750 protein-coding genes, 45 tRNA genes, 3 rRNA genes, 2 other RNA genes and 4 pseudogenes are annotated in these 917278 nt (G+C 49.0%); 412 read left to right on the forward strand and 392 right to left on the reverse strand.

What is annotated here, in order from left to right:
- Positions 1-193 precede the first annotated feature (193 nt).
- Positions 194-826, reverse strand: coding sequence for an energy transducer TonB (locus tag JMM79_00005; GenBank protein ID QQY08373.1), 633 nt, complete (start codon positions 824-826; stop codon positions 194-196).
- A gap of 820 nt (positions 827-1646) precedes the next feature.
- Between JMM79_00005 and rpmI the strand changes: the two genes are divergently transcribed.
- From rpmI to JMM79_00025, 4 genes are all read left to right on the forward strand, one after another.
- Positions 1647-1850: a 50S ribosomal protein L35 gene (gene rpmI, locus JMM79_00010; GenBank protein ID QQY08374.1), complete on the forward strand. Its 204-nt coding sequence runs from the start codon at positions 1647-1649 to the stop codon at positions 1848-1850.
- Positions 1851-1984: 134 nt separating this feature from the next.
- The gene (gene rplT, locus JMM79_00015) at positions 1985-2368 is read left to right on the forward strand and encodes a 50S ribosomal protein L20 (protein ID QQY08375.1); all 384 of its coding nucleotides are present in this window, start codon (positions 1985-1987) and stop codon (positions 2366-2368) included.
- Positions 2369-3376: a phenylalanine--tRNA ligase subunit alpha gene (gene pheS, locus JMM79_00020; protein QQY08376.1), complete on the forward strand. Its 1008-nt coding sequence runs from the start codon at positions 2369-2371 to the stop codon at positions 3374-3376.
- Positions 3377-3395: 19 nt separating this feature from the next.
- Positions 3396-5813 (forward strand): phenylalanine--tRNA ligase subunit beta, encoded by a 2418-nt coding sequence (locus JMM79_00025; protein ID QQY08377.1) that lies wholly within the window; start codon positions 3396-3398, stop codon positions 5811-5813.
- Between the two features lie 921 nt (positions 5814-6734).
- On the opposite strand, the gene JMM79_00030 is transcribed toward JMM79_00025, so the two are convergent.
- On the reverse strand, positions 6735-7166 hold the full coding sequence (locus JMM79_00030; protein ID QQY08378.1) for a twin-arginine translocase TatA/TatE family subunit: 432 nt from the start codon (positions 7164-7166) through the stop codon (positions 6735-6737).
- Positions 7167-7826: 660 nt separating this feature from the next.
- Here JMM79_00030 and JMM79_00035 point away from each other — a divergent pair.
- A pseudogene (locus JMM79_00035) lies at positions 7827-8442 on the forward strand (HNH endonuclease).
- Between the two features lie 118 nt (positions 8443-8560).
- Here JMM79_00035 and carA read toward each other — a convergent pair.
- From carA to JMM79_00055, 4 genes are all read right to left on the reverse strand, one after another.
- Complete coding sequence (gene carA, locus JMM79_00040; GenBank protein ID QQY08379.1) at positions 8561-9733, reverse strand: glutamine-hydrolyzing carbamoyl-phosphate synthase small subunit; 1173 nt, start codon at positions 9731-9733, stop codon at positions 8561-8563.
- Positions 9712-10734, reverse strand: coding sequence for a polysaccharide deacetylase family protein (locus JMM79_00045; GenBank protein QQY08380.1), 1023 nt, complete (start codon positions 10732-10734; stop codon positions 9712-9714). Before JMM79_00045 ends, carA begins: the two co-directional genes overlap by 22 nt.
- Before the next feature lie 13 nt (positions 10735-10747).
- A complete protein-coding gene (locus JMM79_00050; GenBank protein ID QQY08713.1) occupies positions 10748-12091 on the reverse strand; it encodes an adenylosuccinate lyase in 1344 nt (447 codons plus the stop codon).
- Between the two features lie 167 nt (positions 12092-12258).
- Positions 12259-12966 (reverse strand): DUF502 domain-containing protein, encoded by a 708-nt coding sequence (locus JMM79_00055; GenBank protein QQY08381.1) that lies wholly within the window; start codon positions 12964-12966, stop codon positions 12259-12261.
- A gap of 522 nt (positions 12967-13488) precedes the next feature.
- Between JMM79_00055 and hemL the strand changes: the two genes are divergently transcribed.
- Positions 13489-14769 (forward strand): glutamate-1-semialdehyde 2,1-aminomutase, encoded by a 1281-nt coding sequence (hemL, locus tag JMM79_00060; GenBank protein ID QQY08382.1) that lies wholly within the window; start codon positions 13489-13491, stop codon positions 14767-14769.
- A 45-nt stretch (positions 14770-14814) separates the two neighbouring features.
- Here hemL and thiS read toward each other — a convergent pair whose 3' ends face one another.
- From thiS to JMM79_00090, 6 genes and pseudogenes are all read right to left on the reverse strand, one after another.
- Positions 14815-15015 (reverse strand): sulfur carrier protein ThiS, encoded by a 201-nt coding sequence (gene thiS / locus JMM79_00065; GenBank protein QQY08383.1) that lies wholly within the window; start codon positions 15013-15015, stop codon positions 14815-14817.
- A pseudogene (locus JMM79_00070) lies at positions 15012-16135 on the reverse strand (2-iminoacetate synthase ThiH). The gene thiS and the pseudogene JMM79_00070 overlap by 4 nt, the downstream one beginning before the upstream one ends.
- Positions 16136-16157: 22 nt before the next feature.
- Entirely contained in the window at positions 16158-17171 is a 1014-nt protein-coding gene (locus JMM79_00075) for a glycosyltransferase family 9 protein (protein QQY08384.1), read from the reverse strand.
- A gap of 225 nt (positions 17172-17396) precedes the next feature.
- Positions 17397-18914 (reverse strand): uroporphyrinogen-III C-methyltransferase, encoded by a 1518-nt coding sequence (gene cobA, locus JMM79_00080; protein QQY08385.1) that lies wholly within the window; start codon positions 18912-18914, stop codon positions 17397-17399.
- Positions 18915-18941: 27 nt separating this feature from the next.
- Positions 18942-19850, reverse strand: a complete 909-nt coding sequence (gene hemC / locus JMM79_00085) for a hydroxymethylbilane synthase (GenBank protein ID QQY08386.1) — start codon at positions 19848-19850, stop codon at positions 18942-18944.
- Positions 19847-20929 carry a glutamyl-tRNA reductase gene (locus JMM79_00090; GenBank protein ID QQY08387.1) on the reverse strand — a complete coding sequence of 361 codons (1083 nt, stop codon included), beginning with the start codon at positions 20927-20929 and terminating at the stop codon, positions 19847-19849. Before JMM79_00090 ends, hemC begins: the two co-directional genes overlap by 4 nt.
- A gap of 717 nt (positions 20930-21646) precedes the next feature.
- Here JMM79_00090 and JMM79_00095 point away from each other — a divergent pair.
- The gene (locus JMM79_00095; GenBank protein QQY08388.1) at positions 21647-22669 is read left to right on the forward strand and encodes a polyprenyl synthetase family protein; all 1023 of its coding nucleotides are present in this window, start codon (positions 21647-21649) and stop codon (positions 22667-22669) included.
- Positions 22670-22723: 54 nt separating this feature from the next.
- Here JMM79_00095 and JMM79_00100 read toward each other — a convergent pair whose 3' ends face one another.
- Positions 22724-24094: an MBL fold metallo-hydrolase gene (locus JMM79_00100; protein QQY08389.1), complete on the reverse strand. Its 1371-nt coding sequence runs from the start codon at positions 24092-24094 to the stop codon at positions 22724-22726.
- A 528-nt stretch (positions 24095-24622) separates the two neighbouring features.
- Between JMM79_00100 and JMM79_00105 the strand changes: the two genes are divergently transcribed.
- A tRNA-Glu gene (locus tag JMM79_00105) sits at positions 24623-24694 on the forward strand.
- Positions 24695-24791: 97 nt separating this feature from the next.
- On the opposite strand, the gene JMM79_00110 is transcribed toward JMM79_00105, so the two are convergent.
- Positions 24792-25370, reverse strand: coding sequence for a hypothetical protein (locus JMM79_00110; protein QQY08390.1), 579 nt, complete (start codon positions 25368-25370; stop codon positions 24792-24794).
- Between the two features lie 509 nt (positions 25371-25879).
- On the opposite strand from JMM79_00110, the gene lysS reads away from it, so the two are divergent.
- From lysS to lspA, 3 genes are all read left to right on the forward strand, one after another.
- Positions 25880-27334, forward strand: a complete 1455-nt coding sequence (gene lysS / locus JMM79_00115; protein ID QQY08391.1) for a lysine--tRNA ligase — start codon at positions 25880-25882, stop codon at positions 27332-27334.
- Positions 27335-27422: 88 nt separating this feature from the next.
- Positions 27423-30206, forward strand: coding sequence for an isoleucine--tRNA ligase (gene ileS, locus JMM79_00120; protein ID QQY08392.1), 2784 nt, complete (start codon positions 27423-27425; stop codon positions 30204-30206).
- Positions 30169-30648 carry a signal peptidase II gene (lspA, locus tag JMM79_00125; GenBank protein QQY08393.1) on the forward strand — a complete coding sequence of 160 codons (480 nt, stop codon included), beginning with the start codon at positions 30169-30171 and terminating at the stop codon, positions 30646-30648. Before ileS ends, lspA begins: the two co-directional genes overlap by 38 nt.
- Positions 30649-30813: 165 nt before the next feature.
- Here the strand turns inward: lspA and JMM79_00130 are convergent, their stop codons facing one another.
- Entirely contained in the window at positions 30814-31383 is a 570-nt protein-coding gene (locus JMM79_00130; protein QQY08394.1) for an orotate phosphoribosyltransferase, read from the reverse strand.
- 1301 nt (positions 31384-32684) lie between these two features.
- Between JMM79_00130 and JMM79_00135 the strand changes: the two genes are divergently transcribed.
- Positions 32685-33488 carry a TIGR00282 family metallophosphoesterase gene (locus JMM79_00135; protein QQY08395.1) on the forward strand — a complete coding sequence of 268 codons (804 nt, stop codon included), beginning with the start codon at positions 32685-32687 and terminating at the stop codon, positions 33486-33488.
- Positions 33489-33590: 102 nt separating this feature from the next.
- Positions 33591-33663 (forward strand) — tRNA-Glu (locus JMM79_00140).
- Positions 33664-33811: 148 nt separating this feature from the next.
- Here JMM79_00140 and ilvD read toward each other — a convergent pair.
- A complete protein-coding gene (ilvD, locus tag JMM79_00145) occupies positions 33812-35521 on the reverse strand; it encodes a dihydroxy-acid dehydratase (GenBank protein QQY08396.1) in 1710 nt (569 codons plus the stop codon).
- Positions 35522-36234: 713 nt separating this feature from the next.
- Between ilvD and JMM79_00150 the strand changes: the two genes are divergently transcribed.
- The 10 genes from JMM79_00150 (at position 36235) to frr (ending at position 47794) form a co-directional block, all read left to right on the forward strand.
- Complete coding sequence (locus JMM79_00150; GenBank protein QQY08397.1) at positions 36235-37302, forward strand: Mrp/NBP35 family ATP-binding protein; 1068 nt, start codon at positions 36235-36237, stop codon at positions 37300-37302.
- Positions 37303-38022: 720 nt separating this feature from the next.
- Entirely contained in the window at positions 38023-38979 is a 957-nt protein-coding gene (locus JMM79_00155; protein ID QQY08398.1) for an aspartate carbamoyltransferase catalytic subunit, read from the forward strand.
- Complete coding sequence (locus tag JMM79_00160; GenBank protein QQY08399.1) at positions 38894-40243, forward strand: dihydroorotase; 1350 nt, start codon at positions 38894-38896, stop codon at positions 40241-40243. Before JMM79_00155 ends, JMM79_00160 begins: the two co-directional genes overlap by 86 nt.
- A gap of 2505 nt (positions 40244-42748) precedes the next feature.
- On the forward strand, positions 42749-43141 hold the full coding sequence (locus tag JMM79_00165; GenBank protein ID QQY08400.1) for a hypothetical protein: 393 nt from the start codon (positions 42749-42751) through the stop codon (positions 43139-43141).
- The gene (locus JMM79_00170) at positions 43138-43467 is read left to right on the forward strand and encodes a hypothetical protein (GenBank protein ID QQY08401.1); all 330 of its coding nucleotides are present in this window, start codon (positions 43138-43140) and stop codon (positions 43465-43467) included. Before JMM79_00165 ends, JMM79_00170 begins: the two co-directional genes overlap by 4 nt.
- 108 nt (positions 43468-43575) lie before the next feature.
- On the forward strand, positions 43576-44550 hold the full coding sequence (gene hemB, locus JMM79_00175) for a porphobilinogen synthase (protein ID QQY08402.1): 975 nt from the start codon (positions 43576-43578) through the stop codon (positions 44548-44550).
- Between the two features lie 254 nt (positions 44551-44804).
- Positions 44805-45419 (forward strand): nucleoside monophosphate kinase, encoded by a 615-nt coding sequence (locus tag JMM79_00180; protein QQY08403.1) that lies wholly within the window; start codon positions 44805-44807, stop codon positions 45417-45419.
- The gene (locus JMM79_00185) at positions 45394-46389 is read left to right on the forward strand and encodes a methionyl-tRNA formyltransferase (GenBank protein ID QQY08404.1); all 996 of its coding nucleotides are present in this window, start codon (positions 45394-45396) and stop codon (positions 46387-46389) included. The genes JMM79_00180 and JMM79_00185 overlap by 26 nt, the downstream gene beginning before the upstream one ends.
- An 80-nt stretch (positions 46390-46469) precedes the next feature.
- Positions 46470-47237, forward strand: a complete 768-nt coding sequence (locus JMM79_00190) for a UMP kinase (GenBank protein QQY08405.1) — start codon at positions 46470-46472, stop codon at positions 47235-47237.
- The gene (frr, locus tag JMM79_00195; GenBank protein ID QQY08406.1) at positions 47234-47794 is read left to right on the forward strand and encodes a ribosome recycling factor; all 561 of its coding nucleotides are present in this window, start codon (positions 47234-47236) and stop codon (positions 47792-47794) included. Before JMM79_00190 ends, frr begins: the two co-directional genes overlap by 4 nt.
- A 384-nt stretch (positions 47795-48178) precedes the next feature.
- Here the strand turns inward: frr and JMM79_00200 are convergent, their stop codons facing one another.
- The 7 genes from JMM79_00200 to JMM79_00230 form a co-directional block, all read right to left on the reverse strand.
- Positions 48179-49681 carry a glycosyltransferase family 2 protein gene (locus tag JMM79_00200; GenBank protein ID QQY08407.1) on the reverse strand — a complete coding sequence of 501 codons (1503 nt, stop codon included), beginning with the start codon at positions 49679-49681 and terminating at the stop codon, positions 48179-48181.
- A 303-nt stretch (positions 49682-49984) separates the two neighbouring features.
- Positions 49985-50536 (reverse strand): YqgE/AlgH family protein, encoded by a 552-nt coding sequence (locus JMM79_00205; GenBank protein ID QQY08408.1) that lies wholly within the window; start codon positions 50534-50536, stop codon positions 49985-49987.
- Between the two features lie 97 nt (positions 50537-50633).
- Positions 50634-50849 carry a hypothetical protein gene (locus JMM79_00210; protein ID QQY08409.1) on the reverse strand — a complete coding sequence of 72 codons (216 nt, stop codon included), beginning with the start codon at positions 50847-50849 and terminating at the stop codon, positions 50634-50636.
- Positions 50850-51564: 715 nt separating this feature from the next.
- On the reverse strand, positions 51565-52905 hold the full coding sequence (locus tag JMM79_00215) for a glycine--tRNA ligase (GenBank protein ID QQY08410.1): 1341 nt from the start codon (positions 52903-52905) through the stop codon (positions 51565-51567).
- Positions 52906-52970: 65 nt separating this feature from the next.
- Positions 52971-54872: a 1-deoxy-D-xylulose-5-phosphate synthase gene (locus JMM79_00220; GenBank protein QQY08411.1), complete on the reverse strand. Its 1902-nt coding sequence runs from the start codon at positions 54870-54872 to the stop codon at positions 52971-52973.
- A 253-nt stretch (positions 54873-55125) separates the two neighbouring features.
- Positions 55126-56508 (reverse strand): sigma-54-dependent Fis family transcriptional regulator, encoded by a 1383-nt coding sequence (locus tag JMM79_00225; GenBank protein QQY08412.1) that lies wholly within the window; start codon positions 56506-56508, stop codon positions 55126-55128.
- Positions 56496-56762 (reverse strand): hypothetical protein, encoded by a 267-nt coding sequence (locus JMM79_00230; GenBank protein ID QQY08413.1) that lies wholly within the window; start codon positions 56760-56762, stop codon positions 56496-56498. Before JMM79_00230 ends, JMM79_00225 begins: the two co-directional genes overlap by 13 nt.
- Before the next feature lie 440 nt (positions 56763-57202).
- On the opposite strand from JMM79_00230, the gene JMM79_00235 reads away from it, so the two are divergent.
- On the forward strand, positions 57203-57460 hold the full coding sequence (locus JMM79_00235) for an acyl carrier protein (GenBank protein ID QQY08414.1): 258 nt from the start codon (positions 57203-57205) through the stop codon (positions 57458-57460).
- A 46-nt stretch (positions 57461-57506) separates the two neighbouring features.
- On the opposite strand, the gene JMM79_00240 is transcribed toward JMM79_00235, so the two are convergent.
- Positions 57507-58316, reverse strand: coding sequence for a GTP cyclohydrolase I FolE2 (locus tag JMM79_00240; protein ID QQY08415.1), 810 nt, complete (start codon positions 58314-58316; stop codon positions 57507-57509).
- A gap of 1711 nt (positions 58317-60027) precedes the next feature.
- On the opposite strand from JMM79_00240, the gene JMM79_00245 reads away from it, so the two are divergent.
- The 5 genes from JMM79_00245 to JMM79_00265 all read left to right on the forward strand — a co-directional run bounded on the left by JMM79_00245 (position 60028) and on the right by JMM79_00265 (position 67291).
- On the forward strand, positions 60028-62517 hold the full coding sequence (locus JMM79_00245; protein QQY08416.1) for an LPS-assembly protein LptD: 2490 nt from the start codon (positions 60028-60030) through the stop codon (positions 62515-62517).
- Positions 62518-62681: 164 nt separating this feature from the next.
- Positions 62682-63992 (forward strand): UDP-glucose/GDP-mannose dehydrogenase family protein, encoded by a 1311-nt coding sequence (locus JMM79_00250; protein QQY08417.1) that lies wholly within the window; start codon positions 62682-62684, stop codon positions 63990-63992.
- A gap of 332 nt (positions 63993-64324) precedes the next feature.
- The gene (locus JMM79_00255) at positions 64325-64924 is read left to right on the forward strand and encodes a CPBP family intramembrane metalloprotease (protein ID QQY08418.1); all 600 of its coding nucleotides are present in this window, start codon (positions 64325-64327) and stop codon (positions 64922-64924) included.
- 259 nt (positions 64925-65183) lie between these two features.
- Positions 65184-66026 carry an acetyl-CoA carboxylase carboxyltransferase subunit beta gene (locus tag JMM79_00260; protein QQY08714.1) on the forward strand — a complete coding sequence of 281 codons (843 nt, stop codon included), beginning with the start codon at positions 65184-65186 and terminating at the stop codon, positions 66024-66026.
- Positions 66027-66028: 2 nt separating this feature from the next.
- Positions 66029-67291 (forward strand): bifunctional folylpolyglutamate synthase/dihydrofolate synthase, encoded by a 1263-nt coding sequence (locus JMM79_00265; GenBank protein QQY08419.1) that lies wholly within the window; start codon positions 66029-66031, stop codon positions 67289-67291.
- 40 nt (positions 67292-67331) lie between these two features.
- On the opposite strand, the gene JMM79_00270 is transcribed toward JMM79_00265, so the two are convergent.
- Both JMM79_00270 and plsY read right to left on the reverse strand, forming a co-directional pair.
- A complete protein-coding gene (locus tag JMM79_00270) occupies positions 67332-68336 on the reverse strand; it encodes an NAD(P)-dependent glycerol-3-phosphate dehydrogenase (GenBank protein ID QQY08420.1) in 1005 nt (334 codons plus the stop codon).
- A 42-nt stretch (positions 68337-68378) separates the two neighbouring features.
- A complete protein-coding gene (gene plsY, locus JMM79_00275; protein QQY08421.1) occupies positions 68379-69137 on the reverse strand; it encodes a glycerol-3-phosphate 1-O-acyltransferase PlsY in 759 nt (252 codons plus the stop codon).
- A gap of 613 nt (positions 69138-69750) precedes the next feature.
- Here plsY and JMM79_00280 point away from each other — a divergent pair.
- The 7 genes from JMM79_00280 to dnaB all read left to right on the forward strand — a co-directional run bounded on the left by JMM79_00280 (position 69751) and on the right by dnaB (position 75142).
- Entirely contained in the window at positions 69751-70683 is a 933-nt protein-coding gene (locus JMM79_00280; GenBank protein QQY08422.1) for a ribose-phosphate pyrophosphokinase, read from the forward strand.
- 38 nt (positions 70684-70721) lie between these two features.
- Positions 70722-71384 (forward strand): 50S ribosomal protein L25, encoded by a 663-nt coding sequence (locus JMM79_00285; GenBank protein ID QQY08423.1) that lies wholly within the window; start codon positions 70722-70724, stop codon positions 71382-71384.
- Between the two features lie 7 nt (positions 71385-71391).
- Entirely contained in the window at positions 71392-71958 is a 567-nt protein-coding gene (locus JMM79_00290) for an aminoacyl-tRNA hydrolase (GenBank protein QQY08424.1), read from the forward strand.
- Positions 71959-71967: 9 nt separating this feature from the next.
- Complete coding sequence (rpsF, locus tag JMM79_00295; protein ID QQY08425.1) at positions 71968-72285, forward strand: 30S ribosomal protein S6; 318 nt, start codon at positions 71968-71970, stop codon at positions 72283-72285.
- A 110-nt stretch (positions 72286-72395) separates the two neighbouring features.
- Entirely contained in the window at positions 72396-72836 is a 441-nt protein-coding gene (ssb, locus tag JMM79_00300) for a single-stranded DNA-binding protein (protein ID QQY08426.1), read from the forward strand.
- Positions 72837-72983: 147 nt separating this feature from the next.
- Positions 72984-73520 (forward strand): 50S ribosomal protein L9, encoded by a 537-nt coding sequence (rplI, locus tag JMM79_00305; GenBank protein QQY08427.1) that lies wholly within the window; start codon positions 72984-72986, stop codon positions 73518-73520.
- Positions 73521-73759: 239 nt separating this feature from the next.
- Positions 73760-75142, forward strand: a complete 1383-nt coding sequence (gene dnaB / locus JMM79_00310; protein ID QQY08428.1) for a replicative DNA helicase — start codon at positions 73760-73762, stop codon at positions 75140-75142.
- A 44-nt stretch (positions 75143-75186) separates the two neighbouring features.
- On the opposite strand, the gene JMM79_00315 is transcribed toward dnaB, so the two are convergent.
- The gene (locus JMM79_00315) at positions 75187-75504 is read right to left on the reverse strand and encodes a 4a-hydroxytetrahydrobiopterin dehydratase (GenBank protein QQY08429.1); all 318 of its coding nucleotides are present in this window, start codon (positions 75502-75504) and stop codon (positions 75187-75189) included.
- Positions 75505-75765: 261 nt separating this feature from the next.
- Between JMM79_00315 and JMM79_00320 the strand changes: the two genes are divergently transcribed.
- Positions 75766-76464, forward strand: a complete 699-nt coding sequence (locus tag JMM79_00320; GenBank protein QQY08430.1) for a hypothetical protein — start codon at positions 75766-75768, stop codon at positions 76462-76464.
- A 156-nt stretch (positions 76465-76620) separates the two neighbouring features.
- Here the strand turns inward: JMM79_00320 and JMM79_00325 are convergent.
- Positions 76621-76691: transfer RNA gene (locus JMM79_00325), tRNA-Gln, on the reverse strand.
- Between the two features lie 113 nt (positions 76692-76804).
- On the opposite strand from JMM79_00325, the gene JMM79_00330 reads away from it, so the two are divergent.
- The 8 genes from JMM79_00330 (at position 76805) to JMM79_00365 (ending at position 87784) form a co-directional block, all read left to right on the forward strand.
- Positions 76805-77020 (forward strand): hypothetical protein, encoded by a 216-nt coding sequence (locus tag JMM79_00330; protein QQY08431.1) that lies wholly within the window; start codon positions 76805-76807, stop codon positions 77018-77020.
- A gap of 106 nt (positions 77021-77126) precedes the next feature.
- Positions 77127-77621 carry a redoxin domain-containing protein gene (locus JMM79_00335; GenBank protein ID QQY08432.1) on the forward strand — a complete coding sequence of 165 codons (495 nt, stop codon included), beginning with the start codon at positions 77127-77129 and terminating at the stop codon, positions 77619-77621.
- Positions 77618-80425: an aconitate hydratase AcnA gene (gene acnA / locus JMM79_00340; GenBank protein ID QQY08433.1), complete on the forward strand. Its 2808-nt coding sequence runs from the start codon at positions 77618-77620 to the stop codon at positions 80423-80425. Before JMM79_00335 ends, acnA begins: the two co-directional genes overlap by 4 nt.
- A gap of 185 nt (positions 80426-80610) precedes the next feature.
- On the forward strand, positions 80611-81651 hold the full coding sequence (locus JMM79_00345; protein QQY08434.1) for a DNA-directed RNA polymerase subunit alpha: 1041 nt from the start codon (positions 80611-80613) through the stop codon (positions 81649-81651).
- A 10-nt stretch (positions 81652-81661) separates the two neighbouring features.
- Positions 81662-82051 carry a 50S ribosomal protein L17 gene (gene rplQ, locus JMM79_00350; GenBank protein QQY08435.1) on the forward strand — a complete coding sequence of 130 codons (390 nt, stop codon included), beginning with the start codon at positions 81662-81664 and terminating at the stop codon, positions 82049-82051.
- Between the two features lie 363 nt (positions 82052-82414).
- Positions 82415-83008, forward strand: coding sequence for an SIS domain-containing protein (locus JMM79_00355; GenBank protein QQY08436.1), 594 nt, complete (start codon positions 82415-82417; stop codon positions 83006-83008).
- Positions 83009-84605: 1597 nt separating this feature from the next.
- Entirely contained in the window at positions 84606-86267 is a 1662-nt protein-coding gene (locus tag JMM79_00360; GenBank protein ID QQY08437.1) for a 2-isopropylmalate synthase, read from the forward strand.
- Positions 86268-86584: 317 nt separating this feature from the next.
- Entirely contained in the window at positions 86585-87784 is a 1200-nt protein-coding gene (locus tag JMM79_00365; protein QQY08438.1) for a PAS domain S-box protein, read from the forward strand.
- 85 nt (positions 87785-87869) lie between these two features.
- Here the strand turns inward: JMM79_00365 and JMM79_00370 are convergent, their stop codons facing one another.
- Positions 87870-89651, reverse strand: coding sequence for a phosphoenolpyruvate carboxykinase (GTP) (locus tag JMM79_00370; GenBank protein QQY08439.1), 1782 nt, complete (start codon positions 89649-89651; stop codon positions 87870-87872).
- Between the two features lie 386 nt (positions 89652-90037).
- Between JMM79_00370 and JMM79_00375 the strand changes: the two genes are divergently transcribed.
- Positions 90038-91141, forward strand: a complete 1104-nt coding sequence (locus JMM79_00375; protein QQY08440.1) for a hypothetical protein — start codon at positions 90038-90040, stop codon at positions 91139-91141.
- Positions 91142-91149: 8 nt separating this feature from the next.
- Here the strand turns inward: JMM79_00375 and JMM79_00380 are convergent.
- The 3 genes from JMM79_00380 to JMM79_00390 form a co-directional block, all read right to left on the reverse strand.
- A tRNA-Ser gene (locus JMM79_00380) sits at positions 91150-91240 on the reverse strand.
- Between the two features lie 12 nt (positions 91241-91252).
- Complete coding sequence (locus tag JMM79_00385; GenBank protein ID QQY08441.1) at positions 91253-92110, reverse strand: acetyl-CoA carboxylase carboxyltransferase subunit alpha; 858 nt, start codon at positions 92108-92110, stop codon at positions 91253-91255.
- Between the two features lie 937 nt (positions 92111-93047).
- Positions 93048-93575 carry a hypothetical protein gene (locus JMM79_00390; protein QQY08442.1) on the reverse strand — a complete coding sequence of 176 codons (528 nt, stop codon included), beginning with the start codon at positions 93573-93575 and terminating at the stop codon, positions 93048-93050.
- Positions 93576-93757: 182 nt separating this feature from the next.
- On the opposite strand from JMM79_00390, the gene JMM79_00395 reads away from it, so the two are divergent.
- Positions 93758-95134, forward strand: coding sequence for a 4-hydroxy-3-methylbut-2-enyl diphosphate reductase (locus JMM79_00395; protein ID QQY08443.1), 1377 nt, complete (start codon positions 93758-93760; stop codon positions 95132-95134).
- Here JMM79_00395 and JMM79_00400 read toward each other — a convergent pair.
- On the reverse strand, positions 95084-95377 hold the full coding sequence (locus tag JMM79_00400) for a hypothetical protein (GenBank protein ID QQY08444.1): 294 nt from the start codon (positions 95375-95377) through the stop codon (positions 95084-95086). The two genes, JMM79_00395 and JMM79_00400, sit on opposite strands and share 51 nt — an antisense overlap.
- Positions 95378-95425: 48 nt before the next feature.
- On the opposite strand from JMM79_00400, the gene JMM79_00405 reads away from it, so the two are divergent.
- Entirely contained in the window at positions 95426-96241 is an 816-nt protein-coding gene (locus JMM79_00405; protein QQY08445.1) for a cobalamin biosynthesis protein CbiX, read from the forward strand.
- Here JMM79_00405 and JMM79_00410 read toward each other — a convergent pair.
- The gene (locus JMM79_00410; protein QQY08446.1) at positions 96183-97421 is read right to left on the reverse strand and encodes a glycosyltransferase family 9 protein; all 1239 of its coding nucleotides are present in this window, start codon (positions 97419-97421) and stop codon (positions 96183-96185) included. The genes JMM79_00405 and JMM79_00410 overlap by 59 nt on opposite strands.
- Before the next feature lie 3 nt (positions 97422-97424).
- On the opposite strand from JMM79_00410, the gene JMM79_00415 reads away from it, so the two are divergent.
- Positions 97425-98492, forward strand: coding sequence for a glycosyltransferase family 4 protein (locus JMM79_00415; GenBank protein ID QQY08447.1), 1068 nt, complete (start codon positions 97425-97427; stop codon positions 98490-98492).
- Between the two features lie 30 nt (positions 98493-98522).
- On the opposite strand, the gene JMM79_00420 is transcribed toward JMM79_00415, so the two are convergent.
- The 5 genes from JMM79_00420 to JMM79_00440 form a co-directional block, all read right to left on the reverse strand.
- Positions 98523-99224 (reverse strand): haloacid dehalogenase-like hydrolase, encoded by a 702-nt coding sequence (locus JMM79_00420; protein QQY08448.1) that lies wholly within the window; start codon positions 99222-99224, stop codon positions 98523-98525.
- Between the two features lie 39 nt (positions 99225-99263).
- On the reverse strand, positions 99264-99794 hold the full coding sequence (locus JMM79_00425; protein QQY08715.1) for a translation initiation factor IF-3: 531 nt from the start codon (positions 99792-99794) through the stop codon (positions 99264-99266).
- 181 nt (positions 99795-99975) lie between these two features.
- Positions 99976-101808: a threonine--tRNA ligase gene (locus JMM79_00430; protein QQY08449.1), complete on the reverse strand. Its 1833-nt coding sequence runs from the start codon at positions 101806-101808 to the stop codon at positions 99976-99978.
- A gap of 45 nt (positions 101809-101853) precedes the next feature.
- Positions 101854-102111 (reverse strand): hypothetical protein, encoded by a 258-nt coding sequence (locus JMM79_00435; GenBank protein ID QQY08450.1) that lies wholly within the window; start codon positions 102109-102111, stop codon positions 101854-101856.
- A gap of 111 nt (positions 102112-102222) precedes the next feature.
- Positions 102223-102885: a hypothetical protein gene (locus tag JMM79_00440; protein QQY08451.1), complete on the reverse strand. Its 663-nt coding sequence runs from the start codon at positions 102883-102885 to the stop codon at positions 102223-102225.
- A gap of 90 nt (positions 102886-102975) precedes the next feature.
- Between JMM79_00440 and JMM79_00445 the strand changes: the two genes are divergently transcribed.
- Positions 102976-103803: a MotA/TolQ/ExbB proton channel family protein gene (locus JMM79_00445; protein ID QQY08452.1), complete on the forward strand. Its 828-nt coding sequence runs from the start codon at positions 102976-102978 to the stop codon at positions 103801-103803.
- Positions 103804-103819: 16 nt separating this feature from the next.
- On the forward strand, positions 103820-104242 hold the full coding sequence (locus tag JMM79_00450) for a biopolymer transporter ExbD (GenBank protein QQY08453.1): 423 nt from the start codon (positions 103820-103822) through the stop codon (positions 104240-104242).
- A gap of 66 nt (positions 104243-104308) precedes the next feature.
- On the opposite strand, the gene JMM79_00455 is transcribed toward JMM79_00450, so the two are convergent.
- On the reverse strand, positions 104309-104953 hold the full coding sequence (locus JMM79_00455; protein QQY08716.1) for an NAD(P)H-dependent oxidoreductase: 645 nt from the start codon (positions 104951-104953) through the stop codon (positions 104309-104311).
- Between the two features lie 166 nt (positions 104954-105119).
- On the opposite strand from JMM79_00455, the gene JMM79_00460 reads away from it, so the two are divergent.
- Positions 105120-105191 (forward strand) — tRNA-His (locus JMM79_00460).
- Between the two features lie 403 nt (positions 105192-105594).
- Here JMM79_00460 and argF read toward each other — a convergent pair.
- Genes argF through ligA form a run of 3 tightly spaced genes read right to left on the reverse strand, consistent with a single transcriptional unit; the run spans position 105595 to position 109780 of the window.
- On the reverse strand, positions 105595-106500 hold the full coding sequence (argF, locus tag JMM79_00465; protein QQY08454.1) for an ornithine carbamoyltransferase: 906 nt from the start codon (positions 106498-106500) through the stop codon (positions 105595-105597).
- Positions 106497-107768, reverse strand: a complete 1272-nt coding sequence (locus JMM79_00470) for an aspartate aminotransferase family protein (protein ID QQY08455.1) — start codon at positions 107766-107768, stop codon at positions 106497-106499. Before JMM79_00470 ends, argF begins: the two co-directional genes overlap by 4 nt.
- A complete protein-coding gene (gene ligA, locus JMM79_00475; GenBank protein QQY08456.1) occupies positions 107765-109780 on the reverse strand; it encodes an NAD-dependent DNA ligase LigA in 2016 nt (671 codons plus the stop codon). Before ligA ends, JMM79_00470 begins: the two co-directional genes overlap by 4 nt.
- A 222-nt stretch (positions 109781-110002) precedes the next feature.
- On the opposite strand from ligA, the gene JMM79_00480 reads away from it, so the two are divergent.
- Both JMM79_00480 and JMM79_00485 read left to right on the forward strand, forming a co-directional pair.
- Positions 110003-110728, forward strand: a complete 726-nt coding sequence (locus tag JMM79_00480; protein QQY08457.1) for a hypothetical protein — start codon at positions 110003-110005, stop codon at positions 110726-110728.
- Positions 110729-110745: 17 nt separating this feature from the next.
- Complete coding sequence (locus tag JMM79_00485; GenBank protein ID QQY08458.1) at positions 110746-111945, forward strand: amidohydrolase family protein; 1200 nt, start codon at positions 110746-110748, stop codon at positions 111943-111945.
- Positions 111946-112128: 183 nt separating this feature from the next.
- On the opposite strand, the gene JMM79_00490 is transcribed toward JMM79_00485, so the two are convergent.
- The gene (locus tag JMM79_00490; GenBank protein QQY08459.1) at positions 112129-112311 is read right to left on the reverse strand and encodes a hypothetical protein; all 183 of its coding nucleotides are present in this window, start codon (positions 112309-112311) and stop codon (positions 112129-112131) included.
- Here JMM79_00490 and JMM79_00495 point away from each other — a divergent pair.
- Positions 112310-113227 (forward strand): D-alanyl-D-alanine carboxypeptidase, encoded by a 918-nt coding sequence (locus JMM79_00495; GenBank protein ID QQY08460.1) that lies wholly within the window; start codon positions 112310-112312, stop codon positions 113225-113227. The genes JMM79_00490 and JMM79_00495 overlap by 2 nt on opposite strands.
- Positions 113228-113386: 159 nt before the next feature.
- Positions 113387-115267: a UvrD-helicase domain-containing protein gene (locus tag JMM79_00500; protein QQY08717.1), complete on the forward strand. Its 1881-nt coding sequence runs from the start codon at positions 113387-113389 to the stop codon at positions 115265-115267.
- Between the two features lie 59 nt (positions 115268-115326).
- Here JMM79_00500 and pdxH read toward each other — a convergent pair whose 3' ends face one another.
- Positions 115327-115974 (reverse strand): pyridoxamine 5'-phosphate oxidase, encoded by a 648-nt coding sequence (gene pdxH / locus JMM79_00505; protein ID QQY08461.1) that lies wholly within the window; start codon positions 115972-115974, stop codon positions 115327-115329.
- On the opposite strand from pdxH, the gene JMM79_00510 reads away from it, so the two are divergent.
- Positions 115973-116179 carry a hypothetical protein gene (locus JMM79_00510; GenBank protein ID QQY08462.1) on the forward strand — a complete coding sequence of 69 codons (207 nt, stop codon included), beginning with the start codon at positions 115973-115975 and terminating at the stop codon, positions 116177-116179. The genes pdxH and JMM79_00510 overlap by 2 nt on opposite strands.
- A 461-nt stretch (positions 116180-116640) precedes the next feature.
- On the opposite strand, the gene JMM79_00515 is transcribed toward JMM79_00510, so the two are convergent.
- The 5 genes from JMM79_00515 to JMM79_00535 all read right to left on the reverse strand — a co-directional run bounded on the left by JMM79_00515 (position 116641) and on the right by JMM79_00535 (position 121082).
- On the reverse strand, positions 116641-116958 hold the full coding sequence (locus tag JMM79_00515; protein QQY08463.1) for a hypothetical protein: 318 nt from the start codon (positions 116956-116958) through the stop codon (positions 116641-116643).
- A 461-nt stretch (positions 116959-117419) separates the two neighbouring features.
- The gene (locus tag JMM79_00520; GenBank protein QQY08464.1) at positions 117420-118190 is read right to left on the reverse strand and encodes a triose-phosphate isomerase; all 771 of its coding nucleotides are present in this window, start codon (positions 118188-118190) and stop codon (positions 117420-117422) included.
- Between the two features lie 8 nt (positions 118191-118198).
- Positions 118199-119416 carry a phosphoglycerate kinase gene (locus tag JMM79_00525; GenBank protein ID QQY08718.1) on the reverse strand — a complete coding sequence of 406 codons (1218 nt, stop codon included), beginning with the start codon at positions 119414-119416 and terminating at the stop codon, positions 118199-118201.
- Positions 119403-120461 (reverse strand): type I glyceraldehyde-3-phosphate dehydrogenase, encoded by a 1059-nt coding sequence (gene gap, locus JMM79_00530; GenBank protein QQY08465.1) that lies wholly within the window; start codon positions 120459-120461, stop codon positions 119403-119405. The genes JMM79_00525 and gap overlap by 14 nt, the downstream gene beginning before the upstream one ends.
- Positions 120462-120521: 60 nt before the next feature.
- Positions 120522-121082: a shikimate kinase gene (locus tag JMM79_00535; GenBank protein ID QQY08466.1), complete on the reverse strand. Its 561-nt coding sequence runs from the start codon at positions 121080-121082 to the stop codon at positions 120522-120524.
- A 582-nt stretch (positions 121083-121664) separates the two neighbouring features.
- Between JMM79_00535 and JMM79_00540 the strand changes: the two genes are divergently transcribed.
- Together JMM79_00540 and murJ are read left to right on the forward strand one after the other, a co-directional pair.
- Entirely contained in the window at positions 121665-122645 is a 981-nt protein-coding gene (locus JMM79_00540; protein ID QQY08467.1) for a threonylcarbamoyl-AMP synthase, read from the forward strand.
- Positions 122638-124227 carry a murein biosynthesis integral membrane protein MurJ gene (gene murJ / locus JMM79_00545; GenBank protein ID QQY08468.1) on the forward strand — a complete coding sequence of 530 codons (1590 nt, stop codon included), beginning with the start codon at positions 122638-122640 and terminating at the stop codon, positions 124225-124227. Before JMM79_00540 ends, murJ begins: the two co-directional genes overlap by 8 nt.
- A 101-nt stretch (positions 124228-124328) precedes the next feature.
- Here murJ and JMM79_00550 read toward each other — a convergent pair whose 3' ends face one another.
- Together JMM79_00550 and JMM79_00555 are read right to left on the reverse strand one after the other, a co-directional pair.
- On the reverse strand, positions 124329-125213 hold the full coding sequence (locus tag JMM79_00550; GenBank protein ID QQY08469.1) for a bifunctional 5,10-methylenetetrahydrofolate dehydrogenase/5,10-methenyltetrahydrofolate cyclohydrolase: 885 nt from the start codon (positions 125211-125213) through the stop codon (positions 124329-124331).
- Positions 125200-125850 (reverse strand): lysophospholipid acyltransferase family protein, encoded by a 651-nt coding sequence (locus tag JMM79_00555; protein ID QQY08470.1) that lies wholly within the window; start codon positions 125848-125850, stop codon positions 125200-125202. The genes JMM79_00550 and JMM79_00555 overlap by 14 nt, the downstream gene beginning before the upstream one ends.
- Positions 125851-126448: 598 nt before the next feature.
- Between JMM79_00555 and JMM79_00560 the strand changes: the two genes are divergently transcribed.
- From JMM79_00560 to JMM79_00680, 25 genes are all read left to right on the forward strand, one after another.
- Positions 126449-126521 (forward strand) — tRNA-Thr (locus JMM79_00560).
- Between the two features lie 73 nt (positions 126522-126594).
- The gene (tuf, locus tag JMM79_00565) at positions 126595-127788 is read left to right on the forward strand and encodes an elongation factor Tu (protein ID QQY08471.1); all 1194 of its coding nucleotides are present in this window, start codon (positions 126595-126597) and stop codon (positions 127786-127788) included.
- 38 nt (positions 127789-127826) lie between these two features.
- Positions 127827-127899: transfer RNA gene (locus JMM79_00570), tRNA-Trp, on the forward strand.
- Positions 127900-127943: 44 nt separating this feature from the next.
- Positions 127944-128159 carry a preprotein translocase subunit SecE gene (locus JMM79_00575; GenBank protein ID QQY08472.1) on the forward strand — a complete coding sequence of 72 codons (216 nt, stop codon included), beginning with the start codon at positions 127944-127946 and terminating at the stop codon, positions 128157-128159.
- 42 nt (positions 128160-128201) lie between these two features.
- A complete protein-coding gene (gene nusG, locus JMM79_00580) occupies positions 128202-128765 on the forward strand; it encodes a transcription termination/antitermination factor NusG (GenBank protein ID QQY08473.1) in 564 nt (187 codons plus the stop codon).
- Positions 128766-128855: 90 nt separating this feature from the next.
- Positions 128856-129008, forward strand: a complete 153-nt coding sequence (locus JMM79_00585) for a hypothetical protein (GenBank protein QQY08474.1) — start codon at positions 128856-128858, stop codon at positions 129006-129008.
- A 288-nt stretch (positions 129009-129296) separates the two neighbouring features.
- Complete coding sequence (sctJ, locus tag JMM79_00590) at positions 129297-130118, forward strand: type III secretion inner membrane ring lipoprotein SctJ (GenBank protein QQY08475.1); 822 nt, start codon at positions 129297-129299, stop codon at positions 130116-130118.
- 6 nt (positions 130119-130124) lie between these two features.
- Positions 130125-130877: a hypothetical protein gene (locus JMM79_00595; GenBank protein ID QQY08476.1), complete on the forward strand. Its 753-nt coding sequence runs from the start codon at positions 130125-130127 to the stop codon at positions 130875-130877.
- Positions 130855-131466, forward strand: a complete 612-nt coding sequence (gene sctL / locus JMM79_00600; GenBank protein ID QQY08477.1) for a type III secretion system stator protein SctL — start codon at positions 130855-130857, stop codon at positions 131464-131466. Before JMM79_00595 ends, sctL begins: the two co-directional genes overlap by 23 nt.
- Complete coding sequence (gene sctN, locus JMM79_00605; protein ID QQY08478.1) at positions 131463-132836, forward strand: type III secretion system ATPase SctN; 1374 nt, start codon at positions 131463-131465, stop codon at positions 132834-132836. Before sctL ends, sctN begins: the two co-directional genes overlap by 4 nt.
- Positions 132833-133354, forward strand: coding sequence for a hypothetical protein (locus JMM79_00610; protein ID QQY08479.1), 522 nt, complete (start codon positions 132833-132835; stop codon positions 133352-133354). The genes sctN and JMM79_00610 overlap by 4 nt, the downstream gene beginning before the upstream one ends.
- Positions 133347-134234, forward strand: coding sequence for a hypothetical protein (locus JMM79_00615; GenBank protein ID QQY08480.1), 888 nt, complete (start codon positions 133347-133349; stop codon positions 134232-134234). The genes JMM79_00610 and JMM79_00615 overlap by 8 nt, the downstream gene beginning before the upstream one ends.
- Positions 134231-135427, forward strand: a complete 1197-nt coding sequence (locus JMM79_00620; GenBank protein ID QQY08481.1) for a FliM/FliN family flagellar motor switch protein — start codon at positions 134231-134233, stop codon at positions 135425-135427. The genes JMM79_00615 and JMM79_00620 overlap by 4 nt, the downstream gene beginning before the upstream one ends.
- 28 nt (positions 135428-135455) lie before the next feature.
- Positions 135456-136118: a type III secretion system export apparatus subunit SctR gene (sctR, locus tag JMM79_00625; protein ID QQY08482.1), complete on the forward strand. Its 663-nt coding sequence runs from the start codon at positions 135456-135458 to the stop codon at positions 136116-136118.
- Between the two features lie 26 nt (positions 136119-136144).
- On the forward strand, positions 136145-136423 hold the full coding sequence (locus JMM79_00630; protein QQY08483.1) for a flagellar biosynthetic protein FliQ: 279 nt from the start codon (positions 136145-136147) through the stop codon (positions 136421-136423).
- A 63-nt stretch (positions 136424-136486) separates the two neighbouring features.
- On the forward strand, positions 136487-137266 hold the full coding sequence (gene sctT, locus JMM79_00635; GenBank protein ID QQY08484.1) for a type III secretion system export apparatus subunit SctT: 780 nt from the start codon (positions 136487-136489) through the stop codon (positions 137264-137266).
- Positions 137263-138330 carry an EscU/YscU/HrcU family type III secretion system export apparatus switch protein gene (locus JMM79_00640; GenBank protein QQY08485.1) on the forward strand — a complete coding sequence of 356 codons (1068 nt, stop codon included), beginning with the start codon at positions 137263-137265 and terminating at the stop codon, positions 138328-138330. Before sctT ends, JMM79_00640 begins: the two co-directional genes overlap by 4 nt.
- A 199-nt stretch (positions 138331-138529) precedes the next feature.
- Positions 138530-139702 carry a KamA family radical SAM protein gene (locus JMM79_00645; protein QQY08486.1) on the forward strand — a complete coding sequence of 391 codons (1173 nt, stop codon included), beginning with the start codon at positions 138530-138532 and terminating at the stop codon, positions 139700-139702.
- A 1464-nt stretch (positions 139703-141166) separates the two neighbouring features.
- Entirely contained in the window at positions 141167-141490 is a 324-nt protein-coding gene (locus JMM79_00650) for a hypothetical protein (GenBank protein ID QQY08487.1), read from the forward strand.
- Positions 141491-141620: 130 nt separating this feature from the next.
- Positions 141621-142574: a thiamine pyrophosphate-dependent dehydrogenase E1 component subunit alpha gene (locus JMM79_00655; protein ID QQY08719.1), complete on the forward strand. Its 954-nt coding sequence runs from the start codon at positions 141621-141623 to the stop codon at positions 142572-142574.
- Positions 142571-143536 (forward strand): alpha-ketoacid dehydrogenase subunit beta, encoded by a 966-nt coding sequence (locus JMM79_00660; protein QQY08488.1) that lies wholly within the window; start codon positions 142571-142573, stop codon positions 143534-143536. Before JMM79_00655 ends, JMM79_00660 begins: the two co-directional genes overlap by 4 nt.
- 13 nt (positions 143537-143549) lie before the next feature.
- On the forward strand, positions 143550-144731 hold the full coding sequence (locus JMM79_00665; GenBank protein ID QQY08489.1) for a 2-oxo acid dehydrogenase subunit E2: 1182 nt from the start codon (positions 143550-143552) through the stop codon (positions 144729-144731).
- Positions 144732-144961: 230 nt separating this feature from the next.
- Positions 144962-147406, forward strand: coding sequence for a glycogen/starch/alpha-glucan phosphorylase (locus JMM79_00670; GenBank protein ID QQY08490.1), 2445 nt, complete (start codon positions 144962-144964; stop codon positions 147404-147406).
- Positions 147407-147447: 41 nt separating this feature from the next.
- Positions 147448-148356, forward strand: a complete 909-nt coding sequence (locus tag JMM79_00675; GenBank protein ID QQY08491.1) for a sugar phosphate isomerase/epimerase — start codon at positions 147448-147450, stop codon at positions 148354-148356.
- A gap of 127 nt (positions 148357-148483) precedes the next feature.
- Positions 148484-149224 (forward strand): RibD family protein, encoded by a 741-nt coding sequence (locus tag JMM79_00680; protein ID QQY08492.1) that lies wholly within the window; start codon positions 148484-148486, stop codon positions 149222-149224.
- Here JMM79_00680 and JMM79_00685 read toward each other — a convergent pair.
- A complete protein-coding gene (locus tag JMM79_00685; GenBank protein QQY08493.1) occupies positions 149208-149894 on the reverse strand; it encodes a metal-dependent hydrolase in 687 nt (228 codons plus the stop codon). The two genes, JMM79_00680 and JMM79_00685, sit on opposite strands and share 17 nt — an antisense overlap.
- A gap of 171 nt (positions 149895-150065) precedes the next feature.
- On the opposite strand from JMM79_00685, the gene JMM79_00690 reads away from it, so the two are divergent.
- The 7 genes from JMM79_00690 (at position 150066) to JMM79_00720 (ending at position 156527) form a co-directional block, all read left to right on the forward strand.
- A complete protein-coding gene (locus tag JMM79_00690) occupies positions 150066-150971 on the forward strand; it encodes a nucleotidyltransferase (GenBank protein ID QQY08494.1) in 906 nt (301 codons plus the stop codon).
- A gap of 77 nt (positions 150972-151048) precedes the next feature.
- A tRNA-Thr gene (locus JMM79_00695) sits at positions 151049-151122 on the forward strand.
- Positions 151123-151193: 71 nt separating this feature from the next.
- Entirely contained in the window at positions 151194-152987 is a 1794-nt protein-coding gene (gene lepA, locus JMM79_00700) for an elongation factor 4 (protein QQY08720.1), read from the forward strand.
- Between the two features lie 33 nt (positions 152988-153020).
- Positions 153021-154133: a signal peptidase I gene (lepB, locus tag JMM79_00705; GenBank protein ID QQY08495.1), complete on the forward strand. Its 1113-nt coding sequence runs from the start codon at positions 153021-153023 to the stop codon at positions 154131-154133.
- Positions 154134-154213: 80 nt separating this feature from the next.
- Positions 154214-154870 (forward strand): LysM peptidoglycan-binding domain-containing protein, encoded by a 657-nt coding sequence (locus JMM79_00710; protein ID QQY08496.1) that lies wholly within the window; start codon positions 154214-154216, stop codon positions 154868-154870.
- 163 nt (positions 154871-155033) lie between these two features.
- Positions 155034-156431 (forward strand): dipeptidase, encoded by a 1398-nt coding sequence (locus JMM79_00715; protein QQY08497.1) that lies wholly within the window; start codon positions 155034-155036, stop codon positions 156429-156431.
- 24 nt (positions 156432-156455) lie between these two features.
- Positions 156456-156527: transfer RNA gene (locus JMM79_00720), tRNA-Val, on the forward strand.
- Positions 156528-156542: 15 nt separating this feature from the next.
- Here JMM79_00720 and rfaD read toward each other — a convergent pair.
- On the reverse strand, positions 156543-157598 hold the full coding sequence (gene rfaD, locus JMM79_00725) for an ADP-glyceromanno-heptose 6-epimerase (protein QQY08721.1): 1056 nt from the start codon (positions 157596-157598) through the stop codon (positions 156543-156545).
- A 325-nt stretch (positions 157599-157923) separates the two neighbouring features.
- On the opposite strand from rfaD, the gene JMM79_00730 reads away from it, so the two are divergent.
- Complete coding sequence (locus JMM79_00730) at positions 157924-159507, forward strand: DUF1957 domain-containing protein (GenBank protein QQY08498.1); 1584 nt, start codon at positions 157924-157926, stop codon at positions 159505-159507.
- 225 nt (positions 159508-159732) lie between these two features.
- On the opposite strand, the gene nusB is transcribed toward JMM79_00730, so the two are convergent.
- From nusB to JMM79_00750, 4 genes are all read right to left on the reverse strand, one after another.
- Positions 159733-160137, reverse strand: a complete 405-nt coding sequence (gene nusB, locus JMM79_00735; GenBank protein QQY08722.1) for a transcription antitermination factor NusB — start codon at positions 160135-160137, stop codon at positions 159733-159735.
- Positions 160138-160153: 16 nt separating this feature from the next.
- Positions 160154-160606, reverse strand: coding sequence for a 6,7-dimethyl-8-ribityllumazine synthase (gene ribH, locus JMM79_00740; GenBank protein ID QQY08723.1), 453 nt, complete (start codon positions 160604-160606; stop codon positions 160154-160156).
- A gap of 79 nt (positions 160607-160685) precedes the next feature.
- Complete coding sequence (locus tag JMM79_00745) at positions 160686-161891, reverse strand: bifunctional 3,4-dihydroxy-2-butanone-4-phosphate synthase/GTP cyclohydrolase II (protein ID QQY08724.1); 1206 nt, start codon at positions 161889-161891, stop codon at positions 160686-160688.
- Positions 161848-164409, reverse strand: a complete 2562-nt coding sequence (locus JMM79_00750; protein QQY08499.1) for a carboxy terminal-processing peptidase — start codon at positions 164407-164409, stop codon at positions 161848-161850. The genes JMM79_00745 and JMM79_00750 overlap by 44 nt, the downstream gene beginning before the upstream one ends.
- Before the next feature lie 155 nt (positions 164410-164564).
- Between JMM79_00750 and JMM79_00755 the strand changes: the two genes are divergently transcribed.
- Together JMM79_00755 and JMM79_00760 are read left to right on the forward strand one after the other, a co-directional pair.
- Positions 164565-165182, forward strand: coding sequence for an MBL fold metallo-hydrolase (locus tag JMM79_00755; GenBank protein ID QQY08500.1), 618 nt, complete (start codon positions 164565-164567; stop codon positions 165180-165182).
- A gap of 381 nt (positions 165183-165563) precedes the next feature.
- Positions 165564-166775 (forward strand): DUF4912 domain-containing protein, encoded by a 1212-nt coding sequence (locus tag JMM79_00760; protein QQY08501.1) that lies wholly within the window; start codon positions 165564-165566, stop codon positions 166773-166775.
- A gap of 115 nt (positions 166776-166890) precedes the next feature.
- Here JMM79_00760 and JMM79_00765 read toward each other — a convergent pair whose 3' ends face one another.
- The 3 genes from JMM79_00765 to rph form a co-directional block, all read right to left on the reverse strand.
- Positions 166891-167094: a hypothetical protein gene (locus tag JMM79_00765; GenBank protein ID QQY08502.1), complete on the reverse strand. Its 204-nt coding sequence runs from the start codon at positions 167092-167094 to the stop codon at positions 166891-166893.
- Positions 167095-167209: 115 nt separating this feature from the next.
- On the reverse strand, positions 167210-167476 hold the full coding sequence (locus tag JMM79_00770; GenBank protein ID QQY08725.1) for a 50S ribosomal protein L28: 267 nt from the start codon (positions 167474-167476) through the stop codon (positions 167210-167212).
- 71 nt (positions 167477-167547) lie between these two features.
- Positions 167548-168294, reverse strand: a complete 747-nt coding sequence (gene rph / locus JMM79_00775) for a ribonuclease PH (GenBank protein ID QQY08503.1) — start codon at positions 168292-168294, stop codon at positions 167548-167550.
- Between the two features lie 119 nt (positions 168295-168413).
- Here rph and JMM79_00780 point away from each other — a divergent pair.
- Positions 168414-168487: transfer RNA gene (locus JMM79_00780), tRNA-Pro, on the forward strand.
- 86 nt (positions 168488-168573) lie between these two features.
- Here the strand turns inward: JMM79_00780 and JMM79_00785 are convergent.
- The 3 genes from JMM79_00785 to JMM79_00795 all read right to left on the reverse strand — a co-directional run bounded on the left by JMM79_00785 (position 168574) and on the right by JMM79_00795 (position 171811).
- Positions 168574-168729: a small basic protein gene (locus tag JMM79_00785; GenBank protein ID QQY08504.1), complete on the reverse strand. Its 156-nt coding sequence runs from the start codon at positions 168727-168729 to the stop codon at positions 168574-168576.
- Between the two features lie 386 nt (positions 168730-169115).
- Positions 169116-169658 (reverse strand): putative Fe-S cluster assembly protein SufT, encoded by a 543-nt coding sequence (sufT, locus tag JMM79_00790; protein QQY08505.1) that lies wholly within the window; start codon positions 169656-169658, stop codon positions 169116-169118.
- 965 nt (positions 169659-170623) lie between these two features.
- Complete coding sequence (locus JMM79_00795) at positions 170624-171811, reverse strand: trans-2-enoyl-CoA reductase family protein (protein QQY08506.1); 1188 nt, start codon at positions 171809-171811, stop codon at positions 170624-170626.
- 191 nt (positions 171812-172002) lie between these two features.
- On the opposite strand from JMM79_00795, the gene aroB reads away from it, so the two are divergent.
- The 7 genes from aroB to JMM79_00830 all read left to right on the forward strand — a co-directional run bounded on the left by aroB (position 172003) and on the right by JMM79_00830 (position 181363).
- A complete protein-coding gene (aroB, locus tag JMM79_00800; protein ID QQY08726.1) occupies positions 172003-173079 on the forward strand; it encodes a 3-dehydroquinate synthase in 1077 nt (358 codons plus the stop codon).
- A gap of 553 nt (positions 173080-173632) precedes the next feature.
- Positions 173633-174394, forward strand: a complete 762-nt coding sequence (locus JMM79_00805) for a YebC/PmpR family DNA-binding transcriptional regulator (GenBank protein ID QQY08507.1) — start codon at positions 173633-173635, stop codon at positions 174392-174394.
- A 46-nt stretch (positions 174395-174440) separates the two neighbouring features.
- On the forward strand, positions 174441-175784 hold the full coding sequence (gene rho, locus JMM79_00810; protein QQY08727.1) for a transcription termination factor Rho: 1344 nt from the start codon (positions 174441-174443) through the stop codon (positions 175782-175784).
- A 65-nt stretch (positions 175785-175849) separates the two neighbouring features.
- Entirely contained in the window at positions 175850-176362 is a 513-nt protein-coding gene (locus tag JMM79_00815; protein ID QQY08508.1) for a methylated-DNA--[protein]-cysteine S-methyltransferase, read from the forward strand.
- 1326 nt (positions 176363-177688) lie between these two features.
- Positions 177689-179173, forward strand: coding sequence for a glucose-6-phosphate dehydrogenase (gene zwf / locus JMM79_00820; protein QQY08509.1), 1485 nt, complete (start codon positions 177689-177691; stop codon positions 179171-179173).
- A gap of 158 nt (positions 179174-179331) precedes the next feature.
- On the forward strand, positions 179332-181029 hold the full coding sequence (gene rpsA, locus JMM79_00825; GenBank protein ID QQY08728.1) for a 30S ribosomal protein S1: 1698 nt from the start codon (positions 179332-179334) through the stop codon (positions 181027-181029).
- Position 181030: 1 nt separating this feature from the next.
- Positions 181031-181363 (forward strand): glutaredoxin, encoded by a 333-nt coding sequence (locus tag JMM79_00830; protein ID QQY08510.1) that lies wholly within the window; start codon positions 181031-181033, stop codon positions 181361-181363.
- A gap of 90 nt (positions 181364-181453) precedes the next feature.
- Here the strand turns inward: JMM79_00830 and der are convergent, their stop codons facing one another.
- Together der and JMM79_00840 are read right to left on the reverse strand one after the other, a co-directional pair.
- On the reverse strand, positions 181454-182872 hold the full coding sequence (gene der, locus JMM79_00835; protein ID QQY08511.1) for a ribosome biogenesis GTPase Der: 1419 nt from the start codon (positions 182870-182872) through the stop codon (positions 181454-181456).
- 37 nt (positions 182873-182909) lie between these two features.
- Positions 182910-183491 (reverse strand): CDP-alcohol phosphatidyltransferase family protein, encoded by a 582-nt coding sequence (locus JMM79_00840; GenBank protein QQY08512.1) that lies wholly within the window; start codon positions 183489-183491, stop codon positions 182910-182912.
- 185 nt (positions 183492-183676) lie between these two features.
- Here JMM79_00840 and JMM79_00845 point away from each other — a divergent pair, with 185 nt between their 5' ends.
- On the forward strand, positions 183677-184489 hold the full coding sequence (locus JMM79_00845; GenBank protein QQY08513.1) for a squalene/phytoene synthase family protein: 813 nt from the start codon (positions 183677-183679) through the stop codon (positions 184487-184489).
- A gap of 14 nt (positions 184490-184503) precedes the next feature.
- Here JMM79_00845 and JMM79_00850 read toward each other — a convergent pair whose 3' ends face one another.
- The 3 genes from JMM79_00850 to JMM79_00860 all read right to left on the reverse strand — a co-directional run bounded on the left by JMM79_00850 (position 184504) and on the right by JMM79_00860 (position 186503).
- A complete protein-coding gene (locus JMM79_00850) occupies positions 184504-184902 on the reverse strand; it encodes a hypothetical protein (GenBank protein ID QQY08514.1) in 399 nt (132 codons plus the stop codon).
- Positions 184903-184964: 62 nt separating this feature from the next.
- Positions 184965-185990 carry a flotillin-like protein FloA gene (gene floA / locus JMM79_00855; protein ID QQY08515.1) on the reverse strand — a complete coding sequence of 342 codons (1026 nt, stop codon included), beginning with the start codon at positions 185988-185990 and terminating at the stop codon, positions 184965-184967.
- 9 nt (positions 185991-185999) lie between these two features.
- Complete coding sequence (locus tag JMM79_00860) at positions 186000-186503, reverse strand: NfeD family protein (protein QQY08516.1); 504 nt, start codon at positions 186501-186503, stop codon at positions 186000-186002.
- 905 nt (positions 186504-187408) lie between these two features.
- Between JMM79_00860 and JMM79_00865 the strand changes: the two genes are divergently transcribed.
- The 4 genes from JMM79_00865 to JMM79_00880 all read left to right on the forward strand — a co-directional run bounded on the left by JMM79_00865 (position 187409) and on the right by JMM79_00880 (position 192065).
- Positions 187409-188143, forward strand: coding sequence for a succinate dehydrogenase cytochrome b subunit (locus JMM79_00865; protein QQY08517.1), 735 nt, complete (start codon positions 187409-187411; stop codon positions 188141-188143).
- Positions 188144-188147: 4 nt separating this feature from the next.
- Complete coding sequence (locus JMM79_00870) at positions 188148-190067, forward strand: fumarate reductase/succinate dehydrogenase flavoprotein subunit (GenBank protein ID QQY08518.1); 1920 nt, start codon at positions 188148-188150, stop codon at positions 190065-190067.
- A 20-nt stretch (positions 190068-190087) separates the two neighbouring features.
- Positions 190088-190852, forward strand: a complete 765-nt coding sequence (locus tag JMM79_00875; GenBank protein ID QQY08519.1) for a succinate dehydrogenase/fumarate reductase iron-sulfur subunit — start codon at positions 190088-190090, stop codon at positions 190850-190852.
- A 478-nt stretch (positions 190853-191330) separates the two neighbouring features.
- Positions 191331-192065, forward strand: a complete 735-nt coding sequence (locus tag JMM79_00880; GenBank protein ID QQY08520.1) for a hypothetical protein — start codon at positions 191331-191333, stop codon at positions 192063-192065.
- A gap of 366 nt (positions 192066-192431) precedes the next feature.
- Here JMM79_00880 and JMM79_00885 read toward each other — a convergent pair whose 3' ends face one another.
- Positions 192432-192737 (reverse strand): hypothetical protein, encoded by a 306-nt coding sequence (locus tag JMM79_00885; GenBank protein ID QQY08521.1) that lies wholly within the window; start codon positions 192735-192737, stop codon positions 192432-192434.
- Positions 192738-192760: 23 nt separating this feature from the next.
- Here JMM79_00885 and JMM79_00890 point away from each other — a divergent pair, with 23 nt between their 5' ends.
- On the forward strand, positions 192761-192919 hold the full coding sequence (locus JMM79_00890; protein ID QQY08522.1) for a hypothetical protein: 159 nt from the start codon (positions 192761-192763) through the stop codon (positions 192917-192919).
- A 67-nt stretch (positions 192920-192986) separates the two neighbouring features.
- Positions 192987-194021, forward strand: coding sequence for a glucokinase (gene glk / locus JMM79_00895; GenBank protein ID QQY08523.1), 1035 nt, complete (start codon positions 192987-192989; stop codon positions 194019-194021).
- Positions 194022-194250: 229 nt separating this feature from the next.
- On the opposite strand, the gene JMM79_00900 is transcribed toward glk, so the two are convergent.
- The 4 genes from JMM79_00900 to hisS form a co-directional block, all read right to left on the reverse strand.
- Positions 194251-196842, reverse strand: a complete 2592-nt coding sequence (locus JMM79_00900; protein ID QQY08524.1) for a ribonucleoside-diphosphate reductase subunit alpha — start codon at positions 196840-196842, stop codon at positions 194251-194253.
- 671 nt (positions 196843-197513) lie between these two features.
- Positions 197514-198599, reverse strand: coding sequence for a ribonucleotide-diphosphate reductase subunit beta (locus JMM79_00905; GenBank protein QQY08525.1), 1086 nt, complete (start codon positions 198597-198599; stop codon positions 197514-197516).
- A gap of 325 nt (positions 198600-198924) precedes the next feature.
- Positions 198925-200712, reverse strand: a complete 1788-nt coding sequence (aspS, locus tag JMM79_00910) for an aspartate--tRNA ligase (protein ID QQY08526.1) — start codon at positions 200710-200712, stop codon at positions 198925-198927.
- The gene (gene hisS / locus JMM79_00915) at positions 200712-201968 is read right to left on the reverse strand and encodes a histidine--tRNA ligase (GenBank protein ID QQY08527.1); all 1257 of its coding nucleotides are present in this window, start codon (positions 201966-201968) and stop codon (positions 200712-200714) included. The genes aspS and hisS overlap by 1 nt, the downstream gene beginning before the upstream one ends.
- Before the next feature lie 214 nt (positions 201969-202182).
- On the opposite strand from hisS, the gene JMM79_00920 reads away from it, so the two are divergent.
- Complete coding sequence (locus JMM79_00920; GenBank protein ID QQY08528.1) at positions 202183-203913, forward strand: cytochrome c biogenesis protein ResB; 1731 nt, start codon at positions 202183-202185, stop codon at positions 203911-203913.
- A gap of 215 nt (positions 203914-204128) precedes the next feature.
- Positions 204129-205541, forward strand: a complete 1413-nt coding sequence (gene ccsA, locus JMM79_00925) for a cytochrome c biogenesis protein CcsA (GenBank protein QQY08529.1) — start codon at positions 204129-204131, stop codon at positions 205539-205541.
- Positions 205542-206023: 482 nt separating this feature from the next.
- Here the strand turns inward: ccsA and ispD are convergent, their stop codons facing one another.
- Positions 206024-206743 carry a 2-C-methyl-D-erythritol 4-phosphate cytidylyltransferase gene (ispD, locus tag JMM79_00930; GenBank protein ID QQY08530.1) on the reverse strand — a complete coding sequence of 240 codons (720 nt, stop codon included), beginning with the start codon at positions 206741-206743 and terminating at the stop codon, positions 206024-206026.
- A 43-nt stretch (positions 206744-206786) separates the two neighbouring features.
- On the opposite strand from ispD, the gene JMM79_00935 reads away from it, so the two are divergent.
- The 12 genes from JMM79_00935 (at position 206787) to folK (ending at position 219128) form a co-directional block, all read left to right on the forward strand.
- Complete coding sequence (locus JMM79_00935; GenBank protein QQY08531.1) at positions 206787-208112, forward strand: glutamate--tRNA ligase; 1326 nt, start codon at positions 206787-206789, stop codon at positions 208110-208112.
- On the forward strand, positions 208109-209065 hold the full coding sequence (locus JMM79_00940; GenBank protein QQY08729.1) for a shikimate dehydrogenase: 957 nt from the start codon (positions 208109-208111) through the stop codon (positions 209063-209065). Before JMM79_00935 ends, JMM79_00940 begins: the two co-directional genes overlap by 4 nt.
- A gap of 870 nt (positions 209066-209935) precedes the next feature.
- On the forward strand, positions 209936-211222 hold the full coding sequence (gene serS, locus JMM79_00945) for a serine--tRNA ligase (GenBank protein ID QQY08532.1): 1287 nt from the start codon (positions 209936-209938) through the stop codon (positions 211220-211222).
- The gene (gene tilS, locus JMM79_00950; protein QQY08533.1) at positions 211152-212255 is read left to right on the forward strand and encodes a tRNA lysidine(34) synthetase TilS; all 1104 of its coding nucleotides are present in this window, start codon (positions 211152-211154) and stop codon (positions 212253-212255) included. The genes serS and tilS overlap by 71 nt, the downstream gene beginning before the upstream one ends.
- A complete protein-coding gene (gene lpxI, locus JMM79_00955) occupies positions 212242-213060 on the forward strand; it encodes a UDP-2,3-diacylglucosamine diphosphatase LpxI (protein QQY08534.1) in 819 nt (272 codons plus the stop codon). Before tilS ends, lpxI begins: the two co-directional genes overlap by 14 nt.
- Complete coding sequence (locus tag JMM79_00960) at positions 213057-214007, forward strand: Gfo/Idh/MocA family oxidoreductase (protein ID QQY08535.1); 951 nt, start codon at positions 213057-213059, stop codon at positions 214005-214007. Before lpxI ends, JMM79_00960 begins: the two co-directional genes overlap by 4 nt.
- Positions 214004-215119 carry a lipid-A-disaccharide synthase gene (gene lpxB / locus JMM79_00965; protein QQY08536.1) on the forward strand — a complete coding sequence of 372 codons (1116 nt, stop codon included), beginning with the start codon at positions 214004-214006 and terminating at the stop codon, positions 215117-215119. The genes JMM79_00960 and lpxB overlap by 4 nt, the downstream gene beginning before the upstream one ends.
- 142 nt (positions 215120-215261) lie before the next feature.
- Complete coding sequence (locus JMM79_00970) at positions 215262-216056, forward strand: tryptophan synthase subunit alpha (protein QQY08730.1); 795 nt, start codon at positions 215262-215264, stop codon at positions 216054-216056.
- A gap of 23 nt (positions 216057-216079) precedes the next feature.
- Positions 216080-216892: a diaminopimelate epimerase gene (locus JMM79_00975; GenBank protein QQY08537.1), complete on the forward strand. Its 813-nt coding sequence runs from the start codon at positions 216080-216082 to the stop codon at positions 216890-216892.
- A gap of 18 nt (positions 216893-216910) precedes the next feature.
- Positions 216911-217801, forward strand: a complete 891-nt coding sequence (locus tag JMM79_00980) for a 4-hydroxy-tetrahydrodipicolinate synthase (protein QQY08538.1) — start codon at positions 216911-216913, stop codon at positions 217799-217801.
- Positions 217798-218559, forward strand: a complete 762-nt coding sequence (dapB, locus tag JMM79_00985; protein QQY08539.1) for a 4-hydroxy-tetrahydrodipicolinate reductase — start codon at positions 217798-217800, stop codon at positions 218557-218559. Before JMM79_00980 ends, dapB begins: the two co-directional genes overlap by 4 nt.
- Positions 218556-219128, forward strand: coding sequence for a 2-amino-4-hydroxy-6-hydroxymethyldihydropteridine diphosphokinase (gene folK, locus JMM79_00990; protein QQY08540.1), 573 nt, complete (start codon positions 218556-218558; stop codon positions 219126-219128). The genes dapB and folK overlap by 4 nt, the downstream gene beginning before the upstream one ends.
- 62 nt (positions 219129-219190) lie before the next feature.
- Here the strand turns inward: folK and JMM79_00995 are convergent, their stop codons facing one another.
- The gene (locus JMM79_00995; GenBank protein ID QQY08541.1) at positions 219191-219595 is read right to left on the reverse strand and encodes an Hsp20/alpha crystallin family protein; all 405 of its coding nucleotides are present in this window, start codon (positions 219593-219595) and stop codon (positions 219191-219193) included.
- Between the two features lie 32 nt (positions 219596-219627).
- Positions 219628-220089 (reverse strand): Hsp20/alpha crystallin family protein, encoded by a 462-nt coding sequence (locus JMM79_01000; protein QQY08542.1) that lies wholly within the window; start codon positions 220087-220089, stop codon positions 219628-219630.
- A gap of 368 nt (positions 220090-220457) precedes the next feature.
- On the opposite strand from JMM79_01000, the gene ribD reads away from it, so the two are divergent.
- On the forward strand, positions 220458-221492 hold the full coding sequence (gene ribD, locus JMM79_01005) for a bifunctional diaminohydroxyphosphoribosylaminopyrimidine deaminase/5-amino-6-(5-phosphoribosylamino)uracil reductase RibD (protein ID QQY08543.1): 1035 nt from the start codon (positions 220458-220460) through the stop codon (positions 221490-221492).
- A gap of 1898 nt (positions 221493-223390) precedes the next feature.
- Here ribD and JMM79_01010 read toward each other — a convergent pair.
- The 8 genes from JMM79_01010 to JMM79_01045 form a co-directional block, all read right to left on the reverse strand.
- Positions 223391-224164 (reverse strand): MBL fold metallo-hydrolase, encoded by a 774-nt coding sequence (locus JMM79_01010; GenBank protein QQY08544.1) that lies wholly within the window; start codon positions 224162-224164, stop codon positions 223391-223393.
- Between the two features lie 1380 nt (positions 224165-225544).
- Positions 225545-225616, reverse strand: a tRNA-Ile gene (locus JMM79_01015).
- A 448-nt stretch (positions 225617-226064) separates the two neighbouring features.
- Positions 226065-227222: a peptidylprolyl isomerase gene (locus tag JMM79_01020; GenBank protein QQY08545.1), complete on the reverse strand. Its 1158-nt coding sequence runs from the start codon at positions 227220-227222 to the stop codon at positions 226065-226067.
- 439 nt (positions 227223-227661) lie between these two features.
- The gene (locus tag JMM79_01025) at positions 227662-228369 is read right to left on the reverse strand and encodes an isoprenyl transferase (protein QQY08546.1); all 708 of its coding nucleotides are present in this window, start codon (positions 228367-228369) and stop codon (positions 227662-227664) included.
- Complete coding sequence (locus JMM79_01030; GenBank protein ID QQY08547.1) at positions 228370-229638, reverse strand: adenylosuccinate synthase; 1269 nt, start codon at positions 229636-229638, stop codon at positions 228370-228372.
- Positions 229639-229965: 327 nt separating this feature from the next.
- The gene (secA, locus tag JMM79_01035; protein QQY08548.1) at positions 229966-232923 is read right to left on the reverse strand and encodes a preprotein translocase subunit SecA; all 2958 of its coding nucleotides are present in this window, start codon (positions 232921-232923) and stop codon (positions 229966-229968) included.
- 232 nt (positions 232924-233155) lie between these two features.
- A complete protein-coding gene (locus JMM79_01040; GenBank protein QQY08549.1) occupies positions 233156-233845 on the reverse strand; it encodes a YggS family pyridoxal phosphate-dependent enzyme in 690 nt (229 codons plus the stop codon).
- Positions 233846-233982: 137 nt separating this feature from the next.
- A complete protein-coding gene (locus JMM79_01045) occupies positions 233983-234123 on the reverse strand; it encodes a hypothetical protein (GenBank protein ID QQY08550.1) in 141 nt (46 codons plus the stop codon).
- 323 nt (positions 234124-234446) lie between these two features.
- Between JMM79_01045 and fumC the strand changes: the two genes are divergently transcribed.
- The 9 genes from fumC to JMM79_01090 all read left to right on the forward strand — a co-directional run bounded on the left by fumC (position 234447) and on the right by JMM79_01090 (position 245090).
- Complete coding sequence (gene fumC / locus JMM79_01050) at positions 234447-235850, forward strand: class II fumarate hydratase (GenBank protein QQY08551.1); 1404 nt, start codon at positions 234447-234449, stop codon at positions 235848-235850.
- A 289-nt stretch (positions 235851-236139) separates the two neighbouring features.
- A complete protein-coding gene (locus JMM79_01055) occupies positions 236140-236544 on the forward strand; it encodes a phage holin family protein (protein ID QQY08552.1) in 405 nt (134 codons plus the stop codon).
- 209 nt (positions 236545-236753) lie between these two features.
- Positions 236754-237416 carry a phosphoribosylanthranilate isomerase gene (locus tag JMM79_01060; GenBank protein QQY08553.1) on the forward strand — a complete coding sequence of 221 codons (663 nt, stop codon included), beginning with the start codon at positions 236754-236756 and terminating at the stop codon, positions 237414-237416.
- Between the two features lie 42 nt (positions 237417-237458).
- The gene (gene leuB / locus JMM79_01065) at positions 237459-238571 is read left to right on the forward strand and encodes a 3-isopropylmalate dehydrogenase (GenBank protein ID QQY08731.1); all 1113 of its coding nucleotides are present in this window, start codon (positions 237459-237461) and stop codon (positions 238569-238571) included.
- A gap of 66 nt (positions 238572-238637) precedes the next feature.
- Positions 238638-239678 carry a rod shape-determining protein gene (locus JMM79_01070; protein QQY08554.1) on the forward strand — a complete coding sequence of 347 codons (1041 nt, stop codon included), beginning with the start codon at positions 238638-238640 and terminating at the stop codon, positions 239676-239678.
- A gap of 60 nt (positions 239679-239738) precedes the next feature.
- Complete coding sequence (mreC, locus tag JMM79_01075; GenBank protein ID QQY08555.1) at positions 239739-240560, forward strand: rod shape-determining protein MreC; 822 nt, start codon at positions 239739-239741, stop codon at positions 240558-240560.
- A 5-nt stretch (positions 240561-240565) separates the two neighbouring features.
- A complete protein-coding gene (locus JMM79_01080) occupies positions 240566-241093 on the forward strand; it encodes a hypothetical protein (GenBank protein ID QQY08556.1) in 528 nt (175 codons plus the stop codon).
- Positions 241094-241114: 21 nt separating this feature from the next.
- The gene (mrdA, locus tag JMM79_01085; GenBank protein ID QQY08557.1) at positions 241115-243307 is read left to right on the forward strand and encodes a penicillin-binding protein 2; all 2193 of its coding nucleotides are present in this window, start codon (positions 241115-241117) and stop codon (positions 243305-243307) included.
- 202 nt (positions 243308-243509) lie between these two features.
- Positions 243510-245090, forward strand: a complete 1581-nt coding sequence (locus JMM79_01090) for an Rne/Rng family ribonuclease (protein ID QQY08732.1) — start codon at positions 243510-243512, stop codon at positions 245088-245090.
- A gap of 34 nt (positions 245091-245124) precedes the next feature.
- Here JMM79_01090 and JMM79_01095 read toward each other — a convergent pair whose 3' ends face one another.
- Positions 245125-247083 (reverse strand): alpha-1,4-glucan--maltose-1-phosphate maltosyltransferase, encoded by a 1959-nt coding sequence (locus JMM79_01095; GenBank protein QQY08558.1) that lies wholly within the window; start codon positions 247081-247083, stop codon positions 245125-245127.
- A gap of 579 nt (positions 247084-247662) precedes the next feature.
- On the opposite strand from JMM79_01095, the gene JMM79_01100 reads away from it, so the two are divergent.
- The gene (locus JMM79_01100; protein QQY08559.1) at positions 247663-247866 is read left to right on the forward strand and encodes a hypothetical protein; all 204 of its coding nucleotides are present in this window, start codon (positions 247663-247665) and stop codon (positions 247864-247866) included.
- A gap of 380 nt (positions 247867-248246) precedes the next feature.
- Entirely contained in the window at positions 248247-249848 is a 1602-nt protein-coding gene (locus JMM79_01105; protein ID QQY08560.1) for a hypothetical protein, read from the forward strand.
- Between the two features lie 141 nt (positions 249849-249989).
- On the opposite strand, the gene JMM79_01110 is transcribed toward JMM79_01105, so the two are convergent.
- The 5 genes from JMM79_01110 to JMM79_01130 form a co-directional block, all read right to left on the reverse strand.
- Positions 249990-250062: transfer RNA gene (locus tag JMM79_01110), tRNA-Ala, on the reverse strand.
- A 38-nt stretch (positions 250063-250100) separates the two neighbouring features.
- A complete protein-coding gene (locus JMM79_01115; protein QQY08561.1) occupies positions 250101-251432 on the reverse strand; it encodes a hypothetical protein in 1332 nt (443 codons plus the stop codon).
- 12 nt (positions 251433-251444) lie between these two features.
- Entirely contained in the window at positions 251445-252062 is a 618-nt protein-coding gene (ruvA, locus tag JMM79_01120) for a Holliday junction branch migration protein RuvA (GenBank protein QQY08562.1), read from the reverse strand.
- Between the two features lie 357 nt (positions 252063-252419).
- Complete coding sequence (locus JMM79_01125; GenBank protein QQY08563.1) at positions 252420-254783, reverse strand: DEAD/DEAH box helicase; 2364 nt, start codon at positions 254781-254783, stop codon at positions 252420-252422.
- 82 nt (positions 254784-254865) lie between these two features.
- Positions 254866-255285 carry a YjbQ family protein gene (locus JMM79_01130; protein QQY08564.1) on the reverse strand — a complete coding sequence of 140 codons (420 nt, stop codon included), beginning with the start codon at positions 255283-255285 and terminating at the stop codon, positions 254866-254868.
- A gap of 491 nt (positions 255286-255776) precedes the next feature.
- On the opposite strand from JMM79_01130, the gene rpsO reads away from it, so the two are divergent.
- Both rpsO and pnp read left to right on the forward strand, forming a co-directional pair.
- Positions 255777-256040, forward strand: coding sequence for a 30S ribosomal protein S15 (rpsO, locus tag JMM79_01135; protein ID QQY08733.1), 264 nt, complete (start codon positions 255777-255779; stop codon positions 256038-256040).
- A 75-nt stretch (positions 256041-256115) separates the two neighbouring features.
- The gene (pnp, locus tag JMM79_01140) at positions 256116-258179 is read left to right on the forward strand and encodes a polyribonucleotide nucleotidyltransferase (protein ID QQY08734.1); all 2064 of its coding nucleotides are present in this window, start codon (positions 256116-256118) and stop codon (positions 258177-258179) included.
- 9 nt (positions 258180-258188) lie between these two features.
- Here the strand turns inward: pnp and JMM79_01145 are convergent, their stop codons facing one another.
- Complete coding sequence (locus JMM79_01145) at positions 258189-259370, reverse strand: glycosyltransferase family 4 protein (GenBank protein ID QQY08565.1); 1182 nt, start codon at positions 259368-259370, stop codon at positions 258189-258191.
- A gap of 1 nt (position 259371) precedes the next feature.
- The gene (locus JMM79_01150) at positions 259372-260103 is read right to left on the reverse strand and encodes an ABC transporter ATP-binding protein (protein ID QQY08735.1); all 732 of its coding nucleotides are present in this window, start codon (positions 260101-260103) and stop codon (positions 259372-259374) included.
- Between the two features lie 125 nt (positions 260104-260228).
- Between JMM79_01150 and pstS the strand changes: the two genes are divergently transcribed.
- From pstS to JMM79_01200, 10 genes are all read left to right on the forward strand, one after another.
- Positions 260229-261236, forward strand: a complete 1008-nt coding sequence (gene pstS, locus JMM79_01155; protein ID QQY08566.1) for a phosphate ABC transporter substrate-binding protein PstS — start codon at positions 260229-260231, stop codon at positions 261234-261236.
- A gap of 44 nt (positions 261237-261280) precedes the next feature.
- Complete coding sequence (gene pstC, locus JMM79_01160) at positions 261281-262231, forward strand: phosphate ABC transporter permease subunit PstC (protein QQY08567.1); 951 nt, start codon at positions 261281-261283, stop codon at positions 262229-262231.
- The gene (gene pstA / locus JMM79_01165; GenBank protein ID QQY08568.1) at positions 262228-263106 is read left to right on the forward strand and encodes a phosphate ABC transporter permease PstA; all 879 of its coding nucleotides are present in this window, start codon (positions 262228-262230) and stop codon (positions 263104-263106) included. Before pstC ends, pstA begins: the two co-directional genes overlap by 4 nt.
- A 143-nt stretch (positions 263107-263249) precedes the next feature.
- On the forward strand, positions 263250-264026 hold the full coding sequence (pstB, locus tag JMM79_01170) for a phosphate ABC transporter ATP-binding protein (protein ID QQY08736.1): 777 nt from the start codon (positions 263250-263252) through the stop codon (positions 264024-264026).
- A 46-nt stretch (positions 264027-264072) separates the two neighbouring features.
- Positions 264073-264756 carry a phosphate signaling complex protein PhoU gene (gene phoU / locus JMM79_01175; GenBank protein QQY08569.1) on the forward strand — a complete coding sequence of 228 codons (684 nt, stop codon included), beginning with the start codon at positions 264073-264075 and terminating at the stop codon, positions 264754-264756.
- A gap of 1086 nt (positions 264757-265842) precedes the next feature.
- On the forward strand, positions 265843-267078 hold the full coding sequence (locus tag JMM79_01180) for a Glu/Leu/Phe/Val dehydrogenase (protein ID QQY08737.1): 1236 nt from the start codon (positions 265843-265845) through the stop codon (positions 267076-267078).
- A 401-nt stretch (positions 267079-267479) separates the two neighbouring features.
- Positions 267480-269231, forward strand: a complete 1752-nt coding sequence (locus JMM79_01185; protein QQY08570.1) for a serine hydroxymethyltransferase — start codon at positions 267480-267482, stop codon at positions 269229-269231.
- A gap of 771 nt (positions 269232-270002) precedes the next feature.
- On the forward strand, positions 270003-271124 hold the full coding sequence (holA, locus tag JMM79_01190; protein ID QQY08571.1) for a DNA polymerase III subunit delta: 1122 nt from the start codon (positions 270003-270005) through the stop codon (positions 271122-271124).
- 144 nt (positions 271125-271268) lie between these two features.
- Positions 271269-271742 carry a hypothetical protein gene (locus JMM79_01195; protein ID QQY08572.1) on the forward strand — a complete coding sequence of 158 codons (474 nt, stop codon included), beginning with the start codon at positions 271269-271271 and terminating at the stop codon, positions 271740-271742.
- Positions 271743-271753: 11 nt separating this feature from the next.
- Complete coding sequence (locus tag JMM79_01200; protein ID QQY08573.1) at positions 271754-272110, forward strand: YbjQ family protein; 357 nt, start codon at positions 271754-271756, stop codon at positions 272108-272110.
- A 41-nt stretch (positions 272111-272151) separates the two neighbouring features.
- Here JMM79_01200 and JMM79_01205 read toward each other — a convergent pair whose 3' ends face one another.
- The gene (locus JMM79_01205; protein QQY08574.1) at positions 272152-273057 is read right to left on the reverse strand and encodes a branched-chain amino acid ABC transporter permease; all 906 of its coding nucleotides are present in this window, start codon (positions 273055-273057) and stop codon (positions 272152-272154) included.
- A gap of 385 nt (positions 273058-273442) precedes the next feature.
- On the reverse strand, positions 273443-274687 hold the full coding sequence (locus JMM79_01210; GenBank protein QQY08575.1) for an ABC transporter substrate-binding protein: 1245 nt from the start codon (positions 274685-274687) through the stop codon (positions 273443-273445).
- A 660-nt stretch (positions 274688-275347) separates the two neighbouring features.
- Between JMM79_01210 and JMM79_01215 the strand changes: the two genes are divergently transcribed.
- Positions 275348-276124 carry an HAD-IIB family hydrolase gene (locus JMM79_01215; GenBank protein ID QQY08576.1) on the forward strand — a complete coding sequence of 259 codons (777 nt, stop codon included), beginning with the start codon at positions 275348-275350 and terminating at the stop codon, positions 276122-276124.
- 38 nt (positions 276125-276162) lie between these two features.
- On the opposite strand, the gene JMM79_01220 is transcribed toward JMM79_01215, so the two are convergent.
- A complete protein-coding gene (locus tag JMM79_01220; protein QQY08577.1) occupies positions 276163-276465 on the reverse strand; it encodes a hypothetical protein in 303 nt (100 codons plus the stop codon).
- 38 nt (positions 276466-276503) lie between these two features.
- On the opposite strand from JMM79_01220, the gene JMM79_01225 reads away from it, so the two are divergent.
- A complete protein-coding gene (locus JMM79_01225; protein ID QQY08578.1) occupies positions 276504-277604 on the forward strand; it encodes a rod shape-determining protein RodA in 1101 nt (366 codons plus the stop codon).
- A gap of 78 nt (positions 277605-277682) precedes the next feature.
- Here the strand turns inward: JMM79_01225 and smpB are convergent, their stop codons facing one another.
- Together smpB and JMM79_01235 are read right to left on the reverse strand one after the other, a co-directional pair.
- Positions 277683-278159: an SsrA-binding protein SmpB gene (gene smpB / locus JMM79_01230; GenBank protein QQY08579.1), complete on the reverse strand. Its 477-nt coding sequence runs from the start codon at positions 278157-278159 to the stop codon at positions 277683-277685.
- 54 nt (positions 278160-278213) lie between these two features.
- Entirely contained in the window at positions 278214-278432 is a 219-nt protein-coding gene (locus JMM79_01235; protein ID QQY08580.1) for a DNA-directed RNA polymerase subunit omega, read from the reverse strand.
- A gap of 514 nt (positions 278433-278946) precedes the next feature.
- Here JMM79_01235 and JMM79_01240 point away from each other — a divergent pair.
- Together JMM79_01240 and JMM79_01245 are read left to right on the forward strand one after the other, a co-directional pair.
- Positions 278947-279897: an NAD-dependent epimerase/dehydratase family protein gene (locus JMM79_01240; GenBank protein QQY08581.1), complete on the forward strand. Its 951-nt coding sequence runs from the start codon at positions 278947-278949 to the stop codon at positions 279895-279897.
- A gap of 78 nt (positions 279898-279975) precedes the next feature.
- The gene (locus JMM79_01245) at positions 279976-281493 is read left to right on the forward strand and encodes a proline--tRNA ligase (protein QQY08582.1); all 1518 of its coding nucleotides are present in this window, start codon (positions 279976-279978) and stop codon (positions 281491-281493) included.
- A 245-nt stretch (positions 281494-281738) separates the two neighbouring features.
- On the opposite strand, the gene JMM79_01250 is transcribed toward JMM79_01245, so the two are convergent.
- Positions 281739-282854 carry an LptF/LptG family permease gene (locus JMM79_01250; GenBank protein QQY08583.1) on the reverse strand — a complete coding sequence of 372 codons (1116 nt, stop codon included), beginning with the start codon at positions 282852-282854 and terminating at the stop codon, positions 281739-281741.
- Positions 282855-282886: 32 nt separating this feature from the next.
- On the opposite strand from JMM79_01250, the gene JMM79_01255 reads away from it, so the two are divergent.
- Positions 282887-283072, forward strand: coding sequence for a hypothetical protein (locus tag JMM79_01255; protein QQY08584.1), 186 nt, complete (start codon positions 282887-282889; stop codon positions 283070-283072).
- Positions 283073-283495: 423 nt separating this feature from the next.
- On the opposite strand, the gene treS is transcribed toward JMM79_01255, so the two are convergent.
- The 3 genes from treS to JMM79_01270 all read right to left on the reverse strand — a co-directional run bounded on the left by treS (position 283496) and on the right by JMM79_01270 (position 287827).
- On the reverse strand, positions 283496-286753 hold the full coding sequence (treS, locus tag JMM79_01260; protein ID QQY08585.1) for a maltose alpha-D-glucosyltransferase: 3258 nt from the start codon (positions 286751-286753) through the stop codon (positions 283496-283498).
- 17 nt (positions 286754-286770) lie between these two features.
- Entirely contained in the window at positions 286771-287442 is a 672-nt protein-coding gene (locus tag JMM79_01265; protein ID QQY08586.1) for a phosphopantothenoylcysteine synthase, read from the reverse strand.
- A 312-nt stretch (positions 287443-287754) separates the two neighbouring features.
- Positions 287755-287827: transfer RNA gene (locus tag JMM79_01270), tRNA-Arg, on the reverse strand.
- A 471-nt stretch (positions 287828-288298) separates the two neighbouring features.
- Here JMM79_01270 and JMM79_01275 point away from each other — a divergent pair.
- The 7 genes and pseudogenes from JMM79_01275 (at position 288299) to JMM79_01305 (ending at position 295861) form a co-directional block, all read left to right on the forward strand.
- Positions 288299-289156 (forward strand): annotated as a pseudogene (locus JMM79_01275) (thiazole synthase).
- 897 nt (positions 289157-290053) lie between these two features.
- Positions 290054-291613: a glutamine-hydrolyzing GMP synthase gene (gene guaA / locus JMM79_01280; protein ID QQY08587.1), complete on the forward strand. Its 1560-nt coding sequence runs from the start codon at positions 290054-290056 to the stop codon at positions 291611-291613.
- Complete coding sequence (gene coaD / locus JMM79_01285) at positions 291610-292104, forward strand: pantetheine-phosphate adenylyltransferase (protein ID QQY08588.1); 495 nt, start codon at positions 291610-291612, stop codon at positions 292102-292104. The genes guaA and coaD overlap by 4 nt, the downstream gene beginning before the upstream one ends.
- 473 nt (positions 292105-292577) lie before the next feature.
- The gene (rpmF, locus tag JMM79_01290) at positions 292578-292766 is read left to right on the forward strand and encodes a 50S ribosomal protein L32 (GenBank protein ID QQY08589.1); all 189 of its coding nucleotides are present in this window, start codon (positions 292578-292580) and stop codon (positions 292764-292766) included.
- Positions 292767-292876: 110 nt separating this feature from the next.
- Positions 292877-293878 (forward strand): phosphate acyltransferase PlsX, encoded by a 1002-nt coding sequence (plsX, locus tag JMM79_01295; protein QQY08590.1) that lies wholly within the window; start codon positions 292877-292879, stop codon positions 293876-293878.
- Positions 293879-293905: 27 nt separating this feature from the next.
- Positions 293906-294952 carry a ketoacyl-ACP synthase III gene (locus tag JMM79_01300; protein ID QQY08591.1) on the forward strand — a complete coding sequence of 349 codons (1047 nt, stop codon included), beginning with the start codon at positions 293906-293908 and terminating at the stop codon, positions 294950-294952.
- A gap of 78 nt (positions 294953-295030) precedes the next feature.
- Positions 295031-295861 (forward strand): TatD family hydrolase, encoded by an 831-nt coding sequence (locus JMM79_01305; GenBank protein ID QQY08592.1) that lies wholly within the window; start codon positions 295031-295033, stop codon positions 295859-295861.
- A gap of 76 nt (positions 295862-295937) precedes the next feature.
- On the opposite strand, the gene JMM79_01310 is transcribed toward JMM79_01305, so the two are convergent.
- Positions 295938-296186, reverse strand: a complete 249-nt coding sequence (locus tag JMM79_01310; GenBank protein ID QQY08593.1) for a hypothetical protein — start codon at positions 296184-296186, stop codon at positions 295938-295940.
- Positions 296187-296447: 261 nt separating this feature from the next.
- Here JMM79_01310 and JMM79_01315 point away from each other — a divergent pair, with 261 nt between their 5' ends.
- On the forward strand, positions 296448-297098 hold the full coding sequence (locus JMM79_01315) for a 4'-phosphopantetheinyl transferase superfamily protein (protein QQY08594.1): 651 nt from the start codon (positions 296448-296450) through the stop codon (positions 297096-297098).
- Positions 297099-297374: 276 nt separating this feature from the next.
- Positions 297375-300146 carry a malto-oligosyltrehalose synthase gene (gene treY / locus JMM79_01320; GenBank protein ID QQY08595.1) on the forward strand — a complete coding sequence of 924 codons (2772 nt, stop codon included), beginning with the start codon at positions 297375-297377 and terminating at the stop codon, positions 300144-300146.
- Here treY and treZ read toward each other — a convergent pair.
- Complete coding sequence (gene treZ / locus JMM79_01325; GenBank protein QQY08596.1) at positions 300122-301906, reverse strand: malto-oligosyltrehalose trehalohydrolase; 1785 nt, start codon at positions 301904-301906, stop codon at positions 300122-300124. The genes treY and treZ overlap by 25 nt on opposite strands.
- A gap of 183 nt (positions 301907-302089) precedes the next feature.
- Positions 302090-302161: transfer RNA gene (locus JMM79_01330), tRNA-Lys, on the reverse strand.
- A gap of 913 nt (positions 302162-303074) precedes the next feature.
- Between JMM79_01330 and JMM79_01335 the strand changes: the two genes are divergently transcribed.
- The gene (locus JMM79_01335) at positions 303075-306680 is read left to right on the forward strand and encodes an AMP-binding protein (protein ID QQY08597.1); all 3606 of its coding nucleotides are present in this window, start codon (positions 303075-303077) and stop codon (positions 306678-306680) included.
- A 9-nt stretch (positions 306681-306689) separates the two neighbouring features.
- Here JMM79_01335 and JMM79_01340 read toward each other — a convergent pair whose 3' ends face one another.
- The 4 genes from JMM79_01340 to carB form a co-directional block, all read right to left on the reverse strand.
- Positions 306690-307397 carry an ABC transporter ATP-binding protein gene (locus JMM79_01340; protein ID QQY08738.1) on the reverse strand — a complete coding sequence of 236 codons (708 nt, stop codon included), beginning with the start codon at positions 307395-307397 and terminating at the stop codon, positions 306690-306692.
- Between the two features lie 23 nt (positions 307398-307420).
- Entirely contained in the window at positions 307421-308206 is a 786-nt protein-coding gene (locus JMM79_01345; protein QQY08598.1) for an ABC transporter ATP-binding protein, read from the reverse strand.
- Entirely contained in the window at positions 308203-309195 is a 993-nt protein-coding gene (locus tag JMM79_01350) for a branched-chain amino acid ABC transporter permease (GenBank protein QQY08599.1), read from the reverse strand. The genes JMM79_01345 and JMM79_01350 overlap by 4 nt, the downstream gene beginning before the upstream one ends.
- A gap of 275 nt (positions 309196-309470) precedes the next feature.
- The gene (carB, locus tag JMM79_01355) at positions 309471-312734 is read right to left on the reverse strand and encodes a carbamoyl-phosphate synthase large subunit (GenBank protein QQY08600.1); all 3264 of its coding nucleotides are present in this window, start codon (positions 312732-312734) and stop codon (positions 309471-309473) included.
- Positions 312735-313018: 284 nt separating this feature from the next.
- Here carB and JMM79_01360 point away from each other — a divergent pair, with 284 nt between their 5' ends.
- Genes JMM79_01360 through JMM79_01370 form a run of 3 tightly spaced genes read left to right on the forward strand, consistent with a single transcriptional unit; the run spans position 313019 to position 315400 of the window.
- Positions 313019-313735 (forward strand): ABC transporter permease, encoded by a 717-nt coding sequence (locus JMM79_01360; GenBank protein QQY08601.1) that lies wholly within the window; start codon positions 313019-313021, stop codon positions 313733-313735.
- 8 nt (positions 313736-313743) lie between these two features.
- Complete coding sequence (locus JMM79_01365) at positions 313744-314505, forward strand: ATP-binding cassette domain-containing protein (protein ID QQY08602.1); 762 nt, start codon at positions 313744-313746, stop codon at positions 314503-314505.
- Positions 314506-314527: 22 nt separating this feature from the next.
- A complete protein-coding gene (locus JMM79_01370; protein QQY08603.1) occupies positions 314528-315400 on the forward strand; it encodes an MCE family protein in 873 nt (290 codons plus the stop codon).
- Between the two features lie 52 nt (positions 315401-315452).
- Here the strand turns inward: JMM79_01370 and trpS are convergent, their stop codons facing one another.
- The 5 genes from trpS to JMM79_01395 all read right to left on the reverse strand — a co-directional run bounded on the left by trpS (position 315453) and on the right by JMM79_01395 (position 319583).
- Entirely contained in the window at positions 315453-316421 is a 969-nt protein-coding gene (gene trpS / locus JMM79_01375; GenBank protein QQY08604.1) for a tryptophan--tRNA ligase, read from the reverse strand.
- Positions 316422-316482: 61 nt separating this feature from the next.
- Entirely contained in the window at positions 316483-316938 is a 456-nt protein-coding gene (locus tag JMM79_01380; GenBank protein ID QQY08605.1) for a ribose-5-phosphate isomerase, read from the reverse strand.
- A 329-nt stretch (positions 316939-317267) separates the two neighbouring features.
- Complete coding sequence (gene thiL, locus JMM79_01385; GenBank protein QQY08606.1) at positions 317268-318158, reverse strand: thiamine-phosphate kinase; 891 nt, start codon at positions 318156-318158, stop codon at positions 317268-317270.
- A 40-nt stretch (positions 318159-318198) separates the two neighbouring features.
- Positions 318199-318885 carry a CPBP family intramembrane metalloprotease gene (locus tag JMM79_01390; protein QQY08607.1) on the reverse strand — a complete coding sequence of 229 codons (687 nt, stop codon included), beginning with the start codon at positions 318883-318885 and terminating at the stop codon, positions 318199-318201.
- Between the two features lie 158 nt (positions 318886-319043).
- Complete coding sequence (locus JMM79_01395) at positions 319044-319583, reverse strand: nucleoside deaminase (GenBank protein QQY08739.1); 540 nt, start codon at positions 319581-319583, stop codon at positions 319044-319046.
- Between the two features lie 104 nt (positions 319584-319687).
- Between JMM79_01395 and rpe the strand changes: the two genes are divergently transcribed.
- The 4 genes from rpe to sufD all read left to right on the forward strand — a co-directional run bounded on the left by rpe (position 319688) and on the right by sufD (position 324498).
- Positions 319688-320404, forward strand: a complete 717-nt coding sequence (gene rpe, locus JMM79_01400; GenBank protein ID QQY08608.1) for a ribulose-phosphate 3-epimerase — start codon at positions 319688-319690, stop codon at positions 320402-320404.
- 500 nt (positions 320405-320904) lie between these two features.
- Entirely contained in the window at positions 320905-321678 is a 774-nt protein-coding gene (gene sufC / locus JMM79_01405) for a Fe-S cluster assembly ATPase SufC (GenBank protein ID QQY08609.1), read from the forward strand.
- A 50-nt stretch (positions 321679-321728) separates the two neighbouring features.
- Complete coding sequence (sufB, locus tag JMM79_01410; protein ID QQY08610.1) at positions 321729-323141, forward strand: Fe-S cluster assembly protein SufB; 1413 nt, start codon at positions 321729-321731, stop codon at positions 323139-323141.
- Between the two features lie 64 nt (positions 323142-323205).
- Positions 323206-324498: a Fe-S cluster assembly protein SufD gene (gene sufD, locus JMM79_01415; GenBank protein ID QQY08611.1), complete on the forward strand. Its 1293-nt coding sequence runs from the start codon at positions 323206-323208 to the stop codon at positions 324496-324498.
- A gap of 177 nt (positions 324499-324675) precedes the next feature.
- On the opposite strand, the gene JMM79_01420 is transcribed toward sufD, so the two are convergent.
- From JMM79_01420 to miaB, 7 genes are all read right to left on the reverse strand, one after another.
- Positions 324676-325362 carry a UDP-N-acetylglucosamine diphosphorylase gene (locus JMM79_01420; GenBank protein QQY08612.1) on the reverse strand — a complete coding sequence of 229 codons (687 nt, stop codon included), beginning with the start codon at positions 325360-325362 and terminating at the stop codon, positions 324676-324678.
- A gap of 88 nt (positions 325363-325450) precedes the next feature.
- Positions 325451-326860 carry a cysteine--tRNA ligase gene (locus tag JMM79_01425; GenBank protein ID QQY08613.1) on the reverse strand — a complete coding sequence of 470 codons (1410 nt, stop codon included), beginning with the start codon at positions 326858-326860 and terminating at the stop codon, positions 325451-325453.
- Positions 326861-326866: 6 nt separating this feature from the next.
- Positions 326867-327394, reverse strand: a complete 528-nt coding sequence (locus JMM79_01430; protein ID QQY08614.1) for a 2-C-methyl-D-erythritol 2,4-cyclodiphosphate synthase — start codon at positions 327392-327394, stop codon at positions 326867-326869.
- Positions 327391-328137 carry an inositol monophosphatase gene (locus JMM79_01435; GenBank protein QQY08615.1) on the reverse strand — a complete coding sequence of 249 codons (747 nt, stop codon included), beginning with the start codon at positions 328135-328137 and terminating at the stop codon, positions 327391-327393. The genes JMM79_01430 and JMM79_01435 overlap by 4 nt, the downstream gene beginning before the upstream one ends.
- 175 nt (positions 328138-328312) lie before the next feature.
- Complete coding sequence (locus tag JMM79_01440; GenBank protein QQY08616.1) at positions 328313-329002, reverse strand: phosphopantothenoylcysteine decarboxylase; 690 nt, start codon at positions 329000-329002, stop codon at positions 328313-328315.
- Between the two features lie 21 nt (positions 329003-329023).
- A complete protein-coding gene (gene gmk, locus JMM79_01445; GenBank protein QQY08617.1) occupies positions 329024-329683 on the reverse strand; it encodes a guanylate kinase in 660 nt (219 codons plus the stop codon).
- A gap of 152 nt (positions 329684-329835) precedes the next feature.
- The gene (gene miaB / locus JMM79_01450) at positions 329836-331209 is read right to left on the reverse strand and encodes a tRNA (N6-isopentenyl adenosine(37)-C2)-methylthiotransferase MiaB (protein ID QQY08618.1); all 1374 of its coding nucleotides are present in this window, start codon (positions 331207-331209) and stop codon (positions 329836-329838) included.
- A gap of 156 nt (positions 331210-331365) precedes the next feature.
- On the opposite strand from miaB, the gene JMM79_01455 reads away from it, so the two are divergent.
- Positions 331366-332436 (forward strand): agmatine deiminase family protein, encoded by a 1071-nt coding sequence (locus tag JMM79_01455; GenBank protein ID QQY08740.1) that lies wholly within the window; start codon positions 331366-331368, stop codon positions 332434-332436.
- 86 nt (positions 332437-332522) lie between these two features.
- Here JMM79_01455 and tatC read toward each other — a convergent pair whose 3' ends face one another.
- From tatC to JMM79_01470, 3 genes are all read right to left on the reverse strand, one after another.
- On the reverse strand, positions 332523-333308 hold the full coding sequence (gene tatC / locus JMM79_01460; protein ID QQY08619.1) for a twin-arginine translocase subunit TatC: 786 nt from the start codon (positions 333306-333308) through the stop codon (positions 332523-332525).
- A gap of 144 nt (positions 333309-333452) precedes the next feature.
- Positions 333453-334826, reverse strand: coding sequence for an argininosuccinate lyase (gene argH, locus JMM79_01465; GenBank protein ID QQY08741.1), 1374 nt, complete (start codon positions 334824-334826; stop codon positions 333453-333455).
- A gap of 7 nt (positions 334827-334833) precedes the next feature.
- Positions 334834-335307, reverse strand: coding sequence for a transcriptional repressor (locus JMM79_01470; GenBank protein QQY08620.1), 474 nt, complete (start codon positions 335305-335307; stop codon positions 334834-334836).
- A gap of 722 nt (positions 335308-336029) precedes the next feature.
- Between JMM79_01470 and JMM79_01475 the strand changes: the two genes are divergently transcribed.
- The 3 genes from JMM79_01475 to lipB are packed head-to-tail and all read left to right on the forward strand — an operon-like array spanning position 336030 to position 338127.
- Positions 336030-336965: a glycosyltransferase family 9 protein gene (locus tag JMM79_01475; protein ID QQY08621.1), complete on the forward strand. Its 936-nt coding sequence runs from the start codon at positions 336030-336032 to the stop codon at positions 336963-336965.
- Positions 336966-336971: 6 nt separating this feature from the next.
- Entirely contained in the window at positions 336972-337475 is a 504-nt protein-coding gene (ruvC, locus tag JMM79_01480; protein QQY08622.1) for a crossover junction endodeoxyribonuclease RuvC, read from the forward strand.
- A 13-nt stretch (positions 337476-337488) separates the two neighbouring features.
- The gene (gene lipB / locus JMM79_01485; GenBank protein ID QQY08623.1) at positions 337489-338127 is read left to right on the forward strand and encodes a lipoyl(octanoyl) transferase LipB; all 639 of its coding nucleotides are present in this window, start codon (positions 337489-337491) and stop codon (positions 338125-338127) included.
- Here lipB and JMM79_01490 read toward each other — a convergent pair.
- The 5 genes from JMM79_01490 to JMM79_01510 form a co-directional block, all read right to left on the reverse strand.
- Entirely contained in the window at positions 338090-341227 is a 3138-nt protein-coding gene (locus JMM79_01490) for an efflux RND transporter permease subunit (protein QQY08624.1), read from the reverse strand. The two genes, lipB and JMM79_01490, sit on opposite strands and share 38 nt — an antisense overlap.
- Positions 341228-341243: 16 nt before the next feature.
- Positions 341244-344360, reverse strand: a complete 3117-nt coding sequence (locus tag JMM79_01495) for an efflux RND transporter permease subunit (protein ID QQY08625.1) — start codon at positions 344358-344360, stop codon at positions 341244-341246.
- A 66-nt stretch (positions 344361-344426) separates the two neighbouring features.
- Positions 344427-345497, reverse strand: coding sequence for an efflux RND transporter periplasmic adaptor subunit (locus JMM79_01500; protein ID QQY08626.1), 1071 nt, complete (start codon positions 345495-345497; stop codon positions 344427-344429).
- Positions 345498-345780: 283 nt separating this feature from the next.
- Positions 345781-346344 (reverse strand): aminodeoxychorismate/anthranilate synthase component II, encoded by a 564-nt coding sequence (locus JMM79_01505; protein ID QQY08627.1) that lies wholly within the window; start codon positions 346342-346344, stop codon positions 345781-345783.
- Positions 346341-347855 carry a chorismate-binding protein gene (locus JMM79_01510; GenBank protein ID QQY08742.1) on the reverse strand — a complete coding sequence of 505 codons (1515 nt, stop codon included), beginning with the start codon at positions 347853-347855 and terminating at the stop codon, positions 346341-346343. Before JMM79_01510 ends, JMM79_01505 begins: the two co-directional genes overlap by 4 nt.
- Before the next feature lie 364 nt (positions 347856-348219).
- On the opposite strand from JMM79_01510, the gene JMM79_01515 reads away from it, so the two are divergent.
- Positions 348220-348305: transfer RNA gene (locus JMM79_01515), tRNA-Leu, on the forward strand.
- 76 nt (positions 348306-348381) lie between these two features.
- On the opposite strand, the gene JMM79_01520 is transcribed toward JMM79_01515, so the two are convergent.
- Positions 348382-348467, reverse strand: a tRNA-Ser gene (locus JMM79_01520).
- A gap of 207 nt (positions 348468-348674) precedes the next feature.
- On the opposite strand from JMM79_01520, the gene fabD reads away from it, so the two are divergent.
- The 4 genes from fabD (at position 348675) to JMM79_01540 (ending at position 352295) form a co-directional block, all read left to right on the forward strand.
- The gene (gene fabD, locus JMM79_01525; protein ID QQY08628.1) at positions 348675-349616 is read left to right on the forward strand and encodes an ACP S-malonyltransferase; all 942 of its coding nucleotides are present in this window, start codon (positions 348675-348677) and stop codon (positions 349614-349616) included.
- A 771-nt stretch (positions 349617-350387) separates the two neighbouring features.
- A tRNA-Asn gene (locus tag JMM79_01530) sits at positions 350388-350462 on the forward strand.
- A gap of 139 nt (positions 350463-350601) precedes the next feature.
- Entirely contained in the window at positions 350602-351249 is a 648-nt protein-coding gene (locus JMM79_01535) for a ubiquinone/menaquinone biosynthesis methyltransferase (protein ID QQY08743.1), read from the forward strand.
- 293 nt (positions 351250-351542) lie between these two features.
- Positions 351543-352295 carry a M23 family metallopeptidase gene (locus JMM79_01540; GenBank protein QQY08629.1) on the forward strand — a complete coding sequence of 251 codons (753 nt, stop codon included), beginning with the start codon at positions 351543-351545 and terminating at the stop codon, positions 352293-352295.
- Here the strand turns inward: JMM79_01540 and JMM79_01545 are convergent.
- The 3 genes from JMM79_01545 to JMM79_01555 all read right to left on the reverse strand — a co-directional run bounded on the left by JMM79_01545 (position 352281) and on the right by JMM79_01555 (position 358839).
- The gene (locus JMM79_01545) at positions 352281-353852 is read right to left on the reverse strand and encodes a citramalate synthase (GenBank protein ID QQY08630.1); all 1572 of its coding nucleotides are present in this window, start codon (positions 353850-353852) and stop codon (positions 352281-352283) included. The genes JMM79_01540 and JMM79_01545 overlap by 15 nt on opposite strands.
- Before the next feature lie 361 nt (positions 353853-354213).
- Positions 354214-355323, reverse strand: coding sequence for an LptF/LptG family permease (locus JMM79_01550; GenBank protein ID QQY08631.1), 1110 nt, complete (start codon positions 355321-355323; stop codon positions 354214-354216).
- Between the two features lie 381 nt (positions 355324-355704).
- Positions 355705-358839 carry an autotransporter domain-containing protein gene (locus tag JMM79_01555; GenBank protein QQY08632.1) on the reverse strand — a complete coding sequence of 1045 codons (3135 nt, stop codon included), beginning with the start codon at positions 358837-358839 and terminating at the stop codon, positions 355705-355707.
- A gap of 1173 nt (positions 358840-360012) precedes the next feature.
- Between JMM79_01555 and ftsH the strand changes: the two genes are divergently transcribed.
- Positions 360013-361974 (forward strand): ATP-dependent zinc metalloprotease FtsH, encoded by a 1962-nt coding sequence (gene ftsH, locus JMM79_01560; protein ID QQY08744.1) that lies wholly within the window; start codon positions 360013-360015, stop codon positions 361972-361974.
- An 86-nt stretch (positions 361975-362060) separates the two neighbouring features.
- On the opposite strand, the gene JMM79_01565 is transcribed toward ftsH, so the two are convergent.
- Positions 362061-362642 carry a DJ-1/PfpI family protein gene (locus JMM79_01565; protein ID QQY08633.1) on the reverse strand — a complete coding sequence of 194 codons (582 nt, stop codon included), beginning with the start codon at positions 362640-362642 and terminating at the stop codon, positions 362061-362063.
- 270 nt (positions 362643-362912) lie between these two features.
- Positions 362913-363260, reverse strand: coding sequence for a 50S ribosomal protein L19 (gene rplS / locus JMM79_01570; GenBank protein ID QQY08634.1), 348 nt, complete (start codon positions 363258-363260; stop codon positions 362913-362915).
- Between the two features lie 153 nt (positions 363261-363413).
- Here rplS and rnc point away from each other — a divergent pair, with 153 nt between their 5' ends.
- The 3 genes from rnc to JMM79_01585 all read left to right on the forward strand — a co-directional run bounded on the left by rnc (position 363414) and on the right by JMM79_01585 (position 365695).
- Positions 363414-364121, forward strand: coding sequence for a ribonuclease III (gene rnc, locus JMM79_01575; protein ID QQY08745.1), 708 nt, complete (start codon positions 363414-363416; stop codon positions 364119-364121).
- A gap of 2 nt (positions 364122-364123) precedes the next feature.
- Complete coding sequence (locus JMM79_01580; GenBank protein QQY08635.1) at positions 364124-364672, forward strand: hypothetical protein; 549 nt, start codon at positions 364124-364126, stop codon at positions 364670-364672.
- 144 nt (positions 364673-364816) lie between these two features.
- Positions 364817-365695 carry an ABC transporter substrate-binding protein gene (locus tag JMM79_01585; protein QQY08636.1) on the forward strand — a complete coding sequence of 293 codons (879 nt, stop codon included), beginning with the start codon at positions 364817-364819 and terminating at the stop codon, positions 365693-365695.
- Between the two features lie 857 nt (positions 365696-366552).
- Here JMM79_01585 and JMM79_01590 read toward each other — a convergent pair.
- On the reverse strand, positions 366553-367440 hold the full coding sequence (locus JMM79_01590) for an ATP phosphoribosyltransferase (protein ID QQY08637.1): 888 nt from the start codon (positions 367438-367440) through the stop codon (positions 366553-366555).
- Between the two features lie 788 nt (positions 367441-368228).
- Positions 368229-369554, reverse strand: a complete 1326-nt coding sequence (locus tag JMM79_01595) for an NAD(P)/FAD-dependent oxidoreductase (GenBank protein QQY08746.1) — start codon at positions 369552-369554, stop codon at positions 368229-368231.
- Positions 369555-369755: 201 nt separating this feature from the next.
- Between JMM79_01595 and lysA the strand changes: the two genes are divergently transcribed.
- Both lysA and moeB read left to right on the forward strand, forming a co-directional pair.
- Positions 369756-371069, forward strand: a complete 1314-nt coding sequence (gene lysA / locus JMM79_01600; GenBank protein ID QQY08638.1) for a diaminopimelate decarboxylase — start codon at positions 369756-369758, stop codon at positions 371067-371069.
- 331 nt (positions 371070-371400) lie between these two features.
- Positions 371401-372591 (forward strand): molybdopterin-synthase adenylyltransferase MoeB, encoded by a 1191-nt coding sequence (moeB, locus tag JMM79_01605; GenBank protein ID QQY08639.1) that lies wholly within the window; start codon positions 371401-371403, stop codon positions 372589-372591.
- Between the two features lie 140 nt (positions 372592-372731).
- Here moeB and JMM79_01610 read toward each other — a convergent pair whose 3' ends face one another.
- Positions 372732-373673, reverse strand: coding sequence for a 4-hydroxybenzoate octaprenyltransferase (locus JMM79_01610; GenBank protein ID QQY08640.1), 942 nt, complete (start codon positions 373671-373673; stop codon positions 372732-372734).
- A 287-nt stretch (positions 373674-373960) separates the two neighbouring features.
- Entirely contained in the window at positions 373961-374398 is a 438-nt protein-coding gene (gene hisI / locus JMM79_01615; protein ID QQY08641.1) for a phosphoribosyl-AMP cyclohydrolase, read from the reverse strand.
- A 417-nt stretch (positions 374399-374815) separates the two neighbouring features.
- On the opposite strand from hisI, the gene JMM79_01620 reads away from it, so the two are divergent.
- Positions 374816-375994: a GuaB3 family IMP dehydrogenase-related protein gene (locus tag JMM79_01620; protein QQY08642.1), complete on the forward strand. Its 1179-nt coding sequence runs from the start codon at positions 374816-374818 to the stop codon at positions 375992-375994.
- Between the two features lie 79 nt (positions 375995-376073).
- Positions 376074-377405 (forward strand): beta-ketoacyl-ACP synthase II, encoded by a 1332-nt coding sequence (gene fabF, locus JMM79_01625; GenBank protein QQY08643.1) that lies wholly within the window; start codon positions 376074-376076, stop codon positions 377403-377405.
- 116 nt (positions 377406-377521) lie between these two features.
- Here fabF and pepF read toward each other — a convergent pair whose 3' ends face one another.
- From pepF to JMM79_01780, 31 genes are all read right to left on the reverse strand, one after another.
- Entirely contained in the window at positions 377522-379342 is a 1821-nt protein-coding gene (gene pepF, locus JMM79_01630; GenBank protein ID QQY08644.1) for an oligoendopeptidase F, read from the reverse strand.
- Positions 379343-379433: 91 nt separating this feature from the next.
- The gene (gene rpsD / locus JMM79_01635) at positions 379434-380048 is read right to left on the reverse strand and encodes a 30S ribosomal protein S4 (protein QQY08645.1); all 615 of its coding nucleotides are present in this window, start codon (positions 380046-380048) and stop codon (positions 379434-379436) included.
- Positions 380049-380059: 11 nt separating this feature from the next.
- Positions 380060-380554, reverse strand: coding sequence for a 30S ribosomal protein S11 (rpsK, locus tag JMM79_01640; protein ID QQY08747.1), 495 nt, complete (start codon positions 380552-380554; stop codon positions 380060-380062).
- Between the two features lie 260 nt (positions 380555-380814).
- Positions 380815-381210 carry a 30S ribosomal protein S13 gene (rpsM, locus tag JMM79_01645; protein QQY08646.1) on the reverse strand — a complete coding sequence of 132 codons (396 nt, stop codon included), beginning with the start codon at positions 381208-381210 and terminating at the stop codon, positions 380815-380817.
- 38 nt (positions 381211-381248) lie between these two features.
- Positions 381249-381362 (reverse strand): 50S ribosomal protein L36, encoded by a 114-nt coding sequence (rpmJ, locus tag JMM79_01650; protein ID QQY08748.1) that lies wholly within the window; start codon positions 381360-381362, stop codon positions 381249-381251.
- Positions 381363-381379: 17 nt separating this feature from the next.
- Positions 381380-381598, reverse strand: coding sequence for a translation initiation factor IF-1 (infA, locus tag JMM79_01655; GenBank protein QQY08647.1), 219 nt, complete (start codon positions 381596-381598; stop codon positions 381380-381382).
- Entirely contained in the window at positions 381571-382338 is a 768-nt protein-coding gene (gene map / locus JMM79_01660) for a type I methionyl aminopeptidase (protein QQY08648.1), read from the reverse strand. The genes infA and map overlap by 28 nt, the downstream gene beginning before the upstream one ends.
- Before the next feature lie 136 nt (positions 382339-382474).
- On the reverse strand, positions 382475-383974 hold the full coding sequence (secY, locus tag JMM79_01665; protein ID QQY08649.1) for a preprotein translocase subunit SecY: 1500 nt from the start codon (positions 383972-383974) through the stop codon (positions 382475-382477).
- 117 nt (positions 383975-384091) lie between these two features.
- The gene (gene rplO / locus JMM79_01670; protein QQY08650.1) at positions 384092-384577 is read right to left on the reverse strand and encodes a 50S ribosomal protein L15; all 486 of its coding nucleotides are present in this window, start codon (positions 384575-384577) and stop codon (positions 384092-384094) included.
- A 13-nt stretch (positions 384578-384590) separates the two neighbouring features.
- Positions 384591-385166 (reverse strand): 30S ribosomal protein S5, encoded by a 576-nt coding sequence (gene rpsE, locus JMM79_01675; protein ID QQY08651.1) that lies wholly within the window; start codon positions 385164-385166, stop codon positions 384591-384593.
- Between the two features lie 30 nt (positions 385167-385196).
- Positions 385197-385556 carry a 50S ribosomal protein L18 gene (rplR, locus tag JMM79_01680; protein QQY08652.1) on the reverse strand — a complete coding sequence of 120 codons (360 nt, stop codon included), beginning with the start codon at positions 385554-385556 and terminating at the stop codon, positions 385197-385199.
- 13 nt (positions 385557-385569) lie between these two features.
- Positions 385570-386109 (reverse strand): 50S ribosomal protein L6, encoded by a 540-nt coding sequence (gene rplF, locus JMM79_01685; GenBank protein ID QQY08653.1) that lies wholly within the window; start codon positions 386107-386109, stop codon positions 385570-385572.
- Between the two features lie 122 nt (positions 386110-386231).
- Complete coding sequence (gene rpsH / locus JMM79_01690) at positions 386232-386630, reverse strand: 30S ribosomal protein S8 (protein ID QQY08654.1); 399 nt, start codon at positions 386628-386630, stop codon at positions 386232-386234.
- Positions 386631-386669: 39 nt separating this feature from the next.
- On the reverse strand, positions 386670-387239 hold the full coding sequence (rplE, locus tag JMM79_01695; protein ID QQY08655.1) for a 50S ribosomal protein L5: 570 nt from the start codon (positions 387237-387239) through the stop codon (positions 386670-386672).
- 1 nt (position 387240) lies between these two features.
- Positions 387241-387498, reverse strand: coding sequence for a 50S ribosomal protein L24 (locus tag JMM79_01700; GenBank protein QQY08656.1), 258 nt, complete (start codon positions 387496-387498; stop codon positions 387241-387243).
- Positions 387495-387857: a 50S ribosomal protein L14 gene (gene rplN, locus JMM79_01705; protein ID QQY08657.1), complete on the reverse strand. Its 363-nt coding sequence runs from the start codon at positions 387855-387857 to the stop codon at positions 387495-387497. The genes JMM79_01700 and rplN overlap by 4 nt, the downstream gene beginning before the upstream one ends.
- Positions 387858-387905: 48 nt before the next feature.
- Positions 387906-388163 carry a 30S ribosomal protein S17 gene (gene rpsQ, locus JMM79_01710; GenBank protein ID QQY08749.1) on the reverse strand — a complete coding sequence of 86 codons (258 nt, stop codon included), beginning with the start codon at positions 388161-388163 and terminating at the stop codon, positions 387906-387908.
- A gap of 29 nt (positions 388164-388192) precedes the next feature.
- On the reverse strand, positions 388193-388426 hold the full coding sequence (gene rpmC / locus JMM79_01715) for a 50S ribosomal protein L29 (protein ID QQY08658.1): 234 nt from the start codon (positions 388424-388426) through the stop codon (positions 388193-388195).
- A gap of 51 nt (positions 388427-388477) precedes the next feature.
- A complete protein-coding gene (rplP, locus tag JMM79_01720) occupies positions 388478-388900 on the reverse strand; it encodes a 50S ribosomal protein L16 (protein ID QQY08659.1) in 423 nt (140 codons plus the stop codon).
- 56 nt (positions 388901-388956) lie between these two features.
- On the reverse strand, positions 388957-389619 hold the full coding sequence (gene rpsC / locus JMM79_01725; protein QQY08750.1) for a 30S ribosomal protein S3: 663 nt from the start codon (positions 389617-389619) through the stop codon (positions 388957-388959).
- Positions 389620-389623: 4 nt separating this feature from the next.
- Positions 389624-390070 carry a 50S ribosomal protein L22 gene (gene rplV, locus JMM79_01730; GenBank protein QQY08660.1) on the reverse strand — a complete coding sequence of 149 codons (447 nt, stop codon included), beginning with the start codon at positions 390068-390070 and terminating at the stop codon, positions 389624-389626.
- Between the two features lie 39 nt (positions 390071-390109).
- Positions 390110-390307: a hypothetical protein gene (locus JMM79_01735; GenBank protein QQY08661.1), complete on the reverse strand. Its 198-nt coding sequence runs from the start codon at positions 390305-390307 to the stop codon at positions 390110-390112.
- Positions 390308-390383: 76 nt separating this feature from the next.
- Positions 390384-390662: a 30S ribosomal protein S19 gene (gene rpsS, locus JMM79_01740; GenBank protein QQY08662.1), complete on the reverse strand. Its 279-nt coding sequence runs from the start codon at positions 390660-390662 to the stop codon at positions 390384-390386.
- A gap of 57 nt (positions 390663-390719) precedes the next feature.
- Positions 390720-391559 (reverse strand): 50S ribosomal protein L2, encoded by an 840-nt coding sequence (rplB, locus tag JMM79_01745; protein QQY08663.1) that lies wholly within the window; start codon positions 391557-391559, stop codon positions 390720-390722.
- Positions 391560-391587: 28 nt separating this feature from the next.
- Entirely contained in the window at positions 391588-391878 is a 291-nt protein-coding gene (gene rplW / locus JMM79_01750) for a 50S ribosomal protein L23 (protein QQY08664.1), read from the reverse strand.
- Positions 391875-392495: a 50S ribosomal protein L4 gene (gene rplD, locus JMM79_01755; GenBank protein QQY08665.1), complete on the reverse strand. Its 621-nt coding sequence runs from the start codon at positions 392493-392495 to the stop codon at positions 391875-391877. Before rplD ends, rplW begins: the two co-directional genes overlap by 4 nt.
- 3 nt (positions 392496-392498) lie before the next feature.
- Entirely contained in the window at positions 392499-393158 is a 660-nt protein-coding gene (gene rplC / locus JMM79_01760; GenBank protein ID QQY08666.1) for a 50S ribosomal protein L3, read from the reverse strand.
- A gap of 8 nt (positions 393159-393166) precedes the next feature.
- The gene (rpsJ, locus tag JMM79_01765; GenBank protein ID QQY08751.1) at positions 393167-393472 is read right to left on the reverse strand and encodes a 30S ribosomal protein S10; all 306 of its coding nucleotides are present in this window, start codon (positions 393470-393472) and stop codon (positions 393167-393169) included.
- A gap of 11 nt (positions 393473-393483) precedes the next feature.
- Positions 393484-395640: an elongation factor G gene (gene fusA / locus JMM79_01770; GenBank protein QQY08667.1), complete on the reverse strand. Its 2157-nt coding sequence runs from the start codon at positions 395638-395640 to the stop codon at positions 393484-393486.
- A gap of 74 nt (positions 395641-395714) precedes the next feature.
- Positions 395715-396188: a 30S ribosomal protein S7 gene (gene rpsG, locus JMM79_01775; protein QQY08668.1), complete on the reverse strand. Its 474-nt coding sequence runs from the start codon at positions 396186-396188 to the stop codon at positions 395715-395717.
- A 10-nt stretch (positions 396189-396198) separates the two neighbouring features.
- On the reverse strand, positions 396199-396609 hold the full coding sequence (locus JMM79_01780) for a 30S ribosomal protein S12 (GenBank protein ID QQY08669.1): 411 nt from the start codon (positions 396607-396609) through the stop codon (positions 396199-396201).
- Positions 396610-396765: 156 nt separating this feature from the next.
- Between JMM79_01780 and JMM79_01785 the strand changes: the two genes are divergently transcribed.
- A complete protein-coding gene (locus JMM79_01785; protein QQY08670.1) occupies positions 396766-396981 on the forward strand; it encodes a hypothetical protein in 216 nt (71 codons plus the stop codon).
- 457 nt (positions 396982-397438) lie between these two features.
- Here JMM79_01785 and JMM79_01790 read toward each other — a convergent pair whose 3' ends face one another.
- Both JMM79_01790 and tsaE read right to left on the reverse strand, forming a co-directional pair.
- Entirely contained in the window at positions 397439-398056 is a 618-nt protein-coding gene (locus tag JMM79_01790) for a hypothetical protein (GenBank protein QQY08671.1), read from the reverse strand.
- Positions 398057-398061: 5 nt separating this feature from the next.
- Positions 398062-398487, reverse strand: a complete 426-nt coding sequence (gene tsaE, locus JMM79_01795) for a tRNA (adenosine(37)-N6)-threonylcarbamoyltransferase complex ATPase subunit type 1 TsaE (GenBank protein QQY08672.1) — start codon at positions 398485-398487, stop codon at positions 398062-398064.
- An 84-nt stretch (positions 398488-398571) separates the two neighbouring features.
- On the opposite strand from tsaE, the gene JMM79_01800 reads away from it, so the two are divergent.
- A complete protein-coding gene (locus JMM79_01800; GenBank protein ID QQY08673.1) occupies positions 398572-400170 on the forward strand; it encodes a glucose-6-phosphate isomerase in 1599 nt (532 codons plus the stop codon).
- A gap of 169 nt (positions 400171-400339) precedes the next feature.
- Here JMM79_01800 and leuD read toward each other — a convergent pair whose 3' ends face one another.
- The 5 genes from leuD to JMM79_01825 all read right to left on the reverse strand — a co-directional run bounded on the left by leuD (position 400340) and on the right by JMM79_01825 (position 406965).
- Positions 400340-400936: a 3-isopropylmalate dehydratase small subunit gene (gene leuD / locus JMM79_01805; protein ID QQY08674.1), complete on the reverse strand. Its 597-nt coding sequence runs from the start codon at positions 400934-400936 to the stop codon at positions 400340-400342.
- Positions 400937-400951: 15 nt separating this feature from the next.
- Complete coding sequence (gene leuC, locus JMM79_01810; protein QQY08675.1) at positions 400952-402355, reverse strand: 3-isopropylmalate dehydratase large subunit; 1404 nt, start codon at positions 402353-402355, stop codon at positions 400952-400954.
- 414 nt (positions 402356-402769) lie between these two features.
- Positions 402770-403741 carry a prolipoprotein diacylglyceryl transferase gene (lgt, locus tag JMM79_01815; GenBank protein ID QQY08676.1) on the reverse strand — a complete coding sequence of 324 codons (972 nt, stop codon included), beginning with the start codon at positions 403739-403741 and terminating at the stop codon, positions 402770-402772.
- Between the two features lie 5 nt (positions 403742-403746).
- The gene (locus JMM79_01820; GenBank protein QQY08752.1) at positions 403747-406536 is read right to left on the reverse strand and encodes a pyruvate, phosphate dikinase; all 2790 of its coding nucleotides are present in this window, start codon (positions 406534-406536) and stop codon (positions 403747-403749) included.
- 219 nt (positions 406537-406755) lie between these two features.
- Complete coding sequence (locus tag JMM79_01825) at positions 406756-406965, reverse strand: DNA-binding protein (GenBank protein ID QQY08677.1); 210 nt, start codon at positions 406963-406965, stop codon at positions 406756-406758.
- A 367-nt stretch (positions 406966-407332) separates the two neighbouring features.
- On the opposite strand from JMM79_01825, the gene JMM79_01830 reads away from it, so the two are divergent.
- A tRNA-Gly gene (locus JMM79_01830) sits at positions 407333-407404 on the forward strand.
- A gap of 691 nt (positions 407405-408095) precedes the next feature.
- Here the strand turns inward: JMM79_01830 and JMM79_01835 are convergent.
- The 4 genes from JMM79_01835 to JMM79_01850 form a co-directional block, all read right to left on the reverse strand.
- Complete coding sequence (locus JMM79_01835) at positions 408096-408593, reverse strand: thioredoxin family protein (GenBank protein ID QQY08678.1); 498 nt, start codon at positions 408591-408593, stop codon at positions 408096-408098.
- Positions 408594-408627: 34 nt separating this feature from the next.
- The gene (gene tsaD, locus JMM79_01840) at positions 408628-409653 is read right to left on the reverse strand and encodes a tRNA (adenosine(37)-N6)-threonylcarbamoyltransferase complex transferase subunit TsaD (protein QQY08679.1); all 1026 of its coding nucleotides are present in this window, start codon (positions 409651-409653) and stop codon (positions 408628-408630) included.
- Between the two features lie 484 nt (positions 409654-410137).
- The gene (locus JMM79_01845; GenBank protein ID QQY08680.1) at positions 410138-410803 is read right to left on the reverse strand and encodes a biotin--[acetyl-CoA-carboxylase] ligase; all 666 of its coding nucleotides are present in this window, start codon (positions 410801-410803) and stop codon (positions 410138-410140) included.
- Positions 410804-410853: 50 nt separating this feature from the next.
- Positions 410854-412092 carry an HRDC domain-containing protein gene (locus tag JMM79_01850; GenBank protein QQY08681.1) on the reverse strand — a complete coding sequence of 413 codons (1239 nt, stop codon included), beginning with the start codon at positions 412090-412092 and terminating at the stop codon, positions 410854-410856.
- 495 nt (positions 412093-412587) lie between these two features.
- Between JMM79_01850 and JMM79_01855 the strand changes: the two genes are divergently transcribed.
- Entirely contained in the window at positions 412588-413289 is a 702-nt protein-coding gene (locus tag JMM79_01855) for a hypothetical protein (protein ID QQY08682.1), read from the forward strand.
- Positions 413290-413312: 23 nt separating this feature from the next.
- Here JMM79_01855 and JMM79_01860 read toward each other — a convergent pair whose 3' ends face one another.
- Positions 413313-413783 carry an adenylyltransferase/cytidyltransferase family protein gene (locus tag JMM79_01860; GenBank protein ID QQY08683.1) on the reverse strand — a complete coding sequence of 157 codons (471 nt, stop codon included), beginning with the start codon at positions 413781-413783 and terminating at the stop codon, positions 413313-413315.
- 595 nt (positions 413784-414378) lie between these two features.
- Here JMM79_01860 and JMM79_01865 point away from each other — a divergent pair.
- Positions 414379-414597: a hypothetical protein gene (locus JMM79_01865; GenBank protein ID QQY08684.1), complete on the forward strand. Its 219-nt coding sequence runs from the start codon at positions 414379-414381 to the stop codon at positions 414595-414597.
- Positions 414598-414996: 399 nt separating this feature from the next.
- Here the strand turns inward: JMM79_01865 and trxA are convergent, their stop codons facing one another.
- Positions 414997-415341: a thioredoxin gene (trxA, locus tag JMM79_01870; protein QQY08685.1), complete on the reverse strand. Its 345-nt coding sequence runs from the start codon at positions 415339-415341 to the stop codon at positions 414997-414999.
- A 74-nt stretch (positions 415342-415415) separates the two neighbouring features.
- Positions 415416-416171, reverse strand: coding sequence for a 16S rRNA (uracil(1498)-N(3))-methyltransferase (locus tag JMM79_01875; GenBank protein QQY08686.1), 756 nt, complete (start codon positions 416169-416171; stop codon positions 415416-415418).
- 461 nt (positions 416172-416632) lie between these two features.
- On the opposite strand from JMM79_01875, the gene dnaX reads away from it, so the two are divergent.
- Entirely contained in the window at positions 416633-418276 is a 1644-nt protein-coding gene (gene dnaX / locus JMM79_01880; GenBank protein ID QQY08753.1) for a DNA polymerase III subunit gamma/tau, read from the forward strand.
- Between the two features lie 522 nt (positions 418277-418798).
- On the opposite strand, the gene JMM79_01885 is transcribed toward dnaX, so the two are convergent.
- The 6 genes from JMM79_01885 to fabG all read right to left on the reverse strand — a co-directional run bounded on the left by JMM79_01885 (position 418799) and on the right by fabG (position 424531).
- Positions 418799-418872 (reverse strand) — tRNA-Arg (locus JMM79_01885).
- Between the two features lie 82 nt (positions 418873-418954).
- Positions 418955-420277 (reverse strand): FtsX-like permease family protein, encoded by a 1323-nt coding sequence (locus JMM79_01890; GenBank protein QQY08687.1) that lies wholly within the window; start codon positions 420275-420277, stop codon positions 418955-418957.
- Between the two features lie 347 nt (positions 420278-420624).
- Positions 420625-421674: a GTPase ObgE gene (gene obgE, locus JMM79_01895; GenBank protein QQY08688.1), complete on the reverse strand. Its 1050-nt coding sequence runs from the start codon at positions 421672-421674 to the stop codon at positions 420625-420627.
- Positions 421675-421680: 6 nt separating this feature from the next.
- On the reverse strand, positions 421681-422889 hold the full coding sequence (gene glgA, locus JMM79_01900) for a glycogen synthase (protein ID QQY08689.1): 1209 nt from the start codon (positions 422887-422889) through the stop codon (positions 421681-421683).
- 12 nt (positions 422890-422901) lie between these two features.
- Positions 422902-423588 (reverse strand): 6-phosphogluconolactonase, encoded by a 687-nt coding sequence (pgl, locus tag JMM79_01905; GenBank protein QQY08690.1) that lies wholly within the window; start codon positions 423586-423588, stop codon positions 422902-422904.
- Between the two features lie 199 nt (positions 423589-423787).
- A complete protein-coding gene (fabG, locus tag JMM79_01910; GenBank protein ID QQY08691.1) occupies positions 423788-424531 on the reverse strand; it encodes a 3-oxoacyl-[acyl-carrier-protein] reductase in 744 nt (247 codons plus the stop codon).
- A gap of 1146 nt (positions 424532-425677) precedes the next feature.
- Between fabG and JMM79_01915 the strand changes: the two genes are divergently transcribed.
- Entirely contained in the window at positions 425678-426016 is a 339-nt protein-coding gene (locus JMM79_01915; GenBank protein QQY08692.1) for a histidine triad nucleotide-binding protein, read from the forward strand.
- Between the two features lie 589 nt (positions 426017-426605).
- On the opposite strand, the gene argB is transcribed toward JMM79_01915, so the two are convergent.
- The 3 genes from argB to JMM79_01930 are packed head-to-tail and all read right to left on the reverse strand — an operon-like array spanning position 426606 to position 429738.
- Positions 426606-427481, reverse strand: coding sequence for an acetylglutamate kinase (argB, locus tag JMM79_01920; GenBank protein QQY08693.1), 876 nt, complete (start codon positions 427479-427481; stop codon positions 426606-426608).
- Positions 427482-427492: 11 nt separating this feature from the next.
- Entirely contained in the window at positions 427493-428704 is a 1212-nt protein-coding gene (gene argJ, locus JMM79_01925) for a bifunctional glutamate N-acetyltransferase/amino-acid acetyltransferase ArgJ (protein QQY08694.1), read from the reverse strand.
- Complete coding sequence (locus tag JMM79_01930) at positions 428701-429738, reverse strand: N-acetyl-gamma-glutamyl-phosphate reductase (protein QQY08695.1); 1038 nt, start codon at positions 429736-429738, stop codon at positions 428701-428703. The genes argJ and JMM79_01930 overlap by 4 nt, the downstream gene beginning before the upstream one ends.
- A 108-nt stretch (positions 429739-429846) precedes the next feature.
- Here JMM79_01930 and JMM79_01935 point away from each other — a divergent pair.
- A tRNA-Pro gene (locus tag JMM79_01935) sits at positions 429847-429920 on the forward strand.
- 104 nt (positions 429921-430024) lie between these two features.
- Here the strand turns inward: JMM79_01935 and dnaE are convergent.
- Together dnaE and JMM79_01945 are read right to left on the reverse strand one after the other, a co-directional pair.
- The gene (dnaE, locus tag JMM79_01940; GenBank protein ID QQY08696.1) at positions 430025-433477 is read right to left on the reverse strand and encodes a DNA polymerase III subunit alpha; all 3453 of its coding nucleotides are present in this window, start codon (positions 433475-433477) and stop codon (positions 430025-430027) included.
- A gap of 103 nt (positions 433478-433580) precedes the next feature.
- Positions 433581-434477: a squalene/phytoene synthase family protein gene (locus JMM79_01945; protein ID QQY08697.1), complete on the reverse strand. Its 897-nt coding sequence runs from the start codon at positions 434475-434477 to the stop codon at positions 433581-433583.
- Positions 434478-434976: 499 nt separating this feature from the next.
- Here JMM79_01945 and hemW point away from each other — a divergent pair, with 499 nt between their 5' ends.
- Positions 434977-436062, forward strand: a complete 1086-nt coding sequence (gene hemW / locus JMM79_01950) for a radical SAM family heme chaperone HemW (GenBank protein ID QQY08698.1) — start codon at positions 434977-434979, stop codon at positions 436060-436062.
- 12 nt (positions 436063-436074) lie between these two features.
- Here hemW and JMM79_01955 read toward each other — a convergent pair whose 3' ends face one another.
- The 3 genes from JMM79_01955 to JMM79_01965 form a co-directional block, all read right to left on the reverse strand.
- Positions 436075-436815, reverse strand: a complete 741-nt coding sequence (locus JMM79_01955; GenBank protein ID QQY08699.1) for a menaquinone biosynthesis protein — start codon at positions 436813-436815, stop codon at positions 436075-436077.
- Between the two features lie 31 nt (positions 436816-436846).
- On the reverse strand, positions 436847-438016 hold the full coding sequence (mqnE, locus tag JMM79_01960) for an aminofutalosine synthase MqnE (GenBank protein QQY08700.1): 1170 nt from the start codon (positions 438014-438016) through the stop codon (positions 436847-436849).
- Positions 438017-438135: 119 nt separating this feature from the next.
- Positions 438136-439431 (reverse strand): glucose-1-phosphate adenylyltransferase, encoded by a 1296-nt coding sequence (locus JMM79_01965; GenBank protein ID QQY08701.1) that lies wholly within the window; start codon positions 439429-439431, stop codon positions 438136-438138.
- 95 nt (positions 439432-439526) lie between these two features.
- Between JMM79_01965 and glmS the strand changes: the two genes are divergently transcribed.
- A complete protein-coding gene (glmS, locus tag JMM79_01970) occupies positions 439527-441377 on the forward strand; it encodes a glutamine--fructose-6-phosphate transaminase (isomerizing) (protein ID QQY08702.1) in 1851 nt (616 codons plus the stop codon).
- Positions 441378-441781: 404 nt separating this feature from the next.
- Here the strand turns inward: glmS and JMM79_01975 are convergent, their stop codons facing one another.
- The 3 genes from JMM79_01975 to JMM79_01985 all read right to left on the reverse strand — a co-directional run bounded on the left by JMM79_01975 (position 441782) and on the right by JMM79_01985 (position 447162).
- Positions 441782-442177: a DUF1844 domain-containing protein gene (locus JMM79_01975; protein QQY08703.1), complete on the reverse strand. Its 396-nt coding sequence runs from the start codon at positions 442175-442177 to the stop codon at positions 441782-441784.
- 91 nt (positions 442178-442268) lie between these two features.
- Positions 442269-444848, reverse strand: coding sequence for an insulinase family protein (locus JMM79_01980; protein QQY08704.1), 2580 nt, complete (start codon positions 444846-444848; stop codon positions 442269-442271).
- Positions 444849-445869: 1021 nt separating this feature from the next.
- Positions 445870-447162, reverse strand: a complete 1293-nt coding sequence (locus tag JMM79_01985; GenBank protein QQY08705.1) for an argininosuccinate synthase — start codon at positions 447160-447162, stop codon at positions 445870-445872.
- 394 nt (positions 447163-447556) lie between these two features.
- Between JMM79_01985 and dnaG the strand changes: the two genes are divergently transcribed.
- Together dnaG and rpoD are read left to right on the forward strand one after the other, a co-directional pair.
- On the forward strand, positions 447557-449380 hold the full coding sequence (gene dnaG / locus JMM79_01990) for a DNA primase (protein QQY08706.1): 1824 nt from the start codon (positions 447557-447559) through the stop codon (positions 449378-449380).
- A 356-nt stretch (positions 449381-449736) separates the two neighbouring features.
- A complete protein-coding gene (gene rpoD / locus JMM79_01995) occupies positions 449737-451494 on the forward strand; it encodes an RNA polymerase sigma factor RpoD (protein ID QQY08707.1) in 1758 nt (585 codons plus the stop codon).
- A 105-nt stretch (positions 451495-451599) separates the two neighbouring features.
- On the opposite strand, the gene JMM79_02000 is transcribed toward rpoD, so the two are convergent.
- Positions 451600-452766: an ABC transporter substrate-binding protein gene (locus JMM79_02000; GenBank protein ID QQY08708.1), complete on the reverse strand. Its 1167-nt coding sequence runs from the start codon at positions 452764-452766 to the stop codon at positions 451600-451602.
- A gap of 311 nt (positions 452767-453077) precedes the next feature.
- Positions 453078-453884 carry an MBL fold metallo-hydrolase gene (locus tag JMM79_02005; protein ID QQY08709.1) on the reverse strand — a complete coding sequence of 269 codons (807 nt, stop codon included), beginning with the start codon at positions 453882-453884 and terminating at the stop codon, positions 453078-453080.
- Between the two features lie 655 nt (positions 453885-454539).
- Between JMM79_02005 and JMM79_02010 the strand changes: the two genes are divergently transcribed.
- Positions 454540-455610: a 3-deoxy-7-phosphoheptulonate synthase gene (locus tag JMM79_02010; GenBank protein ID QQY08710.1), complete on the forward strand. Its 1071-nt coding sequence runs from the start codon at positions 454540-454542 to the stop codon at positions 455608-455610.
- 72 nt (positions 455611-455682) lie between these two features.
- Here the strand turns inward: JMM79_02010 and JMM79_02015 are convergent, their stop codons facing one another.
- The 7 genes from JMM79_02015 to truA form a co-directional block, all read right to left on the reverse strand.
- Entirely contained in the window at positions 455683-456300 is a 618-nt protein-coding gene (locus JMM79_02015) for a 5-formyltetrahydrofolate cyclo-ligase (protein ID QQY08711.1), read from the reverse strand.
- A gap of 1126 nt (positions 456301-457426) precedes the next feature.
- Positions 457427-459127, reverse strand: coding sequence for a YidC/Oxa1 family insertase periplasmic-domain containing protein (locus JMM79_02020; GenBank protein QQY08712.1), 1701 nt, complete (start codon positions 459125-459127; stop codon positions 457427-457429).
- The gene (gene yidD, locus JMM79_02025) at positions 459117-459389 is read right to left on the reverse strand and encodes a membrane protein insertion efficiency factor YidD (GenBank protein QQY08033.1); all 273 of its coding nucleotides are present in this window, start codon (positions 459387-459389) and stop codon (positions 459117-459119) included. The genes JMM79_02020 and yidD overlap by 11 nt, the downstream gene beginning before the upstream one ends.
- 16 nt (positions 459390-459405) lie before the next feature.
- Positions 459406-459858 carry a ribonuclease P protein component gene (gene rnpA, locus JMM79_02030; GenBank protein QQY08034.1) on the reverse strand — a complete coding sequence of 151 codons (453 nt, stop codon included), beginning with the start codon at positions 459856-459858 and terminating at the stop codon, positions 459406-459408.
- Positions 459800-459973: a 50S ribosomal protein L34 gene (gene rpmH / locus JMM79_02035; GenBank protein QQY08035.1), complete on the reverse strand. Its 174-nt coding sequence runs from the start codon at positions 459971-459973 to the stop codon at positions 459800-459802. Before rpmH ends, rnpA begins: the two co-directional genes overlap by 59 nt.
- 486 nt (positions 459974-460459) lie before the next feature.
- The gene (locus JMM79_02040; protein ID QQY08036.1) at positions 460460-461473 is read right to left on the reverse strand and encodes an N-acetylmuramoyl-L-alanine amidase; all 1014 of its coding nucleotides are present in this window, start codon (positions 461471-461473) and stop codon (positions 460460-460462) included.
- Positions 461474-461812: 339 nt separating this feature from the next.
- Complete coding sequence (gene truA / locus JMM79_02045) at positions 461813-462574, reverse strand: tRNA pseudouridine(38-40) synthase TruA (protein ID QQY08037.1); 762 nt, start codon at positions 462572-462574, stop codon at positions 461813-461815.
- Between the two features lie 492 nt (positions 462575-463066).
- Here truA and rpsN point away from each other — a divergent pair, with 492 nt between their 5' ends.
- The 5 genes from rpsN (at position 463067) to JMM79_02070 (ending at position 468472) form a co-directional block, all read left to right on the forward strand.
- The gene (gene rpsN, locus JMM79_02050) at positions 463067-463336 is read left to right on the forward strand and encodes a 30S ribosomal protein S14 (protein ID QQY08038.1); all 270 of its coding nucleotides are present in this window, start codon (positions 463067-463069) and stop codon (positions 463334-463336) included.
- 218 nt (positions 463337-463554) lie between these two features.
- A complete protein-coding gene (locus JMM79_02055) occupies positions 463555-464919 on the forward strand; it encodes an HlyC/CorC family transporter (protein ID QQY08039.1) in 1365 nt (454 codons plus the stop codon).
- Between the two features lie 259 nt (positions 464920-465178).
- Positions 465179-466426 (forward strand): threonine synthase, encoded by a 1248-nt coding sequence (locus tag JMM79_02060; protein QQY08754.1) that lies wholly within the window; start codon positions 465179-465181, stop codon positions 466424-466426.
- A gap of 49 nt (positions 466427-466475) precedes the next feature.
- Entirely contained in the window at positions 466476-466751 is a 276-nt protein-coding gene (locus tag JMM79_02065) for a MoaD/ThiS family protein (protein QQY08040.1), read from the forward strand.
- Positions 466752-467305: 554 nt separating this feature from the next.
- Complete coding sequence (locus JMM79_02070) at positions 467306-468472, forward strand: pyridoxal phosphate-dependent aminotransferase (protein ID QQY08041.1); 1167 nt, start codon at positions 467306-467308, stop codon at positions 468470-468472.
- A gap of 135 nt (positions 468473-468607) precedes the next feature.
- Here the strand turns inward: JMM79_02070 and JMM79_02075 are convergent, their stop codons facing one another.
- Positions 468608-469402 carry a type III pantothenate kinase gene (locus tag JMM79_02075; GenBank protein QQY08042.1) on the reverse strand — a complete coding sequence of 265 codons (795 nt, stop codon included), beginning with the start codon at positions 469400-469402 and terminating at the stop codon, positions 468608-468610.
- Between the two features lie 322 nt (positions 469403-469724).
- Positions 469725-470189, reverse strand: an RNA gene (gene rnpB / locus JMM79_02080) — RNase P RNA component class A.
- 156 nt (positions 470190-470345) lie between these two features.
- Between rnpB and JMM79_02085 the strand changes: the two genes are divergently transcribed.
- A complete protein-coding gene (locus JMM79_02085; protein QQY08043.1) occupies positions 470346-472151 on the forward strand; it encodes an amino acid permease in 1806 nt (601 codons plus the stop codon).
- A 4-nt stretch (positions 472152-472155) separates the two neighbouring features.
- Here JMM79_02085 and JMM79_02090 read toward each other — a convergent pair whose 3' ends face one another.
- A complete protein-coding gene (locus JMM79_02090) occupies positions 472156-472719 on the reverse strand; it encodes a thioredoxin family protein (protein ID QQY08044.1) in 564 nt (187 codons plus the stop codon).
- Positions 472720-472819: 100 nt separating this feature from the next.
- On the opposite strand from JMM79_02090, the gene JMM79_02095 reads away from it, so the two are divergent.
- The 3 genes from JMM79_02095 to JMM79_02105 all read left to right on the forward strand — a co-directional run bounded on the left by JMM79_02095 (position 472820) and on the right by JMM79_02105 (position 475357).
- Positions 472820-473677 (forward strand): YIP1 family protein, encoded by an 858-nt coding sequence (locus JMM79_02095; protein ID QQY08045.1) that lies wholly within the window; start codon positions 472820-472822, stop codon positions 473675-473677.
- Positions 473678-474038: 361 nt separating this feature from the next.
- Positions 474039-474833 carry a thymidylate synthase gene (locus JMM79_02100; protein ID QQY08046.1) on the forward strand — a complete coding sequence of 265 codons (795 nt, stop codon included), beginning with the start codon at positions 474039-474041 and terminating at the stop codon, positions 474831-474833.
- Positions 474830-475357 (forward strand): dihydrofolate reductase, encoded by a 528-nt coding sequence (locus JMM79_02105; GenBank protein ID QQY08047.1) that lies wholly within the window; start codon positions 474830-474832, stop codon positions 475355-475357. The genes JMM79_02100 and JMM79_02105 overlap by 4 nt, the downstream gene beginning before the upstream one ends.
- Before the next feature lie 239 nt (positions 475358-475596).
- Here the strand turns inward: JMM79_02105 and JMM79_02110 are convergent.
- A tRNA-Lys gene (locus JMM79_02110) sits at positions 475597-475668 on the reverse strand.
- 207 nt (positions 475669-475875) lie between these two features.
- Between JMM79_02110 and gyrB the strand changes: the two genes are divergently transcribed.
- From gyrB to JMM79_02150, 8 genes are all read left to right on the forward strand, one after another.
- The gene (gene gyrB, locus JMM79_02115) at positions 475876-478389 is read left to right on the forward strand and encodes a DNA topoisomerase (ATP-hydrolyzing) subunit B (GenBank protein ID QQY08048.1); all 2514 of its coding nucleotides are present in this window, start codon (positions 475876-475878) and stop codon (positions 478387-478389) included.
- A gap of 5 nt (positions 478390-478394) precedes the next feature.
- Positions 478395-480989: a DNA gyrase subunit A gene (gene gyrA, locus JMM79_02120; protein ID QQY08049.1), complete on the forward strand. Its 2595-nt coding sequence runs from the start codon at positions 478395-478397 to the stop codon at positions 480987-480989.
- Positions 480990-481029: 40 nt separating this feature from the next.
- Positions 481030-481728, forward strand: coding sequence for a hypothetical protein (locus JMM79_02125; GenBank protein ID QQY08050.1), 699 nt, complete (start codon positions 481030-481032; stop codon positions 481726-481728).
- A gap of 189 nt (positions 481729-481917) precedes the next feature.
- Positions 481918-482376: a hypothetical protein gene (locus JMM79_02130; protein ID QQY08782.1), complete on the forward strand. Its 459-nt coding sequence runs from the start codon at positions 481918-481920 to the stop codon at positions 482374-482376.
- Positions 482366-483220: a prephenate dehydrogenase/arogenate dehydrogenase family protein gene (locus JMM79_02135; GenBank protein ID QQY08051.1), complete on the forward strand. Its 855-nt coding sequence runs from the start codon at positions 482366-482368 to the stop codon at positions 483218-483220. The genes JMM79_02130 and JMM79_02135 overlap by 11 nt, the downstream gene beginning before the upstream one ends.
- A 4-nt stretch (positions 483221-483224) precedes the next feature.
- Positions 483225-484541 (forward strand): 3-phosphoshikimate 1-carboxyvinyltransferase, encoded by a 1317-nt coding sequence (aroA, locus tag JMM79_02140; GenBank protein QQY08052.1) that lies wholly within the window; start codon positions 483225-483227, stop codon positions 484539-484541.
- A gap of 46 nt (positions 484542-484587) precedes the next feature.
- Complete coding sequence (cmk, locus tag JMM79_02145; GenBank protein QQY08053.1) at positions 484588-485235, forward strand: (d)CMP kinase; 648 nt, start codon at positions 484588-484590, stop codon at positions 485233-485235.
- A 2-nt stretch (positions 485236-485237) separates the two neighbouring features.
- On the forward strand, positions 485238-485879 hold the full coding sequence (locus JMM79_02150; GenBank protein ID QQY08054.1) for a 1-acyl-sn-glycerol-3-phosphate acyltransferase: 642 nt from the start codon (positions 485238-485240) through the stop codon (positions 485877-485879).
- On the opposite strand, the gene rpsT is transcribed toward JMM79_02150, so the two are convergent.
- Positions 485872-486165, reverse strand: coding sequence for a 30S ribosomal protein S20 (rpsT, locus tag JMM79_02155; protein QQY08055.1), 294 nt, complete (start codon positions 486163-486165; stop codon positions 485872-485874). The genes JMM79_02150 and rpsT overlap by 8 nt on opposite strands.
- Before the next feature lie 32 nt (positions 486166-486197).
- Positions 486198-486269, reverse strand: a tRNA-Met gene (locus tag JMM79_02160).
- An 866-nt stretch (positions 486270-487135) separates the two neighbouring features.
- Here JMM79_02160 and rpsP point away from each other — a divergent pair.
- On the forward strand, positions 487136-487411 hold the full coding sequence (rpsP, locus tag JMM79_02165) for a 30S ribosomal protein S16 (GenBank protein QQY08056.1): 276 nt from the start codon (positions 487136-487138) through the stop codon (positions 487409-487411).
- Positions 487412-487615: 204 nt separating this feature from the next.
- On the forward strand, positions 487616-488059 hold the full coding sequence (gene ndk / locus JMM79_02170; protein QQY08057.1) for a nucleoside-diphosphate kinase: 444 nt from the start codon (positions 487616-487618) through the stop codon (positions 488057-488059).
- 14 nt (positions 488060-488073) lie between these two features.
- Here ndk and JMM79_02175 read toward each other — a convergent pair whose 3' ends face one another.
- The gene (locus JMM79_02175) at positions 488074-488691 is read right to left on the reverse strand and encodes a UbiX family flavin prenyltransferase (protein ID QQY08058.1); all 618 of its coding nucleotides are present in this window, start codon (positions 488689-488691) and stop codon (positions 488074-488076) included.
- Between the two features lie 200 nt (positions 488692-488891).
- Between JMM79_02175 and JMM79_02180 the strand changes: the two genes are divergently transcribed.
- Positions 488892-489092, forward strand: a complete 201-nt coding sequence (locus JMM79_02180) for a hypothetical protein (GenBank protein ID QQY08059.1) — start codon at positions 488892-488894, stop codon at positions 489090-489092.
- 227 nt (positions 489093-489319) lie between these two features.
- Here the strand turns inward: JMM79_02180 and JMM79_02185 are convergent, their stop codons facing one another.
- The 3 genes from JMM79_02185 to JMM79_02195 form a co-directional block, all read right to left on the reverse strand.
- Complete coding sequence (locus JMM79_02185; GenBank protein QQY08060.1) at positions 489320-491293, reverse strand: phospho-sugar mutase; 1974 nt, start codon at positions 491291-491293, stop codon at positions 489320-489322.
- Between the two features lie 411 nt (positions 491294-491704).
- Complete coding sequence (locus JMM79_02190) at positions 491705-493732, reverse strand: thioredoxin family protein (protein QQY08061.1); 2028 nt, start codon at positions 493730-493732, stop codon at positions 491705-491707.
- A gap of 1161 nt (positions 493733-494893) precedes the next feature.
- Positions 494894-494965 (reverse strand) — tRNA-Arg (locus JMM79_02195).
- A gap of 395 nt (positions 494966-495360) precedes the next feature.
- On the opposite strand from JMM79_02195, the gene JMM79_02200 reads away from it, so the two are divergent.
- On the forward strand, positions 495361-496110 hold the full coding sequence (locus tag JMM79_02200; protein ID QQY08062.1) for a polysaccharide deacetylase family protein: 750 nt from the start codon (positions 495361-495363) through the stop codon (positions 496108-496110).
- 67 nt (positions 496111-496177) lie between these two features.
- Here JMM79_02200 and lipA read toward each other — a convergent pair whose 3' ends face one another.
- The 3 genes from lipA to JMM79_02215 form a co-directional block, all read right to left on the reverse strand.
- Positions 496178-497107, reverse strand: a complete 930-nt coding sequence (gene lipA / locus JMM79_02205) for a lipoyl synthase (protein QQY08063.1) — start codon at positions 497105-497107, stop codon at positions 496178-496180.
- An 88-nt stretch (positions 497108-497195) separates the two neighbouring features.
- On the reverse strand, positions 497196-497801 hold the full coding sequence (recR, locus tag JMM79_02210; GenBank protein ID QQY08755.1) for a recombination protein RecR: 606 nt from the start codon (positions 497799-497801) through the stop codon (positions 497196-497198).
- Positions 497802-497977: 176 nt separating this feature from the next.
- The gene (locus JMM79_02215) at positions 497978-499516 is read right to left on the reverse strand and encodes an AAA family ATPase (GenBank protein QQY08064.1); all 1539 of its coding nucleotides are present in this window, start codon (positions 499514-499516) and stop codon (positions 497978-497980) included.
- A 99-nt stretch (positions 499517-499615) separates the two neighbouring features.
- On the opposite strand from JMM79_02215, the gene JMM79_02220 reads away from it, so the two are divergent.
- Positions 499616-500560 carry an RluA family pseudouridine synthase gene (locus JMM79_02220; protein QQY08065.1) on the forward strand — a complete coding sequence of 315 codons (945 nt, stop codon included), beginning with the start codon at positions 499616-499618 and terminating at the stop codon, positions 500558-500560.
- Positions 500561-500980: 420 nt separating this feature from the next.
- Here the strand turns inward: JMM79_02220 and JMM79_02225 are convergent, their stop codons facing one another.
- Positions 500981-503374 carry a DNA translocase FtsK 4TM domain-containing protein gene (locus JMM79_02225; protein ID QQY08066.1) on the reverse strand — a complete coding sequence of 798 codons (2394 nt, stop codon included), beginning with the start codon at positions 503372-503374 and terminating at the stop codon, positions 500981-500983.
- Between the two features lie 659 nt (positions 503375-504033).
- Here JMM79_02225 and JMM79_02230 point away from each other — a divergent pair.
- The 3 genes from JMM79_02230 to JMM79_02240 are packed head-to-tail and all read left to right on the forward strand — an operon-like array spanning position 504034 to position 506469.
- A complete protein-coding gene (locus JMM79_02230) occupies positions 504034-504867 on the forward strand; it encodes a zinc ABC transporter substrate-binding protein (protein QQY08067.1) in 834 nt (277 codons plus the stop codon).
- Positions 504867-505658: an ATP-binding cassette domain-containing protein gene (locus JMM79_02235; protein QQY08068.1), complete on the forward strand. Its 792-nt coding sequence runs from the start codon at positions 504867-504869 to the stop codon at positions 505656-505658. The genes JMM79_02230 and JMM79_02235 overlap by 1 nt, the downstream gene beginning before the upstream one ends.
- A complete protein-coding gene (locus JMM79_02240) occupies positions 505651-506469 on the forward strand; it encodes a metal ABC transporter permease (protein ID QQY08069.1) in 819 nt (272 codons plus the stop codon). Before JMM79_02235 ends, JMM79_02240 begins: the two co-directional genes overlap by 8 nt.
- Positions 506470-506697: 228 nt before the next feature.
- Here JMM79_02240 and JMM79_02245 read toward each other — a convergent pair whose 3' ends face one another.
- A complete protein-coding gene (locus JMM79_02245) occupies positions 506698-507204 on the reverse strand; it encodes an SUF system NifU family Fe-S cluster assembly protein (GenBank protein ID QQY08070.1) in 507 nt (168 codons plus the stop codon).
- Entirely contained in the window at positions 507204-508436 is a 1233-nt protein-coding gene (locus JMM79_02250; protein QQY08071.1) for a cysteine desulfurase, read from the reverse strand. The genes JMM79_02245 and JMM79_02250 overlap by 1 nt, the downstream gene beginning before the upstream one ends.
- A 1158-nt stretch (positions 508437-509594) precedes the next feature.
- Between JMM79_02250 and JMM79_02255 the strand changes: the two genes are divergently transcribed.
- Both JMM79_02255 and JMM79_02260 read left to right on the forward strand, forming a co-directional pair.
- A complete protein-coding gene (locus tag JMM79_02255) occupies positions 509595-510236 on the forward strand; it encodes an ATP-dependent Clp protease proteolytic subunit (GenBank protein ID QQY08072.1) in 642 nt (213 codons plus the stop codon).
- Between the two features lie 561 nt (positions 510237-510797).
- Positions 510798-511808: a deoxyhypusine synthase family protein gene (locus tag JMM79_02260; GenBank protein QQY08073.1), complete on the forward strand. Its 1011-nt coding sequence runs from the start codon at positions 510798-510800 to the stop codon at positions 511806-511808.
- 141 nt (positions 511809-511949) lie between these two features.
- Here the strand turns inward: JMM79_02260 and JMM79_02265 are convergent, their stop codons facing one another.
- Positions 511950-513032, reverse strand: coding sequence for a mannose-1-phosphate guanylyltransferase (locus JMM79_02265; GenBank protein QQY08074.1), 1083 nt, complete (start codon positions 513030-513032; stop codon positions 511950-511952).
- Between the two features lie 12 nt (positions 513033-513044).
- A complete protein-coding gene (locus JMM79_02270) occupies positions 513045-515657 on the reverse strand; it encodes a valine--tRNA ligase (protein QQY08075.1) in 2613 nt (870 codons plus the stop codon).
- Between the two features lie 88 nt (positions 515658-515745).
- Here JMM79_02270 and JMM79_02275 point away from each other — a divergent pair, with 88 nt between their 5' ends.
- Positions 515746-516636, forward strand: coding sequence for a glutamate racemase (locus JMM79_02275; protein ID QQY08076.1), 891 nt, complete (start codon positions 515746-515748; stop codon positions 516634-516636).
- 829 nt (positions 516637-517465) lie between these two features.
- On the opposite strand, the gene JMM79_02280 is transcribed toward JMM79_02275, so the two are convergent.
- The gene (locus JMM79_02280; GenBank protein ID QQY08077.1) at positions 517466-518089 is read right to left on the reverse strand and encodes a phosphatase PAP2 family protein; all 624 of its coding nucleotides are present in this window, start codon (positions 518087-518089) and stop codon (positions 517466-517468) included.
- A gap of 761 nt (positions 518090-518850) precedes the next feature.
- On the opposite strand from JMM79_02280, the gene JMM79_02285 reads away from it, so the two are divergent.
- The 5 genes from JMM79_02285 to ispG all read left to right on the forward strand — a co-directional run bounded on the left by JMM79_02285 (position 518851) and on the right by ispG (position 527634).
- Positions 518851-520326: a hypothetical protein gene (locus JMM79_02285; protein QQY08756.1), complete on the forward strand. Its 1476-nt coding sequence runs from the start codon at positions 518851-518853 to the stop codon at positions 520324-520326.
- A gap of 177 nt (positions 520327-520503) precedes the next feature.
- Positions 520504-523290, forward strand: a complete 2787-nt coding sequence (locus tag JMM79_02290) for a 2-oxoglutarate dehydrogenase E1 component (protein QQY08078.1) — start codon at positions 520504-520506, stop codon at positions 523288-523290.
- 4 nt (positions 523291-523294) lie between these two features.
- Positions 523295-524377, forward strand: a complete 1083-nt coding sequence (sucB, locus tag JMM79_02295; protein QQY08757.1) for a dihydrolipoyllysine-residue succinyltransferase — start codon at positions 523295-523297, stop codon at positions 524375-524377.
- A gap of 89 nt (positions 524378-524466) precedes the next feature.
- The gene (rseP, locus tag JMM79_02300; protein QQY08079.1) at positions 524467-525858 is read left to right on the forward strand and encodes an RIP metalloprotease RseP; all 1392 of its coding nucleotides are present in this window, start codon (positions 524467-524469) and stop codon (positions 525856-525858) included.
- 24 nt (positions 525859-525882) lie between these two features.
- The gene (gene ispG / locus JMM79_02305; GenBank protein ID QQY08080.1) at positions 525883-527634 is read left to right on the forward strand and encodes a (E)-4-hydroxy-3-methylbut-2-enyl-diphosphate synthase; all 1752 of its coding nucleotides are present in this window, start codon (positions 525883-525885) and stop codon (positions 527632-527634) included.
- A 138-nt stretch (positions 527635-527772) separates the two neighbouring features.
- On the opposite strand, the gene typA is transcribed toward ispG, so the two are convergent.
- The 3 genes from typA to JMM79_02320 all read right to left on the reverse strand — a co-directional run bounded on the left by typA (position 527773) and on the right by JMM79_02320 (position 530701).
- Positions 527773-529587: a translational GTPase TypA gene (typA, locus tag JMM79_02310; protein QQY08758.1), complete on the reverse strand. Its 1815-nt coding sequence runs from the start codon at positions 529585-529587 to the stop codon at positions 527773-527775.
- A 675-nt stretch (positions 529588-530262) separates the two neighbouring features.
- Positions 530263-530344: transfer RNA gene (locus JMM79_02315), tRNA-Leu, on the reverse strand.
- Positions 530345-530446: 102 nt separating this feature from the next.
- Positions 530447-530701: a hypothetical protein gene (locus JMM79_02320; GenBank protein QQY08081.1), complete on the reverse strand. Its 255-nt coding sequence runs from the start codon at positions 530699-530701 to the stop codon at positions 530447-530449.
- A gap of 1540 nt (positions 530702-532241) precedes the next feature.
- Between JMM79_02320 and JMM79_02325 the strand changes: the two genes are divergently transcribed.
- A tRNA-Tyr gene (locus tag JMM79_02325) sits at positions 532242-532326 on the forward strand.
- 16 nt (positions 532327-532342) lie between these two features.
- Here JMM79_02325 and JMM79_02330 read toward each other — a convergent pair.
- The 18 genes from JMM79_02330 to rsmA all read right to left on the reverse strand — a co-directional run bounded on the left by JMM79_02330 (position 532343) and on the right by rsmA (position 554577).
- A tRNA-Leu gene (locus JMM79_02330) sits at positions 532343-532427 on the reverse strand.
- 179 nt (positions 532428-532606) lie between these two features.
- On the reverse strand, positions 532607-535177 hold the full coding sequence (clpB, locus tag JMM79_02335; protein ID QQY08082.1) for an ATP-dependent chaperone ClpB: 2571 nt from the start codon (positions 535175-535177) through the stop codon (positions 532607-532609).
- Positions 535178-535216: 39 nt separating this feature from the next.
- The gene (locus JMM79_02340; protein QQY08083.1) at positions 535217-536482 is read right to left on the reverse strand and encodes a cell division FtsZ family protein; all 1266 of its coding nucleotides are present in this window, start codon (positions 536480-536482) and stop codon (positions 535217-535219) included.
- A gap of 101 nt (positions 536483-536583) precedes the next feature.
- Positions 536584-537816 carry a cell division protein FtsA gene (gene ftsA, locus JMM79_02345; GenBank protein ID QQY08084.1) on the reverse strand — a complete coding sequence of 411 codons (1233 nt, stop codon included), beginning with the start codon at positions 537814-537816 and terminating at the stop codon, positions 536584-536586.
- 14 nt (positions 537817-537830) lie between these two features.
- Positions 537831-538742, reverse strand: a complete 912-nt coding sequence (locus JMM79_02350) for an FtsQ-type POTRA domain-containing protein (protein ID QQY08085.1) — start codon at positions 538740-538742, stop codon at positions 537831-537833.
- Positions 538743-538771: 29 nt separating this feature from the next.
- Complete coding sequence (locus JMM79_02355; protein ID QQY08086.1) at positions 538772-539710, reverse strand: D-alanine--D-alanine ligase; 939 nt, start codon at positions 539708-539710, stop codon at positions 538772-538774.
- A gap of 5 nt (positions 539711-539715) precedes the next feature.
- Positions 539716-542016 carry a UDP-N-acetylmuramate--L-alanine ligase gene (gene murC, locus JMM79_02360; GenBank protein ID QQY08087.1) on the reverse strand — a complete coding sequence of 767 codons (2301 nt, stop codon included), beginning with the start codon at positions 542014-542016 and terminating at the stop codon, positions 539716-539718.
- A complete protein-coding gene (locus tag JMM79_02365; protein QQY08088.1) occupies positions 542013-543098 on the reverse strand; it encodes a UDP-N-acetylglucosamine--N-acetylmuramyl-(pentapeptide) pyrophosphoryl-undecaprenol N-acetylglucosamine transferase in 1086 nt (361 codons plus the stop codon). The genes murC and JMM79_02365 overlap by 4 nt, the downstream gene beginning before the upstream one ends.
- Before the next feature lie 5 nt (positions 543099-543103).
- On the reverse strand, positions 543104-544252 hold the full coding sequence (ftsW, locus tag JMM79_02370) for a putative lipid II flippase FtsW (protein ID QQY08089.1): 1149 nt from the start codon (positions 544250-544252) through the stop codon (positions 543104-543106).
- 135 nt (positions 544253-544387) lie between these two features.
- Positions 544388-544723 (reverse strand): hypothetical protein, encoded by a 336-nt coding sequence (locus tag JMM79_02375; GenBank protein QQY08090.1) that lies wholly within the window; start codon positions 544721-544723, stop codon positions 544388-544390.
- A complete protein-coding gene (gene murD, locus JMM79_02380) occupies positions 544720-546036 on the reverse strand; it encodes a UDP-N-acetylmuramoyl-L-alanine--D-glutamate ligase (GenBank protein QQY08091.1) in 1317 nt (438 codons plus the stop codon). The genes JMM79_02375 and murD overlap by 4 nt, the downstream gene beginning before the upstream one ends.
- Positions 546037-546049: 13 nt before the next feature.
- Positions 546050-547147 (reverse strand): phospho-N-acetylmuramoyl-pentapeptide-transferase, encoded by a 1098-nt coding sequence (locus JMM79_02385; protein QQY08759.1) that lies wholly within the window; start codon positions 547145-547147, stop codon positions 546050-546052.
- Positions 547148-547193: 46 nt separating this feature from the next.
- On the reverse strand, positions 547194-548555 hold the full coding sequence (murF, locus tag JMM79_02390) for a UDP-N-acetylmuramoyl-tripeptide--D-alanyl-D-alanine ligase (GenBank protein ID QQY08092.1): 1362 nt from the start codon (positions 548553-548555) through the stop codon (positions 547194-547196).
- Between the two features lies 1 nt (position 548556).
- Complete coding sequence (locus tag JMM79_02395) at positions 548557-550023, reverse strand: UDP-N-acetylmuramoyl-L-alanyl-D-glutamate--2,6-diaminopimelate ligase (protein QQY08093.1); 1467 nt, start codon at positions 550021-550023, stop codon at positions 548557-548559.
- Positions 550020-551789: a penicillin-binding protein 2 gene (locus JMM79_02400; GenBank protein ID QQY08094.1), complete on the reverse strand. Its 1770-nt coding sequence runs from the start codon at positions 551787-551789 to the stop codon at positions 550020-550022. Before JMM79_02400 ends, JMM79_02395 begins: the two co-directional genes overlap by 4 nt.
- A complete protein-coding gene (locus JMM79_02405) occupies positions 551786-552139 on the reverse strand; it encodes a hypothetical protein (GenBank protein ID QQY08095.1) in 354 nt (117 codons plus the stop codon). The genes JMM79_02400 and JMM79_02405 overlap by 4 nt, the downstream gene beginning before the upstream one ends.
- Entirely contained in the window at positions 552136-553140 is a 1005-nt protein-coding gene (gene rsmH, locus JMM79_02410) for a 16S rRNA (cytosine(1402)-N(4))-methyltransferase RsmH (GenBank protein ID QQY08096.1), read from the reverse strand. Before rsmH ends, JMM79_02405 begins: the two co-directional genes overlap by 4 nt.
- Positions 553141-553245: 105 nt before the next feature.
- A complete protein-coding gene (gene rsmA / locus JMM79_02415; protein ID QQY08097.1) occupies positions 553246-554577 on the reverse strand; it encodes a ribosomal RNA small subunit methyltransferase A in 1332 nt (443 codons plus the stop codon).
- A gap of 110 nt (positions 554578-554687) precedes the next feature.
- Here rsmA and sppA point away from each other — a divergent pair, with 110 nt between their 5' ends.
- From sppA to JMM79_02435, 4 genes are all read left to right on the forward strand, one after another.
- Entirely contained in the window at positions 554688-555665 is a 978-nt protein-coding gene (gene sppA, locus JMM79_02420; GenBank protein QQY08098.1) for a signal peptide peptidase SppA, read from the forward strand.
- Between the two features lie 164 nt (positions 555666-555829).
- Positions 555830-557113, forward strand: a complete 1284-nt coding sequence (argA, locus tag JMM79_02425; protein ID QQY08099.1) for an amino-acid N-acetyltransferase — start codon at positions 555830-555832, stop codon at positions 557111-557113.
- A 149-nt stretch (positions 557114-557262) separates the two neighbouring features.
- Entirely contained in the window at positions 557263-558375 is a 1113-nt protein-coding gene (dnaN, locus tag JMM79_02430) for a DNA polymerase III subunit beta (protein ID QQY08100.1), read from the forward strand.
- A 20-nt stretch (positions 558376-558395) separates the two neighbouring features.
- Positions 558396-558467: transfer RNA gene (locus tag JMM79_02435), tRNA-Thr, on the forward strand.
- A gap of 81 nt (positions 558468-558548) precedes the next feature.
- Here JMM79_02435 and JMM79_02440 read toward each other — a convergent pair.
- Positions 558549-561098 carry a leucine--tRNA ligase gene (locus JMM79_02440; GenBank protein QQY08101.1) on the reverse strand — a complete coding sequence of 850 codons (2550 nt, stop codon included), beginning with the start codon at positions 561096-561098 and terminating at the stop codon, positions 558549-558551.
- A 444-nt stretch (positions 561099-561542) separates the two neighbouring features.
- Here JMM79_02440 and JMM79_02445 point away from each other — a divergent pair, with 444 nt between their 5' ends.
- On the forward strand, positions 561543-562112 hold the full coding sequence (locus JMM79_02445; GenBank protein ID QQY08102.1) for a recombination protein O N-terminal domain-containing protein: 570 nt from the start codon (positions 561543-561545) through the stop codon (positions 562110-562112).
- 216 nt (positions 562113-562328) lie between these two features.
- Here JMM79_02445 and JMM79_02450 read toward each other — a convergent pair.
- The 3 genes and pseudogenes from JMM79_02450 to accB all read right to left on the reverse strand — a co-directional run bounded on the left by JMM79_02450 (position 562329) and on the right by accB (position 565006).
- Positions 562329-562935: pseudogene (locus JMM79_02450) on the reverse strand (thiamine phosphate synthase).
- 270 nt (positions 562936-563205) lie between these two features.
- Entirely contained in the window at positions 563206-564567 is a 1362-nt protein-coding gene (accC, locus tag JMM79_02455; GenBank protein ID QQY08103.1) for an acetyl-CoA carboxylase biotin carboxylase subunit, read from the reverse strand.
- Positions 564560-565006 (reverse strand): acetyl-CoA carboxylase biotin carboxyl carrier protein, encoded by a 447-nt coding sequence (gene accB, locus JMM79_02460; GenBank protein ID QQY08104.1) that lies wholly within the window; start codon positions 565004-565006, stop codon positions 564560-564562. Before accB ends, accC begins: the two co-directional genes overlap by 8 nt.
- Before the next feature lie 114 nt (positions 565007-565120).
- Between accB and secG the strand changes: the two genes are divergently transcribed.
- Positions 565121-565570: a preprotein translocase subunit SecG gene (secG, locus tag JMM79_02465; GenBank protein ID QQY08105.1), complete on the forward strand. Its 450-nt coding sequence runs from the start codon at positions 565121-565123 to the stop codon at positions 565568-565570.
- Positions 565571-566009: 439 nt separating this feature from the next.
- On the opposite strand, the gene JMM79_02470 is transcribed toward secG, so the two are convergent.
- On the reverse strand, positions 566010-566396 hold the full coding sequence (locus JMM79_02470; protein ID QQY08106.1) for a hypothetical protein: 387 nt from the start codon (positions 566394-566396) through the stop codon (positions 566010-566012).
- A 210-nt stretch (positions 566397-566606) separates the two neighbouring features.
- On the opposite strand from JMM79_02470, the gene rplK reads away from it, so the two are divergent.
- The 3 genes from rplK (at position 566607) to JMM79_02485 (ending at position 568411) form a co-directional block, all read left to right on the forward strand.
- Positions 566607-567035, forward strand: a complete 429-nt coding sequence (gene rplK, locus JMM79_02475; protein ID QQY08107.1) for a 50S ribosomal protein L11 — start codon at positions 566607-566609, stop codon at positions 567033-567035.
- A 150-nt stretch (positions 567036-567185) separates the two neighbouring features.
- Positions 567186-567890: a 50S ribosomal protein L1 gene (locus tag JMM79_02480; GenBank protein QQY08108.1), complete on the forward strand. Its 705-nt coding sequence runs from the start codon at positions 567186-567188 to the stop codon at positions 567888-567890.
- Positions 567890-568411, forward strand: coding sequence for a 50S ribosomal protein L10 (locus JMM79_02485; GenBank protein ID QQY08109.1), 522 nt, complete (start codon positions 567890-567892; stop codon positions 568409-568411). Before JMM79_02480 ends, JMM79_02485 begins: the two co-directional genes overlap by 1 nt.
- A gap of 1 nt (position 568412) precedes the next feature.
- On the opposite strand, the gene JMM79_02490 is transcribed toward JMM79_02485, so the two are convergent.
- Entirely contained in the window at positions 568413-568607 is a 195-nt protein-coding gene (locus JMM79_02490; protein QQY08110.1) for a hypothetical protein, read from the reverse strand.
- Between the two features lie 118 nt (positions 568608-568725).
- Here JMM79_02490 and rplL point away from each other — a divergent pair, with 118 nt between their 5' ends.
- From rplL to JMM79_02545, 11 genes are all read left to right on the forward strand, one after another.
- Positions 568726-569109, forward strand: coding sequence for a 50S ribosomal protein L7/L12 (gene rplL / locus JMM79_02495; GenBank protein QQY08111.1), 384 nt, complete (start codon positions 568726-568728; stop codon positions 569107-569109).
- A 401-nt stretch (positions 569110-569510) separates the two neighbouring features.
- Positions 569511-573302, forward strand: a complete 3792-nt coding sequence (rpoB, locus tag JMM79_02500; GenBank protein QQY08112.1) for a DNA-directed RNA polymerase subunit beta — start codon at positions 569511-569513, stop codon at positions 573300-573302.
- Positions 573303-573363: 61 nt separating this feature from the next.
- Positions 573364-577530 (forward strand): DNA-directed RNA polymerase subunit beta', encoded by a 4167-nt coding sequence (gene rpoC / locus JMM79_02505; protein ID QQY08113.1) that lies wholly within the window; start codon positions 573364-573366, stop codon positions 577528-577530.
- Between the two features lie 26 nt (positions 577531-577556).
- Entirely contained in the window at positions 577557-578279 is a 723-nt protein-coding gene (rpsB, locus tag JMM79_02510) for a 30S ribosomal protein S2 (protein ID QQY08760.1), read from the forward strand.
- Positions 578280-578335: 56 nt separating this feature from the next.
- Positions 578336-578953 carry a translation elongation factor Ts gene (gene tsf / locus JMM79_02515; GenBank protein QQY08114.1) on the forward strand — a complete coding sequence of 206 codons (618 nt, stop codon included), beginning with the start codon at positions 578336-578338 and terminating at the stop codon, positions 578951-578953.
- A 181-nt stretch (positions 578954-579134) separates the two neighbouring features.
- Positions 579135-580538, forward strand: coding sequence for a pyruvate kinase (pyk, locus tag JMM79_02520; GenBank protein QQY08115.1), 1404 nt, complete (start codon positions 579135-579137; stop codon positions 580536-580538).
- A 1214-nt stretch (positions 580539-581752) separates the two neighbouring features.
- A complete protein-coding gene (gene sucC / locus JMM79_02525; GenBank protein QQY08116.1) occupies positions 581753-582955 on the forward strand; it encodes an ADP-forming succinate--CoA ligase subunit beta in 1203 nt (400 codons plus the stop codon).
- Between the two features lie 55 nt (positions 582956-583010).
- A complete protein-coding gene (gene sucD / locus JMM79_02530) occupies positions 583011-583889 on the forward strand; it encodes a succinate--CoA ligase subunit alpha (GenBank protein QQY08117.1) in 879 nt (292 codons plus the stop codon).
- 114 nt (positions 583890-584003) lie between these two features.
- On the forward strand, positions 584004-585128 hold the full coding sequence (locus tag JMM79_02535; GenBank protein QQY08118.1) for a citrate synthase: 1125 nt from the start codon (positions 584004-584006) through the stop codon (positions 585126-585128).
- A 64-nt stretch (positions 585129-585192) separates the two neighbouring features.
- A complete protein-coding gene (locus JMM79_02540) occupies positions 585193-586323 on the forward strand; it encodes an Lrp/AsnC family transcriptional regulator (GenBank protein ID QQY08119.1) in 1131 nt (376 codons plus the stop codon).
- Positions 586314-586385, forward strand: a tRNA-Val gene (locus JMM79_02545). The genes JMM79_02540 and JMM79_02545 overlap by 10 nt, the downstream gene beginning before the upstream one ends.
- 79 nt (positions 586386-586464) lie before the next feature.
- Here the strand turns inward: JMM79_02545 and JMM79_02550 are convergent.
- The 5 genes from JMM79_02550 to JMM79_02570 form a co-directional block, all read right to left on the reverse strand.
- Entirely contained in the window at positions 586465-587805 is a 1341-nt protein-coding gene (locus tag JMM79_02550; protein QQY08120.1) for a CCA tRNA nucleotidyltransferase, read from the reverse strand.
- Between the two features lie 92 nt (positions 587806-587897).
- Entirely contained in the window at positions 587898-588761 is an 864-nt protein-coding gene (locus tag JMM79_02555; protein ID QQY08121.1) for an NAD(+)/NADH kinase, read from the reverse strand.
- Positions 588758-589498 carry a TlyA family RNA methyltransferase gene (locus JMM79_02560; GenBank protein QQY08122.1) on the reverse strand — a complete coding sequence of 247 codons (741 nt, stop codon included), beginning with the start codon at positions 589496-589498 and terminating at the stop codon, positions 588758-588760. The genes JMM79_02555 and JMM79_02560 overlap by 4 nt, the downstream gene beginning before the upstream one ends.
- A gap of 122 nt (positions 589499-589620) precedes the next feature.
- A complete protein-coding gene (locus tag JMM79_02565) occupies positions 589621-590349 on the reverse strand; it encodes an HAD-IA family hydrolase (GenBank protein QQY08123.1) in 729 nt (242 codons plus the stop codon).
- Positions 590346-591371, reverse strand: coding sequence for an aldo/keto reductase (locus JMM79_02570; GenBank protein ID QQY08761.1), 1026 nt, complete (start codon positions 591369-591371; stop codon positions 590346-590348). Before JMM79_02570 ends, JMM79_02565 begins: the two co-directional genes overlap by 4 nt.
- A 160-nt stretch (positions 591372-591531) precedes the next feature.
- Here JMM79_02570 and JMM79_02575 point away from each other — a divergent pair, with 160 nt between their 5' ends.
- Positions 591532-592707, forward strand: coding sequence for a family 10 glycosylhydrolase (locus tag JMM79_02575; GenBank protein ID QQY08124.1), 1176 nt, complete (start codon positions 591532-591534; stop codon positions 592705-592707).
- A gap of 329 nt (positions 592708-593036) precedes the next feature.
- On the opposite strand, the gene JMM79_02580 is transcribed toward JMM79_02575, so the two are convergent.
- Positions 593037-593522, reverse strand: coding sequence for a polymer-forming cytoskeletal protein (locus JMM79_02580; protein QQY08125.1), 486 nt, complete (start codon positions 593520-593522; stop codon positions 593037-593039).
- A 500-nt stretch (positions 593523-594022) separates the two neighbouring features.
- Here JMM79_02580 and atpB point away from each other — a divergent pair, with 500 nt between their 5' ends.
- The 8 genes from atpB to atpC all read left to right on the forward strand — a co-directional run bounded on the left by atpB (position 594023) and on the right by atpC (position 600656).
- A complete protein-coding gene (atpB, locus tag JMM79_02585) occupies positions 594023-594883 on the forward strand; it encodes a F0F1 ATP synthase subunit A (protein QQY08126.1) in 861 nt (286 codons plus the stop codon).
- 126 nt (positions 594884-595009) lie between these two features.
- Complete coding sequence (locus JMM79_02590) at positions 595010-595249, forward strand: ATPase (GenBank protein ID QQY08127.1); 240 nt, start codon at positions 595010-595012, stop codon at positions 595247-595249.
- A gap of 96 nt (positions 595250-595345) precedes the next feature.
- Positions 595346-595855: an ATP synthase F0 subunit B gene (locus JMM79_02595; GenBank protein ID QQY08128.1), complete on the forward strand. Its 510-nt coding sequence runs from the start codon at positions 595346-595348 to the stop codon at positions 595853-595855.
- Between the two features lie 20 nt (positions 595856-595875).
- A complete protein-coding gene (locus JMM79_02600) occupies positions 595876-596292 on the forward strand; it encodes a F0F1 ATP synthase subunit delta (GenBank protein ID QQY08129.1) in 417 nt (138 codons plus the stop codon).
- A gap of 72 nt (positions 596293-596364) precedes the next feature.
- Positions 596365-597897, forward strand: coding sequence for a F0F1 ATP synthase subunit alpha (locus tag JMM79_02605; protein QQY08130.1), 1533 nt, complete (start codon positions 596365-596367; stop codon positions 597895-597897).
- Positions 597898-597912: 15 nt separating this feature from the next.
- Entirely contained in the window at positions 597913-598791 is an 879-nt protein-coding gene (gene atpG / locus JMM79_02610; protein ID QQY08131.1) for an ATP synthase F1 subunit gamma, read from the forward strand.
- 18 nt (positions 598792-598809) lie between these two features.
- The gene (atpD, locus tag JMM79_02615; GenBank protein QQY08132.1) at positions 598810-600216 is read left to right on the forward strand and encodes a F0F1 ATP synthase subunit beta; all 1407 of its coding nucleotides are present in this window, start codon (positions 598810-598812) and stop codon (positions 600214-600216) included.
- Positions 600217-600221: 5 nt separating this feature from the next.
- The gene (gene atpC / locus JMM79_02620) at positions 600222-600656 is read left to right on the forward strand and encodes an ATP synthase F1 subunit epsilon (protein QQY08133.1); all 435 of its coding nucleotides are present in this window, start codon (positions 600222-600224) and stop codon (positions 600654-600656) included.
- 101 nt (positions 600657-600757) lie between these two features.
- On the opposite strand, the gene JMM79_02625 is transcribed toward atpC, so the two are convergent.
- The 5 genes from JMM79_02625 to JMM79_02645 all read right to left on the reverse strand — a co-directional run bounded on the left by JMM79_02625 (position 600758) and on the right by JMM79_02645 (position 602136).
- Positions 600758-600833, reverse strand: a tRNA-Gly gene (locus JMM79_02625).
- Between the two features lie 51 nt (positions 600834-600884).
- Positions 600885-601262, reverse strand: a complete 378-nt coding sequence (locus JMM79_02630; protein ID QQY08134.1) for a dihydroneopterin aldolase — start codon at positions 601260-601262, stop codon at positions 600885-600887.
- The gene (locus JMM79_02635) at positions 601256-601393 is read right to left on the reverse strand and encodes a hypothetical protein (protein ID QQY08135.1); all 138 of its coding nucleotides are present in this window, start codon (positions 601391-601393) and stop codon (positions 601256-601258) included. Before JMM79_02635 ends, JMM79_02630 begins: the two co-directional genes overlap by 7 nt.
- A gap of 38 nt (positions 601394-601431) precedes the next feature.
- The gene (locus JMM79_02640; protein QQY08136.1) at positions 601432-601899 is read right to left on the reverse strand and encodes a DUF721 domain-containing protein; all 468 of its coding nucleotides are present in this window, start codon (positions 601897-601899) and stop codon (positions 601432-601434) included.
- Between the two features lie 3 nt (positions 601900-601902).
- Complete coding sequence (locus JMM79_02645; GenBank protein ID QQY08137.1) at positions 601903-602136, reverse strand: ferredoxin; 234 nt, start codon at positions 602134-602136, stop codon at positions 601903-601905.
- A gap of 122 nt (positions 602137-602258) precedes the next feature.
- Here JMM79_02645 and JMM79_02650 point away from each other — a divergent pair, with 122 nt between their 5' ends.
- Positions 602259-603095 (forward strand): heme-dependent peroxidase, encoded by an 837-nt coding sequence (locus tag JMM79_02650; GenBank protein QQY08138.1) that lies wholly within the window; start codon positions 602259-602261, stop codon positions 603093-603095.
- A gap of 21 nt (positions 603096-603116) precedes the next feature.
- Here JMM79_02650 and sctV read toward each other — a convergent pair whose 3' ends face one another.
- The 4 genes from sctV to JMM79_02670 all read right to left on the reverse strand — a co-directional run bounded on the left by sctV (position 603117) and on the right by JMM79_02670 (position 607648).
- Positions 603117-605201, reverse strand: coding sequence for a type III secretion system export apparatus subunit SctV (sctV, locus tag JMM79_02655; protein ID QQY08139.1), 2085 nt, complete (start codon positions 605199-605201; stop codon positions 603117-603119).
- A 648-nt stretch (positions 605202-605849) separates the two neighbouring features.
- Positions 605850-606212 (reverse strand): hypothetical protein, encoded by a 363-nt coding sequence (locus tag JMM79_02660; protein QQY08140.1) that lies wholly within the window; start codon positions 606210-606212, stop codon positions 605850-605852.
- 36 nt (positions 606213-606248) lie between these two features.
- On the reverse strand, positions 606249-606797 hold the full coding sequence (locus JMM79_02665; GenBank protein QQY08141.1) for a TyeA family type III secretion system gatekeeper subunit: 549 nt from the start codon (positions 606795-606797) through the stop codon (positions 606249-606251).
- Positions 606798-606943: 146 nt separating this feature from the next.
- Complete coding sequence (locus JMM79_02670; protein ID QQY08142.1) at positions 606944-607648, reverse strand: hypothetical protein; 705 nt, start codon at positions 607646-607648, stop codon at positions 606944-606946.
- Positions 607649-607850: 202 nt separating this feature from the next.
- Here JMM79_02670 and rpoN point away from each other — a divergent pair, with 202 nt between their 5' ends.
- The 6 genes from rpoN to thiD all read left to right on the forward strand — a co-directional run bounded on the left by rpoN (position 607851) and on the right by thiD (position 613866).
- Entirely contained in the window at positions 607851-609176 is a 1326-nt protein-coding gene (gene rpoN, locus JMM79_02675) for an RNA polymerase factor sigma-54 (protein ID QQY08143.1), read from the forward strand.
- A 161-nt stretch (positions 609177-609337) separates the two neighbouring features.
- Positions 609338-609408 (forward strand) — tRNA-Gln (locus tag JMM79_02680).
- A 518-nt stretch (positions 609409-609926) separates the two neighbouring features.
- On the forward strand, positions 609927-611015 hold the full coding sequence (mqnC, locus tag JMM79_02685; GenBank protein QQY08144.1) for a dehypoxanthine futalosine cyclase: 1089 nt from the start codon (positions 609927-609929) through the stop codon (positions 611013-611015).
- The gene (locus JMM79_02690; GenBank protein ID QQY08145.1) at positions 611012-612193 is read left to right on the forward strand and encodes an aminopeptidase P family protein; all 1182 of its coding nucleotides are present in this window, start codon (positions 611012-611014) and stop codon (positions 612191-612193) included. Before mqnC ends, JMM79_02690 begins: the two co-directional genes overlap by 4 nt.
- A gap of 159 nt (positions 612194-612352) precedes the next feature.
- Positions 612353-613045 carry a zinc metallopeptidase gene (locus JMM79_02695; protein QQY08146.1) on the forward strand — a complete coding sequence of 231 codons (693 nt, stop codon included), beginning with the start codon at positions 612353-612355 and terminating at the stop codon, positions 613043-613045.
- A gap of 8 nt (positions 613046-613053) precedes the next feature.
- Positions 613054-613866, forward strand: a complete 813-nt coding sequence (thiD, locus tag JMM79_02700) for a bifunctional hydroxymethylpyrimidine kinase/phosphomethylpyrimidine kinase (protein QQY08147.1) — start codon at positions 613054-613056, stop codon at positions 613864-613866.
- Between the two features lie 89 nt (positions 613867-613955).
- Here thiD and JMM79_02705 read toward each other — a convergent pair whose 3' ends face one another.
- The gene (locus JMM79_02705) at positions 613956-615047 is read right to left on the reverse strand and encodes a histidinol-phosphate transaminase (GenBank protein QQY08148.1); all 1092 of its coding nucleotides are present in this window, start codon (positions 615045-615047) and stop codon (positions 613956-613958) included.
- A gap of 221 nt (positions 615048-615268) precedes the next feature.
- A tRNA-Leu gene (locus tag JMM79_02710) sits at positions 615269-615350 on the reverse strand.
- 213 nt (positions 615351-615563) lie between these two features.
- Here JMM79_02710 and rplU point away from each other — a divergent pair.
- Both rplU and rpmA read left to right on the forward strand, forming a co-directional pair.
- Positions 615564-615878: a 50S ribosomal protein L21 gene (gene rplU, locus JMM79_02715; protein QQY08149.1), complete on the forward strand. Its 315-nt coding sequence runs from the start codon at positions 615564-615566 to the stop codon at positions 615876-615878.
- A gap of 16 nt (positions 615879-615894) precedes the next feature.
- Positions 615895-616146: a 50S ribosomal protein L27 gene (rpmA, locus tag JMM79_02720; GenBank protein QQY08150.1), complete on the forward strand. Its 252-nt coding sequence runs from the start codon at positions 615895-615897 to the stop codon at positions 616144-616146.
- A 305-nt stretch (positions 616147-616451) separates the two neighbouring features.
- Here rpmA and gndA read toward each other — a convergent pair whose 3' ends face one another.
- Positions 616452-617861, reverse strand: coding sequence for an NADP-dependent phosphogluconate dehydrogenase (gene gndA, locus JMM79_02725; protein ID QQY08151.1), 1410 nt, complete (start codon positions 617859-617861; stop codon positions 616452-616454).
- Positions 617862-618305: 444 nt separating this feature from the next.
- Here gndA and ilvN point away from each other — a divergent pair, with 444 nt between their 5' ends.
- A complete protein-coding gene (ilvN, locus tag JMM79_02730; GenBank protein QQY08152.1) occupies positions 618306-618827 on the forward strand; it encodes an acetolactate synthase small subunit in 522 nt (173 codons plus the stop codon).
- Between the two features lie 9 nt (positions 618828-618836).
- Positions 618837-619862 carry a ketol-acid reductoisomerase gene (gene ilvC, locus JMM79_02735; GenBank protein ID QQY08153.1) on the forward strand — a complete coding sequence of 342 codons (1026 nt, stop codon included), beginning with the start codon at positions 618837-618839 and terminating at the stop codon, positions 619860-619862.
- Here ilvC and polX read toward each other — a convergent pair.
- Positions 619856-621619: a DNA polymerase/3'-5' exonuclease PolX gene (gene polX / locus JMM79_02740; protein ID QQY08154.1), complete on the reverse strand. Its 1764-nt coding sequence runs from the start codon at positions 621617-621619 to the stop codon at positions 619856-619858. The genes ilvC and polX overlap by 7 nt on opposite strands.
- Positions 621620-622134: 515 nt before the next feature.
- On the opposite strand from polX, the gene JMM79_02745 reads away from it, so the two are divergent.
- From JMM79_02745 to JMM79_02760, 4 genes are all read left to right on the forward strand, one after another.
- Complete coding sequence (locus JMM79_02745; GenBank protein QQY08155.1) at positions 622135-623436, forward strand: homoserine dehydrogenase; 1302 nt, start codon at positions 622135-622137, stop codon at positions 623434-623436.
- Positions 623433-624527, forward strand: coding sequence for a threonine synthase (locus JMM79_02750; GenBank protein QQY08156.1), 1095 nt, complete (start codon positions 623433-623435; stop codon positions 624525-624527). Before JMM79_02745 ends, JMM79_02750 begins: the two co-directional genes overlap by 4 nt.
- A 10-nt stretch (positions 624528-624537) precedes the next feature.
- Positions 624538-625758, forward strand: a complete 1221-nt coding sequence (locus tag JMM79_02755; GenBank protein QQY08157.1) for an aspartate kinase — start codon at positions 624538-624540, stop codon at positions 625756-625758.
- Positions 625759-625810: 52 nt separating this feature from the next.
- A tRNA-Ser gene (locus tag JMM79_02760) sits at positions 625811-625896 on the forward strand.
- A 66-nt stretch (positions 625897-625962) separates the two neighbouring features.
- On the opposite strand, the gene JMM79_02765 is transcribed toward JMM79_02760, so the two are convergent.
- Positions 625963-626886, reverse strand: a complete 924-nt coding sequence (locus tag JMM79_02765) for a trypsin-like peptidase domain-containing protein (protein ID QQY08158.1) — start codon at positions 626884-626886, stop codon at positions 625963-625965.
- 697 nt (positions 626887-627583) lie between these two features.
- Between JMM79_02765 and rplM the strand changes: the two genes are divergently transcribed.
- Positions 627584-628006 carry a 50S ribosomal protein L13 gene (gene rplM / locus JMM79_02770; protein QQY08159.1) on the forward strand — a complete coding sequence of 141 codons (423 nt, stop codon included), beginning with the start codon at positions 627584-627586 and terminating at the stop codon, positions 628004-628006.
- Between the two features lie 15 nt (positions 628007-628021).
- Entirely contained in the window at positions 628022-628420 is a 399-nt protein-coding gene (gene rpsI, locus JMM79_02775) for a 30S ribosomal protein S9 (GenBank protein QQY08160.1), read from the forward strand.
- A 77-nt stretch (positions 628421-628497) separates the two neighbouring features.
- Here rpsI and JMM79_02780 read toward each other — a convergent pair whose 3' ends face one another.
- A complete protein-coding gene (locus JMM79_02780) occupies positions 628498-629727 on the reverse strand; it encodes an MFS transporter (protein ID QQY08161.1) in 1230 nt (409 codons plus the stop codon).
- Positions 629728-630165: 438 nt separating this feature from the next.
- Positions 630166-630789 carry a rhomboid family intramembrane serine protease gene (locus JMM79_02785; protein QQY08162.1) on the reverse strand — a complete coding sequence of 208 codons (624 nt, stop codon included), beginning with the start codon at positions 630787-630789 and terminating at the stop codon, positions 630166-630168.
- Between the two features lie 687 nt (positions 630790-631476).
- Here JMM79_02785 and JMM79_02790 point away from each other — a divergent pair.
- The 5 genes from JMM79_02790 (at position 631477) to hisA (ending at position 635543) form a co-directional block, all read left to right on the forward strand.
- Positions 631477-632055 (forward strand): RsmD family RNA methyltransferase, encoded by a 579-nt coding sequence (locus JMM79_02790; protein ID QQY08163.1) that lies wholly within the window; start codon positions 631477-631479, stop codon positions 632053-632055.
- 19 nt (positions 632056-632074) lie between these two features.
- A complete protein-coding gene (locus tag JMM79_02795) occupies positions 632075-633364 on the forward strand; it encodes a hypothetical protein (GenBank protein ID QQY08164.1) in 1290 nt (429 codons plus the stop codon).
- A 203-nt stretch (positions 633365-633567) separates the two neighbouring features.
- The gene (gene hisB / locus JMM79_02800) at positions 633568-634155 is read left to right on the forward strand and encodes an imidazoleglycerol-phosphate dehydratase HisB (GenBank protein QQY08165.1); all 588 of its coding nucleotides are present in this window, start codon (positions 633568-633570) and stop codon (positions 634153-634155) included.
- A 13-nt stretch (positions 634156-634168) separates the two neighbouring features.
- The gene (gene hisH, locus JMM79_02805) at positions 634169-634834 is read left to right on the forward strand and encodes an imidazole glycerol phosphate synthase subunit HisH (protein QQY08166.1); all 666 of its coding nucleotides are present in this window, start codon (positions 634169-634171) and stop codon (positions 634832-634834) included.
- Complete coding sequence (gene hisA, locus JMM79_02810) at positions 634812-635543, forward strand: 1-(5-phosphoribosyl)-5-[(5-phosphoribosylamino)methylideneamino]imidazole-4-carboxamide isomerase (protein QQY08167.1); 732 nt, start codon at positions 634812-634814, stop codon at positions 635541-635543. The genes hisH and hisA overlap by 23 nt, the downstream gene beginning before the upstream one ends.
- On the opposite strand, the gene JMM79_02815 is transcribed toward hisA, so the two are convergent.
- From JMM79_02815 to JMM79_02830, 4 genes are read right to left on the reverse strand one after another with little or no spacing between them, the layout of a single operon-like run.
- Positions 635511-636590: a quinone-dependent dihydroorotate dehydrogenase gene (locus JMM79_02815; GenBank protein ID QQY08168.1), complete on the reverse strand. Its 1080-nt coding sequence runs from the start codon at positions 636588-636590 to the stop codon at positions 635511-635513. The two genes, hisA and JMM79_02815, sit on opposite strands and share 33 nt — an antisense overlap.
- A 2-nt stretch (positions 636591-636592) precedes the next feature.
- Positions 636593-637948 carry a tRNA uridine-5-carboxymethylaminomethyl(34) synthesis GTPase MnmE gene (gene mnmE / locus JMM79_02820; GenBank protein QQY08169.1) on the reverse strand — a complete coding sequence of 452 codons (1356 nt, stop codon included), beginning with the start codon at positions 637946-637948 and terminating at the stop codon, positions 636593-636595.
- A 19-nt stretch (positions 637949-637967) separates the two neighbouring features.
- Positions 637968-639167, reverse strand: coding sequence for a tetraacyldisaccharide 4'-kinase (gene lpxK, locus JMM79_02825; GenBank protein ID QQY08170.1), 1200 nt, complete (start codon positions 639165-639167; stop codon positions 637968-637970).
- Positions 639164-640012, reverse strand: coding sequence for a hypothetical protein (locus tag JMM79_02830; GenBank protein QQY08171.1), 849 nt, complete (start codon positions 640010-640012; stop codon positions 639164-639166). The genes lpxK and JMM79_02830 overlap by 4 nt, the downstream gene beginning before the upstream one ends.
- A 180-nt stretch (positions 640013-640192) precedes the next feature.
- On the opposite strand from JMM79_02830, the gene JMM79_02835 reads away from it, so the two are divergent.
- From JMM79_02835 to JMM79_02850, 4 genes are all read left to right on the forward strand, one after another.
- Positions 640193-641110: an ABC transporter substrate-binding protein gene (locus tag JMM79_02835; protein QQY08172.1), complete on the forward strand. Its 918-nt coding sequence runs from the start codon at positions 640193-640195 to the stop codon at positions 641108-641110.
- Between the two features lie 64 nt (positions 641111-641174).
- A complete protein-coding gene (locus tag JMM79_02840) occupies positions 641175-641921 on the forward strand; it encodes an ABC transporter ATP-binding protein (GenBank protein ID QQY08762.1) in 747 nt (248 codons plus the stop codon).
- Positions 641921-642703 (forward strand): ABC transporter permease, encoded by a 783-nt coding sequence (locus tag JMM79_02845; protein QQY08763.1) that lies wholly within the window; start codon positions 641921-641923, stop codon positions 642701-642703. Before JMM79_02840 ends, JMM79_02845 begins: the two co-directional genes overlap by 1 nt.
- An 83-nt stretch (positions 642704-642786) precedes the next feature.
- Positions 642787-642872, forward strand: a tRNA-Ser gene (locus JMM79_02850).
- A 55-nt stretch (positions 642873-642927) separates the two neighbouring features.
- Here the strand turns inward: JMM79_02850 and JMM79_02855 are convergent.
- Positions 642928-644280, reverse strand: coding sequence for a carbohydrate porin (locus tag JMM79_02855; GenBank protein ID QQY08173.1), 1353 nt, complete (start codon positions 644278-644280; stop codon positions 642928-642930).
- A gap of 363 nt (positions 644281-644643) precedes the next feature.
- Between JMM79_02855 and JMM79_02860 the strand changes: the two genes are divergently transcribed.
- The 4 genes from JMM79_02860 (at position 644644) to lpxD (ending at position 649827) form a co-directional block, all read left to right on the forward strand.
- On the forward strand, positions 644644-645441 hold the full coding sequence (locus JMM79_02860; GenBank protein ID QQY08174.1) for an HAD family hydrolase: 798 nt from the start codon (positions 644644-644646) through the stop codon (positions 645439-645441).
- 191 nt (positions 645442-645632) lie between these two features.
- Positions 645633-647975, forward strand: a complete 2343-nt coding sequence (gene bamA, locus JMM79_02865; protein ID QQY08175.1) for an outer membrane protein assembly factor BamA — start codon at positions 645633-645635, stop codon at positions 647973-647975.
- Positions 647976-648151: 176 nt separating this feature from the next.
- On the forward strand, positions 648152-648655 hold the full coding sequence (locus JMM79_02870) for an OmpH family outer membrane protein (protein QQY08176.1): 504 nt from the start codon (positions 648152-648154) through the stop codon (positions 648653-648655).
- Positions 648656-648801: 146 nt separating this feature from the next.
- The gene (gene lpxD / locus JMM79_02875; protein ID QQY08177.1) at positions 648802-649827 is read left to right on the forward strand and encodes a UDP-3-O-(3-hydroxymyristoyl)glucosamine N-acyltransferase; all 1026 of its coding nucleotides are present in this window, start codon (positions 648802-648804) and stop codon (positions 649825-649827) included.
- Here the strand turns inward: lpxD and JMM79_02880 are convergent.
- Entirely contained in the window at positions 649819-650814 is a 996-nt protein-coding gene (locus JMM79_02880) for a DUF21 domain-containing protein (GenBank protein ID QQY08178.1), read from the reverse strand. The genes lpxD and JMM79_02880 overlap by 9 nt on opposite strands.
- Positions 650811-652094 carry an HlyC/CorC family transporter gene (locus JMM79_02885; protein QQY08179.1) on the reverse strand — a complete coding sequence of 428 codons (1284 nt, stop codon included), beginning with the start codon at positions 652092-652094 and terminating at the stop codon, positions 650811-650813. The genes JMM79_02880 and JMM79_02885 overlap by 4 nt, the downstream gene beginning before the upstream one ends.
- A gap of 443 nt (positions 652095-652537) precedes the next feature.
- On the opposite strand from JMM79_02885, the gene JMM79_02890 reads away from it, so the two are divergent.
- A complete protein-coding gene (locus JMM79_02890) occupies positions 652538-653842 on the forward strand; it encodes a hypothetical protein (GenBank protein QQY08764.1) in 1305 nt (434 codons plus the stop codon).
- Between the two features lie 215 nt (positions 653843-654057).
- Here JMM79_02890 and JMM79_02895 read toward each other — a convergent pair whose 3' ends face one another.
- From JMM79_02895 to JMM79_02925, 7 genes are all read right to left on the reverse strand, one after another.
- Complete coding sequence (locus JMM79_02895; GenBank protein QQY08180.1) at positions 654058-654783, reverse strand: hypothetical protein; 726 nt, start codon at positions 654781-654783, stop codon at positions 654058-654060.
- A 38-nt stretch (positions 654784-654821) separates the two neighbouring features.
- Complete coding sequence (locus JMM79_02900; protein QQY08181.1) at positions 654822-656615, reverse strand: BatD family protein; 1794 nt, start codon at positions 656613-656615, stop codon at positions 654822-654824.
- A gap of 273 nt (positions 656616-656888) precedes the next feature.
- Positions 656889-658667, reverse strand: a complete 1779-nt coding sequence (locus JMM79_02905; protein QQY08182.1) for a VWA domain-containing protein — start codon at positions 658665-658667, stop codon at positions 656889-656891.
- Positions 658649-659683, reverse strand: a complete 1035-nt coding sequence (locus tag JMM79_02910; protein QQY08183.1) for a VWA domain-containing protein — start codon at positions 659681-659683, stop codon at positions 658649-658651. The genes JMM79_02905 and JMM79_02910 overlap by 19 nt, the downstream gene beginning before the upstream one ends.
- Before the next feature lie 29 nt (positions 659684-659712).
- Entirely contained in the window at positions 659713-660255 is a 543-nt protein-coding gene (locus JMM79_02915) for a DUF4381 family protein (GenBank protein QQY08184.1), read from the reverse strand.
- Complete coding sequence (locus JMM79_02920; GenBank protein ID QQY08765.1) at positions 660252-661133, reverse strand: DUF58 domain-containing protein; 882 nt, start codon at positions 661131-661133, stop codon at positions 660252-660254. Before JMM79_02920 ends, JMM79_02915 begins: the two co-directional genes overlap by 4 nt.
- A gap of 67 nt (positions 661134-661200) precedes the next feature.
- A complete protein-coding gene (locus tag JMM79_02925) occupies positions 661201-662187 on the reverse strand; it encodes an AAA family ATPase (protein ID QQY08185.1) in 987 nt (328 codons plus the stop codon).
- Positions 662188-662657: 470 nt separating this feature from the next.
- On the opposite strand from JMM79_02925, the gene waaF reads away from it, so the two are divergent.
- Entirely contained in the window at positions 662658-664658 is a 2001-nt protein-coding gene (waaF, locus tag JMM79_02930) for a lipopolysaccharide heptosyltransferase II (protein QQY08186.1), read from the forward strand.
- On the opposite strand, the gene JMM79_02935 is transcribed toward waaF, so the two are convergent.
- The 10 genes from JMM79_02935 to trmD all read right to left on the reverse strand — a co-directional run bounded on the left by JMM79_02935 (position 664655) and on the right by trmD (position 672338).
- Positions 664655-665104, reverse strand: a complete 450-nt coding sequence (locus tag JMM79_02935) for a hypothetical protein (GenBank protein QQY08187.1) — start codon at positions 665102-665104, stop codon at positions 664655-664657. The two genes, waaF and JMM79_02935, sit on opposite strands and share 4 nt — an antisense overlap.
- A gap of 332 nt (positions 665105-665436) precedes the next feature.
- Positions 665437-667317 (reverse strand): hypothetical protein, encoded by a 1881-nt coding sequence (locus tag JMM79_02940; GenBank protein QQY08188.1) that lies wholly within the window; start codon positions 667315-667317, stop codon positions 665437-665439.
- Positions 667314-667850 (reverse strand): type III secretion system chaperone, encoded by a 537-nt coding sequence (locus JMM79_02945; protein ID QQY08189.1) that lies wholly within the window; start codon positions 667848-667850, stop codon positions 667314-667316. The genes JMM79_02940 and JMM79_02945 overlap by 4 nt, the downstream gene beginning before the upstream one ends.
- 426 nt (positions 667851-668276) lie before the next feature.
- On the reverse strand, positions 668277-668549 hold the full coding sequence (locus tag JMM79_02950) for a hypothetical protein (GenBank protein QQY08190.1): 273 nt from the start codon (positions 668547-668549) through the stop codon (positions 668277-668279).
- Between the two features lie 13 nt (positions 668550-668562).
- A complete protein-coding gene (locus JMM79_02955; protein ID QQY08191.1) occupies positions 668563-670044 on the reverse strand; it encodes a hypothetical protein in 1482 nt (493 codons plus the stop codon).
- Positions 670045-670118: 74 nt separating this feature from the next.
- Positions 670119-670376, reverse strand: coding sequence for a hypothetical protein (locus JMM79_02960; protein QQY08192.1), 258 nt, complete (start codon positions 670374-670376; stop codon positions 670119-670121).
- Between the two features lie 52 nt (positions 670377-670428).
- Positions 670429-670635, reverse strand: a complete 207-nt coding sequence (locus tag JMM79_02965) for a hypothetical protein (protein ID QQY08193.1) — start codon at positions 670633-670635, stop codon at positions 670429-670431.
- A gap of 151 nt (positions 670636-670786) precedes the next feature.
- Complete coding sequence (locus JMM79_02970) at positions 670787-671143, reverse strand: hypothetical protein (protein ID QQY08194.1); 357 nt, start codon at positions 671141-671143, stop codon at positions 670787-670789.
- 59 nt (positions 671144-671202) lie between these two features.
- Positions 671203-671466 (reverse strand): hypothetical protein, encoded by a 264-nt coding sequence (locus JMM79_02975; protein QQY08195.1) that lies wholly within the window; start codon positions 671464-671466, stop codon positions 671203-671205.
- A 152-nt stretch (positions 671467-671618) separates the two neighbouring features.
- Entirely contained in the window at positions 671619-672338 is a 720-nt protein-coding gene (gene trmD / locus JMM79_02980) for a tRNA (guanosine(37)-N1)-methyltransferase TrmD (GenBank protein ID QQY08196.1), read from the reverse strand.
- 278 nt (positions 672339-672616) lie between these two features.
- Here trmD and JMM79_02985 point away from each other — a divergent pair, with 278 nt between their 5' ends.
- Entirely contained in the window at positions 672617-672925 is a 309-nt protein-coding gene (locus tag JMM79_02985; GenBank protein QQY08197.1) for an RNA-binding protein, read from the forward strand.
- 72 nt (positions 672926-672997) lie between these two features.
- Here the strand turns inward: JMM79_02985 and JMM79_02990 are convergent, their stop codons facing one another.
- Both JMM79_02990 and JMM79_02995 read right to left on the reverse strand, forming a co-directional pair.
- On the reverse strand, positions 672998-674548 hold the full coding sequence (locus tag JMM79_02990; protein QQY08198.1) for a methionine--tRNA ligase: 1551 nt from the start codon (positions 674546-674548) through the stop codon (positions 672998-673000).
- A 334-nt stretch (positions 674549-674882) separates the two neighbouring features.
- Positions 674883-676406, reverse strand: a complete 1524-nt coding sequence (locus JMM79_02995) for a peptidyl-prolyl cis-trans isomerase (protein ID QQY08199.1) — start codon at positions 676404-676406, stop codon at positions 674883-674885.
- Positions 676407-676721: 315 nt separating this feature from the next.
- Between JMM79_02995 and JMM79_03000 the strand changes: the two genes are divergently transcribed.
- Positions 676722-677420: a phosphoribosyltransferase gene (locus tag JMM79_03000; GenBank protein ID QQY08766.1), complete on the forward strand. Its 699-nt coding sequence runs from the start codon at positions 676722-676724 to the stop codon at positions 677418-677420.
- Positions 677407-678873, forward strand: a complete 1467-nt coding sequence (locus JMM79_03005) for a nicotinate phosphoribosyltransferase (protein ID QQY08200.1) — start codon at positions 677407-677409, stop codon at positions 678871-678873. The genes JMM79_03000 and JMM79_03005 overlap by 14 nt, the downstream gene beginning before the upstream one ends.
- Positions 678874-679015: 142 nt before the next feature.
- Here JMM79_03005 and JMM79_03010 read toward each other — a convergent pair whose 3' ends face one another.
- Complete coding sequence (locus JMM79_03010; protein QQY08201.1) at positions 679016-679957, reverse strand: class I mannose-6-phosphate isomerase; 942 nt, start codon at positions 679955-679957, stop codon at positions 679016-679018.
- A 40-nt stretch (positions 679958-679997) separates the two neighbouring features.
- Positions 679998-681104 carry an alanine racemase gene (gene alr, locus JMM79_03015; GenBank protein QQY08202.1) on the reverse strand — a complete coding sequence of 369 codons (1107 nt, stop codon included), beginning with the start codon at positions 681102-681104 and terminating at the stop codon, positions 679998-680000.
- Positions 681105-681647: 543 nt separating this feature from the next.
- On the opposite strand from alr, the gene JMM79_03020 reads away from it, so the two are divergent.
- Together JMM79_03020 and JMM79_03025 are read left to right on the forward strand one after the other, a co-directional pair.
- A complete protein-coding gene (locus tag JMM79_03020; GenBank protein ID QQY08203.1) occupies positions 681648-682265 on the forward strand; it encodes a riboflavin synthase in 618 nt (205 codons plus the stop codon).
- Positions 682266-682375: 110 nt separating this feature from the next.
- Positions 682376-682447: transfer RNA gene (locus JMM79_03025), tRNA-Cys, on the forward strand.
- A gap of 132 nt (positions 682448-682579) precedes the next feature.
- Here JMM79_03025 and JMM79_03030 read toward each other — a convergent pair.
- Positions 682580-685021 (reverse strand): DNA topoisomerase III, encoded by a 2442-nt coding sequence (locus JMM79_03030; protein ID QQY08204.1) that lies wholly within the window; start codon positions 685019-685021, stop codon positions 682580-682582.
- Positions 685022-685686: 665 nt separating this feature from the next.
- On the opposite strand from JMM79_03030, the gene rpmE reads away from it, so the two are divergent.
- The 12 genes from rpmE to JMM79_03090 all read left to right on the forward strand — a co-directional run bounded on the left by rpmE (position 685687) and on the right by JMM79_03090 (position 695884).
- Positions 685687-685926 (forward strand): 50S ribosomal protein L31, encoded by a 240-nt coding sequence (gene rpmE / locus JMM79_03035; GenBank protein ID QQY08205.1) that lies wholly within the window; start codon positions 685687-685689, stop codon positions 685924-685926.
- Positions 685927-686024: 98 nt separating this feature from the next.
- Positions 686025-687131, forward strand: a complete 1107-nt coding sequence (prfA, locus tag JMM79_03040; GenBank protein QQY08206.1) for a peptide chain release factor 1 — start codon at positions 686025-686027, stop codon at positions 687129-687131.
- Positions 687128-687970, forward strand: coding sequence for a peptide chain release factor N(5)-glutamine methyltransferase (gene prmC, locus JMM79_03045; protein QQY08207.1), 843 nt, complete (start codon positions 687128-687130; stop codon positions 687968-687970). The genes prfA and prmC overlap by 4 nt, the downstream gene beginning before the upstream one ends.
- Before the next feature lie 7 nt (positions 687971-687977).
- Complete coding sequence (gene murA / locus JMM79_03050; GenBank protein ID QQY08208.1) at positions 687978-689249, forward strand: UDP-N-acetylglucosamine 1-carboxyvinyltransferase; 1272 nt, start codon at positions 687978-687980, stop codon at positions 689247-689249.
- 111 nt (positions 689250-689360) lie between these two features.
- Entirely contained in the window at positions 689361-690206 is an 846-nt protein-coding gene (gene kdsA / locus JMM79_03055) for a 3-deoxy-8-phosphooctulonate synthase (protein QQY08209.1), read from the forward strand.
- Entirely contained in the window at positions 690199-690669 is a 471-nt protein-coding gene (locus JMM79_03060; GenBank protein QQY08210.1) for a hypothetical protein, read from the forward strand. Before kdsA ends, JMM79_03060 begins: the two co-directional genes overlap by 8 nt.
- On the forward strand, positions 690632-691264 hold the full coding sequence (locus JMM79_03065) for a hypothetical protein (protein ID QQY08211.1): 633 nt from the start codon (positions 690632-690634) through the stop codon (positions 691262-691264). The genes JMM79_03060 and JMM79_03065 overlap by 38 nt, the downstream gene beginning before the upstream one ends.
- A 21-nt stretch (positions 691265-691285) precedes the next feature.
- On the forward strand, positions 691286-692068 hold the full coding sequence (lptB, locus tag JMM79_03070) for an LPS export ABC transporter ATP-binding protein (protein ID QQY08212.1): 783 nt from the start codon (positions 691286-691288) through the stop codon (positions 692066-692068).
- 47 nt (positions 692069-692115) lie between these two features.
- Positions 692116-693018: an HPr(Ser) kinase/phosphatase gene (hprK, locus tag JMM79_03075; protein ID QQY08767.1), complete on the forward strand. Its 903-nt coding sequence runs from the start codon at positions 692116-692118 to the stop codon at positions 693016-693018.
- 2 nt (positions 693019-693020) lie between these two features.
- Entirely contained in the window at positions 693021-693317 is a 297-nt protein-coding gene (locus tag JMM79_03080; GenBank protein QQY08213.1) for an HPr family phosphocarrier protein, read from the forward strand.
- A gap of 95 nt (positions 693318-693412) precedes the next feature.
- Entirely contained in the window at positions 693413-695182 is a 1770-nt protein-coding gene (gene ptsP / locus JMM79_03085) for a phosphoenolpyruvate--protein phosphotransferase (protein QQY08214.1), read from the forward strand.
- Positions 695183-695811: 629 nt separating this feature from the next.
- Positions 695812-695884, forward strand: a tRNA-Ala gene (locus JMM79_03090).
- A gap of 58 nt (positions 695885-695942) precedes the next feature.
- On the opposite strand, the gene JMM79_03095 is transcribed toward JMM79_03090, so the two are convergent.
- Positions 695943-696398: an NUDIX domain-containing protein gene (locus tag JMM79_03095; protein ID QQY08215.1), complete on the reverse strand. Its 456-nt coding sequence runs from the start codon at positions 696396-696398 to the stop codon at positions 695943-695945.
- Between the two features lie 193 nt (positions 696399-696591).
- Here JMM79_03095 and JMM79_03100 point away from each other — a divergent pair, with 193 nt between their 5' ends.
- Both JMM79_03100 and JMM79_03105 read left to right on the forward strand, forming a co-directional pair.
- On the forward strand, positions 696592-697782 hold the full coding sequence (locus JMM79_03100) for a hypothetical protein (GenBank protein ID QQY08216.1): 1191 nt from the start codon (positions 696592-696594) through the stop codon (positions 697780-697782).
- Positions 697759-697833 (forward strand) — tRNA-Arg (locus JMM79_03105). Before JMM79_03100 ends, JMM79_03105 begins: the two co-directional genes overlap by 24 nt.
- Positions 697834-698117: 284 nt before the next feature.
- On the opposite strand, the gene JMM79_03110 is transcribed toward JMM79_03105, so the two are convergent.
- On the reverse strand, positions 698118-698408 hold the full coding sequence (locus tag JMM79_03110) for a hypothetical protein (protein QQY08217.1): 291 nt from the start codon (positions 698406-698408) through the stop codon (positions 698118-698120).
- A gap of 175 nt (positions 698409-698583) precedes the next feature.
- Between JMM79_03110 and JMM79_03115 the strand changes: the two genes are divergently transcribed.
- Positions 698584-699360 carry a hypothetical protein gene (locus JMM79_03115; GenBank protein QQY08218.1) on the forward strand — a complete coding sequence of 259 codons (777 nt, stop codon included), beginning with the start codon at positions 698584-698586 and terminating at the stop codon, positions 699358-699360.
- An 85-nt stretch (positions 699361-699445) separates the two neighbouring features.
- Here JMM79_03115 and rho (JMM79_03120) read toward each other — a convergent pair whose 3' ends face one another.
- The 3 genes from rho (JMM79_03120) to JMM79_03130 all read right to left on the reverse strand — a co-directional run bounded on the left by rho (JMM79_03120) (position 699446) and on the right by JMM79_03130 (position 701913).
- Positions 699446-700771 (reverse strand): transcription termination factor Rho, encoded by a 1326-nt coding sequence (gene rho, locus JMM79_03120; GenBank protein ID QQY08219.1) that lies wholly within the window; start codon positions 700769-700771, stop codon positions 699446-699448.
- Positions 700764-701543 (reverse strand): dephospho-CoA kinase, encoded by a 780-nt coding sequence (coaE, locus tag JMM79_03125; protein QQY08220.1) that lies wholly within the window; start codon positions 701541-701543, stop codon positions 700764-700766. The genes rho (JMM79_03120) and coaE overlap by 8 nt, the downstream gene beginning before the upstream one ends.
- Before the next feature lie 299 nt (positions 701544-701842).
- Positions 701843-701913: transfer RNA gene (locus JMM79_03130), tRNA-Gly, on the reverse strand.
- Between the two features lie 754 nt (positions 701914-702667).
- Between JMM79_03130 and ilvB the strand changes: the two genes are divergently transcribed.
- From ilvB to JMM79_03145, 3 genes are all read left to right on the forward strand, one after another.
- Positions 702668-704461 carry a biosynthetic-type acetolactate synthase large subunit gene (ilvB, locus tag JMM79_03135; protein QQY08221.1) on the forward strand — a complete coding sequence of 598 codons (1794 nt, stop codon included), beginning with the start codon at positions 702668-702670 and terminating at the stop codon, positions 704459-704461.
- Between the two features lie 102 nt (positions 704462-704563).
- Positions 704564-706825, forward strand: coding sequence for a primosomal protein N' (priA, locus tag JMM79_03140; protein ID QQY08222.1), 2262 nt, complete (start codon positions 704564-704566; stop codon positions 706823-706825).
- Between the two features lie 89 nt (positions 706826-706914).
- Positions 706915-709263 carry a hypothetical protein gene (locus tag JMM79_03145; protein ID QQY08223.1) on the forward strand — a complete coding sequence of 783 codons (2349 nt, stop codon included), beginning with the start codon at positions 706915-706917 and terminating at the stop codon, positions 709261-709263.
- 106 nt (positions 709264-709369) lie between these two features.
- Here the strand turns inward: JMM79_03145 and JMM79_03150 are convergent, their stop codons facing one another.
- Positions 709370-709771, reverse strand: a complete 402-nt coding sequence (locus JMM79_03150) for a universal stress protein (protein ID QQY08224.1) — start codon at positions 709769-709771, stop codon at positions 709370-709372.
- 1002 nt (positions 709772-710773) lie between these two features.
- Entirely contained in the window at positions 710774-711097 is a 324-nt protein-coding gene (locus JMM79_03155) for an integration host factor subunit beta (protein ID QQY08225.1), read from the reverse strand.
- Between the two features lie 910 nt (positions 711098-712007).
- Here JMM79_03155 and coxB point away from each other — a divergent pair.
- The 8 genes from coxB to JMM79_03195 all read left to right on the forward strand — a co-directional run bounded on the left by coxB (position 712008) and on the right by JMM79_03195 (position 721601).
- Positions 712008-713048: a cytochrome c oxidase subunit II gene (gene coxB, locus JMM79_03160; GenBank protein QQY08768.1), complete on the forward strand. Its 1041-nt coding sequence runs from the start codon at positions 712008-712010 to the stop codon at positions 713046-713048.
- A gap of 57 nt (positions 713049-713105) precedes the next feature.
- The gene (gene ctaD, locus JMM79_03165) at positions 713106-714749 is read left to right on the forward strand and encodes a cytochrome c oxidase subunit I (GenBank protein ID QQY08769.1); all 1644 of its coding nucleotides are present in this window, start codon (positions 713106-713108) and stop codon (positions 714747-714749) included.
- A 30-nt stretch (positions 714750-714779) separates the two neighbouring features.
- Entirely contained in the window at positions 714780-715385 is a 606-nt protein-coding gene (locus JMM79_03170) for a heme-copper oxidase subunit III (protein QQY08226.1), read from the forward strand.
- A 23-nt stretch (positions 715386-715408) separates the two neighbouring features.
- On the forward strand, positions 715409-716245 hold the full coding sequence (locus JMM79_03175; protein ID QQY08227.1) for a hypothetical protein: 837 nt from the start codon (positions 715409-715411) through the stop codon (positions 716243-716245).
- Positions 716229-716933, forward strand: a complete 705-nt coding sequence (locus JMM79_03180) for a c-type cytochrome (GenBank protein ID QQY08228.1) — start codon at positions 716229-716231, stop codon at positions 716931-716933. The genes JMM79_03175 and JMM79_03180 overlap by 17 nt, the downstream gene beginning before the upstream one ends.
- A gap of 149 nt (positions 716934-717082) precedes the next feature.
- The gene (locus JMM79_03185) at positions 717083-717604 is read left to right on the forward strand and encodes a Rieske 2Fe-2S domain-containing protein (GenBank protein QQY08770.1); all 522 of its coding nucleotides are present in this window, start codon (positions 717083-717085) and stop codon (positions 717602-717604) included.
- Positions 717605-717712: 108 nt separating this feature from the next.
- A complete protein-coding gene (locus JMM79_03190; GenBank protein ID QQY08771.1) occupies positions 717713-719155 on the forward strand; it encodes a cytochrome b N-terminal domain-containing protein in 1443 nt (480 codons plus the stop codon).
- A gap of 157 nt (positions 719156-719312) precedes the next feature.
- Positions 719313-721601: a cytochrome c oxidase assembly protein gene (locus JMM79_03195; protein ID QQY08229.1), complete on the forward strand. Its 2289-nt coding sequence runs from the start codon at positions 719313-719315 to the stop codon at positions 721599-721601.
- Positions 721602-721654: 53 nt separating this feature from the next.
- On the opposite strand, the gene JMM79_03200 is transcribed toward JMM79_03195, so the two are convergent.
- A complete protein-coding gene (locus tag JMM79_03200; GenBank protein QQY08230.1) occupies positions 721655-722767 on the reverse strand; it encodes an aminopeptidase in 1113 nt (370 codons plus the stop codon).
- A 1033-nt stretch (positions 722768-723800) separates the two neighbouring features.
- On the opposite strand from JMM79_03200, the gene JMM79_03205 reads away from it, so the two are divergent.
- Both JMM79_03205 and JMM79_03210 read left to right on the forward strand, forming a co-directional pair.
- Entirely contained in the window at positions 723801-724967 is a 1167-nt protein-coding gene (locus JMM79_03205; protein ID QQY08231.1) for a methionine adenosyltransferase, read from the forward strand.
- Positions 724968-725000: 33 nt separating this feature from the next.
- Entirely contained in the window at positions 725001-726428 is a 1428-nt protein-coding gene (locus JMM79_03210; protein QQY08232.1) for an adenosylhomocysteinase, read from the forward strand.
- Between the two features lie 271 nt (positions 726429-726699).
- Here the strand turns inward: JMM79_03210 and JMM79_03215 are convergent, their stop codons facing one another.
- Both JMM79_03215 and pyrF read right to left on the reverse strand, forming a co-directional pair.
- Positions 726700-727803, reverse strand: a complete 1104-nt coding sequence (locus JMM79_03215) for a DegT/DnrJ/EryC1/StrS family aminotransferase (GenBank protein ID QQY08233.1) — start codon at positions 727801-727803, stop codon at positions 726700-726702.
- Between the two features lie 335 nt (positions 727804-728138).
- The gene (pyrF, locus tag JMM79_03220; GenBank protein QQY08234.1) at positions 728139-728870 is read right to left on the reverse strand and encodes an orotidine-5'-phosphate decarboxylase; all 732 of its coding nucleotides are present in this window, start codon (positions 728868-728870) and stop codon (positions 728139-728141) included.
- Between the two features lie 8 nt (positions 728871-728878).
- Between pyrF and ispE the strand changes: the two genes are divergently transcribed.
- Positions 728879-729745, forward strand: a complete 867-nt coding sequence (gene ispE / locus JMM79_03225) for a 4-(cytidine 5'-diphospho)-2-C-methyl-D-erythritol kinase (protein QQY08235.1) — start codon at positions 728879-728881, stop codon at positions 729743-729745.
- Positions 729746-730109: 364 nt separating this feature from the next.
- On the opposite strand, the gene JMM79_03230 is transcribed toward ispE, so the two are convergent.
- Positions 730110-731054, reverse strand: coding sequence for a TerC/Alx family metal homeostasis membrane protein (locus tag JMM79_03230; GenBank protein QQY08236.1), 945 nt, complete (start codon positions 731052-731054; stop codon positions 730110-730112).
- Between the two features lie 128 nt (positions 731055-731182).
- Here JMM79_03230 and JMM79_03235 point away from each other — a divergent pair.
- From JMM79_03235 to gatB, 5 genes are all read left to right on the forward strand, one after another.
- Positions 731183-731256: transfer RNA gene (locus JMM79_03235), tRNA-Met, on the forward strand.
- 684 nt (positions 731257-731940) lie between these two features.
- Positions 731941-732399 carry a PTS sugar transporter subunit IIA gene (locus tag JMM79_03240; GenBank protein QQY08237.1) on the forward strand — a complete coding sequence of 153 codons (459 nt, stop codon included), beginning with the start codon at positions 731941-731943 and terminating at the stop codon, positions 732397-732399.
- 38 nt (positions 732400-732437) lie between these two features.
- Entirely contained in the window at positions 732438-734150 is a 1713-nt protein-coding gene (argS, locus tag JMM79_03245; GenBank protein ID QQY08238.1) for an arginine--tRNA ligase, read from the forward strand.
- A 145-nt stretch (positions 734151-734295) separates the two neighbouring features.
- Positions 734296-735426, forward strand: a complete 1131-nt coding sequence (aroC, locus tag JMM79_03250; GenBank protein ID QQY08239.1) for a chorismate synthase — start codon at positions 734296-734298, stop codon at positions 735424-735426.
- Positions 735427-735744: 318 nt separating this feature from the next.
- Positions 735745-737202 carry an Asp-tRNA(Asn)/Glu-tRNA(Gln) amidotransferase subunit GatB gene (gene gatB, locus JMM79_03255; protein QQY08240.1) on the forward strand — a complete coding sequence of 486 codons (1458 nt, stop codon included), beginning with the start codon at positions 735745-735747 and terminating at the stop codon, positions 737200-737202.
- A gap of 7 nt (positions 737203-737209) precedes the next feature.
- Here gatB and JMM79_03260 read toward each other — a convergent pair whose 3' ends face one another.
- From JMM79_03260 to JMM79_03270, 3 genes are all read right to left on the reverse strand, one after another.
- Positions 737210-737548 carry a P-II family nitrogen regulator gene (locus tag JMM79_03260; GenBank protein ID QQY08241.1) on the reverse strand — a complete coding sequence of 113 codons (339 nt, stop codon included), beginning with the start codon at positions 737546-737548 and terminating at the stop codon, positions 737210-737212.
- A 395-nt stretch (positions 737549-737943) separates the two neighbouring features.
- A tRNA-Leu gene (locus JMM79_03265) sits at positions 737944-738028 on the reverse strand.
- A gap of 106 nt (positions 738029-738134) precedes the next feature.
- Positions 738135-739640 (reverse strand): menaquinone biosynthesis decarboxylase, encoded by a 1506-nt coding sequence (locus JMM79_03270; protein ID QQY08242.1) that lies wholly within the window; start codon positions 739638-739640, stop codon positions 738135-738137.
- A gap of 267 nt (positions 739641-739907) precedes the next feature.
- On the opposite strand from JMM79_03270, the gene JMM79_03275 reads away from it, so the two are divergent.
- A tRNA-Asp gene (locus JMM79_03275) sits at positions 739908-739981 on the forward strand.
- 361 nt (positions 739982-740342) lie between these two features.
- Here JMM79_03275 and JMM79_03280 read toward each other — a convergent pair.
- The 3 genes from JMM79_03280 to JMM79_03290 form a co-directional block, all read right to left on the reverse strand.
- Entirely contained in the window at positions 740343-741617 is a 1275-nt protein-coding gene (locus tag JMM79_03280; GenBank protein ID QQY08243.1) for a DNA recombination protein RmuC, read from the reverse strand.
- Between the two features lie 183 nt (positions 741618-741800).
- The gene (gene tkt, locus JMM79_03285) at positions 741801-743807 is read right to left on the reverse strand and encodes a transketolase (GenBank protein ID QQY08244.1); all 2007 of its coding nucleotides are present in this window, start codon (positions 743805-743807) and stop codon (positions 741801-741803) included.
- An 8-nt stretch (positions 743808-743815) separates the two neighbouring features.
- Positions 743816-744799 (reverse strand): flap endonuclease, encoded by a 984-nt coding sequence (locus JMM79_03290; protein QQY08245.1) that lies wholly within the window; start codon positions 744797-744799, stop codon positions 743816-743818.
- Between the two features lie 142 nt (positions 744800-744941).
- Here JMM79_03290 and JMM79_03295 point away from each other — a divergent pair, with 142 nt between their 5' ends.
- From JMM79_03295 to rsmI, 3 genes are all read left to right on the forward strand, one after another.
- On the forward strand, positions 744942-745877 hold the full coding sequence (locus JMM79_03295; protein ID QQY08246.1) for a tetratricopeptide repeat protein: 936 nt from the start codon (positions 744942-744944) through the stop codon (positions 745875-745877).
- A gap of 96 nt (positions 745878-745973) precedes the next feature.
- Positions 745974-746618, forward strand: coding sequence for a hypothetical protein (locus tag JMM79_03300; GenBank protein QQY08247.1), 645 nt, complete (start codon positions 745974-745976; stop codon positions 746616-746618).
- A gap of 9 nt (positions 746619-746627) precedes the next feature.
- Positions 746628-747308 (forward strand): 16S rRNA (cytidine(1402)-2'-O)-methyltransferase, encoded by a 681-nt coding sequence (gene rsmI, locus JMM79_03305; GenBank protein ID QQY08248.1) that lies wholly within the window; start codon positions 746628-746630, stop codon positions 747306-747308.
- A 199-nt stretch (positions 747309-747507) separates the two neighbouring features.
- Here rsmI and JMM79_03310 read toward each other — a convergent pair whose 3' ends face one another.
- Together JMM79_03310 and JMM79_03315 are read right to left on the reverse strand one after the other, a co-directional pair.
- On the reverse strand, positions 747508-748512 hold the full coding sequence (locus JMM79_03310) for an aspartate-semialdehyde dehydrogenase (protein QQY08249.1): 1005 nt from the start codon (positions 748510-748512) through the stop codon (positions 747508-747510).
- Positions 748513-749467: 955 nt separating this feature from the next.
- Positions 749468-750223 carry a Nif3-like dinuclear metal center hexameric protein gene (locus JMM79_03315; protein QQY08250.1) on the reverse strand — a complete coding sequence of 252 codons (756 nt, stop codon included), beginning with the start codon at positions 750221-750223 and terminating at the stop codon, positions 749468-749470.
- Positions 750224-750291: 68 nt separating this feature from the next.
- Between JMM79_03315 and ychF the strand changes: the two genes are divergently transcribed.
- Both ychF and JMM79_03325 read left to right on the forward strand, forming a co-directional pair.
- Entirely contained in the window at positions 750292-751395 is a 1104-nt protein-coding gene (ychF, locus tag JMM79_03320) for a redox-regulated ATPase YchF (GenBank protein QQY08251.1), read from the forward strand.
- A gap of 169 nt (positions 751396-751564) precedes the next feature.
- A complete protein-coding gene (locus JMM79_03325; GenBank protein ID QQY08772.1) occupies positions 751565-752455 on the forward strand; it encodes a carbon-nitrogen hydrolase in 891 nt (296 codons plus the stop codon).
- 123 nt (positions 752456-752578) lie between these two features.
- Here the strand turns inward: JMM79_03325 and JMM79_03330 are convergent, their stop codons facing one another.
- From JMM79_03330 to JMM79_03340, 3 genes are all read right to left on the reverse strand, one after another.
- Positions 752579-753040: a CinA family protein gene (locus tag JMM79_03330; GenBank protein ID QQY08252.1), complete on the reverse strand. Its 462-nt coding sequence runs from the start codon at positions 753038-753040 to the stop codon at positions 752579-752581.
- Positions 753041-753397: 357 nt separating this feature from the next.
- Positions 753398-754573, reverse strand: a complete 1176-nt coding sequence (locus JMM79_03335; GenBank protein QQY08253.1) for a 1-deoxy-D-xylulose-5-phosphate reductoisomerase — start codon at positions 754571-754573, stop codon at positions 753398-753400.
- Positions 754570-755445 carry a phosphatidate cytidylyltransferase gene (locus tag JMM79_03340; GenBank protein QQY08254.1) on the reverse strand — a complete coding sequence of 292 codons (876 nt, stop codon included), beginning with the start codon at positions 755443-755445 and terminating at the stop codon, positions 754570-754572. The genes JMM79_03335 and JMM79_03340 overlap by 4 nt, the downstream gene beginning before the upstream one ends.
- Positions 755446-755632: 187 nt before the next feature.
- Here JMM79_03340 and recA point away from each other — a divergent pair, with 187 nt between their 5' ends.
- Entirely contained in the window at positions 755633-756673 is a 1041-nt protein-coding gene (gene recA / locus JMM79_03345; protein QQY08255.1) for a recombinase RecA, read from the forward strand.
- 20 nt (positions 756674-756693) lie between these two features.
- Here recA and nth read toward each other — a convergent pair whose 3' ends face one another.
- Positions 756694-757335: an endonuclease III gene (nth, locus tag JMM79_03350; protein QQY08256.1), complete on the reverse strand. Its 642-nt coding sequence runs from the start codon at positions 757333-757335 to the stop codon at positions 756694-756696.
- Between the two features lie 141 nt (positions 757336-757476).
- Here nth and JMM79_03355 point away from each other — a divergent pair, with 141 nt between their 5' ends.
- The 11 genes from JMM79_03355 (at position 757477) to JMM79_03405 (ending at position 768957) form a co-directional block, all read left to right on the forward strand.
- Positions 757477-758406, forward strand: a complete 930-nt coding sequence (locus JMM79_03355) for a glucosyl-3-phosphoglycerate synthase (GenBank protein QQY08257.1) — start codon at positions 757477-757479, stop codon at positions 758404-758406.
- A gap of 13 nt (positions 758407-758419) precedes the next feature.
- Entirely contained in the window at positions 758420-758926 is a 507-nt protein-coding gene (locus tag JMM79_03360; GenBank protein ID QQY08258.1) for a hypothetical protein, read from the forward strand.
- Positions 758927-759191: 265 nt separating this feature from the next.
- Positions 759192-759866 carry a hypothetical protein gene (locus tag JMM79_03365; GenBank protein ID QQY08259.1) on the forward strand — a complete coding sequence of 225 codons (675 nt, stop codon included), beginning with the start codon at positions 759192-759194 and terminating at the stop codon, positions 759864-759866.
- Positions 759867-760047: 181 nt separating this feature from the next.
- Positions 760048-761343: a transcription termination/antitermination protein NusA gene (gene nusA / locus JMM79_03370; GenBank protein ID QQY08260.1), complete on the forward strand. Its 1296-nt coding sequence runs from the start codon at positions 760048-760050 to the stop codon at positions 761341-761343.
- Between the two features lie 281 nt (positions 761344-761624).
- On the forward strand, positions 761625-763766 hold the full coding sequence (gene infB, locus JMM79_03375; protein ID QQY08261.1) for a translation initiation factor IF-2: 2142 nt from the start codon (positions 761625-761627) through the stop codon (positions 763764-763766).
- A 103-nt stretch (positions 763767-763869) separates the two neighbouring features.
- Positions 763870-764223, forward strand: coding sequence for a 30S ribosome-binding factor RbfA (gene rbfA / locus JMM79_03380; GenBank protein QQY08262.1), 354 nt, complete (start codon positions 763870-763872; stop codon positions 764221-764223).
- 4 nt (positions 764224-764227) lie between these two features.
- Positions 764228-765238 carry a bifunctional oligoribonuclease/PAP phosphatase NrnA gene (locus JMM79_03385; protein ID QQY08263.1) on the forward strand — a complete coding sequence of 337 codons (1011 nt, stop codon included), beginning with the start codon at positions 764228-764230 and terminating at the stop codon, positions 765236-765238.
- Entirely contained in the window at positions 765216-765938 is a 723-nt protein-coding gene (gene truB / locus JMM79_03390; protein QQY08264.1) for a tRNA pseudouridine(55) synthase TruB, read from the forward strand. The genes JMM79_03385 and truB overlap by 23 nt, the downstream gene beginning before the upstream one ends.
- A complete protein-coding gene (locus tag JMM79_03395; GenBank protein QQY08265.1) occupies positions 765935-766855 on the forward strand; it encodes a bifunctional riboflavin kinase/FAD synthetase in 921 nt (306 codons plus the stop codon). The genes truB and JMM79_03395 overlap by 4 nt, the downstream gene beginning before the upstream one ends.
- 145 nt (positions 766856-767000) lie before the next feature.
- On the forward strand, positions 767001-767174 hold the full coding sequence (locus JMM79_03400) for a hypothetical protein (GenBank protein ID QQY08266.1): 174 nt from the start codon (positions 767001-767003) through the stop codon (positions 767172-767174).
- A 706-nt stretch (positions 767175-767880) separates the two neighbouring features.
- On the forward strand, positions 767881-768957 hold the full coding sequence (locus JMM79_03405) for a 6-phosphofructokinase (GenBank protein QQY08267.1): 1077 nt from the start codon (positions 767881-767883) through the stop codon (positions 768955-768957).
- Between the two features lie 12 nt (positions 768958-768969).
- Here the strand turns inward: JMM79_03405 and gatA are convergent, their stop codons facing one another.
- The 4 genes from gatA to JMM79_03425 form a co-directional block, all read right to left on the reverse strand.
- Complete coding sequence (gatA, locus tag JMM79_03410) at positions 768970-770418, reverse strand: Asp-tRNA(Asn)/Glu-tRNA(Gln) amidotransferase subunit GatA (protein QQY08268.1); 1449 nt, start codon at positions 770416-770418, stop codon at positions 768970-768972.
- A gap of 3 nt (positions 770419-770421) precedes the next feature.
- Entirely contained in the window at positions 770422-770709 is a 288-nt protein-coding gene (gene gatC / locus JMM79_03415; GenBank protein ID QQY08269.1) for an Asp-tRNA(Asn)/Glu-tRNA(Gln) amidotransferase subunit GatC, read from the reverse strand.
- Positions 770710-771270: 561 nt separating this feature from the next.
- Positions 771271-772791, reverse strand: a complete 1521-nt coding sequence (gene purH / locus JMM79_03420; protein QQY08270.1) for a bifunctional phosphoribosylaminoimidazolecarboxamide formyltransferase/IMP cyclohydrolase — start codon at positions 772789-772791, stop codon at positions 771271-771273.
- Positions 772792-772819: 28 nt separating this feature from the next.
- Entirely contained in the window at positions 772820-774490 is a 1671-nt protein-coding gene (locus tag JMM79_03425; protein ID QQY08271.1) for an ABC transporter ATP-binding protein, read from the reverse strand.
- A gap of 1625 nt (positions 774491-776115) precedes the next feature.
- On the opposite strand from JMM79_03425, the gene JMM79_03430 reads away from it, so the two are divergent.
- The 3 genes from JMM79_03430 to JMM79_03440 are packed head-to-tail and all read left to right on the forward strand — an operon-like array spanning position 776116 to position 779369.
- Positions 776116-776733 (forward strand): nucleotide exchange factor GrpE, encoded by a 618-nt coding sequence (locus JMM79_03430; protein ID QQY08272.1) that lies wholly within the window; start codon positions 776116-776118, stop codon positions 776731-776733.
- On the forward strand, positions 776730-777875 hold the full coding sequence (dnaJ, locus tag JMM79_03435) for a molecular chaperone DnaJ (protein QQY08273.1): 1146 nt from the start codon (positions 776730-776732) through the stop codon (positions 777873-777875). Before JMM79_03430 ends, dnaJ begins: the two co-directional genes overlap by 4 nt.
- Before the next feature lie 9 nt (positions 777876-777884).
- Complete coding sequence (locus JMM79_03440) at positions 777885-779369, forward strand: NAD(P)H-hydrate dehydratase (protein QQY08274.1); 1485 nt, start codon at positions 777885-777887, stop codon at positions 779367-779369.
- A 135-nt stretch (positions 779370-779504) separates the two neighbouring features.
- Here the strand turns inward: JMM79_03440 and JMM79_03445 are convergent, their stop codons facing one another.
- The gene (locus JMM79_03445) at positions 779505-780203 is read right to left on the reverse strand and encodes a type I 3-dehydroquinate dehydratase (GenBank protein ID QQY08275.1); all 699 of its coding nucleotides are present in this window, start codon (positions 780201-780203) and stop codon (positions 779505-779507) included.
- Positions 780204-780392: 189 nt separating this feature from the next.
- Here JMM79_03445 and JMM79_03450 point away from each other — a divergent pair, with 189 nt between their 5' ends.
- Entirely contained in the window at positions 780393-781361 is a 969-nt protein-coding gene (locus JMM79_03450) for an SDR family oxidoreductase (protein ID QQY08276.1), read from the forward strand.
- Between the two features lie 421 nt (positions 781362-781782).
- On the opposite strand, the gene feoB is transcribed toward JMM79_03450, so the two are convergent.
- The 9 genes from feoB to pdhA form a co-directional block, all read right to left on the reverse strand.
- Positions 781783-783879, reverse strand: a complete 2097-nt coding sequence (gene feoB / locus JMM79_03455) for a ferrous iron transport protein B (protein ID QQY08773.1) — start codon at positions 783877-783879, stop codon at positions 781783-781785.
- A gap of 255 nt (positions 783880-784134) precedes the next feature.
- A complete protein-coding gene (locus tag JMM79_03460; protein ID QQY08277.1) occupies positions 784135-784395 on the reverse strand; it encodes a ferrous iron transport protein A in 261 nt (86 codons plus the stop codon).
- 212 nt (positions 784396-784607) lie between these two features.
- On the reverse strand, positions 784608-785141 hold the full coding sequence (locus tag JMM79_03465; GenBank protein QQY08278.1) for an adenine phosphoribosyltransferase: 534 nt from the start codon (positions 785139-785141) through the stop codon (positions 784608-784610).
- A gap of 26 nt (positions 785142-785167) precedes the next feature.
- A complete protein-coding gene (locus tag JMM79_03470; GenBank protein ID QQY08279.1) occupies positions 785168-786712 on the reverse strand; it encodes a 2,3-bisphosphoglycerate-independent phosphoglycerate mutase in 1545 nt (514 codons plus the stop codon).
- A gap of 130 nt (positions 786713-786842) precedes the next feature.
- The gene (locus JMM79_03475) at positions 786843-788120 is read right to left on the reverse strand and encodes a sugar MFS transporter (GenBank protein ID QQY08280.1); all 1278 of its coding nucleotides are present in this window, start codon (positions 788118-788120) and stop codon (positions 786843-786845) included.
- 700 nt (positions 788121-788820) lie between these two features.
- Complete coding sequence (gene lpdA, locus JMM79_03480) at positions 788821-790200, reverse strand: dihydrolipoyl dehydrogenase (GenBank protein QQY08281.1); 1380 nt, start codon at positions 790198-790200, stop codon at positions 788821-788823.
- Positions 790201-790219: 19 nt separating this feature from the next.
- Positions 790220-791422, reverse strand: a complete 1203-nt coding sequence (locus tag JMM79_03485) for a 2-oxo acid dehydrogenase subunit E2 (GenBank protein QQY08282.1) — start codon at positions 791420-791422, stop codon at positions 790220-790222.
- 38 nt (positions 791423-791460) lie between these two features.
- Complete coding sequence (locus JMM79_03490) at positions 791461-792435, reverse strand: alpha-ketoacid dehydrogenase subunit beta (GenBank protein ID QQY08283.1); 975 nt, start codon at positions 792433-792435, stop codon at positions 791461-791463.
- Between the two features lie 25 nt (positions 792436-792460).
- Positions 792461-793558 (reverse strand): pyruvate dehydrogenase (acetyl-transferring) E1 component subunit alpha, encoded by a 1098-nt coding sequence (gene pdhA / locus JMM79_03495; GenBank protein ID QQY08284.1) that lies wholly within the window; start codon positions 793556-793558, stop codon positions 792461-792463.
- Between the two features lie 493 nt (positions 793559-794051).
- On the opposite strand from pdhA, the gene mnmG reads away from it, so the two are divergent.
- The 3 genes from mnmG to JMM79_03510 all read left to right on the forward strand — a co-directional run bounded on the left by mnmG (position 794052) and on the right by JMM79_03510 (position 799865).
- Positions 794052-795947 (forward strand): tRNA uridine-5-carboxymethylaminomethyl(34) synthesis enzyme MnmG, encoded by a 1896-nt coding sequence (gene mnmG, locus JMM79_03500; protein QQY08285.1) that lies wholly within the window; start codon positions 794052-794054, stop codon positions 795945-795947.
- Positions 795948-796406: 459 nt separating this feature from the next.
- A complete protein-coding gene (locus JMM79_03505; protein QQY08286.1) occupies positions 796407-797288 on the forward strand; it encodes a polyprenyl synthetase family protein in 882 nt (293 codons plus the stop codon).
- A 1056-nt stretch (positions 797289-798344) separates the two neighbouring features.
- Complete coding sequence (locus JMM79_03510) at positions 798345-799865, forward strand: TolC family protein (protein QQY08287.1); 1521 nt, start codon at positions 798345-798347, stop codon at positions 799863-799865.
- 198 nt (positions 799866-800063) lie between these two features.
- Here JMM79_03510 and pheA read toward each other — a convergent pair whose 3' ends face one another.
- From pheA to JMM79_03555, 9 genes are all read right to left on the reverse strand, one after another.
- Entirely contained in the window at positions 800064-800966 is a 903-nt protein-coding gene (pheA, locus tag JMM79_03515) for a chorismate mutase (protein QQY08288.1), read from the reverse strand.
- 119 nt (positions 800967-801085) lie between these two features.
- A complete protein-coding gene (locus JMM79_03520) occupies positions 801086-801283 on the reverse strand; it encodes a hypothetical protein (protein ID QQY08289.1) in 198 nt (65 codons plus the stop codon).
- A gap of 272 nt (positions 801284-801555) precedes the next feature.
- On the reverse strand, positions 801556-801915 hold the full coding sequence (raiA, locus tag JMM79_03525; GenBank protein QQY08290.1) for a ribosome-associated translation inhibitor RaiA: 360 nt from the start codon (positions 801913-801915) through the stop codon (positions 801556-801558).
- Between the two features lie 1323 nt (positions 801916-803238).
- A complete protein-coding gene (gene ruvB / locus JMM79_03530; protein ID QQY08291.1) occupies positions 803239-804270 on the reverse strand; it encodes a Holliday junction branch migration DNA helicase RuvB in 1032 nt (343 codons plus the stop codon).
- Between the two features lie 964 nt (positions 804271-805234).
- Complete coding sequence (locus JMM79_03535; protein ID QQY08292.1) at positions 805235-806080, reverse strand: indole-3-glycerol-phosphate synthase; 846 nt, start codon at positions 806078-806080, stop codon at positions 805235-805237.
- 434 nt (positions 806081-806514) lie between these two features.
- Complete coding sequence (locus JMM79_03540; protein ID QQY08293.1) at positions 806515-806844, reverse strand: divalent-cation tolerance protein CutA; 330 nt, start codon at positions 806842-806844, stop codon at positions 806515-806517.
- On the reverse strand, positions 806841-807980 hold the full coding sequence (mnmA, locus tag JMM79_03545) for a tRNA 2-thiouridine(34) synthase MnmA (protein QQY08774.1): 1140 nt from the start codon (positions 807978-807980) through the stop codon (positions 806841-806843). Before mnmA ends, JMM79_03540 begins: the two co-directional genes overlap by 4 nt.
- 951 nt (positions 807981-808931) lie before the next feature.
- The gene (gene ybeY / locus JMM79_03550) at positions 808932-809432 is read right to left on the reverse strand and encodes an rRNA maturation RNase YbeY (GenBank protein ID QQY08294.1); all 501 of its coding nucleotides are present in this window, start codon (positions 809430-809432) and stop codon (positions 808932-808934) included.
- Between the two features lie 1102 nt (positions 809433-810534).
- On the reverse strand, positions 810535-811518 hold the full coding sequence (locus tag JMM79_03555) for a PhoH family protein (protein ID QQY08295.1): 984 nt from the start codon (positions 811516-811518) through the stop codon (positions 810535-810537).
- Positions 811519-812150: 632 nt separating this feature from the next.
- Between JMM79_03555 and JMM79_03560 the strand changes: the two genes are divergently transcribed.
- From JMM79_03560 to kdsB, 3 genes are read left to right on the forward strand one after another with little or no spacing between them, the layout of a single operon-like run.
- A complete protein-coding gene (locus tag JMM79_03560) occupies positions 812151-813161 on the forward strand; it encodes a hypothetical protein (protein ID QQY08296.1) in 1011 nt (336 codons plus the stop codon).
- A 4-nt stretch (positions 813162-813165) separates the two neighbouring features.
- Positions 813166-813708: an HAD-IIIA family hydrolase gene (locus JMM79_03565; GenBank protein ID QQY08297.1), complete on the forward strand. Its 543-nt coding sequence runs from the start codon at positions 813166-813168 to the stop codon at positions 813706-813708.
- A complete protein-coding gene (kdsB, locus tag JMM79_03570) occupies positions 813705-814457 on the forward strand; it encodes a 3-deoxy-manno-octulosonate cytidylyltransferase (protein ID QQY08298.1) in 753 nt (250 codons plus the stop codon). The genes JMM79_03565 and kdsB overlap by 4 nt, the downstream gene beginning before the upstream one ends.
- A 76-nt stretch (positions 814458-814533) precedes the next feature.
- Here kdsB and trpD read toward each other — a convergent pair whose 3' ends face one another.
- Together trpD and JMM79_03580 are read right to left on the reverse strand one after the other, a co-directional pair.
- Positions 814534-815586, reverse strand: a complete 1053-nt coding sequence (gene trpD / locus JMM79_03575) for an anthranilate phosphoribosyltransferase (protein QQY08299.1) — start codon at positions 815584-815586, stop codon at positions 814534-814536.
- Positions 815587-815983: 397 nt separating this feature from the next.
- A complete protein-coding gene (locus tag JMM79_03580; protein ID QQY08300.1) occupies positions 815984-817147 on the reverse strand; it encodes a cysteine desulfurase in 1164 nt (387 codons plus the stop codon).
- Positions 817148-817868: 721 nt separating this feature from the next.
- On the opposite strand from JMM79_03580, the gene JMM79_03585 reads away from it, so the two are divergent.
- The 7 genes from JMM79_03585 (at position 817869) to JMM79_03615 (ending at position 825390) form a co-directional block, all read left to right on the forward strand.
- Complete coding sequence (locus tag JMM79_03585; GenBank protein ID QQY08301.1) at positions 817869-818300, forward strand: DUF883 domain-containing protein; 432 nt, start codon at positions 817869-817871, stop codon at positions 818298-818300.
- Positions 818301-818331: 31 nt separating this feature from the next.
- On the forward strand, positions 818332-818745 hold the full coding sequence (locus JMM79_03590) for a phage holin family protein (protein ID QQY08302.1): 414 nt from the start codon (positions 818332-818334) through the stop codon (positions 818743-818745).
- Positions 818742-819122, forward strand: a complete 381-nt coding sequence (locus JMM79_03595; protein ID QQY08303.1) for a hypothetical protein — start codon at positions 818742-818744, stop codon at positions 819120-819122. The genes JMM79_03590 and JMM79_03595 overlap by 4 nt, the downstream gene beginning before the upstream one ends.
- A gap of 38 nt (positions 819123-819160) precedes the next feature.
- Positions 819161-820819, forward strand: coding sequence for a putative manganese-dependent inorganic diphosphatase (locus tag JMM79_03600; GenBank protein ID QQY08304.1), 1659 nt, complete (start codon positions 819161-819163; stop codon positions 820817-820819).
- Between the two features lie 208 nt (positions 820820-821027).
- The gene (locus JMM79_03605; protein QQY08305.1) at positions 821028-823331 is read left to right on the forward strand and encodes a mechanosensitive ion channel; all 2304 of its coding nucleotides are present in this window, start codon (positions 821028-821030) and stop codon (positions 823329-823331) included.
- 49 nt (positions 823332-823380) lie between these two features.
- Entirely contained in the window at positions 823381-823998 is a 618-nt protein-coding gene (locus JMM79_03610) for a superoxide dismutase (protein QQY08306.1), read from the forward strand.
- Positions 823999-824154: 156 nt separating this feature from the next.
- Positions 824155-825390, forward strand: coding sequence for an LL-diaminopimelate aminotransferase (locus tag JMM79_03615; protein QQY08307.1), 1236 nt, complete (start codon positions 824155-824157; stop codon positions 825388-825390).
- Positions 825391-825414: 24 nt separating this feature from the next.
- Here the strand turns inward: JMM79_03615 and JMM79_03620 are convergent, their stop codons facing one another.
- From JMM79_03620 to JMM79_03660, 9 genes are all read right to left on the reverse strand, one after another.
- On the reverse strand, positions 825415-826500 hold the full coding sequence (locus tag JMM79_03620; protein ID QQY08308.1) for a hypothetical protein: 1086 nt from the start codon (positions 826498-826500) through the stop codon (positions 825415-825417).
- Between the two features lie 54 nt (positions 826501-826554).
- Positions 826555-827445, reverse strand: a complete 891-nt coding sequence (locus JMM79_03625) for an NAD-dependent epimerase/dehydratase family protein (protein ID QQY08309.1) — start codon at positions 827443-827445, stop codon at positions 826555-826557.
- A 5-nt stretch (positions 827446-827450) separates the two neighbouring features.
- Positions 827451-827648, reverse strand: coding sequence for a 30S ribosomal protein S21 (locus tag JMM79_03630; GenBank protein QQY08310.1), 198 nt, complete (start codon positions 827646-827648; stop codon positions 827451-827453).
- A gap of 141 nt (positions 827649-827789) precedes the next feature.
- Positions 827790-830093 (reverse strand): protein translocase subunit SecD, encoded by a 2304-nt coding sequence (secD, locus tag JMM79_03635; protein QQY08311.1) that lies wholly within the window; start codon positions 830091-830093, stop codon positions 827790-827792.
- A 32-nt stretch (positions 830094-830125) separates the two neighbouring features.
- Positions 830126-830482: a preprotein translocase subunit YajC gene (gene yajC / locus JMM79_03640; protein QQY08775.1), complete on the reverse strand. Its 357-nt coding sequence runs from the start codon at positions 830480-830482 to the stop codon at positions 830126-830128.
- A gap of 455 nt (positions 830483-830937) precedes the next feature.
- The gene (gene efp / locus JMM79_03645) at positions 830938-831501 is read right to left on the reverse strand and encodes an elongation factor P (protein QQY08312.1); all 564 of its coding nucleotides are present in this window, start codon (positions 831499-831501) and stop codon (positions 830938-830940) included.
- Between the two features lie 42 nt (positions 831502-831543).
- Positions 831544-832515 (reverse strand): KpsF/GutQ family sugar-phosphate isomerase, encoded by a 972-nt coding sequence (locus tag JMM79_03650; GenBank protein ID QQY08313.1) that lies wholly within the window; start codon positions 832513-832515, stop codon positions 831544-831546.
- A 108-nt stretch (positions 832516-832623) separates the two neighbouring features.
- A complete protein-coding gene (gene lpxA / locus JMM79_03655; GenBank protein QQY08314.1) occupies positions 832624-833397 on the reverse strand; it encodes an acyl-ACP--UDP-N-acetylglucosamine O-acyltransferase in 774 nt (257 codons plus the stop codon).
- Entirely contained in the window at positions 833394-834704 is a 1311-nt protein-coding gene (locus JMM79_03660; protein ID QQY08315.1) for a bifunctional UDP-3-O-[3-hydroxymyristoyl] N-acetylglucosamine deacetylase/3-hydroxyacyl-ACP dehydratase, read from the reverse strand. Before JMM79_03660 ends, lpxA begins: the two co-directional genes overlap by 4 nt.
- A 599-nt stretch (positions 834705-835303) precedes the next feature.
- Here JMM79_03660 and hisF point away from each other — a divergent pair.
- Positions 835304-836080 (forward strand): imidazole glycerol phosphate synthase subunit HisF, encoded by a 777-nt coding sequence (gene hisF / locus JMM79_03665; GenBank protein QQY08316.1) that lies wholly within the window; start codon positions 835304-835306, stop codon positions 836078-836080.
- Between the two features lie 35 nt (positions 836081-836115).
- Here hisF and JMM79_03670 read toward each other — a convergent pair whose 3' ends face one another.
- Positions 836116-837102, reverse strand: coding sequence for a malate dehydrogenase (locus JMM79_03670; GenBank protein ID QQY08317.1), 987 nt, complete (start codon positions 837100-837102; stop codon positions 836116-836118).
- Positions 837103-837666: 564 nt separating this feature from the next.
- On the opposite strand from JMM79_03670, the gene JMM79_03675 reads away from it, so the two are divergent.
- The 5 genes from JMM79_03675 (at position 837667) to JMM79_03695 (ending at position 844350) form a co-directional block, all read left to right on the forward strand.
- Positions 837667-838131 (forward strand): bifunctional nuclease family protein, encoded by a 465-nt coding sequence (locus tag JMM79_03675; protein ID QQY08776.1) that lies wholly within the window; start codon positions 837667-837669, stop codon positions 838129-838131.
- 1258 nt (positions 838132-839389) lie between these two features.
- Positions 839390-840259 carry a branched-chain-amino-acid transaminase gene (ilvE, locus tag JMM79_03680; protein QQY08318.1) on the forward strand — a complete coding sequence of 290 codons (870 nt, stop codon included), beginning with the start codon at positions 839390-839392 and terminating at the stop codon, positions 840257-840259.
- A 4-nt stretch (positions 840260-840263) separates the two neighbouring features.
- Positions 840264-840752 (forward strand): UvrB/UvrC motif-containing protein, encoded by a 489-nt coding sequence (locus JMM79_03685; GenBank protein QQY08319.1) that lies wholly within the window; start codon positions 840264-840266, stop codon positions 840750-840752.
- Positions 840752-841858 (forward strand): protein arginine kinase, encoded by a 1107-nt coding sequence (locus JMM79_03690; protein ID QQY08320.1) that lies wholly within the window; start codon positions 840752-840754, stop codon positions 841856-841858. The genes JMM79_03685 and JMM79_03690 overlap by 1 nt, the downstream gene beginning before the upstream one ends.
- Positions 841858-844350 (forward strand): ATP-dependent Clp protease ATP-binding subunit, encoded by a 2493-nt coding sequence (locus JMM79_03695; protein QQY08777.1) that lies wholly within the window; start codon positions 841858-841860, stop codon positions 844348-844350. The genes JMM79_03690 and JMM79_03695 overlap by 1 nt, the downstream gene beginning before the upstream one ends.
- Before the next feature lie 63 nt (positions 844351-844413).
- Here JMM79_03695 and trxB read toward each other — a convergent pair whose 3' ends face one another.
- Complete coding sequence (gene trxB / locus JMM79_03700; protein ID QQY08321.1) at positions 844414-845370, reverse strand: thioredoxin-disulfide reductase; 957 nt, start codon at positions 845368-845370, stop codon at positions 844414-844416.
- 120 nt (positions 845371-845490) lie between these two features.
- On the opposite strand from trxB, the gene JMM79_03705 reads away from it, so the two are divergent.
- Entirely contained in the window at positions 845491-846060 is a 570-nt protein-coding gene (locus JMM79_03705; protein ID QQY08322.1) for a dCTP deaminase, read from the forward strand.
- A 183-nt stretch (positions 846061-846243) separates the two neighbouring features.
- On the forward strand, positions 846244-847872 hold the full coding sequence (locus JMM79_03710; protein QQY08323.1) for a CTP synthase: 1629 nt from the start codon (positions 846244-846246) through the stop codon (positions 847870-847872).
- A gap of 72 nt (positions 847873-847944) precedes the next feature.
- Here the strand turns inward: JMM79_03710 and JMM79_03715 are convergent, their stop codons facing one another.
- On the reverse strand, positions 847945-848487 hold the full coding sequence (locus tag JMM79_03715) for a DUF1802 family protein (GenBank protein ID QQY08324.1): 543 nt from the start codon (positions 848485-848487) through the stop codon (positions 847945-847947).
- 55 nt (positions 848488-848542) lie between these two features.
- Between JMM79_03715 and JMM79_03720 the strand changes: the two genes are divergently transcribed.
- Positions 848543-849217 (forward strand): PHP domain-containing protein, encoded by a 675-nt coding sequence (locus tag JMM79_03720; GenBank protein ID QQY08325.1) that lies wholly within the window; start codon positions 848543-848545, stop codon positions 849215-849217.
- A gap of 50 nt (positions 849218-849267) precedes the next feature.
- Here the strand turns inward: JMM79_03720 and JMM79_03725 are convergent, their stop codons facing one another.
- Positions 849268-850440, reverse strand: a complete 1173-nt coding sequence (locus JMM79_03725) for a tyrosine--tRNA ligase (protein ID QQY08326.1) — start codon at positions 850438-850440, stop codon at positions 849268-849270.
- Between the two features lie 343 nt (positions 850441-850783).
- Positions 850784-850966: a hypothetical protein gene (locus JMM79_03730; GenBank protein QQY08327.1), complete on the reverse strand. Its 183-nt coding sequence runs from the start codon at positions 850964-850966 to the stop codon at positions 850784-850786.
- 122 nt (positions 850967-851088) lie between these two features.
- On the opposite strand from JMM79_03730, the gene def reads away from it, so the two are divergent.
- Positions 851089-851655: a peptide deformylase gene (gene def / locus JMM79_03735; GenBank protein QQY08328.1), complete on the forward strand. Its 567-nt coding sequence runs from the start codon at positions 851089-851091 to the stop codon at positions 851653-851655.
- A gap of 28 nt (positions 851656-851683) precedes the next feature.
- Here def and JMM79_03740 read toward each other — a convergent pair whose 3' ends face one another.
- Positions 851684-852625: a rubrerythrin gene (locus JMM79_03740; protein ID QQY08329.1), complete on the reverse strand. Its 942-nt coding sequence runs from the start codon at positions 852623-852625 to the stop codon at positions 851684-851686.
- Between the two features lie 39 nt (positions 852626-852664).
- On the opposite strand from JMM79_03740, the gene JMM79_03745 reads away from it, so the two are divergent.
- From JMM79_03745 to rsfS, 3 genes are all read left to right on the forward strand, one after another.
- Complete coding sequence (locus tag JMM79_03745; protein QQY08330.1) at positions 852665-853213, forward strand: ribonuclease H-like domain-containing protein; 549 nt, start codon at positions 852665-852667, stop codon at positions 853211-853213.
- Between the two features lie 227 nt (positions 853214-853440).
- Positions 853441-854010, forward strand: a complete 570-nt coding sequence (nadD, locus tag JMM79_03750) for a nicotinate (nicotinamide) nucleotide adenylyltransferase (protein QQY08331.1) — start codon at positions 853441-853443, stop codon at positions 854008-854010.
- Between the two features lie 153 nt (positions 854011-854163).
- Positions 854164-854520 carry a ribosome silencing factor gene (gene rsfS, locus JMM79_03755; protein ID QQY08332.1) on the forward strand — a complete coding sequence of 119 codons (357 nt, stop codon included), beginning with the start codon at positions 854164-854166 and terminating at the stop codon, positions 854518-854520.
- 223 nt (positions 854521-854743) lie between these two features.
- Here the strand turns inward: rsfS and groL are convergent, their stop codons facing one another.
- The 5 genes from groL to JMM79_03780 form a co-directional block, all read right to left on the reverse strand.
- Positions 854744-856375, reverse strand: a complete 1632-nt coding sequence (groL, locus tag JMM79_03760; protein ID QQY08333.1) for a chaperonin GroEL — start codon at positions 856373-856375, stop codon at positions 854744-854746.
- A 49-nt stretch (positions 856376-856424) separates the two neighbouring features.
- Positions 856425-856724 (reverse strand): co-chaperone GroES, encoded by a 300-nt coding sequence (gene groES, locus JMM79_03765; GenBank protein ID QQY08334.1) that lies wholly within the window; start codon positions 856722-856724, stop codon positions 856425-856427.
- Positions 856725-856825: 101 nt separating this feature from the next.
- Entirely contained in the window at positions 856826-858790 is a 1965-nt protein-coding gene (gene dnaK / locus JMM79_03770; GenBank protein ID QQY08335.1) for a molecular chaperone DnaK, read from the reverse strand.
- Between the two features lie 739 nt (positions 858791-859529).
- Positions 859530-860054 carry a pentapeptide repeat-containing protein gene (locus tag JMM79_03775; protein ID QQY08336.1) on the reverse strand — a complete coding sequence of 175 codons (525 nt, stop codon included), beginning with the start codon at positions 860052-860054 and terminating at the stop codon, positions 859530-859532.
- A 388-nt stretch (positions 860055-860442) separates the two neighbouring features.
- Positions 860443-861420, reverse strand: coding sequence for a ribonuclease HIII (locus JMM79_03780; GenBank protein QQY08337.1), 978 nt, complete (start codon positions 861418-861420; stop codon positions 860443-860445).
- Between JMM79_03780 and JMM79_03785 the strand changes: the two genes are divergently transcribed.
- Together JMM79_03785 and trpB are read left to right on the forward strand one after the other, a co-directional pair.
- Positions 861405-862451, forward strand: coding sequence for an A/G-specific adenine glycosylase (locus JMM79_03785; GenBank protein QQY08338.1), 1047 nt, complete (start codon positions 861405-861407; stop codon positions 862449-862451). The two genes, JMM79_03780 and JMM79_03785, sit on opposite strands and share 16 nt — an antisense overlap.
- Positions 862417-863622: a tryptophan synthase subunit beta gene (gene trpB, locus JMM79_03790; GenBank protein ID QQY08339.1), complete on the forward strand. Its 1206-nt coding sequence runs from the start codon at positions 862417-862419 to the stop codon at positions 863620-863622. The genes JMM79_03785 and trpB overlap by 35 nt, the downstream gene beginning before the upstream one ends.
- On the opposite strand, the gene JMM79_03795 is transcribed toward trpB, so the two are convergent.
- The gene (locus tag JMM79_03795; protein ID QQY08340.1) at positions 863619-863795 is read right to left on the reverse strand and encodes a hypothetical protein; all 177 of its coding nucleotides are present in this window, start codon (positions 863793-863795) and stop codon (positions 863619-863621) included. The two genes, trpB and JMM79_03795, sit on opposite strands and share 4 nt — an antisense overlap.
- 74 nt (positions 863796-863869) lie before the next feature.
- Between JMM79_03795 and xth the strand changes: the two genes are divergently transcribed.
- The 3 genes from xth to JMM79_03810 all read left to right on the forward strand — a co-directional run bounded on the left by xth (position 863870) and on the right by JMM79_03810 (position 866067).
- Entirely contained in the window at positions 863870-864631 is a 762-nt protein-coding gene (gene xth, locus JMM79_03800) for an exodeoxyribonuclease III (GenBank protein QQY08341.1), read from the forward strand.
- A gap of 189 nt (positions 864632-864820) precedes the next feature.
- Positions 864821-865189: a hypothetical protein gene (locus tag JMM79_03805; GenBank protein QQY08342.1), complete on the forward strand. Its 369-nt coding sequence runs from the start codon at positions 864821-864823 to the stop codon at positions 865187-865189.
- A gap of 284 nt (positions 865190-865473) precedes the next feature.
- Positions 865474-866067, forward strand: coding sequence for a cytochrome c (locus JMM79_03810; protein QQY08343.1), 594 nt, complete (start codon positions 865474-865476; stop codon positions 866065-866067).
- Positions 866068-866272: 205 nt separating this feature from the next.
- Here JMM79_03810 and JMM79_03815 read toward each other — a convergent pair whose 3' ends face one another.
- From JMM79_03815 to JMM79_03840, 6 genes are all read right to left on the reverse strand, one after another.
- The gene (locus JMM79_03815; protein QQY08344.1) at positions 866273-866443 is read right to left on the reverse strand and encodes a hypothetical protein; all 171 of its coding nucleotides are present in this window, start codon (positions 866441-866443) and stop codon (positions 866273-866275) included.
- A 71-nt stretch (positions 866444-866514) separates the two neighbouring features.
- Positions 866515-866586 (reverse strand) — tRNA-Val (locus JMM79_03820).
- 105 nt (positions 866587-866691) lie between these two features.
- Entirely contained in the window at positions 866692-867126 is a 435-nt protein-coding gene (locus tag JMM79_03825; GenBank protein ID QQY08345.1) for a DUF420 domain-containing protein, read from the reverse strand.
- Between the two features lie 4 nt (positions 867127-867130).
- Positions 867131-867676, reverse strand: coding sequence for an SCO family protein (locus tag JMM79_03830; GenBank protein ID QQY08346.1), 546 nt, complete (start codon positions 867674-867676; stop codon positions 867131-867133).
- 152 nt (positions 867677-867828) lie between these two features.
- On the reverse strand, positions 867829-868722 hold the full coding sequence (gene cyoE, locus JMM79_03835; GenBank protein ID QQY08347.1) for a protoheme IX farnesyltransferase: 894 nt from the start codon (positions 868720-868722) through the stop codon (positions 867829-867831).
- Between the two features lie 22 nt (positions 868723-868744).
- Complete coding sequence (locus JMM79_03840; protein ID QQY08348.1) at positions 868745-869704, reverse strand: COX15/CtaA family protein; 960 nt, start codon at positions 869702-869704, stop codon at positions 868745-868747.
- A gap of 1083 nt (positions 869705-870787) precedes the next feature.
- Between JMM79_03840 and folP (JMM79_03845) the strand changes: the two genes are divergently transcribed.
- From folP (JMM79_03845) to JMM79_03875, 7 genes are all read left to right on the forward strand, one after another.
- Positions 870788-871606: a dihydropteroate synthase gene (folP, locus tag JMM79_03845; protein ID QQY08778.1), complete on the forward strand. Its 819-nt coding sequence runs from the start codon at positions 870788-870790 to the stop codon at positions 871604-871606.
- A gap of 836 nt (positions 871607-872442) precedes the next feature.
- Positions 872443-873429 carry a tRNA (adenosine(37)-N6)-dimethylallyltransferase MiaA gene (miaA, locus tag JMM79_03850; protein ID QQY08349.1) on the forward strand — a complete coding sequence of 329 codons (987 nt, stop codon included), beginning with the start codon at positions 872443-872445 and terminating at the stop codon, positions 873427-873429.
- A 128-nt stretch (positions 873430-873557) separates the two neighbouring features.
- On the forward strand, positions 873558-874850 hold the full coding sequence (gene hflX, locus JMM79_03855; protein ID QQY08350.1) for a GTPase HflX: 1293 nt from the start codon (positions 873558-873560) through the stop codon (positions 874848-874850).
- Positions 874851-874966: 116 nt separating this feature from the next.
- Positions 874967-875554 carry a TraR/DksA C4-type zinc finger protein gene (locus JMM79_03860; GenBank protein ID QQY08351.1) on the forward strand — a complete coding sequence of 196 codons (588 nt, stop codon included), beginning with the start codon at positions 874967-874969 and terminating at the stop codon, positions 875552-875554.
- 28 nt (positions 875555-875582) lie between these two features.
- On the forward strand, positions 875583-875756 hold the full coding sequence (gene rpmG / locus JMM79_03865; protein QQY08352.1) for a 50S ribosomal protein L33: 174 nt from the start codon (positions 875583-875585) through the stop codon (positions 875754-875756).
- Between the two features lie 8 nt (positions 875757-875764).
- On the forward strand, positions 875765-876004 hold the full coding sequence (gene rpsR, locus JMM79_03870; protein QQY08353.1) for a 30S ribosomal protein S18: 240 nt from the start codon (positions 875765-875767) through the stop codon (positions 876002-876004).
- A gap of 147 nt (positions 876005-876151) precedes the next feature.
- Positions 876152-877072: a hypothetical protein gene (locus tag JMM79_03875; protein QQY08354.1), complete on the forward strand. Its 921-nt coding sequence runs from the start codon at positions 876152-876154 to the stop codon at positions 877070-877072.
- 308 nt (positions 877073-877380) lie between these two features.
- On the opposite strand, the gene JMM79_03880 is transcribed toward JMM79_03875, so the two are convergent.
- Entirely contained in the window at positions 877381-878781 is a 1401-nt protein-coding gene (locus tag JMM79_03880) for an Nramp family divalent metal transporter (GenBank protein QQY08779.1), read from the reverse strand.
- A 1052-nt stretch (positions 878782-879833) separates the two neighbouring features.
- On the opposite strand from JMM79_03880, the gene icd reads away from it, so the two are divergent.
- From icd to JMM79_03920, 8 genes are all read left to right on the forward strand, one after another.
- Complete coding sequence (gene icd, locus JMM79_03885; protein ID QQY08355.1) at positions 879834-881138, forward strand: isocitrate dehydrogenase (NADP(+)); 1305 nt, start codon at positions 879834-879836, stop codon at positions 881136-881138.
- Between the two features lie 29 nt (positions 881139-881167).
- Entirely contained in the window at positions 881168-882322 is a 1155-nt protein-coding gene (locus JMM79_03890) for a PD40 domain-containing protein (protein ID QQY08356.1), read from the forward strand.
- A 95-nt stretch (positions 882323-882417) separates the two neighbouring features.
- Entirely contained in the window at positions 882418-882921 is a 504-nt protein-coding gene (locus JMM79_03895) for an OmpA family protein (GenBank protein ID QQY08357.1), read from the forward strand.
- Positions 882922-883218: 297 nt separating this feature from the next.
- Positions 883219-884368, forward strand: a protein-coding gene (gene prfB / locus JMM79_03900; GenBank protein ID QQY08358.1) for a peptide chain release factor 2 whose coding sequence is annotated in 2 segments (ribosomal slippage) — positions 883219-883278 and positions 883280-884368 — 1149 coding nt in all. Because the reading frame shifts where the segments join, the coding sequence is not laid out codon by codon here.
- 671 nt (positions 884369-885039) lie between these two features.
- Positions 885040-886332 carry a histidinol dehydrogenase gene (hisD, locus tag JMM79_03905; GenBank protein ID QQY08359.1) on the forward strand — a complete coding sequence of 431 codons (1293 nt, stop codon included), beginning with the start codon at positions 885040-885042 and terminating at the stop codon, positions 886330-886332.
- Positions 886333-887169: a dihydropteroate synthase gene (folP, locus tag JMM79_03910; protein QQY08360.1), complete on the forward strand. Its 837-nt coding sequence runs from the start codon at positions 886333-886335 to the stop codon at positions 887167-887169.
- Between the two features lie 15 nt (positions 887170-887184).
- The gene (locus tag JMM79_03915; GenBank protein QQY08361.1) at positions 887185-887949 is read left to right on the forward strand and encodes a TIGR00159 family protein; all 765 of its coding nucleotides are present in this window, start codon (positions 887185-887187) and stop codon (positions 887947-887949) included.
- 106 nt (positions 887950-888055) lie between these two features.
- Entirely contained in the window at positions 888056-889474 is a 1419-nt protein-coding gene (locus JMM79_03920) for a phosphoglucosamine mutase (protein QQY08362.1), read from the forward strand.
- A gap of 155 nt (positions 889475-889629) precedes the next feature.
- Here JMM79_03920 and JMM79_03925 read toward each other — a convergent pair whose 3' ends face one another.
- The 4 genes from JMM79_03925 to ssrA all read right to left on the reverse strand — a co-directional run bounded on the left by JMM79_03925 (position 889630) and on the right by ssrA (position 893776).
- Positions 889630-889899, reverse strand: a complete 270-nt coding sequence (locus JMM79_03925; protein ID QQY08363.1) for a septum formation initiator family protein — start codon at positions 889897-889899, stop codon at positions 889630-889632.
- Positions 889900-889963: 64 nt separating this feature from the next.
- Entirely contained in the window at positions 889964-891292 is a 1329-nt protein-coding gene (gene eno, locus JMM79_03930) for a phosphopyruvate hydratase (protein ID QQY08364.1), read from the reverse strand.
- Positions 891293-891333: 41 nt separating this feature from the next.
- Positions 891334-893196, reverse strand: a complete 1863-nt coding sequence (locus JMM79_03935) for a GreA/GreB family elongation factor (protein ID QQY08365.1) — start codon at positions 893194-893196, stop codon at positions 891334-891336.
- A gap of 176 nt (positions 893197-893372) precedes the next feature.
- Positions 893373-893776: a transfer-messenger RNA gene (gene ssrA, locus JMM79_03940) on the reverse strand.
- Between the two features lie 392 nt (positions 893777-894168).
- Between ssrA and JMM79_03945 the strand changes: the two genes are divergently transcribed.
- The gene (locus JMM79_03945; protein ID QQY08780.1) at positions 894169-894996 is read left to right on the forward strand and encodes a uracil-DNA glycosylase; all 828 of its coding nucleotides are present in this window, start codon (positions 894169-894171) and stop codon (positions 894994-894996) included.
- An 18-nt stretch (positions 894997-895014) separates the two neighbouring features.
- On the opposite strand, the gene speA is transcribed toward JMM79_03945, so the two are convergent.
- On the reverse strand, positions 895015-896952 hold the full coding sequence (speA, locus tag JMM79_03950; GenBank protein QQY08366.1) for a biosynthetic arginine decarboxylase: 1938 nt from the start codon (positions 896950-896952) through the stop codon (positions 895015-895017).
- A gap of 113 nt (positions 896953-897065) precedes the next feature.
- On the opposite strand from speA, the gene JMM79_03955 reads away from it, so the two are divergent.
- The 8 genes from JMM79_03955 to rrf all read left to right on the forward strand — a co-directional run bounded on the left by JMM79_03955 (position 897066) and on the right by rrf (position 907888).
- Complete coding sequence (locus tag JMM79_03955; protein QQY08367.1) at positions 897066-898679, forward strand: NAD+ synthase; 1614 nt, start codon at positions 897066-897068, stop codon at positions 898677-898679.
- A gap of 324 nt (positions 898680-899003) precedes the next feature.
- Positions 899004-899077: transfer RNA gene (locus JMM79_03960), tRNA-Pro, on the forward strand.
- Positions 899078-899634: 557 nt separating this feature from the next.
- The gene (gene recJ / locus JMM79_03965; GenBank protein QQY08368.1) at positions 899635-901296 is read left to right on the forward strand and encodes a single-stranded-DNA-specific exonuclease RecJ; all 1662 of its coding nucleotides are present in this window, start codon (positions 899635-899637) and stop codon (positions 901294-901296) included.
- 1290 nt (positions 901297-902586) lie between these two features.
- Positions 902587-904127: ribosomal RNA gene (locus tag JMM79_03970) — 16S ribosomal RNA — on the forward strand.
- A 263-nt stretch (positions 904128-904390) separates the two neighbouring features.
- A tRNA-Ala gene (locus JMM79_03975) sits at positions 904391-904463 on the forward strand.
- Positions 904464-904491: 28 nt separating this feature from the next.
- Positions 904492-904565, forward strand: a tRNA-Ile gene (locus JMM79_03980).
- 283 nt (positions 904566-904848) lie between these two features.
- Positions 904849-907721, forward strand: a 23S ribosomal RNA gene (locus JMM79_03985).
- A 51-nt stretch (positions 907722-907772) separates the two neighbouring features.
- Positions 907773-907888 (forward strand): 5S ribosomal RNA (gene rrf / locus JMM79_03990).
- Together the 16S, 23S and 5S rRNA genes with 2 tRNA genes alongside form the textbook arrangement of a ribosomal RNA operon.
- Positions 907889-907999: 111 nt before the next feature.
- Here the strand turns inward: rrf and JMM79_03995 are convergent.
- Positions 908000-909067: a class I fructose-bisphosphate aldolase gene (locus tag JMM79_03995; GenBank protein QQY08781.1), complete on the reverse strand. Its 1068-nt coding sequence runs from the start codon at positions 909065-909067 to the stop codon at positions 908000-908002.
- A gap of 323 nt (positions 909068-909390) precedes the next feature.
- A tRNA-Phe gene (locus tag JMM79_04000) sits at positions 909391-909463 on the reverse strand.
- 285 nt (positions 909464-909748) lie between these two features.
- Here JMM79_04000 and alaS point away from each other — a divergent pair.
- Positions 909749-912490, forward strand: coding sequence for an alanine--tRNA ligase (gene alaS / locus JMM79_04005; GenBank protein ID QQY08369.1), 2742 nt, complete (start codon positions 909749-909751; stop codon positions 912488-912490).
- A 128-nt stretch (positions 912491-912618) separates the two neighbouring features.
- Positions 912619-913185, forward strand: a complete 567-nt coding sequence (gene pgsA / locus JMM79_04010) for a CDP-diacylglycerol--glycerol-3-phosphate 3-phosphatidyltransferase (protein QQY08370.1) — start codon at positions 912619-912621, stop codon at positions 913183-913185.
- A 57-nt stretch (positions 913186-913242) separates the two neighbouring features.
- On the opposite strand, the gene JMM79_04015 is transcribed toward pgsA, so the two are convergent.
- Positions 913243-914232: a hypothetical protein gene (locus tag JMM79_04015; protein ID QQY08371.1), complete on the reverse strand. Its 990-nt coding sequence runs from the start codon at positions 914230-914232 to the stop codon at positions 913243-913245.
- The gene (gene tmk, locus JMM79_04020) at positions 914216-914887 is read right to left on the reverse strand and encodes a dTMP kinase (GenBank protein ID QQY08372.1); all 672 of its coding nucleotides are present in this window, start codon (positions 914885-914887) and stop codon (positions 914216-914218) included. Before tmk ends, JMM79_04015 begins: the two co-directional genes overlap by 17 nt.
- Positions 914888-917278 lie beyond the last annotated feature (2391 nt).

The following is a 917278-nucleotide window of genomic DNA, read 5'->3' on the forward strand; positions in this document are numbered from 1 at the left end:
CAGGTTAAGGGTAAGGGTAGTTTGAAGGGTTTCTACGCGGATCACTGGAACACGTCATTGAGAGAAATAAGGAAGCGTAACCCAATGGGAGTTTACACAGAGGATAAGAAAATCTAGGAGATACAAGAGGGGTTTTTCTCTAGAAGAAATTCATTGCTTGTAGGGTGTATACATCTCAGAAGCTTCAAGTGCCTTAACTGCTGCACTTAAATTCAATCCGCACAGTGTATACGCCACCTACTCTGAGGCTGGCCGGTAAGGGGGCAATTTGTTTTACACGCTTGCTTGCCTCCAAAACAGAGCGATCCAGGACTGCGTTCCTGCTACCGCCTATGATTTGATAGCTAGAGATCCTCCCGTCCTGAGTAATCTGAACTTCTAGGATACAGGCAAGCTCTTGCTGTGGGCTACAAAATGAGGCTGGTGGCTGATCCCATTGACTGTAAAAACAGTCATGGATGAGCTGGTTGTATCCGACATATTTGCCCTTATAGGAGATGTATGAGTCACTGCTAACTGGCTCAGAGGGGGTGGGCTTGGGCTTAGGGGTGGGCTTGGGCTTAGAGGGGGTGGGCTTGGGCTTAGAGGGGGTGGGCTTGGGCTTAGGGGTGGGCTTGGGCTTAGAGGGGGTGGGCTTGGGCTTAGGGGGGGGGGGCTTGGGCTTAGGGGTGGGCTCTTTCTGAAGCAGGGAGCAGCCATCCAGCCATGTGACCTTTTCAATTTTTCGGGAAAAGTAAGCTTGGTTTGACAGAAAAGAGACCCCAAATAAGAGAACATGCCAGACCCCTACCCAAAAAAGTATTTTTTTAAACCTTGGATCTTCCATGGGGTACAGGAATAAATACAGTGTGGCTAGAGTACGTTGGAGGGGTGTTCCCATCGTACCCTAGAAAGTTTTTTTGCTTTTTTCGGGAAAAAAGCGGATTGTCAACCGGTATGGGGATAGTCTAACCCCCAAGTTTAGGGTTGCGAGAGGGATGCAAAGCAGATACAGTGCTGGGCCCGGTAGGGAGGTTGGTTTTTTTCTTCATATGTGACGAGGAGAGCGGACAATGGTTACCTGAGCTTCCTGGCTTGGGCTGATGGCTGGGGGTAGTGAGAGGGGGGACTGGTTAGGCGGCTACCTGTTCCATTCCTGGGGACTGAGATAATTAAGTTGGCCGCTACGAGTGGCATATTAACGGTGTAACGGTGGAGTTTTCCAGGATAGAAAGAGTTAGAAAAGCTAGTGCTCCTAGGGGGCCATTTGGGTTGTGTTGTAAGCCGGGAATGTGTTGGCCTGGCAGTAAGGGAGCCTGCCAGGTGTTCTTCTCCCGCGCTGGGGGCATACCCAATACTACCCAATACTCTGAGGGGGTCTTAGGCTACATATGGAGAATTGTATTGACACAGTGCCTCGTTTCTCCCTCTTGGGGGCTCTATAATAGAGGGAGAGCTAAAAGGAGGGTTTCCTCCTTGGTGGGGTTGAGGGTTGAAGGGGGCTGTGAGGCAGCTCCCTTGTTTCAAGGGAAAAAATTCACTGGATTTTTTGCCTACCTCCCACCTATCTTGTGCGGGATCCTTTGTTTTTAAAAAGATATGCAATGTTTTTCTGAGTTCTGTGTTGCGCAGAATCTGCCAAAAGGCTAGCCATTGCCTTAACGCCGATGTCCACTGCAAATAGTAAGACTAGGAAAGCTGTTGCCAAGAGGTTTAAGCTTACTGCTACCGGAAAGATAATGCGTGCACATGCTCGTCGCCGTCACCTCCTTGAGTGTAAATCTGCAAAACGTAAGCGCAGGCTTGCAAAGGGGATAGTAGTCCACAATTCTGATGTTTCACGGGTTAAGCGGTCTCTCCCATTTGGTTAGTTTCAGTCCCAGGACTTGTGCCCCATCAGAAGGGATGCAACATCGCGTATGGAGCCAGGTAAAGCCCAGGGTTATTTTGTTATCAGCAAAAACCAAAAGACCAGCTCCGTTAACAGTCAAAAGACGCATTTAACATGTCGAGAGCAACTAATGCACCGGCCAGCCGGCAGCGACGTAGGAGAGTTATTAGGGCTTCCAAAGGATATCGGGGACGTAGGAGCAAGTTGTTTCGCTATGCGAAAGATGCCCAGCTAAAGGCGAGGGTGTGGTCTTACCGTGACCGAAAGACGCGTAAGCGTAATTTCCGCTGTCTATGGATCCAGCGTCTCAATGCTGCGGCGCGTGCCGAAGGAATCACTTATAGTCGATTTGTTGAGGGACTCAAAGATGCTGGTATCCTGTTGGACCGTAAGACGCTTTCGGATTTGGCTATAGCAGACCCCCCGATTTTCAAGCAAGTCTTTCAAAAGGCGATGGCTGCACTGGAGGCTAAAAGGGTTTGCGCTTGTGCTGGTTAGGTGAGATCTCAAATTGAGAGAGTTCAAAAAGAGGTTCTGGAGGCAATTGCAGCAGCAGGGAGTGTTTCCACCCTGAATGGGATTCGCACTAGGGTATTTGGGGGTTCCGGGTCCTTTGCTTTGCTGAATCGATTACTAAAAGAGATACCAAAAGAGAAAAAGCCTTATTTCGGAAGGCTCCTTGGCGATCTACGTCAGACAGTAAACACATCGCTTGAGAAACGGGAAAGTTTTCTTAGGAAGGAGTGGGATCAGGCAGTAGTTAGGGAGTTAGATCTCACATTACCTGGCACCGCCTCGGAGTATGGTGCAGTTCACCCTCTTACTTGTTTGCTAAGCCGCGCTGTTGCTGTTTGCCGCCGTATGGGGTTTTCGTATGCTACCGGACCAGATATCGAAACAGAATGGCGTTGTTTCGACGCATTGAACACCCCGAGTGATCATCCAGCCAGAAACGAGAGGAACACCTTTTATCTTCGAGACGGCCGCCTTCTAAGGACTCATACTTCCACCATCCAAATAAGGACGATGGAATGTCAACCACCTCCAATACGCGTGTTCGGTTCTGGAGCAGCCTACCGACGTGATGAGGTAGATGCCACCCATTTGATGCAATTCCATCAATTAGAAGGACTATACATCTCAAGGAATGTCAGTCTCGCAAATCTTAAGGGAACAATTGTCTTTTTCTTCCGTGAGTTGTTTGGTCAGGAGGCAGAAGTTCGCTTCCGCCCCCATTTTTTTCCCTTCACTGTACCAAGCTACGAAATTGATGTCCGATCAGCGATGGTTGGAAATAGGTGGTTAGAACTGGCAGGCTGTGGGATGATAGACCCGGCTATTTTTGAAGCGGTCAGTAGCAAAAGGGGAGATCGAGTCTACAGTCCAGAGGTGGTTTCTGGGTTCGCTTTTGGGATTGGGTTGGAACGTTTAACAATGGCCCTGAACGGCATCGCTGATATTCGTATGCTTATAGAGAACGACATCCGATTTCTGTCCCAATTTTAGTTAACCGTTTTTCGTACTAGTGAAGCTTTCTTTCAATTGGCTCTTGGAGCTTGTCCACTTTTGCGGATCGGTTGTCGATCTCGAAGACCTACTGGCTCGTGCTGGTGTCCAGGTAAAGTCGATTTCAGGATGGGGGGAATCACTCAAAGATATAGTGGCAGCTCAAATTTTAGAGAAGAGGCCACATCCACAGTTGAGCCACCTAACTGTCTACCAGGTTTTAGACGGTCTGCAATTAAGGCAAGTTCTCTGTGACACGAAGAAATGCTATTGTGTGGGAGACAAGGTGCCACTGGCTCCTCCAGGGGTGACCTTACCGGGAAATGTGCGAGTTTGTGAAGACAAACTGCATGGGATAACATCACAAGGCATGTTTTGCGATGCAGGAGAGCTAGCACTGGTGCCAGGGGTAACTGGCAAGCCTTTCATCCTCCCGGAGGGGACCATAATAGGTACCAAAATTTCTGAGATTTTTCCGCCAGATTCTATCCTCGATTTAGATATTACTCCTAATCGGGGGGACTGGTTAAGTCACTTAGGGATTGCTCGTGAAGTGGCAGCATTTACCGGAGCTTCTCTAAAATGGAGTGCCACACTACCTACGACTGTGACCAAAACTAGAAGTAATTCCCTAGTGGCAGCGGAAGTCAGGAACATTGTGGGGTGTGAGTTTTACTCACTCAGAAGAATTCAAGGAATACGAGTAGCGGCAAGTCCTCTTTGGTTAAGAGCCAAGCTGGAGTCTGTAGGTGTCTGTTCTGTCAACAACATAGTGGATATAACGAACTACGTGACGCTGCTAATGGGTCAGCCTTTATATGCCTTTGACGCAGCGCAAGTGTGCGGAGATATTCTTGTGCGTTTGGCACATGAAGGAGAAAGGTTCCTAGACCTAGGCGGACAAGAATATTCCCTTACATCAGGCGATATGGTGATTGCGGATGAGAAGGGTCCAATAGCCCTGGCCGGAATAGTAGGAGGAGGTGGTTTTGGGATCTCAACAAATACGACGGAGATTTTGTTGGAAAGTGCGGCATTTCATCCAGGGAAAATACGGCGCACTTCCTGTCGCACTGGACTTTCCAGCAATTACAGCTATCGCTTTGAGCGTGGGGTGGACACCACTGCCATTGTACCTGCCTCAGAACTTGCCAAAGAGTGGATATGTAAGATTGCCGGTGGGAGAGTGAAGACTCCAATGGTAGTCGACGGGGCGCCCCTAGCAGCTACACGGGTGACAATCCATCACGGTCGAGCTGCTCGTTTGTTGGGTATGGACCTAAATCCCACCAAAATTAGCCGCTCTCTGGAAAGGGGATGGTTCACCTTACTGGATCTTTCTCAAGAATCTTCTTCCTGGAAAGTGCCTGACTTTCGAAGGGATTTAACTCGAGAGGTGGATCTTATTGGGGAAGTGATGCGTCTGATTGGCATTGAAGCAATCAATGAGGCAAGGTTTGCTGAACCCTCTCCTTCTACTCAGGAAGATGCGGTCTTAGATTTTTACTCCACCCTACATCAGCGTCTTGTCGCTCAAGGCTTCTTTGAAGTTCGTACGCACACACTCGTGTCAGATAGCCTTTTTCATAACCTAATCTCTGAGTCGGAAGCTATTCGTTTAAGAAATCCCCATGGAGAAGATCAGGCCCTTCTCCGTCCAGGGTTGGTCCCCGCACTACTTCCTGCAGTGCAAAAAAATCTCAGCCATGGTCAACAGACAGTGCGGCTCTATGAAATAGGGAAAGTTTTTCGTCGGGGAGCTAAAGAGGGAGCTTCCAGCTTGGGGATAGCAATGGCGGGAGTTTCCACTTCTCCCTCCTGGCGAGGTAGAAAATCACGCCTGCTAGATCTTTACGACCTGAAGGGGATTGTACAATCTCTGACAAGAGAACGCCTACGTTTTGTTCTTTCTACTACTGCCATTTCCACACAGATCCCCGCTACTCCTCTTTCTCTAGAGGAGAATCTCTGCCTCTACGTTCTGGAAGAATCTGGTGAAACTATTGGAGTTGTAGGTCAGCTGTTGCCCTATTGGTCTAGGAAGTTAGGGATACCAGAAGGGATACTGGTTGCTGAGTTGTGGCTTGAACCCCTCCAAAAGGGATTTGCCACGGTCAGAAAAATTTCTGCGATTCCACGATATCCAGCAATAGTGCGCGATCTTGCTATCCTTCTCCCGAAGAAATTTTCATACGAAAGTGTCCTGGAAACGTTGCTTTCAGCAGGAGAACCTTTCCTGTGCTCTGTCATGCCATTTGACGTTTTTGTGGATCCTACTGGGATCAAACTACCAATCCACTGGAGGTCGATTGGGGTTTCTTTAGTATTCCGCTCAGAAGAGCGTACACTTACCAAACAAGAGGCAGTGATTTCAGAAAAGCGTTTGAAGCAGAGGCTTGCAAGCCGTTTAGGTGCGAGATTTCGTTCCTCCCCTTGAGGGGATGGAACAAGGGAAATGAGGATATATAAAGGACGGTGGTCACTGGCAAGATTCCAACGCGGATGGTGGCAAATCCCTACCTCGACGATCTCTGGAACAATTCCTTGCGCAGCGAGCAGATAATCGAGCCTGGAGTAGATGTCTTCCCTTACAAAATAGTGGGTCCACCGTTCCCCGCGTTTGTCAGAGGGGGCAAGATCGAGAAGGGTAGTATGTGGTAAGTCCGGAAGCAGAACTACTTTGTTAGGAATTATTTTTTTCAGGAGGATGGTTTTTAGAGCGAGGGAAGCAGGACAGTCATTAAAATCGCCAATAACCAAAAGATTGGTCTCAGGGGAGCGCTGTAGGATGCCTGCAACGTGCGCGGCGAGCGCCTGTGCCTCTGCAAATCGCACACGATGCGATTGTCTTACTGGGGCTCTTCGGGATTTTAGATGGACCCCTACCACACGGAGGGTATAAGATCCCAACCGAAAAGTGACGTCCATAATGCCTCTTTTGATGAAATGATTAGGGAGGGGGGTCGTGACGAATCGAACGGAGTCATCTTGTGCGAGGGGGAAGCGACTAAGTAGAGCAAGGTGCCGGAGTGGATCCACAGAATTGATCCAAATAGTGTATGGTAAGGAAAGGCCTGCGTCCCTCAGCTGCCTCTGGAGGAAGAGGAGGTCTTGCTGAGTTCCCATTTCGGTAAGGAAAAGGATGTCTGGCTGTAATTCTCTGAGAATATCTTTTATTGCAGAGAGTGAAGTTGGAGACTTGGCAGGCAAATTTCCAACTCCTTGGACGGAATAGTTATTCAGATTGTAAGCTACCAGCTTACAAGTGGCAGGTGACACCCAGTCACAATAGGACCAGGACCATCCGGGGGAAGACCGCCAGGTATCTGCGAGTAATAGGAGCAGACAGGCTAGCGTTTTACCGGGTGCTGCAATCCTTTGGAGGTGGCATTGAGAGCGACGAGGGCGCTGCCGAAGGGGGAGGCGGCGACACTGCTCCGGGAGGCTGTCGTTGTGGCAGTGGACCTGGAGTGCCTTGAGCTTGGTCCAGAGATGGCTGAGAATATAGCCGAGAAGAGGACTCTTCACCTGCCGATCCATCATGAAATTCTTTTTCAAGCTCATCTCTTGCTTTTCGAAACTCACCAAGGCTTCTCCCTAGTGCCCGCGCAAATTCCGGTAGTCGCTTGGCCCCAAATATGATAAGAGCGACGGCTAGGATAACCAGCAATTCCTGCAGGGAAGGAGCACTCCAGCCTAGGAGTAGGGGTTGTTTATACACGGGGAGAGAAAACCATCGGCACACGGTCGGTCTTGTGATTGTGAGAGGAGTGAAAATTGGCGTGGCCATTTATTTACGTGGGCTTTGTGTGGGCTAATGGTATTTTGGTATTTATTTCCTTGGTCCTAACAAACCTTCTAAAGCCTCCCGCAGCTGCTACGTAACGCTACACTGGTAGCATGTGGCGAAGACTCTTACAAGAGAACCTTCGTCAGTCTTCCTTATTTTCTAAGGAGCGTGATGCTCCCTCTACGTATCCTCTAAACAGCTACTTCTCTATTATGCCACCCATTGCTTATTCCAATCCCCCCCTAGAGACACCTATAGTTTCATGCGGGCGACGTTGTAAGGGGCATTTAAGCAGGTGCAATCCCCCTATAAACCTCTTACTGTCACCACTACGCAGATCCCAGGGCTTCTCTTGGCAGAATTATTTGGGTTAGTCCCAGAAGGTAGAAGGTCACACTGTGTCATCAGTCCTATAACATGCCAACCGCGTAACACATCCAGCTAGGAAGAGTTATGAAAGGGAGAAGGCTCTTTTAAGGTAGGTAGAAAATCTCTTTCCCTTTAGAGAGGCAAGATACAAAGAGTGTATTTCCTGCTAAAAAAGTGACGCCTGACGGAAGGGGAGGATGCGCCACCTCTTTTAGGATAGGGGTGGCCTGGTTCTCTGCATCTCCGCGTGGCAGCTTGCAAAAAAGTCCCGTCCAGAAAGGTGGAAACTTAATGTTGGAATCCCCGCTTAACAGTTCTGTACTGGTGTTGAACCGCCTATGGCAGGCGGTGAACACTTGCAGTGCCCGTAGAGCCTTCTCCCTCTTATACCAAGGATACGTTCGAGCTGTCTCGTCAGATAGGCGGAAAAACTTTCTGACCCATGATTTCCAGAGTTGGAGGGACTTCTCTAGGGAAAACCCTAAACCGAGAATGGTGCACACTGTTTCACTGAAAATTCTAATTCCGAGTATCGTGGTACTGCTCCTGTTTGATAAGTTCCCCAGGAGGGAAGTAAAACTCACACGCCGCAGTGTTTTTGAGCGGGACAAAAAACAGATGCCAGTACTGCGGAAAGATATTCCGCCATGCTAACCTTAGTCTAGATCACGTCTTACCAAGGGACAGGGGAGGAAGAACTACCTGGGAAAATGTGGTTTGCTGCTGTATCTCCTGCAATACTAGAAAGGGAAATCGGCTACCTCACGAGGCGAGGATGCAGCTCACACGTAAGCCAAGATGCCCCAAGTGGATTCCATCCAATAATGTGTCATCCCCAATAGAACATCCCAAAAATTGGCAGCATTTTGTGAACCTTACCGATTGGAACGTCGAATTGAGCGGTTGACGGCCTTGGATATACGGAAAGCGAAAACCTTTTTTTCTCGTGCGCTCCATATTTACCTATTTACCTATCACCGTCCAGTAAACGCCCTATAGGCCAGGAGGGTTGGAGGCACGCATTCTCACGTAGATTTGGCTTGTGCAACCAGGTTAAAAAATTGTTGAAACAAGTTGCAACTTTCGTGGGGACCTGGCGATGCCTCCGGATGATACTGTACACTGAAAATTGGGTATTCCTTATGACGCAACCCAGCAACAGAATCGTCATTTAAATTAATATGCGTGATCTCCACACAGTCAGGAAGAGAGTCAGGCGCAATGGTGAAACCATGGTTTTGCGAGGTAATAAAAACTCGTCCGGTCCGAAGATCTTTCACAGGTTGATTGGATCCCCTGTGACCGAATCTCAACTTAAGTGTGTTACCACCAAAGGCGAGTCCCAAAATTTGGTGGCCGAGACAAATACCGAAAATAGGCACGTGGTGAATAAGTCTACGGACGTTTTCTCTAATATGGTCAAGTGTGGCAGGATCCCCTGGCCCGTTGGAAAGTAGAACTCCCTCCGGCTGAAGGGCAAGGGCTTCTTCAGCTGGCATTTTAGCAGGCACTACATGCACTAAGAACCCCACCTGGCGTAGAGAGCGTAGGATGTTACGCTTCATTCCAAAGTCATAGGCAACGATGTGGTGCCGCGCTTTCGGGAGGAGGGAAATGCCATCTCCCCGGGAGATAGTTCTTGTTCCTCCAGTTGAGTGGATTTGTCCCCACTGACAACTCAAAGTTCCGTCTACATCCCAGTCATAAGGCTGGGATGTAGTGACTTCCTTCACAAGATCCTCCCTCTCTTCACAATTCCTTGCGCAGAGCACGGCTTCAACCCCGTCGCCAATTTCACTGGTCAGGCAGGCTTTCATGGTACCATGAGTACGTAGATGGCGTGTCAAAGCACGTGTATCAATCCCAGCTATGCCAGGAATATGGCATTGAGTAAGATAGGTCTGCAGACTGGCTTCAGACCGCCAGTTGCTAGCAATTGGACTTAACTCCTCGATGACAAACCCGCGTATACGTGGAGTGTCGCTTTCTAAATCCAAGGCATTAACGCCGCAGTTGCCAATTTCTGGATACGTCATTGCTACAATCTGACCGCAGTAAGAGGGATCGCTTAAAATCTCTTGGTAGCCTGTCATAGATGTGTTGAAGCAGATCTCACCTATCACGGTTCTGTGGGCTCCGAACGCCTCGCCACGGAATACACGGCCATCTTCTAGTGCTAAGAGCGCCTTCTTCTGCATGGTAGGGTCGGCGGTTGTAGTGGAAGAACGAGGGGAGTGGGTTTCATGGCTCTTGCTACTAGTGGCTCTCCTCCTAAACTGCTTTCCCGTTTACGGGTCCAGTAACAAGAACCGCTTGGAGGAACTATCTCTGTTCCCTGCTTATCTCTAAAAATGCGAATGGCGTTCCTAAAAGTGCCAGGCTGGGAAGAGTAAATAATAAATCTTCCTAGAGAACCTGGTGGGGAACTTAAATGGACTGAAATCGGGTTGACAGTGAACATGGCCTCATAACCCTTTCTGAGTCCGGCTTGCACAATGTTTATATCATGGCTTCCATAGGGATACGCGAAGGTAGTAACTGGAACACCAAGATGGTACTCTAAGACCTTTTTGGATTCTTCCAACTCATTGGAAAGCCACGATTGATAATCACACCCACCCAATGTACGCGGGCGCGACATGTTGTCGTGGGAAACACTATGGCTTCCAAATTCCATCCCAGCATCCCGCATTTCCTGTAACTGTTTCCAGCTAAGCGATTTGCCTCCTACATTTACATATTTGGTGTAGAGGTAAAGAGTAACAGGATAGCCAAACTCCCTTAAAATAGGCCAGGCTACATTATAGCTAGACATGTAACCATCATCGATAGTAATTAACGCGCTTTTTGGGGGAATCTCCCTTTCCCCTCGTCTCCAGGCAAGAAAATCCCGCATAGAAATGACGGTAATTCCCTCGTCCTTGAGGAACTGCATTTGCTCTCTAAAAACTTTGGGCTGAATGGCAAGGGTATCTTTAGGGCAAGACCCGAATCGGTGATAGCCCAGGACGATTACCTCTACGTTCTGCTTGGTAGATCCAGCTTCTGGAGAGGCTTGCAATCGTTGCGGCAAATCAAGTCTAACCTGCACAGGTAGGTGCTGCGCCAGAATGGATCCCACCTGAATAAAGGAGAGCGGCAAAACCAAAAACTTCTTGGTGCCATCAAGTATGCCACATGAGATCTGTGGGGCATTCATTCTTTTTGTTTAGTCAGGTTGCAGTATGGCAGGAACGTTTGTGATTCAGCAAGAGCTGGTCGATTCCGAGGGCCCTTATCCTACCTTCGATCTTCTTAGTATGATGTTCAAGGGAGCAGGCAGCAGTAATTGCTTCCTCGGTCAGCAGACTGCAAATAACGGGCTCTTCCAGAAGACTTTTCTGGAAAGAGATGGTCTCTTCTCTCCAAGTCCGTGTGGCCGCGCGTTGTACTATTTCGTAGGCAGCTTTCCTCTCTAATCCCTTGTCTATTAACAAGAGAAGTATAGACTGGCTTGCATAGAGTCCGCGAGTTAGCAACAAATTACGTTGCATTTTCTCTGGATGTACCTGGAGAGTGGAAACGAGCCTACAGAGGGTGACGAGCATATAGTCTAGGAGCATACAGGAGTCCGGGAGGATAATGCGCTCAACGCTACTGTGGCTAATGTCCCTCTCATGCCAGAGAGCTACGTTTTCTAGTGCTGCAACCGCGTATCCACGGATAATTCTAGCAAGGCCACTTAGCCGCTCGCTAGTAATGGGATTTCGTTTGTGAGGCATGGCAGAACTGCCTTTCTGCCCATCACAAAAGAGTTCCTCTACTTCTGAAACTTCAGTGCGTTGAAGATGGCGGAACTCCGTAGCCCAACGATCAATGCTAGAGGCAATGACAGCCAACACACACAAAAATTCTGCATGGCGGTCCCGCTGTACGATTTGGGTAGAAAGCAAAGCAGGCTTTAAACCCAGCTGCCTGCAGACAAATTTTTCTACAGCAGGATCTAGATGCACATAAGTACCAACGGCCCCGCTAATTTTTCCTATACGAATTCTCTCCTTGGCCTGTCTTAGACGTTCTTCTGCACGGACAAACTCATCGAACAAAAGCGCCATTTTCAGGCCAAGAGTAATAGGTTCTGCATGTATTCCATGACTCCTACCAATCATTGGAGTCAGACAGTATTTTTTGGCCATTCTTGCAGCAGCAACCTGGAGAGCGCGGAGATCTTTCAGGAGAATGTCTGCAGACTTTGTCATTTGAAAGGCCAAGCTAGTATCCAGAATATCCGAAGAGGTTAAGCCATAGTGTATCCATCGAGCAGCAGGACCTACATACGCAGACACGTTTTCCAGGAAAGAGATGATCTCATGATGAGTACGTGCCTCAATTTCGCGAACTGTTTTGACGTCGAATGTTGCCAGTTCCCTGATAGTTATCGCATCTTCTGCCGGAATATGCCCCAGCTGTGCCATAGCTTCACACACAAGAACTTCGACCTCTAGCCAGATTTCCAACTTACGTTGTTCTGTCCAAAGAGCGCGCATCTCCGGCAGAGAATACCGTGACGAAGTCATTCTTTGGTAATCTGCGGGTGCCATCGGCGGTCTATCGCAAAGATCAACCCCCCGTTCCAGCCTTTGTGTAGACACCGCACCCCCCCTCTATCTTGGCAGTGAGAGAACCAGCCCGTAATGCCATTGTAACTTATGGCGATCCGTATGTGCACTTGTTTAGGTAGAGTTCAAGTAGATGAGATAGATGGGACGCTTGGCCCCTTCTTTCCATAGACTTCCCCGTTGGGACTATGATGAACTCCCAATGAGGCAGGAAAGGGCTTTGCGGGGGACACAAGCCCTGCGGAAACTACGGCCTTGGTAGCCTGTTCCAGGGTGAGACTGCTCTCAATAACGCGCGAGCTTTCAATAAAAACCATATATCCAGTAAATGGATTTGGAGTGGTAGGTAGGAAGACAGCGGTCATCTCGTAACCCAATGTTTCGTCGTAGAGAGTGCCTGTCACAAATCCGATCAGATAGCAACCGGAACTAGGGTATGGTACATAGGCAACGCGCTTAAAATTGGAACTCATCTTGATATTGCGTACCGATTCAATGGCCTGCTTGACTCCTCCGTAGAGATGAGCTACCACGGGGATCTTTAGGATAATAGCCTCAAATTTTTCTATAATGTTTCTCCCAATAACATTCGTTGCCATAAAACCCAACCCAAGGATGAGCAGTAGCGTGGTGACGACTCCAACACCAGGAAAATGGACGCCAAGGGAGTGGAATATCGGGGAAGAAAAGTTGTTGATTGTACTGTAGGCAATCTTTAGGACTGTTAGAGTAACAACCAACGGGACGGAAATGAGGATTCCCGCGATCAGCTTGTTGCGGAAATGCTTAATCCGGTGAGGGGCGGAATTAGTGATGGAACTAAGATTTTGCACGGATCCCCTCCCATACTGCACAATTGGGTGGAGTTTTGCAAATGGGTAGTAGAGGACCGGCCCTATCCCTTCATCCTTTCCTCTCCTTCAGACTCTTGCTTCCCAGGTGCACACCCCCGCCTACTAATACAATAGGGTGGGGGCACGAATTGCACATTGCTCCTTCCTGAAAAGTCCTGACAGGAGCCCGCACTCTAACATAAAGGGCAAGGCAGGACTGGGCACAAGCACGGAGCAACACTGATACTTATTGCATAATGTTCTATAAATGAGCAATCGTCCGGGTCCGTGTTGATTTTTTAGGGGCATGGTGTAGTTTTTGTGTGCAATCTTACCGCTCCCTCAGCATGTTGCTTTCCCCGTATATCGGTTTGGCTTGGAAGCCCGAAGTTGCCCTTCGCCCTTATCTTTACGGGGTTCCCGCGGTGGTTGGGTCGATCCGGGGAAGCGACTTAAGTAGCTGGTTTTTCAACAACTGCTAGGTATCCTCTACGAACTTGTTGTCTCACCTTGTCTTACCCCATGTTGCGATCTGTACGGCTATTCTCAAAATCTAAAGCTTTGATACCAGGTGGAGTCAACTCGCCAGTTAGAGCTTTTAGGGCAGTCGGAGGACAGCCGTTCTTTGTAAAGCACGCACAAGGGTCGCGTCTTACTGATGTAGACGGAACAGAATATATTGATTACGTTTGCACCTGGGGTCCGGCCATCTTGGGGCATAGCCATATGGCCATTGTTGACGCCATTTATGCGGCTGCGCAAAATGGCATCAGCTTCGGTGTACCTACTGCTCTAGAGGTAGAGATGGCCCAAACCATACGAAGCATGGTCCCATCTATCGGAAAAGTGCGCATGGTTAGTAGCGGAACTGAGGCAACCATGAGTTGTATTCGACTCGCTAGAGGTTTTACCAAAAGGGACATAGTAGTTAAATTTGCGGGCTGCTACCATGGACATGTGGATTCCCTCCTTGTCAAGGCGGGAAGTGGAGCACTGACCCACGGGCAGCCTGACAGCGCGGGAATACCCCAGGCCCTCGCTGAATTGACGAGAGTGCTACCCTTTAACAACCCTGACGCCGTCAGGGAAACTTTCCGAAGGGAGGGACTTGCCATTGCAGCAGTAATCCTAGAGCCTGTTCCAGCCAATGCCGGCCTTTACTTACCACTTCCAGGCTTCCTAGAAGAGCTAAGACATCTCTGTGACCACTATGGGGCGTTGCTTATCTTCGATGAAGTCATGACTGGATTTCGCCTTGCTCCAGGGGGAGCACAGGAGATTTTTGGTGTTCGTCCAGATCTTACGGCCCTAGGGAAAGTTATCGGCGGCGGCCTCCCAGTAGGTGCATTTGGGGGGCGCGCCGACATTATGGATCACCTTTCTCCAGATGGCCCGGTCTATCAGGCTGGCACGCTTTCGGGAAACCCAATTTCCTTGACAGCTGGCCTTACGCAACTTCGAGAACTCCAGAGAATCGATGGCTGGAAACAATTGGAAGAAACAGGATACAATCTTGAAGGGGCGGTCCTGGAGTGTATCCGAGGAAAGCCTCTTTCCTTCCGCCGTATCGGATCGATGTTTTGTCTTTATTTTACTCCTCATTCCGTTTGCAATCTTTCCGATGCACAGAGGAGCGATCTCACCTCTTTTGGAAAGTTTTTTCAGGCATGCCTACGTTGCGGGGTCTACCTTCCTCCTTCCCAATTTGAGGCTAGTTTTCTCTCTACGGAACATTCTTCAGAAGATATCCAGTATACTGTCAAGGTTATGACAAACGCCCTTCAAGCGGTTGGCATACGTTAGCTCTCAGTTTTCGGAAGTCTTCTTCTTTTTTCTCCACAGTCACTCTTATCTGCCTGCAGTGAGATAGAGCAATTCAAGATGATCTCCCGGCCGTATCGGCATGGTAGACCATTCCGCGCGGTGCAATGCCTTCCCATTGTGCTCTACTAATGTGATAGGAGAGACTTCCAATTCCTTCATCAGTTCTTCTACCGTAGAAGCATTGACATTTTTTAGCTCTTCGCCGTTTATCCAGATAGTACTCATATCTCGGAAGAAATCACAGCTTCCCAGTCTTTCCAGACGGGATCCAGGCCGAGCTCGATAAGGCGTTTGGAAACCTCGTCAGGGGAACGGCTGTCGGCAATGGAAAATTATTCCGTTGCGGAGTGTCCTCCGGTAGAATATCCAGCGATAATACCACGTGAGACGCTTCGATGTAAGCGAGCAGCACCCTGGCCAGTGTAACCCCAGGTTCTGTGTGACTGCCGGCACTCATGTGAGTAACACCTAGTAAGGCGAGAACATCACGGAGCCGAGGGCATTCCCTGGTATTTAGAACAATGCCAATACATGGGAAGGTAATCCGGAACGCACAAAGGAGTTGAATGAGTTCTTGATTGGAAATCGGATATGGCGGGGAAAAATCCCCCTGTTGCCGGGCGTAATCTAGGAAAGCTCAGTGTCAGTTGAGCCTTCCAACAAAAACGAAGCAGATATTCAATGTGTAATGCTAGGGCAATAGCCTCCTCCCGCCATTTCCACAGCCCATAAAGGGCTCCCAACCCAAGCTGATGGGGAACCCCCCAGCGTAGGCACGTTCCAGACCATCTAGCCGCCACTCAAAGTTCTTTTTGGGCCAAAGCCGATGCACCTGTGCGTAACTGGGTTGGTGATACATTTCTTGGTAAAGGACAAGACCCTCTGCTCCTGCACGAGTCATTTTCTGGTATTCAGAAATTTCCATGGGTGCTACCTCCAAAGAAATGGAGGGAATTTCAGTAGCAAGGAGACGTATACAACGTTCCAAGTATTTATGAGAGACGAATTTAGGATGTTCGCCAGCAACTAGAAGGAGGTTACGAAATCCTTGCGCAGCAAGGTGACGGGCCTCCCTAGCTACCTCGTCAATTTCCAAGGTGGTGCGTAGGATGGCATTCTCCCGGGCAAAACCAACAGTATGCGCAGGAATTGATACACTCACTGGAGAGATAGATTGGAGCAAACATGCGCATAGTCTTGCCAAAGTGGTGGCGAGTTAGAATGGCGGAACGTTTTTAAGCAACTGCATCCTATGATGGTCTATCGGGGCAAGTAGACCTATAAACCGCCTGAGCAGTGGGGAGGGGTGAGATAAAACGTAACTGTAGAGGTTGGAAAATCCCATGGAATCAAAAACGCATAAACCCCTACGGACGCTCTAGTCTCTTTTTAAGCCACGAGGCAACATAATCCATATCGGATTTTCCCAATTGCTTTTGGGGAAGGATCCTTGCATGAGGAGAGAGATTCTGTCTCCGAATCTCCCCTCCCTGCCAAATCCACGCACGTGGAGAGTAGGGTCCTACCATTCGCGGATCACTCCTGATGTGTAAAGAGAGCAGCCGATCTCCCCTAGCTGCCGCTACCACATGAGCAGGCCCACTGTCTACTGACACCACAAACTCGGCGTGTGAGCATAGCCAAATCATTTCTAAAAGGGAAGTCTTATTAAGAAGTGAGATACAGTGTGATGGCAAGCGGGGAGAGAGTTCTCCAATACCAGCAATAAGAACAGGAAGAGAATCAAAGTGTTCACAGAATTGGAGAATAGCTGATTCGCTAAGGGACTTTCCCTCTCCACGAGCAAAGGGATGGAGAAGGATCCAATTGGAAGCAGTAGGTAAGCCTGTCGGAGGATAACCAGAGGGGAGTGGAAATTCCGGGCAGATTGGATTAGGTAAGCCAAGAGCGGAGAGGACACTCAAATAGCGGTCTACAGCATGGAGGGTCTTTGCATCGGAAAACTTGGTATGATGATAAAAAAGGCGTGCTGCCTCGCGAGAACCTGGCAGTCCAAAAATATGCTTGGCTCGACTACACCTTGCAATGATGGCACTACGCAACAAGCCTTGGAGGTCCAAACAAATCTCCGGAGGCTTACGCCGTAGAAGACCAGCCGCCCATTCCATAGCATGCAGCGCACTCCTCCAGCCTCGCAAGCGTGTCCTAGGGAATAGAATTTGATGGCTTACGGAAGTATTGCCATCCAAAAGGGTTGCCCAACGGGGATCGATCACCCAGGAGATCTGTGCGTGCGGCCATTGTGCACGAATAGCGGATGCACAAGGCAAAGCATGGACAATATCTCCCAGGGATCCCGGCTTGACAATCCAAATGGAGATGGGAGGAAGTGCCCGAATCTGGCCTTTCTTTAGAAGCAAGAGAAAAAAATTAAAGCAAGCGGCAGAGCAGAAAAGGCCGGGACAGGAAAGAACACTGCCTCTTATCGGTCCCTTTTAATCGGCGAAGTAGCCGAGAAGAGTTTTCGCTTCCTTTTGCCTGCGCTTTTTTATAGGGAGCAGAGCAAGCCGTCCCCCTCCTAGGGCAATAAGACAGACACATGAATAACGAAACCGCCAGTTTGTGGCACGTGATATGGCGATACCTCACGGATCGGTAGCGTAGTGCCTACAAATGGCCTTCACCAAGCCTGGAATGGTATGCTGGGCCGCTTCAATATCAACTGAAAACCCAAGTCGAGTCAAAGTATGTGAGGTAATGGGACCGATGCTAGCCGTCTGGAAATTTTCAGGTGGTGAAAGTCGAAGTGTGAAGAAGTTTTCCACGGTGGAAGAACTAGTGAATGTAACAATATCTGCTCCTTCCTCTAGAAAGCGTCGTATACCAACATATTCATTATTTTCCGGCACTGTACGGTAGGCAATTGCTTCATCTACAATAGCACCCAATCGAGAGAGCTCCCTTCTTAAAAAGGGACGAGCGTTTCCCGATCGGGCCAGGAGAATGCGTAAATTCTCCATGCTTGTCTTTTCCAGGAAGGCCCTTACAACAGCTTCTGCTATATACTGGGTAGGCATGAGATCTATCTGCAAATGGTAAGAGCGGATTCGATCCGCGGTTGCTGGGCCGATAGCTGCAATGCGTGTCCCACCAATTTCTCGAACATCTTCGTAAATTCCGAAAAACGCTTGGAAAAAGGCGTCCACCCCGTTCGGACTTGTGAACACTAACCAATCATATTTATGAGCATCTGTGACGAGTTGAAAAAACGCTCCTTCGTCCTGCGGAGGCTCGATACGAATGGTGGGCAATTCAAAAGCATCCGCTCCTAAATCGCGGAGAGCTCTCAGAAGAGTACCAGCTTGCAAAGTACTACGAGTGACGGCCACGCGTTTACCAAAGAGTGGACGAGATTCAAACCAGTTCAATTTCTTCCGCAACCGTACTACGTCACCAAAGACAGCAACGGCAGGTGCAGTAAATCCGGATTCTCGGGCCTTCTGTGAAATCTCCTCTAGTGACCCGCACAGAGTTTTCTGGTAGCCCGTAGTTGCCCAACGGATCAATGCTACAGGTGTACTTCTATGCATGCCGTGGATAAGGAGCTCCTCAATAATTGTCTCTAGGCGCGCCATTCCCATAAGCATAACCTTAGTACCACCTACATGGGTAAGCGCCGCATAATCCAGTTTGGATGAAAGCTTATTGCGGTCTTCATATCCAGTGAAGATCGTTAGACAGGCGCTGTAACTGCGGTGAGTAACTGGTATACCAGCGTAGGCTGGCCCAGCAATGGCAGAGGAGACGCCCGGAACAATACCGAAGGCAATACCAGCCTCAGCGAGAGCCTCCGCTTCCTCACCGCCGCGTCCAAAAAGAAAAGGATCTCCTCCTTTTAATCGAACCACGCACAATCCACTTTTAGCTTTTTCTACAAGTAACCGGTTAATCGCTTTCTGAGAAAAGGCCCTCCGCCCTACCTCCTTACCGGCATAGATACGTTCTGCTGACTTGGGCACAAAATGAAGCAATTCTGCTGAACACAAGTGATCATAGACCACAACCTGTGCTTTAGAGAGGCATTCTTTTCCAAGCAGAGTAAGAAGGCCAGGATTTCCTGGACCGGCTCCAACGAGGTAACAAAATCCTCTTTCGTTTTCCATACCAGTTCCTCAATCAGAATATCCCATCTATCTCGATGAAAAAGTGGAAAAAACTTGCGTTGCTACTTCTTCAGCATTGGAGGCTGTTGCCTGAGCAAAACGGAAGAGAGTGCCTTGGAACCAAGCAGCCTGGAGGTAAATAGCCCCTGGGAGCGGTTGAGCCAGCGCACCTAGAGCCGAATGGCACCCCCCACCCAACTTCTTTAAGAGAAGGCGCTCCGCATATACACATTCTCCGGTGATAGGGTCATGGAGTGGCATGAGTAGTTGGCGGGTTTTCGTATCCTTTTCTAGCGCTTGAATGGCGATTGCTCCCTGACCAGGGGCAGGCAAAAAATCTTTCAGAGCCTGTGCATACAGGCCAAATCTTTCACAGAGACCCCCAGGCGTTAGGGCATATAACCTTTCTAGTGCAGCCCTAGCAACTATAATAGCGTGAAGTCTGCTGGTCCCCGCTAGCTTAGCAAGGCGCGTCTCCACGTTGCCACGTATGCCCTCGACGACAAGATCTGGGCGTTGTCTGAGAATCTGAGATTGCCTCCGTTGACTGCCTGTGGCTACATGGGCTCCCCTAGGTAGTGCCTCAAGTCCACCCTCCCGTTTAGAAACGAGAGAATCCTCACACGAAGCTCTTGGAAGGACAGCGCCAACAACTAGCCCGGAAGCGTCCTCCTCCACAGGCAAATCCTTGAGGCTGTGTACCGCTACATGGATTGTCCTTTGTAAGAGGGCAATCTCCAGCTCCTTGGTAAAGGCTCCCTTGTCAAGTGGAGAAGCCACTCCCAGTGGAGCATCCACTCTCATGTCAGCCTGTGTGCGAATAATGACCGTATCCATAGAAAGCTCAGGATACGCTCGAGAAAGCGCAGTCTGGAGGAGGAAACTTTGTGCAAGCGCAAGGTTGCTCCCTCGCGTGCCAATCTTAAGAGTCTTCATACGGACAACAGCTTATGGGAGTCTTTCCAAGTGGACTGATGTAGACGAGCAACAAATCCACGCACATGTTCTTCGATAAGAGCCTCACAACAATCAAGTTCGCAATGACGAATGTTGATAGACTGTTGAGCAATATCCTGCAGGGAGTCGATATCGTAAAGGAAAACACTGTCTAGGTTGCTGGCAGAGGCTTCAATATCGCGAGGTACAGCCAAATCAATAATGAAAACTGGTCGTTGTCTCCTCTTTCTCATGAGGAGAGAAAGCCGTTCGCTTGTAAGAATTGGATAGGGTGCACTGGTAGAACTGATAAGGATGTCTACATCGGGAAAAGCATCTTGCCACTGAGCAAAGTGTAGAGCCTCCCCTCCAACCTCAGCTGCGAGGTGTGCTGCTCGCTCGTAAGTACGATTAGAAACAAAGGTACTCCGTACGCCTCTAGAAATTAGGCTGCGCGCTGTACGTTTACTTGTTTCTCCGGCACCAAGGATCATAATGCGGCACTTCTCGAGATCATCAAAAATCTTCTCAGCAAGCTCTACTACCGCCGCTCCTATAGAGGTCGGACCCCGGGTAATTCTTGTCTCTGACCTCACCGTTTTTGCTACCCGAAAGGCGTATTGGAAGAGCTTATTTAGATGCCTGGAGGTAGATCCTCCTCTCAGAGCTTTATCATAGGCACGTTTCACCTGTCCAAGTACCTCCGTCTCTCCCAAGATCATGGAGTCCAAGCCACTGGCTACTCGGAATAAATGTCGTACGCTAAAAGGTATCGCATGGTGATAGAAGGGAGCCTCGTAACCCACTCGATCGCTCAGAATATCCTGAATCCTTTCCCCGCTGAGCCTCGGACAAATCGTGGCTACATAGAACTCTACTCGGTTACAGGTGGAAAGGATTACGGCTTCATGGAGCCCTTCAATTTGGTGGATTTGATGAAGTAATATTTCCATCTCATGTGGAGGCAGGGCAAATCGCTCTCGCATGGAGATAGGAGCGATCCTGTGGTTAATTCCTGTGCAAAGGATATTCATCAAAACAGATGTGGAGGGGTAGTAAATCTTGGGAAGGGTAGTCATGGCGACGAAAAAAGAGCACTGAGAAATAATGCCAGTGGAGCCAGTGGGAGCTGTCCTACTGGCAGGAGTCCCTTTTTACTTAAAATGTCTCGTTAGTCTATGGAAAGGGATAAGCTTCGGAAGCCAAGAGACCCCGCAGGCTATTGCAATTTGCAGTTGCCAGTTTGCAGTTGCTTAAGTGGCGGGACTGACAATGGAAGAAAAAATCTGTACACAAACCCTAATAGGCTACTAAATGTCCCCAAGGAGTAAGTGACCTTCCCGATCCTCGGGGCCTCTCTGTTCTCTCGGCCGGTACAGAGCTCCTCCGTGAGGAACTAAGAGGCTGAGGAAAGCCAAAGAAAGGGAGGCACCTAAAGGTTCGTTTTTGTGCGGAGCTATGGCCGTCCAGGCAAGCAGGCAAGTACCGGGGTGTTGCGCCCCTTGCGCCCCCCTACCGCCTTTCCCCCACCACCCTCCGCAACCTAGTTCATTAATGACAAGAAATACAAGAAAAGGGATGTGTATCCTCCGCCCAGTTTGCCTCGTAACGAATTTCTTGAAGACTGCTACTACACATCCACACGCTCTCTCTGCAGATAAGTTAGCTAAAAATAAAGAAACAGCGAAACAGCACATGTTTCTCCTTAGTTTGCTTTTTAGCGGGAGGAGAGGCCCACAGCTCTCACACCTCAATACTTACTTTTAAGGAGAATGACCCACCTAGAAAGTTCTCAAATGAAGAGGTTGGTTACTCTTCCAAATACGGTGTCCTTTGCATGTAAACAGGTAATAGAATTAGTTTGTGCCCACTTGCATTCTGTTGAGGAACAAATTCTCCAGCAATCCTGTCTCTTCAATCCTATGGTAAGGAGCTATATCGCCCATGTAACGAGCAAGGGTGGGAAGCGTCTACGTCCTATTCTCACCCTGCTTGCAGGTGGGGCTACCGGTAAAATTACTTCGGAGCATATAGACCTCGCCGTTGTCCTTGAGCTCATACACACTGCCACGCTGGTGCATGACGACATCATAGATGGGACGGACTTGCGCCACTCTAAGGCCACAGCTAATGCAAAGTGGGGAAACACCCTGAGTGTCCTTCTAGGGGATTGTTTGTTTTCCCATGCTCTGAGGCTTTCTGCTAGTTTTGCTAACCGGGAAATTAGCCGCAAAGTTGCGGATGCAGCCACTGAAGTCTGTAGTGGTGAAATCCTTCAGACTCAGCGCCGGTTTGATCTTCAGCTGAGTATAGCTGATTATCAGCGTATTATCGAGATGAAGACGGCGGCGCTTTTGGCCCTGTCTTGCGAGCTTGGCTCCTTAGTTAGTGGAGCCAGTGCAAGCACAGTCGACACCCTGCGCCGGTTCGGCCAGCAATTAGGAATTGCCTACCAGATCTATGATGATTGTCTGGATCTAGTTGGCAGCGAGACCCAGGAGGGAAAGACGCTGGGGACGGATCTTGAGAAGGGGAAGTTTACGCTGCCAATACTTCTAATGCTTCATTCCAAAAAGCTCGACGGTAACGATGAAGCTAATGTCCGTCTATCACTTCTCTCTAGGAAAAGAGGCGTTTTGGAGACAAGCACTCTCATCAGTATGGTGTTAAAAACAGGTGCCGTACGGGCAGCATCGCGAACAGGGATCCGTTTTCTGAAACGGGCAAAAAACAGCCTCCTAGGCATAGAAGAAAATAAGCACACCCTGGCACTGCATTCCATGGCATGCCAGCTAGAACTCATGCTCGATTTGCTATGAAGCATGACCCGGGATGGCTACCCCTCAGAGAGGGGGAACTCCTCTGAAGAATTACTATAAGTCCACTGCTTGACCAGGTTGGGGGAGGATAATCTTTGTTTCCGGAAGCGCCTGAGTAAGAGATCCACGGAACCATTCCAAAGCTAAAAAGTCTCCATGTGCTAGCACAATAGTCTTAGGCCGGATACGTAGTGCGTATGCCAAAAGCGCTTCGCGAGAGGAATGGGCGCTGAAATTAAACTCCTTGCACTGGCACTTCCTTTTTAGCGCTGGAAGTCCCACCTCCAGGACGACCTCTTGGTCAATCACGGTTCTTCGTATCTTTCCTGCAGGTGAGTCGGCGTCCACGTAACCGACAAAGAAAAGACCTTGTCGGGAAGATTCAAGAATACGACGTGCAAAAATATTGGAGAGCGTGTTTTCTGACATCATGCCGCTTGAAAGCGCAAAAATGGACTGCTGCTTTGGGCAGCAGGATCCGATTTCTGCTCCACTGACTATCTGTGGAGTCATTTCTTGCAGAAGCTGCAGTGCCGGAGAATGGCGGCGAGTGTTTGAGGCGAAGGTATCGTACACCAGCGTGAGTTTAGCGCCAAGTCTACCTAGGTAGACAGGTGCTGCTGGCAGCAGTCCGCGGATGCGCATTTTCCAAAACATCGCCAGCAGCTCTTGTGTTTTTCCCAAGGAAAAGACTGGAATAGTAACTGCCCCGCCCCGCTCAAATATTTCCTTAATTGCTTGTGCCAGCCGCAATTCTTCGGCATCTCGCGTGAAGTTTTTTGCCGCGGGTGAATCTCCCCTGGTGGTCTCCATCATAAGGATGTCTATTCCTCCTTTTGGAAAGTCAGCTCCACGGAGGATGGACTGGTCACTGAAATTAACATCCCCTGTATAGAAGAAGGTACGCCCCTCACTCTCAATGAGAATACCTGCCGACCCTAAGACATGCCCAGCGTCGAAAAAGCATAAGCGCACATCCCGCATTTCCCTCCCAAAAAAACTGCAAGGATAAAAAGTATGACCTATGGAATACGGCTGCCATAACTCCGAACATCGGTCTACTCCTCGATGAGTGAAGAGGGGGTACTCTGGAAGATTGGCTGCCTCCTTCCGTCGCATCATAACATTGACGGAGTCGTGCAACACAATGCCCGCTATACATGCTGTAGCAGGTGTCATGTAGATGGGTACGTCGCGAAAGCATTTGGTTAATGCGGGGAGAGCACCTATGTGGTCATGATGGGCGTGTGTGAGCACCACGGCGTCTACATTCTTACCTTCGAGAAGAGAAAAATTCGGAAGTGCTGCCAATCCCTCCATTCTAGGGTGAAAGCCGGCATCTAGCAGGATGTTGTTTTCTCCTGCTCTCAGAAGGTAAGAGTTAGCCCCAATCTCCAGGTTACGAGTTAGATTAGTCAACTGCATCTGGTAACTATCCCTGTATTGCTTGGAAGCGATTATGCTTTACTCCCTTTATAAGGGAAAACAGGCATGTCGTTGTGTACTATCGTTGTTACTACAGCGGGAGCCTGTTCAGTCAGTTATGGAAGGTTAACTATGTACAGCAGCAATAAAGCTCGTGAACGGTGCTGGGTTCTATAGCAAGTAGCGCGAGTTCTCGTAAGAAATAAATAAAGCTGCAGCCTAACATGAAAACAGCCTTGCTCCAAAAGAATCTCAGTGCTGTGCTACAGTGGGGGGTCTTTTTTTCTCTGACGTGAGTATATAATCTCATACTACAACCAAGTGTACATTAGAAATGGCTTAGCCATAGGAACAAAGCCGGTTGCACTCGCCGACATCTCTCACGCAGTGTTGTGCGCTCAATTATCTTTGCTTTCTCACATTTGCAGATAGAGTCAGCGCTTTTACCCTTGCTAGGGTGTAAGGAGCTCATGTTCCTCAATTCCAGAATAAAATAGGCCGCCGTTCGTTCCGATTTTTCGATTGCATGGCGCATTCGACTAGTGGTTAGGTCACAGCCCTCTCAAGGCTGGGGCACGGGTTCGATCCCCGTATGCGCTGCAACCGGGGCGAGGAATGTAGGGTGAGGCTGTGTGGGTAGCCACAACGTAGAGGGGCGTATTGCGCGCGTATTTTTTTATGCGTATTTATTTATTTGTTATCTGGTCCATGGCTTCCTTGTTGAAGGAAGCGCTCCTCCCTCAGCATATCCGCTGGTATAATCGGTCGGACCAACCGCCCCGATCATTTCGCGCCGGGTAGCGATTCGCCACTTTCGGCTCATGCTCCTGCCCGTGTAACAACCCCAACTTTTGATGAAGGCCCTACGGGTAAAAACTCCCCTCCGAATTTTAGCCAGCTGATCTTCGTGCAGATAAGCCTTAGACGTTCCGTCGATTTCATTGCTATAATCAAACATGAAGCAGGCACGGTTAGCATGGCCGAAATACTCAAAGCCGTTGACCTTAACAAGGTTCCTGTTTTTAGACTGGGTAGCAGACCCTGAAGTAGTAGAAACTCCATTTCCATTTAGGTAGTCGATGATCTGCTGTCCTGAGTAAAACCAAACCAACTCGACGTTGTATTTCCTTTGAATGGACCTAATACCGCAGATTATATTCCTCTCCTGACGCCGTTGCCGGCGCTCGTATCCTCGCCGGTAGACGACCCAAGTAATTGGAAAGTCGGGACCGTACTGATCGCGCAACTGCTGAATGCGAACACGGCTGGCGCGCACGAAGTTCCCCCAATATTTGTCGTGCGGACAAGCCCTGCATCTCTCCCACTCCAGCAAAGATGGGCCCCCAGTTACGAGAACATATTCACTGCTCTGCTCAGATGGAACAGAAAAGCAATAAGAAGAAAAGAGTAGGACCTCTATTCCCAGGATAAGCAGGAACAGCGTAAAAACACCCGGGATGGCAGCATAGCCGATGTTCTTTGTAATAGGTGTGTGAAAGGCGGTTGGCGTTCCTCTTATCTTAGATAGCCTGCTCTGCAGAAGTGCCTTCGGCCTCTGCGCTCTACCTCTTCCTATATTCGAGAAGCAAGGTGGCACAATTCATCGTACGATTTTGCGGATTTCCGCCCCAATAGTTAAGGAAAATATGCTGACTATCACTAGCAAGTGGCAATTCCGCATCTCTAGTGAGAAGCAAATTCTCATCCTTTACCTTGTACATGTCTACCGTGTTGTTCCATAGAATTCTTGTTCTGTAAGCATTCTTCTGTTTTCATCCTTCCAGGATGAAGGAAGTTCTACTTTCTGAGTTGGTTGCCGTTCGGAGACGCAAGCTGGAGAGCATGCGGGCATCTGGGATGCGTCCATACGGTATGCGCTTTACAACCAATGGATCTATTGCCTCCGTCCGAGCACAATTTGCCGAGGGTAAGCTCCTCTGTGTAGCTGGGCGAGTAACTGCCTATCGCGACATGGGCAACAGCCAGTTCCTAGACCTTGAAGATATCACCGGACGCATGCAAATTTTTGTCTGTAACAAGGAAATTAAGCTGGAAGACCTGGAAGTATTGCTTCTGCTGGACATCGGGGATTTTCTTGGAGTAGTGGGGGAGTGCTTTACTACGAGGACCAAAGAGCCCACCCTTCGGGTAAAGACCCTGCGGGTGCTCTCCAAGGCCATTCGATCATTACCAAGCAAGTGGCATGGCGTCCGGCATACTGAGAAAAAATACCGGCAACGTTATTTAGATTTAATTTCCAATCCTGCTTCCTGTGAGATTTTCCGACAGCGAATTCGAATCATCCATGAGATTCGCAGCTATTTGGATAGGAATGGATTTTTAGAAGTGGAGACTCCTATGATGCAGGTAATCGCTGGTGGTGCCGCAGCTGAGCCATTTAAAACCCATCACCGTACATTGGACATGGACCTGTTTTTACGCATTGCTCCAGAGCTCTACTTAAAACAGCTTCTTGTTGCTGGATTTCCCAGGGTATTCGAGCTAAACCGCAACTTTCGAAACGAAGGTGTTTCTCGTTACCACAGCCCTGAATTCACCATGCTAGAAGCCTATATTGCCTATTCCGATTTCGAGCAAATGGCTGTACTTGTGGAGGAAATGATCTGCCACATAGCAAAAAGAGTTTGTGGCGGGTTACTCGTCCAACATAAAAATGCGACAGGTGAGGTAATCCGCACCATTGACTTAACTCCTCCATGGAAACGGGCACGGTATTCTGATCTCATCCGTTCCGTACAGCCCGGCTGGTACGAGTTAAGCCTTGCTCAAAAGCGCGTCTGCTGTGCTCAAATGGGGTTAGAGATTACTAATTCTCAGGAGGATTTTGAAATAACCCAGCGTGTGTTCGAAAAATTTGTTGAAGAAAAAACTGTTGATCCACTTTTTGTAACTCATTGCCCCCAGGAGCTTGTTCCCCTTGCAAAACAGAATGAAACAGATCTCTCCGTAGTAGATGCTTATGAGCTAGTAATCAACGGTCATGAAATTTCCCCAGGCTACTCTGAATTAAACGATCCTGATATACAACGTAGGCGGTTGGAACACCAGTCCGGCGGAGAGATACAAAAGTTGGATCTGGACTTTTTGACAGCCTTGGAATACGGAATGCCTCCCGCCGGGGGACTCGGTCTTGGCGTCGATCGGCTGGTCATGTTGCTAACTGGGGCAGAGTCCATTCGGGACGTTATCCTATTCCCTCACATGAAATCGAAGAATTAGCGGGAGTGGAATTGTTGGGTAAAAAGCATTCAAGCAAAAGAGGAACCACAATCCAGCGGGCTTGTGGCAATGGTAATCTTCCTAATGGATGAATACAAATACAACAAATACATATAGGCAGTCCTTAAACCTTCCAAAAACGGATTTCCCGATGCGGGGCAATCTGCCCATACAGGAACCTAAGATCCTTGCGCATTGGCAAAAACAAGATCTCTACCAGCAGCTTCAGAAAGTACATAGGAATCAGCCGCTTTTTCTCCTTCACGATGGACCTCCTTTTGCCAACGGAGACGTTCATGTTGGGACCGCCCTTAACAAGATACTTAAGGATTTTGTTGTTCGTTCAAAATCCATGGCAGGATACCGCGCTCCGTTTCGACCGGGATGGGACTGTCATGGCCTTCCGATTGAATTTAAAGTAGCTCGCCAATTTTCACATTTGAGCCCCGTAGAAATACGAAAAAAGTCCGAAGAGCACGCTCGAAGATTTATCCGAATTCAAAGAGAACAATTCATGCGCTTAGGAGTGCTAGGAGACTGGAAAAATCCTTACTTGACGCTAGATCCATCCTATGAAGCCGATGTGGTACGCTGCTTTGCCCGCTTCGTGCAAGAAGGACTAGTTTACCGTACCCGCAAGCCAGTACTTTGGAGTACCGGTGCGCAGACAGCACTAGCAGAAGCAGAAGTCGAATATAAAGAAAAGGTCTCTCCTGCCATCTATGTAAAATTTCCTATCTCCACAGAAGAAGCTCTACGCAAAGCGCTTCCCACTAGTCAGCCTATAAGCTTAGTTGTTTGGACAACAACGCCTTGGACGCTTCCCGCTAATTTAGCAATCGCGGTGCATAACGAATTCGAATACGAGGTTGTAAGTACAGGAACTGAGCTCCTGATCATAGCCTACCAGTTAGTAGCCAACTTCCAAGAAAATATCGGAGTAGCAGTAGAAAGGGGAATTCGGAAATACCTTGGGAACCAACTAGTCGGAACACGGGCACAGCATCCTTTCTTAGATCGCAACTCAGTGGTCTACGCGGCGGAGTTTGTTACCCTGAAGGCAGGTGTAGGGTGTGTTCACGTTGCACCTGGTCATGGTGAGGATGACTACAGTCTCGGGCTACAGCATGGTCTTGGACTACTGTCTCCAGTGGATGATTATGGAAGATATACCTCCGACTGCGGTCTTCCATCACTGGTTGGGGAATATGTACTGGATGCTGATGAAAAAATCATTTCCATACTGAAAAGAAAAGGAGCCTTAGTAGGACGCTCAGATTATGTTCATAGCTATCCGCATTGCTGGCGTTCAAAAACTCCGCTGATTTTTAGAGCTGTTGAGCAGTTCTTCATTCGTATTGAGGACTTACGCCGCAGGGCATTAGAGGAGGTCGAGCGGGTCAACTGGCTTCCGCATTGGGGTAAGAACCGTCTTCGTGGTACCATGGAATCTCGGCAGGATTGGTGTATCTCACGCCAGCGCGTGTGGGGTATCCCCCTACCTGTATTCTACACTACTACTGGTGACCCAATTTTGGATCCAGACTTAATTAATCGGGTTGCCGAGATTTTTTCCAGAGAGGGAAGCGATTCTTGGTTTAGAAAAAGTGATGCTGAATGGGCTGATCTCCTCGGTCTCTGCCAAATCACACGTCGAAATGATACGCTGGATGTCTGGATAGAATCCGGTGTGAGCCACGAGGCCGTGTTACGCCACACCAGCGGTCTTACTTTTCCTGCAGACCTCTACCTTGAAGCCACAGACCAACACCGCGGATGGTTTCAGTCTTCGCTCATGACTTCAATTGCCCTTAACCGCATTGCCCCATATAATGCCGTGCTCACGCATGGATTTGTGGTAAGCAGAGATGGTTTGGAGAAGATTTCTAAGTCAGGGCAAGAAAGTTACAAAATGCCCACTAAGGTTCAGCATTTTGTAGAAAAATTTGGGGCAGATGTCGTTCGACTTTGGATTAGCAGTGTCCGCTTCACCGATGACATTCCATTTTCAGGGGAGGTTTTTGCACGCTTGACTGACTCCTATCGTCGCATCCGAAATACACTGCGCATTCTCCTGGGAAATCTCGACGGGTTTAGCAGTGTAACGCATCAGCCAGTTCTCTCGACATTAATAGACAAATGGCTGCTTGCACGACTGCGGCAGGTGTCAGATTTTTGCCTAGAGGCGTACTCTAGGCTAGAATTCTACCGAGTCTATAGTGCTATCAACCGCTTTTGTACAATCGATTTGAGCAGCCTCTATATAGATATTACTAAGGATCGGCTGTACTGCGATGCGCTCTGCTCCGAGCGTAGGCGCACCGCGCAGTGGGTCATGTATAATGTTTTCGACGCCCTGTGTCGTCTTATGGCACCTATCCTGGTTTTCACTACTGAAGAGGCCTGGGGACATTTGCACCCTGGTGAGTCGGTTCATCTCCAACACTTTCCACGGGGGACACATAATGTAGGAGAGAGGGAGATTATGCACAAGTTTTCACAACTTCTAGAGGTGCGTTCTAAAGTTGGTATTGCCATTGAAACTGCTCGAAAATCGAACGTAATTGGCACTCCGCTTCAGGCACGTGTATTGATACGAACTACTAACCAACAAACCATCGCTTGTTTTCAGGAGAGACCTGAAGAGATAGAGGAAGTATTAATTCTTAGCGATCTAGCAATCCTTCAGGATTCCGTTGATTCCATTTCTATTGTCCCGACTTCCTACCGAAAGTGCGCACGCTGCTGGCGGCATCGTAGGGAGGTTGGAGAAATGCCAACCCACGACTTATGCGGACGTTGCTATGATGTGCTCCAGCGGATGGAAAAGAGTCATGATAATTCTCCTTGCTGTGACTTCTTATCTACTTGACCGAGCAACAAAATTCTTGGTTTTTCAGCACCTTCCTCTCTTTTCTTCGGTTCCTATTGTTTACAATGTCTTCTACCTAGTCCATATTCAGAACACTGGGGCTGCTTTCGGGATATTCCAGGACCGCAACTGTCTCCTCGCCGTGCTGGCGTTGGTTGCGCTTGCAGCGATGGGAATCCTACTCGCGCTAGGGGCATTCCGCACCCCTTTCGGGAGATGGAGCGTGGGCCTGTATCTAGCTGGGATTTCTGGAAATCTAACCGACCGTCTCTTGTATGGAAGTGTGATGGATATCTTTGATCTTGTGGTCCCATTTTTTGGGCACTGGCCAGCGTTTAATATGGCGGATTCTTACATCTGCATTGCAACTGGCTTATTTCTTTATGATTCCCTTCATGAAGGGGATGTGCGGCCTCCAACTGATAACCCATCCAAGCTTTAAGTTAATTGTAGACTGCCCTTCTTCTAGTAGAAGACTTCCTGGGTCTGGGGGGTCTGGAGATGTTTTCCCCCCTGAGATAGTTGGAGCCAAATCCCCTATCTAGGATCTCTCCCCCTTGAATAAATCCCTGCAAGATGTTTTCCCGACAGGTTTCAAGGGGTGTTCTCACCAGGTCCCCCCTGGGTAGATAGCTGGTAAGGCTTGCAGATCTAGAGGAAGGTTATGGGCCTCAAAAGTCTCTATCTCTAGCCGAACTAGATGAATAAATGGGCATCCAAAGTCTGGAGTGGTACTTCCACTTCGGTCTACAATGGTAGCTATGGCCACAACGACCCCCCCCAAGGATTGAATAATATCACTAGTCTGCCGCACTCTTCCACCTCGGGTAACGACATCTTCTGCAATAGCGATCTTTTCTCCAGGAGAAATGGTAAATCCCCGTCGCAAGGCCAGCTCCCCATCCGGGCCTTTCTCGGCGAACATATGGCGCCCGTTGAGATGGCGCGCAATTTCTTGTCCCACTAGAATTCCTCCTAAAGCTGGAGAGACAATGGTCTTGCAGCCAAAAGGAAGTAACTTTTCTGCTAGCAAACCGCAGATATATTCGGCGGTCTTTGCATACTGTAGGAGGAGGGAACATTGGAAAAATTCTCTGCTGTGGAGCCCAGACCGCAAAACAAAGTGTCCTCGTAGCAAGGCACCAGCCCGGTGGAACAGATCGAGAAGCTCATTCATACGCCGCTAAATTTAAAGAGACCTTCTGGCGCTAACTCCAGCGGCCAGCATACTTACAAGTAGAAAGTAGAACCAGCTGGGAAATTAAAGAGGTTACAAAGCACGTGCTAAATAACAAGGGCGATATCACTCTTCTAATCTTGTTTAGAATCCACCACGAAGTACAGCCAACGGCTAAGTTATATGTCTTGTGCAGAAATTAAGTTGAACTAGAGTGAGTAGTATTGAACGAGGTCACTTGTAATTTCCTCGGCGCACTTATGATAAATACTTAACCTCTTGGATACGCTGTGCAGACATTGGACGCCTGGGCGGCTGGCCAGCCTGCGCGCGCGATTAGAGATTAATTACTTTCGGATTGTTCATTACATAGCTTCAAAGACTACCGGGCAACTGAAGAGACGGGTTTGCGAGCAGGTTACACACCTAACGTGAGGGTTTTATTCGCTTAGCTACTCTCTAAACGTGTAGGAGGGAAGTTCTGTCATTTTCTCTAGGGGGCTCCGCCATAGTTTTTGGCTAGAATCTCCTGGAGATACTACTAAAAGCCCTGCAGGGGCATATCAAACCGCTGTTCCTCCTTTGCGAGCTCTATCCTATAAAGGGCTCTATTGACCAAAAGTGCAGATTGTTTTTGGAAGTCAGCTGCAGTCTCTTCTTACCCTTCAAACTTTCATATCTCCCTCTTTGAGAAGAATTTTCCTTTTGACCGACGAGTAACGCTCTTCCACCTTGGTTTAATCACTTCCTAAGTGACCTGGATTCAGAGGGATATGAAGTCCGGCTAGTGGTTTGGAAAGTAGTACGCCAGAAAAATTGAGAACGAATCTTCCAAGTGTTTGGAACACTGCTGACGCTCTTCTGGTCCAATGCGAAATAGAGAATAAAAGGACGGCAACCGTTCGGATAACGGCTTTTTGCACGATGAGGCGTGCGACCGGTGGATCTACTCTACCTATCCCGGTGACCGCAGGAGTGCAGATACCGTTTGGCTGCTGAATCGTTGTAGGTTATAGTGCACTGGGATTTGTTCGACCGTGACCAATCAGGGGACGCAGCAAGTACACTAAGGTTCATGTAGCACCAGGGCCATCGATCTTTAAAGAAAAAAAGAAAAGAGACACGATGCCCTTAGGATACGAGGTCATAAAGCCATGAAAGTGCGAACAACTTGGCTACAACACTCTTGCCCAAAACTGGGCAAAGCAAACTGCCAGAGTGCTCACTCGGTAGCGGCGCTAAGGAAATAAAAGCACCCAATAGACTACCTCCATATAAGTATATGTGTACAATTTCAGGCTATGATCAGAATCCTTTTTCTAGGAGATATTGTCGGAGAGCCTGGTAGAAATGCGGTGGCACAGTTTCTTCCCGGATTTAAAGAGCGTGAGAGAGTAGATTTCACCATCGTCAACGGGGAAAATTCTGCAGGAGGGCGCGGGATTACACCCAAGATTGCCGTTGCTTTGCTACGACTTGGAGTGGCCGTCATTACAACCGGAGACCATGTGTGGGATCAAAGAGAGCTTTCCTCGTATCTCCCTACGGAACCGAGAGTGCTTCGCCCTCTTAATTACCCCCAGGGTACTCCTGGCCAAGGGAGCATCGTATTAGATACTACCAAGGGGAAAGTAGCTGTCATTAACATACAGTGCCGTACTTTCATGCAACCGATTTTGGAAAATCCCTTTCGCATAGCCCTAAGGGAAGCCAAATGGCTACGCAGTGAAACTCCTGTTATTTTCGTAGATGCCCATGGAGAAACTACTAGTGAAAAAACAGCCCTGGCACATTACCTAGACGGGATTGTATCCGCTGTAGCAGGCACCCATACGCATGTTCAGACAGCCGATGAACAGATACTTCCCCAGGGTACTGCATTTCTCTGCGACGCTGGAATGTGCGGAGCGGAACACTCCATCTTAGGTCGGGAAATAGCGCCGATTGTAAGGCGTTTTGTGAACAACTTACCGGTAGTATTTCCTGTAGCACAAGGCATAGTGAAGATTTGCGGCGCTCTGGTGGACGTGGACGAATCTACAGGGCATGCTACTGCTATTCGTCGTATCCAGGAACGCATGCAGCCCACTATGGCAAACGTTTAAAGTCTAAAAGGTCCTTGCAAAACCTAGGAGAGGAGTTCCCTGGATTCTACTTGCCACCATTATCGAATTAATACACTGTGTGCTTCCTTTATGTTGTTGGTGGACCCTATCGTCTAGTGGCCTAGGACATCGCCCTTTCACGGCGGTAACACGGGTTCGAATCCCGTTAGGGTCGCTGGCAGCCTTGCCGTGTAGTCTTGGATGAAAACACGTCTCGTAGCCTGCCAGGAGTGCTTCGAGCTAAGAAGGCAGCTAAAAGTACTGGCAATACAAAAACTTAAGTTAATCTGCTCGTTGACTTGCGTGAAAAAATCAATCCAAAGCTACCACTTTTCCTTTCCAGGAAAGCAGTCTGTGACCGCACCACAGGAAGCAGAGCTTACCAGGGCAGCGTATTTTGCTAAGACACCACAACGGTAGTGCGGGTTGGGCCTTTTCCACTGTAGGAGTCGATCCTCCAGTCCCTTCTCAGGAATATCCACAGAAATAACCCGAAGGACGGCATCGATAACAATCTGATCACCGTCCTCAACCACGGCTAGTGGACCACCCTCAAATGCTTCCGGTGTGATATGACCTACCACAAATCCATGCGTCCCACCAGAGAAGCGTCCATCGGTAATCAACGCAACTCCCTTACCTAAACCGCGCCCCATCACGGCACTGGTTGGGGCAAGCATTTCTCGCATCCCAGGTCCCCCCTTGGGGCCCTCGTAGCGAATGACGACTACATGCCCTTTACGGATCCTACCATCTAGGATAGCTTGCAGTGCTTCTTCCTCCGAATTAAAAACTCGCGCTGTCCCAGAAAAATACTCGCCCTCCTTCCCAGTAATCTTAGCTACGGCTCCAGCTGGCGCCAGGTTGCCCTTTAATATTACCAAATGGCTGTTCTTTTTGATCGGATCCTCAAGTGAGCGGATGATTCTCTGACCCTTAGGGTAGTCCTTAGATGAGACAAGATTTTGTTTGAGGGTTCTCCCGGTAACCGTTAGGCAGCCACCATGCAACAGTCCTGCATGCAAAAGCTTCCGCATCAGAGGAGTAATACCACCAATTTCTACAAGCTCGGACATGAAATGATGCCCGCTGGGCTTGAGGTCAGCTACCACTGGTACTCGCTCACCAATCCTATTGAAATCGCCTATAGTCATCTGAATGCCCGCTGCATGTGCAATAGCGAGCAGATGGAGGACGGCATTGGTGGAGCCACCTAGCGCAATAACGACAGTAATTGCATTCTCCATGGCTTCGCGGCAAAGGATATCGTGAGGACGAATGCCGCGCTTCAGCATCTCCACAACTGCTTCTCCGGCTTGTCGGCAGTCAAGCTTCTTCTGTTCAGACACAGCCACCTGTGCCGAACTATTTGGTAAACTGAGCCCAAGGGCCTCTACTGCCGCCGCCATGGTGTTAGCAGTATACATCCCACCACAAGAACCTGGGCCAGGGATAGCGCAGGATTCCATGGTGTGCAATTCAGCATCGCTTATCTTACCCTCTGCATGCTTGCCGACTGCCTCAAAGACCGAAACAATATCTACCTTCTCCCCATTCACACAGCCTGGAAGGATAGTCCCACCGTATACGAAGACAGCAGACCGATCCATCCTGGCAATTGCCATTGCACATGCTGGAATATTTTTGTCGCACCCGCCTATGGCAACAAAGCCGTCAAGATTTTCCCCACCTACTACCGTTTCGATAGAATCCGCAATGACCTCCCTGGAAACCAGGGAGTACTTCATACCTTTGGTCCCCATTGCAATGCCATCTGAGATAGTGATGGTATTGAAGATAAGGGCTTTTCCACCCACAGCTTCAACACCTCTAACTGCTTCTTGTGCCAGATGGTCAATATGCCTATTGCAAGGAGCTACCGTACTCCATGTAGAAGCAATTCCTACCTGGGGTTTTGTAAAATCCCCTTCTGTGAAACCTACCGCGTATAGCATTGATCGGTTGGGAGCCCGATGGGCCCCATCCATGGCAACGGAAGAAAAGGGGCGGAGATTACGATCTGTTTTGCTCATTTAATTGGCGCGGTATGGGTTTTTGAAGGGTCTGAGTCTGATTTGGGCGGGCTGGCAGGTACGTATGCAGCGGCTGGCTACACTGTTTTGTTTCGTAAGAAGGAACCCTGGTCACCCTACTCCGGTGGAGGGGGTCATAAAAGGCAAAAATCAGAGCCCCAGAAAAAAGATGAAATGGTAGTGGCTGACCTTCGTATACCATAGCAAACGTAGACGCTTGCCTGGGTAGGCTAAGGGATGATTGCGTTTCTTGCAATGTCTCTTAATTTGCTTGGCTCAATAGCTTTGTTGTTATTGAGGCCTTAAGGAACCGTAAGAACTCCTAGACTCATACTGTTTTGGTTCTTACAATCCAAATCCAGCAAGAAAGAAGTAAGAATCAATTGGGCAACTAGACTTCCTATGATAGGTTAGGTGGGAAGTTGTCCGATGGCCGAGTGGCACTATAGCAAAGTGTCGGGTGGATGAGACCTAGCCGGCGATGGGTAGATAGCGAGCGTAGCGGGCAGCTCCACCAGTGCGGGGGAAGAGGAAGATTCAGATTGCTTTCTCTTCTTTTTGCCTGATCTTGAGTGGTCAGATATCAGTTATGGTACCGCCCCATATACGTATACGAGGGGCTTACCATTCAGGGGCTTACCATTTCAGGCCTTAGTGTGGATAGAGAATTCCGGCTGTGGATGTGGTATTTTAGTGAAAAAGGATGACATTGTATGCTAAGCGAGGGTGATGTACGCAAAGCCTTACAGAATGTAAAATACCCTGGTTTCAACCGGGATATTGTCTCCTTTGGTCTGCTTAAGACGGTGGAAATCTCTGATGACAACGTTCACGTCGAGCTAGACGTCACCGCGGAGGATGCCCGCATCCCAGCAAAGATACAGGCAGAATCCGAGCGCGCAATTGCGGCGCTCCCAGGGATTAGTCGTGTGCGAGTGAATGTCAAGCACCAAAGTCGTACATGCTTAACAAGCGGCCCTACTGCTATTGAGGGTGTCCGGTACGTGGTTGCTATTGCTAGCGGAAAAGGTGGGGTTGGGAAGAGTACAGTTGCTGCAAATACAGCGGTTGCCTTGCAACATATCGGTGCTAGAGTGGGGCTCTGCGATTGTGATGTTTACGGGCCGAGCATTCCCCTCATGTTTGGGAGTAAGGAGCGCCCCTGCATGGACGATAAAGATCGTCTCCTTCCCATCGAACGCCATGGGGTCAAATTAATGTCCATGGGTTTTCTCCTGGAGGATGAACGCACTCCCGTTATTCTGCGCGGTCCAATTGTGACCCGTTATGTGCAACAGCTCCTCCGCCAAGCACACTGGGGTAGTCTGGATTACCTCATCCTAGATCTCCCACCAGGTACGGGCGATATTCAGCTGACAGTGGTACAAACTGTTTCCCTTTCCGGTGCCATCGTCGTAACTACGCCGCAGGAGGTTGCGCTACTAGATGCGCGTAAAGCGGCTGCCATGTTTGTAAAAACTCAGGTATCCATTCTAGGAATAGTCGAAAATATGAGTTACTTTCTGTGTCCTGGAGATGGGAAGCAGTATGAAATTTTTGGTAAGGGAGGAGGTGCCAGAGAGGCTCGCCGGCTAGGGCTTCCGCTCCTGGCAGAGATACCGGTTCTTTCAGACGTATGCGCCACGGGAGACAGTGGCCGACCTATTGTAAAGGAGATGCCTCACTCTATTGTAGCTCAGTCTTTTCTGTCGCTTGCCTCTCACATAAGAGAGCATTTGGAAAGAAAGCATTTGGAAAAATGCGACCAGCCAAGAGAGTAGGTAGGAGCAAATGGCGGAAACCCCCCATTGAGGTGTGAAGTAGCTCCCTATCCAGAGGCTCTGTTGTGGATGAAGTCGCACGAGAATGTCTCTTGAAGGGTGGAAGAAAGGGTGTGTTGCCGCAACCCTGTTCCAGTGGGACGTGTGCCCCCCGAGGGGGGGGATCTTTCACAATAGTATGGGGAGAGAAGCTCAGGAGTTCCATGGGATGGCCAGCATGCATACTGGATTTCGGCAGCAAACACTGTCAAGCCAGGCGACGATGGTCTGTGTGGCACAAGGCAGCCTTTCCGGAATGGGAGGTAGCCCGTTTTTGAAATTTTTACTTTAATTGTTCCAGCGGCTCCCCTGCTCTGGAGAATGGCACTACATGTTACAGGGGCCTCCATGTTTTTTGCACTTTCCTCGTAAGGACCAGGGCCCGGCGAAGACGTACGCACGGTCCCTGCAGCTCACCTCGCTGACCCCTGTACAGCAGTCTCGACGTGCGTGCCCTTCTTGTGGCACAGTAGGCGCCTTTTACCTTCTGCCTATAGGCTTACCCCCCTGTAAGCACATCCAGTAGAAGGTACTTAGGGCACACGCCTAAGACTAATTGATACGGGAAAACCACGCTTTAACCACTGCAAGTTTGTTTGGGAAAGTCCATTTGTGCCAAAAAAATTAAGTTGAACCAAGAGTCAAGCTTCTATGTGCGCAGAGCAAAACCATAAACGGCCTATGAACGTCTGGAAACACAAGGACCTAATTTCTCTCAGTGGACTCTCCGCTGAGGAACTCTGGTTTCTCTTGGAAGCGGCTAAAGCATTTAAGGGATTGAGAGGAGATAGAGTAAACAGTGTCCCTACATTACAAGGAAAAGCCTTAGTCAATTTTTTTGTAGAACCGAGTACGCGCACGCGCATATCATTCGAGCTTGCAGCGCTCCGTCTTGGGGCAAACGTAATCAACGTCTCAGCTACGATGTCTAGCTTGCAAAAAGGCGAGACCCTCAAGGACACTGCTCTTAGCTTGGAGGCACTCCATGCCGACATTATTGTCCTGCGCCACGGCTCTGCAGGAGCTGCGCAGCTTCTTGCTAAATACTTACGTTCTAGCGTTATTAATGCCGGAGATGGAGCACACGAACACCCAACTCAGGGGCTTCTCGATGGATTTACCATTTGGGAAAAACATGGAAGATTAGAAGATCTAAGGGTTGCTATCGTAGGCGATATTCTTTTTAGCCGTGTGGCACGCTCTAACATCCACCTCCTAGTAAAACTAGGAGCGAAAGTTACCCTGGTGGGGCCCAGCACGTTGGTTCCCCGAGAGTTTGAAGCCATGGGCGTCCGGATTACCCACCGTATGGAAGACATCTTAGAGACCACTGATGTTCTCAACCTACTCCGCATTCAATACGAGCGCCAGTGTAGGGAATATTTTCCATCCGTAAAAGAATATATTTCTCTTTTTGGATTGACAAAACAGCGGGCAGCTCGCCTGAAATCCAGTTGTTTAGTTATGCATCCCGGGCCGGTCAAGCGTGGGATAGAGGTTGACAGTGAGGTGGCAGATGGTGCCAAAAGTGTTATCCTTGAGCAGGTCGCTAATGGCCTGGCTGTCCGAACGGCTGTTCTCTACGCCTGCGGTGGGGGATCGGCAGAGTATCGTGGAAAAAAGTCTGAAGATCCTTAATGGTCATGTCATCGACCCTGCCAATGGCGTGGATAGGGTCTGTCCTGTTTATGTGAAGGACGGACGTATCGTTTCTCACGAGCCTAATGAAGCAGAGCGGATTGATGCTAACGGGCTTGTAGTTGCCCCTGGACTTATTGATATCCATGTTCACCTACGGGAACCTGGTCAATCTCATAAGGAGACTATTGCTTCCGGGACGCGCGCTGCAGCCGCAGGAGGTTTCACCAGCGTGGTTTGCATGCCGAATACTTTTCCATCGGTGGATAATCCAAGTATAGTCAGCTGGATTCAAGAAAGGGCCAGGCGAACAGCTTCAGTAAATGTTTTCTGTGCCGGGGCAATCACTAAAGGCTTAATGGGCCAAGAATTGGCTCCAATTGGCTCCATGGCTGAAACCGGTATTGTTGCAATTACGGATGACGGCTTTTGTGTGCAGAATCACGGTCTTATGCGGAGGGCGATCGAATACGCCAGAATGTTTGGGCTGCCGATACTTGATCACTGTCAAGATAACAGTCTAGTTTTAGGGGGGGTAATAAACGAGGGAGAATGGAGTGTACGACTTGGCATGCAAGGGTGGCCATCCGTCGGCGAGGAGCTTGTCGTAGAGCGTGATATTCTTCTCTCTGAACTTTGCCGACACCCCATACACTGCCAACACATCAGCAGTGCTGGCAGTGTGAGGCGCATCAGGGAGGCCCAGAAGCGGAAGATCCCCATCTCTGGTGAGGTTTGTCCACACCATATTTTCTTCACTGATGAACGGGTTGCTGGATTTGATACATGCTTTAAAACGAATCCCCCGATTCGTTCTGAAAAAGACATCGCAGCTATCCTAGAAGGTATTTCCGATGGCACACTGAATATTCTCTGTAGCGACCACGCACCCCATGCTTCCTTTGAAAAGGAAGTAGAGTTCGACCAAGCGCCATTTGGTATCACCGGCTTAGAAACAGAATTCTCCGCATTCTGCGACCTCCTTGTTCATAGGAAAAGAATCATCTCCCTTAAACGCCTAATTGCACTCTATACTCTTTACCCTGCACGGCTGCTCCATTTGGATCGTGGCACACTTTCTCCCGGAGCCTTCGCCGACATTACCTTGATTGATCCCAATTTGGAATGGACATTCCACAAGCAAGAGTCGCTTTCCATGTCTCATAATACACCATTTGATAACATGACCTTTTGTGGTAGGGTCGTCCGGACTCTCGTAGGAGGACATACAGTTTGGATGCTGGAGGATAACGAAACGAGCTAGCCACTTTCTTTTAAGGTAGAGCAGGACAAGTATAGCCTGGGGGTTTGGGATGCCACACTGCTTGTCACAAGCAGTGTCACGCGCGCCAAAATTTGTGTCTGAGGCAAATGCTGTACCAACGTACCCATGGGCCGGTAAGCTTGATGGAGAGCAATAACGTACTCATTACTCTCACCCAAACGTAGATATCTCTCCTCAGGTACTGCCCACCGTGTCGGTCGGGGCCTCTCGCACGTAGCCTTTAAGGGGGACGCATATAATGCTTGCAAAATCGCTTGGATGACGGAAATCCATTTGTATTCCGTCGACTCTTCTATCAACTGTCCTTAAAATTCGGCGAGGGTGTGTCCCTGAACTATGTTGCTTATTATTTCTAAAACTGTGTGGAGTTTAGTTCTGTTTCCGCCGCCTACAACAATTGCCAGCTAGCTCTGGCAAGACAGGTGCTGGCACGCCGTTTCTACAAGAACGGAAAGAAAGGAAGCACACTCAACGGTCCCATTCTTTGGCTACTCACTCGGGAGTAATACCATCCTGATCAAAAATGGATGAGTGCTATCGCAGCTTTTTCATGGAGGTTTCTCCTCGATGGGACTTTCCCACGTACAAGAGCAACGCAGTACAAACGCTGTCTTTTCCCCTTAGAGGAAGGTGCGCGCAACTGCAGTCGTCGTTCAGAATGGATAGGGGAAGGACATTGGGATTAATGGGATAGTTCGGGACACAGTAGTCTTAGCTGCTGGCGGAACATTATGCTTTCTGATGTACAAATTCTCACAGCCAGGGATTTCTTTGTTAGTCAATCGGCACTCATAGGAAAGTCCCTACCGCAAATCTGCTGAATCGGGATCCCTAAACATTCAGACACGCCCAGAACCACCCGATACTTGTTTTATGGTCGGCAACTAGTTATCGGATCGGAAAACGGCTATCGTGTATGCAATTGGAAGAAATACTCTCTCTGGAAACATTCCCGGAATGCGCAGCGCAGCGCAAAGAGGTTGCTTTTTCGAAAAGGGTCTTTCCACAACTTTTCCATGTTGATGGCGCGTGTGTCATGGGGTCATCTGATGGTGCGTGTTATGGTGGGTCATGGTAGCAGCTATTTTTCTGATTGGGGTTAAGGCAGCACAATTAGGATGAGGCTCTGCTTTTTGGAGGGGCTTTCCGTTGCTGTTTGCCTAACTCCAAAGATGCCTTCCAGTAATCCTCACCGTTTTGCCTCTCCGGGGGCTTTGTCAATTTCCAGGAGAAGATTATCGTGTGTCATTTGGGTGCTATCCGGAACCTTCGAGCTATGGCAGTCTCGTGCATAAACAAGATGGGTACTTTCACTCAGGAACATGCGAGTGTTAGAGGAATACGTTGATCTAACAGGAAGAAAGAGTGAGGATGTTCTGCGGAATGCTTGGATGAAGAAGCTACTGCTAGACAGAATGAGCGACCTTATTGGACAGGGCCATGCTTGCTTACACTAACACTAAGCTAGACTCAGATCACAGTTACTCTAAGGTAGACGAAGTTCCCCTTCGGCTCTCATCGCAGGCTAACGTCAGTCATCACCAGCTGCGGTGAGGAGAGCACGTTCTTATCTGTAAGGGGGGGCCGTGAAGGAAGTGCCTGCTTTATGCTTGCCAATCAAGTGGAAAGTGGACGGGGATGTCTCCTCTCATTCTGATTCCTCCGGTACAGGAGGATTTATGGGGAGTGTCGCCGTGGATACGGGGGTTACCGTGTAACAACTGTAGCGTATCGCGAGTTTAGTAAGTCCAAAACCGCCTTTTCAAAAGGGGATGGAAGAAAGTTGATCTTTCTTGGTTACATCGCGTTCTTTGATCCCCTATGGAAACCAGTAGCTCAGCTATTCGGGCTCTGCTAGAGCGAGGAATTGCTTATAAAAGTTCTCACTGTGGAGAATAAGCCAGCAAGTCGTAGGGGTCTGGATGTAGGGCTTCAAAAAATTGGGCAGATGACAACAGGGCCTGAACTGGCTAGTCTCTCCGACAGCGATTTTCTGAAAAAACGAGGCGCGCTAGGATCCTAGCACAATTTCCCCCTCATTCGGAGGGGTAATCATACAGGACCCCTGAAAATCCTGTTAGGGTACCTGTAGATTCTTAGCGCCGATGTATCTTGGCCGCCCCTTTCACTCGGCATGGTTTGTAGAATCGCTCTTCACACAGACGCTCGTTACACATGTGACTCGGACTACTTAACCAGATTCCATTTTTTACAGAGCCAAGCCAAGCATTTTTCTTGCGTTAACAACGTTCATGGTAATGGTGATCGGTATATGGCTTCCTTATTCCACCGGCAGGTTTTTTTGGCCCTGTTTCCCCTTTTACCAGCATTCTGGCTCTAGATTATTGGCCTCATAGCTGTATATGTTGTGCTCGCACGTTAGCCAAAACTTGGTTTTGCAGACACTCTGGCCAATCTTTAGAGCGATGTTTTTTGCGCTCTTATATGGAGGATAGTCGACCGTCCACTCTACTTTTTGTATCTATGAAGAGTTTGCTAATTATTCCGAGGGAGAGTCGTCTGGTCGAACTGGCTTCAGATAAAGTTGCCTCCCTAGCATTCCTTTCTAAGCTGATAGAAGCAGCTCCAAATATCCTTCCCGAAGACGTCTTTCGAATGGTAGGGGAGCGAGAGGTACAGGCTAATACAGCCCTAGGACACACGGTTGTACGCCCTTATGCAAGAGTGAAACAAGGGAACGGTGTTCTCCTTTACACTGCCAGATGGTTTCCTACCGGCGTTAATTGTAGGGCAGTGGACTCCATACCCATGCATTTAGTGTGCATGTACTATGCACCCTCCAGTGAACGCGGGACATTCCTTAGGGAGATGTCCACTTTATCACATGCAAGGGGGTTGAGAGGGAGTCCAACATGAGAGCTCTTTTAGATGCCTCTTCGCTCGAAGAAGCAGGGGGTCATTTATCAAGACGGGCTGCCTGGGCATTGTCACCCACACCCATTCCGGATACTCGCGCCGGGATGATTCGAATTGCTCGCTGGGCATCAGTAATGGTGCCACCACAGAAAAACGAACTGGCTTTTCGATTAGTAGATACTTTGGTCATGGAAGGGGAAGAGACGACGCGTATTTCTTCCATTATTAATGACCTAGAGCTGGCTGAAGGAATTGAGAGACCACTCTGGATCTTGCCTCTTAGCTTAAGAGAGAGGGTATGGTGCAATGGTGAGGGTAGCGGCTGATTATTGGAGAACAGAAAGTGCTGAGCACTTCGAGAACCCTTTACAAATGCGTGGTTGTTCCGATGTAGGCCACGCCTTTAGCTTAAGCTAAGCTACAATTGAACTATCGTGCATGACCGTCCGCGCCGGAATCGAAAAAGTCCAGCGATCCGCTCGCTAGTTCGTGAGACGAGGCTGTGGAAAGCCAATCTGATTCAGCCGCTTTTTGTATGGGGGGGTGGAGAGTGCTTGGAAGTCAGCTCGATGCCGGGAATAAAAAAGCTAAGCGTGCAAGGTTTAGTGCGAGAGTGCGGGACTCTAGTACAATTAGGATGTCCTGCAGTGGCTATTTTCCCTTCCGTTGCATGGGAGTGCAAGGATGCTCGTGGCTCGCATAGCCTGGATTCCAACAACATCCTTTTTACTGCCGTGCGAGCTGTAAAGCAGTCCTATCCAGGACTAATGGTAATTGCTGACGTAGCTTTGGATCCCTATACGGACCACGGACACGATGGGATAGTAAACTTAAAGGGGCATGTAGACAATGACGCGAGCGTAGAAGCTCTTTGTAAACTTGCGGTAGCAGAGGCTGGAATTGGGGTAGATATAGTAGCGCCATCTGATATGATGGACGGGCGGGTAGGGGCAATTCGGAAGGCATTAGATAGTGCAGGGTTTGCAGAGGTCTCCATCCTCAGCTATGCTGTCAAGTACGCTAGTGCCTACTATGGTCCCTTTCGGGCTGCCGTGGGGAGTAGTGGCAACCCTTCATTGTTGGATAAGAAAAGCTACCAGATGGATCCAGCCAATGTGAGAGAAGCTGTCCGTGAGGCTCTACTGGACGTTCGAGAGGGTGCAGATATGCTTATGGTAAAGCCAGCGGGGCCCTATTTGGATGTAATCCATGTTGTGCGTGAGCAAACTCTTCTGCCTTTGGCCGCCTTTCAAACCTCTGGGGAATATGCACAGATCCATGCTGCAGCGCAACTTGGTTGGCTTGACTATGAGCAGACAAGGGATGAGGCTCTCCTTGCAATTCGTCGGGCCGGAGCAGATCTAATTCTGACTTACTTTGCCCGAGAGATAGCAGAAACACTATCCTAGCATGGGGGATAAGGTCGGGCTTCGCGGCGCGGGTGGGAAAAGCGTGCTCAGTTGGAATGGGGTTGACTGTTTTGGTGATTTGGTAAATGTCTCTGGCGTTCGCCCCAGGAAGTGGGGGAGCTCCACAAATTCTGTTGCAAAGGTTTCCGTTTTCCGTCTTGCTTATCCGACTAAGTGTAGAAAGCACCCCCTGCCATGCTAGTGGTAGGGTACCACTGGACCAAGAGAGATAAGACGAGAAAAAGCCTAGTGGCATGTTAAGACGTTATCGTACGTTCCTCATTTTTGGAGCACCCGGAAGCGGTAAGGGGACTCAGGGAAGAATTCTTGGGAAAGTTCCTAGACTATTTTACTATTCGTGTGGTGATATCTTTCGTGCTGTTGATACGCGTACCCGATTGGGTGCGCAGTTTCTGGAATATTCCAGCAGAGGAAAGCTAGTTCCTGATGAGATAACCGTTGAACTATGGAGGGTACGCATCCGACAGAGTGTCAAGTCTCACGAGTTTAAGCCTGACATTGACTTTTTAGTGCTAGACGGTATCCCTCGCACCCCAAGGCAGGCGGAGCTGATGCGACAGGTTATCGATGTTAGACGCGTGTTTCATCTAATCTGTCCCGTGCAGGAGGAATTAGTTAAACGCCTGAAGAAACGAGCCGTCAAAGATAACCGATTGGACGATGCCAATGAAGAAATAATTCGCCGTCGCTTAGAAATCTACGAACAGCAGTCCAAGCCCCTTTTGGAATGTTATCCTCCAGAAATCATTGTGAGTATTGATGCTACTCAATCTCCAATACGGGTGCTCCGAAGGATTGCTTCGTGTATCATTTGTGAACCAGATGCGTCGTGTTCCCCAGGAGAGTAGAGGGAAAAAGAAGAACAACCGCTATAAGATCATTTACGTAGGGACTGGGGAAATTGGGGTTCCTACATTGGCTACGCTTCTAAACTCTAGAAAATATCGGGTGCAAGCCGTGATCACCCAACCAGATCGTCCTGCAGATAGGTCTCTCACACTGCGCCCTCCGGCTCCAAAAATTCTTGCTTTGGAAAGGGGCATTCCAGTGCTGCAGCCAGAAAAACTGCAAGTAGATTTGCAAGCTATTTCGGCGCTTGAGCCCGACTTGATAGTTACAATGGCATATGGACAGATCCTCCCGAGAGAGATTTTACAACTGCCCAAGGTGGCTTGCTTGAACATACATCCATCCCTTTTGCCAAGGCATCGTGGCGCTACACCTATTCATGCAACTTTGCTTTGTGGGGATACGGAAACTGGAGTCACCATAATCTACATGTCTAGCGAACTGGACAGTGGTGACATCCTCCTCAAGGAGGCCCTCACGATTACCTACAGAGAAACAAATGGGCATCTGCAGGAACGCCTTTCCAAAATGGCTCCGCACACTTTAGTGAGGGCGCTTCATCTGCTGGAAAGCGGGGCAGCTACTCGTCTCCCCCAGGACTCTACATTAGCGACTTATTCCCACAGGCTAACCAAGCAAGACGCCCGCCTTTTTTGGACGGAAAAGGCAGATTTACTGGACCGTCGAGTCAGAGCGATGGACCCTTGGCCAGGGGCGTTTTGCTTATGGAGGAAAAATGGGAAAGATAGCAAGCGTCTACGCATCTTAGAAGCTGAGCCGAGAGAGGAAAGAGAGGATATAGAAAGAATACCAGGAGAAGTGCTTTCCGTTAATAAGGAGGGAATCACGGTCCAATGTTTCGGAAGTAGCCTGCTGCTTCAGAGAGTTCTTCCGGAGGGAAAGTGTTCCATGCTCGCCACTGAGTTTGCTATGGGATATCGGGTCCAGGTAGGGGACATACTTGGATAAATAACATGACATGAGACCTGGTATGCAGGAGAGAAATAACGCCTTTGCAGTGGCCTTGCAGTGGCCATTGGTGCTACCTTATGGGATTGGCTAATGGGCAGAGCACGACCTTACCAAGATACCGCAGGATCATTCTTAAGTTGAGTGGAGAGGCTCTCCGTATAGCTGGAAGCAATGACAGCATTTCCCCACAAATCGTGGCTGGTATTGCCAGCCAGATTAAAGAGGTCCAACGTCTGGGTGTGGAAGTAGCCGTTGTGGTGGGGGGAGGCAATATTTGGCGTGGCCTTGCCGGAAGCCATCGGGGCATGGACCGTGTGACAGCTGATTATATGGGCATGCTTGCCACTGTTATCAACGGCATGGCCTTGATGAGTACGCTAGAAGAGATTGGCTGTACCGTGCGCCTTCAAACAGCCATTGAAATACACAACATTGCTGAGCCTTTCATATTACGTCGTGCTGTGCGCCACTTAGAGCGTGGGCGCATTGTGATTTTTGCAGCAGGCACAGGTAATCCCTATTTTTCGACAGACACTACTGCAGCACTGCGTGCCAATGAAATTGGCGCACAGGTTGTCCTGAAAGCTACGAAAGTAGATGGGATTTACGAGGCCGATCCCTTAGTTTATCCCCACGCGGTGCGCTTTGCGCACGTCACCTATCGGGACGCACTCTCACGGAGGCTGGCTGTAATGGACTCCACTGCTTTTAGCCTTTGCATGGATAACCATATCCCTATCATCGTCTTCGACATGTTTGAAACTCAGAACATCTATAAAGCAGTCATGGGGAAGCGAATTGGCACGCTGGTTTCCGAATCTTATGATTACGAACCACCGCCATGAACTTGGAACAGATACTCTTTGAGGTCGAGGAGCACATGGAAAAAGCTGTTAGCCGTATGGTACAGGAACTTAGGACTGTTCGTACGGGAATGGCCTCTCCTGCGTTGGTGGAAAACTTAGACGTGGAGATCTATGGTACAACGTGTAAACTTAGGCAACTCGCGCTCATCACTGTTCCAGAACCTCGCTCACTTCTCCTTCAGCCTTTTGACGTGTCTGCTATACGCAGTATAGAACGTGCTATTCACGAATCTCGCCTCGGTCTTCCACCTGTAGTGGATGGGAAGTTGATTCGCGTCTTCATCCCAGAACTCTCCGAACAGCGCCGTAGGGAACTAGTACGTATGGTCAAGCAGATTGCTGAGGAATCTCGTGTGCGTATACGGGCGTCTCGTCGGGATGCCTTGGAGGCTGCCAAAAAGTTGGAGAAAACGGGCATTCTGACAGAGGATGAGCTCCGTTCTGCCAGAGAGAACATCCAGAGGCTGACCAATTGTTTTATTGGACAGGTGGACAAGCAGGTGGAAACCAAAGATGCGGAGTTGATGAAGTTCTAGCGGCCTGAATTCCTAGCAATGAGTCCCTTTTTTTAGAGGAGGGGAACAAAGGAGGTCCCAGTAGGCCGTTTTTGTCCCAGCCTAGAGCTCGCTCCCTACAACACTTCTCCAAAAAGCGCGGAGGAATACAACCTGTGGCTGGCAAAAGAAACTAGGGCCCCTTTGGGGTAAGGATTCGGCCCGCCTTTGGAAGGGATAAAAAGAAGATAAGGGGGAAAGAGGGGCCACCTCTAGTTGCTCCCGAGGAGCAAAGGCACATTGCTAATGCGGCGGCTCTCGCGGGCCTCCAAGCGGTTTATTATATCTTGGCCGGCGGAGCCCAAATGGCTCTAATTCGTCACCGTAATCGGCAAACTTAACAGCTTCTCAAGCCGTTATCTCCCTCTAACGGTCCCGAGAATTAGCAAGAGTCGACCAACGCTGTAACCAGAATGTGATGGATAGAAACGCCACATAGCCAAATCCGACAAGAAATACCAACAGAAACGGTATGGAAAACCATTGTCTATTTAAAGTAGCTGTTCCTACGCAAAAGCCAAAGTAGATGGTAAAGAGAAGTTCAGCGAAAGGTAGGGATGAACACAACGGCCAATAGCGAGGGCGCACTCTCAGACGTCTCGAATTGAACTCATTCCTGATTCCATACTTTGGGGTGCGCTTGAACTCAGACTGGTGATTGAAGATTGCCTCGACAACCCCGCGAGCATTATTGATTGACATACCAGCTGCCAGTGCAGGCAGCATGGGAAGCAACCAAAGCTCTCGCAACCATCCATGTGGATTAACATATCGCTGAACCATGATATAAAAAAAGGGGATGGAGATTGAAGTAGTAACGAAAATCGGTATGTCCACTAGGAGTATGTAAGGAACACTGTGTGCTGTGGCGAAGGAATTAGGAAAGACCAGTAAACAGAGAAGGAGAAGCAAAAGATAGCTGAAGTTTGAGACCAAGTGGACAGTACCTTCCAATTTGGTAAGCAGAGGAATATTAGACTTCCAAAGTTGCGGGAGAAGTTTTTTACAAGTTTGAATGGATCCCTTGGTCCATCGATGTTGCTGGGATTTAAACCCACTCATATCAACCGGCAACTCGGCAGGGACTACGATATCAGGAAGAAATAAGAATTTCCATCCACTCATTTGTGCACGGTAACTGAGATCCAAGTCCTCCGTGAGAGTGTCATAGTGCCATCCCCCAGAGGTTACTATACAAGATTTTCTCCAGATTCCAGCCGTACCGTTGAAGTTGAAGAACCTACCACTTTTACAGCGAGCGGTTTGCTCTAGAAGAAAATGCCCATCCAGAAGGATGGCCTGGATACGAGTCAGAAAGGAATAACATCGATTAAGATGTCCCCACCGCATCTGTACCATACCGATTTTAGGGTTTGTGAAGTGGTGAATGGTCTTAAGAAGGACGTGAGGCGGTGGAATAAAATCTGCATCGAGAATAAGGACGAACTCCCCCTTTGCTGTTTCTAGACCAGCAGCAAGTGCACCAGCTTTGAACCCAACACGGTCCCTGCGATAAAGGTACGCTATATCAAACCCGGCTTCGCGAAGCGCGCTAGATTCGCGTTCTAGAACAACACGAGTGTCATCGCTAGAATCATCCAGTATCTGAATCTGGAGCTTTTCCCTGGGATAGTCAATTTTGCTGACGGCATCCAGGAGCCTCTCTCCTACATAATACTCATTAAAGATGGGCAGCTGAACTGTCACTATGGGAAGGTGTTCCCACTGTCTTGACGGTTGAACCTCTTGGTTTTTGTAGCGGAGGAAAAGATAGCAAATAACGAGCCTGTGCATTCCATATACGGAAAGGCTAATAACTACTAACAGATAACAAACACTCCATATGGCACCGCTAAAAACTATGTCCATAGGAATTCAGGCGAATAAACTACTCTCACGCGCTCGCGTTCTTTTCTTTTTTCTTTCTTCCTTACGCTCTTTGTACGCACCTGGGTTAAGTTCAGAAAAAGCTAATGGTGGAAGAGCAAGCAAACACATTCCACACTAGCGCTTGCTCAGAATTAGAAAGCATCTAAGGAAACACGCATGGCAGGCACCGCTGGCCTTTTATTTTTGTACCGTTCCTATTCAAAGTAGATCCCTTGCGGCTCTAAATCCGTCTTGCGAGAGAAACCAGCGGAACCTCCCCTCTGGGAGGGGAAGGCCGTTAAACTAATTCAGAGAAGGGTCATCTGGCACTTCGGTAAGGAGTTTGAAGATAGGATTCATCTGGCAGATGGTTTCTTTCCAGGCAGAAGTAGGGTGGGGCATATTAATTAGGTCACGATTGGGCTGGATGAGAAACCACACATTTGCAGCAATCTCTTCTTCTAACTGGCCACGATTCCATCCAGAATAGCCAGCAAAGGCACGTAACCCACGAGTCCATTCCGGTGCTATGTCTAAGGACTCTGAAAGGTTTGTAAAGGACTGAAACTTCACCCCCCGTGGACACTCGACCCATCGTAGACTCGCAATACTGACTTCCCCAGGGGCAACGGGACCCCCGTAGAAAAGAGGAACTGGAGCAAAAGTAGAAGGCGTAGGATACACCTCACCGATGGTTTTATGCAAGGGACGGTTCAGGACGAAACCCAGCGCTCCCTCTTCCGGATTATAGTAGGGAAGGAAGAGAATCGTTTTGCGAAAACAAGGGTCCTTCAAAGCCGGGGCGGCTATTAGGACAGAACCAGTCAAGCTAACTGGAGACAAGTAATTCCTCACCCCACCTCTTATAAGGTAAGAGATAGGAAGAGTCAATACAAGGGACAAACCCATCCCTTGTCCTACTCCTTGCAAGAGGAGCCCGACATGGCAGATCTTAGTCTAGGCTGCCAAAAAAACTAGATAGATCTATTGATGAGAGTCGTTCGAGATTCTTTGAAAAGAGAAGAGGATCTGTAGGGAATTGCCTCTTTCCAGGCTGCAGTGGGAACCGGTGAAATCCTAGCTCATTGAAAAGTCCATTGAATTTCTGCTGAAAACCTAGGACAAGAACCCAGTTAAGAGTAGCTTCATCTCTTTTCTCGAGAACCATTCCTTATCTCCACAACGTATCCCCAAAAAAAGCGCGAGGCAGCCCGCATGCAGTCAATTTCCAGAGTTTTCTTTTCCAGGCTGGACAACTTTGGAGGCTTTTGGAGCCGACGGAGCGAAAAGTCCTCCCGCACTACCTCCTCAGAGGAATAGTAGGTGCCCAAAACCTATGCCCAGAAACATGGGAGGAATTGCACCGCAGCAATGCCAAGTGATTTGCACGGTCCCAAAGAGGTATTTGGCTGCCCCCAAAGCACGTCGCTTATGTTGCCAACTCTTACTCAAGCAATGCATGAGGCTAAGCTGGAAGGTAGGTTTTTTGGAAAAAACTTTATGCTCTCTACGCATCATGGACGTGGCTACAGAAGGACGCCGCGCTATTGTGCCCCAGGCTGTTAGCAGAAACCATCCCATCAAGTGATATGCAAGGCTCTTAGAGCCGGCCGGCTCCTATTGTGCCCCTCATATCCTGTGAGTTGTTCTTCTCTCAGGCCTTTTTGGATTACCTGCACCTTCTAGGGTAGATGGAACGCAGATTTCCTCTTCTAGACGGTGTCTGACTTCCGTATAGACCGACGGATAGTCTTTCTTAATGCAGCTTGGAATAAAATGAAACGTGGCCAACCCAACTTATTATTCTAACTGCCCCCTTCTTAGCGGGTGAGACGATTGGCGAATTGGTACTCTATAGGCGATAGCGGAATGTCGACTTCTCCTTATTCCCCTATCCCTCGGAGAAGGAAAGCCTTCAGTTCGGGAATGGAAATGCGTTCCTGTTGCATGGAGTCGCGATGACGCAGGGTAACTGTGTTGCGTAGGGCAGGGTTTCTCTCGCTGACGGTATCAAAGTCAATGGTGACACCATAGGGTGTGCCTATCTCATCCTGCCGCCTGTAGCGACGACCGATAGCACCAGCCTCATCATAGGCAATATTTAGGCGGCCGCGAAGAGAGCAAGCAATTTCTCTAGCCTTTGCTACTAATGCAGGTTGATTTCTGAGAAGGGGAAAGATCCCACACTTAACGGGGGCCATCCGTGGATGCAAATGGAGAACGGTGCGGACTTCAGGTTTTCCAAGGCTGTTAGTTGTCGTTTCTTCGTCAAATGCTTCACAAAGGAGTGCAAGAACTGTACGGTCCACACCAGCACTAGGTTCCACCACGTGAGGGATGAAGTGTTGCCTAGTTGTTTCTTCAAAACACCCCAGAGATTTACCGCTGGCGCGAGCGTGTTGAATAAGGTCATGGTTGGCACGATAAGCAATGCCCTCCAGTTCTTGGGTCCCAAAAGGGAACCTGTACTCGAGATCGTAAGTTTTTCTAGAGTAGAAAGCACGTTCTTCTTCTGGAATTTCGCGAACATGAATCTTTGTGCTGGGGATACCGATATCAGCATAGAAGCGAAGCCTTTCCCGCAGCCACTTTTCTAGAAAAAAAAGACTGTCTTTCTCTTTGCAAAAGTACTCCAATTCCATTTGCTCGAATTCACGAGAACGAAAGATGAAGTTGCGGGGATTAATTTCATTGCGAAATGCTTTTCCAACCTGGGCAATTCCAAAGGGAATTTTCTGGCGAGAGGCATCTAGGATATTTTTGAACTGAACGAAAATGGCCTGTGCAGTTTCTGGCCGTAGGTAGATGAGGTTCTCTTCGCTTTCTATAGGGCCTGCAAAGCTTTTGAACATGAGGTGAAAGGAACGAGGCGCAGTTAGATCGCAACTTCCACAACGTGGGCAACAAGGAACAGTACCATTCCCTTTCGGTAGCTGCTCCACACGGTATCGGATCTTGCAAGAACGGCAGTCCACCAGGGGTTCGATGAAAGATTTTTCGTGGCCGCTAGCTTTCCAGACAGCAGGGTTCATAATGACAGAACCATCCAATCCTACGACGTCTTCCTGCTCATGGACAACGCGCTGCCACCAGAAGTTCTTAAGATTACGTTTTAATTCGACTCCCAATGGGCCATAATCCCAGAAGCCATTGAGACCTCCATAGATTTCAGAGGATGGAAAGATAAACCCTCTGCGCCTGCAGAGGCTAACTATCTTCTCCATACGAGGAGCACCGGGCATAGTATGTAAAAAAACCTTCCTCAACCTTCTAAGGTAGAAGTGACAGGTTAATGAGAATGGGAGGAGAGAGTTGTTAAAATTCGGTTAGCTGCGACTGTAGCGGTAATTCCATACTTCTGTCGTAAAATAGAAATGGCTCCATGTTCGATGAAGTTGTCTGGCCATCCAATACGCACCACAGAAGTTGTAATGCGAGCATCACTAAGATGCTCGAGCACAGCACTACCAAATCCGTTGTGAAGAACGTGGTCTTCCAGAGTGCAAATGACAGAGCAACAGCGGGCAAAGAACTTGATCGCAAGATCATCCAACGGCTTAATCCAGCGCGCATTGATCACAGCTGCACTGATTCCTTCTTTGTCGAGCAGTTCGGCAGTTTCCAAGGCCAATTCACACATATTGCCGAGTCCAAACAGAGCAACTTGTGTTCCGTGACGAAGAACCTCCGCTTTACCGATTTCCAAAAGTCGGGGGATACCTTCCAAGCGTGCCCCAGTACCGACGCCACGGGGATAACGGATGGCAATTGGGCCACTCTGATAGTGAGCCATGGTCCATAGCATATCCCGAAATTCAACTTCATCTTTGGGCTGCATATGGACCATGCCTGGAATGTGCCGAATGTAGCCGATATCGAAAAGACCGTGGTGTGTCGGCCCATCCTCACCGGAAAGTCCAGCACGATCCATACATAAGCAAACATTAAGATTTTGCAGCGCTATATCATGGACAATCATGTCGAAAGCCCGCTGCATGAAAGTAGAATAAACAGCAAGGAACGGCTTCATGCCCTGGGTGGCAAGTCCACAAGCAAACAGTGCAGCATGCTCTTCAGCGATACCCACGTCAAAAAAGCGCGTGGGGTGCCGGCAAGCAAAGCGATTGAGCCCGCTGCCAGTAGGCATTGCAGCAGTAATAGCCACGATCTTATCGTTTTGCTCGGCAAAATTTGCCAAGATCTCTCCCAGGAGCTCTGAGTAGGTTGGGGTAGGGGAAGGGGGTGTTTCTCCTGTATCTAGATGAAAGCTTCCCAGTCCATGGAATTTATCCGGTTTTTCTAGAGCAGGCCCATAGCCCTTACCCTTCTTAGTAAGAACATGGAGGATAACAGGTTCATTTTGTGATCTGAGAAATTCAAATGTTTTGATGAGAAGAGAAATATCATGTCCATCTAGTGGCCCAAAGTAACGGATGCCCAAATCTTCGAAGAGCACGCTGGGAGATAGAAAACTCTTCAACCCAACCTCAGCCCTATGAACCAGTCTACGGGCTGGCTTCCCAGCAAGCCACTCCATGAATCGGCCAGTTTTTTCTTGAAGGTGGGTATAGGCAGAGTTGGTAACGATGCGGTTGAGATACCTAGCGACTGCACCTACATTTCTGGCAATTGACCATTCATTATCATTGAGAATAATGATAAAGCGTGAGGTGGTCGCCCCTACGTTGTTTAGGGCTTCGAAGCTAGTACCGCAGGTGAACGCGGCGTCTCCAGCTACAACAACAATGTGCTCTCCTCGCCCACTTACATCCCGGGCAGCAGCCATGCCTAATCCCGCAGAGAGTGCTGTGCCGGCGTGGCCGGCTCCATAGGCGTCATGTTCGCTTTCAGTACGAAGCAGGAACCCATTGAGTCCTTGAAATTGACGAAGAGTGGCGAGGCGTTCCCGCCTTCCAGTGAACATTTTATGGACATACCCCTGGTGGCTAACATCAAAAACCAACTTGTCTCTCGGTGTGTTGAAGACCCGATGTAGCGCAATAGTGAGCTCTACTATACCGAGATTTGGGCCAAGATGTCCGCCTGTCCGAGAAAGTATCCGGATAAGCTCATGACGAATTTCTTCAGCTAAAGTCAGAAGTTGTTTTTCCGAAAGTTCTTTGACGTCTTGCGGACTGTTGATGTGGGGAAGTATCCCTTCCTTCACCCGTGTATGGTTGGGGACCGTCATCGATTTTTCATCCTCAATTTTTCCAATAGCGTTACCTTAACGACAGCTTCAGTCGCCGAAAATTGCCCTCCGGCTACCGTATTTCCCCATAGAAAACATGGATACCCCTTCCTCAATCTGTCAGAAAAAAGCCAACCCATTGAAACCGGGCCAGTAAGTGGAGCCCGAGCATCTCCCATGCGAGGATATTGCAGAAGGTATTGCAAGAACGTAGAGGATAAGAAGGGTGAAAAATAAAAACGAGGGCGGGTTTCTAGTCTCTTTGCATTCCCAATTGGCGTAAACGCCGGTATAAGGTGCGGCGGCTAATGCCCAGCTTCCGGGCAGCTTCGCTACGGTTCCCCTTACATATTTCTAGAGTCCGGAGAATGAGATTATGCTGAGTTTCTCTAAGAGTGGGAGATTCCAATGGGAGTGGCAAGTGGGAATCAGGCAAACAAGCGGACAGCGTGGAGGACAGTCTAGAGTGTACCGAAACGGGGAGATCTCTCGGGAGAATAAGTGGGCTCTTACTCATTACCACACCATGTTCAATAACTGTACGAAGCTCTCTCACGTTACCAGGCCAATGATATTCCAATAGGCAGGCCATGGCCTCGGTACCTATTGCCTTGAGGGGTTTTCCATTTTCCCGGCAGGACTCCTCAAGAAAGGCCTGAGCCAGTGCAGGAATGTCTTCCCGACGTCTTCTCAAGGCTGGCATGGTGATTTGCACAACATTCAAACGGAAGAAGAGATCATCCCGAAATTTTCCCTCACTTACAAGTTTTTGGAGATTTTTGTTCGTGGCAGCAATAAGTCGCACGTTGGTTTTAAGAGTGTGATTGCTGCCCACGCGTTCAAAGGTGTGTTCTCCCAGGACACGCAGAATTTTTACCTGCGTGCTGAGATCGATTTCACCAATTTCATCTAGGAACAATGTCCCACCACTTGCTTGCTCAAAACGTCCAATGCGCCTCTCCATAGCTCCAGTAAATGCTCCTTTCTCGTGACCAAAAAGCTCACTCTCTAGTAGTTGGGGAGAAAGGGCAGCGCAGTGTACAGCCACACATGATGCAGCAGAGCGAGGACTCAGGTGGTGAATAGCCCTGGCTGCTAGCTCCTTGCCAGTCCCGCTTTCCCCTAAGATGAGAACTGTAGCCCTCGAGGAGGCAACCTGCCTAATAGTCTGCATAGTTTCAGCAATGACTGGGGAGGTTCCGATGATGCCTTCCGACCCAGATTTATACCCCATCCGCTGCTTTAAACCTTGATCTCCTTTCTTAACTCTCTCTCGCAAGCCACGCTCGATGAGCAACTCCAGCTTTTTTAGGTTTAAAGGTTTGGTGACAAAGTCATAAGCACCGCGCTTTATGGCCTCCACAGCCACATCCACTGTGCCATAGGCAGTTACCATGATACACAGTGGGGGGCGGCGTAGCTTTAATGCGGCATCTATAAGATGCATGCCATCTTCTACCCCCAACCTTAAATCCGTAATAAGCACATCTATTGATCCTTCGCCCAACACAGTGAGAGCCTCATCCGTATCGCTAGCAACAAAGATTTTAAACGCATCATCTAGAGATGCCCGTAGCCCTTCCCTAGCATTCTTTTCATCGTCAACAACTAGGAGTGTCGGTTTTAAAGAGACCACTTTCTTTTAAGGAATTTTGGCTGCGCGCAGGCTAGCATAGCGCGCTGTCCAGAAACTACTACAAAGGTACACGACACCTCCCCTACTTCCGCTAAAAAGAGGAATAGAAGAGTCTCAACCACTACCTCGACCACTACCATTATCAGCAGTTCTTTTTGTACAGTGACATTGTGGCGGAATTCCTTTCCGTCTGCTAGTTCTGGAAGATTAATGGATACTTCTCTCCTTGGGATGAGAGCTAATAGGAGCTCCATACCAACCTTTTGCTGCTTACCGCGGAAAGAAGATGTTCTTCTACACGGGCAACAAAATATCGAACAATCGAAATGGACTTTTAGCTCCTAGGAGGGCAGCATAGCTAATGCGCTGGGGGCCGTGGACCATTCTGGGATGCTCTCTGTGGTCGCCCTATCAAACAAACTCCCGAAAGAATGAAGCTCTTCCAGGATACTAAGTATTGCTCCTACACTTCAATCTCGCAGGAGTCGGTAAACAGATACCAGCCTCATGCGAGGCAACAAATTGTGCGGGACTGCCTTCTGCAAAGGGGATCCAAGATGGAGGGAGATTTGCCCCATGGCCCTGAAAAATAGTAGCTTCGCCCTCGGTAAGGCAGAATAGAGCCATTTCTGAAGAAAAATGTTAGTCAGACATCTCCGCACGTCGCTCATTTTAATCTAACTATACGCGCCCTATGACCGATAGATCCATTGAAGAGAAAGTAAAAGATATTATTGTCGAACAACTTGGGGTTAACCTAGAGCAGATAACCCCATCCGCTTCCTTTATTGAGGACCTAGGAGCGGACTCCCTCGATACTGTAGAACTTGTGATGGCTTTTGAGGAGGAATTCTCCGTCGATGTCCCCGATGAAGATGCGGAGAGACTGCAAACCGTCGGTGATGTCATCCAGTATATTAGGGAAAAAAAATCCGCAAGCAGCGGGAGCTAAGCATCCCTCTCCTTCTTTCCTTTTGTAAAGGCATATTTGATCATCCTTATGGGTACTGCTTACCTACGCCTCCTTCTACAAGGGCGTATGCATTGTGGTTATGAATGGATTCAAAGTTCTCAGCTTCTATTCGATACCAGATAATTTTTGAATTTCTCTCTGCCAGTGTAGCAATATTCCGGACCAGATCCTCCACAAAAACTGGATGTGTATAGGCGTATTCGGTAACAGCCTTTTCATCTGGCCTCTTTAACAGACTATAGAGCTCACAACTGGCGCTTTTCTCCACCATCTGAATTAAGTCTTCAATCCATATTGGTGGTTCAAACCTTGCAGAGCAAGTGACCAGTCCTCTCTGACTGTGTGCCCCTTGAGCACTGATTGCCTTTGAGCAGGGGCAGAGGGTTGTGATTGGAACAATAACAGTTAGCATAAAATCACGCTCCTCCCCAAATAAGGTAGCACTAAGCCGCACCGTATAGTCGAGCAACCCACTAGAGTGGGTAACCGGTGCCTTTTTCTCCAGAAAAAAAGGGAACTCAAGTTCCACGTGGGCACTAGAAGACTGCAGCCTGCTCTTGAGGAGGATGGGGATGTCGTAGATGTTCTCCACATGGAGGATGGGGCTATGTGAGCGTAGGGCTTCAACAAAGCGACTCATATGGGTGCCCTTCTGATGGGCAGGTAGATCAACTGCAAGAAGGACTGTAGCAATGGTACTTTGAAGAGCGTGGTGATTTTTGTCCCGGATCTGAATAGGATAACGAAGATTCTTGATGCCCACTCGCTTAATAGCAATTTTGCGGTGATCGAATGAACTTTGTGTGTCTATTAATGGTAGATCGGTGCTCTTCATGGAGGCCAAAAGTAGTGGAGTCCGCTGTGGAAAGACAACTCTGTCAGTGATGGGGGATCTTAAAAAGCTGAGGGATCAGCCGTTCATACAGTCCTCCTACCGCAAGAGGAAATTTTCTTAGAAGAATCTAATATTCTGTACCTTGGCCACCTCTATAGTAAGTGCTATTCTTGACCATGACGCTATTGGTACCGCTTCTAGTAAATGGCTTGAAATAGACTGGAACTCTCAAATGGAACCCGCTGCCAATGCCCTTACATAGAGTTAGAACTTAAATAAGTCGAGGAGACCTCCCAGAAGGTTGTTGCTCCGCTGAGGAGGTATTTAGGGTGCACGCGTCGGCTGCCGTTGGGCAAACAAAGAGAGGCCGCGTCCAGGGAGATTTCTGGGTACTATCACTGTTGTTTTGCGTCAGTAACATCCATAGGTGGGGAATTTCTGTTGTGTAAGGCTATTGTAGGAAGGGAATAATTCGCATACAATTCTCTGACACAGAACGAAGTTAAGTTACCTTCTGGTCAGCGGGTTATTGCTTACGAGCGCCTCCGTATCCCACGCTATTTTACAAGGATTTTCACTGAAGGACCTTCACTACTGATTAGGAGCAGACGGGTTGTATTGAAGGACGTTTGTGTTGAGCAGACTGCCCGTAGCTACACACACTATCCGTGGTAGCTCTTGAAAAAAAGGGGGAAGATGGCCTGTGACAGGTATTTTCGCCTTTCTACCGTGCAGGGTTGGTGCAAGGTGATCTTAGAGATGCATGCAAGCCCCCCTGCCCCCTTTAGAAAATAGTATTCAACTATAAGCCGTTGTGCAATTTATACTGCCACTTCTAGTAGAGAGGTCTATATCTAGCCTGAAGAAACTTTTTAGAACAACAGTCTTGCGAGATTTGCCTACTGGATACAACGGCAGGATTGATGTGGGTGGCCGGATACGGGTGGCCGGTCTTTTTTTGCCAACCTGCTTGGCAGTCCAGAGAGGGCACTGGTCGGTAGGAGGCTTCGGCCCAAAGCTCTAGCCAATTCCCGTGGTGCATCCGAGCTCCTTTTTGCGAAAAATCCTCTCGTTAGTATAAAAAAGTTTTTGGGATTTGCTATGGTGTCACATTTCAGTGGGGGAAGTTTCTAAATTCTCAAGAAAGGCTTGTGGTGCAGGCTACTACCGATGGAAATGTACCTCCTATTCCAATGCACTTGGGACACCCTTATTAAGTAATCCAAGAGGGAGATCAGTTGAATGTTGTCAGAAGATACTTACATGGATTGTCCAACCCCGGATAGCACTCGTATCTGGCCAATGTTCCCATTCTGGGAGAGCTTGCTCAACGTAAGGGCCTGGTACTGCTGCAACCTAAGGAGTGGAGGATAATTCTTGTGCAGAGAACCAATCGAACCTCTCGGGAAGATGACGGCAATCTAATGTCAAGCTCAGAAAAAACCTCGATGCCCCGGAGGTTCCTCCTGCACTAACTGCCGCTGCCGTAGGGAAGTCAGAAATGCATCTGGCTGGATATCTTCGGTATTAAGGTGAGCGAGATATCATCAAGAATCCGTGACCCAGGCAGTTTTATTCGTGACTCAGGCAATTGAAATGTCCATTTGGATATTAAGATTTCAGCAGCCCTTATCTCCTTGAGGAACAGCGCTTTCTATGTTCTGTGCTATGCTGTCGAGGTTCCAAGCTTCTTTAATCTAGATTAAGCTAGATGAAGAAGCATACAGAAACCGTGACGATTGTCACCCTTGCTATCCTCCTTCTCCTCCCTACCTACTTTTTCCGACTGGATAATCTGGGAGCCTCATCATCTTCAGTAGAAATTACAGCTGAGAAGGCTGCCAGTTTTGAAGAAGGTATTTTCACAGCCGAAGGCCACGTACAGGTCCATCACAAAGGCATCTACGTCTACTGTGACCACGCCGAGTATAGGCCAAGAACTAAGGACATCCTCCTTCTGGGCAATGTTCGCATCCATTCACCGGACATCTCAGCCATTGGACAGCACGTACTCTATAATATGCAAAGCGAGCATGCGCACACCTTAGAGTGTTCCATGGTACACTATCCGATACTCTTACGTGCCCGCAGTGCCTGCATACTGCCCCGTGCGCTTCGCGCTCAGCAGGTCGTTCTTACCACGGACGACCAATCAGAGCCAGGCTATCATATTAGGGCAAAAGCCGTGTATATTTACAAAAATAAAAATGCCAGGATGGTGTGTCTTTTTCCAACTTTCTATGTGGGAAGGATGCCAATTTTCTGGATTCCTTACTTTTCCATTGGTCCAAATGACACTGGATTAAAGGTTATCCCCGGATATAATAGTGAGTGGGGGGTTTTTGTGCTAGCTACTTATTCCTTTGCCTACGAGGGGTTAGACGGTAGCCGACTTGGCAGGATACACATAGATCGTCGCGCACACCACGGCATGGCTTTTGGCTTTGACGCCGTCGTACGGGCTACCAAGAATGAGGGCAGCCACGGGAATTGCACTGCCTACTGGACCTCCAGCAATAAACCCCTTGCTAGAAATGGAATTCCGGCTTTGGGTAATACCGACTACAGGCATCGTTATCGGCTTTCCTATAGCCAAAACATTTTTTTTTCGGGGAACACTTACGCCATCTGCGACCTGAACGCACTAAGTGATTGTAATATAATGCGAGATTTTTATCCCGCCGAATCGCAAAATCCCAAACTAGGCAACCATATCTCTCTAACCAAGCGTGGCCAAAATTACACCATAAACCTCCTTAATTGCTTCCAAATCAATGATTTTCAAAATACAGTTGAGCGTCTTCCAGAATTGGCTTTGGATGTTAAACAACATCCCATTCTTGGGGGTCCCTTGTATCTAGAGGGTACATGGACCCTGGGTCAGCTAAGACGACCCCTTGTAGGAGAGTCATGGTCTGGAGCAAGCGGTAAGCAGCTTTTGGGTTTCTGGGCTAATAAAAAGAGAAACCTGCACTTTGCTGCTAGACTAGCAAACCGTCCAGTTTGCCGCCTTGGAGGCTTTATCAAGATTTCAATGCCAAAAACCCACTTCGGATGGATCACCATTGTACCATACGCCGGGGTTCATGCCACACTGTACAAACGGCTGAGCGGCTCCTTTAAGGAGTTAACTGGCATGGCTGGCATGGGTACAGCTGATCAAGGGACATGCAAAGTCTTCACTAACAGAAGAGGAATTTTTAGGAGAGGGTCCATTGCTCCAAACGCCCAGAGGCACAATGTTGCTACTTGGTACAGTGCCCTTCACGAAAAAGAAAACAATCTCTGCAACCCGATGCGCTCAAGAAATGGGGTTGCCTTTCATCCTGGAGCCAACTGCGGCCTTGAATCGTCTTTTAAGATCTCCCGTGTGTACCGGTTACAGTCTCAACTTCTTGGCTTGGACGATTTAATGCATGTCGTGCAACCCTATGTAAGCTATTCGGTAGTCCAAAATCTCAGAAGCAAGCCCGGTTTATTCTACCAGTTCGATACCGTTCAACAAACGACTCAGCGGATCCCCATCAGTTTCCCAGATTTTCAGGCTGTCGACGCCATCGATTCCTGGAATGTTTTCCGAACAGGAGTCCGAAACAGCCTCGTCACTCGTCGCAATAGTGGAAACTACCGATGGCTCACCATGGACACATTCTTCGATTACAACTTGCGTAACCCCTATTCTCTGGCGAGAGTAGGGAGCTTTAGCAGTCTCGTTACCTATTGTCCATCTCGTTGGTTGACTGTAAGCTGCGACATCCAGGCTCCTCTAGATCGGGAGGGATTTGCACAGTTCGACCTGAACTTTAGTTTAATGCCAGCTCGAGGCTTGCAATTCGCAATTGGCTACTACTACTTAAACGATTATCCGACACGACAGGCGTCTGGCATCCACGCGCCATCTCCCGGCAACATGAATCAGATGACCCTCGACGCCTACTTTCGTTTGAATGAGAACTGGGCAATGAGCAGTCAGGAGCAACTTGATGCCAACCGAAGACTGCTCTCGTACCAACGCTATTTCATCCATCGGGATTTATCCTCTTGGATCGCCTCCTTTGGCATGGATATACGCAACCAGAACCAGAAGCTACGAACTGGCCTCGTATTGGTAATGACATTAAAAGCCGCACCTCAGGTGGTAATTCCTCCAGGGCTAGATCCTCTCCGTAAACCCCTCTTGCCGACTAAGGGGGATCTTTAAGAATGAACCACAAGCAGAGCGATACGGAAGTGCAAAAAGGTAACATACCTCTCCGTTTAGTGTTTCTTAAACAGACTTGACTAGTTGGTTTTTCGGGTGGTGTTGTGGTTGATTATGTTGCCATGGCGCCGCTAGATCTGACGTAGCTCCAGCTTTGGACCTTCATGAAGTTATGTATCATTGGCGCCGGACATGTTGGGTTAGTTACAGGTGCTTGTTTTGCAGAAGTTGGTCACCATGTCATTTGTATAGACAACGACCAGCGCAAGATAGATATGCTTGCAGCGGGTAAGATCCCCCTTTACGAACCACAATTGGAGGAACTTTTGAGCAGAAATATAGCCGCCAAGAGGCTCTTCTTTAGCAACAGCGTGAAAGCGGGGGTTGATGCATCGGAAGTAATATTTCTTGCTGTGCCTACTCCTCTTAGAGCAGACGGAACCGTAGATCTTTCCTGTATCGAGCAGGTAGTACGCGAAATCGCCCCAGCTCTCGGAGCGTACCGGATCATCGTGGACAAGAGTACCGTTCCAGTCAAGACCGGTGAAAAAATGGCGGAAATCATCCAAATCATCCGTCGCCACAATGCAGCTAGTACACTGTTCGACATTGTAAGCAATCCGGAATTTCTGAGAGAGGGATCCGCCGTCAGGGACACGCTGCACCCTGACCGTATTGTGATTGGTAGCTCCAGCCAGCGTGCGATCGCACTCATGAGAAAAATCTATGAACCCTTTTCCGCCCCACTTCTCATCACGGATGTAAACAGCGCAGAGCTTATCAAACATGCGGCCAACTCCTTCCTCGCTCTCAAGATATCCTACATCAACATGGTAGCACGGATTTGTGAGGCGAACAAAGCGGACGTTAAAAAGGTTGCAGACGGAATTGGTCTAGATAAGCGTATCGGGCGGGGTTTTTTAGACGCCGGAATTGGCTACGGAGGTTCTTGCTTTCCCAAGGACGTTGCAACCTTTATTGCCATATGCCAGCAGCAATTGGGGAGGCCTTTTGGGCTGCTTAGGGAGGTCCAGAAGATCAATGATACCCAGCTAGAGTACTTTATAAGTAAAATTCGAGGAGCACTTCAGGTACTCGAAGGAAGAAAAATCGCCGTTTGGGGGCTCACCTTTAAGCCGGACACGGATGATATCCGAAATTCGGTCGCCGTTGCCCTAGTGAATCTTTTAATTTCGGAGGGTGTAATAGTCCAAGTGTACGATCCTAAGGGGATGGAGAAGTCCAGAAGACTTTGGGCGAAAACGGCGGCTCGCTTCGCTTCGTCACCCCTCGAGGCAGTGCAAGGGGCAGAGGCGCTAGTGATCGCAACCGAGTGGAAAGAATTCACCTCCGTCGATCTCAGGGAAGTAAAAGCTCGGATGCAAGCTTGGTTTATTTTTGACGGGAGGAATCTCCTCAATCCATCAGTGGCACGTCAGTTCGGCTTTAGCTACTACAGCATCGGTCGATTTTAATTTTCGGTTCTAGCTTGTTACTCCATGCCTTCTTCTTTTTCGCGATGATATACCAAGCAATAAGGAGAAGCGGCCTAGCTCTGACAGTTGGGGTAGTGGCGTCCATGTGGCTGGCGCCGCCTATCTATTGGCTGCTACGGGCACTCGGTGGGGAATTTCCTTTGCTTGGGGCACCACCCTTCCACCGTATATGGAGGCGCGTACTACTAGGATGTGCAGTAGGAGCTTTACTGGTTTCACTAAAAACCTTAGATTTTGGGTGGTTACACCTACAAAAAAATCGGCACAGGTGGCAAGATTGCAGCCTGGGTTTTCTCTTCGCAGCCGTGCCGATGGTGCTGCTTACAGCAATCTATGTTCATTCTGGTGTGTGTAGGACCGAGGGGAATATTGGACTGTTTGCCTTCCTCGGGGTGGCAGCACGAGCTATCGGAATCTCCATTTTTGAGGAAACTCTCTTCCGTGGCCTGCTGTACGGACTAAGTCGACAGGAAATAAGTGCCCCTACTTCTGCCCTATGGACTTCTTGGATTTTTGCTATCCTTCACCTTACACAATCTTCGGGCTCCACACATCCAGTAGATATTTGGAGTGGATGGAGGGAATTACAGTGCTTGTTTAACCCTACTCTACCTTGGTCTACTTTCCTTTTCGCTCTAGTGAGCCTGACTGCCGTTGGCCTCCTACTCTGCTGGGTGACGGAGAAGACTCACTCTTTGGCCCTACCGATTGGACTGCACGCTGGATGGATCTCTGTCATCCAGTCAGGAAATTTTTTTGTGAAATTCCAAATGGAGACACCGGGCAATTTACCATGGGTAGGACCTCATGCAGTCTCCGGCACTATACCTGTCGGAATTCTTGCCATCCTAGCATTGTGCTTCACCTTCTACCTGTGTTGGAGGTATCTCCACCGGCGGAAGGTTGCCTGAACTCATATAACGACTTCTTCACTTATCCATTAATCTTTCTCGATTGTAGCGTGGATACGGCGTCGGGTTGTTGATTACAATAGTAAGCAAGGATGCCTTTGGATTGCCTTCTCCATTGTACACACCGAACAGGTTGTTGCCTCTAGGCAAGTTATCAGGCTGGACGCTCTCCAACAGCACTGTCCCTAGAGAGCTTTTTGGCTTGGGATAGGCCCCTATCCTCATGGTAGGTTGGCCCCTCCTCCGTGAGATATACAAAATGCCCATCTTTAAAGAGCCAGTCTTTAACGCTCGTGGAAATAAACATCAGGAGACTCCAGAAGGAACGTGGACCAAGTGTCCTTCCTGCAAGGACATCATTCACAATCTAGCTTTAGCAGAGAATCTTTTTGTCTGCACCAAATGTAGTTACCATTTTACGCTAGGCGCGTGGGAACGGATCGCGCATCTTGTCGACCCGGGATCATTCAAAGAACACGATGCTAAGATGGTTGCTGCTGACCCCCTAAAATTCCGTGGGGTAGCTACTTATAAGGAAAGACTACAGACCTATCGTGAAAAAACTGGTCTAGTCGATGCAGTTATTACTGGGGAGGCCGCCATTACTCAGTGTCTCATTGGGCTTATAGTAATGGATTTTCATTTCCTCGCAGCTACTATGGGTTCGGTAGTTGGGGAGAAAGTCACTCGACTTGTTGAGTGGAGTACTCGTAGTAGGAGACCTGTCATTGCCATTTGTGCTTCAGGAGGGGCTCGTATATACGAAAGTATATTTAGCCTCATGCAAATGGCGAAAACCAGCGGCGCCCTAGCACTACATGCCAGAGCAGGTCTTCCCTACATTGTAGTACTCAGTAATCCTACCTACGCAGGTGTCATGGCAAGTTTTGCCTCCCTAGGGGATGTTATTCTTGCAGAACCACGAAGTATGATAGGCTTCGCCGGCCCTCGTGTCATTCGGGAGACAACCCACCAAAATTTGCCAGAGGGCTTTCAGACTGCCGAATTTCTGGAAAAACACGGATTACTTGATCATATTGTGCACCGCACCCAGTTACGACCATTCCTGGCACGGATCCTCAGTTATCTCTGCCAGACATAGAAATGACTTTTGACAAGGCCTTGAGGTGGCTATATTCCAGGAGGCGCTTTGGCATCAGGTTGGGATTAGAAACAACGCAATTCCTTCTTGCTCTCCTCGGCAATCCAGAAAAAAAACTGAGGTTCCTGCATGTCGCTGGAACTAACGGTAAGGGGTCCGTTTGTGCGTTTTTAGACTCAATTTTGAGGGCGGAAGGGAAAAAAACTGGACTTTTTACTTCCCCGCATCTGATGGACTTTCGAGAACGCATCCGTGTGAATGGTAGGCCAATTTCTAAGGAGGCGGCTGCAGAGGGCTTAACTCTCTTGAGAGATTTAGCAAATTCCCATACTCATAAACTTCGTAAACTAGAACCCACTTTTTTTGAGCTCGCTACAGCGCTGGCTACCTGGTACTTCCTGCGAAAAAATGCAGAGGTCGCTATTTGGGAAACGGGCATGGGAGGGCGTTGGGACGCAACTAATGTAGTCACTCCGTTGGTATCCATTGTTACATCTATCTCTTTCGACCATCAGCAATGGTTAGGAAATTCTCTAGTAGAGATCGCCTGCGAAAAATCTGGGATCTTTAAGGCAGGCGTTCCTGCAGTTTCGGCACCTCAGTCCATCGAGGTAGCGGAGACATTGCGAAGTAGAGCGGCTATTTATCGTGTGCCACTGTATTTCGTAAAAGCTCCCTGGAGCGCTTCCAAGATAGGACTGCGTGGAGAGCACCAACGATGGAACGCGGCAGTGGCCGTGGCAGCTTTAGAAGCTAGCGGAATCACTATCTCTACTGATTCCATTTCCAATGGCCTGGCTAATACCCACTGGCCTGGAAGATTCCAGATTCTCTCCGAGAGGCTGGTAGTGGATGGAGCCCATAACCCTGGAGCCACGCGCACTCTTGTTGCTACTTGGAAAGAGGTATTTGGAAATCAACAAGCCTGTGTAGTATTTGGTTCGTTGGAAGATAAAGAAAGCAAAAGGATGTTAGAAATACTTTCTACCATCACTCGAGAGTTTCGGTTTGTTCCTGTTACTAACCACCGGTCCAGCGGCAGGTACCTAGCACCTCCGCACAAAATCATTGGTCATTTCGAGAACCTTAGTGCTGCCTTAATAGCTCCCCCTCAACCGGAAAATACTATTATCCTGATAACGGGATCGCTCTTTTTGGTTGGGGAAATACTGGCGCAAAAGGCGCGAAAAAGAGAGTCCACTGATTTTGTTTCTCCTGGCCCAGGGGGAGGCAAACAAAACAAACTGCCAACCCTATTAGGATAGAGAGTGGCTGCAAACTGGGTCAGGGAGAAGAGGTTCGTTCCTAGGCAGGATCGGATTCAGGACGTGGGCGGCGCCCTAATAGCTCCCACAGTGCATCGCGAGGAGTCTTGCCCTCATAGAGGACCTGATACACTGCTTCCAAGATGGGTGTATCTACGCTATGCTTGAGGGCCAATCGTCTGGCACTACGGGCAGCTGGGATTCCTTCGGCTATCATTTTCATAGATTCCTGAATTTTGGCTGGAAATTCGCCGCGCCCAATTCTCTCTCCAATAGCGCGGTTGCGGCTATGCTGGCTAAAACAAGTGACCATTAGGTCCCCTATACCACTTAGACCGTAGAAGGTTTCTAGATGCCCTCCCGAAGCTACTCCTAAGCGTCTCATCTCTGCGAGTGCACGAGTAATAAGGGCCGCCTTTGCATTGCTTCCCATGTGAAAACCGTCGGAGATTCCTGCGGCAATGGCAAAGACGTTCTTTAGAGCACCTCCTAATTGAATACCCCTAACATCCTCGCTCGTATAAAGTCGAAAACTGGGGAGGAAGAGCCTCTGTTGGAGCTCCTGTAGCACTTCCCCATTGGCCGAACCTACGACTGCCGCGGCAGGACGTTTCTGCGCGACCTCAATAGCATGGTTTGGTCCAGAAAGGACAGCAAGAGGGTTGTGTGGAAGACAACTTGCCAACACCTCACTCATTAGCATTCCTGTGTCACACTCAATGCCCTTGATGCAGGAAACCAAGATGCTTTGAGGAGCAACGCCGAGCATAACTATTTGACCGACAATTTCACGAATGGCCTTAGAAGGTGTAACTACGAGTATCAATTTGGCATCTAGAGCATCGGCCAGTTGATGTGTTGCATGGATGTTCGATGGCAGCTGCAACCCAGGAAGGTACACGGAGTTGATGTGATGGCTAGCCAACTCTGTTATTAAAGCAGGCCTGCGCCCCCATAGACAAACGGTTTCGCTGCTTTCGGAGAGTAGGATAGCAAGAGCTGTTCCCCAACTACCAGCGCCGACAATGCCAATTCTCTCATACATGCCTCTGTTGAGGGGTGCCGGAGATAGATAGATATTTGTCAATCATTTTTCTCTTTTTATAAATCTGGGCTCTGTACCAGATATTAGGCGAGAGATATTGTTTCGATGTCGCCAGATAGCAAGCATACAGATTCCAAGCGACGTCCAAGCAAATGTTCGGTCTACCTCACCCAAGAAAAACAAAGTAAAGCACGCGAGTGGCAGTGTGATTGAAGCTGCTAGAGAGGCAAGAGAAACATAACGTGTAGTAAGGAATACCAATCCCCAGGCAGTTAGTGCCACTACAAAAACAAGATACGGAAAAATTAAGAGCGTTACTCCTGCAGTGGTAGCTACCCCCTTCCCACCTCTAAATCCTAGCCAAAATGGAAAATTGTGTCCAACAATGACGGACAGTGCTGCTGTAGGCCCCAGCCAGCCTTGTCGGGATTCCCCCTCCGAGAATTCTGCCAGAGTGATTGCAGCGATTCCCTTGAGAAAATCAACAGCGAAGACCATATATCCCCACTTTTTGCCTAGTATCCTCAAAGCATTAGTAGCACCAGTATTACTACTGCCTTCTCTCTGCAGATCCCTATGACAGATTTTTCCAGCAATCCACCCTGCAGGAACACTGCCCAAAAGGTAGGATAGCACACCCACTGCAGCGAGTTGTCCGATTGCGTTAGGCATTAAGTAGATCTGGCAGTAGGATCTGGGAATGGATGAAATGGAGTTTGGCCCACCAGCCCACTGTGAGCGGATGTTAGTCCGCCACTCCCTAGTTACCCTTCCAAGATCGTACTGCAGCAGACTAGTCACTGATTTTATCCAGTCAAGTCTTGCTGCACGAGTGAGTTCCTAACATTCGGTAGAGGATAGCGCTAACAAGCATCCAAAAGCATCCACTCATGGGAAAGGAGAAAGCAAAAAAAGATGTGGAGTAATCCAAGCTACAACCTATTCTACCCTGTAGCCAGCGCAAGCCCAAGAAGTTCCAAAAACCCATTGAACTTGTCATGTACTTGCCATGTACCTTCAGAGAAGCGCGGCATTCACGTTATTATACGTCATTATACTCAGCGTATTTGTCCTATAGCTATGCGGCCTAATTCTACTTCCAGTTTCAGACAATTTCGATGTAAATCCGCTTGCCAATGGGGTTGGTTTGATCTTACCTGAGGTGGCTGGCCAGTGGTCCTTATTTTCTCGGTTTTTTCGTTCGTTCTGATTTTATCCTGGCTTGCTCTTTGTCTTTGTTTGTTCCCTATGGAGGCATGAAAAAGAAGACCGGTTGGCTGTTATGGGATTTGCGTTGGGCTATTCTCCTTTATTCTCGAAACCGTTCCTCGGGGGCCCCTCACGTGGTCCATGTCTTCCCCAAGATATCCTACCTCCTAGGTTCTCCTAGGTTCTAGAACGAGTTGAAGACGAGATGAAGATCTTTACAGGGAGGGCGCACTCTCAGCTCGCTATAGATATTGCCGCTTATCTTCAAGTCCCACTTGGAAATGCTTCTATTTCCTCTTTCCCGGATGGAGAGACCTCCGTAAGGATAAATGAGAACGTCCGTGGACAGGATGTTTTTATTGTCCAGCCGACTTGCCCTCCGACAAACCAGAACTTGATGGAACTTTTAATTTTGGTGGATGCTGCGCGGCGCGCTAGCGCCGCGCGAGTTACTGCTGTGATCCCCTTTTTTGGATATGCTAGACAGGACCGCAAGGATCAGCCGCGCGTCCCCATTACAGCAAAATTAGTGGCCAATCTCCTCGTCGCGGCTGGGGTTGATCGGGTGTTAACCATGGACCTACATGCTCAGCAGCTTCAGGGCTTTTTTGATATTCCAGTGGACCATCTGTATGCACTACCAGTCTTGAACCGTTATCTGTGGGAAACAGGCCTGGACGACCTAGTAGTAGTTTCACCAGATGTGGGCGGGGTAAAGATGGCTTCTGCCTACGCACAGGCGTTGGGTGCCGGGCTTGCCATCGCAGTAAAAAGACGTTGCTCTGCCAGCCAGGTCGACACCCTCTATGTCATAGGAGAAGTACAGGGAAAAAATATTTTGATAGTGGATGATCTAACGGAAACTGCTGGCACATTAACCAGTGCGGCTAAAATCCTCCACCAATCTGGCGTACAGGATATTTATGCAGGAGTTTCGCATGCAATCTTGACAAGCTGCGCCATAGAAAGGTTATCCTCGTCAGGGATAAGACAGTTAATCACAACGGACAGTGTGCCGCTCTCTCAGGAGACTAGTGGACTCATTAGGGTTCTTTCTGTTGCGCCTTTGCTTGGTGAGAGCATTCGGCGTGTTCATCGAGATGAGTCGGTCAGCTCCCTGTTTGAGTTGAAAAGATAAGAGATAGATGATCGGAAGGTAAACTAGAAGGAACTGGAATGATTAAGCAACTTGTGCTTTCAGCAACTCCGCGAGGAGAGCGTGGTAGGAACGCGGTGAGAAGGGTACGTGCCCGCGGGGGTGTACCGGCGGTTCTCTATGGTGCGAACGATGGGGCACGTGCCGTGGAGGTTGAGTGTTGTGAGGTTGAGCGAATTCTCGCTCACGCTGTGGGGGAAAACCTTCTGGTGGAGCTCCGGATTGCTAGCAGCAATCTAAGCTCGAGCGAGGGCTATGAGGCAGTTAGCCGGCTTTCCCTGATTCAAGAGGTTCAGCACCATCCTGTTAACGGGGAGGTTTTGCATGTAGACTTCCGGGCCGTCTCTGCTACTTCAAAAATTGAAGTTGAAATTCCCTTAGAAGCTGTGGGAGAAGCTAAGGGAGTCAAGGCTGGTGGGGGTCTCTTCGAGCAGAGCTTGCGTGTCCTGTTGGTCGAGTGCCTTCCACAGCATCTCCCTGAAATTATCCAGGTAGATGTCACTGCGCTAGACATAGGAGACACCTATCATGTAAGGGACGTTGTACTTCCGGAGGGAGTGCGGTCTATAACAGACTCGGAGCTTGCCGTCTTTCGGGTTTCTGAGCCGGTAGTACCCCAAACGAGTGAACCCACCCCTTCTCCTGAATTGGTGACTAAGGAAAAAGGCCGAGGGCTTCTATAATCTCCGTATGGAAAAGGCCAGACTACGGCTTTTTGTTGGGCTTGGCAATCCGGTTCCTGCCTACGGCAGGACACGCCATAACGTTGGGTCTGTGACCCTCGACCGCTTTACAAGTACCAAGGGGTTGCGCTTCGAACGCAGCCTTAGTAGTAGCTCTGAGGTTGCCAAGGACTTTCTGGGGAGAATCTTTATGAAGCCGCTCACGTACATGAACTGCTCCGGTTATCCAGTGGTAACACTCTTGCGTTTTCACAAAATTTTGCCGGAGGAGGCCCTTATCGTCCTTGATGATTGCACTATTCCCCTCGGGAAGCTGAGAATCCGCAAGGGTGGAGGCTCCGGCGGCCACAATGGCCTGGCTTCTATTCTCCACTGCCTCTCCACGGAGGCAATCCCCAGACTCCGTATTGGAATTGGAAGAGCAACAACAGGGACCAGGCTCGCAGAATACGTCCTCGGCACTTTTTCGAAGAAGGAAAAGCTTGCAGTGGACCGCGCCGTTGCTCGCGCATGCGACGCCATCGAGATGCTGGGAACCTCTGGAATTGAGACCGCTATGAATCAGTTTAACTAATACAACAGAATGCGCAAGGAAAAAAAGAACACATCTGTTAATACCCGTCGATATGAGGGCCTTTTTGCCATAGACACACAGGGTAGGGAGGAGGGAAGCAAGGAAATTATTGAGCGTATTGAGAATGCCCTGGTCGCTGAGGGTACGAGCGTCTTGCAAGTACAACGCCTTGAGAAGCATGAGCTTGCCTATGAACACAAGCGTCTGAAAACTGCCTACTACGTGAGTTTTGTATTTGATGCAAATCCCTCGCTTATTGAACGACTCCGCCAGAGGTTCAAACTGGATGAAGAGATCGTTCTACAACAGTACTGCTCTACCCTCTAACCTTTTTGGAGGTTGAGGAAGGAATCGCTCCTCTCTCATAGAGTAATCCTCTCTCATAGAGTAAGAGAGGAAGGGTGTAATTACTACGATTCGATTACTACGGTTGGTCTATGGCTAGCGTTAACAAGGTTATTCTGATTGGCAATATCACCCGCGATCCTGAGATTAAATACATCCCTAAGGGGACTGCAGTTACCGATCTCGGGTTAGCTGTCAATCGACGTTACAATGTTGAGGGAGTCGGAAAGAAAGAAGAAACAGCTTTTATAGAAGTAACTTTTTGGGGAAGGCAGGCTGAAGTGGCCAATGAATACTTAAAGAGGGGAAGTACTGTTTATGTTGAAGGTCGCCTCCAGATGGATACCTGGGAAGATAAGCAGACAGGGCAAAAGCGGAGTCGCCTACGTGTGGTTGCCGAAAACTTTCAACTTCTTTGGGGGCGGCAAGGAGGACATGCTCCTCCACAGTATTTGGAGGGTACTTCTAGTCTTTCTAGTCCCCCTACATCCTCTCTCATAAAAGAGGAAAAGGAGGATGACGTGCCGTTTTGAGACTTCAAAACGGCCTGCGGGCGACGTGAAAAACGTTACTCGGGTCGACTCGGCACTCCCCTTCTCTTTCTTCACTGGTAAGAGTAGTTGACAAACCGGTGGGCATTTTGTACCTCCTAGGCCGTAGGTTAAGGGTTTTAGTTTTTTGTGGCAAGCACTAGAGTCATTCTTACTGAGAGCGTTGGCTCCCTCGGTGTGGAGGGGGATATAGTGAGGGTGCGTCGTGGTTATGCCCGGAATTTTCTTTTCCCACGCAGAAAGGCATTGGAGCTAACTTCCTCCTCCATGCGTCAGCTCAACCACCTTAGGGCCAAGCGCTCTGAGCGTGAGGCGCAGGCGCTCGCCTCTGCGAAAGAGCTTGGAGAGAGTATTAGTAGGCTCAGGCTTGTTTTTGAACTTGGGGCCGGGAAGGAGGGAAGGGTTTTTGGCTCCGTCACTGCCAAGGATATCGCGGATAGGATCCTTAGTGAAACTCAGTCTGTCTCACTTCCCAGGCATGCTGTTTCCCTGGAGAAGCCAATCAAGGGGAGTGGAGACTATAAAATACAGGTAAAGTTACACCACCAGGTGACTGTGTACCTAAACATCTTTGTGAAGGGTAAGGAAAGCAATACTCAGTCTGAAATAATCCCCGTTTCCCCTGCAGAAAGCTTCGTGAGAGGCGATGACGGGATCCCGAAATAGAGCCCTTCTCTTTTCTTTAGCCCCCTTTTCCCATTTCTTTTTAATCTCTTCTCAATCTAGCAATAGAGAAACCACCTGGGGATCTCTACTAAAAGATTCTAAAGATTTTTGGCACTCTAGGGTACGCCAGTCCATTTCTCTAATGGACTTGTTGGTGAAGCTTCTCTGATTCCCCACGACCTCTCCCGGCAGTGTCCATCAGCAACTCGTCCAAGGAAACTTCCAAAGGAGGGAAGGGCATGCAAGAGGGGACTCATCTTCCAGATATTCATAGAAGTCTTCCCCAAAGCATGGACGCCGAGAAAGGTGTGTTGTGCTCTATTCTCCTTGCCCCTGAGCAGATCTTGGACTGCTGTATCGAGCGCATTAACGACAAACATTTTTATCATCCAGCGCATAGGATCGTCTACCAAGCCATGCTGGAACTTTACAAGCTCTCTCGGCCGGTAGAAATTATTGTTCTCCTACAGTACCTAGAAGATCATCAGCTCCTAGATCGCATCGGTGGAGAAACTGTCCTTTACGATATCTTGACGTTTGTTCCAACGGCAGCGAATGCCAGCTACTACTTGGAGATTGTTCAGGAAAAATTTTTACTTCGCCAGATGATTTTTATCTGCACAGAAATGGCCTCGCGCTGCTACACCGAGCAGGGCGAAATATGGACTTTATTGGATGAATTAGAGAGACGAGTACTTGCTATTGGCGAGGAACGCTACCGCAGCACATTTCCACAGATGAAGGAATTGGTCATGGCAGTCGTTGAGAATATTGATAGACTCTACAAGAACCGTGGTGGCATTACTGGTTTGCCTACCGGATTTAAGAAATTAGATCAAATAACCAATGGTTTGCATGGGGGGGAAATGTTTGTGATAGCTGCTCGTCCATCCATGGGTAAAACGGCGCTTGCCATGAATATTGCGGAGCACGTTGCCTTGGAAATTGGGAAGGCCGTTGGTATCTTTAGCCTGGAAATGAGCAGCCAGCAGCTTGTCCAACGTATGCTTTGCTCTAGTGCTCGGCTGGATTTACAGAAACTCCGCGATGGGTTTATTTCCGGTAACGCTCTACATATCCTTTTTGCGGCTGCAGACAGACTAGCGAAGTGTAAGATTCTCATTGATGATACCACCGCACTGAGCATCTTGGAAATGCGCTCCAAGGCACGCCGCATGAGGGATGCTGAAGGAGTCGAACTTATCGTGATAGACTATTTACAGCTTCTTCGTTCTTCCTCGCGAAGAGGACAGGAGAACAGGCAAGTTGAGATCTCTGAGATCTCTTATGGGATTAAAGCTTTAGCCAGGGAACTCAATATCCCAATTATCGTACTTGCCCAGCTCAATCGCCAGCCTGAAACCCGTGAGGGGGGGAAGCCTCGCCTTTCTGACCTTCGTGAGTCAGGGGCGATTGAGCAGGACGCTGACGTGGTAACCCTTCTGGTGCGTCCAGAAGTTTACGATAAGGGGGATCGAGAGAGAAGCGAGGATCTACGTGGTAGGGCAGAACTTATCATCGCCAAGCAGAGAAATGGCCCAATTGGGGAAGTAGAGCTTACCTTCCTGAAGCAGTTCACACGCTTTGAAACCGCTGACTTCGGTCGGGAGGAAAGAAGCTAGGCGCCGGCAAAAAGGCGCGCCCACAAAAAAGACCAGGTAGAGAGTCAGGACTCCCTACGGGAGCCTACCGGCAAGTTAGCAAATAGACGATCTATCTCGGCGGCCAGGTCGAAGTCCAAGGCAGTCAGTCCTTTCACCCTGTGGGTACTCAGCGTAAGGGTAACCTTCCTCCAAGAGATAAAAATTTCCGGGTGATGGCAAGCATTTTCCGATAACTTGGCAACCTGATTCACGAAATCAATTGATTGCATAAAGCTAGTAAATTGAAAGATGCGAGAGATCTCCCTCGAGCGATAATTCCAATGCGGCAGCCCAGAAAGAAGGGGGACGATTTCTGTTTCCCCAAGGCATCTAGGAAACATAATAAGTGGATTAAAAGGTTTGGAAGATTGTAAATCAGCAAGTACGCTCCCTGGCAAGTACGCTCCTGCGAGACACGTATGCTGGACTTTCGAAGTCCAGCAGAGGATCAAAGATCTCTTCCTAAGGCAACTAAAATGTATAACTGGAAGTGTCGGCGGTATGAATTTTTCTTGCCGCAGTGAGATAGGGCAGGGGGGACTCCTGGGCAGCCGTTCCTTTTTTGTTTTTTCCCCTGGGAGAAGGGCTCCCGCGGTGCGTTTTTGTACGCTAAGGCGGAGAGGAAAACCTCCTTTAGCTACCCTGATATTTTAAGCTCCATTGGCGAAATGGAAAGGATATGTTATTCCCCACTTGGCTTGCGAAAGGCTTGGAATGAAACCTTTGCAGAAAAGTCTAAGGTAGCTATCGTAGGTTTGGTGGTGATCGGAATAGCCTGCGTGGGGGGGAGCGTCTCCTCTCTAGTTGCCGTCTGCCAAGCACAACGAGCTGCAGAAGCTCTGCTCGCCAATGCTTCCACTGTAGAGCAACTACAGACAGTGCACTCTAGGTATCCTCGGTCAGGCGCGGCAGCTAGTGCACTTCTCTTGCTAGCAGGGGAGCAGAGACGTCTTGGAAGACTGAAGGAATCGAGTGTAACCTATCAAAAGTTTCTTGCAGCATTCCCAAAACATTCTCTTGCACCAGTTGCGGCCTTAGGTGTCGCTGAAAATGCGCTAGCATCTGGCTGTTTCCCAGACGGCATGGACAGGCTACAAGCCCTTGCTGCCAAGTATCCAGTGTCCTTTGTAGTGCCCTTTTCCCTTTACACCCGAGCAGAATTACTTACGACCCAGGCTGGGAGAATACCTGAAGCCAGAGAATTACTGCGAAACCTTACTCTGTGGTTCCCAGATTCCGTTTTCTCTCGCTATTCAGCCGATCTCCTTTTTCTGTTGGACGCTCAGCAAGTAAAAGAATGAAGTGTTCGGGAATGCGACTACAGTTGATAAGGCCTCGTGGTAGGCTTGTAGTGCCTAGTTCCACTCCGATTTTCTCCCGCTTTTTCCTGCATAAAAAGGTCAGTACATGCCCGTTTTAGGGCTGAGCCGGAGGCGCCCCCAGTAACCCCAAGTAAGCTGCCTCGCATGGATTCGAACCATGACATACAGATCCAGAATCTGCAGTGCTACCGTTACACCACGAGGCAATTAAAAACCCTCAAGGAGGCCCGGGGGCATAGCGCGGACAGCGCCAACGTGGCTCCTGCCAACGGCTTTGGAAATCGTCCCTTGGCTAGAAGCCCAAGGGGATGCCTACCGGATGCGGAGAGGGCGAGCCGCCCACTTTCTTCATCCACCTCCTATGCTCATCCTATGCTCACTAAGTTGCGACTATGTGCGAGGAAAGCTTCCACATACAACTTCTTCCGTCCTGCCTCGCCCGAGGGTACTAAGTCCTGGGCTTGAACACAAGCTCCCTAAAAAATTCGTGATTGCTCAAATCGAGTTGCTGATTGATCTAGTCCGAGAAGGTTAGTCGGGTTGGCCCCCGGCTGGACTTCCACTAACGGAGGGAATTCCCGGGCTCTCTAAGCTCAAGAAGTCTCTTGACCTAACAAGGAAAGGGAGTTAAGAAAGGGCCTATGGCGCTACCTATCGGTACCTTGGCACCTGACTTTACGTTGAGCTGCAAAAGCCGGGACGGCTTGAAGCGCATCAGGCTCTCAGATCAGTTTGCCAACTCGAATGTTGTCTTGTTGTTTGTTCCCATGGCATTTACCCCCGTTTGTACGGGCGAGCTATGCTGTGTTACGCAGGATCTGTCAATCTATTCCTCCCTACGTGCGGTCGTCTACGGTGTTAGTGGAGACAATCCGTTTGCACAGGAGGCATGGGCCCAGAAGGAGCAAATTGGGGTTACCTTACTGAGCGATTATGATCACATGGTCGCTAAGGCATATGGAGTGGCCTACGGTAGTTTTCTGCCAGAGATGGGTCTTGGCATGAGTGGGGTGCCGAAGCGCTCGGCCTTTCTCATTGATCGTCGTGGGTATATTCGACATGCAGAGTCAAGCGATGACCCTAAGCAGGTGCCGGATTTTAGCAAGGTTCGTCGTGCGCTGGAGTCATTGCAATGACAAGCGGCCCGTTTCGCACACTGGAAAAGTTTTGCACTGGCTATGATGACCGAGAGGGATGGATGTACTCCTTGCCGGCTCTGGAGCGGAGTGGGGTAGGGAGGATTTCCAGGTTACCGATAAGCATCCGCGTCATTTTAGAGTCCGTTCTGCGTAATTGGGATGGTGCTAGAATTTCTGACAGGGATGTCCTGGCTCTGGCAAATTGGGATGCAAGGTCTCCAAACTTGGTAGAAATCCCCTTTGTGGTATCCCGCATTATCCTGCAAGATTTTACCGGAGTACCCCTCTTGGTAGACCTTGCCGCAATGCGTGGTGCTGTACAGCGCTTTAAGGGAAATCCTGACTTGGTTGAACCACTGGTACCTGTGGATCTAGTAGTGGATCACTCTGTGCAAGTAGATTTTTACGGTACCCTGCAGGCGCTCCATCTTAATCTGGAGATGGAGTTCGCTCGTAATCGTGAGCGCTATCAAGCTCTTAAGTGGGGGCAACAGGCTTTTAAGCACGTTCGCGTGATACCTCCTGGGATTGGGATCGTTCATCAAGTAAATCTTGAATATCTAGCCAAGGGAGTCTTGAGCACTAAACGTGACGAGGGGGAGATTTTTTATCCGGATAGCCTGGTCGGCACAGATTCTCATACTACGATGATCAACGGGTTAGGGATTGTGGGCTGGGGTGTAGGAGGCATTGAGGCAGAAGCGGGGATGTTGGGCCAGCCTATATATTTTTTGACACCTGAAGTAGTTGGTGTACATCTCACTGGACAACTGGGGGAGGGAGTGACAGCCACTGACCTCGCCTTGTCTATTACCCAAGCGCTGCGGGCCTCCGGAGTCGTTGGTAAGTTTGTCGAGTTTTATGGAGAGGGGGCCAGGTCGCTTACACTGCCAGATCGTGCCACGGTCGCGAACATGGCTCCTGAGTATGGGGCCACCATGGGATTTTTCCCAGTGGACGAGGAATCTGTTGCTTATTTGCAATCAACTGGGAGGAGTGAGGCCCTGGCTCTCACTGTCGAGAGATATTTCAAAGCCCAACAAATGTTTGGGATGCCAAGTATGGGGGATATCGACTATAGCGCCGATTTGGCATTGGATCTTAGTAAAATCCAGCCTAGCGTGGCAGGTCCTAAGCGTCCCCAGGATCATCTTCTCCTACCTCAAGTAAAGAAGACTTTTCGGGACCTTTTAGCCTTGCCTACTTCTGATGGGGGATATGGGAAAAAAGAGGTAGCGGAGGGAGTGGCGTTTGTGGTTCCTGCAAGGAATGGCGGTCCAAAAAATGACATCGAGATGGTGGATGATCACCCCACGCTAAGCTCTCCCCCCAATGAGAGTAGGTTCCGCTTCCCCAATGTCCATGCAGCTAACACGAGGTTGCGCGATGGAAGTATTCTTATAGCGGCTATTACTAGCTGCACCAACACAAGCAATCCCAGCGTAATGATTGGAGCTGGCCTTCTTGCCAAAAAGGCAGTTCAACTCGGAATGCGAGTAGACTCCTCCATAAAAACTTCCTTGGCACCTGGATCGCGAATAGTGGAGGATTACCTGAAGCGAACGGGGCTGCAATTTTACTTGGACCAATTGGGATTTAACATTGTAGGCTATGGATGTACCACATGCATCGGCAATTCCGGGCCGTTGCATCCAGAGATCGAAAGAGCTGTTGTTTCTGGTGACCTGGTGGGTGTAGCTGTCCTTTCTGGAAACAGAAACTTTGAGGCACGTATTCACCAAAGTGTTCGAGCCAACTTCCTTATGTCTCCTCCGCTGGTGGTGGCCTTCGCTTTGGCTGGTTACATAGACGTCGACCTCATCCACAATCCTATTTCCAAGGATCTGAACGGGAGAGATGTTTATCTAAAAGAGATTTGGCCTTCAACTTCTGAAATTCGCGAGGTGATGGCTACAGCACTCCAGCCAGAGGCATTCCTTCGTTTGTATGCGGACTTTGTTTCTAATAACCCCAAGTGGGACGAGATTGAAAGCGCCACGGGTAAGTTTTACCACTGGAATCCAAGCAGCACCTATATCCAAGAACCTCCATTCTTCGAAGACTTCTCTATAGAGCTAGCGGGTCTTTCGGAGATCTATCACGCGCGTCCCTTGGTAATACTCGGGGATTCCGTGACTACTGACCATATCTCTCCGGCAGGAGCCATTCAGGCAGGCTCTCCAGCAGGAGAGTATTTAACTAAATGTGGAATTCAACCTAGAGACTTCAACAGCTATGGTAGTCGCCGTGGTAATGATCGGGTTATGACACGGGGTACCTTTTCTAACGCAAGAATCAGAAATTTGATGCTTCCCAACACAGAGGGAGGAGTTAGCATAAAGTATCCCGAGGCCGAGCAGCGTTCTATTTACGACGTAGCAATGGCCTATAAGGCAGAGGAGACCCCCTTGATTATCATTGCGGGTCGGGAGTATGGTACAGGCAGTAGCCGGGATTGGGCAGCAAAGGGGACCAAACTGTTGGGGGTACGCGCGGTGATAGCCATGAGCTATGAACGAATTCACCGTTCCAATTTAGTTGGTATGGGGGTGCTGCCCCTCCAGTTTCCAGAGGGTGTCAGTGCAAAAACACTCCAACTCGACGGTACAGAGAGATTCTGCGTTCTCAGGCTAAGTGAAAAAATTCAACCCAGACAAGCCCTTATTCTTCGAATTGAGCGCAAGGACGGTTCTGCGAGTGACGTGGAAGTTCAACTAAGGGCAGATACTTGTACCGAAGTAGACTATCTACGCCATGGTGGGATTCTACCTTTGGTGCTACGGAAGTTGCTTATAAGGTGAAATGCCTGCGGTGCACAACCTAGTCATTTTTCTTTACAAGGGGAAAATAGGAAGTATAAGCGAAGGTCCTCCTGGACGTGCTTTGGTGGGACGAGGTTCTACTTTCCCCCTAGAAAAAGGGGGGGCATTGTCAAACGCCCTATGATACCTGTTCTCCTGGAACCCAGAAAACAAAATCCTAGTTCATGGTTACTCAATTAGGGCGCTTTGAAATGCCCAAGAGCCTCGTCCGAGACGAGGCGACAGCAACTGACACCTACTGCAAGTTCATTGCAGAACCCTTTGAAGCTGGATACGGGCACACGGTTGGTAACTCGCTACGCCGGGTGCTGCTCTCTTCACTAGAGGGTGCTGCCATCACCTCTATCAAAATCCAAGGAGTGCTGCACGAGTTTACCACTCTGCCAGGAGTGGTGGAGGATGTAGTGGACATCATCCTCAATCTAAAGAAAATCAAATTCAGAGTCTATGACTGTGAAGTTCGCACCTTAGTCATCTCTGTAAATAAGGAGGGGCCGGTTACTGCGGCGGATATCCAGCCTCATCAACAGTGTGAAGTCCTCAATCCCAAACAGCACATTTGCACCCTTGATGCAAAACAGAATTTTGAGGCAGAGTTGGAAGTCCACCTTGGAAGGGGATTTGCAACTTGGGACGAGAATAAACGGAAAGATCAGCCTATTGGCGTTATCGCCATCGACTCGGTCTTTTCCCCGGTAGTTCGTGTTCGGTACACAGTGGAGAATACCCGAGTTGGACAGCGCACGGACTACGATAAACTGATCCTCGAGGTTTGGACCGACGGACGCCTAACTCCCAGCGAGTCTCTGCTGCACGCCTCAGCCATTCTTCGCCACCACCTCGATGTCTTCGTCAACTACGATGACAGTCAAGTTGTGTTCGATGAAACACCACAGGAATTAAGCCAGGAAGGCACACGTGTGAAAAAACTGCTCAACATGAGTGTCAACGAGATTGAGCTCTCTGTGCGCGCAGCCAACTGCCTCAACAACGCCAACATTACCACCGTGGGCCAGCTAGCTATGAAGTCCGAGGCCGAGATGCTCAAATATCGCAACTTTGGAAAAAAATCTCTCAATGAAATTAAGGACAAGCTTTCTCATCTTGGTCTGAGTTTAGGGATGAAATTTGAGGCAGGACTTGTTGAGTCTCTCAGAGAAGGGAAGTCCGATTTGGAGAAGAAGGATCTAGCTGCTGCCACGTAGAATTATTTCCATGCGACATAGAAAAAAGACTGCCAAATTGGGGCGTACCGCCGCGCATCGTGATGCTCTGTTAGCTAATCAGGTGTGCGACCTAATTCAGTATCAACGGGTTAAGACGACTCTTGCTAAAGCCAAGGCAATTCGCCCCATTGCAGAAAGGATGCTGACCCTTGGGAAACGAGCAAGCCTTGCAGCACGCCGTCAGGCGGTAAGTTGTCTTGTGCAACGAGGCGCCGTAAAAAAGCTCTTTGAAGAACTCGCTCCACGTGCTATGGACCGTAGCGGTGGATATACGCGAATCGTGAGACTAGGACCCCGTGCAAGCGACGCCTCTCCGATGGCCTACATTGAATGGGTGGACACTCCCTACGAAGGGGAGAAGCCTGTTCCCACAGGATAGTAGAGGCTTCACTAATGTGATTCCTCTCTTCCCATTTCTAATATGGAAGACTGTTTTAAGGACGGGGGCGGATCTTTCTTTATGTATTCCTCTCTGGACAGACCTCTATGGGAAAAGTGGTGGTAAGATAACAAAACTAGCGCGGCGGGATAGACTTTCGCCTTGGCTACTCTTTTGTGGACGTGGACCGTCTGACATCACTTTTTGTCATTCCGCGCTCAGAAGAAGATCAACCCGTCAAACCAGACTGGGATCCCAACGCACGACTCGCTGGATTTTGCCAACCGGTTTTCTGCTGCGAGGCACCTTGTGGGCTTTTCTTCATCGCTTGTGTTGCCAGATAAGATTGGGTTTAGTTCTCGCATGAACGAAACGCCCTTTCTCTGTCTCTTCCAAAAAAAAGTTGACCTGCATCAATTAGTTTTGAATGCCTTGGTGAGGGATTGTAGTCTCCAATTGGAGCGGATTGCGGAAATTTGGGTGGAGAGTTTGATTGGTGGGAGGCGTATCTTATTTGCTGGAAATGGGGGGAGCGCAGCGGAAGCCCAGCACTTAGCAGCTGAGCTTGTGGTGCATTTTTGCAAGAACCGACAAGCCCTACCCGGGCTAGCACTTACCACCGACACTAGCGTGCTAACGGCCTGTTCGAACGACCTCGGATTTGAAAATGTTTTTGCTCGTCAAGTTGAGGCCTTTGGCCAGCCAGGAGACGTTCTAATGGTAATATCTACCTCTGGCAGAAGCCGCAATATAATAAAGGCGGCAAAAATGGCACGCCTGAAGGGACTGAAAGTAACCGTATTTTGTGGGAGGCGATCCTGCTGCTTGTCAGAGTTTGCTGATGCCATCTTGGCCGCGCCTTCAGACAAAGTATCTTTCATCCAAGAATGTCACATGATTTGTGGTCATATACTTTGTGAATGGGTGGAACGGAAATGTTGTTTTTTATGTCCTTAAACCACTCGTGCCATTCTTACATAGCGAGGAGATGCCGTCTCCCATGGAATTTTGTGCTAATTTGGCATTGTTTGGCATAGCCTGCTTGTGGAGAGTCTATTGGCCCTTTTTTCCCTTGCTAGACTTACAACTCCAAATCTTTGTAAGGTGCTTTATTCCATTACGAGTTTCATTAGCGAGGACTGAAAGAGAGAGCCTTTATTTCAATACAACTGGGGAAACGCTGATACCCCGTTCCCCCATGACATGGGAGGCCCTTTTCGGCCTGTACCCCCTCTTCTTGCCGTTGTGAAGAAAAATCGGTCCATAAGAAGAGGCATCCGATTGTTGTGGTGAATTCTTCCACCGGTGGTGGAATGCAGGTGCGTGGGCATTTTCTAATTTTTCTATGGGGTTGAGACAGCGATGATCCTTATTGAGGCGCCATTGAATTTCCTGGTGGGGGATAAGTGCACACTTCCGACACGTGGTAGATTTCCCTCATTGGGGTGGTCGGTCCGCTGTATCTCCTCTCCTAAAAGCTTTGTATCAAGCTACTTAAAGCTTCCACCTTGTGGGATATCAAGTCGTACCGGTCCAGTTTTGCCTTAGGCAGCTTGCCCAATAAGCTAGAGCTGGACTAATAAACAGAGTTACATACTGTATGTAAAGAACGAAGAAGGCACTCATGTGTAGCCCACGCTAAACTAGCGGATCACGCCAATTTTTTTGGCCAGTACCTTGCTTAAGTTACCTACAAGAGTGCCTTGCTCCACTGCGCCCCTTCGGCCACGCCTCCCAGAGTGGCCCGGCATCCGTATTATGAAGGCCGCGCCTTACAACCTGCAGCTCTTTTGTTTGAAAATATCGGATCACACTTTCTAGTAATCTTTTTGCTGCCACAGTAATTCGTAGCGGCACGGACAAGATACACGCGGGATTGCCCCGCTGCTATTAACCTTCCTGTCACCTTTCTAGTAACCTAGTGGACAAACCGAAGAGGACATTGGTAAATTGCTATGGCTCTCCTTCTTGCCTCCTTTCTATAGTGTGCTCTTTGTTTTTTCTTGCACCGTGTGTGTCTTGCCTCCTGCCACGTCGCCCACTCGGAACGGATTCCTTCCGGCTTGAGATCCCTATTCTTTTGTCGCCTCCTGCGTATTCAAGCCGTTGTTGTACCTGAATTAAGGAAGGTGTCCAACCACGGTGTACACGTGCACAATCAAATATGGGGGAATAGGAGCCATCTTAGCACATACGGATTACTCTTCTGCAGGTACAAAAAAGCAGTTGGAAAAGTTGCCAGTCCAGGAGGGGCCTAGACAATTTAGCTATGATGTCGGGGGATCTAAAGGAGGTGCCCAGCCTATCTATAATCGGTAATTGCTCTTGCCTTTAAAGAAAGTTGTCGAAGGCTAATTAACCCGGAGCTAGTTAGAAGCAAAGCCCTGTAGGGGAGAGTGGATATCGTTTTGTCAGGTGGTTCAAAGCTGCCTTTCCCAAAGGGAAAAGCGGAGCAGTGTAAGCCGCAAAACTATACTGAGAATTTTTATTCTAAAACTAGTAAACTTTACTCGAGAATTTACTCCTTTTTCATATCATCCCGTTTGTTTTTACCATGCTAGAAAATCCCTCCAAAAAGTACGTTCGCTTTCATCCCGTCACCCTTCAAGATCGTACCTGGCCGGATAGACTTTTAGATCACCCTCCGATATGGTGCAGCGTGGATTTAAGGGATGGGAATCAGTCTCTGGCAGTTCCGATGAGCATAGAACAAAAACTGGATCTGTTTCAGACGTTATCGCAGTGCGGCTTTAAGGAGATTGAGATTGGGTTTCCGGCAGCGTCCAACACCGAGTATAGTTTTAACCGGCGGCTGATAGAAGAACATCGGATCCCCAGCGACGTCACAGTGCAGGTTTTGGTCCAAGCAAGAGAAGACTTAATTGAAAGGACTGTGCAATCCCTTGAGGGGGCAAAACGTGTTATCATCCACCTCTATAACTCGATTTCTCCGGCTCAGCGACGCGCTGTTTTTGGCATGGATAAGCCTCAAATACTAGAGCTGGCTGTACGGGGTACCCGATGGATCAAGGAATATACGGCCGCTCTTTTAAAAGAAACGGAAGTAATTCTTCAATATTCTCCAGAAAGTTTTTCCTGTGCTGAAGTAGACTTTGCCCGAGATATATGCGAGGCAGTAATGGTAGAGTGGGGGGCTCTTCCTCGGCGAAAGATAATTCTCAATCTGCCCGCTACGATGGAAGTGGCAATGCCTAATGTCTTTGCCGACCAAGTCGAATGGTTCTGCAGAAATTTGGAGCATAGGGAATCCGCGATCATCAGCGTGCATACTCACAATGATCGTGGTACTGGGATTGCGGCTGCAGAACTTGCCTTACTGGCAGGGGCAGACCGCGTAGAAGGCACTCTTTTTGGAAATGGAGAGCGCACTGGAAATTTAGACATAGTTACTGTTTCCTTTAATCTCTACATGCACGGCATCCATCCTGGGTTGGATCTAAGCCACTTCAATGAAGTAGTTGAATCCTACGTCCGTTGTACAGGCATGCCTATCCCAGTACGTCACCCCTACGCTGGTGAGTTAGTTTTTACTGCGTTTAGTGGTTCACACCAGGACGCCATTAAAAAAGGACTAGCGGAGTGGGAAAAAGGGGAGCGGAGTACTTGGGACGTCCCCTACTTGACAATTGACCCCAGGGACATCGGTAGGGAGTACCGCGAAGTAATCCGAGTAAATAGTCAAAGCGGAAAAGGAGGAGTGGCCTTTTTACTAGAGAATGAGTGTGGTATCGAACTACCAAAGGAGATGCAAAGGGAATTTGGCCCAATTGCCAATGACGAGATAGATCGTCTTGGACGCGAGGTAAGCTCTATGGAACTGCGTGCAATTTTTTGTCGTGAGTACGTAAACCTTGACACACCATGGAAGTTAAAACGGTTTCAGGTAAAGGAAGACGCGAAAGGACTTTTTCAATGCCAGGCCGCAGTTCTCCATAACGGAAAGGTTATTTGCTTGGGGGGAAAAGCAAATGGCCCAATTGCTGCATTTGTCGACGCCATTAGAGGAGCAAGGGTACCCCATTTCGAAGTTGCCTACTATAGAGAGCACGCTTTGGGGTTCGGTTCAGGGGCGAGTGCCATTGCATACGTCCAACTGATCTTTGGGAAGAAATATATTTGGGGGGCCGGGATAGACACTAACATTGAACTAGCCTCTATACAAGCAGTGGTTAGTGCATTAAACCGTCTGACCTAACTTGAAATGTCCCGTGTACTGTGTGTAATCGTTCATAAGCGATCGTTGAATTAGAAGGGGGCTGTGGGGGAAATCTCGGTTGTTTCGCAAGAGGGCCAAACATGCCGTGTTAGTGATCGGCGTGTCCCAAGCCCGCGCTTTTTTATGGGAGAAAGACTTGCTCATGATCACGTTGTACAAGCTCCCGCCGAATCAACCGATGAGAAAATGGGGGGTATCGAGTCAGCAAAGTTGATGGAGAGCTTGCGGAAAGGTATAGGTTAACCCTACTAAGTTGCCCGTTGTATTGTTGGTTAGGCCTAGCCGTCTTGTTTTTTGTGAAACGTGCATTCCTTGAAAAATTGTTGGGTCGGATTCCGCGCATTTCTCCAGGGGAAGTACAAGTCTATTTGGAGGGTTTGGCTCGGGAAAAGGGATTTTTAGAAACTATTTTTAATGCAATCCTAGAGGGCGTTATTGTTACTGATGTTCAAGGAAAAGTTCTTTATCTCAACCGCTCAGCATGCACATTTTTTGGAATTCAAGAAGAGGCTAGTTTAGGGACCGCTATTGGGAAAATTATGCACGGTCTTGATCTAGAGGCAGTATCTGGTGCTACAACTACTATAAGTGGGGACCTAGAAGTCTGTTACCCGCAGCATCGGTTTCTAAATTTTTATGTGGTACCGTTGATGGGCGAGATAAATACGGAAAGAGAAAGGCAGTTGGAAGGACAGGGAATTATTTTAAGAGACATTACGGAAACACGTCGTATGACTCAGGCTACAATTGAATCTGAACGTTCTTCTGCCATGACCCTCTTAGCAGCTGGTATCGCCCATGAAATAGGCAATCCTCTCAATTCCCTGGACATTCATCTTCAGCTCATGAAGCGCCGCATGAAGAAGTTGCCGAAGCGCCTCCGTACGGAGCTGGAGAAGTCCATTGGCGTGGCTCGGTATGAGGTCGCCCGTTTAGACCAAATCACCACTCAATTTCTTCGAGCTATCCGCCCACAACCCCTTAAGTTGGACTTGGAAAACCTAAATTGCCTGGTGCAAGAATCTGTTGCCTTCCTTCAGGTAGAAATTTCTAACCGTGACATCCAGGTAGAATTCGAACTAGAAGGTTCACTGCCAAAGTTACGCGTAGACCGCGATCAGCTCAAGCAGGCCTTCTATAACATCATTCGTAATGCATTTCAAGCCATGAAGACGGGCGGTATTTTACGGATAAAAACTGGAGCAAACGTGTCCTATGCCTTCGTCACTTTTTCTGATACAGGACCAGGAATTTCGGTGGAGAATATGTCGCGTGTCTTTGCCCCATACTTTACCACCAGAGAATCAGGATCTGGATTGGGACTCATGGTTGTTAGGCGCATACTTCAGGCACATGGAGGGGAAGTAGGCATTGAAAGTATCGAGGGGAAGGGAGTGAGCGTCATTTTGCGATTGCCTTGCGCCGACCAGCAGGTACGCCTCCTCAATTTGGGTGCGCCTCTGATTGAGGCTAAGGAAGGATGCATAAAAAAATAAGTGCAATGTAGTTAGAATAACCTTACTAGTCGATGGTTGTAGTAAAGGGAGAAGGCGACTTGGCCCAAGCTAGGTATATAATACATTATAGCCTAGCGATTAGCAGCTCACGCTGATAGATAAGTTCCTTTGGAAGAGTAGAGTAGATCTTCATGAAGAGCTCACCCTGTAAGGCTAGTTCATGAAACCACTCTTCTGGATCAATTTTCATCAGTTGATCAAACCTTTCTGGAGTAATTTCCGACAGCCCAGACCAGTCCAGATCTTGGTAACCTGGGATCCAGCCGATTGGACTTTCCGAGGCTCCTGTAGAGTGCTTACAACGTCCTATGATCCACTTAAGCACACGCATGTTTTCACTATATCCAGGCCAGAGATAGTTGCCGGTATCGTCTTTTCGGAATAAGTTCACGTGAAAGATCCTTGGAGGAATGGCAATGTAACGGCCTATGTTAAGCCAGTGCTGAAGGTAACTACCCATATTGTAGCCACAAAAGGGCAGCATGGCCATAGGGTCACGGCGCACCTGGCCCGTTTCTCCAGAGGCAGCGGCCGTAATTTCCGAGCTTACAGTGGCACCAATGTATACGCCATGAATCCAATTAAATGCCTCGAAGACCAGAGGTATTGTAGTGGCACGACGACCACCAAAAATGATGGCGTCGATGGGGACCCCTTGGGGATTATCCACTTCTCCTGCCAGCATCGGATTATTGCACATCGGAGCTGTAAAACGGCCGTTAGGATGCGCTGCTTTTTTTTCACTTTTTGGATCCCAAGGGTTTCCTTGCCAATCAAGTAGATTGTCTGGAGGGCAACCATCCTTGCCTTCCCACCAGACATCTCCATCCAATGTAACAGCTACATTAGTGAAGAGAGTGTCTTTTTCTATACAACGCATAGCGTTTGGATTAGATTGCCTGCTCGTTCCTGGTATAATCCCGAAGTAGCCCGTCTCGGGGTTAATAGCATAGAGGCGGCCGTCGGGGCCTGGCCGCATCCAGGCGATGTCGTCACCAATAGTAGTGACCGTCCATCCCTGCAAAGCCCTCGGGGGGATCATCATGGCAAAATTGGTTTTTCCACAAGCAGATGGAAAGGCGGCGGCTACATAAAACTTTTCTCCGGATGGACTCTCTACACAGAGGAGAAGCATGTGTTCAGCTAGCCAGCCCTGCTTTTTCCCAAGTACAGAACCGATACGCAGAGCCAGGCATTTTTTTCCAAGGAGTGCATTTCCACCATAGCCAGAGCCGACAGAAATAATTGTATTGTCTGCAGGAAAGTGGCAGATGAAGCGCTGGTCCAGGCTACAATCCAGTAAAGAATGGATGCCACGATTAAAATCCTCCTCGTGAAATAGCTGTTGGTAAGCAATTACTCCTACACGAGTCATAATACGCATGTTGAGCACAACGTAGATAGAGTCGGTCAACTCAATGCCAACTTTACTCAATGCAGACTGAGGGGGGCCCATGAGGTAGGGAATGACGAAAAGGGTGCGGCCTCGCATACTACCTCGAAGCATCTCGTAAAGTTTTTGATACATTTCCTTCGGCTCTATCCAGTTATTTGTCGGACCAGCTTCCTCTCTGTTCTCGGTACAGATAAAAGTGTGCTGCTCGGCACGTGCAACATCGTTTGGATGGGAGCGGTGATAATAACAGCCAGGCCATTTTTTTTGGTTTAGAGGATGGAGGACACCTCCTTGTACTGCCTGGCCAAGTAGGTAATTCTTTTCCCCTTCAGTTCCATCGCACCAAAAGATCATGTCTGGCTTAGTAAGCGAAGCAACTTTCTTAACCCATTCTAGAATAGCAGCATGGGTAGGTTGTGTGCTTCCAAAGTGTGTGCTGATAGATGTCATGAACGCACTCTGCCCATGAATATTCTCCAGGGCAAGAAAGGAAGGCACAAACTACTAATAGCTTACCTGCCATTTCATTGGATCACTTTTTCGGTGGGATTAGGCCGTATTCCTCAAGACTACATCCCTGGGATCCCCCTATTGCATTGCATCCAAACGTTCCGTTCCTTGCTCGAGCAAATTTTCTACAACCTTACCTGCTTGTGACAGTCCACCAGATCTTCTTTGCGCTTCCCATGCTCAGGAGTTGCTTGGTGGGCACCCATGCTGTACGGTTTTCACATTCTGCCAAGCCAAAGCCACTTAAAATAGGATGATAAGTGTCTTTCTTGACCATAGAGCTTTTGTATTGGACAATTTGCCCTTGTTAGGGCTTCTACACTGGCGTGTGTTCAGCATCTTGGTCTTGTGGAAGAAACTTAAAGCAACGCAGTTTGGATTTGGGGAAAACTCAGATTCAGAGGAACTTAAGGGTGGACGTCCTTAACCCAGGTGGGAGGGACGCTACCCAGGATTTCTCCGGTGGACTACCTTCTCCCAATGCATCAGTGGGGCATCCTCCGGTCAATTATCACGCCTACGCAGCATGCACGGGTGGGAGGTTTGCTAGACGGATATCGGATGTTCAGGCTAAAGTAGTTCTCGTCCTGCTGAGGGGTGATCTTTCTGATTCCCTACGGGTGGGGAGGAAGTTTACATCCCATGGGATTCCGTTCCTCATTTCCTGGAAAGAAGCTGGTTATCATCAGGTAGCCCAATCGCTTTCTCATGCCCATGTTTTTACACGATTTATGGAGATAAGCCAAATGGCGGCCGGGTTCCTTGCGAGCACCCCATGGCTATTACCCGTTTACCGTGCAGCACACTTAGCTCTTGGCGAGTTCATTCCAACTCCATATCCATTGCATTTTAAGGAATGGGACTTCCGCCTTCCCATCGAAGAACGTTCTGGGATCTTTCTGGGGACACGGGAATTTTTTGTTCCATCTAGGAACCATGCCGCAGCCATCTTGTCTGCCTGCGAACTAGCACTACAACTGGGGGGAATACGCGTCACTTGCATTAATACAGAAGGCAGTCGCGGGCATGCCTTGCTGCGGAGCATTGACGCTGGACGAGGCGTTTTGCAGATTGTACATGGGCGCCTTGCTTATAGCAATTATCTTAAGTTAATTGCTCAACACAAAGTGGTGCTACAGTTTGACCGCAGTGGTGTACCGGGTCAAGTTGCCGGTGATGCAACACTCTGTGGTGTACCCTCTCTAGGAGGGGGTGGAGCCTTGGATGACCTCTTAGGCAGCATATATCCAGTGAAAGGTGGGGACCTTTTGGAGACGATGGTCTATGCTAGTCAACTATTGACTGACTTACCCCTCTATAGGGAGGTGACAGCAGCACTGCGTCAAAGGGCTTTAGAGACCATTTCCTTTATTCGGTGTTCTGAGGCTCTACGGAGGTTGGCAAGAGAGGCCATTCGAAGTTTCCGATAAAAAGAGAGCGGAAGGGGTGGGATTCGAACCCACGGTAGGTGTTTTTTCCTACGCTCGATTTCGAATCGAGTGCCTTAATCCAAACTCAGCCACCCTTCCAAAATCTGGAGACTAATTAATGGAGGGATCTTCCTCGGAGAAAATCCCTATTTTGCGAAATTTGGAATAGCGCTCACAAAGCAGTTGCTCCATAGGAAGTTTTTGAATGCTCCTTAAGGTAGCCACGAGAGCAGATTTGAGGTAGCTAGCTGCTGCTTCGATATCTCGATGAGCCCCTCCAAAAGGCTCTGGAACAAGCTCATCCACAATCCCCTGTTTGTACAAATCGAAAGCATTGGCTTTTAAAGCCTCTGCAGCCTCGGGTGCATATTTGCGATGCTTCCAAAGGACAGCAGCACATCCCTCGGGGCTAATGACGGAATAATAGGCATTCTCTAGCATGAGAATGCGATCCGCTACACCAATCCCAAGCGCCCCCCCTGAGCCGCCCTCTCCAATAATAGCTGCCACGATTGGAGTGCGTAAAACCATCATTTCTTGGATATTCACAGCGATAGCTTGCGCGATGTGTCGCTCCTCGGCACCAATTCCTGGATAGGCACCTGGTGTGTCAATCAGCGCTACGACAGGTAAACGAAATTTCTCCCCCATATGCATTAGGCGCAATGCCTTACGATAACCTTCTGGATGCGGACTGCCGAAATTGCGGAGCAAATTTTCTTTAACGTTTCTCCCTTTTTGTTGGCCAATAACTACACAGGAGATACCGTCGACTTTGGCCAATCCACACGGCATGGATGGGTCATCCCCAAAACAACGGTCTCCTTTCAGCTCGACAAAATCCGTAAAGACTTTTCGCATGTAGTCCAAAAAATATGGACGAGAAGCATGTCTTGCGAGCTGTACTCGTTGCCAAGCCGTCAGGTTTCCATAAGCTTTCCCATAAGGACTAACAGACTCCCGTTGCATTTGCTGAATCTTCCGCCATGGACCATGTGTCTCCTCCTTTATTGGAGAGCTTGGCCAATTCTCTCATCTTAGCTACGCTTTAGCTCGGCTGTCGGTTTTTTCAAAAGCACGCGAGAAAGCTAACGATAGCGCACCACCGAACAGTCACTATGGTTGACTATAGTGACTAGGGGTACCGTGCTGATCAGTACAACATTCCTTCGGAGAGGGAACTAACACGCTTCCTATCCCATAATTATCCATCATAAAAGCGACGGAGATAAGTGTCCTATGTCAATGGCAACCCGTAGTTGGGCACAACAGAAGACTATTGTTCAAGGAGTATAGAAGTGTGACTCTTGCTATCTTCTTGCTATCTATTAAAGGGCTTACCGCAAGTTGTGGAACTCATAGCCGGACCAATATGGAGATTGTCGCGTGGACCGTTCTATCCGAAAACCTAGCCTGGCATTGTTTCTAAGCCAGCTCGGAAGTAATGTGGGTGAGAAAGTCTCACGCAGCTCCCGCATAGGACATTTATTTTTTTCTGCCAGAGGAAGAAGGATGGAGGAGAGCCCAGTTATGTTAAGCCCTCCGGGCACCTTTGGCAGCAGCGGCTCTTATAGGTTAGGATATATAGAAGAAAGCCAAGCCTAGGTCTTCTCCTCCATAGACTTGCAAAAAGATCTCGAAATATACCTTCCCCCTAATCTAGGGCCAAATCTAGAGTGTAGGGACTCACTTATTAATTAGGGTACTTCATCGTCTCTTCAAGGTAGGTAAGCATGCCTGCAGGGGGATCGACCGGGGACACTTTTAAAGAAGACCAGCGCCAAATCTTGACGGCTTCCTACATCCCATTCCTCCTAGATGCTCTACTTAGGTCCACTGGAGACCAAGAAATGCTAGCATGTCTCCCTTTCGTGCTACTTTTTGTTCTTCTTTTATTTTTGCGCCTTCACAGAAGGCCACGTTTCTTCCATTCTCCCACATTATCAGGAGCAGACTGACGGATTAGGTCCATTGTAAACTTCAAGACGCACACCTCCCATGTGTCATCGACCCCCTCAATAAGGCTGTAAAGAGGATCTCGATCTTCTTGGAACCTAATGGAAAGCTGCTTTATCACCTCTCCAATCGGTTTATGGACAATTTCTTCTAAAAGATCCGTCTTTCTGAAATGAAACCCATAGCGAAGGAATGTGAGATTCGCACTTTGCTGCAGCAACCAGCTTGAAAAACCCTTAGCCTCTTCAGAGAAGCCCTCCAGTAGGACCTGCTTTAAGTGATAGGGGGAAAGGATCTGAGGTCGATCAGCCTCGATACGCCCTTTTCTAATCCTGATACAATCGACCCGATCCATTAATTCACTCACCAGCATGAAGTGAAACGTGGTAGGCCCGAAGGTTGCAATCACCCTTTTGGGAGGAATAATTACTCGGGTATTTTCTATCGCGTACTGAAAGTCAGAGTCGCTAAATACCATTCTTTATTGAGAATACACCCGGTGGCGTGGCTGCAGGGTACACAAAAATTTCCAAAAGTGGTACTTTTATTTTCTTATTAGTAATAGGGTCCCCAATACACTTTCCGTAGACTTTCCGTAGAGGTATTGTGCCTTGTCACCTTGCACCTGCAAGTTGTGCCTGCAAATAGAGAGACCCATTAATGGGAAAAGGGTTTGACATTCGTTCAACAGACAATCTATCTGTTCGTGCGATGAATCTCCGCACGCCAGAGATAATGGGGCGAGTGCAAGCTCAGGTAGAAGAGCATTACCGGAGCTCCTTAGTAGAGCGTATCCGCTCCAATCAAGGCACTCTTAAAGTAGGCCGCACTACTATCCATCTGGCAAAGAAATTTGGATTCTGCTACGGCGTTGAACGCGCCATAGATCTCACCTACGCAGCCCGCAGGGTCTTCCAGGGGGAGAGAATCTTTATCCTTGGCGAAATTATACACAACCCTGAGGTCAACCGCCAGATGCGTACGCTAGGAATCCAGAGCCTCCCCGTCAATAGCGTACATCCGGATCTTAACACCCTCAGGAAGGAAGACGTAGTAATTGTTCCGGCTTTTGGCATTCCCGTAATGCTTCTCAGACGCATTAGACAAATTGGCTGCCGAATTGTGGATACCACTTGCGGGGATGTAATGAGTGTATGGAAACGGGTGCAGAAGAACGCCAGCGAGAGCATTACCTCTGTCATCCACGGAAAAGCCTATCATGAGGAAACCCAAGCTACAGCTTCCTATGCCCTAGGAAAAGGTGCTAGCCACTTCCTTATTGTCTTAAACTTGGAGGAAACGGAGGTCATCTGTAGATATATACGAAAAGGGGGAAGAAAAAGTAGCTTCTTACGTTCTTTTCAAGGGGCATTTTCGCCTGGATTTGATCCAGATCTCCACTTAAGAAGAGTGGGAGTGGCCAATCAAACCACTATGCTCAAGATGGAAACAGAGGCAGTTCAGCGCCGCATTCGGAATGCCATCATGGACCGTGACGGAGGTTCGGAAGGGAACTTCCGTTCCTTTGACACCATCTGCGGTGCAACTCAAGAACGTCAGGATGCTCTATTTAGTCTACTTCATTCGAAGCAGCTACATCTTCTTTTAGTTATTGGCGGGTATAACAGTTCTAACACGGCTCATCTCGCAGAGATCGGCAACACGTCGGAACTGCCTACATACTTCATTCATAATAGCCAGTGTTTGGAATCTGCGAGCCTCATTCGTCATTTCCATGTAGCCTTTAGGAGAGAGACAAGAACCATGGAGTGGCTTCCGAACACCCCTTTACAAATCGGGATCACCGCAGGCGCCAGTTGCCCCAATAACCTTATCGAGGAGGTGATCCGGCGACTGCTTGATCTGCGAGGAGAGGCACTACAGCAAACAGAACCAGACCCTGGGTCAGACGCCCCCAAAAAGGACCAGTCTAGACACCAAAACCACCCACGACCCCTCCCTTCTTTCCGTAAGTGGAAAGAGAGTTCAGACGGACCCCGTTTCGGAAAGGCCGGAACCTCTACGAATGCTTTCTAAACGACGCTTCATCAGGCGCTTTGAGGTAGGGCGATTGGCGACCAGCTCCATCATCCCCATGATAATAGGGACGAGGGTAGCAATACCAGCACCGATCAAAGCGAGCGCCGCCGGTTTACGAGCAGAACTCCTAACCTTCCCAGCAACAAGTAAACCTAAGCCAAATCCTGTGATCACTTGTGACGCGGCTGCAATCCCCCCGGGGGCCTCCCTGTCAGATCCATAACGAAACAACCGGTACATCCCAGCATTCGTAAAGGGGGCTGGTAGAGATTGCAATAAAAGAATTTTATGGTACTTCGCGATTCTGCCCTCATTGTTGTAGGCCACGGTTCTACGGTAAACCCCGATTCTAGTACGCCCACACGGACCCATACAGCTCGTATCCGGAAGTGCAACATTTTCCGGGAGGTGGTCTGCTGTTTTTGGAAGGAAGAGCCCTCCATGCGGGAAGTGTACCACATGCTCGATTCCAAAGAAATCTTTGTCGTGCCTAACTTTATTAGCGAAGGGTATTTTACCAAGACTGTTATTCCGCGTGAGTTAGAGTTGGATGGTGTACTTACAAGGAGAGGCGGACTTTGCATTAGGTACTGTCCTCCAGCAGGGAGTCATCCGAAGATGACTGATCTGCTGCTCCGCCAGGCATCAAAGATTGCAGCTGGAGTTCCCAGAGCGCAAACTAGCCTTATTATTGTTGGACATGGGACCAGGCTCGACAATAATTCGGCTGTAGCTGTCAGGAAACAGGTTTCCTGCATCAGCGCAGCCGGCTTTTATCCACAAGTTATCCCGGCTTATATGGAGGAACCTCCCCTGGTGTCAGAGTGGGATGAGCTCAGTAAGTACCCTTTTGTGGTAGTAATTCCATTCTTCGTCTCTGATGGACTGCACAGCTATCAAGACATTCCAGCTTTATTAGGAATTACCTCAAAAACTGCAACCAAAGCAGGTCAAGCCGAGGTCTTTTGGAGCAACCCTCACACTTTGCGTGGTCGAAAGTTGTTTTATGGTAGCTCCATTGGAACGGAACCTCTATTTGCCGATGTCATTGTGGATCAAGCAGTGCAGTGGAATCCGAGTTGGTGGCAGGACGTGCAATTTTGAGAGCGTGAGAGGTGACAGAAATATTTGTGAGCATGCCGTCAATGGCTGAAATAACCATATCTGCAGAAATATCTTCCATAGCCCCCACTTGATCTTGTGGGCAATGTGAACCTGTGCTCCGAGGGGTCAAAGTCCGGGAGTGCGGGTTTCTCGGACGCCATTGGAAAGGGTTGGTGGGACCAAATAACGCAACACACGGTACGGAAAAAGCGTCGGCGAGGTGGATCGGAGCAGAGTCTACTCCACACAGTAAACGAGCTCTGGAAATGAGTGCAGCGAATTGAGAAAGGTTTAATTTCCCAGTAAGGTCATGCCAATGTACTCCCTTACAGGCGGTTAGGCCTTTTAAATGCTTCCGTTCTCTGTAGGAAGAGGAGCCTGTTAGAAGGACTGGCAAACCGTGGTACTCGCGGAAGTGGCGAATTACAGCTAACCAACGTTCGTTGAACCAATATTTTTCCCTTCGGAGCGTACCAGGATGAACGATGACAAATGGAGACGCAACGTGAAGTTTCTCTAGCAGAGCGTCGGCTTCTCGGAGTACTCCCACAGGCAGACGAATGCTCAAGGAGGTGTCCTCGCATTGTATGCCCAAAGGAGTGAGAAGATCAGCATGAAAGTCGGCAGTGTGCCGCTGGCTTGGAACGGAGGAAACAAAGACGTTGTAGATTTTTTTTCGGAACGGGCGCAATGCAAATTGCGAGTAAGTAATTTTTAGCGGAGAGTTGATAAGAAAGGAGGCGAATGCGGAGCGATCACTTGAGTTAAAGTCCAGGCAAACGTCATATTGCTCACGGAGGAGGTCCATCCAAACAGAGCCCCCCCCCCCTCGCAGGGGATGGATACGATGTACTGGTAGGCAAGGGAAGAGAGAAGAAAAGGCCTTATCAACAGCAACGTGGATCTCTGCCTCTGGGTAGGCTCGTGCAAGGGCTACGAGAGCGGGTGTAGTCAGGAGGAGATCTCCTATACACTTCAGTTGAAAGCAAAGGATCTTCAGGATCTTCATTGGGAAGTTGTGGTGATAAATCGCGTCGATTGGCAGTTCAGCAAGGATGGTTTTAGAAGTTAGGATGGTAAATTTACCAACGGGATCTACCTTAGATTTGCAAGCTTTCTCTCCAATTCGACTGGTAAAATCGTCGGCAGGCATCTGTCTTCTGTCTTTTTGTCTCCTCATAGCATGCGAATAGCCTTGGCCCGTCGTGGCTACTCTTCCACTGGGGGGGCGGAAGCATACTTATCTCGGTTAGCGCAGGGATTGGTGGAAAATGGGGAGGAGGTAGTACTTTACAGTTCAAATGAGTGGCCAGTAAGGGCTTGGCCCTACGGGAAAATTCGCTGTATTTCTGGTGATACTCCTCTGAGATTTGCACGGGCTCTCCGTACTCAAAAACGAGACTTTGACTGTCTGTTGAGCTTAGAGAGAGTTCTAAGATGCGACGTTTACCGTGCAGGAGACGGGGTACACGCCTCTTGGCTGTGCAGGAGGAGAAAGTTTGAGCCTGCTTGGAAAGCCTGGTTCCGATCTCTGAATTCTAAGCACAGGGAGATTTTAAAGCTGGAACGGTTTGCTTTTAATCCCTGTTGTACGGCGCTGGTAATTACAAACTCGCGGATGGTTTTGGAGGAAATTCTAAGGTACTATAATTTTCCAAGAGAGCGTATCATGCTGATTCCAAATGGGGTTTGGCCTCAGCCAGTTTCCTCAAAAGACCGTATGTATATCCGAAGTCGGTATGGCTTATCTTCTAAAGAAATAGTGGTACTTTTCGCTGGGACTGGTTGGCAACGCAAGGGATTGCGCTTTGCGGTGGAGGCGGTCCGTGCCTTGAGGGGGCAAGCAAAACTATTGGTGGTAGGGCAAGGACCTTCAAGACACACTCCCCCTCATACTATATTCGCTGGTCCAGCCTCTTGTATTACACCATTTTATGCAGCGGCAGATGTTTTCCTTCTACCAACTGTTTATGATCCCTCCTCAAATGCTTGCTTGGAGGCACTCGCATCTGGACTACCGGTAATTACCACTCCTTCCAATGGTTTTTCGGAATTGCTTGGCAATGAGGAGCTTGGAAATGTGGTAGAGGTTGGCAACGTGGGCAGCCTCACTGCAGCGCTAGAGCGATGGTTACCGCAAGAGAAGCGGGCAACTGGTCGGCGTGCGCGGGTGGAGGCCGCAGCCGCTTTTTCCGTGGAAAAGAATGTTCAGAGAACTCTAGATGCAATTAAAACTACTGTTGGTCTTTAGAGAAAAGATAGCTTGGATGGCCCTTGGCTTTCATCCAAGCAGTGAGCGGAGCACCTTTTTTGTATCCAGCAGGCTTTTAAAAAGAAAGTCTGGTTGGCATTGAGACAGTTCTTCTACAGAATATTCCCCCGTGGCAATTGCCACGGTATATGCATTGATGGCTTTCCCACAACTAATATCGTTAGGGGTATCTCCAACGACGTAAATATGCTTCGACGGGAACTCGAATCCATGGATCTTACGAGCGCGGACACGAGCAACATTTCCAAGCTCGTTGCGATCGTCGTGATCATCTGCAAAGGCACCAAACTCAAAGAAGTGCCATGCATCATAAAATGCCAGCTTGATTTCGGCGCCTCGCACGAGATTTCCGGTAAGAAGACCTAGAATGCAGTCAGGACGTGAGTGCAGATGTTGGAGCAGCTCTAGGACTCCCGGCATGAGACTTCCCGGATGGTATCGGATACGCTTACCAAGGTGCCTCAGATATCCTTCCAGTAGACGGGTAGTATTCTCTTGAGTAACAGGTATCCCATTTTTAGCTAGTAAAGCCTTAGCGATTGTCCCGTCTGTAGCCCCAGCGAGAGAGATGCCAGTAAAATCTTCCCTTACACCGAACTGACTCTGCATACTATCCCTCAGCGCATACTTGCCGGCATGAGCAGAAGTAAGGAGAGTACCATCAATGTCAAAAAGAAACAGGTGTCTGGAAAAATTCTCCTCTGCATCCATGGTATGCACCTCCTGTATACACTCCTTCCTTTCTCAAGCTTAGCTTCCCTCTAAGAATTTCCTTTTGCGCTTGGAAATAGGAAGCGGACTAAGGGTCATAGAGATTGCCCGTCCGACAAGTTTCGGCTCCATATCCACATGCGCCATGGTTAGCAGGTCGGAACGAACACGCTCTATTAGGAGCATTCCAAGCTCTTTATGAGCCATTTCACGTCCTCGAAACTGCAGGTAAATTTTCAACTTATTGTTTTTATCAAGAAAATCTTCGGCATGGCGCAGCTTGGTGCAATAGTCATGCTGGTCGATATTGACGCGAAACTTAATTTCTTTAACCTTAGTACCGTGAGGCTTGCGATCTCTCTCTTGCTTGGAGAGATCGTATCGAAATTTTCCATAGTTTGTAATCCGACAAACCGGCGGGGTAGCCGTAGGAGCTACCTCCACGAGATCTAATCCCAGATCCTTAGCCTTGCACAAGGCATCTCCAAACTTCATCACACCAAGCTGCTCGTTGGTAGAAGCTAAGATAACGCGAACCTCACTAGCGCGGATACGTTCGTTGACGCGGATATATCGTGGATTAATAGGACCCTCCTAGGAAAAAACCAGCACCATACCTTCCAATCCAACACGATTCACATCGAGTCTGTCAGTGAGGGCCGACAGTGCCGATAGATAAGCTCTTCTCATACTGTGCCCAATGGAACGGAAGTCGGGAGGTTCTCTAAGCAAGCTATCTCTTGTTACCTTGTCATAGACTACAGCTTTCGATTTCGCACTGGATCCGTTGTTGAAATTCACCGATGGACATGGTACCCTCCCTGCCGTACTTTCGGCTCCGCACGGAAACTTTCCTGGAAGCTTGCTCATTCCCTCCAACGATAAGCATGTAAGGGACTTTTTCTAGTTGGGCAAGACGAATTTTAGAACTAATCCTCTCGGAGGACACATCCACTGAGGTTCGGATACTAGAGCCTAGCAACACTTCTGCAGTAGACTGGGCGAATGCGAAGCACTTGTCTGATATGGGCAAGATACGCACCTGTTCTGGGGCGATCCAAAGGGGGAAACTGCCAGCAAAATGCTCGATAAGGATGCCTACAAAGCGTTCCAGTGAGCCAAAGGGAGCTCTGTGAATCATAACAGGAACATGGGACTTTCCATCGCGACCTGTATAGGACAAACCACACCTTAGAGGAAGATTAAAATCCACCTGAATGGTTCCAAGCTGCCACTCACGATTTAAAACATCTTTGACCACGAAGTCAGTTTTTGGTCCATAAAAGGCAGCCTCTCCAAACTCCTCTGAGTAGGCAATACCTAACTTTACAACCGCGTCTCGACAAGCCTTCTCAGCGCGACTCCAATTTTCAGAGGAGCCGATGTATTTTGCGGAGGGATCTCTCAGCCCTATCCGGATACGATAGCCTTGCATGGAAAAGGTCTCCAAGACCTTATGAACAAGAAGGAGGCAGCTTTGAATTTCCGTATCGATTTGTTCTTCGGTACAAAAAATATGGGCATCATCCTGAGTAAATCCGCGAACTCGTGTCATGCCGCTGAGCTCTCCAGATTGTTCCCATCGGTATACTGTGCCAAATTCAGCGAGACGAATGGGAAGTTCTCGATAGGAGCGAGGACGTGAAGCAAAAATCCTTATATGCATTGGACAATTCATGGGTTTAAGAAGAAACCCATCAACGCTATTTTCCTGAATATGATTGGTGAGTTCAGCACAAGAGCAACTCTCCTTTGCGAGAGTAAACAAGGTTTCATTCTCAATGAGAGGGGGAAACTGAGACTGTGCGAAGTGAGGGAAGTGACCTGAGGTACGAAAGAGGTTCAGTCTCGCAATGTGTGGGGTAAAAACCTGCTGGTATTTCTGTAAGCGAAGCTCCCTACTGATGAAGTTTTGGAGTTCTTGACGGATGATAGCGCCTGCTGGCGGCCAAAGAATAAGACCTGGGCCGACTTCTTCATCAATCAGAAAAAGGGACAGATCCCTACCAAGCTTTCTATGGTCCCGCTTTCTGGCCTCCTTTAACAGAGAAAAGTAGGTATCCATTTCTTCTTGTGTGCGGAAAGCTGTGCCGTAGACTCGCTGAAGCTGAGCATTGTGCTTATCTCCTCGGTAAAAAACGCTAGCAAGATGTGTAAGCTTAAAAGCTCCAACCTCACCAGTAGAAGAGACGTGTGGCCCAGCGCAAAGATCTATAAAGTCGCCATTCTTGTAGAGAGTAATAGCCTCCTCCTTGGATATGCCGCTCAGGATATCAATCTTGAACTTACTGCTAACTGAACGCTCACTTAAGGCCGCAAGTCGACCAATTTGGCCAAGTCGCAGGGCCTCCCCGTGGCTAATTTTTCTAGATTCAAAGGGCTGGTTCATACTGATGATGGCACGCATTTCTTTCTCGAGAATGGGAAGGTCCTCCGGAGTGACCCGGTGATTCAGCTCGACATCATAGTAGAAGCCATCTCTTACGGGTGGACCTACAGCCAGTTGAGCATTTGGCCAAAGGCGGAGGATGGCAGTAGCAAGAACATGGGCACAAGAATGTCGAAGCCTTTCAAGATCAGTCATTTCATGCATCCTCTCGAGTCTGACGAAGGGGAAATATGGAGGATATTACAGCGTCTTCCCAATGGCAATAGCCTCTTCAGCGACTAGGAGTGGAATGTTGTTACATACTGGGTAAGCTACCAGGCCATCTTCGCGGATGAGTGCAGCCCCCAAAGGGCAGCGAAAAGTTTTTCCTGAGTGGCCGCCGCCTGATATCCTAGGACAAACGCACAGGTTGAGGGCCTCAAGTTCCATTGCGCCGGCCTCTCTTAAAGACTGGCCATTTTTTGGACAACAGACAATTTGCAGTAGGTTACTATCCATGCAGAACCCGCCAATTGGCAGAAGAAAGCCATTGACCCTTTCTGTGGAGGTCCTGGACCCCTTCCGCAATACCGAAAAAAGCGTTCTTCTGAAGTAGAACCAACCGTCGCTCTATGAGGGCTCTTCTAGTATGGCAGAAAGTTGCATTAGCAATGAAATTGCATCGGAAGAAACGGCGCGCAGGCTGGCAGGAGGGGCGCTGAGCCAGCCAACAAAGGACACAGCCAGCCGAAAGTAACCCCTTACCTCCCCAAAGCCAAATTTTAGATACCGGGACCATATTGTACCTCTACAATAGAGAAGAGAGCTACTAACTAGATGCCAAGGTTGGCCTAGGTTGACTTTCGTTATGATAAAAAGCGCGGGTCTCCAAACCACCAAATAAAGAGAGGCCGATAATGTTGGTAGTAGAAGTGCCTGATAGCACATTCTCTTGATTTTTCCAAAAACAGATGAATTACTGTCTGTGGTATCAATTGCAATATCTCCATATTTCTTGGATCTTTCGGAGTCGATAGCTTTAAGAGCAAGGTTATCTGGAGAAGCGCAACTCATCGTGCGCTTAACTGAAGTAACTGCAATTGACAATTGCTGAAAGCCCTGACCGTCTAAGACTTTGGTCTGAGTAACGTAATTCCTAGCTCCTATGGGACAATAGTGTTGACCGTTACTAATAGTATAAAAAGAAAGAGTGTAGATTGGCGTTGGAAAATTTTCTGGCCAGGCCTGGGAATCGCTAGCAATTGTTTGTCCATGCCGTGTATACCCTCTCAAGGTGGGAGATTGGAAGCAACGCCGTAAACTCTCACTCTAAACCCACTCCATTATGGATTTATCGGTTGTCTCATCAAGAGGCGGTTCGGTTTGAGGGGGGTAGAGCTTGTTTGTCTCGACTATGCCTACCAGTTCACCAAGATGAGTGTTATCCTTTCCGAGCTCTTCCTGTCATGTGCTAGGGCACCCGGGCTAAAAATAGCAGCAGGACTGATATACGTCCTCGGTGAAACCAGCCTTGTAGGGTACATTGTGCTTTTAACCCTTTTTCTTACTTCAATACTGAGTTGGTCAGTGACTCTATATAAGCTGACCGGCCTGCGGACAGCCAAGGAGAGGAACGCTCGTTTTGTCACGACATTTCGCCAGGGGCAATCCCCGCTTAGAATTTATGAAGAAAGGATTCCCTTCGGCGGATCACCATTGTTCGAGGTGTATAAGGCGGGATGTGAGGAATTACGCTTCCAATTGCTGAGTACTACAACCATGGATGAGGGGATGCATTCCAGAGTCATAAATACAAAGCAAATTTCTCCCAGGCAGATACGCCCTATTGTTGCCGCCATGGAGCAAGCAATCGTGGAGTCCACACTCCGGCTGGAATCCCTCATGATCGTGCTTTCTACAGCTGTTAGCGGTGCACCATTTCTTGGCTTGTTAGGAACAGTGTGGGGAGTCATGGACGTATTTGCAGGAATCGCTGTAGCTGGCAACGTAAATCTTACAGCCATGGCTCCTGGTGTTGCTGGGGCATTAACCACTACTGTGGCCGGTTTGCTAGTAGCGATCCCTGCCATGTTTGCCTACAATTTTCTTACTGCAAACATTCGATCCATGATTACTCAGTGCGAAAGCTTTGCGGCCGAGTTTTCCTCGGCAGTCGAACACCGCTATGTAGCCTGCAGTAATTTGCAATAATTTTGCGATGATGACTATGAAAAGGCTTTCCTCAAGGTTGCGACCTCCCCTTGTTGGCGAACTCAATGTCACCCCATTACTAGACCTGGCATTTGTTCTCCTGATCATTTTTATGATTGCCACACCATTCATGGAAAATAGTCTAGACTTATTCGTTCCATCCAGTTCCTCTGATAAAGAAAACACTCCCGGGCGTCGGGTGGAAACTATCACGATCCAACGAGATTCCAGTCTGATTTTTAACGGGAAACACGTGACTGCTAGGGAGTTAGAAGCACAGCTGCAGAGCCTGTACGTTAAAGATCCAGAAATCGCCATTGTAATCCGTGCTCATGGGGGATTGTCCGTCCAGAGATTTGTCCACATTGTGGACCTGCTAGGTCGAGTCGGCATTTCCAAGGTAGGAGTGGTTACCCACCAAACAGCACGGCGGCTTTAAGCCAACAAGATAAACAAGGCGCCCTTAGCCAAACTCACCCGATGAGACCCCCAGATATATCCCCGATCATATCCGTATGACGACGTCAGTGACTCTACGGCGAACTTTTGCTAATTGAGCGTGCTGATCGTTGATTTGGCGATAGCCAACAGGACAGAGGAGTACGCTACTATAGCCTGTCTTACTAAGATCTAAAACCTCGTCTACCTGACTTGGAATAAAGCCTTCCATCGGGCAGGTGTCTATCCCAAGGATAGCTGCCGTTGTTATGAACTGACCGAGCGCGATGTAAACTTGCCGCGTAGCCCATTCGCGAAGAGTAGTCTGCGAGAGGTTGTTAACAAAACCAGTCACCACGTTTCTTAACCCCGTCAGATCTTCTGGAGCAATGTGGCGGACCCAGGCGGTGCGTGTCACAAGAGCATCTATATCAGATGAGTCTATTTGTTGCCTTGCAGTGAAAACCACTAGGTGTGGAGCGGTTGCAATCTGTAGCTGATTGTTCGCAGCTGGGAGCAACTTGGTACGTGTCTCCGAGTCACTAACAACGAAAAACCTCCACGGCTCCATGCCGAAGCTGGAAGGAGAAAGAACAAGACTTGCCTCTAGAACTTTCCACTCTTCCTCTGGAACTCTCTGAGTTAGGTTAAATTTCTTTGTGGCGTAACGCCAGTGCAGCTGGGTGAGTATATGTTCCTTTATGCTCAGCATAAAAAAACCGGCACCCATAGCATATATCGCCGCCCCCAGTAAAACAAAAACCATCCTGATAAGATCTTTAATTGACAAGAAAATTACGGCCAAAGATAAATATGGTGGTAAAAGTCCCCCCTTGGGGAAAGGCAGGGGTGCGCGTAATCGATTTCTACTCTGGATGGTGGCTGTAGCTCAACGGTAGAGCTCCAGATTGTGGTTCTGGCCGCTGCGGGTTCGAGTCCCGTCAGCCACCCCGAGAGGATGTTTCGCGTGTTCTCGTGGAATGGTTGCCTAAATAAGAGGTGGTGATGGAGAGAAATGATGCTCTACGTGTGGAATCAGGTTGATAGTATCCTCTGGAAATGCCCCCCCTTGCGCGAGGCTGTAGCTGTATAGGGTCGTAGGGGATGCGTGTCCCGTTTGAAGGTTTCTCTGTCTCAGAGATTTTGGCTCGCCTCGATGAACCAGACCGTTTCGATTCAACGCCTGTGCAATCCTAGAAGGGGGGGGGAGGCCTGCCCTTTCACAGTTGGATTAGGCAGTCCTATGGAAGAGAAAAGACCTTTGGTACCCATTCTGCTTCCCTTGCTTCCTGCAGTGGCTTGGTCTTGTGTGCACAAAAGGGGTTTTAGAGAGTATCCTCTCTACTCTACTCTCTAGCTGTTTTGAACTGCCCATTCTAGGATAGCTTTTTGAGTATGTAGACGGTTTTCCGCTTGGCGAAATATAGTTTCTGAGTGAGTTTCAAAAACTTCTTCCGTAATCTCTTTGCCTCGGTGAGCGGGTAAGCAGTGCATGACGAGTGCCCCCGGCAAAGCCCTAGAAAGGGTCTTCCGATTGATTTGATATCCTTCTAGTTGGACAAAACGGGCATCGATTTCTTCCTCTTTTCCCATACTTGCCCACACATCCGTATAAAGCACGTTGGCTCCTTGAGCAGCCATATTGGGGTCATCCGTTATGCTGACGATAGAAGGATCCACTAGGTGACGTATTGCAGCAGCAGGCTGGTAAGGTGTGGGAGCCGCTATACGGAGGGAAAATCTAAGCCGGGTTGCTGCCCAAATCCAGGAACGTGCTACGTTACAGTTTCCATCCCCCACAAAACAGATACAGAGCTCTCGCAGACTACCAAAGCTTTCTCGAATAGTAAAAAGGTCGGACAAAATTTGGCAAGGATGCTCGGCATCAGTCAAAGCATTAAGTGTAGGTAGGCTAGAAAATTTGGCGAACTCCTCTACCTCCTCTTGCCGTGGCGTACGGATGACTACTCCATGAACCATACGCCCAAACACACGAGCAGTGTCTCGGATGGGCTCACCACGTTCCAATTGGAGGTCACTCGTAGCTAAAAACAGCACATCCCCACCAAGCTCTCGAATGCCAGTTTCGAAGCTGATGCGCGTTCTCGTAGAGGGTCTAGAAAAAAGCAGAGCCCAGATCTGACCAGCCAGTGGATAAGAAGAATGGTAACCACGTCCAAGTTTCATTACTGCCGCCCGCTCTACAATATCAGCAATCTGCTTCCGCGAAAGAGACTGAATAGAAAAGAGATTTTTCATGAAGGAGAAACACAAGTTTTTTGACCGGAAAGAGCTTGCATGAATTTTTCTACTGCTTCCTCGATTTCACACCGTTGAACATTGAGAGGAGGTAAGAACCGAAGGACCTGCCTACCGGCAGGGATAGCTAGGAGCCCCTCCCTGATAAGGTCATCCGCAAGGCGGACGGCTGGAGTTCGCTGATCATTAGGGGGGGTCACCAATTTAGTCTCTACACCCACCATGAGTCCAAGTGCCCGGATACCCGCGATGGCGGGACAGGAAATATTACTAAGCTTTTTGTAGAAGAGAGATCCAAGTTCTAGGGTATTTTTGAGGAGTTGTTCTTCCTCAATTACCCTTAGAACGGTGAGAGCTGCTACGCAGGAAACCGGGTTCCCCCCATAAGTGCTCCCGTGTGATCCAGGACCTAATAGATCACAGAGAGGCCCTGTTTTTCCCTTTGTGCAGGCACTCACCCAAAAGGCCCCCAGTGGAAATCCATTGGCAATGCCCTTAGCCCAACTCACACCATCCGGGATTATTGCCTCACATCCAACAATGCTCTTCCATCCGCACCACTTTCCAGTGCGGCCAATACCGCACTGCACTTCGTCGAAGAGCAAAAGCAGATTATGCTCATCGCAGAGTGTACGCAGACCTTGAAGGAATAATTTGCTGGAAATATGGATACCGCCTTCTCCCTGTACCGGCTCAACAAGGATGGCAACGGTCTGTGGTTGGATAGCGGCGCAGGTTGATTCGAGGTCCCCGTAGGGAACATGGATGAAGCCGCTCACCAGTGGGGAAAAGCCTTGTTTAACTCTCTCTTGCCCCGTTGCGGAAACATTGGCCAATGTACGTCCGTGGAAGGATCCACGAAAGGTAATAATTTCGTATCGGTGACCGGAGGAGTTCCCAAATTTTCTACTTAATTTAATGAGTCCTTCATTTGCCTCTGACCCACTGTTGCAAAAAAAAACCTTCCCCTCGGCACCGACGATGCCTACCAGCCGGTGAGCTAATTCAGCCTGAGGGCGAGTGTAATACAAGTTGGAGGTATGGACAAGCTGACCTGCCTGTTTAGTAATAGCTTCTGTGACACGCGGATGCGCGTGGCCAAGCGAGCAAACGGCTATGCCCGCCCCAAAGTCTAGCAGTTCCCTTCCGGTTTCCGTCCAGAGCCGACAACCAGATCCTCTTAGAATTTCTAGCTCAAAGCGGCTATACGTAGGCAGAATATAACGATAGGTCAACCTGCGTGTAGTAGAAGCAGGAGAACAGGTCATTGTCTAAGCATTCTCTGAAATTCCTCTTCGTCCAGGATAGGAGTTTTCAAGCGTCTAGCTTTTTCGTATTTAGAGCCCGGATTCTTACCAGCAAGCAGATACGTTGTCTTTTTACTAACGCCCTCCGCAATATAACCTCCTCGTGCGCAAATTTGATAGATAATTTCTTTGCGGGGGCTACTCAAAGTCCCTGTCAGGACCCAGGTTTGGCCCGCCAATAAACTGTCGATTTTCTGCGCCAAACCGCAGGATTCAGCAGTTTGGACGCCGTATTCTTCTAGCTCGTGAAGTAGACAAAGGGATTCCTCGTTTGAAAAGAATTGCCGGATGCTAGCAGCTACCACCATTCCAACATCTTCTACACTCTCCAGATCCTTGGCCTCCCTCAGTTTGGCTACAGAGCCATATCGAGAAGCTAGCGCTCGAGCACAAGTAGTACCCACGTTTGAAATGCCCAGCGCAAAGATCAATCTCCAAAGTGGACGCGCCTTACTTGCAAGGATGGAGCGTAGAAGACTCTCCACCCTCTTTTCCCCCATTCCCTCTAATAGCAGAAAATCTGGCTTTTTAAGGGCATAGATATCTGGAATCTTGCGCATCAGCCCAGACTGCACCAATTTGGTAATTGATACCTTTCCAAGGCCTCTAATATCCATGGCTCCACGGCTAGCAAAATGTTCCAAGCGTCGTTGGAGCTGGGCGGAGCACTGTGGATTAATGCAGCGAACAAGAACCTGCCCTGGGAGTTGGCGTAACCTCCTCTGGCACACAGGACACTTCCTTACCATGCGGAATGGTTTCTCCTGACCATTTCGTAAGTCTTTCCTTGTTTCTATTATTGCGGGAATAACGCTGCCAGCCTTTTCTATCACGACAAGATCCCCTTCCCGAATATCTTTGCACCTAATTACCCTCTCATTATGCAATGTCGCTCGACTTACTATACTTCCTCCGATAAGGACGGGCTCTAATTCTGCGACCGGAGTAAGGACACCAGTACGCCCTACCTGAATGGAAATTTTCTTAAGCAGGCTTTCAGCACGTTCTGACTCGTACTTAAAGGCAATAGCCCACCGGGGAGCCTTGGCGGTAGATCCTAAATTATCCCGCTGTCTGAGGTCATTCAGTTTGATAACTGCACCGTCAATTTCGAATGGAAAGCTGTACCGCAATTTTTCTAGTTCATGGATAGCGGAAGTGACTTCATCCGGAGATTTCACCTTCCGAATGTATGGGGGGATAGAAAATTTCCAGCTCTCCAAAAGCTCTAGAAATTTTTCGTCAGTTTCTGGCCGATGGCTATTTCCTTCTTTCCATATTCCAAATCCATAGAAAATTGCATCTAGTTCTCTAGCAGCGGCGATCTTTACATCCAGCTGCTTTAGGGAACCTGCCGCGGCATTCCTGGGGTTTGCAAAAGGAGACTCCCCATTTTTTACTCTCCTTGTATTGAGCTCGAAAAAGACCTTACGAGATAAAAACACTTCCCCACGGACTTCCACCGTATCTGGACAAGAGGAGGGAAGTTGACGTGGGATTCTTCTAATGGTAAGGACATTCTGCGTGACCTCTTCTCCAGTTATTCCGTCTCCTCGGGTAATGGCGCGAACCAGGTTTCCACTCCTGTAAAGGAGTGAAATTGCCACGCCATCGATTTTTGGTTCCAAGATAAATGAGAGATCTGCTCCAAAAATGAGCTTTTTTGACCGTTTTACGAACTCTAGTATCTCAGACTCTGAGTAAGTATTGTCCAGACTCTGCATGGGTATGAGATGCTGGGCCTGCAGGGTAGAGGCGCCGTTCTCTCCTCCAAGTCTCTGTGTAGGAGAATCTTGTGTAATTTTTTGAGGATAGAGTGCCTCCAGGCTACGCAATTGCTGGTAGAGGGAATCGTACTCTCGATCAGAGATTGCAGGGGCTGCCTTCCCAAAATAGAGGTGATCATGGTACCTAATTTTTGAGCGTAATCTTTGGATTTCTTCTCTGACGTTCCTTGGGAGCGGTAGATGCATAAAAAAAAATCTAGTGGAGGCACGCAGTTTATTTCAGCCATAAACGGATGACTATGTTACCGTGCAATGGTAGAGTTTTGTATTTCTCTTTTTCAGGTGGAAGAGGATTATGCGGGATCTTGGTGGATCCTGAGTGCATTGTACTGTTTTTCAACTGTTTGGATGACAAGGCGGCTTTAATGTACTCATGGGACACAACTTTGACCAAACTGGTCACTCTTCATGCAGAACCCTGCACTGACTATCCGTAAAAATATCCCCCCTCTCCCTAGCATTTCCGTGTATGCAATCCTTAAGTTGGCGGCCGATCGATACTACCTAATGACTCCTACTCTCTCTTTGAATCTCAACACCTTTCACACCTTGCTCCAATCCTGTTTGGAGAAGGAGCTCGCACAAATTGGGCAAGTAACATTTACTAGAGACTTCCGGATCTTTCATACGGAAGATGCTGAAGTTGCCGCTTGCAACGGCTTGCGTATATATACAGAGCCTGAGGCAGCAGGAGAGATTGCGCGGTTTGACGACGAGGGCCAATATCGCCCTCTAAAGAGCGCTCCTAATCTGCGTCATGGCTGGGAATTGAGGTTATCCTCCATCGAAGAGCTCCATGTAGCAATAGATTTTCTCTATCCTGCAGCCTTAGGCCTGTGGCTATCTCTACTAAGGAAGCGTTTGGTTGGAACTCCACTTCGAAGAACCTTAGCACGCCAAAGCGGGATGTATCGCATCACAGTAAGAACTACCGATGGACAGGCAGAGGAGCTCATCCGAAATTTTTGCACAAAAAAGTGCCTGCGGAAAATTTTATGGGAAATCCACTGCTCTACAGCAAATTGGCAAGAAGGAGATGATATTCACAAAATTCCATTGCTTTGCTCAGAGGCTTGCAACTTATTTGTTGCAGCGGCACGGCGCGTAGTAAAGCAGACTATACTTACCCTGTGAAGCGTCTCCGCGCACGTATGGTGTTAACTCCAGGAGGACCCATTGAAAACGCTGCTGTAATAACAATGGCAGAATGGATAGTGGCTGTTGGCCCCTTTGAGGACCTGGATGCTGTGCAGGTGGAGGAGGAGATAGATCTCGGTGAGCAGCTTTTGCTACCTGGGCTAATTAATGCCCACTGCCACCTGGAGTACACCATCATTGGGCGGTCTGTTACCCGCACAAATTGTTTTACACGGTGGATACAAAACCTCAACTCCCTAAAAAGGTTCTGCACTGATGGGGACTACTTGGCAGCCGTTAGAATGGGATTGGAAGAACTTTCCAGGTGGGGGATCACCTCGGTTCTTAACATTGCTTCCCATCCAGCCCCTCTTCCTCGTTTTCCTCTATTATCTCCTCGAGTTTGGTGGTTTTTTGAGCTAATGGATGTCCGGTCTCGTATTCGTGCGGAGGCCCTTCTTGGAACGATGGCCGAGTTTCTTGGTGGGCATTCTATGGGAAATAGCAAGGTCGGCCTCGCACCCCACTCCCCCTATACTGCCTCGGTTGCTCTCTATCGTTTTGTTAAGTTCTGTGCAGAAAAATACATACTCCCGGTCAGTACCCACCTTGCCGAAACGTCCGAGGAGCTAGAAATGTTTCGCGATGGTGTTGGTTCTCTCTTTGAATTCCTACAAGGATTGGGGCGTAATATGTCGGACTGCGGAAAGAAATCGCCTGTCGCCCTATTGCTAGGGGAAAAGCTCATGCCCATGGGAGCACTCCTTGTACATATGAACTATCTAGATGAAGACGATTGGACGTTCATGCATAATCATCGAGACTTCCACGTTGTCCACTGTCCAAAAACTCATGCCTACTTTAGAAGGAAAAAATTCAATTTTGACCGTTTTAAACAGTATGGCATTACCACCTGTTTAGGCACAGATAGCTTGGCCAGCAATGACTCATTGAATTTGTTTGAGGAAATGCAGCTCTTTCTGCATGAACATCCTTATGTGTCTGAGCCAGAAGTATTTAAAATGGTTACTGCTCATCCAGCAAAAGCAATTGGACAAGCACATAGGCTAGGAAAGATTGCCCCTGGGGCATATGCTGATCTCATTGCAATCCCCTACATAGGAGGAGAAGCAGATGCGTATGCGGCAATAATAAGCCATCGTCACCCTATTGGGTGGAGAATGATTCATGGTACCTTGCCTCCAGACCAGTGAAAAATCTCTTCTGTTCTGGGCTGGTGTGCCTCTTCGAAGTCGAAGCTTCTATTTCCAATGATGAGTGGTCATTAATAAATCAAATGTTGAGGAAAGATGAAATCACTTCACATCCACTTACCTCTGCCGCAACTACAAAGGGGTTATCTACCAGAGTTTTTTTAAAACAACGTACAGCTCTTCTTATCCGTCAAACCGGTTCGTGAGGTTCCCCTTACCTCTTCTGGGGATTTTCTTGCGTAAATGGCGGCCTTGAAAGACATTGGCGCGATCCATCTTATCCCTCGGAATGAACAGGTCCATGGGCACATCTATTGTCTGCATCTTCTGCAAGATGCTTCCATTGACGTCTGTATGCTCTCTCATGGTGATTCCTGTCCCGGAAGCCAATGCAAACCTTCGCTCTTACAAAGAGCTAATTACTTTCAACAGACGACACCCCTTTCATAAGGCTAGTCCTCCGGTTCTTACCGCAAAGGCGGTAGTGTTATTTGACGCCCACACAGGCACAATACTGTTTAGACAAAACGAGACCCAGCCAAGACAAGTCGCTAGTACCCAAAAGCTTCTTACCGCCCTGATTGTTGCGGAAAATGGCGGTCTAGACAAACCTGTAACCATCAAAAGATCTGATACTATGGAGCCTCCTCTTAAGTTAGGGCTACGGCCTGGGGAAACATATACTCGCCGCACGCTCCTTACCGTAATGTTAATGAAAAGTGCAAACGATGTAGCTGCTGCCCTGGCACGAGATAATGCGGGCAGCGTAGCGGCTTTCGCAGAAAAGATGAATCGGCGTATGGTCGAGTTACACGGTAACACCTCCCACTTTGCCAATCCTAATGGCCTACCACTAAATGGACAGTACTCCACCGCACGAGACATGGCTATTGTTGCAAGAGCCGTGTACGCTTATCCTCTCCTGCGGGCTATTATCAACTGCCGCACCTACCACTTTTACTTTAACGATGGAAAAATTAGATTGCTCTGCAACACCAATCATCTCCTAAAATATGCCTTTTGCAATGGTATGAAAACTGGGTATACCAGGGGCGCTGGCCATTGCCTGATCGCGAGTGGCAAATGGGGGGAAAAAGAGGTAATTGCGGTGATTCTCGGGGTGTCTGTACGCTTGAGGATATGGGGAGAAGCGCAAAGCTTACTAGCCTATGGGCTCGGAATGCGGCCTGAGGAGGTCACTGCTGCACGGCTCGTCTCCCCGTCCAGAACGGGCGTGGCCCGTTCTCCGTTTAAATCCAAAAAGACGTTTGGGAGGGGATAACGTTGCTCGCCATGCTTTTTGGTGTCTTACCTCCCTCTAAATGTAGGGTTAGTGCTAGTGGTAGGCATTAGTTGTTTAAACTAGATGGCAACGAAGCAGAACCAGACGACAGTGCGCTCCCAAGGAAATGCTATTTGGTCCAGTCTAGATGCTCAACAGATGGCTGCTGTAAGAGCTAAAGTAGGGGCTAGTTTGGTAATTGCCGGAGCAGGAAGCGGAAAAACTCGCACCTTGACTCACCGGGTAGCCTGGCTACTGGAGTTGGGGGTTCCAGCAAAAAATATCCTTCTTTTGACATTTACCAACAAAGCGGCGAGAGAGATGCTCGGGCGCGTCACTGCCTTGATTCCACAAGGCAGTGACGGCATTTGGGGAGGGACATTCCATGCCATTGGGAATCGCATCCTGCGCGTCCATGCGGACAGGCTTGGATTTCATCGGGGATTTTCTATCCTTGATCGTGAGGATCAACAGAGGATGATTGCTTCCGTAGTGAAGGAGGAAGGATTACTCGCCACAGGCGAGCATTTCCCGAAAGCAGAAGTACTTTCAGCAATCTTTAGTCTGGCAGTTAATGCCGCGGATCCTATCTCAGCTGTTTTAGCGCGTCACTACCCCTATTTTACTGTTCTGGCAGAACAGATTGGGCACATAGCCACCGTGTTCAAGAGACGCAAGTACGAAGCTAATTCCATGGATTTCGACGATTTGCTCGCTAAACCCCTCGAGCTACTGGAGGCGTACGGAGACATCGCAGAGTTTTACGGGGAAAAATTCTCCCACATCCTGGTGGATGAATACCAGGACATCAATCAACTTCAGTCTAAATTTGTGGAGCGACTAGCTGCTAGACACGGGAATATTATGGCGGTTGGGGATGATGCGCAGTCGATTTACTCTTGGAGAGGGGCACACTTCAAGACCATCCTGGATTTTCCCAAACGCCATCCTAGCGCTTCCGTTTTTCGAATAGAGACCAACCACCGCAGCACCCCAGAGATCCTTTCCGTGGCCAATGTAGTGATCTATGCCAACAAAAACCAGTTCAAAAAAACACTAGTTGCGGCACGCCCCTCTAGGGGAAACAAGCCAACTTTAGCGTCGCTTTCCACAAGTGCTGAACAGGCCTCTTTTGTGGCCGAACGTATCGTCGGTTTCCAGGAAAGCGGCATGTCGCTCAGCGACATAGCCGTCCTATATCGTGCTCATTACCATTCAATGGAGGTCCAACTAGAACTTACTCGTCAAGCCATCCCTTTTTTTATTACGAGTGGACCGCGGTTTTTTGAGCAGACCCACGTCAAGGACATGCTAGCGTTTGTAAGATTTGTAGCAAATTCGAGGGACGAATTTGCCTTCAAACGTATGGTCCAGTTGATTCCAGGCATCGGGATAAGGTCCGCGGCATCTTTCTGGAAAGAGACTGCTACGCTTTTTGGAAGCAGGAACGATTTCTCCCCTCTATTCAAGCTGAAGGTCCCATCAAAATCTAAACGGAGCTGGTCTCATCTGGCTTGTTTCCTGGAAAGATCAAAATCTTTCCTGTCATCTCCTGCTTCCTTAATCGAGGCGGTTCTATCTACCGTCTATGGGGATTACATGAAAGCGCGTTTTTCCGATTGTGACACTAGGCGGGAAGACATTCACACCCTGATAGCATTTGCACGGAACTTCGAGAATTGTGAAGACTTCCTCTCTCAACTTGCCCTGCTTGGAGCCGGAGACGCTACTGACAAGACTCCATCGTCCTATAAACCTGAAAAGGTGACCCTCTCTTCAATCCATCAAGCTAAAGGACTGGAGTGGAAAGTCGTTTTCTTGATTTGGCTGGCGGAAGGCATGTTTCCTAATGCACGCTCCCTGGAAAATCCGGAAGACCTGGAGGAAGAGCGACGGTTGTTTTACGTTGGTATAACGCGCTGTAGAGATGAACTCTATTTCAGTTATCCTAAATTTGGCTTGGGGATTCGCGGTAAAGCCTTTTACTCTCCTTCCCGATTCCTTCGGGGCATCCCGCAATGGATCATAGATCGGCTATAACAATTTTTCTCCACTAAAAGCTTAAAATGAGAGCTAAGGGGTTTAGGGAGAGGCGAGCGCTACGGAGCAAGGCGATCAATTACCCAAACATTCCGAGTATCTTTTCTATACTGTAAGCGATCATGTAGGCGATGTTGTCCACCCTGCCAGAATTCAATTGTTTTCGGGGTTACGCAAAAGCCACCCCAAAAAGGAGGAACAGGAATTTCTCTTTCCCTAAATTTGCTCTCGATGGCTTCCCACTCCCTTTCTAGGAACATCCGGGAGGGGACAATCTGGCTTTGAGGAGATGCCCAGGTGGATAGCTGGCTCTTGCGGGGACGGGAGAGAAAATACTCGGAAGCTTCTGCTGGAGACAATGGCTGGGCCTTTCCAGTAATGATGACTTGGCGTTCTAAGAGTAACCAAGGAAACAACAGTGCAGCAGTCGCGTTCTTTTGCAGCTGGCTGGCCTTACGGCTCTTCAAGTTAGTGAAAAATATAAAGCCGCGTTGGTCTACCCTCTTTAACAAAACAGTCCGGAGGAGTGGGCTGCCATCTAAGTCAACGGTAGCTAGACTCATTGCGGTCGGCTCTGTTATCCTCGCGACGAAAGCCTCGTTAAGCCAGAGGAAAAACTGGTCTATGGGGTCAGGGGGCAGGTCTTTCTTGCGCAATCGTCCAAGACGGTAATCCTTCCGTTCTTCTGTGAAACTCTTTTCCTTCATGATCGGCGTTCTCGGCTATATGGAAAAAGCAATAGATTCTCCAGATTTCCTGGCTGCTCGTCGTAAATCCACCCGTAATAGCGCGTCGGGGGGGGAACCAGGCAATTTTTTGGCTGTTGGAGGAAAAGTAGAACCGAAAAGAGAGGGTCCAGATCTTAACGGGATGGCCGTGATCATCGACAGATTGCTTGGAAGACAGCGCTGAAGTACGATCCATGCAAAGTAAGGTCCAACGAATTAAATTGCTATATCGTAACCCGCTGTTATCTCCTCCCCATGCTCCGCACTAAGCGTCTGTTTTTCACACTCGGTCGCATAAAACAGTGGGCCGAAATGTTTCTCATCTTCTTCCGACATGGAAAAGCATGGGTGCCTGTCGTTCTCCTAGTTTTCTGCTTAGGCGTACCTCCACATGCACGTGGCGCAGAACGCTGCGGGGGACAGCGGTGCACACAAAGAGATAAGCTGGATCCTAAGCTTATTTATTCTGGCTAGAAGGGAAACTGGCCCAGAGTACAAAGTGAATTGTAGCGCCTCTCTATGTCCAGCCAAGTAAGCGTGCATAGACGCTCTAACCCGAAGGCCTCAACGCTGAAGCTGGCTAGGACCGTGCCATAGATAACAGCTAGACGCAACTTTTCGAAAGTAATTCCAGAAGAGTTCTTTTCATTGCAGGCATTGGCAAGGTAGCCTATCATCCTTCCCCCCCGCGAAACTGTCCCCAGCACCGGTGGGATCACGGACCGCTCCTAATGGATATGCTGGACAACTGAAGAGGGAGTTTTTTCCAAGAAGCAAAGCTCCGTGTTCTCCCTTGCTGAGAACTACGAATTCTGGTCCTAGCTCAAGGATAAGATTACCGGCGCGTACTAAGTCTGTCACCCCAGTCAGTTCCCGTGCCTCGTGCTCGTTAAGAATAAGCATATCCGCGTATCTTAGCAAGGACAGCAAAGTTTTCCTGGCCTCTTTTATCCAAAAATCCATGGTATTTGCTGCGATAAAGAGGGGCGATTGCACTTGACCTAGGGTATATTTCTGGAGTTTCGGTGAAACGTTGGCTAGTAACAGTAACACATACGGAGTAGTCTGGTAGACTCTAGGAAGAGTTGGGGGAGAAATCTTGAAGCACGTTTAGCCTCGTAGAAATTGTTGTTCTCCCGTCCATGTTAGTATGGCACACTACGGACTACTGGAAGGTTTTTCCTTTTGCAACCTGCAATCCATCCAGACCAACTGATCTGGAGGCTAGCAAGCTCCAGTATTCTTCTGGGAAATCTTCACCTACAACTCCTACAAGGCGTACTGGGGAAAAAAGCTAGCTGCGATAGTAGAATAAGAAGCCGAACCACCTAGCAGCTTCTGCCTTTCCTGATAGGGCGTCTTGACGTGGTCCATGGCAACAGACCCAAATGACAAGTACAGGTGGCATAGGCCTCTATACTACCCTAGGGTAGCTCGTTAGCAGCCTTTATTATGTCTGCGAACTTACGTGCTTCTAAACTAGCCCTACCTACAAGCACCCCATCAATATCTGGCTGTGAGAGAAACTCGACTACATTGGCAGCGTGAACATTTCCTCCGTATTGGATCGGAATTTTTACGGCGATCGCTGAATCAAAAAGGTGCGTGAGAACGCAACGGATGAAGGTGTGTGACTGCTGTGCCTGTTCCGGGGTCGCGCTCTGTTCCGCACCAATAGCCCAAACAGGCTCGTAAGCAACCACAATGCTTTCTAACTTTGAGGACTCTACTTCTTGTAGAGCAACGCGTAGCTGGTGCTCCAAAACTTCTTTTTCTTTCCCAGCATCTCGTTGCCCCCGAGTTTCTCCGATACAAAGGATGGGACACAGTCTATAGTGCAAAGCCGCGCATACTTTCCTAGCAATTAGAACATCACTTTCCCCAAAAATCTGCCGACGTTCGCTGTGTCCCAAGAGAACATATTGGACAAATAGTTCCCTAAGCATTGTAGGGCTAATCTCTCCAGTATAGGCTCCAGATTCCTCATAAAACATATTTTGTGCAGCAAGACGGATTCTTTGAGAAGCACGAGCGTTAAGCTCAGAAAGTTTTGCTAGCGCCGTAGCAGGAGGAGCAATGAGGATTTCGAATCGGTTGTTTCGTGGAACTTCGGCAGAAAAAGCGCGATAGAAATTCTCAGTTTCTGTCACTGTCATGTACATCTTCCAGTTAGCGGCAATAATTTTCTTGCGCATGAGCTGCCCTATTTTTTATCTGTGAGTGCCTCAATACCAGGTAAATGATTCCCTTCTAGGAGCCTCAAGGAGGCCCCACCCCCCGTGGAAAGAAAAGTCATCTTGTCTCCTAGGTCAAAACTTTTAACCGCGGTAACCGAATCCCCTCCCCCTACTATGGAAACGGACATAGGATTAGCAGCAATTGCTTCTGCAATGGCACGTGTCCCGGAAGAGAATTCCTGGATCTCGAACACGCCTAGAGGACCATTCCATAAAATGGTAGATGCGCGTGCAATTTCTGCAGAGTAAAGAGCCCGAGTTTTTACCCCAATATCCACTCCAATCCAACCGCGAGTAATACCCGTGCTCTGGGAGAAAATGGGGGTATTCCTACACAACGCTCCAGGCCTGACTTTTAGGGTTTCGACAGCATCCAGTGGAAGAAAAAACTCAAGACCCCTTGCCTTCGACAGGGATAGGAGCCTTCTAGCAAGATCGCAATTGTCTGTCCCTAGCAAGCTATTCCCAACTGGTATTCCTTGAGCCTTTAAAAAAGTATAAGCCATGGCTCCACCAATTAAAAATTTGTCTGCTCTTTCTATAAGAGCCCCAATAACACCAATCTTGTCTGATACCTTTGCCCCCCCTAGGAGGACTAGAAAGGGTTTCCTGGGGCTTTTAAGCTGTCCCTGTAAAAAGTGGAGTTCCCTTTCCACAAGCAGACCGGTGGCAGAGACAGGAAGGTGAGCAGCTATACCTACAGTTGAGGCATGGGCACGGTGAGTAGCGCCAAAGGCATCATTAACATAGATCTCCCCGAGCTGAGCAAGCTCTGCAGAAAATATAGAATCATTTGTTTCCTCTCCAGGATGGAAACGGACATTCTCCAGGAGGAGAATGTCACCATCTTTTAGTGCAAGCACCGCTGCCCTAGCAAGTGGACCCACACATTCTGGACAAAAGAAGACGTTCCTGCCACCATTACCGAGTAGTCTCTGAAGATGTTTAAATACCGGCCTAAGAGATAACTTCGCGACCGGCTTACCCTCAGGACGCCCAAGATGGGATAGCAAAACGACGCGCGCCCCCCTCTTTCTCAGAAAGAGCAGAGTCGGCAAGCTTTCTACAACGCGTGTGTCATCAACAAGGCAGGAATCCTCGATGGGTACATTAAAGTCTGCACGAACCAGCACATGTTTCCCGCAAACTTCGAGGTCTCGCAGAGAAAGTTTAGTAGCCACCAGAGTTCACACCACCAATATGCCGCAGTAAGTCCACACACCGATTTGAATAACCCCACTCGTTATCGTACCAGCTGACGAGCTTAAAGAATCTACTATTTAGCTCGATACCAGATCCAGCATCAAAAATGCTGGAGCGAGTGTCATGAACGAAATCGCTGCTGACTACTTCGTCACTAGTAGTAGCCAGGACGCCACTCAAGTAGGTTTTACTAGCCCTTTCCATGGCGGCGCAAATCTCTCGATAACTAGTCTCCCTGGCTGTACGTACGGTGAGATCAACTACAGAAACCGTTGGTGTCGGGACACGAAATGCCATACCCGTGAGTTTACCTTGAACCTTTGGAATTACAAAGGCAACAGCCTCCGCTGCCCCGGTAGTGGCTGGGATGATGTTAATTGCTGCTGAGCGCCCCCCTCTCCAATCCCTTCTTGAGGGACTATCCACCGCTTTCTGTGTGGCTGTATAACTATGAACGGTGGTCAGAAAACCCTCCTCCAGTCCTATCTCCTCCTGAAAAAGCACGTGGACCAGTGGGGCGAGGCAATTAGTAGTACAACTGGCATTAGAGATAATGCGGTGTTTTTTGGGATCATATCTTGCGTGGTTGACACCCATCACAATGGTAATATCCTCCCCCTTAGCCGGGGCGGAGATAATTACCCGGCCAGCGCCGGCATCTAGGTGCCCTCTGGCCTGAATAGCTTCCGTAAATAGCCCAGTACTCTCGATAACAATGTCCGCATTGAGGGATTTCCAGGGGATGGCGGAGGGTCCGTCTTGGATGGACAAGCAGGGTATCCTGCAGTCTCCTACGACTAAAACGTCATCATCCCTTGTGAAGGGAGATGATTTTTCACTATATACCTCACCTAAAAACCTCCCCTGCGTGGAGTCATACTTAAGGAGATAGGCCAAGTTGTTGGCAGCTACCAAATCATTAATAGCCACCACCTGAACTGTCTTTCCAAGTAATCCCTGTTCTATGATGGCCCGGAAAACCAATCGGCCGATCCTACCAAATCCATTGATGCCAACGTTTATCATTTCGCTTTAGTCTAAAAATACATGAGCCCAAAGGAGTACATTTCTCTCTCCGGAAGAACGTCAGTGAGCAGCATGGTGGGCGCTATTGTGCTTCCAAGTGGCAACATCCTCCATAATCTTTGATGTGACCTCCTCGTGGGTCAGATGGGAGGAGTCGATGTAGAGATCCGAGAGTCCACGGTACAACCCCCTCCGTAAGTCCAAGAGGGAGGTGAATTTCTTCCATGGATTCTCCTCACCCTGAAGCAAGGGACGCTCCTTGGAGCGCATGGCACGCTCAAAAAGTGTACCCGCAGTAGCATCTAGCCAAACTACTATCCCCATCTTCCGTAGCAAAACACGGTTCTCCTCTCGAAGCACGATCCCGCCTCCAGTGGAAAGAATCATTCCCTGCTGGCCGGATAGGCGACGCAATGTACAGGACTCCCAGTTCCGAAACCCCTCTTCACCCTCGCGGTAGAAAAGGGTACAAAGAGCCAACCCGCAAGCGTCGACGATTTCCTTGTCAATGTCTATAAAACGCTTCCCTTGTGAGATAGCAAGCTGCCTACCCACTGAGCTCTTTCCCGAACCCATAAATCCAATAAGAAGAATGTTGTCCAACACTTGTCCAGGCTGCATAATCTCTTATAGTCGTTTCATTCTTACAGTTGTTGCAGACAGCTAATTGTATTAATTAATTTGCTGCGCAGGGCAGCTCCGCAATTCTACGGATCTATCCTGCTCGACGAGCAGAACAAAACTACTTTTGAGCTGCCACAGGTATCTTTTACGGTCCATAGCGTCAAGGATGGATGTGGAGACTATAATAAAAAGTGCGAGACGGGCCCTATCCCCCAGCTGGGAAGAGCTTCTCCCACATGTTCCGTTCTTTAGGGAGCTGCGGGGTTTGATGGAATTGATTATGGGGTTCTGCCTGGAAAAATAATCACCCCCCTACCCTAGGGTGCGATCTGTGGCTGCATTTGCAATGTTTTAATTGCCTAGACTAGGCGTAGGTAGTTGGTAGGCATCGCGTTCTTGATGCCGTTACTGCTACTATAGTCCTATAGGATATAGGAGGGTACTATAGGAGAGTAGAAGAAGGGACTGGAATCCCTGCTCGTACGAGAGTTAGTTCACTTCTGACAAAAAAATTCATCCCCCGTTGGTACTTCCAATATTCCAAAAAGAGAAGAGCAATAGACAGACAAGGGAGATACGATGAAAACCCATGTGGTCTCTGTAGAAACAGAAGGAGGATATGTAGAGGAGGCTGTCTATTGGCTTACAGAAGGAGAAGTAGTTGCCCTCCCTACAGAGACAGTATATGGTCTGGCAGCTGATGCCTTAAATCCGGTAGCTTGTGCTAGAATATTTGAAGCTAAGGAGCGCCCGCTTTATAATCCACTAATCGTTCACTTGCCGACAGTCAGTTGGTTAAGGTCCCTTTGTACATTCCCCCGGCTTGCGCAACGTTTGGTAGAGACTTTTTGGCCAGGTCCACTGACGTTGGTTTTGCCTCGCACCTCAACGGTGCCGGATATTGTGACCGCAGGGCAGAGCAGGGTGGCGGTACGGATGAGCGCACATCCCGTATTCCAGAAAATTGCCCAGAGGTTAGAGCGCCCTTTAGCTGCACCAAGCGCCAACCGTTTCGGGAGGATCAGTCCTACACGAGCTGTTCACGTTTTGTCTGAACTTAACGGTAGGATTCCGCTGGTAGTCGATGGTGGGCCCTGTTTACATGGTATCGAATCTACCATTGTCTCTCTTCAAGCAGATCGCCTATTTTTGCACCGGAATGGCCCAATAACAAGAGAAGAACTAGAAGCATTTTCTCCTGTGGAAGATTCCCTGGGGAAGATGATAATAGCACCAGGATCGCTTAAAAGCCATTACGCACCGAAAACTCCCTGTCAATTCTGGGACGGCGCTCCGCCACCTAGTGGGATACGAACAGGATTGCTTGCTTGGAAATCTTCTGGGGAGAACTTCTCGGTTGTCGTGCATTTAAGCCGCCGCTATGACCTTCGTGAGGCAGCGGCTAAACTTTATGTCGGCTTGCGAGAACTGGATGAATATGGAGTAGAACTTATTCTTTTCGAGCGCCTTCCTATGCAGGGAGGTTTAGGAGCAGCCATTATGGAAAGACTCACAAAGGCCACCTTGGCTTTCGGAAAGCGTTTTTTTTCCAATGGCTAAACGATACTCCGGCATCCGGACGGCAGGCATCGTGGCTGGTGCAATCCTTTTCGGAAGGATCATTGGCTTACTAAGAGAGTTGACTTTAGCATCCCTTTTTGGAGCTGGACGCAGCATGGACGCCTTTCTTACAGCGTTCCGTACTCCTAATCTTTTACGAGATTTGTTTGCAGAAGGGGCGCTATCTACAACCTTTATAACTCTTTTTTCCAGAAAAGTGGCAAAGGAGGGCAAAAAATCTGCGTGGCTCCTGGCATCTCGCGTGATTATGTGGGTCACAACATTCATGAGCACAATCGTACTGCTTGGTATTATTGGAGCTCAACCTATCGTTGGAATGCTCGCTCCTGGATTCCCTGAGCACAAAGCACAACTAACCATTTTGCTGTGTCGGATTATGTTTCCGTTCATTTTGTTGGTTTCACTGGCCGCACTGGTGATGGGAATGCTCAACGTCAGTAACGTTTTTGGCATTCCTGCCATAGCATCAAGCTTTTTCAATCTGGGGTTCGTTGGCGGAGGGGTATTTCTTAGTTGGCTGCTAGATCCCTCTTTTGGGGAAAGGTCACTAGTTGGCCTGGCTATAGGAGTTCTAATAGGTGGAGCACTTCAACTTATCATACAGCTTCCCTCCTTACAGAGGGCTGGATTTTCCTTCTATCTAGTCCGCACTTGCCAATGGCATTGCGACCCAGATCTACGGGCTATTCTAAAACTGATGGCTCCAGCTACCCTTGCTGCTAGTGCAGTCCAGGTTAATGTAATGGTTAACACCATTTTCGCCTCTTGGCTGGAAGATGGAACTATCAGTTGGTTGACTTGCGCTTTCCGCCTAATGCAGTTTCCACTCGGTGTTTTTGGTGTAGCAGTGGCAACGGTTACCCTGCCGGCGGTATCTAGGCTGGCAGCCGATAGAAAAATAACCCTTCTACGGGAAACACTAGCTAGGGCAATGCGTTTGTCGGTCTTTCTCACTCTTCCTTCAGCAGTCGGGCTTATTTTTCTAGCCACCCCTATTGTTAGCTTGGTTTATCAACACGGAAAATTTGGCCCGGATGACACCTTACATACCGCAATAGCTCTACAATTGTACGCATTAGGTTTGGTCAGCTATTCTTGCATTAAAGTACTTTTCCCTGCCTTCTACGCCCTTGGTTGCAAGTGGGAGCCTGCATTTGTTAGTCTTCTGTCTATTGGGCTCAATTTGCTTCTCAATTGGTTGCTTACTTTCCAGTTCGGTCTTGGCTATCGTGGTCTCGCACTTTCCACAGCTCTGTCGGCTTGTTTTAATTTTGTGGCTCTCTATTGCAGAATGAGGCCTTATATTGGGGGCCTGGAAAGCCTGCAGTTCATCTCTACAGTTTTACGTACGCTCGTTTCTGCGCTGGCCATGGCGATAGCCTGTTGGGGGCTAACCCATCTGGGAAGTGGATGGATTTCCTCTCCTCATCTCTGGGTGCGCGGCGTGTCGCTACTAACTATTGTTTGCGCAGCTGCCTTGTTCTACCTGGGAACATGCCGGGTTTTAAGAATGGAAGAGATCTGCTCTGTATATACATACTTACAGGCAACTTACTTATGACTTACCCGTGGGCGGCTCAAACCAGGATCGTTACTTCCCTCTCGTGGGAATAATGGATGCTAGGCGCCCCCACTCCTTGCCACCATAGAAGAATGACAAATCTACAAGGATAACCCATGGATTTGACGACATGCTTTGACGGTATTGGAAAGAAGCATAGCTATTGTCATTGGGCCTACCCCACCGGGAGATGGGGTAATCAGTGAGCACTTAGGGGCGACTTGCTTGAAATGGACATCGCCGACTAGGCGGTGTCTTGGGGTACCTGGGCATTCTATGCGATTAATTCCAACGTCGATCACTACTGCACCCTCACAAACATGTCGTCCATCGAGAAAGTGAGGGCGCCCTATGGCGGAGATGAGAATATCGGCTTGGCGGGTGATTCTTTCTAAATTGCGAGTGAGTGAGTGGACCACCGTGACTGTAGCATTTCCTCCAATTCCTTTTGACATGAGCAGAAGTGACATGGGTTTTCCAACAATTCTGCTGCGCCCTAGAATGACGGCGTGGGCGCTGCTGGTGGGGACCTGATACTCTAGGAGCAGGCGTCTACATCCGAGTGGGGTACAAGGGACCAACCCAGAGGGATCCCCTAGCACAAGTTTTGCAACATTGATGGGATGGAATCCGTCTACGTCCTTTCTTGGATCAATAGCGCGCGCAATCTCAATTTCGTTGAGATGGGGAGGGGTGGGAGACTGGACAAGGATACCATGAATCTTCGGATCATCGTTTAGTGTGGCAATGCGGGTAAGCAACTCTTGTTGAGTGATGGTATCTGGAAGCTCTAGCCTAAGTGAGTAAAGTCCTAGTCTGGTACATTGCTCGGTCTTCTTCCTAACGTACACTCGCGAGGTCGGTTGGTTGCCAACCAGGATGACTGCTAGTCCTGGGCGTATCCCATAGGAGGAGAGCGCTGCAATCCTGATACGAGTTTCCTCGTGAACTTTTTCTGCGACACTAATTCCGTCAATCAGCCCCATTTTTTAGCAAAGCCTCGATGCGGGCACGTTCAGCTTCTAGAGTTCCTTCCCCACTACCCTTAGCGACCATTTCATAGGGTGCGATAACTATCCCCACTCGCGAAAAAGGGAGAGGAATCCGGAACCTATCCCAGCTTCTAAGGGTGATAGCATGGGAGAAGTAGGCATGTACAGGGAGGATGCGAGCCTCTGTAGTACTGGCAAGGAAAAGTGGGCCTGGATGAAGATAGTATCGTGGACCACGAGGGCCATCAGGGGTGATGGCGATGTCAAATCCTTGTTGCAACTTTGTAGTGAGCTCCAAGAGTGCTTGAGAACCGCGGCGGGAACTCGATCCCCGCACTGTTCCTATGCGGAAAGCAGCCATAATTGCAGCAAGGATTTCTCCATCCCGGCTCGGGCTAGCGAGCACAAAGACGCCCCGCCGACAAGCAGGGTATTTCCGCAAGAAGGCTAGAGCAACGGCAAAAATTCGATCGTGCCAGAAAGTAATGATCACCGGAAAACTGGGGGGGGCTACTGTAAATCCTGAGTGATCTTCCAGCTGCAGGCGCAGCGTAGCAAGTATAACGCGACTTAGCAGGCCAACGATACTGGTGAGGAATTTTTTTCCAAGAGTCATGAAATACCGCACCATGAAGTAAAGCAGAGATAGCTCAGACTACGTGTCACCGCGTTCCAGTATTCTTCCTATTCCACGCTTGTAACGAGATGGTAACATGATGAGTCTTCTGGCCAGGATTTCAACTACATTGCTTTGCTTTATTATGCTTGGCACACCGGGAGCCGAGACATTTTATGTTGATGGCCCCGGTTCTCTCTACTGGACCTTGTGGTAAATGGGGGTCCCAGAGCTACGCGGAGAACCTGACGCAAGCTAGCAGCAGGTAGACGCGCATTTTCGGTTTTCATCCTGGTACCTGCAAGAAGGCGGGAGAGGAGGCTAATGTGTACAAAGAAAAGAGAGAGGGCAAGGGGGCACGCGGAAGTATAGGGAGGGTTAATCACGTGAGGGCATTGGGCCAGCTCAACGGCTAAGAAGTTTTGAGAAGTTTTTGTCTCGTTGGATTTTGTTTTTGACAGAGTCTTCTAATTAGTTAGCCTGAGTCTCCTCCTCCCCTCGGGAATGAAAATGGATGCGCCTCCTCTGCCTGTGCGTAGGCTGAAAGCGGACGGGGGGTTTCTAGCTTCCCGGGAATAAGAAAGCTCAAGATCTTTTGCTCAAGACAGGTTGTGCCCATGTAGCTCAGTCGGCAGAGCACGTTCTTGGTAAGGACGAGGGCGCCGGTTCAATCCCGGTCATGGGCTCTCGCTCTGGCTTTAGAGGGGCGACTAACGCGAGCACTAACGCTTTATTAGCACCAACGATAACCAATAACAGATGGCAAAAGAAGCATTTAAAAGAGATAAACTGCACTGCAATGTCGGGACCATCGGTCACGTAGACCACGGGAAGACAACTCTCACTGCTGCGATTACTACTTGCCTTGCTAAGCAGGGCAAAGCCAAGGCGTATGCTTATGACGAGATCGACGCCGCACCGGAGGAGAAGGAACGCGGTATTACCATTTCCACTGCTCATGTGGAATACGAGAGCGACTACCGTCACTATGCTCATGTGGATTGCCCTGGGCATGCAGATTATGTAAAAAATATGATTACAGGGGCAGCTCAGATGGATGGTGCCATTCTCGTCTGCAGTGCAGCGGACGGTCCTATGCCGCAGACTCGCGAGCACATCCTTCTTGCCCGTCAAGTTGGTGTACCGTCTGTGGTGGTCTTTCTAAACAAAGTAGACATGGTAGATGACCCAGACCTTCTGGAGTTGGTCGAAATGGAGCTGAGAGACTTGCTTTCCAAGTATGGTTTTCCTGGAAATGATATTCCTATCATTAAGGGGAGCGCTCTGAAGGCCTTGAATGCCGATCTTGAAGGAGAAAAACAAGTTTTACAGCTCGTCGAAGCAGTAGATAAGTACATTCCCACACCGGAGAGGCCTATTGATAAGCCTTTCTTGATGCCCATTGAGGACGTTTTTAACATCGAAGGTCGTGGGACTGTGGCTACAGGGCGTGTGGAACGCGGCATCCTCAAAAAGATGGAAGAAGTTGAAATCGTCGGTCTCTCCAGAGATACTAAGACAAGGAAGACCGTCGTAACTGATATTGAAATGTTCCGTAAACTTCTCGATGAAGCGCGCGCCGGTGATAATGTTGGTCTTTTGCTGCGTGGTCTTAAGAAAGACGAAGTTGAGCGTGGGCAGGTTATCGCCAAACCCAATTCCATTACCGGCCACAAAAAATTTAAGGCAGAAGTGTATGTCCTAAGTAAGGATGAAGGGGGACGTCATACTCCCTTCTTCAGCAACTACCGCCCCCAATTCTACTTTCGCACCACGGACGTAACAGGGAAGGTACAGCTTCCTGAAGGCGTAGAAATGGTTATGCCAGGCGATAACGTTACCCTTGACGTTGAGCTAGATGCCCCTATCGCAATGGAGAAGACTATCCGCTTCGCCATTCGTGAGGGTGGGCGTACTGTCGGCGCTGGTCGTGTTTCCGATGTCCTAGAGTAGATGTTCACTCACTCATATTGGTCACTCACTCACATTGAAGGCCAGTAGCTCAATTGGCAGAGTAGCGGTCTCCAAAACCGTTGGTTGTGGGTTCAAGTCCCTCCTGGCCTGAGCGTGTGGGAGCTGCTCCCCTCTTGGGCCACAAGATAGCAAGGATGATTGAGAGAGCCCGCAACTTCATCGTAGAGGTAAAAGCTGAGTTGGGAAAAGCCCAATGGCCTTGGGATCTTCGCGAAAAAGGACTCAAGCGCTATAAAGAGATAAGTGATTCTACAGTAGTAGTAGTTGTAGCCATGCTACTCCTTGGTGGGTATGTTGCAATTTTTGATCTGATATCGGTCAATCTAGTAGGTTTCCTAACGGCTCTGTGATACGGTGGGGGAACTTAGTTCGATTCAGAAGTTCGATTCAGAATGCCTTTACCTCCAAAAGATCAGTGGTATGTGGTGCATGTCCTCTCCGGGCAGGAGCAGAAGGTGCAAGAAAATATTCTCCGTCGCGTTGAGGCGGAAGAAATGTCTGGTTTGATTTTCGACGTTTTAATTCCAACAGAACGGGTACAAGAAATCAGGCGCGGGAAAAAGACAGAGAGCGCCCGTAAGTTTTATCCCGGCTATCTCATCGTCAATATGCATCTGCTTACGGATAGCAATCATCTGGTCGAAAAGACTTGGTATTTCATCCGAGAAACCTCTGGCGTTCTGGGGTTTGCAGGCAAGAGGGACCGCCCAATCCCCTTGCAGAAGAGGGAAATAGAGAGTGTGCTCGCACAAATGAGAGAACGGGAGGATATAGTTAAACCCAAAGTCAGTTTTGAGGTAGGGGACAAGGTCAAAGTTGCGGATGGCCCTTTCCAGAGTCAAAATGGGATTGTGGAGGAAATTGATCCAGATCGCGGAAAGCTGCAAGTTTCTGTTAGTATCTTTGGGAGAGAAACTCCGGTAGAACTAGAATACTGGCAGGTAGAGAGGGCATAGGCATAAAAAGATTTTTTGGTTGTCTCCCCGAGTTTTCGAGATGCAGGAGGATTGGATTTGGCGGGGCTTGTGTGGCAGGTGAGATGTCAGTTGACATTAGAGAGTAAGGTCGCGCTTGGTGTAGAAACGAATGAGCGTTATGAGGCTCCCCGTGAAAGGGAATCTGGTCCGATGGACTGCTGGTTCGCCCACGATGGTAGAGGTGGAGGCGCAGTGTGCCTCTCTGAGAAGGCAGGCAAGTAGGGCTTCTCTTCCTCTAACACTGCTTTTGGAAGGGGAGGAATTACCCAGGCTGTCAGAATTAAAGAGACTGTTCCATCTGCTGGAACCGTTAATTCTAGATGGGGCTGCCCTTCACATTTGTTGTGAATCTCTTGCAACACAAAGGCTTCTGGAGTTTTGCGGTCTCCATCTAGTCTCAGATCTAAGCAACTGCCGTTCGGTTTAGACTAGCACTCGGCCCAGTCATCAGCGTTCTTGTACCTTGTACTCTAAGTGGGAAGGAAGTAGAGAACAACCCGTGAGAATAAAATGGATTTTGCCTACCGAAAAAGCAAAAGAAAAAGATGGTGGCGGCAAGGTATAGGACTCCTCCTGTGGTGTTACGCCCTATTTCTCATAGGGTGTGAGACGCGAGAACTCCATAGCAATCTCTTGGAGTCCGATGCTAATGCGATGCTCGGGGTTTTGCTAGCACGAGACATTCAGGCCAGAAAGCTTCAGGGAAAGGATAAGCTGTTTTCTGTAGCGGTGCCGAAATCCCAATTCGCTAAGGCGGTCGAATTATTGCAATGGTACGGTATCCCGCAGGAATCTTTTAGCGGGATTGGAAGAATGTTCTCTAAGTCAGGCATTGTTTCTTCCCCTACTGAGGAGAAGATTCGCTTCATGTATGCCCTCAGCCAAGATATTGCAGAAACACTAAGCCATCTGGACGGAATAGTAACCTCCCGCGTAAATCTGGTTCTACCAAAAAATAACCCTTATTCCGAGGCCAGCACACCGTCCTCAGCATCCGTCTTCCTCAAATGTCGGCCTGGCTTCGACACCGTTCATTTGCTGCCGCAAATTAAGGCTCTCGTGATGAATAGCGTCGAGGGGCTTTCCTACGACCGAATCAGCGTAACGGTTGTAGAATCTAGGGTTATGGATCTATACTCTCCAGTTAAAGCAGCGGATACCATGAAAAAAGTTCTAGGTATAAAGGTTGCTTCCGATTCAGTTCGTGTATTGTGGAGAGCGTGGAGTATTAGTCTCTTAGTGGCGACGGTAATTGGAGGCATCGCGGGGTGGGGTTTATTTTGGCTTTTCAAAGAGATACAAGGCAAAAAGATGGTAGCATCCTCTGAGTAGAGAGTCATGTGCTCAGATTTCGGGTTGCCTAAGTTGGCTGTTCCTGAGGAAAGTTGGCATAGAGTGGCGCGTGCCTGGCTGCAAAAGACTGTTCCTCCCGGGAATATTCAGCGGTGGGTTGATTTCCATAATCACCCTACTTCCCAAATGCATCCGGAAAGGTGGGGAAGCGCTGCTTTAGAGTGGCGTATCCCAATTTTGGGGTGTCCGTTAGCGCAAGCTTATGTGGATGAACATTTTAGAAATCTTTGGAACTGGGGGGGGGATTTTTGGACTAGTCCGGAAAGTCCTCTTATGCAGTTGGCTATTAGTGAGCTTTCCTTTCTCCGACGGCTTGCAGCCTTCTCTGGGGCTTTGATTGCCGTTAGGGAGATTAGAAAGACGATAGACAGCAAGAAGGTACTGGAGCTGCGCAGGGGACTGGGAGAGGGCGTCCTCAACTTTGCATATACCACGACTTTATATTCTAGGATAAGCGTTCCGCAGAAGTGTCGACTACAGCAATGGTCTAGGAGCGATAGCTCACCTACCACCGTTGCAGTTCTGAATTCTGGCTGGCTACTGATCGCATGTGCCTGTGCTCTCCTGCCAGCAGAAGAATGGAACCGATTCCTTAGCAGGTTGCCGCATTCCGTTGAGAAGGATTTGGGGCAACGCAATTTTTCATCGGAGGATTCCCAGCTTGCCTGGTGGTGCCTTAGGGAGTTAGTTAGGGTTACAGTGCAAGAGAAAGGAGATGAACACGTACAGATTTCATAAGGAACTGCCTCCAGTACACCAACAAGGGAAGATTCTCAAGGCCTCCTCCTACAAAACTGTCTCTTCAGCCATAGAGTTATTAGAGATCTCGAAAACTGAAGCACAAAAAAGGCGGCAGGAAGCGGAGGTCGAGTGGAGGCGTCAGCAGGAGCTTGGCTACCAAAAAGGCAGTGAAATGGCGCGTCAAGAAGCAATGCGTCATCATTGGGCTACTATTGCAAATACACTGGATTACCTTAGCGCCCTCCAGGAGCAAATGGCAGAGACCATTATAGAAGCTGTTCGAATCCTTATTCAGACAACACCGGATGCAGAACGTGTTTTGCAGCTTGCAGCGGCGGCCGTTGAGCGACTTCAACAGCAATCGTGGATAGTTCTCTGCGTACATCCAGAAGATATCGATGGCGTTAACATCCTACTAGAGGGCTGGAAGAAAATTTTCTTACCAAGGCAAATGCGTGTAGAAACACGTTCCTCCGAAGAGGTTGGAAGAGGAGATTGCGTCCTCGAGTCCCCTATAGGAAGGATCGATGTCTCCTTAGAGGCACAACTCAAGGTTATCCAAGAGCAAATGCAAGAGATGTTATGAGTACTGGAGCTCGATCCCCCTATTGGAAGGTAACCTCCCCCTATCGGGGTGTTGTATCTCCAGATTGGATTGCTCCTCTTCGTAGGTCGTTGCAAACTGTGCGCTCCCGTCCACTGCGTGGTCGGATTACGGCAGTGATCGGCATGCTTGTTAAGGCAGTTCTTTATGGAGTCAGGATCGGAGAACTCTGTGAATTGCGCAGGCGGCACCCCATTGCTCCTATCTTAGCAGAAGTGGTCGGATTTACGAGCGATGAGGTACTCCTTATGCCACTTGGGGATCCAGGTGGCCTTTCTCCGGAAACAGAGGTTATTCCAAGTGGAAAAATGCATGAAGTGGATGTAGGAGACGGGCTACTAGGCCGTGTCCTAGACGGATTTGGCAACTTCATGGACAATATAAAGACTGAATTTGTACCTGAAGCGGTTTATCCAGCTAATGGAAGACCTCCCTCTCCACTTTCTAGACAGCTAGTATCACGCCCACTCTGTCTGGGGATACGTGCTATTGATGCGCTTCTTACTTGCGGAGAGGGACAACGGATGGGCATTTTCGCAGCGGCTGGAGTGGGAAAAAGCGCCCTGTTAGCACAACTTTTGCGGAACACTGACGCTGATGTTGTGGTTCTCGCTCTCATTGGGGAGCGTGGACGTGAGGTCCGGGAGTTTCTGGAGATGGTTTTGACTGAGAACACAAGAGACCGCACAGTAGCCGTTGTAAGCACCTCAGACCGCCCTCCCCTAGAGTGGATCAAGTCAGCTTACGTTGCCACAACTATTGCAGAATACTTTCGAGATCAGGGGAAACGCATCCTTCTATTAGTTGATTCTTTAACACGGTTTGCACGTGCTCAGCGGTTGGTTGGCTTGACTTGCGGAGAACCTCCAGCCCGCCGTGGGTTTCCACCTTCGGTATTCTCAGTGCTCCCACAGCTCTTGGAACGCGCTGGTAACGCCAAGGTTGGTTCCATTACCTCACTTTATACCGTCCTCGTGGAGGGGGATGATATGAATGAGCCAGTGGCAGATGAAGTTAGGTCCTTGCTAGACGGTCATATTGTCCTCTCAAGGACTCTAGCAGCAGCAAATCATTTTCCCGCTATAGCTATATTGGACAGCGTTAGCCGAGTGATGACCAATATTATAAGTTCTGAACACGCGAGCGCTGCCGGGCGGGTGCGAGAACTAATGGCTAGATATGAAGAGGCTGAACTCCTCTTAAAAATCGGAGAGTATAAGGAGGGAGTAGACAGTTTGACCGACGAAGCCATCGCAAAAAAAGAAAAGATCAGTAGTTTCCTTCAGCAAAAGTTTGAGGATTTCTTCAGTTATCAAGAGAGTGTCCGCCAGCTAAAAGAATTGGCACAATGACGAACGCCAAACGGGACAAAAAAAGAGCGCTAATATTTCTGAAGCTTCGCAGAGCAAAGGCTCAGATTGCTGCAGTGAAGAAATCAGTTTGTCTGCGCCGACAAAAAGAAATATTCCAGGGGTGGAAGCGCGTAGAAAAACAAGCACTGGACTATGCACATGCCCGAGACAAAGAGATGAGCACTGTCCTTAAGGGGATCTATACAAAACACTTGGTTTACCGCAGGAGCCTGGAGAGGGGGTATGCCAGTTTCTCTTGGCGTACCAAACAGTTGAGAGCATTACAGGAGGCTGCCTCAGAAAAAGCGGCAGCCTATTCTCAAGCTCTAGAAGAAACATCGCGAGCACGCGTGGAGCACATACACGCCGAAAGCAGGTCAGACCAGGCAGTCTGCCTCTATAAGAGGACGCTCCTTCGCCATCTACGGGAACTTCTATACGCAGAATCTGAGGAAAACGAGGAAGTTGCCTCTAACAGATATATTTTAAAGTCCTTGAGGGCTAATTTTTATGAGTGAAAAGATTTCTTCCGATGTACGAGCCTTCATATTTAAGGACGAACGCTACCCACTTCTATTTGTAAGACCTGAACTTTCCGAGGCGTCTTATTTCCAGAGCCTTATGGAAGGCCAGGATGACCACCCGTTGAGACCTTATGATAAAGTAGCTCATCTGCCTTCTCATAGAGCAGGAAGGGCAGAAATTGAGAAAATGTGGCAAAGGGACGGAAGCAGCATAGTGGATCGCCGTAGCGGTCTAATGGAAGCAAATGAGAGCAGCGAAGAAGAGGAGAGCAATCAGGAAGAACACGAGAACAATCAGTGTCTTTTGCCGTTTTTTTTCACTGGTGCGAATGGGGAATTTTCACTGCATCCAGGTTTAGGATGTAATGAAGAGGTCAAAGATGAAGAAATTAAGAAAGTCCCCATCGGGACACAGCACTCTTTGCTTGGCAAGCTAACATTGTCCGCCACTGTAGACCACGCTTGTGCTGGAAAGGGAGGAGTCGCTGAGGGTAGTACTAACCTGTTCACTGAGGGAATAAATTTGGCGCAGTGTGAACTTCAAGAGCTGGTTGGCAAAAGTGTCTCCCGTATGGAAATTCACGGGGCCCACTCCTTGAGTATACAACCTAGATCTGACAAGCTACAGGAGACCTCGATAGAGATACAAGGGTCGCTGAATGGGGATTTTCTTGTGTGCATAGCCACTTCCTCCGAGGAAGCCCTAGCAGTCATCCAAACGCATCTTGCTACAATCCACAGTAGATTTTTAGAGGCCTTTCCATTTAGGCCGCTCCGACTAAGAATAAAGTACTCTGAGAATCCCCCCCACGGAAGGGTTCTTACAAGAGAAAGGAGAGAAAAGCACGCCAGTCTTCACCGGAAAGAGACATGATGGAGCAATTTAGGCCGAGGCAGGTAGCCCCCATTGAGATAGAGATATGGGAAGATTTGGTTTCATCCCAGTACCAGTTGCAGGTATCCGCCCTGGGCAAGAAGTGGAAGTTCCGTTTCCTTCTGGAGGCGTTATCAATACCCAAAAGCGCTGCTGTAGGCACCATCCGTCTAGGCGACTGCTTTGGTATTATTAGATGTAAACTATTGCCAACAAGATGGTTACATGAGATCTTACATGTCCCGTGTGTGGATGCTCTTGTGGAGCCATTTCGTTCAGCTGTAGTAGCAGTACTATTGCAGGATTTTCTCTTAGAGCTTTCCAAAGTAAGTCAGCTCCCTATTCAACTCGTTAAATCTCCTTCCGTCCTGGTGGGGGAAACGCTTTGTACGCTTTATTGGCAAATGGCAAACGACTTTGACGAGCCAGAAATCATAGGCAGCTTAACTGCCGAAGAGGGGTTCATTACTCAGGTGCAGGACGTTGCCACTACCTGGCCGGTAGTGCCTAGAAAATTGCCAGAGTCCTTGAAGATGCCTGCAGACATATTGATCGGTTCTATTTCTCTCTTATGGAAGGAATGTAGTTGTTTGGAGGTAGGAGACGTTCTGTTAATAGGGCCAGTGGAACACTGGAGGCAGGGAGATTTTCTGCTCCGTGTCTTTCAAGGAAAAAAACCAGGGTTACTGATACCCACAAACCACACTCATTCCATCATCACTGGAATGCTCGCTTTAATGAAAGACTCAGAAAAACACGACAAGGGCGACAAAGATAAAAACCCTACAGGAGAAGGATCTTCAGGGCCTGAAATGCCAAACCATCAAACACCTGGTGGCGAGGCCGGAACTCCCGTAACAACCTGTGATGGGGATCAGTGGTTGGATGACGTAGAGGTGACACTTGAGTTTAGCTTGGGGCAACAGAATATCAGTTTAGGAGAGCTAAGGCGTATAGGCCAGGGGCATCATTTTCCTATCCATGCCCCGCCGGATTGTTTAGTAAACATCTTGCTGCAAGGGCAAAGTATTGGGAAGGGAGAGTTAATCCAAGTAGGAGAAGAGGTAGGGATTTTGGTACGGGAACTTAGAGGATTTGAAAAAAACAGCCCTATTTCTCAGGCAAGCGGGGTAGCTACTAAGTCTAACGGGGTTTCGGCTTCCGCCACTATGTCCGGGGAAGAGAGCAACTAGAGAACAAGAAGTAGATTAGCTTTTTTTCATGACCCTTAGCTTTCCAAATCCCTCTCAGATCATCCTAGTACTAGTGGGGGCTTCCCTCCTGCCATATCTAGCAGTACTGGTAACTTCTTTCACGAAGATCATCGTGGTACTAGGAATTTTAAGAAACGCTCTGGGTCTTCAGTCTACACCGCCCAACATAGCGCTGAACGGCATCGCTGTAATTCTTTCTCTTTTCATCATGCAGCCGGTCTGCTTAAAAACATGGGAGCTCCTTAAACAGCAGCGTGTTGACTGGTCTACAGCTTCCTTCCAGGAGATGGAAGCGGTCTGGCGGGGTATCAGTCCCCCTGCCATTCAGTTTCTCAGAAAAAACAGCCAGCCGGAAATGAGGCGCTTTTTCATAGAAATCGCCCGCAGGAGATGGCCGAGGGACCAGTGTAACAAACTTGATGAAGAAAGTCTTTTCATCCTCGTTCCTGCCTTCATGCTTACGGAGTTGACTGCTGCATTCCAGATTGGGTTCATCATCTATCTTCCTTTCCTCGTCGTTGACCTAGTCGTTTCAAATATCTTGCTTGCCCTGGGGATTATCATGATTTCTCCCACGGCTATCTCGCTTCCTTTTAAGTTGCTGCTCTTTATCTTCGTAGATGGCTGGACACGCCTTTTGGACGGCCTAGTAATGACCTATCGCCTGTGATAAGTAGAACCTCCGAGAAAAGAGCAATGAACCAGGAAACGGCGGTCTACCTTACTTCCAAAGCATTGATGCTAGTACTAACGGTATCCCTACCACCTATCCTTGTGACGGTAATTTTAGGGGTAGGCGTAGCATTGTTCCAAGCCTTAACACAGATTCAGGACCAAAGCCTCCCCCACGCTGTCAAGCTATTTGCTACCGTGTTAGTACTTATCTACGCTATGGATATGATATTTGGTGATCTTATTCATTTTGCTTCCTTTTCATTTCAAAATTTTTCTGGATTGATCAGGCTGGATAAATAGCTGATCCGGAAAATAGGACAACAGTTAAGGGAGAGAAGGTAGGAAGGGGAGGAAGAAAGTGGGATGGAGGATGTTGCAAAAGTGGTCCTGACTATAGCGCTTGCAGTGCCCCGAATAGGGGTAGCTTTTACTATCGCCCCATTTTTTGGTTCCGGTCTCCTGCTGGGCATCCCACGTCATGGCTTTATTCTCTCCACTGCGCTAGTCCTTATCCCGATACTCCTTCTGGCTCCGCTTCCTCAACAGTCCCCCTCCCCTCTGTTGTTATGTGCCTTGGCGGTTAAGGAAGGCCTTATAGGTTTATTATTAGGATTTGGCTCGAGCATTGGATTCTGGGCTATGCAGGCCGCCGGGGAATACGTTGATTCACAGCGTGGAGCGACAGCGGGAGCCTATTTTAACCCACTACTTAGGGGGCTTAATTCTCCTATGGGAGGCCTCATGTTGCGGTTCTCGATTATGTTATTCCTTGCAACACGGGGATTTGTAGTCTTCCTCTCTGCTTTGCTAACTAGTTTTGAAATATATCCACTGTGGAACTTCCTTCCTGAGTTGAAGATGGTAAAGGCCAACGCAGTCTCACTGCTAGCTAGCCAGCTCTTTGAGCTTTCTGTGCTCTACAGCGCTCCCCTGCTGGTCCTTTTCCTTCTAATTGACCTTGGGCTAGGCTTTATGAATCGATTTGTCCCCTCCCTGAACGTATTTTTCTTCTCTCTTCCAGTCAAAAGCGTAGTCGGACTACTATTGGTCACCATCTACCTGCCCTTTATAGCATGGGCCTTTTCACGCAATTTATTCAGCAGTGAAGGCCTGTCCATCTGGATTCACTCGATTCTTTCATGAGTGAGGAGCGCAGCCCAGCGGAAAGAACGGAGAAGCCAACACCTAAACGTCTTAGCGAGGCGCGCAAACGCGGACAAGTGGCAAAAAGTGTAGAAGTCGTGATCACTGTTTCCGCTGCCGTCGTTTTGGCCACTGTACTCTTCAGTTTCCCATATATTAATCTCTGGCTAGAAGATCTGTTTGCAACCGTATTTCTGGCTCTTCCGACAGGAAGAGAAGCAACATCCCCCTGTTTGCAACGGGCTGCAAGGATCGTATGCTTCGAGGTTGGGTTGGTCGCCGCAGCATCTTGTATTTCGGTAGTCGCTGGGAACGTCGCCCAATTTGGATTTCTATTCTCCTTCTTTCCCATAAATCCAGAGATTACAAAACTTAGTCCTATGCAAGGGCTAAAGCGCATTTTTTCCACTAGAACGTTGTTCGAATTCACCAAATCCGTCCTAAAGATTTTGGTTCTTGGAAGCGTAATTACTTTGGTAGGACGGTTCTTTATTAGGCAGCTCGTTCTTCTACCATTCGCTGGTTTTGTAGGGGTTACACAGGCTATTTCTCAGATGCTAATCTTCTTCTGTGCAGTTGTCTGGACAGTTTGGGTTCTCCTTTCAATCATAGACTTCTTAGTGCAAAAACACCTACATGCGAAACAACTGATGATGACTGTGCAGGAAGTTCGACGAGAAAGCAAAGAAACTGAGGGCGATCCAGGGATAAAACACGCACGCAGGGAAATTTATCAGGAGATGCTTCTTGAAGAGACTGCCGTCGCCACTCGGCACTCTACCGTGGTAATCGCCAATCCTGTCCACTATGCTGTAGCTATCTACTATGCTAGAGGGGAGACCCCTCTGCCAATTCTTCGGGCAAAAGGGGCAGGCTTTATGGCTCTCCTTATGACCAAAATTGCCCGGGAGGAAGGTATTCCCGTCATCGAGCATGTTCCTATTGCCAGAGTTCTCTACAAGAAAACAAAAGTTAGTGATGTGATTCCCTATGATTTACTAGCTCCAGTCGCAGAAATTCTCCGCTGGGTTTCCATGTTGCCGACGAAAAACTCACCAGGGTAATCGACTGTTGTTATTGACATTAAAATACCGAGAAAATACACGTGGCACGTGTACGCTGTGTCTCCTTGTTTTGCTATCCCGTAGAGGTTGGGATAGGCTGTTTGGACTCCCCCTCTACTCGGCGCTCGGTAGGATTAGGTAGGATTAGAGATGTGTGCCCTCTATCCTAGATAGAGCTTCCGTCTTTCCCGTGTGTTACATGGACAATCACTTACTCAGAGGATCTGCCCGGTTTGTCTCCTATGCTCCTGGTTTTTGGCAGAAGGTGGATGCAAAAGACTGGTCCGACTGGCGCTGGCAACTGCGAGAACGGATAACTGACCTAGAAAGAGTAGAAGAGTACATTAACCTAAGCTATGTGGAAAAGTTGGGTGTCTCGTTGTCTGCTAACAAATTGGCGATGGCAGTGACTCCTCATTTTTTTAACCTCATTGATCCTGGAGATCCCGATTGCCCCATCCGTCGACAGATAATTCCAAGAGCAGAAGAGGGGAAAAGCTCTTTGGGTGAAACGATGGACCCTTGTGGAGAGGATACGCATATGCCGGTACCAGGGCTAGTACACCGCTATCCCGATCGGGTGTTGCTTCTGCTAACGGATCGCTGCGCATCCTACTGTCGCTACTGTACTCGCAGTCGCATTGTAAGTGGAGCAAGCGAACATCATGAGTTTCATACTGACTTTAAGCAGGCCCTCTCCTATCTAAGACGGCACAGCGAGGTACGTGATGTCCTCCTTTCTGGAGGAGATCCCCTTTTGTTTTCTGATAGGAGGCTAGAAGAGCTGCTTGGCAACTTACGTGCAATTGCTCATCTTGAGTTTCTACGCATCGGGACACGCATTCCCGTTTTTCTTCCTCAACGGATTACCCTGGAGCTTTGCAGAATGCTACAGCAATTCCATCCCCTTTGGATGAGCATTCATGCAAATCACCCCAGAGAGTTAACTGTGGAGACGCGGGAGGCACTCGACCGACTCTCTGACCATGGGATCCCGCTAGGTAACCAAAGCGTTTTACTTGCAGGGGTTAACGATAACGTGGCAACCATGCGCGAACTTGTCCATAAGCTGCTCCTTTGCCGAGTACGGCCCTATTATCTTTATCAGTGTGACCTTATTTATGGCTCGTCTCACCTTCGTGTTCCTCTTAGAAGAGGGATTGAAATCATCGAGGGACTGCGAGGGCACACGACGGGGTACGCCATACCTCAGTACGTTATTGATGCCCCAACTGGGGGTGGAAAAATTCCAATTAATCCTGACTACGTTGTATACAAGGACAGAACGAAAGTTCTGATTCGAAACTATGAAGGGAAAATCTTTGAGTATCCGGAGATAGATCCTTCCCCTCAGGGAGATCATGTCAGTTAGGAAGTGCAACCTCCCTTGTACGATTCGTCACGGGATGGAGGCCGCGCCACCATCTCTGTAATCTCCAGATAGAGCCGATTGGGAGGGTTTTGTCCCCCCCTTTTGCCAAAGGGGGTTCTCATCGCGACTTCATGTCAAGTATTATGCTAAGCAGCAAGTTGCCGAATGCTCACGCTAAAAAGGCTGTTAGTAGGTGCATCCATCTGATTAGGGCGTTGGGGGGAGGGTGAGGTGTCCGCTGCGCGGACGCCGCTCCAGAGTAGTGGGAGAGGTTTATCCCATAAGGAAGGATTTCCACCACGTAGTAGAGCCCTCGCAGGGTAACGCAGGGGTGGCCTCCTGATCATCGGAACTCTCATACAATCAGTGTGTTAACTGTGTCCCTTCAGTGGTTTGTTGAGGCAAGCAAATGGAGTCTCTGTGAATAGTTTGCATGCATGTAAGAAAACCAACCATTCATAAGTCTAAAAGACAGGCCTTAAGAGAGGCTATTGCAATACTAAGTAACTTTTCTAGATCATTGGAAGGTTATCATTCCCTATCCACGTTGTTTCTCAACTATTTCTTGAGATTCCCGTAGATAACCCAAAGCACCTTTTTAGAGACGGGACCGTGAAACTAATCAGCCTAGAATGGGGATTGTGGATCCAGGAGACGGAACTGCTACGGAGGGGCCCTCCTGGCGGTATTATCCACTGATAATTATCATCTTCTTTTGGAATTTTTCCGAAGGGGAATCCACAATGCAGCAGCTTATCTGGCACCGTGTGCATGTTTCTGACCTTCTATTACACTGCTTGGTATCGACTCCTACCTTGGTTGAACAGGGGCGACTTATGAGAAGAGAATGAAAAAGCTCTAAGAAGTGTCAAATCAGATGGAGAGGGGAGAGACGCCTTGAAGGTATCTTGGTCAAAAAAAATTAATGGAAGATAAAAGGGAAAGAACAGAGACTGTGGAACATTGAACCGTGTACTCAGCCTCTCATTGGGACTGCAACAGACGATAACGGCCGAGAGCAGTCGGAAAACTGAGTGGTGTCTTGGTGTCTACCAATTTCTTGCGGCATCTGCAGGAAAGTATGGCAGAGACTAATTCAAATTGTGGTCTTCCAATAACTTTGCAAAAAGAGCTGAGTATAATGTCTTGGGTAGAGCGTATGTAACTCCAAGTATTCCCTCTAATGCGATCAAAACTACGTCCCAGCTAAAAAGGTTATGCCTCACAAGGTTAGGAACTCCCAGTAGCAAGTAGCGGTTCAATAGGAGCACTTTCGAACCAGTGGTTAATGGCTTTTTTATTGGCCGAAGAGCAGTTTCTCCTTTACTTTGCCACTCATTCCCTTTGGCATGGTAGCCCCTTTGATCATTGTAGGGGATAATTAGAAAGAAGGAGCTAATCATCAATGAAACGGCCAGTAGATGATCAAAAGAAGTTTCCAGTTTCAAGTAGAGAAGAAACCTGTTGACCCTTAAACAAGTGCCACCCCTACGGCAGGAAAAAGAAATACTTCAAGAGAAGGTCTCACTGAGACGTCAATTGCAGAACTTGCCTGCTGCAGTGGAAGAGGAGTGTCAGCACCGAGAGGTACATCGATATACAAAAGTGGCTTGCCGTGCAATGTTTGTCTCCTGGAAGCCCCCTGGGGGATTTCTGGGCGCAGCTCGTCGCCGCCCTGCTCGTAGTCTCCCTGCAAAGGAGAGCAAATTCGCCAAGATTAGATTTGCCATTTTGGTTTTCATACTCGCTTCCATGGTCGTTCTGATTTGGCGTTCCATTCCCAGCTAGTGGAGAATTACGCTAGACGGGTGTCATGGTGTAAAAGTAATCCCCACCAACTTTTTACATGCCAGTTTCTCCAGAAACAGAGTTGCAAAAGATTACTGCTCAGGAGCAGTATATGCGAGCGTATCGCTTTATGCTGATGGCACGTCTGCTAGAGGAAAAACTAGCCAGCCTATACCGCGCAGGCCTAATTAAAGGTGGAGTGTTTCTTGGCAGGGGACAGGAGGCCTTTAGCGTCTCCCTTGGGCTTCACTTGCGTAAGGGGGATCTTTACGCCCCACTTATTCGAGACCAGGCTGGACGTATGGCGTTTGGGGATACCGTGTTAGACACCCTTAGAACCTACATTGGATCCCAGTTAGGGCCTATGAGAGGAAGAGATGGGAACATTCATCGGGGAACTCCTGGGTGTGGATATTATGCAATGATCAGCCATCTTGGGGCGATGATCTCAGTCGTCGTCGGTGGGTTAATGGCAAAACGCCTCCAAGGAGAGGTCGGTATTGTCGGAGGAACATGTATCGGTGAAGGGGGAACTTCTACCGGGGCCTTCCATGAAGGCATAAACGTGGCCGCCGTGGAGAAGGTGCCGTTGGTACTTCTTGTAGCAAACAACCAATATGCTTATTCCACCCCGGTTTCCAGGCAGTTTGCCTGCAGGAATCTACTTGACAAAGCAGTTGGATATGGCCTGAAAGGCCACAAGGTGGATGGTACCAATTTGGAGGACTGCCTACATGTGGTGGGTGAGGCCGTTCGTGCGGCCCGTGAAGGGAGGGGGCCTCAGTTAGTGGTAGGCACTTTGCTTAGGCTCGCAGGGCACGGAGAACATGACGACGCGAGCTATGTGGATCCTCTTCATTACCAGGCATCTTATGGGGGAGACTGTATACGCCTTGCGGAACGAACCCTAACAGAGCGTTCTTGGCTCTCTCAGGAAGAATTAATGGAGTGGCGAAGGGAAATCTCTCTGGAAGTAGAATTGCTCTCTGCGAAGGTACTTAGGGAGCCAGTTCCAGATCCATCGGAGGAAGACTGGAGCGCTATTTCCAATGTCGAATTACGGGACAGCTATTCCGAGCGGTGAGTATCACTTATCTAGAGGCGATCCGTGCCGCTCAGGCTCACGCCTTATCAGTAGATCCAAGAGTCTTTTTATATGGACAGGACATCGGAGAGTTTGGAGGCGCCTTTAAAGCTACAAAGAACCTATCCCTGGAGTTCCCAGGCCGGGTATTGGATTCTCCACTGAGCGAAGACGCTATCGTTGGAGTTGCTATCGGCGCAGCCATCGAGGGAATGCGCCCAATTATAGAGATGCAGTTCGCAGACTTCTCCACCTGTGGATTCAACCAGATAGTCAACAATGCTGCAACGCTCTTCTACAGAACCGCGGTTTCCTGTCCAATCATCATCCGCTTGCCCTCCGGTGGAACTGCTGGAGGTGGCCCATTCCATAGTCAAAGCATAGAAGCCATCTATGCGCATTATCCTGGGTTAATCGTTATGACACCTGCGACTGTAGAAGACGCTTACAGCATGCTCCTTGAAGCAGTTGTTATAGATGACCCAGTCATTTTCTGTGAACATAAGTTTCTCTACTATCACCTAAAGGCAAAATCGTTGCCAACTGAAGCAGTACCGGCTTGTCAGGCACGCTTGGCTCGACAAGGCCGCGATGCCACTATTGTTACCTACAGTGCCATGTTATATGAATCTTTGGCCGCCGCTGAAGAACTTACACGGGATGGCTATGAAATTGAGGTCGTAGACTTGCGCTGTATTAAACCATTAGATACGGACGCTGTACTCGCTTCAGTGGCCAGAACTGGGCGCCTCCTTTGTGTCGGGGAGGCTTGGCCCTGGGGTGGGGTCTCCGCTGAGCTTGTTGCTCGGGTAGCGTCCGAAGGATATGAGCTGCTGGATGCTCCACCCCAAAGGTTAAATGCAAAAGAAACTCCAGTGCCCTTTCATCCTAATCTCTGGTCTTTTCATAGACCTACCGCTACGGCTATTGCATCCGCTCTTCGGCGATTAATAGATCTTTAATTTGTTTAGTTGCATGCTCCAAGTGCCCATCACTATGCCGCAGCTCGGCGAATCGATCGCTGAAGCCACAGTTGTAGATATTCTCTGTCCAGAGGGATCACCTGTGGAGGCTGGTTGCAGCCTCATGGAAGTGGAAACTCATAAGGCACTCATGGAGATAACCACCCCATGTAGTGGAAGCTTCGTAAGAATTACTGCCCAAGTAGGTCAAAGCTACCCGGTTGGCTCTGTACTCGGATATGTACAGGTTATCGAATCTGAAGCCCAGCAGCTAGGGATGGCCGATAAGCAGGCTGCTTTGTCTGTAGCTAGACAGCATTCTAACAGCACACCAACGAAGAGAGTAGTTCCCACAGTGGAGAGACTACCTGTTCCTGCACAGGCAGGAGGGGCTAGTTACCTTTCCCCAAGAATAAGGGCACGCATGAGTGAACTCGGACTGCATGCAGCAGACCTGGCCGGAATTGCTGGCAGCGGAGCCGCAGGGCGCGTAACTATTAGGGATCTTGAGCAGTTCTTGGTCGATCTTGAGCGTAGCCCGGTTACGCCCGCTTCCCCCATGCGCATCGCTGTGGCCGATGCCATGTGTCGCAGCTGGACGCGCCCCTTAGCTACGGTTGTTTTGCCAGTGGTGCTAGACCCTCTGTTGGCCCATCGAAAGGAGCAGCAAGAGAAGCCTGGCCTGACTCTTTACGCCCTCCGCGCATTAGCTCTGGCATTGAGCGAAAATAGCGCCCTGGCAGGACGTCTCGTTGGTCGCCACATAATTCATCCCCAAGCGATTAATATCGGCTTTGCCGTAGAAGCAAAAGAAGGGGTGCTTGTTCCCGTCATCCACAATGCTGATCGATACCGACTAATGAGCCTCGTTGGACGCTATCGGCATCTAGTGGACCTCGCGCAGCAACGGAAGCTCTCCGCAAAAGAAACTGGCGGATCGATCGCTACAGTGACCAACTACGGTGTGTTTGGGCTTACCCTTGCTACTCCCATTCCCCTTCCCGAGCAAGCCCTATTGCTTGGTATGGGAATGGGACGTATCTTCCCTAAGTGGGACGCAAAAACTAGAGAATGGCTTCCTGAAAACCTCTCTGAGTTTACTCTGAGTTTTGATCATCGTGTACTAGACGGTGGAGCTGCTGGTCGCCTTTTAAGGCGTGTTGGAGAGTTACTCCTCGAGCCGGAAACGATTTGATTTGATAGCGCACCACTTTAATATGGCACCATGGCCTGGGTTGGGCTAGGCCGGATGCGGCGGAGGGGGTGCGCAGCTTCCCTCGTTTCCCGCTGCGGAGGCGTGCGGCGCCCCCTCCCGCGTGTCTCTTATAGAGTGACCGCTAGCTGCAAGAAATGAAAGTGCAAATGCCTGATGGCCTGATTGTCTTGAGCACAATTCGCCCAAATCTCCTCAAACCTTTTTAGTTAATGATTGATACTAGTGTTCCGGAACTAAGGAAGCTGATCTACGACCAACTAAGGTTGGGGCTAGTACGGGATCCAGAAACAGCGACTCTCCGAGATTGGTGGCTCAGCACTTCTCAAGCCGCGAAAATTATTATTATCGAGCGTCTAATCGCGACTCAGAAGGAACATTACCGAAAGAACGTCAAGCGTGTTTACTATTTCTCCCTAGAATTTCTCATGGGACGCTTGTTTTCCAATAGTCTCCTTAGCGCTGGTATTTTCTCTCAGGCCCAGCAAGCAGTTAGCGAAATGGGTCTGAGTCTTGATAGCCTCCGTGAGGAAGAATATGATATGGGCCTGGGGAGTGGTGGGCTAGGTCGCCTTGCTGCCTGCTTTATGGACTCGCTGTCTACCATGGACTTGCCCGCTGTTGGTTATGGGATTTACTACCAGTTTGGCCTCTTCAAACAAGAATTTCATAATGGATACCAGGTGGAACTTCCCGATAATTGGATATGCTTTGGGTCCCCTTGGAAAATTAAGAGGCCGGAGTACGCCGCGGAGGTTCACCTTTATGGTCATGTAGAAGATGTCTTCGATGGGTACGGTAACTGTGCACAAAAGTGGGTAGACACTAAAAAGATACTAGGCACCCCGCACGATATTCCGGTACCAGGATTCGGAACGAACACCGTCAACTATCTTCGGCTTTGGGCGTCTTGTGCGGAGAAGAGTTTTGATTTTGAAGCCTTCGATCGTGGGGAGTACGATAGGGCCGTTCTGGAGAAAAACTCCAGCGAAATCATCACCAAGGTGCTCTATCCAAATGACAAAACTGAGCGAGGTCGAGAGTTACGCTTTATTCAACAGTATTTCTTCGTCTCCTGTTCCCTACAGGATATCCTCCGTCGATTTCGGAAAAACAATGATAACTGGGAGTACCTTCCGGACAAGGTTGCTATCCAACTTAATGACACCCACCCAGCGATTGCCATTGTAGAGTTAATGCGGATTTTTCTGGACCTTTATGCAATGCCTTGGGAACAAGCATGGTCCATCGTTACTCGTGTATTCGCCTATACAAATCATACCCTTCTTCCAGAAGGGCTTGAAAAATGGAACGTCACTACCTTCGCCACGATTCTGCCCCGCCATTTGCAGATTATCTACGAAATTAATTCGAAACTGTTAGAACAAGTCGAAAAAAAATGGCCGAAGGACACCGGCAAGAAGCTTGCACTGTCTTTAATCGAAGAAGGAAAAGAAAGGATGGTACGTATGGCCCACCTATGCGTAGTAGGTAGCCACTCAGTTAATGGTGTGGCAGCGATGCACACTCAGCTCCTTAAGAAGAATCTGTTCCATGAATTTCACGCGCTTTATCCATCCAAAATCAACAATAAAACTAATGGGATCACCCCTCGCCGGTGGTTATTAGGGTGCAATCCCCGATTAAGCGTTCTTATCACCTCAAAGATCGGTGATGGTTGGATAAAAAATCTTAGTCAGCTGTGTGCATTAGAGGACCATATGGAAGATCCTGATTTCCAGCGGGACTTCATGGAGGCAAAATTAGCCAATAAGACTCTCCTGGCACGTTTGATTCAGCAGGAGTGTGGAATCACTATAGACCCTAACGCACTTTTTGATGTTCAAATCAAGCGACTGCACGAGTATAAGCGCCAACACTTAAATCTTCTTCACATCTTGGCGCTTTATCGCCGTCTTCTACAAAATCCTGACTTAGATATTATCCCACGGGTGTTTATCTTTGCGGCGAAAGCTACCCCAGGCTATGACATGGCGAAGTGTATCATTAAGGCTATCAATTCTGTGGGAAGCATAATCAACAGAGATAGTCGAATTGGTGGCAAGCTAAAGGTTGCATTTCTACCAAATTATCGAGTTTCCCTTGCCCAGCGGATTGTTCCTGCGGCTGATCTCTCAGAACAAATTTCTACTGCTGGTAAGGAAGCTAGCGGGACTGGTAACATGAAAATGGCTTTAAATGGAGCACTGACTATAGGAACACTAGATGGTGCCAATGTTGAAATTTGCGAAGAGGTAGGAGAAGAAAATATCTTTCTGTTTGGTCTAAGAGTCGATGAAGTAGCAGCACTCTTGCGCGACGGATATTGCCCAGAGGAATGTTACCATTCAGATGAGGAGCTCCATGCTGTGATAGACTGGTTGGGGTCTGACTATTTTACCCCTTTCGATCCACCGGGGGCGTTGGAGCCTCTTCGAGAGAATCTTATTCATCAGGACCCGTTTCTCGCTCTTGCAGACTTTCGTTCCTACAGTAATTGTCAGCAACGTGTCGAGGCGACCTTTCGGGATAAGTCCCTTTGGGCACGGATGGCAATTCTCAACACCGCACGGGTAGGAAAATTTTCTAGTGACCGCGCTGTCAGCGAATACGCAAGTGAGATATGGAAACTTGATCCTATCCCAGTATTGATGTAAGCTGCCCGGTGTGTCCCGTTGGGAAAGAGAGAATTCTGGCTATGTCAACCTCGTGGAATATTCATAGACACCGATCCGGTAAGTCTATGCTCGAGGAAATTATGGCGTTAGGTTTTAGGTGGATAGAGCTCAGTTGGGGTATAAATACCCGCATGGCAGCCGAGATTTCCAAGTTTGTTGAGAGAGGAAAAGTACGTATTTCCAGTCTCTATAATTTTCATTCTGCCTCCAGGGAGTGGACCAACCACGACCTTTTGCAGTTTACTTCTCATAGGGGGGATCAGCGCCAACAAGCTATTCACCTCACCCAACAAACTATCGATTACGCATCTAGGCTCGGCGCCAGCTGTGTAATACTGCTCTTTGGAAGGGTAGGCGGCCTTCATTCCTATCGGCGTTTGCGGCGACTTGCCCTTCAAGGGAAACTTTATACAAAGGAATTTGCTCGAGCAAAAATCCGAGAAATTCTTCTCAGGGAGCGCCATTCCGACTCTCTAAAAGAACGAGCAGTTGACTGTTTGCTGCGATTGGGAGACTACGCTAGCGCAAGGGGGATACGCCTTGGTATTGAAAACCGAAAAGCCTACGAGGCATTCCCAAGCGAGCGAGAGCTGCTCCCTCTATTGGAGAGATTAGGTCATCCAACGTTCGGTTACTGGCACAACTTCGGGTGCTCTCAGGTTAAAGAGCACCTCACATTGATCAACCACAGGGAGTGGTTAGATCGTGTCGGGTCTTGGGCAATTGGCTCGCACGTGTGTGATGTTCGAGGATTGGATAATGATAATCTTCTCCCGTTCAGCGGAACGATCGATTATCCCGGATTAGTACCGTTTCTTCCGGATAGCTGCATGTTCGTGTTGGACTTAAAGGGTGTCGAAGGGGGCGATGCGGTCCAGAAATCAGTCGAGCGCTGGAAAGGCATGTTTTCCTCCAGGAGTTCTCAGTGACAGAGATCAGAAATCAGGCTAATCACAAGATAGTCTGCTTTCTCACACCAGACGCCTTGCGGGGTCTGCTGCTGTAGAGTTTAGTGTCGATCTCCTGCCGGACTTAACAAACACAAGCAGCCATGTTATGAAACAGCACCAAAATAGTTTTTGGCCCAAGGTCATCGTCAACTTTTCCATGAGCGCTGACGGAAAAGTGTCTGTGCGAAACTGGATGCCCAGCGGATTTGGATCAGCAGTAGATCGCAGGCGAATGCAGGAAATCCGGGCTCGTGGAGATGCCATAATGGTCGGTCGAAGAACGGCAGAGGTTGACCAAATGCAGATGGGGATCTCCCTACCAGACCTCCGAGCTGGACGACAGGCAGCCGGGAGGTCGGCAGAACCATTACGCGTGCTAGTCAGTGCGCGGGGTCCACTAGATCCAAAAATGAAGGTTTTTTTAGAGATGCGGGCACCTCTCCTAGTATTCACAGCCTACAATCTCCCTCTTCCCGTGCGATCGACGTTTCCAGAGGGCGTCATCATAAACGCCTTGACTGGCAAATCATTCTCCTTAAGCGCTATCCTACGCGTACTTCGGTCTCAGTACCATGTACGCACGTTAGTCTGCGAAGGGGGGCCTACATTGCTGCGAGCATTGCTGGAAGTGGACGCCATTTCAGAAGTAAACTTGACAATCGAGCCACTAGTCTTCGGGGGATGTCGTGCCCCCACTCTTTCTGGTTTGCTCAACAGGTTCCTGAGCCATCCTATACCCTTTCGGCTAGAGTCGATAGCAGTGAGGGAGAGTGCATGCTGCGTAAGGTACGTGAGGAAACGGCAACACCAAAAAATGATGATAAATAGGGCTATGCCCCCAGCCTAAGGACAGTTCCAATTGGTGGAAGATGCAGTCGCAAACCGGCCTGCTGGAAATGGTGCAAGGCCATTTTCTGGTCAATTTGGATAACAGGAAACGTGTCGTAGTGCAAGCCAAGTACATCCTTTACCCGGGTAAAGGAGGCTGCGCGTGCGGCGTCCTTGTATCCCATTGTGAGGGTATCACCAATGGGAAAAGCTGAGAAATTAAGCCGAAAATCTTCCCCGAAACACTTCATATCAGTAGTCAGAGCGGTGTCGCCCGAATAGTAAAAAGCCCCAGTGGGGGAATGCACAATAAATCCCCCCGGATTACCGCCATATGAGCCATCAGGTAAGCTGCTGCTGTGCTGTGCATAAACGTATTTCACCATCCCAAACGGTAGGATTAGGGTGCCCCCATGGTTCATGGCATACGTTTTGCAAACTCCCTGCTTTGAAAACCAATTGCAGATTTCCCAATTGGAAATAATTGGGACATTCCCCGCGCACGCCAAATAGGTAGCATCAGCTAAATGGTCCTCGTGTCCATGGCTAACCAAGATATAATCCGCCGACACCTGGTCCAACTGGACATCGGAGGCGAGCGGATTTGGGCTGATAAAAGGGTCAAACAACAGTTCTACTCCTGCCATGCACACCTTAAAGCAGGCATGCCCATAATAAGTGATTTTCATAAAAAAGACCTAGTCGACGCCTATAAAAAAATTAAAAAGCTGAAAGCATGGCACAGTACAGCACACAGTACAGGAGCTAGTGCCACAGACTGCATAGTACGCACACTCCCAAAGCCAGACGGCCCCGTTGTGCCACATCAGCCCGTATGCTGTCTATAACATAATAATCTCATGGCCCTTTCTCTCTTAATTCTCGCAGCTGGAATGGGAAACCGATATAAGAGGCTAAAGCAGTTGGATCCTGTTGGCCCCAGCAATGAGGTAATCATGGAATATTCTATTTACGATGCCTTACGGCATGGTTTCGACGAAGTCATATTCGTACTGCGTAGGGAGTTTGAAGAAGTGTTTCGTAAGAAAGTACTCCGGAGAGTAAGTAGGCATGTGCGTACAGGACTTGTATTGCAGGACCGGAACGATTTACCTCCCGGATTTTCCGCATCCGGCGATCGCAACAAGCCTTGGGGGACAGGGCATGCTATTTGGTGTGCTCGTCATGCTCTCAAAAAGTCCTTTGTTGCCATTAATGCGGACGACTTTTATGGAGAGGATGCATTCCACAACGCAGCTTTGTTCTTCTCGCAGCCGGGGTTGGAATACACCAACTTCATGATGCCGGGGTTTCAGTTGGCTGGCACTCTTTCAGATCATGGGCCGGTCTCCCGAGCAGTATGTATCGTTAACCAGATGGGAATGTTGCGAGGTGCCGAGGAGCATTCAAGTGTCGAGAAGCGTCCAGAGGGGATTGTAAGCTTCACGGGGGATACTGTAGTCAAGCGGTTTAAGGGTACAGAAATCGTTTCGTTGAATTTTTGGGGGCTAACCCCCTGTCTGTTTCCACTCTTAGAAAAAAGTTTTTGCTCCTTTCTTTCAAAGAATTTGAGTGCTACCGGTGGGGAATTCTACATTTCTAGAGCAATCTCGGAGATGCTCTTTCGCTCTGAAGTGACTGTATCTGTTTTCCCGACTGATAACCAATGGTATGGAGTGACATACAAAGAGGATAAGTTTCCTATGGTTAGGGCGATTGCAAACTTTGTACGGAGTGGACGCTATCCAGCGACTCTCTGGAGGTAAGGTAACGTGGAAAATGTTGGCCAATAATGGCTCGGAGTCAGAATTTCTGGTTTGGTTGTGATGGTTATTCTCAAGTTGCCGGCGTAGCATAGTACGGTAGTGCGATCGATTCGTAATCGATAGGTCACGGGTTCAAATCCCGTCGCCGGCTGCTGTTTCTTGCACATTTATTCATACTCACGTATGGGCGCAGGACGTTTGTACGCTTATCCGGTCTGTCCAATGCCAACAAATCTCACGCGTAACTTTTGTATCATAGCGCATATCGATCATGGTAAGACTACGCTATCCGACCGCCTTTTAGAAAGTACTGGAACCATCACGGAAAGAGAGAAGCAGGATCAGCTTCTTGATTCCATGGACTTGGAACGTGAGCGAGGCATTACCATTAAGTCCCATCCGGTAACGATGCATTATCTGGCCCAGGACGGACAAAGCTACCGGCTTAACCTCCTCGATACTCCTGGTCATGTAGACTTTGCCTATGAAGTTTCCCGTAGTCTAGCAGCTTGTGAAGGAGCCTTGCTAATTATTGACGCTGCCCAGGGGATAGAGGCACAAACCGTCGCCAATGCCAACCTGGCAGCCAAGCAAAAGCTGGCCATTATTCCAATAATAAACAAGATCGACCTTCCTAGTGCAGACGTCCATGCAACGAAACTACAGCTGGAAGAAGTGCTAACCATTCCGGCCCAAGAGGCTATCGAGGTGAGCGCCAAAACTGGTACTGGGATTGCCAATGTTCTGGAAGCAATTGTTAAACGCGTCCCGCCTCCAACCAGCCAAGATGAAGTCCTACGTGGTTCTGTATTTGATTCCGTATTTGACAGTCACAGGGGAGTCGTCGGGTACGTCCGCATTTTCTCAGGAAATGTAGCACCCGGTCAAATAGTTAAGATGATGGCAACAAACAAACACTACACGATCAAAGAGGTGGGAGTCTTTACCCCAAAAAAGACGAGCCAGCCACAGTTGGAGTCCGGTGACGTTGGCTATTTCGTCGCAAGTGTTAAATCTGTCTCAGAAATTTTGGTGGGAGACACACTCACGGATTCCCACCATCCTGCCCCATTTCCTCTTCCTGGGTTTCAGAGAATACATCCAATGGTGTTTTCTGGGATCTATCCCATCAATACTGCAGACTTTGGATCTCTTAAGGCAGCTATGGGCAAGCTGCAGTTGAATGACGCCGCATTAATATTTCAGACGGAAAGCAGTATAGCCCTAGGGTTTGGATTGCGCTGCGGGTTCCTGGGCTTGCTCCATATGGAAATTGTACAAGAACGCCTTAGACGAGAATACGCCGTGGATATTATCGCCACTCATCCAAGCGTAATCTACGAAGTAATCAAAACTAACGGTGAGCGTTTAGAAGTGGACAACCCTGCTAATTTACCCGATAGGAGTATGATCCTAGAAATCAGAGAGCCTATTGTAGGCTGCTTCATCATAGTTCCCAATGAACATCTTGGGGATCTTATGCGTCTCACTTCGGAAAGAAGAGGGACAGTAGAGCAAATGGAGTCTGTGGATACTCGCCGGATGATGCTGAAAGCCATCTTGCCCCTTAATGAAATTGTGGTAGACTTCTGCGACAAGGTTAAGACCGTTACTCGTGGCTATGGTTCTATGGATTACGAGTCAGTGGGTTGCCGTCCCGCAGATCTCGTAAAGCTGGAAATTTTGGTCAATGGAGAGTCAGTTGATGCGTTCTCTAGTATTGTGCACCGCGACAAAGCACGAGCAAGAGGTCGATGTTTAGCAGAGAGACTGAAGGAGGTAATCCCCAAACAACTCTATCAAGTAGCGATCCAGGCAGCCGTTGGTGGGAAAATCATCGCACGAGAAAATATCTCTCCACTCCGTAAGAATGTGACCGCAAAATGCTACGGGGGCGATATTACTCGTAAGCGGAAGCTGCTAGAGAAACAAAAAGAGGGAAAGAAAAGGATGAAGACAATTGGTAGAGTGAGCATCCCGCCGGAGGCATTCATGGAAATCCTAAAGGCCTACTAGACCAGTTCCTCTCTTGCTTCTATTCTTTCCTCGATGCTTTTTTTCTTCACCCCTCGTTATATTAAGAAAGCAAGGCGGAGGCTATGCGTGGTTTACAAGGCACTGCGCTATCAGAAGGATCTGCTTACTCCTAGGCAACTGCGAAGGCTAAGGGAGGACATTCTTCAACTACAGGCGGCAATACGACAGGGAGAAAAAAATAGCGTCATTTTTTCCATGCAGGCCCTAGAGAAATACACTCTCCAAGTAATGCCGCGGCGTAACTACGCAGGCTGGCGTGAGAACGTAGAAATGATTCTAGTGGCTGTCGTTCTAGCGGCCAGCATACGAGCGTATTTCCTCCAGCCATTTAAAATTCCTAGCGGTTCCATGCAACCTACCCTCTTTGGAATTGTAGGACAACCTTCCCCTAGTCCTCCACCTCCCCTACCTGCTCGAATCCTAGAGTTCATTGTGTATGGACGCTCATATCTTAATGTTATCGCCCAGTTTGATGAGACCATCCTCCACATAGAGGAACACCGGTTCCTCAACTTTTTTACTTTTACACAGCTCAAGGGAACCAAGCATACCTACTGGACTTTTGCTCCATCTTCCACGCTTTATTCTTGCTTCGGTGTAAGTGAGGGACGCTTCTACAGGCATGGACAAGCCATTGCTCGTGGTATGGTAACATCAGGTGACCAGTTGTTTGTAGACAAACTTGGGTACCATTTCACCTCTCCTAGGCGAGGTGATATTTTTGTATTTAGGACGCTAAACATCCCAAAAATCCGGTCTCGACGCCTGGAGCACGCTGCCTTCGAGCATTATATAAAACGCCTGGTAGGAGTTCCAGGCGATACCCTGCGTATTGATTCCCCTCTTCTCTTTGTTAACGGGCAAGTAGCCCTCGAAGCTAGACTACGGCAGGTGATGAGTTGCGAAAACGGATTTCAAGGATATGCAAACGTCCCCTCCTCTCTGTATCTTGCTACACCACAGGAAACCTTTACCGTACCCCCCAATAGTTACTTTGCGCTGGGAGACAACAGCTACAATTCCAGTGATAGTCGGGAGTGGGGGGTTGTCCCACGGGGAAGCGTAGTAGGTCGAGCCCTGTTTATTCTGTGGCCGTTTAGCTCACGATGGGGATGGATCCATTAAGATGGACTCCGATTGTAAGAACGGAGAGCCCCCAGACGTACGATACAATCCACCTGTTTGAACGCCAATCATGGGGTCTTTTGCTTCTCTGGACAATTTTCTCTTTTCTATGTACTGGGTGCGACGGCTCTCTCTTACCTCCCACTAGCTTGCGTCAACGCGCTGAGCAGGCAGAGATGGATGGAAAATATCACCAAGCGTTGGAACTTTACGAAAGGTGTATAGATGGAACTCCTGTAGGTACAGAAGTCCACTACCGTATGGCCCTAATCTGTGGCTCCAGAACTCACAATTTGGTAGGCGCTCTTTATCATTTTCAGCGTTTTGTAGAAAAAATTCCAAGGGACGCGCGCGTCAAGGAGGTCCTAGAGGATATAAAGCGCCTTCGTCTCCTCCTTGCAAGCCAGCTTTCTGACGGAGTACTGGTTTCCCAGGCAGAAGCCATACGACTGAGGAATGCAAATCTTTCCCTTCAATCCCAGTTGGTAACCCTGCGTTACCGGAAGGAGGCCTCTATTCAGACTCAAGTGTCTTCCAAAAAGAAGGTCGTCGGCAACAAATCCAATCCAAAGCCACGCATCTATAGAGTAAAGCACGGGGACACACTGATTACAATTTCAGAAAGATTCTACAGGACTCCACAGTGTTGGAGGGAGATCGCAGATGCAAACCGAGCCCAGCTTAATGGTTCCACACACCTTAGAACAGGTATTATGCTGACCATTCCCAACATCTGAATCCCCCCTTCCAATCTCCCTTAAGGAGATGTCCAGCATGCCCCCAATGGAAAAGCCGCGGCACTATGCTAACATCTGCCCTTGCACTGAAGTCTTGGATTGCTTTCAGTGAGATATCCAGCAGGATACCTAACAACGACGAGCCGGGCTTAAAGTCTCCAGTATGTGTCTTAACGATTCTTTCCTACACGACTTGATGGAGTTTCTGAGTATCCCAAGCATTTCTGCACAGCCTGCTTACCACAACGATGTATATAGGTGTGCCAAGTGGTTGGAGGCAAGGTTACGTAGAGCTGGGCTCCGTACTTCCACTCCAAGCACTCCGGGTTATCCGGTCATTGTAGGAAAGTCTCGAGATTGGCAGAATTGTAAACCTACAGTTCTCATCTATGGTCATTATGATGTTCAGCCTCCTGAACCTTTTGAAGAGTGGATTTCTCCCCCATTTGAACCAGCAATACGAGATGGCAAAGTGTACGGCAGGGGTTCTACAGATAACAAGGGACAAATTTTAGCTCATGTTCTTGGAGTTCACGAGGCCTTGCAGGTTGACGGTTCCCTGCCATGCAATGTGATTTTTCTCATCGAGGGAGAGGAAGAAATTGGCAGTCCACACCTGCCAAGTTTCTTGGAAGACCACAAAAGAGAATTAGGGACAGATATCATCATTATTTCGGACACAGGCATGGTTGGGGAAGGGATTCCTACCTTAAGTTATTCCATACGAGGGGTGGCAGCTTTAGAGCTGATAGTTTACGGCCCGTCGCATGATCTACACTCTGGGATGTACGGAGGCGCGGTCGTTAATCCAGCCACTGTGGCCGCTAGGTTGATTGCCTCTTTACATGACGTCTCTTGGAGAGTAACCATCCCAGGATTTTATGATGACGTCCGGGATCCAGAGCCATGGGAGCGTGAGATTACTTTCAGCATCCCAGACTCTGAAATCATCGCACGGACAGGGGCTTCTGAACTACATGGAGAGTCTGGATATACCTCTGGAGAGCGTATCGGTGCACGTCCTACAGTAGAGGTCAACGGAATAGGCTCCGGCTACCAAGGCGAGGGCACCAAGACCGTTTTACCGAGAAAAGCCGTCGCCAAGCTCACCTTTCGACTCGTGCCAGATCAAAACCCAGATAAAATCTTGTCCCTTGCTGAAGCCTATCTGCGTGCACAATGCCCCAAGGGGGTGCACTTAGAGATTCGGATTGGCCACTCCAGTCCAGCATATTTTTTTAATCCAAACTCCACTTATGGGCAGGTAGCTCAAGCTGCTCTTCAAAAAACATTTGGCCGAAGATCTGTTCTTATCAGGGAGGGAGGAAGTATTCCCATTGTGCAGAATTTCAAGACGGTACTGGGAGTAGATAGTCTTTTGCTCGCTTTAGCCTCTCCAGACTGCCGAGCTCACTCGCCAAACGAGAATTTTTCTATAGAGAACTTCCAAAGTGGGATTCGCCTCAATCAAGTATTTTTAAGGGAAGTTGCCGAGCTACCTTTTCGTGGAGACATTCCCAGGGATAGCGGAGGCATCGAAGGTGCTTACGTCGTGTGCTAGAGTAACACCGGAAGTGCTTCTTTCGCGCGATTAGCTCAGTGGTAGAGCGCTTGCTTCACACGCAAGAAGCCACAGGTTCAATCCCTGTATCGCGCATAGGAGGCTACCGTATCATGCTTTTTCAGGTTTTGCTGGTTTTTCCTCTCCCAGCCTTGCTCCAGGTAGCAAATAGCGCGTGACGTACTCCCTAACAGAGTCCTCGAACGGAGTGATCGGTCGAGAATATCCAGAAAAGCGGAGCTTGGCAGTGTCCGCGCGAGTAAAGTACTGATATTGCTGATGGACTGATTCTGGCATTTCGATGAACTGAATCCTTGGGTGACACCCCAATGCAGAAAAAATAGCGTTGGCGAGTTCTATCCATGTATGTGTTATTCCACTCCCAACATTAAATAGGCCTACCGCGGAAGAGGTTTTGGCTAAGTGTAGTGTCATCTCAACCGCGTCCCGTACGTATACGAAGTCTCTTCTCTGTTCTCCATCCTGGTATTCTGGATGGGAGCTCCTAAACAGCTTAACTGTTCCAGTGTCAAGGATTTGCTCGTAACCTTTACAGACTAGGCTGCGCATCTCTCCCTTGTGATATTCGTTGGGACCAAAGACATTAAAGTACCTGATCCCCACCGCGTGCTGAAGAAACCCATGCTTTTGGGCGTAAACATCGAAAAGATACTTAGAGTAGGCATAGGGGTTGAGGGGGCGGTAGCAGGAGAGATGATCATTTTTGTCGTCCCATCCTTGCGCTCCATCCCCATAAGTAGCTGCCGAAGAGGCGTACACGAACCGGATTCCCCGCGCGAGGGCCCATTCTGCTAGGCGGAGACTATAATAGTAATTTTTTTCCAAAAAATAGTCCAAATTGCTCTCGATAGTAGAGGAGTAAGCACCTAGATGAAACACGACGCTAAAATCTCCGTAAAATGCCGCGGATTGCTCAAGTTTTTGTAGAAAGCGGTCCGCAGGGAGACAGTCATCAAATCTGAGTGCTCTAAGATTTTTCCATTTATCACCATTTCCAAGGAAATCGGTAATCAAAATATCTTCCCAACCCTGTTGATTAAGCGCATGAATAAGGGCGCTCCCGATAAAGCCTGCCCCTCCTGTGACTAAAATCCTCCCTAAATTTCCCCGATGTGGCGGCTGTGTAGAAAAAAGATTGCCATGCATGTTAGAATGCAGAACGAAAGAGGCCGTCCTGCCCCGAGCATTGAAGTCTGAAGGGTGACATCCTAGCAGCAGTGGAGTAAATACATTTCTCATCAAAAATTGAACTACTTCAAACTGCCTTTTTCATGCATCTGGCTGCAATAAGCCAGGCATTCTTCTCCAAGCGGAATCCGTGCCACGGATAACTACTAATCCTTATAAGGGTGGTTAATCCCCCAAGATATAGCCCAATCCCCCCCGTTCTATGAAAATCCGAATCTGGAAAAGCCTTGGTTTTGGAAATATAGAATACGTGTGCACCTTTCTATCTCCCTGTAAGTTTTAGATGCAGAATGGTCATCTAGCACTTCTCCTCCACGCTCATCTCCCTTTTATTCGTCATCCTGAACACGAGGACTTTTTGGAAGAAGAGTGGCTCTTCGAGGCTATAACTGAGACTTATTTACCCCTCTTGAGGATATTTCTGCAGCTAGCAGAAGAAGAAATTCCCTTTCGCTTGGCAATGACTTTGACACCCACGTTATGTGCCATGCTCCAAGATCCACTCCTGCAAAGTCGGGCGGTTCGCTATTTAGAGCGTGGCATCGCAATTTCTTGTAAAGAAATTGAGCGCACTTCGGGAGAACGTCGGCTGCAGGAATTGGCGCGTTTTTACCTGACTAGGTTTTCAGAAGCACGTGAACTGTATGTAGAAAAGCTAGGGTGCGATCTGGTAGGGGCATTTGCTATGTTGGAGCGTTCTGGACATCTGGAACTGATTACCAGTGCCGCCACTCATGGTTTCCTTCCCCTTATGGAAGATTTTCCAGAGGCTGTGCGGGCTCAGATCCGCATTGGAGTTGATTATCATATGGAGTGTTTTGGTAGATATCCTACTGGTATTTGGCTACCCGAATGTGGATATGCACCCTCCATAGATCAATTTCTGGCGGAGAATAACTTACGTTGGTTCATCATAGATGCTCATGGTGTTATCAATGCCCATCCGCGGCCCCGCTTTGACGTCTTCTCCCCCTATTACACCACAGTTGGTCCAGCTTGCTTTGCCAGAGACCGTGAGTCTAGCAAGCAGGTGTGGAGCGCGCAGGAAGGTTATCCTGGAGATCCGGCCTACCGGGACTTCTATCGAGACATCGGACATGATCTCTCGGAAGAGGCTCTTGCTGGTTATTTCTCTACCGGAGCTCAACGTCGCTATACAGGAATTAAGTACTATAGTATTACCGGCAGCTCCCCAAGAAAGAGTCTCTATCGCCGCTCTTTAGCAATGGCAACAGTAGATGCTCACGCCCAAAATTTTATGGAGACTCGCGTGCGACAGATGGAAAGACTGCGCTCCATTTTGCCAGTAGCTCCTATCGTGGTAAGTCCGTTTGATGCAGAACTTTTTGGGCATTGGTGGTTTGAGGGACCAGAATTTCTGGACTGCTTTCTGCGGAAATCTGCACTTTTTCAAAAAAATTACCGCCTAAGTACCCCCACTGAATATCTGGCCTCACATGCAACCCTTCAGATACTAACTCCTGCAGCGTCTAGCTGGGGGCATGGGGGATACTGGCAGGTCTGGTTAGACCATAGCAATACTTGGATTTATCCTCATCTCCACATGGCGGCCCAAAGAATGATCGAAGCAGCACGTCGCTTTGAACGAGCCGTCAGTGAAAATGAAGATCAGACTCTCCGGCAGATGGCCAGAGAGCTTCTCCTGGCACAGTCCAGCGACTGGGCCTTCCTTATCAAGACTGGAACGGCACGCAACTATGCTACCCGCCGCACCAGGGACCACTTGTTACGGTTCACACGGTTATATGAAAACCTTAGATCTGGTCATCATGACCCAGCATTTCTTCGGGAGTGTCAGAACCGTCACAACCTCTTCCCAAAGCTGAACTGGCACTATTACCTCTAGTGCACATAGAGCACATGCTACTGGTGGGTATATGCGGCACAGACAATTAATTAGCCGGCGACTTGGAATTTCGTTGTGTTACCCTCCTTGCAAGGGAAGCCTTCGATTTCCTCTTGCAGTCGAGAGACTAGATAAAACTCCCTCACGCGTTCGTACGGTGTTGGCACTGTTGGGGACATGCGGACGATACTGGATTGCTCAATGCTATCAAGAAATTCCTACTGGTCAGTTGAGGACAAGGCGCACCTTGTCCAGCACGCCATTAACGAAACGACCGGATTCTTCTGTGCTATACTTCTTCGCAATTTCGATCGCTTCGTTAATGGAGACAACCGACGGAATCTCAGGGCATTCCAGCATCTCATAGATGGCTATGCGGAGGATGTTGCGATCAACGGAAGAAATGCGTGTTAGTCTATAGTTTTGCGTATGTGATTGAATCATGCGGTCAATGTAGTCTCTATGGTGCGAGGCTCCTCGTATAAGAATTTCAGAGAAGCGACGGGCGCTAGGACTTAGGCCCCGAAGTGTATAGAACTCTGGCAAATTTGACACAGTGGTATCCGGGTTAAGATCCTGTTGATACAGAAACTGGACAGCAGCTTCTCGTCCTTCTCTTCTGGCCCCTATGGGCTTGTATGGCATATCAAAGGTTTGCCACAATGCGTACCATTTCCACAGCGACCTGGGCAGCTTCTGAGCCACGATTATATTGCCCTCCGCACACGCGTCGACGAGCCTGCTCCTCGTTATCTACGAGAAGAACCTCGTGAATAATGGGAATAGAAAATTCTAGGGCAATCTGCATGAGTGCCTCTGTCACCACGGTACCAATGAGATCACCATGTGCAGTTTCCCCTCGGATAATCACCCCTAGTGCAATGATGGCTCCATAATATCTCTTCTGAGCAAGCTTCTTAACAATAAGAGGAACCTCAAAAGCCCCAGGCACCGAAAAACATCTTACCTCTATTCCCAAATCCGAGCGGTTCAGCTCCCTGCAAGCAGAGTCCACCAAAGCCCGCGATAACTCTACGTTATACTGGCCAGCCACCACTCCAATCCTAATCTTCTTCTGCAGTCCTCCTTCAGTGTACATCACGCAGCATTCTTATCGTAGCATTGCTCCAAAATCTGAAAGAGAAGAGTTTGGCCAGTGCTTTATGACAAGCATTGGCCTATAGGCAGTGTCCCATTTTCGTTTTCTTAGTAGCCATATACTTAGCATTATACGGATTGGGAGAGATCTTTAGGGGAACTTGCTCCACAATTTCCAAGTTGTAACCCTGCAAACCTACCACTTTTCTGGGATTATTGGTCAGGAGTCGAATCTTGTCGACACCAAGATCACTAAGCATCTGTGCTCCAAGGCCATACTCTCTGGAGTCCATTGGGAGGCCCAGGTGTTCGTTAGCCTCTACCGTGTCCAGCCCATTTTCCTGCAATCTGTAGGCAAGAATTTTGGATGCTAAGCCAATCCCACGGCCTTCCTGTCGCATGTAAACGAGTACCCCTCTCTTTTCTAGGGAGATTCTCTTCAACGCAGCGTGCAACTGACCGCCACAATCACAGCGCTTAGAAGCAAAAACATCACCAGTCAAACATTCACTGTGGACACGAACTAAGGTAGGTTCACCCGAGATAAGAGTTCCTCTTACTAGAGCAAGATGGCACTTATTATCCACCTTGGAACGGTAGAGGTAGAGCTGGAATTTCCCATAGTCCGTTGGCAAAGAAACAATCTCACATCGCTCGACGAGCTTTTCACTTTTTCGGCGAAAAGCAATAAGATCCCGGATGGTACAGAGCTTGAGTTTGTGCCTTTTGCAAAATTGAAGCAGGTCCGGTAAACGCGCCAAGCTGCCATCCTCATTGAGGATCTCACAGAGCACTCCTGAGGGATCAAGGCCTGCTAATCGAGCAAGATCTATTGCTGCTTCTGTGTGGCCGGCACGCTGTAAAACACCTCCCTCCCTTGCTTGTAGGGGAAAGATGTGCCCTGGTTGGACCAGGGACTTGCATTTTGATTGAGAACTGGCAAGCACTCGGATAGTTTTTGCTCGATCGTGGACGCTGATGCCTGTCGTAATCCCACAACTAGCATCGACAGAAACCGTAAAATCAGTCTGGTGGGCTTCATGATTGTTTTCTACCATGCGGGGAAGTTCGAGTTGTCGTGCCCGGCTTGGCAGTATGGGGACACATATAAGCCCGCGGCCGAACTGTGTCATAAAGTTTACTGCGGTAGGGGATACCTTTTCTGCGGCCATGATTAAATCCCCCTCGTTCTCGCGATCTGCGTCGTCCGTTACTACCACCATGCGTCCCTCACGGATATCTTCAATAACTGCAAGAATAGAGTCGCACCTTCCTTCTTCCACCATTTTGGAAGGAATACGTAGTTTGCTTGCTGACATAGAGACGGAGTTGGAGCTTGAAATCACCTGAGCGAGTAGACCCATCACAATGTTGATGCAATGTCGGCGCCTGGGATTTTCTCGTCTCAGCGCCGAGATGGACTAAATCCTGAGCAATACGTAGGGTCTCAGTTTTTATCGGATCTTCCTCTAACTTGGAGAGGGAGGTAACCCTTCCGTCTAAGGGATCGGGATGCCTTTTTGCCTCTCGAGATTTTTGACCATATCGGATTGGCTTAAGTTGAGGGTGGTGTACGTTGTCCAGCGTGACGCTGTATGCTTTCATCTTGATTCTGGGTCCCAGTAAAGCCAGTTCCCTTACGAGTCGGGTTTCCCGGGCCCTCAACTCCTCGATCTCAGCTCTCCGCACCTCCTCATTGAGGGAAACCGTGTTTTCATCTAAACGCTTATGGACACGTGCCATTTCTTCTCGAATATAGACAAACTCAGGATCTGAAGCAACCCGAGCACTGGAGCGCCTACGTAGCTGATCCAAAAAGAGGCTTCCCGAAAAACGCCGGAATGGCACCGGGGACACTTCATCATAAGGAAGGGCGTTTGGCAAAGCCGTTTCTCCAATTTTTGGATGGTCGAGTAGTGAGGGCAAAACAATATCGGATTCTACGCCCCTGAGCTGTGTAGACCCCCCCTTGATCCGATAGAACTTTTGGATGGTGAGCTTGAGGCTACCAGCATCCGCAGCAGCCAGGCTAAAAAAAGGCATGAACCGACCGACGTCCAGTACCGTTTGCACTGTTCCTTTGCTGAAGGTGCGAGAATCCCCCACGATAACCGCACGTCCGTAATCCTGTAGAGCGGCAGCAAAGATCTCGCTTGCAGAAGCGCTTAAGTGGTTTACAAGCACAACGAGCGGGCCTCTATAGATGTGTCCGGCATCCTCACAACAGGATATAGAGATCCTCCCCATACTGTCCTTTATCTGCAGCACAGGCCCACGGGGTATAAAAAATCCAGTAAGGTTGATGGCTTCCTGTAGCGAACCACCTCCATTTCTCCGTAGGTCTACAATAAGCCCCTGAATGCCTTCTTTCTCAAGTCGTCTAAGTAGCATGGAAACATCTCGTGTTGTGTTTGGGCGAGAGCCAGCAACTCGGACTCGGGAATCAATGTCAGCATAGAAAGATGGTAGCATAATCCACCCAATACGCGTGATACTACCGTTTGTCTGCTCAAGGTCGATGACTTCTGCTCTCGCCTGCTGATCCTTCAACCTGACCTCGTCACGTGTAATGACAATTAACCGACGCTCAGAACTATCTAGTGAATCCCCAGGAACCACGAGAAGGCGGACCAGCGTTCCCTTCTTTCCCCGAATACGTTCCACTACCCTTTCTAAGTTTGTATTGACCATATCCTCAAAAGGGGTATTTCCTTGCGCAACTCCGACGATACAATCGTTCACTTTTAGCCGTCCGTCTCTGTCTGCGGGACCTCCTGGGAGGATGTCCACAACCCGAGCATAGCCATCAGCGTCTTGCAACACGGCGCCGATTCCCACCAAGGAGAGTCTCATCGAGATGGCAAAGTTCTCCATCTTTTGTGGACTGAGGTAATCCGAGTGCGGGTCATAACTTTGGGAAAGAGCAGAAAGAAACTTAGCTACCACGCCAAAACTCTCCTCATGCTTTAAGGTACGGAGAATATTGTCAAGGCGGCGCGCCACTATTTCCTCTGCTGTCTTAGCTTTCTGAGACAGCCCTTTTAAGGGAGAGGAGCTATTAATATGGGAAAATGTACTGGGGAATCTGCCTCCTGAGGTGTTACGCGCAGAATTTCGCTTGGTAGCAGAAAGGGGGGCGGTCCTATGATCCCCGTTCTGTTGAACTGACTTGTTAATGGAAGCATCCACCAGTCGCTCCTGAAGGATTTGAGCCCGGAGCCAGTTTTTCCAAAGGTTATCGGCTTCAGTCTCATGTCTGGGCCAGGTAGATTTTTCGCGATTGAGAGCGATAGTCTCATTGCTGGAAAGATGGAGGGCCTGTTTAAGAAAGATTTTATTTCTTGCAACACGATTCTCTACACGCTGCTTGTAGACAGCATAAATTCCACGAGCCGGGGTTAAGTCTCCATGTAAGATAGAGTTTTTTAGTGTGGGAAGGTATTTCCCATAGAAAGAGTCGATATCCCCCCTCAGAAGGTAAAGACGATTGGGGTCTAGGAGACGTAAGTAGCTTTCCAAAGTTTGCTGTGCCTTCGTCGAATCTAATTTCTGGCGTGTATAGTGTCCTTGTTCCAGAATACGAGCCACAGACATTTCTACCTGACCAGGATCTAAAGAGGAATCAGCACGAACTTTTGGAGCAAGAAGTGTTACTTCAGCTGCTACCCTCTCGACAACGTGCCCAAAACGGGTTCCCGTGGGCTTTTTTACTTGACCCCCAGACCCCATAGAGCCTATTAGGATGGCCGCAATTCCCAGTGTTGCTCCTAAGCAAGCAGTCCTTAGAATTGTTAAATGTTGCATCCTTCTTCCGCGAGAAAGCAGAGCAGCAGAAAAGGTAGCCTCCGCTCAAGGTAATAAAAAGGCCGAACAAAAGTATATTGAGATGTATGCCTTATGGGCCTGCATGTAGCGTTTGTTTCCTTGTTTGGTTTTTCACGCCAGGCTTTTAAATCCTCATGATCACTCCATTCAAGAAATTTACCGGCGGCCCCTTAGGAACCAATGCTTACTACGTAGAAGCACCAGGGGGTAGTATCTTGTTTGACGCACCGGAGGGGGCTGATCGCCACTTTGCATCGGAGCGCATTGATCTACTCCTCCTAACCCATGGCCACTTTGATCATACAGCAGATGCTGCCTCCATTCGCCGAAGGCATCATTGCCGAGTTGGTATTCATGCAGAGAGCGCACCTATGCTTTCCCAACCCGGATTTTTCAAGGACTGGGAGTCCGCCGTAGAGATTGAAGCAATACAACCCGACTTTTTCGTTGAGGAGGCAACTCGAACAAGTTTCCTCGGTCTAGATTTTCAGATCTTCCTTATACCCGGACATTGTCCTGGCAGTCTCTGCTTCTTAGTTCAACCGGGTGGCCCCCTTTTTTGTGGTGACGTATTATTTCGAGGAGGAGTGGGACGTTGGGATCTCCCAGGAGGCAATCGAGGTGTCCTTCTAGAGGGAATACACCGCCAGCTCGTTACGCTGCCCGAGGGAGTCACTGTATATTCAGGCCACGGCCCTCCCACGACCATTGGATATGAAAAGAACCACAATCCCCTTCTAAGGGCTGTATAAATGGCATATTTGCGTGTGTATTCTTCTATTAGAGAGGTGCCTCATTGTTGGGGTTAATGGGAAGGATGTGTGGGCAAAGCATCGGATGGTGCGCATAGTTCATCTTGTACCTGTCACATCTTTTCTTTGCCAGTGGAAGAGAGGAGTATAGCCGTTCTGTAGAAACATCCTATCAGAGCACTCACGCTCTAGAGTATAGTAGCAAGAGGGCTGCTTCCCATGTGAGCATCAGGTTCAGCGTGATGTTAATCGCCTCTCATAGAAAAATTCTCGGCCCATACTGCCCGCAGAGGATTCTATAGAAAGAATGAGAAGCAATTAGGGTTAAAGCCTCGCTTACCAAGCCCCTTGTCCAACAACTTGGTTGTGTAAAACTGATCAATGAGTGCCAGTGATAATAATGATGTACAAAGCCTCTCAGTAGAGCTTCCTAACTTTTATGGGAGCAATGCGATTTTTTCGATCGCACAATCCATGCACTGTCTTTTCACCTATTGGGATATCGACACTGATCAATGCTGGAACGGTCCTCTCTTTGTTCGCTGTATAGCGGAGAGGGGTGGCGTTGAGTCCGAAATAAGGGTTAAGTCTGGGATGCGAAGCTGTCACATTCCTGTCCTTCGAATCGGTGCCATCTATTTTATAGAGTTGGGTTATTACGTGAAAAACCAATGGAGTATTGTCGTGCGCTCTTCTGCTACTCAACTTCCATCCAACCAGCCCTCTTCTTCCAATAGTTTTGACTATGCTACCCTTCCCCTGTGCATAAGTTTTAGACAACTTCTAATATGTATTCAGGGTGCTGTTCTTTCTAGAGAGGGCCCTGTCAAAACCCTGGCAAGGCTTCAGAGGGAGGGCCTGTTTCAGCTCAGTAACGTTGGCCATGCCCTCCTCTCGGAGAACGAGCGGACGATCCTAGAGGCTGTTCTAGGCAGAGATGTTCTTAATTTGCTCTCCCTCTCCTGTCCTAGAACGGACGCCATAGAACTGCGTCTTAGAGCTCGGCAATGTTTGGAGCAACATCTAAATGTCCTTAGTACGAGAGAAACACCCCCAGAATGGGGAACCAAGGAAAGCGGCTTGTTTGCAGCTCTAATAGCTCTCCTTAGTACTGACATTCCCCTATGGAGCAGCAGCAGTCCCCTTACCAATTGGCTACGAGCCTCCATAGGCAGACGAGGGTTCGATGAACCGCTTGCCAGTTGGGACGCTTCCCCAGCCTCCAGTTGGGATGATATTCCTGCCGAAGAAGAGGGAGGGGAGTTTTTTCTCCACGTCGATGCAGAAGTGGTCTTTTATGGAACTACCCAGCCCAACTCATCGGTCATGATCGATTCTAACCCGGTGAAGACTAATCCCGATGGATCCTTTCTTTTTCGTTTTGTTTTTCCAGAAGGGGCCTACGAAGTCCCCATTGTGGCCACCTCACCAGACGGCCTTGAGACACGGTCAGCTGTCCTGCGCTTCCATCGTTCACAGCCCCCCAGCATCGAAAAGTCTGGAGGAACGCTCTCATCCGTCAGCTCATCTCCACCCTGTTATAGGGACCAGGAAGAGGGAGAGATGCGAGATCGACAGTCAAGGCTTTGGTGATCTATCCTCCGGCTAAGCAGAAGCTCCACACCCAAAAAAGACCCGCGTCACAAGCAACGGAGCAAGGCACACTTGCACCAGGCAGAATACATGCAGATGCAGAAAAAGACTCCGGTTATCTCTCCTTTTTAAGGAGGGGGAGGCCTGTCTTTTCATTTTCAGAGACGACGTAACCTGCAGGTAGGGCATCCAGCACCCCTTCACCTATGGTGCCAGCAAAATAATAGAGGGTGACTTCTTGCCCCCCTTTTAGTTTCTGGACTCTGGCGTGAAGAAAATAGGTCCTACCTGATTTTTTGCTTTGTACGGTATAAGCCATGGAGGGTTTTTTGGTTATAGGTTCGACGAAACACCCCCTTGCGGGACCCGTGCGTGATCCGTAGGAAGCGCCCATGTTATCATGCCGTATGATTCATACGGCAGGAAAGAGAGTATTAAAGAATTCCAGCTGACTGCAAGGCCTTAAACGCACCGTTCTTAGCTACAGTCTTCAGTGCGTTGGCCGTCATCCGCTTTACGCGGACAAACTTCCCCAATTGCGGAACCCACACTCGCCTGCAACGTAGATTCGGAAAAAACTCTCTGGGGGTCACTGCAGTGACATGCATTCCGATGCCTCCTCGTTTCTTGGCGAGACCACGTCGATGGATCCTGGTACCATGTGTGGACTTTGCTCCTGTAACGCTACATCTCCTAGCCATAATCTTGATCAAAGATGACCCGATACTGCCTCGATTGTTCTCAAGGTCAATAGTTTTTCTCCAAAAGACGTTCATTTATACCCAGCGCAAAGTAGAACCTCTTGTTGGAGCTCTAGAATTTTTCGGATACCACGTTCACCCATCTTTAGAAGGAAATCCAGCTGGGCCTTACTAAGGACGGACCTTTCCCCTGAAACCTGCAGCTCCACGATATCAGAGGAATCCGTCATGACCAGATTAAGATCTATCTCAGCTCTTCTATCCTCTTCATAGTCTAGATCTAGTAGAGCCTCTCCATCCACTATGCCTAGACTGACGGCAGCCACCCTATAAGACATGGGAGAGGCGTTTAGTGACGCTCCCCGAAATAGCCTTCGGATGGCAATGTCGACCGCTACCCAGCTACCAGTAATTGCTGCGGTACGGGTACCGCCATCAGCTTGGAGTACATCACAATCGACCCAGAGAGTTCGTGGTCCGAGCATCTCCGTGTTGACAGCAGCACGCAAAGCCCGACCGATGAGTCTTTGTATCTCAACTCCCCGCCCATCTTGCTTACCGCGAATGGCATCACGCGGCTTACGCATAGTTGTTGAATAGGGGAGCATGGAGTACTCGGCAGTAACCCACCCACCAATAATACCCTGTTCTTTTATCCACTTCGGTACCCCACACTCTACAGTAGTTGCACAAATCACCTGCGTATTTCCAAAGGAAACTAGCACTGAGCTAACTGCGCTAGGGGCAATATCAATCTGAAATTTAATTTCCCGGAGAGAATCAGCCGATCTTTTTCTAGGCACACAGGGAGTCTGCATTCTATAGATCGGATGTGACAAGTACCATTTTTCTTGTTGCTACAAGCAGTTTCTCATAGCCTAGGGCCGTGTGTTCTTAGCTCTCATAGGGTTCCCGCATCGACACAAGCAGCACAGCACGGGCCGTGGCTCAGATTGGTAGAGCACTGCGTTCGGGACGCAGGGGTCGCGGGTTCAAGTCCCGCCGGCCCGAGAGAGGATGGGGTCAGAAGACGCCCAAGGGGATAAAGGGAGGCCTGGGTGCCGTAGAGAACCCTTTAGCCCTCGGTTATCAAAGATCTAAAGATCTGGCTTTGTCTTCGGGAGGCCCATTACTTTCTGATCAGACCGAAATTGGCCTCTCTTTCTTAAGAGATCCACACGTTCAAATCGCTTGAGAACACTGCGTCTCGCCCTAATGGCGTTTTTGCTTTTCAGGCTAGGATGTTGGCTCATGGTTTTGATCTACGGCCTTCACATAACTTAACTTCTCACCTCTCTTGTTGGCAATCAACAAACGCTGCTTGTTACAAAAGTTGTGATTGATGAAGACCTTTCATCAATAGCCAGGGTGGGCAACGTCGCCCCGAGCGGACAAGAAGGCACAGAAGGAACAGAGAAAACCCGACCTCCAATAGAGTGCCAGAATCCCACCCAAGATTCAAGAAGCTGTTACCGTTTAGCCCCAGAAAGTCTTCTAGTAGTTTGTGCGAGGGTCCTTTTTGGTCAACCGCCGTTGGGTGCGCCTCCGTCCGCACAGACGGCGAAAGGACGCATGCCCCAAAGCCACGATTCCAAACAACCCACTAAGCAACAGACGCCAGCTCTTCAGCTCTTCCTATCTACACCAACCCTAGCTTCATACGACCGGCCTCGCTAATCATCCCCTGACTCCATGGAGGATCCCAAACCAGTTCTACTTCAGCGTCTTCTACCCCGTCAATAGCAAGAATCTTGGTTTTGGCATCTGCGGCAATGGCAGGGCCCATGCCGCAACCTGGAGCAGTTAGTGTCATCTTAACGAGAACCCGAACCTTTCCCATCCTCTTAGGAATAACTTGGCAGTCGTAGACCAAACCAAGGTCCACAACATTGACGGGGATCTCGGGATCAAAGACCGTCCTTAACTGATTCCAGACTTTTTCCTCAGAAGGACCCCCTTCCTCCGTCTCTTTCTCCAAGGCACTCGTCCTTTCCCGGCCAAGAGCATCAGCGTCTTTCTCTTCAATCCGAACCAGTCCTGCATCAGTAGCCACAGTAAAGGCACCTCCTAACATTTGGGTAATAACAACAGAGGTACCTCTGGGAAGAACTAGGGGATTACCACTCGGAATCTGAATAGCATCACAGTCACGTAGAAGTTTGGTTTCTTGAGAACCATTCATAGAAGATTAGTGTAAGGGGAGGCTGGCCGCTTTCTAAAGCCAAAAAAGCCACCAGCAGGTAGTGGCGATAGTGGCAACTCAGCGCTCCGGAGTAAAGGAAAGATGAGCAGAGAGCTGAGCAACTATGCCAGGGAGCGTCAACATTGGATTCATGTTCTCGTGTTCTTTCGTATTCTTGTGTAGCTTCGATATACCCGCCCAATATAAACATGAGCGGAAACGAAGAACCGACGGAGAACGGAGTGACTCTATCCACCCTCTCCTAGCAGGACTCAGCCAAGTCTTGATTGGAACGACCTCGTCTTCGGCTGAATCGGCCCTATCCGATTCCTAGATTACGGGGACATCTGGGTAGGATTATCAACTGTATAATCCGGCTTCTGGTGGGCAGTCGGGTTCGTCTCAAGGCGACCAGTTTGCAACAATTGAGACTAGCCGGTTTGATTGCCTCGCCAGCATAGTTCATGCCTCATGGTTACAAGATAGATGTAACGACATAAGAAAAAGAGCCGCTGGATACTAGAAGCCTATAACGCTTTCACCAATCCCCAGTAGCCCTCTCCTGTTGTTTATATACTAAAACTACAGCGGCTTGGTTTGGGCCGGAGTGTCTGGGCCCCACAGCCCAACAAGGGACACGGCATCTTAATTCTCGGCTTCTTTTCACTATTGCTGCCTCGGTTTCTAACCTTTCTGGTGTTAGCAAACTTTTCTAGTGTGAGCAAACCTTTGAGTGCCTGTGTTGTAAGCGCGTCTTTACTAGCCTTCTTACACGAAGTCTGCACACTGCGCCTCTGTTGTCCAGAGGGCCTTTTCTCAGGATTTGCTGGTTGGGGGAGATGCAGGAATGGAAAAAACAAATTTCCGGCGCTGTGCAAGCTAGTTTTGTCTGGCTTACCGCAGGGTCCATTTACGCCCGTATCTTCTCCGAGTCGTTCCCCCAAAGTAATAGGGGAACGAATCTCCTAAGCAGGATCTGAAAGGTGGCGAACAAGATTGGTTGCCTTGCTGTAATCCACCTCTGGAAAACCAAATCCGAACAAACGATAGAATTCTTCCTGGTATCCCCTAAAATCAGAAAGTTCTTCTATTGTATCCGTGGTAATCGCCTCCCAAAGCTTAACGACCTCGGTCTGTATGTCCTCCCGCATTTCCAGGTCATCGAGACGAATACGACCCTCCGTATCCATTTTTGGACCTCTCGAAGAGCAAAGATGATCCACAAATAGCCTATACATTTGCTCGATACATCCTTCATGAACCCCCTTTTCTTTCATAACCCTAAAGAGGATAGATATATAGAGTGGAACAGAGGGGATTGCAGAACTCGCCTGAGTTACTACCGCCTTGTTGATCGAAATAAAAGCAGTTCCACTACCAAGTTGCCTATTCAGCTCTTTAGCTGTCCGTTCCAGATCCATTTTAGCACGTCCGATAGTACCATGTGCATAAACTGCCCGAGTGAGTTCTGGACCCAAGTAGGAATAAGCAATTGTTCGGAATCCCTCCGATAGTATGCCAGCATCTGCCATAGAACTGACCCACATCTTCCAATCCTCCCCACCCATCACCTTAATTGTGTGCAAAATTTCCTCACGCGTGGCAGACTCAAGAGTGACTGACTCAATTTCTTTCTTATCCGTACGGATGCTTTTGGTGATAAGGGAAGAACCTATTGGCTTCAGGGTAGACTTGTAGATTCTCCCACTGACCGGATCCAGACGACGAGGAGAAGCAAGGCTGTATATAACAAGGTCTACTTGGCCCAAATCCCCCTGAATAATTGAAATAATCTTTTTCTTTGTCTCTTCAGAAAAGGCGTCGCCATTAAAGCTTTTTGTGTAGAGCCCCTCCTTGATTGCAGCTGTTTCAAAAGCAGCAGAATTATACCAACCTGCTGAAGCAGGTCTTTTTTCAGTACCTTCCCTTGCAAGGAAGACACCTATCGTGGATGCACGCCCACCAAACGCCGCTACGATCCGTGAAGCGAGTCCATAGCCAGACGAGGCACCTATTACAAGCACGCGCTTGGGAGCCCTAGGTAGCAACGGCCTGGATATTACATACTCTACTTGCCGACGGACATGAGCAACGCACCCATCAGGATGGGCTGTCGTACAAACAAAGTTGCGGATTCGCGGCTCGATGAGCATGCCAATCATGGAAGAAATTCTCCCCCTGGATACTACACTATCAGAATTAGTACAGTTAAAGCTTTATCGGACAGTTACCTTCTTGGCGTACCCTCCACTTGATCTCCCTCTCTTTTTTCTATCTACAGCTGATAGAATTAGGTCCCTTTATGCTCGTGTTTGCACAGGAATGGGATGATGGCTTTTCTTCCATGATAAAAATATCTGTTTCTTGCTCGCACACTTCCTATGATGTTCTTGTCGGTGGCGGACTACTCACCCATAGTGGGAGCCTGGTCACTCAGATATTATCCCCCAGTAGGTGTGCGGTCGTAACCGATTCCAATGTGGCAAAGCATCATCTGAAGCCGGTGCTTGCCTCTCTGGAAAATGTGGGATTTCAACCCCTAACACTGGTAATCCCTTCTGGAGAGCAATCCAAATCCTTCTGCCAAGTGTACAATTTGTGTCATAGCATGATTATAGCTGGCTTAGACCGAAAATCTGTTCTGTTCTCCCTTGGAGGTGGTGTTATCGGAGACCTGTCGGGGTTTGTTGCAGCAATTTTTCAGCGCGGGATTCCGCTCGTGCAACTCCCGACGACCGTCACTTCCCAAGTAGATAGTTCGGTCGGTGGGAAAACCGGCGTTAATGTCTCAGCAGGAAAAAACCTAATTGGCGCCTTCCATCAACCCCAATTAGTCATTGTAGATCCCCTGACACTAAATACGTTGCCCAATCGGGAATATTGGGAAGGGTTTGCAGAAATAGTGAAACATGCTGTCATCCGAGATACAGCGATGCTGGAGATCTTACCTCCCAAGCGGTTACAAGATCTAAGCACCCTTATTGTTAGGAATATAGCTGTTAAATCTGCTCTTGTTGCCTCTGACGAAAGGGACGAGAGGGGAGTGCGTGCGCTTCTCAATTTTGGGCACACCATCGGGCATGGAATCGAGACTGCCGCTGGTTATGGATCACTACTACATGGGGAGGCTATCAGCCTGGGTATCATGGCCGCACTTTGGCTTTCGGTGCGTTTTTCAGGACTCCTTCAATCTGAACTGGAACATGTTGCGGGGATTCTTCGTCGCCTTTCCCTGCCTATTGTACTCCCTGATAGGATCCCCACTGAGTGCGTCCTGACCGCCATGAGAAAGGACAAAAAATTTGAACAGGGGAAGCTGCGTTTTGTGCTTACTCATCGCCTAGGAAGTGCCTATCTGAGTGATGAGGTCAACCTGCAAGATGCTCGCCACGCAGTCGAGTTTCTTCGTAAATTCATCTGAACTGGCTGGTGACTTCTTTCAGCAGGCAGTACAATTTCACCTGCAAACGAGCTCTGATGTCCTCTCACGGAGCGTAAATTACGCTGGACCAATTAATTGGGAGGATTAGTGGTTCATAATAGATTCTATCGGTTCCGCCATTTGTTTGAAAAATCAGTATTAATTGCTGCAATCTACGCTATGGTGTTGCAACGTATTTAGTTTGATGCTATCATAACGAGCCTCACTGGGGTCCCTATGCGGCGGCCCTGGCTTTGTGGGGAGTGTCTTCTGATACTAAATCTCTCTGTGGTCCAAAGAGAGTGCGTTTGGCCTGTCAGGTTGTGCGACACTCGGATTTTTCGGTTGACAGGGAGAGTGGAAAGCGTTCTTTGGTAGGCCCTGGTTCATTTCGGACGACGGACGATTGTTCTGTATTTCCCCCGTTGCTTAACGCGCCGCGGGATGAATTTTTCGCCAATCCTGCCGGAGTCTTTGTGCAATACATGCATCAAGCGGGATGCGTGTTCTCGTATGAGAAAAAATCAAAAAAGCAGATTTTGTTGATTACCTCATGGCCGGCCACAGTAAATGGTCGAAAGTTAAGCGTGTGAAGGAGAGTCTGGATGTAAAACGCGGCAGGCTTTTCTCTAAACTTTCCAAGGAAATCATGATCGCTGCCAGATCAGGCGGGAGAAATTTTCACTTGAATCCCCGACTTAGGGCTGCGGTCCAATCTGCACGGTCTAAAAGTATGCCAAACGAAAACATTGTACGGGCTATTGCAAGGGGAGGATGTGCGGGATCTACAGTTGCCGCTGCAGAACAGGCACTGTATGAGGGTTATGGTGCGGGGGGTGCTGCTATCCTTGTGGAAGCAGCCACTGAAAATAGAAATCGGACCGCTGCTGTTCTGCGTTCCTTGTTTTCGAAAAAGCAAGGGGCCTTAGGTGGTCCTGGTAGCGCATCTCATCTTTTTCTCCGAAAGGGGCAGATCTTGATCCCAAGAGGAAATCTACAGGAAGAGTGGCTTTTGGAAGTGGCGCTTCAGGCAGGTGCCGAGGACCTAGTCTGCAATGACGAGTTTTTTACCCTCTTTACATCTCCCGACCGATTCCATTCAGTTGCAGAATCCTTAATAAGGGATTTCCAAGTCCCAATTGAATCTCAGCAACTAACCTTCCTTCCAAGAAGAATCGTGAATATTAGTGATTTGCAAACAGCCTCCTATGTTCTTCAGCTTTGCAATGTGCTGCAAGAACATGAGGATGTTTTGCGTATCCACTCCAATTTCAATATCCCGGAAAGGCTGCTCGGAAAAGTCCCTCTAAATTGATCCAACATCTGTGTGTGATATGATTGAAGAAAAAGAAACTGCTGACATGAAGCCTAGGCGCAAGCGTATTACACGCTTGCGCCATCCAAAGGGAAATGCTCCCGCTCGGACTATTCCTGCTCCCAACTTGGGTCTTCTCCCAAAATCTTCCACTGGAGTTACTCCTCCGGGGAATAACTTTACTCTTTTAAATAAAAATAAAGAAGTTGCCGTGGTCTCTCCCGCCGCAGAAGCTTCAATACGGTGTCATGCTGAAGAATCTCCGGCTTCTCCCCCAGCATATGTTCCTCCTTCTTATACGGAAGGAATCATAGAAGTATCGGGCAAAGGATTTGGCTTTCTGAGGGAAGCAAGGCGGAACTTCGCCCAATCTCAGAACGATGTCTTTGTTACTCCAGAAGTTGTGCGTAAGCATGGTCTCCGAGACGGAATGAAAATCAAGGGCGAGACCCGAAAAAGTAGCCGCGGCCTCCAGCTTTTTAGACTTGTTGGAATCGAGGGGGAGACGCCGGGCTTTATTCAAAATCTCCCCCTTTTTGAGGAGCTAACAACAGTCAACCCCAAAGCTCGAATAAGGCTTGAGACAATCCCAGAGCGTTTTACAACCCGCATTGTGGATCTTGTAGCACCCATTGGTCGTGGACAACGAGGCTTAATTGTGGCCCCCCCACGTACCGGAAAAACCACGCTCCTCCAGCATATCGCAGAGGCAGTAGTAAAAAATTACCCAGAAATGGGGCTAATTATCCTCCTTGTGGACGAGCGCCCTGAAGAGGTAACAGAAATCCGTAGAACGGTTCCTCAGGCTGCACTTATGGCTAGTTCTAACGATAGTGACATTAAAAGTCACACTCGTGTTGCCCAGTTAGCCATCGAACGAGCTAAACGCCTTGTAGAGATGGGAAAACATGTCTTTGTTCTTATGGATTCCCTAACCCGCATCGGTCGGGCATTTAATAACGCACAGAGTGGAGGGGGGCGTACCATGTCTGGCGGAGTCGATTCTAGAGCACTAGAAACCCCACGTAAGCTATTTGCGGCTGCGCGCAACACTGAGGAAGCTGGATCCCTTACCATTATGGCTACGGCCCTCATTGACACGGGTAGTCGTATGGACGAGTTGATCTTTCAAGAATTTAAAGGAACCGGGAACATGGAACTCGTTCTAGACCGCAAAATTAGTGATCAGCGTATCTATCCAGCAGTAGACATTTTCCTCTCCGGTACTCGCCGTGAGGAGCTTCTTCTTCCAGAGCAGGATCTCCATAAGGTGAACATTATCCGCCGCGGTTTAGCTGGACATAAGCCGATTGAAGCCATCGAACGGCTGCTATTTTTTATCCAGAAATACCCCTCCAATGCAGAAATGCTGCGCAATATTCCAGGGTAGGAGGCTGTCAAGCCGTGTGGAACAAAAAGGCCTTAACCCTTCCCTATACTTCTCTGGCTTGTGATATGAGTAAGGCGGATGTTCTCCCTCCAGGGGCTATTCGCGTTTCCACTTTACTTGGGGAAATGCTCTTGGCTTCAGACGGCCATGCACTAGTTTTTGCGACTTTTGTCGATACATTTCCACATGATTTATCTTCCGTCTCAGCGGGACCAGGAGGGGGATGCCTAGGCAATTTCTTCCAAGAGGTTTCTTACCAAATGGACAATTATCTCCACGGTAGACAAAGGAAGTTTACGGTTCCTGTCTGCCCCAGGGGGCCCCACTTTAGCCAAAGGGTGTGGAGTGTGCTGACGAAGATCCCACCCGGCTCGTGGACAACCTATGGAGCAGTAGCCGACGACCTGGGTTGCCCGAAATCTGCTCGTGCTGTTGGTGCAGCTTGCCGAAGAAATCCAATAGCTATTTTTATCCCTTGTCATCGCGTCCTAAGCAAGAGCCGTCAGCTTGCCGGCTACACCGGTGGTTTATGCCGAAAGGCACTGCTTCTTTACCTTGAGAGGATCTTCTATTCCTAGAGAGGATAGGATGGACGAGTAAGATTTGCTGAATTTAGGATTAATTTTATTAACGTCAACCTCTTCTCATCTTAGATAGCCAAGAGATAGCCAAGCAAGAGAGCTGGATTTTTGGAGTCATCTCTCGCAATTCAATTCTAGAGATAAGGCGTGTCCTAGGGCTACAGCCTGAGCCCTTCGAAGGAAGATGCTGCTTTGTGCCCTCAGTACCGATTCAGTGTCGAGTTGTAACTGAGTTAAGCTTTGCGTAAAACTCTATTGAGTTCCAAGCCGGTAGTGGTGGAATCGCGTCAGCCACTAACGCTACGCTGGGGGACTCACCCTGATCACGCGGGTATCCTTTGTAGGTTGGTATGTGACCCCTTGCGCTTTCTTCGCCCTTCTATTCCCCACAACGCCTGTAATAAGCCTTACAGTTCCCCTTTCCCATGTAAGGTTGATAAACTGTCTAAAACTGCCCGGCCTTCTTTCGTACGCGGTAATGAGGCAACCGAAGTTGTGGAATTTGCATATATTCCCCCCCTTTTATACTGAAGGGTCACCTATCCACCCTCACGGTACATATTTTTTTATATGAAGCTGTTTCCGATGGCTCTCTCGTAGTGAGAAACCACATACTATCCAGTAGGGGCCATTTTCTCACGCAATTTCTCAAGTTGCTCCAAGGTATCTGGGGAGATTGTTCCTAGCAAGAGTAGGTGGGGATTATCCGGGATATAACAGGGTATGCCAACCTTAAGGGAGAACCAAGAGATACAGAGAGAGGGGTGAGCAGGCATGCATGTGGTTCGTTGGTCTTTTCTTAGTTCGAAGTGAACTCTCTGGAGCTTAGCTTGCTAAGGCTCTTGCAAGGTCTCTGTGGACAGTGGCTTCAAGGCAATATGGTCTCTCCTCCCTGTGGGGGCCGTTCTACTACTCGTCCATAACTCTACATCTAGAGTAAGTGTTACATAGTCTCCTGTGCTTTTAGGGCTGCACTACAAAGAGGTCTACAAGATAGAAAAGGGAATCAAATAACCAGATGGACGCTTTATGGCGTAAGGATGCCAATCTCTGCAAGCCAGATAAAAGTACCCGTTTCGCTGGTGGATTAGCTAGAGAGGCTTCCACAGGGCTTCCAGCAAGCAAGAAAAAGAGCGGCATGCATAGCCTCTGGAGACCTACCAACCCAACCTTTGGCAACTGGATGAAGCCTCCCTTCACACGGTTTGAATTATGTCGACTGTAGGAAGCATATGAGCTATGCTGCGTGGCTTTATGGAGGCTGTTGGTTAAGGGTTAAGTCCACCGGCCTAATTCCATAATTGGTGTTTACTTTATTGGTTCATGCCATCACAGCCTTGTACTCTTATCATCTTCGGGGCCACTGGTGATCTTACACACCGCAAACTTATCCCAGCGCTCTACAATCTTTGGATAGATGGCAATTTATCCTCGGCGCTGACCATACTGGGATTTGCTAGGAGAGAGAAATCCAACGAACAGTTCCGTTCCGAGCTGAAAGAAACGGCAGAGAAATTTTCCCGCCAGAAGATCGATAGAGCACGTTGGGAACGCTTTGCTTCCTCGATTTACTATTCTAGGGGAGCATTTGGGGATCCAGAGCAGTATACTTCTCTTTCGAAGGCTCTAGATATGCTGGATGCACAACGGGAGACACGCGGTAACCGTCTCTTTTATCTGGCAGCAGCTCCTGAGCAATTTGAAGTAATCCTGGAGAATCTTAGGATGAGCAAGTTAAACACAACCCGAGCCAATGGTTGGACACGCGTCGTCATAGAAAAGCCGTTTGGAACAGACCTATTGAGCGCTCAGCGCTTGAACTCGCTAGTTGAGGGAGTTTGTCCGGAGCATAGCACTTATCGCATTGACCATTATCTTGGAAAGGAAACTGCCCAGAATATCATGGTGCTCCGCTTTGCAAATGCCTTATTTGAAGCGGTATGGAATGCTCGTTACATTCACCACGTGCAAATTACGGCAAGTGAAACTATTGGTGTGGAAGGTCGTGCGGGCTATTATGAGCAGGCAGGTGCCCTGCGAGACATAGTACAAAATCATTTACTACAGCTTCTTTGTCTCATCGCGATGGAACCGCCAATTGATCTAGGAGCTGATAGCATTCGTGATGAAAAAGTCAAGGTGTTGCGCTCCTTACGTCCTATCATAGGAGATGAGGTACCTCTCTATGTGGTACGGGCCCAATACACGGCTGGCACTATTAGTGGTCAGGAAGCGCTTGCTTACCGTGAAGAGCATGGCGTGTCTCCACAGTCCTGTACAGAAACCTTTGTGGCCCTCCACGTGAATATTGACAACTGGCGCTGGGCCGGGGTCCCCTTCTTTATTCGAGTTGGCAAGCGTCTTCCCAAGCGGAGAACAGAAATTGCCGTCCATTTTAAAGGTGTCCCACATATTCTCTTTAAGAAGGCCACCCAAGAAGTAGAGGAGAACGTCTTGGCTATTTGTATTCAACCCGATGAAGGTGTCTTTCTTCAAGTGAGTGCCAAACTGCCAGGCTCTACCGTGCGGATCCAGCCGGTTAAGATGAATTTTCATTATGGCACTTCCTTCGGAAGGGCCACCCCAGAAGCCTACGAGCGACTTCTATTAGACGCTATAAATGGCGATGCGTCGCTCTTTGCTCGTCGAGATGAAGTAGAGGAAGCCTGGAGATTTGTGGATGGTATCCGTTCCCACTGGAACACCTTCTCCGCGAAAGATATCGCCTTCTACCCAGCTGGAAGTTGGGGTTCTCCGGAGGCAGATCGTCTCACCGAGGCATACGGCGCAAAATGGAGGTGTTTGTAGTAGCCAACAAAATACTTGATTGAGTTGCTCTACAACGGTAAGTGGTTAGGCGTTGCCAAAAACAGCGCAATCCGCGGCTTTTCCAATTTTAGGAAAGAGTAGATGGGAGAGTGCCCTTGGGGGCCCCTTGCGTGCCTACTCAACATAACTTTCATATCATGGCCGAACAGGCAGAATTACAGGAATTAATAGCTAGATCCGTCAAAAATTATAGAGAGGGAAGTATTATTAAGGGGTTCATACTTGAGGTTCGCCCAAGGGAATTTTTAGTGGATATTGGATATAAGTCTGAGGGTATCATCCCAGCTACAGAGTTTGATAATCCGGCAGCAGTGGAGGTTGGCGATGAGGTCGAGGTTCTGCTTGAGCGGCTAGAGAATGAGGAGGGAGTGTGTATCCTCTCTAAGGAGAAGGCAGCCCAGCGCCAGAATTGGGAAAAGATCGTCTCCGTCTTCCAAAGAGAAGGCCTGGTTCAGGGAAAAGTCAAGGGAATCGTTAAGGGTGGCCTTATGGTCAACGTGGGCGTGGAGGCCTTTTTGCCGGCTTCACAGATTGACGTTACCCCCCCGCGGGACCTACAGCAATTCGTTGGTAATGTCTACGACTTCAAAATCGTAAAGATCAATGAGGACCGCAAAAACGTGGTCCTGAGTCGTCGTGAAATCATCGAGAGGGAACGCTCCGAGAAGCGCTCAACGTTTCTGAGCTCGGTCCAAGTTGGGGACAAAGTATGGGGTGTCGTCAAGAATATCACCGACTTTGGCGCATTTATCGATTTGGACGGCATTGACGGCCTACTCCATGTCACTGATATCTCTTGGGTCCGAGTGGACCACCCTAGCGCGGTGCTAAGGGTAGGACAATCCATGGAGGTGATTGTGCTGGACGTCAACAAGGAAAAAGAGCGTGTATCTCTTGGCCTTAAACAGACCCAGGACAATCCTTGGGAAAAAATTGAGGAGCGCTTCCCTACCGGGCAGATCGTTGATGGTACCGTCACCAATCTAATGCCCTACGGGGCCTTCGTGCAAGTTGAGGAAGGGGTAGAAGGGTTGATCCACGTTTCCGAGTTATCTTGGACTGAGCGTATTGCACGACCTTCAGATGTTCTTCATCTTGGGCAACGGGTCCGAGCAGTCGTACTAGGTGTAAATAAAGGGGAGCAAAAAATTTCCTTGGGGATGCGTCAATTAACACCTAACCCGTGGGATGAGATTGAGCAACGTTACGTTATTGGTAAGAAAGTGTCTGGAAAGGTACGAAACATGACTGCCTACGGGGCTTTTGTCGAGTTAGAGGATGGTATTGATGGCATGGTACACGTTTCGGACCTAAGCTGGACGCGAAAAATCAACCATCCTAGTGAGATCTTGCAAAAAGGCCAGGAAGTTGAGGCAGTTGTTATCGATATCGATAAGTCGAACCAGCGTATCAGCCTTGGCTATAAACACCTCGAGGAGGACCCATGGAAAGAAATGGATAAGCGCTTCCATCCCGGGGACCTTGTCCATGGAACTGTCACTAAGATCGCTAGTTTTGGCGCTTTTGTAGAACTGGAAGGTGGTACTGATGGGCTGGTTCATATCTCTCAAATTAGCGAGAATCATGTGGACAAGGTAAAGGAGTTCCTTAAGGTCGGGGATGAAGTGGAAGCTCGCGTCATTAAAGTGGATAAAAATGAACGGCGCATTGGTCTTTCAATTAAGGCAGCTAGTTACAGTAAGGAAGATTTACGACGGGAAGGCGAAGCTTTTGGCGGTCTGCGACCCGGAGAAGACATGGTGGGCCTGGCCCAGGCCTTTCAAGCCGCAGAGGAGGAATACCATCCCAGCGATTCCAAGAAGAAAAATAGCTAACATGAAACAGAAATTACAAATAACTGCATACCTAAAGCCCTCTTGTGGATGGAGCAATGGGGTGCGCGCTGTCCTTGCAAAGTACGCGCTTCCCTATGAAGAGAAAGACATTACCGCCAACCCTCAGTTCCGTCGGGAAATGGAACAGGAGAGTGGCCAATCCCTCTCTCCTTGTGTGGCGGTAAACGGCCACATGCTAGCAGATATTAGCGGAGAGGAGCTAGAGCGCTATCTGCTCTCCAGCAAGCTGGTAGAGGCCTCCCATGGGACGACAGATATAACGGATATCCCACTAAATTCTCCTTGTGCTGCTGCCGATGAGCGGAGACGCTAAAGACACGCTAAAAAGGGCACGGGGATGTCTTCCACAAGTTTTTTTGGCCAAAGTTAGAGCGAGAGGGGGCAGCACCTGTGCCTTGCGCTGCTAGTCCTTCGCCTCTTTCCCACGCAAGAGGAGCTCGATTGGCAACCCGGGGAGCCCTAGGTGTTTGCGAATTTGGCCTATTAGATAGCTCCGGTAGGAGCTTGCTAACAGCCTAGGGTCGTTCACAAAAAGTAGAAAGCGGGGAGCAGAAAACGGATGGTGGAGTTCAGGACGAACTTGAGTGGAATAGTAAACCTTAAGCCGCTTGTTATTCCTGTATACTGGGGGATGCCTCCTCAGAGCTTCCTGTAGCAAGCGGTTTAGCTCTCCGGTTCCGACTCGGTGCGCTCCATGCTGGGAGATCTTTTGGATAGTAGGAAAGATGCGCTGAATGTGCTCGCGTGTCTTTGCGGAGAGTGTAATCACGGGCGCAAAACTTATGAAGAACAAGTTGCGCCTCGTCTCCTCTGTGAGTTCATGAAGAAATTTCTGCTGCCAACGCTGCGGTTTTACCAAATCCCATTTGTTGAGGAGGATGATTACTGCCTTGGACGCCTTCTGAACAAGGCCTGCGATCTTTTTGTCCTGGCTCGTTACACCCAGCTGGGCGTCTAGTGCCAGCAAACAGATATCGGCACGTTCGATAGTGTTTATCGAACGCATTATACTGAAAGCCTCTATGGAAGCTCTTCCCTTGGAAGGGTGGCGTATTCCCGCTGTATCACAGAGTGTGTAGTGGGCTCCGTGACAAGTGCAGGTAATGTCTACAGCATCTCTGGTGGTACCTGGCACCTCGCTCACAATCATCCTATTCTCGTCAAGAATGGCATTAATTAGAGAAGACTTTCCTACGTTAGGGCGACCAACAATCGCAACACGTGGAACATTTTTCCACTGTGTAACTTGTTTGGTTTTGCCAGACAACAGCCGATCAATACACAGCACTAGTGCCGTAATTCCACGTCCGTGGATAGCACTTACTCCTATGCAAAACTCAAACCCTAAGCTTGCAAAATCCGCCAGCATGCTCTCCTGTCGCTCGTGGTCAATTTTATTGACTACTAGTATTGAGGGCTGCCCAACGGTCGCTCGCAGCCGCTTGGAGAGTTCTTCATCCAATGGCACAATCCCCGTTTGGGCGTCCGTCACAAAAAGTAGTAATTCTGCCTCCTGCATCGCTGTTTCTGAAGCAGTGGTAGTCTTAGCAGAAAAATCTGAACCCCGTTCTGCGCCAATTCCACCAGTGTCCACGATCCTAAAGGGAAATTGTCCCAGATAACAAATGGCAACGATAAAATCCCTGGTTGTTCCTGGCTGACTGTGAACAACAGAGATTCTTGCCCCTGCAAGGCGATTGAATAGGGCTGACTTTCCTACGTTGGGACGGCCTACGATAGCTACAGACCCTGTACTAAAGTGGCCAGGTGAAATAACACCAGCTTCGCGGTATAAGTGTGAAAATGACCTGCCTGTTTTCATTTTTTCTGTCCGATTTGTTCTACCGTCTGCCGTGCTCCTACCCCTTTCGCTCAAGGCCTTTATACGCACTACCGAGGAGGAGTGTACCACGGTAAACATAATCCGTCCCACTAACAAAAGTGCAGACTCCTGCGATCCACACAGGATAGCAGAACAGTGGAAACTGCAGCATAGTCCACCCTACTGCTAGCATCTGGAATGCTGTCGATATTTTTCCCAAGGAACTAGGCCGAATATCAACGCTGCCCGTGGTATAAAACAACAAACTGCAGCCGAGGAGTAGCACTAAATCGTGAGCTATAACTAGCAGTGTAAACCACAGCGGTAGTGCCATGGGCCATTTGCTAAAGTTGAGAGTTAAAATTGCCGTGAGCAAAAGCCCCTTGTCTGCAATAGGGTCTAGGATACTTCCCAGTCGGGTATGCCCTCCGAGCCGTCTGGCCGCCCAACCGTCTAAAGCATCAGTAGCACAAGCTAGAAGAAAAATTCCGCTCGCTATTAAGCGTCGCCACTCCCTTGGACTCTCCTCCACAACGCTCATACCATAATGGTTAGCCAAAAAGGCAAAAACCGGTATGAGAAAAATTCTAACTAAAGTGATCCAATTAGCTAAAGTCATCCCCTGGAAAGTGCCCCCTTTCTTTAAGGGGAAAGATAGGGGGAATTCTTGAGTCCGTCGGACTCAGGGCACAACCCCCACCTAGGAAGGCCCGCTCCCAACATGAGAGGCAGTGGAAGAGAACCTACCTCTCCGACGTCTCATTGAGACTAAAATAAGTTTATCTGCTATCTCCCATAGCTCTTATGACATCCTGGACCGCTTCTGCTAAGAAAGTATCGAATCTTGTGTTTGCCTTTTCACTCTTACGGGGACAAAAGTTAGCCGATATTCGCACACTTTATAAATTCTGCCGGTTAGTGGACGATATTGCTGATAGTCCCAGTCTGTCAACAGAAGAGAAATCCAGTTTGTTGGGGAACTGGGCTAATGCCTTTGTCGCACACGATTACTCCTCGTTTCCCAGTGAACTCTCCGATCTGATCTTCCGTCGAGCATTGAATCCTGCTCTCTTTTTAGAAATTCTCCACGGAGTTACCTCTGATCTCCATCCAGTTTCATACCGAACTCTTTCAGAGCTCCACCGATATTGCTGGCGTGTGGCGAGTACGGTAGGACTGATCAGTCTCCAGATCTTTGAATGTAAAGATCCACGAAGCCATATCTACGCTGAAATGCTTGGATTAGCACTCCAATTAACACACATCCTACGCGATCTTGGTAAAGACGCCCAGCTTGGTCGGGTTTATATACCAGAGGAAAACCTCCAACATTTTCAGATTACTCGCCAGGCTCTTCTTCGCGGAGAGCCCGAGCCCAGGTTTAACGAACTTATGAGGTACGAGAGTCAGTGTATCCGCAAGCTTTTCAATGAGGCAAAAATGGTTCTCCCTCGATCAGACCGCCAAAACCTCCTCTCAGCAGAAGCCATGCGTTTTGCCTATGAAGCGCTACTTTCCCTAATGGAAGCAGACGGATTTCAGTCCCTCACGAAGCATTATGCACTAAGTAGAGCGCAAAAAATATGGTGTGCGACGAAAGCCCTCATCTGCAGATAAAGCTGCCAGCGGACCTAACGGGTATCCAGAGCACCGCCTAAGAGGGCTGCAAAAGTCTTTGGAGGACCAAGCACCTCTCGTGCAACGATGGCATGCCGAAGCGACGCCTGATCCAACACCTGAAAGGAGGATGAAGGCTGTTGTCTTGTCTGCCAGGCTGTTTTCTCCTCAACAAGAGAAGGTGTGGCGCCTATGGGTTGCCAAGATTTTTTGGAGGGGGGCGGTGCAGAGGATAATCTTTCGGGTAGAGGAAGCTCTTTCTTTGACAGAGGATCCGGCGGCACCACACTTTCTGGTAGACCTAACGCCTCCATCAACTCTTTCCGAGAGACCTCTGTAGGAGTCCTCGGCGGCCCCGCCATTTTTTCTAGGACATCCCCCCCGAACTGGAACTTACCCCTGAGTAGCATCATAATAAAAAAGAGCACGGCTGGCAGCAGGATTTGCCATAGTTCAACTGGAAGGAACACTGTTTTCACTGCTTATTTCCTTCCGACAGAGGACTTTCTGCAATGGCCTCTCGCATGTGAGTATCTGACTGCAAGTTTTTCATACGTAGGTAGTCGAAAACGCCCAAATTTCCACTTCGAAAGGCCTCTGCCATTGCTCGTGGTACTTGTGCCTCAGCCTCTACTACCTTGGCCCGCATCTCCTGCGTCTTTGCTTTCATTTCTTGCTCAGAGGCAACCGCTGCCGCCCGACGCATTTCCGCTTTTGCTTGGGCGACCACTTTATCTGCTTCTGCCTGCTTTACCTGTAGCTTGGCGCCGACGTTTTCACCAACATCTACATCAGCAATATCCACCGACAGAATTTCGAATGCGGTACCGCTATCCAGTCCTTTCCCAAGGACTACTTTAGAAATGCGATCGGGATTTTCCAAAACATCTTTGTAGGACAGGGAGGAACCAATAGCCGTAACAATGCCCTCTCCGACACGTGCAATAATAGTCTCTTCAGTAGCTCCACCTACAAAACGATCGAGGTTGGAACGCACTGTCACCCGCGCACGCACCCTTACCCCGATACCGTCACATGCAACAGCATCGATAGTCGCCTTCCCGGTAGAAGGACTAGGACAATCAATCACCTTTGGATTAATGCTGGTACGTACAGCTTCCAACACAGTTTTGCTAGTCCCCTTTATAGCAAGATCGATAGCGCAGGCACGATTAAAACTCAGGGTAATATCGGCTTTATCTGCAGCGACGAGGGCAAGTACGATGTGGGTCACGTTGCCACCTGCTAGGTAGTGAGCTTCCAGCAAATCAGTATCCGCCTCCAAACCAGCCTTAAGGGCCGTGATACGGTTGTCCACGATAAGTCCCACCGGCACTCGTCTCAATCTCATTCCAATAAGCTTGGAAAAAGGAACTGAGGCGTCTGCAATTTTGGCACGTAACCACACCCCAAAAAAATTGGCGAGAACGAGGGAGAACAACAGTGTGAGGACAATTGTTGTAACCAGAAGGGTAGAAAAAAAGTAGGAGGAAATATCCATCGTTAACCCTTAGCCATTAGGCTCATATTCATCCGCGGCTCTTGCGAGCTTACCACAGCTCGACGCTTGTACAATCAGCTTTTGTCCGTTCTCAGCAATCACCGTGATAGATGAGCCAGCAGCGATAAAAGATCCGTCGCTTATAACATCTCGTCGCTTCCCCTCAACAAAAGCAATACCCGTAGGACGCAATGCAGAAAGAGCGACGCCACGAACCCCTATCATACGAGGACTGCTTGTCAAAGGGGATGAGAGGGATTCCCGATTGGAAATACACTTTCCAAGTGGGGAATGCGCAATGACTCTCAGCCACAGAAGGAACCCCATTGAACAAAGCATCCCCACTCCAGAAAAAATCCAGCTTCCCCAAACGGGGCCATATTCTGTGTATCCGAGTACCATTGCTGTAAGAAGCGCCACAAGTCCCAGAACACCCAGTATCATGCTGGAAAAAAGTACTTCCGCCGACAAAAGTGAAAAACCAATCAAGGTAAAGACAAGAACTGTGTACATACGAGTTATCCTAGTGCTTCCCGTTTCTGTTTCGGGGGAGCTGTAGAGAGAACCACCCCTCCCGGAGGGTACTCCAATAGTTGATTCTCATCCACTCTTAGATGCTCCCGATGTCGTGCAGAAAGGTACTTTGGTCTACTATCTACCACTCGTCCAACGAACAATTCCGAATTCCGCATCCCCGTGTGCAAGAGTGAGTAAACCTCTCACGTTCCCTCTCATCCCCTATACTCGTAACTTGTGACCTTCTCTCGCCTGTAATCGAGAAGAAGCCTGCCTGCTTCCTCGGTTTCAACACTGGGGACAAAGGTAATAGGAAAGAAGGCATAATGGAGAGCTGTCATCCACTGAAGGGGGAAAACAAGTGTCGACAACCGTTCCTTGGCAGTCAGGGATCTTTAAGCTGCCAACTTGCTCTCCAAGCACTCCTATAGCCTTCTCTCCTTGTGATTGGAAAGGCAACCCGAGAGCAGCCCAATCTACTATTGTACCCCCTTGATAAGGCATCGATCCTCTCTTCTTCAGATAGTAGCGGTCTTTACTCTGAAAGTACCTCCCCATAAACAGATCACCGCGAATCTCGCACACCCCTCTTAGTGCGGCAGGACTGTATCCTCTTCTTGGTCCACAATGCCTGAATTGCTTCGAACGCTGTTCGCTCTTTAACTATGTTCTCGGAAGAAGAAGGAGGCAGGCCTGTAGGCACCCAGGCACCACAGCAGCTATGTCTAAAGTTAGGGGCGTATTTAGGAGGTTGCCCAGAAAGAGCTGTCATGAATAAATTCTTAAATAGACTGCTAGGCTGCTGTCTTGTGGATCGTAAGCGCAGGATTGCTAAAAGAAGTATTGAACATTCCCTCTAATGAGGGTAACAGAACACCTAAAACTAACGGAACGCCTGGAACATGTCGTCTCTTCCAATACGGACTACCTTGCAGGGCAACTCTCAACCGCTGGGTTCCTTTGCTTGGACACTTTCTTCCGTAACAAGGAAAATCGTCGTCGCTCTTACTGGAATTATTCTTCTATCCTTCCTGTTCGGGCATTTGTTGGGAAACTTGACTGTGTATATGGGACCTGGCTGGACTAACAGCTATGGGAAGCATCTACGAGATTTTTGGCCTTTCCTCTGGATGGTTCGGATCGTTCTGTTAGTGGCAGGCTTCTTTCATGTCTATTTCGCCGCGGTCCTATGGAGGAGAGCTGCAAAGGCTACTATTAAAAATGTTTTTCGCACACACATTCAAACAAAGTTCTTTAACCGTACAGTACGGCTGAGCGGGGTCAGCGTCTTTATCTTTGTCTTGTTTCATCTTTGCCATTTCACATGGGGGCTTGTGCAGCCTGCGTATGCACATTTAAAGACCCCTGAGGGGGAACGTGATATCTTCAGCATGGTTGCTCATGGATTTCGTAATCCCTTCATTGCCTGGCTATACGTTATTGGGCTTTTCCTGCTTACTCTCCATCTAAGTCACGGTGTTGGAAGCCTCTTCCAAACATTGGGCATTTCCAACCGAAAGTTTCAGCCAATCTTTTGTGCTGCTGGCCATTTCGTTGCATGGACGCTTTTTGCGGGTTATATCTCTATCCCTCTCTCCATTCTATTTTTTGGGCTAGGTGGTGACTGCATAAGATGACAAGATGACGCTGGATCCGAAAATCCCTGGGGGGCCCCTTGAAGAAAAGTGGGCCTTGTTCAAGGATACCACAGAGCTGATAAGTCCTGCCAATAAGCGCAAGTTAAAGATACTAGTGGTGGGAAGTGGTCTAGCCGGGGCTTCAGCAGCAGCAACATTGGGTGAACAGGGGTATCAGGTGAGGTGTTTTTGTTATCAAGATAGCCCCAGGCGTGCTCACAGCATTGCAGCTCAAGGGGGGATCAATGCCGCAAAAAACTATCAAAACGACGGCGACAGTGTCTTTCGCCTCTTTCACGATACTATCAAAGGCGGGGACTTCCGGTCACGCGAGGCCAATGTATATCGTCTTGCTGAGGTAAGTACGTTCATTATTGATCAATGTGTTGCACAGGGGGTTCCCTTTGCCCGCGAGTACAGTGGACTTTTGGCCAATCGCTCTTTCGGGGGGGCTCAGGTCTCCAGGACCTTTTATGCCCGTGGCCAGACTGGACAACAGCTCCTGCTAGGTGCCTATCAAGCGCTACAGCGCCAGATTGCCTTAGGGCAGGTTAAGATGTTTCCGCGCACAGAAATGCTCGACCTAGTTTTGGTGGGTGGACATGCTAAAGGCATTGTCGTACGCGACCTTGTGACTGGAATAGTAGATAGCCACGCGGCTGACGCAGTGCTCCTCTGCACCGGTGGATACAGCAATATTTTCTACCTTTCAACAAATGCGAGGGGCTGCAATGTGACCGCTACATACAGGGCTTACAAGCGGGGCGCCTTGTTTGCTAATCCCTGTTACACTCAAATCCATCCCACCTGTATCCCTGTTAGTGGAGATTACCAGTCTAAGCTAACCCTCATGTCTGAATCGCTGCGTAACGATGGTCGAGTGTGGGTACCCAAAGACAAAGAGGATTGCCTCACTCCGCCTGGAGGCATTCCAGAAATCAAAAGAGATTACTATCTTGAGCGTAAATATCCCAGCTACGGCAACCTGGCTCCGCGCGACATTGCCTCCCGTAGTGCGAAGGAGGTCTGCGATGAGAAACGTGGAATTGGCCCAGGAGGCCTCGGCGTGTACCTTGACTTTAGTGACGCCCTGAGAAGATTAGGACGCTCCGCAATCGAGGAACGCTACGGCAACCTTTTCAAAATCTACAATAACATCACCGGTGAGGACGCTTATGAGTCTCCAATGCGCATCTATCCGGCGGCCCATTATACTATGGGTGGGCTTTGGGTAGACTATAATCTGATGAGTAACATTCCTGGTCTTTATGTCTTGGGAGAGGCCAATTTCTCTGACCATGGCGCTAATCGGCTCGGAGCCAGCGCGCTTATGCAGGGGCTCGCAGATGGCTATTTTATCATTCCCTATACTCTTACGGCTTATCTTGTTACTCAATTGGGAGTCCAACGTCCTTCGCCTGACCATCCTGCCTTTCGTGGAGCAGAACGCAAGGTGAATGCTCGCACTGCACAACTACTTTCTATCCGTGGGAATCGTTCAGCGGACTCTTTTCACCGTGAGTTAGGACTGCTCTTGTGGGACAATTGCGGCATGTCGCGTAGTTGCAAAGGCCTGCAGAGGGTTCTAGAGGAAATCCCTAAAATCCGCGAAGAATTCTGGAGGAATGCTAGTGTTCCTGGTGTTGGGGAAGGGTTTAATCAGTCTTTGGAAAAGGCTGGCCGCGTGGCTGATTTTTTAGAGTTTGGAGAGCTTCTTTGCTCTGACGCCCTCCACCGAGAGGAATCCTGTGGGGGTCATTTCCGCGTAGAGCACCAAACAGGTGATGGAGAAGCTCTCCGCGATGACAAGAATTATGCCTACGTGGCAGCATGGAAATTTAACGGGGAACACACCACCCCTTCTCTTATAAAGGAGCATCTCGTGTATGAGTCTATCCAGCTTAGCACACGAAGTTACAAATAGAGCCGCTATTTGCTGCAGCCATGAATTTTCACCTTAAAGTTTGGAGACAAGCTGGCCCAAACGCGTCCGGGAGGATGGTAGACTATGAGGCAAGGAACATTCCATCTAGGGCTTCGTTTCTAGAAATGCTAGACATTGTCAATGAAGAGCTTACTTCCAAGAGGGAGCTTCCTATCCAGTTCGATCATGATTGCCGGGAGGGAATCTGTGGGACATGCGGCCTGACAATCAATGGTATTCCGCATGGCTGTGGCCGTACAGGAGGCGAAACTACTTGTCAGCTTTATATGCGGAAATTTTCTGACGGTTCAACCATTTACGTCGAACCCTTTCGTGCCAGTTCATTCCCTGTTCTCTGTGATCTTTCTGTCGACCGCTCTGCATTCGACCGTATCATCCAGGTGGGTGGTTTCATTAGCGGACGATCTGGTTCCGCCTCGGATGCAAACGCTCATCCCATTCCAAAAGCTGACGCCGAATTAGCTATGGATGCTGCAGCATGCATCGGTTGCGGAGCTTGTGCGGCCGCTTGTCCAAATGGTTCCGCCATGCTCTTTGTCGCTGCAAAAGTGACACACCTAGAACTCCTACCGCAAGGGAGACTGGAAGCGCAGCAGCGTGTTCTCAATATGATACGTGCCATGGATGCCGAGGGGTTTGGAGGATGTTCCAACTTTTATGAATGTGAAGCCGTCTGCCCAGCAAGCATCCCAGTAGAATTTATCTCTAGAGCGAACCGCAGTCACACCATGGCATCCCTGAAAACAGCTATTGGTAATTTCTGAAAACCGTACGCTTACCTACTTTGTCTCCTTGTTTTTTTGAGGAGGAGAAAAAGAAATCTATAAAAATTATAGAAAAAACATTGGTTCCACCCTTCAAGTTGCCGACCTAGGTTCTCTCTATAGTATGAAAAAATACTGTGGCAATACCTGGTTTTCTCGTTCTGGTTGGTCTGTTGCGCGACATTGAGAGCCCGGAGCAATTCCATCTTCTTCTCTTTTAGGCCCCTTAGGTTTCTTTTTTCCATCTAGCCCCTGGTGCTGAACGTAGTTGTAAACCCTCTCCATCACCATTAGTGCAAGTTCGCGCAAGGACAAGGGGTGTAATTCACGCACTTACTCGAATGGATCAGACTAAGGCTATGGACCACGTGCCCGATGGCTACGATACTCTCGTCGGTTAACTGCCATCCGTGCCATGCCATTAATTTTACCGTAGGTGTTTTTGCCTTTGCGCTTTTCTAATCGTACACATCCCCCGATGGGGGTCAACGGCTCTGCTATTGCCCCTGGGTGGGTGCTTTCTCCCGAAAAGGCTGGCAAGAAGTTAGACGTTCAGCAGAAAGGGAAGGACGGTATAGCCCAGCGCCTTAGCAAAGATCAGCCGTCGTCATTCAAGGCACATAGTGCGGGGGTAGATCAGGGCGATAAGTTCCTGTGTATGGCTGGGCTTCTTTCTTCACTTCGGCTTGCTTCTTTTCCTCAGGGACCTGTCTTTGTTTTGATCGGTCAAATAGTGAGAAGAGATAGATGGATGGACATTTTGTTACCTATTCTGGACCGATTTCTTGCTGAAGATGTGCGCCTTATTATCCTGGGCAGTGTCCGGGACAAGGATGGATCTACACTTAGATTTGTTGCCCGAAAACATGTCTCCAAGTTCTCCTATTTGCAGGAATATGACAGCTTGCGAGTGCGCCACGTTATCAGAGGGTCTCACATGCTCTTAGCGCCTGCACCACTAGAGGAATTGGGTGGTACCCTTCTGACGCAGGCATTGAGGTGCGGAACTATTCCAGTCGCCTACGCCAAAAGGGACCTCCGCAGGCTAGTGCAGGAGTATGATGAGATCAGCAATACGGGATATGGATTTTTCTTTTATGATTCCACACCAAACGCGTTCTTGGATTCTATACGCCAAAGCATTGACATCTTTCACAAGAATGAGCTCTGGCAGAGCATGGTAGCCCGTGCCATACTTGCCGGTTCCTCTTAGGAATTTTCCGCAATACCGGCGGTTGCAAAGCTTTGTGCTTTTTGGGGCATCGGGTTTGGACACCACGTACCGGGGGGGAGCGTCTCCAGAATGTTTTCTCCCATCTTCCACTAGACCCTACCCTACCCAAGTCTTCGGAAAACTCTCGAAGGGGTAGAGGCCGGCTTGGCCTCGTAACACATCCACCGAGATGTCACTTCTTTCCTGGTCTGATCACACGGACCCCCAACACCTCTTCCACTCTGAACTGCGGAACATTTTGGAGGAGCATCTTACGTGGAGCAGGGGGAGAAGCAGGTCGACAGAGACGATTGCAACCCAGCTTAGGACTGTCTCCTGATGCCTCCTGGAAGAGGAGTTTACTTTCTATCTGACAGCTAGCGGAGGAACATCCGCAGCAGTCGACGCTTTAGCTAAAGGGGCCAACCCACTATACTTTCTGCCACTTTTTTTGACCATTCCGCGGGAGACAAGATTCTGGAGTTTTTCGTAAGCTCTTAAGCGCAACATCTCCTCACCACCACTCGCAGCATTTCGAGCACGTAATCTCTCGTGGACGATCTCAAACAGATGTTTGAACTCAAAGGTATCATTTCCTTTGAGAAGAGCAGCAACAAGCTCCTCTGTCACGAGGTCTGGAATCCGGCGAGAGAAAGCACTTTTTCTTTGCATAGGAGAGTACTCCGGAGTCTATCATGCTTGCGAAGAATATCCAGAAGAAATCTATTAATGCCGAGCTTAGTGGCGTCATCCAGAATGATGCTCTCCATCTTGTCGGGAAGCGGCACCATGAGGCAATTGTTTATCAATTTCTGAACGGAGGACCTATCCATCATCCTTATTGCCAACTCTAGATATCAATGGCATTGTCTGCCTTTGCTCTAACAAAGCAACGAGACCCCGCCACACCATACCCTCTCCATGCCTCCTCATCGATCAGAATACATTCTGGCAGGAGATATTGGCGGCACGAAGTGTATCATCGCCCTCTTTAGTGTGGACCATAATAAAACAGGAAAACACCTAGTGCTACTAAGAACCCGCCGATATCCAAGCGCCTCCTATCCGCGCCTAAACACAATCTTGCGTGGATTTCTCTTTAGAGAGACCTATCCCATTCAGGCGGCATGCTTTGGAGTGCCTGGGCCTGTCCGTAAAGATGAGGTTAAATTGAGCAACCTACCTTGGAGTATTCACAGCCAGGAAATTGCAGAGGAGTTCTCTATCCCCTCGGTGCATCTTATTAATGACTTAGCCGCAAATGCGCATGGAATCACGGAACTGAAACTCTCTGATTTCCTGACCATTCAGGAAGGCAATCTTGAACTGAATGCTAGTAACCGTTGTGTCATTTCCCCTGGAACGGGGCTGGGTGAGGCTGGCATCTACTGGGACGGAAAACGCCATCAGGTTTGGGCCTGTGAGGGGGGGCACGCAGATTTCTCTCCTCGCAGCGATCTGGAAATCGCGCTTTTACGCTACCTTACACGCCAATTTGGGCATGTTAGCTACGAGCGCATTATTAGCGGCCAAGGCATCCAGAACATCTTTAACTTTTTACAGAGTACAGGCCGCATAGAGCCCTCACCAAAGGTGATAGAAGAAATGGCCGAGCAACATGTCGCCTTTCAAGATGCTGCCTATGTTGTTTCTAAGTATGCTCACGCAGGAACATGTCCTGTTTGCGTACAAACTATGGAAATCTTTGTGGGATGTTTGGGCGCAGAAGCTGGCAATTTAGCTCTAAAAGTCATGGCTACCGGTGGGGTCTACCTAGGGGGAGGCATCCCTATACGGAATGCTGAGTATATAAAAAGCTCCATCTTTCTCCATGCATTTGCGGATAAGGGCAGGATGGGTCCCCTAATGAAGGCCATGCCAATCAAAATTATCCTAAACGATCAAACCGCCCTTCTAGGTGCAGCACGATATGCTTTGGAATCTATGACGAGCTAAAGGAAATTATGACGAGTTAAAGGAAATGACACCGGGGCCTGCAAAAACGACTTGCCTCCTCATGCATGCTTCCGCAGGGAGTTGCGAAGTTGGCACTGCAATGGGGGAACCACCGCAGCCTGAGATTTAATATTGCCTTGGAAGGAAAAAGGAGTTTTCTCGGAGCACAACTCCTGAGTGTCTCACACGAGACAAGAAGGCTCCGGGTAGTTTTACCAAAAGTTAAAAGTCACTGGCAGGCCTCGCATTCGAAGCTGATCTGATGAGTCTCTAGAGGGCACGCTGCCGCCGCACTTGTAGCTGCTTTAGCCACCGTTCCTCGGACCTTCTTCTTCGACTCAGAGAGAGTAATTTTTTCGATGTCAGAAGCACTCAGTATGCGAAGATAATAAGTTGTTTTTAGCCCCTTTCTCCAAGCAGCACGGTACATATGGCTAAGGGTCTTTAAGTCTGGATCTGCCAGAAAAAGGGTCACAGATTGGGATTGATCGATCCATTTCTGGCGACGTGCAGCAGCATCGACAATATAACTAAAATCGATGGAAAACACCGTAAGATGTTTTTCCTTAAGAGACTTAGGAATACTCGGAATGTCTTTAAGCTCACCGTTAAAGTACTTGAGCTGATCGAGCATCTCCGGATTCCACAGCCCTTCCGCTTTCAAATCCAGAACAAGCTCCCTGTTAAGTACAATAAAATCACCACCAAGATTGCTCTTCACGTAAAGGTTGCGAAAATTTGGCTCAATACATGGGGTAGTGCCCATGATGTTGGAGATAGTCGCGGTGGGAGCAATGGCAAGTACATTCGAATTACGCATCCCCTGTTTGCGGATCTTTTCTCGTACGATTTTCCAATCCATCCTGCTCCGGTTTCTTGGAACTTCTATGGATCTCCCTCTTTCCTGTTCTAGGAGAGCAATCGTGTCTTGGGGAAGCAGGCCACGATCCCATTTGGAGCCTACATAACTCTTGTAAGTACCCCGTTCAGCTGCAAGATCGCTAGAGGCACTATAGGCGTGAAAAGCAATTACTTCCATAAATTCGTCGTTAAACTCTATGGCCTCCTGTGAGGCGAAACCAATCCCACGCTTGTGTAGAGCATTTTGCAATCCCATCACGCCCAGCCCAATAGGACGGTGGCGCAAACTGCTCCTTCTAGCAGCTTCAATTGGGTAGAAGTTGATGTCGATGACATTATCTAGTGCACGTATAGCAGTGCGTATAGTATCTCTCAGCATTGTATGATCAATGCTGCCGTCTTCAAGAATATGGCTATCTAAGACAATGGATCCCAGGTTGCAAACTGCTGTCTCCTCTTCGCTGGTATTAAGCGTAATCTCCGTGCAGAGGTTTGAAGAATGGATTACGCCAACATGGTCCTGCGGTGAGCAAATGTTACAAGGGTCCTTAAAAGTTATCCATGGATGACCTGTTTCAAAGACCATTCTGAGCATTTCCTTCCACAAATCGATCGCAGGCACCTCTTGTCCGAAGATCTCACCTTGACGTGCAAGGGCCTCGTAATACTGATAGCGTTCTTCGAACAACCGTCCGTAAAGTCCGTGCAGGTCTCGAACCTCGTTGGAGCGAAAAAGCGTCCAGTTTTTCCGTGATTCCATGCGCTTCATAAAGAGATCCGGAATCCAATTTGCTGTATTCATATCATGAGTGCGGCGTCGCTCATCACCCGTGTTGACACGCAGCTTGAGGAAGTCCAGAATGTCACTATGCCATGTTTCTAAATAAGAACAGCCGGATCCCTTACGTTTTCCACCTTGGTTAACAGCCACCAGTTGGTCATTATGTAGCTTCAGGAACGGGATCACTCCCTGGCTTTCTCCGTTGGTTCCCTTGATGTAACTGCCGGTGCCGCGTACTGCTGTCCACGATCCACCCAGTCCTCCGGCCCACTTCGCAAGATAGGCGTTGTCCGCGATGCCCCGCTGCATAATAGATTCGATGCTATCGTCCACCTTATAGAGATAGCATGAGGAAAGTTGACTATGCAGTGTACCAGAGTTAAACAACGTGGGTGTAGAGGAGCAGAACCTCCTGTTCTTGTAGAGGTGATATAGCTGGATAGCTAGGGTAGTACGGTCCCCAAAGTCTTCAAGGAAGATACCCATAGCTACTCTCATCCAGAAAAACTGTGGGGTCTCAAGACGGCGGATTGGCTTCACAGTTTTGTCTACTATGAGGTAGCGATCATAGAGGGTTTGCATCCCAAGGTAATCAAAGCCCAAATCTGCGAAGGGATCCAATGCATCAGCTAGACGTTCCAGGTCATAAGAGAGCAATCTTGGAGTTAAACGCTCAATAGTAATTGCCCGCCTTAAATACTTGCTAAAGGCCTCGCAGTGCGCTTCCTTTAGGCCTCCGATGCCGTCGCGCACAACGTTCCAATCGAGCACCTCTTCATAAATGTAGGAGAGTAAAATACGACCCGCAAACCTAGAGAAATCGGCGTCACGCTCGATCAGGGTCTTTGCATTCAAAATGATAGTTTTTCTGAGGACGTCCTCAGAGACTTCTACCCCAATGGAACGACGCAATTCACTTTCAATCTGTCTACTGTCTAGACAAAGGTCCAGGCCGACTGAGGCAAACTGAATGCGATGTGCTAGATCGCTTCCATCCCAAAGGACGCTTTGGCCTGTCATAGTACGGACGATAATGGGAGGCTCCTGTTGCTCACTTGGAAAAGGGACAGCCTGCCCGGAGTTTTCATATCGTAAACAGGAGCGTTGAATACGGCAAAGAACGTGACCCTCTGCAGCTCCGCTGTAGTGACCATCGTACATCAGCTCCTCTTGTACCATGATGTCTTACATGTCCTACGCACAGACCAACAAGGCGTCTCCGCTTTGTTAAAACCGCTCGAAAACGGCAACTGAGATTTTTGATACTTGGGATGGACGCTCTTCATAGTGAGGAAAGCCTTTTCGGGAGAAAGCAGTCCCGACTTTGCTTCGTTCCAAGGCACAACGAGACCACCCCATTGAGCTTGGAACAGCATACCTTAGACGATCGGTGCTGAGGGAGCCATTTCTGTGGCTACTGTAGCCCCTCGTGGGAGGGATTTCAATTTCGATAAGTAAAAAAGGTCATCCTCAGATATATGGAATGCTTCTCCATAATTCAACTCCGCCCTATGAGTAGCGTTCGGTGTCTCTATGATGGGACACCTTAGGATAAAACCACGGTGATGGCCAGACTCCCTTGCTTTCTATCCAGGGAAGGGGGAGAAGAGCCTTGCAGGGAAAAGCATTCTGCTTCACCTACCACCTCCTTTCGCACTCAGCCGCATGCCCTACCATTTCTATGCATGATGATCTTCATTGGAAGATCTTCTTGGAAAAAGGGACAGTTCCCAAAAAACAAGTTGCGACCAAGCTCTCTTCTTACGGAAGCTGGGCGAGGTGTTCAAGTAGCACAACTCTCCCCTTCCGTCAACCGACATGCGACAGAGGCACCGGAAAGTGCAAGTGCATTAAAGTTCGTCATCAGGGGAGGATACCAAAACATTAGATTTCTGGTAATCGGTAACACGTCCCTCAAAGAAATTCTGCTCCTTTTTAATATCCATCATCTCGGCTATCCATGGCAACGGATTGGCAATAGGCGCATTTAATGGGGGTAATCCACACTCTACAAGACGTCGGTCTCCGATGTAATCGATGTAAAGCTTAAATTCCCGATCCGTCAGACCAACCACATGAACTGGCAAACAGTCCTGAATAAACTGCTTTTCCAGATGCACAGCTTCGGCCATAGTTGCCCTCAGGTCTGAACGAAAAGTTTCTGTCCAGATCTCCGGATTTTCTTCCACGAGATCCATCAGCAGGTTGCGTAGCAGTTCGATGTGGTTGGACTCATCACGCAGGGTGTAACGGAACATTTGTCCAATGCCAGGAAACTTATTGTTGCGGTAGAGAGCAAGAATAAGACCAAACAAGCCAAAAAACTGCGTCCCCTCTACGCACTGTCCGAAGAGGAAAATGTTTTTTGCCAATGCTTGCTTGTTTGTTCGAGTTGTCAGGTCCAAACTGCGTCGCATTTTGTGGCTGTTATTTACTACAAAATCCGTCTTTTTCCTGACCGTCCTAATATCCTCAAACATCGCCTCACATTCGTGAGCATTGATTCCCAGGGAGCTGATCATATACACCAATGAGTCGGTGTGGATATTCTCCTCATGAGCGTGGCGTCCCAGAACCAGTTTTAGCTCTGGTGCCGTCACCAGCTCCCGAACAACATGCATGACATTATCCCCAACAATCCCCTCAGCTGCAGAAAAGTAGCCGATACCCATCTTAATGATCCAGTGCTCAATCTCCGGAGTAGCCAGGTCTCCCCACTGTTCGCAATCCTTTTGCATGGGGATATCCTCCGGCTCCCAGTGATTAGCTTTCATTCTCTTGTATAGATCATAAGCCCACTGGTACTTAAGAGGGAGAATATTGAAAAACATCGTTCTCCGTCCGTTGATAACTCGTTTGGCAGCAAACGCCGCTTCAGCTTTGTCGCGGTCCAGCACGAAGCGCCTGTCTCCAATTTGGATTATGGTAACCGCCATAGTGAACGCTGGTGCCCTTTTGATTAAAAAACAATCGCACAGCAGCAATGCGACTCGGCCAGAGCTAATTCTTTCCACAGAAACTGCCTCGGTTCCCTTTCCCTTAGTAGTCTCCCCAGCTTATGCTAACCATTGTGCCTGCACCACGAAGTTCATCATTCAGGGAGGAGAAAGTCAATACAACCTGTCTATTGGCTAGAGGGAAAACCCCCCAAAATGGAGAGGGAGAGGAGAAAGGTCCTTCCAAATTCCCAAAAAAAAAACTGCGCATGAGTGAGACCGATACCTACCAATGAGGCATGATCCTCTTCCTAACGTAAGAGATTTAAGACGGGGGTGGATTTCCGTCCAGTCGAATGGAAAGTTCCCGCAATTGATAATCTTCTACTGTAGAAGGAGAGGAGAAGAGGAGATCCTGACCACGGCTGCTTTTTGGGAAGGCAATAACATCCCGAATATGGGGAGTCTTACACAGGAGCATTGTTAGTCGGTCCACTCCAATCGCAATACCACCATGAGGTGGGGTTCCAAATTGGAAAGCACGCAAGAGATGACCAAAAAGTAGACTCTGCCTCTCTGGAGATATCCCTAGCACATCAAAGATTCTAACCTGCAAATCCGGTTCGTGGATTCTTAGACTCCCTCCACCAATCTCAACTCCATTAATTACTAGATCATAGGACTCTGCACGTACCTGGCCAAACTCTCCGGAATCCAGCAGAGGAAAATCTTCTTGTTTAGGACGTGTGAAGGGGTGATGTACTGTTACCCATCTCTCTCCTGTATCGTCTAAAGCCAGTAAAGGAAAATCCACTATCCATGCAAAGTCCCAGCGGTTTGTATCCGTGACTAGTTGCAAGGCCTCTGACAAGTAGAGGCGGATTTTCCCCAACGCCTCGCAGGTAGTCTGCCATTTGTCTGCACAAAAGAGAATGAGGTCCCCCTCTTCAATACATAGACGGCTGGTGAGCATATTTCTTTCCAAATGGGAAAAGAATTTTGCAATGGGGGATTTCCACCCTCTACTTTCTGCACCAACAAAGGAGATCCCCCGGGCCCCATGCTGGCGGGCAATTTGCTCAAGCTTTTCAATTCGACCGATGGTAGTACAGGACATCCCTTCCTTAACGTTAATTGCTTTGACACAACCTCCAGCATCCAAGACGTTGCGAAACACTCTAAAATTACTCAGATGGAAAATGTCACTTATATCTGCCAACTCCATACCGAACCGCGTATCTGGCTTGTCACTTCCGAAGCGGTCCATGGCCTGCCGATAGGTCAGATGGGGGAATTTAGTTGGAATTTGTACCCCTAGTGTGTCTCGAAAAATTCTTTCCATTAGCCCCTCAATGAGGAGGAAGATATCTCCACGGCTTACAAAAGAGGCTTCGACGTCTATCTGTGTGAGTTCTATAATGCGGTCTGCCCTACCATCTTCGTCGCGAAAACACTTTGCAATCTGAAAATACTTTTCGATGCATCCCATCATAAGCAGCTGTTTATACTGTTGTGGAGACTGAGCGAGAGCATAAAAGCGACCTGGATGGAGACGGCTAGGAACTAAAAACTCACGCGCCCCCTCAGGGGTGCTCTTAGTCAAGATTGGTGTCTCTACTTCTAAGAACCCCAACGAGTCCATGTACAGGCGCGTGCTCTGTACAAGACGATGGCGCAGGCGGAGGTTGCGTACCATGTGAGAATGTCTAAGATCAAGATAGCGATAAGCAAGTCTAAGGTCTTCATTAGCAATTTCCGAATCGTCAAGAAGGAACGGAAGTACATCTGCTCGGCTAAACACTTTGAGTGCGGAGGCAACGACCTCAATTTCTCCAGTAACTAGTTTCCCATTTTCCGTACCTGGTAAACGAGCAGTCACCCTTCCTACCACTTGAACGATATCTTCGGAATGTAAGCTGTGTGCTAATTCCTTAAGGATAGCATCGCCGCCTTCTGGACGAAAAACCACCTGCGTTTTTCCCTCCCGGTCACGAAGATCCACAAAAATTACGCCGCCATGGTCGCGGCGAGAGTCTACCCAACCACAAAGCGTAGACTCGATACCAACATGTGTAAGACGAAGCGCCCCACAGCTACAAGTTCGATACCTCATTAGTAAGCGACAGGATGCTCAGTTTTCAGATGCTCTGCAAGTTTTTCATATGAGCAGACAAATGCCTCATGGCGAGCTGACCGTTGCAATTTGACCCGGGGCCACTCTCTTCCGACAATGACGACATACCGAGCTCCTAGTTGCTGCGCATGCCGGAACTGCTTCTCGATACGCGCTATCCCTAGTGAGAAGTCTACACTTGTTCCCTGCTCTCGTAAGAGCTGAACTACCCGTAGCGCCTGCTTTCTTCGATTTTCTTCAGCAATAACTACAAAGACTTCGCATCCTGATTGAGAGGCCAAGGCAACACGCATTTTTTCAACGGCGACTGGGACTGTTTCGATTAATTCTCCAAGTACCACGTCCCCGATTCCAAATCCTATTGCAGGAAGAATTACCCTTCCGTTGCTCACGGCAGAAATCAGCTGATCATATCGTCCTCCGCCAGCTATAGCTCGTAGGCATTTCTTTTGATCGAATACCTCGAATACTATTCCAGTGTAGTAAAGCAAGCCCCGCACAATCCCTAAATCAATTTCTACGTATTCGGAAAGCCCGCGGGCAGAGAGATCATCAAGCACTTCGCTAAAATAGGCTGGAGCTTTTGACTGGACAAAATTACGCACTGCCTGTAGACCTACCCCGAATCTTGCAAGTTTTTTAGCAATTTCCCCTGCGGGGTAGCGCTCCATTTTATCTACCTCTTGGAGAAATTCCCCCACCTGCTCCGCCCGAACCCCTTCACCTTGGCAGAAATGGAGCCACGCCGTGCGATTGCTAAGTCGCACAACAAAATCGCGCGGGCCGAATCCGAACGCGCGGAGGCAGTCAATGACCAGCGCGAGAAGCTCGGCGTCTGCGGCAGACGAAGCTTCACCAATGAGGTCACAGTTTAGCTGAGCGAATTCTCGCAACCTCCCTCTTTGTTGCCGCTCATGACGAAAAAAACTGCCCATGCTAAACCACTTCATGGGCTTACGGTACTGTTTTCCAGCCCTCGCAGCCATGCGAGCTACTGTGAGCGTCATTTCTGGTCGTATGGCTACTGCCCTACCTCCTTTATCTATAAACTGATAGAGTTGCTCTATCAGCTCGCCACCACCCTTCCTTCTATAAAGGTCGCTACTTTCCAGTGTGGGACCATCTACCTCTACGAATCCGTAATTAAGAACAACCTGTCGTAGGGTAGAAAAAAGGTAATTCCTTTTCGCCATGTCCAAGGGATAAAAGTCACGAAATCCTGGAAGTACCTGCATAGTAGAAGCACTTGTGGTATTTTTGATCGGCCGGCAAGAGAAGATGAGAGTGCACCACACCTAGTACGTCGGCCCCTTATATTTGCCTCACCTGCTTGAGAGCAACAAGATGTCACGCATTTAATATGAACACTCTTATTCCCGCTCTCCACCGAGACAACCGGTAAGCTCCTTGGGAGTTTCCTAAATGCAACTGCTCCCACCCACTAACTAGATGCGCCATTCTCTAATTTGGAAACTCGTCCACTTTTTTGGCTCCCTAAAGCTTGCCCTGATCCTTCTTGCTACACTGGCAGCTGCCTGCGCTTTTGCTACCTTCACTGAATCCAATTTCAATATTAAGCTTGCCCAAGCAATCATTTATAAGGCGCCTTGGTTTACGTATTGGTTAGCGCTACTCTGCATAAATCTCCTAGCGGTTACCCTTACTCGCTGGCCTTGGCAACGCAAGCATATTGGCTTCATAACCACACACTTTGGTATCATCATTCTTCTGGTCGGCGCTCTCATCGGTTCCACATGGGGATTTGAGGGGAATGTTGTCCTGCGAGTGGATGCTCCCACCGATCAAGTCGTTACCAATCGCAGTGTAGTCCAAGTGGAAGGCCCCGCTGATGGTCAATTATATTGGACAGCTTTCGATGCTGAAATGACTCCCCCTTCCCACAGGCGCCTACGTCGTTTTCCTGTGCCTGGTACCTCACTCACTATCGTAGCAAATGACCTATGTACTTCACTCCGTAGGGAGCCAGAGTTGCTTGCGGTACCGGATGCACCGCCAGCAATATTGCTGGAGTTTTCCGGACCCATGGCTGCTGTTCCAATCCGAGTCCCACTTTTTCTTGGATTTCCATCGCAAAAATTTGATTTCTTTCGCTTAGCTGGCATTTTGTTCCTTTCCGAGCTGCCAAAACGGAGGTCCCACGTTGCTTCAGAGTCTTACATGGTTTTCAGCCATCACCCACCCGTAAGGGAAATTTCTAAAGAAAATACCGGATGGGAAGCCACGCTCAACCCAGACGGCTCAATACTGACCCTCATCAGTCCCACTAACCAATCCAAAACTTTAAAGGTCTCTGAGCATCTCGGCCGATCCATCCAGATGAACTTTGCCACTATCCGCATAGAAGCTTTTTGGCCAGATTTCAGAATCTGTGATGGGAAACCTACCACCTCCTCTCACCTACCCAAGAACCCAGCAGTGCTTTTGCGCATCTCCGCCCCTCCGAAAGGCATTAACCACCCTCCATTGCTAGAAATCGCTCCTCATTCGAACAACGGAGACAACGGATTTACCCTGTGCTATCAATTGAGTCGTGACGGCACCGTCTATGCTTCCGGGAGCCTTACTCCTGGAGTCTCCTTCCACACCGGCTGGGGGGACTGGAAGGCCAAACTTTTGGATTTTCTCCCATCAGCTTCTCTTACCGTAAGGCTTACACCCTCTCTCATAAGCGCCGGAGTAACTGGCTTTCAAGCCTACCTTCAAAGCAAAGACGGCCTCCGCGGTCCCTCTGCATGGGTTGGGCCGGGAGTGGTAACTACACTTTTGCACCGAGATGGGGTGGTGTGCATTACCTACGGCCTAGCAGTGCGCCATCTTCCTTTCAACATTCGATTGAGAAGTTTTTCAGTTCCACGCTATGAGGGCACAGATATTCCCTCAAACTACATTTCGCTGCTGGACTTCCAAGATGATCATACCGGCATCCACAAACAAGCTGTATCAAGAATGAACCATCCTGCAAGCTTTCCTGGTGGGTGGTGGAGAACTCTTACCGGATGGAACTATAAATTTTCCCAGGCTCAGTGGAACCCAACCGATCTTCAAGAAACAACCCTCCAAGTGCTTTATGATCCAGGATGGCTTTTAAAATGGAGTGGTTCGTTCGCCATCTGCATTGGCATCTTTACAATGTTTTACCTTACCCACAAGCGGCTATGACTGTCCGCTTTTTTCTCGCTTTGGTCGGTCTATGGAGTGGGGTTCCCTTACCTTGTTATGCAAACCTACATGCCCCAAGTCCTCCATCTCTTCTCGAGTCTTTCCCAGTCCAGAACCAGGGTAGGAAAAAGCCATTCCTAGTTTTCGCGAACGAATTTTTGCTCTCTGTATCTGGAGCCCACTCTCTTACGGTAGGCCACACTTCCCTGACTGCCATGCAAATAGTCGTTGCTCTTTGGCTATCTCCGGAGAGGTGGGAGGGAATACCACTCCTCCTGGTAAGGGATAAGCCTCTTAAGAGGACCTGTAAACTAACGGAAGATCGGGACATTTTCTCATTTGAAACCTTACGAGGAAATCGTATCCTGCAACTCCAGATTGAGAAAGCATGGGCTGCCCGCGCGCGCGACCCAGGAGCGAAACTCCCGGCCATGCTCAAAGCGGCAGATGAGGTTGCCGCCCGTATGTCACTCCTAGTAGGCTTGACTAGTGGTTCCCTCGTCCGGGTACTGCCCAATTCATCCGGAGACAGCGCCTCCTGGAGTGCGCTTGCTCCTCTTGATCCCCGCTTTAAATATTTGCGTTCTACCTACATTTCTGGGAATGCTGCGTCCTTCGAAGCCGCCGTTAGTGCTCTCAAAACCTCCCTCATGGAGGAGGCCCCCTCCTGCTATACAGCAGGAATGTTCAAGATTCGATTAGAACTTCTCTACCAGACTATTCGCCCGTTTCGTCTGGCATGGATTCTCTACTTATTCGGTGGCGTGACACTACTTCTCTCCTCCCATTCTCATTTTGGTGTCCCATCGTATCTATGTGCTCGAATACTAACCGCCACCGGTCTCTTATGCCAACTTGTTGGCTTTATCTGCCGTATCCTAATTGCCGGACGCCCTCCAGTTACCAACATGTACGAGTCAGTAGTCTGGTTTGCCTTTGGTACTGTTTTTTTCGCTTTGCTACTAGAGCAAATCTACCACGCCCATTTTTTTCTTGCTGGAGCTATCCCAGTTGCCACTGGGGCCCTCTTCCTTGCCGATAGGCAACCACTCTTTCTTACTCACTCTATTCAGCCTTTAACCGCAGTGCTGCAAAGCAATTTTTGGCTCACTACTCATGTCCTTATCATCACTCTTAGCTATGCCGCCTTTGCCATCGCTATGGGCATGGGCCATATTGCCTTATGGAAAGTCCTCCTCCATCAATCAACTCCCCACCCCCTCTGCGGACATATTTACCGCGTCCTACAAGTGGGCATCTTTTTGCTTGCTGTGGGAATTTTTCTTGGTGGCATATGGGCAAACTACTCTTGGGGGCGGTTTTGGGATTGGGATCCGAAGGAGACATGGGCTCTAGTCACGCTTCTCGCCTATCTAGTACTCCTTCATGGACGTGTTGCACGCCAATGGGAGGGGCTTGGACTAGCTATAGGCGCTATTGTCTGCTTTCTCTCCGTCCTAATGGCCTGGTATGGAGTTAATTTTCTACTTGGCACAGGCTTACACAGTTACGGATTTGGAGTGGGCGGACGTGCATATGTCGCCTCGGCAATCGGGCTAGATGCCCTGTTCGTCATCTCCGCAGTGGTTCGTGGCCGATGTTGGACTGCCTCTCCGTCACACTGCTAGCACGCCGGGCATCCTGGTGGTGGCGCCTCCTACAGGGTGCCGTCAAGCATAGATCAAAGAATATTCTTTTTTCAGCCTAGCCATTTTATTATGGCTCTCCGCGTAGTCCGGCGCTTATTTTATGGGATACGTTGCTTTTTGAGCAAGAGATCCCACGGATAGAATCTTTGGGAAGATAGAGCCAAACATTAATAGCTTACCTCTATCAGCTAGCATACCATTTGTAATCAAGACGTTGCACTAAATAGGTAAGTCAAGTGCAGTGTGCAGCCAAGAAAGGCAGTTATTCCTCCAATAATCTCTCTGTTGCTCTGCTTCTTTCTTCCGCAAGGAGGAAAGACGACGTCCTCTTGCGTGGAAGGTAGCACAAGGTAGCATTCTTTTCGTGGCAGTAATGGAGTGCTTTTGCTATCTTGCCATGTTACCTGGTGCGAGCCGAAGTCCCCTCCGGAAAAGGATAGAGTAAGTTGGCCAAGGGGATCTTAGAGGCGCCGTTTCCACTCCAATGATCTTCCTTGGCGGTACGCTAGTACCGCCTCAGCCAACACAAGATCTTGGGGAACTGTGACTTTGAAATTCCACTCCATAGATTCCTCGATAACGACCCGTTTTCCAAGTCGAACCAAGATAGACGCTTCGTCTGTAGTGGACCAGCCTTCTCGCATCAGTTGGAAATATGCATCCAAAAGACTGTTTCGGAGAACAACCTGTGGGGTTTGTACTCTCCAAGCCCCTTTTCTTTCAATGGATTTTACCAGTAGCTTCTCTCTATCCGCCCAGTGTACGGTATCCGTAAGAGGTTCGGCGGCACAGGCTCCACCACAGCGTTGGGCTGTACGAACGCAGTTAGCAATGAGGAGCGGAGTAACTAGTGGACGTGCTCCATCGTGTACTGCTAAATATTTAGCGGATTTCTCTGCTGCAAGAAGTCCATTCCATACGGAATCCTGTCTCTCCTTGCCACCAGAAACAAAAGTGACCAATTTGCTAACTCCATATCTTCTAGCGATATGACGAAATTCGTCCTCTCTTGAGGGGGTGCAGACCAGAACTATTCTCGATATATGGATACACTGTTCAAATGCAAGTAGCGTGTGGGCAAGCAGGGGCCGCCCCGCTAGTGGGGCGCTTAGTTTATCGAACCCCATGCGTCGACTTGCTCCTGCAGCAACGATGATTGCTACTACGTTGGGTGTAGCCATAGTAATCAGTGGAACAAAATAAAATAAAAATATCTTCTTCTTTATGCTTTCTGAGATTCGCACTCGGTTTGCCCCATCACCCACCGGATATCTTCACGTAGGCGGAGCGAGGACTGCCCTATTTAACTGGATTTTTAGTCGCAAACATGGAGGTAAATTCGTCCTACGCTTAGAGGATACTGATGAAAAGCGTAATGTTGCCGAGAGTTATGGGGCAGTTTATGATGGATTGCGCTGGCTGGGAATTAGCTGGGATGAGGGGCCGGAAACCGGCGGTGGCTTCGGACCGTATTGTCAGAGTCAAAGGAACTCCATTTATGAGAGCTACTTTAACCGGCTTGAGAAGGTGGGTGTGCTATATGAGGAGAAAGGAGCCTTCCGGTTTCGCTCGCTACGTGCCTCCATTATGGTGGAAGACATGGTCTGCGGTCGGGTTATCTTTGACATGTCTAACCCTCTTACCCATCCGGACATGACCGTCAGACGTTCTGACGGTAGTTGGGTTTTCCATTTTGCGAATGTGGTAGACGATATAGAGATGAGGATTACTCATGTGATCCGAGGAGAAGATCATCTTTCCAATACACCGAAGCATGTCGAACTTTACCAGGCGTTAGGAACCCCCCCCCCCATGTTTGCACATATTCCTCTTATTCTAAACCGAGAAGGAAGGAAGCTAAGCAAACGAGACAGCGGCATGAGCATTGCTGCGTACGCCGCTCAAGGTTACGTTCCTGAGGGCATGCTTAACTATCTTACTCTACTGGGGTGGTCCCCTGGGGGCGGTCGGGAAGTTTTGAATTTTTCGGAAATTCAGACGCTCTTCGATTTAGAATCTATCAGTCGACATAACGCCATCTTCGACTCAGATAAATGCTTTTGGATAAATCGGCAGCACATTTTGCAAATGACGCTAGAACGCTTCACCAAACTTGCCCTCCCGTTTATAGAAAGAAGGGGCATTGAGTACGGTTCCTACAAGGCGCTTCTGCCAGTTATGGCTATCGTAAAGGAAAAGATCAGACTCCTGTGCGATGTCCCAGATTGGGCTAGCTATTTTTTTACAGAGGAATTCACTTTTGATTCGAGCAGTGTTGAAAAAGTTCTTTATAGCCCTAACGCTCTCCATCGTCTCAGCGTACTTAAGAAAATTTATGAAGCTATGGAGGATTGGAATGCTGCCGCGCTAGAAGTCAAACTTAGAGAGACTGCCGCAGAGCTGCAGTGTACTCCAGGAGATCTCATACATCCAGCTCGCGTTGCAGTCAGTGGTCGTTCCGTAGGGCCGAGCTTGTATCATATGCTAGAGGTTATTGGTAAGAGCCGTGTGTTAGCGCGTTTTGCAAGAGCGCTACAAAAGTTCACATGATCACTACAGTTCCCCACGAGTTTTCTGCGGCAGACCTGATTTCCAACCCCGAAAAATTTCAAGAGTTTTTTCCCCCAGCCAAGATTGCTGTTTTTGGGGATCCCGTTGGTCACTCTCGGTCCCCAGAAATGCACAATCCTGCGCTTTTAGAGTCTGGAATAAAAGCTCAATACGTACGAATCCACGTGCGCGCGGAGGAGCTTTCCGATAGCCTGCGCGCTTTGGCCGCTGCCAAGTGGATTGGCACGAATCTCACTATTCCTCACAAAGCAGCGGCCATTAAGCTTATAGACCACGTGGACCATTTTGCTGTCCTTGCTGGTGCAATCAACACTGTCATAGTACGGAAAGATGGTAGCCTCAGTGGCCATAATACTGATGGCCTTGGTCTCGTACGAGCTGTACGCGAAGAATTTCATGCAGACATCAGGGACTTGAAAATTCTCATCCTGGGGGCCTGTGGAGGAGTGGGTCGATCAATCGCCGTACAGTGTGCTTTGGAAGGCTGTGAACGTCTTGTTCTTGCCAACCGGTCTTTCGAAAAGATAGGGCCACTGAAAAGGCAATTAGAGCCTCTCTTTCAGAGAGGCAGGCACCCTTTTGGCTCTATGGGACGCCTTGTGGCTACAAAGATGGACAGCCATGCCCTATTTGACGAACTACCCAAAACCGACCTGCTGATCAATGCCACTAGCGTCGGAATGGTTAAGAGCCTAGATCTTCGATTGGTCCCTAGATTCTTGTTTACTCCTCATTTAATGGTATTGGATAGTGTTTACACTAATGGAGGGAAAACACAACTTTTGCTAGATGCAGAGGCTAAAGGAGCGCGTGCGACCAATGGACTTTCTATGCTCCTTCATCAAGGGGCCCTTTCCTTTGAGATTTGGTTTAATCAACCAGCACCGCTTGAGGTCATGCGAAGAGGGCTTTTTTCTCCCGCCGCAGTATAATTCTTCTGCCCTCGCAAAATCGTACCCCTTCAGTCTCCCAGGCAATCACTAGAAATGGCCTCCTCTTTATTTGTACAATCTGCGCCGGGGACGGCCCATCTTCCCCTCTTCTATCACGTAGTCTTGGCGACATTAGTAATGGACAACGGGGCCAAGAAAAATAAGAATAGCCAAGGCTTAGATTAGATTAACTATTGCTTACCCTCGTTGCTACTTGACCTGTTAAATGAGCTAATAGCTTTTCTCGTGTTCCTTTTGGAACATTTGTAGGTCTCTCTTTGTAATCTCTGTGGAGAGAGATCAGGCTGAGCTAGGTGCCTCCTCCGAGGCCGCTTGAGATGCGTCTGATTCGGTAGATGGCTATCTCACGCTTTGTTCACTCTGAAGTTCTACAGTGAAGGGCTACACTTCTTTCCCTAGGGGGATATACCTTCTTCATGTTATCTGCCTTTCTGCACTTTTGAGTCCTCAAAAAAACCTCTTACTAATTTTCCTTAGATTTTTCTTTGGCAAAAGCCTCCCCTTCTACTAGTAAGGGAGGGTCCTGTACGTTCTTTCTGTGTTAACAGCTAGTTAAAATGAAATGGTCTCGCGTAAAACCAAAACCGCGCGGTTTCAAGTGGTACGCCGGGCTTAGTTTAAGCGTTGCTCGGCTCGGCTTGCACCAGTGAGGGTGCTTCTCCCCTCCCCCAAGAGCGTCTCGGCCTTTGGAAGGTTGGTCTAGCCTCCTGGACGGACAAGGACTATGGGGGCGAGTCGGTCTCTTTGGAATGAAGTATGAGGCAACCCCGAAAGGGTTCACTATCTCCATACTACGGGCTGTGTATACGATTCCCCCTGTACCCAAATTTTCTACTTGGTTCTCGTTGCATGCTTGACATCCGTTTTATCCGAGAAAACCCTGGCCTGGCAAAGGCCAAGCTCTCCACGCGCGGGCGGTCTCTGGATGCCGAGGTTGATGCAGTAATGAAATGCGATACTGATTGTAGGCTAGCGAGGACTCGCCTCCAGTTCCTGCGCACAGAGCGCAGGCGTCTCAGTAGGCAGGTCGAAAAGCTACGTAGGCAAGGCGGAGAAGAGGAGCTCAGGCAGGTTGAGGCAACCGCGCAAACCCTTGGTGAGGAAATAAGTACCCTAAATTCACTCACAACACAACTTGGCCTTCACCAAAAGGACCTTCTACTTCAGCTTCCCAACTTCCCAGCGGAAGCCGTCCCGTATGGGGCGGGTGCTCTTGACAATCTCACTCTTCGCAGCTGGGGAAGTCCAGAAACCGGTGCGAGAGAAGACCACATCAGCATCGGAAGACGTCTGGGACTCTTTGATTTTGACCGAGCGACAAAGATCAGCGGCAGTGGCTTTCTCTGCTTGACCGGAGCTGGAGCCCGCTTAGAACGTTCTCTACTAAACTTCCTCCTAGACCTCCACACCATGCAACACGGTTACCGAGAAGTCAACACTCCCTCTTTAGTTCATCGTGAATGTATGGTTGGTACCGGCCAATTGCCTAAATTTGAGGAAGATATGTATGCCATTAGCGGCGATAAAAGTAGTCTCTTCCTCGCCCCCACAGCAGAGGTTCCCGTAACAAACCTTTTTCGTGATGAAGTCCTTAGCATTTCCCACCTACCGCTTTGCCTCGCAGCTTACACTCCCTGCTTTAGGCGAGAGGCTGGTTCGGCAGGCCACGACACGCGCGGCATGATTCGTCTGCACCAATTTGACAAGGTAGAGTTGGTAAAAATTTGTGAGGTTGGGAACTCAGAGCAAGAGCTACAGTCGCTCACTACTGATGTAGAAAAGGTATTACAGTTATTGAACCTTCCATACCGCACGGTAGAGCTTTGCGCTGGTGATCTCGGCTTTAGCGCTTCGCGCACTTATGATGTTGAGGTATGGTCTCCAGGGCAGAAGTCTTTTCTAGAAGTTTCCAGCTGTTCAAATTTCCGCGACTTCCAATCCCGACGTATGAACCTCCGATACAAGGACTATGGTGGAAAAATCCGCTTTGCCCATACACTTAACGGCTCCGGAACCGCTCTTCCCCGTCTATATGTGGCCCTCCTTGAGAATCATGTACAGTCAGATGGATCTGTACTGCTTCCGCAATCGCTACGTGGATATTTTCGAGCAGACTGCATTGAACCCGTTTCTTAAAAAGCTCTCTGAGGGTCTTGCCCAATTCCCTCCTGAGACTAAGTTTCTCGTAGGCATTTCTGGAGGTCGTGACTCTATGTGTCTCCTCTACGGATTGTTAGCACTTGAGTACCGGCAGCTTACTCTATGCCATCTTAATCATCAGTTGCGAGGAGCGGCAGCAAGAATGGATGAGTGCTTCGTCATCTATCAGGCACAAAAGTTAGGTCTATCACTTAAGCTGGCACGAGCACAAACGGAGCAGTTTGCCTCTGATCACGGGCTCTGCACTGAAACGGCAGCGCGCGAATTGCGCTATACATTCTTTGCTGAGGTTGCCAAAGAGGCGCATTGCAGTACCCTTCTTCTCGCCCATCATGCTGATGATCAACTGGAGACCTGTTGGATAAATCTTCTTCGCGGAACAGGTACTGCGGGTTTGGCTGGAATGCGGATGGAATCGGCACGCAGAGTAAAGAAGGGAAGAGAGGGTATCTTACGTATCATCCGTCCACTGCTTAGACTTTTTCGCTCGGAAGTTGTACAGTTCTCTTGTGAAAGGAAAATCCCATTTCGGGAGGACGCTACCAATCAGGATACGAACTTGATGCGGAACCGTATCCGTCATGAGTTGTTGCCCTTCTTAGATCGGAGATTTGGAATCAACTATCGGAGAGCCATGCTGCGTTGCGCAGAAATCCTTGCGGATGAAGAAGACTGGATGAGAGAGATTACCGAGAGGTTTTCCTGCAAGACACCACGGCTTGCTTACAACGAGCTTTATCCTCTCCCTAGGGCGCTCCAACGGAGAATTTTGCGGCGATGGTTACTGAAGCAAGGGGTACCGGAGGTAGGCTTTGCTGCAGTGGAGCGCGTTCGTAGCCTAACGATCCTTCCAATTTCACAACCAGCAAAAGTTAACTTGCCCTTCAGGATCCATGCCCGGCGGCGATCTGGTATGCTCTTCCTGGAAAAATCGCCACGCTCAAGGCAAGTTTGCAGAAAAGCCGTGCGATATTTGTTAGTTAACCAGTTGCAGCATGTACCCGCCTGAAAATTTGCTCCTGATTGCTGGAAGTGGAGAATACCCATTCCTTGTGGTTCACTCTGCTCGCGCAGCCGGTGTAAGGCGCATTGTTCTAGTTGCCTTTGAAGGGGAAACTTCACCAGAACTTAGCAGGTGGGTTGATGAAATGTATACCGTCCAGGTCGGACGACTCAGCCATCTCCTCTCCGTTGCACGGAAGTCCGGCGCGGACTATGCAATGGCTGTTGGACAAATTGCTCCAAAAAACCTTTTCGATCTTCGTCTGGACTTGCAAGCTCTCCTCCTCCTTGCTCGTCTCCACAAAAGAAACGCAGAAACTCTATTTGGAGCGGTAGCGGACGAACTGGCCCATGTAGGTGTTGAGCTACTTCCTGCCACCACTTTCCTAGACCACCATCTGGCCGGCGAGGGCCTTCTGGCCGGCCCAAAAGTTACATTTTCCGCGATGGAAGATCTTCTGTTTGGTTACCAAATTGCCAAGGAGATTAGTCGGCTGGATATTGGTCAAACAGTAGTTGTCCGTAAAGGGACAGTACTTGCTGTGGAGGCATTTGAGGGAACAAATGCCTCTATTCTTCGTGGAGGTAGACTAGGAAGAGAAAGTGCTACCATTGTCAAGGTGGCTAAGCCAAACCAAGACATGCGCTTCGACGTACCTACTATTGGTCTCACCACGCTAGAATGCGCAAGCAGCGCGCGAATCCGATCTATAGGTATAGAGGCTCGTTGCACTCTCCTATTAGAAAAGGACAGGTTGATCGAGTATGCCAACCTCCACTCTCTATCTATCTATGGATTAAAGACTTCATGAATCCATTAAGAGTAGGTGTTGTCGGTCTCGGTCAGATGGGCACGCATCACGTGCGGGTGTGTTCAGAGCTTAACCATGCGTGCCAATTGACAGCTGTCTTCGACACAAACCGCACGGTAGCAGAAGCTATTTCCAGGAAATACTGCGTTCCTGTTGCTATTTCTATGGAGGATTTTGCAAACCGCGTAGATGCCGCGACAATCTGTACCCCAACGGCCACACATTTCTGGGTTAGCCGATTTCTACTTGAACGCAGCAAGCATCTATTGGTAGAAAAGCCCCTCGCGGGCACCTCAAGGGACGCTCATATGCTGGTCCTAATTGCTCAGGAAAGGCAATGCATTCTTCAGGTGGGTCATGTGGAACGCTTCAACCCTGCATTGGAAGCCCTTGAGTGTAGACTATGGAATCCCCGCTTTTTGGAAGTCACTCGCCTCTCTCCATACCCTTATCGGAACACGGACATTGGGGTAGTTCTGGACCTAATGATCCACGATATTGAAGTTATGTTGCATATTGTACAGTCACCGGTCATCAGTATGGACTCGGTAGGAGTAGCCGTTCTTAGCAAGAGCGAGGATATTGCGAATGTTCGGATTCGCTTTCAAAATGGGTGCATAGCCAATGCTACTGCCAGCCGTATTAGCAATAAAAAGCTCCGAAAGATTCGTCTCTTCCAAGAAGATGCCTACCTTTCTCTCGATTACTATCGCCAAAGCAGCAAAATACACCGGCTGGTAGATGGAAAAATTGTGACAGACCGACTAAAAGTCTCTCGTGGGGAGCCTTTGAAATTCCAGCTTGCTTCGTTCATCTCCTGCGCATGCGAAAAAAGAAGACCGCGTGTTAGTGGCTATGAAGCAGCAGTCGCATTAGACATTGCACTCGAAATTACTCGCCAGATTCGGCACAGTGGCCTCCACGATTCTTTCCCTCTCCCTTCGTGAGAAAAATTTGGGTAATTGCTGGAGAAGTTAGCGGGGATCATCATGCCTTTACAGTTATGGAGGCACTCCTTAAGCAAGATCCAAACATAGTCTTCCATGGGGCAGGTGGGCCAAAAATGGAACGCCTCTCCACTCAACCGTTCGAAAATTGGGTGGAAAGATCTAGCGTAACTGGTCTCTGGGATGTGCTCAAGATTTACCCGTGGCTCCGTAAGAAGTTTTTCAATATACTGCAACGTGTGGGCGATACACGACCACATGCCTTACTGCTTATCGACTATCCCGGCTTCAACTTGCGATTAGCCAGGAGGGCACGCTCCCTGTTTCCCGGCCTCAAAATTCTCTACTACATTAGTCCACAGGTTTGGGCATGGAATCGGGGGCGTACGATCAAAATGGCCAAACTCCTAGATCTAGTGCTCTGTATCTTCCCCTTTGAGAAGGGGCTATATGCCTCTTCTGGTTTAGAAAGCCGGTTTGTTGGCCATCCTCTTGTAGAGAAACTGGAAAGGGAACACCTTCATGCGAGACGTAACAGTAATCTGCTGGCCTTACTTCCTGGCAGTCGATGGAAAGAGGTACAACGCATCTTTCCTATTATGTTGCGTACTGCCTCCCTTCTTCTGGAAAGAAGGTCAAGCATTCAGTTTGAGGCAGCAGCGGCCAATGAGAATCACGCTAAGTGGATGCACAACAGAGCAATAAAAGCTCAGATTCCAGTGCATATTTGCACGGGCACTGCTTACAGTCTGATGCAACGTGCCTATGCAGGGATCGTCTGTTCGGGAACAGCCACGCTTGAGTCCGCTTATTTTGAGCTTCCATACTGTCTTATTTATAAGACAGCTTGGATTACTTTTTGGGTAGGTTGCTGTATCGCCACAGTGCCATTTCTTGGCATCGTTAACATCCTTGCAGGGCAACTCGTCGTGAAAGAATTCATCCAGAACTCAGCAAAACCTAAGGCCATTGCTCACGAGTGCCTGAGACTGCTATACTCTGATTCAGATCGCCGACAATTGGTTTTGAAGTTTCGTGCAGTCATAACCACCCTTAGTGGATCCGGAGCTGCTACGCGAGCAGCACAGGCCATTTTGGCAGCTATTTCCTAGGAAAAGGTAATAATCTGCGCTGCTCTTCTGTGGAGAAAGGCTAGGCTTGACAGCCATGGGCAGATCCGTTTCCTCTTACTATCCATTCATGGATAGAGTTCCACCCTATCTTAATCCCTGCAGAGTGCCCGTGCCACCCCGGATGGACGCGGTGTTTGCTCGCCTTCGTTCTCAGAAAAAAAAGGGCCTGATTGCCTATATCACTGGGGGGGATCCGTCCTTACAAGGTACGCTAGAAATTATCCAAGTACTGGAAGAGTTGGGGGTGGACATGCTGGAGCTAGGAATCCCATTTTCAGACCCACTGGCGGATGGCCCCATTATTCAAGCAGCCGTCCAGCGCGCGTTGCGTGCGGGGGCCAATGTGCAAAAAATTTTAGAACTTGTCAGCCACGTACGCGAATCATCTTCCTTCCCGGTTATCCTTTTTACCTATCTTAACCCCATTTATTTTTACGGGATTAGAAGGTTTTTAGCAGATGCTGTCTCTGTAGGAGTAGACGGACTTCTAGTGCTAGACTTGCCACACGATGAAGTTTCTTGCAATGAAGACTTAGTTATTGGAAACCACCAGCTGCAGGTCATTCAGCTTGTTTCCCCGACAACCTCACAGGAGCGGATTCCATGCCTGGTTAAAGCTGCGCAAGGTTTTGTCTATTGTGTTTCCAGAGAGGGGGTTACTGGGGAGCGACCTGAGCTTGCAAAAACTCTCCATACTCAGGTGCGGAGTATTCGGCAACATACCTCTCTTCCAATAGCAGTTGGGTTTGGCATTTCTACTCCTGACCAGGTGAGGGTCGTCGCTAGTTACGCGGATGCAGTGGTAGTAGGTAGTGCCATTGTACGTCGAGTTGCCGAACACGCCTCTTCCCCGAGATGGCTACTACGGATTAAAGAATTTGTGGAACCACTTGTTGAAACCCTACAGACGACATAGACTGCCCTCTTCGGTTGCACCCTATGAGACTTCCTTTCACGAAAATGCACGGTTCCGGTAATGACTTCGTACTGATAGACAACCGGATTCACCGGCTCAGTCTGGCTTCTCCCCAAATCACCAAAATTTGTGATAGGCGTTATGGGGTGGGGGCTGATGGATTGCTTCTTGTAGAGCCACCCCAAAATGGAGGCGACTTCCGGATGCGTTATTACAACAGTGATGGTCAAGAAGCAGCAATGTGTGGAAATGGCGCTCGTTGCTTTGCTCGGTACGTTCAACGTATCTCAAAGAGCAAGCAGAGGACATTTGTTTTTGAAACTCCGGCCGGCCTTATTCGTAGCGTATTGCTGGGACAGAATATAGAAATTCAGATGAGCGAACCCAGCAACTGTCGTCCGCCTGCTTTCTTGCAAGTGTCAGGAGTAATAGAGGAGATACATTTTCTCAGTATTGGGGTTCCCCATGCAGCGGTTTTTGTAGAGGCTTTGGAGGAGGTAGATGTAAACCGACGTGGGAGGGGGATTCGTTTTCACGAATCTTTCTCCCCACTAGGGACGAATGTCAATTTCGTACAAGTTATTACCACTAATCACTTGCGTGTCCGAACCTACGAACGGGGGGTAGAAGCGGAAACTTTGGCCTGCGGTACTGGAGTTGCTGCAAGTGCTCTTATCCATCACATACGCACGGCTACTCCCTCACCAATCCGTGTTACAGTGCGCGGGGGAGATACCCTGCAGGTTGCTTTTAAACTCTCCTCCGACCTGCCACGTGATGTGTGTATTCGAGGCCCTGCTAGCTTTGTTTTTGATGGAGAAATGGAGATTTTTTGAGTAGCCTCGCTTAACCCTATGAAATTCTGTGGAACTTATACTGCTCTCGTCACCCCCTTTCGTAGGGGGGAATTAGATATCCCAGCTTATCGCTGGTTAATTGAACAACAGGTTACAGCTGGGGTAGATGGGGTCGTTCCTGTAGGAACTACTGGAGAATCTCCGACACTTACTATGGAAGAGCATACACAAGCTATTCAAGTAGCCATCGAAGCAGTGCGACGCTCTGCTGCACGCGTTATTGCTGGAACGGGATCCAACTCCACTGCGGAGGCTGTCCATCTAACTCAAGAAGCTGAAAAATTGGGTGCACATGGCGCACTCCTGGTAGCACCATATTACAATAGGCCCTCTCAGGAGGGCCTCTACCGACATTACCGAGAAATCTCTCTTTCCACCAATCTGCCCTTAATCCTTTACAATATTCCAAGCCGTTGTGGCGTAGAAATCGATGTGAGAACGATTATACACCTGGCAAGGGAATGTCCAAATATTGTTGCCCTTAAAGAGGCTGGGGGAAGTGCGGAGCGTGTTAGTCAACTCCGAGGGGAATTGCCTGATTCGTTTACCATTCTTTCCGGTGATGATTCGCTTACCCTGCCCTTCTTGGCGGTAGGTGCTGAGGGGGTTGTTAGTGTGGCTTCTAACGTGATTCCGAAACAAATCCACCAGATGGTCCACGCCTGGAAGATGGGCCAGTCCAGGCTGGCCATGCAGCTGCACCACAGATACTCTCCTCTTTTTAAAAGTCTGTTTGTAGAAACCAATCCCGTGCCAGTAAAGTACGCGCTTTCCACCTTGCATCCTGGGAAGATCTCTGAGGAGGTCCGTCTCCCACTATGTGAGCTCGCCGAGTCTAGCAAGGTCTGTATTAGAGATACACTACAATCTGGAGGATTGCTATCATGACTCCCCCAGTTCGACTCCTCATCGCTGGTAGTCGCGGCAGGATGGGCAAGGCAGTTTCTACATGTGCTAGGGAGGACTTGCGCTTTCGAATTGCTGCTGAAATTAATTCAAATGACTCCTTCCAAGCAGCGCTCTCGCATAGTGACGTATCTATCGACTTTACTCAGCCAGAAGCAACACTGCCCTTTGTTAAGGCTTCAGCCCATGCTGGTAAGCCCATCGTCATCGGTACTACAGGGCATTCTTGCACCATAGGAACCGCTCTTGCGCAGTACGCACGCACTATCCCTATCGTCCTGTCCCCTAATTTCAGTACCGGTGTAAATCTCCTTTTCTGGCTTACCCGTAAAGCTGCGGAGGTCTTAGGCACGGACTTTGACCCAGAGGTTATAGAGATGCACCATCGACATAAAAGGGATATCCCTAGCGGGACTGCTGCAAGATTGGAAAAAATCCTTGCAGAGGTGCACTCCCCCCTTTCCCTTCTGAAAGGAACGGAACACAGTAGCCAACAGGGTACGGCATCCGCCTTACCATGTCCCAATCGTAAGATTGGGGTGCACTCCCTCCGTGTGGGAGATGTCGTTGGGGAGCACACCGTGATATTCGCTGGTAGCGGAGAATGTCTCGAACTTGCCCACAAGGCCTCCAGTCGGGATACCTTTGCCTTGGGCTCTTTACAGGCTGCCATTTGGGCCTTGCGGCAGCCCGCTGGGCTTTATAGCATGCAAGACGTTCTTGGATTACCGGAAAGATGAAACTGCCTTCTTCCAGCCACTCCCGTGATTACCGAGCAGGAATCGCTTTAGGGTCCAACCTAGGACATAGCCTGTTCCATCTCCGGAAAGCCACAGCAGCTATTCTCACGCTCTCCTCTTCCTCCTCAGAGCCCATTACTTACTCCTCAAGCATCTATCGAACAGCTCCAGTGGATTGCCCCACGGGTTCTGGGTACTTCCTGAACGCCGTTGTAGAAATTGAGTGGCACTCCGGGCCGGAGGCCCTTTGGGAGAAGCTTCAGCGGCTGGAGTTCCTCGCCGGCCGCAAAAAACACCCGCGCCGTCGACATGCTCCACGCCCATTGGACCTGGACCTGCTTTACCTCAACTCATACCAAGACTCTTACCAAGGAGTCTTCGGCCCTGTCATACTTCCACATCCAGAGATTGGAAAGCGCAGGTTCGTTCTTGCCCCACTTTCCGATTTTGCACCCCACCTTTTCCTCCCTAGAGAGAAGAGGACAGTCCAAGAACAGCTTGCCCTGCTGCCAACCATTCCCTCCGTGAGAAGAATCGAGCAGACTCTCTCCTTCTCCTCCAGAGACTAGGAAGGCCCCACCTCAAACTCCTCAGAAAGGCCCCTTGGAGGGGGGGGAACGGACAAACGCCGCTACTCCACGATGATTTTCCTTGGACGCACACTCTCCGATTTCGGTACGTGCAGCGTGAGGAGGCCTTCTTCCAAATTAGCCCTAATACCAGAGGCATTCACCTCCGGAGAAAGGTCAAACACCCGCCGGTAGCCCCTCCTCTCCCCCTCTTCTTCCCGATGCGGCGACTGCCCCCCCGAGTGGCACTGGCCCAGCTGACGATGCCCAGTCACCATTAACTTGCCGTCCTCAACGGAGACCTCTACGCCATTCCTGTTGACACCGGGCATTTCTACTTCCAGGGTATAGCCATCCCTATTATGCCAGATATCTGCAGCAGGAGTAACAAAAAACGAACCGCCAGCGGCCCGCTCCACTCTATCTACCTCACTTCCCGGTTTGGAAACAATTTCTTCTTGAGACATAATCCTGTGTGGAAAAAATCACAAAAACCACCCTAGCTCGCATGGATTGTAACTCTCCTTGGTTTCGCTTTCTCACTCTTAGGCAAGACGATAGCCAGGATACCGTCCTTGTAGGAAGCAGTCACCGCACTTTCATTCACTCCAGTGGGTAAACTAATAGATCTAGAAAACTTCCCAAAGAACCGCTCTCGCCGGAGTGGTTCCCCCTCTTTTGCTTGCTGGTCGGCCTTACGCTGGCCAGAAACGGTAAGCAAGCTGTCCTTCAACTCAATTTCAAAATCCTCCCGTCCCATCCCCACTAGCTCCAACTTTACGACGATCCTATCCTCTTCTTCATCCATGGTAAGGAAATGACGGCTCCACGGGGTCCTTAGAAAGGACGGCTCGGCAATCCACTCGAGAGCATGGTTAAAAAAATCACGCAGCGATGACGCCTGGTGGAACGCCTCCCACGGAAACACCTCATAGTCTCGCAGTCTTTGAAGTCTGCTCATTCCTTCCTCCTTTCGTTTTTTTAGCTCCTACTTCACTTCGCCGTATCCCAGAAGCCCCCCTTCCCCCTTCCCACAAAAGGGCCTTGTAGAGCCTCTTGCCAACCCACATACTCAGGCTCCGTGCAGCGTACACTTTGTAATCCGAATTAGCAACAACTATTTGGCTGCCCTCCCCAACTAACGGTTACCTCTTTAAGCCTGCTACCTAAGAAAATGTCCGTAATTTCTCAGGTATTCAAGTACCAGGTTATCCGATCCGTTTTACAAAGTAGACTACAAGAATTGGTAGCTTTGTGGTGGCCCCAATCATTTTATCCTTGCCGTGAAGTGGAATTCCTTTCTCATATCGCCCGGGTTGGCTTGCTGACATGCAAACAGGGCTCACTACTACCTCGGATATTTTCTGGATGAGAAGGGCCCTCGCTGAGGCCACAAAGGGTGTTGGATGGACGAGCCCTAACCCAGCTGTGGGAGCTGTTATTGTACGGGATGGGTGCCTTATCGCGAGAGGCTTTCACCGCCAGGCTGGCGGTCCTCATGCAGAAATAGAGGCGCTGCAAACGCTAAAATCTCCAGGGGAAGCCCACGGAGCCGAGCTCTTTGTCACTCTAGAACCCTGTTCTACTGCTGGACGAACGCCTCCTTGCACCGACACCATCACTACAGTAGGATTTTCCAGGGTAATATTTGGAGCATTCGATCCAAACCCTCTCCATGCTGGCCGTGCGGTGCGTTTACTAAGATCCGCAGGAATTCAGGTTACCACCGGCATTCTGGAGGAAGAATGTTTCCTTCTTAACGAAGGGTGGAATAAATGGATATGCACTGGAACTCCATTGGTCATTGCCAAGGTTGCTATGTCCCTAGACGGTTATATCTCTTCTCACCCAAGACGTCGCTGGATCACCGGCGCCGCTAGCCGACGAGATGCCATGAACCTCCGCTCCACTGTAGACGCTATTTTAGTTGGAGGGGAGACAATTCGGACTGATAATCCACGTCTTACACTGCGTGGAGTGCCTCCTCGGCCGCAACCTTGGCGGGTGGTTTGGACGCAAAAAAGCCTGCCCCCATATGCAAAGATTTTCACTGACCGTTACCAAAATCGCACCCTGATTTTTCAGAACAGCTCCCTTAGAGAAACACTCTACTCCTTAGGAACGCGCAACATTAGGTCCGTACTAATCGAGGGAGGAGGATACTTGCTTGGCGAAGCACTAGATCAGCGTGTCATTGACAAATTCTGCCTCTATTATGCCCCGCTGTTTTTAGGTGGGAAGGTGCCAGCCTTTGGTGGATTAGGCATCCTTTCTCTCGCTCAGGCACTACGGCTGACTAGAGTCCAGTATACACGTATTGGAGATGACATCCGTCTGGAAGCCTACCCAATGACTGCTAGTTAGCCCAAGACACCACCGTAGCTGTTCAGTCAAATAAGCCAGTGGGTTGTGTCGGAAGCTTCCTGCGCGGTAAAGGGGGGACGAGAGGGATTCGACAACCGAGTGGAACTGCCTTCTGCGGGGGATGCTGCCGAAAAACAAAACCGCCATGTATCCTCCACGTACTTATTTTATTAGGTGCCTCTCCCTCCCAGAGAAACAAACCATGGACGCGCACGGGGACACACACTCGCGTTGCACCATTGCTGTTTGTTTGTTGGCCAGGGCTACTGTAAAAGGCGACAAACAAGACCTTTCGCCAGATTACCTGCTTCTCTACATCCTTTCTCCGTGTATTTAGAGAATTCCGGGATTGTTCCAAAGTTCTGCAATCCACTTAATGCTCTTCTACTCCACCTCCCCTACTGAGGGCAAACCCACTCCCAGCGCCTTAGTGACAGGCTTACTAGGAAGTGTGACAGATCAAAGGATTCAAAGACTGAGGGAGTGAGCCTCCACGGACACTTTCCTGTCGTTGGTCAATCCTAACTATGCATCTGTACATCATATACTGTCATGGGCCGGTCACGCTCTCATGCGGGGGTATTCTCCCATACAAGTAGGGTGTACCTGACAAACGACTTCTAGAAAAATCGACTACTGTGTTCAGGGCCAGTTGTGCAATCAGTAAATACAAGGTTCCTTGGATAAGTTCTTGATTCAGGAATGTGGTATGGTGCAGCGTTGTTCGGGAGGGAATTGGGCAATTTTGGAGAACCACGAAGTTCACCGGGAACTCCCGATCTGCAGACACCAATCTGGCATACATCTTCCCCAGTGTGCTCTTATTACGTGCATTTATACGCATTCTCCAGAAGTACTTCCCCCAAGTTATCTGCCTCATGACTGTGTACGCTTATATTTAAGCGTGACTGAGCGTGGAGATGCTGAGATTGCTGAGATTAGAGGAACTAAGGAAAGGTAGTACCTGCTTGGCAAGCCTAAGGGGTGCAACAACTTACCCACTGTGACAGCAGACCATCCTAATACCTCCTTATGGAAATGAATTCCACCTGAATTATTACCTACCACCAGGATAGCTCTTACAACGCCCGGGTGCAGGGACATTCTAGGTGTTACGGCAGGACTCGGACATTTCCACACTGCGAGGTTGGTGTTGGAAAGTTCCTCCACAGCGTCGCTATACTCCCCCTCCAGGAGTCAGGAAGTGGCCTGCAGTCCTTCACTGACCGTTCGGGGTCCCTTTTGCTGGAGCCTTCTGTTGCTTCAGCAAAACTAAATGGTGACCTATTTCCCCTGAACAGCTTGCCTCGCACCTTATATGCTCATCGAAATCTCCGTGACGCCTCTAACCATTCTTTTCTTTTTTTGGAGAGATGAGAGAAGACTCCTTGTGTATGAGCCCAGTGTGCGACTACATGTTACGGAGCCGTCAAGATTAATCCATGGATAAAATCCATCGAAACTCACAAGCCACGTGGTGAGATCCAGCAAGAAATGGCGGGCCACTCCCGTCGATAAGAAAGCCATTACCAAAGTAGATCTAGCGCCCGTAATTCTTCCTTCAAAGGGATTTCTCTTTTTCTCAATCTACCCACCAGATTGTTCCGGCCATGTCGCTGCCACACGCCTAAACCCAAACTCGGTACGGTTCAGAAGGTCAAATGTGGCACATAATGTGATTGGGATTACAATTCCGTCTGCAAGACAATAAGGCCTCTGGTGAAAGCACTAAACTAATAGGAGAGTGGCACAGCCTAGTGGGATTTTGGGTATCGGCCCCCGGAGAAGTTGTCCGGAACATGCTCTGTGCAGAAAGCAACCTGCCTACTTCCATTAATGATAGTTCTGCGGCCCTCGTCATAAGATTGCTATTCTAGTTCACTCCTCTATTGGATTCCTTAGATCTGGACTTGGAGGCCATCATAGGCAGGAAACACCCTACTGGGTAAAGAAGATCGGATCTGCTCATATTTGAGTTCATGGCCCATGTGGGTAAAATAGCAAGTGCGGCTACTAAGATGCTTAGCCACTCTTAAAGCACCTTGGACAGTCAGATGGGTAGGGTGGGATGTGTAACGCAGCGCACCAACCACCAGCACTTCCACCCCTCTTGCTACACCTTCTGCTCTTGATGGAACGGTACTACAGTCCGTATAGTAGGCGAGGGCTTTCCTTCCAGCGTGATAGAATACGAAACCAGCTGTGGTGAATAGGCCGTGCGGAAGGTCCACTGGGACAATCCGGAGATCTCCCAAATTAAATTCCCCGTGGATTTCTCTCAGATGCGGCCGCGCCTGATTGCCTGCCTCCCTAAAGGCATAGAAAAACATTCTCTTGATCCCTGTAAGTGTCTCTGACACACCGTAAATGGGTGTATCGGAGTTCTTGAATTTAAGGAAGTGGCACAAATCGTCAAATCCTAGAATGTGATCAGAGTGTGCGTGCGTATAGAGAACAGCATCCATGCCCCGAATGTTCGCCCGTAAGCACTGCGCCCGGAAATCCGGAGGGGTGTCCACAATGAGGCATATCTGCTCGGTTCGCAATAGGATGGAGGGTCGCAGTCTGTGGTCTTTGGGATCCTGTGAACGACAGACCTCGCAGTCGCAGCCAATAACCGGCACACCGCTAGAAGTTCCGGTCCCCAAAAAGGTAAGTTCTAATTTTGCCATAAGATATCCTACCTTGTTTCTTCTATGCAGGAAACATGCCTTGATCTTCTCTGCTATGAATCTGCCACGCTTTACCTCTTCCTTTTGACGGAAGCGGGAGATCACTGCATGGAGAGGAAGTAGGACTGTGGAAGGCGCGAGTCGACCAATTTGGGTGCATTTGAATTAGCGAATTAGCTGTGGCACTCCACAAGTTCCTAAGCGGAGTAGACGCTTGGAAAAGGTTAATGAATTTTAGGTCACCGGGCCGCCTTAAGTCTAATTTGCTTTCTCTAGCTGAGGGAGCTTAAAAACGCTTGCTCACTGTGAGGTCCACTCTTCCTTGGATGCCCAAGGTTTAATCTTTTTGGCATGCCGTGCCAGTCACCTAAATAACTTCCTTTTCAAAAAAAGCTTGCAAGACAAACGGGGTCCATCAGTTTGCGCTAGCAGTGCATAGAACTCTTCAGCGACAACGAACAACAGTGGAAGGCGCCCGCAGGCGGCAATTCTGACAGAATACATCGCAGAAACCTCGGATGCTCCCCAAGAATTGGAACAATATTAATGCCATTCGTAGCGCGCTTATCGTAGCGCGCTTAGGAACACCTGGCGACGACCTCCGCCGAGGGAACCAGTACCCTTTCGGGAAGTCCAACGCAGAACTTAATTTTGAAACCCTATGGTAAGTCGAATGAATAAGACTAGAATAAGACCAAGGGCCGGAACGTGCTCTTCGAAAGCAGTGTACATAAAAAATATGAATCAAAAAATAGAAATCTAGTCCGCGGTGAAAGATGGCATGTTGCACTGAAATTACCTGTGGCATCCGTGGTGTAATGGGGGTGGGCTTCCACAACAAAAGTCGCGGAGGATAATGTGGCGGGGTCGAAAAGTAATCCTGCAACCGGGCCGGGCTTTTTTTCTGCACGGTGGATGCCGCAATACCACAAAATGGACTCTGGGTTGAGAGAGGGATCTTGTCCGAAAACTGTGTTCAACTGATTATAGCGCGAATGAGTTCCATCCGGGTGTGCATCTAAGCGCGTGGGGTTTCATGGAGAGTAAGCTTTCGATGTTGATTTTTCAAAAGGCTGCTTTAGACACTAATCAGCAGAGATGGTTTTTCCATGTTGGTCCAAGAACGGACCAGGAAGGGCCCCAACCATCTCCATAAGAAAAGAAGAGAGTAAAACAAAGGGTAACCAAGGAAACTTTCTACCGAAAGTCACCAGCAACTTGCTTCAGACGCGACTCCAAATCCAATCTCCCAGGGATAAACGACGCAAAATACGAAGAGCATCCGGTCTCCTACTAACGGGAACTACGTCCTAAGCTAGATCCGCAGCAACAGCTCCATCAATTCCTGGATTGTCGCAGGATGGTCTAATCCAATAGAGATAGGGGCGCCCGGACTCGAACCGGGAACCAAGCAGTTATGAGCCGCCTGCTCTACCATTGAGCTACACCCCCCACATCCATTCACCTTGTTCCCCCCTTACAGCGATTATTCGATGCAAAAACGAACTGGGTTTAGTAGCCAAATCGTTGCCCAGAAGGGGGTGCTAATGAAGTAATCAACTCCTGGCGCCCTGGAAAGAGTCTCTCTTCTACAGCAAGGCCTTGGCCCGTACCATTTTACTCCTCTTGCTAGAATGGAGGCATGTTGCGATTGCCCCCCTATGTCCAAGCCTAGTTGGAGCCAGAAACAAGCCAGTAAGTTGTCCTGGAACTCCCGAAAAGCCCTCTTCCTTCCCCTTTCTCCTTCTAGAAAGATCCTCAAGCCCTGCTGATGGACCTTCTAAATAACGCACTACTAACCAAAAGAGAGCCGAGCTATTTCTACATTTGGCACGCGAGTCCATAAAATACCTACAAGCCTACTTCGGGGGACGACGTTTATTTATTGGTGAAGCAACGGCTACTGAGATAGAATCTTGATGAAGGCTCTTTTCCTCAGCCCCTTTAACCAACGCTCCTGAGTTCTGGCACGCTCTTGGCGAACGAGAAAGCGTTCAATTTCGTCGCGGACTTCCCCAATCCTCTTCACCGATGCGCGTTTGTGGGCCTCTACAAACAGGATGTAATGGGCATCCCCAATGGAGGTAACAGGGCTAATCTCTCCAGACCGCATAGAAAACGCCAAATCGGAAAGATCTGCATTCAAGGTCGTCCGCCCAATCCACCCCCAATCCCCACCGGAATCTCTAGTGGAGGTATCCTCAGAGTATACACGCGCCATATGGTCAAATTTCTCTCCACCGATCAGCTTAGCGTGAATCTCCTCAGCAACAGCTTTCTTGTTCCCTCTACCCACTAAGGAATCGCCACTACTGCTGCCTTCGCGCAAAACAATCATCCGCAGCTTTACCCGCTCTGGAGTAGTATATGAGCTTCTATTCTTCCTGAAATACTGCCATACCTGGACGGGCGAGGTAACAAAATCGTCCTTTATATTTTCCTGATGCATTGCCAGGATGGCTATCCTGTCAGTCTCGGCTTTTCTAAGCTGGTCTAGTGTACCATGCTGGGACCACAAGGTGTGGACGAGCGCAGACCGATTTCCGCCGAAATTCTCGCAGATAATTTTCCTTATTTGCCCCTCTACCACACCGGGAGGTATGATAAGCTCGCGCTTGCGAAACTCCTGGAGTATAAGCTGACGGTCGACTAACTCCCTGGTCACCAAGTTTCTCAGGCTCTGTAGCTTTTCCTGGTCTCCAACCATGCCACAGCCACCCAGCGCTGTCCTCTCTCTACTACGCACAGCTTCGCGGACTTCCGAGGTGGTAACCACGTTACCGTTAACGATAGCGGCAACCCCATCCAAAAACTCTTCATGAGCGCCACAGACGCATGTAGAGGCTAAGGAAACCACCGAGAGGGTACACAAAAAAACGACCACTAGCTTGAACATCAACTCAATCAACGCCTCGCCAAGCCGCCTTACGGAGTACCGCCCAAAACCATGGTCCTCCGAGCACCTAAGGGAGGGAGTATCCTCCCACATACGTCTGAACACAAACAGCCTGTTTTGTTTTTCACCACCTGGCCTAGCTTTAACTGTTATCCGGCTCATCTGCAACACTCAAAAAAACCTAGAAGGAAGACTCATAGGATTCGTCTCACGTGTGTTCCCCCTGTTCCCTTGCATGCAACAGAATGTCCACAAAGATTCGCTGGACTTGATGGATATTGACCCCGAGCTCAACTTATACAGCATCGAAAATGTATACCCCATTTGTGTATTGCTTCCCAGAACTGCTCTGGATGCTACTGCTCCTCGGGATCCTTGGTCCATCCCAGATTCATTTCGCCCCAGAGAATTCTGCCTGGAGCCAAAGAGCTAGTATGCTAGACATCGGAAGGCTACGCCATAGCAGTTATGGCTGCGACCCGAAGACTTTGTAGTCTTGCCTTATTGGCCTATTTACCAGTAATTTCTGTACCAAGCTCGCACCACACATAATATTCAAGATTCAAGAGCTACAACTTTGTCCTCTGTTTTCTATCAGCCGTCAGAGTTTCCCATAGCGACGGCGGCGGCGACCATACTCATCCAAAGCTTCTCGTAAATCTGCAGCCCGAAAATCCGGCCACAACTTCGATGTTACATAAATCTCCGTATAACTAGACTGCCAAAGAAGAAAATTAGAAAGCCGGATTTCCCCGGAAGTTCGAATCAAAAGATCTGGATCAGGTATACCTTGAGTATACAGATAATTCCCAAATAGCTGATCATCAATTTGATCCATATCTACTTGCCCATCCTGCACGGCTTGCACGATACGCCTAGCTGCATCAACAATTTCCATTCGACTGCTGTAGCTCAAAGCAAGGACTAGCGTAATGCCACGATTAGAAGCGGTACGTTCTCTTGCTTTTTCTAGGAGGTGCCGACAGGTAGCCGGTAAATCTTGCAAATGCCCAATGGCATACAAGCGAACTTCCTGATGGATCATTTCTTCGATGCTTTCCCGAAGGAAGCGTTCTAGTAAGTCCATCAATCCTTTCACTTCTACAGAAGGCCGCTTCCAATTTTCCGATGAAAACGCATATAAAGTTAGGTACTGGACTCCTATCTTCCTACAGACCTCTATGCACTCCCGAATGGAGTCTGCTCCTGCTTGATGGCCCGACAATCGGGGAAATCCCCGCTGCTCTGCCCAACGCCCATTACCATCCATAATGATGGCAATATGTGTAGGAACTTTTCCATTATTCATTTAGATCCGTATGGTCTGCTCCCTACTTGCTCCTACACTAACAAATATTGGATCAGCACCCATAAATTCTGAAATCAATTTTATATATTTCCTTGCTCTCGCCGGCAAATCGCTGTAGGTGCGGGCGCATGCAGTGGAACACTGCCAGCCCGGTACCGCCTTATAGATCGGTTTGCATCTTTCCATATCAGAGACCATAGCTGGAGGTGTACGGAGCGTATGGCCTTCTAGTTGATAGCCGATGCATACTTGGATAGTCGCCATAGCATCCAACCCATCCAAGTTAGTGATCGCCAGTCTATCAATGCCATTAACCATGCTTGCGTAGACAGCGGCTACGGCGTCAAACCAACCGCATCGGCGGGGACGGCCAGTTGTTGTTCCAAACTCGCGCCCCATTTTGTGAAAAAAATGACTCAATTCCTTGTTTTCAGTAGGAAATGGACCGCTACCCACGCGAGTAGCGTATGCTTTGACTACCCCAATAACGTGGTTGATTTCCTGTGGTGGTATACCGCTTCCCGTACAGGCGCCACCCGCTGTGGTGTTGCTACTGGTTACGAAAGGGTAAGTACCATGGTCTAGATCCAGATAGGCACCTTGTGCTCCCTCGAAGAGTAATCTCTTCTTTCTCGCTATCGCATCGTGCAGAAAGACTACTGTGTTACAGACAAAAGGGCGTAAAACCTCGGCGGCCGCTTGATAAGCTTCCAAAATCTTTCCACAGTCCAGCGGCTCTGCCCTTAGGTAAAGCAGCGTTGTGTTGTTTTCTCGAACACGTTCGGCTAGTCTCTCCATAAAGGTATTCGGGCTAACCAAGTCACACATCCGTAACCCTATACGAGCTACTTTATCTGAGTAAGCGGGGCCGATCCCTTGCTTTGTGGTGCCGAGCTTGCCACATCCTCTGAGAGTTTCCAGTCGCTCATCCAGCATACGATGATAGGGGAGGACCAGATGAGCCAATTCACTAATAAGTAGATTGTTTCCCACCTCGACACCCTGGACTCGGAGAGCTTGAATTTCTTCTACCAAAGCAACAGGGTCGATAACCACGCCATTCCCAATAACACACACCTTATTGCGCCGTAAAATCCCCGATGGGATTAGATGTAGAATATACTTTCTCTCCCCACGGATAATGGTGTGACCTGCATTATTGCCTCCTTGACTACGGACCACGACATCTGCCTCCTCCATGAGGTAGTCAATAATTTTTCCCTTCCCTTCATCTCCCCACTGAGCGCCAACAAGGACAATATTTGCCATTTTCGTAAATACTACTGCGGGAACTACTGCGGGAAGATGCAGCCTTTGCCTCCAGACAGGTCCAGAGTCCGCGTAACCTTCTAGGATCCATTCCCTCGGTACACAAGGGAAATTATGCTTCCCACGGCCATTTTTTCGTCCACTAGGCCTATTTTCTCCTGGATCTGGAGATGCATAAGAAACATACCTGAAAAAGTTGGCCGACCCTATTGAACTCTATTGACCAGACCTATTTCTGATCTCTTGCATTGAAGTTGCCGGCATTCCCGCGGGGTGAGACTGAGGTTGTTCAGACCATCCATCTGGATCCAGAAGTGGCCCTGTTTCTCATATTGAAACAGAATTTTGACGTCCACAGCAGTTTTTGAACTTTTTGCCACTCCCACAAGGACAGGAGCGATTCCTTCCCACTTTATATACACTTCCTTCTCCACAAGGAGAAGATTGTTCTCTATCTAGGGAGGTGGACGGGGTGGATACGGAAAGAATTGGAGAACTAACGAATGCAGCCTTCTCCACCAGGTCCCCGCGGAACAAAGGGGACCTGGTGGAGGGATGAGCAAGGCCACCTCGAAAGAGATTGACTAAGATCTCCATCTTGGTGGAGTCCATCATTTCAACAAACATGGCGTACGCATCGTTCTTATATTCAATCAATGGATCCTTCTGCCCGAACGCGCGGAGGTAGACTGCCTCTCGGAGTCCATCTAGAGCGTACAGATGTTCTTGCCAGAGGTAATCTACTGTACCAAGTATAACCCGACGTTCCCACTCTCTCATTTCTAGAGGATCTTCTGTTACCGTTCGACATTCATAAGCACTGCAAACGTGCTTTGCTAGGTACATACTGTTTTCTTCGAGGGACCGAGAAGAAAAGTTCACCTCTCCTGGAAATAAGCTGAGTGAGAATGTTGTATTGATCCAGTTAAGAAGGCCGAGACTGTCAACATCTCCTGCCATTGCCAGAAATTCCCTTACTTTCTTCGGCACGATTTCATTGATCATCTCAAAAGTCATCGCACGTAAATCCTCCGCATCCATGATTTCATTGCGATAACCATAAACTATCTCCCTCTGTTGGTTCATCACATCATCAAATTCTAGCGTGCGGCGTCGAATTAGATAGTTGCGTTGCTCCACACGTTTCTGTGCAGTTTCCACACTTTTGTTCAGCAGGGGATGTTCTAGTTCCTCTCCCTCCCTCATACCGAAAGTTTCCATCATTTTTGTCATGCGTTCGCTAGCTCCAAAGTTTCGCATAAGGTCATCTTCAAAGCTCACATAGAATCTGGACATACCAGGGTCTCCCTGCCGAGCACATCGGCCCCGCAGCTGGCGGTCAATTCGACGAGACTCATGGCGCTCTGTACCGATAACATATAGGCCACCCAGATCACCGACCCTATGGCCAAGCTTGATATCTGTTCCTCGACCGGCCATATTTGTAGAAATCGTTACTGCCCCCGCTGTCCCCGCACGACCAATAATTTCTGCCTCTTGCCTATGATATTTTGCGTTTAACACAGTATGTGGGATCCTCTCCCGCTTTAACATGCGACTTACTAGTTCAGAAGCTTCCACGCTCGCCGTACCAACAAGAACTGGCTGCTTCCGCCTGTGGGCGTTTTTAATCTCCTCAACCACAGCATTGTACTTCTCTCGACGTGTTTTATAGATGCGGTCATTTAAATCCCTCCGCTGTACAGGACGGTTGGGAGGGATAACTACCACGTCCAGCTGATAGATATCATGGAATTCATTGGCCTCTGTTTCTCCTGTACCTGTCATGCCAGACAACTTTTCGTACAAGCGGAAGTAATTTTGGATGGTAATGGCAGCTAAGGTTTGCGTCTCTCGGTCAATCTGCACTCCTTCCTTTGCTTCCACTGCCTGATGCAATCCATCGCTCCATCGACGACCAGGCATTTTACGTCCAGTGAATGTATCAACGATAATGATTTTATTTTCTTCGACTACGTACTCAACATCTTTCTCATAGAGACAGTATGCCTTAAGTAACTGGGAAATATTGTGGATCCGCTCGGCCTGAACGTTGCAATGAAGCTGGTGCTGGGCCTTTTTGTCGGCTTTTTCTGACTCATCTAGTTGATGGTCGCCATCGATGTCTGCAAATTCCGTCAGTAAATCGGGTAACACAAAGGCATCACTGTTATCTGGGTTAAGAAAATTACGCCCTCTTTCCGTTAAGTCTGCGTCGTGTTGCTGCTCATCAATGGTAAAAAAGAGTTCTTCCTTTAGTTCAATCAAGCGCTTCTTACCGTCTGTGTCCTGGTAGAAGGAGAGTTCAGCCTTCTCAACCACACGCCGTAGCTCTGGACCTTCCATCATTCTCAAAAGCCCCTTGTTACGAGGCTGCCCCAGTTTTACTTTAAACAGGATCCTGCCGGCTTCCTCAAAGTGCTTAGTTTCCATGGCTGCCTTAGCCTCGGAAACCAAGTGATTACAAAGCGTGGTCTGTTGCCTCACCAATTTTTCTACTAGCGGGTTAAGACGATCATATTGATGGGTTGAAATGGCAGCTGGACCGCTAATAACGAGGGGAGTACGCGCCTCGTCAATTAAGATAGAATCCACCTCGTCTACAATGGCATAATAGTGTCCTCGTTGTACTTGTTGTTCTCTGCTAGTAGCCATTCCATTGTCCCGCAGATAGTCGAAGCCAAACTCGCTATTGGTTCCATATGTAATGTCTTTGGCGTATTGCTGCCTCCGAAGTTCCAGAGGTTGATCGTGTTGGATGCAGCCAACGGTTAGTCCAAGGAATCGGTAAAGCTGGCCCATCCATTCGGCGTCCCGCCTAGCTAAATAATCGTTAACAGTAACAACGTGAACACCACGGCCTGCCAGTGCGTTAAGAAAGACTGGTAACGTGGCTACTAGCGTCTTCCCTTCCCCAGTAGACATTTCCGCAATGCGTCCCTGATGAAGAACAATTCCTCCCAGGAGCTGCACATCAAAATGCACCATATTCCAAGTCACTGACTGATCGCAGACAGCAAATGAACGCCCGCAAAGGCGCTGGGCTGCATTTTTTACCACTGCAAAGGCTTCCGGAAGAATGGACCCTAGGCCATCCGCCAGATGATGAGTAGATTGGATCGCCGAAAAACGTGCTTTCCAGATAGCTGTTTGCTCCCGCAGTGCCTCATCTGAGCAAAGCTGCAGCTTCCGTTCAGCTTCCTTACAGCGTAGGACGACAGGTTGCATCCGACGGAGCTCTCGCCGGTTTCTAGAACCCAGAATTTTTAAAAGCCAGCTCATCATGGAGACAAATGACAATCGACCTTGGCCAACAGGATAGCCAGACACTCGAGGCCTAATTCCAAGAAAAAAGCAAAGGGGGAAATGCCGGATTGCCCCATAAAGACGAAGCGCATTTTCCATAAGAGGCGCAAACCAGCAGAGAAACTACCACGGTTAGCCAGTGTTTTGAACAAGGTCCGATGGAGGAAAGCTATGAGCAAATAAGTTGCATTGATAGACTAGTGGAGGAAGTTTAACGAGCACGCCTCCCTCCAAAGATAGAACCCCCCACTCTGACTAAGGTTGCTCCCTCCTCTATTGCTACTTGATAATCACCGCTCATCCCCATGGAAAGTACACCCAGTGGTGTGCCAACCTTCCTAGCTAGGTGGTCCCGGTATTCCCGAAGTTGAGAAAAGAGACGGCGAGAGCTTTCTGGGTCTGGAGTATATGGTGCTACGGTCATTAGTCCATCGATCCGGACACGTTGTAGAGACAGCAGCTCCTCCATGCGAGCCTCTAACGCTCCTGGAGTGAATCCAAATTTTGATGTCTCCCCGGAAATATTAACCTCCAAAAGGAGACGTGGGAGAACATTTTTTTCACCGGCAATCTTGTCGACATTTCTGGCTAATGCTAGGGAATGCACGCCGTGTATTAGACTAAACAACCCTAATGCCCCCCGTATTTTATTGGTCTGCAAATGTCCAATTAGATGCCATCTGAGATGACTAGGAAGCACGGAGGCTTTCTTCACGGCCTCCTGGAGATAGCTCTCTCCGAATACTTGCTGTCCCATATTAATGGCCTCTTGAATCTGGCTTGCTGGGTGCATCTTAGAAACGGCTACCAGAGTGATTTCCTCCGGCTCTCTGCCAGATCGCCAAGCCGCCTGTGCCAGTTTCTCCCTGACCACTGTCAATCTTTGGGCAACACTTGGCATTTTCCGAATGCGCACTTACTGGTGGGTAGACGCTAATCAACCAAACTACCGATAATGCCCTCAATAGGCCGTCACGACGTGCTCGCCGAAATCCAGCAACCCAAAACCGACCCAAGGACAGGGGATGCTCGCACCGACTAGGCCCTCCTACGGAGCGTTTCCAAAAAAAACCATACCCCCCCTACCTCTCTTCCCTCTTCCCTTCTAACTCCTTCCGTATCGATATGACTTGCAATCGGCGGCCGGTAAAGGTCTCCATCTTTCTTATGGACGATCATCCTACCACCCCAGGTTTCCTATACTATCCAGGGCCGTGGGTGCAAGAGGCAATTAGCAGTCTTGGCAAAGAACTTAACTCAACTAAGGTGATTGTGGTCGGATCGGAGTACTCCAAAAAAATTAATCGGAGGCTCTTCTGAAAGAAAGGGGGTACACTCATATACCTCGACTAGCTTGGGTGATGTGATATTCCCTACTACTGATCAGCTGGGTTTCTGGGGGACCGACCTTCTTTTTAGATCGCTCCTGAGGAGGCCATTCCTTCTAGGGATAATGCGTACCGCATGGTCAGACTTACCCTAACATCTTCTCTCAAGACTCTATGTCCAACACCATCACCTATCGCATCGAAACCGACAGCATGGGAGAAATCCACGTCCCAAGTGACCGCTATTATGGGGCGCAGACTGCCCGTTCACTCATCTACTTTAATATCGGTAAGGAGTTTCAACCAGAAGAACTAATCAGGGCCTTGGGTATTCTCAAGAAAGCTTGCGCTCTTGCCAATCAAGAGCTTGGAAAACTTTCTGAGAAAAAGGCTCTTCTTATCATTCAGGCAGCCAACGAAATCATCTCCGGAAAGCTAAATAGTCATTTTCCGCTGCGTGTCTGGCAAACTGGGAGTGGAACGCAGAGCAATATGAATGTAAACGAAGTAATTTCCAACCGTGCTATTGAAATGGATGGGGGTGTACTCGGCTCTAAAAAACCAATTCATCCCAATGATGATGTAAATCTATCGCAGTCCTCTAATGATGTCTTCCCAACTGCGATGAATATTGCAGCTGCATCCCAGATATACAACGCCCTGCTCCCGATGGTGCGTAGGCTAAGAGATGTACTCGCTGAAAAGCAGAGAAAATTTTCAGATATTATCAAAATCGGGCGTACCCACCTGCAAGATGCCACTCCTTTAACCCTGGGCCAAGAGTTTTCTGGTTATGTTGCTCTACTTGAGGCAGATTTAGAGCGGCTACAAGCCGTACTTCATGGTCTGTATGCTTTGGCGATCGGAGGTACTGCCGTAGGAACGGGACTAAATTCCCATCCTCTCTTCGGGGAAATTTCCGCTCATCATGTTGCGGTGCTTACCGGGCTTCCGTTTTTTTCTGCTCCAAATAAGTTCGCTGCACTTTCTGCCCACAATGAGTTGGTGTTTGCCAGCGGTGCACTCAAAACTCTCGCTTGTACTCTCATGAAGATCGCCAACGACATCCGTTGGCTTGCATCTGGTCCCCGTTGTGGCCTCGGAGAATTAAGCATTCCAGAAAATGAGCCTGGATCCTCTATCATGCCAGGAAAAGTAAATCCCACTCAGTCCGAGGCTTTGACTATGGTGGCAGTGGAAGTGCTAGGAAATGATACCGCTATCGGGATTGCTGGTAGCCAGGGTCACTTTGAACTTAACACCTTTAAACCGATTATAATTCACAACTTTCTTAACTCCGTCAGACTACTCACGGATGCTGGTAGTTCTTTCAGCAGTCACTGCGCCTTTGGCATTAAGGCTAACAGGGGACGCATTAATGCTTATGTCCAAACCTCTCTCATGCTAGTTACTGCCCTAAATCCCCTCATTGGATATGACAAAGCCGCCCAGATTGCTAAGAAGGCTCACGAGGAAAATCTTAGCCTTCGCGAGGCTGCCTTGACACTTGGCTATTTAAGTGGAGAACAGTTTGATGATATGGTTCGGCCCGAGAATATGATCCGTGCCAGTGTTTAGTGCCAGGGCTTTTTATACCAGAAAGCTTTTGCGAGGGGGAAGTATATCGGAACTTTAAACTCCTTCTTTCTTTTTTTTCTCATGAGATAGGGGTAGGATGGGGGTTCTCGATTAGCCTAGTGGCGCTTGGTACCAAGTTGCTTACGTGCAACTGGTTTGGTTGTTTTTGATCCGGCGTTGAAGGGGTGTGTAGAAAGAGTGCTATGGCCTTCTTGCCCCTTTATCTGCTGGGAGGCGTGTGGTTTTTTTCCACAAGGGGCATTCTGGCTATTTCTCCGGTTTTTTATCAATGAAGACATTTGTTATCCGGTGGATCGTCACGACGGTCGCCATCTATGTTGCTTCAACCATCGTCCCGGGAATACACATAGGTTCGCTCGCTACCCTCGTAGGGACTAGCCTACTTCTTGGGGTTGTAAATAGCTTCATGCGCCCAATTTTATTGCTGCTGAGTACACCGTTCGTCCTGCTTACGATGGGCACTTTTGTCTTCGTTATTAACGCATTGCTTCTAAGCCTCGTTGCTTGGCTACTTCCCTATTTCCAAATAGAAGGATTTTGGAGTGCATTTCTCGCCTCCTTTTTCATCAGCTTGATAAGTTGGATGCTTAATTTATTTTTTCGAACTGGTGATAGGCGCATCCGCATTGCAGCACACCGTGCCGCCATCAAGCGTGCTGATGCCCATAGATGACCTCGACATGTCTGCAAACCTAGTCAGGATAAGAGGAGACAAATTGCAGGTAGGAGGGGACGTATGGGAGATGCCGTCCTCCCTAAAATATCAAAATGTTAATCGAGCATTTAGAAACTCTACACTTATACTACTGTTATGGATTATAGGATGAAGGCCGCTCTTACCCGCTGCCAAGGTCCGACTTAGATCGCCCTATTGTACATTGCATGACCCTATTCTCCAATAATGGCCGGCCTCGAGTTAAGATTTGCGGCCTGCAAACTACCGAAGAGATCGAGGGCGCCGTTCGGGCAGGGGCAGACGCTTTGGGGTTCAATTTTTGTCCATCTTCTAAGCGTTTCCTCTCCCCAGAGTCCACCCTACCCCTTCTATCCACATTACTATTGTTACCGCGCAGGGTGACACGCGTTGCCGTAGTCGTAAATCCTACTCCCACAGAACTTCAGTTCCTCCTCACATCTCGTGCTTTCGATACCGTTCAATTTCATGGGGATGAGTCTCCAGAGTTTTGCCGGGGTTCCGGTTTCCCTGTTTGGATCAAGGCTATACGGACCAGCAGCTATGAGTTTATTGAGAGGCAGGTACGCTCTTTCCAAACCCCTTACCTTTTACTGGATTCCGACTCTCCTAGTGGGGCCTATGGTGGTACGGGAACGCTCATTAATCTTTCTATAGCCAAGCGTGTGATTCGTGCCTTCCCACATAAACGTTTCCTTTTAGCGGGGGGGCTTCGCCCAGAAAACGTTAGGCAGGCCATTTCCGTGGTACATCCTTTTGCGGTGGATGTCGCTAGTGGCGTTGAGGATAAGCTTGGGCGTAAGGCAGTGGAAAAAATCCAGGCTTTGATTAAGGCTACAAAGGAGGTGTAATGAGAGCGAAAAATTGTAGGTAAGATTTCACCCTGTCGCATGATGGCTCAAATAGCAGTTCTTGTAGGTGATGGCATCGGTCCAGAGGTTATGGGGGAAGCACTCCGCGTACTCTGCAAGGTGCAGTCTTGCTTTGGACTTCAATTAAAATTGACTAAGCAACTGGTCGGAGGTGCCGCCATTGATGCAACCGGGGTGGCTCTTCCCCTGAAAACTTTGCGAGCTTGCGAAACTTCGGACGCTATCCTTTTCGGCTCAGTAGGGGGGCCAAAGTGGTCTCACCTCCCTCCGGAACAGCAACCAGAGAGAGCCGCTTTGCTTTTCTTGCGTAGACACTTCTCCTTATTCGCCAATTTACGCCCTGCTATCTGTTTTCCCGCTCTTGCTCACGCCTCTCCTCTTCATCCTCGTATCGTCACAAGTGGGTTTAATATCCTTTGCGTCCGAGAGCTAACTGGTGGACTTTATTTTGGAGAACCAAAGGGCATTAGTGGGAAAAAAGGGGAAAGGGTTGCCATTGATACTATGGTCTACCGGGAGAGCGAGATTCGCCGAGTGGCCAAAGTTGCTTTTGACGTAGCTCGGTCGAGAGCTAAACGCCTTACCTCAATTGATAAAGCAAATGTCCTTCAAAATGGACTGCTCTGGCGCCTTACGGTAGATGACGTCGCCACTCATTATCCGGATGTTTCGCTTAATCACCTCTATGTAGACAATGCTGCTATGCAGCTAATTAGAAATCCTTCTAACTTTGACGTGCTGCTTGCCGAAAACCTGTTTGGAGATATCCTGAGCGATGAAGTTGGTATGCTTGCTGGCTCTATTGGCATGCTGCCCAGTGCTAGCCTGAGTGTCAGAGCCACCCCTCATGGAAGATTTGGGCTTTACGAGCCCAGTGGAGGGTCGGCTCCTGATATTGCCGGAAGAGATGTGGCTAACCCCATCGCTCAAATCCTCTCCGTGGCCATGCTGCTACGGTACTCTTTTAGCGGTTCTCAATCAGCGACTGCAGCAGCGGCCGCTATCGAAAATGCGGTCTATTCTGTTATTTCCGAGGAGGGACTGCGCACTGCAGATATTTGGACGGAAGGAACGAAAAAAGTGGGAACCGCGGAGATCGGTAAAGCAATCGCTAATGCCATTAGCTTCCAATAGGATATTCCTCTCTGAGGGTAACACATAGCTTTTACCTTACCACCGTACTTTTCGTTAAAAAGAAAGATGTTCGATAAGCTACTCGGATTTTTCTCCAATGATATTGGGATCGACTTGGGCACAGCCAACACCTTGGTCTACGCGAAAGACCGTGGCATTGTTTTGCGCGAGCCCTCCGTGGTTGCTGTTCACCAGGGAACGAGTAAGGTGTTAGCTGTGGGAGATGAAGCCAAACGGATGTTGGGCAGAACTCCGGGTAATATTGTTGCTATTCGCCCTCTAAAGGACGGTGTAATAGCTGATTTTGAAATCACTGAGGAAATGTTGCGGCATTTCATCAGCAAGGTGCACAATCGGGGATACATGGTACGCCCACGGGTAGTGATCGCCGTGCCAAGCGGCATAACGGAAGTAGAAAAACGAGCCGTCAAAGACTCCGCAACCCACGCTGGTGCCAGGGAGGTTTATCTCATTGAGGAGCCGATGGCGGCCGCTATTGGAGTAGGACTGCCTGTCCAGGATGCCGCCGGGAACATGATTGTCGATATTGGGGGAGGGACTACTGAAGTTGCCCTAATTTCCCTCTCCGGCATTGTCCTCAGCCAGAGTGTGCGCATTGCGGGAGATGAGCTTGACGAGGCCATCTCTCAGTACATGAAGCGTACATATAATCTCATGATCGGGGAGCGCACTGCAGAGGAAATTAAGATTAGGATTGGATCAGCTTACAAACTAGACAAAGAGACGACAATGGAAGTCAAAGGGCGCGATCTGGTAGCGGGACTTCCAAAAACCATCACCATTTCCTCACAAGAGATCCGAGAAGCTCTCACTGAGCCTATTGCCACGATTGTGGATTCTGTGCGCATAACACTTGAGCGTTGTCCTCCTGAACTCTCTGCAGATTTGGTGGACCGTGGCTTAGTCCTTGCTGGTGGAGGGGCGCTGCTCCGAGGCTTAGATAAGTTGCTGTCAGAAGCGACTGCTCTTCCTGTCCATATTGCAGAGGATCCCTTGAGCGCTGTTGCCGAAGGCACCGGAAAAGCCCTTCAGGAGCTTAGTTTTTTGCGCGCAGTTGCCTCCACAGACAAACCCTTGTGGAGGTAGCCAAAAGATATACCTACCAGTCTCGTTCGTCATTTTCACAGAAAAAACTTGGCCGGTATAATGAGAAAGAGTCACGCTGCCCTGCTTCTGCTCGTGCTGACGGCTGCGGTGGCACTAACCAATATGCAAGCCCAGCTTGTCCAGAAAATGCAGTCCAATCTCCTCTCCTTTCTCTCCCCTGTAGTGCAAGCCGTTGCAACACTTAGAGCAGTCCTAATTGATCCATGCCTACGGTCCCCTCTATCTACATCCATTCAGTTGCAGCGGCGGATAAGGACTCTCTCTCTGGAGAGAGATAGACTCCGAGCTTCTCTCGAACTAACGCAGGGCTTACAGGAGGAAAACAATCAGCTCCGTGATGCGCTTGCTTATCGCAAGCGTTCCGCCTTTCACCTGGTCCCCGCTCGTGTAATCTCCTACAGAGCCTCCACTTGGTGGGACACTGTCTTGATTGACCACGGCTTTCAAGACGGCATTGGACTAGATATGCCTGTCCTCACGGGAGTTGGATTGGTAGGGAAAATTGTCACTGTCGGAAGAGGTGTCTCTACCGTTTTGCTTGTTACAGACGAAAATTGTAAGGTAGCTGCTACAATAGAGGGAACACAGGAAAAAGGCATCGTCAGTGGCCAGAGGCTCTCTAATGGCAACTCCATGCTCCTGGCGTTAAATTTCCTATCCAAAAACGCTCAAATCGAATCTGGGAAACGAGTTTATACTGTCGGGGTCGGTGGGGGGGTTTTCCCTCCAGGAATTCTTATAGGGACCATCAAGTGTACCCATTCCAGAAAACTAGATAGCCAGGCCCAGCTAGAGCCTGCTGTTGATCTTTCCCATCTAGAGGATAAAGATGTCTTCGTCGTAGCAAAAGGAGTCAGGTGAGGCCTATGTGTCTGCTTAGTATTCTCTCTGTCTCCACGTTGCTCTCTCTCATCATCCAAGATTGTGTCCCACCTTTAAACGGCCTACCATCCACGTACATCCTATTCCCACCCATTTTATTTACCTACGGTGCTCTATCCCTCCGATTTGTCCACATGCTAGCGCTAGCAGCGTTCACCGGATTTTTTACCGATCTCTCTGCCTTCCAGGTAGTCAGTGGAACGATTGAAATCGGGATAGGTTGGTCAATTGTCGCCTACTCCATGCTAGGCACGCTCATGCAATACATCAGAGATAAGATCCTCCTGCGAGAGTTTTGGTGGCCACACTCTCTCCTAAGTGCCATGTGTACTTTTTCCTTACTCTCTCTCCATTATGTTGTGATTGCTCTACATAGGGACGGCATTTCTTTCAATGTAAACGTCCTTTGGAGGGTTTGCGTTCCTACCGTGACCTCCTGCCTACTTTTTCCGGTAATAGGAATCCCTTTCACACTCCTGAAAACTATTTTGCTCCCCAGAAAGCTAGGTTAGGAACCCCTGACCAATTTCTTTATGAACCGGGAGCAGACAAAACGCCGATTATGTTTTCTAGCTGGTATTATTCTCCTCATGCTCAGCGTGGTTACTATAAAATTGTGGTATATTCAAGTCGTCAAGGTGGCTGATTACCGTGCGCGCTCGGAGCGCTCCAAGGTCACTGTACGGGTTCCAGCTGTACGTGGAGAGATTCGTGACCGCAACGGAATACCGCTAGTCCAAAACCGAGTTAGCTTTGATGTGGACCTCTACTTGCCGGCTATCACGCATGCCTACAAACAAATCTACGGTCATCCGCCCCAGATAAATTACCGAGCCGCCGTAGGCAATATGATCAAGGATCTGACCGAGGATGACATCGTATCCATTGTCAAGCGAATGCTGATCTCTCGACTGGAGGGCCTTGGGATTGCGAAAAATTTCAATTTTGACAAACTGCAGACACACTACCACAGCAACACTGAGATCCCCTTTCATTACCGTCAAGACATCGATTTTGGTACTGTGGCCCGCCTTAGTGAAAACAATGCCATGCTGCCAGGAGTAACGGTCGCCATACATCCTGTTCGTCATTATGTCTATGGAGCTATGGCTGCCCATGTGCTAGGCTACGTGGGCATGCCACGCCACATCGATCGGAAAGAAGCCTCCAAATTTTCTTTCTACCAGCCAGATATAGAGGGGAAATCCCAAATTGAGCTCCACGCGAATGAGTGGCTAAAGGGTATTCCTGGGATGCGCATACTCCAGAGCAAGACGAGGGGAGATATTGCTAAGAGAGAGGTTGGCATGGTCGGACCAAAACGTGGGGATGATGTTTACCTCACTATTGACGCTCGCATTCAATATATTTCGGAAAGGGCCATGCGCGCCGTCGGCAGGGGTGCTGCTGTAGTCGTGGATCCTAATAGCGGAGACATTTTTGCTATGGTGTCAGTTCCATCTTTCGATCCAAACAAATTCGTTCCGGCAATTAGTGCAAGAGATTGGAATGCTCTGATTACCGATCCCACGAACCCGCTAATTAACCGTTCCATTGGCGCTTATGCTCCTGGTTCTGTCTACAAGATTGTCACTGCACTTGCTGGGCTTCCTAAAGGGCTTGGGCACAGGCCTTTTACTTGTACTGGCGGTGTCCAGTATGGGAACAAATACATGCAATGTTGGGTTGTTCAGAGGCATCTGCGTTCCCACGGAACTCTCACTCTATCCGAGGCTCTGGAGGTTTCCTGCAACGCTTTTTTTTACCAGTATGGAAATGCTGCAGGCATCGACCAAATTGCAAAAACTGGAGGCATGCTCGGGCTGGGGCAAAAAACAGGGATTCCCCTTGCTGGAGAATCCTCTGGCTTACTCCCCACTCCGGGATGGCTTGTCACTCTCAATCCTGCAGAAAAATGGTCCGCGGGTTATACAGCCAACACGTCCATTGGTCAGGGTTTCGTGCTCACCACCCCTCTTCAAATGGCTCTTCTTACCGCAACAATCGCCAATGGTGGCGTCACCTATTACCCTCGCTTGATTGATCGCGTTGTTTCCGTGAACGACCGCGTTATTACCAGAGAGCCCACCAGGATTATTCGTACAAATCTTCTCGACAAAGGCGGAGGAGGGATACAGCCAGAGGACTTTAAGTTAGTGCGTGATGGCCTGTGGAAAGTTGTCAACTCTGAAAGAGGTACGGGAGGGAAGGTACGCATACAAAACATTTCTGTGGCTGGCAAGAGTGGGACCGCCCAGTTCTGGCGTGACCGCATCAAGGATAATCGGGTCTGGTTTGTTGCCTTTGCTCCGTTTGAAAAACCCAAATACGCCGTGTGTGTCATGGTGGAAGGAGCACGGTCCGGAGGTGGCGTTGCCGCTCCCATTGTAAAAAAGATTCTTTGGGACATTCTCGCTATAGAGAACGGCACAGAGATTCACCTGACTGCGCTAAGGCCGGCTAAGGGGGATTTCTCCCAGATTGAATCGGTAAATTTCGATGATACTGGGGGTACGACCATTGAGGATGAAGGAGCCGTCAAAATCCCTGGCCCTTCAGATCTACGCGCTGCAGGCAGTAGTGAGGCAATGCACGTTGCAGGACCCGATATTGGTGATAAAGAAACGGATCTGGAAGGACACACGTCCAGACTGCCTCAGTTTAAGACGGGAACCAGGGGGTTTTCGAACTCCGTCGAAACGGGATGCAACAACTTCCTCCGCTAGGGAAGGGCACGCAAGTAACAGATAATAGAAAACAGCTGATCGCTCTCAGTATAACTTTCCGAAAGGGTGCAACAAAAAGAAGGTACACTGTCCATCCCGCATCTATTTTGTAACTTTTCCTAGCGTGACGCACTAGCTGCTAAAGGAAAGAGTGTACTCTCTTCTCTACCGCCTGCAGTCTCCATTGTCCCCCTTATCTTCCATGATTGAATCAGTCAAGCGCCTCCTCGGTTTTGGCAAAAGCAAACTCGATATTACTCTCGTTGTGAGCTGCGAAAGGCTCGAGAAACGCGTCGCACTCTTAGAGGGTGGCCTCCTGGAGGAATATTCCACGGAGAGGGAAACAGAACACAACATTGTTGGTTCCATCTTCAAGGGGAAGGTACGTAATATTGAACCTGGAATTAAAGCCATGTTTGTCGATATTGGTTTTGGAAAAAATGCCTTCCTCCAGTTCTGGGACGCTATCCCAACAGTATTAGACAGTGGAGTTGAAACCGTCAGCCGGAGTGGAAAGGAAAAAAAACCTGTTGCAGGCAATAAGGTCACGGTCAAGGACGTCCCCTCCATTTACCCTGTTGGTTCGGAGATCATGGTCCAAGTGAAGAAGGGACCTATTAGCAACAAAGGACCTAGAATTACAACGGACATTAGTTTACCAGGACGCTATTTGGTTCTTATGCCATTTAACGATCAATGTGGCATTTCACGCAAAATTGAGGTTCCTAGAGAACGCGAGCGTCTACGCACCATTTTAAGGAAGCTTCGTCTTCCAGAAGGAATGGGCCTCATTATCCGAACAATTGGCCAAAAACAACGTGAACGTTTCTTTGTACGCGACTTGAGTCTCCTACTAGAGCAATGGCAGCAAATCCAGACTGGAATGGAGAAAAAGACCGCTCCCGCCATACTTTCATCAGAACCGGATCTCATCGACCGTACAGTTCGGGACTTCCTAACAGACAGCGTGGATGCCGTATATCTGGATGATAGGCAGGCATGTGAGCGCGTGCAAACTCTAGTTGGACACGTTTCTCGGCGTGCTCGCAGTAAGGTCCACCTTTACAGTGGACAGCAGCCTATTTTTGAGAATTTTGGAGTCCAGAGGCAGATCGAGGCAGCTTTTCTACGAAAAGTGTGGCTGCCTTGTGGTGGGTACATTGTTTTCGACGAAACAGAGGCGATGATTGCCATCGATGTCAATACAGGTCGCAATAAAGGCGTAAAGGACATAGGAAAAACTATTCTTCAGACCAACCTTGAAGCTGCGGACGAAATCGCCCGCCAACTCCGTCTCCGCAACATCGGAGGTATCATCGTCGCAGATTTTATTGATATGAAGAACCGAAAGGACCAGCAGGCTGTCTATCAAAGGCTTCGTGAGCGTCTTAGACGGGATAAGGCGCGCACGAATATCCTTCCTATTTCCCCACTGGGCCTTATGGAGATGACTCGTCAGCGTGCTAAAGAAAGCCTAGCTAGCGTTCACTACCTTAATTGCCCTTATTGTCACGGGCATGGTACTGTCAAGAGCCCGACCACGATGAGTGTTGAACTGCAAAGAGCCATCCACTCTGTCGTGCGTAAGCACGCCAACAACATCCGAGAAATTAAAATTATCGTACATCCAGATCTTTTGGGTCGCTTACGTACAGATGAAGAGTTACTCCTAGACATTGAGCGTCGTTACGCTGTGCGCTTGAGCTTCCGTACGGACTCCAGCTTCCACCATGAGAGATTCATAATTCTAAATGCTTTGACCGATGAAGAGATGAAACCTTAGCGGATTAAAAAAGTGCCTCCCTCGCAAAGATTAGTCACCGCTGCAGGCGTAGTATGCATGCCGGCCGCAGGGGGCTCAGGGTTACGCGGTTGTGTTCTCTAGCCCAGACAAGCTTCTCTCCGTCAAGTAGATCTTTTAGTTGATAAGTGTCTTGCTCCGCCGAATAACCGCACTCCCTGAGGGGAACATTCATATAGGTGGACTGTGCATTATGGGGATCCAGGCTCACCGCAAAAAGGAGGACGTTATTTTTGGAAGGAGTAGATTTGCTGTAGAATAGAATTTGGTCGTTGTCCACTGGATGAAATCGGAGGCTTTCATAAGAGCGCAGCGCCCTGTTCTCTCGGCGGATCCTGTTAAGTACAGCGAGGTAATTCTTAATATTTCCAGGAGCATTCCAGTCTCGCGCCTTGAACTGGTATTTTTCCGAGTTTAGATACTCCTCACTCCCTGGGATCGCCAAATTCTCGCACAGCTCGAAACCGCTGTAGATACCATAAACTGGGGCAAGCGTGGCTGCCAGGGTAGCACGAATTTGAAACCCGGCACGACCTCCTTGCTGGAGAAAATATGGCAAAATATCCGGAGTATTAGTAAAGAGGTTTGGGCGGAAAAATTCCTTCATTTCTGATCGGGTAAGTTCGGTAAAATATTCTACGAGCTCCTGTTTGGTATTTCTCCAAGTGAAATAGGTATAGCTCTGGGTAAAACCTACCTTTGCAAGCAGTTGCATCATTTTTGGATGTGTGAAAGCCTCGCTTAAAAAGATAGCCTGCGGGTATTTCTCTTGTACCTTGCCAATGATCCACTCCCAAAAAAAAACGGGTTTTGTATGTGGATTATCTACACGAAAGATAAGTATTCCTCTGGCACACCAGAATAGCAGCACCTGGTATAGTTCCTTCCAAAGGGCCTTCCAATTCCTGGCATAAAAGTTAAGCGGATAAACATCCTCATACTTTTTAGGCGGATTCTCTGCACACTTAATAGAGCCATCTGGACGCCGAAAAAACCACTCAGGATGGTCACGAAGATAAGGATGATCTGGAGAACAATTGATGGCAAAATCTAGCGCAATTTCCATGTCCCGCCTACGTACTTCTGAAATCAACCATTCGAAGTCCCTAAGTGTTCCCAACTCAGGCGCTATATCCCGATGTCCACCACCCATTTCCCCTTGTCGGAAGTTGCCGATTGCATAGGGTACTCCTGGGTCCCCGGGAATGCATTTTATGCTATTATTCCTTCCCTTGCGATTAGTTTCCCCAATAGGGTGGACCGGAGGAAAGTAGACGATGTCAAAGCCCATTTCTTTTGCATCGTCGATCCTGTTCAGGCAATCCCGCAAGGCCGATCCAGATTCCGCTTTTCCTTCCGCCGAACGTGGGAAAAACTCATACCACGCTGCAAAAGCCGCTCTTTGACGATCTACGCGTACCCTTCGATAGGGCTGTAACATTGTAGAAAGTGATCGCTTTCCCCAACACATCATTAGTGCGACCAGCTCTTGGTCCTCACAGAGGATACGCAGCTGTTCGGCATTGGCCCGTCGAGTTACCTCGGAAAACTTTTCTAAAATCGAAGCGTCAGCAGTCGTCTCTGCATTCCTAGCAGCTTGCTCTATAAATTGAGATCCCTCTAGGGCCTCGTTGTGGAGTGCATACACGCCGTTGTCAAATTTTTTGCAAACTCCCCACTGCCAGGAAAGAAATTCATCTTGCCACGCTTCGATAGTGTACTCCCACACTCCTATCTTAAGGAGGGGAAACGCCCCCCTCCATCGACTATTCTCTAGAGCAAACATCATCCCCTCGTTCCATACCTTGTCACCTACAAATCGCCACTTTAGGAGGGCCCTAATCGCTTCATATCCTTCCTTAAAGATATCTGCTTCAATGCAAAGATCCTCTCCTACCACCCGCTTTAGGGGAAACTTTCCACAGTCCAGCTCTGGAGTAAGATGTTGAATAACGATAGTGACTGGCTGTTTCACTGGACAATTTTACCTTTGGACAGTTTTACCTAAAGTACGCCCCTTTCCGCCCACTTCAGAGCAAGCACCCATCTCCACGAGGGCTCCTTGGTCCAAAGAGAGCAAGCCGGGTTTCTAGGCCCAGCTATCAGTAGAACACTGAAGGACTGCATTACCTCTGGACATTCTCTTCCCGCCCCATATCTGAAGGTTACTTTCATACGCCTACACTCATCGCAAATCACTTGTTGAGGAGGGGCTGTACATTCTAGTTCGCTGGAATAATGTGCCTCCCAAGCTCTTCCACCGGAGCGTTAGGATAAAAATCCCGTTCTCTCCGTTAGAGTATGCCTGTAGGCTTGTCCAGCATGTTCTCAAACCATGGAGGCTGGTAAAATATATAATCCCCCTTTGCATGACCCCTGTACAAAGAGGGGCGCGCAAGACCGTATAAAAAATATCTGCCGCCAAGGATCTCACCGACGTAAGCAAATTACCCAGGTAGCTCATTCCTTTTGGGATATGCCAAGAAACTCTACTAACTCAAGCCCAATGAATGTGCATATCCTGTGGGTTCTACTTCTTTTTAGCAGAGGTGAGATGTACTCATCCGCCTGTCACAACCTCGGTATTGTCTCTGTGCGACAACGCGGTTTGACTGCTGAATGCGTTATTTTTAGACTGGGCCGTGCGGTGGAGATAGGCCATGGTGCAGCTCGTGACGTCTCGCTGAACCCCAATCTCGGAGGTGGGCTGCGTGTTTCTGTGGAGCGCGGCCGGCCGCGCGCGGGGCTAACTGAGTGAGGATTAAGCTTCTTTTTGTCTCTAGATTGCCAGAGAGATGGGACGTGGTCTTTACGTGCGAATGTGGTTATGTTTTAGTCGATCAGGTGAGTGTTCCTTTGTTTAGGTGGGAGGGTACCTTGGACCACAAGGATCACCTCAACAGAGGTGGTTTTCGGACTCAGCAACCGAGGGTAGTCTGCGACTGTGGATGTTAGGCTTTTTTGAGGTGAGCTTGTGCTTGTAAGTTTTCCCGCCCCTAGCGCCTCCATCCCCCTCAGGTGGGGAGTCTTGCTGACAGCTATTTCAGGGTGGCTCGTGCCTGGTAGTCTGGCGTCTAAGGGCCAAGTTATTCTAGCCCTGTTACCCTCTTCTATAAACTTGAGAGCGGAAGTTTTTGGATGGAGGAACTCGTGAAATTTGAGGATGGCGACGATTTGTCCACTAGTCCTCGGAGGGGGGGTAGGGAGAATCTATTCTGCTGGACCGTTTTTATCCTCTTTCTCGTCTTGCTTGCCGCATTCTGTTGGTTGGGGAGTTACTATATCTTCGGGTATCCGGAAAAGCCCCTGAGTTATGAGGCTCTAAGGAAGCTAAAAAAGTTAGAGAATATCCAAAAATTTGAGCTGACAACTGCACCGAGGGGAGAGTTTTTGAATCCAAAAACCCTCTTCCAGCGCTATGGAATGATGAGTCCCAAGGTTTTAGAAGATACTAATGCTCGGTTGCTGCGCAACTTCATCCGCAATTACCGGGAAACGCGCGATCTGGTTCCTTATGTTATTGGGACTTATACCATCCTCGACTCATTTGGGCTGGGTGCCCACAATCTTTTCTCTTCCGGTGTAGTTGCCCTTGCCCAATCTATAGACGTTTCAAGTGTACTGCTAGAGAGCGTCTTTACTGCCAGACAGCAAGTAGTACCTCTCCTTCAGAAAACTCTTCTCACTGGGCTACACATACGTCTAGAAAAGCGATTTGATCTTTCTGCATTAATCCACATAGAATATGTTGGGGATGGGCGTATTCTTTTTACCACTCTCCCAATCCTTTACGGGAGTTACTCTTCCTACCATGGTCCTGAAAGCTTTTCTCTGTCTCCCCCAGATTTTCTTAACGTCAAAGCGGGCCTGCCAATTCTTTCCAAAGAAGAAATAGAAGTTGCCAGAAGATCCTACTACCTCTGCCGTAGACAATCCGAATTAAAGGCTCGCCCAGCACAATCTCAGTCCCTTCGTAAAGGGGAGGCTCCTCCACGTACCCTTTCCGACACAACTGGGCCCTCCAAAATAGGCCAGCTTATACGCATCGAAAGGCCAGCACTACTTCTGAAAAAAACTACTAACCTCTCTCCAGAGAGCTGCTCTCGCCGTCCGCTTACTTCTCTCCAGAATATCCAATCTAAAAAAGCAAGGACTCCTTTTCCTATTTTTGAAACAAAAGTGGCTAGAGCGGTACCAGTTCAAGCACGCGCCGCGCTTTCTATTCCAGTACAATTTGCACGCTCTCCAAAGGAGATTGCGTCTAGCGTTTCCTCGACTCAATCAGAAGACTACTCCTTAATCTCTTCCTCTGTTTCTCATACATCCCTTCCCGCAACCCATCCCGTAACCACGCCACTTACCAGTCTTCCCACTGGGAGTTGGCAGACCTATAAGGCGGGCCAAATGCCTTTGGGGAAACTAGTGGAAATTTCGGAGATACAGCAACTCATGCAGCACAGGCTATGGAACAAACGAGTCTACCTTATGGGTAGTTTTCGAGTAACTGCCTCTCGCCTCAATCAGGCCGTACTTCGCCCTCAAGGCTTTAGGCCGCCTTTCTTTCTGAAGCGCCTGGATAAGAAAGTCCGCGTCGTTGTCGAATTTCCCTCTCACTCATCCGCCCCAAAGTTAGGCGTCTCCCTCCATCGTGGAAGACGCCGTCCCTTTCTCATCATAGATATCCAGAGATCTTTAGTCGGTACAACTGACATATTCGCCAAGGAAATTACCCACGATTAGGCATTCACTGGATGTTCGGGTATTCCTCCAACCCACCCCCTTCTCAGCTTGAAGGGGATGGATTGGATAAGATCAATTCCCCCTATTTCGATGCAGTTGCCTGAGAAAGAAATAGGGTAGGAACATCCCCACAGAAAAAACTGGAGGTATGGGGACTTGAACCCCAGACCTTCTCGTTGCGAACGAGATGCTCTACCAACTGAGCTATACCCCCAAGCAGACCTTCGCTCTTACCTAAAAAAATTTAAACTGCTAACTAGCCGCTGACATACTGGGAACAAGGATTGCCTCCGGCATCCCATGAATAAGTTTTTTATCAGCAGGCACAATCGTAGCAAGCACCCCACCAAGCACCGTCTGTGGTACATGGGTGAAGTAATATGGACAAAGACGGACTCGGCCCTGTAATGAGTGTATAGAATTATCTGCCTCTACGTAGGCATGTTCTACTATCTGTCCCTTGTAAAACTTTTGGAGTACCCACGGATGAGTCTCAAACTCAATAAGTGCCCTCTGAATAGCCTTGGACCACTGTGCTTGGGGAATGTCTTGAGCTACGATAACCCCGCGTGATCCCCAGGCCAGCTCGGAGAATCCGCTGACCTTTAAAACAAGTTCACGCTGTTTTTGGCTAAATTGTGCTAGACACGTCCAGTCTTGAATATCCAAGTGTGGGAGGACCGCGTGCGGAGGAAGTGGTGTAGGATCGACAACCCAGGTATATGGGATAATTCTCTTCAGAGCTACAAAGGTACGTTTACCCAATACCCGCAGCCAGAAGGACTCTAAGGGTTTCATCCAAAACAAGGCAAACCAGATCTTTTCCTCTAGGGCAGGTTTTAGTGGAGGGGTAATAGAAATTTTTCTAGAAAGGAGCTTTGCTTTTAGGGCTCCAGCAGCGGAGATATTTTTAAGATCAAAATTCTCAAAGAAGCGATAGACATTGGGCTGCCAGTCTTCCCTTGGAGTAGCATCAAAGACCCGGAATTCTTTTCCATCTAGCGGCGTGTCCTTATTAAGCCGCCGCGCTAGCCACTGCATTTCTGGGAGATAAGCTCCTGATTCCTCTGAAACCAGAATATCTCCACCTGGAAGGATGTTACGAAATGCTCTTAGCATCCCCTCACGTCCACCTAAGATTGGCATCCCCATATCTGCATAGGTTTCATTTAAGCAGGCTGTTAGGCCAATGCCCCCTGGCACACTGTCCAGCTCAGTGGCAATAATTCCTTCCTCCGTCAAGAGAAGGTCTGGACGCAATACTCTAGGAAGATCGTTAGCAAACACTTTTTCCCTCTGGAAAGCAATGAGCCATGGGGGTTTCCCACGATCTAGCAGCTCAGAAATCCACAGGGGACTCCTTCCGTCACAGCTTAGGCGATAAAGCAAATTGCATGCCTTAATAAAAAGAGTGAGACAATTTCCGAGTTGATGAATTGCCCTCAAAAGAGGAGCTGATAATGGGAAGGGATCTGGAGAGATTCTCCATGACTTTTCATGAAAGAACCGTCCTTCTGGAAAGGCATCCCGAATGCGTGCTGCTCTCCAGAGGGCCGCTTGCCTAAATGATGCTTCTACGCTCACGGAGCTACTAGTCTAAGGGCTTCTTTTTAGTTTAAGGGCTTTCCGGACTAATTCTTCTGAGGAAGCCACCCCGGGCGAGTGTTCTTGTTCTAACACTTGATGAACTGCTCGGCGAGCCTCTTGCTCCCCATAACCCAGGGATATTAGGGCAAAGACCGCATCACCAACATTGGTAGAAGCACGTTGACCTGCACGAGCGGATCCAGCTCCCTCCCATTCTGCTACTACGCCTAGCTTATCCTTTAATTCCAGGATGACCCGCTCAGCTGTTTTCCTGCCCATACCATTGACACATGAAATGGTTCCCAAATCTGAGTGGATCACAGCAGACTTAAAGGCATCCACGCTCATCCTGCTCAGGATGGCAAGTGCTAATTTGGGCCCTATACCTGAAACGCGTTGTACTAAGAGCCGAAAAAGATCCCTTTCAGCGGCAGAAGCGAACCCGTACAGGACATGGCTATCCTCCCGAATAAGTAGGTGAGTCAAAATCTGCACTCTTTCCCCTACCTTTGGCAATTTGCCGATGGTCGATGCGGGAACATGAACCTGATAGCCAATTCCATGTACATCGATAGTAACCTGCGTAGGTAGTATCTCAGATAAGATGCCTTCCAAAAAGGTAATCATGAAACATCTCTCACTCACCCCCACCTCTACCGCGCGGAAGACTAAGTTCCCACATTCAAGGAGGCAGAGGGATCCCTTACTTTTTAAAGGTACTCGGTGCCACAACTATCTCCCATTACTCCCCTTCGCCGAGGAGATCGAGACCGATCGATCTTCCTGTTTTTTGGGCTCACAAAATGGAAGAGGCCTCCAAAAGGGTCCACCGAAGCTCTTTGTGAAGAGCGTATCGCGGGTGCTCCCAGACTACGAGCACTCTTGGTAGCTGGTTGAACAGTTGCGTTGCTGGCAACTATAGGAAGAGAAGCACGGCGCCACAAAGCCTTCTGGCTAAGAAAATAGCCCAAGGCTCTTCCATTTTTAAGCAATCAGCTCCCGCAATTCTGTAAGTGATAGCCGGTTGATCGCTTCCTCTAAGTTCAAGACCCCGCTCAGCAATCCCCTCTTATCCTTTTGCATGCGCAGGATACGTTCCTCAACAGTCTTACGCGCAATAAGCTTAATAGAAGTTACTGTGTGCTTTTGACCAATACGATATGCGCGAGCTGTAGCTTGCTCCTCGACTGCTGGATTCCACCAAGGATCAAAATGGATCACCGTATCCGCTGCAGTCAGGTTGAGTCCTACTCCGCCCGCTTTCAGGCTGATTAGAAAAACAGTTAACGAATAATCCTCTTGAAATCGGTTAACAACGTCCTCACGGTCCCGAGTAGATCCATCCAGCCTACAGTAGCGGATACTTTCCCTATCCAGAGCTAATGCTATAAGATCCAGCATGGAAGTAAACTGGCTAAAAACCAGCACACGATGGTTTCCGCCTATAACTTCTCGCATCAGCTCCAGAAGTGCCGTAATTTTTGTGGAGGATTCCATCCCATCTCCGGCCTCTGGATGGACCAGACGGAGATCACAACAGAGTTGTCTTAAACGTAATAGAGTAGTTAGGGATAGCAGGCGAGCCACATTAGGATTGGATTTTTTTATGAGGGTGTCGATTTTGCGCTGAGCAGCGAGTTGAAAGGCCATGTACGCGTCCTTTTGGGTCCTGCTTAGCTCCACCTCCACCACTCTTTCAATTTTGTCGGGGAGATCGTCTACAACCTCCTGCTTTAGCCGACGCAAAACGTAGGGTCGGACACGACGGCATAGACGACGCAGTACGTCGTCTTTCACAACCCCCTCAAGAAGAGGAGCTTCGTATCGATCCCTAAAAGACTGCAGCGGGCCTAGATACCCAGGAAGAAGAAAATGAAATAGAGCCCACAAATCACGTATGGAGTTTTCAATAGGGGTCCCGGTAAGGATAAACCTGCTCTTAGCGCGAAGGGAGTAAACTGCTTTTGCATTTTGACTCTCCGGACTCTTGATGTATTGACCCTCATCCAGAATAACGACAGAGAAAGCAATATCTCGATATTGATCTATGTCACGGCGTAAGAGCGCATAACTCGTTATGCCTAACCTGCACTCCGTAGTCTCTGAAAAAAATGCTGCCCGTTTTGGGCCGCATATGGTAGTGACCTTTTTTCCAGGGAAGAACTGTTTAGCCTCTCTTTCCCAGTTCCAAATTAAAGAGGATGGACAAACTACTAGTGCAGTTCCACCTACAACCTCCAACATAGCAAGTGTCTGTATTGTTTTCCCCAGTCCCATCTCATCAGCAAGGAGGCCACCGAGGCCAGCTCTTGAGCGATCCACAAGCCACTGTACTCCTCGAATTTGGTATGGGCGCAGTCGCCCCTTCATAGTCTCTAGGTTCCCCAAGCGGAATGTATCGGGAGATACGGTTGAAGCCATGCCGGACCATATCGCCGTACTATCCTGTAGATAGGGGGCAAACATCGCGGGAATGTGCCATACTCTACCCCTCTGAATTGGGTTACAATCCCGAAGCACCTCTTCTATATCAGTAAGTGCTGCTACATTGGCTACGGCTATACTGCCGCTTTTTAGATGGACGTAAGAACGTCCCTTCAAGAGGAGTTTCTGTATATCTGCCTGGGAAAAAGTGGCTTCTGTGCCAGCCTTGTAATGGATATGGAAATCCAACCAACCGTCTTCACGCTTGCAAATGGCAAACTGAGGCTCAATAGGCATAAGGTTCCCAGCAGCATGATTCCACCTCGTGCCTTCTGTGATTTTCCACTTACCGCGTAATCTGGGAAGACCTGTGGCACAAAAGTTGAGTATTGCATCCTCTCCATGGAGATGCATGTGTTCCCCTCTTCCATGTTCAAATCCCCAGTCGAGCAATTCTGTAAAAATGATGTCTTCTGCCACGGGATTCTGATAGTTAGGTTGTGAATAATGAAAACGGAGCTTGGCTTCCATGCAGCGGAGTGAGCCTTCAAGGAATAGCTGCACTTGCGGGGATTCACCTTTTTTTCCGCCCTCTCTATCCGGCAGACTGGAAAGAGAAGCAGAAGTTGGTAACGGAGTATCGGGGACCGATGGAAGTAGTGAGCTGAGCCCTATGGCTACTGAGTGTTCACAAATAATCCCATAGAGACGTGATTCCCTACAGGAACACAGGTTTTCTACATCAATAGAACTGCGGACTAGCAAACCGGAAAACAACCGCCTTCCGCAGATCTTAATTTTTCCCTTGAGTACCGGCGGTTCATAAGAAACTTCGCTGATCAGACCATCCACACATAGGCGTTTTGCCTTGAGGAACACTTGTGCTCCACTCATAGACATCAAAATTTTCTCCGTTAATTCCATGGGGCAGCAGTTATTTTTACTAGCCAGAGGGGCCACTCAGGACCATCTTCAGCTTGTGCCAAGAGGCGCACAGGCACCATACCTAGGTTCCTATGGCGGCTATATCCACTGTCCTGGAGTGGGTAGTTTTACGATGTTCAAAGACAAATATCCCCTGCCATCTTCCTAAAGCGAGCTTGCCACAGACAATTGGCAAAGCTTCACTTGTGCGGGTGAGTGCTGCGCGTAAATGACCAGTGGAATCGTCTGGCCCCTCTACTGTATGAACCAAATTCGGATTTTCTTCCGGTGCCATGCGATCAAAGTAGGAATGCAGGTCCTCTCTGGCAGTGGGATCAGCATTCTCGTAGGTTATTAAGCTGGCACTTGTATGCCGAATAAACACTACTGCCACTCCTGTCTGAATCAGCGATTGCCGTACGACCTCTTGAACCATTTGGGTAATCTCATAAGTCCCTTTTCCATGAGTAGGGACGATAATAAGCCGATGAAGAGCTATCATGAGCAGCACTGCATGCAGGGAGAGTACAACCCCTTAACCCCTTACCCCCCTTAACCCCTTACCCCTTTGGAGGGGGGGATAATCCATCCTAGTCCTAGGGGAAGCAATAGTGCCAGTCGTTCCTGGCGGGTGCAAGCAGGTAAGCAAAGAGACGGCCGACAAAACCCAGAAAACCCAGTAAAGTCCGGCCACAACTAACTAGTTAGCAACCAACTAGGGTCCCCACCCTGAAGGAGGTAGGAAAGTAAGTGCTGGAAATTGAGATTATTGCCGCCTTGCCGCCTAAATAATTGTTTCATACATCGGTCACACCTCCGCATCCAAGATACTTTTTCCCTTTTTCCTGCCCCCTACGTGGAAGCAGCTAACAAATAAAAAAACCGACCTTCGCAATATCTTCCTCCTTTTTTTCACCTTGTCAGCACGAAGGAATGAGGTTAGCGTCAGTGCGAGGTTGCGTTGATGAAACTTTGGTAGAGGAGGGAACGGCTATGCTTAAGGCGGAAAGTTCTGAGATAGAAGGACGGCTCCGGCTCCACCAGCGGGACACTGGTAGTGCGGACGTGCAGGTGGCCCTTCTTACGAAGCGGATTAGCCGTCTGACGGAGCATCTTAGGGGGCACAGGAAGGACTACTCCTGCCGAAGGGGTCTTACCAGGCTTGTGTCATGCCGCCGTCGTCTGCTAGAATACCTAAGGGACGTCTCCTTTGGGCGTTATCAGAATGTCAGAGAAAAGCTCCAGCTTAGAAAATAATAATAGGGAGTAAGGAATTTGTACTCTGTAACTCGTCAGATAGGAGAGGGCACGGTTACCGTTGAAACGGGTAAGATGGCAAAACTTTCCGATGGTGCGGTCACCGTTTGCTGTGGAGAGACTATCGTTCTCGTTTCTGCAGTCTCCTCGACTACCCTCAAGGAGGGGCAAGATTTTTTTCCCCTTACTGTAGACTACCGTGAAAAGGCGGCTGCGGCCGGTAAGTTTCCTGGGGGATACTTTAAAAGAGAGGGACGTCCCACTGAAAAGGAAACGTTGACCTCTAGAATGACTGACCGGCCCCTCCGCCCCCTTTTCCCAAAGGGGTACTTCTATGACACGCAGATCATCAGTCTTCTGTTGAGTGCTGATGGAGAAAATGATCCTGATATCCTTAGTATCAATGGTGCCTCTGCTGCGCTCGCCGTTTCTGACATTCCATTTGCTGGGCCGATAGGCGCCGTGCGCATAGGATACGTCTGCAGCAAGTTTGTTGTGAATCCCACTCATACACAACGCGCTCAGAGTGATTTAGACCTTGTTTATGTAGGAGACGGAAAAAATGTCATTATGATTGAAGGCACTGCGGAGGAGTTACCTGAGTCGAAGCTCATTGCAGCATTCCCAATCGCCTGCGAATACGTTGCTGCTTTAGTCGATGCTCAGAGAGAACTTCAGCGCCTTGCTGGAAAAGCTAAGCGCGTGGTGCCTCTACTTACCGTATGTGATGCCCTATCGGAGACTGTCTATCAAGTGGCTGGTAGTCGAATCGAGGCAGCCCTCTATACCTCTGGTAAGCAAGCTAGGGAAAGGGCCATTGGGGCCTTAAGAGAGGAGGTGAGAACTGCTGTGCTTGCAAAATATCCTCAGGCAACTCTTTTTGACGTTACTCAGGCATTTGACCTCCTCCAGAAGAGAGCATTTCGCGCCGGCATCCTGGACCGCCATCAGCGTTGCGATGGGCGTGTCCTCCATCAATTGCGGCCAATTTCTTCCGAAGTGGGGTTAGTTCCACGAGCTCACGGTTCAGCGATGTTCCAACGTGGTGAAACTCAAGCCCTTGCTCTGGCAACTCTTGGTACCATTAATGAGGCTCAGATGATTGATGCCTATGGTGGCGGGGAGGAGAGCAAGCGGTTTATCCTTCATTATAACTTTCCACCGTTTAGTGTCGGGGAAACGGGCCGGATGGGAGGAAGTAGTAGACGGGAAGTTGGGCATGGAGCTCTAGCTGAGCGTTCCATTGCGCCTGTTGTTCCTACTGAGAATGAATTCCCCTATGCCATCCGCATAAGTAGCGAGGTAATGGAGTCGAATGGTTCCACATCGATGGCTGCTGTCTGTAGCGGAACTCTGGCTCTTATGGATGCAGGAGTCCCAATTGATCGGCCTGTGGCTGGCATCTCTGTTGGCCTTGTTACTGAGTTCGCAGACGATGGGTCTCTAACCCGTCACGCTACCTTCACCGACATTATTGGCCTGGAAGACCATTTTGGAGATATGGACTTCAAACTCTGTGGCACCTCTTTGGGGGTAACTGGATTCCAACTCGATCTCAAGCTTCCTGGGATCGGTCACGAGATCCTAACCGAGGCTGTAGAGCAGGCTGCAGAGGCTAGAACCCATATTCTTCAGCAGATGGTCGCGACTATTTCTGCACCTCGTGCAGAGCTCAATCCCCATGCTCCTCGCATTGAGACTATTCACATCCCCAGTGAGAAGATCGGGCTTCTAATTGGCCCCGGTGGGAAAACTATCCGCGGCATCGTTGCCGAGAGCGGAGCAGAGATTAATATCGAAGACGATGGCTCCGTCCGCATCTACTCTAATAGCAGAGACAGCCTTCAACGGGCCAAAGAGATTATTCAGGGGATGGTTAGGGAGGTAATGGTAGGGGAGATGTATCAGGGTACTGTGGTGTCCATTAGAGAATTTGGTGCCTTTGTCGAGATCCTTCCAGGAAAAGATGGATTGGTGCATATTTCCGAACTTACTGATTCACGTGTGAAAAGGGTAGAGGACGTGCTCTCCGTCGGAGACAGCGTCTGGGTGCAGTGTATCGGGATTGACGAAAAGGGGCGCGTGAAGCTTAGCCGAAGAAAGGCCATGAAAAGGCGCAGTGTTGTTGAAGCTGCATAGAGCACTGCCTTACCCTGCTCGTTTTCTGGTACTTTGGCAACGGACCCTTTTTTCTAGCACCTTGCGGTAAACCTGCAGGGTCTCTTGCATTCGGCAATTGAGCGAGAATCGCTCTCTTCCTCTCGTTGCTGCCTCCCTTGCAAGCCTCGATCGTAGTGCACCATCCTCTACTAACCTGGTCATCGCCCCAGCTAGGGCCTCTACATTACCAGGAGGCACCAGTAGCCCGACCTTCCCAGCATTGACTACCTCGGGGAGGCCACCGGCACAGCTCGTGATTACCGGCTTTCCAAGACAAATGGCTTCAGGCGTGGTCCTAGACTGAGCTTCCCTTAAAGAGGGAATTACTGCAACATCCAGGGCAGCAGTTGCTTCTGCTACTTCCTCGGCATGTCCATGTAGAATTAAAGGGGTCTTCCTAGAAAGGACTATCGGGTTCCCCGGCCTCCAGCCATCATAGCCAAATTCCTCCTGTACAATCTTCAGGTATTTTTCCCGCATCGAAGAACCGTGCTTGGGATTATCCCCAACGATAACGAAACGGGCACTCGGTGAGCATCTCCTGACAATTGCAGCTGCCTTGATAAAAATATCCTGTCCTTTCTCGGGGCGCAGCATGCCCACGCAACCAAATAAAACGTCCTTTGGAGTTGCTCCCCAGAGAAGGCGAAAATTACCTCCATCTACACCTGGGTGAAAGCGTTTGATGTTCACCCCTTCTCCAATAACGGTCATCCTTTCCGGCGGAATCCGATTGTTCTCCAAAAGGGCATCATGAATTACCCTTGCAGTGGGTAATAGATGATCACATCCATATCGGTAGCAGAACGTTCTGAAAAAACTCCTTCCTACTGGGTTGGTAATATGGCGACTTCGAACTATCGGGATGCCAAATAGCCGCAAGGGGACAGATATCCAAGCATCGATCGGACTATGCGTGTGCACCAAGTCACAGTTGAGCTCACGGACCAGCCTAAATAGTTTCCAAGTAGATGAAGGGGCAAATGTGGAAACCATCTTTAGTGGTAGAACGTATGTGCCGTGAGCAGGTCCAGTTTGAAAGAGTTCGCTATCCGGATTACATGCTATCCAAGCTTGATGCCCAGCTGCATTTAACCATTGTACCTCATCAGAAATTCGATACTCTTCCCCTCCGGAGTTAAGTCCGGACTCTATGTGCAAAATACGCATTTCATGCCTTACCTTCTCCCGCGACTTCTTGTCGTTTCTGTTGGGAAAGAGCTACCCCACTTTCGATCTGTATCCATCGATCCCCACGGCGTGCAAGAGAGAGATCATGAGTAACCGTCACAAGAGTTAAGTCCTCTTGGTGTACCAGATTTAGAAGGAGACCAATGATTGTTTTACCAGTGCATGAGTCCAAGTTTCCTGTGGGTTCATCCGCGAACAAAACGACAGGCCTATTGATTAGAGCTCTGGCAATCGCGACGCGTTGTTGCTCCCCACCGCTTAGTTCTGCAGGTAGATGACTCCAGCGCTTCCCTAAGCCTACCCGATCTAAAAGCTCCTGAGCACGGTTGGTCGGCCGATTACCGAGGATTATGGCCGGCAGGAGTGTATTTTCTAGGACAGTTAATTCAGGAAAAAGAAAATAGGATTGAAACACAAACCCCATCCTAGAGTTCCTTAACTTGGTGATCCAAAGAGGGTTCATCTCATAAAGAGACACACCTTCAAAGAGAATCTGTCCTGACTTAGGCCGTTCTAGCCCTGCTAAAGCATAAAGCAGGGTCGTTTTCCCAGCTCCTGAAGTACCGCAAATAAACACGGTCTCTCCATGGAAAATTTGTAGATCGACGCCCCCAAGGACTTCCACGCACTCCCCCCCTACCTGGAAGGACTGGCGAAGCCTAACTGCCTCTATCTGTATTTCGGACACTAGTGTGGAAGATAAAAACCCCATCTGGAAGCGCAACTTAAATCGGAAAGCCACCCGCAGGGGTACCAAATTTAATACTTTTTTCTAGCATTTCTTCAAACGGGAGAAGACACCAAGAGGGGAGAGGCTGAATCTATCCAACGTCATCCATGAAGTTCTTTTTACTCGTCCCTGTCTATTGGGCTGCACTCTCTCTGGACACGGCCGTTTTCGCAAGTACGGAAAAGCAGATTTTTCTACAGGGAATAGGAGCCTCTTTTCCAGCCCCTCTTTATCAACGTTGGATCGCCGAGTTTAGCAAGAGGCGCCCAGACATCGAAGTGAACTACCAAGCAATTGGAAGTGGTGCAGGTATTAAGGGCTTGAGGAGGCGTGTTGTGGACTTTGCTGCAAGCGACGTCATAGCCCCTAAAAAGGGTGCAGCCATCCCAAAGGGGATTGTAACAATTCCAGTCATTGGAGGATCAGTTGTCCTAGGCTATAATCTTCCTGGTATTACTTCCCTCAGGCTTTCCCGCAAAGCTTATGTCGACATTTTTCTTGGAAGAATTACCTGTTGGAATGATCCGGATATTGTCTCTACAAACTGCGAAGTAGTACTGCCGGACCTCCCCATCCTTGTTGTCACGCGCTCAGATGGGAGTGGAACCACGTTTGCATTTACCCGACATCTCTCTGCAATCAGCCAAGATTTCAAGAAAACTATTGGTGCTAACAAATCTGTAGCTTGGCCTACTGGTGTAGCTGGAAAGGGAAATGACGGAGTTACTACGCTTATTAAGCAAATCCCTGGCGCCATCGGCTACATGGAATACGGCTACGCCATCAGCAGCGGGGTTACGTTCCCTGAACTGCAAAATAAGTCTGGAAATTTTGTAAGAGCTACACCAGTAAGCGGCTATACTGCCTTGTCCTCTATCTCCTCATCTGAGAACTCACCAACTGACCCGGACGGAGGGGGAGACTACCCAATTGTTACCTTCAGCTGGCTCCTTCTGTATAAAACCTATAAAGATGCCGAAAAAAGCAGGGCTCTGAAGGCCTTCGTAGGTTATGCTCTGACCGCTGGTCAATCGTTGGCTGCACAACTTGGCTACATCCCCCTACCGTCCCTAATAGTAGGGCCAACCCAAGAAAAGTTGGCTGGTGTAAAATAGCCAACCCCGATCTGCCTACAATCTGTCTAGAATAGGCTGTCACTATGAAGGAGAAAAAAAGGGCGAAAAGGCTGTCTTGGTCTCATCCGGCAGACTGGCTATACGTCCTCTGTTGGACAGCCGCAGCAGCCACTGTAGCACTCCTAGCCTGGATCGTCCTGGAAATTTTCAGCCAGGCACTGCCCTCTCTCAGAAAATTTGGACTGCAGTTCTTTATCCGTGCCTCTTGGAATCCTAACACGGACCACTTTGGAGCGCTTCCTTTCCTGGTTGGTACCACAATGAGCTCTGTCTTTGCACTCCTCATCGCCCTGCCCCTTGGGATAGCAATTGCAATCTTTTTAAGCGAGGATTTTCTCCCTCCTGTATTTCGCCAGTCTATCCGTTTTGTAGTAGAACTTCTTGCTGCTATCCCTAGCGTGGTTTACGGGCTCTGGGGCGCTGCCATAGTGATTCCAATTGTTCGAAAGGGTGGCAATTGGCTATCCAACTCTCTAGGATTTATTCCCCTATTTCAGGGGCCAGTCTTTGGCAACAGCATGTTAGCCGCAAGTTTGATCTTAGCTCTTATGGTGCTGCCCACTATTACCGCCATTTCTCGTAATGCTCTAGTTGACGTGCCTAAAACCCTGAGAGAAGGAGCGTACGCACTTGGAGCAACCCGTTGGGAAGCAATATTCGGTGTCATTCTACCAACTGCAAGCCCCGGCATTGTCGCTGCGACCATTCTCGCCCTTGGTCGAGCTATGGGGGAGACAATGGCTGTGGCCATGCTTATCGGGAACAGCACACGGTTAACGTTTTCTCTTTTAGCCCCGGCTGGAACTTTGGCTAGCCTATTGGCCAATCAATTCGCTGAGGCGGAGGGGCTACAAGTTTCCTCTCTGATGCATGCTGCACTCTTACTAATGTTGCTCACTCTTTTGGTAAATGCTACTGGAGAGATCATCCTCAGACGCACCCAACGTATCACGGTAAAAATTCGCCAACGATGATGAGTGTTATAAATTCCCTGGGCCCTCTGGTGGATACATCCAAAACACCGCAGGTGAAACTGCGTTCCTCCCTCAGCATTTTTTTAAGTTTTATTTGCGCTGGTCTTTCGCTACTTACGCTTATTCCTTTGCTGTCAATCGTCTTTCTTGTACTCAGAAACGGCGTCCCGCTTCTTAAGCCTTCTCTCTTCACTAGTCTACCACCTGCGGTAGGATCGGCAGGAGGTGGATTTGGCAATGCTGTTATTGGCACCCTTATCATGGTAAGTCTAGCCTTATTCATTGCAGCCCCAGTTGGTATTCTCGCCGCGATTTATATTAATGAATACGACCGTGGCTCTGGATTTTCCTGCGCGGTGCGTTTTATAGCCAAGCTGTTAACCGGTATCCCCTCCATTATTTGTGGAATCTTCGTTTTCTCCGTCCTAGTTGTCCACCTAGGGTTTTCTGCTATGGCGGGTAGCATTGCTCTTGCCATACTTATTCTTCCTACCATTCTTCTTACCTCTGAACAGGCCCTATTGGGGGTACCCTATGCTCTTCGAGAAGCTTCCACCGGATTGGGTGCCACTGTATTTCAAACCATCTGGTGTATAGTGCTCCCAGAGGCTTTGCCAGCTATGACGACTGGTTTAATGTTAGCAATTGCTCGCGCTGCAGGTGAGACAGCTCCTGTACTCTTCACGGCGCTCTTTAGCTCTTATTGGCCAAAGTCCATCGGACATCCCACCGCCTCTCTCTCAGTACTTATTTACAACTTCTCTAACATTCCATACGACTACCAGGCGAATCTGGCGTGGGCTGCTTCATTGGTGCTGGTGGGCATCGTTACGATTACCAGTGTCACCGCGCAGCTTCTCGTCAGGAAGAGGTGATTTTAGGTAAAGATTTTAGGTAAATGCGTTGGATTTGGAGTGGCTGGCCAGGCTCCTCCAGTGGATTCCCGGATCCGGTGGAGAGGCAGAGAGTGGCGGTACGGAATATAACTAACGACGAAGAGGGCTTGTCCCTGATTACTATGGAGCCAAAATCTGTAAGGCGGGCAGACTTACTTTCGGTTCAGAACTTCAGCTTCTACTATGGTTCTAAGAAAGCCCTTCACGACATCTCTATGGAAATCCCAGAAGGGGAGGTAACTGCCTTCATTGGACCTTCGGGATGTGGAAAGTCAACTCTCTTGCGCAACTTTAATCGTATGAACGAGTTGATTGAGGGGGTGCGCCATGAAGGCGATATTACCTTAATGGGAAGAAGTATCTATGGGCCCCGGGTAGAGGTTATCGCTTTGCGGAGAAGAATTGGCATGGTCTTTCAAAAATCCAATCCCTTTCCCAAGTCCATTTACGAAAATATCGTGTACAGTCTTCGGATTGCCGGGCAGAATGAGAGAGATTTCCTGGATCAAACCGTGGAGCGAAGCCTGCGAGATGCCGCACTTTGGGGGGAGGTCAAAGATCGCCTTCATGAAAGTGCGTTAGGACTCTCAGGTGGTCAAATGCAGCGCCTCTGCATCGCCCGCGCCATTGCGAACCAACCAGAGGTACTTCTCATGGATGAGCCCTGTTCGGCTCTTGATCCTATTGCCACCGCTAAAGTTGAAGAATTGATCCAGAGGCTTAAACAGAAACTCACCGTTATTATAGTTACCCATAACATGCAACAAGCCACACGTTGTTCTGATCGAACTGCATTCTTCTACCTGGGATATCTCGTCGAATATGGTACTACCACAAAGGTCTTTTCCAATCCCAGAGAGAAACAAACGGAGGACTACATCACGGGGCGTTTTGGCTAAACCACATTGGGATGGAGAAGGGGAGAGCTATAAGACGGCCAAAAGGATGAATGCACGTACCTCACGACGCCATATTTTAGGTACGTTCGAAGCCGCGATGACCTCTTTGCGAACGAATGTGCTTATGATGGCAAGTCTTACTCAGAGAAACTTACAAAACTCCCTCATTGGATTGATTCGCCGTGAGGATCAATCTTGCCTAACCGTCCTTGCCAACGATGAAGAAATTGACGCTCTAGAGGTTCAGATTGACCGAGAGGGTACTGAGACAATGATGCGCTTTAACCCAGTCGCCTCCGATATGCGAGAGGTCCTAGCTACCATGAAACTAAGTGTTCATCTTGAACGCATTGCCGATCAAGCTGTCGGGATTTCACGCAGAGTAATTCGACTCAATGCAGCCCCTCTAGTTCCGGAAGTTATAGCAACTCACGAAATGTTTCGCCACGCCACTAGCATGTTTGGGGATGCCCTGCAGGCGTTCGCTAACCGAAATATTGAACTTGCCTTGACACTCAGATCGCGTGATAGAGAGCTGGATGACATGAACGAGGAAATTGCTGAGCAACTTAGCGATGCTATGATGCTGAGGGATGTCTTTCGTGTTCGCACCTACTTGAATTTGATTTTTATCGCCCGTTATATTGAACGCATCGGGGATCATTCTACCAATATTGCGGAGGATACAGTTTTTCTCATCTCAGCACTGGATATCCGACACCGGGACTAAAAAAGAGTTTACGAAGGACTTCCGGAAGGGTGATGTGCCCTTCCAATGGAAGGGAATACCCCTTGCGAGGACACGCACTTCTTTCTCTCGTCAACTTCCTGACTGACAAGTCAGTGTGTAGTTTTGTAGCGGAAATGTTTTGTTACTAGCCTATCCTAGCATAGCCGTCTGGTTCTTTGTTCTTACCTTGGTTGCTGCTGTCGCGGCCATAAATTGCCGAACCTGTTTGTGTAAATGGTATTTTACTGTGTACCAATCCCCCCATGGAAGTGCTTGGTTATACATAAAATGGTTCGCTGCGCGCTATGGAGATGGCAACTAGACGGAAAGCTAAAAAGTCAAGGCCATCCTACTAGGCAACGGGCGGCGCTTTAAGACTTCAAACTCCCTTAGATAAGGCATGCATAGAGAAAAGGTGAGGTACTTCCTCTCCGAAGGAGGTTCTTATAGAGGAGGGTGCCTCGCGCCACACAATCTGTGGAACGACCTATCGGCCTGTATACTGTGTCTTAATGGACCGTGGACCGAGAGTCTTTCACTGTGGGAAGCTCCTGGTTGGCCTCACTTTAGCAGCAGAAAAAGCAAAACTGAAGGTGTAGATATAGAACTAACAACTATCTTTTCCAGATACTTCGCCTTGAGAAGACACTGTTCTCTATTATCCAAGAATAGAGAAAGCTGACTTCCCACGCGTCCAAAAGGGAAACGTCCCACGACTTTTGTTGCTATACGTCCTTGTTGGATAGGCAAGAGACCATGTTTCTTGTATTGTCTCCCTATGGATACTTGCCACTTTCGCTAGCCAGATACATTCTATTGGATACTAGAGCGAGTAGAGAACATGCGAATGTAATAGGCTTAATGAGAAGAAAGATACTGGGCCCTTGTCATAAAAAAGATTTTTTACCAAAGGCATGAACAACCGCATACGTGCTTGACTGGTCACCGCTGTCTAGGATTCTACTACCGTGCGTGGTAGAAGTGGTTAGGGTAAATTGACCAGTGGGGGGGTTTAGCCGTATTAACCACTTCCTGTTTCAAAAAAAGAATATGGAACGAGAAATCCATTTGGATCCTGTTTTCAAGATGGCTCGGCAACAGTTCGACACTGTGGCTGATATGTTGGAGATCCAAGATGGTGAACGCGATCAGCTGATTCTACCAAAACGGGCGATCTCTATATCAATCCCCATTCATCGCGAAGATGGAAGCATCGCTGTCTTCCAAGGCTACCGTGTGCAGCATCACCTTGCCCTTGGTCCTACAAAAGGGGGTACCCGCTTTACGCCTTCCTTAACTTTGGGGGAATCTGCGGCACTGGCGGTGTGGATGAGCTGGAAATGTGCACTTGCTAGTCTTCCCTACGGTGGCGCAAAGGGAGGAGTCGCGGTAGATCCCAGGAGCCTGACTTTAGTTGAGCTTCAAAGGATTTCTCGCAGGTACATGTTGGAAATGATTCCCTTCGTCGGACCACAGACGGACATTATGGGGCCAGATTTAGGCACAAATGAACAAATTATGGCCTGGTTTATGGATGCCTACTCCTCTCATTCAGGTAAGTCAGTTGCTGAGATTGTCACTGGAAAACCAGCAGCACTAGGTGGATGTGCCGGTAGAAGAGAGGCTACTGGACGCGGTGTGACATTTCTGGTGGAGCGTGCTTTTAACCACCTGCAGATTAGTCCGCAGGGTCGTACTGCCATCATACAGGGGTTTGGCAATGTAGGTTCTGTAACAGCCTGCGGTCTTGCCTATCGCACTGGAATGAAAATCATCGGTATCAGCGATCAGGCAGTCGCCATTTACAATCCCAAAGGAATTGACGTAGCCATGGCAGATCGATATGCCGCGGAACACAATAAGAGTTTAGCAGGATTTTCGGGGGGGGAAGTTATTGACCCTGAAGAACTCCTGACCCTTCCTTGTGACGTGCTGATTCCGGCCGCTATAGAGCGCGTTATCACGGCTTCCAATGCCGGAAAACTTCGCTGCCGTATTTTAGCAGAAGCCGCCAACGGCCCTACAACCCCGGAGGCTGACGCCATCCTAGATCGAAGGCGGGAGGAGATTTTTGTTATACCAGATATCCTTTGCAATGTAGGCGGCGTTGTGGTGTCCTACTTCGAGTGGGTCCAAGATATGCAAAACTTCCTTTGGAGCAACACAGAAGTGATTGATAGGTTGTGCAGGATTCTTGAAGGCGCTTTTTCCGCAGTGGTGCGCAGAGCAAAAGAGAGGGGTATTTCTCACCGGAACTCGGCCCTCTCAATTGGTATCGAACGCGTCCAGGCTGCTAAGCGGATGAGGGGCCTCTTCCCGTGAAAGGGGAAGAGGCACAGTTGGTTCCGCCCACAAGGGTAGGGTAGCTTTTCTTTTTTGCATCCTTAGGCTGCTTGGTACATCCAGCCGGCTGATTTTCTACCTGGGGGTAACCTAACCATGGAGATTGCAGCGTAGTGGAATGTGCCTAGGACATGTTATTTCCATAGGGACTGTCCCCCTAGTTAAGGGTGGTGTTAAAATATTAAACTACCGCAAGTGAGCTGTGTGCATGCAGGGGAGGGGGACATGCTGGAGAAGGGGGGGGGAGCGCTTGCTCTCCGAGAGCCCCCGCTGCCCTAGGAGACACTGCGTTACTTGACTTAAGTCATTGACTGGCAACTTATAGAAAATTATCCTGTCTTCAGTCCTTGTTTTTCTCTCGTTCTTCTCAAATTCTTTTGATGCAATCGGTTTTGTTTGTTTGTGCCGGCAATACTTGCCGCAGCCCAATGGCAGAAGCTCTCTTGAAAAAGCTGCTGTGCGATCGAAAAGATGTCGAGGTGTGGTCTGCCGGCCTCCATGCCCTTTCTAATGCCCTCCCCAGTCAATTTGCCTCACAGATTCTTCAGGAGGAGGAAGGCATTGATATTTCTTCCCATCGGAGTCGTCCTCTTGTGGAGGAACACATTAGGCGTGCCACACATATCTTTGTTATGAGTCGTGAACAGAAAAGGAGACTCACGCTATTTTATCCATCAGCTGCGAGTAGGTCTTTTCTGCTTCGTGAACTTGAATCCTCCGATACATCCCTGGATATCCCAGATCCCATCGGGAACGATCTGGGGACATATCGGCGGTGTAAGGATACAATTAAGAATGCTGTACAAAAAATTCTTGCCCTCTTGGACCGCTTGCCCTCTTCCTTTCCTACCCTTCCGCAATTGGATACTTTGGACCCCGAGACTGCCCAGGCGATTTTCGGTGAGCAACGCCGACAGTTTGAACACATCGAACTCATTGCCTCAGAGAACTATGCGAGTGTCGCGGTAATGCAGGCTCAAAGCTCCTGCCTTACAAATAAATATGCAGAAGGCTATCCAGGAAGACGATGGTACGGTGGCTGTGAGTTTGTAGATACCATAGAATTACTTGCCGTTGAGCGTGCTAAAAAGCTATTCGGCGCCGAACATGCAAACGTCCAGCCTCATTCAGGAAGTCAAGCAAATATGGCTGTATGTTCTAGCTGTCTAGAGCCTGGCGATCGTGTGCTGACGATGGACCTCTCTCATGGAGGGCACCTTACTCATGGTCACAAGGCAAATTTTTCTGGAAAACTCTATGAGATATACCACTATGGAGTGGATCAACGAACAGAAAGAATTGATTATGACGCCTTGGTCCGTCAGGCTGAGACGGTTCGTCCTAAGCTGATCATAGCGGGAGCTTCTGCTTATTCCCGCATCATTAATTTTGCCTTGTTTAAGCAAATTGCTGATCTGGTCGACGCGTTGTTACTTGTAGATATGGCACACATCGCTGGCCTGGTAGCCGGCGGAGTACATCCGAGCCCTGTTCCCTATGCCGATTTTGTAACTGCCACTACCCATAAAAGTCTCCGGGGGCCCCGTGCTGGACTAATCCTATGCAAACAACAACATGCCAAAAAGGTGGACTCCACCGTTTTTCCTGGTGTACAGGGTGGACCACTGCCACATGTTATTGCCGCAAAAGCAGTCTGCTTTTATGAGGCGCTGCAACCCGCTTTCGCATCCTATGCACGGCAAGTTATTGCTAATAGCAGATTACTTGCTGCCCAGCTCTCTGCGCTGGGCTATCGCATCGTCTCTGGCGGCACAGACAATCACATGTTTCTCTTGGACCTCCGTCCTCAAAACATTCATGGGGCTGAGGCCCAAGGTATCCTGGATAAAGCTGCTATCACAGTTAATAAAAATGCGTTGCCATTCGACACAGAACCTATCACAAAAACCGGAGGTGTTCGTCTTGGCACACCGGCCGTGACTACGAGAGGAGTAAAGGAGGAGGACATTGGGGAAATTGCAGGTTTTGTCGATGCTGCCCTCAAAGTGCGTGCAGACGATCAAGCCCTCGCGAAGATTCGTTCCAAGGTGGTCGACTTTACTTTGGGGTTCCCTCCTCCCGCGGTCCATCCTAGTGGATGGCTTCCCCTATGGAAAGTGGTTTCCTACTAAGAGCTAGAGCTAGGTTCCTGCTAAGAGCTAGTCTAGTCTAGGGATGACCGCACCTTTGGACCCTATTAAGGAGGGATAAGAGAAAGTACAGCTAAGCAGTCCGTTTCCAAACTGCCTTTTCCTATCCCATCTCTGGAGGAACGTTCCTCATCTTCATAGCCTCCGTTAGCATAAGGTGTGCAACTGGACCGCTTTTTTTCGGTAGGGGCAACACGTATCTCCTTCCTCCTAAGGAAGGAGATACAAAGTGAGCGACGAAGGCAAGGCATCAACCATACTGTTCTCCATTTTGTTCCCCCTCTATTTGGATCCAGTAGATCCATTCGGGATCCAGTAGAATCTGGCCGGCGCTACCCTGAAATAGGAAGGGTTGCTAGGTCAAGTGCAAGATGTGCGCTTTTACCAAGACTTCCTCGGCAAAAAAAATCCTGCGGATGGAAGCAATGCCTTCTTATCCTCATTCTCCCCCCATTCTTGCTAAGTTTTTTTTTCTTTCTTAACATGTGCAGTGCTGCAAGGGCCTAAAGTTAATGCGATCCTCCTATTGCAGGGATTTGACTAAGACTCAGAAACAGACCGCCCGCTCTCCTCTATTCTCCGAAAGTTTCCTACTATGCCTGCTTCAGGAGCCTCGGTAGGCGGCTTTTATCCTTACTGCAGGCAAATGAAAGGCATTGAAAGACTGAATATCTAATTGACTTGGGGGAGACCCCTGAGACTTCCACCCATAACTGACATAGGTAGGCTCACGGGCTGGTTTCCCATTGCGATATGTCTATTCCATCACTCCATAGGCCCAGGACCTTCTATCTTGTAACGGGCTCAGAAGAAGCTGCAGTCCGATCCAGCGCCGTAAATCTGGCCGAGCGCTTGGTACCGCGTGCGTGTTCCTTCGCTAGGGAAGTTATTGATGGGGCGGCAGAAACGGTTGGTCGTGCGATAGCAGCCATTACAAGTACTATTCAAGCTCTATTGACTGCTCCATTCTTACATGAGAACAAGTTGGTCTGGTTGAGAAATGCCTCGATGCTCACGGACCCTGTAATCGGACGCTCAACAGTTCTCAACTCCGTCCTAGAAGAGCTGCAAAATATCCTAAAATCTGGCATTCCCACCGGTGTCTTCTTTCTCCTGAGCGCGCCCGCTGCAGATAGGCGAAGGTCCACTTATAAGGCATTAGCCAAGCTGGCAGAGGTAATAATTTGCGATGGCCCTAGCTTGAGGGGGCACGCCACTAGAACTGATATCACTGAGTGGATAAAAAAAAACTCTGCAAAGCGTCAGTTCCATTTTGAACCTGCTGCCCTAGATCTCTTTGTGATTCGTGTTGGGGAGGATACCCTTTTGGCTGAGTCAGAGCTTGAAAAACTTTCCATATCGTTAAGTTCAGAAACCGGTAATACCGTCACGGAGGCTATGGTGCGCGAGCTAATCCCCAGTACACGTGCAAGCAGCATCTTTGATCTCTCCAACGCAATCTTGACCCGCAATGCACCACTCTGCTTAGAGTTCCTACGAGAACTCATCCTTCAAGGCGAACAAGCTCTCAGCATTTTCTTAGTGGCCATAGTTCCTACCGTACGTAACCTCCTTATCGTCAAAAGTCTCATAGAACACCACGACATCTCCCCACCCATAAGCGCGAATGCCTTTGTTCACTCAATTAAAAAACTTCCCATTGGAGCAGTTTCTCATCTTCCAAGAAAAAAAGACGGTACCATAAACACATACGCCCTCGGGCTTTCTGCGATACACTCTGCCAGATACTCACAGGCAGAACTTAGAATTGCTCTAAGGAAATGTCTGGAAGCAAATCATTCGCTCACTAATCCCTCCCCATTGGGAGAAGTCGCCATTCTCACGCGTCTCCTTTTACATATTGTGGTAAGATAACTCTATACCCCAACCGCACCTTCCAACCTAATTCTAGGTAACTAGGTGGAGTGCAATATCCTGCTTTTCCAATACCATTTCCCTGTGATTCTGCCAACAAAGCTTCACCGCGCCAACTATTCAAATCCCTCTGTGAGTCGTTTTGTGTCGCTTTGGTCCACTATCCTCCTTCTTATTGGATCAGTCGGCTGCGGGGTGCTTAAGCCGATCAGCCCTATAGTTTGTGACCCTATCAGCATACAAAGAAGGTCTGCTCTGGGGGGTGGTTCCAAAGGTCATTTTATTGGAAGACGGATGTACAAAGTGGACTACAAGACATGGGGTTGGATAAGAAAACCTAAGGAGCGTTGGAGCAATGCCAAGTTGTCCATATTAAATGAGCAAACATGCCTTACTCCCGATCGAAAGCTAAATAGGATTGGATTTGACAATAACTACGAGTACTCCCTTGAGGGATATTTTTCTGGTCAAACCGTATATGAGCCTGCGAGTAATCAGTTCTATCCAGAGTTTGTTTTGCTGCAGGCCGTTCTCCTTTCCGTTGCACCGGTTAATATCTACCGGTACAAGGAACAGCTTAATCCCAATTGCCGTTTGCTTGTTCCCCCCTGTCCTTAGGTATAAGCAATATGGGTTCTTCAAGTTTTTTTACTACTACTGCAAACGAGTTAGCAGGATATCGAATAATCCACCAGTTGGGGATTATGCACAGTGCTACCATACGTTTCTCTATTGGATCTCAGAGATTTCTGGATTTCCTGAAGATAATAGCTGGGGGCCGCAAGACACTATACACCAAAGTCTGTGAAAGAGCTCGCCAAGAGGTCTTACATACGCTCATCACGCAAGCGTCTGAGCATGGGGCCAATGCACTCCTTGCTGTCCACTATGACAGCACCGAACTTTTACAGGGCGCCACTGAAGTCTTTGCCTATGGAACGGCCGTTATTGTCGAACCGATAAATTCCCCCCCCTACTCAAATTAACTAGGGCATCTTGTGGGTATGTCTCCAGCCTATACCTGCTCCTATACCTTCTCCTGGACTCTCTTGCCTAGAATCCCTGTTGGGCGCAGCAACAGAATTAGAATAAGAATGCTAAATGCTACAGCATCTCGATAAGAAGAGATTGGAGACCCTCCAATTAGACTTTCTACTACGCCTAAAAGGATCCCCCCTAAAGCCGCACCAGGCAAGCTCCCAATCCCTCCCAACACTGCTGCAACGAAGGCTTTCATACCTGGCAGAATGCCCATGAGAGGGTCAATAGAATGGATATTCAAGGCGTAAAGGATTCCACCGGCACCAGCGAGCGCAGAGCCAGCAGCAAAGGTGAGAGAAATGATAATATTTGTGTTGATCCCCATAAGTGCAGCCGCTTCCTGGTTATGGGCTAATGCCCTCATGGCCAAGCCTAGTTTGGTGCGCAGCACCAACAGGCGTAACACTAAAAGTAATATTCCAGATACCCCAAGCGCTACTAAGTGGTTAGAAGCTACACTTAAACCAAATCCTAAGGGAATTCGAAAGGATGGAAGAAGGCTTGGGAATGGCTTAACGCTGACACCAAAGAGAATTTGTCCACCATACTCCAACAAAAGAGACACACCAATTGAGGTAATTAGTACCGTAAGCCTTGGATGGCTCCTCAAGGGACGGTAGGCGAAAAACTCGATGGAGATCCCCAACAAGGCGCAAACCACCATCGTCAACATCAGCACAGCGATTCCAACTGGTATCAGTCCGCAACCACCCAAAAAAGCGTGCACTCCCGGAGCTAAATAATAGCCTACGAAGGCCCCCACCATTAGAATGTCTCCGTGCGCGAAATTAATAAACCTCAGGACACCGTACACCATGCTGTAGCCTAAAGCAATAAGTGCATAAATTGAGCCGAGTGAGAGTCCGTTGATTAGCTGTTGAGAGAATTCCATTTGTGAAGTAAGCCCTCTAGGCAAGTAAGCAGATTTCCTGCCCGTACACGAGAATTACTATGGCAGATCTTCTGGATTCCGGTTTCGTTGCACTGGAGCCCCCGATAGGGAGGGGGATTGTTGGGCTTAGATCTTAGTCCTTTCCAAAAGGCTTCCACTAGTGGTGGTATCGACCCTCTGAGGTAGTGTGCCTGAGTGGTAGGGACACAAACACACGGGCCCATGGCCAGAAAAGAGGTAGGAAGATTACCATATCCCCCTCCTCATAATTTTCTAGCACATCAGAGCATCGTCTTGTGGCCTCTGATTTCTGGGAACCATATGTCTGCTCTATTAAATTTTCATAACCTTCCATAAGAGATAAGAGTGCACCTTACACTTTTTACTAAAGATGGGTTTCTTTTTGGACGAACTCAAACCGCCCATGGCGAACACGTAGCAGTACCATGGCTTTAGCGGGATCACCATTTTTATTAAAAGTAATCCTACCGCTAACAGCCCTATAGTCCTTGGTCTCCGCAAGCGCATCGCGAATCGCATGCCGAAAGCGTTTCAACTTGCTGGGATCCTTCGGATTGAAATCTGGGCCGTCGGCCTTAACGCGCTCAATAGCATTCACCATTAATTTAAGCGCATCAAAGCCTGTTACAGCAAGAGCTACGGGCACAGCATGTGGGCCGTACTTACGCTGATAGCTCCGGACGAAGGATTGTACAGTAGGATCGGGATCATCAGCAGAAAAGCTATTTGTGAAGATCGCTCCTTCAGCTGCTTTGCCCGCCACGTTGACAAGAACTGGAGAGTCCCAGGAGTCCCCACCAAATGTGGGAAGGTTTAGTCCCAAAGACCGCGCCTGTTTCATAATAGTTGCACACTCCGTATAAACTCCAGGGAGAAAAAGACAGTCAGCACCAGAGTTCTTGATAGCAGTAACCTGAGCCTGAAAGTCCTTGTCATGAGCATTGTAACTTTGCTTTTCGACGACGCTACCGCCTAATGCAGTGAACTGTCTCTTGAAACTGTCAGCTATGGTGGCACTATTATCCCTGCTAGAATCCACGAGGAGTGCAGCCCTCCTTTTTCCTAAAAGGTACACATATCGCGCCAGTACCCCACCCTGCTGACTATCACGATAACTTACGCGAAAAACATAGCTCCCAATTTTCGTCACCCTGTCATTGGAGGCGGAGTTGGCAAGCAAAGGGACATGATATCTCTGAGCAATAGGTGCTGCCTCCAAGGTACGCCCTGAGGAGACCTCTCCAATGAGAGCTACCGCATGGTAGCGACTAATGAGTTCCCTAGCAATAGCTGAAGTTTCCCCTGGTTTGGATTGATTATCACGCACGATGATCTCAAGGGGACGCCTTAGAGAATTTTTCTTTCCCAATTTCACCAATACCCCCCCCTGGGCGTTAATTTCGTTCATAGCCATCTCGATTCCCTTCATCACACTCCGGCCAAAACTAGCTTCTGTTCCAGTAAGCGACTGAAATACCCCAATGCGAATTGGTCCCCGCATGTCGTTGCCAATGTGTTCACCTCCCCTTCTCTGAAGAGCCTGGAAGAAAAGTACTGAAAGGGCAAGGACGGAGGACAATGCAAGAGCCAAGCTCTTTGGAGAAATCATCTGAGACATGGGAACGAAAGGACAGAATGTTACGTCAGGGTAACTTCACACGCAAAGCAGGTGCCCCTGCCTTGGGAATTCACATTAACCTCTTGGCAAAAGAGAAGCACAGCCCCCCCTCTTTTTTATAGGACAAGACCCCTCCTATGGAGGACTACCATTTGTTGGAGTCACAGGCTCGCGAAAATCGCTCCCACTTGCCAAGTAAAAAAATGCTGCTTTCACGAAAAAGCAGGATGAAGGATGTTTTTTGCTTCTTCTACTCGTAATTTCTCGTTAGGCTACTCCTTGTCTCTCTGAGTGTTGTTCTGTTCGAGGGCTTGTTGGTGCGGTCGGCGGCTTCCTCGTTATGTTTATGACTCGGATAGGTGCTGTCTGGGATTGCCTTGTCTCAAAGAATTGAGAGGGTTTTTATGTGCCCGGGCCGGTTGTATTGGTTGTATGGTGGGAAGGTAGGTGTGCACCCGTTCTATCGTTCTATACTAAGTTGGTCCGCTTTTCTCCCTCGCGAGGGGCTAGATTTGGGCTGGCCCTCTATAGAAAGGCAGCGGCTGCGCGGTTAGCCTCCTATTCTCTCCCGATCGTCGGGTCTTGCTTTCCATTGTTACCCAAAAGCAATCTTAGTCTATAGCCCTAGCTGGGCTAGAGTTTTTTTCTTTCATGTCCACCATTGCCTTGCTCTGTACTGACTTTGACGGCACCCTGATTGATCCATTTTTTCAAGGGCAGTGCACAGAGGAATTCTTGAGCAGACTTTTTTGTCATCAACAAGATGGAGGAACTTGGGTGATCAATACTGGCCGCTCCTTTACGTACACTTTAGAGGGACTCAGCAAGTTTCGGTCTCCTGTATCTCCCGAGTATATCATCTCACTCGAACGAGAAATCTATCGTCGGATTCCCTCCGGGGAGTGGAAGTACTTCAGTGAGTGGACAGAAGCAGGGCGCGCCCAACATAAAGAGCTTATGCTTCAATGTCGAGAATCACTGCAAGAAATTTATAAACAAGCACTTCGATATCATGGGGTGACAATCGTACGTGAACAGGAGGCTTTTATCGGTCTCATTATCCCTGAAGAAAAAACCATGCGCCGGTTCATCCTGGAATTGGAGGATATTTGTAGACACTTCCCAAAGTTCTCTTTTCAGAGAAATACTATTTACCTGCGTTTCAGCCATGCTGACTACCATAAGGGCTCTACATTGGTAGAGCTCTGCAGACTTATTAACCTCTCTCGGGAGGCTGTTCTTGCTATTGGGGATAGTTACAATGACCTTCCCATGTTGGGCGGAGAAACGGCGTCCATGTGTGCTTGCCCTGCAAATGCCGTCGCTGCAGTGAAGCAAGCCGTTGCGCACGCAGGCGGATTTGTTGCCTCCAGGACTTTTGCTTCTGGGGTGGTGGAAGCCATGGACCACTTTCGCAGTCGAGAATAGACTCTCGCCGCCACCTAGGTCAAATCTCTGGGGTATTCTCACCTCGAGAACGGGGAGGCGCCACGTTTTGCTTGCCGACAGCGGAAGCCTCTTGGCAAAGAAAAGCCCTTTACGTTGCCGGAAAAAGTACAGCAGGCACTTTTGTGGGTTACACAATCCAAAGCAACAAGCTTTGTCACAAAGTAGTCGTTGACGGTGGAGAATTGCAAGCCTACTACCGTAGAAACAAAAAAAGCAGCAGCAAACTGCTCCCTAACTGTCACAAACCGCGTGGTGCTCTCCGAGACGAGGAAGGGAACTCCCCAAGAGCCAGCAGGTTTACGAGCAGAAACGCTGTTCATTCCTCACTCCCATCCAAACGTATAGGCAAAACGTTTGTATGTACCCCTTTCTAAGGAAACTGCTAGGACTTAACTGGCTTCTGCTGGCTCTCACGTTGGGGTTGGGAGTCTACGGCATTTACTCTATTTATAGTGCAACTTGGATGCGAGACCTACGCTTCTATGATTTGCAAATCGTATGGTTTCTACTCTCCCTACCCGTTTTCCTCACGTTGGCTCTCCTAGATTACCACTGGCTCAGATGGTGTGGACCCCTACTCTACCTCTTAGGAATTGGCAGTTTGGCGATCACATACTCAAGCGCTAAGGTTATCTACGGCAGTAGTCGTTGGCTGAGTCTTGGTTTTTTTAGCTTCCAACCTTCAAACCTGGCGGTTGTAACTGGCATCGCCATGTTGGCCGTCTTTTTGCATCGATCACATCGACTACATCCACTTTTTCGCATTACAGTTAGCCTAGTTCTTGTAGGAATTCCTGCAGCTCTGGTACTTCTGCAGCCAGATTTGGGGTCTTCTTTGGTGTGGGGATTCACCCTAATGGGAATGCTTTTTGCAGCCGGCATTCCCAAGCGCTACTTAATCACTATGCTACTAGTTGCGGTGGCAGCTGTGCCGGTGGTGGTATATTTTGGCCTCAAGCCTTACCAGCGAGAGCGAATCACGACTTTTTTGAACCCTGATGTTGATCCATTGAATGCCTCCTACAATATCAACCAATCCTTGAATGCCATTGGTTCTGGTGGCTTTTATGGGAAAGGATTCAAGGCTGAAAATACTCTAAACAGGCTTGGATATCTACCGAGAGCGGCTGTCCACAACGACTTCATCTTTAGCGTGATGGGAGAACAGCACGGCTTTTTGGGGGGATTGTGCCTGATCATTGCATATGCTCTCCTGCTGCTGACTGGGCTCTATATTGCTTCTCGAGCTGGTGATGATTTTGGATGTCTACTTGCTCTAGGTATCATAATGATGCTTTTCGCGCACATTTTTATGAACCTTGGCATGACCGTCGCGGTTACACCCGTCACGGGTTTGCCACTACCATTCATGAGCTATGGGGGAACCTTCTTATTTACAGTAATGACTTCTCTAGCTTTCTTGCAGAGCATCTGGATTTACCGAAAAAGGCCACGATAAACTCATGCAAGAAAGCTCCAGGTAGGATTTCAAGCAGCAGGGCCACATAAAAAGGGTGGAACCCAAGCATATAATCTCCTACATACCACGGCCTTGAGCAGCCGCTTCCCGCTCCACTTCGCGTCGTACAGCCCTTTTCTTCAAGACTTCTCGCTTGTCGTAAGAGGTTTGTCCTTTTCCAAGGGCCAGTTCTACCTTGACTCGTGCATTCTTCCAGTAGCAGCGCAACGGTACCAAGGAACAGCCCTTCCTTAATACCTTGCCGAGGAGCTTATTGATCTCACGCCTATGAAGGAGGAGCTTGCGTCTACGCCTAGCCTCGTGCTGCTGCTCACGGCAAGCCCGTTCGTACGGCTGAATATAGAGGTCGTACAAAAACACCTCCCCCCCATCCACCTTCGCATAGGCAGCCTGAAGGTTCATCGAATTCTCGCGGATGGATCTTACTTCCGCACCCTGAAGGGCTATCCCAGCCTCCATCTTATCTAGGACTGCGAAGTTTCGCAAAACTTTGCGGTTGCTAACGATCTCTTCGACATGGAATCGCGTGAACACTTTGGAAAAAACAGTGTCTCCACAAACAAATAGGCTAAGGTGGGCAAAACCCCCTTAACTCCTGACGGCGGGATTGACAGGACCCTGGGCCAGCCCCAACTTCCCAGCTGTTACCTCAGAAAGAGCAATGTCAGACAGCCCCATACCAGGACACACCACCACCATGGGGCGACTACCAGCGCTCAACTGGCGCACACGCCTAGAAACCATGTTAATCAGGACCGGAACACTCCCTACCTGCTTAGAGGCCTCCTCAAGGATGTGGCTATTCATGATAGAGCTCCACCGCTAGCAAGATTTTTCCCACTTGTCAACTTGTCAAAGCTAATAATTGGTTAGCAATAACCTATCGAGGATATAGGCGCCCTCATGCTCCATGTCCCAACTGGAACATTAATGCTTTTATCATTTAAGGGTGCAGCAAGTATGGCCTCACTTCTACCGTGCTCAGAAGGTATAAGCATACCATGTCCCTCCTCTAGCCAGAATTTTTCCCGCTCAGCTCACAATCTACAATCCCTCTCTCGCCTCTGCTATAATGCTGATTGATAGTTAGGAAGTAGATTTGCCTAACCTAACTAAGTAGGCACCTAACACTAACTAACACTAACGTCATGTTCTCACTGGACTATCCTCCAGAAGGTCCTCCAGAAGGACTAGCACTTGTTCCACTTCTCCTACAAGAAGGGGTGTAGCCACTCTCCTCTCCCTAAATTTAGCGAGAGCTTTGGAGTTCCTTCAGAAAAGGACTTGCCCTCTTCTCCACGATTTTTTTATCTTCCTCAGCATGAGGGTATTGGTAACGGGAGGTGCTGGATTTATAGGCTCGCACCTGGTGTCTGCCCTGTCTAGAGAAGGGCACGCGGTGGTTGTTCTGGACAACTTTAATAGTTTCTACGCACCGAGTCTTAAGCTTGCAAATGTCTCTTCTTTCGCAAGGCAAGTTAAGGTGGTAGAAGGGGATGTTTGCTGCTCGGCTACCGTAGATGCACTCTTTGACCGTTGGTGTTTTGATTCTGTGATTCATCTTGCAGCTTACGCTGGGGTGCGGTCCTCCATTCGGCACCAAACGCTCTACCTGAAAACGAACATTGGCGGTACATTGCAGCTTCTCAGGGCTGCGTCCAGGATGGGCGTCTCCAAGTTTTTGTTCGGCTCAAGTTCTTCTGTTTATGGTCCGAGAGAAAAGGTTCCCTTCTCTGAAGGGATGGCCCTTTCACGAACACTTAACCCCTACGCAGCTAGTAAACTTGCTGCTGAGCGGCTCTGTAGAGACTTTGCTCAGCTCTGGGGCATACGCGTGGTTTGTCTACGATTTTTTACTGTATATGGACCAGCACAGCGCCCAGATCTTGCCATTCATAAGTTTACTCGATCCATCCTTAAGGAGGTTCCACTTCAAAAGTTTGGTGACGGCACCACGCAACGTGACTACACTTACATTGACGATGTCGTTCAAGGTATTCTAAAGGCCCTGTACTATAATGAGGGAGGAACCTTTGAGGTTTTTAACCTTGGAAAAAATAGTGCTACGACCCTCAATGAGCTTATAGCGACTATTGAAGAAGTCCTTGGGAAAAGAGCGGTTATTCGGACGCTCCCTGAACAAAATGGTGATATGCTTTACACGTGTGCAGATGTCTCAAAGGCATGTAGATTGCTTGGCTACCAACCGCAAGTTACCATCCCTATTGGGATCAAAAAATTCGTGAGTTGGTACTTAGAGAAGATGCGGTGAGGATTGCTCTTTTTGAGTTTCCGTCCTAACGAACTGGGGGGTTTTTTATCTCTCGGCGCCCGGGGGCGTTCTTTCTATATGAAACCACAACAGGCGATCTCTCCCACTCGCGAAGAAAACTTTGCAGGGTGGTACCAGCGGGTTATCCAAGTTGCTGGCTTGGCAGAAAACTCTGAAGTGCGTGGCTGCATGGTTATCAAACCGTGGGGATACGCACTCTGGGAAAATATACAAGCAGCACTCGATTGCATGCTAAAGGCAACCGGCCACCGAAACGTTTACTTCCCCCTGTTTATTCCCCTCAGTCATCTCCAGAGGGAAGCTGGACATGTTGAGGGGTTTGCCAAGGAATGCGCAGTAGTCACTCATTGCCGTTTAGAAGCACATGATGGTGGCAAATTGATTCCCACTGCTCCTCTAAAAGAGCCGTTGGTAGTGCGTCCTACTTCAGAAACTATTATTGGATCTACTTTTGCTAGATGGATCCATTCTCACCGTGATCTTCCTATCCTCCTTAACCAATGGGCTAACGTAGTCCGATGGGAAATGCGGCCCCGTTTATTCCTGAGAACTACTGAATTTCTTTGGCAAGAGGGCCATACAGCCCATGCGACAGAAGCTGAGGCAACTGAAGAGACTGAAAGTATGTTGCGCCTCTATGAAAATTTTACTAGAGACTACCTAGCCCTGCCTGTAGTTAGAGGAGAAAAGACAGCTTCCGAGCGCTTTCCTGGTGCTGTACGCACTTTCTGCATCGAGGCCATGGTCCAAGATCGCAGAGCTATCCAGGCTGGGACCTCCCATTTTTTTGGGCAGAACTTTTCTCGCGCTTCAGGTATTCGCTTTCAATCACGCTCCGGAGGGTTAGAATACGCCTGGACCACTAGTTGGGGGGTTAGCACGCGATTGATTGGGACTCTCATCATGGCACATAGTGATGATGATGGACTAGTTTTGCCCCCGCGTGTCGCGCCAACGCAGGTAGTTGTCGTGCCTATTCTTTTCAAGGGAGAGATGCGTGCTCAAGTGCTCGCTCGTGCGGAGCTAGTTGCTACACAGCTCCGCAGGGGCTGTTTCTGCGATCAACCCATCCGTGTGGAACTTGATAACCGCGATTTGGGGAATGGGATAAAAAAGTGGGAATGGATCAAGAGGGGAGTCCCCATACGCCTCGAGTTGGGCTCGAGGGACCTAAAAACCGGCTCTGTCACTCTTTTCAGGAGAGACCTTTCTCCCGAGGAGAGATATCTCCTCCCAGCCGACCGAGCCGCAGACGAAGTACCCCGCCTTCTTGCCAATATTCAAGCCAACTTACTGACTCGCGCCACAAATTTTTGTGGTGCACACACTCACCGTATCAATTCTGAAAGAGAGTTCTATCAATTTTTTACTCCTCGGAATGCTAGGAAGTCTGAAATTCACGGAGGATTCGCTCTGGCACATTGGAGCGACTCCTCGAACATTGAGGAGAAACTTAAAGTAGATCTTAAGGTCTCCATCCGCTGTATCCCTTCCGATACCCTCAAAGAACCGGGGCAATGCATCTTTACTGGTAAACCGAGTGCTCAACGGGCTCTCTTTGCCAGGTCCTACTGAGGCATTGGTGATTCTATTTGTCAAGCGGTACATTTCCCACCAGGGAATGACACACCAGAATCTTCTGGTAACTAAAGGGGTGCATGTCTAAAAGTAAGTGAAAGCCAAACAACACCCCCGATTGAAATCACAGATCCTAGTCCTGGGCAACCTATCCTCCACCATACTATGAAGCCATTTCGGACGATGTTAGTTCCGTTCGGTGGGCTGGTACGTCACGCTCCGTACCCGGTGCTCCGCTCACGCTAAGGAATATCTCGGTTAGTAGAACGTAGCCAGAGAAACCAGGAGCCAAGGAGAGAGTACCCTATGAGGGGAGACCAAGCCGCTACGAACGGGGAAATGCGATTCCCTTTCCCTAAGGCGACAAACACCTTATCCAGAAAGATCAGACAGAAAAAGAGGGTAATTGCTATGGTAATTTCTCGAAAGAGACAGTGGCGTGAGTAAACGATTCCGAGTGGCCCAGCTAGAAGGACCGCTACCATTACCTGCCAGGGGAGTGCAAAGCGGTGCCACAGGTGGGTACGATAGGGGGCTAAGTGATTCGGGGAAGAATCTGTGTTGTAAGCGAGATATTCCCGCAATTCCGGTACAGAAAGGTAATTAGGATTTGCGGCTAGACTGGCAACACGTTGCGGCGTCTCGCTCCAATGCCCGACAGTTAGCCAATCGGAGTCGACTTTCTTTAGGATATTTCCTTGTGGATCTAGTTTGAGGTGTCGCACCTGCAACAGAGTCCAGTTCCCTTTGGAGGGGTCATAGGCAGCTCTCTTGGCAAACCATTTCTCGGTGATTTCATTATCAGTGTTTTGTTGAATGATTTGCAAATCTTCTACCTGCCACTTAGTTTGTTTCTGAAAAATACGGTGCACAAACCAAAGGCGGTGGTCGTGACAGTTCCGGAATGTGTGAGCCATGATGGAGCTGTTTGTAGCAGCCCCGCCCCGCCTTATTTCATCTAATATTTGTTTCTTTGCGTGCTGTGCGTGTGGGGTGATAGCCCAATTAAAATAGGAAGATACCCCTACGAGTAGTAGGCCTACCGTTAAGAGTGGAAATAAAACGCGCAGTACACTTTTTCCAGCGGCCAGCATAGAAATAATCTCATTACTACGAGACATTGCAGACAAGCCGTACAGAAGTGCAAGGAGAGTACCTACGGGAAGAAAAATCACAAGAGTGGCCGGAATCTGAGACTGATAATACCGGATCCGAAGAGAAAAATTGGCCTCCCCCTTTAGGAGAGAGGATAAATTATTACTCAAGTCAAAGACAAACCAGACCATGATAAACCCTATTACGCAGTAAGAAAGAGGGATTAGGAACTTTTTTAAAAGGTAGCGATCCAGGATAGTCATCCAAGTCAACTGCCTCCATTTTGAGAGTAAAAATGCTTCTTCACTTAGACAATTCGCCTAGCCCTGCAGAGGCGCTAGATGTTTCGCTCTATATCCATCCAATTTATGTTCTCATGAGAACGGTCAAGCGGGGAGCGTTTTACCACCATATCCTATGTGTTTGGCCTGTAGAACGAATCACCCTTTTTGAGAATCCCACTGAGGAAGGGCGATTCTGAAACCAGGTGTCGCGCGGAAATGCCATCCTATCTTCTATCTACTGCTCTATTCTGACAGATTGAAGCCAGTCACGAAATTGTGGCCTGAAAACTCTAGAGGTTATCGGGACAATCACACCAGAAGACACCCTAGACAAAAATACTCCGACTGGAGGTTTTGTTGTGTGGGTAGGCTTGTGAGGGTATAGGCCTTATAATCCTCCCCTACCTTGGAAGTAGACTAGCACAAAGGCCGTTTCTGCAAGTTGTTGCTAACAAAGCGGGGACACCCCGAGAATGGAATTGCGATGTGCTCACGCCCTTGCGTCTAAAGGAACACACCGGTTTATAGACTACGTTCAGCTGCTTTTTTTCTTATCCTGGTGACAAAACCCCCAGAGCTACCCTGGAATCTTTTCGGTGGCTTCCTCTTTCCCACACTTCTTAGTGGATCGTAGTAGTAGAGCGGTTAAAGGCCTCTGTGATATCCCCTCCCCATTCATCAACCACTTGCAGCATTTGATGGGCAGAGCAGAGGGGGATACCAAGAAGGGCGGGGCGATAACTCAATTCATACCGGATTTCGTAGAGCGCTTTGTCAAGAAGAAAAACCTTGAGAAGAAAAGTGAAGTCTTTCTCTGTCTGGGGTAGAAAATCTGCCTTAGCAGCACCAGTCAAGTATCCATCCAGGAACGCAGAAGTAATGTGGCTTTTCCAAAGATCATACCAGGGAGAAAGCCGGATATGATCCTCTTGGCGTTCGATAGCTAGCAAGGCACTTTGTGCAGCATAATCGAACGAGCGCAACATGCCGGCAACATCAACCAGCGCGGGGCGCTTGAGTAGTCGTTCTCCGAACGGACGACATGGTTCTCCCTCGAAGTCGAGGATGACAAAATCCCTACCAGTGTTAAGAACTTGACCTAGATGGTAGTCGCCGTGGCTGCGAATTTTTTTTGCTGGTATCTTTGCTCTAAGGAGTCTTGCATAAAAGGCAAGTAGGCGGGGTGTCGCTGCAATCCAACTCCTGGCACGTACCTGAAGAGACTCCGGGAGATATGGGATTTTGCTAGCTAAGTCCAATTCGGTCCGGCGTGCTAGGCTGCGCAGTGTTTGATAAAGTGAACGCTGATAAAGGCTAGTAAAAAGCTCCGGCGTAAAAGCTGCCCCTGGGAGTGTTGCCAAGCATCGGTGAAGTTCTCCTGTGCGTAGGCCAAGTTGGTACGCTCGTTCCGGATAACCGGCCATGAGTTCTGGGAGAATTTTGCTGCCTTCTTCAAGAGGGGGCGCAGCGAGCGCGCCCTCAAAGAAACGTCCAAGTGAGTCAAGGGTATGTGTCCAAGCATCTCCCTGGTTTGGGACATAAGCAGTGAGCAAGGCAACGGTTCCCTGTTGACTACCACTCATGTACCGTATTTCACCACAGTAGCGTGGTACATGTGCAAACCCCACCTTTCCTAAGGCTCGAAGAAGGTCGACATCAGGGTTGCTGCCAGATTCATACCGGCGTAGAAGCTTTAAGTTAAATTGTTCATTAAAGACAAGTGACGAATTAGATTGTTCACTTCCACACAATCGAGAAGTGGTAGGCTCCGGCAAGATGTCCTCTCCTATACCAAAAAGTTGTGAAGTTCCACAATGCCACGTTTGTTTCTGCGCGACGAGATTGAGAAAATGTCGATGTACCTCTTGGACATACAGTGCGTCCAAAAGCATTTCACCGCTCGCGAAGCAAGCCACAATGGAGTGAGCTGGGGGAGTGCTATCATCGCCAGCCTGATTTCTGATGGTTAGTGGAACTACATAGATCGCGGTGTGTCCTTGTGTAAAGGCCACCTCCGTCAAGAGAATCTGTGTGTTCGGGTCCTCTTTCGGGGAAAAACTTCCTGTAATACGAACCTTCTGTAACGCCAATTGTTTTTCTCCAAACCAACGGCACCTTTGCATATAGTCCGGGAGAACTGCGCGCTCCAGCGTACGATGCAATTTTGGTGTCCATTCGGCCACCTCAGCAAGCAGGGGAGGGACATGATGATCGGTTAACACTCTCTCCTCTTCTACAGAAAGGGGGTGTAGTTGCAACCAGTAAAACCCATGCGGCCCGAGAGTAAAAAGATAAGGAAGATTGCTAATGATAGGGAATCGTGTGTTGCCGAAAAGTTCCTCTGGAAATCGATCGTGGAATTCGGAAAGATCCAAGGAAACTGCCTGGGAATAACGTGAAAGGTTGGCTACTATGAGCAGGACCTGGTCTTCTCCATATCGACGGAGGTAGGCTAACACCTTAGAGTTCTCTGTAGAGAGGAATTGAATACCTCCAAGCGCAAATGCCAGATGTTTTTGGCGAATTCCTAGAATTCGCCGCATCCACCAGAAGAGTGAGGAAAGATTCCTTTTTTGCACGTCCACATTCACTGTTTCATAGTGAAATTCAGGATCTATGATAATAGGCAAAAATAACTGCTGTGGATTAGCACGTGAAAACCCAGCATTGCGGTCGGCGCTCCACTGCATCGGCGTGCGTACTCCATTACGGTCTCCTAAATAGAAATTGTCCCCCATGCCGATTTCATCTCCATAGTACAAAATAGGAGTGCCAGGCAGAGAAAGTAGGAGGGATTTCATTAATTCGATCTTGCGGCGGTTATTTCCCAGCAATGGGGCTAGCCGGCGACGAATGCCCAAGTTGATGCGAGCCCGGATGTCTTCCGCATAAAGACGCACCATGTAGTCTCTCTCCTCATCAGAAACCATTTCTAGCGTCAATTCATCGTGGTTACGGAGAAAAATAGCCCACTGACAATTTTCTGGAATAGTGGGGGTTTGATCGAAAATGTCAGTTAGTGGGAAGCGATCCTCCATCTGTAAGGCCATAAAGAGCCGTGGCATAAGGGGGAAATGGAATTCCATATGGCACTCATCTCCTGCTCCAAAATATGCAGCCGCGTCTTCTGGCCATTGGTTGGCTTCCGCCAGGAGCAAACGTCCTGGAAACTTTTCATCCACATGTCGACGCAAGCGCCGTAGGAAAGCATGGGTTTCTGGCAAATTCTCACATGAAGTCCCCTCCCGCTCAAAGAGATATGGGACAGCATCTAATCTTAATCCATCAACTCCTAACCCTAACCAGAAGTTCACTACGTTGAAGACCGCCTCTTGAACGGAGGGATTATCAAAGTTTAAATCCGGCTGATGGGAGTAGAACCGATGCCAGTAATAAGCCTGCGCTACTGAATCCCAGGACCAGTTCGATTTTTCGAAATCACTAAAAATGACACGCGCATCCTCATAACATTCGGTGGTGTCGCTCCAAACATAAAAATCTCTCTCAACTGACCCTGGAAGAGCCAAACGTGAACGCTGGAACCAAGGATGCTGGTCTGATGTGTGGTTCAAAACAAGCTCTGTAATGACATGCAATCTTCGTTGATGGGCTTCTGCTAAAAAATTACGGAAATCATCCAGCGTTCCATAGCTTGGGTTCACTGATAGGTAATCGGAGATATCGTAACCATCATCCTTTAACGGAGATGGGTAAAATGGAAGGAGCCAAATAGCCGTTATTCCTAGATCTTCCAGATATCCTAGCCTTTTACATAGTCCCCGGAAGTCGCCGACCCCATCGGCTGTGCTATCGCAGAACGAGCGTACATGTAACTCATAGATAACTGCGGTCTTGAACCATGGTAGATCTCGTTCCATAGGAATACCTTACTTGGCTATAAAGAATGGGTAAGATGCGACAGCCATTGATTAAGGTAAAGGCAGAGGCGCATTTTCGTTGGAAACGAGAGCAAAGTGTCCTCTCTTCCCAGAAAGACGAAGTTGCCTCCCAAGGCGGGGCCATTGACGATACACGCGTCTGTTGCGCTCTCTGTAATCTGTTGATACCCTATGGAAATGGCTTCTTTAGAAAGCCCCTTCAGTTCATATTTCCACCCCACAATATAACTGTGAGGGAACAAGCCTCGGAGTTTCCGGACGATTTTCGGAGTTGGCTCTAGAGTTAGGTGTATACTTCCAGAACGACTGCCTAGTTTCTTCGGTATAACTTCGACGCCATGGCTGTTTTCCACGCGCACTACTCGGAAATCGCAAAGAGCAGCCGCGTGAAAGACACCCACTATGCTGGGGAGTTCCGATAACCGGTTAAGACATTTCTCCAGGTCCATATTAGTCGAGAATGGAAAAATATTGGCATGAGCGGGGCGCGGATAGGTGGCACCCGTTCCCCGTAGACAGAATACTTCCCATCCTTTCTCAGTTAGGTGGTTACATAAAAGTGTTCCTAGTTCTCCAGTTGAAAAATTAGTGATGCGTCTCACTGCATCGATGGGTTCAAAAGCAGGGCCACAGGTGACGATGATCTGTCCCTGAGAAAACTTTCTCATACTAGAAGAGATAAAAAAGAGAGATGAAAGGGAACTAAATACGCAAAGACTTGAGTTATGCCTCTTACAGAGAGATGTCGGAGGATGGGCGGCTTGTCGAATAGCTTTTTTTGGAAAAAAATTCCGTTCGATGAATCTTGTACAGGCGTACCGCTTGCTAAGTCTAGGCTGGAACTTGTCCCTTTACAGTAGCTATCAGTAGCTATCCAAAGCTATCTTTCTGTCGGATAGATGCGAGATACGACAATTCGGGGATAAAAGACCCCTCGGGGAAGCCGCGTACACGTACAAGTAAAGGGTAAGGGGTCAGCGCGCGCCTGGCAGGATTCGAACCTGCGGCCAATGGATTAGAAATCCACTGCTCTATCCCCTGAGCTACAGGCGCTGCGGTTGGCAGACTAGCTAAACCTCAACCTATAGGCAAAAGAAGAATTGCTTAACCATAAGGAATGTGCCACCCCAACGGTAGTTGGGGTGAATTGCTCTTTCTCCAATTCACGGTGCCTCCCCCTTCCCTTCTAGGAAGACCAGCTAATGTAGCAGAGGCCAAATTGTGCTGTAGCCCTCATTAGTCAAGGAGGGAATCATAACGCTATGAGCAGGCTATACTTACTGCATGAACGTACTAGGCTGTCTCCAAGATTGGATCATCCTAACTTTACAAAGAGCGTCCTTTCCTTTGCTGACACATAAAGAAAGAATGTTTTTCTCGTAAAACAATATGGGCAATACAGGCTAAGGCCATCTCTCATTCATTCCAGAAAAACAGGTCGGTATGATGTACCGAAGGGCGAGCATATCATACGTTCTCCCGTCTATTTTTGTTGTATGTCTGTAGCAGAGTATCCCTAGGTTTATGGAAACTAGTCCATTGGTAATCGCTGGAAAGCAGTTTCGGTCCAGGCTGTTGTTAGGAACAGGGAAGTTTTCCTCCTATGCTGTGATGCAGCAAGCCATGGAGGCAAGTAGAGTAGAAATTGTGAAGCGTTCCGGCGTGCCGACCTCTCCGGAAGGAGAGACCCCTTTGCTGCTATTCTTAGCTACATAGACCCCTAAACGTTACCTTGTACTTGCTAATACAAGTGGAGCCATGAATGCAAAAGAAGAAGCGATTCGCTTGGCTCGTCTTTCCACTTCCGCTGGGTTGCCAAAGTGGATTAAATTGGAGATCCATCCTGAACCTCACTACTTACTCCCGGATCCCATAGAGACGTTTTTAGCTGCGGAAAGTCTCACTCAGGAGGGGTTCGTCGTCTTGCCTTACAGAAATGCCGATCCAGTTTTAGCCAAGCGCTTGGAGGAAATCGGTGTCGCTGCAGTGATGCTACTAGGGTCACCCATCGGAAGCAATCGGGGCTTGGAGAGCCGAGAGCAAATCAGGGTTATCGTTTCACAGGCTACCGTTCCGGTAATAATTGATGCTGGTATTGGCACTCCGAGTCATGCTGCTGAAGCTATCGAAATGGGAGCAGACGCTGTTTTAGTTAATACTGCTATCGCAGTGGCGGGGGATCCTGTGCGGATGGCCCACGCCTTCCAGCTTACTGTAGAAGCTGCCAGGGGAGCATTTGAGGCAGGCTTACCAAAGACAGAGGAGGATGCGGTAGCAAGTAGTCCGCTTGAAGGGTTTTGTCATCAGAGCTCTACAGGGGGAAGACCCAGACCTTTCCAACAGCTAGCAGAGAGACTGTTGCGTTGGAAGTGTTGGAAGTAGAAGCGGGGGGTAGACACGTGAAAATCCGGAGCCAAAATGCCACGGATATTCCAGAGACTGCCACCTTATAATGGGCAAGTACTGCTCTCCTGCGCAGAGCAATCCGGTATGTAGAGCAGAAACCTAATAAACCGGCATAAAAAAGCTTTCCTTACCTCTGTAGGAATAAAGGGGGAGCTGTGCACAAATAAATCTATTTGATTGTTGCTCAACTATCCCAAAGAAGGGGGGACTTGCTTGCGGGTAAAATAACCCACTCCCAGTAGGTGTCTTAAGTGGTATTCTTGGTCAGAATCCCTTGCTGCAGTGTGTTTTTCAAATAAAGAGGTTTTTCCAGTCTTGATGAATCGGAATCGATCTTATGGAGGGTCATGCGCCCACATTTTTTCGGAGATTCTCGTCGACTGTCCGATCTTTTCTGGTAAAACCTCTAGCTGGCTTTCTCTGTTAACCGAATATTAGCTCCATGCAGGGCTCTAGTTTCAATCCCTATGCTGGGAGATACTCTTCCAGTGTTCCGCACTGTTGAATCCCCTCTCCTTTCTTTCCGGGAAAGAAGAGATCGGGGTGGAAAGCCTATGGTCGATTGTAGAATCGGGCCTCGTAAGGTAGGACATGCCATGATGCAACTAACATGCCATGACGCAACGATAGAGAGGGTCCCGAACTGCACCGTTGCTTGTCAATGTCGAGCAATCAAGAAAATAACTACAATCCCTCCTGGCTGGGCTATACTTTTCTTCTAGCACTATTTATAACTCGGAAGAGAACCCTTCTCAGGCTACTTCGCTGCGAGCATCAGGCAAATAGGACAGGCCAGTGTGAGAAAGAAGGACCCCCAACCGCTCCAGTGGTTCGTCTGTTCCAAGAGGCTAGGTCAGATTTAAACTCATCAGGATGCACTCCACCTCCAACATACTTATCCTCGATTTCGGTTCCCAATACACCCAGATCATTGCACGCCGTATCCGAGAATGCCATGTCTACTCGGAAATAGTTCCTTATCATGCCAGCCTAGCCCGGGTTCAAGCGGCCGCTCCCTCAGGAATTATCCTCTCCGGAGGGCCTTCCAGCGCTTGCTCACCAGAGGCGCCCACCTTCGACAAGAAAATTTATGAACTAGGGGTTCCTATCCTCGGCATTTGCTATGGTATTCAAATAATAGCCAGAGATTTTGGCGGAATTGTGGAAAGGTCTTCTCGCCGTGAATATGGTCCTGGAGTTCTCCATGTTGACCGTCACTGCCCTTTGTTTCGTGGACTACCTGACAAGGTCAATGTCTGGAGTAGCCATCGAGACAGAATCGTTTCCCTCCCGGAGGGATTTTCTGCTGTCGGGAGAACTGAGCATTCCCCTTATGCCGCGATAGCCTTCCAAGGGAAGCATATCTATGGTCTACAATTCCACCCAGAAGTCACCCATACTCCCTGCGGAAAGGACATTCTACAAAATTTCCTGACTATGGTTTGTAAGTGTACCCCAAGCTGGACGTCGGAGGCATTTATTGCGCGAATCTGTAAAGAGCTAAGAGAAAAGATAGGCGAAGGGCAAGTGATGCTTGGGTTGAGCGGTGGGGTAGATTCTTACGTTGCAGCTGCTCTATTGCAACTTGCTGTTGGAAAGCAGCTTACCTGCGTTTTTGTAGATAACGGCCTTTTGCGTGCTGGAGAATCCCAGACAGTAAACAAACTTTTCACCTGCAATTTTCATGGCATTCGGCTCAAAATGGTGGACGCCTCGGGGAGTTTCTTCTCTAGACTCAGGGGAATAATCGACCCTGAGAGAAAACGGAAAGTTATCGGCAACGAGTTTGTACGGATATTTCAGTTAACTGCTCAACAGCTTCAAGCTTCACTAAGGTGCCCCTTTCACTATCTCGCTCAGGGAACCCTCTATCCAGACGTTATCGAGAGTACTTCACTAGCTAATAACTCTCTTCCAATCAAGAGTCATCATAACGTAGCGGGTCTTCCATCTCAGATGGAGTTCGAACTAATAGAGCCGTTGCGTCACCTCTTCAAGGATGAGGTGCGAGAGGTTGGCCTGAAGCTAGGGCTACCTCAGGAACTCATCTATCGCCAGCCCTTTCCTGGGCCTGGGCTTGCAGTTCGCATCCTAGGGAAAATAACCCGTAGACGTCTGCACATTTTGCGTGGTGCCGACGCTATTGTCACCGAGGAAATGCAAGCCTCTGGCTGGTATTGCAAAGTGTGGCAGTCGTTTGCTATCTTGCTACCTGTACGCTCAGTAGGAGTAATGGGGGATGAACGTACTTATGAAAATACTGTCGCTATACGTATAGTAGAAAGTCGTGATGGGATGACAGCTAATTGGGTTCCAGTTCCCCATAGTTTGCTCGCAAAGATTTCCTCCCGGATTACTAATGAAATCAGCGGTGTTAACCGAGTTTGTTACGATATTTCCAGTAAGCCGCCTGCTACTATTGAATGGGAGTGAAACGCGCTCTCTATCCAGGAAGTTTTGATCCCGTCACCAATGGTCACTTGGACGTCATTCACAGGGCAACAGAGCTGTTTGAAGAGATTATTGTGGCTGTCGCGGTGAATGATTCCAAGAGCCCTCTGTTTTCTGCTCAGGAAAGAGCGGACTTGGTTTGCCAATCTTTGCACAAGGGAACCCCTTCGGTACGTGTTCGTGTCCTAATACTGGAGGGGCTCCTTGCTGAGTTTGCTTGGAAGAACCGGATTCAGGTAGTAATCCGAGGCCTAAGGGCGGTTTCGGATTTTGAATTTGAGTTCCAAATGGCTCTTATGAATCGTTCTCTCTATCCAAAACTAGAGACCATCTTCCTAACCCCTCAGGAGAAGTATACTTACCTGAGTTCTCGGCTAGTCAAAGAGGTTGCTCTACTGGGGGGAGATGTTTCCAGATTTGTCTCGTCTGCCGTGGCGGCACGGCTAAAAAGAGTCTACTCTCAGCGTAGATGAAAGTCTATCCTGTCAGTTCCTTTTCCTCTTTAACCCCAAGTGAGGAGACACTTGGGAGACTTGGGAAGAGTCTCTCCTAAGCTGGACTGTTGCCCAGTGGATTGCGAGTGGAGCCTTTTGAAAAATTTTTCCGGGTGGCAAGGCCGGTCTGACTCAGGTTTGCACTCACAAGTAAGTATAATAGTCGCATGTCTCCGTGCCCTACTGTACAGTACAGATCGATGATTTCTGACAATCCCTCTGTTCAGCTAAGAATTAGCCGCCAGGAGAAAGCATAGGCTTGACCCACTTTATACGAAAGGATACCCTGCTTGCTTTTCTGAGTCGCTAGATGTAAGCCCGTGCTTCACCGCTTCAGCCCCTATATCCTGCTGAAGCTCTTGTGGTGTCCGTAGAGGAAATGAGTGATCGACCGTCGCTGCTGGCCTGGCGGTTTTTTAAAAACCTAACGCTAAAGACAGTTAATTTTTTTTATGGGAGTGCCAAAGAGAAAAACTTCCAAGATGCGTTTGCGCACGCGCAAAGCGTCGCACCACTGGAGGGCTGCCAAGGTTGTTTCCTGCCCACGATGTGGAGCGAGGGTCCTGCCCCATACTGCTTGCACTTCCTGTGGCTACTATAAGGGTAGGCTAGTTCTGTGTGCTGGGAAATCTTTGGCTTAGATCTTAGATGTGTGCGATCAGAATTTGGCACACATTCCTGGGAAACCGCTTGGCTTCCGAACATTTGAGAGCTGCCTTTAAAAACAATTTTGCTGCTCTCTCTTGATTCTATGAGGATTGCTCTGGATGCGATGGGCGGCGATTATGCCCCAACCAACATTGTCTCTGGTGCTATTTTAGCCTTGCGTGAGTATCATAGAATTTCCAAGCTTTTTCTGGTTGGTGATAGAGACCAGATTATTAGACATCTGGGGGAAAAAAACTGCAGAGACCAGAGAGTAGAGGTTGTCCATACTACTCAGGTAGTAGAGATGTCGGACTCAGCAACGGAATCTGTCCGCCGTAAGAAGAATTCTTCTGTTTCCATGGCAGTTGATCTCGTCAAAAATGGGAGTGCCGATGCACTTGTTAGTGCAGGTCATACGGGAGCTACTGTTGCTGCTACAACCATCAAATTGCGGACTCTTGAGGGTGTCGAACGTCCTGGAATTGCTTCCTATCTACCTACGGAGCATAATGTTTGTGTTCTGATTGATGCTGGTGCTAACATCGAGGCGCGTCCGGAGTACATGCTGCAATATGCTATCATGGGCATTGTTCTTTCTAAGCACGTTTTAGGATTTTCCAATCCAGCAGTTGGCTTGATGTCCATTGGTGAGGAAGATGCGAAGGGAAGTGACTTAATCAAGGAAAGTTTTAAACTCCTGAAATCTGCGAAGTTGAATTTCCGGGGTAATGTGGAGGGACACGATCTTTTCGAACGTCCAGTCGAAGTGGTGCTCTGCGACGGTTTTACTGGTAACGTAGTCCTTAAGACCTGCGAAGCCACAGCTGCAGCAGTTTTTCGCTGGCTCAAACGTGAATTGAGGAAAGGTGTGCTGCATCAAGTGGGAGCCTACATGGTACGTAATGCCTTTCGGACAATTTGGAATAAGACTAATTATGAAACATATGGTGGCAGTCCATTGCTCGGGGTCAACGGGGTCTGTATCATTGCCCATGGAGCTAGTAGCCCACTTGCTGTCAAGAACGCCGTGCGTGTTGCTACTGAATTCGTTGAGCAGGGTATTAACCCACGCATCATTGAGGCGATTAAGCGGTGCGGGGTATAGGCAGCCGTTTTTATTGCTCTTCAGGAAGTGAGGTTAACGTCTAGTAAGCAGTCTGGTGGGCAGTGGCGAGCCTTACCTCCAAATTCACCACCAAGCCGCACAGCCTCTATTGTAGGAACTGGAGGCTATGTACCACAACGAATCCTGACCAATACTGAGTTGGAGAAAATTGTGGATACGAGCGACGCTTGGATTACTTCCCGTACTGGTATCAAGGAGCGGCGCATTGCCGCACCGGAGGAATTTACCAGCCATATGGCTGCAAAGGCGGCTCGAGAAGCCATGGAACAGGCGAAAGTGCAAGCTAGTGAAATTGACATGATTGTTCTTGCTACCATCTCCCCAGATACTTTTTTTCCGGCAACTGCTTGCCACGTCCAGCGTCTGCTTGGAGCGAAGCATGCTGCCTGCTTTGATATTTCTGCAGCTTGCTCTGGCTTTCTTTACTCGCTGGAGATTGCGCGGCAGTTTATCTGTACCTCCACATATGACACTGTACTTGTGGTTGGTGCAGACAGGTTAAGTTCTCTAGTGGACTGGCGTGATCGTAACACTTGTGTCCTTTTCGGGGATGGAGCAGGTGCGGCCGTCCTAAAGTATAGAAGGGGATCCAGGGGAATTATTACGACATTCATGGGAAGCAATGGAGACTACGGGGACATTTTATGTATGCCTGGAGGAGGCTGTGCTCTACCTGTTACTCCTGAAAATTTTGCGAGGCATTTTAACACTATTCGGATGAACGGAAAGGAAACCTTCAAGCTGGCCATCACTTCCATGCAGTCAGCCGCTCTTTATGCTTTACAACAGGCGGGATTAGCTATTTCCGATATCAAGTGCGTCGTTCCGCACCAAGCCAATATTCGCATCATTGAAGTGCTTGCAGATCGACTTAAGGTTCCTATGGAAAAAGTGTACGTAAATTTGGATCGATTTGGAAATACCTCAGCTGCTGCTGTGGCAATAGCCCTAGACGAAGCTAATCGCAACGGACGTTTTAAAGCTGGTGATTACATTTTGATGGTGACTTTTGGTGGAGGGTTGACTTGGGCAAGCTCGATAATCCAGTGGTGAGGTTAATGGGTCTTTCGTTCAGCTTCTTTGCTACCTTGCATAGAAGGTATACGTGCCCCGTTCTCTTTGTTGTTCTCTATGTTGATTGACACACATGCTCATTTAGATGAGTTAGAGTATACTCTGGATCTAGAAACAGTAATTACTCGTGCAGCTGATGCAGGTGTTCATCGCGTACTGAGTATTGGAACTGGGCTTCGAAGCAGCCTACAAGTGGTGTCTCTCGCGGAGAGATTTCCTTCCCTATATGCAGTTGTTGGGGTTCATCCAACTAACATTGAGAAAGAGGGGGGGGATTTTTTCGAACAGCTTCAGGAAGTCGCTTTGCATCCCAAGGTTGTTGCTATTGGTGAAACTGGGCTGGATTTTCACTGTCTTCCTAGTAAGAGTGGAGCACCCCTTCGTGGCCGGTCTTCAAAGGAAGTAGACAGTGCTGCCGTAGACAGGGCATATAAATCTCTCCAAGTCCGGGTGTTCTTACAGCATTTAGATCTAGCCGCACAACTTGGTCTCAACGTAGTCATTCACCAAAGAGATGCATGGGAGGACACATGGCGTCTCCTTGCTCGCTATTCTGGGCGGCTGCAGGGAGTCTTCCATTGCTTTGGAGGAACGATCGAACAGGCTAGGGAGATTATTACAGGAGGTCACCTTGTCTCTTTTACTGGGATGGTGACATTTAATAATGCCGAAACTGTACGTAACACGGCCGCTCAAGTACCCCCTGACGCTTATATGGTGGAGACAGATTGTCCCTACCTTTCGCCTGTACCATTTAGAGGCAAAAGATGCGAACCCGCTTATGTCCGGATAGTGGCAGAAGCCATTTCTCGGGTGCGCAGGGAGGGCCTTGACGCTGTTGCTCGGCAGACTACCGCTACGGCTAAAGCATTTTTTCGGCTGAAGTAGTGATAAAAAACAGAGTCCTTCTTGCCAACTGGCCTGACAACTTAAGATGGAGGAGGGCTTCCATCCACGAGTTTAATTAGTACATGTCCTCCTGTGCCACGCTGGTTTGCACTCGGCTAGCAAGGAGCTGTGCATGTACAACTATCTCGCTTACGTCGGCGTTGAAACGATAGCTATGGCAATTAGGGCACGTTGCTGCTTCAAGCATTAGGATTGAATCACAACCCTCGCAAATCTTGTACCGCTCTGGATGTCCGATGATCTTTGCAGCACGCTCCGCTCGCTCCTCCATATGGGTATTTCCTGGGTTAGAAGACTTACACATCGGGCCAGTCTTCACCAAAATAGCCTGGACCACAACTCTAGAGGTAAAGAGGGCCCCAGGGGTGGAGAAACTTCAGGCAGGCAAAGCTGTTTTTCTGAACTGCATGCCAGCGAGTGGCCGCAAAAGTCCACCCCCGCGCAATTGATTTTTCTTTGGAGAGTCTTTGGAGAGAGCTGGCGATATTCTGTTTCCAGTTCTTTTAATAGTTTTAGGGTTACACGCAGTGGAGGTCGTTGCAATAGCCATCTCTCTAGAGAACATATGAGTTTTCCCTTCAAGTATAAAGATGAGAGGGGTTTGGATATCTCCAGAAAGTATCCCTTCGTTCCAATCAATGGCCAAGTTTTGGGATTTGGGGAGGTCCACCTATGGGGATGGCTCTTTTCCGGAAGAAAAGACACTTGTGCTATGGTCCAACGTATCGCTGGTGTCTACTCAGGAAGTACGCCCAGAAAGGTGCGCTTGAGATATTTGCCTGGTGGAAAACCGCACTTTGGGAGGAAGGGACCTCATTTCAGTCTTTCCCATACAGATGGCAGGGTTCTTGCAGCGTTTTCCCGATTTTCTATAGGACTAGACATAGAAAAGGAAAGCCGCTCTGTCTCTGCAAACAAGATTGCCCGCCGATGCTTTCATTCTTCCGAATGTCTCGCTTTAGCGTCCTGCCCTCAAGAGAATCTTCAGAAGATTTTTCTTCGCATGTGGGTTCAAAAGGAAGCCGCTGTTAAGTTAGCTGGTGAGGGGATAGCTCTTGGGCTAAAAAAGATCAAGATAAAGACAAATACGCCTTCCTGGCGGGTATATCGACAGGACAGGAGGCTTCATATAAAGGAAATCAACCCCTGGCCAGGGATTGTAGGTGCTCTGGCATCGGAGTGCCAGTTTATAGTGACAGTTTTCCGAGAAAACTAATAACGGTCCCCGCATGTTCTGAGGTCTTCATGTTGCTTGTCTCGAAAGTGCGCGGTTTGGCTGCATACTCCGGAGGCAATAAAAGCTACCTCTTTAATTGCTCTGCCGGCACGCGTAGAATTGCGCTTGGTCCCTTTGGGCAAGGGTAGGCTTCTGTGGTACGTTGCGTCGTACTGTTCCATGCTCCATGCTCTCACTTTCCCTAGCAGGGGTAGGAAATATACTAGCAATTCCGGGAACCCAGAACATTAGAACATTTTGAGACCGACCGACTTCATGAATGCCCATATCCCCTCAGCAACTTACCGTCTGCAGTTCCACGGTGCATTTACCTTCGCAGATGCCACTGAAATTCTGGGCTATCTCCATAGCCTGGGTATTACAGACATCTATGCCTCCCCCTACTTTCAAGCTGGGGTGAAAAGCACACACGGGTATGATATCGTCAATCATAATACCCTGAACCCAGCGCTTGGTAGCACCTCTGACTATGAGTATTTTATCTCGGAGTTACGTCAGCATCAAATGGGGCAACTACTCGATTTTGTACCTAACCACATGGGTATAAATGAGTCCTTAAATCGGTGGTGGATGGATGTGCTAGAGAACGGCCCTGCCTCGGTCTATGCAAACTACTTTGACATTGACTGGCACCCGGATAAAGCAGCCCTTTCCGAGAAAGTTGTGCTTCCTATCCTAAATGACCGCTATGGAAAAACTCTGGATAGTGGCGATCTCACACTGGAACGGGAAGGGGGCAATTTCTTTATTCGTTACCGGTATTCTGCTACCAAGCTTCCGGTATGTCCAAGCACCTATCCCATGATCCTTCGGAGGAGCCTTAGCTACCTCCAGGGCCGGAATGTCACTCAGCTTAGTAAGGTCATCGATCGCTTAAGGAGTGCCTCTCCTCCAAGCGTTACAGCCAGAGCACAATTAGAAGCCCTCATCCAGAGCGATGCAGAGATACGCCATGCTGTGGACCTTGCAGTAGCTGAATTTCTAGGTGACCCTAATGCCCCGGAAACATTCGATGCTCTTCATCAACTCTTGGAGGGCCAGGCCTATCGGCTGAGCTACTGGCGCATGGCGGCGGAAGAAATCAACTATCGCCGATTTTTTGACATTAATAGCTTAGCTGCACTCCGTGTAGAAATTCCCCAAGTATTTCAAGCTTCTCACCAACTGCTTTTTAGACTTCTTGCTCACGGTGACGTGACCGGATTACGCATCGATCACGTGGACGGTCTGTGGGATCCGAAGGGGTACTTGTGCCGCCTTCAAGAAGGCTATGCCAGCCTCCTCCAATCTTCCTCACCACTTTACATAGTTGTGGAAAAAATACTTAATATGTCCCACGAGAAGCTTCCCTCTGATTGGCCAGTTTTTGGAACCACAGGTTATGACTTTGCCAATCAGGTAGTGCATCTGCTTATCGATGCAACTGCTGCAGTGCATCTTACCGAAACCTATTGGCGCTTTATTGGCAATTCCACTTCCTTCTCTAATCTTCTCTATGAGAAAAGGCGCTTGGTCATAGAGACCTCTTTCCAGAGTGAAATACTCTCTTTGGGAAAACTTCTTGATGGACTTTCTGAGCTTTATAGAAATTACCGGGATTGTACCCGTAGTCTGTTGACGAATGCCGTCAGAGAAGTTATTGCCTGCTTTCCAGTCTACCGTACTTACATAACGGCAACCCATCCTCCGTCAGAATTTGAAGAGCGCTCCATTCTACGCGCTATAGAAATAGCGAGTAGAAAGAATCCCACTATTGACAAACCTGCATTTGACTTTTTACGCAGGCTTCTCCTTGTGGACCCGCCAAAGAAACTCTCTCCTAAGGAGCGCGATGCTCACTTTCACTTCATAATGAAGTTTCAGCAATGTACCGGACCGGTGGCAGCGAAAGGGTTAGAAGATACGGCTCTATATCTTTACAACCGGCTGATTGCGGTCAATGAAGTAGGAGGCAGTCCAGACATATTGGGTCTGAGTCCTTCTGAGTTTCACCAGCTCAACCGCGAGCGTACCCCCCATGCGCTGCTTGCTACTTCCACACATGACACCAAACGCAGTGAGGATGTGCGAATGAGAATCGCCGCAATTTCTGAAGTGCCAGGCCAGTGGCGCAGGGCCGTTCTTAGGTGGAGGCAGATTAATAAGAAATTTCGAATCCAGGTCGGAGATGAAATGGCCCCTTCTCCTAATGAGGAATACTTCCTCTATCAAACCTTGCTAGGGATGTGGCCACTAGACCTCTCCTCCGAAGATTGGGAGAATTTTGTTGACAGAGTTCAAAAATATCTTGTGAAGGCCCTGAAGGAGGGAAAAGTTAATAGCAGCTGGACTCAGCCCAATGAAGAGTGGGAGCGAGCGGTGGCGCAGTTTGTCGAGAAAATCTTGGATGCTCAGTCGGGGGCTACTTTCCGGAGGGCATTCATTCCTCTCGCTGAAGAAATTGCTCGCCTTGGTGCTTGGAACTCACTCACCGAAACAGTACTGAAATGCACGGTGCCCGGGATTCCAGACTTTTACCAAGGCACCGAAATTTGGGATTTTAGCCTTGTCGACCCTGATAATCGTCGTCCGGTGGACTACGCTTTGCGTCAACGGCTCCTAAATTCACTGTCGGAGATTTCCCCAAGGGAACTGCTCTCTGAATGGAAAAGTGGACGTATCAAACTCTTCATTATCCAGAGGCTACTACAATTTCGCCGCAGTTATACTAGTTTCTTTCGCATGGCAGACTACCAACCCTTGCTCTCACAAGGGTCGCGGAAAGATCATGTTATTTCCTTCCTGCGTCAGCATGATAGCATGACCCTCTTAGTTATCGTTCCCCGCTTGACGGCCAAGCTATGGCTAGTACCCTGTGACAGTCGTATATGGTCTGGGACAAAGATAGTCTCGGAATCGTTTATTGGCTCCTGGAGAAATATTTTGACGGAGGAGCTGTATCGCTGCAACCAGCAGGAAATGCGCATCTCAGATGTTTTGACGCATCTGCCTGTTGCGGTTCTCTACCGTAGAGATTCCTGCTCCTGACTCACACGAGAAAAGAGTACCACCAGCCCCTTTTCCAGGAAGGCGATTCTTCCTTCTGAAGGGATATACTCTATGCCACCTTTACCTCCAAAACGTTTTTCCTCCGTAGAAAAAACGAGTGACCACTTTCTTCCATCAGAGTCGAAGTTTCCTGTATGCCCTCCCATAAGATCAAAGACCACTAAGCAGTCAGCTCTCTCTCCTCCATAACAGATTGCCCCAGCTCCCCAAGGCAGGCGATGGATGCTCCAGTTTTCTCTTGTAGTAGGGATGGGGAGGACACGGCGGCGCAGACGAAGGCACGCGGCATAAAGAGAGCGTACTTCTGCGTGTTTGTCTTCTTGAGATTCGCACCATTGCAGCTTTGATCTTAGGAAGGATTCTTCCATCTGAGGGTCAGGAATTTTTTGCCCACACATATCTAAGAACTTCTGGAACCCAAAAAACTCCCTCTTCCGCCCCTCTGTAACTTTCCTTCCCATTTCTGTGTCGTGGTCGGTAAAATAGAGAAATGGAGTAGATGCAGCCCACTCCTGCCCCATAAACAAGAGAGGAGTATAAGGGGAGAGGCAGAGCAGAGCGGAAAGAGCACGATACGCTGGGGGAGAGATTTGCTGAGATAAGCGCTCCCCTAGCGCCCGGTTCCCGACCTGATCATGGTTGGAGATGCAGTGTACAAATTGACTTGGAGGTAAGTGGCGGCATGGTGTTCCTCGAGAGGAGCCGGTGCGCCGTGAAATTTGCCCCTGATACAGCCATCCATTTTCCAGGACAGAAAGGACTTCCGTGAGCGAGCCGTCAAAATCGGCAAAATAGGAGGATTGTTCAGCCGTCTGAGTTATTCGTAACGTGTGATGGAAATCGTCTGCCCAAACCCCATCAAACCCCATACCTCCTTCTGAACGGTTGCCGAGTAAGGACTCGAGATTGCGTTCGTCCTCCGCTATCATGTAGCCGTTGTTTCTGTGGACCGCCTCTGACATTTCGCTGAGGATGTGAGTCCGGGAACTGTCCCGTATCTCGTGTGTAGCATCCAATCGAAACCCATCAACGTGAAATTCTTCCATCCAGTAGAGAAGATTGCGTAAAAAAAACTCGCGGACAGGACCAGACATTTCTGAGTCAAAATTTATAGAGTCCCCCCAGGGGGTGTGATGTTGTGGGTTGAAGTAGTATGGGGTGAAGCGAGAAAAATAGTTTCCGGATGGCCCGAGGTGACTGTAGACCACGTCTAGAATTACGGCGAGGCCATGTAGGTGTGCGCAGTTAACTAATGCGCGAAAATCGTCGGGCGTCCCATAGCACCTTGCGGGAGCGTAGGGAAGGACACCATCGTATCCCCAGTTTCTTCTTCCAGGAAAGTCGGCAACCGGCATGATCTCTACAGCCGTAATTCCCAGTTCTTTCAATAGGGAAAAACGCTCACATGCACCCAGAAACGTTCCCTCCAGAGTGAAGGTGCCAACGTGTAGCTCGTAAATTATGAGGTCCCTAAAAGGGGGGCGGCGCCAGCCACTATCTGACCAAGAAAATTTCTTGGGATCTACTACTAGGGAAGGACCGTGTACATCTATCTGTTGAGCACGAGAGGCTGGATCCGGGTAATACCCAGTCCTCCCTTCTAGATCTAGACAATAGAAGTAGGCGTCCCCTGCTTGCCCTCCTTGATCTAATCCTGTATGGAACCCCTTACTATTCCGCTGAAGTGGAAGGATGCGCGTCCCCTCCCCGCATAAGGTATGAATTTTTACCCGGACCAACTGTATGTCTGGTGCCCATACACAATAGACGACCTGTCCGTTTGGAAGTATTGTTGCCCCAGGTGGGGATGGGAAATACTGCAGCAGACCCCCCACTAACATGATACTGGCACTTTTATAAGGTTCAAAGGTCTAAATCAGTCGCTCAGTCGCATTGCGCTTCACGAGAGCAACAACATTACATGGGTTGACTGGGACTCGAACCCAGAACCAACGCCTTAAAAGGGCGCTGCTCTACCGTTGAGCTATCAACCCAATCCTTTTTGAGATCCGGAACTCTTCGCTTTTACTTCAAGGCTTTCTTGCCAAAAAAACCAGCGTTGTTTGAAACTCCTCCTATTGTGCCCACACCAGCATGCATCACGGATTTGAACAATCCTCCTGAAGCCGGTCCCTTTCTGTCTTTTAAAAACCTGAGAAACGGACACATTTCCAAGTGGCACTCTAACACCTTGGCAAGGGCCTTATTGGTATCAGCAATTTAGAAAAAGGGAATATCGTATTTACCGTGCACCGTTTTTTGTGCAAAAAAACCCCACCCAGACAATCTTGGGATTTTGCGCCTTAAAATCTTCAAATTCTCACCTTAAGGCAGTTAAGGTCTGTGCAGTGTAATCTAGAGGCATTCTCTTCCTAGATAAGTAAGAACGCTACAGGTACAGGCCTTTCTTGGTAAATCCCGCCCAGTCTATCCGTTTTTTCTGTTCTGATTAATGGCTGTGCCTGCTGGGGCAATGGCACCAGTAAGTGGAAAAATCTGCTCTGGAGCAACAGGAATAATGGAACGGGAAGACACCAAGGAGACCTCAATTAAGAAAAGTACAGATGCTCGTCCTATGTATGCCAGAGGGAATAAATCTTTAATGCCACCTTGACTTGTACGTACCTTTTTCCCAGAAGTGTCTTTCTATAAAAATAAGTAATTCTCCAACAAAAGGTACAAGCATCCTGGCAAATGTCCCTAACTGTCCCGGGGGGACAGCCTGTCGCTCTAAGCATGTCGGGGCGCACCATTTCCGGCTGCCACGCGACACTACAGCAGTACCACATACCGCGAGACTCAAAAATCCCACTTTCCTCTTCAAAAGGCGTGGATTCTAGTTTCAGGAACGGCTTACCACCACTTATTCTTAGACCTGGTTCGACTTGTTCCTCCTCTCCCTCTTCTATGCACGAATTTCCAGCCTCTCCCATGCAAGAAGCCATCTATGCCGCTTCCACAGCAGACACCCCCCATGGAACAGCCATAACTGGCAACATACAGATTTCTTTCAATTTTGGAGAACCTGTTGATATTCAACTGCTCCAGAAATCTTGGAAATGGGTGACACGACGGCACGGCCTGCTCCGCTCCAGTTTCAGTAAGAAAACTGGCGACATACTCTCTTTCCACGAGCATGAAGACTGTGAGACTACCTGGCGTTCCCTTGACTGGTGCAATCTTTCCGGCGAGCAAATAAGCACCCAATGGAACCGACTACAGGCTGAAGATGCAACGGAACCCTTCACCCTCCTACAACCGCCCCTATTACGCTTCTGCTCTATTAAACTCCCCAGAGGAATGCACCACTTTCTTTGGACCTGTCACTCAATCTTGCTGGATAGGGAATCCATCTTTTTGGTGTTACGTGATTGGCTGGTTTCCTATGAGGAGCTCTCTTACGGACGTCAACCTTCTTTACAAGAGCCTCCCTCCTATGCAGCTGCTATCGGTGCTGTTGAAAGCATAGACCCTGCAGCTGCTCGTCGGCACTGGAAGTGTCTCTTGCAACGGGTTGATCCTCTGCCATTGATAGCCACTTCCCCCCTTCAGGCGGATTGTACCCCTGTGAGCCCACCGTTAAAACACGAGGACTTCCTCTTGGAAAGGGAAACTACTAAGCGACTTATTCATTTAACTAATCTGGCAAACACTTCCTTACCTGTTCTCCTTGCGGCGGCCTGGGGTTTAGTTCTTGGACGTATCAGCATAAATGGAGAGGCAATGTTTGGTATCTATCGCTCTTGCCGCCATCTTTCGGGCCCACAGGCTGCAGAATCGGTCGGTCTATTTGAAAGCTTCCTGCCCTTTCCTATTCAAATTCCAGAGGACTTAACTTGTGAAATGTGGTTACGCTCCCTGCAGGAGGTTGAAGTTAACACTGAGCCGTTCCTTATAAGCAATATCCAAGAAGTATGGAACCACCTTGGTCGTTCCGACCCCTTTCCTCAACTTAGCAGCACCCTAAATTTCCTACCGGAAAGTATTAATAGTCGCATTCATGCTTGCCTACCCCAGTGGATGCGTTTTGACGCTCGCATACACCAATACTCTCGGTTTCCTATACAGGTTCTGGCTTGCGGAGAGGAACGCCTCTCTATTGGTATTGAATACCTTCCAAGTAAGATTTCTCCACGGATCGTGCACCAGCTATGTAGACGTCTCTTCAGAGCACTACACCACCTTACAGAGCCGAATACACCAATTTCCGAGATTAAGCTGAATCTCCCCAGTGAAGAGGAGGAATCAGTTCGTCTAGGGATGGGAGTATCTCGCTCAGTGCAGCCAACCTCACTCGATTTATTTACAGCCCTACAGAGAATCGCCCAACTGTACGGCTCCTGCACATTTGTGGAAAGGGGAAATGATTCTTTAAGTTTTTCTCTAATGGAAATCTATTCCAGTCAATTTTCCACGTTTTTAAGAAGTCGTTCTATAGGCACTGGAACAGTCCTCGCACTGATGATGCCCTCTTCCCCATGGACGTTGGTTGCCCTACTCGGGGCACTAAGGGCTGGTTGTACTTGCTTGCCACTAGATCCAGAAGCATTGCCTGATGAACTCGGGGAGTATCTCTCCAGGCATCAAGTGTCTACTGTGATAGCCGACAGGGGCAAGGAGGTTTTTCCTGGAAAAGGAAAGATCCAACAAACTCTGCTTGTACTGGAGGAGTCTCTGTGGAGAAGAATCCTCTCCCTTCCAAGGCAAGCGTTCATTACTGCTCTTTCCCCTGCTAGTCCCATGGTTTCTGTCCTACACTCCAACAGGGATCGCAGGGTAATTTCTTATGCAGAGCTACAAACTGTCGTTCAAAATGCCATCTGCGCCTACAATGTACAGCCAAACGACCGGATTCTTTGCCACCACCTCCAGGGTAGTGCAGCTGCAATAGAAGAATGTTTCGTCGCCCTCCTTACTGGAGCTACACTGATTTTCCCAGAAAAAAATATTAAAAGCACACGCACCGCCTTTCAGGAAACTCTTGAGTCTGTGGGGATCACACATCTACGCCTTACAGCTGCTTTCTGGAGTCAATGGATACACTATCTTAGTGAGTTACACCATTCTGCCCCTCGTACTTTACATCGGATAGTAATCGAGGCAGGTCATGTCTCGCCTTCGATCATCTCCAAATGGGAAGAACAGAACACTGGACAAGTCGAATGCGTTGTATTCTACAGCCCCTCAGAATTCTTGGGGGGCGGTGTCGTGACTGAAATCCTTGGCACGCCACAGCTCTGCAAGAGAGGACTAGTCTGCGGCCGCCCACAGCCGGGTGTTGCAGTATTTCTCGTGGATAGCCATCAGCGGCAGCTACCTCCTTACTCTCCCGGAGTGCTTGCATATTGTCTATATAAAAACATTCAGAGTGGGATGTGTGAGGACGGGAAGGCCGTAGCTGCGACCATGGGCGGTCGCACCTGGCAGCTTTCTATAACAGACGAATGGGCACAATGGAACTCGGAGGGACAACTGGTACTGATTAGTCAACCCTACAGTCAGCCCCCGGGTGTTTTGGATTGGATAACCTTGCGCAGGATAGAAGGTGCACTTACTTCTCATCCGGACATTATGGATAGCGTAGTCCGCAGCTTTACTCCGATTGGGGAGCAGTCATCCTGTTTGGGAGCATGGATTGTTTTGCGCGACAGTCACGTGACATCGTTACCAACTACGCTAGATCCCCATTTAAAAGAGCACCTTCCAAGAGAACTGATACCCACGCACTTTGCACTTGTTACCCGATTCCATTTGGATCCTTTCGATCAGATAAATTCACTATTTCTAGCATCTCCAAAATTTCAGCCTATACTCGCTTCAACCGTTCCTCCCCAAGGAGAAGTAGAGGCTGGTGGTTACCTCCATCCCAATCCTGCCACAGGATCCCTACGACAGTCACCTATCGTAACACTACAAACAGGAACCAGTGGAAGTATAGCACTCTACTTCATTCACGCCGGCCGTGGTCTCGCCGAAGACTACCTCCCCATAGCTCAATCCTTGTCCAACAAATATGCCATACACTGTTTTATGGTTTCTCCTAGCAAACTATCAGCTTCCTTGGCTACCGTAGAGGAGATCACCTGCAGTTCGGCACTCGTTCTTCGAAAGCATCTCTCGGGTGATTTTGTTCTTGTCGGTATTGGTGTTGGGGCAGTGTTTGCTTGGGAGCTAGCTCATCAATTAGATCAGGAGGACGAAAAAAGCTTGTCCCTTATCCTTTTTGACATCCCTCCTATTGGTCGTAAACCTGCAAGGTGGCTACGAGGTCTAAGAAAAGCGTTCCTTAGGGAGAAAACAGGTCCAAAGGACCTGGTAGAAATAATTGCCGAATATCAACCCCCAGCGCTCCAGAGAGGACCTTATTTTTTTGCTAGAGGGAAACCTGACCCCCAGTGGTGTCAGCGCTCCCCAATGGGAATATGGAGCCAACTCTATCTCGAGGGAAGATCCCCACTGGACAAGCCAGCCGAGGTGGCTAGCCTCCTCACTGGGGTTCTTTCTGCACTCTAAAGCTGTTCCTTAGTGTCCAAGGTAGGCCTTTCGAACCTGAGCATTCTTGCGTAATTCCGCACTCCTTCCACTGAGAGCCAATTTGCCAGATTCCAGCACACAGGCAAGATGGCTGACTTGCAGTGCAAGATTCGCGTTCTGCTCGACAAGAAGAATCGTCGTGCCCCGACGTTCATTAAGTTCAATTAGCCGCTGAAAAATAGTTTCTACAAGGATCGGGGCAATGCCTAATGAGGGCTCATCAAGCATTAACATCCTTGCTCCACTCATAATCGCTCTGCCAATGGCTAGCATTTGCTGTTCCCCACCGGAGAGGGTTCCTGCCTGTTGATCGAGGCGCTCTGCGATATGGGGGAAGATTGAAAAGACGTAATCTTGATCTGCAGGCAATGTACAGTGGTTTTTTCTTCGGTAGGCTCCCACTTTTAAATTTTCTCGGACAGAAAGATTTGAAAATATCATCCTCCCCTCTGGTACATGGGAAAGCCCCCTATCTACTATTAAGTAAGGGGGCAAACTTGAAATGTCCTCCCCATCAAATTGAACACTCCCGGCTGTCAGTCGATTCAATCCAGATATGGTGCGTAGCACAGTAGATTTTCCCGCGCCATTTGCGCCAATTAGCGTGACAATTTTCCCTTCTGGGACTTCAAAAGAGACTCCGTGAAGGGCCTGTACTGAACCATAAAACACACTAAGATTTTCCGCTATAAGCATCATGCTGCCGTTTTTACTATCTCCTACTTGCCAGGTGGCAAGGGACGCCCAAGGTATGCTTCAATTACCGTGGGATTAGATTGAATGTCTTCGGGAGTCCCCTCGGCTAGCAATTTACCTTGTTCCATCACTAGGATTCTCCGACAAATCCCCATGACAAGAGGCATGTCATGCTCTACTAGAAGAACGGCAATTCCAAAACGTTCCTGAACAAAACGGATAAGCTGCATGAGCTCCTCCTTTTCAACTGTATTCATCCCTGCAGCAGGTTCATCCAGCAAGAGGAGCTTTGGCTGTGTAGCCATAGCACGTACAATTTCTAATCTCCTCTGTGACCCATAGGGAAGCGTGATGGCAAGACGTTCCCCCGCTCGTTCTAGCCCAAAAATTTTCAGCAATTCTAGGGCTTTCTGCTGCACTTCAGCCTCTTCTTTTAGGAATTTAGCCCCACGGGTAATTGCGTGTAACCAGCTATGACTCAGGTGCAAATTAAACGCCACTACCACATTCTCAAGCACAGAGAGCGAACGGAATAGACGTACATTTTGAAAAGTACGCGCCATTCCCATCGCGGTTATTTTGCTAGCGCGTAGCCCAGAACAAACCTCCCCTTCAAAAAGAATTTCCCCTGAAGTAGGAGAATAAATGCCGGTCACTAGATTAAATACGCTGCTTTTCCCTGCGCCGTTGGGACCAATCAATCCTAAGAGCTCCCCTTCTTTTACCCGAAAAGATATACTCGCCACGGCATGTAACCCTCCGAAACGAAGTGCACAATTGCGAACCTCTAGAAGATGATTTCTATTCATGTTCTTCTCCTGCGAAAGGCCCCTTGCTCAAAACATTTCCCTATCCCCCCTAGCAACCCCTGCGGACGTAAGATCATAAGAAGAATAATCATAAGAGAGTAGGCTACCATTCGATAACTCCCCAGCTGTCGGAGCCATTCATTGAGCAAAGTGAGAAAGATTGCTGCAAGGGTAACACCGCCTATCTGACCCATCCCACCTAGCACTACCATAACCAGAATTTCGATTGATTTCAGGTATGTAAAACCATCCGGACTGATAAACTCGACACTGTGTGCGTAGAGCGCTCCAGCTATCCCGGAAAAAAAGGCCCCCCACACGAACGCTGTAACTTTATAAGCTGTGGTATTTACACCCATGCTTTCCGCTGCAAGTTCATCATCCCGTACGGCGTGAAAACCTTTTCCATAGGTGGAACGAACCAGAGAAAAGGAAAAATAAACGACAATTGCCGCTGTACCAATACTCCAAAAGAGATTGGTTGCTGGAACGACTGCCTCCATCCCACGTGCTCCCCCCACTGCTTCCGTATTCTGTAGAACCACTCGGATGATTTCCCCAAATCCAAGCGTCACCAAGGCCAAATAATCTCCCTGCAGGCGTAGAGAGGGGACACCAACAATCCATCCCGCCAAGCCAGCGGCCAATCCACTTGCAAACAACACGGGAAAAAACGTCACCTGTGACCAGAAAGAAGTCCCAGTGAATTGCGTGTCTGGAAACCAGGAGGGGAGACCGTAAGAGGTAATAGAAGCTGAAGTATAGGCGCCAACTGCCATAAAAGCCGCATGGCACAGAGAGAACTGACCAGTTTCTCCCATCACTAGATTTAGGCTAACAGCTAACGTGGCATAGATGGCAGCAAGTGTGAGGACCTGAACATAATAAGGGTCGAGCAATTGATCAGAAAAGTAGGACAGTGCCCAGCCAATGCCAATGGTCACAAACAACGCGAAGCGTGAGTAAAGTTTGATAAACCCTAAAATCATCCCGTTCTACGTGATAAAAAACCTACCTGAATCGCAAGCTACCGTGGCTACCCATCTAGAAGATTCCGAATTGCAGCGGGGGCCTCCCACAAGGCGCCCTAACACCTGACAAGATCAAGCAGAAGTGGAAGGTAGGAGGAACTATTAGCAACATCCTCAACGGCAGCACGGACAAGCGTGCCCCCAGGTCGGGAGTGAGAGAGTAGCAACCGGCCAAAAATTTTCAAGCGAAGACACTCCAGCGTTGCAGAAAAAGACGGGTAAATTCATTCCCCTTAATAGTAAGGGGATGTCTCTTCGGAGAAGAGAGGTGGTGAAGCAGCATGATATTCCTGGATGCTCCGCACTGAAATAGGAGCACAACGCATAGCACGGATGGCTTCTAAACTAGCCTGTGCAGCACGCAGGGTAGTAATAACTGGTATGCGAGCAGCGACGGCTGCCATGCGGATGAGAATTTCGTCCTTCCTAGGCTGCCGACCACTGGGTGTATTAATGATCAAATGAACCTTCGATTCTTGGATCCTATCTAAGACATTTGGATAGCCCTCGGCCAGCTTTACAAGACACTCGGCTTGGACTCCACGGGACCCAAGAAATGCCGTCGTGCCGTGGGTTGAGAGAATTCGGAAATTTAGGCGACAAAATTCCAGCGCAATAAGAGCAATAGCGTCTTTATCTATGTCCCTTACACTAATGAAGACGTTGCCCTGAGAAGGAAGGGCCGACTGAGCCGAGATTTGAGCCTTAGCGTATGCCACCCCGAAATCTCGATCAATCCCCATCACCTCCCCGGTGGATCGCATCTCTGGTCCTAGAAGGATGTCGACTCCTGGAAATCGCGCGAAGGGAAATACCGCTTCTTTTACGGAAAAGTGCGATGGAACAACTTCCTTAATAAAGCCTAACTCGCAGAGCTTACGACCAACCATGACCTTGGCTGCAAGTTTTGCTAGCGGCACCCCAATAGCCTTACTAACAAATGGAATGGTGCGGGAAGCTCTAGGGTTTACTTCCAGTACGTACGCCTCCCCATTCTTCACAGCAAATTGGATGTTCATAAGGCCGACAACGTTAAGCTCGCGTGCAACAGCCTTGGTGGCTTCCTTAAGGTGCTCTAAAACTGTTGGTGAAAGCGAACAGGAGGGAATCATACAGGCGCTATCGCCGCTATGAATCCCAGCTTGCTCGATGTGTTCCATAATACCACCCACCACGCAGAGACTCCCATCGCTAATACAATCTATATCCACCTCGGTGGCCTCCTCTAGAAAGCGGTCTACTAAGAGTGGTCCTACACAGAAAGAAGGTACAGCGGTGCGAACGTAGCAACGGAGGTCTTCCTCAGAGTGTATAATCTCCATCGCGCGACCACCTAATACAAAAGAGGGGCGAACGAGCACAGGATATCCAATGTGCGCGGCTACAGCTAAGGCTTCCTGCTCACAAGCTGCCGTTCCACCAATTGTTCTGCGCAACCTCAAACGATCGATCATTGCAGCGAAGTACCTACGATTTTCTGCTGCTTCAATACTATGGGGCTGCGTTCCAACAATAGGGATACCTGCCGCCTGCAGGGAAGTAGCCAGATTAAGTGGTGTCTGACCTCCAAACTGGACAATTGCGGCATCACAGTTTTCCCTTTCATAAACATTGAGAACGTCTTCCAGTGTCAGCGGCTCAAAATACAACTTGTCACTCGTATCGTAGTCAGTGGAAACAGTTTCTGGGTTAGAATTAACCATGATAGTCTCAATTCCCTCTTCTCTAAGAGCGAAAGCTGCGTGGACACAACAGTAGTCGAATTCAATCCCCTGCCCAATTCTGTTAGGGCCACTTCCAAGGATCATTACTTTTTTTCGAGAGCTTGGATAAATTTCGTCCTCATCACCATAGGTGGAATAGTAGTAGGGTGTGTGGGCTGCGAATTCCGCCGCACAAGTATCCACCAGTCGATAAGTTGGAACAATACCTTGGGCTTTGCGGCGATTGCGGATTTCCATCTCGGAGGTGCCTGAAAGAAAGGCAAGTTGGCAGTCGGAAAAACCCATCTTTTTTGCCCGTCGGAGGGGGATCTTTGTGGGGTTTTGCTGAAAGGATCTCTCCTCGTCCACGATTTGCTGGATATGCCGAATAAACCAGGGATCAATGCCAGATAATTCAGATACGTGCTTTTCGCTAAACCCAGTCTGTAGAGCATATCGTAGAAAGAAAATTCGCTCAGCACTGGGAATTTGTAGTCGCTTTTTAATAACATCCAGGTCGGGGGTTCCGTCCCCCAACAATGGGGGATTGTCCCTACCATCACTTCCTAGACCAAGTCTACCAATCTCTAGGGATCGAATGGCCTTTTGCAGCGACTCTTTTAGGGTACGGCCGATAGCCATCACTTCTCCCACACTCTTCATTTGCGTAGTCAAAGTTGAGTCCGCCATGGGAAACTTTTCAAAAGTGAACCGTGGGATCTTGGTAACCACATAATCAATTGCTGGTTCAAAGCAGGCCGACGTCTTCCGTGTAATATCGTTCTTGAGCTCATCTAGACTATACCCAACGGCGAGCTTGGCAGCAATTTTAGCAATGGGGAAACCTGTCGCTTTAGATGCCAGTGCTGAAGAACGTGAAACGCGAGGATTCATCTCAATGGCCACCATACGTCCAGTCTGTGGATTAACTCCAAACTGGATGTTAGCACCACCGGTTTCCACACCAATGGCCCTCATGATTGAAAACGAAGCATCCCGCATGGACTGATATTCTTTATCTGTAAGAGTTTGAATAGGGGCTACTGTGATAGAGTCGCCGGTATGAACACCCATAGGATCCATATTTTCAATGGAGCAGACTACTACACAGTTATCAGCGCAGTCGCGCATTACCTCCATTTCAAATTCCTTCCAACCAAGCAGAGATTCCTCAACGAGGATCTCCGAAACTGGGGAAAGAGTGAGTCCTTGTTGAACAATCTCTTTAAACTGTCGATAGTTATTAGCGATCCCTCCTCCTCCCCCTCCCAAGGTAAAAGCCGGACGGATAATAAGCGGAAATCTTTCAATGCGCCCTGCAATAGCAAGTGCTTCTTCCATGTTGTGAGCTATACCAGAGACCGGTACATCCAACCCAATGGCCAACATTATTTCTTTGAAGACCTGGCGGTCTTCGCCTTTCCGGATTGCAGTGGCGCTTGCACCAATTAGTTGTACCCCAAAACGTTGCAGGGTGCCGTCTTGCGCTAGAGCAATAGCGACGTTAAGAGCCGTCTGTCCCCCAACAGTAGGGAGAACGGCATCTACTTTTTCCCGTTCTATAATCATTGCTACTATCTCAGGTGTGATCGGCTCGATGTAAGTGCGTACCGCAAATTCTGGATCAGTCATAATGGTAGCCGGGTTGGAATTAATAAGGACCACCGCATAGCCTTCCTCTGCCAGAGCTTTGCAGGCCTGGACTCCTGAGTAGTCAAATTCACACCCCTGCCCAATTACGATTGGGCCAGAGCCGATGAGGAGAATTTTTTTTAGGGAAATGTTCTTAGGCATCGGAAAGGATACCACCCACAGACCGAGTAGAGATTAATCAGAGTGGGGCAAAATTCGCAACCGAATCCTTTTTATACAGCGGAATGCCGTATAGCGCCACTTTTTGCCAAAGTCCTTAATATCTACAGTCTTAACGATAAGAAAGGTACACACTTCCCTTCGTCTTACCATCCAACTCTTGCCATCAGAAAGTCCGGAACTTGCTGGGGGCTTGCTATGTTAATTGCCGTGTTGTGAAAGAATTACTCCTGACTTTTGTTCTTTGTTTCGGGGAAACGGTCCTCATGGGGTTCGAAACCATTCTCTCCATTTTCCGAGGCCAAATCCGTCCAAAACTGGTTTTCCAGCAGATCTGCGAGATTGGCTACCGCTCACAAGTAGTAGTGGTAGTGACAGGCTCTTTTACTGGGGCCGTGTTTACAGCCCAGACGTTTTTTCAGTTCAGTAACTTGAATATGGAATCAGCTGTGGGACCTGTAGTGGCCGTGGCTATGTGTAGAGAGCTTGGGCCTGTGCTAACAGGTTTGATGGTAGCTGGCCGTGTAGGGGCAGCAATGAGCGCCGAATTAGGCACCATGGCAGTTACCCAACAAATTGACGCGCTCCGGGCACTGGCGGTACACCCGGTCGATTATCTGGTTGTACCACGTGCACTCGCCATGTTTTTTTCCATGCCTTTTCTTGTTGGAGAAAGCATTTTCTTCGGCATCTTTTCCAGTTTCTTCATAGCGGCCCAAGTATTGAATGTCTCTAGCACTTATTACCTAGAGAATATGCGTCGATTCACAGATGGTGTGGACGTTCTCATGGGGATTGCTAAAGGCTTAGTTTTCGGAGGCCTCATTGTCTTTATTAGCTGCCAACGAGGCCTAGATGCTAAGGGGGGGGCGGTTGGCGTAGGTTGCGCTACTACTCAGTCGGTAGTCATCAGTTCTCTTGCTATCCTCATTACGAATTTTTTCCTTACCATGGGGCTAAACATGATTTTTCCAACTGGGTGAGCTTCACGATGAACAATGCTCCTCTTATTGAGGTACAAAATCTCTTCCAAAAAATAGGCACACAGGAAATCCTACGTGGAGTTACTCTTTCCGTCCTCCCTGGGGAAACTCTTGTTCTGCTGGGGAGAAGTGGGGGGGGGAAAAGTGTCTTCCTGCGACATCTAATTGGCTTGATGAAACCAGTTTGCGGAAAAATTCTCTTTGAAGGAAGAGATATTACCCAACTTAATGAGCGTCAGTTAGAGCCTATTCGTTGCAAGATCGGAATGCTTTTTCAGGATGGCGCTCTTTTCGATTCGCTTAGTGTCTTTAACAATGTTGCCTTCCCACTCCGTGAGCGTGGCATGCAAGACGAAAAAGAAATTCGAGAAAGGGTCCATAAGGCACTTGCTCTAGTCAACATGATCGGGCATGACGGAAAAGTGCCAGTCGACCTGAGCGGAGGTATGCGTAAACGTGTGGCCCTCGCTCGAGCAATTATTTCCCCACCTTCCGTGATTTTATACGATGAACCCACAGCTGGATTGGACCCAATCGTGTCTGGCAGCATTAATCGACTTATTCGACGCTTGCAAGGACAGCTACGGGTAACTTCAATCGTGGTAACACATGATCTGGTGAGCGCTTATCATGTGGGCGATCGAATTGCTCTTCTAGATCAGGGGAGAATTTACTTTTGTGGCTCTCCGCAGCAGATACGCTCCTCTGGCGACCCAATCATTCGCAATTTCATAGAAGGGAAGTCGGGGGAAGATAGTAAAACGGAGTAAGAGGCAAGAGAAGAGGAAAGAGATGACTTCAGAAGAAAGAAAAATCCAAATGCGGGTAGGCATTTTTGTACTCATTGGCCTCACCACCATTGGAATTATGACCGTGTACCTTGGGAGGGTTGGTGAGAGCATGCACCATCATTATCGCCTACATGCCCACTTTCCGAACGCCAGCGGAATAAAAAAAGGTGCCGATGTTCTTCTTAGTGGGGCCCGCATTGGTCGCGTAGCCACTTCGCCATCCATCCTACCCAATATGAAGGGGGTTTCTATCCAACTTTTTATTGAACAAGGGGTAAGCATCCCAGTGGGATCCAGATTTACGATTAGCAGCTCGGGGCTCTTGGGTGACCGATTTGTAGACATCCTTGTAGGAAAGGGGGTGACGGACACCCGGCCCATTTTACCAGGCGCTATCGTTCATGGAGAGTATGTATCCGGGATAGAGGACCTTGTTAGCACTGTTAACAGTGTGGCCGAACGGACATCGGAATTAATAGCCTGTTTAGGTATAGTGGTCCAGGATGTAGGCCAAGTCGCAAGGATGGCTCGTACCAGCAACCTTCTCCAGCCGCAAAGCCTAAAAAACCTTTCTAAGACATTGGAAAATCTAAAAGAAATTAGTGGCGATTTTGCTCAGCTGTCAAAGAGGACGGAGGGTCTCTTAGAGACCACTAACACAGCTGTTGGGGAAAGCAGAAAAATACTCGCTTCTATCGGGATTATTTCTCGGGAAATCTCACAAGCTTTGAAGAGCGAGCAGAGTACAGTAGGGTTGCTTCTAAGCAGCAAGGAGGTAGCCGAAAATGTTCGTGCGTTTATTCTGAACGCGCGCCAGCATGGCATCTTCTGGTACAAAGATACTGCTCGGAGGCAAACACGAGAACCGCCATGACATTTTTGTGCACCTTCCTTATTCTTTACACCTCTGAAAGGGCACGGCCGCTTTACCGTAGCCCGACAGCAGATCGAACTCGCTCTATAACCTCACTGGCAATTGTGTGAGCGCGAATGGCCCCTTTTTTGAGAACTTGATCAACCACTTCTGGGGAGGTGACCAGTTCCTCCCGACGTCTGCGCATAGGCTTGAAGAATAACCATACTGCCTCGAATAAACGTTCCTTAAAAGCACTATATCCAGTCCCCCCATGAACGTGCTCGTTTAGCATCTGTTGGTAATCAGACGAACTGGCAACCAGCCTGTATAGTGATAGGATAGTGGATCCCGACGTAGACTTGGGCTGATCTACCGGTGTGGAATCAGTCTGAATCTCCATAATCCTTTTCCTCAGAACTTCCTCTGCCAAAAAAATTTCGATGGTGTTTCCATAACCTTTGCTCATCTTTGATCCATCTATCCCAGGGATCATTGCCGTTCCTTCCTGAATAAGAGGTTCCGGTAGCCTCAGAACTGAGCCGTATACCTTGTTAAATTTAATAGCAATATCACGAGCCACCTCCAAGTGCTGCTTCTGATCCTTGCCTACCAGTACCAAATCGCTATCGTATAGCAAGATATCCGCAGTCATTAGGACAGGGTATGAAAACAGTCCATGGGAAGAGGGGAGCTTATGGGCTTTTTTTTCTTTATAAGCATGGCAGCGCTCCAGCAACCCCACTGGGATAAGAGTGCCTAAGATCCAGGCCAATTCAGTGACAGTCGGGATAGCAGACTGCAAGAAAAGGCACGTTTTTTCTGGACTAAGACCGCAAGCAAGAAAGTCCCACACTACCTTTCTGACATTCTCCCTTAGGACTACGGGATCCCTTACAGAAGTGAGGGCATGGTAGTCTGCAATAAAGTAAAATGTTTCTATCCTGTTCTGTCCCTGCATTTGGATGGCGGGGCGCATCATCCCGAAGTAGTTGCCTAAGTGCAAGGCGCCGGAGGGCTGAATTCCGGAGAGTATACGCATGTTTAATCAAATTGTCCGAGATCCCTAACGGCAATTGGCAAGAGGACGACCCGACATGCGACTATACGCGCTTGAGTGATGATTCATACTGATAAATTGCCTCGATTCGTCGCTGATGCCGCCCGCCTTCAAAAGGAGTCTCTAGCCAAATTTGAACGATGTTGAGAGCCGTTTCAATGGAAACCATGCGTTGTCCTAAGGAAAGGGCATTTGCATCGTTATGAAGGCGTGCATATTTTGCACTCTCGTCGTTCCAACAAAGTGCGCAGCGGATGCCCAGCACCTTGTTAGCTGCAATTGCTTCCCCATTTCCGGAGCCGCCGATTACAATGACGCGTTCTGCCTCTCTTTTCACGACGGATTCTGCTGCAGGAAGAATGTAGTACGGGTAATCATCACTCGGGTCATTGCTGTAGGTTCCAAAGTCTACCACGTCATGCTTAAGTTTCCTTAAGTAGATTGAGATACGCTCTTTATATTGAAAGCCTGCATGATCGGATCCAATAGAGATTTTCATTTTCAAAAATTTTGATGGAGACTAAAGCCAAGGATGGAAGTTTGAGAAGATAGAGATGTGCGATCGGTCATTACAGCTGTGCTCTTAAAGATTTGGATGAGGGTTAGGAGGCCTGGGTTGGGAATTCCCTTGGGTAGCAGCGGCTTGGCTGGCTCAGACTAGAACACTTCCAATGGGGAAGAAGACCGCTCGTTGCGCTTTGTGCTTTTTAGTCTAGACGACCTACTCCTCCACCTATTGTCTTTCGTAGTTAGCTTGTCCTTGTATAGGGAGAGCAGGAGAGCAGATTAGGGGGAGGGGTTTTCAACTTAGGGAGGAGAAAAGTGGTCTTAGATATGCCGCTTCAAGAAGTGGTCATATCCCGTAGGTAGGGGGGTGTTTTCGTCATTTTCGGAGCGAGCTTTCATGTGCCCTATCCTAGTAAGCCTTGTACTTGGAAAGGTGAGGTCCCACTGTCTCAAAAGACGCTTCTCCTCCACAGGGGAGATGGCAAAAAGTAGTTCGTAGTCTTCACCCTCCGAGAGGGCCCGTCGGATAGAACAGCCTGGATTTCTCGGTAGCAATTGAGGGTTGACTTCAAAACCTGTGTGACTAGCACCGGCCATGCGGGGTAGGTCACTGCCAATTCCATCACTTAAGTCTGTCATAGCGTGGATGGAAAAGTGAGTGGTAAGCCAGTGTGCCTCTGCTAGACGGGGAGTAAATTTTAGGTGATGTCCCCGCCGCAGAGATCCTCCTAGCTGCCCCGTTACAAAAAGAGAGTCTCCAGGCTGAGCGCCACTGCGTAAGGTAAGCTGCTGAGCTGCAACATAGCCGGTAAGTGTGATGGAAATAAAAAGGGCACCCAAAGAATGTGAAGACTCACCACCGATGATGCTAACCCCGAATTGCCCGGCAGCGCGCCCAATTCCACGATAAAGGGACTGTAACCAGCGCGTGGACAGTTGCGCAGGTATGGCAAGAGTAACTAAAGCATGCGCCGGAATTCCGCCGCAGGCGGCGACATCACTGATTGCTCGGCAAAGTGCCTTCCATCCTACCCAAACGGCAGGGGTATCTCTCTTGAAGTGGACCCCTTCTATCACACAATCGGTCTTTAGAAGGAACAGTTTTCCTGCCCGAGGACACTTGACTACTGCGCAATCATCCCCGATGCCAACAAGGACATCCCTTCTTTGTGGGAAAGATCGGACGAGTTTACGGATCAGGCTGTCTTCCACAAGATAACAGGAGAGAAAAACAAAAAGTATCCTTGGAGCATCACAAGATTGCAGCCAAAACTCCTATGAAATTAAACAGCGAATGCATCAAAATAGGTACCAGAAGACAGCCGGTGGATTCATAGGCCCAGGATAGCCCAACTGCCAATAGAAATAGTCCTGGAAGAATGGAAGGGTGTTGGTGTATGCCGGCAAAGAGGAGTGAGGTAATAAGCGTGGCTTTTAGTGAGCCTACGTGCTGGCGGAGAACGCCGTACAAATATCCGCGGAAAATAAGCTCCTCACTAAGAGGGGCAATTGCCACAACTATGCAAGTCGAGACGAGAAGGTCAGAAAGGCTTGTGTTTTTTTCCAAAAATTGCACCAATGGCTGCTGATAGTGGGTGCTCTGTAATCTTTCTAAGAATGCCTGTACCAAGGAAATGAGTGGGTAGAACGCAGCTAACCACAACCCCGACAACTTGATCAGTTGTGGTGCCCGAAATTTCCAAATCCCGAAAGCGCGAGCAGCCGAGATATGGCGAATAGTCAAAAAACTCAGGATAGTCGCGTCCAGCACAAGATAAAACACCCCCCCCCACTGAATGTCACTTATCTTCAGGAGGGAGTGGGCATTTTTCGGGACTACGCTCAAGGCTAGGAAATAAACCCCAAAGACCGAACATACTACCGCATCGAGTCTCTGGTAAAGTTGTACCGCTCCTCCCTGTTGTTTATCTGAAGTCAAAGCCTTTCCCTCCAAGAATAGCCGCCACCAGACTGATGGCGGCTATCACCACGATTGTTGCGAGCGTCAGCCGTGATAAGCGTCAGCCGTGATATTTCCCTTACCTCCTTCCGAAACAATCTCCGGGTAAAGGTAACAAGAAGCAGTGTGTCACGTAATTACCACTTTGAACTCCCTAGAGAGGAGAATTTGTTAAAATTGCCACTCCCTGCCAAGGAGCATCTTTTGTAGTTCCGGCTAGAGTTGCATATCAGTCTCCTACTGGTGAAAAACTTTTTCAGAAGCCTTCTACATTCGGCTTGGCGTACTCCCGCCGCTACCTTGCAGTGATGGTTACGTCCGGGCATTTGCAGAAGATTGACTCGTCCCCCTGCGCCCCCACTGCTGGGGTCAGAACAGCCGAACACGACCTGACTTAAACGCACCTGCACCATTGCTCCTGCACACATAGGGCACGGCTCCTTCGTGACGTACAGAACACAATCCGTCAGTCGCCAATCCCCTACTATGCTCTCCGCCTGCCTGATTGCCAATATTTCTGCATGGGCCGTGGCATCCCTTAGAACCTCTACCTGATTGTGTGCGCAGGCGATCACTCTCTCCCGGCGCACAATTGCAACACCTATAGGCACCTCCCCCGACTTTAGTGCCTTTCTCGCTTGATGTAACGCTTTTCCCATAAAGTATCGATCCGACATTTGATCAACTACATTTGACAAAGGGAGAACGAGATGAACAAACATTCATCTTCCCACCACCTCCTTGGATACTTCTACCATGTACAATTTTATTGGCCACATTTATGCTTCGCCTCGTGGGATTGCATTTAGACCATCAAAAATTACTCGTTACCCCATCCATCCTTGCCTGCGACTTTTTGCAACTTGGGAGAGAAGTCAGCCAAGTTGCCTCAGCGGGGGCTGATCGGATCCACTGTGATGTTATGGACGGTCATTTTGTAAAAAATATCTCCTTTGGACCCATTATCGTTCAGGCCGTTGCACGTTCCACAAAGCTGCCCCTCGACATTCATCTCATGGTTGATTTCCCTCAGCATCACCTTCTTGGATTAATTCCTCCTTCTACCTCTTCTTTTTTTCACTCCATTATCTTTCATGTTGAGGCATCACAGTGCGTATCCGAAATGCTTCGCTCTATCCGTGACCGGCGCTGTTTAACTGGGCTGGCCCTCAATCCTGAAACACCACTTTTTGAAGTGTATCCTTTCCTCGCCAATCTGGATTTTCTTCTTATCATGACTGTACATCCTGGGTCTGGCGGCCAAGATTTTCTCCCGGAGATGTTGGAGAAAATACGCGATGCCGCCGAGGTTCGCGCTCAGAAAGGACTGGGCTTTCGCATAGTGGTGGATGGAGGGATTGATGTGGAAACCGCTGCTAAGTGCTCCCTAGCGGGGGCTAATGTGTTTGTTTCCGGAACGGCTATTTTTGGAGCACCGGATCTTTTTTTTGCCATACGCAATATCCGGAGCTCAGTAACTAGCCGACAAAAGTGCTAGATGTTCCTATTGAACAAAAGAACAAAAACGCGCTGCATGAGAGGAGCAGGAGGAGCAGGAACCTCTTCTTTATTCATCGACCTTCTACCTTCCACAGTACCTTACCCGGATGCCCTTACCCGGATGCGCGTAAGTAACATCTAGCATAAATAGAAGACAGCAGGTTCTGAGGAAATTTTCCTTAGGGAGAGTTGTCGTGGTTTGTTGCAAGCCAGGAGGAAAGAAATTCCTGTTAGTCAAGGAGTATGACAGCGCCGTGTCTTAGATAGTATTGGATTGGCTAGATTAGGAGCGGGTGGCAAACATGAAAAGGGTGCCTTTGGCGGCACAGTCGGACCAGAACACGTAAAAGAAGGCTACCACAGCACATTTAGTTGTTCTTCTTCTTGCCTTTAGTTTCCGATTGGATTAGGGATGGAGGCCGGGCTGGTGGTGTAGTGGTGTCTGTTGCTGGCCCTGCTCGTGTTTGCCGTTGTCATGTGTGGAACATAGTATGAGTGATGAGTGCGCTGACCATTCGAGACCTCTATGCTAGTGTCGGTGACCAGGAAATTCTGAAGGGGGTGAACTTAAGGATTCCAAGGGGGGAGGTACATGCTGTCATGGGGAAAAATGGCTCTGGAAAAAGCACACTTGCTAAGATTATTGCCGGGCATCCCAGTTACGCTGCTACCTCCGGCAGCGTTGTGCTTGATAGTAGAGACCTCCTAGGAATAGAGCCCAACGAACGTGCCTGCTTGGGGGTCTTCCTGGCTTTTCAGTACCCAGTGGAGATTCCTGGAGTCACGGTTGCCAATTTCATTCGTGCCGCTGTCCAAGCCAGGCTCCCTGAGGGTCAAGAATTAGAGGCCACCCAGTATTACTCTGCTCTTTACCAGCAGATGGACTCCCTGCAAATTCCCAGAGCATTTACCTCTCGTTCCGTGAACGAGGGGTTTTCTGGAGGAGAAAAGAAGCGCTGCGAAATTCTCCAGATGGCTATGTTGCGGCCTGCTTATGCTATATTGGATGAAACGGACAGTGGGTTGGATATTGATGCTTTAAAGGTTGTTTCTGACGGAGTGAATGCCTTGCGAGGCCCGCATGTCGGGGTACTAATCATCACTCACTACCAGCGCCTTTTAAATTACATTGTGCCAGACCGTGTCCATGTTATGGTGGGGGGCAGAGTCGCCTGTAGCGGAGGTAGGGAACTGGCTCTGCAACTGGAGGCTGAGGGCTATGATTGGCTTGCGGGGGCGAGGCCTTGTGGGAACGCTGCGGCACCCTGCTGACTCCCTCCTATTCTCCACCCACTAAACCTAACCAGCAAGTAAACCAAGAAATGAGTATCGAGGCGAAGCCACTAATTGATATCGACCGCTCCATCGGCAATTTTAGCTACACTGTTGACTATGCCTATGATGCGGGTGTTGGTTTGAGCGAAGAAACCATCGACTACATTTCCGATGCCAAAGAGGATCCCGACTGGGTCCGTCAGTTTAGGAAGCGATCCTACAAAAAGTTTCTGGAGAAGCCGCTCCCTACCCACTGGGCAAGCAGAGATCTGGAAAGCATCTCCTTTGATCGGATTCGGTATTATCTTGCTCAGGGGCAGCAGCCAAAGCGCTCGTGGGATGAGGTACCGGAGAAGCTGAAGCGCACTTTTGAGCGGTTGGGAATTTTAGAGCAAGAGCGCCGGTTTTTAGCTGGAGTGGAGGCTCAGTTCGACAGCGAGGCCGCCTACTCTAACATTAAACAGGCTGTTAGTGCTCAGGGAGTCATTTTTTTGGGTAGCACGGAAGGCCTCAAGCGCTATCCGCAAATCTTCAGAAAATGGTTTGGCAAAGTAATTCCAGCTGGAGACAACAAGTTCAGCGCGCTTAATGGTGCTGTTTTTAGTGGAGGGAGCTTCATTTATGTACCGCCTGGGGTAAAAGTCAAGCATCCCCTCCAAGCCTATTTTCGAATTAATGCGGAGAGTTTCGGTCAGTTTGAGCGTACGCTTATCATTGCGGACGAGGGGAGTGAGGTCATGTATATGGAGGGTTGTACAGCACCCCAGTTTGAGACTGCTACCCTTCATAGCGCAGTTGTGGAGTTGGTAGCTATGCCAAGTGCCAAAATCCAGTACGTTACCGTGCAAAACTGGAGCTCCAATGTTTTTAATCTTGTTACCAAGCGTGGCCTAGCGCACAGAGAGGCAGAAATTAAGTGGATTGACTGCAACATTGGTTCGCGCCTTACGATGAAGTATCCTGGCGTTATCATGAAGGGTCAAAAGGCTCGCGGAGAAGTCATTAGTATTGCCCTTGCTGGGGACGGCCAACACCAAGATACTGGTGCCAAGATGGTCCATGCCGCAAATGAAACCACTAGCAACATTGTGTCTAAATCCATTAGCCTCGGGAACGGCCGTGCTACTTACCGAGGTCTCGTTTGCATACCTAGAGGTCTGAAGGGTTGCAAGAACAACACAGAGTGTGATGCTCTCCTGGTTAATTCGAAGAGCCGTACGGACACCTATCCAGCCATTACTGTCCGTGGACAAGGTAATGCCTGCCAGCACGAGGCCAGTGTTAGCCAAGTTAGCGCCGAGCAGATCTTCTACATGCAGCAGCGTGGACTAAGTGAAGGCGAGGCAATGAGTCTTGCTGTGAACGGCTTTGTCAACGATTTAGTTCGTCAGTTCCCCATAGAGTATTCTGTTGAGTTGAAGCGCCTCATCGAGCTCGAGATGGCCGACTCCGTGGGTTAATAAAGGGATATAAAGGGATAGGGAATGTTTTTTTAAAGGTGGAGAGGAGCGGCCGTACTTTTTTATGATATCACAACAGCCTTCTTCCGCCTCAGAATTTCGGGAAGAGAATTCCTGGCCGACGTGGTTTCGCTTGGTACAGCGCCAAGCATGGGAGGAGTTTCTCGCTACACCTCCTCCTTCTGCGTTACAGGAAGCATGGAGGTTTTCAAACACGCGGGCCTTAGAGCTCCCCGAGCTTCACCGTAGAGCGGACGCTAACCACAGGAAGGATGCCCCTTCCTTTCTCCTGGAGCACAGCATTGGACTTACCCCTGAGACGCCGTGCCTCGTCTTTGCTAATCACACACCAATTATACAGAAAACGCAGAGACTTTCCCCCCTTGGGTTAGTAATGTTGCCTCTTCAATCTGCTATCCACACTCATGAAGAGTTAATTCGAAGATACTTCATGAGACAAGCAGCAAAATTGGGGTCACACAAGTACGCAATGTGGCATAAGGCCTGTTTACGCAATGGAGTGTTAATTTACGTCCCACCAGACACCAATGTCGAAATTCCAGTGGAAATTTTTTCTTGGCTAAACGGAAAAGGAATTGCTCTTGCTCCACACACCTTGATTGTTTGTGGAGAAAACAGTTGCATCACTGTACTGGAACACTTCCGCTCAGTTTCTCCCGAGGATGGAGGGTTTGTCTGTGGCATTAGTGATGTTTACCTCGCGGCAGGGGCTCGTGTCACATATGCTGCTCTCCAGGAGTGGAGCACCTTTACGTGTGCCTTGCACCTCAATTCTACACTGGTGTCTCAGAATGCAAGGGCGACTGTTTTTCAAGCGAACTTTGGAGCGGGATTCCTCCGTTCCGAGAGCTTTAGCCAGCTGACCGGAAGTAAGGCCCGTAGTCTCATGCTTTCACTGACGTCGGCTTCTGGAACCCAAGAAATTGATCAACGCACTCTCCAGGACCATGTTGCCCCAGATACCTCCAGCGACCTCCTCTATCATAATACACTCGATGATTCGGCACGTGCTATCTTTTCTGGTCTTATTCGAGTAGAACCGCACGCTCAGAAAACAGACGCTTATCAAAAGGTGCGTAACCTCCTCCTCAGTGATTCTGCGGAGGCAAATTCTATGCCAGGCTTAGAAATTCTGGCAGATAACGTCCGCTGTACCCATGGAGCGACTTCAGGGCAAATCAACGAAGAGGAACTCTTTTACATGAAGACACGAGGCATTCCTGCAAGAGTGGGTCGCCGACTCATTGCTAAGGGGTTTCTTGCTTCTGTGTTAGAACGCTTAGAAGATGAAGCGCTTCGCGCATGTTTTCTAAACCGTTTGTACGATAAGGAATGAGATATAGGAAGTTCGCACCCCCCTTTAATCAATAAGTCCACGATGAGAGTCCGGCTGTTAAAAAAGAAGAAGAAGAACCACGTAGGCTGGTTGGGATGGCTGTGTCGGCATCGACCATGGCTTGGAGGTGGCTTAAGAAATCCGAGGCCAAAAAATCCAACGCGTCGTTCTATTATATTAGGAGCTTTCTTCTCCAGAAAGGATTTCCAGCGGTAGGTGCCGTGGCTTAACGATGGAGCAAGCAGGCAACACTCCGTGCCATTGACAGCCAGGATAGAGCACAGCATGCGGACCAATGAGAGATCCCGGGTTTAAGATGGAATGGCAGCCCACCTTCGCACAGTCACCTAGTATGGCGCCGAACTTTCTTAATCCCGTTGCGATTTTTCCATGGGGGCCTGTAACCCAAACTTCATCTGAGCTTAATTTGACATTGGAAAGGATGACCCCTGCACCCAAGTGAGCTTGATACCCCAAAATAGAGTCTCCCACGTAATTGAAATGTGGCAACCTGGCACCGTCAAAAACTAAGCAGTTCTTTAATTCGCAGGAGTTCCCTAGGATTACTCCGTTACCGACGATTACATTTTCTCGGATGTAACATCCGTGGCGAATCTGGCAGTGCTCCCCAATCCACGCTGGTCCCTTAATCACCGCCCCGCTTTCGATAAGCGTTCCTTTTCCTACACGAGTCTTCTTTCCGATAAGCGGCTTCCCAATTAGCTTGCCTTTAACACCAGATCGAAGGTTAAGCTGAAGGTAAGTTCCTATTCTAGATAGCGCTTCCCAGACATTTTCGACTTTTTCAAAGATGGTGGCGTGCTCGGTGTGCGCTAGATCGAAGTAGTCTTCTGGACGGAACATAAAAATGGGTAGCTTGTTTTTTGCACACGGCCTCTTTTCCACTCAGGGCCCCCCAAGCCCTTGTTGTTGACCAAAAAATCTTAGTGATTTACCAGCTTACCTCCTGGCCCTGCTTGGTGTCCTTTATATTCCACCCCAAAGCAAGAATTTCCTTGCGTAGACTATCGCTAATGTTCCACTGCCTCTTGGCACGTGCTTGTTCCCTTAAGAGAAGCAGGGAGGTCACCTTGTTAGGCAACTCCAGCTGCCGGTAATTTGGTTCCAGACAGAACACAGAATGGACCTGCTTAATCCAGTCTTCCAAAAAGGCAATGTTGGAGAATGAGAGTTTCCCCTGGTCCAAAAGTCGGTTAGAATCCCGTACGATATCGAAGACATTGCCCAGCGCAGCCGAGGTGTTTAGATCGTTGTCTAGTGCCCTCCCGAATGCTGCAGTATCCAATTGTGGAGGTACAGGTGTTGTGGACTGCAACGAAATACTGCTGATTCTGCTATGTAAACGTTGGGTCCACTCATCCAAACGCCTTAGAGTACTTCTGGCCCCCGCAAGGCTCTCAAAGGTAAAATTCAAAGGCTCTCTGTAGCGGGTACTAGCAAGCACATACCGAACTTCTCTTCCTGTCCATCCTTGATAGAGAAGGTCTCGCAGGGTTAAGGAATTACCTCTGGATTTGGACATTTTTTGCCCATTGACTAGAAGGTGCCGGCAATGCATCCATAGTCTAACAAAAGGTTTTCCGGTGACACACTCTGACTGGGCGATCTCTGCCTCGTGATGAGGAAAGATGTTATCTTCCCCACCGCAGTGGATGTCGATACTTGGTCCAAGAATGCCCGTGGCCATAGCGCTACACTCAATATGCCAACCAGGTCGTCCCACGCCCCACGGACTGTCCCAACCAACAGCATTGTCCTTCTCGTCCCACGCCTTCCAAAGGGCAAAATCTCCCATATTTTCTTTTCCATATTCGTCGCTCTTTACACGCCCGGAGGGCCTTAACTCGTCGAGATGAAAATGCGCAAGTCGCCCATACATAGGAAATGTCGATAATCGAAAATACACGGAACCGTCCGTAGCTTGGTACGCATGGCCTCTTTTGATAAGAGTGGCAATCATCTCAATCATACGTCCAATATGGACAGGTGCACTTGCCTCTGGATAAAATTCGGCTCTCCTTATCCGGAGCGTGTTTAGGTCCTGGAAAAACGCCTCTTTAAAGGGTCGGGTAAAATCTGCAAGAGAGGTGCCTGCCTCGTGGCATGCACGAATAGTTTTGTCCTCTACATCCGTTAGATTCATCACGCGTCGCACGTTAAACCCACGAAACTCTAGGTGGCGCTGTAGCAGGTCTTCAAAAACATAGGCGCGAAAGTTCCCGATGTGAGCCAGGTCATATACCGTCGGACCACAAGTATAGAGCAGAACGGTCTTTCCCTTGGGATCCAGGGGGGAGAACTCCTCCACCCTACGGGTGAGAGTGTTGAAGAAAGCCAGCATTATATGCTATATTCCCTCCCTTTCAGAGGGACACGGCAATTCCCCCTGGAAATAAACCAAGGACGCGATAGCCAGTGCAGCAATACCCTCCTTTCTCCCAAGAAACCCCATTCTTTCGTTGGTAGTAGCCTTAATCCCAACGCGTGGGGGTTTTATATCAAGAACCCCGGCAAGTTTTTCCTTGATTGCGTGTGCATGAGGTGCAACTTTAGGCGTTTCAGCAATCACGGTGCAGTCTATATTGCAGACGATTAACCCTTCTGCGCGCAGGAGTGTGCTAACCCTTCGCAAGATCTCCAGGCTGCTTATGCCGCGGACAGATCTGTCCGTATTCGGGAAAAGGCAACCAATGTCCGGCTTCCCAGCCGCACCCAACAAAGCATCCGCAAGCGCATGCGCTAACACATCCGCGTCGGAATGACCCTCCAGGCCGCCTAGCTGGGACTCTTCTATACACACGCCCCCCAGAACCAGAGGGCGACCTTCTTTGAAGGAATGAACATCGTACCCTATACCTACTAAAGCGTTCCTCATAGGCTGAGATGAATATTTCCGTTTGTAGCAACAATCGAATATTTGTCAGGTTGTACTGGATGAGGGCTGAGCTCTACCCTACCCCCGGCCTTTTCAATAAGAGCTATACCAGCTGCTACGTCCCACAGATTGATCTGGCCTTCAACATAGGCATCTAGGCGACCACAAGCTACATAGGCCATGTCTAGGGCAGCGCTTCCCATAATCCGGCACTTGTTCACCACACAAACCATTCTTTGAAACAAAGTGAGACCAGACTGAATAGCTACAAGAGACTTGGAGAATCCTATAGAGATCACCGCATCGGCCAACATTTTACGCTCACTTGCGAAAATTTGTGCCCCATTAAGAGTGGGGGGAGATTCATTTTCTACCGCCCAGAGCTCATCCCGCATGGGGTCATAAATGACACCAACCAGGACTTGTTCCCCATAGCGCAGAGCAATAGAGACAGCAAAATGTGGGATTCCCCAGAAAAAATTTGAGGTTCCATCAATCGGATCGATTATCCACTGATAGGCAGTAGAAGTGTTCTCTATTACCCCTTCCTCCCCATAGATAGCGTGATCAGGGAAATCCCTTAGGATGACGCCCTCTATGAGATTTTGCGAACGCTTGTCAAGCTCTAACTTGATGTCATGTGCCTCTCGGGTCTCCACGCGTAGTTTTTTTCCAAAATGAGACCGTAGAAATCCACCAGTTTTAAGTGCTGCTTCACAAGCGCTTTGAAGAAAAGTTTGCATTTCAGCCTAGGGATGATTGTATGTAGCGCACGCTTTTTTCCGGCTCACTAGAGCATTAAGAAGTCCTATCCAAGCCATAGGCAGAGATTTCCAAGCCATAGGCAGAGATTATTAATAATGGAAGAAGGATCACTAGAATCTTCAAAGGTTGCCTACATAAGGATGCACTTGTGGGTCATCCTCTGCACTCTCGGTGCGTAGCTTTCCTTCCGTCGTCCCGGAGAGAAGCTGGTGGGCGCGTGCAGCAATTTCTTCCACTGGCCAAAGTTTCCCAACCCCTTCGTATCCGCAAGCAAGTAGACCGCTCCTGGGTTAGCTTTCCTTCCGTCGTCCCGGAGAGAAGCTGGTGGGCGCGTGCAGCAATTTCTTCCACTGGCCAAAGTTTCCCAACCCCTTCGTATCCGCAAGCAAGTAGACCGCTCCTGGGTCCAACAAATTCCATTCCCCGTTTGGTAAGAAGTGTGACGTTGGCCATGGTTGCGGGATGTTCCCACATTTTTCCATTCATTGCTGGGGCGAGCAGCACAGGAGCACGGCATGCCAGAGCTATTGAAGAAAGCATGTCATCAGCAAAGCCCATGGCCAATTTTGCAATGATATTTGCAGTAGCCGGTGCCACAAGTAGAAGGCTCGCGGAGTCCGCAAGAGCAATATGGCCTGGATGCCAACCGCCCTTTTCTTCAAATATATCTGTTAGAACTGGATTTCTGGAGAGAGTACGCAAGGTAAGCGGTGTAACGAACCTGGTAGCTGCCTGCGTCAGAATGACATGGACCGCATAACCAAGCTTCACTAGGGAGCCGGCAAGATCCGCCGATCTGTAAGCTGCAATTGAGCCACAGACACCGAGCACAATAGTCTTCACAGCAGCACGCTAATTCATTTCCTAGAAAAGGAGCCTCCGGCTCAGATACCGCTCAGCTCGGATAACAGCGCGGAATTTAGCAATGTCTTCCTCCATAGAACCGCTAACAATTGTGTACTTATACTCTTTCCATCTGCACATTTCCTGCCTGGCAGTAGTAAGCCGCATCCTAATTTGTTCTTCTGTTTCTGTTCCGCGACGCACTAGCCTACGCCTGAGCTCTCTAAGATTGGAGGGCATAATAAATATATCCGCTAGAGCTTGCAAGATGAAGAGGTCCCCACAGGCCCGAATGGAGGCTGCTCCCTGAGTGTCAATGTCTATGAGGACGTCCACTCCCTTTTTAAGGTGATCAATTATGGTGCCCTTCAGGGTACCATATTTTTGTCCGTGGACTTCAGCATGTTCCAAGAATTCTCCTTGTACTAAGTGAGATCGAAACGCCTCTTCGCTTAAGAAATGGTAATCCTCTCCGCTGATTTCTCCAGGGCGCGGCTGCCGAGTCGTACAGGAGGCAGCGTAGATAAAATCACCCTCCTGCCGCAAATTAGAACACAGCGTGCTCTTTCCGGTCCCCGATGGGGCAGAGACAACAAAGAGGATACCAGCGTGTGATGGCCGAACAGAGGACTTTCCTCTACTAAGGATTGCTTCCCGACCATTTTCGGTTTTAAGGCACATGATTAGCAGACGCGGAAACATAGCAGGACTGCCCGAAGCAGATCCCCTATGGCCCCCAAGGGATTTTTTAGAAACGGCAAACCAAGGAGCAGGTGGTAAGGGTGCTCCTTTGCACGCTAGTTATCTAACCGAGAAGCGGGCACATCCTCATATCATAAGGATAATGCTGGATCAGCATAGAGTGTGCTAGCGGAGGAGCCAGTAATAAGCACGTCAAAAATTCGACCGACGTGACGATTAGAACCATCAAAGATGACCGGTTGATTGGTCCGAGTGCGCCCCTTAAACCGGCTAGGATTAGTTTTGCTAGGACCCTCACAAAGAATCTCCATACGAGTCCCTACGCGGGTCGCGAGCTTCCTCTCGCTAGTAACATGGAGAAGATGGAGTAAGTCCCGATTACGGGCTTCCTTGATATCCTCGGAAACTTGCTGCTGCATGGCAGAAGCTGAAGTCGCTTTGCGAGGCGAATAACGAAAGATAAACGCATGGTCAAAACCAGCAGCCCGGTAAACCTCTTGCGTAGCCAAATGGTCTTCCTCCGTCTCTCCGGGGAAGCCTACAATAAGATCGGTACTGATAGCAAGATCAGGTCTGACAGCTCGCAGCTTTTCCACAAGTCTAAGGTAGGTAGCCACAGTATAACCCCGGTGCATTGACTTCAGGATGCGGTCTGATCCCGATTGAAGCGGTAGGTGAACGTGTTCCATAAGTTTCGGAAGTCTTGCAAAACAGTCAATTAAGTCCTTCTGAAATCCTATTGGATGGGGGGAGGTGAACCGAATTCTCTCCAATCCCTCTATTTGGTGAATTCGTTCAATCAACTGCACGAAAGGGGTCTTGTTGTCTACCTTTTGAAGAGAGTGACGTCCATAAAAATTGACGATCTGACCGAGTAGAATGACCTCTGATACTCCCTCATCTACTAGCGTTTGTACCTCCTCCACTACCTCTTTCATGGAACGTGACTTCTCGGAGCCACGGGTTTTCGGCACAATGCAGAAAGCACAGTGCATATTGCACCCTTGCATAATGGACACAAAAGCTGTCACTCGCTGTTGCTTGGTGGGAGTGCGGCGAGTGTGACTCAAGGTACTTATGGGAGGATCTTGTTCCTCGCCCACTTCCACAATAGGTAGACGTTCGTCGTCTATCCGCGCCTGCTGAAGACGTCGGAAGATTGTGTCTACGTATTCAGCTACACGATGAGTCTTCTGTGTCCCCACCACTAGATCTACATATGGAGAGATATTGAGCAACTCGGCACCACGGATTTGAGCCATACAGCCTAGGTAGCCAAGTATCAAACGCGGGCGTTTATAGCGAAGCTTCCGCAACATTCCCATTTTCCCGATGGCCTTCCGCTCAGCCATCTCACGGACGCTACACGTATTAAGCAAGATGACATCGGCCTCCTCCTCATTCTTCACCAAACAATAACCACGGGCCATAAGCATTTCGGAGACTTGTTTAGAATCCTGTTCATTCATTTGGCAGCCGTACGTCTTTATGTATAAATTCGGCATGGAAAGGGCCCCTCAGTATATGTGATCGCATAAAAAACTCTAGCCACTTGTTCCCCTATCCGTTTTCTAATAAAAAGAACAAACCACAAAATGTACTTACCAAGGAGCATCACGGCCGAAATCAGCACGGTCACTCCGTCCTGCCTTGGATATCATATGCCGGCAGAGTGGGAACTCCACGAGGCGACATGGCTCTCTTGGCCTCACCCGGGAGGCTGTAGTTTCTCTACCTGTTATAGAGAGGTAGTTCCAACCTTTGTGCATATGGTGGAGGTTCTCTCCACTTCGGAACTCGTCCGAATCAGTGTCTCAGGATTAGAACAGGAGAGGCAGGTTCGTTCCTTACTCAACGGCACTGTGCCACCGGAACGAGTAGAGTTTTTTCACATCCCTACCAATGAACCTTGGTGCCGCGACTACGGACCTATCTTCGTCCAAAGAGACAGAGCTCCGCAGCTTGCTGTGGTAAATTTCGGCTACAATGCCTGGGGAGGGAAATATCCACCCTATGATGCAGATAATGCCGTCCCTATCCGTGTAGGTAAGGCACTTAACCTTCCAATATTCGATCGTCAGGGCCTTGTGCTGGAAGGAGGTTCGATAGATGCCAACGGAGCAGGTACATTACTCACCACTGAAAATTGCCTCCTCGACTCTCACCGGAACCCCGGATGGACCCGGTACCAGATTGAGGAAGTTCTGCAGGGTTCCCTAGGCGTTGACACAGTTCTCTGGTTGGGCAATGGAGGAATCTCCGGTGATGATACAGACGGGCATGTAGATAACATGGCACGCTTTGTTGCAGAAGACACTATCCTTGTCGGTATTGAAAAGAACGAGAGGGATCCAAATTTTCAACCTCTCCAAGAGAACTTACGAAGGATCCAAGAAGCAAAACTCAACCATAATCGCTGCCCCAACGTTATTACACTGCCCATGCCAGGACCCCTTTTGATGAAGGGACAACGGTTACCCGCCAGCTATGCTAATTTCTTTATCGGAAACGAGATCGTTCTCCTTCCTACATTTGCAGACGTCCACGATAGCCAGGCACTTTTTATCCTCCAGGGGATTTTTCCCTCTCGTAAAGTAATACCCATTAATTGTTGCAGACTTATCTGGGGCCTTGGCGCCTTTCACTGCTTGACTCAGCAACAGCCAATCTCCAGCAAGCTCTCGATAGAACCAGAGCCGCAGAAGTCCACCGTACTGGCTACCGAGGAGTAAAACACTTACAAATACTTACGGGGCACCATCTCTTGGGTATACGGTTGCTTGTGGAACCCCACTTCTTTACTTCTTTTTTTAGTCTCCTAGGTTCCCTTCCCTAACCTTAGGTTCCCTTTCCTAATGAGAGGTGCCATCCAGACACATATTTCGTAGAGTCCATACATGGGTGTTGCCACAAGAAAGAGAGTGAACAAATCGGATGTCGGAGTGATAATAGCGGCCAAGAGGAGAATGACGACAAGAGCAAACGCCCGCTTTCTCCTTAAGGAAGTGACGTCCAGCAGTCCCAGTCTGACAGCGAGGAATGTACCGAGGGGTAACTCAAAAGCCAGGCCAAAAGCAATGATAAACTGTGTTGTAAACGTGTAGTACTCGCGGACTGTCCAGGTGGGACGCCACTGCATGGAACGGGCATCTAGGAAAAAAAACGCCAGAGCTGCGGGAAGTAGCACAAAATATGCAAGAGCAACTCCTGATAAAAAAAGGAGAGCACAAAACACACCGGCGGGAAGCAAGAGCTGCCTCTCGCGTTTGGTAAGGGCTGGCAGGATAAATTCTCCCAAGAAGAAAATTAGGAAGGGGAGGGAGAGCGTTAGACCTGTATAGAAGGATATTTGGCAAGAAACCACCATCGAATCCGCCACTCCAAGGGACTGCAGATGAGTTGCTTGGTAAGGATCTGTTGCTGTTAGAGGAAGCTGCAATAGTCTCGCAAGATCCGTTCGAAAGGCGAAGCAAGCCAGAATCATAGTAGTTAGTGTTACTACCATTTTGATTAGCATGCGACGGAGGTCTTCTATGTGATCAAGGAATGGTTTCGGTTCATCTCGATTTTGTAAGTATCCAAAAAGTTTGTGCCAAAAACTCATCTTGCTTAAAAAGACAGCGGACCTAAAGAGTATGCACGTGTTCCGTGGAAGAGATGTGGGGCATACCAAGGGATACAAAAACACAGCGCGTATGTGCCGTTAGCCTCCCGTTGTGAATAGAAAAAGCATACATTCTGCAAAAGGCTATGCGCCTTCTTTCAAAGCATTCTTCCAGTAAGTGAGTCGTTCCTCGACACTCACAGGAGCGGTAGCCCCAATAGCTGTTCGGCGTGCAAGTGCCTGCTGAAGATCAAAAACAGCCTCCACATCAGCTTCAAACAGTGGAGAAATAGCGCGTAGCTGCTGTAGCGATATTTGACTAAGAGGCACGCTTAATTGGAAAGCCATTGTGACGATATGCCCAACCACTTCGTGGGCCTGACGGAAGGGTAGGCCCTTCAACACCAGGTAATCAGCCAAGTCCGTTGCAAGCAGTAGGGGGTCACCAGCGGCGGTAGCTGCCCGATCTTTTCTCACACGGGCTGCGTTTAGCATCTCTTCAAAGATAGGAAGAGCCGTACTGGCAGTATCAAAGGAATCAAATATAGCCTCCTTGTCTTCCTGAATGTCACGATTGTAAGCCATAGGTAACCCTTTAAGGGCAGTAAGCAACGAGATTAGATTACCGTAAAGACGACCCGTCTTTCCACGAGTGAGCTCCGCAACATCAGGATTCTTCTTTTGAGGCATTAAACTGGAGCCCGTAGTATGCTGATCACTCAACTCAAGAAATCCAAACTCCTCTGAAACCCATAAGATTATGTCTTCGCTAAGTCGAGAGAGATGCATGCCCAAAATGGCCAGCGCAGCAAGAAATTCACAAGCAAAATCTCTGTCACTAACAGCATCTATACTGTTTTGAGTAATGCGGGAAAAGCCCAGTTCCCTGGCGAGCAGTTTACGATCTAGCACAATGGTCGACCCAGATATGGCACCAGAACCCAGAGGCAATTCGTCCATCCTTTCCATACAATCATGCAAACGACTCCTATCACGGGCCAGCATTTCCGTATAGGCGAGCAAATGGTGGGCCAATAAAACTGGTTGTGCCCGCTGGAGATGGGTATAGCCTGGGATACATACGCTGAAATTGCGGGAAGCAAAGCTTACAAGGCTAAGTTGTAGACTGGCGCACTGTCCACGCAGTTTAATAATGGCCTCTCGCAAGTATAAACGGAGATCCAAGGCTACCTGGTCATTGCGGCTTCGTGCCGTATGTAGCTTGGCCCCAACGGGTCCAATCCGCCGGATCAGTTCCACCTCGATATTCATGTGGATATCTTCCAGCGAATCGTTGAATGTGAACTTCTTCTGATCTATCTCCGCCTGGATTGCAAGCAATCCTTTTTCGATTAAAAGGCGTTCTTCTTCCACTAAAATGCCTGCTGCAACTAGTGCCTTAGCATGAGCTAGGCTTCCTTGGATGTCATGCCGATACAGCCGCCAGTCGTAGGAAATAGATTCCGTATAACTCCTAAGAAGCGCGGACGCCTCCCCCGAAAATCTGCCTTTCCGGATAGTACTCCTACTCACGGCGTTTTGGACAATTCCCACGCAGTCGCAATTCCTTGCAATGCCCCTCAATTCGTAACACCTTACTTTCTAGAAAAAATCCTAGTCTACGGGAGATACGGTTCTTCAGAAGTTCCGTATTTATGTCCTCAAACTCGGTGATTTTGTTGCAATCCACACAAATTAGATGGTTGTGAATGGGACGCTCTATAAAGTTAGGATCGTAGTATTGAACTCCATTTCCAAGATCCAACCCTCTTAGAAGTCCGCTTTCCGTCAAGAGCGGTAGAGTGCGATATACTGTGGCTCTGGACACAGAGAAGTCGATTTCCTTGGCCATTCGCAATAAACCTTCCGCACTGAAGTGATCGGAGGTGGAAAACGCTGCTCGGATGATAGCATTCCGTTGCGACGTTTGGCGCAACCCTTTGCTCTCTAAAAACTTGCGAGCTGCGGCACAAACCTGCTTGCGATTCTCAAGATTCATGAGAAGACCCTAAGATCGAATTGCTAGTAGTCAAGAAGGCAAAACATTTAAAAGATCCAAAAAAGCTTCCTACCACTCAACAGCGGGCATAACGAAAAAACCACGCTCCTAGTTTTAGATCGGAGCACTTTCTAGAGTTGCCTATTTTTCATTTTTATTTACCCTGCTTATTCTCTAGACCTAGATATTGAAGAATCCGGCAGTGTAGCACAAAAAAGAGAGAAAAAGAGCTGCCAGCCTCCCCTTTTTGCCTTTGGAGGTCTCCTGGGGATGTGTAGGTTGAGCCTAGTAAGAGCAACTCCAGGAATCGTTGTCGGTTCCATTTCATTATCGTTGCAAAACAAACCATGAACTGTGCCAAAACAAAAAAGCTTTAAACCTCCTACTCTTCCGTCAGAGTGCAGAGATCAGAAACACAGCTTATCCGCAAGGCTGCATCCTGCTTGCGGACGGAGTGGTGTCCATCAACTCTATCCATGGTAAAATGTCGCCTCTTCTACTTGATAGGTCTCACGGTAATGTTTCTCTCCTCCGGGTGTACTACCGCTGATTATTTTTATCCTGCCGGGAGCTTCAAAGAAGAAAGCCGGATTCCCTGGAATCGCCCAGCAGATTGGGAGGGAGTTGGTATCTCCCTGGACCAGCCAGGGTAAGGTGTCTCAGCATAAAAAGCCACTTCCGGCAACCGGTTAACCATAACCAGTTACCATAACATCCTTAGTATGAGTACATTGGTGATTCGTGGTGGTGCAATTGGCGATTTTGTTCTTACATTGCCGGCGATCCGGTTGCTGCGGATGGCATTTCCAGAAGCACCGGTAGATATTCTAGGTTGTTATCCCGCCATCCAGCTTGCAGAGGGACGATTTTACGCACGGGCAACGCGCAGCCTGGACAGCGCTTCATTGTCGGGTCTTTTCGCCCCACGAGCACAACTTAGCAAGGCACTTCGTGAGTATCTTGCTGGATTTCAGATAGTTATCAATTACATTTACGATCCTTGTTTTTCCGAAAATCTCCTTCGCATCGGAGTACAATGTCTCATCCAGGGATCTTCAAAAATCGACGGTGATACACATGCTGCCTATCAACTAGCGCGTCCACTTGAAAAGCTGTCTCTCTTCCTACAGAACCCGGCAGCTCAGATTTTCTTATCTAATCAGGACCAACAAAATGCTTTATATGTGCTCAAGAATATGGGATGTGGAACGCCTTTTTTCGTGATGCACCCGGGCAGTGGTGGAGCGGACAAAAACTGGCCGCTCGCTTGCTGGAAAAAACTCTTTTTATGGGTTCTTCAAAAATTTCCCTATTATAATCTGGTGTGTGTCGGGGGAGAAGCTGATAAATTGGCGCTTAAGTATTTCTCTCTTCAGATTTGCTCTCCGCGTCTATATTACCTAGACGGTCTTCCCCTCCCTACTCTTGCTGGAGTACTCTCTCAAGCTTGTGCCTTCGTCGGACAAGATAGTGGAGTTTCCCACATAGCTGCTGCAACCGGTATTCATTGTCTCCTCCTCTACGGCTCTACAAATCCTAGTGTATGGGCGCCAGCAAATATCCTTGTATCGATTGTATCCCACACTACCTCTATGCAGGACCTCCCCTTTGAGGTAGTGCAGTGTACCTTCCAATCTCTTGTACAGCGGATAGGATAAAAAGGTATGGAGACAATTTTGGCTGTGGATCCTTCCTTGCGGAGTACAGGCTATGCAGTTCTATGTAGAGATACAGAGGTCCACTGCCTGCGGTTTGGAACTATTCGCAGTACCGCAGCGCTTTGCCTTTCTAGATGTCTCCTTTCCATTCACCAGAATATCGTGCAGCTCATTGCAGAGCATTCTCCTGCCTCCCTTGCCGTAGAAGCAATTATTTTTGTGCAAAATCACCGTACTGCTATTAGCATGGGGGGGGTCCATGGAGCCGTACTCCTCTCTGCTGCAGAGCAAGGGCTTCCTGTTCATGAATATGCACCTAGAAAAGTGAAACAGGCCGTTGTTGGGTATGGAGCTGCAGAAAAACGTCAAGTAGCCTTTATGGTAAGATCTATACTTGGGCTAGCGGAGACACCATCTAAGGATGCCGCTGACGCTATTGCTATTGGCCTTTGTCACTTTCAAGCCAGCTCTGCAGCCCTTTTCATCGGGCAACCAGGTCCTAATATCTAAAGCTCTAAGCGAGATGGACGCACCTACTGTAGAATGGCTAGGCAGGATTCCCTATAGGGAAAGCTTATTTTTCCAAAAGTACTGGGTCGAAAAAACCTCCTCTTGTGGAGAGGAAAGGCTACTCTTTCTTGAGCACGAACCGGTCTTTACCGTCGGAAAAATACGGGACAAATCAAGTCTCTTAGACCCGGCCCTTCTCCCATTTCCTGTCTACCACACCAATCGAGGTGGACAGGCCACTTATCACGGTCCCGGTCAACTTATTTGCTATCCCATCCTTAACCTATCTTCTAGGGGGCGTGATCTTCACAGATACCTCCGTTTCTTGGAAAGAGTACTAATTGCCCTCATGAGGGCATATGGACTGAGCGGGAGGCGTAGGAAGGGCTTTACCGGCGCCTGGGTAGAAAATCGGAAAATTGCTTCTATCGGTATTGGGGTGCGACAGTGGGTTTCCATGCATGGATTTGCATTTAACGTTACCAAGGAACTGACTGGCTTTTCAGCCATTGTTCCCTGTGGGATTTCTGGGGTTGTCATGACTTCTCTTTCCCAAGAAATTGGATCAGAGGTAGGTGTGTATGAGGTTGTGGAAGTCGCTAGAATTACCTTTCTTAGCCTTTTGGAGAGTTTGCCAAACGGGCAGTTTTAGTGAGTAATTTCCCGCATCTCTGGAGAAGGGGTACGCCGGGCTCGGAAAACACCCCCTTTAGGTATTCCAAGGTCAGATAAGTCACAGGCGTTGTGAAAAGTGTTAGTATTTGTGATGCTAATATTCCTCCTACAATGGCGACCCCGAGCGGCTGGCGTAATTCAGCTCCGCTTCCTCTTCCTATTGCAAGCGGCAAAGCTCCAAGTAAGGCCGTTATATTCGTCATAAGAATGGGGCGAAATCGTTTTATAGCAGCCTGGTAAATCGCTTCATATGCACTAAGACCTCGTCTCCTTTGGGACTCTACGGCAAAATCGACCATGATGATGGCATTCCTCTTCACAATTCCAACTAGTAGGATAATACCAATCATCGCCATAATGCTAAGCTCTATTCCGACTAGGAGCAGGGCAAGGAGTGCTCCAATGCCCGCCGTAGGCAATGTAGAAAGAATGGTTAACGGGTGGAGCAGACTCTCGTACAATATCCCCAGGACAATGTAGACTGCCACAACCGCAGCTAAAATGAGCAAGAGTTGGGATGAGGAAGCCTTTCTGAGAAGTTTTGCATTTCCGACGAATTCCCCCCTAATAGAAAGAGGCATGTGGAGTTCACCATATGCCTTCTCCACTGCCTCTATGGCTTCACCAAGTGAAACTCCTTCTTTCAGATTAAAAGCAAGTATCACTGCCGCAAATTGATCCTCATGGTTGACTGAAAGTAAAGACCTTTCCCTTTTAAAGGAGGCTATCGTGCTTAGGGGCACTAAGTCTCCAGAGGAAGATTTGATGTGAATTTTATTGAGAGAATCGGGGTTACCAGAAAATTCCGGGCCTGTCCCCAAAATCACGTGGGACTGATTGGTGCTGGAATATATGGTGGACACCTTCTGTTGGCTGAATGCACTGCGTAGTGTAGCGCTAACCTGCTCGGACTGAATGCCCAAGCGCCCGGCAAGGCTATGATTGATGCTGACCTTTATTTGTGCACTATCAAGTTCTTGACTGCTCTCTACATCAACTAGTTTTGGGTGCTCTCTCAGTTTTTTGAGCAAACGAGGGGCCCATTCTAACAGAGTTGAGGAGCTATCTGAACGCAGGGCATACTGATGTTGAGCCATGCCAATGCGGCCACCCATACGAAGTTCCTGTGCTGGAAAAAGGTGAAGTGCCATTCCCTGTACTATGGCTAACTTTGGCCGAAGACGATGGATAACCTTCTCTACACGCACTCTGCGTTCCGAGAGCGGCTTGAGGGAAACGTAAAGGTAACTACTGCTTGGAGAAGCATCTCCCCTATGTATGATGGACACCACACTTGCTACTGCGGGGTCAGCCAGGATAACTTCCGCCAGCCGCTGTTGTTTAGACTGGAGAGCTGGATAAGATAGATTCTTAGAACTTGCCGTTACACCAAACATCAATCCTGTATCCTGCTGTGGAAAGAAACCCTTAGGAACTATTTTGTAGAGGAATAGAGTACCTACTAAGGTAATTAAGAGCAGCCCCTGGACAAATCTCTTATGCTGCAATGCCCACGTTAGACTTACTTGGTAGCAAGTCACTACTCTTAAAAATGAGGCCTCCGTCCACACAATAAAAGTGTTGTGTGAGTGGAGAGTTTTTTTGCGTAGGAATCGAGAACAAAAAGTAGGTATAAGAATCAAAGACACAATACTTGAGATAAGAATTATCGTGCTCAAGCTAATAGAAAATTCCTGAAAAATTCGCCCTGCTATCCCTCCCATAAACAGAATAGGTATCAAGGCAGATATTGTTGAAAGGGCCATTGATACCACTGTAAACCCTACTTGTCTTGTGCTGCGCAGGGCAGCCTCTATAGGAGCGTATCCCTCTTCTATGTAACGCATGATATTCTCTATAAGAACGATAGCATCATCTATTAAAAATCCTACTGAGATAGTTAATGCCATTAGGGAAATACTATTAAGGCTGAAGCCGCAAAGTGCCATCACTCCGAAAGTAACTGCGAGAGAAAGGGACATCGCGGTCCCTGCTATGATAGTGGGCATCCACTGCCGTAGAAACAGGAATATTACTAAGAGGACTAGAGCAATGGTCAGAGCTAATGTCCATTGGAGATTGTAAATGGATTCACGGATAGTTTGCGTGCGATCTATAACGATTTCTAGGTGTACCCCAGAAGGTAGCCAAGAACGGAGAGCAGGCAACATCTTGTGGATCTCCTCAATTATGCAAATGGCGTTTGCACTTGGATCCTTAAATATTGGTAGGATCACTGCACGTTTGCCGTTAAACCATCCTCCATGCTGGGCGTTTTCCTCCGCTTTAGTGATACGAGCTATTGAGGAGAGCGTAACTGGAGTTCCGTTTCCTTTGGCAATCACTAGTGATTGGTACTCCAATGCATTAGAAAGCTGATCATCGGTATGGAGTCTGTAGAATTGGTTACCTGCTGACATAAAGCCCCTAGGAATAAGGGAGTTAGAATGAGCAAGAAAGTCTTGTAGTTCGTTGAGACTCACACCCATATTGGCAAGCAGAGCCGGATAAGCTTGTATGTGGATAGCAGCTCTTGCCCCACCGTAAACCGGAACTCGACTAATTCCCATAATCTGACTTAAGCGCTGTGCTACAATGTCCTCTGCCAGTTTGTATACTTGAGTAATGGGCAACGTATTAGATGTCATGGCAAGCACTCCTATGGGAGTGCTGGCAAGGTTTATTTTGTGAAACACGGGCGGTGTTGCACCAGGGGGAAGGTCACTTTTTGCTGCTTGAATGGCTTCCTGAATATCCTTTACGGCACCATCAATGCTCCTATTCAAGTCGAACTGGAGCGTAATGAAGGAACCACCTAAAGTGCTAGAGGAAGTCATTCTCTGTAGTCCCGTAATCTGTCCCAGGCGTTTTTCTAGGGGAGCCGCTAGGGATAGAGCAATTGTTTCAGGGCCAGCTCCCGGCAGGGAAGAGGAGATGTTAATAGTTGGAAGGTCTACGTTGGGCAATGGGGAAATTGGTAGAAAAAGGCAGTATGCCGACGTTCCTAGGAGGAACATTCCCGCTACTAGCAGGGAGACGCCGCGAGGATGTTCAACAAGGAACTTTACGAGGCTCATGTCGCCGGCAAGGCTACTAAGTAGCCACTCTCTTCCTCCACTGCTTTATACATTGCTCCAATCTATCAAGATAGAGATACACCACCGGTGTGGTGTAGAGAGTCACAAGCTGAGAAAGCAGCAATCCACCAGTAATTACTACCCCTAGTGGCCTGTACAGCTCAGATCCTAACCCGGACCCTAAAGCCATTGGTATGGCTCCTAACAATGTGGTAGCTGTCGTCATCATGATGGGTCGGAATCGTAGGAGAGAGGCCTGATAAATTGCATCTCTTGCCGAAAGATGCTTCTCCCGCCTTGCATCCAGAGCAAAATCAATCATCATGATTGCGTTCTTTTTTACGATACCGATTAGGAGAATAATGCCGACAAGGGCAACTAGAGAAAGCTCTAGTCCGCAGAGTAGAAGAGCAAGTGTGGCTCCTACCCCAGCGCTAGGCAGTGTAGACAATATGGTAATTGGATGGAAATAGCTCTCGTAGAGTATGCCCAGCACGATATAGACTGTCGCAAGGGCCGAGAGGACAAGAAAGAATTCTTTTTTGAGGGTAGAGTGGAATTCTGCAACGCTCCCCACGAAATGAGTCTGGATGCTCTTTGGCATGCCCATAGATGCTTGCACCCGTTCAATAGAACGTATAGCCCCCCCAAGGGAGAAACCGGGACGTAGGTTAAAGGAAATTGTTGCCGACGGAAATTGTCTATAATGGGAGATCATTATAGGAGCCGGTTGGGTATTTGCTCGTACGAGAGATCCTAGGGGGACTAGCCTCCCATCCATGGTGGAACTTATGTGGAGTTTTTCCAATACCCGTGGTGAGTTTCGAAAACCTTCCTCGTTTTCCATGACAATGCGATATTGATTGAGGTCAGTATAGATTACTGATACTTGGCGTTGTCCAAACGCATCATAAAGTGTGTTACCGATGGTCTGGACGGGGATACTGAGCCGAGAGGCAGTCGTGCGATCAATCGCAACGTGGAGTTGGAGTCCGAGGCGTTGTTGGTCAGTGGCTATATCGATAAGACTGGGCTCAGCCTTCAACTTGTTGAGTAGTTTGGGTACCCATTCTTGAAGGGTGCTGGAGTGTACATCTTCTAGTGTATATTGGAACTGTGTTCGGCTAGTGTGTGTATCTATCTGTAAATCCTGTACTGCCTGCAGATGTAGGCGGATATTTGGCACTCGCTGGACAGTTCTTGAGAGGCGAAGCATGATTTCTTGCGCACTTGCACGCTCTTTGCGAGGTTTTAGCACAATATAGAATCTCCCTATATTTTGCGTAAGATTAGCTGTACCAGCACCAACAAAGGCTGCTACCCTGAGTACCCCGGGGTCTTGAGAGAGTTGTTGCGAAATGCGTTTTTGTAGCTCCATCATCCTACCGAAGGAAATATCCTGAGAGGCATCCGTTACACCGAGAAGCAGCCCGGTGTCTTGCAGTGGCAAAAACCCCTTCGGAATCATCGAAAGCAAGATCACCGTAGTAATGGTAGTGACTACCGTGACCACAATGGTCATCCGCTGATGCTTCAATGTCCAGCTCAGAGAATGACGATAGAGCTGAAGGAGCCAGCTGGAAAAAAAGTTGAAGTAATATTGAATCCTTGATGCCTCTTCCTTCGAGTGCATATCTGATGCGTCCAGTACCTTGGAACACATCATGGGGGTTAAAGTCAGGGATACTAGAGCAGAGATTGCAACGGCACAGCTCAGCGTAATGGAGAATTCCCTGAGGAGACGCCCAATTACTCCGGGCATGAACAACAGGGGAATAAACACTGCTATGAGCGAAATGCTAAGTGAAATGACCGTAAAACCGATTTGTTGGGTTCCCTTTAGAGCAGCCGATAGAGGAGACTCCCCCTGCTCCATGTGGCGGACGACATTTTCAGTTACCACGACAGCATCGTCTACTATAAAGCCGGCTGAAATGGTCAGCGCCATTAAGGAAAGGCTGTCCAAGCTAAATCCGGAAAAATAGAGTAGGACGAAGGTCCCTAACATGGAAATTGGCAAAGTCACAGTAGGGATGAATGCAGTGCCCAATTTCCTTAGAAAGAGCACAAGCACCAGTATGACCAAAGAAACTGTCAGTAGGAGAGTAAATTGTACATCCTGCATAGACGCCCGAATTGTTTCAGTGCGGTCCGAAAAAACAGAAAGATGCATCCCGGCTGGTAAAACACGAGTAATCTGCGGGAGGATAGATTTGACCCGATTGGCTGTGCGAATGATGTTGGCATTCGGCTGCCTTTGAATATCCAGGAGGACAGCCTGCTGGTATGGCTGCTGGTAGCTAGCGATCCAAGCCCGTGCCAAGGAATTTTCGACCCCATCTTCCAGAGTTGCCACATCTTGCAAACATACAGGTACCCCGCCTTGATGGGACAGAAGCACTTTAGCAAGCTCACTGGCATTTCGAATTTGGTCGTTAGCTCCTATGGTTAATGATTGTCGGACCCCCTCAAGGCTCCCCTTTGGGGAATTAGCGTTGGCTCTTATAATCATCTTGCGTACCTCCTCTAAACTAATTCCTTTCGCAGCGAGAGTGGAGGGGTTTAGTTGAACTCGTACTGCTGGTTTTTGGTTGCCTTGGATAGTTACTAGTCCAACTCCAGAGACCTCGCTGAGTCTCTGTGCTAGGATGGAATCCACGCAATCGTTAACCCTCACCAAGGGCAAATTATCCGAGGTAATGGCGAGGGTCAGAATGGGCATATCCGCTGGGTTCACCTTGTGGTAGATGGGGGGATGCGGCAAGTCCTTAGGCAGGACACTACTGGCCACACTGATGGCTGTCTGCACATCTTGAGCGGATTGGTCCATATCCTTTCCCAAGACAAACTGTAGTGTGATCACAGTAATACCCATAGCGCTGGCGGATCTCATAGAAGCCACTCCACTAATTTGCCCTAACTGCCTTTCCAGTGGGGCTGTTACCAACGAGGCCATCACCTGGGCATCTGCTCCAGGATATCTGGACACCACCTGAATTGTCGGGAAATCTACCGATGGCAATGCAGAAACTGGAAGCAGTCGATAACTGAGCAGACCTGCGAGGGAAATCGCTATCATAAGCAGGGAAGTGGTGACAGGGCGTTTAATAAATGGCTCTGAAATACTCTTCATAAGTTCTCGGCTCTCTAACCCCTGGAGGTCGGCGCACCGACTCTTATCCTGACCGCTCAGAGAGAATTACTGGCTGCTCTCCTTGGAAGAAAGGTAAGCTGCAACGTGGGAATTGTGCTGGAGACGGTACTGCCCCTCTATAACCACATTTTCCCCCACACCTAGACCTGACTGAATTAATGTATACCCAGACTCTACAGGTCCAGTAACTACTGAACGCATTATTGCCCTTTTTTCCTGCCCTACCACATATACATACGAGCCATGAGGGCCTAGTTGCACGACCTCCGTTGGAACCACTACCGATTTTGGGAGTGTCTTCAGCAAAAGACGAACATTTACAAACTGGCCGGGCCAGAGCTGGGAGTTCGTATTCTTACAAGCCGCCTTCAACTGAAAAGTTGCAGTAGATGGGTTAATCTGATTGTCAAGCACTACTAGTTTACCTCTGTTCAAAACAGTTTGATTATTTTGATCTAATACGAGAACCAGCAATTGCTTTCCCTGAGTGAATGGTTGGAGGATTTGCCCTAGGTAGCGCTGTGGGAGTGCGAAGGAGACATAAATCGGTGCAATTTGATTAATGGTTACAATGATGCTACTGCCTATAACCAGATTGCCGGCATCCACTTTTCTGATTCCAGTTCGTCCAGCAATAGGGGCCGTAACCTTAGTCCACTCAAGTTGCATCCTTTGATTGTCCAGATAGGCTTCATCTGCTCGTACCGCTGCTTCCAGCTGCGCTACCAGGCATTTCTGTGTATCATAAGAGTGCTGATCGAGGACTGCTTTCTCCAAAAGTCGTTGTTGGCGTGCGAGAGTAATACGCGCGCTCTCCAGTTGAGCCTGGGTTTGGAGTTTTCTAGCGAGAGCCTGGTCATGTCTGGTCTGATAGAGTCGTGGGTTAATTGTAGCTATTACGTCTCCCTCTCTGACCACCTGTCCTTCTCGAAAACAGATCTCTCGGATCTGTCCAGACACACGTGCTCTAACCTGTACTGAGCGATAGGCTTGAACAGTTCCAAGCCCATCGAGGTAAATTGGAAAATCCCTTGTTCTAGCAGCCACCAACGTGACCGGAACAACCTCTTCTTTGATGGAGCGGGGGAGCGCCCGAGTCTGGTGACGATGAGCCATCACTCCCCATATGGTTACGGTTCCTGACAGGAGCAGTAACAAAAAAAGCACCTTTCTCTTTTCCCGGACAAGTCTTCCAAAAGCAGAAACTGAAGGAGCTTTACTCCGCCAGAGTATGTCTTCGGCTGGCTTACTAAGAGAACCTTTCTTTTCAGAAAAGTTTGACATGTAAAAGGAAGGAGATGCGTGAGAAGGCCTTGGAGAGGCTTTACAGGTGGATATACTGCCACAGAAAGTCAGCACCCTACAGGTCCCATTTCCCCACTCTTGCTTTATGCTTAGGCTAGGCTTTGAGAAAGTTCTGTAAGAGGGCCTTTCCGTTTTCTGTTAGAATAGACTCCGGGTGGAATTGTACCCCATGGAGAGGGAGTTCTATGTGTTGGATTCCCATAATTTCCTTCTCTTCAGTTTCCGCTGTGATTCCCAAACAATCTGGGAGAGATTCTCGTCGAAGTAAGAGGGAATGATATCGGGTGGCCTGAAAAGGATTGGAAAGACCTACAAAAACACCCTTACCCTCGTGATAAATTGAAGAAGTCTTACCATGCATGAGGTGCTTGGCACGGACAACCTCAGCCCCAAAAACTGCGCCTATACACTGGTGTCCCAGGCAGACCCCCAGGATGGGGAGGCGGATCCCGAAGTGGCGAATTATTTCTCCACTGACACCTGCCTCCCGAGGCGTACACGGGCCTGGCGAAATACAGATGCGATCCGGCTGAAGGATCTCTACCTCAGAAAGGTCTACTTTGTCGTTTCGCCGTACAACTACGCGAGCCCCCAACTCGCCGAAGTATTGCACAAGGTTATAGGTAAAGGAATCGTAATTGTCGATGACAAGAATCATGGAGGAACGGCCCTGGCAATCTCTAGCGCGCGAAAAGAAGCCATGGCCTTATTCACAGTTTCCTGGTATTCTCCTTCTGGAGTGGAGTCAGCCACTATTCCCCCCCCCGCTTGTACATATGCCCTGCTACCCTTCAGGAGGATTGTCCGTAGGGTAATGCAGGAATTCAGGCCGCCATCGTAGCTAAAGCACCCCACAATCCCAGCATATGTACAACGTTTGCTTGTCTCTAGCTCATTGATGATCTGCATGGCACGCACTTTCGGAGAACCAGAGACGGTACCGGCAGGAAACGTGGCTCGGACAACATCGAAGGCAGAATTGTTTCCTATCAACCGTCCTTCAACATGCGAAACAATATGCATAACGTGGCTATAGTGCTCTGTTGTCATGAAGTCGGTCACCTGTATCGAACCAAATGCTGCAACACGCCCCATATCGCTGCGTGCCAAGTCTACTAGCATGAGGTGTTCTGCACGTTCCTTGGCATCTGAAAGCAGTTCCTTCTCCAGAGCCGCTGCTTCCTCTCTACTTCGACCGCTTCGACGTGTTCCAGCAATTGGACGGATCTCAACCTTTCCCCTTCTTACCCGCACATGTACTTCTGGAGAGCTACCTACAAGCGAGAAACCTCCAGGGAAGCGTAGGCAAAATAGGTAGGGTGACGGGTTAATAAACCGGAGAGCGCGATATACTTCCAGAGGATCTCCGTCATAGGAGCATTCGAACCGTTGAGAGAGTACTACCTGAAATACATCTCCAGAATGAATCCACGCTTTTGCACGTTCTACCATGCTATGGTAACGCTCATAGGTGGTGTTAGATTGAGGGGGATGGGGTATGGAAGAGGGGAACACGTTGGCTGGAGAGGAGAGAGGCATGAACTGCATGGGTTGGGAGAGTCGCTCCACGACGGAATGAATTCTTCCTGCTGCTACGTCAAAAACCTGGTTGGCCGGAAGCTCTTTTGTTAGGGCGCTGGCAACTACCCTGAGACGATAGAGGTGATGGTCAAAGACAAGAACTATCTTTGGAACAAGAAAAAACATGTCTGGCAATCCCAATTCGTCCTTGGACGGAGGAGGGATAGTAGGTTCAAACCAGCGGACAGTATCGTAAGCAAGATAGCCAATAGCTCCTCCCCAGAATGGAAAAAGATTCTCCTGAGTGGGAGAGCGATGTCGGATCATAAACTTCTCTACCTCACTTAGTGGGTCCTGCACATCTAAGAGTGTTATGCGGCTTCCACCTCGTGTCACCTGCACCCTATTTCCCTCAGCGGAAAATGTGGCATGCGCACCAAAAGCAATGATCGAATAGCGTCCTGCTAGATTATGCCCTTCTGCAAACTCTAATAAAAAAAGCACTTCCTCACCAAAAAGCTTGCGGTATGCAGAAATCGGCGTTTCATGGTCTGCTGCTAGCTCTGTCCAAATCGGGACGACGGGGGGAAGGTCTCCACCGAAAGCAGAGGCTAAAAACTCCTCCTTACCAGGAAATAACTGTAGCATTGAGAGCGGGCGGCATGAGCGGACGGGGTCAAAATGGACAGGTCGATCCACTTCCTAGATCTTACCCCCCAGACTACTAATCAGGAATCTACCTTAAACTCAATCCTTAAAGTTTTTCAACAAATGGGAATTTTCTTAACTGCACCACTTGGGAGTGAGCTTTGAACTAGAAACCTCATCAACACTTTTTATCTGAGAACGGCGATAATGAGAAACCAACCCAGCTCTAGTACACGCAGGCCTCCTTTGTCTGAACGGGCAAGTATCTGAAGCCCCTCAGTCCCCCACTATAATCCGGGTGAGAGAAGGAGATACAGGCGAGTGTGATCACAGATAGCGTGGTAAGAAGCCACCTAAGTAGTGTGCCGGTGTGGCGGAATGGTAGACGCAAGGGACTTAAAATCCCTTATTCCATAAAGGAGTGTGCGGGTTCAAGTCCCGCCACCGGTAGTTCATATATTACCCATACAAAACAACCCTACGTTCTGTTAGGGGTGTCTTCTCCTGCAGGCTTCGCAGGGTCTCACGGAGGGAGTGGGATTCGAACCCACGAGGGCGTTTCGCCCCTCCGGTTTTCAAGACCGGCGCATTTAGCCACTCTGCCATCCCTCCAGCCATTTTTTGCAGCTCGTTTGAAATCATTATCTGCAGGAACGGCTTCCTGCACGACTTTCCTTTTAGAGGGGAACCAAGCAAAGAATTTTGACAGCATAGAAGCTTTTGTCTATAGAGGGTTGCCAGGGATAAGCTTGTGATAGTTATAGAGAGGTAGCTTGGGGGGATAAGAGGATCCTTCTGGCCAAATAAGCCAACCTGTTTATGAGAATCGGATTGATGTTTTCCGGACAAGGGGCTCAGACTGTCGGCATGGGGGAGGACATTTGTCAGGAATTCCCCAACGCCTTGATGCTATTCCAAAAGGCCGATTGTATCTTGGGATACCCACTCTCAAGGATTGCATTCAAAGGCCCAGCCGAGGAATTGATGCGAACCACTGTTTGCCAGCCCGCCCTCTATGTGCACGGACTGGCTCTCTTGGCAGCAGTGCGGAGCGCCGTTCCTCGTTTTCAAATTGCCGCTGCAGCAGGTCTATCGCTCGGTGAATTCACTGCTCATGCAGCTGCAGGGACGTTCGATTTTGAAACGGGTTTGAGATTGGTCTCACGGCGGGCAGGTTTCATGCGAGAGGCCTGCGAACGGACAAAAGGAAGGATGGCGGCGATAATTGGGGCCGAGGAGGATTCTGTTCGGGATTTAGCCGCTGTCGCGAATGTAGACATAGCTAATTTCAACTGTCCTGGCCAGATTATCCTCTCTGGTGCAGAGCCAAAAATGGCCCTCGCAATTTCCTTAGCCAAAAAGTACGGCGCTCGTAAAGTGGTGGCACTCCACGTAGACGGAGCCTTTCATTCTCGTTTAATGGAATCCGCCCGACAAAGCTTTCAAGATGAGTTACAATTTGTTCCCATGGACTCCCCATCTGTTCCAGTAGTTTGCAATGCAGATGCCCGTCCGGTTTTTGACCCCGAGGCTATCCGCTCCGCACTTGCTAAACAATTAGTGTCCAGTGTGCGTTGGATGCAGTCAGTTGAATGTCTACTAGATCATCTGCAGTGTAATCTTTTGCTAGAACTAGGCCCTGGTGATGTGCTAGCTAGTCTTGCGAAGCGCATCCGAAAGGGAACGCCTATGCTGAGTATTTATAATAGACTAAGCTTACAGAAGGCACTAGAAATCCTGGACTACTGCTCCTCTCCCTAAGAAGATATACCGTTGTCCGATGGAGCGGATTGCTAAGGTCGCCACATGCGCCAGTAAAGAGAACTTTCCTGCTGAGACGAGAGGCCGGAGATGCTTTGTACCATGCTCAAAAGGTGATAATCTTCCAGTTGCTGTCCCCCGGCTGGATCACTCACATTGGTCTTGCCCGAGACGTCCGGCGACTGCTCTTAGGGGAAGAGTTTATTATTATTGTACAGCCCCCAAACTTTTTGATCACTATAGACCCGGAACGGGAGGCTATGAAGGGCCTTACGAAAGGGGGCTGAACCCTCTTATTTGCCTCCCTTCAGTTTGAAGGGAGGTGTGTGCTAGAAGATAGGTCGCGTTGAGCTAGCTGGTGATTCTGGGGAGGGTACCACTCTCTTCCTTGGAATCCATGCGCTGCAGGATGTAAGTGACCTTATGTAGGAACTGCAGATCATCCAACTACCAAGTAGATAGAAGGATATCGCACAAGACACTGATGTGAGGAGTCATTGTCTAGTCCCCTTGTGTTGAAGGGTGCCTCCAGGAGCTGCATCCAGGAGCTGCACGATCCAAACCTCTTTTCTTTTTTCTGCTGTCTTCCTTGGCACTATTAGTCCCGCTTCACTAGGAAGGTAGAAAAGGAGGCAAGACTGCTTACTGGCAGGCATAGCTTCTATGCCGTGAAAGCCTGGAGCGGTCCTTGTACGGAGATAGCCCAGAGAAAATTCTTGCTCAAAAGATTCCCTCAAGCTAAAGGACAAGGGAACGGTTGAAGCTTTCTGTTCCAGTGTAGCTCAGCGGTAGAGCGACCGGCTGTTAACCGGTTGGCCGTAGGTTCGAATCCTACCACTGGAGCCAAGGCGAATACTCCTGCATTGCAGCGGAGAGATTAGCAAAGGCCATGCCGCTATCTTGTAGGATTGATTTTGGCAGTTCGGGCTTTCCGAGCCGGTAATTTTTAGTGATACAGGCTGCATCCCCTCACCTCATTCGTGAGATGTTTTCTTCCATAGCAGGCCGCTATGACATTGCTAACCATCTCTTGTGCTGCGGGCTAGACTATGTTTGGCGGAGGCGTGTGGCAAAAATAGTCAAGCAGTGGAATGCAAAGTGTATTCTAGACCTGGCGACAGGTAGCGGTGCCCTTGCGAAAGTCCTGCAAGAGACATGCCCAGGATCCAGAGTAGTTGGAATGGATTTCTGCCCTGCCATGCTGTTACAAGCTAAGAGAAAAGGGGTGTGTACGTTAGTGTGTGGAGATGCCACGGATATGCCGTTCCGATCTGGAACCTTTGACGTAATCACCGTGGCTTTTGGGCTACGCAACATGGGAAATTACCAAAGAGCTATTCAAGAAATGGCGCGAGTGCTATCCTGCGGGGGGGGGCTTTTTATTCTCGAATTTTCCATGCCAAAGAACTTATGTGTGCGGGCCCTCTATCGGATTTATCTGCATCATCTTCTCCCTACACTTGCCGCATGGGTAACCGGTCATAGGGAGGCTTATAAGTACTTGGGAGCATCTATTGAACGATTCCCTGGGGACCGGCTACTGTACTTTTTGGAAAAATATGGATTTCTAGAAACGCAGATTCAGCGATTATGTCTTGGTATTGTGAGTCTTTACGCGGCGCGAAGGAGCTAGTCTCCTACGATGGGATTCCTTGGGATTACTCAGTGAACTCCTCTTATCCTACACTTCTGTCCAGGCGATGGGTGCAGGAGGGCCACTAATCTATCTGGGCCTCTGCTTTGTGCCCATACGGAGGAGCATCAGCTACAATCGGATAGAAAATTGCTGTAGGTATGCATTCAGTCCGCTTTTTTCTCTAGGTTTCCTTGTGATGATCGGGCATCCTATAGGTCTCCTTGGGTTTTAGGTTGCGTACTATAACCCTCTACTGCAATTGCAACACATCAATCCTGCTCTTCCATATAATGCGCCTAGTACTTCTTTTTCTAGCTACCATTGTCTTCTCCTCCTTATCCGTCCAATCAAGGGAATTACCCCTCGGAATCAAGATTCCGATAGTTGATGGGTTTGATTACCCCGTAGCCAGTCCAAATGCTACAGGGTACTGCAAGTCGAGAGGATGGTCCAAGCGACATCCAGGAGAAGACTGGATCAGCCTATTAAAGAGTCCGAAGGCACTCTTAGGTGCCCCGGTCTATGCGATAGGAACTGGCAGGGTAGTGTTTGCAAGGAATGCTCCTGGAGGATGGGGCAACGTAGTTATTGTCCGGCATGCATTTCATGAGAACGGTAAGCTCTACTTGATTGATTCCTTTTATGCTCACCTCCGTCGAGTTCTAGTGCACGAAAGACAGCGTGTTGTCAAAGGGGAAAAAGTGGGAGAAATTGGAACCAATCGGGGTATGTATAGTCCACACCTACACTTCGAAATTCGAAAGAACTTGTTAATTGGAACCTGTCGGCTCAGATACGCAAGAACTCTCGATAACTATTACGTCCCGACAACCTTTATTGAGAAACATCGTAGACTCAAAAGACGAGGGCGGTACGTTAAAATGATAATGACGCGTTTTACGTTTCAGGATACGCTGCCACTTCCCATTGATGAGTCCAAAAGCCATCTAGGGAACGTCTTGGGAAAGCGTAGTAAAAAAGGGGGGGGAAGGGGGGCATTCTGTAGCCATCCAGGAGTTGCTCCTGGCTTAACCATTCGATAGTTTAAGGCTATAAAATTCCAAACTGTCCACTAATGCCAGCCAGCTAGCCTCGATAATGTTATCAGAAACTCCAACGGTACCCCAGGAATGATGTCCGTCTGTAGAAACAATCGATACCCTAGTCCTAGCGGCTGATCCTCGCGAGCTGTCCAAGATGCGTACCTTGTAATCGGTAAGTTGTATCCGATCAACCCATCCATAGAATGGACGTAGTGCCTTTCGAAGTGCCTTGTCCAGTGCTTCTACGGGTCCAACTCCCTCGCCTACGGTATGTTCAAGTGTAGCACCATTTCCAACGGAGAGTTTTACTGTCGCCTTGCAAGCCAGATGCATTTGAGTCTGAGCACAGTGGAAGGAGCAATGATATTCCTTTAGCTGAAAGAGTGGGTGGCGTTGACCTAAAACGTCACGCACCAAAAGTTCAAAAGAAGCGTCGGCCGACTCGAACTCGTATCCCTCTGCTTCCGCACTCTTAATACGGAGGAGGACTTCTTTGATTGTCTGGGATTCCTTGTGTAGATTGAGACCAATTCTTCTTGCTTTAAGCAGGACGTTGCTTCTTCCTGAGAGCTCAGAAACCAGGACATTCTGCTCATTGCCCACCAAGGAAGGCTTGATATGCTCGTAAGAGCACGCCAGCTTCTGAACTGCATTAACGTGCATGCCCCCCTTGTGGGTAAAGGCGGTAGCACCAACAAACGGTGCACGGATATTTGCAGGACAGTTTGCAAGTTCATCTACAAAAAGTGAAATATCCCGCAGCTCAGAGAGATTGCGCACCATAGGTAGTTTAAGTTTCAGCTGTAAATTAGCAATGAGACTCGTCAGGTTACAGTTCCCAATTCGCTCCCCATAGCCGTTGATAGTGCCTTGCACATGTACTGCACCAGCGCGTACGGCAGCAATGGAATTTGCTACAGCTAGTTCACAGTCATTGTGCGTGTGGATACCCACACGTCCAGGGAAAAACCTATTTACGGCACGAACCACTTCTTCAATTTCGTGCGGCAAAGTTCCCCCATTTGTGTCGCAAAGGACCAGCACATCAGCTTCACGGGCAGCTTCCAAAGTTCCCAACGCATGTTCTGGGTCATCCTTGTAGCCATCAAAAAAATGCTCTGCATCGTAGACTACTTCCCTGCGAAGGCGCTTAAAATAAGCCACGGTGTCCGAAATCATGGAGCGGTTTTCTAAGGGAGTAGTCCCCAGTACTTCAGTAACGTGAAGCTTCCAACTCTTCCCAAAAAAAGTAACCACGGGTGTGTTTGCGTCACGTAGGGTTTGTATTTGCAGATCTCGAGAAACGTCTGTGTTGGCACGGCGCGTACTCCCGAAGGCCGCGATCTTTGCCCTCTGCCAGGAGCGGCCCTGAGCCTCCCGAAAGAAACCCATATCTTTTACATTGGAACCTGGCCATCCACCTTCAATAACATCTATCCCGAATCTGGCCAGTCTCTCCGTAAGTCGTAATTTATCTAGAAGACTAAAGGAAACCCCCTGTCCCTGTACTCCATCCCGGAGAGTTGTATCGTAGAGGATAACTTTCTTTCTGCGCATAACACACGAACCCGCCGGGCCGGGAGCAATTTCTTTGCTAGGTATAAGCTTAGCTAAAAGTCCGCGATACTCAGGATATCCGCTTCATCTCTTCGGTGTCGGCCTCTCCGGCATCAGAAGGGTGGCAATAGGGAACAAATAGAGCGCCTCCAAGTTATCTTCCAGCTTTTTTGGATGAAAAGATACGCAGAGAGCAGAAAGACTGTGTTTCCTGCTAAGTTTACCTCAAGTAGCGTGTCATCAATTCCCATTGGTGTAAACCTACCGCTGCTATGGCAATGTACAATTACCCGATAGGCTGCGCCACTCATTAGATATCCAGGCAGGTGAAAGAGGTATCTAGCCATAAGAGAAGTGCCTACTATTTAGTGGAAATTCTAAAGAAGAGGCAGGCCCCTAGGGTAATAAACAAGAGATTAGGCAGCCATATTAACCAGTCGGGGTGTGCGCGCATATTTTCCTGAAAAGAACGAGCAGTAAGGATAAAAAGGAAGTAAAAAAATGCGATGGCCATGCTAAGCATGAAACCTACAGAAGTTTCTCGACGATGTGTAGTAATGCCAAGCGGAATAGCCACCAGGGTAAAAGCAATACAGGCAAGAGAAGTGGAAAATCTTCGGTTGATTTCTACTTTGACCTTGAGTGCCCTGCTTGGATCTGAAGCTATGCTTAAAGCCTGCTTAAGTTCATGCATGGTGGCAGAACTCAGTCGTCCTGTATTATCATGTCTCTTATAAAGTTTCTGAAGCGGTATTAGGAAAGTACCCTCAGCCAGACTGATCCCTTGGCAAACTTTCTGTATGTTCAAAGGGTCCGTAGCGTCGTGCTCTTCGAATTGGACCCCACGAAGTTTGAGCAGCAAACAGCTGTTAACTGGATCAGATTTCAACACGCCGTTTCTAGCGTGTACCATCTTAGTGGGGCGGTGGTTGTCGTCGACTTCAAACACAATGACGTTGGTCAACTGATTCTGCTGACGCCCCCCCACATAAATGCGATAGCCCGGAAATTGGTCCATGATGCCATTTGCACTGAAAAGAGAGCTCGGGTCATGAGTGGAAATCTTGAAGAGGCTAGCTAGCATTTTCTTCTCTGCAAGGGGAGCGAGGTCAACGCTAATCCAGCAGCAAATAGCAGTCAAGACGACCGCAAAGCAGAATACTGGAGCGGCAATTAGGGTAATGCTTACACCGCTTGCTTGTAGGGCGATTAGTTCATTTTCGGCGGAAATTCGTCCAAAAACCAAAAGGAGGCCGGTCAAAAGCCCCCAAGGGATGGTAAATGTAAGAGAAAACGGAAAGGCAAATAGTATGAAGGTTAAGACCGTCTGCACTGGTACAGCCCGATTAGTGAGTAGATCAAGCAATTCCTTGAAAATATTGCCCAGTATTAAAACTAGGCTAAGAGCTCCTACTGAGAAAACGGTGGCCACTAAAATAGATTTCCCAATATAACGCTCAATGATTCTCATGCGTTTGTGAAGCCTTGCTAGGTTTGTGCTTCGATCTTTTCCAATGAATCTTTGGTTATTTGGGCTATATGGGTTACCATGTTCTTTGGCTTTTTCCTCCTGCCGCCCCCTCAATACCATTCCCTTCTGGGAGGGAAGGGCACATCCCACGCTATCTACGCATGTAGTATGTCAGTATGTCGTCTGGGAATCCCCACAACCCGCTTTGAAAAAAAGAGAAACCCCCCTTATCCCCTTCGCACAGTCCTTCCTGGGTCTTCTGGGAGGTACGCTCTATCTCGACAAAAGCTTATCCCTAGCCAGGTAGCAAAGCCCCAAACAGCGCTGCCCCATCTGGCAGATGGAGAAAACGAAACGAAATGAAGGCTAGACCGAAAAAACTCAGAAGGTATAGCTCATCCCCAGCAAGAAACTGTGAGAAGTGATCTTAGTTCCCAGCTGTGGCACATAGTAAGCATAGCACCAAACGCTCTTCCCCAAGCTAGCACCTACCCCAGCGGTGGCAAAAATCATGTTCCTATTCCCCTTAATGCCTTGGTAGCTAAAGCAATAAGCCTTCCCATTGAGAGCATTACCATTATTAAATGCTGCCGCTACCATTTCTCCGTAGTCTAAAAATTCGTGCTGCCAGGCTAGTCCTAGCCTCGGTGCAATCTGATATCCGGTTGCCGTATCCCATACATAGGCAACAGTTGTCCCAATAGTGCTGATGAGTGAACCTACATCTTGTCTTTCTGAACGGACATTCAAATTTGCTCCCCCCGTTTCTTCCACACTAGAAACCAAGAGATACGTGTACTGCATTGAGCTACTTGTGCCAAACATCCACCTACCTAACTTGAACTCGTACCCAATCCCAATCTGAGAGGCTAACTCTCCGCTCCATGGATTACTTCGCATAGCCCACTGGTTATTGGCTGTTCCAAAAGTACGACGCAGAGTATGGTCATTGTGACCACCCCCTATGGTGGCATTAATGTAGAACCCATTCCAAGAGCTGGTGCCGTATATCCCATACTGGATCCCGTTACTATCATGAGAGCCGCGGTAGGAAGCAAAACTGTGCCTGGACCTCACCCCCTGATGGCCAACGTAGGCACCTATACTCGTTCTTTTGTTAAGGCGGTAGTCTCCGCCAGTAGAGAAGTGACCAGCGATTACACGCTGCCTGGGAAAACCATCAATGCTAGAAATACCCGAGAACATACCAGAAGCTGTGGCAAACGTGTTCCAATGATGAGAGGGGCCTGCACAGGCTTGACCTGCCTCCTGGCTTTCCTCGTAATCTTTCCTATAGTTAAGTGCATGATGTTGCAAAGGACTGGGCCTAATTCCACTCAGAGAAATGCCGCGTACCCCGGCCCGTATGCTCGCAAGACGATCGCTTATCCGCCTATAGTGCATATTGGTAGCGCTGAAGATAATATCTTTAATGCCGGCTACCTGCTGGGGAGCCACCACGTCTAAGTAATAACCCAACTCCTCTTTTGGAACGAATTCTAGATCCCACACGAGCCTCTCTAAATTGCTGCCACGATCGGTTGCCAGACCCTTATTTTGGACTATTTCATTGAAAAGCTTGGCAACGGACTTCTGGGCAGGAGTTTTTCCTGAAAATTGCTCTTGCTTTACCTCCATCGTAACACCCTCCTCATCGTGTCTCAGTTTTACCTGTAGGAGCCCCTGGAGTTTGACGTCCTTGAAGCGCCCTGAAAGATGCCCTCCAACATGGAGGAAATCATACTGCGCATTATTTGACGGGAAGTATCCTGATCTAAATTGAGGAAAAAGCACAGCGGCCTCCCCCAATTCAGCGTCGCCTGCAATCCATAAATTACCGTAGGAATCATCACTTGCGATTGGTAGGGCCAGAACGCCATCTGGTTCTTGCCTGTAATCCCGAGTATAAAAACTGGTAGGGGCACCTAAAAAATGCAGGTGCAGCACCCCGTTGTTAAGGATAGTTTTCCCCACTTGTCCATTTCCGTTTACAACTCCCCTCGGACGGATATAGACGCTGGAGCCCGCAAGTTTTGCCCTTAATGAAAGTACCCCCGACTTGACAATAGTGCTACCTGTATAGCTCTGTGGGGTATCGATATGTACCGCACCTTCTCTTCCTCTAATCTCCACATCGCCAAATCCAGTAATTTTTCCGTTAAAAGTACCATCGTGTTCTTGAAGAAACACCAACCTTCCTTCATTGTCGATGTTCCCCCTCAGGGAATCGGTAGGTCCGACTAATGCGCCGCTCAGGATTTTGGTACCTCCACTATAGGCATTGTCCCCCGTGAGGTACTGCTCGCCGTTGCCTACCTTAGTGAGGCTAATTTTGCCCTTGCTTTCTATGATGTCTCCGGCAAACAGACCACTCCCATTGGAGCTTCCTACTGTTAGTTTCACCTCTTTAGACAAGCTGTTGGTTACCGTGCTTTTCTTCTCCCCAAAAAGCCCGTTGACGGTGCTGTCGTAGCCAGCCAAGTCAAAAATACCTCCTGAGTCGAGCCCAACATTAGACCGCGGATCAATAGGTAAATTCATCTCTTGCCGCAGCAAGGTATTTTCTCCGATGTAGGTGAATCCTGTGTATTGCTGAGGGCATTGGAGATTTAGCACACCGGCTCCTCTAGAGCTAACTATGTTTAGCCCGCCCAGCCCTTGAAACTCACTAGTAAGTCTTATCTGGAACCCATTAGTGTCAATCGTCCCACCCCTCACGTTAAGAACCAAAGTTCTATTTCTGAATCCTCCAATGAAGTCATTGGAATCCCCCTTCGCTTGTATAGTGCCACCATTGAACTTTAGCACCTGATTCCCGTTGAGACCCTCCGTGCGTTTTATGGCGAGTATTCCTCCATCCAAAAGCAAGGCTGCATCTCCCGCCTGCAGGAATCCCAGCTGAACGGAGTTAGCATCTACCAAACCACCTGTGATATTTAGGACCCCTCTTGGACTGTCGGAAAAATCGACGAGCATCCTACTAAAAGTGATTCTGTCCGCCTTTACTCTCCCCCCATTGACCACCAATTCTCCTACCCCTCTCTCCTGACTAATGGATAAGTCTCCCCTCACTTCTACTTCTCCTCCACCGAATACCTTCAGGGAACCTGTCGAATCTTTAGAAGCTATAGACACAGATCCTGCATGCACCTTTCCTCCATTAATGTCGAGACAGCCTGTCGTGGTATTTAGGCTAATCTTCAAATCCCTTGCTATTGTCAGCTTTCCTCCAGGATCTACCTCCACCCTGCCATCTTTCCTGCTTCCAATAGATAGCCTATCAGCCTCAGCTATACCCCGGATATGTGCGCTTCCATAGTTCCCAATGTGCACCGTGCTACTGGCCGTTGGGACAGCTTTCCCCGCCCAACTATCTGGTGATTCCCAATCCGCAGCATGCACGTTCCAATGGCTCTCGTCTGCCCCAGCGATAGGACCCCACAATCCAAATACTGCAGTGGTTATAGCAGCAGCAGCAACAGCAATGGGATAAAAAAGCTCACAGCGCCGCATCATGTAGGGGCTTTTAGAGCCCTTAGAGCTCTTCTCTTGAGGTAGGAAATTCCGTGGGGAGAAGGACAGTACACGTTTCGTTGCAAAAGAGCCCCCCTCTAGCCTTTGGGAGAATGATTTCATGCGAGTGGAGTGGATTAGTCGTCTCTAGTTAGCTAGTTTTTTTTCTCGGAGCGATGAAGAGGTGTAGATCTCTTTCCCAACTTTCCGGCCTAGGAGGCCAAAATAGCCTGGAGGTGGGGGAGATCAGGGAATCACACGGATCATTCTTCTCATTCATTCTTCTTTTCTTATTCGTTACGCTCAAGCTTCTTCTCTTCTCTCATGTCATTTCCCGCATGTTCTACCCCCACTTGTTCTCTAGGTCACAGTGGATCTGGAACTAGCCCCAGTGTGGCTTTTTGCAATTTTGCAACAAGGTCTTCGTACTCCAACTCTACGTAAAAATAAACAAAAAGAGGGAAAAGGAAGAGGGTGCGTGTGTAGGCTAATGCGGTGTAGAAAGTCAAGCACAGTTTCTAGGATTGGGTTACTCAGGCCAAGCTTAGTTTTTACCGAGGGGCCCCAGTGAATAGCCACCGCTTCCAGGTTAAAAAGATATTGAAATGAGAAGAACAAGAACAGCACAGGTATTTTTTACTCAGACGTGGGGCCAGTTTTTCCTCGACTAGGATTGTCGAGGTAAGTAGTAGTGCCGTCGGTCAACTGCTAAAACAGCATTAGGGTATCAAGAAAGACGGAAGACTTAAGGGCGAGAGTTCCAACTTAGGGTGGACTTGCGCGCCCTCGGCTTTTTTTTTCTATTTTTCTGTGGGGAGATTGTTAGGTGTGGAACTTTTCGGAGTCATCCGGGAAGCCTCCAGGTCGTTGTTGCGCATTCTCTTTCTTATTATCCGCCAGCATGTGGTTACGCTGAGATCGGGGGGGTGTACTTGGGTTGCACCATCCTTAGGGCCCTCTTCTCCCAGATTATTCCTTAGAACTATTCCCTTGAAGGGCGTTGCCCCCGAGGCTATACCGTGCTGTAGATGCCTCTCCGCTCTAGGGAGAGATGACTTTTCCATGGCTGAGAATAAACACAACCATCACAACCATAGCAACAGCAAGGACAGTCGCAAACGACCTAACAACAATGGCAAGGAACCGCAAGTGAATTGGCGTGGCTTGCTCTTGGTGATGGTAGCTGTAGCTTTACTGGGGGGGGCTCTGTTAGTTCGAGGGGGAGCCTTTTCCCAGTCAGAGGGTATTACTAATTCTCGCTTTTACCAACTCCTCAAGGAGTCAAGAGTCGTTTCCACTCCTAGCCACCAGCTTGCCATCAACGTGGAAGAGGGAAGAAAGACAGAGACCATTGTTGGATTTTATCGAAGAGAACCAACTACCGGTTCCAATCATGGACTGCAGGCCTTTCATACCACAGCGTTTATTGCCTATGACGGTGATCAGCTGAAGCAAGCCCTCCAAGCGGCTGGGATCAAACCAAATATCCGGTCTCAATCTAACGCCTTGGCTAGCACGCTGATTAATGTAGTGCCGATCCTTTTGCTTTTTATTGCTATTTATTTTTTCTTCCGTTCCCAAATCAAAATGGCTGGAAGGGGGGCTCTAAGCTTTGGCAAGAGCAAGGCTCGTATGATGGCACGTGACAAAAACCGTGCCACCTTTAAAGATGTTGCTGGTATTGAAGAGGCGAAAGAAGATGTTTCCGAGTTGGTGGATTTTCTGAAGGATCCAAAAAAGTTTCAGAAGCTCGGCGGACGCATTCCAAAGGGCGTACTAATGGTAGGACCACCCGGTACAGGCAAGACTCTTCTGGCACGTGCCATCGCTGGAGAAGCAGAGGTACCTTTTTTTAGCATTAGTGGTTCAGACTTTGTTGAAATGTTTGTGGGAGTTGGGGCTTCTCGGGTACGGGACATGTTTGAGCAGGGAAAGAAAAATGCTCCTTGCCTGATGTTCATCGATGAAATCGATGCTGTCGGGCGTCATCGCGGCCACGGTTTAGGCGGTGGTCATGACGAACGGGAGCAAACCCTCAACCAGCTCCTTGTGGAGATGGATGGATTCGACACCCAAGATGGGGTTATTATCATAGCTGCCACTAATCGGCCTGATGTGCTCGACCCGGCTCTGCTGCGACCTGGGCGCTTCGATCGACAAGTCGTTGTTAGTCTCCCTGATGTCAAGGGAAGAGAAGAGATTCTTAGGGTGCATGCAAAAAAAGTCAAACTTGAGGAGTATGTAGACCTTTCTACTTTAGCCCGAGGCACGCCAGGTTACTCTGGTGCAGAGCTAGCTAACGTCGTCAATGAGGCAGCTCTCATGGCTGCTAGGAAGGGACTTCCAGCAGTCACTATGCGGGAGCTTGAGGAATCTCGTGACAAGGTACGGTGGGGAAAGGAACGTCGCAGCTTAGCCATGAGCGAGCGGGAAAAAATCTCCACTGCGTGGCATGAATCAGGACATGCTCTACTTAATGTTCTCCTAGAACATACCAGTCCGCTACACAAGGTTACCATCATCCCCCGTGGCCCTTATCTAGGTGCCACTATGCACCTTCCTGAGGGAGATAAGTATTCCACCCAACAAAAGGAGGCAACGGATTCCCTCGTTGTTATGATGGGTGGTCGTATTGCCGAGGAAATGTTTACAAACGATATTTCTAATGGCGCTGCTGGAGACATTAAGCAAGCAACCCAGTTGACTCGGAAGATGGTATGTGAATGGGGCATGAGTGATCTAGGAATGGTCCGTTACAGTGAGAATAGTGACTATGTCTTCTTTGCACGGGAAATGCTGCGCGGCCGTGAATACAGCGAAGATACCGCGAGGCAAATCGATTCGGAGGTCAAACGCATCATTAGTGATGCCTACGCGCGAGCCACTGCGGTTCTAAGAAAGAACAGGAGGAAGATCAAACTCATTGCCAGTGCTCTTCTAGAGTACGAAACCTTGAGTGCTATTCACGTCAAGGAAATCATCGAATTTGGCGAATTACGCAATCCCCCACTTATGGAGCAAAAACCACCTCCATTGCCTCCACCTCCGCCAACGACCCCATCCACACCAAGTGAAACTAACAAGGGAGGGCAGCGCGTCCCCCCGCAGGGAGGGCTTCCTGCTCCAGCTCCTGCTTGAGGGACCACTTGGCAACATGATGAAACTGTTTCTGTGGCAAACTTTGCCACCTCTCGAGGCCGGTCGTCTCCTTCGGGACAACAACCTTAGGAAGCCATAATAGAGTAGGAGATTTCTTCTGCCTTTTTGGGGCCCATGAGGAGGCTCACCAAAGTAAGACCAAAGTCGAGAGCGGTGCCCGCACCGCGGGATGTCACAATACGTTTATCTATCACCACGCGCTCCGCGGTGACGAAAGTGTAAGGCAATTCCCCGGAGAGAGAGAAGTGTGCCGTAAATCGGCGGTGCTCCAATAGCCCAGCATCAGAGAGAATCATTGGACCGGCACAAATAGCTGCAACCCAAGCTCCCCCTTTTTCGTAGGCAGCCGCTAGCTGCCGGGCGCGACCATCCTCCCGTAATCTAACAATCCCCCTCCGGCCACCTGGTATCATTAGAATATCAAATTGAGGCCTGCCCTCCACAGAGAGGGCTGGAGCAGTCTCTGAAAGAAGAGTGTCTGCCACTACCAAAATTCCGTTGCACCCCCTTACCTCTAGTTTCCTCTCCACCGTGGCAAGCACCACTTTACTGCCTGCACGCCTTAGCAAATCCACTGGTACCAAGGCCTCTATCTCTTCGAAACCACTAGCGAGCAGGCAAAAAACGGACGGCACTTTCGTAAACATCAGCAAATCTCCTAGAGATAGGGAAGCATATCCGGGACGCGTACGCTACACACCAATCCGTCATGACCTGCAGAGGCAACAACAAAGCACAAAACCCAAACGGAACCCCGCGCAAGGAGAACCCTGAAAGCGCTCCCTATAATCCTATAAGAGAAGGCTATAAGAAAAGGGTAGAACACCGCGCTAAATCATTAAATTATCGGCAAAGCTACGGTACAGGACAAGCCCTCTCAGCATGACATGGACAAGGAGACCCCTTCATAGAAAAGATCAGAAAGACCTCTCTTTGACCGCCATGGCAGACTTTCCTTTGCGCTTGCGTAAATAATAGAGCTTGGAACGATGCACACATCCCCTTCTTTCTACCTGGATCCTGGAAATCCTTGGAGAATGAAGTGAAAAGCTCTTTTCCACTCCTTCCCCAAAAGAAACGCGTCGTACGATAAAACTCGCGTTGAGCCCTATACCTCTCCGAGCAATAACGATACCAGAATAAACCTGGACACGCTCCTTCTCCCCTTCAATCACGCGTATGTGTACCTTGACACTATCCCCAACTGCAAAGGGAGTGACCTCTGACTTGAGCTGTTCCTTTTCAATTTCCTCGAAAAAAGCCATGATTGATATAGCCGGTAGGTTATGCTAGCAGCTAACCCTTTTTTCTTATAAAAGAAAAGACTAAACCTCCCTATGAAAGGGATGGCTGGCATAATTACCACGCATAGCCCTCTCCAGACTCAACCCGCCCCTTCCTTCGGCCTTGTTTCATTGATGAACTCGCTAGAGATGCAAATCGGATATAAGTTCCGAAATCCCCTCCTTCTGGTAGAAGCCCTCACCCACCCCAGTATTGCCACGGAACGCAAAAATTTTCCTTTCGATAATCAGCGACTGGAATTCCTTGGGGATTCAGTATTACAGCTTGTGGTTACCGAGCGCCTCTTTACTCTCTTTCCTAGCTCCAACGAGGGACGGCTCACTAAGTTACGAGCAGGGATGGTTTCGCGCAACAATCTTAAGGACTACGCAGCCGCACTTGGCCTTGGAAGACACCTTGTGATAGGTCACGGGGAAGACGTTAATGGAGGACGTACTCGTGCCTCAACTCTAGCTGATGCTTTTGAGTCTCTGGCTGGTGCAATTTATCTAGATGGGGGGCTGGAGCAAGTTCGGAAATTTATCCTCCAACAAATTCAGAGTGACTTTGAAAACAAACCTCTGCAAGATTCGGAAGAATCATCTAACCCCAAAGGCAAGTTGCAGGAGATCCTTCAGTCTATTTCTGCAACTATACCAGAGTATATCCTACTCAGCCAGAGCGGCCCGGAACACAGAAAATACTTTCAGTGTGGTGTGATGTGGGAAAGGCAAGAGCTTGGTCGGGGCACCGGGTACAGTAAGCAAATGGCGGAAAAAGCAGCCGCTAGCGCAGCACTAATCGATCGTGCTTGGGAGACTCCGCTGGCTTCTGCCTCCTAGAGATGGATAGCTTCTCACCAGAAACTATAGGAGCTATAGTGGGCGCGTTTCTACTTCTCTTCCATGTTGCAGCACTCTTGTTGAAAAAAGACTTCGGTAAATGGATGCAGAAATTTCCTCGGTCGAGGGGTTGGGGGAGCATTCTTCTATCGATGGCTGCTACATGGACCTTTCTTTTGGTAAGAAGGATGGACTTGGGTGAGTTTACTAACTTACGCACGATTGTGCTAGGTTCCGTGGCGGTTGCAGCATTACTCATCTGGCTCCTTTTACAGGAATTTTTGGCTGCGAGAAGCACGGGACTGCTTATTCTCTTAGCTGCCGATCCGGTTCTCAACGCTTGTATTCTTTGGCCAAAAAGTTATCGGTTGCCCCTTGTTGCCCTGACCTATATCTGCATCCTGTGTGCTCTTGTCTGGTCCAGCATGCCATTTCTGATGCGAGATCAAATTGCCTGGCTTACTGCCTCTTCCTGGCGTTGGAACATCGCTGCGGGAATTGGTGTTATTGTAGGATGCTGCATTTTGAGTGGCTCTCTCCTAAGAGTTTAAAAAAACCAAAGAGGACCACTCCATTATTTGCTTGTTAATTCCGTGCTGGTGGGGATGTTACCGGGTGGAGTTCCGTAACGGACATAAATTCAAGCAATTAGGCTTAGGAATCATAAACCCTGTTTCCTTCTGTAGGTTACCATTATGACCAACTGGAAAGACACCTACCTCACGATAGGGCACTCGCCGGACCCAGATGATGCTTTTATGTTCTACGCAATGGTTGAGGAAAAAATTGACCTAAGGGGCTACCATTTCCGGCATATTCTACGGGATATCGAGACACTCAATAGGCAGGCCGTGCTGGGAGAACTGCACGTTTCAGCAATTTCCATCCATGCCTATGCCCATCTAAGAGACCAATATCTGCTCCTCCCCATCGGAGCAAGCATGGGAGACGGCTACGGTCCTCTGTTGATTACCCACCACACACTTCCTGTCCCTTCCTTTTCCTCCGCAGATGATTGTAGAAAATGGCTTCTCAACCAACGTATTGCTGTCCCAGGACAGATGACCACTGCCTACTTGAGCACGCAGATTTTTTTAGGAGAATTCAAGCATATCGCTGTTCCTTTTGATGAAATTTTCTCCGCAGTAAAAAATGGAGAAGCAGATGTTGGCCTGCTTATTCACGAAGGCCAGCTCACTTATCTAAGGCGCGGCTTTAAAAAAATATTGAATCTGGGAGAATGGTGGAAATCCTATACGCAGCTCCCACTCCCCTTGGGAGGGAATGTGATCCGAAAAGACATTCCCCCCTTTGTCCAAAGGGACATTGTGGAGATTCTCGAGGAGAGTATTCGATACGGACTTCAGCATCCAAGCACTGCTATAGAACACAGTTTGCCCTACGCTCGTGGAATGGGATCGGAGCTTGCGCGTCAATTTATCGAGATGTACGTTAACGACTACACCCTTGGCTACGGTAGGAAGGGGCATCAGGCTATTGAGAGGCTTTTCTCCGAAGCGCACAGCAGAGGGATCGTGTCTCCCCTCGTTGTGCCGCGATATGCACTTACCTAGGGAGCGGAACTACTTATAATAAATGGAGTTCCCTGATCCGGGATGTGGGACTGTGGTCCCCTATTGGAACTAGACTGTGTATGGCTCAGGTATTCGGTTATGTTCCATGGTCCATAGTGAGCGGGAAATAGCTTGAGAAACAGGCGGTATCCAGAAACGTTCCCATTCTCACCTTTGGCATCATAATCCAAGGTACCGGCCAAGCCGAACGCACTAATGCCAGCAGTTGTGAAGACTTTTATCCAACTCCGCCTAGGCGTTTCGTTCTTACTTAGTCTCTGATTAAGGGTCCTAGATCCACAAAGAAATAAGTCAGCCAGCGCGCAGCAGAGGTCAGGGGGGTCTGTGTTAGAAGTGCACCGAGTCTCCCCCTCCCTACAAACTAAATCTCCCTCTCTACAAATAAAACGGCTTTCCTTCTCCAATCCTGTTATTTATAAGGACCTGCTTTGTTATCTCGATGCTCGCTTCTCATGCTCCTTTCGTGCAAACGTGCACCCCGCCTCCTGCCTCTCAGCCAGGAGACACATACACCAAACTGGCAGTAGAGACAGAGAGGAAAAACGGCTGCCTGGGAGGAATTACCTCGTCACTCTTCTTTCTTTATGGCGGAGAAGCGTAGCAGGAAAGCTTTTGATAGCGCAAGAATAGCGCAAGAAGCCTACGACTTGTATCGCAGGCGCTTCTTGTGGCGATTTTGCTTCATTCGTTTGTGACGTTTATGCTTTGCAATCTTACTTCTTCTCTTTTTTTTGAGCGAACCCATGTGATTTTTACAGGCGATTCTGTTGCCAACACTTACTCTTCGTTAATCCAAAGAGGCTCTTCCACCAAGCGCACTGCTAATCCTCTACTGCTTAGTAGACAACCTTGTTTAAAGGATATTCAATGATCCCTTCTGCTCCGAGTGCTTTCAGCTTAGCGAGGATTTCTCGGACTACCTTTTCTTCGACAACAGCTTCCACCGCAACCCAACTGGCCTGAGCCAGAGGAGAAACAGTGGGATTTCTCAGCGAAGGCAGAGCCCTCAGCAGTTTTTCCAAACTTGCTGAGGGGAGGTTCATCTTTATCCCAACTAGGCTATGGGCATCTAAGGCCCCCTTTAGTAAGAGAGCAAGGCTTTCCAGCTTGCCTCTTTTCCATTTATTTTTCCAACTACACTTATTTGTCACCAGAGCTGGATAGGACTCTAGCAAGGTGTCTACGATCCGTAACTTGTTAGCTTGAAGTGAAGCACCAGTTTCCGTAATCTCCACGATCGCGTCTGCCAAGTCTGGTACCTTGACTTCAGTAGCACCCCAAGAGAATTCAACCTGAACGCTCACTCCGTGCTTTTTAAAAAAACCTCTAGTTAAACTGACCACTTCAGTTGCAATCCGCTTCCCCTCCAAATCATACACCGAGTGCACGGGAGATTCTTCGGATACCACCAGCACCCAGCGCGTTGGGCTGGTACTCGCCCTGCTGTAGGGAAGTACTCCTACCTCGCGTACGCGAGCACCACTCTCAGCTATCCAGTCTTGTCCGGTAATCCCAGCATCTAAATAATTGTGCTCTACATAACGGCTAATCTCTTGAGCACGTAAAACTCGGATCTCTAAATCGGGATCGTCTATCACGGGACGATAGGAGCGGGTAGAACCAGAAATACTAAAGCCTGCCTTCGCAAAGAGCTGCACCGTGGCTTCCATCAGACTGCCGGAAGGCAAACCAAGAAGCAGTTTCTTGTCATCTATTTTCTTCATCTAGCGTTCTCAAGAACTTTACCTGGGCTGCTATCGGGCTACTATATTCTGGGATGTATGGAGAGCGAGAAGAATTTGTAGCAATGGATTTCACACGGGGGCACGAATAACAAGAGACGGGCGGAAAAATATTTTCCGATTCCAAGGTCTAGTGTTGCCTATGTAGCGGTTTTTCGACCAGATCGATCTGGTGTGACCATTGGTGAGGTTGCTGGCCTGCAAGTAAGCACCTCTCTGGAGAAGGAAGGGTACCCGTCATTTTCTCCACTCAGAGAAAGTAAGCCCGGTTTCCCTGGGGCAGAGGCGGCCCGTACCAGTGTGGGAAGCCTTTCCTACCGGGGAGGATCCGTAAGGGTTTTTCGTATAAAGGGTTACAGTGGCCCTCTTCAACGCTAACCTCTCCAAAGGAGTACGATTCTGGTGATAACAGAGGGGGTAAGGCCCCCCCTTTTTTCTACAAGGACTCCCCCCCCTCATTTTAGTGTTCCTGGGGAGACACGCACAGCACCAAAGTTTTGCCGTAGAGTACAAGGCGGCCGCAAGAATATGAGACACAAGACCTGTCGATGACCTCCATAATATGGAAGAGGCCACAACATCATGCTAATATGGCTCGGTAGCTAATGATATAGGGGCTATAGACGGCCAGCAAGGAATTGTGGCGGTATCCCCCCCGTTTCTTCTTTACACTAGAAAGTTCACAGAACTAGGGAAGCTCTCTTGCCCTTGCTCTGGTAAGGGGTCATCGTGGGATGTTACAGGGAATAAATAGATCAACCATCGAGGACTCAACCATCGAGTGTTTTGGAGGTAGAACGGCCCCCAGAAAGCTTATTTTGCCAAGCCCGGAGAAGAATTATGCGAGACGTGGTTGCATAGGTCAGATAAGAGAAGATCCAACTTAGAAACACACGCGAGCGCTTCCTAAACCCGGTGAGAAAATAAAGGTGGATTAGTGTCCAAGTGATCCAAGCAAAGTACCCGCCGAACTTAATCAGATGCAGATCGACTACAGCAGCATGCCGTCCAATGGTGGCCATACTCCCTCTGTCCACATACGCGAAGTGTTTCGTGGAAACTCTGTTTAATAGGCAAAGGATATTCCTTGCTACAAGACGTCCAGCTTGTACTGCCGCTGGAGAAACACCAGGAACAGGAGTGCCGTCGGGACGTCTGGAGAACGCCATATCTCCAATCACGAACACTTCGGGATGCCCGGGAATACTCATATCTGCATTGACTATGACCCGTCCTTGACGATCTACTTCGACGCCAAGTTGACTTCCCAGAGGAGAAGCCACGTTTCCGGCGGCCCAAATAACGGTACGAGTGGGAATGGTGGCTCCATTTACTTCTACATAATCCCCTGTAATTCGAGTGACCTTCGCGGCAAGGCGGACCTCCACGCGAAGTTTTTTTAGCTGTTTAAGGGCTTTGCCGGAAAGGACAGGATCAAAAGTAGGAAGAATGTGGGAGGCGGCCTCCACAAGAATAATCCGAGCCTCTGGCGGATTGATATGGCGAAAATCTCTTCTTAAGGTATGGTGTGCCAGTTCAGCAATAGCGCCCGCCGTTTCTACGCCAGTCGGTCCCCCTCCTACTATCACAAAGGTCATTGCTCGCTCGCGCTCTTCTGGCACAGAAGCCTTCTCGGCATCCTCAAATGCCACAAGGATGCGATTTCGAACGTTAATAGCATCTTCCAGAGTTTTTAGACCTGGAGCGTGCCGCTCCCATTCGTCTTTTCCAAAATAGGAATGACGTGCACCACAGGCTAGAATAAGGTAGTCGTAGCGTAGAGTTAGGTCTGGCGTTACCACTAGCTTCTTAAGCGTATCAATCCTGGTTACCTCGTCGAGAAAAATCTCTACGTTTCTTTGGGTACGTAAAATAGAGCGAATCGGTTCAGCGATATCTGCTTCCGCCAGGCCGGACGTTGCAACCTGGTAGAGAAGCGGCTGAAAAAGATGATGATTACTTCTGTCAATTAGAATAACTCGGACTGCCACATCTGCGAGGCCGCGGGCAGCAGAGAGCCCGCCAAACCCTCCCCCGATAATAACGACAACTGGTAGGCTCGATTGATTTCCGACGGTTCCACTTGTATAGCTCATAGCAGTGCTCATAGAGGTCTCATTTTGCTGGATATTTTGCTGGATGGGGGGAGCAGCTTTCATACAGAAAATCCGCACGCACCCTTACCCCCTTCTTCCGGACCAAAGCAGGCTGGGCCGGACCTCCCCGGGGGCCCATTCTACTTTGATTTACTGGCTGATTGACATTAAAAAAATAGCGGTTACATCCTTTTCCTGACTATGCATCACTTTGCTTTCCACAATGGGTCTCTCTGCTGTGAACAGCATAAACTCTCCTACTTAAGTAGGCATTATGGGACTCCTCTCTATGTCTATTCGGCACAGACTATCAGGGATAATTTCCGGCGTTTGAAAGCTGCTTTAGCACCTTTAAACCACCTAGTCTGCTATGCAGTTAAAGCTAATTCCAATCTGTATATTCTGAATCTTTTTGCCGGGCTAGGGGCTGGATTTGACATTGTCTCTGGTGGCGAACTTTATCGAATCCTGCAGGCCGGTGGATATGCTAGCCGTTGCACCTTTGCAGGAATCGGTAAAACCCGGGAAGAAATCGACTATGCACTTAGGGAAGGTGTATACTGCTTCATCGTAGAATCTGAAGCAGAACTGGAGACTATCAACGGAATTGCTGGGAAACTGGGGAGAAGGGCTCCAGTAGCTCTACGCATTAATCCAGATGTGGAAGTGAGCACACACTCTTATATCACCACTGGAAAGGCCAACAACAAATTCGGAATCGACCTAAGCCATGCCGAAGAAGCGTACGCCCACGCTGCTGCCCTGCCTCACCTTTCCATCCGCGGCGTCCAGACTCACATTGGCTCCCAGATTTTAGATTGCCGACCCTTTGTAGAAGCCATTAGAAAGCTATCTTCTCTAGTTGTTCAGCTTGCGGAACGCTATGGGATTGAGTTCTTTAGCGTGGGGGGGGGTATGGGAATTGTCTATCAAGAAGCTCTAGAAAGTGGGGCTCCACAATGGTGGAAGGAGGCGGATCCAGAACTCTTAACTCCAGAGAGATACGCAGCAGCTCTGCTGCCACTCCTTTCTTCCCTAGGGGTTAAAATTTTATTTGAACCTGGCCGTAGTCTTGTCGGAAACGCTGGAATTCTTATCACACGAGTAATCCAAGCTAAGAAGCAATCTGCCAAGCGCTTTGTGATCGTGGATGCCGGCATGAACGACCTCATTCGGCCAGCCCTTTATGGAACGCCACATCAAGTAGTTCCTCTCGAGCACTCCCCTCACCTTGGCTCAGGTACGGCAGACGTTGTCGGACCTGTCTGTGAGAGCGGCGATTTTTTCCTGCAGGAGGCTACTCTCCCTGATTATCAGCCAGGAGATTATTTAGCACTTATGAGTGCAGGTGCCTATGGTTCTGCTATGTCTTCCCGATACAATTCCCGTCCTCTTGCGGCAGAAGTCATGGTAGACAACTCCGAATCTTTCCTTATTCGGGAACGGGAAAAGTTTTCTGACCTCATCCTCAGAGAACACGTTATGGGCATCTCCTCAAATATTTCCCACTTGTAACACTTGGAATAGAATAGAAAAGTAACAACTCACTGCCGAATAATCTGGGACCATCGCTAGAGTTTTATGTGCCATCCGGCTATTAGTTACAGCCTTTGTGTAGAGGGTCTCCTTCCTATAATTGATCTCCCGCGCCATGCCCTCCGAGATCTTACTGTACCTTACTTTTTTTAATGGAGGCGGTGAGAGTATAAAAACTGGTCCAATATCTCCTTTTTCGAATCTTCGGCTATATTCGGCTGTATGCTGTAGGAATTGCAGACCGAGTAGATTTCGTTGTTGATTCCGAGCAGGCTATTCCCTACTCTCCCCCCTGGAGGACTACTAAGTCATGGAAGGAATAAACAGAGACATTGTCGGCCCGGAACGGACCGGCTGCGTTGAGCTCGGTCGCGATGAAATCGCGCGATACTCCCGCCACCTGATTATGCCGGAGATCACCTTGGAGGGGCAGAAAAAACTCAAAGCTTCCAGCGTTCTCTGCATTGGCGTTGGGGGATTGGGTTCTCCTATTGCCCTCTACCTTGCGGCAGCTGGAATTGGTAAACTAGGGTTGGTGGACTTCGACATTGTGGACCGCTCGAACTTGCAGCGCCAAGTTCTACATGGAACGAAGGACGTCGGCAGAAAAAAGCTTGACAGCGCACTAGACCGCATTAAGGACATCAATCCTCACGTCAATCTGGTAATGCACGACTGCTTTTTCCGCAGCGAGAACGCCAGGGGCATTGTAATGGATTACGATCTGGTCGTCGATGGTACTGACAATTTTCCAACTCGGTATCTTTCTAATGACGCATGCTTTTTTCTGAGAAGGCCGAATGTTTATGGCTCAATTTTTAGATTCGAGGGGCAGAGTACAGTGTTCGCTCCCCACCTAGGGGGCCCTTGCTATCGTTGCCTCTTTCCTGAGCCTCCTCCTCCAGGCGCTGTTCCTAGTTGTGCCGAGGGCGGGGTTTTTGGGGTGCTCCCGGGTATTGTTGGTCTCATTCAATCCATTGAGTGCATCAAGCTCCTAGTAGGGATAGGAGATTGCCTTATAGGAAGACTTCTCCATTTCGACGCTCTTAGGATGCGGTTTCGTGAATTTAGGGTGCGTAAAGATCCGCGCTGCCCTCTCTGCAGTGAGGAATCCACTCTTACTGGACTTATTGACTACGAACAATTTTGTGGAGTTTCGAAAGCGGCGGAAATCGGAACTACAGTTCCAACGGTAAGCGTCGAGATCTTAAGAGAGAAACTTAGCTCCGGTGTCCCATTGACTCTTTTGGATGTGCGTGAGCTCCACGAGTACCAGATTGCCCGAATTCCTGGCTCTCGCTTGATTCCGTTGGGTGAGCTTCCCTCTCGCATGAGCGAGCTAGACACTTCCGATGAAATTTATATCCACTGTAAAACGGGGGGGCGGAGCTTGAGAGCGCTGTGTCAACTTCGCGATGCTGGTTTTACGAAGTTGTTTAACGTAGAAGGTGGTATCCATGCATGGTCCGATAGAATCGATTCCTCGGTACCTCAGTACTAGTTCTTGCCTCTTCTCGCTTGTAAGTATAATTTCCTTCAAAAAGAAGGTTGCTTTCCCAAGTATGGTCTTCCATAAGGGTGGCGTGGGTTTAGCTTTAGCTTCGCACGTCCGTGGTGTTCGTACTAGATTTCTTCTTCTTTTCATGCAGAGAGGGTTGTTCTCCCAGGGGAGCCGATGCAAATTGCTCCAACACTCTGGAATACTAGACTAGAGAAATGGGAGTTGGACCTCCAGTAGAAGTCCATAAATATCCCTGCCATAAGGAGCAACCCCATGGTTGCATTGCTTAAGACCCAGTTGGCAGCTATCTTCGTGCTAGAGTCCGTCGCGAAATGCCTGTACATCAGGAGCAGGAGACAGGCAATCAGTCCCAGTGCAACAGCATAGGGGAAACCGAGCTGTTCCACCCATCCGAAAAGGACGAGTGAGAGGAGCATTCCCACGTGGAGCCATTGTGCTGTACGGATCGACGTGGTTACACCCAGTAGGACCACCATAGATTTAAGACCTTCCCGCCGGTCCACCTCAACATCTTGTATGGCGTAGACCATATCAAATCCTGCTGCCCAAAGAAAGACACACAGTGCCAGTATTAGCGGAGGCAGAGCAAATTCTCCAGTTACTGCGTTCCATGCCCCTATGGGAGCTACTGACAGTGCTAGCCCCAAAAAAAACTGCGACGCATAGGTAAACCGCTTTGTCAGGGAGTAAAAAAAGACAATTCCCAAAGCAAGAGGAGAAAGTGCCAGACATAGTCTGTTAATTGCCCAAGTGGTGCCTATAAAGGCTAGGGAAGAGATAGCACAGGCCGCAATGGCAGTTGGCTGACTTACCAGTAGATGACGACAGGCAGTACGAGGGTTGCGTTTGTCTAGCTCTCGATCTACCACTCGATTAAACGTCATGGCTGCTGTCCGAGCGCAAACCATGGCCACAACGATGAGTAGAAGAATTCCACGGGAGGGAAATCCATGTGCAGCCGTGAGCATAGAGCCCAAAGCAAATGGCAAGGCAAAAATTGTATGAGAGAAACAAACAAACTGAAGAAAAGCCCGGAGTGGACCCATGCTGTGTTTCTGCATTGTCTTCTTAGAGGAATTGAGGGACTTTAATCATCCGAGGATAGTTAGAGCGTATACAAACTACACCACATCGATCTAGAAAGCTTCTATCCTACTTTTTTCTATCCGGGCCTTTCTAACAAACTGGCAGTTAATGGCAGTTAACTACAGAAAAGGCATCCCCCGCCACATGCGCTCCCCTGGGCGAGACGCTAAAATCCCATCGTAACTTAACTGCAGTCCTCAACAAAAAAGCAAGCCACGTCAGAATCACAGCTTCCCATCCCCGCTAGTGAGGATGCAACGTGCTAGCATAGCACCGCAGGTTTGCCCTCATTTTCCTTTTCTGGAGCACCCCCCTTTTTTTCCTCCACAGCGAGAAACTCTTTAGGGGAAGGTACCATGCCCTCTCGTATGTCCAACTCTGAAAAGAAACAACTTTCAGAACCTGAGTGACATGCCGATCCCTTCTGTTCTACATAAAAAAGAAGAGTATCTCGGTCACAGTCTACAAACCAACGTACGATTTTCTGAACGTTGCCACTGGTCTCTCCCTTAAGCCAGAGCTTATTTCTAGAACGGCTCCAGTAGTGCATGAATCCCTTGGCTAGGGACTGCTCTATAGAATCCTTGTTCATCCATCCCATCATCAGAACACGACCGTAGTGGTGTTTCTTGGAAGTTAGTATTTGCTGCACAATCGCAGGGATTAATCCCTCTGCATTAAACTTAAAATCAAGGTCCATTTTGGGCATACTCTCTCCGTTGAGTTACACAACAAAGCTACCTGATGGGGAATATGGGACCTAGGTGAGTAAATCTCAAGCGTCTTCCGAGATTTGTGCTTTTCTAGGGGCTATTTCATCTTGTTGCTAGTTGCCAAGAAAGATGATTCCAGTCAACCATCCCCAATTTCCAGCAATTGTATCCCAGTTTTCCTTGCGGCGATTTCCCTTGTCTGGATAGCCTACAGGACAAGCCTGGAAGAAGGCCTGGGCCTACTTTCGCTGCGATCCGCACTCGGCGTTTGTTAGTACGCGAGAGAGAATTCGAAGATTGCTCTCCAGCTATGCTTCTCCAGTGCCTTATAGTGCCAGTAGTCCAAGCAGGTGTGCTAACACACTTGTCTCAATAAAAGCCATCACCAAAACTGCTAATACCCTATGGGAATGTGGATCGGAAAAAATAGAAAGGCGCGCGTTACTTATGGATTTGATGAAATCTCCCTGGTTCCTGGCACAGTTACCATCAACCCAAATGAGGTAGATACCACTTTCGCCATTCCAAGAAAAAGAGGAGAACCCATCCGGCTTAACATTCCTATTCTTGCAAGTGCAATGGATGGCGTGGTGGACGTTTGTTTTGCACGGGAAATGGGGCTGCTTGGTGGCCTTGCAGTCCTTAACTTGGAAGGAATACAGACCCGCTATGAAAATCCCGAAGAAATTTTTGACGAAATCCTCAAGGCTAAGAGGGAACACGTTACCTCCTTACTACAGAGACTGTACCAGAAACCTGTGCAGGAGGTGCTTGTTGCCAGACGTATCCAGCAAATCAAGGAATCTCAGATCACTACTGCGGTGAGCTCCATCCCGCAAAATGCAGAACTGTATGGTCGCATTGCAGCAGAGGCGGGAGCGGATGTTTTTGTGATCCAAAGTACTGTGTCTACCGTTCGGCATATTTCTAGTGAGTATAAATCTCTTGAGCTTGCTAATTTTTGTAAAAAAATTCCCCTGCCAGTAATCGTTGGTAATGCTGTCAGCTATAGCGTAACACTTGAAATTTTGGAATGTGGAGTAGCAGGAGTCCTGGTTGGTGTTGGCCCCGGAGCTGCCTGCACCTCCCGCGGAGTGCTTGGCTTAGGGGTGCCTCAGGTTACTGCCACGGTAGATTGTGCTGCGGCGCGCGATGCTTTTTATAAAAAAAGTGGATCCTATGTCCCCATTATTACCGATGGAGGAATGTGTAAAGGAGGCGACGTATGCAAAGCGCTAGCATGTGGTTCGGATGCGGTAATGGTGGGGAGCGCATTTGCCAAAGCCAAGGAGGCTCCTGGCAGAGGTTATCACTGGGGCATGGCCACCCCTCACGCAAATCTTCCCCGGGGTACGCGTATTCATGTGGGTACCACTGGAAGCTTGCAACAGATCCTTTTTGGTCCGGCTGGGGTGGATGACGGCAGTCAAAACCTCATAGGAGCCATCACTACTTGTATGGGCAACGTAGGCGCTGCTTCCATCCGCGCATTTCAGGAAACAGAAATCATTATTGCACCTTCTATCCAAACCGAAGGCAAACTCCTTCAGGTAGTACAGAATGTAGGGATGGGCTCACAATGAACACAGCGCAGTCGCCACGAAGCCAATAAACAATTCCTTCCGTTGAGCTTTCCTGTACTTCCTAAGTTTGATCCAATTGATGAGTGATCGCAGGGTCGTCGTGACCGGTCTAGGCGTCATAACCCCACTCGGTAACGACGTAAAAACATTTTGGAAGAACCTGACTGAAGGCCGGAGTGGTGTTCGCCTTTATCAGGCATTCGACTCGGAGATTTACTCCTGCAAAATTGCGGGAGAGGTCCAGAGTTTTGATCCTGTCGGAGTTTTCAAGGAGGCGGGCAAATTGCATCGCTCCACCGAGCACGACCTATGCTCTAGAGGTACCAAGTCTTTTGAAAAAATTGCAATGTCCAAAGCCCTTAAGGAAGCTAGGCGCTCAGATCGATTCACTCAGTTTGCCGTAGCTGCTGCCACCATGGCCTTGTCAGACTCAGGATTAGATATTAAAACCATACAACGTGATCGTTTCGGCGTTCTGATCGGAAGTGGCATTGGAGGCTTGCAAAGCATGGAAGATGAAACAAAGCGTCTGTATGCACGTGGGCCATCCCGTGTTTCCCCTTTCACAATTGCAATGATGATTAGCAATATGGCCAGCGGCGTGGTTTCGATGGAGTTTGGTATCTGTGGACCCAACATGTCCATCGTAACAGCTTGTGCAACTGCCAATCATTCCATCGGGGAGGCCTGGCGTATCATCAAGTTCGGTGATGCCGATGTATTTTTGGCAGGTGGTGCCGAGGCGACCATTACACCTCTAGGTATATCAGGGTTTTCGGCCATGAATGCGTTAAGTCTTAGGAATAGTGAACCGGAGCGCGCCTCCCGCCCATTCGATCGCGACCGCGACGGATTTGTTATGGGAGAAGGTGCCGGAATACTTCTTATTGAAGAGTTAGAACATGCTAAACGTCGTGGAGCATCCATTTATTGTGAACTTTCCGGATATGGCTTAAGTAGTGATGCGTACCATATGACACAGCCTCTTCCGGAGGGAGAGGGAGCGGCACGCTGTATGAGAATGGCTATGCGGCACGCTGGTGTAAATTCGGGGGAAATTGATTACATCAATGCGCACGGGACCTCTACGCCTATCGGTGACATTTGTGAGACCAGGGCGATTAAGCTGGCGTTAGGCAGCAGTGCCAAAACTACCATGGTAAGCTCGACAAAGTCCATGACTGGCCATCTGCTTGGGGCAGCTGGTGGGGTGGAAATGGCTGCCTGTGTCCTGGCCATTAAATATGGAGTTGTGCCTCCAACGATCAATCTTGAGCATCAAGATCCGGAATGTGATCTTGACTACGTACCAAACCAGGCTCGTGAGCAGAAGGTGTGTGTCGCTATTAACAACTCATTTGGCTTCGGTGGTCATAATGCCACTCTGCTTGCACGTAGATTTCCAGATTAGGGATAAAAGAAATGGAGGAGGGTGCAACCTAAAGATTATTGCTTGGAACTTTCTCTCAAATGCCGGGAGAGGATTTTGCCTTCAAAAAGTAGCAAAAAATCATCCCTTCCTCTTTTTTATTCTTCTTGGACAAGAAGAAGAGCTTCTAGCTCTTCCAGCCGGTTGGCAAATAGATGTAATGCAGCCTGGATAGGTTCCGAAGAATTCATATCTACTCCAGCTGCCTGTAGAGCTGCAATTGGGAATTGACTCCCTCCGCTCCGTAGAAGGCCAAGGTATGCAGCAGTTTCTCCGCTTTCAAGTACCTTATTGCACAAGGTCACAGCTGCAGAAATGCCGGTTGCATATTTATAAACGTAAAATGCGTCGTAAAAGTGAGGAATTCGCAGACACTCAAGCTCTGCGACATCGTCAACCACCACTTCTTGTCCGAAAAAAGCATCGAGTAAGGATCGATAAGAGGATCTTAAAAAGTCTAGCGTGAGTGCACGTCCTTCCTCTTCGGCTGCGTGGATGATTTTTTCAAATTCCGCAAACATCGTCTGTCGAAAGAGACTCCCCTGCAAATCATCGATTTGTCGATTAAGTAGGTAGGTATACGCAGGGAGATCACTTGCTTTGGAAAGCAAGTGCTCGGTAAGTAGTATCTCATTAAAGGCAGAGGCGACCTCTGCGAGAAAGATGGAATAACGGTAGTTTTGAAAACTCTGGGTCCTGCTCGAGTACCACGTGTGCATGGAATGGCCTGCTTCGTGAGCAAGGGTATAGAGGTCAGAAAAGACATCCTTCCTGTAATTCATAAGGAGATAGGGAGGACTCGAGTAGCTACCGGCACTGAATGCTCCACTATATTTCCCTTTGTTTTCGTAGCGATCACACCAGCGTTCGACCATTAGTCCATTGTGGAGTACACTGACATACTCTTTCCCTAAGGGGGCAACTGCAGACAGGACTTTTTCTACTGCTACCTCAAACGGAATACTTGTCTGGGCATTATCTACTAACGGCACTAGCAGGTCGTAGACGTGGACGGCGGAAAGATTTAGCACACGCCGGCGTAGACCATGGTAACGGTGCAATAGGGGGAGATGGGCACGGACGGTAGCGATCAAGCCATCATACAACGATAGTGGAACGTCGTCATAGAAGAGCGCTGCTTCCTGCGCCGATGAAAAATTTCTTGCCCGCGCATGAAAAACATCCTGACGTACCGAGACTGCCAAAGCAGCTGCGAGCGTATACCTGTGATCAGAAAACTCCTGGTAGAATTTTCTGAATGCTTCCCTCCTGATCGTCCTATTTCTCCTAATAAGGAGGGAGGTGAGGGTATTTTGCGTTAATTGAATTTTATGGTTGGCGTCCTCCCTATCATGGACGTAACCAAAACTCATATCAACATTGGTTAGCTGAGAAAAAACAGTACCAGAACCTTCTAGTACCCCTCCGACAAGAGCCAAAAGATTCTCCTCTGGCTCAGAGAGCGTGTGTGGTTTTGTGCGCAAAATTCTCCGGAGAAAGGACATCCATTCCTCCAAGGAAGGATCTTGCAGCCAACCAATAAACACATTTTCAGGTATCCTTTGTAGTTCCGGTGCTATAAAGGAGAAGGTCCGCTTTAGATGCGGGGTAAAGCTGACCAAGCGAGCTTCTCGATCAAGTGCTTTTTCGTTTGAGTTATCCTCACTGAGACGCAACATCGCGTACTCACATACTCTCTCATTGAGTACGTCAATCTCCCTCTTAAGTTCCAGGCACCTTTTCAGGGTTTTTGGGGAATCCGAGAGGTGCCCACGGAATTTGAGGATTTCAGTGTGACATGCTTTCAGCTTTCTAAAGGCATTTTCCCAGTCAGATTCGCTAGAAAAAATTGCCTTTAAGTTCCAAGTATCCCGCGGACAAATTGCAGATCGGTCAGGAACACAAACATTTAAGCTCACGGGAATACTCCAAATCTCGTGTCCTGCTCACTTGCACATCCGCCAAAACTTGTTTTATGACCGGACTTACAGAGTCCTTGTGGAGAAGCCGTTATCTAGAGTAAAGCTCGACGACCAGCTGCTCGTTCACAATCGGATTAATGTCCTCTCTGGAGGGAAGTCTAACCATTCTCCCAGTCAAGTTCCCAAGGTCAACTAGGAGCCAACCTGGAACCGTTGCACTGTGAGCCAGCTCTAGGACTTTCTGAACCATGGACCTAGAACTAGGAGCCCCCTTAATACCTATTTGATCCCCAGGACGCAGATTTGCAGAGGCGATGTCTATTTTGCGGCTGTTTAAAAAAACATGACCATGAGCAACAAGCTGTCGAGCCCCTCGTAGTGTTCTAGAGAACCCCATCCGATAGACGATGTTATCCAAGCGAGTCTCAAGCAGCTGAAGGAGAATCTCTCCGGTGACCCCTTTTTTAGTTAGGGCCTGTCGAAAATAACGCCGGAACTGGCGCTCGAGGACGCCATATTGGCAACGCAGCTTCTGCTTTTCTGCAAGGGCCAATGCATAATCGGAGATCTTGCGACGTATACTCCTACTGGGACCGTGTACTCCTGGGGGATAGGTCTTGTTCTCAAATGCCCTGGCAGATCCCTCAATGAGAACACCATATCGGCGGCTGACTTTCGTTTTTGGTCCAGTACGACGTGCCATGAAATAGTCAACTAAACGCGGCGTTGCTTTGGAGGACGACACCCATTATGTGGGACAGGAGTGACATCTTGAATGAGGCTTATTTCCAACCCAATCGCTTGAATAGCACGCACAGCCGACTCGCGCCCTGCCCCTGGGCCTTTTACACGCACCTCCACTTCTTTGAGACCATATCCCATTGCCTGGCGGCAGGCATCCTGTGCAACAAGTTGAGCAGCATAGGCTGTACTTTTCCTTGAACCCTTAAAACCGCATTTACCAGCGCTAGACCAACCTACAACCTTTCCATTTTGGTCTGCAATACTCACGATAGTGTTGTTGAAACTAGCCAAGACGTGGACGATACCCTGCACTATGCTTCTGCCGCCTCTGACCCTAGCCTTGGAGCTTTTTTTTGTTTTCCCCCGGCTGTCCCCAGCCTGCCTCTCACCCTTTTTCTGAAACCTAGGAGAGACACCCTCCTCGGAGGCGGGCTTGTCCGCCACCTCTTTAAGAGTCTCCACCATCTCCTCGTCAACTCGCTCAACAGCCATTGTAGAATAGGGAAGAGAATAGGGAAAAAGGGAGTGCGCGAAAAAAACCCCCAGTTCCTCTCCTCCCCTCCGGGGGGGGGAAACCCACCTTATCGACGCCCCACGCACGTACCCCAAGGGAAAAGGAACAATCAGACAATTTCATAGATAATATCGGGCGCAAAACCCCAGCTGGACGACTAGCAAGTATTACCCACCTTGAAAAGGAAAATCGCCCTTCACCCCCCCTTGTATCACACTTTACCGGATTTAGCATTTTTATTTCTGGCAATACCAACTGTTCTGCGGGCTCCCTTTCTGGTACGAGCGTTGGTGGATGTGCGTTGGCCACGCACTGGTAGCCCACGACGATGGCGCATTCCACGGTAGCAATTAATGCCTTGCAGGCGCTTAAGGTGATTTTGCACCTCTCGACGCAGGTCCCCTTCGGTCAAAATCTTGCTGGCAGAAATAGCATGAACAATTGCTGCAATTTGCTCTTGGCTCAGCGCTTTAGCTCGAAGATCGACCCCAATATCAGCTTGCTCCAAAATGCGCGCGGCTGTGCGCTTGCCGATTCCATAGATATACTGCAGAGAAGCCTCAATGCGCTTGTCGCCAGGGATTTCAACACCAAGGAGTCGCGGCATAATATTAATAAATGGTCAAAATAGCTGGACGCATACGGTTAGCCCTGACGCTGTTTGTGCTTTGGGTCCTTACAAATGACCCGCACGACGTTTTTCCTCCGCACGATCTTACAGCTTCCACACTGGCGTTTTACTGAGGCTCTGACTTTCATTCCATCGTCTCGCGGTTTTATCTGCATCGATAAGTGATGCGCCCCTTGGCTAGATCATAAGGAGAGATCTCCACTGTAACCATGTCACCAGGTAGAATGCGAATAAAATTTAGCCTCATTTTCCCAGAGATATGGGCCAGAACGCGTTGCCCACCTTCCAACTCCACACGAAACATCGTGTTAGGCAGAAGCTCAACCACCTTACCCTTTACTTCAATAGAGTGTTCCTTGGACATGTTAGAATTTCCGGCTTTTCATTTGTTACAAGCACAGTGTGCTCAAAATGAGCGGACTGACTTCCATCCGCGGTTACAACAGTCCATTTGTCCTCAAGCATGCGGATATCGGCTTTACCAGCATTGATCATAGGCTCGATGGCAAGAATCATCCCGGCTCTCAGTATGGGCCCGGTGCCACGCTCGCCGAAATTTGGAATTTGTGGCTCTTCGTGAAGACTACGACCAATACCGTGTCCCACAAATTCGCGGACAACACTATATCCGGCAGCACAAGCACATTCTTCAATGTGAGCTGACAGATCACCAAGCCTTCTACCAGCAGTGGCAATGGAAATGGCGCTCATGAGAATCCTCTGGGTGGTAGAAACTAGACAGGCTACCTCAGGTAAGACCTCACCAGTGGTGATGGTCGCAGCGGTATCGCTGACCCAGCCTTCTCTAATAATACCTACATCGAGTTTCACAATATCCCCACACTGAATATGGCGGCTGCTACTACCAATCCCATGGACGACTTCCTCATTAAGGCTAATACAAATTCTTCCAGGGAAACTTCGGTAACCAAGAAAGGCACTGCGTACCTGAGCCGCGTTCATTAATTCTCCTGCCGCTTCATCGATATCCTTTGTCGTTATTCCTGGAGTTACCATCCCAACAAGCTCCGCGAGAATCCCAGCCGCGACTTCACCGGACAGACGCATCTGAAAAACCTCCTTGCTCTTTTTAATGGGGATCATAACTCACTTCTTCCTCTCCCTGAGGCAATGGGCAACGCAATGCCGCGTCTCCTCCCTGTAAGAGGATGAGTTCTAGAAACATCCGAGCCCGAGGAGAACAGTTATTTTCTACACTTCCCTGCTCACTTCTTTCTTTTTAACGATGGTAGGCCACCAGAATAGTGGTGCCAGCGATAACTAGGATTGCCACAGCAACATAAACCCATACCAGCGGAGAGCTTGCCTTGTCCGCTCTCCCCCTAACGTAATACTCGGTACCACGCCGTCGCCCCTTACGCAAGAAGCCGTCATAGTGTCGTTGGAGCAAGTGAGTCTCCACCTGACGCATAGTCTCCAGGACAACACCAACGATAATCAACAATCCCGTGCCTCCAAAAAACTGTGCCGCCGTATAGGGCAGATTCAGCCCTTGGTAAAGAACCTGCGGCAGAATAGCAATGGCAGTTAGAAAGACGGCGCCGGCAAAGGTCAGCCGCGTCATAGCAAAGTCTAAAAAGTCCGCCGTCGGCCTGCCAGGACGCACACCAGGTATAAATCCCCCACACTTTTTTAAATCATCGGCAATTTGCACTGGCTGGAACTGCGTCGCTACCCAAAAATAGCTGAAGAAGAAGATCATACATCCGTAGAGAGTATAATGCAACCATCCAGAGGCCAACATGTCTGCTAAATCAGAGGCAGTTCTATTTTGAGGGAAGGCCATCTTTAGAATAGTGGAGGGAAAAATCAGGATCGCCTGTGCGAAGATTATGGGCATCACCCCTGCGTAGTTAACTTTAAGAGGCATGTATTGTGTCTGTCCGCCGTACACCTTGCGTCCCATTACCCGCTTTGCATACTGGATACTAATCTTTCTTTGTGCCTGAGTAACAGCAATTACTGCAGCTATTACGAATACCAAAAAGGCACACATTAGAACGAGAACAAGAGGGTTTATACTGGCCGTTGTGCCAATAACAGTAGGAACAAATGTCTTCCAAGCCTGGAGGAGACCCGCCGGAAGCTGGGCAAGGATTCCAACTGTGATGATCAAGGAAGTGCCGTTACCGATCCCTCGATCAGTGATTTGATCACCCAACCACATGAGAAAGAGAGTTCCTGCAGTCATTGTAGTGATGGTGAGTAAGCGGAACCCAAGACCAGGATGAGGAACTAGCTCCATGTCCAGCTGCCGCATTGTCTCCACGATTCCCTGTAGGAACGGGCTGGAAGCAGGGTTCTCCAGAGAAAGCGCAAGAAAGTAACCCTGGATGACACAAAGCCCAATAGTAATGTACCGAGCATAAAGCATGATTTTCTGGCGGCCACCCTCCTCACGTGCCAATTTTCCGAGCCTAGGAATCACTGCTGTGAGAAGTTGCAGCATGATGGATGCACTAATGTAGGGCATGATACCTAAGGAAAAAATTGCGCAATTGCCCAGCGCTCCACCTGTAAAAAGATTAAAGAGCGTAGCCACCCCACCGCTTGAGTGTGTTCTAGTAGCACCGACAAACCACTGCCGGAGTACTTCCGCATTTACTCCAGGAGTGGCTATTGCCGACCCTATACGCATGACCACAATCATGGCCAAGGTGAACATTATCCTCCTCCGCAGCTCTGGAATCTTAAAAATGTTGGTGAAGGCAGAAACCATGGCTAACTACCATAGAGGAAGGGCATATACGCGCTCCATTATCGAGCAACACTAAGGAATTTCCCCATTTTCCCCTATGAAAAACAGCAGGCAAAGTGGGGCAACCCACTTGCCTTACTAAGCACCTACCGGAATGGGCTTTTCCCAAAGAGGTCTTTTACACAGTGAGATGTTCCCTCCAGCTTTCTCCACCTTTTCTCTTGCTGCAGTACTAGTGCGATCCACCTCAATACTGAATTGCTTCGTTAAACTGCCCTTACCTAGGAGCTTTACCACCCGTAAATGCCCTCGTATGAGCCCCCTCCCGCGCAATATTGACTCATTGACCAGAGTGCCACCCTCAAAGAATTTCTCCAAATCCCCTACGTTGACAATGCCAACCACTTCCTTGAAACGAGAATTGTTAAAGCCGCGTTTGGGCAAGCGCCGAATCAGCGGCATCTGCCCCCCTTCAAATCCAGGGCGGATACTTCCGCCAGAACGTGCCCTCTGGCCCTTATGTCCCCTACCAGAGGTCTTTCCATGGCCACTACTTTCTCCTATACCAAGGCGCTTCTTGCGATGTTTGGCCCCAGGAAGGGGCTTTAAATCATGCAGTCTCATAAATAAAAATAAATCAGGGCGCAGTCATTATGGCTGACGAAAGTTCGGGCTGGAACTTCCCACGAATTTGACTAACCTGCTCACGTTTTCGGAGAGTAGTCAGGGCATTCAGAGTTGCCTTAACTACGTTGGTTGGATTACTGGATCCAAGGGATTTAGCCAGAACATCCCGGATACCAACAACTTCCATCATGGCGCGCACGCCTCCGCCAGCGATTACTCCTGTTCCTGGAGAGGCAGGCCGTAGTAGAACGCGCCCTCCTCCAAATTCCCCAATCACCTCATGGGGAAGTGTTTTTTCAGTAATAGCAATATTAAGCAGGCGTTTGTGTGCTGCTGCCGTTGCTTTGCGGATGGCCTCGCTCACCTCATTTGCCTTTCCAAAACCAACCCCAACCCGTCCTTGACGGTCGCCTGAGACAATTAGCGCGCTAAAACTAAAGCGCCGACCACCCTTGACCACTTTGGCACAGCGATTGATAAAAACAACTTTATCGGTGAGAGAGTTTTTGGGATCGGTGACCTGCCTGTTAGTCCCACGCAAGGACCGAGAGGTACTTCTTTCTTTACTATTCTTGAGGGTTAACATGAAATCGTTTCCTGCAGGGGGACTTGGGTACTAGAACTGGAAGCCTCCTTCTCGTGCCGCATCGGCCAGTGCTCTTACCTTGCCATGGTATTGAAAACCCCCACGGTCAAAGACGACAAGGCGGATACCCCTTACCAGTCCTCGCTCAGCAATGAGTTTGCCGACTATCTTTGCGCCAGTGGAATTGGCCCTGGTGGTCACTCTTAAGTCTTTTTCCGTGGTGTTCACGGAAGCAACGGTCCTGCCTTCCACGTCATTGATCACTTGGGCAGTAATGTGACGACCTGAAAAATGCACGCTCAGACGCGGACGCTGCGCAGTACCAAAGATTTTCTTTCGAATCCGAAAGTGGCGGACTGTGCGTTTATAAACGTTAGAAACGTTAGACATGATAAAGAAGCAGTTATTGAACTGTTTTTCCCTCTTTTCGACGAATTTGTTCTCCCTTTAGTCGGATACCCTTTCCCTTAAAGGGTTCTGGTGGATAACATCTTCGAATATCCGCGGCACATTGCCCAACAAGCTGGTTATCAATCCCTTCTATAGTCAACTTAGTGTTGTCCACAACGGTAATTTGGATATTTTCTGGGATTGGAAAAAGAACCGGGCGGGAAAATCCCAGGTTGAGATTTAGAACTTTTTCCTGCACAGTGGCCCTAAAGCCCACTCCGTGAATTTCTAATTCCCGTCTAAATCCACTCGAAACCCCCAGCACCATGTTGGAAAGGAGTGTCCGTGTTAGGCCATGCATGGCCCTGGAGCGACGTGAATCATCTTTCCTTTCCACCAGCAGCTCGCATTCCTTAACTAGCGCCCTTATCGCAGGAGGTAGTACCTGTACCAGCCTACCCTTTGGGCCTTTTATTGCTACACCCCCATCCGGGAGGAAAACAACGCTTACCCCAAGGGGGAGTTTGATCGGCTTTTTGCCAAGTCGTGACATTGTTCTATCCGTCCTTCTTTTTTCTTCTCAACAGCCCCAGCTTATGGGGGTTAACTCCTCTGTTGAGGAAACTCAACTTTTAAAATTTAGATGACCCTGCTTACTACCGGCTAGTATAAGGTCTACCAGACATGAGCAAGTATTTCCCCGCCAACATTACGATGCCGTGCTTCTTGATCAGTTAGGATGCCTAACCGTGTCGAAAGCAACCCGATGCCCATTCCCCCCAATACACGAGGGATCTCTTTGGAACCCACATATTTCCGGAGTCCAGGCCGACTAATTCTTCGCACACCGGCAATAGCGGCCTCCCTATTCACATATTTAGCATGCACTTTCAAGGTCGGGTGTTTCCCAGTATAATCCAGCTCGATGCTTTCTATATATCCCTCTCTCTTAAGGAGGTGTAGAATCTCGCTCTTCAGTTTTGAATAGGGGACAACGAATTCACTCCTGCGGGAGCGTAAGGTGTTGCGTAGCCTAGTCAGGAGGTCGGCTATGGGATCAGTTAAGGTACTCATGGATAGAAAAGTGAATTAGGTTAGGACAACGAACGAAATCTAGGCGGTAGGCGTAGGCCCCCTAGCTCTATCCGAAAACGGCATGCCAATTTCGGTGAGGAGTGATTTTGCCTCTTCATCAGTACCGGCAGTAGTCACGATGGTAATGTCAAAACCAACAGTGTGCTTGACTTTATCAAGCTCAACCTCGGGGAAGATCGACTGGTCACTGACTCCTATTGTGTAATTCCCGCGGCCGTCAAAAGCCTTGGCAGACACCCCACGGAAGTCGCGTATTCTCGGCAAAGCGGCGAAGATAAAACGTTCCAGGAATTCGTACATAACACGCCCACGGAGCGTTACCTTGGAGCCAATTTCTTGGTTTTTGCGCAGTTTGAAGTTAGAGATATTTTTCTTGGAAAGAGTTACTACAGGTCTCTGCCCAGTGATTAGGCTGAGATCAGCCCGAGCAACTTCTAGAGCTCCCTTTATATCGGAGGCTGAGGCCACACAGGTGTTGATCACTACCTTCTCGATTCTTGGAACCTGGTGGGTATTTCCATACTTGTGCCTTTCGAGGAGAAGCGGAACTATGCGCCTTCTATACTCTTCTTGTAGCCTAGCTTGCATCTTAATTTCCCCTTTCTCCCCTCCCTTTTTCTATGAGCTGGAGGTTAGAAATATGAATAGGTCCCTCCTTCTCAATAATGGCACCATTTGGATATTCTTGGCTCTTACGCTGGTGCTTCTTGACAAGATGCACCCCCTCCACAATAGCTCTGGACCTTTTCCTTAGAACCCGAAGCACCCTCCCCTGGGCGCCACGATAGTTTCCAGAGATTATTTTGACCGTATCACCCCGACAAATGGAAAGGCTCCTGCGTATCATAAAACTTCAGGCGCGAGAGAAATAATTTTCATAAATTTTTCTCGTAGCTCGCGTGCCACAGGACCAAAAATGCGAGTACCGCGCGGATTTCCATCTTTATCGATGATTACAACGGCATTCGTATCAAATCGCAGAAAGGAACCGTCCTCTCGCTTGGTGCGGTACTTGGTACGGACAACTACCCCAAGCACAACTTCACCCTTTCTTACAGACCCACCGGCGTTAGCTTCTTTAATATTCATTCGAACGGTATCACCCACTCTAGCAACGCGTGTTGCTTTCCCGATAACACCAATCATGCTGGCCTTGTGCGCGCCGGTGTTATCAGCAACATTTAGAATACTTCTTACCTGAATCATGGATCGGATTTTACGCCGCTAAACCCTTGTCGCTTCGTAACCTAACGCCTATTTACGTATTGCTAACAATCGCCAACGCTTGAGACTGCTTAATGGCCGTATTTCCACGACGCTGACATAGTTTCCCACTTTGGCCTCATTCTTTTCATCGTGTGCGTAAACTTTTTTCACCTGCTTAACAATTTTCCCAAAACGGGGGTGGGCAACCCTAGACACAACACTGACAACTATCGTTTTGTCCATTTTGTCTGAAACCACCTTCCCAATGCGCACTTTACGCGCGGTGGGCCTCGGCGGGGAAGCCATATTGATGTCTGCTCCAGCATTGTAGGTAGTCATTTTAATAAGGCAACATTAACGCTGTTATTTGTGCCCTTAATCTTTTCGTTCATAATGGTTCGGATGCGAGCAATGTGGCGGCGAAGAGTTCGAAGCATGCTAGGCTTGTCCAATCGTCCACTTTGCTGCTGGAGACGGAATTTAAAGATTGTTTCCCGTAGCTCCCTCTCACGTGCACGGAGGTCATCGAGAGTTAAGCTAAATAACTGCTTTCTCAGAACATTTTTCATATTGATTCTCTTGGAGCCTGCTATCTGCTGCACTTTCCTGGCAACGCAGTGTCAGTTCACTGCATGGTGGCGAACAACAAGGCGAGTACGGACTGGCAATTTATTGGCTGCAAGGCGTAAGGACTCCCTGGCGATGGATTCTGATACGCCATCCAGTTCAAAAAGAATGTTACCCGGCCGCACAACGGCCACCCAATACGTGGGCTGGCCCTTTCCTTTCCCCATTCTGGTTTCTGGAGGACGGGCCGTAACGGACTTATCCGGAAAAAAACGAATCCAGAGTTTCCCCTTCCTCTTCATATGCCGCGTCATCGCGACACGAGCAGCCTCGGCCTGAATGTTCGTGATCCAGGCCCGCTCCAGAGTCTGTAACCCAAATTCCCCGAAACTGATCTTCAAATTACGTGACCCCATCCCTGCTCGGCTCCCCCGTTGAACCTTTCTGTACTTTACCCGTTTTGGCACCAGTGGCATAGAAAAATAGAAAAAGTCCCCTCTTGGAATTAAGTTCCTACAAGCTCTGATTCACACTAGCGAGGGGCACCCTTAGTCACTTCCTCCTCGGGTTTTTCTTCCTTTCTGCAAAGCCATACTTTGACGCCGATCTTACCAGCTGTTGTATTGGCTTCACTAAATCCATAACCGATAGGAACGCGCAAAGTATGAAGCGGCACCATTCCGACTCGTGTCCATTCTGTTCTAGCAATTTCTGCCCCCCCCAGGCGTCCTGCACATCGCACTTTGATTCCGAGAGCCCCCGCATCCATGGTAGTTTGAACCGATTTTTTCATGGCACGACGGAAGGAAATACGGCGTTCCAGCTGAGAGGCAATATTTTCCGCTATGAGCTGCGCATCCAAGTCGGGGCGCTTGACCTCTACAATATCGATCTTTACCTGCTTACCCTTCGCCATATCCGAGATTTCTTGGGTCATTTTCTCGATCTCGGCCCCCCTACGTCCAATCACTACCCCAGGACGTGCTGTATGGATCGTAACTCGCAGGCTATTCCAAGCTCGCTCAACGATGCTTCTGGAAACTGCAGCCCCTTTTAGCTTTCTTTTCAAGTATCGACGAATTCTTTCATCCCCTAATAGGGAATCTGCATAGTCCTTCTTAGAGGCAAACCAGCGCGAGGCCCAATCTCGCGTAAGGGGTAGCCGGAAGAGCTTTGGATGAATCTTTTGTCCCATTGGATCAAACCCTACGCTCATCTTTTGGAGCACTTGTACTCCGATTGCCCTCAGGTAACTTTTCGGCAATCGAACCAGAATTTTTCCCTTGCTCATCTCGTTCCGGCTTAATTGCGTCAGTCAGAACAATGGTAATATGACTGGTGCGCTTTCGAATTGGACCGGCGCTACCGCGCGCCTTTGGCCGAAACCTCTTGAAGGTGGGCCCCTCTCCTACTGTAGCCTCTTTAATCACAAGAAGGTTTGTACGCGCATTACCACTGTTGCTTTCGGCGTTTGCAATCGCGCTCTTCAGGGTCCTAAGAATTAACGGAGCAGCTTTCTTGGAAAGAGCACCCAGCCGCAGAATGTCTATGGCCTCAAGCGCAGACAGCCCACAGACGGAACGAGCTACCTTACGTGCCTTGAAGGCTGAGACCCGCGCATACTTGTATACTGCTCGCACCTGCATTTTATTTTAATTTCTTGCCGACCACCTTGTTCCTTGTAGCTATAAACTGCCAGAGTTGGCAATAGTGAACAAGATTCGCCGACCCTGGACAACCCTTTTCATGGGAATATCGGGAATATCGATAGTACAGATCATACAATCAGCCTGACCTTCTTCATAAGGGGCTGTAAGAGAAGTGCTAGCTAGCAGAAGTTGCTGGCTAGCATAACAGACCTTCGCAGACCCCTTTCTCTGCATCTAGAGTCTCGTTGCCATAAAGCAGTTCGTAAAGCTGTCGTTTGGAACCCAACCCAATAGCCGGCTTATTTCTGGACTATTTGGTTGCTTTAGCAGTGTGTGAGCCATGTTTCTTAAAAAGCCTGGTGGGGGAAAACTCACCCAGCTTGTGGCCAACCATATTTTCGGTAACAAATACCGGAACAAAGATCTTTCCATTGTGGACGCCGAAGGTATGCCCGACAAAGTCAGGGGTTATAGTGGACTTTCTGGACCATGTCTTAATAGTTTTCCTCGTCCCACTGCTGTTCAGATCGTCGATCTTTTCAAGAAGCTTCCATTCAACAAACGGCCCTTTCTTTAATGATCTACCCATGGGAGGCAATTTTTTTCTCTGTTTATCTGCTGCTTCTACTACTATCCACTGAAGCTACTATCGTCTTGTCTTTTCTTGCACAATAAAACGACCGGAAGGCTTATGCTTGCGCCTTGTCTTAAACCCCTTGGCAAGCTGGCCCCACGGACTGACGGGGTGATGACGCCCTCCTCCACCTTTGCTCTTACCTTGCCCTCCTCCCATTGGGTGATCTACTGGATTCATAGCCACACCACGCACGTGCGGTCTACGCCCCAACCAGCGACTCCGCCCAGCTTTTCCACTAGAGACACTCATATGGTCGACATTACCTACCCGTCCGATTGTCGCAAAACACTCTTCACTGATGCTTCGTGTCTCACCAGAGGCAAGTTTGACGAACGCAGCTCCTCCCTCCCGATTGGCTAGAAAAGCTTGTACCCCAGCACTTCGTACGAGTTTGGCGCCACGTCCTGGGACTAACTCAATATTGTGGATGGGAGTCCCCAGAGGAATAGATCTAAGAGGTAACGCGTTGCCAACAGCTGGATCTCCTCTGACTCCTGCCACCACCTGCTGCCCCACTCGAAGAGCCATCGGAGCCAAGATGTAAGCTTTTTCCTTATCTGCATACTCTAGAAGGGCAATGCGGGCGCTACGGTTAGGGTCGTATTCAATCGCCAGTACAATGGCCTCCACTCCCAGCTTGCGACGCCTAAAGTCGACAATTCGAAGCCTCTTTTTGTGTCCACCGCCACGGTGACGGCTGGTTAGCCTGCCACGATTGTTACGACCGCCAGTCTTCTTTAGAGGAAGAGTCAGGGACTTCTCAGGCCAGACCTTAGTAATCTCATCAAATTTGGGAAGTACTTTAAAACGCAAAGACGGGGTAAGGGGGGGGAAAGTTTTTAGAGCCATAACTTAAGAAACATTTTTAGGCTACATCCTAGCTTGCAAAGTCAAGTTTCTCCACACCGCTTAGCGTGACTATGGCCTTTTTCCAGTTCGCCTTTCGGCCAAACTTGTTAGTTCGATGGTTACGTTTTTTCTTCCCAGAACAACGCGCCGTATTAATGGCTAGCACCTTTTTGCTAAAAACCCGTTCGAGGGCACGCCTAATCTGAATTTTGTTGGCGGATGGTACAACGCGAAAGGTATACTGGTTCAATTTGCCGGACAGAAGGGTTGCTTTTTCTGTAAAAAGCACGCCACGAACTGGGTTTTTGGCCTCTTTCATTTGGAGAGCCTGGTAGCAATAACATTTAGGGCCGCCCTGGTAAGTAGGATTTTATCAAAGGACAGCAAGTGGGCAGTGTGAACTTCCCTGGCAAGAATCAGAAGCGCCTCCTGGACGTTACGTGCTGCCCTTACAGTTATCGTATTAAACATGGCATCAATAATAAGCACCTTCGCATGCGTTTGGGAAACACTCTCCCTAAGCAGAGCAAGAAACTGCTTCGTTTTTGGCTCTGCCACCTGGAAAGAATCCACAATAAGCACATCGCCTTCTAGAAGGCGAACACTAAAAGCCTTACGTAGGGCGAGGCGCTTGGTCCGCTTAGGGATCTTCTTTAAGAAGCTGCGTGGTTTGGGGCCAAAAACCACCCCTCCCCCTCTCCAGATAGGGGAGGACCTATATCCCGTCCTCGCGCGTCCTGTCCCTTTTTGTCGCCAGGACTTTGTACCAGACAGTGACACATCGCCCTTTGATTTAGTGTTGGCACTACCACTACGGGAATTTGCGCGAAGAGCAACTACCGTCTCATACACAGCCTGCATGCCCTTCGCACTGGCGGTGACCAATGTGACCTTTGCTTCCTCAGCTTCCTGCGTTGTCAGTATAGCTGCACCCATAATCTATCCGTTGGAAAAATAACGAACGCTGCCCCCCTTCTTCTTGGAAGGAAGAATGAGAATATAACCCCCTATTGGGCCTGGTATAGCTCCTCGAACTAAGATTACCCCATCTTTCTCTCGCACCTGGATAACTCTCAAGTTTTGCACAGTAGTACGCTTGCTGCCCATATGGCCGGGCATACCAATGTTCTTCCACACTCGACCTGGAGTAGAACGGTTCCCAATAGCACCACTCCTACGATGCATCATGGATCCATGACTGGCCGGCTGTCCGGAAAAACCATGCCGCTTGACAACCCCCTGAAATCCTTTCCCCTTGCTTTGCCCAACAATGTCCACAAACTGATCCACCTGGAAATGGGTCACCGGCAAACTGCCGAGTGACGGAGCAATTTCCCCCAGATTCGTTCGAAATTCTCGAATCGTCCTTTTGGGTGCAGAAGCACTCTTAGAAAAATGGCCGAGCTGCGCTTGGGTCACCCGTTGTTTTTTCTGGTCGTCAAAGCCTACTTGAAAAGCAGTGTAACCATCCTTCTCCAAGGTTTTTACCTGCAGCACCCAGTTTCCTCCTGCCTCGATGACAGTCACAGGAGTAGCACAACCCCTGTCGTCGTACAAGCGGGTCATCCCTTTCTTTTTTCCTATAAGTCCAACAGTCACCTTATGGGCTAGATTTTAATGTTAATGTCCACGCCAGCTGGTAAATTGAGCTTGCGCAGTTCGTCAACGGTTTTTGCGGTTGGTTCCACGATGTCTAGAAGGCGTTTGTGTGTCCGAATCTCAAATTGGTCCATCGATTTTTTATCCACGTGGGGCGAGCGGTTGACAGTAAAACGCTCGATTTCGGTTGGTAAGGGGATTGGTCCACTAACCTTGGAGCCTGTACGGCGCGCTGTCTCAACAATCTCTGCAGCAGAGGCATCAAGGACGCGAAAGTCATACCCTTTGAGACGGATCCGAATTTTTTGCTTCATTGCTGTAGGCATCAGCCTTCTCCATTAATTTTCTGCTGCTCTAGTATTAGACCAAGCACCTGTTGTGGTACTTGTTCAAAGTGTGACGGCTGCATAGAGTAGGAAGATCGACCCTTTGAGAGTGAACGGATTGCGGTAGCGTACCCAAACATTTCTGCTAGAGGAACCTCCGCATTAATGGTGCTGCCAAAGCCCCCCCTCCCATCAATACCTACAATACGCGCGCGACGACGATTAAGATCCCCCATAATGTCCCCTTGAAATTCCTCCGGGGTTATGTTTTCTACCCTCATGATAGGCTCGAGTAGAATTGGAGCCGCCTTCTTCAGGCCATCCTTAATGGCAAAAATAGCAGCTATCTTGAATGCAACCTCGCTGGAGTCTACCTCGTGATAAGAGCCGTCCACAACATCAATGTGTATGTCAATGACCGGATATCCTCCTAAAACCCCGTTGAGCAGACCCTCATGGAGGCCTTTAATAACCGCTTGGGCAAAATCCTTCGGGATAGTCCCACCCACAACTTTATTTTCAATTGTAATACCCTTGCCGCGATCGTTGGGACGCACTCCAATGATGACGTGCCCGTATTGGCCACGCCCACCGGATTGTTTGACGAGCCTACCCTCCCCGCTGGCTGACTTGGAAACGCTTTCCTTATAGGCAATCTGAGGTCTGCCTGCATTGGCACCTACCTTAAATTCCCGCAGCATCCGATCTCGGATGATCTCGAGATGTAACTCCCCCATCCCCTCAATAATTGTCTGGCCCGTTTCTGTGTTAGTACAGACTCGGAAGGTTGGATCTTCTTCCGAAAGACGCTGGAGAGCGATAGCCATCTTTTCCTGATCTTGTTTGGTCTTTGGCTCAATAGCCATAGAGATAACAGGATCAGGAAAAGATGGCGGCTCAAGTAAAATAGGATACTCCTCGTCACAAAGCGTGTCACCAGTGGTAATATTTCTGATACCGACAATAGCAGCAATGTCCCCGGAACAACAGGTATCTATGTCTTCACGTTTATCTGCCTGAATTTGAATAAGCCGACTGATACGCTCACGCTTTTTGGTCCTCGGGTTATACACAACGTCACCCTTGCTTAATTTTCCAGAGTAGACGCGGAAAAACACTAACTTTCCCACGAAGGGATCGGCCCAGAGTTTAAAAGCTAGCGAGCAAAAATGGCTGCTATCATCCGCAGTTACCAGCGTAACAGAGCCACTGTCTGGATCTTGGCCTCGCACGGGCGGAATGTCTAGCGGACTCGGGAGATAGTCCACTATTGCGTCAATCAAGCATTGAACACCTTTGTTTTTGAAGGCAGACCCTCCCACCACAGGTACGAAGCGGTTCGCAATAGTCTGACGACGGATGGCAGCTTTCAGATCTCGTACAGAAATAGCCCTTTCTTCCAGGAAGAGCATGCCGAGCTCGTCGTCTAGGTCCACTATTTGCTCGAAGAGATCACGATATGCCCTCTCAGAAGTTTCTCGCCATCCCTCTGGGACCTCAACAATCTTGTATGTAGAACCTAGACCATTATCCTCTAAGTAAAGGACCGCTTTCCTATTGACCACGTCAAGCTGGCCGCGCAGCTCACCTTCCCTTCCCATCGGGATCAAGACCGGCCACGCATTAGCGTTCAGTTTAGTACGCATACTCCAAACGGCCATATCAAAGTCAGCCCCTGTGCGATCCATTTTATTGACAAAGGCGACCCTAGGAACACTGTATTTTGTGGCCTGCCTCCAAACGGTCTCGGACTGCGGTTGTACCCCAGCAACCCCACAAAAGACAGCAACAGCTCCATCTAATACCCGTAGGGACCGTTCCACTTCTGCTGTAAAGTCGACGTGACCCGGAGTATCAATGATATTGATGCGCTGCTTTTGTCCCTCGAACAATTTGCAAACCCCTTCCTCCTTATGTTGATCCCATGTACAGGTAGTAGCCGCTGAGGTGATGGTAATGCCTCGCTCACGTTCCTGCTCCATCCAATCAGTAACTGTGGTTCCTTCATGAACTTCACCAAGCCTGTGAATCATGCCAGTGTAGAAGAGGATGCGCTCAGTGAGGGTAGTTTTTCCAGCATCAATATGCGCAGCAATGCCGATGTTTCGTGTGTGTTCTAACGGAAACGCACGGGTCTGTAAATTAAGGTGGGCCATCTCTCTATAGCAACGCAAAGCGGTGGAATTGGATCTTCTTACCTCGTTGATTTAGCCTTGTTTGGCCTTCCCGCTTACCAGCGAAAGTGTGCGAATGCACGGTTGGCCTGGGCCATTTTATGCATGTCATCCCGCCTTTTAACAGCTCCACCTTGCCCTGCCGCAGCATCCTTTAATTCGTGAGCAAGCGCCCGCACCATCGAAAGGCCCTTCCGCTTGCTTGCAAGCGTAACGATCCACCGAATAGCAAGAGCAACCTGCCGATTAGGATTTACCTCAACCGGCACCTGATAAGTAGCGCCACCCATACGGCGAGATTTTACCTCTAGACGGGGTTTTACATTATCAACTGCCCTGTTAAAAGTCTCTAAAGGATCAACGGAATCGCTACCTTCGCGTGATTGCTCAATAGCGGTGTAAACAATACACTCTGCAACTGACTTCTTTCCACAACGCATGACAGTGTTAACCAGACGAGCGACCAATGGACTAGCGTATCGCGCGTCGTGCTTGGACTTCTTATGAAGAACTCTATGCCTCCTTGACATAATTAATTCTCTACCTTTTCTTGCCTCCCTGAGTTTCCTTTTCCGCTCCAGGTTTTGGCTGCTTTGAGCCGTACTTTGAGCGGCTGCGGCGACGACCCTCTACCCCAAGGGTATCCAGTGCGCCGCGCACAATGTGATAACGTACGCCAGGAAGGTCCTTTACACGGCCTCCACGTATCAAAACGATAGAGTGTTCCTGCAAGTTGTGTCCCTCACCAGGAATATACGCAATTATTTCCTGGCTATTGGTCAAGCGTACCTTAGCTACCTTTCGCAGCGCGGAGTTCGGCTTCTTCGGCGTACGCGTCATAACTTGGAGACAGACTCCACGGCGCTGAGGACATCTGGCAAGCGCAGGCGATTTCGACTTTACAGTGGCTCTACTTCGTCCACTACGGACGAGCTGGTTAGTTGTTGGCATCGGTTGCGAAAGGAATCCCCTTGGGAAAAAACAGTCAAAACCCACTCCCTAGTGCGTAGGGTTAGTCTCCCCCCTCTTGTGAGGGCCCATGCAGAGAGGGAGAGGCTACTCGTCTTGGAGATCGGCGCAAGTAAATTCTTAGCATTTCGTTATTTTATGAGCCAAGTAGATGTTAGCTCAGTGCGACTTTTGAGAGAACTCTGTCCTGGAGACATCATTTTTTGCGCTAGAGCCAACTTGCTTTTTTTCTTTTTTCCAGATGTAGATCCCGATTGCCCAGTGTGCGGGATCACTCCATCTCCTTCCGACTCCCCCTCCACCCCTAAACCAATTGCACTCTTGTTGGTTAAAGGCTGTGGAAAAACCGTGTAAGAAGGCTTTTGGAGGTTACCCCTGCACTAAAAACCCTTGACAAAATAGGTCCGGATCAAGCGCTCCTAATCTTGATCTAAAAATGCCTTCTAAAAAATCTCTCCGTAAGGATCCCATGCACCGATATGGTGCCCTGTAGGTATTCTGTGCCCATGGACTTTTTCTACATGCTTTCTGCAGAGCGCCTGTCTAGTTGCAGTAATCGCCTCACACAGACACAGGGAAGGGGGGCGAAATTACCTATTCTAGCGGAAAGAAAGCACCACCTCGTCGCATATTTCCTTTTTTTTTGTTTTTGAGCAGGAGAAGATCCGCCACATTTCCACTATATAGCCACTGTATAGGTGCGAGGATTCTTATTTGGCGCTCACACTCGAGTCGGGAAGAGTTTCATTCCGCTTAAGGAGGAGGATAGGCGATTGTCATTCATTGGAGAACAAGTGACTTATCAAGCTGATTATTGCCCAGTTGAAAAGGTAAATTGAGAAGCAGACTGAGTGGTGTGCGGAGGCTTTAAGTAAAGAGGGGAAAGCCCCTGCTCCGAGGTTGGGTATTCTTTTGCAAGAAAAGCCAATTTCCCAGCATTAGGAGGAAGTACACATAGTTTTGGAAATGCTGGAACCGGAGAAACGGTGTAGACAGGATCCCTACAAGTCTGCCTCCAAACGAAGAGTCTTTTTTGAAACTCCGTATGAGACAAGAGCTGAAGATTTTCTAGACATTGCCCAGAGACAGTGCCGAAGAACAACGATCCTCCCCGCGCATCTCCAACGACTGCATAGCGCTCCGCAGGGGATTCTACGCCAAGAACAGAGGGAATACCACATAAAGGGACCCTCCAGGCAATTTTCAGGCCCGTGGCCAAGGAGATAGCAGCTCGAATCCCATTATAGGCACCTGGCCCAATCCCAACAGCAATACGGTGCACACGCCCTTCTCTCCCTATTATTACCTTTTCAAGAGCACGACACAGGGCCCCCTCCCCGCCTCTGGGCTGCGCAAAGCGCTCCACTAAGAGCTTGTCTCCCCGTCGGATGGCCACGCTCCCCAGATGAGCCGAAGCCTCTATAGCCAATACTCTCAAAATATATGCGAGAAGGCTATATGTCGCTCTCCGCTTTTTAAGATCCTGAACAGGACAGTGTGTGTACCAGAAGGTAAGAGTTCATGGAATTTATCTCCCCATTCGATAGCAAGTGTGGCCTGATGCAGGTAATCGTCGAATCCCAGTTCCTCTACTGCTTTCTCACAATCTAGGCGAAAGAAGTCAAAGTGGACCAAGGAGAGACGATCACCTTCATAATACTCGTGAACTAAGGGAAAGGTCGGGCTTGTCACCGCTCCAAAAAATCCCAGCCCACGCGCTAACCCCTTAACAAACTGGGTTTTCCCAGCTCCCATCGGTCCCTCTAGGCAGAGCACATCGCTGGTAGAAAGCCCTGCCGCAAATACTTCACCTACCATTTGAGTTTCTATTTCAGATAGAGTAAAGAATTCCCTTTCCATGTATTACATTTGCTGAGAGGCACATCTTTATGTCAACGGTTTTGGTTTACAAATTCCAACTTTCTTCCATTTTTCTATGCTGCTATGAGCACCATGTCTTCTTGGACTAGATTCCAGGAATACTTCTTACGTTATGAAGATTCAGGTTTTTCCTTGGATATCAGCCGCATGGGCTTCTCGGAGGACTTTTTGCCCAGTATGCAAGGCCGCGCAACGCGGGCTCTTTTGTCTATGGCAGAATTAGAGAAGGGGAATATCGCCAACCAAGACGAGAACCGCATGGTGGGCCATTACTGGCTAAGAGATCCCAGCCTTGCCCCTACTACAGAGTTATGTATGGGTATTACCGACGCCCTGGAGGCTGTCCTGAAATTTTCAGCCGATGTTCACCTAGGAGCTATACGCGGTGTCACCGGAAAAAGGTTTACGGATGTACTTTCTATTGGTATCGGGGGTTCCGCCCTTGGTCCACAACTTGTGTCCGACGCCTTAGGGAATGCACAAGATCCCCTGTCGATCCATTTTTTGGATAACACGGATCCAGACGGTTTTTCGAGAGTACTTACAAGGCTCTCTGGTAAATTGGATTCCACTCTTGTTGTAGTGATCTCAAAATCCGGGAGTACCAAAGAACCAAGAAACGGATTGCTGACAGTCCAACATGCCTTCAGGGAAGCCGGTATTTCTGCTTTTACTAAGCACCTTGTGGCAGTTACTGAAACTGGCAGCACGCTAGATTCCATGGCTGGAGTAGAAGGTTGGCTGAGACGTTTTCCCATATATAGTTGGGTAGGTGGACGTACTTCCGTTATGAGTGCAGGAGGACTAGTCCCCATATCTCTTCAAGGGTTAGATGTTACCTCCTTTCTAATGGGCGCTAGGGCTATGGATATGAGAACACGTCATTCGGATCTGCGAAAAAATGCGGCGCTACTCTTAGCGCTGATGTGGTACTATGCGAGGGAAAGCAGGGGGAAGAGGGACATGGTCATCTTACCTTACAAAGACTGCCTGCTCTTATTAAGTCGGTATCTTCAGCAACTGATCATGGAATCTTTAGGGAAAGAACGAGATCTTGACGGTAGGCTCGTTCACCAAGGTATTTCTGTTTATGGAAATAAAGGTTCTACGGATCAGCATGCCTATGTTCAGCAACTTATGGACGGAGTAGACAATTTTTTTGTCACTTTTATCGAGGTTCGACAAGCAGCTGCTTTCCAAGAGATAGAAGTCGAACCTGGCGTTACTAGTGGCGACTACTTACAAGGTTTTTTTCGGGGAACTCGTACTGCACTCTGCGAAAAGGGACGGGATTCCCTCACGATTAGCGTCAATCAACTCAATGCCTCTTCCCTCGGCGCCCTGATTGCTCTCTATGAGCGCGCAGTGGGCTTCTACGGTTTCTTAACTCACATTAACGCCTACCACCAGCCTGGTGTTGAGGCTGGAAAGCAAGTAGCATCTCACATTCTCGAGTTGCAGAAAAAAGTCCTTAAATTCCTTCAAACCAATTCTGGACCCCCCATAAACGCTGAAGAAATTGCTCAGCACATAGGAGGAGATGCAGAAGAAACTTTTCATATTCTCCAACATCTAGCAGCTAACCAATCTGCAAATATCTCCCACTTTCTGGGTCAACGGCCATCGGATGATCGCTTCTCATGGAGAGGTCTATCTACCTAAGGGGGCATTATCAAGAGCTACGCCTCGGACCATACTCCGACCGATGAGAGGTCTCCGACCTGCAGGATCTACCGGACGGTGCAAGGCGACTTGTCTTAGAAAAACCTAGAAAGAAGGAAAAACCCACCCCTGGCACCCCATGCATCACACTCTGGCCCCGGTTTCCAGGCTAAAAATGGCTGACCTTTGCGGCAATCTTTCGGATCAGCGGAATACCTTCTAGAAGATCAACAATAGGATCCCACTTGCCTTGGAGGAAGGCCTCCCGTGCATACCCAGGAAGGTTCCCATGAAAAGCCAGAGGCCCTGCAGTCACCCTACCAGAAGCGATGTTAACAACAAGTTCAGGTGGTGGATTGTTCGCTGCAAGCTCAGTCAGTACTCTAAGCGCTTCTACCGGCAAGGAGAGGCATGGCATACCCAACATGACCGCATTACCAAAGAAAATTTCTGCGTAACTCTCTGCTAAAATCGCCCGAAACCCACGACGGTAGAGGGCCTGCGGGGCATGCTCCCTAGAGCTCCCACAACCAAAGTTGGAACCACTAATGAGAATGCTAGAACCCTTATACTTTGGGTCATTAAGTGGGTGAGGCTTCTCAGTGCCATCCTCGTCGAATCTTTCATCATAAAATGCGTACCGTCCCAATCCATCAAAAGTTACGCACTTTAAAAAACGCGCCGGGATGATGCGATCTGTATCCACATCGTTGCTAGGGATACTGACTGCTTTTCCGGTTACAGTGAGGATCCTCCGTAGAGTCATGGCAAGCTAATCCCCTTACTGAATTGAAAAGATCTCGCGAGCATCACTAATCTCGCCCCTTATGGCGGCAGCTGCCACCATAAGCGGACTCATTAGCACCGTTCTTCCGTTTGGGCTACCTTGTCGACCTTTAAAGTTGCGATTGCTGGAACTTGCACAAAGCTGGCTACCAGAAAGCTTATCAGGGTTCATTGCCAAACACATAGAACACCCAGCTCCCCGCCATTCGAATCCGGCCTCTCGAAATATTTCTGCTACACCCAGTTCTTCGGCTGCTGCCGCCACGCCCTGTGAGCCAGGAACAACGATGGCCTTAACCCCCAGTTTCACTCTATGCCCCTTAAGGTGACGTGCTACCTCCTGAAGGTCCGTCAGCCTTCCGTTGGTACAGCTACCTATGAAGGCAACATCCACCTTGGTACCTTTAATAGGTAGTCCGGCTTTCAACTGCATGTGTTGCAACGCTTCCCGAGCAGCAGCGCGATCTTTGGTGGATAATTCCTCCGGAGCGGGAACTTTTTCTTCGATAGAAATGGACTGTCCGGGATGAATTCCCCACGTTACCGTCGGGAGCACTTCTTCCGCTTGAAAGGTAACTATGTCATCATAGCTAGCGTCTGGGTCCGAAGCAAATGATCCCCATTGCCTCACTGCAGCGTTCCACTGCCGTAGTGAGGGGGCATATGGTCTCCCTTTTAGGTAGGAGAATGTAGTGATGTCCGGATTGACATAACCAACCCGTGCCCCACCCTCAATAGACATGTTACATATGGTCATCCGCTCCTCTTGGTTGAAGAGGTCAAAAGTGCTGCCGCCATACTCGTATGCAAAACCGATGCCTCCGTTGACGCCTAACTTGCGGATAATATGGAGAATCACATCTTTAGCATAAACTCCGGCGGCCAATTTACCCTCTACATTAACACGGCGTACTCTAGGCTTGCGCAAGGCAATGGTCTGCGTGGCCAAGATATCCCGCACTTGACTAGTCCCAATGCCGAAGGCAATCGCCCCAAATGCTCCATGGGTGGAGGTATGAGAATCGCCACAAGCAATGGTAATACCAGGTTGGGTGATACCTTCTTCGGGGCCAATGACATGCACGATGCCTTGATGCCCAGTCGAGATGTCAAAAAACTGGATCCCAAACTCAGCGCAGTTCGCTCTCAGAGCACGAATCATCTCTTCTGCTAGAGGATCAGGAAAGCGCGCTACGGTAGTGGGAATGATATGATCTACAGTTGCAAACGTGCGTTCTGGATAAAGCACCTTCAACCCAAGATCCCGTAGCATCCCAAACGCCTGAGGGCTTGTTACCTCATGGATAAGATGAGTACCAATAAAGATCTGTGTCTGCCCGTTTGGTAACTGGCGAACGGAATAAGCCTCCCATACCTTGTCTAACAGGGTCTTTTTCATCAGGCAATGAAGGATAACTAATCTCCATTTTCACGCTATGCAAGCGAACTGATGACTAATTCTATAAACGATCCTCCAAAGCCCAACAACGTAGCCTCCAACAGAGCAGGAAAACCTGGTCGCCTGACTTAATGCTGCTAGATAAGATGAGGTGTTTCGACGATCTATTTTGGAGATCTAAAAGCTATATTGCGGCCTATCGGAACGCTAGCCAACGTTGTGTGCCTCTCCCCCTTGTAGTCCCCTTAGGAGTCCCCCCCCATCTGAAGAAGATTCGGAAGTTACAGAACCTCCTGCCTGCTCGGACAGTGCTTATGGAAGTCGCCAACTTCCTAGACTCATAAAGATTATCGTGTTACCCTGCCTCTTCTTCCGGAAAATACAGGCCTGCCCCTTCTATGGTGTACATCCCACTTACGATCGGGGTTTTTTGTGAAAAAAGGAAGGATGGTGTTGTGTAGAAATTGCCACTAGGCTAGAAACGATTCCAAGGGGGATAAAAAAAAGGGAAAAAAATTGTCCGCGTGAAATCCCCACAATAAGCGGCGCGTCGGGCTCACGAAAGGCTTCCGCTAGAAAGCGGAAGCATGCGTAAAATAGGAAGAATAAGCCTGTCAGCAGACCATTGGGAAGCTGGAAACGGGTACGCAATAGCCACAGAATCATAAAAAGCACCGCCCCCTCCAGTAGTGCTTCGTATAATTGAGATGGATGTCTGGGAGTTAGGATTTGGCCCAGCAGGTAGCGTAATTCCGATGAGGCAGGAATATTGGAGATAAGGGTATCCAAGGAAGAAAAATCCGGTCGGATCTGAGAAGCTTGCACAAGAATTGAATGAATTTTCTGTGGGTTATTGTAGCGCAGGAGTTCGTTGGGAAATTGGACCGCCCAGGGGACTTCCGTGGCCTTTCCAAAGAGTTCGCCGTTGATAAAGTTCGCACAACGCCCGAAAAAGATCCCCACTGGAGCCACTACCGCCGTGTTGTCACCTGCGCTGAGAAGGGGCATCCCACGCCTTCTAGCATAGATAATGATAGCTACTGCGGCGCCCATTATGCCCCCGTGGCTAGCCATACCACCTCTCCAAATTGCAAAGAACATCCAGGGCTCGGTGAGAAAGGAGGATCTATCATAGAGGAGTAGATACCCAAGGCGTCCTCCAATAAGAACTCCCAATGCACACCATAGAAAGACGAATTCCCCTATTTGGTCGGACCGCATGGGAGAGTATCCGTGACGGGCTAACCATCGATAGAGCCAAAACGCACAGAGAAACCCCAGCACGTAAGAAAGACCGTAGTAACGGACCCCAATACCATGCCAGGAAACAAGAAAGGGGCTTAGATCATGGACGTAATAACCAAGAAGAGCTGCACCGCCCCACACTTTTTCTACTTTGCCCCCAAGGCCGCCTGAGCCGCAGCAACCCTGGCAATTGGAACTCGGAACGGACTGCAGCTTACGTAAGTGAGCCCTAGAAGAGAACAATACCTCACGCTGTCAGGATCTCCCCCGTGCTCACCACAAACGCCGAGCTTAATGTCTGAGCGTACACTGCGAGCCCCTTCAATGGCTATCTCCATAAGGCGCCCAACCCCCTTCTGATCGATGCTAGTGAAAGGATTCTCTGGTAGGATCTCCCTTTCCATATAAGTCGGCAAGAAAGAACCAGCGTCATCTCGGCTCATACCAAGGCTTGTCTGTGTAAGGTCATTCGTGCCAAAGCTAAAAAAGTCAGCCTCCTCTGCAATTTCATCAGCTATTAACGCTGCCCTGGGAACTTCGATCATCGTTCCAACGAGATAATTGAACTTTGTTTGTTGTCTCGCAGCAACCTCGTTAGCCACCTTCTGCAAAAGGTCTCTCTGGATTCTGAATTCCTTGGAGAATCCGACTAGTGGGACCATGATTTCTAGGCGTACTTTGACGCCCTCTTTCTGTACTAATGCTGCTGCTTCAAACAGGGCATAGGCCTGCATCTCAGAAATTTCTGGATAAACCACGCCCAGGCGGCATCCGCGCAGTCCTAACATAGGGTTAAACTCATGCAGCTCCTGAACACGTTTTACGAGCGTCTCTACCGGAATGTTTAGACTATTCGCCAAACTCCTCTGCTGCGAAGAGCCACGCGGAAGAAATTCATGAAGGGGAGGGTCTAACAAGCGAATGGTAGCCGGCAAACCCCTCAACGCGCGGAAAATGCCAATAAAGTCCTCCTTCTGATAGGGCAATAGCTTTTCCAAAGCGGCACGGCGTTCCTCCGGACCAGCAGCAAGAACCATCTCCCTCATAGCATTAATTCGGTCTCCCTCAAAGAACATATGCTCGGTACGGCACAAACCCACGCCCTGAGCTCCAAATGCAACGGCATTGGCCACTTGCTCGGGAGTATCCGCATTGGCGCGGATCCGCAGCTTGCTATATTTGCTTGCCCAGCCCGTAAGAAGAGCAAAGTTTTTATAGGTCCTGGAACGGGAAGGACTCAGTGTCCTATCAACGAGGACTTGAACCACCTCAGAAGGAGAAGTTCTGACTTCCCCAGAAAAAACTTCCCCAGTCGTCCCGTCAATAGAAATAAAGTCGCCTTCTCTTAAAGTGACCTCGCCTGCGGTAACGGTCTTTACGCCGTAGTCAATGTGAAGCGTGTAGGCGCCGCAGATGCAAACTTTGCCCATTTGGCGTGCTACCAAAGCTGCGTGTGAGGACACTCCCCCCCTGGCAGTAAGAATGCCTTCGGCTGCAATCATTCCTCGCAAATCTTCAGGAGAGGTCTCTACGCGAACCAGAAGAACCTTCTCTCCTTTCTGAGAGAGGGCAACTGCATCTTCTGCCCGGAAGGAGATATGGCCGCTGGCGGCACCTGGACCAGCAGGGAGTCCTCTGGCAATCAGTTGAGCGTTTTCCTTAGAGGCCGGATCAAAGATGGGAGCAAGTACATGACTGAGCGAGTCGGCAGGAATACGCAGAAGAGCTTCTTCCTTGGTGATTAAGTGTTTTTTCACCATTTCCACCGCAATCCTCACTGCGGCGGTTCCAGTCCTTTTCCCATTACGCGTCTGGAGGATATAAAGCCGGCCGTCTTCGATGGTAAACTCTAAGTCCTGCATGTCCCGAAAATGCTTTTCCAGAACATGGCGGACAGCCAAAAGCTGGTGATAGACGACCGGCATCTCCTTCTGCAATTGAGACACCGGTTTTGGGGTACGTGTCCCAGCCACTACGTCCTCTCCCTGCGCGTTGACGAGATATTCTCCGTAGAAAGCCTCTTCTCCAGTAGCTGGATTACGAGTGAAGACAACCCCAGTAGCACTAGTTTCTCCCATATTGCCAAATACCATGGCTTGCACGTTTACTGCTGTACCCCACTCGTGGGGAATGGCATACTTTCGGCGATAGACAGTCGCACGATCGTTGTGCCAAGAACGAAAAACCGCACCAACGGCTCCCCACAGCTGTTCCATGGGCTCTTGCGGGAAATTCTTGCCACTCCGTTCCCTAATTAAGGCCTTAAAGGAGGCTACCAGCTTTTTGAGATCCATCACGGAAAGCTCGCCATCTTTCTCGATCCCAACCTCTCGCTTAAGCGTGTCGATCACCTCCTCAAAGGGATCATGATGTTCGCCCGTATGACGTTGCACACCCATGACCACATCTCCGTACATCTGTAGAAAACGTCGGTAAGAATCCCAGGCGAAGCGCGGGCTACCGGTTTTAGTGGCTATAACCTCCACGGTTGCATCATTTATGCCAAGATTGAGGATGGTGTCCATCATACCTGGCATGGAATCACGAGCACCGGAACGGATGGAGAGAAGCAGCGGATTTTCCGTGCTACCCAATCGCTTGCCGACCGATTCTTCGGTTTTTGACAGCGCTACCCTGAGTTGATCTTCCAGTTCCCTTGGATATACGTATCCGTGCTTGTAGTAGTAGGTACAAACCTCGGTCGAAATGGTAAATCCGGGAGGGACAGGAAGCCCGATCTTCGTCATCTCTGCAAGATTTGCCCCCTTTCCGCCTAGCGCAGCACGGAGGTCACCACTACCATCTGCTTTGCCATTCCCAAAACAAAAAACGTACTTTTTCCTACCGGCCTTAGCTGCACTTTTTTTGAAAAAAGAGACTCCCCTCGAGCCATTGCTATTCTTGCTATTCTTCTTAACGGCTCTAGCATTAGTAATGGCTGTTTTATTAGTAATGGCTGTTTGAATGGCTATTTGCTTGTACACGGCTAATTATAAAAGACATCGCTTGGGACACCACTTCGCCAGCTAACGGATACGTTCACGACAAAGTCGCCTGACTCCAAACCCCAACGTTTAATGCATGAGAAGCCACGAGGAGGAACTCAAATTCAATTATTTCAATTATTAATATTATTTGAAGGAACTCAATTTCTTTCAGCAGCTGCTAGGAAGGAAATTGGAAAGGACCTGCCCAAGGTGCCGGCCGAACTCTTCCAGGCCAGTACTCGGGATAATGACGGAGTTCCTCCTCCCATGAGCCTCCTCAGTGATCTTTAAAAAACGCCCCCGATCGTTCTCGCGAAACTCAATAAAGAAGTGCTTCCGCTCTACTTGTAGCTCCCTTGACTCAAGGATGTTATCCATTTTCCCACCACTCTTCCACTTAATAAAAGCTGCCGGCTGCTAAGACTTCCCATTGCACGCCCCAACAAAACTTTCGAGCGGAACCCGCCTAGTCCGTAGGACATCCAACTGTTTCCCAACTATTTCGAGGGTGCAACGCTACACCCTTTTTTATTCCAAAGTCAACTTATTGCTTTGAAAAAAAGTCTGGATCTCTTCATCTTTGCGTGTGTACGCTCCGGTTCTGCTTAGTTAGACATGCTGGTGGGTTAGGACTAACTACTCTTTACTCTTTGCGATGGTCGGACTGGCGGGGATTCTAGGTTTTCTTGTCAAGCTCCCCCATCGCAGTAACAACTAACAGAAAGTGGGAAGGAGGGCGAGGTGCGCGGGTGTGGTTTCAATGGTAGAACGGTGGCTTCCCAAGCCTCAAGTGAGGGTTCGATTCCCTTCACCCGCTCACTCCAGTGTCTTTCTCTCCCGTGTCTTTTCCCTTTCTCTTCCTGCGTTGCTGCCTCCTTGCCTAGATGCTTCTTCTCCATTCAGGAATAGCCCAACTCGTCACCTGCGGAACTTTCTGGGACTTTGTTAATAGTTGCGGTGGTGACCTGTCTTATCCTCGGTAATGCTTAGCGGGCAGTTGCGTCTCGTTGCTTACGTTATGGCTAGGGTGCGGCGTACCAATCCGGACTCCACCTCGTTTCTTACTACATATTGGTAAATATTAGTAAATTAGGTGGCATGTCCACGATGCCTGCATCGTGGGTACCGCTGATCGTGAACTGGATAACGAATCCAGAGAGTATGAGAGAATGGTTACTGAATCCTCACCTATAGAGGTGGGTTAGTTGTTGCGAGCTTTCCGGCAAATGAAGGACTCTTGGCCTAAGCTAGCGTTCCCTTCGCCTTCTGTTTTTTAGAGGCTTGCAGTCAACAGGAAGTACCATCTTTGGGAATAGATAAGGCTTTGGCCCCTATTACTGATGGAGAGCCTCTAGTTTTTGTGAGCTTTATTATACGTACGGGAATCCCCTCTGGAATTGATTGATTTCTTTTCCATAAAAGGGCACAAGCGGACTAGTAACACCTACTCCCCTCTGAGACTTACTCCCAACCTGCAAGAGAACCACCTACTTCTCTTCTTTCTCTTCTTACCCCTCTATCTTGTACCGCCCGCTTCCACTTGCTTTGCAATGGGAAGGGAGTAAGTGTATCCATCGCCCCATTTCTGTCGCTCCTCCTTCCATATAGCCCACCCGCTCCCTCAGCTTTTTTCCATTACAATCAAGGAGCACAAAGGTAGGAAATTCCCTCACGCGGTACTCTTTTCTGAGCCTTTCATTTTGTTCCAGGAGCCTCCTTGGAAGGGATCCGCTCCGAGGAAAATCCACTCTGACCAAGACCAGATGCTTCTTAGCAAACTGAACAAATTCAGGCCTGTCAAAAACCTCTTCCTTAAAGCGTATGCACCATCTGCACCAGTCTGAACCTGTGAAGTTTAGCAAAACCTTCTTGCGTTCTACCACCGCCTGTTCCAGCGCCTTTTTGTAGTCCGTCCGCCATTCTTCGCTAGATTTAGTTGGAGAGGAGGCTGTTATAAAAACAGCCGCTGAGAGGCAGGTGAAAAGGTATTTAAGGTATTTTTTCATATGTACTTGGGCCCCCAAACGATGGGTTTGCGCACTATCTGCATCTTGGGCATCTGGCCTGCGGGTTCCAGCCAACAAGGGGTTTCCAATCAAACCGGGAGAGCATTTTTCCCCCCAACTTTCTGGACTGGAGTGTATGGGCCGCAGTAAAGGCAATCATGAGGGCGTTGTCAGTCCGCAATCCAGGTTTTGCTACACGAAGCGTGATTCCAGCACAAGCGCAGGCGTCCTTCATCTTAGCTCGAAGCCGGTTATTAGAACTCACCCCCCCACTTATAGTGACAAGTGAACGCCGATAGACGCAAGCGGCACGGAGGACCTTTGCAACCAAGACATCCACTACTGCCTCTTGGAAGGAGGCACAGAGATCCGGAAGACTTACTTGGCTACTCCTCCTTTCCAAGAGAGCTCGGACGGCCGTCTTGAGGCCACTAAAACTGAAATCCCAATCTTCGGAGTGTAACATACCTCGGGGAAACTCATAAGCGGAAGCCTCTCCTTGCCCAGCAAGTGCGTCAATCTTGGCACCTCCTGGGTAGGAGAGACCCAAGAGCTTTGCCACCTTGTCAAAGGCTTCGCCTGCCGCATCATCGCGGGTCCCTCCCAGGAGTCTATAGTGCCCAAACCCCTGGACGTCAAATAATAAGGTATGTCCACCACTAACGACTAGGGCGATGTGAGGTGCAATACGTTTTTCCCCAAAAAATGGGGAAAGAAGATGCCCCTCGATGTGGTTGATTGGAATAAACGGCCGTCCGGTGCCAAGAGCTAATCCGCGAGCGAGAGAAGTACCGACGATCAACGCTGATGGCAGTCCAGGGCTGGCCGTCGCTGCATATAGATCCACGTCCTTCAAGGGTACTGTCGACTCGCGGAACGCTTTTTCTACCAAGACTGGCAGGACATCCAAATGACTACGGGAAGCAATCTCGGGTACCACCCCTCCATACCGAGCATGAATGTCCGCTTGAGAAGCTATGTTACTAAAGAGCACCCTATCGAAACCCTGGAGAAGGGCGACTGCTGTTTCATCACAAGAGGTCTCTATGGCTAGAACCATTCTGGGAATGCATCCAACAGGGGCAGCAAAAGGATTCTGGGGTTCTGGGTTTGTACCTTCAAAGAGCACTGTGGTACCGTAATGTGTGGCCCAGATTATTACTAGGACGAGTTAAGTAGAATTCTTCCACAAAGTTTTACTCGCGCGAAGCCGACCTTGGGCACGTCTACTTAGGCCAGCTACTAGGCTACTACTAGTCCAGCCTATCCTTCTATAATGCGGTAATGGTCCTTGGAAGCTTCATCCCCACGTTGCAGCTACTGCAAATTCCTAGTAAGGATGGGCCATATAACTTTCTGGAACAGCGGGACACCCTGCCGGTTAGAGCAAGTCTAGACTCTAGCTTCTCTCTGAGCGTCTGCGCACACATGCCCTAAGGTAGAGAAAGACCCCCCACCCTCGGCAACGCCACAATCGCGCATGTGGAAGGAACACCCCCCTGCAAGGGGTACACTAGCAAGAAACAAGAAAGAAAAAATCACACTCAACCAATTTTCCTGCTGGAGGAAGCAGTCCTCCACCGCGGCCAAGCCTCATACAGAGACTGGACTGCAGGTAGCTGCTCCGCCAGGCGGGTGTAAAAATAGTCCAACTCAGTAAGTACTACTAGGGCGATCTGAGTGCGGTCATAAAGCGCGCCGGTTTCTTCCCGTAAAGAAGTCGCAATACCTCGAAGTGCTGCAGGAAAATCGTTGCGGAGTTGGTTGACGTTAATCCCGATACCCACCACGGCAAAAAAACGATCTCCCGTACGCGCTTCAATCAAGAGCCCACAGACTTTCCCCCTGGAGAGATACAGGTCGTTTGGTAGTTTTAAGGTAACCTCCAACCCCAGAAAGCGCCTAATAGAAGAAGCGACAGCAACTGTAGCAAACGGGGTCAAACAGGCAGCTTGTGCTGGAGGGAACGAGGGACGCAACAAGAGAGAACACCAAATGCCGCAACGTGGCGCAGAATGCCATCTTCTTCCAAAGCGTCCGCGACCAGAAATCTGAGACTCCGCTATGATAACGCATCCATCTGGCTCACCGCTCTCTCCCCATCTCAAAGCCACTTCATTCGTGGAAGAAACCTGGTCAAACACATAAATTTTGTGGCCAATAGCGCGCCCGGAACAGCTTCTCCTGAGAAATCCGGCGTCAAGTGGCATTGGGCGGCAGTCGCTCACGTGAAGCTGTTAACAAAGGAAAAGACGGCCCCCTATCCAAGCTGGAGCAGACACTTCTGCCAATCCATAAGACCAGAAAGATTCTTCTGGAAAGCGATCGATTCTAAGATATTTCTCGGCGCGATTATCGCTGGATCCAACTTTTCCTCCCTAGCAACTTCATCGCGCAGCCTTTTTAGCCGGCCAAATTCCTCCACCGCCTGCTTACTAGGAAAGTATCGGGCTGGCTTGTCCTGTAGGGGCCAGCAATCTTCTGGAATCTGGAGAGCTCTAGCAAGGGTCTGCCTAAAGCGCTTGCGACGGGAAGGGGAAAATCGAGGAGAAGAAAGAACGCCTCTTGTTGCCGCCTCTGCGGCCTTCAGCATATCTTCGTTGCTCATAACGTAAAATGGGGGACGGTTCCATTCACGAGCTTCTGCCTCTCTCCAATTCCAAAGTTCCCGTAGCACCGCCTGGGCGTAGGGCTGTAGAGTCGCTGAACCTGCAATACGCCACGCCCTGCTCAGATCTTTCTCTTTGTGGGTTTTAGTCGAGCGGAATAGACGTTCCAAAGACTGGCGTAGCCACTCCTGGCGTCCTAGGCGGACAATTTCTGCTTCCAAAATCCCCGCCAGGGGTAAAAGGAATTTTGTATCGTTCGCCGCGTACTCTACCATCTGTCTTGGCAATGGGCGTAACGCCCAATTTGCCTTCTGGGAAGCTTTAGAGAGCTTTACACCAAAGAAACGTTCTACCAGAGCTGCAAGCCCCAACTGGTTGTAACCCAGGAGGCGTGCGGCAACCATGGTATCAAAAATCTCGTGCGGCCTAAACTCTCCATAGCGCGCTAGTAACCTCAAGTCGTAGTCTGCCCCGTGAAAGACAACCCTCTTGTCAAGAAGACCTTTGAAAAGCAACTGCAGCTCCACCCCAGACAGAGGATCTATCAACACTGTTGCTGAGTCTGTACTGACCTGGATCAGACACAACTTTTCAAAATAACAATGCAAACTATCAGCTTCTGTATCCAGGGCGACCTCCAGCAGAGGGGAAATACCAGAAAGAAACTCTACCAGTTTAACACTGGACTCAATTAGGACCTCCTGGTAGCTCCCCATGCAGGGAGGAACTTGTGGGAGGATGGTGCGAGCATCAGCGACGGAATCGGCAGCAGAAGAGGGTACTACCCCCTCCTTTATACTTCCAATCTGTGATTGAGCCTCCTGTTTCACTACAAAGAGAGTATGGATGGTTGTGAGAAAAAGCTTGAACCCTAGTGGACTATGGAGCAAGACAATCTCCCCCTCCTACAAGGGACGAGCTGACTATAGAATCTCTATTCGTCCAGGTCAATTTCCTGATTAAATGCGGCCTTCTTAAGATTTTTCCGGAAGGAAGCACTGCATATGCCCCGCGGAGTAGAACGGATCAAGAGGTTATGTAGGTTTTTTAGTGGCTTTGTCTCTGAGTTCCAGAAAAAAACTTAAAAAATCTCTCGATGTAGTGGCAGTCATAACCCTATAGGAGAATGCTAGCTGGAACGAATGAAGCAAGGTGCTTCCAGAGCACTGCTACCATCCGAAGGCAAAAACGGCAATGACTCTCCTCATAGCCTTTCTTTTTTTCTTTTTATTGGGGGAGTGCTTGGAAAAGCTTTTTTGCAACTCCCGCAAGGCAAGTAAAATGGTGTACGCTTCAGGAGGAGGGGAAGCTGAAAGCCCTTTCCGAAAGACCGCTGGGGACCCACTTGGTACTTCCCCGGTTGTTCCATCAAATTGAATCCATCGATGATCCCAGAAATTAGAAAATTACTCATCCTGCAGCACTCCGACCAAAAACTCCGCACACTCCGTCTGGAATTGGCATCCATCCCTGCACAAAGGCTTGCCAGCGAGGCAGCCTTTGCAGGAGTATGTACACAATTAAACCGTATCCAAATCCGTTTGCGGACAGTTGACTTGGAAATGAACCATTTGGAGCTTGATGTACAGGCTAAAAAAGCCGATGTCACCCGTTATAAGCGGCACCAGCTTCAAGCACGCAAAAATGAGGAGTACACAGCGCTAAGCCACGAAATCGCGATAGCCGAAGCGGCGATTCTCAAAATTGAGGAATGCCAGCTTGGGCTTATGGAAGAAGCCGAGAAGAGTCAATTTCTTTTGAGAGCAACTCAAAAAAACCACACCGATGCACACAAAAAACTAGAGACCCAACTGTCTAAATTAGACATCCGCATGGCTACGCTCGAAGTTAGCATTCGCGAGTTGGAGGGCACGCACGTTAGATTGAGTGCGGACATCGATATCGACCTGCTTGAGCAATACTCCAGATTGTTTAAAAGTAAAAATGGCCAGGCCGTGGTGCCCATGGAGCATGACGTCTGCTCGGGCTGTCATATGAGAGCCACGCCACAGTTGATCGTTCTTGTGAAGTCCGAACAATCCATCGTGTACTGCCTACAGTGTGGATGCATCCTTTACTTACCTTAGTTGTGTAAAGCCACCCTACTACATCATCGCAATCGGCTAATAAGGGTTGTCGTTGAATAGCCAAAAACCCGCGGTGTAAACCGAATTTCAGCACCCACCTCAATAAGAGCGGTGGTTTCTTCTTGGTCCAATGCGTCTAGGGTATAGTCCCCTCCCTTTACGTATAAAACTGGGCATACTTCTCGAATAATTTGAGTCGCTCGTAGGGAATCGAAGATCGTAACACAGTCCACACACCTTATAGCTGCTATGATTTCCGCCCGGTCTTCTTGGGTGTTTACCGGACGTTCTATTCCCTTTAAGGCTCTGGCAGAGGCATCTGAGTTTACTGCTACCAGCAAAAAATCGCCCAGGCTCCTGGCCTGCTGCAAATAACGCACATGGCCGATGTGTAAGAGATCAAAGCAACCATTTGTTAGAACAAGGCGCATCCCCTGACGATGCACACTCCCGGCAAAAGCTGCCAGGTTTTCCAGGGGCAGTATCGTGGCCATCGTAAAATCTGCTGAAAGGTTACCCCGAAGAGCAGAGCAGGATCATTTGTAGCAGATCAGTATAGTGTGAGCAAGAGTAGGAACTCCGTCTGTAACTTACTGTTTTACTTGGCCGTCCAAGACCGCCAATGTCCTCTGGAAGCCGTATTCTCCTAACACTTACACTGTTACTGAACATCTTCTTAGAATGGACTGCTACTTGGAATACTTCTGTGGTCACTATGGATTCTGGATCTATGCTTTCCTCTTCTCCATTATTTTTTCGAGACTGGGTCAATAATTACTCCCCTTTTTACCCGGGAATACACTGCTTTTTACCGTTGGGGCCCTTGCCGCCCGTAGCTATTTTAGCGTCAGGCTCTGCATCGCTCTACTCGTTATAGCAGCTTTTGCCGGAGGCGCGGTAAACTACAGTGTTGGCAAGCAATTTGGAATGTCACGCTTCTGGAAGGATTCCCACTCTCCAATGGGGAAATACCTGGGGAGTGCGGTAAAACGTTCTTTACAAAGCATGGCGGGAAGGCTGTAGTTATCCCGCGGTTCCTACCTATCTTTCGTACTATGGTTCCCTTTGCAACGCTGCAGGGGCCATCGCATGGGTCGCCCTACGGTACTTGCTGGATGGGTCTTTGGCAACATTCCCCTTGTTGGAGAGAACTTTGAAGTTGTAGTCATCGGTATTTTTGCCCTTCCTATTTTCTCTCTTGCTGGGAAGGCCCTATTGAGCTGGCAACGGGCCGTGCTGTTCTTCCGAAAGTCTTTACCAGAAGTTCAGACAGCCGGGTCGACAGCGACTCGGGATTCCGAAAAGTAACCTTCTTCTCTTCCTCCTAATCTTCTACTATGCAGAGATCTACAAACATGCGGAGAAGCCCTATGGGAGACACTTCCCTAGTTGCTATGAAGTCAACCCAGTCGGAGGGCGCCCGCCCAATTGTGTACACAATATACGGACAGAGGGGGAATCCAGGCAAAACAAGGCTTCCCGTTTTCATAACCCATTGCTCAAAATCGAACAAGCTATCGCAGCTGCAAGAAACGCGGGGAGACAAGGCATTGGACTCCTAACTAAAGACTGCTAGAACCACAACGGCTAACTGAAGCTCCCTAAGGAGCCGGAGTTTTTTCGTACCCCCCGAGAAAACCAGCGGAGAACCCAGATAGCTCCGTTCTGACCCAATCCCAAAAGGCAACTCTCTCTTCTAGCAATACGCTACAAACCACTGGCAAGGATGATAGCTTCTAGCTTAGAGAGCAGAACTGCCTGACTAACGTAGCCCACACTTCTGTCTTTGACCTCACCCTTTAGGAAAAAAAGGACCTGAGGAACAGCCTGTACATGAAAACGCCTGGCCGTGCTTGGATTTTCATCAATATTCACTTTCCCAGCAACCGCCCTTCCCTGTACTTGCAAGGCGATCTGACTAATTACTGGTTCGAGCATTCGGCATGGACCGCACCATGGTGCCCAAAAATCCACCAAAACCGGTAGAGTTGCCTGAATAACTAGACTCTCAAAGTTTGATTCTGTAATTGTGATGACCGAATTATTTTGCATGAAACTTCTCCATTAATAAATAAATGACTCAATCTGCCTAATCCATGTGGGGAAGTCTTAAGTCTTGCTACCACTTAGGATGAATATGGGTTCAGCTCGTACGAGAGAACGCTTAGGCAGTATACTGCAGCAGTTTCGCTTCTCAATACGCTAGGGCCTAGCGTAACAGGCCGACACCCTCTGCTCCTGGCCAGAGCCACCTCCTCTGGGGTAAAATCCCCTTCTGGACCCACGAAAATCGCAACACGCTCCGGCGGTTGTCTCCGTTTCTGGAGGCAGTCAGTAAGAACATCTTTGAGTCTGCAAGCACCCTCTTGGAGGGAGGCAATCAAAAGGAAGTCCTCCGTGCCTACGGACTGGAGGAATTCCTCGAGAGAACTTGGCCGCAAAATATGTGGGAGCCAATTCTGGCCACACTGCTCACATGCTCTGATAGCGATCTTTTCCCACCTAGACTGTTTTCTTTGCCCTTCCACAGCGTCCATCTGAACAACAGTCCTTTCGGAAATCAAGGGAGCAATACGGGCGACCCCCAATTCTACAGCTTTTTGAACAAGCCGACCCATATTCTTCGCTTTTGGGATTGCCTGCGCAAGGGTAATCCCTATGGAAGGACGGGGCGTGAAACTACGGCTCATGGGGCTCAGTAACATCCTCTCTTTCTTGATGCAAGCAATAGTCGCTTTTGCCTCACTTCCATGGCCGTCAAATATAATAACCTGCTCCCCTACAGGAAGTCTCAGCGTACTGAGACAGTGGTGTGCCTCCGCCCCAGTAAGAAATGGGGAAGAATGCCGAAAAATTTCTGGAGGTAGGAAAAAACGATGCATCTAGTACAGTGTAATAACAGGCATGGGAAGGTACAAACCTCCTTCCTTTACAAATCGCACCGGAGACTTCTAGCCTATTCTGTACCGAATGTATAGACTATAGACCGACGTGACCGGCCGTGTTAACCCCACGTTGGGTGGTTAAGTTTTTATCCTTGAATCTTTTTTAATCTGCGCGGCTCTAGCCGGTCACTGCTGGCCGAGAGCTAGGCTATGCTCGAGTGCAAGCCTTTGGCATCTAAGCTGGGGGGTTCCGTTGTGTCTAACAAAAATTGCCCATTGAATTTTTGTAGAGAAGTTGCTAGACGTGGGCGCGCCGGTCGGTTTTTATGGGGGACGAGGGAGGGGGGCCCTCCACGGACTCCAGACTTCAGCAGGGACCTTTCCAGTGGGAACTGGAGGGGTCGCGTTACCGTTCGTGTTTTTTGTTTTTTCACGTGGTCCTCTGCTTGTTTTATCCGGTGAGCTATCAGATCCTTTCCAGAAGATATCGTCCACAGACGTTTGCGGAGCTCATTGGGCAAGAATATGTCGCAACCACGTTGCGGAATGCCATACAGCTTCAGCGCCTGGCCCAGGCTTATCTTTTTGTTGGTCCACACGGAGTTGGAAAGACTTCTGTTGCTCGCATTCTTGCCAAGGCGCTTAACTGCTCTAAGGGTCTCACAATAGACCCTTGTGGGGTCTGTAGTTCCTGCGTAGAAATTGCAGAAGGCCGCTCATTGGATGTATTGGAAATTGATGGGGCAAGCAATAATGGTGTGGAGAATATCCGAGAACTCCGTGAGAGTATTTCTTTTTCTCCTGCGCGAGATCCTTTTAAGGTCTACATCATCGACGAAGTGCACATGCTTTCCTCTGGGGCGTTTAACGCACTGCTGAAGATCGTAGAAGAACCTCCTTCGCACGTGAAGTTTCTCTTCGCCACGACGGAAGCCCATAAGGTGCCTTCCACTCTTACTAGTCGGTGCCAACGTTTTGATTTGAGGCGCATCCCAGCACAATTGATCGCCACCCATTTGAAAACTATTGCTTCCAAGGAAGGAAGCGAAGTGGAGGAAGAGGCTATAAAGGCTATTGCTATTGCCGCGGAAGGGAGTTTACGAGACGCCGAGTCCATGCTAGACCAGGCGATTGCCTTCTGCAACCATCGGGTTACCGAGTCCGATGTTTTATCAATTTTTGGGCTGGCATCTAGTCACGCTGTCGCTGGCCTCTCCTCTCTAGTCCTCCGTAGGAAAACCAAGGAAGCACTAGAACTGGTTGCTGACCAGGTGGATCGTGGTTGCGCTCTCCACCAGCTCCTTGGGAGTTGGGTTGTGTGGCTGCGGGGCGTACTCGTTCAGCAAGTGACCCCACCAGGGTCCTCCACACACCCGGCTATCCAGGAGCAGGCATCGTGCGTACAGCGAGAGAAGCTCCTCGAACTGCTTGATCTCCTGGAAGAAGAACAGTCTCGCATGAAGTGGACCATTGATACCCAGTTGCAAATGGATATCGCCATCATCAAAGCAGTACATTTGCTTGGCCAAGCTAGCCTGGATGACGTGCTGGCTGCCCTCACTGACCTATCCGGAGAAGAGACAGCTGCTTCTATCCCCACTACCCCTGGTGCGCCTTCTTGCTTGAAGGGACCCGAAGAGAGTGTTTATCCGTCTGGTGAAAGTAGCCCAGGTGCAGGGAGAGATAGGTCCACTGCCATACAACAACCTAATGATGCTCAAGTCACTTGGGAAGCAGTTGTTGCAGAGGTAGTGAAACAGGGATCCATTAGATTTCGTTGGTTGGAAGAGGGTCGGGCCACCTCCCTTGAGGGAGACACTCTGCGCGTGCGCTTTCCAAGATCTTTTAGAGCACAGTTTCGCTCCGCTTTTTGGGCAGACATCCAGCCTGTAGTGGAGAAACATCTCTCAGAAAGAAGAGGGGTTTCCACTCGTCTTGCCATCGAAGTAACAGAGGGTCCGCTCCCGGAGGATCGCTCTTCCATGGAAGCCAATACCCCACATCACATGCAATCCACGGCGACCCTTCAGGCTACTGAGGAAATTTTTAAGAACGACCCTCTAATTCAAAAGGCGCTAGAAGTCTTCAAGGGTACCCTCTAGTGCACGTGGACTTCGAAAACCGGGGCTTATGTGCCGTGCTAGGGGACATTTTGTTGTAGATAAAAGCTAAGAGCAACCCCGGGGGTTAGGTTAGGGGGGTTATAAAGAGTTGGGACGTTTTAGAAACCTTTTTTCTGGGTGGAATGATTCCAATCTCCTCTAGGAACAGTGGCGGCTTCCCCGGAAATGCTTCCTTAATGCTGCGGGCTTGTGGGAGACATAGAGCCTCTAGTAGGGTTCCTAGAGAAGTTTGTGAAGTTTGTGCAGAGCCAAAGGCTGACAAGCAACAAGAAGAAACAAGCAAGGAGAAACCCCGCGGATTTGAGATCAGCTGTCTAGATCCCTCTGGATCCGTAAAAAGAAGAGCATGCTTATATGCATGCTTATATCTTTGCTTCGGGATGCTTGGCTTTGCTTCGGGATGCTTGGAAGCTGTTTCTGATAGGTTATCAGGACTTGCTCAGAGGGAGCTGCTTGCTGTCTGGATTGGGCCCATAGGTTCCAGACTAATTATCTTAAGCGCGCAGCCGCAGGGACTTGAACCCTGAACCTTCTGATCCGTAGTCAGATGCTCTGTCCAATTGAGCTACGGCTGCTTGAAAAGATAGATGTCGGCAGAGGCTCCAATAAACTCGATGTTTGCCTGGCATAGAGCACACTGCTGGATGGTTTTGGACTTCATCCGTATCGCAAAGCTCTAGCCGGGTCAAGGCGTGCGGCAAACCAAGCAGGTAACACTGCAGCCAGAGCACAGATAAGGAATGCACTGAGGCATATGGTGCAAATGTCGGAGGTAATGATTTCCGCAGGAATTTCCGTAAACTGGTATACGTCCCTTGGAAATATTTCAATGCCCAACGTGGAAGTTATCCAACGATTGACTTCGTTTCGGCAGTATATCAGACACATTCCCAGACCCAGTCCAGCCATAGTGCCAAACGCGCCAATCGTCATGCCTTGCATAATAAACACTCCAACCACTTGCCATGTTCGTGCACCCAATGCCTTTAGAATTCCTATCTCACGTGTCTTCTGCACAGTAATAGTAATTAGCGTATTCATAATGCTGAAAGCGGCTACTAGGATAATAAACATTAGGAGAAAAAACATCACATTCCTCTCCATACGAATGGCGCCAAAGAGCGACCGGTTCTTTTCTATCCAAGTGTCCACTCTGGCAGAGGGGGACAAAGCACGCAGAAGGTCCCTTTTTACTTCTCCAGATTTATATGGATCAGAGATCCTAACAGCAAGGCCATGGACACCATCACCCAGACTGTAGAGTTTCTGCCCAATGTGGAGTGGAACAAGGACAAACTCGCTATCGTAGAGGTGATGACCTGTTTGAAATATTCCAACTACAGTGAGGGACTGTGGCTGGATCGCGTACCGCAGTCTTTTTAAAAGAGTGCTGTAATCATTTCTGTAATTTTTTGGGTCCCGTGTGCGATCCAGTTCGGAGAGAGCTGCGTGTAGATTGGCGGAGGAACAGACGGAGATCTTGTCCCCTACCTTGACGCCAAGAGTATTAGCAAGTGCGAGGCCTAAAACAACATTATTACCTATAAGGTCTAACCTCCCAGCACAAAGTAGTTTACGTATCTTGGTAAGTATTAGTTCAAAATCATGGTGCACTCCACGCATATTAGGGGCAATGCATAAATGGTTGTACTCAATGATAATAGGTCCTTGGACATAGGGGGCAACACCTGTGACATACCTGCGGGGCAGTACCCTCTTCGCGAATTCACGCCAGTTAAGCAATACTCCGCGTGACATCGTTGTGATAGTCAAGTGAGGCTCGAACCCGACGATTTTGCGTCGTAGCTCAAACTCAAACCCCGTCATTACAGCAGTGACAAGAACAAGCACTGCCACGCCGAGGGCCACCCCAGTGAGCGAGATTATAGTAATAACGGAGAGAAACGCACGGCTGGGCCTAAGGTACCTTAATGTAAGGAACCAAGCAAATCGGAGTGTAGAAAAAATAGGCAGGCTCATAAGAGGTAAAAAATAAGGTCTAGTATGAAAAGGATGTTTTTCTTCCAGATCGCAGCAGGTCTTTGTGATATTTCTGGTCTAGCGGACAGTCCACACAAACCTCTCCTATATCGCCTGTATCTCGCCTCTTCCAGCAAGAGGCTGAGGGCTTAGCTAGGCCAATGGAAACTTTTGTGAGTGTGGAAGATGTTGGTTTGCTTCCTTACTTGAAACGGCCTTCCCCTTACTCGTCACCGCCCCTTGGCCATGCAGGTTTATTTAGTTCCTTTTGGCTATAGAGGGATGGCAAAGATAACGCTGTGTGTGCCTTTTTGCGCGACTAGAGAAAAAGCGTATATCGTCCTGTCTTAGACTTCCAGAAAGGCAATTAAGAGTTCTCTGATAAGGTTGGCGCTTTTCCTGCTTACTGTGGACATTGGTATGATGGGCGTCTCGTGAAATTTTTCGCAGAAAATTTTTAAGTTGACGTCGGCGCCTGGCAAATCCATTTTGCTTGCAACAATTGCCGAGGGTTTGGTGGCAAGTAGAGGGTCGTAGAGCTCCGTCTCTCTACGAAGAACACAGAAGTCCCTTAGGGGATTCCTTCCGTCGCTGCCGGCCATATCAATGATAAAAAGGAGCACCTTGCAACGCAGGATGTGACGCAAGAACGCGTGCCCCAGTCCTTTATTGGCGTGAGCACCCTCTGTTAGCCCAGGGATGTCTGCTACGGTGACTTGATGGTAGTCATGGAGTTCAACGACGCCTACCACTGGATGAAGCGTCGTAAAGGGATAGGGGGCTATCTTAGGATGTGCTGAGGAAACGCGAGTAAGCAAAGTGGATTTACCAGCGTTGGGATACCCTACTAAACCTGCAAATGCGATAGTACGTAACTCTAAAACAAACCATCCTTCCTCGCCAGGGTGACCTTTTGTACACTGGCGAGGAACCCGATTGGTTGAAGACTTGAAGTACGCGTTTCCCCTTCCACCTTTCCCCCCTCTACACAGGGTAAACCTTTGTCCTTTCTCGGAAAGATCGGAAACAACATCTGGCTTGATAGGACGGGTCTCCCATGCCTTAGGGGATAGGTTCCCGCTATTCCCACTACTTGGGGAGGGCAGGCGGTAAACAATGGTGCCTAGCGGAACCCGCACTGTCTTGGGACAGGCACTACACCCGCATTTGCTTTTCCCTTGACCATTGCCGCCGTTCGCGGACCGAAGAAATGGCTCATAAAAAAGCGAAACCAAGCTGTTAGTATGTTCGTCGGCGTAAAGGACAACATCCCCACCTCTTCCGCCATCTCCTCCATCCGGACCACCGCGGGGTACATATTTTTCCCGACGAAAGCTACAACAGCCTGCACCGCCGTCTCCTGCCTTCGCGTGGACACGAATCTGGTCAATAAACACAGCCAGCTAGACTCCAATGAGTTTCCCGTAGAGATCCTGCGTCTGCTGAGCAATGACATTCCAACTAAACATCCTCTCCGCACGGCGACGCCCAGCAGTTCCCATTTTTCGACGGAGACCTTCGTCTTTCATTAGTGCATTAACCCGTTCGGCGAGGTCTAGTTCAAATCGTTCAGGATCGAGTGGGCCAGTGGCATCTGGAGATTGTCTGAAAGGAACCAAAAGGCCAGTTATTTCATCTACCACCACTTCTTTAATACCTCCGACAGCGCTTGCTACTACTGCCGTACCACAGGCCATCGCCTCTAGATTGATGATCCCAAAGGGCTCATAAATGGAAGGACAAACAAATACGGAAGCATGGCTGTACAGCTCCCTCTTGGACTGTACATCCAGCCTTTTTTGGATCCAGAGAACCCGCTGCAGACGTTGCTGCTGTACCTTTGCAATAGCAGAACGGATCTCCGCCTCTATCTCCGGAGTATCAGGGGCATCTGCACAAACCACAACCTGGAGCCCCGGCACGAAGTGCTGGATTGCACGCACCAAGTGGATTATCCCCTTCTGCCGAGTCATCCTCCCTATAAATAAAACGTATGGTCGCGAAGAATCAATACCATAACTTTGTAGCGCACTCACTCCCTGCGTGGGAGTATACTCATCTAGGTCAACCCCGTTATATACGACATGAACGCGGTGTTCGGGAAGACCAAAAAGACGCAGGACATCCTCCTTGGTTTCTGTGGAAACGGCGACTACAGCGTCCGCCATCCTTAGAGCGGCCGATTCTAGCCAGCAGGTAAAGCCATAGCCGCGGCCAAGTTGTTCGCTTTTCCATGGACGTAACAACTCAAGAGAATGGACGGTGACCACCAACGGAATCCCATAGCTGAGCTTTGCAACTATTCCACCAAAATACGAGTACCAAGTGTGGCAGTGCACAATATCAGCATCTATCGCAGAGGTATTGAAATCTAAACACCGCTGCAAAGCACCAAAAATTGGACGCAGAGACTTTGGACAGGAGAACTCAGAGGCACCCTCCTCTTCAAAGCCCCGTACGCAAAGCCCCTTAGCGTGCCATGCTTGCTCTCCAAAACAACGCACCTCAATCTGCACCAACTTTGAGAGATAATGACTGAGATAGCCTACATGAGTACCTGCACCACCATAAACATTGGGGGGATACTCCTTTGTAAGGAAGAGAGCCCTCATGAGAAAGGAAAGTTACGCTCTGCCGAGCAGCCAAGTTAGTCTGCCATGATGAGGCAAAACCCGGCTGCAGGGAAAGTCCGATTTTCCGCTAAGGACCTGTTGGAGTATCTTGTCCTTTTCCATCGAATCTTTTACCAAAAAAAGCACATGTCGAGCAGCGTTAATTAAAGGATAGGTAAAGGTTAGGCGCCAAGCCTTAAGCTTGGGTACGTAGTTTTCAACTACTAAGCGATCAGTTGCTTCTAGGGCCCGAGTGCCATGAAATAGAGAGGCCGTGTGACCGTCCTCCCCCACACCCAGGAGAAGGAGATCATGCTGGTAGATCTTTCCGCTGCCAGTACGTCCTTTCAGGAGGGCTTCATACTCTGAAGCAGCCTCTGCAGGATCTAGTTCTCCCTTCATTCTGAGGATATTTTGTGCAGGAATTGGCACATGGTCTAGCAGTACTCTAGATGCTGTACAGTAGTTACTCCGCGTATCGCTCGGTTCGACACACCGTTCGTCACTGAAGGTAACCACAGTACGGGACCAGTGCAACACACGTCCTGCCAACGCCGCAAAAATGGGTTGTGGCGTGCTACCTCCACTTAGGGCAATGCGAAACTCATTACGCACGCTGATGGCTCGGCGTGCTTCCACTTCAATCAGAGAAACAGCATCTTGCACGAATCGCCAACTCCGTAGGATTCTAGTGGTCATAGTCATAAGTAGCAGTAGAGACGCTGGAGGCACAGCAGAGCGAGGACCAGCCCTGCCCGCAGTGCTCACAAGGCTGTAGAGTTCGCATTAAGGACAGAAAGACTCTCTAGCGTAAAGCTGAGACCTTATCAGGGGAGACTTACATCCCGCAACACTAACATCGATATACAATCGCTATCATTCTATCTGCTACCAGTGATTACATGCCCAAACCTCCATCAACCATCATCACTTGGCCCGTGATATAGGAAGCTTGTGGGCTAGCTAAAAAAGCTGCCACCGAGGCAATCTCTTCCACTTTTCCCATGCGTCCCATGGGAACTTGCGTGGTGATTTTACCGTAAAGGCTTTCCTGTAAGGCAGTTGTCATATCTGTATCGATGAATCCAGGAGCGATCGCATTTACAGTTATGCCACGCCTAGCAAATTCTCTAGCAATGCTTTTAGTAAGGCCAATTAGACCACCTTTTGAGGCAGCATAGTTAGCTTGCCCTGCATTTCCGATTACGCCACTGACGGAAGTGATGTTAATAATGCGCCCGGAACGACGTTGAATCATGGAGCGGCTAACGGCCTTAATGAAGTTAAAAGCTCCCTTCAAGTTGACATCAATTACTTCCTCCCATTGCTCTAGGCTCATACGTATGACAAGCTCGTCCTTTGCAATGCCAGCGTTATTAACCAGAATGTCTGTTCGTTGGAATTCTGTCAGAATGCGCTCACCTAGAGCTTGAACTGCATGATAGTCCGAGACATCGACAGCGTAAGCGTTGGCCTCTCCCCCGAACTGACGAATCTCCTCCGCTGTCCTCTCGGAGGATGCCTCGGAGCGGCTTATTATCGCAACTCGTGCTCCTAGGGCAGCTAGCTCCCTGGCAATGGCCCTCCCGATACCTCTACTGGCGCCTGTGACAATTGCAACCCGATCTCTAAATGGTTTCATAAAGTAGAAAGTAGAGGACGCTCCATATTCCCCAGGAGATTATAGGAAGGAACCCAATGCGGCCAGTATGGCTACCATACACTAAATGGGAAAGAGGAAAATTGGAATCTGAGAGAGTTGGACAACTAGGGGAGTCTACTCTGAAGATGCAAGGTATTTCGCTTTACCACAAATTTGTCATAGGCATGTAGCATGCTGGCGTAGCGCGAGGGATCCTGTCCCGCAAAAGTAAGAGTAGCATTAGTGTGCGTGCCAACTGGCAATCCGTGACTAATTCTTGCATCACGGGAAGTAACTAAACTAGCGCGGTTCTATCCTCGGGGAGATGGCGCGCCTACGGGCGCCTAGTCCCGTCCGGGCGTTAATTCCGGGCGTTAATTGTTAATTTTAGTATCTTGCCTCATCCCTTCCATCTTGTATCCTATTATATTGTTATATATGTCCAGCATGTGCGAAGGACTAATTGAGTGAGGGACCTAAAGGGTAAGGTCCCAGGCTCCCCTAGGCCAGTTTTACGTGACATGGTAGCATTCTCGAAATTATCTTTTCCTTTCCCTCTAGGAGGGAGCTGCTCACAGAGTTGCGGAGGAACGGTGAAAAAACGGTTGTCGAAAGCAAGTATTACTTTTACAGTAGCCTGGCATCGAAGGCGGCGCTCCGTGTTAGGATCTAAAGATCCTGTGTCATCCTTGCGATTTGTTTGACACAATAGGAGGGAGAGTGTGCCGTCTGGCGAGCCTGGAAGGGATGAAAAGCGATCGACGGCCTCAAGTTGGTGGCCTTGGAAGGGGGATGGGGTGCCATAGCTTTGTCGTAGAGTTTTTTAACGCTACCAGCTCCAAGGCAACCGGAGAGAGTTGGGAGGTTGGGGAGGGTTGGCCTTAGGTGATGGAAAACTACGCAGTGTAAAAAGCGCATGATCAGAGCTCGCGGTGTATGTCTAGTAAATTCTACTATCGTCTTCCCAGGAGATTTGGGGGCCTCGGAGAGTCATTCCTGAGGAGGAAATGGAGGCAAAGAGGGGGAATCTCTGCGTGGCCGGAGCTCTTCAGAACATGATTGCGAGCCCTCTGCCCCTATGCCTGGGATGGATCCGCTGCTGTACGCCCGTTCGTTGCCTTCGGCCCTCTCGGGAGTCAAAAGATTATGGGCCTTTTTGAAGAAATCATTTCTCGTAAAACTCCTGCCAAGATTGTGTGGGAGGATAGTGAAGTGCTCGCCTTTCGGGATATACAACCTCAGGCTCCTGTCCATATTTTGATTGTACCGAAAGAGACTATCTCAGGGCTGACCTCTGCTGAGGAACACCACGTGGCCCTTCTAGGAAAGTTGCTTTTAGTGGCTGCTCATCTAGCCGAGAGCGAAAACGTATCCAGAACGGGGTTTCGATTAGTTATCAACAGCGGCTTGGAGGGCGGACAAGCAGTTTCCCACCTTCATGTGCATCTCTTAGGAGGTCGCCCCTTTTCTTGGCCGCCCGGCTAATAAAGTTCCTTGCTCGAGTCAGTCCGCGCAGCGCCTGCAGTACGCAGCATGCATACAGTAGTTCTCGGCCACTGCTTACTTGTTGTACGCAAAGGTGAAGCTAAGTCTGCCCAAAAGTCTCTCAAAGATTGTCTTCACATCATGCAATTGGGAATAGCTGAACTTAAGGTGCAACAGTCCAGCGTCCCCGTTATGCTAGATAAAAAAATTCCCCGGAATAGAGGGGCCTGCCATGGAGTCTGGAAAGCGGCACCAAGGAGCTTTTCGAGAGAAGCATTATAGGAATTAGGCACACATGAAGTGAATCGGCGCGGGAGTATAGTCTCTCAAATGAGGTAGAACTTCCAGGAAAGGGGGAAAGTAATATTAGAGAGGATTAGTTAGCCATACCTACGGCGTTGATTGCAGCTGGTAGCCACGTAATTAACGTAATTTCTAATTGGTGAGAAGAGCAGATGCTCCCGTCGCAGAAGCAGTTAGAGCGGCACGCGACAGGGGTGGGCAGACTCCACAGAGATAAAAAATGAAACATAAAAGTCAGTTTGAGCTAGCATAATACAGAAAAGACGCTGACACTTATAGTTTTCTCCTAGGGAAGGATCTCTGTACCAATGCCGGCGCTGCTGAAGATCTCTAGTAGCAAACAGTGGCTTCTGTCCCCAGAAAGCAGGTGGACCTTTGCAACTCCCTCTTGAAGAGCGAGGATTGCACTCTGAACCTTGGGTATCATGCCATCCGAAATAATTTTATCCCTAATCAGTTTCTCGACCTCTCCGCGAGTAACAGAGGGAATTAGAGTCTTGGAAAGGAGTGGGTCCAACAGAATGCCAGGCACGTCGCTTACAAAAATGAGCTTGGACGCTTTGAGTGCAGTAGCTAGAGCTGATGCGGCAACGTCTGCATTGATATTAAGGGCATATCCCTCTTTAGAAAACCCTAGCGGGGAGATCACAGGTACCATTTCCCGACCAATGATAAGTTGGACTTCCTCAGTCCGTACCCCATAAACTTCTCCCACAAATCCGATATCCTTGGACTTAGGAGGTATAGCCTCCAGGAGATGCCTTGCTTGGAATATTGTCTTCCCGGAGAGCCCTACCGCCTTGCCGCCAAAATGTCTGATGATTGAAACAATTCGTGGATTAATCTTTGTATCCAATGTTCTCTCAACAACAGAGATGGAGTTTTTATCTGTCACGCGTAACCCGTTTACGAAACGGGATGTTAGGCCGCGTCTACGCATGGCGGCGGTAATAGCTTTTCCACCTCCATGAACTAACACTGGATTAATCCCGACTGCTTCAAGAAAAACCACGTCCCTAAGTAAGCATTCCACTTGACTTTCATTCTCCATGGAGCTTCCACCATATTTAATGACAAAAGTGCTTCCACGGAAGCGTTGTATGTGTGGTAGAGCCTCAATTAAACTTTCGGCGCGAAGATTCGGTGTCAAGTTATAAGCCATGATAGGACTTCTTAGTCTATACGATTAAGTCGCACGTATTCCTCAGTTAAGTCCGTTGTTAGAATCGTATAATGTCCCTTGCCCGAGTTCAGATGAATGCTTATGTGGAACGCTGCACTGGCCGCAACTCTACCCAGGCTGAGGGACGATGCTGGACCAGCAACACCTCCAATTACCATTGGCAGCCGATTAAGAAAAATGTTCACTCGTTCCTCTTGAAATCTAGCACTGGAATAGCCCAATGCGTCCATAACTCGACCCCAACCTGGATTATTCCCGAACCAGGCACATTTTAGAAGAAGAGAGTTAGCAACAGACTCAGCGGCAGAACGAGCCTCAACATTATTTCGAGCCCCCTGTACCTCAACTTCTACAAATTTACTGGCTCCCTCACCATCTAACACGATCATTCTAGAAAGCTCTCGGCATACGGAACACAGAGCTTCCAGAAACAGTGTGAATTCTGCGCTATCAGGCCTTACCAAGGGAGCTCTAGCTGCTCCATTGGCAAGTATAATAACTGTGTCATTGGTACTCATGCTGCCATCTATAGTAATACGGTTAAAAGAATCTTCTACCGCCCTGCGAAGGGCCTTAAGCAGCTCTGGTTGAGCGACCGAAGCATCTGTGGTAACGATACAGAGCATAGTCGCCATATTCGGGTTGATCATACCAGCACCCTTGGCCATACCGCCTAGACGCACAGGTATTCCCCCCATTTGTAACTCCCTTGCCGCTTCCTTGGGATGCGTATCACTAGTCATGATAGCCCGAGCAGCAGCTTGATTGCCTGTCTGGCTAAGGGCTTGAACTAGCGATTTCAGACGAGGGCTAATCTTTTCCATTGGGAGTGGAACCCCGATACACCCAGTAGAACATGCCAAGACCTGTTGCCTACACAGGCCAAGCAAACTAGCAGTTTCCGCCACTAGCCGTAACACGTCATGATATCCCCGATCTCCCGTACAGGCATTGGCGTTTCCACTGTTAAGTATAACTGCACGAGTGCTGCGTGATCGAATGTGTTCCATGGAAAGCTTTACCGGAGCTGCCTTCACTTGGTTTGTAGTAAATACTCCAGCTGCTGAAGACTTGTACTGTGAGTACACCATAGCTAGATCTGCATGGCCCCGATTGAACGGCTTAATCCCACAGTAAGTCGCACCTGCCGAGAAACCACGTGCAGCACAAACGCCTCCTTTTACCCTTTTTAAATTGTTCACGGCAAAAGCCCTTCTGTTTCTAAAAACCCACTCATAAGATTAAAACACTGAACAGCTTGTCCCGCAGATCCTTTCATCAAATTATCGATTGCGCTAAAAAGGAGCAATTTTCCGGCGTGGGGATCAGTGCGGATAGCCAAGTTACAGAAGTTTGTTCCGCTCACGTGTTTAGTATCTGGCAAGACAGCACCGACATGAATAAAAGGGCACTGAATGTAATCCTCCTCCCATGCTAACCGTATTTGTGTAGCGTCTATGTCCTTGCTTGGGACAGAAAAAATAGTTGTGTGAAGACCTCTATGTGTAGGGAGGAGATGGGGGACAAAACAGGCACGTATTTCTTCCCCAGCAGCAAGGCTTAGCTCCTGTTTAATCTCGGCTAAATGCCGATGTTGAGGAACACCATAGGCTCGGAAGCTATCATCACACTCTCCAAAAAGAAGAGGAATCTCAGGTTTTCTTCCAGCACCGCTCACGCCACTAGCACTAGCAACACAAAGGAATTCCAGCTGTAAAAACTTACGTGCTAGCAGAGGAAGGAGTGGTAATAGGATACTTGTTGGATAACAACCTGGGCAGGCTACCAGTCTGGCTGAACGAATTTCATCTGCATGCCACTCTGGCAATCCATATACTGCTTCCGAGAGAAGATGGGGGGCTGGATGCTGTATGCCATAAAATTCCCGATACAATCCACTGTCCCGTAAACGGAAGTCTGCACTGATATCGATTACCTGGACACCTACCTCCAGTAAAGGTATTACAAACTGAGCAGCCAGCCCATGAGGCAAGGCTAAAAAAACAACCTCCACTCCGGCATCTGTTAGACTAGAAACTGATGGGAAAGAGAAACGGTTGCTAGCAATGTTTCCGTATCTTGCCAATCTGGGTAGGACATCACCTACTGCTTTCCCCATGTATTGGCGTGAGGTCATCGCCGCTATCTCTACACCGCGGTGGCGTGCCAATAAGGCACACAACTCTTGGCCTGAATATCCGCTTGCCCCCACTATTCCCACGCGTTTTCGTTCCATAGAACGGGAGGCTAAATCAGCTAAAAACAGAAATCACCATGTTTGTTCATTTTTAAATCCCCTTTTGCAACTCCCCCTTTCATCTGATAGTGGTAGGGGTTGCCACTGCGGGCCGTAGCACAGTTTGGTAGTGCGCTTGAATGGGGTTCAAGAGGTCGTGGGTTCAAATCCCGCCGGCCCGAATCTCGGCGGTCTCCGTTTGTTTGTGCCCTGTACCCTTCCCTTGGACTTTGCCATCTTCCCTATCCAGCGCAAACAATACCAGGACCCGATGGGCCCCACAAAGTCATCCCCTGGAGTCTTGTCTGCCTGCCTTATGTGAGACAAGATATTGGTTGATTTCGTTTATGATAGCTACCTCGTTTCCAACGAGGAATTCACTACCAGCTCGGACCGTACAAGAGCTGCCTTCGGTGTTGATAAAGTCGATGAGGAGCTCTTTGCTTCCAGGATGTCTGACAACGGAGTCCAATATCTCATAAAGCACCCCTTCATTAATTAATTTCCAATCAAGCTCCAGCCGGAGCGGTTGAGAGACTGGCTCGGACTGGAGGGGACGAACATCATTTATAGTTACACGCAGGGATTCCTCCTTTTTAACGACACGGGCCAGGAGGGAAACGACTGTGCCCACCTTCAGCAGCTCTGAGAATCTTAAGAATACCTCATTCCATGCGGAGGCTTCCACGGCCCCGGTGAAATCTTCTATGACCAGAATGGCATACGGTCTGCCATCGGTCTTGGTGAACTTTTCTTCCACTAAGATAAGCATGCCGGCCATTCTAAGTGTGACAGATCCTTCAGGGAGCTGCTTTATCTCAGCAATTGAGACATGCTGCTCACCTACGAGGGCTGTCCGATATGGCTCTAGCGGGTGCCCAGTAACATAAAATCCCAGTAATTCCTTCTCGTAGGCCAAAGTTTCACGGGATGACCACGGTTTTACTTCGGGAACTGGCCGCTGTGGAGTGGAGAGGTAGCCTTCTTCAACTAGAGAAAACAGAGAGGCTTGCCCACTGGATCTGTCTCGATGGAGAGATATCGCTCCCTTCATGGCCGTTTCAATGTGCGCGAACAGAGAGGCTCTAGACTTCCCAAAGCAGTCGAAAGCACCACACTTGACTAAACTTTCTAGGACTTTCCGGTTGACTGTCCGAGGGTCCATTCGACCGCAAAAATCCTCCAAACATCGGAAAGTTCCTCCGCGACTACGTTCCTGGATAGCAGAAGACATAGCCTGCTCTCCTACGTTTTTGATGGCAGCGAGGCCGAAGCGAATGGCTTGTTGTTCACTCTCAGGAGTGAATTTTAAGGAGCTTCGGTTAATGTCCGGCGGCAATATTTTTAAGTGCATTCTCTGGCATTCTGCTACGAGGATAGAGATCTTGTCTGTGTTGTTGACTTCGTTACTTAGCAATCCAGACATAAATTCTATAGGATAGTTTGCCTTTAGGTAGGCAGTCTGGTAGCAGATGAGCCCGTATGCGGCGCTGTGGCTTTTGTTAAACCCATAGCCAGCAAATTTTTCCAAAAGATCAAAAATACTGTTCGCTTTCTTCTCTGGAATGTTGTTGGCGCACCTGCATCCCTCTATAAAACGTGTCCGCTCCTTAGCCATTTTTTTTTTGTCCTTTTTTCCCATAGCGCGACGTAAAAGATCTGCCTGTCCCAGAGAATACCCGGCGAGGGTGCTTGCCGCCTGTTGTACTTGTTCTTGGTAAATCAAGACCCCAAAAGTATCAGAACAAACCTGTTTTAGGAGAGGATGGGCGTACTCGATTCTCTTGAGCCCCTTTTTTCTCTCAATATAATCGTCGATCAGATCCATGGGACCAGGGCGGTATAGGGCAATGAGGGCAATAATATCGTCAAGGTTCCGGATTTGGAAACGCTTACAGGTGTTCATCATGCCATTAGATTCCAATTGAAAAATGCCGGTGGTTTTACCCTGATTCAAGAGATCAAGGGTGGGAGCGTCATCAGACGGAATCTGCGTAATATCGAAACGCGGCTGGTGATGACGAATAAAGGAAATAACATCGTGGACAACGGTTAGGGTTTTGAGGCCAAGGAAGTCCATCTTTAACATCCCAAGGTCCGTGAGAGGCCCCATAGGGTACTGTGTGACAATTTCCTTATCCTTTCCCCTGCAAAGGGGGACATGGCCATCGGAAAGGTTATAATCTCCAATTACCACCCCGGCGGCGTGGATGCCTGTATTGCGGCTGATACCCTCAAGTACCAAAGCATAGTCCCAAAGTCGTTGAACACGAGGTTCCTGCTCTAGCATATTATGCAATACAGGGTTCTTTTCCGATGCGAGCTGGAGGGTGATGTTTAATTCGTTGGGAATCATCTTGGCGATACGGTCGGCATCCGCATATTTCCAGCCCAGTACTCGTCCTACATCCCGCACTACGCTTTTTGCCCCCAGGGTGCCGAAGGTGATGATCTGTGCAACAGAACGTTCTCCATATTTTTTCCGCACATACTCGATTACCTCTCCGCGCCGATTTTGACAGAAATCGATATCGATATCTGGGGGACTGACACGCTCTGGATTGAGAAAACGCTCAAAAATCAGTCCGTAGTGGAGGGGATCTAGGTCAGTAATGCCCAAGACATAGGCGACAAGCGACCCCGCAGCAGACCCACGCCCAGGTCCCACTGGAATGTCATGCTGCTTTGCAAAGTGGATGAAATCCCAGACGATTAGGAAATAACTTACAAATCCTGCCGTTTCTATAACGGAAAGCTCATACTCCAGACGACGGTTCAGGTTAACATCTCCTCGAACCCGATCTTTACCAAACCTTCTTTCTAGCCCTTCCTTGCATAATCCCCTAAGGTAGGTTTCCCGAGTGATTCCATCAGGTACTTGATAGGCTGGATATTTCGGTTCTCCAAACTCCAGATCGAGACTACAGCGCTCTGCGACATGCAAAGTATTATCTGCCGCCTGAGGTAGATGTGGAAAGAGCCCCCGCATTTCTTGGGGAGACTTGAGGTAGAGCTCCGGAGCATAACGTATACGTCTTTCATCGTGTACCATTGCACCCGTTCCAATGCAGACCATGATATCATGGGCTTCGTGGTGGGAGCGATGAAGAAAGTGAACATCGTTGGTAAGCACGAGTCCTACACCCATCTCCCTAGAAAATTCTATGAGATGCGGATTGCAGCGTGCCTGTGCTTCCATACCATGATCCTGCAATTCCAGAAAAAAATTTTCCGATCCAAAAATGTCTCGATAAGTCGCAGCAGCAGCTCTAGCCGAGGCAATCTGGCCTGCTGCAAGAAGGGAGTTTATTTCTCCCTTTAGGCAACCACTGAGCGCAATCAATCCCCCAGAGTACGTAGCAAGCAACACCTTATCCACTAGTGGTTTGTAATAAAAGCCTTCTAAGTGAGCGTTAGAAACCAACCTTACCAAGTTCCGGTACCCTTCTTCATTCTGTGCAAGAACAGTAAGGTGATAAGCAGCCCTCTTTCTTAGAGAAATACTATGTTCTCTCTGTCGATCGAGAGCTACGTAGAGCTCGCATCCGATAATGGGCTTTATTCCCGCTTTGATGGCCTGTTGATAAAACTCAATAGCACCATAGAGGCTGCCGTGATCGGTAATCGCCACCGCTGGCATCTCGTACCTTGCAGCTGTTCCGACCAAATCTGAAATGCGTATTGCCCCGTCCAAAAGGGAATACTCGGTGTGCACATGAAGGTGAACAAAAGACTTCACGGAAGAAGTTACATCACCACCCACCTACTCCAAGGATGAGTTCCAATAAGTTGCAAGAAGTTCACATCCACAACGCCACCCTGACTAACTCTCTTCTTTCTGCTCACTTTATCGTCAACCATGTTTGTAACGCTTTGTAGCAGGCCGGCATCTTGGGCTCTGCTCTCCAAAGAAAGGGTAGCGTCTTAATTAAAATACAGCGAACTTCCCTACGAGAAATTTTGGTTTTTCCAGCACGCGAGCGGATCAATTTAAGGGTGCGCACACCAATTAGAGCAGGAAGTAGTGTAGCGTAGCGCAGAAATGGATGGCTAAGAGCCTTCCCGTACTTGACACCAGATTGCATCGCCATCCATGCTTCCCAGAAGCGTTCTTTTACATCTTCTGCAGAAATATAAAGTCGCCCGACTGAAGCGTCCTCATCCCGATCTCTGAGGATATTAACGAGCTGTAGCCCCTTACCATAGAGGACACCAAGTTCCTCCATATCCTCAGCTGAAAGAGAGGCAAACTGTGGAATTCTTCTATAGCAGATGCGTGTCCAAAACCTGCCGACACAACCTGCGACTAGAAATGTGTAACGATCCAGCTGCTCACGGGTAAACGGCTCAAGATATGGACGCTCGAGATCGAGCATCTGCCCCTCCATGATGGAATCCAATACCTCCCGGATTACATCAGCATCCGCTTGGTTGTGCAAGCTTTCTATCAATGTAGGTAGGTGTTCCAAAAGTTGCCTTTCAGCGGGATGATCCTGTGAACGAGCCAGAACTAGGTACATCTTAGAATCGCATTGCCCCGTTGGATCATTGGCTGACCTCCGGAGGCATTGCAATGCCTCCAAGCGATCTGCCCCTTTGCCAAAGGGGGTATCAGCGATCGTATCTGATGCCCGTGCTAAGAGGTAAGCAAGAGTAATTTGCGTCTGCACACTACGGGGTAGCAAACGTAAACTGAGATATAGCGAGCGGGAAACGCTTCGTACCAGAAACCAGTTCATTGGACTAGATGTATTGATCAGAGCCCCACTCCTCCCATTTTCGTCACCATCAGCTTCGTATGTATGAAGCGCCCAGATTCAATTGCGAGGCAAATCGTGGGACAACGTACCGGGCCAATTGTAGCACCTTTCTCCCTAGTTTCACCTGAAATGTAGCGCAGCCCTGCGATACCCAAGATCCCTCCAGAGGAGACAACAGAAGTTATCCCCAGAAATAGCAAGCCACTAGCCTATACTGGAGGGAAGGAATTCCTTAGGTCGTGGTTCGCTATGAGTGAACGTCAACTTCCTGGACGGGGAGTCTCGCCGATGGTACCTACCAAGGGGCGTCGTTATTTGGCAACAGAAGTGTTAGATACCCCTCCTACTAGTCCTTAAGTGATGCGTAGCCCGTTACGGACGCCGCCTAGAGAGACCTTTACCAATGGGATTGCGATGGAAAAGCTTGCTCTTTCCGCTACTTAGCAGACGTTAGAGGACTTCTCCGGAGGAAACTACCTTGGTTCAAAACTTATACATTCATATTCCGTTTTGCTCGAAGCTTTGTCCCTATTGCAGCTTCTACAAGGAGCAAACCGATCCTGGTAAGATGCACGCATTTTTGAATGCACTCCTCATGGAGGCGGAAAAAGTCTGCTTTCAGCCCAAAGCCATATTTTTTGGGGGTGGTACGCCGACTATCCTCTCCTGTCAGCAATTAGACTACCTTTTTCGTGGACTGAGCAAGCACTTAGATTTACGTCAAGTAAAGGAGTGGACCGTTGAAATGAACCCTGCTACGGTCTCTGCAGAAAAGGGGCGTTTGTTACTAGATTGGGGAGTCAATCGTATTAGTATGGGGATACAATCTTGGGACCCAGGGCTCTTGTCCACCTTGGGGCGAGAACACACAGTTGGTCAGAGCGAACGTTCTTACGATATTCTTCGGAAAGTCGGCTTTTCCAATATAAATCTTGATCTCATTTTTGGAATCCCTGGCCAGGGAATAGAGCAGTGGAAAGACTCTCTTGGCAAAACTGTCCTGCTCCGCCCAGATCATATCTCCGCCTACTGTCTAACTTACAAGGAGGATACGGAATATTTTTCCCGTCTCATGCGGGGCGTGTACTTTCAAGACGTCAATAAAGAAGCAGAGTTTTTTGAAGTAACAATGGATTACCTAGAAGGAGCGGGTTATTGCCAATACGAGATCTCTAACTATACATCTCCTGGAAAGGAATGTCTCCATAATCTGGGTTATTGGAGGGGGGAGAACTATATTGGGCTTGGGCCAAGCGCCTTCTCTACCATCGGAACCTCACGGTGGAGCAATGTGGCAAATACTGCAGAGTACATCAAGAGAATGAACACAGATGGCGAGGCTATCTGTTTTAGAGAAACGCTTAGTCTAGATACTCTGAGAGCAGAACGCGTATTACTCAGCCTGCGTACCAGGGAGGGGATCCCCGCCTCCTGGCTAAGGGAACACGAGGAAAAGTTGCGGATTTTTTTTGAACTAGGACTGATCGAAGCCTCGGGAGAGGCTATTCGGCTTACTCGACAGGGGCGCCTAGTCGCAGATTCAGTAGCGGAGGCCTTCTTATAAAGAAGAGCTTCCCTAGACGAAGGAGGGGTTACAAGAACCGGCTGAACTAAGGCCATGCTTGTAAAGAAGCTCGGCAAACCTAACAAGGCTCCGCTTCTCTAGCTCCCCCAAATCGTAGCGAATATAGGTATTTAAGTAGGTTGAAGTAAAGATAGGGTTACTCCTCCTAGCGATGAGCTCTGCTAGGGCTTGTATCCCTGCTCGTTTCGCTGAGCGGAGGAATTCCGCGATCTGCAGGGCCGACTTTTCCCTTATGGACCACGCTGCATACACAAATGGCAGCCCTGTATAAGAGGTCCAAATTGCTCCAAGATCGAGAAACCGCCAACCTGCTGGCGCTGACAGTCGAAAATCAATAGCCGGATCCCCAATTAGAATGTGACTTTCGTCCTTATGATTAAGCGGCCGCACGGAAAATTCTGGGCTCAGTCCGAGAAATTCAGCACATAGGCAGCGAAAGAGTGCATTAGAGGTACAAGAGGAGGGATCTAAAGAGACATACCGAATCTCCTCCAATGGCTTACGATGTGCAAGAAACACACTAAAAACTTCGCCATACGAACTTATACAGACACCGTCCACAATTAACGGACGAGGCTGCTGTAAGATTTTGTATGTGGGCAAAAGGGCTGCGTCAAATAATCCCGACTCGTAGCGCCTTACAAGGCGTGAGGGCACTTCCAACTCTAGAGACCCCAAAATGGCAGCCCTCAACGGAAGCGCATTAAGGTATGGAACCGCCCCAAGCCGCATAAAACTAGTAGAGACTACTCTACCTGAGTAGCTAATGTTGACTTATGTGACGATAGAAGCTATCTCGCTCGACTGGGATACGACCAGTTTCGCAAATGGCATTCTTCAGGGAAGCCACTGTCTGTTTTTGGGGGGTGACAGCGCCAGCCATATGAAAAATTCTTTCCTCCATAATGGTGCCATGCAGATCATCCACTCCATAACTGAGAGCAAGCTGCGCCACCGGGAGGCCCAGACTGACCCAATAAGCCGTGATGTGCTCGAAGTTATCCAGGTAGATCCTGGAAATAGCAAGATTCTTTAGCTCTTCGGTAGCGGAAATACGCTGGATGTGTGCCATGGCAGTGGCATTCGGCACAAATGCGAGGGGGATAAATCCGGTAAATCCACCAGTTTCATCTTGAAGTGCTCGAAGTCGCTCCAAATGAGCAATGCGCTGAGCACATGTCTCGATATGACCATAGAGCATGGTGCTGGTGCTTTTTCCACCCATTTGGTGCCAAGTGCGATGGACCTCTAGCCACTCCTCCGCGGTTTCCTTGGCATGGCAAATTTTCCTGCGTACTCCACTATCAAAAATCTCTGCCCCTCCCCCAGTAATGGAATCCAGACCATGCTTGCGCAAAAGTTGTAGGGTATCTCTAATGGAAAGATGAAAAACACGTCTGGCAAAATGCCGGATTTCAATCGCTGTAAATGCCTTGATATGTAAGATCTTACTCAGTGCTCTAAGACTAGAAAGCAACTCCAGGTACCATTCTCCTTTCAATGTGGGATGTAACCCTCCTACTATGTGAACTTCGGTAATGCCTCTGGATAGCGCCTGCCGGACACCTTGTACAATTGTCTGGATGCCTGTCTCAAAGGCATGAGCGTCCCGCTTTTTGGCACCGAAAGCGCAAAACTGACAGGAGAGGATGCAAATGTTGGAGTAGTTAATGTAGCGGTTATGAAGATATGTCGCAAAATTTCCGTTCTTACGTTCCCGTATGAGATTAGCGATGGCTCCTAGTCCATTGAGGTCCTGCGTCCCGTATAAAATCTCTCCTTCTTGCCGAGAGATACGCCTCCCGTGTTCCACCTTCTTGAGGATTGGGCGAAGCTCGTGGGACACGACAGAAGAAATTATCTCCCCGAGCTGCCTGTCTGGACGAGGCGTGGCATTGGGCGAGTTAACTATAATTGCCTGAAGTATCGACATAACTCTAAAAAGTCAGGGGAAATTGAATCCCCCCGCGTATGGAGCTAATTATTTTTCCTGGACAATCGCCTTGGTGCACCTTTGTATCTGCTCTGCTGGTTAGCAAGACTGGCGGAGAGTTATATCAGAGTCCCCCCCGGAATCACGCTATTTTTCGGCACTACCACAATGCCGTCTCGGATGTAAAAGCCCTCTCCATCTAGATTCTGTGATTTACCACGAGGGCTGATCAGTACTCTATCTCCAATCCGTGCATTTTTATCGATGATTGCCCCCTCAATGCTGCAATCACTTCCAATCCCAATGCTTGGAGGGCCTGTGGTGGGAAGGGGAAAATCACTCTCATAGTAATCTGCACCCATTAAGATGCTGTTCTTTATTTTCGTTCCCGGCTTAACTATGGCGCGAACACCAATTACACAGCGTTCTATGGTAGAACGCTCGATCATACAACCATCGGAAATAATAGCTCGATCAATAAAGGTAGTACGTATAACGCTGGGGGGGAGGAATTGCGGATGTGTGTAAGTTTGCGCTCCGGCCTCATGGAAGCTGTAAGGAGGGAATTCTTCGGCAAGGTGCAGGTTGGCCTTAAAAAAGCTGCGAATGGTACCGATATCTTCCCAATATCCTTGAAAAACGTAGGCGTTGACGGCATGGTTCCGGATGGCGCTTGGAATGACGTTCCTTCCGAAGTCCTCCAGATCGTTGTCCAAGCACTTACTGAGAATGGAGCGATTAAAAACGTAAATTCCCATAGATGCCTGGTAGAGCTCAGCACTTCCCGAATGGCCGATCGCCTTGAGTAGATCGGGTGGGATTTTTAGTGTATCCAGAATTGTAGGGTCCTTAGGTTTTTCGACAAAATGCGCAATGTGGCACTTTTCATCTGTCTGCATAATACCGAACCCGGAGGCGGATGCCCGGCTAACTGGAGTGGTTGCAATGGTGATCTCTGCGTCCGTCTCCACGTGCTGGCGCAAGATGGCACGGTAGTCCATGCGATAGAGCTGATCCCCACTTAAGACAATGAAGTATTCGTAGGGCTGTTCCAGGAAATAACGGAGGTTTTGCCGTACAGCATCTGCAGTTCCCTGGTACCATCTGGAGCTTTTTGGGGTTTGCTGGGCCGCCAGAATTTCCACGAAGCTGGGGGTAAAACTATCAAATTTATAGCTTGCGTTAATGTGTCGATGAAGTGAAGTACTGTTAAATTGAGTTAGAACGTAGATGCTTCGTATTGAAGAGTTCAGACAATTACTGATGGGAATGTCTACCAGACGATACTTTCCACCGAGGGGGACAGCCGGTTTTGCTCTTTCCTTGGTGAGAGGGAAGAGTCGCGTGCCGGCACCCCCGCCCATAATGATGGCTAGGGTTTTATGGACCGGCAAGGGACTGAGGTTGACTTTCATGACCAGAGGGCAGAGGAGCGAGGAAAAAATATGGAGGGAAAGGCCACCGGCACTTCATCCTGCGCCACTACTTTCATTTTGTCACAACTAAAAAGATGTGTGGAATAGTAGGCTACGTAGGCAAAGCGGCTGCTACACCAGTATTGGTAGACGGGCTCCGTAGGCTTGAGTATCGCGGCTACGATTCTGCTGGGATTGCCACCCTTACCGGTGAGACCCTGCATATTCGAAAAACAGTAGGGCATATCTCCCATCTTAAAAGTCTGCTGATGCGGCATCCTATCGAGGGAACGATAGGCATTAGCCATACGCGTTGGGCCACCCATGGGGCGGTAACCGCACAGAACGCGCATCCTCACTCCGATCATAGCGGCCGCCTTGCCATTGTCCACAATGGCGTCATTGAAAATTTTCAAGAACTCCGTGAGGATCTTATTGCCAATGGGGGAACCCTTCATTCTAGTACCGATACTGAAGTGATGGCCCATTTGATCGGCTATTTCTTTGGAAAGAGTGGCACACAGGGGAAAGTTGGACTCATAGAGGCAATTCGCCAAGCCCTTAGGAAAGTGGTCGGTACCTATGGAATGGCGGTTATCCATGCCGATGTCCCAGGTGTACTTATAGGTGCTCGACATGGAAGTTCCCTTGTACTGGGTATTGGCAAGGGGGAGTATTTGCTTGCGAGTGATATTAGCGCCATTGTGCCTTACACGCATAAAGTTGTTTATCTTAATGACCGTGACATTGTATGCCTTAGTGAGGATGGTTTTGAGATCAATACCATTACTGGATTAGAATCTACTTATCACATTACCAAGGTCGATCTCACTATGGAGGACATTAGCAAAGCTGGGTATCCTCATTACATGCTCAAGGAAATCTTTGAGCAGCCTACTAGTGTGTGTAACGCTATACGCGGGCGCCTCTCTTTGGAAGAGGCCACGGCAAAGCTAGGGGGGCTAGAGACAAGCAACGTAGAACTAAGAGCTGTGGAACATCTTGTGTTTAGTGGATGTGGCACTGCTTTTCACGCCGGGATGGTAGGAAAATATCTCATTGAGAGTCTTGCGCACATTTCTGCTGAGTGTGAATTTGCCAGTGAGCTCCGTTACCGTAACTTGCCGGCACCTCCTAGTACAACTTTCGTCTTCGTTGTTAGTCAAAGCGGGGAAACCGCGGATACTTTAGCAGCCCTGAGAGAGAGTCGCCGTAAGGGATACCGTACCCTTGGGATTTGCAACCACGTTGCGAGCGCTATCGCAAGGGATAGCGATGGAGGGGTGTACATGCATGCTGGACTGGAAATTGGCGTTGCGGCCACAAAGTCTTTTACCTCGCAACTTACCATCCTTGCCCTAATTGCCCTCCTCTTTGGCCGTATCCATCGTCTTTCGCACACCGATGGGTTGCGCATCATCGATGAATTGGAAAGATTACCGGAGAAGATATCCCGGACACTGGAGCTTCATGAACAGGTAAGACGCATTGCCCGCAAATATGCCCACGCTAAGTCATTCCTCTTTCTGGGTCGCCAATGTAACTATCCAGTCGCCCTAGAAGGGGCGCTAAAACTTACCGAGATTTCCTATATAGCAGCTTCTGGATTCCCAAGCGCTGAACTAAAACACGGCATTATTGCTCTCGTCGCTCCGGAAATTCCCTCTGTTTTTATTGCACCGGAGGACTCCGTCCTGGGAAAAAATCTTAATAACATGCAGGAGGTTAAAGCACGCAATGGCCCTGTTATAGCCATTGGCACTGAAGGAAATAAATCACTAGCACGGATAGCGGACGACGTCTTGCTTGTTCCGGAAGCACCAGAGTACATTTCCCCCATCCTTACAGTGATTCCTTTACAGCTTCTTGCCTATTATATTGCAGTTGAATTGGGACGTGATGTCGATAAACCAAGAAATCTTGCTAAGAGTGTTACCGTGGAATGACTATCGGTTGTATATGAGAGATGTTCAAGCATAGGCAAAAGCCATACCATCTGCACAAAGTGTTACGCAACGGCGACGGAATTGAATGCGTAAGAGGGCTTTTTAAACGAGACGCCGGAGGACCAAACCCCCTTGATTACCCTACCTCGCCGGCAAAACTTCCATCCTAGAGAGCGATTGGGGGAGCGCTCTAGCTTCTTTCTTCACCGGATCTACCTTTGACGCATAGCCAACTACACACCTGTCTTCCAGTAGATCCCTCTTCTAATCCCTAATCCCTTCTAATCTTCACCAAAGGGGCTCGCAAAGGTTCGAAAAGATAAAAAATAAAGGTGGAAGTTGGTGGGAGATCCCTCCCTAGATAGCGGGAGGGAGAAAGGCAGAAGGTTGGATGGCCCAACTGTTTAGCTACCATAATTCTTCGAGAATTTTTTCTTCCTTTCCACAATTTCCTGGGCATCATTATTCCCCCCTTGCGAGAAGGGGAGAGGGGACGATGTCGCGTTTGACTCATCAACTGTAGATTGATTGGAAGTTGACCGCACGTAAGCAAGACGCACGTCAGCAAGGGTCACATTGAGGATCTCAGATTCCTCCGGACTGAGATTTCCACTGGTTTTTTCTTGTAGCATTTCCAATTGATCAATGAATAGGCGTGCCGCTTCGAAATTCTGCACTACTTTCCCCGTGGAGGGGTGCGGAATCTTTCCCAGGAAAAGGAGGGCCTGCTGGGCTTGCATTCTTATAAACTCAAGGAAACGCTGACTAGAGGTGGGAAGGCTGAGTGAGGTTGCTTTCATCTTTATCTTTTCTTTATATTAACTGAGAAGCATAAAGGGTTTCGGAACCCACTAGAATTCCGGGAAAAACTCCAGAATTTTGGAGGCATATTCACAGATCACTAGAATTTGAATTTCGGCGAACGACAGCTTCCGCGCAGCCAGGTACTCCCAGATACCTTTGCGCAACTTTCTGGACTTCCTCTGCTGTCACTGCTTGAATTTCAGCGCTACGCTTTTGATAATGGTCGAAACCCAGACCCAAGAGCTCGTTTGTTGCACATAGAGAGGCAAAAGAAAAGACATTCTGTGAACGAACAGATTCAAAGCCGAGGAGCTTTTTCTTAGCACGGTCTAGCTCATCTGTCGTTAAGCCTTCAGTAGCCACTTTATTGATTTCTTCGACTAATTCGTTCCGGGCTTGTTTAGCCCTGCGGGGATCCGTTCCAAGGTAATATGCGAAGAGTCCTGGCACGAGCCCAATCATTTGACTGGCGCCTACATAGTAGGCCAGTGCATTTTTTTCACGAATACGCGCGAAAAAGCGAGAACTTAGATCGTTACTCGCCTCCTGCAGAAGTTCCATCGCTGGGCGATCCACGCTAGTAACGTCCACCCCTTGATACGCGAGTGTGATTACTGTTTGTTGTTTTTGGGAGATTTTTTCAACAAAAACTCTTGAAGCAAGCGGTTTCACTAATGGTGGGTGCGCCGCTGCCAATTGCCCAGATGGCAGGTTTCCAAAAACTTTTTCCACTATCGGAAGTACTGACTCGGCCTTAATATCTCCGAATATTGCCAGCACCCCGTTGTGCGCCACGAGAACTTCCTCCTTAAATCTCCGCAGATCAACGGCGGTGAGATTGGAGACCGTTTTTTCGGTGCCCAACGGAGGCATCCCGTAGGGATGGCTTCCAAACAGTGCGCGACGTGCGAGATTGCGTGCTGCAAAGGTAATTTGATCATCGCTGGATTGAATAGCCGCAATTTGGGTAGACTTCTCCAACTCTACTTCCTGCTCCGGAAATTTTGCGTGCTCTATTACATCGGAAAGAACGATTAATCCATGCTTTAGGTAAGGGGACATCATTTCGACACTAACAGTAATAAAATTGTCTCCAGAGTTGCTGTCGATAGTTCCCCCAAGAGATTCCACCTCATTAGAAATTTCCCAAGCGCTCCGTGTCTTTGTCCCCTTTAGCAGGGTAGATGCAAGCAGTGGGGAAATCCCGTTGTACTGAGCATTTTCCAAGAGCACTCCACCACGGAAGGCTGCAATAGCTATAGCGAGCGGCAAGCGTTTGTCCTCGCTAATTAGTACCCGGAGACCATTTACCAGGGTAAATTTCCTTACCGAACGTTGTAGGGGCTTTGGAACAATCTCTGCATTTGCTTCCGCTCGGGCTGTCCCTATAGGGTTTAACTCAGTGACACTAAGGGTGTCTGATCGTAGGTACTTACGTGCCACTGTGCGTACACTAGACGCAGTTACCCTTTGTGCCGCATTAAGGTAGTCATAATTGAAGCTAGGATTGTGTGCAGTCAACCAGCTAGAACCCAGTTGAGCAGCTCGTCCATGTGTATCCATCAAATTTTGAAGTTCTGAAGAAAGAAATGCCATTTTTGCCTTGCGAAGCTCCTGTTCCCCTACCTCTTTGGAACGTACCCCCTCCACAATGGATAGAATAGAGGACTCAACCTGTTTACGCTTGTCTGAGTTGCAGACCGCCACGATCCCAAATATTCCACTATCACGCCAAGTATAAACGTGTGAGGCTATCGAGTGCACAAGACGTTGTCTTTCCCGCAGTTCACGGTTTAGAACTGAGCTACTCCCTACACCTAGGATGGTTGCCAGTACATCAAGGATAGGTGTGTCTGAATCTGTTAAACCTGCAGTTCTCCACGAGAATCCAACCCGACTCAGTTCGGTGGGAAACTCCTCGGCTATAAACCGTCTCCCGGCTTGTGGTGGTTCCACTGGATACGTAACAGGTTCCAATGCTCTACGGGGGAAAATTTGGAAGAATGAGGTAAGCTGCTCCCGAACCTGTGTAGCATCAATGTCGCCCACTACAACGAAGGTTAGATTGTTGGGGACATAGCGTTTCTTATAGTACTCCAAGACATCTTTCCGTTCTAGCTGGTTATAGATATCTAGATGTCCGATAATCGGGTGGCAGTAAGGACTTTGAGAAAAAACAGTGCGTGCAATCAGCTGCCAATTGGCGCGGTCTGGATCATCGGACCCCATTGCAAACTCCCTCCGGATGACCTCCTGCTCTTTAGCATATTCTTCCTCCGGGATAGTCGAATTCATCATTGCATCGGCGAGGATGGAGATTGCCTTATGAGTACCCGTAGAAGGAATATCAACCCAAAAGGCCGTGCGATCATACCAAGTATAGGCGTTGATGTATCCTCCTAGGTCCTGTATCTGCCGAGCAATGTCTCCCACTTTCCTTGTGGTGGTGCCTTTGAAAAGCATGTGCTCCAGGATGTGTGAAAGACCAGCTCCCATCCACTTCCCTTCAGTGACACTGCCGGTAGCACAGAATACCTGTATGCTTGCCACGGGGGTACTGTGGTCCTCATCAGTAATGAGAGTCATCCCATTTGGGAAAGTATAAACGCAGGCTTGGTGAGATGGGAGAGTTGGAGGGATCATAGCAATGGTGCTCGCAGTAGTCATAAGGAGAAAAATACTTTTTCTGCAGAGGGAAGGGAAAAGTTGTCTGCGCAGGAAACTAAAGTAGGTGCGATACAAGGCGTATACACACTGGATTCCGCAAGTGGAAGACTGGAAGTGGATCGAAAGAGACTTGTTCACGCTCCTTGTCTAGAAAAACCCACGGGGACACTAAGGGCCCTCCCGAAGAAGAAAAAACCCACCTCTTGCCTCTTGAAAGTCTCCGAGATGCCTGTGTCCTCCACTCCAGTCCATCAGGAATCTAGCAATTCGTCTAGGAAAGAGGTTTTTTCTAATATCATCGGAAAAGTTCTCTGCTGCATACTGCTGCCGCCCTGGCCCGCTAGGCCTAGTAAGTTTCTGGCTGCATCCTTCCTCCTTGGATGAACAGCTGCTATAGCTGCTTTCCGTTCGCTGCAGGGGCAAGGGAAATCCCGGTGGCATGGTGGAATTTCTTCTTCCTTTTTGGAAACTCAAGCTTGTTGGGACGGAGACAGCGCAAGTGGGAAGTCATACATGGTTTTGGACCTCACCCAACAAATAATCTTCTACAAGAGGGACCAGTTGGTTAGGGTTGCACCAGTTTGTACAGGAAGGGGAAACTACGGTGTGCCCACGTTTTTCTCGTGACACAGAAGGATACGTGCCACACATCTAGTCTGTACGGGGACTTTGTTGATGCTAGGGGAGGAGTTTGGTAGTTGCTAACTTTAGACGACACACCCCCCTTCCTCCCTTTTTTTTGCTGAAGCGCTTTTTTTGTGGAGCCTCTATGCCCTTTTTATGCGCCTTTATAGTAGTGTAAGAATCCACGGCAGACCCCTCCCAGGAAGTAATAGACTCGCCTTGGCTGCATCCGGATTCCTAACAAAAATGGCCAAAGTCTTCTTCCAGAACATCCCCTTTAGGGACGCCAGTTAGTGTCGTGCATGAGTATATCCGCACGCTACACGAGCAGGGTGCTCCATTGTGTGAGAGGAGAAAAACATATGAAACAGCAAAAAACCTATAGGGATGGCTTTTTTCAGAGACAGGAGTCTTTGCCGTAAACCATGGAGGCAATCCGTAGCCGTAATGCATGTAAATGGATGAATCCATCCGCATCAGATTGATTATAAACCTCATCAGTGGAGCCGCTACTTTCCATAGTGGCAATGTGGGGGATATAGAGGCATGAGGTGCTCTTCCGCCCCGCCGCAATGACATTACCCTTGTAGAGTTTAAGCCTTACCGTACCGGACACGTATGTTTGAGATTCAGTTATTAAGGCTTGGATAGCTTTCCGTTCAGGAGAAAACCAAAAGCCATTGTATATAAGAGTACTGTACTGAGGCACGAGGGAATCACGCAGATGCATGACTTCTCTATCCATGGTTAGGGATTCCATCTGGCGGTGCGCGAAGTGCAAAATGGCACCGCCTGGAGTTTCATACACACCACGACTTTTCATACCGACAAAACGGTTTTCCACCATATCCACCCGGCCAATCCCGTGCTTGCCTCCGAGCCTATTGAGCACACGCATCACCAGGAGTGGACTGAGTGTCACGTCATCCCCCTTCTCTTCATGCCCCATGCAATGCAGGACATCCTGTAGCCCAGAACAGGCCAAGCCAACACAATTGCCTTTTTCGAAAAAGAGTTCCAAAGTTTCCGTGTAATCAGGAGCATCCTGCGGAGAGGTACTCAAGCGGAACATATTTCTATCGCTATCTGTTGAAGCATCAATCCAAGGGTCCTCTAGTGCACCTCCTTCGTAGCTGATATGCAGCAAGTTGCGATCGGTAGAATACGGTCGTTCCAAAGAGACGGAAACCGGAATGCTCTCCCGCTTTGCATAAGCGATTAGCTCTGCTCGCCCAGGGAACTGGCTGCGAAAGCGCTCATCCCTCCACGGAGCGATAACCTTTAGGCTGGGGGCTAGTGCTGCAACTGCCAGCTCAAAACGAACCTGGTCATTCCCCTTTCCCGTAGCTCCATGGGCGACAGCCTGCGCTTTTTCTTTAAGCGCAATTTCCACCATGCGCTTGGCAATAAGTGGCCGCGCAATGCTGGTCCCCAAGAAGTACTGCCACTCATACAGAGCACCTGCCTGTATGAGTGGAAAGATATAGTCCCTCGCGAATTCTAGCCGTAAGTCCTCTACGTAGCACCTGCTTGCCCCAGTCCGCATAGCTTTCTCTACTACTCCCTCCAGCTCTTCTTCTTGTCCTATGTCCGCACAAAAAGCGACCACCTCGGCGCAATAAGCCTGCTTCACCCACTTGAGAACGACGGACGTATCTAGGCCCCCCGAGTAAGCTACTACAATCTTCATCTCTTCATCGTTCGTTTTTCCGGCACACAACCACTTCCACGTTCCTTTCCTGTTGCGTGCGTAATCAAATTCAACCGCGTTCCAAGCCCCCCTTTTCCTAAATTCAGCACGTCTGGTTGGAGCCTCTCTGAAGTAGAGCAAGGTGGCAAGGTTTTTTCTCTACGTCCCACCTTAATCTGATCAATATGTTTCTGATCATCTGATCAATATGTTGTCTGTTGGCTTAACGGGTCGCACTCCCTTTTTAATCCCATTGCGTCGTTTAAGGAAGATAATATCGAATATCTTCCTTTTCACACTTGCTTGATTCCGTTAGTTTGCTCCCCGTGGGTGGGGGTTGCTTCAGAGTGATATCTGTGCTGTGTCCAGCTATAACAATTGATCAGGGCTGTTTATGGGGTTAATCTCTGAAGAGACTGTTCGCCAGGTGGCAGCCGCCAGTGACATTGTGGAGGTAATAGGTTCCTACTTTCCTCTAAAGCGTTCTGGGAGTGCCTGGCGTGCTCTTTGTCCGTTTCATAAGGAGAAGAATCCTTCCTTCTACGTTAATCCTACTCACGGAACATTTCACTGCTTCGGCTGCGGAGTAGGGGGTACCGTTATTCGGTTTGTCATGAACTATGAACGAATTAACTTTCCTGCTGCCGTGCAGCAACTTGCAAAAAGAGCAGGAATCCCTGTTCTAGAATTCAGGCAGGATGAATGCTTCCAAAACAAACGTGCACGCCTTCTATTGCTGCATGCTGAGGCCACCCATTGGTTTCATGGCAACTTGCTCAGTAGTAAGCATCCAGAGTCTGCCCAAGCCCGCCGATACTTAAAATCTCGCGGTTTTTCTGAGGAAGCCGTAGTTAGGTGGAAAGTCGGTTATGCTCCTGCCTCCTGGAACATTTTTTCAGAATGGGCAACTTCTCGTGGATTTGCGTACCATGAGCTGCTCCATTCCGGGCTTGCTGCTCAAGGAAAGGGGTCATCTTCTGGTCTCTATGATCGTTTTAGGGGAAGAGTGATGTTCCCTATCCACAATGCTTCAGGAGAGGTGATCGCCTTTAGCGGACGCATTGTAGGGAAGGCTTTTTCTGAAAGAAAATATTTGAATTCTCCGGAAACGCCTCTCTTCTCCAAAAAAAGAACTCTTTTTGGACTAGACAAAGCCAAGCATGCCCTGATTGAATCAGGGGAAGCTGTAGTATGCGAAGGACAGATCGACCTCATTTCTTGCTTTGAAGCGGGCATCCGTAATGTTGTTTCCCTACAGGGAGTTGCATTCACTGAGGAACAGGCGCGTCTCCTTAAGCGTTACGTAGAGCGGGTGTTGCTTTGCTTCGATGCCGATCGCGCTGGGGGGCAGGCTGTTGAGCATTCCCTTCCCGCTCTTTTCTCTTGTGAATTGGGTGTCAAAATTGTCTGTCTTCCCTCAGGAGAGGATCTTGACTCTACTGTTCGACGGATAGGCCCAGCAGCCTTTCGAAGTTTACTTACCCAGGCTCCTGATTACTTTGATTTTGCTATCGATCAAGCTGCCAGGAATGGGTCTTTATCCGATCCCACAAGCCAGGTTACTCTGGTGCGTAAATTCGCTTCCCTGCTTACCTGGGTTGAAACTCTGGCCTTACGCGAAGTGTTCTCTATGAAGATCGCGTCTCGTCTTGGTGTTTCTTTGCAAGCTCTTGCGCAACTCCTTGCCGAAAATATTCGCCGTAGGCACCTTCCAGGTATGGAAGTTGCCTCTCTTCCTACTTTGCTTTCCCTAGAAGAGGGTCCGAAATTACTCTGCCGCCTCGCGCTTTTTTCACTGGAGGTGCGAGGGTGGCTCTCAGGAAGAACCTGCCCCTCCGTCCAGCAGCTCTTTCCCAACATCCCTCTTCTAGAGAAAATTCTAACCAGTAAAGTTGCATTAGATGATCCATCGTCATTCAGAGCCTTCTTAGAATCCCTTAATCCCACCGAGGCAAACACGGTGTTAGCATGGGATCTACATAAGAAGATGCCAGACACTCCTCTCTCAACTGCTATGGACTGCTGGTTGGGAATAGTACGTCGCTATCTAAAGGCGAGACAGGCATCCGTACGGATCAAGTTGCAAGGCCTCCATCCTAGCGACGAGGAACACCACGTCCTACAGAAAGAATTTCTTGATCTCCAGCAGAGGCTGCAAGATATCTCGCCGCCTTCCTTACCCCGCAACCTGTTCTTGAAAGAAGCCCACTTGGATTGAAGACCACTTCCGGGCTCTCTAGATCCAAAACGACAAGGAACAAAATGCCCGAGTTCCGTGCTTTGGACCAACCTTCCTGCAGACCGCCAGATCCCAAAAATATAAAGACCCGTCAGCAAACCAAAATTAAAGCGTATGCCAAAATGCTTAGGGAGAACAAGGGTGCACAGTTTCTCCGTAAGAAGTAAGTACAGCGCCTCTGAACCTTCAGTTCTGTCCAATGGAGGCCCCGTAAGTTTCCTCACGTATCCCAAGGAGCAGCACATACCGAAGGGATTTATAGGACCTTCACCGGGTCTCCCTTATCCTGTTTAGAAAAAACCTCCCCCAAGGCAAGTACCTCCCCGAACAAGCAAATGCAAAAAACCGCTACACCACCAAGAAATTCTGCCAAAAAGCGTTTACCCTCCGAAAAGAGCCTACCACCCAGTAACAACCCACTCTCCGCTCCCTACCGTACTGAGATGAGTGCTGGTGTCCAAGAACAGCAAAAACTCCTCCAAGAAAAAGTACGTGAGTTGATTAAGCTTTCCAGGGAACAAGGATATGTCACCTACGAGGATCTTGATGAAGCCCTCCCAAAGGCAGCGGTTCATAACCCAGAGAATTTTGAAGCCGTTGTTGGGCAATTGCGTGCTGTAGAGATTGATATTATCGAATCTTCTGAGGTAGATCGCGTTAAGGACAAAAAAGATCCGGACGAAGAGGAGGAAAAACAAGACAACAAGCTTGATATTCTCGACGATCCGGTACGCATGTATCTCAAACAAATGGGGCAAGTACCCCTGCTCACACGTGAACAAGAGGTAGAGATCTCCAAACGTATTGAGGAAGCCGAGATGAAGGTACAAGGTATTTTGTATCGCTTCGGTTTTACTGCAAAAGCTCATCTGGATCTTGCTCAAAAATTAATGGATTCTAGAGAACGTTTTGACCGCGTCATTCTGGATAAGAAGATCGAGAGCCGAGAACGCTACATGAAGGTACTGCCAAGGCTTTGCCAACAAGTCTACAAACAAGCCGAGTTAGTTTCAAAAATCTATCGGTCTAAGATTTCTAGGCACAGCCATCCGAGTCCACAGGATCGGAAAAATTTCGAGAGGAACCTGGTCCTCCTCAGAAGGCTATACCCAAGATTTTATTTTAAGCAGAAAGTTGTGGAAGATTTCGTTGGCCTTGCCGACGAGACTCATCGCATGCTTTCCTGTCTTAATCGTGACGGGAGGTCAGGTAGTACAAAGTCCCGTAGTGATAATAACGCCTCTGAGCACCGAGGGTGTATCCGAGAAAAGCTTGAGGCAATGGAGGGCTGCTTCTGGCTCAGCCTAGAAGAGTTTGCTGTGCAGTATGCCGAGCTGAAACAATGGCACCGGAAAGCGTTGGTAGCAAAAACGGAAATGGTAGAGGCCAATCTCCGCCTGGTAATTTCTATTGCCAAGAAATACACAAACCGTGGCCTTTCTTTTCTCGACCTCATCCAGGAGGGAAACATGGGCCTAATGAAGGCAGTGGAAAAATTCGAGTACCGCCGAGGCTACAAATTTTCTACCTACGCCACCTGGTGGATTCGTCAGGCAATCACGCGTTCAATTGCTGATCAAGCCCGCACGATTCGTATCCCAGTACATATGATCGAGACGATTAACAAGCTCATTCGTGTGCAAAAACAACTTGTCCAGGAATATGGACGCGAACCTACTCCCGAAGAAGTTGCCGAGGAAATTCAGCTCCCGGTCGAACGTGTGCGGGCCGTTCTTAAAATGTCCCAGCAGCCCATCTCTTTACAGTCTCCAGTAGGGGACAGCGAGGATACCAGCTTCGGTGATTTTATTGAAGACAAGAGAGCTGAAAACCCCGCTGATATGGCTGCGATTGTCCTACTCAAAGAAAAAATTAAGGACGTGTTATCGACATTGACCGAGCGTGAGCGACAAGTCCTTGAGCAAAGGTTCGGGCTGACGGATGGGTATAGCCGCACTCTGGAGGAAGTAGGACGCCAGTTCAACGTAACGCGTGAACGGATCCGCCAAATTGAAGCAAAATCCCTGCGCAAGATGCGTCATCCTACCAGAAAGCGTCAGCTAGAGGGCTTTTTCGAAGCGCAGGATCTCTAAATTCACAAACCAGGGTGGGGGCATGTCCCAAAGCCTTTCCAGGGTAAGGGCATATCTCTGGTAACGTGGGGAGAGCTGGTTCGTCGTAACCAGCCCGTCGTCCTCCTATTCGGGTGTAACTTTCTGGAGAAACCGAAACTTTCCATTTCTAATGCGCAAAAGTACCAGGGGTTTTCTGGGGTCTCGACTTTTCTCAAAAGTGATTTGGCCACTGATTCCTTTGTAGTCATGAGTTTCTGAAAGCGCATTGCGGACAGCCTGTCGGAACTTTTGCAATTCTGAAATGTCGCGGAGGTTAAGATTTTGTGGATTATTAACCCTTGCCCGCTCCATGGCATTAGCTAGAAGCATTAATGTATCGAAAGCGGTCACAGTGAACGTCATAGGTCTCTCTCCTTTGCCATATTTCCTCTGATACCTTTGAACGAAAGACTGTACCCTGAGATCTGGATCTTCGGCAGAAAAGGCGCTCACAAAAACGGCCCCCTCGGCAGCCTCCCTAGCTACCCGTATAAGATCAGTGGCGTCCCAGCCGTCCGCTCCAAACACGTCGAGCCCCATCTCCAAGAGCTGTGCCTGCTTCATACTAGTCGCACAGTCTGTGTAGTTACCCGGAAGAAAGAGACAATCGGCTCCGGACTCCTTGACAGTAGTGAGCTGTGCCTGGAAGTTCTTGTCGCCGCTATTGTAGGCTAGCTCTGCTACGATACGTCCCCCTAGAAGCACAAACTGTTTTTGAAAGCTATCTGCTATGGTCGTGCTGCTATCTCTGCTGATGTCCACTAGGATTGCTGCACGACTTTTTCCTAAGGAACGCACGTATCTTGCTACTACTTGCCCCTGCTGGCTGTCACTGTAACTTGCACGGAAGACAAAATCTTTGCCTTGCGTGATCTTGTCGTTGGAGGCGGCATTGGCAATTAGGGGGACCCGATGGCGTTGGGCAATAGGCGCAGCTTCTAGCGTACGCCCCGAGGCTACCTCCCCAATAAGGGCCACTACACGGTCTCTACTAATAAGTTCTCGAACAATAGCTGAAGTTTCCCCGGCCTTAGATTGGTTGTCTCGCACAATAAGTTTAATTGGATACCGTAGTGGAACATCTGCACTTTTTCCGCCTATCAAAACTCCACCTTGAGCATTTATCCCATCATTTGCCATCTGAATCCCAATCATGGCGTCTTGACCAAAACAGGCTTCTGTCCCACTAAGGGATTGGAAGACTCCAATGCAGATAGGTTCTTGGAATCCCTTACCGTACTCTTGCGTCACTTTCTTCTGGCAGGACTGCTGAAAAAAAAAAATACGCAGATAGTAATCCAGAAGGATGATGACAAGGAGGGCAATATCGCGTGCCTCATAATGATGTAACTACAGAGAGAAAATAGGAGAAACAAAGAACCCCCCTTCCTACCATATGTTCTTTGTTATCTAAAAAAAGGGCTTCCTTTTCCTGCCCTAAGGGAAAAAGAATCCACGTCATGTATTTCCTTGCTCTTTAAATGTCATTGATCATTCGGCAGCCACCGTGCGGGGACGCATCCATGTGCATAAATATATGCAAACTGCTATTGTCAAAGCGATTAAGATTTAACAATGACGGGCTGCTTAATGAAATTGGAGAGAAGTGTCTTGGGGAAAAATGGGTTGGAGGCCTTTTCTTCCCCAACAGAGGTCAGGGGACCATGTCCAGGACATAGAAGCGTATCCTCGGGAAGGGAAAAGATGTTTGATGCGCAGCTTTGTAAAGCCTCCTGGTAGGAGCAATTAGGCATGCCTATGGAGCCAGCGAAAACTGCATCTCCCACGAAAGCAGCTGAATATTTGCGGTTATGGACAACATAGGTAATCCCTAATGGCGAGTGTCCACAGGTTTTTCGCGCCTCTATTACAAAGTCATCCATCAAGAATGTTTGTCCCGGCTGCAAGGGCTGGGCCCCTGGTAATTCCTCAGCAATCCACGCGGTGGCACTAGTCTTTTCTAGAACCCGATCCAAATCAAAAATATGGTCACCGTGGGAGTGGGTTAGGAAGAGAAATTTTAACTGCAGCCGATATCTAGCCAGACAATCAAGTAGTCCAGAAGCATCTGATCCGGTATCGAATGCAGCTGCGGATCGGGCTGCAGTGTCCCATATTAGGTATGAATTGACCAACATGCCCATAAAGTCCGTCTGAAACCGACGCCACTCTTCTGGAGGGTGGGAAATTCGGGGATGGTACTCGTTACGATGAATGGAAAGCAACCGTTTTGGATGAAGATGTAAGGCCGTGGCAGCGAGCTGCAAACTTAATTCGTTTCCTCTACCCTCTAGTAAAGCGTTGACATGCTCCAGGGGCAGCTGGGCCTTATTTGCTACTTCCGCCGGAGAAATTTTTAGGCCGCGCATAGCCTTACATAAGATATCATAGGAAGAGTCTTCAAGAGGCTCTATGGGCATAGAGCACTAATCACATTCGATAAATTTTGAATGTCAAGCTTGAGCACGCTCCAAGAATAAAAGGGTTGAAGAGTTCTAGTGCTCATAGAAGCAGCCTACCGTGATAGAGTGCCCCGGTGCACCACTGTCCCTACGGTTAGAGATTCAGCCCATGGTCGTTTCGTCCAATAGCCGTTGTTATTCAAGCGAGTGCCCCCCTGCTTCCTTAGTTTCCTCAGTTGGTGGGGAACTTATCGGAAATTGTCTCTCTAGAGCTTACGTCCTCCTCAGCGCCAACAGACAATACCCAAGCACAATGAATGGTGAGTACAAACACCCCCCAACCCCCATCAACTCTCCTTTACAATTATAAAGGAAGCATGGAGCCTATATCGTAATAGGTTGAAAAAAGCCTCAACTTGGCCAAGGATCTTGGCGGATAGCAGCAAACGCTGCGATCTGGCGGTGCTAAAGGGGAGAGGTAGTTGGTACGGTGAGCCTTTGTTTTTCTCGTTCTTCGACTCGGATTGCCCTTTTTTCCTGATTGCGTTCTCCTTCACTATACATCATAGTCCACCGCTGTTAAATTCGGCAGGCTAGAGAAATAGAGTAGCATATTCCTCGATTGAAATCTGACACCTTATCCCAATCCCCCCCACCACCAGAATCTTCCCCGGTAGAGAACTTGCGAGTAAGGGGTTTGGCGCGCCTTGTTGCCCCTGCTCAAATCAAGGAGGAACTCCCTAGCACCTTGGCCGCTCAGCGTCTTGTCCTAGAGAGCAGAGAGGTGGAACGCCGTATCTTGCGGGGTAAAGATCAGCGCATAATGGTCGTTGTTGGGCCTTGCTCCATTCACGACACGCAGGCAGCTTTGGAATATGCTTCCAGGCTGGCCAAGCTGCGACGTAGAGTGGAGAAGCGTTTTCATATCATCATGCGAGTCTACTTCGAAAAACCACGCACGACCGTTGGTTGGAAGGGGTTTATTAATGATCCATTTCTGGATGATTCGTGTGACCTAGCACATGGCATCGCTTTAGCACGCAGGCTTCTTATCGATATCTTAGAACTTGGATTGCCGACGGGAACCGAATTTCTCGACCCTATTATTCCTCAGTATATTAGCGACTTGATTTCCTGGTCTGCTATTGGAGCACGGACAACAGAGTCACAGACTCACCGTGAACTGGCTAGTGGTCTTTCTATGCCTGTTGGTTTTAAAAATAGCACAGACGGGAGCGTTCAAACGGCTATTAATGCCATGCGTTCTGCCAGAATCCCACATAGCTTCTTAGGGATGGATCAGAATGGCCACACCAGTATCGTTAAAACGACTGGTAATCCGGACAGCCATATCGTCCTTCGTGGAGGGCGCGAAGGATCCAATTACGGGCCACACCAGACTGCTGTTGCAGTCGAACTTCTGCGTAGAGCCAACCTGCCTCCTGCAATTATGGTGGATTGCAGCCATAGTAACTCAGGAAAAGATCCCCATCGTCAACCTTTAGTCTGGGAGAATGTTCTAGAGCAGCGAGCTGCTGGAAGAAAGGATATCATAGGCATGATGCTAGAAAGCAATTTACATTCTGGAAATCAGGAACTTCCGCAAGATCTCTCTCGACTTCGGTACGGGGTTTCCATTACCGATTCCTGCATGGATTGGGAAGCTACCGAACGCTTGCTTCTTGCTAAATAACTTTTCTTTTTCTCCAGAAAAAAGAAGTTTCTATGAGCGGATCCGTTCCTATGTCCCTTGCTTACGAGGTCACTAAGTCACCAAGGGAGAGCAATCTCGAAGCCCTTTTTCTGTTAACAACGCGCTGACTGGACAGTCATGTTCTCCCATGGGGATACGCCTCACCACCTGCTCAGCGTAGCATACGCCGATGACTTTTCCGACACAATCCGGACGTGACAGGATTCTGTCATAATGTCCACCGCCTCGTCCAAGCCTCCCCCCCGTTAGATCGAACGCTATTCCGGGAACCAGAATAAGGTCAATCTTCCCTAGAGGGAAGGGTCTCTCCGAGTTAGGCTCTAGGATTCCCAATGGGCCTAATTTTAGGTCCTTACGGGAGCGAACCGCTACCGGTTCATAGTGCAAATTCACTCTTTTCAGGCAAAAAATGTCCCTCTCCTGAAAGCTTACTGGTAGGAGATCCGGCTCGGTAGCGGTGGAGGCAAATGCTAATATGAAGCGGGAAGTGTTCCATGCCGAAGAGGCACAAAGAATGTTTTGAATATTCTTAGATCGCACCAGGAGGGTAGAGCGACCTATTTGGGACAAGACAACCCTTGTAATGGCTCTTAGTTCCGCTTTTTTACGGACTAGTGCCTCTTCAGTGGGGCACTCCAGTGCACAAGGCCCTCCTAGCATTCTCGTCAACTAAGATGAATACTTTTTTGTCCCCCTTGCGGGGAAGAAGCTTTCCATGGTCGCCGGCAAGCGGAGCAGCATTTCCCACGTGTAGCGTTCCGGGAAGCCTACCGCAAGATTTAAGATTAAGAGGGAGAGCAGACCAGAAAGGTGTGACCTATTTTCTGTTTCAATCACACGGTATGCGGCTAGGAGAGGCATGGCATAAGAGGGGATTTTAGGGGGACATTCGCGTCCCTTTCCCTACTTGAGCGCTGCCGGGCGGCTGCGGCGAAGCGTTATTCCGTTTCCCAGCTTTGACTGAGACTGGATCGGCCTTACCTGGATCGGCTGTGTTTCTCTTTTGGTTCAAACGCTCGAGCATGGTCAGTCTTAATTAATCCTAATTGGGCCAAAATGGCCAAAAATTATTAAACGTGTACAGTAGGTTTGAGCTCCGTAGCCTGCCTATTGTTTAGTATGAGTAACTCGCGCCCTCGACCATTTGGATCGCAAGACTGTACGAGCATTGCTGCTGATCAACCGATTATTATGCCCATTAATGTTGGAAATTTGGTCCATGGATTTGGTTTTCCAAAAAAAATCTAAGGATTAAGAATTTAGCAGTCCTACAGGTAGAGTTTACTACAGATCACCTTGATGCCTTTCTTCCCACTGGAGGCATGCGTGCTACGTGGTACTCACCGAGATTTGGGAGGATTTGCAACCGAGTACAAAAAAGGACGTACCAGTTTTCACCATGATAATAGCGCCTATTTGATGGGTTTAAAGCAATCGGACAGCGTGCCATCCTGCTAAGCTGTAGCACTCCCGCCTATCGAAGCATATGATCCTCCAAATGCAGAGAGATGTACACGTGATTCAGACGCGGGCGTTACAGGTTTTCGGGAGTTAGAAAATCTCTATCCTTGCTATGCTATATGGCACCAACCCTCCAGCTTGGCTATGAACCTCCAGATAAAGGTGCACTTCCGTGCGCCTGAATGAAGCAGGGAGTCAGGACCAGATTAGCTAACCAAATTCGCGTCCCACCAGAGGGGCCAACCTGCTATTTTTTGGATAGCATCTTACGCATAGCTCTCAACAGGTTTGCAGTAACTAATCCTGGTCTCGGGGAAGATCTCTCAGAGGTGCTCTATTGGTCACTCACCAAACTGTCCCTCTTCCGAGCTGTCAGCACCTTCCTCTCAAGCTGAGGCAATGGATTGTTCCTGGTCAGATAGAGCTGGATTATAGAAAAGATGTTCTGAGTAGTCCAATAGAGTGCTAGGCCGCTGGCGTAATTGTAACAAAATGCAAGGAAAACGAGCGGCATAAAGTAAAAAATCCTTTGCTGTAGCACATCACCACTCTTTGGAGAAATGGCCATTTGCCACACCATCGTGACTGCCATCAAAATAGGTAACAGATTGATCGGAAACCCTTGCAAGTGTAGCACAGTATCGGGCTGAGAAAGATCACGGATCCAAAGGAATGAGCTATTTCTCAGTTCGATAGAGGTACCCAACATAGTGTAAAACCCAAAGAAAATTGGAATTTGAATCAACATAGGAAGGCAACCGCCAAAGGGGTTTACGCCGTATTCACGATATAATTTCATCATTTCCTCATTCGTTCTCTTAGGATCATCCTTGTATTTTTCTCGTAGTTTGGTAACCCTCGGCGCAAGTAGGGACATCTGCCGCATGGTGCGCGTGGCCTTGTTCTGTAAAGGCCAGAGGCCCAGTTTTATCAGCAATGTTAGTACCACGATGGCCCATGCGTAGTTTCCAAACACGCCATAGAGCCAGTTCATTGTCCAGAGTAACCACTCGCTGACAAACCTGAAGGGGCCATATTGCAGGAGGCCGTCTTGCCCATCGCCCATAGCTTGCAGGCGGTTCAGCTCTTTGGGGCCCGAGTAGATAGTAAAAGATTGCACTTTGCTCTCTCCAGGTGCTAGGCGGAATCCTGATAGCCCTATTCCTCCCTTGATTCCGTATGACTGCGTATTGTTGCCTTGCGGGGGTGTCCGACTTGCCCATACACTATTCCCTGAAGAATCAGACACTACAAGAAAGGTACAAAAGTACTGGTTGCTCACGGCAGCCCACCTAACAGAAGTGGCTCCATACTGGTAAAATTTGGTAGGTGCACGTCTTTCAATCCCAAGAAGTGGTACTCTGGAGCCGTCGAACCAGTCTATATCAATGGAAGTTAATTTACTGCCGTTTGACCAATTAAATTGAGTGTAGCTTGGGAGATCATTGGGGTGAATAGGAACTGCGTTCCCAACGCTAATCCAGTAGGAAGGCCAGCTGACACCGGAAGAAGTTGGATTATAAAAGGCAACCTCAAGCCGGATTTTATATTGATTGGACCAGTCTCTGTCAGGAAGGAGAAAAAAGCGCTTAGTAATCTGTATGCCATTTTTGGAGGTTTTGGTAAAACATATAGACTGTGCAGCTCTGTCGACCACCATCGCAAAACCCCCTAAGAGGTCGGTAGGAGACACCCATAGAGCCCCGATGGGGAGTTTGGAATCGCTGTTGAGCGCAATTGGCCTATGATTATCTCCTAGATGTTTTTGAACGGCAATTTTTGAGAGCCCACCCAAAAAGCTGGTAAACCAATAGTCTGCTATGGTGTTACGTAGTATAGCAGTCTTAAAGGTGATTGGTGCTGCGGAAGAAGGGAGGTGTGGAGGGGATAAGACCGAAGAGGGAGGGGCAAAAGTTGTCTGAGAGGGCTTCTCTGGGTAGTTTTGTCCTGGAGCAAAGTTCTTGAGATAATACCACTCCCAGGCGGTTAGACTGATGATGGACAGGGCAAGCCCTGCCCAAGACTTACGGTCCATGTAATTTGGAAACAGGGGCCTCAGGATGAAGCTCCGGGATTGGATCGTGGCCCCATCCACCCCAGGGATGGCATTTACAAATACGGGAGAGCGCTAGCATTGACCCCCGTAAAAACCCGTGTAGCCAGATAGCCTCCATTGCATATCGGGAGCAAGTAGGCTCAAATCGACATCCATAGCCTGGCCCAACTAGGATATGGAGACAAGGGGAAATAAGGAAACGGTATCCATTCAATGGGAGCAAAAAAAGGAATTTTCTCATGAGGGAGAAGGTGCAATCAAAAAAGCTTGCGTACAAGAAACAGGCACTCCCTCTCTAGTTCTGGAAATGCAGTTGAATCCGCTCCAGATTGTGCTATAACCACCATCCAATGGTGAGAGATACCTTGTGGGTGGAGCTTGCGAAAAATCTCCCTCAACCTACGCCGGAGGCGGTTTCTTACCACCGCCCCCCCGACTTTCTTAGATACCACTAATCCAATCCGTAAACTGCCGCGATGCACATCCCCCCCCTCAGCGCCCTCAGTCATTAGGCAGGAGATGCGCAGGGAGGAAGAGCGGACTGTTTTACCAAGCCGCGTCACTCTACGAAAGTCCCTGGAAGAAGTCAGCTGTGCAACCTTTGGTCGACCATAGCCAGCAGTAACTAGTTCTGAAATCTGGCCTTCCACTTTAGGCTCTAGTATGCCGTTGGTAGGTAACTTCGGCCCCTTTTGGGAGTAGGCGCTCACGTCCGCGTTGACGCCGGCTACTTAAAATGGCCCGTCCTGTCTTTGTTTTCATGCGTGCCCGGAAGCCAAACTGCCGCTTCCGCGCGCGTTTGGATGGTTGATAAGTGCGTTTCATGAAAAACAGAAATCGATGGGTTCCACCGTGAAGACATTCCCACCTAGTGTCAACTTGGAAATCCCTTCAGGTAGAGAAGAGACCTCCCCGAGGGGCTCTACAACCTTCCCTTAGTGTACGGTGGAGAGGTCTCAGATGAGGGAAACAGCTGCCCGTGGCAGAGTGCGTGGCAACAAGCCGCCGGCTCTCTGTCCAAAAAGAAAAGCTAGAAAATGGTAGGTCCTTCACATACCGAGTAGCGCAGTCCAGCAGACAGGTAGCCCGCCTCTGACTCTATGTTTGGTTAATGCACAATACTACTCCCTCCATTTCCCATCAGATTCCTAGAGCGATAACAATAAGGGGGGTGGCAGGATCTTCTATGCCTCCCTGAGGCCTTTTCCTAGATCTCCTGGAGTCCCTTTCTTCCTAGCCCCACCCCAAGGCATGAGAATGGAAGAGGGCGAATGACGGAACAGGGTATGTGGTACACGTTATTAAAAGCCTTCACCCACCTGGAAATCTCCCGTGTAGCCAGTGCAGAGAAAACCGCCGACCAGGACAGTCTGTAGGCCTAGAATTTACCTCCATGTGACCACGCACCATGACCCGGCGCCTTTTGGAACGCCCAACACGGGCCTGCAAGCAAGAAGTAAGCTCTTCGAAAGCAGCCAGCTGTTGCGGGGTCGGTGTATGTCGATTGAAATCCCCCACTAGACAGATCCCTATAGCAATGTTATTCAGTCGGTCGCTTGCTACGTGCCCGCCATTGATCTGCCTTCTCCAGCGATTACCAACCTCAATCTCTCCATCCCTAGAAAGTCTGCCGTTGCCTACAACAAAGTGGTAGGCAAGTCCGTTTTTCATCCGGCGTACTCGCCGATGATAAGCATCAAAAGCACGAGCGTTGCCCCTTCTGGTTCCACTATTGTGTACGATGATATACTTCCACCGTCCTCTCCTCACAGGAGCCTGATCAATAGCCTGGCGTACAGCGGGTGTTAGAAACCGATATGCCCTTCTGGGATGTTTGACGCTTCGGCAAGCGATTACAGGCTTCCGCCGAGGGACGGATTTAACAGCATGGACTGTCCTAACGACCGTGTTACTAGGACTGCCTTTATCTGAAGCTAATCGACTCCTTACCTGAGGGGATGGTGGCTTCCTTGGGAAAATCGGTTGAGCTATTAGTGCTCTATCGGGGGGATCTGAAGACCAGCTGGCAGCGAAAATATTCTCTTTACGGGAATTCGAGCAAGGCTGTGTCGCCGCTGCCGATGGAGCGATTGGTAGTGAGGGAATACCAGCCTGGCCTCCCTTCCGGATCGCAAGAAAGAGTTCCTTCCTTTTTTGTTCACTCAAGACCACTAAGGAAGGTGCTGAAGGGATGCTCTGTTTAAAACTAGAGGATGCATTGCCAGTTAGCAGAGCCGCCACACCGAGAACGAGTATGATAGGCTTCCCTAGCTTCCAAGAGCGGAGAGGCTGTTTTCCAAACTGGTGTAAGTGGTTCTCTTTCATACTGTTAAATCTCTTGTTAGAAATAGAGGAGAGTCTCTACTGAACTTGATAAAAGTGGGCCACTCCTACATGGATATCTATGCATAGACCAAATTCTATGAGGGAGAGTGCTGCATACCAATCGCAGAAAAACGCTCTTCAGCCATCGGTAGCACTCCAACTCGGCAGTTTCTTTTTTTGAAAGACAACTTTTCCGAAAGGGGGCCCCGGCTAGGCAAACTTGGGTCCAGAAGACTCACGGCTGAGGGAGATCCATTTTTACTATTTTTACAGGGACGAAAAGCACCACAACGCTCCGGAAGAGCGTAGGAAGGCAAGGCGTGGGTACGGGCACAATCTTCAAGATTTCGGTTTCCTACCATAAAGGACTCGGACAAGATATAGCCCTTGTGCAGGAGCTATGTATAGACTTTTCCGCCGCTCCACCGAAGAACCTAGCAATAATCTGGCAACCTGACCGATATCCTCTCTTCTCTGCCCAAGCCGTATAAGAGTGCCGGCAAGTACGCGAACCATTTTGTAGAGAAATCCATCTCCCTCAAAAGTCAGCCGAACTTCCCCGCCAGAATGGCGACTAATTCGCACAGCGTGCAGTGTACGCAGAGTGCTATCTGGCCTTCTTCCATTAACTGAAAAGGATATAAAATTGTGTCGACCCTCGAAGAGGGTCGCGTTGGAACACAGTACCCTGAAGTCAAGAAAGTTAGGTACGTGCCAAACACGGCCACGCTCCAACGGGGGAAGCACTTCCGAGTTCCAGACCCGATACCGATAGATCTTGCCAACGGAAGTAAAGCGTGCATGAAAGCTGGATGTAGTCTGCAACACTTTTGATACGCGCACTGCCCCGGGAAGATTAGCATTCAGCGCCCGACGCCAATCGGAAAGATCCATTCTCCTCTCCGGTATATCCGCGTGAGCACATTGTGCCAAGGCGTGTACACCAGCATCTGTCCTACTGGCTCCATGAACGGTAATACGCTTACCAATAATCCTGAAAAACGCCCTTTCAATGACACCCTGGACTGTCTCCCCTTTCAGCTGGTTTTGCCATCCGAGAAACGGCGCTCCGTCGTAACTTATGATTAATTTCAATCGCATACACAGGAACGCATCCAAGGTCCAGCTTCACAAAAGGTATTCTTCCAGCTCCTCTACTTTACGCAGCCCTACTCGTCCGACGCAGCGGCTTTCTTATCGCTTTCTTATCTAATCTATCTTGTCTGTGAGATGGAGTAGGAACACACTTTTGTCTCCACTGCCCGACAGTCTCGCAGGCAGCAGATTTTTTTCGAGTGCTTTTACAAGCCGGCACCTCTCAAAATATTGCTGGGAAGCAAGAAATTACTAACCACTCATCCACTTGCCATTCTGCGTCGATTTTAGACATCTTGTGCGTGGCCTTACTTACGCCCAAATTGGTGGAGACCCAACCTCCCCCCTATAAAGTTGGTGGTTGGTCCGCGACTGACCAGATACGCACAGCCCCCTAACTCTGATTAGTCTATCGGCACGCCCTACATTGAGATCCTACCCACGAAAATTTCCTTGCAAGGAAGGGAAGGCTTCTTTAAATACGGTGTTGCGATCGTTATGGCAAAGAAATCGTGGCTTGAGCGAGACAAGCGCAAACTCAGAACGGTTCAAAAGTATGCTGCCCTGCGGGCCGAGCTTAGGGCCAAGAGGGATTATGTGTCCCTGGCTCAGCTTCCTCGCGATGCCAGTCCGACCCGGTTGGTAAATCGATGTCAGATCACAGGGCGCCGCCGCGCCTTCATTCGCAGATTTCGACTGTCTCGCATCACCTTTCGTGAACTTGCCTCTGCTGGCCTCATTCCAGGAGTCACGAGGTCTAGCTGGTAGCAACAGGAGAGCAGGGGGCCGCAGAGAACCCTCCTTTGTCGTCACCGCGAAATGCCCCCCGGTGCTGCACTCTCTACTCTACTATAGATGTTCTCAGATGTTCTTCCGGAGTACCTCCCGAGGGGAGCCTTCTCGAAGGAGAAGTTTCCGGGAGGCGGCTATGGCTGCAGCTGCATTCCCTTTCCCATTGGTTTTTCCCTCGTCGCCTCGATGACTTCATGAATCTAGCCGTCACCCGCCCATTTTTGGTGGATTCCCCAGGAAGGGCCATCACAGAATGGGACTTTCCAGACCTTATCCTTTTCAAATTCTGCGCAATTTTCCTCCTTGTGCTCGTGAACAGTTTTTTTGTTGCCTCAGAATTTGCCATCGTTAAGGTACGCTCCACTCAGTTAGAAACCCTCCTGGAAGGGGGTAATCGCGCGGCTCAAGAGGCAAAGAAAGTCACCTCCAGCCTAGATGCCTACCTCTCTGCTACCCAATTAGGAATCACCATTGCAAGCTTAGCATTGGGTTGGATTGGTGAACCGTTCCTAGCCAGTATGATCGCTCCACTTATCTACAAGGTAGGCATTCAAACACCAGCAATTATTCACGGTACTTCAACCTTTTTTGGGCTTCTCACGGTTACTATAGTACATATCGTCTTTGGAGAAATGACTCCGAAGTCCCTGGCCATTTGTAAAGCCCTGCCCATTACACTCTTTGTTAGCCGTCCGCTCCAGTGGTTTCACTGGCTTTTCCGCCCTTTTATTCAATTACTAAACTGGCTGTCCAGCGCGCTCCTACGACATGTTCTGCACATCCAACCTGCTAAAAGCTCTGAACTTGTTCATAGTGAAGAAGAGCTACGTATGATCCTCTCTGAGAGTGAGAAATCCGAGAAAGTCACCTCTATGGGGAAAGAGTTCCTCATTAACATATTGGATCTGCGTAGACGCGTAGTCAGAGATATCATGACACCCCGTGGAGAGGTAGTCTACCTTGATGTCGAGGAACCTTTCAATCAAGAGATACGTCGAGCCATTACCTCACGCCACACTCGCCTGCCCCTTTGCCGTGGACACCTAGATAACTCCTTTGGCCTTGTTCATATTAAGGATCTGCTTGCCTTGGTATATGAGAGTAAAACGGATTGGATGGCAATTCGTAGGGACCTTCTCCACGTTTCGGAAATAATGGGATTAGAAAAACTCCTCCGCCTCTTTCTTAACAAACATGCACATCTGGCTGTTGCTGTGGACGAATATGGAGGTGCTGTAGGTATCGTCACCCTAGATAATATCCTGGAAGAAATTGTTGGTTCCATCCAGGATGAGTTTGACACTAGAAAGCAAGAGTTTCAGAAAATAAGCGAACAGGAGTTTACAGTAGACGGAGTCCTCGCCCTTTACGAGCTTGCGGAGATGGCTAGTCTTAACTTTGGAACCTCAGAGGTAAGTACTATCGGTGGCTATATTACGTCCGTACTTGGTCATATTCCTTTCAAAGGGGAACATGTCTGCATTGGTGACTACTTAGCGACCGTTATTGATACGGATGGACGGCGCGTCCTGCGCGTCCATTTCAAGAAACTCCAGTAGTCAATCATGCTGGAGTATATGACTCTCACTTACTTTTTGCGGGAGCCCCTTGGAGGAAAGGGCTGTGCTGCTTTGATTGTCTCACAATCAAGCCTCCATCCATGGGACTTTCTCTTGCCGGATGAAAGAGAGTGTTGGCCTGCTGCTTACCACCGATGCAGCGGGGAAACGTGTAGGAAATCGAAGAGTATATGCCGCCTACTGAATGTGTCGAATCTCTGGCCTTGAGCGGTATGGATAGTATAAATGCATTATGTCTATGAAGCCAAACGGGAAGCCCTACTTTAAAAATCTCAAATGCCGCGAGTGTGGCCGCCTCTATCCCAAGGAGGCGATACATGTCTGCGAGTTCGATTTTGGGCCATTGGAGGTCGTCTATGATTATCGCGCAATCAAAGAAACTCTCAGTCGCTCTCTCATCGAGGCCCGGCCACGTTCTATGTGGCGTTACGAGGAGCTCCTCCCCGTTGAAGGAGAGCCAACAGTTGGTCTTCAGGTAGGATTTACACCATTAATCCGCGCTGTTCGATTGGCCGCATTCCTTGGCGTCAAGGAACTGTGGGTTAAGAATGATAGCGTTAATCATCCAACTCTTTCCTTTAAGGATCGCGTGGTGTCCGTAGCGCTCTCCCGCGCTAAAGAACTGGGATTTCAGGTGGTCGCTTGTGCTTCAACGGGCAATCTCGCAAATTCTGTGGCTGCTCATGCTGCTGCGGCTGGCATGAAAAGCTATGTCTTTATTCCTCATAATCTAGAGCAAGGCAAAGTGCTGGCCTCCCTCGTATACGGAACCCGAGTCGTCGGCGTCCGGGGTTCATATGACCTCGTGAATCGGCTCTGCTTGGAAATTGTTGGGAAATATGGATGGGGGTTTGTTAACGTTAATCTTCGCCCGTATTATGCTGAAGGCTCTAAGACGATAGGCTTTGAAATTCTGGAGCAACTCGGGTGGCGCATCCCTGATCATACGGTAGCTTGTATGGCCAGCGGTTCCTTGCTTACCAAGGTTTATAAAGCATACCAAGAAGCTGCTCTCGTCGGACTAGTTAAGGAGATCCCCTTTTCTATCCACGGGGCACAAGCCACGGGCTGCTCTCCGATCAGTACAGCCTTCAGACAGAACACCGACGTTGTGAAACCCGTTTCCTGCCCTCAGACCATTGCAAAGTCCCTAGCTATTGGCACTCCGGCTGACGGTTACTACGCTATTCATACTATGTGGAAGACCGGAGGAAGTTGTGAGGACGTTACTGATGAAGAAATTATCCATGGTATGCAATTCCTTGCAGAATATGAGGGCATCTTTGCCGAGCCTGCAGGGGGGGTCACTGTCGCTTGTGCCAAGAAGCTCATCGAGAATGGAAGCATCTTGCGCGATAGCACGATTGTCCTTTGCATTACTGGCAATGGACTAAAAACCCAGGAAGCCGTTAGTGGACAATCCGAGGCGGTTCGCGTCATTGAACCCTCCATTTCTGCGTTTGACAAGTGCTTTATGTTGGGTTAGCCACTAGATGGTTCTTCCCTATGCACCTTGTTTTTTGCAATCTGCTCCCATGTCAATTCATATCCGTATTCCCGCTCCGCTGCGTAAACTGACCTCCGAGGCAGATGTTGTCACTGTGGAGGGTACTACCGTTGCTGAGGTTCTCGTTCGGCTTGATCAGACTTACCCAGGCATTGGAGAACGTATTTGTGACGCAAACGGAGACGTTCGCCGCTTTATTAATATTTTTGTCAATGGTGAAGATATTCGGTTTCTCCAGGAGAAGGCTACGCCTGTTGCAGACGGAGATGAGGTTAGTATTCTTCCAGCGATTGCTGGTGGCTAAGTTACTAGGGGATCCGTAGGAAAAAATCTTTTTTTCTTGCTAAGCTAAGGGCTTGGAAAGGGGAAGTCTAATGGAAGTCCTTCATGGAAGGAGGAGAGGAGATAGAAGTTGTGCGGCCTTACATGACCGGTGGTACACTGAAATTGATTAGCCCAGTACGGGGTTCCGAAGCTAGTAGGTTTTGCTCCTTCAGTTGAAGTTTGCGCCATAGCCTCTCTTTATCTGTACGCGTGCGGTAGGGGCAGGGGGGTCGTCGTGCTTGTGGTTTGAAAAAAAAGAAGAGGCGCCCCCCAGGAGGGGGTTTTCCTTAAGGGAAGTAGATTCCCCAACACAGAAACAACCCCCCCTTTGATGCTTCTCCAGAAGAGTTTTCTGAAAAAAGCAAAACCGCCAAATGGGCAGTCCCTCGTCTCCTCTCCCCATAGAGGAAGGTAGTTCAAGTTCAAGTCCAGTGACGAGATAGGGTGGCTTATAGTCGCACAGCCTGGTATCTTTTTTTTGCCTTTCTATCTGCCTTCTTCTGCCATAACTCAAAAAAGGATTATTTTTCTATCATGGATATCTCGTCCCGCCTTAAAGAACTAGCTCCATCTCTCACCCTTACTATTGACAGTAAGTCCAAAGCTATGAAAGCCTCAGGCATCGACATTTATAGTTTCGGTACTGGCGAACCTGACTTCGACACACCTAGGCATATTAAAGCTGCCGCTATTTCTGCTTTGGAGGAAGGATGTACCAAGTATACTGCCAGCTCAGGGATTTTTGAGTTGCGCAAGGCCATTTCCGAGAAATTTTGGCTAGACAATCGCCTAGAGTACAACCCAGACAGTCAAATCGTTGTCAGCAACGGTGCCAAGCAATCCTGTTACAATGCTATCATGGCTTGCATTGAAGAGGGAGACGAAGTGATCATCCCGGCCCCGTACTGGTTGAGCTATCTGGAAATGGTGCGGCTAGCGGGTGGTACACCTGTTGTGGTTCCTACTCGAGAAGAAAGCGCCTGGAAGCTGACCGCTTCGGAATTTGAGAACGCTATGACGCCTAAAACAAAGATGATTATAGTAAACTCACCAGGCAATCCATCAGGTTCTGTCTACACTGTCGAAGAACTGCGTGCAATTTCTAAGGTAGCTGTTGAAGAAGGAATTTATATTCTCTCAGATGAGATCTATGAGAAGCTCATCTATGACGATGCCGAGCACGTAAGTGTTGCTTCACTGACATCTGAAGCGTATGGGCTAACCATTACCGTCAACGGGCTCAGTAAGGCCTATGCCATGACCGGTTGGCGTCTCGGTTACTTGGGGGCTCCCGAACCAATAGCCTGCGCAGTTGACTCTATACAAAGTCACAGCACCTCTAACCCTTGCTCCTTTTCCCAGAGAGGAGCTATCGCTGCATTAAAGGGCAGTCAACAGTGTGTAGCCGATATGCGAGAAGAACTCAATCTCCGTAGAAAATATGTACTAAGCCGTATTTCTAAAATTCCCAGAGTTACAACCGTTGTACCTCAGGGTGCTTTTTATGTGCTTATCAACATTGGTCAGCTAGGGCTAGGCTCCCAGAATTTCGTAGATCGCCTATTAAGTAAGACAAATGTTGTTGCAATCCCAGGAATTGCCTTCGGAAATGATCAAACCATTAGGATTAGCTACGCTGCCAGCATGGATATAATTAAAAAGGGATTGGATCGTTTTGAGGAGTTTTGTCAGATGATCTAGAACACTCCTATGGTCGATTGTGGAGAAACTGAGGGAGAGTCTGGGTGTTTTCACCTTGGAGAAGAAAAAGGGGGGCAATAAAAAAGGAGGGGCAACACGGAGTAGTAAGGTTGACTTAAAAGGTCGGAATTGTCCTCAGCTTTTGAAGCTTCTAGTGGCAATCAGTCGAAGGCCCTCCAAGGTTAACTTCGGATTGATCGTGTCGAAGAATGGTAAGCGGTTGCCAATTAGCTTAGCATCGCCTCCGGTTGCAATGACAGATGGAGTGGATCTGTCGCTAAAAAGCTCGTGGTGGATTTGGGAGAGAATTTCTCGAATCAGGCCTCGATAGCCAATCACAGCTCCGGAACGTATGGCTTCCTCGCTAGATTTCCCAAGGACAGAACGTGGCTCGCGTAACCGTACTCGTGGTAACAAGGCGGTTCGTTGGTAGAGGTACTCGCTGAACACAGCTAGCCCGGGCGCAATGACTCCACCCACATAACTTCCGGCCGTAGAAAGCACGTCAAAAGTTACGGCCGTTCCAAAGTCCACCACAATGGCTGGAATCCTGTAGAGCGAGACACAGGCAACGGCATTTGCGAGCCGATCGGCTCCAATGTGTCCTGGATTGGGATAGTCGATAGAAATACCCAAGTTAGCTTCCGGATTTACCCAGAGAATGGGAACAGATAGAGCACTAGCAACTGCTGGATTTCGAGAGGGTACAACTGATGCTATGACCGCATAGGCAAAGGGCCAATTAGCAATAACAGCCCTAAGGCGACCTGTTGTTAGTCTAGCTGTAGCAATGCGGCGGATTGTTTTCAGTCGCTTTATGGAACTTAAGGCAACTTTTGTAAAAGTATTACTAATATCTATCAACAAGTAGCATGGTGAGGAATCATACATGGGTAATGCAAGAGACTGCAGTCGCGGCGACCCTACCATATAGATCACCCCTGTCGCCAGATGGGGAATGGGATAGACTGCAAAAGCCCCCGGAGGGGGGGGGGAAGGTCGGTTGTAAGTCCTTTGGAAATAAATAAAGATGACCTTACTTATTATCTAAGTTCAGGAACAACTCTCACTAACTACAGGGCTAGCGAGACCAGTAACGCGTTAACCGCCACAGAGTCCTCTTCGCTTTCCCTCACCTCTACCCCTTCCTCTTTATTTCCCGGCGGCGCAAAGAAAATTCCTCTCAGAGGGAGGAATTAGAGGAAGGGGACATGAAGTGTTAGGCATTGTGTTGCCCCCACTGTAACGCTGGAAGGAAGAACGAGTTGTAAGCCGGATTCTGTACAACAGCCCTCAGCTATAGCCAAGATACCGATGCGATGACCATTTCTCTGTCTTATCTAGTAGGACAAGACCCCGACCAAGGTCGGGTGCGACTTAATACCCGGAGTTTCCAGGGGGAAACGACCCCCCATCGGGCAGGCGACCCATCCTCCTATTTAGTCTTGCACCACATGGGGTTTTTCATACCCCCTCGCTTACGCTTGGGGTGGTGGGCTCTTACCCCGCCTTTTCACCATTTCCAGACAAGCCGAGCAAGCCCGGCAAGCTGGCTGTCTATTCTCTGTGACACTTTCCGTCGTGCAGAACTTACGTACCACACTCCCACGCGTTTTTCTTCTTCCCTTCTCCCCTTCTCTTTACGTGGCATGCTGCCTTCTGGTGTCCGGACTTTCCTCTTTATCACCTGGAGATAAAGCAGCCATCCCTCGCCCATCCTTCCTGGGAAGAGGATAGGGAAAAGAGAGGTAAATGACAACCTAAAAAATGCTTTAAACATTGACGCCGCTTAAATTGGTGGGAATTTCTTCTATCACTTGCTTCAGAGTATTCTCAAAGGGTACGTATTGTCTTACCACTGGTGGTACCTGTCATGGAGACTATTGAATTTCGTAGGCCAAGGAACCTAGATTGGCCCCGTGCAGCGGCACTTCTCTACGGAGATTGGGGAACAAGTAAGGCCTATGTTCTAGGATTGGCATTCGTAACATCCGGGTTTTCCTCTCTGCCAATTATCCTGGCTGTTTGTGGCCTAACAGCCCTCGTGGGTGCCAACTACGTGGTAATCTGTCGGTGTTTTCCGGAGGGAGGTGGGGTCTATTCATCGGCCCGGAGTCAATCCCGTCTGCTCGCGATAATTGGAGCGCTTCTTTTGGTTGCTGACTTAACGGTAACTGCCGCCTTAAGTGGTTGGGCAGCACTGAGTTACTTAGAAGTGCCAAGTCAGTACGTTCTTGCCGGGACCATTGCTGTAATTTCAACTGTTGGAATTCTCAATTATTTTGGCCCTCGCCCTAGTGGGAGCTTGGCTGTGGTTCTTGCTGTTCCAACTATTCTAGTGGTAGTGGTGACTTTTCTTCTAAGCGTGCCCCACCTTTCTATGAAACTACCCGTCCATGGAATGGGGATAGAGCGTACTTGGAGCTCCTTTGTAAGTGTCATTCTGGCCCTGAGCGGTGTGGAGGCCATCGCGAATCTGACAGGGATTCTCAAGCTAGATAAGGGCTCGTCTGTAGTTAGGCCGCAAGTTGGCAGAACAGCCTTCAGGGCAATTTTACCAGTAGCCATTGAGGTGAGTGTAGGAACCGCCCTGTTAGGCTGGGCAATGCTTTCCATACCAGAGGAACTCTCTCAAGAAATGTTCAGACGCGGAGAGGACATGATTCGCTTTATAGCTGAATTTTACGGGGGGGTGGCATTTGGGGTTACATTTTCCAAGATTTATGGATTTTCGGTAGGTATCATTTTTTCCCTCCTCCTATTTAGTGCTGTGAACACAGCAGTAACTGCTCTCGTTGGCTTACTGTTTATAACTGCGAGAGATGGGGAAATGCCACGGGCCTTTCTACGTTTAAATTCTCACGGAGTGCCCGTTGCTCCATTGGCAATCGCAGTTGCTCTCCCCTGTCTAGTCTTGGTTTCCACTAATAGTTTTGAGGCCTTAGCTGGGCTCTACGCGATTGGAGTGGTAGGTGCTATCTGCGTGAATCTGGGATCGTGCTCCTTAAATTGGAACCTAACAATGCACCCCTTCGAGCGATGGATCATGTTTATTACCTTTTTGATATTGGTGGCCGTCGAACTGACGTTGGCTCGAACCAAACCCGATGCGCTCTTCTTCGTTCTTTGCGTTTTGGTTATAGGACTCTCCCTAAGAGCCTACGTACAGAGGTTGTCTGGGTTGCGTACGGTAACAATTTCTAGGGAAATAGCAGATATTGCTGAGTCGGAGGAAATTGAAAAAGTGTTGCGGTTTCGGGCCGCTTCTCAGAGGATTTTAGTGTGCCTACGGGGAGTAACGTCGGCGCTGGAGTTTGCCTTTGACGAGGCGTTATTACGTCGTGCTGAACTCTATATACTCTACGTGCGGGAGGTAGTGGTACTGTATCCGGGGATGCACATGGCTCCTTCACGCTGGGAAGAGGACCCTCAAGCAAGTGTTATCCTCAACACCGCCCTTAAGATGGGTAAAGAGCGTGGCATCCCGGTGGTACCTGTATTTGCTAGCGCCGCTGCTCCAGCGGGAATTATCGTGGATCTGGCAGCAACTCTGGGGGCGGACTTCCTCATCTTAGGTTCTTCTAATCGCTCCACTATGGACAAGGTCCTCAAGGGAAATGTAGCCTCACAAGTCGCTGCCAATCTCCCTGATAGTATTCCAATCCTTATTTACGGCTAGTTTCCTATTGCTCCGCCCACTTGATACTGCATCCAATGCTGGGCATTTGCTTCTCAGGTATGGGCCGGTCTTCCAGAGTAGCATCCAGAGCCGCACGCAAGTTTGCCCCAGTAACAGGCAGGCCATTGCTTGGAGTACTTTCGTCCAAGCAGCCGTGATAGACTAGTCGACTTTTGGAATCGAAGAGAAAAAAATCCGGTGTACACACAGCGCCAAATGCCTTAGCGATTTCTTGAGATTGGTCGAAGAGCAGGGGAAAGGGGAAGGCATGCTCAACGGCCATCTGTCGGAGCATATCTGGAGCATCCTCAGGATACCTTTTGCTATCGTTAGAACTAATTGACACGAAAGCAACACCACGAGGCTGATAATCCTCAGCCAGCCGTTTGAGCTCCTTCAACACGTGAGCAACAAAGGGACAATGCCGACAGACAAACATGATTAAGATGGCTCCTTTATTGCCACAAGCTTCTCGATGAGAAACAAGTGTACCTTTTGCAACGTCTCGAAGGGCAAAGGCAGGCAGAAAGTGTCCGATAGGCATAGAGCTGTTGGCGGTGGTAGGCATGAAGGGAGAGGGTGCCAAAAAAAGGAGGAGGACTCAACTCTTTCATTGGGAGGTTTTGTTGAGTGTTGACCCAAAAGGCGTGTTTGGCTAGGCAAGCGATGTGACATACCTTACCCATCCAATCCATATCAATAGAAACCGACGTTCTCTTGGCCAGTTCTCTCAGGAAGAAGTATCCACTGGCCTGGCGTCCGGGCGTTTTCTTCCGACTGACCTAGGCTGGACTCTGGGAATGGAGGCTTGGAAGCCGCTTTCCGAATTCCAGGATTTGCTCCAGCCGCTTCCGCCACAGAAATTAGGAGTGTCCATTCCCCCTACACTTTTGCTTGAACCTCTATGGGAAAAAAGACACGAAGTCGGCTTTTTACAAGCACTGCTGCAAACTGTTAGAGGACTCTTGGTAAATCCCGCTGAGATTTTCTCAAAAATGCCTACCGAGGGAGATTATCTTTCCCCCATTCTCTACGTCATTATCCTAACAGTAGGTGTAGGGATTTGTACACTACCTTACAGTAGGTTTTACGCGGCAGCGTTCAGGAGGTTGGTACACGGCTTGCCTGGTGTAAATACGCTGAATATGAGCTTCTTTGAAGTAGATTCCCTCAACCTAGCAAGCGCTGCAATGGCGATTGCACTTATGCCAGTCCTAGCGACCCTAGGGAGCTTACTTCGTGCTAGCTTCTTGCACCTAATTTTGTACCTTGTGGGCGGCGCAAACAAAGGATTCGAGTCTACGTTCCGAATTATTTGTTATTCAGACGCCACAGCCGCCATTTTTCGTTTGCTTCCTTTTTTAGGGATCCTAGTTACCTTTGTATTTGATGTCCTGTTGTTGATCGTGGGCCTTAAGAAGGTTAACCAGATAGAGGGATGGCGTGCCGCCTTGACAGTGCTCTTTCTTCCTTTCTGTTTCTTTGTCAGTGTTGGAGCGGGTATTCTGTTTCTGGCCTTTCCATGAAAAAGAAATTGCAGTAGATTGCGCTGTTGAAGTTTCTGCGACAGAAAAAAAAGACGGGGTCCGTCCATACCTGCCCCCGAGTGTTGGTTTTCCGCGGGCTGGCTCTACAATACTCTTAAGTGAGTTGAGTTAAGTGGAATTTTTGTTTTTTACTTCCAGCTGCGCAAGCCTTGACTTATTCGATCTCTGACAGAGAGCCTTGCCTGGTGGCGCTTTTGTTGAGAAATAGATAGAGGGAATTGTTTTTTCCTTGGATGGTACCGCGGTCTTCCCCAGGGGAAGTATCGGGATCATCCTGCTGGGGTCAGGGCTATTCGGCTCTTACCCCGTTTTCTAAGGCTAGCCTCGGAAGAAAAGTGGAATGGAACAGTATCAACGACTCCTCCGTTTAGTTCTTGAAAAGGGAAAGTGGAAATTGGACCGCACGAAAACTGGTACCCTTTCCGTCTTTGGCGCGCAGGAGAGATTTGATCTGCGCGAGTGCTTTCCTCTTCTTACTACAAAGAGGATGCATGTGCGCTCGATTATTCATGAACTTCTCTGGTTTCTTCGAGGAGATACTAGTGTCCACTATTTAAACGAAAATCGAGTGACCATCTGGAATAAATGGGCCGATGCTGAAGGGAGTTTGGGACGCACTTACGGAGCCCAATGGCGGAATTGGCGCACCCTGGAAGGGAAACCTGTCGATCAGATTCAATCAGTGATTGACCACATCCGCACTAACCCTAACAGTCGGCGGCTGGTAGTGTCCGCCTGGAACGTTGGTGAACTTGATCAAATGGTTCTGGCTCCCTGCCATGCTATTTTTCAATTTTATGTTCAAGACGGTGAGATATCCTGTCACCTCTATCAGAGGAGTGCAGATCTCTTTCTCGGAGTTCCGTTTAACATTGCTTCCTATTCCTTGCTAACACTTATGGTAGCGCAGGTGTGCAATCTCCGCCCCTTCGAGCTAGTCCATACCTTTGGGGATCTACACCTTTATCAAAATCATCTAGAACAGGCACATCTTCAGCTCCAACGGAAGTGCAGGATTTTGCCCCAGATGTATCTTAATCCCAAGGTACATGAGATTGACGAATTTCGCTTTGGAGATTTTTATCTCGTCGGATACCATCCGCATCCTACCATTAAAGCCCCTGTCTCAGTATGAAAGCCATCGTTGCAATAACAGAAAACCGCGTCATCGGGTATAGAGGAGGGATTCCTTGGAGGCTTCCAGAGGACCTAAGATTTTTTAGGGAGGTTACTTGGGGTGCCACCGTAATCATGGGACGCAGGACATATGACTCTATTGGACATCCTTTGCCAGGAAGAGAAAATGTTGTTCTCACGCGCAAAGGAGGATTGCAAGTGGCGAGGAATGGAGTGCTTTGTACCTCTGACCTGAAAGTGATTGCTCGATTGTGCAAGCAAGTGGAAAAAAGCGGAGGGGAAGTGTTTGTGGTTGGTGGGGCGTGCGTCTATAAAGCCTTGTTGCCGCTATGCAACGAGATCTTTGTCACCCACGTGAAGGGTTACGGTTCCTTGAAGGAAGATACCTTCTTTCCACCCTTTGAGAAGGAGTTTGATTCGAAGGCATTTATTCGGGAGAATAAGAGGATGCGGATTGTGCACTACCTAAGGAGGGGACCCAAAAATGAAGGCAGACCAGGTCTAACCCACCGTAGATTGTAGGTAGTAGAGCTTGACCTGCCCCATGCCGTTTCCTAGTTGCTTGCTTTCGCCTCCTCGTTCAGTTTCCTCACCATCCCCGGGGTAGTCTCCTCACTTGCGTTAAAACCCACTCGCTTCGCATGAATATAGGAGAGAAAAGCGAATCAAGCAACCATCCTAACAAGATGCCCACCACACCTTTTGCGCGGCCCCAGTGCAGTCCCCTAGCAACTTGTAAGGGGGAGGAAAGCGTGACTTCCTGCACCGAGAAGGACTTGAACCTTCAACCAATTGATTAAGAGTCAACTGCTCTGCCATTGAGCTATCGGTGCGTAAGGAGGAGAAAGCAAACCCCAGAGACCTTGTAGTGATAAGCTACAGCCTCAGGACGAGACTACTCTCTCTGAAAAAAAGTTTCTCCTCTATATACACTGGTACTAGGTAGAGAGCAACGAACAAAAAGCTGTACCTATTATCCCACTTTTCTTACCCTCATCCGTACAGTGGGGTAGAGCTCGGCTGCCCCTCGCAATTTACTCATGGCAGGCTTGCACAGCGATCTCAAGGCTCAGGAATACGGGTGGAAGCAGATTGATAGGCTGGAAGGATTGGAGTCTGTACGCAAACGGCCGGGCATGTACATCGGCGACCCTGATGAGCGTGGACTGCACCATTGTGTTTTTGAGGTCCTCGACAACTCTATCGATGAGCATCTGGCGGGGTTCTGCACTCGGATTGAGGTCTCCATCCATAACGATGGGTCAGTGTCCATCTGTGACAATGGTCGTGGTATTCCGATAGAGAGTCATCCAAAATGGGGTATGCCTGTCTTGGAGCTCGTCCTTACCAATCTTCATGCAGGTGGTAAGTTTGGTCAGGGTGCATACAGGTACAGTGGTGGCTTACATGGCGTGGGTGCCAAATGTGTCAATGCGCTTTCTGCATGGTTTCAGGTGGACGTGCTAAGAGAAGGTAGGGTGTACCGTATGGCTTTTGCACGTGGTAAAACTACGCAGCGATTGACAATCCTCGGAGATCTTAAGGATGGGAATCAAACCGGAACAGTGGTTTCATTTTTGCCTGATCCAGAAATTTTCACAATCACCACAGAATTTAAGTATGAACGGCTGGCCGTGCGGCTCCGTGAGCTTGCATTCCTTAATCCTGGTCTTGAAATCATCCTCTCTGACGAAAGAGAAGATGCAGTCCAAAAACCCCGCTCCGAGACATTCTTTTACAAAGACGGCATAAGCGAATTTGTCCATCAGCTTGGAGAGAATAAGCAGCTTCTCCATCCTAAGCCTATTGTTATCTCTAGCCAGCGTGGAGATGTTTTCGTAGATGTGGTGCTACAGTATAACGACTCCTATTCAGATCACATTCTCTGCTTTAGTAACTCGATTTCAAATCCAGACGGCGGAGCACACTTGACTGGATTCCGCACAGCTCTTACACGAGCCATCAATCAATATGTGAAAGTCAATAATCTACTTAAGGAAAGGAGTTTCCTTTTAAGTGGCGAGGACGTTCGTGAGGGGCTCGTCTGCATTTTGAGCGTTAAGTTGCCCAACCCAAGATTCGAATCTCAAACTAAGGTCAAACTTGTTAATACCGAGGTGGAGGGAATTGTCCACTCTGTCGTATATGAAGGGATGATGGGCTACTTTGATAAGGCTCCTACAGTCGCCAAGTGGATCGTGGAAAAATGCCTGATGGCCGCGCGAGCTAGGGATGCAGCAAGACGGGCTAGGGAAACCGTTCGCAAGGGCGTTCTTACTGGAGGGGGATTGCCTGGTAAACTTTCTGATTGTTCAGAGCGGGATCCCTCACTGACCGAACTTTACATCGTCGAAGGGGACTCCGCTGGAGGATCTGCTAAACAGGGTAGAGACCGTCGCTATCAGGCTATTCTTCCTATTCGTGGTAAGCTGATTAACGTTGAGAAAGCGCGCCTAGATAGGGTCCTTCAAAATACTGAAATTCAGGCCGTGGTTACCGCAATTGGAACAGGCATTGGGATTGGAGATGGGGAGGGATCCTTTAACTTGGAGAAACTTCGCTACGGACGAATTATCATCATGACCGATGCCGACGTGGATGGTTCCCATATCAGGGCTCTCCTGCTCACGTTTTTCTTTCGCCAGATGCAGGAGCTGGTGCGGCGGGGCTGTATTTACATTGCCCAGCCCCCCCTCTACCAAATCAAGCGCAAGAGACATGAGGAGTATGTGGAAGACGATATCCAACTCAATCGTATTCTCCTTACGCTTGGCGCCGAGGAAGTTCGTCTTGTGGATTTATCTGATAGAAAAGAATTTACGCAGCTACAACTTAAGGAAATTCTGGGGTTGTTGGAACGCCTGGAGAGGTACGGAAGCGCCGTACGAAAACTTGGCGGAGACTTCGGGAGTTACCTTGCATCAGCACACCCAAAAAAAGGAACCCTCCCTACGCATCTGGTACAAATTCACGAAGGAAACAATGAGACCATCAGGTATTTCCACGACGAAGAGGAATTAAAAGACTTCGCGGCCGCTAATCAGGACCTAGCACTTTTTGGGGAAAAGGTAGAAACAAATAGCGGGATAGGATTGGTTTCAGGGAGCCAGTCTCGTCGCCGCTGTCGACTAGTAACAATCCATGAGACCGCTGGAATCGAAAAACTTATCCGTGAATTATTCAAATGGGGATTCCGTGCTGAGCACTACTCGGTTCAAAAAACCCCTGTTTTCGTCGTAGTGGAAGGCACTGTAGGAGATCGGCAAATCCGCCATGTAATATTTGCGATTCCCCACATTTTGGAGCTTGTTATGGAAATTGGCAGGAGAGGTGTCCAAATCAAGCGGTTTAAGGGACTGGGGGAGATGAATGCCAGGGAGCTCTTTGAGACTACGATGAACCCTAGGAAACGCAGACTCTTGAAGGTTCGGTTGGACGAGACCAATGCGGTAGAAGCAGACAGAACGTTTACCATCCTAATGGGGGAAATGGTGGGGCCACGGAGACACTTTATTGAGGAGAATGCCCTAAATGTTCGCAATCTAGACGTCTGAAGTTAATGCATACGCAAAACGAGAAGGCTGAATTAGTAGATGTAGCCGAGGAAATGTCACGATCTTTCCTCGACTACTCTATGTCTGTCATTATTTCCAGGGCTCTCCCGGACGCTCGTGATGGTTTGAAACCTGCTCAGCGGCGTATCCTTAATGCTATGTATGACCTACGGCTCTTCCCAGGTCACCAACACGTTAAGTGTGCAAAGATCTGTGGTGACACAAGTGGAAACTACCATCCACATGGAGAAATGGTAATTTACCCGACACTTGTTCATATGGCCCAGCACTGGGCCATGCGGGAGAGATTAGTAGAGGGGCAAGGTAACTTTGGGTCAGTGGAGGGTGACCCCCCGGCCGCAATGCGCTATACAGAAGCGCGTCTAACACCCCTCGGAGCAGCTCTCATGGAGGATATCTTCCGAGAAACAGTGGACTTTGTTCCTAACTACGACGGGCGCCTGACTGAACCAACAGTTTTCCCAGCCGCATTTCCAAACCTGCTGGTTAATGGCAGCATGGGAATAGCCGTTGGTATGGCGACAAGTATTCCACCGCATAACCTGGGGGAAGCAATCGAGGCCACCTGCGCCACGATCGCCAATCCTGATATTACGATCGACGAATTGTCAACTTATATCAAGGGTCCTGATTTTCCTACTGGCTGTCAGATTTATGGCACTTCTGGAATTCGGCAATATTTTGAAACTGGGCGTGGTTCGGTTAAAGTGCGGGGGAAGGCTGGTATTGAAGAAATTAAAGGTGGTCGCGAGCAAATTGTAATTACGGAAATTCCCTACAATGTTAACCGTGCTGCCTTTGTCGAGCGCATTGCTCAGCTTGTTAGCCAGAAAATAGTTACGGAGATTAGTGCAGTACGAGACGAGTCGGACGAAAATACTCGTGTGGTTGTCGAGCTAAAACGGGATGCAGCGCCAAAGATTGTTATCAATCATCTCTTTAAATACACTCAGTTAGAGACGTCCTTTCCCGTATACATGCTTGCTATCGATCACGGTAAGCCAAGGTTGCTTCCCCTGAAAGAAGCAATACGGTGTTATACTGAGCATCGGCGTGAGGTGGTTTTAAGGCGCACGCGTTTTCTGCTTCGACAGGCAGAAGAACGTGCAGAGAAACTTGAGGGCTATCTCATAGCGCTTGCTCACCTAGATGACTTTGTTCGCATTGCTAGGGAAGCCGATTATAGGGAGGAAGCCAAGACTCGTCTCATGGCCTATAAGCTGGCGCAGGACCGGGTGCAATCCATTGGTATTTGCGTTCGAAGCACAACTCGCCTGGTTGAGGAAAGTTATCCGTTTAGCGCAACGCAAGCAGACGCAGTTCTGGAGCTACGCCTTTACCAACTTACTAGTCTCGAGCAAGAAAAGATCAAGGGAGAGTATCAGGAACTTTTGGAGAATATTGAGGATCTGAAGAGCATTCAGGCTAATGAATCTCGTGTGTTGAGTATCATTCAGTCTGAATTGCGTGCTGTCCAGGAGCGGTATGCTACTGCCCGTCTCACTGGAATTGCGTCCGAAGAAAGTGAAATCCACATTGAGGATCTCATTCCCAATGAGGGCTGTATTATCACAGTGACCTATGGTGGCTTCATCAAGCGTACGGCTGTGAGTGCCTATCGCGCCCAGCGCCGTGGCGGGAAGGGGGTTATCGGCATGGTCACGCGGGATACTATGGCTAATGCTAATGGTCAGGAAGGAGATTTCGTTGAACATTTGTTTACAGCTAGCACACACGATTACCTGATGTTCTTTACTAAGACTGGGCGGTGCTATGTCGAGAAGGTGTACGAGATACCAGAGATGGGACGCGCCTCCAAGGGACGCTCCATTGCCAATCTTCTCAATCTCCGGCCTGGAGAGAGTATCGCTGCCACGCTACGAATTCAGTCTAAAACCGCAAATTCTAGCACCGCTGCGGTAGAAGACCGCACTTGGAACACTTCCTTGCACATCCTCTTTGCCACAGAAAGTGGTATCGTCAAGAAGTCCAATCTTGGCGACTTCTCTAACGTTCGTAAGGGGGGAATCATTGCAATCAAGATTGAACCAGGAAATCAGTTAATCGACGCTGTACTTACCTCCGGTGATAGCGAGGTGGTCCTTGTCACTCGTAAGGGAATGAGCATCCGTTTTCATGAGGAAGAATTAAGGGACCAAGGACGCGACACGGTCGGGGTGTTGGGCATTCGTCTGGAAAAGGAGGACGCTGTGGTGGGCATTACCATCGTCCGACCTAATGCCACACTGCTTGTTGCTGGTGAACATGGAATAGGAAAGCGCACCCCCTTCCACGTTTATCGACTGCAATCCCGCGGTGGTAAGGGAGTTATTACAATGAAAACTGGGGGTAAAACAGGCTATGTGGTAGGTGCACTTGCCGTCGGCGATCAAGACGAGCTAATGTTGATCACCACAGGAGGCCAGTTAGTCCGCACTCACATCCTTGGGATTCGTGAGGCCGGACGCAATACCATTGGAGTGAAGCTGATTAATCTGCAGGCAGGCGAGAAGCTCCAGGCGATAGCTCCTGTCGTGAGCCAAACGACTGGCGAAGGGTCAGCCTCAGAGAGAGTGTAAGCCTCTTCTCTCCTTTCCGCGCTGGGAAGAAGGGGGGCTCTTGCCTGCAGTCGCACCGCGCTTGTCGGCCTTGCATCGCGCCCCTCCCATTTCGCTACGCTTGAAGTATCTCCCCTTCCATTGTAACTATGGTCGAGCCTCATGGAGGCTTGCCCTAGTCGTCTTCTTGGTTCTTGTACTAAAGGGGGAAGTTTTTTCCGACGGAGGTACCGTACAGATTTCCAAAAAAGCCGGCCCATTTCGGATTACTATTTTCACCGCCTCCGCTATTGTACACGCTGGACTGGAGGATGCCAGTATACTAGTACAGGACCATTTAACTCATCGGCCCTTACTAAATGCCAAGGTCTCCCTTGCACTTCGGTGCCTCAACAAACAGCCAGCAGTTACTGCAGAGATCTGGAAGCCGCCCTGTTGTCGGATGAAACCTAATCTAACTACATATCAGGCCACTCACACGGCGGCGACGAACAAACTATTATATGCCGCCACGGTAGCCTTTCCGATAGCTGGTAAATGGGAAGTACAAGTGGAGGTGTTGTCTCCCGATACACGGAGTTCGGTAAGTGGCATACTGTACGTGGCACCACCCATCTCCCCTCTACTTGGTTACTGGCCTCTCTTTCTCTTCCCGATAGTTACCGTCATCGGTTATGTTGCTCACTGCCGCTTATGCTCTACTCGTACTCAAAAACCCACTCATACCCACATAGAAACAGTCTATGAGGTCCTCGACTGAGGGTTATCAAAGGATGCGTGACCATACCCGGATTTATCTACGAAGCCGCCTCACGTTGTCCTTTCCTAGGAAAAGCACCAGCAACATAATCCTATACCAGGAAAATGGTAAAGAGTGTGCACAGTCGATGTGTTTTGATTGATGTCTGTATGAAAAACGAATTTAATCGGTGTGGTCTTTAGGTTAATCATGAAAGACTTCTGGTGGATCATGTTTATCGTGACAGCAGCATTGCTCTCCGCATGCGAGAGGACGTCAAGCCGAACAAATGATACCACAGGTCAAAACCGATATGGGGGCGGTGCTATAGGTTTTTCAGGTGCTGCCAAGCAGGACGGCCGACTCATAGAAGGTAATAGATCCTCCTATATTACTCATGGCATTGAAGGCTCAGTAGAGTCTTCTCCCAGGATTCCCCAACCCTCAGAAACTGCTGACAAAAATCCAGATACCCCGCATTTCTCCTCCAACCCTCCTGGTGCTGCAAAGGCGCTGCAGGAGACTCCCTATGCTGCTCCAGTACCTGGTAAAAAAGGTCTGGTAACTAGCCCGTATGCGCCTTATACGGGATATGTTGATGTTCGTGACTACCCACCTGGACAGGAAGTGAGATGCCCTTATACAGGCAAACTTTTCCGTGTTCCCTAAGACAGTGGCTATCCTGGCTCCTGGACTCATTGGAGGGTCACTAGCTTTGGCATTAGCGCGAAGGGGAGGGTGGAAGATTCACGTTTGGGCCCGGGGGGAGACATCCCTTCAAAAGGCAAAGACGTTGCTTCGGCCACTGAAGGCATCTTTACAATTTGAGGAGGTCATCCCTGGAGCCAAGGTGATAGTTTTATGCTCCCCAGTTTCTGCTATGGGGAGGCTGGCTAGAAAAATTCGGCCCTTTCTCGACGTAGATGCAGTTGTTACTGATGTTGGGAGCATCAAGGTGTTTGTCACGCGGGAATTGGTTCCCATCTTGGGGGATTGTTTTTTGGGAGGACATCCAATGGCCGGTTCCGAGCGAAGTGGTCTGGAAGCAGCACGATGGGACCTCTTCCTACAGGCCCCGTGCATTCTCACGCCATTGGGCCCGGCCCATCACCCCGCGGTTATCTCTCGCTTGGAAAAGGTGCGTGACCTATGGGATTCTGCCGGGGCACGAATTTTTGAAATGACACCGGAACAGCACGATACAGCAGTGGCGTTTGTTAGTCATCTGCCGCACGTTACTGCTGCTGCTCTCGTAAGCACCATCTGTTCTCAGCCTCCATCTCTGCAAGAAATCGCTGGTGGAGGATATCGAGATGCAACACGTATCGCACAGGGAGCTGCGGATCTATGGTTAGATGTGCTTCTAGAGAATCGGGAAGCTATTCTGGCAGCCCTCTCTCACTACGATGACCAGCTTCGAACCCTGTCTCATCTCCTCAAGATGTCAGATACAGAAGGCTTGTACAATTTTCTAGAAAAGGCAAGCGTGGCTAGGTCTCTACTCAAGAATTAGAGGTATGCTAAAAATTGAAGGTGGTGTACCTCCTATCCATTGTGCAATCACGGTACCTGGAGACAAGAGTATCTCTCACCGAGCCTTAATGATTGCCGCCCTCTCTAACGGGGTTTGTAAAATTACAAATTTGCTCTATGGGGAGGATTGTCTGCACACAGTGAAGGCTCTACGCGAGCTAGGGATCTCCATTGAACTACTGCCAGAGCGTTGTTCTGCCATGGTCCATGGATGTAGTGGAAAATTTCGTACTCCAAAAAGAGACGTCTATTGTGGCAACTCTGGCACTACTATGCGGTTACTTGCTGGCATCCTAGCCGCCCAATCGTTCTGTTCTCGACTCGTTGGGGATCCTTCCCTTTCGAGACGCCCAATGAAGCGTATCATGGAACCTCTATCCCTTATGGGAGCAAAATTGTCAGCAGGGGAAGGGGATGATTTTCCGCCGCTCTTGGTCGAAGGGAGGAAACCACTGCGGCCTATCATTTATCGAATGCCGGTGGCCAGCGCGCAAGTCAAGAGTGCCATCCTTCTGGCTGGATTGTCTGCTCAAGGAGAGAGCACCGTAATCGAATACACGAGAAGCCGTGATCATACAGAGCGCATGTTGCAGGACTTTGGAGTTACCATCCGAAGACATGGGGAAGAGATTTTATTGAAAGGTCCCTCCATACCACAGGCCCGTAATTTTCGTGTCCCAGGGGATATTTCGAGCGCGTCGTTTTGGATATTAGCAGCAGCCGCTCAACCAGGTGCAAAACTTCTCATCAGGAATGTAGGATTAAATCCATCTCGCAGAGCTGTCCTGGATATTTTATCCCGAATGGGGGCACACATTCGGGCAATGTCGACAGAACAAGTAGAGATTGGGGAACCGTCTGGTTCTATTGAGATCACTGGAGTACAACTGCGCGCGACCACTGTCCAAGGTGAGGAAATCTCCAACGCGATTGATGAAATCCCCATCATTGCGGTAGCCGGGGCACTCGCTCAAGGGGAGACTATCATTCGTAATGCACAGGAGCTCAGGGTAAAAGAGACCGATCGCATAGCTGCCCTAACAGCCAATTTACGGGCTATGGGCGTGAGGGTTGTAGAGCGTGGGGATGGCATGGAAATACAAGGTAAAGATTCTCTTATTGGGGCGCGTCTGAAGAGCTTTGGCGACCACCGGATTGCGATGGCGTTCTCCATAGCTGGCTTATTTGCTGTAGGGGAGACCATTATTGAAGACACAAGTTGCATTAGAACCTCCTATCCAGGTTTTGAGAAGACCCTACGGCAGTTTTCAAAGGGCCTGATTTATCAAGATTTAAATTAAGACGGACAGGGCGAAAAACCTGCTATAAGATCATCCCATTTGCTCTATGGATGATCCTCCGATTGTTTCCATTGATGGCCCAGCAGCGGTAGGAAAGAGCACTATTTCGCAAGCAGTAGCACAGCGCCTGGGATTTCTATTTGTCAGCTCCGGCGAGCTTTACAGGTCAGTCGCTTGGATGGCGTTGGAGTCAGGCATATCCGCAAAATCGAGCGAAGTACTCAGCAAATTTCTTTTTCAACTCCGAGTTTCAAGTAAATTCCTCTTAGGAAAAGCTGTTTTCCTTGTTAATGGTGTAGACTGCGCTACGCATTTGAAGGACGTACCTGTGCAACAGCACGTCTCTCTCTTTTCTAGGGTTCCTGAATTTCGTCGGGCACTACTTAAACCGCTACGAGATTTGGGTAGACGCCTCCCTCTAGTGGTAGAGGGTCGCGATATTGGCTCAGTTGTCTTCCCAGAAACCCCGTATAAATTTTATCTGGATGCCTCTAAAAAAGAGCGCCAACATCGTCGAGAGATGCAAGGAATCATGGATACAATTGAGGAACGCGATCGGTTGGACTCCACTCGGGAAATAGCACCGTTGATTCTTCCAGAAGGGGCGTGGCTCGTTGACACTACTCGCCTGACACAAGAGGAGGTAGTACAGCGGGTTTTACGATTACTTACGACACAAGGACTTCTGCACTAATTATGACACTTGTTTATGGAATCGGCTATTGGCTTTGTAAGCTGGCTGCAGCAGTCCTCTTTCGCTATAAGATAATCCATCCAGAACGAATGGTTGAGAGAGGCGGGGTGGTTTTGGCAGTTAACCACACAAGCTACCTTGATCCTCCTCTTGTCGGTATCTGCTCTCGACGGGATGTGTACTTTCTGGCTCGAAAGACACTCTTAGAATGGCCCATCCTGGGCCCTCTATTCCCGAATATGAATACTATCCCAGTGGATCGAGATGGGGTAGCAGGCGGAATGGCCCTAAGAGCTGTTATCCAAAAGATTCGCAGAGGAAATGCAGTGGTACTTTTTCCAGAGGGTGCACGCTCTAGGGACGGCACCCTGCATCTGGCGCGACCCGGCATAGGTCTTATCGTCGCAAAGACACTTTGTCCAGTTCTGCCCATGCGGATTTTTGGTGCCAATAGGGCACTCCCATTTGGGAGGAAGACGCCATACCCTACGAGAATCACCACTGTAGTCGGAGAAGTAATGCACTTCTCACTTGAAGATGTGCAACCTGCTAACGTAGAGACATATAGAAGAATTAGTCAGCGAGTCATGGACGCCATCAATGATATCCGCCTATCGCAAGAAGGACGAATCCGCACTATGTAGCGGCAGCAGTGCTACTGACAACACCCTCTCCGGGGGGTGTCCCCACTGAAGGTAGGCGAGACTTCTTGCGATTGGCTAGATTCCTGTGGATAATGCCGCGCTTGGCAGCCTTATCAAGTAAAGAAGATAAAGCCATAGAAGCCTTACGAATGGTCGCTTTATCTCCTTCCGGAATAGCCAGAAGCTTTTTTTGTCGAGTCCTAAGGGTGCTCAGGACGCTTGCATTGCGGGAGGCGTTACGGGCGTTCTGGCGTACCCTCTTGGCAGCAGATTTAGTGTTGGCCATGAAAAACTGGATTTGGATGTGTATCTTTTTTTTGCCAGGAGGGAGAATCGAACTCCCGGCCAAGGGCTTATGAGTCCCCTGCTCTACCGCTGAGCTATCCTGGCGTGGATTGAACTTCATCCTAGGTAGGGAAGGTGCGCGGTCAAGCGTGTTTTCTTCTCTATCCACGCATCTGCCGGATGCACACAACTGGGTACGATGCTTCTTCAAAAGAAGACTTACAACTCAGCAAAGGGGCAAAGCCGTTTGCGTCTTCCCAGGTTGCCTAGAGAGGGACTTCCAAGATAAATTTTGCCTCACAGGACTTGGAATGTTTTTTAAGTGCACAGGTGTAGTGTATCCAATTCCTGCGTATTCACTTTAACTTTAATTTTCATGGCAAAGATAGTTTTCCCACAAGTATTATGTCAGTCGGGCGTACTGCGTGGGGAGTCGTCACTTAGGGTTGGGCAAAAAACCTTTAGCCAAGAGAAGAAGTTGTCATGGTTCCCAGAAATGGGCGTCCTAGGACGTGTTCTAATACTCTGTGCAGCAACCTCCACACCAACTTGCAGCTTTCCAAGTGCTCGTCACATACTCTAGTACCTCTTCAAAAAAATCTTCCTCTGGCATTTTCCATCCAGAAACAACATGCTTGCCGTAAGTGGAGTCGCTTGACGAGCTAGCAAGATAGCACGAGGGGAATTCTTGATTGTGCCGAGCAAAAAAGAAAGGCTAGAGAGGTTTTGACCTACGGAGCACGCGATGCTACACGTTCAGTAATATTTGGTGAGGAGGCCCCCACGTCGGGGTTAGGCTTGGGGTGCGCTGGAGTTAGTTAATAAACACGAGAGCACGAGATAAGCAGATGCAGGGCGTGCGACGCAGATCGCCTCGGAGAAGGAGAGGGCTTACTCTGTTAGAGTGAAAAGGTACTTTCTGCCCGGCAGTCCGAGCTGCTATACAGAACAAGAAAAGAAGCAAAACAACCATGGCTGTAAGAATTCGACTGAAACGCGAAGGGGCCCGCAATTGCCCCTACTATAAGATCGTGGTAACTGACCAGCGTCATCCAAGAGACGGCCGGTTTATTGAGATTGTCGGCAGATACAATCCTAGAGGTCTAGAAGGTGATTTCTCTGTTGAGCTTGATAGGGTAGCCTACTGGTTGGGGGTGGGCGCTCAGCCTTCTCAGACGGTGCATAACTTGATTAAGAAGGAGAAAGCGCGGGGTAGACTGCAGGGTCAAGCTTCCGTTGTCGTGTAAAAAGCGAGCTAAGGCCGCTTTCTGGGGTTTTTGCGCGTCTTACCTGTGTACTACTGGCTGCTCATTCTCCTATTAGTTAGATCCGGGACTTCACGTAACGTGGGTCGTGCAGTATATCTGTTAGGCTGCTGAAAAGGCTTAGGGGGTAGTTCACCAGATTTTCTCTGCAAGGGGGGAGGAAATCTGAGACGTTGTCAATAAGACATGGAAATAACACTAGTTTTGCTTAAGCCAGACTGTCTTTTGAAGCGGCACGTTGGGGATATTCTTTCTCGCTTTGAGGAAAGTGGCTTTCGCATCTGTGGGATCAAAATGCTGCAGCTCAATGCTAGAATTCTTCGCAAACATTACGCGCACATCGCCGACAAACCGTTTTTCCGAGAGGTGCAGTCCTTTATGGAATCCACGCCTGTTATTGCTCTAGCATTGGCAGGTAAGGATGTAGTCGCACGCGCTCGGGAGCTAGCCGGCCCTACCGACTCGCTGAAGGCAATGAAAGGAACTATTCGTGGGGATTTCGGCCAAGATGTTATGATCAACGCTGTCCACACATCGGACTCATCAGAACAAGCCGAGAGCGAACTTAAGTATTTCTTTCAAAGGGAAGAGATTTTTGAGTACGCGCTGCCAGCGGCACCTTGGAACTAGGCTCCCTTTTTTTGTTAACTGGGGTTTATTTCTTCACTTCCCACAACGCCCCCCCCAGTACCAACATTATCCTCTTTCCACCGGTAGGCATCCGTAGCAGGTAATCCTAGTTGATCCAAGACACGCCATACTACGGTATCTGCCACCTCTCCAATAGTGCTTGGCTTGCTATAGAAGGAGGGCATTGCCGGTAAAAATGTGACGCCGGATTCTATCGCCGCTATCGCGTTTCTCGCATGGACTAGATTCCAGGGAGTTTCCCTTACTACGAGAATTAATTTACGTCTTTCTTTAAGAAAGACATCCGCAGAGCGCAAGATGAGGGATTCACTCGTACCTGCTACAATACGTCCGAGAGTTCCCATAGAGCATGGTATGATGACCATTGCATCAAACCACGTGGAACCGCTAGCGAATGGTGCATTCATGTTCCTGTTGGAGTGTCGCCGAATTACCGCGCTCTTCGGAAGCCGTAGCTCATTGATTTCTTCGTGGATAACCTGATGAGCAAAAGAGCTGAAGATAAGGTGGATTTCGTGCGGTGGGTTGCCAGGGAAAGTATCCAGATAATCTAGCAACCGCTGGAGATAAATAGCTCCACTAGTGGCTGTTGCTGCAATAACAAGTTTCATAGAGAAGAAAAAGAGGTAGGAAAGATTGCAAATAAGGCCAGCTCCTGGTGGAGCTGCATGATGCTCATTATACCTAAACCAGGTAAATCGGATAAATAGAATCGCCCATATAGAAAATGGGAAAGACGGAAAAGACTGAGCCTACCCACCGAGTTGGAAATAAAAAAGCTCGTTTGTCTTACCGAGCGTGTGGGGGGAAGATGTCTTCTCTTCTTCAAGAAAACAGTCACTCTGCAATGGAGCCTTCCGAGTTAGCTGTCGTTATTGTTGGTAAGGAATGTTCTGGTCTTCGGTACAAGATGGGACCCTTGGGTAGCCTAGTAGAAAAGGACGTTCTTCTAGAATCTCATGGAGCCCCTAGTGGTGACCGATTTAAACAAGTACCCCCGGGGCTCCCCTGATTGCAGTGAAAAGAGACCTTCAATGGTCAGTGCATTCAGGGTAACCATAATCCCTGCGGGAGCGTAGCTGTTCTTGCAGGGATAGTCTACATAGGGAAGGGGGATTCTTCTCCTGTTTTACCCCCAGAGATCATTGTATTCTTCGCGGGTCCAAGTACATTGTGGCCCTCCTAGGGGAGGGCTATTGGTTGGCGCTTTGTGGCTTTCTTTTCCCTATGCCATGTGCGTTACAGAGGTTTCTGGAGTAAACGCCTTTGGGCATCGGTACTAAGGAATTCCCAAATGGCGTCTAGGTGTGCCTTTAACTCTGCCTTTCTAGCGGAGAGCTCATCACCGGCTTCTGTGGGAGATGGCAAACTGGAGGGGCAAGTTGCGGATAGGTAGAACTTAATTTTTGGTTCTGTCCCGGAAGGGCGCACTATCACCCGAGAATGGTCTTCCGTCTCAAATGCAATCATCGCCGTCTTTGGTATTATATCCCCCTCGGCATCAGTGACCGTCTCCTTGGCAAAATTGCAAATATTGGTTACCAAAGATCCGGCGATAGATTTGGGAGGACAAGCCGCATAGGACGAAACCAAGTCCTGGATTTTAGAAGCACCTTCTGCGCCCTCAAATGGCATTGAAACAGTTTGCTCTAGGTAAAGGCCATAGGTTCGAAAAATTTCGTCTAGTATCTCGTGAACCGTGACAGATCTTTCTCGAGCGTACGACACTAGCTCCGCGAAGAGGAGAGCAGAACCATTAGCATCCTTGTCACGTACAAAATCGGATGCACTGTAACCGTGACTTTCTTCCCCACCAAAAATGTAATACGTAGACTCGGATAGCCGAAGCACACGCGTTTCCTGCTCACTGAGCTCTGTGTAGCCAGCCCGCTTATCTGCAGGGATCTGCTCCTCATATTTATGAAGCTTCGCCCCAATGTATTTGAACCCAGTTAGGGTTTCAACGCATCGGACTCCAAAGCGCCTACAGATGGCCTTCTGTAAGTCAGAAGTAACAAAACTCTTAAGACACGCAGCACGTGTAAGGTTATTGACATTTAACACTCCCAACTCAAAAAGCTTGGTAATCCGATACCAGAGCAGAAGGACTCCGATCTGGTTACCTGTCAGTAAGCGCATTTCCCCTGCTTCATCCCTGGCTGCTACTCCCATTCGATCCCCGTCTGGATCAGTACCAATTGCTACCTCAGCCCCCAACCGGTTTGCATCCTCTATTGCTAAGTTAAGAGCCGCAGGCTCCTCGGGATTGGGTGACGCCACAGTTGGAAACTGTCCGTCCGGATCTCTTTGGGCCTCTACGATCGAAACGGAAAATCCAAACTTACGTAGTAAATGGGGGATGATTGCCATCCCAGTTCCGTATAGAGGAGTATACACAATCTTTGTTGCGGCTGCCTGACGAGCTACCAGCTCTTGGTCCAAGATCAACGTCTGCAGGCGCTCGAGATAGGCCAAATCAATTTCTGCACCTAACCTAACCACCTCTCCTTCATCGTAGAAGGAAGGAGTATCCCACGGAAGCACCTGACGAACTTTTTGAATGATTCGGCTAGCATGAGGCTCCATGACCTGGCCCCCATCTGTCCAATAAACCTTGAATCCATTGTATTCTGGAGGATTGTGACTAGCAGTAATGTTTACTCCGGCTGCCGCATGCAAATAGCGTACAGCAAAGGAAAGTTCCGGGGCGGATCTAGGCGAGGAAAATACCAAAGCATCACAGCCTTTTTCCGCGCAGGTACGTGCGCAAAGCTCTGCAAAACGGCGCGAGAAATATCTTGTGTCATATGCAATACAAATCTTAGGGCGCTCCTCTTGTCCTCCTACGCTAAAAACTTCCTTTACATATTCAGCCAGTCCCTTTGTAACTTTTGTGATATTAAAATCGTTCATCATGTTGGTTCCTACGCTAGGGAATTGGGGGCATTCCCCTCTCAAAGAGGCTCCTTGCTCGCTGTGAGTAACAATGGAGCGAATTGTGTTTCCACGTAGTCCTCCAGTGCCAAAATGAAGCATGCAGAAGAATCTGTCATTTAATTCCTTCCACTGACGCCTTTTTACAAGCTCCGCGACAGATTCACTAGTAAGGGAGGAACTGTCCTCTTCTAGCAAAAGGCGAATGTTTTCTACCGTAGAGGGTAGAAGATAGCCCTCCGATGCCGCCCTGCTAATGTAAGAAAGGAGCAACTTCATAATCCAACATCTTTGTAGATAGAGTTCTATACTAGGATAAATTCTGGCTGGAAAGGTAGAAAGAGAAAGGAGATATAACACGAAAGCTGTAGCTCGTGATTGTGTGGGGATTAACATAATGCGCAGACGCGCAAACGTGTAGTGCTTGCTTTCCAGCAAGCTTCGGGCGAATCTCCCCGTCGGGAGGCTTTTTTTAGCTTGGCAAGACCTGAAAGGACATCCCCCTCCCTTCCCTCTCACTTTGGATGTTATACTGGGAGGGAGGAAAACCTGGGGTGGGGGGGGGGGAAGAATCTCACCTTTTAACTGGAGCCGGAGGAGCAAAAAAAATGCCCCCCTCCCCATCACGATTATTCTTTCTCAGGACGCAGGGGCAGACAAAGGATTTAAACCCTCCTGGAGAGGAGGGGCTCAAGACAACGGTATGGTTTTGCCACTGGTAGCAAGCCCCTCTAAAGCATTAAGAACCTCGGCTTCAGTAAGAAGCTCCGACAAGATAATGGGGTCCCTAGATGTCTTGGCCGGATAGAGGACATAGAGAGGGACACTAATGCGACCGAAAGAGTGTAGAGCGGCACAAATTACAGGGTCCCAGTTAGTCCAGTCTGCTTTAAGCGGTATAATTCCCTTAGACTGAAACGCAGCGATGACAACTGGACGATCCAAAACAGCTTTTTCATTGAACTTGCAGGAAAGACACCAATCTGCGGTAAAGTTTACAAAAACGTGATAGCCAATAGCTTGAGCTCTATGTAGGATGGAGTCGGAGTAGGGTAGCCAGGGGATTTTTGAATATTTGCCACTTTGAGCTCTGGTGGTGTAGGCGCGTGCGCCATGTGGCCATGCCAGGTAATAAGTGGCAGAGGTCACTATAGTCAGACAGGCTAAAAGCAGCCACCAGGGCGGTAGTAAACCCTGCTGTTGGTAGCGTCCTCTGGAGTTCTGAAAGATTCCCAATGACCAGCAGCAGATAGCAAGCAATAATAGCAATGTAAGTGTGGCAACTATTGACGATGTTCCTAGCTGGTTGCCCAGCACACCCAGCAGCCAGATTATTGTAGCAAGCAGAGGAAAACCCATCAGCTGTTTTGTCCATTCCATCCATAAGCCAGGTTTAGGGATCAGCCGGATCCAGCTTGTTTGTATAGAGAGGATCAAATAAGGTAATGCCATTCCAGTTGCTGCGGCCATAAATACCGCAAATGCTGTCGCGTTACTTTGAGCTAAAGAAAGGCCGAGGGCTGTACCCAAGAATGGAGAGGTGCAAGGTGTTGCTAGCAGCGTAGTGAAAGTCCCGTGAAAAAAAGCTCCCCACAGCCCATCCCACTCCGAGAGACGTACAAGCCCGGTCGCCACTGTACTGGGGATGGAGACCTCAAAGATGCCAAACATGCTCAGGGCGAGGACGAATGTTACTACAATAACAACCAAATTAAAGACAGGACTCTGGAATTGGAACGCTGTCCAGTTAGAAATATTTCCCTGGGACTTTAAGACTAGGACAAGACTTGCTAATAAAAAAAACCAAAAAAAGATTCCAGCTGTGAAAGCCAGCCCGTGGTAGGGAATCCTTCCACGATTTTTTTCCGCCTGTTGAATTAAGCCAAAGATTTTCAGAGAAATGACTGGAAGGACACAAGGCATTAAATTCAGGATCAATCCGCCTAGGAATCCATAAAAAATTGCTTGAAGCAGAGTAGAAGAAGCTATAGAACCCGGAGCCGGGATCCTTCTGGAAAAGGTAGAGCTTGGGGAAATATCTGTGAACTCATATCCCTCGCGGGTGTTGTTTGTGTTCTCTGCAACTAGAACCCCGTTCAGGGGTCCGTTGTTAACCGGAACCCGAATAACCCACTCCCTTCTATCTTGGGGAAGATGATGAATCGTGCTTATTTTGCCAATTAACTGCTGAGGGGCTGGAAGGGGAAAAAATAGGAGTCTCTTGACATCTTCACTGGGCTGGGCATGGATTTCTATCCCTCCGGCGTATTTGGAGAAAACTACAGGGAACGGAGGATTACTGAGAAGGGGTAGGAGACGCTCGGATTTCCTAAAAAATTGGTCATTCTTTGACTCAACGCGGGTGGATACAGGAAGAGTAAGGGACAGATCTGCTATCTCCGGAGCGCAGCTGCTATCGGCGCATGCCAGCCAAGTGACGTGCCCATTTATGGTGACCTCCTTCATATCCAGTCGATTTGGTGGTCGGATTTGGGCAATAAGGAGGACCTCCCCTCTGTATCCATAGTCCACGACACCATCTTCTAGGATGATGTATTCTGGAACAGGCCATCGAAGAGCTGAAGCCTTAAATCCATCCGGCAGTTTCCAGTCGATGGCTATGGGAATACCTATACTACCTGGATTTTTCCAGAAGGTATGCCATCCCGGAGGCATTTGGAGAAGTAATCCAACCTGGAAAGTTTTGCTTGGGGCCACGGTCGAGGAATTTGCAATCAAAAAAGCTTGCACAACCCGTTTGGGGTTTTGGCTCTGGAAGGCTGATGGCACCGCTTCCATACCATGGAGTGTAAGCAAAAGGCAGCTAAAGAGTATTGTAATGGGCTTCCACATGGGGCGTGGGATCCTTGCATAGTCGAAAATCCTGTCGGCGTTCACGTCTTGCACGAGGATTATAAGATGTGTGCCCCATTACTCTGCATGGGGAAAGAGAGGGAATCACTCGAATGGAGGAAGGCTGGAAGCACATAGCACTAAATTTCGGCAGTACATGACGACTTATAAGAAGCCCCCACGAAAGAAAGGAGGGGTATTCGCGCAAAGGTTCCACCTCAACTTCTCCAAAGGAGACTTTGAAGTTCCTTTCTCCTTTTTATGAGCTCCAGGGGCCCCGGAAAAAATTGGAGAGACACGGGATTATTAAGCGCTTTAAGTCAGAAGGGGAACAAAAAGATTCAAGAAAGTGTCCCCTATCCTTCCGCTACCGTGCCATCTATTGTAATGAAACGTCAACCTCTGCCTTAATTTCTTGGTGGTAGGTTCCGGGTTTCGTAGGAGAGTCCGGTCCATCCACTCTTCTCTATGGCTTTTCTGCTCTCTTAGTGAATTAGATCTTGTCCGGTTGGCCGATTGTTACTCCTTGCTCTAAAAGCAGTTGATGCATGTCCCTGCAGGAAAGCGGTGGCTTCACCCCGTCATAATTGGAATTGGAGCAACAAAATGTGCCCTAAACTACGAAATAGCTAAACACTAGGAGACCTCTCCTTTAGAGAGGTCCTCCCAGCCTCTTGATTGGAGAATGCTCTCACGTCGCCCGTAGCAAAGCCAAACTGCACAAGTTCTACTCTGCTGTTTATTCAAAAAGTGCATCCGCCTCTCCGTGCTGCTGCAATAATTGCCATTTAGCACAGAATAGACCTGCAGGTGCAAATCACTTCCTCCTATTCTTTCCCTTCTCCCAGAAACCGCATTCTTAGAGAAGATAGTTTCGAGAGGGAAAAAGATACAGGGGGCGATAACGCCAGGGCATCCCCTTCCGTCGAAAGACAAAAAAAACCTATCTAGCCACCAGGGTATCTACAAACCATTGCTTCCCCTGATTCTAACTGCGGTACTGAGGTCTCAAGAAGAATAAAGAAATGCTCCTGCCGGGAGTCGAACCCGGATTTAAGGTTTAGGAAACCTCCGTTCTGTCCATTGAACTACGGGAGCCACAAAATGGTGCCTCCTACACTTGACTTAGGGGGATATCTCAGCCGTTTGTCGGCCTTTACTTCTTCATCACGCAACACCCATACCTGCACCATTCCCAGATCCAAGGAACTCTGATAACCTTCCCAGGAGAAGAACCGACTATGGATATGCACCACCGGCATAAAGAGAGAAACATTCTTTGCCTGGGAAGCAAGTATTTTTAATACCAGACCGCTACGCTCCTCTATATGCCTCTAGGGGCCGTTTTCCTCCACCTTTTTCTGGAGAACTGACTCATCCAGATGCCTACCTTTACGAAAAGCAACCCAGCCGCCGAAGAGCAGCGCCCTGTACCCCCTTTGTTTTCCCACTCCCTAAGAGCCCTTGTGCGCCGTGCCTCCCAGGGAAGGCTTGTGTACTACTCCAGGCTTACCCCATACAATCGCATTTTCAGGGAAGGAGTACCCATTCTAACCTATCATAAGCTAGAGAGACCTCCACAGGGAGTACGCAGGAAGGACCTCTATGTGCGACCGTGTCTGTTCAAAAAGCAAATGGAAGAACTTTGGAAGGAAGGGTTCTGTACCACTCACTTACGAGCGCAGAAAAATTTTGCCCAGCCAAAGAACAATCGCTTGGTGATTACTTTTGATGATGGAAGTAGGACAGTTTTTCAGCATGCCATGGTCCCGCTCTGGAAGTTAGGCTTCACCGCAATCCAGTACCTAGTTACAGAGCACATCGGAGGAAGAAATGAGTGGGACACTTTACTCGGGGAAGTGGAGGATCCTCTCATGGATGAGAGCCAAGTACGTACTTGGCTGTCCGCTGGTCACAAGATCGGTGCTCACACCTTGACGCACCCGCACCTAACATATTTGGATCGACGGCAAGCCAGGGAAGAAATTGCCTCTAGCAAAAAAAAGCTGGAGGACATGTTTGGGGTAGCTGTTCAGCATTTCTGCTATCCTTATGGTAGTTGGAAGGTATGGGTGCGAGACCTGGTAGAAGAGGCTGGATACAAGACAGCCGTAACGACCGATCCCGGTATTTGCCACACTAATGCCATAGATCCGTTCATTTTGCCACGCATTAGCGTACGCCAGCCACCCATGAATTTACGAGGCTTGCTAGATCGGCTCCTCTCCTTCCTTTTCCTCTGAAACAACAAACAGGTGTGGCAGCAAGGTTTTGCTAGCAGGACGGTCATCTACTAGGGCAGTAAAGTAGCTAGCCTGAGCTGGCTTTTTTTGGAGAATTGGGGACGGTGAGGGGAACAAAGTCAGCAGCGTGATAAGAACTGCGTACCAATGGTCCACTGGAGACAAACTCAAAGCCTTTGGAGAGAGCAATGTCCCTATAGCGATCAAAGATGGCTGGAGGAATGTATTCCACCACCGGAAAGTGTCGAGGGCTTGGACGAAGATACTGGCCTAAGGTCAGTACTTGGACGCCTGTCTCAAGTAGGTCATCCATGGCTTGGAGGAGCTCAGCTTCGGCCTCTCCTAGTCCAAGCATCAGGCCGCTTTTGACGACGAGGCTGGCCCGGAGGCGTTTAGCCATAGAAAGCACTTCCAGAGAAAGACGATACTTGGCTCGAGATCTCACAAATGGAGTTAGCCGCTCCACGGTTTCTAAGTTGTGGTTAAAGACGTGAGGGTTTGCATCCAGTACGATTTGTAAGGCCCATTCTCTGCCGTTGAAGTCTGGGGTGAGGACCTCGACAACAAGAGAAGAATCAATTGCACGGACAGCCTGAACGACGTGAGCAAAATGGCTGGCGCCGCCATCTTTCAAGTCATCGCGCGCGACAGCCGTAAGGACAACATGTTTGAGTTTCATACGACGGACGGCCTCAGCTACGCGCTCTGGCTCGTCCTCTTCCAGAGGAAGAGGCTTAGCTGTAGATACAGCGCAGAATCTGCAGGCTCGAGTGCAACGATCGCCGGCGATCATAAAGGTAGCAGTCCCTCGACTCCAGCATTCCCAGCGATTTGGGCACTGAGCACTCTCGCAAACCGTGTGAAGTTTCAGATCAGCAATTAGCCCCTTGGTGGAGAAGAACACTGGGTTAGAAGGAAGGCGAACTTTGATCCAAGTCGGCTTCCGAGCTTGGTGCAATGTAGAGTCACTAATAGGATTAATAATCCCTGGAGGCATTGTTTCGAGAGAGTTGTGAGTTTGACACGAGTAAGAATCGCGGAGCCCCTCCTTCCCGCCGGTCTTCCCCATTCCACCAAAGACCAAACTACTTCAGCGAGATTTCGCTTCGACCGGAGATAGCATAAGAGAGCGTGCCCACGTCGGCGTACTCTAACCCACCACCGACTGGAAGTCCATGGGCAATGCGACTTACCAAAACCCCTTTTTCAGAAAAGAGATGAGCCAGATAGTGTGAGGTTGCGTCTCCTTCCACATCGGCACTCAGCGCAAGGATAAGCTCTTGCGGACGCTCAGACTCCACTCTCGCTAAAAGAGACGGGATCCGCAGTTGTTCAGGACCAATACCGTCCAGTGGAGAGAATTTTCCCCCCAAAGCATGGTAGCGACCCGAAAAAACGCCGGCACGCTCAATGGCAACGATATCACTGGCAGTTTCCACCACGCAGATGGGATAAACACGCCGTTCTGGTGCACTACAGATTCGGCAGAGATCCTCCGTTGTGAAAAAACCGCACAGCTTGCAGCTCCTTAGACATTGCGAGGCCTCCTGAATAGACCTGGCAAGTCGAGCAGGGTTGGCATCACGAGATTGGAGAAGCCAGAGGGCAATGCGCTCCGCACTGCGAGGACCAATTCCGGGCAAATGCTGCAATTCTTCTGTGAGAAGCAGGTACGGTTTAGGGTAGTAAATTTTACTCAAGAAAAAAGTAGGGGGGAATTAGAAAGTCACCGAAAGCAGAAAGCCCTACGCAACCAAAGTAGGGGTATCCAATTTTATTGGGCCCTATATCAAGTTAAAAAGAATTCATAACGGGTCACGTTCTTCTATCTCTGTTCTAGCAGGTAGGGGGGGTTCGGTGTCTTTTTCTATAGACTCTCCCCGCTATGGTAAGATTGGGCCACTAGCCTGCTCAAATACTCTTCTGGATTGTCAATGGCTTCTTCTGGAAGTACTAGCTTGGTAGGCTCCAGTTTACTTTTTTGGATAAGATGCAGGCCAAATTGGTAGTCTTTAAACAACTTTTCGCAAAGCTCACGCATCGTGACTTTTTCTCTAATCGCCCGTTTCGCAAGGCGTGTAAGTGCAGATTCCGAGGCCTCCACCTGCACTTCATGTTGTTCGCTAAACTGCTGCATAAACTGCTTAGCTTCAGTACGCAAAGTACGTTCCTTTTTGGCAAAACCGCCCTCAAGCAGGCAGGAAAGATGGATGCTGGGTTTTTCCACTAGGGCTGCATCTACGGTAAACGACGTGACACCAGCACCTGGTAGCGCATACTTAAAGTCTCGCAAGAGTCTCTCTAGAACGGTGAGCAGACCACGCGCTCCGGTCCCTTCCTGGTGAGCAGAAGCGGCGATTTTCCATAGAGCTTCCTCCTCGAAATGTATCTCAATACCATAAGAACGGAAAGCGCGTTCGTACTGAAGAATAATGCTATCTTCCGAATGCCTCATAATCTGGAAAAGATCTTCAACCTCTAGAGCATGACAGATAGAGCGGACTGGAAGCCGACCGATGAATTCAGACTCGAATCCATATTCGATAAAATCCCGAGTATGAGCCACCTGTAAAACATTGCTTTCCGAATCAGGGGCGGCCCTTTTGGTGCAAAAGCCAACCTGCAACTGTTGCTTTCTATGATGGATGATGCGGTCCAACCCCTCAAAAGCACCACTCACAATGAAGAGGATATGTTTGGTGTTGATAGTCTCCCTGCGCACCGGGCCGCGGCCACGCTGCGTTTGCATCTCCATGACAGACTGAATCTGAGACTGGATGTCTGAGGGATTTTTTAGAGAAACCTCGGTTTCCTCCATAAGTTTCAGCAGCCCGGTTTGGACACCATGCCCACTTACATCTCGGCCTGGATTTCTAGAAGAGGTGGCAATTTTATCAATTTCATCAAGAAAAACGATGCCTATCTCGGCTAGTGAAATGTCCCCCCCTGCATACTCTACTAGTTCTCGGACAAGATCATCTACGTCTCCGCCTACATAACCCGTCTCACTGAATTTAGTGGCGTCCGCCTTGACAAAGGGTACACCAATTAACTCAGCAATATGTTTGATTAAGTGAGTTTTGCCTACGCCCGTTGGACCAATCAAGAGGACATTTTGTTTGGTATATCCGGGCAAGTTTTCCCCACTCACGGCTTCCCTAGCGTGGTGATAGTGGTCACAGACAGCAACACTTAGCACTTTCTTTGCCTCTTCCTGTCGAATAACAAAGCGATCCAAGTGCTCCTTTATATCACGCGGAGTGTAGAGGAACTGAGAAAGAAGAGGATGTAATCTCCTACCGCCACTACCAGTAGAGGAGGGCTCGCCCTGCCCGAAGGACTGGGGCACAACCGATTGCTTCTCGCCAAAAGTGACCCGAAACACCTCGGACAATCTCTTTTGCATTTCTTCCGGAGAAGGTAAATTGGGCTCACTCATGCTAGACTCCAGCATTCTCGCTCCATATGCAGTTCATTTAAAGCATTTTTATGTATAAGTGAGAGGATGAATGTGTCTGCTACTTCAACCGTCGTGGGTTCATCCTATACTGGATGGCGGTTGGATCGTTTTGCAGCAGCGATCCTTCCTTTTCCTTCCCGCACCCATGTGCAATCTTTAATTCGCTCTGGCTGTATTCGCCTTCGGGGGAGAGTAGCAAGGCCCTCCGAAAAGGTCCGAACTGGAGATGTCATTTTCGTTCGTCGGCCGGTAACACCCACCCCCACGAGTTTAGTTCCGGAAGCCATAATGCCTCTGCGTGTTTTGTACGAGGATACAGATCTACTCGTAGTTAACAAAGAAGCCGGGATAGTGGTTCATCCAGGATCTGGAAATTGGAAAGGGACTCTCGTTGGAGCCCTGTTGGTTCATTGTCGTAACCTCTCTAAGGGTAGTGGAGCAGAACGCCCAGGAATTGTTCATCGGTTGGATAAGGAAACTAGTGGATGTTTGGTAGTTGCGAAGAACGATGCTGCCCACTATAGGCTATCACGAGAATTTGCCCTGCGCAGGGTGAGGAAAACCTATCTTGCTATTGTTCAGGGTACCTGCACGGTAACGGACGGAACGATATGCGTCCCCATCTGCAGACATCCTTTCCATCGCCAAAGAATGTCCATCGCTTCTCCTCCTGAAGGGCGTGATGCAGTCACACATTTTCAGGTTCTTTCCAGCGCTCGTGGAACCAGTTTATTGGTTTGTTTTCCACAAACTGGACGCACCCACCAAATCCGTGTCCATCTAAAGCACTTGGGGTACCCTGTGTTAGGAGACGCAATTTACGGAGAGCGCAGAAATTTTCCACACCATCTCCTGCATGCCTGGAAACTCGGCTTTTCCCACCCTACTAAGGGAACCCCCATGGAATTTTGCGCGCCAATTCCAATTGAAATGCAGCTGGATACGTTCCAAAAGTTCTGGACGCCAGAAAAACTATGCTTGCGGCTGTAAGCGTTGGCACATCTCTCAGGGGCTTTAATCAACTAAGAGGGCGTTAAGGATAGATTGCAGTGGCTCGGTGGCACATTTTCGCATATGGGGGCTGGAATTCTAGAAATGCCAAGAAGGGCCTCCCCGCCGACGTAGTTTACTCTTGCTCCAGACTGCATCAGGAGAAGGGGGATACTTTTGAAGCGGCATGAAAAAAGTTGGACAGACGGCGACAAGGCAAGCTCACTGCGGAACCCTTTGCCTACATTGTATTGCCCCACCCCTATAACCAAAAAAGGGGGAAGAGTTTCTGAGTAGTTTGATTTCTGGTGTAGCATGGGTGTATTTCCAGCTCTAGACTGAGGGCCACGGCGCAGAATAAGCTCCGTTTCAATCTCACACAGAAAGGCAAAATGGCTTGGAGAGGAGTCCCCCCCTACCTTAAGAAGTCTTCTGTCTGAGGTCTTTTGTACCGGCCTCTTGCTGCTCCTTTTGCACAGAACCGAATTCCGTAAGAATTTCTCTGTCCCCTGTCCCATACTTCGACCCGAGGACCCTCTTTCGTTCTAGGAAGCCTATTATCCTTGCAGCTCGCGTATAGCCAAGCCTTAATCGCCTTTGCAACATGGAAATAGATACTTTCTGTTCTTGCTGGATAATTGAGATGCTTTTTTGGATCAGTACCTTGTCTTCTTCTGCGAGACCTTCTTCATGGATGGCAGATTCTTCCTCTAATTTCTCCTGAATGGAACGGTCGTAGTTTGGAGGTAATTGTGAGGAGATGAATTTTACCAAGCGCTGAGCCTCTTCATCGGTAACTAACGCTCCCTGGGCCCGCAGCAATCTGGAGGAACTTGCGGACAAATAGAGCATATCTCCTTGCCCTAGTAGCCTCTCTGCCCCGCTCTCATCTAAGATCACACGGCTATCAATTCTTGAAGCGACCTGAAAGGCAATTCGGGACGGAATATTCGCCTTGATAAGTCCAGTTAACACCTCTACTCGAGGAGTTTGTGTGGAAACAATTAAGTGGATACCGGCAGCACGAGCCATTTGAGCAATGCGTATAATAACACTTTCCACCTCGGAGGATGCTGTTTGCATTAGGTCGGCCAGCTCGTCGATGATGACTACAATATACTCTAAATGTTCTCGAGTCCCCTCTCCGTTTTTCTGAAAAGCATGAGCTGTTTCAAGCGTATCCATCCGGGTACTATCCAAATTTTGACAGGACTTGTAGTTCGATCTTTCTGATAACTTATTTCTAGAGTGTGCGTTAAACCCTTGGATGTTTCGTACTCCACACGCGGCAAAAATTCGGTATCGGTTCTCCATTACTCCTACAAGCCAGCGGAGTGTAGTGAGGGCATGCTTGGGGTTTGTAACTACAGGCGTGATTAGGTGTGGAAGTGGATTAAAACTTTGAAGCTCAACCACTTTAGGATCGATCATAATAAAGCGCAGATTTTTAGGAGAATAGTGAAAGATAAGGCTGGCTATTATCGTGCTGATGCAGACACTCTTTCCACTACCTGTGGTACCTGCCAAAAGGAGATGTGGCATCTTTGCCAAATCAGCTAACAGAGTATTCCCATAGATGTCCTTTCCTAGGGCAATAGGAAGGCTTGCCTTGGATTGAGTCCAGGCTTGTGTTTCCAAGAGCTCACGCAAAGTGACTTTTACCCTTTCAGCATTAGTAATCTCAATGCCTATGGTATCTCTGCCTGGAATCGGGGCCAGGATCCTGATGTCTTCGGCACGCGTAGCGCGGGCAATATCCTTCTCTAGGCTGAGAATGCGGTCCACACGAATGCCCTCAGCAGGATAAATTTCGTATCGGGTGATGGCAGGTCCTTTTGTGATTTCACCTGATCTTGCTTCAATAGAAAATTGCCGAAGTACTTGAAGGATAATCCTTTGAGTATCTTGAAGTGCTATAGGACCAGTGGGTGTACCCCTAGGAGGATCAAGAAGATCTATAGGAGGTAACACATAGCAGTCCTTTGACACTAAACAGACTGAGCCATCATCGAGTCGCTTCCCTCTAGAAGAAATTAACGGGGATATTGGAACGGAGGTATCGATGACTCTTGGATCTTGTTGAAGAGGGGTCCCCGAGGGGAGCAGAATAGAGGTCTCTTGCGTGAGATGTCTCCTTGGCCCTTTTTCTGGCTTATTGGCCTGCTTTTCAAGCACTTTCCTCCGAATTTTTATTCGGGATAACCCATCCAGTTGGTGGAAGTTTTTTTTTCGTTTCTTCTGAAAAAGGGCAGTGAGAGCTGAGGCCGTTTTTCGGAGAAAGTCAACTGGATGAAGCCCAGTAGCAAAGATTAGGCTAGTAACATAGAGAGCCAAGAGTACCATCGTCGCTCCAACTGTCCCAAAGGGGACAAAAGCCTGAGAAAGGGCGCGTCCAAACCACCCGCCAGGGCCCTCTCCAATTCCTCCCCCATCCCAGCTACGGAAGAACCATGGCTGGCGTTCGGCTAGAGCACAGAAGCTTAGCAGAAGGACCAACCCCCATCCTATACGTTCTTTAAAGAAAAAAAGCGGTTGGATAGCCTTGCTGACTCCAAATATAGCCAACAGCATAGAAATTAGATAGGCACCCAATCCAAAAAGAAAATAACCGTAACCAGCATACACTGCCCCCACCAAACCGATATAGTTTCTTATACAAGGGTTGCAGGGGACAGTCGCTGAAATAAGAGGGCAGTGGGGCGGAATATCACCTGGATCGTAGGAAATTAAGGCTAAAAGGAGCAAAGCTGCGGTACCAAGCAAGAGGAAGCTGCTAATTTCGTGACATGGCCTAGCATGGCGCTGACGATTCATAAAAAAGTTTATTTTCCTTTCCGTCTGAACTGTTTCTCTAAATCAAAAGTTTCCTGCCCATCATTGTATAAATGAGCAGGGAGCAAACAAGCAGGGCAACGCGCTACTGCCCGCAAAAAGGGGGGTCTTTCGTCCAAATAGAGCTTTAGTGTCGGGGGCGTTGCAGAGCTTATCAACCTTGAAGAGATTCCGTGGATCTTTGCAGGGTCACGACGCTCGACTTGCTGTATATTTAAAAGCAAAAGGGGCCGGATGGTGGCTAAAAGGCTTGCGAGCATGTCAAGGGGATTGTTTGGATCTTTTCTCTTTTACAGGAGGGTTTTATTTATTGCCTCTTCTGTCGCTCGTAAAAACAAGCTGATTGAGCCACCCGAAAAGCTCGTGGCTAGCCGCATAATAGGTCCTTAGGAGTCGCCTCTGGGAAGAGGTCTCCTTCCCTCTGTTTTTCCCATCTAAAAGCAGACACCATTTATGGTAAAGACTGCTCCCCAGATTCCGCTCACCAAGAAATTGAGGAGGGGCCACGGGAATCGTATAAGTTGTATCTCTTTTGCATTGCTGTTGTAAAAGGCAAGTAGACCTTTTAAGAGATGGAGTGGGCATAGTTTATGAGGTTAGTGTTACTTCATGGGTCTTAGTAGTCGCTATATAGTTAGTTAATGATAAGGCATTTCCTCACCTTCTTTGGTTTTTTCTTTTCCATTGGCCATGTCTTTGCAGCTATCCAGATTGTAGCGGTAGAGAATTTCTACGGGAAAATTGCCAAACAGATTGGAGGTTCCTCCGTGGCAGTTGATAGCATCCTTGGGAATCCTAATCAGAACCCTCATGAGTTTCAGACAGATGCCGCTACTGTGAAAGCAATCGCTAGCGCAGATATCCTTATCTACAATGGCTTGGGGTATGACGATTGGGTAGAGAAGCTCTTAAGGGTGAATGGAAAGCCATATTGTAAGACTATTAAGGTGGCAGATCTCGTTAGGGTGAAAATGGGGCAAAATCCCCACATTTGGTATGATCCGGAAACCATGTCTATGCTGGCAACACGACTCGCGCAAATTCTGAATAAATCGGCAGCTGCAGAGGCCTTTGAGAAATCTATGCAGCCGTTGCGAGAAAAAATTTCCGCTCTCCGCGGCAAGACTTCTGGACTGAAAGTAACTGCCACTGAATCCATTTTTGGATATATGGCCCGCTCTCTAGGATGGGAAATGCTTAATTACGACTATCAACAAACAACAGTGAATAATGCGGAGCCTTGCTTTCAACAGAGTGTGAACTTCGAAAAAGCCCTCACTGAAGGCCAAGCAAAAGTCCTCTTCTACAATAGCCAGGTGCAAAATCCTTCCGCAAAACGGATGCAATCCATTGCCAAAAGACATGGGATAGCTGTAGTGGGAATTACAGAGACTCAACCACATTATTTTCTCACTTACGTGGATTGGATGCTTTGGGAATTATCGATGATAGAAGGGGTGCTCAGTCTTAAATAGTGGCTAACGGTTTATCAATAACCGACGTTGGTGTTTGCTTGGGTAGAACCCAGATCCTTAGTACCGTCACCGCAGAAGTCAAAGTTGGGGAATTTGTTGGCATTTTTGGTCCTAACGGCGCTGGCAAGTCTACCCTAGTGAAGTGCATTCTTGGGTTGCTTCCACTAGCTTCAGGAAGAATTTCTGTCTTTGGCAGCCCCCCAGGTCGTGAGAATCGTCACATTGGCTACATGCCACAATCTCAGAATAATCTGGAGAGCACAGCCCTAAGCGCGTTCTCAGTAGTGGCTGCTATTGCAAATGGAAACCGTTGGGGGTTACCTTGGTGCGGCATGGCTCTTAAGAATGAGGTGATTAAATCCCTCCATCTAGTAGGCGCGGCTCATTACGCTCATCGTCCTTTTTCGGTGCTTTCCAACGGAGAGAGGCAGTGCGTTGCGCTTGCCCAAGCGCTACTGGGAAAACCTAGGCTTCTTATTCTTGATGAACCTCTCGCCAACCTCGATCCGCATAACCAGATACTTCTTATTAAATGTATCCAAAAGATTAGAAAATCTGCTGGAACCACTGTGCTTTTTATTGCCCATGACGTTAATCCCCTCCTTGATGTAATGGATCAGGTTCTCTATATGGCTGGAGGAACTGCTACTCTAGGTCCTGTTGAAAAGGTATTCACCAGTGAAGTGTTAAGCGGTCTCTACCGCACAAAAATTCACGTTATCCGTGCAAGGGGAAGGATCTTCGTTGTCAGCGCGGAGGGAAACGTAACAGAGACTATTCGCCATGCTTAAACTCTTGCTAGAGTATTTTTCGTACGATTTTGTGTGTAATGCGTTTATAGCTGGCTCCCTGGTTGGTATACTAGGGGCGGTAGTGGGGTATTTCGTCGTGATTCGCAATGTCAGTTTTGCAGCACACGCTTTGGCACACATTGGATTTAGTGGAGCGACGGGTGCAGCCCTTTTTGGGATTAATCCCCTCAATGGTATGCTGATAATCTCCTTACTAGCAGGCATTGGGATGGGCATTTCAGGCAGTCGTATTCAGCAAAGTGGACAGGCTGTTGGAATGGTGCTTTCCGTTTGCCTGGGTGTGGGCACCCTCTTTCTAGCCTTCTACAAGGGTTTTGCTGGACAGGCCGCAGCAATCTTATTTGGAAATATTTTTGGTGTCTCTAGACAGCAACTCATCCAGATTGTTACTCTCGCCGGGGTAGCGCTCTTCGTCTTAGGTTTTCTTTCTAGAAAACTACTTTTTGCTAGCGTGCGACCTGATCTCGCTGAGGCGCGCGGCATCTCGCTTTTATCGCTTTCGGTGAGTTTTATGGGAGTCTTGGCAATCTCCGTGACTCTAGCCAGTCAAATTGTGGGCATCCTCCTCGTCTTTGCCCTAATGGTAGGTCCAGCTGGAATCGCTTCTAGGATATTTCACGGATTCTGGACGGCCAATTTGGCGGGAATATGTTTTGCTCTCAGCGCGGTTTGGTGCGGCATCCTGATGGCTTGCTTGACAAATTGGCCCCCCAGTTTTTGGATTACCGCTATCCTCTTTATTTTTTATCTTGTTTCAGAGGCCCTCTGCCGTTTCGTCCTACAGAGATAGGCCACGGGGATGAGATGGAAGTACAATTAGTAAAGCCGCCAAGGGGATTTGAGCTAAAATTATATGTCTCACACATCACGGAGCATGTAGCGACAACAAACAAGTTGCTCTGAGGGGAACCTTATGGAGGAAAGCGATACAAAAAGGGGACTGCGAATTGAGAGAGTACACCAGAACCAGAAAATATAATTTGAGATGAGAGGAAAAACCCCCCTCGCAGTGCGTCCCTTAGGAAGGGAGGCTTCGGGGAGGGTTATCCGAGGCTCCCATTTCTGCCTGGAAAAAAGTGGCGCCAGGTGGGGAAATGTGGCTCTCATTGGGGGGGGGGTGGAGAGCAAGGGACAAAGTCTCCCAGGGGAGGGTGGCACACCTGACCCGTTGGGGGAATTGATATATCCCTCCAAGTACTTTGAGGCGGTCCGGAAGCCTCTCCGGAAAAATACCTTCCACCGCCATTCTTCGAAAATCCATGGCTACTCTAAGGGCTTGCGCCCTGACCAGTCCCTTGACCTCATCGGTCATAATAGAGGCTGAAGCTGTGCAAACAGCACAGGCACTCGAGTTAAACTTTATTTCCTGGATTATATCGCCCTGTAATACCAATTGAATCTGGATCGAATCCCCGCAAGAAGCGTTTTGCCCGCTGGCACCATGGGTAGCCATTTCCAGATATCCGAAATTTCTTGGACGTCTAGAATGCTGGAGAATAACTTCCTGATAGATCTCGGTATCCATCAATGGGTAAAGAAAGCAATGGCCTCACGCACTCCCTCCAGGAGTCTGGAAACTTCCCGGCGGGTATTGTAAAGGTAAAAACTAGCTCGGCTACTGGAAGGTACACCCAGCTTGCGCATCAGCGGTTGTGCACAATGATGTCCTGCTCGTAAAGCAAGGCCACGCGAGTTCAGAAAGAATACTAAATCGTGGGCATGGATTCCTTCAACAGAGAAGGTTACTAAGCCTGCACGACCTAAGGGAGGACCGAACACGTGGAGTCCCTTGATTTGGCGTAAGCCCTCAGCAGCTTCCTCAGCTAAAGCAGTAGAATGTTGAGCAATTTTATCGCGGCCTATACTGTCCACAAAATCCATAGCGGCGTGGAGACCAACCGCTTCAATAATGGGAGGAGTGCCGGCCTCAAACCGCGCTGGTGGGGTGCGGAAGGTCACCCAGTGAAAGTTGACACTGTCTACCATCTCTCCCCCATATTGCCAAGGGGGCATTTCAAGAAGGAGTTCATAGCGTCCATAGAGTATTCCAATACCAGTAGGACCGCACATTTTATGGCCGGAACAAGCCAGGAAGTCGCAGCCCATCCTGCTAGTATTCAGCGGCATATGTCCGGCAGACTGTGCCGCATCGACCACTGTAGTAACTCCTTGCTCTCTGGCGAGAGTGCAAAACTCTTCCGCAGACTGAATTGATCCTAGAACGTTAGAGACATGTGCGAAGGCAAAGAGCCGCGGCCCCTGACACAGGAGCTGACGGAGGCGCCTTACGTCCAGTCCCTGTGTCACTGGATCAAGTGGAGTGTAAACCACTGTAGCATGCTTGCGTTGAGCCAGTTGGAACCAAGGAACAAGATTACTATGATGCTCCAGTTCTGTAAGAAGTAGCATATCGCCCTCCTTGACATTACATTCCCCCCAGGTATTTGCTAAGAGATTAAGCGCCGAAGTAGTGCCGGATGTAAAGATGATGGATTCTTCCTTGGCCCCTAGGTAACGAGCGGCGCGCCGGCGTGCTGCCTCGTAGGCTACTGTGGCACGTTCGCTTAGCTCGTGCATTCCACGGTGCACGTTTGCATACTCGTGACGGGAGAACTCTGCCATCCTTTGGATGACCGCTTCTGGCTTTTGAGTACTCGCTGCGTTATCCAAATAGGCAATCTGCACATCGTCCCTACCTCTTACAAACTCCTTGAGTGCCGGGAACTCCCCCCTTAATGAGTCGAGCGTAGAGTGCATGTCTTAATTTAAGAGTGAACCCAAGATTCTCCAGTGGTTACATCTAAGCCAGCCTCGTCTTGCTGTCTTTTTCCTGTCTTGTCCTGTCGGGCAGCTTTCTTAGACACTTTGCTCAGCAAAGTAGCAGAAAGGCAGCAAATAGAATCGGCACTGAAAAGGAGTAGTGTACATGTTCCCTGTGCTTGCGCAACGAAGTTGTGCCTTCCCGCCCGTTACCCTTCACGCAGCTAGCGGGATTCACTTGTCATTTTCCGTAGAGTATAAGGCCAGTCAATGTCTGCCCATCCAACAGGTGTCAGAAGACCCACGACAAGCAATGTTTGAAAGGGCGCCTGCCAAAGTTACTCTGGGATAAAATATATCGGAATCATAGGATTCCAAGGAAGAGTTGTACGATCCCAAACGGAAAGCGACATCTGCTCTCATTCCACCTTCAGGCTAGGTAGCAACCACTTTAACTATGGTGCAGGGATATTTCCTACTTACAGGCTGTAGTCGCGGCCCTCCACATCTCTCGCGTGGCAGATGCGGCCGGCCCTAACTGGGAGTTGGCTCTGGCAGCCCAGCCGAGATGGCCCTCCTCCTCCTTTAACGTCAGGCGTATGTAGTTTCCTAAGCTTTCCTAAGTTGCCTAAGCTTTCCTACAGAATGTAAACGGAGCTCGGAGCTGAATCCATAGTTGATGGGTTAGATGACTCACCGCCTTATTGCCGACAGGCCCAGAAAGATGAGTAAGAGGAATCAATGGAGGGATTAGATCAAGCCGTGGGGCTAAGCTAGCTGGTGATTCCTGCTTCCGAGCGTTGTTGATACCAACCCACCCATCTCCTGCTCGTGCGCAGACATCCGGAAGCCACACCTCCAGAATTGAATCTGGAAAATTTTCAGAAAGATCGTCCCTAAAGACTAAAGGGGACGGATCCTGCGCACAAGGAACACCACCTGTCTAGATACCAGCGAGCATGATATGGAGCAAGAACACTTAGTTGGGTTGATTATGCAAACTCTTGATTTCTCCAGGGCTGATGCTACCCTGTGCCTGTTTTGCTAAGCTGTACGAATAACTTATATGGCAGTGGCCGGCTAGTTTTTTCTAGATGAAAATGACTCTCAAAGAGGACTCGTTTTTCGGAATTGGTTTGTTGCGGAATTTTACCCATGCACTCACCTGCTCATAACAGCATCCTCGTTCCTATTGTCGTCGAGCAAACGGGTCGAGGGGAACGTAGCTATGATATTTATTCCCGTTTGTTAAAGGACCGTATCATTTTCATTGGCACCCCGATTGATGACAATGTTGCGAATTTGGTGATTGCCCAAATGTTGTTTTTGCAAATGGAGGATGCGAAGAAGGATATAAGCATCTATATCAACTCTCCCGGTGGGTCTGTGACAGCAGGGTTGGCCATCTATGATACAATGCAGTTCGTGACTTGTGATGTAACCACCTATTGCATAGGAATTTCTGCCAGCATGGGAGCTGTGCTGTTGGCCGCAGGAGCCAATGGCAAGCGTTACGCGCTACCCAATTCGGATATTATGATCCATCAGGTTTCTGGTGGAGCACACGGGCAGGCCAGCGATGTGGAACGCCAGGTGGAATTCATGTTCAAGCTCAAGAAGCGCCTGAATAGGATTCTTTCCTATCATACAGGGAAGCCGGAGGAACTTGTCGAGAAGGATGTGGATAGAGACTATTATATGACAGCGCAAGAAGCAAAAGATTACGGTCTGGTAGATAAGGTCATTCCTTCCCTAAAAGGGCCTAAAGCTGCCGTTTCCGAAGAGGTAGCTAAGTGATTTGCTCTTCACTGGGCAACCCCCGCCCTGCCTGTACAAGCCGAAGAGGCGGAGGCCCCTCCCAATCCCGCCTCTTCGGCCATCTTATGGAAATTGCATTCAGCAGTTTATTGAGGGAGCATGTTCATTCGCGAAAAGCTATCATGGAACATGCGAGCTGATTGGCTCTGCCCGCAGGGCGTTTGCACTGCTCGTACAGGCCCAGTTCACCTTCAAGGAAGGGGTCGTGGGCAGTTCCCACCGCTGGAGAAGGCTCCTGTCCCTTTTATAACCGTCCCTTTATATGATATAGGTCAAAAGAATTTTGTCGGTGACTCTTGCAGATTGGCATGGCTCTAGGGAAGCGACTGGTAACGAGAAATTTAGCAAGCAAGACTTTGCAACCCGTATGGTCCGGATATGTACGTAGCTTCTTCCCAAAGTAAGTAAGTAAGCACATGCATTCTAGCTTTCCCATGGAGAGCCTTTTGGGTTTCCCCGGTCTCTACTTAAAAAAGCCTGTTGGCCTCAGTGGAGATGGCGTACGAACGACAACAGCCCAGCACAGGACAGGAAGATTGTATGAAAACAGATGAAGGTTGTCACTATGGGACGGTGAGTAGCTTTATAGCGCGTCATTTTCGCCATTTTAATGCTGCTGCATTAAGAGATGCTGCGAACGCCTATTGCTCGCACATACAGCAAGGTGGAAAAATGCTGATAGCCATTGCAGGTGCCATGAGCACAGCGGAGTTGGGAATTTCCCTTGCGGAGATGATTCGCCAGCAGAAAGTGCACGCTATCTGTTGCACAGGTGCCAATTTGGAGGAGGATATTTTTAATCTTGTGGCACACGATTTTTATGAACAGGTTCCTCACTACCGGAGTCTGACCCCCCAGGAAGAAAGGGCGCTCTTTAAGAGGAACATGAATCGGGTTACAGATACCTGCATTCCGGAGGCAGAGGCCATGCGCCGGGTTGAGGCGTTCATTCTAAAAGAATGGGTGGCTGCAGATCGAGCAAGCAAGCGATATTTTCCCCACGAGTTTCTCTATCGTATCCTCCTCTGGGGAGAACTGGAGTATCAAATTGATCCGGCCCATAGCTGGCTGTTAGCTGCAGCAGAAAGAAAGCTGCCGCTATTCGTGCCTGGATGGGAGGATTCGACGTTAGGCAACATGTTTGCAGGGCACTGCCTTGACAGGACTGTACAAAACGTCTTTACGGTACGCACCGGTATCGAGTATATGCAAGCACTGGCCGCTTGGTATGCCGAAACAGCCCAGCAATTACCTGGGGCAGAAAACCGCGGTTCTATTGGCTTTTTTCAAATTGGTGGCGGCATCGCTGGGGATTTTCCGATCTGTGTAGTGCCAATGTTGCACCAAGATTTGCGCCGTAAAGATGTTCCACTCTGGGGTTATTTTTGCCAAATCAGCGATTCTACCACAAGCTATGGGAGCTATTCTGGTGCGGTTCCAAATGAAAAGATTACTTGGGGGAAATTGGATGTTGAAACTCCAAAATTCCTTGTTGAATCGGATGCTTCCATAGTAGCGCCTCTCATCTTTGCTGTGGTACTGGGCTTGTAGCTCGTGGTCTTTGTTCTCTCTTTTATAAGAAAATGTCTGTTAAGTTGGTGGGGAAGTAGGCTGGGATGCGGAGCTCTTGTTTTCAGCATCGCTACCGCTAGGTGAAATACCGTCACGGCTAGTTTGGTCCAAAAGGGGCCTCTAGCGGAGACTCTCTGGGAGGAGGGGGAGGACTTTTTTTACGTCCTGAACAGAATCCTGATGACAGACCAGGACGGAATCAGGAGTTTCCACGACAATAAGGTTTTGAATGCCACAAAGGGCAATAGTACGATGATTAGCAATAACGACATTCCCGTGGGAATTAAAGAGAGCGCTGGATCCCTGGAAAGAGTTTTCTTGGGTGTCGCGGGCAAGGTACTTTGTTAGGGAGGTCCATGTTCCCACATCATCCCAGTCAAACTTGGAGCGAATGGCTAAGATAGAGGAGGCCTGCTCCATGATAGCGTAGTCCAGAGAATTTTTTGGTAGGGGAGGGAAGTGCTCAGAAACATAAGGAGTGCAATTCCCTGCTGGAAAATGGAGGATAAAGTCGGCGAGCTGCCGGCAAGATTTCATGCACTCTTGAAGAAAACACTCGGGTTTCCAAATGTAGATGCCAGCATTCCAACCAAAGTTGCCCTGCCTAAGATAGGTTTGAGCTACCTCTCTATTAGGCTTTTCGATGAAACGTTGGACGCGATAGACAAGTGAGGCATTAGGAGTTAGATGCTGCAGCTGAGGACCAAGCTCTAAATAGCCAAGCCCAGTCGTTGGGCAAGTAGGAAGAATGGAGAAAACCACTATGCAGGGCTGCTGGGCGGCAACCGAGACGGCATCAGTAAGCTGATGCCGAAATGCGCTCACGTTGCAAATCATGGCATCTGCTGGTAAAAGGGCCACAATGGCATCGGGTGCTTTTGAATGAGCAAAAGCGGTGGCAAGTGCCGCCGCTGGAGCTGTATCCCTTCCGACTGGCTCTACGATAATATGGCTAGAGGGGAAAGAAGGAAGTTGGCTGCGGACGGCCTCTCGCTGGTTCAGGCTAGTTAAGACGAAGATCCGTTCGGAGGGGATCACTCCTTGTATGCGGGCGATGGTCACTTCTAGAAGAGAGAGTCCCCCAAAAAGGCGGAGAAGATGCTTAGGTAGCCGTCGCCGACTCATTGGCCAAAACCGCTCGCCCCTTCCCCCAGCCATGATAAAGATGTGGAGAGAATCCAGGTATGGAACTAGGCTCTTCATGTAGCGATTGCTCTATTTTATGGAAGAAAGGTAGCCGTACAAAATTTCCTTTTTTTTCTTCCAGTTAGCCTCTCGAGCACGGTACTCACTCACCACACGATCTGGGGCACGGGAGATAAAACCAGTATTTTCCAGCTTTGATTTTGCTTTGGAAATTTCCACCTCTGCTCTGTTTATCTCACCAAGCAGTCTACGGCGTTCAGACACAACATCAGTCTCTAGAAGTGGGACAAAGAACTCACCTAACGGGGTGATCACCCCCGCGGTTCCCTTCGGTGGAGCGGAGATTGCTTCTATGGTTTCGGCCTTTACTAGACTGGTGAAAGCCAGCTGGTCAGCAGAGTTCCAGCAAGAGGTGGGCTGGACAAGCAACTGTACTAGTTTATGGGAAGGAATCTTAAATTCAGCGCGTAGACCGCGCACGATACGGGCACTCTGGTAGAGATGTGCCGTTGCTACAAGAGAACGCTCCTTTTCTTCCCCACTACGGTATGGAAGGAAATTGCCTTTAGGAGGAGACGAAAAAAGGATAGAGGACCCTAGTGATTGGCTGAATCCGAGCAAATTCCAGAGCTCTTCCGTGATATAGGGCATGAAAGGGTGGAGGAGGAGGAGGATATTAGGCAGTAGATAATCCATGGTACGAAGGATTACATCACGGTTATCTGCCTCTTGCAGATGCGGCTTGGCAGCCTCGACAAACTCATCGCAGTAGCTACTCCAAAGGAAGTCATGAAGAACATCGGCAATTTCTTGGAAGTGAAATACCTCCCAAGCAGCTGCGATACGTTGATGGACATAATCAAACTTCGCCTCTATTGCGACACAGATATCAGGAGAAAAGAAAAACTCATTCTGGCAAATGGGAGAACCACGCAATGGCCCCTGCATTTGGCGGAAACGGGCTGCATTCCATAGCTTATTAGAAAAATTGCGGCCTCCTTCTAGCTGCTTTTCATCGAAACGAATGTCCTGACCAATCGGCGCAGCACGCAACAGCCCAAATCGTACTCCATCTGCTCCATATTTTTCCAGAAGAGCAAGGGGGTCCGGCGAATTTCCCAGAGTTTTAGACATTTTCCTACCCTTAGAGTCACGGATAAGGCCGTGGATAACAACACTGGTAAAAGGCTTGTTTCCCATAAACCGATAGCTAGCCATGAGCATACGAGCGACCCAGAAGAATAGGATGTCAAATCCGGTACTCAGAACAGTGGTAGGAAAAAATTTAGCTTGCGTAGGCTTATCCATAGCGGCGAACGGCCACAGCCAAGAGCTAAACCAGGTATCTAAGACATCGGGATCCTGTTGCCAATTGCTTAAATCTGTCGGGGGCTCAAGGCCCACATAAACTTCTCCGTCCCCCCTATACCACGCAGGAATGCGGTGTCCCCACCATATCTGCCGGCTGATGCACCAATCTTGAATATTCTCCATCCAATGCTCGTAGACCTTTACCCATTGAGAAGGAAAGAAGCGGACGGCCCCACTGCGAACAGCCTCTAAAGCTTCATGGACGGCAGGGTAACGTAGAAACCACTGTCTGGAAAGGCGAGACTCAATTGGAACATTTGCTCTTTCGCTATAGCCGAGATGATTTTCATAAGGCTCTATTTTTACCAATAGCCCCATCGCTTTGAGCATCCCCACTGCCTTTTCACGGGCCTGGAACCGATCCAGTCCGTCCAGTTGAGGTAGCTGCCGGCAGTTAATTCTACCATCTGGATGAAGGACATCAATAACTTCCAGGCAGTGGCGTTGGCTGATTGCATAATCGGCTTTGTCATGTGCAGGGGTAACCTTAAGTACACCGGTCCCAAAGGTCCGATCAATGCAAGTATCTGCAATGATAGGAATGGCAGCACTGGGAAAGGGGCGCAGACAGGAAAGGCCTATAAAATCTCGGTAACGAGGATCTGCTGGGTGGACGGCCACAGCAGTGTCACCCATCACAGTTTCCGGGCGTGTGGTGGCGATTTCAAGAGAAACACCTGGGCGTTGCGGCACCTCATAGCGAATGGTGTAAAGGGAACCTTTGTTGGCCTTCATTACCACCTCTTCGTCGGAGAGTGCGGTGAGTGAAGTAGGGCACCAGTTCACCATGCGCTTTCCTCGGTAGATAAGTCCCTCCTGGTAGAGATCAACAAAAGCCTGGAGGACAGCACGAGAGTAATCAGGATCCATGGTGAACCTCTCCCTCGACCAATCACACAAACATCCTAGACGCTTAAGTTGTCGAGTAATGATGTCACCATGCTTCTCTTTCCACTGCCAGACGGTCTCGAGGAACTTTTCACGTCCCATCTCGTAGCGATTAATGCCCAGCGTTTTATGCAAAAATCCTTCTACCATAGTTTGCGTAGCGATACCGGCGTGGTCGCTACCTGGGAGCCAGAGTACTTCATAACCCGACATGCGTGCACGACGGCAAAGAGCATCCTGCATGGTGTTGTTTAAAATATGCCCAAGATGTAGGATCCCAGTAACATTAGGGGGTGGGATCACTATAGAGAATGGAGGCTTAGGGGAAGATGGATCGGCTTGAAAACGGCTACTCTGGAACCAGACAGCGCCCCATTTTTTCTCAACCGTCGTGGGTTCATATGATTTTGGCATTTCGAACATAAGAGAGCGGGGACCGTAGCATTTTCCAAAGAGGTTCGTCAAAAATACTTGCTAGGAGTCTGGTAGTCTAGGAAAGCTAGAGAGGTAAGTGAAACCTCAGGAACGAAGCGGCCAGCGCAATGCGGCAGGGAAAGAATCCTCTCCTCTAGGGCCCGTTGGGGTGTTTGACTCCGGAATCGGTGGGTTGACCGTGGTCGCAGCGCTGCGTCACCTGCTGCCCAACGAAGATGTGTTTTATCTTGGAGACACAGCGAGAGTCCCCTATGGAGGAAAGAGCCGAGCAACCATTGAACGCTACAGTGTAGAGATTAGCAATCTGTTGCTGGCAGAACATGCCAAGATAATCGTTGTAGCTTGCAGCACTTCTTCTGCACTAGCGCTGTCATGCTTAAGGGAGTTGCTTCCGGTTCCAGTGATTGGTGTGGTTGAAGCAGGTGCTGTGGCGGCTGTTCGTGCTTCTCATGATAAAAGGATTGGAGTCATTGGAACGAAGGCAACTGTCTCCAGCGGTGCCTATAAGCAAGCTATTCAAGAAATTTGTACTAAGGCATATGTAGTCAGTAGAGCATGCCCGCTTTTGGTGCCACTAGTAGAGGAAGGGATGTTTGAAGACGAAATCACCCATTTAGCTTTGAAGCGGTACTTGGAGCCCCTGCTGCGCAGCAACATTGACACGTTAGTACTCGGCTGCACCCATTATCCATTGCTTTATCGGGCAATTCAACAAGCAGTGGGGCCAAGGATAGTTGTGGTAAATTCTGGGAGAAATTGTGCCTTAGCAGTTAAGAAAGTGCTGACAAGCTCCGGGATGGCACAGGAGTTGCACTCAGGAGAATTACGTGTAGCCCTAACGGATTCCCCAGAGGGGTTTTTGAGAGTGGCGGAACAAACATTGGGACTGAAAATTAAAGCGATAGAGATGCTAAAATCCGCTGGAGTCGCTGCCAATGTGAACCGCAGTCGCCAACATCGTAACTAGACAAAAGGTATGAGAGTATAAGATAAGAACCTGCCTCTTTCTTGGGATTTTTTTCTTATCGAGGTTGCGAAATCGTTTTGCGCTGGCTCTGCAGTATATAAGGCCGGCCTAGTTCTGACTTGAGCCGATATAAAGCATCGGATTGTTTTAACATCCTTAACGTCCCTTATTGTGGCAGCTAGGATTCTTGCATTTGTCCGGCCTCATGTCAGAGATAATTCCAAGAGCCTGGTATGCGGTCCCAGATAATGATAACTCATTGCACTGATTAGCCTTCGACTGTCCTGCTAGTCTCCTCCTTATTGCAAGTTGGGCAGGTCGGTTTGACTTATCGGATTTATTTAAGCATTGAAAATCAAATTCGAAGGGCTGCTGAAACTAGCTACATGCCTCTGTTTTTTTATTCCGCAGTACCTTTGCACGCAGGTCGCGCTCGCCATATCTGCTGATTCGCTATACCTGTTCCTTCACAAATCTCTTTGGTTATGTGAATCCTTCACTGCCTAACTTAAGTAAGATAATACGTGCCCGTCCTTAGGGTAACTTATTAGCAGGTGAGAGAAAACCATGAAACATTTTCTTGCGTCCCACACAATGCGTTGCGAAGACTACCGTGGGTATAGTGCACTCCTCAGAGTCAGACTTTGTGTGGGCCCTGCAAGCGATACCTTGCGTTAGAGCCGCTTCCCGTTATTGCGCTGGATACCTCCCAGCTTTACTTTATTCTTTATTCTGGGGAGGAGGGGGTGCGAAACCATGGCAATCTAGAGGAACGTAACACGTTGCAGAATATTTCCGTAGTGGACGTGGAGGTCCAATCCAAGATGAACTAAGAAGAGCCACCTCTGCGAGAAAAAGCATCCAACCATCTCTTTAGTGTCTCCACGCACACAGCCAGCGCCAGTGCTGTTCCTGCACCAATTAAAGAGGCAGCAGCCACATCCAGGGGCCAATGAGCCCCCACGTAGACGCGTGAGTAGGCTACAAGGGCTGCAGAAGCTATGAATATCCACCCTAAACGGCGAAAAAAAAGTGCGAATATGGTTGCTAGAGCAAAACTGTTGGCTGCGTGTCCAGAAGGAAAGGAATGTCCATGCAGCGGACGCTGAGGGCCGAGCCGGGAATAGTGAACTCTTAAAGGTCTTGTCAAGGCTAAAATTTGCGGGTGAACATGCTCCAGTTCTACTTTCCGAACTCCGCTAAGCACCATGTAAGGGCGAGGGCGCCCTATACAGTGCTTGAGACTATGCACAATAGAGTCTACAATCACGACACACGCTATTGCGCAGGCCAACGCTGCTCGTGCGTGGAAGCTCCCAAAAACCCCCAGGAGGATACAGACACAAAGAAGAAAGGGCATCCAAAAATTCCAATTGGTAATGGTTGCCATAACCCAGTCCACCTGTGGACTTGTCCAGTTATGGTTAATGAGAAAAAAAAGAGTCTGTTCCACTTAGCTATGACTCCCAAACGGGTCCTTGTCCCTTGTCTGATACGCGCTTCGCTAGCGGTGCAACGCAAGTCTCTGCCTTGTTGAGAAGCGGCAATGGCTACCTAGTTAGGTCTCTTCTTTCATTAATTTCTTTTCATACAGGAAGGGAGCGCGTCCGCCTCCTCTTCTCCTCTTCATTATGCGTTAGCCACTCCATACCAGTTTCGAAAATCAAAACGTCTTCCTTTTACTTGTTGTGCAGAGAAACAACATGCCTTGAGAATCTCAAGCCGCGGCGGCCCGACGACTCTAGCTAAGCTACGGCCTACAAAGCGAGGAGAAACGTGTCCGGGTGTCCGGCACCATCCCACTCTACTCGAGGAGGAAGGTAATCAGGAAAAGCTCCTACCTTGGCTCCAACTGACGTATCGGCCTCTATCGACATAGAGGCCTCCTGGGGCTGGGCATTTTTTAGCTTCCTCCAATTTTGCGGTTCTGCCCTCCGGCCGTGTCCATGAGTGTATATCTCTTTGATGGAGAAGCTTGGCAGCCTTCAATCGGAACTACGACTCCAAGGCCGCACGAGATAAGCCAGAGTAACTTTTATGTCAACCTCCCGCTCCCGGATTGCCCACTTCCAGTCTTGCAATCTTAAAATCCTAGTGGGGGGCTTTGAAGAATCTGTCGTTTATAACCTCCCCCAGGTATAGACCTACTATTGACGCAGGGAGGATAGATAGGGTTTTCTGTCATTTCCCATGCGTATCTTGCTTGGTTTTCTGATGGTAGGGTGTTGCTTGGTAGTCAACGGCTGCTTGTCCTGCGCTGCGGTGCAAGAATCTACGGCGGTTTTTCCACTCCCTCTCTCCAGTTATTCTGATACTGGACTTGTACTAAGGGCACAACTCTGGCAGCGCCTTTGGGCTGACCCACTCAATGGCCTTCTTACTCTAATTTTTTTTCTAGCAGTCCTTCACACCTTCGCGGCGCCACGGTTTATGCTTGTGTCACGTCACTACTGGAAAGAGATGTGTCATCTAGAACTAGAACAGGTAGACAGCGTAAAGAGAAAACGCAACTCGCTACGCCTCCGCAGTATGATATTCCACCTTTTGGGCGAGGTAGAAGTCATCTTTGGTATTTGGCTGTTACCTCTTACAGCTGCCATTGCTTTGGCAAAGGGATATCCTACGCTTTTTACTTATCTGAGTGGAGTCCGCTTTGCAGAGCCGGTTTTTGTCGTAGTCATTATGATGATGGCGGCATCCGGCCCCATTCTATACCTTACGGAAATATGCCTGTCTGCTGTGGCCTCGTTGGGAGGAGGATCGGTGGCCGCCTGGTGGTTGTCCATCCTTACTCTCGGCCCCCTGTTAGGCTCTTTCATTACCGAGCCCGCCGCTATGACAATCTGCGCTCTACTGCTAGCAGAGAGGTTTTTTTGCCTCCGGCCCTCCCTACCCTTGCGATATGCCACGCTTGGACTTCTGTTCGTGAACATTTCTGTGGGAGGTACATTAACCCACTTTGCGGCCCCGCCAGTGGTTATGGTGGCCTCAAGGTGGGGATGGGGAATGAGCCATATGTTCCATTCGTTTGGATGGAAGGCAGCACTGAGCATTCTAATCTCCAACATGTTTTTCTTTCTGATCTTTCGGCGACAACTTCTTGTTCTCTCTCCCACCACTATCAAAGCAGAAGAAAGGGAGCAACAGCCTATCCATATTCCCCTCTGGATCATGGCGTTCCACACGGCAATGATCGCCTGGGTAGTTTTTACGGCACACCATCCAACTGTGGTAGTATTTAGTCTGTTGCTTTTCTTGATGTTTGTTTTTGTCACTCCTAGGTACCAGAGAGCGATTCCCTTCCGTGGACCCCTGTTGGTGGGCTGTTTTCTGATGGCCCTCGTGATTCACGGTGATTTTCAGCAATGGTGGCTAGAGTCTCTTCTACGGGGATTGGGTTATTGGTCACTAATGGTTGGTTCTACTGTACTCACCGCTTTCAATGATAATGCAGCTATTACCTACCTAGCCTCACTGGTGCCCAACTTAGGTGACTGCCTAAAGTTCTCCGTGGTTGCTGGAGCGGTGGCTGGAGGCGGGCTGACTGTTATCGCTAATGCTCCAAATCCCGCTGGCCAAAATCTCCTTCAAAAATTCTTTGGGGAAGAAGGCATACACCCTGTCTATCTTTTTGCAGCAGCAATAGCCCCCACTCTTATTGTTGGTGCCTCCTTCGCGCTCCTTCCTTAAGTCGCGCAGCACTCCACGGAGGGGGATAGACTAGAACACTTCCTAGAATCGCAAGAAAATCCCGATCGGAGACAATTGACGTTGCAACGGCTGCTTACAAAGCGTACTAAGGGTTACCTTATTGTCGGGGTTTTGGCAGAGTCTGGTACGAGTTGCAATTTTGCTCCTACATCTTCCATGAAAAGTTGTTCTTTTACAGCCCGTTGGAATGAGGCTTTATTGGACGAGAATTACCAGAAGTGGCAACGTAGCCCCCGTTCTGTAAGTCCTGATTGGGCTGCCTTCTTTGAGGGTTTTGAGCTTGGCACTACTCGGGTAGAAAAAAATGGGGCTCCCGCGGCGCTGTCTGATGTCGACGAACAGAGAGTGTTACAAACTAAGGTGGACTTGGTGATTCACACGTACCGTACGCTAGGGCATTCTGTTGCAAAACTTGATCCACTACTCTCTGAACCTTTACCACAACAGGATCGAGCTGACTTTGCCCTTGAGAGTTTCGGCCTCAGAGCATCCGATCTGGAAAAAGAGGTTTCTTCTCACCTGTTCCGGGCGAGTAAGAAATTTCAGCTTCGGGAACTAATCCTAGTACTCGAACGTATCTACTGTGCTTCCATTGGAACGGAATTTATGCATATCCAGGATGCGCGTCAGAGAAATTGGATCTCAGCACGCCTAGAATTGGAGCAGGAAAAGGAAGAAACTGCGGTTACTTCCTATCTCTATAGCAGTATTCTGCGCACCCTCTATAGGGCAGAGGCTTTTGAGCATTTCCTACACACTAATTATGTTGGGCATAAACGCTTTTCTTTAGAAGGTGCTGAGTCTCTACTAGTTAGCTTACAGGCCCTTATGGGCGCATGTGAAGGGTACAATATCCAGCAAGCTGTTCTCGGGATGACCCATCGTGGACGCTTGAACATTTTGGCCAATCTTCTTCACAAGCCGCTAGAGACAATTTTCGACGAATTCAGTCACAACGTACTTCCACAAACCGTGGAAAACAGTGGTGACGTTAAGTATCATCTTGGATACCGCACGACTTGGAAAAGCCAAGCAGGCCATGAAGTGCAAATCCATCTTGTTGCGAATCCGAGCCATCTAGAGGCAGTAGGTCCTGTTGTGCAGGGCAAAACCCGAGCTCTCCAGCATGCCTTAGGTAACAGTCAGGATAAGAAGAGGGTCCTTGCTGTTCTGATTCACGGAGACGCAGCATTTGCGGCTCAGGGAGTGGTAGCAGAGATGTTCAATCTTTCTCAATTACCTGGTTATCAGGTAGAGGGGACGATCCATGTCATTGTAAATAACCAGATTGGCTTTACGACACTCCCATCCGATGCTCACTCCAGTAGATGTTGTACAGATGTAGCCAAGATGGTCGAGGCTCCTGTCTTTCACGTCAACGGAGATGATCCGTTGGCGGTTCATGCAATCACAAAGACTGCTCTGGAGTTCCGCCAAAATTTTGGGAAAGACGTAGTGGTTGACATCGTCTGCTTCCGCCGTCACGGTCATAATGAGGCGGATGAGCCAACTTTTACCCAGCCTGGTCTTTACAAGAGAATCAAAAGCCACCCCCTCCTGAGTGATATTCTCCTGAAAAAGGCTGAAGAGTTGGGAATTGTTGAAGGCAGAAAAGCCACTACTTGGAAAGTCAAGGAGACGGAAAGGCTGGAAGCGGCATTTGCTCAGTCAAAGACGAGGGCTGACCATTCCCACAGTGAAAAGTCTGGGATTGATGGGTCTGCTGCCATGACCATTGCTCAATCTTCTTACTCTCACAAGCCGGTTCAGACTGCTATTGGGTCTGACATGCTAGACAAAATTATGCAGGTACTAACGGCTGTCCCTGGGGATTTTCACGTTCTGCCAAAGGTTCGCCGCATGCTCTTGGAACGCAGACAGCAAATATGGCAAGCTAAGGGGCCTTATGACTGGGGGATTGCGGAGGCTCTTGCCTTTGGTTCACTCCTCTTGGAAAAGGTACCTGTAAGACTTTCAGGTCAAGATAGCCAGAGAGGCACCTTCAGTCACCGCCATAGTGTTCTCCACGATGAGGTAACTTGTGAACGATATATCCCACTAAACCATCTCTCCCCCTATCAGGCCAGATTTTGTGTCTACAACAGTCCACTCTCTGAATATGCCGTGTTGGGGTTTGACTATGGCTTCTCTCTAGAGTGTCCATCCATGCTGTGTCTTTGGGAGGCCCAATTTGGAGATTTTGCTAATGGTGCACAGATCGTCATTGATCAGTTTATCTCTTCTTCTGAAGCTAAGTGGCGCAGGCAGAGTTCCATTGTAATGCTGCTTCCCCATGGTTATGAAGGGCAGGGTCCAGAGCATTCTAGTTCTCGGTTGGAACGCTTCCTACAGCTTTGTGCAGAAGAAAACATGCAGATCTGTAACCCGAGCACGCCGGCACAGTACTTTCATGCCCTACGCCGTCAGGTTCATGGAAGGTATTGCAAACCTTTGATCATCACGACACCCAAAAGCCTTTTGCGTCATGAACAATCCGTTTCAAAAGCCCGGGATTTTACCAGTTCCCACTTTTTCGAAATCCTGAGCGATCCTCCTGGCACCAGACAACCAGAGAAGGTGCGCCGGATAGTTTTTTGTTCCGGAAAAGTCTACTATGATCTACTCCAGTACCGGGCAGCCCACCAGCTAGAAGAGTCGGTTGTACTTGTACGGGTCGAGCAGCTCTATCCCTTACATGAAGAAGAACTCATCAGGGTTTTCCAGCGCTATCCTTCTGCTACACGGGTTGTTTGGTGCCAGGAGGAGTCTAGTAACATGGGGGCATGGGCGTTTATCCGTCCGCAGCTTCAGAGGCTACTTGGCTGTGAAATCTTCTATGCTGGACGACCAGCCAGTGCAAGTCCAGCCACTGGGTTTAACTTCGTCCACAAGCAGCAGCAGGTTGCACTAGTTAAGGCAGCATTTGGAGGTCAAGATCCATAATTCCGTGCGTATCGAAGTTCAAGTTCCAGAAGTTGGGGAGTCAATTTCCAGTGGCGTTCTGTCCGTTTGGCACAAGAAGGATGGAGAGCAGATTCATGTAGGAGAAGCGCTTTTTTCTCTAGAAACAGACAAGATTTCCACTGAGATAAATGCACCTGAATCAGGAGTGATAGACACGTTGGTAAGTGAGGGAGAGGAAGTTAGAATTGGCCAAATAGTTGCAACCATCGAGACTACCTCTGCCGGGGCGGCAAGTTCTATCTCCCCTCCTCTTGTGGAGCCTAAGGAGACATCTATGGCCTCATCTGCCAGATCGGAGGAGAAGAAAGAAAAAAAGCAGCAGGAAGACAATCTCCCCCCAAAAGAAGCGGAGGAGAAGAAGGAGCGTTCCCTGGTCACTCGCAAGCGGCTTTCTCCACTTCGCAAGAAAATTGCGGCCCAGCTGGTATCTGCACAGCAATCCGCGGCTATTCTGACTACATTCAATGAGTGCGACATGAGTGCAGTTATTAGGATTCGTAAGCGTCTCCAGGAGGAATTTCAAAAGCAACATAAGGTGAAATTAGGCTTTATGTCTTTCTTTATTAAAGCCGTAGTGAGTGCATTACGGGCTGTACCTATCATTAATTCTCGAATAGAAGACGACGAGCTGATCCAGAACCACTTTTACAATATCGGCGTAGCTGTGGGTACTGAGCGTGGGCTGATTGTCCCTGTACTACGCAACTGTGAGCAAAGGTCCTTTGCAGATCTTGAGCGTGAACTGTTAAGCTTTGCAATGAAAGCGCGATCAGGTGAGATAGCCCTTGAAGATCTGCAGAACGGCATATTTACCATTTCCAACGGAGGAGTGTATGGCTCCCTATTAAGTACTCCGATCCTTAATCCTCCTCAAAGTGCTATTTTAGGGATGCACAAGATTCAAGAGCGGGTGACTGCCTTGCAAGGGCGGATGGTAGTTCGCCCAATGATGTATCTTGCTCTCAGCTATGACCACCGCATAATTGATGGGAGGGAAGCAGTAACTTTTTTGGTTCACATCAAGGACTGTGTGGAGAATCCAACCCGCTTGCTTGTAATGCCCTAAATCTTCGTCTGGGTATCTAGTCTGTTGGCTGGTTTTTTCTCGTTTCCGGTACTAGATGAGTCTAGCACGTTCCCATAAAGGTGGTTAGTATGGAAATGGTCTTTGAGGCTGGAAAGACCGCTCTTGTCCTCCTAGAGGTTGTACTGATCTTTAACTTCATCATCATTGTCCACGAGCTGGGGCACTTCTTTGCCGCCCGCCGATGTGGGTTAAAAGTAGATAGATTTTCTGTTTGGTTTGGTCCCGCCCTATGGAAAAAGACCGTTTCTGGTGTGGAGTACAGGTTGGGTTGCGTTCCAGCTGGCGGGTTTGTCTCCATTCCGAACATGTCCTCTGTGGAGCCTATTAATAAAACACCGGATGGCTGTTTTCCGGTAGTTTCCCCATGGAGGAAAATCTTTGTTGCGTTCTCTGGGCCTCTTTTCAGTCTACTACTAGCATTTGTCTTTGCGGCTTTGGTCTGGGCGCTTGGGAGGCCGATAAGTGAGTCTGAAGCCACGACAGTCATAGGCTATATAGATCCTAATGGGCCAGCTGCTGGTGCTGGCATCCATGTGGGGGACAAGATTCTTGCTATAGATGGGCACCCCGTTAGCCGCTTTGCCGGCGCAGGGCAGGTTAATGACACTATAGTATGGAACGTAGCGCGAAGTGAAAAGCCCACTATTCGAATCTCCTTGGTCCGTGGGGGTAAGCGGCTTGCTTTTGATATTAGGCCTGTAGTTCCTCAGACAAATAGTTTGGGGAGAAAGGGATTCCGTCAGATCGGAGTCGCTCCTGCTCAGCTTCCCGTTATCGCTAATATTTTTGAGAATAGTCCTGCTTGGCGAGCAGGATTACGAAAAAGGGATGCCATCGTGGCTACCAACGGTCAGAAGGTTTACAGCGTTAGGGAGCTTGCCGACATTATAAAGGTAAGGGGCATACAGCCACTAAAATTGACGGTTCAGCGTGCCGAACACACTCTGCAAGTGGCTGTTACCCCATGCATACTGCAGGGGAAGCAGTCACCGTGTCTCGGGATCCTGTGGGATAATCGGGGGAGAGTGCATACCTCTCATCCTAACCCTATTGACCAAATAATTGCAGGAGTACAAACCGTCTGGGAAACCCTGATGGCAGTTGCTTCCAAAAAATCAGAAATTAAAATGCAACATTTGAGTGGATTTGTTGGTATCATGCGTCTGTATTACCTAAGTTTTGTAGCCCCGGAAGGTTGGAAGATGGCGCTTTGGCTTAGCGTGGCACTTAACGTGAACGTGGCTGTCCTTAATCTGTTTCCTATCCCCCCATTGGATGGAGGTCATATTCTGCTTTCTGTAATTGAGTGGATTCGGAGAAGGCCTGTTCAGGAAAGCGCCCTAGAGAAGGTGCAGATTGCGTTTACCCTCTTGTTAATCGGGTTCGTGCTCTATCTAACTTTCTATGATATTCAAGACTTTCCATGGGGGTTCTCCGAACAGTTACCTCCAAAGAGATGAATTTTCCCATCTCTCATTAGATCCGTGAAGGCGTTTCCTGCTTTCTACTATCGGAAACGATCCACACAAACGGTCAGTGTGGGTCAGGTGATCATCGGTGGGAATAGTCCCCTCTGCATTCAATCTATGATTACGGCCGGCACTATGGATACTGAGGCCTCTGTGCAGGAGGTTATGGAGTTAGCCGAAGTAGGTTCTCAGATAGTGAGAATTACAGCTCCCACAGTCAGGGAAGCACATAATCTTAGGGTAATTAAGAGTGAGCTCGCGACTAGGGGGTGCAATGTCCCACTGGTGGCTGACATTCACTTCAAGTCTGGAGCGGCTATGGAAGCAGCCAAGTGGGTAGAAAAGGTTCGCATTAATCCCGGCAACTACGCAGATTCAAAAAAGTTTTCCATTCGAGGATACACTGATGAGGAATACAGGATGGAACTAGTGCGAGTTCGGCGGCTGTTTGAGCCTCTTGTCGCCCTCTGCAAAGCACGCGGGATTGCCCTGCGTATCGGAGTGAACCATGGATCACTAAGCGATCGTATCATGAACCGCTATGGTGACACCCCTCTTGGGATGGTAGAGAGTGCCATGGAGTTTGCAAATGTTGCTCGGGATCTCGGTTACCATAACTTGGTCTTTTCCATGAAAGCATCTAGTCCCAAAATGATGATTGCCGCCAACCGTCTCCTTGTTGCACGGCTTTCCGAGGCTGGGTTGAATTATCCCCTCCATTTAGGAGTTACAGAGGCTGGCAATGGAGAAGAGGGCCGCATCAAAAGTGCCATTGGAATTGGTAGTCTCCTGCACGATGGAATCGGCGATACCGTTCGTGTTTCTCTAACAGAGGATAGTATCCATGAAATCCACTTTGCCAAGGCGCTGATTGATCCCTTTCTTTCCAAGGAAAATGAGGTGCCTCTCTTTGAGGATTTCCCGCCGTCCTTTAGCTACTTTTCCTACTCTAGGAGGGCCACGCACCGCATCCTCATTCATGGTATTCCCGTTGGGGGTGAGGAACCCATCCGAGTTTTTACTAGTAGGGAAAGGTGGAATGTCCTTAGCCAACGGTTCCCTCAAATGGGGGAATGTCGGCCGGAGATTGTGCTCGAGAACTCTGGGATAAAGAGCGTGGACCCGAGAGATCAGCGTGCCGTGGGTCTTCTATGCGAAGAAACCATCCCCAGACTGGTCACCGTTGCGGATGGTATCGACCTGTCCCCCATCAGTGCTTTTCGTTTACTTGCTGCCCGCATCCCAGCCTATCATCCCATCCTTTTGAAGGACACGCTTTTTCCTACTTTAGTTAGACATGATCCTCTCTCTAGCCTCTTGGAGGCATCCATACATATAGGTTCCCTGATTTGTGACGGTATTGGTAATGCTGTCCTTGTTCAGGGGGAACAAGAACCTGAACGATCCGTACGGATTGCCTACAATATTCTCCAAGCATCTGGAGCAAGGCTTTCCAAGACAGACTATGTGGCCTGCCCTTCTTGTGGACGCACTCTTTTTAATCTCCAGCAAACAACTTCGCACGTTAAAGCCGCAACTTCCCACCTTAAGGGTGTGCGGATCGCCATTATGGGGTGCATCGTTAACGGACCTGGAGAAATGGCCGATGCAGACTTTGGATACGTAGGTGGTGCCCCAGGCAAGGTTAATCTCTACGTTGGGAAGACCCCGGTCAAATTTAACATTCCTGAGAAGGAAGCTGTAAGTTGTCTCTTGGATTTGATTCGCAAATATGGCAGGTGGGCAGATCCGCCGCTTACGAGTTAGTAAAAAAGAAAAAGGGAGGACGTATCCTCAGCTTGTTGTTGTGTCTCATCGACAAGGTTTGTTCACAACCGGAAAAACGCCGTGGGAAAAGCTCTCAAGGGGCGTGATCTAGCAATAGGGATAAGCGGTCTTCTCCCTTTATTTTTTGCATGGATTATTATACGGAAGGGGCATACCTAAGGATTTCTTACGAAGGCGCAGGGAACTAGGAGTTACTTCCACGTATTCGTCTGGACCGATGAATTCGAGAGCTTGTTCCAGATCCATTTTTACGGGTGGATCCAGCCGGATACACTTCCCTTCGCCCTGGCTTCGCATGTTAGTTAAGTGTTTTACCTTACATGGATTGACTGTAAGATCCTCTGGCCTGGAGTGTTCCCCAACTATCATGCCAACATAGATGTCCTCTTGTGGCCCAATAAAGAGTCTTCCACGCTCTTGGATGTTACTAAGCGCATAGCCGGTGGAGGTTCCGGTTTCCATGGAGATGAGCGCTCCGCCATTTCTTTGTATGGGGATTTCTCCCTTATGGGGGCCGTACTCCCTAAAAAGATGTGTCATCACACCACGCCCTCTGGTAAGGGAAACGAGCTCCGTTTTGAGACCAATTAATCCCCTAGTTGGGAGCACAGCTTCAATATCAATGGAATGGAGATGCTGTTGCATTTTGACAACTTCAGCCTTACGGCGAGAAAAAGATTTGAGAATGTGCCCTAGGCTTTCCAGGGGAACGTCTACATGGACAGTTTCAAATGGCTCAAGCAGGTTTGCAGCATCTGCAGCCCTCTGGCAGACAGCTTCTGGTCTCGAAAGCACTAGCTCGTAACCCTCCCGACGCATTTGTTCAGCCAGCACGGCAACCTGCATCTCCCCCCTAGCCCGGATTTCAAAATGTCCCACTGTCCCTGTATCTAACATTTTCAGAGAGATATTCGTGCGAGTTTCGCGTACAAGCCGCTCGTGGATATGTCGAGCGGTGAGAAACTTACCCTCTTTGCCAGCCATTGGAGAATCATTGACGGTGATACGCATGCTGATGGTGAGAGGGTCGATATCTACAAAAGTTAAAGCGCTGCTGTCCTCCAACTCAGTAATGGTTTCCCCAATGCAAACGTTTTCAAAGCCTGAAAGGCCCACAATATGACCCTCTACAGCTTCCTGGATTTGAATTTTTTCCAAACCCTCGTGTTCAAGGAGGGCAGCAACATTCCCTCGCAGACGACGCCCATCCCGGCAAAGCCGAAACACTGGTCTCCCTACGCGGATTGTACCACTAACCACACGTCCCCAAGCGATCCTGCCTAGGTAGGCACTGTGATCTAAATTGGTAACCAAGAATTGGAAGTATTTTTTGGCCGATGGATGAGGAGGTGGGATATATCGAACGATTGCCTCGAAGAGAGGCTCCATAGTAGTGGAGGAGTGATCCAGCTCTCTCTTGGCGAATCCCGCTTTAGCACTCGTGTATACGTGAGGAAAATCCAGCTGTTCGTCGGTCACATTAAGTTCCAAAAACAACTCAAAAACCATGTCCAACACCTTATTGGGGCGCGCATTTTCTCGGTCAATTTTGTTTATGACAACAATAGGCTTGAGCTTATGGGTAAGTGCCTTCTGAAGCACAAACTTCGTCTGAGCCTGCGGGCCATCATGAGCATCTACCACTAGCAGGACGCCGTCCACTGTTTGCATAACGCGCTCCACTTCTCCACCAAAGTCAGCATGCCCCGGGGTGTCTACGACATTAATAAGGAAATTTTTCCAACGAAAGGCGGCATTTTTGGAACAAATTGTGATCCCCTTTTCCCTTTCAATCTCTATGGAGTCCATAACCCGTTTGTCTATTTTCTGATTAGGACGAAAGGTACCCGATTGGAGAAGGAGTTGGTCCACCAAAGTAGTCTTACCGTGATCGACGTGGGCAATGATTGCAATGTTTCGGATGTCTTCCATAGGCACCTGCAGTGACTCTGCCAGACTGCTTGTTGGCAAAGGCCGCGAACCGTCACAGTAAAACCGGTCGAGGTCCACTTCTACCCCTGGGGAACATAATTGTAAAGCAACCCAAGATTTCTGTTCCACATGCTTATCCCCACCGCCAGTTTCTCCGTGTATGTCCCTCTTCTTTTCTTTAAGGGATAGGCCTGCGGCAACCTCCAGTACTTTTACCTGGACTGGGCATGGGAATTGCCCAGCGGGTTTTTTTACCCTGCCAAGACTCCCCACACACCTGGGTCAGCGTATCACGTTTATTTTTTCTCCTATTCTTCTGTAGAGAACCATGAGATGGACCCCTCCTCTACAATACAAGAGGACCAGTATGGCAACCCGAAAAACTTGTGTACGAGATTCCATTCTACTGGCAGTCTAGTAGAAGGAAAAGGACTTAAGGAACGACTCTTGGTAGGGAGATAGAGGCCGTGTAGGCTACGTTGCAGTCGGTACGTCTTTTCTATAAAACAGCAATTGATTCGTCTACTGGAACCTCTTTTGAGGTTGGTAATAATTTAGATTAGGTTCCCTTTAGAAGCTGGGGTGGTTGGTTTTAGGATCGATGGGGGAGTTCTTTTCCTTTCCATTTTAGCATGTTTTGCCATGACTACCTGTAATTAAGCGGAGAGTTTGTTCTGCTCATGAGAGGACTCGAACCTCCAGGGGTTTCCCCATACGGTCCTGAACCGTACGCGTCTGCCAATTCCGCCACATGAGCAACATAGAACCGACTTTAGTAACTTGGGTAACTTGGTAATTGCTGTGGTTCCTCGCGGAATTCGCAAATGCAGACTACGCGTAGGTCCTCCCTTCATTCCTATCAGAGTGGTCCTAACTCCACCCCGGAGAGAGAACACCAGGGCACCGTAGCTTCCAGCTCTCTCTCTGCGTAAATGGAGCCAACTTCTTCAAGATCCCTCCCCCCAACTGTAATCGTTTTGAGGGAAACCACCACCAACCCAAAAAACCCGCCGAGGGAGTCTCCTAAAAAAACCAATTTGATGGCAAGAAGTTTCCAGAAATCCTCTTGAAATTTTACAGAACAAGCTCGGTAAGGGCCGATTTTCTCTCTCATGCAAAAGGAATGGTACAGTGGCAAGCGGGAGCTTGGCACGCTGGTCCGACAAGTTTTTTGACTCCGGGTATGCCGCCACACAACACCACGCGATTAGGAGCAGAGGAAAACAGTCTGGAAGCAGTTCTCTAGTTCAAGGTTTGTATTAAGCGCGGATGGCCTATCAGGACTCTTGGATTTCTCGTGGTGATTTTTTCAAACAGGCCCGACCGTGGGAACAGCTCTGAAGCATGCCGCCTGCACGGAAGGCACTAACACCTTGAAAATAGATGAGGAATTAGTGGGTAAGTGGATGGTTTACAACTCAAAGATAGCGAACTCTGAGCCCTTGCACTCCTCTCAAATCGTACCAAGGAAAAGTTTCTGGTGTGTTTACACAAAATGTATCCCCCTCTCCGGAGGGACATTTTGATTTGACTCTCGAGGGTACCCTCGCTCATGGATGGGGCTGTTCCTTGCTTGGTTTGGTTGTTTTGATCGGAAAGAAAGCTGGTTTAGGCTAAAGATGCGCAAGGCAATCCCTAGCAGCGCAGCCTTTAAAGAACCGCGTTGGTCTTTGGTGGGTTTCTTTTGCTTCTCCTGCTATACAAAGAAAGGGCGCAGCTTCTGGCTTTTTGGCGAAGATTGTGTTACAGGTTGGCGGCGGGTGTGCGGATGGTGTGAAATACTGGCTGGCTGGGCGATCTCCCTCATAAGTAAGACTTGGGCGTCGCATCATATCAGGCGATGTTCAGGTCATAGACATCTCTGATACTGATCCCACCTTTTTGGAAAGCTGCCTTTTGTACTCGTTATCACGGGTAGAGCGACATCTTGGCTTTCTCCGTCCAGGACTCCATGGTATTGATCATATTGATCAGGTCAGGTCCACTCCGCTTTAGACGGTTACAGTGTCTCTCCCCAGAGCCGAAAAAGGATCCTTGCTTTCCGCACAACAGAATCTGCCGAGGTAACCCTCTGGAGCCAGTACAGGACATCTTAGCTGGGAAAGTAAAATTTCTGAGAGAATGTTTCCCGCAGAGAGGTCTTGACCAGGCTGCGATTAAATCTTGCTAAAGGGATGAGCTATGTAGAGCAGGACAGCCTGCCGGGGTCGCTGTTGGCACGTCAATCAAGTTTTCTCGTAGACTTTTTATCTCCGGAGACCTCGGGACCATTTTATTTCCTGACCCAAGAATGCCTAATCCAAATTCAGGTTAATGCGTGAGTACCTTGACTTCCGCTGCTTTTGCATTCGAGTCAGGCAGGGCTGTGTGGCACCAGGTTATCATTTCTTATTATCACTTTTGGGATGTACGCAAAGGACCTTCTCGCGAAGGGGCGGTAATTCCCCTTCCTAGGCGATCCCTTTTTAGTTTACATTGGCTCGGATTGATTTCTAGGATGGCCTCGTGCCGTGCTGTCATCTACTATCCTTGATCCCCAATGAAGAAGGACAGGCCTTCGTCTCGGGTTGTTGTACCGTTTGGCTGGTCGAGGGAGGCCGGTTGGAGCTGGAGGCCACGTCCGTCGATTTGGGGGTCCTGGAGTTTTTCTGTTTGGGTAGGTACCGAAGCGGCTAAACGGGGCGGACTGTAAATCCGCTGGCTTTTATGCCTTCGCTGGTTCGAATCCAGCCCTGCCCACAGAGCCTCCATATGATGCTCGGGGAGGGACTCGAACCCACACGGATTATTGTTCCACCAGATCCTAAGTCTAGCGCGTCTGCCAATTCCGCCACCCGAGCAAAGAAGCAACCCGGTAAGCCAACCTGCAAGGCCACGGAGCCGATGCAGATCCCAATCTTGCATTTTCCCGTATCTAATTCTCTGTGCAAAGCTTCTCCGCAAGGAGGGCATCACACCTTGTGTCACTGTTTCTTATTCACAAGAGGATAAAAGCAAAAAATAGCGCAGAAGGAAGCAGTCACTTCTTTTTTTTTGAAAAAAACAAGCAGTTGTCTTGGACGTCTGCCATCAGATTGTCGCCCTCACAAATCTTTGCGTCTAAAATCTCGAGGCTCAGTGGATCAAGTAGCTTGTGCTGAATGACACGCTTAATGGGCCTCGCTCCGTAGATGGGATCGTAGCCTTCATGAGCTAGCAAAGCACGAGCGGCGGGGGTTAGTTCTAAAGCAATTTTCTGTTGTGCCATTCTCTTAGAGAGAGAAGCAATTTGCATATCCACGATTCTCTCAACGTCAGTATTAGAAAGTCGGTTAAAAACAATGATTTCATCCACTCGATTGAGAAATTCAGGGCGGAAATACTTGGACAGGGCTTCCTTGATGCGGTGATTGCGTTCTTCTTCCGGTAGATCGCCCATGAAGAACTGGCTGCCGATGTTACTTGTCATGATAATAACGGTATTTTTGAAATCCACAGTACGGCCTTGTCCATCCGTGATGCGACCATCGTCCAATACTTGGAGAAGAACACTGAATACATCCTGATGGGCTTTCTCAATCTCGTCAAAGAGGATGACGGAGTAGGGCTTTCGACGTACAGCCTCGCTAAGCTGACCACCTTCTTCATATCCCACATATCCCGGTGGAGCGCCGATAAGGCGGGCAACACTGTGTTTTTCCGTATACTCGGTCATATCTAGGCGAACCATTGTGTTTTCATCGTCGAATAAAAGCTCAGCAAGAGCTTTGCTAAGCTCGGTCTTTCCAACTCCGGTTGGTCCAAGGAAAAGCAAAGAACCGACGGGTCGCTTTTCATCTTGTAAACCTACCCGTGCACGCCGAATGGCATTGGAAACTGCAACAATGGCCTGCTCTTGCCCAACAATTCGCTGTGTAAGACGCTCTTCTATTTTAAGAAGTTTCTGTTTTTCAGTTTCTTGTAACCTGGAGACTGGAATGCCTGTCCAAGCAGCAACAATTTCTGCAATATTACCTTCAGTAACTTCCTCTTTAAGAAGAGTGGGGGAGGAACCTTGTTTCTCGATCAGCTTCCCGAGCTGACATTGTAATTTCGGAAGGAGGCCATACTGGATCTCACTGGCGCGCTCGAGGTTATTCTGACGTTGTCTGACCTCAAGCTCCCCGCGCAGCTTGTCGATTTCTTCAGCTAATGCCTGAACCTTCCCAATTTCCTCTCTCTCCTTGTTCCAGCGGGATTTCAGCCGAGACGCCGTATCGTTTTTTTTAGTAAGCTCCCTTTCTAGCTTTGCAAGGCGTTCCCGGCTAACAACGTCCGTTTCTTTCTTCAAAGCTTGCTGCTCCATCTCCATCTGCATGATTTCCCGACTAACTTGATCAATTTCTGCAGGCATGGAATCCAACTCAATTTTGAGGCGAGAGGCTGCTTCATCGACAAGATCAACCGCTTTATCGGGGAGGAAACGGTCTGAAATGTAACGACGCGCAAGAGTGGCGGCTGCGATTAGGGCCGTATCCTGGATTCGTACCCCATGGTGGACCTCGTACTTTTCCTTTAATCCACGAAGAATAGTCACAGTATCCTCCACACTGGGTTCATCAACCATGACTGGCTGGAATCTCCTCTCCAAAGCGGCATCCTTCTCAATATATCTTCGATATTCGTCCAGCGTCGTGGCGCCAATAGCATGGAGTTCTCCACGAGCCAGTTGAGGCTTAAGGAGGTTAGAGGCGTCCACAGCACCTTCGGTAGCGCCCGCTCCGACGATGGTATGGAGTTCGTCAATAAAGAGAATTATTCCTCCTACTCTAGTGGTCACTTCTTTTAGAAAAGCTTTTAGGCGATCCTCAAATTCTCCCCGAAATTTGGCACCAGCAATCATGGATCCCAAATCCAATGCAATGATTTTTTTGTTCTTCAGTGCTTCCGGAACGTCTCCGCTGGAGATACGCCGCGCCAAACCTTCCACAATGGCGGTTTTCCCAACACCGGGCTCTCCGATGAGAACTGGGTTATTCTTCGTACGGCGGGAAAGAACCTGCATGGTGCGGCGAATTTCCTCGTCTCGTCCAATGACGGGATCGATTCTGCCACGATCGGCCAGTGCAGTAAGGTCGCGCCCGTACTTTTCTAGGGTTTGATATTTCTCCTCTGGATTTCGATCTATAACTCTCTGGGAGCCACGTGTACTTGCCAACGCCCCCATGAGGTTTTGGCGATCCACACCCACTGTTTTCAGCAAGTGCCCACCCTGTGACTCACCGTTAATCAGCGCGAGAACGAAGTGCTCAGCACTCAGGAACGTGTCCTGAAGCTTTTCCATTTCCTCCTCGGCAGCTCGCATGGTTTGTCGCAGCTGATCCCCCATATATGGGCCTCCTCCACCATAGACGCTTGGAAGGGTTTTAAGCCTCTTCTCCAACTGTTGCTCGAGGTTACCAAGAGCGACTCCCAGTTTTTCTAAAAGTAGAGTAATAACTCCATTTTCTTGTCTTAAAAGACTAAGAAGAAGGTGCTCCGAAGTGAGTTGCTGGTGGCCAAACTTAGAGGCAATGCTGAGGGCGCCGTTAAGGGCCTCTTGCATTTTAATGGTACATTTTTCTAGGAACATAGGGCTATGGGAGAGAGATAGCTTTCATGGTGGTATGTGCTACTTAAGTCTAATTTTCATGCGCAAGAAAGTAGGAACGTCAATATCTTCGCCCCTCACTATAGCAGACCCGGCCTTCTCAAGATGTTCTCGGGTTGCTACGTTGAATGGAAACTGTTTCCACTCTGATTTCGTTGAATATCTGTCTACCTTCTCATTGGGCCTGGTTCCCAGCACGCCAGCTTCGGGAGAGAGGGATTCCTGCGGTTGTGTGGAAGATATAAATGGAGAAACTGATGTCATGGTAAAGGCGTGGGGAGAAGGTGAGCCCCCGGGCAGAAGCGGAGAACAAGTGCCACGGCAAGTTCCCAACAAAGATACCGTAACAGGAATGGAGGATAAGCCTGCGGCCTGTATTCCTAGCAGGATACGGGTGGAGTCATTACAGGATTCTAAAACTTCTTGAACGGTAGTTTGTACTTCAGAAAGTAGAAGGTTAGAAGGTCCGTCGATGTAAATCAAAAGACGTTCTGCATCGGCCAGGAGGCGCCCGCGGTCCATGAATGGATTTTCTAAGGCGTGGCGAAGAGCATCATGAGCCCGGTTTCTCCCCTCAGCCGATCCAAAACCAAAGAGAGAGGCACCGTCACTATTTGGGCGAAGAACAACTGCAAGGTCCCCTAGAGTAGTTTGCATAGGGCCCGTACCAAAAATGAGTCTTGCAATTGTGGTGCAGGCCTGTGTGAGGAAATCCATGGATCGAGAGAATGTTTCTCCAATATTTGCTTCCAGCTGTACAATCTCTGACATACGGTTGTTCTCAAAGATCAGGATTGCGTCGGTAGAAGAGCGAATCCTTTCAAGGGCATCCGTTGCTTGTTGCATCCTCCTCGTGCCTTCAAAACTGAATGGTAAAGTGAGTACTGTTACGGCAAGCACCCCATGGGCGCGCACCGTCTCCAACAAAATTGGTACTACACCTGAACCAGTTCCACCTCCCAATCCAGCGCATGCAATGATCATTGTTGTATTCTCTCCAACAGACTGAATAGCGTCTTGCGATTCTATGGCCGCTTCTCTCCCCAATTCTGGATTACTGCCAGTTCCCAAGCCGTGGGTTATCTTTGTCCCGATAGGGATCCTGGAATCCGCCATCGAATAGGCCAATGATTGAAAATCGGTATTGATTGCAACAGTTTCCCATCTGGTGGCACGCTCAGTAGTAAGGCGATCTACAAGGTTGATGCCTGCATTCCCCACACCGACGATTTTTACCCTAATCCCGTCCCCCACACACGATTTTGATGCTTTTTGGACCTCCAACATCTAACGAGACTACGCGCGATAAGAAGAGCTCATCAAGCCCTCTTAAGCGGAGGGAGAATAGCTAAGAGCCCTCTAGAGGAGATCACTAGCCATTGCTGGGGTTAGTAGGCTAGTGTCCGCCGTTTCCCAAAAAGCATCCCCACCCTGCGGCCGAGTTTTTGAAGCAAAGTGGGTTTCGGAAGACTAGTTTGGATAGCGTGAACATATTTAAGTAGGCCGATAGCTGTTGAGAGCTGCGGATTATTAAAGGCAGAGCAATGATCTGCTGCTGTATCAGCATGGGCGAGGTGGACAGGTATTTCAAAAACTTCTTCAGCAAGGCTCTTTATTCCTTGTAGCATGCTGCAGCCTCCACTGAGGACAATGCCTGCGCCAAGCATATGAAGGGAGCATTCATTCTGCACCCGATTTTTAAGAATCTCAAAAAGCTCCCTCACGCGAACATGAATAATGGTATTCAACATGTGCCTTTCCACCTCACATCCAGAAAACCCGGAGCTACTTTTCAGCAGTACAGTTTCTCCAGGAAGGGTCTCTTCTAAAGAGGTAGAACCAACCTCCACCTTGAGTTTCTCTGCCTTCTGAATAGGAATATGGAGTCCCATGGAAATATCACTAGTAATGTGGTCGCCGCCAATGGCCAATACCCCACTGTGGCAAACAACACCATTAATATAGACAATATAGTCCGTCACGCCACCGCCTATATCTACGACAAGAGCCCCTAATTCTTTCTGCTGAGGATCCAAGACAGTTTGGGCAGATGCCAAGGCACTTAGGACAATGTTCTCTACTTCAACGGAAGCCTCACGAATGCACCGGACAGTGTTTTGCAAACGGGTAGTAACGCCATGAACAACGTGGAAATCAGCTTCCAGGCGTGTTCCAACCATACCAATAGGATCAAGAATACCATCCTTCCCGTCTACGTAGTAGTGCTGGATAATTGCGTGAAGGAAATCATGTTGTGGAGGGAGACGTATTTCCTTAGCATTTGCTTCCACGTTGCGGAGATCTTCTAGATCAATTTCTGACTTACCTTCCGGAATTCTAATGGCTCCTCGGCTATTAAAGCCGACAATGTGGCTTCCGGTGACCGCTGCCCAAACACTTTCAATTTCCACATCACTTTTTTCCTCTGCATCTACTAGTGCCTCATGAACGCATCTGACCGCCGTAGGGAAATCTACTATCTCTCCCTTACGGACACCCCTGGATAGCATCTTTCCTACCCCGAGTAATCGCACGCCATTGTTCCCGCATCCTTCAGCAACAACAGTGCACACTTTGCTAGTGCCGATTTCTATCGCAACGAGAACTTGGTTTTTTCCCATTTGACTTTACTACCCTAGTGGCTAGGAGGGGAGTATATGATATTTCCCCCATTCTGTTGTAGGGGCTGCCCGTCCAGCGATCCGAAAAATCGTACTGGGGTATTCCGATGGACGAAAAGGTTAACACTTGCAATACGCCTACCGGAGCATTCGCAAACCTTCATAAGCTCTTGCAGTCGATCTAATTGTGCCTCGAAGTTATGAGTTGAGAAAGTGATGACCTCATTAGATTCTCCCAATGCTTGAATGCAATATCCTTTTGATAGATCTAAAAGACGGAGTGAAATGGGGGGATCGCAGCGTGAAGCAACCAGACGTAATAACTCAAGAGCGTGACGCAAATCTTCCGCTGCCAATAGGTCCCCGGAAGCCAAGAGTTTTTGGTTGATCCCCTGGATAATTGGCAAGGAAAGATATCTAGGAAGGATGTGAGTCGGCTCATAAAAAGTGCCTTCTGCCTCTAAAAGGAGCGAGCCAACGGGGGAAGGAACCACCCCCTTTCGGTCTTCTTCCTTGGAAACTAGCCATGCCACGGGCTCCCTGAGCTGAATCAAAACCCGCAGTGTGTTAGGCAACACACGCCTGAGAGACACACTTTGTATTTGTCCAATGGTAAGCAGTTTCTTGCGAGCATTTTCCAGATCGACGGAAAAGATGTTATCTCCAAACTGGAGGCCAGTGGAAGCGAGTATTTCGGCATCTGAGAAAACACTCTCGGAATTAACACGGACGTGGCAAATGCCATAGTGAGGGTTTGTGTAGAAAAATTTAGCAAGCAGTTCCCCGGCACCGACCCAGCCTCCAATTAGCAAAGATGCGAGAAAAATAGACTGCCAAATAGTGTTAAAAACCCGAGCCGTCCACCGCCTACGGCTGGTGTTGCGGCACACCCGCACCCGCAACAGAGCGGATCTCCGATGGGTCATACGGAATAGGAATGAAAAAAGTGAGTGCTTCACGCTTTTTTCCCTTTCTGCAGGGAAAGCACGGCTATAACCTCGCAGAGCGAGGGTAGATCGATCCCAATAGCTGCGGCTGCTCGTGGCATAAGGCTGAGAGGCGTCATGCCAGGAACAGTGTTAACTTCCAAGACATTCAACCCGCCTTCTTCTCCAAGGAGAATATCCACGCGGGAGCAAAGTCGCAATCCAAGTGCTTTGTGAGCCGCCAGAGCCGTACGCATAATCTTTGCGGTAAGATCCCTACTGAGGAGCGCTGGTGTAAAATACCTAGACCTCCCGGCTATGTATTTATTCTCATAGCTGTATACTCCAGCAGATACAATCTCAACTACTGGAAGCACCGTGTTCGCAACAATGCCCACGGTGAACTCCCTGCCTGGTAAGAACGACTCTAGCAGGACCCTATCGTTGTATTTAAGGCAGTCATCCATAGCCAGAAGTACTTGTTGCCGATCATGCACTACGTGCACACCGATCGAAGACCCTTGACAAGGAGGCTTGAGCACGAAGGGTGGTACGATAGAGGGTTTTTGTCCAAAAGATAATACCTCAAAGGGAGCTGTGGGAACTCTAGCGCTAACAAACCGTCTTTTAGTAAGGACTTTATCGAATGCTAGTCGGCAGCCTGCGGCCCCATCCCCAGTAAACGGAATCCCCATTTCCTCAAGCAGCTCCTGTAAACGACCGTCCTCTCCAAAGGTGCCGTGAATCATATTAAAAACAAGATCTGTGCCTTTAGGTAAGTCCTCTAGCCCTTTGGTGACGTCTACTTCAGTGACATAGTATTGTCGTGAGCGCAAAGCATCCGCTACCGAAGCACCAGATTGTAGAGAAACTGCCCGTTCTTCCCCAGGACCGCCTTTGAGAACAACAAAATGAACTCCTCTTAGGGAAGAGCGATCCATTTGCAGAAGGTGTTGATAATTTCTCATATAATCTAGAGATTCTCTCCAACAATTTGGACTTCTGTGTTGAGCTCGATCCCCCTTTTCTGCTTGGCAACAGCACAGATTTTCTTAATGAGGGTCAGAATTGCTTCTGCAGAAGCAGAGCCATCGTTGACGATAAAGTTGCCATGGATCTCGGAAATGCGCGCCCCGCCAATAAAAAAATTCTTCAAGCCGAGTTCCTCAATGAGCTTCCCTGCAGGTACCTCTCTGGGATTCTTGAAGATACAGCCGGCGCTAGCTGCAATGGGCTGGGATTGACTTCTCTTTCTTTTTGACTCTCTTAGTCGGCGATTGATCTCCTCTGGAGAGGAAGCATAGCCCTGCAAGGTTGCAGAAAGAACGTAGTGATGAGCAAAGTCAGAAGCGTTACGGTAGCGGACGTTAAGTTCTGGAGGGGTCTTAAGCAGGATGTTGCCCTCTCGATCACAGCATCTGACACAAACAACCTGATCAAAAAGCTGTACCTCCATTGCACCTGCATTCATTCGAAGTCCCCCTCCCAAACTCCCAGGGATTCCTTCCATCCACTCAAATCCTCCAATACCAAAACGATGGGCCATGCAACTTATCTGCTTGAGACGCACTCCGGCACCCGCCACAATGTTGTGGCCGTGGAGTTGACTCTGAAGGAATTGTCCATGTCCAAGATGGACTACTACGCCAGGAACACCCCCATCCTTTACCAGGAGATTGGAACCTCTCCCAATCACCATGATTGGGATATTTTCGGAGAAGCAAAACTGCACGAGGGCTATGAATCCTTCCTCTGTCTGGGGCTCAGCCCAGAATTGGGCCGGGCCCCCTACGCGGAGAGTGGTGTGTTTACTCATAGGCTCATAAAGTCGAATGGAGCCTGATCCCATAGCTGCAAGCAAGCGTTTACGCATTGTTAAATCTCTGGCCAAACGATCACTAGCTTCGCCAATATTTCCAGCGCCGAGGCTTATAACGAGATCTCCTGGAAGGAGATCTCCCCCTACTTGTTGGTGAATAGTAGCTACCGGGGTATGAGACTGAACATGGGGGTGTCCTGCTTCCCGCAGAGCCTCTACGATAGTTTGGCCGGAGACACCTGGGATTGGCTCTTCCCCGGCAGGGTAGACATCTGTCACCAGAACATGGTCAGCTCCATAAAATGCCGTGCCAAACTGTTTACGTAGCGCCTGTGTACGAGAGTAACGGTGCGGTTGAAACAAAGCGATTATCCTCTGAAATCCAAGGGACTGAGCAGTAGAAAGCGTAGCTTGGATCTCTGTCGGATGATGTCCATAGTCGTCTACTACCGCTTGCAGATTATCTCGAAACTTAATTTCGAAGCGGCGTTCTGCGCCACGAAAGGATTGGAGGGCCATTTTAATAAGCTCGAACGGCACTCCTAGCTCCAGCGCCAATGCAGTTACGGCGAGTGCATTAAGGGCATTGTGTCTTCCTGGAACATTTAGCTGCACATTACCAAGAAAGCTTTTACGGTAGCGGACTCCAAATCGGGTATGGACCCTGCCATTGCTACTGCCCGAAAAAAGCTCCATCCGATAGTCACAGGAAGCGCCTGTGCCATAGCAAATAGTTCTCGGATGAGATGTACAAATACGCTTCGCGCCAGTGTCATCCGCACAATAAAATGTCCAACCAGAAGTTTGAGAGATCAAACGGAAAAAGACATCATCGATGGCATCTTGATTTTGATAGAAGTCAAGATGCTCCGGCTCGACGTTAAGTACGAGGGCATGCTCTGGAAAGTAAGTAGACAGACTGCCGTCGCTTTCATCTCCCTCAGCAACAAAATATTCACCTCTAGATTCCCATCGTGCGTTTGCTCCTAGAATGGGAATATTTGCCCCTACATAATGGCAAGGTTTTAGTCCACCCAGACGAAGAACATGCGTAGCCATAGCTGCAGTGGTAGTTTTTCCATGCATGCCACAAACCAGAATGCTTCTCTTATGCATCATGATTGCCGCTAGCACATCTGCTCTTCTTGCTATAGGAATGCCGAGACGAACAGCTTCGTCCAACGCTACATTGCCGGGTTTAATTGCGGAAGACTGTGCTACAAGATCTACTCCCCACACATGTTCTGCGCGGTGAGGAGTTTCAAATACTAATCCAGACTGACTCAGCTGCTGGACTTCAAGTGTGTCTACCTTATCAGATCCACTAACGCGGTGGCCTAGGGCTAGAAGTAGGACCGCTAGCGCGCTCATGCCAGACCCGGCAACCCCTATGAGGTGGATACGAAGAGGTGTATCCACAAGAAGAATAGAGGCCAAGTGGCTTGCAGTGATCATTCCCCGATCTTTTCTATTGTGGAGACAACTCGTTGGGAAGAATCGCGAGGAAATACCTCCCTTGCACGTTGAGCCATACACTGTCTACGGCATTCATCGTTCAGCAAGTCCATGATGAGTCTAGTAAGGATTTCTGGAGTGGCATCCGACTCTAGAAGCATTTCTGCAGCGGTTGCACGGACAAAGACAGCAGCGTTACTCTCCTGATGGTTATCTCTTGCAAAGGGATATGGGATGAGCACACTGGCAAGGCCGAAATGTGAGATTTCGCTTAGGGTGGAGGCACCCGCCCGAGAAATGACGAGATCAGCGGAAGAGAAGACCTGTTCCATACGGTGGTGAAAGACGGCTACGTAGGCTGGAATGTTTTCCCGCGAGTAGTTCGCAGCCAGAGAGCAACCGTCCTCCCTTCCAACAAGGTGAATAATCTGGAGGTGCATGTTACGCAGCAGTGGAGCCGTATGGGAGAGAAGTTGATTAATGCTGGAAGCCCCCTGGCTACCACCAATCACTAAGAGTGTTTTCCGTAGAGGATCCAAGTGGAGGTCGGTAAGAGCCTGTGCGCGGGGGATACGTCTGGTGAGAGTCATTCGTATGGGAATTCCTGTTACTGTGCACTCCACTCTGGGAAAATGGGCTCTACATTCTGCAAATCCTAATAGCACATGGGAAGCGAGTTTCGCACCTAACCGATTGGCTCTTCCAGGAATGGAATTAGACTCATGAACACAGGAGAGGATCCCAGCCACTCTGGCAGTGACGACCAAAGCCGCAGAAGTGCTTCCCCCCATGCCTAAAACCACTCTTGGTTGGTAGTGGACGAGTATCCTATTGCATTTTGCAAGGCTCTTCCAAGCAAACCGTAAAAACTGGATGAATGTCGGAGAAAGAGCAGAAGGAAAACTAATCGGAGGTAGTTTTTCGACTAAAAATTCCGAATGTGCCTGCAAGGCAACGGAATCAATTTTTTTCTCTGAAATTAATAAAAGGACCTCGTGGTTACGCTCACTTAGAGCTTTAGCAACAGCAAGACCTGGAAATAGATGGCCACCTGACCCTCCGCATGCAATTGCAATTTTCATCCGGTTCAACCTTTTGTAGGCGCGTGAGTGTCTAGAAGGTATGAGGATGCAGAAGAAACGGGATGGCCCATGCGGTAGATATTTAACAGAATGCCCACTATGAAGAGACAAATAGTCATGTTAGACCCACCATAACTGATAAACGGCAAGGGCATTCCCTTGTTAGGCAATAGGGAAATGGAAACACCTATGTTGATCATTGCTTGAAGGGTGATGAGCACAGTCAGTCCAAACCCAAGAAGGACTCCAAAGAAATCCCTAGAATTGAAAGAAATCAGTGCTCCACATAAGAAGATGAGAAGATAGCAAAAGATAATTGTAAGTGTCGCAATAAGGCCGAGCTCTTCCCCAATCATAGCAAAGATGAAATCTGTGTGAGCATAGGGGAGATAAGAATACTTTTGCCGGCCTTCTCCCAGCCCCAACCCTGTAATCCCACCAGAACCAAAGGCAATGAGAGCCTGCCATTGTTGCAATCCTTCATCCAAACGATATTGTTCGGGATGCAAGAACGCCGTTAGACGACCAGCCCGTTCACGGATGTGAGTAGCACTGTAGAGAACTACACCTAATCCGGCGATGGCGAGCGGTACCAACCGGTAGAGGCTAATCCCGGCTGCAAACATGACGAGAAACGCTGTACCGAGAATGAGCACGGTGGTCCCTAAATCTACTTCATTGGCAATCAGTGCTGTTGGAATGCCAGCAATGACTGCTGGAAAGATAAAACCTGCAAGCAAATTGTCGGAACGGTGCCTGAATTTAGAGAACCATCTGGCTAAAAAAATTGCTACTGCCAATTTGCCGATTTCGCTAGGCTGGAACGTTACAATTCGTAGATTGATCCACCGCCAAGAACCGTTAATTTTTATCCCAACTGGAGGGATAAAACACAGCACCAATAGAAGCGTCCCCCCCACTAGCCAGATCCACCATGTTCTTCCCCACCAATGGTAATTTACTAGGGAAGCTGCCACACAAAGCATTATCCCAATCACCAACCATAAGAGCTGCCGCCTAACAAAGTAGTACATATCTCCGCAACTCTCTTTAGAAAAGGCGCTTGTGCTAAACAGCACAATGATTCCCAGCACCAACAACACTGCGACCGCGGTAAGCAGGATGTATACGCTGTGTTTGTGCAAGAAGTACACGGCAAGGAGAAGGTGTTCTAGCGCCTCAGTATGTGTGCCTTATTTTGTGACAGCTTAAAACAAAAAGCAGAATCCAGCCTGACTTTTAGGAAGAGGAGCACAGAACGGCCAAAAGAAGTTACAGTCAGGAAGGTTTCATCCACCCCCGTCGGGCAGGGCGTGATAGAGGTAACTTGCAGCCGCCCCCTGCGGTACCTCTCTAGGCCTAGTATGATAGTCAAAGAAGAGGCAGACCCCGACAACAAGGATGAAATGGAGGGCAAGTATCACGAAAAAAATGCGTGTGAGTCTTAAATTATTTGCAAGTCCTGAGCTATTTTCTTTCTTTCCGTACTGGCCTTGCTCGTCTGGATTAGATGCCGCTAGACGTAAAGAGTCTACTCTCTCTTCAAAAAAATGAGTAGGTGTCCGGCACGACTGTAAGCGGGTAAACACTCTTGACTCTATCATTCGGGATAGCGGATTCGTCATTGTCCTGGCAGGGCGTAAACAAGCTGCTTGAAGCATCTTCCGCGTTCTTCGTAACTAGAGAACATATCAGTGGAAGAAGTTCCAGGCGAAAACAGAACGATGTCACCTGGAGAAGAGAGTCTATTCGCTGAATAGACAGCCTCTTCCAGGGTTTCTGAGACTTTGGAAGGCGTAGCTTGCCAGGAAGCTGCGATGCGGTAGCGCATTTCTCCAATAAGTATGGCCACTTTCACCCTCTCCCTTATCAAGGGGGCAAGGATATCGAACTCAAATCCCTTGTCTTTTCCCCCTGCAATGAGGACCAGGGGGGCAGTTTGGGACTGGATAGCCTTTTCTAAGGCATCAAGGTTGGTGGATTTAGAGTCATTAATCCAGCAAGTATCATCTCGTCGGCAGACAAATTCACAACGGTGCTCGAGTGGTGAGTATAGACAAGCTGCGCGTGCCATCTCTCCAAATGAGAGGCCAAGGCAATAGCCTGTTGCCAATGCAGCCATGAGATTTTCGGCATTGTGGTTACCATGGAGGGAAGTACGACCTTGATCTAGTATGGGAGTGCCTCGGAAGAGAATCTGAGACCCTTTCTTAGTAAAGTCTGCGGTGAGGTCCCCGGCACTGAAAGTGATCGACTGTGCTACAAGATCAGGAAGACTTGCCCTGGCGTTTACCACAGCAAAATCCTTCGGAGTTTGGTTGAGAAAAATGCGAAGCTTAGCTTGACGATATTCCTCCATGCTGTGGTATCGATCCAGGTGATTCCAACTGAGATTCAACCATACGGCGACGTGAGGGCGAAAACTGCGAATAGTCTCCAGCTGGAAGGAGCTCGCTTCTACTATTACAGTATGTAGATTAGCGTGAGGCCTGGCGACAATTTCAGAAAATGGGGGTCCGATGTTCCCGCAGGCGTTGGAGAAAAGTCCGCAGGAATTGAGTAGGGTTTCTATTAGCTTGGCGGTGGTACTCTTCCCGTTGGTTCCTGTAACAGCAATGACAGGAACTCGACACTTCCAAAAAGCTAATTCAATCTCGCCGACGATGGGAATTTGCTTGCGCAGAATGTTCTGTGCAATCGGACTTGCTAGCTTGATGCCTGGACTCAGCACACAAAGGTCGTAGGAGGCAGGATCAGCATCTGCCTCTACCCCAAGGATAAAGGCTACCCCTTCTTTAGAGAGGGTCTGGGTGCGGGTACATACTGACCTACAAGCAGAGCTATCGAGACCGGTAACTAACCAGCCGTGGGTATGCAACAGTCTCGCAGCTGCTTCCCCGCTGCGTCCTATTCCCAAGACGGCTGCTTTTTTTCTCATCAAAGATGGGGTCTTACCGTAGCCTCAGGATGGCTAGCCCGAGTAGGGAAAATAGGACCGACATTATCCAAAATCGGACAATAACAGTACTTTCCTTCCAGCCACAGAGCTCAAAGTGGTGATGTAGTGGGGACATTTTAATAAGGCGTCTTCCACTAAGTTTAAAGCTTGCCACCTGAAGAATGACCGACAACGTCTCTATGACAAAGGTTCCCCCGACAATGACAAGAAGAAGCTCTTGTTTGCAGCAGATGGCAGTTATTCCAAGAACCCCCCCCATGGCAAGAGAACCTGTGTCCCCCATAAACATATAAGCGGGATGGCAGTTCCACCAAAGGAAACCAAGACAGGAGCCAAATAGAGCCATGCAAAGCACACTCAATTCTCCGGAGCAAGGGACGAACGGAACTCGTAAGTAGGAGGCAATTTTGCAATCTCCGGCAACGTAGGATAGAATCCCGTAGGAAGCTGCTACGGTAGCTGTGCAACCAACGGCCAATCCATCCAATCCATCTGTAAGATTCACAGCATTAGAAGCTCCCACGATAACTAGTGGGTAGATACAAAAGGCAAGCCATCCAAGGTGGAGAATAATTGGATCCCTGAAGAAGGGAAGATGGATATAGAGCTGTTGGAAAAGCGTGTTCGACTGAGGACCAAGGAGCAAAAAGAGAATCACGGCCGCGGAGAGTAGACACTGTAGTCCGAACTTAAAGCGGCTGCTAATACCAGTGGAAGAACGGTGGATAACCTTCAGGTAATCGTCCACAAATCCCAAAGAGGCTAAATAAATCATGGAAAGAATGACCAACCACACAAAGGGATTTGGAAGACGAGCCCAAAGCAGGGAGGAGGTAATAGTGGCACCCAGTGGAAGGATCCCTCCCATTGTGGGAGTGCCTCTCTTTTCCCTATGTAATTCAAACAATTTATGAGTCTCCCCCTGGGTGCGGATAGGTTGATCAAATCCGAGGGAAATAAGTTGGCGAACGACAAGATTTCCAAAAATTAGGGATAGGAGAAAAGCTGTGATAGAGGCACCAACGGCACGGAAAGTGATGTCTTGAAAGGCATGAAATTCCTTAAGAAGATTCCACTCAATGCCGCGCATTCTTGCCCACTCGCTAATTCCGAAGAAATAGTAAAGCATGGACTGGCTAGTACTGCTCAATGATGCGGCTCATGCATGCTGAATTACTTCCTTTGACCAAGACCATATCTCCAGGACTTGTTATGCTGCCTAGGAATTCTGCTGCGGCAGAAGTGTCCGAAATGTGGAAGACTTTTCGCACCCCTCCCTTTTTTGCCGCCTCGACAAGCGGTAGAGTTTCTTCCCCAACCGCTACCAGAGCATCTATAAGGGATACTGCTGCCGCTTGGGCTATTTTTTGATATCCCCTCTTCGCATAGGTCCCCAACTCATCCATTTTTCCAAGGATGGCAAAGCGACGACCCTTACATGGGGTTTCAGAGAGAGCATTAAGGGCGGCTACCATTGAATCTGGATTAGCATTATAGCCGTCATCTAGGAATTGAACATTGCGCCTGACTTGCAGTTGTGGGCGACAGTGCAGTAGAGGAGCACGACTCAGTTCCTTCGCCCCTTCAGGAATGGAAATGCCTAGCTCAAGACCAACCGCCAGGGCGAATAGGGCGCCCATTACTATGTGTCTTCCAGGAAGACTTAATGTAACGGAAGCGCGCTGTCCAAAACTGTGTGCGATAAAGCGGGTCCCGTTGGAAAGAACTTCAATATTTGAAGCAGTGACTGAACCAGAGCTTAATCCGACAAAAAGAGTGCGGATTGGTGAGGAGGAAGCCAGTTTTTCAGAAAAATCGTCTTCCGCGGGAAGAATTAGCGTGCCGTCTGGCGCAATTTGGTGGATCAGGTTCTCTTTCTCTGCTGCAATTGCCTCGCGCGACCCCATATTTGCGATATGGGCAACTCCAATATTGGTGATAATGCCGATCTGAGGGCGAGCCAGTTTGGCCAATGGAAGGATTTCCCCGCGGTGGTTCATGCCAATTTCCCAAACTGCTACATTGTGAGCAGAAGAAGTAGCCAGAATACTAAGCGGTAACCCGATATGGTTGTTGAGATTACCCTGTGTGTGTGAAACAGTGAGCCGTCTCTCTAGGACTCTGGAAGTGAGTTCCTTGGTGGTTGTCTTGCCGTTGCTTCCGGTAATACAAACTACTCTTGGCGTGATCCTACCTCGCCAACTTTTAGCGAGATGCTGTAGCGCTACTAGCGAATTTGGAACGAGAATGACAGCCAGCTTGGAGTTGACGGGTAGTGCGAAAGAGGATTCCGCGATTACAGCACTGGCACCACGTGCTTCCGCTTGAGCTAGAAACTGGTTTCCGTCAAAGCGGGCACCACGTAATGCAATGTAGATATCGCCTGGTTGCAGTATACGGGTGTCTTTAGAAAGTCGACTGACAAGACACTGGGGGTTTCCCCTTAGCAGCACACCCCCGCACATCTCTGCGACTTCTCTGACAGTACAGGTGTCCATTTCAAAGCCCCACTGGTTTTTCTGCAATGGCACGTGCAGCTACTTCCACGTCGTCGAATGGCATTTTCTGGCTAGAAAATTCCTGGGTCTTTTCGTGACCCCTACCTGCAACAAGCACAATGTCACCTGCTTGCGCTATGGAGACAGCACGGTAGATAGCGGCTTCTCTATCGGTAATGCATTCATAGTGCTTGTTAAAAAATCCACCTCTAATCTCTGCGATAATAGTCTCTGGATCTTCTTCACGTGGGTTATCCGATGTCACAATAGTCCAGTCTGCCATCTCGCCTGCAATACGAGCCATGAGTGGACGCTTAGAACTGTCACGGTTCCCGCCGCAGCCAAAGACGACGATAAGTCGAGATGGATGAAGTGTTTGTAAGGTTCGGAGAGCGTTTGCCAGGGCATCAGCAGTATGAGCATAATCAACAAACACTTGGAAGCTACGCTTCGCCGGTACACGTTCTAACCTACCTGGTATTTGAGGCATAGATGCCAAGGCAGCTACTGCTGAGCGAAGTTCTGTACCCATAGCGCTGGCGGCAGATAATGCAGCAAGGGAATTGTAAACGTTAAACGTACCAATCAAAGGAAGGCGAACCAAGTAGCTGCGTCCACGTGCTTCTAGCTGATAGGTCGTACCGGTGGTGTCGGAACGTATGCTTAGAGCACGAAAGTCTGCCCCTACACCTAGTCCATAACGAATGATGGGGATGTGCTGCAGTCGCTCCATTAGCAAACGTCCGTAGCGATCATCACAATTAATAATTGCCTTAGCACGCTTGGTTTGAGTAGGAAGGTTCTTGAAAAATTCGGCCTTGGCACTGAAGTATGCTTCCATATTCCCATGGAAATCCAAGTGGTCCGGAGTAAGATTGGTAAATACGAAAGTCTCAAACTCTACGGTATGCAACCTATGAAGAATGCTGGCATGGCTAGAAGCCTCCAGCGCACAGGCGCGTAAGCCATAGTTACGCATATGAGCAAGCATTTCTTGTATATCCGAAGATTCTGGGGTAGTTCTCACGGCTTCTAGTGTGCCGCCTCCCATGTCATAAACGACGCTTCCAATAAGCCCACAGGGTAATCGAGTGCCTGAGCAAATATGCCGAATTAGAAAAGTAGTAGTGGTCTTACCGTTGGTACCTGTTACTCCAGCCACCTTAAGAGAGGAAGAAGGGTTGGAATAGAACATGGAGGCAATCTCCGCCAAGGAAAACCTAGGATTCTCCACACGAACTACCGGCACTGACAGCTCCAGCTGTTTAGAGGTTACAATGGCGACTGCTCCATTCTTTATGGCCTCCCCTGCAAATGAGGCACCGTCCAATTTCTCACCTTGCAGAGCAAAGAAAAGCGCTCCGGGGTTTGTTCGGCGCGAATCATAAGAAATCGAGGCAATTTTCGGGTCAAAATTGCTGGATATGGCCTGCACTCTTGTCGCAGGAAGGAGTCTACTCAGTTTCATCGCATTGAGTTAAGCCCTGCCTGACTCTTTTGTAGAGGACTCAATGGGTGACCTCTCTTGATGATGGAGAGAGGGGGCAAGCCCATGTAGCGAGCTGTTCTCTCTGCAATGCGGGAAAAGATGGGAGCAGATACCAGCCCCCCATAAGCCATACTGGAGGGCACTTTGGCATCATCTACCACGACTAGGCAAACGAATTGTGGATCCTTTCTCGGGAGGAAGCCGGCGAAAGAAGCGACGTAGCGTCCCTTATGATATCCTCCCCTGTAATCTACCTTTTGGGCAGTTCCTGTTTTTCCGGCTACTTCAAAGCCGTTGACGCGTGCCTGCACTGCAGTCCCCCTGTGGCTTACTACCTCTGTTAGCGCATCCCCCATCGCTTTGGCTGTCTCTGAGGAGATCACTTGCCGAACAAAGTGAGGAGAAATGGTACTGACTGGTCTTCCTTCTCCATCAAGAAGTGCCTTTACAATGTGTGGAGCCATGAGTTTTCCCTCATTGGCAATAGCACTCATGGCAACGGTGAGCTGAAGGGGGGTGACGGCCACTTCATATCCCATGGGGATTCGGGTAATGCTCGTCTTGCTCCAACGATGTGGTGGATGGATAATCCCGCTAGCCTCACTAGGTAGCTCAACGCCTGTTCTATCTCCAAATCCGAATTTCCGAATGTATCTGTACAGGCGCTGATTGCCCAATAAAAACGCTAGCTTGGCTGCACCGATGTTAGAGGACTTAACCAAAGTGTCGTGTACAGAAAGATATTCGTAAGCTTTGTGGTCCCTGAGGATGACTCCACCGTGGCAGAATTCGCCATTCTCACAAAAAATGGCGCTTGTCGGACGCACCAATCCTTCGTTCAGTACTCCAGAAGTAATGACGATCTTAAAGGTGGATCCTGGCTCTATCATATCCATGACGGCATAGTTCCTTAGCTGATTTGGAGTAGAAGCTCCCACACTGTTAGGATTAAACGTGGGACGGTTAGCCATGGCCAAGATTTCCCCAGTTTGGGGGCGTATCATGACGGAGCTGATATACGAAGCTTTGAGCTCGTGGTAAGCAGCATCCACTTCTTTTTCCACAATAGCCTGCAAGTTCGTGTCGATGGTGAGTTGGATATTAATCCCGTTGCGAGGGGGGTGCTCCTGCCCACGATAGATCACGATTTCTCTTCCGGTACGGTCCCGTTCAATAAGGCGAAATCCGTTTTTACCTTCCAGGTAGGCTGCCATGGAAGCCTCCAGGCCTTGTACGCCTTGTCCTCTATGGTCCAAAAATCCTAGCACTTGGGAAAGCAACTCCCCATTAGGGTAAACGCGCTGTAGCTCTTGTTCAAAGGACAAACCACGCAGTGAAGTCTTCCGTAATTCCTTCATTAAGGCTCTAGCTCGGTCTTCAGGAAATTTTCTTTTGACCACCACATACTTGCGCTCCGTTCTAAGTCTCGGGAGAAGTTCTTCAACAGGAATTGAAAGGAAGGGAGCGGCACACCTTGCCAGCGCATTTGCATCTCTGATTAAGGAACCGTCTGCCACAACTGTTTTTAGCGGAAGATTAGCAGCTAGAATCTCCTTATTAGCATCGAGAATAAGTCCACGACGAGCGTGGAGAATTTGGCGAATGGAGTGTTTCTGTGCAGCCAAGGCTGTAAATTCGTGGTACTTGGTAATCTGGACATAGGCCAATTGGATGGAGTATCCGGTGAGAATCAAGGAAAGCCCAATTCCTGCCCAAGCTATACGAATCTGTACATTCTGTCTCACTGGTGTAACTCCCTGTTAAGGGCGGTCCTCATATCGTCGCGTGCAATTTCCGGAACAATTAGGTGAGCAACGTATCGATCCTGGATCGTTTGCATAAAAATAGCCATCGATTCTAGCTTTTTTTGGATAGCAGAACGTGAGGAGAGTGTAGCAATTTCAGCCAGCAGCACTTGATTGCTTATGTGTGTCTCGTAAAGATTTTTCTCGAGCCTCCGAATATTTTGCCCAAGTTGAAATTGCTGGTTTTTTAGATAGACCACTTGCAACCCAACTCCCCCTAGAATAAGTGCAATCAAAGTCCACCGGAAAATGGGGCGTGGTTCAATGGAATTTCTGCTTTCTGTATTCATCGGTCCCCTTGCATCCCTAGGATGCTCTCAACAACACGCAACTTAGCGCTACTAGCCCTAGGATTATTACGGACCTCCTCCTTGCTTGCCTTGATGGGACGAGGAGTGAGGAGTCTAAAGATGCGTTGCGGATTCGGACGTGGGGCAGGCCAAGTGAGACAATGGATCCATTTCATGCTCCCTCTCCGGAAGAAATGTTTTACTATACGGTCTTCTAGTGAATGGAAGGTAATTACGGTAAAGCGTGCTCCGTAGGAAAGATGGGAGGAGATGGCACTGAGGCCTTCCTGCAGAGCCCCTAATTCGTCATTGACTGCTATACGTAAGGCTTGGAATACCCGTGTTACTGGCCGGCGTAAGTCGTGGCGATATCGAGGAGAGACAACAGATTTGACGATGGAAACAAGATCGAGGGTTGTGCTGATGGGGCGGCGGGTGCGCAGTGCGACAAGACGAGAGGCGATGCGAAAAGCGTGAGGCTCTTGACCATATTCATAGAAAATGTGAGCAAGCTCCGAGAGACTAGCTGTATTGACAATATCCGCCGCTGAGATAGGAGTAAGGGGATCCATCCGCATGTCGAGCGGCCCATTTTTAAGGATGGAAAATCCGCGGTTTGGAGTTTCTAGTTGGTGAGAGGACACACCCACATCTAAGATAGCACCGTCCAGCCCGCACACATCCAGGGAACAAAGTATGTGGCGGATCCTTCTGAAGTTGTCCTGAACGATGCGGATGCGCGGTCCGTAGTAAACGAGCCGCTCCTTAGCGTAAGTGATTGCTTCAGGGTCTTGATCCACAGCGATAACGGAAGCTCCATTCCGGAGTAAGCTGGAGCTGTGTCCCCCCCCTCCTAGTGTGCCGTCCAAAATGAGTGTCTTGGGAGATGGTTGAAGGTAGTTGACTACCTCATTAACTAGTATGGGGGTATGGTAAACACCGCCATTATACCCTTCCGGCCCCGCACGGTGGTGTGGGCAGTCTGAGAAAAATGCATGCATTGGGTTCGCTTTTGTGGGAACGACGGCTACAGAAACCAGGAGGCGTTTCTTAGAATTTTCGAGATGGTCCTGTACAAATCCCAGCGGGAGTTTAGCAATGAAAAACTAGTGATCGTTAACTATTAAATCAAAGCACTGTAAGAACGTTGTAGTAAACGACCCTGGCTCTTTCCGAATCCACCTTTGGATGGTCTCCTCTTCAAAAAAGGCCCCAATATCAATCTCCATGGGCGTGAGAGAAAAAGGTCCCTCTTGTTGGGTAAAAAAAACTTCAATGAATTCCCATCCCGTTTCTGCAGAGGCTTGTAGGCTGCCTTTTTTCAAAAGCCAGTCACATCTCGTGACTCCTAATTCCTCGCATAGCTCCCTGCGCGCAGCAATCTCATAGCCTTCCCCAGACAGGAGATGTCCTGCGACGCTAGAATCCCACTTACCTGGGTTGCTATCCTTCCAAATGGATCTCCTTTGCAAAAACCATTTGCCAACCCTATTCCGTATCAGAACATGCACGGATCGATGTGGAAGGTTTTCCGTGTGGATCTCCGCGCGTGGCACCCGAGTTACCACTCGATTCTGGAAATCTACAACATCAAGCTCCTCTGCGCGCGCGGCCATAGTTTGGGGACGGAATGGACTAAGCCGGCAAGCCAGCTCTGCGTAATCGGCATGGGAGAGTTCTTCTGCCCGTGCAAGGGGAGAGATTCCCATCTCTTCAGCAAATTTTTCCCACACACCTTTCGTGTTCCCCAGCAACTTTCGCAATTGCTTCCTGCGCTCGGAGAATCCGAGGTACACTATCCTTTCAAAAAGGGCCTCATCACAGAAATGGACAACCTCTCGTGGTGTGAAAAGGATAATGGACGAATGCACCCTGGGTTTTGGATAAAAAACACTAGGTGAGAGGTTGCGCAGGAGTTGTATCTTCCAGCGATGCTGGATACAGACCGTCATTATTCCATATTCTCTAGTGTGCGGGGCTGCAACTAGTCGCTCTGCTAATTCCCTTTGCACAGCAAAAACCAGCCGAATTGCTGGTGAGAGCTTATTGAGAAACCGCATAAGGATGGGAGAGGATACATAATAGGGTAAATTCCCGATGACTTTTACCCGTCCGAATCCGTAAAATCTGAGGAGATCAACACGTGTCGCATCCTCCTGGATGACATGGAGAGTATTTCCTAATCTCTGAACTAATGCACCCGCAAGACGGCCATCCTTCTCTACCACGGTTATTCGTCCCACTCCAGCCTGCATCAAATATTCCGTGAGAGCACCTAACCCTGGACCTAATTCCACCACGTGGTCTCCGTGATCTAGAGAGAGCCTTGACACCATCCATCGCGCGAGATTTTGATCATGCAGGAAGTTTTGCCCCAAGCTTTTTGCGGGTTCCAGGGCCAGCTTCCTAAGACAGTCTCGTACCTCTTTGAGGGTCATCGAACCTATTTCATCCTGTCAAGAATTCCTCTCCTTCTGGATCCATCTTCCGACTTTATTGAAAACGTTTCTTGTGAGCTGCGGGATTCCCTATTATAGCATCCATCCTAATGAACAAAGGTGGTCTTCTAGGCATTACGTTCCTCCTGCTGTTTTGCCTGAGCGTTTTCTTTAATATTTTTTTGCTGGTAGCTCTTACCGATAAAAAAGGGTTTTTCACTCTGGAAAAACGCTACCGTGAGACCGTCCTCTTACCAGGAGCGGAAAACGCAAAGATTGTACTCATTCCTCTTATTGGAACTATCGGTTTTTCTCAATCCAATGCACTAGGCGACTCTATGGTAGATGATTTAAAGGAAGCTTTCCAGCAGGCAGCTAGCGACCCCGACGTTAAAGCCATTATAGTCTCTACGGATTCCCCAGGTGGAGAGGTAACGGCCTCCGATGTCCTTTACCATTCCCTGCGTAACCTTGCACAACAGAAGCCGGTTGTCTACTATATCAACTCCATAGGAGCTTCCGGAGCTTACTACACTGCCTGTGGAGCCTCTTGGATTATGTGCAGCCCAACGACCTTCACGGGCAGTATTGGTGTGATAATTTCCGCTCTGAATTACCAGAAACTCTTCGGTAAAATCGGCCTGCAGTCTCTGGTTTTTAGAAGTGGAAAATTTAAGGATATGCTGAACCCAGCAAGGGAAATGGCCCCAGAAGAAAAGGCTTATGTCCAGGCACTCGTTGCGCAGACCTACAGGCGATTCGTACAAGTCGTTTCCTCTGCCAGGCACCTGACCCCTGAAGCTCTCTATAAGGGGGTCGCAGACGGTCGTATCCTCAGTGGAGAGGACGCTTACCGCGAAAGGCTTGTGGATAGCCTCGGCTATATTGAGGATGCCTATGCTAAGGCAAAAGAACTCGGTGGTGCCCCAGACGCCTCAGTTGTCAGTTACACAGCACAATTTTCTTTATCAACATTTTTGAGCAGACTCAGTCAAGGGATTACCCAAAAAGTCCAACTAAACTTTCTGCATGTTTTTGCGCTAGAACCTGGACGCTTCTATCTCCTACCCTCTATCCTGGTGCCTTAACCCTCACCAACACACCGGTCCAGTGGGTCCTGACTGGTAGTGGTGTTGCTACTGTTGTATGTGCCGCCGTGGTTTTTTAGAATGTGCATATCGAGGCTACCATTTTTCATTTCATGATTTTAATTTTCTTCTCTGGCGGCAGTTTTTGATTCTTATGTGCACTTGTGAATGTTGCCTTCCTTCGAGAGATTCTTCAATACATCCCCCAATTCTGGGAACGAATATTTGTGATCTCAGTTGATGGTTCGGTCGCTGGATCTGAAAATTTCTCCAACATCCTTTTGGATTTGGCTGTCCTGCGTTCCTTAAGTATCAAGGTGATCCTTGTACACGGCGCCAGCGTCCAGACTGAACGCCTGGCGAGCAAATATAAGGTCAAACTTTCTAGCTCTAGTGGAATCGGAGTAACAGACGTGGCTTCCTTGCAGGTAAGCATTGATGCGGCAATGCGACTCACCAGTGAGATCATGCAAGGATTGTCTGCTGTGGACTTACGGGTCGCTTATGTCAACGCTATTACAGCCCATTCAGCAGGAATTCTTGGTGGAAAAGACTATCAGTTTACAGGACGTGTAGAGCGCGTAGACAGTAAGGTGTTGGACTTGCTTCTAAGGGAAGATATCATTCCGATACTGCCCCCACTAGGATTTGATGGAGAGGGCCACACTTACCGAGTAAATTCTGACGCGATTGCTGTTGAAGTAGCTGGAGAACTTCAGGCGGCGAAAGTTATCTTTCTAGCCTCTGCTGCCGCTTTCGAGCCAAAAGTCCAACTGCCCAAGCAGATTTCCGCCTCGGAATCAGAAGAACTCGTTATACGTCATCAAACCTACTGGCCCTCTAATTTAATTTCCAAACTGGATAGTGCATCTCGCGCATGTCGGCAGGGGATATCACGGGTACACATTCTAAATGGGGGTGTGAACGGGGCACTGCTTAAGGAAGTTTTTAGTAACGAAGGGTTTGGTACCATGGTACACTCGGACGAATATCAGCAGGTCCGCGGAATTTTTAAGAAGGATGTCTGGGGGATCCTAAATCTCATCCGACAGTCGGTAAAGAACGAAGAACTAGTCCGCCGTACACGCGGTGAGATCCTGGCTCATATGGAAGACTATTGGGTACTTGACATTAACCATAGTTTAGTAGCTTGCGTAGCTCTACATGTCTACCCGGAAGAGGTTGTTGGAGAAATGGCCTGCTTATATGTACATAGCAGCCATGAAAACAAAGGCTACGGCCGTAAGTTGATGGCCTTCATTGAAACTCTCGCAAAAGAAAAGGGACTAAAGAAAATTTATGCTCTCTCCACGCAAGCGTTTAACTATCTTCAGCAAAAAGGAGGATTTAGGGTGGCGCAGGCAGAGGATTTACCGGTCAGTCGCCGAGAGAAATACGAAGCCAGCGGACGATGCTCTCGTATCCTGGTCAAAGAACTTACTTACTGAGCAATCGTGGAAATACAAAGGTCCGGAAGACAACAAAGCGGAGGCGCTCAATTTACCCTCGCCCACTATTTTACCAGTTTATCTTTGACAAAGGGGCTTTTTAGGCCCATAGGGGAACGTTCTGTTCTGCCGCAGTGGGTGGGTCTTCCATGAAACTCGTCGTCGCCAAAGAAGCACTGTTGGAAGGACTACAGCGCGCGCAAAGCGTTGTCAGCGCGCGACCGGCCCTGCCAGTCCTTTCCAATGCCCTTCTGGAGGCTTCCGAAGGGGAGTTGAGCATAACCGCCACTGATCAAAGCACCACCATCCAATGTCGCATCCCCGCTGCCGTGGAAGCTCCTGGAGCGACCACCTTACCGGCACGCCGGCTCGCCGCCATCGCCAGGGAGCTCTGCAGCGGCGACGTTGCGATCGAAACAGACTCCGGGAATACCTCTACCATTCGGTGTATGTCCAGCCTCTTTAGAATGTTTGGTCTCCCTAAAGAGGAATTTCCGGAACTTTTTGAGATAAAGGACGCCGTTCGCGTCTCCATGGAACAGCCTGTTCTCTTTGAAGGTCTTAAATATACCTCTTATGCGATCTCTACGGATGAGAGTCGCTACACTCTCAATGGTATCCTCTTTTCCCTTAAAAACAAAAGGCTAACACTCGTTGCAACAGATGGTCGCCGCCTTGCCCTCTACGAAGTAGAGGTACAATCGCCTTATGATCAACAAGAGTTGGAATTTATTGTACCAACTAAAACTGTTAGTGAGCTACAGCGTCTTCTCAGAGAGGGCGGCAAGCTGACGCTTTCTATTGCCAAAAATGTTGTAGCCTTTCACCTAGGGACCGTTTTCTTAATTTCTAAGTTAATAGAAGGAAAATACCCTAACTACCGTCAAGTCATTCCCAGTGGAACCAGCGAAAGAATCAAGCTCGAGCGGGAAATATTCTTAAGCGCAGTGAAACGTGTATCCCTGCTGAGTCTAAGTAAGGCAAGCTCAGTCTGTCTGGCTCTTACCAAGAACAAGATGGACATTACAGCAGTTACCCCAGAAATAGGAGAAGCAAAAGAGTCTCTCTCGATTGTATACCGTGGAAAGGATTTCTCCATCGCATTCAATCCTGAGTTTCTAGTAGATCCACTACGTAACATTTCGGATGAACAGGTTGACTTGGAATTTTTTAATGGGATGGGTCCAAGTGTACTTCGTGCAATGTCTAGAGAAACATTCCTCTATGTTCTTATGCCCATGAGAGTCCCCCCGGTCAGCTGAGGAATCGCGGTGGTTTAGGCGCCGGCATAGCACAGCGGTAGTGCGGCTGATTTGTAATCAGCAGGTCGTCGGTTCGAATCCGACTGTCGGCTTGCCTGCGAGAAGTGCCGTTCCTTGGTGATGTGGTTTCTCATATAAGGAAGAGACTGGGTCCTTTCACCTTCACTTCCAGTTTAGTGGACGACAAGGTTTACCAACCCAGGTACGCTGATAAAGCGCACCGGCGTTTTTTTACCAAGTGCTGCACGAATTTTTGGTAGAGCCAGAATAATCAATTCAACCTCCGCAGAGGAGACGGAACCTGAGACTCGCACACGATCTTTAGTTTTTCCATTAATCTGTACAACTAGTTCTTTTTCAGTTTCTACAAGCAGGGATTCTTCGTACTTAGGCCAAGGTTGATTAGAAACATTGGAAGTAAAGCACGAGAACCGCGAGGCAAGCCGGAACCAAACTTCCTCGGCAAGGTGAGGGGCAAATGGACTAAGAAGTTGGAGCAGAGTTTGTATGGCCTCCACAGGACAGGGATTAACAGATGTAAATTCATTAACAAAGGCCATCAGTTGAGCGATGGCAGTGTTAAAGGAAAAGGCTTCGATGTCAGCTGTAACCTTCTTGATGGTAGCATGGATTATACGTAGCTGGTGGGGGGTGCAGGGTTGTGTGGTCAGTGCAGAAGAAATCCTCCAGCCTTCTTGGTCTTCTTCGAATGCAAGGCGCCAAACCCGTGCTAAGAAGCGATAAACGCCCTCCACACCTTTTATGTTCCAGGGCTTCGTTTGTTCCAAGGGCCCCATAAACATCTCGTACAAACGTAGAGAATCTGCCCCGTATTCCGCTACAATACTCTCTGGATTAATGACATTGCCTCTACTCTTGGACATTTTTTGCCCATCGGAGCCGAGTATCATCCCTTGGTTGATTAGTCGTTGAAAAGGTTCCGGCGTGGAAACATGCCCTAAATCAAATAGGACCTTATGCCAAAATCGGGCGTAGAGAAGGTGTAAAACAGCATGTTCAGTGCCTCCCACATAGAGATCAACACCACCAGCCCTCCTTCCACTTTCCATCCAATACCTTTCTGCTTCTGCTCCGACAAAATGCGAGGAATTATGTGGATCACAGAAGCGCAGGTAGTACCAGCATGAACCCGCCCATTGGGGCATTGTGTTAGTTTCTCTCCGAGCTTTTTCCGAATAACGTACCCATTCTATCGCCTGTGCAAGAGGTGGCTCTCCTGTTTTGGAAGGCTTAAAATTGGTTACAGCCGGCTGACAGATGGGCAACTCTGAGGGATCAAGGGCATGATGTCGTCCCCCTTCCCAAATAATTGGGAAAGGCTCGCCCCAGTAGCGTTGCCGTGAGAATAGCCAGTCGCGAAGTTTATAATGGACTACCGGTCTGCCCATCCCTTGTTTTTCGAGCCACACAGTGATGCGTTCCCTAGCTTTTTCGGTTGGCAAACCCTCAATGAGAGGGGAGTGGATTGCAATACTCTCTCCAGGGAAGCAATCTCCTACAGATCCCCGGGAGGCAATAACTCGATGTATGGGCAGATGGAATTTCCTAGCAAACTCAAAGTCCCGCTTATCATGTGCTGGTACAGCCATAACAGCACCAGTGCCATAACTCATAAGAACGTAGTCAGAGATCCAGATTGGGATTTTCTCACCATTGATAGGATTAATAGCGTGGGAACCGGTAAAGACGCCCGTTTTATCTTTGTTCAAATCAGTTCGTTCTAGATCGGACTTGGAAGAAACTAGCTTTAAATATGCCTCTACTTCGGATTTGCGGTGGGAAACCGTTAAAGTGCTGGACATAGGGTGTTCTGGAGCGATTACCAAGTAAGTGACTCCAAAGAGAGTGTCGGGGCGAGTGGTAAAGACTCTGAGAGAAGAAGTATGGGAAACCACACGAAAAGTAACTTCTACCCCTTCGCTCCGTCCAATCCAATTTCTCTGAAGTAATTTGACAGATTCTGGCCAATCTAGATCTTCTAGATCATCTATCAGTCGTTGTGCATATGCTGTGATGCGCAGTATCCACTGCCTCATCGGCCGTCGTTCCACTGGAAAACCTCCCACTTCGCTATACCCTCCTCTTACCTCTTCCTTGGCGAGCACGGTGCCAAGGGATGGACACCAGTTCACTGGAATTTCAGCTACGTAGGCCAGCCTCACGGAATCTGGATCGCTCTTGCGACAAGTAGAAATTGCCTCTGCCCTTCCAGTGGAAGGGTTGACCCACGAGTTATAGATTTGCAAGAAGATCCACTGTGTCCATCGAAAGTATGCGGGATTGGTCGTATTTATCTCACGTTTCCAATCATAGCTGAGGCCCAGTGATTGGAGTTGAGCACGGAACCGGTTAATATTTTTTTCGGTGGTGACGGCTGGATGTTGATTTGTTTTCAGGGCAAACTGCTCCGTTGGGAGACCGAAGGCATCCCAGCCCATAGGATGGAGCACTTGAAATCCACACATGCGCTTATAACGAGCCAGAATGTCAGTGGCAGTGTATCCTTCGACATGGCCCACGTGGAGCCCTTCTCCACTCGGGTACGGAAACATGTCCAAGAGGTAGAATTTGGAGCGGCGAGGATCGAATCCAGGTTCTCCAGGGTTGGGTACACTGAAAGAATTGCTCTTGAGCCAGGAAAGCTGCCATCTAGATTCGTATTCGTCGAAGGGGATTTTTTTTGTGTTTTTCGAAAAAGTCATAACCTACCTTTGTTGTGGAACGGAAGAAAATTGCCTAGAATGCAAAACCAGCATGTCTGGCCTGTTTTGCCTGTTTTACTTGGGCTCGAGCGTTCTTCCGTGTCTGTTTTACTCTAACATTTTTATGCAATCCTCTCAGGAGAAAAACGTGTAGCAATAGCCACACGTATATCCAGGCTGAGCAATGCGAACTACATAAGTTCTTTTACCAGGGGTAGGAGAGAGAGACTCTCCGCTAGCGTGCCTTAATCCACCCCTGCCAGAACGGACGAGGCTAGGGTTTTTCAAAAGAGCTGCCCTGCAACAAAGAAAAGAAAAAAAGCGCACGTGGGAGACATACTGTTACATTCCAGGCGACAATGGCGGCTGGATTATCAATTCTTCTCATTCTAACAATTCAAAAAAGCGACCAGTGGCAGGAAACGCAACAACAGACTGCATTCCATGCTTGGAAGCACATCCGGTCAATTGGAACGAACTGCTGCTATCCTTATTCGGAAGACACCATTCTCTGAGACGACGCTGTTCTGCACCTGGATATCAGAGCAGTATGGAAGAATAAAAACTAGCGCTCGTGGAGCAAGAAGTTTCAGGAGCCCCTTTCAGGGGGGGTTAGAGCTCTTTTGTGAGGTGGAGATCTGTTTCGAGAGAAGTTGGAAGTCGGATCTGTACCCTTTGAAGGAGTCGCACGCTACGTTCCCCTCTGTGGTAGGAAAGTTTTCCTATTCCAACTTCGTTTTGGCGGCGTATTTCTCAGAACTAGCTGAGGCAGTATTACCAGTTTTAGATGAGTCAGCTCCGGAGGTATTCGATCTCCTTAGGGTGGGACTACGTTATTTGCAAAGGTCCCCTGCTTCCCTATACGCTTTAACCAAATTTGAAAGTAACCTTTGCCAAAGGATAGGAATAGGGGGACCTCTTCCGGAAGCCCTGGAACATTACTGCGGATATCTGCCGCGTAGTAGAGCTGCCGCCTTTCACGTTTTGCATGCTCGGAGGGGCGGCGCTTTCTAACAATGGACAAGAAAAAAGCCAGGACTTTTTCCGGTACTGCACGCTGCAAAGAGGGACGGGCCAAAAACACCCTCTAGCATTAATGCCTGTTTTTCATTTCGGTGGAGGCAGGCATTGGATTTGCTTGCCTTACTGCTACAATAAGACCAAGACCACGGCGTGGGTTTGTAGACCCCCCCTAGTAGTGCCTTGCGGTCTCGGCAAAACTGCCCGATATTAGTTGGCCTGAAGAATGCCGGAGACGATAGCGACACGTCTGGCGCCTGCATCCAAGATAGTAGGCAAGTTTTCTCGTTTAATTCCTCCGATACAGAAGATGGGTACGGAGACCAGGTCGTGTACTACCAGGTCGTGTACTTCTACTTCTTTAACTTCTTTAATATGCGCTAGGCTGGTTGGAGGGTATCCTGGCTTAGTGGACGCGTGGAAGAGGGGGGCCAAAACTGATGTAATCTGCCCCGGCGGAAGAAGCTGACTGGGCCTGAGTGATGTTGTGTGTGGAACACCCACCTATAACGTCCCTTCCGGCAAGGGCTCGTGCCTTGTCAAGTGAGAGGTCCTCCTGTCCAATGTGAAAGCCAGAGACTCCTGTTCTAGTCACTAGTTGAGGATAGTCATTAAGGATAAACGGGATATCTACGAGAAGAGGGGCAAGCGAGCAGGCGAGAGCCATAATTTCTGATGAGGGATGCCCCTTGGCACGCAGCTGGATTATGTCCACCCCCCCTTGCCTCATTGATTCGGCAGCCAGATAGCAATCTTGAGGGGAAATGTAACCCAGATCCAAAATGCCGTAAAGAGTGCATTCAGAAGGCAATTTCACAGGAGTCGTAGGGCTTTTGTGATTTTGTGAATTTTTATAGCGGGGTGCAACCAACCTCTCGGAATGGATCTATCTGTGCTAATTTCGTGATCCCGGAGCATGCCGATATTTGTTCAGAGGAGACCATACTGGAAAAGGTAAGCCCTCTTTTTCTTCTATCATGTTGTACCTTATTTATCTCCACCTATCATCTCCGATTCCTCACGCGTTACCGCTCGTTTCGTTGTTAGTATAGGTTATCAAGAGAAACAAATACTAATGTGTCCGCCGTTAAAAATTAAGAGCAGGCATCTCTGTTATCATTCTTTCTACCAAGCTGGTATTATACTTCCCTCGATGGAACTCCTCGTTTCTCAAGATGGCTTGTTGAAAAGGAATGTTCGTATGAACACCTGTGATAAGGTACTCGCTGAGAGCACGACTCATGCGGCAAATTGCAGATTTGCGGGAGGAAGCTGCCACGATCAGTTTCGCAATCATAGAGTCATAATGCTGGGGAACTGGATAACCCGCGTAGGCGTGGGAATCGATGCGTACGCCATACCCCCCAGGGGCATAGTAGAGCTTAATAGTTCCTGGACAGGGCTGGAAGTTTTTAGATGGATTTTCCGCGTTAATACGGCATTCAATAGCATGATAGTGCGGGATGGCGTGGGTCAAGTAGTCACTCAAATGTTTTCCAGCGGCAACCCGGATCTGCTGCTTTACAAGGTCGCATCGGTATGCCTCCTCAGTAATTGGATGCTCCACTTGGATACGAGCATTCATTTCCACGAAATAAAAGTTTAGCTCCTCATCCACCAAATATTCCACTGTTCCTGCATTAGTGTAGCCTACAGCCTGTGCCAATCGGATCGACGCTTCCCCCATCTGGGTTCGCAGCTCCTTCGTCATAAGAGAAGAAGGACATTCCTCAACGATTTTCTGGTTACGACGTTGGATGGAGCAGTCGCGTTCTCCAAGATGAATCACCTTGCTGTAATTGTCTCCGAATATTTGAAATTCGATATGATGCGGATTTAGGATAAGCTTCTCGAGATAGATTGCTGGGTCACTGAAGGCCTTTTCGGCCTCTGTGCGAGCACTGTGAAAGCCCTGCACCAGGCTGTTTTCGTTGTATGCAGCCCGCATCCCTCGCCCTCCACCGCCGGCAACGGCCTTGACCATCACGGGATAGCCGATGGCCCGAGCAAGCTCAAGTGCTTCCAGTTCCGAATCGACAGTGCTCTTACTTCCAGGGATTACGGGGACACCTGCCCCGCTTGCGTACTCCCTTGCCGCACTTTTGTTTCCCATCAGGCGGAGAACTCTTGGTGAAGGTCCAATAAAGGTGATGTTGCAGCTGGCGCAAACTTCGGCAAAATGAGCGTTTTCGGCTAGGAAGCCGTAGCCTGGATGAATGGCATCTACATCGGTAATTTCCGCAGCACTAATAATGCGGTCTATCTTTAGATAGCTTTCAGAGCTGGCAGCTGGACCAATGCAAACTGCCTCGTCCGCAAGTTGAACGTGAAGGGATTCAACATCTGGCTCCGAATAGACGGCAACCGTCTGGATGCCAAGCTCCCTACAGGCGCGGATGACGCGCAGAGCGATTTCACCTCGATTGGAAATAAGGATCTTCTTAAACACCACCTGTGCTTACTCGAAAAAGAGGTTGGCCAAACTGGACTGACGTCTCGTTTTCGGCAAGGACTTCCACGATAATTCCTGATACTTCAGCTTTAATTTCATTCATTACTTTCATGGCTTCCACAATACAGACCACTGTATCCGGTGTAATCGGAGTGCCCACTTGCACGAACGGAATGCCATCTGGGGAGGGTGCTGTATAGAAAGTACCTACCATGGGTGAGGTAATGGTCTTTGCTGGATTTCCATCGGAGGAGGGAGGAGAAGGCAAACTTCTAGAAGCGGCTTCCTGTGTATTCCCAGAACAAGGTAAGAAAGGTGAGGATGATGACGAAGGTAAAACAGTGACCGAATTGGGGGTAACAACATCTGCTACACTAAGAGTAATCCGGAATCCCTCTCGCTCCATCTTGAGAAAGGCAACACCGTTTCTCTTCATCAGACTGATAAGTGAACGTATTTCTTTGAGGTAAGAATCCACTGCGGGAAGAAAATGCTCTAACGTCGTCGTACCCTTAGAAGAAAGCTTTTGGATGTGTCATGGACGGGGGGAATGTTACACAATCCGACTGGAGACTTTGCTACTACGCTAACAACTATACTCTTTACATTCCTAACTCCCCCAGGCACAGTGGCCCTGGTTGGGTTGGGTGCTGTTGTTTCCTTCCGGTTCTTCCTTCCGATTTCTGTGAGTAGGTTGCTACCTTTTCTTTTAGCTCTCCATGTTGGGGTCTGCCTGTTGCTAATTGTGGCTGTGCTTATGCAAAGGACCCGAAGCGAGGGGCTGGGCACTGCCTTTGGCGGCAGGGTGACCGACAACATCTTCGGGGCACAAGCCTCCAGCGTTCTTGCCAAAGTTACAACATACTTGGGGACCATCTTCTTCGTCCTCACATTATTACTTGCCATTGCATATGCAAGAACATCTGCGGGGCACCTTGACCTTCAGAGGGAGTTGAATAATCTCTCTCCCCCACCAAAATCCTCTTCTCCTGCCAGGTAAGGAGAACAATGGCACTAAATCAATCCCTCGAGGAAACTGCCAAGGGGGCAGGAGGGGGTCAAGAAGTCTTGCGAGAAAAGTGCCTGCCTTAGAGGGGTGTTGTGTTCTGCTATGAACGGTGGGAACGCTTGGTGGATAGCTAACTGCTAAGCCTTCTAGAGGGGAGAAACCTGTCTGGGATATATGCCTCCCTCACCTTATAACAACAACTTGTAACAAGCTGTCCTAGAGTAGGTTGTGCGTCCCCCCTCTTACTGCAAGAAACCTAGACTATACCTAGAACTCGGGGAGTAGCCGTGATGAAAAAACTTATCGAGTTCCGAGTTACTCTTCCCTCATTTTACTCTTCTTCTTTTGGACTATCTGCCGCCGGCTAGGAGGGACAAAATGAGCAATGGGGGGATTATAGAGAGAGGAGAGTTGCATGACAATGTGACAATCAAAGATAAGCAGTCTTGTTGGGTAGTGGACTAGTATGGCCTTGACCTTCTTCAATCAGCTTCCAGAAAGCACTGGTTGCTCCCAATCTTTCATCCTCTTCTGCTATAGTTAGGCTGGAGCGAAAGAGAAAATCTTGCAGTGTATTTTTATGGAGCACTCGACGGATAAGCACACCTTTCGGGTGCTGCTCGAAATAAATCCGGTAGTCCCTGGAACGATATCGGAACAGCTTGTGCTGCCCTCGACACAACACCCCGAAATGGCCTTCTGGGTTCTCAGAGTCATTTGGAAATAGTTGGAATTCTGCAAGAAGCTCTAGTTGTGATCCTTTTGGGAGGACACTTATCTCTGCAGCACTCATTGCACTAAAAATTATTTGAAACACACAAACACTGATAAAGAAAACTTACTCACATGAAAAGTGCTTGTTTTTGATTTTTGCGGCCAAGTGCGGGGGAATTTTTTAACAAGGCTAGAAATTTCTACTTGACTAAGCAGCCACGAAATGCTCAAGTCTGTCGCTTCCGGACCTCTTGGGTGATTTTTTTCATGAGAAATCAATCATGATATCAATATCACCTCCGTCTCTCCATCTATGGCGAAGGAAGTCGTTGCTACTGTTAAACTACAAATTCCGGCTGGGCAGGCGAGTCCTGCCCCGCCGGTAGGTCCTTCCTTGGGGCAACATGGGGTAAACATCGTAGCCTTTTGTAGGGACTTTAACGCCTCGACACAGGGGCAGATAGGAGACATTCTTACCGCAGTTATTCAAGTCTTTAAGGATAAGACTTTCGCGTTTGTCACTAAGTCCCCTCCTGCTGCCATCTTGCTTAAAAAGGCAGCCGGTGTCCCTTTGGGCTCCAAGGAGCCTAACAAGACAAAGGTGGGGAAGCTCACTAGGGAGCAGGTTATGGAAATTGTGAAAATCAAAAAGGGGGATCTCAATACGGAAGATGAAGAGGCTGCGTTTCGCATTCTCTCTGGGACTGCTCGCCAGGCTGGCATCGAGATTTTGCTCAGCTGAGAAGGGCCTGCTAAGAGGCCCGGCCCAAGAAGGCGCATTATGGCACTTCATCGTTACATCGTCTCCTAGAGTCGTCGTCCCTAGCGGTTTTTTTGTGCGGCATGTTATCACCGCACTACTAAAAATGGAATCGCGGTTACCAGCCGAAAAATGCAGAAGAAAATAAGCAAACGTTACCAGTGTGCTGCCAAGTTGGTAGATCCTAGCAGAAGATACCCTCTGGGAGAGGCGGTTGCTCTTCTTAAGAGGCTACCCCCCACCAAGTTCGATCAAACAGTTGCCCTTTCCTTTAGATTAGGAGTCAACCCAAAGCGGACCGATCATATGGTTCGTGGCACTTGCCTACTTCCCCATGGAAGCGGCAAGTCGATGCGTGTTTTAGTATTCGCGACAGGGCGGGCGGCTATCGATGCGCAGGAGGCAGGGGCTGAGTACGTAGGTTATGAAGACCTTTTGAAGAGAGTAGGGGCTGGCTTTTTTGGTTTTGACGTTGCTATTGCTACTCCGGCGGCCATGGTAGAGGTACGAAAATTAGGAAGGATCCTCGGCCCCCGTGGTCTCATGCCTAATCCGAAGGCTGGGACGGTGGCAGAGGATACTGCTGCCGCAGTAAGGGAAGTAAAGTCTGGTCGCATAGAGTTCAAAATGGACAAGAGCGCGAATATATCCGTTCCAATAGGGAAGTTTTCCTTTTTAGGGGATTGCCTTATCGGAAATGGAAGGGCAGTCATTGACACGCTGCTCAAAGCGCGTCCTGCTACTGCCAAGGGTCTGTTCCTTAGGAAAATTACCCTGAGTGCCACCATGTCTCCTGGACTGGGCGTAGAGTCACCTCATTCTCCAAGAACTAGCTGATGAGGCCGGAAAAAGCCAGCATCGCTAGGGACATTCAGAACCGCCTGAGGCAGTCATCCTTTCTCTTTGTGGTCGGATATATAGGTATGCGGGTAGATCATTTTTCTGGGTTACGCAAACGCTTGAAGGCAGTGGACGCAAAACTGCATGTGGTGAAGAACACTCTACTCCTCCTTGCCATGCAGGGGCTGGATTTTCCAAAGTTCGGACCAGCTTTTTGTGGTCAAAACGCCCTGGTTACCGGAAACGGTGATGTGTGTGCAGTTGCCAGGGTTCTTAGGCTGTTTAGTCTAGAGTTTGAGATGCCGTCTATAAAAATGGGGATGCTTAGCGGTGTTCCCTTAAGTCTTGCACAGGTCGAAGTTCTTGCTACTCTGCCCTCGCATGAGGGTTTGCGCGCCCATCTTCTGGGCCTTTTCAAAGAGCCTGCTGCCCACCTGCTTCGTACATTCTCCGAACCCGGAGCATGCCTCGTTCGTCTACTGCAGCTCAAACAGAGTAAAAATAAACTGGTAGAGTGAACTAATTTTCCCCTATGGGAGATGTGGATGTCCTCTTGGAGGTAATGCCGGAACGTCCTTTCGGTTTTTTCCTCTCAGTGTCGATAGAATGAACAAGTATATTGTAAGATCCCAGATGAGAAACAATTGCCCCCCTGCCTCTCTCTAGTGATTGGAAGTTAGTGAGGTAGCGAAAGGGAGGAAGTTCCAAGTCCATGTCCGCACGCCGTTTCTTCCGTTTCTTAAAACAGTGCGAATCAAGCTAAAAAACCTTTACCAAATTGAGTGTTCGGAGGGTTTCAAGCACAGAAAAACTAAATCAAAGTAAATTCCAAATGGCAAATCCTGATACCTTAATTGAAGAACTAAGTGGGCTCTCCATCTTAGAGATGGTCGATCTAGTCAAAAAGCTGGAAACGAAATGGGGGGTCAGCGCTACACCTGTTGCGGTCACCGCTTCCTCATCCACAGGTACTGCTTCTACAGCAGCTCCCACAGAGGAAAAAAGCTTGTTTGATGTTTATCTTAGTGAGCGTGGAAGCAATAAAATCTCCGTCATTAAGGAAGTTCGGTCGGCGGTCGCCAATCTAGGGCTAGCTGAGGCTAAGGCTCTTGTTGAGTCTGCCCCGAAAGTAATTAAGGAAGGTGTAAGCAGGGAAGAAGCTGAGGAGATCAAGAGGAAGATCGAAGCGGCTGGCGCAAAAGTAGAAATTAGATAGCCAGTAGCATTGCTTTCCTATAGATTGCGGTACCGGAGGAGCGTGGGTTTTTTCTTGCATTCCTGGTGTCTGTGGGATAAGCCTGGGCTGCCGTCCCGGATGGGTGGGTATCCGTTCTCACTTGATCTTTAGTGATTGGTGGTGCGGTCTACAGTGACGGAACATGCTTTTTAGCCCAGAATGGGGGGATCCTTTTGCTGTGTGTTGTCTTGTCGCCTTCTTCCTCCGGGGGGAGCTTTACTCCTGCGAGAAGTGCTTTTCAGGGGATTCCCGTCTGCTTTTTCATTTTTTGTGAGCGGAATTCCCGACCTTCCACATCGCCGCCTTCCGCGGTCCGGTCTTCGCGGAAAGGGCGGGTACCCGGGCTTTAGCCGTCGCGTACCGACATAGTGTAACTGAAAATGTCAGAAAGAATCCACTTCGGAAGTATTCAGGAAGTTATTAAGCCACCGAACTTAATCGAGCTCCAGGTGCATTCGTATGAGGAATTTTTCCAAAAGCGGGTGGAACCTTCCAGACGCAAAGCCGTTGGCCTACAGGCGGTTTTTCAGGAGTTCTTTCCCATTTTTGGATTTGAGGAAAAATCCTTGCTTGATTTTGTTAACTATGAATTGGAAGAGCCCAAAGTAAGTGCTATGGAGGCACAGCGAGAAGGGCAGACATACAGTGCGCCGCTCTATGTTACTTTCCGTTATACGGACGAACGGTCCACAAAAGAAGAAAAGGTGTACATGGGGGAGATTCCTCTCATGACACCTCAGGGAACGTTTATCGTTAATGGGGCAGAGCGTGTGGTAGTTAGCCAACTACACCGTTCGCCGGGTATTTGCTTTGAAACGAGTGTCCATGTAAACGGGAAATTTCTTCATGGTTTCCGGATCATTCCAGATCGCGGTTCCTGGATAGAGGTGCAGTTCGATAACAACGATCTCCTTTATGTCTACCTTGATCGCCGCAAGCGTCGCCGTAAATTTCTAGCAACCACTTTCCTGCGGACATTGGGTTACGGAGAAGATGTAGATATCCTTCGTCTTTTCTACGAGATCGAGGAAATAACCCTATCGGACGACTTAGATGAGGAGGCCATCAGCACCAAGGTGCTCGTTTCTGATATTCATGACGGGGAGGTTGCTGTCGCACGCGTCTTTGAGCCCCTTAGCAGTACTATTGTGCGCCAACTGATGAATCTTGGTTATGCAACTGCCCAAGTGGTGGAGACAAAAGGGGGCGATACCATTATAAAGTCCCTAAAAAAGGATCCGGCTCGTACTGAGGAAGAAGCTCTAAAGGATATCTATCGTAAACTTCGGCCTGGTGATCCTCCCACTGTGCAGAATGCGCGCAACATGCTAAAACGCCTTTTCTTTGACGTAAAACGCTACGACCTTGGCCGGGTAGGTCGGCACAAGATCAACCAGAAGCTAAATCTCAAAATTGACTCAAGGGAGCGAACCCTAACCAGGGAGGACTTTGTGGCTGCAATAAAGTACCTTATTGAGCTTAGCAAGGGAGAAGGGATGACCGATGACATCGATCATTTGGGTAGCCGCCGGGTACGTGCTGTTGGGGAACTACTCGCTAATCAATGCCGCATTGGCCTCGCTCGTACTGAGCGACTGGTGCGTGAAAGAATGACACTCTACGATACCAGCACCGACCATATTACCCCTTCCAAGCTGGTTAATCCAAAGTCTCTCAGTGCGGTAATTCGCGATTTCTTTGGGCGCTCTCAGTTAAGTCAGTTTATGGATCAAACTAACCCGCTTTCCGAGCTGACTCATAAGCGTCGTCTCTCTGCACTTGGACCAGGGGGACTTAGCCGCGATCGTGCCGGATTTGAGGTCCGCGATGTGCATCCGTCACACTATGGACGTATCTGCCCTGTAGAAACCCCAGAGGGGCCAAATATTGGTTTAATCAATTCATTGAGCACCTTTGCACGCATCAATGAGTTTGGGTTTATAGAAACCCCTTACCGTAAGGTGGAGAGGGGCTGCGTGCAGGATGAGGTGGTTTACTTGAGCGCAGATAAGGACGAAAATTTTTATATTGCCCAAGCCAATACGCCTGTAGACGAGAGGGGCAATTTGCTTAATGCAAAAGTTTCTGCCCGCTATAGGGGAGACTTCATAGAGGTCGAATCGGATCGCATAGAGTACATGGATGTGTCCCCTAAGCAGCTTGTTTCTGTCGCTGCCGGCCTAATTCCATTCCTGGAACACGATGACGCCAATCGTGCGCTAATGGGCTCCAACATGCAACGCCAGGGCGTTCCACTACTTGTTTCTGAGGCTCCACTAGTCGGCACTGGACTAGAAAAGAGGGTGGCTTGCGACTCCCTAGCAGTAGTCGTTTCCGAGGGAGACGGGAAGGTAGCTTCTGTTACTTCTTCGCGGGTCGTCATTACTAGGGACGGCGGACTACCCGACTGGAAAAAAAAGCTCAAGACCAGTATTGAATCTGGTATTTACGTCTACGAGCTACGTAAATTTCTTCGCTCTAATAGCAGCACCTGCATCAACCAAAAGCCTATCGTATCCAAGGGACAAGTGGTCAAGGCCGGAGATGTAATCGCCGATGGTCCTAATACCGAGAATGGAGAGCTGGCTCTAGGGCGTAATGTATTAGTCGCCTTCATGCCATGGCATGGATACAATTTCGAGGATGCCATCCTAATTTCTAAGCGTGTGGTCAAGGAGGACATTTACACCTCAATCCACATTGACGAATTCGAAATTGGCGCTCGTGACACCAAGCTAGGGCCTGAGGAAATTACACGTGACATCCCAAACGTAAGTGAAGAAGTGCTCCAAAACCTTGGTACGGACGGAGTAGTACGAGTGGGAGCTGAAGTTAAGCCTGGAGATGTCTTGGTTGGAAAGATTACCCCAAAAAGCGAAACAGAACTAGCCCCGGAGGAGCGCCTGCTGCGGGCGATTTTCGGCGAGAAGGCTGCCGATGTAAAGGATACCTCCCTGATTGTACCTTCCGGTACTTACGGAATTGTAATGGACGTAAAGGTCTCCTCAAAAAAGGAGATCCAGCGCCAAAAGATGACGGTAGCAGAGTCCAGGAGACAACAAAAGATGATTGAGGAGGACCATAGACGCCGTAAGGAAGAGCTGCATGAACAGCTAACGGGGGCGTTGTCCAACATTCTCCTTGGAGAAAAGATACCTTTGGACGTGGTAAATGCGCAAAGCGGTGAGATCATTATTCCAGCCAACCGAAAAATTACCAAACAACTCCTGAGGAAATTAGCTTCCGTCTATGAACACGTGGAAATTGACCCCAGTCCAATTCGGAATAAGATCCGTGAAATTATCAGCCAGTACGAGCATCGATTTACTGAGCTAGCAAGCGAGAGAGACGAGAACTTGGGCCGTGTCGAAAGTGGAGATGATGTTGATCCTGGAATTATCAAACAGGTTAAAGTCTATGTCGCTAGCAAGCGCAAACTGAGCGTGGGAGACAAAATGGCTGGCCGTCACGGTAACAAGGGAGTGGTGGCTAAGATTGTTCCTGAAGAAGATATGCCTTTCCTCGAGGATGGGACACCGGTGGACGTCATCTTGAATCCATTAGGGGTGCCAAGCCGTATGAACGTCGGTCAAGTTCTAGAAACGCATTTAGGGGTTGCTGCCAGGGCATTGGACCTAAAAGTTGCCACCCCGGTTTTTGATGGTATTTCAGAGCAGCGCATCCGCCATTATTTGAGGGAAGCGAGAAGCAAGGAGGGTTTTACCTGGATCCATGACAATGGGAAAGCTACAGTGTTTGACGGCCGAACCGGGGATGCCTTCGACCAACAAGTTGTGGTGGGGTACATTTACATGCTTAAACTCGGTCACTTGGTGGCTGACAAGATTCACGCTCGAGCGGTTGGCCCTTACTCCTTGGTCACCCAGCAGCCCTTAGGTGGTAAGGCCCAGTACGGGGGCCAGCGTTTTGGGGAAATGGAAGTGTGGGCTCTGGAAGCGTACGGTGCTGCCTATACCTTACAGGAGTTGCTAACAGTTAAATCCGACGATGTGCAGGGCCGAACGAGAATTTATGAGAGTATCGTTAAGGGTGACCACTCTCTCCAGGCGGGTATTCCTGAATCGTTCAATGTTTTGATTAAAGAGATGCAGGGTCTAGGCCTAAATGTACGAGCTTCGGCTCGCTCTCAGACTCATCCAATACCACTATAAATTACCGGGGACATCTAGGTCTATCAAACCCTCCGTACTCCAACGCTAAAAGTAAGAAGCTATGAAAGAATTTGCCTCTCGTGAAGCCCTCTTCGATCCACGTGGGGAAGCCTTTGAAGAGGTCAGTATCACCGTTGCCTCCCCGGAGGCTGTCCGCGGGTGGAGTAGAGGAGAGGTTAAAAATCCTGAAACCATTAATTACCGTACCTTTAAACCAGAAAAGGGAGGCCTCTTCTGCGAGAGAATATTTGGGCCCACTCGGGATTGGGAATGCTCTTGCGGGAAGTATAAACGCATTAAACATAAGGGGGTGGTTTGTGATCGCTGCGGCGTAGAAGTTACTCTTGCTAGAGTACGTCGGGAGCGTATGGGACACATTGAGTTGGCTGTCCCCGTTTCGCACATCTGGTTCTATAAGTGTATGCCTTCACGTATTGGGCTAATGTTAGATATGACTTCCCGCCAATTAGAACGGGTGATTTACTATGAGGACTATATTGTCATTGACCCAGGTAGTACCGACTTACAGCATTGTCAGTTACTGACCGAGGCGGAATTTCTTGAGATAGAGGAACGTTACGGTGAGACGTTCAGTGCTGCCATGGGTGCAGGGGCTATTCAGAGGCTTTTGGAACAGGTCGAACTCATTAGGTTGAGTGATGAGATAGAGCAACAGATGACATGTACCAGAAGCAAACAATTGCGTAAAAAGCTTGCTAAACGCTTGAAACTTGTGCAGGGATTTGCTGCCTCGCGTACGCGCCCCGAGTGGATGGTTTTGGATGTGTTGCCGGTAATACCTCCAGATCTACGCCCGTTAGTTCCCCTGGAAGGGGGACGCTTTGCAACCTCGGATCTTAACGATCTTTACCGTCGTGTCATCAATCGAAATAACCGCCTGAAGACGCTTTTGCAGCTCAAAACTCCTGAGGTAATCATTCGCAATGAGAAGCGGATGCTTCAGGAAGCGGTAGATGCCTTATTTGATAATGGCCGTCACGGCCGTGCTGTTACTGGGGCAGCAAATCGCCCACTAAAGTCCCTCAGTGATATGCTGAAGGGGAAGGGGGGTCGCTTTCGGCAAAATCTCCTAGGAAAGCGAGTAGATTATTCAGGGCGCTCCGTCATAGTTATTGGGCCAGAATTGCAGCTTCATCAGTGCGGTCTCCCCAAGAAGATGGCCTTGGTTCTCTTTGAGCCTTTTATTATTCGGCGTCTGAAAGAATTGGGTTACGTGCATACCGTACGTAGCGCCAAGAAGATGATTGAACGCCAAACTCCGGAAGTGTGGGACATTTTAGATGAGGTAACCAGAGGACATCCTGTGCTCCTCAACCGTGCCCCCACATTGCATCGCCTTTCTATCCAAGCCTTCGAGCCTATCCTCATCGAGGGTGAGGCAATCCGGATCCACCCACTAGTTTGTGCCGCTTACAATGCAGACTTCGACGGCGACCAGATGGCAGTCCATGTGCCGCTTTCTATAGAGGCACAGATGGAAGCCCGGTTACTCATGCTGGCCCCCAATAACATTTTCTCTCCCTCTAGTGGGAAGCCAATTACAACTCCCTCCCAAGACATCCCGCTGGGATGCTACTATCTTACACAGGGCCCACGCCAAAATGCGGCCCTCGAAGGGAAGGGACGTCTGCCTCTTTTTGCAGGGCATGCTGAAGTTGAGTTAGCTCTTTCTAGAGGAGCGGTCCAAATTCATGCTATAATCCGCCTTCAAAACCCGGATTTTGGTAAGAAGACTTCCTACGGGGATTTTAGTGCAAAAGTCATTGAGACAACTGCAGGCCGTGTAATTTTCAACCAAATTTGGCCCCAGGAGCTTGGTTTCTACAATAAGGTAGCTGGAAAGAAACAGCTTAGCGAGATCATTTGGTGTTGCTACAAGGTAGCTGGCCATCAGAAGACAGTAGAAACTCTTGATCGTCTCAAAGAGGTAGGCTTCTATGCTGCTACCAAGGCTGGGATCTCGATCGGGATTACGGACATGATCATTCCGAGGGAGAAGACTCCCCTCCTAGAGCGCGCTTACAGAGAGGTTGCCGAGGTAGAAAAGCAGTACCATCGTGGCGTTATTACGGATGGTGAACGTAAAAACAAAGTGCAGGACATCTGGACTCATACAGGAGAAGAGGTTGCAAATGCTCTCTTCCGAACATTAGAGCACAACGAAGGTCGACACGAAATGAACCCTGTTTACATGATGGTGGACTCCGGCGCGCGTGGAAATCGCACACAGGTCAAGCAGCTGGCTGGCATGCGTGGTCTCATGGCCAAACCGTCCGGAGAAATCATTGAAAGTCCCATCACCTCCAATTTTCGTGAGGGGCTCACTGTACTGGAATACTTTATCTCGACGCATGGTGCGCGTAAGGGACTTGCAGATACTGCCCTGAAAACAGCTGATTCTGGTTATCTTACACGCAAACTTGTTGATGCTGCCCAGGATGTGATTGTTACTTCACACGATTGTGAAACGGCAAACGGCATCACCGTGCGTCCTATTTATGAAGGAGACGAAGAAGTGGTCAGCCTAAGCAATCGCGTTGTAGGCCGCACGAGTTGCGAAGCTGTTAAGGATCCGGTGACTGGAAAAATTTTGGTTTGCTCTGGCGATCTCCTTGAGGAGGGGATTGCTACCGCTTTGGAAAACATGGGGGTCGAACAGCTTAGGATTCGCTCTGCGCTTACTTGTGAATCGAAACAGGGAATTTGTGCCAAATGTTACGGAAGAAATCTCGCCACGGGTAGCATAGTGAAGCTCGGAGAGGCAGTCGGCATCATTGCTGCTCAGAGCATTGGAGAACCGGGTACTCAGCTCACCATGCGGACATTCCATGTGGGCGGAACTGCTAGCCAAACGTTTAAACAGCCTATCATCAAGGCTAAGAATGACGGTTGGGTGCGTTTCAACGACCTGCGTACCGTACGTTCCCTTGAAGAGAACTTCATCGTCCTGAACAAGAACGGCACTGTTAGTATCCACCAGAAGGATGGGCGTGAACTGGAAAGTCACAACGTTGTGGTTGGTTCCGTTATCTCGATAGCGGATGGATCTTTCGTCAAACGCGGTAAGACATTTATCCAGTGGGATCCTTATAATGTGCCAATTATTACTGAGAAATCGGGACGTGTTGAGTTTCGGGACATGATTCCTGGGGTCACCATTCGTAAACAGGTGGACGAAACAACTGGACTTATGGGCACGATGGTAGTCGAACATAAGGAGGATCTCCACCCCCAGATAGTCATTCTGGATGAGCAGGCAGCGGTAGTCGTTAGTTATTCTATTCCGGCAGGAGCTCACATCACCGTAGCGGAGGGAAGAATTGCCCAAGCCGGCCAGTTACTCGCAAAAACCCCACGAAAGATTGCTAAGACCAAGGACATTACGGGTGGACTGCCAAGAGTTGCCGAATTATTTGAGGCACGCCGCCCGAAAGATGCTGCGGAGATTGCGAAGGTAGACGGCACGGTTGAAATTGGTGGGACAGTTCGAGGAAGGCGACGTCTTATCATTAAGGATGAGGCATCGAGTGTGGAGGAGGAACACCTCATTCCACTTAGCAAGCATATCATTGTTTTTAACGAGGATTTCGTAAAAAAGGGACAACAATTGACTGAGGGGCCTGTTGTTCCTCATGAAGTGTTAGAGGTATGTGGTCCCCAGGAGCTACAGGAGCATCTCCTCAATGAGGTACAGGAGGTCTATCGACTGCAGGGGGTAGAAATTAATGACAAGCATATTGAGATTATTGTACGTCAAATGCTACGCAAGGTAAGGATCACTGATCCTGGTGATACCTCTTTGCTTTGGGGCGATCAAGTAGACCGGCTAGAGTTTAAAAAGGAAAACGACACAGTCATAGAACAGGGTGGAAAACCGGCTGAAGCCTCTCCTGTCTTACTTGGAATTACTAAAGCCTCCCTGGAGACCGACAGCTTTATTTCGGCGGCGTCTTTTCAAGACACCACCCGCATCCTTACGGAAGCAGCCACTCTGGGTAAAACGGACTCTCTCCGTGGGTTTAAGGAGAATGTTATTATGGGGCACCTCATTCCAGCGGGTAGCGGCTTTAAAGCTAACCGTGATCTTGAACTTATCCATTTTGGTGAAGAGGCTCATTTTGGTGAAGAGACTGCATTCCATCCAACAACCGGGTACGGTGGTACCAGGATCGAACCTGAAGAAACTCCTTACGAAGAAGCACTATGATCGATTCCTCTCTCTCTCAACCCAAGATGGAACTTATGACTGAACTGCTGGAAGCAGGAGTCCACTATGGGCATCAGACCAGACGGTGGCATCCCAGGATGCGCGACTATATTTTAGAAGAACGCAACTCTATTTATATTATCGACTTAGAAAAAACGGTTAAGCAGTTGGCACAGGCATCACTTTTTTTAGGACAGGTAGTGCAAAAAGGGGGCAGGGTGCTTTTTGTAGGGACAAAAAAACAGGCACAAGAAGCTGTGAAAGAAGCGGCCATTGCCACTGGCCAGTTTTTTGTTAACCAGCGATGGTTGGGTGGGACATTGACCAATCTGATAACGATTCGGAAGAGTGTTGCCCGTATGCAAAAACTGGAAGCCCTAGAGCAAGGCACCAGTTGGTCGCGAATGAACAAGAAAGAGGCTTCTGCTCTCCACCGGGAAGCCGTTAAGCTGCATTCTAATCTCAGCGGGATCGCTGAAATGGAAACTCTGCCCGATGCAGTTGTTGTTATCGACACCCTCTGTGAAAAAATTGCCATTTCCGAAGCCAACCGCCTCCACATTCCAGTCGTTGCTATTGTGGACACTAATAGTAACCCTTCCTATATCGACTACCCTATTGCTGGCAATGATGACGCCATCCGCTCAGTCCGGATGATTTTGCAGATACTAGTGGACGCTATGTACCAAGCCTCTCAGCCACAAGGCAAGGTAAACAGTATAGAATCGACTTCCACTGTTGCCGGGTAAATTCGAGGAAGATACAGCCAGCCCAGCTTTTTGTCCAACCTTGATGGGAAGACTTTATGAAAGAAGTAGTTACCGCAAGACTTGTTAAAGACCTCCGTGAAAGGACTGGTGCAGGCATCATGGACTGCAAGCGTGCCCTGGTTGAGGTGAGTGGGAACATCACTAAGGCAGCAGACCTTCTTCGCGAAAGAGGTATTTCGCTCGCTAAAAAGCGATCTTCTTACACGACACGGGAAGGCCTCGTAGCGTCCTACATCCATCTGCAAGGGAAAGTCGGAGTGCTTGTCGAAGTCAACTGTGAGACTGACTTTGTCGCCAACAATGAAACCTTTCGCAAGTTTGTAAAGGATATCACGTTACATATTGCGGCATCGCATCCGATCTATCTGAGGCGGGGAGAGGTTCCTGCTCACATAGTTGAGAATGAGCGCAGAGTCTGCGCCGTCCAGGTTCAAGGCAAGCCTTCTCGTGTAGTAGAGAAGATCGTGGAAGGAAAATTGGAGAAATTTTACTCCATGGTTTGTCTGCTTGAACAAGCTTTTGTAAAAGAGCCTGATCTTACCATCCAAGAGCTTGTGAATCAACAGATTACGAAACTAGGAGAGAATGTTGTGATTCGCCGCTTTGTCCGCTATGCAGTCGGTGAAGATCTTTCTCTAGAAAACGAGAGGTAGAACTTCTCTTCTAGGTCTTCTTAGGATGTGTCTTTAAAAAAGATCAGAGCGAGAGAGCGCTTGCGAGAAAGGGCCGTCAGTTTCGGGAAGTGCCACCTTCTATGCGTCGCACATACTACGACACTAAGAAAAAGCAAAAACAGCATAGATAGCACGGTGGCATTTCCCCTCCAGTAAAGCCATGCGCAAAACAAAAATCGTCTGTACCCTGGGACCAGCAACAGATTCCGAGAAAAAGATTTCCGAACTGATTGAAACCGGATGCAACATTTTTAGGATCAACATGAGCCATGCTCTTCATGACTGGGTATGCAAAGTAGCTCAGAGCGTTCGCAAGGTTGCTGCCAAAAAGGGAAAAGTGGTCGGTATTCTGCTCGACACTCAAGGTCCTGCTATTCGCACCGGAGACCTAAGTAGTCCTCTCCATCTTAAGGTAGGAAGCACCGTAGAATTTACGGTCCATGGCGCTAGCAGAAAAGCAGTCCACTCTGTGAGTGTCAACTATGGTGGCCTAGTCCAAGATGTATCCATAGGAAGTATCCTCCTTGTAGATAATGGCGTGATTCGTATGAAAGTGCTTTCAAAGCAAGAGAATAGGATACATTGTGAGGTGCTAACTCCTGGGATCTTAAGGTCCCGTAGACATATCAATCTTCCGGGTGTTCGAGTTAGCATGCCACCCTTAACCGAGAAGGACCTTGCGGATATTAAGCTGGGCATGGAGATAGGAGTGGACTTTGTTGCTCTCAGTTTCTGCCGGGAAGCAAGTGATATCCGGGTGCTTCGTAAAATCCTCCGACAATATGGAAGCGTTGCCTCTATCATTGCTAAGATTGAGGATCAGCATGCTGTACAGGTTGTTGATGAAATCATCCGTGAAGCGGATGCTATCATGTTAGCCCGTGGTGATCTTGGTATTGAGTGTCCAATGGAGGAACTTCCAATTATTCAGAGGAGCGTTACCAGACGCTGCTTGCAGATTGGACGACCTGTGATTGTCGCCACCCATATGCTAGAGTCTATGATCAAGAATCCCTTTCCTACTCGTGCAGAGATTATAGATGTCGCGTACGCCGTTTTCGAACAAGTAGACGCGATCATGCTGAGTGGAGAAACCAGCATAGGCAAGTATCCAGTGGAATGCGTGCGCACTTTTGACCAAATTGCTCGTCGGGTCGAAAATGACAATCAGAACTTCCATGTTCAGGAGACAATCACCGTAGACTGCAAGCAGGAGCTGATAAAATCCTCAGTGGCCTTAGCCAACTCTCTTCCTAACTCAAAGCTGATCGTTTTTACGCGCCGCGGTGCAATGGCCCATTGCGTAAGCCGTCTTCGGTTGACCGGAACCTCCGTGTTTGCCTTTTCCCCCGATGAGGAAATGGTACGACAGCTGATGTTGGACTGGAATGTTTTTCCTATCCATATGCCATTCGCAAATTCCCCAGAGCGTACTGTCACAGATGCTGAGACGTTGCTCAAGCAGCGAAACTTGATCCAAAAAGGTGACCAACTTGTAGTCGTTAGCGACCTTCTAGTGGGAGAAAATACTTTCCACTCTATTCAGTTAAGGACCGTATTCTAGATGGTCATTTTTCTCAGATAAAAAGGAATCATGTCCACTCTTAAGCACGCAGATCCCTCGCTTTCCTGAAAGTATTCCTCTCATGGAAAGCTTACGTAGTTCTTATGAGTGCAATTTTGCAATTGGCAGGGGTAAGCCGATAGGTCCATCCCCTCTTATGCCAGGGAGGAAAGGTGAATGCTACCCTTTGCGCCCCCCATCATTCAAATGGATCTGAGCTTGAGTATCACCTACAATCTCGCTGCGATCCCATCGCTTCAATTTTTGAGTCAAAAGAGCATCCAGGAAATAGGCCGCACTGGGGCAACCTTTGGGCCGATCATCGCTGAGTCTTCCGGATTGCCATACATCGCTTTCACCAAGCCCCTTCTCTCATCCACAAAGTTGTACAGTGTATTTGCAGGTATTTCGGGCATCTTCTCCACTCACGTCACAGGCAAGGTCTAGCGAGGGTTGGTCTGCCCATTTGGACACACGGCGAAGGCCCCCATAATCCCGTCGCGCCGCTTAAGAGGGATAAAATGACCAAGCCTAAGGGGCCCCTCCCCGAAGAATCGCTCTAGCAGCCTCCGTTATGCTCCCTAATGCTCCTAAAATTAGGCCGCCGGCGGGCAAGCCAAGTCTAGCATAGCATGAAAGTTTTTCCTGCAGTTATGACAGCCAAATGCAAATTGGGTCGGAGTATCTTCCACAAGCTTTTTGGCCGCTTTTTCTTCCTGGCAGTGTACCCTTTATGCGAGTTGCGCTTCCTATGGTAACGTTGATAGTGGCACCAGGCGCTGCCTGGTGCTTGTGGCTCCGGCCCTCCTTAGTTCTTTCCGCAGCCATGAAGCGATGACCAACGGTAAACGTAGTTTCTTCATATGGTTAGGCGACACACAACTCCTGGTGCCAGCGCAAACTGCTTGTTACGGATACCCCTCTACTGGAGAGGCTTGACACCGCCTAGCTGGGCTGAATCAACAACATGAATAACCAACAAGGAATGGATGGCGGCCTAATTCTCAAGATTGGCAAGATAATTGCTTAAGAGGGGAAAGACTTAGTGCCAAACAAAAGGGCACAAATAAAAAGGATGACTCCAGATAAAAACTGGGAGAGAGTGGCGCCTTACGCAGAAGGGAAGGTCTAGCAAAAAAGTTAGGATTTTGGTGGCAGCAACTTCTCCACAGCCGGACTCCACCCATCCTAACTACCCCACCAGCTTTTAAAGAATGAATATCCACGAATATCAAGCTAAACAGTTGTTTGAGAAATTCCAAGTAGCCGTCCCTAGAGGGGCTCCAGCGTCTACCCCGAACCAGGCACGTAAAGTTGCCACTGAATTAGGTGTGCATCGCTTTGTTGTTAAGGCGCAAATTCACGCAGGAGGACGGGGAAAGGGTGTATTTGCAAATGGATTGCTCAGTGGAGTCCACCTTTGCAATTCAATAGAGCAGGTTGTTAAAGCGGCTTCTCAAATGTTAGGCAATACCCTCATTACTTGTCAGACTGGATCGGAAGGACAGATTGTCCATCAAGTACTTATAGCTGAAAGCATAGAGATCAAGAGGGAATACTATTTCGCAATTGTTGTGGATCGTGAGGCAAGTATTCCACTCTTAGTTGCTAGCCAAGAAGGGGGAGTAGAAATCGAAAATATAGTTGAGAAATCTTCTGGAAAAATTCTCTGCGAGGCTGTGCACCCCCTGATGGGTTTGCAGGCTTACCAGGCACGAAATTTAGCGTATCGGCTTGGTTTTCAACACTCGAAGATTGCCGAAGCCGCTACTCTCTTTCTCCGACTTTTTGACTTTTTTGTTTCCCTCGATTGTTCCCTTGCAGAAGTTAATCCACTTATATTAGCGGCGGATGGTAGAGTGCTGGCCCTGGATGCAAAGTGCAGTTTCGATGATAATGCACTTTTTCGGCATCCAGATGTTACGGCTCTACGCGATCTTTCGGAGGAAGACTTCCACGAAGCTGAAGCCTCTAGGTTTGATCTAAACTATGTTAGGCTAGATGGAAGTGTCGCTTGCCTAGTAAATGGTGCAGGGCTAGCCATGGCGACGATGGACATTATCAAGTATTATGGGGGCAACCCCGCTAATTTTCTCGATGTCGGCGGTAGCGCAAGTGAAGAACAAGTGACAGCAGCCTTCAAGATTCTTCTCAGCGACGAAGGTGTCAAGGCAATCCTGGTAAACATTTTTGGTGGTATCATGAGATGCGATGTTATCGCTCAGGGAATTCTTAACGCTGTCCGCATAGTAAGCTTGCCTGTGCCTCTTATTGTAAGATTGGAGGGCACTAATGAGGAGCTTGGAAAAAAATTGCTTGTAGAGTCCCGCCTGCCTATCATTGCTGCGGACGATTTGGCTGATGCTGCCCAGAAGGCAGTGGCTGCAGCCAAAAATCCTCTCTGTTGTTGTAGGTAGTTGGGAAGAGTAGCGTGGAGAACTATGGAATCCTTATTAGGAGGAGAAAAGTAGTATGGCGGTCTTGATTAATAAGAGTACTCGCCTGCTGGTGCAGGGGATTACTGGAAGATCTGGTTCCTTTCATACACGTAGTTGCATAGAATATGGGACTAACGTTGTAGCTGGGGTAACGCCAGGGCGTGGGGGAGGGACCTTTGACTCTATAGTGCCAATATTTGATACCGTAGAGGAGGCACGGAAGGAGACTGGATGCGACGCCACAATGATCTTCGTGCCTGGCCCGTTCGCTGCCGATGCAGTTCTAGAGGCGGCTGCGGCAGGGGTGGGTCTTATTGTCTGTATTACTGAGGGCATTCCTACTATGGACATGGTACGCGTAATGGCAGTACTGCAGGAAAAGGAATGTCGGCTAATTGGGCCTAACTGCCCAGGCGTTATAACGCCTGGGCAATGTAAGATCGGTATCATGCCAGGCTATATCCATAGGCCGGGCTCCATCGGAATCATCTCCCGCTCTGGGACCCTAACTTATGAGGCTGTTTGGCAATTAACAGAACGTGGTTACGGGCAAAGCACGTGCATTGGTGTCGGAGGCGATCCTGTCCAGGGAACTTCACATCTAGAGGCTCTTAAAATGTTACACGACGACCCAGAGACACAAGGAATTGTTCTCGTCGGAGAGATTGGGGGTACGGCAGAGGAGCAAGCCGCTGCATGGGCGAAGGAACATGGCAGAAAACCGCTTGCTGCATTTGTTGCTGGTGCAACTGCCCCGGCTGGGCGTCGCATGGGGCATGCCGGAGCCATTATTTCTAGCGGTAAGGGGACCGCGCAGAGTAAGATAGAGGCCTTAGAAGAGGCTGGTTTTCATATAGCCAGATCTCCAGCGGATATCGCAAAGACTGTGATCCAAGCCTTAGAGGCTAAGTAGTAGCGTTTAACGTCCGTATGTTGCAAAACCCGTGTCTCTTTCTACTCTGTTGGCTCTTCGTGACAAGCGAAGGAACTGTACTATAAATAATGAGGTTATTATCCTAGCATTGCTATGGCAATTACCACTGCAAAAGGGCTAGAAGGAATCATTGCAAACAGTACCGCTATCAGTGATGTGCGGGGAGAAGAGGGTGTTCTGATCTATGGGGGATATGACATCAATGAGCTAGCCGGTAAGGTTAGTTACGAGGAAGTGGTATATTTGCTTTGGCATGGAAAATTGCCTGACCAAGACGAACTTGATCACCTAAAGGCCGATTTAAGTCATTGTCGCAGGTTACCAGAAGGGGTTCTAAGCTTTATTATGGGGGCGCCAAAAGATGCTAATCCTATGGATATACTTCGAACAGGAATATCAATGATGGGGCTATATGATAGGGTGGAGGGAACTGGTGCAGAAGCAGATCGGAAGCGGGCTGTTAATATCACAGCTAAGGTAGCGATCATAGCTGCCTATTTTCACCGTGCCCGCCAAGGTAAAAGTTTACCTTCAATTCGTGAGGATCTTGGAGAGGCTGCTCACTTTCTTTATTTGCTCAACGCAGAAGAGCCTTCGGCTGAGGTAGCAAATACATTGGACCTTGCCTTCTTGCTCCATGCTGACCACGGAATGAACGCTTCCACTTTCTCTGCACGCGTCACCATTTCTACCTTGAGTGATATTTACTCTGCTATCACCTCCGCTATTGGAACTCTCAAGGGACCTCTTCACGGAGGAGCCAATGAGGGCGTCATTCACATGCTCCTCGAAATCGAGAGCCTGGACCGAGTGGATGATTGGGTTGGGGAGCGCCTTGCTCAGAAAAAGAGAATTATGGGTATTGGACACCGCGTTTACCGTACGCTGGATCCCCGTGCCCCACATTTACGGAGAATGGCTCTTAAACTTTGCAATCGGCTAGGCGAGCAGAAGTGGATCCAAATGTCTGAGCGTATTGCCGCTATCATGAAGGCGAAGAAGGGTCTTCATGCTAACGTTGATTTTTATTCGGCTACCGTCTACTATTCCCTTGGTATCCCAACCGACATGTTTACCCCCGTCTTCACTATTGCACGTACAGCTGGTTGGACAGCTCATATTCTGGAGCAGCTTGCGGATAACCGGCTCTACCGGCCACTAAGCGAATACACAGGACCAGTCCTAGGGAAAAGGGTAAAGCCCATCAATCAACGCTGACAGCTGCAAGGAAGGTACGTGAATTTCTGAGGGTTGTCCCGTTTATCCTACAAGACTGCAGGAGATGCTTATACCAGCCGATCACGATGATCCAATAAATGCTCAGATTTTAGAAGTCTCTGAGGATCAAATTTCTGGATTTTTCAGGGAGCCGTTTAGAGAAATTTCTCTTCGCAGCGGTGTAGATTTGGCTGTTGTGCTAGAGAGAATTCAAACCATGCTGAGGGTGGGTACCGTTCGTAGAGTACGTCAGACTTTACTTGCCAATCGCGTAGCAGAAGGGGCCCTTGTGGCTTGGAAAGTACCTGCGGAGAAGTTGGATTCTGCCTTTGATTTTATGTTCCAAGAGGACCCATTCTCGGGTCATGTTGTTATCCGTTCCGCCGACGCAGGAACTCCGGGTGGGTCCTATCGACTCTGGACAACGCTAAAGGTTCCTCTTGGTGGATCGTTAGAATCTCACTGTCAGATTCTCTTACGCAGGACGGGTGCGGAGGGCTTTCGACTCATGCGAGCCCGGGGGATCTTTACCCTCGGTGTCGGGCACGTACGCCGCAAGTCAATCCGGCCCGGTGACAAGTCTGCCAGACCTGCAAAGATGTTGGTGACTTCCGCATCTCCTGTTACTCCACTGGAGTGGAAAGTGCTCTTAGCTCTGAAGCAAGAATTTTCTCCCGAAGAAATTTGCGAACCCGCCTGGGAAGGGAGGATTTGCCAACTGGATCTAAAAGCAGAAGATTTTTTCCGGATAGCTGAGTCTTTAGCATCACGCAAGCTTATCGGACGATTTTCTACATTTCTTGAGCATGTCAAACCTTCCATGAGTGGTAAGCGTGTTACCCGTTTTAATGCCCTCTTCCACTGGGCGGTCCCTACAGGGTTTGAAGAAAGAGCCGGGGCTGAGGTAGGACGTCACGAAATTCTCACTCATTGTTACTGGAGAGAGGCTGGTCCAGAGTTTAATAACGTGAATATCATGGCCGTAGCACATGGTACGCATAAGGAGACATTACTTGCCCACAAGGTGTCTATTGATCAACACTTACAGTCTATGAGTATTCCTGTCCATTACACCAATATATTTTGGGGGGGTCGTAGTGAGATTAAGCCATCTGAAATTTCACCGTTTATCCATGCTAGTTGGGTGGAGAAAATGTATCAACCCCCTGATTTCTCTGCTTTGGCAGGCGGTTAGCTCAGTGGTAGAGCGACTGGTTTACACCCAGTAGGTCGGGGGTTCGAGACCCCCACCGCCTAAGGAAAGGAGGAAGGCTATGTAGCTTCTCTGAAAGAACTTCTGGGGGTAGGACGATATCCGTCAGGATGGAGCCTTACTTTATGGATTTGGAAATTTTTCCAATACAAAAGCGATAGCTTCTTCTTTGGAAGAAAGAAGACCCTCAAGTTGAGCATTATAGGCAACCTCCAGCGCCGTTTTAAACTGGGGGCCTGGCTTCCAGTCAAGAGTAAGGAGATCTTTACCACTAATCAGTGCAGTGGGTACAAGAGGTGCATGAGAGAACTCTGCGCGCTTTGCGATAAGGAATTCATAGTTGCTGAGTGAACCATGACTGCTCAAGCAATCTACGCGATGGAGTTCCAACTCATCCTCGAAATTTTGTCGTGCGAGAAAACGTTTTAGCGTAGAGGGACGCATGTTTTGCACATCTTTAAAGGCCATATGGTTTCGGATAAGAGTTTGCGTGATCTCAATTTCTGTGTTGGAATAACGCAGGCGTTTCATGATTTTCAGGGTTATTTCAGCACCAAGTTTCTCGTGAGTATTAAAGCGTATGCGGCCAGCTTGGTCCTCGTGCGCGGTGCCTGGCTTTCCGATGTCGTGAAAAAGGGTAGCCAAGACTAGATGGAGTGGTGCCCACGCGCGGAGAGAGGCAAGCGTTAGACGCGTGTGGGTGAAAACATCCCCTTCTGGATGGAACTCTGGAGGCTGTTTACAGCCTTTTAGGGCTTCCACTTCAGGGAGAAGAGTCCTGAGTACGTCACTTTCATCTAACAGATCGAAGCCTTGTATTCGTCTTGGGGAAAGCAGAATTCGGTTAAATTCTTCACGGATACGTTCAGCACTGATCTCATTGAGGTTGGAGGAGCAACCATTTAATGCTTCCCACGTGTTTGGATGAATCTGGAAGTCCAAAGTTGCCGCAAGGCGTATAGCGCGCATGACGCGCAGGCGATCCTCCTCAAGACGGTCTGTCGCATTTCCGATGCAACGAATTATCCCCTTTTCCAGGTCTGCCCGTCCCCCGACATAATCAAAAATAGTCCCATCGAAAGGGTCCTCAAAAAGTCCGTTTACAGTAAAATCTCTTCGGAAAGCATCTTGTTCGGGAGTTCCAAAGGAAATTTCCTTAGGATGGCGATGGTCTACATAGTCCCTCTCTGCGCGAAAGGTAGCCACTTGAAACGGATTGCCCTGCTCGACGACTAGCATAACTCCAAATTGAGCCCCTATGGGTAGCGTTTTCTCAAAGAGAAGTCGCACTTGATCAGGATGGGCGTCAGTAGCAATGTCGTAGTCGTGCGGGGGGGTTCTGAGGAGCTGATCGCGGACACATCCCCCTGCGAAGAGGGCTATGTGACCGGCGTGCCGCAGTCTCGAAACGATCCCAGTGGCGAGTTGTCGAAGGTGTTGTGAACGTTGTTCAGGAATGCTCATGGAACGAGGGAACTATGCCGCCCTCCATTTTATAACAAGATAAAGGCTCTATAAAGAAACTTAAGAAACTGATTAGAACTTGGCTCCCAGATTTACAGATTGCTACCGCTCCATTTTAATTTCTGACTAAGTATCTGAGAGAAATCCCTTTCTGGAAGCATAGCCAACGGAAGGGCCGTATGGGCCTTGGAAAGACGGAGCGTTTCTCCGGGAGACATCCGGTGGGTAGTCTGTCCGTCAATTGTGACATTTATCTCCTGTTCTGGAATAAGGAGGCGAACTTCAATTACTGAATGATCACTGACTACGGTAGATCGGTTAGTTAATACATGAGGACAAATGGGAGTAATAACAAACACGCCAGATTCTGGCATGAGAATCGGACCTCCGGCCGCAAGGGAATACGCAGTAGAACCAGTTGGGGTGGCGATGATTAGACCGTCCGCATAGTAATTGGTTAGCACATTATTGTTGATAAGTACCGTGAGGCGTACAAGTTGAGAACGAGATCCTCTGCTGATTACAATGTCGTTCAATCCAATCCCATTAAAAGTGGGCCGTGAAACGATCTTACTTTCAATCTCCAGGGACAGCATCGAACGATAGCTGAGCACAAAGCTCCGGCAAATGATGCACTCAATGGCTCGACCAATTTCTTGTGGTCCAAGGCAAGTGAGAAACCCTAAGGACCCAGTGTTAATTCCAAATATTGGAGGAAAATGAGGTGTCATGCGATGGACAGCTCGCAGGATGGTTCCATCTCCTCCGAATACAACGACAAGCTCACACCTGGAAATCTTTTCTGTACTGCTATGGCTTTTTTCCCCCATGACGGTGGCTGCGGATTCTTCTAGTAAAAGCTTGATCCCAACTCCTCTCAGGTTTTCTACAAACCGCTGGATAAGCGAAAATGACTTCGCCTCCGGTTTGGAGATGTGAGCAATAAGACCAATCATGCCGGACAAAAGTGGGCAAAAAATTCCTTATTACCTTTTCTGCCAGCAATAGGGGATTCTGTTATTCCTCTCCATCGAGCATGACAAAATCCTGTAACGAAAGTGTGAATCCTCTCTACGGCTTCCCGGTGAGCCGCCGGATCACGGACAATACCACCCTTTCCTACTCGCCCCTTGTTTAATTCGAACTGTGGCTTGATCAGAACGATCACGTGACCTGTCGGGGTGAGTATCCCGAGCAGCGGCAACAAAATTAATGTCAGGGATATGAAGCTGACATCCACTACAACGACCTCAGCAATGTCTGCGAAGTCGGAACACTTTAGGTAGCGCACATTGATCCCCTCGTGGGTAATAACACGGGGATCTTTTCGCAAGCTCCAATGGAGCTGACCCCGTCCTACATCGACAGCATGAACCAACCGAGCGTTACGTTTTAAGAGACAGTCAGTAAATCCTCCTGTTGAGGAACCTATGTCCATGCAGACTTTACCGCTGGTATCTATCGCAAAATAGTTGAGGGCATGCTCCAACTTCCCTCCCCCGCGACTCACATAACGCTGGCGGGTCTTGATGCTTATAGTTGCATCTGAGGAAACGAGCGCACCTGGTTTGATGTTAACTGGAAGGAATCCTTCTGTTTGTACATCTCCAGCTAGAATGGCACGCTGGGCTTTTTCTTTAGACTCAAAAAGGCCACGCTTGACAAGGAGAGAATCCAAACGAAGACGCCTCATACATAGATAGATGAAATTGACCAACATCCTGGGGGAGAGGTAGAATGGCGCCCGCAGCGTTGGAATGGTGAGATTCGGCAAAAGAGACAGTTAAGCCTTGCCCTACACTTCTGGACAAAAAATCAGGGAGATAGAAAATCCCTATGCGGAGGAAGAAATTCTAGCAGACGCCTTGGACACTCAATGGTAGCCTGTGGATTGCTTGCTTTTAATACCCTATAGCTACTATATCCCCAGCCAACCGCGATTATGGGAACTTTTGCCTGCTGAGCGGCCTCTACATCACGAGTTTCATCCCCAACAAAGATGATTTCCTGAGCAGACAATTGGTTGCGACGGAGGATAGTTTTGATTTCGTGCCCCTTTCCAAAGAGGTGGGATGAGCTGTGAGTGAATGAGAAAATTTCCAAACGGTTGCGATGAAGAAAGGTACGCACGTTTTCCCCAGAGTTGGATGTGAGGATTCCCATGGGGATACCTCGATCCCGAAGCTCGTGCAAGAGTTCCGGCATACCACGGATAGGAAGGATGTTCTCAATTCGGGAATAAAGTAGCTGAAATCCTCTTAGAGAAATCTTTGGCAGGTGTACCGTGGAAATGCCCAAGTACTTCATGAGTTGGCGGGCACTCATCTCTCTCGCAATCTCAACTTCGCCACTCAGGATCGGACGGTACCCAAACTCAGCAGCCATCTCGTTAAAAATGCAAAGACTAGCTTGGAAGGTATCGGCGATAGTACCATCGAAGTCAAAAACTAGAAGCTTTGGACTGCTCGGGATTCGAACATCGGAAGAGCGACGGGGCCACCTGTGGCAGATTCCCCTGTGGACTAACCTAGCAAACTGCTTCAAGCTACAGGAATGGTTTCCATTGTCCCTTTAAAATGCACTGGCTCTGGTTCTAAGCCAAAGTTATTGGTGGAGAGATTTCGAATACATTCTAACTCCTCTGCGGTAAGGGGAGGAGAGTCTGGGGCGGTGGCGAATTCACGCAGCTGCTCGGTATTATAAATGTTGGGTAGGGTAGAGGCAACTAGGTCCTCTGCTAACAACCAGAGAAGAGCAGCTTGAGCAAGAGTACGGTTCGCCACCTCTAGAAAGCGTAGCTGCTCTACCTTTTTGACTCCATTAACGAGCCAACTCCTAGGACGATGACTCCGGTGATCATCAGGTTGGAATACAGTTTCTTCTGTGTAGTGCCCCTCTAACATACCAGAGGAGTGGGGGACACGAATAAAAAAACGAGTTTGAGCATTCTTTTCTCGAGCTGCCTGGTGAATAACAGTACCTGGATACTGCTCCAAGATATTGTAGATATGCTGGAGCACAGCCGGGTTACGGCGCTGGACCGCCAGGACGCCCTCTGCCAGCCATCCAATAGCTGGCCCGAGGGAGACACCATAGAGTCGAATTTTCCCTTGGGAACGCAAACCCTCCAGCGTTTCCCATAGCGCATCATCATGAACTTGTTCCATGTGGATATTATGCAGCTGTAGAATATCAATGGTTTCTGTACCCAGACGGCAAAGTGCGGCATCCGTGGCTTGCCGAATGGCTTCGACACTAAAATCCTGCGGGATTTCACGCTGTCCACGGCGTTCATTCCCATGTTCAAGGAAATTGTAACCTATCTTGGTAGCAATGACGATTTGCTCACGTTCCGCCCCAAATGCTTGCCGAATGAGGTTTTCACTCCTGCCATTTCCATAAGTGTCAGCCGCGTCGAAAAGAGTAATCCCGAGATCGAAAGCTTCTCGAAGAAGCCGCACGGCCTCCCGGTCAGAGTAATTACCCCACCAACCTGTAGAGACAGTCCACATCCCAAAGCCAATCTCGCTTACCCGGAGCCCACTAGGGAGCTTGCGATATTTCATAACGCCTAAGAGTCTAAGCTGAAACGGGACGTCTGCAAGCCAGAATCTTCCAGCCAAGGATCGCCGCACACTTTTTTTGACTTTTTTGAAAACTGCAACCAATTTCTGCCGCACAGGGGTAAAGTTCTTCCTAGGCGTCAGCCAGCCTTACTGGTCATGTATGCATCTGTTTTGGAAGCTTTGCGTCACTGGGATGGTGCACTGTATCTTGTTCCAAGGCGTGTCCCCACACGGTCCCGGTCTATCATGGGCTACTGAAATGCGTGGGGCTTGGATTCCTTCGGTCTATAATCTGGATTTTCCTTCCCGCAAGAACATGACGCCGATTGAGCAGCTCAGAGAAATCCGCCACCTTGTGAAGGTAGCCGCACGCTGCCGCTTAAACAATATCTTTGTACAAGTGCGTTCGGAAGGTGATGCTCTGTACCCTTCATCTATTGAACCATGGAGCCGATTCTTGACCGGTAAACAAGGACGTACTCCAGGATTCGACCCGCTTCAAGCCTTCATCAAAGAAGCTAAACTTCGGGGTATTGCTGTCCACGCGTGGATTAATCCCTACCGAGTAGCAACCAACGCGACAAACTCGTTCGATAGAAAACATGTTAGTCGATCCCTAGCACCTTGCATAAGACGAATAGGCAATTTTCTTTGGATGGATCCATCCAGCGTCGCAGCTAGAGATCATGTACTGAGAGTAGTGAAAGACCTTATTTCCCGCTATGACCTGGCAGGAATCCACATGGACGACTACTTTTACCCATACCCAAGCTGGTCTCCTGCTCCCTTTCCTGACGCTCGTGCCTATCTATCTTATCGTACCTCGGGAGGGCAGCTGGGAGTCGGAGACTGGCGCCGCCACAACGTCAACATGCTAGTGTATAAGCTGAGCGTGCTCATTCGCCAAGAGCGGCCTGGCATGAAGTTCGGCATTAGCCCATTTGGTATCTATACTAAGGGCAGCCCACCTACGGTATCGACGGATTTGGATCAACTGAACTGTTTATATGCGGATCCAGTCCTTTGGATGTGCCGCGGGTGGGTAGACTACATTGCCCCCCAGCTATACTGGGAGGAAGGTAGCCCAAGGAGTTTTAGTGCATTACTAAAGTGGTGGCGTAGCCCAAAAGTGAATCCCCGTGGGATCCCCGTCTATCCTGGGATCACCCTGGAGCGCTTAACACAGAGAAATGGCTGGCCAGTATCAGAAATTGCGCTACAAATGCGCCTTGAAAAGGCTACACGCCCAAGGGGAGAGGGTGGATTTATCCTATGGCGCTTGCACCAACTGGTAATAGACGTTAAGGGGATTTCCTCCATCGTCATTCATGAATAGAGGATCGAGACCAGTCTCACAGTCACAATTGTAAATCGCAGTGCACGAGACAGAATATGAGGGAATATGAGGGGGCAGGTGGCGCAGAAAAGATGACGCGAATAAAAACGACAGGGAGCCTCCACAAAAAAGCTCAGGCGCTTCGCATGAGAAGGCCGGAACTGGGTGAGAAAGTCCTGATACTAAACAGAAGACATGATAGTTACCAACGGTGAAGTGCATATGGTGTTTCGTTGGTGTACACAGTAAGGCAGTGAAAACTCGCTCTTGCTGTAGGATGGGTTGCGGGAATCGCACTAGGGATCTTGGATCAAAGAGGATGACCAGTTTTACGACGCGAGTCTTGTAGTTGTGTGGGAAGCGTTAGCGGCGATAGCTCTGGGGAGATCTGCAGATCTCTCTGCCAGTTTTTCGACACTTTTCCCAGATTTCTCAGTGGGCTTCCTAGACTTATTAGGACTCACTTCCGATTTCCCTACAAATGTGGCCCCCTCTTCGATCTGCATGCGCGCGGCTACGAGATCACCGGTGAGCTGAGAACTGGACTTCAGTTCGCATTTCTCAGTTACAGTGATATTTCCCATTACAGTCCCATGGATGATGGCTGCTTTGACTCTTACCTCGCCTTTGATGAAAGAATTTTTTCCTAGAATCAGATCTCCTTCTGAAACAATTTCACCTTCAATTTTTCCATCAAAGATTAGCTCACCTTTAAAGTGAAGGGTGCCCTTGATTTCTACCTCGCTAGTGAGTATGTTTTTCTTCGTTTGGTGGATGGGGTCTTTTACGTCGGTGGCGAGGCTGTTGAGATTCATGTCGCCATATCATTGTGAGGGGGGCTTGGGTGTCAATTGCTTTTATTTGCTGCCTTTCTGGAGACGGCTCTGGCGGGGCTGTGGCGAGAGGGAGTCCTTCGCTTGGTTTCTCAGTGTTTTTGTGGATCCTTTCCTTTTTTATCCTTTTGGTTTTTCGCAAAGCAAAGCCCCCTCAGAAAAAATGGTGTGAGGGAAGCACCGAGAGGTGAGCCTGTCGGGCACAGTAAACCTGTTCAGCTTGCATCCTATGTGCTTGCTGTCGAATGGGCCAGGGCGGGTTTTTGTCACGCGCGCCGTGGCGCCGCCAATGTAACCATAAGCTGCCTATAACCTGACCATACATAACCAGAATGAATCCTGCATTACACATTGCATGCACGTTATACGATAACGTTTGCCATTTTCAAATAAATGACCGATACATCGCAGTCGCCCTATGCTGTGCGCTCTGCTAGCAAAGAGCAGAGAGCAACAATCTAGCTTTGGGGTAATAAAGCACAATGGCTTTCTGCACATCGGTCCTAGCTGCTTTTCCGTTGAAAGCGGAATCCGCCTACTGGTTCTTTCCAGCGGAATCACTGAGTTTCACTGCCTGGATTAGTAATTCTATCTTGGTTTCTGTCCTAGTTACCGGATTGGTACTTTTGTTTGCCTGGCGATCTACTACCAGGCTGCGTACAATTCCCGGAGGGATGCAGAACTTTTTTGAGCTGATAGTGGAGGCCACTCTCAATGTCATTGAGGAAATTATTGGCAAACGCATGGCAAAGAAGACTTTTGGACTTCTTGCTGCACTGTTTCTCTTTATCCTTTTCTCAAATTGGTTTAGCCTGCTGCCCGGCATTGGTAGTGTTGGATGGGGGCCTAGGGCAGGTTTTTTAACCGTGAGCGAAGTAGAAATTCCTCTGCTCCGACCAACTACGGCAGACTTAAATATGACGCTCGGATTGGCTGCGGTGGCAATGTGCTTTTGGCTTCTATGGACTGTCCAGGAGGTAGGTTTTGTTGGCCTTGTCAGGGAACTCTTTGGGGTGAAAGGTGGCGTTAAGGGAGCACTTTCCCTCATGTTGGCCCCCATTTTTCTCTTTGTCGGCGTCCTAGAGGTCGTTTCTATCCTTGTCCGCCCCGTGTCTTTGTCATTACGCCTTTATGGCAACGTTTATGCGGGAGAAATCTTGATGCACACCATGACGGACTTGGGAAATAGCCTTGGTTTCTCACGGTGGATATCTGCCCTAATGAGTGTAATAGTACCGATCCCCTTTTACTTTTTGGAACTTCTGATCGGATTTCTCCAGGCCATAGTCTTTATGCTCCTCGTTACGGTATATATTCAGCTTTCTGCGGTCCACTCACAATGACACAGTTAATTTCCTTCTACTGGAAGGAATTCCCATAACTCTTCCGTATAGGCCTGTTTTTTCATTTTCAAGGTGTTCTAAACCGCTTGAAATCCGTAAATCTCCCCCTTAGGATATCGGAATCCCATGTTAACTCAAATTCTTGCAGAAGCAGTTACCACCTCCGGACTCACTGGCAGTCTTACACTAGGCATGGCAGGAGCTGGAGCAGCGTTGGGAATCGGCTGGATTGGTGCCAAAATGGTGGAGGCTGTTGGACGTAATCCAGGGACTTTTGGACGCGTGCTGGCGCTCGGTATTCTAGGAATTGCACTAGCAGAATCTATTGCTATATATGCTTTGATTTTGGCTTTCCAAGGACGCTAGTGAGTACTCCTACGCATTTCTCTTTCAGTTTTAGGCACCGGGGGATGTCCCGTTACGGTGTTGTGTTTCTTCCCTTGTAGGGATCTCCCTGGACCCATGAGTGTGGCTGGCCATGTCCTTAAGCAGTTCGGGGTGGACTGGCCTCACTTTACGGCACAGGTTGTTCTTTTTTTGACCGCCTACTTTGTTCTGCATCGGCTCGCCTTTAAGCCTGTGCTTGGAATGTTGGCCGAGCGGCAGAGGCTTATCGAAGAGTCTAAACTAAATGCGGAGAGGGCAAAAAGCCTCCTGGCTGAGGCCGAACTTCGTCGCCAGGTAATTCTTCGTAAAGCCAACGAGGAAGCACAAATCCTTTTCAGGGAGGCGCGGGCAGCATCCAAAGCTCAGACACAAAGAGAACTGCAGCAAACAAAACAGAGGGCCGAATTAATGATTGTACGAGCAGAGGAATCTATTGCCAACGAACGTGCAAAGATGATAAGCGAAGTCCAGGCGCAGATAGCCGCCTTAGTAGTAAAGACGACTGCTAAGGTTATAGGCAGGGTACTAACTGAGAAAGATCGAAAACGTTTGTCTGCGGAAGTATTGCGTGCAGTGACTAGCTAAAGCTTAAATGGCCTCTCGCCGTGAAATTAAAGAAGACAGGTCGTATCTTTTCTAGAAAGCTCTTTCTTCTGTGTTTGGACCGTGGAAGAGTAGTGGAGGGTTCCGTCATTACGGTGTTAGATGCTTTGGTAAATGGGAAGATAAATGGGAAACAGCCTCAATGTCTGCAAATCTTGCGTGAACTGGCGCGGCGAATTCGCTTAAAGCTTGCTGGTAGTCAAGCTAGAGTACAGAGCGCAGTGCCTCTTTCTACCAGGGAGAAAGCACTCGTTAGGGGGAGGCTTGTGTCCTTTTTTAACGAGGAGTTGGAGGTACAGTTCGAGGATAGCGCCGAGATATTGGGGGGCTTACGTATTCAGATTGGCAGTGAGGTATGGGACGGTACAATCCTGAGCTATCTGGGGCGTGTTTCTTCCTTTCTTCTAGAAGATGCTTAACCGCTCCTTGCTCTACCTTTTTATCTCTTCTCGTAAAGGGGATTGCGGTTTAGTCACCATTTGGGAGGTGCTATGAGTAGAATTTTGCAGGAGATAGAAGCAAAGATCGAAGGCGTCAAGGCTGTAGGCGCAGCACGGACCCATGTGGGGGTAGTGCAAGAGATCGGTGATGGGGTTGCACAGATTGAGGGATTAAGTAAGGTTGTGCTCAACGAGATGCTTGAGTTTCCCCGGGGGGAGATCGGCCTAGCTCTTAATCTAGAAGAAACCAGCATTGGTGCAATCATACTGGGTGATTACACAAGTATTCGTGAAGGCGATGAAGCCCGCTGCACTGGAAAATTGCTCCAGGTACCTGTTGGGTTAGCTCTTTTGGGGCGTGTGGTAAACGCCCTAGGCACACCCATCGATGGAAAGGGGCCTATCCCAACCGAGGAGTTCTATTCTTTGGAGCGTAACGCTCCTAGCATTATCCAACGGCGGCCGGTTACTCAGTCTTTGCACACCGGCATTGTTTCTATCGACGCGATGACACCGATTGGGCGCGGCCAACGTCAGCTAATTATTGGAGACCGGTCTACTGGAAAGACTACAATTGCTTTGGACACGATTCTCAATCAGGCTGCACTTAATCAAGCTAGTGCCAACGACCCAAATTTTAGGCCCGTTTACAGCGTTTACGTCGCAATTGGGCAGAAGAACGCTAGCATTGCCCGGGTCGTCTCTATCCTAGAAGCGAGAGACGCTCTGCGCTACACTATCGTTGTCTGTGCTACCGCTTCTGAGAGTGCAACCGCTCAATACATTGCCCCGTTTGCTGGGATGAGCATGGGAGAGTGGTTTATGGAAAGCGGTAGGGATGCTCTGGTTGTGTTCGATGATCTTTCCAAGCACGCTGTCGCCTATCGCCAAATTTCTCTTCTGCTAAAAAGGCCATCGGGAAGGGAGGCTTTTCCGGGAGACATCTTTTATCTGCACAGCCGCCTTTTAGAGCGTTCCGCGCGCCTTAACACAGAAGTGGGGAGCGGCTCATTGACTGCCTTACCGATTATCGAGACACAAGCTGGTGATGTCTCAGCGTATATTCCAACAAACGTTATTTCGATTACTGATGGCCAAATTTACTTAGAGACCGAGCTCTTCTATCAAGGCATTCGCCCGGCTGTTTCTGTGGGTCTTTCCGTCTCCCGTGTGGGTTCCGCGGCTCAGGTAAAAGCGATGAAACAAGTTGCTGGAACAATCAGGGGAGATCTTGCTCAATTTCGTGAGTTGGCTGCCTTCGCACAGTTCGGGTCGGATCTAGATGCAAAAACCCGCCTACAACTAAATCGTGGCCAGCGCATTGTGGAGCTCTTTAAACAACGCCAACATTCCTTGATCAGTCTTCCCCACCAGGTAATTCTCCTCTGGGTAGCAAAAAACGGATTTTTGGATACCTTGGCAGTAGACCAAATCAACGAGCATAGTGCTAGACTCATCGAATTCATGAATTCCAGAAAGGATGCGTTGGTAGAAAAAATCTCTATAGCAGACCAAGTGATCGATGACACACTCGAAGAGGAATTAAATCGTGCCATGAAGGAATTTGCCCAGCTTTTCCCATAAGCTACCTCTTCCCTTATGCCAGGTACACGAGAAATTCGGCAGCGAATTAAGTCAGTTAAGAACACCTCACAAGTTACCAGGGCGATGCAGCTGGTAGCAGCCTCCAAAATGCGCAAGGCGCAAGAGAGAGTCACCGAAGGGCGCCCCTATGCATCGCTCCTCAGCCGTATGCTGGAACGCCTTACCGAAAAAGACACCAACTCTTCCTACCATCCACTGTTGGCTCAGCGTGACCTAAACAAGGAACTAGTCCTAGTCCTGTCTACAGATAAGGGGCTATGTGGTGCTCTAAATACTAATCTGTTTCGTGAGGCTATGGCCCTTAACAGAGAAGTGACACAATTCATTTCCGTGGGAAAGAAGGGCAGTCAATTTCTAGGCCGTACGGGACGACGTCTCGTCGCGGAGTTTCCACTGCCAGACAGTCCCTCTTTTTTACAAACTAAGACCATTTCAAAATTCATGATTGAAAAATTCGTCTCCACCGAAGTCAGTAAAGTCAGTATCCTCTTCCCGAAGTTTGTTAACACCCTTACCCAACAGCCAAGAAAGTTAGTTCTTCTTCCTCTGTCCAATTATTATAGCAAAGAGAGAGTTGCCATAGAATGGCCGGAAGCTTCCTCCGAAAACGGCGGAGGTCTTTTTCTTTTTGAACCTTCTCCTAATAAAGTGCTGGACGCCATCCTTCCCTATTGTGTCCATTTTGAGGTTTACCAGAGGATATTAGATGCCCGTGCTTCTGAGCATAGCGCACGGGTGGTGGCAATGAAAAGTGCTACTGACAATGCTCATCAACTCATTGAGGACTTGACGCTTGAATACAACAAAGTGCGCCAAGCGGCTATTACTACAGAGCTTCTTGAGATCTCTACCGCCCAGTTGGCGACAGAATAGTCCCTTTATCAAGAGCTTATGAGTATAGGAAAAATTGTTCAGGTGATCGGACCGATTGTGGATGTAGAATTTGATCCTGCCCAGGGACCGCTGCCGAAGATTTACGATGCTTTGGAGATAATTCGCATATCGCAAGGTAATCGCTACCGGGTGGTCTTAGAAGTCCAGCAGTATCTTGGAATGCATTGGGTTCGGACCATTGCAATGTCCTCGACGGAGGGATTAGGGCGAGGAGAGGAGGTTTTCAACACAGAAACCCCCATTTCTGTACCGGTGGGCCCTGGAGTTTTAGGCCGTATCCTGAATGTGATTGGAGAACCAGTGGACGGACAAGGACCCATCTTGACGGAGAAGAGTTATTCCATTCATCGTTCGGCCCCTTCGCTTCTCGATCAGAGTACCAAGATCGATATTCTTGAAACAGGCATTAAAGTCATTGACCTGATATGTCCCTTTACAAAGGGGGGTAAAGTTGGTGCGTTTGGGGGCGCTGGTGTAGGGAAGACCGTTGTAATTATGGAGCTTATCAATAACATCGCTAAGGGGCATGGGGGGCACTCGGTATTTGCTGGGGTTGGCGAGCGAACCCGAGAGGGAAATGATCTTTATAATGAAATGCTGGCAGCTGGGGTCATTGTACGGGAAGAGCCGAGCAAATCGAAAGTGGCACTCGTCTACGGCCAAATGAATGAACCCCCAGGGGCACGTTTACGCGTGGCATTAAGTGCGCTTTCGATAGCGGAGTTTTTCCGGGATGAACAAAGTCAGGATGTGCTCCTGTTTATTGACAATATTTTTAGATTTTCCCAAGCAGGATCTGAAGTATCAGCCCTCTTAGGGCGTACTCCCTCGGCTGTTGGATATCAACCAACCCTTGCTGCGGAAATGGGGGCCCTGCAGGAACGTATTACTTCCACCAAAAAAGGATCTATTACTTCTTTTCAGGCAGTTTACGTACCTGCAGACGATCTAACAGATCCTGCCCCGGCTAACACCTTTGCACATTTGGACTCTACCATCGTGCTGGAACGATCAATTGCAGAGTTGGGAATTTATCCGGCCGTTGATCCCCTAGCTTCTACGTCCAGTGTACTAGCACCCGAGATCGTCGGAGGGGAGCACTATTCCGTAGCGCATCGCGTGCAGCACACTCTGCAGCGCTACAAGGACCTGCAGGACATTATCTCCATCCTGGGAATAGACGAGCTTACTCCCGAGGATAAGCTACTGGTTTCCCGTGCTAGGAAGATCCAGCGGTTTCTTAGTCAGCCATTCCGCGTAGCAGAAGTCTTTACGGGAATTTCGGGTCAGTACGTTCCTATTGCGGAAACAGTTCGTGGATTTAGAGAGATCTTGGATGGCAACTTGGATAGTGTGCCGGAAAGCAGCTTCTACATGAAGGGAAACATTGAACAAGTTAAATAGAAGGCATGGACAAACTATTGCTCGAGCTTGTTACTCCCTCTGAACGTGTTTTCTCCGGGGAAGTGGAAGCAGTGGTTATCCCAGGAGCAGAAGGTGAACTTGGGATTTTGCCAGGACACTGTCCCCTGTTGACAGAAATTATCCCAGGGGAGTTGTGCTTCCGAAGAGATGACATGGAGAGCCGACTGGCAGTTGGGGAGGGTTTCGCAGAAATACTACCAAATCGGGTATCAGTTCTAACTGACCTTGCCGTCTCCGAGGAAAATATTGATGAGAAAAAGGTAGAGGAAGCAGTTCACCGTGCAGAAGCAGCTATGCGGGAAGGACATATGAAAGAGGAGGAACTGGTGTTTGTTCGTGCAAGCCTTGAAAAATCCGTCGCACAACTTCGACTAAAACGAAGACGCCACGCTAAGGGTGGCAAAAATCCAGTCTCTTAATCGAGGCCCGCGGCGTGTGCCAGACAATACATAGTCTGAGCCTCCCGTTTTCCTTCTCCACAGTCCTCTCTGAGAAAGGAGCCGTTGGACATAAGTCGAACTGGAGCGGGTGAAGGGGCTCGAACCCTCGACATCAACCTTGGCAAGGTTGCACTCTACCAGCTGAGTTACACCCGCGTGTCAAAAGTCCCACCCTAGAGCAATGCTTAACTTTTTCAAGTCAACGTTTCACCTCCCTCGTGGTCCTGGTCCTTCCTGTCTTCCCCGTGTGGTTTGAACAGCAACAAACTCAGTATAAGGAAGAATGAACTTGCGGACACGGAGAGTAAGCCTTCGAATTGGAAATTCCAGTAGCAGTACGTCGGTGACTTCTGCCGCAAGGGTCTCCATCAGCCTCCATTGGCCTACAGCGCACAGGCTTCGAACTCTTTGTGTAAGGGCGCTATAGTCGACAAACGGCTCGGTACCTTTCTCGGCAGGGGGACTTTGAGGTTGTATCTGAAGGTCGAGCAAAAGATGCTGTGGGCAGAGGCGTTCCTCCCTGGTTGTCCCAATACAGGTACAGACAGAAAGCCCACGAATCTGAATGACGTCCTCCCCTAACATAGGGAAACCAGAATCCCAAATTCAAATCCCACGCGCAAATCACGCAAATCAGTGCAGCCACCTCTTCCGAGCTCAGGGCGCCCCTCCGTCTTATTCCCTACCCCATTGTCATTGTAGGAGAGGGAGTTCATAAGTTTCCTCTCTGCCAGAACGCGCAGGGATGATTTTTTTAGAAACGTATCTCACGAATAAGCCTCCTACCAAACTTTCCTTGCAGCTTTGTGAGAAGCTGAGACTTCCAAGTGCGATCTAGCTCGTAGCGGATGGAAGGCTGATGAACTCGGACATACAAGATACCTGCTCTCAGACGTAGGGGCGTGGAATAATTAGCAAAAAACCCTCCCACCATCTCTTGCCAAGACCTGAAAACCGCCTCCTCACGCAGGCACCTATCCCGCAGGTGCTTATCCAACTCCAGCTTCTGGAACAGTACTTCAAGCGCTTCTCCTATTGTATGCAGAGTTTTTGGACGTCCCCTCCCACTTGTCGACCCCTTCGACCCCTGTAAGTATCCGCGCTGCTCGGGAACCACACGAAGCCCACGACGCTCACGCGGCTGCAATCCACCAACCACTTCCACGTCTCGTAGACCACCCTCCTGCCTCTTTAAGTTATTTTGTCGCAGCCGTATAAGCACCTTCTACGTCTCAGAGTCTCCAATAGCCTCCACCGGACAACCTTCCAATGCCTGCTGGCAAAGCTCAATCTCTTCGGTTGTTTCTGGCTGCTTGTAGACGAAGGAATGTCCCTCATCATCATTACGCCTAAAATTAGCGGGAGCGGTCTCCCGACACAGATCACAGTCAATGCATTGATCGTCTACGTAAAACCTTCCGGAAACATTTTCCGGGTACCTATTGTTAAAGTCAGCCATTTTAGATGTCGCTAGACGTGGAAAAAAAGTATTGCCTGGAAGGGTAAGCCCAAAATAGATAAATAAGCAAGCATTACCGTCTATTTTTCCATAAACCTGACCGGATTTTTTCCCAAGTCCGAATGATAGATCTCCATAAGCAAACAATACGTTCTCCTATCGTGCCCAAGGAAGGATGGCATGTTCTGCATTCGTTTTGTCGGATGAACTATGCTCGATGGGAGTCTCTGACGAAACAAGAGCGTGCGGAGGCCCGAGAGCATTTCTTATCCGTAGTACAGAGGATTCGCTCAGAGTCAAACACCCAGTTGCTCACGATGAGCATGGTGGGATCTAAGGCCGATATGGGTTTTATCCTCATTTCTCCTGATCTTCACATGGTGGATTGCTTTACCAAGCAACTTACAAGATCGCTCGGCCCTCAGATTATGGAACCCATACTGAGTTGGCTATCAATAACTGAACTAAGTGAGTATACAACAACCGAAACGGAATATATGGTGGACTTAAGGAGGAAGGGAAACTCAGAAGCTCATTGCCAAAGGCTAGAGGTAAAATTAGCAGACTTCCGCAGCCGGATGACAAAATATTCGCGAGATCGTCTCTACCCTTGTTTACCTGATTGGCCAGTGGTCTGTTTTTACCCAATGTCTAAACGGCGACACCCTTCAAAGAACTGGTATGCACTAGACTTTGTAATGAGGAAGAGGCTCATGGCTGGACATGCACGTCTGGGCAGGACATATACAGGGAGGGTACGGCAATTAATTACCGGCTCAACTGGTTTGGACGATATGGAGTGGGGGGTTACTCTTTTTGCGCATACTGTATCGGATGTTAAGGAGATTGTTTATGAGATGCGATTCGATTCGGTCAGTGCAGAATATGCGGAATTTGGTGAGTTTTTCATTGGGCTGCAGTTGCTTTCAGACGACTTGCTCTGCCGATTAGGAATGTAGCCAGGGTTTGGAAGCCTCGTTCTAGCCAATCTTCCCCAGGGGGCGAATCTGGACCTCTTCAGTAAGTTCCTGATGCGAAAGAATGGGAACAGTCGGAAGGTCGGCTTCCAACAGCTTCCTCGTGTGGCGTCGGATGTCCATAGATGTTAGGATGACAGGTAAGACGTTGTCTGAATGGGTCGTCCCGCCCATTAGGTTTTTCGCTGCATTTGCGATGTCGAGCGCCATAGCCGGATCCAGGGCGAGAAAACTCCCGCTTGAGGTCTGTCGGATCGCCTTACGAATTTCCTCTTCTATTTTGGGTTCAATTAAGTAGGCAGCAAGAATGTTTTTCCCTCTGCTAAAATGGTAAGTAATGTAACGGCGGAGGGCGATGCGGACGTACTCAACCAGTAATGCGGGATCTTTTTCCCTGCTACCCCACTCCACTAAGGCGTGGAAAATTGTATTTAAATTGCGGATAGAAATTCCTTCCTGTACCAGTCGTTGGAGTACTTCAGTGATTTTTTGTATTGGTACCACCCGTTGAATCTCACGTGTTACTTCGCCATATTCTTTTTCCATCTTATTGAGGAGAGTGCGTGTCTCTTGTAAGCCGAGAAACTCCCACGCATGTTTACGCAACATGAGGGAGACGTGATAGGCGAGGAGCTCTGATGGCTTCATAAATGCAATATCTGGCTGTTGTAGACTATGGAGGAATGTTTTTGGAACCCAGCTAGCCGGGCGCTGATCGACCGGCTCTACAACGGGGGTAGAATCGATACCTAAACCATGCAGCCCGGGTAAATCTGCATGAACATAGAGGCTTTCCGGTTGCAAAATGCCCCTGCTTACTGGTACCTCCTGCAGAAGGATCTGGTATGAGGAGCTGTGGAGCTGCTTAAAACGAAAATGAATCTCAGGAAATGGCACTCCTAGCTCAGTGTGGAGTGCCCTGTGCACTTTGGCAAACTCGGCACTAAATTCTCGTGGTGCAATCTGCCGTTGAATGTCCTGGTCGATGTCCACCAATATCCCTGTAGGGAATATAGATTCATCGTCTTCTCGGTCTTCCACTTGGGAAGAGGAAGCGCGCGGAAGTTGCCTCTGCATGGCAAGCGCTGTCGGCCTAGCCTTGACAAGGCCGCGCTGCAGAGCGATGCCTAGGGTGGTGACGGCGACCGAGATTACGACAAATTGCAGCTTGGGAAATCCGGGAATCATCGAGAAACCGCCCAGTATGACTCCACCAATGATCACAGCTTTTGGTACCGCAGATATTTGTTTAAAAATGTCAGTTCCCAAACCGCTGCGTTCGTCTGAACTGACTCGTGTAGTGATCATGCCAGCCGTGATGGAAATAAGTAGTGCTGGAATTTGAGAAATAAGACCATCCCCGATGGTCAATACGGAATAAGTAGTAATCGCCTGGCTTACCGCCAGGCCGTTTTGGAACACCCCGATACAGATGCCAGCAGTAATATTGATAGCAACAATAATAAGTGAGGCGATAGCATCTCCCTTGACAAACTTCATGGCGCCATCCATAGCCCCAAATAGTTGACTTTCCTTTTCCAGGACCCCACGCCTATGCTGTGCTTCTCGAATATCAATAACACCTGCACGCATATCAGCATCAATGCTCATCTGCTTGCCAGGCATGGCGTCTAGAGTAAACCGTGCTGCTACCTCTGCCACCCGTTCCGCTCCCTTAGTAATAACGATGAACTGGATAATAAGCAGGATCAGAAACAAGACCGCACCCACTACAAAATTCCCTCCAACCACAAAGTTGCCGAAGGTAAAGATAATCTCTCCAGCAGAAGCCTCCATGAGGATCATTCGAGTTGAAGTAATATTAATTGCTAGCCGAAATAGCGTCGTGATGAGTAGAATGCTGGGGAACGTGGAGAATGATAGGACCCCAGGGACATAGATGGCCATCATTAAGAGTATCACAGAGAGCATGAGGTTCAGCGTGATTAGCGTGTCCAATAACCACGCGGGCACCGGCACTACTAGCAGTAGGACGATGCAGATAATGATGGCGGCAATGTAGATGTCGCTGTAGCGCCGCTGATTTCTTAGTACAAGGGAGTGCACCTTTTTCAAGAACTCTTTCATAAGGGAGGGATGTGGTATTCTGTGGAGAACTGGATGGAGCTAGAGCCTCTCATTAAGGAGTTCGTGATCAAGCGCGGTAGGTGCCTGACCGGAGAGGACCGGGTGGTTAGGGCAATGGGTTCTTGCTAGAGAAAGTAAAAAAGTAATCACAAGCCCTCTTGGTTGCTCCCTTGGAAAGCAGTTTGCCTACAGAAGAGGCCATCGAAAAAAACGATAGAGATGGGACATGGCTGTAATGGGGATCTCCTTTTTAGCCCCACGGCGGGCCGCAGGTAGAAGGTTTTGCTTTGCTCTTGTGGACATTCCTCGGTTCAGATGAAGAGATCTAAAGAGATCTAATCAAAAAGGTTAGCGGCTTTTCCATGTGGATGTTCGTGTTATGCTAAGCGTGCGTGCATGGGGGGATGCGCTCTTCCCGTATTTTCTTTCCGTTATTTCCGTTACTTAAAGGCACTTTTCTATAGAGAATCTTCTGCAGAATCTCTGCATGCCTCCTGGATTATCCCCCCTCAATGAGGGGGAGTGTGCAGAGATGGTTCCTAGACACGCCTGTTCCATAAGCCTTGGGGGCGTCTCCATCAGAATGGAAATTCCCTCTCGGATTGTCTCCGAAGGCAGGGCCCTTCTTGACATGTCTGAGCAAAGTTATTACGGTGGACATACTCTCCTGAATACCTTACCTAGAAGCTCCAGTCCTTGGTAAAGGCAATGAGCGGTGGCTTCTCGCTGGGAAAAGAGAAGCCCGACCCCGAAGCGGTCTGGGTTTTGTATCCAGACTCGTATGGTCTCCTCAGGGAGGGAATAGAAGTGGGTTGCACTAAGGAGCTCCAGGAGGATCTCCTTGCTGGGGGGGCATTGGGTCTTACCTAGCCGCATCAGGAGGTAGCCGTTCTTGTGGGAGAGGTCGAGCTCTCCCAGAGGTTCTATGCGCAGACGCATAGACTTCCCGGGGGGGAGCACCAAGTTGGATAGCCCCAACAGAGCTCCAAAGTCTCTTAGCGCTTGTTCCATGAGAAGGCAGAGTGGGAAAGTTTGCGCCCGGCTCCGTTATCCTTCTAGAATGACGGCGTTGTCGAGGGCATCCTGAATGGCGTGAAGCATGTCCTCTCGTTGTTCTGGAGCTCGGAACAGTCTCATGGGAAAATCATGGACCTGCTGATAGAGCTTGGTGAAAAAGTAGATGTGAGCTTGCGGGGAAGGAGGAACCTGCGCCTGGTTCGCCAGTTCGTGACACCCTTCCGCCGTAGGTGTGTCTCGACTCAGCATTTTGAGGAGTGTCTGCAACAAAGCATCTGCACGATCTAATTCTGTTCCTCTCAGAGGAGTTGCAGAATTTTCTCCCAAGAAATCCCGATCGATGGTAGTCAAGAGACGTTTGGTACATTCAAGTTCCTTGACTAAGGAACGGACGAGACATATGCGATCATTGAGCATGTAGAGGAAGGCAGGTTCCTTACTGGGAACCGGTCTATTTAAATCCTCTGCCAGGGCGTCAAGAAGAAAATCCATGGATGCGTAAATGGATCCTAAGGTAGCGTCTTCTTCAAGGAATTTCTGAGACCCTATTCTTTTTGGTTGCGCCGTTTTTTGTTCCACCGTACGAGCTCTTTGGGCAAGTAGAGCAGAGGGCTAAGGGGCTAATCTACAGCCGAATCCGCCTTTTATCTCGGATGTACCCCCCTGAGGGCAGTGATCTGTTCCTATTTCTGCCTTTCTCTCTCTGCTGTCTAGATTTTGTAGGTCTAAGTGGAGAAATGGAATCGCGTGGGCAATGTGTGCACGACAAAGTTGTAGATTTCCTCCTCACTCATATCAGAAAGTAGCACGGACCGGTATATTTCACGTAGCGTGCGGAAGCGCTCAACTTGTTCTCCAGCAAAGAGCGTGATGGTGGAGTTAACGTTATACCCAGCACGAATAGAAGTTCCGTTTTCTTCCACAAGGACCTGGGCAAATTGCCGGAGCATCTGCTCCATGTCATTCCCCTCTGCCATACCATTCTCCATTTGCGCAGCGGCGAGAACGGCTGCATGCTCCACAGAGGGATCATCGAATATTTGTTCGCTCAGTTCCCGAATATCAGAGGGGCTGTAACCCCTCTTTTTCTGAAGAGACTTTAACTCAAGAAAGAAATTGCGGAATGCTGCACTGTATACGCCAGAAAAATCGCCAAGCATCTGTGCGATTGCCTCTTTCGCGCTCTCAAACAGCTGACTAGCTTGGTCTTGAAAAATAGCTCTTCGTCCCTCCTGGTGGTGCCGTTCTACCTTAAGTCCTAAAACCTCAAGCCCCAAAGGAGTGTCCTGTAAACTGAAACTGATATCCTCCGTGATATCTTGCACAGTCCCCATTTCAACAGTCATCCCCTGAAAGATACCTCTTTTTTGCAGGCCCGAGGAGGAAAAGTTGGCTTGCTGAATTGGTCGAAGTGAAGCAACGTCAGACATTAGTATTAGAAGACATCAGAATACAAGTTCCGCATTGTAAGTTTCTTTCTGCTTGTTGGAAAGTAGCTTTCCCCTCCCAGGGGAAATTGATGTGGAACTTAGCTGAGGAAATATCCGACCCGTCGGCTTGTGCTTTTGTGCTTGTATGCTTGGAATAGAACAAACACACACCCTCTCTATAAAACAGGCTCCTTCTCCACTTATGCAACAGAGCCTCCGGATTCTTCAGGCACCACTTAGTGAACTGAGACAGCTGGTAGAAAACGAAATGTGGGCAAACCCCGTTCTGGAAGAGGTGACCTCCTCAAGGGATTTTCCCCTACTGGGAGAGGAGCCTCTTTCACTTCAAGAGGAATGGGATACCTATTTTGTACAATCCGACTTCTCTTCCCAAAGAGGAGAGCGTCATCATCATTTGATTCACTCTTTAGCAGAGGCCGGTACGCTACAGAGTTCCTTGAGGGATCAGGTTGTACTAATGGGGGCAAAGGCAGGAGATATCCGTATTGCGCTACTAATTGTGGGCTGTCTAAATGAGGCAGGGTATTTAGAAGCCTCCGTCGAGGAAATTGCCAGTCTGGCAAAGGTACATCTGGGAGATGTAGAAGCTGTGTTGCGAAAAGTTCAGAACCTGGATCCAGCTGGAATAGCGGCACGCAATTTGCAGGAGTGTCTTCTCTTACAACTCAGGCGTCAAGGGCAAGGAACTCGCTTAGAAAGTAGAATCGTCGAGTTGTGCCTAAACCAACTGGCACATCGCAAGTTCAACGAAATTGCCAGGACACTCCAAGTGCCTCCTGCGCAAGTGCGTCGAGCGGCTGATCGTATTGCTCAGTTACACCCTAAGCCAGGAAGGGTATTGGAAGACGCTGCTGAACCACTTACAAGAGCGGAGGTTACCATATATAAGGAGAAGGATGGCAAGTACCATCCTGCTCTTTGCAACTCGGGCCTGCCGCGCCTACGAATCAGTTCTCTTTATAGGGAACTACTCTTGCGAGAGAAAAGCGATGGGGAGGTGGGGGAATATGTCCGGAAAAAGATCCGAGCTGGTCTCTTCCTTATCCACAGCCTCCAAAAAAGGCAACGCACCATTCTGGGCACTGCTGAGCAAATTGTCCACCGTCAACAAAAATTTTTTGAAGAGGGCTTTACCGGCCTATATCCTATGACTATGGAGGAGGTAGCCAAAGCAATAGGAGTCCACGAAACTACCGTTAGTCGGGCGATTTCCGGAAAATATATGGACACTCCCTACGGGATCCTTGAGATGAGGCGCTTTTTCACTTCCGGATATCAGGTCAAGAGCGGTGGTTCCATTAGCAGCGAAGGTGTGCGGGAGGAGATCCTGAGAATAATCGCTGGAGAGGATCGATGTAACCCCCTGCGCGATCAAGAGATAGTTGCCCTCTTAAGAAAGAAGGGACTTCTAGCTACACGCCGTACTATCGCAAAATATCGTGCACAGCTCTCCATTCTGCCAAGTTACTTGCGTAAAATCCAAGCACTTGGTGACCTGCCCAGCTAGTAGTATACAAAGAGGACTGCCCACGAAACCGGTCTAAGGAGCTTAAGAAGATAAATCCGGTAACATTTACATAGTAAAACGAGTATGCTGGGGACTTGTCGTCGTCCGATGGAAAGATGAAAGGAAGAGCCTGGCGGAATGACCGCCCTCCAATAGTTTTTTGCCCTGTGGTGTAATGGTAACACAGCGCCCTTTGGAGGCGTTACTCATGGTTCGAATCCATGCAGGGCAGATAGAAAGGCAGAAGCACAATACTGGCGTAGTCCTTATCCCGAGTTGGCAAGCGTCTAGCGCTAAAGTGGATAGGAAGAAAACCGAGTAGTTGCCCCCTACTATCTCGAAAGAAATGTTCATATGATTCCCGGAGAAGCTTCCATGAAACTTGCATCTCCCGTTAAGCATCGAGTCTTGGTAGTCACACGCATGCCGCACGGCACGCCTTCATTGTGTGCCCGTCCTGGCCAAGTTTGGAAGGACTGTCCTAACAAACAATGGGACCGCGGAAGGGAAATGAATTATAGGGGGAGAAAGGGGATGGCGGCTTCGAACTATGAAGCACTATTCCTCCCCACCGACTCTACAAGGAGCCCTGCAGAGGTTCCAGCTGCAGTCACAGCCACGGTTAAAATAAAATAAGCTATCGGTTGAAATGCAACTATGGAATTGCGTCGTCTTTGGTCTATTGGGCTATCACAGTGAGGCAACCGCGATGGATGGCCCTCTTACCATTAGAGTATGAATTGTCTTTAGATGAGCTACACTGCAAACTACATCATCGGTAAAGTGTTAGATGGGAGGCGTATTTGCCCAAGAGAGGTGCGGCTGCTTTATGGGCTGCCACTCAGCATACTAGGCGGCCTTGCTGATGCCAGAAAGCGCCTTGCCAAGTCAGGGAGCTATAGCGGCGAAGGGCCCGAGGACAAAATTGTGACTTATATCGTTGATCGAAACGTCAATTACACTAACGTTTGTAACGTTCATTGCAAGTTTTGTGCATTCTATCGCACGGAGAGGAACAAGGACCGTTACATACTCTCTTGGGAGGAAATTGATCACAAGCTGTCTGAACTAGATGCTATTGGAGGGGTACAAGTTCTTTTGCAGGGGGGGCACCACCCAAAGCTGGGAATCGACTATTATCTCACCCTACTAGAATACATCCGTAAAAGGTATCCACGAATAAATATTCACGGATTCAGTCCACCGGAATTCTGTCATTTCGCAGAAGTGTTCAAAATGCCTGTCAGGGAAGTAATTGCGCGTTTTCACGAAGCAGGACTGGGATCCATTCCAGGTGGAGGCGGAGAAATTCTGGTGGACCGTGTGCGTAAGCGTATCTCCCCGCTGAAGTGCAACGCTCATCAATGGTTGGAAGTTATGCGTACTGCTCACGAGCTGGGTATCCGATCAAGCGCTACTATGATGTTTGGACATGTAGAAACCCTCGAAGAGAGGGTTGAACACTTGGCGCGATTGCGAGTTCTTCAGGACGAAACGCGCGGATTTACCGCTTTCATTTGTTGGACATTTCAAGCGGCACATACCAGACTGCGTGTTAGCCCGGTGGGCGCAGCGGAATACCTCCGAATGCAGGCTATTTCTAGGATTTTCCTGGACAACTTTAGGAATTTACAGAGCTCTTGGGTAACCCAAGGACCGCAAATCGGTCAAATTTCTCTTAAGTATGGAGCTAATGACTTTGGCGGTGTAATGATGGAGGAGAATGTGGTAAGCAGCGCCGGAACTACTTTTCGCCTGACCAGTAACGACATTGAAGAGCTCATCCAAAACGCTGGTTATATGCCCAGGCGGCGTAACACTTGGTATGAGTTGATATGAGTTACTTCAATGATTATTGCCCTAGCAGGGGGAAAGCGCCTGATGTTGCGGTACCGCGCGTATTGTTCGCTTCCAGCGAGCAAAACGCTGACATTTTCTATGCCTCGAAATTTTTAGCCCCAGACCCCTTTTTTTACATTCTCCATCTTGGGAGGAAGTACCTTATTGTCGGCGACTTAGAAATAGATCGTGCTAGAAAGGAAGCGCGGGTTGACTGTGTGGTCTCTTCTAGTGAATTGGCCCTGGAGTTAAAGAGGAGAAAACGGACTTTTTGTTCATCCTCCTCAGAGGAAGCAAAGATACTGATCCTCTTCCTGAAAAGACATGGCATTTCCCAGGTAGAAGTACCAGCAGCCTTTCCCCTATTTATGGCTGAAAGCCTACGGGGAGCGTGTATCTCTGTGCAATGGATCCCAGATCCATTCTGGCCACAGCGAGAGAGAAAATCCCCCAGGGAAATTCGGTGCCTTCGGCTTTCCCTGGGCATTGCCCAAGCAGCTATGGAGCGGGCCTTTGAAGTACTCCGCAATACTCGGATTAACAAACACAAGGTTTTGTATTGGGGTGGAGCACCTTTAACTTCGGAGCGACTAAGGGCAGAAATAGAAACTTGCATTGTGAGGGCAGGGGGAACAATCCCCCACAGTTCTATTGTTGCTGGTGGGTATCAAGCCACCGAACCCCATGCAACTGGGAGTGGTCCTCTTTTTGCTAATCAGCTTACCATAATCGATATTTTCCCACGTCACGCGACGTCGGGATATTTTGGGGATTTGACAAGAACGGTAGTAAGGGGGCACGCCTCGAATGTGCAGCGGCATCTGTGGAAAGTCTGCCTGCAGGGACAAAGGCGGATACTTTCTCAGATACGGCCTGGAGTACTCGGTTCAAGTATACTTCACAGCATTAGAGCCTTCTTTGCCAAGAACGGGTATCCTACAAAAATGCAAGGGGGGAAATGGAGCGGATTTTTCCACGGCGCTGGGCATGGATTGGGGCTGGAGGTGCACGAGCACCCTCGATTCACGGGCGACCAGTTTCTTCCTAACCAAGTTCTCACTGTGGAGCCAGGCATCTACATCCCAGGATTGGGAGGGGTACGCCACGAAGACGTGATTCAGATCACTCATCGGGGAAATAGACCACTTACTCGCCTACCTAAACCCCTTGAGCTCTAAGAGCTCTAAATAGCAATATTTTGACGTTACTTCTGACGTTATCGACATTATGCACGTTAAGTGAGACGCAGCACCCGAATTTTGTGCTATGGGATACAAAATTCCTATTGGAAAAAGTGGTAGAAAGGTTATCCTCTTGCCGAGGTAAGTGGTCTCTTCATGAAAGTAGATTCTTTTTTTCTGTACGCTGTATTGATTGGGATACCCTTCTTGCTTGGGTTATATGCTCAAGTGAGAGTCTCCGGTACGTTTTCTCGTTGGAAGGGAGTTCCCGTTGGAATAGGTCTCACTGGCGCAGAGGTAGCCAGGGAGATTCTTGCTGCTGCCGGGATCCGTGATGTAGAGGTTGCGCTCATTGAGGATATGTTAGGCGACCATTATGACCCATCTTCCAAACGCCTTTGCCTCTCCCCAGATGTTTACGAGGGGGCATCCGTAGCCGCTGCTGGGATTGCTGCGCACGAGTCTGGTCATGCGATCCAGCATGCGCGTGCATATGCCCCCCTCCATCTCCGCATGGCTATTGTGCCCGTTACTCAAGTAGCATCGCAATTGTTGCCGTTTGTAATTTTGGGTGGTTTTTTCTTTCATTTTACAGGACTCATCACAGTTGGCATTGTCTGCTACCTGGTTCTTACTCTGTTTCAGCTGATTACTCTGCCTGTGGAGTTTGATGCCTCAGCACGGGCCAAAGTCATTCTACAGCAGATGAGGATTGTGGGTAACCACGAAGAAACAAGAGGTGTGAATGATGTGTTGGACTCGGCAGCACTCACTTACGTAGCGGCATTTGTCGCCTCCCTAGGAAACCTCATCTACTTGTTTCTTAGTCGATCTTCTTCTAAGGACTAGGAAGGGGGGTGTCCCTTATTTTCACTAAGCCATGTGTTTTAACTATCGCTGGCTCGGATAGTTCGGGTAGTGCGGGGGTGCAGGCGGATTTGAAGTCCATTGGCGCACAGGGATGCTATGGTCTGACGGCGTTGACGTGTGTTGTGGCAGAGTCTCCAGAGAGGGTAGTGGAAATTAAGACGTTATCAGCTCGGCTAGTAGCTAGTCAAATTAAGGTGGCGTTTGAAGGGTTCCCTATACAGGGAATCAAGACTGGGCTTCTGCGCTCGCCGACGATTGTCCGGACAGTCGCTAAGATACTTAAGCGGCTCGGCTCGGCTCGTGGTGTGCCTATTGTGGTCGATCCAGTGATGCTTACCTCTACAGGAGATTCTCTCGTGTTTGCCACAATAAGCTCCTCCTATCTAAAGGAACTGATCCCTTTAGCCACCCTCGTTACTCCCAATTTAGACGAGCTAGGGGTATTTGCTAAAAAAAAAGTCGGCACCTATACGCAGATGAGGCAAGCAGGGCGCAGACTTTCCAGGGAATGGGGGAAGCCAATCCTCCTCAAGGGAGGACATTTACGTGAAAAGGTCGCTAGAGACCTCCTCGTAACTCCGTCAGGTGGCGAGTGGGAATACAGGTCCACCTTTCACCGGGATGTTCTGGCTCATGGTACTGGGTGCACCTTTTCTGCTGCTATCGCTGCTCAGCTGGCCCTAGGGAAATCCCTAGAACGGGCAGTAGAGCTTGCTAAGGATTACATGGAGCTCGCTATTCGCTGTCATCTAGCCTGGGGCAGAATGCAGATCTTAGAACACTTCCCACAAAGCCGCTAGCCTGGAGCTTGCTATTCGCACGACGCGTGTATTTGCCGCGACCGGCCAAAAACCGGCCCAAAAGGGGGGCACTGGTACTTCCCTGGAAGTCACAAGACTTTTTTCAGCTCGCTAACAAGGCGCCGGTTTTGTTCTGGGGTACCAACCGAGATACGCACCCATTCCGGTAGTGTATAGCTGCGCATCGCACGTATGATGATGCCACGCCGGAGCAAGGCATGAAAGACGGCTTCTCCGCTCCTACCTCCTCCAATATGTACCAAGATAAAGTTTGCCTGGCTTGGTATGTAGTTTAGTCCGAGTACACTAAGTTGTTCCTGCAAGTAAGAACGTCCCTCACGAACTAGTTCACGTGTAGCCCGAGTGTGTTCTTCGTCTTCTAGAGCAGCTAAAGCTCCTGCTTGGGCAATGCCGTTTACATTAAACGGCTGCCGGACTCTTTGCAAAACCTTAGCAATCTGTACAGGTGCCAGTCCATAACCGACTCGCAGATTTGCCAGCCCATAAGCCTTGGAAAAAGTACGCACAACAACAACATTTCTGTTCTCTTGAACGTAGCGCAGCGTATCCGGAGGAGAGTCTAGAAATTCTCGGTATGCTTCATCGAAGGTGACAAGCACGTATCCTGGAACTCGATTCATGAAGGAGTCAATCTCTTCCTGCGTAACGGCGGTTCCGGTAGGGTTGTTGGGATTAACAATGCAGAGCTGTCGTGTATATGGTGTAACGGCCTGGCACATGGCTTCTAAATCGTGGGAATATTCCGGGGAAGGGACTTGCACCATGTCTGCACCGAATAGGTTGGCCACCAGCGCGTAAATGGCAAAGCTGTACTGCGCCGTAACCACTTCGTCCTTTTCCCGAAGGAAAGCATGGCCACATAGCTCGATGATTTCGTTAGATCCGTTCCCTAGAATGACATTTTCAACCGCCAAACCACACTTTGCGGCAATGGCCTTCCTTAGGGAAAGACCATCCCCATCAGGATACAAGTGGGATCGGGCTAGAGCTTGTTGCATCGCCCCGAGTGCTCTCGGAGAGGGACCCAGTGGGTTTTCGTTTGATGCAAGTTTTAGAATCTTCTCGGGAGATAAACCTGTCTCTCGAGCGAGTTCTTCAATGGGCTTTCCAGGCTCATAGGCAAGTAGATTAAGGACACAAGAACGTGCAGGACTCCGCATAGGAGAATAAAACAATGGAGTCTCCTCGCATAAAAGAAAAAATATGCCCGGCCCCCTCTCTATGAGTGTCGCAGAAAGGACCTCTCCCTCCCGACCCATGTGGGCAACCCTTGGGAAAGGGACCTTACCCAATGCGAGGAAACCCTCCAGATCTAGGAGGAGGTTTTTTTAAGTTTTTTTATATTTCAGCATCCTACGCGGGACTAAAGCGACACCCTGTTTGCTCGGGACGGGACTCGAACCCGCATGCCTCGCAGCATACGCCCCTCAAGCGTACGTGTCTGCCGATTTCACCACCCGAGCAAGAACAGCAATCCGCACTCTCCCTTGCCACAGACCATGGGACTACCTCACCATTCTGGCCAGCTCTCAGCAAGATAAAATTTTTCTTGCATATGGGAGGGGGATGGTTCACGGTGCCAGCGTGGTCTAGCTGGTGTAAAAAAAGAAAAGGTCTCAGCCTTTAGTTTCTCTCACGGTTTCATTCAATTTAATATTTTCAACGGTTTTATGGCCATGGCATATGCGGTTTTTCGGACTGGGGGCAAACAGTACCGTGTTTCTCAGGGGGAGAGTATCGATGTGGAACGTTTGAATGTAGAGGCTGGGGCGAAGGTGGTCTTCGATGAGGTTTTCTTAACAGCAGTGGAAGGAAAAGTTACCGTTGGATCTCCCTTAGTTATGGGAGCTGCTGTTACCGCCAACGTCATTGGGCAATACAAAGCCCGAAAGGTTATTGCATATAAGTTCAAACGCCGAAAGGGGTATCATCGCACGGTGGGCCATAGAAGGCGGATGACTCGTCTCAGAATTTTGGAGGTTGTTTGCTAAAGAAGGAGAGTACATTATGGCTCATAAAAGAGGGCAGGGGAGCGTTAGGAACGGTCGGGATAGCTGCAGCAAGCGGCTTGGTGTAAAGAAATTTGGTGGAGAGAGCGTCCAGGCTGGAAATATTATTATTCGTCAGCGTGGGACCAAGTTTCTGCCTGGCCACAATGTAGGACTTGGGCGAGATCACACTATTTTTGCCCTTGCTTCCGGGAAGGTTTTTTTCGATCGTGGCAGCCGCCGAGTAAGTGTGGAACAAAGGCAGAATTGACAGGAGCCACGCCGGATGTGTCCCCCCCCCAATAGGGGGGGTTGGGGTTTCCTGCAATCCTGTGCTATCTTTCCCCCGTTGCCTTTCAGGCGGTTGCATCCCTCAGTAGTTTTTCCCTCCGGCGCCGCTTGGCGGGGACTGCATTTGCAGTTTCGCGGATTGGCTGCGGCGTCCTATCCTGCCTTCTTTATGCCTTTTTGGTCCCTTGTGCCTGTAACATTTAGAGCAACGCAAAATGAAGAAACGAAGAGCTGGAAGGGCCACGTCTCTTCCCGCCAGTGGAGTTGTTTAAGAGTGCCCACAGTTCACCATTGAGTGTGAAAAACACCTGGCTTATCCACGCGTTCGTAGGTGTGGGCTCCAAAGAAGTCACGTTGGGCCTGGATAAGACTAGTTGAAAGATTAGGACTACGATAGCTATCGTAGTAGGCTAGCCCTGCACTAAAGGCTGGGACTGGAACACCACTCTGTAGTGCCACGCTGGTGGCGAAGCGCCAGCCTTCCTGATTCTTGGAAAGAGCGCCGCAAAAAAACGGGTCCAGCATCAAGTTGTGTAAGTCGGGCTTGTTTTCGTATGCTTGCTTTATATGGCTAAGGAACTGAGCCCGAATGATGCAACCACCACGCCACACAGCAACAATATCAGAAAAGTTTAGATTCCAGCGGTAGTGCTTACTAGCCTTTGCAAGGAGATTCATGCCCTGTGCATAGTTGACAATCTTGGAAGCGTAGAGTGCGTTCCCTACTGCATTTATCAGGCTCTTGCGGTCACCCACAAATGGCCTTCTGGGAGGAGCGGACAAAACTTGGGAGGCAACCAGACGTTCTTCCCTGCTGGATGAAAGAACACGCACCTCCATTGCAGCATACAGGATTCCGATAGCAATACCCTGGTCAACTGCACTAGCAATTGCCCACTTTCCTGTCCCTTTTTGCCCTGCCCTATCGAGGATAACTTCCACAATGGGCTTGCCGGTGTCCGGATCCATTGTATTAAGAATCTGGGCGGTGATTCCAACTAGATAGCTGCTGAGTTCTCCATTGTTCCATCTGGAAAAGACTTCATGGAGTTCTGAATGGGAAAGCCCCAGTACGTTCTTGAGAATGGCATAAGCTTCGCAAATAAGCTGCATGTCGCCGTACTCAATGCCGTTATGAACCATCTTTACATAATGCCCAGCCCCGTCGGGTCCCATGTAGAGACAACAGGGCTCAGATCCCACAACCGCTGCAATCCTTTTCAGAATTAGACTGATTACTTTCCAGGAGTCCGGAGAACCTCCCGGCATAAGTGCGGGACCCTTGAGGGCTCCCTCTGCACCGCCAGAGATTCCACAGCCAATAAAATGAATGGACTTCTTACGCAACAACGCCTTTTCTCGTCGCCGAGTGTCTTTCCAAAGAGAGTTACCCCCATCGACGATGATATCTCCTGGGTCCAACAAGGAAGCTAATTGGTTAATGGTAGTGTCTGTAGCTAGGCCTGCCTTTACCATAAGTATGATTTTACGTGGCCTTGCTAACGAGTGAACAAAGCTATCGAGAGAATAGGTCGGTAAAATTCGCCTCCCCCTCGCATGACCTGCAGCGAAGCGCTCGGTAACTGCTCGGGTACGGTTAAACACGCTGATGAGGAACCCCCTATTTTCTAGGTTGAGAGCGAGATTTGCCCCCATAACAGCAAGGCCAATCAGCCCAACATCACTCTTACTCATAAGGTAAGTTCGTCATCCAGTTCACTGAGTATAGATACACCTACGGCCAATATACCTACGGCCAAAAGGGGAAAGATCCCACACCCCGCGCACAGCTTTCAAGGAAAATGGGAACATTCTAAGTACTCTCCTTTACTCAAAGTTTTTTCCTCTCGCAAGCTCGACCTCCTACACCAACACAAAGAAGAGTAGAACTATACTCACCTCTCACCTCAGTTCCCCCACAACACAAAACTGGTGAGAATGCTTGTTGTTCTACCCTCTTTTTTATTCTTTTTTTCTTCCTATCCCTGGATCAGAGTTCTCTTGCGCAGGGCCTTGCTCGGGAACAAGGTATGTAACAAGACTCTTTACAGCTAACACCTTTGATATGTCGTCGATAAACCAGCTTTCGATTGACGAATCACCTGTTTGCAGCAAGAGTGGGTTCGTTCGGATTCGGATATGTGTCACACTATTACAGTAGTCGTCGAAAACAGATTTGGGGTGCTCGGCCGTGTTGTGGGGGTGTTTAGTGGGCGGGGTTTTAATATTGAAGGCCTCAACGTAAGTCCTGCTAGGGATCCCTCTACCTCCCGTATGACCATTACTCTCCGTGGAGACGGTAAGATATTGGAGCAAGTTACCCATCATTTAGAAAAGTTAGTGGATGTTATCAGTGTTAGACACCATCGAGATAGAGAATACATAGGCCGAGAGCTAGTGCTTCTACGTGTGTGTGCGGATCTTAAGACCCGCACAGAGGTGATACAGATTTGTGAAGTTTTTCGCGCGAAAGTCATAGACGTGCATCCTACCGAACTCACCATCGAGCTCTCTGGATCAGAAATCAAGATTGCCAGGTTTCTCGGCCTTATGGAGACTTTTAAAATTGAGGAGCTCGTCAGAACTGGGCAGGTGGTCCTTCCCAGTCCTCCTGGTCCTTCCCAGTCCTCCTTGAGGAGGACGTCCCACATCCTACATTGATTTCTCAATATGCCAGCCAAAATATATACTGAAGAAGATGCGGACTTAAAGGTACTCTCCGGTAAGACTGTTGCTGTGATTGGATTTGGGTCCCAGGGGCATGCCCATGCGCTCAATCTTAAGGAAAGTGGAGTCCATGTCATTGTTGGGCTTTATCCGGAGAGCAGAAGTCGCATTGCAGCAGAAGACCTTGGGTTTGAAGTGTGCGATACCGCGGAGGCTGTACAAAAGGGTGACATTCTATTTATTGCTGTACCTGACCTGAAAATAGCGGGTGTTTATGAAAACGACATTGCTCCTCATTTGCATCCGAACAAGACACTGCTTTTTAGCCATGGTTTCGCCATTCATTTTCGCACCATCGTGCCAGAGGACAATATGGATATCCTCATGGTCGCCCCCAAAGGGCCAGGTCATCTTGTCAGACGTCTATTCACTGAGGGGAGGGGGGTACCTGCACTCATTGCTGTCTACCAGAATCCTAGCAAGTATGCTAAGGAGGTGGCGCTTGCTTGGGCAAAGGGAATCGGTAGTACCAGGGCCGGCGTTTTTGAAACGACCTTCAAAGAGGAGACAGAGACCGACCTGTTCGGTGAGCAGACGGTACTCTGTGGTGGAGTCTCTGCGTTAATCCAAAGGGGATATGAAACCCTTGTCGAGGCTGGCTATCAACCTGAAATGGCCTATTTCGAAGTTCTTCATGAGCTGAAGCTTATTGTCGATCTTATCAATGAATCTGGGATTAGTGGGATGCGCTTTTCGATCTCGGAAACTGCAAAGTACGGTGACGTGACCGTTGGGCCTCAAATTATTGACATGTCCGTGAAGGAGCGGATGCGAACTGCCTTAAAAAATATCCAAAGTGGAAAATTCGCGAACGACTGGATTTGTGAATATAAGTCTGGTCTCGAGAAGTACAGAGCCTTGCTGGCCGCTGGAGAAGAGCATCCTATTGAAAAAGTGGGCAGTCGCTTGCGCGCTTTGATGCCGTGGATTCAAAGGAGGAACATAAAGGGGGCGCAAGCATCTTACTGAGAGAGCCTTCCTCGTTTGGCCCTGAGGGCGGTCTCCATCGCGGAAGGTGTCAGGCAGTTTGCCACGTCTTGTACAGTCAGCCATCCCTTGCGAGCGCTGCAAACCCCAAAGGACACGTCCTGGATACCTCTAGCTGAATGAGCGTCTGGATTGATTATGCACCTCACTTTTTTCTCACGGGCAAGTGGCCACCAGCTGTAGTCCATGTCCAGACGGTTTGGATTGGCGTTGAGCTCGATCCACGTACCTGTCGAGGCTGCAGCCTCAATTACCGCTGGAATATCGACCCGATAAGGCGACCTCCTAAGGAGTAGACGACCAGTTAAGTGGCCAAGCACAGTGACATACGGATTGGACAACGCGCGGATTATACGGCGTGTCATCGCTGCTGCTGACAGAGAGAAAGAAGTGTGGACGGAGGCTATAACGTAGTCCAGGGAAGCAAGTACTTCATCCGAAAAATCGAGAGCACCGTCTCTCAGGATATCGCACTCGGTTCCAGAAAAAAGATGAAACTGCTTATAACTAGCGTTCAATCGCAAGATTGCCTTGCGCTGTTCCATGAGGGCGCTCTCACTGAGACCATGTGCCCGTATCAGGCTTTTGCTGTGATCAGAAATTCCCAGGTACTGAAAGCCAAGTCTCATGCCTGCCTCAGCCATACTTGTCAGAGAATCGCGCCCATCGCTATCGGTAGTATGACAGTGGAAGGCCCCTTTGAGGTCTTTCATCTCCACCAGGGAAGGGATACTCCTCGCCGCTGCGGCAGAAAATTCTCCGTGATCTTCTCGTAATTCTGGAGGAATAAACTGTAGGTCTAGGGCCCTATAAATATCGGCCTCATTGTCTACACTAGGAATTACTCGCTTTTGGATGCGTTTCTTCAATGGGGTGAACCCATATTCATTGAGAGACCATCCATGTCTTAAAGCCAGCGAGCGTGATCTTACATTATGCTCCTTACTGCCTGTAAAATAGGCCAGAGCAAATGGATATTCTTCTTTCGTCACCACGCGTAGGTCGCAAGGCATGCCACCCTTTAGTCGAACGGTGCATTTAGTAACCCCCTTAGCTAGGATGCTCTCTACCCATGGATGGGATAGAAAAAAAGATAGAATCCGGCTGCTGGCTTTTCCAGCTACTACAAGATCAATATCGTGAACAGTATCCTTGCCTCGGCGTAAGCTACCTGCATAGGTAGCCAGCGAAACTTCACCCAATTTCTTTAACTCCTCAACTAGCCCAATGGCCAATGGCAAAGCCTGCACCGATAGGAATTTTCTAGCATTGCGACGTGTGTCCTCTAGGGATTGTAACAACTTTCTGGAGGTTTTTTTTCCAAATCCAGGGAGTGTTATGAGCTTTCCCTCTCGGCACATCCTTTCTAAAGAGGTAACGGAGGTTACTCCCAACCTCTCGTAAAGGACTTTAATTCTCCTGATACCAAGTCCAGGAATATCAAGGAGCGTAAGGATATCTCGAGGAAGTTCCTTACACAGTTCTTCATAAAACCTAAGATGCCCCGTCTGTGTGAGTTCAGATATTTTCTTAGCAATGGATGCTCCTACTCCCTCAATCGCTCTTACCTGCTCTTCGGTAGCCTCGGCAAGTTTCCAATGAATCCTAGACAATGTCTTGGAAGCGCGCAAATAGGCCCTTGTCTTAAAAGAATTTTTCTCTCCTTTAAGCTCCAGAAGCAGGGCAATGTCGTTAAGCACGCGGCAATAATCTTCATTGGTTAGCAGCTCGGAAGGCATAAAAACAGGTAGAATGACTAGAACAATTAATGAAATGACTACCGTAACGCGTGCTCAGCGGCAGATAACAAGACAGCCCCCCCCCGGCCAGCATAGCCCCCAACGTGCTCGCGCGTACCAGTACGGTAGGCTCGACAGTCTGGGCTTGACTCTCAAGGAATTCTTGAAAGAGGTTATGGAGCAACACGAGGCTTGTGGGACGTCTTTTTTCCAATCCATCAAGAACTTGGTCCTCAAAAGGCTTCTGCACCCATTTTTGCCTATATTTTATCTCTTCTAGCAATAAGTCTTGCAGCGGTTCCAGTATCTTCAGAGGATCGGGCATGCTAAAGGCTACGGAGGATGTATGGGCTCACTTGAGCATATGGTAAGCAGGTGCGTTATGATGTTCTCCGTCCATAGCGCGTTTGCTATACTTTCCGCGAGTACCAGCCCGTCGTGGCACGTAAGGAGGACATCCCTTTTGGATCTCCGATACACCAGGTAGATTTTGGTAATCATCGTGGGCTAACTTTATGGTATCCGTTGGTGTAGGACTAGCTGGGTTTGGGACCGTTGGTGCAGGGGTCTTCCGGGCACTCAAACAAAACGGCGGCCTACTTGCGCAGAGGGCCGGTGCACACTTTGAGATACGGCGCATTGTCCTACGTGACCCTAGCAAAAGCCGACCCTTTCCCATCCCCATGGAGATAGTAACTACTAGGTGGCAGGACCTAGTGACAGATCCTAAAATTTCCATTGTCATCGAATTGATGGGGGGTACCAAGGAACCTCTTGCTCTTTTCCAGTCTGCTATTGCCGCAAGAAAGCCAGTTGTCACAGGAAACAAGGCTTTGTTGGCCGAACATGGCGCTGAGATCTTTAAACTATCTCGATCCGCCAACACACCCATCTTTTACGAAGCAGCCGTCGCTGGCGGTGTGCCGATCATCAAGTCTATTCGAGAAGCCTTTATCGGAAACCGTTTTGAGTCTATACACGGCATCCTTAACGGGACCAGCAATTACGTTCTAAGCCGGATGACAGAATCCGAAATGGATCTTCATCAAGCCCTTCGTGAGGCACAATCCCTTGGCCTCGCCGAGGCCGACCCTTCCTTAGACCTTAACGGGTGGGACGCTGCTCATAAAACCATTTTGTTAGCTTCCCTTGCCTACGGATTCTGGATAGGTACCTGTGACGTCGAGGTGGGGGGAATTGACAACCTTAGTTCCATTGATATTCGATTTGCCCGCCAATTAGGCTACAGAATTAAGCTGCTCTCCTCTATTCGTTCGCACTCGGATCGAGAAATTGAGATTTCGGTAGGTCCGGCCCTAATCCCAGAAACCCACGTTCTTGCGTCCGTCGATGGTGCCTTCAATGCAATCCTTGTCCGTGGAGACATAGTTGGCGAGAGCCTTTTCTACGGTCATGGGGCAGGAGAGCTTCCCACCGCAAGCGCTGTACTAGGGAACCTGGCAGAGGCCGCTCTCTCTCTTTCTTCCCCAACCTCTGTTAACTTCAGCCCTCATAATTTCTATGGTTGTGTCAAAAATCCTAACTTCTGTTCGGCCTTATCCTACTTACGACTAGTGGTTGATAACAGTCAGCCAAAAGTTCTTGCTCAGATCACTGGTATTCTCGGGGATGTAGAAATCGGGATTGCATCTTTTATTCAATTAGTCGGGCAAGATGGTCATCAGACTTCTCTGGTGCTTATGCTCCAAACAGCAGTGGTGGGAGTAACCAGAAAGGCAATTCGGCAAATCGCTACCTTGCCATGTATTAAGGAGAAACCTGTACTACTGCGTGTCGAGCATTTTGCATTGAAATGAAACAGCCCGCATGGCAAGGTCATGGAATCATTAATCGCTATCGGCATCTACTGCCACTGCAAGCCTCCACTCCAGTGGTCTCTCTAGGCGAGGGATCAACCCCATTAGTGTATTCTTCCTGGTTGAGTAAGTCCGTTGGAGAAGGGAATGAAGTATATATTAAGTGCGAAGGACTCAACCCAACGGGGTCCTTTAAGGATCGAGGAATGACGGTCGCCATTTCAGAGGCGGTAGAGCGTCATGTTCAGATCGTGATCTGTGCCTCTACGGGGAATACTTCTGCGGCGGCTGCCGCCTATGCAGCTCGTGCTGGGCTCTCCTGTGTTGTCCTCCTACCTCATGGGCAAATAGCTGCTGGTAAGCTGCTTCAGGCATTTCTTTGCGGCGCGAAAATTATTTCCCTACATGGCAGTTTTGACGATGCACTAAACATCATCCGGCAACTCTCCAGAGATCCTATAGTAGAAATTGTCAACTCAATTAACCCCTTACGTATTGAGGGACAGAAAACTGCTGCTTTTGAGGTGGTAGACGAACTGGGAGAAGCGCCAGATTTTCACTTTTTGCCGATTGGAAACGCCGGAAATATTACGGCCTATTGGCGTGGCTATCGTGAGTACTTTACTTCCGGAAAATGTGGCATCTTACCCAAAATGATTGGCTTTCAGGCTCTGGGTGCCGCTCCGCTAGTCCTTAGACATATTGTACCGAATCCTGACACTGTTGCTTCCGCCATTCGGATTGGTAATCCTGCTAGCTGGAGATCAGCTGCCTCTGCTCTTAAACAATCTCGCGGATTTGTAGATACCGTCACCGACACTGAGATCCTCTCTGCGCAGGTTCAACTTGCCAGGAAAGAGGGAATTTTTGTAGAGCCTGCGAGTGCTGCCTCCATCGCCGGGCTGCTCAAGTGTGTTGCCTTATGCCCAGAGCGATCCATTATCCAGAAGGTGCAGGAAGGCGCTCGCATTGTCTGTACAGTAACCGGGCATGGTCTGAAAGATCCCAATACTCCGGTGGGAACTGACATGTGTCCCATTGAATCGGACGCTACGGTAGATTCAGTTCGAAACATTTTGGAGATAGGGTAAGACTCGCTCCATGTCTCTCATTGTCCAAAAGTACGGGGGAACTTCTGTCAGCACCCCGCAGCGTATCAAAAAGGTCGCCTACCATATTCTGAAGACTCAGCGCACTCCCCATTCCGTTATAGCCGTAGTTTCCGCCATGTCCGGAACAACCAGCTCTCTGATTCAATTAGCTAGGGAGATTACCCGTCATCCAACGGGGCGAGAAATGGATGCCCTGCTTGCCACGGGAGAGCAGGTCGCCACGGCGCTTACAGCTATGGCAATCAACGCGATGGGAGGGAATGCCGTACCACTAATGGGTTGGCAGGCAGGCATTCTCACGGATAGTATCCACACTAGGGCGAGAATCCGAGATATCCTTCCTAATAACCAAATCCAAGAACATCTTCAAAGAGGATCCATCGTCGTCATAGCTGGATTCCAGGGACGAACCTCTTCTGGTCAAATCACAACACTCGGACGCGGCGGATCTGACCTAACGGCTGTCGCCATTTCTAGCGCACTTAAGGCGGACAGTTGTGAGATTTACACTGACGTAGACGGAGTTTTCACGTGCGATCCACGCATTGTCCCCAGAGCGCAAAAAATCGAGGTCGTCTCCTACGATGAGCTACTGGAAATGGCTAGCTCTGGATCCAAGGTCATGCAATCACGATCTGTAGAATTTGCCAAGAAGTTTAACGTCCCATTCGAAGTGCGAAGCAGTCTAAATAACAATCGAGGAACTATTGTGAAAGAAGAGGCAGCTGGTATGGAGGATATCGTTGTCCGTGGGATCAGCATAGAGAAGAACCAGGCGAAAGTAACTATTTGTCAGGTCCCCGACCGTCCTGGAAGTGCATCTCACATTTTCCATACGCTAGCTGAAACTAATATAGTTGTGGACATAATCATACAAAACGTCTCTGCGGCCGGTACGACTGATATTTCCTTTACAATGAATAAGGAAGATCTTGAAAAAATTGGACCTGCGCTTGAGTCGGCAGCATCGGAGATTGGAGCTGGAAAAATTGTCAAACATGATGGGATTGCCAAGCTCAGCGTGGTGGGAATCGGTATGCGTAGCCATTCTGGAGTCGCTGCGAAACTCTTTGAGAGTCTCAGTCAGGGCAGCATTAATATTCAGATGATTTCAACATCTGAGATTAAAATTGCTGTGATTATTGATGAAGAACTTTCCACAAAAGCTGCTTGCCTTGTTCATAGTGCCTTTAATTTGGAAAAAAACTAAAAGGTTGCTATCCCAGCCGTGGTCCTCTAGATCTCAGTGCTTGCAGTGGATAGGATGGGTGACAGAGCGGTTTATTGTGCACGCCTGGAAAGTGTGTGTGCCCTTGCGGCACCGGGAGTTCGAATCTCCCCCCATCCGTGGGGGTACCGTAGCACCAACCGGGGGTAAGTTGTCTGGAGGCCAAGTACTTACTTTAGGCTCCTTTTAAGTTTTGGGGCTCTTTTCGATGGTTGCCTCAACCTGTTTTTCGGAGCGGTCACGCAGGATTTTTATAGAGACTTTCTGGCCTACCTGAGTTTCAGTAACAAGGTTTCTTAGGCTGACGCCATCGTACACATTCTTCCCATCAAAGCTAATAATGATATCTCCAGGTCTAATTCCTGCTTGCTTTGCAGGAGAGCCCTGAAGAACTCTGTAAATGAAGACTCCATGGTGCCCAGGGGGCATGCCGAGGGATGCCGACAGAGAGGCAGTCAATGGAGCAGTAAGAACACCCAACCAAGTGTGGACCACGCGTCCATGCGCTCTAATATCGTTAAAAACGCGCCTTACCGTGTTAGAGGGGATAGCAAAGCTTATTCCCTGCCAGCCTCCCTTGTCGGAAAGAATTGAGTTGTTAATAGCAATGATTCTTCCATCCAGGTCAATCAATGGACCTCCAGAATTTCCCGGGTTAATGGCAGCATCGGTCTGGAAAAACTCGTTTACTGTTTCGCTAAAACCGCGCCGGCCTTTAGCACTAATAATTCCCTGCGTAACGGTCTCCTGAAGACCGTAAGGGTTTCCTACAGCAATAACTGCCTGTCCGACTCTCACCTCATCTGAATTTCCTAACTCTAGGGGAATAAAGCCGGCGCCTCTTACTTTAAGAATCGCCAAATCGGTAAAAGGATCAGTTCCTAAAACCTTTGCTGAGAGAATTCTTCCGTCATTAAGGTGGACTCGGACAACTAAGGCCCCTCCAATGACATGCAGATTAGTTACAATATGACCTTCTTGGGATACCATTACCCCAGAACCAAGTTGAGGAGGAAGTTCAACCAACGTGGTAACCCCAAAAAACTTACTAAAACTGTCGTTAAAGACAGCTGCCTGCTGGACGGCGGTGATGCTTACAACTGACGGCATCACGCGCTCCACCAGTTTAGTAAATTCGTGGTCAATTTCAGAGAGAATTGGGAGTTTACCGGCAGGAGTTGTCTTATTTAGAGAAGTCCAAGACGGAGATTGCGATGGAAGTCGAAAAGATGCAAACGCGCGTGTTTGCACGTCCCAACGCGGGGAACTACCCGCGGCTGAAAGTGAAACAGCAAGTATAAAGGCCAAGCAATTCAGAAAACCTCTCATAAAACAGGACCCAACAGCCGTTCTGGCACACGGTGTACTCTTCTGCCAACTGCTACACCAGCTCATGCAATGTGGGAACCCCCCTCTTTCTAATAAAAAAGGTTGTCCAAAAAGTGAGCCCAGTCAATATGCTTGCTTTGCTTATAGCGCACCCAGTTTTCTTTCATAGTCTAGTTGAGATTTATCCCGGAGGGATGCGCGACTATAATCAACAACAATCTAGCTCCCCCGATATCCAAAAGGCTTCCCCCCGATTGCCAAAATAGGGAGAGAGGGGCTGTATATAAAAAGGGGGGGCCTTTTTCACCCCAGGGAAAAGCACGTGCCAAGTCCGGGGGGCTTTTGCTGCTAACAATTGGAAATTCCAAGAAGTCTAAGAAACACGCTCTTTGCGATGGTTCAAAAAAATAAATTGTTAGCCTATTGACATGTAGGACATTTCCCTACTACCGTCTTCCGTCTCTGCTTTGTACTTCGAATGAGTACGTATTCTGCCAAAACTGGGGAAATAAAACGTAAATGGTGGGTAATCGATGCTGAGAGTCAGCGTCTGGGGCACGTTGCTGTTAAAGCGGCCAGTCTGCTCCGAGGCAAACACAAAGTTGCTTTTACTCCCCATGTAGATACGGGGGATTTTGTTATCGTAATCAACGCGGAGAAGATCCAGATAGGTGGAAGGAAGGAAACTGCTAAGACTTATACGAGCTTCTCTGGATATGTTGGGGGACATAAGTCGCGCTCTTTTCGCGATTACAGGAAACGCCGTCCGGAATTTCTTATTGAGCATGCTGTTAGGGGGATGCTCCCACATAATCGTTTGGGACGCAGTGTCTATCGCAAACTAAAAGTCTACCGGGGACGCTTACACCCCCATGCTGCACAAGGTCCAGAACCCCTCTAAACAACCACCTTTTGCATGCCTAATAATTCAACCTCCTCCACCTCCACGGGGCGTCGCAAGACTGCTGTTGCACATCTCCAGATCAAACCAGGGAAAGGCGTCATTAAAGTTAATGACAAGGACTTTGTGGAGTATTTCCCCAGTATCTCAATGCAAAATGAGGTCCTGCGCCCACTGGAGCTGGTACGTTCTATGCACACCTTCGACCTTACAGTTAAAACCAAAGGGGGAGGGATTGCGGGGCAGGCAGGCGCCTTGCGCCTAGCTATTTCCCGCGCCCTCATTCTCACAGACGCTTCCTTTCGACCAATCCTAAAAAAGGAAGGTATGCTCACCCGTGATCCTCGCATGAAAGAACGTAAAAAGACAGGACAACCCGGAGCTCGTAGGCGTTTCCAGTTCTCCAAGCGTTAGCCCAAGCGTTAGCACGTGCGGAGGTGTTGTCTCCCTCGCTTGTTTTTTGGTTTTCCCCTTTTGAATAGCTCCCCCTCTCATTGCAAGTGGGAAGGAGAGAGGTCGGTGGCCGAAGGAGGAGGCTTCTTTTGAGGAAAGGTCACCGCCAAACAAAAGGCAATAAAGGAGAGAGAAGCGCCCACCCAGATTGGGATACGCCCATACTGTGCTGGTGTATCCCATCCTACGAGCGCCATGGCTATAAGCGGCCCTAAAAATCTCCCCAAACTTCCAGATGCCTGCATTAGGCCAATGACTCTTCCCTGAATTTGAGGGCTAGAGCAGCGCGAGGCAAGCCCGTTTAGCGTAGGTGTGACTAGGCCATTCCCTAGGGCAATAAGGACAAGTACCCCCAAGATGGACGCAAAATTACTGCAGAAAGGAAGTAAGAAAAGCCCACTAGCCAAGATGAGGGAACCTGTAGCAGCTAATTGTTTTTCGACAAGCCTTTGCAGAAGATGGCGCAATAACCATCCCTGAATCAGGATACCTAGTACTCCAACGTAGGTTAGCAAATACCCAGTTTGACTGACTCCGTAACCCAGCCGCTTCGCGTTAAATAACGCAAACAGACTGGTCATCATAGCGAATCCGGAAATAGATGCCAGGTAAGCAACAAGGATAGTGCTAATAAGGACGCTTTGACTGCCCACAAATACCTCTGCAAGGGAAGTTCTCTTGGAGGATTGTGCTCGGCGGTCCGTGGAGAGGGTTTCTGGGAAGAAAATGGCGATGAAGAATGCGTTACAAAGGGCGAGTGCCGCCGCAAAATAGAAAGGAGCGCAAGATGCAATGCATGCACTTAGTACTCCGCCCAATGCAGGCCCCAGGACAAACCCAAGTCCGAACGCTGCCCCAACCAACCCCATAGATTTCGAGCGTTGGTCAGGGGTAGTAATATCAGCGATACAGGCCTGTACAGTAGCAATATTCCCCCCACTAGCTCCAGCAATAACCCGCGCCAAAAAAAGCATCCACAATTTTGTTGCCGCACCCATAATAATAAATCCAAGGGCCGTACAGATCATGCTGAGAAAAAGAACTGGCTTACGACCTACTTGGTCGGAGAGCTTCCCAATAAGGGGCGCCATCACCAATTGTACTAGAGAAAACATCCCTAACAACCATCCCAGCTGCAAAGAGCTCGCCTGAAACCTCCCTCCTTCGGCATATAGGGGGAGCACGGGTATGACAATACCGAACCCAATCATGTCGATTAGTATGGTAAAGAGAACAATTCCTAGCGTGAAGTGGGAAATCTTTTTCAAAGCAAAGGCGGGCCATTCAACATAATGCGTGATTTCCTATCAAGCATGTTTTCCTATACGAAAGTATGCGGAAAAGTTAGACAAACACCAGCATACCATTCCAGGAGACAAAATAGGAAGTAGCTAAGGGGCTTACTGTTACGTAACTTTTTCTGTAAGCCTCTATTGGCCAACTGGACTGGTGATAGCCAGAGATAGTTAGATGTACAATGCCAGGGTCTTTGCATAGCGTGAGGCTACTCACTATCGATTCTTCTGAAAGTCTCCAGGCGTACCTCACGATTTTATCGGGATTAAGCTTGTTCTTCTTGGGAGTAGATGCCTGTACCCATCAGTCTAGTTGGTATTCCTCCCTTACCAGTAAGGGGCTTTACCAAAGAAAATCCCGTAAAATATATGTGTCGCATAGCAAGCAGCATTAAAAGGCTGAAATAGCACTCACTTCCTTTGGAAAGCTACCATCTTCTTGATCCAGAAGCGCGTGGTGAGAAATCCAAAAATACATCCACTCGCATGGGCAAGATGTCCAATTCCTGGAAATAAACCCATTATCGCAAACGCTAGCGAAACGAAGACAATTCCCCAGCCCAAAAGTCTCGCCGGTAGTTTTATGGGAATGAAGAAAAAGAATACTGCAGTAATATAATGCCGCGCGTGGAGGGTACAGAAGCCCATAAGTACTGAACACACTGCCGCCGAAGCTCCCAGTATTTCTGCCTCTGAATCCCGCAAGATAAGTTGTGTTAACCCGCCTACGGCTCCACCTACTAAGTAGAGAATTAAAAACCGTCGCAACCCCAATCTTGCCTCTACAATCTCCCCAGTAACCCATAGAGGCAGCATGTTTGCCAAAAGATGGAATGGAGCCGCATGAATAAACTGGTAAGTAAGTATCTGCCAGGCTGCTCCACAAAGGACGCTTCTTGAGTTCAGCCCAAACCACTTTTCCACAAATACTTGTCCAGAACAAGGAAGCAGATAGAGTACCAAAAAGATGGCGGTGTTCACGCAAACCAGCACTGTTCTGATGTCTATTTTCTTTCCCGTATCTGTCCACTTCATGGTCTCAAATTAGAATTGCCTTGGTTCTTAATAGTTCTTAGCAGTAGTTGGATTCTCAAAATCTAGTCCTCTTACTCTTAATCCTATTACTTGTCTCAGTAAGGAAATAATGCATGCACCTCACCCATAACAGGTGAGGGATATAAGGTGTCATGAAGGTAGCAGCTACACAACAGGCCTTTCCCGCATTACCTCTCCAGTCCATACTTAGGGGAATAGTTTTTCCTCCTTTTTTATGTGGGAGAGACTTGACTGGGGAGCTCAGTCAGTGCCCCTCTGTATCTTTCTGAGTTCCACTAGATACCCCGCCACAGGGAGAGCTGACACCCATGAATAGAGAGAGGGGAATATGTGACGCGTAAGCACAGTAGCTTCTTCTTCACAGCGGTAAAGAGCCGAGAGACCCTCCTTGAAACAAGCTTGGTGCTTTTTCCGCGAGGGAGCAGGAACTTAGGCCCCGCGTGTTTGCATTGCCGATTTTCCTAGAGGTCTGTTTTTTTATCCTGGGAATTGACAGGGGAAGATGTGTGCCACTAAATATAACGATCCCCACGCTCTAAGCATTGGCCCGCACCATGCGCCAGTACCAAGTACCGGTGGAAGGTCAAGGAGATACCGCACTCCTTCCAAGCTATTGTTATTCCCACCCAATTGTTTTTTCATCCTTTACCTTCTATTCTTCTTTTTATGCGTGTCATTGCAGGATCAGCAGGAAGTATTAGATTCCAGGCAATTCCTAGGGGTGTACGTCCTACGACGGCTCGAATACGCGAGGCGATTTTTTCTAGCCTAGGTGATGCTGTTATTGGTGCCCGTGTCTTAGATCTTTTTGCTGGAGTCGGAACGCTTGGAATTGAGGCGCTTAGCCGAGGCGCAGCCTCCGCCGTCCTCGTAGAACACGCAGAACGCTGTTCAAAATGCATACGACACAATTTAATGAGAACCAGACTTTCCGCTGTTGTTCAAACTGTGGACGTTTTTCGATTTATTAATTTCCATACAGAATGCGATAGCTTTGATCTGGTCTTTGCAGACCCTCCCTACGCCAGAAGTACCATGGATGGGCAAGATCCCGCTTCTCGACTTTGTGGCTCTCGATCTCTCATCCAAGCTATTTCTCCTCCAGGGATTTTTGTGCTAGAGGCGTTTCGAAAATTCCACCTCCCGAAAAATTGTAGCTGGACTCCACTAAAAGAAAAAAGCTTGAACGGAACAGCTATCTTATTCCTAACTAGATCCAATGATCTGGAGCCGATTTCTTTATAATCTCGCCCTCCCGGTTTTTTTGGCAGTCTTCCTGCCACGACTGCTTGTACAGTTCCTAGGGAGAAGAAAATGCGGACACCGGTTCGGCCAGAGACTCGCTATCTATTCGAGGGCCGTACGGGCTCGCTTGACTACACCACACCCCCGGATTTGGATCCATGCCGTCAGTGTGGGAGAGGTGCTTACTGCCCTAAAGCTCATCCGTTGCATGGAAGGAGAAACCCCTAGACACCACTTCACCCTCTCTACCACCACTGCCACGGGCTTTACATTAGCAGAAAGAGAAAAAAGCAGGACGACCGAGGTTATTTATAACCCCATTGACTTCTTTACAACGGTGCGACGAGCTGTTTGCCTGATCCGTCCTCGGCAACTCATTCTTGTTGAATCAGAAATATGGCCCAATCTTATCTGGGAAGCGAAGCAGTATGGAGCGACTATCGCACTCATTAACGCCAGAATCTCTCCTCGATCGGAGAGACGCTGTCTCTTCTTCCAATCTGCCGTCAAGCCGATTCTCCATGCGCTTGATGTTGTATGTGTGCAAAATCCCTCGGACATCCTCAGGTGGGAAAAAATTGGTGTCCATTCAACACAAATCCACCTCACGGGGAGCATTAAATTCGACGATGCAAGGGCAGCTCGTCGCCCACCAGTAGACCTTCGCCCGCTGCTTTTATCTGTTGGTTGCCCCAAAAATGCCCTTGTTCTACTTGGCGGGAGCACACATGCTGGAGAAGAAAAAATCTTGGGGCGAGCTTTTCTTGCTATTCAACAGGTTATTCCCAATACTTTTCTTCTCATTGCTCCTCGCCATATAGAACGCTCTAGGGGAGTCTTAAAAGACCTTTTTAACTGTGGCTTGTACCCTACATTGCGTAGTACTAGGTTATTCCCTCTAGGCAGGATCAATTGCCTAGTCCTAGATTCTATTGGAGAACTTCGAGATTGGTATTCATGTGCCCATGCCGTCTTCATTGGAAAAAGCCTCACGGCCCGCGGTGGACAAAACCCTGCCGAAGCCATTACAGCCAGGAAGCCAATCACCTTTGGTCCCCATATGGAAAATTTTAGCGCTCTTACTCAGGAACTTCTCTCAATAGGAGGGGCTGTGACCAGCCATAATGAGCGAGAATTACAGAGCAACCTCCTACGAATGCTTAGTGACCCTACCTGGGCAAATGCACTCTGCAAAAATGCTATAGAATGCTTGAGGCGTCACCATGGAGCTACAGAGCGTACAAGACAAGTCCTATGCAAAATTCGACCCAGATTTCAAAATTCCTCTGAAAGAAATTATAGAGCCTGATTAACCATCAGCCCAGTCACCCAGACCCTTTGTTGAAAAACATATTTGTGGACTTGTGGAGCAAAAAGAGCCATTTATTCACCCTATGAGTGGCTGTAAGCTGGATTTCGGCAAGATGGAACAGCTGCTGTAATGCTCCTGTCGGAAAAGGAGGATGCCTGGTTCACCCTCCTTACCTCAGCTTGATTTTCCGCCGTGCCCTTATGTCCCGCATCGCTAAAATAGAGCGCTCTACTAGAGAGACTCAGTTGCGCTTGGTTCTGGACGTCGACGGCGGAGGAAATCAGGGGATCGCCACTGGAATCCCTTTTTTCGACCACATGTTGGACCTTTTCGCCTTTCATGGTCTTTTCGGTTTAGAGATTGTAGCCGAAGGAGACATGGCTGTAGACCTTCATCATACGGTAGAAGATATAGGGATTACGTTGGGAGCAGCATTTGCCCAAGCACTCGGAAGTAAGAGTGGGCTTGTGCGTTACGGATGCAGCTACATTCCTATGGACGAAGCGCTCGTAAGGTCAGTCGTAGACATTAGTGGGCGCTCTCTTTTGGTCTACCATGCTCCATTGGAAGTAGAAGGTATTGGCTCCTTCTCGTTCCAGCTTGTAGAAGAATTTCTCCGAGCTTTCTCTACTCATGCAGCTCTCACCCTCCACGTGGAAGTCCTCTGTGGTCGCAATTCTCATCACATGGCAGAGGGTATTTTTAAGTCTCTAGCGCGCGCACTTTCCGCCGCTACTAGCCTTAATCCAGATATGCTTGGCATCCCAAGTACCAAGGGTCTAGTATGAAACGACGTTTCCAATGAAGCGGGGCATCACTGTAGGTTTGGTAGACTATGGGAGCAGCAACTTACGCAGTGTGCGAAAGGCACTAGAGGTTTGTGGAGCTGCAGTGCACCTGGTTGATCAACCCGTGGCCTTTGACTCTACTCAGTGGAGTGCCTTGGTGGTACCGGGGGTAGGCTCTTTTGGACATTGTGTGCAAAGCCTGCGCACAAAAAAGCTGTGGCTTCCCATCCTCCGTTGGATCGAGATGGGCCACCCGTATCTCGGAATCTGCTTGGGCTATCACCTCCTCTTTGAGTCTAGTGAGGAGTCGCCAGAAACAAAAGGATTTGGCTTATTAGCTGGACGTGTTGTCTCCTTCCCCAGGTGGAAGGTCAAGGTTCCCCATGTAGGGTGGAATGAGTTGACTGTAAGACAACCTGTCCTTTTCGATGGAATCGAACTCCCCGTAAGCGTCTATTTCATACATTCCTACTACCCCATTCCCCAGGACTCTGAAGTTATTTCCTCCGAGTGCGAGTATGGGGTACGCTTTGCCGCCAGTATTACAAAGGGTCGGGTAGTGGCTACTCAGTTCCATCCGGAAAAGAGCCAGTCTGCGGGGCTCCGATTCATCGCTAATTTTCTCCACTCTCTCCAGCCTATCTCGCTCCCAGCTTATGCTACTTCTTCCAGCAATTGACTTGATGGCTGGTCAGGTCGTACGACTGAAGCAGGGGAGAGCGACCGAAAAGACCGTGTATTCGGAAGATCCGCCAGAAGTTGCAAGACAATGGGAGGCTATCGGAGGGGACTGGTTACACATTGTTGACCTGGACGCCGCATTCGAGGGAAATCCTAGGAATATGGCCTCTGTTCGTGCCATTTGCCAAGCGGTAACTATCCCCTGTGAGCTTGGTGGGGGGATGCGCAGTAAATCTGCTATTAGGGCAGCTCTAGAGGCAGGTGTTTCTCGGGTTGTGCTTGGCACGTGCGCTAGTGAATCCTTAGAGTTCGTGCGGGAGATGTGTCGTGCCTTCGGAGATGAGCGTATTGCCATCGGCATTGATGCGTGCAATGGCCTGATTGCGACTAAGGGTTGGACCCACCGTACTAGCCAGCACGCTTCTGACCTGGCACTGGCCATCCAGGAAATTGGCGTCTCAACAATTGTCTATACGGATATTACCGCTGACGGGATGTTACAGGGTCCTAATTTTAGCGGACTTTCCTTTTTACTTTCTCTACTCTCTTGTCAGCTGATAGCTAGCGGGGGAATCTCAAGTGTGGAAGACCTGCAGCGACTTAACGCCATGATGCCGCGCCCATACGGATCTATCATTGGTAGAGCTCTCTATGATGGCCGCATCAAAGGCGACCTACGCGGTGCCCTTTCTCCATTGGGAGAATGAGTCTCCCACTTGATTTGCCGATCGTGTAGGAAGAGATGCGATAGCGTGCAAAATCTCTTGGATCAAGGCTGGCCCACGATAGACGAAGCCTGTATATATCTGGATTAGATTGGCTCCGGAGGAGAGTTTTTCATGTGCTGCCCCCGCTCCAAGGATTCCGCCTGCGCCAATTATTGGGATAGGGGAGACCTGCCGGATTTTTCGGATTACAGCATTAGAGCGTGCCTGCAGCGGCTTTCCACTGAGGCCACCGAGTTCGTTTCGTTCCGGCGGCAAGGAGGAGTGGTCTAGAGTGGTATTCGTGGCAATGAGACCGGCAACATGCTCTTTCTCCGCAAACTTGACAATGGAAACGATGTCTTTCAGGGAAAGGTCCGGATCGATTTTAATCAGGAGAGGCTTAGAGTGTTTTCCTTCCCAAGCCCGTAGTGTGCTTATGATTCTAGTCAAGTGTTCTGTATTTTGGAGAGCGCGGAGTCCAGGAGTATTGGGGGAGCTGACGTTAAGCACAAAGTAGTCCCCATAGGGATAGAGGTATTGGAAGCTCCGCAGATAATCGTCCTGGGCTGCGTGAAGTGGGGTAAGCCGGGATTTTCCAATGTTGATCCCGATAGGAATGCTGGGCCAATTGCCAGAACGCCGTAGACGCTCCATCCGAAGTGCAACGTTTTTTGCTCCTTCATTATTAAACCCCATACGATTGACCAGAGCTTCCAATTCTGGGAACCGGAATAAACGTGGTCTGGGATTTCCACTCTGGGGGTATGCAGTTATAGTTCCGACTTCTATGAAGCCAAACCCCAGTTTCTCCCAGGAGGGCAAGGCTATTCCATTTTTGTCCATGCCCGCGGCAAGTCCTACCGGATTACGAAACTGGAGACCAAACAAGGAAATTACCGGACCCCTAGGCAGTGCCCTCTTAAAGGAGCACTTCTCTATTAGAGAGAGGAGCCGATGATATGAAAGGCAGGAAAGGACAAGACGATGTGCTGTCTCAGCTTCCATTCGGAAAAACAACTGGCGTAGGAAGAAGCTGTAGAGAGCCATTGTCACTTTCCTAGACAGAAATTACTGAAGACCGAATTAAGAACTTCCTCATGGTCTACAGTGCCCGTTACTTCACCTATAGCGTCTAGGGCAGTACGGAGCTCAAAGGCAATGCACTCCGCTTCGCTATCCACTCCATTATTAGCTAATTCACCGGCACGCTCCAAAGAGACCACAGCACGTTTTAGACAGGATTGGTGTCTAGCATTTATAGTAACTAGCTGCCCACAATCGCTGCTATATCTTGAGCCACTCGCCCACTCTATAATTTTAGAGATTAGCCGTGGAATACCAGCTCCTGTTAAGCAGGAGACTGCTGCTGATGCTGGTGGGCAAGAAAACGGCTCTCCCAACAAGTCAATCTTGTTCCAGACTAGATGCAGCCTATCTTCTGGAAGGGCAGATGGAGTGGGGGAGATGGACTGCGCAGCATCGACAACATAAAGGATAACGTCAGCCTTTTCGGCTGCTGCAAAGGACCGACGTATTCCCTCCAGCTCAACGAGGTCCCTAGTACGATGGATTCCTGCAGTATCTGTGAGGCGGAACAGCATTCCTTTTAGGCTTACGCTTTCTTCCAAGGTATCGCGCGTAGTGCCTGGAAGATGACTAACAATGGCGCGGTCACACTTCAAAAGTCGGTTGAGAAGACTAGATTTTCCTACATTAGGGGGTCCACAGATTACAAGCCGAATGCCTTCTCTAAGCATCCGCCCATGACTCTCTGTGGACAGCAGGGCATCTATTTGCCGCTGAGCCTGAGAAATTTTCTTTAAAAGTGTTTCTTCTGTGTCCAGCTCAAGCCCTTCCTCAGGAAAATCGATGGAGACTTCTAAGTGAGAAAGAATGTGGATTAATTCACTACGAATGGCCCCCATTGCACGACTAATACTCCCATCCAATTGTAGAGCCGCAGCTCGCACAGCCTGAAGAGTTTGTGCTTTAATAAGGTCCATGACTGCCTCAGCCTGCGTTAAATCTATTTTTCCGTTCAGGAACGCTCGTTGAGTAAATTCTCCAGGATGAGCCAGACGAGCCCCTAAATCTAGGGCAAGTCGAAGAACTTGTGCTGGAACTACCAGCCCTCCGTGACAGCTTAGCTCTACCAAATTTTCCCCAGTATAACTGGCCGGGGCATGGAAAATAGCGCATAAACCTTCGTCTATTGAAACCATCTCCTCCACAATGCGACCAAAATAGAGGTGACGAGGTCGCATCCTCTCAAAAGAGACTCTGGAACGAAAAAGTCTCCTCGCAACAACAAAAGCTTCCGGGCCTGAGATTCTTAGCATGGCAATCGCCCCTTCACCAAATGGGGTAGAAACTGCCACAATGGTCTCTGTGCTACTATTGCTCATAAACGTCTCCAGAATCGAATCAAAGAAAGAACCTTTTTGGTATCCGTTGCGGGAGAGAGACGAGGCCATCAATAAAATTCTTCCAACCCCTCTCTTCCCGAAGAATTCTGACCTCGACACGCATAAAATAGACGGGAATCTCCGGATCTACGATCTGTGGAATGCGAACAGCGTCTTTTTCTGTGGTAAGAATAGCTTGGAGATTGCACTGGGCGCATCGTCGTATAAATGCTTGCACTTCCTTAACAGAGTAACAATGATGATCCGGATAGGTCCTGGTTAGCCTCACTCTTGCCCCTAACGTTTCTAGGGCATTCACGAAACTTTCTGGTACTGCAATTCCACAGAGGGAACCGACGGGGAGGCCCTCCAGAAACTTCAGGGGCCGGGCTTCTCCAGTCCAGGTGTTGATGAGATGCCGAGGACAGTGGGTGCACTCGACAATTTCTGCGGTCCTATTCAGCTTCCGTATGCGAGCGATAAGCAAGGAATTATCCTCCCTAGTGCATTTAGTAATTAAGATATGAGTGGCCCGGCATAGATGCTTAGCCGGTTCTCTCAACGTTCCACGTGGAAGTAGAAATTCGTTGCCAAATGGTGCCTCACTGTCAATTAGAACAATTTCAACAGCGCGGCACATTTTGAGATATTGGAATCCGTCATCCAACAGTAAAATGTCTGCCCCAAAGTGTTTGATGGCAAAGAGTCCACTTCTTACACGATCGCGGTCGACGAGCACTATTACCCCCCGCAGATTATTTGCTAGCATAAACGGCTCGTCACCGGCTATGCGTGAGTCTAGGAGAAGCGCTTTGCCATCAGAAACGACGCGAGGAACAAAAAATTGCGTGTTGTAGAATACTTTCTCCAGAATTCTTCGAAAGAGAGGTTTAGGCGCGCTCTTATATCCTCGGCTGAGGATAGCCACCTTCCTTCCTCTAGCTTGTAGCTGGTGAGCGAGCATTTCAACTACCGGAGTTTTTCCAGTACCACCTACAGTTAAATTTCCTACGCTGATAACAAGACAACCCATCGATCGCCGGCGGAAAATTCTTCTCTGAAAAAGAGCGAGACGGAATCGAACCCATAAAAAGGTGATGGCAGAGAGAATCCATAAAACACTTCGGAGCAGCCCAGCCCGCTTGCCACAACGACGCTCCAGGATAGCCTCTACCGCAAAGGTTTCTAGCGCCTCTAGCCAGGACCCCCATGATATCATGAGCAGGAGATTAAACGAGCACCAAGATTATCTGCAACCGTATGCAATAGGTATGAACCGGTAGGAGCAGCTTTTTGCATGGCATTTGCTACTCGGTCAGGATGACTTAAAGTTAAACAGGTGATGGTAGATCCTGAGCCGCTCAGCCATCCTCCCAGGGCACCAGCTTTTTCCGCTTCGCAGATGACCTCATCTAGGAAGGGTACTAGGGATTGACGATATGGCTGGTGAAATCTATCCCTAAACGCTCCCCGGAGCACGTGATAGTTCCGAGATGCAAAAGCAGCTGCTGTCCAGGCAGCGTACGCTGCAGAAAGCGTAGCATCCTCTGTAGAGATAGAGGCCGGAATGACTTTACGCGCATCTGGAGTTCGAACCTCAAAATCTGGAATTAGCAGTACAAAATGGAGATTTAAAGCGAGCTCAAACTTCTGGAAGCTAAGATCCTCTCTAGTGATGACAAACCCTCCAAAAGCTGCGGCAGCGGCATTGTCTGGATGTCCTTCAAGTTTTGCGCAGATTTTGTAGAGATCCCCCACGGAAAGAAAACTCTCTGAAAGGTTATTCAATCCTATGAGCACACCAAGGCGCACAGTGACACTGCTACCTAATCCTCTGGCCCGTGGCACCTCTCCATTGATGGTGCATGAAAACTCAAAGGGCTCCTGATGTGATGCCTCAAAGAACACCCGCGCTACCTCCTCAACCATCTCTTCTTGGGAAGATCTCCATACTCGACGGAGTACAATGCAATTATATATGCTGAGGGCGATTGCTTGTGAGTCAAACCCCGGTCCCAGATTGGCCGTGGTAGCGGGAATGTGAACAAAAACTTCTTTTTTCATAGGGAATTTGATGTGGGTCGAAAACCGCCTCTAATGATGCGATGGGAGCTCTTGTGCGCAGAGGAATTTGTAGTATACGGAGATACCACTGCGGGTGTGAGGCAGTCCAGCCACCGCTTGGTTGCTCTCTTTTGCATAGTTTTTTTGTTATGTGGGATCCACGCTGGCTCCAGCAGGGAGGTGGTTAGAGTTGGGCTCCTTCCAAGCGTTGCTCATGCCCAAGCTTTAGTAGCCGCAAATATGAGTAGAGAAGGGAAAGGTTGGTTTGAGGAACGTCTGGGACCTGGGGTTGATGTGCAATGGTTTGTATTTCATGCGGGACCCTCGGCTATGGAAGCTATTTTTTCCGGGTCCATCGACTTGACCTATATCGGTCCATATCCGGCACTAAATGGCTACCTGCGTTCTAATGGGGAGGATATCCGAGTCCTTTCAGGAGCTGCCTATGGTGGAGAGGCACTGGTTGTGCGCAGGCCGGAATGGAAATCTGCTAGGGATCTACGAGGGAGAACTATTTGCACCCCCCAATTAGGCAACACCCAGGATGTCGCTTGCCGTGCTTGGCTAATCCATAATGGGATGCAGGTCAGTTTAACTGGTGGGGACGTTCGTGTTGTCCCGTTAGAAAACCCTGACATCTTCGCGCAATTTGCCAAAGGTGCTATTGATGGGGCATGGACAGTTGAGCCATGGGTGAGTCGCCTCCTTACAGAAGCCGGTGGGTACCTTCTTCACCGGCCGAGGGACACCGCGACGGCGGTACTAGCAACTAGTGCACGTTTCCTAGAAGAAAAACCAGCCATCGCGCGGAGATTCCTAGCTGCCCACCAAGAGCTGACAATTTGGGTCACTAACAATCCGAGGAAGGCACAAGAGAAAATTCGGCAAGAGCTTTTGGAAAGCGTCAGGCAGGACCTTTCTGTTAAGTTAATTCGTGAAGTGTGGAAAGGCATAATTTTTAAAAATGCTGTCCAGCTGCGGGATTTTGAGCAGCTTATGGCTGACGCCCGTCTATCAAAGCTTTCCAGAGCATGTTTTGATCTTTCAAACTTGATAATTACCCCTAGTGCACATCCGCTCCATGGATCTGAAAAGTAAATGGAGGGACGCTACCTCTGTCAACTCATCGTCGGCACGCATTGAACTACGCGCGATTTGTAAGATGTTTGTAACACATAAACAAACTACTGTTGCTCTAAAGAATATTCAGCTCTCCGTTCACGATGGAGAATTCATCTGCATGGTTGGTCCTAGCGGCTGCGGAAAAACCACCCTACTAAACATCATTGCTGGCTTGGAGCGTCCAGATTCAGGTGAGGTCCTCCTCAGTGGCAAGCATGTTAAGGGACCAGGAGGAAACAGCATGGTCATGTTTCAGGAGCACGCTCTTTTCCCTTGGCTTAATGTTTTGGGCAACGTTCTCTTCGGTCTTAAGCTTAAGCCAGAGCTCTCTGCTAAGGAGCGGTTATCAGTTGCACGGCACTATCTGCATCTAGTGGGGTTGGCTCACTGCGAAAAGAACAATATCCATGAGCTTTCTGGCGGAATGAAGCAGCGTGTTGCACTAGCCAGGGCCTTAGCTCCAAACCCACATGTACTTTTAATGGATGAGCCATTTGGTGCGTTGGATGCAATTACCTGTGAGCAGCTTTACTGTGATATCCAGCATCTCTGGAAAGCAAGGCAGAAGACTATTGTTTTCATAACCCACAATGTACGCGAAGCTGTGTGCCTGGGAGACCGTGTGGTTCTCTTTTCTCCAAACCCTGGAAGAATTTTTCGGGAATTTACCATTCCACTTTCCCGCCCAAGAGATATCAATAGCATTGCCCTAGCTCAATATTCCTCGCACGTTATCGCGACACTAAAAAGTTTCTCAACCAACAGAGAAATGGAGGTTACAGGATGATCCACCGTGTAATAGTTTCGACACTGTTTTTTCTCTCCCTTATGGGCTTATGGGAAGCCGTCGCCTGCTCAGAAAAATTCTCCCCGGTTCTTATTCCAAAATGTGAACAAATTGCCATCTATCTTTGGCAGGCACTGCGCGATGGATCTCTGCTGGGGGCCACAAAAATTACTCTCAGTCGTCTCTTTATCGGTTATGCCATTGGTCTATTCTTTGGAATCCCGCTTGGTTTTTTAAGTGCTCAACGTCAGTATCTTCACGACACGATCGGCCTCCTTTCTTTAGGGTTTCAGACCCTCCCAAGTGTTTGTTGGATTCCGGTGGCGCTACTTTGGTTCGGTCAAACCGAACCGGCACTACTGTTTGTGGTAGTGATGGGAACTCTGTGGTCCGTGATAATCGCTACGGAAAGTGGCGCACGTATTACTTCACCTATTTATGTGCGATCAGCTCTAACCATGGGCTCTAGCGGGATTCACACGTGGATCCATGTCATCCTCCCTGCCTCACTTCCACACCTTGTGGGTGGGATGAAGCAGGGATGGGCATTTGCTTGGCGGTCTCTAATGGCTGCAGAAATTTTCGTCACTGTTTTAACCGGTTTTGGACTAGGACAGCTTCTCCACTATGGGCGGGATCTCAATGCAATGGATCAGGTATTTGGCGTTATGCTTGTTATTGTACTTATCGGACTGCTTGTAGACCGTACCCTCTTTTCCCCGTGGGAGGCCTTTTTGCATTACAGATGGGGTACCTCTTCGGCGGCTCTTCCAAGGCTGTGAAATGGAGTTTGACCTTCATATTTAAATAACCCACTGTGAGTTTTTCGTCATATTTCCCTTGTCATGTCTCCCGTGGGTATAAGGGTGAGGTGGCTGAGAGGCTGAAAGCAGAGCTTTGCTAAAGCTCCGAGCTCAAAAGGCTCCGAGGGTTCGAATCCCTCCCTCACCGAGGTAGTATAGGTGTCTGGCCGGAGAGAGCAAGGGATAGAGTGACAAAACCACTGCTAGAAAGTTAGCCGAACAGAAGCCCCTAGCACTAGAGCATCTTGAAAACGGCTGTTACTACTGGGCCGGAAAAAGTATTCCAAGAACGGCTGCACATGCAGCCATTTATTGGCTTGGAAGCGGTAGTCAACCTCCCATATAGCCTCGCTCGTCTTCTGAAGAAATCTACCCTGCGTGTGGCGAGCAAGGACAGAGTAATGGCTACAATTGCCAAATGCGAAGGCAATACCGAGTTCATCTTTATCCCAACCTGGGATAGGCCCCTTATAAAGCAATCCTGCACGTAGGAAAAATGGTATAATACTGCTGAATTTGGGTGCATGGCTAACACACCAAAAAGAGTAAAGCCCTTGTTGGGGTCGCGCGCTCACGCCCCTGGAAACCCCAGCATTTAACTCAAGCCGCCGTTGAGACTCGTCAACGAGGACCGTTGCTTCCTCCCGATAAAGCATCTGGTCAGCCTGCCAATAAAACCCCAATTGGCCTGGATAGGTAGCTCCAAGAAAGGAGCGATTGGGTACCCCCCAGTAAAAGCTACCAACGACGTATTTGCCAGGAAGTAGCGCAGCACCCAGCCCCGTGGTTATCCCCATCTCCCCCATAGCAAATATCCTACTGTGCTTGAACGGACGCGCTAGTCGAAAATGTGCTCCCCGGCCTCTCCAGCTTAGACCTTCCGGGACCGCGCCCCAGAGGCCTACCTGTACATGGGACCAACTAGTTGGTCGGACTCTAGCATACCCCCCCCAAGCTAAGTGGGATCCGTCGAAGGCAACACCGTTTGCTAATAACCCTCCGCCGCCACCAAACGCGCAATTCTGAAACAGACTCGCGCTGGATTGCAGCATGAGATGGTCTTTCGGGTTTTGCCAACCACCGGCAATAGTGAAGAACTCCTTGATGCCAAACAGTCTCGGCGTCACATAGATGAGGTCTACCGGCCGCAATTGCCACCTCCAATGCCCAGCAAAGGCTGCAGGGCTAAAGGCATGTCCCGCGCCGACCCTTCTTCTATTGATGTCCCTTCCCGTCTGCCACTGGATTCCAGCCCGTCCGGAGAGCCCACCGAATCCCAGCATTTTTTCAAAATCGAAAGCAGCTGTCAGCGAAACGCAGTGACAGAAAATGGAATCCCCCCCGACCCTACTTGGGGCAACCCCGTGATAAACAGCAGAGAAACTTCCGCCGAGATCGAGACCACGACCTTCTAAGAACTGACGGTTCCCCCACCAGTTCCCCGCAAGATGGGAACCACCCCACCACTGTTCAATGGCACCTGGCTGGCTAGTGTGCCTGCTGCCGTTCGCGGTCGACGCAAACAGTGCGCCATAAAAGAAGAAGAAGAGTAGCACGAACCCTTGCCTTTCCCAGCACAGGTAACGTCTCAAAAAAAGTGACATACTTCCTTTACCACTTGAAAGAGTAGCATACGACAAGCCGCGGCGCAGCCTCTCCGGTGACCCCGCACAGGCCAACTAGCAATCGGACCACCAGCGACACACACCTCCAGGATAACACACCCCCCATATTTGGCTAGAGAAAAATCTCTGCTTATTTGCTCTCTAGATTATTGAGGTATCCCGTTCCTGCTTTCAATAGCCAGGACCTTTTTTCTTGTTCGACTTGCATTTGACTCGCGTATTACACTACACTGGTTTTTTGTCTATGGGATTTAAAGGATTTACAACTCACAGCGAGGACGCGGAGGATGTTAAATGGGGGTTCGGGCCATCATTTTTGACTTAGACGACACGTTGATAACAGACGAGGCAGCCTCTATGCTGGCCTTTGAGGAAGTTGGTATAAAGGCCTCTCGCTTCGGAATTATTAAGATAGGAAGCTTCATAAGAGATTGTCAGAATCTGGCTCACAAACTCTGGAGTTCAGGGCCCTGCCATTCCTACTGCGACAGCGTCGGAATTAGTGCTCTTGAATGTCTATGGGGTCGATTTACTGATGAACAGGAAGAGTTACGGAGACTTAGAAATTGGGCTATTCCCTTCCGGAAGGCTGTTTTTTCTGTCGCGTTGCAGAGACAATTACCCAGGATTCCCCCTGACGTGGGTTTAGAACTATCTGAGGAGTTTAGCCAGGCCCGCCGTAAATTTCAGATTCTGATGCCTGGTGCTAAGGAAGTTCTAGCGTGCTTGTATCCTCGCTATTGTCTAGGAATGTTGACGAATGGGGCCCCTTCCCTGCAGAGGGAAAAAATAATTGTTTCCGGGTTGGAACCATTTTTCCAGGCAATTTCCATTTCAGGAGAGAAAGGCATAGGGAAGCCAAGGGCGGAAATCTTCTTCCAGTTGATAGAAAAATTAGATACGCTCCCCTCCAAAGTGATCATGGTAGGTAATAGCGAAGAACGGGATGTTGCAGGAGCCCACAACGCGGGTATCCGTAGCGTCTGGTTCCACGCCTTTGGGGCGGGGGAGCGGCCACGGCCCTATACGGGAATTTCTGCTCTGCGCGAGCTCCCAGCTTTAGTTAGGGAGATGGACGCGCATTCCCGATGAGCCGAGGAATGTTGCTTGTGTCCCTTGTAGGTGTCTACTTAGCGTTTTTTGCAGCTTTTCCAGTGTTTAGTAGTCGCTTAGATAACGCATGGTTTGGCATGTACTGGTGGCCTGATTGAGGCCACTCCGCAGAAACTTCTGCTTCCAACTGTAAAGAATATTATCCTCAACCTATCGATCGTTGTGACTTTGTGACTACTCACCTTTCCCGTCCGGTTATCATTCTATGCTGGACGATCTGCGCTTCTCTTATGCTGATGCGGGATGTTCTTTCAGCACAGTCAGCACAGGGGAATCCCTTAGTGCAAAGAATTGATATTCGGTTTGTTGGCCACCCTCCAAAGGCTAGCAAGGAACGCATTCTTGCGAACCTAAGCATGAAAAAGGGACTGCCCTACAGCCGGCGACTTGCGAGGCAGGATGTACGCTCCCTTTATGCGACGGGATTGGTTTCAGATGTACGCATCTTTGCAGAACCTTTTCTTGGTGGAGTAAAGATGGTGGTCCTCATTCGGGGAAGACCTTCGATAGCTGCTGTTCACATCAAGGGCGCTAATCAAGTCCCGCTTGCCCGTGTGCGTAGGGAAATTTCCGCTAAAGCTGGCCAGACTTTGAAGGAAGAGTGTCTGGCGGAGGATCGACGGAAGATCATTAGCCTTTACGAGAGCAAAAACTTTGGGCAAGTGCGAGTGTCCTTTTCCATGCAGCCTAGACCCACTAAGAAAGAGAAAGACCGCGTTCGGGTTATCTTCAGCATCATAGAAGGACCACGTATGATTGTAAAGGGGATCTCTTTCGTTGGAAACAGTTCCCTCTCAAGCAGGGCATTGCGTGCTGCCTTGAAGACAAAGAGACGCAATCTACTCTCCTTCATTAACGGGAGTGGCACACTGGCTTCGGAACAATTGGAGGAAGATAAGCGTAGAATCCGTCTTCTTTACCAGAATCATGGTTTTGCAGATGCTCGATGTATTAATATACAAACAAGGTCCACTCCACAGCACAAGGTGGAGGTTATCTACAAAATCAAGGAGGGGACACAATATCGCATTCGGGCCATCAGATTTAATGGTATTTCCCACAGTAGGGCACGTAGATTGCTTGGCCTCCTCAGGATGAAGGTGGGCTCCCTCTATACCCCAAAGGGTTTGCACGCCAATCTTAAGGCAATCAATGGATTTTACGGGAGGCGTGGCTTTCTGGACCACAGCGTGGTCCCTCGCGTTATTCCAGTTGGGATTTCGCGAGTTGATCTTCTACTTAGCATAGATGAAGGGATACGGTCTTACGTTAACCTCATCAGCATCCAGGGAAATACCCGTACTAGAGACTTTGTAGTCCGGCGGGAGCTTGCCCTAAAACCCGGGGAAATTTTCGACACGAAACGGGTAGGTATTAGCCAATCTCGCCTACAGAACTTAAATTACTTCTCACGCGTAGATCTTTTTCCGCAAACCACTCTCGTTCCTGGACGGAGAGACTTACATGTCCTTCTAGAGGAGAAGAGTACAGGGAATTTTAACATAGGAGCAGGTTATAGCAGCATCGATAGTTTGGTTGGTTTCGCAGAGCTTCAACAATCTAACTTCAACCTATTTGGCTGGCCAACTTTCTGTGGTGCTGGTCAACGTCTTCGAATTCGAATGCAGTATGGTCTTGAGAGAAAAGATTTTATAGCTTCCTTGGAGGAGCCCTGGTTCCTGAGCCGTAAGCTTTTGGTGGGTGTGGAGAGCTACTACCATGATGCCGACTATTTTAGTGCAGTCTACGACCAAATGTTTTACGGGGGAGCAGTCCACTTCCGTCTTCCTATCACCTCGTTTATTTCCATGCGGGGTGAATGTCGTGGAGAGAGGATTCATATCCATAGTGTGGCTAAAAATACTGGTCCGTATATTCGGAATTCCGAGGGGAGATACATGAGAAAATCCCTGTCTGCAGGATTAGACTATGACACACGTGACAATCTTCTTTTGCCCAGGCGCGGCGCTACAATTAGGTACACTAATTTCCTTTCTGGGGGTACACTGGGTGGGGATGTTCAGGATTACGGATTGAGCTTAGACGTTGTACGGTACACACTACTGCCGCGGGATTTTATTTTTATGGCAAAAGCTAAAATTGCTGTTACAACCAGTTGGGGTGGGATGCGTAAGGGAGGAATTGTTCCGATTTTTGATCGGCTTTATCTAGGAGGACCTGGTAATCTTCGGGGGTTCGATTTTCGGGATGTGGGGCCAAAAGATAAGTTTGGGAATGCCATTGGGGGAAGTTCGCTTTTCTATGGTACGCTAGAGGTCACGTTTCCCATTCTACCTAGGATTCGCGGCGCTTTCTTTACGGATTGGGGAGGAGTGAATGCAGGTAGCTATGACTTTTCGGCGGAAAACATGAACGGGGATGTTGGTATTGGCATCCATCTAGATTTTCTTGCAGGTACGCCTGTTCGTTTCGATTTTGGATACCCAATCAAATGCGATGAGTATAACCATAACAAAGGAAGGTTCCAATTCAACGTTGGGTACCAGTTTTAAATCGTCCGTAAGATCCAAAGAACAACCGGAAAACCAAGTAGCAACCTGATAGCACTAATAGCACTGCACTAAGTATTATGCCTCAATCATTATCTCTTCTTTCTTCCTCCCTCCTCGCAGCGGGTATCCTTCTGTTCGGGGCCTCTGCACATGCCGTTAGAATTGGCGCTGTAGATATGAACCGTGTTTTCACGGAGTACTACAAAACAAAGGAAGCTCAAAGCCAGCTTAATGCCGAACGAGAGTCCTCCAAGCAGCACTTAGAAGAGCGGCTCGCGAAATTGAAGGACACCATGAAGGCGATTGAAGTCCTAGGTCAGGAAATCAAGAAACCTGAGCTTAGCGGATTAACTAAGGCGGAAAAGACCAAAAAACGTGAGGCAAAGGTTAAGGAGGCAAGAGAACTTGACCGTGAATGCTCCAGTTTTCGGACTATGAGAGAACAGCAGCTCCAAGAGAAGTTTGGGCGTATGCGGGCGGATATCGTTCAGGACATCATGAAGGTGGTGAACGCTAAGGTGAAGGCTGTTAGCTACGATTTTGTTTTTGATAAATCTGGACTTGGTTTCGGAGGAATTCCGGTGGTTCTCTACGCCGCCAACGATGTTGATTTGACCGCTCAGGTTATTTCTGAGCTGAATAAGGGGGCACCAAAGGAGAAGAAACCTAAGAAGGCCTAGTTTGCTTTTCCTTTCCCCTTATTAAAAAGGGAGAGCCCTTGGGGGATGGTCTTTGCTGAGTCCCGTCTGGTTTAGGGAGGTCAGCGGCGTATACATCCTACATCCTGCTTTGAAGGAGGGCTCGGGCCTGATGAGAGGCTTTGAGGATGAGGCTTGGGAAAGTTGCACAGCTCGTTAACGCAGAGGTTCCTCTGAGCTCCGCGGCTGTAGAGATCTATGGCGTTTCTGCCGTAGAGGATGCGGGGAGCAGTGATGTGACATTTTTAGGGAACCTCAAATACCTGCGCGCGTTGCGCTCCAGCCGTGCTGCTGCCGTTCTAGTTCCCATGAATTTTGAGGGTTCAGTTCCACCAATTCTTCTTCGTGTAGAAAATCCAACGACCGCTTTTGGCAAGCTGATTGATTTTTTTTCTGAGCCTGATCTCGCCCCCTATACACCAGGAATACACCGGCTTGCCTGTGTAGCAGAGGGGGCTTGTATCTCTCCTGGGGTAAGCATTCAGCCATTTGCTATAGTAGAACCTGGGGCTCAAATTGGTGCAGAAACAATAATAGGGGCGCATTGTTACATAGGACAAAAGGTCACTATCGGGGAGAAGTGCCTTCTATACCCTCGTGTGAGTATTCTGGCACGGTGCTTGGTCGGAAATAGGGTAATTCTCCATCCCGGTGTAGTCTTGGGCTCAGACGGCTTCGGGTTTGAATATTTGAGAGGAGAGCATATTAAACTACCACAGAGGGGTATTGTGCAAGTGGATGATGATGTGGAAATTGGTGCTAATACTACGGTAGATCGTGCGCGCTTTGGGCGCACCTGGATCCAAAAAGGAGTTAAAGTTGACAACCTCGTTCAGATCGCCCACAACGCCACCGTCGGGGAGTGCTCCATTCTCTGCGGTCAAGCAGGGATTGCAGGGAGTGCCAGGATAGGGCGCCGTGTAACCATTGCAGGGCAGGCGGGAATCAATGGTCACATAGAAATAGGAGACGGGGCAATCATTGCTGCAAAGTCTGGAGTGGTCAAGTCCGCTTCCCCAAAAGAGGTACTAATTGGAGTGCCAGCCCGTCCTATAAGGGCCTACAAGCGTAGGTTATTCCATGTGGAACGTCTGGAGAAGCTTTATGCACGAGTGCGGCGCTTGGAAGAGGTAATTATCAAGCTCTTACAATAGAAGTGTCGTCCCTCTGGGGAGGTGGTGCGATTTCTTCCCCCTTCCTATAAGGAGGCACTGAAGAAGGGTGTCCATGGTGACAACGCCTAGCACATGCCCAGAGATCTGCGCGGTGACAGCACAGGTGTTAGTTTTGGCAGTTCGCATTTTTCGAATAGCTGTATAGATACTCTCGGCGGAAGAAACCGAGGCAATATTTCTAGTATGAGATTTAGATCTTCCAACACGAATGCCTTCCAGCAGAAGGTCAAGAATGTCTATTATTCCCGTAATCTGCCCGCGTTCTCCTAAAATAAGGACTTGCTCAGTTTTGGTATGGCTGGAAAGTTGTAGGAGTTCAGAGATGGGTGTATCTGGACTAGCGTGTGCCACGTCTTGGAGGGGAATTATGAAAGAGGAAATCCTTTTACCTCTACATCTAAGAAGATTCTGGATCAGCTGAGAAGCCGCATGGCTCAGCTGACCTGTCTCCGTAAGACTTGAGACAGCACGCCCAATTTCCACAGTGGCTGCAAGAGTCTGCGCGGATAACTGCTCGCGCTTGTCACGGGCAACAAAGGGACTGGCTAGCCAACTAAGCAAAGGGGCAAGGGGCCGCGTGATCTTTTGAAAAAAGGAAAGAGCGCCGACAGAAGCTATCGCAACAGAAATTGGAAGTCGCCGGAACAGTGCCTGAGGAAGTATCACCGAGAATAGCGTCAGTAAAGGGATGCTCAATGCTGTTGCTGCTGCAGTGCTAAGAACACCGATTCTTGGTGCAAGAAAGGAATATAACGATGCAAGAGAAAGCATTCGAAAGACAGAGGAAAACGTTCTTACTGTAACCAATAAGCGGTCCCTCTGTGCTAGAAGTGAACGTAGAGTAGACACTGTAGCGTCACCAAGTTTGGTGTAGTGGTGTAGCCGAGCTCGGTTAGTGTTGAGTACAGACTCAATGCCGGAAAGCGCAAGGATAAACATACAGGAGAAAATTGTAATAAAAATCATTTGAGCAGTGGGGGGGGTACCGCTGAGCTTGTATGGATTGTCTGTAGTGGAGAAATAAGAACTTCCAGAACGCGCTTCCTAGAAATCTGTCGAACGCAGACTTCCCAATTCACCAGTGGCATAGAAGCCCCAACCCTAGGTAGTTGCCCAAAATGCTCGATCAGCATCCCTCCAATGGTGTGAGCAGAAAAGTCAGAAGTATCAATACCCAATACCTCTCCAAGATCATCGAGATGCAGCCCGCCACTTGCCAAAAACCTTCCACCCTCTATTGAAATAATAGATGGAGAGTTTCTGTGGTCATGGCCATCCTCGTCAAAAATTTCCTCTAGAAGATCGGAAAAAGTCACAAGTCCCTCGATTCCTCCGTACTCGTCCAGTAGAATCGCCACGTTTTTTCTCTGAATCTGGAAGGCAACAAGCAGATCCAAAGCTTGGATAGTTTCTGGTACAAGGGAAGGGGGCTGGAGCATGCCTGTGTAGTGTCTCTCAGGAGAGAGAAGGAAATTTCTGGTGTCCAGAATACCAAGGATTTCGTCCGGTGTTTCGCCTCGTATCGGCACCTGCCTATACCTCATCTCTCGGATGAGAACCGTTGCCTGAGCGTTTGTAAGATCATCAGGTAGCGTGAAAGTGTCTACTCGTGGAATCATGCAGTGATTAGCTACCTCAGATGACAGCCTGATAATCTTTTGAAAAAGTACGGCCTCTTCATGCTGTAACCCTCCCTCTTCTTCGCTTACCTCAAGCAGAGACCGTAGCTCTTCCAGAGAAAGTGTACCATCAGAAAGAATGAGATTGCTTCTGAATCTATTCACCCAGGCATCATTCCACGTTAGTACTAGGCAAATAATGGGTTCCAGCAACCGGTGAATGCCAGATACAATGGGCCAACAGATGGACAAAACAAACACCGGTTGCGCTAGACCAATGAGCTTTGGTAGAAGCTCACAGAAGAGAGTGGCCGCTGTAAAGAGCAACATGGCCAACATCCACCCTGGCAGGTAAGTACTAATGCCTTGAACGTCTATCCACCATAGACAAACGAAGATAAGCAGAAGCGTTACTAAGCCATCTACAATGTTAATAGCGCTTAAAACTTCTCTTCGAGAACACATCCATTTTTCTAGCCGTTGTGCAAATACTCTGTCTTTCTTACGTGCAATCTGTTTCATGGTTTCTGTCAAAGCAGAAAACGACGCACTTACCATGGAAAGAATAGCTGAGGTGAAAACCAGCAAAACGCCTAGGGGTAGAAGCAGATACGAAACTCCATTCATCCCTCAGAAGGTATGTGAGTACGGAGAGACTTTTTCCATCCCCCGACCGAGAACTAAGGACACTCTGTCCCCTTTGGTTGGAGATTTCAAGAAATTGGAAGAGACGGCATTTTTCCTCTAACGGCTTTTAAGTAACAACTTCCTAATATCCAACGTGGTAACCTCCATACTAGCTAAGTAGAGGGCATCCCGATAGCTGTTACCAGCTGAGAGAAGACGGCTTTTGGCTAAACTAAATGGGACCGGTGGCACTTTTTTCTTCTACAAGAACCAGTTTCTCAATTAGGCTGCCATCCCATGTTAGAGGAACTCACAGCCAGTCAGACTATTGCTTAAATAATAAGGTCAACATTTTTCTAGGCTTCTGTCCGCTCTGCTCCATTGTCTTTCTTATCTGGTTTATGAATAGTCCGAGTTCGCGGTCACCGCATAAAACTGCTGCTATAGCTTGTGAAGATCTTTCTTCAGGCCGGGAAAAAGGACTGTCACCAGCAGAGTGGAAAGAGGCGACGCGTTTTAGCCGCGTGGATGTAGGATGGGTCATCCTAAGCATAGGAATGGCGATAGGTGCCGGTATAATTTTCTTACCGGTCCAAGCAGGGAGGGTGGGGATATGGTGCTTCCTCGCCTCCGCGGTGGCAGCCTATCCATCCCTTTACCTATTTCAAAGACTTTTCATCAACACGCTGGCAGAATCAAAAATTTGTAGCGACTATCCCGCGGTGATTTCTGGATATCTCGGTAAGAACTGGGGAATAGCTCTCGGTGTTTTGTATTTCCTCATGTTGGTCATTTGGATCTTTGTCTACTTCACTGACATTACTAATGACAGTGCTTCCTACCTCCAAACATTTGGGGTGACCAAGAATTTGCTCTCTAGGAATCCGCTCTATTCCTTAGCCTTAATCGGCAGCCTCGTATCGATTGCAGCCAAGGGAGAACGCTTCCTCTTTAGGGTGTCTGTACTCATGGTTCTAATCAAACTGGGCATCATTGTCTTTCTAGGAGTAGCGATGATCAAGTTCTGGAATTTATACAATATTGGCCCGATCGATCCTTATCGTGTGCTTGCTAGGCAAGGTATTATTACTCTTCCATTCACCCTAACTTCGATATTATTCATACAGACTTTGAGCCCTATGGTAATATCCTACCGATCCCGAGAAAAATGCCCTGAAGTAGCACGCTACAAAGCACTTCGTGTAATGAACATTGCGTTTTTGATTTTGTTTGGAACAGTCTTCTTTTACGCCCTTTCGTTTACCTTGGCGTTTGGATATGAGGAGGCCGAGTTTGCCTTCCGCAATAATATCTCTGCCCTGGCAATGGCTGCAAGGTTCCTGCCCTCCGGCCTGGCGACAACGTTAGGCATCACCCTTAACATATTTGCTATAGTAACAGCATTTTTTAGTATCTACTTAGGTTTTCACGAGGTATGCCGAGGATTGGTGCTCAACATTTTTCAACGTTTTTTTCCAACCGGAGAAATCAACTCCGTGTGGCTCAATCGGGGGGTACAGATATTTACCATCTTACTTGCATGGGGTGTAGTTGGTTTGAACATCCCAATTCTGTACTTTACATCAGTTTCCAGCCCGATTTTTGGACTAGTGGGATGCCTAATCCCTGCGTGGTTAGTTCTACGGGTGCCGGAGCTCGCAAGGTATCGAAACGTGGCGCTGATTATCATCATTCTTACTGGAATACTCCTCATCATATCCCCGTTTCTGGCATTTTGGTCCAGTTAGGAGATAGGATCGATGTCGATGCTGTACGGGCCAACTTACTCTTCCTTCCTCAGGTACCTTATCTGTCTAGCCCTGCCACTCGGGGGAGCTTACTGCAGAAATGTCCTCCTTCCAATGTTACATAAGTGTTCGCCTCGTGCTAGATTAAGTCCACCTGCCCTCTTTTTAGAGCAAAGTGTGCATGCAATCTTGCTATGAAACGAAGTAAGACCCGATTAGTTGATAGCCTTCTGGCGCACGAAGGAGAGGCGTGAGGAGGGAATCCAACAGACTCGATCCCCTTCAGGGAGTCTACAGTAGCTCCAATCCCCTCGTTCGGAAAGCACTGTCACGGGGGTACCTGGTAGAAGAAAGGTTATACGATCGGCAGCAGCCATCGGCTGGGTTAGAGCTGGCTCCCCTTCTTGAGTTTGAGTTACAACAATGGCTAGGTGTTTTCTCGTCACGCGTGGGTCACTCAACCAGCCAACCAGAACCATTGCGGCACCTACCAACGAGAGACAGCAGCCGCCTAAGTTGAACAGCGGCTTCTTTTTGAAAAAGCCACTAACCTGCGGGAAAGTCCCTGTCCAGAAAAGAATCTCACCGGCAATGAGTAAAAAAGTGGGTGTGACTATCCCTGCAAGTCTTTGTATCCAGGTAGGAGTAAGTTCTGGAAGCCCTGTTTGCGCATGCAATCGACTTAGCCCTTCCTTAGCCTCAGCGCATTGAGGGTTCAACATTAATGCCCGATAGTAATTGAGCGCGGCTTCAGCTGAGTTGTTCCTTTTCTGAAAAGCAAGCCCTAGGTTTGCATAAATTGCTGATCCGTAAATACCTTTGCTAATTAGTGACTCATATGCTGTGACCGCACCATCTATATCCCCTGCTAGTAACCTATCGGTTGCTTCCTCAAAAGAAGTGGCCTTCACGGCAGCGGTCACTCCTGCAAGGAGTACCATAAACAGCAGTAGTATACGAAAAGAAAGATAAGCTCTCATCAACCCAGATGCCCTAAGAGTCTCAGGATAGCTGCACGAGTCTCGATGGGAGGTTTCTCCACCTGACGAAAGCCGTAGGATGTCTCCTCATGAAGTACCAAGGTTTTCAACGCCAACTTAGATTCCTCACCTACGAGCCCAATAGCACGCACGACTTCCTGCGCTGATTCTCCTCTCATATTTTTCCCAGAGGCCAATTGCGCCCGCAAGAGAAGAAATTCTGCAGCGGAGGAATAGAACTTTTCTGCAGAAGTATTAGGATCGGACAGCCTATCTAAAGACGCTTTCAAGGGGGATCGTAATTCACCAGATTTTTTAAAATTCCGCACGAGTTGACTCCCAACAAAGGCCAACAATGCCAGGATAGCTATCCCATTGGCGGCCGCAAACTCAGGACGTCCGGTAATTGGTTGGTAAGATTCAGCAGCGAATTTTCTCACGACTCTCCGTTTTTCCTTCTCAGTTAGGGGAACGGAAGATCTTACTTCTGGCGCAGATGCTGAGTGGGATGCTGGCCTTGCCCTTACTGCTGAGGCAGAGCGCAATGTTATGTACTTCGTTAGAGTGGGGTTGAAATAAGAAAAAACGACCTCCGGCGTGGAATTTTTTTCCACACTGGGGACCAGCATCCATTCGAACACTTTCTCGCCATATCCCCCCAGTCTTTTAAACTTTGGTGGGAAGGAATAGGACTTCCATCCTTGTCTACCATCCAATTCTAGTTCTCTGATCCGCTCAAAATTTCCTTCCCCAGAAATAATTGCTCGTAAGGTAATAGGATCTCCCAGTGAAGAATCCTTTGTGGAGGCTTCCACGCGTAGAGCAAAGTTTCCAATGGCACCATGAAAAGAAACTGGTTGTCTCTCATTTGGTAAAGAGAGTGCCTGTATAGTTGCAGAATCTGACCTGACCTCTATTTTCCGCACGGCGTGAGCAACCGATATTGTGCCAAAAAAGCGCTGCAAAAAAGCATCTGCCACATTCGCCTCCTGTTGTGAGATATCAAGAAGTGGGCGCTCCAGCACCTGACAGATGAGGGATGCTGGTGGAATCTGCAACTTTCCCGCCCTTATTGGGCAAACAGAACTTTGAAAAGCAAGAACCGTGTACTTAGTCCCGTTGATTTCTCGATAACTCCGCTTAGGTTCGCTCATTTCCTGAACCATAAATCCCTCTCCGATCAAAGATGGTGCAGAGCTAATGGACTGTACGGAAAGATTAGGGTGAAAAAAATACTGGACTTTAATGGGGATTATATCCCCTAGGTAGGCTTCTTTTTTAGGGATGGAAAGCATTCCAAATGCAAGCTTTGTATCGGTGGAACGCAATGGGGGGGATTGCTGAGGTATCTTTTGTTTGTGCCTGCCCCTCTGTGTGAAAGCTTCTACCACCTTCAAGGATAACGGCTTAGTCAGAAGGATTGCACCATCTACCTTGACTTGCAAAGCGGGGATGATGAAAGTCCCGGCGCGCAACGGATATACAGAAAAGGTATAAGTGGAACTTGAATCAACTTGCGTATTGAGCATGCGAATTTGCGTCGACCGCCCGACATAACTTACTCGTAAACCCTCTATTCTTATATCATCGGGTACCTCCGCGTTTCTTGCTCCCTGGACAATGATGTCTAGATGGACAGTTTGTCCCACCTGCACCTCCCCATCGGAAATTCGAACACTCGCCCGAACAGCTGCTGCACAGGCAGAAAGGAAAGAGATATACCACAACCACCAACAGCAGATTAGTGAAGCTACCACGTAACTCTTTAAGTAGGAATTTAGCCAAGTTCTCATGCTCAATTTTAGCAAGATACCTCTTCCCATTAAGTAGTCCCATCGGCTTAGGGGGCGTGGGAAGACAAGAGATTGATAAAGGAACGGGAATTAGGACTTACATTCCAACGACGTTCCAACTTCAAGCAGGGGGGGCTGGACGACCTCCTGTTCACCAATTTTTGTAGATATCTTCAGGGAGATCCTGCCCACGGATTTTGACATGCTGCTCATCCTCCTTCATAGAGTCTATTATCATGTTTGCTTGCTCTGCTGTCAGTAATGCGGATGGAATCATCGTTCCACTGGAAAGGCCTCCTTTTCTTCCTCCAGCTTGCTCATTTTTGTCTGTTTTCGAAACAAAAGAGGGAAAGGTAGAAGAAGCGCCAGACCGCGAATTCTGGTCCTGTTGGCTCCCCTTGTTCTCCCTTTGGTCCTGTTGGCTCGGTCCTGTTGGCTCCCCTTGTTCTCCCTTTGGTCCTGTTGGCTCCCCTTGTTCTCCCTTTGGTCCTGTTGGCTCCCCTTGTTCTCCCTTTGGTCCTGTTGGCTCCCCTTGTTCTCCCTTTGGTCCTGTTGGCTCCCCTTGTTCTCTCTTTGGTCCTGCTCCCTCAGCATTGCCTGTACCAATTTTTTGTTGTCTGCAGCGGCTTTGTTTTTAGGCTGCTGCCTAAGCACTTGGTCATATTGACGGATGGCAGCCTTCCACTGTGCTCGTCTCTGCTCATACGAAGAACTGGCTTCCCCCTTTCGTACTAGACTGTTGCCCATATTGTATTGGGCACTAGCACGAAGTTGCACAGATTTCCCTGGGATAGCCTTTCCAAAAAAATCAAGAGCCCTATCATAATCTCCCAATCTGTAAGCTGCTGTACCCGCATTAAAGGAGGCTTCTGGAAGATTCGGTCTCTCTTGTAAACAACTCTCAAAATCTTTGAGAGCTCTTTGATAGTCTCCCCTCTGATAACTTTCTAAGCCATTTTGTGCAGCTTTTACCGACGTCGCTGTCGACAAGATGCCCACTAATATCAGTCCCGGAAAGGGGATGCGCCTGCAACAACCCATCCTCCAATGCTCTGTTAATCGCCAAGCCAATAGCAACAAAATCGCCGGAATGAGGGTCCACTCAAATCTCTCAATAGGACGGCTCGACATCAAGGCTTGACCCTTCCTTGGGACGAGTGAGGGGAGTAACCCTTGGTTAAAGATCCGTTGAGCAGATAAAAATGGGCTAAAGGGACAGTAAAAACCACCGGTGGTTTCTGCAATTGCTTTGAGATACGCTGCATCTAAGTGGCTGATTACTGGTTTTCCGTCAGCACCACGCACGAAATCTTGTTCCCCAGATTGTGCAGCAGCAATGGGGATCAAGGATCCTCTGGTGGTGCCAATACCTACAGCATAAATGTGGATTCCCTGGGAGGCTGCTTTTTTTGCTTCGATGATAGCCTTCCCCTCTAACTCTTCACCGTCGGACACGAGAATCAATGCACGAGCTTCTCCCACAAGGTGACCAAATGCCGTTCTTGCTACTCGAATAGCAGAAGCAATGTTAGTCCCGCCTCTAGGAATGAAATTCACATCCAATTCCTCAACCCCCCCAGCTATAGCACCATAGTCAATTGTCGGTGGAATTTGTAGGAAAGCTGTTCCAGAAAAAGTGATTAACCCCAAACGGTCCCCACGAAGGCAATTGATGAGATCTTGCACAAAAAACTTCGCTTGTGTCAGCCGGTTGGGTGCAGAATCGTCTGCCAACATGCTTCTAGAAACATCTACTGCAACGATAATGTCCTTCCCTGCTTGCGTGGTACTTATAGGAGCGGTTCCTAGCTGGGGCCTGGCAAGGGTTGTGATCAAAAGAGTAAGACTGCCCAGCAAGAGGGCTGCCCGGATGAATTTCCGCTTTCCACTCACGGAATCTACGAGTTGCTCAAACAAACGGGGAGCTACTACTTGTTGTAGGAGAAGTGTGTTCCGTCGATTTGCCCACCACAAAAGCAAGGCAATCGCTGGCAAGATGGCCAGAGCGGCAAACCAGGATGGTTCACTAAAGCTTAGGGAAGCTGCCTCCATACCGTTTGAGAAAGAAGGACTTCCGCTAGGAGCAGTCCGAGTGCTAAACCTACGAGCCACGGGAACAAATCCAGATAAAACAATACCTTAGTCACTACTGCCGTTGACCTTTCCATTTGGCCGACTGTTTGAAAAATTTTCTTTAGAGACTGCCTATCCGCTGCATGAAAGAATTGCCCGCTTGTCACCTCTGCAATTTTTTTTAAAGTGGCCGGGTCACTGTCAAGCTCAACCATTTGATATCGAGTTCCGCCAAATATATCTGGCACTGGAAAGGGTACTGGGCCGCTGGAGCCTGCACCGATGGTGTAGATTTTTATCCCAAGAGCCCTGGCTGCCTCTGCGGCGGTTAGAGGAGAGATACGGCCGGCATTATTTACGCCATCCGTGAGTAGTATCAGGACCTTTTTTGACTTAGAAGAGTGGTTCCTGAGGCGCCGAGTGGCGGCAGCAATTGCTGAACCAATAGCAGTGCTATCCTCTTCTTCTATCATACCTGCCTGCAGGCGCCCTATATTTGATGCCAGCCAGTCACGATTTAGTGTAGGTGGGCTAACCAAATAGGGGCGTCCAGCAAATGCAATAATACCGATGTGATCATTTAGGCGTTTAGCGATAAATTGCCGTGCAATCCCCTTGACGGCCCCTATTCTGCTTATCCGCTTATTGCCGATAGTCATGTCTTCTGCTCTCATAGAGCTGGAAACATCGAAAGCCAATAGGATGTCGATACCACTTGACTGAAGACGAGTGTTACTCTTTTCCAGTTGCGGTCGAGATGCCGCTAGAAACAAAAGGGTCACTGTCAAGCAAGTAATTGCATTGAGGTAACTTCTGGTCTGCGATTTACCACCTCGACCCAAGGCCAACATTGTTTCTATGGAAGAAAACCGCACAGCTGGCGTAACACTACCTACCATCCGCCTCAAAAGAAACAGCGCTGGAAGGGCCAGCAAAAAAAAGAGGACCCAGGGATATAGAATGGTAAAGCTGCCAAAGCGAAGCGGATGTATCATTCCACTCTCTCTACCTGCAGTTGTTTTTTTTAGAGTTCCTGTGAAACCGCATCCTGATTTTTTGTACATACAAGCTGCTCTGCCTGTAGTAACAAAGCGGAAGTCTCATCTCGCTTTATTTCTTTCCTGGAGAATTTAAGAAGGTCGGCCATCTCAAGAAATTTTCCTAGTATGACCTTCTCCTCTAAGGAGAACATAGGGCTGTCTTGAATGGACACCAAGAACTCCATGGAGGTTTGAGTTGTCGCGTGTAGCCCGTATTCCTCTTGTATGTAGCGACGGAGAAGAGCGGAAACTTCAACACCAAAGTCGTGGGGAGAAAGTACTTCTATTTGGGAGCGGAGCAGTGCTAATGCCTGTAGCGCGGTGTCCTTGGGAGAGGTAGGTCGTTTCCCTTTGGGAAGGGAAAGCTTCCTGACAAAAAAAAATGTGGCGGTGAGGCCCAGAACACCTAAGATGGCCAGCGGAGCGACCCAAACTGGATACCAAACTGGATATGGAGGAATAGGGACCGGAGGGTCAATATCATGGAGTGGAGCTAGTTCTAGCAAGGAGGAGACAGCAGAAGTCATAACAATTTCCTTTTTCTTCGCGCAAAAAAAGCACGTAGCGGTGGGATGATATCCTCATTGGTGTGGAACCGTATAATATCAACTCCAAGATTCTGTAGCACCTTTCTTTGAACACTGCGATGCCTCGATTCAAGCCTCGCAAACTCCTCCATCACTCTCCTCTTAGAGGAATCGAGCTCCACTTGGCGACCACTTTCAGCATCCTCAAAAGTAATAACACCTACATTTGGCAGGAGGATTTCACCAGGATCCTCGATGCATAGAGCGATGACGTCATGCCTACGGCTTGCCACAATGAACTGCTTGGATAAGTCTGCAACGAGAAAATCAGAGAGAACAAACACTACAGCACGCCGATGGACCACGTGGTCAAGTATCCCAAATGCTGCGGAAAAGTCCGTACATTTACCCTTGGGCTTAAAAAGAAGCATTTCTCGGAGGAGCCTAAGTACATGAGGGTATCCCTTCTTTGGAGGGATGAAGAGCTCTACGCGATCGCTAAACAGGACAAGACCCACTCTATCGTTGTTCCGAGAGGCGCTAAAGGCTAGGATGGACGCTATTTCCGCGGCAAATTCCCGCTTGCTCAGGCGTACACTTCCAAAAGTTCCAGAGGCGCTAATATCCACCGCTAGCATGACTGTTAGTTCTCGCTCTTCTACGAACTTTTTCACATAAGGCATGTCCAAGCGCGCAGTTACGTTCCAGTCAATACTGCGAATTTCATCGCCAGGTGCATACTCACGTACCTCATCAAAATGCATTCCACTTCCCTTGAAAGCGCTATGATAGCAGCCAGAAAAAGAGGACCTTACAAGATGCCGTGTGCATAGCTCAATCCGCCGAATTTTTCGAAAGGTCTCGTCTGGTTTATACATGGTATGCATCTCACATCCTTCGATAATACCTACGGTTCTCCGGTAAGCGCCTCCAGTCAAACATAATTCAGGGTACTGGAAGGCCGGCGAAAATTTTTTCGATAACATTCTCGCTGGTTACCAACTCCGCCTCTGCTTCGTAGGTTATCCCGACCCGATGGCGCAATACGTCTAACCCGACAGATTTGACATCCTGTGGAGTTACGTACGCTCTACCGGTTATGAATGCATTTGCCTTACTGGCAAGTGTAAGGAAAATGGTCGCACGCGGGGATGCACCATAGCGAATTAGGCTGTCCAATTTAAGCTTGAAGGCCTCCGGAGCGCGAGTGGCCCTAACAATATCCACGATGTAATCTCTCACACGCCCATTCACATAAATCCCGTTTACTACACTGCGAGCGCGGACAATTTCCGACATGCTCACAGTACTTAACACAGAGAGTCGTGGTGTAGAAGTAGCCATCATATCTAGGATAGCAAGCTCTTCCTCCCGGCTAGGATAGCCTATTTTAAGTTTTAACATAAAACGGTCCAACTGAGCCTCAGGTAATGGATAAGTACCCTCCTGCTCAATAGGGTTTTGCGTTGCTAAGACCAGAAATGGGTCTGGAAGGGGATAAGTTTGTCCACCTAGGGTTACCTGCCGCTCCTGCATGGCCTCTAGCAAAGCACTTTGTACTTTAGCCGGAGCCCGATTAATCTCGTCCGCGAGGAGCAAGTTAGAGAAAATAGGGCCCAGCTTTGTAGTGAATTCTCCGGTGCGTGGATTATAAATTGGTGTTCCTATCAAGTCAGCAGGTAGAAGGTCTGGAGTAAATTGCACTCTTTGAAATCCTGTCTGAACTGCTGAGGCCAAGGTACGCACCGCCAGCGTCTTAGCCAGACCAGGCACGCCTTCTAACAAAATATGCCCATTAGTTAGGATACCTACCAGCAAGCGTTGAACTAGCGTGCTCTGGCCGATAATCACCTTGCTTACTTCATCGAGTAAGGGTCGTATCCAGTGCCTGGCCTCCTGGACTTGCTCATCTAACCCTGAAAACGTATTCATCATTACAACAAATGCCTATCACACACGTCCTTCACGGTATAATCGCTTTTCACGCTGGGGAGATCCAACTTTTCTTCTCGGCCAAGAGGACTTCAAGTAAACTAAACGTCCATTGTAGCCAACAATTCTGCTATAGGTGAGAGACAACATCTATCAACCTTTAACCGTATTGATATGGTCGCTCCCAACTCACTTTTCCAAGCCGTTCGAATAGCCTCCAGATGCTCGAACGGGTAGATTGTGTAAGGTAAGCAACCCCTGTTAATCTTCGATGAAACTTCGACGGCATATAAGCCCTGTCACCTTGTACTACATTGATGGCAGAACGGTCAAAACAGGAGAGCATGGGCAGCCTGCTTACCAAAAAACAGACACCAAAATAGATCCGCTATGTGCTTTCGAAGATTGGAGAAGGACTACAACCCTTCAGGGGTTAATCCCCACTCACGGTCTCACGCTGTACTTCAGACATGAGTTCCCCTGGTCTTCATAGCAGACTCCAATTCCTGGAACAGGGTATGCATCATGTCTTCGCCTGTGTAGCCTACGGAGTGATAGGCATCATTCGCTTACTTCCTCTTTCCATCTGTTTTTTTATTGGGCAAATACTAGGCCTGGCTGCCTGGGGCACATTGCCAAGATACCGTAAACTAGCAAAGAAAAATATAATTCACGCTTTCCCAAAAAAGTACTCCAACTTTCAGGTTAATCGACTAGTCCTGCAACACTTTATAACAGCTGGTGCAAACTGTCTCAGCGCTTTAAAAATCCCTACTCTTAGCGAGCCACAGATCCACGCCTGCTCTTCTGTGGAAAACAAAGAGTTGATTCAGTCTTGTGTGGAAGCAGGTAGGGGAGTAGTGGCGGCTGTTAGCCATATGGGGAATTGGGAGCTATTTGCCCAGTTAAACTCCTTCTTCCCGAATGTGCCTACCGGCGCCGTCTACCAGCCCCTACGGAGTAGGTGGGTTGATAACTTGGTCAACAAGGGCCGCTGTAAACGTGGCTTGGTTCTGTTTAACCGGAAAAACGGATTTTCCGCCCCTATTACCATGCTGCGCCAGGGCGGAGTTGTAGGGGTACTAGTAGACCAACACGCTGGCGATGGAGGAATTTGGACTCCACTTTTTTACAGACTAGCATCAACCTCTCCCCTCGCCGCTACGCTTGCATGTAGAACTGGAGCAGCAGTACTTCCTATGGCCATCTTTACGGATGGGTTTGCTCGTTGGAGAATTTCGATCCGACATCCTATCTCATACCAACCAGGCTGTTCTAATAAGTTAACTGCGGATATCAATTGCGTTCTCGAATTGCAAATCCAAGAGTCGCCAAAAGATTGGTTCTGGGTCCATGATCGCTGGAAAATACCTAACCCAGACTTCTTGCTTTTCCAAAAAAGGCGAGGAACTTATCTCCCTAAGGGAACTAGAGAACACCTGTTCCCGTTTCGTATACTTGTCCGCTCTAGCAACTGGCTTGGGGATGCTGTTATGAGCATTCCGGCAGTACAGGCCCTCAAAAAAGGCAGGGCAGATGCTAGAATTTCCGTCTTGGTGGCTGGGGAACTAGCTGCGCTCTGGCATACGATAAAGGAGGTCGACGAGGTAATTCCGATTTCTAAGGGGGAGAGCCTTTGGAGCATCGCACACAAGCTGCGGGGTCGCTTTGAGGCTGCCATACTTTTTCCCAATTCTTGCAGATGTGCGTTAGAAGTTTTTCTGGCCGGTATTCCCCGTCGCGTTGGCTATCGAGGACATTACCGTTTTTGGCTGCTTAACCAGATTGTAGAGGCGCCAAAGCAAGGGGCTGGCGTGGCTCCAAAACACCATTCAGAACATTACCTATGGATGGCAAAAGCACTCGGAGCACCTCCTCCGCAACTTTCCTCTCCTATCAGTCTTCCCCTAGTTCCATCAAGTCGCTTAATCGCTCCCACTCTTGGATTATGTCCAGGCGCAGCATACGGCCCCGCTAAGCATTGGCCAATGGATCGATTCCAAGAAGTGATCAGGGGAGTTTCCGAGGAAACGGGATACCGCTGGAAAGTCTTTGGTACTTCTAAGGACGCTTCTATTGTCAGGGCAATCGTGGCTGGTCTCCCAAAAGATATTGTACTGAATTACGTAGGGAAAACTGATCTCACTGTGTTGATCTCAGAGCTCTTGTCTATCCGCCTTCTTTTAACAAATGACACTGGGGTCATGCATCTAGCTGCCTTGTTAGGGATCCCTGTGGTAGCCATTTTTGGCTCTACAGAGCCTTTATTGACTGCTCCTCTCGGAAGAAAACACAGTGTACTGCGCCAACATGTGGAGTGTAGTCCTTGCTTTCTCCAAAGCTGCCCTATCGATTTTAGGTGTATGAAAGCGATTAGCGTAAGACAGGTAAAAGAAGCGGTGTTTAAAGTTTTAGAATACCCAAACGGGGCGAGGAGTGATCTGCGCCACTCAACCACTGTGCCTTCCTAATGCAAGGCTACCCCCTCTTCGGAAACTTGAGAACCTGCTGCAGGATAATAACGGAAACGACCTGGTGCAACCTTTCTCACCTCCTCTAAGCGTTTCCCGGTTGTGCTGAACCACACGTGAACATTTGCTGGAAGAATAGAAAGCTCCTCAGCTATTTCCGATACACTAATCCCAGTATCGCCAGCTGACCGCAATATTTGCAGGATGCGTTCCTTTAACACACCTGGTTTCTGCACTCTCCTCTCTGCTCTTCTAGTTCTAGCAGGCCTTGTCATAGATTTGGGTGGACGCCCCCCCTTTCCAGCAGCAATTCCAGTGGGTAGATCGTCCAGAAGAGAAGCAATTTCAGCTTCCAGAGACTGCACTTGTTCCAAGAGCTTCTTCCGTTTTTCCGCTAAGGAAACGAGCGCCCGAACGGTGGCTGGCGTAAACGACTCAATATTCATTGACCTTGTTGTCATATTACCGGTTAACCCTTAGCCCCCTCTAAAGCCGTACCGCGCAGGCGCTCACGCTTGCCTTTCCTGCAAGCACGGTACAACACTAGGAAAATCTGGGAACACCCCCGCGAGGAGCATGGTACTACCCAGTTCAATTGTCCACAAGATCCTAAAGGATTTTATCCGAATGAAAAACGGATTGAATGACGCTAGCAAAAAGCTCTGCGGTGGCCAGGGAGGGCCCGAGATGCCTTCCTCTCAGGAAGGTCGAGAAGCAAACCTCGACTCGTCCATCAGCTATATAGAGGGCATAAATTTATCTTATACCATTGCAGGTTTCAGTGCTGTCTGTGCGCAATGGTGGCTCTTGCGAAGTCCTCGTGGGAAGTTCCCGCACGCCCTCCGTGCCGTGTGGAACGAAAGTACTGACTGTAATCCCTTAAGGTTCTGGAGTTAATGTCGACGATCCTCGGTGTAATAAGAAACAACCGCTCCACCACCAAATTTCTACGAGTATTTGAGGAGAAGAAGAAGCCCAGAATAGGAACCCGATTCAACCAGGGATATCCGCCGCGTTCCCGTACATCTACCTTGCGATACAACCCTCCGATTAGGAGGCTTTGGTCCTTGCGGACGATGGACTGTGTAATAAGCTGAGAACGGTGTACCATTGGTAGGGAAGCTGCCCTCTGTTTCGAGTCGAAGGAACCATCTTCTACTTTGACTTGCATATAAATTTGCGGTTGTTTTTTGTGCATCATTATATGCGGAACCACCTCTAACCTTAAGTCAGCGCTTACATTAAACATGTTACTCACATAATTGCCCTGCACAGATTGATAGAATGTATCTGCGCTGCCGATGGAGGCGCCAAAGTTATCCAGCGTAACTATAGTAGGGCGTGACAAAATTTTTGCCTTCTTGTTCTTTTCTAGAAAATTTAGTGCTGCAGTAACAACGCTAGTGCCAAAGATACCTTTTATGTTCAAATTACCGTTATGCCTGGCGAGGGGCTCCCCTGTTATACTACTTGCCACCCCAGCGACTCCTCCCACACTTGCGTTGATGCTGCTTAGTCCCAAGGCCCGAGAGGCGTGGATGTCTACATCTACAATAGCGGCTGAAATTTCAATTACCCGTATAGGAACATCCAGTTTAGCGATAGCCGCTCTATAAAACGGCATGTTTTCCCGAACGTCCCGGATGACTACGGCATTGGCGCGTACACTCGCTGCAATGGAAGCACCGCCGTCGGGAGAAGAGGCTGGGTCAAAGCCATCATTGAGTGCTAGATTTTTGGCTGGAGAAACAGTGGAAACGTTGCGGAAGCCCTCCCGTCCTCCACTTTGTCCTATACTAACAGGAAAGGCATGGACCATCCGTTTGCCGCTTGGCCACTCACCGTGAACACCGGAAATTGGACCAGGACTTGCCATATTCCCAAGAGTTCCTGAGGAGGAGACTGGAAACTTTTCTGTCTTCAGGCGTGCGTGGTTTAGATTTAAGCCTCCCAAAATAAGTTTGGAGAGAGTGGTAGCGACCCCTTCGATGCATACGCCGTTAGAAAGGTCTACATCATAAGCCCAAGCGTAATTGAGAGGGAATACTTGGATCACCAACTCATTTGTCTGTTTATAAGCGCTCTGTGCCTCCAATGTATGGAGTACCGTCTGGGCAATCTCTATGTACTTTGGGGGGCCATTGAGTACCACCATAGGGGTGTTAGGAATGTGATGGATGGAGGCTCCCAGGGAGAGTATCCCGATCTTTTCTACCGTCCTTATTGCCTGTGTAACGGGTAAATATCTTAGCGTACACACTGCTGTTTTGCTCTCTGTATTGGAATAGAAGTAGATCTGTCCATTGTAATAAAGCCAATCTAACCCGTACGCACGGCAGATTTGATGCAGGAAGTGTTTTGGCCCCAACCCTATAAACTTCCCGCTGACTTTTCCATGAATGGCTGGGCTAAGAACGATTCTAAGGTTTGTTTGCTCTCCGAATTCCCTCAAGATATCTCCTATAGTACTGTGATCAGCCAAAATGCTGACAGAGCCCGTTAGCCAGTGAGTATCACCGTGGCTTTCCCACAGGCTAGATCCGTCGGAAGAGGTAGCCGACCAAGCGGCAGGCGTTCTAGTACTGATGGAGCTCATCAAGACCAGAGCGAACCCCAACAGCACACGTAAGAGAGTCAAGGTTTCCAAGGTTTCCATCATAGAAAACTATCTCTCCCCGTACAACCAGCTCTAGTGGCCTCTGCACGCCAAAATTCAAGCTCTTTCAAAAACAGACTAATACTTGATTCCAAGTCCTTCTGGTGCACAAGGCGCGGAACCCGCCTCCACAGGATCAACATGTCTTTATCTTTTTCATAGGACATAATGCTTACCAGGGTATCCCATACCCTGGAAGCCTCGCTCACAAGATAAGAAAGCACCTTGCCTTCACAGTTAGAAACCTCCGTGGCAACCGCCCCACTGACAAACCATCGGCTTTTATGCCGATGTACTTGGATAGGTAAGCGCCCATCCACTATGAGATTAATCGGAAGTAGTAGACTGCCGTCCGGTTTCTTGACCCCAAGTATCTTGAGTAGCAACACGAGTAGCTCGGAATCTGCACTTTGAAGAGATATGCTGTTCACGCTGCCCACTGTCCCATATGCGAGACTCTGCGTCACTTCCTGTATATACCCATTTCCAATTCCCAGAACCTTCTTCCCGCCGACAAGAAATGTGTCAGACGTCATTTTGCCGCCAGGGCAGGATTCCCCCGTTACACCAATGTGATGCTGTTGTCGGAGGGTGTGACCGTGCCCCACACTTTTTCTAGATTTAAATAGGCCGGGGCTGTGACGCCTCTCTCCTGGCCCTGTGACAGAAAATTTTGGCAAGCAGCCCACTTTCGCTTCCCTTACGGGTGTTCTGGCAAGGCAAATAGGTAAGTGCGCACGGGATTCTGCAGTGTCGCCCTTCTTGTAGTTAGCCTCCATCGATATGTAGAGGCAGACTGCTACACCTGTGACACCCTCAGCGGGATCAGGACCACTTCCTATCAAAAAGTACTTCGCCACCGGGAGCCGGATTTTTCAACGGAACCCGCAGTGGACCACACTATACCGTACCTCCTCCAGTAGGAGAAAGGAAAAATTCTGTCACCGCATTCTACTGCAACCTTACTCGTCGCGTGCGCAAGGGGGAATAAATGCGTTCTTGGTAATTTCTATAGCTAGGTCGATTGCCTGTTTTATAAGCTGGCCCTGTGATGGATCGGTAGACCCAGCTTCAGCCTGTTCCTGACGCCAGTGTTCTAGCAACTGAAGCACCCGCTTACGCTCAGAACCTGTGCATTCTCTATGAATGCGGTCGGCGAGTTCTGTAAAAAAGATGAAAATCGGCTCCGGGGCAGATCCCACTCCAACTCCATCCTCCCCAAAAAGTGGCGTCATGGCATAAACAAGCCTAGTCCAGCCCAGAAACGGGGAGTCTTAGGGCACCCTCCGGGCTATTCAATAGGAGCATGCTGGGGGTAATCTCTTTCAGTATATATCCATCCCTCAGCCTAGCACCTTGGAAGAACTTTGACCCATCCGAAAGAGCAACCCACGGTCCTGTAGTACCAGAAACTCCCACAATGCGAGACGGAAAAAAGTCTTTGGAAGCGACTCTCACCACAGCACTGCTATTCACTCTATCGATAATAGGGATCCATGAAACATATCTTTCTCGCACTTTGGTCATCCAAGCATTCCATTGCCCTTGTTGTTCTTTTGGCAGGCTTCCAGCTAAGAGCACACTATTTTCGGATGCAACTGGCTGCACCTGTCGTAGCCCACGCTGGCGCAACTCTGCCTGTAGGGTCTTCGCCAACCGGTTTCCGAAGATGATCCTACAGCAGTGATTTCGGATAATTGGCAACTCACGAGCGACACGAGGGAGAAACTCGTGCCACATTCTGTCGTTCTGCAGATAACCACTCCAGAAGGCAATTCCCCCCGGGGCTATGCACACGCGGAGAGATAGTCCAGAAAGTTGCGCTAGCATGGCTGCCGAGGCCTCTAACTGGGCAAGGTCGAAAACTTGATAGTGCAAGGGAGGTGAGAAACGACTTGCGATTCCTCGTGCTACAGCACTTTCAGTTCCACCTCTGACCCATATCCTAAGCTGTGACTTGCCGCCTTGTACATCTAATGAACAAACTACTCCTTCGTTCATATCCCTAGAGAGTTGAGTTGCTGCCTTAGCTTCCAGAGGGAACAAGCTTGGATCAATAGACTCAGGAGCAGATAGACGAGGAACAACGGCTAGGCCCGAATTTCCTAGCTCTGACTTTTTTGGAGGAACAACTTTTCCCAAAAGATCAAGCCTGTCCATCTCTCGCGTTCCCATCCCTTTTTCTTTCCCAAGATGCCTGGATACCCCCAAGATAGTAAAAGCAAGCAGCGTACCTGCCACTGCTGCGGTGATAAACAGCAAAGCATCGGTGCTCTTCTTACCCTTTCCTATTGGAAGAGCTTTGCGTGCCACGTTAGGGTTACCCTGCTTTCCGGAGGAAAGGCCTCCGCCCGAGAAGCCATGGGTAGGAGGCCACTTCTCTTCGGAAGAGCAGCGGGGCGACCCCACTGCCAGATGCGTATCCCCAACGGTGATGATTTGCTTAGCACCGTCAAGCAGCTCCACATCATCTTTAACAGAGACCATGTCCAGCCAGACCGCCCCTTGTAGTGGACGCAAAACCACCCCGTGCCCCACGGGGGCGAGCCACGCATGCTTCGGAACTACCCGAGGATCAAATAGACTTAAATCACACTCCCCACCGCTTCCAATGATAAGGCCCCCCTCCGGGATTTCCATCTCAGCACCTTCATGGGGGCCAGTCAACACCCTAACGATAAACCGAACCCCACCTACTCCCGGTCCTTCACATCTTCTAGGCTCCTTCACTCAACAAATAGCCCTAGCCCTTTACAATACGAAACACGAGACGTTCCAAGACTGATTTGGGAGATCTATGCAAGCTAGACTTGATTACTAAGAAGAGTTTGCACACCAGCGGCGAGTTTTCCGGATAACGCAGACACGAGACTCCAATGGCAAGTATACATCCCCCACCACTGCTCCATTTCAACTAACTTCTCCGCAGTCAATTCTCCGTCCAAAATCTGCTCAAGAAGCTGCCTCTGCTCATCGTTACCGATGCTTCCCTGAGAACTTCCCTGGAAGCACTCGCTCCCAACCGCTTCTTTCCCCGATATGGGCGAAAAGGAAATGGCCATGCCTCTCTAAATAATTAACTCTTCGGATTGTACAGTAAATAATGGGAAAACTTCACTTTTTCTGCTTCTTCAATTCTGCAATTTCTCTCTCCCCTTCTTGGATGCCCATTTGTACCTGGTTCAAAAAGTGTCTAAGGAGATCCTGCTGAAGGTCCCTGACTATCTCCCCTTCCGAGACACTGGAAAAATACTCCTCTAGGGATTGAGTCCCGCCAAGTTTGCCCTCGCTAACCAGCTTTTGATGGACGACAGAGTCCAACAGCTCTTGAGAAGGAAGCTCTTCTAACCTAGACTTACCTCCCCCAGTTCGACTTCTACTAGAGGGAAAAGAAGGAAAGGGAAGCGGAACAGGTGCGAGACAAAACACGGGGCAGGAATCCTTGATAGAATGCAGATGGATTTGCCTTTTACTACGAGTTCTCGGACCACCCAGTTAAGTTGCTGTGTCTCTTGTAACCCGTCTGGTTGAAAGCCTCCACCTGGCTGGCTTGTAAGATTTGGGTTCTCAGAGCCTGAAGTGCCCGTACCATCTTTAGAAACGGCGTGCCCAGCAGATCCTGGCGAAGCGCCAATTCTGACAGGAGCCTTTCAGCCTCCCCCATCTCGTTATTGAGCATGTAGAACTGAGACAAGCCGAGTAACGGGTAGGCTGCATCTGGCTCTATAGCGCGGAGCAACTGAAGGAGCTGAAAAGATTCCGCGTGCAGCCCGCAACCCAGCCCCATCAGGCTGATCTCCATCAATAAACATCGTAACTTGGCCGGCATCACTAGATTCACTTCCCGTTCTCACTTTTTGGAATGGGAATGACCGCCGCAGGCCAGGCTTAGCGGATATTTTGAATACATTCTTTCCATAAAGTTTGATTGGCCACAGTAAACTGAGACATAAACTGAATGGTAGCACTGTACATTGCCCAGTAAATGTTGAATTTTGCCAACACCCCCGCATTAGCAGTGTCTAGAGCAGGCAGCATTTGCATAATGGTAGAGTAATACCCCCTCGCCTGCGGACTAACGGCATTGATAACCTCCGCCGGATTGAGCCCCGATGGGGGATGGTCTAAGCGCTGTGAAAGTATCCCGTCCATTTACCAATTTAATGCATCAATGCAGCTTACAAGCCAAACCTAATAAACCTAATCCTGGCCAGGCTATCACCAAACGTTTCTTTTGTCCAGTGAGAAAGCCCGAAGATCTACCGTCCCCTGTCTCCTAGGGATGTTTTTAGAGACGGACGTGCTCAGCCCAGAGGGCACTCCTTCCCAGCTTCTTTCCCGGCCATTCCGAGAGGAAGCCCTAGCAGATCAGGCCTCCTCTGTCTCGTTAACTCCAAGGCGGTAACAGCACGCCACTTCCGAATTTCAGCGTGATCACCTGAGAGCAGGACAGGAGGCACCCTCCACCCCTGGAACATCTCAGGGCGAGTGTAGCTAGGATAATCTAGAAGTCCAGCAATGAACGACTCTTGGCCAGCAGAATCCGCATTTCCCAACACACCTGGAATCAGGCGGACTACTGCATCCACAAACACCAATGCTGGGAGAACACCACTAGTTAGAACATAGTCTCCTATGGAAATTGCATCATCCACCAAGTGGTCGGCGACACGTTGGTCCACTCCTTCATAGTGACCACATAATAAAATAATCTCCTTTTCCAAAGAATACTCATAAGCAATGGCGTGCTGAAAACGTCGTCCCTGGGCAGACATCAATACTGTGCGAGTATGAGGTCTACATAGGTCAGCCAAAGCACTGGCGTAGGGTTCTATTTTCATCACCATCCCCGGACCGCCACCGTATGGTGCTTCATCCGTGACACGATGTTTGCCAACGGCCCACCGCCTTAGATCTAAGGCTTGAATTTCTATCGACCTACACCTCCTTGCACGACCCAGAATACCTTGGGACAGTATCCCCTCACATGCGTCTGGGAAAAGCGTTAAAATTTGGATTTTCACAGCTCTAACGGGGAGGAAGACAAGACAGTAAATTTCTTGAAGTATTGGAAGGATTTGGCAAGGGGAAATATCCTAGAAGACGAACTATTTACTACCATCTCTGTCAAAAGTTTATCTTGCAAATTCCGCCATTGTAAGAGAGGATGATGGCTGTTGGAACCGATTGGTATGTTGGCAGCTTGGTGAATCGTCAGGTGAGTTAGTCTCGGTGGTGATTTGAAACCCGGTCCTCGGGAACGGCTTAGCGGCAGTCAGTTGTTTCTTTCGCCCAAAAACCTATGAATAAGAGACTCTATGTGGGAAATCTTTCCTACGACACATCGGAAGATAAGTTGCGCGCGGCTTTCGAGAAATTCGGGACAGTGACGGATGTGAAGATTATGCAAGATCGGAACACTAGTCAGCCTCGCGGGTTTGGTTTTGTTACGATGTCTACCCAAAGCGAGGGCGAGGCCGCCATTAACGGGCTTAATGGTGCAGATCTGGATGGGCGTAACTTGACCGTCAATGAGGCCCGTCCCTTGGAAAATCGCTCGCCGAGTGGCGGAGGGAATACTAGGCGTTTTAGCAAGTCTCGTCGCTTCTAGTTCTGCTTCTTGCCCCTTCCTCCCTCTGCCAAGGGCGTGTGGGATGTCTGTACTGAGGGTAGCCCTTCGTTGCTAGGGTAATTTTGGGAAGACCGGCTCCGGTGGCCGCACCTCCAGTGAGGTACGGAGGGTGGGGTCGGGATGGGAGAAGCTGACAGCTTCGATCCCCAACTGCTTCAGCATGACGGCAGACTCCCTTGGCAGGATAGGCGCGAGCAAGCTAGCGGAAAGTCGCGAGCTCTCGTGGAGAGTTGTGAGTACCTCTACTAGTCTCGTCTTCTGTTTTTGATTCCTGTGGAGTGCCCAAGGGGAACAGGCCTCAATAAATGCGTTAGAGCGGGAAACGATATCCATGATCGCTGTAATTGCACGGTCAATCTGGAAGGATTGCATGCGAAGCAAGTACTCAGATGCGGAGCGTCTATTTTCCTCGCGCAGGGTGTTCGAAACATGGGATGGGACTACTGGATGGAGAGAGCCTCCGAGATAAAGATTGACCATGCTTAATGTTCTATTGAGAAGATTCCCCAAACCGTTTGCCAGTTCTGTGTTGTGGAGAAGAATCAGCCTTTCCTCACTGAAGGCGGCATCTCGACCAGTAGCGATGTCCCGCATGAGATAGTACCGAAGTGCCGCCGCTCCGTATCGAGACACAAGCGCAGAAGGGTCTATTGTGTTCCCGGTGCTCTTGCTTACCTTCGCCCCACCAGAATTCCACCAGCCATGAACAAGTAGTTGGGGAATTTGTTGATCGGGAAATCCCATAGCATGAACCATAATGGGCCAGTAAACAGCATGCGCCGGTATCATAATGTCCTTTCCAAGGATGTGTAGCGCGGGCCAGCGCTGCTGGAATTCCTCCTCCTCTTTAGGATCTTCGGAAAGATAGCCTGTAAAGCTTAGATAGTTGATCAGTGCATCGAACCAAACATAGGTCACAAATTCTGGATCAAAAGGAAGTGCAATCCCCCATGATAGCCGAGAGCGCGGCCTGGATATGCATAAATCCTGCCTCCAATGTTGGATGGCATGGGCAATCTCTGTCCTCCGAAAGGCTGGGGTTACAAATTCTGAGTGGGTTGCCATAAATTCTGAAAGCCAAGGTAAGTACTTATTAAGGCGGAAATACCAGTTTCCCTCCTCCAAGAAAATGACCTCTCCCCACTCTGGTCCAAACTCACCGGTTTCGTCTCGATCCTTATCCGTTAGGAAGTGTTCCTGTCTTATACTGTAAAAACCGCGATAGGTGGACTTATAGAGATCTCCAGCGCTGAAAAGCTGCCGAAGGACTTTGCAAACTACTTGTTGATGCAATGAGTGGGTGGTTGTTGCCCAGCAATCGTACGTAATCCCCAAGGTTTCCCAAAGCGTGCGGAACCTGATAGCGATGTGGTCGACAAAACTCCGAACATCCATCCCGAGTCTTTTGGCGGCCTGCTCGACCTTTTGGCCATGTTGATCCACACCGGTCACAAAAAACACATCGCGGCCGCAGAGACGTTGAAAGCGAGCGATTACATCGGCAAGGATTTTTTCGTATGCATGCCCAACATGAGGATCGGCATTAGCATAGTCAATAGCAGCAGTTAAAGTGAATGGCCTTGGACTCACTGCTTTTGTCACATCACGTTGAAAAAAAGAAAAGAATACAGTTAAACTTCACCTTGCTGGCCTTGGTCTATTTAGCCCAAGAAGGACGCTTTTGTAGAGAGTTACAGCGCATTTGAAAGAAGGGGAAGGCCCAAGGCCCTTCGGCCATCCCAGGGGGTCGCTAGCGCGGCGGAGGTCGTGGGCTCTCCTCCTGTAGTGTCTGGCTCCCCACTTCTCCCATAGAACAGAACCCGTCGCAAAAATGTGCCAGAAACATGCCAGGATGTCAAATTAGTCTAGGTTAGTCTAGGGTTTCACCTTTATCGTCAGCGCCTTCCCGGGTGTATTAAGTGTATTCTGACAGAAACTATTTTACTCGGTACACGATGTTGGCCGCCTCTCTCGCAGTGCGCATCCATTCGCAGAAAAGGAGTATTTGTTTCACCTGAAGCAGTTGGGCCCTTAACTCCTCCTTCCTTCTTGCAAATTCCTCCGATCGGATGGTCTCCCGACTTGTCAGGAAGACTGCATATGCTCCACCGTCATTGGACTTCTGGAGAGCACTTATTTCCCCTGGTGAAAGTAGAAGTGCCGCTTCGGCATAGAGGGAGTGTTCAGGGGATGCTCTAGAGGACGGAGCTATGCCCGAGATCTTCTCAGATTTTATCCCTTGCAGGACAGCAGCCTCCTTAAATGATTTCCCCTTCTGTAAGTGCTTTGCAATAGAAGCCACGACGGCCTTTCCTTCTTCGTGGATCAGTTTGGATGCAGCTCGAGTACGCAATATTTCTTGTAGCCGAGGTCGTGCTTCCTCTAGTGCAAGGGGACGGGGAGGTTGCACAGAAAGCAATTCCAGTACATAAAATCGATCGTTGTTTACTCCCTCTAGTGCATCGCTGTAAGGGTGTTCTTTAGTAAGTTGGGAGATGGCGTGTGCTAGCTTGGGAAGTTCTCTTTTTAACTCCTTGAATATCCCCCCATCGCTTAATCCGTCACTAAAGGGCGGTAGTGTACTTACTGGAGCTCCGGCCTGCTCGGCAGCCTTCTCGAAGGGAATCCTGCCTTTAGTAAGAGTTTCCATAAAGGCATCTACCTGATCAGCCACTTTCTGTAAAGCGCTCATTCGTGCCTTGCCCCTTAGCAGTCTCTTCTCATCCGGTATTTTAAACACCGCATAGCGTACTGAGCGGGCTTCCGGAGTCCTTAAGTTTTCTGCCTCTTTTGTGTAGAGCTCCAGAATCTGATCAGCTGTAACACGTGCTTTGGCAGCATATTTGGGAAAATCAAATTTTATTACCTGAAGGTCCTCCTTCTGATAAACCCGAAAGGACCTAAGAACCTCTTGGTCAGATATTGCGACAGATCCAGAGACAATCCGGCGAACGCGGGCGGCTTGTAGAGAATTACGAAATAGGTTCCCTAGGAGACGTCCGTTCATTGCTCGTGGGACTAGCTGTTTTTTTATAAATTCTCGGTATTTAGCTACATCGAAATCACCATCTTTCTGAAAGAGAGAACATTTCCTAATGGCCTGTGCTACTTGGCGATCTGGAACAGCAACTGCCAAAGCCTTGGCCTCATGCTGTATAATAAGCTGGTTAAGCGCAAATTCACTTATGGTAGCCGATTCATCATCCATGGATGGACCGCCGTTCCTCCCCCCAAGCATTTCTAGGAAGTCGTAGAGTCCGAGCATGACAGCGAGTGAATAATTTTCCGAGAGACGGTAAGCTTCCGTTCGAGTAATGCCTCGACCGTAGATGGAAGCCACCTTCGCTGCAGAATCGATAGAATTCGCATAGGTATGAAAGTAGAGGATACAGGCAAAAATAGCTAAAATAGACACACTTGTTATAAGTGTATGCTGCCTCTTACGGATAGCATTGAACATATGAGACATTGGGGTTCAGCGGCTGCTGAAGAAGAGGTGCGGCTATTCGCCCATTGATATAGAAGATTGACAGAAAATAAGTAATGAAAAAAACCTATTTGCATGATAGCGCCAAGAACCCTGAGGAGGGGGAGAACTTCTGCTCATTTGCGGAGGAAGTTTCTTCATAACAAGGAGAGTCTCTTACCCTTTTTGGCCCCCCACATTCTTAAAAGAGGATCCTTTACCTACTTTACTTTGGCATTGTACCGTTGCTCTGCTTAAATAAGTGCTTCCTAGCTGAGATTAGCTACGGGTAGTATTGCGGGAATGCATATTCAGCTTCCTTATCGTAACCGCCGAGCGGCTGGTCGTATACTCGCTCGGTCTCTCAGTCGGTATAGGGGCCAGCCGGATGTGGTGGCTTTAGGACTGTTCAGGGGGGGAATTCCGGTAGCCTATGAAATTGCTCTCGCCCTCAATGTTCCACTAGCGGTCTGCCTTGTGCGCAAACTCTGCACGCCGGAACACCCAGAGCTTGCCGTTGGAGCGGTTGCTTCTGAAGGTGTATGTGTCCTTAATCCGGCTATCGGTTCTGTACTTACTCCACAAACGGCGCTTCTAAGGAAGCTCGCAGAGCGAGAACTGAAACAATTTGCAAGACAGTACCAGATTCTTCCTTCTCCTTCTATATCCTCCATGTCCACTCTTGGGGGAAAGATAGCCATTTTGCTCGACGATGGTCTTGCCACAGGTACAACTATGCATGCGGCCGTTCGAGTAATTAGGCATCAATACAAAGCACGTTACTGTGTTGTGGCAGCCCCTGTTGCCTCTCTAGAGGCCTGTTCTTCATTTCGAAATGAGGCCGATGAAATCATTTGTCCTGCCATGCCATACCCTTTCTACAGCGTAGGTCAATTCTATGAGGACTTTATGCAAGTAACGGATGAAGAAGCTCAAGATTTGCTGGCCCTGGCAGCTCAGCGAGGAGGAATTCGTTCTGTGAACGTGGCAAGACATGAAGAGGGCTGAATATGGAAGTCGTTCCTTGCTGCTAACGGACTTCTACGAGCTGACTATGGCTTATGGATACTGGAAGAATCGCATACATGAACGTGAGGCGGTTTTCCACCTTACCTTTCGTAGCAATCCGTTTCAAGGAGGCTACAGCGTGGCTTGTGGTTTAGCCGATGCCATCGACCATCTCCGCCATCTTTCTATGGATGACGCACAATGCTGTTATCTGCGGAGTCTCATTGGTAATGACAATCAACCTCTTTTCGAGGGGGATTTTCTGGACTATTTGAGAAAGATGAATTTTTCTTGCGATGTAGATGCTGTTCCAGAGGGAACTATTGTGTTTCCCCACGAGCCTGTGCTTCGCGTCCGTGGTCCAATTATACAAGCTCAAATTCTGGAAACAGTGCTGCTTAGTCTTATTGACTCCCAGAGCCTCGTTGCTACGAAGGCGGCTAGAATTTGTTTAGCTGCCGATGGAGATCCAGTTATTGAATTCGGCTTGCGCCATACCCAAGGAATGAATGGAGGGATGGCAGCCACCAGAGCTGCCTACATTGGCGGCTGTGTGGCTACTTCTAATGTTCTTGCTGCCATGCGCTACGATATCCCTGTTAGAGGGACGCAAGCACACAGTTGGGTTATGGCATTTGAAACAGAAAGGGAGGCCTTCCAGGCATATGCAGAAGCCATACCTAACGGTTGTGTTTTTTTAGTTGATACTTACAATACCCTAGAGGGAGTGCGGAATGCGGTATGGATGGCCCAGAGACTGCGGAAACAGGGCCATGCTGCCGTGGGAGTTCGACTGGACTCGGGAGATCTCACCCATTTAAGCGTGGAAGCGCGGAAAATTCTTGACCGAGCAGGATGTACCGGCATGGCGATTATTGCCAGCAACGAGCTAGATGAGCACATCATTGCCAGCTTAAAGCGCCAGAGGGCACCCATCCGTGTTTGGTGTATTGGGACCAAACTAGTTGCCGGTCATGATCAACCCGCGTTGGGAAGTGTTTACAAATTGGGGGCTATTAAGAGGAAGGACGGGACTTGGCGCCGTTGTATCAAGATTTCAGAGCACTTGGAAAAAATGTCAATTCCAGGAGTTCTGCAAGTTCGTCGTTTTCAGATGGGCCGGGAGTTTGTCGGGGATATGATCTACGATGAGACACTCCTCAAGGCTAGCGAACATACCATTGTTGACCCCACGGACATGACTCGAACCAGGTTAATGCCCGTCAATGCTACCATAAGTGATTTGTTAGTTCCTATTTTTCGGAAAGGAAAGCAGGTTTACCAAGATGTAGGGATCCAAACGGTCCGCCGGCATGTCAAAGAGCAGCTCCAATATTTCCAACCAGGCATCAAGCAGCTTCTCAATCCCCATGAATACCCAGTTGGAATGGAACTAAACTTGCACCGACAGAGGACCAATTCGTTCATCAGTATGCGCCAAGCCGCTACCTGACTACCTAATGGTCCCACGGCATCTGAAGGAATGTGGGAGTAAAAAGACCCCCCTGAATTTCCCGCACACGTCATGTTTCTTCTACTGTGCAGCAGCCTATAGCCGCGCGAGCAGTAAATCTTCCATAGTAGTGCTGCAACATTTATGGAAGGGTGGTTTTTAAGACACAGGATCCTCCAACAATAGGAAGGATAGATATTTCGGAAGCCTGTGCGGGCACAAAGAAAAATTGACCAGCAGTGAAGCTACTTCCCCCGCAAGAGATACTTCCTTTGACCACTACGTAAATGGAAAACTTTTTTTCATAGTGAGCCTGCATTGGTCTAGCAATCTCTAGAAAATCGACATGGAAAAACGGGCAGCTGGCAATTACAGCCTGTCCGGAGGGCTGCAGCCTTGGCTCAAAATCTAAAAAATTGATTGATGCAAGTGACTCATGAATGTGCAAACGACGCGGAAGGCCATCAAGTCCACGTCGATCCCAATCATAGAGTCGGAAGGTGGTATCGCTGTTCTGCTGAATTTCTACAATGACGCCCCCCCTCGCAGCGTGTAGTCTCCCGCTTGGAATAAAAAGCGAGTTGCCTGTTTCTACGGGGAGTTTATGTAAGGCTTCTTCTATATGCCCCATGGCCAAAAGCAACTCAAAGGACCGTTTCGATGTACCTTTTTTGAGTCCTGCGTAGACTTTCGCTCCGGAAGCGGTTTCCAGAAAATACCAAACTTCGGTCTTAGACTCTCCATTTAGCGCCTTAGCAACCCTTTCTGGGGGGTGCACCTGTACCGAAAGGCACTCCCGAACGTCTAGAAGTTTGCAAAGAATCGGAAAGCGAGGGGAAGGAGAGTTCACAAGGTGTGCTCCAAAAATCTCCTCCCTATGGCCCTGCCAAAGGGCATTTAGCGTCTCCCCTTTTAGTAGACCGTAACGTACCACGCTTTGGGCTTCTCTGCGGTCTACCACTTCCCATAGCTCCCCAACAGAAGTCCCATAGGGAATAACTTTGCCGTAGGCATTTAGTTTCCCCCCCCCCCATACGCGTTTTACTGGAAGCGGCTCGAAAATTAAGGGATTTCCCGAGTACATGGAGCACCATCCCCCAAGAGCAACTGCATTGCCGAACTACTCATAGAAACAAACGTGCTGTCCTCCTAGGATGTATACGGGTTAGAATTTCCCACGCAGTAGTGCCTGCCCAACCTGCTATATCGGAAGCAAGGATTTCTTCTTCTCCATCTTTCCCAATCAAAACCACCTCCTCTCCGTAAAGGACGTCAGATAACTCAGAAACATCTACGATTGTGGAGTCCATAGTCACGCGCCCCACTACCGGACAGCGACGCCCACGGACTAAAACGAAAGCGGAGCTTCCGGAAAGGGAACAAGGATAACCATCGGCATATCCTGCAGCCAGGGTGGCCAGGCGCGAGGCCTTTGAGGTAAAGTACGTTCTCCCATAACTGACGCTACGTCCTTTTTCAACCTGTCGTATATTTACCACGCGAGTTTTCCATGTAAGAACGGGTTTCAGGCGATATTGATGCCGACGGGGCACAGCAATTCCATAGAGAGCCAACCCAGGTCGTACTAAATCGAATGCACTATCTGGAAATTCCAAAATCCCAGTGCTGCTTAGTACATGTAAGTAAGCTCCAGGAAATAATTTACGAAAAAAAGCCCTAGAACTCTCCATCCATTGGAGTTGCTGGTAACTAAATACTGGGTCCTCTTCCCAAACCGGGAGATGCGTCGCAATGGAATGAACCAATATCCCAGGAAGCCGCGCAAGCGTTTGTAGACAGCACTCCGCCTCTTCTTTCCAAATTCCCATCCTCCCCATGCCAGTATCAATTTTTATGCAAACACGCGCGGACCGCACTCCAGCATATTTCGCATACTCCACTGTTTCCTCCAAACTTGAGACAGTGGCGATAAACCCCCACCCCACCACTTGCTGACGTTCTTCGGGAAGAACAGACCCCAGAATGAGGATATCATGGTCAGGAATAACTTTTCGAAGCTCAATGGCTTCTGAAAGACAGGCAACAGCAAAGGCCGTGGATTCATTTCTTAGTGCCGTGGCGACTTCAACTAACCCGTGACCATAAGCATCTGCCTTTAAAACGCTTATAACACCACATTTGCGAGGCAGCCGCGAACGCAACTCTCTTAGATTAAATGCCAATAAATCTAGTTGCACTTCCGTCCAGCAGCGCAATGCCTTTGCCTCCAAGCTAGCCCCCCGTCACCGCCCCATTCTAGTTCCAAATGGGAGGGGCAGAAAGTACATAATCAGCATTGTAGTGAAAATTCACTGGAAGCTCCCCTCAGCACTGCCTTGATCCTAAAAACTCTAACCCCTGCATAGATAGAGGCCATTCGATCGAAGTCGTCTTTTACGCTACAACAGGGCTTTTGCATCTTTACATGAAAAAGTAGAGAAACCATACCAGTCCACTTCTTGTAAAAAGCGAGAGGGAACGGGTTATACTGACTTTAAGCTGCCTTAGCCATTATATGCGCGAGCCGTGAGGGTTTCTTCTCCCTCTTTTAACCTTTCCTGAGTCAAAACACGTGCCGTCATGATATGGATGTGAAGGCATAGCCGTCCCAAGGGCTCGGCATTACTTCTGCTGACGCCCCCTGGTATAACTGTCTTCTATCTACTTCCCTTCACATGTTCTTTTATTAAGATGTCATGGCAAAGCTTTCAGCGTGAGGCATACTCTCCCTGCTGCGGTGGGAGGGATGTCCATTCCTCTCAGGGGTGATCTAAATGTTTACAGGCCTTATCGAAGAAATAGGACGAGTGATAAGTTTGGAGAAACAAGCTGGGGGCCTTTCCCTGAGTGTCCGGGTTCCGAGGATAGCGCCTTCTTGCCAAATTGGGAATAGCGTTGCTATCAACGGCTGCTGCCTAACAGTAGTGGCGATTTCTAAAAACCAGGTAGAGTTTCTCCTGCTTCTGGAAACCCTTTCCCGTACCAACCTTGGAGATCTACAGGCCGGAGACCACATCAATTGTGAACTTCCTCTTCTCGCAAATGGGCGGTTGGGGGGCCATTTCGTGCAAGGACACATCGACTGCACAGCACACGTGCTCTCCTCCAGCTACTCCGGCCAAGACTTTTGGGCTGAAATAGAAATCCCTCCAGCAGCTGTTCAATATCTGATCTTCAAAGGATCTATAGCAGTAAATGGGGTGAGTCTAACAATAGCCAAGCTGAAAAAGAGGTCTTTTGCAGTCTGCATCACCCCCCACACATGCGCACATACCAACTTGAGCGGCCTTCATAGAGGGGTACGCACCAATCTGGAGTTCGACATGGTAGCAAAATATATTGAACGCATGCAAGCCACGAGATCTACTGGTCGTTTGGCCGTCCAATCGTAGGAATGCAAAGGCTATAGGTGAGTTGACTGTAGAGTCTACCAAAGATGGAATGAGGGATTTCAAAGTTGTACTTGCAGTAAAGTATGTCCTGGGTATTTAAAGGTAGCGGTGGCGGGGTAGCCAAGTGGTAAGGCCGGAGTCTGCAAAACTCCTATGCGACGGTTCGATTCCGCCCCCCGCCTTGCACCGATTCCACTGGAGCGCTGAAGGATCAACTTGGAAAGGCTTTGCTAGGCCACCTCGATTGGCTTCTGCACACACTTGTCCCTTTATTGGCCATGGCCGTTGAGGAAGGAGAAAAAGGGAAGGGGCTTCTAGGCGCCCCTTCGGCGTTCCGGGAACTCGAACTTTATCTTTTCATCTTTCAAGACGAGGTAGGCAGAAAAATGACGGCCTCTCTTGGAGATAAATTGAGAAATGAGGTCGGTCCTCCCAGTCTTTAAGACTTTAATCATTTGGTCTTGCGGAATTTCCTTCTGCAGGATCACCTTCCTAATATTCAGAGTACACTCCCCTGCCAGCATCCTGTCACAACAATAGGAAGAGCCGGCATCATAAACCCCCCCTTTATGGCAAACTGGGCAAGAACCAATGATAGAGGTTAAGGAAGGAGCTGCCTGCTTCCTCCCCATTTCCGAATAGGAATCTCTAAAATCAAAACTTACCTTGAAGGTTTCATCTAGCCTGACTTTGGCCGTAAAAGAGTTCCCGTTTTTGCTGCGAAATCCCCCTAATGGACCAATGGATCCTGTTTCAAGTAGGATACGGATTTCCTCAGGAGTGAATTGCCTTCCAGCGACGCTTTTCCAGAACGAGAGCCCGCAGCTTTTGCACGCGTAAGCGTGGAGGGTCTCCAGGAAGCCCATGGTATGGCATTTAGGGCATTGAGCTTCTAAGTCCTGATAGTTTTTTTTCGATGAAATGGCGGAAAATCTTTTTGTTTTTTCCACAATTTTTTCTGCAAATCGGCGTATCTCCTTCATGAATGTCCCACGGTCAAATTGGTCCGCTTCCATGCGTTTAAGTTTATACTCCCATTCGCCAGTAAGTTCTGGAGAACATAGGTCCTGGATACCAATATCACGTAGTAAATTTGTCAGAGCGATGCCCTTAGCAGTGGCTATCAGTCTATGTCCCTGGCGTGTTACATAGCCATCGGTTGCCAATCCTTCAATAATTTGTGCCCGTGTGGCAGGAGTTCCCAGGCCGCGTTGGTGCATGGCTTCCCGTAACAGTTCTTCCTCAACCAATTTTCCAGCGCCTTCCATAGCAGTGAGCAATGTGGCCTCCGAATAACGTGCTGGAGGTTTGGTTTCGTTCTCAACCACCTCCATTTTTGTGGCAAAAACAGGCGTTCCTGCATGTATCGGAACAAGTACCTCCTTACTGGAGGACTGCTTGTCATAGACAGCAAGCCAGCCCCAATCGACAGGGATTTTTTCCTCACTCTGAAAACTTTCTCCCTCCACGGTGGTGGTACGGGTAGTTAGTTGAAACTGAGCGGGAGGGAAAAAAACTGCAACCAGCCGGCGCCTGACCATATCATAAACCCTTGCTTCTATCTCATCTAAGTTTCTTGGTGTTTTCCCAGCAGTGGGAATAATGGCATGGTGGTCGGTCACTTTTGCATTGTCAAAGACACGCTTGATTGGCCTGACCCAGTCTTGGGCCAGAGCTCTAGTAGCTTGGGTGTGCAACCTCTTCTCCTCAATGGAACCTAAGACGGAACGCACGGCAGGAAGATAGTCCTCCGGAAGATACCTAGAATCCGTCCTTGGATAAGTCAAAGCCTTATGGTGCTCGTAAAGCGCCTGCACAATTTGAAGCGTTCTGCGCGCACTGAGAGAGTAGCGAATATTAGCTTCTTTTTGAAGCGAGGTGAGATCATAGAGCAAGGGAGCACTTTGCGAAGATACTTTTTTTTCCTCAACTGCAATTCCTTGTCCCCCTTGACATCTAGCCTGAACGGCCTCTGCCTTTTCCTTCTCCCATAGTCTCTCTGCACGAGCGTCCTCATCACTGCCTTTTTGAAAGGAGGGATCGAACCATTTCCCCCAATACTCTTTCCCTTTACAAGCAAAGCTGGCCCGGATCTCAAAATAGACACGTGGTGTAAAGGAACGGATTTTGTCCTCTCGCTCCACCAGAATGCTAAGCGTAGGCGTTTGTACACGCCCTACCGGAGTAAGTCGAAACTTCCCTGGCCCGGAGTTAAGAGCTGTCATTGCACGGGTTCCATTAATACCCACTAGCCAATCACCCTCAGAGCGACAAATGGCGGCCTCTCCTAACGGAAGAACCTCTCTTTCCTGGCGTAAGTTTTGGAAACCTACACGAATTGCCTCACTGGTCATGGATTGTAGCCAAAGCCTACGAGTTGGCTTTTGGTTTTCAGCAAGCTGCATAAGGTAGCGGAAAATGAGTTCTCCTTCACGCCCGGCGTCACAGGCGTTGATAACCTCAACAATATCCAGACGTTGAAGTAATTTACAAATTAGTTGAAAACGGCTTAGTGTCCTTTTAATCGGCTTCAGTCCGAAGCTAGAGGGAATGATAGGGAGACTAGAAAAATCCCATTTTCTACCTTTTTTGCCTGTCTCATTCGGCAAGCAAAGCTCAACGAGGTGGCCAATGGCGGACGTGACTACATACCGCTCGTTCTCAAAATAATCGTCCTTCTTGGATAATTTCCCGAGTGCACGTGCCAAACTAACTGCAACGTCGGGTTTTTCTGCAATGACAAGGCTCTTTCCCATCTGGAGGAGGATCTGGATCTTTCTTCCAGCTAATTCAGTCAACAGTCAACAGAGTATAGGTTGCTATAGTGTAGGCTGTGGACGAGCTACAAACGGGGGGCGACCCGTGGCATATGGGACACACACCCATCCGCTAATAAGGAAGGAAGGGCACGCACAGACCCAGAGCTGTCCACAGAGGGCAAAAGAGGTAGGAACGGTTTTTTGGCCAACCTTATCCCCGGATAGTGTAAATCAGACAGTAAAGCGAATATGATTGCCCCACAATAAAATTTCAGGAGCCTTAGCTACGATGATCTTTCTTTTGATTTTAATGTCTAAGTCCCCCCATTCACGGACGGCATTATGGAAAAACTCACATCGCTAAGGCAGGCAAAAGTGTAACAATTTCTGCTGATTGTTATTTCAGTCCTTTCTTATCTAGAGTAGAAAGGGAAAGTGAGGGAGAGAGACCCAGCAGTGGTTTACACAAGGAAGCAAACGGTGAGGAGGCCGGTCCCCCGTCTCTTGCTGCCTCGCGGTAGGTGGGGACCGTGAGTGGAGTGCGTGTGAGCCCCATTGGACGTTCTTGTCTCCCAGAACGGTAGTGCGGCTGGGTCCAGACTGATTGTCCAATTTGCTTTGACGTATGCCAAAAATTAACCTAAGGACTTCCCTCGCCAGCTATGAAAAAAAATATTCATCCAGAATATGAGATGACGGAGATTTCCTGCGCTTGCGGAGCAGTCTATCATACCCGCTCCACTAGGAAAAATGTTAAGGTCGGAATCTGTTCTGCATGTCACCCGATTTTCACTGGAGAGCAAAGATTTGTAGACACCGCAGGACGTGTGGAAAGATTTACCCGTCGTTATGGGAGCCTACACATCACCCGTCCCGCCAAGCCCAGGAAAGCTTCAGCTTAGTTCGTCTTCCAAAGCAGCTTTTTTCTGCAACGTGACGGGCCGCCCTCAACCTCCTTCGGCGCGATACCCCTTTCCTTGCACTAACCCATTCCTAGTCAATGGATCTTTACCCGCTAATTGAAAAAAAAATCTCCCGACTTGCTGAACTGGAACATGAATTGGGAAAGTCTGGGTTCTTCAGTAACACTACCTATGCGCGTCAGACCCTACGTGAACACGCTCATACTAAACATCTTGTGGAGACCTGGCAAACTTTGCTAGATACCCGCAGGCGTATCGCGGAAGACCGGACATTTGTGGACGGTGCCGACCGAGAGATAGCTGAACTAGCGCTCGCTGAGATTGCTGCGTTAGAATCCGACGAGGAGCACCTTGATCGGGAGGTCCGGGTCGGCCTTCTGCCACCGGTTATTGGTGAGGGTCGCAACGCCATTGTGGAAATCCGTGCTGGAACTGGTGGGTTAGAGGCCGCCCTTTTCGCTGCAGATCTGTACCGCATGTACTATCGATACTCTGAGGCCAATGGACTAAAGACGGAAACTATGGACGTCAGAGAGAGTGAACTGGGTGGTGTTAAGGAGGTCACTTTTAAAATATCAGGGGAGATAGTTTTCCGCCAACTACGCTATGAAAGTGGAGTGCATCGTGTACAGCGTGTACCTGCCACAGAAACTCAAGGACGCATTCACACCTCCACAGCGACAGTGGCGGTACTCCCGGAGGCACAAGAAGTCGATATTGAGATTCCCCACCAGGACTTGCGTATTGAGGTCTGCCGGGCAGGCGGCCCAGGGGGGCAAGGTGTGAATACCACCGACTCTGCTGTCCAAGTACTCCACACCCCTACTGGAAAGATTGTCCGCTGCCAAGATGGCCGTAGCCAACAACAGAATAAGGAGAGAGCACTCCAGATTCTCCGTAGCCGCCTCTTGGAAGAAAAGCGGCGAGAAGAGGAAAGGAAATACTCTGCTTATCGAAAGAACCTTATTGGTAGTGGCGGGCGCGAGGAAAAAATCCGCACCTATAACTTTCCGCAAAATCGCGTTACCGACCATCGTGTCGGTCTTACTCTCTACAGTCTCGACCGCTTTATCGAGGGGGAAATTCGTGAGCTTGTTGAGGCACTCCAGAACCGAGACCTTGAGGAAAGAATTAAGCAGAGTTTTTGGACCAACTCCTCCCTTACCCCTGATGTGAATAGATGACCATTTTGGATACGCTAATCTCCAGTTCGCGCTATTTGGCCAGGCACGGAGTGGAAAACCCTCGGCTCAATGCGGAGTATCTTCTCGCCTATACCCTAGGGAAAAGGCGCCTTGAACTCTATCTGGAATTTAGTCAGCATGTAGAGGGGGCAGAGCACAAACTCTTACGGGAGTTGATACGTTCCAGAGCGGAGCGTTACCCTCTTCAGTATCTCCTGGGTAGCTCGGAGTTTTTTGGACGTCAGTTCCTCTGTGACCGCCGGGCTATGATCCCGCGTCAAGAAACGGAACTTCTTATAGAGTTAGCCCTTCCATCTCTCCTCCATCTAGATGGGCCAATCGCCCTCCTAGATGTTGGGACTGGTTCTGGGGTCATTGCCGCGACTTTGGCTATGGAACTACCCTGGGCCTTTGTAGAGGCCACAGACATTTCTTCCAACGCCTTAACACTTGCTGCAGAAAATTTGAAAAAACATCATCTCGTAAAACGTGTTCAACTGCGACAAGTAGATCTTCTCCCAACGTGTGGAACTCATCGCTATGAGGCAGTTTTTGCCAATCTCCCATATATTCCAACCGAAGAAATTGCGACCCTTCCTTTAGAGGTCCAACATGAACCCGTGGAGGCCCTAGATGGAGGACCAGGAGGAATGACCAGCATTGGGCGCCTAATCGAAGCTGTAACAACCCGCCTCCATCCGGAGGGGTGGCTCTGGCTGGAAATTGGCAATCAACAGGAAGAGGCAGCTACATCTCTCTTAAGAAAGAATGGATTTGGTGAGACTAATGTCCACAGGGACTATAATAACTTTCCGCGGTTCATTTCCGCAAAAAAATAATGTTCCTATGGACAGGATCTTTATTCACGGTGGTCGTCCTCTCCGAGGGACAGTAAAAATTGGAGGTTCTAAGAACTCAGCACTACCCATCTTGGCAGCTACCTTGCTGACCCGTGGCAAGTGCACCATTAGCCGTGTGCCAGATTTGAGCGACATCCACTATATGCTTACTATTCTGAGTACACTGGGCTGCGAAGTAGAAAGAGCCAGCGGCATTGTTCGGGTTTGCGCTCAGAAAATACGCACTCAGGCCCTCTACGATACTGTTCGGAAAATGAGGGCTTCTGTTTGCATCATAGGACCTCTATTGGGCAGGGAAGGCGAGGCTACGGTTTCATTGCCAGGAGGATGTGTGATTGGGGATCGACCAATTGACCTGCACCTCAGTGGATTTGAGAAACTGGGTACAGCTATTCGAATGCAGGGAGGCAACATAAAAGCCTTGGCACCCCGACTTAGGGGTAGTACCGTTTTCTTGCGTGGCAAGCGCGGCTCCACAGTTCTGGGTACGGACAATGTTATGATGGCAGCTGTATTGGCCGATGGCATCACGGTGATTGAGGGTGCTGCTGAGGAACCGGAGGTTGTGGACCTAGCAAGTTTCCTTGTAAAAATGGGCGCCTGTATCAAGGGTGCTGGAACCTCCCGCATTGTGATCGAAGGCGTCAAAGAGTTATATGGGGCAGAACACGAAATCATTCCTGATCGGATTGAAGCGGGAACTTTTCTTGTCGCCGCCGCTATTTGTGGAGAAGGAGTCACAGTCCAACAGATTGCTCCTCAACACCTGCAAAGTGTCACCGAAACATTAAGAAAGATTGGGCTATGCCTAGAGATAGACACAGGCTCCATCACCCTCCATAAGAAGGGGAAAAGTCAACCACTTAAGGTTGACACCGAGCCCCATCCTGGCTTTCCTACAGACATGCAAGCCCAGATGTGCGCTCTCCTAAGTACCACGGAGGGTCTCAGTACCATAACGGACCACGTCTTTCCACGGCGTTTCATGCATCTTGCAGAGCTAAAACGCATGGGAGCTAACATTAAATTAGAGGGGGCTACCGCTACTATCCGGGGAGTACCCGTTCTTGGGGCAGCTCCGGTTATGGCCAGCGACCTACGGGCTTCCGCTGCCCTTATCCTTGCAGGACTGCAAGCAGAGGGAATCACCGAAGTCCACCGCGTCTATCACATTGACCGTGGCTATGAAAGGATTGACGAGAAGCTGAACGGCTTAGGGGCCTACATCGAGCGGGTGAAGACTTGTCTCCCCCGATAGATCAACATAATCCAGACAGAATATAGCGGAGGAGTCCTTGAATTCTATAAGTCTTCGTGGGGCGGCGTCGTACAAGGGGATGAGGGTGCTATCACTCAGAATGAGTGCCGCATGCTGTTGCGCTTTAGCTTGTTTGTGGTGAGCGCACCTGCCATTTTCATTGGTGATAGACAGCTAGGTGGGGATAGGCTCCTTTTCATACTTGGTCCGTGTGTGATTGAATCACGCCCCTTTCTCATTCGAGTAGCCCAGAGGATCCGTAAGATTTGTGATAAGGAAAGAGCCCAATTTGTTTTTAAAGCTTCTTACGACAAGGCAAACCGCTCTTCTCACCAATCCTTTCGGGGGATTGGCATAAAAGAAGGTTGCAAGCTTCTCCAAGAGGTTGGACAAGAGATTGGAGCACCAGTCACCACAGATGTCCACTCTCCAGCAGAAGTGGAGGCTGTCGCTCCTTATGTCGATATGCTTCAAATCCCTGCTTTTCTCTGCCGACAGACAGACCTCATTCTTGCTGCTGCATCCACTGGGCGTGTTGTAAACGTCAAAAAGGGTCAGTTTCTTTCTCCCTGGGAAGTTCGAAACATTGCTGAAAAATTAGAGAAGGGGGGGTGTAAAGGCTACCTTTTCACCGAAAGGGGGACTACTTTTGGTTACAATAACTTGGTGGCAGATATGCGTTCCATTTTTTGGATACGCGAAATGAATTACCGCGTAATATTTGATGCTACCCATACGGTACAGCACCCAGGTGGTGCAGGAACAAGTAGCTCAGGAGATAGGCATCTAGTTCCCGTGTTAGCTAGAGCAGCTGCTGCTGCTGGTTGTGACGGCATCTTTTTGGAAACGCATCCTAATCCTGAATGCGCTCTCTCCGACGGCCTGAGCCAATTGCCACTTTCTAGACTTGCTCCCCTTCTTCGTACTCTCCAGGCTATTCATTCGTGCAATGCCTAGGATTGTACTACTAGCAAATTTTCTCTGTTCCACCCTTGCCCCCTCCGGAGGATTAGCTCGTTTTGTCCCAAGTGGTAGACTGGATATTCCTGTTCCGCTAAATGAAGATGTTATTGGTATTCGGGTGCCCTACTACAATGAGATAGGCAAGTTAGAAGCGCAGTTCGATGCCCACTTTGTTTGTAGGATAGGTGAAGCCCGCGCCGCCTTTACAGATTTAGTAATCCATCTACTTGGAGAAAACGACTACTCGCTCCACATCGACATACCTTCAGGTACCCTTAATCTTCACAGCCAAGTCCTTTTGGGCTGCGGTGGTGTCATCTTGCATCGCCATGGTGTGTGTGCTGTTGCCAGGAATGTCGTATTTTCTGCGAGGGAACGCCTTGTTCGTCTCACAGGAGACGTGAGAGTAACCCTTCACCATGATCAACCGGTTGGAATTTCGAAGACTCGGAGATGACCCTCCCTCAGTACCTCTGTTCCTCCTCTACACCCTTCCATGTCATCCTACTTATACTTTTAATTGGACAACGGCGGTGATCCTCCTATTAATCATCCTCACCATGTACCCAAGCGCTGTGTCTAGCCGATCAAACCTAGGAAACGGTTGTTGCTCCGCGATAGTGCAAGGCAGTACTGAGATCGCCTGCGCAAGGGAGGTTATTTTTAGAGAAGGGGCCAGTATGGCTGAGTTCTTTGGTCAGGTTATTGTTAGAGATCCCCAATTTAAACTCTATTGTGATCACCTAATCCTTACCCTAAGAAAGGACCACCAAGGCATCCAACACGCTGAAGCGATCGGTAACGTGGTCGTCATTCAGGAAAATGCTCATCCCCATAGGCAAGCTGTTCGCTCTGTTGGACGCGCTGGGCGAGTTCACTACAATCCCCTTACTGGAAGTCTTCTCCTCACTGAGTGGCCACAACTTTGGCAAGGAGCTAGCGGCCATATCGCCACAGGCAAAAAAACCAGAATGACTCTCAACAAAAGCGGACACAGCAACACCGTTGGACAAAACAAGACAGTAATTGTTGAAGAGTTGCAGGGTAGCTAGAAGTTTGCTCCAACTAAGAGAATGGGAAGTGGTTGCTTTTCCTCCTGCCAATGCAATCGCGATAGCAATCCAATTCCAGCCCAGCATATCCTTTATACCGAAAAGTTGGTCAAGGTATTTGGTAGCCGTACCGTGGTTAATGGGGTGGATATTGGCGTTCGAGAAGGAGAAATTGTGGGTCTTCTGGGTCCCAATGGGGCTGGAAAAACTACCACATTTTACATGATTGTGGGATTGACTCGTCCAGATAGAGGAAGAGTGTTTCTCAGAGGTCAAGATGTCACCAGCATGCCTATGTACCGTCGGGCTCGTCGGGGTATGGGGTATTTACCGCAGGAGGAGAGTATCTTCCGAAAGCTTACAGTGGAAGAAAATATCTTGGCTATTTTGGAGACAACTTCTATGAGGGCTGGGGAGCGTAGACAACGCTGTGAGCAACTTCTCCACCAGTTCGGTATTGGACACCTTGCCAAAAACTGCGCCCTAACATTAAGTGGAGGGGAAAAACGGCGCCTTACTATCGCCAGGTCCCTGGTCACCAACCCTTCTCTCCTTTTACTAGATGAGCCGTTTAGTGGAGTAGATCCCATCGCAGTGCATGATATCCAGCAGATTATTACCAATTTGCGCACTTCTGGACTGGCCATCCTGATTACTGATCACAACGTACGAGCAACCCTTAACGTCGTAGACCGTGCCTACCTTATCTATGAAGGGCGAGTAGAAAGTGAAGGAAACAAAGATTTCCTTCTCAGGGACCCTATCAGTCGAAAACTTTACCTTGGAGACACGTTTACCATGTGACGAGTCAGTCCCATTTTATAACCGTTGAGCATTTTTATGCTACACAGATGCAGCACCTGGGACTCCGCTTGGAGAGCAGCTCACAAGGGATGGAGCGTAAGATCATGGAACCCACTGTCAATCGTCCCGGTTTGGCTCTTAGTGGATTCTATAACTACTTTGCCTCTAAGCGGATACAGGTGATTGGCGCAGCCGAACAGAGTTATCTGCATAGTCTCGCCGCAGCGCTTCTTGCTCGCCGCTTGCGTTGTCTATTTGCAAGCAACATCCCTTGCTTAGTGGTAGCACGAGGCTTTGAAGTTTCTTCACTTCTACTAGGTGAAGCACAATACCATGGGACGCCCGTTTTTTGCACTAATATGGTCACCATGCGGTTTATCAATGCGGCTACCATTGCACTTGAGTTTGAATTTGCCCCAACATCGGCCGAGCATGGTAGCATGGTAGACATTTTAGGTGTTGGAGTTCTTATACGTGGAGCCAGCGGAATTGGAAAAAGTGAATGTGTACTTGGCCTTATCGAACGCGGATATAGCTTGGTTAGCGATGATATTACAAGAATCCGTTTTGTAGAAGGGCGCGAGCTAGTAGGTATGGCCTCCGACATCACTAAATTCCATATGGAAGTTCGGGGAATTGGAATTATCAATGTAGCTGCGGTTTTTGGGATTGGTAGCGTCCGTCCTGAAAAAAGGGTCGATCTCGTCGTAACGCTGAAGGACTGGCGCGAACTGGAAGACGTGGATAGAATCGGACTAGACGTAAATTTCTATGATATCCTGGGGGTCAAAATCCCCCACATTGTACTACCTGTAAAAATGGGGCGCGATATGGGTAGATTAGTGGAGGTCGCTGCTCTAGACCAGAAACTGAAAAGCATGGGTTCAAACAGCGCAGTGGAATTTAACCAGCGGTTACTACAGATTATGAGTGTTCACCAAGCAAAGTAGTGATGGGATCACGCTTACATCAAAATAATGTAGCTTCTCTACGATTAGAAAAGGAAGTCACTATCCAGAATCGGGATGGGCTGCATGCTCGTCCAGCTGCCCTCCTTGTTAAACTTGCCAGAAGACACAACGTAGATCTCTGGGTAGAAAGAGACGGAGAACGGGTCAATGGGAAATCAATTATGGGCCTTATGATGCTTGCTGCTTCTAAGGGGACTAAGTTGAAACTTCTTGCAGAAGGAGCGGGCTCTGAAAAAGCTATTTCTGAGATCCAAGAGCTTATATCCAAGAGCTTATAGATAGCCGCTTCGGTGAAGAATGACCAAAATAAGTGGTCAGCGTCTAGTTATCTGCGCTTACTTATCCAGGTAAAAATGTGATACAACATCCCGGCATGCAGAGTGGAGTAGAGAGGGAATGCTCCTTTTACGGGAGCTCCCTTGCAGAGGGGATCTGTTGTGGGAAGGCCTTTATTTATCGACATGAGGACGAGCAAACTCCCGTCCGGCAGGTTGCGCCGAAGGAACTTTCCCAGGAAGTTACAAAATTCGAGATGGCACGTGTTGCTACTAGGGCTGAGATCTTGGGAATCCAGCGGAAAATTGCCAGTGCTGTTGGTGCAAGGGACGCCGGCATCTTTGAGGCCCACCTCCTTGTAGTAGAAGATCATACTCTTATTGATGAAGTTTTAAAAACGCTCGAGCGAGAATTGAAGAACGTTGAACACGTTTTTGATCAAGTGGTAGAACGCTACTGTAAAACCTTACGTGATACCGGTGATCCGTATCTTCGCGAACGAGTATTAGATATTGAAGATGTCCGCAGGCGGATGCTTCGGCACATGTTGGGTAGATTCCACCCCGCCAAGCTTGATGAAATTTCGAAAGGTTCTTCCGTCGTACTCGCCCGTAGCCTCTCTCCATCCGATGCTGCTTTCCTTTATACGTGCGCCATACTAGGCTGCGTAACAGAGATTGGCAGCAGAAATTCCCACACGGCAATCATTATCCGCTCGCTTAACATTCCATCCATTTTTGGGGTGGCAGATATTTGTGGGAAGGTCAGAACGGGTGATGAAGTTTTGCTAGATGGCTACAGGGGCATCCTTATCCATAACCCTGCAGCAGGGACGCTTGACTATTACGGAGAGCTTGCCAATCAGGAAGGGGCAGTGGCGGAACGTCTAGAATCTATCCGCAACACACTTTCCATCACTAGAGACGGATTCCACATTATTCTCTCTGCTAACATTGGGCTATTGGCAGAAGTGGAGGACGTCCACAAAAATGGGGCTGAGGGAATCGGTCTCTACCGGACAGAGTTTCTCTTTCTGAACCGCTCTATTCCTCCGTCTGAGGAGGAACAATATGAAAACTATCGCCTTGTTGCACAGCGTACAAAGCCGTATGGAGTCATTATCCGCACTGTAGATGCCGGAAGCGATAAGATCATCAAGAGTTTGCATATGGAAAAAGAACAGAACCCCTCCCTAGGCTGTAGGGCCATCCGTTTCTGCCTCCAGCACCCAATTTTTTTCAAAAAGCAGCTTCGGGCCATTCTGCGCGCTGCTGTCGAAACGAATATCCGCCTCCTATACCCAATGATTTCCGGTATTATCGAACTCCGCAGAGCAAACGCCCTGCTTAAAGAGTCCCAGACTGAGCTACAAGAGGAAGGCATACCGTTCCAGGAAAACCTGGAAGTAGGAATAATGATAGAAGTCCCCAGCGCGGCCCTGACCGCCCACATCCTAGCTGAAGAAGTAGATTTTTTCAGTATCGGAACCAACGACCTGACTCAGTATGCAGTAGCAGTAGACCGGGTTAATGAACAAATCGCGCATCTCTATGATCCTATGCATCCTGCACTTATTCGTCTTATCAAAATGGTAGTTGAAGCCGCACATACGCAGGGTATCTGGATAGGTCTCTGTGGGGAGATAGCCAGTGATATCCGACTTACTCCTCTACTTCTAGGTCTGGGCCTCGACGAACTCAGCGTTGGCGCTTCGCTTGTACCCCGCATTAAAAATGCTGTGCAAAGCTTAGATATGGAAATTTGCATTAACCTTGCCCACGCGTCTGTGCAAGCCCACTCGAGTGCTACGATTCTAGAAAAATGTCTTGCTGTTGCCAGGTCTCACTATAACGAACTTCTCACATAGGACTGACATTTTACCAGCCCTCTTACACACTCATAGCCAGGCCGGGAAGACATAGCACTTACAGAGGACATACCGTCTCGGGTTGTATGAAAATTCCCTGATGAGTTTCCCTGATATAGGGAGGCTGTGCTCGTATTCTCTATCGGAAAACATCTGAACTACCTGCGAAACGCTATGTTTTTCTCTTCTAGTTGAGGGCAGCATTCTGTACCAAAAAACCCACTTATTGTTTCTGTTTGTCTTGCTTAGAAAAAACAGGCTCTCTAGCTACAATGCTTTGTGTGTAAAGCCTTTGCACAAAAATATTGTTGAGCTGTATCCCATAAATCTCCTTTGCACTCCATCCCAAATTCGTGCGTTTTTTAGTTGCCTCTTCCGTATCCTATACGGCGGGGCTTCCGAAGCTCCTGCTCCAAAGTAGAAATTGTGCGATCTGTGCTAGGATCAGCTGCCGCTTGCTCGCCATCAACTTATCCCATTATGGGAATGCTTTTTTTGGAAGAAAAAAGGGGAATTTCCAGTTTTGCTTTTTTATAGGAACCGCCTGCTGTAGTCTCCGGGTTGGAGGCCTGGACTCTGTGAGATTCTCGAGCACAACTTACTCTGCTCCAAAAGAATAAGGAGTAATCGGGGCCATAGCTCAACTGGTAGAGCACCTCAATGGCATTGAGGAGGTTTGGGGTTCGAGACCCCATGGCTCCACGCAGCCTAAGGAAGACCCGTGGGATTTAGATTGATGCCAAAAGAAGGGAGGATGGCATCAGGAGATTTTCATACTAAAAAAGTCTTGAAAAACCTGCGTGTATACCTCCCATTTCATTGGATGCAGCCACTTTAGTTGAAATTCATCTGGACTAATCCAACGTAAAGAACGGAATTCATCTGAAGTATCTCTCATTTTCAAAGGAACCCTCCCAGAGAGAAGCAGGGCGCGAAAGTAGTGCTGTCGCTGGCCAATGACCTCACCCTTCCTCCGTACTTTGGGAAAGTGGTACTGATAAGGACCGTTTGACTGATAGATTCGATAATGATGCGGGAGGAGGAAAATTTCCTCTTTGACCTCGCGGTAGAGCGCCTCTTCCAAACTTTCCCCACGACGAACCCCACCCTGGGGAAACTGCCAGCTCTCAGCTATATCACCTCGCTCGCCAATGAGGACTTGGCCATCAGCATTTTCTAAAATGAGGGCCACGTTAGCTCGATAAAGGTATTGCATTAGCACAAGGCCATAATCTTATTCCCTTCATGCTGCACGGATGTAATTATTTCTCAATTCTTTTTGTAAGATGCCACGTAATTTTGACTTGACTGGGATAAATAGATGGGAGTCCCAGCAATAATCTGCTACCATACATGCCTGTATACTTCTTCCCTTATTACGCTTTTTTCTTGTTTGGTTCTCTGATACCGTGAAGTTCCTTGTTCTTTCCGCTAGCCATGGAGAGGGTCATAACACTGCTGCTAGGAATGTTTGTGACGCCATTCTGAGTGAGTCCCCGTGTGCTGAGGTCTTTGTGATGGACCTTTTTGGAATCGCCCTTCCTCGTCTTAATCACTGGATACAACGCTGCTATTCTCTAGCTATCAATCAATTCACTTTCTTGTGGAAAGTAGCATTTCTCGCCTTTGATCGGGAAGGAACTGTGGAGGCTGTACTTCCCCTCTTTAGGCTCGTTAAACATGAACTCAGTAGGCAGATAGAGGCGCTCAGCCCAAACATTATTGTCTCTACATATCCTCTTTATAGCTTTCTTATCAGAAGAGTGCGTAAGCACTCCGAGGCCGCCCGGGTACCGTTTGTCACAATCGTAACGGATTCAACAATCGTTAATTCAGTATGGTACCGTTACCAGTCAGATGCTTTCGTAGTCGCTGACGGGCCCACAGCTAGAGCGCTTTTGTCGCGCGGCGTGGCACTTGAGAAGATACATGTGCTTGGATTTCCCGTTAGCTTGGATTTTGAAAACATTGTGCCTTTACCACAGTCAGCACCTCCTCCGTGGAAGATTCTCTTTTTACCATCAACTCGAGTGGCACATTCCCTTCGCGTTGCAAGGCTACTCCTGGCGTTGCCAGATGTTTACCTAACAATTCTTTCGGGTAAACATCCTCACGTGGCAGAAACTGTCCGAGATAGACTTAATTCAGAGAGACTGAAAATTTTCGGCTGGACAAAGCAAGTGCCACAGTTACTTGCCTCTCACCATCTTTTCATTGGTAAGGCAGGAGGTGCGATAACTCAGGAGGCCATAGCTGCTCAATGTCCGGTGGTCGTCAGTCATTTTGTTCCAGGACAGGAAGAGGGCAACATTCGATTGATTGAAGGAGCTAAAATTGGAACCCTCGCCACAGGATCAGTTGCCAACGTAGGTAATGCGGTAGTCAGAGCGTTTTCTGAAGACGCAGTCCTGTGGAAGTTTTGGAAAAAAAACATAGTTAAAGTGGGCTATCCCTCAGCTTCTCGCAGAATTGCCAAGCTATTACTCAAGATGGCGGTATTCTACCCTCATCCCTCTGACCTTCACTTCCATTATGCCCCTCCTTCGTGCCCCCAAGGGCTGCAGTCTTCTTGTTGTGCACTCGTAGCTCAAACTGGATAGAGCATCGGCCTCCGGAGCCGAAGGCTTCGGGTTCGAATCCCGACGAGTGTAGTTTTTTTCAAGTTGCTACTGATCTCACGCTCCCCCTGGGCTGGCTAACTAGGATAGGAAAGTTCCTGGGACAAGCGATGGGGGGGAACATTCTCCAAGTTCCTTGAATTTCCTCTTAATTTCTTCTTACTTACCGTCTGTCCGAGCAATCTTTGACTAGAAAGACACAAAACCAAAAAACTAGATTGAATAACACGGGACCAACTAAGGAGTGCCTTGTCCGCTATCCTGTTTATTTGGAAAACATAAGACCCATGGAAGGCTACCCTACCGTTAGGAGGTGTTTATAGGTAGGATCTAGCGTTTGCCACCGATCGATAGAGGAACTCGCTTGCTGACGCGAAAGCTGAGCACCGGTCATAGAGAGCAGCAAAGCACTTCCATACTCCGCCCGCATGAGCAAGCACATGGAACACAGCGTCCGCCCCATGGCGGCATCTTCCACTACTCTCCAGAAACTGAACTGAGTTCTCAAATCCCAGCTCAGAAATTCCCAGATACTTCTGGTCTGCGATGATGGTCTGACGAGATATATAAAAAACTCTGTCTCCCGTAACTCTACGCCAACGTAACACCTGACGTCGGCAGAAGTGACACTCGCCGTCAAAAATTAAAATAGGATATGGAGCAGTTATCAAAGGATTAGAAGATTATAAATATAAAGAGAAGGTACTCAAATTGCTCAGCTGGAATAAAAAAGGCACAACACGCCCAAATACGGCCACCTCTCCAGGGAAAATCTATATGCATATGAATTGGAAAGAAAAAATTGAGGACAAAGTGAGTTGGATTGCTATCCCGAGATTACTGCGGTGTATATCAGTGGCTCAACTTCTAGTGTTTATCCTGGATAAGCTAGTACCAGGATATTTGGAATATCTGGCTCTGGATCCTTCTGCTATTCTGCGCGGCCAGGTATGGCGGATTGTCTCTTGGACATTCATCCCACAAACCATGAGCTATCTCTGGATTCTGTTTTCCGTCTTATGGCTCTGGTTTCTTGGAGACTTTCTGGAAAGCAGTTGGGGCACGTTACGTACAAACGCATTCTTCTGGCTAGGTGTAGTAGGGGGTGTATCTGCCGCGTTTGTAACCCAGAACAGCGGAAGTATGTTCAATTGGTACCTTAATCTTTCGATCTTGTTTGCATTTGCTACTCTGAGGCCAGAATACCCAGTCTATTTCCTCTTTCTACCTTGCAGAGTCAAGTGGCTGGCATGGGTTGGCTTTTCCCTCCTCACCTACTCTTTCTACCTTTCTCCCATCTTGGGTAAAGTAGCTATGATCCTATCCTTTGGAAACTACCTCGTTTTCTTTGCCCCGGCTATCCTGCGGGAGGCTCTCCAGGGGGGAGGACTTTACAGGCGCCGAGCACAATTTTTTCCGAACCTAGAAGAAACTCTGCACTACTGCCGCACTTGTGGCGCAACAGAAATTTCTGCTCCAGACATAGACTTCCGAGTTTCTTCCAACGGCCAAGAATACTGCTCAAGACACTTGCCATCTACTCCCACTATTAAACGCTGAAATACTAGAAAGGACTCCCTATTGTATGGGGAATGATTCGTCTCGATTTCCGGGTGAGTTTACAGAGAGGCATCTCGTGCAGACCTTAAATACCGCGTAGCCCGACTAGTAATAACTCGGCATTTGTACGTGTAGTCTCAAGATTGGCAGCGAAAATTTGCATGGCTTCTGCTGCAGGTAGGCCGGAGAGTTGCCTTCTAAGAAGAAGCACACGCTGATACTCATCTGGATGATAGAGCAACTCCTCCCTACGGGTACTCGATTTAACAATATGGAGAGCGGGAAAGATGCGCTGTTCAGCAATGGTACGATCCAAGTGCACTTCCATATTTCCAGTGCCCTTAAATTCCTCGAAGATAAGGTCATCCATGCGGCTTTGGGTATCGATGAGAGCCGTGGCAAGAATAGTTAAGCTTCCCCCTTCTTCAATATTTCTTGCAGCACTAAAAAACTTTCTGGGTCGGGTGAGAGCTTTAGAAGCAACGCCGCCACTCATCGTCCGATCTTTCTTTGGTCTTAGATTGTTATAGCCGCGAGCCATCCGCGTAATACTGTCCAGGAGGATCACAACATCCTTTCCTAGTTCTACAAGGCGCTTAGCCCTTTCAGCAACTAGTTCGCAAACCTGAACATGGCGAGTAATCGGTTCATCAAAAGTGGAACTGATAACTTCAGCTCGCACATCTCTTCTTAGATCAGTGACTTCCTCTGGTCGCTCATCAACGAGGAGGAGAATGAGGTGCACATCACAGTGGTTGGCAATAATTGCTCGTGCAATGTCTCGCATGAGCATGGTTTTCCCTGCCCTTGGCGGGGAAACAATTAGTCCGCGCTGCCCCCTCCCAAGCGGGGCAATAATGTCCACAGCTCGGACAGCAATGGAGGGATATGCTCTGTTCTCCAGAACAAGGCGCCGTTGTGGGAAAATAGGGGTCAACTGCTCGAAGTCCTTCGCAGCCGTCCAATTGGTAGCCTCAACCCCTTCGATGGTATGCACGGACTTAAGGACTAAGCCACCCCCTCTATCCATTGCCGTACAAATACTACCATGAATTTCTAGGCCAGGCTTGAGCGAAAATTGCCGGATAATTGTAGCGGGAATTTGGACATCCTCCACATTCGGCTTAAAGTTGAAAAGTGATGACCGCAAAACACCGTGGGTTCCACTTATTTCCAACATCCCTCCCCCTGCCACTATCTCTTGGACAGCGAGAGCCGAACGGACAAGATCTAAGACCAGGTAATGCCTGGACACCTCTGGCCGCATGCGGATATTTCTCCTTCTCGCTAAGTCTATTAGCTCCTGTAGAGACTTCTTCTGCAGGAAATCTAGCGAAAGGACTCCTTCTCGTTTTTGGCAGGGTGCGTACAGTGGCGATTCGCGTCCTGGAGGGAGTTTCGCTTTAACCATAGCGTTTAGTTAGATAGCCAGCTGTCACACGGGCTTGTTCGGTAAGTAATCTGGGTGGCCCATCATTCCATACTACCTCATGTGCACGGCGCACCTTTTCTTCTGCTGGAAGCTGCACGGCAATCATCTTGCGGGCAAGCGAATCGCAGATACCTCGCGAGGCTAGGCGCCGCAGTTGTGTAGCAAAAGAGCAGGCTATCACCATGATAAAGTCGCAAGATGTCTCCCAACCTGTCTCGTAGAGCAGAGGAAGCTCTGCTAAAAGTTTGCGGCCCAGTACTTTAGAACGGACCACCTGCGCCATCCATATCCCCCTTACGCGGGGATGAAGAACACGTTCTAACTGCGCTCGACAACAAGGATCAAAAAAAATTCGAAGGCGCGCCTGTGCACGGTCTAATTTTCCTCCTACATATATCTCTCTTCCAAGTACCTTTTCAACTTCCGCCCGCACTTCCCTTGATCCATTCAACAACCTCGAGGCACAAGCGTCTGCATCAAACCATTCGGTATCTTCCAAAAAAATAGAGAGATGTCGACGGAAAGAGGTTTTTCCTGAAGCAATACCTCCAGTAATAGCAACAATAGGTGCAGTGCACATTGCGTGTGAAGGGATTGTATTGCGTGGCAAATGACAGCCGAAAGGCTCTAGGCTCTCTATGAGCTTTCTCTGGAGCAGACCCGTGAGGCAAAGAGAAGTTAGGTTGAATGCGTCACAATCATTGGGGACAGAAAGCAAGCACGCGGTACCATCGACACCTAAGTACTGCATGCGCCGGAACCTCTCGCTCTGGTCCTACCAAAGTGGAGAGGTGGAGTTGATGGCGGGACAGATGTCATCCAAAAATCCTCAAGACGCACGGTGGAGATAAGCATTTACAAGATTCCACACACATGCCGCCTGAAGCTCGGTGTTGCTTTCCTTACTTCCTTCCCCTCCCTCAGTTACAGGAACAAGATTCACGCACCACTTTCGTAAATCCACACGCATATTACCGCCGCATATTGCGGATGTCTCATCGCGCTCAAAAGTAGTTTTCGCACAAAATTATACTTAGCAATTGTGGGGGAAGCGGGTAGAGGGAATCGAACCCTCCTAACCAGCTTGGAAGGCTGGAACTTTGCCACTAAGCTATACCCGCGTATACCCGCGTATGACCCGCGTAAGAAGCCTTCAATTGGATGGCCCAATAGACCAGAATAGTCAACCCTTTTGAAAAAAGTTTACCTTAAGTTTACCTTATGGGGGACAATGTAAGGGAATGTAGCCAGTCGCTAGCCGTCTTGCACGCCTGTGCCCCGCCTCAGTGCCCACCGGAAATAACTCTCTTCCAGACTCAGAGATTACCGCCAGCAGCTTTTTTCCCCTGCAGAAGGCTTTCTTCTCCAAAGCCTTCTGCTGCCCGCATCCCAAAGATCATTAGGGATGGATAGGAGATCCTTCTGAAAGGCCGCTTTTCCGACGCCCAACCTTGTTTACCGTCACCGCGTGAAAGACATTAATTAATTATCATAGAAACTCCGAGTTCAAATCACTTTGCATCGACGCTTAAGGAAGCTATACGATGCCATCGTGGCTCATTTATTGGGACAGCGGATACTCCCTTTTCCCTCTTCTTATTATTGTGTCCTAGGACCTTAGTTGGCAAGAGGAGATATCTGCTCACCGTGGTGAATCCTGTGAAGTGCTAAAGTGTTTGTGAGTCCACGCTCATCCATCTGGTGGAGAATGCCTCGGCTTTGTGGTTCGTAGCTAGGCCAAGTTAGCCCCGTAAACCTTTAGCTCTTGCCCTTACTGCTGTTTACACACTATGCTATTGTCCAGCGCCGTGGACAGTTTTTGTTCTAAGTTACGGTGAGTAACCTTTTTAATAAAGACCGTGTAAAAAGACCGTTATGGATTCCCCTACCCCTCATCCCCATGTTTCCGGCATACCTGTATGCGAGCGTTCGATTTCTAGCGGGGAGGCAAATGGGGCTGAAATACTTGTTAGCTGCTTGGAAAGAGAGGGGGTGGAAGTTATTTTCGCCTATCCGGGCGGCGCTTCCATGGTCATTCACCAGGCGCTGACGCAGTCTCGAAAAATTCGAGTGGTTCTCCCACGTCATGAACAGGGAGGTATATTTGCAGCGGAGGGATACGCTAGGGCAAGTGGACGAGTTGGAGTTTGTATGGCTACCTCTGGCCCAGGGGCTACAAATCTAGTTACTGGCATTGCCGACGCGTTCATGGATTCAATTCCACTAGTGGCCATTACAGGTCAAGTCCCTCAGTCGATGATTGGACGCGGCGCTTTTCAGGAAACGGACATCGTCGGAATGACACTGCCAGTAGTGAAGCATAGCTACCTGCTCTGCAATATCCAGGACATTCCTGGAACGGTGCAAGAGGCTTTCTATATCGCCCAGTCTGGACGTCCCGGGCCAGTACTAATCGATATCCCAAAAAATATTCAGACTCAAAGGGCCTCTCCAAAGTATCCGTATCCGAGAGAGATCCACCTGCGCGGGTATAATCCGGTTGTGCAAATTGAGGACCAGGTTCTCTATGAGGTAATCCAACTAATTGAGCGGGCTAAATGCCCAATGATCTACTGTGGGGGTGGGGTAGTTTCTGGTAATGCCAGTCAGGAACTGTTTGAATTCGTCGAGCGTACGCAGATCCCAGTTGCAACTACCCTTATGGGTATCGGCTGCTTCCCAGAAACTCATCCTCTTTCCCTCAAGTGGCTTGGCATGCATGGTACAGTTTATGCTAACAACGCGGTAAACGAAGCTGACCTTCTTCTGGCAATCGGAGTTCGATTCGACGACCGCGTTACGGGCAAGTTTGAGGAGTTTTGTAAGCATGGCACGATCGTCCACATTGACATTGACCGCTCCGAAATTAACAAAAATCGGACGGTACAAGTTGCTATCCTCAGCGATTTAAAGTACGCCCTATCCAGGGCAAACTACCTCTTGTCCCAGATGGGAAGCAGTCGAATTACCGCGGGTTTCGACCGTTTCGCGCAATGGTATGAACGGATTGGAACATGGAAGAAGCAGTTTCCACTTACATTCAAGGATACTGATGATCTGATTCAGCCTCAGTACGTCATCCGTTTGCTCGATGAGTTAACTCATGGCGAGGCTATTCTTACCACAGGGGTAGGGCAACATCAGATGTGGGCCGCCCAGCACTACCAGTTCACTTGTCCACGTACCTTTCTAACCTCAGCTGGTCTCGGCGCCATGGGGTTTGGCTATCCAGCTGCTATGGGTGCCAAAATTGCCCGCCCAGGCAAACAGGTAATTGACATCGATGGTGATGGATCACTCCTAATGAACATCCAGGAATTAGCCACTGCCCACATCGAAGGAATTGCTGCTAAAATTGTCATCCTTAATAACCAGCATTTAGGCATGGTAGTCCAGTGGGAGGATCGTTTTCACAGCAGCAACCGCGCTCATACCTTCCTTGGTGATCCTAAAGACCTTAAACGCATCTATCCTGACTATGTGACAATTTGTAAAGGATTTGGGGTGCAGGCGGAGCGTGTTTGTCACAAATGCGATCTTCGTGCTGCCATTCAACGCTTACTGGACAGTAAAGAGGCTTACGTGTTGGATGTCATGGTACCGTATACAGAACATGTGCTCCCAATGATTCCTGCGGGTATGACTTATAGGGACGTCTTAACTGAATAGGGAATTAGCTTCTGGGAAGGTCTGAAGTCACTTCCCATGAAGGGACTTCAGGTGCTGTTTCTTTCCCGTGCGTGACTGAAAATAGGGGTTGGACAGCTTAGGATGCCCGTGGTTGCCAAAGTTGTGGTAGGTCGGTCCACAGGAAGGGCGCTAGACTACCTCGTCCCAAGACTGCTACAAATTCAGGTGAGGGCGGGAACACGCGTCCTTGTCCCCCTTCGTACGCGTGTCGTTCAAGGGATCGTTATTGATATTTCTAGCTCCCCTGGAAACGAGTCGGAGAAGGGGTTGCGTGCTATCTGTGAAGTAAGCGACGCCCCCTCAATTCAACCCGTTCTAATCAGTCTGGCGCATTGGATGGCCAAGTACTACTGTTGCTCCTTGGGAGCAGCACTACGATGTGTGTTGCCATCTGTCTTGCGTAAGGCGCAGGTGCGGACGCTACCCAGAAGGGGATGCTATATTTTCAGGTCGGCGCGCGAGATAGATGCTAATGAACGCTCTCTCCTAGAGGAGAAAGCCCCTTGCCAGGCACGGTTGCTACTCAGTCTACAGCATCCAGAGAGAAAACTGACACTTGCCGATGCGGAAAAAAGGGTGAAACGAACCAGTACGTTGGCTCATGGCACCAGTACGTTGGCTCATGGCTTAGAGCGGCGCGGACTAGTCTGCATTGAGAAGGAACAGGTGTACCGACATTCCCACGGTAAAGAGCTTTGCTCACAAAACAGGGCATCCGAGTTAAGTGCAGAACAAAAGACAGCTTTACGGGAAGTGGCTGCATGCATCCGAGACCCCGAACATTCCAGGCCGATACTTTTATACGGAGCAACCGGAGCCAGCAAAACTGAGGTTTACCTGGGTGCAATTGAGGAAACCCTACGCCTTGGTCGTACCGCGATGGTGCTTGTGCCGGAAATTTCATTAACCCCTCAAATATCGGAGCAGCTTAGATCCCATTTTCCCTCTATTCAAGATCAGGTAATAGTCTTGCACAGTCACCTCTCCAGAGGTATCCGCGTCGATGCGTGGCAGAAAATCCATTCTAAACAGGTCCGAGTTGTGATTGGGGCACGCAGTGCCGTTTTTTCCCCGATAAATGACCTTGGTCTAATCATTGTAGATGATGAACATGAAGCTGCTTACAAGCAGGAGGAATCTCCTAAATATCACGCAAGAGATATAGCTGTTTTGAGAGCCAGCCAGGAGAAATGTGCCATTCTGTTGGGCAGTGCTACCCCTTCACTAGAAAGCTTCCTCAACACACGTAACGGCAAGTACCATCTCCTTCGATTAGGGAGTCATATAGACAGCTGTTCTTTGCCTGTTATGCGCATTCTAGATCTCCGACAACTAAGACGCTTAGGGGGGCGGCGGCAGCCTATTCTCAGCGAACCACTATGCTCAGCTATTCAAGAGCGTTTAAATCGCCGTGAGCAGACCATTCTATTCCTTAATCGTCGTGGATTTTCCACTGCAATGATTTGCACTATCTGCGGCCATGTTTGCCAGTGCCCTAATTGTAGTCTCTCCATGACCTATCATCACACGGGGAGACTAATTTGCCACCTTTGCAGCCACACAGTTCCATCTCCCTCAAAGTGCCCGTCTTGTAGAGATTCTTCCATTCGTCATACGGGAATAGGCACACAAAAAATCGAGGAAATTTCCAGACAGCTCTTTCCTACCGCTCGTATTGTGAGGGTAGATGCCGACTCTATGACGCGGAAGAATGCTTATGAAGAAGTGTTAGAGCTCTTCAAACTCGGCCAGATTGACCTATTGATTGGTACACAGATAATCGCTAAAGGCCTTCATTTTCCCAACGTAACTCTTGTTGGCGTTGTAAACGCTGACTTCAGTCTTCATATAACGGACTTTCGCGCAGGAGAACGAACTTTCCAGCTCCTTACCCGGATAGCCAGCAGTATTAGAAGAGGAGCGATACGGGGAGAGGTTCTCATACAAACATTCACCCCATTTAGCCCTTATATCAAATTTGCCTGTCAACGAAATTATGAGGGCTTTTTCGAGCAAGAGATACGATTTAGACGGTACTGTGGACATCCCCCATTTTCCCATCTCATTCTCCTCACATTACGTTCCAGCTCGCGAGAGCATGCCGATTCTCTTGCCAAGAAAGTGGCTCATGAATTAGCTGCGACGCTACCGCCCACAGTTAGAATAGGTGAAGCTGTACCGGCTCCCCTGCAAAGAGTGAAAGGAAAATTCCGATTCCACCTTGCAATTCGCGCCAAAGGGATTTCCGTAGTTGCACGAGCCTTAAGGATGACTTTGGATAAGTTATCCATCCCATCGGATGTGGCTCTTTCTGTAGATGTAGATCCCCACCAACTCCTTTAAGGCTTTAAGGCTCGGAAGAAAAGGTCTTTTCTAATCTATGTCTTGTATCCTTTCCTCAGCTTGACTCCTTTCTTGCATCTATCCTTCCCATGGTCAGGCTAACGCTTGCTCTTTTACTGATCCTGCTTATTAGCTTACCGCTGGGGCTGACTTTCCTCTGGGGCGCTGGGTTTGGAGAGATGGTGAAACGCCGTGTCGGGCTTGCCTTGGAAAGAGACGGTTTTCAAGTTCAGATTGAACGCCTTTCCTTTAGCCCATTTCGGGGCCTCATTGCAAAGAATGCCGTCCTAAAATCCACCAAGGGAAATAGGTTATGCTTATGCGCTCGCGTTAGACACCTTACTTGCTCACTGAGTATCAGCCGATTTCTTTTGGGAAAGTCTCTTGTCAAGGAAGTACAGCTAGACGGCGCTTCGTTGGATATTCCTCTACCGGAGGAGGCAGAGAGGCATTTGTCTATTCAAGACCTGAGCGCTAAAATACTTCTGCAATCCGGCTGTCTGAGGCTTTCTACTGCAGAATTTACTTTTAGAAACATCCACTTTGTGGTCAGTGGTTCCATTCGTAACCCATTTTTATTCCAATTTCTAGCGAGTGCTTTGTCACAGCAGCCCAACGGGACTAACTGGAAAATGATAGAGTGCGCGGCTAGAGCGTTGGGAAAAATCCGATATCTAGATAAACCAGTCCAAGTAGATGTGGTAGTGGAAGGCGACCCCACTGCTCCACAGATGTTCCAGGTACACAAGATAATCCTTCATGGAAAGAATATTCGATACCGCGGTATTTTTCTTCGGGAACTGGAATTGAGAGCCCGTTGCACTAACGGAGTTTTGGAAATGCATAAACTGTACATAAGAGATACGGAAGGTACCCTCGAGGGGTCTGGGATAGTAGATTCTCTTACCTCAAAGGGGAAGTTTACAATAAGTAGCTCTCTCAATCTGCGGCCGCTCCTTACGGAATTCTTTCCGCGTAATAGGCTTCAGAAGTTCGTCGTGCCAAAACTGCAAACAGGAGCTTCTTCTCAAATTGACTTTACAACGCACCTCTCCTGGGGTAGAGACCATCCGCGATACACGGTCTTCGGATCTGTGGTCATGTGCAAGTTCTTTTATGGTAAGTCTTTCTTGCACCGCCTAGAGCTAGGCTTTCTGTTCGAAAATGGGCAATGGTTTATACGGGATTTACTCGTTCAGGGTCGCTCTGGCATGCTCCGTGCGGACGCTCAGAAGACCAAAAAGCTTCTTCGAATTCAGCTTGGTAGCACCCTAAATCCAAAGGAGTTCTCCGACTTCTTCGGTCTAAAGATTCGCAAGCTTCTGGAACAGACGCAATTTCTAGATGCGCCCAGGCTTACTCTCCGGCTCAGTGGCCGCACACTAGACCTTCTTTCTGGTCGGGGAGAATTGAGCATTGGTCGTACTTCTGTGCGCGGCGCGTGGGCAGATTATGGTTTTTCCAAGATTGAAATCATTCCTCAGTCTATTACCTGTCGTGACTTTGAGGTGCAATGCAAGAAGAGCAGAGGGTCTGGAACCCTTTCCTATAACTTTAGAAATGGGCAATTGTGCCTACATAACATTGTTTCCACGTTGATGCCAGAAGATGTCATGCTTTGGCTTAGCCCACAACTAGCGCAGGCAGTCTCTCCTTACAGATTTCACTCACCTCCCATTATCTTAGCGGACGGATACCTACACCCCTCCAGTCCTCACCTTAACGCCCTTTCAGTGCGAATCCGTTCCCAGGCTGGACTAGACTATGATCTGTTTGAGCGGACACTGTGCTTTGGAGCCACTCGAGCCATAGTACATGTCGAAGGTAGCCAGGTAAAAGTACGGATCCCCTCCGCGGCGCTTTTTCAGGGCTCGGTGGCCCTGCAAGCCAATGTTCACTTTAACATCTCTCCCCAACCAACTTGCGAACTAGATGTTCGTCTTTCTCACGTCGAGTGTTCACGTCTTACAGAGCTCTTTTTCGGCTACGCTAAGTCCAATGGGTTTTTAAGCGGAAACTACCGCTTTCGAGTCAGTGCGGATGGGAAAGCAGGCATGCTGGGTAGCGGTTATATCCGTATTGAAGAAGGTAGTGTCCTCTCGGTTCCATTTCTTAGACCTCTTTCTCCCATCTTAAATCAGATTATTCCTGGTATTGGGTATGAACCTGCGAGAAGGGCCTACGTAGCCTTTCAAGTTGAGAATCGGAAAGTGACTACTAAGAACCTGCAGCTAACTGGACCAGGATTTAATCTACTAGGACGTGGAGATTTTGACTTTTTTACTGGAAAGATAAACATGACCGTCCGGGTTAATGCACAGGGAGTCCCTGGAATGGTACTCCTTCCAGTCAGTAAGCTGCTAGAATTCGAATCAAGGGGTACACTCTTGCAACCAGAATGGCAACTTAAACGACTTAAACCAATGATCCGGTTCTAAATAAAAGGGAACTGTCAGAATAGTATCAGAGTGTTAATACCTCTCTATAGAGGGCACTTCGCGATAGCAACCCAAATTTCCCGTCTAAAAACAGAAGGCGGCCTTTTTATCTTTCTTCCTTACCTGAAGCCTTGAGGAGTAGTACTGGAACCCCTACCCGGTGACGAACACGGTCGACAGTATTTCCGTAAATCAAATCTCCCAAAAAGCGGTGTCCGTGGGTAGACATGGCTATTAGGTCTACTTCACGCTCCCTGGCAACCCGGACGATCTCATTTGAGGGCTCACCCATAGCAAGTTCATAATTGCAATTAAGGCCTCCATTTTGAAGGGCCTGTGCCACAGACTGAAGGTATCTCAGATCGTTTTTCATCTCTTCGCTCTCAGTGAGATTTAGCTGATCGTAATTTCTAGCTACCCATCCGCTTGCTACATGGAGGAGATGTAAGTGTCCACCAGTTGAGTGAGCCAACCGGCAGACGTGCCCCAAAATTGTAGAGTCTGCCACACTATTTTCCAAGGGGATCAATATGTTATGGTACATGGGTAGTCGGTGCCGGTAGCACCAGAGGAGGGAGGCAACAGTATAGCCCCTCTCTCACAAGGAAAACAAAAGTTTTGCATGGATCATTGTCCTCACCCTACCTTCCTAATGTAGGAGCAGTTGTTTCGTGTCTACAAATGTTTCGAGATAGGACTGTCGGAAGCATTGCCGCTATTATCTAATAAAGCCTTGTTGCTTTCTGGATTTGATCTCTCTTCTAAAAAAAGAGACGACTAATGGCATTAATAGGTATCGAGAAATACTCAGAAATTCCTGTGGAAAGTGAGATGACAATACTTGCCTGGACAAAATAAGCTAAGGCTTTAGTAAAAGTCTAAAGTCAGCGTGGCAGGATGGATGCAATTGGAGGGCAGCTTAGACAAGCTTAGGTTGCGCGGTAGCACGTGCTTGTTGCGTTATCATAGATAGATCGCTTAATAATCCGCGACTCTGTTTTTGTTAGCATCCCAGACAGGAGTCCTCCAGCATTCCACGGTAATAGTATACACTAACCTCAACGGCATAACAGCGTATGAGGGCTTTCCCCATAAGGGTGGAAAACATCCGGGCATTTCTTTGCCAAGTTGATGGAATACTTCTACAGCCATTAGACTAGGGGGCGCCTGAGCTTTCTCTTTTAGTATGGCTTTGGGAAAGCGGGGGAGAGTAGACAAAGCCACCAAACCTCAGGAAAGAACTTTCCTATGGAGCGCAACCGACTCTGACCGACTCTGCAGGTATCACATGGAAATAGTAGAAGCTACCAAAGAACAGCAAAGGGGAGCACGCTTCTGCCTTACATGATCTGTACTTGGTTACAGAACCTGGTCCATGAGTTCTGGTGATATAAGTGATATACAAGTCTGCCTGAAAATAGATGCATTTACTATGCATTAAACTACATAAACTACATATTAATAACTACCAAGACCGAGAAGACTAGTCGCCTCTTTCTTATTCATCGATTCACTGGGAATGCTTTTTTAGTTCCTCAGTCCGTAGTATTACACGGCGCTGCATAACTCTACCCGGCCTAAATTTTACCGCCGCGCGGGCCGGAATAACCACATCTGTTTCCGGCTTATTAGGGTTGCGCCCGATCCTCGCTTTTGTCAGCCTGACCTCAAATACGCCGAAGTTGCGTAATTCTACGTCTTGCCCCTTGGCAAGGGATGCAATGATGTGGTCCAGGGTCTTTTGTATCACTCGGGAAACATCCTGTTGTACCAGATTAAGTTCTTCACTGATGCTTAGTACCAGATTGCGCTTAGTAAGGTTGCCTAGTTTCATTACTTCAAATTACTAATTTAGTAGTTACTTCGTTGTCTCCTACGAGCGGTGAGTATAAGTCACGTGATATGCTGTTGCAATACTGAGGCTATATCCTATCCAGAATGGATTATGGTTGATGTAGAACTTGTTTTCAAGTAGCACCACAGGTGCCATTTGCACACTGGCATAGGGAAAGAATAGGAGAACCAGGAGAACCGGAACGTTAGATTGCTCTGTCATTGCCAATGTGCTGTGTGACGGAATGGGAATTAAACTAAGGTGGATTAACCAAGTAGCCAAGTAGAGGGGTTGGTAAAAAAGGTCTTGTCTCCGGAATAGACGCATTGGCTTCCGTAATTTTCTTCCGGGTGGGTTCCACATGCTTATACTCAAATAAGGTCGGCACGCTGCGGAAGTTACAGCGAGACTATTCCGGTAGCAAATCGTAGGGGGTGATTATCCCCCAGCCCTCCGTATTGGATTATCCTCCGAGAAATATTCCGATACGTACGTTAGGTGAAGGGGCGGGGAGTGTAGATTGCCTGCCAGGGGCTACCCGAAGGGAATGGAAGGTAGAGCCGTCCCGTTTCAACGAAAATTAGCCCCATTTTATCCACTTGGCATTCCCCCCTACCAAGGCAGGTAGAATCCTTCCTCTTTTGGCTTCGCACCACTCTAAAGGATGAATTAATGCGAAAACTAGAGTAGCTGGCCAGTGGGGGAATATGCTGGTACCATGCTGTCACTCTCCTCCTGTAGAGATGTACCCATTCCCTTCTCCATTTAATGGGAAAAGTGTTGTCTTCTCCTTACGCTCCCGCGTAATGACTTGAAGATGGAGACTTTCTGGAGAAAGCGCGGTTGTACAGTGGTGCAGGCAGTGTTTTGCAAATGCCGCGTGGTGCTCGCTACGCTTCTGTTTATCGGGATGCTTTGGACTCCAAGACTAGCTGTCTCCGAGATCAATATGGTTCCTAACAGTTTTCATCCCTGCTCTGTTCCTGCACGCGCCATTTATGAGCTCTCTGTACTGGTACTGGCAATTTGCTCAGGGATTTTTGTGGTGGTCACAGCAGCACTTTTATTTGTGGTAGTACGTTATCGGAGACGTCCTACGGATGGTACGCAGGAACCTCCTCAAATCTACGGCAGTTCTCAAATTGAATTAGCTTGGACAGTAGTTCCCATTATAATTACGCTCGTGCTGATTCTAGTGACGGCCCGCACTATTGGAGAAATTCAGAACAGAAACCTTCCGGAAGATGCATTGATAGTGGAGGTAACAGGGCACCAGTGGTGGTGGGAAGTAGGCTATCCCCAGTATGAGGTGAAGACAGCAAATGAAATCCATGTGCCGGTCAGTTCTGCTGCTCATCCTGCGCCTACTCGAATCGTGTTGAAATCTGCAGATGTACTTCATAGCTTTTGGGTACCACAGCTTGCTGGGAAGATGCAATTGGTCCCTAACAGAACTAACATGACTTGGATCGAACCTCTGCGAACGGGAGTCTATTTGGGAAGTTGTGCCCAATACTGTGGAGCCCAGCACGCCTTTATGCTGCTGCGTGTGATAGTGCATACGCCAGAAGAGTTTCAATGTTGGATCGCTAGCCAAAAGGGGCTTTCTACTCGATCTAGGCCATTAGCTATAGCAGCCACTTCGCATGGAACCCCTAGCCGGGGCGGTATAGACCCGGCAGCTAGTGGAAAAAAAACGTTCTTTTCAACTGCCTGTATAAACTGCCATCGAATTAATGGGACCGCCGCGGAGGGTACTCTTGGACCGGATTTAACACATCTAATGAGTCGACATACCATTGGAGCAGGGGTAGCCGAAAATACGCATCAAAACCTTGTCGCCTGGATACGTGACCCACAGCTTCTAAAGCCAGGTTGCTTTATGCCAGACATGCACTTGACTCCATCCCAAATCCATGAAGTCGTGGCTTATTTAGAGACCTTGCGATAGGAAGAACAGTTGATGGAAAACAGATTGGGCGCCCAGACTGATGCTATCTCTACAAAGATGGGGATGGAAAAGCAGTTCCTTCCAGGTCTAGTCCAGGAACTTGTTTATACGGTTGATCATAAGAAGTTAGGAATGATGTATCTTGGATCTGGTCTAGTATTTTTTGTATTAGCGGGGATAATGGCGGCCGCTATTCGTGTCCAGTTAGCTGTTCCTAACAACCATTTTCTTAATCCAGGTACGTTTAATCGGTTTTTTACTATGCATGGCACCACTATGGTCTTTCTGGTCGGCATGCCACTGATACTGGGACTAGCGAATTATCTTGTTCCTATCATGATAGGAACAAGAGACATGGCTTTCCCGCGGTTAAATGCATTTGGTTTTTGGATATTTTTATTCAGTGGGTTTTTACTTTTCTTCAGCTACTTGGGTGGGTCTGGGGTTTACGGTACGGGGTCTGCCCCAGATGTTGGTTGGTTTGCCTATTCACCCCTAACAGCCAAGGCATTTTCTAGGGGGCATAGCACAGATTATTGGACTCTTTCCCTCCTGGCTGGCGGTATTGGGAGCGTGGCCACGGCCATTAATCTATTAGCCACCATTTTTTGCTTGCGCTGTAGGGGAATGACACTCAACCGAATGCCCCTTTTTGTGTGGCTTAATGCGGTTGTGGCGTTCCTCATCATTCTTGCGATGCCTCCGCTTTCTGCTTGCCAAATTATGCTATGTCTGGACCGCTACCTAGGGGCAAAGTTTTTCGACACTCAAGCGGGAGGCTCCGCCATTCTCTGGCAACACTTTTTCTGGATCTTTGGGCATCCAGAAGTCTATATCCTTATCCTACCTGCGTTTGCCATTGTCTCGGAGATCATCCCAGTGTTCTCGCGTAAGCCCATTTTTGGATATCCGGTTATGGTAATGGCGAGCGTGATGATCGCCTTCATCAGCCTTGGAGTTTGGGCGCATCACATGTTCACTGTGGGAATGAGCTCTATCAGCAACACCTTCTTTTCTGCCTCCACCTTTATCATAGCTGTCCCGACTGGAATTAAGATTTTCAATTGGATTGGCACAATGTATGGAGGCAAGCTCCGCATGGAGCTACCGTTACTGTTTTCTATCGCATTCCTGTTCCAGTTTCTAATTGCTGGCTTGACAGGAGTTATGCTCGCCACCACGCCCTTTGACTGGCAGCTCAATGATTCTTATTTTGTCATTGCCCACTTCCATTACGTTCTTGTCGGTGGACTACTTTTTTCCATCTTCGCAGCCTTTTACTACTGGTATCCGAAAATGATCGGCCGCATGTTGGATGGGACGATGGGGCGTTGGCATTTTTGGCTATTCCTCGTCGGATTCCACCTGACTTTCTTTCCCCAACACATCATGGGCATCCTGGGGATGCCCCGACGCATCTATAGCTACCCCGCAGACCGCGGATGGGAAGCTGGCAATCTTCTCTCCAGCGTGGGTGTCGTCTTTCAAGCTATGGGGATCCTAGTTTTTTTAACTAATCTGTTTTACTCCTATTATAGGGGGAAAAAGGCTGGAGATGACCCTTGGGATGCGTGGACATTAGAATGGGCGACTACCTCCCCACCTGCTGAGTATAATTTCGAAAAATTGCCGGAGGTTCGTAGTGCACGGCCACTGTGGGATTTGAAGCATCCAGATGAGCCGGATTGGAAGCATAACTGAAAAAAAGTATGGCTTACCTGTGCTATATTCATGAATAACGATACGCTGGGTGAACTTTCATCATCTCCTACCGCCGAGTGGGGGCTGCCCTCTGTGAGAAGGGTGGCTATGCTTTCTCTCATCTCTGCAGAGAGTGCCCTGTTTTGCATCTTTCTCATTGCCTACGCATTTTACATCGGTAAAAGCCTGAACCCACCTTCTCCAAAAGAAATCCTCGAGTGCCCTACCTTTGCCTCCATGGCTTTGTTATCGAGTAGTGCGACTATCGCTTTCGCCGAAAGGGCGCTTCAAAGGGGTCGATTAGTAAGGTTTCACTGCTGGTGGCTGATTACTATCCTCCTGGGAGTAACTTTTCTAGGATACACGGCCTACGAATGGTACGAGCTCATCTGTCATCGCCACTTTACACTTGCCACAAACGTTTTCGGCTCTACTTTCTATTCGCTCATAGGACTTCATGCCAGCCATGTCATTGCTGGTTTATTCCTACTCTTGCTTGTTTTTGTTATGAGTCTCATAGGGAAAATTAGGTCGGAGCATCATGAACACGTGGAAATGGTGGCTTGGTATTGGCACTTTGTAGACGTAGTCTGGGTAGTCGTCTTTGTTACTGTCTATGTGACTGGTGGTCAGTAGAGCCAGGAATTTTCTTTCCGTATATGTCAAAATCGCTCGATTCTCAGGAGGCAGTTTCCGTTCGGTTACCTGCACCAACTCCGTGGCCCATGATAGCTGCATTTGCCGTAGTCCTTCTCTTTGCTGGACTGGTAACTAACTTGGTAGTCTCCTTTACCGGGCTCCTTTGTGCGGCAATAGCGTTCGTTGGTTGGTTTGTGGATGTCTTTCCTTACCCACGGCATGAGGTGGTAGAATTAAAACCCCTGGAGGAACGGGCTGTGCCGGTACCGATGTCGGAAGGCACTATCTCCTACCTGCAAGGAAAATACCAAGTCCAGGTTCCAATATACGTGCACAGCTATTTTTCCGGAGTTCTTGGAGGAGTATCTGGCGGGATTGCAATGGCAGCCGTAGCTATGACTTTTGGGTATCTGGAGGGAAGTATTTGGTACCCAATCAATCTAGTAGCCACGGCCAGCCTACCTAATCTAGGGGTAATGGGTAAAGAGGCTCTCATGCAATTCCACTTTTCAGCTCTCTTGGTGGGTATTATGGTCCATGTTTCCCTTTCTGTCTTAGTCGGGCTTTTATATGTGGCCCTGCTACCAACCCTTCCAGCAAAGTTCGGATGGATCTGGGGAGGTATTGCGGCGCCTCTTGTTTGGAGCTCCTTGGTCTATTCCTTCCTAAATGTTGTCAACCCCGCACTTGCAGTGCACATCTCTTGGCCTTGGTTCATCCTCAGCCAGGTGACGTTTGGTTTAGTGGCAGGGACCGTAGTGTATAGGTCTGCTAGGATTGGCACCAGGCAGACCTGGCCTCTTGTAGATAAGATGGGTGTAGAAGGAATGCGTAAAAGGAATGAGATACCTCCGTAGGAAAGCTGTGGATGCAGGTAAGCAACTTACGTTGTCGGCCATGGCATGGCTGTATGTCACGGTAGGTGGAATGCTTTTCCTGGGAGGCTGTAGGATGCCTGGTAGACCAGCAGTTACCAGTTTGTGGAGGCCTCCGGAATCCAATTTGGACTTTCATAGCCTCTATGCGACCAACTGTATTGCCTGTCATGCAGACCGGAGAGGTGTGATTTCCCCAGTCATCAATCTGAACAATAGTACGTACCTCTCTTTGATCGCTCCGGAGAGAATGTACCAGGTAATTGCTGATGGCGTTCCAGGGACGGCCATGCCAGCGTTTTCGGAAAAAAGAGGGGGCCGGTTAACCGAGGCACAGATTAATGTACTTGTAAAAGGGATTTATGCATGGGCATCCCCTGGGGAAACATCCCAATCACTACCTGCCTACACTGCTCCCTTAGGGAATGCCGAACACGGAGCAACTGTATTCTCCACATATTGTGCTCGTTGTCATGTAGGGGATACAAGAACCAAAGTATGGGGATCAATCACAGAGTCTTCTTATCTAGGACTGGTATCCAACCAGTATTTGCGAACGATTATTATTTCTGGTCGCCCGGAGGTTGGTCATCCAAACTGGAAAGAGTTATCGCCAATGTCTGCTCAAGATGTATCGGATGTGGTAGCTTGGATGGCTAAAGAACGTTGAATAGAATGGCAGGGAGAGGGTTATTTCTTTAGAATGGGGGGTGATTTGCGCGTCACAAGGGCGTAACCCCTAATTGCGGAATGATCATGTCCAACAGGGGATGAAAGATGAATAACAGCAAGACCACTGGTCGGAAGGGCTCCACTGAGATGGCAGGAGACGGTAGATTCTGCGATAGGACCCAGTCCTCCCGGCGTGACTTCCTACTAAAGGTGGGCATTGGGCTAAATATTGCCGCTGGGATTATGGTGGGTATTCCGATAGTGGGGTATATTTTTTCCAGTTTTATCAAGAGGCCTACACTCCATTGGATCGCACTTGGAGAGATCGACTCTTTTCCGGAGGAAGAGACACGACTTTCGAAATATAGGAACCCAACCCATCGCCCCTGGGATGGGGCAATTACGGAAATTCCTTGCTGGGTCCGCCGGCTAAAGGGAGATGTTTTTCAGGTTTTTGCCATTAACTGTACCCATCTAGGGTGTCCCGTGCGCTGGTTTGCCGAATCCAAACTCTTCTTTTGTCCGTGTCATGGAGGAGTTTACTACCAAGATGGTTCCAGGGCGGCTGGCCCCCCTCCACGAGGCCTATTTGAATATGAAACTAAGATTGAGGAGAAGAAGCTCTGGATCAGAGGCGGTGTCCTCCCGACTCTAGCGAATGTTTCTTAAGGGCGCACCCTGAGGATACCTCATTGCAGGGCAAGGAAGAAACAGCAAGTGCTAAAATAAGGTGAGAAGTCAACGCCTTCAAACATTGGCTTACGGGTGATGGTTGTGATGCGAGTACTGCGAGACGCGGCTTTTTGGCTTGATGACCGCCTGCACGTTTCCCATATGTTCAGGGAGACGGCGGGACATCCGGTCCCAAAAAGTTCCGCAAGTTGGTTCTACGTCTTTGGCAGTGCAACGCTGCTATGCTTGGCTGTCCAGGTTGTAAGTGGGATGTGCCTAGCCTTAGTCTACATACCTTCTGGTTCAGAAGCTTATTCTACGCTGCGCTACCTAACCATCTATCAAGAGTTGGGATGGTTCCTGCGGGGTATGCACTGTTGGGGATCCAATTTCATGGTCGTTCTCATGGCATTGCATATGACTCAGGTATTTCTCTGGGGCGCTTATAAATATCCTAGGGAGATGACATGGATTTCCGGATGTGCCCTACTAGCCCTCACTCTTGGACTGGCTTTTACGGGACAGATCCTCCGCTTCGATGAAGACGCCTACTGGGGGCTAGGCATCGGTGCTTCCATTCTTGCGCGCGTGCCCCTCTTAGGAGATCAGCTTGTCCACCTTGTATTAGGGGGAGGGATTATTTCGGCGGATACCCTTTCGCGCTTCTTCGCCTTACACGTGTTTGTACTTCCTGGACTGGCATTAGCCATCATTGGGCTCCATTTATATCTAGTAGTTTTAAAGGGTATCAGTGAGTATCCAAAACCAGGGACACAAGTTAGAAAGGCCACCTACGACGCTGAATATCGCACCATTCTGGTAAAAGAGGGTATTCCATTTGTTCCAAGGGCGATTGGTAAGGACTTAATAGCCGCTGCAACTGTTTTATTTGGTATTGTTATCTGCGCGGCGATCTTTGGACCAAAGGGTCCCATGGGACCACCTATCCCAACACAGATTGATTCCGTACCCCGTCCAGATGCTCCCTTTATGTGGCTTTTCGCTTTGGCGGCGCTACTGCCAGACTACATGGAGGATGTGGTCATTTTAGGTGCTCCATTGCTTTTTGGGGGCTTGTTACTATCACTTCCATTCCTTTCTAACGAAGGAGAAAAGAGTTGGAGGAGACGTCCCGTTGCCGTCTTGGCGGTGGTTCTCATTTATCTCTCCGTTGGACTATTGACTTACTTAGGATACACTGCTCCGTGGTCGCCGGACATGAATGCTTGGACAGCCGCGCCTATTCCCCTAAAGTTCTTGGAAGGTCGCACTCCTCTTGAGCTTGCCGGCGCTTCCATTCTACAGTTCAAGCAGTGTCGTAATTGCCACGCTCTTGGTGGCATAGGAGGACACCGTGGCCCAGACCTGGCAGACGTTGGGACTCGTCTAACGGCGCAGCAGCTAACTCGTCAAATCCTTCAGGGGGGTGGGAATATGCCCGCCTACGGGAAAAACCTTAGCCCTTACGAGATAAGGGCACTAGTGGACTATATGGTTACCCTACGTCCAAAACATATTCCTGCCACGCGTGGATCCATCCCCCCATGATAGTTGCTCTAAAAAGCCTGTGGTCGAGCTTTGTACCTTCCGTCAACAAGGTTATGGGATATAGCGCGCCTGGTTTTCTTAAGGAACAATTTTTTCGTTCATCGACATTTGTCTGCGGGAAGTCTTCTACCACTCAGTACGAGAGGCTGAATGTTCCATGGAACAGGTAGCAGAAGCCGCAATACTTTCCTGGAGTTGGGAGCCAGCAGTCGTGTTTCCCCTCTTCTTCTTCCTATTGGTCTACAGAAGGGGGTGGAGAAAGCTGCGTATTACGGCTCCCTCCCGCTTCCCACTCTGGCGTTTTCTCTGCTTCTCGGGCGGCCTGCTAATCCTATTTTTGGCTATTTGTTCTCCTCTAGATACTTTTGGGAACCTCCTATTGCAAGTACACATGGTACAGCACCTGCTGCTCACAATGGTAGTACCCCCATTCTTGCTTCTCGGGTTTCCCTATCTACCAATTCTACTCGGACTTCCCCGGAGGCTGGTTTCCAATATTCTGGGGCCGTTCCTCTCCTGGAAGGCATTAAAGACGCTCGGAAAATTTCTGACACACCCAACGGTGTGCTGCGTTTTATTTCTTTCTTCAAATATCCTTTGGCATATACCTTTTTTCTACGAAGCGGCACTTCAATTTCCCACTTGGCACAAAATAGAACATGCTTGCTTTCTGTGGACTGCTCTACTTTTCTGGTGGCCGGTTGTCCAGCCGTGGCCCAGCCAGGCCCGTTGGCCCCGCTGGACAATGGTGCCCTATTTGCTTGTAGCAGACCTTCAAAATACCATCCTCTCTGCCTTTCTTTCTTTTTGTGACCATGTCCTTTACCCTACGTACTCCGTAGCTCCACGCATAGGCGGGATCAGTACTTTAGAGGATCAAGCAGCCGCCGGGGCCATTATGTGGGTACCCGGTTCTATCGCCTTCCTAGTCCCTGTCAGTCTGATTGTCTTTCAGTTTCTCAGTCCGCAAAGATCGGCAGCTTCCCCACCTACAGCGGTTGTTCGTAAATCTTCTCCTAAGGGCCCTTTTGATCTCCTAAGGACTCCGTTAGTTGGCAGCCTTCTGCGCAGAAAAGCCGTTCGCAGATCCTTACAGGTGACCTTATTAATGCTGGCAATCTTAGTTATAGTAGAAGGGTGGTGGGGGCCACAATTCGGTCCAATGAATCTCGCTGGAATTTTGCCTTGGACGCACTGGAGGGGATTGACTGTGATGGGACTTCTGATTGCCGGGAACCTCTTTTGCATGGCTTGCCCTTTTACCCTAGCACGCGACTTAGCACGGAGACTTCTTCCGTTCCGGCGTCGGAGCTGGCCAAAACGGCTGCGTGCTAAGTGGATTGCAATAGGGCTGCTAGCTCTTTTTTTCTGGGCCTATGAGGCCTTCAGTCTATGGGACTCCCCCAAGCTAACGGCAGGGATAATAGCTGGGTATTTTTTACTGGTGGTGCTGATAGATGTTCTCTTCAAGAATGCGGCTTTTTGCAAGTATGTTTGCCCCATTGGGCAATTTCACTTTGTGCAATCCCTTAACTCCCCCCTACAAGTACAGGTGCGAGAACCATCCGCGTGCGCATCGTGCCGCACCTATGAGTGTATTCGGGGGGATAATGCTATGGAAAGCAAGAGAAAACATCGTGGCTGTGAGCTGCTTCTTTTTCAGCCGCACAAGCATGGGAACATGGACTGTACATTTTGTCTGGATTGCGTGCAGGCATGTCCCAAAGACAACGTTGGTTTAATTGTTTCATCTCCATGGAAAGAATTGATACTGGACTCCAGACGCTCTGGAGTAGGCAAGTATTCATGCCGCTTCGACCTGGCGGTACTCATTGTAGTTTTGACATTTGGAGCATTTGCGAATGCCATGGGTATGGTGACGCCAGTCATCCAATGGGAAAACGCGATGAAGACCTCGTGGGGATTTTCATCCACACTTCCGATAGTCACAGCGTTCTACATTTTGGCGCTGCTCGTTTTGCCAATAATCACAACAAGCCTGGCAGTGTGGCTGAGTCTACGGTTAGGGGAACTCCAAGAAGGCTGGAAGCAAATCTTTTCCCAATTTGCCGTAAGTTTGGTTCCCATAGGATTCGGGATGTGGCTTGCCCATTTTCTTTTTCACTTCTTTACAGCCTCACACACATTTATCCCGGCTTTTCAGAGAATTTTTTCTGATATAGGATTTCCCCTTCTAGGAACACCTAATTGGTCTATACGCTCTTGGGCCTTCCCAGGGTTGGTAGGCTGGGAACTGTTTCTGCTCGATCTTGGACTGCTAGCAGGGCTATTCGTGGCGTGGGGGCGTGCGGGTCTTTTTGGCTCAAAGACTTCCCGGCTAGGGGCATTTCTTCCGTGGGGGGTACTCATCTTTCTAATGTATTTAGCCGGCGTATGGACCCTCTTTCAACCTATGGATATGCGTGGCACCATGGCAACAAACTAAGCGTGAGCGCAAGTGGCTTCCTAGTTGCCTGTTTCTTTGTATCGCAACGTCCCTTAGTCCAGGGATTGACCAGCATTAAGCTTTTGCAGGGCTGGTAAAACGAATAGACCGTCTTTTCGGATGAGTTCGCCGTCGAACCACACCTCCCCTCCACCATAGTCTGCCCTCTGGATGGATACCATGTCCCAGTGGATACGGCTTTTGTTACCGTTTCCTCCCGTAGAATAGGCTTGGCCCGGAGTAAAGTGAAAAGAGCCTGCGATCTTCTCGTCAAAAAGGATGTCACGAATAGGGTGCAGAATGTAAGGATTGAGTCCTAGCGAGAATTCTCCGATATAGCGGGCACCGGTGTCGGAATCCAAAATTTCATTGAGCTTCTGCGCATTGCTGGAGGTAGCTCTTACTATTTTACCCGCCTTAAACTCCAGATGAATGTTGTCAAACGGGACGCCCTGATAGATCGTTGGAACATTGAAATGCACATGCCCCTCAACACTACGTTTTCTTGGACAGGAAAAGACTTCTCCGTCTGGAATGTTTCTTTCCCCGCTGCACGTCACAGCTCCAATTCCCTTTATGCTGAAGCGGAGGTCAGTCTCTGGTCCGACCAGACTAACCTTGTCAGTTTTTTCCATCAAACTTCTTAGGGCCTCCATAGCAGGCAGCATACTTGAATAGTCAAGGGTACAGACCCGGAAATAGAAATCTTCGAATGCTTCAGTGCTCATTTGGGCCTGTTGAGCAAATGAGGACGTGGGGCAGCGGAGCACTACCCACTTAGTCTTGTTAACTCGGCAGTCCACAACGTGGCGCATCATCCCAGCAATGAGCGCCATGTTATCCTTCGGGACGTCTATCAGCTCCGTCGTGTTGTACCCTCCCCGCAAAGCGATATATGCTTGCATTTTCTTTATGCGAACCAGCGCCACGGCCCGGCAAACATCCAGTTGTGACTGGCTAACGGTAAGGGCCAATTCACGAGCAATCTTTGAACGATGCAATTGGACAAAAGGGATCCCCCCTTTAGAATGTACTGCACGAATAAGCGCGATGACCGCCTCATCTGAGACATCAAAAGCATCTATTAATACTCGTTCCCCAGCTTTTAGGTGTATGGAGTATTCGACAAGACATTTGGCTAATTGATCATAGCGAGGGTCACTCATGCGTACATGCGGGTCCCGACTCTGCCTCTACCCATCCATTCGCCATCGCACTGGTGCGGTGGCATTGTTGGTGTTGGTATTGTAAGTACATAGTAGTAGAAGATACCGCACGTTAGCAGCAGCACAGCCTCTGGGTACTGCACCCCTATCACAAAGAGGCTTATCGCGGGAAACTTTTTCTTTGGCAAAGAAGTTTTACGAAAGGGCTTCTGTTGTACCATAGTCCAACAGTCCTACTCAGGGTCCGCGCAAGCGCGCTAACCCCTGGGCCCCTGGACCTCCGTAGATGGAAGGGAGAGAGCGGCGCATGCCACAAGATGTCGTCGCGGCAGTCTGACATTCAACGTGGCATCAAGGCACCGTTTTTTTTCTCCGGCAACTTGGTAGACCTTCCCAAGGTATTTGTATGTTTGTGGGGCAGTACTCTGTGGATAGATTGGTGGAAGAGGTCGATAGTACCTGAAGAGATAGACGTGATCGGGCACATATTTAGATTTTAGATTTTTGGCGGTTATCGCAGGTTGTCTTGCAAGGACCCTCCAGGAGGTGCGTGCGTCCGCATTGCGTTTACTCTCCACTCTAAGCGCCAGGTTGCTTAGTCTTTTTTTCCTTGTAGAGAGCAAGGAGTAGAGCAAGACAAGTGGTGTTTGTCGCGACCGGCTTTCGGTAAGTTCTAACAAACACTTAGTCTCTAAGAAACGCTTCGCAGCAAAAAAGTCTATGCTTCCATGGCTCTCGCTATGCACGGTGGAATAGAGGAAATTTATTCCGATTCGATGCTGAGCAACCAAGACCTTTTGTGCAATACCGCGAGGTTTGGCTGCAATTCTGGACTACTCTGCTGCCAAGAATTTCCTGCAAATTATGCCATCATTCTACCATAGTAGGTCCCTCCTTCTGGCAATGAAGGGAGGATTCTGGAACAAATGGACTTGGTAAGTGCTTACTTTGAGCTCTTTAAGGAGGGAACTCATATTAGGCTTATGAAGTTGTTGACATGTCTTTACATTGTAGATTTACCTCTTCGGGAACAATGCCTCGCCAATTCGTCTTTTCCTCTGAGTCTGTAGGAGAGGGACATCCCGACAAGGTGTGTGATACAATTTCCGATGCCATTTTAGATGCTTGTTTAGTTCAAGATGAGGAGAGCCGTGTCGCCTGTGAAATCTATGCAAAGAGTAATCTGCTGGTAATTGGGGGTGAGATCACAACACAGGCCGAGGTGACTTACAATGAAGTTGCCAGGAGGGCAATTCGGGAAATTGGATACACAGATGATGAGGATGTTTTCCACGCTGATAAGGTATTCATTGTCAATGCCATCACAAAACAAAGTGAAGAGATCCCAAGAGGGGTGACCAGAAGGGTTAGCGGAAGGAGGTTTGAAGAACAATGTGCTGGTGATCAGGGCTTGATGTTTGGTTATGCCTGCATCGAAACTCCAGAACTAATGCCAGCGCCTATTATGTTTGCGCACCGTCTTGACGGTGAATTGACTCGCCTACGTAAGCAGGGGGGAATCGGCTGGTTGAGGCCTGATACCAAAAGTCAAGTTTCCGTCGTTTATACTGGGAATAAGCCCACTGCCATCTCTAGCGTAGTGGTTTCCACACAGCATACCCCGAATATCTCTCAAAAAGAGATTAGGTCCTTTGTCATTGAGGAAGTGGTCTGGAGGGTACTGCCTCCAGAACTGCTTAACAGCAGGACGCGTTTTCTGATCAATCCTACCGGAAGCTTCGTGATAGGGGGGCCCCAAGGCGATGCGGGGCTCACGGGGAGGAAAATTATTGTGGATACTTACGGCGGTATGGGACGACATGGTGGAGGGGCCTTTTCTGGAAAAGATCCATCCAAAGTAGACCGTTCTGCAGCCTATATGGGGCGCTACGTAGCAAAGAACGTAGTGGCTGCTAGAATAGCAGACCAGTGTGAGATTCAACTTGCTTATGCTATTGGGTGTGCCGATCCGGTGAGTCTGCACATAAATACCTTTGGAACATCGAAGGTGGATGAGGCGCGTATCGAAGCTGCTGTAAAAGCTGTTTTTGGGTTTAGGCCAGCCGAGATTATTAAACATCTAGATTTGCTTAGACCTATCTATTCTAAAACCACTAACTATGGGCACTTTGGTAAAGTCAGCGGGGAATTTTCCTGGGAAAGGACTGACAAAGTAGACGATCTCCGAGAGGCTATATAAACAAGAATAAGAACCAACAAGGACTTGGGTCCTATGAATGCTGAAACCCTAATTTTCCATCGGGTAGACTATCAAGTAGCAAACCTTGCGTTTGCCAACTGGGGACGCAAAGAAATTACTATGGCCGAGCATGAGATGCCAGGACTCATGGCGCTTCGAGAGAAGTGGGGTGGAAAAGAGCCCCTGAAAAATGTGCGGATTACTGGATTAGTCCATATGACCGTCCAAACAGCGGTACTTATCGAAACCCTCTGCAGACTAGGTGCTTCTGTACGTTGGGCAAGCAGCAATATTTTCTCCACGCAGGACCACGCTGCAGCTGCCATTGCCAAGGCAGGAGTGGCTGTTTTTGCGTGGAAGGGGGAGACGCTGGAAGAATATTGGCAATGTGCTTATCGATCCCTCTGTTTCCCAGGGGGAAAGGGGCCTCACCTCATTATAGATGATGGTGGGGATGCTACTCTTCTCGCACATAGGGGATATGAACTAGAAGAGGGTAGCGATTGGGTGCATGCTCCGTCCATAACTTCAGAGGAAGTCATCATCAAAAGTCTACTGAAGCAAGTCCGTGTAGAGACTCCTCTCCGCTGGCATGAGATTGTCAGGGAGTGGTGTGGAGTTGCTGAAGAAACCACTACCGGCATCCGCCGCCTGTACAAGATGTTGGAACAAGGGAGACTCTTGGTACCTGCCATCAATGTTAATGACTCTGTCACTAAGGCGAAATTTGACAATTTGTATGGTTGCCGCGAGTCCATAGCAGACGGAATCAAGCGTGCTACTGATGTGATGATTGCTGGAAAGGTCGTCGTTGTTTGCGGGTATGGACCTGTAGGTAAGGGGTGTGCACATGCACTCTACAGGTTTGGTGCACGCGTAGTTGTCACAGAGATTGATCCTATCAGTGCCCTGCAAGCAGCAATGGAGGGGTTTGAGGTTGCTCGTATAGAGGAATTGCTTGGAAGAGCTGATATTTATGTGACTGCTACTGGTAATCGCGACGTCATAACTCTAGAACACATCCTTGAAATGAAGGACCAGGCCATCCTCTGTAATATTGGGCATTTTGATAACGAGATTCAAGTAGACCGCTTAAACCGACACCCTGGGGCAACCAGGTTAAACATTAAACCGCAGGTAGACTGTTATGAACTCCCAGGCCGCCAGATTTACCTGCTGGCAGAAGGGCGTTTAGTCAATTTGGGATGTGCTACCGGACATCCTAGCTTTGTGATGTCTAATTCCTTTACGAACCAGGCACTTGCACAGATTGATCTGTGGGAAAACCGCGACCAGTATAAGGCTGGAATTTATCGCCTGCCTAGGCATTTAGATGAAGAAGTCGCTCGTTTGCATCTGGGAAAAATTGGAGTTCGGCTCACACAATTAACACCTGCTCAGGCGGACTATCTCGGCGTGCCTGTAGGAGGACCATATAAGCCCGAACACTACCCTTATTAAGCTGAACTCTACCTACATGGCTCTCCACCATATCCCGTTGATCCACTTTATTTCTCACCCCCACGGTATCTTTCTCGGTTTGCGCTTGCTTGGGAATGGAGATTACCCAGGGTCAATTCTCCAAAGAGAAGGTCGGTCCTCTCCTATTTTTTATTTGTAACCAATGTGAGAAGAGAATTTCAGCAGGAGTCATTTTGGAGCTAGCCCAACAAAAATGCACAATGAAAGAAGAGAAATGGCTGGGACGGTGGCTAGGTTTTGCGAATTCCAATTATCCCAGGAAGAAATGCCGAATTTGGGCGCAGACGAACTCGACTTGCTCTCTCGTTAGCTCAGGATAGATCGGAAGGCTGAGACACTCAGCCGAGGCACGTTCAGCTGCTGGGAAATCACCAGCTCGGTATCCAAGGGAAGTGTAACATTGCTGCAGATGCAGTGGCCGTGGATAATGCACGGAACACTCTATTCCCCGCTGCAACAGAAATTTCTTGAGTTGGTCGCGTTTGGGATGTCGTATGGTGTACAGGTGCCATGCGCTCCTGTAGCCTCGTGGCTCAATGGGAAGACGCAGCGGTACGTCCGCCAACATTTGGGAGTATAGCTCCGCGATCCGGCGCCTAGCTTCAGTCCAGGCCAGCAGACACTTCAGCTTAACACAAAGCACTGCAGCTTGAAGTCCTTCCATCCGATAGTTGTAACCAATTTCATCATAATAGTAACGTCGTCTTGTCCCATGCTCCCGAAGCGCTCGAGCACGAGCCGCGAGGGCTGCGTTATTGGTGAGAAGAGCTCCTCCTTCCCCAAAAGCCCCAAGATTCTTCGCAGGATGGAAACTAAAGCAGGATAGGATGCCAAATGAGCCCACTCTGCTTCCATGGTACATGCCCCCATGTGCTTGGGCTGCGTCTTCTACCAAAGGTAGTGAATGGGCACCAGCAACTTTTAGAAGGTGAGATAGGTCACAGGGCAGACCATAAAGATGTACTGGAAGAATAGCCTTAGTCCTCGAGGTGATGGCCTTTTCCACTTGTGCAGCATCGATGTTAAAAGTGGGATCTTCGATATCCACATATACTGGTCTTGCGCCCATGTAGGAAATGGCCCAACTAGTGGCTGCAAAGGTATACGGTGTGGTAATAATCTCATCCCCAGGTTCTATACAGAGAAGACGAAGAGCAAGATGTAAGGCGGAGGTTCCACTGTTGACCGCTATGGCATACCGTACGTTGCAGAATCTGGAAAATTGCTGTTCGAAATCTACGACATCGGGCCCTAGGCAAAAGCTGCAGCGTTCTATAGTTTTGCTCATCGCCCTCTCGAGTTCCCGGCGTATAGAGGCAATCTGCAGGGGAAGGTTCAAACGAGCGATTTTCATAAATTCTCGTGTCAACGCTTAAGAAAAAGGGGCTCAACGAGTAAAAGATTGTTTCATTTATGAACGTTTTGCTCATCCTACCTTATTAGGCGCGAGTGGCAAGGAACTCTGGTGTTTTAGGCTGGTACATTGTTGCCACTAATAGTTGACTGGTCCTAGTTAACCAGTCAGCATTAACTAGGGAGTGGTCCCCAAACGCCTATCCTGTCAAAAAGGATAAATACTGCTCCTGGCAATTTGACTTAGCCTCACCGAAAATGGCTTATTAATGGCCTGGTGTGTCTCTCTCGGGAGGAAGAGGACGCTTGAGCACACTGCGGAAAGGCACTGATACCCTAGCGCTCTCCTTCCCTTGAAGCAAAGCCTACCATCATTATTTCTCTCTTGATCCTAAGTAGTGCCTCAAGAGGCGATAGCGCGGTAATGATTGGTCGCCCGATGACTAACCAGTCAGCCCCTAATTGGGCCGCCTGAAAGGGGGTGAGAAGGCGTCTTTGGTCGTCTTCTCCGGAGGCCCAAGTTGGCCGAATTCCAGGTGTCACAATTTGAAGAGAATTACCGAAGAAGTTCCTTAGGGGGAGGATTTCCAATGGACTTGCAACCACACCTCCCCTCAGATATCTTACAGCGAGACTGGCAAGCCGGATTACTTGTTCTTCTATAGTTGAAGAGATCCCAGTAATAGTAAGAGTATTCGCGTCGCAACTTGTGAGGACGCTTACTCCTACTAAAAGAGTCGAGGTTCCCTCCACACTTTGGGCAGCTGCTGCTAGCATGTCGGCCCCACCACAAAGATGGACAGTTATTAGGTCTGCTCCAAGAGCGCATGCGAATGCTACGGCTTGAGCCACTGTGTTAGGAATATCGTGAAACTTTAAATCCAAAAAGACCCGTACCCCTATAGCTTTCAATCTCTGTACCGCTTCTGGTCCTTCACGCATGAAGAGTTGCAAACCTACCTTGAAGGCATCAGCCTCGGATCGAAGCATTTCTACGATTCGAATAGCGTCATGTAGCGTGTGCACATCCAGCGCCACGGCGATTTTTGTCTTCGTCAGACTATGCATCTTTTTGTATGAAATCGAGAAGAATGGAACTGTACCCTCCGGCTAAGGTCAATCTCTTCCTAAAGATTGTTGGACAAAGACCTGATAGATACCATGAGATTAGAACGCTGGTTACCCTCCTAACATTGAGGGATGTCCTCCACATAGAACTAACTTCAAGTCAGGGGATTCTTTTGGAATGCAACGACCCCATCGTTCCATCTGACAGCACCAACCTAGCCTTTATTGCTGCTAAATTCTATCTAGAGGCAGTCGGTTCCGGTCTTGGCGCCCGTATTACTCTGGAAAAACGCATTCCAATAGCCGCCGGATTAGGCGGAGGTAGTAGTGATGCAGCCTTTGTGCTGCTTGCCCTTGATGCGCTACACAAGCACCCATTGGGGTTAGGGATTCTTCATTCCATTGCCGCGAGCATTGGCTCGGATGTTCCCTTCTTTTTTTTAGGGTGGAGGATGGCTTGGTGTCACGGACGGGGAGAAATTTTGGAGGCAGCAAAATTCCGTTACTCCGAAGACCGTTTAGCGGTGCTAATAAAACCCCCATTTCCAGTGGAAACTCAGTGGGCCTATCGGCGTTGGGCCAACGCGAGAAAGATGCCAGACCTCCCCTATTACCCACAACCTTCTCCATGGGGTGAACTCTACAACGATCTAGAGATACCAGTTTTTGAAAAATTCCCCCTCCTGGGCCTTATTAAGCAATGGCTGCTGAGTCGACCAGAGACAGAGTCCGCTTTAATGTCTGGCTCAGGTCCAACGCTCTTCGCGATCCTACGACAAGGGGCTTCCTCGCGTCAACTAGAGGCTGCAGCTACCTCAGAGCTTGGGAATGATCTTTGGATGCACACTTGCAAAGTCCGGCTACCCAAATCTTAGAAGGTGGAAATATGCTCTGTTTCCTCAGCCTTCCTCGCAAGAAAGCAACAAAAACCTGCGCGCGATCGTAAGCCCTGGAACCCGGGGCTCCGCCCGGTAATCCTTCGCCCTTTCTGTCTGCCATCTTCACATGCCAAAAGAGGTTTAGCCACATTCTTTAATCTGGCGCATATTTACGAAAAGCTAGAGACATCGTGCCTGTCTCATTCTGAGCTCAGTCTAATTCTACGCTCGCGAATTATTACTAAGAATATTGTGTGATTGCCTTTTGGCAGGAACGTCGTTTCGAGCTCTTCTCAGGTAAGTTACCACCAAATAAAGAAAAGGATGTTTTGGGCAACGCAGCCGCTTTTTCTCCGCAGGCCTATCTGGCACCTTTCTTAGGGGCTGCCAAAACGAGGGAGGCCAAAACGGAACCTGACAAAAGAGCAAGAATTACAGCGAGGGATTGCACCACACCTACGCACAGTGCCGTGTGACCAAGTATCATCTTTAGCCCAATGAACACTAAGGTGGCAGCAAGCCCCAGGTGCAAGAAGCGAAACCGGTCTACACAATCTGCCAAAGCAAAATACATTGCCCGTAGCCCCAAAATCGCGAAGGCATTCGACGTCAGAAGGACAAATGCGTCACAAGTCACCCCTAGCGTGGCGGGAATGGAGTCAATTGCAAAGACTAGATCCGTTGCTTCGACAATCAACAATATGACAAATAAGGGAGTCGCCAGGATTGCACCATTCCCGTAGATGAAAAAAGAGCTATCATGGAAGTCTTTTGAGATCGGAAGGCATTTTCTTACCCACCTTTCTACCAAAAAAGCAAAGGAACGTTTGCTTGGCTGTGAAAGCATACGCACTCCTGCTACTATCAATACCCCTCCAAAAAGGTAAGTAGCCCATTGAAAGAAATGTAGAACCTGGAGGCCAGCGAGGATAAGCACGGCCCGCATTCCCAGCGCTCCAAGCACCCCCCAGAGTAGGACGCGGCGCTGCGCGGCGCCCTCCACCTGGAAATGGCGAAAAATGAGGGCAAATACAAACATATTGTCTAGGCTCAGGACTATCTCTACAAGATAAGCAGTCAAAAATTCTAGCCCAGCAGATTGCTGTAATTTTAGCGTCTCATACCCGCCAACCCATCCCATATAAATTCCTGCATTGAAGATTGCAGCCAGTCCCACACGGAGCGCTATAGCAAACAAAGCTGAATGGAAACCGACAGCACCTTTACATCGGAGTGCCCCTAGATCCAAGGCGAACAGGATTGTGACAAACCCCCCAAAGACTATCCACCAATACCAAGCCACCATAGCGTACTTTATTGTGTAGGTTCTACCACTACTTTCCAGTCAATTCCTGAGGGTCAGTTCGGATGACTCACAAAATTCCCCTTGTAGGTACTGGGTTGCTGATCTACCCTGGCCTCAGTAAGTCGAATCGCGGGGTGGAGCAGTCTGGTAGCTCGTCAGGCTCATAACCTGAAGGTCGGAGGTTCAAATCCTCCCCCCGCAAGTGTTCCCGTCCTCCTTTTCCGTTTCCCCGACTTGGTCCCCACCTCCCTGTAGGGGCTCTTCTCAGTGGGTGGGGATAGAGGGATAGTCTGGGTGACCGCTGGTAAAAGAGCTGGTAAGGAGGAAACCTGGTGGTGCGCACCGTGTTTTTTCCATGGAATGTTTCCGAGGAACGTCCGTGGTTTGGAAAGTGTTACAGGGAAGGGTACCTGCAGGCCCTTCGCGGGGAGGTGATGTGTGCATAAACTCCACCCCTACTTCCACCTGCCAAGCGGGACATGTCCGACCAAAGGGGGGCATGTCCTCCCGCCTAATCAATTTGTAGGGGGAACCGGGTGTCATCTCAGGCAAGTTGTGCGTGTCCCTACCCCCAATAGAATAAAAGCGACCAGACTGTACGTTATTCCAGCAACGTATGGGCGTTCTCCCATACTAAGTTTGCTCCTGTAACTAAGTTTCTCTTGACTCAGTTTCTTTATTGCCTTCTGCCCATTATTGCAAGAAGGTTAGAGCATGGTGTTGTTCCTGTCTTGGGAATACGTCGTTTTGGTTGGGTCGCGTCGAAATTGGATTGGATGTCTTCTTGGAAGTTTCCGATTGGCTGTAGCCTCGAGTCTGTGCTGACTGCGGGGCAGCTTGTGCCTGTAATCAAGGCCATCGACAACCTGCAGACGTTTCCGAGTAAATGATGTTAGCTAACCTTTTATCTGCCCAGCAGATCATCCTGGAGATGAAGTCCACTAAGCGGTGGGAGGCTATTACGGAGTTAGCATCCCTGTTGGTCCAGCAGGGAAAGATTGAAAAAAAAGATAAGCAAAACATCCTGCAAGCTTTGCGGCAAAGAGAAGAAACAATGAGTACCGGTATTGGTTATGGTATAGCCATTCCCCACGCCTCGTCGGAATGTGTCTCTAGTGTGGTTGCTGGCTTCGGAAGGTCCTCCAAGGGCATCTCTTTTGATGCTTTGGACAATGCTCCAGTATACTTCATTGTCCTTTTCATCGTGCCAAGCAGCCAGTTCCAAATCCATCTTCGCACCCTTGCGGCCATTGCTAAGTTTCTGAATGACAAAACTGTGCGAGACGGTCTAGCTAAGGCTAGGGACGTACAACAAATTTTAGGCGTGTTTACAAATCGTATGTAATTCTGTTTGCTGTACCCTGTACCATTTGCCCTATTTCCATGAATCTCTCCTTACGTGAGGAGCTGATGGCTCGGCTTGGTGAAGCTCTTACAGAGCTTGGACTCCCGGTAGATTCCATCGAAATTTCCCCAGCCACAGCGACTCATTTCGGGGATTACCAGTCAAACACTGCCATGGTGTTGGCTAAATCCCTCCGGGAGGACCCAAAAACAGTTGCTGCGCAAATCCTCTCCCACATGGATGTTTCTAGCCTTAGCCTCCAGCCGAAAATCGCCGGAGCAGGATTTCTGAATTTTCGCATCCTAGATAGCCATCTTGTTCGACATCTAATGCGGCTCTCCCGTGATCCCCGCCTTGGCGTCCCTTATGCGCTCTCTCCCAGGCGGATCGTGATCGATTTTAGTTCCCCGAACGTGGCTAAACCCATGCATGTCGGACACATTCGCGCTACGGTCCTGGGCGATGCTCTTGCTCGCATTGCTCAATTTATTGGGCATAAGGTCATTACAGATAACCATGTTGGGGACTGGGGTACTCAATTCGGCAAGGTGATCTATGGCTGGAAGCACTTCCTGGATGCGGATTACCTGAATCGCAGACCTATAGCTGAGCTAGTACGTCTCTATCGGAAGGTTAATCGTCTAGAGGAGGAAGATCCAAGTGTTTCTGGCAGAGTACGCGAAGAGTTAGTTCTACTGCAGCAGGGTAGCCCTGAAAGTCTTTCCATCTGGAGCAAAATTGTCGAGCTTTCATGGAAAGAGTTTGAGGATGTCTACAAGACCCTCGATATTCATTTTGACCACCGGTTGGGGGAAAGTTTCTATAACCATGCACTCTCTCCTCTGGTAGAGCGTTTACTAGCTGCAGGTATAGCTCAGTCAAGTCGAGGGGCCGTCTGTGTCTTCTTCCCAGGAACTCCCAAGCTCACAGATAAGCCATGTATGGTTAGAAAAAGCGATGGGGGGTTCCTATATGCTACTACAGACCTTGCTACACTAGAATACCGAGTCGGTACTTGGAATCCAGATGCTATTTGGTATGTGGCGGGTGCTCCGCAATCTCTTCATTTTCAACAGGTTTTTGAGATAGCGCGCCAATTGGGCATTCAGGCTGAACTAACTCACATTGCTTTTGGCAGTATCCTTGGAAAAGATCGTAAGATGATGAAAACCCGGGCTGGCGACAATGTTCCGCTGGCCGACCTCCTCCAGGAGGCTATTACCAGAGCTATCCAGGTCGTAGGGCAGAAAAATCCCTCACTTTCTACTGAAGAGAAGATGGAAGTGGCGCGCACGATTGGTATCGGTGCAGTGAAGTACGCCGAACTTTCCCAAAATCGCCTTACTGACTATGTCTTCTCCTGGGAGAGAATGCTCTCTTTTCAGGGTAATACTGCGCCGTATCTCCAGAATGCCTACGTGCGCATCCGGTCGATTTTCAGAAAATTGCAAGGCACCTTACCAGAACCTTCTACTTTTCACCTCCATGTCCCTGAAGAGCGCGTCCTTGCTCTCAGGCTTCTTCAATTTGGAGAAACAGTCCCGAGAGTGCTAGAAGACTTTCGGCCTAATCTTTTAGCAAATTACCTCTTTGGGCTTGCAAATGCCTTCCACAGCTTCTACGAAGCTTGCCCTGTGCTAAATGTAGAAGAGAAACTCCGCCAATCTCGCCTGATTCTCTGCCAACTTTCTGAGCGGATACTTGATAAGGGGCTATCCTTGCTGGGAATCAATTCCCCGAAAAGAATGTGACGGCGGTGTAAGAGCAGTGGCGATTCACTAGGGGGACACAACTTCTTTTGCATGGAACGTGTGTTCCTTCAACTAGATCTTGTCCACAAAAAAATAGGAGAAAATTATAGTCCTTCCATGGCGGAAGTCTGTATACACTGCCTGGATGGGCAGTTGGTTTGGAGAGGCGTTTCGAGTTAGCACTTGGGGTGAGTCCCACGGAGGAGGTGTGGGAGTGGTCATTGATGGCTGCCCCCCCCGTCTTCCGCTTGTTGAAGGGGATATCCAGACAGAACTGGACCGTAGGCGTCCTGGCCAGAGTGACATCGTAACCCCCCGCAAGGAAGAGGATAAATGTTCCATTCTCTCCGGTGTTTTTCGTGGGGAAACGTTGGGTACGCCTATTTCCATTTTAGTGCCGAATACGGATGCACGTCCCGAGGCATACTGTGGGATAGAAACTGTTTATCGTCCTTCTCATGCTGATTATACCTACCAGGCAAAATATGGTATCCGTAACTGGCAGGGGGGTGGACGTGCCTCTGCAAGGGAGACTATCGGCCGAGTAGCAGCAGGAGCGGTGGCGAAGAAGGTCCTTCAAGCGCTGTATCCTAATTGGGAGGCTCTAGCTTATGTAGTATCCCTTCACGACATTCAGGCCAAGGTAGATACAAGTTCTATCCAGCGAGAATCCATAGAGAAAAGTATAGTTCGCTGTCCGGATATGGCAGTTTCCTCCGCCATGGAGGCGCGGATCCGTGAGGTCCGTCTGGAGGGGGATTCTGTGGGTGGTGTCCTTGAGTGCGTTGTCCGTGGGACTCCACAAGGGTTAGGAGAACCAGTTTTCGACAAACTGGAAGCCGACCTAGCCAAGGCTATGCTTAGTTTGCCGGCTACCAAGGGATTTGAAATTGGGTCCGGATTTGCGGGGACCCGGCTTAAGGGATCATGCCATAACGATCCCTTTCGGATGGAGGGAGAAACAATACGTACCCTTACTAACCGCTCTGGTGGGGTGCAGGGGGGTATCTCCAATGGAGAGCCAATTTTTTTTCGTGTTGCCTTTAAACCTACTGCCACTATTGCGCGTGAGCAGAGTACCGTGTCTATCGCCGGAGAGAGTGTACGCTTAGTCGTACATGGTCGCCATGATCCATGTGTTCTTCCACGGGCCGTCCCTTTAGTGGAGGCAATGACGGCATTGGTACTCTGCGACCATCTTATGCGTCAGAAGGCACAGAGCATCTTGCATGCGTGCGAAAGAGCGTCAGACGTAAACCGGCCTTCCTCTGACTAAGTGGGATGGGTTACACTATCTCCATTCCAAATGGAGAGCGGGTTTTCTGTGGCCCGCTTTTCCTTCTAGTGGAGTCCCACCCAACATAACATCAGCCGGGCAAAAATTGGCGGGGAGAACAAAGCAAGGCGGGTTGGAATGGTCACGGAGGGTACAAAGAGGTCACACATACAGAGTGGCACACAAGCAAGAAGCGAGAATGGATGCCGGGAGCCTCCCTCAGGGGGTACCCTTGTGTGAGGAAAAGCCCCCAAAAAAGCCCTTCGATAAAAATTCTCTTCTACTTAGGATATGGGCTGCCTCATAGTGTGGCTTCGTATGTCTTTTCCGTACATTGCTACGATCGGACTTGAGGTCCATGTCCAGCTCAAGACGCACTCAAAGATGTTCTGCTCCTGCCCGGTAAGCTTCGGAGCTGAGCCAAACACTAACCTTTGCGCCGTGTGTCTTGGCTTACCAGGCGCTCTCCCCGTAATGAACGAGGAAGCCCTCCGGATGACTGTGCTTACCGGTCTCATGTTTGGATGTACAATTGCTCCCGTCTGCAAGTTCGACCGAAAGAATTACTTCTATCCAGACACGTCCAAGAACTACCAAATTTCCCAATATACACAACCCTTCTGTCGTGGAGGTACTATTCCTCTTTACGAGCAAGCGTACCCCAAGGATGTACAAAAATTCGTTTCTACTCCTAACAAACGTATCCGACTTTCCCGCATCCACCTTGAGGAAGACGTGGCTAGGAGCTTTCATCTGGAGGCGTCTACTGGGATAGACTTTAACCGGTCCGGAACTCCTTTGCTAGAAATCGTCTCCGAGCCAGATATTGCCTCTCCCGAGGAGGCTTTTGCTTGCCTCACGGCTCTTAGGCAAATTCTTCTCTATGGAGATGTAAGTAGCGCAGATATGGAAAAGGGCCAGTTACGTTGCGATATTAACGTCTCCTTGCGTCCCAAAAATTTTGGTGCGTTGGGGACTAAGGTGGAAATCAAGAATCTCAACTCTATCAGTGGAGTGCGCCGTGCTCTGACCTTCGAAATTCGGAGACAGATAGGAGTTTTAGCTGCCGGCGGTACCTTACAGCAAGAAACGCGGAGGTGGAATGATGCGTTAGGAGAAACTCAGCTTATGCGCGCCAAGGAGCAGGCACATGACTACTGCTATTTCCCAGATCCGGACTTAATGCCTGTCCGGACGACTCAGTTAATTGAGCAAGCCCTTCACCAACTGCCTGAACTGCCGGAAGCCAAGCGTTCTCGCCTTGTAAAGCAATACAACCTCGGCTCCTATGATGCTGGGGTACTTGCAAGCAACCCTGCACTTTCTCGATTCTTCGAGGAAGCGGCAAGAACAGCTACAAAGCCTAAGGTTGTTGCTAATTGGATGCTCAATGACTTCCTTAGTGCTCTTTCCGAGGAATCACTAAAAGTGTCTGATTGCAAATTTCCGCCCTCATCACTTGCTGAACTAGTTGACTTAGTTGAAGCAGGAGCCATCAATGGCCAACAGGCAAAGGAAGTGTTCATAGAAATGTTCGAATCAGGCAAATCTCCCAACACCATCGTTAGGGAGAGAGGGCTCCGGCAGGTTAGTGACACCGTTGTCATTGGGACACTATGTGAGGAGATAATTGCTCAAAATCCGAACCCAGTAGCCGATTTCCGCTCCGGAAAAACTGCCGCCCTTAACTTCCTTAAAGGGCGCGTAATGCGGCTTTCCAAAGGCAAAGCCAACCCAAGCCTTGTTGGGGAAGTCCTTGTCCGTAAGCTCTCTTGAATAGCAATTAGAGAGCTCCCTCTCCTACTTCTTCTGTCCGGATTCGGACGACCTCCTCAATAGGAGAGACGAATATTTTACCATCCCCGATTTTTCCTGTCTGGGCAGCTTTTACCACAGCATACACAGCAGATTCTAATGCAGAGTCAGACAAAACTACTTCAACTTTGATTTTTGGTAAAAATTCTACTGTGCACTCGGTTCTCCCATAACCCTCCGCGCTACCCTTCTGACGCCCAAATCCTTTTACCTCCGTAATCGTCATTCCCTCAATCCCTAGGCTGGATAACGCATCCTTTACTTCTTCCAACTTGAAGGGCTTGATAATAGCCTCGATCTTTTTCATAATTAGCCAGCTTCCCGGATGGAGGGCCGGAGGGCCCCAATCCCCGCGAGTAAACAATTCCAGGAGGGGTGAGGCATGCATCCAGGCCCCCATTTCGGATGCAGCGCCCTCCTAATCCGTCTGGATAACCGCAGATTACAACGATACACACTCTACACACTCCACTCCACCGTAGAACCTCCTAATCCGGGGCCGACGGCACCAAAATACCAAAAACACGGTTTTAGAACCTACACAACCCGTAAAAGAACATGGTCGCAAAAAATCAGCAGACTTGATGTCACCACGTCGTCTATGTCGGCCAGACTAGAAAGAACCCTCCCCGCCCCTCTCCTTTAAGTGGTTCTTCTGAGACACGTTTGGCATGAGTCGGAATGGCCTGTTTGTGCTTGGCTTGCCGGCGGAGGGACTTGAACCCACACATCTCTTAAAGATACCAGATTTTGAGTCTAGCGCGTCTGCCAATTCCGCCACACCGGCCTAAAGCACCGAGCCCGGATTGTAGCACACACGCGTTGCGTGCTCATACAAGAACTTTGTGACCACCGTAGAGTTTTTACCATTGACTTGACCAAGTCTGACCAAGTCACACTGCTTTGCATGGTGCTTCCATGAATTTGTCTGCCCAGGTTCGAATTTCTGGGGACATACAAATAGGATCTGGCCATCTGCGTGTATATCCTTCAGTAGGAAATTTGCGTGTTGCATCAAATCCCATATGTGTCCCCAGCGTAGCAGCTATCGGTGCGTGATCCAGAGCATCACTTGGATTTTTGACGACGCTTGTATCCCTTTGAGGATCTGTGTTGGCACAGAGGCGAAAGAGTACCTCGCTCGTATTGTGGACATCACAATCCTCATCGACAACTACAACGTACTTGCTGAACATCATTTGCCCCATCCCCCACAGACCATGCATAATCTTATATGCCTGCCAGGCATATCGCTTGCGGATGCTCACGAAGAGGAGGTTGTGAAACACACCCTCTGCGGGAAGGGCAATATCCCTGATCTCAGGAAAGTTCATCTGGAGAATTGGTAAAAAAATACGCAGAATGGCGGTGCCCATATAGAAATCTTCCATAGGAGGCATTCCAACGATAGTTGTCGGATACACTGCCTCTTTCCGGTGTGTAATCGCTTGTAGATGAAAAACAGGATAGTCATCCACTGGGGTGTAAAACCCAGTGTGATCCCCAAAGGGACCTTCTGGACGTAGCTCTCCTGGTTCTACGTAGCCTTCCAAAATGAAGTCAGAATGAGCTGGCACATCAATGTCCATTGTTTCACATCTCACGAGATCTACAGGATGCCTTCGAATCAATCCGGCGAGGAGTAACTCATCCAAGCCATCCGGCAGAGGTGCAGTTGCTGCAAAAGTAAGAGCAGGATCTCCACCTAGTGCCACAGCTACTGGCATACGTGTCTTTCTTGCAAGATGGCCTTCTCCATGGCGAGCTGCAACCTTGTGTACTTGCCAATGCATACCGGTCGTGAGGCCATCATATACCTGCATTCGATATACACCTATGTTTCTTTCCCCGCTGTTTGGATCCCTCGTATACACCGTTGGAAGGGTAATGAATCGGCCTCCATCCTGAGGCCAGCACTTTAAGATTGGTAATGATCCAAGTGAGAAAGGTAGTGCTTGCGTATCCGTGGAGCCATCGAAGCGATAAATAACCTCTTTGCAGGGGCCTTTGGAAACACGTTTAGGGCGGCCGCGGATTAAGCTGCATCCTCGATGCAGTAGTGCTGCAATGGCCTCGCGTAATCCATTTATTGGCTTAACTTTAAGGAGGGAACGTATCTGTTCAACTAATTCCTCTATGGAACTCCTCCCCAATGCTAGAGCTACGCGTCGGTATGAACCCATTGTATTAATTGCCAGCGGAAAGGCGGACGGCTTCCCATCAATGAGAGGCTGGTCAAATAGCAGAGCTTTCCCCCCTTCCGGAGCTTTCATTTCCCTGTCTGCTAGTTCAGTGATTTGTAGATTGGTATCCACTGGTGTTACAATGCGCTTAAGCTCACCAGCAGCCTCCAGAGTCTGCAAGAATCCAGAAAAAGATGTGTACGACCCGTTTGACACGTGACAGTTGTACCGCCCCTGTAAGCTTGAAGGAAGGGGAATTTTCTCTAGATGGCACCCATCTGAATTTCTCTCTATCCAGGTTACTGGACTTAGGCCCTGCTCTAGAAAGTGAAAAATTTAGTGGAACTTCTTCCACGAGGGTTTTTGTCTACTAGATTGATAAAAACCCCTTTATGCACATGCCTTCCTGCCACACACTTGATGCCGGAGGCAAAAAAACTTGCTATCCGCAGCACGGCAGGCTTAGCCTGCCCAAGAGTTGAGGGAGCCTTAGCTCAACTGGTAAGAGCGCTGCCCTGTCACGGCAGAGGTTGCGGGTTCGAGCCCCGTAGGCTCCGTGTGTCGGCCCTTAGCTTTTGGGGTGCCAATCCCTTCCTTGGAATTCCGATGGGCCCGACTGTTGTAGGGAAGGTGGTAGCACTTTTACTTTTGTAAAGAAAGAGGATGGGGCCCTTGTAGAGGGCCGTCAGGGGCTCTGGTTACCCTGGTGTTCTTTCTGACAAGACCCCCCCCACTCTCTTGGCGGGAGAGAAAACCGCTATCCTTCCTTGTCCAGTAGAACTTAACCTCCGTGAGGCCTTGCCTCCTGACGGGCTCATCCCTTTCTAAGTTCTAAGTCGACTCCGGCTTCTAACCCTGGGTACCATGCGATGGGGAACCGCGGTAGGTAAAGTGGGCGTTGCATATCAATTCCATTTCTCATCCTTTTTCCTCAAGATCCCTCCCTGCTACTGGTGTGGCTCCCGGAACCGCTAAACAAGGCATATCTTCAATCTGCTTTGGCGAACCAACAGTTTTGTCACCACTTACAACTCCTAAAGTACGAAATTTACGTGCACTCACCAATACACGGCTTTCCAAGCTACGGGAAGCTTCGTTAAAAGAACGAACCGCTGAGGAAAGTCCTGTGGCTACCTTATCCATGTGTGAAGCAAAGACCGTCAAGCGGTTATAGAGTTCACGGCCTAACTCACCGATAGAACGGGCATTGTCCGCAGTTTTCTCCTGCTGCCAGCTATAATACACTGCCCGTAGCAGAGCAATGAGAGTAGTGGGAGTAGTCAAAATAACGCATCCCCTTGCTGCTTCCTCAATGAGCTCTGGATAAACTTGCAAAGCAGCTCCGAAGACGGCCTCCATGGGCAGGAAAAGTACGACGAATTCCGGCGTGTGCTCAAACTGCTGCCAGTATGCCTTGCGCGCAAGCTGTTGGATATGCGTCTTTAATTGGTTTGCATGTCGACGTAGGGCCGCTTGCCGAGCTTCTCCCTCTTGTAAATTCAAGGAGTCTAGATATGCTGCCAAAGGCACTTTAGAGTCCACTACTACCTGTCGATTCCCAGGAAGATGAACTATTAAATCCGGCCGAAACTGTTTCTCTTCGGTTTGAACATTTTTCTGCTCAGTAAAGTCGCATTTATCGAGCATGCCTGCCAATTCAACGACGCGACGCAGCTGCATCTCCCCCCATTGACCACGGGCCTGGGGTTCACGCAGGGCTCGAACTAGATTAGAAGTCTCTCCCTGAAGGCGGAGCTGACCTTCCCCTAAACTACGCAGCTGCTCGACCAGCTTTTCGTAAGCACCGACACGTTGCTTCTCAACGCTATGGACCTCAGCTTGGAATTTGTCCAGCGTTTCGCGCATAGGCTTCACGGATTCCTCAATACGCCTATGGTGCTCAGCCAAGTCCCGATCAGCAATCTCCAAGAATGACCTGTTATTCTCCACCAGTGCTTGTCGAGAAAGTGCTTTAAATTCATCTGATAGCATTTTACGAGCATCCTCTAGGAGGGAGGCACCTTCCGTGGCGGTATTGCGCTCACACTCTAGCGCTTTGCGCAATTGGGCAAGTTCTATGTCCAACCTGTGAGCTTCTCCCAAGAAGTGCGCTTTGCAAACGGACCACGTACAGAATGCCACACTGCTCACTAGAAGAAGAACAAGAATAATGAGAGAAAGTGCCCAAGTCATAGAAAAAATCGGTCCTACGCGCCGCTGCGTAGCGCCTAGCCCCCCCTTGAAGAACCTAGTTTGCTAAGTTACCGTTACCGTACGTGCTCTCTCCCTCGTTCTCCCATTGCATTCACTAACCAATCCCACTCCAATCTGGAGTTACATTACAACAGTTATACAGGGTCAAAGAAACTCCCCAGGTTAACGCATATTCAATACAGCAGATGTCAGTGACTGCGCTGCCCCTATTATCGCCTCTGCTGTGATTCCTAGCTCTTGAAGCACTACAGCGCCGGGAGCACTTAGCCCAAACTGCTTAACAGAGATTGCTCTTCCATCTAATCCAATATGCCTGAACCAAGGGTCTGCAACACCAGCTTCGATAGAAATCCTCCGACGGACCGATTTAGGCAGCACTGCCTCCTGGTAGTCGGGCGACTGGCGTTCAAACCGCTCAAAGCATGGCATAGAGACCACCCTTGTCCCTTCGCCCAATTGTGCTGCTGCCTGCAATGCCAGCTGGAGCTCACTTCCAGATGCGAGTAGGATAAGGTCGAGAGGTGTCGTCTCCTTCCTTGCAACATATCCACCAAGCAAGGGGCCGTCTCTGCGGTCTCGAATAGAGATACTGTGAAGGTTGGGGACACTTTGGCGAGACAGTGCCAAAAGAGTGGGGCCGTCTCCTCTGGAAAAAGCTGCCGCAAAAGCCCCCGCAGTTTCCTCTGGGTCGGCAGGGCGAATGACGTCTAGATTGGGAATGCACCGGAGAGCCGCAAGTGTCTCCACAGGTTGATGTGTTGGACCGTCCTCACCAACTCCGACAGAATCGTGAGTGAAGAGGTACACCACCGGAACCCGCGATATTGCGGCGAGGCGGATGGCGGGCCTTCCGTAATCACTAAACACTAAAAATGTAGCCCCACTGGCACGAAAAATCCCATCGTAGGCAATTCCGTTGAGAGCACCACACATGGCATGCTCGCGGATACCAAAGTAGAGGTTGCGCCCTAATCGGTTCTTACGGGTAAAGTTCCCCCCGCCTTGTATGTAGTTCAGCGTAGAGCCGTGTAGATCGGCGCTACCACTAACGAGCAGTGGGAGTTCCCTCGCGATCGACTGGAGAACTTTAGAGCCAGCCTTACGAGTGGCCAGGATAGCGTCGGAGCCAAAGGCCGGAACGCCTGCCAGTAGATCACTGGGGACCGTCTTTACCCCGCTGTCTAGAAGAGTAGCTAAACTACGGTTGGTATTCCTCCAAGCTTTGTAGGTTTCCATCCATTCTTCGTAGCTACGTCGCAGTCTTTCCTTGTGCCAAGCAAAATACGCCCGAGTTTCCATGGAAACGTAAAAAGTCTCCTCCGGTAACCCAAGCCTTCTTCTGGCTTCCCTGCTAAACTGCGCTCCGCTTTCTCCGTGAGCTTTAGAAGTACCGCTTACCTCTGGTATTCCCTTTCCGATTAACGTTTTGGCAATAATCAGCTGAGGCTTTCCCGAACTAGCCGTCTTCGCTTTCTCGAAAGCGGAAAAAAATTCCTGCAAATTGTGGCCATTGGTCCTGTAGACTTCCCATCCCAAAGCACGATAACGGGTTTCTGTATCCTCACTTTGAGTGACGGATGCTAGAGAGTCCAAGGTAACATCGTTAGAATCATAGATGAGAATTAAATTATCAAGGCCTAGGTGACCAGCTAGCGCAGAAGACTCCTGTGTAACGCCCTCTTGAAGACAGCCGTCTCCTGCCAAAACGATGATATGGTGATCAAAGATGCAGTGTTGGCATGTGTTAAAACGTGCCTCAGCCATTTTTGCCGAAATAGCGTATCCGAGTGCATTGGCTACCCCCTGCCCTAGCGGGCCTGTCGTGGCTTCTACACCTGGAGTAGCACGGAATTCAGGATGTCCCGGCGTAAGACTATGTAGGGAGCGGAATTTTCTCAGGTCTTCCAGGGTAACAGAGTACCCACATAGGTGCAACCAACTATAGAGGAACATGCTTCCGTGTCCAGCGGAGAGAATGAACCTATCACGGTTAATCCATTTTGGTTCCTCTGGATAGATAGAGAGCGCACGTCCAAAAAGCACCGCCCCCATTTCTGCAGCGCCAAGAGGCAGTCCAAGGTGGCCAGACCGACAAGTGACCACTGCATCAATAGCTAAGCCGCGGGCGTCTCTAGCTGCTATTTCAAGAGATTGCAGGTCGGAGAGCATAGAAAAAACTAGAGAAATGTAGCAAACTGTCGTTGCTTGCCAAGCTCTGGCTGCATGCTCTGTACGTCCTTGAAAAGCCACCCTTGCGTAATGGAAATGACTTCCGTGTCCCCTTTTTCTTTTGCAGCCTCTCTTTCTATTGCTCTGGAGAGGAGCCCAAATTCATACCTCTCCAACGTATGAATTAACTCGGCGTAGCGTGGTTGGATGTGCAAATTTGCCAGAGGAGATGGCAGGGGAATGTGAAGATCTAGACGAACTATTCCCAGGTTTTTTATAATCTGGGACCGGTTTGCCTCTAACTTTGCTCTCAACGTTTTATTCTTTACTCGGTCTAAATTCTCTAAAAGTCCTGTTATCCCACCATAAGCTTGTACCAGGAGCGCTGCCGTTTTAGGTCCCACTCCATTTATCCCTGGAATATTGTCCACCACATCCCCCGTTAGTGCCAGTACTTCTCCTATCAAGCAGGGCGCAACCCCCCATTTTCTGAGAACGAACTCCTCTCCCAAAAGAGAGAAACCCTTACCGGTCGAATCTGCCTTACTGGTAGCGTAAATGAAAACGCCCGGGCGGACTAACTGAAAGAGATCTTTATCGCTGGTAGCAATGTTTACTTCTATTCCACCGATTACTGCAGCCTCGGTGTAGGAAGCTAAAAGATCGTCTGCCTCTACTTGAGGAAGGCTTAGGCTAGAAAAACCTAGATACGGGCATAGCTCCTTGAGGAGTGACTCTTGTCTGCGGAGCGGTTGAGGCATCGCCGGACGGTTCTGCTTGTAACTTGGTTGCAGGGCTACCCTACGTGCAGACAATCCTGCATCCCAAATTATCGCCCCCAGATCCGGACGCAGATCCGCTATCATGCGCCGCACCGCCTGAATAAATCCATAAATGGCATTAGTAGGTTCACCCTTTGAATTGCGAAGATTTCCGATTGCATGGAAAGAGCGATAAAGATAGTAATGACCATCTATGAGAAGCAGGCGCATGTGTTATTTTTTGTATAGGAACGACAAACAAGACAGTCTCTAGACTTACATCCCAGACACAAAAGAAAAAAGAGAAAGTTCCCCCCGCTCGTGTTTTTCCATGCGGAAGAATCCACTATTTTTTCCAGTCTTCCTCCTTTTTATGTGCCTCGTATCTGGTAGAGCGCTGCCATCGTACGCTGTGGGGGCTAGAAAGGAGGCAGTTCATCCAAAACCGTCTGCTAAGTTGCTTGAGAGGAAAGCTGCGTCCCACTCTCTTCTTGAGCAAGCGGAGAAGGATGAAAAATCGGGAAAACCGCGCCAGGCTATCCGAAAATACCGCCTGCTTGCAAGGCGGTCCTCTCTCCTATCTGAGCAGGAAGTACTGGAAGTCCACTTTCGTCTCGCCAAACTTCTTCAGGGGACAAACCGGTTGCAGCAAGCCTTCGATGTCTATCAGACCCTCCTGAAACGCTACCCTAGAGCAGGCAAACACTTCAATGACTCGATAGTCGAACAAATCCACATCGCCAACTTCTATTTAGAGAAGCCCGATAGCATCGTCACGCGCATTCTAATGTCGCACAGAGCAACTGCCCAAGGAATGTATGAAACAGTTCTTGCTTCCGCTCCCTACGGGGACTACGCCCCCGTCGCACAGTTCAATCTGTGTCTTGCACATGAGCGGCAAGGGCACGTCCGTGAAGCTGTCCAAGCCTATCAGGCCTTGTCTGAGAAGTACCCCAATAGTAGATTGGCGGGTGATGCGCAATATCAAATTGCTTACGTCCACATGCGTGTCGGACTTAGCAATCGTTCACAAGACCTTGCAACCCTATCGCGGGCAAGGAACGCTTTCCAGGACTACCTATTGCAATATCCGAAAACCAAGCATAGGGCTCAGATTCTAAAGAATATAGAGAGGATCAGCTCCAAAGAGGCTTCTATGATTTATCGTATTGCTACATTCTACGATCACCTTCGGAGTTACAGGTCCGCCTACATCTACTATAAGGAGGTGCTCCAGCGTCAAACTGCCTCCAGGGAGGCCCTATTAGCTAGGGCAAGGATCAAGGTGCTACGCAATAAGCTAGCATGAACGCAATAAGCAATAAGTTTGCATTAATGCCTCCACATATGTGAAGGGAGTAGAGTGAGGAGCAGTTTCTGGGAATCCGCAGTCCAAACATAGGTTTTGGTCTCCCGGTTTATTGCTTGCGTCCTAACCCTATGGCAAATCGGTGATGCTCGGATCAGTGTGATGTACGCTTATGAGCATGGGACTCAGCCGCTTCCCCTCCAGGGGGAAGGTATTGCTGCTGTTTTGTCTAGAAAACGCATTTTCCCCATCCTGCTTTCCCTACCGGTTGCGATGTCTGTGGGCTGCTACCGGCTTGGGAAGATTTATCCTAGCTCAATGCGCGGCATCCAAACATTGGCAATTCCTGTGTTCCAAAATGTAACTTTAGTTCCACGGGTAGAAGCTCTTCTGGCAGATGTCGCTACGCGCGTGTTTCAGGCAGATGGCACCTACGAGATCTTGGATAAAGGCAAAGCGGACGCCGTTCTTGAGTGTAAGCTTATCGACATTTCCCGTGTGGCAGTTCTCATTTCTCCTACTGACTGGGGGGTCACCAAAAAATTTCAACTGCGGATCTTGGTAACCTATCGTGTCCTCGACAGAATTACCGGAAAAATTCTTCAACAAGGCACTGCGGCCGGCGCTGCCAGCTATTTCGTAGGTGCAGATCCCATTTCTCAAGAAGAACGTCAGACGCTACCAGTAGCTGCGCGCTTTATGGCTGACGCCCTCCTTAGCCAATTAACAGAGGGATGGTAACTTCACAAGGTGCTTACTATTGTTCCCACACCCATCGGGAATCTTGAAGACATCACTCTTCGCTCTATTAGCGCCTTTTTGGAGGCGGACTATATCGCAGCCGAGGATACACGGCGCACCTCTATTCTCCTGCGATACCTAAGAGTTTCCAGGCCGCTTATCAGTTTTCATAGACACAATGAGGTTGCACGCACCGCGGAGCTTGTAGCGCACATTAAGGGAGGATATAGGGTGGCATTGAGTTGCGACGCAGGCATACCGGCTATTTCGGATCCTGGCTATCAACTAATAAGCGCCTGCATTCAGGAAGGCCTGCCCTTCACTGTACTTCCTGGCCCTTCGGCAGTACTAACGGCACTAGTAGGCTCCGGACTACCTTGCCATAAATTTTATTTCGCAGGGTTCCTGCCGGTGAAGTCCGGAAAACGCGCAGCAGAACTCCGTCAGGCCGCTACTCGTCCATGGACTTCCGTCTACTTTGAATCTCCGTATCGATTAGTAGGGTCTCTTTCTATTCTCACAGAAATCTGTCCTTCTATCCCCGTGTGCGTTGCCAGAGAGATTTCCAAAAAGTTTGAAGAGTACCGCCGTGGAACGGCTGGCAAGGTACTAGCCCACTTCACGGTTTATCCACCGAAGGGAGAAATCGTCCTTCTAATTCACGGGAACTTCTCCTACCCCCTAGAGTAAAAGGGAGCGGCGCCCATCCCGGCGCTAAAATCTTTTATTAAATTAGCTGCACTGCTCATTATAATTCCCAGATGGTGCAAAGCAACCACCACTATACTAGCTGCTAACCCCGAGGGTTGGTTTGGAAAATCCCCAAAGACTTCTCTAGTTGAAAGGGGAGGTAGGTCACAAATACATACCTCCACCAAGAGGCTCCGACTTAAATGATTAATTCCGCAATTTGAACGGCATTCAAGGCCGCCCCCTTAAGCAACTGGTCTCCACAAATCCAATAGGCTAGGCCATTTTCCATGGCAGAATCTAAACGTAACCGCCCTATCTCACACTCTTCCCTGCCCTCTACATTTAGAGGAGTTGGATAACAGTTACTTGCCATGTCGTCCACCAGTCTTATTCCTGGAGCCTCGCTGAGAGCTTCCATGGCCACCTTTAAGGAAACTGGCTTTTCAAATTCGGCAAAGACAGCGACCGAGTGCGCCCGGTAGACTGGCACCCGCACGCAGGTAGCAGAAGCGCGAAACTTTGGTAGATGCAGGATCCGACGGCCTTCATTCTGCATCTTCACCTCCTCCTGCGTGTATCCAGAGTCAAGAAAGCTTTCAACTTGGGGGAGCACATTGAAGGCAATTTGGTAAGGATAAACTCTCCTCCCTACGCTTTGATGGCCAGCAAGGAGAGAGCGGACCTGCTGATGGAGTTCCGAAATTCCCTGTGTACCCGAGCCAGAAACCGCCTGATAGCTGGCAGCAAAAACACGCTTTACGTCAAAGGCCTTATGCAGGGGATAAAGCCCCATCAGAGTGATGATAGTTGTGCAATTGGGATTGGCAATGATTCCTTTGTGGTACTGTGCTTCTTCCCCATTAATTTCTGGAATTACCAGCGGTACCATGGGATCCATGCGAAACGCCGAGGAATTGTCAATAACCACGGTACCTGCTTCCACCGCAAAATGAGCATAGTTCTTAGCGATCTCGCTGCCAGCACAGAACCAAGCGAAATCTACCCCCCCAAAGGAGCCTGCATCCAATGCTTGCACTATGACTTCTTCCTTGCGGAATCGGAGTACCTTGCCAGAAGAGCGTGGGGACGCTAATAAAGTCAGCTGAGAGACGGGAAAATTGCGGCATTGCAGCACTCGAGTCAGTTCCAATCCTACAGCTCCAGTAGCGCCTACAATTGCTACGTGAAATCTTTTGCTCATCACCATAATCTACCACAAAACAAGCTCATAGAAAGATTCGTGAGCACGACCATCAATCTTAGCTGTCCATGCTCAATCGAATTCACCCCCCTCTGCTCCACTACACTATCGGACGGACTGTCTCCAAAAATTCCTGGATCGGACTACTTACTATGAGAATAGTTGCGAACTGGTTATGTGGATATACACCGAGAGGTAGGGCCTGGGGTTGTTTCTTTCTCTAGCACGCAGAGAATCTCATCTTCCTAGTTCCAGAGGAACAGATTTTCGTTGTAAGCTGCAGAAGATTCGACAGAATGTCCCTCGCAACCAGCAAAGAAAGGAGGGAGTGCTCTATGCCTTTTATAAAAGTCCTCGTCGCCGTCACTATGGCCGGCGCAATTTTTGGACTCGGGGCCTGTAACCACAAGCCACCGCCAATTCCACCAGCGCCAGCTGCTATTGGCACTGCTAAGTAGTGCTCATCCGTTGGGCTGTTAAAAAATGACTCAATCCAGCCGGGTATTCTCGGAGTGCCGCACAGTGTTTAGAGAGGGATGGCCGGCCTTCCGTACCCATTTGTGGCGTTTGGGGAGCCTGTGAACCGGCTGGAACTTGGGTCAGTCCGTCCGATAGTGTAGTGGAGCAGAGGGGGGTGAATTCGATTGAGCATGGACAGCTAAGATTGATGGTCGTGCTCTTGTTTGATTGCCAGGATTTCCTGACTATCCGTTGTTCAGCCAGGTTTTTTTACCTCATGGTAAAACAACGCCAAGACCTGAAATGATAAACGGAGGCGTGGGAAGGCTGGCCAGCCGGCATGGGGATTTATGTAGGGAGTACGAAATGGCAGAAAAAACCTGGCAGGTGGCTCCCTGGTGGTTTCTGGTCCCTTCCGCAGGTCAGTAGGGAGTTGCTGCAGACTGCAGACGTATGCCCCCTCCAGCCTAGTTTTTGGACAGAGTCTCTCTTTCCATTATCGCCCTGTTGGGTGGTCGATAAATTCCCATGGTAGGCTGAGGTATTCGGAAAGATGTTCGGCCACCGATCGAATCCCAAAAGTCTCTGTGGCATAGTGCCCCGCGTAGATTAGATTCACTCTAGATTCCTCTGCTGCTATATAAGTCCAGTGCGCTCCCTCGCCCGTAATTAAGGTATCAATTCCATCCGCTGCAGCTTGCGTAATCATAGAGCCGGCAGAACCGCTGATAATGCCAATATGGCAACACGTCTCTGGACCACCGGGTGCTAGATGCACATCTCCGCACACTGCCCCTGCTACGCGGTTCAGTACCTCTGCTCGGCTTAATCTCACCTCAACGCGCAATCCAACATAAGTTCCGAGGACTTGCAAAAAAGGCTGGTAGTGGGTAAATCCACAGGTCTGTGCTAGCAAGACGTTATTTCCGTGTCTTGGGTGGATGTCCAAAGGAAGGTGAGCGCTGTAAATGGCGAGGTCTCCGGAGATAGCAGAGCGCAACCTCCTATAAGGTACCCCTACCCAGCGTTTATTCTCCCCCCAAAACAGCCCGTGATGGACAAGGAGCAGGGTGCATTCCACCCGGATAGCGCGCTCGATTACCGCTTCGCAGGCATCCACAGCGGCAGCAATTCTACCTATCTTACCAGAATTCTCTAATTGGAGACCATTGTGAGCACCTGGAGCATCTCCCGATTCGTGAATGTGCAAGAGGCGATCCAGATAGGGGATTATATCTCTAAGGAAAACCATACAAGGGTCATAAAATCTTTGGAGAAAAAAGTTTGCATCTGGTCACAATCCACTACAGTTCCCCCCTTATGCCTAAGATCGGTATAATCGGGTTGCCAAACGTAGGGAAGTCGACCCTCTTCAATGCGCTTACTCGCTCTTACAGAGCACAAGCCACAAACTTCCCATTCTGTACTATCAAACCAAATGTCGGAATCGTCAATGTTCCGGATTCCCGACTGGATACTCTCTCGGAACTGACAAAATCCAAAAGAGTAGTACCAGCAACTATCGAATTCGTAGACATTGCAGGACTTGTCAGGGGGGCTAGTGAAGGAGAAGGGCTTGGTAACCAATTTCTCGGCCATATTCGACAGGTGGACGCCATTGTGCAAGTAGTACGCTGCTTTGAAAACACAGAGATTCACCATGTAGCAGGTACTGTAGACCCCATCCGGGATATAGCGACCATTAGCGCTGAGCTAATTCTTGCGGACCTTGCTTTCTTACAGAAGCGTAAGGACAAATTGTCAGCGCGCACCAAAGGACAGGAAATGGAACTCTACCTCCTGGAGCAATTGATCCAACATCTGGACAATGGACACCCGGCTTCCTCTTTGAGGCCCCTAAAAGGGGAAAAGTCTCCTCTTGATTCCTTCTGCCTCCTTACTGCAAAACCTACCCTTTTCGCTTGCAATGTCTGTGAGGAGGATTTGGCTAAACAGAATAATCTAGCTAGAGCCTCTTTTCTTCAGAATGTAAAGGCCCACGTCACCAGTGGTCTTCGTACTGAAACGGTTGCCGTTAGCGCTCAAATTGAAAGCGAGCTTTCAGCGTTACCACCCGCAGAAGCTGAGGCATTTTTGGCAGGGCTTGGAGTTGCAGATAGTGGTGTTAAGCAGTTGATTCGCGTTGCCTATGATACTCTACTGGGATTGCGGACATACTTTACTACGGGCCCAAGGGAAACACGCGCTTGGACCATTCGCGATGGGGACCGAGCGCCTACTGCCGCTGGCATTATCCATTCAGACCTACAGCGCGGCTTTATAGCGGCAGAAATTGTTTCTTATGAAGACTTCATACGGCTGGGGTCGTGGGCAAAAGCTAGAATGACCGGACGCCTTCGCGTAGAAGGAAAGGAGTATATGGTCTGTGACGGGGATGTTATAGAATTCCGGTTTAATGTGTAGCTTTTTCTGGTTTTGTATTTTTCACCACTCTACCACGCAAGAATTTTGAAGGAGTAAAACACGTGCGTACCACAACTACTCATAGCTGATGAGTAGTCTGGGAGCCATAAGTGGAGCCTGCTGTCTCTTACGTCTGTGTCTTCTCTGTACGAGTTGTCTCTGTAAACCCATGCTAGATAGACGACAAAAACTGAGTATAGGACTTATCCAACACCAGTGTACTCTGGATGGAGAGGCCAATACACTTTCCCTGGAAAAGGGAGTCCGCAAGGCGGCCTCTCAGGGCGCACAGATTATCTCTACTCAGGAACTATTCCGTTCTCAATATTTCTGTCAAGTCGAAGACTACAAGCACTTCGCTTTGGCTGAGACCATCCCCGGTTCTGGGACGGAGCGTCTTTGCGCAATTGCTCAAGAGCTCGATATTGTTTTGGTCGCCTCCCTTTTCGAGCGGCGTGCTCCGGGACTCTATCATAATACCGCTGTGGTCATTGACGCAGACGGAACTTTACTGGGCAAATACCGGAAAATGCATATCCCAGAGGATCCTCTTTTCTACGAAAAGTTTTACTTTACCCCAGGAGACCTGGGGTTCTTAGTGTGGGACACGCGGTACGCACGCATTGGGGTGGGTCTCTGTTGGGATCAGTGGTACCCAGAGGCCCCCCGACTCCTTGCCTTACGCGGGGCGCAGATCCTCTTCTTTCCTACGGCAATCGGCTGGCATCCCACCGAAAAATCCCGTCATGGGCAACGCCAATATTCAGCGTGGGAAGTTGTTCAACGAGGACATGCTATAGCTAATGGTTGCTACCTAGCGGTTGCCAACCGTGTAGGCCACGAAGTCTATAGCGGAAATGGAATTGAGTTTTGGGGACAAAGCTTCGTTTGTGACCCTTTTGGGGAAATCCTCCAAAAGGGATCGACTTCTGATGAGGAAATTATTATCGCAGAAATAGACCTGGACCTCATAGACGTGCAGAGGAAGCACTGGCCCTTCCTGCGCGATCGTAGGATCGATGCCTACGGAGGGATTTTGCGTCGATTTATCGACTCGTGACACTCCCCACTTCAGGAAATTTACGAGGACCAATTTCCTTGCCCATAGACCTAGTGCTATACCTGTCTTCCTGCTATAGGCCTTTTTGTCTTTGGAGGGGATTCTTACCTGCCCTAGGCAGAACTAGGCGTCAAGCAACCGACGGTAGAGTATGCCAAGCGCGGCATCAACTGCCAACTGTTTAAAAGTTTCTCGGCTTTCTGGGAACAGTCCCCTGTAAACCTGGGTAGGTACTTGAGGAGAGGCTAGCCCAATAAAGACAGTGCCAATTGACAGCTGTTGTGTCCCCCTAGTGGGTCCAGCTACGCCAGTCGTGCACAGAGCATAGTGCGCGCCGCTAAGATTTAACAGGCGTTCCGCCATTTCTGTAGCTACCTCCTTACTTACTGCGCCACACGACCGGATAGTTGACTCAGGTAGATGCAACCTGTCTGATTTGGCTTTATCAGAATAGAGGATAAAGCCCTCCAGGAAAACTCTAGAACAACCTTCGACATTGGTTATACGGTTTGCCAGAAGGCCACCAGTACAGGACTCCGCTGTGGCCAGAGTCCTTTTCGCTCTACGGAGACACTCCACCACCATCCTTTCTAATAGGGGTCCCCTCCTCATCGTCATTGCAAGCTAGAGAAAGTCCCTCCCACCTTCACTTCCGATCCTTACCATACCACCACATTCCTGTCCCGTATATAAGAAACACTTGGTTACCTGACCCCCCCATATATTCTCGTTGCTAGTAACAGCGCTAAATGCTTTTCGGGATTTCTACGCCCTGGAAGGAATCGTGCAGCCAAAGTAGAAGCAAGCGATGTGGGGAAGTTTTCTCACCGAACTACCTTTAGCTGAGGCTGGGAGCACCTTTGGACGGCGGCTTAAACTATGTACTGGAAGGCTTGCGGCCTACCTTGTCCGAGCTCATTTACCTTCTCCAAACCCCTTAGCTTACCTAGAGGATAGAAAGGAAGCTGCACATTGTATCGCTGCAAGCCGCCGTGCCTCCGCGTCTGTTTCAAGGATTTGTCCAAGATCTGGGGTGGGCGTGCCGTCCCCCATTCGGTCCAAAACCTCTTCCACGACACCCCAAATTCTTGGAAAGGGAATTTCCCCCTTTAAAAAGGCCTCCACTGCTATTTCATTTGCGGCGTTTAAGATGGCAGGCACGGTACCTCCACATTCTCCGGCACGCTGTGCTAGGCGCAAAGCAGGGAAGTCGTCCCAACGAGGAGCAAAGAACTCCAGGCGGTGCAAGGTCGCCAAATTCAGCGCTTTTCTTGGAGGTCCCACACGTTCTGGCCACATAAGCGCATGCTGAATGGGGAGGTACATATCTGAGGCGCCCATCTCCGCAAGCATGCATCCATCTATCAATTCTACCATAGAGTGAACAATGCTCTGTGGATGGATTATCACATCGATGCAAGATATGGGAACCCCAAAAAGTTGTTGTGCCTCAATTAGTTCCAACCCCTTATTAAACAAGGTGGCGCAATCAACTGTTACCTTGCGTCCCATTCTCCAGGTAGGATGGCAAAGTGCCTTCTCCGGTGTCACCCCAGCTAATCTTTCTGAAGGAAGGGATCGAAATGGCCCACCCGAACAAGTAAGTATCAATCGGCTAACCTCCTCCACACTATGCCCCTCAAGACACTGGAAAATAGCATTGTGCTCGCTGTCTACTGGTAGTAGGTGTACCCCTTTGTCTTTCACCGCGCGGGTGACAATGCTCCCTGCCATGACCAGTATTTCCTTACTAGCAAGGGCAAGATTTCTCCCTATTTCGATTGCTGCTAAAGCAGGGCGCAACCCATCAGTACCCGTAATAGCGACAAGAACTATATCTGCTTCAAGCTCTATAACGAGGTCTACCAACCCCTCTGCCCCGCAGAAAATTCTTACTTCTTCCCCAAAGGCCCTATCCAAGTTGCTAGCAGAGATGGGGTCCCCCACACAAATGGCTTTGGGTCGAAACTCCCTTATGGCTTTCTCCATCTTTACTACATTACGAAGGGTAGACATCCCAACGATGTCTATACGATCAGAGAGCACACGCGCCACCTGCATAGCCTTATCTCCAATGGAACCTGTAGCTCCAAGAATTACCACTCTGCGCTTTCTCATAAGGAGTGCATGGTCCAATGCAAATAGAAAAATAAAAATGGTCCAGTGAAAAGTAGACTATCTATCAAATCCAGTGCTCCACCGATACCAGGTAGTAGATAACCCGAGTCCTTAGCCTGTATACTACGCTTAATGACTGACTCTACTAAATCTCCTATAATGGCTATCCCACCCAGAGAGCATCCTAGAAGGAGAACATTTGTTTTGTAAAAGAGGGGGATCCAAGATGGAAAACATGTACGTGCAACGAGAGCCACTATACCGGCCGAGGCAACGGCACCTAAAAAGCCCTCCCACGTCTTTTTAGGGCTGATCTGTGGGGCTAATCGGTGTCGCCCAAAGAAGCCACCAAACATATAAGCCCCCATATCGCTGCACTTGGTGACTATAACTACAAAGAGTGCGTAAAAGGGCCCTGTAGGATCCCCATTTGCCGAAGGTGGTGTCAGGAAAATAATTTTGGACAAAAAGTGGAACGTCCACGGGATGTAGAGAATGCCAAACAGTGTAAAGACGGTAGCCTGGCAAGATGCTAACTGCCCAATCGGAGCGAACACCTGCCGGATGAGGAGGGCTACCACCAGTAGCAAGATCGCTACCAGATCAAAGCCAGTGTGAATGGTATAGGCTTGATAGTAAAGAAAACCCCCTGCTAAAAACACTGCCGAAAGGAGTGTTGCCGTTACTGAAAACGTCTGTACGCCGGCGCTTTGTAGCATCCGAAAAAATTCCCATTGTGCGACCAGCGCTAGCCCACAGATTAGCGCTAAGTAGAATGCTGGTACCTTCCATGCAAGTACCAAGCTAATGACTACCCACAAAGTGATAGAGCTCCCTAGTCGGAGCAGAAAAGTAAGCCGTCTGTCAGCCATTCATATACACCAATAGTAAAAGTGGATGGCTCCAGACCAATAGTGTATCAACTTCCTTTAATCGGCCTCTTGTGGCGCGCATAGATCCGACTGGATTGGCTTTTAGCAGGAAGCCTGCTTTTTAACACTGGATTTTTCGTCCCCTTATTGAGACCATGGCGCATCCTGGCGAGTGTTATCGCTGTTTATGGCTTCTAAAGACACCACTGCTGAAGAAGCAGCCAAAGTCCAGCGTAGTAAGAATCTTGACATGGCCTTGCAGCAGATTACCAAGGCCTATGGGGAGGGAGCGATCATGCGGCTGAGTGGTTCCTCAGCCCTTTCTGTAGAGGTGATTCCTACTGGCAACATCGCGATTGATCGTGCTCTCGGTGTCGGGGGATTCCCGCGTGGTCGCATTGTCGAAATTTTCGGACCGGAATCCTCCGGAAAAACCACTCTCACCCTGACTGCAATCGCACAGGCTCAGCAGCACGGAGGACTAGCTGGATTCATTGATGTCGAACATGCTCTGGACCCACAATACGCCAATCGCCTAGGGGTGCAACTCGGCAATCTTTTGATCTCTCAACCTAACTCAGGAGAAGAGGCTCTACGTATTTGCGAAACTCTTATTCGTTCTAACACCCTAGATATCCTCGTAATCGATTCTGTGGCCGCCCTGGTTACTAAGGCCGAACTAGAAGGTAATATTGGGGACGCTGTGGTAGGCGCCCAAGCCCGCCTAATGAGTGCTGCTTTGCGAAAACTTACCTCCCTTATCTCTAAAGCGAGCGCGTGCTGTATTTTCACCAATCAGATTCGAGAAAAAATTGGCGTCGTATTCGGGAACCCAGAAACGACCCCCGGTGGAAAAGCCCTAAAGTTCTACTCTACTATGCGTGTCGATATCAGACGTGTTGGTCCAGTCAAGAATAGCGATGGAAGCATTAGTGGAAATCGTACTCGCCTTAGAGTAGTTAAAAACAAAGTCGCTCCCCCATTCGCTGAAGCCGAATTCGACATCATTTACAATGAGGGCATTTCTAGCACTAATACCCTACTCGACATTGCCGTGGAAAAGGGTATCGTGGAAAGGAGGGGTTCCTGGCTGCACTATAGGGGAGAACAGCTTGCTCAAGGCCGGGATGCCGCAAAAAATATTCTTAGAAAGAATGCTGAGCTCTATGCAAAGATTGAAAAAGAGGTAATTTTGGCGCTGGATGCTGAGCTCCATGGAAAGAAGTAGTTTCCCTTACCCTGTAGAAACTATGGAGAAAACCGGTTACTACTCGGGCAGGCATCTCGTAGCTGACAGGTAAAGCAACTAGGTTTACGAGCTGTACAACATCTTCTTCCATGCAGGATGAGCTGGTGGCTGAAGTCACTCCATTGCTTCCTTGGAAGAAGTTTCATGAGATCTCGCTCAATTTTTACTGGGTTTGAGTGCGGGGTTAGCTCCAGGCGCCTTGAGAGGCGCGCCACGTGGGTATCCACTGCTATGCCTTCATTTCTTCTGAATGCATTGCCTAGAACTACGTTGGCCGTCTTGCGGCCCACTCCAGGTAAGGTCACCAAAGTCTCAAGTGTTTTTGGTACCCTTCCGCTGTGACGCTCCAAGATCTCTCTGGCTGCAGCGCGGATGTTTTTCGCCTTCCTTCGAAAGAAACCGGTGGAACGGATTAGTGATTCCAGTCTCTCCTGGGAGACTTCCGCAAAGGCGTGCACCGTACGCAATCCCTCAAAGAGTTTTGGTGTCACCAAGTTTACCTGCCTGTCCGTACATTGAGCAGAAAGAATAGTGGCTACTAATAACTCGAAAGGCGAGTGGTAAACTAGCGTACAGTGCGTCTTAGGATATATCGTCTTTAGCCTTTGATAGAGAATAAAAGCCCGTTCCTCCCGTGTCATGGTTACACTAACAGCTAGGGATAAGATACCATCGCACTAACAAGCATTTCCAACTTCCACTGAGAGTTGCTATGGTTCCGCCTTCCTGTTGGCTTGATGTCTGTTTTTCCAAAGTCCAACAAAAGTCCAACATCCAGAAGGATGGTGTCTCGAATATTCCACCACAGTGAGTTTTCAGATCTAACTCTCTTATTAAAACATAAGCTCCAGCAGGGTTGCATCCTCTCACTCTGTATTCCCACCCTCAATGAGGAGGCTACAATTGGCAACCTAATCTGTCGCCTAAGAAGGGCGCTTGTGGAAGCCGTCCCTATCTTGGACGAAATCCTCATCGTGGACTCTGGCTCCTGTGACCGTACAAGAGAAGAGGCCCAAGCTGCTGGTGCTGCTGTTTTTCTCGCTTCTGAAATCTTACCAGAACTGCCCTCTGTTCCTGGAAAGGGGACCAACCTTTGGAAGTCCCTATTTGTGGCTAAGGGGAACCTTCTTTGCTTCCTAGACGGAGATATTCAGAATATACACCCCCGCTTCGTCTATGGTCTCATTGGACCCCTACTACGGTTTCCAGAAATTGATTATGTGAAGGGCTGCTACAATCGTCCGATTTTGACAGACAAAGGCCCACGACCTATAGGCGGCGGTCGCGTTACCGAGATCTTAATCCGTCCGCTTTTTTCCATTTTTTTTCCCAACCTTTCCGAAATTGTCCAGCCACTTTCCGGAGAGTACGCAGCAAAACGCTCTCTCTTGGAAAATCTTTATTTTCCTGCCGGATATGGAGTAGAAACCGCTCTGCTCTTAGACATCTACCGCAAAGTGGGGATCAGGAAAATTGCCCAGGTAGATTTGGGAGAACGTCTTCACCATCACCAGGATGTCCTGGCCCTCGGCGCCATGGCCTTTTCCATCTTGCAAACTTTTTTGAGACGAGTCCCGAAGCTCCAAAACTTTCCGAAAAATCCTCTTCGCCAGTTCTATCTTGGCGCAGATGGTTACCGGTTGCTTGAGACTAACTCGTCCAACAAGGAATATCCCCCAGTGCTTCTAGTGAAAGCTTACCGAAAAAGGTAACACTCCTCACTCAATGCGCATCGCAATTGTCCACTACCATCTACGCATAGGAGGAGTCTCGCGTGTTATCGAGCTAGCCTGCCGAGCCTTATTGCAGAGGACAGACGTTTCCCTTGCCGTATTAGCAGGAGATGTTTCATCCCTCTCGCCCATTCCAGATCTGGTACCAGTTGCCCTGATACCAGGGTTAGACTACAGAGATCCTCCCTCTAACACACACAAAACGGCACTGCTGCAGGAGCTAAAAAGGAGCTCCTGCCGCCTCTTAAAGGGACCCCCAGATGTCTGGCACCTACATAATCATTCCCTGGGAAAAAACCTCGCGCTTCTTGAAGCCACTGCGCGTCTAGCCAAGGAGGGGCATGCTATGCTCCTCCAAATCCACGATTTTGCTGAAAACCAACGCCTAGAGGACTATCAACGTCTAATCCACGCATACGGAAGTCCGCTAGAAGTGGGAAACCTACTATATCCCTCTACCCCCGTATTGCCTATGCATTGCTCAACTCACGCGATGTGACCCTTTTGAAGAGAATACAGTTCCCAGGGAAACTCTTTCTTTTACCTAATCCCGCTCTCCCCCAACCAGTTACCCAGCACCAACCTCCCAAAAGACGGGGGGACGTCCGTTACATCACCTATCCATGTCGATCCATCCGAAGGAAAAACATCGGTGAAGCCCTTCTTTTTGCCTGTGCTCTGCCAAAAGACAGAAAACTCGCCCTTGCCATGCCTCCTAAAATCTCAAATGAATGTCTTTCTTCTCAAATGAATGTCTTTCTTACATGCGTTGGGAGTCTATTGCCAATCGCTGGCTTATTCCAGTCGAATTTATGCACTCTTGCCCTAATACTTCCATTGGGGACTTTATTTCCTCTTCTGAAGCCCTACTTACAACTAGTCTTGAGGAAGGGTTCGGCATGGTTTTTTTGGAATGCTGGCTCTTTAACAAGCCCCTCCTAGGTAGAGACATTCCATTAATCACCGCAGATCTCCGCTCTGCTGGCATTGTCTTAGATTCTCTGTACGACTTCCTCGGAATCCCCGTTTCTCTCATCGGAAAGAGGCAAGTATACCGGTCTCTCTTCCACCATCTACGGCAAAATGCTGCCGCAATCGGCATACCAGTAAAAACTCAGTTATGCGAAAGAATGTTGCAACGAGCCCTTCGCGGCAACCAGATAGACTTTGGTAGGCTTGAACCTCTCCTTCAAGAGCGTGTCCTCCATCTGGCTGCACAGTCCCCCTCAGTTGCTCGGGATTTTTTTCCTCGACCTCTTACCTTAACCTCGATGGAAACTATTCGGCTTAACTGCGGTGTCGTGGCAAGGGAATACTCTCTCGAAAGGTATTTATCCCGTCTTCTAGAGATTTACTCTACTATTGTTTCTGCTCCATCTGGGGCTGCCAGTTTGGCAGGGAATAGCTTGGATATTTTTAAGGAGTTTCTGCTCATCTAAGCCGAAAAAAGGATGGCGGCCGTTCCGTTGCTTTTTACCAAAACAACGCGACTTGCCTCTTGACCACACTCGTGCTCACAATCATAGTTCTTGGTGCGTGTGCCTGTCGGTGAGTACAGCGTGAAAAAAGTGAAGGGGAAGATACCCGCTGTCCTCCCGGCTTGTTTTGTGCATACCGGTTATGAACGCTGAATTGATTGCAACTCTGGATTACTTGGAAAGGGAAAAGGGAATCCGTCGGGATGTACTGGTGGAAGCTATCTCATCTGCTCTCCTTGCCGCGTCGAAGCGCAGTTTCACCGCTGGCACCAGGGAGTTGCGTATCGAAATTAATCCAAGGAGTGGTAATATCCGTGCAATGGCTAGGTTAATCGCTGCGGATCCCGTGCGTAACTCTCACGATGAGATTGCCATTTCCAGGGCACGCCTTCTGAAGTCGGATGTGCAGCTGGGAGAAGAATTGGATGTCGAGGTCACTCCTAGGGATTTTGGGCGTATCGCAGCTCAAACTGCTCGCCAAGCTATCACGCAGCGTTTGCGACAGCTTGAGAAGGAAATGATTTATCAAGAGTTTAAGGACCGAGCGGGAGAGATCGTTAGTGGAACCGTTCGCCGTTTTGAGCGCTCTGATGTTATTGTTGACCTCGGCAGATTCGAGGCCATCATGCCAGGGTGGGAGCGTGTCTCCACTGAGGAATATAGCGTTGGTGACCGAATCCGTGCTTATGTTATTGCAGTTGAGAATAGCTCACGCGGTCCTGAGATAATTCTCTCGCGCAGCCATCCGAATTTTGTTCGTAGATTGTTTGAGATTGAGGTGAGCGAGATCGCAGATCGCACTGTGGAGCTGAGAGGCATTGCTCGTGAAGCTGGCTACCGCACCAAGGTTGCTGTGTACAGCTCCGATGAAAAGGTCGATCCTGTGGGGGCCTGCGTGGGTATGCGTGGGGGGCGTGTCAAGAACATCGTGCGTGAGCTAAATAATGAGAAAGTGGATATTATCCGATGGCATCCTGACCCAAGGGAATTTGTAAAAGAGGCTCTCCGTCCCACGGTGATTAAGAGTATAGCGATGGATGAAGCCAAGAAAGAATTACGAATTACGGTTGCCAAAGAGGGCCTTTCTCTAGCGATCGGTAGGAAGGGTCAAAACGCTCGCTTGACTGCTAGGTTAACAGGATGGGATATTGATATCCAGGAGGATAAGTCTAGAGAGGAAGCACTTGAATCCCAAAAAGCGCAGGCCGCTCGTTCCCTGGCAGAGTCTCTCTGTCTCAGCGAGGAAGCCGCCTCTCTTCTTGCTAGCGCCGGAATGAATTCGGTAGAAGTGGTTGCCATGTCTGATGCCGAGGATATAGCAGGCATCCTGGATGGGGATGCGGGGCGTGCTGCACAGATTCTGGCGGCTGCAAAAAGTCTGCAGAAGGGCACCTTGCAGCAGCAGGGTGCTTCCACCCTTGCAGGTTTGAGGCCTTAGAAAAAACCACGCGGGAGATTTCTGTCCCGCATACACAGAGAAAAAGAGAGATAGAGATACTATGGGAAGAGCCGCTGGCAAACTCCCGGTTGGGCGTTTTTTGGAGAGGGGCCTGTTGTGTCTTTCTGCTGGTGTGTAACCGGGTAGGGTGTTGGCAGATTGAGTCTGCGTGATATGCGGTAGAGTGGTAGATTAGACATCCTAGTTTAGATGTCCTAGTCCTAGTAATTGATGAGTAGAATATAAGAGAGTGATCCAGCCTTGCGATATAAAGAAGGCATATGAGCTCCATGGCCACACGACTTAACAGTAGAAAGGAAAAAGGTGGTAGTGCTCCCTCTGATAGAGGAGAACACGAGGCCTCCCTCCCTAAGGCAGAGGATGTCGCGTCCGTTCGGCAGAAAACGGATGGTCCACCTGCTCTGTCTGCCAAGACCCCTGCGCCCATTTCCCTGATTGCACCCAAAAAGAAAGCTGCTAGGGAGGGGAAGGCTTCCAAGCTCAGACCTCTGGCTCCGATCACTGCTAGAACTTCTGCCTCTCCTTTTTCCAAAGGATCGGAAAAACCGAAGGTTTCCGTGCACCGTACCGGCGTGGAAGAAGACACCCAGGCTGGGGTGGATTTCCCGGCCACCAAAGTCCTTCACATCAAGCCACCAGTTGTTGTCAGAGAACTTGCTGAAAGACTTGGCATCAAGCCGTTTCAGATCATTTATGACCTGATGAAACTAAATATCTTCGCTGCTATCAATCAAACTGTTGAACTAGATACAGCATCTAAGCTTTGCGAAAAGTACGGCTTTCGCCTCGAGCGGGAGAAACGCAAGGCCGGAGAGGGGCACCGTAAGGTAGCCCCCCACTCTACTCTTGTATCCCCAGTTTCCTTCACTGGCAGAGCCTCCGAAGAGCTTGACCCTCGGGCTCCTATAGTTGCCTTTATGGGGCACGTAGATCACGGAAAAACCTCCTTGCTAGACGCCATTCGTAAGACAAAGGTCGCTGCCGGAGAAGTTGGTGGGATTACTCAACACATTGGTGCGTATAGTATCAAACGGGACGGCCATCGCATCACTTTTCTCGATACTCCAGGCCATGCTGCCTTTACGGCCATGCGTATGCGCGGAGCCAGCATCACGGATATCGTTGTCCTTGTCGTGGCTGCCGATGATGGCTTGATGCCGCAAACTATCGAGGCTATTAGCCATGCTAAGGCAGCTGGGGTTGCTGTCATCGTGGCCATAAGCAAAGTGGACCTACCCACTGCCAATATTGATCGAGTTAAACAACAATTGCAGGGACAAGGTTTTACCCCAGAAGATTGGGGTGGAAGTACCATTTGTGTCTCAGTAAGCGCCACTCAGGGTACTGGCATCAATGAGCTCCTAGACATGATGTGCTTACAAGCAGAAATCCTTGAGCTCAAAGCTAGTGTGCATACCCCAGCACGTTGTACTGTCATTGAAGCTCAACTTGAACCAGGCCGGGGACCCACTGCTACACTCATTGTACGCACTGGAAAAATTAAAATTGGCCAGCCCTTTATTTGCGGAAACCACTGGGGTAAGCTTAGGCAGCTTATTAATGACGACGCTAAACCCATCCGAGAAGCTGGCCCCTCCACCCCTGTTAAAATTTTTGGCCTTAGCGGACTTCCTAGCGCAGGAGATGAGTTAATCGTCGTAGATTCAGAACGTTCTGCGAAGGCCTTTAGCAAAGAGAAGCTAGAAAGCCTCCGTGCTAGTAAGCTAGCTGTTGTTCCACAACGTGCTACGCTAGAGAGCCTGTTTCGAAATCCCACTGGTGACCAGAAAAAATCCCTCCAGCTCATTTTGAAGGCAGATGTACAGGGTACCATGGAAGCCATTATTGTTTCTCTAAGGGAGATACCTAGCCACAGGATCACCATAGAACTAATCCACGCGGCTGTAGGTCCGATTTCCGAATCGGATGTGCTTCTGGCCGGTGCCTCCAATGCAATTGTCATAGGTTTTGGCACCAAGGTGGAGAACGGTGCCTCCAGCATCGCCAAGCGTGAGGGTATACAAATCAAGCTTTTTAGCATCATCTATGAGCTTGTCGACCAGATCAGGGAGGCAATGGTTGGAATGCTTGAGCCACAGCTGCGAGAAACTGTTATCGGTCACGCTGAGGTGAGGCAGGTCTTTGAGCTCTCCAGAGGTAAGGTGGCCGGCTGTGTAATTACGGATGGTCGTATTATTCGTAGCGCGCGGGCTCGGATCTTGCGGAAAAGCCAACCTATCTATGATGGTAGTATAGCTACACTACGCCGTTTTCAGGACGATGTTAAGGAGGTTAGGGCAGGACTTGAGTGCGGCATTAAGCTGGGTGATTTCTCTGAATATTTGTCAAGAGATATTGTTGAGTGCTACATTCTGGAGAAAACGCAGCAGTCCCTGGAATAGACGAGGCCTATCTGGAGGTCCCCCACTTGCTCTAGACAGGGTTGGTCAGGCTGCTGTGGAGGCGATAAGAATGCCTCCTTCCAGAAAATGACACCCACCTGGCATGAAACATCGGATTGAGCGGGTTTGTAAATTGCTAAGACGGGAGCTAGGAATCTTGATTCTCAAAGATCTTCGATTTCATGCGCCGCTTGTTTCCATCAGTTCCGTAGAAGCCACTCCAGATTTCAGGCATGCCTATGTTTACGTTACTACCTTGGGTAACAAGCAACAAAGGGAAGAGGCTCTGAGGGTTCTAGCATCCCATCGTCCTCATCTACAGCGCGCCATTTCGAAGCGAATAGCTCTCAAGAACACTCCCTATCTCCACTTCCGATCGGATCAATCTATTGAACGGGGCATTCGCATCACTAAACTGATGGATGAATTGGGATTTTCCAGTCTCCATTCCGACTGATGCCATGAGCCCGATGGCATCCAATTCTCAGCCGCCGGCCAATGCTCGCTTTAAACAGATTCTATCTGCTCTCCATTGGGCTAGAAACATCCTGGTAACAAGTCACCTCAGACCAGATGGAGATGCTTTAGGCTCTACCATTGCATTCGCTCTCTGGCTTCGAAGTCTCGGAAAGAAAGTGACCATCTGGAATGAAGATGGAGTACCAAGTCGGTTTCACTACCTTCCCTATCACTCCTATGTTTCGGTACCTCCCACGGACAAGCATTCCTTTGACGGAGTAGTCGTCCTTGACAGTCCCACTCGCGGTAGATTGGGAAAGGCCCTTACAGCTATCAAGTCCCCTGGTATCTTGATCAATATTGACCACCATGTCAGCAATCAGCGCTACGGTGATCTCAACTATGTGGATCCTTCCGTTCCAGCTACTGGGCAGATTCTTTTTGACCTCTTCCGTTATGCGGAAGTGGATTTTACTCCAGAAATTTCTACCAACCTTTATGCGGCTATCTCCACAGACACCGGTTCCTTTCAATATGCAGGCACCACTCAGCATACTTTTGAGTCTGCTGCATATCTCGTGCGTTCTGGGGTCCAAGTTACTAAGCTCTCTCTAGCAATGTATCACAGCCAACCCAGACGCTGCTTTCGTCTCCTCCAACACGCCCTAAATAACACCCAATTTTCCTGTAATGGCACTGTTGCCCACTTCTCTCTTTCTCTTTCAGATCTTAAGCATCTTCGGATCTTCCCAGAAGACAACGAGGGCATTATCGATCACTTACGCTCTGTAGAAGACGTTCTAGTGGCCCTCTTCTTTGAAGAACTCCCTGATGTTAGGGTACGCATTAGTGCCAGGTCAAAAGACACACGCATTGATGTGTGTAAAATTTGCATGCAGTTCGGTGGCGGGGGTCACCCATTTGCTTCTGGGGCATGCATTCGTGGTTCTCTACCCTCTATTCGAGAAAAATTTCTTACTGCTATCTACCATGAAATCCAAGGTCTCACTTGATGGTATACTACCCGTGGATAAGGCCTCCGGCATGACTTCACATGATGTCGTAGCTATTGTCCGTCGCGCTTTTTCTACGAAAAAGGTTGGCCATTGCGGCACGCTTGATCCTTTGGCTACTGGTCTGCTCCTTGCGACAATAGGCAAGGGGACCAAAATTCAGGACCTCCTCATGAGTGAGGATAAGGAATATATTGGGACCCTGCGGTTAGGAAGCATCACCGACAGCCAGGACGCGGAAGGGACGGTACTTGAAAGGTGCTCTGTACCGCATTTTTCTGCTCTACAGATTGAAAAAGCATTCCGCCGACTCACTGGAGGTTTCTATCAAATACCGCCCATGGTTTCTGCAATTAAAAGAAATGGAGTTCGTCTCTACAGACTCGCTCGTGAGGGAAAAAGTGTCGAAAGGACACCCCGTTTTGTCCATGTACACGCCTTCAAAATTCTGGCAGTTCGGTTACCAGAGATAGATTTTTGTGTGGAATGCAGTAAGGGATTTTATGTGCGCACTTATGCTCACGATATTGGTGCACTCCTTGGATGTGGGGCGTACCTCCAGGCTTTGCGCCGAACCCGATCTGGGAAATTTTCACTTCATGGAGCCGCGACCGTAGAAGAAGTTAGAAACTCCTCCTTAGATCTCTTAAAGAGGCGCGTTCTTAGCCTTCCGGTTGTATCCAGGCTTCGGCGCGCATGATCCTCCACTCTATCTCAGAACTAAGGGCTATTGCAGCTCCTCTTGTAGTCGCCGCTGGAGTGTTCGATGGAGTTCATCTCGGCCACCAAACACTTATCCGCCGTGCTCTAGAAAATGCCCGATATGGAGACGCTCTCTGCCTTATTTTAACTTTTGATCCCCATCCAGCCCAACTCCTTCACCCTACCTCTGCTCTGCGTCTCCTAACTTCCACAGCTCATAAAATCCGCCTGATACAGCAACTTGGTGCAGAGCACATACTCGTCCTATCCTTCAACGCGGCATTTGCTGCACTTTCCGCTACAGAGTTCATTCATCTCCTTAGTCTGCACGTTCCTTCTCTCCAAGAAATTTGCGTTGGATACAACTGGTTGTTCGGAAGGAGACGTGAAGGGAACGTCCTTCTCCTCCGCCAGCTCAGCACAAAGTTCGGATTTCGAGTTACAGAAATTGGTGCCGTGAAAATAGATGGCAAGGCCGTTAGCAGTACCCGCATTCGGGACTGTATCCAATCCGGAGATCTCCATTCTACTGCCAAATTTCTTGGTCGTAAGTACACCGTTTTAGGAACGGTTGTGAAAGGGGAAGGGAGGGGACACTCCATAGGATTTCCCACCGCAAACCTGGCTACAAACGAGCTCTTCCCTCCAGACGGAGTGTATGTAGTCTATGCACGAGTCGACGGTATCATGTTTCCAGGTGTGACTAACATTGGTACCCACCCAACATTCTGTCTTGCCTCTCAGCGGATTTTGGAGGTTTATCTCTTAGACTATTCTGGCAGTTTGTATGGAAAAGACATCGAAGTGTGTTTTGAGGCCTACCTCCGTAAGGAGTGTAAATTCCCCAGCCCTCAACTGCTACGCACGCAGATTGAACAAGATGTCCGTGCTGCTAGGGCCATCCTTCAAAGGTAACCACCCTCCAACCCCCTTTCTCCCATGAGGTGGGGCAAACACCCCATCTACTACATCTCCTCCTCATGCTCCAACAATTCCTAACCGGATATAGCCCTGTCGTGGCTTCGACAGCGCGCGCTCCTTTTTGAGTGGAGGAGCCATTTTGTTCCTAGCCACCATCTCACTAGCTCGGGCTCGGGAAAGCGCGCTCATAGTAGCAGACAGCCAAGTCGTCTATGTCCTACGTGATAGAAACATCGAGCACAGATTCCAGATTGGCAGCCTAGCAACCATTGCCACTGCAATGGTAACACTCGACTGGAGATTGACTTCATGAATTCTCTCCTCGGATTATGCTGCGACTCAAACACTATCCACTATATTAGATCACGCGTCCGCGATCCTGACCCTAATCCTTTGGACCTTTCCTCGGCAAGGAACTTTGTTTTACACATGAACGCACTAGCACATCGTTTAGGGATGCACCGCACTTACTTTCCTAACCCGGATGGTCCACCTACAAATAGGCAACAAGGCTGTTCAATGGCAGCAGACATTATTCGTTGGGCTTATTATACCTATCAAAAGCCCAGTTCCGCTTCCATGCCAGGCAGGCCTCTCGGCCTATTCAAATCATCCGAGGGAATCCGGCACATGCTTTCCATCTCCAAAATACCAACCGATTTCTTGGTTACAAACGTATAACGGGATAGACAATTGTTGTGATAAACACACTAGAAAGCACCTCATTCTAACGGCTGACCAACCTCCACATGACTGGACAACGTGGAAGGAGATGGGTCACACCATTAGTCCTCAACGCCTTCTCGTTGTTTTTGTTGGGATCTACTATAATTGCTTGAACGATGGCTTGGCGTCTTTACGGTATGGATGGAGGCTGTATGATTGTAGGATCACCTGAGGGCGTCCCGTCGGCACGATTTTCTCTTCTAGATTCCCGCCTGCTCGCCTGTGGCGAGAAAGAGAAGAGACTAGTGTCGCCCTCAGGCAAGGGGGATGCAAAGAACGTTACACAATACTAGATGAGAAAGAGAATCAGTGTGCTGACTACCGGTGGGGATTGCCCAGGGCTTAACGCAGTCGTGAGGGCTGTTACCCGCAGTGCGGATCGTTATGGAATGGAAGTGCTCGGATGCTGTGAAGGGTTTGAAGGGCTTCTGCCTCCAGGGAATTTTCTTTCACTTGACCGCTCCGCCACCGCAGGCATTATGCACCTCGGTGGCACTATCCTTGGTACCACAAATAAGGGGCACTTTGTTGCGAAAATAGGAGCTGGAGATAAAACTGTCATCCCACGAGAAATTGTTCAAAAGGTTCGACAAACCTTCGATGCCTGTGGTCTGTATGCCCTTATTATTGTTGGAGGCGATGGCTCACTCACCACCGGATTGCAACTTTTTGAAAACGGGATGCCTGTCGTGGGCGTTCCAAAGACAATCGACAATGACCTAGAAGCTACAGCTATTACATTTGGTTTTGATTCAGCTGTTGCTTGCGTAGTGGACGCTATGGATCGCCTCCATACCACTGCAACGAGCCATCGGCGTGTCATGGTCCTAGAGGTTATGGGACGCCATGCGGGTTGGATTGCTCTTTATGGAGGTATGGCTGGAGGAGCAGATGTCATTCTAATTCCAGAGATTCCTTTTGACCTTGACAGAATCTCAGAGTCAGTTAGGCAGCGTGACAAGTTTGGAGCAAAAAGTACTATGGTGGTCGTTGCTGAGGGGGCTCGTCCAAAGCAAGGAGGACAGTGTCTTCATACTGTCACAGGCGGGGAGTACCGCTTGGGTGGAGTAGGAGAGGTAGTGGGACACGAAATAGAGAACCGTACTGGAAAGGAGACTCGCGTCTGTGTCTTGGGCCACCTCCAACGGGGAGGGGCTCCCACTGCCGTAGATCGCATCCTCGGCACTCGTTTCGGAGTGCATGCCGTCAAACTCATCCATGAAAGTAAATTTGGCATGATGGTAAGCTACACGGATGACTATATTACGGAAGTACCGATTAATGAAGCGGTTAATAAGCTTCGGCAGGTTCCTCCAGATTGCCAGATAGTTCAAGACGCCCGCGCCTCAGAAATCTCCTTTGGGGATTAGAATCTCGGATGCCTAAAGAGGTGCTGTGTGAGCAGTCCATCCGGAAGCTAATTCGTAAGCATTGGCAAGACGAAGAAGTTTTGCCTCTTCAAGGGCGTTGCCGAGAAATTGAACTCCAATCGGAAGAGACGAGCCATCCAACTTCGCGAAGCCGCAGGGCACACTGATACCACAGATTCCAGCTAGATTTGTAGCAATGGTAAAAATGTCCGCCAAATACATACGCAGAGGGTTGTCCCTCCGCTCCCCCAAGCGAAAGGCAACGTCTGGCGACGTAGGACAAATGAGAGCATCTACCTTGCTAAAGGCCTCTTTAAAATCTTCACGGATGAGGGTACGTACCCTTTGGGCACGGAGGTAATAGGCATCGTAATATCCTGAGCTTAGCACGTAGGTGCCAAGGATAATGCGACGTTTCACTTCACTTCCAAAGCCTTCCTCACGGCTACGTCGGTAATGATCGAACAAGTTTCTGGGCCCCTCGGCGCGATAGCCGTAGCGCACACCATCGAATCGAGCAAGGTTTGAAGAAGCTTCAGCGGTGGCCAAAATGTAGTATGCATTGACAGCATACTTCGTATGAGGAAGGGAGAGCTCTATAATCTCAGCGCCCAACTCACGGCATTGCTGGATGACCTTCTCCACAGCAGATCGCACCTGAGAATCTATTCCATCTACGAAATATTCTTTTGGGATACCAAGACGTAGTCCTTTCACACTGAGATTAAGCCCACGCGTAAAATCTTCCCGAGGACATTTCAAGCAGGTAGAATCTTTTGGGTCATTTCCGGAGATGGCATTAAACACCATGGCGCAGTCGCGTGTGGAACGAGCAAGTGGACCAATTTGATCCAGTGAAGAGGCGAGAGCAACAAGTCCATAGCGCGAAACGCGACCATACGTTGGCTTCAGGCCTACACAGCCACAAAATGCGGCTGGCTGTCGGATAGAGCCGCCGGTATCTGAACCTAGGGCTGCGAAGGCTTCGCGAGCAGCGACAGCTGCAGCAGACCCTCCACTAGAGCCCCCTGGAATACGCTGTAGATCCCAAGGGTTACAGGTGGGCTGTATGGCCGAGGTTTCGTTAGAAGATCCCATAGAGAATTCATCCATATTTGTCCGCGTAAACAGGATAGCACCAGCTGCCCTCAGCCGAGTAATAACCGTTGCATCATACGGGGCACAATAGTGTGCAAGCATCCTTGAGGCACAAGTGCAAGGATCTCCTTTCACATGAATGGCATCCTTGATTGCAACCGGCAACCCGCCTAATGGAAGCGAAACGTCCGCCCGATCGGCCAGTTGCATAGCGCTTTCTATATCCCGATGCAAAAGGGATTTTACCCTCGGCTCTACCTGGACAATGCGTTCCTCCAGTGCCTTAATAGCGTCGCGCGGATGAAGCTCTTTGGTCCGAAATTTCCGTTGCAGTTCGTGTAAGGTCAGTGCTGTGATCTCCATCGGTTACTCGACAACCTTGTTCACCACAAACAGCCCACCGGATGCAAGCGGGGCGTTCCCCAGAGCAGCCGCCTTGGTCAGGCCCTCTATAGGTTTGTCCTTACGAAAGACATTGTATATTGGAGCCGCATGGGCCGTTGGCTCCACACTGGAGATGTCCACAGCTTTCAGCTGTTCTATACACTCCAATATTTGCTCTAGCTGGATTTGAAAAAGGGATTCCTCCTGCTCGGTGAGTGCAATGCGAGCAAGGGCTGCAACATCATGTACACTGAAGCGTGGACTACTCATGGATGATCTCCAGTTTAAGTCATCAAAAAGCTTTTTAGAACGTGTTCCCTCTCTATAAAAGGATTGATGTCAAACCAGTATCAGACACAGGCACTTCGCTTCCTGCACGCCCACAGCGTAACATAACAGGAAGAATGCAGCTGTGTAAAGCCCAGAACAAGAACTTCCAAGTATTCCGAAGGTGTATAGGAGGTAAACGGCTCATAACAAAGTGGTAGGTGGGAGAGGAGCGTGTTGAACGGTTAGAGGAGACTATTTCATCGATAGGCGGTATGGAGAAGTTTTTTGCGGCGAAGGGTGGATTAAAAGGCAACATACTAAGAGCTGTCCACACCTTTCTTTCTCTCATAAGGAGACCAATGCAGACCCCCCAACTTAGAGCAAAATCAAACCTAGGAGGCTAGGGAGGGGCCCCCGCTTTTTTATTTAAAGAAGCCAGGATGAGAAAATTGGCCCAGGGCCGCAGGCACGACCCAACCCCCCCCTTCACCAGGGCCCCCATTCTTCTTAGTGCATTGCGTAAAGTAAACAAGGTAGGAGCCGCTAGTAATACCGGGGGCATTAGTGTCTAAAGTGCCGGATTCCTGTGAAAACCATAGCCATTCCCCGTGCATTCGCAGCTTTGATTATCTCGCGATCTCGCATGGCACCACCAGGTTGTATTACGGTAGTTGCTCCAGCCTCAGCGGCTGCAATTAACCCATCTGCAAATGGAAAAAACGCGTCGCTACAGGCTGCACTACCCCGTAGTGACAACCCAGCCTCTCGTGCCTTCCAGGCTGCAATCCTCGCTGCATCAATTCGCGACATCTGTCCAGCTCCAATCCCGAGGGTACAATCCTCGGTAGAATAAACGACGGCGTTAGACTTGACGTGCTTAACGACTTTCCATCCAAATGACATAGCTTCTATTTCCTTCGGGCTAGGAGGACGAGAGGAAACTACCTTATATTCCAATCCACCTGTGTTTGGCGAATCCGCTTCCTGAATAAGTATACTCCCCAGTACAGAACGGGCTTCCAGTGCCTCCACGGAAGGCCACTGAAGTATCCGCATAAGGTGGAGGTTTTTTCTCTTTTTTAGAAAAGAAAAGGCCCCCGTTTCAAAGCCCGTAGCAACAATAATCTCGACAAAGATTTCTGAAATAGCCTGCGCTAACGTGAGGGTAATCGGACGGTTTACGACGACAACTCCACCGAAGGACGCTGGCCGATCCGTGGAACAGGCCTTCATCCAAGCCCTTTTAAGGCTGGGATCGGAGCCTACTCCGCAGGGATTTGTGTGCTTTAGAATGGCTACAGTTGGTTCAGTAAACTCTGAGATCAGTGCCACCGAGCTGCTAATGTCCAGGATGTTATTGTAGGAGAGTTCTCTACCATGAAGTTGACTAACATAGTCGAAAAACGACCCATAGAGTCTCGCATTCTGGTGGGGATTTTCTCCGTAATCAAGGCAACGGGCGAGAGGCAGATCCAACACGAGCCTGTCGCTAACCGCTTGCTCTCGGCTAAGATATTTAGTAATGCTCTCATCGTAGGAGGATGTGGTGGCAAAGGCCTTGACAGCAAGCCTCTCGCGCAGCTTGTGTGTTGTTTCCCCTGCATTCCTCCCAAGCTCCTCCAACACATTCACGTAGTCCGCCGGATCTGTGACCACGGTTACATGGCTATGGTTCTTAGCAGCGCTGCGGATTATTGAAGGACCACCAATGTCGATTTGATCTAGAACCTCTTCAAGGGTTCCCCCTCGGGAAGCCGTTTCTACAAATGGGTAAAGGTTTACGATTACAAGATCTATCGGCTGAATTCCATAGGTCAGCACTTCTTTTACATGTTGCTCCTTCTCTCGCAAATAAAGTAGCCCAGCGTGTACCTTCGGATGTAGGGTTCTTACCCTTCCTCCAAGAATTTCCGGAAACCCAGTGAATTCGGCAATTGCTATTACGGGGATCCCTTCAACTTGCAGTGTCCTAGCAGTACCACTAGTGGCGAGTATTTCAACGCCTAGCTCATTCAATCTAGAAGCGAAAGGGACCAGACCAGTTTTGTCAAAAACGGAAATGAGGGCACGAGAAACCTTCATCAGGAAATAGAGACAATAGAGACATTCATTACCAATGAGAATGAGCAGAAAATTGCAACTCGTAGAGCTTGCGGTAGGTTGCAGAACTTCGGAGTAACTGAGTATGGGATCCATGCTCGACGAGATGACCACAATCCATTACCACGATCTCGTCCGCTTTTAAAATAGTTGAAAGGCGATGGGCAATGGCTATTGTCGTACGGCCCTGTGTTAGGCGTTCCAGGGCGGACTGAATCATGCGCTCAGATTTCGAGTCCAATGCCGCCGTCGCCTCATCCAGTAACAGAATAGGAGCATCCTTGAGAACCGCTCGTGCAATAGCAAGCCTCTGCTTTTGCCCCCCGGAAAGTTGACATCCCCTGTCGCCGACAGTCGTGTTATAGCCCTCTGGTTGCTCGAGAATAAAATCATGTGCAAACGCAAGTTTGGCTGCCTCCTCAATTTCTTCTTGAGAGGCATCTAGACGCCCATACCGAATATTTTCATAGATCGTGTCATGAAAAAGAAAAGTGTCTTGACTGACCAACCCAATGTTCCTACGGAGGGACTCCTGAGTAATGTGCCGAATGTCCACCCCATCGATCAGAATATATCCCTCCTGAGGGTCATAGAAGCGCAGTAAAAGCGAAAGCATGGTAGTCTTGCCCGCACCGCTGGCTCCTACTAGGGCATATTGGCAACCGGAGTGGATCGAGAGTGAGATGTTGCTCAATGCTTTTTTACCGGCCTTGTAGTAAAATGACACCCCCTCAAACTGAATGTTGCCTTGAGGATAGACGAGCTGCTGTGCACCCGATCGGTCTCGAGTGGAGGGCCTCAATCGCAGAAGGTCAAAGATACCCCTGGCGCAAGTTAAACACTTCTGGAGTTCAAGAGGAATTTTACTAAGCTTCTTGACTGGCTCATAAAGAAGGAAGATACCCACAAGCAAGGCAAGAAATTTCATGGCTGACATTTGCCCATAGTACACGTACACTAGTGCGAGAGAGACGCCGCAGGCAGAGATGCCTTCGACGAGCGGCTGGACGATTTCGGCGCTTCTGCAGATCTTGAGGCTATGTTCTAGCTGAGCCTCGCTGGATTTCTTGAAGAGTTGAGCCTGGTAGACTTCTCGTCCGAATCCCTTGACCATGCGGATACCGGTGAAAGATTCTTGAAGGATTACAGACATGGTTCCTACCTCATTTTCCTCCGCTTTTCCAGCACGGCGGACCTTCCTACCGTATATCAGAACTGGTACGATACAAAGCGGAAGAAGTATGAAAGTAGTCAAACTGAATTTCCAGTCGATGCGCACGAGCACACCTACTCCTATCAACACGGAGAGAGGAGCCTTGGTGAGCTCCGAAGCTATCGAAACAAGGGTTCCCTGGGCCGTACGTGTATCATGCATCACACGAGAAATCAGCTTACCAACTCTGGCTTGGTTGAAGAAATCCATCGACTGTGAAAGCAAATGTAAAAAGAGAGTTTGCCTCATATCTGTCAAAAGACGGAGACTGACCCACCGCATGCAATAGGTGCTTAGGTAGGACAGGATACTACGTGCAAGCATTGTCAATGGAATAAGCAGGCAAATCAGGACAACTGGAAGGCTTAGTTTTTCCCCCTGGTTGGATTCCGCGGCATGTATCAATTCAGTTTGACTGACTCCTGTACGAAACACTTTCTCCCCGACATATCTCACAATTAACGGCACACACCCGTTCACAAATGCGAACCCGATCCCACATATTAATCCGAGTGCAAACCGCCTTCGATACGGCCCCAAGAAGGGTAGCATTTGCAGGTAAGGTGTCCAGGAGGCTCTCACCAATTTGAGAGAGGGAAATTTTGCTTTTGGAGAGCGAGGCATAGTCAAGATTTGTTAGACCAACGGAGTACCTGCTACGGGAACTCCGCCTACTGTATCTACAGGGCAAGGGGATCTTTTGCGTTGGGGGAGAAGGGTGGAAGGGACAGGGCTAGCCTTAGCAACAGCCATGTAACAGCCATCTTGGCACCAGTTGGTATCCAAGCAGCAGAATAAGAAAATGGTTGATGGTGGAGATCATTTCAAGCAAGGCAGTAGAGACTATTGTTACTTGCAGAGTGCACTTAATACTGTTCCTCTTTCTCTGGTGCCATATAACAAACAACCTGAGGGGGCTATTGAGTTATTAGTATCCAGGAGAAGTATCCCGGCGGGTAGAAATTGTCTCGTGCATTCCTTTTTACGGCGCGCATCCCTCCTTAGAGGGATACAGCACCCCACCATCCCACGTAGTAGGAGCGGATGGATAAAAAGGGGCCAGGCCATTCTTTTTTTCCTTTCCGTTGCAGGCTGCGCTACCTTGCAGCCGCCTGTTAGGCCTTGCAAGTCAATGGCGCCTCCATTGTCACCTGATAGCCGGTTTCAGCTAAAAAAGGTCCGGCAATTCTTCAACGAACCAAGCTTCTTTTTCCCTACCACTTGTGAGGTAATTAACTTCGAGCGCAATTCGGTCAACCATGGAGCGATTTCCCAAGGCCAATTTGACCGGTTACGTGGAAATTACTTTTCATTCCTATGGTGTACTTCAACAAGAGCAAACACTATAGTGCGCTTCGAGTACCGTCAAAATTCTTTAGGTAACAAGACACGGGCCTTAGAGTGTTGCTACCCCAACGCGCTTGGTTCCTACAAATCCGAGTTCAGAGTGATAGGAGAGGATTACTCAAAATTTGGCAGAGTTGTTTCCTGGAGGATACTGCTTATTGCGGAAGGAAAAATTGTGGCCCTCCGCCAGTCATTTTTGTAGCGGCAGAGTCGCCCCTATTCTTGCGGCAAGAAAAAATCTTGCGTTTTTTCTGTTTCAGAAACTATATAGAGCCGCGCGGGGTTGCTTGCATCGCACACGCGGTCCACCGTTCCAGAGTTGCTCATAGGGAGCCGAGTGGATGTTTCGGAGACGGCATTGCCCGCTTTGCTTGTTGCTCTTATACCTCACTGGAATAACTAACTGGAATATGAGTGTGTACGATTTAGTTGTACAAAAGTCGGCATGATCCTTTGGCATCGGCAGCAGCAAAAAAAGCCTTGACGTAGCTTATACGGGTTGTGTGCCCCGTTCTGTGACGATACACTCAAACTTCTACGCGGACAGAAGCAACAAATGTGCCAGGAGCAATGACTGACCAGAACTCAGTGAGCTCAAAATAGGGTTGTTCAGAGTTTTCTCCAGGTAGTCTGGTATATTTCCAAGGAAATGGTGTAGCGGCAGGGGTAAGCTAAAAAATCTGGAAGGTATGGAGGAGCTCACCCGTAGTAAACGATATTACCTTTTTTCTCACTAAGAAGACATCATGACTACTCCTGAATCGGTAGAGAACGAAATGGAAAAACAAGAAGAAATTACCCAGGAAACAACCAAGGACCAGGATCTAAGAACCAAAGATAAGGACCTCGGCATACCTGCACCCGCAGAAGGCGCTGGCATGCCCCCTGGGGAGGAGCTGGAGGCAGAAATTATCAAGCTGAAAATGGAGGCTGAGGGATTTAAAGATTTGGCTTTGCGCTGCCAAGCAGAGTTAGAGAATTACCGCAAACGCGTCCTCAGGGAGAGAGATGAAGCCATCCGCTATGGAAATACAGACCTCCTAGGGCGCCTTCTTCCCGTGGTGGATAGTTTTGAACTGGGGCTGGAAGCCGCAAAGAATGCCTCTGATACTGCCGGGATTCTCGTTGGCATGAATATGGTATGGGGAAAGCTCCAGGACTTTCTACGGGAGAATGGGGTGCAGGCTATAGATGTAAAAAATGCACCCTTCGACCCTAAGCTACATGAAGCGGTTAGTCACGAACATAGCCATCAAATAAAAGATGGCTACATCATTCGCCAACTTCGGTGTGGCTATAAGTTGGGTGACCGGCTTCTGCGTCCATCTACAGTAGTCACATCTAAAGGTGCGGCGGACTCATGAGGGAAAAAAAGGGATATTACGAAATTCTTGGAATTTCCCAAGACGCGGATGCTAATGCAATCAAGCGTGCATACCGAAAACTTGCAGTGAAGTTTCATCCAGACAAGAATCCTGGCAACAAAGAAGCGGAGGAACGCTTTAAAGAAGTCAGCGAAGCCTATGACGTTCTCATGGATCCGGAGAGGCGTACCGCTTATGATCGCTACGGGCATGCTGCTTTCCAACAAGAGGCAAGTTTTCAGGGAAAGAGTGGTGGCTTCCATGATCCATTCGACATTTTTCGGGAAGTCTTTGGCGGTAGCGAGGAAGGAGGAGGCATCTTTGAGCAGTTCTTTGGAGGGAGGGGAGGTAGAGGTGAGGAAGGCCGTCAGCGCGGATCTGATCTGCTTTATGATATGAAGATTTCACTTGAGGAGGCTGCTAGGGGATGCGAGAAGGAAATTGAGATCCGAAAATTAGATGTGTGCGAATGCTGTGGAGGGCTTGGAGCACAGGCAGGTTCTCGCGATATAGCGTGCTCCATGTGTCGCGGCCGTGGTCAGGTGGTAGCCTCAAGGGGATTTTTCCAGATTTCGCAAACCTGCCCTACTTGTCAGGGCAGTGGACGCGTCATCGAAAAACCCTGCAGGCCCTGTAGTGGGGAAGGTCGTGTGGAGAAGAGTTCTCGCATGAAACTGAAAGTTCCTATTGGAATTGAGGACGGGTCTCGTTTGCGCTCTTCGGGCAGGGGAGAAGCTGGTATTCGTGGGGGTGCTCCTGGAGACCTCTATGTTATTGTCCACATCCGGCAGCATCGCATGTTTCAGAGGGACGGCTCAGACTTGTACTGCGAAATACCAATCCCATTTGCTACTGCAGCACTAGGTGGAGAAGTTCGTGTTCCTACTTTGGAGAACACTGCAACACTGAAGATCCCACCTGGTACACAAAATGGTACTCTGTTTCGCATCAGTTCTAGGGGTATGCCGCTTTTACGTAGTTCCGGCCACGGCAACTTGCATGTCAAGGTCCAAGTGGAAGTCCCAACGAGTCTCAACAGTGAGCAACGCAGGAAATTGGAAGAATTTGCCGAACTCTGCGGGGAGCACAACATGCCTCTACACCGATCTTTCTACGAAAAACTGAAAGGCTTGTTCTCCTAGAAAGGAAAAATGTTGGTTTCTGATTCAGAAATGAGGGCTAGTGAGGAGACTGCTTTTGCACAAGGGGTTAAAGTAGAGGCATTAATGGAGATAGTCGGAGCGGCGGTCGCCAAAATCGTTAATCAATTCTATCCTAATCCTGGCCAGTTGATAGTTTTCGGTGGAAAAGGCAATAACACTGGTGATGCTCTAGTTGCTGCTCGCCTCTTGGTTAATCGGGGATGGCATGTTCAGTTTCGCTGTGCTTTTCCAGAAAACGCATTGAATCAGCTTGCCTCCCTCAAGCTAATGGAATTCAGCCGGTCCATCCTAGCTAAGGATAGCCCTCCCTGTCCTTCTGGTGCAGTAGTTGTGCTGGATGGTTTGCTGGGAACAGGGGCCAATGGCCCTCCATGCGCTGAGATTTGTGTTGCCATTAACCAAATCCACCACCTCCGTGAAGCAGGTGCTTGGGTGTTAGCAGTAGATATTCCTACAGGTCTTAATTCCAACAGCGGTTTGCCAAGTGCCCCCTGCGTGGAGGCTGATCTTACAGCTACCGTAGGATTTGTAAAAAAGGGGCTGGTGGCTGATACCGCAATCAACTATGTCGGCAGACTAGCCCTCATTACGTTGACAGAACTTCCCACCGGAAAGGGAGATCCTGCTGAGCTTATTACCCCATGTCTTCTTAAACATTGGTTATTACCTCGAAAATTCAGTTCACATAAAGGCTTATATGGCCGGATAGGCATCTTGGCTGGAAGTCGGCACTATCCTGGAGCAGCTAGGTTGTGTGTTCACGCAGCACTTCGTGCTGGGGCTGGTATCGTAATACTATTCCTCCATGAGAAATCAGAATTGTATCTGCCCATGGTAGCTTCTTTGCCTCCGGAAGCCATCGTTTTGCCCTTTCAATCTTCCGAAGAGATTTTCCAGCAGCGCTTGGACGCGCTTTGCATTGGTCCCGGGATAAGGGAGGAAGAGGAAATGGAGATCTTAGAGATAGTAAGGAAAGCACAAATGCCGACTGTTGTGGATGCGGGAGCGCTTAACGTTGTTTCCCGTCAACCTCAGGTACTCCGTGCATGCCGCGGATTGCGGCTTCTTACACCTCACCCAGGTGAGTTTGCTCGCTTATCTCCCGAATTAGCACAACTCCCTAGGAGGGAAGCTGCGGAGGCTTTTGTATCTAACTACCCCGCTATCACTCTCCTCCTTAAGGGAGCACGTGCCGTCATTGTAGAGATGGATGCACCTCCCCTGATAAATAGTACAGGCAATCCAGGCATGGGTTCGGCAGGGATGGGGGATGTCTTAACCGGGGTGTGCGGTTCTCTTCTTGCACAAGGACTGACCCCACGGCAGTCTGCGAGCGCCGGTGCCTGGTTATGTGGGAAGGCAGCTGAGATTGCCATCTTCTCTCGTGGACAATCCCCTCAATCTCTTCTGGCGGGAGATATAGTCCAATCACTTGGCCAGGCCTTCATTAGCTTGCGCCAAGGAACTTACTAAACTTACTAAGCGTTTCTTTGTTTTGATATTGCCTCCCACGACGAGACCTAAGCAAAGAAAGCACCCCCTCTAATCGGCGTTTGCTCTTTCGCTCCTCTCTTGCTTTCTTAGGAAAGGCAGTAAACTCTTCTTCCTTCAAGCTATTTCCTTAAGTCTTTCGGCAAGTTTTTTTGCTGGCCATTGACCAGGAATCATGGAGCTCATGGGGCGTACCAACCATCCATAGTTGAATGTAGAGCCGCACCTGGCCAGCACCAAACGGGATACCATACCTAGCGGTCCCATCCCCATTGCTGCTACGGGAAGCAAGGATGCGGCATAGTCTAGGAGTTCGAGAAGGCATGCCAGGTCGCGGGAATCGTTTAGATACGTGGCCACCTTAAAGAGGTCTGCGCCAAGTCGTTTTGCCAGTGAAACCTTCTTTAGAAGTTCAGTGATGGAGGGAGTCTCCGAAAAATGATGAAATGAGGCAATGACCCGTACACCAGACTTTTTAGCTATCTGCAGGATAGGAGATAGCTCTTCCCAAAATTGTAGTTCCAAGTCTACAAAAACTGCAAAGGACATACTTGCGGCGAGGAGCTCCAAACGGCGCTCCATAGTTAGGTCCCTGTTACCTCCTTCTCTTGGATGACGTGCTGTAACAATAAGAGGCCTGCGGGCATTAGCAATCCCTCGCAGGCACGGAGGAAAACCATCTAACAAATCCAGCCGAAGTTCAATGGCGTCTACCCCAAAAAGCTGATCCTCTGACAAGCATTCAAGCTTCTCCACCTTCTTGCAGTGGAGAATTCCTATCACATTTGGCCGGTTAAGGCATAAAAGAAGGGACATTTATCGGATATTTAACTTTTCGGACGAGACACACAAGCTAGCATGTGCTTGGGAGTTCCGCCCTCATCCTAGATGCAGCGATCTCTACGCCTTTTCCTTACAAGAGTCGAAAATTGAGTAGAGTGCCGGGTTGCATGAAGGAGCATTTGTAATGCGTTCAGGATCAAGAGTCACACCCTGGTCAATATAATGCTTTCCAAACCGTTAACAAGCGTGGTTACTGGCGGAGCGGGATTTCTGGGATCCCATCTTGTAGACCGACTTTTGTCTGAAGGGCACAGAGTTGTCGCTATTGATAATCTGACCACCGGTAACATTGCCAACATTAAACACCTAGCCAACAACAAGGACTTTAAGTTTGTCTATCATGACATTACCGGGTATTTCTTCCTGGAAGGTCACGTAGATCTCGTCTGGCACTTCGCAAGCCCAGCAAGCCCCACTGACTACCTAGAACTTCCCATCCCTACTTTAAAGGCAGGGGCTTTTGGGACCCATAATGCCCTCGGGCTTGCAAAGAACAAAGGGGCCGCATTTTTACTTGCCTCTACTTCAGAGTGCTACGGTGATCCCCTTGTTCACCCACAAAACGAGGATTACTGGGGGAATGTTAACCCAATTGGTCCACGAGGAGCTTACGATGAGTCTAAGCGGTTTGCGGAGGCCATGACCATGGCTTACCATCGTCATTACCAGATGGACACCAAAATTGTCCGCATTTTTAATACATATGGCCCGCGCATGAGACTGAAAGATGGGCGGGCAGTCCCCACTTTCATTGACCAGGTTCTTAACGGGAGCCCGTTCACTATTTTTGGTGATGGGTCTCAAACCCGTAGTTTCTGCTACGTGACAGATCTCATTGATGGCATCTGTCGCCTGATGGCGAGTGATTATCACCAACCAGTAAATATCGGAAACCCCAGTGAAATGAGCATTCTCCAGTTTACCAGGGAGGTGACCCGCTTTGTAGAAAGGCCGTCAAAAATTGAGTTTTGTCCTCTTCCGGAGGACGATCCAAAGATAAGGCGACCTGACATCTCCAGGGCTAAGAAAATCCTCGGATGGGAACCAAAAGTTCCTCTTGAGGAAGGAATTCGGGCTACCATCGACTTCTTTCGGAGCAAGATATCTACTACTAAGCATCTTGCCCCGTGACACATTGGTTCTTACCAGTGGGTTCCTTCCATTTTGATTTGTATCGGGAAAATAGATCCCGTCTAAAACGGACGCACACCGCCTTCGAAGCCTCTTCCTTACTGTGCTAGTGCACTTCTGTAGTGTAAAGATGAGAGCCCTCACCCGTGGAGTACAATTTCTAGGAAATTTTCTGAGAGCAACTGGACAACATATCTCCCGCTCCCTTATGGTCGCTCGTCATTCACTTTTCTTAGGAAACTCTTCTTAAGGATGCGGCAGCCACACCCTCCTCTGCACGGGCTACTCCTCTTTCTCATTGCCCCTCTTAATAGAAGCGCAGCGGCAACAGACACGATGCCTATAGCCACGACGCTTTGAAATTCCGCATTCATTAGTGCACAGATATTCTAGATATCATTAATTAGTATTATATTTGTCTTCATCCCAGCGAGAAGAGGCATCCGGTTTGGTAAACTACCAGCGCCACCCCGTATGCTATAATAAACATGTAGGCAAGCTGGAATATAGCCCATCCCCAGCTGCCTGTTTCCCGGCGTGTTATAGCGACGGTGCCTACGCACTGGAGAGAAAGAGCGAAAAACACCATGATGGTGACACAAACAAGAGGAGTAAAAACGGGTCGACCATCTGGCCAGTGGTCTCTGAGAAGTACTTCGCGTAGTGGTTTAGCAATCTCTTCCGCTCTCCCTTCTACACTATAGACTATACCAAGGGTGCTAATAAAAACTTCTCGCGCCGCTTGAGCGCAAAGAAGACCGATACTGATTTTCCAGTTGAATCCTAGCGGTTGGAAGACAGGCGCTAGGGCCAATCCTATTTTTCCGGCGAAGCTATGTGCCAGCGCATCCTCTTGGGACTGGATGCTCGACTTTGGATATGTGGAAAAAAACCATAGAAGAATGGAAATACCAAGAATCACAGTGCCAGCGCGTTTCAAGAAAATTACAGCACGCTGATACACTTGTTGTAGTATAGAGGAAAACAAGGGGAAACGATAAGGAGGTAACTCCATCACCATAGGGCAGGAAATATTGCCCCTGAGAATAGTTCTTTTTAGAATCCATCCACAGGTAAAAGCCACTGCGACCCCTACAGCGTACATAGAGAACATAAGGCCGGCCTTGGCTAAGTAAGCAAAGGGCATTTTGGAAGGTAGAAGCAGTGCAATCATTAGCGTGTAGATCGGTATTCTTGCAGAACAACTCATAAACGGTGCGATCAAGATTGTTGCTAGGCGATCTCTGGCATCGGGAATCGCACGGGTAGACATAATTCCCGGGATGGCACAGGCAAATGAGCTCAAAAGTGGAATAAACGATTTCCCGTGTAGACCAACTCGACTCATTAAGCGGTCCATCATGAAAGCCGCCCGGGCCATATATCCAGTGTTCTCCAAAAGCCCAATAAAGAAAAACAGGATCAAGATTTGCGGTAGAAAGACCAGAACCCCACCTAGGCCCGACATCATGCCATCTGAAAATAAATCTGTTAAATCCCCTCTGGGACAGGTGCTCTTGACCCAATTTTTGGCAAGGGAAATCCCCGATTGAATCCAGTCCATTGGATAAGCAGCAACGATAAAAATGGTCAGGAACATAACCGTCATTACAAAGGCAAATGTCACCCAACCCCAGACTGGATGGGTCAGGAAATGATCGAGTTGGTCGGTCATGTCTAGTACTGCTTGCTGCTGTGAGGAGCAGTAGACAGCCCTGGAGCAAATTCCCTGAATTCTTCGGTACCTAGCGGCAGCAGTTATATACCTCCATCTGACGTACTTGCTATCTAAGGTAGCTTGCTCTTGCACAACTTCCTTGATGAGTGATGCAGGCAATCCATAGAGCGAGAGTCGGCTGGCACAAGGCTCCAAAAGGGCGAGGCGAGCAGCTGTCCTGTGGCCCTCTGGGGTTGCTGTAGACAGGCGCGTTGTGGCTTCTCTCAGAGGAGAGAAAGGTTCTTCTGGAAGTAGGGAGGGGGGCTTCTTTCTGTATTTGACAGCAAGCTGTCGTAGCTCTACCAGTCCGCTGCGGGTAAAAGCGTTACACGGAATGACCGGACATCCAAGCTCTTTGCTGAGCTTTGCCGCATGGATGGTTTTTCCAAGTCTTTTAAGAAGATCCATCATGGTAAGAACGAGGATGACAGGAATTCTTAGCTCAAAGACTTGACTTACCAGAAACAAATGTCTCCGAAGGCTGGTGGCATCTGCTATGCACATAATGCAGTCGGGAGGATAGGTATCAGTTCGTAGACCGAGAAGAACCTCTGTGGTGATACGCTCGTCAGGCGAGGTCGGATTAAGGCCATATGTGCCGGGAAGATCAATTAGCCGTATAAGTTCTCCATGTGGTCCACTAAAGTTTCCTGTTTTTTTCTCCACAGTCACTCCGGGATAGTTACCCACTTTCTGGCGTAGTCCAGTAAGTGCGTTAAAGAGAGTTGTTTTTCCACAATTAGGGTTCCCGACTAGAGCAACTGCAATCTGTTTGGAGGAAGAGCAGGTGGTGTTAAGCATAAAGGGACCCGTAAGGTTTTCTTCACCAACCTCAATCCATAAACTGGCTCCTGATGTCACGGGACGGATACAGGATCTCTCCCGAAGAAAAGTTCACGTTATGTGCAGCGCGCTGTGCCAGTTACCTAGCTCTATCGGGATGGAAGCTGGCAACAAGAGTGTTGCTTCGGTGCCCTTAAAATCCTTGTGGTACAAGGGCGGATAGAGAAACAGACAACTCCAGAAGATATAGATAGCACTTCCGAGCCAAGAGCGTCAAACAACGACCTCCTCACACGGAGCGACAACAATCCCGTCAGCCAGTTGATGGCTAAAGGCAAGACGTACTCCACAGACCCAACAGATGAGGCATACCCCGCCGGATACTTTACGAAACCGAACAGTCTCGCAGAGACCCATTTCCCTCAGACGGTGGCAAAAGGCAGGCTCCCCATTAAGTTGAATCAGGCGGAGAGACTGCCCCACCTTTGCGTACCTCAGAGTGGTGCAATTTTCGCTAGCGATCGTGCTTTTCACTGATGGTCCTCTGTTTGAGACAACATCTCAATACTCCCCTGGGAGAAGTCAACACAATTTGGCGAAAAAAGAGCACAACGGTGTTTTTAGGAAAGTGTAGTAAGTTAGTTACGTTCTCTCTATCTCATGGAAGATCAGAAAACTTTGTCCTGGGTATGTATGCTCCTCGCAGCCTCAGAAGGAGGTCGCGTGCTACGTCCTTTCGTGAGGTCTTAAAACTGAATGAGGGAGCAAACTGGCAATGGAGCAAGTGCGCCTCTACCCCTTAGGAGAGAAATCTCGAGGAAGCACTGCGTAATAGCGACATGTGCGCCGGACTCCTGTACAAGGCGAGCAGCAGCACGAGCGGTGCCTCCGGTGGCCAATACGTCGTCTACAATGGAGATTCTTTCTCCAGTAAGGAACGCATCTTTGTGGGATTCTAGCTCCCCACACCCGTATTCTAGGGAGTAGTGAATTGCACGAGTTAAAAAAGGAAGTTTTCCTTTTTTCCGTATCGGGATGAAGCCGATGCCTAGGAAGGCTGCTATGGCAGCTCCAAAGATGAAACCGCGCGCTTCGACAGCAGCGACTTTCGCAATCTGCTCCCTTTTGCAGACCTCCGCCATTTGAGCTACAGCTGCCTGAAAAAGTGCACCATCCCCCAAGACAGGCGTAATATCTTTAAAAGTGATACCTGTCCTCGGAAAATTGGGAATATCCCGGATGGCTGCCTTCAACTCTGAAGTGAGAGTTGCTTTTGTCATAAGGAGCACTTCGGCTCAGCGGGCTTTTATGGCAATTTATACCTAAGGAGATTCCTACCTGTCATCTGGGGGGGGCGTTTCAGATTAAGCAGAAACAAAAGCGTGGGGGCAACATCTGCTAAAATTCCATTATCCACCGTGAAGCGATGGGCTTCTCTAGAAACAAAAACTAAGTGGACGGGATTGGTCGTATGGGCCGTATATGGCGATCCGTCTATGTTGCGCATCTTTTCACAATTGCCATGGTCAGCCGTAATCAATAGACATCCCCCCAACGAAAGGGTTCCCTCAACAACTTTTTCTACCCCCTTATCGACGACTTCAACAGCTCGAATTGCTGCCTCCAGCACTCCTGTATGTCCTACCATATCTGGGTTAGCAAAATTCATGATAACTAAATCATATTGAGCTAGAGCTTCCACTGCGGTTTGCACCAACTCAGCAGCACTCATTTCTGGCTTCAGATCGTATGTTGGAACTTCTCGCGGACTAGGGATCGTTATGCGGTCCTCTCCAGGAAAGGGTTGTTCTAAACCCCCATTAAAAAAATGGGTAACATGGGGATACTTCTCCGTTTCAGCTATACGAAGCTGATGTAGTCCCGCCTTACTAACAATTTGTCCAAGAATGTTTTCCAAGGGCTGGGGAGGGAAAATAACTGGACACTTATAGTCGGAGTTGTATTCGGTCAGCGTAATGTAGTGCACCGCTGGAGTAACTTCCCTGTGAAATTTGTTGAAGTTGTCCAACAGAAATGCTGCGCTCAACTGTCGGACACGGTCTGAACGAAAATTGAAGGAAAGCACAACATCTCCATCCCGGACACGCGGCTGGTCCGCGTACAAAAAAATGAGCGGTCTCATAAATTCATCTGTCTCGCCACCCGCATAACGGTCCGCTAGCGCGACAGGCGGTAGGCTTTTCGTCTCTTCCCCTCGTCCCAGGACTATTGCTTCCCATGCTATTTTACTTCTCGTCCACCGCTCATCACGATCCATAGCAAAGTAGCGGCCGACCACAGTAGCAATTCGTGCTTGGCTTGCGCTCAACTCTTGAGAAAGACGGGTCAAATATTGCGCCCCACCTGTGGGGGGGGCGTCACGTCCATCCGTGATGACGTGCACCAAAATGTCCTCTACCTTTGCTGCATGAGCAGCGTTGGCAAGTGCCACAAGATGAGCTTGTTGGCTATGGACGCCACCATCCGATACAAGACCCAAAAGGTGAAGCCGGCCTGAGCGCGCTTTAGAAAAAGCCTGTTGTAAAACAGTGTTGGTGTCTAATGCCCCTGTCCGGATGGCTTCATTGATTCGAGTCAAATCTTGGCGAACAATACGCCCAGCCCCCAAATTCAGGTGCCCCACCTCACTATTCCCCATTTGCCCAGCTGGCAAACCGACATCTCCCCCACCTGCACTGAGGATACCATGGGGGAATGCGCCATAAAGGTAGTCATGATAGGGAGTCGCCGCAAGAAGGGTGGCATCACCGCTTTCTATTGCTTCAACATTATTTCTTCCCGGACTGATCCCCCAACCATCTCGAACGACGAGGACAATGGGCTTCTTCATTGCGATCCGACTCAACCACACGCTTACTTACCTTGCTACAGCTACATTAACCTTCTTACTGAGGCACGGCACGCCCACTAAGTGCTTGATATCTGTCTCCTCTTCTTCCAGAGAAGGATAACAAAATGGCTTAGGCACGTTTAGCTTTTAGACTGTGGAACCCATAATAAGCAATATAAAGATAACTTATCGCCGGGATAAAGAACGACTGGTGCAATCCTATAGCGTCTGCCACACGTCCCATAAGCACTGGGACAATAGCGCCGCCTACGATCGCCATAATGAGCAGACTAGAACCGTAACTAGTGAGGTGCCCTAACCCCTGAATACTAAGGGTAAAAATGTTCGGAAACATGATAGAATTGAAGAGACCAACCAATAGTATCGCCCACATAGCAACTGCCCCATGCGAAGCATATGCCAGTATACAGAGCGAAGCGGCAAAAAGAGCATTGAACCTGAGGAGCCAGGCCGCATCAACCCTCCGAAGAAGGAAAGAGCCAAGAAAGCGTCCCAACATTGCCCCCCCCCAGTAATAGGATACATAGCCAGCCGCTATCTTAGGAGATAGCCTTGCCACAGTGGACTCCCCCATAAAATTAATGAGATAACTCCCTATTGCTACCTCAGCTCCCACGTAGAGAAAAATTCCGATGCAACCAAGCAGTAAGTTCGGAACGCACAGCACCTCTATGAAACTCCCGTGACGCTTCTGATCCCCCTCTATGGCAGCTAGCTTTGGCAATGGAAACTTTCTGAGGAGCCAGGCCATGAGTAGGAGAACTCCAGTGATAATTAGATAGGGGACTTTTATAGATGCAGCTCTAGTCACCCTGTCCGTTATAGCTGTCCCAGCCTCTGCCCCCCCGGCCAGGATTAGCCATCCACCAAATGAGGGAGCAACAGTCGTCCCCAGGGAATTAAAAGCCTGGGTTAAATTTAATCGACTAGAGGCAGTTTCAGGTTTTCCCAAAGAGGAAACAAAAGGGTTGGCTGCTATTTGGAGCAGCGTAATCCCGGAAGCCAATACAAAGAGAGCCTCCAGAAAAATCGGATAAGAAGCAAAACTGGCTGCCGGATAGAAAAGCAGCGTTCCAGCCGCTGCTGTTGACAACCCTACCACCATACTCTGCTGGTATCCGAGCCATCCTACAATTTTTCCGGCAGGGAGGGACATTAGAAAATAGGCACCAAAAAAGACAAACTGAACCAGTGAGGCCGTCGCATAGTTAAGGCTGAACACTGCTTTCAAATGAGGAACCAAAATATCGTTGAGGCAGGTAAGAAATCCCCACACGAAAAACAAGCTAGTCACGATGACCATCGCACTCAATGCCTGAGCCGTTGGCACAGCGGCCCCCTCACGGTCGGCTACGGTTACTCGTCGAGTAGAGGAGTAGGACTTCATAAACTTGGACATACAACAAAACAGGCCCAGCCTTTTTGCTCTAGTGTATCTGCCGCAACCCACAACAACCTATGCGACATACCCGCAGCTGGGCTACCTACGTGCCACGGTAGCTTCTTTTATACGCAAGTACACACAAAATATCTTTTCCATCCAGGACTCTACCATTTTCCTAAGATTGATCCAGTGGATCGTACCAAACATGGTGTCATTTCGAACAGAGAGAAAGGATATAAGCTGGAGACGTCCCTTGCAGAAAATCTGGAGACTGCAATCTCACCATCTTCTTAACGGAAGAGGTGCTTAAGGGCTGCAGATTTGCTATCCTCAGAAGACCTTATTCTTCCTCGGATCCACGGGGCAGGATCTGAATCCTCGGTATCAGCTCATTTTTTGAGAGGAAGGTATAGGAAGGTATAAGTATGACAAGGCAGTGTTGCGCCGCTCACTATGAGCACAATCTGCAGGTAGGCCAAAATGCGAGCATCCACTTTACTTGGTTAAGGGCTACTTCCTCTTCAAAGGGATTAAAGACGCATGCAGCATGAAGAGGCGTTGCTTTTACTTTCTTTTCCACCGGTGGATGCATAAACAACGAGAACTCGGTGCCAAGAGAGGCTTGCTATCATGCCCCCTTCTACCCCCCCAGCAAGAGCTAGAGAGAGTCTGCTTCCGAGTTAGGTTAGCTTAAGTTTTCTGGTTAGATGTGAGTAGCTAACCCATAGGCTGCCTCCGCAGCTTCTTTAATGGATTCACTTAGGGTGGGATGTGCATGAAGAGTGTCAATCACATCGTGAAATGTGGCCTCGAGAGTGATTGCCAGGCCAAGTTCAGCAATCACCTCCGTGGCATCACTACCGACAATATGAGCTCCCAGCAGTTCCCCATGGGGCTCACCAAAAATGAGCTTTACAAATCCCTCACTCTCTCCGACAGCTAACGCTTTTCCACTGGCATGAAATGGGAATCTTCCTATCCGATACTGCAGCCCCTTTTCCCTCATATCCCTTTCAGTCACTCCAACGCTAGCCACCTGGGGTTGGCAATAGACACAACTTGGAAAGACAGAAGTTCTTTTGGGTTTCGACGGTCCCCACATGCCATTAACTGCCTGAACTGCCTCGTAGCTAGCCACATGAGCCAGCCATGGCGGACCAATAATATCTCCGGCACCATAAACTCCATCGACACTGGTTGCATAGTAATCGTCAGTTTTGAGATAACCGCGTCGATCAAGTTCAAACGACATCCCAGGCGGTAGGACTGGAGATACACCGATTGCTACCAGCACAGTGGGCGATTGTAGGACCATTTTACCTTCCTTTCCAAAAAGGGTGAGGCAGACACTCCCGCCTTTAATCTCTGCTTGTTCCACCCTAGTATTAGTCAAAAGACGTATACCCTGTTTGGCAAGAGACGTTGCCAGTGCTTCACTAACTTCTGTGTCCTCCAGGTGGAGGACATTTGGCATCACCTCTACAAGAGTTACTCTGGCACCGAAAGCATTGAAGAAGTAAGCAAATTCAATACCAATGGCCCCCCCCCCAACAATGAGGATTTCCTCTGGGAGCTGAGGAAGAACCATCGCCTGCTTGCTACTGATAACTGTTTTATCGTTAAAGGGCAGGCCAACCATTTCGCGTGGAACGACCCCGGTAGCAAGAAGAATCCTGGAGGCTTCTAGTGCCTTGCGCTTGTTATCCCGATCCACTATCTCCACAACGTGAGCCTGAGGGACTGAGCCCCTAGCGAGGATGTAGTCAACTTTATTCTTCCTAAATAGTTGCTCAATCCCCCCAGCAAGCCTATCACTTACCTTCCTACTACGACTAATAACTCTCGTCCAATCAAAGGAAAGATGATCAAATTTAAGCCCAAACTCTTCCCCTCGCTGCTGTACTATGTGGTAGAGCTCGGCGTTGCGTAGCAGAGACTTTGTTGGAATGCAGCCCCAGTTTAGACAGGTCCCTCCGGCTCGATTTTCCTCAACGCAAGCAACTTTCTTTCCCAACTGGGCAGCACGGATAGCAGCGACATAGCCAGCTGGACCTCCTCCAATGACAACAAGATCGTAAACCATGATAGTTTAAATTGGGGTACTAGAAGAAAAGTAGGGATTCTGGGATTTCAAGCAATTTACGGGAAGCTGTAAGAAACTCAGCAGCCGCGACACCGTCTATTACACGGTGATCGCAACTTAGCGAAAGTGACATCTGTTGGCCAACGATAATTCGACCTTCGGATGTTACTACAGGTTTTTTCATGATGGCTCCTACAGCAAGGATAGCTGCCTGAGGAGGATCGATGATCGCAGAGAATGACTCTATTCCATATGCACCCAAATTAGAAACGGTGATGGTACCTCCCCGATACTCTTCTGGTCTCAACTTTTTCCCCCTGGCGCGAGTAGCAAGATCCCTGACAGCTAGGCTGATTTCCCGAAGGGAGAGGTTCTGGGCATTGCGGATGACTGGCGTTATCACCCCATCCTCTATGGCAATTGCTATGGCTAGATGAACGGCTTCATACTGCAAAATGGCGTCCCCGGTAAAGGTTGCGTTGATCTTAGGATAAGAAGTGGCTGCACGGGCAACCGCGAGAAGCACAAAGTCGTTGACGGTGATTTTTTGATTGGTAGCTTGCACGTCCTCACTGAGTTGCTTTCGGAGTCTAGAAAGAGGTGCAGCGTTTACTTCCAGCTGCAAGTAAAAATGGGGGATCTGAGTTTTGCTTTCCAATAATCTGGAAGCAATAGAGCGTCGCATGCTGCTAAGTTCAATCCGGCGAGAACGAACCGGATAGGGAGGAGAAGTAGCAGAGGAACTACTACTGTCCGCCACTGCGGCTTTTACATCTCTAGAGACAATACGTCCACCAGGACCAGTGCCCTGAAGTCGGGAAAGGTCTACTCCCAACTCTAGGGCAATCTTTTTGGCCAATGGAGAGACCTTGACCCGCGCACAAGACCCAGAAGAAAAGGGAGATATTGTCGATGAAGAGGAGGTGGTGGTTGAAGTGCGAAGGGCAGCTGCTGGGCAAACACTGCGAGAAGCTGCAGATGTTTTCCCAGAAAGTCGAGCAATCTGGACGCCTACTCGAACTGTTGTGCCATCCGGTACTAGAATCTTTTCTAATATACCTTCATCAAAGGCCTCCATTTCCATAACGGCCTTATCAGTCTCTATCTCGGCAAGCACATCACCAATTTCAACTTTATCGCCTTCCCCTTTGAGCCAGCGAAGGAGCGTGCCTTCAGTCATAGTATCGCTCAGTTTAGGCATCTCGACGGGAATGGAGGACATAAAATCGTATAAAATGATAAGCTAGATCCGGAAGCTCATTAGCAAATGGAAAGGGCTTTGCTAACTACCCGCTCCGCAGTGGGAAGCTGCCTTTTCTCAAGCTCGGGGCTATAAATTGCCGGAGCATCTAAGGTACAGACGCGTACTACAGGGGCATCTAACTCGTCAAAGACTCTTTCTTGAATGAGGGCAGCAATCTGAGATGACACTGCACAGAAAGGTCTATTCTCATCGACCAAGACAGCCCGATGAGTCTTGCGAATGGCATTTAGGACTGCCTCTTCATCCAGTGGGCGAATCGAGCGTAGATCGATAACCTCTGCATAGATATGGTGCTGTCTCGCCAGGATATCGGCAGCTTTTAGAGCAGTAAGTACAGCCCGGCCATGGGCGATGAGTGCAACATCTGTTCCGCTACGCTTGACATCTGCTACACCTAATGGAATGAGATACTCCTCCTCAGGGACGTCCCAGCGTTCTCCGTAAAGCAAGGTATTTTCCATTACGCAGACCGGGTCGTTATCGCGGATGGCGGCTTTCATTAGTCCCTTTGCATCGTAGGCCGTTGCCGGGCACACTACCTTTAGACCTGGGGTGTTAGCGATGAAATTTTCTGGAGTGTGCGAGTGAGTGGCGCCTACATTCGTTCCACCATTCGCTGGGCCGCGGATGACGAGCGGGAGGTGGATAAGACCTCCTGACATATAACGAATACACCCTGCATTATTAATGATTTGATCAAAGGCCACGTAGGCAAAACTCCAAAACATCAGCTCAATCACTGGGCGCATTCCTAACATAGAGGCTCCTATTCCTAATCCGATAAACCCAGCCTCACTGATGGGGGTATCCACCACACGCCTACTTCCAAAGCGTCTCCATAATCCCTCAGTAACCTTGTAAGCACCATTGTATTCAGCAACCTCCTCACCAATAATCACTACATTCTCGTCACGTAAAAGTTCCTCAGCAAGTGCGTTATTGAGAGCTTTGCGGTAGGTAATCAAAGGCATGAAATCAACTCTCAGCAAGAGAAGGTTATCGAAAAAAATGCGTACCGCTACAACCAGCTTGAGTCGCGTGATCTACTTCATAATAGATATCTTCAAATATAGCTGTTTCCCTCGGAGGAGGGCTTCCACTGGCAAATTGAACGGCAGACTCTACCTCACGGACGGCCTCCTCATCAATTTGATCTATCAGCTTTCCTGTAACAATTGCCTCATCAAGTAGACGTTTAGACCAAAGCCGAATAGGATCGTGAAAGTTCTTGTGGCGCTCAATTTCCTCGGTGGACCTGTATTTCTTTGCGTTTGCATCAGCAACCGAATGCCCATAGTAGCGATAGGTTCTGACTTCTAGAACAGTAGGACGGCAATCTTTATGGGCCCGCTGGATAGCGCCCTGGGTTTTTGCACGGACTTCATAGAGATCTTCTCCATTAGCTGTATCCCAGGCAATTCCGTAACCTTCTGCACGTTGAGCTAGACAATTCCTAAAAGTAGAAGAGCGTTCCACGCTCGTCCCCATCGAATATTGATTATTCTCAATGATATAAACGACCGGCAAGCTCCAAAGACCGGCAAGATTAAGAGATTCGTGGTATGTTCCTTGATTGACTGCTCCATCCCCTAAAAAACAGAGCGTAGCTCCCCGGACTTTTTTATATTTCAAAGCATAGGCAATGCCTAATCCTAGCGGAGTCTGCCCACCCACCACTCCATGTCCTCCCCAATAATGCCTTTCCGGTGAAAAAAAATGCATAGATCCGCCCTTCCCTTTCGAACAACCGGTAGCCTTCCCAAACAGCTCAGCCATACACTCCTTCATGTCCATTCCTACAGCAATGGCATGGCCATGGTCACGGTAGGCGGTAATGATGTGATCGTCTGCATGCAGGAGAGACGATGTACCGACAGCGACAGCCTCTTGGCCAATATAGAGATGAAGAAACCCCCCCATACATCCCTGATTATAATATTTCAGAGCGGCCTGCTCAAAGCGTCGGATGCGCACCATTCCACGGAGAAACTCGACTTTCTGATCGGATGTTAGTGCCGCGTTGGTGCTGACCTTAGAAAAGTCCTGGAGGTCTACTTCCGCCTGGATTTTACTTGCAACGCTAGTTTTGTTCATCCGTCTGCGCGTTTCGAAAGTTTTTTTTGAGATTAATTGACCCGGGCGTGCTCGTGATACCTTATTTCGTAACTTGATTGCACTACAAAAGTAACACCCTCCTCTACTCTTGATGAAGGCTAACGGTTTGACAATAGCAATCCTGGAAAATCGCCCCCGTTTCCAATTGGAGGCAAGAGAGGAAGTGCGAGCTGATTTTAGCGAACGGACGTGGTGGACTCTGGGCAGTTACCGATTTAAATTCTTCGATAATAAAATGGTCCAATAAAGAAGTTTATGAAGCCGGGGGTGGATCTTAACTCATCACTGATGATTGGGAAAGCTGGAGTTTGGTGTTGAGTGGCACAATGGCTTACATGCTTTCTTGGTTGCCAAGCTCTTTTTTTTGCATCGGATACGAACGCTCCACTTATTTTTTTGGCGCTGCGAGGAAGCTCGACTTTCGATAATTTGCCGATTTACCATTGGACACTGGCCTATTTTGTGAAGATAAATGGACACGTCGGTCTTTAATTATCCTGAGAACTTTGACGTAGTAGTAGTTGGTGCTGGGCACGCCGGGGTAGAGGCAGCTATGGCTTCCGTGCGATTGGGGTGTCGCACTCTTTTACTGACGCAGAATGCAGATACTATTGCCCAGATGTCTTGTAATCCAGCAATCGGTGGATTAGCCAAAGGACATATAGTCCGGGAAATTGATGCCTTAGGTGGAGTAATGGGGCTGAATGCGGATGCTACAGGCATACAGTTTCGTATGCTCAATATGCGTAAGGGCCCCAGTGTTCGGGCACCGAGGGCCCAATGTGACAAAAAGGCCTACCAATTTCGAGCAAAGGCTTTACTGGAAAGAGAGCCAGAGCTGAAGATCCACCAGGCCGTGGCAGCCCATCTCCATGTTGAGGAACAACGTGTAGTTGGTGTCAGAACACAACTAGGAGTCTATTACCATACATCAACTGTGGTGGTTACTACGGGCACTTTCTTGCGAGGACTGTTGCATGTTGGTGCATGCAATCAGGAAGGGGGGAGACTAGGAGAAACGGCTACAGGATTTAGTAAATGCCTGCAAGAGCTAGGGTTTGAAATTAGCCGGTTTAAAACAGGCACACCCTGCCGCCTCCTAGCAAAATCTATCTGCTTTAAAGCCTGTCAGCAGCAGGATGGCGAAGAACCCCCGCCACTTTTTAGTGGTATCTCTCATACCCTAAAACGAGGTGTAAACGACATCTTTACCCTTAACAGTTGGGAGGAAGGAAAATTTCACGTGAGGCAGATTCCCTGTTGGATTACGCACACCAATGAAAGGACACATGCAATTATTCGAGATAATCTTTATCAGTCTCCTCTCTATAGTGGACGTATTAAGGGGGTGGGACCTAGATATTGTCCTTCTATAGAAGACAAGGTGGTAAAGTTTGCTGAAAAGTCCCAGCATCAAGTTTTTCTGGAACCAGAAGGACATCAGACAGATGAAGTCTACGTGAATGGGGTGTCTACTAGTCTACCTTTCGGGGTGCAGTATAGACTGATACGGAGTATTCGTGGCCTAGAAAATGCGGAGCTTCTCAGGCCAGGATACGCTGTAGAGTATGATTACTGTCCGCCCACCCAATTAAAGCGCACTTTGGAAACCTATCAGGTTACTGGGTTATTTTTTGCTGGCCAGATCAACGGGAGTTCTGGCTATGAAGAAGCTGCAGCTCAAGGACTTGTGGCCGGGGCGAACGCTGCGCTCCAAGTGCAGGGTAGGCCACCATGGATACTGTCACGCTCCGAAGCTTATATAGGGGTATTGGTAGACGATTTGGTGACCCGTGGGGCACTAGAACCTTATCGGATGTTTACCAGCCGGGCTGAATTTCGCCTACTTCTTCGTCAAGATAACGCCGATCTCCGGTTAACAGGAAAAGGGGTTCAGATAGGGTTGGTACAGGGAATCCGCAAGCGCTGTTACGAAGAAAGGAGTTTCGCCTTTCGGGAATTGATGCTGGAAGTGCGTCGAATCCGCCAGGATGGGGTACCGCTTTCCGTGTGGCTGCGACGCCCAGGTAATTCCTTTTCTGCTATAGATCCGGAGTGGCGTAACAAATACCCAGACTCTGTTTGGGAATCAGTGGAAGTCGAACTGAAATACGAGGGATATATTCACCGTCAGCAGGAACAAGTAACCCGTGCTGGCAGCCAGGAAACCCTCCATATCCCCGAGTGGATAGATTTTTCTCAAATTGTTGGGTTGAGGAACGAAACAATTCAAAAACTTTCTCAAGTACGCCCAGAAACGTTTGGCCAAGCTTCACGCATTAGTGGAGTCACGCCAGCCGATATCGCTCTGCTTTCTATTTGGGTAGAAAAACAGCGCCGTCTGCGTCACAGAGCAGAAGATGTTTAGCTGATCTGGCTGATCTCCGACTTGTGAGAGGTGGAGGAGGCAATGTTTTTATGGAATAGGAGTCATCACTCTCAGAGGAAGCCCTGGCGAGGGCGGCTCTGTTTTCGAAAAGGGGGGTCAGTCCTTTTGACCTGATGCGGGGGAGACAATATGTCAGTGGGATTATGCGGACGGAACATCATTTCTCTGTTGGCTTCCACCTTCCGGCCCTAACCGAAGCGCTGGTACTCAGGTGCCGAGCAGGCATCCCAATAATTTTAAAGGGAGAAAAGACTTTGCCTAGGAGAGCCGCCACTGTCTATTGCTCTGGAAAGGTGTTGCGACAGTTTTCAGGGTGATTATCCCTGCAGCCCAGGATAGTGTAGACCTAAACTTGCTTAAACTTGCTGCTAAGCGAGGCTGTTTGGTATACGTCTTCCAGTGAGTGCACCGGCCCGGGGAATTGCGCTATCTTTGATTATGGAACTAACTCACTATCTTGCCGAGAAGGCTCGCTTGATAGACAAAGCGCTAGACGACTCATTGCCTCATCCATCTATTAAGCCAGAGAGCTTGCATCGTGCCATGCGCTACAGTCTTTTTGTGGGAGGAAAGCGTCTACGTCCCATTTTATGCATAGCTGCCTGTGAAATTTGTGGTGGAGAAGCAAAGGACGCCCTGCCAGCAGCCGTTGCCCTTGAGTGTGTTCATACCTATTCGCTCATTCATGACGATCTGCCTTGCTTGGACAATGACAATTTTCGCCGTGGTTGTCACACTACCCATAAGGTGTTCGGTGAGGCCATTGCCCTCTTAGCCGGAGATGCCTTATTGACGCTTGCATTTGAAATTCTTGCGAAGGCGCGTCCTACACTACGTTATGCTCCTCAGGTATTTCTATCTGAGCTTTCCCATGCTGCCGGCAGCCGCAAGCTCATTGCTGGACAGGTAGCAGATCTAGAAGGAGAGGGAAAAAAGTGTAAGCTCTCGGAGCTTCGTTTCATTCATCGGTGTAAGACATCCGCAATGATCGTTGTCTCTCTACGTCTTGGTGCTATGACCGCTAATGCGACACCATCAAAGCTCGCTTCACTTACAACATTTGGCGCAAACCTTGGCCTCGCCTTCCAGATTGTTGACGACATTCTCGATGTCACCCAGACTACTGAGTGGCTTGGAAAAAGTGCGGGCAAGGACACTGTCGCTAGAAAGGCCACCTTTCCTGCCTACATGGGGGTCAAGGCTTCAAGGAGGGAGGCCGCGCGTCTCACTCACAACGCGCGCCGTGCCATTAGATCTTTTGGGTGCAGGGCCAGGCTCCTAAAGAAGCTGGCGCTCTTTTTGTTGGGACGTAAGAGCTAGTCCATTGGCCAATCTGGGAGAGAATTGCTGAGAGTGATAAATAAAGAAGCTCAAACTTTCCTATACACTCAGTGTATTCAATTACCTTGCTAGGAAGTCGCCAAGCGCGAGGAATAGAGCGATTCATCATTGCTTGGCTCAGGATATGCAGGAGTTAGCAGCCACACAGTTGGATATTTTTTTATGAGGGGATTTTTGCTGTCAAAATTCCAGTTTGCTCGACCATATTGCAAGGGGGCTCTCTATGTGAGCTGCTCAAAAAGCTTTTGTGTTTTTGTTGTTTTGCCTCTATGTTCGTGTTCGCCGAAAAGGCTGGAAGCGATATGATAGGTGAATCTGGCAAACTGTGAACTGCGGAGAGAATTTGGCAAAAGATCCAGTGACTGCCTCCTTGGAGGGAACTCAGTGAGAAATAATAATCAACAGGTGGAGTTTGTGAGCGTGGGACATTTTGTTTCGGTTGGGCTCCGTATGGGTGGAACCACGCCAAAGGGTGCTGCACGATAGGGCTTTTAAGATTTCCTTCCTCTTGGAGGACCTCCTCCTTAATGGGTTGGGTGGCCGGTTGTCGGCGCCAAGCACGTTCATCCATTCAGCCGTAACTGTACTTCGCTCTCCGGATCTATTTACCTGGCTTAAGGTGTACAGACGTACTATTGTCCCCCCGGTTGATATTGTAGGATGGGGTTCGTAAAGTGCTAAACTACAACACCATGGGGATGAAAAAAACCTCCTAGAAAGTCGGATAAAAAAGCCCGGTGCTGCCGTAACGGCCGCCCTTCTCGGTAGAGATTACACAGCAGTTGGTGACTCACACTGAACACCGGTCCCAGAAGGTCTAACCAGATGCAATTCCAGTGCCAAGAAGACCTACGCCCGATAGTTAGAAAATGGCCTCTGGGAAGCGCACTGAGCGCCATCCTCCTTGCTATTTCTCTCCAGGCGGAGTGTTCAGCCACTCTACCATCATCTCTTTTTATTCCTTCTTCGATAGCGCGAAGCCCTTTCGTCGCGCCGTTCCAAACCACTCCTTTTTTTCTACCGACGTTTCTATCAATGCCCTTCTATTCTCGACAGTCCAGTTGGCTGTCGCCAACCCTCACGGCCAACTTTTCCGCCTCTGGAGTACTCTCCGTAACACCACCACTTACTGACGATGGAATTTCTCGTATCCGTTTTGCTAAGAAGAAGGAGCCCGTAATCGGTAATACTAAGAAGCTTACTCTCAACGATGCCGTACGATATGCGCTTCGGCATAATCCAGAAATCCTGCGTTCTATTCAGCAAATCCGATCTATCCATGGGAAGCTTATTAGCACGCGCGCCCAGCTTTTACCACGACTTATCGCAACTATCGCTCTTCGAGATGCGCCATCTTCACCTGTCCCTCCTGCCTTCAGTGAAGTTTCACCTGCAGATAGTTCCCCAACAAAATTGCCTAGTAGGCATGGCGTGGCGAATCGCCTTTCTTGGAATGCGCAACTCAGCGTCCAACAGCTGATATTCGACGGAGGAGGAAAACTAGCTAGCATGCAAGCCGTCAAGCACCAGGAAGCCATGTCCTTCTTTGCCCTCTGTGGCACGATTGATAGCGTTATCGCGCAGGTCAAGACTGCATTCTTTCGAGTCATTCTCAACCGCACTCTCGTCGCAGTCCAGGAGCGATCAGTTGCTATGCTAGAAAATCAGCTAGAAAACCAAAAGAGGCGTTACCAGGTGGGCACCGCTCCGAAGCTTAGCGTACTGCAGGCGCAAGCGGCTACAGCTAGCGCAGCGTCTACTCTTGTTACGGTTCAAAACGACTTACGTATTTCTCAACATCAACTTGTCAAACTTCTTGGAATGAACTACGCGGGGTATGCAGAGATTCCCTTGCATGTGATAGGGGATCTAGAAGTGAGGTTCCACACCATCTCACCGGCAGAGTCCGTTCGAGAAGGACTTACTCGGAATTCGACTCTAAAAGCTCAGCGAGAACACGTCCTCTCGCAGGTAGCCCTAGTTCAGGAAGTCCTTTCCGGCAGATATCCCAAGATCACGTTAGGTGGCGGATACCTCATTCAAGATAACGCTCGTTCCTACATTGGAGGATGGTTTTGTGGCCTTAATGGGACTTGGAATATTCTTGGTGGGAGTGGTCAAGTCAGACAATCTAAGGCGCAGTTGAAGCAGTCCGTCATCAGCTACAATGATAATGTGCGTTCCATTGTCGCCAGCGTCCAGAAAAATGTTGCCAACTTACGACAGGCTCAAGAGATTATAAGGAGCCAACAGGCCAGCGTAGTGCAGGCTATGGAGGAACTACGCTTGGCACGTGAGCAATGCGACAGTGGTATAGGGACTCAACTGGAAGTTTTCGATGCCAAGATTAAATTACTCCAGTCACAAGCCGCTGTCCTTCAGGCACGGTTTGGTTATATCCAGGCCCTAGCACAGTATGAGTCCATACTTTCCCTCAATACCCTACACATAGAGCCCAGAGACCTCTTAACTGATAAAGAGAAACAGCGTTTTGAGAGAGCAATGGTACTGGATAAAACCCTTCCGATTGTGCAGGCAATGCGTTTAAGCGAGTAAACTCCCTAACGCCTGTTCGTCTCTGCAACAAATTCATAACAATACCCACCACTCTTCAAACTCGGCGGATGGTCCTAGAAATATGGATGAGGATCTGTTGTTATCTAACCCCTTGTAGAAGGGCTCCCCCCTTCGGGGCCAACAAAACCGGCCTCAAGGATAAGGAAAATTCCATAGGGCCTTTTGTAAGGTGTGATTTCACGATGCTATCGCGCCGCCTTTGGGGTAGCTACCCAGAATCTTCATGGTCAGACAGCATCTAGACAGCTGCTCTAGCAGGCAGTTTTTGGCTTGTAGCTGCGTGCTGTGTCCTTCTGCTTCCATCAAGAAGAGAAGATCCTCAGTATCTCTCTTCCCGGTGGCCGGTTGGCTAGCCAGTGGTCCAAGAGCAATGGAACGCCCTTTAAGGGGCTCTAGGACGGCTAGCGCCTCAGGTTTGTTTTCTAGGCGAAGCAGGAGTAGGGTGCGGTCTGATCCTGAAGGAGAGGTCGGAATACGACTGAGGACTAAAAACCGGTCTCTCTGCTCTCCCTCTCTAGAATCTAGTAGGATTTCTGCGCATATGCTTAGCTCGGTCCTTGCTAAGTCGCTTAGTACTTGTGCTACTGCCAAGTTTTTTACTTCGGTAGAGCCGACAGGGATTACTCCGCAGTCCGCTTCACTTTCAGAGACTCTTCTGAACACTTCCGAGGCTTCCTGAAAAAAGGTATATTTTACAGCGGAACCAAAACGGCGGCGCGCTGCCTGATGAGTAATTCCAGCTATCAGTCCTAAACAGGCTACCGTTATCTCCTTCTCTAAGGCGCGGCAGGCGGAAATAATTTCTCGATAGATAGCATGAACTGAAGCTGCAGATAAGGCACTTTCATTTTTCTCCGCCAAGTGGCGAAGCAATTTTTCCTCCCTATCGGGAGCATAGATAGGAAGACCCTCCTGACGTTTCAGATCCCCTATCCTGCGGACCGTGGTGACACGTTGGCTTAAAAGCGATAGAATCTGCGTGTCTACTGCATCGATTTGTTCTCTTAGGGTCTGCAACTTAGTAGGGATTCCTACAGAGGTGGTTTCCTGCTGTTGGCTAATGGGTAGTATATCAGCCATGGTTTCAACTCTGGCCTTTACTCTGCTCACATGGTTTACGTGCCCTTGGGAGAGGCAGACCCATTGTTAGGGGAGACATAGTCTAGATAGGTCCTTGATTCGTTGGAGAGCCTTGAACTTTAGCCTTGCCTTACTTGGGCAGAATATTCGTTGTCCATCGCGTCATCCGGTACGGCGCAGGAGAAAAAAACCGCTAGTTTTTCTCCTTTTCCTCCTGAAATGGAGGAAGGGACACGTAATTCCCTCCACCACAAAAGTGTCTTAGAAATAAAGTGGAGGCACCCAATGTAAACGTATGCCAGAATAGGATTCTCCATTTGGTAGTTACTCGGATACGTTCAAATTGCTCCGTTCAGGAGGGTTCCATAGGGAAAACAGCAAGGTCATCCTGGAAGTAAATCTTTGCCGCAGCCCAGTGAGTGCGGATTGCCGAACAGGACCGCGACCATGCGACCATTAGAATGGGAAGCTTCCTCGGGTCAAGATGCATTCCTGCGAATGCCTCCCCTTATGGCTAAAGTGTAAAGTATGAACTGTAAAATTGCCCGACAATCTCTCTGCGATACCTATTTCTAGAGTCGTCATTGCTCTATCGTCTCTTGTACCCACGCTTGCTACCCTCCTTGGAAAGTTGCGAAATGTGCTTCTCCCGTTCTTGGATTCTTGTCTTACGCTTACGCAAAAGCCTTGCTAGTTTTGTGGAGACTTTATCAATGGCAGCATAAAGGTCGTCCTCAGCGTCTTCTGCGTAAATGTCTGGACCTGGAATTGCTAGGTGAACCTTAATCACATATTTTTTCGTTCGTGTCTCGTCATGAAGAAGAACTACGTGGGCTGCTAAGATCTGCTCTGTCATCTCTTCCAAGTGGGAAATTTTGTTTGCTACATACGAATGGATGGCGGCCGTCAGGACTAGATGCCGAGGACTAAGATGAATGTGCATAGGCACATGCTAATAAATAAGAGAGAAAGCTGCGAGAAAATAACCAGTGGCTTCCTTTGTCGGCAGGCATCATAAGTGGTCGTAATCCCCTCTATAAACAATGGGGGTCGAAATAGAGGGGCAGATGTTCTAAGCTTAGAAGCTTAGTGCCGAGAAGACTTTATAATCCCGATAGGGCCATCGCCCAGATGGCCTTGTTGTCCTATCCATGCCCAGTGCAACGGAGTATGTTCCTGCTGGCAAAGGCAGTCATCACGAGAGATCTTTTTCCTTGTCTCATATTCCGAGAAGTACTTACGTGCTAAGATGCGCGGGAGCGGGGACTCTATTACCCTTATTGAGCTTTGAGCTCAAAGATTTTTCCTGTGAAAGATCACCGTTGCGCCCTCTGATGTGTTAGAGGTGGGGTGCAACCACGAGAACGAGAACACGAGGCAGCAGTCGAGGCAGAAGTAAAAGACACCCGCTATCCCAGGGCAGATTAGGGAATTTTGGGAATTTTACTAGGGGTGGGGGGGACTGCCCTGCCTTCATAGGCACTTCAATTCTCAGGCACATAATACAAAAAGAAGCTCTCTACCACGCCAGTTGATAACCACCAAGAGGAATTGGAGGATGAATTCCGGCAATCTGCTAGTAGAAGAAGAAGAGGATACAAGTTGGCCTAGGGCAGTAAGGCCTTTGTCCGGAAAACATGATCCTCCAGTTAGTATTCTCTATAGCATTGGCGCGATAGACTGCAAATTCGGCTGCCGCCAAAAGGAATATCCCCAAACTAAGGACAGGCCTGAAAAAAACGTCCTTCTACTCTGAAACCTTCCGTATGTGCAGAATGTCTAGGCAGCATTCTACCCACCCTTTGAAGGGAGTTGAAGTAGTCCATGGTAATTTACTGAATTGATCCGCCGAGTAGCTTTTGGCCTGAGTTTTTCCTGAGGGAAAAGATTGACTTCTTTGCTATCTTCCCACCCACAGGTTTTCCTTAAGTACTTCTCTGGAGGCCGTCAGAGCCCCCATTTTCTCGTCCATTTTATGGAAGAATGCGTTTTCTCCTTAGGATGGGGAGGGAAGAGGGGGGTGCACTCCCATTTTGGGGGGGGGAGCAACTCTCAATCTATTTAATAATCCGACCTAGAGCAGGCCTGCTCTGTCCCTCTTAGACGTAGGAGGCCATGCTAGTTTCTCAAGGAGTCCAAGGGAGAGAAGCCAATGGTATTTGATTATTTCTTATTTCTTCAGGGATATAATGGGTCAATTGCTCCAGAATGCCCCTTTCCCAGCCGGTGAGACTAGCTGAGCGGCTGAGCGAGCAGACAAAGCACCCAGCTTCTACTGAAGATGGAAGTTTACATTTTTCCTCTTTGTGGACTTATAGGGTACGAGAGGTGGAGGGGACATCCCTACCTTCTGGTAGGCACGTGCAGTGGCGACACGCCCTTGAGCCGTTCGTTGAAGATAGCCCTGCATGATTAGGTATGGTTCATGCACCTCTTCTAACGTTCCTGCTTCTTCCCCAACAGCCACTGCAAGCGAACTAATCCCGACAGGCCCTCCATTAAACTTGTCGATGATGACCCTCAGGATGTGTTTATCCATTCTGTCAACACCTTCCTCATCAATTTCTAGCATTGTCAGAGCCCGAGCAGCTATCTCCCGAGTAACAGTGCCAGAAAACCGAACTTGGGCGTAATCCCGCACCCAGTAAAGCAAATTGTTAGCGATACGTGGGGTGCCACGGGAACGACGGGCAATCTCTAGGGCGCTAGCTGCATCGACAACGATGTCTAGCAAGCTAGCACTACGCTCCACAATCTTTTGTAAATGAGCGACGCCATAGTAATCTAACCTACAGATCATATCAAATCGAGAGCGCAGTGGGGATGAAATCATCCCAGAACGGGTGGTAGCACCAACAAGGGTGAACTTGGAAAGATTGAGGCGGATACTGCGTGCACTGGGACCTTGATCAATAACGATATCTAACCTGAAATCTTCCATAGCGGGATAGAGATACTCCTCAATGGCAGGTTGTAAACGGTGTATTTCGTCAATGAACAATACTCCCCCATGTGGTATATCCGCTAGGAGTCCCGCAAGGTCTCCAGCTCTTTCAAGTAGGGGCCCGCTAGTAGTCTTCACGCTAGTCCCTACGGCCCCGCCAATAATATTGGCCAGCGTAGTTTTCCCTAGACCGGGCGGGCCACTCAAAAGGATGTGTCGCAGAACATCCCCACGCTTCTGTGCGGCCTCTACCATTAGTTGCAATCTCCCCACAGTTTTTTCTTGGCCATAAAACTGTTCAAATACAGAGGGACGCAGAGACTCCAGCGACGTCCTAGATGTTTCTTGAGGACTTTTCACCTAAAAAAAATAATGCCCTGCAATAAAGAGGGGATGGTGGGGACAAGCGGCACACAAAAGGACGTTCGAGATAAATTCCTGTTTCTGTCAATGGCAAAACTCTCAAAGAGAGTGGAAAGTATACGGTAGCCAGGAAGTGGATTATCAATGATCCAGGGCTAACCAGCACACTTCTGACCAGAATGGAACAAAAAAGAATAAAGGTGAGGAATGCAAAAGTACCATGTCCAGGGAAATAAAAATCGGACTTGAAAGGCCACCCACGCAGCAGCCGTAATAGTGGAAACAAAGGGCGAGTGCTCTACCCAGTTGCATTTCTTCTCCCACTCCAAAGAAGATCTGAATAAGAATCCAAAAGACGAGCAAGAAAACAGAGAGGTAGAGTCTAACCCGTAGAGGAGAAATGGGCCATTGCTGTCCCTGGCTTGGGACGGAGAGCTCCGTCTAAAAGAGATGCCAAGGAGACCACGTCAAAAGCGTCGACTGTTCTGTAAATACCAAGAAGGAGGGAAGCTCTGACAGGAAGCAGGCACTCCAGGGAACCAAATGGACCAATGCTAGCACCGCAAGGGCTTCCAGCTCTTTTTTAAGCCTGGGCATGTTTTGTGAGAGCACAATTCCATGCACAGAGAAGAAAAATGGGTAGAGAGATCCACTGCTAACTTGAGTGAATTTCCAAGGATTACACTAGAAAGAAAAAGATGCTGGGGCTTAGCCATCACTTCGCTGATCGACTCTCTACGATTCCTCAAGATCGCCAAACGATATCCCTCCTAAGGAAGGTTTCCGCGGAACGATGTTAACATCACTTGTACCAGAAAACAGCAGATTTTCGACCGGGCTGAGAGGCCCACTTTTATCTGGCAGCTGGACCAAACGTGCAGGTTTACACCGTACCTCCTCAACAAAACCACAGGCCGAAGAACCCGTTCTTGGACCGTGCTGGAGAGAGTTGCATACAAGGCTATAGCATCGAGCTAATAGTGGTGCCGCTCGCGGGGGAGAGCTGTTTTTCAAAATCTGAGAGGCTAGCTCGTACCCCTAGGCTGTCACGAAGCAGCGCAGTGCCGACTAAAGCAGCCTGAAATTTCCCACGTACACGGCCAAGTGTAGAAGGAGAAAGTCCACTCTCCGCCACGTGGATAGTTGCCGCCGGTAGCCTCTCAACGAGCTGAAAGGTGTCTAAGTTTATGCTAAGGTCTTTCCTTGACATGCCCGTAATCCCAACGAAACCTCTTTTATCTTTAAATCTTCTGCTGTTAATTCCCACTATTTGTGCATCTGGTGGAAGGAGGTGGATTTCCTCTTCGGTATGGACCTCGAAAAGGGCTTCCATACCTAATTCTCGGCATAGATCATAGAAGCCACACAGGCGTGGGGCGTCCAGAACATTTGCCATTAGTAGCAAAGCGTCTGCGCCAAAGGCGCGGGCTTCCCAAATTTGGTATTCATCTACGATGAAATCCTTGCGTAAAATCGGTTTCAAGGAATTCTTGCGGATTGCTCCTAGTTTCTGGATGGACATGCCAAAGTAGGAAAAATTTGTGAGCACGGAGATGGCACGCACAATAGAGGACTCCTCATAGGCTTCTGGTGCACTTTTAACATTCTCCTCACGCATGGGCCCTACACTGGGAGATTTTTCTTTAATTTCAGCAACGAGACAAAAACTACCTCTCAATTTCTGATCCAGCGCAATGACTGGTGGTGCGTCTGCCACCATCGACCGTAAGTCCCCGGACGTGCGCTGTATTTTCGACGAACTGAGCTCTTCCTGTACAGTTTTTAAGATTTCTTCAAGAAAGGTCATAGCCGGTTTGCCTTATGCCGATCTGAGGGTTTTAGACTGGGCTGAGGGTTTAGACTGGGCGGACTTGCACATTCTCTCGGCGGACAGGAGGTCAAGCGACAGCCTAGCTGCCAGGCATTACTTAGTAAGAAGTAGGTGTTTAATCTTGGGCCTATTTGAGCGTGCAGAAACAGTGCACAGGGGGCAGACATCGGGAAAGTCGCAGAAGACAGAAGACCACAGATGTCTTTTGCTTGGTTTGCCTACGATCGAGAAAGCGGCGCAAGCTCCCGCCTTCCTTAGGGCACGTGGGTGGGGGAAACTGCGTATAAGAAGGGATTGCCTTAGGAAGAAGATCAAGACTGACTATCCCATCCGTCCTGGTTATTACTCTTGAAATAGTGGCAGGCATCTGAACTTAATGGTGGTTTAAAAAACTATAGTTTCGTACACACTTACGCCCCTTCACTCTGAGTAGCGAGAGACTGTTTGACCCACGCAGCATAGGCCGCAAGGCAGGAATCTGCCTCAAAGGACAGGATTTCTGGCACACTATAGGGATGCATTCTCTGAATTGCAGCCTGTAGTCTTTCCACATAGTCCGAGGTAGTCTTTAGCAGAAGTAGGCATTCCCGATTCTCTTCCAGATTTCCATTCCAAGTATAGATGGAAATTGCCCTTGGGAGGAGGGTGCCACAGGCTGCCAGACGAGCCTGCACTAGCTGGCGCGCAGTTCGTCTAGCCTGAACAGGACTTGGGAATGTTGTCAGAACGAGCCGGATCATGCTGGCATTTTTTTGCGACAAATCCAACCACCACCTTTTACCTGATCGTGATGGTAGAAAACAGCGGCTTGGCCTGGAGCAATCGCACGCTGCGGTTCTTGCAATCGCACCAGAGCACGCTTGCCATCCATTGGATACAATACAGCCATCGTTCCACGGTGAGTAGATCGAATTTTAACACTCGCTTCCATACCCCCCTCTAGAGGAACTCCAAGCCAGTTCACCCCTTCGACCTCAAATTCTTTTTGAATCAGTTCTGTCTCAAACCCTACAATGACCCTCGAATGGGCGGGGTCAATATCCACGACATACAGAGGTTGTGGAGACCCTCCTGGAAGGCCCTTGCGTTGGCCAACGGTATACATTTCAATCCCATTGTGAGGCCCTAGATATTTGCCGGAAGTGTCGTAGATGCCCCCCGCCTGGAGCCCATGCACACCCAGGTGACTTTGGAGGAAAGCTTTGTAGTCATTGTTAGGTACGAAACATATTTCCTGGCTATCCTCTTTATCTGCAACTTTCATGCCTAGTTGACGCGCAATGCCGCGAACTTCCGCTTTAGTCATCCCCCCCAGGGGGGTCAAAACTCTCTTAAGTTGCTCTTGGGAAAGACTGAAGAGAAAATAGGACTGATCCTTAGATGGATCCGTTCCCTTGCACAGTAGGGCCCCGGCTTCTGTATGGTGGACACTAGCGTAGTGTCCGGTGGCGATATAGTCAGCCCCCAGAAGCTTAGCTTTTTCCCAGAGATTCCCAAACTTAATTTTCTCGTTGCACATAATGCACGGGTTAGGTGTGCGCCCTGCGCGATACTCTCTGGAGAAATAGTCAATCACTAAACGCTCGAAATCCACAGCCTCGTCCACTACGTAGTGAGGTATACCAAGAATATGTGCTACCCCGCGTGCATCTGCAACTGCCTGTGGTCCGCAACATTTATCTTCCGCGCGAGATAAACAGTCCTGCGGCCAGACTTTCATAGTAATCCCAACTACTGACCAGCCCTCTTCCTTCAGCAAATATGCGGCGACGCTGGAATCTACCCCGCCGCTCATACCAACTAGCACACGCTTGCTGCGTCCTGCTATCGGACGAGTAAAAACTTTAAAAACCTTCGAATTCTGACTGGCATGCATAAGGATAGAGATCAAGGTAGCCGGAGGCAATCTAGAGGTCAACTATCCTCCTAATCTATAATAATCACTATTATGACGGGTCACGCTTCTCTTATAAGCGCTTCAATGGGAAAATGGCGTTTTTGTCAAGAGAGTCCGGTGGACAAGTTGCCGCATTCAAAAGCAGACTAGTTTGTTGGCTTTGAGGGGTTCTGCTATACGTTTAATCCACGCCCGCAGGGTTGTTGGGGTGACACAAGCCCAACCCAACATCGGAACCTAGATTCAACAAGCCAGCCATGTCCGGACCCACATTCGAAAAATTTGCCCTCCTCCCTGCAACGTAGTGTAAACGACCAGTGTAAACCGACCCAATTATTGTCCCCTGGGCTGCTTAATTAGAAAAGAACCTAGACACGATGTTCCACCCTTTAAAGGGGTAGCCTGCATTTTATCGGCTGGTAGATGGACTGGAATCAAGAATACATGCCACACCCGATCCCGGATACCATGTATCCCTCCCCCATCTTTCCTCTAGCTTTAAAGAAATGGGTGCCTGTGTTATTTGCGGGATCCCCCCTTTCTAAGCTGCTTGTTTTGGCCCATTGCAAGAAATTTCCACAGCTTCGGAAGCTAGATCAGTAGAGCGGCACAGGGTGCACCAGATGTTTCTGGAGCATCGCGAGGGATTACATCCAAAATTCCTTCTCTCTTCCTACCACTTATGTTCCGCTCTAGAAATTCTTCCTCCGGAAAAACAACCAGAGACTAAGGACACGCCATTTCCCAATAGTCCCATTACAGACTGTGGACAAGGCCCTTCCTGGTCTAGTAGCGTAGATGAGGGGACATCTGCTTTGGTAGCCCTTCGGCCTGTATCTGCTCTTTTGCACACACTACCCCCACCAAAGCCTTTTGCATTGTTGTGCTGTTACCACCCATTCTGTGAATGTCGGTGGCACGCCATGCATGCTAGCCTGGCCACAGTTCTTGGTACACCCTTTTTAGGATCCTCTTCTGCCTTCTCATCATCTTTGTAGCTTGCAGTATGGTATAGTCGCTATAGCCGTCAAGGTGTAGCAACCCGTGAATCAGGCAGAAGGCGATCTCTACTGTTGGAGAGTGTCCATAAAAGCCGCTGTTGAAGGCAGCAGTTTCCGCGCTGATAACGACTTCTCCATATGAGAATGTCACAACGTCTGTTGGAGAATCTTCTCTGAAGAACTGTCTGTGAACCTCCAGAATAACGGCATCAGATACGATGGCCACTTCGACAACAGGAAGGTTTGATAGGGTAGATCCATGCCCCCCTGTGTTATCAGAACAGTGAGATAGAGCTAGAAGTCCCATTCGCCTTAGTAGGGGCATATCCACACTCACTCCTTGCTGATGGTTGACTATAACCAAGCGAGTACCAGTTCGTTTCCTCAGATCGTGAACGGCGGACTCGCTAGACTTTTTTCCTTTCCTCATGGAGGGGTGTAGGCAGCGCACTGGCGGCGTGGCAACGTCGAGGTAAGTCGAAGCGTTGTTAATACTTCGTCACCGGCTTTGGGACATTAGAGTTCTTGTGGATAACATCATCTTGGCTACCACTTCTGGGAATAGGACGCTTCCATAAAGCTGGGGGAACTTACCTCTAAGGTAGTCCAAGCTAGGCACAAGCTAGGATAAACTCAGTAATGAATTAATTTGTTTTTCCGTAAGCTGGGATCTAGGTTGGCCGGGGAACGAGACTGCTCTCCAAGCGTGCCGCGAAAAGCCTATCCCAAGGAAACAGATATGCTCATGGCTCTGTCTCCCGGTTCACTGGGTGCCCTTGCTGCTCTTGGGTCAATGCCCCCTCTATAGGTCTTCTGACGTCTAGACTGCCTCGTCTTTTATACGCATCATCGAGCTAGTCAAACCGCAAAAGGCTTTCCAAAAAACACATCCTGACCGCCGAATTGAAGGAGAATCCATTGTGGGGGGCACCTCCACAATTTCAAGTTCCTTAACTCCGCAAGTACCGCCACCATTTTTCATTTTCTATGCGGGGGCCGTAGCTTCTCTACAGACTAAACGACCGCACTACTGCAGCAGAAGTTTCAATTCAAAAGAAAAAGACCCCAGCCGTATACCAAAGTAATGCTCTTAAAAACTCAAGGTTACAACCCTGGAGGGAAGGGTCCGTGCACCCTACCGCACAAAATTCCAGCCGGAAATGCATGCACTAACTCTAAAGACAGTACAACAGGAACTCCGATTGGCATCCAGTTGCTGTCTACACGGAGGAATGCCAGCGTTACCTTCTTCCTTTTACTCGTAGAAATGGATTCTAGCCGCAATGGCCGCGCCGACTACAGGGAAAATTAAATTTAAATTAACGGCAAGGAAAATCCCCCGTTACCCACTCACGTTTCCATCCTGCATTTCTGAGTATGGAAGTGTTGGGTAAGCATCCCACAAATGTGGAACTCCCTTTATGGAGAGGTTGGCCCCAGACCACATTACGCTCGTGGAAGAATAAAATAGGGGGAATGGAGCCTGCCTGGGATCCCAGAACCCCCACCAGATAGGCCTGGGTCCTTTCCCTTCATCGTGCCGCGGAGTTTGTTGCCTGCACCCTTTTACGATAGCCTTGATAGGCACGTATTATGGGCTGTACAAGTGGATGTCGCATGACATCCTCCTCTGAGAAGTGATGGAACTCAATTCCCTGTATCCCCTTCAGGGCTGCTACAGCCTCAAGGAGGCCGCTTCTTTTATTCCTCGGTAGATCAATTTGCGTTCGATCCCCAGTAATAACGCACTTCGAGTCTACTCCTAGGCGAGTCAGAAACATAAACATCTGTTCCGTAGTTGTGTTTTGAGACTCATCCAGGATAACAAAGGCATGACTAAGAGTACGTCCTCTCATGTAGGCCAAAGGAGCAATCTCCACCACGCCCTTGCATATGCTACGCTGAATTTCATCAGTTCCCAGCATATCATGCAGGGCATCGTAGAAGGGCCTCAGGTATGGAAGGATCTTCTCTTGTAAGTCCCCAGGTAAAAACCCTAGAGCCTCTCCGGCCTCAACTGCCGGACGAGTAAGCACAATCCTGCTGATCTTGTCCTGCTTCAATGCGGCGACAGCTAGTGCCATAGCCAGATAGGTCTTCCCAGTACCAGCAGGCCCTAACCCAAAAGTGATGTCAGAGCTCTTGATAGCCTCTATGTATGCTTTTTGCCCTGCAGTCCTGGGAACAACCGGAGGTTTATTAGGGGAACACTCTATCTTTGATTCCACAAGGTCAGAGAGGGTATTCTTGCCACGTGGCCTTGTGGAGGAAAAAAGTGCATGCTTAAACTCGTGCTGTCGGATGATAACTCCACGCTTTCTGGCATTTGCCAACTCCCGAAAAACAGAACATGCTTGCTCCACAGCAGAACGCTTACCCTCGATACGTATCCATCCATCCCGAGTCGTCATTCGAACACCGAGTTCACTTTCCATGTCACACAGAAAACGCTCCTCGTCTCCGTAGAGAGACCACAACGTGCGGGCACTGTCGAATTCTAGAACCAGCGATTCCATACTGATTACCGTACCTGTCTAGCTTAGTTATGCTTATCCTACCTTCCCCTCCACATCCCCAAATGAAGCATGCGATCCCTCTGGTGCAGTAGGAATCGGATGCATAAGTAAAAACAAGGAACTGTTAAGTACCCACTGTTTCTGTGGCAGCGCAGCAAGAAGAGGCGTAAGGCGTAAGACTCTCTCGCCGAGCTGCGTCGCGTCTAAAGCCATCCATGGCCCCCTCTCGTTTTGACAAAAATCTGTCTCTCCTTCATGGACATTCCCATGGCCCTATAGGGTTGAGAGTCTGCCGGGTGATCTTGTTACAGGGACTGGCCAGTACATTTGCAGCGGAGTACGCTCCTATCTTTTACGTATGTTCCCCCACACACGTTGTTCCTTCTTCCAGGAGCCTCTCCTTTCTATCTGTGTATTAACCCTGTGGCAAGACCGTCTCGATGGGTAATGGAGGTTGCTTGCTATAACCGCTCCTTTACCAAGGGCAGGCGGAGTTTTACGCTGGGCTTGAAACAACTCTTCTATTCACTGTCATGTCTCTCGTTATTGTTGTATATAAGTGCGTACCTAATATGCACTAACGAGCAGTTACAGTGCTACTGACTGCAATAGAGGAGGTGACTCTCGGTTCGATGAATGTCCACAGGTTACAACAACTTCTTTGCGCTTTTGCTACCAAGCGATTGGCTGTTATCGGAGATATTATGCTAGATGAATTTATCTGGGGAAGGGTTTGTAGAGTTTCCCCAGAGGCACCGGTCCCAGTAGTAGAAGTTCAAAGCGAATCCCATTACCCTGGTGGGGCTGCAAACGTGGCCCGAAATCTTAAGCCGTTTTGCCAATCTGTGCATATTTTTGGCCTCCTTGGGAGGGATCCTTCAGGAGATCGTCTGGCTCGGCTGCTGAGGAATGAAGGGATTTTAACAGGCTATCTTGTTAGGGGGGAAAATTTTTCTACAGTTTTGAAGACCCGCATTATTGCTCTCCATCAGCAAGTGGTCCGGGTTGACAGGGAAAACAAGGGTTTCTTTTCTGCTGCCGATACAAAGACAACAAGTGAACAGGTCCTGAAGATATTTAAACAGTTGCTGCCTTCACTAGATGGCGTCATCTTTGAAGACTATGGCAAGGGATTTCTCAACCAAGAGTTGAAGGATCGATTGTGTCATATGGCTAACGGGAAGGGCATGATTGTAGCCGCCGACCCAAGCTCTAGCAATCCTCTAGATTGGTCCGGGGTAACCGTCATAAAACCGAATCGAAGTGAGGTTTTTGATTTTGCAGGCGTTCCTTCTTCACTCGTTAATGTTTCCAACCCATTGGAAGATAAAAAGTTACTACAAGCCTGCGAAAGGCTACAAGCGCGCTGGGATCTTCCCCAACTACTCATTACTCTTGGGGAACAGGGGATGCTTCTAGTCCAGCCTGGATCCCTACCCTATTATATTCCAACCCGTGCCAAAGAAGTTTTTGATGTTTCCGGGGCAGGGGACACTACTATTGCTATATACACTTTAGCATTATGTGCTAATGCAGCACCTGAGGAAGCTGCTGAAATTTCTAATCATGCGGCTGGCATAGTAGTTGGTAAGTTGGGTACAGCCACCCTAACTAGAGAGGAGCTAGAGGGGAGTTTTGAATAGTAAGATGGCGGCGGGGAGTGGTAAAAAACAGCCTGCCGTTTTTTTTGACCGTGACGGGACACTAATGAAGGAGGTCCATTTTTGCCGTAATCCTGCAGATGTGCATGCCATCCCTGGAATGTGCGAGTCGCTGCGTCGATTACGGATCTGTGGACGGTTAGTTTTCATTGTCACTAACCAGAGTGGCGTTGCATATGGGAGGATTTCACTCTCTGAGTATGAGGCGGTTCACTGTGAGTTAATGCGCCAACTGGATTATCAGGTTGATGCTACTTACTTCTGCCCAATTTCCAATGGGACGGAACAACGTCGCAAGCCTAATATCGGGATGATTCTGGAGGCCACGAAGATATTTTCTGTGGACTTACTGCACTCTTACTTCGTCGGTGACAAAGCCACCGATATCGAATGCGGAAAACGAGCTGGAATGACCTCCCTCCTTGTAACTACCGGATATGGTACGCAACACTTGAGTTGTGGAGCTGACAAAATCTTTGAGAATGCTGTGGCAGCCACAGATTTCATCTTGCGCCAACCGGTACTATGAGGCACCTAGTTACCATCATCCCGGCAAGATGGGCTTCCACACGTTTTCCAGGCAAACCCTTATGCCTTCTTGCTGGGAAGCCCGTACTAGAACACGTGTGGGAACGCTGTTGCCGTTGTATGCATAAGGAAAACGTCTTTATCGCTACAGATGACGAGCGGATCTTTCAAGCAGCAAAGCTCTTCGGTGCACAGGTTATCCGCACTGCCCACACACATCTTACCGGAACCGACCGCGTTGCTGAAGTAGCCACTCGCCTGCCAGGAGCTACCCACATCATCAATGTTCAGGGCGATGAAGCAATCTTAGATCCACACCTCCTGCACCGCTTTGTGCAAATCCTCAACGGCTCCAGTCGCTTGAAAATGGTCACGGCGGCAGCTCCATTCCCAAAGTGGGCCGACCCAACCAATCCCCACATGGTCAAAGTAGTAGTCAACAGCCAAGGGTGTGCGCTCTATTTTTCTCGCAGTGCAATCCCATTCGCTCAGAGTGAGGATTATCCCCATCGCCTGTTGCATATAGGGGTATACGGTTTTGAAAAGGCGTTTCTTTTAAAATTTGTTTCTTGGAAGCCATCTCCACTAGAACAATGGGAAAAGCTGGAACAACTCAGAGCACTAGAAAATGGTATCCGGATTCAAGTGCTCCTTACAGAGCGTGCTTCCATTAGTGTAGACACCCCTAGCGATATTAAGAAAGCGGAAGCAATTCTTCAGGAAGAACACAAGTGGGGCAATGCTTCCTGAGTTGCTAGTCAAAAGTCAGAAGGTGCTAATCGAAAGTTAACAGCTACTTTATGTTGGCTGTAAAAGGGATCTCCAACTATTGATGACTGAGCTTGATCAGCCTTTGTAGTCGGAGAAATGCCTCACCGGAATTGATGGCCTCAGAGGCAAGTTCTATGCCGTGAAGAAGATTAGTTGCAATTTTACAGACGCAGAGGGCAGCAGCAGTATTTGCCAGGACCATGTTCCTTCGTGGGCCGCAGTCTAAGCCCTTCAGGATATCCAGAAGTATACATGCATTTTCCCTAGCGTTTCCTCCCAGGAGATCATTTACACGAGCTGTGGCAATCCCGAAGCAGTGTGGAGAGATCTGCAACAGCCTTCTCTTCCCGTCTTGCTGAAGGGTACACACTTTTGTTTGCCCTACTATAGAAACTTCGTCCATGACTCTTGCCGACGATTCAACATTTCCACAAACTACCCATGCCGCTTCTCTACCAAGTAACCCCAAAATGTAAGCGTAGCTCTCCATTAACAGTGGGTTAGCAACCCCCACCAACTGGTAGTTGGGACGAACAGGATTAAGGAGAGGACCTAAAAAGTTGAAAACGGTAGGGATGTTTTCTTTGGATAGGAGGCGACGTACCGCAGTAACCGCTCGAAATGCCGGGTAATAGGCTGCTGCAAAGAGAAATATACAACCAGTGGATTCCAACACTACAGGGACCTTCCAGACAGGTATAGATAAGTTGACCCCAAGAGCCTCTAATACGTCAGCGCCGCCACTGCGTGAAGTGAAACCTCGGTTGCCAGTCTTCACCACCAGAGCTCCACACGCTGCAGCAACAAACATTACCGCGGTTGAAACGTTAAAAAGCCCGAGCCCGTCTCCACCTGTCCCGCAGACATCTAGAAAAACGCCAGCATTGCGGATGGCAGCTGGTATAGGGTTAGTACTCTGCTCTAGTAACACTTCTGCAAATGAAGCTATTTCCCTGGGGGTTTCTCCGCGGTAATGTAGCGCACGCAAAAACTCTGCCTTCGTCTCAAGAGTATTTTTCTCGTCGAGAAGCATACAACATACCTCTTGTATTTCTTTTCGACTTAACTCTTTCCTAGAGAGGATTCTCCTTGTCCATGTGTCGTTCACGCCATTTGCTGACTAATAATGACCTCGATACTAACTTTATATAAACCAAATATAATTACACCATTCCTTCTATTTACCAGATCACCATCATCTTCTAGTCAGTCATGTCCACCAATCTCTGTTGTATCACTTATACCCTGTAACTCCTGTATCGCTCGAAGAGCATCTGGTTGGCTGTCTGCCAACAGCCCCTTTAAGGGAAGAATTATTACACGGCCCTCATCATTTAGTACCAAAACTAACAATAAAACTTAACCTAAAAAACCGTTAAACGCCTAGCAATTGGATTCTCTACTGAGAGGCCACGCGAAGCTCTTATAGCAAGAACCTGTGTAGGACTTTATCGCTGAATTCATTAGTACTAATGAATTCAAGTTATCCAGCTCGTCGCATGATGCTATCTAGCTGTAAACCCTGCGCCATGACGTAAAATGCGCTCCATGGCATGTATAGCAGTTTCTATGTCTTTTTCTGTAGTGAAGTGTCCCAGAGAAAAACGGATGGTCGACTGTGCAAGATTTGTAGAAACTCCCATAGCAAGGAGAACGTGAGAAGGTTGCGTAGATCCTACCATGCATGCCGAGCTGCTAGAGACGCAGATCCCTTCCAAGTCAAGTGCAATAAGTAAGGTTTCACCCCCTTGCACATTAGGAAAACTGACGTTAAGTGTATTTGGTAAGATATCTCTAGGATGTCCGTTGCATACCGCTTCTGGATAAATACTGCTTAGACCTCTCCACAGCTGTTCGCGCAATACCATCAGTCTAGAAGTCTCTTTAGGCATACGCCCCACAGCCATGGTTGCTGCTGAGGAAAGTCCGACAATGCCAGCCACATTCTCAGTACCCGGCCTGTGTCGACTTTCCTGGGATCCCCCAAAATGAATTGCCTCTATGGAAACTCCTGAGCGGAGAAAAAGAGCTCCGATTCCTTTTGGACCGTAGAACTTATGAGAGGCAATTGAGAGTGCGTCTACACCAATTTCGTGAGGCGAGATCGGCTGCTTACCGAAACTTTGCACCATATCACTATGGAAGAATACCCCTCGCTCCCGACAGATTTTCGCTAGAACTGAAATGGGTTGTAGAGTTCCGGTTTCATTGTTTGCCGACATGATGGACACTAGTACAGTCTCTGGGCGAATCGCGGCACTAAGTTGGTTGGGATCGACCTGCCCAAAACTGTCTACTGGAAGAATGGTAACCTCAAAACCCTCCTGATGACGAAGATACTCAAAGGAGTGCAGCACCGCGTGGTGTTCTGTAGCACAAGTAACAAGATGGGTACCCCTCTTCTTTGAGGACTTGGTCCGGGCTAAACCGAGAATAGCTAAATTATTGGCCTCTGTACCCCCCCCTGTAAAAATGATCTCATGCGGGCGCACCCCCGCTCCCAGCAATGAGGAAAGTTCCTCGCGGGCGTTGTCAATGGCTACTCTAGCTTGTCTTCCTGCCCTGTGCTGACTAGAAGGATTACCATAATTATTGGTCAGATAGGGCATCATGGCATTGAGCGCTTCTTCAGCTAGAGGGGTGGTCGCGTTGTAGTCTAAGTAAACCATCGCCCTCCTACTTCTTTCACTTTGGTATTATTCTTAGCTGTGTTCTTCATATAGCTTCGATATGCCCTTCTCCAAGAGCTGACTCTACAGGACGCCCCCCTCCTCGCTCCCTCCTCGGTAGAGCGGCCATCCAGCCGCCTGCCACTGTGCGGCAACCGCTGTGATATGGCAAGCTTCTCTAAAAAAGCAATAACTTCAAGCAGGGGATGGCTCACAATCCTCCCTCCCCCACGAGGGAGGGAGCTATTGAAAGGGCGGGACACCCCCATCCATCTTCTCCCTTTGCTAATCTCCCTGCTGTCCCGCCTCTGCCGTCCATTTTAATAAATAGTCAATCTCCCTTCATTGCACACGACACGAAATGCGCAAATATAATAAACGTCGTCTCAAACATCGTCTCTTTTTTTCGACACTGCGGTAAGGAGAGGTAAAAAATATAAACAACCTGCTGTGAGGGGCACGGTAGTGTGCGGTAGAAAATCGGATGAGCTGGTGGGCGTTTTGGGCCGCTACTTTTTACCGTTAATCTTTATACTGAGGGGGACGGCAGCCAGCACGGTCCTCCTAAGGGATTGCTATAAGGCTACTTGTTGGCTCTGCCTAGAGCAGAAGTTCAGAGAGATGCTCCAATGTTGACGCTAGTAGTCCCCAATCATGCTTGCCAATCGCCAGGCGTGGGGAGTAGTTTCAGACGAACATCGAAGAGAAACAATTCCCCCCTATGTTAGATCCAACTGAAACCATCTCAACTCCGGAAGATACTCCGGCATCAGCAAAGAAGAAATTGGAAAGCAGCTCGGAGCATGCCCGAAGAGCATGGGAGGCTACTACCCAGGCTGCAAAACATGTGGGTGATACGGCAAAAAAAGAGGCTAGGGCCGTATTTTCCAGTAGCAAGGGTCATCTTGGAAAGGCAGTCCAAGACCTCAGTGAGGCCGCCTCCGATGCTTGCGAAGCTTTGCGCAGCCAGGCTTCTCAGGGGGTCCACACTTGTCTAGAGCAGGCCGAGACTGCCGTTGGAGAGGCTTCCTCTAAGGCAAAAACTCTTCAGTCCAATATTGAGGATTATGTTCATTCTCATCCGCTAAAATCCATTGGAATCGCGGTGGGGATTGGCTTTTTCTTGGGCGTTGTCCTTTGGCGACGGCAGTAATGGCCGGTGTTGCACACAATAAGCAATAAACGTGTCCACGCCAGATTTACCGTCTCGGGAAAGGCAAGGAGTAAGAGGAAGGTTTGGTGAACTGAAGGCCTTAATAAAGGGAGTAGTTCGGCACTTTATTGCGCGGTTGTTTCTCTTAGTATGGGAAGGCCGCGAGGCAGGTGTGCATTGTTTTCGTCTCGTCATCACCTTAGTGGTTGCAATCCTCCTCTTTCTGATCGGTTATTTACTCCTGCTTTCATTCCTAATACTTTCTCTAGCCCGTTGGGCTGGAGAGGCATGGGAGTGGGTGCTGCTGGTACTTGCTGCGTTCCATGCGGTAGGTGCCCTAGCATGTGCGAGCATCCTTGCCAGATGGATAAATAAGCCGGTTTTTGCGGCTACTCTAGATGAAGTGAAGGAAGACCTAAAGACTCTTAGATTCTTTGCTGAGTGAACTCTTTTCCCACCAAGCAGCTCCTTTTGGCGGAAATCAGACAAAGCCGACTGGCCATAGGGAAGAATTTTTGTGCATTGACCCAAGAGTTGAATGCCGCAAAAAAAATTCGATGGTCAAGGTGCACCCACCCAAATCTTTTTTTTTGGATGGCTGCTGCCGGCAGTTTTCTACTTGCTCGATTTCTCCGAAGAAGAAAAAAAAGTCTCTACTTCCAGGGAGAAGGTGACCATTCGCCGGTACCATTGAAATCTTTCACCCTGTGGGGAATTCTGTTGGCGACTCTCAGATTTCTGGTTCCTTTAGTCAAACCGGAGGTTCTAGCATATCTTGGCAAAAAGGTCCACGAGTGGTACGTTCAGGATCGTAGTACCTAAAGGGAAGCGCAAGATGGTGGGGGATTTGGCTATTCACAATGAGAACCTTCATTGTCGGGCATAGGAATCCAGATGTAGATGCTATTTGCTCAGCCTTGGCATACGCAGCGTTCAAACACGCCCATGGAGAAACTGCTACCACAGCGGCACGCTGCGGAAACACCAACCAGAGGATAGACTATGTTCTAAGAAGATTTGGCTTCTCTGCTCCCCTTTTTCTGAGCGATGTTTCTCCACGTGTTGAGGATGTCATGGAGAGGGCAGTAGTGACGGCAAAACTAGATGAACCTATCCTACATGCGCTCTCTCGGATGGAAGCTCGCCGCGTACGCAGTTTACCCGTAGTGGATAAAGCCGGTTATTATGTCGGTATGCTTTCCACCCCAAAGCTCACCGACTACTTACTCCTCAATGGTGATAGGAAAACAGCCCCTTCGGGCTGTACTGTATATGCTAGCCTCGCTGATATTTGTGAGAGTCTTAATGCCAAGAACGTTGGGCCGTCTCCTCCGTCCAAGCCGGAGACTTATTCACTTTTGATAGGAGCGGGGGGGGAGAATTCTTTCTCCGCTGTGCTTAATAAATCCACTGATCTTAAAAGTACCATTGTTATTGTGGGGGATCGCCCTTCCATTTTGGAAATGGCAGCTGAGTGGGGGGTTGGGGCTATTCTCCTTGTGGAAGGTGCCATCCCCACAAGAAAATTAGTGGGGGTTTGTAGAAAAAATGCAACTGCCCTCCTTTTGACCCAATTGGATGCTCCTAGCACCATTATCCACGTACGCTGCTCCGTTCGTACTCGCCAAATGCTCCACAAGAACTCCCAATTTCTCCGTGCTAACCTCTCTCTAGAGGAGGCGCGTAGGTCTCTGGCATTTTCACCTCAATTTATATTTCCTGTACTTAAACAGGGAGGGGGAACGGTGCTGGGAGTTTTCTCCAAAAGCGACTTTCTAAAACCTATCCCCAGGCAATTAATTTTGGTAGATCACAACGAGCTAAGTCAGGCGGTTACGGGGGCTAGTGAAGTGCCGATCGTAGAAATTCTGGACCACCATCGCTTAGGATCTATCAATACCGCCGCGCCAATCCTCTTTATTAATCGCCCTGTGGGCTCGACCTGCACTGTCGTGGCAAGCTGCTTTCAGATGGCAAGACTATCAATTCCGAAAAATGTAGCAGGTATCTTAATGGCAGGCATCGTTTCCGACACGCTTAACCTCACTTCCCCCACTACTACCATTGAGGATCGCGAGATTCTGGCCAATCTCGCGAAGACTACAGGAATAAGCCCTTCCCAACTTGCAGATGAGATCTTTTCTACAGGATCGCCTCTACTGACTACAAGTGCACAACAGGCTATCGTCGCAGACTGTAAGGAATATTGTGAACAAGGCTACACTTTTACAGTCTCTCAAATCGAGGAATTAAATTTTTCTCATTTACCTCAAAAACAAGAAGGGCTGGCAAATGTACTAGAGGAGTATCGCCTTGAGCATGGCTATCTCTTCTCCGCTCTACTCGTTACAGACATTAATACGCAAAACTCCCTTCTTGTCTTGCGCGGTCGCGAAGATTATTTACGTCAAATTGACTATCCGATGAATAGTCCCTTCATTTGGCAATTAGACGGGATTGTTTCTAGAAAGAAACAACTGTTGCCCTATCTGAGTGGGCTACTTAACAAGATTGCTTAGTTGGAAGAAAAAAGTTCACCTGCCATTTTTTGTCTCCTGCCCTTGCTCAGTCTTGTCTTGCACAAGAGTAGGGATTGGTGAGTAGCCTCCAACAGGATTCCTTCGCCGCGTGATACATTCCCCCCACGGATCTGATAGGTTGCAAATTTGGTTCCCTCTTTCCCTCCGAGGAGGAACTGAAAAGGCTTTGAGGAAACATGTATCTTTTATGTTGCGGCTGTTCTTTTTTGCCTCCCTGTATTTATTTCCCGTATCTGTGCCGGCATTCCCAGAATTCCCAGGTCTTTCTGGTTCTCTCTCAACTGCCCCCTCAACACCTTCGACCGAAAAAACTCTCGATGAACAATTGCAAGATGCTAAACGGGGAATTGACGAGGCTCAGTCTACATTGACATACATGCAGAGTGAAAAAATATCCGGAGCCCTCTCTGCAGCAGGCCTTCCCTCAACGCTACGATTGGATCTCGTTACTGCCGCTGGAAATGTTTTGCGAAATGCACAGCGTTACCTGGAAAATCTGGAGACGCTCCATCATACTCAAAAAAATGCTGAAGCCCGTCAATTTTTAGTAAAGCTAGGCACGGAACCGGGGTCTTCCAGCGCAGACGTTGAGTTGGCTCGAGAGCGCTTTTATGCCACTCAGCAGGCCTTGGAGGCAGCTCAAAGTGAAATGAAATTCTTGTTGGATAGAACCCAACAATCCGTGAGTCACCTGTCTAAATTAGACCAAGCAATCCGGCAACTTAGTCTCCGCTCTGGTGGAAACAATAACTGGAAGCAGGAGCTAGTTAAATTACAAAAAAAGGGGGTAGAATTGTTAATTTTGGCTGATCTTGCCAGAAAAAACACCCTGACTTTGCGAATAGGTGCCCTTAGACAAGAGGCAATTGCCGACAAAAAATTGATTCAGGCAGATGTTACCGCCATCCGCCCACAGCAAGGGAAGGAAGCTCTGAGTCAGCTAGAGAAGGAGCGGATGGATATCAATCACTGCATTCAGGAGGCGCATAAGCGCGATCAACCCGCGCAAGCTGCTTTGAATAAAGCGCGAGAGAGCTATCTCAGAATCCGATCAGACCGGGCTGCCAGCAGTAGGGAGGTGACCTCGGCCCGTCAACAATATGAGCTTGCGCAGGTAGAGATCGAAACAGTTGAGGAAATAATTGAGGATGGACGTAGCTACCTCCATATACTGGACACCGAGACGGCCTACTGGAAGTCTCTCACTAAACTAGGCGATAGGATTTCTACTACAGACGCACAGAGGGAGGCTTCTGCTCTTAAACCGAAGTTGGAGCTGATCCAAAAATGGAAACCACACTTAGAACAGGAGGTACGTTCCAAGCAGCTTACTATCGAAGGTATTAAAAGACATATTGACGAGCGGAGACTAAAAGACTCGGATCGTGAGTTTTTTACTAAAAAGCTCAGGTTGTTTCAGGAGCAAAATGAGATGCAACAGCGGCTTCTCTGGAGGGTAGAAACTCTTCAGTGGAGACTTTCGGATGGGCTGCGCCAACTGCAACAAATGGCTCCACCACTACCATTGCCTACCGGGTTTAAGGAGATATGGGGTGCCCTGTATGCAACGGTTGCTGGTACTTTTAATTACGAGGTTCTGCATTCCAAGGAAACCAAAATGGTCGGTGGGACCCAGGTGGTTATCGAAGAGCACTCCGTCACCGTAGGACATATCATTACTGCTCTAGTTCTCTTTCTACTAGGTTACTCCCTGCTGGGAAAAGTTGCCCACTCCTCCGTAAGGGCTGCCCAAATTCGCTTTCAACTTCCTGCCGCGCGTATTGCTTTGTTGGAAAAACTTGTGCTTTACCCTATGATCCTACTCCTAGCGCTCTGCGTGTTAAGTTGGGTCAGGATTCCTCTCACAGTTTTTGCCTATTTAGGTGGAGCGCTTGCCATCGGTGTGGGCTTTGGAGCCCAGAATCTTATTAACAACTTTATCAGTGGAATTATTTTACTTTTTGAACGTCAGGTAAATGTAGGTGACATTGTGGAAGTAGACACCCACACAGGAGCGATTACGGCTCTTGGTAGTCGCTGTTCCCGTATGCGTCGCGGAGATGGAGTGGAAGTGCTAATCCCAAATAGCCTTTTGCTAGAAAAAAATGTTGTCAATTGGACGCTCACAGAGCCTAACCATCGATTCAGCTTCACCTTTACTGTGGCCTACGGCGCTTCCATAGAGAGAGTTATGCAATTAGTCACTCAGGCCTTAAACGAAACTCCGTACCTTCTAAAACAGCCGCCGCATTGCGTGTTTTTTGAACAATTTGGAAGTGATGGCCTTATATTCGGCGTTTACTATTGGGTAAAATTAGGAATCGAGGTGGATCCACGACAACCAGGAAGCGATCTCCGATTTCGAATCGACCAGTTATTCCGCATAGAAGGGATCCATATGCCTTTTGCCCAACGGGATATTCACCTAGATAGTGCTTCTCCGGTCCATGTGCATATCGAGAATGAGCCCCAAAATCGCAATCCTGCTTGATTAAGAGAGGACAATACGCTACCGTGCCTAGCTTACCTGTTCCGTAACTATGGCATACACTGTACCACTTCTTGGATATCCGTTTGGGGCCTTAGAACCACATATCGACGCCGCAACTATGGAGATTCACCACGATAAGCACCACGGTGCCTACGTGGGAAATTTAAACAAAGCATTGGAAGGTTACCCTACGCTGCAGAGTCAGTCTGTCGAAAAGCTTGTCTCACATCTCCCGACTATCCCCGAGAGAATTCGCACGGTTGTTCGGAATAATGGTGGTGGACACGCTAACCACACTTTCTTTTGGACGATCATCAGTCCGGGTTCTAGCCCTGTTCCTACAGGGGGGTTAGCGTCCGCTATTGACAGTCAGTTTCGTGGATTTGAGGAGTTTAAGACTCGATTTGAGGCGGTGAGTGTTGCCCACTTTGGTAGTGGCTGGGTGTGGCTAGTAATGAACAAGTCCCTTGGCCTCGAGGTCATTTCTACTTCCAACCAAGATAGTCCGATTTCCCAAGGGCTTGCTCCGATCCTAGGTCTCGATGTCTGGGAGCATGCTTACTACCTGAAATACCAAAACCGGCGTGCTGACTATGTGAGAGCCATGTGGAATGTCATGAATTGGGACCAGGCGGAGAGGTATTTTTTAGCTGCTAGCGCCTCTTGAGGCTCTATCCTATCTTTCTGAGCAAAATCCCCCTGCTCTCCCTTTGTTTTTTTGGCTTTGTTCGGCTTCTTTAGGGATGGATTTCGGGGGTGTCCCTTTTTTCTTACCTCTTGAAAGACCTCTTTCCAAAGATAGAGTGGGGCTTTGCCTCTGTGTATGGCTTTCTTGAACTCCAATTACCTGAAACTTAGAGAAGGATATCTCTTCCCAGAGGTTAGCCGCCGCATAAAAGCGTTTTTGGGTTCCTGTCCTAGTACGCACCTCATTTGGTGTGGAATCGGGGATGTCACGGAAGCTCTGCCGCTTGCTGCTCGGAGCGCGTTCCACAAAGCGGTGGATGAGTTGGGAAGCGGAAAGACCTTCCGTGGGTACGGGCCAGAGCAGGGTTACCAGTTTCTCCGCCGCACTATTGTGGAAAATGACTATCAAAGCCGTGGCATACATTTAGATGAGGATGAAATTTTCATCTCGGATGGATCCAAATGTGATTGCGCCAATATTCTTGACATCTTTGGGGATCAAAACCGTGTCGCAATAACGGATCCAGTTTATCCTGTCTATGTGGATACCAATGTCATGGCTGGTCACACTGGAGCAGTGGAAACCTCAGGAATGCGTTACGCAGGTCTTGTTTATCTTCCTTGTACTGAGGCAAATGGATTTATTCCAGACCTTCCTACTGAGCCAGTAGACCTCATTTATCTTTGTTGCCCCAATAATCCGACTGGTGCAGCAGCTACCTACCAGCAGCTTTCTATGTGGGTAGAATATGCGGTGAAGCACCGTGCCATTATCTTTTTTGATGCAGCTTATGAGGCTTACATTTCTGACTCTGCGCTTCCCCATTCAATTTATGAAATTCCGGCTGCAAAGCGGTGTGCTATAGAATTCCGTAGCTTTTCCAAGAGTGGAGGATTTACCGGGGTACGGTGTGCATTCACTGTCCTTCCTAAGGAACTAGAGGCGGATACAGGAACAGGTGAATGCAAAGCACTGCATTCTCTTTGGAACCGGCGTTTCAGCACAAAATTCAACGGTGTAGGATACGCCGTTCAGCGAGCAGCTGAGGCTTTATACTCCCCTGAAGGGAAGGTCCAAGTCCGTGAGTTGGTAAGCCATTATATGGGCAACGCGTGTATACTCCGCAAGGCACTGCAGGGCCCTCAAATGACTGTTTTTGGTGGTGTGAATGCTCCTTATATCTGGGTGCGCGCTCCGCATGGGGTTTCCTCTTGGCAGGCATTCGACTATATACTTAAGGAGAAGAACATTGTGGTTACTCCCGGCAGTGGCTTCGGAAGACAAGGTGAAGGATACTTCCGAGTTTCTGCTTTTGGCAGTCGCCAAAATGCTCTAGAAGCTGCTCGGCGTTTTAAAAGCCTTAGATGGTAAAGATGGTAAAGAGACCTGACAAACCTAGTAGACATCGCGTCGATAACGCCTTTCACGTTTCAACCTTGCAACGTATTCTCTTGACTGGTCGCCATCTTTATTTCCGGCCCTTTCTATAATTTTGTGTAAGGCGTCTTCGACCTCCCTTGCCATGCGTGCAGCGTCCCCGCAGACGAACAGATAAGCGCCGGATTCCAGCCAACGGTACAACTCTTTGGCTTTCTCCAGCATACGATGTTGAACATAGATTTTAACCTCCTGATCCCTAGAAAATACAGCATCTAGATGGTGCAGCGTACCTTCCATACGATAGGCTTCTAGTTCACTCCGGTAAAAAAAGTCGGAGGCATACCTCCTCCCTCCGAAGAATAACCAGTTTTTCCCCACAGCTCCAGTAGCCTTACGCTCCTGTAAGAACGCCCTAAATGGCGCAATACCAGTCCCAGGTCCCACCATGATTATTGGAGCATCCGGATCTTTTGGCATATGGAAGTGCCTAGCGGAGTGTATGAACAAAGGGATCATTGCCGCGCGCTCAGCGAGAAAAGTAGAGCATACCCCACGTCGTAGGCGATCGTGACTCAGGTAACGGACTATGGCCACAGTAAGATGAATAGAATGTGGATGAGCCTTCTGGGAAGAAGCAATGGAATAGAGGCGAGGCTGCAATTTTCTCAAAAGCCCAACAAATTCTTCTGGTGTAAAACGGACGGATCCAAATTCTTCTAGAAGATCTAATATATCCTTTCCGAAGAGATATTGATCTAACTTCCCAGCCGCACTAGGGTTGAGCAAATTCTTAAGGAAAGCAGCCGAAGAATTTCCTTTGGCAATTGCTGATAAAAGAGACTTTGGGGGTTTAGTGAGAGCGTAATCACTGAGCAGCGCTTGCTTTAGTGGAACCGTAGTTCCTCCAAACGTCTGGACAAACTCCCCGCCGGAAAATTTAAGTGTCCCCAAAATTTTTTCCACCAACTGCGGATCGTTTGTTGGGAGAATTCCAACTGCATCTCCCACCTCATACTGTAAATCCTCTCCTTTGATAGAAATCTCAAAGTGGCGTGTTTCCTTCCCAAAACTTTCTCCGTTTAATCTCCTGTTGACAGTCAAGCACCCAAGGGAAGTTTTCTCTTTAGAATGGGGAGACACTTACTCTCGATACTACTAAAGCACTTTTTCAGAACTACTATAATCCTCTTGGACCTCAACAAGTGTGGAAGCTATACTGGGGATGGCGTCTCGATACGACATCCAGTGTGGAACCCATTGCCTGTCACGCAGTTTTTGGTTGCTGACGCGTTTGTTGCTATGTCCTCGCTTGCGCTCTAGATTTTCATGGCCCTCCCGAGGCAGTGGCATTTGGAAAAAGTCCGCCAGCCACTGATATATCTCGCATTGCCTAGCCGGTCTGCAATCACAAACGTTGTAGATACCTTCTGGAGCGTGTAAGAGACATACCAGAGCCCGCGCTGCATCCTCCCGATGAATTTGGTTGATCCAGCGCTGGCCATCGCCTTCCAGTCGAGCCTGACCTGTAAGAAATCTCTTCATGAGCACACTGCGCGCTGGTCCATAGATTCCAGCCAGTCGCGCGACGGTTCCGCCAGTCCTTAGTATCGCGTTCTCCGCTTCCAGCAGGATTTTACCCGCCAGGTGTTTTGGTTCTGCAGGGCTTTGTTCATCCACAATCTCCCCATCCTCTTGGGCGTAAAGGGAAGTGCTACTGGCAAAGAGGATCTTTTTTGGACGAAGAACCTTAGAAACGTTGCAGCTTCCCTGAAGGTACAGTGCCTGGTAGGCCTCTGCTCCCCCTCCACGAGAGCTAGCACAGAAAAAAACCGCATCCAATTGCAACTCAGAAAACAGCTGGAGGCTCGTGCCCTGTACAACATCACAAGCCCTTATCGGATAAGGCTTATGGGATAGACGGCCGGCTGATAGATCGCTCCTACAGGTCGCGCAAACTTCCCATCCCATCTGGAAGAGCAAATCGGCTACAACTTCCCCAATGAACCCGCACCCAATAATTAAAGCTCTAGGCACGGCTAGCACCATAAACTTCAGTGCACATGAAAGCGAAGTTTCATCTTATTCCTCCTGGCGTTATTTTTAGCCTTCCGCCTGGCCTTTTGGGCAGGAGTTTCGAAGGCACGCAGACGCCGCACCTCATCCAGTATCCCATCCGCATCGATCTTGCTCTTCAGGCGTTTCAGCGCCCGATCGATGGGTTCTCCTCTACGAACAACTACTTCAGCCACAATCTCACCTACTTTCTTCTTTTCATCCCTTTCCTACAGGAGGGGCCAGCCTAGCGGAAGTTTCCAAGGACGTCAAACGATACCTCTCGGGAAGGGAAGCCAGGGCAAGCCTTTTTTCTGACAAGGATCTCATTAGCAATCTTATCTGTAATTTCCCCCGAAAATTCCTCCTTTTCGGCGTGCATACCAAACAACGATCGGCGGTGCTACAAACACCGAAGAATAAGTCCCTACAAGCACGCCAACAAGGATTGTAAAAGCAAAGTCTCGAAGTATTTCTCCCCCAATAAAATAAAGTGCCACCACAGAAAGTAATGTGGTACCACCAGTTAAAATAGTCCTACCAAGGGTCTCATTAATACTCTGATTTATCAACGCCTCGATAGCTCTTAAAGATTTACCACCAGCCCACTTCTCCCGGATGCGATCAAAGACTACTATCGTGTCGTTGACGGAGTACCCAGCAATAATTAGAGTAGCTCCCACCAGAACAAGAGAGAATGTACCTCCTGTGAAGGCAAAGAGGCCAATTGTAATGAGAACGTCGTGCACAACTGCAACGATTGCTCCTAGAGCAAAGGCAAATTCGAAGCGTATGGCAACGTAGAGAAGAATGGCTGCTACGCTCAGCCCTAGAGCAAGGGTTGATCTTGTAGCAAACTCCCTTCCAACTCGAGCGCCAACAGCATCCTGTTGTATCACCCGCAGCCCTCGATTTAAGGATGTGCTAGAGAGGGCAGCAATGATTGCTTTAGAGGAGCCTTTCGGGCCCTGGATGACGAGTCTTTCGGGACCGATACCATGCGCAAGTTGGACAGAAATAGTCCCAAAGCCTAGCCGGCCCAGCTCATGATCCACTTCTTTCAGGCTGGTGGGGTGCTGGCATTGCATAATGAGGAGATCCCCTCCAAGGAAGTCGATACCAAAATTCTTCTTCCCCCGCAAGGCAACGAATACCCCGGAACTGATCAGGAGCAACAACGAAATTCCAATGGCTAGCTTCTGATTCTCTAGGAAGTCAAATTCCCATTTAGGAATCCAGTCCAGCAGGTGTAGTTTCCGGAGATATCCCCTGGTGACAAGATAGTGGAAGAGAATGCGGGTAACGATCAGTGATGTAAAAAGAGATGTCACGATGCCTAGTGTAAGTGTTACCGCAAATCCTCGTACTGTCCCAACTGCCTGCCAAAGGAGGATAATTGCCGCTAGGAGTGTGGTAACATTGGCATCCAGAATGGCGCTGAAAGCCTTTTCATAGGCCCCCCGGAGGGCAATATCTAACGCCTTTTTGGTCCTTAGCTCTTCCCGCAGACGTTCATAGACAAGCACACTGGCATCCACAGACATGCCAATTGTCAGAATAATGCCGGCGATTCCGGGCAGCGTAAAGACAAAGCGAAACATGGCCATCATACCCAGAAGGAAAAGCATGTTCACAGCGAGCCCAAAGAGAGAAATTAGGCCAGCCAAACGGTAATATATTCCCGTAAACACCATCACCAATATTAGCCCCACTAGCCCGGCAAAAAGTCCCTGGTGCACTGAGTCGTGTCCTAATGTGGCTGATACACTGCGAATTTCCTCAATCTCTACCGGCACGCGGAGTGGATTCTGTAAGATATTTGCCAGATGTCTTGCTTGCTGCTCCGTAAAGTTGCCGGTGATCTGGGCTACCCCGCCGTAATGGCGTGCCTTGAGAATAGGAGTGGATTGAATCTGCCCATCTAATAGTATTGCAAGAGATTGTCCCAAGTGAGCCTCTGCCAATCGATCAAAAAGCTTAGCCCCCTCGTTGTCTAAGCGAAGACTTACTCCGTACCCTTGTTGATCGAAAAAAATATGAGCAGCAGCAACGTGGTTTCCGGCAATTTCTGGACGCCTTCTGATAAGGCGTTTGGCTGTATAAAGGCTCCCCTCAGGGTTTTTAAATTGCTCCTTCTTAACAGTGTAGCCAGGTGGGATTATTCCTTGGCCAGATTCGATTAGCGGGATAAGACGCTGACTTTCAGGATGAATGGATGCAAACTCCAGCCTAGCCATCCGCTGCAACTGGGCTTTTGTTTCCTCTATCTGCTGTGGGGTTTCTACCCCAGGAACCTGAACAAGTATGCGACTCTCCCCCTGCGGGGCAATAACGGGCTCGTTTATCCCAAGCAAGTCGATACGCTGGCGGATAATTTCTACCGCTTGCCATACCATTTCCCGCGTAATTCTTTCTCCAGGTAGATGGACTAGCTTAATTAGGAACGAGCTGCCCCCTCGCAAATCTAGCCCCAACGGGATTTTTTTCGAGGGAGGCCATACTTGCTGTAGGCAAAAAGATATTAACAGACCGCTGAGGATTAGGCCGAGAGCAGGTCGGCGCCCAGCAAGATCCTCCATGCAATACCATCCAAGTAGAACCACGATGGTAAGCCAAAAGGCAAATAGGAGGATAGGCGGCACAGGATCTTGTCAGGTTCCAATTGGATGGCTCCTTAATCAGGAATTTTTCCTTGGCTAGCTTGGCCAGCGGTTGTGTCTACGACCGCTATAATACTCGACTTCTCAAACTCAATTTTTACATTGTCTGCTACCTTCAGGACAACTGTCTTGTCTTTCACGTTAGCAATAAGACCATGTATGCCTGAGTTGGTAAGGACCTTACTTCCCGCTTTGAGGTCCTGTAGTAAACGCTGATGCTCTCTATGTTTTTTCTGTTGTGGGCGTACCATTAGAAGATAGAAGACAACAACAACGAAAACGAAGAGGACGAGTTGGTTAAGCATTGCTGGTCCAGTAGTTGATTGAAAAGCTACACTGGTAGCTTGGGCCAGGGTACAGAAAGGTGTCATATTAAATCGGGTGATGTGGCTCAAAAAGTTTGGCTGAAGAGGCGGGTAAACGCTAGAGTGAGGCCTGGCTAAATGAAGGACTTGTCGTCTCAAGCACGGGCGCGGATTCCTATGCGGCCTCGCTAAGAAAAGTAAAAGTTGTAGGCTACTGAAAATTTATAGGTAGGTTCAATGAACGGCACTTAGTCTTGTACCCCAATGGGAACGTGTCACTTAGAGCGAACCAAAAGCACGCAGGATTGCTGGATCTATTGCCCGGACACCTTATACTCTGCCTTCCTTTGGGAGTAGGATTTTGAGCGACATAGCGATGCTTGATAACGTGAAATTTCACAAAAATAGCCCCTGCCTGATTGGGTAGACACCGCATTGCATCTTTTCGCCTACGCTTCTAGGATACTACAAGAGCTGTCTATCCTGTTAATCTCCGGACTTCTTCCCACCTTTGCTCACTGCTAACTAGAAGAACGACCCAGATAGGCACCCGTACGGGTATCGACCTTTACTGCTTGTCCCTCCCTAATAAAAAGAGGCACGTGGACCACCTTTCCAGTCTCTAAGGTGACAGGTTTCAGCACATTGCTAACCGAATCCCCACGAACCCCCTCCGGGGATTCTATGACTTTTAGACTAACCGAAGAAGGTAATTCGATTTGAACCGGCCTATCTCCTATTTTTAGGATAGTTACTGAGAGGTTTTCTGTAAGATACTCTTTGATGGAAACTACCAGATCCTCCTGTAGGCTGATTGTCTCGTAGGTTTTGGGCTCCATGAAGTGGTATCCATGGCGGTCAGCATAGCTGAACTCAAGAGTCTGTCGCGTTATCTCTACAAGCTCTACTTTTTCAGTAGAGGAGAACCTTACCTCAGCTGACCTCCCAGTGCTGATGTAGCGGATTAGCACCTGAACAAAGGCCCTCAGATTACCTGGAGTCCGGTGTTGTACCTCCAGTACAATAGCTGGATGTTTATTGTAACGAACAGCCATGCCCTTACGTAGGTCATTCGCGAGAGCCATTAGTGTGGGATCAATAGATCTTTGCTAGGTATTCAAAAGCGCCTAAGCCAGCTTTAGGCGTGTTAAGTCTTGTGAGTCAACCAGTCCTATGGGTCGGTTGGAGGTGTCTACAACCACCAGGTCATCGATCCGATGTTTCCGAAGAATACGGAGAACCTCAGCAGCAGGTTGGCTATCAATAACCGTTACTGGGTAACGTGTAACAAATTTTTCGACCATCTGACCCCCAATATCAGGAGAACTAGGGAAATGTCTGGCAAAATCACCTTGGGTAAAAATGCCGGATAGATAGCCAGAAGAATCTACCACTGTAACGCACCCACACCGTTTGTGCGTCATCTTTTGAACAGCCTCCAGGACGGTAGCTGAGGGTAAGACAAGAGCCATTTCTTCACGCGTGCGCATGACATCTCTCACCTTTAGCAAAAGAGAACGCCCCAGGCGGCCGCCCGGGTGAAACTTGGCAAAGTCTTCTGCGCTGAAACAGTTTGTTTCCAGAAGCACCATTGCCAGCGCATCTCCAATTACCAACATTGCCGTCGTACTGGAGGTGGGAGAAAGAGAGAGCGGACAAGCCTCCCGTGAAACAGCCACGTCTAATACGATGTCACTGGCCCTGGCCAGACTAGAATTGATGCTACCAGTCATTGCAATCATTTTGACATCAAAACGGATGAGAGCTGGAAGGATACCTACTATCTCTTCCGTTTCACCACTATAGCTTAAGAAAAGGACTACATCCCCGCCGGCGACAATGCCAAGGTCACCATGTAGCGCATTTAGAGAACTTAAAACAACAGCTGCACTCCCTGTACTAGTAAGGGTGGCTGCAATCTTTTTTCCAATATGACCTGACTTCCCTACACCAACTACAACGATCTTCCCCCTTTTTTGAAGGGTAGCCTTAATCAAATTTACTGCATCCAAGAAACTAGTACCTAAACGCTGCCCAACGCGACACACCTCCTCCATCTCAATGGAGACAACGCGCCTGGCCCGTTCTAAGTAATCCATTCCGGATTTTTTTAACCTGGATCAAGAGGAAACAACAACCCTCCTCCCCCTCCTACAGAAGGGGAGTATACCACACGCTGTCGGATAGCGTCAAAAGAGAAACACACACTACCGTATGATGCCTCGATGGCTAGAGGTAATAAAAGAAATAAGAGTATTAATATTGCTACTAGAGCCCATCTCCTGTCGGATCCTTTTTAGAGCCTGTTGCACGTTGAGATTAGAACGATAGAGGATGCGAAAAGCTCCTTTCAATGTTAGAAGTTCACCTTCCCCGAATCCAAAACGTTTCAGCCCTACAACATTAATTCCGTGGATCTCCGCTGGGTTTCCGTCTGCAATCATAAAAGGAGGGACATCTTGTACAATTTTGGAACACCCTCCCACAATAGCGTGTTGACCGATTCGACAAAATTGGTGCGCTGCGGTCAGGCCGCCAATAACTGCATGGTCTTCCACACAAACATGTCCGGCAAGTGTAGCACCGTTTGAAAAAACAATATGATTGCCAACTTCGCAGTCATGGGCTACGTGGCTGTATGCTAGAAAGTTACTGTAATTCCCAATTACAGTCTTTGATTTTTGGGTAGTCCCCCGATTAATGGTGACACCCTCTCGAAAAGTATTACTCTTTCCAATTTCCAGGTGAGTGGGCTCACCTTCATATTTAAGATCTTGCGTGCGCTGACCGATAGAACAAAAAGGATAGAAGGTGTTCTTCACCCCTATCGTACAGGGACCATGAAGAACCACATGACTGTGAAGTACACAGCTTTTTCCAAGAAAAACTTTAGGACCCACGTTGCAGTAGGGACCAATACAGCACCCTTCTTCCAGGATGGCCGTGGAATCCACAATGGCGGTATGGTGGATCCTTGTCATGATGAAACGAGACCGAATAGTAAACTAGCTTCGGAAACTACTGTATTATTGACGAGACATTTACAGCATGCCCTGCCCAAACGCTTGGTGGCATGAACCATCTTTGCGTGGATGAAGAGGGTGTCTCCTGGTACCACTGGTCTGCGAAATTTAACGTCATCAGCGCTCATGAAGTACCCAATTTTTCCTGAGTTCTCTGTTTTTCGCATCATTAAAATACTCGCTACTTGGGCCATAGCTTCCAATTGAAGGACACCCGGCATGACCGGATGTCCTGGAAAATGCCCCTGAAAATATGGTTCGTTGATGGTAACGGATTTAACTCCGACAGCTGTCATGTCATCCCGGAGCTCTATAACACGATCGACCATTAAAAATGGATACCGATGAGGCAGCGTTCTCATCACTTCATGAACGTCCAGCACTGGTGATCTGGAAATGGTTGGAACTGGAGTTGTAGCTAGTAGTTGTGTGTACCGTTTGGCAAGTAGCTTGGCTAGCTCCGTATTGGGCCCATGTCCTGGTCGGACAGCGATCACATGAGCACAAAGTCGGCGTCCCATTAAGGCAAGATCACCGACAATATCCAGGATCTTGTGCCGCACAAATTCATCTGGAAAACGAAGCGGCTCTCTACTAAGAACAGAATCCCCACGAGCCACTATCGCGTTTTCCAGACTTCCTCCCTTTATCAGTCCATCCTGCATCAGCATTCTTACATCCTCATAGAAGACGAATGTGCGTGCTGGGGCGATTTCTTTCTCATATATCTCCGGAGTAATAATGGAAGAAAGAAATTGAGTAAACTGCCCCTTAGGGCCTACCTGTGTACAAGAAATCCGAAACTTATTGTCAGGTACAACAGTTAACAAAGAGCCCTCTCGGCTTTCTAGATGGATAGGCTCTAGGACCTCAAACTGAGAGAGTGCCGCCTCCTGCTCAATGATGCCTGCTGCACGAATAAGCCGCACAAAGGGTTGAGCACTACCATCCCCAATGGGGGGTTCATTAGCATCCATTTCTACAAGTGCATTGTCAACTCCCATACCGGAGAGTGCAGAAAGGATGTGCTCAACAGTATGAACCTGGACATTTCCATTAACGATGGTGGTAGCACGCTCGACAGTTTTCACATTTTCAGCCTTTGCCTCTACGATGGGTTGGTTGGGTAAGTCCTTGCGTTGAAATTTTACCCCATAGCCTGGATTGGCAGGATGAATGGTGAGGTGAACATTTTCCCCGGTGTGGAGGGAAATACCAGTTAGAGTGGCTGATTGTGCAAACGTCCGTTGTTTTTCCACGCTCAAAAGAGTGCATTTGATACAGGAACAGCTTCCTAGCAGGAAAGGTGAGATGGGTCTACGCTCAATCTAGAGGGCAGGCCAGATTTGTTTTTTTGCAGATCGCTTATCCTTCTTATGTAAGCATGTAAGATGCGAGGGTTGCTAGGCTGACAGGCCACCTGGGTGTTAGGGTATATAGCCCTTGATCCTGTATGATCATGCCAATTTTTTCCTTTAGGCAATTCCTCTCAGGAGGGGTACGCCCTAACGGGCAGATGTCACGAAGTCCTTTTGCAAAAAAGTTGGCTTCCAGTTGGGGATTGGTCACAGACGATCTCGCGCGATGGCGCCACAAGAAAACGAACTGACGTTACAGGAAGAAATATACTTATCACAGTGCAGGTGAAGTACGTTGTGCGGGGCCACTGTTCAGTCACCTGAAACTGATTTTGATGTCAATTTACCCAGGATGGCCTTAGTCTCGCCGACAATCCACCATGCCCGGGGAGGATAAGCATGGAGTGCAAATCAAGAAGAAATGATAGACGAGGTGCAAGCTAGGACATACTCTCCCCCTTGGGAATGATGTATAAGGAATGGGACGCTTACTTTACAGAAAGGGTATGCTCGCAAAGCGCATTATTCCCTGCCTTGACGTCAACAAGGGTCGTGTGGTCAAGGGAAGGTGTTTTTCGGCGTTGAGAGATGCTGGCCATCCCGTTGAATGCGCTAAAGCATACGATGCGCAGGGGGCGGATGAGCTGGCTTTTCTGGACATTACTGCCTCTCGCGAGGGAAGGCCAGCCCTCCTCTCCTTAATAGAGGATGTGGCTGAGGTATGTTTTGTTCCCCTCACAGTAGGTGGTGGAATCCGGAGTATAGACGATGTGCGAGCTGTGCTCTCATCAGGAGCTGATAAGGTTAGTATAAACACCTCAGCCGTTCAAACTCCCTATTTGATCAGAGATGGCGCAGAGAGCTTTGGTTCGCAGTGTGTGGTGGTGGCGATTGATGCCCGGCATGAGCCAGGATTCGGTTGGCGCGTTTATTCCCATGGAGGGAGCAAGCCTACACCGTTGGAGGCAGTCACGTGGGCCTGTCGTGTGGCAGATCTGGGGGCAGGCGAGATTCTCTTAACCAGCATGGATGCAGACGGGACCTGCAGTGGCTATGACTGCAGGCTTAGCAAGGAGGTGAGCCAATCCGTTGGGATTCCGGTAATTGCTAGTGGGGGCGCTGGGGAACTGGCCCATCTGGCCCAGGTTCTGACAGAGGGTGGTGCCGACGCCGTCCTGGCTGCTAGCATCTTTCACTTTGGAAAATACACCCTCCAAACTGTCAAGGAGTTCCTTCTTTCCAAGGGGATCACGGTGCGGCCGCCCCGCATAGCAGCCAAATAACCGTCCACCGCCCCGTTATAGTGAGTCGCTCCAATTCAACTCTTCAATAGCTCAGCAACGACCGCACGTTCCTCCGTGAGCTCGCTTATACTAGTTGCTATTTTCGACCGGCCAAACGGGTCTATCTGGAGACCCTGGACAATTTCCACGCAGCCTCCTCTGGAACGGACAGGAAAGGAAGCAACGAGGCCCTTCTCTATACCGTAACTTCCGTCCGAAGATAAAGATACGCTATGCCAGTCTCCGGGACTCGTTGGCTCAGCGATGCTACGAATGGTTTCCACAATCGCGTGTGCAGCAGATTGCGCCGAAGAAAGCCCCGTGGCATGAATAATGGTGCTACCTCGCTGCTGAACACTTTGAATAAAATCACCCCTTAGCCATTCCATATCCGGAATGACTTCGCAAACTAAACAACCCCCAATGCGAGCATTCAGGAAGTCTGGATATAATGTGCTGGAATGGTTGCCCCAGACGGCGACATTGGTAACCTCTCGCCAATGTTGACCAGCCTTTTCTGCAAGTTGAGCCTTAGCACGGTTTTCATCGAGTCGACTCATCGCAAACCACCGATTATTAGGAATATCTCGCGCGCTACTCATAGCAATTAGGCAATTCGTATTACACGGATTACCAATTACTAGTACTCGGACATCGGCTGCGGCATTCCTTTGAATAGCGTGTCCCTGCTTCACGAAGATCTTCCCATTGGTGCTCAATAGATCCTTGCGTTCCATGCCAACTTTTCTTGGCATACTTCCCACAAGTAACGCCCAATTTACATCTCGGAAACCCTCGTCCAAGTCATCAGTAGCTATAACACTCTCCAGAAGGGGAAAAGCACAATCGAGCAGTTCCATAAGGATGCCTTCCAGTGACTTGAGGGCAGATGGTACCTCAATGAGCCGTAGAATAATGGGCTGGCTAGGGCCGAAAAGACTTCCTGAAACGATTCTTGGGAGCAAGGAATAACCAACCCGGCCAGCGGCACCGGTGACAGCAACATGGATAGGCTTCTTCAAGGCAAGTTTCCTCCTCTTCCTTAGGTAATTATCAGAATGAACCCCCTCTCAGCAAGCTCAACACCCTCCCTGACCAAATGACTAAAATGACTAAATGACTAAAACACCAGATCCCCCTTCTTGCTTCAGGCCAACGACAGCTCCCGCGTAGGACGGACCCACAAGCCGCCAAGCTGGCTACTCACACCGGCTGCCAGCTTAGGCCTGGGCATCCAGTTTTTGTCAATAAAGAATTGGGTAAACTTTAGACACTTGCCAGAATTTAGGCTCTCGGAGATAGGGCTACTGAGCTGCGCCTGTCTATCATTCATTCTCGTCTGGGTTTGGAACTTTGAAAGAATGAACAAGGAGAACCAGGCAATTGGGAAAAAGGATGTGCCAATTAAGCCATCCAAGACCCACAACTCTCCTGCAAGGGATCCTTTGATCCTCTCCTTGTTTGCTACAAGATAAGAAGACAAGATATATGAGACGTGTTAGGGACGTGTGCTTGTAGGTCCTATTAGGACAGAAAACTCACGGGGGGATTGTACCAACTTGACTCTGCTGGTAGATATCTTGGCTATGAGCAAGCTAGTGAAGGAGGTGAAAGTGCGTGGGGTAATTCCGGCTGATAGCAGCTGTGCAGTTTTCCTTGGCAATGAGGAAAAAACTTTTGTGATCTATGTGGATGTCGGAGTGGGAAGTGCAATTAGCATGTTCCTTAGTAGCATCCAAAAAGATCGGCCGCATACACATGATCTTGTCGGACTCATGCTAACTGCTTTTAGTGCTCGCGTAGATCGGGTAATCATTAACCAACTTAAGGGAACCACCTATTATGGACGCTTGATCATTGCTGCTGAAAATGAGCTCCATCAGCGGAGGATCATTGAGCTAGATGCGCGCCCTAGCGATTGCATTGCGATGGCTGCGCAGCAACGCGCACCGATCTATGTCAGTCAGGAAGTTTGGGATGAGGTTGAAGACATGTCTGATGTTCTCCATGGCATAGAAGAGGAACGCCGTCGGGAGGGGGATCAGGGGTAAGGGTTCTAGAAGCCTCCCTTGCCATCGCACATGCGTTCCTATTCTACTGACATAGGGTTTGTGACCCGTTACAGAGGCTTTCCAAGGAGAAAAAGCCCAAGACTTACAGCAGCAGGGCTAGCTATCGGCTCGAGGGGGAGAAGGTTCCGCACACCGCACATAATATAAACGGATAGACAGCCACCTACCTCGGAGTTCTGGGAAGCTTGGGGCCATAACACTTATGGAGGGAGATTTTTCGCCCTGCATTCTGTGCTGCGCTCTGCTACTATCCATCTGAATTCTTGGCGCAGCTGATTCCTGTGTTTAATCGGCCAAAGAAAAAAGGTCGGATGATAGCGATGATAAAATAGAACTCGCCGACGTTAGCCGCCGCCATAAGTGTGCCCTCCAAAACGGACCTGAGCCTTGCAAACTACAGCTAACTGTAGCCTTCCTCCCTACTCTATTCTTGAGTCTTGTAGGAAGGATGAATAAGAGGGGTTTAGAAGAAGAGTTGTTACTAAGAGCTTTACTAAAGGGGACCAGTTAGTAGACAATTTTTCCGATAGTATTCGATTAGTTGCTATGGGACTAAGGGGGGGATCTAAGCTCTCCAGATCTCGCCTATAGCAAGTCTTTGGCAACAAGCAGGGTGCTGCTGCTCGTACTCGCGTCTTTTTCCGGTATTTGTATGCACTAGGAGATGTGAGGAGGGGGAGTGAAAATTAAGTTCACGATCAGTTTCCTAAAAAGGTAATCTGTTAATAATATCCAGCAGGGACGGTGTGCGGTTGTCCAAGCCCCTATGTCTTCTCACAACTCGGAGGCAACAAAGCAAAGCAAGAGTAACATAGGAACAGGATGAGGTGGAATCACAAGCATGCGTGTAGTCATTTTCCCCATTCCAGTAACTTGTGGGGAGAGATAAGGAAGAAAGTCGCGGCGCGACTTTGTCTTCGTCCAAGACACGAAGCATAGATATCTGCTGACGAGAGAGTCTCTCTGGTAGGAACTCTTGTTGAGCTGGCAGGCTCCAAATCGAAGTATGGTCCCCAAAACCAGGCTAAAAAGCCCAGGGCCTTACGGCATCGCGTGATCCCCGCCTGACCAATAAATTCTCTTTGTCTAGGATAGAACTGCCTTATCTCAAGCTCTCTACAAGAATCCACATCTGAATCCACATCTTGTACAGGAGGGTCTTATCCCATAGGGGTTGGATTCTTTCCTGACGGAGGACAAGCACCAAATAAGACTAAATGCAACGATTGAACAAATTATGAAGATCCACGTTGACGGTACCCTCTACGAAGAAGAGAATGCGAAAATCTCCGTGTTCGACCATGGCTTACTCTACGGAGATGGAGTTTTTGAGGGAATTCGATTCTATAACGGCAGAGTGTTCCAATTAGAGGCCCACATAGACCGCCTCTTTGACTCTGCCCATTCCATTTGCCTAAAACCCCCCATAACTAAGACGGGGATGCAACAAGCGCTGTTGGAGACCGTTCGGGCCAATCAGCTACAGAGCGGGTACATCCGACTACTTCTGACTAGGGGCATCGGCAACCTGGGACTTAACCCGGAACATTGCCGTCTCCCAGCGGTGATCATTATTGCTGACTGCATTAATCTATATCCAGCGGAGATTTACAGGAGGGGACTGAAGGTTATAACCTGCACAACTCGCAGGACGACCTCTACAGCGCTCAGCCCAATGGTTAAGTCTCTCAATTACCTCAACAATATTCTGGCCAAGATAGAGGCTTCCCAGGCTGGTGCTGAAGAAGGTCTTATGCTTAATGAGTGGGGGTACGTTGCGGAGTGTACGGCTGACAACATTTTCATCGTGAGAAAGCAGGGCATAGTTACCCCTCCGGTTACCGCTGGAGCGTTGGCAGGAATTACCCGTTCTGTCATCTTCGATCTAGCGTTAGATCTTGGAATTTCCCTAAAAGAAGCTGATATTACTCGCCATGAGGTTTTTGTGGCAGATGAGTGTTTTTTAACTGGAACCGCAGCGGAGATTATTCCAGTAGCAATGTTGGATGGCCGGAGAATAGGAGTGGAAGTACCTGGTCCCATAACGCAGCGTTTGAGCAGTGAATTCCATCAGTTGACACGAAGGGTAGGTACTGTGATTTACTGACTGCATGCGATGTGATGTTTGCCAGAGCAAGGAAGCAACAGTTTTTTTGACTCAAATCGTCGAGGGCAAGATGCAGAAGGTTAATCTCTGTGAAGCTTGTTCGAAGAACAAGGGAGTAAGTGATCCTGTAGGTTTTGAGTTGGCAGAGCTTTTAGTAGGATTAGGAACAGCCCCGAGTATAGATGTGCAGCCTCCCATACCAAAGTGCGTTGTCTGTGGATTTACGCAAACAGAATTCAAGAAAACCGGACGTTTGGGCTGTAGCAATTGCTATGATGCCTTTTCAAGGTTGCTTTTGGGCATGTTGAAAAACATGCATAAGGGCGTTCGACACAGCGGTAAAGTGCCTGCTCGATACCATAAGCTCCGCTCCTACCGGGAACGCTTGAAGACATTAAACGATACACTGCAACGGGCCGTAGAGGCCGAGGAATATGAAAAAGCGGCAGCAATCCGGGATGAAATTCATCAGCTAGAGTCGGAACGTGCGTGATGAAACTCTCCAAAATTATTTCCAATACAGGTGAGTGGCTAAAAGGGGAGGGGCCTCACCGGAACATTGTCATTAGTAGCAGGGTGCGCCTGGCACGGAACCTGCGGGGCAAGCCTTTTCCCGGTTGGGCTAAAAAAGCGGAGCGTTTGGGAGTAGTACAGATAATCAAACCTGTTGTTGAATCGCTTCCGGAGATGCAAGACGCCTTCACGGAGCATCTAGAATCGCTTTCTTCGCTGGAAAAACAAATTTTGGTAGAACGTCATCTCATCAGTAGAGAACATGCAGCCAGGGGGGTGGGAAGTGCTGTTGTAATGAACACTGCTCAAACCCTTAGCTTCATGATCAACGAGGAGGACCATCTACGCATGCAGGCTATCTGTTCCGGTCTCCAGCTGACCAAAGTGTTCGATATGATTAACCAAGCGGACAGCAAGCTAGAAATGGCACTTGACTTTGCCTTTCATGATCAACTTGGATATCTTACAGCCTGTCCTACAAATGTCGGCACCGGTATACGTGCTTCTGCTATGCTGCATCTGCCTGCCCTGGTGATGAACGACCTAGTAAACAAAATTATTAATTCAGTTAATAAGATTGGCTTAGCTGTCCGTGGGCTCCATGGAGAGGGATCTGAGGCTATTGGCAATCTTTTCCAGGTTTCCAACCAGACCACACTAGGTGAGTCAGAGGAGGAGATTATCGATCGACTCAACAAGGTAATTGAAACCATCCTCGAGCATGAGCAGAATGCGCGCCAAGTTCTTCTGGAGCAGCGTTCTGTCACATTATTAGACCAGATTGGGCGTGCCTACGGTATACTTTGCCACGCCCGCTCGATTGGTTCGAAAGAAGCGCTTAATTTGCTTTCCATCATTAAGCTTGGGATAGACTTAGGTTTGTTTCACGATGGTGCCAGACATCTTGTAGATGAGCTTTTTATTGAGACCCAACCGGCGCACCTCCAAAAGGGTGTACAAAAGATGGCAGTCGAAGCTCGAGATGCATTACGTTCTTCTATCATCCGAACAAAATTGAATGCTATATCTCAGCCGGATGTTGCTAGGATTAGCCCTATGCCGGGAGAGGATGGGAAGACCTCATGATGAAAAACTTCACACCACGGGCACAGCAAGCGCTAGCGCTTGCTCGTAAAGAGGCAGATCGCTTTAACCATAACTACATTGGTACCGAACACGTATTGCTAGGGCTAATTAAATTAGGGGAAGGTGTGGCTGTTAGCGTACTGCAAAGAATGGGCTTGGATCTAGAAATGGTGCGCGTGGAAGTAGAAAAGCAAGTAGGAACCGGTCCAGAAGCTAAAATAGTGGGAAATATTCCCTACACTCCTCGTGTAAAGAAAGTTCTTGCCCTAGCCGGAAAGGAAGCCAAAAACTTCCAGCATTCCTATATTGGTACTGAGCATGTGTTGTTAGGGCTGCTGCGCGAGGGAGAGGGGGTTGCTGCAAGGGTTTTAAAAAATTTGGAAGTAGATCTTGAACGTGCCAGGAGCGAGGTCATGAGGGAGCTGGATCCTAATTTCGGTGCTCAAGAGGGAGAAGGTGGGGAGCCTATGGTGGCCGAAGCAGTGGGAGGAGGAGCAGCAGGGGGAAAGGGAGGCAGAACCCCGGCTCTACGTGCTTTTGGGAGAGACCTTACTGAGTGTGCCAAAAGGGGGGAGATAGATCTGGTTATTGGACGGAGTGACGAAATTGAGCGAGTAATTCAAATTCTTTGCCGTCGTACGAAGAATAATCCGGTTCTTATTGGGGAAGCCGGGGTTGGCAAAACTGCTATTATTGAAGGACTGGCCCAAGCAATAATTCAAGGAAATGTTCCGGAAATTCTGAGAGACAAACGAGTCATCACCTTGGACCTCGCGCTTATGGTGGCAGGGACAAAATATCGTGGCCAGTTTGAGGAGCGAATTAAAGCGGTGATAGATGAGATTCGGAAAACCAAAAACGTTATCCTTTTTATCGATGAGTTGCACACTATCGTCGGAGCTGGATCTGCGGAAGGAGCAATGGATGCCTCTAACATTATCAAGCCCGCCCTAAGTCGAGGTGAGCTGCAGTGTATTGGGGCAACTACGTTTAGTGAATATCGAAAATACGTTGAAAGGGATGCTGCCTTGGAGCGGCGTTTTCAAACAGTAAAGGTGGAGGCGCCGTCTACTTCGCAGACTGTCCAGATTCTCAAGGGAATACGTCCAAAATATGAGGCTCATCACGGAGTCAGAATTACTGATGGGGCTTTAGAGGCAGCGGCAAGATATTCGGAGCGCTACCTTACTGGGCGTTTCCTTCCGGACAAAGCCATAGACGTGATGGATGAGGCAGGCGCTCGTGCCCGTATCGCCTCAATGGCTAGACCGCCTAGCATAAAGGACATAGAAAACGAGATCGAGGTTGCTCGATCGAACAAAGAGTCAGCTATCAAACTGCAAGACTTTGAAAGGGCTGCCTCGTTGCGTGACTGCGAAAGGCAAGCTAGAGAGAGGTTAGAGGTCGCTCTTGCTGAGTGGGAAGCGAGACGTAAGGAAAAGGAGGTTTACGTCACGGAGGAAGATGTTCTTCATATTGTTTCGAAATGGACCGGGGTACCACTAAGTCGCATGGAGCAAAAAGAGGCTTCCAAACTTCTTGCAATGGAGAATGAGCTGAAAAAGCAACTTATTGGGCAAGATGAGGCAGTGGTTACTATTTGTAGAGCCTTGCGACGTTCTCGTACGGATCTTAAGGACCCGAAGCGTCCCATTGGCTCCTTTATCTTCTTGGGCCCCACTGGAGTGGGCAAGACGTTTCTTGCACGGACATTAGCCGAGTTTATGTTCGGGGACGCTGACGCCTTGGTGCAGCTTGATATGTCCGAGTATATGGAGAAGTTCACGGCTACACGTCTAATCGGTTCTCCACCCGGCTTCATCGGATACGAAGAGGGAGGCCAACTGGCAGAGTCAATACGCCATCGCCCATACTCGGTGGTGCTCTTCGACGAGATCGAAAAAGCGCATCCGGATGTAATGCACCTCCTTCTGCAAGTCTTGGAGGAGGGTAGGATAACAGACAGTCTTGGCCGAAGGGTGGATTTTCGGAACACGGTCATCATTCTAACGTCCAATGTGGGGGCAGAGCTAATCAAGAAACAGACAGCCTTAGGATTTGGTGTCTCCAAGCCCCAGGACAACTACGAGTCCATGCGAGAGAAGATTCTAGCAGAAGCTAAGAAGGTTTTTAAACCAGAGTTTTTAAACCGGCTGGATGACGTTATTGTTTTCCATTCACTCACACGTCTGGATCTGGAACGCATTGTTAATCTGGAGGTGGCAAAGGTCGTCGAGCGCATCCGCACCAAGGAAATCAATTTATGCCTGGACTCAACTGCGATCGAATTTTTGATCGAGAAAGGATACGATCCTGCCTACGGTGCTCGTCCAATGCGACGAGCTGTTGAGCGTTTCTTAGAAAACCCTATGGCGGAAGAGCTGTTGCGTGGGAACTTGAAAGGGGGGGATCAGGTAGATGTAAAGAGAGATGGAGAGAAACTCTCCTTTCGTATAAAGGAGGGTTCTGTAGCTATTACCACTGATAGCTAGCTAGGCTGAGGGCTAGGCTAAATAAAGCAAAGAAGATTGCCCCCCTTTATCCTCAGTGGGAGCTTACCCCTCTTCTTCCCCTCTTTTTCTCTCGGGCCCTTTATAGCCGGCCGTCAGCCAGCGCTCGGCGTCTATGGCGGCGGAACATCCTTGTCCTGCTGCTGTAATGGCCTGACGGTAGACAGGATCGACTACGTCTCCGGCTGCAAAGACTCCGGGCAAGCTCGTTTGCGTCCTACGCCTCGGCACGATATAGCCAGCATTGTCGAGTTCAAGCTTGCCCTGAAAAGGCGCCGTATTTGGGGTGTGGCCAATAGCGATAAAGACACACTTAACCTCAAGCTCCTTTTGGCTCCCGGACACAGTGTTGCGAATACAAATGGCACGCATCGCACCAGATTCATCTGGGAGATATCTTTGTACGGTAGAATTCCATACAGGCTGAATTTTTGGATGTGTGAGAGTTCGTTCTTCCATGATACGTGAAGCACGTAGGGTTCCTCTACGGTGGACTAGATATATAAGAGAACAGAAGCGAGTAAGGAATAGGGCCTCTTCACATGCAGAATCCCCCCCACCGATAACAGCTACGGGCACGCCTTTGTAAAATGCTCCATCACAAGTTGCACAGGAAGTAAGGCCATGGCCAATTAGTTGCTCCTCCCCTTCCAGGTCTAGCCACTTGGCCGAGGCACCGCTAGCAATAATTAGTGCACGACTCTCACGCCAAATGCCATCGATCTTCACCCGTTGGACTTGGCCAACAGCCTCAAAATCTTCCAGTGTGCCGTACTCAGACCTTGCTCCAAAACGGCCTGCCTGCATACGCATACGCTGCGTCAGGTCTGGCCCATCAATTCCATGGGGGAAACCAGGAAAATTTTCCACACTAGTTGTGAGAGTTAACTGTCCGCCGGGCTGGGCGCCTTCTATAACTAGGGGCGAGAGGTTTGCTCGGGCGGTATAAATAGCCGCGGTAAGACCAGCACACCCGCCGCCGATGATGATGACATTTTCCATAAGGAGAAGGGAGCGTCTCGTTAGTTTTTTTGGTATTTGGGGGTATTCCCGGTCACACAGTACAATCCACCACATAAAGGGTTTTACTTCCACAGTCTCTTTTGGGAGAATGCCCCTACCATGTCAGTCTGTTCGGACCAGTGGATATGCCGGATGGCCATCGAGTGCTCTATGATTGAACCCTTCGTGGATAGGCAAGTCCGGCTCAGCCAGGATGGACAGCGGGTTATTAGCTATGGGTTATCCAGTTACGGTTATGACCTACGGGTTTCAGACGAGTTTAAGGTTTTTACCAATGTTTTCAATACAGTAGTTGATCCCAAGAACTTTGATTGCTGTTCTCTAGTGGATACCAAAGCGGATGTCTGTATCATACCTCCCAATTCTTTCGCGCTGGCAAGAAGTGTTGAATACTTTAGGATCCCAAGGGAAATACTCACTATTTGCGTCGGAAAGTCCACATATGCGCGCTGCGGGATCATCGTTAACGTTACTCCTTTCGAGCCAGAGTGGGAAGGGCATGTTACGCTGGAAATCTCCAATACCACTCCATTGCCAGCAAGAATCTACGCCAACGAAGGACTTGCTCAGGTGATCTTTTGCCTTGCACAGGAGCCCTGCAGTGTAAGTTACGCGGAGCGTGGGGGAAAGTATATGCGCCAAACGGGCATTACAACACCCCTCGTATAGAACGCGTGTACCTTTCCCAAAGTGTGGGTTCGCATCTCTTTTTTATGTGCCGAGGGAAGAGAGAGGGGGGTATGTAGCACTTGCTTCCGGCAGTTGTGTCAGTGTGTCGGCGACCCATAGCCTTTTCTGGTAGTGTCCTGGACTTTCAATTTCCGTCCGACTTTCTTAATTCCTTAATTCCACGTGCAATATATTTTCGTAACTGGAGGTGTTGTAAGCTCCCTAGGAAAGGGGATTGCGGCTGCTTCCCTTGGGACTCTTCTTGAGCGAAGAGGCTTGAAAATTGCACTCCAGAAGCTGGATCCCTACCTCAATGTAGATCCTGGCACCATGAATCCGTTCCAACATGGGGAAGTTTATGTATTAGCGGACGGCTCTGAAACCGACTTGGATCTTGGCCATTATGAGCGGTTCACACAGTGTGTTCTCTCCCGTTCCAATAACGTCACTAGCGGACAAATCTACGAAGCAGTTCTATCCAAGGAGAGGCGAGGTGAGTATCTCGGGCGAACCGTACAGGTGATTCCACATATCACCGAGGAAATTAAGGCCTGTATTCGCCATCTTGGTTGGACGTCTGGTGTAGATGTAATGATTACCGAAATCGGAGGCACAACCGGAGACATTGAGGGCCTGCCATTTCTTGAGGCAATCCGTCAATTCATTCTCGAAGTTGGTACTGGTAACGTCATTATTGTGCATGTAACCTTGATTCCCTTCATCAAAGCTGCCGGGGAGCTAAAAACCAAGCCTACACAGCAAAGTGTAGCCAAGCTGCGCGAGATCGGCCTTCAACCTCAAGTCCTGATCTGCCGTAGCGAGAAGCCTTTGGATGGGGAGGTGCGCCAAAGGCTTTCCCTCTATTGTAATGTTCCTTACGAAGCGGTGATTGAGGCGCGCGACGTGGAGCATACCATCTATGAATTTCCCCTTAACCTAAGGGCTGAGGGATTGGACTCGTTTGTCTGCAAAGCATTGAAACTTAGAACTCCGGAGCCAGATATGGCTAACTGGGAAGGCTTTGTGCAGCGGGTAATCTACCCAAGGACGCGTGTGTGTATCGCCATTGTGGGAAAGTACATTGAACTTCAAGACGCCTACAAAAGTATTTACGAGTCTCTAACACATGCTGGAGCTGACAATGATTGTGGAGTTGATTTGGCTTTGGTAGACGCTGAGCGTGTTGAACATGAAGGACCGGAGAAATATCTGTGTGGGATAGCTGGGATCCTTGTGCCCGGCGGTTTTGGAGACAGGGGCGTGGAGGGTAAAATTCTTGCCGCTAAATTTGCTCGGGAGTCTCGCATCCCATTCCTTGGGCTCTGTCTCGGTATGCAGGTGGCAATTATTGAATTTGCTAGAGGAGTCTGTGGATTAAAGCGCGCCAACAGCACAGAGTTTGACCCTGCAACTCCACATCCTGTCATTGTTATTCTCAACAAGCAGCTTACAACTTCGAATAAGGGAGCCTCTATGCGGTTGGGGAAGTGCCCAAGCGTCATCCAAAAAGATACACTCGCCTATCGGGTGTACGGGCAGACGGAAATTCAGGAACGGCATCGCCACAGATATGAGTTCAACACACGTTATCGAACACGGATGGAGAAACATGGCTTTGTGATTAGCGCCACGTCACCCACTGATGGCCTGGTCGAGCTAGTTGAGTTGCGGGATCATCCTTGGTTCCTCGCCTGTCAATTTCATCCAGAATTTCAGTCTAAACCTAATAATCCACACCCACTCTTTCGAGGCTTCGTTGCCGCTTGCCTCGCAAAATCAGCCGCAAATTTGACAGCTTCCCATACCACCTAGCTTTTATTCCGTCCGGACAATCAGTTGCAAAAGCGTCAATCCTCCTAGAGAGAAGGGGGGAGTTGGCGCCTTTTAGTCGAGGATTTTTTCTAGTGCTCTCCTGCATTTCTGATGCACTCCATCACCTACCGCGGGAGCTAGGACGCAGCCGTTTTGTCGAGAGGGAATTTCTATCCATGAGCGACATCCACCATATTCCGTCTTATGTGGAATGTAGTGCGGAGGATTCAAGCGGAACACTCGTACCAGAGCTACGTGGACACCCAATCCTCTATTCTGAAAGCGCTCTTGGACCACAAAGTCCTGTAAGACATGAAACTCACGAAGCTTAGCGATCTTTGCCTTGTCCTGTACAAACCGCACCCACTCCGTGGAAGCTAAATAGCGGATTTCCAACGCATTCCCAACAAAAAATGGAAACGGACCATCCCGTAGTATTGTCTTTTCTAGTTGTCCATGAAACCAAGTAGGAAACAAAAAAAACTCTTTATGTCTAAACCAGAACCCCGCTTTACCTTCAGAAATCCCTCCCTTTCGAATCAAGATATTTTGTTGCCCATTTCCAAGGGCTTCACACACTAGCGCCCACTCTTTAAATGCTGGAAACATGTCCATTTTTAGATAGCTTGGATAAGTGATATCCCCCCTTGTAGGAGGGCTTCTAGCGTAGATGCTTTATCGCTTTGATTTTCATACCCACTCGTTTTTTTCTACGGATGCTTCCAGCAGCCCGGAGCAGCTCGTAGAAGCTGCTAAGTCCCGTGGACTAAGTGGGATTGCCATCACTGATCACGATAATTGTCAATCTCTTCAGTATTGTATTCAAAATAGACTCGTACGGGAAGATGGTTTACCGGTAGATAATTTTTTGATCTTCCCAGGAGTAGAAGTTTCTACCGCCGAGGGACATCTGCTATGTATTGGGGGTACGATCCCTAATCGGAAGGGGGCTCCCGCCCTTCAGGTGGCGGAAGAAATTCGCATGTGTGGAGGGATCCCTGTACCTTCCCATCCTTTTGATCGATGGCGTGCCAGTATTTGTCCTGAAATTATGGATCAGATGCAATTGGAGGTAGTGGAGGTGTTCAATGCAGCGGCTTGCCGAAGAAAATATAATCAGCAAGCCCGTGTATATGCTACAGCACGTTCGCTGGGGATGGTTGCTGGGAGTGATGCTCATCACCGAACAGCCGTGGGAACGTGCTGGACAACGTTAGATTTGGAGAGGCTCTCCATCGCCAGTGTCCTATCTCAACTCCCCAAGGCTACTCAAATTGGGGGACGCTATTCCCCTTTTTTGGAGAGCCTGAAGAAATACTCTGGAAATTGGTTCCGTTGTTTCTAGTAAGAGGGTCGGCAAAGCATCTGGAAAAGTGAGTGCCCCCTTTTTGGTCTTTAGACGGACAAGAGGACTGCATGCGTTCTGTCTAGCTTGAGGACGCCCTGGGAACCTAAGGTGAGTTTTACGTACGGATTGGCAATTTTTTCCCCCCTCCATCGTACGCTACCCTGCTCGATGAGGCGCCGTACTGCTCCGTGGGACTTATATATGCCGAAGCACCTAGAGTAGACTGTGACGACGGTCGATATCAAATCATGTTCTCCTTCTCCGAGAGAATAAGAGGGAAGGTCAACCTCCTCGAAATTTTGCTTGCTGAATCTAAGATTAAAGCCTTCCAGAGCCGTCCTTGCCGCTTCCTGTGAGTGGTATTTACTGACTATCCGACGAGCGAGTTCTCTCTTGGCATCCATAGGATGAATGCTAGGTGGGATGGAGTCGCGGAGTAATAGTTCATAATAGCGGCCCATTGTGGCATCCGGAATGCTCATAAGTTTACCAAACATCACTTCCGGAGTTTCCGTGATACCTATGGCGTTGTTAAAACTCTTGCTCATTTTTTTGATACCATCCATCCCTTCCAATAGTGGAAGAAGCATGGCAACCTGCTGAGGCTGCCCTTCCCCCTTTTGCAGATGCCTCCCTATCATAATATTGAAGAGCTGGTCCATTCCACCTAATTCGATGTCCGCTAAGACCTGCACGGAATCCCACCCTTGCATGAGCGGATACTGAACCTCATGGAGGCGTATAGGCAATCCCAGATTTATGCGGTCCCTAAAATCTTCCCTTCGGAGAATTTGCTGAATGGTAACGAGGCTGTTTAGGCAGATTATCTTCTCAAGAGACATCGCTCTGAACCACTTGCTGTTAAAGACAACATGCGTCCGTTCCTGATCAAGAATCTTGAATATCTGTTTTTGATAGGTAAGAGCATTGGACATGGCTTCCTCGTAAGTTAACTTGGGACGGGCAATCGAACGCCCACTAGGATCTCCGATTGTGGCTGTGAAATCTCCAATGATTAGAATGCTGTCGTGGCCTGCTTCCTGGAACTGGCGCAGTTTAGTGAGAGCGATGGTATGTCCAAGATGGATGTCTGGCGTGGTAGGGTCTACTCCCAGTTTTACCCTAAGAGGACGGCCTATCCCTAGTCTGTCCTCTAGCTCTTCTGGGCTAAGGATCTGCAGGCAATTTCCCGCAAGAGTTGTAAAAATCTCGGATCGCATTGATGTATCAATGGTCAAAGACAATTTGCACTGGACCGTGGACTACTTTGCACGAAACTTACTCTCGAGTTTTTTCTACTTTAACTTCTTCTACTGCCCGCTTCTGAAAGCAGACGGCCCCTTGTGGACCGGTTGAGTGTGACGCATACGCATTAGGTTGGATCACATGGGAGCCTTCCTCTATAAAGACGGCAGTGCGTGCTTCAGCTTTCGTGGAAAAAAGTAAAGACGATCTTACCACAGGAGCTATACAGGTCCTCCAACTCATAGACACGGTTTTTTTAAGTTAGGTTCAGACAAAAAAGCCTAGGCAGCTTCTTTCCTCCCCGGCCTGCTCTGTCTCTCAACGATGGCCAAATTCCCTTTTTAAGTTGTGGCCATATTTTGCTCTAATGAAATCATTATTCATGACTTGATCCCCATACTTTCTTCGTTTTTTCCGCACGGAGAGCCAAAGCTTCTTGGCAGGAAATCCCCCTTGCTTGCCCTCAGCAAGCTCCCCAGAAGGGACCTTGTCAAGTTCCATCTGACTGGGTTCCTCAACTCTGGGCATATAAAAAAGTCTGGGTTTGGACCGGATTGGGGACATGGAGGCACAAAACAAAATTAAGGGAATTGCGAAAATTTGAGACGAGAAAGACAATCTATATGATTCTTAAAATTGCTAGATATGGACATCCTGTGCTTCGCATGAGGGGTAAAAATGTTGTCCAGATAAATAGGCGTGTTCTCCAACTTGCGGCAGATATGACTGAAACTGTGATAGATGCCAATGGAATCGGCCTAGCGGCTCAACAGATAGGGTTGCCACTGCAGCTTTTTGTGTTAAACCTACCTCGGGATAAATCGTGCTTAAATGTAGTGTTCCCAGAAACAGGTTTTCCTAAGCTTCCAATGCCTATTGCGCTGGTGAATCCTGTAATCGAGCCCTATGGGGAAATAGACTATGCCCTGGAGGGATGTCTTAGTTTTCCGACTATAGAAGGATCTTATCCTATTCAGGGGTTGGTACCTCGTCCCACTTGTGTTTTTCTGCGGGCACTCAATTTGGAGGGAAAAAAGATGGAATTTTATGCCACGGGATTACTAGCCCGTGCTATTCAGCATGAATTTGACCACCTTCAAGGGGTCCTTTTTATAGACCGCATGGATCCAGATACTCTGGAAACGCTGAGACCTGCCGTGGAGGGACTGCTTGAACTCAAGACTGGTTAATTTTTCCGGAGAGAAGGTCTAGGGTGTGCTAGGCATTTCCAATGAGCATACCGGCGAAGAAGACAAGTAACCCCCCAGCAACCACCTGGAAAAGCGCTGATGTCCAGGGGATAGCCATATACCTGTGCCGGACCCATGCAATGGTAAAAAGTTCTACTACGACCACGCTGATGGCAATGGAGGTTGCAATGGTGATCTCTCGGATTACCAAGTAGGGAAGAGTGTGCCCAATGCCACCAAGGATAGTCATAAGCCCACAGACACTTCCACGGGTCCATGGTCGGCCTCGGCCAGTAAGACTCCCGTCATCGGAAAGGGCCTCTGCAAATCCCATGCTAATTCCGGCACCCACACTGGCAGCAAGTCCAACCAAGAACGTTTCCCAACTTCTACGTGTAGCCAGAGCAGCGGCGAACACTGGGGCGAGTGTGGAGACGGAGCCATCCATTAGTCCAACAAGCCCTGGCTGAACCACTTGCAGCATGAAGAGACGCGTACGGTTCGTGCCCCCCTCCTCTGCCTGGCGTAGCTGTTTAATACTGTTCTCATGAGAGCGTTCTGCCTCAGCAAGGTCTTCCAGAAGTTGTTGGACTGCAGTATCATTACTGTTCCGAGCAGCAAGTTCATAAAAACGTTTAGTTTCCGCTTCGATGGTTTCTGCCTCACGTGCGGCCGTCTCAGCATTGAATGGATGAATTAGCCAAATTGGATTGCGGGATATAAAGCCTCGAATGTCTCGGCGGTGAATGGAGGGTATATTGGTAACCCCAAAGAGTGTTTGATAGAGTTCTAGGAGATGGCGGCGATGCCCACTTTCTTCTTTTCCAAGCTTTCCATAGTCAGAAGCCCTCTTAGGGTGGGTGGGTTGGAGTGCATCTGCAAAGTTTCTGTAAATTCTTGCATCTTCCTCTTCCAAAGAAATTGCGAGGGCGAGAATTTCTCTGGAATTCAGACTTTCGAAGGTTCTCATTCTAAGGCTTATCTAGCTTGAGTAGATATTATAAAAATTGTGACAAAGGACATAGTTTACTTCGACTTGGAAACACAGAGGACAGCAGGAGATGTGGGGGGATGGAATCGTAAGCAATTGATGAAGGTATCCCTAGCAGTAATATTTAGTACGAAAGATGAAAACTACACCATTTATCCAGAAAAACGGGTGGGGGAACTGGTCGCACGGCTTCAGCAGGCAGATATGGTAGTCGGCTACAATATCCTCCGTTTTGACTATGAAGTTCTTATGGGGTATACGATTCTAGATCTGCCGCACTATCTGCCGACATTAGATCTAATGGTAGAAGTAGAGAGGATAGTTGGACACCGCTTAGCGCTGGATGCACTGGCTCAGGCGACGTTGGGCATTGGGAAGACAGCCGACGGGCTGGAGGCTATTCGATGGTGGAGGGAAGGGAAACTTCTACAAATTGCGGAGTACTGTTGTTTCGATGTAAAGGTGACCCGCTTAGTACACGAATATGCTCTCCAGCATGGAGAGCTGTTCTATGTAGATCGATTTTTTCGGAAGAAGAAAATTTCCATCAATTGGCACTGCTTGTAGTGCTATCCAAAAAATCTCTGGAACTGCCTATTCAGTTACTCTATCGGACGAAACTTCCGGCCCTTTGGGAATGAAGATGCTACTTGCCGACCAAGCATAGTGGCCATGCCTGAGTGTCGTAGGGATCCATGTTGGAGTTGAACCGTTAGATTGGGGGTGTGTTCCATAGACGGGACAGCTCATGTATATTCGACTTCTCAGTCTTGGATCTGTTTCCTGATTGCTCTATGAAGATCGGTCTTTACGGTGGGAGTTTTAATCCTGTCCATCACGGTCACTTAATTTTGGCTCGAGATGCCCTGGAGCAGCTGAGCCTAGATAAGGTGATTTTTCTTCTCGCGAAAGTTTCTCCATTCAAACTCTCCTTGCCCTCCTATGTTCCGGATAGGTTTCGCGCTCGTTTACTTAGAGTCGCCCTTAGAGGAGAGCCTGGATTGGAATGGGATGATTGTGAGTTAGGACGCGATGGTCCTTCCTATACCATTGATACGGTCTGTCAGATGCGAAGGCGCTATCCCTCTGCAGAATTTTTTTACTTCATTGGAGGTGACCACCTTCCCACTTTGTCCTCTTGGAAAGAGTACAAGACGCTGTGTCGTCAGATCCGCTTTGTTGTACTGAGTAGGGGAGATGTTGTCTCCGAAGCTGCTTTTCCTACCCTGAAGAGGAGGCTAGACATTTCCTCTTCAGAGATACGAGCTCGACTTTCTCAAGGATCTTCAATCCGCTACCTACTTCCGGAGCCCGTGCACAAGATATTACTCAGCTCTAGGTGGTATCGACCTTGCTTTCATTAAGAGGACAGATAGAAAAGCCCGTCGCAGTAGTTCAATTCATTTCTTCGAGATCCTCACTTAGTTCTGGGCTAATCTGCCGGTCTCTATTCCATCTCTATTTAGTGCCCAAGCCGAAGGATTTTACTATTTCTACACCAACTATTTAGTTAGTCTGTGACAGTGAGAGAGAGCTTCGGTGTGATAGAGGCTTGTGCCCACGCAGCTACTGAGAAGAAAGCGGAGAATTTGGTGCTCTTAGATTTGCGTGGTATTTCTTCATGGACGGACTTTTTTCTTATTGGGAGTGCACTCTCGGAGCCACAGCTCAAGGCGATTGTTTCCTCCATCCGTGGGCAACTGAGAGATCGTCTCCGGCTGCAACCGTTATCGGTAAGTGGCCTACCTGCTAGCCAATGGGTAGTGATCGACTACGGTGAGGTGGTAGCGCATCTTTTTCTGAAAGAGAAACGGAAATTTTATGCTATTGAAAACCTTTGGCGAGATGCCCCCCGCCTAAAGTTAAGGGAATAATTAAAAAAGGTGGAGGGGGGGGTTCTTTTCGGAGACGCGCTTCAAAAGAGGTCCGCACACTAAGACCTAAGACAAGAGGCAGCTCCAAAAAGAACAGAGCTGCCCCAAATAGAACCGCCCCCCAACAGAGAAGGGGGGCGGAGCGACGAGACCTCCCGAGGTGCCCGTGTCTCGGCGCTGCCCTAACCAAAAAAAGGCCAAAAGCCTCCTTCTGCCTTCTGACCTAGTAGTCCATGCCTCCCATTCCACCTGGAGCAGGCGGGGTCACTGTCTTTTCTTTTTCTGGAATCTCTGTAACAAGGCCCTCCGTAGTGAGAAGAAGTCCACTGATAGAGGCAGCATTCTGCAGTGCAGTGCGAGTCACCTTGGCAGGATCTACCACACCAGCTCTTACGAGGTCCTCGTAGGAGTCAGCAGCTACATTATAGCCGTCATTGCCTTTGCGCTTCTTCACTTCTTCGACAATCAAAGCGCCTTCTTTTCCAGCATTGTCGGCTAACTGACGCAGTGGGAACTCGATGGCCCGACGAACAATATCTGAGCCAATTCTCTCGTCTCCCTCGAACCGGAGACTATCCAAAATCCTCTGCACTCGGATGAGGGCCACCCCTCCACCAGGAACGATACCTTCCTCAACAGCCGCACGGGTAGCGTGCAGTGCATCCTCAACACGAGCCTTCTTTTCCTTCATCTCAGTCTCGGTAGCAGCACCTACATTGATGACGGCCACCCCTCCTGCAAGTTTAGCGAGACGTTCTTGAAGCTTCTCGCGATCATAGTCGCTGGTAGTCTCTTCGATTAGACGACGAATTTGAGCCACACGACCCTGAATATCCGAGCTCTTACCCTCTCCTTCCACAATGGTAGTATTTTCCTTGTCAATCGTAATCCGCTTGGCACGCCCTAAATCCTCGACCTGAACATTCTCTAGCCGTATACCTAAATCTTCTGTAAGGCAACGCCCACCGGTAAGAACAGCGATGTCTTCAAGGATCGCCTTACGACGATCTCCGAATCCAGGAGCCTTAACAGCAGCAACCTGCAGCGTGCCACGTAACTTATTCACTACTAGCGTGGCCAAGGCTTCTCCTTCTACATCCTCAGCAATAACCAGAAGCGGACGGCTAGCCTTCGCTATCTTTTCAAGCAGTGGAAGTAAGTCTTTTAAGCTGCTAATTTTCTTCTCGTGAATAAGGACATAGGCGTTCTCTAAGGCCACTTCCATGCTTTCAGTGTTAGTTGCAAAGTATGGAGAAAGATATCCCTTATCGAACTGCATGCCTTCTACTACTTCCAAGACAGTTTCAATCGACTTGTTTTCTTCGACCGTAATAGTGCCATCTTTGCCAACTTTCTCCATAGCGTCGGCGATGATTTGTCCAATAGTAGAGTCCCAGTTGGCAGAAACGGTCGCCACTTGAGCAATTTCAGTGCTATCCTTAACCTTCTTAGAAATTTGGCCAATCTCCTTAACAAGAGCGTCGACTGCTTTTTGAATACCACGCTGAATTTGGGTAGGGTTCGCACCTGCAGTTACATTCTTCAACCCTTCACGATAGATTGCCTCGGCAAGCACCGTTGCGGTCGTAGTGCCATCACCTGCCAAATCAGAAGTTTTGGAAGCTACTTCGCGCACCAGTTGAGCACCCATATTTTCATAGGGGTCCTCTAACTCAATCTCCTTTGCGACAGTCACACCATCTTTAGTGATAGTTGGGCTTCCAAATTTCTTGTCCAAGATAATGTTTCGACCTGAAGGACCGAGAGTCGCCTTAACTGCCTTGGACAGTTTTGATATACCACGCAGGAGAGCCTGCCTAGCTTCTTCGTCAAACAGTAATTGTTTTGCTGCCATAAGAATATCTACTATAAGTGAATTTTATAAAAAAAACTATAGGTGGTACCTAAATACCAATGACTCCCAAAATGTCATCTTCACGAAGAATGAGATACTTTTCATCGTTGAGCTGCACTTCTGTACCACCATATTTTGAGATGAGAACCGTATCCCCAACTTTGACGGTAAACTCAATCCGCCTACCGTTATCGTCGATTTTTCCGGTCCCAAGTGCCATCACTTTTCCCTCCTGTGGCTTTTCCTTGGCCGAGTCCGGGATAATGATGCCATGTTTCACTTGTTCCTTCTCGTCACTGGGTTTTACAAGTACCCTGTCAGCAAGAGGCTTAAAGTTACTAGCTGCCATAGTTTTATGATTTTGTATATGTTAGGTTGTTTGAGTTTTAACAAGAGTGCCTTCCTGGGGGGTAGGATATTTTGTTAAAAGTATTGAAATCGCGATCTAATCTAACCTTCCGGACGTTTCTTCTTATCTTCGTCCACTACTTCAAATTCGGCATCAACGACACTTCCGTCTTGCTTACCCCCAGTCTGGGAAGCCGCGCCTTTGGAGTCAAAGCTACCGGACGTCTCTGAAGCCTGAGAAGATGCAGCAGCTTTCTTATAAAGCTCAGCACTGACTGCTTGGAACTTCTGCTGCAGGCTATCGTAAGCTTTAGTGACAGCGTCCACGTCACTCTCTCTGAGAGCCGCTCGGACCTGAGCAATTGCTTCTTCGACAGTTTTTCGGGTCTTGCTGTCTACTTTGGCATCAAGTTCTCTCAGTTGCTTCTCGCACTGATAAGCGAGGTTGTCGGCATTATTTCGGGTTTCGATCTCCTCCCGCATCTTACGATCTTCCTCAGCATGGGCCGCCGCAGCATGCTGGGCCTTTTCGATATCTTCTTTGCTAAGGCCGCTGGACCCTGTAATGGAGATCTTCTGTTCTTTCCCGCTTCCCAAATCCTTGGCAGACACATTGAGAATTCCGTTAGCGTCGATATCAAACGTTACCTCAATTTGCGGAACACCACGGGGAGCTGGAGGTATTCCATCCAGGTGGAATACGCCAAGCTGCTTATCATCACGTGCCAGTGGACGTTCTCCCTGCAGGACCTTAATTTCTACTCCGGGTTGATTATCAGAATAAGTCGAAAACACCTGAGATCTGCGCGTAGGAATCGTAGTATTGCGAGGGATCATCGCTGTGGCTATGCCACCAGCAGTCTCAATAGCAAGGGTAAGTGGGGTAACATCCAAGAGTAAGATATCTTTTACATCTCCCTTAAGCACACCTCCCTGAATTGCAGCCCCCACTGCTACCACCTCATCTGGATTTACACCCTTGTGCGGCTCCTTACTGATGAGTTGCCGCGCAGTCCCAATTACTTTCGGCATCCTCGTCATACCCCCTACAAGCACTAATTCTTCAATGCTGGACTTTTCCCACTTTGCGTCCTTTAGACAGCTCTCCACTGGCTTGATGGTGCGCTCGAATAAATCGTCTGTCAGCTGCTCTAATTTTGCACGAGTAAGCTTCTTCTGAATATGTTTCGGCCCAGAGGCATCTGCTGTGATGAAGGGCAGGCTAATTTCGTATTCCTGGGTGCTAGAAAGAGCGATTTTTGCCTTTTCGGATTCTTCTTTAATGCGCTGAATGGCGTCTTTCTGCCTAGAAAGATCCATCCCCGCGTCCGTTTGAAATTCCTTTATGACCCAATCCATAATACGGTTGTCCCAGTCATCTCCCCCAAGATGGGTATCTCCGTTGGTGGCACGCACTTCAAAAACACCATCACCTATCTCCAATGCAGAAATGTCAAACGTGCCACCTCCAAGATCATAAACCGCTATCTTCTCATCTTTTTTCTTGTCTAGGCCGTAAGCCAGAGAAGCTGCTGTAGGTTCGTTAATAATGCGCAAAACTTCTAGGCCAGCAATACGCCCAGCATCTTTAGTCGCATTTCTCTGTGAGTCATTGAAATAGGCCGGGACAGTAATCACCGCTTGTGTGATACTTTCCCCCAGCTTGGCCTCGGCATCAGCTTTGAGCTTCGCTAGAATGATCGCTGAGATTTCCGGGGGGGAGAACGTTTTTGTTTCATCCCCAACCTCGACTTGGATGTGGGCGTCTCCGTTAGCCGACTTAATAACTTTGTACGGAATGCGGTGCAGCTCATCCTGCACCTCGTCGAACTTGCGGCCCATGAACCGCTTGACGCTGAATATGGTATTAGCCGGATTGGTGGCGGCCTGGCGTTTAGCGGACTGTCCTACTAGGCGTTCCCCGTTCTTTGAAAAGGCTACCACCGAGGGTGTGGTTCGAGCGCCTTCTGAATTTTCTAGCACTAACGGCTCTCCGCCCTCCATGGCTGCCATGCATGAATTCGTCGTTCCCAGGTCAATTCCTAAGATTTTAGAGGATTTAGACATTCTCGTTAAATGTTCTCCTTAAACGAAATAATTAATTCTACAGCATAATTTGTTCCAAAAGCTGGAATTCTTAAAAAGAATCTTGAAGCGAACAATTTATGAATATAAAGCCTCACGGGTATGTGGCACCCCATAGCTAAGAGAGGGCCATAATGTCCCAACTTCTGAGACAGAAGGCTACTGAGTGACTAACTGACTCTATGTGCCTTTGCCCTGACCCTAATATTTGGAGGCCCCCTCACGACGTAATCCACTGGTTTTTTGGGAGAGCGAGGATATTCTTAGAGGGAGGAGTGCTAAACATATCTCCACCTCTTCGGGAAGTGGGCTTCCTCGCGGGGGAAGGGGACTCTCGTTGCTGAGCCTGTCTTTGCAAAAGACTAAATCAAAGAGACCACCTGTTCCCTACTAGCCGTGTCTCCAACTGCTACTACCCAACGCTCTAAATTTCAATTTCAGGGGCCTCAAGAAAATTGACCCATAGGCCTTTTTCTCTTTTCTCTTTAAAGGTGAACGCAAGGTGAACGCATCCCCCAAGAGCGAGAGCGAGACAGAGTAGCAGCGGCACCCCTTGCGCCAGGGTTTAGTTTTGGTGAGAAGGGGAAAAAGTGAAAAGGCCGGGCAAAACCCAGAAAACGTTGCTGCCCTCCGCATACGAAAGAGTACACGCAGGGCAGCCCTTCATCTAGCTAGGTCTCAGTAGAGACTAGCTACTCCACTTTTAAGCAAGCCTCCTTTGCTAAGAAAGAGCTTCCTTTTTCCAAGCGTTGAAGGCATTCCACTTTTCCTTAAGGATCTCCGGACGAGAGAGACCAAGCGGAATGAAGAACTTGCCATTCTTTTTGCTTAGGTCTACGCGCTCCAAGTCTGCGTCTTTCTTAACATCCTTTCTGTCTTCTTTTCTGTCATGCAGTTTAGAGGATCTTAGGTCTACGCGCTCCAAGTCTGCGTCTTTCTTAACATCCTTTCTGTCTTCTTTTCTGTCATGCAGTTTAGAGGATCTTAGGTCTACGCGCTCCAAGTCTGCGTCTTTCTTAACATCCTTTCTGTCTTCTTTTCTGTCATGCAGTTTAGACTTAGAGAGAGCAACCCTCTGATTTAGGAGGGAAGAAACTGGCCCCCTCTTCTCCTTCTCTAGAGCCAACTCCTCTTGAGTTTTGCACTTCTCTTCATAGCACTTGCTCCCCCTGACTACATCACTTCCGTTGGAACGATGTGTCATTATGGGCACAATAATACGAGATGTGTTATTTATGTTATTCATAAGGTAATGAAAGTATCAACCAGTGACTACAGATAGTCCATACCTCAGTTGAAGTCAAATGATTGTGAAAAAAATTCTTCTGCACACCCGTGAGTTCTGAGGAATCCATCCGCCCGAACCCCTCTTGCGGCTTCCTGGAGCTAGCCTGGATAGTGCACAGCAAGGCTGCCTACCCGTTTCAATGATGAATTCCGGAGATCCCTTCAAGGTAGAAAGGTAGTAGAGGGTTCCAAGGGAGCATTCACAAAACTACCTCCTTTATGTAGAGAGCAAGGCGAAGAACTCACAAAATTGCACCTTCATGAAGGACAGGGGCACATGGAAAGCAGGTAAAGCAAAAGCTCCTTTCTGCGGAAGGGTACGAGGAAATGTACTACCCATGGTATGGTCATGGGGCGGCTCGTTCCTGGGGCAAACACGGGGAACGGTGGGCAAGAAGCGAAACTTCTTCGGCAGTTTTAAAGTGAACTTTTGCGATTCTATGGAGAATCTGTAGGCCATATTTTTCTATAGCGGTAACAGCCGCCTTCTTGACAGTTTGAGAGACACCACGCGGAAGATGAAGAGCGTACCGTACGGAGGCAACATCTAACCAGTCGATAAGTCTTTCTCTAGCTAGGATAGAAGCAGCAGCTACTGCGATGTCTGATTCTGCCTTAGTGCGTTGCTTGAGAGAAAGCTTTCTGCCGTGAGTCATTAAAGCTTGCTGAAGGAGCCTTGCATCTGCAAATTGGTCGGACAAAGCATACGAGCAATCTGGCTGCTTTTTGCAAAGGTTTTCCAGAACACGAGCGTGGCCCCACGCAAGAAGTTTGTTTAAGTTCCTAAATTGGAGAAACAGTTCGTTATACCTCAGTGGCGAGATAGCAATGACCTCCGACGGAGTGCCGGATTTGCGAATCTGTTGCGCAAGGGTGCGTATGCGTTTATCTGAAGCGACGCGCTTGCTATCTTGCACTCCGAGTGAGGAGAGGGCGCGCGCAAGGCTGCAATTCACATAGACCCCAGCAATAACCAGGGGGCCAAAAAAGTCACCTTTTCCACTTTCGTCAATACCAAAATGTGCTTCATGGAGTTCCGGTTGAGTTACCTGAGTGTAGCCAAAAGAGGCCTGTTCGAGTACATTAGGCTCTAGTTGAAATGTGATAAAGTCCTCTATGCCCTTACCTTGGATAAGCACCTTGGGGCCCTTCAAGTAGACAACTACGCGCAGCTTATCCTTTTGTGCGCAGAAGACCGTGTGAGGTTGGCTTTCAAGTCGAAAGCCGTGGAGTATTAATACTTGTCGGAGTTTTTTAACTTGATGGCAAGTGAGCGGAGCGGTGTAGGTGTGAGTGGTAAGTGGTTGAGATGCCAGAAACCTCATATTGCGAAAGTATGACCCAACAGAAGATGGAGCGCAATCTTCATGCTTGGTTTCGAAAATGCGGTAGGGACTTGCCATGGAGGCATACTGTTGACCCTTACGCTATTCTGGTTTCAGAGATCATGCTACAGCAGACGCAGGTGGGGACTGTGCTGGGATATTTCGGTCGTTGGATGGAAAGGTTCCCAGATATTAGGACCTTAGCAGAGGCCCCCGAAGACTCTGTGCTCGAGTTATGGCAGGGATTAGGCTACTACAGCCGGGCACGCAGTTTACATCGCGTGGCCAGGATGTTAGCACAGCTTCCTGGATTTCCGAGAACCCCGGCAGAGTTAGAGTGTTTGCCAGGTATTGGTGAATACACTGCACATGCGATAGTCGCTTTTGCATTCGATGATCGCGTACCGGTAGTAGATGCCAACGTTGCGCGCGTACTTAGCCGTTTGTTCGATTATCCTCATCCGGTAGACACTGTTACCGGCATGCGCCATCTACGGATGTTGGCGAATTCCCTCCTCCCTGTCAAGGAGGGTGGAAGATTACACAACTCCGCTCTGATGGAACTGGGTGCTCTGATTTGCAAACCGAGAAAACCTTTGTGTTCTCAATGTCCGTTGCAAATAGGGTGTCAGACCCGCAGTCCGGAAGCTAGACCTGTCAAACGTCCTCGTATACCCCCTCAGAAGAGGGAGGACTATCGCGCATTCTTGTGTGATGGGAAGTCAATTTGGCTTATTCGCTCTTCTGAGCGGTGGTGGGTCGGTCTGTGGATTTTACCCACTCTGCAAAGAAGACCATCAACTCCCTGCGACTGTGTAGTGAAGTTTTCCATAACATGTTACAAGGTGACGATGCGGATTTGGAGGTGCACAGTACTTCAGGAGGACAAGAGGAAACTTCAGAGAGTTGCGTTAAGGAATTTGGTGCAGGTAGCAATGCCAACACCACATCGGCGGGGAGTTGCAGCGATGGTAGAAAAGCTCCATACTGGGGCGCATGACAAAAGTTCAGAGCTCGCCTCCTTCTCCTGACATTCATGGATATTTTGGTTCCTACGGGGGTAGATTTATTCCTGAAACGCTAGTGGATCCATTACAGAAACTGGAGATAGAGTACCAAAAAGTCCAGGGGGATCCCACTTTTTGGAGGGAGTGGAGGGATATTCTCCAAAATTTTTGCGGTCGCCCAACACCATTATACTTTGCAGAGAGGCTAACAGAGGAACTAGGTGGAGCTCGCGTCTATTTTAAGCGTGAAGATTTGCTCCATACAGGCGCGCACAAGATTAACAATGCAGTAGGGCAAATTTTGCTGGCCAGGCGTATGGGTAAGCGCCGAGTCATTGCCGAAACTGGGGCAGGACAGCATGGTGTGGCTACGGCTGCTGCTGCTGCCCGATTTGGGATGGAATGCGCTGTTTACATGGGTTCAGTGGACATGCATCGTCAGGCACTCAATGTAACTCGCATGCGTTTATTGGGGGCACAGGTAGTCCCTGTCTCAGTTGGTCAGGCCACCCTCAAGGAAGCAGTTAGTGAGGCAATGCGAGACTGGGTTGCAAATCCCAGGACAACGCACTACGTTTTGGGATCTGTATTGGGTGCTCACCCTTATCCATTAATAGTGAGGGACTTTCACCGTATTATTGGCGAGGAAGTACGCCAGCAGATCCTTGCGTGTGAGAGGCGCTTACCTGATCTACTTGTTGCGTGTATAGGGGGTGGTAGTAATGCCATGGGCTTGTTTTACGCTTTTCTGCAGGACACATCCGTACAGCTGGTGGGAATTGAGGCAGGTGGGAGTGGAATACGACCTGGATGTCACGCAGCTCGTTTCCAAGGCGGGAGGGTCGGAATTCTCCAGGGAACCAAGACTTGGCTTCTTGCCGACCAAGATGGTCAGATCGAGCGGACACACTCTATCTCAGCAGGGCTAGATTATCCAGCAGTTGGCCCCGAACACAGTCTACTTCATGAGATAGGACGAGTAGAATACAGCTATGCAACAGATGCTGAAGCACTGGAGGCCTTCCGGGTACTTAGTCGCTGTGAGGGAATTTTGCCTGCCCTAGAATCGGCCCACGCCATTGCTCACGTTCTCAAAATAGGCCCTACACTCCCCAGAGACAGAATCATCCTAGTTAACCTTTCTGGGCGAGGGGACAAAGACGTGGAGCAGGTTGCTAAAGGGCAAAAAGATTAATAGAGCACATGAGGCTCTTCTCCCCGGCCAGCAGTTAGAGGTTCCATAGAAAGTGATAGATCTCCCAACATCGTTTCTGCCGTGACGGTTAACATACAAGTAACAGGATGGTCAGGTGCTAACCTAGGATAGGATAGACGGAAGATGACAGATCCTAGCAGGGCAGTAATCATATCTCACTGCAGTAGCTGCATCATCTTCCCTGCTGCCCCATGCACTTTTTTTACGCCAACATAGATCCCGCTAGTTGAGACTTATTTCTTGGAACGTTAATGGAATTCGCTCTGTCCTTACGAAAGGGTTCCTCTCTTTTCTTGTGGAGAGTCGAGCTGCAGTTATATGTCTCCAAGAGGTGAGGGCATACCCTAGCCAAGTAGCAGATGTTTGTTGGCCCACTGGGTGGCATTTTTTTTGGAATCCCGCTAGTCGGTGTGGGTACGCTGGAACACTGCTCATGACGCGGCAGCTACCATTGCTGGTCACTACTGGTGTAGGGATAGCTCAACATGATAATGAAGGACGTGTTATCTCTGCTGAATTTCCGGGTTTTTACCTTGTTAATGTCTACACTCCTAACTCTGGGAGGAAGCTAGCTCGCTTAGATTATCGCATTCAGGAATGGACTCCCGCTTTTCTTGGGCATCTCCTTCGCCTGGCTAAAAAAAAGCCTGTCATTTTCTGTGGAGATATGAATGTTGCCCACCACAGAATCGACCTAGCACGGCCGCGGGAGCACACGCGACATGCCGGATTTACTGCCGAAGAGAGAGCGGCTTTCTCGAAAATTCTTGATGCTGGATTTCTCGACACCTTTCGGATATTGCACACTGAAGGTGGGAATTACACTTGGTGGAGCTACCAAAAATCCTCTCGGGCACGGAATATAGGATGGAGAATTGACTATTTTTGTGTTGCAGCCTCTCTACGAGAATCGCTCTGTGATGCTTTTATCTGGCCGTCTATCTCTGGTTCAGATCACTGCCCAGTTGGGATCGAAATTGCTGTATAGAAACCAGGTTGCGACTGACTGCTAGCTGAGTATTGTAGTTGAAGATCCAGTCGTGAGAGGCATTGTAAGAATGCCCCTAGCAAGGGGCATAGATGGTGCAAATTTTGCCCCCATTTTCGAAAGCAGCCTGTGGATATCCTCTGCTGCGCGCTTGACAAGTCACTCAGAAATCAAGCTTACTGGCTGCGTATGCCAGTTCTAACCGTGTGTTTTGGATTGCTGTTGGGCATTCTGGGAATTGCCGGGTTTGTAGGAACGGGGTGTAGGGCGCCCACTGCTTTGGTTCCGGCCTCTTTTGGAATACCCATCCTACTTCTGGGTATGGTCGCTGCTTGCAGCGCTGGCAGGAGGAAAATGGCTATGCATTGGGCGATGGGAATAGCTCTTGCGGGGGTAGTTGGTGCCCTGGGGCGTGCTTTGCCGAATATTTCCAGAGTGTCCGTGCTAGAGGGTGGACGTCTGGTGGCCTTTTGGATGCAAATCGTAATGGCAGCATTGTGCATTGCCTTTCTGGGCTGCTGCGTAAGATCGTTCGTAAATGCCCGCAGGAAATCTTGAGATTTTTTCACGAAAGGTTAGGGAATAAGGGAAGATCGAAGGTTCTTCCTGCTGTCGTTAGCGGGGGCAGGGTAGAGGAGGGCAAAGCATGGTGGAGCCCGTGCCGCGTTGCTCGCCGTGCAGCGCTTTGCCTCCGATGTGGTGCCTGTTTTTTGCTGGCTCTCCCAGGTGAGGGGCGATAAGGAGACGGAGCGGTGTATGCGTGACTATCTTCTACCCTAGAGAAGAGGGGTTGTGCTCTGAATTGCGTGTGTCTCGGGGGAGTTCTGGCCCTCCGCGTCCGTATGGTCTATCTATTTAGGAACCCATTCTTCCAGCTGGCTAGTGGGGTGGTGCTGGTGATAGCATCGGCACTTCTCTTTGCCAATGCTACTAGGTGGCATACCGGTGTCTCTAGTGCCTCTTTACACAGCAGGAATCCCGAGAAGGGCAAACTAGGCCGCCACATTTTCAAAAAAAATTGCTTGATCTGCCATCAAGCTAGCGGATTGGGGACACCTTTCCTGTATCCACCCTTAGCCAAAAGTGAGTGGGTTCTTGCGCAAGATTCCCATTCTAAGGAAGATCTCATCTTAATCCTCCTCCATGGACTACAGGGGCCTATTAAAGTGCGGGGTACTATTTATAATGGATACATGTCCGGGTGGAGTCACTTGTCTGATAGTGAGATCGCGGCTGTCCTCTCCTACATCCGTACAGAATGGGGTAATTTAGCTGTGCCCATTACCTCACAGAAGGTAGCAATAATCCGAAAGAGTGTGCTGCGCACTCAACCTTGGACATGGAATGAACTATACAGGGTCAGCCGATTCCATCAAGAGGGTGAAAGACGCAATGCAAACAACGAAAAGAAAGGGACGTGGGAACGCCGGGATTAGTGAAGGATTAACCTTTTTCTCCTCCCCAGACTTCGATTCAGCGCTCATTTGCGCTCACTTCTTGCTTCTTCACTCACATAAAGGAAAAACAGGCATGGCAGGCAATACCACTCTCTTATAGCCACAAGCTGACCCAGGCCGCTATTGCCCCCGTCGACCATCACTGATGCCTGAGTCAGGGAACTAATCAGGCCCCTGAGGAATTTTATTTTTCGTAGGGCATTACCAAACGCCGCTTGGCAAATGTCTGTTGGCAAAATGCTTCTCCTGAGGCTGCTTGAATGACTAGCCTAGAGAGTTCTATCGCTGAGTGAGTAATTCCCGATTTTCCAAAGAGGGCCACTTTTTCTGGTCCGGAGCCTTTCGAGAGCACCATTGAGGGATAAAAACTACATAAAAATAAAAGCACAGAACACACGCCACCACGATCTATTTTGCTGAAGCAGTTGCGCGGTACAGGACTCGAACCTGTGACCACTACCGTGTCAAGGTAGCACTCTACCACTGAGCTAACCGCGCTTTTTACTAAAAACCATGCAATGGCCAATTAAACTGTGTCGCTCATAGTTGATTAATAGGCCTTGCGGTATGCAGAAAGAAGGGGAGGCAAGCACCTACGGTAGACTAAAATTCTCTGTAGGGCAACCATCGGTAGAGTATCACATAAACAAGAACACCAGTTACGGAAACGTACAGCCAGATTGGCAAAGTCCACTTAGCAATGCGACGGTGCTTATCAAAGCGAGAATAAATTGCTGGCATTAGTGTTAGAATAACCAACGGAGGGACACTAAATGCTAGTGCCACGTGAGAAGTCAGTAAGGCGAAATAGGTAGGCCGCATGATTCCTGTAGCAGTAAAACGTGTGATTGCTTGTGTATTAAAGTGGTAAATAAGATAGGAAATAAGAAATACGGTAGAAGTAACAGTAGCCATAAGCATACTGATTACGTGTAATTTCTTGCGTTTGAGATAGATGAACAACCACCCCACTATAACAAATATACCACTAATAAGGTTAAGAAGAGCATTAATAGCAGGTAGTTTCTGAATATTCACGGAATTAGTTTATAGCGAATTCTTGCTCCAATCCGCAGATATCCTTGATAACTTGAGTAATTACCTCTGGATTCATGCTATTATGGATAGCACGAATGTGTCCGTGAGGATCAATAAGGACCAACTGGGTAGAGTGGATAGGTAGTCCTAGCCTGGAATTGTGACCAACAGCCTGGTACATACCATTTACCACAAGTGCCTCTACTTTTGCCCTCGGGCCAGTGAGAAAGAGCCACCTTTTGGAATCCGCACGAAAACTCTCTGCATATCTGGATAGGATCGTTGGTGTATCGTAGTCTGGATCTACTGTAATACTCACTAATTTTGCTCGATTCCTCTCTCTGAGCATCTTGCCCAGTTTAGCCATACGAGTGGTGATAGTTGGACACGGTCCCTGGCAACGCGTGAAGATGAAGGCTGCAACCCAAATATCCCCCCTTAAGTCCTTTAGAGTAACCATCTTTCCTTCCTGGTTGAAAAGCTGAAACTCTGGTACACTCCCATAGTCCTGCAGGACTTTCCTCCGGCTGGAAAGAAGAGCGTAACGCATACCCACGAAGGTTATCCCTACAATAATTAGCGACCAGAAGAGGTGAGAAAATTTGTGGGATATAGCAACACTTTTCATTGAATGACAAAGTCTGCCAAAGTCTAGTGGTGAGACCAAAATTTGCTAGCTTCGATTATCCTCTTAGGAGGATCTTATCTTTTTGTAGCCAGTAAGGCCCCGAGAAGTAATGGGAGGTAGAGGATAGAGGAAAGAAAAAGAGCACGGGCGTTAGCATGGGAGCGCTTCTGCGTGAATCTCGATGCTTGGAAAACTAGCCAACTGCCTAGAGGCAACGCAAGAAGGAGGTAAAATATGGTGTTGAGTCCAGCTGCAACAGGGAGAAGTGAGACTACCAAGAGAAGGATGGCATAAACCAGCGCCTGAAAAGAAGTAGCTACCCCGGAGCTATCTTTCTTGGATAACATGACAAATCCTGCTCTGGTATACTGGTTGCGGTATGTCCAGGCTAAAGCGAGAAAATGAGGTACCTGCCAGAGCCACAATATGGCAAAGAGGAAACATCCTTCTATTCCAACTCGTCCCTGTGCTGCTGTGCAGCCGATTAGAGGGGGCAACGCCCCAGACACGGCTCCCACCAGAGTGTTTAAAGAAGTAGTTCTCTTTAGCGGAGTATAAAGAAGAAGGTAGCTGGCTACGGTAAAAACTGCGAAAGCCGCACTTAGTCTATTTACAAGTAAGAGTAGAATGACGATGCCAGCAAGAGAAAATAAAATCCCTCCAGCAAGAACCCCAGAAGGGTGGAACCGCCCTCCCGGTAGCGGTCGATTACGAGTACGTTCCATGCAGGCATCCCATTCTCGCTCCCACCATTGATTTAACGCGGCGACTCCGCCAGCGCTTAGCGCGGTACCAACAAGTGTAATGAGCAGCGTTCTATAGGGCAATGCAACGTCATGCCTCCCCATCAGAAATCCAACGAGGGTGGTAAGGAGAACTAAAAGGCACAGGCGGGTCTTGACTAGTAAACTAAAGTCATAGGCAAGCTCCCGCCATTTTGCTAAACCGATGAGGCTGGATTGCAACATGCGTCAGAACTGGCCGAGCGACTCAAGGGGAACTATCGTGGGCACAGAATAACCGAAACGTTAATTGTACTCCTAGAAAAAAGGCTAGCGCCCCAACGCTCACATGCGCGGTGGCAACATCCGCTGCCTTGTTTGACCAGATTGTCCACATCCCAAGCCCTATTTGGATAGCAACTAAAAGCGCCCAAACTTTCCCCCATCGGTTAATCGGATAGGTATAGCGGGCTAGCCACGCAAACGCGACCACTCCTGCAAACGTGAGGGTGGCAAGGGCTCGATGTACCATCTGAAGGGCAATCTGAGTTGCACTAGTAGCTGCTTGTCCCTGCAACGCACGTAAATCATTAATCTGAGCAATGGAAACGGAATCCAGTGGCGGCCACCACCTTCCATAGGCGGTGGGGAAGTCCGGAATGGAGAGCCCAGTGTGGGCGTGGCGCATACTGGCAGCTACCATCAGCTGGGTGAAAATTACTCCGGTCACTATCATAGCCACCCACTTCAGTTCCTTGAAGATGCAGAAGCTAGTATACTCTCCAGAGAGAAATGAGGCACTTGTCACTACTGCTAGGATGCCCAGGAGACTTAAGAAAGATTGTGCAACCGTCCCATGAAAAATACCCATTAAGTTCGCATTGAGGGTGACTCGAAGCCCTCCCAAAATTCCTTGAAAAATTACACTGACACAGGCCAAAATGGCCATAACGCGGACCCAGCGACGCCTTTCCACGGCTAGAACACAAGCTGTTAACAGAAGGGTAAGCAGTCCAACTGCCGAGGCGAAAAGCCGATGGGTGTGTTCGTATAGTATCCCTCCTGTCCATCGAGAGATAGGAAATAAGAACATGTTGTATCCGTAAGTGGTCGGCCAATCTGGGACGGACATTCCTGCACTTTTAGAAGTCACTAGGCCCCCGCTGCAAATCAGCACAAAAGTACAGACCGTTGCTATAACTATAAGGAGGTGCAAACAGCGATTCATTGAGGAATGCTAAGCTCCATCTATCATAATACAATAGCTTCTGCGTAGGGGCTTCGCTAGGAGAACTCCCTTCGCAAATAGAGGGCACACACGTACTGCGGGAGCTGGTATATGTTTCCACGTGCGCTGCGACGACGCCACAGCAAAGCCACAGGACTAGTCTAACGAAAAAAATGGTTGCTGCAATTTTCGTCTAGAGCCGATGTTACCGTCCCCCTGGAGTTAAATCAGAGTTGTTGCACCACAGTGGACAATCGCTTCCTGACAACAAGCGAATTGTAAAAAATTGAGGCTGGATTTCCTTGCTTCTAGGCAAGATCAACCCTAAATGCAGTGGAATGGGTTTTGTCACCGCGTTCCCCCAAGGCTAGCCTAGAGAGGTAAGACTCTAGTCGTCTTGGATGCTTCTCCAGTTGAAGTCCGACAAGGACCTGTAAATAGCCTTTGGGAAAACGAATCCTGGAATCGTAGAATAGGGGGCATTACACTACAATGGTGGCTGGTGGGCCCTGGTCAGACCTCTGAGGGTGAGTCTTTTAGTTGATAATCCTCCCTTTCCTCCTTGCAATGCTGTAGCTTGCTCTACAGCTTTCATCGAAAATGGGGAGAGCCTCGAACTGCGGCTTTAATGCGATTGCCCGTTCCGATTGTCTACAAGAGTATAAGCCCATCCATTTTAGCAGGTTCCACGACGCATACGGTACATCAATCGCAAATTACCACCGGCGAGGCTGGTTGGGACGGCGACATTTTTCTGGATAGCAGAATGATACTCAATAGGCCGAGAGCGGATCTTCTCTAGCCCTAAATCCTTGCTCGGGTGCCACACCCCTCCGGGAAGCTCTGAGCGCCGCCCACCCATCCCATTGGGGGGGCTTACGACGGGACTTAACAAGCTTTCCTTTCTCTATGCTACCAGTTTTGTTCAAATTTGATTTAGGTAACTCCCTAGGCAGCCTCTATTAATTAATTGTTAATGACCAAAGAAAGAAACTACAGAGAGCAGTGAGCAGTGGAATGGAAAAGGAGCGTTTACTTGAGGCGCGAGGAGTTAAGATTTGCTGGAGTGGGTGTCCGTTGGTCATGGGCATAGTCAATTTAAGTAGTGACTCATTCTCTGGTGATGGCCTACCTGAACTTACCTTGGCGCTCCGCCGTGCCCAGAAAATAGTCGCCCAAGGAGCAGATATTGTGGATGTTGGTGCGGAGAGCGCTCGCACCAATCGGGCTCCGATTAGTGAAAGGGAGGAGATTCGAAGAATAGTCCCCTTTGTAGAAAGCTTTACCGCCATTGCAGCCAATGTGCGCCCCCGACCACCCCTTTTATCCATCAATACCTGGCGTCCTAATGTAGCACGGGCCACTTTGAACTATGGAGGACATATTCTCAATGATATAGGTGGCCTCATTACTGGAGAGAGTGCGTCTATTTGTGCTGCAACTGGGGCAGCACTAGTAATCATGCATTCTAAGGGAGCACCAAAAATTGCTCAGAGAGATATTCACTATTCTGATATTATGAGTACTCTGCGGGATTTTTTTCTAGAAAAAGTCTGCATAGCTGAGCGGTCAGGTGTTAAACGGGAGAGTCTACTTCTGGACCCCGGAATTGACTTTGCAAAGCAGAGGAGGGCCAGTTTGACCATCTACCAAAAGCTGAGAATGCTTAGCAGCCTTCTCCCCTTCCCACTATTACTTCCGGTATCTCGCAAGAGTGTTATCGGAGAAGTTCTAGGCCTTAGTAAGGCATACCGGCGGGATGCTGGCACAGTTTCTTGCATGGTAGCCGGCCTGCTAAGGGGAGCTGCTATTTTCCGAGTTCATAATGTAAGAGCTGCAGTCCACACCATCCGGACTGTCTATCCTATGCTAGCTTTGAATGTCAAGGATAGCTGCCCATAGTGGTGGCTCCGCTGCTGTGAAAAATTTTCTTTTTTAGGCTTTGTTAGGCTGTTTCTCTGAGAGACCCCTAACAGGGTAGAGTTAGCGTGGTTCAGGAAACATTAGAGGAAACATTAGAGATGCAAACTGAGAGAAGTCACCGGTAATGTTAGAAAAACGGACGGCTTCCCTGCAGAGGACGGAATTTCCTGGTTTTGCGCTTATGGTACCTCACTTTTGTGTCGCGGTTTCCCATCTGGCATAAAACTAAAGCTTATTAGATACAGAGGTTCTAAGCCCTGGTTGTGGTAGTTTGCACCATCCGGGTGGGCCCTGTTGGCCGCCCAGGCGTTGCCACATCGCCAATCTTTCTGCACAGGATCTCCTCTCTTCCTGTCCGGTAGATTATGCAAGAGCCTTGTGTGAGCAACGTTTCCTACTTAATTCTCTCAGTATATTACCCCGCTACCTTTCATTTTTCCCCAAGCGTTGTTTTGCTCTTCTCATCGGAGCAACTCATTGCGCTGCTACCGCCCTTGTCCTTCTCTACCTGGGGGTGGGAAAGAGCAAGGTTTTTTACACTATATGGGAGGCATGGAGGGGGTTGGGGAAGGGATTTCAAAAAAGAAATACCGTCTATCCCTTCGTAGAAATCTAACCTTAAAACTACAGGGCAATCTGTTAGGTCGTTTGACATAAGATGGATGGTGTTATACCCTTCACCCGGGAGTAGTTTGTGGCTGTCAGAACCGCTACCCTGGGGCTGCATTGGTGGGGGACATGAAAGGAAAGGACGCGGGGCGCGTTAGGACGGTTGCCGGACTGCGCAGCAAAGGCGCGCGTAGAGCGTAGGTTAATTGTTAGCGGAGGTAGGATCATCGAAGAGCGACATTGGATTTTGTAATCTACTTCTGCAGCCGATCTTTCTTGCTGGCCCAACGGGGGTAGGGAAGTCAGCGCTGGCCGTGGAATTAGCACGCGAGGTCAAAGGTGAGATCATTGGAGCTGATGCCTTGCAAGTCTACTCTGGGCTATCTATTTTGACTGCCCAACCAGAACAAAAACTACTGGAACAAATTCCTCATCATCTCATAGGTCACATACCTGCTGAGGAAAACTATCACGTCTGGCGCTATCGGTTAGAAGCGTGTAGGGAGATTGGAAATATTCTTCGACGCGGAAGAATACCGATAGTGGTTGGGGGAGCGGGGCTGTACTTTCGTGCTCTGATCCAAGGTTTAGACCCTCTTCCAGCAAGCAACTTGTCCCTTCGGAGAGAATTAGAGCAGTTGTCCCTTGAGAAGCTGCTAGAACGCCTTGATAGGGTAGATCCACATGCAGGCAACAAGGTGGATATACGTAATAGAAGACGAGTTCTTCGAGCAGTCGAAATTTGCGAGCTTTCTGGTAAGCCCTTAGGGGTTTTTCGCACCAACAGCCGGCAGATTATTTCCACTCAAGCTCAAGCTTTTGTGCTTGTACGTGCACGGGAAGAGTTGTACGGACGCATTGTGCATCGTGTGTGCCAGATGTGGGAACGGGGCGTGGTCGGAGAGGTGGCGGGGATGCGTAATCGGATGGGGAGAACGGCCTCGCAAGCGATTGGGTTGCGTGAGATTGTTGCATGCATTGACGGGGAAATGAATGAGAGGCAATGCCGAGATGCGATTTGCGCGGCGACGTATCGGTATGCAAAAAGGCAGTTGGCCTGGTTCAGAAGCCGGACTAACTTTGTTCCGCTATATCTCTCCCAAGGTAGCAGTAGCAGCGCGCGCGACATGGTGGAAATGATCGCTAGGAAGGTCAAGGAGTACTTGGAACTAGGCCTAAGAAGGCCTTCCTGAGACAGCTGGGGTTGCCCCAGTTCCTTCTGGTAAAATAGTACCTATGGCTTATTCTCTTGGATTTACTTTTTGTCGAAAGGGGTACCCTGCTGTATTATACCAGGGTGATAGAGGAAATAGTCTAGCTTGTGTGCCGTGTATTCCACTTTTCCCCCCGCCGAGAGAGAGTCTTACTAGTAGGGTCGGTTGGATATAGGGAGGTAACACCGTGGGATATTGCAGAGTCCTTGGAAGAACTTTGTCAATTGGCGTCTAGCGCTGGCGCTCAAGTCGTAGAAACCTGTATACAGCGGTTAGAAAGACCGACTGCTCCGTTCTACATAGGGAAGGGAAAAGCCAAAGAAATTGCTCAGCGGTGTAGTAGAAGGCAGGCTACTTCCATCATTTTTGACGACGAGCTTTCTCCAGCCCAGGGAAGAAACCTGGAGTGCATTACCAATTGTAAAGTTCTGGATCGCACACAGCTCATCCTAGATATTTTTGCCCAAAGAGCACGCACCCGCGAGGGATGTCTTCAAATCGAGCTCGCACAATTGCAGTACCTCCTTCCCAGGCTTACACGCATGTGGTCACACCTTTCCAGGCAGACCGGGGGCATTGGCACTCGAGGGCCAGGAGAGACACAACTAGAGGTTGACCGGCGACGTGTCCAGGAACGCATTACCAAGCTAGGGAAAGGGCTCGCCGCTGTACGCAAAAACCGCTCCGTTCAGCGAAATGGGAGGTTAAGGAAAAATTGGCCTGTCGCAGCGCTCGTCGGATACACGAACGCTGGGAAATCTTCCTTGTTTAATCGGCTCACTAGATCCGGGGTCTTCACAGAAGACAAGCCCTTCGCCACCTTAGATCCAACCACGCGGCAGGTTCTCCTCCCAAGTCGACAAAAAGTTTTGCTGATAGACACTGTAGGCTTTATTCGTAAGCTCCCCCACACGTTAATTGATGCCTTTAAAGCTACGCTAGAGGAGACACAACTAGCTGACCTTCTGATTCATGTAGTGGATCTCAGCCATCCAAGGTACCACGAACAAATGATAGCAGTTGATTCGATCCTTGAGGAGTTAGAGGTAGGTGGAAAGCGAGTTATCCTAGCCTTTAACAAGGTAGATTGCGTACACAATCCGGAGCTTGTCCAGACACAATTAAGGCGCCATCCAGGTAGCGTGGCAGTTTCAGCGTATACTGGGATAGGGATTGACGCTTTTTTTCAGCAGTTAGAGGCAGACTTAGGCGCCCGGCGCTTAAAAGCAGAGTATCAAATCCCTCTTACTGAATCTGCTCTCCTTGCCGAACTCCACCAGAGTGGAATAAGTTCTGCTCATTACAAAGACGGGTTTGCTTGGGTGACCGCTTATATTTCGCCAGCACTAAGGCAACGGCTTGTATCTTTCGAAGTTACCTCTCAACTCTCAACGGAATAGCGAAAAGTAAGAGAATACAAAAAGCTGGCCTTGCTGAAAAATGAAAAAAGAGAATATTCTGTTGCCAGAAGATTCGTTCTATAGCTAGCATGAGACCGCGGGTTGGTACTAGAGAGATGGCTACACCTAAGGACAGATCTTGCGAGAGAGAGGGGAGGGAGGGGCGTCCGGCCGGCTCCGGTTCCGCTCCGTCCGCTTCTTCTGCTTCGGTTCCCTTTGGGGATGCCGCAGTGAAGGAAAAAAGGCGCTTCCTCCGCCGCCAGCGTGAGCGTCTTTTGGCTCTTAAGGATACCCTGCTGGATTCTATGCGAGGGGTGGGGAGGGATAGCCTGCGTTCACGTGCTGAGGGAAGTGAGGCCTCTGCGTTCGGGATGCATCAGGCAGATGCTGGTAGTGATGCCTACGATCGTGATTTTTCCTTAAGTCTCCTTTCCCAGGAGCAGGATTCTCTTTATGAGATTGACCAGGCGCTCAAGCGCATAGAGAATGGCACCTACGGTCTCTGTGAGATGTGTGGGAAGGCGATCCCTCAGGTTCGCCTAGAGGCTGTCCCGTTCGCTCGTTATACGATCGAGTGTCAGGCTGAGCTTGAAAGGCGTGGTCGGCTGCAGCGGATACGCCAGCCTGTTTCTTCTCTATTTGGACTAGTTGACGAAGAAGGCAACGAAGGAGAAGAGGAAGATTCCGCCGATAATAAGGAATGAGGCTTGAGAAGCTTATAGAGGTATTCCCATGGTTCAAGAAATTGTCACACTGGAATGTATCGAGGCTGCAGCTGAAGGAAGGCCTGTGTCTCGGTATGTAACCACTAGGAATAAGAAAAGCCCCCGTACTCAGGGGCGGCTCGAGAAGAAGAAATACAACCCCTTCCTTAGGCGGCGTACCGTACACCGTGAAGTTAGCTGAGCTCCATAATGCCACCCAGAAACACTAAGCGCCGCTCCAATTTCCGAAGAGCCAACCGCTCGATGCCGCGGAGGAGGATTGATATTGCCGCTGGTGCTATTGATTACAAGAATCCGGATCTTCTTAAGCGCTTTGTCACGGAGAGTGGAAAGATTCTTCCGCGTCGTACGACGGGGATGCCAGCTCATTTGCATCGTAGAATCACTCGCCAAGTTAAACGCGCCCGGGCGGTTTTGTTAATGAAGTAATCCCCCTCTTAGGCCCTCCCTGGGGCCTCCATTTTTCCTCGATTTCTCCTTTTTTGGGAGACGCTTTAAACAAAAGAGGGTTTTCCGTCCGAACGGGGAGAGTTCTACTCGGAGTGCTTTTGGTCTGAGTGAGGAGGTGCTTTTTTTATGGCGGAGGGTTCCATTGGCCCATCTATTGTGTATCTAGGCCCCATGGGCACCTTTTCCCATATGGTGGCGTTGCGCCGCTTCGGGGAAGATACCAGACTGGTCGCCAAACCTAACATCAGTGCTATTTTCGACTTCTTGCTGAGTCACCTGGAGGCTTCTTGTGCAGTAGTTCCAATCGAAAATTCCTCTGGTGGGGCAATTTATGACACGGTGGATATGCTACTGGCTAAGGTCGGGGCCGTCCATATTTTGGAGGACTTATCTTTGGATGTGCAGCTTGCACTTCTTGGGCACAAGGGAGAGAGAATACGCCGTATATATTCGCACTCTGTTCCCATTCGGCACCATAGGGAGTGGCTAGCTGCCAACTTTCCAGGTGTTCGTATCGTCTCCGTTGAGAGTACGGCGTTTGCGGCAGCTAAAGCGAGTATTTCGCGTGATGCAGCAGCACTTGCCGCGCCCGGCGCAGCATCTCTCTATCACTTGGATATCCTGCAATTTCCTATTCAACCGGACGGGGTAAATGTGACTAGGTTTTTTGTCATAGGTCTTCCAGGAAAATGGGAATTTCTTGTTGCATCAAGGCGATGGAAGACTGCATCGACGTTTCAGCTAAAAAACGTTTGTGGCAGTTTATACTCCTTTCTTGAGCCGTTTTCACGTCGTGCTGTTAACTTGTGTATGCTTGTTTCCCATCCACTAGTTGGAAAACCAGAGAGTTACACTTTCCTCATAGAAATAGACGGATCTGTAGCAGATCCCTCTGTAAAAGTGGCGCTCGAGGAAGCTTCTCGGTGGTGTGAGAAATTCGTCTTCTTGGGTTCCTATCCTAGCCGCCATCGCTATAGCTCTTCGCCCGAGAACTGTAATCTCCCCCCCAAGGAAACCGGTTTCTGCGGGGTGGCACAATTGGGCTGAGGCTCTGGGCCGCGCTTTTCTGATACGACTTGCAGTCGGAGCTGCAATCGTCGCTTGATAGAGTTGCTAGAGACAATCATCTCCATACTGACCTACCCCTGTATGAAGACTCTTCCTCCTTATCACACCAGCCAGGGGCAAGCACCATTTTAGCCACGCCTGGTGCAGCAGCCTAGGTGTGCCGGTTCCCAGAAGGGGTTTCAGCATTAAATTAAGGGCGGACCTTAGAACCCCACCATGCAGGCTAATTCCTGTCATCATGTGAGAGATAGCCACTAAGCTGTCTGGAGACAGTAAGAGTGCTTTCCTTAGAAGGAGTTTCCCCCTAGAAGGAGGGGGTTCATTCCAAATCCTGTCCGAAAAGTTCCTATCAAGAGCCATCCGTTTAGAGCCACAATAAGGATAGCAAGGGTCCAGGAAAAAAAACTGAGGGCTGAGGTGTTGACGAAGTGCCTCATCCTATCTCGATCACTGGTGAACAGGACCAGTGGAATCACTACGAAGCTTAATTGTAGGCTTAGAATGACTTGACTCAGGACCAAAAGACGAGTGACGGTATCTCCTCCGGCAGTAATAGCAACAAATACAGCCGGAAGGATTGCTAGGAGTCGTGTAATGAGTCGGCGTAGGCTGGGATGTACACGTAGGTTGAGAAATCCTTCCATTACAATTTGACCTGACAAGGTACCTGTCAACGTGGAGTTTTGTCCGGAGGCTAGAAGGGCTAAGGCGAAGAAAAAGCTTGCAACTCCAGTGCCTAATAATGGGCTAAGAAGCTTGTACGCGTCCTGAATTTCAGCGACTTGAAAATATCCTCCCTTGTGGAAGACAGCCGCGGAGACGATAAGTATAGCTGAATTGATGAAGAGTGCACATATAAGCGCGAGTGTGGAGTCTAGAGTAGCATAGAAAATGGCTTGTTTCCGTCCCTCTGTAGTAGGCTCGAAGTTTCGTGTTTGACAGATGGCCGAGTGTAAGTAGAGGTTATGCGGCATTACTGTCGCACCCAAAATGCCCACTGCTGTATAGAGCATGTTTGGGTTTTTCAGGATCTCCATCGACGGTAAACAGCTGGAGAATATCTGCTTTGGATCTGGGCGACTCAGGATGATTTCGACAAGGAAGCTTCCTCCAACGACAAGAATGAGCGCCAGCACCAATGCTTCAATAAGGCGGAATCCCTTGTTTTGCAGGGAAAGAATGAACAAAACGTCTATGGCTGTAAGGCAGGTGCCGTACACTAAGGGGAGACCAAAAAGAAGATTTAGGGCAATGGCGGACCCAATTACTTCGGCCAAATCACAGGCAGTGATGGCAATTTCGCACGTGATCCATAGAAGCATGTTTACCCATGGGGTAAAGTGGTCGCGGCATGTTTGAGCTAGATCTCTTCCGGTAGCGATTCCTAGCTTTAGTGCGAGGTACTGTAGAATGGTCCCCGCAAAGCTGGAAAGGATGACTACTGGAAGGAGAGCGTAGTTAAATTGCGCTCCACCGGCTAGGCTGGTTGCCCAGTTGCCTGGGTCCATGTAACCTACTGCTACTAAATAACCTGGCCCAGAGAATGCCAAAAGCTTGCGACAAAATCCAAAAAGCCCCTTCCCTTCTTGCGGCACGTGGACACTGCGGAAGACTTCTGGCAAAGAAGGAGCTCTCTGCCACTCCGATCTAGGTGAATTGGTAGGCCGCGGGTCGCTCAATTGCTCAATTCCAAAAAGATAAGGGACCAATGTTGTCTCTCTTTTTCACTCTAAAGTGGTGTGGGCTGAAGAATGATAAGGTTTATTCAGTCTTCGCATCCACTCTCTGTGTAGGCAGAAAAGTTCATTGCACTGACAACACATGCAAATAGCTATAGGGTAAAGGCGCATACGTCAGCAATATGTAAGGAGTAAGGGCGCTATAATATATTGGAAATAGCTGATCTAACCAACTTTAGAGACAATCGTCGGCCTTCGTTGAAATCTATATGGAAAAGATCCAGCTAGGACGCAGCTCCTAATGGCTAGCGGCATATGGCTAACTTCTTATGAGCAGATAGCAGTAACTTATGATTGCACAAAAGGTTGCTGCTGTCAGGATAGCGAGGCTAATTCCACCCTCCATAACACATGGCTCCTAGCTTGAGCTAGTGGGGATTCCCTTTCTTTTCCGCGGAACCGCCGTTACGGTGTGCGTAGAGACTTTTTCCCAAGCGGGGAACGGTCTGGAGAACACGTGAGGTACTGGGATTTCTAGGAAAACAAAACTATCTTGAAAACCATTAGCCTCGGTCCAAACAAGAAACGGACATCGAGAGTATCCTAGTCTGCATGGATTTTACAGAATTTCTGAGTGGCATCCGTATGTTCCCTTGGGGGAATGGGTGTGTCGCGCCATACACCACAGGCTCCCCCCCAACTTACCTCTCCTCTTCTCAGTATGCTGACCTTACCAGCCTATTGCGCACCTGTCCGTTCTGCCGAACCTAATCGTCCGGGGGATCGGTTTGATCTTGATCTCCTCCCTTATATTTGCTTGCATTCTTCTCTTTTCTCGCCCACATGTACGCGGGGTGGTAGGCTTCTTGAGTTGAGTTGTGCCCGGCCATGCTCAAACCGCACTACGGATCTACCGGTGCTGCCCTGGCGATGGTAGTTTCTGATCTGGTATGGCATTTCCCACCCCTCTCTTCTACTTTAGCCGGTAAGGCGCGAACTAAGGGGATTCGCAGGAGTAGCCAGGCTCCTTTCTCCAATGCTGAAACGACTTGATAAAGCTTATGACTTGCGGAGCAATTGTTTCACCACAAAGTGGGAAGATCGCTATTTCTCACGGCAAGCTAGTTGTACCTGATTATCCCATTATTCCTTTCATTCGGGGGGATGGAAGTGGGCCAGATATATGGGCTGCTAGCGAGCGTGTGTTTAATGCAGCAGTAGAGAAGGCTTATAGCGGCAGCCGCAAGGTTATCTGGTCAGAGGTTTACGCCGGAAAAACAGCTAGAGATAAATTTGGTGACTGGCTTCCCAAAGAGACGGTTGCAGCGTTCCAAGAGTACCTTGTCGGCATCAAGGGGCCGCTCTCCACACCAGTAGGGGAGGGTATTGCTTCGCTTAATGTTGCCCTTCGGCAAATGTTAGACCTCTACGTTTGTCTGCGGCCCGTGCGGCATTTTTCCGGAGTACCTTCTCCAGTTAAGTGCCCAGAAAGAGTGGATATGGTCATCTTTCGAGAAAACACGGAAGATATCTACGCAGGTATTGAATTTGAAGCTGGTACCGCCGCAGCTAATTCTATGTGCAAGTTTCTGGAATCTGAATTTCCCACTTTTTTTGAAAAGATTCGTTTTGGATCCAAGAAGCGGGGGTTAGAATGGGCGAGAGTTGCAAATTTATCTCCTGATCTTTACGGGGAGACGGAAGTAGGCATTGGTGTAAAACCGGTTAGTCGGGCAGGTACCGAGCGTCTTGTGCGTGCTGCTATTCGGTATGCTGTTGAGCAGAGTCGTCGTAGCATTACCCTCGTCCATAAGGGGAACATCATGAAGTTTACAGAGGGTGCTTTTCAGAAGTGGGCTTATAATCTAGCCAAGCGGGAATTTGGGGCTGTAGGGATAGAGGGGAGTTCCTGGTATCGGTTACCTAACGGAATTGTAATTAAGGATGCCATTGCTGATATCGTCCTGCAACAGGTGCTTACGCGCCCGGAAGAATTTGATGTCATTGCCACCCTCAATCTGAATGGAGATTATCTTTCAGATGCACTGGCTGCACAGGTGGGCGGCATTGGCATTGCGCCAGGTGGCAACATTAACTATGTGACAGGCCACGCGATTTTTGAAGCAACCCACGGCACCTCCCCCAAGTATGCTAACTTAGATCGAGTTAATCCAGCATCCATTATCCTCTCCGGTGAAATGATGTTCCGTTACTTGGGATGGCATGAGGTTGCAGATATTTTAGTCAGAGGACTCAGTGCCGCCATTGGCACTAGGCAAGTAACTTATGATTTTGCCCGTTTGATGGAAGATGCTTCTGAAATCAGGTGTTCTGAGTTTGGGGATAATATTATTTCCCACTTTTAGTTAGAGGAAAATTAGCACAGAACCTCTAGATGAAAAATCTTGGTGGCCTCTTCCTCTATTGTCTTGTCATTAGTGCTGCTACTGCTGAAGCAGTCCCCACTATTACTATTTATAAAAGTGACCGTATTCCCTTAGCCTTGTCGCAGATTATCGGTGCTGATGGTAATGCTATGACTCACATTTTACAAAATGATCTAGATCTTAGCGGGTGGTTTTCTTCTTCTGGAAGAGAAAAGGCATTGTACACTGTATCTGGTAGAATGTCTGGGGGATCCTTAGTGGGTCGGCTGACAGATATCTCGGGAAAGTGTATTTTTTCCAGGAACTACAGGAATCATTTTCGCATGATGGCCCATCTCTTCGTAGATGACATCGTGCAGGCCCTGACAGGTAAGATGGGGATAGCTTCCAAGCGTGTAGCGTTCGTTTCTACGAGGACTGGTAGAAAGGAAATCTATCTTTGCGACTATGATGGGAGTACAGTAGAACAAGTAACGCGCGATCGTAACATAAGTGTCAGGCCCACGTTAAACCCTGGGGGGAGTCGGTTAGCCTACACTGGTTACCTGAGTGGGTATGCAGATATTTACCTGGTAAACCTCCTCTCGGGCTCGCGCCACCGGTTAGTGAGATTTCCTGGCACTAACTCAGGGGCGGCGTTTTCTCCAGATGGCAGCTATATCGCTTGCACAGCAAGCAGAGATGGAAGACCAGAAATTTACGTGGTCGACATGTTGGCAGAGAAAGTATCCCGAATTACCCGTACTCGGCGCGGAGTAGCGTCCTCACCAACGTGGTCCGCAGATGGTCATGAAATTATCTATGTGGGAGATGAGATGGGAGGGCCTCAACTATATCGGGTGAGTATAAATGGCAGAAGCAGAATGGCCGAACATGTTCGCACCGGCTTTGGCTATTGCACAGAACCAAATTGGTCCCCAGATGGGCGTAAGATAGCATTCAATGTTTGGTCTTATGGTAGTCTCGCCATAGCAGTAAAGGATCTGATAGCGGGGAATACCAGGCTGTTGGCACGGGGAGAGAACCCTACCTGGGGAGCAGATTCACGACACCTAATCTTTACGGATGGTAATTCTCTTATTCTGCTTGACTCTCAAACTGGCTGTACTACACACGTTCTCTGCGGGTATGAGAAGATTTCCGAGCCTTATTGGGGGCGGTGAGCCTCTGGGTGGGAGCTTGTCCCGTGTACAGAAAGAAGAAAGAAATGGTGGCTTGTTTGAGATCGAGGAAGGATAGCATGCTTACGATGGGACCTATGAAGAGGTGTCTCTTTTCCTTTGCGCTTGTGTTGGCTATTGGGGCTGGATTTCCTGCCTGCCGTGCGAAAAGGGAGCGATATGCTGGGATCGGCGGGGATTTTGTTAAGACCGTTCCGTTACCTGATCGCGTGGAGGGGGGAAGTTTCTTTGGGAGTAATGTTAAACGCGGTCAGTATCAGCCTGTTTATTTTTCCTTTGATAGCTTTTCCCTCAATAAGGTGGAGCAGAGTAAGGTAAGGGGTATTGCTGCTTCCATAAGAGAGCTACACAGTAAGATGCTCATTATTGCTGGTTTTACAGATTCTTGGGGCACCGAGGAGTACAATCGGGCCTTAGGCGAGCGGCGTGCAAATGCAGTGCGTCAGGCCTTAATTAGCTTAGGAGTGGGAGCTGATCGTTTACAGACTGTCAGTTTTGGTGAGGAGATGCCTGTAGATTCTAGAAGTAATGGAGCGGCATGGGCTAAGAATCGTCGTGTAGAGATTGGGATGGTTTACTAGCTAGGGGTTTTTCTAGTTAAGAGTTTGTGGTGCTCCCTGTATTGGGTCTCGTGTCGCAAGACAGGATACGGGGATAGAGCGGGGGGTGTAGTAGAGCGGGTTACTTGTGGTGGTAGGGGGCTTATTTCAGCAGTTAGTTTCTGGGATGGGTGTTGTGTGCATCGACGGGGGGATACTTCTGACAAGAGATGAGGATTGTATGTCCACTGCATCGGGCTTTGCCCGACCGTGCTTGTGCGCGTCGTGTTGCTAGCGTAGTTCCGGTTTATTTGACAAACTGCTTTTTGAGGATAGCTAATGGTTATAGACTTCCAACTGGTGGATACCTCCAAACTCGCCGGACGCTTGGCTGAGTTATGGAGGTCTCTTTGATTTATTTTCAATTTCTAAACGCCTGGCAGAGCTGGAGATTGAGATAGCGTCTCCTTCCTTCTGGAAAGACCGTGTAAGAGCTGAGGGTATCGTTTGTAAGGCATCTGAGTTGCGTTCTAAGCTGCTTCCGTTTCACGTATTACAGAAGAGATTAGAGGAGCTGGAAATACTTCAAGAGATTGCTGTCGAGGAATCTTCTCAAGAGCTGCGTGTTTCTGCAGCAGCAGAGGTGAGTACTGAGTACCAACGGTTGGTAGAAGAGCTCTCGCGCTTCGAGTTAGTCCAATTCTTTTCTGGCGAGTTTGATAGAAACTCGGCGTTTCTTACTGTTCACTCGGGAGCAGGAGGAGTTGAGTCTTGCGATTGGGCGCGGATGCTCATACGAATGTACACCCGCTGGATAGAGCGTAGCCCTGTCATGAAGTACGAAGAGGTAAGCTTCCAGGAAGCAGAGGGAGGAGTTAGGTACGCTACCTTACGGGTTTGCGGGGAATTTGCCTATGGCTATCTCCGACAGGAGCGTGGGGTGCACCGCCTAGTACGTATTTCCCCCTTTGATGCAAACAGACGTCGTCATACCTCCTTCGCCAGTGTTGACGTAGTACCTGAGATTGAAGAAGTTCCTATCCATTTGGAGGAGCGTGACCTAAAAATTGATACCTACCGCAGCAGTGGTAAGGGAGGGCAGAACGTGAATAAAGTGGAGACTGCTGTAAGAATTACTCATTGTCCTACGGGTGTCGTTGCGTCATGCCAAAATGAACGGAGTCAGCTGAAAAACCGTCATACAGCCCTAAAATTACTAAAGGCTAAGCTCTACCAAATCGAGATAGACAAGAAACTGGCTGAGAGAAATACTCAGTCCAGGAAAAAGGGGACTATTGGTTGGGGGAATCAGATCCGTTCTTATGTCTTTCAGCCATACCAGTTAGTGAAGGATCTAAGAACTGGAGTCCAAGCTACTGATGTTCATGAGGTCATGGACGGTGGTATTCAATCTTTCATTGAGGGTCACCTGTTGCAGGGACTGACCCGTGCAGAGAATCGGACGGACTCCAGGAAGGAGAGGATGTAGCGCCTTCCGTGTGTAATCAGTAAATTTCGTTCTGCTCCCTAGAGCCGGGCTTTGTTTTTGTTTTGGGACAAGCGATTTTGACAAGGGACGCCAGGGGGGTAAGGTGTAGGAGGTAATCTTTTGCACCAGATCAAGTAAGTGCTCCGATAGGAAAGTTGACGGGCCTATCTGACCAATTGCTCGTATTTGCCGAGGCACACGGTTTGGACTTGCCTTTTAGGGGGGTAACTTAGGGACCAAAGACGAGGCGTCTCTCTCCCACGCTTCCCTACCATTTATGTCTCAGGATTTCTTCTTGCGTTCTTGGTCAATAAGGCCAACACTCGCCCGGGTGTGGTCGCCATTGATGGGAGTACTTTGTGAGGCCTCTCCTGAATTTTTCATATCAAATGTGTGGCTATTCTGCTGTTCCTGGAGCAATGGAAAGAGGGATGCGGTGGAGGTGTAATGTTTCTCCAGGGGGGTATGGCAACAAGTGCGAGACGAGTTTCTGCCCGGTGGAAGGTACGGTCACGTTGATCGCGGTTGTGACCGGCTATAAAGATTCTCCTCTTAAGATTTCCCTTTGGCTACTGCTGGCGTACCTCTGACTTATCTCACCATGAAGAGTACCAACTTTCCTTTCCGCATGCCGGACAATCCGACAATTACTCGAACACAATCTGTGTCAGATGAAGATTCTGCGGTACACTGATAGCAATTTTGATGAGCGGCTCAGTGCACTCAACCGTACTTCGCAGCCCAAACGCGCAGTGCAATCTTGCGTGCACAAGATTATTCAAGACGTAAGACAGAGCGGCGATTTGGCCCTTCTGCACTATACAAAAAAATTTGGTGGGGGAGAGCTAGAGAAAAGGCAATTACGCGTAGACAAACAAGAAATTGCCTCTGCGGTTGCCACTCTCACTCCTCCCGCACGCCGCGCCATTCTAGCGGCACGTACCAATCTTTTGAAATTTGCAAGGAAAACGCTTCGGAAAAATTGGTCCTCCAGAAACATGCAAGGGGCCATGATAGGGGAACGCTTCGATCCTTTGGATCGTGTGGGTATTTATGTACCAGGTGGGACAACGCCCCTCATATCTTCAGGAGTGATGACATGTACACTGGCCATGGCTGCTGGTGTGCAAGAGATTGTGGTAGCTACACCTGGTAGAGTGGATGGTTCCCTCAGCTCGTCCCTTTTGGCAGCACTTTCACTTTGCGGTGCTACTGAGATTTACCGTATAGGGGGAGCCCAGGCGATTGCTGCTCTAGCCTATGGAACAAAAACTATTGCATCAGTACGAAAAGTTTTTGGTCCTGGAAATCCGTACGTGGTGGAGGCAAAACGGCAGGTCTTTGGCTGGACAGCTGTGGACTTATTGCCCGGACCAAGTGAGATACTGGTGATTGCGGATGCTGTAGCCCAGCCGGACTGGATCGCCGCAGATCTCTTGGCACAGTCCGAACATGGTTTGGGGAGTGTAGCCGTATTACTTACGGATGCTCCCCAATTGCTGGACAGGGTTCATAAGAGCATAAGGGCACAGGCGAAGCTCTGCTCCCGTAAGGCTCAACTGAGAGACTCCCTAAAAAATGCATGCCTCATCCTTTGCAAGGAGATGAGTCAGTGCATTCAGATAGCCAACGCGTTTTCTAGCGAACACGTCTCCGTAGCAACCTGTAATCCTGAGGAAGTCGCTGGGCAACTAGTGGCTGCTGGATCCATCTTCCTTGGAGGCATCTCCCCAGTAGCTGCAGGGGACTTTCTAGCAGGCCTAAGTCATGAACTACCTACCGGGGGGGCAGGAAAATCCTTTTCAGGGTTGATGGTGGACCAGTTCCAGAGGCGCACCAGCATCTTGTGCTTTGACGAGGATTCCTTGCTGAAGAGCTGGCCTTTTATTGATACCCTTTGTCAAGTTGAGGGTTTAGATGCACACGCACACTCCGCCTCTGTGCGACTTCCCAGAAAGAAGTGAATGATTTGGCGCGCTCGGAAAAGGGATATAGATCTCTCTCGGCAAGGACTTATTCTTGGTGTCCTTAATGTGACGCCTGACTCCTTTTCGGATGGAGGACACTACATTAGCAGGAAAGCTGCTGTTCTCCACGGAATTAAATTGATAGAGGAAGGAGCAGACATCATAGATATTGGCGGTGAGTCCACTCGCCCCGGCGCCTTGCCCGTCTCTACTGCCGTAGAACTAGCTCGTGTGCTGCCAATTGTACAAGAGCTGCGCCGGAGGAGTAATGTTCCACTCTCCATTGATACCTACAAGGCAGAAATAGCCCGTTGCTGCCTGGAAGAGGGGGCGGATATCATCAATGATATAACAGCCCTCCGCGGAGATCCAAAAATGCTCTCTGTGGCAGCAGAAACAAAGGCTGGCCTAGTACTGATGCATATGCAAGGGACTCCTTGCACCATGCAACAAAAGCCTTACTATACGAACGTAGCTACAGAGGTCCGGGATTTTCTTTTTCAAAGGGCACGGATGGCCGTGTCCTCTGGAGTGGATCCTATGAGTATAGCGCTGGATCCTGGAGTCGGGTTTGGAAAGACTTTCTCTCACAACAGGGAGCTCCTTGCTACTCTCCCGTATTTAACTGGAGGCAAATATCCGGTACTTGTTGGAGCTTCTCGCAAGAGTTTTCTCTCAATTATTTCTGGTGATCAGTCCGTGGAAAGCCGGTTGTGGCCTGGGATAGCTCTAACAAGTTTTTGCAGGGAAAAAGGAGTCCGCCTGTTTCGAGTACATGAGCCTACACCTCATCGTGAGGCTCTTAGAATGACGGAAGCTATCCTATTTCCCTAAGGTTATTGATGTTCGATGCATAGCGCGCTCAGCCTTCTTGGGCAGTATTGGACTGCAACGATAGAAATCGGCATCTTGACTATTGTCTTCCATTACATCTGTCTCTATCTGCGCGGAACGCAAGGGGGGCGGATATTAATTCGGTTAGTCCTGGTTTTTATAGCACTTACCCTACTTTCACGGTTTTTTAATCTCACGGTTATTGAGTGGCTGTTGCGCAGCCTTTCCGGATTTCTTGCATTGGCACTGGTCGTCATTTTTCAACCGGAGCTCAGGCGTGCCATTACGGAACTCGGTAGTAACCACTTTCTTTTGACAACCTTTGAGAAGCATGAAACTCTCGGAGAGTTAGTAGGTACTATCATTGAGCTTTCAAACAGGGGCTTTGGGGCCCTTCTCGTTATTGAGAGAAAGATTAGCCTGCGCCCTATCATTGAAACTGGTGTTGCTATCAACTGTGATTACTCTAAGGAGCTTATCCTCACTATGTTTCATCCTAAAACAGTTCTTCATGATGGAGCCGTGATCTTGCATGAAGATCATATTATTGCTGCCGCGTGTATTCTTCCCCTGACCCAGCGTGAGGATCTTGATCGCAACCTCGGGTTGCGACATCGTGCGGCCTTAGGACTGACGGAATCTACGGATAGTGTGGCAATTGTCGTCTCTGAGGAAACTGGGCATATTTCTATCTGTCACAACGGGGTTATCAGACGCAACCTAGGTGCCGAGGAATTCCAACGGCAGTTAAGCCATCTCCTGTTACTTACGGAGACATGAGGGGTCTCATCTCAAACTGGTGGGCAAAATTGCTTTGTCTAATTCTTGCAAGTGCGATCTGGTACCTTGTACGGAAGAATGTAGTGAAACCCCAATTTCCTTCTGGATGGGTGCATCGTTCAGTAGTGCATCTACTGTGAGTAAAAGACTTTTTGGGACTGATGGCATTCGAGGGACTGCCAACATTGAGCCAATTACGGCAGAAACCGCTCTCAGACTCGGTCGTGCTACAGCTTATGTCTTTGGAGCGGGAGGAAGTGGAAATCCTAATCCCTCGAGAGAGAGACGCACTATAGTACTGGGCAGGGATACGCGTCTTTCTGGCTACATGCTAGAAGGCGCTATGGTTGCCGGTATCACTTCCCTTGGTGTAGATGTCCTGCTCACCGGTCCACTACCTACTCCTGGGATCGCCTACATTACGCGCTCTCTGCATGCTGACGCTGGCGTGATCTTGAGTGCCTCACACAATTCCTATGAGGATAACGGCATTAAATTCTTTTGCTACGATGGTTACAAGCTTCCTAATGCCGTGGAAGCGTCCATCGAAAGACTCGTCTTTCTTGGAACTAGTTCCGTCACCTATCCCACCGCTGCCAAAATTGGCCGTGCAACTTGCATTGAAGATGCCTTAACCCGCTACGTAGAACACGCCAAGCAGAGTTTTCCACGTGGCTACACTCTTGGAGGTCTACGCATCGCTATTGATTGCGCCAACGGGGCTGCTTATAGGTCTTCTCCTAACATTCTCCGAGAGCTAGGTGCGGACCTGTGTGTATTACATAATTCCCCTAATGGCATAAATATCAACCAAAACAGCGGTAGTACCTTTCCGAGGGCTATCCAAAAATTCGTTCTGCAAAGCAGAGCACAAGTGGGCATTGCCCATGATGGGGATGCCGACCGTGTTCTTTTTTGCGACGAAAAAGGAGATCTACTGGATGGTGATGAAATTATGGCAATTGTGGCACTTGACTCCTTGCGTAAGCATCTTCTCTCAAAGAATACTCTCGTGACCACGGCTATGAGTAACATTGGTCTTGATGAGGCCATTACTCGATGGGGGGGGCACGTTATCCGAACTGATATAGGAGATCGCTATCTGATTGAAGAGATGCTACGTGGTGGGCTCAACATCGGGGGAGAACAGAGCGGACATTTGATTTTTAGAGATTATACTACTACTGGTGACGGAATTATAAGTGCCCTCCAGGTTCTACGCATTATGATTGAATCTGGAAAGCCGCTCAGTGAGCTTAAGCGTTGCTTGGTAAAATATCCCCAAGTGCAGAGAAATCTTGTTGTGCGAAAGAAGCCCCCTATCGAATCTCTTTCCCGCGTGCAAGGCCTCGTGCAGCGCGCCAGGAGAATCCTCAAAGGGCAAGGCAGAGTCCTCCTACGCTACTCTGGAACGGAATCGAAAATACGGCTGCTTATCGAGGGACAAGACGAGTGCCAGATTACAGAAATGGCAAAGTGTATTACCGATGCCCTTCGCGCTGCTATCGGGATACGAGACAGATAAGTCAGATTCTTCGTTTCTCGAACACAATTTAGGATTGTGAAGAAGGCCAGGCAGGATTGAATCCGAGGGCAACAAACCTCATCGGAATAATGCGTGCAAAAGCCGATTAGCCATGCGGAATGCGAACCGATAAACCAGGGGTCTCTGGCAGCAAATCAAGGGTCTCTGGCAGAAAATACCTCTCTTGTTGTATTCTTCGGTCCTCTATCAAGCCGGCGGAAAATAATCTCACCCGACCTCATTAGGTCGAGCTTGTCGCGCGCGATCATTTCTAGGTAAGCTGGATCTGACCGTAGGAGGCGGACCTCCCGTTCTCGCCTTTTTTTCAAGAGGAGAGCAACCTGCAATTCCTGCTCCTTCCTTCTTAGGACCCCCTTAAGCTCCATCGTCCTATCCAGGATAGGGACAAAGAGAAGACCTAGCATCGTAACCCCTCCTAAAACAACAGCAAAGGTAAGAAATTGGTTAATTACATGCCAGCGGTTTGCTCTACGTTGGCATCGTGTGAGGATCACTTCTCGTGTTTTGGATATGCGAATGACACCAAGGTGCCATAGCGGCGCTTTCTCCTAACTCTTCTTCAATACGAAGAAGCTGGTTGTATTTTGCCACTCGATCCGTCCTAGAGAGAGACCCTGCTTTGATTTGGCCAGCACCTGTCGCCACGGCAATATCTGCTATAGTGGTGTCCTCGGTCTCTCCGGAACGATGGCTGATAATCGGGACGTACTTGCTCCTGCGAGCCATCTCAATTACATCGAAAGTTTCGGTGAGGGAACCAATTTGATTAACCTTGATTAGGATGGCATTGGCGACCCTCTGTCGGATACCTTTACGGAGAAATTGCATATTTGTTACAAATAGGTCGTCTCCGACTAGTTGGATTTTGTCCCCGAGCGTTTCGGTTAAGAATTGCCAGCCTTCCCAGTCGTTTTCTGCACAACCATCTTCAATAGAGCAGACCGGATAGTCCGCACAAAGTGTTTGATAGTAGGAGACCATCTCCTTGGCAGAACGTTTGGAATTATCAGACCTCCTGAAAATATACTGCCCAGACTGGGCGTCATAGAATTCGCTGGAAGCCACATCTAGGGCAATGTAGATATCCCCCCCAAAGCTATAACCTGCCTTCCTCACTGATCTGCCTATAGTGTCCATGACCTCCTCAACCGAGGAAAGATTGGGGGCAAAGCCGCCCTCATCGCCAACAGCCGTGGACAGTCCTCTGGACTTAAGTTCAGATTTCAAGGCATGGAAAACCTCAGCCCCTACGCGAACGGCTTCCGAGAAGCTACCGACCCCCTTAGGTACAATCATAAATTCTTGGAAATCGATTGGCGCATCTGAATGTGCTCCGCCATTGAGAACATTCATCATTGGGAGAGGAAGCACTTTTGCATTAGAACCACCAAGGTACCTGTATAGAGGCACACCAAGCTGAGAGGCCGCAGCCTTCGCTGTAGCGAGGGAGACTCCAAGGATTGCGTTAGCACCGATTTTTTCTTTGTTGGGTGTCCCGTCCATGGCGATCATGTGTTTGTCTACTTTTACCTGATCCAGTGCATCCATCCCAATGACCTCAGGCGCGAGAAGACCTGTTACATTCTGAACCGCTTTTTGTACCCCCCTACCGAGATGGCGTTTTTTCTCCCCATCCCTCAGCTCTAGAGCCTCATACTCACCAATGCTAATACCGCTTGGTACTGCAGCACGTCCTATAGCACCGCCTGCCAAGCTGACGTCTACTTCTACTGTGGGATGCCCCCTAGAATCCATAATTTCCCGTGCTGTTAGTGCAGAAATTTGAGTCGCAACCATAAAAGGACAATTCTTAATGCATAGCTAGTGCTTCTGAATGTTCAAAAAAGTAGTTCAAAATTTTCAAATGGGTAGATGGCATCGATACGCCATTTCTGAAGTTGCCCATCGCCACTCCGTAGCTCGACAAGGTCCCCTACATGCTTGCCAAGGAGAACACGCCCCATAGCTGCTTGGTAGGAAATGATATTCTTAGATGGTAGGCCGTCCCATGCCCCCAAAATGCTGTATGTCTCAGTGTGACCGGAGAGAACCTCTGTTAGGTTAACCGCAGTGCCAATGGAGACTTGGGAGAGATCAGGAGATTCGAAGTTTGTTCCACGTGCATTAGCAAGCATAAGCTCTAATTCAGTTTTTCTTCTAACCAAAGCGGCATGCTGTTCCCTAGCAGACTTAAACTCAAGATTTTCTCGGAGGTCGCCGTGAGATCGAGCAGTAGAAATATCCTTCACGCTCTGTGTAATCTGTCGACTGACCAAGTCGTCATACTCTGCCTTGCGTCGCTCGAGGCTAATCCAGGAAACAGTAAATGCTTCCTGGGGAGTTCCCGCCCTTTCACAAGCCATCATGTTTTGCATCTCAGGATGGATCTTGATGATGCGAGCTAGTAGGGAACGACGATTCATGTCATCAAAAGCAGGACTGAGAAGCAGACGACGCACGATATCGCGAACGGTCTGCCGATTTGCATCGGAGAGCAGATCTTGGAACAGCGCCCTGTCTTCCAGAAGGAGATCATGAAGCCTGGAACGTCTTCCATCATCAAGTCGATTGCGTTCCAGGATGACCAACACATCGACAAGAAGATTTGCATTAAAGAGGTGCTGAAGAAAATAGCCTCCTCGTTTTCTGCAGATCCAGTAAAGGATTTCTTGGGAGACAGAACGGTCCATTATGGAAGTGGATATGGCCCTTTGGAACTCATGAAGTGCACCCCTATGCTCAAAAAGACGTGCAATGCTAGCTACTGCACGCCAGCTGACTCCTTGAATTAAACTGAGCACCTTCTTTTTCCAGCCCTCGCCGAATACTTCTGGAAGGATATCAAGAACCCGATGTTGCTTAACAGAAGGAAGGGCAGAAAAAATGATTGGCAACCGGGTCTCTTCTGCTCGAAGAATATCTGCTATGGTGATGGGGGACGCTTCAAGCTGCAACTCCTTATACCGAGAACAAATTGCCTCTCGCGCAAGCAGCAACTCCAGAGCCTGCGCAGACCGGAATTTGCGGCACTTGGCAGCTATCTCCCCAATCTGCAGGACTACTCTTCTTAGCGGTTCTCCTTTCTCTTGAGAAAAATCTTCAAGTGATTTTAGAATCTGGTCGGCGGTTGCAATGTGATCTTTGAGATGCCGTGCTGCTTGGAACTTGGCAAGGAGGTCCTCGTGGGGGGGGAGTAGTATCTGGTGGAAAAACTCGATAGACTCTGTTCCCCTGGAGGGAAAGTGGAAGTGCCTGTTTGATTTAAGTTTCTTTCTAAGGGCACCCCACCATCTTTTGAAGCTGGCAGCATCAAACACTTTTGGGATAAGAGCGTGGGAGAGACGGCTAAGTGTAGCCTTCCCTCCATGGTCCAGCAGAAAACCTCGAATAAACTCGACAGGAAGAGACTCTGCCTCTAGACGCACAGCCACCGCGTCTCGAAAAACGCGCACTCGCAAATCGCCGGGACAAAGCGGCTGTAGAGTCTGCGTGGCATACCGCACTTGCATAGAGTGCCCTTCTCTGCTTTCAAAATCGACCACGATCTGGCCTGTAGCCAGTCGCCATGCCGCGATTTTTCCAGTTCCCCAGCTCTTGTGAAAGCAGTACACACCAGGGGTCAAAGATTTCAAGGACTCTGCAACGGCAGGGCTAAAACTTCCCGCCTCAATCGCTTGCTGTAATTCCGATGTCAAGGTCATACTCTCTCTCCCGCCCCTCTTGCCACCATAACGACAAGAGGAGGGATTCCAGGTAGACTCCTCCCTCCCACTCTCCTGTTTATTTACCACACCACACATCTAGGGCTAGAGCTAAGAACATAGCCAGCCTCTACCCAGGTCAGAGACCAGGAGACACCACAGGCCCGCTTACTTACTTCTGGAGGCGACGGGAATCGAACCCGTGTCCTGAAAGGCCATCTGCCTCACCGTCTACATGCTTATGCGGCCCTCTACTGTCAGAGGCAAGGCTGGAAAGACCGCAACACCTTCTGCTTCACCTCTCTAGTGCCCGCACTAACTCGCCACTCCGCAGAGGACACATCCCACGGCCGGCTAACCTGCTTATCGTCGCCCTTCTCTATAGCAGGTCTCAAGAGAAAGACGCTACGGCCTTAAACTAGCCGAGCAGCGCGACCGCAGAGCCTTCCGCGGCCACAGCTGGTTGATTCCTGTAGTTAGCAGTTATCTTCTTAACTGACCCGATTTTTTACGAGGCCAACGAGCCCATCCTCGGCATGCAGGCACAGCTTCAACCTCCAGTCGAAACCATTTCGCCCCCTTCAAAGGAAGGGGAGCAAGGTATCATCATTTTTATGCCTAAGCAAGCCCAAAAATTATTTTCCAGGTATGGAGGGGTATAGACAATCAACCTCCTTTTACGTTAAAAGGAAAGTCATGCATGTAGGGCAGGGCAGCATAATAGCAATTGTGAGTTGTCCACTCTGCATTAAAGTGATGCCGGACTGCGCGACCAGATTTCTGCGGGGCGGCTGTGTTCTGTGTTCCTAGATTATTTTTCTGACGGCACTTCGCCCAGCCTGGCAGGTGGGGGTTCAGTGGAGCTTCGTGGCAGACTTGCTAACTGGGCATAGAGATGCCACCGTTCCTGCTGGGGATTTGTACTCACCTGCCGTGGGGGCTTTTCTATCCAAAGTGGACTTTGATCAAGCCTTGAGTTTCTTGCGTAGTGTTCTCCTCTCAATCCAGAGGGCCGGGGGGAGAGGCCCTTGTGCCTCCATCAATGTTCTAGAAAGGCTACGATCCATTGGTCGTACGAGAAGAAAGTCCCATCCTACTACTGCCCTCTCACTTCTTCCGAAAAAGTCTCTCATTGAAGAGACTCACCTTTTCTCCCCCCCACAACCCCAGGATGGAAAGTGGACACTGAGATCACTTTGCAGGGAAGCGCTTTCTTGCGTACGGTGTCCTCATCTAGCAGCTAGTCGCACACAAGTCGTTTTTGGGGTAGGTAATCCGCAGGCAGAATTAATGTTCATTGGGGAGGCTCCAGGAGCAGATGAAGATAAACAAGGAGAACCCTTCGTGGGTCGGGCCGGTCGTTTGCTCACCCGTATCATAGAGACCATGGGTCTCAGTCGGGATGAAGTCTACCTGACGAATATTTTGAAGTGTCGCCCCGATACGCCCGCTGGTCGCGCAGGAAACCGAAAACCCAAATCCGAAGAGGTAGCCGCCTGTTTTCCCTGGCTTCACGAGCAGATTGCCCTCGTCCGTCCTCGCGTTCTCGTCGCGCTGGGGAATACAGCCGCGGAGGGAATTCTCGGTCAACAACGGCCAATGAAGGAACTACGCGGGCGATGGATGGAATACGCCAATATACCTGTCCTGGTTACCTACCATCCTTCTTACTTGCTGAGGAACCAATCCCTCCAGGAAAAACGCAAAGTGTGGAAAGACATGCTTCTTGTGTTAGAAAAATTGGGACGGCCTATTTCCGAGAAGCAAAAAAGCTATTTCCCGGACCCCATGCAGAAATAGAAGGTGCCCGTTTCTGCATCACATGCCAGCTGATGGAAGCATGCCGTTTTCGAACTTTAAGTAGGTATAGGAGGAAAAGCCCTTTTCGTATTCGTTAAGTAAACGCATTCCTTCGTTTGGTTTCAGTTTATCGCCTTTGATTGCTGCATCGGTTTGAGTCTTCATGCGTCGTATTAGTTCATTGACATCCCATTGAGTGAGGAACAGTACCTGACCTACAGTACTGCCGGGCAAGATTTCCTCAATGTAATAGCCTCTTTCTTCATCCTCATCCATAAAGACGTGAATTTCATTCACCCTCCCAAAAAGGTTGTGTAACCCCCCCATAATATCTTGGTACGCTCCTACGAGGAAGAAGCCGAGAAAGTAAGGTTCGCCGGGGCGAAAGCGATGCATAGAGAGGGTTTCCTTTACGTCTTGAAGATCAATAAATTTGTCCACCCTTCCGTCCGAGTCGCAGGTGATGTCTACAAGCGTACCATTCCTCTCAGGGAGCTCATTTAAGCGGTGAATTGGAAGTACAGGAAACAGTTGCCCGAGGGCCCAGTGGTCAAGTAAAGACTGGAAAACGGAGAAATTACAAATAAACTGATCTCCGAGAATATTCTCTATCTCCTTAACCTCCTCCGGGACGTAGCGTATGCCGTGGAACGCCTCCACGATAGCGGAGGCTATCTCCCAATAGACGGTCTCAATTTTTGCCTTTGGGCGCAACTCTAACAGTCCAAGATCGAACATGGCTTGCGCCCGTTCGCGAATTTGCTGGGCATTGTGAAGGCTCTCCAGGCGGTTCTTCTGGGGGAGATTGTCACGTATTTCCAAAATTTCCTCCACCAGCTTGGGATCTTCAGCAGCGGCCCTTCTAACGGAACTTCGAGCATTTTTCTCTATAGAGCCAAAGGCTTCCACAATCAAGACCGAGTGATGTGCTACAGTAGCTCGTCCACTTTCGCTTACAATGATAGGATGCTCCACTCCTTCCGAGTCACATACTTCCATGATGTTGTGTACAATGTCTCGGGTATACTCGTTGAGGGTGTAGTTGGTAGAGCTATTAAAGGTGGTCTTAGAGCCATCATAGTCTACACCTAAGCCCCCTCCTACATCCAAATAGGCGAGGTCGTACCCCATTTTTTGTAGCTTGGAGTAGAATCGAGCAGCCTCACGTATTGCTCGTTTAATAGTGCCAATATCTGGCACCTGGGATCCCACGTGGAAGTGGAGCAATTTGAAAGTGTCGGATCGCCCTACACTATTTAAAGCGTCACAAGCCGCCACCAAATCAGCAGTAGAAAGACCAAACTTTGCATTTGTGCCACCACTAGTAGCCCATTTGCCTGCCCCTTTAGAGTGGAGTCTTACGCGCATGCCAATATATGGTTCGACACTCATTTCCTCGGAAAGTTGAAGCACTTGATAGAGTTCCTCCAGTTTTTCGACAACAATGATCACCCGTTTGCCCAACTTTCTTCCCAAGAGAGCAGTACGGATGAACTCCCTGTCCTTATAACCGTTGCAGATAACAAGGCTTTCTGGATCCGTATGAACAGCCAAGGCAGCCATGAGCTCAGATTTACTACCTGCCTCTAGTCCGATATGGAAGGGGGCCCCGGCATCCAAAATTTCTTCAACCACTTCTCGAAGTTGATTAACTTTAATGGGGAAAACTCCTCGATAGGTATTACGGTATCCAGCTTCCGCAATAGCCGACGTAAAGGAGCGTTGGATAGTTTCTACGCGATCTCGCAGAAGATCCTGAAAACGGATCACTAGCGGCAGGGAAAGCCCGCGACGGCGGGCCTCGTTAACTAACTCGTACAAGTCGATTTGACAGGACGGATTGCGCGTGGGGAGCACTGTAATGTTCCCGGAAGGGTTAATAGTAAAGTACCCATCTCCCCAACAGTCCATATTGTAAAGAGTAATTGCGCCATGGATATCGAACTTACTCATCATGGGGATGCCCACCGTGCGGGATATGCTGCGTCTGCAGTCTGACTTTAAGTTTCTGTGGTGCCAAGTGATTTCTATCTTGCTTAAGAACCCTTCCCCCGTGCAGTTTCGGGCGATTGAAAATTGGTATCGCCCAGCTTAACACTACAATAGGGGACTTTCCTGGAAATGCGGATAAAATTCTGTCCGCCTACCGAGTGTTAAGTAATCGAGGTGCAGAAGTTGTCCTTACCCCTGAACTAGCCCTTTGTGGCTATCCTCCGTTAGATCTCCTTTTTAGGCGAGGGTTTGTCCAGGCCAACATCGAGGCCTTGAGACGCCTACAGCCTCAGATCGACGGCGCGGCACTAATAGTAGGATATGTGGATTACCACAGAGGAATTTTCGGAAAGCCATTTCATAACGCAGCAGCTATCCTAACTCCTGGTCGTCCACTTCAGGTGGTACATAAGTCACTGTTGCCCACATACGATGTCTTCGATGAAGCTCGTTATTTTGAACCTTCAAAAGAGATCCGCCCCGTTCAATTTCCGGACCAACTAGTAGGTGTAACAGTGTGCGAGGACATTTGGGTTACAGGCTATCAGAGGGATCCTGTAAAAGAGCTAGTATTGGCTGGTGCCAAGAGTATTTTGAATCTGAGTGCTTCTCCCTTTCAGGTTGGTAAGGTTGAGGAACGGCTTTACATGCTTCGGGAGGTTGCTATCAGGCACCGGGTGCCGATCTTCTATTGTAATTCAGTGGGTGGTAATGACCAGTTGGTGTTTGATGGACATTCTCTTGTAGTGTCCCCCTCAGGGGGATGGAGGCAGCTTCCTGGATTTCAGGAGCATTTAGAGCTCATCGAGGAAGTTCCCACCAGAGAAACTACCGATAAGGCTCCCAGGAAAGAGAGAGATCTTTTTCGGGCTCTGGTACTAGGCGTGCACGACTATGTGGAAAAATGTGGGTTCCAGAGATGTGTGCTGGGACTTAGCGGAGGCATTGACTCGGCAGTCACGGCCGTTATTGCAGTTTCCGCTGTTGGCAAAGAAAATGTGCTAGGTATTGCTATGCCTGGTCCTTACTCTTCCCGAGCTAGCATTGCAGATGCTTTACACCTGGCGCAAAATCTTGGTATCTGCTGCCTACAAGTTCCCATCATTAGTGCCTTTGAGTCCTTATGCCACCAACTCACGCCAGCCTTGGAGGGATTTCCTACGGGTGTGACAGAGGAAAACCTCCAGGCGCGCCTCCGAGGAGTTACCCTAATGGCATTCGCTAACAAGACAAGCAGTATCGTACTAAACACGGGCAATAAAAGTGAATTGGCCGTTGGATATTGCACTCTATATGGAGATATGTGTGGTGGGCTAGCCGTCCTTTCCGATGTTCCAAAAACTGCCGTTTATCACCTCGCCAAATATATCAACCGAGACGGGATGCTTATCCCGGGCAATATTATTAAAAGACCAGCCAGTGCTGAGTTACACTTCCACCAGATCGATCAAGATAGCCTTCCTCCCTACGAAATTCTGGACTCCGTCCTCCATCTTTATATAGAGAGAAATTGGGCTCTTGAGGACATCATTCAGCAGGGGTTCGATGCAGAGACGGTCCGCTGGATTGTTCATAAGGTGGATACCAGTGAGCATAAACGCCAGCAGGCAGCCCCTGGCATTAGGGTGAGCAGGCAGGCGTTTGGCATAGGTCGTCGCGTGCCTATTGCGCAGAAATTCTACGTATGTTAGGGACAAGTGCTGGCGGTCTCTGTCTTTCTATCCACGCTGGGTCCGTGTCCTAGAGACTTGCTGATGATTGATAAGAAAGCTTTTTTATCCGTGTCGCTTGGCAGCCGGCTAGTATGAGGTTATTTATGGATTATAAGCCTATTATATAAGCCTATTAAGGAGGTTGTGCTCCTTGCTCCTTCTAAATCGATGGCGGCTTCGTGTGGGCTGGAGTAAGCTGGAGCAGTGGAGAAAGTGGTGCGGCTTCTGCGCCTCTTATTTGGATGCTTTCAGGTTGTTATTCTGACCTATAGAAATCAGCAGTGTGGAGATTAGCAGTTGCATCGGGGTGTAGCTCAGTTTGGTAGAGCGCGTGGTTTGGGACCACGAAGTCGCAGGTTCAAGTCCTGTCACCCCGATATCGCTGCCGGCTGAGAAATAAAGTCATAAAGTCATGTCCGGGTACCGCAAGTGCTCTTAGCTGGGAGAAGAGAGCAAAGGGTCGCTTGCGCTTCTACCCTACTGAAAAAGACCTTCTCCCGTTAACTATGGAGGGTTTTGCCCGCCCTCTTCTAGGGTCTCATAGCAGCAGGTGTTTTTTTGAAAGGAAAAAACACTTTACAGGTTTTAGAATCTTCACTTGTAAGCCCCCAACTTAGCTGCTACGCACAAGTTCAGACGTTGATATGGGCGCAGGCCTTTTAGTTTCTAGACTAGAGCAATTGAAAATTGGGCAATTGTTGCCGAAAGGCTTTTTGGTAGCAGTTTAACCCGGGTTGGTTTTTTGTAGGGCCCTATTTTTCCTACTGAACTTGTCTACTATCCTGTGGGATGATGCGAAGGGGAAAAAGAATGTATTAATTTCATGACGTGAGTATAGGGAGGAGTATTGTCCCTCTATCTGATTACCCCTCTATCAGGTTTGCATATGTCTCTTTCGGTACAAAGAAAGTGGATTTTACCTAGGACAGCGGACATGCTCTCCCTTGAAGGTGTGCAAGGTACTCTTGGGCTACCAGCCTGTTTTGTCTCTCTTCTCTCCCAGAGAGGAATCGTAGAGACTGCCTCCATGGAAAGTTTCCTTTATCCCGAGCTTCGATCTCTCTCTGATCCAGAATTGTTGCCGGATATGCTACTTGCTGTAGAACGCGTAGATATTGCTGTGCGTAACGGTGAAAAAATCGTGCTGTACGGAGACTACGATGTGGATGGTGTCGCTTCCCTGGCACTCATTTCTCGCGTCCTTGCAGCCTATCGGATAAGGGCGGAATGCTTTTTACCACAGCGTTCCAAAGAGGGATATGGACTTACCCTTTTGGGTATCAAGCGATGTTTCGAGGAGCACCGTCCCGACCTTCTCATTGCGGTGGATTGTGGGACCAATTCGGTGGAAGAGGTTGCCGCAATCCGCCGTCGAGGGGTAGATGTAGTGATCCTTGACCACCACGAAATTCATTCCAAGCGTCCTGATTGTGTAGCACTGGTCAATCCTAAAACCGGAAAGGACCTTCACTATCTCTGCAGCACTGGGGTTGCGTTTAAACTAGCACATGCCCTTACAAAATACCGGACTATTCCCGGTATAAACCTAAAAGACTACCTGGACATTGTCGCCCTGGCGACGGTGGCAGATCTTGTTCCACTCGTAGGAGAAAACCGTACTCTTGTGAAGTGGGGCTTAAAACAAATGAGAACTACTCGTTGGGTAGGATTGGCAGCACTTACACAAACCGCCGGTGTCGGAGCGTCAATTCGCTCCGCCGACGTTGGGTTTCGTCTTGGCCCACGTATCAATGCGGCTGGTCGGTTGGGTACCGCTCATCAAGCTTTGGCACTTTTACTTTCTGACGACCCTAGAGAAGGTATTAGACTTGCGACGGTCCTCAATGCGCAAAATTTTGAGAGACAAACTATAGAAAAGTCTGTCACCCAGGAAGTGGAGCTTTGGATAGAAGCGCATCATGATTACACACGTAATGCTACCATCGTCGCCGGACATCAAAATTGGCATGGTGGGGTGCTAGGTATTGTGGCATCACGCATTGCAAGGCGCTACCATCGTCCTACCTTTCTCATAGAATTCAACAGCAGAGGGATGGGAAGGGGAAGTGGCCGCAGCATCGAGGGATTTCCGCTTATTGAGGCCTTGCGGCGTTGCTCGAATGTATTGGAGGGATTTGGAGGTCATCGGATGGCAGCCGGATTGACTGTATTAGAAACAAATTTTGAGAATTTTTGCATTTCCTTTGAGAAAGTGGCGAGGAGTCTTGTTACGGAGGAAATGCTTATCCCGCGCTTATACTTGGATGCAGAAGTAAGCGCAGAAAGCCTCTCTCAGTCACTCTTAGAATGGCAGGAGTATCTTGAACCATTCGGGTCTTCTAATCCCCAACCACTTTTCCTTCTTCGTCGGTTACAACCCGTCCGCAGTCCATATTGGATAGGGAATAGGCACCTAAGCCTGAAGCTCACTGCTGGCTGTCAACAGCTACAAGCCATCTTCTTTAATGCTGTTGAATTTAGCATACCTCGTCCTCCCTGGGACATAGCGTTCCACCTAGATCGGAATGAGTTCAGTAAGTACCCTTCTTTCCAACTTCGCATTGTAGATATGAGATCTAGCAAAAGATCGCTATAAAGCTCACCTGGGTTCCCAAATTTCCCAAGCAAAGTTGCATCGAGTTTGCGTGGGTCCCCGCCATACACGCAATCACTGAAAAATCCGCACTCCGTGGACCACTCAGACCATTCTTGCTAGGGGCAAGTCGTCCTATTAAAGCGCCAAGCTGACAGGATGAGTAATTTCGATCCTTATCCACCGTTGGAAGCAATCCTAACCAAAACCAATCCTAGGTATCAAAAGAAGTTTGCGGGACATCCGATTGCAGCCAGCATAGTAACCCGCAGAGTATCTGATGGACTCGCCAGATGCATTCATATCCGAAACTAGCCAAGAAGGATTCCTCCCCCTGTCCCTTCCGGCAGGAAAACTCCCCAGCAGGATAGAAGCACACCCGGTGTAAACCTTTTCCATCATCGGATCACCTGTGTCAAGGCATGTGCATCCCCCGGCAGCTAGCCCAGCTCTCCTTCCTTCCTTCCTTGCTAGAAAGGGAACCGTATATCAGTTCCCAGCACATAACATCAAGAGGCATTGTGTAGCAGTCTCATACTTCATGGACCTGCGCATGGCAACCCCATCCAGGGTCTCCCTGGTTTTACTACAGAAAAGGTTATGCAGGACTAACTTAGTATCGAAAAAAGGCCGTTCCTAACACTAGCAGGCAATTTCCGATGCCTGCGAGGGAAATTCTAGTATGCTCACGTCTAAGCTTGTAAGGTGTGCCTGCTCTCTATATCCATAAAGCCATGAAGAACTATGCAGCCTGGTTGCATGCCAGGCAACAGGGATCCTTCTTCCAGAAGGAGATTCTATTTTCCAGAAAGATATTAAGCGATACAAATGAGGAATTAATTCGGGAGCTTAAAAAAACCGCTTGACTAGTACCTTATTTTCTGGAACGCTACATCTTTCTGTACGGGGGAGGAGGGTTAAAACAAGACCAAGTAGGTTTCTCCTCCACCAGGGGCCCGCTTCGGGCACTTTGGCAGTGCAGACCTTCAGGCAAGTACTTGTTGCCCCTCTCGAGGGGACTCCTGGAGGGAGGATATTTGAAAGTCTGAATTTGGTTTCTTGGTAAGAAACTCAAATCGCTTATGTGACACATAGCAAAAACTGAGATGTGCGTTCTTCGTTGCTTTAAAAAAGAAGAAGAACGGGGAGTCTTTGCTTGGCCTTCTTCGAAGAAGAATTTGGCTTAGTCCAAGTGCTTTTTTCCCAGAAAAAGCTGGCGGAGGTTCCCAGGGTTTGTTTTTTCTTAATTTCTTTTGCCGATCCATGCAACCCTGGTTGTGTGGGGCAGAAGTTTTTATGGAGAGTTTGATTCTAGCTCAGAACGAACGCTGGCGGCGTGGATAAGACATGCAAGTCGAACGGAGTGGGGGTCTGCAGCAATGCAGTCTCCGACTCAGTGGCGTACGGGTGCGTAACACGTGAGTGATCTACCGGTAAGTGGGGGATAGCCCGCCGAAAGGCGAATTAATACCGCATGTAGCTTGGGGGATGTTTATCCCTTAAGTTAAAGCCAGTCCTGGCGCTTTCCGATGAGCTCGCGGCCTATCAGCTTGTTGGTGGAGGTAATGGCTCACCAAGGCAATGACGGGTAGCTGGTCTGAGAGGACGATCAGCCACACTGGAACTGAGACACGGTCCAGACACCTACGGGTGGCAGCAGTCGAGAATTTTTCACAATGGGGGAAACCCTGATGAAGCAACGCCGCGTGGAGGATGAAGGGCTTCGCGCTCGTAAACTCCTGTCAAGCGGGAACAAGAAAGTGATAGTACCGCTAGAGGAAGAGACGGCTAACTCTGTGCCAGCAGCCGCGGTAATACAGAGGTCTCGAGCGTTGTTCGGATTTATTGGGCGTAAAGGGTGCGTAGGCGGTGTGGTTAGTCAAATGTGAAATCTCGGAGCTCAACTTCGAAACTGCACTTGATACTGCCATGCTAGAGGGTTGTAGAGGAGACCGGAATTCACGGTGTAGCAGTGAAATGCGTAGATATCGTGAGGAAGACCAGTTGCGAAAGCGGGTCTCTGGGCAATTCCTGACGCTGAGGCACGAAGGCTAGGGGAGCAAACGGGATTAGATACCCCGGTAGTCCTAGCAGTAAACGGTGCACGTTTGGTATAGGCAGATTCGACCCTGCCTGTGCCGGAGCTAACGCGTTAAACGTGCCGCCTGAGGAGTACGGCCGCAAGGCTAAAACTCAAAGAAATTGACGGGGGCCCGCACAAGCGGTGGAGTATGTGGCTTAATTCGATGCAACGCGAAGAACCTTACCTGGCCTTGACATGTAACGTGATAGCCGATGAAAGTCGGTGACGGTCCGAGAGGATGCTGGGGTTACACAGGTGCTGCATGGCTGTCGTCAGCTCGTGTCGTGAGATGTTGGGTTAAGTCCCGCAACGAGCGCAACCCCTGTGAGCTGTTACTCCCTTTGCGGGGAGTTCTCTGCTCAGACTGCCCTGTGAAACGGGGAGGAAGGTGGGGATGACGTCAAGTCAGCATGGCCCTTACGGCCAGGGCTGCACACGTACTACAATGCGCACTACAGAATGATCCGAGATCGTGAGATGGAGGAAATCCCTAAAAGTGCGCCCAGTTCGGATTGTAGGCTGCAACTCGCCTACATGAAGCCGGAATCGCTAGTAATGGCGTATCAGCTACGGCGCCGTGAATACGTTCCCGGGCCTTGTACACACCGCCCGTCACATCATGGAAGTCGTTTGTACCCGAAGTGTATGAGCCAACCCGCAAGGGAGGTAGTGCCCTAAGGTATGGATGGTAACTAGGATGAAGTCGTAACAAGGTAGCCGTAGGGGAACCTGCGGCTGGATCACCTCCTTTCTAAGGAGCAAGTTACTTTGCAAAGCCAAAGTACAGGTCGACTACCGTCCTCTACTGGACTGGAGAACCTTCCCTACACAGGAAGGACGGTAGGAGGTAACAGTCCCAGTCAGGGACTGGAGCAAACGGGGAACACACCTTTCAGTTTTTGCATGAACCTGGTTTCTGGCGGCTTTTAGCCCCCTGAGAGGAGGAGGCTTGCCCTCTTCCGCTTGGCAGGTGTTGAGCACGTGCTGGACACATGCTAGCTAGAGTGATAGGCGGGGGGCATAGCTCAGTTGGTAGAGCGCCAGCTTTGCAAGCTGGATGTCAGGGGTTCAAATCCCCTTGCCTCCACATTCGTGTGGGGTGTGATGTGCCCTCTGGGCCTGTAGCTCAGCCGGTTAGAGCATGCGCTTGATAAGCGCAGGGTCACTGGTTCAAGTCCAGTCAGGCCCACGTCGGCTCTTTGTGTGCCACGATGTAGCGTAGGGGTTCTTTTTAAGAAAGCTGGTTCTGGCTTTTCAGAGTCCTCGGGTGACTTCTCCTCGAGAATTCTCGAGGGGAGGAGTGTTCTTTGATATCCGCATACAGGGTAGAAAACAACTTCAAACTGAATCACATGGTAGCTAGCGAATACGGGGTTCCTCCCCCACTCGCCAGCAAAGGGTTCAGTTATAGAAAGTAGATAGAAAGAAGAGGTTAAAGAAGAACCTAAAGAGAAAGACGGTTCTTAGCATAAGAGAAAGTTATTAAGAGTGCATGATGGATGCCTTGGTGCCAGAAGGCTATGAAGGACGTGATAAGCTGCGATAAGCTACGGTGAGCGGCAAATACGCTTCGACCCGTAGATTTCCGAATGGGGTAACCCTTCCCAAGTCATGTTGGGAAACTGCCACTTGAATCTATAGAGTGGTTTGAGCAATACCCGGTGAAGTGAAACATCTCAGTAACCGGAGGAAGAGAAAGCGAATGCGATTCCGTAAGTAGTGGCGAGCGAAAGCGGAACAGTCCAAACCGGATAGCTATGCTCTCCGGGGTAGTAGGATCCCAAAAAGAGTAGTTTGGACGTTAGGTAAAGCGCGTGGAAAAGCGCCCCGTAGAGGGTGAGAGGCCCGTGACCGAAAACTGAAGGACATTCTGGGAATTCCTGAGTAATGCGATGCACGTGAAACTTCGCATGAAGCCACGCCGACCACGGCGTAAGACTAAATACTAGCTGGCGACCGATAGTGAACTAGTACCGTGAGGGAAAGGTGAAAAAGTACCGCTGTGAGCGGAGTGAAAGAGTACCTGAAATCGTGCACTTACAAGGTGTCAAAGTCTCGCAAGAGATGATGGCGTGCCTTTTGCTTAATGAGTCTGCGAGTTAGTATCTGTGGCAAGTTTAAGCCCCTCTGGGGTGTAGGCGAAGCGAAAGCGAGTCTGAAATGGGCGATTTGAGCCGCAGGTGCTAGACCCGAAGCGGAGGTGATCTACCCATGGCCAGGATGAAGCCTCGGTAATACGAGGTGGAAGACCGAACTCGTGGACGTTGAAAAGTCCTGGGATGAGCTGTGGGTAGGAGCGAAAGACTAATCAAACCCCGTGATAGCTGGTTCTCCCCGAAATCTATTGAGGTAGAGCCTCGTGTGCTGACCCGCAGAGGTAGAGCACTGGATGAACTAGGGCCCATACCAGGGTACCGAATTCAATCAAACTCCGAATGCTGCGGGGTGGAACACGGGAGGCAGTCCATGAGGGATAAGCTTCATGGTCGAGAGGGAAACAACCCAGATCAGCAGCTAAGGTGCCTAAATCGTGCTTAGTGGAAAGGAAGTGAGGTTGCTTAGACACTGAGGATGTTGGCTTAGAGGCAGCCATCATTTAAACAGTGCGTAATAGCTGACTCAGCGAGTGATCTTGCGCCGAAAATGATTGGCGATAAGCGCGATACCGAAGCTCTGGATTTCTCAGGGAGGTCTCTCTGAGGAGTGGTAGGGGAGCGTTGTCAGTACGGAGAAGCTTTCAGGTAACTGGGGGTGGAGTGCTGACAAGTGAGAATGCAGACATGAGTAGCGATAAGCCGGGTGGAATTCCCGGCCGCCGTAAACCCAAGGTTTCCTGGGCAAGGTTCGTCCTCCCAGGGTGAGTCGGAACCTAAGTCGAGGCCGGAGGGCGTAGACGATGGAGAGCAGGTTAATATTCCTACACCAGTTTGGTCAAAGCGCAGTGGGGACGTATGATGAGAGTGTGGCCGCCGATTGAAAGTGGCGGTCCCCCTTAAAGGGGGGGACGTGGAGGCTTCGGCCTAAGCGGATTGCACTAACAAAATACCAAGAAAAGCTGCTGTGCGTTCCCTAGCTGTCCGTACCGCAAACCGACACAGGTGGGTGGGCATAAGTGTGCCAAGGCGCGTGAGTGAAACCTCGTTAAGGAACTCGGCAATCTAGCCCCGTAACTTCGGAAGAAGGGGTGCCCCCCCTAGGGGGGGTCGCAGTGAATGGGGTCAACCGACTGTTTAACTAAAACACAGCACTCTGCTAAATCGTAAGATGATGTATAGGGTGTGACACGTGACCAATGCCGAAAGATTACGGTAAGAGGTTAGCCCCCAAAGGGCGAAGCTTTGATCCTAAGTCCCGGTGAATGTCGGCCGTAACTATAACGGTCCTAAGGTAGCGAAATTCCTTGTCGGGTAAGTTCCGACCCGCACGAATCGTGTAACGAGTTGACCGCTGTCTCAACGAGGAGCTCAGCGAAGTTGTAATGGCGGTGAAGATGCCGCCTACCCGCAGTAGGACGGAAAGACCCTATGCACCTTTACTGTACGCTGTCATTGGTATTTCGGTTTTGATGCTTAGCGTAAGTGGGAGGCTATGATCCGCAGCTTTTGGGCTACGGTGAGCCGCCGGTGAAACACCACTCTTCAATATTGGAATACCTAACCTTAGCCCGTTAACCGGGTGAGGGACCCTGGCAGCTGGTCAGTTTGACTGGGGCGGTCTCCTCCCAAAGAGTAACGGAGGAGTACGAAGGTTGGCTCAGCTTGGTTGTCAATCAAGCGACGAGTATATGGATATAAGCCAGCTTAACTGTGAGACCTACAAGTCGAGCAGATGCGAAAGCAGGTCCAAGTGATCCGGTGGTCGAATGTGGAATTGCCATCGCTCAACGGACAAAAGGTACGCTAGGGATAACAGGCTGATCCTGCCCAAGAGCTCATATCGACGGCAGGGTTTGGCACCTCGATGTCGGCTCATCACATCCTGGGGCTGGAGAAGGTCCCAAGGGTCCGGCTGTTCGCCGGTTAAAGTGGTACGCGAGCTGGGTTCAGAACGTCGTGAGACAGTTCGGTCCTTATCCACTGTGGGCGCAGGAGAATTGAGGGATTCAGTCCCTAGTACGAGAGGACCGGGATTGACAAACCTCTGGTGAGCCAGTTGTTCCGTCAGGGGCACCGCTGGGTAGCTAAGTTTGGAAAGGATAAGCGCTGAAAGCATCTAAGCGCCAAGCCCTTCCCAAGATGAGTTCTCCCTTAAGAGTCGTGGAAGACTACCACGTTGATAGGTTGCAGGTGTAAGCATAGCAATATGTTCAGCTCAGCAATACTAATAACTCGTTTGACTTTCCTAGTGCTAGGAGTCGGACCCTGTGTGCGGAGGCGATACGAAAATACAAAAACCACCTGGTGATTAGGCGTAGTGGTCCCACCCGTTGCCATCCCGAACACGGAAGTGAAACGCTACAAGCTCCGATGGTAGTGCATCTATAGGGTGTGTGAGAGTAGGACGTTGCCAGGTGGTTATTGTTTGTAGGAGCCCGCTAGGTTCTTGCGGGCGACTACGTACCCTTTTCGTGCTCCTTTTTTTTATTTGGCTCCATTAGTAAGCACTTAGTAAGCCCTAAAAGCACTAGGCGACAGTTACCTCCTCACAGAGGTAAACGTCTTGGATAGCCTGGAGGAGTGCTACTCCTTCCTTCATTGGCCGTTGAAATGCCTTCCTGCCAGAGATGAGCCCTTGTCCTCCGGCCCTCTTATTGACGACTGCAGTATAGATAGCCTCCGGAAGATCGTTTTTACCACCCGAAGCGCCTCCGCTACTGATGAGCCCTACGCGCCCCATGAAGCAGTTGGCTACCTGATATCTACAAAGATCTACGGGGTGTTTGCTTGTTAGCTCCAGATACACTCGCTTGTCAGATTTTCCATACCTCTGGCCCACGCCCCCCAAAGTGGGGAATCCACCATTGTTTTCAGGAAGCTTCTGTTTGATGACATCAGCCTGGATAGTGGCACCCAAGTAGTTGGCTTGACCTGTGAGGTCAGCAGAAAGGTGCAAATCTCTATCTTCCCTCACGAAAGAGGCATTACGTAGATAACACCACAAAACGGTCACCATGCCGAGTTCATGCGCTAGAGCAAACAGTTCAGAAATTTCGACAATTTCTCGCGGAGCATCCTCTGAGCCAAAGTAGACCGTTGCCCCTATGGCAGCAGCCCCTAGCTCATAAGCTTGCTTAACAGTACCAAAAAGAATCTCTCTATGCTTATTAGGGTAGGTAAGCAGCTCATTATGATTGATCTTCACCAGGAAGGGAATTTTGTGTGCATATCTCCTAGCGACAGCTCCCAGAACTCCAAAAGTGGACGCCACAGCATTGCATCCACCTTCAATTGCAAGTCTAACGATATTCTCCGGATCAAAATATTCGGGATTAGCAGCAAAACTGGCCCCAGCTGAGTGTTCAACACCCTGATCTACTGGCAAAATGGAGAGATAGCCCGTCCCGCTAAGACGACCATGGCGATAGATCCGATTTAAATTGCCTAACACACGGTTATTCCGATCTGACGGCAAGAAAACCCTTTCTATAAAATCCGCGCCCGGTAAGTAGAGTGTTTCCTTAGCAAAGGTCCGGCTAGTATGAGTCAGTAAACACTCAGCCCCTTCCCCGAGGATGCGAACAATTTGATCTATCACAATTACGCTTCTTTTATTATTTGTTACCCGGACACCACCTATAGAGCCCGTAAGCAGATTAAAGTGCCCTTAGACGGGCTATATCTTAATCAGAAGAACCCCCGTCTACACAAGGAAAACCACAGATACAAAGGTGACAGGAAGTACCTAGCTTAGATACCTAGCTTAACTTCCCTTCGGACAACTCGTGGAATAGGTAGGCTAAGACATAAGCCACGGTCTTACAAATTATTCTGGCGCAGGAGAATGTGGCCCGAAAACGCCTCTGATAGAATCAGACAGAGAGTTAACCCAACATAATCTGAAAGGCGAATCTTGCGTGGCTAGGGAGGGAATCGAACCCCCGGCACAAGGATTTTCAGTCCTCTGCTCTACCGACTGAGCTACCTAGCCAAAGATGGAGCAACCGCTGTCCTTAACAGCAGAGGAAGGTATAACAACCCAAATGTGGGCGCAAGAATCTAACTCACATGGAACCATTTGGGAAACTCGCAGCGGAAGCAGAACTTGGAAAATTGCAGTGTTGCCCGCCTGATTAGCAAAATATTCAGAGGTTAGGCACCTGCGCGTTGTTCTTGTTACGGACCTTCGCTTCCAGGTCTATAGACATCATTGATGACATAGACTAGATTCTTCCGGAGTGTTATCATTGGCCGATCAGTATCAGGCGACCTTTTTATGACCAGCGCAGAAATACGATCTTCCTTCCTCAAGTTTTTTTCCTCTAAGGGACACTCCCTCATCCGCTCTTCCAGCCTTTTACCAGACTCCCCAAACTTACTGTTTACTAATGCTGGCATGAACCAGTTTGTGCCGATTTTTCTTGGTGAGTGTCCTCCGGATGTAAGTAGTTGGCCAGAAGTTCTTCCAGGAATGTCCACCCGAGCCGCTAGTACCCAAAAATGCCTCCGCGCTGGAGGGAAACACAACGACCTCGAAGATGTCGGATTGGATACGTACCACCATACTTTCTTCGAAATGCTAGGGAATTGGAGTTTTGGCGACTATTCTAAAAGGGAAGCCATTGAATGGGCCTGGGAACTCATAGCATGCCGGTGGAAATTTCCACCGCAGCGGCTCTACGCTAGTTTCTATCGGCCAGCTCCTGGCGAGCCTAGCGAGATAGACGAAGAGGCTTGTGAGTGCTGGGGCAATCTCTTTCGAAATGCCGGCCTTGATCCCAGAATCCACGTCCGTAGTGGCGGGAAAAAGGATAATTTTTGGATGATGGGAGACAATGGCCCATGTGGGCCGTGCAGCGAGTTGCATATAGATTTAACTCCTGCTGGTGATTCTTGTGGAAATCTGATTAATACTGGGAGCGTGTACTGTATGGAAATTTGGAATCTCGTTTTCATCCAGTTCAACCTACTCCAGGATAGTACTATCGCCCCTCTCCCTACACAACATGTCGACACCGGTATGGGACTTGAGCGCATAGCCTCTGTCCTTCAGGGTACTCGGGGGTTTACGGACTTCTCCCATACAGTTTCTAATTACGAGACCGATCTCTTCTACCCACTACTGCAGCAAACCGAGAAATTAAGTGGCAAGCAGTATATGGCTACCCTGCCTCCATTGGACAATCGGAACCACCAAGAAATGGTGGACACCGCCTTCCGAGTAGTTGCCGATCACCTTCGCACCCTCGCTTTTGCCATTGCCGACGGAATTTTTCCGGATAACACCGGTCGGGGCTATGTGCTGCGGCGGATACTACGCCGGGCTGTTCGACACGGGAGAGTTTTAGGCTTACGTAAGCCATTTTTGCACCGGCTTGTTGCGGTTCTTGTTGGGATAATGGGAAACGTTTTCCAAGAACTTATCTCTCAACAAGCACGGGTAGAGGAGATCATTCGAGCAGAGGAAGAGGCTTTTTACAAAACACTTGATAGAGGATTGCAAGTCTTTAAGGAAATTATCTCTCGCCTTAGGACACTAGGTTCCTCCATAGTGCCGGGAGAGGATGCTTTTCGCCTTTCAGACACCTACGGCTTCCCTATAGATCTTACCCAATTAATGGCCAGGGAGGTTGGATTTTCTGTAGACCAAACAGGTTTTGAGCAATACATGGGACAACAGCGCTCCTTGGCGCGCGCTAATCAGAGAAGAGAACTTACTCAGGCAAGCGCACAAGGAATCACGACGCAGTTCCTTGGTTATGAGTCCCTAGAGTCTACTGGAGTCATTCGTGATCTTTACACTGGAACAGATGGGACTTGGCTTGCCCTAGACAAAACCCCCTTCTACCCAACAATGGGGGGCCAGGTTGGTGATTCTGGTTATCTGAAAACTCTCCAGGAAGAAAGTAGTCAGCACTTCCCTGTCCTTACGGCGATGCGTTCTGGGGATGCCCTGTATCATCGTCTAGCTTCTGAGGGGAAGGAGTGCCTCACGCTTGCAATAGGAACACAAGTTCAAGCTGTCGTAGACTCCAGGAGACGGATAGCTATCGAACGCCATCATTCTGCTACGCACCTCCTCCACTGGGCACTACGCGAAGTTCTGTCCTGCAGTATCGCACAACGTGGCTCATATGTAGGGGCAAAAAAGTTGACATTTGATTTTGGAAGTGGTGCCCTGACTCAAGCAAGGCTCACTGATGTCGAGAAACTAGTCAACGAACGCATCCTGGAAAATTCACAAATCTCATGGATGCAACTTCCTTACAATGAGGTGCGAGGACGTGCTGATGTTATACAGATCTTCAGTGAGAAGTATGGTAGGAACGTGCGCATCGTCCAGATCGGAGGCACAGCAGGTTCGTTGGACGGATACTCAATGGAACTTTGTGCTGGAACTCACTGCCGAGCTACGGGGGAACTAGGAGTATTCCGAATTATCTCCGAGGAAGCGGTAGCCGCTGGTGTACGCCGTATCGAAGCAGTTGCAGGCTATGCTGCATACCTCTTTATTCAATGCCAAACAGAATTGTTGTGTCGCCTAGCAGGAAAACTAGGTGCACCTGTGGTGCAATTGGAACAAAAGGTAGATTTTGCCATCAAACGGTCTAGGATGCTGGAGAAACAGCTGCGGGTTTCTCAGCAACGACAAGCTAATGCCATTGCCAGCGTCTTATTGGAAAGGAAGAGTACTATTGGGGAGATTCCGGCCATTGTGGAGAATGTAGGGGAGATTAATGGGGTCGTCCTGGAGGAGGTTTCAAATTCCATTAAAGACCGATTTGATGGGGTCTTAGTCCTCGGAGGAAGCGAGAACGATGTAGTTTTACTAATAGTAACTGTTCCTTCTTCCTGGGTTCCGAAACTCTCCGCGAGAAACATCGTGCAAGAGATTACACATATTGTAGGTGGCACTGGGGGTGGAGGAACAGATAGAGCCAGAGGAGGGGGTAGGGGAGTAAGACATCTTGGGGAAGCGCTGCAGCGGGCGGTTGAGCTCATTAGGGGTGCGTTGTAGCTTTTATGCCAGCAAGAGTATGTCCCCCGGATAGGAAAAGCAGTCTCACTAAGCAGCACTCACTTTCTACCAAGCACGGCACGGCACAACCTGGGAGTTTTCTCTTATTTAGTTGGAAGAACCCCGCCATGACCCTTCCCAATCGCCTCACCTTGGCCCGCTTTTCCCTTACAGTACTTTTTGTGGTGGCTACAGAAAGCCCATTCAGATGGAATATGACACTTGCACTGGTCTTTTTTACCCTGGCGACCTTGACGGATTACCTCGACGGACTGCTTGCTCGCAGGCGGAGCCTGGCGACCAATTTTGGAAGACTAATGGATCCCTTAGCAGACAAGGTCCTCAATGCATCAGCGTTTATTCTCCTACTCATTTATGCAGATCTCCCTGCATGGGTAGTAATGATTATCATCGCAAGGGAATTCTTGATCACAGGATTGCGTCTCCTCGCTGGAAGCAAGGGCGTCATTCTTCCAGCAGAACGACTGGGGAAACATAAAACAGTCTGGCAAATGATGACCATTTTTTTCTTCCTGATGCTTGCAACATTTTTGGAGTGGCAATTGCGGCCAGCATGGTGGGCATCTACTTGGATCTATGGTGGATGGATACTTGTTACAGTTACTCTAACACTCACTCTGTACTCTGGTCTAGGTTATCTCTGGAGAAACCGAGCGTTATTCATTGCAAATTAGGGAAGGTATGGGCTTGAAGGATCGAATTCTTGGGGAAGACAATTGGCGATTCAGAATTTAGTTCTTCGGAATCAAGTCACTACGCGGGGTCATGGAAAAAATCTCCAGAAAGCACACTTCAAGAGCAAGGGACTCGTTGACTCCAACGGCCAGGAACCTCTGGAGAAGCTCCAGTAATTCTATTTGCTGGAGGAGAATTCCATGTGGAGCTTTAGCAAGAAGAACAGCCGTAGGATCAGGAGAAACAATCCCGAGATGGGAGGTGCGAAGCCCCTCTGCAAGGCAACTTTTCAAAGCTGTAACTAGGCCATGTCGTAGATAAACGAAAGTAGACTCCATCATGGCCTTGGAACACTTCGCGCGTTCCTCGATCCATGCACCATCGGTACCCTTTTGATAGCGGTGCCTGTAGTGCTCAAGTTCTGCTCCAGCTTGCTTGGCTGCATCCTCTTTACACTTAGCTAGTATGGTTTGAAACTCCCTCACAAACTGGAATGTCTGAGCAACTGCTCCAATTCCGAGTTGTAGGCAGTGATTGAAATGTTTCACAATAGACCTCTCTTGTGGGGTAGCTTGCCGTTTTTCTTTGTGATACAATGGCACCCGGATGCACCTCGAGAGGATGGTTGGCAAGATAGTTTCTAGGCTGGTAGCGAGGAGTACTAGAAAGGTGTCATTAGGTGGTTCTTCCAGGGTTTTTAGGAAGGCATTGGCGGCATTGAGAGCAAAACGGTCTGCCTCCTGAATTATTGCGACCTTAGCAGTCCCAGTCACAGACCGCTTCCGAAGCAGATGTTCCAAAAGGCGTACTTGTCCAATAACAATGCGTCGGGTTTTAGAAACGGGCTGAACTCTATGAAAGTCTGGATGTGAAGAGCAAGAGCCAAGTACTTCTTCTGAGCAGCGCAAGATCAGCGCAGCAAGTTTTCTAGCTAGATCTTTCTTCCCAGAGCCGGAGGCACCGTGGATCAAATAGGCATGAGCAAGGTGATGCGCTTTATGGGAGGCGGCTAAGTATTCCAGGGCGTTCCTAGCTAAGAGGGCCATATCTTTCTTCCAAAGTCATTATAATTATCTGAGAAAGTGCATCTACTGGCTGCTCAGCATCCAAAACCACGAAACGGTCTGGATTTGCTTGAGCAAGCTCCAAGTAGCCTCTACGAACTAAGGCATGGTATTTCAAGGATTCTTTCCCTATCCCGCTCGGGTTAAGGGAGGTGTCGCGACGAGAAACACGTTGCAACGCAACCTCAGAATCTATGTCTAAGAGAAAGGTCACATCTGGAATACAACCACTTACCACTTGCTGGTTAACGTATTCGACGAAGTTGTGCGGCAGGCTACGTGCTTTGCCTTGGTAAACTGTGGTAGAATCAAGAAAGCGATCGCAAACAACAATGGAGCCCGCAAGGAGAGCAGGGAGAATCTTCTCCCGAACTAGTTGCGCTCTGCTGGCGGTGAAGAGTAATAACTCCGCCTCCGGAAACAGTTTAGAAGTTCCCACGGTGGTTGCCTTAAGAAGATGGCGAACAGATTCACCAAGAGCTGTCCCACCTGGTTCCCTCAGTGCCAAGAGGGGCCTATCATAATCTCGGAATGCCTGCGCAAGTCTGAGGATTTGTGTAGTTTTTCCACATCCTTCTGCACCTTCGAAGGAAATGAAAACACCCCTCGGCCTTGCAGCAAAATCGTGCGGGTACATATGGACTTTGTGGACTTTGTTAAAGAAGCGATGGGGGGAATTTTGGCCACGCTGTAACCCTCCTCTTCTTTTGAAGATCCTCCAGACAAAGATAGTTACAGCAGAGCAGCACTGGGCTTTTTGTGGTATCCTAGGTTGCCAGCAGAGACCACAAACTATTAAGGATCCTACAGAAACAAGCGAATCTTTTTGCCCCCTTTTCCGGAGTAGGTGAGTAGAAAATGAGCGGAGACTTTTGTTCGCGTGCCGATTGGGAAACGGGGGGTTTCCACCTTACACGCTGGGTGCCCCGAACAGAACATAGTCGCTTTTGGGTGAAAAAGCAGGTGGCTATGATTTTTCTAACTTCTTAGTAGGAAACCGACTACAAAAAGTGCCAGCTTCCCTGGAAGCTGCATTCATGAGTGTCCGTTTTTGGACTCCAACAGCTTTCTGAAGAGAAATATCGCGGGGTCTTTCAGAAACAGTGCCTATTGCGAGTCGTGAAGAACTCCATCTGATTATGCCCTCAGTTGCGGAAGGCCTGGGATTTAGGCAGGTGGTCTTGTTCTGCGAAAATGGACCCGATTTATCTCTTGAGGGGTATTGAGCTAATGCCTTTGGCTTTAGCATTTTTAAAACATTGACGTGGCACGTTTATGATCATCGGTAGGTAGGATTATTGCTCTCAATGCCGCCGCCAAAAATGGTCCAGCACTTGCCCCCTTCATTAACGAATCTATGGTAGTATTCAACCACAAAATTGGACGGCGTTTGCCAAATGCTACTTCTCCGTTCCTTAGTTGAAGGAGCCATGGGAACAACGCGACCTGCTCTCTCTGTGTCTTTTTGCCGGCTTCGGCAAAAATGGAGCATGTCAAGGCAGTGCAGGCTTATATTGGCCCCATCGCCTGGGCCCAAAATTCCAATTTTATCTCCAAGGAGTTAAGATCTAACCCTTTTCTCCTATCTGTTGATATGTTGACTCCTCAGAGAGGAGTCTTTTTCATGAGACATCCTAGAATCCAAGTGGGGACTTCTCACCAAAAGAATTTATTGGCGACGAGATAGAGGCAGTCAAACCAGCGTCCAGGAGAGCTGGATGTCGGGAAGAACTTTGCTCTTGTTTCTACAGCTAGTTTAGGAAGACCAATCTGTTATCCGGCGCATGTTAGAAATTGCACGACTTAACCCAGGAAGCCACCCACGATCGTAGCAACCTATACCTCTTGCTGCGGAGCCCTGAGGGACGAAAGACCGGCTTTATTTTAGTGCACTCCCGGATAGGAAAACGTGTAAGGTAGGTATCAGGTACCCGCGTCTTCTGTGTCTCAATTGCCACGAACCTATGGATCCTTCCTTGGCTTACTTTCTTTAGTTAAGCCCACCTCTTAATCCTGATCAGCTCTTGGGAAGGTTTTATTTTTTTCTCTTTTTCTCTTGCGGGAGAATAGTGGTGGAAAGGGCTGTCAGGACACTAGGGAAGGCAGGAGGATACTTTGCGCATCCAAGTTCTGCTGAAGAACTACCCTACTTAATACCTAGAGACAAGAAAAGAAGTGTGCAGCAATTGCCCTTTCCACGCTGCGCAGATGGGTCTTTCCTCCGGGGAAACAAACTCTAGATTTTATCGCTGCTCAGCACAAACGTCATCCCTACCTCCTAGCAAGGCAAAATTCTTTACTCAGACCAGAGTACCATCGCTGCCAGTCTGCTTTAGACACTCTAAAAGTCACTTGTACTTAAGGAGCCAGGATGCGTGACTTTGGACAAGGCCCAGGATACTGCCCTGCACATAAGAGACTGTTTGGCAATTTTAACGGATGCCTCACGACAACGGGGGCGGCCGCAGCAGTCTATCTGAGGAGATCGGGCCAGTTTGCAAGCGTATCGGCTTCGCAAACTGCTCTACGAATTGCCCCAAGGCCAAGAGCCTTCCTACCGTCTTACCTTCCGGTGCAGCGCTGCTATTGTAGACGTTATCAACTGGGTAAAGGGGTGGTAAGGTCCTAATGAAAAACCAGTACAGGGATGCAAAACAGCTTGTTTCTGGCGAAGTTTGGCAGACTGGCCGAGAAAAGCCGACCTTTGGATAATCCAAAGCGAGGACACAGCAAATGAGATGTTACGCGGTGCGGACTAGCAAGAGACCTTATCAGACACAACCACGTTCTTCATAGAGAGGAAGCATTTTATTCCTGGAAAATAAGGAATTGCCGAAGGAATCATGGCTTTGGCCGCCTTGTGTCGCATGCAGAATAAGTGTCTCCTGATTGGAGTAGCTCCCCCTCTCCAAGGCACAAGAGTAGTTTTTCTTATCTGCAGCTTTTTTTAAATATAGATGCTTTAGCGAAGCCCTTGCGATACAGCGATTCTACAATCGAAACTTTTAGGTACTTCTTCAGTTCCCTT

The sequence above is a fragment of the Candidatus Xiphinematobacter sp. genome (assembly GCA_016766635.1).
In the GTDB taxonomy this organism is placed as follows: Bacteria; Verrucomicrobiota; Verrucomicrobiia; order Chthoniobacterales; family Xiphinematobacteraceae; genus Xiphinematobacter.

Coding starts and splice junctions, on each gene's coding strand:
- JMM79_00005 (QQY08373.1), bottom strand. CDS start 826: ATGGAAGATCCAAGGTTTAAAAAAATACTTTTTTGGGTAGGGGTCTGG.
- rpmI (QQY08374.1), top strand. CDS start 1,647: ATGTCCACTGCAAATAGTAAGACTAGGAAAGCTGTTGCCAAGAGGTTT.
- rplT (QQY08375.1), top strand. CDS start 1,985: ATGTCGAGAGCAACTAATGCACCGGCCAGCCGGCAGCGACGTAGGAGA.
- JMM79_00030 (QQY08378.1), bottom strand. CDS start 7,166: ATGGCCACGCCAATTTTCACTCCTCTCACAATCACAAGACCGACCGTG.
- carA (QQY08379.1), bottom strand. CDS start 9,733: ATGCAGAAGAAGGCGCTCTTAGCACTAGAAGATGGCCGTGTATTCCGT.
- JMM79_00045 (QQY08380.1), bottom strand. CDS start 10,734: ATGAATGCCCCACAGATCTCATGTGGCATACTTGATGGCACCAAGAAG.
- JMM79_00050 (QQY08713.1), bottom strand. CDS start 12,091: ATGACTTCGTCACGGTATTCTCTGCCGGAGATGCGCGCTCTTTGGACA.
- hemL (QQY08382.1), top strand. CDS start 13,489: ATGTTGCGATCTGTACGGCTATTCTCAAAATCTAAAGCTTTGATACCA.
- thiS (QQY08383.1), bottom strand. CDS start 15,015: ATGAGTACTATCTGGATAAACGGCGAAGAGCTAAAAAATGTCAATGCT.
- cobA (QQY08385.1), bottom strand. CDS start 18,914: ATGGAAAACGAAAGAGGATTTTGTTACCTCGTTGGAGCCGGTCCAGGA.
- hemC (QQY08386.1), bottom strand. CDS start 19,850: ATGAAGACTCTTAAGATTGGCACGCGAGGGAGCAACCTTGCGCTTGCA.
- JMM79_00090 (QQY08387.1), bottom strand. CDS start 20,929: ATGACTACCCTTCCCAAGATTTACTACCCCTCCACATCTGTTTTGATG.
- JMM79_00095 (QQY08388.1), top strand. CDS start 21,647: ATGAAGAGGTTGGTTACTCTTCCAAATACGGTGTCCTTTGCATGTAAA.
- JMM79_00100 (QQY08389.1), bottom strand. CDS start 24,094: ATGCAGTTGACTAATCTAACTCGTAACCTGGAGATTGGGGCTAACTCT.
- lysS (QQY08391.1), top strand. CDS start 25,880: ATGAAGGAAGTTCTACTTTCTGAGTTGGTTGCCGTTCGGAGACGCAAG.
- ileS (QQY08392.1), top strand. CDS start 27,423: ATGAATACAAATACAACAAATACATATAGGCAGTCCTTAAACCTTCCA.
- lspA (QQY08393.1), top strand. CDS start 30,169: ATGATAATTCTCCTTGCTGTGACTTCTTATCTACTTGACCGAGCAACA.
- JMM79_00130 (QQY08394.1), bottom strand. CDS start 31,383: ATGAATGAGCTTCTCGATCTGTTCCACCGGGCTGGTGCCTTGCTACGA.
- JMM79_00135 (QQY08395.1), top strand. CDS start 32,685: ATGATCAGAATCCTTTTTCTAGGAGATATTGTCGGAGAGCCTGGTAGA.
- ilvD (QQY08396.1), bottom strand. CDS start 35,521: ATGAGCAAAACAGATCGTAATCTCCGCCCCTTTTCTTCCGTTGCCATG.
- JMM79_00150 (QQY08397.1), top strand. CDS start 36,235: ATGCTAAGCGAGGGTGATGTACGCAAAGCCTTACAGAATGTAAAATAC.
- JMM79_00155 (QQY08398.1), top strand. CDS start 38,023: ATGAACGTCTGGAAACACAAGGACCTAATTTCTCTCAGTGGACTCTCC.
- JMM79_00160 (QQY08399.1), top strand. CDS start 38,894: ATGGCCTGGCTGTCCGAACGGCTGTTCTCTACGCCTGCGGTGGGGGAT.
- JMM79_00165 (QQY08400.1), top strand. CDS start 42,749: ATGAAGAGTTTGCTAATTATTCCGAGGGAGAGTCGTCTGGTCGAACTG.
- JMM79_00170 (QQY08401.1), top strand. CDS start 43,138: ATGAGAGCTCTTTTAGATGCCTCTTCGCTCGAAGAAGCAGGGGGTCAT.
- JMM79_00180 (QQY08403.1), top strand. CDS start 44,805: ATGTTAAGACGTTATCGTACGTTCCTCATTTTTGGAGCACCCGGAAGC.
- JMM79_00185 (QQY08404.1), top strand. CDS start 45,394: ATGCGTCGTGTTCCCCAGGAGAGTAGAGGGAAAAAGAAGAACAACCGC.
- JMM79_00190 (QQY08405.1), top strand. CDS start 46,470: ATGGGATTGGCTAATGGGCAGAGCACGACCTTACCAAGATACCGCAGG.
- frr (QQY08406.1), top strand. CDS start 47,234: ATGAACTTGGAACAGATACTCTTTGAGGTCGAGGAGCACATGGAAAAA.
- JMM79_00200 (QQY08407.1), bottom strand. CDS start 49,681: ATGGACATAGTTTTTAGCGGTGCCATATGGAGTGTTTGTTATCTGTTA.
- JMM79_00210 (QQY08409.1), bottom strand. CDS start 50,849: ATGGTTCTCGAGAAAAGAGATGAAGCTACTCTTAACTGGGTTCTTGTC.
- JMM79_00215 (QQY08410.1), bottom strand. CDS start 52,905: ATGGAGAAGATAGTTAGCCTCTGCAGGCGCAGAGGGTTTATCTTTCCA.
- JMM79_00220 (QQY08411.1), bottom strand. CDS start 54,872: ATGACGGTCCCCAACCATACACGGGTGAAGGAAGGGATACTTCCCCAC.
- JMM79_00230 (QQY08413.1), bottom strand. CDS start 56,762: ATGGAGCTCCTATTAGCTCTCATCCCAAGGAGAGAAGTATCCATTAAT.
- JMM79_00235 (QQY08414.1), top strand. CDS start 57,203: ATGACCGATAGATCCATTGAAGAGAAAGTAAAAGATATTATTGTCGAA.
- JMM79_00240 (QQY08415.1), bottom strand. CDS start 58,316: ATGAAGAGCACCGATCTACCATTAATAGACACACAAAGTTCATTCGAT.
- JMM79_00245 (QQY08416.1), top strand. CDS start 60,028: ATGAAGAAGCATACAGAAACCGTGACGATTGTCACCCTTGCTATCCTC.
- JMM79_00250 (QQY08417.1), top strand. CDS start 62,682: ATGAAGTTATGTATCATTGGCGCCGGACATGTTGGGTTAGTTACAGGT.
- JMM79_00255 (QQY08418.1), top strand. CDS start 64,325: ATGGTGCTGCTTACAGCAATCTATGTTCATTCTGGTGTGTGTAGGACC.
- JMM79_00260 (QQY08714.1), top strand. CDS start 65,184: ATGCCCATCTTTAAAGAGCCAGTCTTTAACGCTCGTGGAAATAAACAT.
- JMM79_00265 (QQY08419.1), top strand. CDS start 66,029: ATGACTTTTGACAAGGCCTTGAGGTGGCTATATTCCAGGAGGCGCTTT.
- JMM79_00270 (QQY08420.1), bottom strand. CDS start 68,336: ATGTATGAGAGAATTGGCATTGTCGGCGCTGGTAGTTGGGGAACAGCT.
- JMM79_00280 (QQY08422.1), top strand. CDS start 69,751: ATGAAGATCTTTACAGGGAGGGCGCACTCTCAGCTCGCTATAGATATT.
- JMM79_00285 (QQY08423.1), top strand. CDS start 70,722: ATGATTAAGCAACTTGTGCTTTCAGCAACTCCGCGAGGAGAGCGTGGT.
- JMM79_00290 (QQY08424.1), top strand. CDS start 71,392: ATGGAAAAGGCCAGACTACGGCTTTTTGTTGGGCTTGGCAATCCGGTT.
- rpsF (QQY08425.1), top strand. CDS start 71,968: ATGCGCAAGGAAAAAAAGAACACATCTGTTAATACCCGTCGATATGAG.
- ssb (QQY08426.1), top strand. CDS start 72,396: ATGGCTAGCGTTAACAAGGTTATTCTGATTGGCAATATCACCCGCGAT.
- dnaB (QQY08428.1), top strand. CDS start 73,760: ATGCAAGAGGGGACTCATCTTCCAGATATTCATAGAAGTCTTCCCCAA.
- JMM79_00315 (QQY08429.1), bottom strand. CDS start 75,504: ATGTTTCCTAGATGCCTTGGGGAAACAGAAATCGTCCCCCTTCTTTCT.
- JMM79_00330 (QQY08431.1), top strand. CDS start 76,805: ATGCGGAGAGGGCGAGCCGCCCACTTTCTTCATCCACCTCCTATGCTC.
- JMM79_00335 (QQY08432.1), top strand. CDS start 77,127: ATGGCGCTACCTATCGGTACCTTGGCACCTGACTTTACGTTGAGCTGC.
- acnA (QQY08433.1), top strand. CDS start 77,618: ATGACAAGCGGCCCGTTTCGCACACTGGAAAAGTTTTGCACTGGCTAT.
- JMM79_00345 (QQY08434.1), top strand. CDS start 80,611: ATGGTTACTCAATTAGGGCGCTTTGAAATGCCCAAGAGCCTCGTCCGA.
- rplQ (QQY08435.1), top strand. CDS start 81,662: ATGCGACATAGAAAAAAGACTGCCAAATTGGGGCGTACCGCCGCGCAT.
- JMM79_00355 (QQY08436.1), top strand. CDS start 82,415: ATGAACGAAACGCCCTTTCTCTGTCTCTTCCAAAAAAAAGTTGACCTG.
- JMM79_00360 (QQY08437.1), top strand. CDS start 84,606: ATGCTAGAAAATCCCTCCAAAAAGTACGTTCGCTTTCATCCCGTCACC.
- JMM79_00370 (QQY08439.1), bottom strand. CDS start 89,651: ATGACATCTATCAGCACACACTTTGGAAGCACACAACCTACCCATGCT.
- JMM79_00385 (QQY08441.1), bottom strand. CDS start 92,110: ATGCAACGGGAGTCTGTTAGTCCTTATGGGAAAGCTTATGGAAACCTG.
- JMM79_00390 (QQY08442.1), bottom strand. CDS start 93,575: ATGGTATTTAGCGACTCTGACTTTCAGTACGCGATAGAAAATACCCGA.
- JMM79_00395 (QQY08443.1), top strand. CDS start 93,758: ATGGGAAAAGGGTTTGACATTCGTTCAACAGACAATCTATCTGTTCGT.
- JMM79_00400 (QQY08444.1), bottom strand. CDS start 95,377: ATGTACCGGTTGTTTCGTTATGGATCTGACAGGGAGGCCCCCGGGGGG.
- JMM79_00405 (QQY08445.1), top strand. CDS start 95,426: ATGGTACTTCGCGATTCTGCCCTCATTGTTGTAGGCCACGGTTCTACG.
- JMM79_00410 (QQY08446.1), bottom strand. CDS start 97,421: ATGAGGAGACAAAAAGACAGAAGACAGATGCCTGCCGACGATTTTACC.
- JMM79_00415 (QQY08447.1), top strand. CDS start 97,425: ATGCGAATAGCCTTGGCCCGTCGTGGCTACTCTTCCACTGGGGGGGCG.
- JMM79_00420 (QQY08448.1), bottom strand. CDS start 99,224: ATGGATGCAGAGGAGAATTTTTCCAGACACCTGTTTCTTTTTGACATT.
- JMM79_00430 (QQY08449.1), bottom strand. CDS start 101,808: ATGACTGATCTTGAAAGGCTTCGACATTCTTGTGCCCATGTTCTTGCT.
- JMM79_00435 (QQY08450.1), bottom strand. CDS start 102,111: ATGGATAGTAACCTACTGCAAATTGTCTGTTGTCCAAAAAATGGCCAG.
- JMM79_00450 (QQY08453.1), top strand. CDS start 103,820: ATGAAAAGGCTTTCCTCAAGGTTGCGACCTCCCCTTGTTGGCGAACTC.
- JMM79_00455 (QQY08716.1), bottom strand. CDS start 104,953: ATGCTGAGCATAAAGGAACATATACTCACCCAGCTGCACTGGCGTTAC.
- argF (QQY08454.1), bottom strand. CDS start 106,500: ATGAAAAATCTCTTTTCTATTCAGTCTCTTTCGCGGAAGCAGATTGCT.
- JMM79_00470 (QQY08455.1), bottom strand. CDS start 107,768: ATGACCTGTTCTCCTGCTTCTACTACACGCAGGTTGACCTATCGTTAT.
- ligA (QQY08456.1), bottom strand. CDS start 109,780: ATGCATCTACCGCTCCCAAGGAACGTCAGAGAAGAAATCCAAAGATTA.
- JMM79_00480 (QQY08457.1), top strand. CDS start 110,003: ATGCAGAACCCTGCACTGACTATCCGTAAAAATATCCCCCCTCTCCCT.
- JMM79_00485 (QQY08458.1), top strand. CDS start 110,746: ATGGTGTTAACTCCAGGAGGACCCATTGAAAACGCTGCTGTAATAACA.
- JMM79_00495 (QQY08460.1), top strand. CDS start 112,310: ATGGTGATTCCTGTCCCGGAAGCCAATGCAAACCTTCGCTCTTACAAA.
- JMM79_00490 (QQY08459.1), bottom strand. CDS start 112,311: ATGAGAGAGCATACAGACGTCAATGGAAGCATCTTGCAGAAGATGCAG.
- JMM79_00500 (QQY08717.1), top strand. CDS start 113,387: ATGGCTGCTGTAAGAGCTAAAGTAGGGGCTAGTTTGGTAATTGCCGGA.
- JMM79_00510 (QQY08462.1), top strand. CDS start 115,973: ATGATCGGCGTTCTCGGCTATATGGAAAAAGCAATAGATTCTCCAGAT.
- pdxH (QQY08461.1), bottom strand. CDS start 115,974: ATGAAGGAAAAGAGTTTCACAGAAGAACGGAAGGATTACCGTCTTGGA.
- JMM79_00515 (QQY08463.1), bottom strand. CDS start 116,958: ATGGATTTTTGGATAAAAGAGGCCAGGAAAACTTTGCTGTCCTTGCTA.
- JMM79_00520 (QQY08464.1), bottom strand. CDS start 118,190: ATGCGCAAGAAAATTATTGCCGCTAACTGGAAGATGTACATGACAGTG.
- gap (QQY08465.1), bottom strand. CDS start 120,461: ATGATAAACGTTGGCATCAATGGATTTGGTAGGATCGGCCGATTGGTT.
- JMM79_00535 (QQY08466.1), bottom strand. CDS start 121,082: ATGCAGCCTGGACAAGTGTTGGACAACATTCTTCTTATTGGATTTATG.
- JMM79_00540 (QQY08467.1), top strand. CDS start 121,665: ATGAAAACCCATGTGGTCTCTGTAGAAACAGAAGGAGGATATGTAGAG.
- murJ (QQY08468.1), top strand. CDS start 122,638: ATGGCTAAACGATACTCCGGCATCCGGACGGCAGGCATCGTGGCTGGT.
- JMM79_00550 (QQY08469.1), bottom strand. CDS start 125,213: ATGGGGCTGATTGACGGAATTAGTGTCGCAGAAAAAGTTCACGAGGAA.
- JMM79_00555 (QQY08470.1), bottom strand. CDS start 125,850: ATGGTGCGGTATTTCATGACTCTTGGAAAAAAATTCCTCACCAGTATC.
- tuf (QQY08471.1), top strand. CDS start 126,595: ATGGCAAAAGAAGCATTTAAAAGAGATAAACTGCACTGCAATGTCGGG.
- JMM79_00575 (QQY08472.1), top strand. CDS start 127,944: ATGATTGAGAGAGCCCGCAACTTCATCGTAGAGGTAAAAGCTGAGTTG.
- nusG (QQY08473.1), top strand. CDS start 128,202: ATGCCTTTACCTCCAAAAGATCAGTGGTATGTGGTGCATGTCCTCTCC.
- sctJ (QQY08475.1), top strand. CDS start 129,297: ATGGATTTTGCCTACCGAAAAAGCAAAAGAAAAAGATGGTGGCGGCAA.
- JMM79_00595 (QQY08476.1), top strand. CDS start 130,125: ATGTGCTCAGATTTCGGGTTGCCTAAGTTGGCTGTTCCTGAGGAAAGT.
- sctL (QQY08477.1), top strand. CDS start 130,855: ATGAACACGTACAGATTTCATAAGGAACTGCCTCCAGTACACCAACAA.
- sctN (QQY08478.1), top strand. CDS start 131,463: ATGAGTACTGGAGCTCGATCCCCCTATTGGAAGGTAACCTCCCCCTAT.
- JMM79_00610 (QQY08479.1), top strand. CDS start 132,833: ATGACGAACGCCAAACGGGACAAAAAAAGAGCGCTAATATTTCTGAAG.
- JMM79_00615 (QQY08480.1), top strand. CDS start 133,347: ATGAGTGAAAAGATTTCTTCCGATGTACGAGCCTTCATATTTAAGGAC.
- JMM79_00620 (QQY08481.1), top strand. CDS start 134,231: ATGATGGAGCAATTTAGGCCGAGGCAGGTAGCCCCCATTGAGATAGAG.
- sctR (QQY08482.1), top strand. CDS start 135,456: ATGACCCTTAGCTTTCCAAATCCCTCTCAGATCATCCTAGTACTAGTG.
- JMM79_00630 (QQY08483.1), top strand. CDS start 136,145: ATGAACCAGGAAACGGCGGTCTACCTTACTTCCAAAGCATTGATGCTA.
- sctT (QQY08484.1), top strand. CDS start 136,487: ATGGAGGATGTTGCAAAAGTGGTCCTGACTATAGCGCTTGCAGTGCCC.
- JMM79_00640 (QQY08485.1), top strand. CDS start 137,263: ATGAGTGAGGAGCGCAGCCCAGCGGAAAGAACGGAGAAGCCAACACCT.
- JMM79_00645 (QQY08486.1), top strand. CDS start 138,530: ATGGACAATCACTTACTCAGAGGATCTGCCCGGTTTGTCTCCTATGCT.
- JMM79_00655 (QQY08719.1), top strand. CDS start 141,621: ATGCTGATGGCACGTCTGCTAGAGGAAAAACTAGCCAGCCTATACCGC.
- JMM79_00665 (QQY08489.1), top strand. CDS start 143,550: ATGCTCCAAGTGCCCATCACTATGCCGCAGCTCGGCGAATCGATCGCT.
- JMM79_00670 (QQY08490.1), top strand. CDS start 144,962: ATGATTGATACTAGTGTTCCGGAACTAAGGAAGCTGATCTACGACCAA.
- JMM79_00675 (QQY08491.1), top strand. CDS start 147,448: ATGTCAACCTCGTGGAATATTCATAGACACCGATCCGGTAAGTCTATG.
- JMM79_00680 (QQY08492.1), top strand. CDS start 148,484: ATGAAACAGCACCAAAATAGTTTTTGGCCCAAGGTCATCGTCAACTTT.
- JMM79_00685 (QQY08493.1), bottom strand. CDS start 149,894: ATGAAAATCACTTATTATGGGCATGCCTGCTTTAAGGTGTGCATGGCA.
- JMM79_00690 (QQY08494.1), top strand. CDS start 150,066: ATGGCCCTTTCTCTCTTAATTCTCGCAGCTGGAATGGGAAACCGATAT.
- lepA (QQY08720.1), top strand. CDS start 151,194: ATGCCAACAAATCTCACGCGTAACTTTTGTATCATAGCGCATATCGAT.
- lepB (QQY08495.1), top strand. CDS start 153,021: ATGCTTTTTTTCTTCACCCCTCGTTATATTAAGAAAGCAAGGCGGAGG.
- JMM79_00715 (QQY08497.1), top strand. CDS start 155,034: ATGTGTCTTAACGATTCTTTCCTACACGACTTGATGGAGTTTCTGAGT.
- rfaD (QQY08721.1), bottom strand. CDS start 157,598: ATGCATGGCAATCTTTTTTCTACACAGCCGCCACATCGGGGAAATTTA.
- JMM79_00730 (QQY08498.1), top strand. CDS start 157,924: ATGCAGAATGGTCATCTAGCACTTCTCCTCCACGCTCATCTCCCTTTT.
- ribH (QQY08723.1), bottom strand. CDS start 160,606: ATGTACACTGAAGGAGGACTGCAGAAGAAGATTAGGATTGGAGTGGTG.
- JMM79_00745 (QQY08724.1), bottom strand. CDS start 161,891: ATGGTGGAAGAAGGAAGGTGCGACTCTATTCTTGCAGTTATTGAAGAT.
- JMM79_00750 (QQY08499.1), bottom strand. CDS start 164,409: ATGCAACATTTAACAATTCTAAGGACTGCTTGCTTAGGAGCAACACTG.
- JMM79_00755 (QQY08500.1), top strand. CDS start 164,565: ATGATCACTCCATTCAAGAAATTTACCGGCGGCCCCTTAGGAACCAAT.
- JMM79_00760 (QQY08501.1), top strand. CDS start 165,564: ATGAGTGCCAGTGATAATAATGATGTACAAAGCCTCTCAGTAGAGCTT.
- JMM79_00765 (QQY08502.1), bottom strand. CDS start 167,094: ATGGCTTATACCGTACAAAGCAAAAAATCAGGTAGGACCTATTTTCTT.
- JMM79_00770 (QQY08725.1), bottom strand. CDS start 167,476: ATGGCTAGGAGATGTAGCGTTACAGGAGCAAAGTCCACACATGGTACC.
- rph (QQY08503.1), bottom strand. CDS start 168,294: ATGCAGACTCCCTGTGTGCCTAGAAAAAGATCGGCTGATTCTCTCCGG.
- JMM79_00785 (QQY08504.1), bottom strand. CDS start 168,729: ATGAGCCAACATCCTAGCCTGAAAAGCAAAAACGCCATTAGGGCGAGA.
- sufT (QQY08505.1), bottom strand. CDS start 169,658: ATGAATGGTTCTCAAGAAACCAAACTTCTACGTGACTGTGATGCTATT.
- JMM79_00795 (QQY08506.1), bottom strand. CDS start 171,811: ATGCTCATCGAGCCGCGAATCCGCAACTTTGTTTGTACGACAGCCCAT.
- aroB (QQY08726.1), top strand. CDS start 172,003: ATGATAAAAATATCTGTTTCTTGCTCGCACACTTCCTATGATGTTCTT.
- JMM79_00805 (QQY08507.1), top strand. CDS start 173,633: ATGGCCGGCCACAGTAAATGGTCGAAAGTTAAGCGTGTGAAGGAGAGT.
- rho (QQY08727.1), top strand. CDS start 174,441: ATGAAGCCTAGGCGCAAGCGTATTACACGCTTGCGCCATCCAAAGGGA.
- JMM79_00815 (QQY08508.1), top strand. CDS start 175,850: ATGAGTAAGGCGGATGTTCTCCCTCCAGGGGCTATTCGCGTTTCCACT.
- zwf (QQY08509.1), top strand. CDS start 177,689: ATGCCATCACAGCCTTGTACTCTTATCATCTTCGGGGCCACTGGTGAT.
- rpsA (QQY08728.1), top strand. CDS start 179,332: ATGGCCGAACAGGCAGAATTACAGGAATTAATAGCTAGATCCGTCAAA.
- JMM79_00830 (QQY08510.1), top strand. CDS start 181,031: ATGAAACAGAAATTACAAATAACTGCATACCTAAAGCCCTCTTGTGGA.
- der (QQY08511.1), bottom strand. CDS start 182,872: ATGAAAACAGGCAGGTCATTTTCACACTTATACCGCGAAGCTGGTGTT.
- JMM79_00840 (QQY08512.1), bottom strand. CDS start 183,491: ATGACTTTAGCTAATTGGATCACTTTAGTTAGAATTTTTCTCATACCG.
- JMM79_00845 (QQY08513.1), top strand. CDS start 183,677: ATGACATCCTGGACCGCTTCTGCTAAGAAAGTATCGAATCTTGTGTTT.
- JMM79_00850 (QQY08514.1), bottom strand. CDS start 184,902: ATGATGCTACTCAGGGGTAAGTTCCAGTTCGGGGGGGATGTCCTAGAA.
- floA (QQY08515.1), bottom strand. CDS start 185,990: ATGGATATTTCCTCCTACTTTTTTTCTACCCTTCTGGTTACAACAATT.
- JMM79_00860 (QQY08516.1), bottom strand. CDS start 186,503: ATGTACACAGTTCTTGTCTTTACCTTGATTGGTTTTTCACTTTTGTCG.
- JMM79_00865 (QQY08517.1), top strand. CDS start 187,409: ATGTCGTCTCTTCCAATACGGACTACCTTGCAGGGCAACTCTCAACCG.
- JMM79_00870 (QQY08518.1), top strand. CDS start 188,148: ATGACGCTGGATCCGAAAATCCCTGGGGGGCCCCTTGAAGAAAAGTGG.
- JMM79_00875 (QQY08519.1), top strand. CDS start 190,088: ATGAATTTTCACCTTAAAGTTTGGAGACAAGCTGGCCCAAACGCGTCC.
- JMM79_00880 (QQY08520.1), top strand. CDS start 191,331: ATGGGGGTCAACGGCTCTGCTATTGCCCCTGGGTGGGTGCTTTCTCCC.
- JMM79_00885 (QQY08521.1), bottom strand. CDS start 192,737: ATGCAAAGAAAAAGTGCTTTCTCTCGCCGGATTCCAGACCTCGTGACA.
- JMM79_00890 (QQY08522.1), top strand. CDS start 192,761: ATGCTTGCGAAGAATATCCAGAAGAAATCTATTAATGCCGAGCTTAGT.
- glk (QQY08523.1), top strand. CDS start 192,987: ATGCCTCCTCATCGATCAGAATACATTCTGGCAGGAGATATTGGCGGC.
- JMM79_00900 (QQY08524.1), bottom strand. CDS start 196,842: ATGGTACAAGAGGAGCTGATGTACGATGGTCACTACAGCGGAGCTGCA.
- JMM79_00905 (QQY08525.1), bottom strand. CDS start 198,599: ATGGCGGTTACCATAATCCAAATTGGAGACAGGCGCTTCGTGCTGGAC.
- aspS (QQY08526.1), bottom strand. CDS start 200,712: ATGAGGTATCGAACTTGTAGCTGTGGGGCGCTTCGTCTTACACATGTT.
- hisS (QQY08527.1), bottom strand. CDS start 201,968: ATGCAGGTACTTCCAGGATTTCGTGACTTTTATCCCTTGGACATGGCG.
- JMM79_00920 (QQY08528.1), top strand. CDS start 202,183: ATGCGCCATTCTCTAATTTGGAAACTCGTCCACTTTTTTGGCTCCCTA.
- ccsA (QQY08529.1), top strand. CDS start 204,129: ATGCAAATAGTCGTTGCTCTTTGGCTATCTCCGGAGAGGTGGGAGGGA.
- ispD (QQY08530.1), bottom strand. CDS start 206,743: ATGGCTACACCCAACGTAGTAGCAATCATCGTTGCTGCAGGAGCAAGT.
- JMM79_00935 (QQY08531.1), top strand. CDS start 206,787: ATGCTTTCTGAGATTCGCACTCGGTTTGCCCCATCACCCACCGGATAT.
- JMM79_00940 (QQY08729.1), top strand. CDS start 208,109: ATGATCACTACAGTTCCCCACGAGTTTTCTGCGGCAGACCTGATTTCC.
- serS (QQY08532.1), top strand. CDS start 209,936: ATGCTTGACATCCGTTTTATCCGAGAAAACCCTGGCCTGGCAAAGGCC.
- tilS (QQY08533.1), top strand. CDS start 211,152: ATGGATCTGTACTGCTTCCGCAATCGCTACGTGGATATTTTCGAGCAG.
- lpxI (QQY08534.1), top strand. CDS start 212,242: ATGTACCCGCCTGAAAATTTGCTCCTGATTGCTGGAAGTGGAGAATAC.
- JMM79_00960 (QQY08535.1), top strand. CDS start 213,057: ATGAATCCATTAAGAGTAGGTGTTGTCGGTCTCGGTCAGATGGGCACG.
- JMM79_00970 (QQY08730.1), top strand. CDS start 215,262: ATGGACGCGGTGTTTGCTCGCCTTCGTTCTCAGAAAAAAAAGGGCCTG.
- JMM79_00975 (QQY08537.1), top strand. CDS start 216,080: ATGAGACTTCCTTTCACGAAAATGCACGGTTCCGGTAATGACTTCGTA.
- JMM79_00980 (QQY08538.1), top strand. CDS start 216,911: ATGAAATTCTGTGGAACTTATACTGCTCTCGTCACCCCCTTTCGTAGG.
- dapB (QQY08539.1), top strand. CDS start 217,798: ATGACTCCCCCAGTTCGACTCCTCATCGCTGGTAGTCGCGGCAGGATG.
- folK (QQY08540.1), top strand. CDS start 218,556: ATGAAACTGCCTTCTTCCAGCCACTCCCGTGATTACCGAGCAGGAATC.
- JMM79_00995 (QQY08541.1), bottom strand. CDS start 219,595: ATGTCTCAAGAAGAAATTGTTTCCAAACCGGGAAGTGAGGTAGATAGA.
- JMM79_01000 (QQY08542.1), bottom strand. CDS start 220,089: ATGAGCAGACTTCAAAGACTGCGAGACTATGAGGTGTTTCCGTGGGAG.
- ribD (QQY08543.1), top strand. CDS start 220,458: ATGCAAACAGGGCTCACTACTACCTCGGATATTTTCTGGATGAGAAGG.
- JMM79_01010 (QQY08544.1), bottom strand. CDS start 224,164: ATGGCAAAATTAGAACTTACCTTTTTGGGGACCGGAACTTCTAGCGGT.
- JMM79_01020 (QQY08545.1), bottom strand. CDS start 227,222: ATGAGCCGGATAACAGTTAAAGCTAGGCCAGGTGGTGAAAAACAAAAC.
- JMM79_01025 (QQY08546.1), bottom strand. CDS start 228,369: ATGAATAATGGAAAAGTTCCTACACATATTGCCATCATTATGGATGGT.
- JMM79_01030 (QQY08547.1), bottom strand. CDS start 229,638: ATGGCAAATATTGTCCTTGTTGGCGCTCAGTGGGGAGATGAAGGGAAG.
- secA (QQY08548.1), bottom strand. CDS start 232,923: ATGATGAGCTGGCTTTTAAAAATTCTGGGTTCTAGAAACCGGCGAGAG.
- JMM79_01040 (QQY08549.1), bottom strand. CDS start 233,845: ATGCCAAGTGTTGCCCAAAGATTGACAGTGGTCAGGGAGAAACTGGCA.
- JMM79_01045 (QQY08550.1), bottom strand. CDS start 234,123: ATGATCGTCCATAAGAAAGATGGAGACCTTTACCGGCCGCCGATTGCA.
- fumC (QQY08551.1), top strand. CDS start 234,447: ATGTCCAACACCATCACCTATCGCATCGAAACCGACAGCATGGGAGAA.
- JMM79_01055 (QQY08552.1), top strand. CDS start 236,140: ATGAAGACATTTGTTATCCGGTGGATCGTCACGACGGTCGCCATCTAT.
- JMM79_01060 (QQY08553.1), top strand. CDS start 236,754: ATGACCCTATTCTCCAATAATGGCCGGCCTCGAGTTAAGATTTGCGGC.
- leuB (QQY08731.1), top strand. CDS start 237,459: ATGGCTCAAATAGCAGTTCTTGTAGGTGATGGCATCGGTCCAGAGGTT.
- JMM79_01070 (QQY08554.1), top strand. CDS start 238,638: ATGTTCGATAAGCTACTCGGATTTTTCTCCAATGATATTGGGATCGAC.
- mreC (QQY08555.1), top strand. CDS start 239,739: ATGAGAAAGAGTCACGCTGCCCTGCTTCTGCTCGTGCTGACGGCTGCG.
- JMM79_01080 (QQY08556.1), top strand. CDS start 240,566: ATGTGTCTGCTTAGTATTCTCTCTGTCTCCACGTTGCTCTCTCTCATC.
- mrdA (QQY08557.1), top strand. CDS start 241,115: ATGAACCGGGAGCAGACAAAACGCCGATTATGTTTTCTAGCTGGTATT.
- JMM79_01090 (QQY08732.1), top strand. CDS start 243,510: ATGATTGAATCAGTCAAGCGCCTCCTCGGTTTTGGCAAAAGCAAACTC.
- JMM79_01100 (QQY08559.1), top strand. CDS start 247,663: ATGTACTCATCCGCCTGTCACAACCTCGGTATTGTCTCTGTGCGACAA.
- JMM79_01105 (QQY08560.1), top strand. CDS start 248,247: ATGGAGGAACTCGTGAAATTTGAGGATGGCGACGATTTGTCCACTAGT.
- ruvA (QQY08562.1), bottom strand. CDS start 252,062: ATGATTACCTTTTTGGAAGGCATCTTATCTGAGATACTACCTACGCAG.
- JMM79_01125 (QQY08563.1), bottom strand. CDS start 254,783: ATGGAATTAACGGAGAAAATTTTGATGTCTATGAGTGGAGCACAAGTG.
- JMM79_01130 (QQY08564.1), bottom strand. CDS start 255,285: ATGATAGCTCTTCATCGGCTTATTATCGTCCCTACTCATGGAAAAGGG.
- rpsO (QQY08733.1), top strand. CDS start 255,777: ATGCTTAAGGCGGAAAGTTCTGAGATAGAAGGACGGCTCCGGCTCCAC.
- pnp (QQY08734.1), top strand. CDS start 256,116: ATGGCAAAACTTTCCGATGGTGCGGTCACCGTTTGCTGTGGAGAGACT.
- JMM79_01145 (QQY08565.1), bottom strand. CDS start 259,370: ATGCGTATTTTGCACATAGAGTCCGGACTTAACTCCGGAGGGGAAGAG.
- JMM79_01150 (QQY08735.1), bottom strand. CDS start 260,103: ATGGGGTTTTTATCTTCCACACTAGTGTCCGAAATACAGATAGAGGCA.
- pstS (QQY08566.1), top strand. CDS start 260,229: ATGAAGTTCTTTTTACTCGTCCCTGTCTATTGGGCTGCACTCTCTCTG.
- pstC (QQY08567.1), top strand. CDS start 261,281: ATGAAGGAGAAAAAAAGGGCGAAAAGGCTGTCTTGGTCTCATCCGGCA.
- pstA (QQY08568.1), top strand. CDS start 262,228: ATGATGAGTGTTATAAATTCCCTGGGCCCTCTGGTGGATACATCCAAA.
- pstB (QQY08736.1), top strand. CDS start 263,250: ATGGAGCCAAAATCTGTAAGGCGGGCAGACTTACTTTCGGTTCAGAAC.
- phoU (QQY08569.1), top strand. CDS start 264,073: ATGAATGCACGTACCTCACGACGCCATATTTTAGGTACGTTCGAAGCC.
- JMM79_01180 (QQY08737.1), top strand. CDS start 265,843: ATGGCTCGGCAACAGTTCGACACTGTGGCTGATATGTTGGAGATCCAA.
- JMM79_01185 (QQY08570.1), top strand. CDS start 267,480: ATGCAATCGGTTTTGTTTGTTTGTGCCGGCAATACTTGCCGCAGCCCA.
- holA (QQY08571.1), top strand. CDS start 270,003: ATGTCTATTCCATCACTCCATAGGCCCAGGACCTTCTATCTTGTAACG.
- JMM79_01200 (QQY08573.1), top strand. CDS start 271,754: ATGGGTTCTTCAAGTTTTTTTACTACTACTGCAAACGAGTTAGCAGGA.
- JMM79_01205 (QQY08574.1), bottom strand. CDS start 273,057: ATGGAATTCTCTCAACAGCTAATCAACGGACTCTCACTCGGCTCAATT.
- JMM79_01210 (QQY08575.1), bottom strand. CDS start 274,687: ATGATTTCTCCAAAGAGCTTGGCTCTTGCATTGTCCTCCGTCCTTGCC.
- JMM79_01215 (QQY08576.1), top strand. CDS start 275,348: ATGTCCACCATTGCCTTGCTCTGTACTGACTTTGACGGCACCCTGATT.
- JMM79_01220 (QQY08577.1), bottom strand. CDS start 276,465: ATGAACAGCGTTTCTGCTCGTAAACCTGCTGGCTCTTGGGGAGTTCCC.
- JMM79_01225 (QQY08578.1), top strand. CDS start 276,504: ATGTACCCCTTTCTAAGGAAACTGCTAGGACTTAACTGGCTTCTGCTG.
- JMM79_01235 (QQY08580.1), bottom strand. CDS start 278,432: ATGAATAGCCACATCCTTGAGGAGGCCTCTAAGCAGGTAGGGAGTGTT.
- JMM79_01240 (QQY08581.1), top strand. CDS start 278,947: ATGAGGGTATTGGTAACGGGAGGTGCTGGATTTATAGGCTCGCACCTG.
- JMM79_01245 (QQY08582.1), top strand. CDS start 279,976: ATGAAACCACAACAGGCGATCTCTCCCACTCGCGAAGAAAACTTTGCA.
- JMM79_01250 (QQY08583.1), bottom strand. CDS start 282,854: ATGACTATCCTGGATCGCTACCTTTTAAAAAAGTTCCTAATCCCTCTT.
- JMM79_01255 (QQY08584.1), top strand. CDS start 282,887: ATGCTTCTTCACTTAGACAATTCGCCTAGCCCTGCAGAGGCGCTAGAT.
- treS (QQY08585.1), bottom strand. CDS start 286,753: ATGGAACGAGATCTACCATGGTTCAAGACCGCAGTTATCTATGAGTTA.
- JMM79_01265 (QQY08586.1), bottom strand. CDS start 287,442: ATGAGAAAGTTTTCTCAGGGACAGATCATCGTCACCTGTGGCCCTGCT.
- guaA (QQY08587.1), top strand. CDS start 290,054: ATGCACTCCACCTCCAACATACTTATCCTCGATTTCGGTTCCCAATAC.
- rpmF (QQY08589.1), top strand. CDS start 292,578: ATGGGAGTGCCAAAGAGAAAAACTTCCAAGATGCGTTTGCGCACGCGC.
- plsX (QQY08590.1), top strand. CDS start 292,877: ATGAGGATTGCTCTGGATGCGATGGGCGGCGATTATGCCCCAACCAAC.
- JMM79_01305 (QQY08592.1), top strand. CDS start 295,031: ATGTTGATTGACACACATGCTCATTTAGATGAGTTAGAGTATACTCTG.
- JMM79_01310 (QQY08593.1), bottom strand. CDS start 296,186: ATGTGTAAGTCTTCTAACCCAGGAAATACCCATATGGAGGAGCGAGCG.
- JMM79_01315 (QQY08594.1), top strand. CDS start 296,448: ATGAGTTTTCCCTTCAAGTATAAAGATGAGAGGGGTTTGGATATCTCC.
- treY (QQY08595.1), top strand. CDS start 297,375: ATGAATGCCCATATCCCCTCAGCAACTTACCGTCTGCAGTTCCACGGT.
- JMM79_01335 (QQY08597.1), top strand. CDS start 303,075: ATGCACGAATTTCCAGCCTCTCCCATGCAAGAAGCCATCTATGCCGCT.
- JMM79_01340 (QQY08738.1), bottom strand. CDS start 307,397: ATGCTTATAGCGGAAAATCTTAGTGTGTTTTATGGTTCAGTACAGGCC.
- JMM79_01345 (QQY08598.1), bottom strand. CDS start 308,206: ATGAATAGAAATCATCTTCTAGAGGTTCGCAATTGTGCACTTCGTTTC.
- JMM79_01350 (QQY08599.1), bottom strand. CDS start 309,195: ATGATTTTAGGGTTTATCAAACTTTACTCACGCTTCGCGTTGTTTGTG.
- carB (QQY08600.1), bottom strand. CDS start 312,734: ATGCCTAAGAACATTTCCCTAAAAAAAATTCTCCTCATCGGCTCTGGC.
- JMM79_01360 (QQY08601.1), top strand. CDS start 313,019: ATGGGGTTCGAAACCATTCTCTCCATTTTCCGAGGCCAAATCCGTCCA.
- JMM79_01365 (QQY08602.1), top strand. CDS start 313,744: ATGAACAATGCTCCTCTTATTGAGGTACAAAATCTCTTCCAAAAAATA.
- JMM79_01370 (QQY08603.1), top strand. CDS start 314,528: ATGACTTCAGAAGAAAGAAAAATCCAAATGCGGGTAGGCATTTTTGTA.
- trpS (QQY08604.1), bottom strand. CDS start 316,421: ATGCGTATACTCTCCGGAATTCAGCCCTCCGGCGCCTTGCACTTAGGC.
- JMM79_01380 (QQY08605.1), bottom strand. CDS start 316,938: ATGAAAATCTCTATTGGATCCGATCATGCAGGCTTTCAATATAAAGAG.
- JMM79_01395 (QQY08739.1), bottom strand. CDS start 319,583: ATGTCGGATCGATACTTTATGGGAAAAGCGTTACATCAAGCGAGAAAG.
- rpe (QQY08608.1), top strand. CDS start 319,688: ATGCTTCGCCTCGTGGGATTGCATTTAGACCATCAAAAATTACTCGTT.
- sufC (QQY08609.1), top strand. CDS start 320,905: ATGAGTGCGCTGACCATTCGAGACCTCTATGCTAGTGTCGGTGACCAG.
- sufB (QQY08610.1), top strand. CDS start 321,729: ATGAGTATCGAGGCGAAGCCACTAATTGATATCGACCGCTCCATCGGC.
- sufD (QQY08611.1), top strand. CDS start 323,206: ATGATATCACAACAGCCTTCTTCCGCCTCAGAATTTCGGGAAGAGAAT.
- JMM79_01420 (QQY08612.1), bottom strand. CDS start 325,362: ATGTTCCGTCCAGAAGACTACTTCGATCTAGCGCACACCGAGCACGCC.
- JMM79_01425 (QQY08613.1), bottom strand. CDS start 326,860: ATGCTGGCTTTCTTCAACACTCTCACCCGTAGGGTGGAGGAGTTCTCC.
- JMM79_01430 (QQY08614.1), bottom strand. CDS start 327,394: ATGAGGAACGCTTTAGTAGGTATAGGGTACGATGTTCATTCCTTCAAA.
- JMM79_01435 (QQY08615.1), bottom strand. CDS start 328,137: ATGCAAACTTTTCTTCAAAGCGCTTGTGAAGCAGCACTTAAAACTGGT.
- gmk (QQY08617.1), bottom strand. CDS start 329,683: ATGTGCCTTAAAACCGAAAATGGTCGGGAAGCAATCCTTAGTAGAGGA.
- miaB (QQY08618.1), bottom strand. CDS start 331,209: ATGCCGAATTTATACATAAAGACGTACGGCTGCCAAATGAATGAACAG.
- JMM79_01455 (QQY08740.1), top strand. CDS start 331,366: ATGCCGGCAGAGTGGGAACTCCACGAGGCGACATGGCTCTCTTGGCCT.
- tatC (QQY08619.1), bottom strand. CDS start 333,308: ATGAGTTTTTGGCACAAACTTTTTGGATACTTACAAAATCGAGATGAA.
- JMM79_01470 (QQY08620.1), bottom strand. CDS start 335,307: ATGAATCTTGAGAATCGCAAGCAGGTTTGTGCCGCAGCTCGCAAGTTT.
- JMM79_01475 (QQY08621.1), top strand. CDS start 336,030: ATGAGTACATTGGTGATTCGTGGTGGTGCAATTGGCGATTTTGTTCTT.
- ruvC (QQY08622.1), top strand. CDS start 336,972: ATGGAGACAATTTTGGCTGTGGATCCTTCCTTGCGGAGTACAGGCTAT.
- lipB (QQY08623.1), top strand. CDS start 337,489: ATGGACGCACCTACTGTAGAATGGCTAGGCAGGATTCCCTATAGGGAA.
- JMM79_01490 (QQY08624.1), bottom strand. CDS start 341,227: ATGAGCCTCGTAAAGTTCCTTGTTGAACATCCTCGCGGCGTCTCCCTG.
- JMM79_01495 (QQY08625.1), bottom strand. CDS start 344,360: ATGAAGAGTATTTCAGAGCCATTTATTAAACGCCCTGTCACCACTTCC.
- JMM79_01500 (QQY08626.1), bottom strand. CDS start 345,497: ATGGCTCATCGTCACCAGACTCGGGCGCTCCCCCGCTCCATCAAAGAA.
- JMM79_01505 (QQY08627.1), bottom strand. CDS start 346,344: ATGATTCTTGTCATCGACAATTACGATTCCTTTACCTATAACCTTGTG.
- JMM79_01510 (QQY08742.1), bottom strand. CDS start 347,855: ATGCTACAGTTATTTCCTGGTAAGGAGGAGTTTTTAGCCTCTGCTTTC.
- fabD (QQY08628.1), top strand. CDS start 348,675: ATGAGAATCGGATTGATGTTTTCCGGACAAGGGGCTCAGACTGTCGGC.
- JMM79_01535 (QQY08743.1), top strand. CDS start 350,602: ATGTTTTCTTCCATAGCAGGCCGCTATGACATTGCTAACCATCTCTTG.
- JMM79_01540 (QQY08629.1), top strand. CDS start 351,543: ATGCGCCTAGTACTTCTTTTTCTAGCTACCATTGTCTTCTCCTCCTTA.
- JMM79_01545 (QQY08630.1), bottom strand. CDS start 353,852: ATGCGCAGAAAGAAAGTTATCCTCTACGATACAACTCTCCGGGATGGA.
- JMM79_01550 (QQY08631.1), bottom strand. CDS start 355,323: ATGAGAATCATTGAGCGTTATATTGGGAAATCTATTTTAGTGGCCACC.
- JMM79_01555 (QQY08632.1), bottom strand. CDS start 358,839: ATGATGCGGCGCTGTGAGCTTTTTTATCCCATTGCTGTTGCTGCTGCT.
- ftsH (QQY08744.1), top strand. CDS start 360,013: ATGGTAGCTGTAGCTTTACTGGGGGGGGCTCTGTTAGTTCGAGGGGGA.
- JMM79_01565 (QQY08633.1), bottom strand. CDS start 362,642: ATGTTTACGAAAGTGCCGTCCGTTTTTTGCCTGCTCGCTAGTGGTTTC.
- rplS (QQY08634.1), bottom strand. CDS start 363,260: ATGGCTTTTTTCGAGGAAATTGAAAAGGAACAGCTCAAGTCAGAGGTC.
- rnc (QQY08745.1), top strand. CDS start 363,414: ATGAACTCGCTAGAGATGCAAATCGGATATAAGTTCCGAAATCCCCTC.
- JMM79_01580 (QQY08635.1), top strand. CDS start 364,124: ATGGATAGCTTCTCACCAGAAACTATAGGAGCTATAGTGGGCGCGTTT.
- JMM79_01585 (QQY08636.1), top strand. CDS start 364,817: ATGACCAACTGGAAAGACACCTACCTCACGATAGGGCACTCGCCGGAC.
- JMM79_01590 (QQY08637.1), bottom strand. CDS start 367,440: ATGAAGAAAATAGATGACAAGAAACTGCTTCTTGGTTTGCCTTCCGGC.
- JMM79_01595 (QQY08746.1), bottom strand. CDS start 369,554: ATGAGCTATACAAGTGGAACCGTCGGAAATCAATCGAGCCTACCAGTT.
- lysA (QQY08638.1), top strand. CDS start 369,756: ATGCATCACTTTGCTTTCCACAATGGGTCTCTCTGCTGTGAACAGCAT.
- moeB (QQY08639.1), top strand. CDS start 371,401: ATGGAAGGAATAAACAGAGACATTGTCGGCCCGGAACGGACCGGCTGC.
- JMM79_01610 (QQY08640.1), bottom strand. CDS start 373,673: ATGCAGAAACACAGCATGGGTCCACTCCGGGCTTTTCTTCAGTTTGTT.
- hisI (QQY08641.1), bottom strand. CDS start 374,398: ATGGACCTTGATTTTAAGTTTAATGCAGAGGGATTAATCCCTGCGATT.
- JMM79_01620 (QQY08642.1), top strand. CDS start 374,816: ATGGGAATGTGGATCGGAAAAAATAGAAAGGCGCGCGTTACTTATGGA.
- fabF (QQY08643.1), top strand. CDS start 376,074: ATGAGTGATCGCAGGGTCGTCGTGACCGGTCTAGGCGTCATAACCCCA.
- rpsD (QQY08645.1), bottom strand. CDS start 380,048: ATGGCACGTCGTACTGGACCAAAAACGAAAGTCAGCCGCCGATATGGT.
- rpsK (QQY08747.1), bottom strand. CDS start 380,554: ATGGTGGAGACTCTTAAAGAGGTGGCGGACAAGCCCGCCTCCGAGGAG.
- rpsM (QQY08646.1), bottom strand. CDS start 381,210: ATGCCGCGACTCCTTGGTGTTGAAATCCCTGGCGACAAGCGCATTGAG.
- rpmJ (QQY08748.1), bottom strand. CDS start 381,362: ATGAAAGTCAGAGCCTCAGTAAAACGCCAGTGTGGAAGCTGTAAGATC.
- infA (QQY08647.1), bottom strand. CDS start 381,598: ATGTCCAAGGAACACTCTATTGAAGTAAAGGGTAAGGTGGTTGAGCTT.
- map (QQY08648.1), bottom strand. CDS start 382,338: ATGATCCCCATTAAAAAGAGCAAGGAGGTTTTTCAGATGCGTCTGTCC.
- secY (QQY08649.1), bottom strand. CDS start 383,974: ATGGTTTCTGCCTTCACCAACATTTTTAAGATTCCAGAGCTGCGGAGG.
- rplO (QQY08650.1), bottom strand. CDS start 384,577: ATGAGACTGCATGATTTAAAGCCCCTTCCTGGGGCCAAACATCGCAAG.
- rpsE (QQY08651.1), bottom strand. CDS start 385,166: ATGTTAACCCTCAAGAATAGTAAAGAAAGAAGTACCTCTCGGTCCTTG.
- rplR (QQY08652.1), bottom strand. CDS start 385,556: ATGTCTAACGTTTCTAACGTTTATAAACGCACAGTCCGCCACTTTCGG.
- rplF (QQY08653.1), bottom strand. CDS start 386,109: ATGTCACGACTTGGCAAAAAGCCGATCAAACTCCCCCTTGGGGTAAGC.
- rpsH (QQY08654.1), bottom strand. CDS start 386,630: ATGAGTACCTTAACTGATCCCATAGCCGACCTCCTGACTAGGCTACGC.
- rplE (QQY08655.1), bottom strand. CDS start 387,239: ATGCAAGCTAGGCTACAAGAAGAGTATAGAAGGCGCATAGTTCCGCTT.
- JMM79_01700 (QQY08656.1), bottom strand. CDS start 387,498: ATGATACGCAGGAGCCTTTCCATTTGTCGGGGTGATACGGTCAAAATA.
- rplN (QQY08657.1), bottom strand. CDS start 387,857: ATGATTCAGGTAAGAAGTATTCTAAATGTTGCTGATAACACCGGCGCG.
- rpsQ (QQY08749.1), bottom strand. CDS start 388,163: ATGGCTTCCCCGCCGAGGCCCACCGCGCGTAAAGTGCGCATTGGGAAG.
- rpmC (QQY08658.1), bottom strand. CDS start 388,426: ATGAAAAATGTTCTGAGAAAGCAGTTATTTAGCTTAACTCTCGATGAC.
- rplP (QQY08659.1), bottom strand. CDS start 388,900: ATGCCACTGGTGCCAAAACGGGTAAAGTACAGAAAGGTTCAACGGGGG.
- rpsC (QQY08750.1), bottom strand. CDS start 389,619: ATGGGACAAAAGATTCATCCAAAGCTCTTCCGGCTACCCCTTACGCGA.
- rplV (QQY08660.1), bottom strand. CDS start 390,070: ATGCAGGTGCGAGCAGTATACAAGTATGCGCGGGTCTCAGCCTTCAAG.
- JMM79_01735 (QQY08661.1), bottom strand. CDS start 390,307: ATGCAGAGAAAGGGGTCTGCGAAGGTCTGTTATGCTAGCCAGCAACTT.
- rpsS (QQY08662.1), bottom strand. CDS start 390,662: ATGGGTAGATCATTAAAGAAAGGGCCGTTTGTTGAATGGAAGCTTCTT.
- rplB (QQY08663.1), bottom strand. CDS start 391,559: ATGGCTCTAAAAACTTTCCCCCCCCTTACCCCGTCTTTGCGTTTTAAA.
- rplW (QQY08664.1), bottom strand. CDS start 391,878: ATGAAAGAGGCCAAAAACCCAGTTCGTGGCGTGCTTTTTACAGAAAAA.
- rplD (QQY08665.1), bottom strand. CDS start 392,495: ATGGGTGCAGCTATACTGACAACGCAGGAAGCTGAGGAAGCAAAGGTC.
- rpsJ (QQY08751.1), bottom strand. CDS start 393,472: ATGAAGCAAAAAATTCGGATCCGTCTCAAAGGGTATGACTTTCGCGTC.
- fusA (QQY08667.1), bottom strand. CDS start 395,640: ATGGCCCACCTTAATTTACAGACCCGTGCGTTTCCGTTAGAACACACA.
- rpsG (QQY08668.1), bottom strand. CDS start 396,188: ATGTCAAGGAGGCATAGAGTTCTTCATAAGAAGTCCAAGCACGACGCG.
- JMM79_01780 (QQY08669.1), bottom strand. CDS start 396,609: ATGCCAACAACTAACCAGCTCGTCCGTAGTGGACGAAGTAGAGCCACT.
- JMM79_01785 (QQY08670.1), top strand. CDS start 396,766: ATGAGCCAAGTAGATGTTAGCTCAGTGCGACTTTTGAGAGAACTCTGT.
- tsaE (QQY08672.1), bottom strand. CDS start 398,487: ATGGAAAGGGAATTCTTTACTCTATCTGAAATAGAAACTCAAATGGTA.
- JMM79_01800 (QQY08673.1), top strand. CDS start 398,572: ATGAGCACCATGTCTTCTTGGACTAGATTCCAGGAATACTTCTTACGT.
- leuD (QQY08674.1), bottom strand. CDS start 400,936: ATGACTCTACGGAGGATCCTCACTGTAACCGGAAAAGCAGTCAGTATC.
- leuC (QQY08675.1), bottom strand. CDS start 402,355: ATGAAAAAGACCCTGTTAGACAAGGTATGGGAGGCTTATTCCGTTCGC.
- JMM79_01825 (QQY08677.1), bottom strand. CDS start 406,965: ATGGATAACATCCTTGAGTCAAGGGAGCTACAAGTAGAGCGGAAGCAC.
- JMM79_01835 (QQY08678.1), bottom strand. CDS start 408,593: ATGAAAAAATACCTTAAATACCTTTTCACCTGCCTCTCAGCGGCTGTT.
- tsaD (QQY08679.1), bottom strand. CDS start 409,653: ATGGTTCTAGCCATAGAGACCTCTTGTGATGAAACAGCAGTCGCCCTT.
- JMM79_01845 (QQY08680.1), bottom strand. CDS start 410,803: ATGCCACTTGACGCCGGATTTCTCAGGAGAAGCTGTTCCGGGCGCGCT.
- JMM79_01855 (QQY08682.1), top strand. CDS start 412,588: ATGATCCCAGAAATTAGAAAATTACTCATCCTGCAGCACTCCGACCAA.
- JMM79_01860 (QQY08683.1), bottom strand. CDS start 413,783: ATGGCCACGATACTGCCCCTGGAAAACCTGGCAGCTTTTGCCGGGAGT.
- JMM79_01865 (QQY08684.1), top strand. CDS start 414,379: ATGGGTCGCCCTACGGTACTTGCTGGATGGGTCTTTGGCAACATTCCC.
- trxA (QQY08685.1), bottom strand. CDS start 415,341: ATGCAAAATAATTCGGTCATCACAATTACAGAATCAAACTTTGAGAGT.
- JMM79_01875 (QQY08686.1), bottom strand. CDS start 416,171: ATGCATCGTTTTTTCCTACCTCCAGAAATTTTTCGGCATTCTTCCCCA.
- JMM79_01890 (QQY08687.1), bottom strand. CDS start 420,277: ATGAGCCTGCCTATTTTTTCTACACTCCGATTTGCTTGGTTCCTTACA.
- glgA (QQY08689.1), bottom strand. CDS start 422,889: ATGAGGGCTCTCTTCCTTACAAAGGAGTATCCCCCCAATGTTTATGGT.
- pgl (QQY08690.1), bottom strand. CDS start 423,588: ATGACCACTAGAATCCTACGGAGTTGGCGATTCGTGCAAGATGCTGTT.
- fabG (QQY08691.1), bottom strand. CDS start 424,531: ATGAAACCATTTAGAGATCGGGTTGCAATTGTCACAGGCGCCAGTAGA.
- JMM79_01915 (QQY08692.1), top strand. CDS start 425,678: ATGGGCCTTTTTGAAGAAATCATTTCTCGTAAAACTCCTGCCAAGATT.
- argB (QQY08693.1), bottom strand. CDS start 427,481: ATGGCTTATAACTTGACACCGAATCTTCGCGCCGAAAGTTTAATTGAG.
- JMM79_01930 (QQY08695.1), bottom strand. CDS start 429,738: ATGGAACGAAAACGCGTGGGAATAGTGGGGGCAAGCGGATATTCAGGC.
- JMM79_01945 (QQY08697.1), bottom strand. CDS start 434,477: ATGAACTGGTTTCTGGTACGAAGCGTTTCCCGCTCGCTATATCTCAGT.
- JMM79_01955 (QQY08699.1), bottom strand. CDS start 436,815: ATGCGGCTTGGGGCGGTTCCATACCTTAATGCGCTTCCGTTGAGGGCT.
- mqnE (QQY08700.1), bottom strand. CDS start 438,016: ATGTCGATACTTCAGGCAATTATAGTTAACTCGCCCAATGCCACGCCT.
- JMM79_01965 (QQY08701.1), bottom strand. CDS start 439,431: ATGAAAGTCAACCTCAGTCCCTTGCCGGTCCATAAAACCCTAGCCATC.
- glmS (QQY08702.1), top strand. CDS start 439,527: ATGTGTGGAATAGTAGGCTACGTAGGCAAAGCGGCTGCTACACCAGTA.
- JMM79_01975 (QQY08703.1), bottom strand. CDS start 442,177: ATGAAAGCAACCTCACTCAGCCTTCCCACCTCTAGTCAGCGTTTCCTT.
- JMM79_01980 (QQY08704.1), bottom strand. CDS start 444,848: ATGACTACTGCGAGCACCATTGCTATGATCCCTCCAACTCTCCCATCT.
- JMM79_01985 (QQY08705.1), bottom strand. CDS start 447,162: ATGAAGATTGTAGTAGCTTACTCGGGGGGCCTAGATACGTCCGTCGTT.
- dnaG (QQY08706.1), top strand. CDS start 447,557: ATGGGGTTAATCTCTGAAGAGACTGTTCGCCAGGTGGCAGCCGCCAGT.
- rpoD (QQY08707.1), top strand. CDS start 449,737: ATGCAAAAAACCGCTACACCACCAAGAAATTCTGCCAAAAAGCGTTTA.
- JMM79_02005 (QQY08709.1), bottom strand. CDS start 453,884: ATGCGCGGCCTAAAAATTTCTCCGGCGGAAGTAGCAAATAAGGCCCAG.
- JMM79_02020 (QQY08712.1), bottom strand. CDS start 459,127: ATGGACCGTAAGTCTTGGGCAGGGCTTGCCCTGTCCATCATCAGTCTA.
- yidD (QQY08033.1), bottom strand. CDS start 459,389: ATGAGAAAATTCCTTTTTTTGCTCCCATTGAATGGATACCGTTTCCTT.
- rpmH (QQY08035.1), bottom strand. CDS start 459,973: ATGAAACGCACTTATCAACCATCCAAACGCGCGCGGAAGCGGCAGTTT.
- JMM79_02040 (QQY08036.1), bottom strand. CDS start 461,473: ATGAAAGAGAACCACTTACACCAGTTTGGAAAACAGCCTCTCCGCTCT.
- truA (QQY08037.1), bottom strand. CDS start 462,574: ATGCGATTGAAATTAATCATAAGTTACGACGGAGCGCCGTTTCTCGGA.
- rpsN (QQY08038.1), top strand. CDS start 463,067: ATGGCAAAGAAATCGTGGCTTGAGCGAGACAAGCGCAAACTCAGAACG.
- JMM79_02055 (QQY08039.1), top strand. CDS start 463,555: ATGAATCTAGCCGTCACCCGCCCATTTTTGGTGGATTCCCCAGGAAGG.
- JMM79_02060 (QQY08754.1), top strand. CDS start 465,179: ATGAAGCCAAACGGGAAGCCCTACTTTAAAAATCTCAAATGCCGCGAG.
- JMM79_02065 (QQY08040.1), top strand. CDS start 466,476: ATGTCAATTCATATCCGTATTCCCGCTCCGCTGCGTAAACTGACCTCC.
- JMM79_02070 (QQY08041.1), top strand. CDS start 467,306: ATGGATATCTCGTCCCGCCTTAAAGAACTAGCTCCATCTCTCACCCTT.
- JMM79_02075 (QQY08042.1), bottom strand. CDS start 469,402: ATGGTAGGGTCGCCGCGACTGCAGTCTCTTGCATTACCCATGTATGAT.
- JMM79_02085 (QQY08043.1), top strand. CDS start 470,346: ATGGAGACTATTGAATTTCGTAGGCCAAGGAACCTAGATTGGCCCCGT.
- JMM79_02090 (QQY08044.1), bottom strand. CDS start 472,719: ATGCCTACCACCGCCAACAGCTCTATGCCTATCGGACACTTTCTGCCT.
- JMM79_02100 (QQY08046.1), top strand. CDS start 474,039: ATGGAACAGTATCAACGACTCCTCCGTTTAGTTCTTGAAAAGGGAAAG.
- JMM79_02105 (QQY08047.1), top strand. CDS start 474,830: ATGAAAGCCATCGTTGCAATAACAGAAAACCGCGTCATCGGGTATAGA.
- gyrB (QQY08048.1), top strand. CDS start 475,876: ATGGCAGGCTTGCACAGCGATCTCAAGGCTCAGGAATACGGGTGGAAG.
- gyrA (QQY08049.1), top strand. CDS start 478,395: ATGCATACGCAAAACGAGAAGGCTGAATTAGTAGATGTAGCCGAGGAA.
- JMM79_02130 (QQY08782.1), top strand. CDS start 481,918: ATGAAAGACTTCTGGTGGATCATGTTTATCGTGACAGCAGCATTGCTC.
- aroA (QQY08052.1), top strand. CDS start 483,225: ATGCTAAAAATTGAAGGTGGTGTACCTCCTATCCATTGTGCAATCACG.
- cmk (QQY08053.1), top strand. CDS start 484,588: ATGGATGATCCTCCGATTGTTTCCATTGATGGCCCAGCAGCGGTAGGA.
- JMM79_02150 (QQY08054.1), top strand. CDS start 485,238: ATGACACTTGTTTATGGAATCGGCTATTGGCTTTGTAAGCTGGCTGCA.
- rpsT (QQY08055.1), bottom strand. CDS start 486,165: ATGGCCAACACTAAATCTGCTGCCAAGAGGGTACGCCAGAACGCCCGT.
- rpsP (QQY08056.1), top strand. CDS start 487,136: ATGGCTGTAAGAATTCGACTGAAACGCGAAGGGGCCCGCAATTGCCCC.
- ndk (QQY08057.1), top strand. CDS start 487,616: ATGGAAATAACACTAGTTTTGCTTAAGCCAGACTGTCTTTTGAAGCGG.
- JMM79_02175 (QQY08058.1), bottom strand. CDS start 488,691: ATGAAACTTGTTATTGCAGCAACAGCCACTAGTGGAGCTATTTATCTC.
- JMM79_02180 (QQY08059.1), top strand. CDS start 488,892: ATGTCTTCTCTTCTTCAAGAAAACAGTCACTCTGCAATGGAGCCTTCC.
- JMM79_02185 (QQY08060.1), bottom strand. CDS start 491,293: ATGAAGTTGCTCCTTTCTTACATTAGCAGGGCGGCATCGGAGGGCTAT.
- lipA (QQY08063.1), bottom strand. CDS start 497,107: ATGCCTCCAGGGATTATTAATCCTATTAGTGACTCTACATTGCACCAA.
- JMM79_02215 (QQY08064.1), bottom strand. CDS start 499,516: ATGCAAAAGAGATTGTCCGAGGTGTTTCGGGTCACTTTTGGCGAGAAG.
- JMM79_02220 (QQY08065.1), top strand. CDS start 499,616: ATGAATGTGTCTGCTACTTCAACCGTCGTGGGTTCATCCTATACTGGA.
- JMM79_02225 (QQY08066.1), bottom strand. CDS start 503,374: ATGAATCGTCAGCGCCATGCTAGGCCATGTCACGAAATTAGCAGCTTC.
- JMM79_02230 (QQY08067.1), top strand. CDS start 504,034: ATGATAAGGCATTTCCTCACCTTCTTTGGTTTTTTCTTTTCCATTGGC.
- JMM79_02240 (QQY08069.1), top strand. CDS start 505,651: ATGCTTAAACTCTTGCTAGAGTATTTTTCGTACGATTTTGTGTGTAAT.
- JMM79_02245 (QQY08070.1), bottom strand. CDS start 507,204: ATGGATACCGAGATCTATCAGGAAGTTATTCTCCAGCATTCTAGACGT.
- JMM79_02250 (QQY08071.1), bottom strand. CDS start 508,436: ATGCACTCTACGCTCGACTCATTAAGGGGGGAGTTCCCGGCACTCAAG.
- JMM79_02255 (QQY08072.1), top strand. CDS start 509,595: ATGCACTCACCTGCTCATAACAGCATCCTCGTTCCTATTGTCGTCGAG.
- JMM79_02260 (QQY08073.1), top strand. CDS start 510,798: ATGAAAACAGATGAAGGTTGTCACTATGGGACGGTGAGTAGCTTTATA.
- JMM79_02265 (QQY08074.1), bottom strand. CDS start 513,032: ATGAAGAGCCTAGTTCCATACCTGGATTCTCTCCACATCTTTATCATG.
- JMM79_02270 (QQY08075.1), bottom strand. CDS start 515,657: ATGTTCGAAATGCCAAAATCATATGAACCCACGACGGTTGAGAAAAAA.
- JMM79_02285 (QQY08756.1), top strand. CDS start 518,851: ATGGTAGGGTGTTGCTTGGTAGTCAACGGCTGCTTGTCCTGCGCTGCG.
- JMM79_02290 (QQY08078.1), top strand. CDS start 520,504: ATGAAAAGTTGTTCTTTTACAGCCCGTTGGAATGAGGCTTTATTGGAC.
- rseP (QQY08079.1), top strand. CDS start 524,467: ATGGAAATGGTCTTTGAGGCTGGAAAGACCGCTCTTGTCCTCCTAGAG.
- typA (QQY08758.1), bottom strand. CDS start 529,587: ATGGAAGACATCCGAAACATTGCAATCATTGCCCACGTCGATCACGGT.
- JMM79_02320 (QQY08081.1), bottom strand. CDS start 530,701: ATGAGAGAGAAAATCGGCCCTTACCGAGCTTGTTCTGTAAAATTTCAA.
- clpB (QQY08082.1), bottom strand. CDS start 535,177: ATGTTCCTAGAAAAATGTACCATTAAAATGCAAGAGGCCCTTAACGGC.
- JMM79_02340 (QQY08083.1), bottom strand. CDS start 536,482: ATGTTGGAGGTCCAAAAAGCATCAAAATCGTGTGTGGGGGACGGGATT.
- ftsA (QQY08084.1), bottom strand. CDS start 537,816: ATGGGAAAAAACCAAGTTCTCGTTGCGATAGAAATCGGCACTAGCAAA.
- JMM79_02350 (QQY08085.1), bottom strand. CDS start 538,742: ATGACCCATCGGAGATCCGCTCTGTTGCGGGTGCGGGTGTGCCGCAAC.
- JMM79_02355 (QQY08086.1), bottom strand. CDS start 539,710: ATGAGAAATTATCAACACCTTCTGCAAATGGATCGCTCTTCCCTAAGA.
- murC (QQY08087.1), bottom strand. CDS start 542,016: ATGATCACTGCAAGCCACTTGGCCTCTATTCTTCTTGTGGATACACCT.
- JMM79_02365 (QQY08088.1), bottom strand. CDS start 543,098: ATGAAAATTGCAATTGCATGCGGAGGGTCAGGTGGCCATCTATTTCCA.
- JMM79_02375 (QQY08090.1), bottom strand. CDS start 544,723: ATGACGAATCCGCTATCCCGAATGATAGAGTCAAGAGTGTTTACCCGC.
- murD (QQY08091.1), bottom strand. CDS start 546,036: ATGAGAAAAAAAGCAGCCGTCTTGGGAATAGGACGCAGCGGGGAAGCA.
- JMM79_02385 (QQY08759.1), bottom strand. CDS start 547,147: ATGCGCGGCATTGAGTGGAATCTTCTTAAGGAATTTCATGCCTTTCAA.
- murF (QQY08092.1), bottom strand. CDS start 548,555: ATGGACACCTGTACTGTCAGAGAAGTCGCAGAGATGTGCGGGGGTGTG.
- JMM79_02395 (QQY08093.1), bottom strand. CDS start 550,023: ATGAAACTGAGTAGACTCCTTCCTGCGACAAGAGTGCAGGCCATATCC.
- JMM79_02405 (QQY08095.1), bottom strand. CDS start 552,139: ATGAATACAGAAAGCAGAAATTCCATTGAACCACGCCCCATTTTCCGG.
- rsmH (QQY08096.1), bottom strand. CDS start 553,140: ATGCATGCATTTTTCTCAGACTGCCCACACCACCGTGCGGGGCCGGAA.
- rsmA (QQY08097.1), bottom strand. CDS start 554,577: ATGACCCTCAAAGAGGTACGAGACTGTCTTAGGAAGCTGGCCCTGGAA.
- sppA (QQY08098.1), top strand. CDS start 554,688: ATGAACAAAGGTGGTCTTCTAGGCATTACGTTCCTCCTGCTGTTTTGC.
- dnaN (QQY08100.1), top strand. CDS start 557,263: ATGAAACTCGTCGTCGCCAAAGAAGCACTGTTGGAAGGACTACAGCGC.
- JMM79_02440 (QQY08101.1), bottom strand. CDS start 561,098: ATGACTTTTTCGAAAAACACAAAAAAAATCCCCTTCGACGAATACGAA.
- JMM79_02445 (QQY08102.1), top strand. CDS start 561,543: ATGCTTGGAAGCACATCCGGTCAATTGGAACGAACTGCTGCTATCCTT.
- accB (QQY08104.1), bottom strand. CDS start 565,006: ATGAAGAGAAACGGTGTTGCCTTTCTCAAGATGGAGCGAGAGGGATTC.
- secG (QQY08105.1), top strand. CDS start 565,121: ATGTTACACAATCCGACTGGAGACTTTGCTACTACGCTAACAACTATA.
- rplK (QQY08107.1), top strand. CDS start 566,607: ATGGCGAAGGAAGTCGTTGCTACTGTTAAACTACAAATTCCGGCTGGG.
- JMM79_02480 (QQY08108.1), top strand. CDS start 567,186: ATGCAGAAGAAAATAAGCAAACGTTACCAGTGTGCTGCCAAGTTGGTA.
- JMM79_02485 (QQY08109.1), top strand. CDS start 567,890: ATGAGGCCGGAAAAAGCCAGCATCGCTAGGGACATTCAGAACCGCCTG.
- JMM79_02490 (QQY08110.1), bottom strand. CDS start 568,607: ATGGACTTGGAACTTCCTCCCTTTCGCTACCTCACTAACTTCCAATCA.
- rplL (QQY08111.1), top strand. CDS start 568,726: ATGGCAAATCCTGATACCTTAATTGAAGAACTAAGTGGGCTCTCCATC.
- rpoB (QQY08112.1), top strand. CDS start 569,511: ATGTCAGAAAGAATCCACTTCGGAAGTATTCAGGAAGTTATTAAGCCA.
- rpoC (QQY08113.1), top strand. CDS start 573,364: ATGAAAGAATTTGCCTCTCGTGAAGCCCTCTTCGATCCACGTGGGGAA.
- rpsB (QQY08760.1), top strand. CDS start 577,557: ATGGAACTTATGACTGAACTGCTGGAAGCAGGAGTCCACTATGGGCAT.
- tsf (QQY08114.1), top strand. CDS start 578,336: ATGAAAGAAGTAGTTACCGCAAGACTTGTTAAAGACCTCCGTGAAAGG.
- pyk (QQY08115.1), top strand. CDS start 579,135: ATGCGCAAAACAAAAATCGTCTGTACCCTGGGACCAGCAACAGATTCC.
- sucC (QQY08116.1), top strand. CDS start 581,753: ATGAATATCCACGAATATCAAGCTAAACAGTTGTTTGAGAAATTCCAA.
- sucD (QQY08117.1), top strand. CDS start 583,011: ATGGCGGTCTTGATTAATAAGAGTACTCGCCTGCTGGTGCAGGGGATT.
- JMM79_02535 (QQY08118.1), top strand. CDS start 584,004: ATGGCAATTACCACTGCAAAAGGGCTAGAAGGAATCATTGCAAACAGT.
- JMM79_02540 (QQY08119.1), top strand. CDS start 585,193: ATGCTTATACCAGCCGATCACGATGATCCAATAAATGCTCAGATTTTA.
- JMM79_02550 (QQY08120.1), bottom strand. CDS start 587,805: ATGAGCATTCCTGAACAACGTTCACAACACCTTCGACAACTCGCCACT.
- JMM79_02555 (QQY08121.1), bottom strand. CDS start 588,761: ATGATTGGTCTTATTGCTCACATCTCCAAACCGGAGGCGAAGTCATTT.
- JMM79_02560 (QQY08122.1), bottom strand. CDS start 589,498: ATGAGGCGTCTTCGTTTGGATTCTCTCCTTGTCAAGCGTGGCCTTTTT.
- JMM79_02570 (QQY08761.1), bottom strand. CDS start 591,371: ATGAAATATCGCAAGCTCCCTAGTGGGCTCCGGGTAAGCGAGATTGGC.
- JMM79_02575 (QQY08124.1), top strand. CDS start 591,532: ATGCATCTGTTTTGGAAGCTTTGCGTCACTGGGATGGTGCACTGTATC.
- JMM79_02580 (QQY08125.1), bottom strand. CDS start 593,522: ATGAATCTCAACAGCCTCGCCACCGACGTAAAAGACCCCATCCACCAA.
- atpB (QQY08126.1), top strand. CDS start 594,023: ATGGCTTTCTGCACATCGGTCCTAGCTGCTTTTCCGTTGAAAGCGGAA.
- JMM79_02590 (QQY08127.1), top strand. CDS start 595,010: ATGTTAACTCAAATTCTTGCAGAAGCAGTTACCACCTCCGGACTCACT.
- JMM79_02595 (QQY08128.1), top strand. CDS start 595,346: ATGAGTGTGGCTGGCCATGTCCTTAAGCAGTTCGGGGTGGACTGGCCT.
- JMM79_02605 (QQY08130.1), top strand. CDS start 596,365: ATGAGTAGAATTTTGCAGGAGATAGAAGCAAAGATCGAAGGCGTCAAG.
- atpG (QQY08131.1), top strand. CDS start 597,913: ATGCCAGGTACACGAGAAATTCGGCAGCGAATTAAGTCAGTTAAGAAC.
- atpD (QQY08132.1), top strand. CDS start 598,810: ATGAGTATAGGAAAAATTGTTCAGGTGATCGGACCGATTGTGGATGTA.
- atpC (QQY08133.1), top strand. CDS start 600,222: ATGGACAAACTATTGCTCGAGCTTGTTACTCCCTCTGAACGTGTTTTC.
- JMM79_02630 (QQY08134.1), bottom strand. CDS start 601,262: ATGTTAGGGGAGGACGTCATTCAGATTCGTGGGCTTTCTGTCTGTACC.
- JMM79_02635 (QQY08135.1), bottom strand. CDS start 601,393: ATGAACTCCCTCTCCTACAATGACAATGGGGTAGGGAATAAGACGGAG.
- JMM79_02645 (QQY08137.1), bottom strand. CDS start 602,136: ATGGCTGACTTTAACAATAGGTACCCGGAAAATGTTTCCGGAAGGTTT.
- JMM79_02650 (QQY08138.1), top strand. CDS start 602,259: ATGATAGATCTCCATAAGCAAACAATACGTTCTCCTATCGTGCCCAAG.
- sctV (QQY08139.1), bottom strand. CDS start 605,201: ATGAAAGAGTTCTTGAAAAAGGTGCACTCCCTTGTACTAAGAAATCAG.
- JMM79_02660 (QQY08140.1), bottom strand. CDS start 606,212: ATGGAACAAGCGCTAAGAGACTTTGGAGCTCTGTTGGGGCTATCCAAC.
- JMM79_02670 (QQY08142.1), bottom strand. CDS start 607,648: ATGTCTGACGTTGCTTCACTTCGACCAATTCAGCAAGCCAACTTTTCC.
- rpoN (QQY08143.1), top strand. CDS start 607,851: ATGCAACAGAGCCTCCGGATTCTTCAGGCACCACTTAGTGAACTGAGA.
- mqnC (QQY08144.1), top strand. CDS start 609,927: ATGAGCTACACTGCAAACTACATCATCGGTAAAGTGTTAGATGGGAGG.
- JMM79_02690 (QQY08145.1), top strand. CDS start 611,012: ATGAGTTACTTCAATGATTATTGCCCTAGCAGGGGGAAAGCGCCTGAT.
- JMM79_02695 (QQY08146.1), top strand. CDS start 612,353: ATGAAAGTAGATTCTTTTTTTCTGTACGCTGTATTGATTGGGATACCC.
- JMM79_02705 (QQY08148.1), bottom strand. CDS start 615,047: ATGCGGAGTCCTGCACGTTCTTGTGTCCTTAATCTACTTGCCTATGAG.
- rplU (QQY08149.1), top strand. CDS start 615,564: ATGGCATATGCGGTTTTTCGGACTGGGGGCAAACAGTACCGTGTTTCT.
- rpmA (QQY08150.1), top strand. CDS start 615,895: ATGGCTCATAAAAGAGGGCAGGGGAGCGTTAGGAACGGTCGGGATAGC.
- gndA (QQY08151.1), bottom strand. CDS start 617,861: ATGAGTAAGAGTGATGTTGGGCTGATTGGCCTTGCTGTTATGGGGGCA.
- ilvN (QQY08152.1), top strand. CDS start 618,306: ATGTGTCACACTATTACAGTAGTCGTCGAAAACAGATTTGGGGTGCTC.
- ilvC (QQY08153.1), top strand. CDS start 618,837: ATGCCAGCCAAAATATATACTGAAGAAGATGCGGACTTAAAGGTACTC.
- polX (QQY08154.1), bottom strand. CDS start 621,619: ATGCCTTCCGAGCTGCTAACCAATGAAGATTATTGCCGCGTGCTTAAC.
- JMM79_02745 (QQY08155.1), top strand. CDS start 622,135: ATGGTATCCGTTGGTGTAGGACTAGCTGGGTTTGGGACCGTTGGTGCA.
- JMM79_02750 (QQY08156.1), top strand. CDS start 623,433: ATGAAACAGCCCGCATGGCAAGGTCATGGAATCATTAATCGCTATCGG.
- JMM79_02755 (QQY08157.1), top strand. CDS start 624,538: ATGTCTCTCATTGTCCAAAAGTACGGGGGAACTTCTGTCAGCACCCCG.
- JMM79_02765 (QQY08158.1), bottom strand. CDS start 626,886: ATGCCGTCAGTTGTAAGCATCACCGCCGTCCAGCAGGCAGCTGTCTTT.
- rplM (QQY08159.1), top strand. CDS start 627,584: ATGAGTACGTATTCTGCCAAAACTGGGGAAATAAAACGTAAATGGTGG.
- rpsI (QQY08160.1), top strand. CDS start 628,022: ATGCCTAATAATTCAACCTCCTCCACCTCCACGGGGCGTCGCAAGACT.
- JMM79_02785 (QQY08162.1), bottom strand. CDS start 630,789: ATGAAGTGGACAGATACGGGAAAGAAAATAGACATCAGAACAGTGCTG.
- JMM79_02790 (QQY08163.1), top strand. CDS start 631,477: ATGCGTGTCATTGCAGGATCAGCAGGAAGTATTAGATTCCAGGCAATT.
- hisB (QQY08165.1), top strand. CDS start 633,568: ATGTCCCGCATCGCTAAAATAGAGCGCTCTACTAGAGAGACTCAGTTG.
- hisH (QQY08166.1), top strand. CDS start 634,169: ATGAAGCGGGGCATCACTGTAGGTTTGGTAGACTATGGGAGCAGCAAC.
- hisA (QQY08167.1), top strand. CDS start 634,812: ATGCTACTTCTTCCAGCAATTGACTTGATGGCTGGTCAGGTCGTACGA.
- JMM79_02815 (QQY08168.1), bottom strand. CDS start 636,590: ATGGCTCTCTACAGCTTCTTCCTACGCCAGTTGTTTTTCCGAATGGAA.
- mnmE (QQY08169.1), bottom strand. CDS start 637,948: ATGAGCAATAGTAGCACAGAGACCATTGTGGCAGTTTCTACCCCATTT.
- lpxK (QQY08170.1), bottom strand. CDS start 639,167: ATGATATCATGGGGGTCCTGGCTAGAGGCGCTAGAAACCTTTGCGGTA.
- JMM79_02830 (QQY08171.1), bottom strand. CDS start 640,012: ATGAAAAAAGAAGTTTTTGTTCACATTCCCGCTACCACGGCCAATCTG.
- JMM79_02840 (QQY08762.1), top strand. CDS start 641,175: ATGTTTGTAACACATAAACAAACTACTGTTGCTCTAAAGAATATTCAG.
- JMM79_02860 (QQY08174.1), top strand. CDS start 644,644: ATGGGGGTTCGGGCCATCATTTTTGACTTAGACGACACGTTGATAACA.
- JMM79_02870 (QQY08176.1), top strand. CDS start 648,152: ATGAACCGTGTTTTCACGGAGTACTACAAAACAAAGGAAGCTCAAAGC.
- lpxD (QQY08177.1), top strand. CDS start 648,802: ATGAGGCTTGGGAAAGTTGCACAGCTCGTTAACGCAGAGGTTCCTCTG.
- JMM79_02880 (QQY08178.1), bottom strand. CDS start 650,814: ATGATTTTTATTACAATTTTCTCCTGTATGTTTATCCTTGCGCTTTCC.
- JMM79_02885 (QQY08179.1), bottom strand. CDS start 652,094: ATGAATGGAGTTTCGTATCTGCTTCTACCCCTAGGCGTTTTGCTGGTT.
- JMM79_02895 (QQY08180.1), bottom strand. CDS start 654,783: ATGGTACTCCTTGCAGGAGTGACCGCTGCCGTGAAGGCCACTTCTTTT.
- JMM79_02900 (QQY08181.1), bottom strand. CDS start 656,615: ATGAGAACTTGGCTAAATTCCTACTTAAAGAGTTACGTGGTAGCTTCA.
- JMM79_02905 (QQY08182.1), bottom strand. CDS start 658,667: ATGGAGGCAGCTTCCCTAAGCTTTAGTGAACCATCCTGGTTTGCCGCT.
- JMM79_02910 (QQY08183.1), bottom strand. CDS start 659,683: ATGATACATCCGCTTCGCTTTGGCAGCTTTACCATTCTATATCCCTGG.
- JMM79_02915 (QQY08184.1), bottom strand. CDS start 660,255: ATGACTTCTGCTGTCTCCTCCTTGCTAGAACTAGCTCCACTCCATGAT.
- JMM79_02920 (QQY08765.1), bottom strand. CDS start 661,133: ATGTATAAACCAGACGAGACCTTTCGAAAAATTCGGCGGATTGAGCTA.
- JMM79_02925 (QQY08185.1), bottom strand. CDS start 662,187: ATGAATACGTTTTCAGGGTTAGATGAGCAAGTCCAGGAGGCCAGGCAC.
- waaF (QQY08186.1), top strand. CDS start 662,658: ATGAGTTCCCCTGGTCTTCATAGCAGACTCCAATTCCTGGAACAGGGT.
- JMM79_02935 (QQY08187.1), bottom strand. CDS start 665,104: ATGAATATTGAGTCGTTTACGCCAGCCACCGTTCGGGCGCTCGTTTCC.
- JMM79_02940 (QQY08188.1), bottom strand. CDS start 667,317: ATGATGGAAACCTTGGAAACCTTGACTCTCTTACGTGTGCTGTTGGGG.
- JMM79_02945 (QQY08189.1), bottom strand. CDS start 667,850: ATGACGTCTGACACATTTCTTGTCGGCGGGAAGAAGGTTCTGGGAATT.
- JMM79_02950 (QQY08190.1), bottom strand. CDS start 668,549: ATGACGCCACTTTTTGGGGAGGATGGAGTTGGAGTGGGATCTGCCCCG.
- JMM79_02960 (QQY08192.1), bottom strand. CDS start 670,376: ATGGCCATTTCCTTTTCGCCCATATCGGGGAAAGAAGCGGTTGGGAGC.
- JMM79_02970 (QQY08194.1), bottom strand. CDS start 671,143: ATGCCGGCCAAGTTACGATGTTTATTGATGGAGATCAGCCTGATGGGG.
- JMM79_02975 (QQY08195.1), bottom strand. CDS start 671,466: ATGGACGGGATACTTTCACAGCGCTTAGACCATCCCCCATCGGGGCTC.
- JMM79_02985 (QQY08197.1), top strand. CDS start 672,617: ATGAATAAGAGACTCTATGTGGGAAATCTTTCCTACGACACATCGGAA.
- JMM79_02995 (QQY08199.1), bottom strand. CDS start 676,406: ATGTTCAATGCTATCCGTAAGAGGCAGCATACACTTATAACAAGTGTG.
- JMM79_03005 (QQY08200.1), top strand. CDS start 677,407: ATGAAGAGGGCTGAATATGGAAGTCGTTCCTTGCTGCTAACGGACTTC.
- JMM79_03010 (QQY08201.1), bottom strand. CDS start 679,957: ATGTACTCGGGAAATCCCTTAATTTTCGAGCCGCTTCCAGTAAAACGC.
- JMM79_03020 (QQY08203.1), top strand. CDS start 681,648: ATGTTTACAGGCCTTATCGAAGAAATAGGACGAGTGATAAGTTTGGAG.
- JMM79_03030 (QQY08204.1), bottom strand. CDS start 685,021: ATGGGAAAGAGCCTTGTCATTGCAGAAAAACCCGACGTTGCAGTTAGT.
- rpmE (QQY08205.1), top strand. CDS start 685,687: ATGAAAAAAAATATTCATCCAGAATATGAGATGACGGAGATTTCCTGC.
- prfA (QQY08206.1), top strand. CDS start 686,025: ATGGATCTTTACCCGCTAATTGAAAAAAAAATCTCCCGACTTGCTGAA.
- prmC (QQY08207.1), top strand. CDS start 687,128: ATGACCATTTTGGATACGCTAATCTCCAGTTCGCGCTATTTGGCCAGG.
- murA (QQY08208.1), top strand. CDS start 687,978: ATGGACAGGATCTTTATTCACGGTGGTCGTCCTCTCCGAGGGACAGTA.
- kdsA (QQY08209.1), top strand. CDS start 689,361: ATGCTGTTGCGCTTTAGCTTGTTTGTGGTGAGCGCACCTGCCATTTTC.
- JMM79_03060 (QQY08210.1), top strand. CDS start 690,199: ATGCCTAGGATTGTACTACTAGCAAATTTTCTCTGTTCCACCCTTGCC.
- JMM79_03065 (QQY08211.1), top strand. CDS start 690,632: ATGATCAACCGGTTGGAATTTCGAAGACTCGGAGATGACCCTCCCTCA.
- lptB (QQY08212.1), top strand. CDS start 691,286: ATGGGAAGTGGTTGCTTTTCCTCCTGCCAATGCAATCGCGATAGCAAT.
- hprK (QQY08767.1), top strand. CDS start 692,116: ATGCAGCACCTGGGACTCCGCTTGGAGAGCAGCTCACAAGGGATGGAG.
- JMM79_03080 (QQY08213.1), top strand. CDS start 693,021: ATGGGATCACGCTTACATCAAAATAATGTAGCTTCTCTACGATTAGAA.
- ptsP (QQY08214.1), top strand. CDS start 693,413: ATGCAGAGTGGAGTAGAGAGGGAATGCTCCTTTTACGGGAGCTCCCTT.
- JMM79_03095 (QQY08215.1), bottom strand. CDS start 696,398: ATGCAATACCTTTATCGAGCTAACGTGGCCCTCATTTTAGAAAATGCT.
- JMM79_03115 (QQY08218.1), top strand. CDS start 698,584: ATGAATTGGAAAGAAAAAATTGAGGACAAAGTGAGTTGGATTGCTATC.
- rho (QQY08219.1), bottom strand. CDS start 700,771: ATGGTTAAAGCGAAACTCCCTCCAGGACGCGAATCGCCACTGTACGCA.
- coaE (QQY08220.1), bottom strand. CDS start 701,543: ATGCAGTACTTAGGTGTCGATGGTACCGCGTGCTTGCTTTCTGTCCCC.
- ilvB (QQY08221.1), top strand. CDS start 702,668: ATGGATTCCCCTACCCCTCATCCCCATGTTTCCGGCATACCTGTATGC.
- priA (QQY08222.1), top strand. CDS start 704,564: ATGCCCGTGGTTGCCAAAGTTGTGGTAGGTCGGTCCACAGGAAGGGCG.
- JMM79_03145 (QQY08223.1), top strand. CDS start 706,915: ATGGTCAGGCTAACGCTTGCTCTTTTACTGATCCTGCTTATTAGCTTA.
- JMM79_03155 (QQY08225.1), bottom strand. CDS start 711,097: ATGAAACTAGGCAACCTTACTAAGCGCAATCTGGTACTAAGCATCAGT.
- coxB (QQY08768.1), top strand. CDS start 712,008: ATGCTTTGGACTCCAAGACTAGCTGTCTCCGAGATCAATATGGTTCCT.
- ctaD (QQY08769.1), top strand. CDS start 713,106: ATGGGGATGGAAAAGCAGTTCCTTCCAGGTCTAGTCCAGGAACTTGTT.
- JMM79_03170 (QQY08226.1), top strand. CDS start 714,780: ATGAATAACGATACGCTGGGTGAACTTTCATCATCTCCTACCGCCGAG.
- JMM79_03175 (QQY08227.1), top strand. CDS start 715,409: ATGTCAAAATCGCTCGATTCTCAGGAGGCAGTTTCCGTTCGGTTACCT.
- JMM79_03180 (QQY08228.1), top strand. CDS start 716,229: ATGAGATACCTCCGTAGGAAAGCTGTGGATGCAGGTAAGCAACTTACG.
- JMM79_03185 (QQY08770.1), top strand. CDS start 717,083: ATGGCAGGAGACGGTAGATTCTGCGATAGGACCCAGTCCTCCCGGCGT.
- JMM79_03190 (QQY08771.1), top strand. CDS start 717,713: ATGCGAGTACTGCGAGACGCGGCTTTTTGGCTTGATGACCGCCTGCAC.
- JMM79_03195 (QQY08229.1), top strand. CDS start 719,313: ATGGAACAGGTAGCAGAAGCCGCAATACTTTCCTGGAGTTGGGAGCCA.
- JMM79_03200 (QQY08230.1), bottom strand. CDS start 722,767: ATGAGTGACCCTCGCTATGATCAATTAGCCAAATGTCTTGTCGAATAC.
- JMM79_03205 (QQY08231.1), top strand. CDS start 723,801: ATGCCTCGCCAATTCGTCTTTTCCTCTGAGTCTGTAGGAGAGGGACAT.
- JMM79_03210 (QQY08232.1), top strand. CDS start 725,001: ATGAATGCTGAAACCCTAATTTTCCATCGGGTAGACTATCAAGTAGCA.
- JMM79_03215 (QQY08233.1), bottom strand. CDS start 727,803: ATGAAAATCGCTCGTTTGAACCTTCCCCTGCAGATTGCCTCTATACGC.
- pyrF (QQY08234.1), bottom strand. CDS start 728,870: ATGCATAGTCTGACGAAGACAAAAATCGCCGTGGCGCTGGATGTGCAC.
- ispE (QQY08235.1), top strand. CDS start 728,879: ATGAAATCGAGAAGAATGGAACTGTACCCTCCGGCTAAGGTCAATCTC.
- JMM79_03230 (QQY08236.1), bottom strand. CDS start 731,054: ATGGTGGCTTGGTATTGGTGGATAGTCTTTGGGGGGTTTGTCACAATC.
- JMM79_03240 (QQY08237.1), top strand. CDS start 731,941: ATGATGTTAGCTAACCTTTTATCTGCCCAGCAGATCATCCTGGAGATG.
- argS (QQY08238.1), top strand. CDS start 732,438: ATGAATCTCTCCTTACGTGAGGAGCTGATGGCTCGGCTTGGTGAAGCT.
- aroC (QQY08239.1), top strand. CDS start 734,296: ATGGGCAGTTGGTTTGGAGAGGCGTTTCGAGTTAGCACTTGGGGTGAG.
- gatB (QQY08240.1), top strand. CDS start 735,745: ATGTCTTTTCCGTACATTGCTACGATCGGACTTGAGGTCCATGTCCAG.
- JMM79_03260 (QQY08241.1), bottom strand. CDS start 737,548: ATGAAAAAGATCGAGGCTATTATCAAGCCCTTCAAGTTGGAAGAAGTA.
- JMM79_03280 (QQY08243.1), bottom strand. CDS start 741,617: ATGACTTGGGCACTTTCTCTCATTATTCTTGTTCTTCTTCTAGTGAGC.
- tkt (QQY08244.1), bottom strand. CDS start 743,807: ATGCTCTCCGACCTGCAATCTCTTGAAATAGCAGCTAGAGACGCCCGC.
- JMM79_03290 (QQY08245.1), bottom strand. CDS start 744,799: ATGCGCCTGCTTCTCATAGATGGTCATTACTATCTTTATCGCTCTTTC.
- JMM79_03295 (QQY08246.1), top strand. CDS start 744,942: ATGTGCCTCGTATCTGGTAGAGCGCTGCCATCGTACGCTGTGGGGGCT.
- JMM79_03310 (QQY08249.1), bottom strand. CDS start 748,512: ATGAGCAAAAGATTTCACGTAGCAATTGTAGGCGCTACTGGAGCTGTA.
- JMM79_03315 (QQY08250.1), bottom strand. CDS start 750,223: ATGGTTTTCCTTAGAGATATAATCCCCTATCTGGATCGCCTCTTGCAC.
- ychF (QQY08251.1), top strand. CDS start 750,292: ATGCCTAAGATCGGTATAATCGGGTTGCCAAACGTAGGGAAGTCGACC.
- JMM79_03325 (QQY08772.1), top strand. CDS start 751,565: ATGCTAGATAGACGACAAAAACTGAGTATAGGACTTATCCAACACCAG.
- JMM79_03330 (QQY08252.1), bottom strand. CDS start 753,040: ATGGTGGTGGAGTGTCTCCGTAGAGCGAAAAGGACTCTGGCCACAGCG.
- JMM79_03335 (QQY08253.1), bottom strand. CDS start 754,573: ATGAGAAAGCGCAGAGTGGTAATTCTTGGAGCTACAGGTTCCATTGGA.
- JMM79_03340 (QQY08254.1), bottom strand. CDS start 755,445: ATGGCTGACAGACGGCTTACTTTTCTGCTCCGACTAGGGAGCTCTATC.
- recA (QQY08255.1), top strand. CDS start 755,633: ATGGCTTCTAAAGACACCACTGCTGAAGAAGCAGCCAAAGTCCAGCGT.
- nth (QQY08256.1), bottom strand. CDS start 757,335: ATGACACGGGAGGAACGGGCTTTTATTCTCTATCAAAGGCTAAAGACG.
- JMM79_03355 (QQY08257.1), top strand. CDS start 757,477: ATGGTGTCTCGAATATTCCACCACAGTGAGTTTTCAGATCTAACTCTC.
- JMM79_03360 (QQY08258.1), top strand. CDS start 758,420: ATGCGCATCGCAATTGTCCACTACCATCTACGCATAGGAGGAGTCTCG.
- JMM79_03365 (QQY08259.1), top strand. CDS start 759,192: ATGCGTTGGGAGTCTATTGCCAATCGCTGGCTTATTCCAGTCGAATTT.
- nusA (QQY08260.1), top strand. CDS start 760,048: ATGAACGCTGAATTGATTGCAACTCTGGATTACTTGGAAAGGGAAAAG.
- infB (QQY08261.1), top strand. CDS start 761,625: ATGAGCTCCATGGCCACACGACTTAACAGTAGAAAGGAAAAAGGTGGT.
- rbfA (QQY08262.1), top strand. CDS start 763,870: ATGAAACATCGGATTGAGCGGGTTTGTAAATTGCTAAGACGGGAGCTA.
- JMM79_03385 (QQY08263.1), top strand. CDS start 764,228: ATGAGCCCGATGGCATCCAATTCTCAGCCGCCGGCCAATGCTCGCTTT.
- truB (QQY08264.1), top strand. CDS start 765,216: ATGAAATCCAAGGTCTCACTTGATGGTATACTACCCGTGGATAAGGCC.
- JMM79_03395 (QQY08265.1), top strand. CDS start 765,935: ATGATCCTCCACTCTATCTCAGAACTAAGGGCTATTGCAGCTCCTCTT.
- JMM79_03405 (QQY08267.1), top strand. CDS start 767,881: ATGAGAAAGAGAATCAGTGTGCTGACTACCGGTGGGGATTGCCCAGGG.
- gatA (QQY08268.1), bottom strand. CDS start 770,418: ATGGAGATCACAGCACTGACCTTACACGAACTGCAACGGAAATTTCGG.
- gatC (QQY08269.1), bottom strand. CDS start 770,709: ATGAGTAGTCCACGCTTCAGTGTACATGATGTTGCAGCCCTTGCTCGC.
- purH (QQY08270.1), bottom strand. CDS start 772,791: ATGAAGGTTTCTCGTGCCCTCATTTCCGTTTTTGACAAAACTGGTCTG.
- JMM79_03430 (QQY08272.1), top strand. CDS start 776,116: ATGACTACTCCTGAATCGGTAGAGAACGAAATGGAAAAACAAGAAGAA.
- dnaJ (QQY08273.1), top strand. CDS start 776,730: ATGAGGGAAAAAAAGGGATATTACGAAATTCTTGGAATTTCCCAAGAC.
- JMM79_03440 (QQY08274.1), top strand. CDS start 777,885: ATGTTGGTTTCTGATTCAGAAATGAGGGCTAGTGAGGAGACTGCTTTT.
- JMM79_03445 (QQY08275.1), bottom strand. CDS start 780,203: ATGTCCCTTCTTTTATGCCTTAACCGGCCAAATGTGATAGGAATTCTC.
- JMM79_03450 (QQY08276.1), top strand. CDS start 780,393: ATGCTTTCCAAACCGTTAACAAGCGTGGTTACTGGCGGAGCGGGATTT.
- feoB (QQY08773.1), bottom strand. CDS start 783,879: ATGCTTAACACCACCTGCTCTTCCTCCAAACAGATTGCAGTTGCTCTA.
- JMM79_03465 (QQY08278.1), bottom strand. CDS start 785,141: ATGACAAAAGCAACTCTCACTTCAGAGTTGAAGGCAGCCATCCGGGAT.
- JMM79_03470 (QQY08279.1), bottom strand. CDS start 786,712: ATGAAGAAGCCCATTGTCCTCGTCGTTCGAGATGGTTGGGGGATCAGT.
- JMM79_03475 (QQY08280.1), bottom strand. CDS start 788,120: ATGAAGTCCTACTCCTCTACTCGACGAGTAACCGTAGCCGACCGTGAG.
- lpdA (QQY08281.1), bottom strand. CDS start 790,200: ATGGTTTACGATCTTGTTGTCATTGGAGGAGGTCCAGCTGGCTATGTC.
- JMM79_03485 (QQY08282.1), bottom strand. CDS start 791,422: ATGTCCTCCATTCCCGTCGAGATGCCTAAACTGAGCGATACTATGACT.
- JMM79_03490 (QQY08283.1), bottom strand. CDS start 792,435: ATGCCTTTGATTACCTACCGCAAAGCTCTCAATAACGCACTTGCTGAG.
- pdhA (QQY08284.1), bottom strand. CDS start 793,558: ATGAACAAAACTAGCGTTGCAAGTAAAATCCAGGCGGAAGTAGACCTC.
- mnmG (QQY08285.1), top strand. CDS start 794,052: ATGGACACGTCGGTCTTTAATTATCCTGAGAACTTTGACGTAGTAGTA.
- JMM79_03505 (QQY08286.1), top strand. CDS start 796,407: ATGGAACTAACTCACTATCTTGCCGAGAAGGCTCGCTTGATAGACAAA.
- JMM79_03510 (QQY08287.1), top strand. CDS start 798,345: ATGCCCTTCTATTCTCGACAGTCCAGTTGGCTGTCGCCAACCCTCACG.
- pheA (QQY08288.1), bottom strand. CDS start 800,966: ATGGCTGATATACTACCCATTAGCCAACAGCAGGAAACCACCTCTGTA.
- JMM79_03520 (QQY08289.1), bottom strand. CDS start 801,283: ATGGAGAATCCTATTCTGGCATACGTTTACATTGGGTGCCTCCACTTT.
- JMM79_03535 (QQY08292.1), bottom strand. CDS start 806,080: ATGACCTTTCTTGAAGAAATCTTAAAAACTGTACAGGAAGAGCTCAGT.
- JMM79_03540 (QQY08293.1), bottom strand. CDS start 806,844: ATGATCCGGCTCGTTCTGACAACATTCCCAAGTCCTGTTCAGGCTAGA.
- mnmA (QQY08774.1), bottom strand. CDS start 807,980: ATGCATGCCAGTCAGAATTCGAAGGTTTTTAAAGTTTTTACTCGTCCG.
- ybeY (QQY08294.1), bottom strand. CDS start 809,432: ATGAGGAAAGGAAAAAAGTCTAGCGAGTCCGCCGTTCACGATCTGAGG.
- JMM79_03555 (QQY08295.1), bottom strand. CDS start 811,518: ATGGAATCGCTGGTTCTAGAATTCGACAGTGCCCGCACGTTGTGGTCT.
- JMM79_03560 (QQY08296.1), top strand. CDS start 812,151: ATGAATGTCCACAGGTTACAACAACTTCTTTGCGCTTTTGCTACCAAG.
- JMM79_03565 (QQY08297.1), top strand. CDS start 813,166: ATGGCGGCGGGGAGTGGTAAAAAACAGCCTGCCGTTTTTTTTGACCGT.
- kdsB (QQY08298.1), top strand. CDS start 813,705: ATGAGGCACCTAGTTACCATCATCCCGGCAAGATGGGCTTCCACACGT.
- JMM79_03580 (QQY08300.1), bottom strand. CDS start 817,147: ATGGTTTACTTAGACTACAACGCGACCACCCCTCTAGCTGAAGAAGCG.
- JMM79_03585 (QQY08301.1), top strand. CDS start 817,869: ATGTTAGATCCAACTGAAACCATCTCAACTCCGGAAGATACTCCGGCA.
- JMM79_03600 (QQY08304.1), top strand. CDS start 819,161: ATGAGAACCTTCATTGTCGGGCATAGGAATCCAGATGTAGATGCTATT.
- JMM79_03605 (QQY08305.1), top strand. CDS start 821,028: ATGTTGCGGCTGTTCTTTTTTGCCTCCCTGTATTTATTTCCCGTATCT.
- JMM79_03610 (QQY08306.1), top strand. CDS start 823,381: ATGGCATACACTGTACCACTTCTTGGATATCCGTTTGGGGCCTTAGAA.
- JMM79_03615 (QQY08307.1), top strand. CDS start 824,155: ATGGCTTTCTTGAACTCCAATTACCTGAAACTTAGAGAAGGATATCTC.
- JMM79_03625 (QQY08309.1), bottom strand. CDS start 827,445: ATGGTGCTAGCCGTGCCTAGAGCTTTAATTATTGGGTGCGGGTTCATT.
- yajC (QQY08775.1), bottom strand. CDS start 830,482: ATGACACCTTTCTGTACCCTGGCCCAAGCTACCAGTGTAGCTTTTCAA.
- efp (QQY08312.1), bottom strand. CDS start 831,501: ATGGCTCTCGCGAATGACCTACGTAAGGGCATGGCTGTTCGTTACAAT.
- JMM79_03650 (QQY08313.1), bottom strand. CDS start 832,515: ATGGATTACTTAGAACGGGCCAGGCGCGTTGTCTCCATTGAGATGGAG.
- lpxA (QQY08314.1), bottom strand. CDS start 833,397: ATGACAAGGATCCACCATACCGCCATTGTGGATTCCACGGCCATCCTG.
- hisF (QQY08316.1), top strand. CDS start 835,304: ATGCTCGCAAAGCGCATTATTCCCTGCCTTGACGTCAACAAGGGTCGT.
- JMM79_03675 (QQY08776.1), top strand. CDS start 837,667: ATGAGCAAGCTAGTGAAGGAGGTGAAAGTGCGTGGGGTAATTCCGGCT.
- ilvE (QQY08318.1), top strand. CDS start 839,390: ATGAAGATCCACGTTGACGGTACCCTCTACGAAGAAGAGAATGCGAAA.
- JMM79_03685 (QQY08319.1), top strand. CDS start 840,264: ATGCGATGTGATGTTTGCCAGAGCAAGGAAGCAACAGTTTTTTTGACT.
- JMM79_03690 (QQY08320.1), top strand. CDS start 840,752: ATGAAACTCTCCAAAATTATTTCCAATACAGGTGAGTGGCTAAAAGGG.
- JMM79_03695 (QQY08777.1), top strand. CDS start 841,858: ATGAAAAACTTCACACCACGGGCACAGCAAGCGCTAGCGCTTGCTCGT.
- trxB (QQY08321.1), bottom strand. CDS start 845,370: ATGGAAAATGTCATCATCATCGGCGGCGGGTGTGCTGGTCTTACCGCG.
- JMM79_03705 (QQY08322.1), top strand. CDS start 845,491: ATGTCAGTCTGTTCGGACCAGTGGATATGCCGGATGGCCATCGAGTGC.
- JMM79_03715 (QQY08324.1), bottom strand. CDS start 848,487: ATGGACATGTTTCCAGCATTTAAAGAGTGGGCGCTAGTGTGTGAAGCC.
- JMM79_03720 (QQY08325.1), top strand. CDS start 848,543: ATGCTTTATCGCTTTGATTTTCATACCCACTCGTTTTTTTCTACGGAT.
- JMM79_03725 (QQY08326.1), bottom strand. CDS start 850,440: ATGCGATCCGAGATTTTTACAACTCTTGCGGGAAATTGCCTGCAGATC.
- JMM79_03730 (QQY08327.1), bottom strand. CDS start 850,966: ATGGAACTTGACAAGGTCCCTTCTGGGGAGCTTGCTGAGGGCAAGCAA.
- def (QQY08328.1), top strand. CDS start 851,089: ATGATTCTTAAAATTGCTAGATATGGACATCCTGTGCTTCGCATGAGG.
- JMM79_03740 (QQY08329.1), bottom strand. CDS start 852,625: ATGAGAACCTTCGAAAGTCTGAATTCCAGAGAAATTCTCGCCCTCGCA.
- nadD (QQY08331.1), top strand. CDS start 853,441: ATGAAGATCGGTCTTTACGGTGGGAGTTTTAATCCTGTCCATCACGGT.
- groL (QQY08333.1), bottom strand. CDS start 856,375: ATGGCAGCAAAACAATTACTGTTTGACGAAGAAGCTAGGCAGGCTCTC.
- groES (QQY08334.1), bottom strand. CDS start 856,724: ATGGCAGCTAGTAACTTTAAGCCTCTTGCTGACAGGGTACTTGTAAAA.
- dnaK (QQY08335.1), bottom strand. CDS start 858,790: ATGTCTAAATCCTCTAAAATCTTAGGAATTGACCTGGGAACGACGAAT.
- JMM79_03775 (QQY08336.1), bottom strand. CDS start 860,054: ATGAATAACATAAATAACACATCTCGTATTATTGTGCCCATAATGACA.
- JMM79_03785 (QQY08338.1), top strand. CDS start 861,405: ATGCCAGAAACCTCATATTGCGAAAGTATGACCCAACAGAAGATGGAG.
- JMM79_03780 (QQY08337.1), bottom strand. CDS start 861,420: ATGAGGTTTCTGGCATCTCAACCACTTACCACTCACACCTACACCGCT.
- trpB (QQY08339.1), top strand. CDS start 862,417: ATGACAAAAGTTCAGAGCTCGCCTCCTTCTCCTGACATTCATGGATAT.
- JMM79_03795 (QQY08340.1), bottom strand. CDS start 863,795: ATGATTACTGCCCTGCTAGGATCTGTCATCTTCCGTCTATCCTATCCT.
- JMM79_03805 (QQY08342.1), top strand. CDS start 864,821: ATGCCAGTTCTAACCGTGTGTTTTGGATTGCTGTTGGGCATTCTGGGA.
- JMM79_03810 (QQY08343.1), top strand. CDS start 865,474: ATGGTCTATCTATTTAGGAACCCATTCTTCCAGCTGGCTAGTGGGGTG.
- JMM79_03815 (QQY08344.1), bottom strand. CDS start 866,443: ATGGTGCTCTCGAAAGGCTCCGGACCAGAAAAAGTGGCCCTCTTTGGA.
- JMM79_03830 (QQY08346.1), bottom strand. CDS start 867,676: ATGCGTTACGCTCTTCTTTCCAGCCGGAGGAAAGTCCTGCAGGACTAT.
- cyoE (QQY08347.1), bottom strand. CDS start 868,722: ATGTTGCAATCCAGCCTCATCGGTTTAGCAAAATGGCGGGAGCTTGCC.
- JMM79_03840 (QQY08348.1), bottom strand. CDS start 869,704: ATGAATCGCTGTTTGCACCTCCTTATAGTTATAGCAACGGTCTGTACT.
- folP (QQY08778.1), top strand. CDS start 870,788: ATGGGCATAGTCAATTTAAGTAGTGACTCATTCTCTGGTGATGGCCTA.
- JMM79_03860 (QQY08351.1), top strand. CDS start 874,967: ATGGCTACACCTAAGGACAGATCTTGCGAGAGAGAGGGGAGGGAGGGG.
- rpmG (QQY08352.1), top strand. CDS start 875,583: ATGGTTCAAGAAATTGTCACACTGGAATGTATCGAGGCTGCAGCTGAA.
- rpsR (QQY08353.1), top strand. CDS start 875,765: ATGCCACCCAGAAACACTAAGCGCCGCTCCAATTTCCGAAGAGCCAAC.
- JMM79_03875 (QQY08354.1), top strand. CDS start 876,152: ATGGCGGAGGGTTCCATTGGCCCATCTATTGTGTATCTAGGCCCCATG.
- icd (QQY08355.1), top strand. CDS start 879,834: ATGACTTGCGGAGCAATTGTTTCACCACAAAGTGGGAAGATCGCTATT.
- JMM79_03890 (QQY08356.1), top strand. CDS start 881,168: ATGAAAAATCTTGGTGGCCTCTTCCTCTATTGTCTTGTCATTAGTGCT.
- JMM79_03895 (QQY08357.1), top strand. CDS start 882,418: ATGAAGAGGTGTCTCTTTTCCTTTGCGCTTGTGTTGGCTATTGGGGCT.
- hisD (QQY08359.1), top strand. CDS start 885,040: ATGAAGATTCTGCGGTACACTGATAGCAATTTTGATGAGCGGCTCAGT.
- folP (QQY08360.1), top strand. CDS start 886,333: ATGATTTGGCGCGCTCGGAAAAGGGATATAGATCTCTCTCGGCAAGGA.
- JMM79_03915 (QQY08361.1), top strand. CDS start 887,185: ATGCATAGCGCGCTCAGCCTTCTTGGGCAGTATTGGACTGCAACGATA.
- JMM79_03920 (QQY08362.1), top strand. CDS start 888,056: ATGGGTGCATCGTTCAGTAGTGCATCTACTGTGAGTAAAAGACTTTTT.
- JMM79_03925 (QQY08363.1), bottom strand. CDS start 889,899: ATGCTAGGTCTTCTCTTTGTCCCTATCCTGGATAGGACGATGGAGCTT.
- eno (QQY08364.1), bottom strand. CDS start 891,292: ATGGTTGCGACTCAAATTTCTGCACTAACAGCACGGGAAATTATGGAT.
- JMM79_03935 (QQY08365.1), bottom strand. CDS start 893,196: ATGACCTTGACATCGGAATTACAGCAAGCGATTGAGGCGGGAAGTTTT.
- speA (QQY08366.1), bottom strand. CDS start 896,952: ATGATGAGTAAGTTCGATATCCATGGCGCAATTACTCTTTACAATATG.
- recJ (QQY08368.1), top strand. CDS start 899,635: ATGCTCTCCCTTGAAGGTGTGCAAGGTACTCTTGGGCTACCAGCCTGT.
- alaS (QQY08369.1), top strand. CDS start 909,749: ATGACCAGCGCAGAAATACGATCTTCCTTCCTCAAGTTTTTTTCCTCT.
- pgsA (QQY08370.1), top strand. CDS start 912,619: ATGACCCTTCCCAATCGCCTCACCTTGGCCCGCTTTTCCCTTACAGTA.
- JMM79_04015 (QQY08371.1), bottom strand. CDS start 914,232: ATGGCCCTCTTAGCTAGGAACGCCCTGGAATACTTAGCCGCCTCCCAT.
- tmk (QQY08372.1), bottom strand. CDS start 914,887: ATGTACCCGCACGATTTTGCTGCAAGGCCGAGGGGTGTTTTCATTTCC.